Source organism: Pyxidicoccus xibeiensis, from assembly GCF_024198175.1.
Lineage (GTDB): Bacteria > Myxococcota > Myxococcia > Myxococcales > Myxococcaceae > Myxococcus > Myxococcus xibeiensis.
In genome coordinates this window covers 228927-1151672 of record NZ_JAJVKV010000001.1, presented here as the reverse complement: position 1 = coordinate 1151672, position 922746 = coordinate 228927, and the positions used below count along the sequence as shown (strand labels likewise).

Annotated in this window: 740 protein-coding genes, 10 tRNA genes and 1 pseudogene (2 of these 751 running past the window's edge); 404 read left to right on the top strand and 347 right to left on the bottom strand. The window is 71.2% G+C overall.

The window, feature by feature from the left end; all coding sequences use genetic code 11:
* A protein-coding gene (locus LXT23_RS04640; protein ID WP_253978840.1) for an acyl-CoA desaturase crosses the window boundary here: on the bottom strand, nt 1-289 show its 5' portion. Its footprint begins 506 nt before the window's first position; 289 of the gene's 795 nt are visible here — the first part of the coding sequence; it begins with the start codon at nt 287-289; its stop codon lies beyond the left edge, outside the window.
* A 193-nt stretch (nt 290-482) separates the two neighbouring features.
* Between LXT23_RS04640 and bioA the strand changes: the two genes are divergently transcribed.
* Nucleotides 483-1814: an adenosylmethionine--8-amino-7-oxononanoate transaminase gene (bioA, locus tag LXT23_RS04635; protein ID WP_253978839.1), complete on the top strand. Its 1332-nt coding sequence runs from the start codon at nt 483-485 to the stop codon at nt 1812-1814.
* A gap of 323 nt (nt 1815-2137) precedes the next feature.
* On the opposite strand, the gene LXT23_RS04630 is transcribed toward bioA, so the two are convergent.
* Nucleotides 2138-2791: a DedA family protein gene (locus LXT23_RS04630; RefSeq protein WP_253978838.1), complete on the bottom strand. Its 654-nt coding sequence runs from the start codon at nt 2789-2791 to the stop codon at nt 2138-2140.
* Nucleotides 2792-2880: 89 nt separating this feature from the next.
* Nucleotides 2881-3972: an AI-2E family transporter gene (locus LXT23_RS04625; protein WP_253979525.1), complete on the bottom strand. Its 1092-nt coding sequence runs from the start codon at nt 3970-3972 to the stop codon at nt 2881-2883.
* Between the two features lie 241 nt (nt 3973-4213).
* Here LXT23_RS04625 and LXT23_RS04620 point away from each other — a divergent pair, with 241 nt between their 5' ends.
* Nucleotides 4214-6136: a S8 family serine peptidase gene (locus tag LXT23_RS04620; RefSeq protein WP_253978837.1), complete on the top strand. Its 1923-nt coding sequence runs from the start codon at nt 4214-4216 to the stop codon at nt 6134-6136.
* A gap of 86 nt (nt 6137-6222) precedes the next feature.
* Here LXT23_RS04620 and LXT23_RS04615 read toward each other — a convergent pair whose 3' ends face one another.
* Nucleotides 6223-6747: a phage tail protein gene (locus LXT23_RS04615; protein ID WP_253978836.1), complete on the bottom strand. Its 525-nt coding sequence runs from the start codon at nt 6745-6747 to the stop codon at nt 6223-6225.
* 711 nt (nt 6748-7458) lie between these two features.
* Here LXT23_RS04615 and LXT23_RS50040 point away from each other — a divergent pair.
* Nucleotides 7459-9330, top strand: coding sequence for a DUF7151 family protein (locus LXT23_RS50040; protein ID WP_323378762.1), 1872 nt, complete (start codon nt 7459-7461; stop codon nt 9328-9330).
* Between the two features lie 107 nt (nt 9331-9437).
* Here the strand turns inward: LXT23_RS50040 and LXT23_RS04605 are convergent, their stop codons facing one another.
* Nucleotides 9438-9947, bottom strand: a complete 510-nt coding sequence (locus LXT23_RS04605) for a GNAT family N-acetyltransferase (RefSeq protein WP_253978835.1) — start codon at nt 9945-9947, stop codon at nt 9438-9440.
* A gap of 165 nt (nt 9948-10112) precedes the next feature.
* Between LXT23_RS04605 and LXT23_RS04600 the strand changes: the two genes are divergently transcribed.
* The 3 genes from LXT23_RS04600 (at nt 10113) to LXT23_RS04590 (ending at nt 13164) form a co-directional block, all read left to right on the top strand.
* Complete coding sequence (locus LXT23_RS04600; RefSeq protein ID WP_253978834.1) at nt 10113-10637, top strand: hypothetical protein; 525 nt, start codon at nt 10113-10115, stop codon at nt 10635-10637.
* 612 nt (nt 10638-11249) lie between these two features.
* Complete coding sequence (locus LXT23_RS04595; RefSeq protein ID WP_253978833.1) at nt 11250-12011, top strand: DUF1338 domain-containing protein; 762 nt, start codon at nt 11250-11252, stop codon at nt 12009-12011.
* A 31-nt stretch (nt 12012-12042) separates the two neighbouring features.
* On the top strand, nt 12043-13164 hold the full coding sequence (locus LXT23_RS04590) for a hypothetical protein (protein ID WP_253978832.1): 1122 nt from the start codon (nt 12043-12045) through the stop codon (nt 13162-13164).
* Here the strand turns inward: LXT23_RS04590 and LXT23_RS04585 are convergent.
* Nucleotides 13145-13705 carry a sugar O-acetyltransferase gene (locus LXT23_RS04585; protein WP_253978831.1) on the bottom strand — a complete coding sequence of 187 codons (561 nt, stop codon included), beginning with the start codon at nt 13703-13705 and terminating at the stop codon, nt 13145-13147. The genes LXT23_RS04590 and LXT23_RS04585 overlap by 20 nt on opposite strands.
* Before the next feature lie 199 nt (nt 13706-13904).
* Here LXT23_RS04585 and LXT23_RS04580 point away from each other — a divergent pair, with 199 nt between their 5' ends.
* The 7 genes from LXT23_RS04580 (at nt 13905) to LXT23_RS04550 (ending at nt 29778) form a co-directional block, all read left to right on the top strand.
* Nucleotides 13905-16337, top strand: coding sequence for a kelch repeat-containing protein (locus tag LXT23_RS04580; RefSeq protein WP_253978830.1), 2433 nt, complete (start codon nt 13905-13907; stop codon nt 16335-16337).
* A gap of 292 nt (nt 16338-16629) precedes the next feature.
* Complete coding sequence (locus LXT23_RS04575) at nt 16630-18705, top strand: BTAD domain-containing putative transcriptional regulator (RefSeq protein WP_253978829.1); 2076 nt, start codon at nt 16630-16632, stop codon at nt 18703-18705.
* 132 nt (nt 18706-18837) lie between these two features.
* Nucleotides 18838-25029 (top strand): ATP-binding protein, encoded by a 6192-nt coding sequence (locus LXT23_RS04570; RefSeq protein ID WP_253978828.1) that lies wholly within the window; start codon nt 18838-18840, stop codon nt 25027-25029.
* A 137-nt stretch (nt 25030-25166) separates the two neighbouring features.
* Nucleotides 25167-25781 (top strand): cell wall protein, encoded by a 615-nt coding sequence (locus LXT23_RS04565; RefSeq protein ID WP_253978827.1) that lies wholly within the window; start codon nt 25167-25169, stop codon nt 25779-25781.
* 245 nt (nt 25782-26026) lie between these two features.
* Nucleotides 26027-26473, top strand: a complete 447-nt coding sequence (locus LXT23_RS04560; RefSeq protein ID WP_253978826.1) for a hypothetical protein — start codon at nt 26027-26029, stop codon at nt 26471-26473.
* A gap of 176 nt (nt 26474-26649) precedes the next feature.
* A complete protein-coding gene (locus tag LXT23_RS04555) occupies nt 26650-28746 on the top strand; it encodes a S9 family peptidase (RefSeq protein WP_253978825.1) in 2097 nt (698 codons plus the stop codon).
* 45 nt (nt 28747-28791) lie between these two features.
* Nucleotides 28792-29778 (top strand): alpha/beta fold hydrolase, encoded by a 987-nt coding sequence (locus LXT23_RS04550; protein WP_253978824.1) that lies wholly within the window; start codon nt 28792-28794, stop codon nt 29776-29778.
* Nucleotides 29779-29793: 15 nt separating this feature from the next.
* Here LXT23_RS04550 and LXT23_RS04545 read toward each other — a convergent pair whose 3' ends face one another.
* The 3 genes from LXT23_RS04545 to LXT23_RS04535 all read right to left on the bottom strand — a co-directional run bounded on the left by LXT23_RS04545 (nt 29794) and on the right by LXT23_RS04535 (nt 32410).
* Complete coding sequence (locus tag LXT23_RS04545) at nt 29794-30393, bottom strand: GNAT family N-acetyltransferase (protein ID WP_253978823.1); 600 nt, start codon at nt 30391-30393, stop codon at nt 29794-29796.
* A 92-nt stretch (nt 30394-30485) separates the two neighbouring features.
* Nucleotides 30486-32036 carry an OmpA family protein gene (locus LXT23_RS04540; protein WP_253978822.1) on the bottom strand — a complete coding sequence of 517 codons (1551 nt, stop codon included), beginning with the start codon at nt 32034-32036 and terminating at the stop codon, nt 30486-30488.
* 26 nt (nt 32037-32062) lie between these two features.
* On the bottom strand, nt 32063-32410 hold the full coding sequence (locus tag LXT23_RS04535; RefSeq protein ID WP_253978821.1) for a DUF4398 domain-containing protein: 348 nt from the start codon (nt 32408-32410) through the stop codon (nt 32063-32065).
* Nucleotides 32411-32620: 210 nt separating this feature from the next.
* Between LXT23_RS04535 and LXT23_RS04530 the strand changes: the two genes are divergently transcribed.
* Complete coding sequence (locus LXT23_RS04530) at nt 32621-33505, top strand: 5'-3' exonuclease (RefSeq protein ID WP_253978820.1); 885 nt, start codon at nt 32621-32623, stop codon at nt 33503-33505.
* Between the two features lie 13 nt (nt 33506-33518).
* Here LXT23_RS04530 and LXT23_RS04525 read toward each other — a convergent pair whose 3' ends face one another.
* Nucleotides 33519-35972 (bottom strand): PAS domain-containing protein, encoded by a 2454-nt coding sequence (locus LXT23_RS04525; protein WP_253978819.1) that lies wholly within the window; start codon nt 35970-35972, stop codon nt 33519-33521.
* A 170-nt stretch (nt 35973-36142) separates the two neighbouring features.
* Between LXT23_RS04525 and LXT23_RS04520 the strand changes: the two genes are divergently transcribed.
* The 4 genes from LXT23_RS04520 (at nt 36143) to LXT23_RS04505 (ending at nt 38865) form a co-directional block, all read left to right on the top strand.
* A complete protein-coding gene (locus LXT23_RS04520) occupies nt 36143-36583 on the top strand; it encodes a group II truncated hemoglobin (RefSeq protein WP_253978818.1) in 441 nt (146 codons plus the stop codon).
* A 42-nt stretch (nt 36584-36625) separates the two neighbouring features.
* Nucleotides 36626-37225, top strand: a complete 600-nt coding sequence (locus tag LXT23_RS04515; protein ID WP_253978817.1) for a TetR/AcrR family transcriptional regulator — start codon at nt 36626-36628, stop codon at nt 37223-37225.
* Nucleotides 37226-37267: 42 nt separating this feature from the next.
* Nucleotides 37268-38206, top strand: coding sequence for an alpha/beta hydrolase (locus tag LXT23_RS04510; protein ID WP_253978816.1), 939 nt, complete (start codon nt 37268-37270; stop codon nt 38204-38206).
* Nucleotides 38207-38340: 134 nt separating this feature from the next.
* The gene (locus LXT23_RS04505; RefSeq protein ID WP_253978815.1) at nt 38341-38865 is read left to right on the top strand and encodes a hypothetical protein; all 525 of its coding nucleotides are present in this window, start codon (nt 38341-38343) and stop codon (nt 38863-38865) included.
* A gap of 26 nt (nt 38866-38891) precedes the next feature.
* Here LXT23_RS04505 and LXT23_RS04500 read toward each other — a convergent pair whose 3' ends face one another.
* Entirely contained in the window at nt 38892-39683 is a 792-nt protein-coding gene (locus LXT23_RS04500; RefSeq protein WP_253978814.1) for an SDR family NAD(P)-dependent oxidoreductase, read from the bottom strand.
* Between the two features lie 65 nt (nt 39684-39748).
* Here LXT23_RS04500 and LXT23_RS04495 point away from each other — a divergent pair, with 65 nt between their 5' ends.
* From LXT23_RS04495 to LXT23_RS50035, 6 genes are all read left to right on the top strand, one after another.
* Nucleotides 39749-40636 carry a LysR family transcriptional regulator gene (locus tag LXT23_RS04495; protein ID WP_253978813.1) on the top strand — a complete coding sequence of 296 codons (888 nt, stop codon included), beginning with the start codon at nt 39749-39751 and terminating at the stop codon, nt 40634-40636.
* Nucleotides 40637-41094: 458 nt separating this feature from the next.
* The gene (locus tag LXT23_RS04490) at nt 41095-41388 is read left to right on the top strand and encodes a hypothetical protein (protein WP_253978812.1); all 294 of its coding nucleotides are present in this window, start codon (nt 41095-41097) and stop codon (nt 41386-41388) included.
* A 132-nt stretch (nt 41389-41520) separates the two neighbouring features.
* Nucleotides 41521-42270: an SDR family NAD(P)-dependent oxidoreductase gene (locus tag LXT23_RS04485; protein ID WP_253978811.1), complete on the top strand. Its 750-nt coding sequence runs from the start codon at nt 41521-41523 to the stop codon at nt 42268-42270.
* Nucleotides 42267-43145, top strand: coding sequence for an RNA polymerase sigma factor (locus tag LXT23_RS04480; RefSeq protein WP_253978810.1), 879 nt, complete (start codon nt 42267-42269; stop codon nt 43143-43145). The genes LXT23_RS04485 and LXT23_RS04480 overlap by 4 nt, the downstream gene beginning before the upstream one ends.
* 413 nt (nt 43146-43558) lie before the next feature.
* Nucleotides 43559-44473, top strand: a complete 915-nt coding sequence (locus tag LXT23_RS04475) for an ABC transporter ATP-binding protein (RefSeq protein ID WP_253978809.1) — start codon at nt 43559-43561, stop codon at nt 44471-44473.
* Nucleotides 44470-48081: an ABC transporter permease/M1 family aminopeptidase gene (locus LXT23_RS50035; protein WP_267146671.1), complete on the top strand. Its 3612-nt coding sequence runs from the start codon at nt 44470-44472 to the stop codon at nt 48079-48081. The genes LXT23_RS04475 and LXT23_RS50035 overlap by 4 nt, the downstream gene beginning before the upstream one ends.
* Nucleotides 48082-48135: 54 nt before the next feature.
* Here LXT23_RS50035 and LXT23_RS04465 read toward each other — a convergent pair whose 3' ends face one another.
* The gene (locus LXT23_RS04465) at nt 48136-48606 is read right to left on the bottom strand and encodes a hypothetical protein (protein ID WP_253978808.1); all 471 of its coding nucleotides are present in this window, start codon (nt 48604-48606) and stop codon (nt 48136-48138) included.
* A 426-nt stretch (nt 48607-49032) separates the two neighbouring features.
* On the opposite strand from LXT23_RS04465, the gene LXT23_RS04460 reads away from it, so the two are divergent.
* Nucleotides 49033-49692, top strand: a complete 660-nt coding sequence (locus LXT23_RS04460; protein WP_253978807.1) for a hypothetical protein — start codon at nt 49033-49035, stop codon at nt 49690-49692.
* Between the two features lie 22 nt (nt 49693-49714).
* On the opposite strand, the gene LXT23_RS04455 is transcribed toward LXT23_RS04460, so the two are convergent.
* The 6 genes from LXT23_RS04455 to LXT23_RS04430 all read right to left on the bottom strand — a co-directional run bounded on the left by LXT23_RS04455 (nt 49715) and on the right by LXT23_RS04430 (nt 56978).
* Nucleotides 49715-50668, bottom strand: a complete 954-nt coding sequence (locus tag LXT23_RS04455; RefSeq protein ID WP_253978806.1) for an acyl-CoA desaturase — start codon at nt 50666-50668, stop codon at nt 49715-49717.
* Nucleotides 50669-50801: 133 nt separating this feature from the next.
* A complete protein-coding gene (locus tag LXT23_RS04450) occupies nt 50802-52523 on the bottom strand; it encodes a caspase family protein (protein WP_253978805.1) in 1722 nt (573 codons plus the stop codon).
* A complete protein-coding gene (locus tag LXT23_RS04445) occupies nt 52520-53488 on the bottom strand; it encodes a hypothetical protein (protein WP_253978804.1) in 969 nt (322 codons plus the stop codon). Before LXT23_RS04445 ends, LXT23_RS04450 begins: the two co-directional genes overlap by 4 nt.
* Nucleotides 53489-53500: 12 nt before the next feature.
* Nucleotides 53501-54187 (bottom strand): RNA polymerase sigma factor, encoded by a 687-nt coding sequence (locus tag LXT23_RS04440; protein WP_253978803.1) that lies wholly within the window; start codon nt 54185-54187, stop codon nt 53501-53503.
* 12 nt (nt 54188-54199) lie between these two features.
* Nucleotides 54200-55411 (bottom strand): RCC1 domain-containing protein, encoded by a 1212-nt coding sequence (locus tag LXT23_RS04435; RefSeq protein ID WP_253978802.1) that lies wholly within the window; start codon nt 55409-55411, stop codon nt 54200-54202.
* A gap of 91 nt (nt 55412-55502) precedes the next feature.
* A complete protein-coding gene (locus LXT23_RS04430) occupies nt 55503-56978 on the bottom strand; it encodes a DUF4397 domain-containing protein (RefSeq protein ID WP_253978801.1) in 1476 nt (491 codons plus the stop codon).
* 275 nt (nt 56979-57253) lie between these two features.
* Between LXT23_RS04430 and LXT23_RS04425 the strand changes: the two genes are divergently transcribed.
* The 4 genes from LXT23_RS04425 (at nt 57254) to LXT23_RS04410 (ending at nt 62476) form a co-directional block, all read left to right on the top strand.
* Complete coding sequence (locus LXT23_RS04425) at nt 57254-59278, top strand: S9 family peptidase (protein WP_253978800.1); 2025 nt, start codon at nt 57254-57256, stop codon at nt 59276-59278.
* Nucleotides 59279-59444: 166 nt separating this feature from the next.
* Nucleotides 59445-59993: a hypothetical protein gene (locus LXT23_RS04420; protein WP_253978799.1), complete on the top strand. Its 549-nt coding sequence runs from the start codon at nt 59445-59447 to the stop codon at nt 59991-59993.
* Nucleotides 59994-60169: 176 nt separating this feature from the next.
* Nucleotides 60170-61780: a hypothetical protein gene (locus LXT23_RS04415; protein ID WP_253978798.1), complete on the top strand. Its 1611-nt coding sequence runs from the start codon at nt 60170-60172 to the stop codon at nt 61778-61780.
* A gap of 33 nt (nt 61781-61813) precedes the next feature.
* Nucleotides 61814-62476 carry a hypothetical protein gene (locus tag LXT23_RS04410; RefSeq protein ID WP_253978797.1) on the top strand — a complete coding sequence of 221 codons (663 nt, stop codon included), beginning with the start codon at nt 61814-61816 and terminating at the stop codon, nt 62474-62476.
* Here the strand turns inward: LXT23_RS04410 and LXT23_RS04405 are convergent.
* A complete protein-coding gene (locus LXT23_RS04405) occupies nt 62445-65057 on the bottom strand; it encodes an ATP-binding protein (RefSeq protein ID WP_253978796.1) in 2613 nt (870 codons plus the stop codon). The two genes, LXT23_RS04410 and LXT23_RS04405, sit on opposite strands and share 32 nt — an antisense overlap.
* 241 nt (nt 65058-65298) lie before the next feature.
* On the opposite strand from LXT23_RS04405, the gene LXT23_RS04400 reads away from it, so the two are divergent.
* From LXT23_RS04400 to LXT23_RS04380, 6 genes and pseudogenes are all read left to right on the top strand, one after another.
* On the top strand, nt 65299-67221 hold the full coding sequence (locus LXT23_RS04400; RefSeq protein ID WP_253978795.1) for a potassium transporter Kup: 1923 nt from the start codon (nt 65299-65301) through the stop codon (nt 67219-67221).
* Between the two features lie 68 nt (nt 67222-67289).
* A pseudogene (locus LXT23_RS50595) lies at nt 67290-67466 on the top strand (AAA family ATPase); the annotation flags it as partial.
* 300 nt (nt 67467-67766) lie between these two features.
* A complete protein-coding gene (locus LXT23_RS04395; RefSeq protein ID WP_253978794.1) occupies nt 67767-68642 on the top strand; it encodes an AAA family ATPase in 876 nt (291 codons plus the stop codon).
* Nucleotides 68639-69361 carry an HNH endonuclease family protein gene (locus tag LXT23_RS04390; protein ID WP_253978793.1) on the top strand — a complete coding sequence of 241 codons (723 nt, stop codon included), beginning with the start codon at nt 68639-68641 and terminating at the stop codon, nt 69359-69361. The genes LXT23_RS04395 and LXT23_RS04390 overlap by 4 nt, the downstream gene beginning before the upstream one ends.
* A gap of 177 nt (nt 69362-69538) precedes the next feature.
* Complete coding sequence (locus LXT23_RS04385) at nt 69539-69910, top strand: hypothetical protein (protein WP_253978792.1); 372 nt, start codon at nt 69539-69541, stop codon at nt 69908-69910.
* A gap of 349 nt (nt 69911-70259) precedes the next feature.
* Nucleotides 70260-71285: a hypothetical protein gene (locus LXT23_RS04380; protein ID WP_253978791.1), complete on the top strand. Its 1026-nt coding sequence runs from the start codon at nt 70260-70262 to the stop codon at nt 71283-71285.
* Nucleotides 71286-71288: 3 nt separating this feature from the next.
* Here LXT23_RS04380 and LXT23_RS04375 read toward each other — a convergent pair whose 3' ends face one another.
* Both LXT23_RS04375 and LXT23_RS04370 read right to left on the bottom strand, forming a co-directional pair.
* Entirely contained in the window at nt 71289-71870 is a 582-nt protein-coding gene (locus tag LXT23_RS04375) for a TIGR02265 family protein (protein WP_253978790.1), read from the bottom strand.
* A 65-nt stretch (nt 71871-71935) separates the two neighbouring features.
* Nucleotides 71936-72673 carry a metallophosphoesterase gene (locus LXT23_RS04370; RefSeq protein ID WP_253978789.1) on the bottom strand — a complete coding sequence of 246 codons (738 nt, stop codon included), beginning with the start codon at nt 72671-72673 and terminating at the stop codon, nt 71936-71938.
* A 443-nt stretch (nt 72674-73116) separates the two neighbouring features.
* On the opposite strand from LXT23_RS04370, the gene LXT23_RS04365 reads away from it, so the two are divergent.
* The gene (locus tag LXT23_RS04365; protein WP_253978788.1) at nt 73117-74745 is read left to right on the top strand and encodes a golvesin C-terminal-like domain-containing protein; all 1629 of its coding nucleotides are present in this window, start codon (nt 73117-73119) and stop codon (nt 74743-74745) included.
* 25 nt (nt 74746-74770) lie between these two features.
* Nucleotides 74771-75850 (top strand): TolB family protein, encoded by a 1080-nt coding sequence (locus LXT23_RS04360; protein WP_253978787.1) that lies wholly within the window; start codon nt 74771-74773, stop codon nt 75848-75850.
* 4 nt (nt 75851-75854) lie between these two features.
* On the opposite strand, the gene LXT23_RS04355 is transcribed toward LXT23_RS04360, so the two are convergent.
* The 3 genes from LXT23_RS04355 to LXT23_RS04345 form a co-directional block, all read right to left on the bottom strand.
* The gene (locus LXT23_RS04355; RefSeq protein ID WP_253978786.1) at nt 75855-78266 is read right to left on the bottom strand and encodes a sensor histidine kinase; all 2412 of its coding nucleotides are present in this window, start codon (nt 78264-78266) and stop codon (nt 75855-75857) included.
* Nucleotides 78267-78656: 390 nt separating this feature from the next.
* Complete coding sequence (locus tag LXT23_RS04350) at nt 78657-79523, bottom strand: carboxypeptidase regulatory-like domain-containing protein (RefSeq protein ID WP_253978785.1); 867 nt, start codon at nt 79521-79523, stop codon at nt 78657-78659.
* 219 nt (nt 79524-79742) lie between these two features.
* Nucleotides 79743-80834, bottom strand: a complete 1092-nt coding sequence (locus LXT23_RS04345) for a hypothetical protein (protein WP_253978784.1) — start codon at nt 80832-80834, stop codon at nt 79743-79745.
* Between the two features lie 247 nt (nt 80835-81081).
* On the opposite strand from LXT23_RS04345, the gene LXT23_RS04340 reads away from it, so the two are divergent.
* On the top strand, nt 81082-82089 hold the full coding sequence (locus LXT23_RS04340; protein ID WP_253978783.1) for a B-box zinc finger protein: 1008 nt from the start codon (nt 81082-81084) through the stop codon (nt 82087-82089).
* A gap of 69 nt (nt 82090-82158) precedes the next feature.
* On the opposite strand, the gene LXT23_RS04335 is transcribed toward LXT23_RS04340, so the two are convergent.
* Both LXT23_RS04335 and LXT23_RS04330 read right to left on the bottom strand, forming a co-directional pair.
* The gene (locus tag LXT23_RS04335) at nt 82159-82830 is read right to left on the bottom strand and encodes a DsbA family oxidoreductase (protein ID WP_253978782.1); all 672 of its coding nucleotides are present in this window, start codon (nt 82828-82830) and stop codon (nt 82159-82161) included.
* Between the two features lie 163 nt (nt 82831-82993).
* On the bottom strand, nt 82994-84004 hold the full coding sequence (locus tag LXT23_RS04330) for an ATP-grasp domain-containing protein (RefSeq protein ID WP_253978781.1): 1011 nt from the start codon (nt 84002-84004) through the stop codon (nt 82994-82996).
* A gap of 79 nt (nt 84005-84083) precedes the next feature.
* On the opposite strand from LXT23_RS04330, the gene LXT23_RS04325 reads away from it, so the two are divergent.
* From LXT23_RS04325 to ileS, 7 genes are all read left to right on the top strand, one after another.
* Nucleotides 84084-85514, top strand: a complete 1431-nt coding sequence (locus LXT23_RS04325) for a sigma 54-interacting transcriptional regulator (protein ID WP_253978780.1) — start codon at nt 84084-84086, stop codon at nt 85512-85514.
* A 156-nt stretch (nt 85515-85670) separates the two neighbouring features.
* Nucleotides 85671-86471, top strand: a complete 801-nt coding sequence (locus LXT23_RS04320; protein ID WP_253978779.1) for a TadE/TadG family type IV pilus assembly protein — start codon at nt 85671-85673, stop codon at nt 86469-86471.
* Between the two features lie 4 nt (nt 86472-86475).
* Entirely contained in the window at nt 86476-88122 is a 1647-nt protein-coding gene (locus LXT23_RS04315; RefSeq protein ID WP_253978778.1) for a TadE/TadG family type IV pilus assembly protein, read from the top strand.
* The gene (locus tag LXT23_RS04310) at nt 88119-89153 is read left to right on the top strand and encodes a TadE/TadG family type IV pilus assembly protein (RefSeq protein WP_253978777.1); all 1035 of its coding nucleotides are present in this window, start codon (nt 88119-88121) and stop codon (nt 89151-89153) included. The genes LXT23_RS04315 and LXT23_RS04310 overlap by 4 nt, the downstream gene beginning before the upstream one ends.
* Before the next feature lie 26 nt (nt 89154-89179).
* Nucleotides 89180-89503, top strand: a complete 324-nt coding sequence (locus LXT23_RS04305; protein WP_253978776.1) for a hypothetical protein — start codon at nt 89180-89182, stop codon at nt 89501-89503.
* Between the two features lie 38 nt (nt 89504-89541).
* Entirely contained in the window at nt 89542-90507 is a 966-nt protein-coding gene (locus tag LXT23_RS04300; protein ID WP_253978775.1) for a hypothetical protein, read from the top strand.
* A 35-nt stretch (nt 90508-90542) separates the two neighbouring features.
* Nucleotides 90543-93443, top strand: coding sequence for an isoleucine--tRNA ligase (gene ileS / locus LXT23_RS04295; protein WP_253978774.1), 2901 nt, complete (start codon nt 90543-90545; stop codon nt 93441-93443).
* Nucleotides 93444-93523: 80 nt separating this feature from the next.
* Here the strand turns inward: ileS and LXT23_RS04290 are convergent, their stop codons facing one another.
* From LXT23_RS04290 to LXT23_RS04215, 16 genes are all read right to left on the bottom strand, one after another.
* Entirely contained in the window at nt 93524-95842 is a 2319-nt protein-coding gene (locus tag LXT23_RS04290) for a Kelch repeat-containing protein (RefSeq protein WP_253978773.1), read from the bottom strand.
* 267 nt (nt 95843-96109) lie between these two features.
* On the bottom strand, nt 96110-96610 hold the full coding sequence (locus LXT23_RS04285) for a hypothetical protein (RefSeq protein WP_253978772.1): 501 nt from the start codon (nt 96608-96610) through the stop codon (nt 96110-96112).
* A gap of 10 nt (nt 96611-96620) precedes the next feature.
* Nucleotides 96621-97505 carry a DUF2381 family protein gene (locus LXT23_RS04280; RefSeq protein ID WP_253978771.1) on the bottom strand — a complete coding sequence of 295 codons (885 nt, stop codon included), beginning with the start codon at nt 97503-97505 and terminating at the stop codon, nt 96621-96623.
* A 93-nt stretch (nt 97506-97598) separates the two neighbouring features.
* Entirely contained in the window at nt 97599-98261 is a 663-nt protein-coding gene (locus LXT23_RS04275) for a pilus assembly FimT family protein (RefSeq protein ID WP_253978770.1), read from the bottom strand.
* Nucleotides 98258-99472: a PilW family protein gene (locus LXT23_RS04270; protein WP_253978769.1), complete on the bottom strand. Its 1215-nt coding sequence runs from the start codon at nt 99470-99472 to the stop codon at nt 98258-98260. The genes LXT23_RS04275 and LXT23_RS04270 overlap by 4 nt, the downstream gene beginning before the upstream one ends.
* Nucleotides 99469-99999, bottom strand: coding sequence for a type IV pilus modification PilV family protein (locus LXT23_RS04265; RefSeq protein ID WP_253978768.1), 531 nt, complete (start codon nt 99997-99999; stop codon nt 99469-99471). The genes LXT23_RS04270 and LXT23_RS04265 overlap by 4 nt, the downstream gene beginning before the upstream one ends.
* Complete coding sequence (locus LXT23_RS04260) at nt 99996-104261, bottom strand: DUF4114 domain-containing protein (protein WP_253978767.1); 4266 nt, start codon at nt 104259-104261, stop codon at nt 99996-99998. Before LXT23_RS04260 ends, LXT23_RS04265 begins: the two co-directional genes overlap by 4 nt.
* Nucleotides 104258-104734 (bottom strand): c-type cytochrome, encoded by a 477-nt coding sequence (locus LXT23_RS04255; RefSeq protein ID WP_253978766.1) that lies wholly within the window; start codon nt 104732-104734, stop codon nt 104258-104260. The genes LXT23_RS04260 and LXT23_RS04255 overlap by 4 nt, the downstream gene beginning before the upstream one ends.
* A gap of 26 nt (nt 104735-104760) precedes the next feature.
* Complete coding sequence (locus LXT23_RS04250; RefSeq protein ID WP_253978765.1) at nt 104761-105477, bottom strand: pilus assembly PilX N-terminal domain-containing protein; 717 nt, start codon at nt 105475-105477, stop codon at nt 104761-104763.
* Between the two features lie 406 nt (nt 105478-105883).
* The gene (locus tag LXT23_RS04245; RefSeq protein ID WP_253978764.1) at nt 105884-106534 is read right to left on the bottom strand and encodes a pilus assembly FimT family protein; all 651 of its coding nucleotides are present in this window, start codon (nt 106532-106534) and stop codon (nt 105884-105886) included.
* The gene (locus LXT23_RS04240; RefSeq protein WP_253978763.1) at nt 106531-107724 is read right to left on the bottom strand and encodes a PilW family protein; all 1194 of its coding nucleotides are present in this window, start codon (nt 107722-107724) and stop codon (nt 106531-106533) included. Before LXT23_RS04240 ends, LXT23_RS04245 begins: the two co-directional genes overlap by 4 nt.
* Nucleotides 107721-108260 carry a type IV pilus modification PilV family protein gene (locus tag LXT23_RS04235; RefSeq protein WP_253978762.1) on the bottom strand — a complete coding sequence of 180 codons (540 nt, stop codon included), beginning with the start codon at nt 108258-108260 and terminating at the stop codon, nt 107721-107723. The genes LXT23_RS04240 and LXT23_RS04235 overlap by 4 nt, the downstream gene beginning before the upstream one ends.
* Nucleotides 108257-112468, bottom strand: a complete 4212-nt coding sequence (locus LXT23_RS04230) for a DUF4114 domain-containing protein (RefSeq protein ID WP_253978761.1) — start codon at nt 112466-112468, stop codon at nt 108257-108259. The genes LXT23_RS04235 and LXT23_RS04230 overlap by 4 nt, the downstream gene beginning before the upstream one ends.
* Nucleotides 112465-112887, bottom strand: a complete 423-nt coding sequence (locus tag LXT23_RS04225) for a c-type cytochrome (protein ID WP_253978760.1) — start codon at nt 112885-112887, stop codon at nt 112465-112467. The genes LXT23_RS04230 and LXT23_RS04225 overlap by 4 nt, the downstream gene beginning before the upstream one ends.
* Before the next feature lie 34 nt (nt 112888-112921).
* Nucleotides 112922-113629, bottom strand: a complete 708-nt coding sequence (locus tag LXT23_RS04220) for a type II secretion system protein (RefSeq protein WP_253978759.1) — start codon at nt 113627-113629, stop codon at nt 112922-112924.
* 274 nt (nt 113630-113903) lie between these two features.
* The gene (locus tag LXT23_RS04215; protein ID WP_253978758.1) at nt 113904-114668 is read right to left on the bottom strand and encodes a Mut7-C ubiquitin/RNAse domain-containing protein; all 765 of its coding nucleotides are present in this window, start codon (nt 114666-114668) and stop codon (nt 113904-113906) included.
* A 248-nt stretch (nt 114669-114916) separates the two neighbouring features.
* Between LXT23_RS04215 and LXT23_RS04210 the strand changes: the two genes are divergently transcribed.
* On the top strand, nt 114917-116431 hold the full coding sequence (locus LXT23_RS04210) for an endonuclease/exonuclease/phosphatase family protein (protein ID WP_253978757.1): 1515 nt from the start codon (nt 114917-114919) through the stop codon (nt 116429-116431).
* Between the two features lie 54 nt (nt 116432-116485).
* Here the strand turns inward: LXT23_RS04210 and LXT23_RS04205 are convergent, their stop codons facing one another.
* A complete protein-coding gene (locus LXT23_RS04205) occupies nt 116486-116839 on the bottom strand; it encodes a hypothetical protein (protein WP_253978756.1) in 354 nt (117 codons plus the stop codon).
* Between the two features lie 142 nt (nt 116840-116981).
* Between LXT23_RS04205 and lspA (LXT23_RS04200) the strand changes: the two genes are divergently transcribed.
* The 6 genes from lspA (LXT23_RS04200) (at nt 116982) to LXT23_RS04175 (ending at nt 121961) form a co-directional block, all read left to right on the top strand.
* Nucleotides 116982-117608, top strand: a complete 627-nt coding sequence (gene lspA / locus LXT23_RS04200; protein WP_253978755.1) for a signal peptidase II — start codon at nt 116982-116984, stop codon at nt 117606-117608.
* 32 nt (nt 117609-117640) lie between these two features.
* Complete coding sequence (gene lspA / locus LXT23_RS04195) at nt 117641-118267, top strand: signal peptidase II (RefSeq protein WP_253978754.1); 627 nt, start codon at nt 117641-117643, stop codon at nt 118265-118267.
* A 128-nt stretch (nt 118268-118395) separates the two neighbouring features.
* Nucleotides 118396-119703, top strand: coding sequence for a prolipoprotein diacylglyceryl transferase (locus tag LXT23_RS04190; protein ID WP_253978753.1), 1308 nt, complete (start codon nt 118396-118398; stop codon nt 119701-119703).
* Between the two features lie 41 nt (nt 119704-119744).
* Nucleotides 119745-120905, top strand: coding sequence for an MXAN_5187 C-terminal domain-containing protein (locus LXT23_RS04185; protein ID WP_253978752.1), 1161 nt, complete (start codon nt 119745-119747; stop codon nt 120903-120905).
* A 10-nt stretch (nt 120906-120915) separates the two neighbouring features.
* A complete protein-coding gene (locus LXT23_RS04180; protein WP_253978751.1) occupies nt 120916-121425 on the top strand; it encodes a KdsC family phosphatase in 510 nt (169 codons plus the stop codon).
* Nucleotides 121426-121634: 209 nt separating this feature from the next.
* On the top strand, nt 121635-121961 hold the full coding sequence (locus LXT23_RS04175) for a hypothetical protein (RefSeq protein ID WP_253978750.1): 327 nt from the start codon (nt 121635-121637) through the stop codon (nt 121959-121961).
* A 4-nt stretch (nt 121962-121965) separates the two neighbouring features.
* On the opposite strand, the gene LXT23_RS04170 is transcribed toward LXT23_RS04175, so the two are convergent.
* The 3 genes from LXT23_RS04170 to LXT23_RS04160 are packed head-to-tail and all read right to left on the bottom strand — an operon-like array spanning nt 121966 to nt 124689.
* A complete protein-coding gene (locus LXT23_RS04170; RefSeq protein ID WP_253978749.1) occupies nt 121966-122685 on the bottom strand; it encodes a LytR/AlgR family response regulator transcription factor in 720 nt (239 codons plus the stop codon).
* A complete protein-coding gene (locus LXT23_RS04165; RefSeq protein ID WP_253978748.1) occupies nt 122682-123719 on the bottom strand; it encodes a sensor histidine kinase in 1038 nt (345 codons plus the stop codon). Before LXT23_RS04165 ends, LXT23_RS04170 begins: the two co-directional genes overlap by 4 nt.
* Before the next feature lie 40 nt (nt 123720-123759).
* Nucleotides 123760-124689, bottom strand: coding sequence for an alpha/beta fold hydrolase (locus tag LXT23_RS04160; protein ID WP_253978747.1), 930 nt, complete (start codon nt 124687-124689; stop codon nt 123760-123762).
* A 178-nt stretch (nt 124690-124867) separates the two neighbouring features.
* Between LXT23_RS04160 and LXT23_RS04155 the strand changes: the two genes are divergently transcribed.
* Nucleotides 124868-126520: a rhomboid family intramembrane serine protease gene (locus LXT23_RS04155; RefSeq protein ID WP_253978746.1), complete on the top strand. Its 1653-nt coding sequence runs from the start codon at nt 124868-124870 to the stop codon at nt 126518-126520.
* 25 nt (nt 126521-126545) lie between these two features.
* On the opposite strand, the gene LXT23_RS04150 is transcribed toward LXT23_RS04155, so the two are convergent.
* Genes LXT23_RS04150 through LXT23_RS04130 form a run of 5 tightly spaced genes read right to left on the bottom strand, consistent with a single transcriptional unit; the run spans nt 126546 to nt 130475 of the window.
* Nucleotides 126546-127379 carry an SDR family NAD(P)-dependent oxidoreductase gene (locus LXT23_RS04150; RefSeq protein WP_253978745.1) on the bottom strand — a complete coding sequence of 278 codons (834 nt, stop codon included), beginning with the start codon at nt 127377-127379 and terminating at the stop codon, nt 126546-126548.
* Nucleotides 127376-127825, bottom strand: coding sequence for an NADAR family protein (locus LXT23_RS04145; protein WP_253978744.1), 450 nt, complete (start codon nt 127823-127825; stop codon nt 127376-127378). Before LXT23_RS04145 ends, LXT23_RS04150 begins: the two co-directional genes overlap by 4 nt.
* 16 nt (nt 127826-127841) lie before the next feature.
* Entirely contained in the window at nt 127842-128477 is a 636-nt protein-coding gene (locus LXT23_RS04140) for a SpoIIE family protein phosphatase (RefSeq protein WP_253978743.1), read from the bottom strand.
* 19 nt (nt 128478-128496) lie between these two features.
* Nucleotides 128497-129354, bottom strand: a complete 858-nt coding sequence (locus tag LXT23_RS04135; RefSeq protein ID WP_253978742.1) for a hypothetical protein — start codon at nt 129352-129354, stop codon at nt 128497-128499.
* Nucleotides 129354-130475, bottom strand: a complete 1122-nt coding sequence (locus LXT23_RS04130; RefSeq protein WP_253978741.1) for an AAA family ATPase — start codon at nt 130473-130475, stop codon at nt 129354-129356. The genes LXT23_RS04135 and LXT23_RS04130 overlap by 1 nt, the downstream gene beginning before the upstream one ends.
* Before the next feature lie 216 nt (nt 130476-130691).
* Between LXT23_RS04130 and LXT23_RS04125 the strand changes: the two genes are divergently transcribed.
* Both LXT23_RS04125 and LXT23_RS04120 read left to right on the top strand, forming a co-directional pair.
* Nucleotides 130692-130943, top strand: a complete 252-nt coding sequence (locus LXT23_RS04125; RefSeq protein WP_407692865.1) for a hypothetical protein — start codon at nt 130692-130694, stop codon at nt 130941-130943.
* The gene (locus LXT23_RS04120) at nt 130943-131848 is read left to right on the top strand and encodes a tetratricopeptide repeat protein (protein WP_253978739.1); all 906 of its coding nucleotides are present in this window, start codon (nt 130943-130945) and stop codon (nt 131846-131848) included. Before LXT23_RS04125 ends, LXT23_RS04120 begins: the two co-directional genes overlap by 1 nt.
* A 4-nt stretch (nt 131849-131852) precedes the next feature.
* Here LXT23_RS04120 and LXT23_RS04115 read toward each other — a convergent pair whose 3' ends face one another.
* The 3 genes from LXT23_RS04115 to LXT23_RS04105 all read right to left on the bottom strand — a co-directional run bounded on the left by LXT23_RS04115 (nt 131853) and on the right by LXT23_RS04105 (nt 135745).
* Nucleotides 131853-132776, bottom strand: a complete 924-nt coding sequence (locus LXT23_RS04115) for a DUF6929 family protein (protein ID WP_253978738.1) — start codon at nt 132774-132776, stop codon at nt 131853-131855.
* A 34-nt stretch (nt 132777-132810) separates the two neighbouring features.
* Nucleotides 132811-134136 (bottom strand): magnesium transporter, encoded by a 1326-nt coding sequence (mgtE, locus tag LXT23_RS04110; RefSeq protein ID WP_253978737.1) that lies wholly within the window; start codon nt 134134-134136, stop codon nt 132811-132813.
* Between the two features lie 238 nt (nt 134137-134374).
* A complete protein-coding gene (locus LXT23_RS04105) occupies nt 134375-135745 on the bottom strand; it encodes a hypothetical protein (RefSeq protein ID WP_253978736.1) in 1371 nt (456 codons plus the stop codon).
* A gap of 396 nt (nt 135746-136141) precedes the next feature.
* On the opposite strand from LXT23_RS04105, the gene LXT23_RS04100 reads away from it, so the two are divergent.
* Both LXT23_RS04100 and LXT23_RS04095 read left to right on the top strand, forming a co-directional pair.
* Nucleotides 136142-136217: transfer RNA gene (locus LXT23_RS04100), tRNA-Pro, on the top strand.
* A gap of 32 nt (nt 136218-136249) precedes the next feature.
* Nucleotides 136250-136320 (top strand) — tRNA-Ala (locus tag LXT23_RS04095).
* A gap of 6 nt (nt 136321-136326) precedes the next feature.
* Here LXT23_RS04095 and LXT23_RS04090 read toward each other — a convergent pair.
* Both LXT23_RS04090 and LXT23_RS04085 read right to left on the bottom strand, forming a co-directional pair.
* Nucleotides 136327-136716 (bottom strand): VOC family protein, encoded by a 390-nt coding sequence (locus LXT23_RS04090; RefSeq protein WP_253978735.1) that lies wholly within the window; start codon nt 136714-136716, stop codon nt 136327-136329.
* Between the two features lie 87 nt (nt 136717-136803).
* On the bottom strand, nt 136804-137595 hold the full coding sequence (locus tag LXT23_RS04085) for a helix-turn-helix domain-containing protein (protein ID WP_253978734.1): 792 nt from the start codon (nt 137593-137595) through the stop codon (nt 136804-136806).
* A gap of 126 nt (nt 137596-137721) precedes the next feature.
* Here LXT23_RS04085 and LXT23_RS04080 point away from each other — a divergent pair, with 126 nt between their 5' ends.
* The 5 genes from LXT23_RS04080 to LXT23_RS04060 all read left to right on the top strand — a co-directional run bounded on the left by LXT23_RS04080 (nt 137722) and on the right by LXT23_RS04060 (nt 138345).
* Nucleotides 137722-137874, top strand: coding sequence for a hypothetical protein (locus tag LXT23_RS04080; protein WP_253978733.1), 153 nt, complete (start codon nt 137722-137724; stop codon nt 137872-137874).
* A gap of 97 nt (nt 137875-137971) precedes the next feature.
* A tRNA-Gly gene (locus LXT23_RS04075) sits at nt 137972-138043 on the top strand.
* Nucleotides 138044-138068: 25 nt separating this feature from the next.
* Nucleotides 138069-138140, top strand: a tRNA-Gly gene (locus LXT23_RS04070).
* A gap of 21 nt (nt 138141-138161) precedes the next feature.
* Nucleotides 138162-138233: transfer RNA gene (locus LXT23_RS04065), tRNA-Ala, on the top strand.
* 38 nt (nt 138234-138271) lie between these two features.
* Nucleotides 138272-138345, top strand: a tRNA-Leu gene (locus tag LXT23_RS04060).
* A 107-nt stretch (nt 138346-138452) separates the two neighbouring features.
* Here LXT23_RS04060 and LXT23_RS04055 read toward each other — a convergent pair.
* Complete coding sequence (locus LXT23_RS04055; protein ID WP_253978732.1) at nt 138453-139859, bottom strand: hypothetical protein; 1407 nt, start codon at nt 139857-139859, stop codon at nt 138453-138455.
* A gap of 99 nt (nt 139860-139958) precedes the next feature.
* Here LXT23_RS04055 and LXT23_RS04050 point away from each other — a divergent pair, with 99 nt between their 5' ends.
* The 5 genes from LXT23_RS04050 to LXT23_RS04030 all read left to right on the top strand — a co-directional run bounded on the left by LXT23_RS04050 (nt 139959) and on the right by LXT23_RS04030 (nt 143490).
* Nucleotides 139959-140129 (top strand): hypothetical protein, encoded by a 171-nt coding sequence (locus LXT23_RS04050; RefSeq protein ID WP_253978731.1) that lies wholly within the window; start codon nt 139959-139961, stop codon nt 140127-140129.
* A 107-nt stretch (nt 140130-140236) separates the two neighbouring features.
* Nucleotides 140237-140309 (top strand) — tRNA-Glu (locus LXT23_RS04045).
* A 14-nt stretch (nt 140310-140323) separates the two neighbouring features.
* Nucleotides 140324-140397: transfer RNA gene (locus tag LXT23_RS04040), tRNA-Arg, on the top strand.
* Nucleotides 140398-140523: 126 nt separating this feature from the next.
* Nucleotides 140524-141486, top strand: a complete 963-nt coding sequence (locus LXT23_RS04035) for a hypothetical protein (RefSeq protein WP_253978730.1) — start codon at nt 140524-140526, stop codon at nt 141484-141486.
* 63 nt (nt 141487-141549) lie between these two features.
* The gene (locus LXT23_RS04030) at nt 141550-143490 is read left to right on the top strand and encodes a WD40 repeat domain-containing protein (protein ID WP_253978729.1); all 1941 of its coding nucleotides are present in this window, start codon (nt 141550-141552) and stop codon (nt 143488-143490) included.
* A gap of 16 nt (nt 143491-143506) precedes the next feature.
* Here the strand turns inward: LXT23_RS04030 and rraA are convergent, their stop codons facing one another.
* From rraA to LXT23_RS04010, 4 genes are read right to left on the bottom strand one after another with little or no spacing between them, the layout of a single operon-like run.
* Complete coding sequence (gene rraA / locus LXT23_RS04025) at nt 143507-144004, bottom strand: ribonuclease E activity regulator RraA (RefSeq protein ID WP_253978728.1); 498 nt, start codon at nt 144002-144004, stop codon at nt 143507-143509.
* 14 nt (nt 144005-144018) lie between these two features.
* The gene (locus tag LXT23_RS04020; protein ID WP_253978727.1) at nt 144019-144993 is read right to left on the bottom strand and encodes an aldo/keto reductase; all 975 of its coding nucleotides are present in this window, start codon (nt 144991-144993) and stop codon (nt 144019-144021) included.
* A gap of 16 nt (nt 144994-145009) precedes the next feature.
* Entirely contained in the window at nt 145010-146140 is a 1131-nt protein-coding gene (locus tag LXT23_RS04015; protein WP_253978726.1) for a HEAT repeat domain-containing protein, read from the bottom strand.
* A gap of 5 nt (nt 146141-146145) precedes the next feature.
* A complete protein-coding gene (locus LXT23_RS04010) occupies nt 146146-147096 on the bottom strand; it encodes a hypothetical protein (RefSeq protein WP_253978725.1) in 951 nt (316 codons plus the stop codon).
* Between the two features lie 276 nt (nt 147097-147372).
* Between LXT23_RS04010 and hemL the strand changes: the two genes are divergently transcribed.
* Together hemL and LXT23_RS04000 are read left to right on the top strand one after the other, a co-directional pair.
* Nucleotides 147373-148668 (top strand): glutamate-1-semialdehyde 2,1-aminomutase, encoded by a 1296-nt coding sequence (gene hemL, locus LXT23_RS04005; protein ID WP_253978724.1) that lies wholly within the window; start codon nt 147373-147375, stop codon nt 148666-148668.
* Nucleotides 148652-150532: a serine/threonine-protein kinase gene (locus LXT23_RS04000; RefSeq protein ID WP_253978723.1), complete on the top strand. Its 1881-nt coding sequence runs from the start codon at nt 148652-148654 to the stop codon at nt 150530-150532. Before hemL ends, LXT23_RS04000 begins: the two co-directional genes overlap by 17 nt.
* A gap of 4 nt (nt 150533-150536) precedes the next feature.
* On the opposite strand, the gene LXT23_RS03995 is transcribed toward LXT23_RS04000, so the two are convergent.
* Both LXT23_RS03995 and LXT23_RS03990 read right to left on the bottom strand, forming a co-directional pair.
* Nucleotides 150537-153182: an ATP-binding protein gene (locus LXT23_RS03995; protein ID WP_253978722.1), complete on the bottom strand. Its 2646-nt coding sequence runs from the start codon at nt 153180-153182 to the stop codon at nt 150537-150539.
* A 403-nt stretch (nt 153183-153585) separates the two neighbouring features.
* On the bottom strand, nt 153586-154107 hold the full coding sequence (locus tag LXT23_RS03990; protein ID WP_253978721.1) for a YbhB/YbcL family Raf kinase inhibitor-like protein: 522 nt from the start codon (nt 154105-154107) through the stop codon (nt 153586-153588).
* A gap of 435 nt (nt 154108-154542) precedes the next feature.
* On the opposite strand from LXT23_RS03990, the gene LXT23_RS03985 reads away from it, so the two are divergent.
* The 6 genes from LXT23_RS03985 to ychF all read left to right on the top strand — a co-directional run bounded on the left by LXT23_RS03985 (nt 154543) and on the right by ychF (nt 158475).
* Nucleotides 154543-154809, top strand: a complete 267-nt coding sequence (locus LXT23_RS03985) for an AtpZ/AtpI family protein (RefSeq protein ID WP_253978720.1) — start codon at nt 154543-154545, stop codon at nt 154807-154809.
* A complete protein-coding gene (locus LXT23_RS03980; protein ID WP_253978719.1) occupies nt 154806-155210 on the top strand; it encodes a hypothetical protein in 405 nt (134 codons plus the stop codon). Before LXT23_RS03985 ends, LXT23_RS03980 begins: the two co-directional genes overlap by 4 nt.
* Nucleotides 155210-156235: a F0F1 ATP synthase subunit A gene (gene atpB, locus LXT23_RS03975; protein WP_253978718.1), complete on the top strand. Its 1026-nt coding sequence runs from the start codon at nt 155210-155212 to the stop codon at nt 156233-156235. Before LXT23_RS03980 ends, atpB begins: the two co-directional genes overlap by 1 nt.
* Nucleotides 156236-156391: 156 nt before the next feature.
* Nucleotides 156392-156622 (top strand): ATP synthase F0 subunit C, encoded by a 231-nt coding sequence (locus LXT23_RS03970; RefSeq protein ID WP_253978717.1) that lies wholly within the window; start codon nt 156392-156394, stop codon nt 156620-156622.
* 122 nt (nt 156623-156744) lie between these two features.
* Entirely contained in the window at nt 156745-157290 is a 546-nt protein-coding gene (atpF, locus tag LXT23_RS03965) for a F0F1 ATP synthase subunit B (protein ID WP_253978716.1), read from the top strand.
* A gap of 75 nt (nt 157291-157365) precedes the next feature.
* Nucleotides 157366-158475 (top strand): redox-regulated ATPase YchF, encoded by a 1110-nt coding sequence (gene ychF, locus LXT23_RS03960; protein ID WP_253978715.1) that lies wholly within the window; start codon nt 157366-157368, stop codon nt 158473-158475.
* 79 nt (nt 158476-158554) lie between these two features.
* On the opposite strand, the gene LXT23_RS03955 is transcribed toward ychF, so the two are convergent.
* On the bottom strand, nt 158555-158857 hold the full coding sequence (locus tag LXT23_RS03955; protein ID WP_253978714.1) for a hypothetical protein: 303 nt from the start codon (nt 158855-158857) through the stop codon (nt 158555-158557).
* Between the two features lie 299 nt (nt 158858-159156).
* Here LXT23_RS03955 and LXT23_RS03950 point away from each other — a divergent pair, with 299 nt between their 5' ends.
* Both LXT23_RS03950 and LXT23_RS03945 read left to right on the top strand, forming a co-directional pair.
* Nucleotides 159157-162129, top strand: coding sequence for a WD40/YVTN/BNR-like repeat-containing protein (locus LXT23_RS03950; RefSeq protein WP_253978713.1), 2973 nt, complete (start codon nt 159157-159159; stop codon nt 162127-162129).
* Nucleotides 162130-162179: 50 nt separating this feature from the next.
* Nucleotides 162180-165608 (top strand): beta strand repeat-containing protein, encoded by a 3429-nt coding sequence (locus LXT23_RS03945; RefSeq protein ID WP_253978712.1) that lies wholly within the window; start codon nt 162180-162182, stop codon nt 165606-165608.
* A gap of 142 nt (nt 165609-165750) precedes the next feature.
* On the opposite strand, the gene LXT23_RS03940 is transcribed toward LXT23_RS03945, so the two are convergent.
* Nucleotides 165751-166578, bottom strand: coding sequence for a hypothetical protein (locus tag LXT23_RS03940; protein WP_253978711.1), 828 nt, complete (start codon nt 166576-166578; stop codon nt 165751-165753).
* 67 nt (nt 166579-166645) lie between these two features.
* The gene (locus LXT23_RS03935) at nt 166646-167938 is read right to left on the bottom strand and encodes a citrate synthase family protein (protein WP_253978710.1); all 1293 of its coding nucleotides are present in this window, start codon (nt 167936-167938) and stop codon (nt 166646-166648) included.
* Nucleotides 167939-168066: 128 nt separating this feature from the next.
* Here LXT23_RS03935 and LXT23_RS03930 point away from each other — a divergent pair, with 128 nt between their 5' ends.
* The 3 genes from LXT23_RS03930 (at nt 168067) to agmC (ending at nt 171630) form a co-directional block, all read left to right on the top strand.
* Nucleotides 168067-168567: a hypothetical protein gene (locus LXT23_RS03930; protein ID WP_253978709.1), complete on the top strand. Its 501-nt coding sequence runs from the start codon at nt 168067-168069 to the stop codon at nt 168565-168567.
* Nucleotides 168568-168687: 120 nt separating this feature from the next.
* A complete protein-coding gene (locus tag LXT23_RS03925) occupies nt 168688-169224 on the top strand; it encodes a heme NO-binding domain-containing protein (protein ID WP_253978708.1) in 537 nt (178 codons plus the stop codon).
* Nucleotides 169225-169281: 57 nt separating this feature from the next.
* The gene (gene agmC, locus LXT23_RS03920; RefSeq protein ID WP_253978707.1) at nt 169282-171630 is read left to right on the top strand and encodes an adventurous gliding motility protein AgmC; all 2349 of its coding nucleotides are present in this window, start codon (nt 169282-169284) and stop codon (nt 171628-171630) included.
* A 128-nt stretch (nt 171631-171758) separates the two neighbouring features.
* Here the strand turns inward: agmC and LXT23_RS03915 are convergent, their stop codons facing one another.
* Entirely contained in the window at nt 171759-172556 is a 798-nt protein-coding gene (locus LXT23_RS03915; protein WP_253978706.1) for a TIGR00266 family protein, read from the bottom strand.
* A 107-nt stretch (nt 172557-172663) separates the two neighbouring features.
* On the opposite strand from LXT23_RS03915, the gene sitA6 reads away from it, so the two are divergent.
* The 6 genes from sitA6 to LXT23_RS03885 all read left to right on the top strand — a co-directional run bounded on the left by sitA6 (nt 172664) and on the right by LXT23_RS03885 (nt 178382).
* Nucleotides 172664-173395, top strand: a complete 732-nt coding sequence (gene sitA6 / locus LXT23_RS03910) for a SitA6 family polymorphic toxin lipoprotein (RefSeq protein WP_253978705.1) — start codon at nt 172664-172666, stop codon at nt 173393-173395.
* A gap of 2 nt (nt 173396-173397) precedes the next feature.
* Nucleotides 173398-174111 (top strand): SitI6 family double-CXXCG motif immunity protein, encoded by a 714-nt coding sequence (sitI6, locus tag LXT23_RS03905; RefSeq protein WP_253978704.1) that lies wholly within the window; start codon nt 173398-173400, stop codon nt 174109-174111.
* A gap of 192 nt (nt 174112-174303) precedes the next feature.
* Complete coding sequence (locus LXT23_RS03900) at nt 174304-175515, top strand: metallophosphoesterase (protein ID WP_253978703.1); 1212 nt, start codon at nt 174304-174306, stop codon at nt 175513-175515.
* A gap of 172 nt (nt 175516-175687) precedes the next feature.
* Nucleotides 175688-176761 (top strand): type IV pilus twitching motility protein PilT, encoded by a 1074-nt coding sequence (locus tag LXT23_RS03895; protein WP_253978702.1) that lies wholly within the window; start codon nt 175688-175690, stop codon nt 176759-176761.
* Nucleotides 176762-177136: 375 nt separating this feature from the next.
* Nucleotides 177137-177601, top strand: coding sequence for a hypothetical protein (locus tag LXT23_RS03890; RefSeq protein WP_253978701.1), 465 nt, complete (start codon nt 177137-177139; stop codon nt 177599-177601).
* 10 nt (nt 177602-177611) lie between these two features.
* Nucleotides 177612-178382 (top strand): DUF4157 domain-containing protein, encoded by a 771-nt coding sequence (locus tag LXT23_RS03885; RefSeq protein WP_323378753.1) that lies wholly within the window; start codon nt 177612-177614, stop codon nt 178380-178382.
* Nucleotides 178383-178406: 24 nt separating this feature from the next.
* Here LXT23_RS03885 and LXT23_RS03880 read toward each other — a convergent pair whose 3' ends face one another.
* Entirely contained in the window at nt 178407-178706 is a 300-nt protein-coding gene (locus LXT23_RS03880) for a YiaA/YiaB family inner membrane protein (protein ID WP_253978700.1), read from the bottom strand.
* Nucleotides 178707-178815: 109 nt separating this feature from the next.
* Between LXT23_RS03880 and LXT23_RS03875 the strand changes: the two genes are divergently transcribed.
* Entirely contained in the window at nt 178816-179691 is an 876-nt protein-coding gene (locus LXT23_RS03875) for a LysR family transcriptional regulator (protein ID WP_253978699.1), read from the top strand.
* Nucleotides 179692-180031: 340 nt separating this feature from the next.
* The gene (locus LXT23_RS03870) at nt 180032-180589 is read left to right on the top strand and encodes a protein-tyrosine phosphatase family protein (RefSeq protein WP_253978698.1); all 558 of its coding nucleotides are present in this window, start codon (nt 180032-180034) and stop codon (nt 180587-180589) included.
* Nucleotides 180590-180667: 78 nt separating this feature from the next.
* Here the strand turns inward: LXT23_RS03870 and LXT23_RS03865 are convergent, their stop codons facing one another.
* Nucleotides 180668-181849 (bottom strand): hypothetical protein, encoded by a 1182-nt coding sequence (locus tag LXT23_RS03865; RefSeq protein ID WP_253978697.1) that lies wholly within the window; start codon nt 181847-181849, stop codon nt 180668-180670.
* A 228-nt stretch (nt 181850-182077) separates the two neighbouring features.
* On the opposite strand from LXT23_RS03865, the gene LXT23_RS03860 reads away from it, so the two are divergent.
* Entirely contained in the window at nt 182078-183181 is a 1104-nt protein-coding gene (locus LXT23_RS03860) for a putative NPN-dependent ornithine cyclodeaminase (protein WP_253978696.1), read from the top strand.
* 23 nt (nt 183182-183204) lie between these two features.
* On the opposite strand, the gene LXT23_RS03855 is transcribed toward LXT23_RS03860, so the two are convergent.
* The 5 genes from LXT23_RS03855 to LXT23_RS03835 form a co-directional block, all read right to left on the bottom strand.
* A complete protein-coding gene (locus LXT23_RS03855) occupies nt 183205-184353 on the bottom strand; it encodes a hypothetical protein (RefSeq protein WP_253978695.1) in 1149 nt (382 codons plus the stop codon).
* Nucleotides 184354-184520: 167 nt separating this feature from the next.
* Nucleotides 184521-185702 carry a hypothetical protein gene (locus LXT23_RS03850; protein ID WP_253978694.1) on the bottom strand — a complete coding sequence of 394 codons (1182 nt, stop codon included), beginning with the start codon at nt 185700-185702 and terminating at the stop codon, nt 184521-184523.
* Nucleotides 185703-185860: 158 nt separating this feature from the next.
* A complete protein-coding gene (locus LXT23_RS03845; protein ID WP_253978693.1) occupies nt 185861-186613 on the bottom strand; it encodes a LolA-like protein in 753 nt (250 codons plus the stop codon).
* A gap of 126 nt (nt 186614-186739) precedes the next feature.
* Complete coding sequence (locus LXT23_RS03840; RefSeq protein ID WP_253978692.1) at nt 186740-187555, bottom strand: LytR/AlgR family response regulator transcription factor; 816 nt, start codon at nt 187553-187555, stop codon at nt 186740-186742.
* Complete coding sequence (locus tag LXT23_RS03835; protein WP_253978691.1) at nt 187552-188715, bottom strand: sensor histidine kinase; 1164 nt, start codon at nt 188713-188715, stop codon at nt 187552-187554. The genes LXT23_RS03840 and LXT23_RS03835 overlap by 4 nt, the downstream gene beginning before the upstream one ends.
* Nucleotides 188716-188961: 246 nt before the next feature.
* Between LXT23_RS03835 and LXT23_RS03830 the strand changes: the two genes are divergently transcribed.
* Together LXT23_RS03830 and LXT23_RS03825 are read left to right on the top strand one after the other, a co-directional pair.
* Nucleotides 188962-190998, top strand: coding sequence for a RecQ family ATP-dependent DNA helicase (locus LXT23_RS03830; RefSeq protein ID WP_253978690.1), 2037 nt, complete (start codon nt 188962-188964; stop codon nt 190996-190998).
* Entirely contained in the window at nt 190995-192620 is a 1626-nt protein-coding gene (locus tag LXT23_RS03825) for a DNA-processing protein DprA (protein WP_253978689.1), read from the top strand. Before LXT23_RS03830 ends, LXT23_RS03825 begins: the two co-directional genes overlap by 4 nt.
* A gap of 18 nt (nt 192621-192638) precedes the next feature.
* Here LXT23_RS03825 and LXT23_RS03820 read toward each other — a convergent pair whose 3' ends face one another.
* Both LXT23_RS03820 and LXT23_RS03815 read right to left on the bottom strand, forming a co-directional pair.
* A complete protein-coding gene (locus tag LXT23_RS03820; RefSeq protein WP_253978688.1) occupies nt 192639-193214 on the bottom strand; it encodes a hypothetical protein in 576 nt (191 codons plus the stop codon).
* 136 nt (nt 193215-193350) lie between these two features.
* Nucleotides 193351-195165: an acyl-CoA dehydrogenase gene (locus LXT23_RS03815; protein WP_253978687.1), complete on the bottom strand. Its 1815-nt coding sequence runs from the start codon at nt 195163-195165 to the stop codon at nt 193351-193353.
* A 170-nt stretch (nt 195166-195335) separates the two neighbouring features.
* On the opposite strand from LXT23_RS03815, the gene LXT23_RS03810 reads away from it, so the two are divergent.
* Nucleotides 195336-195956: a hypothetical protein gene (locus LXT23_RS03810; RefSeq protein ID WP_253978686.1), complete on the top strand. Its 621-nt coding sequence runs from the start codon at nt 195336-195338 to the stop codon at nt 195954-195956.
* 106 nt (nt 195957-196062) lie between these two features.
* On the opposite strand, the gene LXT23_RS03805 is transcribed toward LXT23_RS03810, so the two are convergent.
* Together LXT23_RS03805 and LXT23_RS03800 are read right to left on the bottom strand one after the other, a co-directional pair.
* Nucleotides 196063-197187 carry a slipin family protein gene (locus LXT23_RS03805; protein ID WP_253978685.1) on the bottom strand — a complete coding sequence of 375 codons (1125 nt, stop codon included), beginning with the start codon at nt 197185-197187 and terminating at the stop codon, nt 196063-196065.
* Between the two features lie 334 nt (nt 197188-197521).
* Nucleotides 197522-197593, bottom strand: a tRNA-Gln gene (locus LXT23_RS03800).
* A gap of 357 nt (nt 197594-197950) precedes the next feature.
* On the opposite strand from LXT23_RS03800, the gene LXT23_RS03795 reads away from it, so the two are divergent.
* The gene (locus tag LXT23_RS03795) at nt 197951-198568 is read left to right on the top strand and encodes a hypothetical protein (protein WP_253978684.1); all 618 of its coding nucleotides are present in this window, start codon (nt 197951-197953) and stop codon (nt 198566-198568) included.
* 2 nt (nt 198569-198570) lie between these two features.
* The gene (locus LXT23_RS03790) at nt 198571-199413 is read left to right on the top strand and encodes a hypothetical protein (RefSeq protein WP_253978683.1); all 843 of its coding nucleotides are present in this window, start codon (nt 198571-198573) and stop codon (nt 199411-199413) included.
* 57 nt (nt 199414-199470) lie between these two features.
* Here LXT23_RS03790 and LXT23_RS03785 read toward each other — a convergent pair whose 3' ends face one another.
* The 5 genes from LXT23_RS03785 to LXT23_RS03765 form a co-directional block, all read right to left on the bottom strand.
* Nucleotides 199471-200451 carry a hypothetical protein gene (locus LXT23_RS03785; protein WP_253978682.1) on the bottom strand — a complete coding sequence of 327 codons (981 nt, stop codon included), beginning with the start codon at nt 200449-200451 and terminating at the stop codon, nt 199471-199473.
* Between the two features lie 280 nt (nt 200452-200731).
* Complete coding sequence (gene blaPYX / locus LXT23_RS03780) at nt 200732-201478, bottom strand: PYX family subclass B1 metallo-beta-lactamase (RefSeq protein ID WP_253978681.1); 747 nt, start codon at nt 201476-201478, stop codon at nt 200732-200734.
* 85 nt (nt 201479-201563) lie between these two features.
* Nucleotides 201564-203129, bottom strand: a complete 1566-nt coding sequence (locus LXT23_RS03775) for a mucoidy inhibitor MuiA family protein (RefSeq protein WP_253978680.1) — start codon at nt 203127-203129, stop codon at nt 201564-201566.
* A gap of 10 nt (nt 203130-203139) precedes the next feature.
* The gene (locus LXT23_RS03770) at nt 203140-205344 is read right to left on the bottom strand and encodes a mucoidy inhibitor MuiA family protein (RefSeq protein WP_253978679.1); all 2205 of its coding nucleotides are present in this window, start codon (nt 205342-205344) and stop codon (nt 203140-203142) included.
* A gap of 88 nt (nt 205345-205432) precedes the next feature.
* Entirely contained in the window at nt 205433-206479 is a 1047-nt protein-coding gene (locus LXT23_RS03765) for an SDR family NAD(P)-dependent oxidoreductase (protein WP_253978678.1), read from the bottom strand.
* Nucleotides 206480-206849: 370 nt separating this feature from the next.
* Here LXT23_RS03765 and LXT23_RS03760 point away from each other — a divergent pair, with 370 nt between their 5' ends.
* Both LXT23_RS03760 and LXT23_RS03755 read left to right on the top strand, forming a co-directional pair.
* Nucleotides 206850-207437: a hypothetical protein gene (locus tag LXT23_RS03760; protein ID WP_253978677.1), complete on the top strand. Its 588-nt coding sequence runs from the start codon at nt 206850-206852 to the stop codon at nt 207435-207437.
* Nucleotides 207434-207970, top strand: coding sequence for a hypothetical protein (locus LXT23_RS03755; protein WP_253978676.1), 537 nt, complete (start codon nt 207434-207436; stop codon nt 207968-207970). The genes LXT23_RS03760 and LXT23_RS03755 overlap by 4 nt, the downstream gene beginning before the upstream one ends.
* A 6-nt stretch (nt 207971-207976) precedes the next feature.
* Here the strand turns inward: LXT23_RS03755 and LXT23_RS03750 are convergent, their stop codons facing one another.
* The 9 genes from LXT23_RS03750 to LXT23_RS03710 form a co-directional block, all read right to left on the bottom strand.
* Complete coding sequence (locus LXT23_RS03750; protein WP_253978675.1) at nt 207977-208852, bottom strand: CheR family methyltransferase; 876 nt, start codon at nt 208850-208852, stop codon at nt 207977-207979.
* A gap of 15 nt (nt 208853-208867) precedes the next feature.
* Complete coding sequence (locus LXT23_RS03745) at nt 208868-209425, bottom strand: chemotaxis protein CheW (RefSeq protein WP_253978674.1); 558 nt, start codon at nt 209423-209425, stop codon at nt 208868-208870.
* Between the two features lie 16 nt (nt 209426-209441).
* Nucleotides 209442-211118: a methyl-accepting chemotaxis protein gene (locus LXT23_RS03740; RefSeq protein WP_253978673.1), complete on the bottom strand. Its 1677-nt coding sequence runs from the start codon at nt 211116-211118 to the stop codon at nt 209442-209444.
* Between the two features lie 2 nt (nt 211119-211120).
* Nucleotides 211121-212875 (bottom strand): chemotaxis protein CheA, encoded by a 1755-nt coding sequence (locus tag LXT23_RS03735; RefSeq protein ID WP_253978672.1) that lies wholly within the window; start codon nt 212873-212875, stop codon nt 211121-211123.
* Nucleotides 212876-213305: 430 nt separating this feature from the next.
* Nucleotides 213306-213971, bottom strand: a complete 666-nt coding sequence (locus LXT23_RS03730; RefSeq protein WP_253978671.1) for a class I SAM-dependent DNA methyltransferase — start codon at nt 213969-213971, stop codon at nt 213306-213308.
* Nucleotides 213972-213981: 10 nt separating this feature from the next.
* Entirely contained in the window at nt 213982-214620 is a 639-nt protein-coding gene (locus tag LXT23_RS03725) for a zinc ribbon domain-containing protein (protein ID WP_253978670.1), read from the bottom strand.
* An 80-nt stretch (nt 214621-214700) separates the two neighbouring features.
* A complete protein-coding gene (gene glgX / locus LXT23_RS03720; RefSeq protein ID WP_253978669.1) occupies nt 214701-216830 on the bottom strand; it encodes a glycogen debranching protein GlgX in 2130 nt (709 codons plus the stop codon).
* A 69-nt stretch (nt 216831-216899) separates the two neighbouring features.
* On the bottom strand, nt 216900-218171 hold the full coding sequence (locus LXT23_RS03715; RefSeq protein WP_253978668.1) for a hypothetical protein: 1272 nt from the start codon (nt 218169-218171) through the stop codon (nt 216900-216902).
* 163 nt (nt 218172-218334) lie between these two features.
* Complete coding sequence (locus tag LXT23_RS03710) at nt 218335-219309, bottom strand: hypothetical protein (protein ID WP_253978667.1); 975 nt, start codon at nt 219307-219309, stop codon at nt 218335-218337.
* 102 nt (nt 219310-219411) lie between these two features.
* On the opposite strand from LXT23_RS03710, the gene LXT23_RS03705 reads away from it, so the two are divergent.
* Nucleotides 219412-219624, top strand: coding sequence for a hypothetical protein (locus LXT23_RS03705; protein ID WP_253978666.1), 213 nt, complete (start codon nt 219412-219414; stop codon nt 219622-219624).
* A 106-nt stretch (nt 219625-219730) separates the two neighbouring features.
* Complete coding sequence (locus LXT23_RS03700) at nt 219731-220831, top strand: AAA family ATPase (protein ID WP_253978665.1); 1101 nt, start codon at nt 219731-219733, stop codon at nt 220829-220831.
* 613 nt (nt 220832-221444) lie between these two features.
* On the opposite strand, the gene LXT23_RS03695 is transcribed toward LXT23_RS03700, so the two are convergent.
* The 4 genes from LXT23_RS03695 to LXT23_RS03680 all read right to left on the bottom strand — a co-directional run bounded on the left by LXT23_RS03695 (nt 221445) and on the right by LXT23_RS03680 (nt 226106).
* Nucleotides 221445-221999 (bottom strand): hypothetical protein, encoded by a 555-nt coding sequence (locus LXT23_RS03695; RefSeq protein WP_253978664.1) that lies wholly within the window; start codon nt 221997-221999, stop codon nt 221445-221447.
* Between the two features lie 161 nt (nt 222000-222160).
* Nucleotides 222161-222874: an MOSC domain-containing protein gene (locus tag LXT23_RS03690; protein WP_253978663.1), complete on the bottom strand. Its 714-nt coding sequence runs from the start codon at nt 222872-222874 to the stop codon at nt 222161-222163.
* A gap of 144 nt (nt 222875-223018) precedes the next feature.
* Complete coding sequence (locus LXT23_RS03685) at nt 223019-223534, bottom strand: Erp protein (RefSeq protein WP_253978662.1); 516 nt, start codon at nt 223532-223534, stop codon at nt 223019-223021.
* 55 nt (nt 223535-223589) lie between these two features.
* Nucleotides 223590-226106 (bottom strand): efflux RND transporter permease subunit, encoded by a 2517-nt coding sequence (locus tag LXT23_RS03680; RefSeq protein ID WP_253978661.1) that lies wholly within the window; start codon nt 226104-226106, stop codon nt 223590-223592.
* 403 nt (nt 226107-226509) lie between these two features.
* Between LXT23_RS03680 and LXT23_RS03675 the strand changes: the two genes are divergently transcribed.
* Together LXT23_RS03675 and LXT23_RS03670 are read left to right on the top strand one after the other, a co-directional pair.
* A complete protein-coding gene (locus LXT23_RS03675) occupies nt 226510-228987 on the top strand; it encodes an efflux RND transporter permease subunit (RefSeq protein ID WP_253978660.1) in 2478 nt (825 codons plus the stop codon).
* Nucleotides 228988-229126: 139 nt separating this feature from the next.
* Nucleotides 229127-229399 (top strand): hypothetical protein, encoded by a 273-nt coding sequence (locus LXT23_RS03670; protein ID WP_253978659.1) that lies wholly within the window; start codon nt 229127-229129, stop codon nt 229397-229399.
* Between the two features lie 7 nt (nt 229400-229406).
* Here the strand turns inward: LXT23_RS03670 and LXT23_RS03665 are convergent, their stop codons facing one another.
* Nucleotides 229407-230444, bottom strand: coding sequence for an LLM class flavin-dependent oxidoreductase (locus LXT23_RS03665; RefSeq protein ID WP_253978658.1), 1038 nt, complete (start codon nt 230442-230444; stop codon nt 229407-229409).
* 89 nt (nt 230445-230533) lie between these two features.
* The gene (locus tag LXT23_RS03660) at nt 230534-231370 is read right to left on the bottom strand and encodes a hypothetical protein (protein WP_253978657.1); all 837 of its coding nucleotides are present in this window, start codon (nt 231368-231370) and stop codon (nt 230534-230536) included.
* A gap of 361 nt (nt 231371-231731) precedes the next feature.
* Between LXT23_RS03660 and LXT23_RS03655 the strand changes: the two genes are divergently transcribed.
* Both LXT23_RS03655 and LXT23_RS03650 read left to right on the top strand, forming a co-directional pair.
* Complete coding sequence (locus LXT23_RS03655; RefSeq protein ID WP_253978656.1) at nt 231732-232658, top strand: NAD(P)/FAD-dependent oxidoreductase; 927 nt, start codon at nt 231732-231734, stop codon at nt 232656-232658.
* Nucleotides 232659-232749: 91 nt separating this feature from the next.
* Nucleotides 232750-233136, top strand: coding sequence for a VOC family protein (locus tag LXT23_RS03650; protein WP_253978655.1), 387 nt, complete (start codon nt 232750-232752; stop codon nt 233134-233136).
* A gap of 43 nt (nt 233137-233179) precedes the next feature.
* Here LXT23_RS03650 and LXT23_RS03645 read toward each other — a convergent pair whose 3' ends face one another.
* Nucleotides 233180-235117, bottom strand: coding sequence for a lysyl oxidase family protein (locus LXT23_RS03645; protein WP_253978654.1), 1938 nt, complete (start codon nt 235115-235117; stop codon nt 233180-233182).
* A gap of 135 nt (nt 235118-235252) precedes the next feature.
* Between LXT23_RS03645 and LXT23_RS03640 the strand changes: the two genes are divergently transcribed.
* The 4 genes from LXT23_RS03640 (at nt 235253) to LXT23_RS03625 (ending at nt 241333) form a co-directional block, all read left to right on the top strand.
* A complete protein-coding gene (locus LXT23_RS03640) occupies nt 235253-236137 on the top strand; it encodes an AraC family transcriptional regulator (RefSeq protein WP_253978653.1) in 885 nt (294 codons plus the stop codon).
* Nucleotides 236138-236368: 231 nt separating this feature from the next.
* Complete coding sequence (locus tag LXT23_RS03635; protein ID WP_253978652.1) at nt 236369-237805, top strand: hypothetical protein; 1437 nt, start codon at nt 236369-236371, stop codon at nt 237803-237805.
* A 97-nt stretch (nt 237806-237902) separates the two neighbouring features.
* The gene (locus tag LXT23_RS03630; RefSeq protein ID WP_253978651.1) at nt 237903-239996 is read left to right on the top strand and encodes a hypothetical protein; all 2094 of its coding nucleotides are present in this window, start codon (nt 237903-237905) and stop codon (nt 239994-239996) included.
* On the top strand, nt 239993-241333 hold the full coding sequence (locus LXT23_RS03625) for a hypothetical protein (RefSeq protein ID WP_253978650.1): 1341 nt from the start codon (nt 239993-239995) through the stop codon (nt 241331-241333). The genes LXT23_RS03630 and LXT23_RS03625 overlap by 4 nt, the downstream gene beginning before the upstream one ends.
* A 16-nt stretch (nt 241334-241349) precedes the next feature.
* Here the strand turns inward: LXT23_RS03625 and LXT23_RS03620 are convergent, their stop codons facing one another.
* The 6 genes from LXT23_RS03620 to LXT23_RS03595 all read right to left on the bottom strand — a co-directional run bounded on the left by LXT23_RS03620 (nt 241350) and on the right by LXT23_RS03595 (nt 247459).
* Nucleotides 241350-241931 (bottom strand): protein-tyrosine phosphatase family protein, encoded by a 582-nt coding sequence (locus LXT23_RS03620; protein WP_253978649.1) that lies wholly within the window; start codon nt 241929-241931, stop codon nt 241350-241352.
* Complete coding sequence (locus tag LXT23_RS03615; protein WP_253978648.1) at nt 241928-242923, bottom strand: hypothetical protein; 996 nt, start codon at nt 242921-242923, stop codon at nt 241928-241930. Before LXT23_RS03615 ends, LXT23_RS03620 begins: the two co-directional genes overlap by 4 nt.
* Nucleotides 242913-244160, bottom strand: coding sequence for a GtrA family protein (locus LXT23_RS03610; RefSeq protein ID WP_253978647.1), 1248 nt, complete (start codon nt 244158-244160; stop codon nt 242913-242915). Before LXT23_RS03610 ends, LXT23_RS03615 begins: the two co-directional genes overlap by 11 nt.
* On the bottom strand, nt 244153-245079 hold the full coding sequence (locus LXT23_RS03605; protein ID WP_253978646.1) for a phosphatase PAP2 family protein: 927 nt from the start codon (nt 245077-245079) through the stop codon (nt 244153-244155). The genes LXT23_RS03610 and LXT23_RS03605 overlap by 8 nt, the downstream gene beginning before the upstream one ends.
* Nucleotides 245057-246391 carry an inositol-3-phosphate synthase gene (locus LXT23_RS03600; protein ID WP_253978645.1) on the bottom strand — a complete coding sequence of 445 codons (1335 nt, stop codon included), beginning with the start codon at nt 246389-246391 and terminating at the stop codon, nt 245057-245059. The genes LXT23_RS03605 and LXT23_RS03600 overlap by 23 nt, the downstream gene beginning before the upstream one ends.
* Nucleotides 246392-246934: 543 nt before the next feature.
* Entirely contained in the window at nt 246935-247459 is a 525-nt protein-coding gene (locus LXT23_RS03595) for a pyridoxamine 5'-phosphate oxidase family protein (RefSeq protein WP_253978644.1), read from the bottom strand.
* 155 nt (nt 247460-247614) lie between these two features.
* On the opposite strand from LXT23_RS03595, the gene LXT23_RS03590 reads away from it, so the two are divergent.
* Complete coding sequence (locus tag LXT23_RS03590) at nt 247615-248109, top strand: hypothetical protein (RefSeq protein WP_253978643.1); 495 nt, start codon at nt 247615-247617, stop codon at nt 248107-248109.
* Between the two features lie 7 nt (nt 248110-248116).
* Here LXT23_RS03590 and LXT23_RS03585 read toward each other — a convergent pair whose 3' ends face one another.
* Nucleotides 248117-249136 carry an aldo/keto reductase gene (locus LXT23_RS03585; protein WP_253978642.1) on the bottom strand — a complete coding sequence of 340 codons (1020 nt, stop codon included), beginning with the start codon at nt 249134-249136 and terminating at the stop codon, nt 248117-248119.
* A gap of 238 nt (nt 249137-249374) precedes the next feature.
* On the opposite strand from LXT23_RS03585, the gene LXT23_RS03580 reads away from it, so the two are divergent.
* The 10 genes from LXT23_RS03580 (at nt 249375) to LXT23_RS03535 (ending at nt 258778) form a co-directional block, all read left to right on the top strand.
* Complete coding sequence (locus tag LXT23_RS03580; protein ID WP_253978641.1) at nt 249375-250853, top strand: LA_2272 family surface repeat-containing protein; 1479 nt, start codon at nt 249375-249377, stop codon at nt 250851-250853.
* 148 nt (nt 250854-251001) lie between these two features.
* Complete coding sequence (locus LXT23_RS03575) at nt 251002-252009, top strand: zinc-dependent alcohol dehydrogenase family protein (RefSeq protein WP_253978640.1); 1008 nt, start codon at nt 251002-251004, stop codon at nt 252007-252009.
* Nucleotides 252010-252138: 129 nt separating this feature from the next.
* Complete coding sequence (locus tag LXT23_RS03570; protein ID WP_253978639.1) at nt 252139-252762, top strand: DUF1360 domain-containing protein; 624 nt, start codon at nt 252139-252141, stop codon at nt 252760-252762.
* 181 nt (nt 252763-252943) lie between these two features.
* Nucleotides 252944-253282 (top strand): ribosome hibernation-promoting factor, HPF/YfiA family, encoded by a 339-nt coding sequence (gene hpf / locus LXT23_RS03565; RefSeq protein ID WP_253978638.1) that lies wholly within the window; start codon nt 252944-252946, stop codon nt 253280-253282.
* A gap of 128 nt (nt 253283-253410) precedes the next feature.
* Nucleotides 253411-253848, top strand: a complete 438-nt coding sequence (locus LXT23_RS03560; protein ID WP_253978637.1) for a response regulator — start codon at nt 253411-253413, stop codon at nt 253846-253848.
* A gap of 217 nt (nt 253849-254065) precedes the next feature.
* Entirely contained in the window at nt 254066-255493 is a 1428-nt protein-coding gene (locus tag LXT23_RS03555) for a sensor histidine kinase (RefSeq protein ID WP_253978636.1), read from the top strand.
* A complete protein-coding gene (locus LXT23_RS03550; RefSeq protein WP_407692863.1) occupies nt 255490-256254 on the top strand; it encodes a response regulator in 765 nt (254 codons plus the stop codon). Before LXT23_RS03555 ends, LXT23_RS03550 begins: the two co-directional genes overlap by 4 nt.
* 3 nt (nt 256255-256257) lie before the next feature.
* Nucleotides 256258-257001 carry an ATP-binding protein gene (locus LXT23_RS03545; RefSeq protein ID WP_253978634.1) on the top strand — a complete coding sequence of 248 codons (744 nt, stop codon included), beginning with the start codon at nt 256258-256260 and terminating at the stop codon, nt 256999-257001.
* On the top strand, nt 257001-257381 hold the full coding sequence (locus LXT23_RS03540; protein WP_253978633.1) for a response regulator: 381 nt from the start codon (nt 257001-257003) through the stop codon (nt 257379-257381). The genes LXT23_RS03545 and LXT23_RS03540 overlap by 1 nt, the downstream gene beginning before the upstream one ends.
* Before the next feature lie 17 nt (nt 257382-257398).
* Nucleotides 257399-258778, top strand: coding sequence for an aminopeptidase P family protein (locus LXT23_RS03535; RefSeq protein ID WP_253978632.1), 1380 nt, complete (start codon nt 257399-257401; stop codon nt 258776-258778).
* Nucleotides 258779-258787: 9 nt separating this feature from the next.
* On the opposite strand, the gene LXT23_RS03530 is transcribed toward LXT23_RS03535, so the two are convergent.
* Complete coding sequence (locus LXT23_RS03530; RefSeq protein WP_253978631.1) at nt 258788-259366, bottom strand: carboxypeptidase-like regulatory domain-containing protein; 579 nt, start codon at nt 259364-259366, stop codon at nt 258788-258790.
* Between the two features lie 382 nt (nt 259367-259748).
* Between LXT23_RS03530 and LXT23_RS03525 the strand changes: the two genes are divergently transcribed.
* Nucleotides 259749-260912 (top strand): NADase-type glycan-binding domain-containing protein, encoded by a 1164-nt coding sequence (locus LXT23_RS03525; protein WP_253978630.1) that lies wholly within the window; start codon nt 259749-259751, stop codon nt 260910-260912.
* Between the two features lie 8 nt (nt 260913-260920).
* Here the strand turns inward: LXT23_RS03525 and LXT23_RS03520 are convergent, their stop codons facing one another.
* Genes LXT23_RS03520 through LXT23_RS03510 form a run of 3 tightly spaced genes read right to left on the bottom strand, consistent with a single transcriptional unit; the run spans nt 260921 to nt 264098 of the window.
* Nucleotides 260921-263329 (bottom strand): hypothetical protein, encoded by a 2409-nt coding sequence (locus LXT23_RS03520; RefSeq protein ID WP_253978629.1) that lies wholly within the window; start codon nt 263327-263329, stop codon nt 260921-260923.
* 23 nt (nt 263330-263352) lie between these two features.
* Nucleotides 263353-263523 carry a peptidoglycan-binding domain-containing protein gene (locus LXT23_RS03515; RefSeq protein WP_253978628.1) on the bottom strand — a complete coding sequence of 57 codons (171 nt, stop codon included), beginning with the start codon at nt 263521-263523 and terminating at the stop codon, nt 263353-263355.
* On the bottom strand, nt 263520-264098 hold the full coding sequence (locus LXT23_RS03510) for a carboxypeptidase regulatory-like domain-containing protein (protein ID WP_253978627.1): 579 nt from the start codon (nt 264096-264098) through the stop codon (nt 263520-263522). Before LXT23_RS03510 ends, LXT23_RS03515 begins: the two co-directional genes overlap by 4 nt.
* A 515-nt stretch (nt 264099-264613) precedes the next feature.
* On the opposite strand from LXT23_RS03510, the gene LXT23_RS03505 reads away from it, so the two are divergent.
* Nucleotides 264614-265795: an NADase-type glycan-binding domain-containing protein gene (locus tag LXT23_RS03505; protein ID WP_253978626.1), complete on the top strand. Its 1182-nt coding sequence runs from the start codon at nt 264614-264616 to the stop codon at nt 265793-265795.
* A gap of 27 nt (nt 265796-265822) precedes the next feature.
* Here the strand turns inward: LXT23_RS03505 and LXT23_RS03500 are convergent, their stop codons facing one another.
* From LXT23_RS03500 to LXT23_RS03485, 4 genes are all read right to left on the bottom strand, one after another.
* Nucleotides 265823-268279: a hypothetical protein gene (locus LXT23_RS03500; RefSeq protein ID WP_253978625.1), complete on the bottom strand. Its 2457-nt coding sequence runs from the start codon at nt 268277-268279 to the stop codon at nt 265823-265825.
* A gap of 23 nt (nt 268280-268302) precedes the next feature.
* Nucleotides 268303-268950 carry a peptidoglycan-binding protein gene (locus LXT23_RS03495; protein WP_253978624.1) on the bottom strand — a complete coding sequence of 216 codons (648 nt, stop codon included), beginning with the start codon at nt 268948-268950 and terminating at the stop codon, nt 268303-268305.
* A gap of 32 nt (nt 268951-268982) precedes the next feature.
* The gene (locus tag LXT23_RS03490; RefSeq protein ID WP_253978623.1) at nt 268983-269561 is read right to left on the bottom strand and encodes a carboxypeptidase regulatory-like domain-containing protein; all 579 of its coding nucleotides are present in this window, start codon (nt 269559-269561) and stop codon (nt 268983-268985) included.
* A gap of 143 nt (nt 269562-269704) precedes the next feature.
* Nucleotides 269705-270106 (bottom strand): nuclear transport factor 2 family protein, encoded by a 402-nt coding sequence (locus LXT23_RS03485; protein WP_253978622.1) that lies wholly within the window; start codon nt 270104-270106, stop codon nt 269705-269707.
* A gap of 260 nt (nt 270107-270366) precedes the next feature.
* Here LXT23_RS03485 and LXT23_RS03480 point away from each other — a divergent pair, with 260 nt between their 5' ends.
* Entirely contained in the window at nt 270367-271452 is a 1086-nt protein-coding gene (locus LXT23_RS03480; protein ID WP_253978621.1) for an aldo/keto reductase, read from the top strand.
* 358 nt (nt 271453-271810) lie between these two features.
* A complete protein-coding gene (locus LXT23_RS50280) occupies nt 271811-273628 on the top strand; it encodes an AgmX/PglI C-terminal domain-containing protein (RefSeq protein WP_253978620.1) in 1818 nt (605 codons plus the stop codon).
* Here the strand turns inward: LXT23_RS50280 and LXT23_RS03470 are convergent.
* Nucleotides 273625-275130, bottom strand: coding sequence for a hypothetical protein (locus LXT23_RS03470; RefSeq protein ID WP_253978619.1), 1506 nt, complete (start codon nt 275128-275130; stop codon nt 273625-273627). The genes LXT23_RS50280 and LXT23_RS03470 overlap by 4 nt on opposite strands.
* Between LXT23_RS03470 and LXT23_RS03465 the strand changes: the two genes are divergently transcribed.
* A complete protein-coding gene (locus LXT23_RS03465; protein ID WP_253978618.1) occupies nt 275117-275539 on the top strand; it encodes a (2Fe-2S) ferredoxin domain-containing protein in 423 nt (140 codons plus the stop codon). The genes LXT23_RS03470 and LXT23_RS03465 overlap by 14 nt on opposite strands.
* On the opposite strand, the gene pdxA is transcribed toward LXT23_RS03465, so the two are convergent.
* The 5 genes from pdxA to LXT23_RS03440 all read right to left on the bottom strand — a co-directional run bounded on the left by pdxA (nt 275463) and on the right by LXT23_RS03440 (nt 280752).
* Complete coding sequence (gene pdxA / locus LXT23_RS03460; protein ID WP_253978617.1) at nt 275463-276485, bottom strand: 4-hydroxythreonine-4-phosphate dehydrogenase PdxA; 1023 nt, start codon at nt 276483-276485, stop codon at nt 275463-275465. The genes LXT23_RS03465 and pdxA overlap by 77 nt on opposite strands.
* Nucleotides 276486-276508: 23 nt before the next feature.
* Nucleotides 276509-277486, bottom strand: coding sequence for a peptidylprolyl isomerase (locus LXT23_RS03455; protein ID WP_253978616.1), 978 nt, complete (start codon nt 277484-277486; stop codon nt 276509-276511).
* A 61-nt stretch (nt 277487-277547) separates the two neighbouring features.
* Nucleotides 277548-278540 (bottom strand): peptidylprolyl isomerase, encoded by a 993-nt coding sequence (locus LXT23_RS03450; protein WP_253978615.1) that lies wholly within the window; start codon nt 278538-278540, stop codon nt 277548-277550.
* 74 nt (nt 278541-278614) lie between these two features.
* Nucleotides 278615-279634, bottom strand: coding sequence for a peptidylprolyl isomerase (locus LXT23_RS03445; protein ID WP_253978614.1), 1020 nt, complete (start codon nt 279632-279634; stop codon nt 278615-278617).
* 98 nt (nt 279635-279732) lie between these two features.
* Nucleotides 279733-280752 carry an alpha/beta fold hydrolase gene (locus tag LXT23_RS03440; RefSeq protein ID WP_253978613.1) on the bottom strand — a complete coding sequence of 340 codons (1020 nt, stop codon included), beginning with the start codon at nt 280750-280752 and terminating at the stop codon, nt 279733-279735.
* 127 nt (nt 280753-280879) lie between these two features.
* On the opposite strand from LXT23_RS03440, the gene LXT23_RS03435 reads away from it, so the two are divergent.
* The 3 genes from LXT23_RS03435 to LXT23_RS03425 all read left to right on the top strand — a co-directional run bounded on the left by LXT23_RS03435 (nt 280880) and on the right by LXT23_RS03425 (nt 282127).
* The gene (locus LXT23_RS03435; protein ID WP_323378832.1) at nt 280880-281224 is read left to right on the top strand and encodes a CBS domain-containing protein; all 345 of its coding nucleotides are present in this window, start codon (nt 280880-280882) and stop codon (nt 281222-281224) included.
* A gap of 79 nt (nt 281225-281303) precedes the next feature.
* Nucleotides 281304-281570 (top strand): GIY-YIG nuclease family protein, encoded by a 267-nt coding sequence (locus LXT23_RS03430; protein WP_253979522.1) that lies wholly within the window; start codon nt 281304-281306, stop codon nt 281568-281570.
* A gap of 203 nt (nt 281571-281773) precedes the next feature.
* The gene (locus LXT23_RS03425) at nt 281774-282127 is read left to right on the top strand and encodes a hypothetical protein (RefSeq protein WP_253978611.1); all 354 of its coding nucleotides are present in this window, start codon (nt 281774-281776) and stop codon (nt 282125-282127) included.
* Nucleotides 282128-282134: 7 nt separating this feature from the next.
* Here the strand turns inward: LXT23_RS03425 and LXT23_RS03420 are convergent, their stop codons facing one another.
* Entirely contained in the window at nt 282135-282461 is a 327-nt protein-coding gene (locus LXT23_RS03420; protein WP_253978610.1) for a hypothetical protein, read from the bottom strand.
* 88 nt (nt 282462-282549) lie between these two features.
* Between LXT23_RS03420 and LXT23_RS03415 the strand changes: the two genes are divergently transcribed.
* Nucleotides 282550-282831 (top strand): hypothetical protein, encoded by a 282-nt coding sequence (locus LXT23_RS03415; protein ID WP_253978609.1) that lies wholly within the window; start codon nt 282550-282552, stop codon nt 282829-282831.
* A gap of 178 nt (nt 282832-283009) precedes the next feature.
* Nucleotides 283010-283438, top strand: a complete 429-nt coding sequence (locus tag LXT23_RS03410; protein ID WP_253978608.1) for a hypothetical protein — start codon at nt 283010-283012, stop codon at nt 283436-283438.
* 25 nt (nt 283439-283463) lie between these two features.
* On the opposite strand, the gene LXT23_RS03405 is transcribed toward LXT23_RS03410, so the two are convergent.
* Complete coding sequence (locus tag LXT23_RS03405; protein WP_253978607.1) at nt 283464-284156, bottom strand: radical SAM protein; 693 nt, start codon at nt 284154-284156, stop codon at nt 283464-283466.
* A 171-nt stretch (nt 284157-284327) separates the two neighbouring features.
* Nucleotides 284328-285164: an NAD(+) diphosphatase gene (nudC, locus tag LXT23_RS03400; RefSeq protein WP_253978606.1), complete on the bottom strand. Its 837-nt coding sequence runs from the start codon at nt 285162-285164 to the stop codon at nt 284328-284330.
* Nucleotides 285165-285408: 244 nt separating this feature from the next.
* On the opposite strand from nudC, the gene LXT23_RS03395 reads away from it, so the two are divergent.
* Nucleotides 285409-285780, top strand: coding sequence for a barstar family protein (locus tag LXT23_RS03395; protein WP_253978605.1), 372 nt, complete (start codon nt 285409-285411; stop codon nt 285778-285780).
* Nucleotides 285781-285786: 6 nt separating this feature from the next.
* Here the strand turns inward: LXT23_RS03395 and gloA are convergent, their stop codons facing one another.
* From gloA to LXT23_RS03365, 6 genes are all read right to left on the bottom strand, one after another.
* The gene (gloA, locus tag LXT23_RS03390) at nt 285787-286173 is read right to left on the bottom strand and encodes a lactoylglutathione lyase (protein WP_253978604.1); all 387 of its coding nucleotides are present in this window, start codon (nt 286171-286173) and stop codon (nt 285787-285789) included.
* A 55-nt stretch (nt 286174-286228) separates the two neighbouring features.
* Nucleotides 286229-288553: a hypothetical protein gene (locus LXT23_RS50030; RefSeq protein WP_267146670.1), complete on the bottom strand. Its 2325-nt coding sequence runs from the start codon at nt 288551-288553 to the stop codon at nt 286229-286231.
* 19 nt (nt 288554-288572) lie between these two features.
* Nucleotides 288573-288968: a hypothetical protein gene (locus tag LXT23_RS03380; RefSeq protein ID WP_253978603.1), complete on the bottom strand. Its 396-nt coding sequence runs from the start codon at nt 288966-288968 to the stop codon at nt 288573-288575.
* A 19-nt stretch (nt 288969-288987) separates the two neighbouring features.
* The gene (locus LXT23_RS03375) at nt 288988-290217 is read right to left on the bottom strand and encodes an NAD(P)H-dependent flavin oxidoreductase (protein WP_253978602.1); all 1230 of its coding nucleotides are present in this window, start codon (nt 290215-290217) and stop codon (nt 288988-288990) included.
* 131 nt (nt 290218-290348) lie between these two features.
* Nucleotides 290349-290789 (bottom strand): GNAT family N-acetyltransferase, encoded by a 441-nt coding sequence (locus LXT23_RS03370; RefSeq protein WP_253978601.1) that lies wholly within the window; start codon nt 290787-290789, stop codon nt 290349-290351.
* 23 nt (nt 290790-290812) lie between these two features.
* Nucleotides 290813-293647, bottom strand: coding sequence for a TonB-dependent receptor domain-containing protein (locus tag LXT23_RS03365; RefSeq protein WP_253978600.1), 2835 nt, complete (start codon nt 293645-293647; stop codon nt 290813-290815).
* A gap of 180 nt (nt 293648-293827) precedes the next feature.
* Here LXT23_RS03365 and LXT23_RS03360 point away from each other — a divergent pair, with 180 nt between their 5' ends.
* Nucleotides 293828-294403 (top strand): Uma2 family endonuclease, encoded by a 576-nt coding sequence (locus LXT23_RS03360; protein WP_253978599.1) that lies wholly within the window; start codon nt 293828-293830, stop codon nt 294401-294403.
* Between the two features lie 42 nt (nt 294404-294445).
* On the opposite strand, the gene LXT23_RS50025 is transcribed toward LXT23_RS03360, so the two are convergent.
* Both LXT23_RS50025 and LXT23_RS03345 read right to left on the bottom strand, forming a co-directional pair.
* A complete protein-coding gene (locus LXT23_RS50025) occupies nt 294446-298924 on the bottom strand; it encodes an AAA domain-containing protein (RefSeq protein ID WP_323378746.1) in 4479 nt (1492 codons plus the stop codon).
* Nucleotides 298925-298983: 59 nt separating this feature from the next.
* Nucleotides 298984-299427, bottom strand: a complete 444-nt coding sequence (locus tag LXT23_RS03345; protein ID WP_253978598.1) for an HIT family protein — start codon at nt 299425-299427, stop codon at nt 298984-298986.
* Between the two features lie 256 nt (nt 299428-299683).
* On the opposite strand from LXT23_RS03345, the gene LXT23_RS03340 reads away from it, so the two are divergent.
* From LXT23_RS03340 to LXT23_RS03305, 8 genes are all read left to right on the top strand, one after another.
* A complete protein-coding gene (locus LXT23_RS03340) occupies nt 299684-301345 on the top strand; it encodes a carboxypeptidase-like regulatory domain-containing protein (protein ID WP_253978597.1) in 1662 nt (553 codons plus the stop codon).
* A gap of 263 nt (nt 301346-301608) precedes the next feature.
* Entirely contained in the window at nt 301609-303471 is a 1863-nt protein-coding gene (locus tag LXT23_RS03335; protein ID WP_253978596.1) for an Ig-like domain-containing protein, read from the top strand.
* A 199-nt stretch (nt 303472-303670) separates the two neighbouring features.
* Nucleotides 303671-304141, top strand: coding sequence for a response regulator (locus tag LXT23_RS03330; protein ID WP_253978595.1), 471 nt, complete (start codon nt 303671-303673; stop codon nt 304139-304141).
* Between the two features lie 116 nt (nt 304142-304257).
* Nucleotides 304258-308070 (top strand): nSTAND1 domain-containing NTPase, encoded by a 3813-nt coding sequence (locus LXT23_RS03325; RefSeq protein ID WP_253978594.1) that lies wholly within the window; start codon nt 304258-304260, stop codon nt 308068-308070.
* 268 nt (nt 308071-308338) lie between these two features.
* Nucleotides 308339-309244 (top strand): ADYC domain-containing protein, encoded by a 906-nt coding sequence (locus tag LXT23_RS03320; RefSeq protein WP_253978593.1) that lies wholly within the window; start codon nt 308339-308341, stop codon nt 309242-309244.
* 212 nt (nt 309245-309456) lie between these two features.
* Entirely contained in the window at nt 309457-310752 is a 1296-nt protein-coding gene (locus LXT23_RS03315) for an efflux RND transporter periplasmic adaptor subunit (protein WP_253978592.1), read from the top strand.
* A 39-nt stretch (nt 310753-310791) separates the two neighbouring features.
* Nucleotides 310792-314001, top strand: coding sequence for an efflux RND transporter permease subunit (locus LXT23_RS03310; RefSeq protein WP_253978591.1), 3210 nt, complete (start codon nt 310792-310794; stop codon nt 313999-314001).
* A gap of 87 nt (nt 314002-314088) precedes the next feature.
* On the top strand, nt 314089-316053 hold the full coding sequence (locus LXT23_RS03305; protein WP_253978590.1) for a 4-alpha-glucanotransferase: 1965 nt from the start codon (nt 314089-314091) through the stop codon (nt 316051-316053).
* 12 nt (nt 316054-316065) lie between these two features.
* Here the strand turns inward: LXT23_RS03305 and LXT23_RS03300 are convergent, their stop codons facing one another.
* Together LXT23_RS03300 and LXT23_RS03295 are read right to left on the bottom strand one after the other, a co-directional pair.
* Nucleotides 316066-316914: an AMIN-like domain-containing (lipo)protein gene (locus LXT23_RS03300; protein WP_253978589.1), complete on the bottom strand. Its 849-nt coding sequence runs from the start codon at nt 316912-316914 to the stop codon at nt 316066-316068.
* Nucleotides 316915-317054: 140 nt separating this feature from the next.
* Nucleotides 317055-318125 (bottom strand): DUF1028 domain-containing protein, encoded by a 1071-nt coding sequence (locus LXT23_RS03295; protein WP_253978588.1) that lies wholly within the window; start codon nt 318123-318125, stop codon nt 317055-317057.
* A 408-nt stretch (nt 318126-318533) separates the two neighbouring features.
* Here LXT23_RS03295 and LXT23_RS03290 point away from each other — a divergent pair, with 408 nt between their 5' ends.
* The 3 genes from LXT23_RS03290 (at nt 318534) to LXT23_RS03280 (ending at nt 322582) form a co-directional block, all read left to right on the top strand.
* Nucleotides 318534-319835 carry a pyridoxal phosphate-dependent aminotransferase gene (locus LXT23_RS03290; protein WP_253978587.1) on the top strand — a complete coding sequence of 434 codons (1302 nt, stop codon included), beginning with the start codon at nt 318534-318536 and terminating at the stop codon, nt 319833-319835.
* A gap of 230 nt (nt 319836-320065) precedes the next feature.
* Nucleotides 320066-321352: an NTP/NDP exchange transporter gene (locus LXT23_RS03285; protein WP_253978586.1), complete on the top strand. Its 1287-nt coding sequence runs from the start codon at nt 320066-320068 to the stop codon at nt 321350-321352.
* A 48-nt stretch (nt 321353-321400) separates the two neighbouring features.
* Complete coding sequence (locus tag LXT23_RS03280; RefSeq protein ID WP_253978585.1) at nt 321401-322582, top strand: NAD-dependent epimerase/dehydratase family protein; 1182 nt, start codon at nt 321401-321403, stop codon at nt 322580-322582.
* Between the two features lie 3 nt (nt 322583-322585).
* Here LXT23_RS03280 and LXT23_RS03275 read toward each other — a convergent pair whose 3' ends face one another.
* Nucleotides 322586-324136 (bottom strand): ATP-binding protein, encoded by a 1551-nt coding sequence (locus LXT23_RS03275; protein WP_253978584.1) that lies wholly within the window; start codon nt 324134-324136, stop codon nt 322586-322588.
* Between the two features lie 192 nt (nt 324137-324328).
* On the opposite strand from LXT23_RS03275, the gene LXT23_RS03270 reads away from it, so the two are divergent.
* The 3 genes from LXT23_RS03270 (at nt 324329) to LXT23_RS03260 (ending at nt 333318) form a co-directional block, all read left to right on the top strand.
* Entirely contained in the window at nt 324329-325837 is a 1509-nt protein-coding gene (locus LXT23_RS03270) for a hypothetical protein (protein WP_253978583.1), read from the top strand.
* 1101 nt (nt 325838-326938) lie between these two features.
* The gene (locus LXT23_RS03265; RefSeq protein ID WP_253978582.1) at nt 326939-331693 is read left to right on the top strand and encodes a DNA topoisomerase 3; all 4755 of its coding nucleotides are present in this window, start codon (nt 326939-326941) and stop codon (nt 331691-331693) included.
* Between the two features lie 230 nt (nt 331694-331923).
* Nucleotides 331924-333318, top strand: coding sequence for an MBL fold metallo-hydrolase (locus LXT23_RS03260; protein WP_253978581.1), 1395 nt, complete (start codon nt 331924-331926; stop codon nt 333316-333318).
* Here the strand turns inward: LXT23_RS03260 and LXT23_RS03255 are convergent.
* Entirely contained in the window at nt 333315-334775 is a 1461-nt protein-coding gene (locus LXT23_RS03255; RefSeq protein ID WP_253979520.1) for a phospholipase D-like domain-containing protein, read from the bottom strand. The genes LXT23_RS03260 and LXT23_RS03255 overlap by 4 nt on opposite strands.
* Before the next feature lie 510 nt (nt 334776-335285).
* Between LXT23_RS03255 and LXT23_RS03250 the strand changes: the two genes are divergently transcribed.
* Entirely contained in the window at nt 335286-336098 is an 813-nt protein-coding gene (locus tag LXT23_RS03250) for a M57 family metalloprotease (protein ID WP_253978580.1), read from the top strand.
* A gap of 113 nt (nt 336099-336211) precedes the next feature.
* On the opposite strand, the gene LXT23_RS03245 is transcribed toward LXT23_RS03250, so the two are convergent.
* Both LXT23_RS03245 and LXT23_RS03240 read right to left on the bottom strand, forming a co-directional pair.
* On the bottom strand, nt 336212-336592 hold the full coding sequence (locus LXT23_RS03245; RefSeq protein WP_253978579.1) for a DUF5335 family protein: 381 nt from the start codon (nt 336590-336592) through the stop codon (nt 336212-336214).
* 138 nt (nt 336593-336730) lie between these two features.
* On the bottom strand, nt 336731-337876 hold the full coding sequence (locus LXT23_RS03240) for an AAA family ATPase (protein ID WP_253978578.1): 1146 nt from the start codon (nt 337874-337876) through the stop codon (nt 336731-336733).
* A gap of 169 nt (nt 337877-338045) precedes the next feature.
* Between LXT23_RS03240 and LXT23_RS03235 the strand changes: the two genes are divergently transcribed.
* Nucleotides 338046-338585, top strand: coding sequence for a hypothetical protein (locus tag LXT23_RS03235; protein ID WP_253978577.1), 540 nt, complete (start codon nt 338046-338048; stop codon nt 338583-338585).
* A 22-nt stretch (nt 338586-338607) separates the two neighbouring features.
* Here the strand turns inward: LXT23_RS03235 and LXT23_RS03230 are convergent, their stop codons facing one another.
* The gene (locus LXT23_RS03230; protein WP_253978576.1) at nt 338608-339555 is read right to left on the bottom strand and encodes a DUF4382 domain-containing protein; all 948 of its coding nucleotides are present in this window, start codon (nt 339553-339555) and stop codon (nt 338608-338610) included.
* Between the two features lie 101 nt (nt 339556-339656).
* Here LXT23_RS03230 and LXT23_RS03225 point away from each other — a divergent pair, with 101 nt between their 5' ends.
* From LXT23_RS03225 to LXT23_RS03200, 6 genes are all read left to right on the top strand, one after another.
* Nucleotides 339657-339842 (top strand): hypothetical protein, encoded by a 186-nt coding sequence (locus LXT23_RS03225; protein ID WP_253978575.1) that lies wholly within the window; start codon nt 339657-339659, stop codon nt 339840-339842.
* A gap of 147 nt (nt 339843-339989) precedes the next feature.
* Nucleotides 339990-341849: a malto-oligosyltrehalose trehalohydrolase gene (treZ, locus tag LXT23_RS03220; RefSeq protein WP_253978574.1), complete on the top strand. Its 1860-nt coding sequence runs from the start codon at nt 339990-339992 to the stop codon at nt 341847-341849.
* A 280-nt stretch (nt 341850-342129) separates the two neighbouring features.
* A complete protein-coding gene (locus tag LXT23_RS03215) occupies nt 342130-343461 on the top strand; it encodes a discoidin domain-containing protein (RefSeq protein WP_253978573.1) in 1332 nt (443 codons plus the stop codon).
* A 257-nt stretch (nt 343462-343718) separates the two neighbouring features.
* Nucleotides 343719-345155 (top strand): M20 family metallopeptidase, encoded by a 1437-nt coding sequence (locus LXT23_RS03210; protein ID WP_253978572.1) that lies wholly within the window; start codon nt 343719-343721, stop codon nt 345153-345155.
* A gap of 142 nt (nt 345156-345297) precedes the next feature.
* A complete protein-coding gene (locus tag LXT23_RS03205; RefSeq protein ID WP_253978571.1) occupies nt 345298-357582 on the top strand; it encodes a PKD domain-containing protein in 12285 nt (4094 codons plus the stop codon).
* A 32-nt stretch (nt 357583-357614) separates the two neighbouring features.
* Nucleotides 357615-359960: a carboxypeptidase-like regulatory domain-containing protein gene (locus tag LXT23_RS03200; RefSeq protein WP_253978570.1), complete on the top strand. Its 2346-nt coding sequence runs from the start codon at nt 357615-357617 to the stop codon at nt 359958-359960.
* 70 nt (nt 359961-360030) lie between these two features.
* On the opposite strand, the gene trhA is transcribed toward LXT23_RS03200, so the two are convergent.
* Both trhA and LXT23_RS03190 read right to left on the bottom strand, forming a co-directional pair.
* Nucleotides 360031-360693, bottom strand: a complete 663-nt coding sequence (trhA, locus tag LXT23_RS03195) for a PAQR family membrane homeostasis protein TrhA (RefSeq protein ID WP_256560586.1) — start codon at nt 360691-360693, stop codon at nt 360031-360033.
* Nucleotides 360690-361475 carry a fatty acid desaturase gene (locus LXT23_RS03190; RefSeq protein WP_253978568.1) on the bottom strand — a complete coding sequence of 262 codons (786 nt, stop codon included), beginning with the start codon at nt 361473-361475 and terminating at the stop codon, nt 360690-360692. The genes trhA and LXT23_RS03190 overlap by 4 nt, the downstream gene beginning before the upstream one ends.
* Before the next feature lie 82 nt (nt 361476-361557).
* Between LXT23_RS03190 and LXT23_RS03185 the strand changes: the two genes are divergently transcribed.
* Both LXT23_RS03185 and LXT23_RS03180 read left to right on the top strand, forming a co-directional pair.
* Entirely contained in the window at nt 361558-362196 is a 639-nt protein-coding gene (locus tag LXT23_RS03185) for a TetR/AcrR family transcriptional regulator (RefSeq protein WP_253978567.1), read from the top strand.
* A 75-nt stretch (nt 362197-362271) separates the two neighbouring features.
* A complete protein-coding gene (locus LXT23_RS03180) occupies nt 362272-362844 on the top strand; it encodes a glutathione S-transferase family protein (protein WP_253978566.1) in 573 nt (190 codons plus the stop codon).
* 76 nt (nt 362845-362920) lie between these two features.
* Here the strand turns inward: LXT23_RS03180 and LXT23_RS03175 are convergent, their stop codons facing one another.
* The 3 genes from LXT23_RS03175 to LXT23_RS03165 are packed head-to-tail and all read right to left on the bottom strand — an operon-like array spanning nt 362921 to nt 365732.
* Complete coding sequence (locus LXT23_RS03175) at nt 362921-363451, bottom strand: hypothetical protein (RefSeq protein WP_253978565.1); 531 nt, start codon at nt 363449-363451, stop codon at nt 362921-362923.
* 53 nt (nt 363452-363504) lie between these two features.
* Complete coding sequence (locus LXT23_RS03170; RefSeq protein WP_253978564.1) at nt 363505-364494, bottom strand: HEAT repeat domain-containing protein; 990 nt, start codon at nt 364492-364494, stop codon at nt 363505-363507.
* Between the two features lie 17 nt (nt 364495-364511).
* Complete coding sequence (locus tag LXT23_RS03165) at nt 364512-365732, bottom strand: hypothetical protein (protein WP_253978563.1); 1221 nt, start codon at nt 365730-365732, stop codon at nt 364512-364514.
* A gap of 227 nt (nt 365733-365959) precedes the next feature.
* Here LXT23_RS03165 and LXT23_RS03160 point away from each other — a divergent pair, with 227 nt between their 5' ends.
* Nucleotides 365960-367504, top strand: a complete 1545-nt coding sequence (locus LXT23_RS03160) for an alkaline phosphatase D family protein (RefSeq protein ID WP_253978562.1) — start codon at nt 365960-365962, stop codon at nt 367502-367504.
* Between the two features lie 58 nt (nt 367505-367562).
* On the opposite strand, the gene LXT23_RS03155 is transcribed toward LXT23_RS03160, so the two are convergent.
* The 3 genes from LXT23_RS03155 to LXT23_RS03145 form a co-directional block, all read right to left on the bottom strand.
* Nucleotides 367563-369212 (bottom strand): serine/threonine protein kinase, encoded by a 1650-nt coding sequence (locus LXT23_RS03155; protein ID WP_253978561.1) that lies wholly within the window; start codon nt 369210-369212, stop codon nt 367563-367565.
* Nucleotides 369213-369321: 109 nt separating this feature from the next.
* Nucleotides 369322-370083 carry an ABC transporter permease gene (locus LXT23_RS03150; protein WP_256560495.1) on the bottom strand — a complete coding sequence of 254 codons (762 nt, stop codon included), beginning with the start codon at nt 370081-370083 and terminating at the stop codon, nt 369322-369324.
* Between the two features lie 26 nt (nt 370084-370109).
* Nucleotides 370110-371048: an ABC transporter ATP-binding protein gene (locus LXT23_RS03145; protein WP_253978559.1), complete on the bottom strand. Its 939-nt coding sequence runs from the start codon at nt 371046-371048 to the stop codon at nt 370110-370112.
* A gap of 135 nt (nt 371049-371183) precedes the next feature.
* Between LXT23_RS03145 and LXT23_RS03140 the strand changes: the two genes are divergently transcribed.
* The 5 genes from LXT23_RS03140 (at nt 371184) to LXT23_RS03120 (ending at nt 377271) form a co-directional block, all read left to right on the top strand.
* Nucleotides 371184-372320, top strand: coding sequence for an AAA family ATPase (locus LXT23_RS03140; protein WP_253978558.1), 1137 nt, complete (start codon nt 371184-371186; stop codon nt 372318-372320).
* A complete protein-coding gene (locus tag LXT23_RS03135; RefSeq protein ID WP_323378743.1) occupies nt 372317-372991 on the top strand; it encodes a DUF4276 family protein in 675 nt (224 codons plus the stop codon). The genes LXT23_RS03140 and LXT23_RS03135 overlap by 4 nt, the downstream gene beginning before the upstream one ends.
* 119 nt (nt 372992-373110) lie before the next feature.
* A complete protein-coding gene (locus tag LXT23_RS03130) occupies nt 373111-374499 on the top strand; it encodes a hypothetical protein (RefSeq protein WP_253978556.1) in 1389 nt (462 codons plus the stop codon).
* Between the two features lie 154 nt (nt 374500-374653).
* Entirely contained in the window at nt 374654-375823 is a 1170-nt protein-coding gene (locus tag LXT23_RS03125) for a LamG domain-containing protein (protein WP_253978555.1), read from the top strand.
* 233 nt (nt 375824-376056) lie between these two features.
* Nucleotides 376057-377271, top strand: coding sequence for a LamG domain-containing protein (locus tag LXT23_RS03120; RefSeq protein ID WP_253978554.1), 1215 nt, complete (start codon nt 376057-376059; stop codon nt 377269-377271).
* Nucleotides 377272-377291: 20 nt separating this feature from the next.
* Here LXT23_RS03120 and LXT23_RS03115 read toward each other — a convergent pair whose 3' ends face one another.
* Nucleotides 377292-378197 (bottom strand): LysR family transcriptional regulator, encoded by a 906-nt coding sequence (locus LXT23_RS03115; protein ID WP_253978553.1) that lies wholly within the window; start codon nt 378195-378197, stop codon nt 377292-377294.
* A gap of 135 nt (nt 378198-378332) precedes the next feature.
* On the opposite strand from LXT23_RS03115, the gene LXT23_RS03110 reads away from it, so the two are divergent.
* The 7 genes from LXT23_RS03110 (at nt 378333) to LXT23_RS03080 (ending at nt 388413) form a co-directional block, all read left to right on the top strand.
* Entirely contained in the window at nt 378333-379229 is an 897-nt protein-coding gene (locus LXT23_RS03110; RefSeq protein WP_253978552.1) for an NAD-dependent epimerase/dehydratase family protein, read from the top strand.
* Nucleotides 379230-379551: 322 nt separating this feature from the next.
* Nucleotides 379552-380640: a metallophosphoesterase gene (locus LXT23_RS03105; protein WP_253978551.1), complete on the top strand. Its 1089-nt coding sequence runs from the start codon at nt 379552-379554 to the stop codon at nt 380638-380640.
* A 250-nt stretch (nt 380641-380890) separates the two neighbouring features.
* Complete coding sequence (locus LXT23_RS03100) at nt 380891-382498, top strand: hypothetical protein (protein ID WP_253978550.1); 1608 nt, start codon at nt 380891-380893, stop codon at nt 382496-382498.
* A 38-nt stretch (nt 382499-382536) separates the two neighbouring features.
* Complete coding sequence (locus LXT23_RS03095; RefSeq protein ID WP_253978549.1) at nt 382537-384552, top strand: HEAT repeat domain-containing protein; 2016 nt, start codon at nt 382537-382539, stop codon at nt 384550-384552.
* A 184-nt stretch (nt 384553-384736) separates the two neighbouring features.
* Entirely contained in the window at nt 384737-386416 is a 1680-nt protein-coding gene (gene ettA, locus LXT23_RS03090) for an energy-dependent translational throttle protein EttA (protein ID WP_253978548.1), read from the top strand.
* Nucleotides 386417-386483: 67 nt separating this feature from the next.
* On the top strand, nt 386484-387659 hold the full coding sequence (locus LXT23_RS50275; protein ID WP_253978547.1) for an AAA family ATPase: 1176 nt from the start codon (nt 386484-386486) through the stop codon (nt 387657-387659).
* Nucleotides 387652-388413, top strand: coding sequence for a hypothetical protein (locus LXT23_RS03080; RefSeq protein ID WP_253978546.1), 762 nt, complete (start codon nt 387652-387654; stop codon nt 388411-388413). The genes LXT23_RS50275 and LXT23_RS03080 overlap by 8 nt, the downstream gene beginning before the upstream one ends.
* Nucleotides 388414-388433: 20 nt before the next feature.
* Here the strand turns inward: LXT23_RS03080 and LXT23_RS03075 are convergent, their stop codons facing one another.
* Both LXT23_RS03075 and LXT23_RS03070 read right to left on the bottom strand, forming a co-directional pair.
* On the bottom strand, nt 388434-389063 hold the full coding sequence (locus LXT23_RS03075) for a hypothetical protein (protein WP_253978545.1): 630 nt from the start codon (nt 389061-389063) through the stop codon (nt 388434-388436).
* Nucleotides 389064-389070: 7 nt separating this feature from the next.
* A complete protein-coding gene (locus LXT23_RS03070; RefSeq protein WP_253978544.1) occupies nt 389071-389289 on the bottom strand; it encodes a hypothetical protein in 219 nt (72 codons plus the stop codon).
* A 44-nt stretch (nt 389290-389333) separates the two neighbouring features.
* On the opposite strand from LXT23_RS03070, the gene LXT23_RS03065 reads away from it, so the two are divergent.
* Both LXT23_RS03065 and LXT23_RS03060 read left to right on the top strand, forming a co-directional pair.
* Entirely contained in the window at nt 389334-390191 is an 858-nt protein-coding gene (locus tag LXT23_RS03065) for a DUF3667 domain-containing protein (protein ID WP_253978543.1), read from the top strand.
* Nucleotides 390192-390296: 105 nt separating this feature from the next.
* Nucleotides 390297-391469 carry a hypothetical protein gene (locus tag LXT23_RS03060; protein WP_253978542.1) on the top strand — a complete coding sequence of 391 codons (1173 nt, stop codon included), beginning with the start codon at nt 390297-390299 and terminating at the stop codon, nt 391467-391469.
* 491 nt (nt 391470-391960) lie between these two features.
* Here the strand turns inward: LXT23_RS03060 and LXT23_RS03055 are convergent, their stop codons facing one another.
* Nucleotides 391961-392500 (bottom strand): GNAT family N-acetyltransferase, encoded by a 540-nt coding sequence (locus LXT23_RS03055; RefSeq protein ID WP_253978541.1) that lies wholly within the window; start codon nt 392498-392500, stop codon nt 391961-391963.
* An 81-nt stretch (nt 392501-392581) separates the two neighbouring features.
* On the opposite strand from LXT23_RS03055, the gene LXT23_RS03050 reads away from it, so the two are divergent.
* From LXT23_RS03050 to LXT23_RS03035, 4 genes are all read left to right on the top strand, one after another.
* Nucleotides 392582-394261, top strand: coding sequence for a serine hydrolase domain-containing protein (locus LXT23_RS03050; protein WP_253978540.1), 1680 nt, complete (start codon nt 392582-392584; stop codon nt 394259-394261).
* A 258-nt stretch (nt 394262-394519) separates the two neighbouring features.
* Nucleotides 394520-397129, top strand: a complete 2610-nt coding sequence (locus LXT23_RS03045; protein WP_253978539.1) for an MXAN_6230/SCO0854 family RING domain-containing protein — start codon at nt 394520-394522, stop codon at nt 397127-397129.
* 238 nt (nt 397130-397367) lie between these two features.
* Complete coding sequence (htpX, locus tag LXT23_RS03040; RefSeq protein WP_253978538.1) at nt 397368-398315, top strand: protease HtpX; 948 nt, start codon at nt 397368-397370, stop codon at nt 398313-398315.
* Between the two features lie 59 nt (nt 398316-398374).
* Complete coding sequence (locus LXT23_RS03035; RefSeq protein WP_253978537.1) at nt 398375-398713, top strand: hypothetical protein; 339 nt, start codon at nt 398375-398377, stop codon at nt 398711-398713.
* 269 nt (nt 398714-398982) lie between these two features.
* Here the strand turns inward: LXT23_RS03035 and LXT23_RS03030 are convergent, their stop codons facing one another.
* Nucleotides 398983-399834 (bottom strand): GNAT family N-acetyltransferase, encoded by an 852-nt coding sequence (locus tag LXT23_RS03030; RefSeq protein WP_253978536.1) that lies wholly within the window; start codon nt 399832-399834, stop codon nt 398983-398985.
* Between the two features lie 173 nt (nt 399835-400007).
* On the opposite strand from LXT23_RS03030, the gene LXT23_RS03025 reads away from it, so the two are divergent.
* A complete protein-coding gene (locus LXT23_RS03025) occupies nt 400008-401876 on the top strand; it encodes a caspase family protein (protein ID WP_253978535.1) in 1869 nt (622 codons plus the stop codon).
* Here LXT23_RS03025 and LXT23_RS03020 read toward each other — a convergent pair whose 3' ends face one another.
* Both LXT23_RS03020 and LXT23_RS03015 read right to left on the bottom strand, forming a co-directional pair.
* Nucleotides 401877-402293: a PEGA domain-containing protein gene (locus tag LXT23_RS03020; protein WP_253978534.1), complete on the bottom strand. Its 417-nt coding sequence runs from the start codon at nt 402291-402293 to the stop codon at nt 401877-401879.
* Nucleotides 402294-402378: 85 nt separating this feature from the next.
* Complete coding sequence (locus LXT23_RS03015; protein ID WP_253978533.1) at nt 402379-403854, bottom strand: serine hydrolase; 1476 nt, start codon at nt 403852-403854, stop codon at nt 402379-402381.
* Between the two features lie 329 nt (nt 403855-404183).
* Here LXT23_RS03015 and LXT23_RS03010 point away from each other — a divergent pair, with 329 nt between their 5' ends.
* Nucleotides 404184-404690 carry a hypothetical protein gene (locus tag LXT23_RS03010; protein ID WP_253978532.1) on the top strand — a complete coding sequence of 169 codons (507 nt, stop codon included), beginning with the start codon at nt 404184-404186 and terminating at the stop codon, nt 404688-404690.
* 46 nt (nt 404691-404736) lie between these two features.
* Here LXT23_RS03010 and LXT23_RS03005 read toward each other — a convergent pair whose 3' ends face one another.
* On the bottom strand, nt 404737-406800 hold the full coding sequence (locus LXT23_RS03005; RefSeq protein WP_253978531.1) for an N-acetylmuramidase domain-containing protein: 2064 nt from the start codon (nt 406798-406800) through the stop codon (nt 404737-404739).
* A gap of 160 nt (nt 406801-406960) precedes the next feature.
* On the opposite strand from LXT23_RS03005, the gene LXT23_RS03000 reads away from it, so the two are divergent.
* Complete coding sequence (locus LXT23_RS03000) at nt 406961-408127, top strand: ATP-grasp domain-containing protein (RefSeq protein WP_253978530.1); 1167 nt, start codon at nt 406961-406963, stop codon at nt 408125-408127.
* Nucleotides 408128-408131: 4 nt separating this feature from the next.
* Here LXT23_RS03000 and LXT23_RS02995 read toward each other — a convergent pair whose 3' ends face one another.
* Nucleotides 408132-408710: a DUF2378 family protein gene (locus LXT23_RS02995; RefSeq protein WP_253978529.1), complete on the bottom strand. Its 579-nt coding sequence runs from the start codon at nt 408708-408710 to the stop codon at nt 408132-408134.
* A gap of 10 nt (nt 408711-408720) precedes the next feature.
* Entirely contained in the window at nt 408721-409494 is a 774-nt protein-coding gene (locus LXT23_RS02990) for an alpha/beta hydrolase (protein ID WP_253979519.1), read from the bottom strand.
* 219 nt (nt 409495-409713) lie between these two features.
* Between LXT23_RS02990 and LXT23_RS02985 the strand changes: the two genes are divergently transcribed.
* The 4 genes from LXT23_RS02985 (at nt 409714) to LXT23_RS02970 (ending at nt 414615) form a co-directional block, all read left to right on the top strand.
* Nucleotides 409714-409905 carry a hypothetical protein gene (locus LXT23_RS02985; RefSeq protein ID WP_253978528.1) on the top strand — a complete coding sequence of 64 codons (192 nt, stop codon included), beginning with the start codon at nt 409714-409716 and terminating at the stop codon, nt 409903-409905.
* 110 nt (nt 409906-410015) lie between these two features.
* Nucleotides 410016-412187: a hypothetical protein gene (locus tag LXT23_RS02980; RefSeq protein WP_253978527.1), complete on the top strand. Its 2172-nt coding sequence runs from the start codon at nt 410016-410018 to the stop codon at nt 412185-412187.
* Between the two features lie 224 nt (nt 412188-412411).
* Nucleotides 412412-414148 (top strand): lamin tail domain-containing protein, encoded by a 1737-nt coding sequence (locus tag LXT23_RS02975; protein WP_323378741.1) that lies wholly within the window; start codon nt 412412-412414, stop codon nt 414146-414148.
* Nucleotides 414136-414615: a thermonuclease family protein gene (locus LXT23_RS02970; RefSeq protein ID WP_253978525.1), complete on the top strand. Its 480-nt coding sequence runs from the start codon at nt 414136-414138 to the stop codon at nt 414613-414615. The genes LXT23_RS02975 and LXT23_RS02970 overlap by 13 nt, the downstream gene beginning before the upstream one ends.
* Before the next feature lie 7 nt (nt 414616-414622).
* Here the strand turns inward: LXT23_RS02970 and LXT23_RS02965 are convergent, their stop codons facing one another.
* The gene (locus tag LXT23_RS02965) at nt 414623-415033 is read right to left on the bottom strand and encodes a hypothetical protein (protein WP_253978524.1); all 411 of its coding nucleotides are present in this window, start codon (nt 415031-415033) and stop codon (nt 414623-414625) included.
* A 303-nt stretch (nt 415034-415336) separates the two neighbouring features.
* Between LXT23_RS02965 and LXT23_RS02960 the strand changes: the two genes are divergently transcribed.
* On the top strand, nt 415337-417613 hold the full coding sequence (locus LXT23_RS02960) for a PAS domain S-box protein (protein WP_253978523.1): 2277 nt from the start codon (nt 415337-415339) through the stop codon (nt 417611-417613).
* 9 nt (nt 417614-417622) lie between these two features.
* On the opposite strand, the gene LXT23_RS02955 is transcribed toward LXT23_RS02960, so the two are convergent.
* Entirely contained in the window at nt 417623-418846 is a 1224-nt protein-coding gene (locus LXT23_RS02955; protein WP_253978522.1) for an MFS transporter, read from the bottom strand.
* 150 nt (nt 418847-418996) lie between these two features.
* On the opposite strand from LXT23_RS02955, the gene LXT23_RS02950 reads away from it, so the two are divergent.
* Nucleotides 418997-419839 (top strand): hypothetical protein, encoded by an 843-nt coding sequence (locus LXT23_RS02950; protein ID WP_253978521.1) that lies wholly within the window; start codon nt 418997-418999, stop codon nt 419837-419839.
* Between the two features lie 25 nt (nt 419840-419864).
* On the opposite strand, the gene LXT23_RS02945 is transcribed toward LXT23_RS02950, so the two are convergent.
* The gene (locus tag LXT23_RS02945) at nt 419865-420854 is read right to left on the bottom strand and encodes a TerC/Alx family metal homeostasis membrane protein (protein WP_253978520.1); all 990 of its coding nucleotides are present in this window, start codon (nt 420852-420854) and stop codon (nt 419865-419867) included.
* A 317-nt stretch (nt 420855-421171) separates the two neighbouring features.
* On the opposite strand from LXT23_RS02945, the gene LXT23_RS02940 reads away from it, so the two are divergent.
* The 7 genes from LXT23_RS02940 (at nt 421172) to LXT23_RS02910 (ending at nt 428772) form a co-directional block, all read left to right on the top strand.
* A complete protein-coding gene (locus LXT23_RS02940; RefSeq protein ID WP_253978519.1) occupies nt 421172-421579 on the top strand; it encodes an arsenate-mycothiol transferase ArsC in 408 nt (135 codons plus the stop codon).
* Between the two features lie 145 nt (nt 421580-421724).
* The gene (locus tag LXT23_RS02935) at nt 421725-422063 is read left to right on the top strand and encodes a hypothetical protein (protein ID WP_253978518.1); all 339 of its coding nucleotides are present in this window, start codon (nt 421725-421727) and stop codon (nt 422061-422063) included.
* Between the two features lie 58 nt (nt 422064-422121).
* Nucleotides 422122-422574 (top strand): nuclear transport factor 2 family protein, encoded by a 453-nt coding sequence (locus LXT23_RS02930; protein ID WP_253978517.1) that lies wholly within the window; start codon nt 422122-422124, stop codon nt 422572-422574.
* 9 nt (nt 422575-422583) lie between these two features.
* The gene (locus LXT23_RS02925; RefSeq protein ID WP_253978516.1) at nt 422584-423636 is read left to right on the top strand and encodes a sensor histidine kinase; all 1053 of its coding nucleotides are present in this window, start codon (nt 422584-422586) and stop codon (nt 423634-423636) included.
* Entirely contained in the window at nt 423633-424373 is a 741-nt protein-coding gene (locus tag LXT23_RS02920) for a LytR/AlgR family response regulator transcription factor (RefSeq protein WP_253978515.1), read from the top strand. The genes LXT23_RS02925 and LXT23_RS02920 overlap by 4 nt, the downstream gene beginning before the upstream one ends.
* A gap of 553 nt (nt 424374-424926) precedes the next feature.
* Nucleotides 424927-426471, top strand: a complete 1545-nt coding sequence (locus tag LXT23_RS02915; RefSeq protein WP_253978514.1) for a DUF4153 domain-containing protein — start codon at nt 424927-424929, stop codon at nt 426469-426471.
* A gap of 177 nt (nt 426472-426648) precedes the next feature.
* Entirely contained in the window at nt 426649-428772 is a 2124-nt protein-coding gene (locus tag LXT23_RS02910) for a hypothetical protein (RefSeq protein WP_253978513.1), read from the top strand.
* A 12-nt stretch (nt 428773-428784) separates the two neighbouring features.
* On the opposite strand, the gene LXT23_RS02905 is transcribed toward LXT23_RS02910, so the two are convergent.
* The 3 genes from LXT23_RS02905 to LXT23_RS02895 all read right to left on the bottom strand — a co-directional run bounded on the left by LXT23_RS02905 (nt 428785) and on the right by LXT23_RS02895 (nt 432044).
* Nucleotides 428785-429660 carry a TonB family protein gene (locus LXT23_RS02905; RefSeq protein WP_253978512.1) on the bottom strand — a complete coding sequence of 292 codons (876 nt, stop codon included), beginning with the start codon at nt 429658-429660 and terminating at the stop codon, nt 428785-428787.
* Nucleotides 429661-429847: 187 nt separating this feature from the next.
* Entirely contained in the window at nt 429848-430462 is a 615-nt protein-coding gene (locus LXT23_RS02900; RefSeq protein WP_253978511.1) for a DUF938 domain-containing protein, read from the bottom strand.
* A 70-nt stretch (nt 430463-430532) separates the two neighbouring features.
* The gene (locus tag LXT23_RS02895; protein ID WP_253978510.1) at nt 430533-432044 is read right to left on the bottom strand and encodes a serine/threonine-protein kinase; all 1512 of its coding nucleotides are present in this window, start codon (nt 432042-432044) and stop codon (nt 430533-430535) included.
* Between the two features lie 109 nt (nt 432045-432153).
* Here LXT23_RS02895 and LXT23_RS02890 point away from each other — a divergent pair, with 109 nt between their 5' ends.
* The 4 genes from LXT23_RS02890 (at nt 432154) to infC (ending at nt 437346) form a co-directional block, all read left to right on the top strand.
* Nucleotides 432154-433077 carry a phytanoyl-CoA dioxygenase family protein gene (locus LXT23_RS02890; RefSeq protein ID WP_253978509.1) on the top strand — a complete coding sequence of 308 codons (924 nt, stop codon included), beginning with the start codon at nt 432154-432156 and terminating at the stop codon, nt 433075-433077.
* Between the two features lie 208 nt (nt 433078-433285).
* Nucleotides 433286-434989 (top strand): carbohydrate-binding protein, encoded by a 1704-nt coding sequence (locus tag LXT23_RS02885; RefSeq protein ID WP_253978508.1) that lies wholly within the window; start codon nt 433286-433288, stop codon nt 434987-434989.
* Between the two features lie 126 nt (nt 434990-435115).
* The gene (locus LXT23_RS02880; protein ID WP_253978507.1) at nt 435116-436036 is read left to right on the top strand and encodes a ribonuclease Z; all 921 of its coding nucleotides are present in this window, start codon (nt 435116-435118) and stop codon (nt 436034-436036) included.
* A gap of 539 nt (nt 436037-436575) precedes the next feature.
* Complete coding sequence (gene infC / locus LXT23_RS02875; protein ID WP_253979518.1) at nt 436576-437346, top strand: translation initiation factor IF-3; 771 nt, start codon at nt 436576-436578, stop codon at nt 437344-437346.
* Between the two features lie 96 nt (nt 437347-437442).
* On the opposite strand, the gene LXT23_RS02870 is transcribed toward infC, so the two are convergent.
* The 3 genes from LXT23_RS02870 to LXT23_RS02860 form a co-directional block, all read right to left on the bottom strand.
* Entirely contained in the window at nt 437443-437982 is a 540-nt protein-coding gene (locus tag LXT23_RS02870) for a cupin domain-containing protein (RefSeq protein ID WP_253978506.1), read from the bottom strand.
* 117 nt (nt 437983-438099) lie between these two features.
* The gene (locus tag LXT23_RS02865; protein WP_253978505.1) at nt 438100-439125 is read right to left on the bottom strand and encodes a hypothetical protein; all 1026 of its coding nucleotides are present in this window, start codon (nt 439123-439125) and stop codon (nt 438100-438102) included.
* Nucleotides 439126-439190: 65 nt separating this feature from the next.
* Nucleotides 439191-439550: a VOC family protein gene (locus LXT23_RS02860; protein ID WP_253978504.1), complete on the bottom strand. Its 360-nt coding sequence runs from the start codon at nt 439548-439550 to the stop codon at nt 439191-439193.
* Between the two features lie 233 nt (nt 439551-439783).
* On the opposite strand from LXT23_RS02860, the gene LXT23_RS02855 reads away from it, so the two are divergent.
* From LXT23_RS02855 to LXT23_RS02835, 5 genes are read left to right on the top strand one after another with little or no spacing between them, the layout of a single operon-like run.
* Nucleotides 439784-440677, top strand: coding sequence for a DUF2135 domain-containing protein (locus LXT23_RS02855; RefSeq protein ID WP_253978503.1), 894 nt, complete (start codon nt 439784-439786; stop codon nt 440675-440677).
* A 35-nt stretch (nt 440678-440712) separates the two neighbouring features.
* Nucleotides 440713-441294: a DUF1175 family protein gene (locus LXT23_RS02850; RefSeq protein WP_253978502.1), complete on the top strand. Its 582-nt coding sequence runs from the start codon at nt 440713-440715 to the stop codon at nt 441292-441294.
* A complete protein-coding gene (locus tag LXT23_RS02845; RefSeq protein WP_253978501.1) occupies nt 441291-442895 on the top strand; it encodes a hypothetical protein in 1605 nt (534 codons plus the stop codon). The genes LXT23_RS02850 and LXT23_RS02845 overlap by 4 nt, the downstream gene beginning before the upstream one ends.
* Complete coding sequence (locus tag LXT23_RS02840) at nt 442892-447610, top strand: alpha-2-macroglobulin family protein (RefSeq protein WP_253978500.1); 4719 nt, start codon at nt 442892-442894, stop codon at nt 447608-447610. Before LXT23_RS02845 ends, LXT23_RS02840 begins: the two co-directional genes overlap by 4 nt.
* Before the next feature lie 3 nt (nt 447611-447613).
* Nucleotides 447614-449851 (top strand): SpoIID/LytB domain-containing protein, encoded by a 2238-nt coding sequence (locus tag LXT23_RS02835; protein WP_253978499.1) that lies wholly within the window; start codon nt 447614-447616, stop codon nt 449849-449851.
* 42 nt (nt 449852-449893) lie between these two features.
* Here the strand turns inward: LXT23_RS02835 and LXT23_RS02830 are convergent, their stop codons facing one another.
* The 11 genes from LXT23_RS02830 to LXT23_RS02780 all read right to left on the bottom strand — a co-directional run bounded on the left by LXT23_RS02830 (nt 449894) and on the right by LXT23_RS02780 (nt 459680).
* Nucleotides 449894-450388 (bottom strand): ubiquitin-conjugating enzyme E2, encoded by a 495-nt coding sequence (locus LXT23_RS02830; protein WP_253978498.1) that lies wholly within the window; start codon nt 450386-450388, stop codon nt 449894-449896.
* Entirely contained in the window at nt 450385-451449 is a 1065-nt protein-coding gene (locus tag LXT23_RS02825) for a trypsin-like peptidase domain-containing protein (RefSeq protein ID WP_253978497.1), read from the bottom strand. The genes LXT23_RS02830 and LXT23_RS02825 overlap by 4 nt, the downstream gene beginning before the upstream one ends.
* A gap of 3 nt (nt 451450-451452) precedes the next feature.
* Nucleotides 451453-452043 (bottom strand): RING finger protein, encoded by a 591-nt coding sequence (locus LXT23_RS02820; protein ID WP_253978496.1) that lies wholly within the window; start codon nt 452041-452043, stop codon nt 451453-451455.
* A 3-nt stretch (nt 452044-452046) separates the two neighbouring features.
* Complete coding sequence (locus tag LXT23_RS02815; RefSeq protein ID WP_253978495.1) at nt 452047-453399, bottom strand: FHA domain-containing protein; 1353 nt, start codon at nt 453397-453399, stop codon at nt 452047-452049.
* Nucleotides 453396-454574 (bottom strand): Mov34/MPN/PAD-1 family protein, encoded by a 1179-nt coding sequence (locus LXT23_RS02810; protein WP_253978494.1) that lies wholly within the window; start codon nt 454572-454574, stop codon nt 453396-453398. The genes LXT23_RS02815 and LXT23_RS02810 overlap by 4 nt, the downstream gene beginning before the upstream one ends.
* On the bottom strand, nt 454571-455743 hold the full coding sequence (locus tag LXT23_RS02805; RefSeq protein ID WP_253978493.1) for a HesA/MoeB/ThiF family protein: 1173 nt from the start codon (nt 455741-455743) through the stop codon (nt 454571-454573). Before LXT23_RS02805 ends, LXT23_RS02810 begins: the two co-directional genes overlap by 4 nt.
* On the bottom strand, nt 455740-456021 hold the full coding sequence (locus LXT23_RS02800) for an EsaB/YukD family protein (protein WP_253978492.1): 282 nt from the start codon (nt 456019-456021) through the stop codon (nt 455740-455742). Before LXT23_RS02800 ends, LXT23_RS02805 begins: the two co-directional genes overlap by 4 nt.
* A 28-nt stretch (nt 456022-456049) precedes the next feature.
* Nucleotides 456050-456529, bottom strand: a complete 480-nt coding sequence (locus LXT23_RS02795) for a hypothetical protein (protein ID WP_253978491.1) — start codon at nt 456527-456529, stop codon at nt 456050-456052.
* A gap of 2 nt (nt 456530-456531) precedes the next feature.
* Nucleotides 456532-456843, bottom strand: a complete 312-nt coding sequence (locus LXT23_RS02790; protein WP_253978490.1) for a hypothetical protein — start codon at nt 456841-456843, stop codon at nt 456532-456534.
* A 364-nt stretch (nt 456844-457207) separates the two neighbouring features.
* Entirely contained in the window at nt 457208-458692 is a 1485-nt protein-coding gene (ahcY, locus tag LXT23_RS02785) for an adenosylhomocysteinase (RefSeq protein WP_253978489.1), read from the bottom strand.
* A 43-nt stretch (nt 458693-458735) separates the two neighbouring features.
* Complete coding sequence (locus LXT23_RS02780) at nt 458736-459680, bottom strand: ArsR/SmtB family transcription factor (protein ID WP_253978488.1); 945 nt, start codon at nt 459678-459680, stop codon at nt 458736-458738.
* A 526-nt stretch (nt 459681-460206) separates the two neighbouring features.
* Here LXT23_RS02780 and LXT23_RS02775 point away from each other — a divergent pair.
* From LXT23_RS02775 to LXT23_RS02760, 4 genes are all read left to right on the top strand, one after another.
* Nucleotides 460207-460866 carry a DUF4142 domain-containing protein gene (locus LXT23_RS02775; protein ID WP_253978487.1) on the top strand — a complete coding sequence of 220 codons (660 nt, stop codon included), beginning with the start codon at nt 460207-460209 and terminating at the stop codon, nt 460864-460866.
* 233 nt (nt 460867-461099) lie between these two features.
* On the top strand, nt 461100-462041 hold the full coding sequence (locus LXT23_RS02770; protein WP_253978486.1) for a hypothetical protein: 942 nt from the start codon (nt 461100-461102) through the stop codon (nt 462039-462041).
* An 11-nt stretch (nt 462042-462052) separates the two neighbouring features.
* Entirely contained in the window at nt 462053-462805 is a 753-nt protein-coding gene (locus LXT23_RS02765; protein WP_253978485.1) for an ATP-binding cassette domain-containing protein, read from the top strand.
* Nucleotides 462802-464340: an ABC transporter permease/substrate-binding protein gene (locus LXT23_RS02760; protein ID WP_407692862.1), complete on the top strand. Its 1539-nt coding sequence runs from the start codon at nt 462802-462804 to the stop codon at nt 464338-464340. The genes LXT23_RS02765 and LXT23_RS02760 overlap by 4 nt, the downstream gene beginning before the upstream one ends.
* Before the next feature lie 36 nt (nt 464341-464376).
* Here LXT23_RS02760 and LXT23_RS02755 read toward each other — a convergent pair whose 3' ends face one another.
* Nucleotides 464377-465354 carry a COX15/CtaA family protein gene (locus LXT23_RS02755; RefSeq protein WP_253978484.1) on the bottom strand — a complete coding sequence of 326 codons (978 nt, stop codon included), beginning with the start codon at nt 465352-465354 and terminating at the stop codon, nt 464377-464379.
* Between the two features lie 527 nt (nt 465355-465881).
* Nucleotides 465882-468809 carry a sigma-54-dependent transcriptional regulator gene (locus LXT23_RS02750; RefSeq protein WP_253978483.1) on the bottom strand — a complete coding sequence of 976 codons (2928 nt, stop codon included), beginning with the start codon at nt 468807-468809 and terminating at the stop codon, nt 465882-465884.
* 202 nt (nt 468810-469011) lie between these two features.
* Here LXT23_RS02750 and LXT23_RS02745 point away from each other — a divergent pair, with 202 nt between their 5' ends.
* On the top strand, nt 469012-470211 hold the full coding sequence (locus LXT23_RS02745) for a hypothetical protein (protein ID WP_253978482.1): 1200 nt from the start codon (nt 469012-469014) through the stop codon (nt 470209-470211).
* Between the two features lie 74 nt (nt 470212-470285).
* On the opposite strand, the gene LXT23_RS02740 is transcribed toward LXT23_RS02745, so the two are convergent.
* Nucleotides 470286-471701, bottom strand: coding sequence for an NAD-dependent succinate-semialdehyde dehydrogenase (locus LXT23_RS02740; RefSeq protein ID WP_253978481.1), 1416 nt, complete (start codon nt 471699-471701; stop codon nt 470286-470288).
* A 142-nt stretch (nt 471702-471843) separates the two neighbouring features.
* On the opposite strand from LXT23_RS02740, the gene LXT23_RS02735 reads away from it, so the two are divergent.
* The 5 genes from LXT23_RS02735 to LXT23_RS02715 all read left to right on the top strand — a co-directional run bounded on the left by LXT23_RS02735 (nt 471844) and on the right by LXT23_RS02715 (nt 475136).
* The gene (locus tag LXT23_RS02735) at nt 471844-472086 is read left to right on the top strand and encodes a DUF5683 domain-containing protein (RefSeq protein ID WP_253978480.1); all 243 of its coding nucleotides are present in this window, start codon (nt 471844-471846) and stop codon (nt 472084-472086) included.
* A 131-nt stretch (nt 472087-472217) separates the two neighbouring features.
* Complete coding sequence (locus LXT23_RS02730) at nt 472218-472637, top strand: ExbD/TolR family protein (protein ID WP_253978479.1); 420 nt, start codon at nt 472218-472220, stop codon at nt 472635-472637.
* 12 nt (nt 472638-472649) lie between these two features.
* On the top strand, nt 472650-473075 hold the full coding sequence (locus LXT23_RS02725; protein WP_253978478.1) for an ExbD/TolR family protein: 426 nt from the start codon (nt 472650-472652) through the stop codon (nt 473073-473075).
* A 99-nt stretch (nt 473076-473174) separates the two neighbouring features.
* Complete coding sequence (locus LXT23_RS02720) at nt 473175-473879, top strand: phosphatase PAP2 family protein (protein ID WP_253978477.1); 705 nt, start codon at nt 473175-473177, stop codon at nt 473877-473879.
* 15 nt (nt 473880-473894) lie between these two features.
* Nucleotides 473895-475136, top strand: coding sequence for a hypothetical protein (locus LXT23_RS02715; protein WP_253978476.1), 1242 nt, complete (start codon nt 473895-473897; stop codon nt 475134-475136).
* Nucleotides 475137-475436: 300 nt separating this feature from the next.
* Here the strand turns inward: LXT23_RS02715 and LXT23_RS02710 are convergent, their stop codons facing one another.
* On the bottom strand, nt 475437-476501 hold the full coding sequence (locus tag LXT23_RS02710) for a lipase secretion chaperone (RefSeq protein WP_253978475.1): 1065 nt from the start codon (nt 476499-476501) through the stop codon (nt 475437-475439).
* A gap of 595 nt (nt 476502-477096) precedes the next feature.
* Nucleotides 477097-478026: an esterase/lipase family protein gene (locus LXT23_RS02705; RefSeq protein WP_253978474.1), complete on the bottom strand. Its 930-nt coding sequence runs from the start codon at nt 478024-478026 to the stop codon at nt 477097-477099.
* A gap of 230 nt (nt 478027-478256) precedes the next feature.
* On the opposite strand from LXT23_RS02705, the gene LXT23_RS02700 reads away from it, so the two are divergent.
* The 5 genes from LXT23_RS02700 to LXT23_RS02680 all read left to right on the top strand — a co-directional run bounded on the left by LXT23_RS02700 (nt 478257) and on the right by LXT23_RS02680 (nt 486020).
* The gene (locus LXT23_RS02700; protein WP_253978473.1) at nt 478257-480011 is read left to right on the top strand and encodes a histone deacetylase family protein; all 1755 of its coding nucleotides are present in this window, start codon (nt 478257-478259) and stop codon (nt 480009-480011) included.
* Between the two features lie 149 nt (nt 480012-480160).
* On the top strand, nt 480161-480769 hold the full coding sequence (locus LXT23_RS02695) for an acyltransferase (protein WP_256560574.1): 609 nt from the start codon (nt 480161-480163) through the stop codon (nt 480767-480769).
* 238 nt (nt 480770-481007) lie between these two features.
* Nucleotides 481008-483104: an ATP-binding protein gene (locus LXT23_RS02690; protein WP_253978471.1), complete on the top strand. Its 2097-nt coding sequence runs from the start codon at nt 481008-481010 to the stop codon at nt 483102-483104.
* A 156-nt stretch (nt 483105-483260) separates the two neighbouring features.
* Nucleotides 483261-485306 carry a neutral/alkaline ceramidase gene (locus LXT23_RS02685; protein ID WP_253978470.1) on the top strand — a complete coding sequence of 682 codons (2046 nt, stop codon included), beginning with the start codon at nt 483261-483263 and terminating at the stop codon, nt 485304-485306.
* A 99-nt stretch (nt 485307-485405) separates the two neighbouring features.
* The gene (locus tag LXT23_RS02680) at nt 485406-486020 is read left to right on the top strand and encodes a nuclear transport factor 2 family protein (RefSeq protein WP_253978469.1); all 615 of its coding nucleotides are present in this window, start codon (nt 485406-485408) and stop codon (nt 486018-486020) included.
* Nucleotides 486021-486054: 34 nt separating this feature from the next.
* Here LXT23_RS02680 and LXT23_RS02675 read toward each other — a convergent pair whose 3' ends face one another.
* The 3 genes from LXT23_RS02675 to LXT23_RS02665 all read right to left on the bottom strand — a co-directional run bounded on the left by LXT23_RS02675 (nt 486055) and on the right by LXT23_RS02665 (nt 489986).
* Nucleotides 486055-486954, bottom strand: coding sequence for a hypothetical protein (locus tag LXT23_RS02675; RefSeq protein ID WP_253978468.1), 900 nt, complete (start codon nt 486952-486954; stop codon nt 486055-486057).
* A gap of 158 nt (nt 486955-487112) precedes the next feature.
* Nucleotides 487113-488519 carry a protein kinase domain-containing protein gene (locus LXT23_RS02670; protein ID WP_253978467.1) on the bottom strand — a complete coding sequence of 469 codons (1407 nt, stop codon included), beginning with the start codon at nt 488517-488519 and terminating at the stop codon, nt 487113-487115.
* 363 nt (nt 488520-488882) lie between these two features.
* On the bottom strand, nt 488883-489986 hold the full coding sequence (locus LXT23_RS02665) for a DNA ligase (protein WP_253978466.1): 1104 nt from the start codon (nt 489984-489986) through the stop codon (nt 488883-488885).
* Nucleotides 489987-490160: 174 nt separating this feature from the next.
* On the opposite strand from LXT23_RS02665, the gene LXT23_RS02660 reads away from it, so the two are divergent.
* On the top strand, nt 490161-490646 hold the full coding sequence (locus LXT23_RS02660) for a gluconokinase (RefSeq protein ID WP_253978465.1): 486 nt from the start codon (nt 490161-490163) through the stop codon (nt 490644-490646).
* Between the two features lies 1 nt (nt 490647).
* On the opposite strand, the gene LXT23_RS02655 is transcribed toward LXT23_RS02660, so the two are convergent.
* Nucleotides 490648-491751 carry an NAD(P)H-dependent flavin oxidoreductase gene (locus tag LXT23_RS02655; RefSeq protein WP_253978464.1) on the bottom strand — a complete coding sequence of 368 codons (1104 nt, stop codon included), beginning with the start codon at nt 491749-491751 and terminating at the stop codon, nt 490648-490650.
* Nucleotides 491752-491846: 95 nt separating this feature from the next.
* Between LXT23_RS02655 and LXT23_RS02650 the strand changes: the two genes are divergently transcribed.
* Nucleotides 491847-492191 carry a winged helix-turn-helix transcriptional regulator gene (locus tag LXT23_RS02650; protein WP_253978463.1) on the top strand — a complete coding sequence of 115 codons (345 nt, stop codon included), beginning with the start codon at nt 491847-491849 and terminating at the stop codon, nt 492189-492191.
* On the opposite strand, the gene LXT23_RS02645 is transcribed toward LXT23_RS02650, so the two are convergent.
* The 4 genes from LXT23_RS02645 to LXT23_RS02630 all read right to left on the bottom strand — a co-directional run bounded on the left by LXT23_RS02645 (nt 492192) and on the right by LXT23_RS02630 (nt 494414).
* The gene (locus tag LXT23_RS02645) at nt 492192-492539 is read right to left on the bottom strand and encodes a CBS domain-containing protein (RefSeq protein WP_253978462.1); all 348 of its coding nucleotides are present in this window, start codon (nt 492537-492539) and stop codon (nt 492192-492194) included.
* A gap of 89 nt (nt 492540-492628) precedes the next feature.
* On the bottom strand, nt 492629-493579 hold the full coding sequence (locus LXT23_RS02640) for a cyclic nucleotide-binding domain-containing protein (RefSeq protein WP_253978461.1): 951 nt from the start codon (nt 493577-493579) through the stop codon (nt 492629-492631).
* Between the two features lie 82 nt (nt 493580-493661).
* A complete protein-coding gene (locus LXT23_RS02635) occupies nt 493662-493922 on the bottom strand; it encodes a hypothetical protein (protein ID WP_253978460.1) in 261 nt (86 codons plus the stop codon).
* 171 nt (nt 493923-494093) lie between these two features.
* Nucleotides 494094-494414, bottom strand: a complete 321-nt coding sequence (locus tag LXT23_RS02630; protein WP_253978459.1) for a hypothetical protein — start codon at nt 494412-494414, stop codon at nt 494094-494096.
* Between the two features lie 142 nt (nt 494415-494556).
* On the opposite strand from LXT23_RS02630, the gene LXT23_RS02625 reads away from it, so the two are divergent.
* Nucleotides 494557-496260 carry a dihydroxyacetone kinase family protein gene (locus tag LXT23_RS02625; protein WP_253978458.1) on the top strand — a complete coding sequence of 568 codons (1704 nt, stop codon included), beginning with the start codon at nt 494557-494559 and terminating at the stop codon, nt 496258-496260.
* Nucleotides 496261-496471: 211 nt separating this feature from the next.
* On the opposite strand, the gene LXT23_RS02620 is transcribed toward LXT23_RS02625, so the two are convergent.
* Both LXT23_RS02620 and LXT23_RS02615 read right to left on the bottom strand, forming a co-directional pair.
* The gene (locus LXT23_RS02620) at nt 496472-497179 is read right to left on the bottom strand and encodes a GNAT family N-acetyltransferase (protein ID WP_253978457.1); all 708 of its coding nucleotides are present in this window, start codon (nt 497177-497179) and stop codon (nt 496472-496474) included.
* Nucleotides 497180-497406: 227 nt separating this feature from the next.
* Entirely contained in the window at nt 497407-497805 is a 399-nt protein-coding gene (locus tag LXT23_RS02615; protein ID WP_253978456.1) for a hypothetical protein, read from the bottom strand.
* 171 nt (nt 497806-497976) lie between these two features.
* Between LXT23_RS02615 and LXT23_RS02610 the strand changes: the two genes are divergently transcribed.
* From LXT23_RS02610 to LXT23_RS02600, 3 genes are read left to right on the top strand one after another with little or no spacing between them, the layout of a single operon-like run.
* A complete protein-coding gene (locus LXT23_RS02610) occupies nt 497977-498801 on the top strand; it encodes a RelA/SpoT domain-containing protein (RefSeq protein ID WP_253978455.1) in 825 nt (274 codons plus the stop codon).
* Nucleotides 498802-498822: 21 nt separating this feature from the next.
* Nucleotides 498823-500244, top strand: a complete 1422-nt coding sequence (locus LXT23_RS02605; RefSeq protein ID WP_253978454.1) for an ATP-binding protein — start codon at nt 498823-498825, stop codon at nt 500242-500244.
* A complete protein-coding gene (locus LXT23_RS02600; protein WP_253978453.1) occupies nt 500241-502808 on the top strand; it encodes an ATP-binding protein in 2568 nt (855 codons plus the stop codon). Before LXT23_RS02605 ends, LXT23_RS02600 begins: the two co-directional genes overlap by 4 nt.
* A gap of 41 nt (nt 502809-502849) precedes the next feature.
* On the opposite strand, the gene LXT23_RS02595 is transcribed toward LXT23_RS02600, so the two are convergent.
* Genes LXT23_RS02595 through LXT23_RS02585 form a run of 3 tightly spaced genes read right to left on the bottom strand, consistent with a single transcriptional unit; the run spans nt 502850 to nt 505346 of the window.
* A complete protein-coding gene (locus LXT23_RS02595; RefSeq protein WP_253978452.1) occupies nt 502850-503947 on the bottom strand; it encodes a phosphotransferase family protein in 1098 nt (365 codons plus the stop codon).
* Between the two features lie 5 nt (nt 503948-503952).
* A complete protein-coding gene (locus LXT23_RS02590) occupies nt 503953-504579 on the bottom strand; it encodes a phenylalanine--tRNA ligase beta subunit-related protein (protein ID WP_253978451.1) in 627 nt (208 codons plus the stop codon).
* Nucleotides 504573-505346 carry a hypothetical protein gene (locus LXT23_RS02585; protein WP_253978450.1) on the bottom strand — a complete coding sequence of 258 codons (774 nt, stop codon included), beginning with the start codon at nt 505344-505346 and terminating at the stop codon, nt 504573-504575. The genes LXT23_RS02590 and LXT23_RS02585 overlap by 7 nt, the downstream gene beginning before the upstream one ends.
* 199 nt (nt 505347-505545) lie before the next feature.
* Here LXT23_RS02585 and LXT23_RS02580 point away from each other — a divergent pair, with 199 nt between their 5' ends.
* A complete protein-coding gene (locus LXT23_RS02580; protein ID WP_253978449.1) occupies nt 505546-507168 on the top strand; it encodes an ABC-F family ATP-binding cassette domain-containing protein in 1623 nt (540 codons plus the stop codon).
* Between the two features lie 19 nt (nt 507169-507187).
* Here LXT23_RS02580 and LXT23_RS02575 read toward each other — a convergent pair whose 3' ends face one another.
* The gene (locus tag LXT23_RS02575) at nt 507188-507955 is read right to left on the bottom strand and encodes a PH domain-containing protein (RefSeq protein ID WP_253978448.1); all 768 of its coding nucleotides are present in this window, start codon (nt 507953-507955) and stop codon (nt 507188-507190) included.
* Nucleotides 507948-508553 (bottom strand): PH domain-containing protein, encoded by a 606-nt coding sequence (locus tag LXT23_RS02570; RefSeq protein WP_253978447.1) that lies wholly within the window; start codon nt 508551-508553, stop codon nt 507948-507950. Before LXT23_RS02570 ends, LXT23_RS02575 begins: the two co-directional genes overlap by 8 nt.
* Nucleotides 508554-508728: 175 nt before the next feature.
* On the opposite strand from LXT23_RS02570, the gene LXT23_RS02565 reads away from it, so the two are divergent.
* A complete protein-coding gene (locus LXT23_RS02565) occupies nt 508729-508998 on the top strand; it encodes a hypothetical protein (protein ID WP_253978446.1) in 270 nt (89 codons plus the stop codon).
* A gap of 61 nt (nt 508999-509059) precedes the next feature.
* On the opposite strand, the gene LXT23_RS02560 is transcribed toward LXT23_RS02565, so the two are convergent.
* The 3 genes from LXT23_RS02560 to LXT23_RS02550 are packed head-to-tail and all read right to left on the bottom strand — an operon-like array spanning nt 509060 to nt 512728.
* Entirely contained in the window at nt 509060-510499 is a 1440-nt protein-coding gene (locus LXT23_RS02560) for an aldehyde dehydrogenase family protein (RefSeq protein WP_253978445.1), read from the bottom strand.
* 59 nt (nt 510500-510558) lie between these two features.
* The gene (locus tag LXT23_RS02555; RefSeq protein ID WP_253978444.1) at nt 510559-512013 is read right to left on the bottom strand and encodes an aldehyde dehydrogenase family protein; all 1455 of its coding nucleotides are present in this window, start codon (nt 512011-512013) and stop codon (nt 510559-510561) included.
* Between the two features lie 34 nt (nt 512014-512047).
* The gene (locus tag LXT23_RS02550; RefSeq protein ID WP_253978443.1) at nt 512048-512728 is read right to left on the bottom strand and encodes a TetR/AcrR family transcriptional regulator; all 681 of its coding nucleotides are present in this window, start codon (nt 512726-512728) and stop codon (nt 512048-512050) included.
* A 117-nt stretch (nt 512729-512845) separates the two neighbouring features.
* Here LXT23_RS02550 and LXT23_RS02545 point away from each other — a divergent pair, with 117 nt between their 5' ends.
* From LXT23_RS02545 to LXT23_RS02540, 3 genes are read left to right on the top strand one after another with little or no spacing between them, the layout of a single operon-like run.
* A complete protein-coding gene (locus LXT23_RS02545; protein ID WP_253978442.1) occupies nt 512846-513475 on the top strand; it encodes a phospholipase D-like domain-containing protein in 630 nt (209 codons plus the stop codon).
* Nucleotides 513472-513603 carry a hypothetical protein gene (locus LXT23_RS49510; protein ID WP_256560490.1) on the top strand — a complete coding sequence of 44 codons (132 nt, stop codon included), beginning with the start codon at nt 513472-513474 and terminating at the stop codon, nt 513601-513603. Before LXT23_RS02545 ends, LXT23_RS49510 begins: the two co-directional genes overlap by 4 nt.
* 34 nt (nt 513604-513637) lie before the next feature.
* Complete coding sequence (locus tag LXT23_RS02540; RefSeq protein WP_253978441.1) at nt 513638-514957, top strand: sensor histidine kinase; 1320 nt, start codon at nt 513638-513640, stop codon at nt 514955-514957.
* Nucleotides 514958-515023: 66 nt separating this feature from the next.
* Here LXT23_RS02540 and LXT23_RS02535 read toward each other — a convergent pair whose 3' ends face one another.
* The 3 genes from LXT23_RS02535 to LXT23_RS02525 form a co-directional block, all read right to left on the bottom strand.
* Nucleotides 515024-515755 carry a helix-turn-helix transcriptional regulator gene (locus LXT23_RS02535; protein WP_253978440.1) on the bottom strand — a complete coding sequence of 244 codons (732 nt, stop codon included), beginning with the start codon at nt 515753-515755 and terminating at the stop codon, nt 515024-515026.
* Nucleotides 515756-515835: 80 nt separating this feature from the next.
* On the bottom strand, nt 515836-516735 hold the full coding sequence (locus LXT23_RS02530; protein ID WP_253978439.1) for a fatty acid desaturase family protein: 900 nt from the start codon (nt 516733-516735) through the stop codon (nt 515836-515838).
* 163 nt (nt 516736-516898) lie between these two features.
* A complete protein-coding gene (locus LXT23_RS02525) occupies nt 516899-517267 on the bottom strand; it encodes a helix-turn-helix transcriptional regulator (RefSeq protein WP_253978438.1) in 369 nt (122 codons plus the stop codon).
* Between the two features lie 416 nt (nt 517268-517683).
* Here LXT23_RS02525 and LXT23_RS02520 point away from each other — a divergent pair, with 416 nt between their 5' ends.
* From LXT23_RS02520 to LXT23_RS02510, 3 genes are read left to right on the top strand one after another with little or no spacing between them, the layout of a single operon-like run.
* Nucleotides 517684-519612, top strand: a complete 1929-nt coding sequence (locus LXT23_RS02520) for a HEAT repeat domain-containing protein (RefSeq protein ID WP_253978437.1) — start codon at nt 517684-517686, stop codon at nt 519610-519612.
* A gap of 40 nt (nt 519613-519652) precedes the next feature.
* Entirely contained in the window at nt 519653-520612 is a 960-nt protein-coding gene (locus LXT23_RS02515; protein WP_253978436.1) for a ParA family protein, read from the top strand.
* An 8-nt stretch (nt 520613-520620) separates the two neighbouring features.
* Nucleotides 520621-521820 (top strand): extensin-like protein, encoded by a 1200-nt coding sequence (locus tag LXT23_RS02510; protein WP_253978435.1) that lies wholly within the window; start codon nt 520621-520623, stop codon nt 521818-521820.
* A 75-nt stretch (nt 521821-521895) separates the two neighbouring features.
* Here LXT23_RS02510 and LXT23_RS02505 read toward each other — a convergent pair whose 3' ends face one another.
* The 3 genes from LXT23_RS02505 to LXT23_RS02495 are packed head-to-tail and all read right to left on the bottom strand — an operon-like array spanning nt 521896 to nt 525936.
* Nucleotides 521896-522909, bottom strand: coding sequence for a M48 family metalloprotease (locus LXT23_RS02505; protein WP_253978434.1), 1014 nt, complete (start codon nt 522907-522909; stop codon nt 521896-521898).
* Entirely contained in the window at nt 522909-523499 is a 591-nt protein-coding gene (locus LXT23_RS02500) for an SH3 domain-containing protein (protein ID WP_407692861.1), read from the bottom strand. Before LXT23_RS02500 ends, LXT23_RS02505 begins: the two co-directional genes overlap by 1 nt.
* A gap of 28 nt (nt 523500-523527) precedes the next feature.
* Nucleotides 523528-525936, bottom strand: coding sequence for a CHASE2 domain-containing protein (locus LXT23_RS02495; RefSeq protein ID WP_253978432.1), 2409 nt, complete (start codon nt 525934-525936; stop codon nt 523528-523530).
* Between the two features lie 380 nt (nt 525937-526316).
* Here LXT23_RS02495 and LXT23_RS02490 point away from each other — a divergent pair, with 380 nt between their 5' ends.
* Nucleotides 526317-527522, top strand: coding sequence for a hypothetical protein (locus LXT23_RS02490; RefSeq protein WP_253978431.1), 1206 nt, complete (start codon nt 526317-526319; stop codon nt 527520-527522).
* 1 nt (nt 527523) lies between these two features.
* On the top strand, nt 527524-528300 hold the full coding sequence (locus tag LXT23_RS02485) for a ferritin-like domain-containing protein (protein ID WP_253978430.1): 777 nt from the start codon (nt 527524-527526) through the stop codon (nt 528298-528300).
* A gap of 9 nt (nt 528301-528309) precedes the next feature.
* Here LXT23_RS02485 and LXT23_RS02480 read toward each other — a convergent pair whose 3' ends face one another.
* Complete coding sequence (locus LXT23_RS02480; RefSeq protein WP_253978429.1) at nt 528310-528900, bottom strand: DUF924 family protein; 591 nt, start codon at nt 528898-528900, stop codon at nt 528310-528312.
* A gap of 125 nt (nt 528901-529025) precedes the next feature.
* Between LXT23_RS02480 and LXT23_RS02475 the strand changes: the two genes are divergently transcribed.
* The 4 genes from LXT23_RS02475 (at nt 529026) to LXT23_RS02460 (ending at nt 533996) form a co-directional block, all read left to right on the top strand.
* Entirely contained in the window at nt 529026-529574 is a 549-nt protein-coding gene (locus LXT23_RS02475; protein ID WP_253978428.1) for a TspO/MBR family protein, read from the top strand.
* Between the two features lie 99 nt (nt 529575-529673).
* On the top strand, nt 529674-530330 hold the full coding sequence (locus LXT23_RS02470) for an RNA polymerase sigma factor (protein WP_253978427.1): 657 nt from the start codon (nt 529674-529676) through the stop codon (nt 530328-530330).
* A complete protein-coding gene (locus LXT23_RS02465; protein ID WP_253978426.1) occupies nt 530327-533299 on the top strand; it encodes a CHAT domain-containing protein in 2973 nt (990 codons plus the stop codon). Before LXT23_RS02470 ends, LXT23_RS02465 begins: the two co-directional genes overlap by 4 nt.
* 106 nt (nt 533300-533405) lie before the next feature.
* Complete coding sequence (locus LXT23_RS02460) at nt 533406-533996, top strand: RodZ family helix-turn-helix domain-containing protein (RefSeq protein WP_253978425.1); 591 nt, start codon at nt 533406-533408, stop codon at nt 533994-533996.
* Between the two features lie 18 nt (nt 533997-534014).
* Here the strand turns inward: LXT23_RS02460 and LXT23_RS02455 are convergent, their stop codons facing one another.
* The 4 genes from LXT23_RS02455 to LXT23_RS02440 all read right to left on the bottom strand — a co-directional run bounded on the left by LXT23_RS02455 (nt 534015) and on the right by LXT23_RS02440 (nt 540229).
* Nucleotides 534015-535133, bottom strand: coding sequence for a DUF3616 domain-containing protein (locus LXT23_RS02455; RefSeq protein ID WP_253978424.1), 1119 nt, complete (start codon nt 535131-535133; stop codon nt 534015-534017).
* Between the two features lie 4 nt (nt 535134-535137).
* On the bottom strand, nt 535138-535305 hold the full coding sequence (locus tag LXT23_RS02450) for a hypothetical protein (protein ID WP_253978423.1): 168 nt from the start codon (nt 535303-535305) through the stop codon (nt 535138-535140).
* Between the two features lie 155 nt (nt 535306-535460).
* Nucleotides 535461-537404, bottom strand: coding sequence for a PAS domain-containing sensor histidine kinase (locus tag LXT23_RS02445; RefSeq protein ID WP_253978422.1), 1944 nt, complete (start codon nt 537402-537404; stop codon nt 535461-535463).
* 191 nt (nt 537405-537595) lie between these two features.
* On the bottom strand, nt 537596-540229 hold the full coding sequence (locus LXT23_RS02440; protein WP_253978421.1) for a M1 family aminopeptidase: 2634 nt from the start codon (nt 540227-540229) through the stop codon (nt 537596-537598).
* A 144-nt stretch (nt 540230-540373) separates the two neighbouring features.
* Between LXT23_RS02440 and LXT23_RS02435 the strand changes: the two genes are divergently transcribed.
* Together LXT23_RS02435 and LXT23_RS02430 are read left to right on the top strand one after the other, a co-directional pair.
* Entirely contained in the window at nt 540374-541207 is an 834-nt protein-coding gene (locus tag LXT23_RS02435; RefSeq protein WP_253978420.1) for a J domain-containing protein, read from the top strand.
* 74 nt (nt 541208-541281) lie between these two features.
* Nucleotides 541282-541794 (top strand): DUF421 domain-containing protein, encoded by a 513-nt coding sequence (locus LXT23_RS02430; RefSeq protein WP_253978419.1) that lies wholly within the window; start codon nt 541282-541284, stop codon nt 541792-541794.
* A gap of 10 nt (nt 541795-541804) precedes the next feature.
* Here the strand turns inward: LXT23_RS02430 and LXT23_RS02425 are convergent, their stop codons facing one another.
* Complete coding sequence (locus LXT23_RS02425) at nt 541805-542791, bottom strand: endonuclease/exonuclease/phosphatase family protein (protein ID WP_253978418.1); 987 nt, start codon at nt 542789-542791, stop codon at nt 541805-541807.
* Between the two features lie 215 nt (nt 542792-543006).
* Here LXT23_RS02425 and LXT23_RS02420 point away from each other — a divergent pair, with 215 nt between their 5' ends.
* Together LXT23_RS02420 and LXT23_RS02415 are read left to right on the top strand one after the other, a co-directional pair.
* Complete coding sequence (locus LXT23_RS02420; protein WP_253978417.1) at nt 543007-543582, top strand: hypothetical protein; 576 nt, start codon at nt 543007-543009, stop codon at nt 543580-543582.
* A gap of 106 nt (nt 543583-543688) precedes the next feature.
* Nucleotides 543689-544240 carry a hypothetical protein gene (locus tag LXT23_RS02415; protein WP_253978416.1) on the top strand — a complete coding sequence of 184 codons (552 nt, stop codon included), beginning with the start codon at nt 543689-543691 and terminating at the stop codon, nt 544238-544240.
* Here LXT23_RS02415 and LXT23_RS02410 read toward each other — a convergent pair.
* Nucleotides 544215-544643 carry a DUF3037 domain-containing protein gene (locus LXT23_RS02410; RefSeq protein ID WP_253978415.1) on the bottom strand — a complete coding sequence of 143 codons (429 nt, stop codon included), beginning with the start codon at nt 544641-544643 and terminating at the stop codon, nt 544215-544217. The genes LXT23_RS02415 and LXT23_RS02410 overlap by 26 nt on opposite strands.
* Complete coding sequence (locus LXT23_RS02405; protein WP_253978414.1) at nt 544621-545406, bottom strand: HipA family kinase; 786 nt, start codon at nt 545404-545406, stop codon at nt 544621-544623. The genes LXT23_RS02410 and LXT23_RS02405 overlap by 23 nt, the downstream gene beginning before the upstream one ends.
* A gap of 139 nt (nt 545407-545545) precedes the next feature.
* On the opposite strand from LXT23_RS02405, the gene LXT23_RS02400 reads away from it, so the two are divergent.
* The 3 genes from LXT23_RS02400 (at nt 545546) to LXT23_RS02390 (ending at nt 547306) form a co-directional block, all read left to right on the top strand.
* Nucleotides 545546-546019, top strand: coding sequence for a MarR family transcriptional regulator (locus LXT23_RS02400; RefSeq protein ID WP_323378732.1), 474 nt, complete (start codon nt 545546-545548; stop codon nt 546017-546019).
* 22 nt (nt 546020-546041) lie between these two features.
* Nucleotides 546042-546479, top strand: coding sequence for an organic hydroperoxide resistance protein (locus LXT23_RS02395; RefSeq protein WP_253978413.1), 438 nt, complete (start codon nt 546042-546044; stop codon nt 546477-546479).
* A gap of 257 nt (nt 546480-546736) precedes the next feature.
* Nucleotides 546737-547306 (top strand): GNAT family N-acetyltransferase, encoded by a 570-nt coding sequence (locus LXT23_RS02390; RefSeq protein ID WP_253978412.1) that lies wholly within the window; start codon nt 546737-546739, stop codon nt 547304-547306.
* A 52-nt stretch (nt 547307-547358) separates the two neighbouring features.
* On the opposite strand, the gene LXT23_RS02385 is transcribed toward LXT23_RS02390, so the two are convergent.
* Complete coding sequence (locus LXT23_RS02385; RefSeq protein WP_253978411.1) at nt 547359-547679, bottom strand: DUF4286 family protein; 321 nt, start codon at nt 547677-547679, stop codon at nt 547359-547361.
* A complete protein-coding gene (locus LXT23_RS02380; protein WP_253978410.1) occupies nt 547676-548980 on the bottom strand; it encodes a DUF6068 family protein in 1305 nt (434 codons plus the stop codon). The genes LXT23_RS02385 and LXT23_RS02380 overlap by 4 nt, the downstream gene beginning before the upstream one ends.
* Before the next feature lie 100 nt (nt 548981-549080).
* On the opposite strand from LXT23_RS02380, the gene LXT23_RS02375 reads away from it, so the two are divergent.
* The 3 genes from LXT23_RS02375 (at nt 549081) to LXT23_RS02365 (ending at nt 552708) form a co-directional block, all read left to right on the top strand.
* Nucleotides 549081-551087 carry a hypothetical protein gene (locus tag LXT23_RS02375; RefSeq protein ID WP_253978409.1) on the top strand — a complete coding sequence of 669 codons (2007 nt, stop codon included), beginning with the start codon at nt 549081-549083 and terminating at the stop codon, nt 551085-551087.
* A 4-nt stretch (nt 551088-551091) separates the two neighbouring features.
* Complete coding sequence (locus LXT23_RS02370; RefSeq protein WP_253978408.1) at nt 551092-552126, top strand: C45 family autoproteolytic acyltransferase/hydolase; 1035 nt, start codon at nt 551092-551094, stop codon at nt 552124-552126.
* An 87-nt stretch (nt 552127-552213) separates the two neighbouring features.
* Complete coding sequence (locus LXT23_RS02365) at nt 552214-552708, top strand: hypothetical protein (protein WP_253978407.1); 495 nt, start codon at nt 552214-552216, stop codon at nt 552706-552708.
* A gap of 77 nt (nt 552709-552785) precedes the next feature.
* Here LXT23_RS02365 and LXT23_RS02360 read toward each other — a convergent pair whose 3' ends face one another.
* From LXT23_RS02360 to LXT23_RS02345, 4 genes are all read right to left on the bottom strand, one after another.
* Nucleotides 552786-554021 (bottom strand): hypothetical protein, encoded by a 1236-nt coding sequence (locus LXT23_RS02360; protein ID WP_253978406.1) that lies wholly within the window; start codon nt 554019-554021, stop codon nt 552786-552788.
* 227 nt (nt 554022-554248) lie between these two features.
* A complete protein-coding gene (locus LXT23_RS02355) occupies nt 554249-554818 on the bottom strand; it encodes a hypothetical protein (protein ID WP_253978405.1) in 570 nt (189 codons plus the stop codon).
* A gap of 174 nt (nt 554819-554992) precedes the next feature.
* Entirely contained in the window at nt 554993-556696 is a 1704-nt protein-coding gene (locus LXT23_RS02350; RefSeq protein WP_253978404.1) for an amidohydrolase, read from the bottom strand.
* 82 nt (nt 556697-556778) lie between these two features.
* On the bottom strand, nt 556779-557549 hold the full coding sequence (locus LXT23_RS02345; RefSeq protein WP_253978403.1) for a rhomboid family intramembrane serine protease: 771 nt from the start codon (nt 557547-557549) through the stop codon (nt 556779-556781).
* Between the two features lie 157 nt (nt 557550-557706).
* Between LXT23_RS02345 and LXT23_RS02340 the strand changes: the two genes are divergently transcribed.
* A complete protein-coding gene (locus LXT23_RS02340; RefSeq protein WP_253978402.1) occupies nt 557707-558231 on the top strand; it encodes a hypothetical protein in 525 nt (174 codons plus the stop codon).
* A 42-nt stretch (nt 558232-558273) separates the two neighbouring features.
* Here the strand turns inward: LXT23_RS02340 and rnz are convergent, their stop codons facing one another.
* Nucleotides 558274-559197: a ribonuclease Z gene (rnz, locus tag LXT23_RS02335; RefSeq protein WP_253978401.1), complete on the bottom strand. Its 924-nt coding sequence runs from the start codon at nt 559195-559197 to the stop codon at nt 558274-558276.
* A 116-nt stretch (nt 559198-559313) separates the two neighbouring features.
* Here rnz and LXT23_RS02330 point away from each other — a divergent pair, with 116 nt between their 5' ends.
* The 4 genes from LXT23_RS02330 to LXT23_RS02310 all read left to right on the top strand — a co-directional run bounded on the left by LXT23_RS02330 (nt 559314) and on the right by LXT23_RS02310 (nt 565452).
* Entirely contained in the window at nt 559314-560006 is a 693-nt protein-coding gene (locus LXT23_RS02330; RefSeq protein ID WP_253978400.1) for a DUF2293 domain-containing protein, read from the top strand.
* Between the two features lie 244 nt (nt 560007-560250).
* Nucleotides 560251-561189, top strand: coding sequence for a TetR/AcrR family transcriptional regulator (locus tag LXT23_RS50020; protein WP_267146669.1), 939 nt, complete (start codon nt 560251-560253; stop codon nt 561187-561189).
* On the top strand, nt 561186-562298 hold the full coding sequence (locus tag LXT23_RS02315; RefSeq protein WP_253979515.1) for an efflux RND transporter periplasmic adaptor subunit: 1113 nt from the start codon (nt 561186-561188) through the stop codon (nt 562296-562298). The genes LXT23_RS50020 and LXT23_RS02315 overlap by 4 nt, the downstream gene beginning before the upstream one ends.
* A gap of 34 nt (nt 562299-562332) precedes the next feature.
* The gene (locus LXT23_RS02310) at nt 562333-565452 is read left to right on the top strand and encodes an efflux RND transporter permease subunit (protein WP_253978399.1); all 3120 of its coding nucleotides are present in this window, start codon (nt 562333-562335) and stop codon (nt 565450-565452) included.
* 609 nt (nt 565453-566061) lie between these two features.
* On the opposite strand, the gene LXT23_RS02305 is transcribed toward LXT23_RS02310, so the two are convergent.
* Nucleotides 566062-566688, bottom strand: a complete 627-nt coding sequence (locus tag LXT23_RS02305) for a hypothetical protein (protein WP_253978398.1) — start codon at nt 566686-566688, stop codon at nt 566062-566064.
* Nucleotides 566689-566951: 263 nt separating this feature from the next.
* Here LXT23_RS02305 and LXT23_RS02300 point away from each other — a divergent pair, with 263 nt between their 5' ends.
* Genes LXT23_RS02300 through LXT23_RS02290 form a run of 3 tightly spaced genes read left to right on the top strand, consistent with a single transcriptional unit; the run spans nt 566952 to nt 568550 of the window.
* Nucleotides 566952-567509, top strand: coding sequence for a DUF2378 family protein (locus tag LXT23_RS02300; RefSeq protein ID WP_253978397.1), 558 nt, complete (start codon nt 566952-566954; stop codon nt 567507-567509).
* Nucleotides 567499-567990, top strand: coding sequence for a hypothetical protein (locus LXT23_RS02295; RefSeq protein WP_253978396.1), 492 nt, complete (start codon nt 567499-567501; stop codon nt 567988-567990). The genes LXT23_RS02300 and LXT23_RS02295 overlap by 11 nt, the downstream gene beginning before the upstream one ends.
* A 35-nt stretch (nt 567991-568025) precedes the next feature.
* A complete protein-coding gene (locus LXT23_RS02290) occupies nt 568026-568550 on the top strand; it encodes an NUDIX hydrolase (protein ID WP_253978395.1) in 525 nt (174 codons plus the stop codon).
* 1 nt (nt 568551) lies between these two features.
* On the opposite strand, the gene LXT23_RS02285 is transcribed toward LXT23_RS02290, so the two are convergent.
* From LXT23_RS02285 to LXT23_RS02275, 3 genes are all read right to left on the bottom strand, one after another.
* Nucleotides 568552-568980 (bottom strand): hypothetical protein, encoded by a 429-nt coding sequence (locus tag LXT23_RS02285; protein ID WP_253978394.1) that lies wholly within the window; start codon nt 568978-568980, stop codon nt 568552-568554.
* A 206-nt stretch (nt 568981-569186) separates the two neighbouring features.
* A complete protein-coding gene (locus LXT23_RS02280) occupies nt 569187-569753 on the bottom strand; it encodes an endonuclease dU (RefSeq protein WP_253978393.1) in 567 nt (188 codons plus the stop codon).
* Nucleotides 569754-569844: 91 nt separating this feature from the next.
* Nucleotides 569845-570048 (bottom strand): cold-shock protein, encoded by a 204-nt coding sequence (locus LXT23_RS02275; RefSeq protein ID WP_002635980.1) that lies wholly within the window; start codon nt 570046-570048, stop codon nt 569845-569847.
* Nucleotides 570049-570309: 261 nt separating this feature from the next.
* Here LXT23_RS02275 and LXT23_RS02270 point away from each other — a divergent pair, with 261 nt between their 5' ends.
* Entirely contained in the window at nt 570310-570864 is a 555-nt protein-coding gene (locus tag LXT23_RS02270) for an SPW repeat domain-containing protein (RefSeq protein WP_253978392.1), read from the top strand.
* Entirely contained in the window at nt 570861-571181 is a 321-nt protein-coding gene (locus LXT23_RS02265; protein ID WP_253978391.1) for a transcriptional regulator, read from the top strand. The genes LXT23_RS02270 and LXT23_RS02265 overlap by 4 nt, the downstream gene beginning before the upstream one ends.
* Before the next feature lie 76 nt (nt 571182-571257).
* On the opposite strand, the gene LXT23_RS02260 is transcribed toward LXT23_RS02265, so the two are convergent.
* Together LXT23_RS02260 and LXT23_RS02255 are read right to left on the bottom strand one after the other, a co-directional pair.
* On the bottom strand, nt 571258-573783 hold the full coding sequence (locus LXT23_RS02260) for a sodium-translocating pyrophosphatase (RefSeq protein WP_253978390.1): 2526 nt from the start codon (nt 573781-573783) through the stop codon (nt 571258-571260).
* A gap of 298 nt (nt 573784-574081) precedes the next feature.
* Nucleotides 574082-575128, bottom strand: a complete 1047-nt coding sequence (locus LXT23_RS02255) for a hypothetical protein (protein ID WP_253978389.1) — start codon at nt 575126-575128, stop codon at nt 574082-574084.
* Between the two features lie 1138 nt (nt 575129-576266).
* On the opposite strand from LXT23_RS02255, the gene LXT23_RS02250 reads away from it, so the two are divergent.
* The 6 genes from LXT23_RS02250 (at nt 576267) to LXT23_RS02225 (ending at nt 587084) form a co-directional block, all read left to right on the top strand.
* Entirely contained in the window at nt 576267-577313 is a 1047-nt protein-coding gene (locus LXT23_RS02250) for a substrate-binding domain-containing protein (protein ID WP_253978388.1), read from the top strand.
* A 127-nt stretch (nt 577314-577440) separates the two neighbouring features.
* Nucleotides 577441-578496 (top strand): Vgb family protein, encoded by a 1056-nt coding sequence (locus tag LXT23_RS02245; protein ID WP_253978387.1) that lies wholly within the window; start codon nt 577441-577443, stop codon nt 578494-578496.
* A 229-nt stretch (nt 578497-578725) separates the two neighbouring features.
* Complete coding sequence (locus tag LXT23_RS02240) at nt 578726-581497, top strand: c-type cytochrome (RefSeq protein WP_253978386.1); 2772 nt, start codon at nt 578726-578728, stop codon at nt 581495-581497.
* Nucleotides 581498-581546: 49 nt separating this feature from the next.
* Complete coding sequence (locus tag LXT23_RS02235) at nt 581547-583670, top strand: DUF4397 domain-containing protein (protein ID WP_253978385.1); 2124 nt, start codon at nt 581547-581549, stop codon at nt 583668-583670.
* 177 nt (nt 583671-583847) lie between these two features.
* Entirely contained in the window at nt 583848-586613 is a 2766-nt protein-coding gene (locus LXT23_RS02230; protein ID WP_253978384.1) for a hypothetical protein, read from the top strand.
* Between the two features lie 12 nt (nt 586614-586625).
* A complete protein-coding gene (locus LXT23_RS02225; protein WP_253978383.1) occupies nt 586626-587084 on the top strand; it encodes a hypothetical protein in 459 nt (152 codons plus the stop codon).
* A 690-nt stretch (nt 587085-587774) separates the two neighbouring features.
* On the opposite strand, the gene LXT23_RS02220 is transcribed toward LXT23_RS02225, so the two are convergent.
* Nucleotides 587775-588785 (bottom strand): Rossmann-fold NAD(P)-binding domain-containing protein, encoded by a 1011-nt coding sequence (locus LXT23_RS02220; protein ID WP_253978382.1) that lies wholly within the window; start codon nt 588783-588785, stop codon nt 587775-587777.
* Nucleotides 588786-588858: 73 nt separating this feature from the next.
* Nucleotides 588859-589869, bottom strand: coding sequence for a Rossmann-fold NAD(P)-binding domain-containing protein (locus LXT23_RS02215; protein WP_253978381.1), 1011 nt, complete (start codon nt 589867-589869; stop codon nt 588859-588861).
* A 137-nt stretch (nt 589870-590006) separates the two neighbouring features.
* Here LXT23_RS02215 and LXT23_RS02210 point away from each other — a divergent pair, with 137 nt between their 5' ends.
* On the top strand, nt 590007-590603 hold the full coding sequence (locus LXT23_RS02210) for a TetR/AcrR family transcriptional regulator (RefSeq protein ID WP_253978380.1): 597 nt from the start codon (nt 590007-590009) through the stop codon (nt 590601-590603).
* Between the two features lie 70 nt (nt 590604-590673).
* Here the strand turns inward: LXT23_RS02210 and LXT23_RS02205 are convergent, their stop codons facing one another.
* From LXT23_RS02205 to LXT23_RS02185, 5 genes are all read right to left on the bottom strand, one after another.
* A complete protein-coding gene (locus LXT23_RS02205; protein ID WP_253978379.1) occupies nt 590674-591177 on the bottom strand; it encodes a hypothetical protein in 504 nt (167 codons plus the stop codon).
* A gap of 96 nt (nt 591178-591273) precedes the next feature.
* Nucleotides 591274-592617, bottom strand: coding sequence for a short-chain fatty acid transporter (locus tag LXT23_RS02200; RefSeq protein ID WP_253978378.1), 1344 nt, complete (start codon nt 592615-592617; stop codon nt 591274-591276).
* 107 nt (nt 592618-592724) lie between these two features.
* Nucleotides 592725-595829, bottom strand: coding sequence for an FG-GAP-like repeat-containing protein (locus LXT23_RS02195; RefSeq protein WP_253978377.1), 3105 nt, complete (start codon nt 595827-595829; stop codon nt 592725-592727).
* 129 nt (nt 595830-595958) lie between these two features.
* A complete protein-coding gene (locus tag LXT23_RS02190; RefSeq protein WP_253978376.1) occupies nt 595959-596660 on the bottom strand; it encodes a hypothetical protein in 702 nt (233 codons plus the stop codon).
* 171 nt (nt 596661-596831) lie between these two features.
* Nucleotides 596832-598403: a sensor histidine kinase gene (locus LXT23_RS02185; protein WP_253978375.1), complete on the bottom strand. Its 1572-nt coding sequence runs from the start codon at nt 598401-598403 to the stop codon at nt 596832-596834.
* A gap of 222 nt (nt 598404-598625) precedes the next feature.
* On the opposite strand from LXT23_RS02185, the gene LXT23_RS02180 reads away from it, so the two are divergent.
* Genes LXT23_RS02180 through LXT23_RS02170 form a run of 3 tightly spaced genes read left to right on the top strand, consistent with a single transcriptional unit; the run spans nt 598626 to nt 601332 of the window.
* Nucleotides 598626-600101: an ATPase domain-containing protein gene (locus tag LXT23_RS02180; RefSeq protein ID WP_253978374.1), complete on the top strand. Its 1476-nt coding sequence runs from the start codon at nt 598626-598628 to the stop codon at nt 600099-600101.
* A gap of 28 nt (nt 600102-600129) precedes the next feature.
* A complete protein-coding gene (locus LXT23_RS02175) occupies nt 600130-600504 on the top strand; it encodes a response regulator (protein ID WP_253978373.1) in 375 nt (124 codons plus the stop codon).
* 9 nt (nt 600505-600513) lie between these two features.
* Nucleotides 600514-601332 carry a hypothetical protein gene (locus tag LXT23_RS02170; RefSeq protein ID WP_253978372.1) on the top strand — a complete coding sequence of 273 codons (819 nt, stop codon included), beginning with the start codon at nt 600514-600516 and terminating at the stop codon, nt 601330-601332.
* A 48-nt stretch (nt 601333-601380) separates the two neighbouring features.
* On the opposite strand, the gene LXT23_RS50015 is transcribed toward LXT23_RS02170, so the two are convergent.
* From LXT23_RS50015 to LXT23_RS02155, 3 genes are read right to left on the bottom strand one after another with little or no spacing between them, the layout of a single operon-like run.
* Complete coding sequence (locus LXT23_RS50015) at nt 601381-602319, bottom strand: hypothetical protein (RefSeq protein WP_267146668.1); 939 nt, start codon at nt 602317-602319, stop codon at nt 601381-601383.
* Entirely contained in the window at nt 602316-602933 is a 618-nt protein-coding gene (locus LXT23_RS02160; protein ID WP_253978371.1) for a tetratricopeptide repeat protein, read from the bottom strand. The genes LXT23_RS50015 and LXT23_RS02160 overlap by 4 nt, the downstream gene beginning before the upstream one ends.
* Nucleotides 602905-604863: a protein kinase domain-containing protein gene (locus LXT23_RS02155; protein ID WP_253978370.1), complete on the bottom strand. Its 1959-nt coding sequence runs from the start codon at nt 604861-604863 to the stop codon at nt 602905-602907. Before LXT23_RS02155 ends, LXT23_RS02160 begins: the two co-directional genes overlap by 29 nt.
* A 410-nt stretch (nt 604864-605273) precedes the next feature.
* On the opposite strand from LXT23_RS02155, the gene LXT23_RS02150 reads away from it, so the two are divergent.
* The 10 genes from LXT23_RS02150 to LXT23_RS02105 all read left to right on the top strand — a co-directional run bounded on the left by LXT23_RS02150 (nt 605274) and on the right by LXT23_RS02105 (nt 620377).
* A complete protein-coding gene (locus tag LXT23_RS02150; protein ID WP_253978369.1) occupies nt 605274-611723 on the top strand; it encodes a HAMP domain-containing protein in 6450 nt (2149 codons plus the stop codon).
* Nucleotides 611720-612553, top strand: coding sequence for a CheR family methyltransferase (locus LXT23_RS02145; protein WP_253978368.1), 834 nt, complete (start codon nt 611720-611722; stop codon nt 612551-612553). Before LXT23_RS02150 ends, LXT23_RS02145 begins: the two co-directional genes overlap by 4 nt.
* Entirely contained in the window at nt 612550-613107 is a 558-nt protein-coding gene (locus LXT23_RS02140; protein ID WP_253978367.1) for a chemotaxis protein CheB, read from the top strand. Before LXT23_RS02145 ends, LXT23_RS02140 begins: the two co-directional genes overlap by 4 nt.
* Nucleotides 613104-614396, top strand: coding sequence for a response regulator (locus LXT23_RS02135; RefSeq protein WP_253978366.1), 1293 nt, complete (start codon nt 613104-613106; stop codon nt 614394-614396). The genes LXT23_RS02140 and LXT23_RS02135 overlap by 4 nt, the downstream gene beginning before the upstream one ends.
* A 30-nt stretch (nt 614397-614426) precedes the next feature.
* Nucleotides 614427-614831 (top strand): hypothetical protein, encoded by a 405-nt coding sequence (locus tag LXT23_RS02130; protein ID WP_253978365.1) that lies wholly within the window; start codon nt 614427-614429, stop codon nt 614829-614831.
* Entirely contained in the window at nt 614824-615084 is a 261-nt protein-coding gene (locus LXT23_RS02125) for a DUF5985 family protein (protein ID WP_253978364.1), read from the top strand. The genes LXT23_RS02130 and LXT23_RS02125 overlap by 8 nt, the downstream gene beginning before the upstream one ends.
* 10 nt (nt 615085-615094) lie before the next feature.
* Nucleotides 615095-615370 carry a DUF5985 family protein gene (locus LXT23_RS02120; protein ID WP_253978363.1) on the top strand — a complete coding sequence of 92 codons (276 nt, stop codon included), beginning with the start codon at nt 615095-615097 and terminating at the stop codon, nt 615368-615370.
* A 102-nt stretch (nt 615371-615472) separates the two neighbouring features.
* Nucleotides 615473-616645, top strand: a complete 1173-nt coding sequence (locus tag LXT23_RS02115) for an alkaline phosphatase PhoX (protein ID WP_253978362.1) — start codon at nt 615473-615475, stop codon at nt 616643-616645.
* Nucleotides 616646-616786: 141 nt separating this feature from the next.
* Nucleotides 616787-617743: an aldo/keto reductase gene (locus LXT23_RS02110; RefSeq protein ID WP_253978361.1), complete on the top strand. Its 957-nt coding sequence runs from the start codon at nt 616787-616789 to the stop codon at nt 617741-617743.
* Between the two features lie 147 nt (nt 617744-617890).
* On the top strand, nt 617891-620377 hold the full coding sequence (locus LXT23_RS02105; RefSeq protein WP_267146667.1) for a GAF domain-containing protein: 2487 nt from the start codon (nt 617891-617893) through the stop codon (nt 620375-620377).
* Here LXT23_RS02105 and LXT23_RS50270 read toward each other — a convergent pair.
* Nucleotides 620331-622619: a S41 family peptidase gene (locus tag LXT23_RS50270; RefSeq protein WP_253978360.1), complete on the bottom strand. Its 2289-nt coding sequence runs from the start codon at nt 622617-622619 to the stop codon at nt 620331-620333. The two genes, LXT23_RS02105 and LXT23_RS50270, sit on opposite strands and share 47 nt — an antisense overlap.
* Before the next feature lie 458 nt (nt 622620-623077).
* Between LXT23_RS50270 and LXT23_RS02090 the strand changes: the two genes are divergently transcribed.
* The 7 genes from LXT23_RS02090 to LXT23_RS02060 all read left to right on the top strand — a co-directional run bounded on the left by LXT23_RS02090 (nt 623078) and on the right by LXT23_RS02060 (nt 631964).
* The gene (locus LXT23_RS02090; RefSeq protein WP_253978359.1) at nt 623078-623836 is read left to right on the top strand and encodes a type IV toxin-antitoxin system AbiEi family antitoxin domain-containing protein; all 759 of its coding nucleotides are present in this window, start codon (nt 623078-623080) and stop codon (nt 623834-623836) included.
* A gap of 277 nt (nt 623837-624113) precedes the next feature.
* Nucleotides 624114-625151, top strand: a complete 1038-nt coding sequence (locus tag LXT23_RS02085) for an alpha-hydroxy acid oxidase (protein ID WP_253978358.1) — start codon at nt 624114-624116, stop codon at nt 625149-625151.
* 331 nt (nt 625152-625482) lie between these two features.
* Nucleotides 625483-626271, top strand: a complete 789-nt coding sequence (locus tag LXT23_RS02080; RefSeq protein ID WP_253978357.1) for an ABC transporter ATP-binding protein — start codon at nt 625483-625485, stop codon at nt 626269-626271.
* Nucleotides 626272-626274: 3 nt separating this feature from the next.
* Nucleotides 626275-627078 (top strand): ABC transporter permease, encoded by an 804-nt coding sequence (locus LXT23_RS02075; RefSeq protein WP_253978356.1) that lies wholly within the window; start codon nt 626275-626277, stop codon nt 627076-627078.
* 266 nt (nt 627079-627344) lie between these two features.
* On the top strand, nt 627345-627914 hold the full coding sequence (locus LXT23_RS02070; protein ID WP_253978355.1) for a hypothetical protein: 570 nt from the start codon (nt 627345-627347) through the stop codon (nt 627912-627914).
* Between the two features lie 794 nt (nt 627915-628708).
* Nucleotides 628709-630550 carry a protein kinase domain-containing protein gene (locus LXT23_RS02065; protein WP_253978354.1) on the top strand — a complete coding sequence of 614 codons (1842 nt, stop codon included), beginning with the start codon at nt 628709-628711 and terminating at the stop codon, nt 630548-630550.
* Nucleotides 630551-630659: 109 nt separating this feature from the next.
* A complete protein-coding gene (locus LXT23_RS02060; RefSeq protein ID WP_253978353.1) occupies nt 630660-631964 on the top strand; it encodes an ABC1 kinase family protein in 1305 nt (434 codons plus the stop codon).
* A 40-nt stretch (nt 631965-632004) separates the two neighbouring features.
* On the opposite strand, the gene LXT23_RS02055 is transcribed toward LXT23_RS02060, so the two are convergent.
* Complete coding sequence (locus LXT23_RS02055) at nt 632005-632412, bottom strand: response regulator (RefSeq protein WP_253978352.1); 408 nt, start codon at nt 632410-632412, stop codon at nt 632005-632007.
* A 339-nt stretch (nt 632413-632751) separates the two neighbouring features.
* Between LXT23_RS02055 and LXT23_RS02050 the strand changes: the two genes are divergently transcribed.
* From LXT23_RS02050 to LXT23_RS02040, 3 genes are all read left to right on the top strand, one after another.
* The gene (locus LXT23_RS02050) at nt 632752-633810 is read left to right on the top strand and encodes a chemotaxis protein CheB (RefSeq protein ID WP_253978351.1); all 1059 of its coding nucleotides are present in this window, start codon (nt 632752-632754) and stop codon (nt 633808-633810) included.
* A gap of 130 nt (nt 633811-633940) precedes the next feature.
* Complete coding sequence (locus LXT23_RS02045) at nt 633941-634219, top strand: hypothetical protein (RefSeq protein WP_253978350.1); 279 nt, start codon at nt 633941-633943, stop codon at nt 634217-634219.
* A 194-nt stretch (nt 634220-634413) separates the two neighbouring features.
* Complete coding sequence (locus tag LXT23_RS02040) at nt 634414-635103, top strand: response regulator transcription factor (protein WP_253978349.1); 690 nt, start codon at nt 634414-634416, stop codon at nt 635101-635103.
* Between the two features lie 239 nt (nt 635104-635342).
* Here LXT23_RS02040 and LXT23_RS02035 read toward each other — a convergent pair whose 3' ends face one another.
* The 8 genes from LXT23_RS02035 to LXT23_RS02000 form a co-directional block, all read right to left on the bottom strand.
* Nucleotides 635343-636137 (bottom strand): dienelactone hydrolase family protein, encoded by a 795-nt coding sequence (locus LXT23_RS02035; RefSeq protein ID WP_253978348.1) that lies wholly within the window; start codon nt 636135-636137, stop codon nt 635343-635345.
* Nucleotides 636138-636506: 369 nt separating this feature from the next.
* Nucleotides 636507-637550: a methyltransferase gene (locus LXT23_RS02030; protein ID WP_253978347.1), complete on the bottom strand. Its 1044-nt coding sequence runs from the start codon at nt 637548-637550 to the stop codon at nt 636507-636509.
* Nucleotides 637551-637555: 5 nt separating this feature from the next.
* Nucleotides 637556-638497 (bottom strand): tryptophan 2,3-dioxygenase family protein, encoded by a 942-nt coding sequence (locus tag LXT23_RS02025; RefSeq protein ID WP_253978346.1) that lies wholly within the window; start codon nt 638495-638497, stop codon nt 637556-637558.
* 78 nt (nt 638498-638575) lie between these two features.
* Nucleotides 638576-638986 (bottom strand): response regulator, encoded by a 411-nt coding sequence (locus tag LXT23_RS02020; protein WP_253978345.1) that lies wholly within the window; start codon nt 638984-638986, stop codon nt 638576-638578.
* On the bottom strand, nt 638979-641915 hold the full coding sequence (locus LXT23_RS02015; protein ID WP_253978344.1) for a response regulator: 2937 nt from the start codon (nt 641913-641915) through the stop codon (nt 638979-638981). Before LXT23_RS02015 ends, LXT23_RS02020 begins: the two co-directional genes overlap by 8 nt.
* 3 nt (nt 641916-641918) lie before the next feature.
* Nucleotides 641919-643082: an FIST signal transduction protein gene (locus LXT23_RS02010; RefSeq protein ID WP_253978343.1), complete on the bottom strand. Its 1164-nt coding sequence runs from the start codon at nt 643080-643082 to the stop codon at nt 641919-641921.
* 34 nt (nt 643083-643116) lie between these two features.
* On the bottom strand, nt 643117-644961 hold the full coding sequence (locus tag LXT23_RS02005) for a cytochrome c3 family protein (RefSeq protein ID WP_253978342.1): 1845 nt from the start codon (nt 644959-644961) through the stop codon (nt 643117-643119).
* Between the two features lie 262 nt (nt 644962-645223).
* Nucleotides 645224-647068: a sensor histidine kinase gene (locus LXT23_RS02000; protein ID WP_253978341.1), complete on the bottom strand. Its 1845-nt coding sequence runs from the start codon at nt 647066-647068 to the stop codon at nt 645224-645226.
* 241 nt (nt 647069-647309) lie between these two features.
* Here LXT23_RS02000 and LXT23_RS01995 point away from each other — a divergent pair, with 241 nt between their 5' ends.
* The 5 genes from LXT23_RS01995 to LXT23_RS01975 all read left to right on the top strand — a co-directional run bounded on the left by LXT23_RS01995 (nt 647310) and on the right by LXT23_RS01975 (nt 654663).
* The gene (locus LXT23_RS01995; RefSeq protein WP_253978340.1) at nt 647310-650375 is read left to right on the top strand and encodes a helicase-related protein; all 3066 of its coding nucleotides are present in this window, start codon (nt 647310-647312) and stop codon (nt 650373-650375) included.
* A gap of 173 nt (nt 650376-650548) precedes the next feature.
* On the top strand, nt 650549-651340 hold the full coding sequence (locus LXT23_RS01990) for a TadE/TadG family type IV pilus assembly protein (protein ID WP_253978339.1): 792 nt from the start codon (nt 650549-650551) through the stop codon (nt 651338-651340).
* Complete coding sequence (locus tag LXT23_RS01985; protein ID WP_253978338.1) at nt 651322-652848, top strand: pilus assembly protein; 1527 nt, start codon at nt 651322-651324, stop codon at nt 652846-652848. The genes LXT23_RS01990 and LXT23_RS01985 overlap by 19 nt, the downstream gene beginning before the upstream one ends.
* Before the next feature lies 1 nt (nt 652849).
* Complete coding sequence (locus LXT23_RS01980; protein ID WP_253978337.1) at nt 652850-653797, top strand: hypothetical protein; 948 nt, start codon at nt 652850-652852, stop codon at nt 653795-653797.
* The gene (locus tag LXT23_RS01975; RefSeq protein WP_253978336.1) at nt 653794-654663 is read left to right on the top strand and encodes a hypothetical protein; all 870 of its coding nucleotides are present in this window, start codon (nt 653794-653796) and stop codon (nt 654661-654663) included. The genes LXT23_RS01980 and LXT23_RS01975 overlap by 4 nt, the downstream gene beginning before the upstream one ends.
* A 19-nt stretch (nt 654664-654682) precedes the next feature.
* Here LXT23_RS01975 and LXT23_RS01970 read toward each other — a convergent pair whose 3' ends face one another.
* The gene (locus LXT23_RS01970) at nt 654683-655240 is read right to left on the bottom strand and encodes a hypothetical protein (RefSeq protein ID WP_253978335.1); all 558 of its coding nucleotides are present in this window, start codon (nt 655238-655240) and stop codon (nt 654683-654685) included.
* Between the two features lie 3 nt (nt 655241-655243).
* Entirely contained in the window at nt 655244-656005 is a 762-nt protein-coding gene (locus LXT23_RS01965; RefSeq protein ID WP_253978334.1) for a hypothetical protein, read from the bottom strand.
* Nucleotides 656006-656284: 279 nt separating this feature from the next.
* On the opposite strand from LXT23_RS01965, the gene LXT23_RS50265 reads away from it, so the two are divergent.
* Nucleotides 656285-656896, top strand: a complete 612-nt coding sequence (locus LXT23_RS50265; RefSeq protein WP_253978333.1) for a hypothetical protein — start codon at nt 656285-656287, stop codon at nt 656894-656896.
* A gap of 916 nt (nt 656897-657812) precedes the next feature.
* On the opposite strand, the gene LXT23_RS01955 is transcribed toward LXT23_RS50265, so the two are convergent.
* Together LXT23_RS01955 and LXT23_RS01950 are read right to left on the bottom strand one after the other, a co-directional pair.
* Nucleotides 657813-658190 carry a hypothetical protein gene (locus LXT23_RS01955; RefSeq protein ID WP_253978332.1) on the bottom strand — a complete coding sequence of 126 codons (378 nt, stop codon included), beginning with the start codon at nt 658188-658190 and terminating at the stop codon, nt 657813-657815.
* Between the two features lie 100 nt (nt 658191-658290).
* Nucleotides 658291-660054, bottom strand: coding sequence for an ABC transporter ATP-binding protein (locus LXT23_RS01950; protein ID WP_253978331.1), 1764 nt, complete (start codon nt 660052-660054; stop codon nt 658291-658293).
* Nucleotides 660055-660213: 159 nt separating this feature from the next.
* Here LXT23_RS01950 and LXT23_RS01945 point away from each other — a divergent pair, with 159 nt between their 5' ends.
* The 4 genes from LXT23_RS01945 (at nt 660214) to LXT23_RS01930 (ending at nt 665843) form a co-directional block, all read left to right on the top strand.
* The gene (locus LXT23_RS01945; protein ID WP_253978330.1) at nt 660214-660654 is read left to right on the top strand and encodes a hypothetical protein; all 441 of its coding nucleotides are present in this window, start codon (nt 660214-660216) and stop codon (nt 660652-660654) included.
* Nucleotides 660655-660755: 101 nt separating this feature from the next.
* A complete protein-coding gene (gene dnaJ / locus LXT23_RS01940) occupies nt 660756-661883 on the top strand; it encodes a molecular chaperone DnaJ (RefSeq protein ID WP_253978329.1) in 1128 nt (375 codons plus the stop codon).
* Nucleotides 661884-662079: 196 nt separating this feature from the next.
* Nucleotides 662080-664248 carry an ABC transporter substrate-binding protein gene (locus LXT23_RS01935; RefSeq protein WP_253978328.1) on the top strand — a complete coding sequence of 723 codons (2169 nt, stop codon included), beginning with the start codon at nt 662080-662082 and terminating at the stop codon, nt 664246-664248.
* Entirely contained in the window at nt 664245-665843 is a 1599-nt protein-coding gene (locus LXT23_RS01930; RefSeq protein ID WP_253978327.1) for an aspartyl protease family protein, read from the top strand. The genes LXT23_RS01935 and LXT23_RS01930 overlap by 4 nt, the downstream gene beginning before the upstream one ends.
* A gap of 12 nt (nt 665844-665855) precedes the next feature.
* Here LXT23_RS01930 and LXT23_RS01925 read toward each other — a convergent pair whose 3' ends face one another.
* Nucleotides 665856-666548, bottom strand: a complete 693-nt coding sequence (locus LXT23_RS01925; protein WP_253978326.1) for a ferredoxin reductase domain-containing protein — start codon at nt 666546-666548, stop codon at nt 665856-665858.
* Between the two features lie 56 nt (nt 666549-666604).
* Here LXT23_RS01925 and LXT23_RS01920 point away from each other — a divergent pair, with 56 nt between their 5' ends.
* Nucleotides 666605-667381 carry a transglycosylase domain-containing protein gene (locus LXT23_RS01920; RefSeq protein ID WP_253978325.1) on the top strand — a complete coding sequence of 259 codons (777 nt, stop codon included), beginning with the start codon at nt 666605-666607 and terminating at the stop codon, nt 667379-667381.
* 24 nt (nt 667382-667405) lie between these two features.
* Here the strand turns inward: LXT23_RS01920 and LXT23_RS01915 are convergent, their stop codons facing one another.
* The 4 genes from LXT23_RS01915 to LXT23_RS01900 all read right to left on the bottom strand — a co-directional run bounded on the left by LXT23_RS01915 (nt 667406) and on the right by LXT23_RS01900 (nt 674120).
* The gene (locus LXT23_RS01915) at nt 667406-669199 is read right to left on the bottom strand and encodes a serine/threonine-protein kinase (RefSeq protein ID WP_253978324.1); all 1794 of its coding nucleotides are present in this window, start codon (nt 669197-669199) and stop codon (nt 667406-667408) included.
* Nucleotides 669200-669337: 138 nt separating this feature from the next.
* On the bottom strand, nt 669338-671038 hold the full coding sequence (locus tag LXT23_RS01910; protein WP_253978323.1) for a hypothetical protein: 1701 nt from the start codon (nt 671036-671038) through the stop codon (nt 669338-669340).
* Between the two features lie 14 nt (nt 671039-671052).
* Entirely contained in the window at nt 671053-671967 is a 915-nt protein-coding gene (locus tag LXT23_RS01905; RefSeq protein ID WP_253978322.1) for a hypothetical protein, read from the bottom strand.
* A 377-nt stretch (nt 671968-672344) separates the two neighbouring features.
* Nucleotides 672345-674120, bottom strand: a complete 1776-nt coding sequence (locus LXT23_RS01900) for a CpaF family protein (RefSeq protein ID WP_253978321.1) — start codon at nt 674118-674120, stop codon at nt 672345-672347.
* Between the two features lie 274 nt (nt 674121-674394).
* Between LXT23_RS01900 and LXT23_RS01895 the strand changes: the two genes are divergently transcribed.
* The 6 genes from LXT23_RS01895 (at nt 674395) to LXT23_RS01870 (ending at nt 679837) form a co-directional block, all read left to right on the top strand.
* Nucleotides 674395-675072, top strand: coding sequence for a uracil-DNA glycosylase (locus LXT23_RS01895; protein WP_253978320.1), 678 nt, complete (start codon nt 674395-674397; stop codon nt 675070-675072).
* 125 nt (nt 675073-675197) lie between these two features.
* Nucleotides 675198-675740 (top strand): RNA polymerase sigma factor, encoded by a 543-nt coding sequence (locus tag LXT23_RS01890; protein WP_253978319.1) that lies wholly within the window; start codon nt 675198-675200, stop codon nt 675738-675740.
* Nucleotides 675727-676260 (top strand): hypothetical protein, encoded by a 534-nt coding sequence (locus tag LXT23_RS01885; protein ID WP_253978318.1) that lies wholly within the window; start codon nt 675727-675729, stop codon nt 676258-676260. Before LXT23_RS01890 ends, LXT23_RS01885 begins: the two co-directional genes overlap by 14 nt.
* Before the next feature lie 69 nt (nt 676261-676329).
* Nucleotides 676330-677283, top strand: a complete 954-nt coding sequence (locus tag LXT23_RS01880) for a TolB family protein (protein WP_253978317.1) — start codon at nt 676330-676332, stop codon at nt 677281-677283.
* Nucleotides 677284-677483: 200 nt separating this feature from the next.
* The gene (locus LXT23_RS01875; RefSeq protein ID WP_253978316.1) at nt 677484-678287 is read left to right on the top strand and encodes an acyl-CoA thioesterase; all 804 of its coding nucleotides are present in this window, start codon (nt 677484-677486) and stop codon (nt 678285-678287) included.
* 284 nt (nt 678288-678571) lie between these two features.
* Nucleotides 678572-679837, top strand: a complete 1266-nt coding sequence (locus tag LXT23_RS01870; protein ID WP_253978315.1) for a hypothetical protein — start codon at nt 678572-678574, stop codon at nt 679835-679837.
* Between the two features lie 18 nt (nt 679838-679855).
* On the opposite strand, the gene LXT23_RS01865 is transcribed toward LXT23_RS01870, so the two are convergent.
* The 3 genes from LXT23_RS01865 to LXT23_RS01855 form a co-directional block, all read right to left on the bottom strand.
* Nucleotides 679856-680620 (bottom strand): endonuclease/exonuclease/phosphatase family protein, encoded by a 765-nt coding sequence (locus LXT23_RS01865; RefSeq protein WP_253978314.1) that lies wholly within the window; start codon nt 680618-680620, stop codon nt 679856-679858.
* Nucleotides 680621-680625: 5 nt separating this feature from the next.
* Nucleotides 680626-680994, bottom strand: a complete 369-nt coding sequence (locus LXT23_RS01860; RefSeq protein ID WP_253978313.1) for a response regulator — start codon at nt 680992-680994, stop codon at nt 680626-680628.
* Nucleotides 680995-681065: 71 nt separating this feature from the next.
* Nucleotides 681066-682439: a M24 family metallopeptidase gene (locus tag LXT23_RS01855; protein ID WP_253978312.1), complete on the bottom strand. Its 1374-nt coding sequence runs from the start codon at nt 682437-682439 to the stop codon at nt 681066-681068.
* Between the two features lie 198 nt (nt 682440-682637).
* Between LXT23_RS01855 and LXT23_RS01850 the strand changes: the two genes are divergently transcribed.
* Together LXT23_RS01850 and gyrA are read left to right on the top strand one after the other, a co-directional pair.
* On the top strand, nt 682638-683432 hold the full coding sequence (locus tag LXT23_RS01850) for a tetratricopeptide repeat protein (protein WP_253978311.1): 795 nt from the start codon (nt 682638-682640) through the stop codon (nt 683430-683432).
* 280 nt (nt 683433-683712) lie between these two features.
* Nucleotides 683713-686502 (top strand): DNA gyrase subunit A, encoded by a 2790-nt coding sequence (gene gyrA / locus LXT23_RS01845; RefSeq protein ID WP_253978310.1) that lies wholly within the window; start codon nt 683713-683715, stop codon nt 686500-686502.
* A gap of 503 nt (nt 686503-687005) precedes the next feature.
* On the opposite strand, the gene LXT23_RS01840 is transcribed toward gyrA, so the two are convergent.
* Genes LXT23_RS01840 through LXT23_RS01830 form a run of 3 tightly spaced genes read right to left on the bottom strand, consistent with a single transcriptional unit; the run spans nt 687006 to nt 689899 of the window.
* Nucleotides 687006-688346, bottom strand: a complete 1341-nt coding sequence (locus LXT23_RS01840) for a glycoside hydrolase family 2 TIM barrel-domain containing protein (protein WP_253978309.1) — start codon at nt 688344-688346, stop codon at nt 687006-687008.
* A 45-nt stretch (nt 688347-688391) separates the two neighbouring features.
* Nucleotides 688392-689228: a PfkB family carbohydrate kinase gene (locus tag LXT23_RS01835; RefSeq protein ID WP_253978308.1), complete on the bottom strand. Its 837-nt coding sequence runs from the start codon at nt 689226-689228 to the stop codon at nt 688392-688394.
* A gap of 2 nt (nt 689229-689230) precedes the next feature.
* Entirely contained in the window at nt 689231-689899 is a 669-nt protein-coding gene (locus tag LXT23_RS01830) for a nuclear transport factor 2 family protein (RefSeq protein ID WP_253978307.1), read from the bottom strand.
* Between the two features lie 189 nt (nt 689900-690088).
* On the opposite strand from LXT23_RS01830, the gene LXT23_RS01825 reads away from it, so the two are divergent.
* The 5 genes from LXT23_RS01825 to LXT23_RS01805 all read left to right on the top strand — a co-directional run bounded on the left by LXT23_RS01825 (nt 690089) and on the right by LXT23_RS01805 (nt 695086).
* The gene (locus LXT23_RS01825; RefSeq protein ID WP_253978306.1) at nt 690089-691072 is read left to right on the top strand and encodes an iron ABC transporter substrate-binding protein; all 984 of its coding nucleotides are present in this window, start codon (nt 690089-690091) and stop codon (nt 691070-691072) included.
* A 7-nt stretch (nt 691073-691079) separates the two neighbouring features.
* Complete coding sequence (locus LXT23_RS01820) at nt 691080-692645, top strand: ABC transporter permease (RefSeq protein ID WP_253978305.1); 1566 nt, start codon at nt 691080-691082, stop codon at nt 692643-692645.
* A gap of 55 nt (nt 692646-692700) precedes the next feature.
* Nucleotides 692701-693756 (top strand): ABC transporter ATP-binding protein, encoded by a 1056-nt coding sequence (locus LXT23_RS01815; RefSeq protein ID WP_253978304.1) that lies wholly within the window; start codon nt 692701-692703, stop codon nt 693754-693756.
* An 89-nt stretch (nt 693757-693845) separates the two neighbouring features.
* Nucleotides 693846-694151 carry a YkvA family protein gene (locus LXT23_RS01810; RefSeq protein ID WP_253978303.1) on the top strand — a complete coding sequence of 102 codons (306 nt, stop codon included), beginning with the start codon at nt 693846-693848 and terminating at the stop codon, nt 694149-694151.
* A 104-nt stretch (nt 694152-694255) separates the two neighbouring features.
* Nucleotides 694256-695086: an SDR family oxidoreductase gene (locus tag LXT23_RS01805; protein ID WP_253978302.1), complete on the top strand. Its 831-nt coding sequence runs from the start codon at nt 694256-694258 to the stop codon at nt 695084-695086.
* Here LXT23_RS01805 and LXT23_RS01800 read toward each other — a convergent pair.
* The 4 genes from LXT23_RS01800 to LXT23_RS01785 all read right to left on the bottom strand — a co-directional run bounded on the left by LXT23_RS01800 (nt 695065) and on the right by LXT23_RS01785 (nt 699860).
* The gene (locus LXT23_RS01800; protein ID WP_253978301.1) at nt 695065-695418 is read right to left on the bottom strand and encodes a hypothetical protein; all 354 of its coding nucleotides are present in this window, start codon (nt 695416-695418) and stop codon (nt 695065-695067) included. The two genes, LXT23_RS01805 and LXT23_RS01800, sit on opposite strands and share 22 nt — an antisense overlap.
* Nucleotides 695419-695429: 11 nt before the next feature.
* The gene (locus tag LXT23_RS01795) at nt 695430-696536 is read right to left on the bottom strand and encodes a hypothetical protein (RefSeq protein ID WP_253978300.1); all 1107 of its coding nucleotides are present in this window, start codon (nt 696534-696536) and stop codon (nt 695430-695432) included.
* Between the two features lie 157 nt (nt 696537-696693).
* Nucleotides 696694-699360: a VIT domain-containing protein gene (locus tag LXT23_RS01790; RefSeq protein WP_253978299.1), complete on the bottom strand. Its 2667-nt coding sequence runs from the start codon at nt 699358-699360 to the stop codon at nt 696694-696696.
* A complete protein-coding gene (locus LXT23_RS01785) occupies nt 699357-699860 on the bottom strand; it encodes a MerR family transcriptional regulator (RefSeq protein WP_253978298.1) in 504 nt (167 codons plus the stop codon). Before LXT23_RS01785 ends, LXT23_RS01790 begins: the two co-directional genes overlap by 4 nt.
* Nucleotides 699861-700043: 183 nt before the next feature.
* Here LXT23_RS01785 and LXT23_RS01780 point away from each other — a divergent pair, with 183 nt between their 5' ends.
* Nucleotides 700044-700529, top strand: a complete 486-nt coding sequence (locus LXT23_RS01780) for a DUF2721 domain-containing protein (RefSeq protein WP_253978297.1) — start codon at nt 700044-700046, stop codon at nt 700527-700529.
* 49 nt (nt 700530-700578) lie between these two features.
* Here the strand turns inward: LXT23_RS01780 and LXT23_RS01775 are convergent, their stop codons facing one another.
* The 5 genes from LXT23_RS01775 to LXT23_RS01755 form a co-directional block, all read right to left on the bottom strand.
* Nucleotides 700579-701124, bottom strand: a complete 546-nt coding sequence (locus tag LXT23_RS01775) for a hypothetical protein (RefSeq protein ID WP_253978296.1) — start codon at nt 701122-701124, stop codon at nt 700579-700581.
* Nucleotides 701124-702149 carry an AAA family ATPase gene (locus LXT23_RS01770; protein WP_253978295.1) on the bottom strand — a complete coding sequence of 342 codons (1026 nt, stop codon included), beginning with the start codon at nt 702147-702149 and terminating at the stop codon, nt 701124-701126. Before LXT23_RS01770 ends, LXT23_RS01775 begins: the two co-directional genes overlap by 1 nt.
* Before the next feature lie 110 nt (nt 702150-702259).
* A complete protein-coding gene (locus tag LXT23_RS01765; protein ID WP_253978294.1) occupies nt 702260-703096 on the bottom strand; it encodes a slipin family protein in 837 nt (278 codons plus the stop codon).
* Nucleotides 703093-704460: an NfeD family protein gene (locus tag LXT23_RS01760; protein WP_253978293.1), complete on the bottom strand. Its 1368-nt coding sequence runs from the start codon at nt 704458-704460 to the stop codon at nt 703093-703095. The genes LXT23_RS01765 and LXT23_RS01760 overlap by 4 nt, the downstream gene beginning before the upstream one ends.
* Before the next feature lies 1 nt (nt 704461).
* Nucleotides 704462-705790, bottom strand: a complete 1329-nt coding sequence (locus LXT23_RS01755) for a glycosyltransferase (protein ID WP_253978292.1) — start codon at nt 705788-705790, stop codon at nt 704462-704464.
* 195 nt (nt 705791-705985) lie between these two features.
* Here LXT23_RS01755 and LXT23_RS01750 point away from each other — a divergent pair, with 195 nt between their 5' ends.
* Together LXT23_RS01750 and LXT23_RS01745 are read left to right on the top strand one after the other, a co-directional pair.
* Complete coding sequence (locus LXT23_RS01750) at nt 705986-706207, top strand: hypothetical protein (protein ID WP_253978291.1); 222 nt, start codon at nt 705986-705988, stop codon at nt 706205-706207.
* 81 nt (nt 706208-706288) lie between these two features.
* Nucleotides 706289-707887 carry an amidohydrolase gene (locus LXT23_RS01745; RefSeq protein WP_253978290.1) on the top strand — a complete coding sequence of 533 codons (1599 nt, stop codon included), beginning with the start codon at nt 706289-706291 and terminating at the stop codon, nt 707885-707887.
* 15 nt (nt 707888-707902) lie between these two features.
* Here LXT23_RS01745 and nhaR read toward each other — a convergent pair whose 3' ends face one another.
* Nucleotides 707903-708802 carry a transcriptional activator NhaR gene (gene nhaR, locus LXT23_RS01740; protein ID WP_253978289.1) on the bottom strand — a complete coding sequence of 300 codons (900 nt, stop codon included), beginning with the start codon at nt 708800-708802 and terminating at the stop codon, nt 707903-707905.
* Between the two features lie 120 nt (nt 708803-708922).
* On the opposite strand from nhaR, the gene LXT23_RS01735 reads away from it, so the two are divergent.
* Together LXT23_RS01735 and LXT23_RS01730 are read left to right on the top strand one after the other, a co-directional pair.
* Nucleotides 708923-709732 carry a sigma-70 family RNA polymerase sigma factor gene (locus LXT23_RS01735; RefSeq protein WP_253978288.1) on the top strand — a complete coding sequence of 270 codons (810 nt, stop codon included), beginning with the start codon at nt 708923-708925 and terminating at the stop codon, nt 709730-709732.
* A gap of 88 nt (nt 709733-709820) precedes the next feature.
* Nucleotides 709821-709893: transfer RNA gene (locus LXT23_RS01730), tRNA-Phe, on the top strand.
* A 106-nt stretch (nt 709894-709999) separates the two neighbouring features.
* Here the strand turns inward: LXT23_RS01730 and LXT23_RS01725 are convergent.
* Together LXT23_RS01725 and LXT23_RS01720 are read right to left on the bottom strand one after the other, a co-directional pair.
* Complete coding sequence (locus LXT23_RS01725) at nt 710000-710536, bottom strand: hypothetical protein (protein WP_253978287.1); 537 nt, start codon at nt 710534-710536, stop codon at nt 710000-710002.
* A complete protein-coding gene (locus LXT23_RS01720) occupies nt 710533-710877 on the bottom strand; it encodes an ArsR/SmtB family transcription factor (protein ID WP_253978286.1) in 345 nt (114 codons plus the stop codon). Before LXT23_RS01720 ends, LXT23_RS01725 begins: the two co-directional genes overlap by 4 nt.
* 143 nt (nt 710878-711020) lie before the next feature.
* Between LXT23_RS01720 and LXT23_RS01715 the strand changes: the two genes are divergently transcribed.
* Both LXT23_RS01715 and LXT23_RS01710 read left to right on the top strand, forming a co-directional pair.
* Nucleotides 711021-711563, top strand: a complete 543-nt coding sequence (locus LXT23_RS01715; protein WP_253978285.1) for a hypothetical protein — start codon at nt 711021-711023, stop codon at nt 711561-711563.
* 95 nt (nt 711564-711658) lie between these two features.
* On the top strand, nt 711659-715561 hold the full coding sequence (locus LXT23_RS01710; protein ID WP_253978284.1) for a DEAD/DEAH box helicase: 3903 nt from the start codon (nt 711659-711661) through the stop codon (nt 715559-715561).
* Nucleotides 715562-715597: 36 nt separating this feature from the next.
* On the opposite strand, the gene LXT23_RS01705 is transcribed toward LXT23_RS01710, so the two are convergent.
* The 3 genes from LXT23_RS01705 to LXT23_RS01695 are packed head-to-tail and all read right to left on the bottom strand — an operon-like array spanning nt 715598 to nt 721175.
* Nucleotides 715598-716506, bottom strand: coding sequence for a type VI immunity family protein (locus LXT23_RS01705; protein ID WP_253978283.1), 909 nt, complete (start codon nt 716504-716506; stop codon nt 715598-715600).
* Entirely contained in the window at nt 716503-717309 is an 807-nt protein-coding gene (locus tag LXT23_RS01700) for a hypothetical protein (RefSeq protein ID WP_253978282.1), read from the bottom strand. The genes LXT23_RS01705 and LXT23_RS01700 overlap by 4 nt, the downstream gene beginning before the upstream one ends.
* A gap of 23 nt (nt 717310-717332) precedes the next feature.
* Nucleotides 717333-721175 (bottom strand): DEAD/DEAH box helicase family protein, encoded by a 3843-nt coding sequence (locus LXT23_RS01695; protein WP_253978281.1) that lies wholly within the window; start codon nt 721173-721175, stop codon nt 717333-717335.
* 114 nt (nt 721176-721289) lie between these two features.
* Here LXT23_RS01695 and LXT23_RS01690 point away from each other — a divergent pair, with 114 nt between their 5' ends.
* A complete protein-coding gene (locus tag LXT23_RS01690) occupies nt 721290-722699 on the top strand; it encodes a M16 family metallopeptidase (protein WP_253978280.1) in 1410 nt (469 codons plus the stop codon).
* Complete coding sequence (locus LXT23_RS01685; protein WP_253978279.1) at nt 722696-724219, top strand: M16 family metallopeptidase; 1524 nt, start codon at nt 722696-722698, stop codon at nt 724217-724219. Before LXT23_RS01690 ends, LXT23_RS01685 begins: the two co-directional genes overlap by 4 nt.
* Nucleotides 724220-724238: 19 nt before the next feature.
* Here LXT23_RS01685 and LXT23_RS01680 read toward each other — a convergent pair whose 3' ends face one another.
* The 5 genes from LXT23_RS01680 to LXT23_RS01660 form a co-directional block, all read right to left on the bottom strand.
* On the bottom strand, nt 724239-725447 hold the full coding sequence (locus LXT23_RS01680) for a DUF1615 family protein (RefSeq protein WP_253978278.1): 1209 nt from the start codon (nt 725445-725447) through the stop codon (nt 724239-724241).
* A gap of 132 nt (nt 725448-725579) precedes the next feature.
* Nucleotides 725580-725933 carry a hypothetical protein gene (locus LXT23_RS01675; protein WP_253978277.1) on the bottom strand — a complete coding sequence of 118 codons (354 nt, stop codon included), beginning with the start codon at nt 725931-725933 and terminating at the stop codon, nt 725580-725582.
* Nucleotides 725934-726435: 502 nt separating this feature from the next.
* Nucleotides 726436-727245, bottom strand: a complete 810-nt coding sequence (locus LXT23_RS01670; protein ID WP_253978276.1) for a hypothetical protein — start codon at nt 727243-727245, stop codon at nt 726436-726438.
* A gap of 120 nt (nt 727246-727365) precedes the next feature.
* Nucleotides 727366-729171 carry an acyl-CoA dehydrogenase gene (locus LXT23_RS01665; protein ID WP_253978275.1) on the bottom strand — a complete coding sequence of 602 codons (1806 nt, stop codon included), beginning with the start codon at nt 729169-729171 and terminating at the stop codon, nt 727366-727368.
* Between the two features lie 21 nt (nt 729172-729192).
* Nucleotides 729193-729687, bottom strand: coding sequence for a hypothetical protein (locus LXT23_RS01660; RefSeq protein ID WP_253978274.1), 495 nt, complete (start codon nt 729685-729687; stop codon nt 729193-729195).
* 201 nt (nt 729688-729888) lie between these two features.
* Between LXT23_RS01660 and LXT23_RS01655 the strand changes: the two genes are divergently transcribed.
* The 7 genes from LXT23_RS01655 (at nt 729889) to LXT23_RS01625 (ending at nt 738875) form a co-directional block, all read left to right on the top strand.
* A complete protein-coding gene (locus LXT23_RS01655) occupies nt 729889-730737 on the top strand; it encodes an FAD binding domain-containing protein (RefSeq protein ID WP_253978273.1) in 849 nt (282 codons plus the stop codon).
* A complete protein-coding gene (locus LXT23_RS01650) occupies nt 730730-731200 on the top strand; it encodes a (2Fe-2S)-binding protein (protein ID WP_253978272.1) in 471 nt (156 codons plus the stop codon). Before LXT23_RS01655 ends, LXT23_RS01650 begins: the two co-directional genes overlap by 8 nt.
* Nucleotides 731197-733539 carry a xanthine dehydrogenase family protein molybdopterin-binding subunit gene (locus LXT23_RS01645; RefSeq protein WP_253978271.1) on the top strand — a complete coding sequence of 781 codons (2343 nt, stop codon included), beginning with the start codon at nt 731197-731199 and terminating at the stop codon, nt 733537-733539. Before LXT23_RS01650 ends, LXT23_RS01645 begins: the two co-directional genes overlap by 4 nt.
* A 183-nt stretch (nt 733540-733722) precedes the next feature.
* Entirely contained in the window at nt 733723-736869 is a 3147-nt protein-coding gene (locus tag LXT23_RS01640) for a GAF domain-containing protein (protein ID WP_253978270.1), read from the top strand.
* The gene (locus LXT23_RS01635; protein WP_253978269.1) at nt 736866-737324 is read left to right on the top strand and encodes a response regulator; all 459 of its coding nucleotides are present in this window, start codon (nt 736866-736868) and stop codon (nt 737322-737324) included. Before LXT23_RS01640 ends, LXT23_RS01635 begins: the two co-directional genes overlap by 4 nt.
* Before the next feature lie 11 nt (nt 737325-737335).
* Nucleotides 737336-738463, top strand: a complete 1128-nt coding sequence (locus LXT23_RS01630) for an ATP-binding response regulator (protein ID WP_407692873.1) — start codon at nt 737336-737338, stop codon at nt 738461-738463.
* Between the two features lie 202 nt (nt 738464-738665).
* A complete protein-coding gene (locus LXT23_RS01625) occupies nt 738666-738875 on the top strand; it encodes a hypothetical protein (RefSeq protein ID WP_253978267.1) in 210 nt (69 codons plus the stop codon).
* Nucleotides 738876-738888: 13 nt separating this feature from the next.
* Here the strand turns inward: LXT23_RS01625 and LXT23_RS01620 are convergent, their stop codons facing one another.
* From LXT23_RS01620 to LXT23_RS01600, 5 genes are all read right to left on the bottom strand, one after another.
* Nucleotides 738889-739677 carry an FRG domain-containing protein gene (locus LXT23_RS01620; RefSeq protein WP_253978266.1) on the bottom strand — a complete coding sequence of 263 codons (789 nt, stop codon included), beginning with the start codon at nt 739675-739677 and terminating at the stop codon, nt 738889-738891.
* A gap of 58 nt (nt 739678-739735) precedes the next feature.
* Complete coding sequence (locus tag LXT23_RS01615; RefSeq protein ID WP_253978265.1) at nt 739736-740671, bottom strand: DUF4202 family protein; 936 nt, start codon at nt 740669-740671, stop codon at nt 739736-739738.
* A gap of 168 nt (nt 740672-740839) precedes the next feature.
* Entirely contained in the window at nt 740840-741253 is a 414-nt protein-coding gene (locus LXT23_RS01610) for a response regulator (RefSeq protein ID WP_253978264.1), read from the bottom strand.
* Nucleotides 741254-741403: 150 nt separating this feature from the next.
* Complete coding sequence (locus tag LXT23_RS01605) at nt 741404-741640, bottom strand: hypothetical protein (protein ID WP_253978263.1); 237 nt, start codon at nt 741638-741640, stop codon at nt 741404-741406.
* Between the two features lie 282 nt (nt 741641-741922).
* The gene (locus tag LXT23_RS01600; RefSeq protein WP_253978262.1) at nt 741923-742786 is read right to left on the bottom strand and encodes a hypothetical protein; all 864 of its coding nucleotides are present in this window, start codon (nt 742784-742786) and stop codon (nt 741923-741925) included.
* Nucleotides 742787-743046: 260 nt separating this feature from the next.
* Here LXT23_RS01600 and traC point away from each other — a divergent pair, with 260 nt between their 5' ends.
* Both traC and LXT23_RS01590 read left to right on the top strand, forming a co-directional pair.
* A complete protein-coding gene (traC, locus tag LXT23_RS01595; RefSeq protein WP_253978261.1) occupies nt 743047-744870 on the top strand; it encodes an outer membrane exchange accessory lipoprotein TraC in 1824 nt (607 codons plus the stop codon).
* A gap of 597 nt (nt 744871-745467) precedes the next feature.
* Complete coding sequence (locus LXT23_RS01590) at nt 745468-746922, top strand: M57 family metalloprotease (RefSeq protein ID WP_253978260.1); 1455 nt, start codon at nt 745468-745470, stop codon at nt 746920-746922.
* A gap of 79 nt (nt 746923-747001) precedes the next feature.
* Here LXT23_RS01590 and LXT23_RS01585 read toward each other — a convergent pair whose 3' ends face one another.
* Nucleotides 747002-748264 carry an MDR family MFS transporter gene (locus tag LXT23_RS01585; RefSeq protein WP_253978259.1) on the bottom strand — a complete coding sequence of 421 codons (1263 nt, stop codon included), beginning with the start codon at nt 748262-748264 and terminating at the stop codon, nt 747002-747004.
* Nucleotides 748265-748431: 167 nt separating this feature from the next.
* Nucleotides 748432-749028 carry a hypothetical protein gene (locus LXT23_RS50005; protein WP_267146665.1) on the bottom strand — a complete coding sequence of 199 codons (597 nt, stop codon included), beginning with the start codon at nt 749026-749028 and terminating at the stop codon, nt 748432-748434.
* Between the two features lie 124 nt (nt 749029-749152).
* Here LXT23_RS50005 and LXT23_RS01570 point away from each other — a divergent pair, with 124 nt between their 5' ends.
* Nucleotides 749153-750364 (top strand): LysR family transcriptional regulator, encoded by a 1212-nt coding sequence (locus LXT23_RS01570; protein WP_253978258.1) that lies wholly within the window; start codon nt 749153-749155, stop codon nt 750362-750364.
* On the top strand, nt 750361-751266 hold the full coding sequence (locus LXT23_RS01565; protein WP_253978257.1) for an AEC family transporter: 906 nt from the start codon (nt 750361-750363) through the stop codon (nt 751264-751266). Before LXT23_RS01570 ends, LXT23_RS01565 begins: the two co-directional genes overlap by 4 nt.
* Nucleotides 751267-751282: 16 nt before the next feature.
* Here LXT23_RS01565 and LXT23_RS01560 read toward each other — a convergent pair whose 3' ends face one another.
* From LXT23_RS01560 to LXT23_RS01550, 3 genes are all read right to left on the bottom strand, one after another.
* A complete protein-coding gene (locus LXT23_RS01560; protein WP_253978256.1) occupies nt 751283-752041 on the bottom strand; it encodes a DUF5953 family protein in 759 nt (252 codons plus the stop codon).
* Nucleotide 752042: 1 nt separating this feature from the next.
* Nucleotides 752043-752774, bottom strand: coding sequence for a DUF6310 domain-containing protein (locus LXT23_RS01555; RefSeq protein WP_323378710.1), 732 nt, complete (start codon nt 752772-752774; stop codon nt 752043-752045).
* 367 nt (nt 752775-753141) lie between these two features.
* Nucleotides 753142-756171: a carbohydrate binding domain-containing protein gene (locus tag LXT23_RS01550; RefSeq protein WP_253978254.1), complete on the bottom strand. Its 3030-nt coding sequence runs from the start codon at nt 756169-756171 to the stop codon at nt 753142-753144.
* A gap of 272 nt (nt 756172-756443) precedes the next feature.
* Here LXT23_RS01550 and LXT23_RS01545 point away from each other — a divergent pair, with 272 nt between their 5' ends.
* Nucleotides 756444-757250 (top strand): nucleotidyltransferase family protein, encoded by an 807-nt coding sequence (locus LXT23_RS01545; RefSeq protein WP_253978253.1) that lies wholly within the window; start codon nt 756444-756446, stop codon nt 757248-757250.
* Between the two features lie 81 nt (nt 757251-757331).
* On the opposite strand, the gene LXT23_RS01540 is transcribed toward LXT23_RS01545, so the two are convergent.
* Nucleotides 757332-757541, bottom strand: a complete 210-nt coding sequence (locus LXT23_RS01540) for a hypothetical protein (RefSeq protein ID WP_253978252.1) — start codon at nt 757539-757541, stop codon at nt 757332-757334.
* Between the two features lie 243 nt (nt 757542-757784).
* Here LXT23_RS01540 and LXT23_RS01535 point away from each other — a divergent pair, with 243 nt between their 5' ends.
* Both LXT23_RS01535 and LXT23_RS01530 read left to right on the top strand, forming a co-directional pair.
* A complete protein-coding gene (locus LXT23_RS01535; RefSeq protein ID WP_253978251.1) occupies nt 757785-757985 on the top strand; it encodes a hypothetical protein in 201 nt (66 codons plus the stop codon).
* A gap of 97 nt (nt 757986-758082) precedes the next feature.
* Nucleotides 758083-758367 carry a hypothetical protein gene (locus LXT23_RS01530; protein WP_253978250.1) on the top strand — a complete coding sequence of 95 codons (285 nt, stop codon included), beginning with the start codon at nt 758083-758085 and terminating at the stop codon, nt 758365-758367.
* Here LXT23_RS01530 and LXT23_RS01525 read toward each other — a convergent pair whose 3' ends face one another.
* On the bottom strand, nt 758368-759558 hold the full coding sequence (locus LXT23_RS01525) for a hypothetical protein (RefSeq protein ID WP_253978249.1): 1191 nt from the start codon (nt 759556-759558) through the stop codon (nt 758368-758370).
* 118 nt (nt 759559-759676) lie between these two features.
* On the opposite strand from LXT23_RS01525, the gene LXT23_RS01520 reads away from it, so the two are divergent.
* From LXT23_RS01520 to LXT23_RS01500, 5 genes are all read left to right on the top strand, one after another.
* Nucleotides 759677-762757 carry an MG2 domain-containing protein gene (locus tag LXT23_RS01520; protein WP_253978248.1) on the top strand — a complete coding sequence of 1027 codons (3081 nt, stop codon included), beginning with the start codon at nt 759677-759679 and terminating at the stop codon, nt 762755-762757.
* Nucleotides 762754-765195: an alpha-2-macroglobulin family protein gene (locus tag LXT23_RS01515; RefSeq protein ID WP_253978247.1), complete on the top strand. Its 2442-nt coding sequence runs from the start codon at nt 762754-762756 to the stop codon at nt 765193-765195. Before LXT23_RS01520 ends, LXT23_RS01515 begins: the two co-directional genes overlap by 4 nt.
* A 176-nt stretch (nt 765196-765371) precedes the next feature.
* Entirely contained in the window at nt 765372-766436 is a 1065-nt protein-coding gene (locus LXT23_RS01510; protein WP_253978246.1) for a trypsin-like peptidase domain-containing protein, read from the top strand.
* Nucleotides 766437-766479: 43 nt separating this feature from the next.
* Nucleotides 766480-769038 (top strand): AAA family ATPase, encoded by a 2559-nt coding sequence (locus LXT23_RS01505; RefSeq protein ID WP_253978245.1) that lies wholly within the window; start codon nt 766480-766482, stop codon nt 769036-769038.
* A 90-nt stretch (nt 769039-769128) separates the two neighbouring features.
* Complete coding sequence (locus LXT23_RS01500; protein WP_253978244.1) at nt 769129-769512, top strand: hypothetical protein; 384 nt, start codon at nt 769129-769131, stop codon at nt 769510-769512.
* A gap of 3 nt (nt 769513-769515) precedes the next feature.
* Here LXT23_RS01500 and LXT23_RS01495 read toward each other — a convergent pair whose 3' ends face one another.
* Nucleotides 769516-771021, bottom strand: coding sequence for a serine/threonine-protein kinase (locus tag LXT23_RS01495; protein WP_253978243.1), 1506 nt, complete (start codon nt 771019-771021; stop codon nt 769516-769518).
* A gap of 44 nt (nt 771022-771065) precedes the next feature.
* Here LXT23_RS01495 and LXT23_RS01490 point away from each other — a divergent pair, with 44 nt between their 5' ends.
* The 7 genes from LXT23_RS01490 to LXT23_RS01460 all read left to right on the top strand — a co-directional run bounded on the left by LXT23_RS01490 (nt 771066) and on the right by LXT23_RS01460 (nt 780091).
* Complete coding sequence (locus LXT23_RS01490) at nt 771066-771935, top strand: YARHG domain-containing protein (protein ID WP_253978242.1); 870 nt, start codon at nt 771066-771068, stop codon at nt 771933-771935.
* Between the two features lie 76 nt (nt 771936-772011).
* A complete protein-coding gene (locus LXT23_RS01485; protein ID WP_253978241.1) occupies nt 772012-772698 on the top strand; it encodes a MotA/TolQ/ExbB proton channel family protein in 687 nt (228 codons plus the stop codon).
* Entirely contained in the window at nt 772688-773116 is a 429-nt protein-coding gene (locus tag LXT23_RS01480; RefSeq protein ID WP_253978240.1) for an ExbD/TolR family protein, read from the top strand. Before LXT23_RS01485 ends, LXT23_RS01480 begins: the two co-directional genes overlap by 11 nt.
* Nucleotides 773117-773125: 9 nt before the next feature.
* On the top strand, nt 773126-773917 hold the full coding sequence (locus tag LXT23_RS01475) for an energy transducer TonB (RefSeq protein WP_253978239.1): 792 nt from the start codon (nt 773126-773128) through the stop codon (nt 773915-773917).
* Nucleotides 773918-773961: 44 nt separating this feature from the next.
* Nucleotides 773962-776730 (top strand): TonB family protein, encoded by a 2769-nt coding sequence (locus tag LXT23_RS01470; RefSeq protein ID WP_253978238.1) that lies wholly within the window; start codon nt 773962-773964, stop codon nt 776728-776730.
* Nucleotide 776731: 1 nt separating this feature from the next.
* Nucleotides 776732-777652 (top strand): hypothetical protein, encoded by a 921-nt coding sequence (locus LXT23_RS01465; RefSeq protein ID WP_253978237.1) that lies wholly within the window; start codon nt 776732-776734, stop codon nt 777650-777652.
* A gap of 87 nt (nt 777653-777739) precedes the next feature.
* A complete protein-coding gene (locus tag LXT23_RS01460) occupies nt 777740-780091 on the top strand; it encodes a caspase family protein (RefSeq protein WP_253978236.1) in 2352 nt (783 codons plus the stop codon).
* Between the two features lie 3 nt (nt 780092-780094).
* Here LXT23_RS01460 and LXT23_RS01455 read toward each other — a convergent pair whose 3' ends face one another.
* Together LXT23_RS01455 and LXT23_RS01450 are read right to left on the bottom strand one after the other, a co-directional pair.
* Nucleotides 780095-780856 carry an SMI1/KNR4 family protein gene (locus LXT23_RS01455; protein ID WP_253978235.1) on the bottom strand — a complete coding sequence of 254 codons (762 nt, stop codon included), beginning with the start codon at nt 780854-780856 and terminating at the stop codon, nt 780095-780097.
* Nucleotides 780857-780925: 69 nt separating this feature from the next.
* Nucleotides 780926-781708: an alpha/beta fold hydrolase gene (locus LXT23_RS01450; RefSeq protein ID WP_253978234.1), complete on the bottom strand. Its 783-nt coding sequence runs from the start codon at nt 781706-781708 to the stop codon at nt 780926-780928.
* 95 nt (nt 781709-781803) lie between these two features.
* Here LXT23_RS01450 and LXT23_RS01445 point away from each other — a divergent pair, with 95 nt between their 5' ends.
* A complete protein-coding gene (locus LXT23_RS01445) occupies nt 781804-782313 on the top strand; it encodes a nuclear transport factor 2 family protein (protein ID WP_253978233.1) in 510 nt (169 codons plus the stop codon).
* A gap of 77 nt (nt 782314-782390) precedes the next feature.
* On the opposite strand, the gene LXT23_RS01440 is transcribed toward LXT23_RS01445, so the two are convergent.
* Nucleotides 782391-783734: an erythromycin esterase family protein gene (locus tag LXT23_RS01440; RefSeq protein WP_253978232.1), complete on the bottom strand. Its 1344-nt coding sequence runs from the start codon at nt 783732-783734 to the stop codon at nt 782391-782393.
* A gap of 132 nt (nt 783735-783866) precedes the next feature.
* A complete protein-coding gene (locus LXT23_RS01435; RefSeq protein WP_253978231.1) occupies nt 783867-784787 on the bottom strand; it encodes a LysR family transcriptional regulator in 921 nt (306 codons plus the stop codon).
* 67 nt (nt 784788-784854) lie between these two features.
* Here LXT23_RS01435 and LXT23_RS01430 point away from each other — a divergent pair, with 67 nt between their 5' ends.
* The 6 genes from LXT23_RS01430 (at nt 784855) to LXT23_RS01405 (ending at nt 795672) form a co-directional block, all read left to right on the top strand.
* The gene (locus LXT23_RS01430; RefSeq protein WP_253978230.1) at nt 784855-785799 is read left to right on the top strand and encodes a haloalkane dehalogenase; all 945 of its coding nucleotides are present in this window, start codon (nt 784855-784857) and stop codon (nt 785797-785799) included.
* A 500-nt stretch (nt 785800-786299) separates the two neighbouring features.
* Nucleotides 786300-787487, top strand: coding sequence for an efflux RND transporter periplasmic adaptor subunit (locus tag LXT23_RS01425; protein ID WP_253978229.1), 1188 nt, complete (start codon nt 786300-786302; stop codon nt 787485-787487).
* Complete coding sequence (locus tag LXT23_RS01420) at nt 787484-790669, top strand: efflux RND transporter permease subunit (protein WP_253978228.1); 3186 nt, start codon at nt 787484-787486, stop codon at nt 790667-790669. Before LXT23_RS01425 ends, LXT23_RS01420 begins: the two co-directional genes overlap by 4 nt.
* A gap of 192 nt (nt 790670-790861) precedes the next feature.
* Nucleotides 790862-792121, top strand: coding sequence for an adventurous gliding motility lipoprotein CglB (gene cglB / locus LXT23_RS01415; RefSeq protein ID WP_253978227.1), 1260 nt, complete (start codon nt 790862-790864; stop codon nt 792119-792121).
* Between the two features lie 99 nt (nt 792122-792220).
* A complete protein-coding gene (locus LXT23_RS01410; protein WP_253978226.1) occupies nt 792221-794272 on the top strand; it encodes a DUF1588 domain-containing protein in 2052 nt (683 codons plus the stop codon).
* Nucleotides 794273-794274: 2 nt separating this feature from the next.
* The gene (locus LXT23_RS01405; protein ID WP_253978225.1) at nt 794275-795672 is read left to right on the top strand and encodes a DUF1552 domain-containing protein; all 1398 of its coding nucleotides are present in this window, start codon (nt 794275-794277) and stop codon (nt 795670-795672) included.
* Between the two features lie 139 nt (nt 795673-795811).
* Here LXT23_RS01405 and LXT23_RS01400 read toward each other — a convergent pair whose 3' ends face one another.
* Nucleotides 795812-797329: a TIGR02996 domain-containing protein gene (locus LXT23_RS01400; protein WP_253978224.1), complete on the bottom strand. Its 1518-nt coding sequence runs from the start codon at nt 797327-797329 to the stop codon at nt 795812-795814.
* 149 nt (nt 797330-797478) lie between these two features.
* Here LXT23_RS01400 and LXT23_RS01395 point away from each other — a divergent pair, with 149 nt between their 5' ends.
* The 3 genes from LXT23_RS01395 to LXT23_RS01385 all read left to right on the top strand — a co-directional run bounded on the left by LXT23_RS01395 (nt 797479) and on the right by LXT23_RS01385 (nt 804654).
* Complete coding sequence (locus tag LXT23_RS01395; RefSeq protein ID WP_253978223.1) at nt 797479-798183, top strand: ATP-grasp domain-containing protein; 705 nt, start codon at nt 797479-797481, stop codon at nt 798181-798183.
* A gap of 138 nt (nt 798184-798321) precedes the next feature.
* Entirely contained in the window at nt 798322-801408 is a 3087-nt protein-coding gene (locus LXT23_RS01390; RefSeq protein ID WP_253978222.1) for a protein kinase domain-containing protein, read from the top strand.
* A 153-nt stretch (nt 801409-801561) separates the two neighbouring features.
* Nucleotides 801562-804654, top strand: coding sequence for a serine/threonine-protein kinase (locus LXT23_RS01385; protein ID WP_253978221.1), 3093 nt, complete (start codon nt 801562-801564; stop codon nt 804652-804654).
* A gap of 9 nt (nt 804655-804663) precedes the next feature.
* Here the strand turns inward: LXT23_RS01385 and LXT23_RS01380 are convergent, their stop codons facing one another.
* Complete coding sequence (locus LXT23_RS01380) at nt 804664-806220, bottom strand: amidohydrolase family protein (protein WP_253978220.1); 1557 nt, start codon at nt 806218-806220, stop codon at nt 804664-804666.
* 269 nt (nt 806221-806489) lie between these two features.
* On the opposite strand from LXT23_RS01380, the gene LXT23_RS01375 reads away from it, so the two are divergent.
* The 4 genes from LXT23_RS01375 (at nt 806490) to LXT23_RS01360 (ending at nt 813642) form a co-directional block, all read left to right on the top strand.
* Nucleotides 806490-806966 carry a hypothetical protein gene (locus LXT23_RS01375; RefSeq protein ID WP_253978219.1) on the top strand — a complete coding sequence of 159 codons (477 nt, stop codon included), beginning with the start codon at nt 806490-806492 and terminating at the stop codon, nt 806964-806966.
* 1111 nt (nt 806967-808077) lie between these two features.
* Nucleotides 808078-809283, top strand: a complete 1206-nt coding sequence (locus tag LXT23_RS01370) for a LamG domain-containing protein (protein WP_253978218.1) — start codon at nt 808078-808080, stop codon at nt 809281-809283.
* Between the two features lie 452 nt (nt 809284-809735).
* Nucleotides 809736-811172: a serine/threonine protein kinase gene (locus tag LXT23_RS01365; RefSeq protein WP_253978217.1), complete on the top strand. Its 1437-nt coding sequence runs from the start codon at nt 809736-809738 to the stop codon at nt 811170-811172.
* A 169-nt stretch (nt 811173-811341) separates the two neighbouring features.
* Nucleotides 811342-813642: an ArnT family glycosyltransferase gene (locus LXT23_RS01360; RefSeq protein ID WP_253978216.1), complete on the top strand. Its 2301-nt coding sequence runs from the start codon at nt 811342-811344 to the stop codon at nt 813640-813642.
* A gap of 39 nt (nt 813643-813681) precedes the next feature.
* Here LXT23_RS01360 and LXT23_RS01355 read toward each other — a convergent pair whose 3' ends face one another.
* From LXT23_RS01355 to LXT23_RS01345, 3 genes are read right to left on the bottom strand one after another with little or no spacing between them, the layout of a single operon-like run.
* Nucleotides 813682-817647: a papain-like cysteine protease family protein gene (locus LXT23_RS01355; protein ID WP_253978215.1), complete on the bottom strand. Its 3966-nt coding sequence runs from the start codon at nt 817645-817647 to the stop codon at nt 813682-813684.
* 23 nt (nt 817648-817670) lie between these two features.
* Nucleotides 817671-818999 carry a hypothetical protein gene (locus tag LXT23_RS01350; protein WP_253978214.1) on the bottom strand — a complete coding sequence of 443 codons (1329 nt, stop codon included), beginning with the start codon at nt 818997-818999 and terminating at the stop codon, nt 817671-817673.
* Between the two features lie 10 nt (nt 819000-819009).
* The gene (locus tag LXT23_RS01345) at nt 819010-819372 is read right to left on the bottom strand and encodes a hypothetical protein (RefSeq protein ID WP_253978213.1); all 363 of its coding nucleotides are present in this window, start codon (nt 819370-819372) and stop codon (nt 819010-819012) included.
* Between the two features lie 289 nt (nt 819373-819661).
* Here LXT23_RS01345 and LXT23_RS01340 point away from each other — a divergent pair, with 289 nt between their 5' ends.
* A complete protein-coding gene (locus LXT23_RS01340; RefSeq protein ID WP_253978212.1) occupies nt 819662-820960 on the top strand; it encodes a serpin family protein in 1299 nt (432 codons plus the stop codon).
* A 637-nt stretch (nt 820961-821597) separates the two neighbouring features.
* Here LXT23_RS01340 and sitI6 (LXT23_RS01335) read toward each other — a convergent pair.
* Nucleotides 821598-822317 (bottom strand): SitI6 family double-CXXCG motif immunity protein, encoded by a 720-nt coding sequence (gene sitI6 / locus LXT23_RS01335; RefSeq protein ID WP_253978211.1) that lies wholly within the window; start codon nt 822315-822317, stop codon nt 821598-821600.
* Between the two features lie 436 nt (nt 822318-822753).
* Here sitI6 (LXT23_RS01335) and LXT23_RS01330 point away from each other — a divergent pair, with 436 nt between their 5' ends.
* The 4 genes from LXT23_RS01330 to LXT23_RS01315 are packed head-to-tail and all read left to right on the top strand — an operon-like array spanning nt 822754 to nt 825937.
* Nucleotides 822754-823764: a fatty acid desaturase gene (locus LXT23_RS01330; RefSeq protein ID WP_253978210.1), complete on the top strand. Its 1011-nt coding sequence runs from the start codon at nt 822754-822756 to the stop codon at nt 823762-823764.
* A gap of 2 nt (nt 823765-823766) precedes the next feature.
* Nucleotides 823767-824495, top strand: coding sequence for a hypothetical protein (locus tag LXT23_RS01325; RefSeq protein ID WP_253978209.1), 729 nt, complete (start codon nt 823767-823769; stop codon nt 824493-824495).
* A complete protein-coding gene (locus LXT23_RS01320) occupies nt 824488-825564 on the top strand; it encodes a YheT family hydrolase (RefSeq protein WP_253978208.1) in 1077 nt (358 codons plus the stop codon). Before LXT23_RS01325 ends, LXT23_RS01320 begins: the two co-directional genes overlap by 8 nt.
* Complete coding sequence (locus LXT23_RS01315; protein ID WP_253978207.1) at nt 825530-825937, top strand: acyl-CoA thioesterase; 408 nt, start codon at nt 825530-825532, stop codon at nt 825935-825937. The genes LXT23_RS01320 and LXT23_RS01315 overlap by 35 nt, the downstream gene beginning before the upstream one ends.
* Here the strand turns inward: LXT23_RS01315 and LXT23_RS01310 are convergent.
* A complete protein-coding gene (locus LXT23_RS01310) occupies nt 825934-826380 on the bottom strand; it encodes a hypothetical protein (RefSeq protein ID WP_253978206.1) in 447 nt (148 codons plus the stop codon). The two genes, LXT23_RS01315 and LXT23_RS01310, sit on opposite strands and share 4 nt — an antisense overlap.
* A gap of 144 nt (nt 826381-826524) precedes the next feature.
* On the opposite strand from LXT23_RS01310, the gene LXT23_RS01305 reads away from it, so the two are divergent.
* Complete coding sequence (locus tag LXT23_RS01305; protein ID WP_253978205.1) at nt 826525-826974, top strand: GFA family protein; 450 nt, start codon at nt 826525-826527, stop codon at nt 826972-826974.
* A gap of 180 nt (nt 826975-827154) precedes the next feature.
* Here the strand turns inward: LXT23_RS01305 and LXT23_RS01300 are convergent, their stop codons facing one another.
* Nucleotides 827155-827580, bottom strand: coding sequence for a GFA family protein (locus LXT23_RS01300; RefSeq protein ID WP_253978204.1), 426 nt, complete (start codon nt 827578-827580; stop codon nt 827155-827157).
* A gap of 216 nt (nt 827581-827796) precedes the next feature.
* Here LXT23_RS01300 and LXT23_RS01295 point away from each other — a divergent pair, with 216 nt between their 5' ends.
* From LXT23_RS01295 to LXT23_RS01280, 4 genes are all read left to right on the top strand, one after another.
* Nucleotides 827797-828099, top strand: coding sequence for an ArsR/SmtB family transcription factor (locus LXT23_RS01295; RefSeq protein WP_253978203.1), 303 nt, complete (start codon nt 827797-827799; stop codon nt 828097-828099).
* The gene (locus LXT23_RS01290; RefSeq protein ID WP_253978202.1) at nt 828096-828566 is read left to right on the top strand and encodes an SRPBCC family protein; all 471 of its coding nucleotides are present in this window, start codon (nt 828096-828098) and stop codon (nt 828564-828566) included. Before LXT23_RS01295 ends, LXT23_RS01290 begins: the two co-directional genes overlap by 4 nt.
* A gap of 17 nt (nt 828567-828583) precedes the next feature.
* Entirely contained in the window at nt 828584-828970 is a 387-nt protein-coding gene (locus tag LXT23_RS01285) for a DoxX family protein (protein WP_253978201.1), read from the top strand.
* A gap of 82 nt (nt 828971-829052) precedes the next feature.
* Nucleotides 829053-830936: a Vps62-related protein gene (locus tag LXT23_RS01280; RefSeq protein ID WP_253978200.1), complete on the top strand. Its 1884-nt coding sequence runs from the start codon at nt 829053-829055 to the stop codon at nt 830934-830936.
* A 76-nt stretch (nt 830937-831012) separates the two neighbouring features.
* Here LXT23_RS01280 and ureG read toward each other — a convergent pair whose 3' ends face one another.
* The 5 genes from ureG to LXT23_RS01255 form a co-directional block, all read right to left on the bottom strand.
* On the bottom strand, nt 831013-831747 hold the full coding sequence (gene ureG, locus LXT23_RS01275) for an urease accessory protein UreG (protein WP_253978199.1): 735 nt from the start codon (nt 831745-831747) through the stop codon (nt 831013-831015).
* Nucleotides 831748-831757: 10 nt separating this feature from the next.
* Nucleotides 831758-832420: an urease accessory protein UreF gene (locus LXT23_RS01270; RefSeq protein ID WP_253979513.1), complete on the bottom strand. Its 663-nt coding sequence runs from the start codon at nt 832418-832420 to the stop codon at nt 831758-831760.
* 10 nt (nt 832421-832430) lie between these two features.
* Nucleotides 832431-834146, bottom strand: a complete 1716-nt coding sequence (gene ureC / locus LXT23_RS01265) for an urease subunit alpha (protein WP_253978198.1) — start codon at nt 834144-834146, stop codon at nt 832431-832433.
* Nucleotides 834143-834913, bottom strand: a complete 771-nt coding sequence (gene ureA, locus LXT23_RS01260) for an urease subunit gamma (RefSeq protein WP_253978197.1) — start codon at nt 834911-834913, stop codon at nt 834143-834145. The genes ureC and ureA overlap by 4 nt, the downstream gene beginning before the upstream one ends.
* A gap of 241 nt (nt 834914-835154) precedes the next feature.
* Nucleotides 835155-835709: a response regulator gene (locus LXT23_RS01255; RefSeq protein WP_253978196.1), complete on the bottom strand. Its 555-nt coding sequence runs from the start codon at nt 835707-835709 to the stop codon at nt 835155-835157.
* A gap of 19 nt (nt 835710-835728) precedes the next feature.
* Here LXT23_RS01255 and LXT23_RS01250 point away from each other — a divergent pair, with 19 nt between their 5' ends.
* On the top strand, nt 835729-837054 hold the full coding sequence (locus tag LXT23_RS01250; RefSeq protein WP_253978195.1) for a sensor histidine kinase: 1326 nt from the start codon (nt 835729-835731) through the stop codon (nt 837052-837054).
* Between the two features lie 391 nt (nt 837055-837445).
* Here LXT23_RS01250 and LXT23_RS01245 read toward each other — a convergent pair whose 3' ends face one another.
* Nucleotides 837446-838726 carry a lipoprotein N-acyltransferase Lnb domain-containing protein gene (locus tag LXT23_RS01245; protein WP_253978194.1) on the bottom strand — a complete coding sequence of 427 codons (1281 nt, stop codon included), beginning with the start codon at nt 838724-838726 and terminating at the stop codon, nt 837446-837448.
* Nucleotides 838727-838887: 161 nt separating this feature from the next.
* On the opposite strand from LXT23_RS01245, the gene LXT23_RS01240 reads away from it, so the two are divergent.
* Nucleotides 838888-839412, top strand: a complete 525-nt coding sequence (locus LXT23_RS01240; protein WP_253978193.1) for a hypothetical protein — start codon at nt 838888-838890, stop codon at nt 839410-839412.
* Between the two features lie 3 nt (nt 839413-839415).
* Here LXT23_RS01240 and LXT23_RS01235 read toward each other — a convergent pair whose 3' ends face one another.
* Nucleotides 839416-840258, bottom strand: a complete 843-nt coding sequence (locus LXT23_RS01235) for an urease accessory protein UreD (protein WP_253978192.1) — start codon at nt 840256-840258, stop codon at nt 839416-839418.
* A 164-nt stretch (nt 840259-840422) separates the two neighbouring features.
* Here LXT23_RS01235 and LXT23_RS01230 point away from each other — a divergent pair, with 164 nt between their 5' ends.
* The 4 genes from LXT23_RS01230 (at nt 840423) to LXT23_RS01215 (ending at nt 845152) form a co-directional block, all read left to right on the top strand.
* Nucleotides 840423-840707 (top strand): hypothetical protein, encoded by a 285-nt coding sequence (locus tag LXT23_RS01230; RefSeq protein WP_253978191.1) that lies wholly within the window; start codon nt 840423-840425, stop codon nt 840705-840707.
* A gap of 44 nt (nt 840708-840751) precedes the next feature.
* The gene (locus LXT23_RS01225) at nt 840752-841036 is read left to right on the top strand and encodes a hypothetical protein (RefSeq protein WP_253978190.1); all 285 of its coding nucleotides are present in this window, start codon (nt 840752-840754) and stop codon (nt 841034-841036) included.
* A 121-nt stretch (nt 841037-841157) separates the two neighbouring features.
* Nucleotides 841158-844262 (top strand): serine/threonine-protein kinase, encoded by a 3105-nt coding sequence (locus tag LXT23_RS01220; protein ID WP_253978189.1) that lies wholly within the window; start codon nt 841158-841160, stop codon nt 844260-844262.
* Nucleotides 844259-845152 (top strand): sigma factor-like helix-turn-helix DNA-binding protein, encoded by an 894-nt coding sequence (locus tag LXT23_RS01215; RefSeq protein WP_253978188.1) that lies wholly within the window; start codon nt 844259-844261, stop codon nt 845150-845152. Before LXT23_RS01220 ends, LXT23_RS01215 begins: the two co-directional genes overlap by 4 nt.
* 12 nt (nt 845153-845164) lie before the next feature.
* Here the strand turns inward: LXT23_RS01215 and LXT23_RS01210 are convergent, their stop codons facing one another.
* The 4 genes from LXT23_RS01210 to LXT23_RS01195 form a co-directional block, all read right to left on the bottom strand.
* Entirely contained in the window at nt 845165-846076 is a 912-nt protein-coding gene (locus tag LXT23_RS01210; RefSeq protein WP_253978187.1) for a LysR substrate-binding domain-containing protein, read from the bottom strand.
* Between the two features lie 102 nt (nt 846077-846178).
* The gene (locus LXT23_RS01205; RefSeq protein ID WP_253978186.1) at nt 846179-846544 is read right to left on the bottom strand and encodes a PilZ domain-containing protein; all 366 of its coding nucleotides are present in this window, start codon (nt 846542-846544) and stop codon (nt 846179-846181) included.
* A 92-nt stretch (nt 846545-846636) separates the two neighbouring features.
* Nucleotides 846637-847335, bottom strand: coding sequence for a TFIIB-type zinc ribbon-containing protein (locus LXT23_RS01200; protein WP_253978185.1), 699 nt, complete (start codon nt 847333-847335; stop codon nt 846637-846639).
* Between the two features lie 45 nt (nt 847336-847380).
* Complete coding sequence (locus tag LXT23_RS01195) at nt 847381-848496, bottom strand: hypothetical protein (protein ID WP_253978184.1); 1116 nt, start codon at nt 848494-848496, stop codon at nt 847381-847383.
* Nucleotides 848497-848636: 140 nt separating this feature from the next.
* Here LXT23_RS01195 and LXT23_RS01190 point away from each other — a divergent pair, with 140 nt between their 5' ends.
* Together LXT23_RS01190 and LXT23_RS01185 are read left to right on the top strand one after the other, a co-directional pair.
* Nucleotides 848637-850346 (top strand): glycoside hydrolase family 71/99-like protein, encoded by a 1710-nt coding sequence (locus tag LXT23_RS01190; protein ID WP_407692860.1) that lies wholly within the window; start codon nt 848637-848639, stop codon nt 850344-850346.
* Nucleotides 850347-850426: 80 nt separating this feature from the next.
* Nucleotides 850427-853231, top strand: a complete 2805-nt coding sequence (locus tag LXT23_RS01185; protein WP_253978183.1) for a M20/M25/M40 family metallo-hydrolase — start codon at nt 850427-850429, stop codon at nt 853229-853231.
* 73 nt (nt 853232-853304) lie between these two features.
* On the opposite strand, the gene LXT23_RS01180 is transcribed toward LXT23_RS01185, so the two are convergent.
* Nucleotides 853305-853847: a lipocalin-like domain-containing protein gene (locus LXT23_RS01180; RefSeq protein ID WP_253978182.1), complete on the bottom strand. Its 543-nt coding sequence runs from the start codon at nt 853845-853847 to the stop codon at nt 853305-853307.
* Nucleotides 853848-853861: 14 nt separating this feature from the next.
* Nucleotides 853862-854581 (bottom strand): SDR family oxidoreductase, encoded by a 720-nt coding sequence (locus LXT23_RS01175; RefSeq protein WP_253978181.1) that lies wholly within the window; start codon nt 854579-854581, stop codon nt 853862-853864.
* Nucleotides 854582-854698: 117 nt separating this feature from the next.
* Between LXT23_RS01175 and LXT23_RS01170 the strand changes: the two genes are divergently transcribed.
* A complete protein-coding gene (locus LXT23_RS01170; protein ID WP_253978180.1) occupies nt 854699-855286 on the top strand; it encodes a CGNR zinc finger domain-containing protein in 588 nt (195 codons plus the stop codon).
* A 1-nt stretch (nt 855287) separates the two neighbouring features.
* Here the strand turns inward: LXT23_RS01170 and LXT23_RS01165 are convergent, their stop codons facing one another.
* Nucleotides 855288-856280, bottom strand: coding sequence for a LysR family transcriptional regulator (locus tag LXT23_RS01165; protein WP_253978179.1), 993 nt, complete (start codon nt 856278-856280; stop codon nt 855288-855290).
* Nucleotides 856281-856400: 120 nt separating this feature from the next.
* Here LXT23_RS01165 and LXT23_RS01160 point away from each other — a divergent pair, with 120 nt between their 5' ends.
* The 6 genes from LXT23_RS01160 to LXT23_RS01135 all read left to right on the top strand — a co-directional run bounded on the left by LXT23_RS01160 (nt 856401) and on the right by LXT23_RS01135 (nt 865386).
* Nucleotides 856401-857423 carry a zinc-dependent alcohol dehydrogenase family protein gene (locus LXT23_RS01160; RefSeq protein ID WP_253978178.1) on the top strand — a complete coding sequence of 341 codons (1023 nt, stop codon included), beginning with the start codon at nt 856401-856403 and terminating at the stop codon, nt 857421-857423.
* A gap of 1021 nt (nt 857424-858444) precedes the next feature.
* Nucleotides 858445-858840 carry a twin-arginine translocation signal domain-containing protein gene (locus LXT23_RS01155; protein WP_253978177.1) on the top strand — a complete coding sequence of 132 codons (396 nt, stop codon included), beginning with the start codon at nt 858445-858447 and terminating at the stop codon, nt 858838-858840.
* Between the two features lie 18 nt (nt 858841-858858).
* A complete protein-coding gene (locus LXT23_RS01150; RefSeq protein WP_267146664.1) occupies nt 858859-859797 on the top strand; it encodes a DUF692 domain-containing protein in 939 nt (312 codons plus the stop codon).
* Nucleotides 859784-860539, top strand: a complete 756-nt coding sequence (locus LXT23_RS01145; protein WP_253978176.1) for a hypothetical protein — start codon at nt 859784-859786, stop codon at nt 860537-860539. The genes LXT23_RS01150 and LXT23_RS01145 overlap by 14 nt, the downstream gene beginning before the upstream one ends.
* Before the next feature lie 133 nt (nt 860540-860672).
* On the top strand, nt 860673-863636 hold the full coding sequence (locus LXT23_RS01140; RefSeq protein ID WP_253978175.1) for a chemotaxis protein CheB: 2964 nt from the start codon (nt 860673-860675) through the stop codon (nt 863634-863636).
* Between the two features lie 82 nt (nt 863637-863718).
* Nucleotides 863719-865386, top strand: coding sequence for a hybrid sensor histidine kinase/response regulator (locus LXT23_RS01135; protein ID WP_253978174.1), 1668 nt, complete (start codon nt 863719-863721; stop codon nt 865384-865386).
* 12 nt (nt 865387-865398) lie between these two features.
* On the opposite strand, the gene LXT23_RS01130 is transcribed toward LXT23_RS01135, so the two are convergent.
* The 3 genes from LXT23_RS01130 to LXT23_RS01120 form a co-directional block, all read right to left on the bottom strand.
* A complete protein-coding gene (locus LXT23_RS01130) occupies nt 865399-865698 on the bottom strand; it encodes a hypothetical protein (protein WP_253978173.1) in 300 nt (99 codons plus the stop codon).
* Between the two features lie 116 nt (nt 865699-865814).
* Nucleotides 865815-866588 (bottom strand): glucose 1-dehydrogenase, encoded by a 774-nt coding sequence (locus LXT23_RS01125; RefSeq protein WP_253978172.1) that lies wholly within the window; start codon nt 866586-866588, stop codon nt 865815-865817.
* A 3-nt stretch (nt 866589-866591) separates the two neighbouring features.
* Nucleotides 866592-867578, bottom strand: a complete 987-nt coding sequence (locus LXT23_RS01120) for a zinc-dependent alcohol dehydrogenase family protein (protein ID WP_253978171.1) — start codon at nt 867576-867578, stop codon at nt 866592-866594.
* A gap of 244 nt (nt 867579-867822) precedes the next feature.
* On the opposite strand from LXT23_RS01120, the gene LXT23_RS01115 reads away from it, so the two are divergent.
* Nucleotides 867823-868953: a lysylphosphatidylglycerol synthase domain-containing protein gene (locus LXT23_RS01115; protein WP_253978170.1), complete on the top strand. Its 1131-nt coding sequence runs from the start codon at nt 867823-867825 to the stop codon at nt 868951-868953.
* 30 nt (nt 868954-868983) lie between these two features.
* Here LXT23_RS01115 and LXT23_RS01110 read toward each other — a convergent pair whose 3' ends face one another.
* Nucleotides 868984-871194, bottom strand: coding sequence for a molybdopterin oxidoreductase family protein (locus LXT23_RS01110; RefSeq protein ID WP_253978169.1), 2211 nt, complete (start codon nt 871192-871194; stop codon nt 868984-868986).
* A gap of 121 nt (nt 871195-871315) precedes the next feature.
* Nucleotides 871316-872443: an arginase family protein gene (locus tag LXT23_RS01105; RefSeq protein WP_256560480.1), complete on the bottom strand. Its 1128-nt coding sequence runs from the start codon at nt 872441-872443 to the stop codon at nt 871316-871318.
* Here LXT23_RS01105 and LXT23_RS01100 point away from each other — a divergent pair.
* From LXT23_RS01100 to LXT23_RS01080, 5 genes are all read left to right on the top strand, one after another.
* Complete coding sequence (locus tag LXT23_RS01100) at nt 872414-873424, top strand: 3-oxoacyl-ACP synthase III family protein (protein ID WP_253978167.1); 1011 nt, start codon at nt 872414-872416, stop codon at nt 873422-873424. The genes LXT23_RS01105 and LXT23_RS01100 overlap by 30 nt on opposite strands.
* A 78-nt stretch (nt 873425-873502) precedes the next feature.
* On the top strand, nt 873503-875230 hold the full coding sequence (locus LXT23_RS01095) for a hypothetical protein (RefSeq protein ID WP_253978166.1): 1728 nt from the start codon (nt 873503-873505) through the stop codon (nt 875228-875230).
* Between the two features lie 380 nt (nt 875231-875610).
* Nucleotides 875611-876012 (top strand): hypothetical protein, encoded by a 402-nt coding sequence (locus LXT23_RS01090; RefSeq protein ID WP_253978165.1) that lies wholly within the window; start codon nt 875611-875613, stop codon nt 876010-876012.
* Between the two features lie 98 nt (nt 876013-876110).
* Nucleotides 876111-876542, top strand: a complete 432-nt coding sequence (locus tag LXT23_RS01085; RefSeq protein ID WP_253978164.1) for a helix-turn-helix domain-containing protein — start codon at nt 876111-876113, stop codon at nt 876540-876542.
* Nucleotides 876539-876940: a DUF4180 domain-containing protein gene (locus LXT23_RS01080; RefSeq protein ID WP_253978163.1), complete on the top strand. Its 402-nt coding sequence runs from the start codon at nt 876539-876541 to the stop codon at nt 876938-876940. The genes LXT23_RS01085 and LXT23_RS01080 overlap by 4 nt, the downstream gene beginning before the upstream one ends.
* A gap of 138 nt (nt 876941-877078) precedes the next feature.
* Here LXT23_RS01080 and LXT23_RS01075 read toward each other — a convergent pair whose 3' ends face one another.
* Nucleotides 877079-880288, bottom strand: coding sequence for an NEW3 domain-containing protein (locus LXT23_RS01075; protein ID WP_253978162.1), 3210 nt, complete (start codon nt 880286-880288; stop codon nt 877079-877081).
* A gap of 335 nt (nt 880289-880623) precedes the next feature.
* Between LXT23_RS01075 and LXT23_RS01070 the strand changes: the two genes are divergently transcribed.
* From LXT23_RS01070 to LXT23_RS01055, 4 genes are all read left to right on the top strand, one after another.
* Complete coding sequence (locus tag LXT23_RS01070; RefSeq protein WP_253978161.1) at nt 880624-881178, top strand: chalcone isomerase family protein; 555 nt, start codon at nt 880624-880626, stop codon at nt 881176-881178.
* Between the two features lie 116 nt (nt 881179-881294).
* Nucleotides 881295-882074, top strand: a complete 780-nt coding sequence (locus LXT23_RS01065; protein WP_253978160.1) for an OmpA/MotB family protein — start codon at nt 881295-881297, stop codon at nt 882072-882074.
* A 42-nt stretch (nt 882075-882116) separates the two neighbouring features.
* A complete protein-coding gene (locus LXT23_RS01060; RefSeq protein WP_253978159.1) occupies nt 882117-884732 on the top strand; it encodes a TonB-dependent receptor domain-containing protein in 2616 nt (871 codons plus the stop codon).
* Nucleotides 884733-884734: 2 nt separating this feature from the next.
* On the top strand, nt 884735-885607 hold the full coding sequence (locus LXT23_RS01055) for a hypothetical protein (protein ID WP_253978158.1): 873 nt from the start codon (nt 884735-884737) through the stop codon (nt 885605-885607).
* Nucleotides 885608-885619: 12 nt separating this feature from the next.
* On the opposite strand, the gene LXT23_RS01050 is transcribed toward LXT23_RS01055, so the two are convergent.
* Both LXT23_RS01050 and LXT23_RS01045 read right to left on the bottom strand, forming a co-directional pair.
* Nucleotides 885620-886123, bottom strand: coding sequence for a hypothetical protein (locus LXT23_RS01050; RefSeq protein WP_253978157.1), 504 nt, complete (start codon nt 886121-886123; stop codon nt 885620-885622).
* Nucleotides 886124-886242: 119 nt separating this feature from the next.
* Nucleotides 886243-887499, bottom strand: a complete 1257-nt coding sequence (locus LXT23_RS01045) for an Hsp70 family protein (protein ID WP_253978156.1) — start codon at nt 887497-887499, stop codon at nt 886243-886245.
* Between the two features lie 177 nt (nt 887500-887676).
* Between LXT23_RS01045 and LXT23_RS01040 the strand changes: the two genes are divergently transcribed.
* On the top strand, nt 887677-888558 hold the full coding sequence (locus LXT23_RS01040; RefSeq protein WP_253978155.1) for a hypothetical protein: 882 nt from the start codon (nt 887677-887679) through the stop codon (nt 888556-888558).
* 61 nt (nt 888559-888619) lie between these two features.
* Here the strand turns inward: LXT23_RS01040 and LXT23_RS01035 are convergent, their stop codons facing one another.
* Nucleotides 888620-889816 (bottom strand): M23 family metallopeptidase, encoded by a 1197-nt coding sequence (locus LXT23_RS01035; protein ID WP_253978154.1) that lies wholly within the window; start codon nt 889814-889816, stop codon nt 888620-888622.
* Between the two features lie 377 nt (nt 889817-890193).
* On the opposite strand from LXT23_RS01035, the gene LXT23_RS01030 reads away from it, so the two are divergent.
* Nucleotides 890194-890529 carry a hypothetical protein gene (locus LXT23_RS01030; protein ID WP_253978153.1) on the top strand — a complete coding sequence of 112 codons (336 nt, stop codon included), beginning with the start codon at nt 890194-890196 and terminating at the stop codon, nt 890527-890529.
* On the opposite strand, the gene LXT23_RS01025 is transcribed toward LXT23_RS01030, so the two are convergent.
* The 11 genes from LXT23_RS01025 to LXT23_RS00970 all read right to left on the bottom strand — a co-directional run bounded on the left by LXT23_RS01025 (nt 890519) and on the right by LXT23_RS00970 (nt 899629).
* A complete protein-coding gene (locus tag LXT23_RS01025) occupies nt 890519-890983 on the bottom strand; it encodes an SMI1/KNR4 family protein (protein ID WP_253978152.1) in 465 nt (154 codons plus the stop codon). The two genes, LXT23_RS01030 and LXT23_RS01025, sit on opposite strands and share 11 nt — an antisense overlap.
* A 4-nt stretch (nt 890984-890987) precedes the next feature.
* Nucleotides 890988-891641 carry a hypothetical protein gene (locus LXT23_RS01020; protein WP_253978151.1) on the bottom strand — a complete coding sequence of 218 codons (654 nt, stop codon included), beginning with the start codon at nt 891639-891641 and terminating at the stop codon, nt 890988-890990.
* 55 nt (nt 891642-891696) lie between these two features.
* On the bottom strand, nt 891697-892500 hold the full coding sequence (locus LXT23_RS01015) for a hypothetical protein (RefSeq protein WP_253978150.1): 804 nt from the start codon (nt 892498-892500) through the stop codon (nt 891697-891699).
* Entirely contained in the window at nt 892497-893831 is a 1335-nt protein-coding gene (locus LXT23_RS01010; RefSeq protein WP_253978149.1) for an AAA family ATPase, read from the bottom strand. The genes LXT23_RS01015 and LXT23_RS01010 overlap by 4 nt, the downstream gene beginning before the upstream one ends.
* A gap of 95 nt (nt 893832-893926) precedes the next feature.
* Nucleotides 893927-894823, bottom strand: coding sequence for a CHAD domain-containing protein (locus LXT23_RS01000; protein ID WP_267146663.1), 897 nt, complete (start codon nt 894821-894823; stop codon nt 893927-893929).
* Nucleotides 894824-895363 carry an inorganic diphosphatase gene (locus tag LXT23_RS00995; protein ID WP_253978148.1) on the bottom strand — a complete coding sequence of 180 codons (540 nt, stop codon included), beginning with the start codon at nt 895361-895363 and terminating at the stop codon, nt 894824-894826.
* A 19-nt stretch (nt 895364-895382) separates the two neighbouring features.
* Nucleotides 895383-895886, bottom strand: coding sequence for a hypothetical protein (locus tag LXT23_RS00990; protein WP_253978147.1), 504 nt, complete (start codon nt 895884-895886; stop codon nt 895383-895385).
* A 111-nt stretch (nt 895887-895997) separates the two neighbouring features.
* Nucleotides 895998-896630 (bottom strand): glutathione S-transferase family protein, encoded by a 633-nt coding sequence (locus tag LXT23_RS00985; RefSeq protein WP_253978146.1) that lies wholly within the window; start codon nt 896628-896630, stop codon nt 895998-896000.
* Entirely contained in the window at nt 896627-897487 is an 861-nt protein-coding gene (locus LXT23_RS00980; protein WP_253978145.1) for an SDR family oxidoreductase, read from the bottom strand. The genes LXT23_RS00985 and LXT23_RS00980 overlap by 4 nt, the downstream gene beginning before the upstream one ends.
* Before the next feature lie 100 nt (nt 897488-897587).
* Nucleotides 897588-898142 (bottom strand): DNA starvation/stationary phase protection protein Dps, encoded by a 555-nt coding sequence (dps, locus tag LXT23_RS00975; RefSeq protein WP_253978144.1) that lies wholly within the window; start codon nt 898140-898142, stop codon nt 897588-897590.
* A 107-nt stretch (nt 898143-898249) separates the two neighbouring features.
* Nucleotides 898250-899629 (bottom strand): flavin monoamine oxidase family protein, encoded by a 1380-nt coding sequence (locus LXT23_RS00970; protein ID WP_253978143.1) that lies wholly within the window; start codon nt 899627-899629, stop codon nt 898250-898252.
* A gap of 158 nt (nt 899630-899787) precedes the next feature.
* Here LXT23_RS00970 and LXT23_RS00965 point away from each other — a divergent pair, with 158 nt between their 5' ends.
* Nucleotides 899788-900279, top strand: coding sequence for a PaaI family thioesterase (locus tag LXT23_RS00965; protein ID WP_253978142.1), 492 nt, complete (start codon nt 899788-899790; stop codon nt 900277-900279).
* Here the strand turns inward: LXT23_RS00965 and LXT23_RS00960 are convergent, their stop codons facing one another.
* Nucleotides 900280-902511: a carboxypeptidase-like regulatory domain-containing protein gene (locus LXT23_RS00960; RefSeq protein ID WP_253978141.1), complete on the bottom strand. Its 2232-nt coding sequence runs from the start codon at nt 902509-902511 to the stop codon at nt 900280-900282.
* A 212-nt stretch (nt 902512-902723) separates the two neighbouring features.
* Between LXT23_RS00960 and LXT23_RS00955 the strand changes: the two genes are divergently transcribed.
* Nucleotides 902724-903806: a ferrichrome ABC transporter substrate-binding protein gene (locus LXT23_RS00955; RefSeq protein ID WP_253978140.1), complete on the top strand. Its 1083-nt coding sequence runs from the start codon at nt 902724-902726 to the stop codon at nt 903804-903806.
* A gap of 191 nt (nt 903807-903997) precedes the next feature.
* Here LXT23_RS00955 and LXT23_RS00950 read toward each other — a convergent pair whose 3' ends face one another.
* Entirely contained in the window at nt 903998-904453 is a 456-nt protein-coding gene (locus tag LXT23_RS00950) for a rhodanese-like domain-containing protein (protein ID WP_253978139.1), read from the bottom strand.
* Nucleotides 904454-904594: 141 nt separating this feature from the next.
* Here LXT23_RS00950 and pdxR point away from each other — a divergent pair, with 141 nt between their 5' ends.
* The gene (pdxR, locus tag LXT23_RS00945; protein ID WP_253978138.1) at nt 904595-906196 is read left to right on the top strand and encodes a MocR-like pyridoxine biosynthesis transcription factor PdxR; all 1602 of its coding nucleotides are present in this window, start codon (nt 904595-904597) and stop codon (nt 906194-906196) included.
* Nucleotides 906197-906199: 3 nt separating this feature from the next.
* Here the strand turns inward: pdxR and LXT23_RS00940 are convergent, their stop codons facing one another.
* Nucleotides 906200-907339, bottom strand: coding sequence for an esterase/lipase family protein (locus LXT23_RS00940; protein WP_253978137.1), 1140 nt, complete (start codon nt 907337-907339; stop codon nt 906200-906202).
* A 134-nt stretch (nt 907340-907473) separates the two neighbouring features.
* Here LXT23_RS00940 and LXT23_RS00935 point away from each other — a divergent pair, with 134 nt between their 5' ends.
* From LXT23_RS00935 to LXT23_RS00910, 6 genes are all read left to right on the top strand, one after another.
* Nucleotides 907474-909552 carry a S46 family peptidase gene (locus LXT23_RS00935; protein WP_253978136.1) on the top strand — a complete coding sequence of 693 codons (2079 nt, stop codon included), beginning with the start codon at nt 907474-907476 and terminating at the stop codon, nt 909550-909552.
* Between the two features lie 240 nt (nt 909553-909792).
* A complete protein-coding gene (locus LXT23_RS00930; protein ID WP_253978135.1) occupies nt 909793-911724 on the top strand; it encodes a serine/threonine-protein kinase in 1932 nt (643 codons plus the stop codon).
* 47 nt (nt 911725-911771) lie between these two features.
* Nucleotides 911772-912605 carry a hypothetical protein gene (locus LXT23_RS00925; protein WP_253978134.1) on the top strand — a complete coding sequence of 278 codons (834 nt, stop codon included), beginning with the start codon at nt 911772-911774 and terminating at the stop codon, nt 912603-912605.
* Nucleotides 912606-912618: 13 nt separating this feature from the next.
* A complete protein-coding gene (locus LXT23_RS00920) occupies nt 912619-913443 on the top strand; it encodes a hypothetical protein (RefSeq protein ID WP_253978133.1) in 825 nt (274 codons plus the stop codon).
* 347 nt (nt 913444-913790) lie between these two features.
* Nucleotides 913791-914399, top strand: a complete 609-nt coding sequence (locus LXT23_RS00915) for an adenylate/guanylate cyclase domain-containing protein (RefSeq protein ID WP_253978132.1) — start codon at nt 913791-913793, stop codon at nt 914397-914399.
* A 36-nt stretch (nt 914400-914435) separates the two neighbouring features.
* Complete coding sequence (locus tag LXT23_RS00910; RefSeq protein ID WP_253978131.1) at nt 914436-915083, top strand: glutathione S-transferase family protein; 648 nt, start codon at nt 914436-914438, stop codon at nt 915081-915083.
* A 12-nt stretch (nt 915084-915095) separates the two neighbouring features.
* On the opposite strand, the gene LXT23_RS00905 is transcribed toward LXT23_RS00910, so the two are convergent.
* The 4 genes from LXT23_RS00905 to LXT23_RS00890 form a co-directional block, all read right to left on the bottom strand.
* Nucleotides 915096-915920 (bottom strand): glycosyltransferase family 2 protein, encoded by an 825-nt coding sequence (locus LXT23_RS00905; protein ID WP_253978130.1) that lies wholly within the window; start codon nt 915918-915920, stop codon nt 915096-915098.
* Entirely contained in the window at nt 915917-916516 is a 600-nt protein-coding gene (locus LXT23_RS00900) for an HAD family hydrolase (RefSeq protein WP_253978129.1), read from the bottom strand. Before LXT23_RS00900 ends, LXT23_RS00905 begins: the two co-directional genes overlap by 4 nt.
* A gap of 9 nt (nt 916517-916525) precedes the next feature.
* Nucleotides 916526-918427, bottom strand: a complete 1902-nt coding sequence (locus LXT23_RS00895) for a methyl-accepting chemotaxis protein (protein ID WP_253978128.1) — start codon at nt 918425-918427, stop codon at nt 916526-916528.
* A gap of 103 nt (nt 918428-918530) precedes the next feature.
* Complete coding sequence (locus LXT23_RS00890) at nt 918531-918971, bottom strand: host attachment protein (protein WP_253978127.1); 441 nt, start codon at nt 918969-918971, stop codon at nt 918531-918533.
* A 193-nt stretch (nt 918972-919164) separates the two neighbouring features.
* Between LXT23_RS00890 and LXT23_RS00885 the strand changes: the two genes are divergently transcribed.
* From LXT23_RS00885 to LXT23_RS00875, 3 genes are all read left to right on the top strand, one after another.
* A complete protein-coding gene (locus LXT23_RS00885) occupies nt 919165-920370 on the top strand; it encodes a PEGA domain-containing protein (protein WP_253978126.1) in 1206 nt (401 codons plus the stop codon).
* 4 nt (nt 920371-920374) lie between these two features.
* Complete coding sequence (locus LXT23_RS00880) at nt 920375-922057, top strand: hypothetical protein (protein WP_253978125.1); 1683 nt, start codon at nt 920375-920377, stop codon at nt 922055-922057.
* Nucleotides 922058-922295: 238 nt separating this feature from the next.
* Nucleotides 922296-922746, top strand: partial view of a serine/threonine-protein kinase gene (locus LXT23_RS00875; protein WP_253978124.1) — the 5' end (the start) only. 1037 nt of this gene lie beyond the right edge of the window; only the first 451 of its 1488 coding nucleotides appear in the window; it begins with the start codon at nt 922296-922298; the stop codon falls past the right edge of the window.

Here is a 922746-nt window from a genome sequence, read left to right as displayed (position 1 = left end):
CGTAGCGCTTCTTGGTGTGCATCATCATCCGCGCCACGTCCGTGAAGAAGTGCGGCGAGTGCGGGTCCTTCTCCGTGTCGGAGAACGCGTGGTGCTCGCGGTGCAGGATGGCATACGCCCGGGGCGACAGGTACGAGGAGCCCTGCACCAGGTAGGTCAGCAGGTGCATCACCCGCTCCGTGCGTGGACCCATGGTGTACATGCGGTGCGCGGCGTAGCGATGCTGGAAGAAGCTCTGGAAGAAGACACAGAGCACCCAGTGCGACACGAAGAAGATGAGGACGGCCATGATTCGAATAAACACCCCGCATGTCATGGCCGCGTCATGAGCCCGGGCATGCCCGCGGCAACCGGACAGGCGGGCAGGCCCCGACTTCAGGACTCCATCAGTTGAACGCGGCGCGGCGGCGCATGACGCGTGATGCCGTGACACCGGCTCGGGTAGTTGGAGCCGCGAGCAACCCATCAGCAGGAGCGTGAGCGTGGAGCGGACGGACATCGTCAGGCTGGACAAGGGGCACGTCTGGCATCCGTACACCGCCATGGAGGCGTACATCGCGCAGACGGACCCGCTCGTCGTCGTGCGCTCGGAGGGGCCGTACTTCTTCGACGCCGATGGCACCCGGTACCTCGACGCCAATGGCTCCTGGTGGGTGTCCACCCTGGGACACCGGCACCCACGCCTGGTGCGCGCGCTCACCGAGCAGGCAGGGCGGCTTCCCCATGTGTCCCTCGCGGGTGTCACCCACGAGCCCGCCGCGGCGCTTGCGTCGGAGCTGGCCGCCATCGCTCCCGGCGCGGACCGGGCCGGGCTCCCCGCCTCCGAGCGGCTGGGCCACGTGTTCTATTCGGACAACGGCAGCACGGCGGTGGAGGTGGCCATCAAGATGGCCGCCCAGTACTGGGCGCAGAACGGGCGCCCCCGCCGCACGCGCTTCATCACGCTCTCCGGGGCCTTCCACGGGGAGACCCTCGGCGCCACCAGCGTGGGCGGCGTGCCCCTGTTCCGGGAGGTGTTCGGCCCGCTGCTGTTCGACGTGGTGCACGTGCCCGCTCCGTCGGACGAGGGTGGCTGGGAGCGCGCCTTCGCCCAGGTCCAGGCCGCGCTGCGCGCGCACCCGGACGAGATTGCCGGCGTCATCCTCGAGCCCGTGCTCCAGGGCGCGGCGGGCATGTTGATGTCCTCGCCGGACTTCGTGCGCGCGGTGCGTGAGGCCACCCGCGAGGTGGACACCTTCCTCATCGCCGACGAGGTCTTCACCGGCCTGGGCCGCACCGGCGCGCGCTTCGCGGTGGACCTGGCCGGCGTGGTGCCGGACCTGCTGTGTCTCGCGAAGGCGCTCTCCGGCGGGCTCCTGCCCTTCGGCGCCACGCTGGCCTCGGAGCGGTTGTTCTCCGGCTTCCTGGGCGCGCCGCAGCGGGCCTTCTATTACGGGCACTCGTACTGCGGGAACCCGCTGGGCGCGGCGGTGGCTCGCGAGGTGCTCGCCATCTACCGCGACGAGGACGTGCTCGGACAGGTGGCTCGCAAGGCGCCCCGCATCCGCGCCGCGTTCGAGCGGATGGCGGCCACGATTCCCGGGCTGGAACGCCCGCGGGCGCTCGGCATGGTGGGCGCGGTGGACCTGGGCGGTGGCGGCTACCTCGCTCGCGGCGGCTGGCGCGTGTACGAGGCGGCGCGGCGCCGGGGGCTCTACCTGCGGCCGCTCGGTGACACCGTGTACATCGCTCCCGCGCTCAACATCCCGGATGAGGCGCTGGAGGAGCTGCTGGCGGGCGTGGAGGCGTCCCTGCGCGAGGTGGCCGGGAGCTGAGCGGGGGCCGACCGCCGGGTCCACTTCGCGGACGGGGCCTGCCAGCAGGACTCGCCAGCATCCTGCATGGGGCGGTCTTGCGAGGCCGGTCCGAGCGCCACCGGAGGCTTGCTGTTCGGAAATGTCGGGACATTTCGCGGCGCAAAACCCCCGACATTTCCGAACAGTGCCGACCCGGTGCGCTTCTGGGCGGCTCCCCGGAGCACGCTGTCACTGGCACGGGTGCAGACGTGTCTCTCCCGAGGACGGAGCTCCTGCTCCATGCCGGACCGGGGCGTTGGTAGGGGCCCTCTCGCATGGCCGGCGTCTCCACCGGACGGGCCTCAATGCACTGGCGGGGCCTGACGGCCATGACTCTCGGCGCCTTCGGGCGGCCTCGCCTCCCGACGGGCCCGTAGCGCTCGCACCGTCACCAGCAGTACCAGCCCGAGCGCCGCGGCGATGGCCAGCCCGTGCTCCACCCGCCCCAGCCCGTGCGCCACCCGGTCCACGCTGTGCGAGAAGACGTAGCCGAGCCCCACCACCACCGGCACGCTCACGCACAGGGCCAGGACATCCCACAGCAGGAAGCGCCGCAGCGGCATGCCCTGCACCGCCGCCATGGCGAACACCGCCCCGCGCAGCACCGACAGGAAGCGCCCACCGAAGACCACCCACCCTCCATGCCGCGAGTAGAGCTTCGCCAGCCGCTCGCGGCGCTCTGGAGGTAGCAGGCCGCGCAGGCGCCGGTGCTCGTACAGCTTCGGCCCCAGCCGCCGCGCGGTGAGGAACAGGGCCAGGTCGCCACAGAGCACCCCGGCCAGGGCCAGCCCCAGCGCCAGCGGCAGGGGAAGCACGCCCTGGTGCGCGAGGATGCCAGTGGCCAGCAGCACCAGGTCCTCGGGAATCGGCACGCCCACGCCCCCGGCAACGAGCGCCGCGAACAGCAGCGCCGCCGAGCCATGGGTGAGCAGCCACGGGAGCGGTCCGCCCGACATGCCTCGTCCCTCCCGTCATCCCGCGCCAGCAGGCGCGCGGCTCATGGAGAAGACCCACGAGGGGGCCGAGCGAGGCCCGCGGCGGAGCGTCACGTCGCACCCGGCGGAACACGGCTCAGGGCGGCGCGGCGCTCGTGGCGGAAGAGCAGCACCTCGCGGGTGATGATCTGCGCCGCCGCCGCGACGGGCACCGCCACCAGTGCGCCCACCACGCCCGCCAGCTCCGCGCAGAAGAGCACCGCCAGCAGCACGATGAGCGGGTTGACGTGCACCGTGCGCCGGAACACCAGCGGCGCCAGCACGTTGCCCTCGAGCTGCCCGTACAGCACGAACCACGTCAGCACCCCCAATGCCAGCCACATGCCCCCCGTCGCCCACGACAGCAGCGTGATGAAGGCCCCGGCAATCAGCGGCCCCGCGTAGGGCACCATGCTGGAGAAGCCGCTCGCGATGCCCAGCGGCAGGAAGTACGGCACCCCCATCACCGCCAGCACCAGGGTGGTGAGCGTGGCGTTGATGGCGCAGATGACCGTGAGCCCGGACAGGTAGCCGCCCGTGGCCCGGTACACGTTGCGCAGCACCCGCACGTAGCGCAGCCGGTGCTCCGGCCGGGACAGGTCCAGCAGCCGCTTCAACAGGCCCCCACCGAAGGCCAGCATGAACCCCACCAGGAAGAACACGGTGAGCGCGCCGCCCGCCAGCCCCACCGCCCCACCGATGGCGAGCATCACCAGGTCCGGCAGCGTCGTCCCCGTGGGCAACTGCGGCGTGGTCTCCTCCATCCGCCGCGTCCACCCCAGGTTGTGCAGCCGCTCGCTCGCCAGCCGGAACACGTGCGACTCGCGCAGCTCCCGCCACAGCTGCGGCCACTGCAGCACCAGCGCATCCACCTGTGCCACCGCGGCCGGCACCACCAGCAGCGCCAGCGCTCCCAGCACCAGCAGCAGCCCCAGCATCACCAGCACGATGGCCAGCATGCGCGGCAGCCGCTTGCGCTCCAGCCATGACACCGCGTGCTCCAGCGCCAGCGCCAGCAGCGCGGCAATGCCCGTCAGCGTGAGCGCCACCTGCGTGCGCATCACCAGCACCACGAGCGCCGCCACGGTCAGCACCGCGAAGCACACCGTGAACGCCGTCTTCAGCGTCACCTGTGAGCGCTGTCCCACTGTGTCGCGTTCCACCGTGCCCTCGCGCCCAGGCTCTCGCACCGTCTTCTCCGAGTGCGCCTCCTCGGGCGGGACGACCACCCTCCCTCACGTGCCGGGTCTCCGACGACCTGTGGGAGCTGTCGTTCCACCGCGACGATGCAAGGCGTTGCGGTGTCTGGAAGGTGACTCCCACCGAGGGAGATCCACCCGGGACGGCGATGCACAACATCTTCTTGCCCGGCTATTCCGGGCCACGTTCGCCGGGGTACGTCATATGAAGCGGTTGAAGTCGCTGGGCTGGGTCGTCACTACTTGCGCCGCGCTGGCGGGCTGCGGCTCCGGACAGCCGTCCGAGCCGGCCGCCTCGGCGGAGACCCTCGGCTCGGGACGCGCCGCGGCGGGCAGTGGCTCCAGCTCCAGGAAGATTGTCGACTCCCCGCCCACCGCCGCACCCAGCGCCTGCACCGCGCTCTACGCGAGCCCCCAGGCCCAGGCGGCGCTCACCCAGGCCGCGGTGGACCCGGGCCTGCGGGCCGACGGCGCGATGCGCACGCTCATCCTGTCGTTCAACACCGACGAGGCCGTGGCGCCCGCGGTGAGGACGCTCACCGGGCTGCTCGGCCTGCGCGTGGGGGACGGGGTGGGGGCCCTGAAGTCGCTGCCCATGGTGGCCATCAAGGCGCCCGTCACGCCCATCCTGCTGACGCTGCTGCGCACGCAGCTGCAGCCGCTCGGCCTCCTCTCCATCTACGAGGACCGCCCGCTGGAGTACTTCCTCGACGAGAGCGTGGCCTATATCGGCGCGGACACCGCGCGCACCGCGTTCCAGGCCACCGGCGCCGGCATCGGCGTGGGCGTCATCGACTCCGGCATCGACGGCACGCACGGCGACTTTCCCAACATCGCGCGCAACGTGAAGATTGTCGGCCCGGTGACGGGGCTGCCGCTGGGCGGCGCGCTCTACCTGGACACGCCGGACAGCGACCTGACGAGCGGCCACGGCACGCACTGCGCCAGCACCATCGCCGGCTCGGGGGCGCGCTCGGGTGGCAAGTACCAGGGCGTGGCGCCGGGGGCGACGCTCATCGGCGTGGGCGCCGGTGACGCCATCAGCGTCCTCTACACGGTGCAGGGCTTCGACTTCCTGCTGCACCCGGACGTGCGCGAGACGCACAACGTGCGCGTCATCTCCAACTCGTGGGGCACCACCGGCCGCTTCGCGCCGCTGCACCCCATCGCCATCGCCAGCAAGCGCGCGTACGACCTGGGCGTCATCGTCGTCTTCGCCGCGGGCAACGAGGGGCCGGGCGCGGACACCCTCAACCCGTACAGCGCTTCGCCCTGCGTCATCTCCGTCGCGGCCGGCACCGCCAAGGACACGATGGCGGCCACCAACCCGCTCGTGAGCCAGGACCTGCCCGGCGCGCTGGCGGACTTCTCCAGCCGCGGCATCCCGGGGGACGCGTTCCACCACCCGGACGTCACCCTGCCGGGCGTCAACATCGTCGCCGCGCGCGCCACCACCGGCGTGCCCGCCATCGTCCCGCCCTACCTGGGCCTGGACGGCCTGCACCCGGAGCCCTTCTATTCGTCCATCTCCGGCACCTCCATGGCCACCCCGCACCTGTCGGGCGTCATCGCGCTGATGCTGGAGGTCAACCCGGCGCTGACGCTGGACGGCGTGCTCGCGGCCCTCACCTCCACCGCGAAGCCCATGCACGTCACGCAGCCGGACGGCACGTCGCGGCAGCTCGAGCCGTGGGAGGCGGGCGCGGGCTACGCGGATGCCTACGCCGCCGTGCGCGTCGCGTCCGAGACGGCCGGCACGCGCTACCGCACGGAGACCACCGCGCTGCCCGCGTGGACGGGCCACGTGGACACCAGCATCATCCTCCCCGTCGCGGACGTGACGCTGGTGTCCGCCGAGCACAACCACAGCCTCGTCGTGCCCGCCGGTGCCAGCGCGCTGCGCGTGAGCACCGGCTGGGGCAACCCCGCGTTCGACCTGGACCTGTATGTCTACGGCCCCAACGGGGCGCTGGTGGCCACCAGCGCCAACGGCACCTCCACCGGTGAGGCGGTGGCCGTGCCCAACCCCGCCGCCGGCACCTGGCGCGTGCAGCTCAAGGGCTTCCTCAACACGCCGACGGAGTACACCGGCACGGCGGCGGTGGACCGGCTCGTCCCGCTGCCGTAGGCCCTGCTTTCGAGGTGAAGCACCCGGCGCGCCTCGCTCCCGTCACGTGGGGGGCGGGGCGCGCCTGTTTCGAGCCGCGTCGCCCGCTAGTTACGGGACGGGTAGATGCCTTCCATCGCGATGATGAAGTTGATGCAGGTGTAGGGCGACATGTTGTTGTGGGGCTGGCTGCCACCGGCGACGCCAATCGAGGCCGGGTTCATGGTGCCGTCGATGGGCGCGGCCCGGTAGTTGGTGATGGTCGCGCTGGAGTCCGCCGCCAGCACGGTGCCGACCGGCGTCTCCGTGTCGCCGTTCTGGCTGCTGACGTTGAGGGTGTGGTTGTGCGCCGGCATCTGCGTCGAGATCAGCGTCACCGTCTCCGAGCCGCCCTGCTCACCCAGAGTCCGCGGGGACAGGCCCGGGCCCTGGCCGGGCTGCATGGGATAGCGGCCGCGCAGGTCCGGCAGCGCGAACGTGGTCTGCCCGTTGCCGCCGTACGTCGTGCCCAGGATGGAGAAGAGGGCCGTGTTCTGCGCGATGGAGAGGATCTGCCCCTGGCAGAACTGCCAGCCGCGAGGGGGGAAGTTGCCTGCGAACATCATGATCTGACCGATGAAGGGCTCGGACACGTACGCCTACCTTTGGTGTGAGTGTTTCAGGAGCGACAAAAACATGCCGCCTGCTCCCTGAGCAAAGGACCGGCCATGTGTGAGCCCTTGAGTCGGATGTGACTCCAGCCCGGCGAAGACATGCAGTCGGACCCCCCCCTTCATGGGCCGCGTCACTCGAAAACGCGTCTTGTCCGGACGCATCCGCGTTATCCGCGACGACGCGTGCGGTCACCCGGTTGCAGCAGCCCAACGCGTCCGGCGGTGACGCGGATGCGTTCTGGTGGAACGCCGGAGGGGGGCTGGAAACCGGGCTGTCAAACAGGCCACAATTGCCTCACTCCCTGCTGAGACCCGCATACGGTTGTGCCTGAGCCATCCTGGCTCGGGCCTTGCTGTGGCGCTCGGCGCTGAGTGCCCCGACGAGGAGAACCGTAGATGGCTCATGAGAACTGGCGACGCCCCGCGAGATGGTTTCAAGCACTCCCCCTGACCGCACTGCTCGTGCTGTCGGCGTGTGAGGAGGGCAAGGAAGGTCCCACGGGTCCGCAGGGTCCCGTGGGTCCAGCAGGCCCCGCGGGCGCGCAGGGCGCGCAGGGCGCGCAGGGCGCACCCGGTGCCCCGGGCGAGAAGGGTGACAAGGGTGACCTCGGTCCGGCGGGTCCAGCGGGTCCTCAGGGCCTTCCGGGTCCCGCGGGTGGCCCGCGCGGTGAGGAGGGGTTCTCCGCGCTGGTGCGCACCACCGCGGAGGCCGCGGGGGCGAACTGCGAGACGGGCGGCGTGAAACTGGAGACGGGCGTCGACGAGGACCGCGACGACACGCTGGACGACGAGGAGGTCGATGAGTCGCTGACGCGCTACGTGTGCAACGGCGAGCAGGGCATGCAGGGCCCCGCCGGCCCCACCGGCGCGCAGGGTGCGCAGGGTGAGCAGGGGCCCCAGGGTCTGCGCGGCGAGCAGGGCGTCGCGGGTCCGACGGGCGAGCGTGGGCCGCAGGGCATCCAGGGTGAGGTGGGCGCCACCGGTCCTCAGGGGCCTGCCGGTCCCCAGGGCCCGCAGGGGGCTCGCGGTGATACGGGTGCCACCGGTCCTCAGGGTGACACCGGTCCGCAGGGGCCTGCCGGTCCCCAGGGGCAGACGGGCTCGCAGGGTCCCCAGGGTCCCCAGGGTCCCCAGGGTCCCCAGGGCCAGTCGGGGCTGAATGCGCTGGTGCTCACGGCGTCGGAGGCGGCGGGCGCCAACTGCGCGACCGGCGGCGTGCGGCTGCAGGCGGGCATCGATGCGAACCGCAATGGCACGCTGGACGCGGGGGAAATCGACGCCGCGCTGACGCGCTACGTGTGCAACGGCGCGCAGGGTCCCACCGGTTCGCAGGGTCCGCAGGGTCCGCAGGGCCTGCGCGGCGATACGGGTCCGCAGGGCGCGGCCGGTCTCAACTCGGTGGCGGCGACCGCCGCCGAGCCCGCGGGCGCCAACTGCGCCACGGGTGGCGCGCGGCTCCAGTTCGGCACGGATTCCAACGGCAACGGCACGTTGGACGCGGGTGAGGTCAACGCCGCGCTGACGCGCTACGTGTGCAACGGCGCGCAGGGACCGCAGGGCATCCAGGGGCCCGCCGGTGCCACGGGCGCCACGGGCGCGACGGGTGCCACCGGTCCCCAGGGGCCGCAGGGTCCTCAGGGCCCGCAGGGTCCCCAGGGCTCGACGGGTGTGTTCGGTGATGGTTCGGGCGGCGCGCTCATCATCAGCACCCCGACCGACCTCACCACCCTGGCGGGCTACAACTCGCTCGCCGGCAGGCAGCACATGCAGTTCACCGACGTCACCATCAACAGCAGCCTCGTTGTCCCGAGCGGCACGGTCATCCGGGCCACGGGGAACGTCACCATCAACTCCACGGGCAGCGTCATCGTGGCGACGAGCGCCGAGGACACTGGCGCCGGTCCCGCGGAGTCGGGCGTGGGGCGCGCTCCGGCGGGTGAGCCCCAGGCCGGGCGTGGGCTCAGCCCGCTCCAGGCGGCTCATCTCAGGCAGCCTGGCGTCAACGGTGGCGGCGCGGGTGCCAAGCAGAGTGGCGTGGGGGGGGGCGCGGGCGGCGGCTCGCTGGTCATCCTCGCGGCGGGCAACTTCCGCGTGGTTGCGGGCGGCAGCATCAACGCCATGGGCGACAACGGTGGCGCGCTGAGCAACACCCCCGGCGCGGGTGGCGGTGGTGGCGGTGTCATCGTCGCCGTGGGCAAGACCTCCATCACCGTGAACGGCGCCCTCCGGGCCGTCGGTGGTCGGGGGGGGAACGGCGACAACGCGGGCGGCGCGGGCAAGGGCGGTGGCGGTGGCGGTGGCGGTGGCATCATCCACCTGCTGTCGTCCTCCTCTCCCGCGGTGACGGGCACCATTGACGTGAGTTCGGGGGCCGCGGGCGTGACGGCGAACCCCACGGGCGCCAGCCAGGCCATCACGGGCGGCGGCGGCGGCGGCGCGTGCGGTGGCAACGGCGGCGACGGCGGTGCAGGCAGTCTCACTGCGCCCCAGGCGCCGCAGGCGGGCGCGGCCGGGTACGACCTCCGGACGGTGGTGCCCTCGCCGGAGAACCTGTTCCTCTAGCAGCCAGACGTCCAAGGCATGACCGGGCGGCCCGCGAGCAATCAGCTCGCGGGCCGTTCGTGTTTCAGGCGCATGTCGCGTCTACCGCCGCCCGGGCCCGGGGAGCCTCAGCTCCCGCGCGGCGTGGGCACCCACTCCATGGCCAGGTACGGCTCCCCCTCCCCCGAGGGCTCCGCCGCATCCGGCCGGAAGCCGAGCCGGGTGTACAGCGCGCGCGCCGGGTTGTCCCGCAGCACGCGCAGCTTGAGCGGCACCCGCGCGCTCGCCGTCGCGTCCTGCAGGTCGCCCACCAGCTTCGTCCCCACCCCCGCGCCCCGGCTCGCCGGCAGCAGGGCGATGTCCACGAGGCGCCACTGCGTCGCATCCCGCGCCACCAGCAGCCGGCCCACGGGCTGCCCATCCACCAGCACCACCTGGTGGTCCGCCCCGGCGTACCGCAGGGCCTGGTCGCGCGTCTGGGCCAGCCACTGCATGCGCAGGAAGGCGTCCCGCTGCGCCGGAGCCCAGCCCCACATGGCCAGCTCGCCCTCCCGGGTGCTGGCGTACAGGGCGAACAGGAAGGCCTCGTCCGAGGCGGTGGCGGGGCGCAGCGAGACGGGCACGGTGGCGCCGAGCATGGACCGCCGGGCAACCCCGCGTCCACCAGCGCACGGCTCCGCGCCGCGACGTCCGCCACCCAACGCCGGAGGCCCGCGGCCGCAAGCCCGGACACCCCTGGATTCAAGGTCCATACGTCAGACCCGGATGGGAACCTTGGAGGAAGTTCAGATCAGGAGCACGCCATGAAGAAGACGCGAGACGAGGAACTGACGCTGGCCCTCCAGGAGGCCCGCGAGACGGAGGAGCGCTGGCGGGGTCTCGCCGCGCGGTTGATGGAGCTCGGCGACGACGCCATGGACGCGCAGCTCCTGGTGGCCTTCCGCGCCGCGCGGGAGGAGGGCGTGGTGCCGGCGGACGCGGGCTTCTTCCTGGTGGCCCACATCCTCACCGCCATGGCGGACGAGGCCATCTGCGACGAGCCCCGCGTGCGCGAGCTGGCGCGCGAGCTGGACATCATGGAGCGCGCGTACGGCGTGGGCGACGGCGTGTGGCGCGAGAATGGCGAGCCGCCCCCGGAGGAGTGGGAGGCGCTGTGCGTGGAGTACGAGGCCGCGTGCGACGACGCCCGCGCCATCTTCTTCCGCGCCTACGGTGAAGAGGAGATGGCCGAGCTGTACCTGATGGACCGCGCCTGCTTCCACCGCCGCTTCGAGAGCGGGCGCCGCTTCTTCCACGGCCTGCCCATGCTCCCCGAGCACCTGCACTGACGCACCGCCGGGGGCGGGAAGGGCCGCGCGGGAAGATTCGCCGCGCGCCTCGTTTCCCGAGGACCGGGGCGAGGCCCGGTGTGGGGTCTCGCGCTGGGAGAGGGAGGAGGCGGGCCTGGGGGCCCGTCTCCCACCTCGCGTAAACGCGGGCGCCAATCTCTCAAACCCCAGGAGTTCCGGGCACCTGGCCGAAGCCCTCTCACACATCCATGGCGTAATCTTACCGTGACGAATGCGTCAATTAGCCAGGCTTCAGGGTGGCGCAATGCGCTGTTGGTGAAGAGCCTTGCAGCAGGCTGGTGTTTTCGCCCGGCACACCCTATTTCCGCGCAGGTTTTCGGGCGGCGAGGGCGGTGGCGGGAAGGATGTCAATGCATACCATGGGTGTAGAGACTCGAAACTCCAAGGCGAGTCTCTAGCAGCTCCGCGCTGCACGGCGGCGCGCGACTCCGGAAGTGTAGTCCCCTCCAAGGACCCGGTGCCGCGCGCCGCCGCTCTTTTTTCCGGCGGCTAGAACTTCTCGGTGGCGGGCCTCAGGTCCAGCTCCTGCGTCCACGCGGAAGCCTTCAGCCCCGGTGCCCGGCTGCGCGTGCGGCGCTACATTGGCGCGCCATGACGACCGCCCACGCCACCCGTCTCCTCGAGTTGCTCTGGGAGCGCTACGCCGCGGAGGTGCCCTACGCGCGCACCTTCGTGCAGCTCTCCGGAGGCAGCTTCCGCAATGACCACGTCGCGCTGCGCTCCCTGGCGCGGCCCGGTGGTGGCATCGCCCTGTTCTCCCGGCCCTTCGAGCGGCTCGGCTGGAAGGCCGCGGGCGCGTACACCTTCCCGGACGCGCACCTGTCCGCCATCTACATGTCCCATCCCGCCGGGCTGCCGCGCGTCTTCATCTCCGAGCTGAAGTCCGAGGAGCTGTCCCCGCGCGCCCGCGAGCTGCTCTCCACGCTGCCCATGGACCCGCCCCCGCCCTCGCACGAAGACGTGGACGCGCTGGCCGCGTGGTTCTCCCCGCCGCCTCCGCCGGACGAGGCCGCGCTGCTGGAACTGGAGAAGGAGTCCCAGTACGGCGCGTGGCTGCTGGCCTTCGGCCGGAAGGTGAACCACTTCACCGGCTCCGTGGACGACGTGGAGGTGTGGCAGCGGCGCATGCGCGAGGCGGGCGTGCCCATGAAGGCGGACATCGAGGGCGCGGCCGGGACGTCGCTGCGGCAGACGGCCACCCACGCCGCGCCGCTGCCGGTGGCGCTCAAGGGCGGCGGCACGCGCGCGTGGCCCTATGCGTACTTCGAGATTGCGCAGCGCACCGCGGACTTCGACGGCTTCCTCGGGCCGCAGGCGCGCGCGCTCTTCGACATGACGAAGCGGGGTGGCTAGGCTCGGCGCGCAACTCATTGCAGGGGGAGCCATGAACGCGGCCACTGTCGACCTGTTGAATCTCGGCTTCGAGCTGGCCTCCCGGGTCTTCGACATCATCGAGGCGGACCGGGAGGCGGATTCAGCCAGACAGGTCGAGCAGACGGCCGAGATGTCGGCGCTCATCCAGTCGTCGGCCACCCGCCTTGGCAACGCGGTCCGCGAGGCGGCCGAGCGGGTCGTCACGAAGCTGGAGACCGACAAGCTGGAGGAGCTCCAGTCCCGTACGCGAAACCTCTCCATGCTCGTGCGGATGAAGCGCCCGGGGGAGGTGCTGCAGTACACCCTGCAGCTGCGCGAGTCCGTGGACTACGCGCACAACCGCCTGCGCGAGGGGAAGGACCTCTGGCTGGGCCCGTGGCTGGCGGGGCACGCCATGGTGATGGCGGCCCTGGTCTACTCGGGGACCTTCTCCCCCGAGGAGCTGGCGACCTTCGAGGAGGAGGTCCAGCAGGCCCGCACCCGGGTGCTGGAGCTGGCAAGGCCGTGGCTCCTGGCGTCGCCCGCCGTTCCCTGGGAAGAGGTCGCCGCCTTCGTCAGGGGCGAGAGCACGGTCCTGCTCCGCCGGCTGCTGGCACAGGACGCGGGCGCGGGCCTGCCTCCGGGGCAGGCGGGGCGCGGTGAAGCTGAAGGGGAGAGGACGCCGCCCGCGCCCGAAGAGGTCGCGGCTCGTGCGGCAGTCCACCTGAAGGACTGTGTGAATACGTTCCTGTCCCCTGCGATTCCAGACAAGAAGCTCAGGGGGGCACGGGGGGCGCTGATGAAGCGAGCCTCCGACAGTGAGCTGGTGATTGGCCTCATCGACACCACCGTCTTTGGGGGGTGTGAGGAGGGAGTCGCCCTGCTTGCCGACAGGTTCTACTTCAAGGAGCTGGCACAGGAGCCTGTGTGGTTGCCGTACTCGGCCATCCAGGGCGTGCGCGTCGAAGGGGGCGCCGTCTTCGTGGAGACGGCCCTGAAGACTGAAGCCGCGGAGCTGAATCCGGACAACCGCTTTGGTGCCGTGATGCAGCTCGTCGTCGCCGACTTGACGCTGGCCCACGGGCTGGCGGCATTCTTCAGTACCTTCGTGCCCCCTGACTCGGGCGCGAGGCTCAGCGCAGCGCGCGGATGACGCGGGCGGGGTTGCCGGCGGCGAGCACGTAGGGCGGCACGTCCTTCGTCACCACGCTGCCGGCGGCGATGGTGGAGCCCTCGCCGATGGTGACGCCCGGCAGGATGATGGCGCCGCCGCCAATCCACACCTTGGCGCCAATCGTCACCGGCCGCGCCAGCTCCGGGCCCTTGATGCGCTCGTCCGGGTCCAGCGGGTGTGTGGCCGCGTAGATGTGCACCCCGGGGCCAATGGAGACATCGTCGCCAATCGTCACCGGGTTGCAGTCCAGGATGACGCACTGGAAGTTGATGAAGACGCGCGCGCCCAGGTGGATATACGTGCCGTAGTCACACTGGAACGGCGGCTCAATCCAGACGTCCGGGCCCACGCTGCCCAGCATGCCGCCGAGCAGCTCCTGCCGCCGCGCCGTGTCCGCGTAGTCGGCGTCGTTGTACGCGCGCGTCAGGCGACGTGCGGCGACGCGCGCCACGGTCAGCTCGGGGTCCGTGGCGACGTACAGCTCGCCCGCCAGCATCTTCTCTCGCTCCGTCCGTGCCATGGCCTGGCAGCATCGCGCGTTTGCGCTCGAGCGGGGCCCGCTTTCGCGGCCGGATGTCCTGTGCGCGAAGCGCGCGCCCCTCGTGGCTATGATTGCCATAGGCGTTGCTGATGCCTCCCCGTAGTCATGTCTCGGGCATGGTGGTGCCACTCCGCGCGCCGCACGTACTCCCGCGCGCCCCTGCCTGGATGGACGCCCCGTGAAGACCTTCTCTCGTTGCCTGGCCTTGCTGGGGGGCCTGCTGGTCCTCCTCTCCGGCTGTGTCGACCCCGATGACGCACCGAAGGAGCGCACGGACGCGGGCATGCCCGCGGATTCCGGCGAGCCCCAGACACCTCACTTCTACGTCCAACCCCAGCAGACGCAGTACGTGGAGGGCGGCGGTGCGCTGAGCTTCAACGTCAGCGCGTGGAGTCCGAGTGGCAGCGCACTCCGCTTCGAGTGGACTGCCAGCGCCGGCACGCTGGGGCCCGCGCAGGAGACCGCCACCACGAGCCAGGTGCTGTGGACGGCCCCCGTGTGTGTGGCGACGGGGGAGCCCGTGGCCTTCACCGTCACGGTGACGGATGCGGAGGGCCTGTCGCAGACGTTCCCGTTCTCCGCCGTGGTCGTCTCGGACTGCCCGGCCTGGTCCACCACGGGCAACCTGGGCGCGGGCCGCGAGCGTCACACCGCCACGCTGCTGCCGTCGGGCGAGGTGCTGGTGGTGGGCGGGCGCAGCGGCGATGCGACGGTCTCCACGGCCGAGCTGTACGACGCGACGATGACGCGTACCTGGGCGTCCACCGGTGCCCTGGCCGGCAGGCGCATGGGCCACACGGCGACGCTGCTGCCATCGGGCGAGGTGCTGGTGACGGGCGGCTCCAACGAGACGGGGACACCCGTGGCCACCGCGGAGCTGTACGACCCGCGGACGCGCACCTGGGCGCCCACCGGTGCGCTGGCCGGGGCTCGCGCGGGCCACACGGCGACGCTGCTGGCTTCGAGCAAGGTGCTGGTGACGGGCGGCGCGGGCCTCGCGTCCTCCGAGCTGTATGACCCGCGGACGGGGACGTGGTCTCCCACGGGCAGCCTGGGGACGGGCCGCGAAGGGCACACGGCGACGCTGCTGCCGTCCGGCAGGGTGCTGGTGACGGGCGGCGCCGACGGCAGTGGGGCCCTGGCCGCGTCCGTGCTGTACGACCCGGAGTCGGGCGCCTGGACCTCCACCGGCGCGCTGGCGACGGGGCGCGTGGGGCACACGGCGACGCTGCTGGCCTCCGGCAAGGTGCTGGTGACGGGCGGCGAGGGCGCGGCCGGACTCGTCGCCACCGCGGAGCTGTATGACGCGACGACCGGCACGTGGAGCGCTACCGAGAGCCTGCCGGTGGGCCGCAGGGGGCATGCGGCCACGCTGCTGCCGTCCGGCAAGGTGCTGGTGACGGGCGGCGAGGGCCCGACGGGCTTCCCCACCGAGGCGCAGGTGTATGACCCGGCGAAGGGCGGGTGGACCGTGTCCGGAGGACTGAGCACGGGTCGCGCGAGCCACACGGCGACGCTGCTGGCTTCCGGCAAGGTGCTGGTGGCGGGCGGACGCAGCGGCGAAACGACTGTCTCCACGGCGGAGGTGTACGACCCGGGCGCGGGCACCTGGCGCCTCACCGGCAGCATGTCCACGCCGCGTCGTGGCCACACGGCCACGCTACTGCTGTCCGGCAAGGTGCTGGTGGTGGGAGGCCTGGGCGGTGGCAACACGGCGGAGCTGTATGACCCGGCGACCGGCGCGTGGACTCCCACGGGAAGCCTCACCGGGGAAGCGCGCATGGGCCATACGGCGACGCGCATGTACTCGGGGAAGGTGCTGGTGGTGGGGGGTACCGGCGAGCGGGGGCAGTCGCTCGCCTCGGCGGAGCTGTACGACCCGGAGACGGGCACGTGGACCTCCGCGGGCAGCATGACGACGGCCCGCTACGGGCACACGGCGACGCTGCTGCCGACGCGCGGGGTGCTCGTGGCGGGCGGCATCGACAGCACGCTGGGAACGCCCGTCGCCACGGTAGAGGTGTACACGAGCGCCTGGAAATCCATCGAACCGATGGCCGCGGCCCGGGCCCACCACACGGCGACGCCGCTGGGGGACCAGGTGCTGATGGTGGGCGGACTCGGCACGGCGGGGAGCGGCTCCCCGGCCATGGCGGAGGTGTACGACTGGTTCACGGAGGCCTGGTCCCCGGTGGGCACCCTGTCCCCAAACCGCTCCTCCCACTCGGCGACGCGGCTGGACTCGGGGAAGGTGCTGCTGGCGGGCGGGGAGCGCACCGAGGGCCCCGGCCATACGGCGGAGCTGTATGACCCGAGCACGAGGACCTTCACGGCCACGGGCAGCATGACGCCAGGCCGCCTTGCGCACATGGCGACGCTGCTGCCGTCCGGCAAGGTCCTGGTGGTGGGCGACCTCCTTCAGGGTGCCATCGCCTCCCCGGCGGAGCTGTATGACCCGGCGACGGGAACCTGGACCTCCACCCTGAGCCAGACTCCGGCGCGCTCCGGCCACACGGCGACGCTGCTGCCGTCCGGCAAGGTGCTGGTGACGGGCGGCTTGCGCCGCGACGGGAACCTCGGCCTCGCGACCTGCGAGCTGTATTCGCCCTGAGCGCCCCAGCCTCCGTGCTGGACGAGGTGTGTCATGGACTGCCCCGTCAATGCCTGACGGGGTGGCCGCCGTGACTCACCCACGGTTGTGACCGGGCTGTGACTGCCTCCGGATGGCTCGACAGGAATTCCATCCACCGGCAGCGGCCAGCTGCCGTGTGACAGGAATTCGCGAGTGTAGCCTACCTGCCAGAATTGATGATTGGCTTCCGCCGCGTTGACTCAAGGAGGCGCGAGGTCAGTCGTTCATCCCCGGCAGTGGGGCGGTGCGGGGCGCTGGAGGCTCGGAGGACATGGCAGGTGACGGCGAGACAGGCACCCGCAGCTCCCGGGTGCAGCTGTTCGGCGAGGCGCGGCTGCGCAAGGCAGACACCCTCGTGCCGCTGGAGCGCCGCACGGCGGGAGTCGTGGCGTGGCTTGCGCTGGAGGGCCCGCACCCCAAATACAGACTCGCCGGGCTGCTGTGGCCCGAGTCCAGCGAGGCCACCGCGCGCAACAACATGCGCCAGCTGTTGCGCCGGCTGCGGCTGGCCACCGGCGAGGAGCTGGTCCAGGGCACCGACGTCCTCAGCCTCGCCGACTCCGTCGTCACCGACGCGGCGGAGCTCCAGGCGCACGTGCAGGCCGGCCGCCACGCCCGGGCGCTGGAGCTGGACGGCGTGCTGCTGGGCACCCTGGAGTTCGACGACTGCCCCGAGCTCCAGACGTGGCTGGACAACGCGCGCGAGCGCATGGACAAGCTCCGCCGCCGCGCCGCCTTCGCCGAGTCCGAGGCCTGCGAGCGGCGCGGTGACCTGCCCGCGGCCCTGGCGCTCGCGGAGCGGCTGCTGAAGCTGGACCCGTTCTCCGAGGACGCGTGGCGCCGGCTGATGCGGCTGCAGTACGTCACCGGGGACCGCATGGCGGCCCTCAACACCTTCGAGCGCTGCCGCCGCCTGCTGCGCGAGGAGCTGGACACCACGCCCCTGCCGGAGACGCTGGCGCTCGCGCGCGAAATCGAGCGCGGCCCCGCCGCGTCGAAGCCCCTCCACGTGTCCCGGCCGAGGCTGCCCCTGTCCGTGCTGCGGCCTCCCGTGCTGGTGGGCCGCGAGAAGGAGTGGGCCCGCATGGAGGCGGCGTGGGAGGCGGGGCAGATCATCTTCCTCTGCGGTGCGCCCGGGGTGGGCAAGACGCGCCTGGCGCACGACTTCGCCGCGTCCAGGGGCACGTACCACACGCAGGAGGGCCGGCCCGGAGAGCAGCACATCCCGTACGCCACCCACGTCCGCTTCTCGCGGCAGATGCTGGCGAAGCAGCCGGACCTGGTGCTGGAGCCCTGGGTGCGGCGGGAGATGGCGCGCCTGATGCCCGAGCTGGCCGGGCCCGAGGGCGCGCCACCGCCCATGGAGCACGAAGGGGACCGGGCCCGCTTCCTGGATGCCAGCTGCGAGTTCCTCCGCCAGCTGTGCGCCGGCGTGGACACGCTCGTCACGGACGACGTGCAGTTCATGGACCCGGACTCGGCCGGCTTCGGCGAGCTGCTGATGTCGCGCGAGCACGCGCCCGGGCCGCAGCCGCGCCGCTTCGCGCGCTTCGTCGACACCGTGCGCCTGGACGAGCTGCAGCCGGAAATCCTGGAGCGCGTGCGCGGGCTGCAGGCCGCGGGGCTGGCGGTGGTCATCGAGCTGGAGCCCCTGGGCGCGGCTTCGGTGGGCGCGCTGCTCGGCAGCCTCGAGCTGCCCGGTGCGGAGCCGCTGGCGGCGGACGTGCTGCGCTACACGGGCGGCAACCCGCTCTTCATCATGGAGACGCTGCGCAACCTGCTGGAGACGGGGGGACTGGCGCGCGGCTGGCCCGAGCAGGTGCTGCCCACCGGGCGCGTGCGGCAGCTCATCCTGCAGCGCCTGCAGCGGCTGTCCCCGCCCGCCCTGCAGATGGCGCGCGTGGCGGCGCTCGCGCGGATGGACTTCGGGCTGGAGCTGGCCGGCGAGGTGCTGGAGCTCAACCCCCTGTCGCTGGCCACACCGGCGGCGGAGCTGGAGGCCGCGCACATCCTCCGCGGCGAGCGCTTCACGCACGACCTGCTCTTCGAAGCCGTCCGTGAGTCCATCCCCGGCTCCCTGGCCCTGCTGCTGCACCGGCGCCTGGCCGCCGCGCTGGAGCAGCGGAGGGCCTCGCCCGCCGCCATCGCCCAGCACTGGCTGGACGGAGGCGAGCCCCTGCGTGCCGCGCCCTTCCTGGTGGCCGCCGCCAACGCCCAGACGGCCGAGCTGCGCCACGACGAGGCGGCCCTGCTCTACCTGCGCGCCGCGGCGCTGCTGGAAGCAGCGGGAGACGCGGAGCAGGCCGCCCGCGTGAGGGCCCTGGTCCGCGTCAAGCACGGCGGGTAGCACGGCGAGCGCCGGGCGGCTCCGAGGCAGGCCGGACGGGCAGGCGGGAAAAGGGGGCGCCAGCGTCGGCCCTTGGACGTTAAGAGGGGGAGGTTCGCGGGCATCGGCGCCCGCTGTGGTACCGGAAACTCCATGAGCGTTGGGACTCGGTCGACCCCGCACCCACCAGGAACTCTTCCGACGCCCGGAAGTGCGCGGGCGGCGGATGGCGAGTCCGGGCTGCACGTGCTCGCGGGGGGCGGAGAGCTGGGGGCGCTGATGCGGGCCATGGACTGGTCGCTCACGCCCATGGGCCCGGTGGCGCAGTGGCCGCAGTGCCTGAAGATGGCCGTCAACCTCATGCTCAACTCCCAGCACCCCATGTGGATTGGCTGGGGGCCGGAGATGACGTTCCTCTACAACGACGCCTGCATCCAGGTGCTGAGCCTGGCGAAGCACCCGTGGGCGCTGGGCCGTCCCGCCGAGGAGGTGTGGAAGGAAATCTGGGACGTCTGGGGGCCGCTGGCCGACAAGGTCTTCCAGAAGGGCGAGGCCACCTTCGTCGACGACGTCCGCCTCTTCATGCGCCGCGGCGACTACGTGGAGGAGACCTGGTACTCCTTCTCGTACAGCCCCATCCGCGACGAGTCCGGCCGCGTGGTGGGCCTGTTCTGTCCGGTGACGGATGCCACCGCGAAGGCGCTGAACACGCGCCGGCTGCGGACGCTGTCGGAGCTGGCCGCCAAGGCGCTCGTCGAGAAGTCGGTGAGCGCCGCGTGCGCGTCCGCCGCCAGCACGCTGACGAAGAACCTGGACGACGTCCCCTTCTCCATCCTCTACCTGCTGGAGCCCGACGGACGCCGCGCGCGGCTGGAGCAGACCACGGGGCTGGCGGCGGGGCTCGCCTCCGTCACGCCGCTCACCGTGGAGCTGGCGGGCGCGGGCGCCGCGCGCTCGCCGTGGCCGCTGGAGGACGTGGTGGCGACGGCGCGCTCGCGCAGCGTGTCCGTGGCCGGGCTGGACGTGCTGCCCCCGGGGCTCGCGCGGCAGCGGGTGGCGGAGGCCGTCGTCCTGCCGGTGACGTCCAGCGGGCAGGAGCGGCCGGTGGGCGTGCTCATCGCGGGCGTCAACCCCGCGCGGAAGCTCGACGCGGAGTACCGCACCTTCTACGAGCTGGTGGCCGGGCAGGTGGCCACCGCCATCCACAACGCACGCGCGGCCGAGGACGAGAAGAAGCGCGCGGACATGCTGGCCGAGCTGGACCGGGCGAAGACGGCCTTCTTCTCCAACGTCAGCCACGAGCTGCGCACGCCGCTCACGCTGATGCTGGGCCCCGTCGAGGACGGGCTGGCGGACCGGGACGTGCCGCTGCCCCGCGTCCACCGCGAGCGCCAGGAATTGGTGCGCCGAAACGGCCTGCGCCTCCAGAAGCTGGTCAACACGCTGCTGGACTTCGCCCGGCTGGAGGCGGGGCGCTCGCAGGCCACCTTCGTGCCCACGGACCTGGGCACGCTCACCGCGGAGCTGGCGAGCAGCTTCGACTCCGCGATGAAGGCGGTGGGCCTGGAGCTGGTGGTGCACTGTCCCCGCCTGCCCGAGCCCGTCTACGTGGACCCGACGATGTGGGAGAAGGTTGTCCTCAACCTCCTCTCCAACGCCTTCAAGTTCACCTTCGAGGGTACGGTCCACGTAGACCTGGAGTGGCTGGGCGACGCCGCGCGCCTGAAGGTCCAGGACACCGGCGCGGGCATCCCCGAGGAGGAGCTGCCGCGCGTGTTCGAGCGCTTCCACCGCGTGGAGGGCGCGCGCGGCCGCAGCCACGAGGGCTCCGGCATCGGCCTGGCGCTCGTGTACGAGCTGGTGAAGCTGCACGGGGGGACGGTGGACGTGGAGAGCGTCGTCGGGAAGGGGACGACCTTCACCGTCACCGTGCCGCGCGGCTCCGCGCACCTGCCGCAGGAGCGGGTATTCGCCGGTGGCGCCAGCGCGGAGTCGCTGGGGACGGGGCCGGGCGCGTTCCTCGCGGAGACGCACCAGTGGAACGCGGCCGAGCCGGTGCTCCCGGCGGAGCTCCATCCGGAGGCGCCCTCCGCGCTGCGCACCGGGGCCCGCATCCTGGTGGCGGACGACAACGCGGACATGCGCGGCTACCTCTCTCGCCTGCTGTCACGCCACTGGCGGGTGGAGGCCGTGAGCGACGGGGCCCGGGCGCTCGCCGCGGCGCGGGCGAACCCGCCCGACCTCATCCTGTCCGACGTGATGATGCCGGGCCTGGACGGGCTGGCGCTGGTGCGCGCGCTGCGGGCGGACGAGCGCACCCGCACCATCCCCGTGATGCTCCTCTCCGCGCGCGCCGGGGAGGAGGCGACGATTGAGGGCCTGAAGAGCGGCGCCGACGAGTACCTGGTGAAGCCCTTCTCCGCGAACGAGCTGCTCGCGCGCGTCAACGCGCAGCTCACGGTGTCGCAGCTGCGCCAGGAGGCCGTCAGCGCCGAGCGCGAGCACGCCCGCGAGGCCCACCAGCTGCTGGAGGAGTCGCGGCGCGCCACCCGCTCCCGCGAGGAGACGCTGGCCGTCGTCAGTCATGACCTGCGCTCGCCGCTGAACACCATCAGCGTCGCGGCCGACCTGCTCTACCGGGGGCTGGGCGAGGACCCGGCCCAGGCCCGGCTGCACCGGCACTCGGAGGCCATCCAGCGCGCGGTCCGGCGCATGAACCGGCTCATCGCCGACCTGCTCGACCTGGCGAGCATCGACGCCGGCTCGCTCTCCATCCAGCCGCAGCCCCACACGCTGGAAGAGGTCTTCCGCGAGCTGCGGGAGCTTTTCGAGCTCCAGGTCGCGGAGCGGGAGCAGCACTGGTCCCTGGAGTGCGAGCCGGGCCTGCCTCCGCTGTCGTTCGACAGGGACCGGGTGCTCCAGGCGCTGTCCAACCTGGTGTCCAACGCGCTCAAGTTCACCCCTCCGGGAGGCCGCATCACCGTGCGCGCCGAGGCGGCGCCGGAGGGCGTGCGTGTGTCGGTCAGCGACACCGGCATGGGCATCCCCCCCGAGGCCCTGGCGTACGTCTTCGAGCGCTACTGGCACTCCGCCCAGAAGGGCCGCGAGGGGCACGGGCTGGGCCTGTCCATCGCCCGGGGCATCGTCGCCGCGCACGGCGGCACGCTGAGCGCCACCAGCGAGCCCGGCCGGGGCAGCACCTTCTTCTTCACCCTTCCCATGGAGGGCCGCCCCCGCCGCGAGCCGGCGAAGGTGGAGGCTCCGGCCGTGGCGCCGCTCCAGGAGGCGGTGGGCGCCGGGCCGCTTGAGCAGGTCTTCGCGCACGGCGGGGAGATGGGCGCGCTGATGCGGACCATCGACTGGTCGAAGACGGCGCTGGGGCCGGTGGAGTCATGGCCCCAGTCGCTGCGCACGGCGCTCGGCACCTGCCTGTCCTCGCGCTTTCCCCAGTTCATCTACTGGGGCCCCCGGTGGGTCCAGCTCTACAACGACAGCGGGCGGCCCATCATGGGCGACAAGCACCCGCACCTCTCCTTCGGCAGGCCGATGGGCGAGGCCACGCCGGAGGCGATGCCCATCATCGGGCCGATGTTCGAGAGCGTGGCGCGCACGGGCCGGGCGACCTGGAGCGAGAACCAGCGGATGTTCCTGGCGCGCAGCGGCTTCATGGAGGAGGTGTACTTCACCTTCTCCTACGCGCCCATCCGCGACGAGTCCGGCGGCGTCGCGGGCATCCACTGCGCCGTGGCGGAGACGACGGCCACCGTCGTCGGCGAGCGCCGGCTGCGGCTGCTGCGGGAACTGGCCGCGCGCGTGAGCGACGCGCCCACCGTGGGCGACGTCTACCGCCTGGCCATCGAGGCGCTCGGCTCGAACCCGCTGGACCTGCCCTTCGTGCTCGTCTACGCCACCAGCGAGGACGGCGGGCACGCGAGCCTGGTGGGCAGCACCGGCATCCCCGAGGGGACGCTCGTCGACTCCGCGCCGCTTCGCCTCCAGGACTCCCCGGAGGAGGACGCGCGCACCTGGCCGCTGGCCCGCGTGGCCCGGGAGGGGCAGGCGGTGGAGGTGCGGGGGCTGGCGCAGCGGCTCACGTCGCTCCCGGAAGTCCTCGGGCAGGGCGTGCCCACCACCGCGCTGGTGCTCCCCGTCGCGCGGGGACGCGGCGAGCCGCTGCGGGCCTTCCTCGTCGCGGGCGTCAGCCCGCTGCGGGCGCTGGACGAGGAGTACCGGGGCTTCCTCTCGCTGGTGGCGGGGCAGCTCGGCACCGCCATCGCCAGCGCGCGGGCAAGGCAGGAGGCGCAGGCGCGCGCCGAGACGCTGGCGGAGCTGGACCGGGCGAAGACGGCCTTCTTCTCCAATGTCAGCCATGAGCTGCGCACGCCGCTGACGCTCATCCTCGGGCCGGTGGAGGACGCGCTCGCCAGCCCCTCTCGGACGCTGGCCGACGCGCCCCTGGAGCTGGTGCGCCGCAACGTGCTGCGGCTCTACAAGCTGGTGAACACGCTGCTGGACTTCTCCCGCCTGGAGGCGGGGCGGGCGCGGGCCACCTTCGTGCCCACGGACCTGTGCGCGCTCACCGTGGACGTGGCGAGCACCTTCCGCTCGGCCGCGGAGCGCGCGGGGCTGGAGCTGGTGGTGGAGTGCCCACGCGTGCCCGAGTCCGGCGCCGAGCCCGTGTATGTGGACCCGGAGCTCTGGGAGAAGGTCGTCCTGAACCTGCTCTCCAACGCGGTGAAGTACACGCACCAGGGCTCCATCCATGTCGGCCTCCGGTGGACGGAGGCGCGGGTGGTGCTGGAGGTGCGGGACACGGGCATCGGCATCCCCGCGGACGAGCTGCCATGCGTCTTCGAGCGCTTCTTCCGCGCCAGCGTCAGCCAGGGCCGCAGCCACGAGGGGACGGGCATCGGCCTGGCGCTGGTGCGGGAGCTGGTGAAGCTGCACGGCGGCGACGTCTCCGTGGAGAGCACGGTGGGGCAGGGCACGTGCTTCACGGTGTGGTTGCCCCGCGGCTCGGCGCACCTGCCCGCCGAGGAGGTCGACCGCACGCCCCGGAGTCACGCGCTCACGGGCAATGTCACCCTCTTCGCCGAGGAGGCCCTGCGCTGGTCTCTCCCCGCCAGTGCCCCGCTCCCGGCGGACGGTGCTCCGGCGGACGGTGCTCTGGAGGACGGGCTCGCCGCCCGGCCCGCGCCGGAGGCCACCCGCATCCTGCTCGCGGACGACAACGCGGACCTGCGCACCTACGTGTCCGGGCTGCTGGGCAACGCCTTCCGGCGCGTGGAGACGGTGACGGATGGACAGGCGGCGCTGGAGGTGGCGCGCCGGACGCTCCCGGACCTCATCCTGTCGGATGTGATGATGCCGGGGCTGGATGGCTTCGGGCTGGTGAAGGCGCTGCGGGCGGACCCGAGGACGCGGGCCATCCCCGTCATCCTGCTCACCGCGCGGGCGGGCGACGAGTCGACGGTGGAGGGGCTGCACAGCGGCGCGGACGACTACCTGGTGAAGCCCTTCTCCGCGCGCGAGCTGCTCGCCCGCGTCCGTACGCAGCTGGAGATGGCGCGTGTGCGCCGGGAGGCGGCGCGCGAGCAGCTCGCGGTGGAGGCGCTGCGCGAATCGGTGCGCGTGCGCGACGAGTTCCTCGACCTGGTGGGACACGAGCTGCGCACACCGGTGAGCTCGCTGTCGCTCAACGTCCAGGGGCTGGTGAAGAACCTGGGCGGGGAGGGGCGCGAGCCGCGCCCCGAGGTGATGCGCTCCAAGGCGCTGGCGGCGGAGCGGCAGGTGCGCAGGCTGATGCGCCTGGTGGAGGAGCTGGTCGGCGTCTCGGAGGTCGTCACCGGACACCTGACGCTGGCCCGCCGGCAGGTGGACCTGGGCGCGCTGGTGGCCACCGTCGTGGACGGGCTGCGGGAAGAGGCCCGGCGCGTGGGCAGCCCGCTCATCGTGAAGGCCGAGCCTGCCGTGCAGGGGTGGTATGACCCGGAGCGCCTGCGCCAGGTGCTGAGGCACCTGCTCGACAACGCGCTGAAGTTCGCGGCGGGTGCGCCGGTGGAGGTGCGTGTGGCGCGCGAAGGCAGCCACGTCTCCATCTCCGTGGTGGACCACGGGGCGGGCGTGCCCCTGGACGCTCGCGCCCGCATCTTCGACCGGTTCGAGCGCGCAGTGTCCACGAGTCACTATGGGGGCTTCGGCCTGGGCCTGTGGATGGCCCGGCACCTGGTGGAGGCGCACGCGGGCACGCTCCAGGTGCGTGACACGGAAGGTGGGGGAGCCACGTTCACCGTGGTGCTGCCCACCCACCACCCCACGGTCCAGGGGCGCGACGCTTCCCTCTGACCCGGCGCATGGATAGGGTGCGGCCACGGCTCGCGCACAGGCGGGCCCCGCCCCTCATGTCCAAAGCCAGAGCTCGAGCCCGTCGTCCCCGTACCTCGCGACCTTCCCGTCCCACCCAGCCCCGTGCTCCCACGAAGGTGGCCTTCTCAGGCCCGGATTTCTTCGAGGACGCGCTGCGAGCCGTCTTCCGAGAGGAGCTCGAGGGGCCGGTCTCCGACCTGGCGTCCACCCTGGAGCGCATCGCGGACAGCCTGGCCGGGCTCGAGGGTCTCACCCTTCCCGAGAGCGCACCCCCGCCGCCGCCCGAGCCGCTCGCGCCGCCCCCGCCGGCCTGCGCCGTCATCGGCTGCAAGCTGCCTCGCGGCACGCTGGGTTACTGCGTGATTCACGCGCAGCGGCGGCGGCAGATGATTGCCGACAACCGCCTGCACGCGGAGTGGGTGGAGGACGCCGCGCCGCACAGCGTGCCGGATGTCATTCCGCCCCGGCGCCCGCGCGGTGAGCGCAAGCCGCGGGAGGAGGCTCCCGCCCAGGTCGAGATGGAGGTCGTCCGCCCGGTGGCCGAGCCGCGGATGTTCGTGCGCAAGAAGGGCGTGGCGCCCTCCGTCCTTCCCACGAAGAGGGGCGAGAAGCCCGACGCGGGCTCGGAGTCCCAGGCGTCCCTGCCGCTGAGCACGAGCGAGCAGGACCAGATTGTCTCCACGATTGGCCGCTGGGCCAACGAGTTCAAGGCGCGCAAGAAGCCTCACTGAGCGCCGGGCCCGCCTCGCGCGCCGCCTCCGTCCTCCGGAACGCACCTGCGTTCCGGGGTGACGCGGTCCGGTACCCGCGAGCGGGCCCTCCCCTCTCAGCTCCACCGCTTCAGGTGCTGGCACGTCTTCTGCTCTGGGAGACGGCGCGCACGGCGGCCCATGTCTTTCTCGCTCCGGAGGGTCCGGAACGGGAGGCGTGTGTCTTCAAGGCCGTCGCGCTCCGCAATCCCAAACGAGGAGTCGACATGAACGCATCACGTCTGTCTTTCCGCCGCGTGCTGTCTCACGGTGTCTCGCTGCGCGCCGCGCTGCTCACGCTGGGGCTGGTGCTTTCAATGGGGGTCACCGGCTGCCGCTCGGACCGTGCCGCCGCGGAGCCGTCCCCCACGGACCCCGTGACGGAGACGGGGGACACCGGCGAGGCGCCTCCCAGCGAGCTGGTGTCGGAGGAGGCGCTGGCCGCCGCTGGCGACAAGTGGCAGGAGGGCACCGCGTGCGTGGCGAACAATGCGCCGGACTGTCCCTCGCAGTACCGGGGTGTGTGCCGCACGGGCCGCGCCGCCGGCTGCTCCCATGACTCCTGCACCGCGGCGAAGAACACGGCACGCACCAACCTGCGCGCCGCCGTTCCCCAGGAATGCCACAAGTACATCCAGTCCACGGCCCCCTGCCTCAACGGCCCTGGCTGCTAGGCCGCTCCCGAGCGCCCTGACCGCGCGGCCCGTGAAGTGCCGCGCGAGCCGGTCCGGCGCCCGGCAGGCCACGTCAAGTCCCTCGTGGAGCGTCCCCTTCAGGTGAGTGGAGTCGGGACGCTTCGTTGCCCACTCAGGTAGTCTGGTCGCCTCTTCCTGACCTCCTGGGGGACCTGATGCGGTCGGTTGCGCGAATCGTCTGGCTGGGCGCGGTGCTGTTGGGAGCGCGTCCCGTCCTCGCACAGCAGGGTGACGCCGGTGGCGAGGTGCGCCGCGCGGACGTGGCCCTGCGGGGTGCGGTGGCGAAGGCCGTCCGGCCTCCGCTGGACGCTGTCCATGACGCGCTGCTGCGCACCGTGCGCTTCCGGCAGGTGGCGGTGTCACCCGACGGCCAGCGCCTGGCATGGGTGGAGTCCGGCTCGGAGCGCAGCGGGCCGCTGGCGAATGGCAGCGTCATCCAGGTGCTGGACCTCTCCAACGCCGAGGCGAAGCCGGAGCGCGTCACCGTCTGCCTGGGGCAGAGCGGGTGCGGCGAAGGCTCCCTGGCCTGGAGTCCGGAGGGGCGGCGGCTGGCGTTCCTCTCCGACGCGGGGCTGGGCGGGCCGGTGCAGCTCTACGTGGCGGACATGTCCGGCGGCGCGGTGCGCAAGCTGACGTCGTTCAAGGGCCCCGTCACCGCGCCGCGGTGGGCGCCGGATGGGGACTCGGTGGCGGTGCTCGTCATCGAGGGCAAGGGCGCCGAGCATGCCAAGGGCCCCACGGGCCCGGCCGCGCGCGAGACGGGCGTGGTGCAGGAGTCGCACCCCGTGCGGCGCGTGGCGCTCGTGCCGGCGGGCGGCGGAGCGCACCGCTTCGTGTCCCCGGAGAACCTCTACGTCTACGAGCACGCGTGGAGCCCGGACAGCGAGCACCTGGCCGTCATCGCCGCGCCGCCGCCGGGAGATGCGAACTGGTGGGTGGCGAAGCTGCACACGGTGGACGTGGAGTCCGGCCGCGCGCGGCTGCTGTACTCGCCGAAGTGGGCGCTGGCCGAGCCCACCTGGAGCCCCGACGGGAAGCACGTCGCCTTCCTCGAGGGACTGATGAGCGACCAGGGCTCCAACGGTGGGGACGTGTTCGTGGTGCAGGCGGCGGGCGGCAAGCCGCGCAACCTGACGCCCGGGCTGAAGGCCACGGCCACGAGCCTGGACTGGGTGGCGCCGGGGAAGCTGATGTTCGGCGCGCAGGTGCAGGGCGAGTCGGCGCTGGCGACGGTGGACCCGGTGAAGGGCGGGGTGACGGTGCTGTGGAAGGGGGCGGAGCGCATCAGCGCGGGCGGCGGGGTGGGGGCGTCGCTGTCGCGGGACGGCGAGACGAGCGCGGTGCTGCGCGAGTCCTTCACGCGGGCGGCGGACGTGTGGGTGGGGCCGGTGGGGGAGTGGAAGCCGGTGACGCGGCACAACGCGGAGGCGCAACTGCCGGCGGGGCCGGTGCGCAGCGTGGTGTGGAAGAGCGAGGGGCTGGACGTGCAGGGCTGGCTGCTGGCGCCGCCCACGCCGCAGGTGGGCAGCGCGAAGGCGCCCATGGTGACGATGATTCACGGCGGGCCGGCGGCGGGGGTGGTGCCCTCGTTCAACCCGCAGGCGCTGCTGCTGACGAGCCAGGGCTACTACGTCTTCTTCCCCAACGCGCGCGGCAGCTTCGGGCAGGGGGCGGACTTCGTGCAGGCCAACCGGCGCGACTTCGGGTACGGCGATTTGCGCGACGTCCTGGCGGGCGTGGACGCGGTGCTGGCGCGAGAGCCGGTGGACCCGGCGCGGCTGGGCGTCACGGGGTGGAGCTACGGCGGCTACATGACGATGTGGACGGTGACGCAGACGCAGCGCTTCCGGGCGGCGGTGGCGGGCGCGGGCATCTCCAACTGGCAGAGCTACTACGGCACCAACAACATCGACACGTGGATGCTGCCGTACTTCGGCGCGTCCGTGTACGACGAGCCGGACGTGTACACGCGCAGCTCGCCCATCAACTTCGTGAAGCTGGCGCGCACGCCCACGCTGCTCTTGCACGGGGAGCGCGACGTGGAGGTGCCGGCGTCGCAGAGCTACGAGTTCTTCAAGGCGCTGAAGGCGCTGGGCGTGAAGACGCAGCTGGTGGTGTACGCGGACGAGGGGCACACGCTGCGCAAGCTGGACCATGCGAAGGACCGGCTGATGCGCACGGTGGAGTGGTTCGACGCGCACCTGCAGCCCGCGAGCCTGCCCGGGCCGAAGGTGGCGACGCCGGGGCGTTAGTCTCCCGGAGGGACAGGGCTCTTCGGGTAGGCTCGAGCGATGTCCATGCGCACGCTCGTGCTCCTCGGGGCCCTGTTGCTGGCCGCCTGTGCGGCAAAGACACCCGGCTCCGGCGCGGCTCCCTCCGGTGCCGTGCATCAGGTGAGGCGGGTCACCGTTGCAGACGGCGTGGAGCTCGAGGTCCTCGACTTTGGCGGGCACGGGCCGGCGCTCGTGTTCCTGGCGGGGATGGGCAACACGGGCCATGTCTTCGACGAGCTCGCGCCCCGGTTCACCTCGCACCGGCGCGTCTGGGCCCTGACCCGGAGAGGGTTTGGCGCTTCGAGCTGGCCCGAGCAGGGCTACGACACCGCCACCCTGGGCAGGGATGTCGTCCGGGCGCTCGACGCGCTGGGAATCGAGAAGGCGGCGCTCGCCGGCCACTCCATCGCGGGGACGGAGCTCACCTGGGTGGGCCTCCACTCCCCCCAGCGCGTCGAGAAGCTCATCTACCTGGACGCGGCCTATGCGCGCGTCGAGCTGAAGGAGCTGCTGAAGGACCTGCCGTCTCCGCCTGCGCCGGAGCCCCAGCCCGAGGAGACTCTGTCGCGCGCGGCCGTGTCGGATGCCGTCGCGCGCGCTGTTGGCGGCCGCTTCCCCGAGGAGGAGATTGAGCAGGGCAACGTATTCGATGCGACGACCGGGCAATACCTGGGCCCACGCGTGTGGCCCGGGGCGATGCGGCAGTTCCGTGAGGGCGAGGCATCGCTCGACTTCTCGGCGCTGCGCGTGCCCGTGCTCTCGCTGTACGTGGCGTACGAGGGCTCGAAGGGAGAGGAGGCCTTCACGGGCGTCGAGCTAATGCCCCCAGCCGACCAGGAGAAGGTCCGCGCGGTCTTCCCCCGGCTGCGTGAGCTCCTGTTCCAGCCGCAGGAGGTGCTTCGGAAGCTGCCCGGCTCGAAGGTGGTGGGGCTGGAGGGCGCGGAGCACTACCTGTGGCTGAGCCACCCCGAGCGGGTGGTGCGCGAGCTGAAGGACTTCCTCGGGCCGTAGTCGCGTGGCGCGCTGCTACTCGCGGGCGTCCTCTTGTCGGGCGGCGTCATCCGGGGCGACGCGGGCGGTGAGGATGTGGTCCCTCCAGCGGCCGTCGATGAGGAGGAAGTCTCGGGCGTAGCCCTCCACGACGAAGCCGAGGCGCCGGAGGACGGCGGCGCTCTTGAGGTTCTCCGGCAGGTGGTTGGCCTGGAGGCGGTGCAGGCCCATGCCGCTGAAGGCGTAGTCGCAGAGGGTGCGCAGGGCTTCGGTCATCAGGCCCCGGCCCTCGTGGCGGTGGTCCAGCGCGTAGCCCAGCTCCGCGGTCTGGAGGGGGCCCCGGCGGATGTGGGTGAGGGACGCGTTGCCGAGGATGGGCGCGGAGCCGAGGGGCTCATCCCGGGGGAGGATGAAGACGCGCAGGGAGAGGTCGTTGCGGAAGTCCTCGCGGTCCTGCGCCAGGCGGGTGCGCCAGTACGTGACGGAGAAGAAGTTGGCGGGCCGCACGGGCGACACCGGGTCCAGGTGGGAGCGGTTGGCCTCGTAATAGGCGAGCACGCGCCACGCCGCGTCCGGTGGGAGCAACGTCAGGTGAAGGCGCTCGGTGGTGAGCAGGGGTGTCGTTTCGGAGGCCATGGCGCAAGACCGCCCCCGAGGCTATCGCGTCCCGGGGGCGGAGAGAGGGTGGGTGCGGCTCCAGGGCCTCGTGAAGCGCACTCACGTATTGCTCAGCGAGGAGGCTGCGTGTCGCTCTGCCCGGGCTGTGCGCCGGGCTGCGGCGGCGTGACGCCTTCCTGGATGTCAGTATCCAGGTTGCCGCTGCCACTCTGCCCGCCCTGCACGTCGATGCCGCTCTGGTCCGGGGCCTGCCCCGGGGCCGGTGAGCGGCCCGTGCCCACGCTGCCCACGTCCTGCCCCGCCGCGCCGCTTCCACCCGTACCTGGTGCCGGCGTCCCCTGCTGGGGCGCGGGCTGCGGCTGGGGTGCCGGCGTCCCCTGCTGGGGCGTGGGCTGTGGCTGCACGGGCTGGGGCTGCGAGCCCGTCCCGCCCGTGCCCTGCTGCTGCCCGCTGCCACCCACGGCCGTGTCATCCCGCTCGATGACGATTTCGACGCGCCGGTTGTTGGCCCGGCCCTCGGGCGTGCCGTTGTTGGCGACGGGCCGGTACTCGCCCAGGCCTCGCACGTTGATGCGCTCGGCGGGCACGCCGCGCGCGGTGAGGAAGTCACGGACGCGCTCGGCACGGCGGTAGGACAGGTCTTCGTTGTAGGCGTCCTTGCCCTGCGAGTCCGTGTGGCCCTCGATGAGGAGCGGGTTCTTCGTCTCCTTCAGCACGTCCGCCACTTCGGTCAGCCGGTCCCTCGCCGCGGGCAGCAGGTCCACCGCCCCCGACGCGAAGAGCACGCTGCCCGACAGCGTCAGCACCAGGCCGCGCTCCTCCTCCCGCACCTTCAGGTCCTTCGCCGTCTCGTCCAGCCGGGTCAGCGCCTCGGTGGCCTTGCGCTCCGCCTCCAGTCGCGCCTGGCGCTCCGCCTCCAGTTGCTGCGCGGCCTGCTGCTCCGCCTGCACCCGCGCCTGCTGCTCCGCTTCCAGCTGCGCCGTTCGCTGCTGCAGTTCCTGGTTCTTCTGCGCCAGCCGCTGCGCCTCGGCCTCCGCCTGGAGCCGCCGCTGCTCCTCCGCCTGACGCCGCGACGTCTCCTCGGCCAGCCGCTCCGCCTCCGTCTGCCGCTGCTGGGCCTGGGCTCTCAGCCGCTCCGCCTCCTGCTGGCGCCGCTGCGCATCCGCCCTCAGGCGGTCCGCTTCCTGCTGCTGCGACTGCGCCATCTGCGACGCCCGCTGCTGCTGCGCGAGCGCTTCCTGCCGCTCCCGCTCCGCCTGGGCGAGCTGCTGCCGCGCCGCCTCCAGCTCCGACTCCACGCGCTGCCGCTGGAGCGCCTGGGCCTGGGCGAGCTCCGCCTGCGCCTGGGCATGCCGGCGCGCGGCGAGCTCCGCGGTGCCGTGGGCGTCCGCGGTCTCCGCCTTGCGCAGCGCCACGTACGCCAGCGAGCGCGCCCGCGGCGAGTCCTTGCTGCGGTCATACTCGCGCTCCGCCTCCAGCAGCGCGTCGCGGGCCTCGGCGACCTCGGTGGGCCGCTCGCGGCCCTCGGGGCTGGTCGACAGCTCCTGGTACGCGGCGCGCGCATCAAGCAGCTCGCGCGGCGGCGGCCCGCTCGCGCAGCCCACCGCCACCAGCGCCGTGGCACCGACGAGGGTCTTCCATCCAGGCTTCCAACGGAACATGACGCTCTCCTCTCGGGGTTGGCGGCTCACTGCACGCTGCGGCGCATGGACTCGGCCTGCCGCGCCGCGCGCTCCATGGGAATGGAGCGGGCCAGCGCGTGCGCCAGGTCCGCGTCCGCCTCGGCCTGCCGGAAGCGCAGCTCCGCGGCCTCCTGCTCACCTTCCACCATCAGCCGCTCCGCGTCGGCAATCTGCTGCCGGGCGAACTCCAGGTGTCGGGCCGCCTCGGGGACGCGGGCGGCGCCAGCGCCCTCCGCGGCCTTCAGTGAGGCCTCCGCCTCCACGCGGTACTCATTGGGAGCGGGAATCACCTGCTTCCCCGCGCAGCCGACGACAGTCAGACACAGCAGCGCGGCAATCAGCTTCGGGCGCACGGTTCACCTCCAGCCGTCATGGCAGGGCGCGGGACGTCGCGCCCACTCCCAGAGGTGGGGCCGCGCGGGCAGGCCGGCAATCCAACGGGGCCGGGTCGCCTCCTGGGCGGGCAGGCAGGCGTGTAGGCTCTGCGCCCGGAGGGCAGCTGCCCTTGCCACGGCGTGGGAGGGAACTGGCCGTGGCGCACCCGGAGCGATAGAGGGAGCGGCATGCGCCTGCACCTGGTGGACGGCACCTATGAGCTGTACCGAGCCCACTTCTCGCCCCGGCCCGGCCAGACGGCACCGGGCGGGCAGGACGTGAAGGCCACGGTGGGCCTGATGTCCTCGCTGCTCATGCTGCTGCACGACGCGGCGGAGTCGGTGACGCACGTGGCGGTGGCCTTCGACAACCCCATCCGCTCGTTCCGCAATGACTTGTTCGCCGGCTACAAGAGCGACGAGGGCGTGCCCCCGGAGCTGAAAGCCCAGTTCGACCTGGCGGAGGAGGCGGTGCGCGCGCTCGGCGTCGTCGCCTGGTCCATGAAGGAGTACGAGGCGGACGACGCGCTGTCCACGGCCGCGGCGCGCTGGGCGGGCGAGGTGGAGCAGGTGCGGCTGCTCACGCCGGACAAGGACCTGGGCCAGTGCGTGCGCGGCAAGCAGGTGGTGCAGGTGGACCGGCGCCAGGAGAAGGAGCTGGACGAGGACGCGGTGCGCGCGAAGCTGGGCGTGGCGCCGGCCAGCGTGCCGGACCTGCTGGCGCTGATGGGCGACGACGCGGACGGCATCCCCGGGCTGCAGGGCTTCGGCGAGAAGGGGGCCTCGGCGCTGCTGGGCGCCTACGGCCACCTGGAGGCGATTCCGGCGGACGCGGCCGCTTGGACGGTGCGGCCCCGGGGCGCGGAGAAGCTGGCCGCCACGCTGCGCGAGCACCGCGAGGACGCGCTGCTGTACCGCAAGCTGGCCACGCTGGTGACGGACGCGCCGCTGCCGGGCACGAAGGCGCTGAAGGACCTGGAGTGGAAGGGCGTGCCGCGCGGGCCCTTCGAGGCGATGTGCGACCGCCTGGGCCTCACCACGCTCAAGAAGCGCCCGAAGCGCTGGGCCGCGTGAGGCCCGCGCGGCGCTACCCCGCCGCTTCGCTCCTCGCCGGGGCGGAGGCGGGGGCGTGGCGCGGCAGGCGCACCGTGAAGGTGGTGCCCTCCTCGAAGGTGGAGCGGACCTGCACCGTGCCGCCGTGCGCCTGGGCGATGCTGCGGACGATGTAGAGCCCCAGGCCGATGCTCCGCCCGCCGCGGTCCTCCGGCTTCTCCACGCCCCGCTCCAGCGGCTCGAAGATGCGCGGGAGCTGCTCCGCCGCAATCGGCGTGCCCTGGTTGTGGACCTCCAGCACCACGCCGTCCTCCCCGCCGCGCGACATCACCCGCACCAGGGTGTCCGGAGGGCTGTACTGCAGCGCATTGCCCAGCAGGTTGCCCAGCATCTGCGCCAGCCGGTCCGGGTCCCACGTCCCCGCGCCGATGCCCTGCTGCTCCACCTGGATGCGCCGGTCCGGCCAGGCGGCGTGCACCTCGTCCGCCACCGCGTGCACCACCTCGTGCAGGTCCACCTCGCGCGGGTACACCGGAATGCCCGCGCCCTGCCGGGCCCGCGTGAAGTCGAGCAGGTCGCGAATCATCCGCGTCGCCCGCTCCGCCGAGCGCTGGATGCGCTGCACGTGCCGCTCCAGCCGCGGCTCCAGCTTGTCGCGGTTGAGCAGCACCGACACCGCCAGCGTTATCGCGCTCAGCGGGTTGCGCAAGTCGTGGCTGACGATGCCGATGAGCTGCCGCTCGAAGTCCGCGCGCGCGCGCATCTCCGCCGTCAGCCGCTTGGGCTCGGTGATGTCCGCCAGCGCGCCGGTGAAGTGCCGGGGCTCGCCCCGCGTGTCCACCAGCACCTGCCCCTGGTCCCGAATCCACCGCACCGTGCCGTCCGGCCGGAGGATGCGGTACTCGGCCTCGAAGGTGCCGCGCTCGCGGATGGCGCGCTCGACGGCCTTCTCCACGGCGGGCCGGTCCTCCGGGTGGATGTGGGACAGCCAGTCCTCCATGGGGAGGCTCACCTCGCGCGGCTCCAGCCCGAGGATGCGGTTGAGGTTGGCGTCGCGCACATCCGTCCGCGTGGCCAGGTCCACCTGCCACGTGCCCACGTTGGCCGCCGCCAGCGCCGAGCGCAGCCGCTGCTCGCTGTCGTGGAGCGCCCGCGCCAGCTCCGACTCCTTGCGCCGCGCGTGGACGCTGGCCGTCACCTCCACCGCGAAGACGATGACGGCGTCCACCCGCCCTTCGGCGTCCAGCATGGGCTGGTACATGAAGTCGAAGTAGCCCTCCGTCAGCTCCCCGTCGTTCTTCCGGTCGATGCGGGCGGGCATCTCCCGGGCGCTGAAGGCCTCGCCGGTGGTGAACACCGTGTCCAGCAGCTCGAAGAAGCCCTGGCCCTCCAGCTCCGGCTTGGCCTCGCGCATGGTGAGCCCCACCAGCCGCCGCTGCCCGTAGAGCTGGCGCATCTGGGCGTTGGCCACGAGGAAGCGCTGGTCCGGCGCGCTCAGCACGGCCAGGACGGCGGGCACCTGCTCGAAGAGGGTGGCCAGCCGCGCGCGCTGCCGGTCCGCCTCCTCGCGCGCCCGGCGCTCGGCCTCCAGCAGGCGGGTGCGCTCGGCCTCCGCCTCCTGGCGCTCGGTGACGTCCTGCATCGCCCCCACCACCTGCACCGCGCGCTCCTGGCCGTCCCGGACGATGTGGCACCGGTCCACCACGTGCGCCCAGGTGCCATTGCCCCGCATGAAGCGGTAGGTGCTCTGCCACTCGTGCTCGGGCCCGTCCACCGTGGCCAGGAGGCTGCGCACCACGCGCGCGCGGTCCTCCGGGTGCAGGTGCCGCTCCCACCACTCGAAGGTGTCCCGCACGGCCGCGGGGGCATGGCCGAACACCTCGCTGACGCCGCTCGTCCAGTCCACGGCGTCGGTGCGCGGGTCCCACTCCCAGACGGCGTCCCGCGTGGCACGGGCCGCCAGGCGGAAGCGCAGCTCGCTGCGCCACGCCCGCTCCTCGGCGGCCTGCACCGCGGACAGCGTGCCCTCCACCTGGACGCGCCGCGCCCGCTCGGCCTCCAGCGCCACGCGGCGCGTGCGCTCCCAGCGGACCAGCGTCTGCACCCGCGCGGAGAGCTCCGCCGCGCGGAAGGGCTTGAAGACGTACTCGTTGGCGCCCGCCGTCAGCCCCTCCACCACGTCCTCCGGGCGCGTGTTGGCGGTGAGCAGCAGCACCGGGAGGTGCTCGGTGGCCGGGTTGGCGCGCAGGAAGCGGCACACCTCCAGGCCCGTCATGCCGGGGAGGAACCAGTCCAGCACCAGCACCTCTGGCGCCGGCCCCTGGCCGATGGCCTCCAGCAGCGCCGGGCCATCCGCGAACGCGACGACCTGGCACGCCGGTGCCAGGGCGCGACGGATGGCCTCGGTCTCAGCCGGGCTGTCGTCGAGCACCCAGACCGAAGGCAGGGGTGGCGTGTCGAGTGGTGTGACGCTGGAGGGGGAGGTCACCGGAGGTCCACGCCTTAGCAACCGCCTCTTCGTGGGGTCAATTCGCGGGTAGGCAAGGTGTACACCGCACGCCACCTCGCCAGCTGTACTTCCGTTCCACGGATACCCGTGCGCCGCCGGCCGGAGCGCGACAGGATGGGGACTCCTTTCCCCTGCGGTTGAAGGAAGCCATGCCCGTTGAACTGAAGCTGCCGCCCTCGGATGACTGGGTGCCCACCCTGGAGGAGACGCCGTACCACAAGCTCGGAGGCGACGAGGCCGTGCGTGCGCTCGCCTACGCCTTCTATGACGCCATGGACGCCCACGAGCCGGCGCTCGCGAAGCTGCACGAGCTGGACGCCCAGGGCCGGGTGAATGCGGGCACGCGCGAGCGCTTCGGCCTCTTCCTCGTCGGGTGGCTGGGGGGCCCGCAACATTATATGGAGCGCCACGGCCACCCCCGGCTGCGCATGCGCCACGGCCACCTGCCGGTGGACACCGCCATGCGCGACGCGTGGGTGCGCAGCATGCAGAAGGCCCTGGACGCCCGGGGCATCACCGGCGGCCTGCGCCGCTTCCTCGACGCACGCTTCGCCCAGGTGGCCGACTTCCTCCGCAACACCGAGGGCTGAGACGGGGTTGCGGAAAAAGCACGACCGTTCTATAGATAGGTCATGCGCAAGGGCGAGCTCACCCATCAGACCATCCTGGAGACGGCCGTCCGGCTGGCCAGCCGGGTGGGGCTGCACGGGCTGAGCATCGGCGGGCTGGCGGAGGAGCTGAGCCTCTCCAAGAGCGGCCTGTTCGCGCACTTCAAGTCCAAGACGGAGCTCCAGGTGCAGGTGCTGGAGGCGGCCTCCGCCGTCTTCACCGAGCGCGTCATCCACCCGGCGCTGAGCAGGCCCCGCGGCGAGCCCCGCGTGCGGGCGCTCTTCGACGGCTGGCTGACGTGGGACCGCGACAAGTACCTGGAGGGGGGCTGCATCTTCGTGGCGGCGGCGGCGGAGCTGGACGACGCGCCCGGGCCCGCGCGGGACAAGCTGGTGCAGACGCAGCGGGACTGGCTGGACTGCCTGGCCCAGGCCGCGCGCATCGCCGTGGCAGAGGGGCACTTCCGCAAGGATTTGGACGTGGAGCAGTTCGCCCATGACGAGTACGCGGCGATGCTGGGCTTCCACCATGCCCTGCGCCTGATGAGAGACCCGCAGGCCGAGGCGCGCGCCCGCCGGGCCTTCGACGCGCTTGTCGCCGCCGCACGCAACCCCGCTTCCTGACTCTGCTTTTTGTCTCAAGTGTCCTTCGAGGAGGACCTCATCATGGCGGAAAATAGCACGAACGTTCGGACGAAACTGGCGCTGTGGGGCGTGAGGGCGACGGCGCGGAGCCTGGGGGCGGTGGCGCCGGGGCTGACGGCGGCGTGGGCGGAGCGGCTGTTCCTGACGCCCCGGCGGCCGCGGCGCTCGCGCACGGCGGAGGCGGTGCTGGCGAAGGGGCAGCAGCGGGTGCTGAAGGTGGAGGGCGAGAGGGTCGCGGTGTGGAGCTGGGGCGAGGGCCCGCGCGTGCTGCTGGTGCACGGGTGGAGTGGCTACGGCGGGCAGCTGACGGCCTTCGTGCAGCCGCTGGTGGACGCGGGCTTCTCGGTGGTGGCGTACGACGCGCAGGGGCACGGGGTGTCGTCGGGGCGGACCAGCTCGCTGCCGGAGATGGCGAGGCTGGTGGCGGCGGTGGGGCGGGCGACGGGCGGGCCGTACGCGGTGGTGGCGCACTCGTTCGGCGCGGCGGCGGCGGCGGTGGCGATGCGGGACGGGCTGAAGGTGGAGCGCGCGGTGTTCCTCTCGCCGGCGGCGGACCCTCGCGCCGGCATCCGGGCCTTCGCGAGCACGGTGGGGCTGTCGGAGGGCGTGTGGCAGCGGATGGCGGCGCGAATCGAGGCGCGCTTCGACATGCGGCTGAGGGATCTGGCGCTGCCGAACTTCGCGCCGCTGCTGGACGTGCCGCTGCGCATCTTCCACGACGTGGGCGACGGCGAGGTGCCGCTGGTGTCGGGCGAGGCGGTGGCGCGCGCCTGGCCGCGCGCGAAGCTCACCCGGACGGAGGGGCTGGGCCACTTCCGCATCCTCTACGCGCCAGAGGTGGTGGCCCCGGCGGCGCAGTTCCTCGCGGAGGGCCGGCCGAGCAACGCCTGGCCCGCGCCGGAGCTGCTGGCGTCCCTGGCACCCGCGCGCGCGCCGCTGCGCATGGTGCAGGGAGGCTGAGGCGACCCACGCCACACCTGTGGCCCGGACGCGGCAGCCGTCCGGTGGCGGATGAAAGGCTTACAGGGAGTGCGGTTTTTTCCCGCCTCCGTGGTAGACGGAGCGGGTCCCACCCTCACCCCCGAGCCTCTCCCATGACTGCTCTCTCCCGAAGCGTGCTCGCTCTCGCCGTCCTGTTCCTGTCCACCTCCGCGCAGGCGTCGGAGACGACGGTCTACGGGCGGAAGGTGCTCCGCGAGTGTGTCTATGCCCACGCCTACGAGGCGGAGGTGCAGCTGAACTACCTGAACTACTCCCTGCCGTGGGGCACCTCGGTGGAGCTCATCTACGGCTGGGGCGGGCAGTCGAACTCCGTCCCGTTCGACTGGGCCAACACGCAGACCGTCTCCGCGCCCGCCTCGGCGCCGTACACCTGGAGCGCGACGGTGCGCGCCATCACCGGCAGACGCACCGAGCCGCACTGGAACTACCAGCACGTCGACTTCGTCTGGCGGGTCATCATGCCCAACGGCTACACGTTCTACGAGAAGGGCAACGGCTCCACCTGGGGCTTCTACTCCGCCTCGCTGGAGACGGGCGTCATCCCGCCGTGCACGTCGGACGGCAACTTCGTCGGTCCCCTGTATCCGCTGACCTTCACGTCGATTGAGCGCTGGTAGCCGCCACGGCACGGCGGGCCGCCGGCTCAGCTGGCCTGTAGCGCCAGCGGCTTCTTCGGGCGCATCAGGCGGCCGGAGAGCTTCGCGACGAACTCGCGCGTGAAGAAGCGCGCGAGCAGCGTGGTGAAGGTGTTGCCCGTGCCCTGCACCACCGACGCGCGGTTGTCGCGGAACGCCCGGAGGCCGAGCCGCACCACGTCCTCCGGCTTCGCCTTGGCGCCCAGGGCCGCGGCCTCGCCCGCGCGCGCGAAGAAGGGCGTGTCGGTGGCCCCGGGGCACAGCGCCAGCACGCGCACGCCCCGGGAGCGGTACTCCTCCCAGAGCGCCTCGCTGAAGGACAGCACGAAGGCCTTGGTCGCCGCGTACACCGCCATGTACGGCACCGGCTGGAAGGCCGCCGTGGAAGCCACCTGAATCACCCCGCCCTGGCGCCGCTCCAGCATCGGCAGGAACAGGTGGGTCAGCTCCACGAGCGCGCCGACGTTGAGGTCCACCTGCTCGCGCTGCGTGCCCAGCGGCACCTCGGTGAAGGGGCCGTAGCTGGCGAAGCCGGCGTTGTTGATGAGCACGTCGACCTCGAGCCCCTTCGCCACCACCGCGTCGAAGACGCGCTTCGCCGCGCCGGGCTTCGTGAGGTCCTCGGCGATGACGTGGGCGCCGCCGAGCGCGTCGGCCAGCCAATGGAGCCTGTCGCGGCCGCGGGCCACCAGCACCAGCTTCGCGCCGCGCTGGCTCAGCTCCCGCGCGAAGGTCTCTCCGATGCCCATGGAGCCGCCTGTCACCACCACCGTCTTGCCCGCGAAGTCGAAGTCTTTCATGGCCCCAGGATGCGAGCCGGGCGGGTTTCCGGGAACAGGTATCCATGGCAAGCTGGTTTCCATCCATGCAAACCTCGACCGTGCCCACCTGGGATGACCTGCGCGTGCTGCTCGCGCTCCACCGGCACCGCAGCTTCCTGGCGGCGGGCCGGGCGCTGGGCATCTCCACGTCCACGGCGGCGCGGCGCATCGAGGCGCTGGAGGCCGCGCTGGGGCGCACGCTGGTGCACCGGGGCAGCCGGGGCACCTCGGTGGAGCCGGACGCGCTGGAGCTCGTCTCCCTGGCGGAGCAGCTCGAGCTCGGCCTCCAGGCCGTGCGCCGTGACGAGGGGGAGAGCCCGAGCTCGGGCACCGTGCGCGTCTCCATGGGCGAGGGCTTCGTGCGGCCGGTGACGCGGGTGCTGTCGGAGCTGCGCCGCAAGCACCCGGCGCTGCTGCTGGAGGTCATCTCGGAGGCTCGGCTCGTCGACCTGTCGCGCCGGGAGGCCGACATCGGGTTGCGCAAGGCGAAGTCGTCATCGCCGGTGCTGGTGGAGCGCGCGGTGGGGCGGCTGGAGTTCGGGCTGTATGCGTCCCAGGGCTACGTCGAGCGGCGGCTGCGCGGCGGGCGCCTGGAGGCGGGGGACTTCGAGCGGCACGACTTCGTGGGCTACGAGGGCGCGCTCGAGCGCTCACCGCAGATGACCTGGCTCATGCGGCACGGGGCGCGCCGCTTCCCGTTCCGCTCCAACTCCGACTTCGCGCTGGAGGAAGCCGTGGAGCAGGGCGAGGGCATCTGGGTGATGGCGGACGCGCAGGGGCGCACGCTGCCCGGGCTGGTGCGGCTCGACGTCGACCTGCCAATGCCTTCCATGCCGGTGTTCCTGGTGTTCCACAAGGACCTGCGCCAGGTGCCTCGCGTCCGCCTCGTCGTCAGTGCGCTCGAGGCGGCGCTGCGTCACGCACTGCGTTGAGCAGGCCTGCTGCCTTTGTCATCTGGCTTCACTCGAGGTCCGAATGTCTTTTGGGCATCAACACCGTGGCGTCCAGAGCGGAGCGGGGCGGCTCGACTTGACGGAGAGTGCGTGGCGGGATTTGATGGTTTCTCCAGGTACGACAGGTTTGCACTGTTCTGTGTAGCTGGAGAGCACGTCTCACTCACAAGGAGCAACCCATGAAGATCAAGACCCGTATCCGCGGTGGTCCGATTGATGCTGGTGGTGGACGTGGCTGCGGCGGCGGCATCATCCTCTCCGCCTAGCCAGCCGTGAGCTGAACCGGTCGCCAGCAGGCCCCGTACCGGCTGCTGGCGACTGTCGCAATGGATGTGGCGCCACGCCCACGGTCTGACACAGTGAGGACCTGCACGCCCGGTCGCAGCATGACCGAGCGTGTCGAAGTCCCACCCGTGGAACCCAGGAGCGTGTCCCCCATGCGAATTCCTCTCCCCCTCGTTGCTGCCTTCGTGGGTCTCGTCGTCTCGGTGTCGGGTTGCGGCGGTACGTACGAGCCCGAGCAGGCGCCGGTGACCGAGTCCGCCCCCGCCGAGGCGCAGCTCCCCGAGGCGCAGCTCCCCGAGGGCAGCGTCACGCAGCAGGCCATCTGTTCGCAGCTTTGGACGTGCAACTACAGCCAGTGGTACGGCACCGAGGCGAACTGCACGGCGGCCTGCGGCAGGTCCTGCACGCGCGACTACCGCTGTACCGGCACCTGCTTCTGTCCGTGAGCCAGCGCTGAAGGCGAGGCCGGGGGGGCGGTAGTCCCTCTCGGCCCCTTCTCCGCGCTCCGGAAAATGTGCGCCTGTAACACCCCGCCGGCCCGTGGGTCCAACTCCCAACCTGAACACGGGAGTTGGCACATGAAGAAGTTCGCTCAGAAGGTCGCGGTCGTCACCGGTGGCACCAGCGGAATCGGACTCGCCACGGCGCAGCAGCTCGCGGAGGAAGGGGCGAAGGTCGTCGTCTTCGCGCGCTCCGAGGAGGGCCTGGCCCAGGCCGTGAAGTCGCTCGGGCCGAACGCACACGGAGTGCGTGGAGATGTGACGCGTGTGGCGGACCTGGAGCGCCTGTTCCAGGAGACTCGCGAGCGCTTCGGTGGAATCGACGTCCTGTTCGCGAACGCGGCGGTGGTGAAGCTGGCGCCGATCTCCGGCACCTCCGACGCGCTGTTCGACGAGCTCGTCTCGGTGAACCTGAAGGGGACGTTCAACACGCTGCGGCTGGCCATCCCGCACCTCAATGCCGGCGCGTCGGTGGTGGTGACGACGTCCTGGCTCAATCGCATCGGCTTCGAGGGCTCGAGCGTGCTGAGCATGACGAAGGCGGCCCTGCGCTCGCTCGTCCGGGTGGCCGCCGCGGAGCTCGCTCCGAAGGGGATTCGCGTCAACGCGGTGTGCCCCGGCGCCTTCGAGACGCCGCTGTGGGGCAAGCTGGGCCTGCCCGCCGAGCAGCTCCAGGCCACGGGGGCGAGCATCACCGCCCAGATTCCGCTGAAGCGCTGGGGCCGTGCCGAGGAGCTTGCCCGCGCGGTGCTGTTCCTCGCGTCCCCCGATTCGTCGTATGTCACGGGCACGGAGCTCGAGGTCGATGGAGGCCTGCGCCAGGTATGACGTCGCGCGAAGACAATCCGTTTCTCCCCGGGTACGACACCGCCGACGACAGCCGCCTGGTGGCGCGCGCTGTCGACGGCAGCAAGGACGCGCTGCGCGAGCTGGTCGCGCGGCACCAGCCCTTCGTCTACAACCTGTCGCTGAAGATGTGCGGGCGGCCGGAGGACGCGGAAGACCTCACCCAGGAGGTCTTCGTGAAGGTCATCACGTCCCTGCAGACCTTCCGGGCGGAGAGTGCGTTCCGTACCTGGCTGTACCGCCTCACCGTCAACCATCTCTTGAAGAGCCGCCGGCGCGGGATGGAGGTGCTGGTGGACGACTTCGAGACCTACTTCGCCACCATCGCGGCGGCCCCGGACGAGTCGTTGAGCCCGCACGAGCTGCGGGACGCCAACCGCACGGTCGAGGAGCTGCGCATCCGCTGCACGACGGGCATGTTGATGTGCCTGGACCGTGAGCAGCGAATCACCTACGTGCTCGGAGAGCTGTTCGGGGTGGACCATCAGCTCGGCGGGGAGATTCTGGAAATCTCTCCGGGCAACTTCCGCGTCCGGCTCTCCCGGGCGCGCAAGGACCTGTACAGCTGGATGAACCAGCGCTGCGGGCTCGTCAACCTGGCCAACCCGTGCCGGTGCCACAAGAAGACCCGGAGCTATGTGCGCAGCGGCGCGGTGGACCCGGAGCACCTCGTGTTCAACACCGCCTACGTCGACAGAATCGAGGCGCTCACCCGCAGCGAGTCGTCACAGGTCATCGACACCGTCGAGCAGCTCCACCAGCGCGTCTTCCTGGAGCACCCGCTCCAGGTCAGCCGCGCGAAGGTGGTCGACGAAATCCTCCAGAACGACACCCTCCGCACCTTCTTCAGCATCTGACCAGGACGTGGCTGGAGCGTGTGGGGAAGCGGAGGCAGCGGGCCGCGACTTGACTCCCAGTACGCAACAGAGTTTCATTATTACTCCATGTCCGTCAGTCTTCACTGCTGGTGGGACTGGAACCCACGTCTCAATCCCTAGGAGCAGTCCATGAAGATCAAGACCCGTATCCGTGGTGGTCCAGTTCTTGGTGGTGGTGGGCGCGGCTGTGGCGGCGGCATCATCCTCTCCGCCTAGTCAGTCGTGAGCTGAGCCGGTCGCCAGCAGCCCGCATTCCGGCTGCTGGCGACTGTCACTCCAGCGCAGCACCCGCTCCCTTCCAGTGCCCTTGCCGCCACAGCGCCGGCATGGAGGCGCGGCAGGTCGAGCACCCTGTGGGAAATGGCCCCCCGGGCCCATGCGTACATGGGGGCATGCTCTCCCTCCGCAATCTGGTGAAGGTGTACCCGGGCCCCGTCTCCGCGCTCCGGGGCGTGGACCTGGACGTACCTCGCGGAATGTTCGGGCTGCTGGGCCCCAATGGCGCCGGCAAGTCCACGCTGATGAAGATTCTCGCGGGCCTGCTGGAGCCCACGTCCGGCAGCGTGACGCTGGACGGCATGGACATCGTCCGTCACCCGGAGGCGCTGCGCCCCCACCTGGGCTACCTGCCGCAGGAGTTTGGCTTCTATCCGTACCTCACGGGTGAGGCCATGCTGCTGTACCTCCTGAAGCTCAAGGGCGTCACCGCGCCGCAGGGGCTGAAGCAGCTGTGCGCGGAGCTGCTGGAGCGCGTCAACCTCACCTTCGCGGCGAAGCGGAAGGTGAAGGAGTACTCGGGCGGCATGCGGCAGCGGCTCGGCATCGCCCAGGCGCTGTCGGGCAACCCGAAGCTCATCATCGTGGACGAGCCCACCGCCGGCCTGGACCCGGAGGAGCGCCTGCGCTTCTACCGGCTGCTGGCCGAGGTGGCCCACGAGCGCACCGTGCTGCTGTCCACGCACATCGTCGAGGACGTGGCCATGCTGTGCCCGCGCTTCGCCGTCATCCGCCAGGGCCGGGTGATGGCGATTACGTCCCCTACCGAGGCCAAGGCCGCTATCGCCGGCACCATCTTCGAGGGCACCGCGTCCACGGAGGAGCTGGGCGAGCTGCAGCGCACCCGCCGCGTCACCCAGGCCGTCCTCTTCGAGGGCCGCAACCGCGTGCGCATCCACGAGCCGGGCGGCGCCGTGCCCCCGGGCTTCGAGCGGGTGACGCCCACGCTGGAGGACGCCTACCTCCTGCTGATGAAGGACACGGCCGCCCCCGCGGAGGGCCAGGCGTCCTTCCGCGAGGTGGCGCGATGAAGGCCCGCCGGCTGGGCACCGTGGTGCGCACGGAGCTGGCGCACCAGGTGCGCCGCCCGCTGTTCGTCATCCTGTTGCTCATCACCTTCCTGGTGGTCTGGGGGCTCTCCTCGGGCAACGTCACCATCGAGTCCGGCGCCAGCCAGGTGGGCGGGCAGAAGGCCTGGGTGACGAGCGAGTTCGCCGTCTCGCAGACGCTCATCTTCCTCACCTTCCTCCTCTTCTCCTTCTTCGTCTCGGTGGGCGCCGGCATGGGCGTCATCGCCGACGACGAGCACCGGGTGGGCCCCATCCTCCACACCACGCCGCTGACGCCGCGCGAGTACGTGTGGGGCAAGTTCCTGGCGGTGCTGGCCGCGTATGGCCTGGCGCTCGTGGCGCTGGTGGCCTTCCTGATGTTCTTCCACCACGTGGTGCCGGCCGGGGAGAACGCGGAGTACCGCGGCCCCTTCTCGCTGCTGAACTACATGCGGCCCGCGCTCTTCTTCGGCGTGCCACTGCTGGTCTTCACCGCGGGCACGGCCTTCACGGTGGGCGAGCTGACGCGGCGGCCGGTGCTCGTCTACTTCCTGCCCGTGGTGATGCTGTTCGTCTGCGCCTTCTTCCTGTGGGACTGGTCGCCTGGGTGGCTGGACCCGAAGGTGAACCGGCTCCTCATGGCGCTGGAGCCCGCGGGGCTGCGCTGGCTGAGCGAGACGTGGGTGAAGGTGGACCGGGGCGTGGACTTCTACAACTCGGGCCGCGTGGGGCTGGACGCGCTCTTCGTCCTCAGCCGGCTGGGCTTCATCGCGGTGGGCCTGGGCGGCGTCGCGCTCAGCGCGCGCCACGTGGCCAACGGCCTGAGGGGCGCGCCGGTGCGGGCCGCGAAGGGGAAGACGCTGGCGGACGCGCCCCCTGCCACGCCCCTGGGGACGGTGCGCGAGGAGGCCCCGCTGGCCTCGCTGCGCATGGGCGTGCGTCCGCCGGGGCCGCTGACCGGGCTGTGGCAGGTGGCGAGGGTGGAGGTCCGGGGGCTGCTGTCACAGCCGGGGCTCTACCTCTTCGTGCCCATCATCCTGCTGCAGACGGTGGTGCAGTCGCTCAACGCGGTGGGCGCCTTCGAGACGCCGCTGCTGGCCTCGCCGGGACACTTCGCGGTGCGGAGCATGGGGCAGGTGTCCACGCTCGTCTGCCTGCTGCTCATGTTCTACACGGTGGAGTCCCTGGAGCGCGAGCGCGCCTTCGGCTTCGCGCCCATCCATGACGCCACGCCGGTGCGCACGCTGTCGGTGCTGCTGGGCAAGGCGCTCGCGAACAGCCTGGTGGGTGTGGCCATCCTCTCGGCGGTGGGGCTGGCGGCGGTGCTGGTGCAGCTGGCGCAGGGGCAGGTGCCGCTGGCGCTGGGGCCCTTCCTCATCGTCTGGGGCCTGCTGCTGCTGCCCACCTTCGTGCTGTGGACGTGCTTCGTGCTGGCGGCGCGCGCGGTGGCGGGCGGGCGGTTCGGCGCGTACGGGCTGGGACTGGCGGCGCTGTGCCTCACGGGCTTCGCGGCGATTCGCGGTGAGCTCACCTGGGCGACGAACTGGCCGCTGTGGGGCTCGGTGAAGTGGTCGGACCTGGGGCCGCTGGAGCTGGACCGGACGGCGCTCGTGCTCAACCGGGTGGGCGCGCTGGGCCTGGCCGCCTTCTTCGCCGCGCTGGCGGTGCGGCTGGATGGACGGCGGGCGCCGGACTCGGTGAGCACGCTGGAGCGGCTAAAGCCCGCGGGGCTGCTGCGCGGGGCGTGGCGGATGGCGCCGTGGGCGGTGGTGCCGGCGGTGGCGCTCATCGGCGCGGCGGTGCAGGTGGGGCAGGGCTGGCAGGGAGACGCGGCGAAGAAGCGCGCGAAGGAGTACTGGCAGAAGAACCTGGCCACGTGGAAGGACGCGCCGCAGCCGGCGATTCAGGGCGTGGACCTGGACGTGGAGCTGGAGCCGGAGCGCGGGACGTTCCGCACGCGGGGCACGTACACGCTGGTGAACCGGCACGCGAAGCCGCTGATGGCCTTCGCCCTCACGGGTGGCGACCACTGGGAGGATGTGCGCTGGACGGTGGACGGACAGGAGGCCACGCCGGAGGACCGCTCGCGGCTGTATGTCTTCCGGCCGCCCGCGCCGCTGCAGCCGGGAGCGGTGCTGCGCGTGGGCTTCGACTTCCACGGCCGCTTCCCCCGGGGCGCGACGAAGGACGGCGGGGACGTGGAGGAGTTCATCCTGCCCTCGGGCGTGGTGCTGACGTCGTTCGGCCCCAGCTTCGCGCCGGTGATGGGCTACCAGGAGGACATCGGCATCGACGAGAAGGAGAACAAGTACGAGCCGAGGGTGTACCCGGACGACTACTACCTGGGCCCCACCGAGCCGGCCTGGGGCACGGGCACGCCCTTCACCACGCGCATCCGGGTGACGGGCCCGGCGGAGTACACGCTCAACTCGGTGGGAGTCCTGGAGCGCGACGAGGTGAAGGACGGCCGTCGCGTGAGTGTGTGGAAGAGCGACCACCCGGTGAGCATGTTCAACATCGTCGCGGGGCGCTGGGCGGTGCTGAAGGGCGAGGGCACCGCCGTCTTCCACCACCCCGCGCACGGCTACAACGTGGAGCAGATGCGGCGCGGCCTGGACGCGGCCCGCCGGTACTACTCGGAGTGGTTCTACCCCTATCCGTGGAAGGAGCTGCGGCTGTCCGAGTTCCCCGGCCTGGACACGTACGCGCAGGGCTTCGCCACCAACATCACCTTCTCGGAGAGCATCGGCTTCCTCACGAAGAGCACGCCGAAGGCGAACGCGGTGCTGCTGATTACCGCGCACGAGGCGGCGCACCAGTGGTGGGGCAACCTGCTCATCCCCGGCAAGGGGCCCGGCGGCGAGGTGCTGTCCGAGGGCACGTCGCACTATGCGTCGTTGAAGCTGATTGAGCAGCTCGAAGGGCCCGCGGTGCGGATGGAGATCGCGAAGCGGCTGGAGGAGCGCTACGGCAAGAACCGGCGCGTGGACGGGGAACAGCCGCTGGTGAAGCTGGACAACACGCGCGAGGGCGACAACACCGTCCTCTACGACAAGGGCGGCTGGGTGTTCTGGATGATGGAGGACCTGCTGGGCCGCGAGGCGATGCACGCGGGCATCCAGGCCTTCCTGCGCCAGTACATGAACGACGCCGACCACCCGGTGCTGCAGGACTTCACCGCCGCGCTGCGCCCCTTCGCGAAGGACCCTGCCGCCTACGACGCCTTCGTGCGGCAGTGGTTCCACGAGGTGCACGTGCCGGAGTACCGGCTGTCCGCCGCGAGCGTGAGTCAGGAGGGCCAGGAGTGGGTGACCACCGTGACGGTGGAGAACGCGGGCAGCGGGCGCATGCCGGTGGAGGTGGCGGCGGTGAAGGGCGAGCGCTTCCCGGAGCGAGGCGAGGAGGAGGCCGCGAAGGGGCCGGCCCAGCCGTCACCGGACTACCGCGAGGCGCGGGCGAAGGTGGTGCTCGGGCCCGGGGAGAAGACACAGGTGACGGTGCGCGCGGGCTTCGCTCCCGAGCGGTGGGTGGTGGACCCGGACGTGCGCGTGCTGCAGCTGCGGCGTGAGGCCGCCGTGCTGAAGCTGTGACGGAGCAGGCCCGCACCACGGTGTGCTCTCCGTGGAGCGGGCTGTCATGGCGCGCTAGCGCAGGGCGGCCTGGCGCGCTCGCTCCAGGAGGCTGTTGGTGCCGGTGGCGGTGAGCGCCGCCTCGTGGGTGCCGGGGAGGGACGCGGCCGTGCGCGTGCCGTTCAGCTCGTAGCGGATGCCGACGCCAGACGTCCTGCCATCACAGGTCACCTCGATGGCTCCCGCGACGCTCAGCTCGAGCGCCCCGGCATCACCCCGGAGGCCGTTGCCCTGGGTGAAGACCAGCTCGGACGTGCACTCCTCCACGGGAGGGAGAGGGCAGGCGGTCTCGATGATGAGGAAGGACGTCTCGCCCGTCATCGTTGCGCGGGGACCGCAGCCCAGCGAGCTGAAGGACAGGCGCAGCGCCTTGTTGTTGGCGTTCGTGTCGCTGGAGATTCGCACCATGTCCTCGATGGGCTCCTCGGAGGTCTCCGTGGCCGCCTCGAGGGTCATGGTGCCCGTGACGTCATACTTCCCGGTCACGTTCGGGCGCAGGTCCTCCCCCGGGCGGCCGTTGTTCGGGGGGCCCTCATTGTCCTCGCTGCCACCGCATGCAGTGAGCGCGGAAACCAACAGGGCAGCCAGCACACGGGAACGCAGCATTGTCGAAGACCTCGCCCATGGGGTTGACGCGCCCGCTTCAAGGCTCGCATCCGCGCAAGGGGATGTGAGGGATTGCGCCGCGCGTCATGTGGCTTTCCACGGAGTCCGACGGCCCGATGGCCCGCTTATTCAAAGCTGCCAAGGTGGCAGGGCAGCCCCGGTACGACTGTGACACGGTGGCAATCGCAGACCGCACGGGCCGTATGTCTCTCTCGGAAGCGGCGATGTGCACGCGGGTTGCAGAGAGGCCGCGCGCATCTGGATGGCCGCGTCCATTCACTCTCGCTCCAGGGGGAGCTCTCACCCATGAATCACCTCCACACGTCATTGCTGACCGCTGCGCTGCTGTTCACTTCCGCCAGTGCAGCCGAGGAGTACGGGCCTCCGCCCGTCGAGCCGCCGAGGGCGCATCGGACCCTCCTGGGGATGTCCATCACCGCGCTCCAGTACGGCGAGCTGTCGCTGGAGGGGGAGCGCGTCGTGAGCCCGCGCGTGTCCGTGGCGCTGGGGCTGCGGGCGGGGCTCAGCAGCCTGAGCGTGCGGGCCAGCAGTGAATTTGCCGGAGGGGACAATGACCAGCTCCGCACCATGCTGGGCGTCGCCCCGGCGGCCCGTTTCTTCCTGACCGGGAGCGCGCCGGAGGGGCTGTGGCTTTCTCCGCGGCTGGAGGCCACCCGCGAGTGGGTGGATTACAAGGCCAGCGAGGAGGGGGCCTGGAATTTCGAGTCGACGGAGAGCGCGTGGAGCTTCGGCGGGGCCGCGCTCGTGGGCTACACCACCATCGTGGGACGCGGGCTGGCCATCCAGGGGGGCGTGGGCCTCGCCGCGGTGCACGAGCGCAACCGGCGTACGCTCCTGACCCTTCCGTCCCGAGGGACGGAAGGGGCGTCGTCCGAGGTCGAGACCCGGAACCGGTCCTGGAGCGTGGGCCCGCGCATGGACGTGTCCGTGGGCTGGGCCTTCTGAGCGCTCTTCCGCCGCGTCACCGTCACACGGGCAGGTAGCGCGGGCCGCCGTGGCGCCGCGTGGGGAGCCGGGGCCTCCGGCCACCCTGCCGCCGAGCGGGGCGCTGGGGCGTGTGCCGCCTGCGAGCCCCCGGACGCAGCGGCAGGTCCGCGAGCGCCTTCACGTCCGTCACCAGCCCCAGCGCGGCCAGCGCGCGCACCGCCCACCAGCCCGGGTCCGGCTGCCGCCAGCCGCGCCCCATCTGCGCCGAGCCCGGGTACGCGTGGTGGTTGTTGTGCCACGCCTCGCCCATGCTCACGAGCGCCAGCCAGCCCGCGTTGCGGCCCTGCTCCGCGCAGCCAGGCAGCTCGTAGGGTTGGTCGCCCTCAACGTGGCTCACGTAGTGGACGCCCCAGAACCCGTCCTGCGTGAGCACCAGCCGCACCAGCACGCCCCAGACCACCCAGTCCACGCCGCCAATGACATACAGCGCCAGCGCGAGCGGCACCTGGAGCCACAGCCCGGCGCGCTCCAGGGCGCGGAAGAACGGGTCCTCCAGCACGCGCGGCGGCACCGGCGGGTACACGGCCTCGTCGCGCGCGTGCCACGTGTAGAAGAGGGCGTACGTCATGACGCGCGCGAAGCCGTCGCGGTAGCCGAAGTACGGCGGGCAGTCGGCCTCGGGCTGGTTCTGGTGGAAGTCGCGCAGGTGGTGCATGCGGCTCATGCCGATGACGCCGCCCAGGCCGGCGAGCGCACCCAGGAGCGCCAGCGTCCGCTCCACCGCGAGCGGGGCGCGGAAGGCACCGTGGATGAGCCCGCGGTGGATGCCCACCGACACGCCCAGGCACATCGTCACTCCCGTCAGCACGGCGAACACCGCCACCCCGCTCCACGAGAAGAAGAGTGCGCCCCCCACCAGCGCGCCCAGGTGCAGCAGGCTCCAGCGCAGCACCTTGCTCCCATCCAGCTTCGCCTCGCCCCACCGTGTGTCCATGCCCCGCTCCTTCCGGAGAGGGGCCATCGCAAGCGCCCTGCCAACGGAGGACGGGCCTGATTTCGCGTGCTTGCGCGGGCACGCGGGTGCAGGTGTCAACGCCGTTCACAGCGCGCAGTCCACGGCGTGGACGTCAGCGCTCCAGTCCCACCTCCACCCCGGGAGCCCACGTCCACCGGCGGCGTCCGTCCACGCGCACGCCGTCCAAATCGAGGCCCACGGCCCCGCGCAGCGCGAAGTCCCCCGCCTTCCAGCGCAGCCCCGTCGCCGCCCGCGCGGTGAGCCCGGCCGCGTCGCCCTCTCGCCGACCTGGCTTGTTCACCACGAGCAGCAGCCAGCCCGCGCCCACCTCCGCGAACGGCGCCAGCGCGCCACGGCCTCCCACACCGCCCAGCGCAAGCACGGATACGCGCTGGAGCGTGGCCGTGTCCACCCACGCATCCGGGGTCAGCGAGTAGCTCGCTCGCACGCCCCAACGTGACGGGCCCACGGGCCCCGGAGCACGCCAGGAGAGCGCCAGCCCCCGTGCAACGCCGCGTCCGTCCAGCGGCGCGGCGCCCAGGGTGAGGCCCACGTCCAGGCCGAGGGCGCGTGCCACGCCGGGAAGCTCGGTGGCCGGCGGCGGCGCGGAGAAGTCCACGGCCGGCACACCCGCGGAGGTGACATAGCCTTCGTAGAAGTCGCGGCCGAAGGGCAGGGCGAAGAGGCCCTGGAGGAGGCTCTCCTCGGCGGCCCCCCGGCGAGCCACCTCGGGAGGCCGGGGCTCTGGCAGCCGCGAGGCCTCCAGGTCCGCGCGGCGCACGCGTGCCTCGCCGCCCGGCATGCGCAGCCAGTACGCGTCGCGCTCGGGCAGGGCCAGCACCAGCGGCTCGCCCGCCGTGCGGTGCGCGTCCACGAGCCGGACGCCCAGCGTGTCCTCCACGGAGATGCGCGCCCCCGCGCCGCTCGCGGGGAGCTTCAGGCGGGGCCCCTCGGGCGCGGGGCCCACCAGCGCGCGCGTGGGGCTGAGCGCGGGTGGGAAGGTGCGCACGGTCAGCCGGGCCCGGGGAGACTTCACGCCGCGGATGGCCGAGGCGACGAAGGCGTCCAGCTCGCTGTACTCCACCCGCCCGTCGGCGTTGACGTCCGCGCCGCCGAGCAGCGCCGAGCGCGCCGCGTGGCTGAAGACTCCGGCGCGCAGGCGGGACCACTCGTGCGTCTCGCCCTCGTCGCTCTCCGCGAAGACGGCGCCCACGCGCGGGTGGCCGGCGAGCCGCTCCTGCTCCAGGGCACGCCGCAGCCGGCGCAGCACCAGCGGGTCTCCTCCGCGGCTGCCCACCACGCCCGCCGCGTGGCAGGCATCGACGAGCAGGTGTACGTAGTCGGCGTCCAGCCGCTCCACCACGCGCGTGTACAGCCCATCCTGGTCCAGCTGGCCGTCGGCGAGGGTGAGGTACGCGCGGCCCGCCTCGCCCGTGCGGCCATGGCCCACGTAGACGAAGAGGAAGTCCACCGCGCGTCCCGCCGCCCGGTCCGCGGCGTTGCGCCGGGAGAGGGTGGACACCGCCTCGTCCAGCGCGGCGACGGTGGGGGCACGCACGCCGTTCAGCCGCTCGCGCTCCAGCTCCTCGGTGTCCGCGTCCGGCACGGTGAGCAGCACCACGTCCACACCCAGGCGCCGCAGCGTCTCCGCCCAGCGCACGCCGTCATCGTCCGCGTAGCGCAGCGGAGGCATGCCGGGCGCATCGCTGCCGTTGTAGGCCACCACCAGCGCCCGCCGCACTCCGGGCACACCCGTCGCTGGCTCCGCGAGGACGGGCCCGCACAGCAGCCCGAGGAGGAGGACGGACGGCAGGCCGTGAGGACGGAAGCTCACGGTGCCGCCTCCACGCGCACGCGGTGCTGGACGCGGACCGCGCCCTCCGTGGGTTCGCCCCGGGCGGCGGAGAGCGCCGCCTGCGCGCTGGTGGCGAAGACGGTGGTGACCTCCACCTCACCGGAGGCGGGCAGGCGGGGTGTGACGTCCAGCGCGGCCTCCGCGCCCGGTGGGCCCTTCACCTCGAAGGGGCCTTCCACGCGCGTGCCTTCCGGCGTGCGCACCACCACCGCCGCATGCGTGAGGGGCGGGCGTGCTCCCGCGGCGAAGGCCAGCGCCGCGCCGGACGGACAGGCGCCCTCTCCCTTCACCTCACGGAGTGCCGACTCCTCGGGCACGCAGAACAGTCGCAGCACCGCGGTGGTGCTGCCCTCGCCACGCGGAGCGATCCACTCCGCTTCATGGGGAGGCGCCAGCGCGGGAGTGTCGCCCTCGCCACGCGGCTCCACCCGCGCCTCCTGTCCGGGCACGGCCAGCAGGAACAGCGCGCAGCCCGCCACGGCCACCAGCGCCCAGGCCCGGCCCATGCCCTCCCAGTCCCGCGCGTCCACTCCGCGGCTCATGCGAAGCCACTCGCGGCAGTGGTCCCCGGCGCGTGTCAGCCAGCCTCCCATGCCCCGCGCGTCCACTCCGCGGCTCAGGCGAAGCCACTCGCGGCAGGGGGCCCCGGCTCGTGCCAGCCAGGCGTGGAGCCCGCCCCGTGCCGGCGCGAAGCCTCCTGCCGCCGCGAGCAGCGCGGGAGTCAGGCCGAGCGCCGCGACGGACTCCAGCTCCGAGGCCGTGGGCTCCAGCAGCGAGTCCTGCGAGAGGACGCGCCGCATGTGCACCACGCGCTCGTAGCGGGGGCCGCACCGGGCGCAGCCGCGAGCGTGGCGCAGCACCCGGCTCCACTGCCCTGACGGCAGGGAGCCCGAAGCGGCGAGGGAGGCCAGCTGACGGTCGACGTGCGAGGTGAACAGGGGCATGGGCATCTCCCTTCAAGGCACGAAGTGGGGAAAGAGGAGGGCGAGCGCCGACGCGATGACGGCCTCGGAGGGAAGGGCGCCGGGCTCATCGGAGGTCAGCCAGCCCTCGGCGGACAGGAAGTCGAGCAGCGCGCGCCGCAGCTTCGCCTCGCGCGTCCGGGCCTCCTGCCGCGACAGGCCCAGCGCCGCGCCCGAGCGCTCCTGGGACAGCCCTTGTACGAATCTCAGGTCCGCGAAGCGGCGGCCCGCGTCGTCGAGGCCGTCGAGGAACCGCCGCACCAGCGCGCGCGTCTCGGACTCCAGGGCGCGGTCCTCGGGGCTGGGGCCGTCGGTGGCCAGCCGCTCCACCAGGGGCGCGTCGTCCAGCGGAACGGCCTCACGCGCGATGCGGCCCGCCGCGCGCAGCACATCCACGGCGGCCTGCCGGGCCATGGCGTTGAGCCAGGCTTCATACGGTCGCACGCCGTCGTAGTCCCGGCGCGCCTGCTCGCGGAACGCGCGCACGAAGGTCTCCTGGTGCGCGGCCTCCAGGTCGAGCGGCCCGACGCGCGCGAAGCCCGCCGGCCCTCGCGCCACATGGGTGCGCGACAGGAAGCGGGCCACATGGGCGGAGTAGCCCTGGTACACGCGCGCCAGTGCCGCGGGCTCTCCCCGGCGGAACGCGTCCAGCAGCACCGTGTCATCCGGCAGCAGCGACATCCCATCCTCCCTCTAGGGTGCTTCGAGCCCCTCCACCGTCACCGGCGACGCGCGGTCCGTCTGCGAGCCGTCCCCCAGCTGTCCCGAGGCATTGCCGCCCCAGCACGCCACGCGGCCGTCCCGCAGCACGGCGCAGGTGCTCGTCATTCCGGCGGCCACGTCCACGGCCTCGTCCGCGAGTCCCGCCACGCGCACGGGCGCGGCCCGGTGCAGGCGCGTCCCGTCGCCGAGCTGCCCGGCCTGGTTCTGCCCCCAGCAGCGCACGCCGCCGTCCGGCCCCACCGCGCAGGTGAAGGCCCAGCCCGCGCGCACCTGCCGCACGCCCGGGGGCAGGCCCACGGGCCGCACCGGCGTGACGCTGTCCAGCGCGGTGTCGTCGCCCAGCGCCCCCGTCACGTTGGAGCCCCAGCACGCCACGTCCCCGTCGCCCACGCGCGCGCACGTATGGCCGCCGCCCGAGGCGAGCGCCCGTGCGGGCCCCGTCAGTCCGTCCACGCGCACCGGGCCGGAGGAGAGTCCCACGCCGCGCTGTCCGTCCCCCAGCTCGCCGGAGGTGTTGCTGCCCCAGCACCAGGCCTCGCCGGCGGCGGTGGACGCGCAGGTATGGGTGGCGCCGGCGGTGAGGGCGGTGAGGTTGGCGGGCAGGCCCTGCACGAGGACGGCGCGCGTGCTGTGTGTCTCGGTGCCGCCTCCGAGCTGCAGCCGGTCGTTCGCGCCCCAGCACGTCACCTGTCCTCCCGCGTGCAGCGCGCACGCGTGGGCCTGCCCCGTGGCCACCGCCACCACGTTGGCGCCGAGGCCGGGCACCTCCACCGGCTCCAGCGCGGGCAGCGTGTCCCCGGTGCCGAGCTGGCCGCGCGAGTTGTCACCCCAGCAGCGCACCGTGCCGCCCTCCAGCACCGCGCAGGTGTGCTGGTCTCCGGCGCTCACCGCGAGCACGCCCGAGCCCAGCCCGCGCGCGTCGACGGCGGTGGGGCGCAGCGCGCGGGTGCCATCGCCCACCAGGCCGGTGCCGCCCCAGCAGCGCACGCCGCCCGTCTCCAGCAGGGCACATGCATGCTGGCTGCCCACCGTCACCTTCCGCGCCAGCCCGCGCTGCTCGGAGGGGGCGCACGCGGAGGCCGCCACGCCGGGTGAGCACTCCAGGTCCGTGGCACCGCGGATGGGCTCGAGACAGGCACAGCACAGCAGCGGGACGAGCAGGTGCCAGGGAAGGCGCTTCATGCGGAAGTGCTCCAGGTTCCACGGAGACGAGGACCGCGGGCGCCACGGCGGAGGGAGACCGTGGCGCCCGCTTCGGGACGGCGGGAAGAGGCTACGGAGCCACCGGCTGCAGGGTGATGGCCGCCCACGGCGAGACGCTGGTGTCCACCGCCACCAGCCGGAAGGACGCCTCGTTCTCTCCCGTCGTGGGCGACAGCGCGCCCGCGGCCACCGCGAAGAGGCCCTTGCCGATGAAGGGCGTGGTGTCGAGGTCGAAGCGGGCCACCGGCGCGCGGTTGCTCGCGGCGGCCGCGGCCACGCCCACCTGGGCCTGCACGGCCGGCAGCTCCAGCCCCTCGGCCGCGGAGGCCTGCCGGTAGGGCACGTCGTTGAAGGCCGCGTTGGCCGGCACCAGCCCGTTGTCCAGCGGCGCCACGTCCACCTCGGGTGCGTCCGGCGAGGCGTGCACCACGCGCAGCCTCAGGCTGTCATTGTCCTGCGCGAAGCCGTCGGCGAAGGCCAGCAGCTCGAAGGTGGACGTCGCCGGGTCGCCCGCGGCGGGGGACAGGAAGCCCGCGGCCACGACGAGGTAGCGCTCTCCGGCCGCGAGCGCGGGCGTCCCGTCGGTACCGGCGGGGCTGCCGGCCGGACGCGTGGCGCCGGACGCATGCGCGAAGACGTCGAGCGTGTACGTGCCCGGCGGCACCTGGATGGGCTTGGACAGCTCACCGAAGCTCAGGTCGTCCACCAGCTGGGAGGTGCCCACGAAGATGTCCACGGGGGGCGCGTCCGGCGAGCCGTGCAGCGCGTAGACGACGGGGTTCTGGCGGATGAGGCCCACGCCGGCCGCGAGCAGGCCGAAGCCGTTGGCCGCGCTGGGCTTCGCGGAGAGCTGGCCGGTGGCGATGACGAACACCTCGCCGCGCGAGGGCAGCGCGGGGATGGTGAAGGCCGTCACCTTGTTGCCGCCCGCGAGCACGCCCACCTGGAAGGACTGGCCCGCGGGCAGGTCCACGCCGGCGGCGCCGGTGTCCTGGAAGCGCTGCAGGCCCGGCACCTCGGAGGAGCCGTCATCGCCCACGTCCAGCGCCACGGTGGGAGCATCCGCGCCCGCGTGGACGATGCGCACGCGCGCCCGGCCGTCCGCCGGAGCGCCGAAGCCCTCGGCCAGCGGCAGCACGCGGAAGGACTGCGCGTTGTCGGTGGCGCCCAGCAGGCCCGCCGCCAGCGCGCTCACGCTGGCATTGGCGCCCAGCGTCAGCGGGCCGGTGGAGTACACGGGCGCCGAGCTCGCCGCCGCGCCGGCCGCGCGCACCTGCACGTTGTAGGTGCCCGCGGGCACGGAGGCGTAGCTCGTCGTGTCGCCGTACTTCACGTTGGTGAACAGTGGCGTCGCCTGGCCCTCGGCGTAGATGTCCACCGCGGGTGCACCGGGCGATGCGTGGATGACGCGCAGCCTCGCGGTGTCGGTGGCCGGCGGGTCGATGGGCGTCTCGTCGTCGTCGTCACCGCAGCCCGCGGACAGCGTGGACATCGAGGCGGCCAGCGCCGCCACCAGGACCCGATTCCTCCAGAAGCTCCTCGGCATGTTCCTCTCCCATGGTCGAAGGCCACCACCTCCGAGCGAGGTGGGGCGCGTCGTCGCCCGCCCTTACGAAAAGAGGCCCCGGACCTGGTTGATGGGCCGCTTCGTTTCTTCCGCGGCTCCCGTACGCGCCGGCCCCGGAAACGTTTCCCGGGCTCGCGCGTAGGTCATGGAGTGTCGCGCAGTCGGCACGCGCGAGCCCGCGGACCCCGCCCCTGCCGTGGCCCGCGACGGGACGCGTGTGTCTGGCGCTGGCCGCGCTGCTAGCTTGCGCGCCCATGAACCTCGCAACCCTTCCCCTCATCGTGTCACTGCTCACGGCGCAGGCACCCGCTCCGGCCAGGGCTCCGCCGCCGGCCGCGACGGCCGCGCCCTCGAAGGTGGCTGGCATCGCGCCGCTGCCCGGCCAGCCGAACCTCTGGGTGAGCAACGTGCCGGCGGTGCCGCCGGAGCTGCGCCAGCGGCTGGACCAGTACCTGGAGGCCCGCTCCGCGTCGCTTTCGGACGTGAGTGGCGATGGCAAGCAGATGCTCATCTCCACGCGCTTCGCGGACACCAACCAGCTCCACGTGGTGGAGATGCCCATGGGGGCGCGCACGCAGCTCACCTTCACGGACGAGCCCATCAACCAGGCGAAGTTCCACCCCGGCAACCCGCAGGTCGTCTACTACCTGCAGGACAAGGGCGGCGGTGAGTTCTTCCAGGTGTTCAAGCTGGACCGGCGCACGGGCCGCTCGGAGCTGCTGACGGACGGAAAGAGCCGGCATGAGAATCTGCGCGTGTCCCAGGATGGCCGCTGGCTCACGTACGGCGGCACGGGGCGCAACGGCAAGGACACGGACGTGTACGTGGCGCCCACCAGCGACCCGCGCCAGGCCCGCCGCGTCACCGAGGCGGAGGGCAGCTGGTATCCGGTGGACTTCTCGCGGGATGGCTCGAAGCTGCTGGTGCGCCAGTTCCGCGCGACGGACGACGCGGACCTGCACGTGGTGGACGTGAAGACGGGCGAGCGCCGCCAGCTCACTCCCAAGGAGGGCAAGGGCAGCGTCGACGCCGCCCTCTTCACGCACGACGGGCAGGGCGTATATCTGGTGACGGACCGCTACAGCGACTTCGCCGAGCTGTACCGGCTGGAGCTGGCGAAGGCGCCGTACACCGCGGCGCCGCCGTCGCTGACGAAGTCGGTGAAGTGGAACGTCACGGACGTCGCGCTGTCGGCGGACGGCCGCCGGCTGGCGGTGGCCACCAACGAGGACGGCTATGTGCGGCTGTCGCTGCTGGACACGCGCACGCAGGCGCTGTCGCCGCTGGACATCCCGAAGGGCGTGGCGTTCGGCATGGAGTTCCCGCACCAGCGCTCGGACATGCTGGCCTTCGCGATGGGCGACGCGCGCTCGCCCATGGACGTGTGGACGGTGGACCTCAAGAGCCGCAAGCCCACGCGGTGGACGCGCTCGGAGGTGGGCGGCATCGACCCGAGCCTCTTCACGGAGCCGGAGCTGGTGCGCTACCCGTCCACGGACGGCGTGAAGGTACCGGCCTTCCTGCTCAAGCCGAAGGGGCGCACGGGGAAGGTGCCCGTGGTCATCGTCTTCCACGGCGGGCCCGAGGCGCAGAGCCTGCCCACCTTCAGCAACTTCGCGCAGTTCCTCGTCACGGAGCTGGGCATGGCGGTGCTGGTGCCCAACGTGCGGGGCTCGGATGGGTACGGCAAGGCGTACCGGGCAATGGATGACGGAGTGAAGCGCGAGCAGAGCCTGGCGGACATCGGCGCGTCGCTGGACTTCATCGCCTCGCAGCCGGACCTGGATGCGTCGCGGGTGGGCGTCTATGGCGGCTCGTACGGCGGCTACATGACGCTGGCGGCGGCGGCCTTGTTCCCGGAGCGCATCAAGGCGGCGGTGGACGTGGTGGGCATCTCCTCGCTGGCCACGTTCCTCCAGAATACGCAGGCGTACCGGCGGGACCTGCGCCGCGCGGAGTACGGTGACGAGCGCGACGCGGAGGTGCGCAAGGTGCAGGAGCGCATCTCTCCGCTCAACTCGGTGGAGAAGATTCGCGCGGCGCTCTACGTGCAGCAGGGGGCCAATGACCCGCGCGTGCCGCAGTCGGAGGCGGAGCAGGTGGTCCAGGCGGTGCGCAAGCGGGCCCCGGACGTCTGGTACATGCTGGCCACGGACGAGGGCCACGGCTTCCAGAAGAAGGACAACCGCGACTACGCGCAGATGACGGCGCTGATGTTCTTCGAGAAGCACCTGGGCACGCCGCGCCCGCAGGGCGGTGGGGCGTCGGGCTCGAAGTAACGGCTGGCCGCCCCCCGGGGCAGGCAGGCGGGCGTGGGTGGGATGGCGCACCCCGGGAGGAGTGATTCCCGGGGGTTGGCGCCCTTCGGGTGTCGTCCCGGTATGTGGTGCGCAGACTGACGTTATGAGTCCCGGAGCTGCAAAAACCGGGAGTGGAGGTCTTCGTATGAAGCGCTTTCTGATGCCGTTGCGCCGGGGTGTGCTGGTGGCGGGGGTGTTGCTGGGGGTCGGGGCCGCGGTGTCGGCACCCCGTCGGGAGGACGCCATCAACCTGCGGATTGCTCGCGAGCAGTTCAACCTGGTGATGACGCCGGAGGCCGTCACGGGAGCGGACTTCCAGGTCTCGCGTGCGCCGGGCGAGCTGCGGGGCCGGACGTACCTGGGCAGCTTCAACCTGGCGCTGAAGCCCGGCGAGGTGACGGGCGCGCTGGGTGGCGCGTCGGTGAACCTGAAGGTGACGAAGGAAGGCGACGCGCTGGTCGCCAAGGGCGGCTTCGGCGGGCGCCCGGTGGACCTGAAGCTGAGCCCGGGTGAGCTGAAGGTCTACGTGCGCGACTGCACGTACCGGCTGAAGGCGCAGGAGGACAGCCGCTTCTACGTGGGCAAGCGCAGCTGCGACGTGGCGTCCACGCCGCCCTCCGAGGTGTGGCTGCCGGACGAGTTCCAGGCCGCCAGCGCCGAGGAGAAGGCCGTCATCCTGCTGCTCGCGCTGTAGTCGCCGTCCCGGGAGGACTCCTCGACTCCTCATCCTGGGAGGAGTCCTCTGCCATATGACGTAGCGTGGGGCGGATGCGCCTCACGTCTCTCACGAAGACCGGTGCGGTCCTGTGCATGCTCCTCGTGTGCGCGTGCGCCGCGGACCCGGCCCTGACCGAAGAGCGCACCGCGCCCTTGGCCCTGGGTGATGAGGGCGCTGCCGAGGCCGCGGACCTGGGCTTCACGCGCGACGGATGGCCGGAGCGACTGGAGCGGGATGAGGCCGCGCTTGGACAGGCACGTCGGGCCGAGGCCGAGCGTGTGGTGCGTGAGCTCTGGGACCTCGCGGCTGCACGGGCCACGCCCGGAGAGGCCTGGCGGTTCGAGTACCAGTCCCAGGGCGGGGCGCTGACGCTCCTGGCCTTCCGCCGCCTGTCCGAGGGACGCAGTCACGCCGCGCCGGATGCGACGTGGAGCGCCTTCGAGCGGAAGCTGGGGAGCGGCTTGCCCACGCTGCTGGGTGAGAAGCCCAAGCGTGTCATCTTCACGCTGGAGCGTGAGGCGCACGACTGGGATGTCGACCTGGAGGCGGATGCTGGGGAAGTGCTCCCCCTGGCGCGAACGCTGCCGGTCGTCCTCTCGCGAGCCCCTGAGCCGGTCTGGTCCCAGGCGCTGCATCAGGCGCGGACGCTGCTGCGCACGGCGCCACGGGGGCCAGGCGGAGCGGGGAGCCTGGAGGCACGAGCCCACTACGAGGGCGTGGCGCTCACCTGGCTCGAGTTCGCTGGATGGACAGGAACCCGGCGTGAAGGCGCGGCGCGTGTGGACGCGGAGGAGGACTCCGTTGCTTACGTCGCGGACGCGCTGCTGCCCTTCTCCCACGGGCTGGGCACACGCACGGTGGCGCTGAAGCTGGAGGGCGCGCATCGGCACGGCGAGCCGCGGGCGCGCTGGCGCGTGACGGAGGCCCGAACGCTGGAGCCGCCCGCTCCACCCAGGGCGGTGGAGGACTTCGCGCGTGAGTACCGGGCAATGCACGAGTCCATCCTGCGGGACTGGCGCACGGAGGTGGTCGGCAGCGCGAAGCTGGCGGGCGCCTGGAGCTTCGAGCAGCTCGCGCACTGGCTCGTGGGTGGGCTGGTGGTGAAGGGAGCGCTGCGGCTGTTCGGAGTCGCGGCGCCGACGGTGGTCTCGGTGCTGTCGAAGGGCGGCAAGCAGTCGGTGCAGTGGTTCAGGACGGTGCTGCTGCGCACGCCCGCGGTGGAGCGGGAGGCGCTTCAGCGGCTATGGACGAAGGTGGAGGTGCAGGGGCTCGCGTCGCTCAGTCACGCGGAGAGGGCGGAGCTGCAGTCCTTGCTGGGGAAGGTCGAGTCACGCCTGCGAGCGCCATTGAGGGAGAAGTACGTGAAGGACAAGCTGCGCGAGTGGGCGCGTAGGGAGTATTTCGAAACGCATCGTCCAGGGCTGGCGATGGAGCTTGGACCGGAGCGGTTGAGCACGTACCAGGTCCATCATCACCACCCGCTCGAATACGCCCATCTCTTCCCGGAGCGGAACATCAATGCCGCGGAGAACCTCGTAGGCATGGCGGACGAAGTGCACGAGAGCGTCAATGCCATCTGGGAGCTTGTGAGAAAGTCACCCGGCGGCGTCTCCGCCCGGCAGGCGGAGGCTGTCGTGGGCATCATCAACACGCACTACGGGCGGTGGTTCCATGCTGTGTACGACGCCAGCAAGTCTTCCCGGGCCTTGCTGGCGGCGGAGCAGCTTGCGCTGCGGGACGTGAGACGGTTGTTGGGAATGTGAGCCGGCACGCATGCCGGGAGGAGCGGAAGCTTGATGCAGGTGGACATCCAGCTCGTGGGGCTCGAGCGCCTGATACGGGTCTGTCGTGAGCACGGATTTCCCGCCCGGCTCGAGCCCGCCATCACCCAGGCACCGGCCGTGGGTGAGGAACTGCTCGGTGGTCAGCTCGACCTGGAGCTCGCGGCATTCCAGACGCGCTTCGAGAAGGCCACGCTGGCGGACCTCATGGTCTACAGCAGGGGGACGGAGCCGGACGGAATTCTCAGGGTGAACGAGATGATGCGGCGAAGGGGAAGAGAACCGTTTCCCTCATGCGTCCTCTTCGCGCAGGTGCCTGGCTTCGCGTACTACTTCGGAGCCGTGCCGGCGCTGGCGGATGCCAGGGGTGTGCAACCCGTGCTCTACATCGACAACCACGATGAGCGCTGCATCGTGCCCGTCGCCTCCAGTGTCGACCACCTCTTCGGCACCTATGCCCGCTTCCTTGAAACGCTGGAGGAGCGACCGGAATACGTCCCAGGCGAATACAGCAGCGCGACGTTCCCCTTCGCGGTCCCCGACCTCGTCGCGGAGGACACTGCCCTCCTGAGGCTGCTGGAGGCCGGACGCTTCGACGGGCTGGTGAGCATGGACGCGGAGAGCCAGGACTGGCTCCAGCGCGTCCTCACCCCCGGGCGCGGGGCAGCTCCACGGTGAAGGTGGAGCCCACGCCGGGCTCGCTGCTCACGACGATGCGGCCCCCCATGGCCTCGACAATCCGCCGGGCAATCCACAGCCCCAGCCCGAAGCCGCCGTAGTTGCGCTCGGACACGGCGCGCTCGAAGCGGTGGAAGAGGCGCGGCAGGTGCTCCGCCGCGATGCCGATGCCCCCATCGCGCACGTCCAGCCGCACGCGCTCGTCCGTGAAGGACAGCTCCACGTGCACGGGGTTGCCGCGGCCGTACTTCACCGCGTTGGACAGGAGGTTGGTGAGCACCTGGTCCAGCCGCGGCCGGTCCCACAGCCCCGTGGCCTCTGGCGGCAGCACCAGCGCCAGCGGCGTCTCCGTGCGCGTCAGCTCCGGCTCGAAGCGCTCGGCCACCTCGCGCACCAGGGCGCTCAAATCCAGCGGCTCGTGCCGCAGCTCCAGCCGCCCCGCGCTGATGCGTGACACGTCCAGCAGCTCGTCGATGAGCTGCGCCTGCCGCTTCACCTGGCGCCCCACCACCTCCAGGCCCCGGCGCAGCCGCTCCGGAGGCACGCCCCCGGGCAGCCGCTCCAGCCCCGCCTGCAGGCTCTGCACCTGGAGCTGCAGCGTGGTGATGGGCGTCTTCAGCTCGTGGCTGGCGATGGAGAGGAACTCCTCGCGCAGGCGGATGGCCTGCCGCGCCTCCCGGTACAGCCGCGCGTTGTCGATGGCGAGCGCCGCCCGGCGGGCCAGCTCCAGCGCCAGGTCCTCCGCGTCATACGGGCGCCGCGAGGAGACGAAGGTGAGCGCCCCCAGCGTCTGTCCCCGGACCTGGAGCGGCACGCACAGCCACGCGCAGACCGCGTCCCGCGCGTCCGGGCGCACGCACTCGGGCGCGTCCGGCCCCACGCCCGTGCGCAGCTCCGGCAGGCCGGAGGCCATGACTCGCGCCACCACCGCCAGGCCCGGGGCCGGAGGACTCCCCGGCGCGCGGCAGCAGCCCGCGTCCGCGAACGCCGTGGCCACGCACCGCGGCCCGTCCGCGTCGTCCGCCAGGAACACGCCACACGCCTCGGCGTAGGCCGGCACGGCCAGGTGCGCCACGCGCTCCAGCGTCTCGTCCTGCTCCAGGCTGGAGGCGAGCACCTCCCCCGCCTCCGCCAGGAAGCGCTGGGCCCGCTCCCCGCGCACGCGCGCGGAGATGTCCACGACGACGCTCAGGCACTGCACCGGACCGCCCGGGGGCTGCACCCGCGCCGTCCACAGCGCCACCGGCACGGCCGAGCCATCGCGCCGCTGCCGCTGCGTCTCCACGCCCGACAGCCCGTCGCCTCGCGCCACCACCTCCAGGTTGCGGCGGAACTCCGCCCGCCGCTCCTCGGGCACCGCCGGCAGGAACCGGCCGAGCACCTCGTCCGCCGTCCACCCGAAGACCCGCTCGGCGGCGGGATTCCACAGCCGCACCGTGCCATCCAGGTCCAGCAGCATGATGGCCGCGGGCGAGGCCTGGATGATGGCCGCCAGCCGCTGGTTGGCTTCCGCCAGCGCCAGCCTCGCGCGCTGCTCCTGCTCCAGCAGCCGCGCCCGCGCCAGCGCCTGGGCCGCGTGGTGGGCGAGCAGCTCGAGGAAGGCGCGCTCGTCCGCGGCGAAGGCATGAGGCTCGGAGAAGGCGAACATCAGCGTCCCCAGCACCTGCCCGTCCACCCGCAGGGGCAGCCACACCGAAGAGGGCGCCGGCCGCTCCGGCATGAGGCCGCGCAGCACGGCGGCCACCGGGAAGCGGGTGGGCAGCGCGTCCGGCGTCTCCAGCCACACGGGCCGCGCCTCGCGGATGGCCTCGGTGATGGGCGTGTGCGCGTCCAGGGGCATGCTCCCGCACGCCTCGGCCATGCTCCGGACGTCGTAGCCCGTGCTGCGCAGCAGCCGCGCATGCGTGTCCCCGGCCTCCACCCGCCACAGCCCGCCGCCCCGCGCCCCCACCCCGCGGTCGACAACGACTTCCGCCGCGTCCTCCTCGGAGAGCACCTGGGACAGCTCCGCCGTCACGCGCTGCAGCCGCGCCAGCCGGTCTGCGGCCACCTCCGCCGCCTGCCGGGCCCGCCGCTCCGCCGCGTACGCCCGCGCCACGTCCAGCGTCAGCGCGGCGCGGTCCGCCAGCTCGCGCAGCAGCACCCGCTCGCCCGCGTCGAGGGGACGGCCCTCCACCCGCTCCCAGACGGTGAGCGTCCCCAGCTCACCTCCCCGCACGTGCAGGGGCAGCACGAGCGCGGGGGCCGCGCGCGCTCCAACCTCCGGCGGCACCCCGGCCTCGCCCGTGCGCGCCTCCCGTGTGCCGAGGGACTCCACCCGGAGCCGGGCCTCCGGCGAGGCCTCGGCCGTGGCCACGGTGTGCAGCCACTGGCCGTCCTCGGACAGCAGCCGCAGCGCACAGGCCGAGCCCAGCAGGGGTACCACCAGCCCGCACAGCCGCTCCATGACGATGGGAGGCTCCAGGCTGACGTCCGCCAGCACGCGCGACGCCTCGGCCAGCAGCGCCAGTCGCTCCTCCACTCCGGGAAGCAGCGCTCCCGGGTCTGGTGCTTCGTTGTTCCGGACGGGTACCGCCGCCATGGTCATCACGCCCTCTTCTTGGCGGCGGAGCATGGCCGCGGGGGCATGGCACCGTCGGACGATTCCCCGACTCCGCCACCTGGAGGACAATCCTTCAGGCCGCGGAGTCCCCGGTGCGCACGGGCCGTGTGGGGAGGGTGGATGCGTACATGGAGGTGTATGTGGGCGCCCGGACGTTGGAAAACGGGAGCGGGCTGTTGCATCAGTTGCTCACGTCCGGCGTTCGGCTAAAGCGGGGGGCGTGAAACCCACCACGACGGGAGTCCCGGGCGGCGAAGCGGCTCGCGCGGCCCCGGACAGCTTCAAGCGTACGGCGCTGCTGGCCCTCGGGGCCCTGGGCATCGTCTACGGCGACATCGGGACGAGCCCTCTCTACGCGCTGCGCGAGTGCTTCAACGGCCCCCACGGGGTCAGCCCCACCCCGGCCAACGTGCTGGGCGTGCTGTCGCTCATCTTCTGGTCGCTCATCATCGTGGTCTCGGTGAAGTACCTCATCTTCGTGATGCGGGCGGACAACCGGGGCGAGGGCGGCATCCTCGCGCTGATGGCGCTGGCCATGCAGCGGCCCCGGGGCCAGACGCACCACGCGCGGCCCGTCCTGATGACGCTCGGCATCTTCGGGGCGGCGCTGCTGTACGGCGACGGGATGATTACCCCGGCCATCACCGTGCTCAGCGCGGTGGAGGGCCTCAACGTGGCCACCCCCGTCTTCGAGCGCTACGTCGTCCCCATCACCCTGGTCATCATCCTCATCATCTTCCTGGTGCAGCGGCACGGGACGGCGGGCATCGCCGCGGTCTTCGGCCCCGTGATGTGCCTGTGGTTCACAACCCTGGGCGTGCTGGGCTTCAAGGAGCTCTTGCACAACCCGGCGGTGCTGTGGGCGCTGTCGCCGCATCACGGCGCGGAGTTCTTCCTGCGCAATGGCACCCATGGCTTCCTGGTGCTGGGCGCGGTGTTCCTGGTGGTGACGGGCGGCGAGGCGCTCTACGCGGACATGGGCCACTTCGGGTGGACGCCCATCAAGCGCGCGTGGTTCGCGCTGGTGCTGCCGGGGCTGACGCTCAACTACCTGGGCCAGGGGGCGCTGCTCTTGAGGGACCCGAGCGCGGCGCGCAATCCCTTCTACCTGCTGGCGCCGGACTGGGCGCTCTACCCGCTGGTGGCGCTGGCCACGGCGGCGGGCATCATCGCCTCGCAGACGCTCATCTCCGGGGCGTTCTCCATTACGCGCCAGGCCATGCAGCTGGGCTACAGCCCGCGCATGGAGGTGGTGCACACGTCGGCGGAGGAGATGGGGCAGATATACCTGCCGGGCATCAACTGGGTGCTGCTGGTGGGCGTGGTGGCGCTGGTGCTGGGCTTCCGCTCGTCCAGCGCGCTGGCGTCGGCGTACGGCATCGCGGCGGTGACGACCATGGCCATCACCACCATCCTGGCCTACGTGGTGGCGCGCGAGCGCTGGGGCGTGAGCCGGGCGGTGGCGCTGCCGGTGGCGGGGCTGTTCCTGGTGGTGGACCTGTCGTTCTTCTCGGCCAACACGGTGAAGATCGTCAACGGCGGGTGGCTGCCGCTGCTGCTGGCGCTCATGATTTTCACCCTGATGACGACGTGGAAGCGCGGGCGCGAAATCCTCGCGGCCAAGCTGCGCGCGGCGAGCATCCCGCTGAAGGAGCTGCTGGGCAGCTTCGGGGACCACCCGCCGGTGCGGGTGCCGGGCACGGCCATCTTCATGACGGGCAACGCGGAGGGCACGCCGCCGGCGCTCTTGCACAACCTGAAGCACAACAAGGTGCTGCACGAGCAGGTGGTGCTGCTGACGATTGTCCCGGAAGAGGTGCCGCACGTGCCGGGCGAGGAGCGGGTGGAGGTGGAGCCGCTGGAGCAGGGCTTCGTGCGCGTGGTGGCCCGCTACGGCTTCATGGAGAACCCGGGCATCCCGGACATCTTGAAGCGCTGCCGTGAGAAGGGGCTCCAGTTCCAGCTGATGGGCACGAGCTTCTTCCTGGGCCGGGAGACGCTGATTCCGACGAAGAAGCCGGGCATGGCGGTGTGGCGCGAGGCGCTCTTCGCCTGGATGAGCCGCAACGCGCGCAGCGCCACGGCCTACTTCCGGATTCCGCCCAACCGCGTGGTGGAGCTGGGCAGCCAGGTCGAGCTGTGACGTGGTGGCCCTCTCCCTCCGGGGGAGGGCTTGGGTGAGAGACGCAATATCAGCCGGAGCCGCACGGCATGTACCTGAGCAGGATCCAGATTGAGAACATCCGGGGCTTCCGCTCGGGGGACTTCAAGGTCGACCTCGACTTGAGCAGACCTGATGGGAGATTCGCCGGGTGGACCGTGCTCGCTGGACGGAATGGCTCTGGCAAGTCATCTTTGCTCAAGTCGATGGCTCTTGCTGTGGCAGGGCCCGGTACAAGCCAGTCACTGCAACAAAGTATGGTCGGGTGGTTGAGAGCTGATACGAAGACAGCTCTTATAGCGGCTGCTCTGGTGGCAGACCCCGTATGTGATTTAGGTCACGGGACCGATACCCCTCCCCAGGCAATCAGCAGTAACCTCTTCCTGCTCCGTTCTGAGCATGGGCCCGAGCCCCGGCTCATCTTCAAGAACCTCGTTGAACATGCCAGGGTGCTGAAACAAGACGAGGGCCCATGGTCCCTGAACCCACGGGGCTGGTTCATGGCAGGTTATGGACCCCACCGGCGCTTGTCGGGACATGCCACCGATGCTCAGCGACTGATGGTGGGCCCCGCGAGACTCGCGAGGCTCGTCAGCCTGTTTCGTGAGGACGCCTCGCTCATCGAAAGCATCCAATGGCTCAAGGACCTCCATCTCCGACGCCTGGAGAAGCGTGAAGGTGCCGAGGAACTCCTGGAAAGCGTCCTGGACCTGCTCGATGACGGGCTCTTGCCAGACTCCACGAAGATCTCCCGGTTCGATGCGGACGGTCTGTGGGTGACCCAGGGAGGAAGCACACTTCCCCTCTCGGACTTGAGCGACGGCTATCGAACGGTGGCCGCGCTCGTCATGGACCTGGCCCGGCATCTCCATGAGGCTTATCGGGAATTCAAGCTGGAGCCCGCCAAGCCAGCTCGGCCAGGACTGAAATGGCAGGTGTCCTATCCGGGCGTCGTGCTCATCGACGAGGTCGAGCTGCACCTGCACGTATCCTGGCAGCGTCGCATCGGCTTCTGGCTCAAGCGGCACTTCCCCAACATCCAGTTCATCGTCACCACGCACAGTCCGTTCGTCTGCCAGGCCGCAGACCCCAGGGGCCTCATCCGCCTGCCAGCTCCCAGCGAGAATCGCACCGCCGGGCACGTGTCCGGCGAGCTGTTCCGCACCGTCGTCAATGGCACCGTGGACGAAGCCGTGCTCACGGAGCTCTTCGGCCTGGAGCACGTCCACTCAGAAGAATCCGAGAAGCTGCGCACGCGGGTTGCAGAACTCGAGGTCCGCGTCATGGACGGCGAAGCCACCCAGGAGGAACGTGCGGAATTCGAGCGCTTGTCGGCTCAGCTTCCGGACACCGGAAGCTCTCTGGTGGACCGTGCCGTCCGGAGCCTCGGACTCGATAAATGAGGAAGCTGGAGCGTAAGCCGCTCAGTACGACGGCTGGGAAGTTCCTCGAAGGACGGACCCAGCAGGTGCTCGCCGCAGAGGACCGCGCCGCGGAAGCGCAGCGCCTGTGGAAGCAGCGCGGCAGCGACTTCGACGAGATTCGCGCGACTCTCGGCGCGATGGCCCCGGGCCGTCAGCGCTGCATGTACTGCGAGGACAACGCGGGAACGGACATCGAGCACTTCTGGCCGAAATCGAGCTACCCACAGAAGGCCTTCACCTGGCTCAACTACCTCCTTGCGTGTAGCGGCTGTAACAGCAACTTCAAGCGCGATCAGTTCCCGCTGGATGATGCCGGCAGGCCTCTCCTCATCGACCCGACAGCGGAAGAGCCTCAAGAGCATCTCGCGCTGTCCGCGACCACGGGGATGTTCACCTCGCGAACACCAAAAGGGCAGAAGAGCATCGAGGTCTTCGAACTGAATCGCGATGTCCTGGAGCAGGGCCGATATGACGCCTGGGGCGCTATCGAATCATTCCTGATTACCTACGAAGATGCCTGTGTGCGCGGTGATGTGAATCGCGCGGAAAGGGTCAGGCAGTGGGTGCGCAGGTATCCCTTCTCGAGCGTCTTCGTCTGGTTCCTTCGCTATGCGACGCGTCCCGACGCGGGAAGCGTCATCGACGCGCGGTGTCTTGCCGTGCTGGACAAGTACCCCGACATCCAGCACTGGCTGTGACTCAAAGTTCCGGCTTGCGCCCCGCGGGACGGGCACGCGACGCTGCCCGCGCTCGGGTGGGAGCCGTAGCGCAGCGGTTGTCGCGCCGCCCTGCCAGGGCGGAGGACGCCGGTTCGCCTCCCGCCGGTCTCCGTCCGGGCACCTCGCTCACACGCTCCGCGGACGGGTGGATGGCGGATGAAGAAGGACGAGCCAGTGCCGGAGCCGACGCCGGACGACGTGGCCCGGTGCCTGGACGTGCTGCGCGCGGTGGCCCTGCTCCCGGATGACCATCTGGTGCGCCTCACGGTGGAGCACGCCGCCACCCAGGTCCAGCGCGGCATGAAGAAGCGCCTGCGCCGGGAGCGCAGCCGCGCCACCAGTGAGGCGGACCGCACCGCCGTGCAGTCCCTTCAGGCCCGGCACCGCCGCATGGAGGAGGAGGGCTTCTCCCCACCGCTGGACGGCGCGGACGCCGCCGCCCGCGTGTGCGAGCCCCTCCTCCAGGGCCTCCAGGGACGTCCGGTGTACGGCCGCTTCCTCGAGGACTTCCGCGAGGTGCCCTGGTAGGTCCCGGGCCCTGGCGGGGGCTTCGTGTGCTTTCCCGCCGACACACGCCCAAACACCTGGATTCACTCGCGGACACTTGGGAGCCCCCGGGGTGGACCTCGCCCCAGGCTCGGCTTGACTTGCCGCGTCGTGGAGTCCATCTCCGCGTCCCCGGAGCTGCCTCCGCCACCCGGATTTCACGCTGAAATTGCGTGGCAGACGGAAAATTACCGCGAAGAGGCAACAATCGGGGCGTCGGGCCGAGAATATTTCTGGGATACAGAAAATTTCTGTACCCAACGAAAGCCTGCTCGGGTAGAAGGCGAGCAGGTGTCCCCCGACACCCTCTGTCCGATTCGAGGTCAGCCCCATGCTCGACACCCCGTCCTACACCGCCGCCTCCTCGCTCATCGGCCCTGGCGCTGCCACCGCCCCCTGGTCGCAGTCGCAGGAGCCCCTCCGGTCGCTTCAGGGGCTGGCGCCGCACACGGTGCTGACGGCCGCGGAGCTGTACCCGCGCATCTGCGTGCGCGATCCGTACTTCGCGCTGAAGGACGTGACGGTGATGGGGGAGGGCGAGGTGGTGGCGCGCATTCCGGTGCAGCAGGACCCGGACGCGGAAGCCGGCCCCATCAGCCTGGCGGAGTCGGGGCGTCACCTGGCCATCCTCGGCTCGTGCGCGTCCGCGCTGATGACGCCGAAGGACGGCCAGCACTTCTACCTGGCGTGCGGCGCGCGCGGGCAGTGGCTGCGCAAGGAGCCGATGGCGCGCTCCACGGAGCTGATGTGGGGCCTGGCCCGCGCGCAGTTCACCGGCAAGCGCACCGCCACCGCGCAGACGCTGCTGTCGCTGGAGGACGGCACGCCGCTGTTCCGCCTGGAGGTGGACTACAACGTGCTGTCGGCCGCCGCCTTCACGCGCCTGTTCGGCGAGGCCCGGGTGGACATGCGCAGCGAGCCGCGCCGCGACGACGGCGTGCAGCGCACCCCCGAGGAGTGGGCGAAGCTGCGGCAGAACCCGTACAGCAAGCCGCTGGCCCTGCGGGACTGGCGCCCGGACGGCGACTCCCTCAGCGCCACGCTGGGGCCGGTGACGCCGGAGATGTGCAAGGGCCACTTCGCCCTGCACCCGGTGATGCCGGTGGCCATTGTCGCCAGCGGGATGACGCGCGTGGCCACCACGCTGCTGCGCCGGCTGGAGGGGGCGCCCTGGGCGCGCTGCCTCGCCAAGAATGTGCGCCTGTCCGCGGACAGCCTCGCGTTCGCCGGCCAGACGGTGACGTTCGGCGCCGTGCGCCGCTCGCACGAGGGCGACGAGCACACCTTCAGCTGCCAGGCCTCGGTGGGCGAGCGCGTGGTGGCGGAGCTCGACGTCACCTTCACCCGCGTCGACTGACGCTCACTCCCACTGGATGTCGTAGTCCACGCGGTCCACGCCGTGGGCGCGGGCCTTCGCGGTGCCCTTGAGCCCCAGCACCTTGAGCGCTCCGGTGAGGATGCCCTCGTGGTACGCGGGCGGCAGCATGTCCCGGCGCACGCGCAGCGTGCCGGACTTGGGGCCGGTGGTGACGTACTCCCGGCTGCCGTACGTGACGGCCGCGCTGTAGCCCATCTGCGCCCCCGCGAAGAGCTTCTGCGGATCTCCCCGGGAGATGATGCCGAAGATGAGCATGCCCGGGCCGGTGGAGTAGCGCGTCACGCCCGTCTCGCCGCATGCGTGGTACACGGCGTCCTCCGGCCCCACCGTGTCCTCCAGCACGTCCGCCGCGCGGTACAGCAGCGTCAGGAACTGCTGCACGGGGTAGGTGCGCAGGTCCGAGAAGTCCGCGGCCAGCTCGCCCACGCGCACCGCCTCCAGCGCGGCCGCGCCGCCGTGCTTCTGGACGAGGTTGAACACCGTCTTGAAGAACAGCCCGCGCACGCAGTCGCCGGGCTGCGCGGCGGCGATGCGGGTTGCCAGCTCGGCCTTGTTGGACGGCATGACTCCACTCCTGCTCCCGCCCGCGGCCCCCGGGGGAGCGCGAGCTTAGCCGGGGACTCCAATCCTCACACCTCGTCGAGCAGCACCGGTGCGAACTTCGCCGCGTCACACGACGCCAGCACATAGCGCACGCCCGCGCGCTCTCCGGTGAAGCCCGCGGCGATTCCCTCCGCGTGCAGGTGCCCGTACACGCACACCTTCGGCGCGAAGGCTTCGATGGGCTCGCTGAACGCGGTGGCCCGCTGGTTGGCGTACACCGGCGGGAAGTGCACCGCCACCACCCGCACCAGCGGTGTGGGGCTGGCCGCCTCCTTCTTCTTCGCGTCCTCCATGGACGTCGTCAGCCGGCGCGTCTCGCGCTCCACGTAGCCCAGGTCCGCGGGCTCGTCGCCCATCTCCCCGCCGGGCATGGGCGGAGCCTCGGGCGCCGTCCACAGCCGGCTGCCGGCAATCACCCACGGCCCCATGACGACGGCGCTGTTGTGGAGGAAGCCCTCCAGCGTGCGGAACGGCTCCAGCAGCTTGCGCAGCTTGGACGCCGAGTCTCCCCACCAGTAGTCGTGGTTGCCGCGCACCAGCACCTTGCGCCCCGGCCGCGCGTCCAGCCACGCCAGGTCCTCCATCACCTCGTGCGCCCGAGTGGCCCAGGAGATGTCGCCCGCGACGATGACCACGTCCTCCGGCCGCACCTTCTCGTCCCAGGCCCGCTGCAGCGGGAGCGGGTGCTCGTTCCACCCGAAGCGGTGCATGTCCTTCTGCCGCGTGGAGGGCAGGTGGGTGTCGCCAATCCCGAAGAGCCGCATGTCCCTCCTCATAGCGGAAGCCCTCGCCCCTGTCGGCACCGCCGCGCCTCCCGGCATGCACCCCGGCGCAGCAGTCAACGCTTCCGTCCGGCCTTACGCCAAAAAGCGGGAGTCACAAGAATTAAGGTAAATTTAGTTTACGTTTTGAGTGTCTCGAAATGCGTCACTGCGACACCGGTTGGCCACGGCCACGCTCCAGGCGGGGCGCTTCCGGGCACGAAGCGCTGTGATTCCAGTGGCTTGACATGGGGGGTGGGGCTGGACGGCGGCGGAATTCTTGACTCGTGAGTGGAGCATGCATGCTCCACATTTTGTCCTGGGTTGCGGGGTCTTCCAGGGAGCGCGGGGTTGGCACGCATGCTGCTCAAGGGCCGCCCCTGCGCCGCTCCCGAAGGTGGGGGCGGACCGTGGAGCTGCTGCTGTCCCCCCTCGAAGGAGTTCCCATGTCGTTCTTCCGTAAGACGTTCGCGGCGACCGCCGCGGCCATGGCCCTGGCTTCCTGCGGCCCCCAGCCGGAGGCTCCGGCTCCCGAGGCGCCCCCGGCCTCGGAGACGCCCGCCACCGGCGCCCAGGACGCGGCCGGCACGCTGGCCGACGCGGCCCGCCGCACCCCCAACCCGCTGGACGCGCTGTTCGCCCAGGCCGCCGGTGAGTTCAACGTCCCGGTCAACCTGCTCAAGGCCATCTCCTACGCGGAGACGCGCTGGGAGCACGTCAAGGGTGAGGAGGAGTTCGCCGGCCGTCCCGCCGCGCACGGCCTGCTGGGCCTGCGGGGCGCGCACATCGACCAGGGCGCCGCGCTGATTGGCGCCTCCGCGGATGACGTCCGTGGCACGCCGCTGCAGAACCTGCGCGCGGGCGCCGCGCTGCTGTCGAAGTACGCCGACGAGGCGGGCATCGACCGCGCGGACCTGGGCGCGTGGGCCCCGGTGGCCGTCCGCCTGACGGACATCTCCGACCCGGACATCCAGGCGCACTACATCCACAACACCGTGTACGCCGCGCTGCGCGAGGGCGCGGGCGCCTTCACCCCCGAGGGCAAGGTCGCCGTCTCCCTGGAGCCCGTCGAGGTGGAGGCGAAGTTCGTCCTCCCGAAGCTGCAGGCCTTCGCGGCTGGCCCGGACTACGCGGCCTCCATCTGGCGGCCGTCGCCCAACTACAACGCGCGCCCCGCCGGCACCAACGTGTCGATGATCATCATCCACACCTGTGAGGGTGGCTACGCGGGCTGCTGGGGCTGGCTGGCCAACTCCGCCTCCGGCGTGAGCGCGCACTACGTGGTGAACGAGAGCGGCAGCGAGATTTCGCAGCTCGTGCGCGAGTCCGACCGCGCCTGGCACGTGGGCGCCAGCTACAGCTGCAGCCTCAACGGCAGCGTGGACTGCGGCCTCAACGGCACGTCGGTGAACCACTTCTCCGTCGGCATCGAGCACGGCGGCTTCGCCAGCCAGGCGTCGTTCCCCGCCGGCCAGATTGAGTCCTCGGCCAAGCTGTCCTGCGACATCAGCAAGGGCCAGGGCATCACCCGCGACAGCTACCACATCGTCGCGCACGGCCGCCTGCAGCCGGCCACCCGCACGGACCCGGGCCCGAACTGGCCGTGGAGCCGGTACATCGCCCGCATCAAGGAGCTGTGCGGTGACGGTGGCACGCCGACGAGCGGCATCGTCGTCGACAGCAACAACGCCAACAACAACGCCGCCAACGCGCGCTTCACGCTGAGCGGCGCCTGGTCCGAGGGCACCAGCGCCGGCTACTACGGCAGCGGCTACTACTTCGCCGCCACCGAGGCCGTCTCCGCGCCGGCCACGTTCGAGTTCTACCTGCCCGCGGCGGCCACGAAGACCATCGACGCCTGGTGGGTTGCCGGCACCAACCGCTCCCCGACGGCGCCCTTCATCGTCACCACCTCCGGTGGCAACGTGACGGTGAACGTGAACCAGCAGGTCAACGGCGGCCGGTGGAACACGCTGGGCACCTGGAGCTTCCCGGCCGGCTGGAACCGCGTGCAGCTGAGCCGCTGGACGGGCGCCGGCTACGTCGTCATGGCGGACGCCATCCAGGTCCGCTGAGATGACGATGCGGGGCCTCGAACGGATGAAGCGTTCCTGGCCGTGGCGGGCGCGGCTGTTCGCCGCGCTCGCCGTGCTCGGTGTCGGATGCTCCGGCCGGTGTGGCGGAGCGTCTGGCACCGGGTCGCTGTCGAGGGAAGAGGTCCGCGCCATTCCGGGCGCGGTGGTCTTCCTGTCGGAGCGGGCGGGGCAGAAGGATGTGTGGCGGGTCGAGCCGGACGGGAAGGAGACGCAGCTCACACGCGGTGAGGAGGACGACTACCCCGGACCGCCGTCGCCGGATGGGAAGTCCCTGCTGGTCATCGCGGCGCGCGAGGAGGGCGGGCTCCACTTCCAGCAGCTGCGCGTGCTGCCCCTGGACGGTGGCGCGGCGGTGCCGCTGCATGCGCCCCGGGCGCGCGCGCGCAACGCGAGCTGGGCGCCGGACGGCTCGTGGCTGGTGGCCGAGTCGGACGCGAAGGGCTTCAGCGACGTGGTGAAGCTGCTGCCTCGCGAGGGCGTGCCGGAGGTGCCGCTGACGCAGGTGCAGCAGGGCTGCTTCGAGCCGTCGGTGTCCCCGGACGGCGCGGAGGTGGCCTACGTGTGCAGCCGCGAGGGTGACCCGGAAATCTACGTGGCGCGCGCGGACGGCACCCAGGAGCGGCGCCTCACCGCCTTCCACCGCGAGGACCGCACGCCCGTGTGGAGTCCGGACGGGAAGTGGCTCGTCTTCGTCAGCGACCGGGAGGGCCGCGAGCGGCTGTTCCTGGTGAAGCCGGACGGCGCGGACCTGCGGCCGGTGTCCGGTGAGGCCTTCGCGGGCGACGAGCGCGAGGCCGCCTTCAGCCCGGACGGGCAGAAGCTGGTGTACGTGAGCCGCCTGCCGGACGGCCTGAGTCGCATCTGGGTGGCACAGGTGGCGGGCGGCGCGCCGGTGGCGCTCACGGACGGGAAGCACCGCGACGACATGCCCGCGTGGAGCCCGGACGGGAAGTACCTGGCCTTCGTCTCCGAGCGTGGCGGCGACACGGACGTCTACCTCATGCGCGCGGACGGCACGGGGCAGACGCGGCTCACCACCGCCAGGGGCGCGGACTGGCTGCCGCGCTGGGTGGCCCGGCGCTGAGGTTTCACCCCCGGCCCGGGGGCCCCGGCTCGTGGGCCGGGGTTCCCGGTGCGGAAGCGGGCTGCTGGCGCGGGGGCCCCACCGGCAGGCTGAAGCAGAAGGAGGCGCCACGGCCCGGCTGGCTCTCGACCCAGATGCGCCCGTCGTGCGCCTCGATGATGAGGCGGCTGATGTACAGCCCCAGCCCCAGCCCCTTCGTGTCGGACGCGCTGCCCTGCCGCGTGCGGTAGTACTTCTCGAAGATGTGGACCGCGTCCTCGGGGGCCAGCCCCGGCCCCTGGTCGCTCACCGACACCACCACGTGCGCCTCGTGCGCCCGCGCGCGGACGACGACGGGCAGCGCCGCCGGGCTGTACTTCGCGGCGTTGCCCAGCAGGTTGGCCAGCACCCGCTCCAGCCGTGCCGGGTCCACCCAGACGTGCGGCATCGGGCCCGCCACCTCCAGCCGGAAGCGCTCGCGCAGGTCCGGCGGCACGTCCCGCTCCAGCACCTCCTCCAGGAAGCGCACCAGGTCCTTCGGCTCGCGGCGCAGCGTGTCCCGCTTCGCCTCCAGCCGCGAGCCCTCCAGCAGCTCCTCAATCATGGAGTTCATCCAGGCCACGCTGCGCAGGATGGCCTCCGTCAGCTCTTCCTCGCGTGACAACCGCCGCTCCCGAAGGCCCCGCCGGAGCAGGCTCGCCCTCAGGTTGATGGTCTGCAGCGGGCTGCGCAGGTCGTGCGAGATGAGGCTCACGTACTCCTCGCGCAGCCGCTCCAGCTCGTGGCGCGTGGTCAGGTCCTGCGCGGTGATGACCACGCCGCGCGCCCTCCCCGAGGCGTCGAGCACGGGCGCCGCCGTGGTCAGTACCGGCAGCGAGCGTCCATCGTGATAGTCGATGCGGAACTCGGCCGGGCCCACCATCTTGCCCGTCCGGGCCGCGAGCGTGGAGGGCAGCTCCTCTTCCCGCACGGGCCGGCCGTCCGGGTGCCGCAGCCGGTCCAGGTAGCCTCGCTTCCCGATGAAGGGCAGGGACATCCCGACCATGTTCTCCGCCACCGGGTTGGCGATGACGGCGCCGTGCTCCAGGTCCAGGAAGATGACCCCCACCGGTGCATGGTCCAGCAGCGCCTGCAGGCGGCTGCGCTGCATCTCCGCCTCCTCGCGGGCCCGCTGGACGCTGGCGAGGTGGAGCTCCCGCTCGGTGACGTCGCGGAGGACGGCGAGCACGCTCGGCCCCTGCTCACCGGACACCGGGCGCAGACGGACCTCCAGGGGCACCCGGCTGCCGTCCTTGCGCAGCCCGTCCAGGGCGCGCTCCGACAGGTCTGAGCCCACGCGGTGCCCGCCGAAGAGTCCCTCCGGCACCAGCACCTCCACCTCCCGCCCCAGCAGCTCCTCGCGCGAGTAGCCGAACACCCGCTCCGCCTCCGCGTTGACGAAGCGCAGGAGCCCGAGCGAGTCCACCGTCAGCAGCGGTGCCGGCGTCGTCTCCAGCAGCCCGCGGAAGCGGGCCTCGGACGCCTCCAGCGCGGCGGTGGCCTGCTCGCGCCGTGCCTCGAGCACGTCCAGCGCCCGCGCCGCCAGCAGCACCAGGGCCGCGCCGCCCGTGCTCACCACGGTGGCGAAGATGGGGAACTTCGCCTCGGGGTTGATGGCGCCCACCAGGTGCAGCAACACCAGTGACAGGCCCAGCAGCGGCGGGCCCAGCAGGGTCACCGGGACGAGCCGGCGCGCGAGGAAGCCCCCGAGCGTGTCCCGGGTGACGCGGGCCATCAGCCCCTGCTCGGGCCTGGCGCACAGCGTCCCCATGCCCAGCAGCAGCAGTGACAGCGCGGTGGGCAGGCCCATGCTGCGCTGGGCGAGGAAGGGCAGGGTGCCGGAGGCTACCAGCGGGCCGAACAGCAGGCCGTTGAAGCCCAGCATGGCGCCCAGCAGCGACAGCACCGCGAGCGTGTCCTTCGCGGCGACGTGGCCCCGGGCGCCCGCCAGCAGCAGCGCGGGGCCCAGCAGCAGCAGGCAGACGGAGGTCAGCGGGGAGAGCGTGAGGGCAGGGGCGCTCTGCGTCCCTTCGCCTGCCTGGGCCATCCCCGCGAACAGCGCGTCCAGCAGCGACACCTGGCCCGTCACTTCGAGCCAGAGGCTGCCTGCGCCAATGGCCATCATCCCCGCCGCGCAGGACACGGCCAGCACCTCACGCAGCCGAGAGTGCCGGCGAGGCAGGCGCAGGCCCAGCGCCAGGCCTCCGAGAATCAGCGCCAGGCAGCTCGGCGGCGGCGTCACGGGGAAGCCCGTCACCAGTGACTTCAGCACCGGGACTCCCCGGGCCCAGCCGACCAGGCTCAGCACTCCCAGGGCGGGAGCGCCCAGCGCCGCGAGCCATGCCAGCGCGCGGACCACCGTCGCGATTCGACTCTGGAGCCTCCAGCTCCCGCTCATCTTGGCGTCCCCCGAACGCGCTCTGGACTTCCAACCCTCACTCCGGGCGGTGGATTCGCTCGAAGCGTTGGCCCGCCCGCTGCCTGCCGCGCAAGGACGCCCCTTGGAGGCATGCGTCATGAGCGGGCCCGCCGCATCGGCCAGTGGGGCAGGGCGTCGGCGGGCATGCACCGGAGGGCCCGTTCGAGCGGGCCCGTGCTGTCGGGTGGCGCACGAAGGCAGGTCGCGCTGTCGGAGCGCGCGGGCTCGTCCTGTGCGTGGAGGTCATGCGCCAGCGGGCGAGCTCACTCGGCTCATGGCGGGCAGGCACGAGCGAGCCGTGCCACCCATGACGGGCCTGGGCAGGCGAGCTCGCCGCTCATGGCGGGCAGGCACCCGCGGTCGGCGGCGTCAGGGCTCCGGAGGCGGATGGTTGCCGGGGTAGACGGTGAGCATCAGGCCCCAGCCGGGCGCGGCACCCGCGTTGCGCGGCACGTAGTCCTGCGCGCCCTCGACGCTCAGGCGGAACGTCTCCGCATCCGCACCGGTGTGGACGTAGAGGAAGAGGCCGTCCGCGCCGGTGCCCTCCTGGCCCACGCCGCTGAAGTCCGCGGTCGGGTAATAGATGCGCTCGGCCAGCTCGCTCCGGTCGGGCGCCACGCGCGCGCCCGCCACCGGGCGGCCATTCGCATCCACCACGCGGCCCAGCACGAAGCCCGCGTCGCGCAGCGTGGCCGCCTTGTCCCCGGTATGCCCGCGCACGCGGGACTCGCCCACCGCGGCCCCCAGCGCGTCGTGGAAGGCCTCCGGCAGCGCCCACACGCGCGCGTCGATGAGGTCCGTGCGCGGGCGCGCTCCGCTGAAGGCGGTGTCGTAGACGACGGTGGCCGTGCGGACGAACCCCGGCGCGGAGAGGCCCGCCGCCAGGCTCAGGTGCACCTCGCGCACGGCGACCTCGTCCACGCTGAAGTCCCCATTGGCGGACAGCGCGCTGGAGCCGAACGTGGCGTTGACGTCATTCACGGCGACGCGCAGCGGCTCCTCGATGGTGACGGGCACGCCGTCCAGCGAGGGCACCGGCTGGCCCCGCGACTCCAGGAGCCGCGCGGCCTCGGGCAGCACCGCCGCACGGCCGCTGACGCGGATGCGGAGGTTGTCCATGTCCACGGCCTCGGCGTCCTCGGTCCGGACGCCAGGGTCCGGCGCGGAGCCGTCGGAGCCACAGCCCGACGTGAGTCCGAGCAGTACACAGGAGGCAATCAGCAGATGGCGCTTCATCGGCCGGGAACATCTTCATGCCCCCTCGCGGCGGCAATCCACCCCGATCGCCGTCCGTCCCCTGCTCGACGCGGCCAGGCGGAGCAGGGTGCCGGAAAGCGCGACACCGGGCGGTCCACCTGTCCGTCATGGACAGGGGACGCGGCCCGGTGTCGGAAATCCATCAACCGCCGTGAGTCTCACGCCGCGCGCCTCGAGGGGAGCGCGGCGTCACCTGCCTCAGCGCCAGCCGCCGCCACCGCCGTCCTTGTTGGACGACCGCCCACGGCCACTCGGAGGAGAGCTGGAGCCGCCGCTGGAGCCCGAGCGCGAGGAGCCGCTCGAGTTGCCGCGCCCGCTGTCGCTGTTGCCCCAGCCGCGCCCGCTGCCGCTGCTGCCACTGCTACCGCTGCTGCCGCTGGAGCTCCGGCCGCTGCTCCCGCTGCTCCCGCTGTCGCTGTTGCCCCAGCCGCGCCCGCTGCCGCTGTTGCCACTGCTGCTCCCGCCGCTGCTGCCGCTGTCGTTGTCCCGGTTGCCGCGCCCCGAGGGCGTCCGGCCCTGGCCCGGGGACGAGTCGTTGTCGTTCGAGGACGCGGAGCCGGAGCTGCCACCCCAGCGACCGCCGGAGGAGTTGTTGTCGTCGTCCTTGTCGTCGTTGCTGGAGCCACGGCCCCGGCCACCGGGCGTGCCGCTGTAGCCACCGCCGCTGGAGCTGCCGCCGCTGGACGAGTTGCCGCGGCTGTACCCGCCGCCATTGCCCCAGCCGCCGCCGTGGTCATCGTTGGAGGAGCTGCCGCGCGGAGGCGTGGAGCCGTACCCGGTGCCGGACGGCGGCGGGCGGCGGCCCTGGCCGGAGTCATCGCTGCTGTAGTTCCGCGTGGGCGGGGACGCCGGGCGCGAGTTGCGCACGTAGCCGTAGACGGGAGAGGCCCGGTGCGTCCGGTCCCACACGTACCCACGGTTGCGCTCGTAGCGGTAGCCATGGCGCGACGTGGGGTAGTAGTCGTGCGAGTGGCGCCCGCGCAGGTGGCAGTCTCCGCCGTGCGCATGCGGGTGGTAGTCCCAGTACCAGACCAGCGAAGGGCCCCGGTAGTAGTACGCGTTGTCCGTGTAGACGTAGTACGTCGTGGACGGCCGGTACTCGTGCACGTGCACGTGGCTGTAGGAGCACCAGCCGCCGCCATGGTCGTCCGGAACGGGGTGGTCGTTCGAGTAGCTGTACTCGACGACCTCGACGTGCCCGCCGTGCCGGTGCGGGTTGTGGACGTGGGCGACACATCCGGTCCCCATCATCAGGGCGAGCGGGATGGCGAGTGCGAGCAGGCGACGCATGTGAGGACTCTCCTGGGCGGAGTGGACTGCCACAGCATCCACTTTCACGACCAACACGGGGACTGACGGGCGGTGTCAGCGGATATTCATGACGGCGCGCCGCTCCCCTGGCTGGCCGGCCGGCCTGCCCGCCAGGATACCCTCCCCTGTCCTCTGGTGGACACTGCCCCCTCTGGTGTAGGTGGGAAGGTGTGCGCGGACCGCTGCCGGGAGAGCCGGCGGGCCGGGGGCGCCGGGAGCGGGAAAGATGTCGGAGATGGGTTTCGGACCGGAGACCGGGGCGAGCTGTCCGCGCCACCAGGGACTGGCGGCAGTGGCCACGTGCGAGCGCTGCGGCAACTTCATGTGCCGCACCTGCAGCCGCGGCGGCAGTGAGGCTACGTGCCCCTCGTGCCGGGAGCGCACGGGCCAGGAGGTGGCCTTCCCGCTCAGCCGCGACAACTGGAGCATCGGCGGGCTGGTGGAGACGTGCTGGGAGGCCTTCAAGCGCGAGTGGGTGATGATTACCGTCGGCGTGCTCATCGTCGCCGGCGCGTCCATCGTCGGCCAGATTGCCTCGCAGATCATCTCCCTCATCGGCGGGGCGGTGGACAGCGTGGCCGTCACCCTCGTCGCCGCCGTCGTCGGCTACCTCGTGGCGACGGTGATTCAGGGCGTGGTGACCATCGGCTTCTTCCGCATGCTCTTCGACGTGCTCAACGGGCAGAAGGCGGACCTGGCGCGGGTGTTCACCCAGTTCCACAAGACGGTGCCGTACCTGCTCACCTCGCTGCTCACCATCGCCATGGTGCTGCCGTTCGCCTTCGTCGTCATCGGGGCCGCGCTGGCGGTGGCCGCCGCCACCGGCGGCCTCGAGGCCCTGCAGGGGGTGGACTGGACGGCGCTGGGCGACGCCGAGGCCGGGGACGCGGCGTTCGAGGGCCTCTCCGCGCTGGGCCCCAGCCTCGGGGCGATGGTGTTCGTGGCCACCGCGCTCTACATCTTCCCGGGCCTGTGGCTGATGATGCCGCTGGTATTGGTGCAGCCGGAGCTGGCGAAGCAGGACAACCCCACCCCCATGGAGACGCTGCGCCGCTGCTTCGCCTACGCGCGCGGCCAGCGCCTGTCCATGCTGGGCACCACGCTGCTGGGCGGCCTCTTCGTCGTCGCCGGCTTCATGGCCTGCTGCGTGGGCTTCCTCCCCGCCGCCGGACTCGTGCAGGTCCTGATGGCGGGGCTCTACCTCACGCTCAGCAACGGCGCGGACCAGGCCTGAGCCGCTTCGGGCCCGCGGGACTGCCGCGGGCCCGGGCTCCAAGGCGCCCCCGCCGGTCGCGGGGGGCGTCTAGTGCACCAGCCGCTCGGGGGAGCCCGAGCGGGGCACGGACAGCTTGCCCAGGCACGCGAGGATGTGCTCGCGGTACTCGCTGAGCTCGCGCAGGCCGCACAGCATCCACCGGCCGCCGATGACCAGCGTGGGCACGCCGCGCACGCCGCGGTTGGCCGCATCCCGGTGCTCGTCGAGGATGAGGCGCCGCGTCTCTTCCGAGCGGAACGCGGCGGAGAACTCGTTCATCGCCAGGCCCACGCGCGACGCGAGCTCGAACACCACGTCCGTGCGCGACACGTTGATGCCCTGCTCCAGCGCGGCGCGCTGCATGGAGCGCGCGAGGAACGCGCGCGCCTGCGGGCCCTGGAGCCGCGCGGCTTCGAGCGCCGCCAGTGCCGGCACGCTGGTGCGCGGTGGATCTCCACCGAGCCACAGGTCCGTGGAGAGGAGGCTCGCGTTGGGGTCCGGTTCTCGCTGAGCCCGCTGCACCTCTTCCACCAGGCCGCGCTTCTCGCGCTCCGTGGGAAGGGCATCCTGGAGGCGCAGCGGATACGGCCTGACGCTCCAGCGGAGGGCCTCGCCAAACTCCTGGCGGAGGACGTCCAGACGGAGGTCGGCGAGGTAGCACCAGGAGCAGAGCACGTCCTGGTAGATGGTTATCTGCAGCGGCTTGTGCAGCGTTTTCATGGAGGGTCGCCAGATTAGAGGGCTCCCTACGCCGCTGCCAACTCCCCAGGACACTCCGGCGACAAATGCATTCCTGTGTTCCTGAGGAGCATGCAAGGCGCCTTGCCCTGGAGGCCCGCTTGCTTCCAAGCATGCGGGCAGCCTCACACCCCGGGGGTTTGACTCACCCGCCCCGGGCCTTCGCGGCTTCCGCCTTCGCCTTCGCGTAGGCCAGCGCGTGGTCGATGATGGCTCCAGCCACGTCCACCTGGCCCTTGGTGGCCCCCTCCAGCCCTTCGAACCCCGGGCTGGAGTTGATTTCCATCAGCCTGGGCCCGGCGTGGCCCTCCAGCATGTCCACCCCGGCCACCTCCAGGCCGATGATGCGCGCCGCCCGCACGGCTGCTTCCGTGTACGACGCCGGAAGCTCGATTGCCTGACCCTCGCCGCCCCGGTGGATGTTGGAGCGGAACTCGCCCTTCTTCGCCTTGCGACGCATCGCGCCCACCACCTTGTCCCCCACCACCAGGGCCCGCACATCCCGTCCCTCGCTTTCCGCGACGAACTCCTGGAGCACGATTTCCTGCCCCAGGTCCCAGAAGGTATCGAGGATGGTCTGCACCTCCGGCAGCGTGTGGGCAATCATCACGCCCACGCCCTGGGTGCCCTTGATGAGCTTGATGATGACGGGCAGCCCGCCCACCTCCTCCACCAGCCGGCGCACGTTGCTGCGGTCATGCGCCATCACCGTGCGGGGGATGTCCAGCCCGGCGCTCGCCAAAAACTGCAGCGCGCGCAGCTTGTCCCGGCTCCGGGCAATGGACGTGGGCGGGTTGAGCACCGGCACGCCCATCATCTCGAAGTGGTTCACCACCGCCAGCCCGTAGGCCGTAATCGACGCGCCGATGCGCGGCACCACCACGTCCACGCCGCGAATCTCCACACCGCGGTACGTCATGCGCGGCGCGCCCTGCGCCAGCAGCAGGCAGCAACGCAGTGTGTCCAGCACCAGCGGGCGGTGGCCTCGCGCCCGGATGGCCTCGACGAGCCGGCGGGTGGAGTAGAGAGAGCGCTTGCGGGACAGGATGGCCACCGTCTTCTTCACTCGGCGGCGGGGCGCCCGCGGCGGACGCTCGGGCGCCTGGGACCCAGGCAGGACCGGGGCCTTCTTCGACTTCACTGTGCGGGGGGACATGGGCGGGGCGCGGGAGCCTAGCACGTACCGTCCGGACGGGACGGGCCCCGTGGGCACCGTTTGGTATCCTCTACTCCAGATGAGTGCTCATGAGCCGCACCCCGACGACATCCACACCAGTCCCGGCGACGTCGGGCAGGATCTGGCCCACTCTCCCCTCCTGGGGGAGACGCTCGTGGTGGACCCCCGCACCACGGTGAAGCTCCACAAGTGTCGGCTGTCCGTCTCCTCCGGGCCGGACACCGGCCGCTCCGTCGTCAGCGACAAGGAGCGCCTGCGCTGCGGCGCGCACCCCGGCAACGACCTGGTCCTCGTGGAGGACCGCACCGCCAGCCGCCACCACTTCGAAATCCAGTTCACCGAGCGCGGCTACCTCCTGGTGGACCTGGGCTCCACCAACGGCACCTTCCTGGATGGCCGCCGGATTGAGCGCGCCTACCTGTCGCCCGGCTCGCAGATTCGCGCGGGCTCCTCGATGTTGACCTTCGCTCCGCTGGACGAGGAGGTCACCATCGAGCCGGACCGCGACAGCGAGCTGTGCGGCATGGTGGGGCAGAGCATGAAGATGCGGCAGATTTTCGGCCTCATCAAGAAGATCGCCCCCCTGGACGTGTCCGTCATCATCCAGGGCGAGACGGGCACCGGGAAGGAGCTGGTGGCCCGCGCCATCCACGAGCTGTCCGGCCGCACCAGGGGGCCCATGGAGGTCCTCGACTGCGGCGCCATTCCGCCCAACCTGATTGAGAGCGAGCTGTTCGGCCACGAGAAGGGCGCCTTCACCGGCGCGGTGAGCGAGCGCCCCGGCGCCTTCGAGCGCGCCAACGGCGGCACCATCTTCCTGGACGAGCTGGGCGAGCTGCGGCTCGACTTGCAGCCCAAGCTGTTGCGCGTGCTGGAGAACCGCGAGGTGCGGCGCGTGGGCGGCAACGACGTCATCGAGGTGGACTGCCGCGTCATCGCCGCCACCAACCGCGACTTGATGAAGGAGATTCAGGCGGGCAACTTCCGCGAGGACCTCTACTTCCGCCTCTCGGTGATTACCGTGCAGCTGCCGCCGCTGCGCCAGCGCCGGGACGACATCCCGCTCATCCTCAAGCGCGCGCTGGCGGACCCGGAGCTGGTGGGAAAGCACGGCAAGAAGCGCTTCTCCGCGGAGGCCCTGGGCATGCTGATGGCCTACGCGTGGCCGGGCAACGTGCGCGAGCTGATGAACGTGCTGTCGCACGTGCTGACCTTCAGCGAGGGCGAGGAAATCCTCCCCACCCACCTGCCGCCCCGCGTGCGCGGCCAGGCCCGCGAGGGACCGCTGCCCTTCAACGAGCACCTCTCCTTCAAGGACGCCAAGGAGCAGCTGCTGGAGAACTTCGAGCGCGAGTACGTCACCAGCGTCCTCACCCGCTGCGAGGGCAACCTCTCCCGCGCCGCCCGCGAGAGCGGCCTGCACCGCAAGTCGATTGAAAGACTGGTGAAGAAATACCAGCTCGACACAAAAGGCATGAAGTCGCGGTAGCGCTGTGTGGGGTTGTAGAGCAGGCAGGCAGACAGGCATTGCCCGCACACTGTCTGCCTTTGGACATGCGGCCCTGTCGTCGCCCCCGCACTGAAGGACGCACGTCAAGTTGACGTATGTCAGTTACTTCTGGACTCCCCGGAATATGCGGGGGCCATGAAATCACTGCGTCCTAGGAAGAAGGGCCGGTCCGGGCAGGTGATGGTGGAGGCGGCGCTGACGCTTCCGCTGGTGGTGTTCCTCATCCTGGGCGCGCTGCAGCTCTTCCTGATGCTGCAGGCGCGGGTGATGGCGCACTACGCCGTCTTCCGCGCCACCCGGGCGGGTTCGGTGAACCACGGTGACTGCGAGCGGATGACGCACTCTGCCATCCTCGCGCTGCTGCCCACGTTCCACTCCTTCCTGGGCAACGCCTCCTCCACGAACCTCGTGGAGCATGGGGGCGGCGGGGGTGCTCCGGCGAAGCTGGCGGCGGCCTTCCGCGCGCGCCGGGACAACCGCTACGCGGGGGGCGCCGGAGCGGGGCCCCGGCTGGACGGCGTCCACGACGGCAGCATCGTCTGGCTCAACCGGAGCGTCGTGGGCGGCGACATCCCCCGCCCCCAGGACCGGGACTTCGACGAGCCCGGCCACCTGCGGCGGCTCGAGGTGCGGATGATTTATTGGTACCCGCTGCGGATTCCCTTCGCCAACTGGGTCATGTCGCGCATGTACCTGGCGCAGCTGGGCCTGGAGGACTACACCGCCGCCAACCCGCTGCTGCTGGCCGAGCGCAACGCCAACTGGAGCGGGCGTGAGTTCACCGACCCGTTCCAGCTCAGCGCGGAGGTCGGCTCGGAGATGCGCGAGCGCATCCGCCGCCAGCAGTACGTCTTCCCCATCGAGACGACCTTCACGATGCGGATGCTGACGCCGCTGAAGTCCCGCTTCTTCTCCAGCATGAACTGCCCCCGGTGACCTGATGCGTGCGCACTCCTCCCGAGGCCAGACGATGGTGCTGTTCGCGCTCGCCACGCTGCTGGTGCTGCTGATGGCGGCGCTCACGCTGTCCATCTCCATGAAGGTGCGCGAGCGCATCGAGCTGCAGACGGTCGCCGACGCGTCCGCCTACACCAATGCCGTGGCCACCGCGCGCACCTTCAACAACATCGCCGTGCTCAACCGCGCCCAGATTGCCCACGCGGTGGCCCAGTCCGGCGCGCAGAGCATCATCTCGTGGACCACGCTGTACCGGGCGTACCTCAACGCCGGGCGCTCCTCCTTCGGCAGCGCCAAGTGGCCCTATCAGCTCATGCGGCTGCTGTGTGCCTGCGCGTCCACCAGCAGCTCCTGTGCGCGCGCGTGCCGGTGCGGCAACAAGGGGGTCGGCGACCTGAGTGCACTGCAGAACGCCCTGCGCACCGAGGACGACCGCATCGACCCCATCTTCCGGGGGGCGGACACGCGGGCCGCGCTCCAGCTGCTCCTCCACCAGACCGCGCAGCTCGGCATCTATGCCTCGCAGCGGGACACGTTCGGCGACCTGGTGGACAAGGTGGAGGACCAGGGCTTCGCCCGGGACATCGTGGACGCGGCGGCGCCGGGGCCCGGCCGCTCCGAGTGGCTCGTCCCGGGGGGCGTGGAGACGAACCGCAAGGAGCTGCAGGGAGGCGCCATGTGCGCGAAGGATGGCGCCGCGTGCGACGTCCCCCTGACGGTGGCCCACGCGGTCAACGCCGCCATGGGCAGCCGGGGCTTCCGCTTCGTCACGCACCGGTCCTTCGACCACTACATCCCGCACCTGGTGCGCATCCTGATGACCCTGGCCAATACGGGGCGGACCAGCTTCGTCGTGCTGACGGGGCAGGGCACCTCGTACTTCAAGGAGCCCGCCGCCCTGGGCAGCATGGGCGCGGTGATGAACATGCTGCCCCCCTACGGCTCCGCCGTCACCGCTCAGGACGAGGGCACCATTTTCACCCTCTACATGCACCAGCAGAGCGGCGGCGGCGCACCCTGCCCGCTGGTCATGCCGGGGACCCGGTTGCAGGCGAAGGCGGAGGTGGTGGCGTCGGGCGTCCAGTTCCGGCACACGTGGACCGGCGGGCGTGACCAGATGCCCTTCGTCCACTTCCTCTTGCCGTGCACGGGCGGCCCGTCGAGCTGCCCCGGCATCTGGCCCACCTTCATCGACTACAACACGATGGGGGTCGCCAACGAGGGCAACAACTACGGCCAGCCCAAGAACTTCGCGGTGGTGCAGCGGGACATGAGCCAGCGCGCGTCGGCGGACCCGTGGAACTTCTTCACGCGCTTCCGCTTCGAGCGCGGCACCGCCGGCACCGAGCACGACACGCGGGGCCTGGCGCTGGCGGACGGCACGCCCAACTCGGTGCAGACGGCCATGGCCACCGGCATCGCCTACTACCACCGGGGCCGCAGCCTGGGCATCAACCACTGGGCCGAGCCGCCCAACCTCCTCAACCCCTACTGGCGCGCCACGCTCGTCGCGCCGGACACCGACAACCCCCGGCTGAAGCACGCCTCCGACACCCTCCGCGGCGCGTCCAGCGTCGCGGGGGACACCTTCGATGCCCTCCGTGCCGCGGGCTACAAGGGGATTCAATGAACCACCGCTCCCCGTTCCGTCGCGGGCAGGCCCGTGGCTCGGCGCTCGTGGAGACCGCGCTCGGCACCACGCTGCTGGTGACCATCATTGCCTTCGGCATCTACTTCGCGGAGGTGGGCTACCTGTCCCTGAAGGTCCAGGAGGCCGCCATCTCCGCCCTGTGGAACGGCACCCACGGGCAGATGCACAGCATCCCCGCCGACTATGAAGCGGCGGACCGCTCCATGGAGCGCGCGGCCGATGACGCCACGGTCCGCTACGCGGACTTCAACGGCCTGTCCGCCGTCGCCGGCCCTCCGGGCATCACCCAGACCTTCACCACCGGGCGCAACCTCTCCGTGCGCTGCGACCAGCGCGGCCCCGGGCCGGACTGGGACGGCGCCCTGCTGACCCGCGTCGTCTACCGCGACCAGGGCCCCGTCAACTGCGGCGCCGAGGCCAGCCTGGACCTGGTCAACTTCCCCACGTCGTTCCTGGACAACGACGCGCAGGGCGGGCTGTACCAGCAGCCCCACGCGGACGCCCGCTTCACCAACCTGCGCGTGTGCTCCACCGGCCGCCCGGTGGGCGGGGTGTGCACGGGCAGCTTCTCCATGCTGGTGGACGACTGGGGCCTGGCCGGCGGCAGCCCCATCAGCGAGGTGCTGACGTGCCAGCTGCCCCTGGGGCAGGTCCCGTACGAAATCAGCCCGCCCATCTACGCCCCCATCCCCTGCGCCAACCTGCCCTTCTACAGCGCGGTGTACGGCACCTACCTGCCCACGGCCATCGTCATTCCGTGGATGGCGGACATGATGCCCATGCCCATCCTCGGCGTCCCCTCGCCCATCAACTCCCGCTACTTCTTCATGAGCGCTCCGGGCGAGGAGGTGGGGTTCATCCAGATTCCCAAGCTGGACCAGCTGAAGGGCTCCGGCCTGTTTCCGACGACGCCCGGCTCCCCGCTCGGCGGGACGACGCCCACGTATGGCTATGCGTGGGTGAGGCGCAAGCCCTTCCAGGGCTGCTTCCTCGGCCGGGATTGCAACTAGCTCCAGCAAAGGACGGACTCCCACTCATGAAGACGACGCGTTTGCTCCTCACCACGCTCGCCAGCGCAGGGCTCATGTGCGCGCTGCTGGCCGCACCGTCAGCGCTCGCGGACCGGGCCGCGTGCGAGGGCACCTGTGCCGCCAAGGGCGGTGACACCCTCCAGGCCTGCATGAATCAATGCCCGCCTCCGGCCCTCCCCAGCAAGGGCGGCGACGGCGCCCGCTTCCAGAGCTGTGCCACGCGCTGCACCCAGAAGTACGAGGCCACCTTCAAGGCGTGCTCCAGCCGCTGTCCCAAGGATGGGCCCAGCGGGAAGGAGAAGGCAGCGAGCCTGCCGGACTCGCCATGACGGCGCGGGCACCGCGGACGGCGGACCGGAGGCCGGCGATGAAGTGGACCGTGATGTGGCTGGTGCTGGGCACGAGCGCTGTCGGCGCGCCCGCCGAGCCGGTGCCCTCGCCGTCCGCGAAGAAGGCGGGCGCGCAGTCCCCCAAGACAGCGCCGCAGGCGAAGGCCCCAGGCACCGGCGCGAAGGCACCCGGCACGGAGCCGAAGGCGAAGGCACCCGGCACGGAGCCGAAGGCGAAGGCCTTGGAGGACAAGCCGCCCGGGTCCCTGCCTCCGCTGCCGCCCCCCGCGCCCACGCGTCTGTCCGACCTGCTCGGGGACGTGGAGGCCGAGCCTGCATCGCCCCGCGACGCCCTGCCCCCCGGCCTGAAGGTCCCTCCCATCTACCGGCAGCCCTTCGTCTGGGACGTGCCCAGGGTGCTGGACGTCGTGGACGTGCCGGGCGTCATGCTCGCGGACGGAGTCCCGGTGCGGCTGAAGGCGGTGCGCAGCGCGGAGAAGCCCGAGCCGCTGCTCCAGCACATGGTGGACCGCTGGGAGGAGTGGGGCCTCTACATCACCCCCGCCGAGCAGCAGCCGCAGCTGCTGCGCGAGCCCATGCTCACCGCCCTGGACCCCGAGCGGTTCATCACCTACACGGTCATCCTCCAGCCCAACCCGGATGGCACCACCACCGTGTACCTGGGCGAGGCGGACATGTCGAAGCCGCCCGCCACCATGTCCTCGGTGGCGCCGGTGTTCCCGGGCGCCGAGGGCGTCATGACGAGCGACCTGGAGGTGGTGCGCTCGGTCAACTACACGGTGAGCGCGAAGGAGGCCGAGGTGGAGGCCTTCTACCGGACCGAGCTGGGCAAGGCCGGCTTCAAGCCCACGGAGCCGCGCCGCTTCCGCGCCGGCCAGGAGGAGGTGGAGCTGATACTCAAGCCCCTCCAGCCCGGCAAGCTGTCCGTGGCGGTGCTGCGCCGCACCACCGGCGCGGAGCCGGCGAGCCCCACCAGCGATTGATGGCGCCCGGAGAGCGTGTTACGGCCGCTCTCAATATGAGCGACACGCCCCCGAAGGAGAAGGACTTCAAGGACTCCGTCAACCTGCCCCGCACCGAGTTCCCCATGAAGGGAAACCTGGCGCAGCTCGAGCCGAGGATTCTCGGCTGGTGGGCGGAGCATGGGGTGTGGGGCAAGATTCTGGAGCAGAACGCGAAGGCCGAGCCCTTCGTGCTGCCCGACGGCCCCCCGTACGCCAACGGCCACCTGCACGCCGGCCACGCGCTCAACCGCATCCTCAAGGACATGGTCGTCAAGTACCGGAACATGTCCGGCCGCCTGTGCGACTTCATCCCCGGCTGGGACACGCACGGCCTGCCGATTGAACAGGCGGTGGAGAAGCGCCTCAAGGACAAGAAGGTCGACAAGCGCACCCTGTCGCGCGACGCCTTCCTGGAGGCGTGCCGCGCCTACGCGCTGGAGTTCATCGAAATCCAGAAGGGCGAGGCCCAGCGCATGGGCACCTTCGCGTCCTGGGACAAGCCCTACAAGACGCTCGATTTCCCCTATGAGGCGCAGGAGATCCGCGAGCTGGCGAACTTCGCCCGCCGCGACATGCTCTACCGCCGCAAGAAGCCGGTGTACTGGTGCCTCACCGACCAGACGGCGCTGGCCGAGGCCGAGGTCGAGTACGAGAACCACAAGTCCCCGTCCGTCTACGTCGCCTTCCAGGCTGGCCCGGAGCTGGCGGACAAGGTGCCCTCGCTGAAGGGCAAGGACGTCGCCTTCGTCATCTGGACCACCACGCCCTGGACGCTGCCGGCCAACCTGGCCATCGCCGTCAACCCGGAGTTCGAGTACGTCTTCTACCAGCTCGGCGCGCGCGTCATCTGCGTGGCCAAGGACCTGCTGCCCAAGGTGCTGGCGGAGGTGAAGGCGGACGAGCTGGCGGTGAAGCACGTGCAACTGCCCGGCGGTGAGGTCTCCGCGGCGGCGCTGGTGGACCCGGCCCGCATCGTCGCGTACGTGCGCGGCGAGGAGCTGGAGCACCTGACGTACCAGCACCCCTTCTACGAGCGGCGGGGCCGCATCGTCCTGGGCGACCACGTGACGCTGGAGGCCGGTACGGGCCTGGTGCACACGGCGCCGGGGCACGGCCAGGAGGACTACGAGGTCGGCCTGAAGTACGGGCTGGACATCTACAACCCGGTGCGCCCGGAAGGCCGCTACGACGACACGGTGGGCCCGGCGCTCACCGGCAAGAAGGTCTTCGAGGCCAACCCGCTCATCATCGCCACGCTGGTGGAGAAGGGCGCGCTGCTCAATGACGCGAAGGACACCGTCGAGCACGCGTACCCGCACTGCTGGCGCTGCCACAACCCCATCATCCTGAGCGCGACGTACCAGTGGTTCATCCCGCTGGACAAGCCGTTCCGCGGCGACAAGACGTACCGCCAGGTGGTGCTGGAGGAGGTGGACAAGGTGCAGTGGGTGCCCTCGTGGGGGCACAGCCGCATCCGGGGCATGCTGGAGACGCGGCCGGACTGGACCATCAGCCGCCAGCGCACCTGGGGCGTGCCCATCTGCATCGCCTACTGCGAGGGCTGTGAAGAAGCCGTCGTGTCGCCCGAGCTGATGGACCGGGTGGCCGACAAGGTGGAGCAGGAGGGCGTGGGCGTCTGGTACCGCACGCCGGTGAAGGAGTTCCTGCCGCCGGACTTCAAGTGCCCGCGCTGCGGCAAGGGCGAGTTCCGCCGCGAGACGGACATCCTCGACGTGTGGTTCGACTCGGCGTGCATGTTCTCCGCGGTGCTGGAGAAGCGGCAGCGGATTCCGGCGGACCTCTTCCTGGAGGGCAGCGACCAGCACCGCGGCTGGTTCCACTCGTCCATGCTGGTGGCGGTGGGCACGCGCGAGAGGTCGCCGTACAAGGCCTGCCTCACCCACGGCTTCGTGGTGGACGGCAACGGCGAGAAGATGTCCAAGAGCGTGGGCAACACCGTCGCCCCGGAGAAGATCATCACCCAGTACGGCGCGGAGGTGCTGCGCCTGTGGGTGGCGGCGAGCGACTACCGCAACGACGTGCGCCTGTCGGACCAGATTCTCAAGGGCCTGTCGGAGGGCTACCGGAAGGTCCGCAACACGGTGCGCTACGCGCTGAGCAACCTGTACGACTTCGACCCGGCGAAGCACACGGTGCCGGCCGAGGAGCTGCTGCCGCTGGACCAGTGGGCGCGCGGCCGGCTGGCGCAGGTGGTGGAGCGGGTGCGCAAGGCGTACGAGGACTACGAGTTCCACATGGTCTACGCGACGGTGCTGGACTTCGTCGCCGGTGACTTGTCGGCCGTCTACTTCGACATCCTGAAGGACCGGCTCTACACGTGGCGCACGGACGGCAAGGCGCGGCGCAGCGCGCAGACGGTGCTGTATGAAGTCTCGTCGGTGCTGCTGCGCCTGCTGGCGCCGGTGATGAGCTTCACGGCGGAGGAGGCCTGGGGCTTCCTGCCGGGCAAGCCGGCCCAGAGCGTGTTCCTGGCGGGCTTCCCGGAGCCGGCCGCGAAGCTGGACCCGGCGCTGGCGGAGCGCTACGCGAAGCTGTTCACGGTGCGCAGCGCGGTGCAGGGCGTGCTGGAGGCGGCGCGGCGCGACAAGCTCATCGGCGCGTCGCTGGAGGCGCGGGTGGTGCTGACGGTGGACGCGAAGGCGCGCGAGTTCCTCAAGGCGCACCTGGACGAGCTGCCCGGCCTGTTCATCACCAGCCAGGTGGAGCTGTCGGACGTGGCGGGTGAGAAGTCGCAGGTGCTGGACGTGGTGCAGGCGTTCGGCGAGGGCGTGCGCGTCATGGCCGAGGTGCAGTCCGCGAAGGGCCAGAAGTGCCCGCGCTGCTGGACGTACTCGGAGGCGGTGGGGCAGGGCGGTGAGGTGTGCCTCAAGTGCCGCGACGCGCTGGCGGCGTAGCCCCGCGATAGCTGCTCGAAGGACCCGAGGCCCCGCGCACGTGCTGGCGCGGGGCCTCTGTCTTTACCGGAGGCCCTGGCTCAGGGCGTGTAGAGCAGGGCGGTGTTGAGGAAGTTGCCTGCCCCGTGGCCACCGGAGGCGAGGACCTTGCCCGACGGGAGCAGGACGGCCGGGAAGCCGTAGCGGGGCGCCGGCATGCTCACGGAGAAGTCCGTCGCGCCGGTGGCCGGGTCGTAGACCTCCGTGATGGCGCTGATGGGCTGGGTGCCTCCGGTGATGAGCAGCCTGCCCGAGGCCAGCTGCACCTGCGTCGAGTCGGTCCGGGGGTGGCGCAGCGCTCCCGGGCTCGTCTGCGTGTTGAGCGCCGGGTCGTACAGCCCGAGCGTGGTTCCGGCGGTCAGCAGGACCTTTCCGGAGGGCTGGAGGTAGGCGTGGGTCCAGCTCAGCCCGGTCAGGCCCGTGGCCGGAGTCCACGAGTCCATGGCCGCGTCGTAGAGCTCGCCGTAGGTCGAGCCTCCGGCGATCAGCAGCTTCCCCGAAGGCAACAGGACGGCCACATGGGAGTAGCGCCACGTGGCCGCCATGCTCGTGACGGGCACCCAGGAGTCGGTCGCCGGGTCATAGAGCTCGGGGATGCGGGCGACGCTGTTGTCGGCATTGTACCCGCCGACGACCAGCACCTTGCCCGAGGGCAGCAGGGTGGCCGTGTGCTTCACGCGCCCGAAGGTCAGGGGCGCGGCGGCCGTCCAGGTGTTCGTCGCGGGGTCGTAGATGTCGACGTTGCGGACCTCGTCGGTGCCCGAGGTGTTGGTGCTGCCGCCAATGGCCAGCACCCTGCCGGAAGGCAGGAGCGTCAGCGTGTGGCCCCACCGCCCGCGGCCCATGCTGCCCGCCGCGCTCCAGGTGCCCGTGTCCGGCGAGTAGAGCTCCGCCGAGGCCAGCATGGCCGGGTTGTAGCCGCCCGAGATGAGCACCTTGCCCGTGGTGAGCAGGACGGCGGAGTGCCCGTAGCGGGGCGTGAGCATGCTGCCGGTGGTGTCCCACTTCGCCGCGGTGCCGCTGCCGCACTCCGTGCCGTTGAGCACGCTGACGCTGAACGTATGCGACGCGGAGAAGCCCCGCGCGTTGGTGACGGTGGCGGTGATGGTCGGCGCGGCGCCCGGGAGCACGCAGACCGGCGCCGTCCAGCGGACCTCGCTGGAGGTGAAGCTGTTCGTCGGCGTACCCACCGTGCCGGTGCTGGCCGACCAGCCGAAGGTGAGCGCGCTGCCGTCGCCGTCCTCGGCGAGCACGCGCAGGGTGGCGCTGCCGCCGCCGGCCACGGACGTCGCCGACTGGTTCGTCAGGATGATGCGGGGCGGGATGCTGGCCCCGGTGCCCGGGCCCACGCAGATGCGCAGCGTGCCCTGGCTCCGGCCGCCCTTCGGGTCCGTCACGGCGACGGTGAGGGCGCAGTTGCCGCACGGGTCTCCGGCGGGCACGGCGCTCGGGGTGAAGGTGGCGCTCGGCGTGTTGGCCCCGGCCCACGTCCCCGCGCAGGCGGCGGTCCACTGGTAGGACAGCGCGTCGGCGTCCCCGTCCACGGCGTTCACGGTGACGGTGGTGCTCTGGCCCACGGGCACCGGCGAGCGGGACACGGTGATGCCCCGCACGGACGGCGACGTGTTGAAGGACACGGTGACGCTGGCGGAGCCCGCGGTGCCCCCGTCGGTGGAGATGACGGTGCTGGAGACGTTGATGCTGGCGGACGCGCCGCGCGAGTCCGTCACCGTCAGCGTGAGGACGAAGGCGCCCGACGTCTGGGGCGCGGTCCACGTCGTCGTCGCGGTGCCGGTGGTGGTGAAGGTGCCGCCGGTGGTCGACCAGGCGTAGGTGAGGGTGTCGCTCGCGTCCGGGTCATGCGCCGTGCCCCGCAGGGCGATGGTGCCGCCCGGAAGCACCGTGCTGGCGGAGGCCACCAGCGAGTCGATGCAGGGGACGGTGTTGTCGAAGGGGGGCGAGGTGTCGAGCGACTGGAGGGTGATGGCCACCACCGCCGTCTCGCCCGAGACGATGGCGACGCCCGTGGCCTGGCCCCGGTAGCGCAGCGCGCCCTCGGCGTTGAAGGCCTCCGCCGTGAAGCTGCGGTTGCTGCCGGCGGGGAGCTGGTAGAGGGCGCCGCTCCAGGTGCCATTGGACAGCGCCAGCGTGGTGGTGGCAGACGGCACGCCGGTGGCGGTGAGGGTGACGGTGACCCGGGTGACGTCATCTCCCGCGAGCGCCTGGGGAATGGAGCCCGCGAACTGGACGGCGCCCGTGGCGGCTGGCTCCTCGGTGGGCGTGCCGCAGCCCATGAACGACGACAGCGCCGCGGCCATGAGGCACAGCAGCGCCCACTGCTTCCTGCTTTGTGTTTGCATCTGGGGGGTGGTCCTTGCCTGAGTCGTGAGCAGGGAACCACCTCCGGCCCCGGGCCGGGGGCGACGCGCGTGGTGATGTGCGAGGTCAATTCCTTGCGCCTGCGCTCCGTCAGGAGCGGAAGGCAGGCGTTGGGACTAAAGCACCTTCTGCCAGGGGACTGAGGGCATTCCCGTAACCCAATTGCATGGCAAAGGGTTTGTCAGGCCGCGTCGGGCTTCAGCCGCGGCCTGAGTGCGCGGCTGCCAGGCAGGGCTTCGCCGACCCACCTACCTGAACCCATCCACGATGAAGACGCCCGCGCGGGACGAGTCGATGATGGCGGTGCCGGGCTTGGACTCGGGCCGCTTGCGAAGCTCTCCGGAGCCGAGCCGGGCCACGGCGCAGATGGGCAGTCTCTTGCCGCCGTCCAGTCGCTGGGCTTCGTAGTAGCGGATGACCAGGATGGGGCCGCTCGTCCAGACCTGGCCGTAGAGCCGGCTCGGTGCCTCGATGATGCCGAGGTCGTCCTCGAGCACGCTCTCGATGGGACCGTCGTAGAGCGTGATGGGAGGAGTGAGAGGCTGGTTCGCGTCGAGCTGCGCGAGCGCGGCATCTCCGACATGCAGGCCCAGATAGCCCATCACCTCCCGGGCCTTTTCCGGGCAGTCCTGGGGGCCTGGAGCTCCGTCAGGGCGAAGGGCCACTCCGCCGGTGGCGGAGCTGGCACAACCCGAGGTCATCACCAGCAGGGCTGCGCAGCACAGGAGGGCGAAGGTGTTGGAGGACATGCCTCCCGCGCTACTTATCACCAAGCTGCGGCTCCAGCTGAACGACCGCCTGCCGGGCCCCGTCGTGCCGGTAGACCTCGAGGAAGAGCGACGTCAGCTCTCCACCGTCCATGAAGGCGCTCTTGTCCGCCACGAATGCAAGCACCCCGGACTCGCCGGGTGCGATGGACGGGATGGTGGTGCGAACGGCGAAAGACCGCTCACTGCCACTCTTCAACGTCGTCAGGCGGGCGGACTTCATGCTCCAGGGCTGCTCCGCATCAAGGTTCTTGAGCTTGAGCACGACCCCCACCTTGCCCTTGCCTCTGTACACGATGCCGAAGCCGTCCATCTCCTCGTCCTTGCCGGAGAAGTAGGAAGCAACCTTGAACGGCGTCTGCTCCAGGGCGCCTGCCGCGAGGAGAGAGGCAAGGGCGTGGTCCTCGGAGGTCTCCTCCTTGCGGAAGCGCTTGTTCTCATCCTTCAGTGCCCTGTTCTCCTTGAGCGCGCTCGCCAGGGCCGAGGACATGGCCGCGTAGCTCTCGCGGTCCTTGAACACGTTGACCTGCTGGTCGACCCACCGCGCCTGTTCACTCCTGGGAGGCCTCAGCAGGAATGGAACCTCCGTTCCATCCGCGAGAGTTACCAGCAGGGGGAGGCCTTCATCCGCGTCCAGGTCCCGGAGCGGCTCCAGGATGACCTTTCGCCCGACGACCCCGAGTGCCTCGAACCGGCCTTCCCAGCCCAGCAGCTTCGTCCTGGCCGGGTCGATGGGCTGCTCGAAGCGGAGCGTGGTGACGACCTGCCCCTTCACCTGCACGCGATGGGTGGCGTGAGCTGGGTGCTCCGAGAGCAACACATCGCGGATGCGGGCCGCCTCCAGCTCACTGGCGGGAGCGGAGGAGGCGAGCAGCATGATCAGCAGGGCATACCGGGCAGGTAGGAAGGGCCGCATGCGCCTGCGAACGTAGCAGGTCTTGCGGACAATCCAAGGTGCCCGGCCCCCTTCTCAGTTCGTGCACTCCGTCACCGGGCGGTCGATTGCCGCCTGGGAGTCGCAGTCCAGGATTCGCGACAGGCCCGTCACCGGCTCCACGATGAGCAGGCTGCGCGCCCGCTCCGAGGTGAAGGTGAAGCGCAGGTTGCCCGGCGCCGCCGCGGTGAGGGCCGCCGTGTTGTCGAGCTGGCCCTGCATGCAGCCCAGCAGCGGCGGGTTGTTCGGCTGCACCGGCCGGCCGGAGCCGGGCAGGTAGCACAGCCCCTGCATCTCCGCCGCGCTCATCGTCTCCGGGATGATGACGTCCTCACCCACCTGGTCGCAGCACGTCGGGTCGGCGCGGCAGGTGGTGTTCACACATGCCAGTCGCGGACAGCTGTCGTTGCTCCACGCGTTGTCACACGCCAGCTGCTCCCAGCGCACCACCGTGCGCGGCGCACCGTTGCCGTGCTGCCCGTCCACCTCCACCACGAAGCGGACCGGCTGGTTGCTGGCCACCGCCCGCTGCCGGGCGCGCAGCGCCGAGGACCACAGCTCGCGCGTGGCCGCGCTCTCCCGCTGCCGGTTGATGGGGGCCTGCATGCCCACCAGCGCCGCGGCGATGAGGATGCCGGCGATGGCCACCGTCACCATCACCTCGATCAGCGTCATGCCCCTGTCACGCTTCATGCTCATGGCCCTGCTCCCGCTGGCGGGATGGGCTGCCGCCCGGCCGCGCCGAAGTTGCGCGGCGTCACCCGGAAGGTGAGGGTCCGCCGCTTGAAGCCGTCCCGAGGAAACCCCTCGTCCTCGACATTGAGCGGCCCCGCCGGCAGCGTGGACTCACGGTCCGGCCGCTGGGTGCGGATGACCAGCGTCACCTCCAGCTCGCGCACCCGCTGCTGGAGCATGCGCACCAGCTCCGCGTCGTTGCCGGGTGCACCCGCCGGCAGTGGGTCCGCGTCCACGGTGCAGGTGGTCATGGTGCACCGGTCGATGGCCGGCGTCCCCGTGGTGACATCCGGGAACCACCGGTACGGGTCGTTGGGCGCCGCCAGGCTGATGACGGCCTGGCGAATCTTCATCCGCTCCACGTCCTGGCTCACTGTCACCCAGGTGCCGCCCGGCGGCTGGTACTCCAGCGTGGGAATGCCGCTTGCCCAGTTCACCCGGTACGCCGCGCTCTGCGTGCGCATCGCCACCCAAAGCGGGTCATTGTCCCCCGGCTTCCAGATGGCGTGGTCCGGGACGCCGCACGGCGCGTCCGTGGTTACGCCCAGCGCGCTGCCCTGCGTGGCGGTGAGCCTCCTGTCGGCGGGCCGCAGCTGCGTGACCTGCACGTGGCAGGCGACTTGTTCCGCCGCGTTCACCAGGATGGCGGGCGTGGGCACGCCAGCGACGGGCGCCAGGTCCAGGGTCGGGTTGAGCGGCGTGCAGTAGTCGTCGGTGCCATCCACGCGGACGGGGTCGGAGCTCCCGCCGCTGCAGCGGTCCAGGATGAGCATGGCGCGGGTGTCACCCCAGTACAGCTGCAGCACGTCCGACGTGAAGGTCGCGTAGTCGCCCGCGGGCGGCGGGGAGAACGCCGCGTCCGGCGCGAAGAAGGGCGCCAGGCCGGCCGCCAGGTCCAGGTCACTCCACACCTGGATGGCGAAGCGGCTGTCGCCGTTGGCGAAGGTGATTGCCGCGTTGCCCATGCCCGTCCCCGCCCGTTGCAGGTCCGTCGCGAGCAGGTCCTTCACCGCCCGCGCGGTGACCTGCGCCGTCATCGTCTGCTCCTCGAAGAGGACCCGCCGCTGCATCTGCAGGCCCACCGCCAGCCCCACGACCAGCACGACGACGCCCAGCGCGCTGGCAATCATCACCTCCAGCAGCGTGAAGCCCCGGTGAAGCGAACGCCGTCTCATGGCGCCATCCGTGTCTGGAGCACCACCACCTGCCGCTCCGTGCTGTTGCGCTCCACCCAGCTCACGGAGACGCGGACGTTGGCTACGTTGCCGCCGCTGCCCGCCGTCCCGGGGATGAGGTCCCGGCTCACCGGGGGCGAGCCCACCGAGCCCGCCTCGATGGAGGTCGCCAGCACGCGGCTGTCCACGTCGATGACGACCTCGTACTCGCGGGCCTCCAGCGCCGCGGGAGGCGGGGCGCGCCGCAGCTCCCCCATGCTGGTCTGCCACACGCGGTAGTTCGTGTTGTCCAGGGCCGCCAGGTTGGCGCACGGCGGGTCCACCGTGCAGCCCCGGGAGGCGATGTTCTCCAGCTCCTGCTCGGCGATGAGCTGCGCCTGGGTGGCGGTGAGCGTGCGGCGGTTGGACTGACTGGTCTGGTTCACCACCAGCATCGCCGCGGAGACGCCCAGCAGCATCACCGCCATGGTGGCCATGACCTCCAGCAGGGTGATGCCGCGCTGCTGTCGTGAATGCCGGTACCTCACCGCGGCATCCTCCCGTCCGGGATGGCGTCGTAGATGAGGATGCGCGAGCGCACCGCGCCATTGCTCTCCGCGCCGGTGTTCCAGTTGTCGTCGCCCACCATCTTCATCTTCCCCGTGGCGGTGAGCACGAACAGGTGCTGGTCGTGCACCACCGGTGCGTTGATGCCGTGGCCGTCCAGCGACGCGCTGCTCATGTCCGGCGCGCTGCCGTCCTCGTCCGGCAGCTGGCCCGTCGCGTAGTACTTGCCGCTCTCGTCCTGGCTCAGGCCGCAGACGTCCGCGGAGCGTCCCACCGCGGTGGTGGCGAACACCCTGTCGCTGCTGAGGGCCACGCCGCCCCACACCGTCTGGCCCGGGTCCAGCTGCTGCACCCACAGGGGCTCCAGCAGCTCGCAGGACTCTTCGCCGGTCGGGTCGGTGTCCTCGAACGCCAGCAGGTGGTAGCGGTAGGTGTTCTTGTTCGCCGGGCCGTCGGAGAACTCGTCCGGGTTGTCACCGGTGCCGAAGTAGATGCGGACGGTCGGGTTGGTGGTGTCCCGCACCACCTTCACCGCGAGGTTGGAGTAGAGCTGCTGGAAGAACGGGTCCTGGTTCGGCCCCGTCGCCGCGTCGGGGTGGTCCGTCAGGGACGCCGGTGCGCTGGCAATCTTGCAGGTCTTCACCTTGCGGCCCAGCGGCGCGCTGGTGCTCACCTGGTCCAGGTTGACGCGGTACACGCCGCCGTTGGTGGTGGGCACGTACATGATGTCGTAGTTGCCGTCCCGGTTCAGGTCCACCAGCGCGCTCTCCGCCGCCACGCCGACGCCCTGCTCCAGGGTGATGATGCCGGCCAGCTGGCCGCCCGGCGACGAGCCGTAGTTCAGCGGGCGGCCCGTCTTCATGTCGATGAGGTAGACGGCACCCGCGCGTGCCGTGTCGACGGGCTTGTAGTCACTGCCCACCACGGCCGTCCAGGCGGTGGTGGAGCCGGAGCCCCAGGCCAGCCGGGCCACGGAGGGCGCGTGGCGCGAGCCCGTGTTGTCCGGGTGGAGCACCGACGGGTTGATGAGCCTGTTCAGCGTGAAGGCCAGGTCGATGTTCGTGTCCCGCAGGTTGAACTCCCACAGCGGCAGCGGGTACCAGGCGTCGGCGGGGTTGGTGATGTCGAGCGCGAAGACGGCGGGGCTGCCCTTGCCCGTCGACGAGACGAGCACCGTCTTGGCGCCCGTCGTCTTCGACAGCACGGGCGACGGCGTCCACTTGGGCTGCCCGGCGATGCCCAGGTCCACGTTGGCGATGGTGGGCGACGCATCCACCTGGGGCTTGGGCGGCGGGGTGCCCGCACTGGGGACCTGCACGTACAGGTTGCGGTAGTGCTCCAGCATCAGGTTCGGCAGGTAGGCGAACTTCTCCTCGCCGGTGCCGTAGTCCCGCGGCGTCGGGGTGGCGCAGGAGCCCGACGGCTCGAAGAAGCCGCGGAGCTGGGCGCCCGTCGTGCACGCATCGTCGGTCGCGTTGCGGAACGCACCCGCGTCATAGGCGTGCAGGAAGCCATTCATCGTGCCCACGTAGGCCACGGTGTCCCGCGTCGCCAGCGGCTCCAGGAAGTTCTTCCGGTACGCATCCCGCTCCTCCGGGCGCGTGTTCTGCGCCCAGGTGTCCAGGTAGGGCGGCACGGCCATGGCCACGGTGGACAGGTTGATGCCGCCCATGGGCCAGGGCCGCTTCACGTTGGAGGGGGCGGGGGTATGCTGGTCCTCCCAGCCGTACAGCCACTCGCGGAAGAAGTTGCGGTCGTTCGTCGGCCCCGTGACGTTCTTGTCCGGGGGGCCGGTCGGGGTGCCGCACTTGCCGTCGTTGTTGAGGTCCCAGGTGTAGCGCCCGTTGGCGTACACGTCACAGAGCGCGTCGGGGAACAGGGGGCTGGCGCTGTCAGTGTCCTGCATCTCCGAGGTGATGGTGGCGCGCGTGCTCGTGGGGCCCGGGGGCGACGTCGTCGTGTAGAGCGTGCGCGCCGTCGGATTCGCACCGGTGCGCAGGGCCATGGCCATCACCTGGCCCGCGTCCCACCGCTGCACCACGTTGGTGGCGGTCGGCGTCTCAGGGTCATAGAGCGAGCGGAAGTAGAGGCGGCCGCGCAGCGAGAAGTCCTTCTTGCCGTCGTAGGCGCGCGTCGAGGCGGCGGGCAGGCCCGTGCCGGGCCAGTCGTCACCCCACGCGCTGCCGGGCGTCTCGTTGACGCCCCAGACGATGGCGTTGCCCAGCGTGGACGGCGAGGCGCGCGCGTAGCTGCCCGCGCGCACCGCCTGGTAGCCCACGTCGATGTTGTCCACGATGGGGCGGCAGCGCTCGTTGGGGCTGCTGATGTCCACCTTCCAGCACAGCTGCGAGCCGGTGAAGCCCAGGGAGAGGATGTCCACCTCCACCTGCTGCGTGGGGGGCGTGGTGTTGGGGAACTCCAGGGGGAACCAGGTGGGAGTCTCGTTCTTCGTGCACGTGCCGTTGCTGCAGACGCGGCAGTCCACCGCCAGCGAGTAGCGGATGGAGGGCCGCGCGCCGTTCGGCGGGGTGCAGGCGCCGGGGGTCTCCTCGGTCCAGCAGGGCGCGCTGCCCGTGCAGGTGCGGGGCGCGGGGGCGGCGTCGTCCTGGCGCTTGAAGCGCACCTTGGTGATGACGAAGTCGTCGGCGATGCTCGGGGAGATGTCGCCCGACACGGTGGCCGAGCGCATGTTGCCGCCGTTCTCCTTGTTGATGACGAACACCACGTCGTTGAAGTCGCGGTCACCGCCGCCGGGGAGGTCCTCGAAGCCGAGAATCCAGCGGAAGGGGTCCGTGCTGGGCGCGCCCACGATGACGTGCGGCATGGGGTTGCGGGTGCCCGCGGGCCGGGGCACCGTCACGCGCTCCATGGGCATGTCCAGGAAGCCGTAGGCCGCGTCGTTCCTCAGGCGGTGCAGCGTGGTGCCCACCGTGGTCTTCGGGCCGTCCAGCCAGCCGCACAGCCGGGGGCCGCCATTGCCGATATGGCAGGAGTTGGACGTGGGGTTGTCCCGGTCGCAGGTCGAGTCGTACGAGCAGCCGATGTTGCGCTCCGCCACCACGGGGTTGGCTTCGGAGTTCTGGTCAATGTTCCACGCCGCCTTGGAGAAGTAGACGTTGATGGGCGTGCGCAGGTGCAGCAGGCACTTCCCGGCGGCGTCCTGCTTCAGGCAGGGGAAGACGGTGCCCTCGTTCGGGCGGTGGTTGGAGTCGTAGAAGACGATGAGGAAGAAGATGATCTCCTTCCCGCCCTCGACCATGCCCAGGTCCACGGTGCGGTCGAACGCGCTGATGCCGGCGTTCGGGTTGGTGGCGCGGGGCAGGCCGCGCGCGTCGTAGGCGGAAACGTCGTAGTCGGGGACGCCGTCGTCGACGAAGTCGGAGTCGGGGACGGGCGCGAGGTTGCCGAAGGTCGCGCCATTGCCCTGGTCGCCGTCATCGTCGGCGAGCAGGAAGACCATCTTCCCGACGCCCTTGTTGCCGTTGGCGATGGCGGGCGGCTCGAGGATGTTGGGGATGTGGGGGAACAGGCCGCCGTCGGAGAACTGGGTGGCGCTCGCGTTGGTGCCTCCCAGCAGGCTGCCCACCACGTCCGCGTCGATGAGGTTGAACGTCTGGCCGGGGCGCGCGTCCGCAATCCGGTTGCCCAGCGTCGGGTGGGTCGTGAGGATGCGCTGGAACGTGTTGCCGCAGTTGCGCCGGGCGATGTCGGGCTCGCTGTACGTCTCGCCCGCCGTGTCGGTGAACGTCTCGGTGCAGCGGCGGCTCACGCCGACGTAGGGCCGGGCCTTGGGGCCACTGGGGGGCGCGAGATTGTAGATGTCCTCGTGCAGGTCGAAGATGCCGTTGTTGTTGCTGTCGACGAGGTTGCCCGCGGCGTTGACGTACTCCACCTTCGTCGCCGGGTCCGTCGGCTTCTTCTGCAGGTCATCCAGGTACATGTAGCCGAGCGCGTGCGAGGCGCCGGCGGACTCGTACACGTAGCTGATGGTGACGCGCTGGTCGAACGGGAAGGTGATGTTCTCGACGTTGAGGACGGTGAGGTTGGTGTTGAGCTGGAGGCGCGGCGGCGTCTCGGGGGTGATGAGGATGGTGTCGTTGGGGCCGCGGTCCAGCGAGCTGTCGCTGAAGTTGGGCTGCCGGTCCTGCGTCAGGTTGTCCCGGCACAGCTGCTCGGGCTGGGCGGAGGCGAGCGGCGCGGCCAGCAGCATCATCACCGCGAGCGTCTTGTTGAGGGTTCTCATCGCTTCCTCCCCTGGGGCAGGGTGGACGGGTGGTTGGCCTTGCGCTGCTTCTGGGCGCGGCGCTCGGCGAGTTCCTTGTTGAACTGCTGCCGCAGCAGCTCGTCCCGCGGCGGCGGCGGCGGCTGCGCGCTGGTCGCCAGGTAGCCCAGGACCAGGTCCAGGTCTCCGGCGCCCAGCAGGCGCGTGTCACAGCGGGTGTCCTTGCGGACCGCGTTGGGCGCCGCAATCCACGCGCGCAGCTGCTCGGGCGTGCGCTTCTGGAGCAGCTGGCTCAGCTGCGGCCCCCGGACGGGCTCGTCGCGCTGCGACTTCGCCGCGCTCCGCGAGGACTTCTGCACGTGCTGCTCGGCGGTGTCGGCGGTGTGGCACCGGGCGCATGCAGTGTCGAAAGCGGTCCTGCCACCGTCCTGGGCAGCTGCAACGCCAGGCAGTGACAGCAATAACAGGAGCTGCAGGAGATGCGTGCGTTGCATGGGGAGCTCGGGGGTGACAGGTCTGACTAGAGGGTCCGCACGTTGGTCGTGTCGGGCGCCTGCGTGTCCTGCGTATTGTTGTAGGTGTTGTCGGGGCCGCAGCCGCGGTTGACGCAGCCGGGGCCGCTCGCGGCGGAGGCATTCTCGTTGATGATGAGCGCTTGGACGATGGAGCGTGTAGGGCGGCCGCCCTCGGTCATCACCTCTCCGACGGAGATGAGCCACACCTGGCCGTTGGTATCGGAGCTGGGGTTGGCGTCGTCCAGGTCGTCCCGGACGAAGACGCGGTAGCGCACGTTGTCCTGCGTGGGGTACTCGGCGTACGGGGTGCCGCCCGCGCTGGCGAGCTCCGTGGGGGCCATGTCCTCCGTCGTCAGCCGCAGCTGGTTCCAGCCACCCGTGGCGGCAGGGCCCGGCAGCACCTCGTACCAGGGCGTGCCGCCGCCTCCGAGCCCTGGCTCGTTGACGGGCGCGCCCAGGTCGGGGATCACCTGGTTGTACGTATCGAGGTTCCCCTCCGCCGCCAGCCGCAGGCGCATGGCCTCGCGGCCCTCGGCCAGCCCCGCCTCGGCCGCGAAGAAGGCCTCCTTCCGCCTCCGCCCGTCGCCCTGCGTCTCCGCCTCGCGGCTCACCACGCCGTAGCTGAGCAGCACCGCCAGGGACACCAGCGTCACGACGCCCAGTCCCACGAGCAGGGTGAAGCCCCTGGCATTCCGCCGTCGGGTCGCGGTGGGTGACTTCATTGGGAGACTCCTCGTCGTGCAGCGGGGGGGCGAACTGCAACACAGTCAGCAATTGACGTGCCGACTTGTTTGCTCCCCAACCTGCTGAAAACACGAGGCTGCCCACACACGGCGTGCGCTGGGTGGGTCCAGATTGACCTCGCAAACATTGCGGGTATGCACTGAGTTGCGGAGTTAACTGTAGGCCCGGCGCCCTGGAGTAGGGCAGGCAGGGAGGCGCCCCGGGCCTGGGCCTCCAGGGCCCCTGTTTCCCAGTGCCTGCATCGGGGGCAGGGCCTCGTCCGGCGTCCGCTGGCGGGCAGGAAACGCGGCTGACGCCTTCGCGGGGTGGATCATCCGGGGTGGGGTGACCCCAGACGGGCGGCGAACTGGGTGTCCGGCCACCGCCCCTCCCCGGGGGCCTGCTTCAGCCGCTCGTGCACTCGGCGACGGGGCTCTGGAGGGCCTCCGCCGAGTCGCAGTCCAGCAGGTTCGCCAGGCCCGTCAGCGGCTCCACCCTCAGCAGGCTGCGCGCGCGGGGCGAGGTGAAGGTGAGGCGGAGGTTGCCCGGCGCCGCGGCGTTGAGGGCGGCGGCGTTGTCGACCTGGCCGCGCATGCAGCCCAGGTTGCCCGGCCGCACCGCGCGGCTGGTGCCGGGCAGGTAGCAGAGGCCATGCACGGAGGCCGCGTTCATGGTGCGCGGCAGGACGAGCTCCGGCCCCACCTCGTCGCAGCACTCCGGGTTGGCGCGGCAGGTGGTGTTCACACACGCCAGCCGCGGACAGCTGTCGTTGTCCCAGGTGTTCTCGCACCGCAGCCGCTCCCAGCGGACCACCGTGCGTGTCCCGCCCGGCCGCGCGACGGCCTCCACCACGAAGCGCACCGGCTGGTTGGTGGCCAGCGCGCGCTGCCGGGCGCGCAGCGCGGAGGACCACAGCTCGCGCGTGGCCTCGGTCTCCCGCTGGCGGTCGATGGCCTGCTGGAAGTTCACCAGCGCCAGGGTGATGAGGGCGCCGGCCACCGCCAGCGTCACCATCAGCTCCAGCAGCGTGATTCCGCGTGCGTGTCTGGTGCTCATGTCCCCGCTCCCGCCTGGGGCTGGAGGCCGCCCGCCGCGAAGTTGCGCGGCGTCACCCGGAAGGTGAGCGTCCGCCGCTTGAAGCCATCTTCCGGGAAGCCCTCTTCGTCCACGCGCATGGGCACCCCCGGGGTGACGGCCGTCACGTCCGCCCGCCGGCTGCGGATGACCAGCGTCACCTCCAGCTCGCGCACCCGCTGCTGGAGCATGCGGCGCAGCTCGTTGTCCGACGAGGCCGCGTTGCCCGGCGGCCCCGAGTCGGCGGTGCAGGTGGCCCGCGTGCACCTGTCGAGGGCGGGGCGGCCGGCGGAGGCCTCCGGGTACCACCGGAGCCCGGCGGCGGGGTTTGCCAGGTCGACGACGGCCTGGCGGACCTTCAGCCGCTCCACGTCCCGGCTCACCGCCACCCACGTGGCGGCGCCCGCCGGCAGGTGCTCCAGCGTCGGCGCGCCGCGGGCCCAGTTCACCCGCCAGGCCGAGCCCTCCGTGCGCATCGTCAGCCAGCCGGTGTCCTCCCAGATGCCGTCATCCGGGTCGCCGCAGGGCGGGTTGCCCGTGTTGCCGATGGCGCTCCCCGGGTTGGCGTTGAGCGTCTCGGAGTTCGCATTGACGTTGGTGATTTGCAGGTGGCAGGCCACGTTCCCCGCCGGGTTCACGATGATGGCGGGCGTGCGCTGCCCGCCGGGCGGGTTCATGGCCGTGGGCGGGTTGGGCCCGGTGCAGAAGGTGAAGGAGTTGCCCTGGCGGATGACCGTCTTCCCGTTGCAGGCATCCATGACAATCATGTTCCGCGTGTCCCCCCAGTAGAGCTGGACCACGTCCGAGCGGAAGTTCTCGTAGGGAGACCCGGAAGGAGGCAGGGCGAACGTCGCGTCCGGCGCGAACGCGGGCGGCAGGCCCGCCGTCAGGTCGGGCTCCGTCCACACCTGGAGCGCGAAGCGGGTGTCGTTGTTGGCGAAGGCGATGGGCGCGTTGCCCATGCCCAGCCCGGCCAGCTGCAGGTCCACCGTGAGCGCGTCCTTCACCGCCCGCCCGGTGGACTGCGCCATCATCGTCTGCTCCTCGAAGAGGGCCCGCCGCTGCAGCTGCAGGCCCACGCCCATGGCCGCCAGCAGCACGATGGAGCCGATGACGCTCGACAGCGTCACCTCCAGCAGCGTGAAGCCCCGGTGAAGCGAAGGTCGGCTCATGGCGACACCCGCGTCTGCATGACGACCACCTGCCGGCCCCGGCGCTCCGGCTCCTGCCAGCTCACGGAGACGCGGACGTTGGCCACGTTGCCGGCGGTGCCCGCGGCGCCCGCCAGGTTCCGGTTCACCGCGGGCGCACCCGCCGCGCCGCCCTCGAGCGAGCCGGGAATCACCCCGCTGTCCACGTCCAGCGCCACCTCGTACGCCCGGGCGCCGCTGCCCTCGGGCGGCTCGGTGTCCTGCACCTCACCGGAGGCCGTCTGCCACAGGGTGTAGCGGCGGTTGTCCAGGGCGGCGATGTTGCCGCAGGGGGGATTGACGGTGCAGCCCATGGCGGTGACGTTCTCCAGGGCCTGCTCGGCGATGAGCTGCGCCTGCAGCGCGGTGAGCGTCTGGCGGTTGGACTGGCGCGTCTGCTGCACCACCGTCATGGCCGCCATCACCCCCATCAGCAGGATGCCCATGGTGCCCATCACCTCCACCAGGGTGATGCCGCGGGCGTGTCGCCTGGGACGACGTGTCTGCTGGTGGCTCACTTGGGCAGCCTCCCGTCCGGAATGGGCTCGTAGATGAGGGTGCGCGAGCGGGCCGCGCCGGAGTTGGCGGTGCCGTTGTTCCAGTCGTCGCTGCCCACCATCTTCATCTCGCCCGTCGCGGTGAGCACGAACAGGTGCTCGTCGTGCACCACCGGCGCGTTGACGCCATGGCCTCCGAGCGACGTGCTGGACGTCACCCGGTCCTCCGGCAGCTGGCCCGTCTCGTAGAAGCGGCCGCTGTCCGTGTCGCTCAGGTTGCAGATGTCCGCGGCGCGGCCCACGGCGGTGGTGGCGAACACCTTGTCCTTGGTGAGCGTCACGCCGCCCCACACCGTCTGGCCCGGGTCCAGCGGCTGCACCCACAGGGGCTCCAGCAGCTCGCAGTCCTCTTCGCCGGCCGGGTCCGTGTCCTCGTAGGCCATCAGGTGGTAGCGGTAGGTGTTCTTGTTCGCTGGGCCGTCGGAGAACTCGTCCGGGTTGTCACCGGTGCCGAAGAAGAACTGCACCTTCGGCGAGCCGGCGTCGCGAATCACCTTCACCGCCAGGTTGGAGTAGAGCTGCTGGTGCGTGGAGTCCTGCCGGGCCGCCGCGTCGGGGTGGTCCGCCAGGGACAGCGGCGCGCTGGCGACCTTGCATGTCTGGACCTTGCGGCCCAGCCGCGCGCTGGTGCTCAGCTGGGTCAGGTTGATGCGGTACACGCCGCCCGCGGTGGTGGGGACGTAGATGACGTCGTAGGTGCCGTCCCGGTCCAGGTCCACCAGGGCGCTCTCCGCGGCCACGCCGGAGCCCGCGTCCAGGGTGATGATGCCGGCCAGCTGGCCGTCGGCGCTCGCGCCTGCGTTGAGCGGACGGCCCGTCTTCATGTCGATGAGGTAGAGCGCGCCGGCGCGCGCCGGCGCGGAGGGCACGTAGTCGGTGCCCACCACGGCCGCCCAGACGCCGGTGGAGCTGGCGCCCCAGGCCAGCCGGGCCACCGAGGGCGCATGGCGCGAGCCAGAGTTGTCGGGGAACGTCACGCGCGAGTCCCGCTGCTGCGCCCCGAGGAAGGCCAGGTCGATGGACGCGTCCTTGAGGCTGAACTCCCACAGCGGCAGCGGGTACCAGGAGTCGGCGGGGTGGGTGATGTCGAGCGCGAAGACGGCGGGGCTGTTCCGGCCCGACGCGGAGACGAGCACCGTCTTGGCGCCCGTCGTCTTCGACGAGGCGGTGGCGCGCGTCCACGCGGGCTTGCCGCTGATGCCGAAGTCCACGTTGGCGATGGTGGGCGACGCATCCACCTGGGGCTTGGGCAGGTTGCCGGAGCCGGGGAACTGCACGTACAGGTTGCGGTAGCGCTCCAGCAGCAGGCGCGGCAGGTAGGCGAACTTCTCCTGGCCGGTGCCGTAGTCGCGCGACGTGAGGGGCGGCGTGCAGGAGGCCACCGGCGCGAAGTAGCCGCGCAGCTGGGACTGGGCCACGCACCCGTCCTTCGTGCCGTGGCGGAAGGCGCCCGCGTCGAAGGCGTGCAGGAAGCCGTTCATCGTGCCCACGTAGGCCACGGTGTCGCGCTCCGCGAGCGGCTCCATGAAGTTCTTCCGGTACTCGTCGCGCTCCTCGGCGCGCGTGTTCTGCGCCCAGGTGTCCAGGTAGGGCGGCACCGCGAGCGCCACCGTGGACATGTTGATGCCGCCCATGGCCCAGGGCCGCTTCACGTTGGCGGCGCCCGGCGCGTAGTGGTCCTCCCAGCCGTACAGCCACTCGCGCAGGAAGTTGCGGTCGTTCGTCACGCCCGTCACCCGCTTGTCGGCGGCGGTGATGGAGGGCGTGCCGCACTTGCCATCGTTGTTCAGGTCGTACGTGTAGCGGTCGTTGGCGAACTGGTCGCAGAGCGAGTCGGGGAACAGCGGGCTGCTGCTGTCGGCGTCCTCCATCTCCGCGGTGATGGTGGTGCGCGCCCCGGTGGAGCTGAGCGTGAAGAGGTTGCGGGTGAGCGGGTCCGTGCCGTTGCCGAAGGCCAGCGCCATCACCCGGCCCGTCTCCCAGCGCTCGACGAGGTTCGTGGTGTTCGTCGCCTCCGGGTCATAGAGCGAGCGGAAGTAGAGGCGGCCGCGCAGCGCGTAGTCCTTCTTGCCGTCATAGGCGCGCGTGGCGGGAGCGGGCAGGCCGGTGCCGGGCCAGCTCTTGCCCCAGGTGCTGCCGGGCGTCTCGTTGACGCCCCAGACGATGGCGTTGCCCAGCGTGGACGGTGAGGCGCGCGCGTAGCTGCCGGCGCGCACCGCCTGGTAGCCCACGTCGATGTTGTCGATGATGGGCCGGCAGCGCTCGTTGGGGCTGCTCATGTCCACCTTCCAGCACAGCTGCGAGCCGGTGAAGCCCATGGAGAGGACGTCCACCTCCACCTGCTGCGTGGGGGGCGTGGTGTTGGGGAACTCCACCGGGAACCAGGTGGGCGTGGGGTTGTGGGTGCACGTGCCGTTGCTGCAGACGCGGCAGTCCACCGCCAGCGAGTAGCGGATGGAGGGCCGCGCGCCGCCCGGGGGCGTGCAGGCGCCGGGGACCTCCTCCGTCCAGCAAGGCGCGCCGCCCGGGCAGGTGCGGGGCGCGGGGGCGGCGTCGTCCTGGCGCTTGAAGCGCACCTTGGTGATGACGAAGTCCTCGGCGATGTCCGGAGAGATGTCGCCGGACACGGTGGCCGAGCGCGTGCCGCCGCCGTTCTGCTTGTTGATGACGAACACCACGTCGTTGAAGTCGCGGTCACCGCCGCCGCTCAGGTCCTCGAAGCCGAGAATCCAGCGGAAGGGGTCCGTGGTGGGTGCGCCCACGATGACGTGCGGCATGGGGTTGCGGGTGCCCGTGGGGCGGGGCACCGTCACCTTCTCCATGGGCATGTCCAGGTTGCCGTAGGCCGCGTCGTTCTTCAGGCGGTGCAGCGTGGTGCCCACATCCTCCTTCGGGCCGTCCAGCCAGCCGCACAGCCGGTCGCCGCCGCCGCCACCGTCCACGCGGCAGGAGAAGTCACTGGGGGACTCGGGGTTGCAGCGCGAGTCGTACGAGCAGCCGATGTTGCGCTCGGCCACGGCGCCGTTCAGGAAGTTCTGGTCCAGGTTCCACGCGGCCTTGGAGAAGAAGACGTTGATGGGCGAGCGCAGGTGCAGCAGGCACTTGCCGGCGGTGTCCTGCTTCAGGCAGCCGTAGGCCGTGCCCTCGTTGGGGCCGTGGCGGAAGTCGTAGAAGACGACGATGAAGAAGACGACCTCGCGGCCGCCCTGGATTTCCCCCAGGTCCACGGTGCGGTCGTACGCGCTGACGCCGGGGTTGGGGTTGGAGGCGCGGGGCAGGCCGCGCGAGTCGTAGGCGGAGACGTCGTAGTCGGGGATGCCATCGTCGATGAAGTCGACGTCGGTGACGGGGGCGAGGTTGCCGTACGTCGCGCCGTTGCCCTGGTCGCCGTCGTCGTCGGCGAGCAGGAAGACCATCTTCCCCAGGCCCTTGTTGTCGTTGGCGTCCGCGGGCGGCTCGAGCAGGTTGGGGATGCGGTTGTGCAGGCCCCGGTCGGAGAAGTCGCCGCTGGCCGCGTTGTTGGTGTCCTCGTCCCTCAGGCGCAGCGGCGTGCCCACCACGTCCGCCCTGATGAGGTCGAACGTCCTGCCTGGCCGGGCGTCCGCGACGCTCTGGTTCGCGGCGAACACCGCGCCGCAGCCGGACTTCATCGCGATGTCGGGCTGGCTGTACGTCTCGCCGCCGGAGACGAACGTGCGCGCGCAGCGGCGGCTCAGGCCGATGTACGGCCGCGTCTTGGCGCCGCTCGGGGGCGCGAGGTTGTAGAGGTCCTCGTGGAAGTCGAAGATGCCGTTGGCGTTGGCATCCGCGAGCTCGCCGGTGGGGGTGAGGTAGCCCCGGGCCTTCACGTCATCCAGGTACATGTACCCGAGCGCGTGCGAGGCGCCGGCGGACTCGTACACGTAGCTGATGGTGACGCGCTGGTCGAACGGGAAGAAGATGCGCTCGGCGTTGAGCGCCGTGAGGTTGGTGTTGAGCTTGAGCCGCGGCGGCCGCTCGTCGGTGACGAGGAGGGTGGAGTTGTCGAGGTCCAGCGAGCTGTCGCTGAAGTCGGGCTGCCGGTCCTGCGTGAGGTTGTCCTTGCACAGCTGCGCGGGGGCCTGGGCCCGCGCGAGCGGAGCGGCCAGCAGCGCAAGCGCCGCGAGCATGCGGGGAAGGGCGCGCGTCATGGCTTCACCCGGACCGGCAGGCGGGCCTCATCCGCGCGGCGCTGCTTGCGCGCGCGGCGCTCGGCCTGCTCCTGCTGGAGCTGCTGGCGCAGCAGCTCCTCACGGGGCGGCGCGGGCGGCTGGGACACGGTGGCCAGGTAGCTGAGGAGCAAGTCGCGCTCACCTTCGTCGAGCAGGCGCGTGTCGCACCGGGTCTCCGGGCGCACCTGGTGGGGGGCCCGGAGCCAGGCGCGGAGCTGCTCGGGGGTGCGGCTGCGCACCAGCGGGTCCAGGTGGGGGCCGGGGGAGGGCTGGGCCGGGGTGGTGGCGCCGGCCGTGTGGCAGCGCGCACAGGCCTGGGCGAAGGCGGCCTCACCGCCGTCCTCCGCCGCTGCCAGGCAGGGCAGCAGCAGGAGCGCCAGTAGGGGACTGCGAATCATGAAGACTCCGGTGGAGCGGAGATGGGGGAGCGGGCTAGCGGAAGGAGCGGACCAGCGTGGTGTCGGGGGAGCGCGGGTCCTGGCTGTTGTTGAAGGTGTTGTCGGGGCCGCAGCCGCGGTTGACGCAGCCGGGGCCGCCAGCGGCCGGGGCGTTCTCGTTGGTGATGAGCGCCTGCACGATGGAGCGCGTGGGGCGCCCCTCGGTGTTCAGCACCTCGCCCACGGCCATGAGCCACACCTGGCCATTGGTGTCGGTGTTGGGGTTGGTGTCGTCCAGGTCGTCCCGGACGAAGACGCGGTAGCGCACGTTGTCCTGCGTGGGGTACTCGACGTACGGGGTGCCGCTCTCGCTGGAGAGCTCGGCGGCCGTCAGGCTCTCCTGCACCAGGCGCAGGTAGTTCCAGCCGTCCGGCTCGGCGCCGGGCAGGACCTCGAACCAGGGGGGATTCGCGCCCGCCAGGCCCGGCTCGTTGACGGCGGCGCCCAGGGTGGTGAGCACGTTGCCGTAGGTCTGCCGGTCCCCGAGCCGCAGGCGCATGGCCTCGCGCCCCTCGGCCATTCCGGCCTCGGCCGCGAAGAAGGCCTCCTTGCGCCGCCGGCTGTCGCCCTGCGTCCCCGCCTCACGGCTCACCACGCCGTAGCTGAGCAGCACCGCCATCGTCATCAGCGTCACGACGCCCATCGCGACCAGGAGCGTGAAGCCTCCGGACTTCCTTCGACGGCTGCTGGGACGAACCACCATCGCGCGACTCCTCAGGCGCCCTCCTGGGGGGAGGAGGGACGTGGCGCGTACTGAGCAAGAGGTGTGCCGGAGGTAGAAAATTTCAACATCGCGGAATTCCGGAGGGTGGGTCCGTTCGGCAGGTGACGAAAAGTGTTTTGTGACTTCGCAAAAATTGCGTAGCACTGGACGTGCGGGGCGGAAGCGCAGAGTGGCGGGAGGCCGTTGGGGTTGCAACGTGCGGGCAACGGAGCCCCTGGGTCCCTGGGTCCGTGGATGCGAAGTGAAGGCTTCGCTACCCGGCGTTTTCCAGCTCTCGCAGCTTGTCCACCAGCGCCTGCATGCGCTGCTGGTGGGTGCCGGCCCAGAAGACGCGCCTGCAGTCCTGGCACTGCTGGAACCGGGAGTGCCGCTCCGCCACGCGCTCGGGGATGCGGTCCTGGACCTCGTGCGGCTCGGACGAGGTCAGCGGGCCGTTGCACGCCAGGCACCGGGAGAAGGGCCGCATGCGGGAGGTGAGCCCGAAGCGGCGCACCACCTCCACCAGCTGGTGCGCCGGGTCCGTGGAGCGGGGGAAGTAGCCCCTCGCCACCTCGCCGCGCTTGAGCACGCCGATGTCCCGGGAGAGCAGGATGCGGTCCTCGTCATGGGACACGCGCGCCAGCTCGTCGTCCGCGTAGTCGTTGCGCCACAGCGAGTCGAAGCCGAGCATCCGCAGGAAGCCCACCAGCCGTCCCAGGCCCACATCCAGCACGAAGCGGGGGACCTCGGGCAGCGGCGGCCCCACCCGCACGAGGGGCTCCACGTCCAGCGAGTGGAAGGGCGGGTACGCCGCCACCCGCGAGCCCGGCGCCACCCGGTGCGCGAAGTCCACCGCCTCGCCGTCCACCAGCACCACGTCCACCTCCGGGTGCGGTGGCCCGAGCGACTCGATGAGGTCCTTCACCGACGGACTGCCCTGGGGCACGTGGGTGAGGTCCTGCCCGCGACGCTCCGGTGGCAGGAAGTCGTTCAGCGCCCCGTAGAAGCGCACCGTCACCGCCGGCTTCGGCTGTTGCATGGGCTCCCTGCCTCCCGTCCGGAGGGCTGTCCTACCCCATCCGCCGTGGCCCCAGACACGCCTGGAGAGTCTTCTCGCTGGGTAATCCGGACTTACCGTGGCTGTTACGCAGAATTCACCAGTGTAAACGTGTAGCCGAGCGGTAAGTCACAAGACTGTCACTTCGTCAGCTCCTATACTTCCGCCGCTCCCCCGCGTTTTGACGCGCCGTTCCATCCCCTCGGAAGTACGACATCGGGTCTGCGCACATGAAGAAGACGTTCACCTCCCTCCTGTGTGCGGCATTGTCGCTCACGACCCTGGCTCTGGCGTGTGGCGACGAAGGAACGCCGCAGGTCCCGCTACCGCTGGAGGACGGCGGGGTGCTGTGGAGGGACTGCGACGCCGCGGGCCAGTGTGCCGAGGGGGAGACCTGTCTCTTCGTCGAGCTGGAGCAGTCCCCCCGGTTCATCTGCGTGCCGGAGTGTGATCCGGGCAGTCGGTGTGGCGCTGCCGGGTCGGCGTGCTGCGCGGGCTCCGGAGATGGCGGCGCCGCGGGGTACTGCCTGCCGGCCGAGGTCTGCGAGAAGCTCGACGCGGGGACGGACGCGGGCACGGAGGATGCCGGGCGCGTGGATGCCGGATTCGTTGAGCCGGTCGACGCGGGCGGCACGGATGCGGGGTCGGACGCTGGCACCGACGCGGGCACTGTCATCGATGCGGGGACCGACGCGGGCACCGTCATCGATGCCGGCACGGACGCCGGGACTGTCGTCGATGCTGGCACTGACGCGGGCACCGTCATCGATGCTGGCACGGACGCTGGGACTGTCGTCGATGCGGGCACGGATGCGGGCACCGTCGTCACGGACGCGGGCACGGACGCCGGCACCATCATCGATGCGGGCACGGACGCGGGCACCGTCATGGACGCGGGCACGGATGCCGGCACCGTCACGGATGCCGGGACGGACGCGGGCACCGGCTACACGGACATCCGCATCATGGCGGCCAACATCACCAGCGGGAACGGCCAGGACTACGACCTGGGCCACGGCATCCGGCTGATGCAGGGCGTGAAGCCCGACGTCATCCTCATCCAGGAGTTCAACTACCTCTCCAACACGGACACGGACTTCCGCTCGATGGTCAATCAGATTGGCACGGGCTTCCATTACTACCGCGAGAGCGGGGCGCAGATCCCCAACGGCATCATCAGCCGCTGGCCCATCATCGCCTCCGGCGAGTGGACCGACCCCGAGGTGGGCAACCGGGACTTCGCCTGGGCGCGCATCGACATCCCCGGCCCGCGTGACCTCTGGGCGGTGAGCGTGCACTTCCTCACGTCCAGCGGAGGCGACCGCAACGCCGAGGCCACGAGCCTCGTGGGCCGAATCAGGGACAACATCCCCGCGGGCGACTACCTGACCATCGGCGGCGACTTCAACACGGACACTCGCAGCGAGAGCTGCATCTCCACCCTCGGCGGTGTGGTGACGACGTACGGCCCGCACCCGGTGGACAAGAACGGCAAGGACGGCACCAACGCCGGCCGCACCAAGCCCTATGACCACGTCCTGGTGGACGCGGACCTGCGCCAGTACCAGCAGGCCACCGTCATCCGGGGCGCCACCAGCTCCAGCACCTTCGCCAACGGGCTGGTGCTCGACAGCCGCGTCTACACGCCCATCTCGGAGATTGCTCCGGCGACCGCGAGTGACAGCGCCGCCCCCAGCATGCAGCACATGGGCGTCATCAAGGACTTCCGCGTCCCCAACTTCTGAGGACCGCACGTGCAGGGCGCGGCGGCCCGCCTCACGGTGCCGCCGCCGCCCGCCTCAGAAGCTCCACTTGTCCTTGTTCTTCTCGATGAAGCGCGCCACGGGAGGAATCCGGGCCACCAGCGGCGTGAGCACGAACACCGCCGCCCAGCGCACGGGCTTCACCACCTGAGACGCCGCGTAGGCCGCTGCCCACGAGCCGGCCTGCGCGCCCGCGCTCTCCGGTTGGAATCCGAACTGGATGGCCGCGTAGAAGCCCACCAGCACCAGGCCGAAGATGGCCAGGTTCATCACCGCCGCCAGCGGTCCGTACTCGAGCATCAGGTTCTTGATGCGAGCGGCCAGCGTGGGCTTCTCGGGCTTGGCTCCCGCTTCCGCGGGTGGGGGAGTGTCGGAGACTGAAGGATTCACGTCCGGCTCAACAGGCGCCATGGGCGAACCATGCCCGAAATGGCCGCATCCCGGGAGACAGAGCGGGCGGGCTGGCTGACGGCGGGCGGGCTCTCCGGGTTGTCAGGGCTCGGCGGGGCGGGTTAGAGGATGGGAACGCATCATGAAAGCCTCCCTCCGCCTCCTCGTCCTCGTGGCCGTCACCGTGCTCGCTGTCGATCAGGTGACCAAATACCTGGCCGTGTCCCGGCTCACCAATGCGCTGGACGGCCGTGAAGGGCTGTCGCGGGTGACGGGCTTCGTGTCCGAGCAGAACCTCGACAACAACCCGCCGGATGAGGAGGGGCGGCGCCGCGTGTCCCGGCCGCACCGCTTCATCGAGGACTACTGGCACTTCCGCTACGTGGAGAATCCGGGCGCGGCCTGGGGCCTGTTCGGCAACCTGCCGGAGGGCGTGCGGCGCATCTTCTTCCACGTGGTGAGCCTGGCGGCGCTGGCCTTCATCTTCCTCATGTACCGGCGCACGGAGCTGGACCAGAAGCTGGTGCGGCTGGCGCTGGCGCTGATTTCGGGCGGCGCGCTGGGCAACTTCGTGGACCGGCTGCTGCGCGGCTACGTCATCGACTTCATCGACTGGCACTGGCGCAACCAGCCCGGCATGCGGTGGCCGACGTTCAACGTGGCGGACGCCGCCATCTGCGTGGGCGTGGCCTTCATGCTGCTGGACTCGCTGCGGGTGCGCCGTCCGGCGGCCGTCGCGGCGCCCCTGACGGAGAGCCCCAATCCGTGACGGGTGGGGGCCTGCTGGTGTAAGCCCCTGTCGTGCCGCGCAAATACGTCATCCTCCTCGCCGTCACCTTCGGCGTCATCGTCCTGGACCAGTGGACGAAGTACCTCGTCGTCCGCGAGCTCACCGCCCAGATGCAGGGCAAGGAGAGCCTCGGGGAGCGCCTGGGGGCGATGTTCTCCGCCCCGCCGCCGCAGGGCTTTGACGGCCTGCACTACCGGCCGCGCCGCCACATCGAGGTGTCGGAGAACTTCTTCCGCCTGCGCTACGCGGAGAACCCGGGCGCGGCGTGGGGCCTGTTCCGCAACCTGTCGCCGGGGACGCGCGCGCCGCTCTTCCACGTGGTGAGCCTGGGCGCGGTGCTCCTCATCACCTACTACTTCCGGAAGCTGTCCGGCTCGGACCCCGAGGAGAAGTGGGCGCTGTGGGGCCTGCCGCTGGTGCTGGGCGGCGCGCTGGGCAACTACATCGACCGGCTGGCCCGGGGCTTCGTCATCGACTTCCTCGAGGCCCACTGGTTCGACAAGGCCGCGTGGCCCTCCTTCAACATCGCCGACGCGGCCATCTGCGTCGGCGTGGGCATGCTCCTGGTGGACGCCTTCGTCCGCAAGGAGAAGCCCGACTCCGCGCCCTCCAAGGCCGGCGCCGCGTCCAAGCCGTAGCGCGGAAAGTCCCCTCCATTCTCCTGCCCGGGGAGCAGCCGGGCGGGCGCTGGAGCGCTCCCACGCATTGTCCCGCCAGCGCAGGAGGGTAGCCTGCGCGCGGCACCGCCCCTTTTATCAGGTCCTCCATGCTCCCCGTCCTCTTCCGCCTCACCTTCACCAGTCTCTGGGCGCAGCTCCTGCTGTACGCGGTCGCCGCGGGCGTCGTGGGCTACATCGCCTTCAACGGGTGGCGTGGCGCGGTGGGCGAGCTGAACGTGAAGACGGGCGTGCGGGCCGAGCCCACCACCACGGACAAGCTGCTGCGCGCACTGGCCTTCGGTGGCGTCGGCGCGGTGCTGGCCTGGTACGGCCTGAAGTACGCGCTGCCGCCCGGCGCCTTCCCGGGCGCGAAGGGCGAGGGCATCCCCCTGCACACCTACGGCGTGCTGCTGGCCGCCGGCTTCATCACCGCGGCGTCGGTGGTGGGACGGCTGGCCCAGGACGAGTGGCGCAAGGTGGAGCTGGTGAATGGCCAGTGGGTGGACGTGGAGGGCCCGAAGAAGCGCGAGCAGGTCATGGACATGACCTTCTGGCTGCTGGTGGGCGGCATCGGCGGCAGCCGGCTGCTCTTCGTGCTGGTGAACTGGAAGGACTACGCGCGCGACTGGACGCAGGTCTTCTCGCTGGGCGGCGGCCTCGTGTTCTACGGAGGCCTCATCGGCGCGGCGGTGGCGGCCTATGTCTTCGCGCGCGCCCACGGCATGGACTTCCTGCGGCTGGCGGACGTGTGCATCCCCACCGTGTCGCTGGGCCAGTGCCTGGGCCGCCTGGGCTGCTTCAGCGCGGGCTGCTGCTGGGGGGACGTGGCGCCCGCCCATGCGTCCACCGCGGTGCACTTCCCCGGGGCGGGCACGGCTCAGGACTTGTTCGGCCGGCTGGGCAACACCTCCAGCCTGGCGTTCTCCTCGCAGGCGGAGGACACCCGCTACGTGGTGGAGGCCACCGGCGAAATCCTCCACCAGGCCGGGCCCGGCGCGGTGCGCATCTCCGACTGGGTGGTCCAGCAGGGCCACACCCTGGGCGTCTATCCCACCCAGCTCTTCGAGTCCGTGGGCCAGCTGGTGCTCTTCGTGGGGCTGCTGTACGCCCGGCGCTTCCGCCGGTTCCACGGGCAGATTTTCGCCCTCTGGCTGATGGCCTACGCGGTGCTTCGCAGCACGGTGGAATTGTTCCGTGGAGATGTGGAGCGCGGCACGCTGCATGGCCTGCTGCAGTCGCTGGGGGCCCGGGGGCTGGCGGAGTCGGTGCCGCTGGAGGCCTGGTACAACATGTCCACCAGCCAGTTCATCTCGCTGTGCATGTTCACCTTCGGCGCGGTGCTGCTGTACCAGAAGGGCCGCCGCCGGGAGACCGAGGAAGCGGGCGGCCTCGGTCCGACACCTTCTGCGGCGTGAGGTTGATCCGCGAACCCCTCTTGGGGACACTCTGAGGAGTCATGCCGCCTCCCGACGCCCGACAGTCCTCCGTCTCGAAGAGCTCCTCCAGCCAGAAGAGCTTCTCTGGAAAGAGTCCGGTGGACACCAGCTCCAGTGAGCACGTCCTCCAGGAGTGCGAGGCGCTGGAGGGGGAGCTGGCCTCCCTGCGCAACGCCTTCGAGCAGTACTTCCTGGGCAACGAGCGCCACGCGCCCACGCTGGCCCACGCGGACTTCAAGAAGCGCATCCTCAAGCTGAAGACGGCCTTCATCCGCAGCACCGCCGCGAAGTTCCGCGTGGCGAGCGTCCACAACAAGTACCTCACGTACGAGCGGCTGTGGACGCGCACGCTGCAGGAGATTGAGGCCGGCACGTACAAGCGGGACCTCTTCAAGGCCCGCCGCCGCGCGGAGAGCCGCAAGGCGCCCGCGTCCGGCAAGGACGCCCAGAAGGGCGTGGTGGAGCTGCCGGAGGACATCTCCGACATGGAGTTCGAGGAGGTGGAGGAGATTCTCCGCCCCCGTCCCGCCAACGAGCCGCAGGTGGCGCCCGCCGCCGTCGCGGGGGCCACGCCCTTCCGGGGCACGCCCACCGTGGCGCCCGTGTCCGGGGTGCCGGCGGTGGCGCCCGGCATCGCGCCGCTGACGCCTCCCATCCCCTCGGCCACGCCCTTCCGGGGCACGCCCACCGTGGCGCCCGTGTCCGGCATCCCCTCGGTGGCGCCCCTGGCGGGCACGCCTCCCAGGGGGATGCCCACGGTGACGCCGGCCCTGGCGGGCACGCCTCCGCGCGGCGCTCCCGCGTCGGTGCCTCCGGGCATGGCGGCGGCCCGGCCCGCCACCACGCCTCCGCCCGGCGCCGCGGCCCGGCCCGTCACCACGCCACCCGGTGCCGCGGCGGCCCGGCCCGTCAGCACGCCGCCCGGTGCGGCCGCGCCCCGGCCTCCGGTGGCGAGCGGCTCCGGCGGCATGTCCGACGACAAGCTGCGCGCCGTCTACGACGCGTACGTCACCGCGAAGCGCCGCTGCGCGGAGGACACCTCCAAGCTGTCCTTCGAGTCGGTGGCGGCCACGCTGCGCAAGCAGGTGCCGGAGCTGCTCAAGCAGCACAACGCCAAGGCCGTCGAGTTCAAGGTGGTCATCAAAGACGGCAAGGCCTCGCTCAAGGCCGTGCCGAAGTAGGCGCCCCGCGATGAACCAGGACATCGATTCGCTCAAGGCCCGGGTCAGCCGCCTGTCGGTGATGATTTTCGACATCGACGGCACGCTCACCGACGGCCGCATCTTCTGGGTGCCCAACTCCGGGTGGACGCAGATGTACAGCGTGCGCGACGGCATGGGCATCAAGCGCCTGCAGGAGGTCGGCATCGAGGTGGCCGCCATCTCCGGCGGCGACAGCCTGTCCGCGCAGATGCGGATGCAGTCGCTGGGCCTCAAGCACGTGCACTTCGGCAGCCAGGACAAGGTGGCGCACTTCGAGAAGCTGCTCGCGCTGCTGAACGTGTCCGCGGACCGGTGTGGCTACATGGGCGACGAGGTGGTGGACCTGCCGCTGCTCAAGGCCGTGGGCTTCTCCGCCGCCCCGCCCGAGTCCCCCGACGAGGTGCGCTCCCAGGTGCACTACGTCGCACAGAAGCCCGCGGGCTTCGGCGCCGCCCGCGAGGTTTGTGAGTTCATCCTCCGCCATCGTCAAACAACCTGAGAATCGGTTGTTGAGAATCGTTTGCTCCTGAAAAAGTGACGGCCCGGGGTGCTTGTTCGGGTTGTCGCTCCAGGGGGGGCTCCCTAGTTTGGGTCTCGCGCAAGCGGCCGGCTGACGGCGCGAGACACATGGGAGGCGACGTGGGGATTCGGCGGATGTGGCTCGGGCTGGCAGTGGCGGCGGTGGGGCTGTCCCTGGGAACGGGTTGCATGTCCTCCCAGTCGCCGGAGGACGAGGCCCGGCTGGCCGCGCTGGAGGCCGAGGCGGAGGAGCTGGACACGGTGCTCGACTCCGTCGAGGAGCGGCTCCTGGGCAACCAGGCCATGCTCCAGACGTGGCAGGAGATGGGGCGCCGGCACCAGGACGTGACGCAGCTGCACTGTCAGACGGCGGACGCCCACCTCGTGGCGCTGATGAAGCACTACGAGAAGCAGGACGAGAAGGCGCGCTCGATGAAGCGCCGCCGCAATGGCGTCGCCGCCGTGGACACGGTGCTCACGTCCGGCCAGGGCGGCCCCGTCCATCGCAACAACTGAGTGGCTAAAGGCTCATCCGCTCGCGGAAGCGCTGGGACTGCCGGCGCGACATCTCCACCTCGCGGCCCCCGCGCAGGCGCACCACCAGCGTGCCGCTCGGGCCGGGCTCCATCGCCTCGATGAAGTCCAGGTTGACGAGGTGCTGGCGGCTGGCGCGGAAGAAGCGCGCGGAGTCCAGCCGCTCCTCCAGGTAGTTGAGCGAGCGCGGCAGCAGGGGTTGATGGCCCTCCAGCTCCAGCCGCGCGTAGTTCCCCTCGGAGGTGATGAGCGGTACCTGCGACAGCTGCACCAGCCAGCAGCGCTCGCCGTCCCGCACGAACACCCGCTCCAGCGGTGTGCCCGGGGGCTGCGCGGGCGTGGAGGCCGGAGCCCCCTGTCCCCGCACGCGCACGCGCTCCAGGGCCTCGGCGAGGCGCGGCGCCTCAATCGGCTTGAGGAGGTAGTCGAGCGCGTTGACGCTGAAGGCGCGCACGGCGTGCTCGTCGTACGCGGTGGTGAACACGACGTCCGGCGGCTCCTCCAGGCGCTCCAGCACGTCGAAGCCCGTCCCGCCCGGCATCTGGATGTCGAGCAGCAACAGGTCCGGGGACAGCGCCTCCACCTGGCGGCACGTCTCGTCCACGTGGGTGGCCTCGCCCACGACTTCCACGTCGGGGAAGGCGGCCAGCAGCCGGCGCAGCTCGGCGCGGGCCAGTCGCTCGTCATCTGCGATGAGGACTCTCATGAGGGCAGGGGGATGCGGACGCGCGCGGTGGTCCGCGCGGCCTGGGTCTGGTCCAGCTGCAGGGACGCGCCCGCGCCGCACAACAGGCGCAGCCGCTCGCTCGCGTTGTGGAGCCCCACGCCGCTGCCTTCGGGGCGCGTGGCGTGGGGCAGGGGCGCGGCGGTGTTGGCGACCTCGAGCAGGAGCGTGCCGCCGTGCACCCGCGCGGAGACGGCGACCTCACCGCCCTCGGGGGTGAGCCCCACGCCGTGCTTGATGGCGTTCTCCACCAGCGTCTGCACCAGCATGGCTGGCACGGGCACGCAGAGGGCGGCGGGCTCCACGTCCTCGCGCACGCGCAGCCGCTCCTCCAGGCGCACGCCTTCGAGGCCCAGGTAGTCGCGCACCACCTGCAGCTCGCGCTCCAGGGGCACCGTCTCCGGTTCCCGGGCGGCGAGCGCGTAGCGCAGCAGCGAGGACAGGCGCGTGACGACCTCCTGCGCGCGGGCGGGGTCCTCGGAGATGAGGGCGCGCACGCTGTTGAGGCAGTTGAAGAGGAAGTGCGGCTGGAGCTGTGCCTTGAGGAAGCGCAGCTCTGCGGCCTGGACCGCCGCCTCCAGCTTCCAGCGCTCCAGCTCCGCGTGGCGCGCGTGCTCCACGGCGTGGACGACGAAGTAGATGAGCAGCCACAGCAGCATCATCAGCGACCAGACGAAGGCGCTCATCACGAAGCCGAGCACCCTCGCCTGCTCGAGCGTGTACACGCGCGCCACGTACACGCCCACCAGGAAGGCCGGCACGCACTGCACCACCCCGAGCATCACGGCCGTGGCCAGCACGCGCACGCTCAGGGTGGGCAGGGGCAGCCGCGCCCAGTCGCGGAGGGACAGCTGCGCGCGCGCCACGTGGGTGAGGGCCAGGGCGGACAGGGACACGAGCACCCACCCGAGCGGAGTCGACCAGGCCTTCCATGCCAGCACGGTGTTGAGGCCGGCGTAGAGACCCCAGCCACCGAGCTGGCAGGCCGCGTACACCCAGGCGCGCGAAGACTTCATGGCAGATGGCTCCAGCAAGAGGGGGAGTCCATCACACCCGTCAGCGGGGCTCCACCCGGGCGACGGACGCGTGGGTGCCGAGGAAGCCGTCGAGCTCCCGGTAGAAGCCCTCCGGGTCGTCCCACATGATGAAGTGCCGGGCGGTGTCATTCATGGTGACGCGGGCCTTGGGGAGCGCCGCGTACTGGCCCTTGTAGACGGCCTCCACGGCCTCCTTGGGGACGCGGCCCTTCATGGCCACCCAGGAGCCGAGCACGAGGGTGGGCGCGGCGATGCGCGCCAGCTCGGGGCGCAGGTCGGTGGTCATCAGCTCGTAGACGGCCAGGCTCACCGTCTCGGGGTCGGAGTCCGCGCCCCACCGGGCCGCGACGTCCACCCGGGACTCATCCGAGATGTAGCTGCGAAGCACCATGCGGGACTGGAGGTTGCGCTGCTCCACCGTCTGCATGCGCATGAGCGTGCGCACCTCCTCCGCGCGGGTGCGGATGCTGTCGGGCGTGGCGCCCGGGTCCATGGCGGCGGGGAGGAAGGGGAGGCTGTCCACCACCACCACGCCGCCCACGAGCTCCGGCGCGTCCGCGGCCACCGCGAGCGCCAGCACGCCGCCCAGGCTATGGCCGACGAGGATGGGCTTCTCCAGGCCATGCGCTCGGAGGTAGTCCGCCACGGCGCGGCGCTGGGTGGCGAGGAAGGGCGCGGGGACCGCGGGCTGGCCCGCGAAGCCGGCCAGCGTCAGGACGTGGCAGTCGTACTGGCCGCGCAGGTGCTCCACCGTCTCGCGCCACACCTCGCCTGAGGAGGCGAGGCCGGGGATGAACACCAGCGGGCGCCCCTTGCCGGAGCGCTCCACGCGGAAGGCGGCCGGGGCGGCGGCGGTGGCGGTGGCGGTGTCAGCCGCGCCGGAGGAGGTGGCGCAGCCAGCGAGGAGGGTAAGGACGACCAGCGAGGCGAGGAGGGGTGTGCGAGTCATGGACGGCTCCCGGTAGAGGGGTACGGGGAGGACGGTACGCACCGGGAGCGCGGGCTCCGTGGATACTCCATGAGCGGTCCATGGTCGGGATGGGTGGCGCGCGGGTGGGGTGGCTGGCGTGGGCCTCCGGGCTTCGGGCAGGCTTCGCGGGAAGTCGCCCATCCCGAGGGAAGTGCCGATGTCCACGCCGCAGCCGTCCGAGCCTCCCTCGCCCGAGGTGCCTGTGGAGGGAGAGTCCTTCGCCGCCCACCTCGCGCGGCGGCTGGAGGCCGAGCAGGGCTTCACGCCGGGGACGTTTCCCGAGGCCGCCGAGCTGCTCGAAGCGTCGGACGCGGTGCTCACGTACTCGGACGGGATGTCGGCCGTCATCGTGTGCCTGGTGGACCGCGAGCGCGACGGGGCACGGCGCTTCGGGCTGGACGTGGCGGCGCTGGAGCGCATCGGCAAGGCGTGCCTGAAGTACACGGGCTCGGTGACCGGGACGAAGCTGCCGCTGGGGCTTCAGGTCCTCGAGGTGGGCCGGGCGCCCGCCACGGAGGAGGACCGCAAGCGGCTGGAGTCGCTGCGCCTGGGTGTGTTCCACAAGGTGCACCTGCACGCGATGCACGTGGACGTGGCCACGGGCGAGGTGTGGGCCAATACGTGGCGACGCGCGAAGGTGTCGGCCCGTTACGTGCGGCGGGTGCTGTCGGAGCCGCGAGTCATCCGGGAGGAGGAGCCGCTGGTGGAGCCCCCGGAGCGCAAGCCGGTGCTCACGTCCCTGCTGCTGGCGGCGGTGGCGCTGGGCTTCGCGGCGGAGCACGTCTTCGCCGTGGGCGAGGGCGGAGCCGGCCCGCTCGCGCCGGGCGTGCGGACGCTGGTGGCGATGGGCGGGGTGAACTCGGGGCTGGTGTTGGAGGCGGGGCAGTGGTGGCGCCTGCTGATGGCGCCGCTGCTGCACGGCGACGTGTTCCACCTGGTGCTCAACGGGTTCTTGCTGTGGTTCGTGATGGCGACGGTGGAGGGGATGGTGGGGCGCGCGTGGACGGGGCTGCTGCTCCTGGTGGGGGCGCTGGGCGGTGGGGCGCTGTCGATGCTCATCAACGCCGACACGGTGGTGTCGGTGGGGGCGTCGGGGGTACTGATGGGGTTGCTGGGCGCGCTGCTGGCGCTGAGCCGGCGGGTGCCTCCGGGGCCGGAGCGGACGCAGCTGCAGATGCTGTCGGTGCAGCTGCTGGTGCCCTCGCTGATTCCGATTGGGATGTCCCGCACGGGCGCGGAGATCGACTTCGCGGCGCACCTGGGTGGAGCACTGGCTGGCGGCGCGGTGGGCCTGCTGCTCGCGCGCGTGTGGCCCCGGAGTGAAGCGATTCCGCCCGCGACGCGGCCGGTGGGGGCGGTGAGCGTGCTGTCGGCGGTGGCGTTGATTGTGAGCGTGGGGTTCGCGCACGACTCCTGGCAGGACTCCAGGCTGCAACTGGAGCTGATTCCCAACGAGGCCCTGCCGAAGACCCATGAGGATGGGATGAAGCAGGTGCAGGAGCTGATGGAGCGCTACCCGCGTGACCCTCGGACGCACTTGTTCCAGGCCATGGTGATGATGGACGCGCAGGACCTGCCGGGAGCGGAGCGCGAGCTGCGCACCGCGCTGTCGGAGCAGCGCATCCTGGAGCACTTCTTCGAGGGCACGGAGCTTCCGCTCGTCCTACACACGGAGCTGGGGCGCGTGCTGGTGGAGCAGGAGCGCACGGAGGAGGCGCGAACCCTGGTGGCGCCCTACTGCGCGGCGGGGGAGGGCGGGAAGGTGCCGCCGGGGCTCGCCGAGCTGGGGCTCTGTGGGACGGTGCCGTGAGCTGAGCGGAAGCTCGGGGCCGCGTTCATGAATCGCCCTGGCGCATGAGCCTCTTGCGCATGTAGCCGTCGAAGGCGACGACCATGCGGTGGAAGAGGCTGGGCGACAGGCGCCGGAAGCGCCAGCCCCAGCGGGCATCGGCCATGGGGAGCACGTAGAGGGCGCCACGGTCCACGGCGTCGAGGAGCCTGTTCGCGACGACGTCCGGACCCACGCGAGCGGTGGAGACCATCCGCGTTCCGAGCGTGCGCAGCGTCTCGTCCGAGTAGCGCCCGCTGGTGGCGATGTTGGTGCGGAAGAAGGTGGGGCAGGCGACGGTGACGCCGATGCCGGAGGCACGCACCTCGGCGGCGAGCGTCTCGGAGAGCGCCACCACTGCGGCCTTGGACGCGTTGTAGGGCGCCAGGTCCGGCGCATACAGCAGCCCCGCGGCCGAGGCGATGTTGAGGACATGGCCGGAGCCCTGCCTGCGCAGGCGCGGCACGAAGGCATGGCAGCCGTGGATGACGCCCCACAGGTTGACGTCCAGCACGTGCTTCCAGTCCGCGAGCGGCAGCTCTCCCACGCGCCCGGCGCTCAGCACCCCGGCGTTGTTGATGAGCAGGTCCACGCCGCCGAAGGCGCGCTCGGCGGCAACGGCCAGGGCCTCCACCTGCTCGGCGTTGGAGACGTCGCACACGTGGACGTGGGCCTCGCCTCCCGCGGCGGTGACGAGGCGTGCCGTCTCCCCGGCGGAAGTGGCGTCGAGGTCGGAGACGAGCACGCGGGCCTGCCTGCGCGCGAGTGCTTCACAGAGCGCACGGCCGAGGCCGCTGCCTGCACCGGTGACGACGGCCCGGGGACGTGGGGGGAGGCTCATGGGCGTGGTTTCCGCAGCTCCTCGCGGACCTCCATCAGGATGCGGCCCAGCATGTTCCTTCCGCTGCCGTCGCCGCCATCGCCCCAGTAGTCATCCTGGTCCGTGTGTTCGATGAGCTTCGCGTCCCCGGTGTAGAGCAGGAGCCGGGCCAGGTCCTCGTGCTGGGTGAACTTGGCACGCACGGCCTCGCGCATGACGGAGACCTTGGAGGACTCCCAGTCCCGGCGCAGCTTGCGCTTGCGGTCTCTCCCCATGCGCGCGGCGAGCATGGGCGTCCGGGCCTGGCGCACCTCCTCCTGGTCGTCGGCGTCCTCGAACTTCAGGGCCTGGAAGTAGTGCTCGCTCGTGGGCCAGGTCTTGCCTCGGAGCTTGATGGGGTAGGGGGCGAAGTTCGAGCACCAGCCGTAGTCGTCGGTGACGCTGTAGAACTGGATGACTTCGGACATGGAGTCTCCTCGCGCGTCATCGCGAGACGGGATGACGGCACAGGACGAGACCGACGTCATCCTGGAGTCCTCCTGACGTCAGCCTCGGGAGGGACGCCAGGGCCCGAGCAGAGGCCGTGACGTCGGGCCCCGAGGCCGCCGCTCGGATGCGGGAGGCGTCCGCGTACTTGAACAGGCCATCCGTGCCCGCGAGCACGGTGCCTCCGGTCCACGGCGCCTCGAAGAAGACCGGAGTGGCCTCGCCTCGCCCCAGGAGCGGCTTGCGGCGCTGGTGCTCGGTGAGGGCGGAGTGCCGGTCGCCATGAATGAGCCACAGCTCGGAGTCCCCGACACTGGCGCCGATGATGCGACTGTCGGTGATGCAGGCGACGACGGCGGTGGTCTCTCCTCCGTTGTCGGTGGAGGCGAGCAGGCGGTCGCACTGCTCCAGCACGTGGCTCCACGTCTCGGGCCGCATCAGCTCCGAGCGCTCAGCAGTGGCAGCCTGGACCTCGCGGACCACGGTCGCTGCGGTCTCGACTCCGCGCCGCGAGTTCCCCGCGCCATCCGCCACCACGAGCACCACCGCGTCACCGACAGGCAGCACGGCCACATGGTCCGCGCTCGTGCCCGCCTGGGCCTCCACCAGTTGCGCTGTCTCGAAGCGGCTCATTCGGTCCTCCCGCCCTGAATCAGAGGTTGCGCAGGACGCGGTCGGCTCGTCGGTTTGACGTCAGCGGGTGGCAGGGGTCCAGAAAAGGGCTGTCCACGCCGAGCGCATCGGCGAGGTCCGAAAAGAGCGAGCGGGCAAGTTGGGTGTGCGCCTCGACGGAGAGGACTCGGGACCAGTCCAGGTCGCGCAAGGCGCGCATGCCACCCTCGGCCTCTCGATACGACTTCTCGTCCGCGCCCTCCGGGTCGATGAGGTACTGGAGGTAGCGCTTCGGGTGTTTCGCCCGGTCAGCCTTTGCCCAATGCTTCGAGTCAGTCGGTGCCGCGAGGAACTCAGCTTCCTCGGTGAGGAAGTCCTCGAGGTCATGAGTCTGGGCATCGACAGTGGAGGGACGCTTCGCCCCTGCGCGCGTCAGGGCCGCTGGCTCACCGAAGAAGTACGCCTCCAGCATGGGGCACAGCAGGTGGAAGGAGCAGTGCTCGCGGACGCGCTCGGCGGCCTGCTCACGCCTTCGTGCGCTGGACCACGCGAACGTGTCCAGATGCCGCTTCACCGCATTTCGGAGCGTCGAGGTCACGACCTCGATCTGGTTCAGGTTCACCAGTTCAACGTCATCGACGGCGATGACCAGGTCCGGTGGCACGCCATCCCGCCCCGGGTCGGTCATGGCCACCATGGCCTTGGCGAGCCTGTCGACGACCGGCTCTGGACCGCCAGGACGGGGCGGTGGCGCCGGGGTCAGCTGCACGCGCGTGCTGGTGAAGGAGTGGCGATGCTCCGGCGTGATGAACGTCGCGTCCGGGAAGTAGCGCTTGAGCGATGCCCCCAGCGCGAGCTGTTCGCACCGGCCCGTGGTGATGAGGACGACCTGTTTCATCAGCTCTGTTGCGGCTCCACGGGAGAGCCGAACTCCAGGTGCGCGTAGAGATCACCTAGCGAGAAGTGCGACAGGTACTCGGGGTCACGGACCTTGGGCAGTTGCACGGGGTTGGACGCCTGGCCCTTCTCCATGACGAAGACCTGTTCGGGGCACTCGCGGAACTGGTCGAGCACCACGGGGGAGTGAGTCGCGAGGAGTACCGTGCTGTTCGTCGTGGCCGCCCAGGTCCGGAACGCTTCGACGAGGTGCTTGATGGCGAAGGGATGGAGCGAGTTCTCCACCTCGTCGATGGCGACGATGCCGTCAGTGGGCACCGAGGCCGCCGCGCAGAGGTGCAGGAGCGCGATGAGCAGGCCGTTGGGTGCGAACGTAATCGGGTAGCTTGTGTCGGGCCTTGGTGTGACCACTCTCGCCGTCACCGTCGTTCCCGCGGTTTCGAAATCGAAGTCGGCGAAGACATCCGGGAAGAGCTTCCGGAGGTTGTCCAGGACGAAGTCGTAACGTGCCCGGTCCGCGCGCGCATCCCGCCAGTTGCGCAGGAGCGAGAACACGTTGCGTCCGTGCAGGTCGAGTGTCTTGTCGGAGGTGATGGTCGAGCCGCTCTCGCGCAGGTGGGCGAGGTGATACTCCGAATAGCAGCGGTAGGACTGAACCAGTGAACGAAGCCTGGCGGTATCATCGGAAAGCTGGTGGGAATCAGCTGCGATACGCAGAAGGCTGCGTTCGTCCGCCGGAAAGTCGGCATCTCCGAATCGGACCCGGTTACGCGCACGTAATCCCGAAGTGCGGCCCGCCTGCTGAAGGGCTTCCCAATGATGATCCAGGTTCTTGAATGAACCGCTATCCAGGTTGACGGCCCATCGCGAACCGCCTACCTCAATCGTGAAGCCGACTTCCTCGTCTTTGCCGGCGTCAAAGTGCCTGAGGTTCGTGGCTCCTCCTCGCTGGTTGATTGCTCGTGCCAGACCCAGCTCGAAGGTGTGCCGCAGCAATTGGAGCGCATCCAACAGCGTGCTTTTACCCGCGCCATTAGGGCCAACGAGCACGCACAGACCCTGCGGACTCCACTTCGCATTGCGGAGGGCTCGGTAGTTTTCGACGTGGAGCGTAAATGGCATCCAGGCGACCTCGGTTCCTGACCGGCCATGCCTACCATGGTTGCTGACCCGAAAGCGGACTGGGAGGCTGTCCCAGGTGCCACCGGGTTCTTCATGACACACCCGTCTTACCCGTTTACGGCCTCCAGGATCACAGGCTACACGCCGGGTTCTGTAGCAGGCAGGCGGGCACTGCGTTCCGTGACGGCGCGGACGAATCCGGCTAGAACCGCCGCCGTGAGACGCGACGCGTATGCAGCGGTCGCCGCCATCGCGGCTGGGCTCCTCGGGTGCAATGACCTGGAGGTCTGTGGCTCCACGTCCAAGACCATCACCCGTGACAGCGGCGAGGTCTATCGCTGCGTCACCTCCGAGGACTGCCCGCGCACCTCGCGCGTGAATGTGTGCGTCACCGACGTGTCCCCCATTGCCGAGTGCGTCAGCTGCGAGAACTCGGAGTGCGTCACCGTGACGCCGGAGAAGTGCTGATGAGGCCCTTGCGGCTCGCGCTTGCCGTGCTGGCCCTCGCGGGCGCCGGCTGCCGCGACAAGCCCGTGGACCACCTCCAGCGCGCCCGCGACGCCACCTTCGAGAAGCGTCCCGACGAGGCCCTCGTCGAGTACCGCAAGGCCTTCGATGCCCTGCGCATGGACAGCTCGACCGAGGCGAGCGTCCTGCGCGCCCGCGCCCTCAAGGGCGCCGCCGACGTCTACTGGCTGGAGCAGCGCAAGGTGAAGGAGGCCGTGGGCGTCTACCGCGAGCTCATCCAGCAGTGCCCCGACTCCCCGGAGGCGCTCGACGCCCGCATCATCCTCGCGGAGCTGCTGCGCGTGCACTACCGCGACCTTCGCGGCGCCATCGACCAGCTCACCGCCGCCCTCAAGCTCAACCCGCCCCAGGGCGCGGAGCTCCACTACCAGGTCGCCAAGCTCTACTTCGAGCTGGGGGACTATCAGCAGTGCGAGCTGGAGACGCGCCGCCTCATCGAGCGCTTCCCCACCAGCGCCTTCGTAGATGACTCGCTCTTCCTCCAGGCCCAGGCCGTCGGGATGATGGAGGGCCGGCGCCAGGAGGCCTCGCGCACCTTCGCGGACCTGCGCACCCGCTTCCCGGACTCCGAGCTGTCCCCGCACGCCCTCTTCGAGATGGGCAAGCTGCGCGCCGACGCCGGGGACAACGAGAAGGCGATTGAGACCTGGGTGGAGACGCTGAAGACGCACCCTGACCCCACGCTGGTGCAGGACTACATCGCCCGCGCCCGCAAGCGCATCGCCAACACCACCGCCGGCGGCGTGGGCCAGCGCGAGGTGGCCTTCGACCGGGCCCGCCCGGCCCGCAGCTCGCTGGAGGCCGTGGGCGGCAGGCCCGAAGAGGCCGCCACCGAGCACGACTGAGCGGCTACGCCGGCACGTCCAGCACCGCCTCCATCAGCGGTGCCGCCACCGCCGGGTCGTCCGCGTCCGCCACCAGCAGCAGGTGCACGCGCCCGCGCTCCACCCGCGCGTCCACGCCCTCCAGCTTCACCTTCGCGTCCACCGCGTCGAGGAACAGCGGCGAGCCGTCCGGCGCCAGCACCCCCACCGCCGAGCCAGTCACCGCCCCGTCGGCGTACGCGTCGCGGGTGTCCTCGGCCGCCGCGGTGAACACCAGCCGCCCGTCCGGCAGCGGCGACGCGTCCGTGAAGGACAGGCGCACCCCACCGGCGCGGCCCAGCTCCCACCGCCGCGTGGTGCGCACCGTGTCCGGGCCCAGCGTCCCCGTCTCCAGCCCGCGCTGCACGCGCTCGCCGTCCAGGTCCACCAGCGCGTCCACGCCCACGTCCCCGTTGCCCCGGTTGAGCAGCCGCAGCCGCCCGCCCACCAGCGCCGCGCCCTCGATGTTGAGCGGCCCCAGCTCGCGCGCCAGCTGCGCGTACAGCGCCGTGCAGTCCACCGGCCGCGCGTCCCCGGCCAGCGCGCCGTCCGCGCCCAGCGGCAGCACCGCGCCCCGCCGCCGCGCCTCCGTGGAGCCCGACGGCAGCGCCAGCAGCACCCCGTGCGGCGCGCCCGCCTGCGGCCCCAGGAGGCAGAGCACCTCCAGGTCCGGCTTCACCGCCTTGCGCGCCTTCGCCTCGTCCGGCAGCGCGCCCTCGAACAGGCGCACGCTGCGCCCCGGCACGTCGCCCGTCGCGGGGAAGATGGCCAGGTGCAGCGCGTCGTCCGCGACGATGTAGAGCCACGCGCCCACCCGCACCAGCCCGCTGGCCGCGGACACGTGCGCGAGGCGGCCGGGCGCTTCCGGAGCCTCCAGGGTGAGGGTGCGCCGCAAGGTGGTGCGAATCATGGCCGTGCCTCCAGCGGGCGGGCCCGCGACGGCGTCAGAGCAGCGTGCCGCGCAGCAGCAGGCTGGCGACGGTGAAGTAGATGACGACGCCGCTGACGTCCACCAGCGTGGCCACGAAGGGCGCGGACGCGCTCGCGGGGTCGAAGCCGAAGCGCCGCAGCACCAGCGGCAGCATGGAGCCCGCCAGCGTGCCGAACGTCACCACGCCCAGCACCGACAGCGCCACCGCGCACCCCAAAAGCAGGAAGTGCTGGCCATAGGCGTCGGAGATGGAGTGCCAGATGACGATGCGCAGCAGGCCCACCAGGCCCAGCACCACGCCCAGCACCAGCCCGGACAGCAGCTCGCGCTTGGCCACGCGCCACCAGTCCTTCAGCCGCATCTCCCCCAGCGCCAGCGCGCGGATGATGAGCGTGGACGTCTGGCTGCCGGAGTTTCCGCCCGAGGAGATGATGAGCGGCACGAAGAGGCTCAGCACGACGGCGGCGGCGATTTCGTCCTCGAAGCTGCTCATCGCCGTGGCCGTGAGCATCTGCCCGAGGAAGAGCACCAGCAGCCAGCCGATGCGCTTCTTCAGCATGCCGAAGAAGCCCACCTCGAAGTAGGGCGCCTCGAGGGCCTCCATACCGCCGACCTTCTGGATGTCCTCGGTGGCCTCTTCCTGCACGACGTCGACGATGTCGTCCACCGTGACGATGCCCTTCATCCGCTGCTGCTCGTCGAGCACCGGCAGCGCCATGAAGCCGTGCTCGCTGAACAGGCGGCTCACCGCCTCCTGGTCGGTGTTCTCCGCCACGGTGATGACGTCGCTCTGCATGACGTCCGCCACCTTCTTGCCCGGCGCGGCCTGGAAGAGTTGGCGCAGGGAGAGCACGCCCAGCAGGTGCTGCCCGGCGTCCAGCGCGTAGGCGTAGTAGACGGTCTCCACCTTCTCGCGCGCCTGCTTGCGCAGGTAGCCGATGGCCTCGTCGATGGACATCTCCGGCCGCACGCGCGCGAAGCGCGGGTTCATCAGACCGCCGGCGTCGTCCTCCGCGTAGGCCAGCAGGACGTTGACCTCGCGGCGGCTGGCGTCGTCGAGCTGCGAGAGGATGGCCTCCGCCTGCTCGGGCTCCACCGCCTGCACCAGGTCCGCCAGGTCGTCCGGCGGCAGCACCCGCACCCAGGGGCGGCGCTCACCCTGCGGCAGATGGAGGATGAGCTCCGCCTGCTCGCGCGCGGACAGGCCCAGGAAGAAGTCGTCCGCCACCGCGGGAGGCAGCAGCCGGAAGCCCTCCAGGCGCTCGTCGATGGAGAGCACCGGCCACACCTCGTGCAGCTCCTCCACGGAGAGTGAGGCGCTCTGGGGGCTTTCCATCATCGGCTCACCTCCGGCGGGTGGAGCGCGCGGGCTGACGCGGCGCGCGGGCCTCTCTACACCCGCCCGGAGGGCACCGCGAGAGGCAGGCAGGCGACTTTCCGCGCTTTTTCGCCGTCCCGTGACACCTGTCCCGGGCCCCACACCCTCCGTGTGAGCTCCAACGGCCCCGGTCCGCGTCCCGGAGGCATGCGGAAGAGGGTAGGGATGCGCGGGGCGAGTCGGGAGTGGCGTCCGGACGTCAGCGGGGGAGTCGTTCGTACACCACCGTGGTGCCGGTGGTCTGCCGGTTGTCGCCCTCCCAGTAGAAGCGGGGCGACGCGCCTCGCAGCTCGCGGGGGATGGCCGCGTTGATGGGCAGCACCTCCAGGCCCAGGGGGCCCTCCTTCGACTCCGGGGACACCACCGGCAGCACGGAGAACGCGCCCGGGTGGAAGCCCAGGTGGATGTCCGGGACGACGAAGCCCGGGCGGAGCGGAGAGCTCACCTCCTCCACCGGTGAGTCCACCGCCAGGGTGCCCTCCTCCTCGAGCGTCCCGTCCGAGGCCACCCACCGGTGCAGCGTCTGCGCGAAGGGCGCCTGGTTGGGCGAGCCCACGCGCGTCCACAGGATGCCGTCCTCCAGGCCCACCGGCGTGCCCGGCAGGGGCAGGCAGGGCTCGTCCGTGGCGACGAACTTCCCATCCGGCCCGAGCTCGAACGGGCACGCGAGGCTGGCCGAGGCCGGCCCCATCTTCACCACCCGCACCTGCCGCTCGGAGGTGCGCACGAGGACGGCGGACACGCTGTCCACGCCGAAGGGCACGTTGGCCCCCTGGAGCCAGGAGGTGGCGCCCGCGGCGGCGAGCACCCCCGCGTCCGTGAAGGTGAAGCGGTGCAGGTTCGCATCGTCCAGCACCAGCAGCTCGTCCTCCGTGGCGAGCCGGCTCTGGATGGTCCTCACCGAGGTGTTGACCAGGAGCGAGCCGGTCAGCTCGAGCTCGGTGCCCGTGTCCACGTAGCGGCGCACCCGGCCCTCGCCCACCATCCAGACGACGTTCCCCGCGATGGCCACGTCCGGGGCCGTGGAGGAGGTGCTGTAGCGCACCAGGCGCCCGCCGGGCTCGCGCAGCGCCACCCCGTCACACACCCAGGTGCCCCGCGTGGTGCGGTCCAACTGCGTGCACCGGGGGAGCGGGAGCGTGGTGGCGGTGCTCGCGCCCGTCCAGTCTCCCACCACGTAGATGCCGAGCTGCTGCACGCTGCCCACGGGGGCGAAGGCGACGAGGACGTGGTGACGGCCCGTCGTCCTCGGCGTGAACTGGACGGTGGCGGACAGCCCGCTGCGGTCCAGCATCACCTCGGAGGGGACGGGCTGGTTGTCCGGGTCGAACACCTCCGCGGTGACACTCTGGGCCACCTGGTTCGCGCTGGAGCCTTCACAGGCCAGCTGCTGGATGGCGGAGATGGGGAGCGACGCGGGGACAGCCACCCGGAAGGAGGGCGGTCTGGGGAGCGGCGAGCCACCCGGAGAGGGCGGCAGGCCGTCGCAGGGGGAGTCGGCAGAGTCGTCCGCCGAGCAGCCGGACACGGCGAGCAGGGCTGTCAGCGCGAGGCAGAGGGCGGTCTTCATCGGGGGGTAGGCCGCCTCCGGAACCCCTTCGGCCTGGGGGGCGGGTGCGGCGCGGGCTCCTCCCTTCTCTTACCTCCAATCCGGCCTCCCGGTCAGCCCCGGGGCGACCCTGTGTCACACGGTGTCACGGGACGTATGTGCGCCCGGGTATGGGATGTCCGCTGGCGGATGGCGTCCCTGCCCTCGTGTCAGGGATGGATTTATCGCCGCGTCTCTTTTCGCTGAAAGGAGCGGTGACCATGAAGACGGCGAACCTGACGAGCCCGATGAACCCCACCGCTCCTGGACCCGCGCTGCCGAGCGCCGCCCCTGGCGGTCCACCGCCCGGACTCTGACCCTCCGCCCGTCACCTGACGCGGGTTCGAGTTCCGCCGACCGCTTTGTCGCCGCAGTGAACGGGACGTAGCTCAGCTTGGACAAGAGCGCGCGCTTGGGGTGCGCGAGGTCGCTGGTTCGAATCCAGTCGTCCCGACTCGAAACACCCTGTCTTTGTTTGTTTCACATGGGGCCATGGCTCAACGGGAGAGCACCCGGCTGGCGTCCGGGAGGTCCGGGTTCAACTCCCGGTGGTTCCACTCGACTCATGCGGACATGGGCGTGCAGAGCTCCACGAGCACTCCGTCCAGGTCTCGCACGTAGGCCACCGTCTGCCCCCAGGGCTTCTGCTTGGGGGGCTGGGCGGCCCCGGCGCCCGCCTTCATCGCGCGCTCGTAGGCGGCCTGCACGTCCGGTGTGACGAGCGCCACCTCCACCGCGGCTGCGTCCTCCTTCGGCCGGTGGAAGCGCACGGTGAGGCCGTTGTCCTTCGCCAGGCTCTCCGCCGCGAAGGCGAGCGCCGTCGCGCCCGTCTCCATCTCGGCGTAGGTGCCGCTCTCATGCAGGAAGCGGCGCTGCAGGCCGAAGGCCTTCTCGTAGAAGGCGACGGTGGTGGACACGTCCGGGACGTAGAGGATGACGTAGCCGAGCTTCATGGTGGCGGACTCCGGTAGTGAGTGGGACAGCGTACGGTGGTGCTCTCACGATGCGCCCGGCCTGTCTTGAAGGAATCGGACAGGGCGCTAGCCCAGGAGCGCGGTGGGGGTGAGGCCCGCCAGGTCCCGGACCTCGCGTGACAGGTGGGCCTGGTCCGCATAGCCGCACGCCAGCGCCACGGCGCTGAGGTCCGCTTCCGCGCCGGAGCGCAGCAGCGACAGCGCCCGCTGGAAGCGCAGCACCCGGGCGAGCAGCTTCGGCGGCACGCCCGCCTCGTCCAGCACAGCCCGGTGCAGCGTGCGCTCGCTCATGCCCAGCGTCCGGGCCAGCGTGGCCACGCGCACCTGGCCTCCCGAGGCCTGGAGCCAGCGCAGCGCCGGAGCGGCGCGAGGGCCGGGCGTGGCGTGGAAGGACGCGAGCCGTCCGGCGACGAAGTCCTGGAGGCGCCTCAAGGCCGCGTCGGGTGAGGCACATGCCTCGAGCTGCCGCTGGAGCAGGGCGAGGTCCGGCGTGCAGCTCGCCACGGGGACGCTGAGGCCGCACAGCTCGCGGGGGCTCACGCCGAGCAGCGGCAGCGCCCACCCGGGCCGGAAGCGGACGCCCAGGCTCACCGAGCCCGGCTCGATGTCCACGAGGACGTAGCGCTCCATGGGGCCGACGACGACCAGCCGCGGGTCGGCCAGCCACGTGCCCGGGCCTCCGTCGCGGTAGTGGAGGATGAGGTCGGTGCAGCCGTCCGGCATGATGCGGTGGCGCTCCGTCACCGCGCCGGAGCCGCGCGGCGGGGCTGAGTAGCGCCAGAAGGCGTCCACCGCCTCCGCCATGGCGGCGGGCGGCGCCAGCTCCTCGTAGCCCTTCACTCCCGCACCGGCCGACATCGCGCTCCCGTCCCTGCTGATGGGGCACAGCGTGCCCGCCCACCACCGCGATTTCCAGCGCTGAAATCATCGCGTGTCAGGGATGAATTATCACCGCGTCTGTCTTCGCTGAAAGGAGCGGTGACCATGAAGACGACGAACCTGACGAGCCCGATGAATCCCGAACACCTGAACGACACTGTCATCGGCATCGACGCGCTCGCGCTCGGCGCTCTGGCCACCGCTCTTGATGCCGCGCTGCTGGGAGGTAGCGCTGGCGACAGTCCGCCCGGACTCTGACCCTCCACGTCCCGTCATCCGACGAGGCATGGTGACCAGAGGCCGGGCTCCCAGAGGGGACCCGGCCTCTCGCTTTTTCCGGGTCATCGCAGCACATGCAGTCGTGGCCGAGAGGTGAGGCCCCTGAGCGCCACTCAGGTGGATGCGGGTTCGAGTCCCGCCGACTGCTCTCGATTCAGCTTCACGCAGCACATGCGGTCGTGGCCGAGTGGTGAGGCCCCTGAGTGCCATCCAGGTGAACGCGGGTTCAAATCCCGTCGACCGCTCTAGCAGTCAATCACAGACATGGGGTCATGGCTCAGCGGGAGAGCACTCGGTTCGCATCCGAGAGGTCCCGGGTTCGAATCCCGGTGGCTCCACTCAGCAGTCGCAGTCGCAGTCGCAGTCGTAGCGAAACGCCGCGGTAGCCCAACTGGTAGAGGCGCTGCATTCAGAGTGCAGAGGTTGCGGGTTCGAATCCCGCTCGCGGCATGGCAGTCCGCAGTCGAAGTGTCTCAAATGCTCCGGGATGCGATTGGATCGCAGCACGGCCGTCTACCGTGTGAACAGGGTTCGATTCCCTGTCGGGGCGCTCTGGCTCAAGTCGAGGCGAACGTGCAGAGGACTCCGCACGGCTCGCACGCCACGCCGTACAGCATGCCGTTGTCGGAGAAGTCCGCGTCCGTATCCGCGACCTGACCGACCGCGTGCATCGGCTCCGCGCAGCGGGGGCACGGCTTCACGTCCGGGCCATCCACCCAGGACGGCGCGCCGCCCAGGCGGTGGCGCTCCTCCCTGTCGCTCATCATGAGGCTCCGCCACGCGCGTCCCCGCCTGAAGCCCACGGGCTGCGCTTCGGGGAGCCCGGGGCGCTGGGTGATGGGCGGGTGCAGGTCCACGCTCAAGCTCCGTACCGTGCCGCCATCCGCGGAGACCTTCACGTACACCTCTTCGCCTGAAGAGATGCAGGTGAAGCAGGTGGGAAGGCGCGCGGGCCACGGCAGGCCATGGGCCGCCCGGTCTCCGTCGAGCCGGAGCGCGTCCACCAGCTCGCTGCCGCAGTGCGCGCACGTCGCCTCGGGGATGGGATTCCACAGCGCACCGTGGGCCACCAGGTCCTCCGGGGCGTCGTCCTCCTCCGGTTCCCACTCCGGGTACACCTCCAGGCACGCGGGCGTGAAGTTGCGCACGAGCAGTCCCGAGGGGCGGCGCACCACGTTCGCGTAGGACAGCAGCCCCACGGCCTCCGCCTGCTGCTTCGCGTCGAGCGTCAGCAGCCAGCCCTCGAGCGCGCGCAGCACGTCGTCATGTCCCGAGCGTGCGAGCGCCAGGGCCGCGGCGGCCACCGGGTCTCCGGGCTCGCGCTCCCGACGCTGCGCCTCGTCGTGGGGCATCACCGTGCCCACCGGGAGGTGCTCCCGTTGGGAGTGCCAGCCGGGGTGCAGCTCGGCCATCAGCGGAGTGACGGCCTCGAGCGGCGCGTCCGTCCAGGCGAGGGACTCCGGCTCGTGCAGATACGACAGCTCCCCGAGGTACGGATGGAGCAGCGAGGCGTCCAGCTCCACGAGCGCGATGAATGCCTCCTCGAAGAGGTGCGAGGTGCGGCGCAGCTCCATCACCTCCGCGGCCAGCCTCACGCGGTCCTCGGGGCTGAGGGCCTCGTACTCGGACGGCTCGGGTTGCTCCGGGAGGTCCAGCCGGTCGAGCAGTGCCGTCTCCAGGTCGACGCGGGCATCCGCCGCGGCGTGCTCGTCCCAGATTTGCGTGAGGCGGTCCTGCTCCACGTGTCCGGAGCGGTTGACCACCTTGGCGCGCTCGCCCCGGCCGAGCGGGTCCGGCTTCGTCTCCACCAGCCACACCGTCATCCCCTGCTCGGGCGTGAAGTCGGTGCAGGCCGAGGCGCCGAAGCGGACCTCGACGCCCTCCGGAGTCCGCAGGGTGCCGAGGCCGTCCTTCGCGTCATACGCGATGACCCGGGCCTCGGTGGGAAGCGAGAGCGTGCTCATGAGCGGGGAGCGTAGGGCAGACAGGCGGCGCACGAAATGCCCCGCGTGTCAGGACGCACCGTTTCGCGACGTCAATTTCCCTCGAAAGGAGGCGGTGACATGACCCCGATGACGCTGAACAGCCTGATGAACTCCAAGCGTAGCAACGACATCGTGCGCGCTGTCGCCGTCCTGACCGCGCATACCGAGCCCGTCCCCGTCCCCGAGGACGAGCTCGAGTGGCTGGAGGGAGTCGCTTCCTTCCGTAGCCGTCGTCGCCCCGGACTCTGACCGACCGCGCCCCGTCACCTGACGAGGCACGGCTCGCGGAGGCCGGGCTCCCAGAGGGGACCCGGCCTCTCTCATTTCCGGGTCCCTTCTCCCGCAGCACCCCTTCCGCCCCGTTCGTCTATTGGCGAAGGACACCGCACTCTCAATGCGGAAAGACGGGTTCGACTCCCGTACGGGGCACTCGCAATACCTTTGGTCCTGTAGCTCAGAGGATGAGAGCACTCGGTTGCGAACCGAGAGGTCGCAGGTTCGATTCCTGCCAGGGCCACATGTCACATGCACGCCGAGCCAGCTGGTGACGGCATCGGTCCGACGCACCGACTCTGCCGGGTTCGATCCCCGGGGCGTGCACTCAGGTTGTGTCCCCCCTCTCGGGTGTGGCAAGGGTTGCGCCGTGAGTCCGGTCACCCTGCAAGTCAACCTCGCGCCCACCGACTTTCCGCACGCGCGCCTCATCCTGCCGCACCAGCTCCGCCAGCTCGGTCCGTCCGTGCAGGAGATACTGCTGGTGGTGGACCTGCACCGCAGCCAGGGCGCGCGCTTCGCGGAGGCGTGGGTGGAGCGCAAGCCGAAGATGGAGCAGCTGCTGTCGGAGCTGTCCGCGGCGGACCCGCGCATCCGGGTGGTGGAGGTGGACTACTCGCCCGCCACGACGCGTGCCCTCTCCGAGCAGTTCTTCGGAGGCACCCGGCTGCCGATGAAGGACTCGCGCGGCGGCCCGTACCACTCGTACTTCTTCGGGCTGGCGGCGGCGGCGCACCGGCACGTGCTGCACCTGGACGCGGACATGCTCATCGGGGGCGGCTCGCGCACGTGGGTGGCGGAGGCGGAGGCCCAGCTCGCGTCGCGCGAGGACCTGGTGAGCTGCAGCCCGCTGTCGGGCCCGCCCCGGGCGGATGGAACGGTGGCGGGAGACCCGCGCGGGTTCGCACCGGACGCGAGCGTGCGCCACGGCTTCCGCTTCCGGCGCTTCAGCAGCCGCGTCTTCTTCATGGACCGGGAGGCCTTCGTCCGCCGGGTGGGCCCGCTGCGCGCGCGGCTGGCGCCTCCCATCCACGTGCTGCGCGCGCTGCGTGCCGGCAATCCGCCCTACCGCGAGCCGGAGAACCTCGTCACCCGGACCTTGGCGCGGAAGGGCCTGGGGCGGCTGGACTTCCTGGGCGAGGCGCCGGGCCTGTGGACGCTGCATCCGCAGTATCGCTCGCCCACCTTCTATGCGCGGCTGCCGGAGCTGATTGCCCGGGTGGAGTCCGGCGACATGCCCGATGACCAGCGCGGGCAGGAGAACGTGCAGGACAGCTTGGTGGACTGGTCCGACGTGCGGGCGGCGCGGCGGCGGTGGTACCACCGCAAGTAGGGCCGGGCGCGAGTCACCGTGTCAGGAGTTGCCGGGCTCCGCCGTCGGAGCCACGGCCCCGGCATGACTGAACGCGACTCCGCTCGTTTCGACGTCTTCGGTGACCCTCTTCCCGGCGGAGCGCTCAGCCGCTGCGGGACGCATCGCCTGTGGCATCCGCCGGAAGGGGACGATGGGGTCCCTCCTGAGGTGAGCGCGGCCTGCTTCTCTCCTGACGCGCGCCGGCTCGTCACGGCCGCGGGTAGAACGGCGCGTGTCTGGGACCTGGAGGACGGCCGCGAGCTCGCGGTGCTCTCCGGGCACCGGAGCCAGGTGAATGCCGTGCTCTACCTCTCCGCCACGCGCATCGTGACGGCCGGTGACGACCGCACGGTTCGACTCTGGGACGCGGACAGTGGCGCGGAGCTGTGGCAGTGGCGGCTGGAGTGCCAGGGCTTCAGCCGTCTTGCGCTCTCGTCGGACGGACGCACGCTCCTGGTCGGGCTCTGTGACCCGTCCGGCTTCGCGGTGCTCGACGTGGCGACCTGGACGCTGCGCCAATGGATACGACCCGAGGGGAGCGAAGGGTACACGAGCTCGCTCTCCTTCTCTCCCGATGGGTCCCAGGTCCTCCTCCTGGAGCGGTTCGGTGAGTCCCTCCGGATATGTGTCTTCGAGGCGGCCACGTGGTCCCTCCAGTGGGCATCGGAAGTAGTCGCGACGGAGTTTCCGTTCGTGTGGGCAGCGTTCTCGGCCGACGGGCAGCGGGTGCGGCGTCCCGGCTACGTGACGGGTTGGCGTCCCGGGCTGTACGAGTATGACGCGCGTACGGGGGCCCTGCTGGACATTGCCCCCCACCGGTTTGAAGGCAGGTGGGTGCCGCTGCCCGATGGCACGGAGGTTCGAATCGTCATGGGACGGTTGGTCATCTCCCGCGCTGGCGAGCCGGAGCGGTGGGTGAACGACCTGCTGCCCGCGAGCTCTACCGACAAGGCAGAGCCCGTGGTGGCGCCTGGCGGACGGTGGGCCACCCTGGCGCGGGGCTCGGCCGCGGTCGTCCTGCTGGACCTGCACTCCCGGAAGGTTCGGCCGGAGCGTGCACACCGGGGCTCGGTGAGGCGGCTCACCTTCTCCCGGGATGGCGCGAAGCTCCTGTCGCACTCCTGGGATGGGACGCTGCGGACCTGGGCGTGTGGCTCCGGCCGGCAGCTGGAGTGTGTGACGCCGGACTGGTGGAGGCGGAGCATCGACCGCATCCACCTGGGGGGCGGACGGGCGCTCGAGGTGGAGAGCCACTACGGTGCGGGCCATCTCACCCGAGACCTGCTCGCGGGCACCGAGGTCAACATCAAGCTCAAGCGCGGTCGCTCGACCCTCTGGTCCGACGACCTGGCGGTGGTGGCGGACCTCGCCGACCACCGTGTCGAGGGCGAGCTGACGGTCCACGTGCATGACACGCGCACGGGAGCGCGGCTGCGGCGCATGCCCATCGCCGTGAATCGCGATGTCGTCCAGGCACTTTCCAGGACCGGTCGCCTCCTCGTGACGCAGGAGGAATGTCGGCAGCAGGAGCCGTGTCGTACGGAGCTGCGGGTCTGGAACCTGGCGCGGAGGGGTCCACCCTTCCGCGTGCTGACCATCTGGGAGGGCGCGCAGACGAGCAGTTTCTCCACGCCCGAAGTGGGCTTCTCGCCGGACGAGGCGTGGCTCGTGTACCGGGACGCGCGGGACGTGGCCATCCTCGTGGACCTCGCGTGTCCGGAGCGCCGCATCCGGCTGGACCCGGGAGCGCGGGTCTCCTCCGTCGCGTTCTCCGAGGACTCGAAGCGCGTTGCCACGGGAGACCGGCGCGGAGCGGTCACCGTATGGAACATGGAGGGGCAGCGTCTCGGAGTGCTCGAAGGTCACCGCGCCTGCGTCGGTGCTGTGGCCTTCTCGGCGGACGGTGACTTCCTGGCGTCCGGAAGTGACGACACCACGGCGCTCATCTGGCCCCGGAGCGCATGGGAGCAGCAGGGGCGCTGACTGGAGCGCCCCTGCTTCAGCCCAGCGGCACCGCCGAGACGACGATGCCATCCGCGTCCGCATAGAGGTGGTGGCCCGGCTGGAAGGTGACGCCGGCGAAGCGCACCTCCACGTCACGCTGGCCCTCGTTGCGCTTGCTGCTCTTGAGCGGATGGGTGCCCAGCGCCTTCACGCCGATGGCGGTGCGGCCCACGTCCTCGGAGTCACGGATGCAGCCGTTCACCACCACGCCCGCCCAGCCGTTCTTCTGCGCGAGCGCCGCGAGCTGGTCACCCACGAGCGCACAGCGGCGGCTGCCGCCACCATCCACCACCAGCACGCGGCCCTGGCCGGGCTCCTCCAGCGCCTTGCGCACGAGCGAGTTGTCCTCGGGTGCGCGCACGGTGCTGATGGGGCCGGCGAAGGAGCGGTGGCCGCCGTAGTCGAGGAAGCCGGGCTCCGCGACCTGGAAGTGCGCGGTGCCCGAGTGCGCGTCGCAGAGGTCGGCGGTCTTGAAGTCCAGGGTGTCACTCATGGCGCAGCCCCTCCTCAGGCCTCCTTCGAGGAAGCAACGTCCAGGGCGCGGAGGTCTTCCTCCCCCAGGCTCAACCTGAACGCACCGAGCAGCTCCCGGACCTGCTCGGCGGAGGTCGCGCTCGCGATGGGGGAGACGACGGTGGGCTGGGCCACGAGCCACGCGAGCGCGACGTGCGCAAGCGGCGCGCCATGGCGCCTGGACACTCCATCCATGGCCTCCAGCACACCCCAGCCGCGCGCGTTGCCATACTTCTTCAGCACCCCGCCCGCACGAGGAGATGGCGGAGTCGGCTGCCCCTGGCGGTACTTGCCGGTGAGGAAGCCCGACGCGAGCCCGTAGTAGGGCGCCGTGGCGATGCCCTCACGCTCGCAGATGGGGCGCAGCGTGGCCTCGAACGTCTGCCGTGCGACGAGGTTGTACTCCGGCTGGAGCACCGTGTACCGGGCCAGGCCGCCGCGCTTGGATACCTCCAGCGACTCCGTGAGGCGCTGCGGCGAGTGGTTGCTGGCGCCCAGGGCGCGCACCTTGCCGGCGCGCACGAGGGCATCGAAGGCCGCCATCGTCTCCTCGGGAGGCGTCTTCAGGTCCTCGTAGTGCGCGTAGTACAGGTCGATGGTGTCGAGCTGGAGCCGGCGCAGCGAGGCCTCGACGGAGCGCTGGATGTGGTCGCGTCCCAGGCCCTTGCCGAGCTCCGTCTCGGCGCCCACCTTCGTCGCGATGACGACGCGCTCTCGCACGCCGCGCGCCTTCATCCACTTGCCCAGAATCGTCTCGGACTCGCCGCCCTTGTTGCCCGGCACCCAGCGCGAGTAACCGTCGGCCGTGTCGATGAAGTTGCCGCCGCCCTCGAGGTACGCGTCGAGCACCTCGAACGAGGTCGCCTCGTCACACGTCCAGCCAAACACGTTGCCGCCCAGGCACAGCGGCGAGACCTTCAGGCCGCTCGTTCCAAGGGGCCGGGTGGCTTCCTGCGTCTTCTGCGTCATGCGTAGCGCTCCGTGCTCAGTGCTGTGCGGTCCGGGCATCGCGCGCCCGGCGGGCCTTGTCCAGCAACTCCCGCGTCTGCGGTCGCTCCGCCAACAGCGCGAGCCAGCCGTCCACCTCGGCGCGTGTCGCCGGGTCCACATCCCGCAGCCGCCGCAGCACCGGCACCGCGCGGGACAGGCCCAGCCGGGAGAGGGACTCCAGCAGCGCGGTGCGCACTCCGGGGTCCGTCTCCAGCGTGTAGCGCGCGGCGAGCGCCTCAAGGCTGGCGGACAGCTCGGACACCGGCGAGGTGGCCAGGGCCCTCGCAGCGGAGGCGCGCACCCGCGCGTGCTCCGAGGACTGGAGCAGCCCGCGCACCTGTGCCACGGCCGGGCTCCTTACGGCTTCGATGGAGGTGGACGTGAGCAGTCCCGCCGCGGTGGTCGGGTCCTCCGCCACCGAGGCGAGCGAGATGGCCCGCTCCGCCACATCGCGGTAGCGGCCGAAGTTGCGCGCGGCCTCCTCGCGGAAGTTCTCCACCACGGCGGCGCGCACCTGGGGCGCCGGGTCCTTCACCCAGTCGCGGTACACGTCCCGGCCCTTCAGGACCTTGATGCCGAGGAGCTGCGTGGAAGGCTCTCCGGTGTGCGCCAGGGAGCGCACCAGCGTGGCGCGCAGCACCGGGTCCTGCTCCTGGCCCAGGTGCTCCACCAGTCGCTCCAGCACGGCGGGCTCGCCGTCGAGCGCGTAGCGCAGCACCCACGCCTCGGCCACCAGCCCGAGCAGGTCCGGGTCCCGCTCGGACTTCAGCCGGGACCAGAGAGGCGCCTCGGGGAGGGACTCCACGAGGCCGCGCAGCTGCTCGCGCACGTAGCGCCGGTAGGCCGGTGAGGCCTTGCCCGCGCGGTACTCGTCCAGCAGGGTCGACAGCTCGCACGGCACCATCTTCAGGGGCTTCGCGTCCGCGGGCACCGTCCGGCGCTTGACCCTCGCTACGTCGAGGACTGCTCCGGTATCGGTCTCTGTCGTTCCGGTGTCCGGCTCTGTCAGCGCCGGCTCCGTCGATGCAGTGCCGGGGTCGCGGCCCCACTGAAGCCAGCTCAGGGCTGCGATGACCAGCACCGCCATCAGGACAACCCATCCGGAGTTCCTTCGCGTGCTCGCCATGGCGCTCAGTCCTCCGTCTCGTCCGGGCACCGGTGGCGCACCCGCTTGTCCGGCCACAGGCGGTCGAAGTCCGTGTGGCCCGCGCGATAGAGCGCCTCGAAGTCGGCGGCGTCCTGCGCGAAGCGCCGGTCCTGTCTCGCGTACTCCCGCACCTGAGTCAGGGCCTCCGCGCCGCCGGCCCTCAGCGTGTAGCGCAGGATGGCCCAGCGCACGCACAGGCTCTTCTCCGCGCGGAACGCCTCGGCGAAGTGCGTCAGCACCGCGTCCGTGTCTCGTCCGTTGGACAGCGCCAGCGCGGCCATCTCCCGCACCCCCGCGCTCGGGTCCTCCTTCAGCAGCCGGGCCAGCTCCGTCACCACCTCCGCATCCAGCCGCGCCCCCGGGTACGTGCCCATCTCCACCGCGAGCGTGCGCACGTTGCTGTCACGCGCCCGGCGCGCGATGTCCAGCAGCCAGGTCATGTACGGCGTCACCGTGCCCGTGGCCTCGAAGTCGCGCTGCATCACCCGGCCCAGCGTGCGCACTGCCTGCATCGCCACGCCTGGCGCCTGGTTGCGCTGCTTCGCCAGCGTGGCCAGCCGCTCCATCGCCATCTCGTCGAAGCGCTCCTGTGTCTCCAGCGCCTCCAGGGCCCGCGCCTTGTGGACCGGGTCCGCGTGCTTCTCCGCCAGGTAGAGGAGGCTCACGTCCACGAGCGGGCTCTTCACCGCCTCCGCGTTGCGCAGCCCCCCCAGCAGCGCCGACAGCTCCGGCTCCGCGGCGGTCTCCGCCCAAGTGTAGACCTGGAGCGCGGCGTTCGCGTCCTGGCCGAGGACCTCCGAGAGTCGCTCCGTGAGGAAGGTGAGCGCCGCCGGGTCGTTCTGCTCCGCCGCCTGGCGGATGGCGGCACGCACGCCCTCCAGCCCATGCAGCGCCTCGAAGTCGAGGTAGCCCGCGCGGCAGGTGAGGGCGGGCATCCGTCGCGGCTGCGCCCGGGCCGTGCTTGCGACAAGGAGGACGGCCAGCACGAGCAATAACACTCCACCCACCGCACGCCTGCCCATCGAGCCGTCACCCCGTGTTCACCGCCCGTTGAAACAATCCAGTCTAGCCTGATTGGCAGTGAAGTCTCATTCTTCCGTGCCGGCGGGGACTGTCCATAATCATGCGCCGACAGCACGGAGAAGCGGCGGGCATGGGAGCGAGCGCGAGTGGGAGCGGGCGAGCCCGGGCCACGTGTTATGGAACGCGTCATGAACCACGCTCACAGTCAGGCTCTCTTCGCCCGCGCACAGGCGCGGATCCCCGGCGGGGTGAACTCTCCCGTGCGCGCCTTCCGAGGCGTGGGAGGCGACCCCGTCTTCTTCCGTGAAGGCGCGGGCGCCTGGCTCACGGATGTGGACGGCAACCGCTACGTGGACCTCGTGGGGAGCTGGGGCCCGCTCATCCTCGGCCATGCGTATCCGCCCATCGTGGACGCCATCGTCGACGCGGCGAAGCGCGGCACGTCGTACGGCGCGCCCACCGCGGGCGAGGTGGAGTTCGCGGAGCTCATCTGCGCCACCATGCCGGCGGTGGAGATGGTGCGGCTGGTCTCCAGCGGCACCGAGGCCACCGTGGCCGCCATCCGCGTGGCGCGCGGCTTCACCGGCCGCGACTTCATCCTCAAGTTCGAGGGCTGCTTCCACGGCGCGGGCGACCCGTTCCTCGTGAAGGCGGGCAGCGGCGTGGAGACGCTGGGCCTGCCGGACTCGCCGGGCGTGCCCCAGGCGCTGGCGAAGCTCACGCTCACCGCGCCCTTCAATGACCTCGGCGCCGTGGAGCGCCTCTTCGCGGAGAAGGGCAAGGACATCGCCTGCGCCATCATCGAGCCCGTGGTGGGCAACATGGGCGTGCTGGTGCCCAAGCCGGGCTACCTCCAGGGCCTGCAGGCGCTCTGCCAGAAGCACGGCGTGCTGCTGGTGCTGGACGAGGTGATGACGGGCTTCCGGCTGGCGCGCGGCGGGGCGCAGGAGCTGTACGGCCTGAAGCCGGACCTGACGACGCTGGCCAAGGTGGTGGGCGGCGGCATGCCGCTGGGCGCGTACGGCGGCCGGCGCGACATCATGGAGAAGGTGGCGCCCGCGGGGCCGGTGTACCAGTCCGGTACGCTGTCGGGGAACCCGGTGGCGGTGGCGGCGGGCATGGCGTGCGTGAAGGCGCTGGCGGCGCCCGGCACCTACAAGCGGCTGGAAGAGGTGAGCCGCATGCTGGAGGAGGGCTTCATCGCCGAGGCGAAGGCCGCGGAGGTGCCCGTCACCGTCAACCGCGTGGGCAGCATGCTGACCGTGTTCTTCACGGCGGAGCCCGTCTACGACTACCCCACTGCGAAGAAGGCGGACACGGCGCGCTTCGGCAAGTTCTTCCACGCGATGCTGAACGAAGGCGTGTACCTGCCGCCCAGCCAGTTCGAGGCGGCCTTCGTGTCGTTGGCCATTGGCGAGCCGGAGGTGGCGCACGTGCTCGCCGCGGCGAGAAAGGCCTTCCGCTCGCTTGGCAAGACCGGTTGAGCCCGAGCCCCTCGAGGGGCCCGTCCGCTTCGGTCCCTATACCCTCGTGCGCCGCATCGGCGCCGGGGGGATGGGAGAGGTGTTCCTCGCGCGCGAGGAGTCGCAGCGCCGCGCGTGCGTGGTGAAGAAGGTGCTGCCGCAGCTCATGGAGGACCCGCGCTTCGTGGGGCGCTTCCGTGACGAGGCCCGGGTGGTGGTGCGGCTGGACCACCCGAACATCGCCCGCGTCTACGCCATGGGCGAGGTGGAGGGGCAGCTCTACCTGGCCATGGAGTACGTGCAGGGCAAGACGCTCAGCCGCCTGGCGTACCGGCTGCGGCAGCTCGGCCGGACGATACCGCTGGGCCCCCTGCTGCACCTGGGACAGCGGCTGTGCGAGGGGCTGGCCTACGCGCACGACGCGAAGGACGCGGACGGCCACCCGCTGCACCTGGTGCACCGGGACTTGTCCCCGGCCAACGTGTGCCTCAGCTACGCGGGCGAGGTGAAGGTCATCGACTTCGGCGCGGCACAGTCCACGCTGAAGGAGCAGCAGACGGCGCCCCGGGTGGTGATTGGCAACCTGACGTACATGGCGCCGGAGCAGGCGCGGAAGCGCTTCGTGGACCGGCGCGCGGACGTGTACGCGGTGGGCGCGCTGCTGTGGGAGCTCGTCGCCTGGCGGCCGCTGGCGCAGCGGGGTGACCCGGTGGAGCGGTGGCGGCGCGCGGCCTATCCGACGTGGGAGCCCGCGGGGCGCTTCCGGCAGGGCGTGCCGACCAGCGTGGATGCGTTCCTGCTGCGCGCGCTCGCCGGTGAGCCGGACCAGCGCTTCCCGGACGCGGGCGCGATGGCGGCGGAGCTGGCGCGGCTCAAGGCGAAGCTGGCCCCGGGCACGGGGGACGCGCACGTGGCGCGGCTGATGGAGAGCGCCTTCCCGCGAGAGAAGGTGTCGGAGGAGAACGCGCTCCGGGAGCTGCTGAGCGAGGACACGTCGCGCAAGCGCACCGAGCAGGAGCTGGCCGCGGTGCTCACCCCGCCCACCGCGCTCGCGTTCGAGCACGGCGGCATCGATGCCCCCGAGGACTTCGTCCCCGCTGCCAGTCCCGCCCCCGAGGCGCCGCGCGAGGGGACGGGGCAGGGCGCTGGCCGGCGGGGCGCGACGGCGCTCTACGGGACGGCGGCGGTGGGCACGACCGACTCCGCCGCCACCGAGGCGCTGCCGTCCTCGAAGGTGCTCGCAGCCGCCCGGGGTGCCGACTCCGCCGTCACCGAGGCGCTGACGTCCTCGAAGGTGCTTGCAGCTGCACGGGGGGCTGACGCCTCCGCCACCGAGGCGCTGGAGTCTTCCATGGTGCTCGCGGCCGCACGGGGTGCTGGCGCCTCCGCCACCGAGGCACTGGAGGCCTCGAAGGTCACCGAAGCGCTGGAGGCCTCGAAGGTCCAGGCGCGAGCGCGAGGCGCGGACACCGCTGCCACGGAGGCGCTGGAGTCCTCGAAGGTCCTGGGCGCCATCGCGCGCGCGGAGGCCTCACGGGCCAGCGGGCCGAAGGATGCGTCGCTGTTCCCCGGTACCGAGGACACGGTGACACCGGTGATGGCCCAGCGCTCCACCACCGCGAAGCCGGCTCCGGCACGCCGGGCGACGCGCGAGACGCGTGTGGGCTTCGGCGTGGACATCTCTCAGTCGGTGGACTCGGCCGAGGTGGAAGCCCGGCGGCTGGAGCTCGTGCGCGCCATCACCGGAGAGGACGAAGCCACCACGGTGGAGCCGAACCCTCCCCGAGCCCGGAAGCCGGGACGCCGCGCCCTGCTCGCCGTGGGCCTCTTCGTCAGCGCCTGCGCGCTCGGACTGGGCGTGGCCTGGGCGCTGGCCGCGCCGTAGCCGCTCAGCCGTCTCCCATCGCCATCGACGTGGACGCGGGCGCGTCCAGCGGCAGGTAGAGGCGGAACGTGGTGCCCCGGCCCGGCTGCGACTCCAGCGCCACCCGGCCCTGGTGCGACTCGATGATGCGCTTGACCACCGCGAGCCCCAGGCCGGTGCCCTTGGCCTTGGTGGTGAAGAAGGGCTCGAAGATGCGCGCGCGCACCTCGGGGGAGATGCCCGGCCCGCTGTCGGAGAACTGCACCTCCACCTCGCGAGTCCCCTGCGCGCGCTGGACGCTGGCGCGCAGCGTGCCGCCCTGGGGCATGGCCTGCACCGCGTTGATGGCCAGGTTGAGGAAGGCCTGGCGCATCATCCGCTCGTCCACCGTCACCGCCGGCACGTCGTCATCCAGGCGCAGCTCCACGCCCACCTTGCCGGCCGCCTCCGCCAGCGCGCCGCGCACCGCGTCCTCCACCAGCGGCGACAGCGGCACCGCGTAGGGGTGGGGCGCGGGGGGCCGGGCGAAGGTGAGCAGGTCCGCGACGATGCGGTTGAGCCGGTCCGCCTCCTCGCCGACGATGTCCACCAGCGGCACCGCCGGGCTCTCCGGCCCGACGATGCGGCGGATGGAGGCCACCGAGTTGAAGATGGCGCCCAGCGGGTTGCGCACCTCGTGGGCCACCACCGCGGACAGCTCGCCCAGCGCCGCCAGCCGCTCGCGGCGCACCAGCTGCGCCTGCGTCCGCGCCAGCTCCACGTAGCTGGCCTTCAGGTCCTCCACCAGCCGCGCGCCCTCCCGGGCCAGCGCGAGCTGGTTGGCGATGGCGCTCGCCCGCTCCACCTCCGCGGGGGTGAAGCGGCGCGGCCACCGCGTCTCCACCGCCATGATGACGCCCACCGGGCGCTCGTGCACCACCAGCGGGAGGACGAGGCAGGCCTTCGAGCCCGAGTCCTCCCTCATCTGCTGGTTGACGCGCAGGTCCGAGCCTGCGTCCTCCACCATCACCACCTCGCGCGAGTGGAACGCGAGCGCCGCCAGCGAGGAGTAGGCCGGCAGCAGGGGCATCGTGCGCCCCAGCAGCTGCGGGTGGTTGCCCGTCACGGAGCGGATCTCCAGCCGCTCGCCCGAGGCATCCGGCAGCAGCGCATAGGCATCCGGCGTGTCCACGATGCGCGCCAGGCTGGTGACGCCCGTGGTCAGCAGCTTGTCCAGCTCCAGCGTCGTCGCCAGGGCCTTGGCGACCTCGTGCAGCAGGGCCATGTCCTCCGCGCGGCCGCGCAGCTCGTCCAGCAGCCGGTGGGACTCGATGGCCGCGGCGAAGTGGCTGCCCATGGCCTGCAGCGTCTCGCGCTCCAGCGGGGTGAGCGGCCGCCGCTCGCGGAACAGCACGGCCAGGGTGCCCACGCCCCGCGAGCGCACGCGCAGCGGGACGGCCACCGCGGTGTGGAAGCCCTGCCGCCACAGCTCGTCGCGCAGGCCCTGGGGGCACTCCTCCACGGCGCGCTCCAGGGGCACGCTCTCCGCCTGCGCCTGGCTGCAGAGGCGGCTCACCCGCCAGACCTGGGCGAAGCGCTCCGCGGTGCCTTCCTCCAGCCCGCGCGCGTACGCCAGCTCGATGTCGTGCGCGGTGTTCGTGGGCAGCAGCAGCGCCATGGCGTCGCAGCCCAGCAGGCCCACGATTTCGTCCGTGCCGGGGCCGAAGAGCGCGCGCGGGTGCGGGGCCGACGCCGTCACCGACGCCAGCCGGTTGAGCGCCGCCAGCGCCGTGTTCTGCGCGGAGAGGCGAGAGATGGTCAGCGCCGCGTCGAGCGCCGCGGACACCTGCGCGCCGAACAGCCGCACCGACGGCAGCTCCTCTTCACGCAGCCAGTCCCCCGCCAGCCCGAGCAGCGCGCGCGGCTGGCCCTCCACGTCGATGCGCACCGCGATGGCATGGGGCTGACCGGCCTGCTGGAGGCCGTGGCGCACCGTGTCCGCCAGGCCGTGCGCCATGCCCTCGAGGAAGCGTGCGGCCTCCTGGGGCAGCTCGTTCGCGTAGGCGCCTCCTTCACGCCAGGCCCGCGCCAGCAGGGGCGGCCACCGGCCCACCACGTCCCGCTGCCACCTGCCGCTCAGCGCCCGGGCGTCGTGCGGCACCATGGCGGGCGGCACGAAGGTCTGCCCCAGCCGCACCCCGTCACCCTCGGGGGACAGCCACGCGAACGCCAGCCCCAGCTCCTCCAGGCCGGTGAAGACCTTGCGCAGCACCTCGCCCTCGGTGCGCAGCGACGGCAGCCCCGCGCCCAGCTCCGCCAGCCGCTGCAGCACCGCGCGGCGCAGGCCCCGCGCCGTCACGTCGCGCACCAGCACCACCCAGTCCTCCCCGTTGGGGATGACGGTCATCTCCGTCCTCTTCCCACCCGTGCTCGTGCGCACCGTCGCTTCATAGGTGGCGGGGACCGGCTCACCCCGGATGCGTCGCGAGTGTCGTCCGGCCAGCTCCACCGCGCTGGGCTCGTCCAGGGCCCAGGTGAACTGCTGGCCCACCAGCTGCTCGCGAGAGTGTCCCAGCAACGTCACCAGGGCCTCGTTCACGTACACGAAGCAGCGGTCGCGGATGACGCAGACACCCACGGACATCGCATCGAAGGGGCCGTAGGAGTCCCCAGGCTCGGCGGCAGGTTTCACGGCAACCCCACTCTTCCACCGGACGCAACCCGCGCGGAAGTGGCGCCCTCCGCGCTTCGCCCACCAGCCCACACGTCACCAGGCTGTCTTGGGGGTTCCCACTACGACGGCAGGGGCGGGGCAGTGTCCGGCAGGCGCCGACTCGCGTCTCGTGACACTCCTGTCACCCGGGTGCACCGCGGCCGCCGTCTCCGGGCGGCGGCGCGCACGCCTCGGGGGCGCGTGCGGCCACACCCCGAAGTCGGACCCCCGGGCTGGACTGCCCACTGGCCGACGGTATGCCAGCGCCCTCCGGCCAGACGCCGGGGAGGCGGACGCCGGGCGTGGGCACCGCCGCCCCCGGCGCCCGGGTGGCGCGCCGCTTGGGCCCCGGCCGTGTGAGCCCGCGGCGCCCGGGCGCGGGTCAGCGGGGCATGCCGCCCGCGCTCCAATCGGCGCTGCGGTGGTGGACCTTGTGGTACAGGCCGATGAGCTCCGCCTCACCGAGGATGTGGCCGTCCATGGCGTCCAGCAGGTCGAGGCGCGTGGGCCGGTCCAGGTCCGGCAGCACGGTGTCCAGCGCGTACAGCCGGAAGAAGTAGCGGTGCGTGCCCACCGGCGGCATGGGGCCGCCGTAGCCCTGGCGCTTGAAGTCGTTCACCCCCTGCTTCGTGCCGGGCGGGAGGGTGTCCGCGTTGGCGCCCTCCGTCAGGCTCTGCGCGCTGACGGGGATGTTGTAGAGCACCCAGTGCGACCAGGTCATCTGCGGGTTCTTCGGGTCCGGGGCGTCCGGGTCCTCCACGATGAGCGCCAGGCTCTTCGTTCCGGCCGGCAGGTTCGACCACTGCAGGGGCGGGGACAGGTCCTCGCCCTCGCCCGTGTAGGCGATGGGGATGAGGTCTCCGTCCTTGAAGCGGGCGGACGTGAGCACCAGGGGCTTCGGCATGGAGTCCTCCGAGATGGGTTTCCGGGTCCTCTGGCCAAGCTGGGAACGCCTGCCCCCGCGCGACGAGGAGCGGAGGAGCAACCGCCGCACCGCCCGGAGCCCCCGGGCCGGGCACTGCTGCCATCGGGCGGCCGCCCGGTCCCCATGCAAGGGCCTCAAACGACCTCGCCGGCCGGCCCGGGGAGCGGGCCCTCCATGTCCTGTCTCCCCCTGGGAGAGCCGGGGCGCAACGCGGGTTTTCTCCCCATCCTGGGCAGATCGCGATAGCTGCGCTTGCAGGTGCCTCAACCCCCGCTGTGAGCCGCTGAGGCGCTCGGATGGTAGCGGTTGCGTGGGCCGCGTATTCGGTGCTAAGCGGCGCCCGCGCGTACAGGGGACGGTGGTCGGGTGGTGCTGGAAACCCGAGGTTTTCCCGGGGTTTGGGGAGGCGTCCGAATGGCAGTGAAGGAGCCCCGGGAGCCAGGAAGTCCGGACAGCGAAGAGCTGGGGCCGGCGGCGCGACAGATGAGGGCCGCGGAGCCCTACATCTCGGCGGTGTGGAAGCTGGTGGGCGGGGCGGTGGTGGGCGTGCTGGGCGGCTACTGGCTGGACCGGTGGCTGGGCACGGGGCCGTGGCTGCTGGTGGGGCTGAGCCTGACGGGTATCAGCGTGGGCTTCTACGGCTTCCTCCGGGACATGAGCCGGCTGGGGAAGCGGAAGTGACGGGGAAGGGCGAGGCGAAGGACCCCTTCCCGTCGCACGCGGCCCTGGCGGCGGGAGTGGTGGCGGTGGGGATGGTCATCGCGGCGCTGCTGCCGCGGGTGCCGGAAACGCGGTTGTCGGCGCTGTGGGGTGTGGGGCTGGCGGCGGTGACGGGCGCGGTGGCGTTGGTGCTGAAGCGGCGGGCGGTGAAGCAGGACCTCAACGCCGCGCTGAAGATGGTGGGCGTGGTGTTCGCGCTCCGGGCGGTGGCCGTGCTGGTGGGGTTGCTGGGCGTGGTGTCGCGGGGACTGGCGGCGGTGCCATTCATCGCCGGTTTCTTCGGCGTCTACTTCGCGCTGCAGTGGATTGAAGTGAGCTACGTGATGGCCGCGTCCAAGGGCGCGGCGGGCGGAGACGAGTGATGCGCAAGGCAATGGTGCTGTTCGCCAGTCTGTTCGCTTCGGTGGCGTGGGCTTCTTCCTCGGCCGAGGGCGAGGAGAGCGTGGCGGGCTACATCCTCCACCACGTCTCCGACGCCGACGAGCTGGAGATTGAAGTCCCGCTCAGCCACGACCACATCAAGCTCCACCTGCCCAAGATCCTCATCCCGTTGAGCGAGGGCGCCTGCGCGCCGCGGATGACGGACCACGGCCCGGTGACGCCGAGCCTGCTCGGTGGCTGCGTGGACCTCTCCATCACCAAGCACACGGTGTTCATGTGGCTGGCGGCGTTCCTGCTCATCACCTTCGTGCTCATCTGGAGCAACCGCGACAAGACGAAGCTGGTGCCGCGCGGCACCGGGGCCAACCTCTTCGAGATGCTCATCCTCTTCGTGCGGGACGAGCTGGCCATCAAGAACATCGGCAAGGAGGAGGGCCCGCGCTACGTGCCCTTCCTGCTCACCGCGTTCTTCTTCATCCTCTTCATGAACCTGCTGGGCCTGTTCCCCTGGATGGCGAGCGCCACGGGCAACCTCGCCGTCACCTGCGGCCTGGCCATCTGCACCTTCGTCGTCACGCAGGCCGCGGGCATCCGCGCGGCGGGCTTCGGCGGCTACCTGGCGCACCTGACGGGCGGCGTGCACCCCGCGCTGTGGTTCATCATGATTCCGGTGGAGTTCCTGGGCCTGTTCACCAAGCCCTTCGCGCTCACGGTCCGTCTCTTCGCCAACATGCTGGCGGGCCACATCGTCATCTTCTTCCTGCTCGGCCTCATCTTCATCCTCCAGCACCCGGCGGTGGCGCTCATCAGCGTGCCGTTCGCCTTCGGCATCTACCTGCTGGAGCTGTTCGTGGCCTTCGTGCAGGCGTACGTGTTCACCATGCTGTCGGCGCTGTTCATCGGCATGGGCGTCGCCATGGGCCACCACGGCCACGGTGACGACCACGGCCACGGCCACGCGGAGACGGGCCCCAGCCACGACCACGGCCGGGCCCACCACGTCTGAGTCCGACGGCTTGCACCTCGAGTTGACGGGGCGCGCGGCAGCCAGGCGCCCCGGTTGAAGACCCGGCGATTCGAAAGGTCGCCGGAGGTAGCCCCAAAGGGATGAAACCGACCCCCCCACAAGCGGGTCATCGCCTACGAAAGAAGAAGTGCTCCCATGACGAACCTCGCTCTTGCCTTCCTCGCCGCCGGTATCGGCGCCGGCCTCTCCATCATCGGTGCCGCGCTCGGCATCGGTAAGCTCGCCGCCGCCGCCATGGACGCCACGGGCCGTCAGCCGGCCGCCGGTGGTGACATCCGCACCACCATGATCATCGCCGCGGCCCTCATCGAAGGCGCCACGCTGTTCGCGCTGGTCGTCTGCGTTCTGCTCGCCGTCAAGGAGTAGGCAGGCCGCAACACGCGGCCGGACGTCGGCGCTCGCGGACTTCCGCGGGCGCCGGCTTCCCGGCGGCACCGTCGTACCCCGCAGTCCTCTTCGCCCTCTCACCTTCACGTACGGGACTCGCCATGTTCCTGCCCTCCGTCCTCGCCGCCAGCTCCTTCGTGAGTGTCCGCCCGGGCCTCATCTTCTGGACCATCGTCACCTTCGTGCTCGTCATGATCGTCCTGCGCTGGAAGGCGTGGGGACCCATCCTGTCGCTGGTGGAGGAGCGCGAGAAGCAGATTGCCAACGCCATCGAGAGCGCCAAGCGTGAGCGCGCCGAGGCGGAGAAGCTGCTGGCCGACCAGAAGACGGCCATCGCCGAGGCCCGCCGCGAGGCCGCGGACATGATGCGCCGCAACCAGCAGGAGATGGAGAAGTTCCGCGACGAGCTGATGGCCAAGAGCCGCAAGGAGGCCGAGGAGCTGAAGCTCAGCGCGCGCCGCGAAATCGACGAGCAGAAGTCCAAGGCCATCGCCGAGGTGCGCGGCATGGCCGTGGACCTGGCCATGGAAGTGGCGGGCAAGCTCATCGGTGAGCGGATGGACGACAGCAAGCAGCGCGCGCTGGCCGAGCAGTTCGTCAAGGGCCTGCCGGCGGCCGGCACCACCTCCGTTCGCCCCAACGCCTAGTTCGGGCTCTCGCGCTTCGCTGCGCGCGCGCTTCGGGAAGCGCGCCCCCCGGCGCGCGTGTTCCAGGGAATCACCATGGGTCTATCCATCGGAATCGTCGGGCTGCCCAACGTCGGCAAGTCCACCCTGTTCAACGCGCTGTCGGCCGCGGGCGCGCAGGCGGCCAACTACCCGTTCTGCACCATCGAGCCCAACGTGGGCGTGGTGCCCGTGCCGGATGCGCGGCTGGACCAGCTGACCGCGCTCATCAAGCCGCTCAAGAAGGTCCCCACCTCGCTGGAGTTCGTGGACATCGCCGGCCTGGTGCGCGGTGCCTCCAAGGGCGAGGGCCTGGGCAACCAGTTCCTGGGCAACATCCGGCAGGTCAACGCGGTGCTGCACGTGCTGCGCTGCTTCGAGGACGACAACGTCACCCACGTGGAGGGCGGGGTGGACCCGGTGAGGGACCGGGACGTCGTCGACACCGAGCTGTGTCTCAAGGACATGGAGACGGTGGAGAAGCGCCGCGAGCGCACCCAGAAGAACACCAAGGTGGGCGGCAAGGTCGGCGACGAGGCCAAGGCGGAGCTGGTGCTGCTGGACCGCATCAAGGCCAGCCTGGACGCGGGCGTCACCGTGCGCGCCCAGAAGCTCACCGAAGAGGAGCGCGCCGTCATCAGCGACCTCTTCCTGCTCACCGACAAGCCCGTGCTGTACGTGGCCAACATCGGCGAGTCGGAGATTGGCAAGGAGGACTCCAACCGCCACGTGAAGGCCGTGCGGGAGATGGCCGCGAAGGAGGGCTTCGAGGTGGTGGTGCTCGCCGCCGCCATGGAGTCCGAAATCCAGCAGCTGCCCGAGGAGGAGCGCGCGGGCTTCCTGGAGAGCGCGGGCCTGAAGGAGCCGGGCCTGCACAAGGTGGCGCGCGAGGGCTACAAGCTCTTGGGCCTGTGGACGTACTTCACCGTGGGCGAGCAGGAGTGCCGCGCGTGGACCATCCACAAGGGCTACAAGGCCCCGCAGGCGGCCGGCGTCATCCACTCGGACTTCGAGCGCGGCTTCATCAAGGCCGAGGTCATGCGCTGGGAGGACCTGGTGAAGCTGGGCAGCGAGGCCGCCGTGAAGGAGAAGGGCCTGCTGCGCGTGGAGGGCAAGGAGTACGTCGTCCAGGACGGCGACTGCATGCACTTCCGCTTCAACGTGTAGCCACGCCGCTGCCGTCGTGATGTGCCCTCGCGGGTGCTTCCCATTTCCGGGGAGGCGCCCGCGAGTCGTTTCGAGGGCCTCAGAGGGACAGCGTGCCCGTGGGCCCGCGCAGCAGCGTGAAGAGCCACAGGCCCACGGCCAGCACCGCGAGCACGGTGGTGAAGATGGCGGTGCGCCGCGTGAGGCTGGGGTCCGCCTTCCCGCGCGCGACGTAGTACCAGGCGCCGCCCACGCGCAGCACCAGGAAGGCCAGCAGCAGCACCGGCCCCACCACCTTCCAGCCCGCGGGGCGCGTCAGCAGCACCGCCCAGGAGGCGACGAGGGAGAGGTTGCCCAGCAGGGACACCAGGGCGAGGCGGGGGTACGTGCGTCGAGAGTCCACGGCGCGGCAGTCTCCCCGGCGCGCGCCAGGCCTCCAACGACGGAGTGCGCGCGGTGCGCGCCAGAGGACAGCACCCCCTGTCAAGCCGTTTCGCGCCGTGACGCGCCAGGTCGTCATCCACCCGGCTTACAGGGCGAGCAGATTTTTCACGATTTGACTATCAGGGTGGGCTTGCCGTTACCGTTCGTGCCGCTCCCCCCACGCATTCCCCCTGTTCCCTGGCTTCTGGAGAATCACGCTTGCACCTGCGAAGACGAGTTGCCGTCTCCCTGGCTGTTGGTGCTGGTGTCCTCACGTTGGTGGCTCCCTTCACCGTGCGTGCGTACCGCACATGGGAAGAGAATCAGCGCCGCCTGCGCTTCGAGGACTACATGCAGCGTCCCGGCGAGGACGCCCCCCCTCAGCTCAAGCCCCACGTCGAGAAAGAGCTGTTCGAAGCGGACAACAGCCCGGAGGACATGGACGACGCGTTCGGCCGGATGATGGCGCACAAGGCGCACTGGGGCATCCCCACGCCGGAAGGCTCGGTGAAGCTGCTGGACGAGGCCCGCGCCGAGGCCCAGCGCTGGGCGCACCTGATGCCCGGCGCGCCGCCGCGCAGCGCGAAGGACAAGCTGGCCCCGCTGGGACAGACGGCCCAGTCCTGGGTGAGCCTGGGGCCTACCGACGCGCGCTTCCAGTTCAACGGCACCCGCTACCTCCAGGTGGACTCCGGCCGCATCAGCGGCATCGCCGTCCATCCCCGGGAGCAGAACATCGCCTACCTCTCCACGACGGGCGGTGGCGTGTGGAAGACGTTCGACCTGTTCTCGCCAGACCCCGTCTGGCACCCCGTCACCGAGCTCATCGGCAACCTGGCCGTGGGCATGATGGAGATGGACCCCACCGCGCCGGACACGCTCTACATCGGCCTGGGAGACTTCGCGAGCGACGCGCTTCCCGGCGGCCAGCTCCTGAAGACGACGGACGGCGGAGGCATCTGGTCCGCGCCCATGGTGCTCACCGGGACCTATCCCCCCGGCAGCGGCGGGGTGACGCACAGCGCGCTGCGCGTGCGCGCCATCAAGGTGGACCCGAACGCGCCGAACATCGTCCTGGTGGGCACGGAGGTGGGCCTGTTCCGCTCCACCAACGCGGGCGCGTCCTTCCAGCTGGTGGACCTGCCCAACCTGGGCACGCAGACGCCCGACGCCATCTGGACCATCGCCTATACCGGGCAGGTGGGAGGCGTGAGCCGCTGGGCCCTGAGTGGTACCGGCTTCGCGAGCCCCACGTCGGTGCCGCCGACGGCCTCCAGCCCCGTGCAGGGTGACGTCTGGGTCAGCACCGATGCGGGCCAGAGCTGGTCTTCGCGGCTGTCCGCCAACGGGCTGCCGGACAACGACCCCACTGCCTCCACCATCGCGGATGTCAGCCGGCTTTCCATCGCGGCGGGCACGCCTCCGGAAGACCCGACCCGGACGGTGCTCTACGGCTTCGCGACCCGGCGCACCGTCACCACGGCGGGCGGCGGCATCTGGCGCTCGCTCGACGCGGGCAACACGTGGACGGACGTGACGGGCAACGGCCGGCCACGGACCTGGACCTATCTGTCCAGCTCCTCCAGCGCGTGCCCCACCGTCAACGTGCACGACGCGCAGGCCTGGTACAACTCCACCATCGCGGTGGACCCGGGCGACGACAACCGCGTCATCCTCGGCGGCACGTACTGCGGCCTGCGCACGCTGAATGGCCTGAACGGCCAGCCGACGTGGGAGCTGGTGTCGCACTGGCTTCCGACCTCCACCAACAACGCGACGACGGACGACGGCGTCCTGCCGTACGTCCACGCGGACTGGCATCGCTCGCTCGTCATCCGCACCGGCACCGGCTACATGGTGCTCGTCGGCGGCGATGGTGGCCTCTTCACGTCCACCAACGTCTTCAGGCCCGGCCCCGTCAACCAGGACACGGTGCAGTGGCGCTACCCCAACCGCGGGCTGGTGACGCACCTGATGTACAACATCGCGTCGGGTGACCCGGCCACGGGCAACCAGTTCATCGCCATGTCCGGCCTGCAGGACAACGGCACGCGCTTCCGCGACACCGACGGAGCCCCCACCACCTTCAACCAGGTCATCGGCGGCGACGGCATCGGCGTGGCGGTGTCCCGCGTGGGCGAGGACTCGATGTACTGGGGCACGGTGCAGAACAGCTCCACCCGCTGGTGCGACCCCGACACCGCCGGCAACGACGGCTGCAACCAGGGCGTGGGCAGCACCTGGACGCCACTCCTGCCGCCCTTCGGCGCGGCCGCTGGCGGCTGTGACGGTGACGGCATGACGTTCCTTTCCAAGGTGATTGCGGTGCGCTCGGGCAACCGGCCCGCGGCCATCACCGGCACCGTGGCCGGTGTCTTCCGCCTGGTGGGGACGCCGACCAGCTCCGACTCTCGTCAGTGGCAGCACCTGGGGGCCTGCGACATCGTCAACGGGGTGCGCGCCCTGGGGGCGGCGGCGAAGGTGGACGGCCTGTATGGCGTCGCCGCCACGGGCGGGCGCTTCCGCATCATGTCCGGCTGCACGCTGGACACGCCGGCGGCGAGCTGCACCTGGACGGTCACCAACCGCATGGGCGTGGACCTCAATGGCAACGGCACCATCGACCTGGCGGAGAGCCCGCAGAACACCAGCAGCGTCGACTTCCCGGGCAACCACACGGGCATCACCCCGGGCAACGTGTTCGTCGGCTCCAGCGTGACGTCCGTCGTCCCGGCGGGCACCGGCCGCGTGTACCGCACGACGGACCGGGGCCAGACGTGGCAGAACATCACCGGCAACCTGCCGGACGTGCCGGTCAACGTGGTGCGGTACGACCTGTCGGACGACACCAACCAGACGCTGTTCGCCGGCACCCACCTGGGCGTGTACCGGACGACCAACGGCGGCGCCACGTGGGAGCGCTACGGCGTGGGCCTGCCGCTGGTGCGCGTCACGGACATGTTCGTGGGCCTCACGGGTGGGCTGCTGCGCATCTCCACCTTCGGCCGCGGCATGTGGGAAATCTACCCGTCCGCCACCGCCGAGCGCGGCGTGGCCGGCAACGGTGACTACGACCGCAACGGCCAGCTCGACTTCGTGGACCTGCTGTCCACGGCGAACCGCCTGGGCACCACCCCGGCGACCGAGTCCCGGCCCTTCTATGACTGGAACCAGGACGTCGTCGGCACCGCGAACACGGTGGACGAGGCGGACCTGACGCAGCTCCTGAACCGTTACGGAGGGCGGCCGTGAACATGCGCGCACCCTCTTCCCCCCCTTCGTTCCTGATGGAGCGCAACATCGTGACTCAGCGCATTGCCGTCGGCCTCACGCTGCTCGCGGCGCTGTTCCTCACCGCCTGCGGCGAGGACCCGCCCCCCAAGCCGACCGAAGCGACCCTGGCCTTCCGCGCGCAGCCGCAGTCGGTCCGCGCCGGTGAGCGGCTGGGAACCGTGGAGGTGGCCTTCGTCGACGCCAGCGGCGCCGTGCTCACCGAGCGAGGCGGCTCGGTGCAGCTGACGCTGGAGGGCGCCCCCGCGGGCACCCAGCTCGGCGGCACCACCCGCGCGCAGCTCACCTCCGGCGTGGCCCGGTTCACCGACCTGACGGTGACGGCGTCCGCCACGGGCATGAAGCTGCGGGCGTCCCTCAACACGTACGCGGCGACCAGCGAGGCGTTCGCCGTGCGCGCGGCCCCCGCCTCCCGCCTGGCGCTCACCAGCGGCCCCACGGACGTGGACGTGGGCGGAACGCTGCCCCCGCTCACCGTGGCGCTGCAGGACGCCTACGGCAACACGCCCGAGGAGGCGGTCGCGGTGAAGGTGTCGCTCGCGGGCGGCAACCCCGCGGCCACCCTGTCCGGCAACACCACCGCGCAGACCGTGAATGGCACCGCCACCTTCACGGAGCTGGCGGTGGACGAGGACGGTGACGACTACGTGCTGGTCTTCTCCGGTGAGGGGCTGACGGAGGCGCGGTCCGCCGCGTTCAAGGTGCGCCCCGGCGTGCCGACGAGCCTCAGCTTCACCGCGCAGCCGGCGGCGTCCACGGTGGCGGGCGCCACCCTGACGCCGGTGACGGTGTCCGTGCTGGACGCACGCGGCAAGGTGGCGAAGCGGGCCACGGGCAACGTGTCCGTGGAGCTGGTGGCCGCCAACGGCGCCGTACTCAAGGGCACGGGCTCGGTGGCGGTGGTCAACGGCGTGGCGACGTTCAACACGCTGAGCGTCGAGAAGGCGGGCACGGGCTACACGCTGCGCGCCGGCTTCGGCACGCTGACGACGGTGGACTCCACCTCCTTCGCGATTACGGCGGCGGCGGCGGCGCGGCTGGCGTACGTCGTGGCGCCCGGCGCGGCCACGGTGCACTCGGCCATCACCCCGGCGGTGCAGGTGGAGCTGCTGGACGCGTACGGCAACCGGCCGGGCTCCACCGCGACGGTGACGGTGGCGCTCGCGGCCAACCCGGGCCAGGCGACGCTGGGCGGCACGCTGTCCGTGGCCGCGGTGGCGGGCCTGGCGACGTTCAGCGACCTGACGGTGGACGCGGTGGGCACGGGCTACACGCTGGCGGCCTCGTCCGACGGGCTGGACACGGTGACGAGCGGCGCGTTCAACGTGGCGCACGGGACGCCGGCCGCGGTGGTCTTCCTCGAGCAGCCGACGAACATCGCCGCGGGTGAGCCCATCACCCCGGTGGTGCGGGTCGCGGTGAACGACGCGTTCGGCAACCGCGTCACGACGGCCACGGGCAACGTGAGCCTGGCGCTGGGGAACAACCCCGGCACGGCCACGCTGACCGGAGCGACGCAGGTGGCGCTCGTCAACGGTGAGGCCACCTTCCCTGGCGTGTCGGTGAGCGCGGGGGGCACGGGCTTCACGCTGTCCGCGTCCTTCGGCACGGTGACGTCGGCGGCGAGCAACGCCTTCAACGTGGCCCCGGCCGCGGTGGCCCTGGCCTTCGTGGCGGCGCCGGGCAACATCACGGCGGGCGTCGCGTTCACCCCGGTGGTGGCGGTGGAGCTCCGCGATGCGAGCGGCAACCGCACGGCCTCGCGGGCCACGGTGACGCTGCGGCTGGCCAGCAACCCGGCGGGCGCCTCGCTGGTGGGCACCGCGTCGGCCACCGCGGTGAACGGCCTGGCGGAGTTCCCCGGCCTGACGGTGCAGCGGGCGGGCACGGGCTACACGGTGGAGGCCGTCTCCGGCACGCTGCCGGTGGTGGCCAGCGCCGCGTTCAACGTCGCGAACGCGGCGATCCACCACTTCACGGTGACGACGCAGCCGGTGGAGACGGTGGTGGCCGGCGAGTCCACGGGCACGATTGTCGTGGAGGCGCGGGATGCGTTCGAGAACCGGGTGCCGACGTTCTCGGCCATCGTCCGGGCGGGCGTCGACTACGATGAGAACCCGAATGGCGCCTCGGTGGTGGCGGGCACGCGCCAGGCGACGCCGGTGAATGGCGTGGCCACCTTCACGGGGCTGGCCCTGGACAAGGCGGGGGCGACGCAGTTCGTGTTCGTCTGCACCAGCCCGTTCATCCTCGGCTACTCGCGGCCCGTCAACGTGACGCCGGCGGCGCCCGCGGCGATTGCCTTCCGGCAGGTGCCGGAGCAGGCGCAGGCGGGCTCGGCGCTGGGGCCGGCGGTGCAGGTGGCGGTGACGGACCGCTTCGGCAACGCGACGGGCAACGGCAGCGGCAACGTGACGCTGGCGCTGGCGGCCAACCCGGGCGGGGACACGCTGCGGGGCACGCTGACGGCGGCGGTGACGGGCGGCGTGGCGACCTTCGCGGACCTGGTGCTGCAGAAGGCCGCGGCGGGCTACACGCTGAAGGCGAGCCTCACGGGCATGACGCCGGTGACGAGCAACCCCTTCACCGTCGTGGGCGCCGAGGCCACGCGCGTGGCGTTCCAGACGCAGCCGCGCTCCACCCCCAGCGGCCTGCCGCTGAACGAGGTGGCGGTGCGGCTGGTGGACGCGTTCGGCAACACGGCCACGTCGACGAGCGAAGTCACACTGGCGCTGGGCAATGCGTCCGGCGCGGTGCTCGGTGGCACGCTGACGGTGGCGGCGCGGGGCGGCGTGGCGAGCTTCGCGGGCCTGACGGTGGACCGGCTCGGTGAGGACTACTCGCTGCAGGCGACGTCCGGCACGCTGACGGGCGCCGAGTCCAACGCGTTCGACGTGTACGGCGCGACGCTGGCGTACACGGACCCGACGACGGGGCGCATCCGGGTGCTGCGCAACGCGGCTTCCACGGACACGCGGGTGGTGCTGGACGTGGTGGCCGCCGAGGAGCTGACCGGCTACGGCGTGGGCTTCAACCTGCCGGTGGACGCGTCGAAGGTCCGGCTGGCGGCACAGAACGCCATCACCGCGGGCGCCATCCTCTCGACGGGCTCCTCGGTGCCGGCGGTGGCGGTGGCGCTGCCCACGGCCGGTCCGATGGCCGGGGTGCTGACGAGCGGCATCAGCCAGAAGGCGGCGGGCTCGGGTGCGGTGCAGACCGATACCGTCATCACCGCGGGCAGCGTCCTGTACCAGCTCGTCCTCGAGCTGGCGCCGGGCGCGGAGCCGGGCGTGGTGTTCGACGGCGCCAACGCGGGCAGCGGCTTCAAGGGCCTGCTGCGCAACAAGCTGGGTGACGACGTCGTCGGCAGCAGCGGCTTCACCGTGGGCCGCCTGGAGATTGCCTCCGACGCGGCGCTCCAGAAGACGGCGGCGCGGTAGCGGACAGGTGTCACAGCCTCACCGGGTGGCCCAGGCCCTCCGGTGAGGCTGCTTCCAGGCCCCGCTCGGGTGGCAGGTGCCATCCGGGTGGGGCTTTTCGCTGGAACGCGTCGCGCGCTGAGGGGCAGGCCCGGTGCGCGTGCTACGGGCAGGGCGCGGGTTGCTTGCCGGGAGCCGGCGGGGCGGGCTTCATGGGCTGGTAGGAGCCCAGCAGGCCCAGGTGAAGCCGGCCGTCGGTGTCGAAGCGGAACTCGACAGTGTGGGCCTCGGACGTCCAGCCTCTGTGCGTCTTGGGGCAGGTCGTGGAGCCGTGCTGCAGGCTGATGACCCCTGCCGAGACGTACAGGTCCACGGTGCCGCGGTGGATGCAGGCAGGATGTGAGTAGCTCGCGCTGAACCGTCCATCCGGTGTGAAGAGCAGTGACTCGGGCATGACGTCCGGCTTGCAGCTGTCTGTCCTGTACCAGGGCTGGGCGCTCAGTCGCTGGAAGGCGTCCGGATAGAGGGACTGGGCGTTGGGGCGCTTGGGGTCGTCTGCTTCGGTCCGCGCGCCGGCAGGGTGCAAGCGGTTGTGCGCGAGCTGAAGCTCCGTGTCCATTCGCGTGAAGGTGAGGTTGTCCTCGTCAAGCCAGAGCCGCCCGGAGAGAGGCGTGTGCAGGACGAGGCGCCATCGCCCCACCGTGTCCCGTCCCATGTCACTGAATGTGGTCCGGCGATACAGGCCCTCGGGAGTGAAGATGAGCCGGACCTCGGTGCGGTAGATGCTGCGATGGAAGGTTCTCCACTGGGTGGCGGTGAGCCAGGCCTGCATCGTGGCCGCGTCCTGCTCGCTGGCCGACCCCATGGCCTTCACCCTCGGTTCCTCGCGAGCCTGGGTGCCTCCGTCCATGGCGGGAGGAGGCGTTGCGTGCGCCAGCATGGGCGCCAACGCAAGCGTCAGCGCCCCCAGGCGCCAAAGGAAGTCAGCCACCGGTGAACGCCTCGACACGAATCCCTCACGGCACGCAGTCGTGCTCCACACCGGGCGCGCAGACGCCTCATCCTACGGGAAGTGAGCGCTCGACGTAGCGGGCCCGGGGGCGCAGCAGGTGGCCCTGCTCGCGCTGCTCCAGCACGTGCGCCACCCAGCCCGCCGCGCGTCCCACGGCGAACAGCGTGGCTCCGGCTCCCGGCGGCAACCCCAGCGCCTGCGCCAGCATGACGAGCCCGAAGTCCACCGTCGGCGGCGGGTGCCCCGCGTCCCGCATCACCTCCAGCACCGCTCGCGCCACCTTCACCCCCGTCGCCTCCGGCCGCACCGCCCGCGCCGCCTCCATCAGTGGCGGAGTCCTCGGGTCCCCCTCCGGGTACAGCGGGTGGCCGAAGCCCATCACCGCCTCACCCCGCCTCAGCCGCTCGTACACCACCTCCGCCGCGCGCTCCGGCCGCCCCACCTCCGCCAGCAGCGCCTCCACCCTGTCGCAGGCCCCGCCGTGCTTCGGCCCGGAGAGCGCCGCGAGCGCCGCGCTCACACACGCATAGAGGTCCGCTCCCGACGACGCCGTCACCCGCGCCGCGAACGTCGACACGTTGAGCTCGTGGTCCGCGCACAGCACGAGCGCCTGGTTCAGCATCTCCGGCGCGCGCTTCACCTCCATGCCCCACCCGTACGCCAGCGACGCCGCCACCGTCTCCTCCTTCAGCGCTCGCGCCACCCGCCCCGGTGCCGATGCCACGCACGCCCATGCCGCCAGGTGCCGCAGCAGCCGGCGGGCCCGGGCCTTCTCTCCCTCGGCGGGAGCCGCGAAGCGCACGGGGTCTCTCACGCCCAGCAGCGGCACCAGCGCCGCCAGCGCCGCCACCGGACGTGTGCCTCGCGGCAGCAGCCTCGCCAGCTCCGATGGAGGGAAGGGCAGCTCCGGCGCCGGCCACCGCGTGTCCCGCGCGGGCAGCGCCCCCGTCCACAGCAGCTCCGCCACGTCCTCGAAGCCGCGCCCCTCCGCCACCAGCCCCACCGCCGAGTGCCCCCGGTACGCCAGCCCCTCCGCACCCACGCGCGACACCGAGGAGTCGATGACCGGCTCGCCCCACCGCAGCGCTCCCGAGGCCACCGCCGCATGTCCCGCCCGGGCATCGTGCCGCGCCTTCAGCCGCTCCAGGTCCGAGCGCACGTAGCGGTGCTCCTTCGTCCCCCGCTCCGGCACGCAGCGCACGAGCCCCCGGCTCACGTACGTGTAGAGCGTCGCCCGCTTCACCCCCAGCAGCGCCGCCGCCTCCGCCGCGGGCACCAGCTCCTCCTCACGTTGAGCGTCGATTCGAGATGGAGAGTGACCGCCCTTGCTCCTGCTCATGTCCCACGCGCCTCCCGGAAGCCGAGTCTCGACTCGACTGGATGGGGTTGTCGATATGTCCACCACGCTGCCCCGCTGCGCGGAGGTGGACTCCAGGAGCGGTGAGGAGCGATAGGCTCGGCGGCCGTATGGCCTCCCTGCTCGACGTGCTCACCCAGGAGCGACTCCTCAAGGACCGCGACGCCGCCGCCGAACGCGTGCGCCCCGGTGAGCCGCCCCACGTCTCCCTGCTGCGCCTGTGTGACGCCGGACTGCTGGAGGGCGGCCTCGCCGTGGCGTACGGCGTGCGCCCCGACGAGCTGGTGGGCCCCCTCACCACCGCCATGGGCGGCGCCGCCCGCCGCTTCAAGGTGGTGGACGTGCGCGAGCGCCCGGTGCTGGAGCTGGACGTCCTCGCGGGCGACGTCTCCGAGCGCTGGGAGGTGGAGGACCTGTCCGCGCTCGTCCACAACCTCAACAGCCTCTACCGCGACGCCTCCGACGTGCGCGCCGTGGCCGAGCTGGGGGAGTGGGAGGACGCCCTCCAGCTCTGGTGCGTGGACAAGCGCACCCTGCCGCGCCTGGTGCGCCAGCCCTTCTTCGCTCCCCGGAATGCCGCCGCATTGACGCGCCCCGACGCGAAGCGGTGATGTTCAGCGGCGGACCCGGCCGCCAGGACAATTGCCCTGGAGGACGAGAGTCATGCTATCTGCTCTGTGTAACATTGCAGGCACGGTGGAAACGCTCTGCGTCCACCGAAGGGGCGGGGCATGCAAGGTGTCATCTTCCACGAGCTGCGGGGCTACGCGGAGTCCCGGCTGGGCGCGCAGGGTTGGGAGTCGCTGCAGCTGGCAGCGGGGCTCCCCCGTCGCATCTACCTGGCGTTCAAGGACTACCCGGACGCAGAGGTGGCGGCGCTGGTGGACGCGGCCTCGAAGCTGACGGGCCAGCCCAGGCTCCAGGTGCTGGAGGAGCTGGGGGAGCGCCTGGGCCCGAGCTTGCTGCGCACCTACGGGGTGCTCGTCGAGCCGGGCTGGACGGTGCTGGACATGGTGGAGCACATGGAGCGCCTGCACGCGCAGGTGCGCCGGGACGGGCAGACCCGCCCTCCCAGCCTGGTGTGCCGGCGCATGCGGCGGGACGTGGTGCAGGTGTCCTATTCGTCGCCCCGGAAGCTGTGCCGCCTGGGCATCGGCACCATCCGCGGGCTGGCCCGGCACCTGGGACAGACGGTGGAGGTGCGCGAGCGCCGGTGCATGCACGCGGGCGCGCTGACGTGTGAGCTCGAGGTGAGCCTGCTCGGCTGAGGCGTGGGACGGGGCCTCCCTCGCCCCGCGTGGGGGTTCTGGGGCACCATGGGCTCCATGCGCTTCGTCCCCCTCTTCGCGCTCGCACTGCTCACGGCGACCCCCGCGCTGGCCGAGCCGGACTCCTTCGTCCTGGGCACGGGCCGTGATGGCCCCCTCTCCCTCACCTCGGGGAGCGAGGTCATCAACCTCTACGCGCCGCTGGCGGAGGCCGCGCCGGCCGGAAGCACCACACTGCGCCTGGTGAGGCCCGGTGGCTACGTGAACGGCCAGCTGGTGCTCGTGCATCAGAGCAGCGGACTTCCGGCCAACACGCCCTCCGGCGGCACGGGCGGGGTGAACCTGGGCGCGGTGGGACGTTGGGAGCTGGCCCGGGTGCAGGCGGTGGGCTCGGAGCCCCCGGTGCTGCAGCTCACCGCGCCGCTGATGAACAGCTACACCGTGCCGGGCGCGCAGGTGGTGGGCGTGCGCGAGTACACCAGCGTGACAGTCTCCTCGGGAACCTCGCTGCTCGCGCCCCCGTGGGATGGGAGCAGCGGCGGCATCGTCGCGTTCCTGGCCACGGGCACCGTGACGAACAATGGCCGCATCAGCGCGGACGGCGCGGGCTTCCGGGGCGGTGTCTTCGCCAGCCACGAGGAGCGCAACGGGTGCACGGGGCTGGACGTGCCGCCCGAGCAGGGCGGGGCCTACAAGGGCGAGGGGGTGGTGGTGGACCGCTACGGCGTGGCCGCCGGGCGCGGCAACCTGGTCAACGGTGGAGGCGGAGGCAACTGCCACAACTCGGGCGGTGGCGGCGGCGGGCACGTCGGCACGGGCGGCATGGGCGGGCGCACGTCGAACCGGGACAACGGGCGGGAGGAGGGCGGGCTGGGAGGCATTGCCGTGAGGTACTCCGTCTACGAGCAGCTCGTGTTCGGCGGAGGTGGTGGCGCGGGAGAGGGGAACAACGACGTGGGCTCGGGGGGCGGCATGGGGGGCGGCGTGGTGTTCGTCCGGGCGAATGCGGTGACGGGAGCGGGCGTCTTCTCCGCGAACGGCGAGTCCGTGGCGCCCACGCTGGCGGACGATGGTGCGGGGGGCGGAGGCGCGGGCGGCGCTGTCATGCTGCGCACCGTGGGGGCGCTGGCGTGCGCGTCGGCGCAGGCGCGAGGTGGCAACGGCGGCTCGGTGACGGACGCCACGTTCACCCTGGGGCCGGGTGGCGGAGGCAGCGGCGGCGTCGTGTTGATGCAGGGGACGTCCACCACCTGTCCGGCCAACACGGTCGGCGGTGCCCCCGGGACGGTGGTGACGGCGGATGCCGGCACGTACGGGGCCGGCCCGGGCGGCCCGGGTTCCAGCATCCTGATTGCGGGTGGCTTCCGCACGCCGGAGGTGCCCGCCATCAGCAGCCCCAAGTCCGGCGAGGTGGGCGTGACGTCCCGGCCTCGCATCGCGGGCGTGGGCGAGCGCGGCGTGCGCATCTTCCTGTATGTCGATGGTGTCGAGCTGACGCAGGTCAGCGTCGGAGACGACGGACAGTTCCTCGCCAACTATCCGGGGGCGCGGGAGTCGCTGGCGGCAGGGGAGCACACGCTGTCCGCGGTGGCGGAGTCGCTGGGGGCCTACAGCGCGCGCTCGACGGAGGTGGTGTTCAACTCGGCCGTGTCCCTGGAGGACGGTGGCGTGGTGGTGGCGCCCATCCTGGTGGTGCCCGCGGAGGGAGAGGTGGTGGGCTCCACGCCGCTGTTCGCCGGGGTGGCGCCCAATGGCGTGAGCGTGGGCGTGGAGGTGGACAACGGGCCGGAGGTCACCATCCCCGTGGATGCGTCCGGCCGCTTCCGCTACCAGTGGCCGTTGGACAACCCGCTGCCGCCGGGGGCGCACTTCGTCACGCTCCACGCGCACAACGAGGCGGGAGAGACGGGCCCGTACTCGCAGCAGACGCGCTTCGAGACGCAGGTGGCGGACGCGGGGACGCAGGACTCGGGCACGCCGGGGCCGGATGCCGGGAGCGACGACGCGGGCACGCAGGGGACGCGGGAGGTGCCCGTGCTGGTGCTGCCGGGGGAGGGCGAGGTGGTGGACCCCACGCCGCTGTTCGCCGGAGTGGCTGGACCTGGTGCGTCCGTGGCCATCGAGGTGGACGGCGCCGAGGTGGCGCGGGTGACGGCGGACACGACGGGGGCCTTCCGTCACGTCGTGACTTCGGAGCAGGCCCTGCCGATGGGCGCGCACAGCGTCACGGCGCATGCGGTCCTCAGTGCCAGCGCGGGGCCGAAGTCTCCAGCCACGGGCTTCGAGGTTCGCGGCCCCGCGGCGCTCGACGTGGGCTGCGGCTGCGGGGCGTCTCCCGCTGGCGTGGTGGGGGCGTGGGCCCTGCTGGCCGGGCTGGCCGCCGCCGGGCGGAGACGGCGGCGGTAGGCCGTCACCGGCGCGTTGGCGAAGCAGCCACGCTCTCTTCGCGCCCTGCCCGCGGGAGTGGCGCTGGCGGGCAGGTGCGAGGGGCCGGCCGGGGTGACGCGGCCGGCCCGTGAGGCGTGGCGAGCGGGCTACTCGTCGCCGCCGAGGAGGGAGCCGAGGCCGACTCCGCCGAGGACGCTGCCCTCGTCGCGCGCGCCGCCGGGGCGGGCCGCGGAGAGGATGCGGCCCGCGAGCCGGCTGAAGGGCAGGGACTGGAGCCACACCTTGCCGGGCCCGCGCAGCGTGGCGAAGAAGAGGCCCTCGCCGCCGAAGAAGGCCGTCTTGATGCCGCTGACCATCTGGATGTCGTAGTCGACGGTGGGCTGGAAGGCGACGATGCAGCCGGTGTCCACGCGCAGCATCTCGCCGGGGCCGAGCGTCCGCTCGTGGAGCGTGCCGCCCGCGTGGATGAAGGCGAGGCCGTCACCCTGCAGGCGCTGCATGATGAAGCCCTCGCCGCCGAACAGGCCGGTGCCCAGCTTCTTCTGGAAGGCGATGCCCAGCGACACGCCCTTGGCCGCGGCGAGGAAGCTGTCCTTCTGGGCGATGAGCTCGCCGCCGAGCTGGGACAGGTTCACCGGGATGATTTTTCCGGGGTAGGGCGCGGCGAAGGCCACCTTGCGCTTGCCGCCGCCGCGGTTGAGGAAGACGGTGGTGAAGAGGGACTCGCCGGTGAGCAGCCGCTTGCCCGCGCCGAGCAGCGAGCCGAGGAAGCCGCTCTTCTTCTCCGAGCCGTCACCGAAGATGGTCTCCATCTCGATGCCGTCCTCCATGTACATGAGGGTGCCGGCCTCGGCCACCGCCGCCTCGTTCGGGTCCAGCTCCACCTCGACGAACTGCAGGTCTTCGCCGTAGATGTGGAAGTCCACCTCGTGCATCTGCGCCATGGACACGCTCCGTCGTAAAGGGACGGCGCACCATAACCGCCCCGTCGCGTGGCTCAACCCGCCAGATGGGCCGGACATGTCTAGAGTCCGGGCAAGCGAGGCCCATCATGAAAGCCTGGACACTGCTGCTGTGCGGTCTGCTGGTGGCGGGTTGCGCCTCCACGAACCCCACCCTGCAACGCTGGCAAGCGGCGGAGGCGGAGACAGGGGAGTGTGACGCCCCCGGCGCGGACCGCTGCACCCTGTTCCTCTGTGGGGTGGAGGCGTGTGCCCTCTATTTCTGCGAGGACGTGGACCCGAGTCGCATCGTTCGCGCGCAAGCCCTGGCGCCCGTACGGCCACCCGCGAGGCCGCCACCGAGGCAGGCCGCGCGCCCGCTCCCAGTCCCCGTCAATCCCCAGCGCTACCGGGGCAGCATGCACGGGCTCCCGGAAGGCGCGGAGCCCATCTTCATCATCCCCTGGAACGAGACGAGCGAGGAGTACGAGGCGCGGCTCAGGAAGGAGCTGGAGGACTCACCCAAGCGAACCTGGGTGAAGCACCACGTGTTCCCCCGGGCGTTCAAGGCGTGGTTCAACTCCAGGGGTATCAACATCCATGAGTGGACGCTGGTTCTCGACAAGCAGGTCCACCAGAACATCCACCGAGGAGAGGCGGGTGGTCCTTGGAATGCGGAGTGGAATCACTACATCCTCAACAACATCGATGCGCCTCGGCAGGCCATCCATCTCTTCGCGGTGCAGCTGATCTTCCGCTTCGAGCTGTCCGGGCCCGTCGTTCCGTACTACAGCAAGAAGCCCATTCCCCTGTTCCCCGTGGTTGAAGAGGACATCTACTGACCATGCGGTTGTTCCATCTCGGCTGGGTATACCCACCGCGCTTCTCGTGGACTCTCCGGGCGAGCTCCAAATGGTGCCTCCCCGGCATCCATTGCCTCACCTGCGATGCAGTCTGGAGCAGTACCGGAGAGGGGTATCCCTCGGTAGACCTGTCCTCATTGCCAGACAGCAAGAAGCTCAGGCCTCGAGTGGAGGAGGACTTCGCGGAGTTCAACCGACTCAGAGAACTGGTACGGCCCCTCGTGCCAGAAGGTGTGCCGCTCAGGACTGGAGCGACATTGGGGCCGCTTGTCGGAACAGGGCGAGGTCACTTTCCGGAACTCCTGTTTCCCGCCCCCGCGCAGCTGGCCATTCGCCGGGAAGCGCTGGAACAACTCCAGGCCGAGGGCGTGCGCGGGTTGATGGGCTGCCCCACGGAGCTGCGTCTCCGAGGCAAGGATGCACCTGAGCTGCTGGAGCTCCAGATAGAGCCACGTGGGTTGCTACACCCGGCCTGCCTTCCGCGGGGCCTGCCTGCCCCATGCGTGACGTGCGGCCGGCAGTCGTTCACTCTTCCGAAGGAACCCATTCTGGAGGCCGCATCCCTCCCAGATGACCGTGACCTCTTCCGGCTCGCCAACTTCACGACCGTCATCGTCGCTACAGAACGGTTCGTGGAGACGGCGTGGAGGCTCCGCTTCGAGGAAGTGGAGTTCCGCGAGCTGCGCCTCCTCTGAGGGGCTCACCTTGAAGTTCGAGAGCTGGCCACCGAGCGGCATCTCGGCAATCCGCACCTGTCGTGGGACTGCCGGGAAGCGGGTCCTCAGTCCGGAGGGCGTGCAGGCGGGTTGCCGGGCGGAGCTCGCAAGCCGCCGTTATGCTCCGCCGCCTCGACTCGCACGAGTCATCCCTGAACGAGGTCATCGTCCGTGGCGGAGCTGTCCGAAGGCGTGGAGCGCAAGGAGCGGCCCCGGGTCGCTCCGGGCCTGGTGCTGCGGTGGCTGGTGTCGCTGGGGGCCATCCTCGGGGTGTTCGGCGGCCTGCACGCGTACATCGCCGTGCGGCTGTTCGTGAGCCCCGGCCTGCCCTCGCCATGGCCCGCCGTTGGAGTGGCCGCGGTGGGGGTGTTCTTCCTGTCGCTGTTCGCGGGCATGGCCGTGTCCCGGCGCGAGCCCACCGCGTGGACGCGCGCGCTCCAGTGGGTGGCCTTCATCTGGTTGGGCACCTTCGGCGTCTTGCTCAGCGCGGTGGTGGCCGCGGACCTCGTCGGTCTGGTGCTGGGGTGGACGGGCGTGGTGGACGACCCATTGGCCCTGGCGCGAGGCAAGGCGCTGGCCGTGGTGGGCGTGGGCCTGCCGGCGGTGGTGTACGCGTTCTTCACCGCGCGCGGCCGGGCGACGGTGGAGCGGGTGACGGTGCCGGTGGCCGGGCTGGGGCCGGGGCTGCATGGCCTGAAGGTGGTGCAGATTTCCGACATCCACGTGGGTCCCACGCTGGATGCGCGTTGGCTGCGGCGCGTGGTGGAGCAGGTGAACGCGCTGAAGCCAGACGTCATAGCGGTGACGGGTGACCTGGTGGACGGCACCGTGGACGTGCTGCGCGACGAGGTGAAGCCGCTCGCGGAGCTGCGCGCCTCGCTGGGCGTCTTCTACGTGACGGGCAACCACGAGTACTACCACGGAGGCCCCGCCTGGGCCGCCGAGGTCGCCCGGCTGGGCCTCACCGTCCTGCAGAACGAGCACCGCGTGGTGGAACGCAATGGCTCGCGCCTCACCGTGGCAGGTGTGACGGACCATGACGCCGGGCACATCCACCCCGCGCATGCCAGCCGTCCGGACGTGGCGCTCGCCGGTGCGCCTGCCGGTGTGCCCCGCCTGCTGCTCGCCCACCAGCCCCGCTCGGCGCTGCACGTGGCGAGGGCCGGGGTGGAAGTGGACCTCCAGCTGTCAGGGCACACCCATGGCGGACAGGTGTTTCCCTTCATGTTCTTCGTGAAGCTGCAGCAGCCCGTGGTGAGCGGGCTGGCCACCATCGCTGGCGTCCGCGTCTACACCCACCGGGGCACCGGCTACTGGGGCCCGCCGCTGCGCCTGGGCCCCGCGCCCGAAATCGCCGAGCTGACGCTGGTGCTCGCGGTGTGAGGCTTTGGCCGGGCCTGTATGCCCATGGGGTACGCCGGGCGCTCGGCCGGATGCCTGCCTTTTCTCAAGTCCCCGAGGCCAGGCCCCGGAGCACCGGCCTCGCTCCACGTCCCTGGTTCCCGCCGCGCTTTCACCTAGTATCCGGGGCCATTGTTGCTGGCGAGGGGAACCGGTGGACCAGACGACGTTGAACAAGCTGCTCTCGGTGGGTGTGCAGAATGGCGCCTCGGACATCCACTTCCGGCCGGGAGACCCGCCCATCTACCGCGTCAACGGCGTGCTGCGACCGCTGAAGATGGAGAAGCTGGTCCCGGACCACACGAAGCAGGTGGCCCTGCATGTCATCAACGACCAGCTGGTGAAGGCGCAAATCGACTCGCTGCAGGAGCACGACACGTCCTACAGCGTGCCGGGCGTGGCGCGCTTCCGGGTGAACATCTACCGGCAGCGGGGCTCGCTGGCGTGCATCCTGCGCATCATCCCGGACGAGATTCCCAACATCGACACGCTGGGGCTGCCGCAGGTCCTCAAGAAGATTGCCAGCAATGACCGCGGGCTGGTGCTGGTGACGGGGGCCACGGGCTCGGGCAAGAGCTCCACGCTCGCGGCGATGATTGACCACATCAATCGCAATGAGAGCCTGCACGTCCTCACCATCGAGGACCCCATCGAGTTCATCTACAAGAACATCAAGTCCTCCATCTCCCAGCGGGAGATTGGCCCGGACACGGAGAGCTTCGCCCGCGCGCTGCGCTCGGCGCTGCGGCAGGACCCGGATGTGATTCTGGTGGGCGAGATGCGCGACACGGAGACCATCGACATCGCGCTCAAGGCGGCGGAGACGGGCCACCTGGTGCTGTCCACCGTGCACACCACGGACGCGTCGCGCACCATCGGCCGGCTCGTGTCGGTGTTCCCCGCCGAGGAGCAGGTCATGGTCCGCATGCGCCTGGCGGACTGCCTCAAGGCCACCATCTCCCAGCGGCTGTTGCCCCGCGCGTCCGGCAAGGGCCGCACGGTGGCGCTCGAAATCATGACGCAGACGAAGTCCGTGGAGCAGTACATCCGCGAGGACCGCGCCAACGAGCTGAAGGACGTCATCGAGAAGGGCCGCGACATGTTCGGCATGCAGTCCTTCGACCAGCACCTGACGCAGCTGTACCGCGAGGGCGTCATCACCCTCGAGATTGCGCAGGGCGCGGCCAGCAACCCGGCCGACTTCCAGCGCGCGCTCGAGTTCGAGTGAGCCCACGCGGGCGCTGGACACCGGGGGCTCCACGGACCTGCCCGAGCTGGGGCCATTCACCGAGCACCTGGAGCCCGAGGAGAATGATCCGCTGTAGTCCATTCCACCCCGGGGCGAGGGGGGTGGGTCGGTCGTACTCCAGGGCGGATGTTTAGGAGTCATGGCCGACACACTGAACGGAGGTTCATCAAACGGGAGTACGAGCCACGTGGCCGACTTCCACCCACTGGGGTCCGCGTGACTGCATTTACGTGAATTGAAGCTAGACTTGATATTTCCAATATAACTGGGTACTCTTCATGTGTGCCTTCCGCTATCGAGCCCCTTTCCAGCCTTCCGGAATCCCTCCCCGCTCGCAGCGTGAAGGAGGCTGGCGTGCTGCGGCTGACGCGGGGCGCCGGAGACGCGCCCATCCTGACGCGTCGTGTCGCGCAGCTCGCACGGGGCCCCCGGGTGATGTTGGTGTCCGAAGCACCCTTACTCCGGCTGGCGATTGGCCGGGAGCTGACGGGGGGCTTCGCGCTGAGCCACGCGCTGGGCACGGCGTCGGCGGACCGGCGGCTGGATGCGGGCGTGCTGCCGGATGCGCTGGTGATGGACCTGGACTCGGCGGAGCGCTCCGCGGTGCCGGCGTTCCTGGTGCGGCTGGTGGAGCGGGGCTTCGCGGGGCCGCGCATCCTCGTGTCGGCGCACCTGCGGCCGGAGCTGGCGGCGGCGTACAGCGAGTCGTGCCTCACGCACTTCGCCCTGGCGCGGCCGTGGCGTCCGGGCTCGCTGCGCACGCTGATGGAGTCGGTGCTGGGTGTGGCCAGCCCGCGCGCGGCGATGGGCGGCTTCTGAGGAGTTCGCGGTGAGCCGCGCCCCTTCGTTTCCGGAGCGGCTGGTGGATGCGGGGCACGGCCTGCTGACGGGCGTGGCGAGCGCGTCCGTCGGCGTGGTGCGCAGCGCGGGCGTGGCGCTGGCGTCGCTGGGTGGAGGCGTGGCGCGGTGCGCGCTGGGGCATCCTGGCGAGGGACTGCCGAAGATGGGGCAGGGGCTGACGCGCGTGGCGCAGGTGCCGGCGGACCTGGTGTTGATGCTGGCCGGGCGCATGGTGAGCGCGATGCAGGTGGTGACGGGGCTGGAGCCGCCGGGCCGCCGACTCACGGACGCCGAGGTGACACGGCTGCGGCCCATCTTCGGCGACAGCCTGGACTACGCGGCGGTGCGGTTGAAGGAGGGCCGGCTGGGGTTGCTGGGCGTGTCCGGCCGGGCCTTCGCCCATGGCAACACGGTCTTCGTGCCCGCGAAGGGCGCGGTGGACTTCGGGCTGCTGGTGCACGAGCTGACGCACGTGTGGCAGCACCAGCATGGAGGCACCGCGTACCTCAGCGCCGCGCTGGCGGCGCAGTGGGTGGGCGACGGCTACGACTGGCGCAAGGCGGTGGGGCAGGCGCTGCGCTGGCACCAGCTCAACCCCGAGCAGCAGGCGCAGCTCATCGAGGACGCGGCGCTCGCGGGGCTCATCCCGCTCTCCGTGCCCCTGCCGGCGCGCGCGAAGCTGAAGGGGTGGACGGAGGCGGCGCTGCCGCTGCTGGAAGAGGCGCTGGACTGCCTGCGGAGCGGTCGCGGCGCGCCGTGAGCCCGAGCCGGCTGCCGAGGCGGCTCACAGCTTCGGCGGCGCCACCGGGTCGTGCTCGGAGAGGAGCCGGGCCACGCGGGCCTCGTCGATGCGCGTGCCGAGCTGCTCCATCTCGTGCTGGTCGCGCACCGTCTTCGACAGGCTGAAGGTGGAGCCCACCGTGAACAGCAACCCCATGCCCAGGAACGCCTTCACCCAGATGTCCACGGGCAGGTTCCAGATGCCCACCGCTGTGACTCCGACGGACAGGACGAAGGACAGCCAGGTCTGGGCAACCCAGGCGGTGCTGTGGGGGACGACGACCTTCGGCGTGGCGCGGGACATGCGGACTTCCTCCTCGGGGCGAGTCGTGCTCGCTGACAGGAGGAAACATGCACCCGTTCCTCGTAAACCGCATGGAACTAGTCCATGCACCATTGATAACCTGGAGTGGATGATTCAGCTCCAGCGGCTCGAGGGCTTCTACCGCGTCGCACGCGCCGAGGGATACGCCCGCGCGGCACGCTCATTCCCATACCCGATAACGCAGCCCGGGGTGCACCAGCAGGTGAAACGGCTGGAGGACGAGGTGGGCGTGCCCCTCTTCGAGCGCGTGGGCAAGGACCGCGTGGTGCTCACGCCCGAGGGCCGCGCGCTGTACGCGCACGTGGCGCCCTTCCTGGAGGCGCTGGACTCCGTGGTGCAGTCCCTGCGCAAGGGCGAGGTGGGCGGCACGCTGCGCGTCCACGCCTCCGGCCACGTGCTGCGGCACCTGCTGCCCGCCTGGCTGCGGAAGCTCCAGACGAAGCGGCCCGACATCGAGGTGGCCCTGTTCGAGTCCAAGACGCCCGCGCTCGACATCCTGCGCTCCGGCGACACGGACCTGGTGGTGGACCACCTGCCGGACGTGCCCGACGACGTGGAGGCACGCGAGGTGGCGCGCACGTACCCGTTCCTGGTGCTGCCCTCGCACCACCCCCAGGCGAAGAGCCGGCAGGTGCGGCTGGCGGAGCTGAAGGACGACGCCTTCATCGCCTACAGCACGGACAGGCACCTGCGCGAGCTGCAACTGGGGGAGCTTGCGCGCGCGGGCGTGAAGCCGAAGCGGCTGCACGCGGCGGACTCGTCGGAGACCATCCTCGGCTTCGTGGCGGCGGGGCTGGGTTACTCGCTGCTGGCGTCGCTGCTGCCCGGCGGGCCTCGCGAGGCGGGCGTGGTGGCCCGGCCGCTGCCCGGTGCTCCCACTGGCGCCATCCATGCGGCATGGCGGAAGACGGCCGGACGCAGCCCGCTGCTCCAGGCCGCGCTGGCGCTCGCGCCCCGGCCGTAGAAACGCCAGCGGGGCCTCGCGCCCGTCCTGGAAGGACGGACCCGAAGCCCCGTAGGCACTGCCTCACCGGCTCGCGGAAGCTCAGCGGTGCTGGTGGATGGACATGATGGGGTAGCTCATCGAGCTGAATTGGAACGTGCACGTATTCTCGGAGGTTGAGACCCGCAGTTGCGGCGTCCCTGTGCCTTTTACCCACGGTGTAGGCCGCTCACCGGGGCGTGCCCATTGGTGGCCCCAGGACACACGGGGCGTGGAGGACCGGACGGCCTGTGTGTCGCAAAGCATCCGTGCGGGGCAGGGCCGCTCCCGGTGTTGAGGGGGCGTCGCTACCGTGAGGGACATGAGCGAGCCATTCCGGAGGTTGAACCTGGACTGGGTGCTGCCCTCGCTGGCGGTGGGAGGCCGCTTCCCGGTGGAGGCGGCCGAGCACCTGGCCCGGAAGCTGGGCATCCGCTACGTGGTGGACGTGCGGGTGGAGGAGCGTGACGACGAGCACGTGCTGCGCGAGCACGGCATCACCCTGCTGCACCTGCCGACGGAGGACATGCGCGCCATCCGCGGCGACATGATTGACGACGGCGTCGCGTGGGTGACGCAGCAACTGGAGCAGGGCCACAAGGTGTACATCCACTGCGAGCACGGCGTGGGGCGCAGCGCGCTGCTGGCGCTGTGCTGCATGGTGGCGCTGGGGCACCCGCCGCTGGAGGCGCTGACCCTCGCCAAGCGGCAGCGCTGGCAGGTGTCGCCCAGCCCCGAGCAGCTCCGGACGTTCATGGCGTGGACGGAGGGGTGGCGCGCGCGGAAGGGGCTGACGTGGAAGGTGCCCGTGTTCGAGGAGCTGACCGCCATCGCCTACAGCCACCTGCGCACGCCGCCGCCTCCAGGCACCGACGACTGAGGGCCGGAGGCGGGGGTACGGAGCCCCGCGCGAGATGAACCGGCCTTCGTCAGGGCACGTCCCGCGCGCTCCTGAGGCTCACCGGCAGACGAACGCCTCGATGGGGACGCACCGGCCTTCGTCCGAGCACATGCCGTTCACGCACAGCCCCTCGGAACCGCAGCGCTCTCCCACGTTGACGAAGGGCACGCACGTCCCGCTGACGTCGGAGCAGCCGTGGCTCGCGGCGCAGTTGGAGAACCCGTTCTCGTACCGCTCGCAGCGCTCCCCCGGGCCGCGCGGCGTTCCGCAGGTGCCCTGCACGCCGGGGGCCTGCTCATTGCCGACGCCCAGGCAGGTCAGCCCCACGGCGCATTCGACGGTCTCCCGGCAGGAGGCTCCCTCCGCGCCCCGCGCCTGGCAGGTCCCGGAGGCGCCAGGGGCCGCGTCGCAGAAGAGCTCACCCTGGCACTGCTCCTCCCAGAGCAGGGTGGTCGGACCGGGAACGCTGCACGCCTCGCCCTGGCGGGCGCGCCGGCTGCAGCGTCCGTCCTTGCAGAAGAAGGCCGCGCCGCAGGTGGAACCGAAGCGCAGGTCCTCGCAGGCGTCCCCCTCGGAGCCGGTGCGCTGGCATTTCCCGCTGCCGTCGGCGTCACACCACAGCCCCTCCTCGCACGGGAGCGGCAGGGTGAAGCCGCCCTGTGTCTCGACGCAGCTGCCACCCTCCTGGATGGGGCGCCGGCACACGCCGTTGAAGCCGCTCCTGATGAGCCCCGGCACGCACTGCGCGGTGAAGGCGGGCTCTCCTTCCTTCGGGCGGGGCTCGCAGGCACCGGCGCAGGCATTGTCCTGACGGTAGCGGCACTGGCCCTGCTCACCGCACTCCAGGTCGTACGCACAGGCCTCGGCGGGCTCCTCGGTGCGGAGCACCTGGCACGCCGGGTCGTACTCCAGCCCGTACATCAGCGCGGTCTGCGACAGGGGCGCGACCCGGCAGTCGCCGTCGCGGAGCGCGGCCACACAGCGCCCGGCGGCTTCCGCGTCGTAGCTCAGCCGGCCGTCCTCCAGCGCTTCGTCGTAGCGCGTCCCCAGTCCCCAACTCCTGTCCCATCCCCAGGCGAGCCGGTCCTGCTCGCACGCGTCCGCGCTCGCGTACACCCCACACCGCGCTTCGCGAGCACAGAACGCCTGAACCACGCGCGCTCCGAACTCCTCCTTCTTCACCTCCACGCCCTCGTCATCACCCCCGCACGCCGCCAGCCCCACCGCCAGCACTGCCATGACTGCACGCCATCCACGCATTCGGTTCCTCATCCAGGTCTCCGGGTGTTTCCTGCCGGTGGAGCGCTCACGTCACCAGCGCGCCACCGTGCGTGCGCCGCGTCACGGCGCGTGAAGCACTGCGTCCACGTGTCCCTGACGGCGGACAGCGTCCCGCCGGACATTCGAAACGTCACGCCGCCGCCAAGAGGCTTGAACCGGACGGGCGGGTCCGCACATGGTGGCGGGGTGAGCACCATTCCCCATCCCGACTTCACGGTTGCCCGGTTCACCCAGTGCCCGGACGCGCGCTTCGAGCCCGCTCCCGCGGACGGTGTCCTGCCGGAGGGCTTCTTCACCACCACCAACCTGCCCACCTACGTGCGCGTGGGCGGCGCCTGGCGGATGCCCCGCGAGCCGCGCATGGACGGCGCGCTGGTGCTGGACGCCCAGGGTGAGCTGTGGGTGCGCGAGGGCCGGCGCGTGCGCGCGGGCGAGCGTGTCGTCATGGGCCACGCGGAGGACGGCACCCAGGGCGTGTACGTGAACTCGGCCTACCTGCACTCGGGCGGGGAGGGTGAGTTCAAGTTCATGACGAGCGAGGTGTCGCGCGAGAAGCCCATCGACTACTCGCAGATGGCGCGCATGCTGGTGGAGGAGCGCGAGCGCGGCGGCTACCCCATCTGGGTGACGGGGCCGGCGCTGGTGCACTCGCGCGCACGCGCGGACATGACGTGGTTCATCACCCAGGGCTTCGTGGGCGCGCTGCTGGCGGGCAACGCCGTCGCCGTCCACGACATCGAGGCGTCCATCTTCGGCACCACGCTGGGGATGAGCGGCTCCGGCGAGGCCACGTCCGGCGGCCACGGCCTGCACATGCGCGCCATCAACAAGGTGCGCGCGGCGGGCTCCATCGCGAAGGCGGTGGAGTCGGGCGTGATTACCAACGGCATCATGCACGCGTGCGTCTTGCACGAGATTCCCTTCGTGCTGACGGGCTCCATCCGCGACGACGGGCCGCTGCCGGACGTGGTGACGGACAACCTGGCCGCGCAGGACGCCATGCGCCGTCACGCGGTGAAGGCCACCATGGCGGTGATGGTCGCCACCGCGCTGCACGCCATCGCCACCGGCAACATGCTGCCGGCCTTCGTCACGGAGAAGGACGGCTCCCTGCGCGAGCTGCCCACCATCTGCGTGGACTCGTCCGAGTTCGTGGTGAGCAAGCTGAAGGACCGCGGCACGCATCAGGCCTTCGGGGTGGTGACGAACGCGCAGGACTTCATGCACATCCTGCGGCTCTACGTGGAGCGCGAGCTGGCGGCGCGGGGCACCGCCCCCAGGGGGGCTTGAGGCGGGCACATGCGGTCAGGGCCTCACCAGCAGGCAATGGCCTCGGCGGGAACGCAGATGCCTTCCTCCAGGCAGCTGCCGAGGATGCACAGCACGTCGGGGCCGCAGCGCTCTCTCGGGTGGACGAAGGGCAGGCACTTCCCAGAGGCGCAGCCGAGCCGTCCGCCGCAGATGTTGAGGTCTCCTTCCGGCGCGCAGGCCTCGCCGAGCGCGGGCCTCTTTCCGCAGGTGCCCCACACGCCGGAGTCCGGGGCGGCGCCCATGCAGCCCAGGTCGCCGGCGCACTCGCGATGGTTGCGGCAGGGGGTCCCTTCTGCGCGGCGCTTGCGGCAGGTGCCGGACTCCTGCGGCTCCCCGTCACAGAAGAGGTCCTGCTGACATGCGGTGCTGACGAGGTTGCCCGCGCCGGGCGCCCTGCAGGACGCACCCTCGCGGCCCCGCCGCGCACAGCGCCCGTCCTTGCAGACGAAGGCCGTTCCACACCTGGCGTCGGACGGGCTCCCGCAGGCGTCTCCCACCGCGCCGGTCCACTCGCACTTCCCGCTCCCCTCCCTGTCACACCACAGTCCGGGAGCGCACGGGCGCTCGCGGGCTCCGCCCTCCCTGGCCTCGTAGCAGGGCTCTGCCTGCTTCGCGGGACGCTCGCAGGCTTGAAGGCCCTCGCCGATGAACAGCCCGGGCGCGCACTGGTGCTGCGCCGACGCGGGGTGGCCCTCCGGGCCCAGGGGCTTGCACGTGCCCTGGCAGGTGGCTTCCTGGGCGTAGGCGCAGTAGGCGTCCTCACCGCACTCGAGGTGGGACTGGCAGTCGCCTCCAGATTTATCGGCGCGGAGCAGCCGGCATGCCGGCTCGTACTCGATGCCCGGGCCATGCGTCGCAGGCGTCAGCGCCGGGAGGCGGCAGTCGCCCTCGCGAAGGGCGTCCAGACAGCGCTCGGCCGCGTCCTCGTCGTAGCTCAGCCGGCCGGACTCCAGGGCCGCGTCGTGCCGCGTCCCCAGCCCCAGCCACGTGTCCCAGCTCCACCGGCGCAGCTCCTGCTCACAGGCGTCCTCGCTGGAGTACACCCCGCACCGCGCCTCGCGCTCGCAGAGCGCTTCCACCGCCCGCGAGCCGAAGTCCTCCTGCTCCACTCCACCCCCACACGCGGCCAGCCCCGCTGCGAGAATCCCCATGACTGTCCGCCAGTTCCGCATGTTTCCTCTTCGTGAAGGTCGAGGGGGTGTTCGTACCCCGCAGTGGATGGCGTGAAGCGTACCGGTCACCGGGAGACGGGCTGGAAGCGTCCGTCCCCATGCCCCCGGGAGCACGGGCTCCCGGAAGGAACGTTCGTTCCAGGGGTTCAGCCGCAGGACTCCGCGCCGATGGGGCGGCAGATGCCGCCCACGCAGGTGCCGGAGAGGTAGCACTGGTCGGGGTCCGTGCACGGCTCGCCCACGCGCACGGTCTCCACGCAGGTGTTCGAGATGGACGAACACACCTGGCCCACGGCGCAGAGCTGCCCGGCGCAGGGCTCACCCTGTCGCGGTGCGGGCTGGCATGCACCCCACACGCCCGCCAGGGGCACCGCGCCGGAGCAGTTCAGGCCCTCTCCGCACTCGAAGGCATTGCGGCAGGCCGCACCCGCCTCGCGCTTCGGCTGGCAGGTGCCAGGGTGGCCGTTGTCGCCATCGCAGAAGAGCTCGTCGCGGCACTCCAGGGTGCCGAAGCGGCCGGTGCCGGGGGCCTTGCAGGGCTCACCCTCGTCCCGTGCCCGCTGGCAGCGGCCGTCGCGGCAGAACAGGGACCAGCCGCACTGGGGCCCGTCGTAGTCGTGGCAGGCCGCCCCCTCGGAGGCGACGCGCTGGCACGTCCCGTGGGTTCCCTGCGCCTGGTCGCAGTACGTGCCCGCGCCGCAGACGCCCAGGGCCTTCCCGTTCTCCGCCCCGCAGCGCGCCCCGGCCGCCCCGGGCGTCAGGCACCTGCCGCCGATGAGGACGGTGCCGGGTGCGCACGCGTCCAGCGCGATGACGGGCTCCGCCACGGTGCCCGCCTTGCACACGCCGCCGCACGTCCAGGGCAGCGCGTCGCAGTACGTGCCATCACCACACTCGGTGCTCCACTGACAGGCTCCACCTTCCTGGACCTGCCCCAGGAGGAAGCGGCACCGGGCGTCGTACTCGATGCCCCGCTGGGTCATCGCGAGCGAGTAGGGCGACTCGTCGCAGGCGCCCTCCCTCAGGAGCTCCACGCACCGGGCAGCCGCCTCCGCGTCGTAGCGAATGTGGCCCGACTCGAACGCCGCGTCGTACCGCGTCCCCAGCCCGACCTGCCTCGCGAAGCCCCAGGACAGCTGCTGCTCCTGGCAGCGCTCCACGTCGTCGATGAGGCCGCAGCGCTCGTACCGCTCGCAGACGGCCTGGGCAGCCTCCGCGTTGAAGTCCTCCCGGTCCACGGTGGTGCTCGCGTTGCTGCCCTTCTCGTTCTCACTACACGCGACCAGCCCCACCCACATCACAGCCAGCGCTGTCCGCCATCCGCTCATCGCTCGTCCGCTCCGGGGTGCCCGGGAGACGGACCGGCCCCGTCGTCCCCAGAGGCACATACGGAGCGAGCCCGGGTTCCTGGCAGGCCCGCCACGAAATCGGGGCGGATGGGGGCTCCGGCGGTACTCCCACCGGAGCGTCCGTACCCGCGAGGCGCTCAGCTGCGCGGCGTCTGGAGCTTGAAGACCGCGGCGTCGACGGGGGCGTCGTAGCGGGCGCTCTGGACGGTCTTCTCGCCCTTCTTGCCGTCCGCGTCCCAGCTCGCCTGGTGGCTCACCATGATGCCGTCCACGCTGCGGTAGTCGGAGAAGGCAATCGTCTTGGTGAACGCCTTGCCCTCGTGGGTGCCGGCGTAGATGCGCTTCACCTCCAGGTGGGACTGCTGGTCGATGTAGCGGACCTCCTTGTCGGCGCCGCGCGTGAGGACCAGCTTGAAGGCGGGCGCGCCATTCACGTCCTCGGTGCCGTCCAGCGCCAGCGTCACGCCCCGGGCCTTCGGGTCCAGCAGGGCCTCATCGAAGAGGGCGTGGTCGGCCAGCATCGCGTTCTTGTCCTTGTCCAGCCGCTGCGGGGCCGCGGAGCCCTCGACCGTCCAGCCCTGCGTGCCGTCGAAGGCCTTGGTGGTCTTCACGCCGTTCTTGTCCAGGTCATAGCGGAACAGGTTGGGGCGCACGCGCCGCAGGGTGGAGGTGCTGACGGTGTCGCCCTCCTTGATGACGGTGGTGAGCTGGAACGTCTTCACCGCCTTGAGCCGCTCGCGGCCGCCCAGGGCCTTGACGTGCTTGTCGACGACGGCCTGGGCGGTCAGCTTGCCCTGGGTGCATTCCTGGCCCTCGCCAGCGGCGGCGAGGGTGGGGGCGAGCGTCAGGCTCAGGGCGAGGAACGACGAGACGACGGACTTGCGCAGCATGGGAGGCCTCCGGTGGCGTGGGGTTGCGGGAGACACAGTGCCCACGTTGCGGGGCGCGCGTGCGGAGTGTTCAGCCGGTGGGGACGGGCGTGCGGCGAACGGGCCCCGGCGCGCGGCGAACGGGCCTCAGCGCAGGTGCTGGAACTTCTCGCGGTGGCTGCGGGCCACGCGCAGCTCGGCGCCGCCGGTGAGCACCACGACGAGGTCCCTGCGGCCCTCGCTGCGCAGCTCACGGATGCGGCGCGAGTTGACGATGGCCGAGCGGTGGATGCGCATGAAGCGCTCCGGGTCCAGCCGCGCCTCCAGGCTCTGCATCGTCTCGCGGTGGAGGTACGCCTTCCCGCCCGCGTGAATCTGCACGTAGTAGTCGGCCGCCTCGATGTACTCGATTTCGTCCACGTCCAGGAACACCACGCGCCCGGTGTCGCGGATGGCGAGCCGGGTGACCCACGGCTCGGCCGGGGAGGCGGCGGGCGCGGGTGAGGTGGGCACGGGCACGCCGTCGCGCTCGCCATAGGTGGTGAGCACGGACAGCAGGCGCTGGCTGAGGTCGGACATGCGGGCCAGCTTCAGCTGGGCCTTGGCGCGGCCGATGGCGTCGTGCAGGCGCTCGTCCCGGAAGGGCTTGAGGAGGTAGTCGAGCGCGTGGATGTCGAAGGCGCGCAGGGCGTAGCGGTCATACGCGGTGACGAAGATGACGGCGGGCACCTCGCCGGGGGCCAGGCGGGCGAGCACCTCGAAGCCGTTGAACTCCGGCATCTGCACGTCGAGGAGCACCAGGTCGGGCCGCTGCTCGCGGATGAGGCGCACGGCCTCCAGGCCGTTGCCGGCCTCGCCCACCACGCGGACCTCCGGGTCCGCGGCGAGCAGCAGGCGCAGGCCCTCGCGCGCCAGCGGCTCGTCATCCACGACGAGCGTGCGGATGCAGGCGGGCGCGTTCATGGCGTGGGCTCCTCCGAGGAGGCGGGCTGGAAGGGCAGCTCCAGGAGGGCGCGCACGCCTCCGGTGGGGCGGTTCTCCAGCGTGAAGACGTGGCGGCCGCCGTAGAGCTGGTCCAGCCGGGCGCGCACGTTGGCCACGCCGATGCAGCCGTTGGCGGTGTTCCAGCCCGGGGACAGCCCGGGGCCGTCGTCGAGGACCTCCATGACCAGCCTGTCTCCCTGCCGCGACGCGCGCAGCTCCACATGGCCGGCGCCGGAGCGGGCGAGGCCGTGCTTGATGGCGTTCTCCACCAGGGGCTGGAGGATGAGGTTGGGCACGAGCGCGCCGAGCGTGACGGGGTCGATGCTCCGCGTCACCTGGAGCCGGTCCTGGAAGCGGGTCTGCTCGATGTCGAGGTAGCGCTCGAGGAAGTCGAGGTCCTCGTGCAGGGGGACGCGCTGGCGGCCGGTGTTGTTGAGGGCCATGCGCAACAGCTCGCTGACGCCGGTGAGCATGCGGATGGAGCCGGCGGTGTCCTGCTTGCGCACGAGGACGGAGATGGCGTTGAGCGTGTTGAAGAGGAAGTGCGGGTGGAGCTGGGCGCGCAGGGCCTCCAGCTGCGCATGGGCCAGGCGCGTCTCGAGCTGGGACTGGGTCAGCTCTCCCTCGCGGTAGCGGCGGTGGTACTCGATGGCGAGGCCAACGGCGAGGATGCCGCCGTAGACGAGCGAGTCGATGACGATGAACTTGCCCATCATCCGGGGAAATATCTGCCCCAGCGCGTTGTCGAGGTACCACTGCTCTCCGGCGGCGCGGGAGGCGAAGTAGATGACGATGACGTGGGGCACCATCACCGCGACCAGGGCGGGCAGGTGCACGGCGAGGGAGCGGGGCCAGGTGCCGCGCTCCAGCCGGAAGCGCCGGCCGAGCGCGAGGACGAGCGGCGTGGTGAGCGCCCAGTACTCCCAGTGGGGCATCTGCATCAGCAGCGCCCGGCTGAGCGGGTACGTGGGGTCCTTGGGCTGGGCGTAGAAGTACGTCTGGATGGAGGAGATGAGGCCCGGCACCGCCCACAGCAGCACGAGCGGGAGGACCTGTCGCGCGAGCCCGCGGAGCAGGGACAGCACGGACCCCGTCGTCTCCGGCCGTGTCACGGCGGGAGACGACAGGGCGGGACGCATGGCGGGCGAGGTGGTTTCCACGGCCCCCGGAGTCTACGCCCGCCCCGGGGCGGCCTCCGAGCCGGTGCAGCCAGCGGGCCCCGGGGTGCAGCGAATGGGCCTGCCGTACGACCCGGCAGGTCCTGCGGACAATCCAGTCCGCAGGACTGTTCGGATGTTCAGTTTTGCGGTAGTGTGTGTCAGAGCCGTAGGACACGCTCCTCGAATAGGGTCCCGATGCTGTACGCAAAGGGGTGGGGGGGCACGATGAGGCAGCGTCCGACGGCAGTGGGGGAAACGGCACGGTGGCTGGAGAAGCGTTTCTCCCTCAAGAGATTGCGTCCACATCAGGCGGAGGTCGTCCAGGCTCTGCTCGAAGGGAATCGCGTGCTGTTCGTGGCTCCGACCGGACATGGGAAGTCGCTCTGCTACCAAGGGCTGGCGGCCCACCCTTTGAAGAAAGGGGTGGTGCTCGTCTTCCAGCCGCTGATTGCGTTGATGCAGGAGCAGGTCGAGCGGGCGAAGGCTCAGGGACTGAGAGCGGCGGTCGTGAACAGCCAGCAGGAACCCGATGAACAGGACGAGGTGCTCCGGTCCGCTGCGGACGGCAAGCTCGACATCCTGTTCTTGTCCCCCGAGCGGCAGGGCAACCACCTGTGGCTCGAGCACGTCGCGGAGATGGAGATCAAGGGCGTCGTCATCGACGAGGCCCATTGCATCAGCCAGTGGGGACACGATTTCCGTCCCTGGTACCGCAGGCTCGTCGGGACCATCATGGGGCTTGGGCATCGAACGCCGGTGCTCGCCGTGACTGCGACCGCTCCCGCGCATGTGGTGGAGGACATCGGGGCGCAGATTGCCTCGGAGGAACACGAAGTCCGGGTCATCCGGATGCCGTCCCACCGTGGCAACCTCGCTTGCTCTGTCTGGCAGGTGACGGGGCTGGCCGAGAGGCTCGCCGCGCTCCTTCACATCGCGCGTCAGCAGCCGACGATGCCGGGCATTGCGTACCTGCTGACCACGACGGAAACCGAGATGGCCGCGGACTTCCTCTGCAGGCAGGACATCCCCGCCGTTGCCTACCATGGCCAGCTCGACCCCCAGGAGCGCTCCGAGCGCCTGCGCTGCTGGCGGGACGGAGAGGTTGCCGTGGTTTGTGCGACGTCCGCTTTGGGGATGGGCGTGGATCGCCACGACGTGCGCTGGGTTTCCCATCTGGGACTTCCAGACAGCTTGATCCGGTATGTCCAGGAGATTGGCCGGGCAGGCCGTGACGGCGAGCACGCCAGAGTCATCTCTGTTCATGACCCGGAATGCGAGAACGTCTACGAGGGCCTGCTCCATTCCAGCCAGCCGGACCCCCAGGAATACGAGCGTGTCGCAGCGGAGTTGCGAAAGGGGCCGCACAAGCGGACGCAGCTCATCGAGGAGTTGGACCTGCCAGAAACAATGGCCCAGCGCATCCTGGACGACCTGGTCTCCGCGAAGCTGTGTGAGCGGGACGGTGAACCCGCTGAGTACACCTGGTGTGGAGGGCGGCGTTCTCCTGTTCCCGAGAATGCCGTCAGGGCTATCGAGGTCCGCCGTGGCTTCCTCGAAGGCGCCCTCGCCTATCCCGAGGCTCCTGGATGCCGAGCCGTCGTTCTGGCTGGAGCCATGGGAGACGCGGTGCTTCCCGCTCCTTGCGGTATCTGCGACAGGTGTGCCCGCGAGCCGCTCCCGAACTTCTCGCACGAGGCGGTTCTCGCACGGGATTACCTGGACTCCTTTACCCCTGTCCTCAAGAAGGGAAGGAGGGGCTCCTCCATTCTGCATGAAGGTGGGCAGGCCCTGGCCTTCTACGGCATGGGGGCTCTCGGCGCGGCCATTCGCAGTGCGAAGTACTCGGGGGCGCCCGCGCCAGTCAGCGTGCTGAATCGGGCCTTGGAGGTTCTCCAGGATGCGCAGGGGCCTTACTCCGGCCTTCGGTTCGATGCCGTGGTGTGCCTGCCTTCGACGAGGTCGGGCAACTTCGTATCCGGCTTCGCGTTCGCGCTGGGCAGGCGGCTCGGTATTCCCTCGATTGTCCTGGAGAAGACCCGCCAGACGGAGGCGCAGAAAAACTACCGTTCGCGCTACTGTAAACAGCAGAATGTCCGTGGCGCTTTTCGCCTGCCCGAGGGGACGAGGCCGCTCGGTCATGTGCTGCTGGTGGATGATGTCTGGGACAGTGGAGCGTCGATGTTGGAGGCCGCTGGGGTCCTGCGCCCCGCGCGAGTTCACGTCCTGACCATGGCCCGTACCCGGCACATCGACGACCCATGAGCGCCGCACCTCTCAGACGCGAGTCAGCCTACTGGTTGACGCTGGCCTTCAAACTGGAGCGGGAGCCTCGCCGCGCCATCAACGGGCTCGTCCTGACAGCGGACCGCCGCCTGAAGGTGGGCCTGTCCGCGCTGGTGAAGCTGGAGCCGGAGGAGCTTCCCACGCCGTTGCAGCGCTATGCGGATGTTCACCAGCACCTGCTGGAGGCCGATGGAAAGGTCTCCGCTCAGGCCTTTGTCGTGGATCGGCTGATGGAGGAGGGCATCGACCTGGTGCCCATCACCCGCGGCAACTACCCCGCCCACCTGGCGCGCACGCTGGGGCCGGACAAGGCGCCAACGCTGCTGTCCGTGGCGGGTGATGTGGCGCTGCTCCGGGAGCAGGGCGTGGCGGTGAGTGGCAGCCGGGATGCGGGGGCGGAGGGGCTCGCCTTCGCTCGTGCGATGGGGCGCTCGATTGCGGAGGCGGGCTTCGTCCTGGTGTCCGGTCTGGCCCGTGGCTGCGACAGGGAGGCGCTCGAGGGCGCACTGGAAGCCGGCGGGCGGGTGATTGGCGTGGCGCCCGAGGGAATCCTGCATAGCAGTGCCCGCAGGAGACCCGAGGTGGAGGCGGGGAGACTGGTCGTCGTCAGCGAGTTCGCCCCGAACGACAAGTGGGCCGTGGGGCGGGCCATGGCTCGCAACAAGACCATCGCGGGTTTCAGTCGTGCGCTCGTCGTCGCGGACTGCGTCGCACCGGGTGGGACCACGGACCAGGTGGAGGTGACGCGCTCCCTGGGGCTTCCCGTGTTCATGCGGCGTGGACGCGGTGAGGGCGCGCTCGTCGCGGAGCTGGTCCAGGGTACGGGTGTCACGGCCCTCCATTGGGACGAGGGCCCCGTGCAGTTACCCGAGTTGCTCGGCGTCAGACCGCGGACCGCGGGAATCCGATGTGACATCCGCCTGCAGCAGGAGCGGCTGGTCGTTCATGTCGAGGGCTCCAGCCGCGCGACACTCGATGACGTCGTGAGCGCCGTCCGGGAAGCCTGGTCCAGGGAGTACGCGTTGTCGACCGAGGCGCCTTCAGGCATGGCCGCGGCCGAGCCTGCTCCAACGTTGGGAGCGAGCAGTGTGTCTGTAGACCCGATGCTCGCTCAGCTCGAGGCCTCGGATGGCAGCCAGAAGGAGGAGACGGAGGCCGCCCACCCCACAAGTACGACTGAGCAGGCCGAGGCGACCGCCGGGCGGCAGGACCGCACCGTCGCCGGCTTGGGGAAACGCGACAAGACACAGGTCTTCGACAGCCTCATGCTTGCCCTGCGAAACGCGGGAGCCTCGGGCTGTAGCGTCAAGGAGCTGGAGCAGGCCTCGGGCTGCTCGGACAAGTTGGTGCGACGGTATCTCTCGGACCTGGAAGGGCAAGGGGCGGTCGTGCCGAGGCGCAAGCCTGTACCCCATCGTTTCTTCCTCAAGGAGCACGCGCCGGCAGCGCCTCCATCGCCCAGCAGCGAGGCGTCGGCGAATGCTGAGACTCTCAAAGAAGAGGGGCAGCTGGGCCTTGCCTTCGACGCGCGTGGAACAACGCCTTCATCCACGGTGAAGGCGGAAGGCTTGTCGAGTGGGCTCGGGGAGCATCCGCTGTAGGTGGCGTCTGCCCAGGGCTCAAAGCGAAGCCAGCCGGCCCTGGGTGTCGATGAGGTAAGCGCCTTCTGACGAGGCGACCTGCACGCCGCGCGGCTGCTCGGTGATGGAGCGCACGGGCCCGGCCACGCTCCACACTCGCCCCGTGCCCAGTTCCAGCACGCGGCCGTCCGCCGTGCCCGCGTAGCGCGAGGTCAGCACCGTGTACGTGGCGTCCGCGGGGAGCGTCTGCGTGAGCAGGTCCAGGCGCTCCACGTACTCGGCGGTGCTGGCGTCCTCTGCGTCCGGCAGCGCGTGCCAGCTCACGTCCAGCACGGGCTCCACCTGGAAGGTGGAGTCCAACGAGACGATGCCCGCGTCGGTGGCGACGAAGAGGCGCTCGCCCGCGACCTCCACCGCGAGGCAGGAGGTGCCCGGCAGCGCGTCCTCCGTGCCCAGCACCCGGACCGGCCGGCCATCGGAGGTGAGCACCTCCAGGCCCTGCTCGGTGCAGGCCGCCACGTAGCCCGCGAAGGGCGCCAGGCCGTACACGGCCCCGTCGTGCGTGGCGGGAGAGGAGAGGGCGACGGCGGCGGCGATGGTGAGGGCGGAGAGCATGATGTCTCCACCCCATTGCGAACCCCGGGCCAGCGCCCCAGGCACTGGAAGAACGCGAAGATACGGGGCCTGCCCTGCCTTCACCGTCCTCCCCCGGCCACGGTTGCGGCCGAGGGGCAGCAGGGCAGCTACCGGCTCAGAACGACTCTTCCGGCACGTCCATCAGGTCCAGGGTGCCCTGCTCCACCATGCGCGCGGCGTGGGCGAGGCCGGGGAGCACCTCGTGGCAGTACCAGCGGGCGCTGGCGAGCTTGCCCACGTAGAAGGCCCTGTCACCGGGGTTGCTCTTCATCCGCTCCAGCGCCACCTGCGCGTGGCGCACGAGCAGCCAGCCGATGACGAGCTCCGCCACCGCCGCCAGCACGCGGTTGCCCTGCAGGCCCACGTGGTAGATGGACTCGCCCAGCTTCCCCATCAGCGTGCCGAGCATCGTCTCCACGTCGCCCAGCGCCCGGCCCAGCGCGGCGCGCTCGGGCTCCAGCTCCTTCCCGCCGCCCGTGCCCTCCGCCGTCTCCCGCACCTGGGCCAGCAGCCCCTGGAGCGTCGCCCCGCCGTCGCGCGCCACCTTGCGCATCAGCAAATCCAGCGCCTGGATGTGCGTGGTGCCCTCGTAGAGCGTGTCGATTTTCTGGTCCCGGATGTACTGCTCCACCGGGTAGTCCGTCAGGTAGCCCGAGCCGCCGTGCACCTGGAGTGACAGCGCGAGCTGCTCGTACACCTTCTCCGAGCAGTAGCCCTTCACCAGCGGCAGCAGCATGTCGTTGAGCGCGTCCAGCTCGCCGGCCTCGGTGGCGCGGTGCCCGCCCTTCAGCTCCACGCCGTCCTGCACGGAGGCGGTGAAGAGGCACAGCGCGCGCATGCCCTCCGCGTGCGCCTTCTGGGACATCAGCATGCGGCGCACGTCCGGGTGGCGGAAGACGGGCACGCGCGGCGCCGTCTTGTCCCGCGCCTGCATCAGGTCCGCGCCCTGCAGGCGGTCCTTCGAGAAGGCCAGCGCGCGCTCATAGCCCGCGGACAGCGTGGCCATGGACTTCACGCCCACCGCCATGCGCGCCTGCTCGATGATGTAGAACATCTGCCGCATGCCGTCGTGCACCTCGCCCAGCAGCAGGCCGCGGGCGGGCTTGCCGTCGCCGAACGTCAGCTCGCAGGTGACGGAGCCCTTCAGCCCCATCTTCTTCTCCAGCTTGGTGCACACCACGCCGTTGTGCGCACCCAGGCTGCCGTCCTCCTCCACCCAGTACTTGGGCACCACGAACAGCGACAGGCCCTTGGTGCCCGGGGGGCCACCCTCCGGCCGCGCCAGCACCATGTGGATGATGTTCTCGGACATGTCCGAGTCGCCGTTGGTGATGAAGCGCTTCACGCCCTCGATTTCCCAGAGGCCGTTGCCCACGGGGCGCGCCTTGGTGCGCGCGGCGCCCACGTCGCTGCCGGCGTCCGGCTCGGTGAGCACCATGGTGCCCTGCCAGCGGCGCTCCAGCATGTGCGGCAGGAAGCGGCGCTTCTGCGCGTCCGTCCCCAGCCGGTCGATGATGCGCGCCAGCAGATTCCCCAGCGTGTAGAAGGCCAGCGCCGCGTTGGCGCCCGCCAGCAGCTCGAAGGCCGCCCAGCCCAGCGACGGCGGCGCGCCCAGGCCGCCCAGGTGCGGCGGCTGCTCCAGCAGATGCATGCCCGCCTCGAAGAAGGAGTCCATGGCCTTCTTCAGGCCCGGCGGCAGCTTCACCTCGCCGTTCTCCAGCTTCGGCGGGTGGTGCTCCGCCTCGTCGAAGGCCGAGGCCAGCTCGCTCGTACACAGCTGGGCGAACGTCTGCAGCATCTGCCGGGCGGCCGTCTCGTCCAGGTCGCCGAAGGGCGCCCGGCCCAGTGACGTCCGTCCGATGTCGAGGAACTCGAAGAGGTTGAACTCGATGTCGCGCAGGTTGGGGACGTAGTGGCTCGAGGAGGTCATGGAGCGCCGAAGCTAGCCGAGGTTGATTCGCGAGTCAGTCGCCTCCGGGCTACGGGTTCACTCGTAGTGAATAGTCATGGAAATAACTGTTAAACAAGCTTAGCCTTCAAAAACCGCCATCCTTGGTGGTTTGATGAGGCTCGAAGTCCGAGCCCGAAAAGGGGCCACTCATGACTCGTCGTCCTGTCGTGTCCGTCTTCCGTTCGCTGGCGTTGCTGGCCGCGGTGTGCGCGGGGTTTCCGATGACCGCCGCCGCGCAGACCTGTGACGAAAACACGCGTGCCGCATTCCAGAACGCGGTGAATGCCGGGGCCTCGGAGTCTGCACTGGAGGCGCAGTTCGGGCACTGTCGCGGCCCGGTGACGCAGGGCGTGGTCGCGACCAGCACCAACTTCAACATCTTCTACGAGCGGATGAACAGCTGCGGGCTGCACCCCCAGCAGCGGCGGGCGGCGTGTGACGTGGAGATCCGCCAGAACTTCGGCTACGGCCCCTTCCCCGGGGGCAGCACCGAGAACGCGCTGTTCTGCTTCGACTGCGACCTCAACGGCGTCTTCGAGTACAACACGGCGGGCTCTGTCCACGTGACGAACAACATCTCGCCGCAGGGGCCGTCCTGGTACCACTCGGTCAACGCGGTGGCGGGCAACACGCCGACCACGTGTGCGTGGGGCAGCGGCCGCACCATCCGGATGCGCGTCATCCTGTCGTGGGCCTCCAAGCCGACGAGCTGCACGTACCGGCCCTTCTGGGGCAACTGGATTGACTTCCAGGCTCGCCTGGACCCTTGAGCCGCGTCAGTGTCCTGGTGCGCTGACGCGAGAAGCACGAAGGGCCTCCGGGGCTTGCCCCCGGAGGCCCTCCGTGTGTGTCTTTGAAGCTCCGGCCTCGAGGGCCTCAGGAGCCCTTGAGCTGCAGCGTGGGCACCGCGCCCTCGCCGAGCACCAGGTGCACCTGGCCGACCTTGGACGCCAGGTCCTTGTAGGCCTCCAGCTCCTTGAGGCGCACCAGCAGCGGGTTCTCCGCCAGCACCTTCGCCGTCTGTGCCATGGAGCGCGTGGCGGCGGTCTCCTCGCGGCGGAGGATGACGTTGGCCTCCGCCTCCTTCTGCGCCTGGATGACGCGGTTGAGCAGCTCCTTCATGTCGCCCGGCAGGACGACGTCCTTGATGCCGAAGCGCAGCAGCTCCAGGCCGACGGTGTCGGCGCGGTCCTTCACGTCGGTGAAGAGGCTGCCCGCCACCTCGTCGCGCGAGGCGAGCAGCTCGTCCAGCGTGCGCACGGAGACGGCCTCGCGCGCCGCCAGCTGCATGGCGAGGTAGAGGACGTCATCCGGCGAGCGGGCCACCACGGCGAGCCTGCGCGCGTCCGCCACGCGGAAGGCCGCGGAGAGGTTGAGGCGCAGGGTGACGCGGTCCTTGGTCATCACCTCCTGGCCGGTGACGTGGAGCAGGCGCTCGCGCAGGTCGATGACGGCGAGCTGGACCTTGCGTGCCACCGTCCAGGCCGCGTGGCGGCCCGCGGGGAGCACGGCGTCCAGCGTGCCGTCGACGTAGCGCAGCACGACGCTGCCCTCGGCGGCGGTGGCCTCCACGTAGTCGCTGGCGGGCACCAGGGCGCGCACGTCGTCGCGCAGCGGGGCGGTGACGACGCCGGACGTGTCCACGCGCTCCACGCGCACGGAGGGCGTCGCGGGCACGAGGGCGCGGCCGGGGATGCGCTCCACCGTCCACACCTGGTGCTGGCCGCGGCCGAGCCACCGCACGGGGCGGCCCTTGTGGAAGAGGACGGCGCGCTCGTCGGCGCCGAGCTCCACCAGCTGGAGGTCCGTCTCCGGCACGAGGGCCAGCAGGGACGTGTCGAGGTTGACGATGGGCTGCTCGGTGCTCACGCGCACCAGCCGCACCTTGCGGAAGGGGTACACGAGCCAGTAACGGCCGGGCACGAGGTAGCGCGTCGGCAGCTCGTCCACGAGGACGAACGCCCGCTCGTTCTGCCCGACATCCACACGCATGATGCTCATCGCGCACCTCCCTTCCCCCGCTGGGGGAGCATTGAGACCGGGACGGGTGAGTGCGCGTTGCCGCGCGAGTCCCGGGTACGGCTGAAAAGTGAGAGCCCCGCCCTTCGCGGACGTGAAGCGCCGACTGCGTGCCCGGTGCCGCTTCCGGCCGCTCCGCGCGGATGGGCCGGGCATGTCCACGGACGGCGGCAGGCGCTCCCGCTGACGGCGCGGGGTGGGCCTGTCGCCCTGGCGGACGGCCGGGCGTCATGGCGGGGAGGGTGGAGGTGGTGGGCCAGCGCTCACGTCAGCTTGCGAGCAGGGCTCCCTTTGGATGGCCGATTTGGCGAATCGGTTCAGAACGGGGGAGTCGAACCCCCAACCCCAAGATTCAGTGTCTTGTGCTCTTCCATTGAGCTAGTTCTGAGATGACCCAGACGTGGAGTCTCTCATTGGGCCTCGCGGCGACCCGGCCGGACGGCCCGATGTGAGGGAGCCACCGCGGGCAATGGACCCGGGGACACCCTGCCCGGTGCGCAAGCGCAGCGCGCCCACGCCCGGACCCGGGAGCCCGGGGACAGCCCCGTGACACCTCTGGATTCCGTCGGTTCGCAGGGACGCGGCGGTGGCGGAGGGCCTGACACGGTGGAGGTTCCGGCTCACGCTCTTGCTCGCGGGGGCTGGAGGCGTGCTGGAATGCGCGGGCCGGCGCACTGCATCGGGACCGGAGTTGGAGCGCGAGCGCCGGGGCAGCTCAGGTCACTCCCTGGGAGGAGCGGTGCCGATGCGTTCTCGAGTCTGGGTGGTTTCGCTCCTGTGCCTGCTCGCGTGCGCGGGCGGACCGGAGGCCGTGCGGGAGGAGCGTTCCGGTGAAGAGGCCAGCACCTTCGTGGAGGGTGATGACAGCCTCCACGGTGCATTTCTGCCGGAGCACTGGGAGCACCTCGTGTGGGGTGCCGGCGCAGACCCGCTCGAAGGCGCCGTTGCCACGCGGCCGCCGAGGCGCGGAGGAGGCGCGAGGCCCGTGCGTCAGGCTCCGCTCCTCGCTCCGGCACGGCCCACGCCGATGCAGTCCCAGCTCCGCGCGCAGCGGGCCGCGAATCAGGCGGTGGTGCTCCAGGCCAGGCAGACCTATTACCAGCGGCTCAAGGAGGCGCAGGCGAAGTACCCCAACAGCGCGGGATACGAGAACCACCACTTCATCCCCATGTATCTGGGCGGAACGAAGAACGGACAGACCTACCGACTGCCCACGGCGTACCACAAGGCCGTGACGCAGGCGTTCCGCCGAGAGATGGAATACGGTCAAGCTGAGCGGCCGTCTCCTGAGAGGCTCCAGAAGATTCTGGTCCGTGTCTATTCGCAGTACCCGATTCCCCAACTCATTGGCATCACTCCTTGACCATGCGACAGACCATCGAGTTCAGGATTGGAGAGGAAGACGCTCGGCGGCACCTTCCTCCAGACCTGGGAATGCCGCTGGGAGACAGCCTCCGCAAGATCGTGCTGCCCATCAACGATGGGCAGGTGCAGCGAATCGCGCAGCTTGATAGCGACTATCGCAAGAAGGACGACTGCTTTTTTACCTACTGGCACATCCACCGCAAATACACGGAGGAGGAACTCGAGTCAGCGGAGCTCTTGGACCTCGTCGTCCGCACGTACTTCGAGCCAACGGGCTCCATGTGCGGCACCGAGTACGATGAGTCCGTCGCGTGCAAGCACTGTGGCGCGGGTGCCCGTCAGACGGGCCCTCTCATCCTGAACACGACGCGCGTCTCCAAGAACAAGGACATCGCACAGACCATCGCGGGAGAGGTGATTGTGTCCTCCCGGTTCGTCGCCGCGTTCCAGGAGCATGGCCTGCGTGGCGCGGAGTTCCGCCCCGTGCTGCATCGGGGGCGCAATGCAACGCGGCCCTCAGAGTGGTACCAGCCCGTCTTCACCTCGAAGCCCCTGAAGCTGGATGCGAAGACAGTGGCAGGCAACAACCCGTTCGACCTCGATGCGCGCGACGAGCACCGCTGCCCGAAGGGGCACGTCGCAGGGCTCAACCAGATCTCCGAGCTGTACGTGAAGCGCGCCAGCCATGACGGCGGCGACCTGTGCATCACCGACAAGCTGTTCGGCGTCAGGCGTGGCGAACTGCGCCCCGAGCCCCGCTTGCTCATCTCCCCCAAGCTCCGCGACGTGCTAGCGGGGATGAACGCCAAGGGCTACGTGCTGGAGGTGGCCCACTTCGTCTGAGCTCCCTCCTCACCATTCCTGGTGAGGAGGGCTGTGCTAAGCCTGAAGCGACCGTGCCTACTCCGCCGCTGCGGGCGCTTCGGTGCCGGGCGGCGTGGGCGCCTTCGCGGTCTGCGGCAGCGGAGTCGCCAGGACGGACTGCACAGCAGGAGTGGACTCGCCAGGCTCCGGGGAGCTGCACGCCGCGGTCTCTGGCGTCCCAGTCGCGTCCTGCTTGCCCGCCGTGCTCGCGTGGACCCGCTTCGCCTGCGAGGGCAGCGGACACATCGGCAGCGGCGCACCGGACGTCGGCTTCGCGACCTTCGGCCCTCGCGATGCCGGTGTCCCCTGCGTCGCCGAGTCACCCCGTGACGTCGAGTCCCCTCGCGACCGCGAGTCCCCCTGCGCCAGCGAGTCACTCTGCGTGTTCGCTTTGCCCTCGCTGGTCGACGTGGACGTCGCCGTCGCTATCGCCGAGGGCGCTGGCTTCTTCGCCGCCTCGCCCAGCACCTCCGCCAGCCGGTTGTTGCTCTCGTGCATCTGGTCCCGCGCCCGCTCCATGCTGGCGTCGTGCTGCGTGCGGACCTTCTCGATGCTCGTCTGGTACTGGTCGCGCTCCTTCGCCAGGCTCGCCAGGTACTCCTCGCGCTCCTTCTCCGCGCTGGCCTTCAGCGCGTCCCGCTCCTTCGAGACCTCGCTCAGCTGCTGCTCCACCGAGCTCTTCTCGGCGTTCAGCACCGTCTCCGCTCGGGCCATGCACGCCCCGAGCACCTTCTCTTCCGGCTCGCGCTCGGGCAGCGGCTCACCCCGGTTCCAGGCCACCAGCGCGCTGCTCTGCCAGCGGTAGTCCGCGTGCATCACGCACTCCTGCACCAGCCGCGTCAGCCGGTCCTCCGACCACACCGGCGTCGGCCGTGCACAGGGCCCAATCTCCTCCTTCACCGTCGAGGGGAACGTGCGCACCTGACGGACCCAGCAGCCATGCCGCTGCTCCATCTTCGACGCCGTGCACCCGCCCAAAGCCATCGCAAGCACCGCCACCGCCGCCACCCGTTTCATGCCCCCTCCATCCCCAACCCGCCGGCCCGCGCTGACTCCGCGCAGGGTAGGGACGGTCAGATCGCCCGCCCATTCACGACGCCCCCACCGCCCACCCGCGATGTCCATGGACAGACGAACACCGGCAGGCAGGCGAGCATGGAGTGACCCACCTCGCGTGCGCTGCCCAACGTTCATGGCTGCCTGGTTGCCCTTCCCGACGCCGCTGCTTCCGCTCCCAGGGGCCTCCGCTTCCATGCGCGGAGACCCGAAGGCCGGTGTTGGGAACTTGTGGAGGAGTTCAGCGCAGCAGTGACTGCGTATGCGTCAGCAGCTCCAGCCCTCCAGGCGCCCCGTGCCCGGGCACCACCACCCTCGCCTCGGGGAAGCGCTGGCGCGTGCGGTCCAGGCTCGCCGGCCACGCCGCCACGTCCGCGTGCGACAGGTTGCCCAGGTCCTTCGCCTCGCCGTCCTTCACGAAGCAGCCGCCGAACAGCACCCCGCTCTCGCGGTGCCACACCACCACGTTGTCCCCCGCATGCCCCGCACCGGGGAAGAAGACCTCCACGGGCCCGACAGTTCCTTCCTGGGACACCGTGTGTGATGGCACGGGCTTTCCCGTCTCCGCCGCGAGCTTCACCGTCTCCGCCAGCGCGTACACCGGAATTCCCCCGGCCAGGAGCGCGGGCACGCCGCCCGTCCGGTCCAGGTGGAAGTGTGTCACCACGGCCGCGCGGACCGGACGCCGCAGGGTGTCCCGGGCCCACGCCACCAGCTGCTCGCCCTGCCGCGCATTCCAGCCCATGTCCACGAGGACCGTCCCCTCACCGTCCTCAATGACCAGCCCGTTCGCCGGGTAGCGCCCGAAGTCCTCCCCCGACAGCGTCGTGTGCAGCCACACGCCGGGCGCGAGCCGGCGGACCTGGATGTCTTCAGCCACCGTGTACTCGCTGGCCCCGGCGACAGCAGCACGGTCCGGTGTGGAGGCACACGCACCGCTGAAGACGAGCACGGCGCAGAGGAGGAGTCGGGGGAGGGGAGTCATCATCGGGGACCTCGGGAAAGAGAGACGCACGCCCGCGTCTCATGGGGAACGCGCCCGAATGCAAGCCACATGCGCGCCCCCACTCCCCCTACAGCCTCCCGGTGTCGTAGCTGGAGGGCGCGTCCACGTGGAAGACGAGGTCCACCTGGCGCTGCTCACCCGGGGCCAGCGCCACCTTCCACGTGACGATGCCGTCCGCCGCCGCGAGCGTGTAGCCGGCCGTGGACTCCGGCCCCAGCTCCACCTTCACGTCGCTCAGCTCGGACACGGGGATGTGCTCGGACAGCTCCACCGTCTCCTTGCGTCCGCGGAGGTTGTCGAGCTGGAAGCGGTAGACGTAGCGGAAGCGCTGCTTGCCGCCGAAGAGGCCCTTGGGGCGCTGCACCTCCTCCACCACCGTGCGCTTCACGCGCAGGCCCTCCTCCAGGCCGAACGTCAGCTCGAAGGGCGCGCCCTTCGCCACCCGTGCCAGCCGCTGGTGGCCCAGGAAGCCCGTGTTCCGGAAGACGCTGAGCGGGCCGGGCAGCAGCGGGAAGGGCGTGGTGTTGCCCAGGCGCGCCACGCGGAAGACCACCGGGTGCAGCTTGGGCACCGTGCGCCAGGAGAAGTCCGCCTTCAGCCGGTGCCGGCCCAGGCGCACCCGCACCGCCGTGCCGTCGCCGGGCACCCGCGTCGCCTCCTGCGCCTCCCACTGCACCGACAGCCCCTGGGACGCGACGCGCAGGCCCTGGCCCTCGGCCTCGGGGCCTTCCACGCCTCCTTCCGCGTGCTGCTGCTGCTCGTCCCGCCGCACCAGCACCTTGCGCTCCTTCGGCCTCTTCCACGCGGAGACGTACAGCGGCGCGACCTCCGGCGGCGTCGCGTCCTGGCGCGGCAGCGCGGTGGACAGGAAGAGCTTCGCGCCCGCCCAGTCCTCGCCCGTCGCCTGGCGCACCGTGGCCAGGGACGTCAGCTCCACGATGCCCGCGCCTTCCTCCGCCCGCGCCTCGTAGAGCGGCGTCCACGACGTGCCGCCCACCAGGTACGTCAGCTCCACGCGGACCTGCGCGCCCTCGGGGCAGGACAGGCGCACCTCCACGCGCTGCTCGCTGCGCTCTCCCAGCGTCTTCAGGCGCGTCAGCTCCGCGTCCACCTCCGCCTGCCGCTGCTGGAGCGCGCGCTGCTTCTCCGCCACGTCCCGCTCCTCCTTCACCGCGCGCAGGCGCACCGCCGTCGCCGAGTCGAAGGCCGAGGCCCAGGGCCGCGTGTCCTGCTTCGGCCCGGTGAGCTCGCCGGTGATGCGGGCCACGGCCACCTCCGTGAAGCCCTGGGACAGCCGCTCCAGCTCCTTCGCCTGCCGGGCGGCGGCATCCAGCACCACCTGCTCGCGGTCCAGCTCCAGGCCGCGGTCCTCCCACTTCTTTCGCTCGGGCTCCAGCGTCTCGGCCAGCGTCCGCGGCTCCGCGGTGAGCCCCTCCAGGGTGGCCCCGGTGGCGCGGGCGCGGAAGCTGTCCCGGGAGGCCGCCTGGGGCAGGTGGTCGAAGACGGCGGTGGTGGCGCCGCCGCACGTCACCGACTGCGCGCGAGTCACCTGCGCGCGGTCCGGATAGATGACGACAGAGGAGACCTGGGACGTGGTGGCGAGCGCGACGAGAGTCAAAGGCAACAGGGTCATGGCGGGGTCCTCACGGGCTCTGGGTCAGCTGCCAGTGCTGCGGGCGGCGCAGGGAGTACTCGAAGGAGACGGTCTTCTTGCTGGACGGCGGCACCACCAGGTCCCACTGCAGCTCGCCGGTCTTCTCGTCCTGGCGGGCGGCGGGCGCCGTGCGCACCAGCTTCACCTCCACCTTGCCGTCCTGGCTCAGCGGCCACTGGTCCACCACGCGCACCTGCATGGGGAAGGAGTACGGATTGGGCACCTCCAGCGTGACTTCGTAGGTGTTGAGGTCGTCCTTGGAGATGAAGCCCTCCTTGGACTGGACGATGCGGACGTTGCGCGCGGTGCGCACGGCGGGGTCCACGCCGAGCGGCAGCGTGAAGGGCTCGCCCGGGACGACGAGCTTGAGCAGGGCGGTGCCGGCCGGGTCCGCGCCGACGAAGAGCGAGGCCTCACCGCCGGGCAGCACGCCGCGCGACGGGCTCTTGAGCTGGGCCACGAGGAACGCATCCGTGGCGAGGGCCGGGAAGACGTGGCGCTCCACCTGCACGGGCCAGGACTCGATGAGCAGGGGCACCACGCGCTCGGACTCGCCGCTGCGCACCGTCTCCAGGCGCGGCGCGGTGAAGGCCAGGTCGTAGCCGCCCGCGAGCGAGGCCGGCAGGTCCGCGTCCAGCACCGGCGGCTGCCAGGCCGGCGGCGGCGAGAGCCCCACGTAGCTGTCCACGACGGGCTCGGGCGGCTCGGAGTAGCCGCCGTACCCGCCCGACGAGCCATGGAGCGAGATGCTCGTCTCCGTGGAGCTGCTCCCCACGTCGATGGAGGGCGGCGCGCCGGAAATCTCCACCACCTCGCCGAGGCTCTCCGGCAGCAGCTCCACGTTCACGCGGACGGTGCGGCGCGCTCGGAGCTGGATGTCGGAGCGGGCGTAGGGCTTGAACTGCTCCTTCTCGAACCGCAGCGTATAGATTCCGGCGGACAAGAACGGGACGCGGTAGTGGCCCTGGGCGTCCGACACCACGGTCTCCTCCCCCGCTATCGACGGAGAGGTCGCGGTGATGACGACGTCAGGCACCGGCTGCCGGCTCTGGGCATCGATGACGGTGCCCAGGAGGGTGCCGTCGCGGCTCCCGATGGTGCCGCCCCGGCTCTGGGCGGAGGAAGAAGGCTGCGCCTGGGCGTTCGCGGACTGCGGCGCGGACGGCCTGGCGGCCACCGGCTGCTGTTCCGGCCCCGGCTCCGGTTGCTGCGCGGGCTTGCCGGCGCGGGCCAGGAGCTGCTTGCGCAGCTCGAACTCCAGGTCCGGCGCGGGCGTGCGCGGGGGCAGCGGCGGGGGCGGGCTGGTGAGCTCCTCCTGGCGCCGCGGCTCCGGGATGAAGCGCTCGGTGGTGCCGAGCTTCCAGGTGGCGAGCCTGGGCAGCTCGGTGGCGTTGGACGGCAGGGCGGTGCTCAGCGTGAGCTTCGCGCGCTCCCAGTCCTCGCCCGTGTCCTGGCTGACGCGGCCGGAGAAGGCCACCTGCACGCGCTGCTGCTCCGGCTGGAGCTGGAGCTCGTAGCGCGGGTACCAGCGGACGCGCTGGGCAATGAGGTACGAGAGCCGCACCGTCGTCGGCCCGGTGCCGGTCAGGGAGACGGCCACCTCGATGCCGGGCTTGCGCGGCAGCTCGCCCAGGCGGGCGGCGTCGTCGAGCCGACGCGTGCGCTCGTCCTTCATCGCGAGGACCCGGTCCTCCAGCTCGAGCATCCGCGCCTCCAGCTTCGCGGCGGTGTCGACGAGGAAGGAGGCCGAGGCACCCCAGGTGGCCGGGGCCACGGAGGACGTCCTCGCATCCGTGCCGTTGCTGACATCTGGCGGCACCGGCTGGACCCGGCGGAGCGCGGCGAGCTGCAGCGCGAGGGCCGCGCGCTCGGCCTCCACGCGGGCGATGGTGTCATCCAGCCCGTCCAGCGTGGCGAGCAGCTTCGTCGCCTCCTGCCGAGGGAAGGGCGGCGCGCTGGCGGGCCGCACGTCCACGGAGGAGACCTCCGCGCCCTGCGCTTCGACGCGGATGGACTCCGGGTCCACGAGGTCCGGCAGCCGGGGCAGCTCCACCCGCTGGGTGCCGGAGAGGGTGAGGGTGGCGGTCCGCACCACGCGGGCCCTGTCGCTGTAGACCGTCACAGCGGTGATGGGCGCATCAGCGGTGGCGTGCAGGACGCTCGACGCCACCAGTCCGAGTCCGAGGAGGAGCATGGCGCCAAGCTATCCAGCGCGATGCTCACGCATCTTCATGGGCTCATCATGAAGCAGGCATCAATGGCGCATCCCTCGCTGGGAGCCTTCAGGCCTGGGAAGGCAGGTAGCGCCGCTCGTCCTCGCGCGCCGCGGCCGCCAGCGTGTGGACCCGCGCGTCCTGGCTGGTTGCCACCACCTCGTGGCCCGGGCGCATCTTCGATGTCTCGCCGAGGGCGCCCTGGGGCGGCTGCCAGCGCTCCAGCAGGGCCATGAAGCCCGTCATGAGGTTCGGCGACACCCCCTGCACCCGCGCCCCGAGCCAGGAGATGGCGGAGATGGTCCGCTCCCGGTCCCCGTGCTCGGCGGCGTCCACGACGGCGCGCGCCGTGCGGTCTGCGGTCGTCGTCGCCAGCCGGGAGGTCAGCACCCGGGTGAACCAGAGGAACTCCTCTTCCGCGGACCCGTTGAAGTGGACGTTCAGCGGCGCGCCGTTGCGCAGCGGAGGAGGCGTGAGGGTGCTGACCCGGATGCCTTCACGCTCCAGCTCGATGGCGAGCGTCTCCGACCAGCCCGTCAGCGCGTGCTTGCCGGCGGTGTACGCCGCCTGGTGCGCCACGGGCAGCTTGCCGGCGATGGAGGTGATGTTGACGATGCGCCCGAAGCGGCGTGAGCGCATGTGCGGCAGGACGGCCATCGTCGGGTGGAACTGCACCCAGAAGATGCCGCGCAGGGCCTTCTCGACAGTCTCGGCCTCCAGCTGGGACGCGGGCCCCGCGAAGCACTGGCCGGCGTTGTTCACCAGCACGTCGATGGTGCCGAAGCGCGCGAGGACCTGCTCGACGAAGGCGCGGACCTGCTGCGCGTCGGTGGCGTCACAGGGCGCGCCGAACACGTCGGCCCCCTCGCTCCGGAGCGCTTCCACCGCCCGTTCCACCGAGCCCCCGTCACGGCCGCAGATGGCCAGCCTGCAGCCCCGCTGGAGGAACGCGCGGGCAATGGCGAACCCCAGCCCCCGGGCGCCCCCCGTCACCACCACCACGCGCCCCTTCAGGTCGATGCGCCGGGCCCGCCGCGCCGCGGCCGACAGGAGCAGTCCCGCTCCCGCCGCCAGTCCCAGCGTGCGTGCCACACGTGATGCCGGATGCCTCGCCATGGGTGCTCCCTTCCTCACGCTCGGGGCGTCGGGGCTGCTCCCATGACGCCTGCCCGGGCCCGGGGCGCCCAACGCTTTGAAAAAGTAGGAAGCCTCTCCGTCGAGGACCACGCCGTGCCTGGATACAGGGCGCTCGGCCCGTGCACGTCTGCTCCCCTGGCGGCCTTACCGCCGCTCCGACGGCCGCACCCTGACTCCCAGGTCCTGCGCCTTGTCTCGCGCTGACACGGAAGTCGCGGTTTACGGCTCGTTTGTGCCCCTCTGGCTCTGGAGCTTTACTGGCACATGGCTTGCCTTGGGGGCGGCCGGACTCCGGGCGTGGCCAGAGGGCGCCTGGAAGGAATGTTCGTTCCAGGTGAGGAATCGACTCATGGCTGCACCCGCAACGCCGTTGCAGAGGTTCCCGAGACTCCGCGCCCGGGCCGCCCAGCTCGTGCTCGTGGTGGCCTGTCTGGGCACCGTGGCCACGTCCCAGCCCCGCACCGATGAGGTCGTGGCCGAGTTCACGGGCGCGCCCGTGCAGGTGACGACGGGGACCCGGAAGGTGACACGCCAGCTCGTGGTCCGGGCCTTGATGTCGGAGGACCCGGAGGAGCCCGTGCTCGGCTGGGTGACGCTGGAAGCCACCGCGCGCTGGACGCCCACGGACCCCACCCGCACGGAGCGGCCCTGGCTGCAGGGGCGGATTGGCGATTCGGAGCGCTCCGGTGCCGCCGAGCAGGTCGTCCTCGAGCCGGGCGGGGCGTCGTCCGTCATGAGGCGGATCAATGCCAGTCTGGACGAATGCCTGCCCGGGGGCGCGAAGTCGTGTGGATGGAACATGACGGTCGACTTCGAGCTGCAGCCGGGAGTCGGTGAGGGCACCGTCGACGTGGAGTGGAAGGTCGTGGCTAATGTGTTCATCGAGGGCACCAGCGACATGCCGAAGGGCTTCCGGGTGGAGGTCGCCGAGCCATGAGGCACGCCTGGTTGCTGGGAAGTCTCGCGCTGCTGACCGCCTGCGGTGGGAACGTCTTCGCCCAGGCCGAGCTCGACATCCAGACCGCCCGCCTCACCGCGGAGGCGCCTCGGTTCGAGCAGCGCTTCCAGCTGAGCGTCCACCCGAAGAAGGGCGAGAAGGTGGAGTTCGGCCCGGTGAGCGGGTGGTGCAGGATGGAGGCGCTCCGGTGGCAGGCGCCGGAGGGAGAGACGGCGGCCGCACCGCCCTGGTTCCGGTTCCGGCTCGTGGACGAGCGTGACGGCAGCATCCAGGAGGAGACCGTGGTGCTGCTCGGCGCGGAGACGGCCCCGGCCACCTATGACCATGGCATCTTCAGTGCCTGTGACAAGGACATCCGGAGCTGTGAGGGCACCTTCCGGCTGGAGCTGGAGCGCCAGGTGCCGCCCGCGGGCGGGGTGGTGGAGGTGGACTGGAAGATGAGCACGGAGGCGCTCGTCTCCGAGTACGAGGACGACGAGCTCGACGTCCGCCTCACGCTGCTCGAGCCGTGAGCGGCGTCAGGCGCCCCGCCGGGAGGTGCTGGAGGCCCGTGGCGTGTACACGTTCGCGCTCACGGGTCTCACGTCGGCGTCGACGCCAATCAGGCTCTCCGCGTGGCCGAGGAAGAAGTAGCCCGTCGCCGGCAGGCGCTGGAACATCCCGGAGATGACGCGGCTGCGGGCCTCCGCGCCGAAGTAGATGAGCACGTTGCGGCAGAAGACGAGGTCGAAGGGGCCCTGGGGCCACTCGCCCGGGGAGTTCAGGTTGACGCGGGCGAAGCGCATCATCCCGCGCAGCTCCGGTCCGGCCTTCATCAGCCCCTCCTGGCTGCGCACGCCCTTGAGCATGAAGGCCTTGAGCAGCGGCGGGGGGATGGTGGCGGCGCGGTCCAGGCTCCACAGGCCCTGCTCGCAGCGCTGCACCGCCCAGGTGGACAGGTCCGTGGCGACGATTTCCAGGCTCCAGCCGGAGCCCTTGGGGAACGCCTCCAGCAGGCACATGGCGAGTGAGTAGGGCTCCTCGCCGGTGGAGCAGGCCGCGCTCCAGACGCGCAGCGTCCGGGGCCTCCGGCCGGCGGCGCCCTCGGCGGCCCACTCCGGGAGGATGCGCTGCCGCAGCAGCTCGAAGTGCTGGGGCTCGCGGAAGAAGGACGTCTCGTGCGTGCAGAGGCTGTCGAGCATCCGCACCTTCTCCGCCTCGTGCCCCCGCTCGGTGACGTAGTGATAGTAGGCGCCGAAAGAGGGCAGCCCCAGCTCCCGCAGGCGGCGAGTGAGCCGGTTGGCCACCAGCGCGTCCTTGGCGGCGGAGAGATGGATTCCGGTCTCCTTCTCCACCAGGGCCTGGAACAGCGCCAGCTCCCGCTGGGAGAGCCGAGGTGCCGGGGGGGACGTCATGGCCAGCACTCCTGCTCAGCCTTTCATCGGCGCCTCCGCCGCGGGCTCGGCGGGAGGCGTGGCGGGCAGCTCCAGGGCGGAGGACTCGGCGGCGACCGTCGCCAGGCTGAGCAGCTCCGCCACCGACAGCAGCCGGTCCAGGTCCAGCAGCATGATGAACTTGTCGTTCTGCCGGCCCATGCCCAGCAGGAAGTCCAGCCGCACGCGGGTGCCGAAGGCGGGGGGCGCCTCGATGTCGTCCACCCCCAGCTCCAGCACCTCGCTCACCGAGTCCGTCAGCAATCCGATGGCGGTCTGCTGGCCGTCGAGCGACGCCTCGACGATGACGAAGCAGGACCAGCGCGTCACCGGCCGGGGGGGCAGGCCGAACTTCACGGCCAGGTCCACCACCGGCACCACGCTGCCGCGCAGGTTGATGACGCCCTGCACGGCGGGAGGCATGCCGGGGACGCGGGTGATGGGGCAGTGCTCGATGATTTCGCGCACGCGCAGGATGCCCACGGCGTACTCCTCGCCCGCGATGACGAAGCTGAGGTAGCTGGAGCGTGCGGCCTTCTCGTTGGGGGCGCTCATGGGGGCGGACCTCGTCCTAGAAGCGCTGGAAGTCCTGGCTGGAGCCGGGGGCCTCCGGCACTCCAGCCTTCGCCGGGCCGGGCAGCGGGACCTGGGCCGCCGCGTGCAGCGCGCGCATGGGGGAGGGGAGCGGACGGTGCGCCGCTGCCCGGGGCCGGGGGCCGGGGGTGCCGTACTCGCCGCCGTCCCCGAGCCGGAAGAAGGTCATCATCTGCAGGAGCGACTCGGCCTGGGACGCCATCTCCTCGGCCGTGGACGACAGCTCCTCCGCCGCGGAGGCGTTGCGCTGGGTGACCTGGTCCACCTGCATCATCGCCCGGTTCATCTGCGACACGCCGATGGCCTGCTCCTTGGACACGGTGGTCACCTGCTGCACCAGCGACGCCGTCCGGTGGATGGAGGGCACCAGGTCCGTGAGCAGCTGCCCGCTGCGCTCCGCCACGCGCACGCTGGAGGTGGCCAGGCCGCCAATCTCCTTCGCGGCCTTCTGGCTGCGCTCGGCCAGCTTGCGCACCTCGGTGGCGACCACGGAGAAGCCCCGGCCGTGCTCCCCGGCGCGCGCGGCCTCCACGGCCGCGTTCAGCGCGAGCAGGTTCGTCTGGTAGGCAATCTCCTCGACGATGGAGATGCGCTCGGCGATGGCGTTCATCGCGGAGACGGTCTCCTTCACCGCGCGCCCGCTCTCCTCGGCGTCGCGGGCGCCCTTGAGGGCCATCTGCTCCATCTCCCGGCTGTGCTCGGCGTTCTGGCTGATGGTGGTGTTGAGCTGCTCCAGGCTGGCGGTGGTCTCCTCCACGGAGGCCGCCTGGGTGCTGGTGCCCTGGGACAGCCCCTGGGCGGCGGAGGCCACCTGGGTGGAGGCGGAGGACAGCGAGCCCGCCGCGCCGCGCACCTCGCTGATGACGCCGGACAGGCGCTGAATCATGTCCCGCATGCCGGTGAGCATCTGCCCCGTCTCGTCCTTGCCCCGGGTGGTGATGACGGCGGTGAGGTCACCGGCGGTGAGCTGGCCCGTCACCTGCACGGCCTCGCCCAGCGGGCGGACGATGCTGCGGGTGAGGAGGAACGACAGCAGCGCCGCCAGCACCGCTCCGAGGATGCCTCCGCCGATGAGCGTCTGGTAGAGCGACTCGGTCATCGCGTCGGTGTCCTTGAGGCGCTGGGTGAGGAGCTTGGACTCCTCGTTCGCCACCTCGTTGAGCACCGCGCGGATGCGGTCCGCCGCCTGCTTGCCGCGAGCGGTCTGCTCCACCGCGATGAGCTGGGCGAGCTCCCCGCGGCCCGAGTTGACGTCGCGCCGCTGGGCGATGAGGGGCTCCAGGTGCTGGCTCAGCCACTGCTGGAGCAAGTCCCTCGCCTCCTGGAGCCGCTCCTGCTGCTGGCGGCTCTCGGTGGTCAGCTCGCGGAGCTGGTTGAGGTTCTGGACGAAGCTGACGCGGGCCGAAGCGTAGGGCTCGAGGAACTTCTCGTCGCCGGTGATGACGAAGCCGCGCTGGCCCGTCTCCAGGTCGGCCATGTCTCCCTCGAGGGTGCGCACGGCAATCATCACCTGGTGGCTCTCGGTGTCCGCGATGCTCGCCACGCCGACCCGGTTCAGGGTCGAGTAGGCCGACACCACGAGGCCGATGATGATGGCCACCATGGTGCCGAAGGCCAGTAGCAGCTTGCGTGTGATGCTCAGGTTCTCGAACATGCTCACTCCGTCCTGCGTTGTTCCTGATACCGGGAGGCCGCTGGCTCCACCGGCGACTCCAGGGGGGTGATGTACCCGGGCGCCTCGGCGGCCCGGCGGACGGCCCGGCGCACCAGCGTGGGGGTGTCCAGGATGAGGCCCACGCGGCCGTCCCCGAGGATGGTGGACCCGGAGATGCCCGGGGTGTCCTGGAAGAGCCGGCCCAGCGGGCGGATGACACGCTGGCCTTCACCCTGGAGCTCGTCCACCGCGAGGCCCACGACGCCGTCGGGGTGGCGGAGGACCACCACGTTCTCCCGGGCGGGCGCGGTGCCGCCCAGCCCCAGCACGTGGCGCAGGCGCAGGTAGGGCAGCGCCTGGCCCCGCAGGGACATCACCCCGGCCTCTTCGCCGGCACTGGCGCCCGGGGGCAGCTCGATGCACTCCTGCACCAGCTCGATGGGGACCACGTAGACCTGGTCACCCACGCCCATGGCGAAACCCTGGATGACGGCGAGGGTGAGCGGCAGGCGCAGCGTCACCGTGGTGCCGCGGCCTTCCTGGCTGCACAGCGCCACGGTGCCTCGAAGGGCCTCGATGTCGCGGCGGACGACGTCCATGCCCACGCCGCGGCCGGACAGCTCCGTCACCGCGTGCGCGGTGGAGAAGCCGGGCTCGAAGAGCAGCTGGTCCACCTCCTCGTCCCGCAGGCGCTCCGGGGCGGCCACCAGGCCGTACTCCCTCGCCCGCTCGCGCACCCGCTCGCGCTGGATGCCGCGGCCGTCGTCGGACAGCTCGACGACGACGTTGCCCCCGTCGTGGAAGGCGCGCAGGCGCAGGTGGCCGCAGCCGTCCTTGCCGGCGGCCCGCCGCTCCTCGGGCGTCTCGATGCCGTGGTCCAGCGCGTTGCGCAGCAGGTGGAGCAGCGGCTCGCGCACCGCCTCCAGGACCGCGGTGTCCATCTCCACGTCCTCGCCCTCCAGCTCCAGCAGGGCGAGCTTGCCCTGGGAGCGGGCGAGGTCCCGGACGGTGCGCAGGTGGTGCCGGAACAGCGGCCCCACGGGGACCATCCGCACCTTCATGACCTGGTCCTGCAGGTCCAGGAAGAGCTGGTCCATCTCGCGCTGCTGGGCGACGGCGTCCTCCCAGCTCGCGCCGGAGGACTCGGCCTCCATGAGGAAGCGCGTCATGCGGCCCCGGGCGATGGACAGCTCGGCGGTGAGGGTGACGATGCGGTCCAGCCGCTCCACGTCCATGCGCACGGAGCGGCCCCGCGTCGAGGCGCGGACCTCCAGCCGGGGCAGCTCCTCCGCGGAGTCCAGGGCGAGCGGGAAGTCGGGGCGGGATGCCGGGGCACCCGGGGCTTGCCCCGTGGCGCCGAACGCGCGCAGCTTCTCGAGCTGGGCCAGGTGGGCCGGGCCGAGCTGGTCCACGCCGGCCAGCGCCGCGCGAGTCAGCTCGCGCAGGTGGTCCACCGAGCCCAGCAGCAGGGAGACGAGCGGCTCGCTCACGGAAAGCCGCCGCTCTCGCAGGGCCTGCAGCAGGTCCTCGGCGCCGTGGACGTAGTCCGTCAGGGCCTGGAAGCCCAGCGAGCTCGCGCTGCCCTTGAGGGTGTGGGCCACCCGGAAGAGGGCCTGGAGCCGCTCGTCGCCGGGGTCCGCCTCCAGCGCGATGAGCGCCTGCTCCATGGCGCAGAGCAGCTCCTCCGCCTCGTCGGCGAAGATGCCGAGCACCTGCTGCCACTCCGTGCCGAGTCCCGGCGGTGGACCCGAGCTCATGGGCGGACCTGGGTGGGAGAGAGGGGCGTCACCCCGTGCCGGGGCCCCGGGGCGCGAGCTTCCACGGGACTGCTCTTCAGGTGCGAGGTCATACGCGGCGGGCAGGGGCGCTACGGAGCTCCGGACACGACGCCGCGGCCGCGCGGGTGCGAGTGCATCCGCGAGGGGGACGGCCAGGCGCGTGAGGGAGTGTCACAAACCGGACGCGACGTATCTCAAAGCGAATGAGGAATTGCAAACCAACCGTCTGTCCTTGCCTGGTCGCGCAAGGCGTCTGGGGCGGGTGTGACATGAGCCGAAACGGACCCGTGGTGAGTGGCTTCCAACTCGGCGCTCGGACGCATGTCTGGTCAGCTCGTCCCTCCGTGGGGGCGACCGGGTTCATGTAATTACAATGAAAGTGATTCAGGGTTGCTGCAGATGATTCATGTCAGGGATTGGAGACAGGCTGGCGCTCCACGTCCCACCAGCCGAACCACATGGTCCGCTGCTCCGTGAGGTGGACCCAGCCGGGCGCGTGGACGTAGGCGCGGGGCAAGAGGCCCGCGCCCGTCACCGCCCGGGCGGTCTCCTCGAAGGAGTAGAGGTGCAGCGTCACCGCCGGGCCCGCCGTCTGGACTTCGCGCATGGGCGCCTCGTGGCCTTCGAGCCCGGGGCGCCGCTCCAGCACGGTGAAGAGCAGCCGGCCGCCGGGCTCCAGCGCCGCGGCGAGGTGGCCCAGTACGCGCGGCAGGTCCTCGCAGAAGTCCAGGCAGCCGATGGCCAGCGCGACGTGGAAGCGGCCCCACTCGGGAGGAAGCGGCTGGTGGTAGCTGTGCGGGTGCCAGTGGCCGTGGGGCCGGGCCTGCCGGGCCAGGGCGAGCATCTCCGCTGACAGGTCCGTCCCGGTGACGTCCACGGAGGCATCCAGGCCTCGCGTGTGCAGGCCGGGGCCGCAGCCCACGTCGAGGACGCGGCAGCCGGGCGTCACGGCCTCCGCGAGGAAGCGCTCCACCCGGTCCTCGTAGCGATGCAGCGCGGGGAAGAGCGCCTCGTAGGCCGGCGCGATTTCACCGTAGACCCGCCGCACTCCGTCTTCCTGCGCGTCCCGGGACATGGGCGCGCGCTCAGCCGCTCCGGGGCGTGCCGCACTCCGGGCAGAACTTCGCGCGCTCCGGAATCTCCGTGCCGCACTTGCCGCAGCCCACCTTCTGCGCCGTCAGCGGCTTGCCGCACTCCCCGCAGAACTTCCCGCCCTCCACCTTCGCGCTGCAGTGTGGACAGGCCGCCATCCGCGTCGCCTTCACGTCGAGCGACGCCACCTGGTCCACCTGGCGCACCTTCTCGCGCGCCTGCTCCACCGCCACGTGCGCCTGGATGGAGGCCGCCTCCTCCGCGAGGTCCGGCGCGCAGGCCTCACACAGCCCGCGCGTCTCGTTCCAGCAGGACCTGGGACACACCCACTTGCCGCACCGGGTGCAGTTCTTGAAGTGCTGCTTCCCCGCGTCCACCGCCTCCGCGTACGCGTCGTCCCAGCCCTGGCCGCGCAGCGCGTCCTTCAGGTGCGTGCCCGCATGGGCCGCCCGGCCAATCGTCCCGCCGAAGAACGAGCCCGCCGCGCGCAGCAGCCCCGTGGCCACGCCCACCTTGCTGGCGATGAACGGCGACATGTGCCCGTTGCCGCACTTGTCGCAGAAGAACTCGAACTGGAAGCCGTAGTCGTTCGAGCGGTCCGTGTAGTTCCGGGTGAACTGAATCATCGACATGCCGCGTGTGCCCCCTTGGCAACACGCGGCATGTTAACACGGCCCACCGTGTGTCTCACCCGGCGGCCGTGCCCCTTCGCTCAGCCCTCCACCTGGCGGAACACCGCCAGCGAGCGGCCGATGAGCTCGAACTTCCCGCTCGCCGGCACCGGCTCTTCCTCCCGGTCGTCATCCGCCGTGTAGAGCGCCAGCTCCCAGTGGTGTCCCGCCGCCGCGGGCGGCACCTTGAAGGACACCGGCTCGTGGTGCGCGTTGAGCAGGATGAGCAGCGCGTCGCCGATGATGCGCTGCCCGCGCTCGTCCGGCGTGGGGATGGCGTCGCCTCCCAGCAGGAACGCCAGCGAGCGCACGAAGGGCTTCTGCCAGTCCTCCGCCCGCATCTCCGCGCCATCCGGCTGGAACCAGGTCAGGTCCTTGTGCTGCGAGTCCCACAGGTGCGCGCCCTTGAAGAAGCGGCGCCGCTGCAGCACCGGCTGCTGGTGCCGGAGCTGGATGAGCTTGCGCGTGAAGGCCAGCAGCTTCTGCCGCCGCTCGTCCAGGTTCCAGTCCACCCAGGACAGCTCGTTGTCCTGGCAGTACGCGTTGTTGTTGCCCCCCTGTGTGCGGCCCATCTCGTCGCCGCCGACAATCATCGGGATGCCGGTGGACAGGAAGAGCGACGCCAGGAGGTTGCGCTTCTGCCGCTCGCGCAGGGCGATGATTTCCGCGTTGTCCGTCTCACCCTCGACGCCGCAGTTCCAGGACTGGTTGTCGTCCGCGCCGTCGCGGTTGTGCTCGCCGTTCGCCTCGTTGTGCTTCTGGCTGTACGTCACCAGGTCGTGCAGCGTGAAGCCGTCGTGCGCGGTGACGAAGTTGATGCTCGCCTGCGGCTTGCGCCGCGCCTCCGCGTACAGGTCCGCGTTGCCCGTCAGGCGGTAGCCCATCTCGCTCGCGAGGTTCTCATCCCCCTTCCAGTACCGGCGCAGCGCGTCCCGGTACTTGCCGTTCCACTCGCGCCACGGCGCGGGGAAGCCACCCACCTGGTAGCCGCCGAGCCCCACGTCCCACGGCTCCGCAATCAGCTTCGTGCGCGCCAGCACCGGGTCCTGGTGGATGATCTGGAAGAGCGCCGCCTGCTGCTCGAAGCCGCCCTCACCGGTGCGCCCGAGCACCGTGGCCAGGTCGAAGCGGAACCCGTCCACGTGCATCTCGTTCACCCAGTAGCGCAGGCTGTCGACGATGAGCCGCGCCGCCTGCGGGTTGGACGCGTTGACGCTGTTGCCGCACCCGGTGAAGTCCAGGTAGTGACGCTTCTCCGGCATGAGCCAGTAGTAGCTCGCGTTGTCGATGCCCTTGAGCGACAGCGTGGGCCCCAGGTGGTTGCCCTCGCAGGTGTGGTTGTAGACGACGTCGAGGATGACCTCGATGCCGGCCGCGTGCAGGTCCCTCACCATGGCCTTGAACTCGGCCACGGCGGCGCCGGGCGTCTTGCGGCTGGCGTAGTACTGCTCCGGCGCGAAGTAGCCCAGGGTGTTGTAGCCCCAGAAGTTCGACAGCTTCTTGTCGTTGAGGAACGAGTCGTCCGCGAAGGCGTGCACCGGGAGCAGCTCCACGGTGGTGACGCCCAGCGCCTTCAGGTGGTCGATGACGGCGGGGGTGCCCAGGCCGGCGTAGGTGCCGCGCAGGTGCTCGGGCACGCCGGGGTGGCGCATGGTGAGGCCGCGCACGTGGGCCTCGTAGATGACCGTCTTGCGCCAGGGCACGTCCGGGCGCCGGTCATTGCCCCAGTCGAAGAAGTCGCTCACCACCACGCACTTGGGCATGCCGGCCGCGCTGTCCCGCTCGTCGCGCGCCAGGTCTTGCTGCGGGTTGCCCAGCGGGTAGCCGAAGACGGGCTGGCGCCAGTCCACGTCGCCGTAGAGCGCCTTGGCGTACGGGTCCACCAGCAGCTTGTGGGGGTTGCAGCGGTGGCCCTGTGTGGGCTCGTAGGGGCCGTGTACGCGCAGGCCGTAGAGGGTTCCCGGCTCCAGGCCCGGCACGTAGCCGTGGCGGACCAGGTCCGTCGACTCCGGCAGGTCGAACCGTTCGATTTCCTTCGTTGGATTGGCGGGGTCGAAGATGCAGACCTCGATGCGCGTGGCCACCGAGGAGTAGACGGCGAAGTTCACTCCCGTGCCATCGAACGTGGCGCCACGCGGCCAGGGCTTGCCCGGCCAGACCTCCCTGCTCATACAGGCTCTCGATTCCTCTAAGGGAAAATGCCCGCTGAATGTGGGAGTGCCCTCACGGGCCGGCAAGCGTCATGCGGCGGCAGCGTGGTCCAGTGAGCGCCAGGTCCCCAGCGCCCAGTCCTGCTCGTCCGGGTCGTCGAAGCTCACCACGCAGAGGGCCCGCCGCCTGCCGGAGCTGCACAGGGCCGTCAGCCGGCACTCGCCCGGCTCCACATGGAGTGAAGCCCGGCCGGTGACGCGCTCGCCCCGGTGCTCCAGCTCCATGGCGCGGCGCTCGGCGGTGGTGGGGGCCAGGCTCTCCTCCGCGCCGTCCTCCAGGGGGACGAAGCGCACGCTGCGGCGGTGGTCTCTGGCCACCCAGGTGCCGTCCTGCAGGTGCGCCTCCGCGAGCGAGCCGGGGATGCGAATCTCCCAGCCCTCCGGCAGCGCCACCTGCACCGCGCCGCGCCGGTAGCCGATGGACGGCCCTCGCGAGGCCCCGGCCGCGTGGCGGTGGACCTCCTCCGCCAGCGTGCCGCCGATGCCCAGGTAGCCGAGCACCTCCTGCCACTCGCGCCAGGGGTAGGGCAGCGTGGGGTCCTCGCGCCAGGCCAGCTCCAGCAGGCGGGCCACGTCGCGGAACAGGCGCCGCTCCTCCTCCAGCAGGGGCGGGCGCCACACCACGTCCGTCCACATGCGGCACAGCGCGCGGCTCAGCCGCGTGCGCGCCTGCAGGCCCGGCTTCCACCAGGGGAACACGTCCATGCCCCGGCGCGGGTCCTCGTACGCGTCGCGCAGCCACCGCTCGTCGCGAGGCCCCAGCGGCGTCAGCAGCGCGCCCGGGTGCTCGAAGGTGTGGCCGAAGCGCATGGACAGGCCGAAGCCGGACTCGCCCAGCCGGCGCATGCGCAGCACCTGCGCCACGGACTCCTGGAGCGAGGCCAGCATGTAGACCTCCACCGGCCCCGCGTCACCCGTGTGGAAGTAGCCCGTCGGGTCGCCGACGCCGGCGGCCTCGTCCTCGGGCGCCCAGGTGATGCCGAGTGTGTCACCCAGGGCCTTCAGCATGTCGCAGAGGAAGACGTGGTAGCCGGGGCCCACCGCGGACGTCTCGGCGGAGATGACCAGGCGCGAGCCCGTGGCGGCCAGGATGGAGACCTCTCCGGCGGCGGGGTGCAGGCGCAGCCGGAGCAGGGGCGCACCTTGAGGTCCGATGCCGGGGCGGGCGCTCTCCAGCAGCTCGCCGGCGTGCTCCTGGACCCAGGCCTCGACCTGCTCCAGCCAGTCCTGGGACTCCTCGAAGGGAGAGAAGAGGTGTCCGCCCACTCCACGCCGGCCGGCCAGCAGTAGCTTCACACTCATTCCGCCCCACCCGTGTTCACGCTGCGGTTCCCCTCTCTCGATAGCGTGTCTCACCTGCAAGGTGCCACCCACGCACAGTGGCGGCGATGTCGCCGGGCGATGCGGGCGAGGTGGCGTGCGCCTGCCCGCCCGGGTGCTCACAGGCACGCGCGGAGGCTGGGGCTCACGGCCTGGGGGTGCGCTGGAAGGCCCTGGCGGCCGTCTTGAAGTGCCCCAGGTACGTGGCGCGGTCAGCGCCTCCCACGCGGCCCTGGAGCAGGTAGTAGCCCTGCGCGTCCACCAGCATCACCTGGTAGAGGGTGAAGTCCCGGCCGGTGGCGGGGTCCTTCGCGGAGGCCACCAGCTCGTGCCCCGTCAGGCCGTCCACCGTGAGCGGCGCGCCGGACTCGACGGTGAGGGCCTCCGCGGCCGCGGTCTGCTTCAGCCTCGCGAGGGAGAAGGCCTCCACGTCCTCGCTCGCGGCCGTGGCGCCCAGGGACGGGGCGACGATGAGGAACGGCTCGTCGCCCGGCTTCCCCGGCAGGGTGCCATCGCGGGTGTAGATGATGGCGCCCTGCAGGCGCTGGGCTTCCTTCAGCCCGGGGGTCTCCTTCAGCGTGAAGAGGGCGGGCGCGGCGGTGGGGGCGGCGTCGCGGTCCCAGCGCGTGGAGAGCACGGCGGCCTGCATGGGCCGGCCCAGCGCCTTCGTGTCCTCCTCGCGGTACGTGGCGGTGACCACCAGCGTGGCGGACGCGTCACCGAGCACCACCAGCCACTTGAGGAAGTCGACGCCGGAGGCGGACTGCGCCACGTGGAGCAGCAGCCCCTTGTGGCCGTTCACCTTCACCTGCTTCTTCGAGAGCAGCTTCATGCCACGCGAGGTGAGGCCCTCGGCGGTGAAGCCGGTGGTGACCTCCGTGTACGGGCCGGGCAGCTCCGTCACCATGAGGGAGGCGCCCGTCTCCTCCTGCTGGAAGCCGCTGAAGCGCGTGGCCTCCGTGAAGCCCTCGGGCGGGGTGAGCGAGACGCGGGTGCCCTTCACCTGCGTGGGCGAGGCCTTCCGCTGCGAGGGCTGCCGTGCGAGCGCGGGCGGGATGTGGAGCAAGCCGCAGGCCAGCAGGAACTTCAGCGCGAGGAGGAGTCGGGAGGGGAGCTTCATCCCGCGGACCCTGCCAAGCCCCGAGCGGCCGTTCAAGCAGGCGTTGGCGCGGCGGGTGCCCGGGGACTGGAGGGCACCCAGCTTTGAGGGAAGGAGGTAGCCATGAGCAAGAAGGACGTGCTGCACATTCCACCGGAGGCCTTCCCCACCGCGCCCGACCGGAGCGCGGACACCGAAGAGCACCCGCACCACCACGGCCCTCCGCCACTGCAACCGGATGGCGGGCCTGGCAACAACCCGGGTTCTGGCGGTGACTCGCACATCATCGAGCCCGTGGGGACGCCGCGTTCCTACCCGGGCGTCAGCGTGAGCTGAGCGAAGCCTCGTCCCGCCCGCGCGATGCGTGTCCTCGTGGGCGGGAACGGGGGTATAAGCAGCCGCGCAGGCGCCGATGGTGATTCCACGGGGCCTGGAGGGCTGAATGCTCGAGCGAATCTTTGTCGACAATTTCCGATGCTTCGTCAACTTCGAGTGGAGGCCTGGCCGGCTCGCGCTGCTGCTCGGCGAGAATGGCTCGGGGAAGTCGACACTCGGCCGACTGCTATGGTTCGTACGGTCGCTCGTGGTCAATGAGGTCGAAGTGCGCCAGTGGTTTTCCGGTGGCTCGCTGACCCGATGGGACCAACGCCTGGAGCAGCGGATCGAGCTGGATGTCCGCCTTCCGGAGGGCATCTACCAGTACGAGCTCGTCGTGGAGCACGATTCCGACGAGCCGCAGCGTGCCCAGGTCAAGCGCGAGGCACTTCGTTGTGCGGGTACGTCGCTGATGACCTTCGATGAGGGGGTGCTGCAACTCCACGACGATGATGGACGCGCGGGGCCGGCCTTCCCGGCTCATAGGAGTCGTTCCGGGCTCGGTGCCGTCGCGGCGAGCAGGAGCAACAAGAAGCTGATGGCCTTCAAGCGCTGGTTGGATGAAGACGTCTGGTTCTTCAAGCCAGACCCACGGGCCATGAAGGAAAGAACCGATGAGGGCGCTGATGTGCTGGTGCCCGACCTCGGGAACTTCTCGTCGTGGTACCCGCGGAGCATCGCTCAGGACCTTGAGGTCGCGTTCCGGGTCAGGGATTCGCTCGCCCATGTCTTTCCCGGCTTTGAAACCCTGGGAGTCGACAAGGTCCGCCCGAAGCTGCAAGCCCGGTTCAAGACGGGAAAGGGTGCGTCCTACGCCGTCGACTTCAGAGAGCTCTCAGACGGTCAGCGTGCGTTGATTGCGCTCTACGTCCTCCGCCATGCGATTCTCAAGCCAGGGCGTCTGGTCATCTTCGATGAGCCGGACAACTATGTCGCGCTGAGGGAAATCCAGCCGTGGCTGATGGAAGTCATCGACGTCACGCTGTCGTCCGACGGTCCTCAGGTCTGGTTCGTCAGCCACCATCCCGAGTTGCTGAACCGCCTGGCGCCGTCGTACGGCATGCGGCTCTTCCGGCATGAGGACGGCCCCGTTCGCCTCGAGCCATTCAAGGGGGTTCCTGGATTGACTCCCGCGGAAACCATCGAGCGCGAGTGGGCTGATGGGTAACGGCGTCCAGTACGTCGTCCTTTGCGAGGATTTGCAGTCCCAGGTCTTCATCCGAAGGGCGCTCATCCGGCATGGAGTTGATTCCCGGCGCATCCAGCTCGTTGCCTTGCCTTCGTTGGAAGGGGGCGCGGGGGATGCATATGTTGCCAGACACTACCCGAAGCAGGTGGAGGCGCATCGGAGCCGCGCATCGCGTACGCAGGCCGCACTCATCGTCCACATGGACGCGGACCCAGCGAACACAGTGGCCGCGAGGATGAGCTACCTGGAGCAGGCGCTGCGCGATGAAGGCATGCCCCTCCGCGGCGGCAATGAGCGGATTTCCCACCTCGTGCCGAAGCGGAACATCGAAACGTGGATTCGCTTCTATTTGGAGGGGGGACCTGTCGACGAAGGCACGGAGTACCCCAAATATAGTGGCCGCGAGAGCGACTGCTGGCCTGCCGCCGAGCGCTTCTCGAATGATGCGGCGAGAGGCTCCGTGCCCCCGAATCGGCCTCCGTCCCTCGAAGTGGGTCTTTCGGAGTTCAGTCGCAGCCTGTAATGGCGATGCCCACGCGGCAGGCCGCGCGGGCACCGTCCACTGCTTCATGGGGTCAGGTCAGGGGGACGGCTAGTTCTTCTGGCCGCCGGTCTCCGGGACGGAGGCGCCGCTGCCCGTGTCGGACTTCTCCGGCTCCGTCATGCCCGTGCCGCTGCCGCCCGTGCCCGGGTCCAGCGTGGTGTCGTCGCTGGTGTCCGTGCCCATGTCGCTGCCGGTGCCCGTGCCCGTGCCCGCGCCGCCCGTGCCCGGGTCCATGGTGCCCGTGTCAGGGGCCGGGTCCATGGACGGGTCGTCCTCCATGCCCGTGCCGGTGCCCGTGCCGCCCGTGCCCGGGTCCATGCTGCCGCCCGTCTCGGGGCTCATCGTCGGGTCATCCATGCCCGTGCCGCCCGTGCCCGGGTCCGTGGTGGTGCCGGTGCCCGTGCCCGCCGGGTCGGTTCCCGTTCCCGTGCCGGAGGTGTCACCCCCCATGGTGCCGGTGCCCGTCGTGTCTCCGCCTGTCGTCGTCCCCGTCGTGGGCTCTTCCTTCGTGGCGCCCGAGTCCGACTTACAGGCGGTACCGAAGACGAGGAAGCCGGCGGACAGGGACGCGAGAACGACCTTGGTCTTGAGGAACTTCTTCATGTGGATTCTCCCAGTGAGGGTCTGGCTGCTGCTGGCTGCTGCTGGTCGGGAACCTGAGCAGCCAGATTCCGGCGTGCAGGGGCCGCTCCTCTGGCTGCCTGCTCTTCGGCCGTCACTGGGAACAAGACCTGGGGGCCCACTTGCCAGGTAGTGGGTGTCGCTCAGTCAGCGGAGTTGGGGCCCACGAGCCTGGGGCGGTCATCCCCGCGGGTGCCCTGGGCACGGCGGCGCAGCGAATCGCGCCAGCCCGGCGTCAGCAGGGGGCACTCCGCCAGCGCGGCCGCCGCGTCGGGTGCGTGCCCGTGCATGGCGTGGTTGGCGAAGGCGACGGTGAAGGCGGGGAAGGGGCGCTCGAGCAGCTCCAGGACGTCGCCCTGGCGCACGGGGCCCTCTTCCAGCACGCGGAGGTACCAGCCGGTGCGGCCCGTCTGCTGGAGCAGCAGGGACAGCTCCTTGCGGCCCCAGCGGCGGGCGGGCTTCCAGCACGGCTGGCGCGGCTGCGACACCTGCACGCGCGCGCCGCCCACGCGCAGCACGTCACCGATGCAGGCGCTGTCCTCCGCGCCGCCGGAGAGCACGAAGTTCTCTCCGAAGGCCCCGGGGCCCACGTCGGGGCGCTCCAGCCGCTCGCGCCAGAAGGCGTAGTGCGCCTCCGCGTAGGCGAGCACGGCCTTCTCCGGGCCGCCGTGCACCTTCACGTCGGCCTGGCCGTCTCCGGCCAGCCCCGTGCGCGACAGCCACACCGGGCCGTCCACCGGCTGCTTGAAGATGCCGCTCGTCCAGGGCCGCTCCAGGGGCTCGGTGGCACCGGGCGTGCCGAGCTCACGGGGCAGGCCCACGTGCAGCGAGAGAAGGTGGGGCGTGGTGGCATCCATCGCCCGCCGGACAAAGCAGGCACGGGGCCCGGTGTCCAGCGGCGCACGGAGGGCACAGCTTCACGGGCCCTGCCTGATGGAGACCCGCGCAGACAGACAGGGAGCCACCGGCGAGGCGGCTCCCCATCCCTGTCACGCCATCGGCTAGAAGCCGGTGCCGCCGTCGAGCACGGCGCCGCCGCTGGGCGGCTGGAACGTGCTGGACGAGCCGCTGGGGTTCGGATTCAGGCCCGAGCCGCCCATGCCCACGCCCGCGTCCGCGCCGGACAGCCCCGTGGAGCCGGTGCCCGTGCCGGAGCCGCCCAGGCCCGTCCCCGGCGCCGTGGTGGTGCCCGGCGGCGTGGTGTACCCGGGCGACGTGGTGACCGTACCCGGTGACGCGGTGGTGCCCGTCGAGGTGCCCGGAGCCGTCGTGGTGCCCGGAGCCGTCGTGGTGCCCGGCGCCGTCGTCGTGGTGCCCGGCGCCGTCGTCGTGGTGCCGGGCGCCGTCGTCGTGGTGCCCGTCGAGGTGCCGGCGCCTCCCGTCCCGGGCTGACCCGTGCTGGGAGTCGCCTGTGCCAGCTGCACCGGTGCCTCCGTCGCGCTGCAGGCCGAGCCCAGCGCCAGGGTGCCCACCAGCGCACCCGCCCACAGCCAACCCGCCTTCGTGTGCTTCGCCATCGTTGCCTCCCTTTTGTTGGGTGTTCGTCCTTCAGTCGTTCACTGCTTCAGTGCGTCAGCTCGCATGCGTGGCGTGCTCGGGCCCCTCCGGTGTCGGCCGCCGGGCCAGCCGCGCGCGGTGGCGGCGCAGGCGGCGCTCGGACAGCACGAGCAGCAGGGCGGGGAAGGCCACCAGCATGATGAGCAGGTTGGTGCCGAAGCCCAGGTTGGCCAGCGCGCCAATGGAGTTGAGGCCCGGGTGGTCCGCGAGGAAGAGCGCGCCGAAGCCCACCGCGCTCGTCAGCAGGCCGCCGGTAATCGCCCGGCCCGTCTCCGAGTACACCGCCACGAAGTCACTGCCCGGCGACGCCAGGCGCGTCAGGAGATGGACGCCCGCGTCCACCGTGGTGCCGATGAGCACCGGGATGACGAGGATGTTGAGGTAGTTGAACTCCAGCCCCATCAGCGGCATCAGCCCCAGCAGGGCCAGCAGCGACACCACCGTGGGCGTCAGGCACAGGAGCGCCAGCCGCAGCCCGCCCAGCGTGGCCCACATGGCCAGCAGCACCGCCAGCGTCGCACCGCCCAGGATGAGCGGCGCCTCGTGCGTCACCATCTCCAGGATGTCCGCCAGCACCATGGGCTCGCCCGCTGCGGACAGGCGCTCGCCGCCGGGCAGCTGCACGCCGCGCACCTCGCGCGCCAGCGAGCGGATGGCCGCGCCGTCCGCGAGGCTCACCGCTGGGTACACCAGCACGAAGCCGCTCTGCCCGTTGCCCACGCCCTGGAACTGCTGGCGCACGCTGGGCGGAAGGTCCGTGGCCGCGTAAGGCGCGGCCTCCGCCTGCCGGCGCAGCTCCACCAGGTCCGCGCGCTGCTCGGGTGACAGCCGCTCCTCCGGCACGTCCGCCACCAACCGCGACAGCTCCTGGAGCAGGGCCTGCTTCTCGCGCTGCCGCTCCGGGACGAGCGACGACAGCGAGGCCACGAAGTCGATGGTGGATGCGTCTCCCCGGGCGCGCTGGCGGGCCTGGAGCTCGCGCACCACCGCCTGCTCCTCCTCGGGCGTGTCCGTCAGCATCACCACCGGCGACTGCGAGTAGCCGATGATGCGGTTGACCTCCCGGTCCAGGACGAAGGAGCGCAGGCCCTGGTCCTCGAGCGCGCCGAAGTCGTAGTCGAAGCGCAGCCCGGGCAGCTGCGTCAGCAGCGCGAAGAGCAGGGCCGCCGACGCGGCGGTGAGCACGCCGCGGCGCCGCACCAGCAGGCGGCCCATGGGCGCCTCCGGGGTGACGACGGCCCCGCGTCCCGGCTTCCAGCCCCAGCGCGACGCCAGCCCCAGCAGCGCCGGCAGCACCAGCACGTACGAGACGATGAGCACCAGCATGCCGAGGCCGGCGATGACGCCGAACTCGCGGAACGCCCTGAAGCGCGACGTGCCCAGCACGAAGAACGTCAGCGCCGCCACCAGCGCGGACACCAGCGCCGCGCCGCCCGTGTGTGTGAAGGACTCGCGCGTGGCCGCCTCCGACGACTCACCCTGGCCGCGCAGGTGCAGGTAGCGTCCCAAGAGGTGGATGCCGTGCTCGATGCCGAGGCCGCCGAGGATGGCGCCCAAAAAGCCTGTCAGCAGATTCACCTGCCCGTACAGCACGGCCACCAGCCCGTACGTCCACGCGAGGCCCGCGCCCACCGGCGTCAGCACCAGCCCCACCGCCAGCACGCCGCGGAAGTGCAGCACCAGGTAGAGGAGCATCAGCGCCAGCGCCACCGCCGAGGACACCGCGATGTCGCGCGCAATCTGCCCCTGCTGGTCCAGCTTCTTCTGGAAGGTGCCGGTGATTTCCGTCCGGAAGCCGGGCCCGTACTGCGACAGGTCCTGCGCGGCGAGCAGCCCCTGCACCTCGTCGATGATGCGGCGCGAGAAGGCGAGGTCCGCCGAGGACGTCTCCGGCTTGGCCAGCAGCACCACGCGGCGCGCGGCCGGGTCCAGGTAGTAGTCGCTCTCATTGGAGGACAGCCGCTGCCCCGCGCTGGTGCCGTACTTCGCCTCCAGGTCGGAGAAGTCCAGCGACGGCGGCTCCTCCTCCAGCAGGTCCACGTAGAGCGGGTTGGCCTGCCGCCGCTCCCATGCGAGGCGCGCCTCCAGCCGGCGGTGCACCTCCTTCAGGTCCTCCTCCGACAGGAAGTAGAGCGCCCTGTCGCGGAAGAAGGCGCTGGGCCGCTTCGACTCCACGTAGCGGATGCCGGGCAGCGCCTCCAACCGCGGCGTCAGGTCGTCCGCGAAGCGCTGCAGCGACTCGGCGTCCCCACCCTCGCCCACCACCACCACCCAGCCGAGCGCCCCGAAGCGGCGCTCCATCTCCCGCACGTCCTGGACGCTCTGGAAGGACTCCGGCAGCAGGTCCACCAGGTTGGCGTTGAGCGACAGGCCGCGGGCGAGCAGGCCTCCCACCGCCGCCAGCACCACCGCCAGCAGCAGGGCCCGCGCGGGCCGGCGGTGGTTGTGGGCAGCCACGGCGCCCAGGGTGCGCTCCACACGCACCATCCACTTCCGCTCCGCGTGCGCCGGTGTCTTCGCCGTGGGTTCCATCGCTCGCCGCGCGGACCGCCTTCCGGAGCCACCGGCCCGTCCGGTGGTGCGGAGGGTGGAGCGGCCTGCCCTCCCTCGGGTGCCCGCTGGCGCAGGCTCCTTGTCGCGGGGCAACGTGCCCACTCCAGGGGGGCGTTGCAGTCCGCGCCGCCTGCCCGTCTGCCCACCGGGAGGGCGGTACGGGCCCGGCTGATGGACGCGATACGCGGGTCTCACGGGGGCTCGCTCCGCCCGTGAAGTGGGCCATGCAGACAGGCGGGCAATGGCGTGGCGGCCCCGTTAATCAGGACAGGTCATTCGCAGCCTTACTTTCCGCCTTCCGGCATAAACGCGTTGACTCGACGGTTTGCGCGTGCCCAAGGTGGCGGGCGATTCCGCCAGTCAACACAGCAGGTGTCGCAACATGGGTGAGAAGCGTTGGTCGGAGCGGTTCGAGGGGGCGATGGGGCGCCTGGCCGCGAGGAACCATCGGCGGCCCTTCCAGGCGCTGCTCGTGGCGCTGCTGCTGACCTTGCTGGGCGGCTACTTCGCCAGGACGCTCACGCTGAACGCGGACTTCGTCGGCCTGCTGCCGAAGAACTTCCCGAGCGTCCAGGACATCGACAAGCTGCGAAAGCGCTTCGGTGGCCAGGGCAACGTGGTGGTGGTGGGCATGGGCGCGGAGCCCGAGGCCCTCAAGCGCTTCGCGGATGACCTGGCGCCGAAGCTCGGGACGCTCTCCGAGATTCGCTACGTCTCCCACCAGCGTCCCCGTGCCTTCTTCGAAGAGCACTCGCTGTACTACGTGGACGTGCCGGACCTGAAGCTCATCCAGCAGCGCATCGACGCGCGCATCGCCTGGGAGAAGGAGCAGGCCAACCCGCTCTTCGTCCGCCTGGACGACGCGCCCGCGCCGTCCGTGGACTTCTCCGACATCGAGTCGAAGTACACCGGCGGCGCCAACCAGCGCCTCTCCGGCACGGGAGACCTGTACTACCTGGACCCGACGGAGCGGATGGTGGTGCTGATGGCGAAGCCGCGGGGCAGCGCGGCGGACCTGAACTACTCCAAGAAGGTGGTGGGCCAGGTGGAGGACTTCCTGGCCACGCAGGACCTGTCGAAGTACGGGCCGGGCTTCAAGACGGCGGTGACGGGGACCTTCAAGAAGAAGATAGACCAGCAGCGCGTCATCATCGGGGACCTGGCGAGCGCGTCCACGCTGGCCATGGTGCTGCTGATTGCGTACCTGGCGTTCCACTTCCGCAGCGCGCTGTCGGTGGGCTTCACCATGGTGCCGGTGCTGGCGGGCCTGGGCTGGACGTACGGCTTCGTGGGGCTGGCCTACGGGCAGGTGAATCTGCTGACGGGCTTCCTGGCGGCGGTGCTGGGCGGCCTGGGCGTGGAGCACGGCATCCACCTCTTGGGGCGCTACGGCACGCTGCGCTCGGAGGGGATGAAGAGCGAGGACGCGGTGGCGGAGTCCTTCCGTCACACGGGCTTCTCCGCGCTCATCGCGGCCATGGTGGCGGCGCTCACCTTCCTCAGCCTGGCCATGTCGGAGTTCAGGGCGTTCCGAGAGTTCGGCATCATCGCGGCGGTGGGCATGCTGGTGAGCATCGGCGCGTACCTGCTGCTGCTGCCGGCGATGCTGGGGCTGGCGTCGCGCTTCAACTGGACGCCGCGGGTGCACCAGGGCTCGTCCGGGCCGCTGGGCCTGCTGGCGCGGTGGCTGCCGCGCTCGTACCGGGGCGTGGGGCTGGTGGTGGGCGTGGGCGTGCTGGCGCTGGTGTCCCAGGCGTATCGCGTGTCCTTCAACTACGACTCGCGCACGCTGGAGGACTACAAGCAGGCGTCGGCGGTGCTGGACCAGAAGGTGAACAACATCCTGGGCTACTCGCAGACGCCGGTGGTGGTGCTGACGGACTCGCAGGAGGCGGAGCGCGAGGTGGTGCGCCAGCTGGAGGCGCGCAAGGCGGCGCGTGGCAAGGAGTCCACCATCGACTTCGTGAGCGCGCTGGAGGACCTGGTGCCCCGGCAGCAGGAGGAGAAGCAGGCCATCCTCCAGGCGATTGGGACGAAGCTCTCGAAGCTGGACCCGGAGCGGCTGCCGGAGGACACGCGCGCCTCGCTGACGCGCGCGCTGAGCCTGACGAAGGCGAAGCCCTTCACGCAGGAGGACCTGCCCACCAACGTGCGGCACCAGTTCGAGAGCCTGGATGGGAGCACGGGCGGCGTGGTGCTGGTGTACGCGGGCGGCGGGGTGAGCCTGTCGGACGGCGAGGGCACGCGGCGCTTCGCGAAGGAGGTGCGCGGCCTGCAGATGTCGGACGGCAGTCAGGTGTCCGCGGCGGGTGAGGCGCTCATCCTGGCGGACATCCTGGACATGGTGTCCCGCGAGGGCCCGCGCATCCTCGTGGCGGCGGTGCTCAGCGTGCTGGCGGCGATGTGGCTGACGCTGGGCAGGCTGCGCACGGCGCTCATCTGCATGGTGCCCACGCTGCTGTCCGTCGTCGGCCTGGTGGGCCTGATGTCGATTCTGGGCCTGCAGTTCAACTACCTGAACATCATGGTGCTGCCGGTGCTCATCGGCACCACGGTGGACGCGGGCGTGCACCTGGTGCAGCGGCTGGGCGAGCCGGGCGCGGACTTCATCTCCGTGTATGGGGAGACGGGCCGGGCGATTACGGGCGGCCTGCTGACGAGCGCCATCGGCTTCGTGGCGCTCATCCTGGCGAAGCACCCCGGCCTCAACTCGATTGGCGACCTGGCCAACCTGGGCTTCGGCATCAACCTGGTCATCGTGCTGCTGGGCTTCCCGGCGCTGCTGCTGATGGTGGAGCGCTGGCGGCGCCGGCACGGCGTGGAGCCGGAGCAGGCCGAGGAGCCCGCGCCGGAGGCGTAGAGGCTCCGGGCCCTGGAGACGCCGGCGCCGGAGGCGTAGAGGCTCCGGGCCCTGGCCCGCTCGCGTGTCCCTGGGTATGAAGTGCCTGGGAGGTCACCGCGGCCGTGGCGGTGACCCTGACGATTGGCGAGGTAGGGCCATGATGCGCGAGACGATGCGGAGCGGTGGGCGGCGGTGGCTGGTGGCGGCGGTGCTGATGACCGTGGCGGGCTGTAGCCACGGCAGCAAGAAGGACGAGGAGAAGGCGGGCGACACGCGCTGCCCCGAGTCCCGCAACCTCACCTGTGTCGCCGGCACGGACTGCACCGTGGACCGCGAGCGCGGCTGCGAGACGTGCCAGTGCTCCAGAGGGGATGCGCTGTCCCCCACGGACCAGCGCGTGCCCGAGAGCATGCGGCCCCGCTCCTTCTGACGGCTGGTCAGCGCGCCTCTTCGGTGGGCGCGGTGCCACCGAGCGTCGGGTCCGCGGCGAGCGCGTCCCGGACGTGGGCCACGATTTCGAACGAGTGCAGGCGCGCGGTGTGGTCGTAGGCCTGCGCCGTCACCATCAGCTCGTCCACACCGGTCTGCTGGAGGAAGGCCTTCACGCCGTGGCGCACGGTGTCGGGCGTGCCGACGACCGTGTAGGCCAGGGCATGCTCGGTGCCCGCGCGCTCCAGCTCCGACCAGCGCCCCTCCATGCTGTCCACGGGGGGCAGGAGGGGCCCCGGGGTGCCGCGCCGCAGGGCGACGAACTGCTGCTGAATGGAGGTGGCCATGCGGCGGGCCTCCTCCTCCGTGTCCGCCGCGAAGACGTTGAGGCCGGCCATGGCGTAGGGCCGCTCGAGGTAGCGCGACGGCCGGAACTGGCTCCGGTAGACGCGCAGCGCCGTCATCAATTGGTCGGGCGCGAAGTGTGAGGCAAAGGCGAACGGCAGGCCGAGCGCCGCCGCGAGCTGCGCGCTGAAGGTGCTGGAGCCCAGCAGCCAGACGGGCACCTCCAGGCCCGCACCCGGCACCGCGCGGACGGCCTGGCCCGGCGTGACGGGCTCGAAGTAGCCCAGCAGCTCCATGACATCCTGCGGGAAGGAGTCCGAGCTGCCCGCGAGGTCCCGGCGCAGCGCCATGGCGGTGCGCGGGTCCGTGCCCGGCGCGCGCCCCAGGCCCAGGTCGATGCGGCCGGGGAAGAGCGCCTCCAGCGTGCCGAACTGCTCGGCGATGACCAGCGGCGAGTGGTTGGGGAGCATGATGCCGCCGGCGCCCACGCGGATGGTGGAGGTGCCCTCGGCGACGTAGCCGATGACGACCGAGGTCGCCGCGCTGGCGATGCCCGTCATGTTGTGGTGCTCGGCCAGCCAGAAGCGCTGGTAGCCCCACCGCTCCGCGTGCCGCGCGAGGTCCCGGCTGTTGCGCAGGGCCTGGGTGGCCGTGCTGCCCTGGGTAATCGGAGAGAGGTCGAGGATGGAGAAGGGAATCATGGCCACGCCTTTGGGCTGAACCCCTCATGTCTAAGCACCTGGGAGCGGGCGCGCTGTCCGTTCGGCTGGCTGCCCCGCTCCTGGAGGACTCAGCAGAGCACCGCGTAGTCCGCCGGGCGGAGGAGCAGCCGCCACCGGTCGCCGTCGCGGAAGAGCAGCCCGATGAGGGTCTGCGCCTTGATGCCCACGCGGACCAGGTACAGGTCTTCGGTGCCGGAGCGCAGCGTGGCCACCCACTCCGTGGCGGGGCTGGCGTAGTCCTCGAAGCTGGCCACGAGCAGGCGCGTGTCCGCGTACAGCAGCGAGCCCCCGATGGGGCACGTCAGTCGGGTGAAGGGCGGCTGCCGCTCCTGGCTGCACGTGCTCAGCCGGAGGCGGGGCGAGAAGAAGTCCGGGCCCAGGTCGCTGCTCGCGAGCACCGCGTCGCCGTCCCCCGCGGGCGCCCAGCGGTAGCCCCTGGGAGGCACGTCCGCGGGAATGAGGTGGGGCCCGGTCCGCTCCTCCACGGGCACCTCGAAGCTCGCCGAGGACCAGCGCCCGGCCGAGGGCGGCTCCATGGGCACGACGGGGGAGGGGGCGCTCAGCTGGCCCTGGACGCGGCCGGCCAGGGCGGTGAGCCCTTCGCCGATGTCCCCGGTGCCGGGCTCCTGTGTGTACACGCCCACGGTGTGGCAGGTGGGCCTCTCCTCGGTGAGCTGCACGCAGACGGGCTCCGTGCGCTTCAGCAGGGCTGGGGCCAGGCCCTTCTTCCCGAGGACGGTCATCACCGCGAGCCGGGTCTTCACGTCCTTGGGCGCCTTCTCTCCCAGGATGACCCGGAACGTGCGGCCCCGCTGGTCCTCCAGCTGATACGGCGCGGTCCACCGCTCCGCGGCGGAGGCCCCGAGCGAGGCCAGCGTGAGTCCGAGCACCAGGGCGTTGCGCATGACGTCCTCCATATCCCGAACGGACTGCAAGGGATGTTCCTGTCCGGAGGCGGGGAAAGCCGTGGCCGCCGGGCCGCGCTTCCATCGCCCGGCTGCTCCGCGCGTCTCCGGGCTTCCGGGACAGGGGACCCGACGATGCGCCGATTCCGCGTGAAGCCGCGCCTGCTGGCCGAGGCGACCCGAGGATGCGCCGATTCCGCGTGAAGCCGCGCCCTCCCGGCGCGGTGGGCTGGCGAATAGCAATTCCCAATGAAGACGCGGACGGCGGACACCTCGGAGCTTCGGACGCCCGGACCGGAGGGTGGGGAGCGGTGGACGCGGCGCGAGGCATTGGCCCTGGCGGGCCTGGAGGGCTGACGACATGGAACGGATGGCGAAGGTGGACGCGGTGGTGGTGGGTGGTGGCCCGGCGGGAATGAATGCGGCGCTGATGCTGGGACGCGGGCGCAAGAAGGTGCTGCTGTGCGACTCGGGCCCGCCCCGGAACGCGGCGGCGGTGCAGATTCATGGCTTCGTCACCCGCGACGGCACCCCGCCGCAGGAGTTCCGGCGCATCGGCCGCGAGCAGCTCCGGCCGTATGACGTGGAGGTCCGCGAGGTGCGCGTGGAGGGCATCGAGCAGGTGGGCTCGGGCTTCCGCGTGGCGCTGGAGGGCGGCGGCGAGGTGGAGACCCGGCGCGTGCTGCTCGCCACCGGCATGGTGGACGTGCTGCCGGAGGTGCCCGGCTATAGGGACTTGTGGGGCAAGGCCATCTTCCAGTGCCCGTACTGCCACGGCTGGGAAATCCAGGACCGGCAGTGGGGCGTGATTGCGCCCAACGAGCACATGGTCGACTTCGGCCTGTTCCTCACCGGGTGGACCCGCGACGTGGTGGTCTTCACCGAGGGCGCCTTCGCGGTGCCCGCCGACAAGCGCGCACAGCTGGAGCGCGCGGGAGTCCGGCTGGAGGCGCGGCGCATCCGTGCGCTCATTCCCGCGGCGGACGGGGACGTGCTCGCGGCGCTGGAGCTGGAGGACGGGACTCGCGTGCCCCGGGAGTTCCTCTTCGCCCGGCCGCCCCAGCGTCAGGTCGGGCTGGTGCAGTCGCTGGGGCTCGCCCTGGATGAGCAGGGCTACGTCAAGGTGAACGAGCAGAAGGAGACCTCCATCCCCGGCATCTACGCGGCGGGAGACCTGACCACCTGGCTGCAGGGCGCCATCATGTCCGCGTCGGCCGGCGCCATCGTTGGGGCCATGCTGAACCACGGGCTGAACCTGGAGAACGCGGGCGCCGCGCACGCGGGCTGAGTGGGCGTCATGGCCCTGGGGTTGTCGAGTGCCATCCCACTGCTGTTCTGGCTGCGGCGGCGCCTGTTCGCGGCATGAATAGGATGCCGTCATGTCCAACAGAGACGTGTTCCCCATCATCAACTGCCGGGACATCCTCGCCGCCCGGGAGTTCTACCGGGCCGTCTTCGGCGGCACGCAGAACTACCAGTTCCCCGAGGAGGGCACGCCCGCGTTCCTCACGCTCAAAGTGGGCACCGGGACGATTGGCCTCGGCGTCGGCACCGAGCCCGCCATGTACGGCGAGACACCGCTGCCGGCGACGGGGCATGCCATCGACCTGTGCCTGTATGTCGACGACCTCGACGCGGTCGTGGCGGCCGCCGGGCAGCATGGCGGCGCGGTCCCCGTCCCCCCACGGGACATGCCGTGGGGCGAGCGCGTGGCCTACGTGCGGGACCCCGAGGGCACCCTGCTGCTCGTCATCCAGGGCAGTTGAGCTGCCAGGCCGGCGGCGCATGTCATGGCGCGGTGGCACGGCCCTACGGCAGCACGGTCACCGTGTCACCGCTCAGGCGGAACCGGACAGACACCTGGTTGGGCAGGTCTCCTTCCTCCTCGATGACGTCCTTCTCGTCCACGCCCACGTCGATGGCGTACTCGCCATCCGCCACGTCGGTGATGTCCAGCCACTGGCACGGCGTCTCGGAGCTGTAGACGTCCGACCAGCCCGGGGAGATGCCCGTCCGGGGGAAGTAGTCGGTGAACGACGGCGCGTCCGTGCAGTAGCGCGTGAAGTCCACCATGTAGAAGCCCTGCTTGCGGCCCACCGAGGTGAGCGTTCCGCCCGCGTCGCGCAGCGCGTAGCTGGCGAAGTCGATGAGGTGGTCATGCCCGTGGCACTCGTCGAAGACGAACAGGTCCGGGCGCTCGGTGGGGGAGGGGACGATGGCCGAGCCCCGGCCCATGTTGACGATGGACGAGGTGAAGCGCAGCAGGCGCCGGTTGCCCGCGGCGACGCACCCCTCCAGCACCTCGCAGGCCTCCGCCGCGAAGGTGCGCCGCTCCACGTAGAGCGTCCGCGCGAGCACGTCCGCGTCCACCGTGAGGTCCGCCTTCCCATTCTCCAGGTCCACCTCCAGGTCGCAGGACTTCGCCTCGGGCAGATGGGGCGGTGACTCCGGCGTGGCCGGCACCTCGCCGCCGCCGAGAATCCACACCCGGCCCGTGCCCTTGCCGTACTCCCTGGGCGTGAGCCCCACCACCAGGTCGTCGTGGCCATCTCCGTTCATGTCCCCGGGGGCCGCTACCGCCATGGCGGTGAAGATTTCGAGGCTGGCCGGCAGGTAGCGGTCTGCCCGAGGCCAGGCCCACACCGGCCGCAGCGGGCCGGAGACGTGCTCGGTGGGAGCGAAGAGGTACAGCCGCGAGGTGGCCCCCATCACGAAGTCGTGGGCCTGGCCGTCGCCTGTCACGTCTCCCACCGTGACGATGGGGGCGCCGAGGCCGAAGAAGGCGGCGTCGTCCAGCAGCCGCCACGCTGGCGTGGAGGAGAAGCCACCTTCCGCCTGGGACAGGTGCAGCCGGGTCTCGCCCAGGCCGGTCAGGAAGAGGTCCGGCCGCCCATCTCCGCTCACGTCCGGGAGCGCCGCCGAGCCCTCGGCGGGGATGGACCAGGTCGGCGCCACGGTGAGCGGGCCCTCACAGGCGAGCGCGCTGCCCGGCTTGCAGCCGAGGTAGAGCTGGAGGTTGCCCTCCCCGTCCGGCACCAGCAGGTCCTGGGCGCCATCCAGGTTGGTGTCGCCCACGATGCGCCCCGAGGTGCCCGGGAGCGTCCTCACGATGGAGAACGTCCCTTCCGGGCCGCGCTGGTAGACGCGCACGAGCCCGGTCGCGAGGTCCGGATTCACCAGCTCATGCAGCCCGTCCCCATCCAGGTCCACGAGCCGCGAGGGCTGGAAGAAGCCATCGCCCGGGACCCGGAACAGCGGCTCGGAGAAGACCCGCGTCAGGTCCGCCTGGCCGGCGTAGAGCTGGATTCCGTACCTGCCGCTGACGAGCACGTCCGCGTAGGCGTCTCCATTGAGGTTGCCCACGCTCACGGTGAGGTTGGAGCCGTTGGTGCGCGGGTGGGAGTTCCGCCACGACAGCTCCGCGGTGACGGGCTGCTTGGAGTAGTAGGTATCCGCTCCCTCGAATATCGAGATGCGCCCCGGGTCCCGGCTGATGAGCAGGCAGGGAGGGGAGGCGACGAGGAGGTCCTTGCGGCCGTCTCCGTCCACGTCCCCCAGCGCCACGGACCTGCCGAAGCAGGCCCCTTCGTGCGCGGGGTCTCCGTTCACCGCCCACAGTGGCGTCTCGGAGAGCAGGGGCCTGGGAGGCTCCTCCACCGGAGGAGGGGGTGGCTCCTCGTCGCTCGAGCAGGCTCCCAGCGCCGCCACTGCGAGGACTGCTGCCGTCAACACTCGTGCGACCTTCATGCCCACCTCTCCCGGAGTCCTTGGAAGAGATGACGGTATTCCCCGCCTGTTTTCCTCACGGAGAATGGTTGTCACCGGGAAGCATCTGTCCCAGGAGGCATGGCGCGCTTGACCTGTGTCCGCTAGGACAGGGTCATGTCGCACGCGCCGCATCCACACGTCTTCCCACCCCTGCATGACTTCGAGCGCGAGGGGCTGCCCATCTGGGTGGAGCGGCTGCGCGGGAAGCCCCAGGGGCATGAGCGGGGCCCCTCGGCCGTCCACACCTACGCCGTCGTGATTCTGGTGACGCGGGGTGAGTCCAAGATGCGGCACGCGGGCGAGCTGGTGCTGCGCGCCGGAGACGTCCACCTCATCCCTCCGGGGGACGCGCATCGCGGCGGGGCCTCGGACGCGGAGGGCTGGGGCGTCGCCTTCCGGCCCGAGGTGCTGGCCGGAGGCGTGCCGGGAGAGGAGCGCGAGGGCGCCTCCCGGCTCGGGCCGCTGCTGCGGGTGCGCGAGGGGTGTCACCCCGTGCTGCGCCCCACGCTGACACAGCGCCGGCGGCTCGCGCGGTGGATACGGCTGCTGGCGGACGAGGTGGGCCGCAAGGAGCGCGGCAGCCACGAGGCCTCCATCTCCCTGCTGCGGCTGGTGCTCATCGAGCTGGAGCGCATCTCGGCGCCCACCGCCACGAATGAGTCTCCGTCGGTGGGGCTGAGCCGCAAGGCGCTCACCTTCATCGAGACGCACTGCCTGGAGCCGCTGTCGCTGGCGAAGGTGGCGCGCGCGGTGGAGCGCTCGTCCGCGCACGTGGCGGGCGTGGTGCGGCAGGAGACGGGCCGCACCGTGGGCGAGTGGATTCTGGAGTGCCGGATGGCCGAGGCCCGGCGCCGGCTGCGCGGCACCGACGAGCGCGTGGACATCATCGCCGAGCGGGTGGGGTACGCGGACGTGACGCACTTCATCCGCCTCTTCCGGCGCGTCCACGGCGTCACCCCGGCCGCGTGGCGGCGCCGGATGCAGGCTCCGGGGGCCTGAGGGGCCCGGCGGGCCAACTGTGTGGCTGCGGGCCTTCGCCGAGAAGGCCCGCGTGCGCAGTGCTGTTGCTCGACTTCGTCGGCTCAGGGGCGCTCTATCACGTCGCCGCCCGGCACCGCTCCCGAGGTCCTGGCGAGGTGGCGTTGCTCCCGTCATCCTGTTGCGCCCCAGGCGTTCCTGGACGGCCTGGCCCGTTCCTTCCTCCCCTGGGACATGGGCATGGGGTGGTGAATGGCCGTGAGTCGAGGCTGGGTCGTTGTCTCGCTGTTGCTGCTGCCGGGGGCTGGCCAGGCGGCGGAGTCCGAGGAGCCGCGAGCGGCGGGCGAGGAGGAGACCCTCGTGCTCGAACCCACGTTGGAGGAGTTGCCCCAGCCGCTGCCCGAGGCGGCGGTGCTCGGGGGCGAGCCAGGAGCTCCACAGCCCTTCGTCCCCTCGGGGACGCGATGGCTCTACCTGACGCGCCTGGAGGCCACGGCGCTGACGCTGCTGCCACGGCAGGGCCAGGGGAGCGGCGAAGGCTTTGCTCAACTCGAGCCCACGCTCGTGGTGGATGGCGGAGAGACGTTCGGCCTCAACCTGGGCGCCCCCGTGCGGATGCGCGTCTGGGGTGGTGCGGAGGGAGCGGGCCTCGTGCGGAAGGAGGACTGGGACACGCTGTCCGACTGGGGACAGTGGGTGCGCCTCATCTCGCTGGGAAGCGACATGACTCCGGTGGCGTTCTGGGCGGGCTCGCTGGACTGCTACACCCTGCTGTCCGGACACCTGGTGCGGCGCTACTCCAACCGGAGCAATCCCGACTACCACCCGGCGGGAGCCGTGCTCACCGGCACCGTGGGGCCGCTCTACGCGGAGGCCTTCGTCTCGGATGTGCTGGGCGCGCGGCTGATGGGGGCGGAAGTCGAGCTGGACGTCCAGCATGTCTTCGCCGGACGGCCGAAGCAGCCAGGACGCTACACGTTGGCGCTGTCCGCGGTGCATGACTGGGGCAAGGCGGGCGGCACCGCGCGGCCGGTGACGCTGGCACACGTGAATGGCACGGCGGTGGTGCTGGTGCGCCGGGGCTTCGAGCTGCACCTGCTGGCCGGCGGTGGCGGGCGCATGGAGCAGGGCGGTGGGTGGGGTGCGGTGGCGGGTGTGGGGGCGGACGTGGTCTCGCCGAAGCTCGACCTGCTGGCGAGGCTGGAGGTGCGGCGGCAGGGTGGAGGCTTCCGCCAGGGCTACTTCGGGCCGGACTACGAGCTGGCGCGCTTCCAGGTGGCGGGCACTTCTCGAGCACCGCTGGCCGGAGCGCCCTTTCCAGAGGGGTATTCCGCCTTCGGAGAGGTGGTGATGAGCTGGGACGCCGTGCGCCTGCACGACCTGTCGCAGCGCCACCTGCGCCTCTCGCTGGGAGTGGAAGCTTTCAGCTGGGGCCGCGTGGACCTGGACGGACGCCTGGCGGTGCAGCTCTTCGGCCGCGACGTGGAAGCAGCCGTGCGAGGGTTGGCGGCGGGGTTGGGCCCACCGGGAGCGCGCTACCTGGTCGCTGGGGAGGTGCGCTGGCGCTTCCTCGGGGGATGGCTCTACGCCGTGGGCCAGGGGGGCACGCTGCTGTTCCCCGCGAGGGATGGGGCCCTGCGCCCGGGGGCCTTCGCTTCACTGGGGCTGGGGGCGGACAATGCGCGCTGAGCCGAGGCCGCGATGGTGGGCGGGCCTGGTGCTGGCCGTCGCGCTGCTCACTTCGGGTTGCTCCTCGGTGAAGTCAGGGGCCGGGCGTGAGGGGGGCATGGCGTATCCGCTGCGCCCGGCCGCCGCGCCTGCCTTGATGCGCTCCGCGAGCGGCCTGCCTGACGAGGGTGGGCTCGGAGCGGCTTCCATGGAGGCGGAGGAAGCTGCGCGGCTGCGCCGCCGTCGTGTGGCGAAGCGCGAGCAGGCTTCGGACATGGCGGAGGGGCACGTGTCCGAGATGGCGCACTCGGGCATGGACGTGGAAGTTCCTCCCGGGTGGCCTCAGGTGGAGTCCGGCGCGGAGGTCCTGGCGCCGTTCCTGGAGTGCGTCTCGCCGTCCGACTTCGTGGCGTTGCAGCGCACGGTGGACATGCCGCGGTTGGTGGAGTCCCTGGGGGACTGGGAGGCGGTCCGCCTGGGAGCGCTGGGGCCGCTGGGCGCGGACGCCGCCGAGGTCCTCCAGCGCAAGCGCGCTGCCTTCCTCATCGACGTCACGGAGAAGTACGGCGCCGCCCGGGCCGAGGTGTTCGCGCTCTTCGTCCTCCACTCCGCCTTCGATGACGAGCTGCGACGCCTGCTCCAACTGCTGGCTCGCGAAAAGCAGCTGGGCGAGACGCTGGGGCGGATGGACTCCGTCCGTGAGCAGTTGGAGCGGCGGGGACTGAAGCTCTCGGAGTACCCGGACCGGGAAGAGCGAGCCGGTGACGTGCTGCGAGGACTGGGCCGTGTCGGGAGGGACGCGCTCGCCAGCACGCCGGTGAGCGATGGGGCGCGGTACGTGGACTTCACGGCGAAGCGGGAGCGGTTGCCGCCGGCATACCAGGACGCGCTCGACGAGGTGGAGAAGGCGCTGATGGAGCAGCACTTCTCGCCGGGAAGCGTGGCGCTGGGGAGCTTCGACCAGCTGACGTTCGGCGTGCCGCTGGGCTTCTACCACCTGGCGGCGGGGACGGGGCAGGGGGCGTCTTCGCTGGCACGGGGCCGCTACGAGCAGGCCACGCGGGAGCTGACGCCAGCGGCGCTGCTGGTGGCCCTGTATGCCGGTGGCAAGGGCGCGCGTTACCTCACCGAGACGGGAAGTACCGGGGCGGGTGGCGTGCGGAGGCTCCCGGCGCTGTCACTGTCGCTGGAGAGACTGACGTCGGTGGTGGACCGGCTGTCGGAGCGGCTGGGGGGCGGCGCCATTCACGAAGTGGTGCGGTACATCCAGGCGAGCCGGGAGGCCGGCCTGCTCGTTGCGGAGTGGGGAGAGGCGGGTGCTGCGGCCCTGCACGAGGCGCGCGGAAACGTGCCGAAGGCGCAGGCGTATCTGGCCGAAGCGAAGTCTCAGCGTCCAGTGGGGCCCACCGCGACAGCGGGTGGGCGGGGTGGGCGCGCCGGGGGCGCAGAGGTCCTGGGGGCAGGCTCAGAAGTCCTGGAGGCGCTGCGCGCGAAGCTGCGACAGGCGGAGCAGGAGGCCACGGGAGCACGGCTGCCGAAGGACGTGGAGCGGTTGAAGCAACTCACTCCCAGGCTGGAGGCGCCTCCGCTTGGAGTGCCCGAGGGTACGGTGCTCTGGCGCGAGTACGTGGCGTACCGCGAGAGACGGCTGGCCGAGCTCATCGAGAACCGGCCCGTGGAAGGCCCGCTCAAGTGGGAGGGCTACCAGGAGATGCGCGGGCTGGTGGCCCGGGGTCTGAAGTTCGAGCGGGACATGGTGTCCCTGTTGGAGGCGGACGCGGCGCTTCCGAGGGCGCAGCGGAGGTGGCTCGGGGATTTCGAGAAGCCACGCATCGAGACGCACGTGGGCGTGTGGAAACCGAAGGCCGGCCTCCGCTACGCGGATGTGCTCGTCATCGAGGAGAGGCCGCCTGCGGGCCAACTGCCGCGCGTGGAGACGTTCAGCCTCAAGAGTCGCAACCTTCGGATGCTGGGGGTAGCCCCCTTGACGACGCAGATGGTCGCGGATGCGAAAGCGGCTCTGGCCTGCTACGGAGAAACACTGGAGATCCGCCGGCCAGAACTCGAACTTCGCGGAACGCCGGTGCAGGTCCAAAGAGTCCGCCTCGTCTATGAAGGTCGCTCGTTCAAGCCCAAGGATCTCGACGGGCTCGAAGGCGCCACGGACGCTGTCAAGAAGGATGCCAAAGGAGTGGAGGTGCTGTTCCAATGAAGCTGCTGACGCTGCAGGACTTGGACGCAGAGGACAGCCTGGTCCTCTTGTTTGATGGCGCCTTCGAGGGGCAGCGCACACTCAGTCAGGCGTTGAGTCCCTTTCTCCATGCACTGGAGGAGTCCGCAGGCGAATGGGTACCGAACGTCGTCAAGGGCACGCGGCGACGCAACTACTCCCGCGATGCAGTCTGGAAGGCGCTGGAGGAGCAACGCAGCGAGGAGAGCACGTCCGCGGGGCTCTATCGGACGACCTCGCCCGCGGTGGAGGTGGCGCTCAGGCTCTGGTTTCCGCCTGTTCCCTCCGAGCTACGCGTGAACCTGCATGTACAGCCCCTCTCCTTCTTCATGGAGGCAGGACGCTGCCGCCAGTTCGTGGACATGGTCCGTGCCTGGGCCGCCTGTTACCCGGTCCGTTACGCCATGGCCCACGGGACGGCGGACAGGCAGTTGTCTGGCGCTCCCTACTTCGGACGCGATGAGGAGACCTCGCGGAGAGACGGCTTCGACAAGGTCTACGAGGTGTTCTGGCTCAACGTCTTCGGTCCGAAGCTGGTGGAGACCGTTGGCCGTGAGCGCATGCTGTCCACGCCGGCCCACCGGGTGGAGGAGCTGCCCAACGGCTCCATCCTCCTGGTGACGTGGCCCACCGCCGCGGACTTCGCCAGCGACGGGGCACGCCAGGCTCAGGCCCGTGCGCTCGTCCACCTGCGGCCGGAGCTCGACTTCGACACCGTGTTGAGCACCCTGCGCGCGCGCAGCGCCACCCTGGCCCCCGTAGCGCCCCGGTACCACCCGGATGTGGCGGCGCTGCTCGCACGCGTGCCGGACGAAGTCGCCATCAGCGAGCGCCAGCGGAAGATTGCCGAGCTGAACGCGTACCGGCCGCCCGAGCCGGAGGAGTGGCTCCCCGCCAATGCCGCGCTGCCCTCGGACGTGGAGCACCCGGACCGTACTCGCGAGCTCTACTCCTATCTCGCCGAGCGCCTCGTGGCGCTCCTGCACACCGACGTCCCCTCGGTCTTCGATACAAGCCCCGAGTCGCTGACCGACGTCGACTTCCACTTCTGGCGTGGTGACTACCCGGGAAGGTACGAGCGGAGCACCCTCGACGAGCACGTGGTTCCAGCGGTGGGAGCCTACCTGGGACAGGTGCTGGTGAAGAACCTGGGCGGGCAGTGGATACCGCGCTTGAGGCAGGAAGAGGCGCAGGTGCGCGTGGGCAAGCGCGTGTGGCTGCCCTTCCTACGGGCCCAGCGCTACCTGCGCTCGCGGCAGGCGCTGCTGGACTCCTCCCTCACCCAGCTCTACCGCGTCGCCGAGCGGCACCGAGACTGACGGAAGCCGCGCGCCCCTACGCCGCGCGCTCGGAGCCCCGGGCCTTCCACGCCTCGACGAAGTCGGCGAGCCCGTTGAGCTGTCTATCATTCAGCGTGGACTGCCACCGCGCATGGCGCAGCTCACGGTACGCGGTGGGCGCGTCCCAGCCACGCGCCACCATCACCGCCAGGCCCACCAGCGGGCCCCGGCCCACGCCGTGCTCGCAGTGGGTGAAGAGCTTCCCGCCCTGCTCCAGCCGGGGCAGCGCCCACTCCACGCCGCGCATCAGCTGCTCCACCGACGGCGGGTAGCGGTCCGTCACCGGCAGGTTCAGCAGCTCGATTCCGAGCGCCGCCAGCGCCGCCGCGTCGTCACAGCGCTCACCGCGCACGTCAATCACCGAGGTGATGCCCAGCGCCTTCAGGTCCGCGTAGCGCGAGCGCGAAATCGCCCCGCCCACGTAGAGCCAGTCATGCACCCGCGACAGGTTGAGCCCCTGGCCCGGCAGCTTCGTGGTCCACTCCACGCAGCGCGCCACCGAGCGCAGCACCTGCTTGCGCACCCAGCCGCGCACCCCCGGCACATGGTGCACGTCCCGCAGCAGCGCGAAGCTCACAGGTCGCCCTCGAGCGTGACCTCCATCAGCCCCGCCACCGGCGCCTTGCCGGTCCGCTCCAGCACCGCGCGGTGCAGGTACGTCACCGGCGAGCCCACCACCGGGCGCACCAGCCCGCCCAGCACGCCCAGGCTCTCCACCGGCGCGCTGCGCTGCAAGAGCGACGTGGAGCGCAGCACCAGGGGCGAGCCGTCGCCGTTGAAGACCTCCACCTTCCAGACGCTGCGCTCCTTCTCGCCCTCGCGCGACAGCGTGAAGTGCTCCAGCGCCTGGGGCGCGGTGCCCTCCTCCCACGCGTAGACGGGGCCGAACTCGCCGTCCTGGCCCTCGCGCGCCAGCAGCACCACCTGCTCGTCGCCGCGCAGCGCCCGGAAGCGCACCCAGCGCTTCGCGAGCTTCGCCGGGGCGATGGTGGAGCGCGAGTGGTCCGCGTAGCCGCCGCCCACGTGCGACTCCTCCGACGTCTTGGGCCGCTGCACCGTCGCGCGCAGCGGGCTGAAGGCCAGCGTCACCTCGTGGCGGTAGCGCGCGCTGCCCAGCTCCACCTCCGAGCCCTCCGGCGAGCGGGGCGCCACGGGCGCGGCGTACTCCAGCACCACGCGCCCGCCGTCCAGCGGCGCCTCCACCCGCGTGGAGCCCCCCACCGAGCGCGCCGAGCACGGGCCCATCCGCAGGGTGCCCGTGGCCGCGTCATAGCCCCAGTCCTTCGAGCCCACCTTGGTCTGCGGCGTCCACGCGCGCTGACCCGGCTTGAGCACCGTGGCCCGGCAGATGCCGTTGCGCGAGCCCGGGCCGATGTTCGTCACCGACAGCTGCACCAGCACGAACGTGCCGTCGTCCAGGTCCCCGATGAAGGTGAAGCTCTCCCCGTAGTTGTCACTCTGGGACAGCGTGGGCTCCAGCGCCGCGCCGGCCACCGCCACCGAGGGCAGCGCCACGAGCGCGAGGAGCCCCAGCACCTTCAGGACCTGGAAACGGAGTTCACGCAGCATGTGGGCGCTGCTCCATGAGCGCATCCGGCGAGGCGTTGTTGTCGTTGAAGACGTAATCGCGCTGCAGGGGCAGATTCCACGCGAAATACACGACGCCGCGCACCAGCCACCAACCCAGCGCATAGGCCAGCTGCGGGTGCAGCGTGAGCAGCGCCACGCCGCCCGCGTTGAGCAGGGCGCTCGTCCCGCTCACCACCGCGTAGCGCGCGAACTGCCGTCCCACCGCGCCCGTGCTCTTGAAGGTGATGACCCGGTTGATGGAGTAGTTCACCACCGCGCCCAGCATGGAGCCCACCACCGTGGCCCAGGCGGGCAGCAGGCCCGCCCACTCCACCAGCACCAGCACCAGCGCGAAGTCCACCGCTGTGGCCACCGCGCCCGCCACCGCGTTGAAGGACAGAATCGCCTTGCCCGAGCGCGCCTCCTGCCGCTTGGGGGCCAGCGCCTTCACCAGGTTCCGGAAGCGGGAGATGGCCGTGAAGTTGCTCATGATGGCCACGAAGACGAGGCCCACCACCGCCAGCCAGTGCATGGGGTGCTTCTCCTCCGGCCAGAAGACGGCCTCGAGGATGGGCGACAGCGCCGTGCCCACGCCCAGGAAGAGCACCCGCTCCAGCCGCTGCATGGCGCCGTCGCGGACGCTGACGCCCAGGCCCTCGCCCTTGGCGCGCACGTACGGCACCAGCGACGAGCCCAGCAGGGCCATCAGCGCCGGCAGCAGCACCCAGGTGTCCCGGTAGTACCAGGCCAGGCCCATCAGCATCGCCGAGTCGACGTAGCGGTCCAGCACCGAGTCCAGCGCCGCGCCGGCCGGGTTGGCCTCCTTGCGCGTGCGGGCGATGCGCCCGTCCATGACGTCCAGGATTCCCGCGGCCAGGAAGAGCCAGCCGCCCAGCGCGAAGCGGCCCGCGGCCAGCGCCACACCGGCGGAGATGCCCAGCAGGCCCGACAGCATGGACAGCGCGTTGGCCGGCAGCCCCGAGCGCAGAATCACCGCCCACAGCGGCTGGATGACCCAGAAGAAGTAGTGGCGCAGGAAGTAGCCCACCAGCCCGTTGTTGCCGCGCTTGAGCGTCTCCTCGTCCCGGGGAATGCCCTTGAAGGCACACCGGATGCAGAAGAGCAGCAGCCCTCCCAGGAAGTAGACACACGCGAGGATGGCCGGCGCCAGCGCCGTCCAGATGCGGGCGGACGGAGACAGGTTTCCGGTCAGCCAGGCCATCAGGTTCTCAAGCACGGGTGTCTCCTCTGGAATGCACGGGCATTGGGACGGCCGCCGCCGCCGTGCGACGCGCGAACAGGGTCTCGACCACCAGCACGGCCGCCAGGGTGGCGAACATGCCGGCGAGCACGTCCAGGATGTAGTGGTGCGTCAGGTAGACGGCGGAGAAGGCGACGAGCAGGGCGAACAGCCCCGTGGACACGCGCCAGGCCCAGCCGCGATTCCAGACGTAGAACGCCACCATGAACGGGTAGGCGGCGTGCAGCGACGGCATGGCGCCGAACACGTTGGTGTTGCGCGAGTAGAAGCCGGCGAAGTAGCTGATTCCCAACAGGGCGTCGAAGCGCGCGGTGCCCGCCGGGCTGGGGGGCGCGGTGAGGTCCGCCGGGCCGTGGCCGTACTGGAGGATGTACCAGGGGGGCGCGGCCGGATAGAGCACGTAGACGACGACGCCAATGGCGTTCACCGCCAGGAAGGCCCAGCACAGCCGCTGGAAGCGCGAGTCCTTCTCCACGAAGAAGAAGATGGCCACGGCGAAGACCTCGTACAGGTACGCCGCGTACGAGAAGCCCGTCACCAGGTCCAGGGCCGGGTGGAAGCGCGTGGCCCACCACTCGGGCCAGTGGGTGCCGCCGGGCGCAGGGAACCACTGGCGCTCCAGCTCCCACAAGTCCCCCGTGTGGATGGGCCCGCGCAGGAACAGCCAGAGTCCCTGGCTGTCCAGCAGCATGCCAGTCAGCCACAGCGGGAAGCCGCCGAGCAGGAAGCGCCGCGTGCGGGGGCCCGCCCAGGCCACCCCCAGCAGCAGCGCATCCGCCGCGACATGGTCCCACCGGAGCCTTCCGGTGTACGCCACCAGCGCCACGTGGCCCAACCCCAGCAGGGTGACGAGCCACGTGAACGGCGTGGCTCTACTTGGCGATTGGGAGGTCATCCCCGTAGTAGTCGAGTCCGAGGTGGGTGATGGGCTCTTCACCAGCGACGACGCGCAGGGTGTTCTTCAGCTTGGTGAGCTGGATGAACAGGTCGTGCTCCACCGGCAGGCCGGGCATGGCCATGGGGCTCTTGAAGTAGAAGGACATCCACTCCTGGATGCCCCGCCACTCCAGCCGCTTCGCCAGGTCCAGGAACAGGGCGATGTCCAGCACGAGCGGCGCGGCGAGGATGGAGTCGCGGCAGAGGAAGTTGATCTTGATCTGCATCGGGTAGCCGAGCCACCCGGTGATGTCGATGTTGTCCCAACCCTCCTTCGCGTCGCCGCGGGGCGGGTAGTAGTGGATGGACACCTTGTGCGCGTACTTGCTGTACAGCTCCGGGTACATCTCCGGCTGCAGGATGGTGTCCAGCACGCTCGACTTGGTGACCTCCTTCGCCTTGAAGGCCGCGGGGTCGTCCAGCACCTCGCCGTCGCGGTTGCCGAGGATGTTGGTGGAGAACCAGCCCTCGAGGCCCAGCATGCGCGCCTTGAGCGCGGGGGCGATGACCGTCTTCATCATCGTCTGGCCGCTCTTGAGGTCTCGGCCGGCGACGGGGATGCCCTCCAGCTTCGCCAGCTCCTGCAGCGCGGGCGTGTCCACGCTGGCGTTGGGCGTGGCGTTGGCGAAGGGCACGCCCTCCTTCAGGGCCGCGTAGGTGTAGAGCGCGGTGGGGTTGATGTCCGGGCTGTTCTCGTCGAGCGCCTTCTCGAAGGCGGCCAGCGTCTTGAAGGACTCGGGCAGCGGGCGGAAGGTCTCCACGCTGCTGCACACCACCATGACGGCGCGCTTCGCGTTGAGCTCCTTCTTGAAGTCGCGGATGTCCTGGCGCAGCGCCTCGATGCTCTCGCGGTGCGTCTTGGTGGTCTTGGTGTGGTTGGCCTCGATGCGGCGGACGAACTCCGCGTCGTGCACGCCCTTCTTCGGCTTGATGCCCTGGAGGAAGGGCTTCACCTGCTCCAGGTGCTTGTCGTTGAGCACGCCGGAGCGCACCGCCACCTGGTACGCGTCCTCGCTGATGATGTCCCACGCGCCGAAGACGACGTCCTTCAGCTCCGCCAGCGGCACCAGCTCGTTCAGCTTCACGGTCCGGCCGTCGGTGCGCTTGCCCAGGCGCGCCGTGCCCATCTGCGTCAGGGAGCCGATGGGCTGACCCTTGCCCTGGCGCGCCAGCTCCACGCCCGCCATCAGCGTCGTGGACACCGCGCCGAGCCCAGGTACCAGCACCGCCAGCTTCCCCTCAGGCTTCGAGACCGACCTCTTGTTTTCCATCGTGGGGTTCCTTCGGAGAGGCGGAAACCAGGCCGCCTCGTGAGACGTAATCGAGTCCGCCGTATGCATTGCCACCGGCCCGATACCAATGGGGCATGCGGAAAATCTCGAAAGCGGATGATTGATACTCTAAAGCGTTCGTCACTTCAACGTCATGTGGATCGGCGCTCGTTACCACGCGGGGCGATGCACAGATGGATCAGCACCTTGCTGGGTACAAGGCGGGGCGAACGGGGCTGTCAGAGAAACACCACGACGTCGGCAGGGTGACACCTACAGAACCACGCATGGCCACCTGGGATATGGGTTTGAACTGACCCACGCGGGTGAGGCGCTGGCTGCAAGGGGGCTTCAGAGGGGTGTGAGGCAGACCTACAGGGGCGTGGAAGGGCAGGCGTCCAGCCGGGCCCGGTTGCGCCCAGAGATGGCGCCGCCGAGGCGCTGGCGCAACCGGAAGTCGAGGGAAGGGCGGAACCCCGGATGATGGTGGCGCGCCCTTCCTTATATGCGGGTGGAGTCCCGGCTGGGGCCCGGGAGCCGGCGTCAGTGGGAGAGGGGGGCGTCACCCAGGTCGAGCTTCTGGTTGTCGCCGGGCTCGTACGTCTTGCCGGTGAGGACGGCCTTCACCATGCCGGCGAACTGCACCATGCGGCTGTTGGGGGTGTCCCAGTACTCGGCCCGCTCCACGCGGACGCACAGCAGGGCGAGCTCCGGATCATCCACGCCGTCGGGGAACCAGGCCTTGAGGGTGGGGTTCCACAGCTCGCGGGCCTTCTGCTTGTCATGCACCAGCCGGCAGCGGCCGCTCACGGAGACGTACCGGTCCTTGGTGGGGTCCGAGTACGCGAGGTTGACGTGGTGGTCATGCTCCACCTCGCTCACCTTGGCTGAGTGCTCGCGGGTGAAGAACCAGAGCTCGCCGTCGAAGTCGCGCTCGTACGTCCACATGGGACGGCTGCGCAGGCTGCCGTCCTCCTCCACGGTGGTCATCATCGCGACCTTGATGCCCTTGATGAGGTCTCCGAAGTGCTCGACGACGTCCTGGGTGTCCTTGGTCTTCCTGGCCATTCCTGCCTCCCTGGGCCCTGAAGGTAGGTCGTGCGGTGGGCAGGGGGCATGGACGGCGAGGCTGCCCGGCGCCAGGGCAGGCAGGCGGTGTGGTAGGTGGCTCCAGGTGCGGCGAATTCCGGCCCGGGGCCGGGCGGAACAGCGAGGGTGACCGGATGCTGAAGACGGCGTTGAACGAGTGGAGCCTCAAGGCACTGCAGCTGGAGACGGCGCTGCTGGCGCTGGAGGAAATCGAGCTGCCGGAGGAGATGCACGGGCTCCAGGACGCGGCGGAGGAGAAGGTGATGGAGCTGGCGCGCGCATGGACGGCGCGGCAGCCGCAGAAGGAGCCGCGCAAGTGGGAGCGGCAGACGCTGCCGGACGGCGCGCCGCTCGACGACGAGCTGAAGGAACTGGTGGCGGGCTTCAAGGAGGACGGCAAGTCGTGGACGCTGCTGCGCGCCACCAGTGACAGGCAGGAGGTGGTGGAGACGGTGGTGTCGGAGGGGCGCGCGTGCATGGCCGCGGGCGGCGAGTACTACCTGGGCCAGTGGGACGCGGCGGACTCCGTGCTGGAGGTGGGCCGGGACGACGACGCGGGCGAGCCGGGCACGGGGCTGGTGCTGGAGCCCACCGGTGAGCTCCAGTACACGCCGGACCCGGACCTGTAGGGCACGGTCAGCCCTCGAGCGCGCGCGCCATGCGTGCGCGCTGCTTCTCGTCGGGCAGCCTTCCGAAGCCGGCGCGCAGGTTGTCGGCGACGTGGTCGGGCTTGCTGGTGGCCGGCAGCGGGCAGTGCACGGCGGGGTGGCCGAGGATGAACTTGAGGAAGAACTGCGCCCAGCTGGTGCAGTCGAACTCCGAGGCCCACTCCGGCAGCTTGCGGCCGCGCACGCTCTGGAAGAGCGAGCCGCTGGCGAAGGGCTGCATGACGAGCACGGCGACCCCGTGCTCGGCGGCGGCGGGCAGCAGGCGCTTCTCCGCGTCGCGCTGCGCGAGCGAGTAGGGCAGCTGCACGAAGTCGAGCTTCTCCTCGCGGATGAAGCGCTCCAGGTCATCGAAGGCGCCGCGCGAGTAGTGGGTGACGCCGACGTAGCGGATGCGGCCAGCGGCCTTCCACTCGCGCAGCACGGGCAGCTGGGTGCGCCAGTCCACCAGGTTGTGCACCTGCATCAGGTCCATGCGTCCGCGGCCCATGCGCTGCACGGAGGCCTTCAGCTGCGACAGGCCCTCGGCGCTGCCGGTGGTCCACACCTTGGAGGCGAGGAACGGCTTCTTCAGCTCGCCCAGCGTGGTGAGCAGGTCCCCGGTGACTTCCTCCGCACGGCCGTACATGGGCGACGAGTCGATGAGGCGCGCGCCCGAGTCGAGGAAGCGGCGGAGGACCTCGGCCAGCGGGCCTCGCTCGGCCGGGGTGTTGCCCACGTCGAACGTCTGCCAGGTGCCGAGGCCGATGACGGGCAGCGCCTCGCCCGTGCTGGGGATGGAGCGGGTGAGCATCGCGTCTCCTGCGGGGGTGGGCTTCGTGGGGGGCGTGGGCTTCGCGGGCGGGGCGGCCTTCGCGGGCGGTGACGGCTGTGCGGCCTGGGCCGAGGCGAGGCTGGGGAGCAGCAGGCCTCCGAGGCCCGCGGCGAGCACTTCACGGCGGGACGTGGCGGGCCGGGGCTGGGCCGGAGCGGGGGGAGGGACCGGGCGCATGGCGCGGCATCGTAGCGCCGGGACTTCCGGGCGGGCGGGCGGGGAGGCGCGGGCGGTGGCCAGGTGACAGTTCTCCGGGGGGGATTCGCCCGCACCAGGGCCGGTGACAGTTCCGCGAGGTGCCGGTGTTTCCTTCCACGAGCGGGGCGGAGACGTCCCCCGATGAAGCTCCATGGCTCCAGTGTCCGCACCGTGCGGACCGGGCCGCTTTCGGAACACTCTCAGGAAGGTCCAGGCGATGAAGCGCAAGGTCTCGGTATGTGCAGGGGTCGTGGCGGCGGTGGTGGCGTTCTCTGCCGGCGCCGAGGAGCCGAAGGCGGCCGTGCAGGCCCCCGATGCGGAGCAGGCCCCCAGGGCTCCGGCGCGCCAGGAGGAGAAGGCGGGCGCGGTGGCGGCCCCGGCCGTCGACGGCCCCGGCACCGAGCGCGTGATGGCGGCGCCCCCGCTGGTGGACGCAGCGGTGGGCGGCACGGTGAGCGCGGGCTCCACGGCACAGGCCGCTGGCGCTCCGGTGGAGGCGAAGGCGGAGGCGGAGGCGCCGGAGGTCCACATCCCCTTCAGCCTCACGCTGGTGCCGGGGTTGAGCACGTCGGGCATGCACACCAGCAACGTGGTCAACACCGTGGCCATCGGCCTCGTCGCCACGCATGCGAAGCGGGTGGACGGCGTGGCCCTGGCTATCGGCGCCAACTGGGTGAGCGCCGGGCTGAACGGCGCGCAGTTCGCGGTGGGCGCCAACGTGTCGCGCGGGCCGGTGACGGGCGGGCAGTTCTCCGTGGGCGGCAACGTGGCCGGCGGTGACTTCCTCGGCATCCAGTCCTCGGTGGGCATCAACGTGGTGAAGGGGAGGATGGAGGGCGCGCAGCTGGGCGTCGGCGTCAACACGGTGGCGGGCCCGGTGAGTGGCGCGCAGCTGGGCGTGGGCGCCAACATCGCGACGGGCGGCGTGGTGGGCACGCAGCTCGCGGTGGGCGCCAACGTGGCAACGGGGCCGGTGCGCGGGCTCCAGGCGGCGGCGGGCATCAACGTGGCCGGCGAGATGTCCGGCGTGCAGCTGTCCTCGGGCATCAGCTACGCGCGTCACCTCTCTGGCGGGCAGCTCTCCCTCATCAACGTCGGCGGCCAGGTGGACGGCGCGCAGGTGGGGCTCGTCAACGTGGCGGGCCGCGTGGACGGCGCGCAGGTGGGGCTCGTCAACGTGGCGGGCCACACGGAGGGCGAGTCGGTGGGCCTGCTGAGCTTCGTCGGCAATGGCCAGGCGCATGTGCAGGTGTGGAGCAGCGACGTGTCGCTGACGAACGTCGGCGTCAAGCTGGGCGGCCGTCACCTGTACACGCTGCTCACGGCGGGCTTCACGCCGTCGCTGGATGGAGACCGCCGCCGCTACACGGTCGGCGTGGGCTTCGGTGGGCACATCCCGCTGGACCGCTTCTATGTCGACATCGACGTGGTGGGCAGCAGCCTCCACTCGAAGCACTGGTTCCATGATTCGGAGAACCAGCACGTGCTCGGGCAGCTCCGGGTGATGGCCGGCTGGCAGGTGGCCCGGCGCTTCGCCATCTTCGCTGGCGTCACCGGCAACACGCTCGTCACCTGGGACGGCAGCGACCGCTGGTCCGAGGTGGGAGGCCTCGGCCCCGAGTGGACGGAGGTCTCGGACGGCGGCCGCACCGTCGTGCGCACGTGGCCGGGCCTGCTCGCGGGCATCCAGCTCTGAGGTGACTTCCCAGGCGGGAGGGCCCGCTTCCAGGCGGTGCCCTCCTTCGCCCGTTCGCCCGGTACGAGAGGGCGGTTGCCCCGGAGGCCCCGGCCGTCCCCATGTTCTCCCGTGAGCGCCCGCGAGCGCGAGGCGCCAGGGAGCCACCGTGGACGCGACCATGCGGGCGATGGTGCTGCGAGCACCCGGGCAGCCACTGCGAGAGGAGCGGCTGTCCCTCCCGAGCCCGGGCCCCGAGGAGCTGCTGCTGCGGGTGCGGGCCTGTGCCGTGTGCCGCACGGACCTGCACGTGGTGGACGGGGAGCTGCGCCACCCGAAGCTCCCGCTGGTGCTGGGCCACGAAGTCGTCGCCACGGTGGTGGCCGCGGGGGAGGGCGTGACGGCCTTCTCCGTGGGCACGCGGGTGGGAGTGCCATGGCTCGGCTGGAGCTGTGGCCAGTGCCGCTTCTGCGTCGCCGGGCGGGAGAACCTGTGCGACCAGGCGCGCTTCACCGGCTACCACGTGGACGGCGGCTATGCCGAGTTCATGGTGGCGCACCAGCGCTTCTGCTTCCCCCTTCCCTCCGGCTACTCCGACGTCCAGGCCGCGCCGCTGCTGTGCGCGGGGCTCATCGGCTTCCGGAGCCTGCGCCTCGCGGGCGAGGCCGAGCGGCTGGGCCTGTACGGCTTCGGTGCCGCGGCGCACCTGGTGACGCAGGTGGCGCGCTACCGGAAGCGGCGCGTCTTCGCCTTCACGCATCCTGGCGATGACCGGGTCCAGCGGTTCGCGAGGGAGCTGGGCGCGGAGTGGGCGGGAGGCTCGGACATGCTGCCGCCGGAGCCGCTGGACGCGGCCATCCTCTTCGCTCCCGTGGGCGCGCTGGTGCCCGCCGCGCTGCGCGCCGTGGACCGGGGCGGCGTGGTGGTGTGCGGCGGCATCCACATGAGTGACATCCCCGCGTTTCCGTATTCGCTCCTCTGGGAGGAGCGGGTGGTGCGCTCGGTGGCCAACCTCACGCGCGCGGACGCGCTGGACTTCCTCGCGCTCGCGCCCAGCGTGCCGGTGCGCACCGAGGTGCAGGTGTTTCCGCTGTCCGCCGCCAACGAGGCCCTGGCGGCCCTGCGAGAGGGCCACGTGCGCGGCGCCGCGGTGCTCGACGTGGACGCGGAGGGCTGAGCAGGGCGCGGACCGAGTGCTTCTCAAGAGGGGCGCGCGGGACGAGTGCCTGGCTGTCCGCTCGCCCGCGCTTGGGCTCGCCTGGTGGGATGCGCAGTCTTGGGAGACCACTCGGAGGCGACCCGTCCCATGAAGGCTCCGCAGGAGACCGGCCTGTTCGCCGGATATGACGAAGCGCATCACCCCCTGGGCTCCTACGCGGTGCTCATGAGCGCCTACGGCGTGTCCGTGGCGGGCTTCCTCGGGTGGACCGCGCGAGGCCGGCGCCCGCGCCTGCCGGAGCGGTGGGACCTGGGCGACGTCGCGCTGTACGGCGTGGCCACGCACTCGCTGACTCGGCTGCTGGGAAAGGACCGGGTGACGAGCGTCCTGCGCGCGCCGTTCGTCCGCTTCCAGGAGGACTCGACGGCGGGTGAGGTGGAGGAGACCTCACGCGGCACGGGGATGCAGAAGGCGCTGGGGCAGCTGTTGGGCTGTCCCTTCTGCCTGGGCCCGTGGGTGGCCGCGGGCTTCATGGCCGCGCATGCCGTGGCGCCGCGCCAGGCGCGGTGGCTGGGCACGGTGTTCGCCCTGTCCGCCGCGTCGTCCTTCCTGCACCGGGCCTATGAGTGGCTCGGCTCGGGACTGCACCGCGCCCGCGCGGAGGAACGGGCGATGAAGGCGCATGCCGACCGTGAGGAGGGGGTGCAGTTCCCCAGCGCCGCGGGTGAAGCCGTGGAGCCGGGCCGCGCCCCCATCCCCGCACCGAGCTGAAGGAAGGCCGCCGGGGCATTGGGCCCCGCATCCGCTGCGCCCCTGCCCCCTTTTCGCCGCAAAACTCGCGGGGTGGGGAGCGCCGTGCGTCGGAGTTCCGCGGAGTTGGCGCTGGCCGGGTCCATGCAATGGGAAGGGGTGCAACCCGAAGCCCCAAGCGGGGCACGACCCGAGGCCGACGATGAAGCGAGCGCTGCAGATCACCTATCGGGGCATGGAGACCAGTGAAGCCCTGAACGAGCACATCCGCGACCACGCCGAGAAGCTGGAGCAGTTCTTCGACGGAATCGTCGGGTGCCACGTGGTGGTGGAGGAGCCGCACCGGCACAAGCAGCACGGCAAGCACTTCCACGTGCGCGTGGACCTGAGCGTGCCAGGAAGGAACATCGTGGCGGCCAGGGACCCCGAGGCCCGCCCCGGACACGAGGACGCCTACCAGGCGGTGACGGACGCGTTCGACGCCGCACGGCGTCAGCTCCAGCACTACGCGGAGGCGCTGCACGCGCACCACGGAAACTGAAGCTCCGTGTAGGGAGAGGTGCCCATATCCGGCACCCGTGAGCAGGGGGGCAGCCATGGGCCCAACAATCGGTGCCCACCCCCTGACGGAGTGTGGCCCGCGGGCGCTATCGTGCGTCTTCCCACGCCATGAATGCCCAGCGCCTCCAGGTGCTGCTGGTGGACGACGAGGAGCCTGTCCTCGTCACCACCGCGGCCGTGCTTTCCGAAGACTTCTCGGTCCACACCGCTCGTGATGCGGGCGCCGCGCTGCGGATGCTGGCCCACCAGCACTTCGACGTCGTCTGCACCGACTTCCACATGCCGGGCAAGAACGGCATCGAGCTGCTGCGCGAGGCGACGGTGCTGCACCCGCACCTCGCCGGCGTGCTCGTCACCGGCTACCGCGAGTACCTGGACCGTAAGGACCAGCAGCAGGCCCAGACGCTCTTCTACCTGGTCCTCAAGCCCTATCAGCCGCAGGACCTCATCTCGATGATCCGCCGCGCGGCGGAGGCCTCACGCCTCAAGCGCGAGATGAACCTCATCACCTCCGGCCTGGCGGAGCGCAAGCGAGGCGCTCGGTGAGACCGCCTCCCCGCCTCGGGAAGTCCGCCGGGCAGGGCCTCGCCACCCTCCCAGGTGTTGGACTCCTGGCACGGGAGCAGGCAGGCATCCCCCCGGCACGGCACGCCGTGGAGGCATGGGGGCATGATGGCGCCGCGCGGGCCGGTGCACCTGGACGCGCTGACACGCGTTGTGCGTTGTGGAGGGACCCGCTCGGACTCCGGGCGGGAGGCATCCCATGACTCAATCGCAGGTGGAGGAAGAAGGCCGCACGTCGCCGCTGCTCGAGCGCTCGGAGCTGCTGCTGCGGGAGCACCTGGCACGGGTGCACTGCCGCATGGACCGGCTGCTCGCGTGCGGCATGCTGGGGCAGTGGGTCTTCGCCATCGTCCTGGCGTGGTTCTGGTCGCCCCACGGCTGGCACGGAAGGCCGAGCGCCGCCCACGCCCCCTTCGTCCCCACCGCCCTCCTCGTGGGTGGGGCCCTCTGTGTCCTCCCCGTGGCGCTGGCGCGCTGGCGCCCCGGCGCGGTGGTCACTCGTCACGTCATCGCGGTGTCGCAGGTGCTCTGGTCCGCGCTGCTGGTCCACCTGACGGGTGGCCGCATCGAGACGCACTTCCACGTGCTCGTCTCCATGGCGATTCTCGCCATGTACCGGGACCCGTGGGTGCTGGCGTCCGCGAGCTTCACCCTCGCCGCGGACCACCTCCTGCGCGGCCGCATCTGGCCGGAGTCCATCTACGGCGTGGCCCAGCCGGAGTGGTGGCGCCTGCTGGAGCACGGCTTCTGGATTGGCACCTTCGTGCTGCTGCTGCTCTTCGCCTTCCGGGGGATGATGCACGAGCTGCGCGAGGTGGCGTCGCGCCGCGCGGAGCTGGAGCTGGCCCGTGAGCGCGAGGGCGCCAAGGCCCGCGAGCTGGACCGGGCGCTGAAGGAGCTGAGCGGCTTCCAGGAGCACCTCATCCGGGTGGAGAAGCTGGCGGCCGTGGGCCAGCTCGCCGCCAGCGTGGGCCACGAGCTGCGCAACCCCCTGGGTGCCGTCCGCAACGCGCACGCCTACCTGTCACGGAAGCTGACCCGGGACCCGGCTGGCGCGGCGGATGATCCCCGCGTCCCCCAGTTCCTGGGCGTCATGGAGCGCGAGCTCAACGCCTGCGCGAAGATCATCTCCGACCTGCTCGACTTCGCCCGCGAGCGCCCCCCCGCCCTCCAGCCCTGCCCGCTGCGGCCGCTGGTGGACGAGGCGCTCAGCGTCGTTCCCCAGCGGGAGGGGGTGCGCATCATCAACGGCGTCCCCGAGTCGCTGCCCGTCCCCAACCTGGACAAGGAGCAGTTCCGGCAGGTCCTGGTGAACCTCGTCCAGAACGCCGTGGAGGCCATGCCTCCGGGCCGGAACGGGGAGGTTTCAGTGCTGGCGGAAGGAGGCGAGTCGAAGCCCTGGCTCGTCCGGGTGGTGGACGACGGTTCGGGCATCCCCCCGGACGTGCTTCCGAAGATTTTCGAGCCCCTGTTCACCACCAAGACGCGGGGAACCGGCTTGGGACTGGCGATTGTCGCCAACATGGTGCAACGTCACGGGGGCACAATCTCTGTGCGCAGCGAAGCGGGTCGGGGCAGCGAGTTCATCATCGAGCTCCCCTTGTCCGCGGCGGCACAGGCCGCGTGATGGAGGAAGTGGCAGTGGGCCCCGCTCGCATCCTGTTGGTCGACGACGAGGAGTCGCTTCGCATCACCCTCGCGGCGAACCTGGAGCTGGAAGGCCACACCGTGCTCGAGGCCTCCTCGGGCGAGGACGCGCTGCGGGTGCTGAACGAGCAGCCCGTGGATGTGGTCCTGACGGACATCCGCATGCCGGGCCTGCATGGCGTGGAGCTGCTGCGCCGCATCAAGCAGGAGCGCCCCGACATGCCGGTGGTGCTGATGACGGCCTTCACCGCGGAAGAGCTGGTGGACGACGCGCTGGCAGAAGGCGCCTTCACCGTGCTGCCCAAGCCCTTCGACGTGGCGCACGCGCTGGACACGGTGCTGCGCGCGGTGCGCGCACCCCAGGTGCTGGTGGTGGACGACACGGAGCAGGTGGCCCGGGGCATGGTGCGCGCGCTGAGCACGGTGGGGCTGCGGGCCCGGGCCGTGTACAGCGGCGAGGAGGCCCTGGCGTCCCTTCGCTCCGGCGCCTTCGACGTGTGCGTGCTGGACCTGGTGATGCCGGAGATGAGCGGGCCGGAGCTGGTGACGAAGGTGCGTGAGGCGGACCTGTCCGTGGCCGTCATCGCCGTGTCCGGGCACGTGGTGCCGGAGATGCTGCGGCGGGTGGCGGCGCAGGGCGCCGTGGTGTGCATGACGAAGCCGGTACCGCTGCGGGAGCTGGTGCAGGCCATTGCCCGGGTGCGCGGTCGACCGCAGGGGCCCTACGGCGCGAGGAACTGACGGATGGGGCGCGGAGACCTGCAGGCGCGAGAGCGGGCGGCGGTGGCGGATGTGGTGTCGTCGACGCTGCGGCATGACCTGCGCAACAAGCTCGCGAGCATCCGGAATGCGTCCTTCTACCTGATGCGGCAGATGAAGAAGACGGAGACGTGGACGACGGACCCCCGCGTCGCGACCTTCTTCGAGCTCATCGAGAAGGAGCTGGCCGCCGCGGAGGAGCTGCTGTCCAAGCGCGCGCCGCAGACGGCGGCGGGCCCCCGGCCCCGGTGCCACCCCCATGCGGGCGTGGAGCGGGCGCTGTCCCAGGCGGGCCTGCCCGACGACGTGCAGGTGGTGCGCGAGCTCAAGGACACGGGCGAGGTGGAGCTGGACGTGGAGGACCTGGCGGTGCTGGTGAGCTGCCTGGTGGAGAACGCGGTGGAGGCCATGCCGCGCGGCGGGACGCTCACCGTGCGCACGTGGGATGAAGAAGAAGAAGGTGGCGTGGGGTTGCGGGTGGAGGACACGGGCGAGGGGCTGGCGGCGGAGGCGTACTCGCGGGCCTTCGAGCCCTTCTTCACGACGCGGCCTGGCCACGCCGGAATGGGGTTGAGCATCGTCCACCGGATGGCGATGCGGCACGGCTGGAAGGTGGAGCTGGGTGCGGGCCCCTCGGCGGGCACGTTCGTGGAAGTCCTCTTCACAGGGCCTGATGTGGGGGCCGGCTCGCGGCCGGTGGGCCGCGACCTGAATCAGGGGAGCAAGTGATGGAGACGAGCTGGACCTTCGGGCGCTGCCTCCTGCTGGTGGAGGACGACCCGTCCAACCGGATGACGCTCGCGGCGCTGCTGGAGGACGCGGGCTTCGCGGTCGTCACGGCCGGCTCCTATTCGGAGGCCGCGAATCTCCTGACGCGCCCCCGCGCCTATGACGCGGTGCTGCTGGACCAGAGCCTGGGGGACGGCTTCGGCACCGGGCTGATTCCGCTGGTGCGCCACCACATGCCGCGCACGAAGGTGGTCTTCGTCACCGGCCACGACGGGAAGATAGACATGCCGGTGGACGCGGTGTTCCACAAGGGCGGCCACTTCGACGACCTGCTGGCCTTCCTCTTCAAGCTGCTGCCCCAGCGCCCGCTGGGCGCCTGAGCTGGAGTTCCCCATCCATGCTTCCCGACCCTTCCGAGCGCGCCGCCCTCGCGCGGCGGCGTGAGCACCTGGCGCGCGCCCTGGGCTCGACTCCGGCCGTGCTCGCGTCCAGCCGCCCGCGCCCGCGCAACTACGCCGCGGACCAGTTCCCCTTCCGCGCGTCCAGCCACTTCCTCTACCTCTTCGGACTGGCGGCGCCGGACGGCATGGGCTTCTACGACGGCCAGGGCTGGACGCTGTACCTGCCCGAGCCCGGCCCCGACGACGCGCTGTGGGACGGCGCGGTGCCCGGCTTCGCGGAAATCGCGGAGCGCACGGGCTGCACGGTGCGCGCGCGCGCGCAGCTGCCCGCGGCGCTGAAGGGGCGCGCCGTGGCGACGCTGCCCACGCCGGACCTGGAGACGTGCATGGAGGTGGCGGGGCTGCTCGGCCGCGAGGTGCGGCCCGGGAAGCTGCTGCCGCTGGACGAGCCGCTGGCGGAGGCGATGGTGGCGCTGCGCCTGCGCCATGACGACGCGGCGGTGGCGCAGCTGCGCAAGGCCGCGGAAGTGACGGCGCCGGCTCACCTGGCGGGCATGCGCGCGACGCGGCCGGGGCTGCTGGAGGCGGTGGTGCGCTCGGCGATGGAGGCGGAGTTCCTGTCGCGGGACGTGCGCCCGGCGTACTGCCCCATCGTCACGGTGCACGGCGAGGTGCTGCACAACCTCAAGTACCACCACGCGCTGCGCGAGGGAGACCTGCTGCTGGCGGACGTGGGCGGCGAGAGCCCGGGCGGCTTTGCGTGTGACGTGACGCGCACGTGGCCGGTGAGCGGGCGCTTCAGCACGACGCAGCGCGAGCTGTACGAGGTGGTGCTGCGCATGCAGAAGGCGAGCATCTCCGCGGTGCGGCCGGGCGTGCGCTACCGCGACGTGCACCTCACCGCGCACCGGGAGATGGCGCGCGGGCTGGTGGCGCTGGGCATCCTCCGGGGCGACGTGGAGGAGCTGGTGGTGGACGGCGTCACCGCGCTGCTGTTCCCCCACGGCATCGGCCACCTGATGGGGCTGGACGTGCACGACATGGAGGACCTGGGAGACAGGGCCGGCTACGCGCCGGGCCGCACGCGCTCCCAGGAGTTCGGCCACCGGTACCTGCGGCTGGACCGGGACTTGGAGCCCGGCATGGCGGTGACGATTGAGCCGGGCTTCTACCAGGTGCCCGGCATCCTGGGGGACGCGCGGCTCACCGCGCGGGCCGGGGACCGGCTGAACCGCGAGGTGCTGGCGCGCTACTCGGACGTGCGGGGCATCCGCATCGAGGACGACGTGCTCGTCACGGCGACGGGCCACGAGGTGCTCACGGCCGCCATCCCGAAGGAAGCCTCGGACGTCGAGGCCGTGATGGCGCGCGCGTAGTCCCGGCGCTCAGCTCCAGCACTGGCTGTCCACGTCGGGGAAGGAGACCTGGCACTTGCCGGGATTCACTCCGTCCACGCGCGCGTAGCCGTTCTTGCTGAGGACGCCCTCACGCGTGCTGCCGTCGGGCAGGGTCACCACGTAGCGCGCATGGGGCACGGGCTGGCCCTGTTCATCCTTGAGAGTGATTGCCAGCCAGGTGGGCTCCTCGATGGGCCGCTCATCTGGCAGCGGGATGAGGGTGTCCGGCCACGGCGGGGCGACGAGCGTGGGGCGCTCGACTTCGAAGGCCACCAGCTCGCCGCGGGTGAAGGCCTCGGCGAGCCGCTGCTTGAGGCGCTGCTCGTAGCGGCCGCGCTCCAGGCGGGACAGTCCCAGCGACGGGCCTCCGCCGAGTGCCTGGTACATGGCGTGGAGCGTGCGCGCGGCGGGTGTCGCCAGCCAGGCGTCCAGCGACGTGGTGACGAAGACGTCGGGCACGCGGTTGCGCTGGGATTGGCGCGCCTCGTCATGGATGGCCGGGACAATGAGCCAATCCGAGGACCGCGCCGGCAGCATCCACCGGCGCTCCCCCTGAAAGAACGTCATGTGGATACCCCCCGACGCCCAAGGTAGGCAGGAGGGCGGGCACCGGCTTCATGGGCCACGGTGTGCCCTGCATGTCCGGCAGGTATCGACTCAGCAGGGCGGGTGTGCGCTCGGGGACGGCGTGCCTGGACCACGAGGCATTTCTGCCGCCGTGCGGCGTGTCCGCTGGGGGACGCCGCAGCCGGCCCGGTGGGCAGGGGGGGACGGGAGCTTCAGCGCGTTGTTCCGAACGGGAGGTGCCGAGGGTTCGCGCCCTGGCGGGTAGTGAGGCCCGACACAGGAGACGCGTTCGCGCGGCGCCGAGGCGAATCGTACGATGGGCCGGGCAGGGCGCCGCTGAATGAAGGGTGGTGCCGGACGTTCAGAGTCACAGGGAGCGCCCATGTTCGATGACAGCTGGAGGGGTGGAACGCGCGGGAGCGCCCCTCTGCGGGTCATCCTGGGCTGCGTGCTGCTGAGCACGGGGGCCTGGGGACAGTCCGCCGACGCGGGGCGCACGGACGCGGGAGGGCTGGGCCCCACTGGTGTCCCCGATGCCGGGCAGACAGTGCTGGGCGCCGATGGTGGGCAGGCCGCTTCGGCCGCACCGGGCCTCGCCGGGGCTCCCGACGCAGGGCCGTCGGATGCGGCCCGGGTGGAGGTGAAGCTCCACGGTGTGCCCGTCACGGTGACGGCGTCCTCGGTGCTGGCGGATGCGAAGGCGCCTGGTCGCTACGGGCTCGCCAACCTGCTGGACGAGGACCCCGGCTCCATCTGGGCCGAAGGGGCGAAGGGCAGCGGCGTTGGAGAGTGGGTGGAGCTGAGCTTCCCACCGGACACGCCGGTGCATTCCTTCCTGGTGATGCCGGGCAACCCGAAGTCGGCGAAGCTCTACAAGGCCAACGCGCGTCCGAGGAAGGCGAAGCTGGAGCTGAAGCTCGCCGAGGGGCGCAAGCTGGACTACGTGCTGGACTTCCCTCGCGACTTCCCTGTGGGCGGGGCCATCTACGTTCACTACCGGCGCCAGTTCGCCGTGAAGTCGGCGCGGCTGACGGTGCTGACGGTGTGGCCCGGCAGCCGGTACCGGGACTTGTGCCTGGGCGACTTCGTCCCGGTGTTCCGCGGTCCCGAGGAGCGCTCCCTGCCGACGTTCCCGGGGACAGGCCGCCAGTTGGCGCCCACCCTGGCGGAGTTCATGGACGCCCCGAGTCTTGTTTTCAGGCTGCTGCCACCTGCGTCAGGCGGTGTGCCGGCCTTGCTGCGCTCCTACTCGCGGGTTCCTCACAACGGGTCGTTGCCCCCGCCCGAGGAGGAGTTCGACATGCATCACCTGAGGGGATGGGACCGCTATACCGCAGTCCTCCGCAATTCGGCTGCCGGTGCTGCAGTACAAAGTGAGTTGTTCCGCCTCACCCCTGCAACCGGCGGAAAGGGCTACGTGTTCGACCCCCTCGGTCCACCCAAAGGGCCCGACTCCTTCTCGAACTTCCGCGTCCACTGGGCACAGGTCGAGGGCGTGTGGCGCGTGGTGGGGGTGGACGCGACGTACGAGGAAGAAAGGCCTTGAAAGAGTCGCTACTTGGGCGCGCCGGCTGAGGGGACGTTTGTCTTGCCCTTCGCTGGTGGCTTGGAAGGAGCCTTCTTGGCGGGCTTGGGTGGCGGGGGCGGCGCATCCTCGGGGAAGAGCGCATTCCATTCCCGGCCGCCGAGCTTCGACACGAACGCCTCCATGTCGGCTAGGGTCGTCTCGGCCAGCATGTAGTCGAACTTGAAGCCGCACGCGCCGAAGTCGCAGGGTTCGAGTCCTTCCGTCAGGAACAACTGGTGCCGTCCAGCGATTGCCCGGGTGTATTGGGCCTTCACCCAGGCGTCTTTGACTTCGGTGAGCTTCGTCTGAAGGTCGGCGGTGCCCGTATCGATTGCCTTGTCGATGGTCTTCCTGAGGGCCTTCGCCTCCTTTGGGGCCAGGGGACTCCCGTCGACTGCCTTCTGGACGTTCTCCTCGGGGACGAGTGCTGCGAGGACCTTCTCTCGCGTGTAGGCCTTGAGCAGTTCAAAGTTGGTCGTGCTGTCGTAACTATTCTTGGTGAAGACCTTGAGCAGCGTCTTCCTCACCTCTCTGACGAAATCCTTGTCGGAGATGTGCTCGTCAAAGAGCAGCTCGACCGCCGCGACGACCTTCGGGTCGGGCACGGGAGGCGCGGCGGCGACTTTCGGGTCGGGCACGGTGGGTGAAGCGGCCTCGGGCTCCTGGGTGGCTTCGGTGGAAGGGAGCGGCGGTGGCGGGGTGAATGCCTCCGTGATTGCCTCCCTCGCGGGTGGGGCGAAGTCGTCGGGACAGCTCTGGAGAACCTCCAGCATCTTCACTCCGATGGCCTTCTCGACGTCCTCCACCGTGAGCTTCTCGCGGCAGCTCGCCTGTCGTGACGGGCACAGCGCGCGCTTGGACAGCATCGCCATCCGCATGAAGTCTCGGAAGTCTTGGGGCGAGCGGAAGACCTGACACCCCTCGGACCAGTCATTCACCTCTCGGCCCCGCCTCCAGGCTCCCCTCTCTCCAGCTTCGGATTGGTGGATGTTGGTGCCGCCGGCGGTGCCCAGGGTGACGAGCACATCGCGCTCCGTGAGCCGCAGGGTCCTGGGCGGGGGAGGCGGAGCCGGCTCGGTGGGAAGGGCCGGCGCGGTGGTGGGAACCGGAGGCGTAGGGGGCGTGGCTGACGCAGGGGGCTGCGCGGGAGGCGGTGGTGGGGCCTTGAAGACGAGCTGGAGGCCCACCTTCATGGGCGATGCGTCGTCTTCCAGTATCTCCAGGTGGGTCACCTGGTTGCCTTCCGCCTCGAAGTCCTGCGTTTCCGCGCCGCTTGCGTCCTCGAGCCGGATGAATCTCTCGGCGGCATCAATCTTCTTCTGCTTGGCCGAGCCATTGACCAGCAGGTTGAGCACCGCCAGGGCCTGCTGCTTCCGGTGCTCGGCAATCCTGGGCTCGTAGACCTCGAGGTTCCGCGCCAAGAGCTCTGTGTCCACCGCCTTCGTAAAGGCCAACTTCTGCCGGGCCGACTTCCGAGGCATCGTCTCGCCGAGCTCCTGCTCGAGCTTCGTGCGTGCCTCCTTCTGGGCTTCGGCATCCTCCGTCGCGTACTCCGCGCAGAGAGTCTCATCCTTGGCGCTGTCGTACGCTGCCTGGGCGGACTTCAGGAAATCGGCGATGGGATAGCGCCGCCGGACGGGAATGGAGGGTGCAGCGAACTGAAGCGCGGCGTAGGAGGTGGGCGGGTTGCGCGAACCCTTGTGGAGTCCCACCCGGTAGTGCGCGTTGTAGATGCCCGGCGCAATCGCGCCCACGCCGTCCTCGATCAGGATGTGGTTGTCGAAGTCGGGCAGCTTGTTGCCCTGGTCATCGCGTGCCGAGGGCTTGTCCTTGTCATAGCCGGGCTCGGTGGTGATGGGCAGGACGGCCACCCGCCAGTGCTTGCACTGCGGACACGAGACGTCCACGCCGGGAAACGGCCAGTTCTTCGGGGCCGGCCACTCCTTCTCCGCGAGCACCGCGTCCACATACGCCTGCGCGTCCTTCACGTTCTCCGCGCGGAGCCCCTCGGCCTCGAGGACGGTCTTCTCCCCTTCCTTCAGCAGGGCCGGGTCGTAGAGCACGACGAGCAGGTCGTCGAACCGGTTGGTCAGGGAGCGCTCACGGCGCAGGCCCACGAGCTGGAGCGTGAGCGGGTTCGTCCGCAAGAGCTCCAGCTCCTCGTCATCCTGCAGGTGGAACCGCTGGTTGCCCGGGTCGAGCTGCTTCTGGTTCCGCAGGCTCTCGCTCGCGAACTGCTTCAGCAGGCCCACCGCGCAGTCCGAGCAGGCCGTCTCGCTCAGCGTCGCATGGTGCGCCCGGTTCTCCGGCGCCGTTGCCGCATCCGCCTTCTTCTTCGGCGTGTCCTGCTTCGGAGCGTCCTTCGTGGTCTTCTTCTTCGCGGCCTCGGCTGCCATCGGGACCTCTCACGGAAACGGGCTCAGCTCCCGTGCAGCGCCTCGAGCTTCTGCAGGGTTGCCACGTCCAGGCGGCCGGTGACTTCCAGGCCGCTCCGGTGCTGGAAGGCGCGAATGGCGCTGCGCAGCTCCAACGTCATCTTCCCCGTGGGCTCCAGCGCATGGCCCAGGTTGATGATGCAGGGTGGCGTCATCTCCAGCTGCGTCCGTCCAGGTGGGGGAAGGACACCTGGCACTGCCCCGGATTCACGCCGTCCACGCGTGCGTAGCCGTGCTTGTTGAGGGTGCCCTCGCGCGTGCTGCCATCCGGCAGCGTCACCACGTAGCGCGCATGGGGAGCGGGCTTGCCCTCGTCGTCCGCCAGCTCGATGACCAGCCACGTCGGTGCTTCAGCGGGCGTCTCCTCCGGCTTTGGGCTGGGTGTCTCCGGCCAGGGCGCGGGCACCAGCGTGGGCCGCTCCACCTCGAAGGCCACCAGCTCTCCGTGCGAGAAGGCCTCGGCGAGCCGCTGCTTGAGGCGCTGCTCGTACCGGTCGCGCTCCGGGCGCGAGTGGCCCAGCGACGGGCCACCTCCGAGCGCCTCGTACATGGCATGCAGCGTGCGCGCGGTGGGCGTCCTCAGCCAGCGCTCGAGCGCGGAGGTGATGAAGACCTCCGGCACCCGGTTTCGTTGTGATTCGCGCGCCTCGTGGCCGGCCGATGGGACGACCCGCCAGTCCACGCCCCCGGCCGGCAACGTCCACCGGCGCTCCCCCCATGATTGCGACATGACAGCACTCCCCCCTCGTACGGAAGTGAGTGTACTGGCAGGGGCTGTCGCGTGCGCCGGGCCGGGGGCTCTTTGAGCCAATCCGAGGACCGCGCTGGTAGCATCCACCGGCGCCCCCCCTGAAAGAACGTCATGTGGATACCCCCCGACGCCCAAGCTAGGCAGGGGAGCACCGGCTTCATGGGCCGCGGTGTGCCCTGCATGTCCGGCAGGTATCGACTCGGCAGGGCGGGTGTGCGCTCGGGGACGGCGTACCTGCTCCGCGAGGCATTTCTGCCGCCGTGCGGCGTGTCCGCCGGGGGACGCCGCAGCCGGCCTGGTGGGCAGGGCAGGATTGGAGCTTCAGCGCGCAGTTCCGAACGGGAGGTGCCGCGGGTCCGCATCCTGGCGGGTAGTGGAGGCCCGGTATGGGGGACGCGTTCGCGCTGCGCCGAGGCGAATCGTACGATGGGCCGGGCAGGTCGCCGCTGAATGAGGGGTGGCGCCCCACGTCCAGAGTCACAGAGGGAGCGCCCATGTTCGATGACGGCTGGAGGGGTGGAACGCGCGGGAGCGCCCCTCTGCGGGTCATCCTGGGCTGCGTGCTGCTGAGCACGGGGGCCTGGGGACAGTCCGCCGACGCGGGGCGCACGGACGCGGGAGGGCTGGGCCCTACTGGCGTCCCCGATGCCGGGCAGACAGTGCTGGGCGGCCTGGGCGCCGATGGTGGGCAGGCCGCTTCGGCCGCACCAGGCCCCGTCGGGGCTCCCGACGCAGGGCCGTCGGATGCGGCCCGGGTGGAGGTGACGCTCCACGGTGTGCCCGTCACGGTGACGGCGTCCTCGGTGCTGGCGGATGCGAAGGCGCCTGGCCGCTACGGGCTCGCCAACCTGCTGGACGAGGACCCCGGCTCCATCTGGGCCGAAGGGGCGAAGGGCAGCGGCGTTGGAGAGTGGGTGGAGCTGAGCTTCCCACCGGACACGCCGGTGCATTCCTTCCTGGTGACGCCGGGCAACCCGAAGTCGGCGAAGCTCTACAAGGCCAACGCGCGTCCGAGGAAGGCGAAGCTGGAGCTGAAGCTCGCCGAGGGGCGCAAGCTGGACTACGTGCTGGACTTCCCTCGCGACTTCCCGGCGGGCGGGGCCATCTACGTTGACTACCAGCGCCAGTTCGCCGTGAAGTCGGCGCGGCTGACGGTGCTGACGGTGTGGCCTGGGAGCAGGTATCGCGACTTGTGCCTGGGCGGCTTCGTCCCGGTGTTCCGCGGTCCTCCAGACCGCTCCATGGAAACGTTTTTGGGCACCGGCAACGAGCTGGCGCCCACCCTTGCGCTATTCATGCGCAGCCCGAGCCTGGTGTTCGAGCTCCTACCCCCTGAAACAAGCGGTGTGCCGGCCTGGCTGCGGTCCTACTCGCGGGTGCCCCACAGCGGACCGCTGCCCCTGCCGGAGGAGGAGTTCAACATGCATCACGTCACGAGCGGGTGGAGCCGCTATCGCCGCCAGCTTGCCGAGAATGTTGCTGGCGCGAGCCTGCAGAGCGAGCTGTTCCGCTTCATCCTGGCACCGGGCGGAAAGAACTACGTGTTGGACCCCATCGCTCCCCCCAAGGGTCCTGACTCGTTCTCGAACTTCCGGGTCTACTGGGCACAGGTCGAGGGCGGGTGGCACGTAGTCGGGGTGGATGTGCCGTACCGGGAGCAGACTGCCGATGACTGAGTCTCTGGCGAGCCTCCAGGTGCAGGGCTACTTGGGGGCGCCGGCCGAAGGGGGAAGAGGCTTACCTTTTTTCCCTGCTGACTTGGAGGGAGGCTGCTTCTTGGGCTTGGGGGAGGGCGGCGGTGGGGGGGGCGCATCCTCGGGGAAGAGCGCATTCCATTCCCGGCCGCCGAGCCTCGACACGAACGCCTCCATGTTGGCCCGGGTCGTCTCGGCCAGCATGTAGTCGAACCTGAAGCCGCACGCGCCGAAGTCGCAGGGCTCCAGTCCGTCCTTCAGGTAATCTGTGAGCCTCTGAAGAATTTCGAAGTCGTGCTGCTCCTTGACCCACCCGTCCTTGGTCTCAGTGAGCTTCGTCCTCAGGTTCTCCAGACCCGTCTGGATGGCGTTCTTGAAGGTCTTCTCAAGGGATTTATCGAACGCCCTGGCTTCCTTCGGGTCTTGGGGAGCGCCTTCGACTGCTTTCTTGACGTCGTCCTCAGGGAGCAGTCCGGCGAGCACTGCTTCTCGCGTGTAGGTCTTCAACAGCGCGAAGTTCTCGGCGCTGTCGTACGTCTTGTTCGGGAAGACCTTGAAGAAGATGGCTCGCATCTTCTTGTCGAAACCCTCGTTGGAGATTCTCTCATCCAAGAGCTTCTCGACCGCCGCTACGAACTTCAGGTCGGGCTCGGGTGGTGGAGTGACGGCCGTCGGGTCGGGCTCGGTGGGAGCGCCGGCGGCCTCGGGCTCCGGCGCGGTCTCGGTGAGGGGAGGTGGCGGCGGGGGTGTGAAGGCGTCCGTGATGGCGCGTCTGGCTCCCACAGCGAAGACACCGGGGCACTTACAGAGGAACTCCGTCATCTTCCGGCTGATGGCCTTCTCGACGTCCTCCACCGTGAGCTTCTCGCAGCAGCTCGCCTTGCGAGACGGGCAGTGCGCGCGCTTGGACAGCATCGCCAGCCGCGTGAAGTCACGGAAGTCATCGGGCGAGCGGAAGACCTGACACCCCTCGGAGAAGTCGTTCACCTCGCGCCCCCGCCTCCAGGAACCGCTTTCTCCGTCGACCGAGCGGTGGATGTTGGTGGCGCCAGCGGTTCCGAAGGTAACGAGCACATGGTCCTTCGTCAGCCGCAGTGTCCTGGACGGGGGAGGTGGAGTCGGCGCGGCGGGAAGGCCCGGAGCCGCGGTGGGAGCCGGAGGCGTGGGGGCCGTGCCTGACGCGGGCGGCTGCGCGGGAGGCGGCGATGGGGCCTTGAAGACGAACTGGAGGCCCACCTTCATGGGCGCCTCCTCATCGTCCAGCACCTCCAGATGGGACACCTGGTTGTCTTCCGCCTCGAAGTTCTGCGTCTCCGCGCCGGCGTCCTCGAGCCGGATGAACCGCTCGCCAGCGTCGATCTTCCGCTCCAACTCCATCGCCGCGGAGCCATTGACCCAGGCGTCGAGCATCTCCCGGGCCCTCTGCTTTCGCTGCTCGGCAATCCGGGGCTTGTAGAACTCGAGGTTCCGCGCTTCGAGCGCGGCCTCCACTGCCAGCGCGAAGGCCTCTCTCTGCTTGCGAGTCGTCCGCGGCTGCTTCTCGCCGAGCTCCGCCTCCAGCTTCGTGCGGGCCTCCTTTTGCGCCTCTGCGTCCTCACTGGCGAACTTCGCGCAGAAGACCTTGTCCTGGCCGAAGTCGTGCGCGGCCTGTGCGGCATTCAGGAAGTCGGAGACGGGATAGCGCCGCCGGGCGGGAATGGAGGGCGCCGCGAACTGGAGCGCGGCGTAGGAGGTGGGCGGGTTGCTCGCTCCCTTGTGGATACCTACCCGGTAATACCCATTGTAGATGCCGGGAGCGATGGCTCCCACGTCGTGCGGGAGCAGGGTGAGGTTGTCGAAGTCGGGCAGCTTGTTGCCCTTGTCGTCCTTCAGGAAGGGCTTGTCCTTGTCATAGCCGGGCTCGGTGGTGATGGGCAGGACGGCCACCCGCCAGTGCTTGCACTGCGGACACGAGACGTCCACGCCGGGAAACGGCCAGTTCTTCGGGACCGGCCATTCCTTTTCCGCGAGCACCGCGTCCACATACGCCTGCGCGTCCTTCAGGTTCTCCGCGCGGAGCCCCTCGGCCTCGAGGACGGTCTTCTCCCCTTCCTTCAGCAGGGCCGGGTCGTAGAGCACGACGAGCAGGTCGTCGAACCGGTTGGTCAGGGAGCGCTCACGGCGCAGGCCCACGAGCTGGAGCGTGAGCGGGTTCGTCCGCAAGAGCTCCAGCTCCTCGTCATCCTGCAGGTGGAACCGGTGGTTGCCCGGGTCGAGCTTCTTCTGGTTCCGCAGGCTCTCGCTCGCGAACTGCTTCAGCAGGCCCACCGCGCAGTCCGAACATGCCGTCTCCCTCAGCGTCGCATGGTGCGCCTGGTTCTCCGGCGACGTTGCCGCATCCGCCTTCTTCTTCGGCGTGTCCTGCTTCGAAGCGTCCTTCGCGGGTGCGTCCTTCGTGGGCTTCTTCTTCGCGGCCTTGGCTGCCATCGGGACCTCTCACGGAAACGGGCTCAGCTCCCGTGCAGCGCCTCGAGCTTCTGCAGGGTTGCCACGTCCAGGCGGCCGGTGACTTCCAGGCCGCTCCGGTGCTGGAAGGCGCGAATGGCGCTGCGCAGCTCCAACGTCATCTTCCCCGTGGGCTCCAGCGAATAGCCCAGGTTGATGAGCCGGGACTCCGCGCCGGAGACACCGTCATCAGGGGTGTCCTTCATGGGGCGCAGCGTGCCCAGCGCGAGCTCCCAGGACAGGCCCTCGCACTCCAGCTCCACGTGGCTGACGGTGAACGGGACCCTGGTCTCCAAAAAGCCCTCGTCGTCCGTGCTTCCCTCGATGACCTCCTGCTCGAAGGTGAGCAGATAGGGCCTGCCGCAGAGAGGAGCCCCTTCCGCGTCCTTCAGCGCGAGCCGGAGGTAGCGCGCCCCCGCCTTGACGGTGAAGCGGTGGGCCCTTCCCGTGGAGACGTTCGGCTGGGTCTTCGCGGAGCTCATGTCCGGGATGACGACGATGTCCCCCGGGTAGAGCACGTTGGGGTTGGGCCGCTTCTCGCGCAGCGCCGCGTTGTCCGGGTGCTCGTAGAGGCGCTTGAAGTCCGCGAAGCCGTAGCGACGCGCGATGAGCAGCAGGCACTCGCCCTGCTTGACGACGTGGGTGGTGGACATCGTGCCTCCATGCGCCTGGGGGAAGGGGGGCGTCATCTCCAGCTGCGTCCGTCCAGGCGGGGGAAGGACACCTGGCACTGCCCCGGATTCACGCCGTCCACGCGTGCGTAGCCGTGCTTGTTGAGGGTGCCCTCGCGGGTGCTGCCATCCGGCAGCGTCACCACGTAGCGCGCGTGGGGAACGGGCTTGCCCTCGTCGTCCGCCAGCTCGATGACCAGCCACGTCGGCGCTTCAACGGGCGTCTCCTCCGGCGTCGGGCTGGGTGTCTCCGGCCAGGGCGCGGGCACCAGCGTGGGCCGCTCCACCTCGAAGGCCACCAGCTCTCCGTGCGAGAAGGCCTCGGCGAGCCGCTGCTTGAGGCGCTGCTCGTACCGGTCGCGCTCCGGGCGCGAGTGGCCCAGCGACGGGCCACCTCCGAGCGCCTCGTACATGGCATGCAGCGTGCGCGCGGTGGGCGTCCTCAGCCAGCGCTCGAGCGCGGAGGTGATGAAGACCTCCGGCACCCGGTTTCGTTGTGACTCGCGCGCCTCGGGGCCGGCCGATGGGACGACCCGCCAGTCCACGCCCCCGGCCGGCAACGTCCACCGGCGCTCCCCCCATGATTGCGACATGACAGCACTCCCCCTCGTACGGAAGCGAGTGTACTGGCAGGGGCTGTCGCGTGCGCCGGGCCGGGGCCTCTTTCCGGTGAGAGTTCTCCAGGCCACTCAAGGGTGGGTGCCTCGAGACTGCCTGCGAGCGTGGACTGCCCGACTTACGGAGCCTCGGGCGCGGCGGGGAGGCTGTGCGCGAGGACCATCCACCACCGTCCGTCACGGCGCTGGCAGACGTCCGCGAAGGTCTGCACGTCCGTCACCTCGGTGCCGTCGGGAAGGCGCACGCGGGCCCGCTGGGCGCCCGTCAGCACACCCGTGTCACCGAAGACATGGGCGCGCAGGGAGAGCATCTCGATGCCGAGGATGGTGCCGGGGATGTTGGCGACGCTGGTGATGAACGCCGCGCGGTCCGTCTCCACGTCCCCCGGGCCGCGATAGACGAAGTCCTCGGGCAGCAGCTCGCGCAGCCGGGCGCCGTTGCGCTCCTGGATGGCCTGGGTGACGGCGCGCTCGAGCTCCAGCAGCTCGCGGTGGTGGGCCTGGACGGTTTCAGGGCTCATGGCGGGAGAACTCCTGACGGGCGGGTGGCCGCATGCGCAGGCCACCAGCAGGGAAGTGAGCAATAGCAGGCGAGTCACGGTGCCGGGTTTCAGCACGACTCCCCGGCCAGGCGCCAGAAGTCGTCATTCCTTTCGCGGCGCGGTGGCGGGGAAGCACGGTGGGGCGTTAGTCCTCCAGCCCTCTTCCCGCCGGACCTTCCAGGCCTGCTCGTGCTCCGCGCCTGGGAAGCCTGGTGTCACCTTCCCTCCCGGGAGTCCCCATGCCGTTGAATCACTACGTCACCCTCGGCCGCTCCGGCCTGCGCGTCAGTCCCTTCTGCCTCGGTGCCATGACCTTCGGCGAGGAGCTGGGCTGGGGCAGCAGCGTCGAGACGTCCAACGCCATCATGGACCGCTTCCTCGAGCGCGGCGGCAACTTCATCGACACCGCCAACGCGTACACCTACGGGCACTCGGAGAAGATCATCGGAGACCACCTGGGGCGCCACCCCAGCAAGAGAGAGCGGGTGGTCATCGCCACCAAGTTCTTCGGCAACCACTTCCCCAGCGACCCGAACGGCGGTGGCGCGGGCCGCAAGTCGCTGATGGCCCAGTGCGAGGAGTCGCTGCGCCGGCTGCAGACGGACTACATCGACCTGTACTGGATGCACTGCTGGGACATGCACACGCCCATCGAGGAGACGATGCGCGGGCTGGATGACCTCGTGCGCTCCGAGAAGGTCCGCTACGTCGGTGTCTCGGACACGCCGGCATGGAAGGTGGCGCAGGCGCAGGTGACGGCGCACTTCCGGGGTTGGGCTCCGCTGGCGGCACTGCAAATCGAGTACTCGCTGCTGGAGCGCACGGTGGAAGGCGAGCTGATGCCCATGGCGCGCGAGCTGGGGCTCGGCGTGACGCCGTGGTCCCCGCTGAAGAGCGGCGTGCTCAGCGGCAAGTACACGCGGGAGAACGCGGGCAAGCAGAAGGCGGACCGCGGCGCCTGGGCGGAGGGCTCGCTCAACGAGAAGACGTACGGCATCATCGACGTGCTCCAGCGCGTGGCGAAGGAGCAGGACACCACGGTGGCGCGCGTGGCGCTGGCGTGGGTACAGGGCCGGCCGGGCGTGACGTCCACGATTCTGGGAGCGCGCACGCTGGAGCAGCTCGACAACAACCTGGGCGCGCTGGACGTGCACCTCACGCCCGCGCAGGTGAAGGCGCTGGACGACGCCTCCACGCCGACGCTGAACTTCCCGGCGGGCTTCCTCCAGGGCGCGCCGGTGTTCATGCACGGCGGCCTCACGGTGAACGGCGTCACCGCGCCCCCCTGGCCCATGGCTCCGAAGAGCGACAAGGAGCGCTGGTAGCAGCGCCTGTGGCATGGGCTGCGACACGCTCGCTGCGTTCGCCGCGGGCGTGAAAAACCGCTGAGACCCGAAGCGGGATGTCGTCATGCGTGTGAGGCCCGGCCCCCACGTGTGCGGGCCGGGTGGAGCATTGGACATGTGGGCTCCATCCGCGGGGCAGAGCGTTCTGGAGAGGACACTCATGGGTGGCGCATTGCAGACCCGTTCCTAGCTTGCAGGCCCTGGCGCGATCAGGGCCGGCGCGGGCGCGGGAGGGTGTGTGGGCGAGTTTCTGTCAGGGGCCGAGGGGCAGGGGATGGGGACTCAGGGCGCGGCGGGGGCGTCGGGGCGAGGCCCGGTGCCGGGTGCACCGCTGAACGTGAGCGATGTGCTCGACGTGGACCTGGATGCGTACCTGGACCGCGAGCTCTTCGTGCGTCCGAGGCTCGACTCGGAGTCGGAGGCGCGGGACACGGACGCCGTCACCACCGCGTCCGGGAGCATGCGCACGCTGCTCGACCTGGCCGAGCGGGAGTCGGAGTGGCTGAAGACGCTGCCGCCGCCCGCGCTCTCCGAGGCGGAGGCGCTGCCCGAGCCGGTGGTGGAGATTCCCGAGTGGATGCGCATGAGCCCGGGCGCGAAGGAGACCACGCGCTTCGCGGCGATGCTGTCTCCGGTGGACCCGGACGCAGTGCACGCGGCGGCCAGTGAGGGCGCCATGGGTGCGGGCACGGATGCCGCGGGCCTGCCGGCGACGCCGTGGAGCACGCCGGTCCAGCCTGTCCCTCCGACGGGCTTCGCGAGCGCTCCTCTGTATCCTCCGGGCAACCTGCTGCCGGGCATCGCGCCAGCGCCGGGCCTGCCCATGCAGGGTGCGCCGCTTCATCCATGGGGGCCTGCGCAGGCGTATCCGCAGCAGCCGTGGGGCATGCCCCTGGCCGCGCACCCCGAGCCGAAGCGCCTCCTCGGCCTGAGGCCTGGTGCCTTCCTGGGCGCGGCCGCGGCGGGCGTGCTCGCTGCGGGCCTGCTCGTGGTTGCGGGCCTGCACTTCCGGGACAGCGGCACCGGGGCGGGCACGCAGGGTGTGCATCCCGCCGGCGGCACCTGGACGTCGTCGAGCACGGCGCAGCTCGGCGGCCAGGTGTCCCCGGGCACGGGTAGCGGGGGGCAGTCGGGTGGCACCTCGCTGCTCCCGGGCACCGGCGGTGTGGCGCAGCAGGGCGGCACTCCGGGCCTGACGGGAGCGGCTCAGGTGGCTTCGGGCAGCACGGCGCAGGTCGGTAGCGTGGCCGGCGCGGCGCAGCCCGGCACCGAGGCCACGTTGCAAGGCGGAGCCCCTGGCGCGCAGCTCCCGGGTGTGAACGGAGCCGGAGCCACGGGCGTCTCCGAGCCGTCGGGAGCCCAGCAGGCCGCGGCCTCGGTCGCCGGCACCGTGCTGTCCACGGCCCAGGGAGACGTGCTCGGCGCGGCGAATGGCCTGCGCGCCCCGCAGCCCACGTCCGGCGCGACGAACACCGCCGTGGGAGGCACCACCCTCACCAGTGGCACGGTCGCCGCCGTGGCGCCTTCCACGCGCAAGGCGCCCGCGAAGACGGTGGGTGTCACCCTGCCGCGCGCCGCCGCCAACGAGGACGAGGAGACCGCCCCCGCCGCGAGCGAGCTGTCCTTCGACGAGGGCGAGTCCGAGGCCGGTGGAATGAACGTTCCTTCCGAGTCCGGCGACGCGGAGACCTCGCCCGGGGAGGACGTGGCGGAAGCCGCCGCCGATGCCCGTCCTCGGAGCCAGTACTCGGAGCTGGACGAGGACTTCGCGCGGGAGCTGGGCTTCACGGAGGACGCGGAGAACAAGGAGGCGGCGGACCCGCGCGCCTCGCGCACCGTCTACATCCCGCCCGTGCCGGATGCGAAGCAGCACCTCACTCCGGACGACGTGAATGCCGTGGTGGTGGCGAACCAGCCGGCCATCACCGCGTGCATCCGGCAGCATGCCCAGGGCACGCCGGTGGAGGGCGGTGGCCGCTTCCTCGTGCAGTGGTCGGTGCTCCCCAGCGGCGAGACCACCAGCGTCTCCATGAGCACGGACACGCTGCGCGCCACGCCGCTCGCGCGCTGCATCGAGGACGTGGTGCGCCGCTGGAAGTTCCCGGTCCACCAGGTCCGCATGGAGGAGCCCATCCGCTTCCCGTTCGTCTTCTAGCGACGCGCTTCTTCCTGCAGGTGGCGCCGCAGCAGCTCAGGATGCAACCAGAGCGTCTGCAGCTCCCCCTCTTGGGGCGACACGGACAGTCCTGAGTCCACCCACTTCCCTTCCAGGCTCACACGGATGTTGACGGCGCTCACCGGCTGCTTCAGGCGAAGCTTCAGGGGAAGGGCTCCCCGCCAGAGCACGAAAGGCTTCTTGCCGAAGAGTGGGACGGCAAGGAGCTCCGCCTTGACTGGGGAGGCGGCCTCGATGCGAAGCCAGCTCTCTTTGCTGGGGTGGGTGTCGAAGCGGTACTGGTAGCCCTGCGCGCTGCTGGCCAGCGCGGACCAGCGCAGCCGCTCGTAGGGGCCCGGATGGGTCCTCATCGCCGTCCACCACAAGCGCCACAGCGGCCTTGCGTGGTTCCAATACAGCTGCGCGTCCGTCGCTTCCCAGGCGCCGGTGGTCCGAAAGGAGCTGATGAGGTCCCTCCCACCCTGATTGAAAGCAGGAGCCCCACCTTCCGCCCAGGCCCACCGCGCGACGCTGAACCACTCGTGAGCGTCATCCTCGGCGCGAAGCGCGAAGGGTTCATGGTCCCGACGCTCTCGCCAGTGCATGGAGAGCCCTCGCTCCAGGATGCTGGCGCGCTTGGAGACGGAGACCTTCTTCGAGCCCTGCTTCGAACGCGCCATGTGCCTTGCTGGCATGAAGCTCAGCGACAGGGCGCTCACGTCCAGCTCGACTTCGCGGGCGTCCTGTCGCAGCCCCTCGAGGGCCGCGGCACCCGGGCGGAGTCCCAGCTCCATCGCGAGCACAATCCCCTGGAGACGGGACGTGGTGGAGCCAGAGGCCATCAGCTTCTCGATGCCCGGAAGCGCCAGCCCACCGAGGGCCCCCAGCGCGTCCCGCAGCTCCCGGAGTTCCCGCCCCTCGATGAGCAGCCTCGGCTCCGGCGGGGGCCCGGTGGCGCACAGGCCTGGCTGGAACTCCGCGACGAGCTGTCGGGCAGGCTGTGCCATCTCCCAGGCGGCCACGAGCTCCTGACCGCGCGCCACGGACTTCTCCGCCAGCGCGCTCAGCCGAGGATAGGGCCCGAGCAGGGAGGGGTGGACTCTTCGCGCCGTCAGGACCTCGAGGAACTCCAGCACCGCCGCTTTCGCCTCGTCATCCGGAGCGCCCACGGCCAGCACCTCGAGCCTCGGCAGCAGGGACTCGCCCTGGGTCAGCAGCCGGAGCTGCGCCTCCGCACGCTGGGCGCTGTCACCCGAGACCAGCCAACCGAGCAGCTCCTCCTCGCCCTGCGTGCCCGTATCGGGCTTCAGTGGCTCCGGGTCCAGCCAGGGCCAGGGCGGGCTGGACTCCGAGCCCCCCGCGTCCCCGAAGGACTTTTCGAGGGACGGCGCCGGCCGTGCCGCGTAGACGCCCACCGAGCTCCGGGGCGAAGGAGCACCGGCCCGCGCGGCTGTGGACAGGAGCGTGAAGCACAGCAGGGCGCGCAGCATGCCAGGCATCATCGCCCGCCTGGACTCCGGGAAGGAAGGCGTCCACCCGGGCATCGGCGTGCACCGGCCTCTATGCTTCCCCGGCATGCCGCCTGGAACAACGGAGCCAACGGAGCCAACGGAGCCCGAGCCCACCGAGCTGCACGTCTGCCACCGCTGCCTGGTGCGCCTGGACGCGAGCGCCGGAGGTGTGGACCTGCCACGCCGGCTCAAGGAAGCGCTCTGCGCGCGTGGCCTCACGGAGCGCACCCGCGTGCTGCCCTCGGGCTGCCTGGGCCACTGTCCGAAGGGCCGCGTCAGCGTCCTGGTGCTCCCGGACGGGGGCACCGCCGCTCACGTCCAGCTCATCGACCCCGAGAAGGACGGCGAGGACCTGGCTGAGCACCTCGCGCGCTGGCCCGTGCCAGCTGCGCCGCCTTGAGCAGGGCCTCCACCATGGGCACGCAGCTCGCCTCACCCTTGCCGGCAATCGCATAGGCGGTGCCGTGGTCCGGAGACGTGCGAGGCACCGGCAGCCCCAGCGTCACATTCACGGTGCGCTCGAAGTCGAGCGCCTTCGCCGGGATGAGTCCCTGGTCGTGGTACATGGCCAGCACCACATCGTACTGCTCGCCGATGCGCTCTGGCCGCGCGAAGAGGCCATCCGCCGGGATGGGCCCGCTCGCATCCACCCGCGCCGCGCGCGCCCTGCGGATGGCGGGGCCGATGACGTCCACCTCCTCGCGTCCCAGGAGCCCGCCCTCGCCCGCGTGCGGGTTGAGCCCCAGCACCGCGATGCGCGGGCGCCTTCCCACCACCGGCTCCAGGCTCCGAGAAAGCAGCTTGAGCTGCGCGGTGAGCCCCTTCACGGTGAGCAGCTTCGGCAGCTCCAGGATGGACACATGGTTGGTGGCCAGCGCCACGCGCACCCGGGGCCCGTCCATCAGCATCATCACGTCCACGCCGAACGCGTCGGCCAGCACCTCCGTGTGGCCCATGAAGGGAATGCCCGCGCGCGAAATCTGCTCCTTTGACACCGGCGCCGTGCACAGCGCGTCCACGTTCCCCTCGCGCATCGCTTCAATCGCCGCGGTGATGAACGCGTACTGCGCCCGGCCGCCCGCGCGGGAGGGGCGTCCCGGCACGCGGTCCTTCTCCGCCAGCTTCGTCACCTCCACCACGGTGGGCCCGTCCACGCGGCGCAGGTGCTGTGGCACCACGCGCGCGTAGCGGCGGAAGACGGGGAAGCGCTCCAGGGTGGGCCCGTCCCCGAACACCACGGGGACGAGCGCCTTGCGCAACGTGGGGAGCGCCAGGGCCGCGGCCGTCACCTCCGGACCGATGCCCGACACGTCACCCAGGGAGATGCCGACGAGAGGAGGACTCACGGACCGGGAGGACTCGCCGCTGACTACAGCTTCACGTCGACGTTGGCCTTCTGTCGCAGCTCGGCCACGTACTGCTCGAGGAACTTCTCCGACTTCTCGTTGGCCAGCTTCGCCTCCAGCTTGGGGCGCATCTCGTCGTAGGAGGTGGCCGCCACCGAGCGGCGCTCCTCCACTTTCAGGATGTGCCAGCCGAAGTTGGTGCGCACCGGCTCGCTGACCTCGCCGTCCTTCAGCGTGAAGGCGACCTTCTCGAAGGCGGGCACCATGACGCCGCGCTTGAACCAGCCCAGGTCGCCGCCGTCGGCCGCGCTGGGGCCCTCGCTGCGCGCGCGCGCCAGGGCGGAGAAGTCCATGCCGGGCCGCCGGGCCTCCGCGGCGATGGCCTGTGCCTTCTTGTAGGCGGCATCCACCTGCTCCTGCGGGGCCTTCGGGTCCACCGACACCAGGATGTGGCGCGCGTGGACCTCCGAGTCCTGGCTCTCCAGGCGCGCGTACTGCGCGTAGGCGGCCTTCAGGTCCTCCTCGGTAATCTTCACCTTGGGACCGATCTTCAGGCGCAGCAGCCGCTCCCGCAGGATGCGCTTGCGCAGCATGTCCCGGTAGGCGGCCATGGTGAGGCCCTCGCCCACCAGGAGCTGCTCGAACTGCTTCGGGTCGGTGATGTTGTTCTGCTGGCGCACGTCGTCGACCAGCTGGTCGACCTCGGCCTCGGTCGCGGTGATGCCGAGCTGGGCAATCTCCGCCTCCATCAGCTTCTCGCCGATGAGCGTGTCCAGCGCCGTCTTCATCAGCTGCACCCGCAGCTCGGCGCGCTTCTTGGGGTCGGGGTTGTTGATGCGCGACAGCTCCGGAGCCGCGCGCTGCTGCACCTCCGACAGCGCGATGATGTCGCGGTTCACCACCGCGGCCACCCGGTCCACCAGCTCCGCGCGCGCCGCCGTGCCGCTCCCCAGGCTCCCCAGGAGCGCCGCCGTCGCGATGCCTGCCACCCACTTCTTCATCTCGAGCATCCTTCCGCACCCCACCAGGACGGTCCAACGCCCGTCCCGGCCTTCGATTCCGTCACTTCGCCGCCTGCTGCGGCGCCGGCTTCCCACGGATGGCCTGCAGCGTGGCCTCGTTCACCTGCACCTGCGACTTCTCCCGCAGCTCCTTCTCGAACGACGCCTGCGCCTCCGTGCGCTTCTGCTCCAGCAGCTTCGCCTCCACCAGCTGCCGCACCTCGGCGAACTCCCGCTTGCGTGCCGGCTTGCGCTCCAGCACCCGGAACAGGTGGTAGCCGTACTCGGTGGAGACCACATCCGAAACCTGCCCCACCGCCAGCTTGAATACCACCTCGTCGAAAGCCGGGGGCATCTGTCCGCGGGGGAAGGAGCCGAGGTCTCCCCCCACCTTGCCGTCCGCGCTGAGGGAATACCGGCGCGCCAGGTCCGAGAACTTCTTGCCCGCCTTGAGCTGCGCCTGCACCCGCCGCGCCTCGTCCAGGCCCTTGACGACAATCTGGGCCGCGTGGACCTGCTCGGGCTCGTTGAAGTCCGCCTCGTTCGCCGTGTAGTAGGCGCGCAGCTCCTCCTCCGTCACCGCCACGCGCGAGTAGACGTGGTTGGCGAAGAGCTTCTCAATCGTCAGCCGGCTCGCCTCGCGGGCGCGCAGCTCCGCCATGGACAGCTGCCCCTGGGCCAGCACCTCGTTGAAGTTGCCGGCGGGGTAGTCGCCGGACAGGCGCAGCACCCCCCGGTCCACCTCCTCCGGGGTGACGCTGATGTTGTTCTTGCGCGCCGCCTGGAGCAGCAGCAGCCGGTGGATGTACGTGTCGAGGAGCGCCCGCTTGAAGGGCTCCACCTCTTCCGGCGTGCGCTGTGGGGCCTCGGTGGAGGCCAGCTCGCGCCACAGCTCCTGCTCGAAGTCCGCGCGGCTGAGCACCTCGCCGTTGATGGTGGCGACCACCGACGCGTCGGGGTCCTCCTTCACCGGCTTGTTGCACGCGGCGCCCAGCCCCAGGCAGAGCACCAGGGCGAGTGGGGACAGGAAGGCGCGGGTGGGATTGAAACGCATGCTGGGGTGCCTCGGGGTAGGGAGGGGGCGACTCCCATAGGTGGGGCCTGCTCCCCTGACTGGCAAGCGGGCACTCATGGCGCGGGCACCGTTCCGGGCAGGGGGCCCGAGGGTTTCCGCATGGGGGCGCTCGGGTCTACGGGCACGCCTGCGAGCGCGTCCGGGTCCACCGCCAGCGAGAACTGCTGCTCCACGCGGGCCAGGTACGCGGCCCAGGCGCGCGAGCGCTTCTCGCCCTCCAGGCGCACGCGCAGCTCCTCGCGCACGTCGTCCAGGGCGAGGTTCAGCGCGGGGCGCCGCGCGCGCAGCTTCAGCAGGTGCAGGCCGGCGTCCGTCTGCACCACGCCGCTGAGGGCGCCCTCGGCGGCCAGCGCGCGGGCGGCCCGGGCCACCTCGGCGCCGTACGTGCCGGCCAGGGCCTCGTCGGAGAGGAAGCGCAGGTCGCCATCCAGCGGCGCCGTGCGGGGCTCCTCGCTGTGCTCGCGCGCGAGCTGGCCGAAGGCGGCGAAGTCACCCGCCGGCAGGGCCCGGGCCCGCGCCAGCAGCGCGTCGGCCCGCTTGCGCGCGGCGGCCACGCGGGCGGCGTCGGCGCGGGGCGCGGCGAGGAAGACATGGGACAGGCGCACGGCCTCGGGCCGCACGAAGTCGTCGCGGCGCGCGGCGTAGGCGTCCGCCAGCTCCGCGTCGCTGATGTCGGCGGGGGCGTCCTCCAGCTTCGCGCGCATCAGCCGGTTCACCAGCGCGCGCCGGGTGGCCTCCACCACCTCGGGGTCCTCATGCAGCCCCTGCGCGAGCGCGTCGCGCACCAGCAGCTCGAAGCGCGCCATGGACTCCACGTACTCACGCCGCGCCTCGGGGGCCACGTACCGCTCGCGCAAGGCGGGGCTCATCTCGGCGAAGCGCCGGGCGAGCTCCTCCGCCGTCACCCTGTCCCCACTCCAGCGGGCCACCGCCTGGCCGCCTGCCTGCCGGGTGTGGCGCAAGTCGAGCTCCGCGCGCCCCTCGGCCGGAGCGCGAGGCGGCTCGGAGGGGGCCCGGCCACACGCGGCGGGCGCCAGCAGGGCGAGGGTGAGAAGACGGGCGGCGAGGGACATGCGGGGGGCTTCCGGGTAGCACGCCGGCTGGACTCGGACAACCTGGAGCCCCGGGCCCTGGGAAGCGGCTGTCAGCCCGTGGGCCCAGGGCCCGCGGCTCAGGCGCGGGTGGCGTGCGCCGCCAGGAACGCTTCCACCAGGGGGAAGATTTCGTCCGGCGCCCGGCGGCCGAGGATGAGGTCGGCGTGCCCGTAGTCCGCCCCGAAGCCATGGGCCCGCCCGGCGACGAGGAACTTCACCGGCCCGCCCAGGTGCTCCTTCGCGCGCGCCACCGACATGGGCGGGGCCAGCAGGTCCTTGCTCCCGGCCAGCAGCAGGAAGGGGGTGCGCACCTTGGACAGGCCCTCGCGGTAGTCGAAGCCCCCGTCATACGAGGTGAAGCGGTTGGTGGAAATCCACCGGGCGAACTGGCGCCCCACACCGCCCGCGACGTTGGCGGGCACGTTGGCCAGCGCGCGCCGCACCACCTCCGGGTCCATGTTCTCCGCCAGCATCATGTACCGGCTCAGCGGCCCCGGCGGCGCGCCGAACAGGGCGATGCTCGTCACCCGGCCGGTGGGGATGTACTTGAGCTTCAGCAGCGGCTCCACCCGCTGGATGAAGGTGCGCAGCCCTGGTTGCACCGCGAAGGTGAACGGGCTGCCCAGCACGGCGGCCGCGCGGATGGGGGCTTCCGGGTTCTTCGCCAGGTGCGCGTAGAGGGTCAGTCCGCCCTTGGAATGACCTACCCAGAGCACTTCCTTCGCACCTGTGGACAGGACGGTTCGCACCGCGGTGCGGACATCATGTTCGGCCTGGTCGTCGAAGTTGAAGTCCGCGCAGTCGCCCGCCAGCCCCCGGCCGCGCAGCTCCAGCACCCACGCCTCGAAGCCCGCCCGGGCCAGGTAGCGCGCGAAGCTGTAGTGCTCGTCGAAGTCCATGTGGAAGCGGTTGGCTCCCAGCCCGTGGCAGAGGATGACGGGCTCGGCGAAGCGGCGCTCCCCTCGGGGGTGGTAGCGGCCCATCGCAATGGAGGCCCCGTCATCCGTGGGCACGCGATACAGCTCGTCCGGGCGGAAGCTCAACGTCAGCAGCCCCTCCTTCCCGCGCGTCACCGTCCGGGAGAAGAGGTCTGCCATTCGGCCCAAACGGGCCACCTGTCTGCGAGTCACTCAAGCAGTCTAAGCCCGACCGCGGGGCCGTGCCGTGTTCAATAGAAGTCCCCATCTACTCCCGGCAGGGCTGTTGCAGGGAGATGTGCGTGTAATGGCGGGAGGACGTTGGATGCGGCAAAACAGGGCTTTCAAGGAAGCGTTGTCATCCTTCATCGCCACCGTTTTTCCCACAGACACCCTCCTACGTGCGCTTCGGGAGATGGAGCGGCACCAGGTGAGGATGCTGGGGGTGGTGGGTGAAGGGGGTGGGGTGGTGGGGCTGGTGAGCGAGGCCCACATTCTCGCGGCCTGGGGGGTGGACCCCCTGGCGCCAGTCTCGGAGGTCATGGCGCGGGTGAAGCCGCCGCCGAAGGAGCGCAAGCCCTTCCGGTTGCTGCGGCGGCTGCGCCTGCCCGCTCTGCGGAGAAAGGGGCGAGCACCGACGCCGAAGGAGTGAGGCGGGCCCGGGTGGGGAACGGTAGAGTCCGCGCGCCGTGCCGGACGAATCGCTCCCCCCGCCCTCCTGGTCTGTCTACATGCTGCGCTGCCAGGACGGCACGCTGTACACCGGTGCCACCAACAACCTGGAGCGCCGGCTCGCCACCCACGGCCGGGGACGCGGAGCGGCCTACACCCGCGCCCGCCTGCCCGTCGTCCTGGTGTGGAGTGAGGCCGTGGGTGAGCGGGGCGAGGCCCTGCGCCGCGAGGCCGCCATCAAGCGCCTGTCCCGGGCGGAGAAGCTGCGCCTGGTGCTGGCCGCGCGCCGCAAGCCCACCCGTCGCGCCAAGGCGCGGTCGAAGTAGGCCCGCGCGCCGCCGTCCGGCCTCGGACTCGCGAGCAGGGATGACACCCAATGGTGGACCCTTGCCCGCGCCGTCTGACTTCCATCATGGATTCCAGGACTTTTCAGGAAGGTGTGGCGATACACCCACCCCTGCTGACGCGTTAGGCTAGAGGTACCTTTCGCAGGGGGAAGTCCATGTTTCGGTCGTGCTCGGGAATCTTCATGGCGTTGGCGCTGGGGGCGTTCGGCTCCGGGTGCAGGGTCAACAGTCCACCGGAGGTCACGGTGGGGCCGCGTCCGAACTCCCTCACGGCGGACCCCGGCGAGGTGCTGATGATGCAGCTCGAGGTGAACGACCCTGACGGGGACGACATGACGTACGAGTGGGCGCAGGTCCCCGCGCAGCCCGCCGGGCGGTTCAGCGACATCCACGCGCGCAACCCCACGTGGACGGCGCCGGACGTGGCGGAGACGAGCCTGTTCAACATCACCGTCACCGTGCAGGACTCCGAAGGGGCAGGCGTGCTGGGGACGACGCCGTCGGTGGTGGTGCGGGTTCCGCCTCCCGCGCCGTAGCGCGGTGTCAGGCGGTGGCGTGGGGCGCCGTGGGCGGCGGGGCGGCCGGAGGCGTCTGGCCCGCCTGGGCCCGGGCGCGGCGGCTGGCGCGGCGGACGAAGAGCACGCCCAGCACCAGTGAGGCGAGGGCGCCGATGCCGGCGCCCGTGGCCTGGTAGGTGAGCAGCGACGCGGACGTCCTGCGAATCACGTCCGGCAGGTTGCACATCGTCTGCGTGGCGTAGGGCGTCTCGTTGTACCAGCCGAGGAAGGCGGGGCCCATCCACGAGGCGACGACGATGCCGAGCAGGGCGCCCGCGAGCACGAAGTTGAGCAGCGTCTTGGCGGTGTTCATGGGCAGTCACCTCGGCTGGTTGACGTCGGGGCGTGCTTAATATGCGCACGGCGGCGCCGCAAAGGGGGGAACGTGTTAAGGGAAGGGCGTGCCGCTGCTTCCGCTCGCCATCCTGTTCGGTCTCGCCGCGCTGGGGTGCACCGTCTTCCTGCTGCTCCACGCCTTCCGCCGGAGCGTGGGCACGGGGGTGATGGTGCTGCTCATCCCCTGCTACCTGCTCTTCTACGCGTTCAGCCAGTTCGAGCACCCGCGCAAGGGCCTCATCGTCGCCGGCTTCATGGCCAGCACGGTGCTGGCCGCGGTGTTCCTGGGCCTGGGCGCCCACGGGCTGGCGGCGCTGTCCTCCCACGTCCCACCGCCGGGCTTCTGAGGCGTCGCGTTCCCGGCACGTGCTCAGCGCTGGGGATGAAATCCCCAGGAGTTGACGCCGGGGTGGTGATGGAATCCCCACTCCTGCCGCGCCCAGTGTCGGATTCTGGTGGGCTGATGGGCTCCCGTTCCCGCGGGCTCCGCGCGTCGCCAGGCCCGGGTTCCACGGTGACGCGGTGATGCCCCCGGCCACGGGCGCGCGCTGTGGCATCCACCCGGAAATGGCCGCGGTGGCCACGTGCGCGCGGTGTGGCACCTTCCTGTGCGGCGACTGCACGGAGGTGGTGGGCGAGTCGCCCTACTGCGCGCCGTGCCTCGACGTGCTGCGCAAGAGCGCGAAGCCGTCGTGGGTGGTGCAGGTGGCGCTGGGCCTCAACGTGCTCGGGGTGGCCTGCCTGCCGTGCTCGATGGCCCTGCCGCTGCCCTCGCTGGTGGCGGGGCTGGCCGGGGTGCTGCTGGGCTCGCGCGAGCTGCGGCGCATCCGCGACGGCCATGGCCCCGAGCGGGGAATCACGCAGGCCCGGGTCGCGCGCGGGCTGGGGTACTTCAACCTGACGCTGTCCCTCGCGTGGCTGCTGATGCTGACGCTGTCCCAGTACCTGCCGTGAGCCGTGGGGCCCCGCGGGCCCACCGTCACACGCCGCGCGCGTTCGGGTCCCAGAGGTACTTGTGCATCTGGAGCTGGAAGCGGACGGCGAGCCTGTCCTCGATGACCCACTCGGCGAGCTGGCGCGGGTGGAGCTTGTCCCAGACGGTGGAGAAGAGGATGCCGAAGGGCCTGTCCAGCAGGCGGTGCTCGGTGATGAGCGCCTTCGACCAGTCGTAGTCCTCGCGCGAGCCGATGACGAACTTGAGCTCGTCGTTGGCATTCATGGACGTGAAGTTGCGGTAGTCGTTGCGCGAGTGCTCGCCCGACGAGGGCGTCTTCATGTCGACGATTTTGTGCACGGCCGGAGGCACGAGCCGCACGTCGATGGCGCCGCTGGTCTCCAGCAGCACCTTGAGCCCCGCGTCGAGCAGGTCCTGCATCAGCGGGTAGACGCCGGGCTGGAGGAGGGGCTCGCCGCCGGTGACCTCCACGCTGGGCGAGCGGAGCGCCTTCACCTCGGAGACGATGTCCGCGTTCTTCATGCGCCTGCCGCCGTGGAAGGCGAACTCGCTGTCGCAGTAGGTGCAGCGCAGGTGGCAGCCGGTGAGGCGGACGAAGGCGCAGAGCAGGCCTGCGTGGGAGGACTCGCCCTGGACGGAGAGGTATATCTCCTTCACCACCACGGAGTCGGCGGTGGGGACGAGGCGGGGCTCGATGTGCGGGCGTGCGGCGGGCATGGCGTGGTGGACGTCTTCGGGTGGAGCCGGAGGTGAGCGGCGCTTCAACCCCAGCGCCTCCGCGAATGCAAGCGAGGACCCCCGAACCGGACGGTAACGCCCGGGCCGCCTGACGCCATTCCAGGAGCCAGGAGGCGGGCGGGCGCCCGGCCCGGCTGGACGGGCTCGCCGCTAGGAGGACTGGGCAGGGCCCTTCACGCGCTCGCAGAAGGCGTCGATGAGCTGGCGGGCGATGCTCAGGCGCGGGGGGATACGCGGGAGGTTGTCGGGGCTGAAGAAGTGGGCCTCGGCGATTTCTTTGGGGTCCACGACGATGTCGCCTCCGGCGTACTCGGCGGTGAAGCCCACCATGAGCGAGCGCCCATAGGGCCAGGGCTGCGAGCCGAAGTAGCGGATGTTCTTCACGTCGATGCCGACCTCCTCCTTCACCTCGCGGGCGACGCACTCCTCCAGCGTCTCACCCGGGTCCACGAAGCCGGCGAGGGTGCTGAACATGGGCTCGGGGAAGGTGGCGTTGCGGCCGAGCAGCATCGTGTCGCCGCGGGTGACGAGGACGATGATGGCGGGGGCGATGCGCGGGTAGAAGGGCGTGTGGTCCACGGGGCAGCGGCGGGCGCGCTCGCCGGGGACGAGCTGGGTGGGGGTGCCACAGCGGCCGCAGAAGCGGTGGGTGAGGTCCCACTCGACGATGGAGATGGCGCGGCCCACGACGGCGAAGCGGGCCTCGTCTACGCGCTTGTAGAGCGAGCGCGCGAGGACCTTCGTGAAGCCCTCGGGCGGGGTGAAGTCCTCGGGCAGCAGGGCGGCGTAGCAGTCCTGCCCGTCCAGGGCGCCCAGGTAGTGCGCACCGGCGGCGAGCTCGGGGAAGGCGGCGCCGGTGGGAAGGGAGGGAGCGCCCTCGTGCTCCTGGATGAGCACGTCCATGCCTCGGGCGAGGAACAGGAGGGCGCCGTCGCGGGGACGGTCGGGAGGCTCGTGGCCGGGGACGAAGTGGAGGGCGGTGCTCACGGAGGGCACCTTAACGGGGGCGAGGCCGGTGTGCAGGTGTCGTGTGCGGCTCACGTCACCGGGTCAGGACCGCTGACGGACGTTCGTGGGTGTCATGCACTACGGAATGGAAACGCCTGCTGCCCCGGGAGCTTGGAGTTCACTGTCACGCGAGGAGCGCCTCGAGTGGCTCGAAGCCGCCTGCGCGCGCCACTTCGCGCGTCCGCAGCCGTGGCCTCCTGACCGCCCGCCGGGAAGCATCATCGTGCTTCAGGGGCGCTTCATCGAGGACCTGAGCTCCTTCTTCTGCTCCATGGGCGAGGCGGTGAATGGCGCGGGTGGCTATTTCGGATGGAGTCTCGATTCCCTGCAGGACTGCTGCGTCGGGGGCTTCGGCGTGGCGCCGCCGTTCATCGTCCGCTGGGAGGGTGCCGCGGCCTCGCGGCGGGCCCTGGGACACGTGGCGCTTCACGAGTGGGCGGAAGCGCGGCTTCTGCGCGGCGACCCTCTCGACGAGGACGGCAAGGCCTGGCTGCTCGGTTGCGCGGAGCAGGCGGCACGGGGTGAAGGAGAGACGCTCTTCGACTTCATCGTCGAGGCCATCGGCGTGCGTGGCAGCACGGTCGAAGAGCGCTGAGGTCGCTCACGTCCCCTGTTCAATCAGCTCCACGCGGTACCCGTCCGGGTCCTCGACGAAGGCGATGACCGTCGTGCCGTGCTTCATGGGCCCCGGCTCGCGCACCACCTTCCCGCCGGCCTGGCGGATGGCATCGCACGTGGCGCGGATGTCCTTCACGCCGAGCGCCACGTGCCCGTACGCCGTGCCCAGCTCGTACTTCTCGACGCCCCAGTTGTGCGTGAGCTCCAGCGCCGGGTGCGTGTCCTCCGGGCCGAAGCCGACGAAGGCGAGCGTGAACTTCCCGTCCGGGTACTCGTGGCGGCGCAGCAGCTTCATCCCGATGACCCGGGTGTAGAAGTCGAGCGACTTCTCCAGGTCGCCAACGCGGAGCATGGTGTGCAGGATTCTCATGCGCGCTTCATAACGCCACGGACGCGCGGCGTCCCGGCACTCCGTACGTGAAGGCTCAGGGCTGTCCACTGGACTGCGTCTTCGGAGGCACGGTGAAGCTGCCCACCTCGACGCGCGCCTCGTGAAGCGGCTTCCCGTCCGTCCCGAACGCGCCGATGCGCGAGCCATCTCCGCCGGCGTGCCACAGGCCCACCAGCAGCTTCCACTCGCCGGCCTCCCAGTCCTTCGTGGACACGGCGAAGGCGTCGCGCAGGAGGACGTCTCGCGGCGCATCGCGGAAGAAGAAGGTGCCACCCACCACCGCGTGGTCCGCGCCCTTGCGCTTGCCGTCGGGGCCCGGGATGTGGACGAAGATTCCGGCCGAGCGGGGCACCGGCCCCGTCACCCGCCAGTAGAGCACCACGGGGACGATGCCCTCTGCGTCCGGCGCCGCGGGCACCTCCGCCGCCACCAGCTCCACCGGCACGTCGAAGCGCGCGCCGAAGGGCCGAGCCTCCGGAGGCAGCGACGCCACCAGCATCCGCACGCCATCCGGCCCCCGAGGCTCCGCGCGCGCCACCGGCTCCTGCCAGGCCAGCAGCAGCGCGGCCCACACGAGCACCGGCACGGAGGCCACCATCAGCGCCGTCGCTCCCAGCCGCTGCTCCCGGGCACGCGGGCGCCGCGCGACGAAGGCCAGCCCGGCCCAGGCCAGCACCGACACCAGCGCTCCGCCCAGGCCCGAGCGAGGCAGGAAGCTCAGCACCACCTGGTGTGCACCCTCCGGCACGCGCACGGCCAGCAGCCCGTCGCGCGAGACGACCTCGCCCACCGAGGACTTCCAGCCCGGGTGCCAGTTCTGGTTCACCAGCAGCACCGTGGGACGTGACGCCGCCACGTCCACGGCCACGCGGTTGGGCGTCCACTCCACGCGGCGCGCGGTGCCGGCCGACGCGTCCTCCAGGTACTCCTCCTGGGGCAGGTCCCCGCGCAGCCGCTCGGACATGGGCACCGGCCACGCCTCGCCGCAGGCGATGGAGCCGCGGTTGAGGGCGAGGAAGTACCCCTGCGCCCAGCGGTTGCCACGCGCCTGGGCGAACGGCTGCTCGGACTCGGGAGGCGTGGGCGGGGGCTCCGCCACCATGGGGGCCCAGCGCGTGAGGTTGCGGAACGCGTGGGCCTGGACGCCCCAGCCCGCCATCATCACCCCGCACACCACCACCGCGGACAGCCACCACCGGGAGGCATGACGGGGCGCGCGCAGCGAGCGCACCAGGAGCGCGGCGAGTCCCAGCGCGGCCAGCTCGGCGATGAAGAGGCCCGCGGGGACGAGGAAGCGCTCCGGGTAGCGCAGCGTCCCGAAGATGGGCAGCAGCCGCAGCCCGGCGAACAGCGACGGCTTCACGGAGTACCCGGCCGCCATCCACACGCACAGCGTCGCCAGCACGGTGGGGTACAGCGCGCGGCGGCGGCACAGCGCCACGGCCACGGGCACCAGCGCGAGCGCCACGGGCACGAGGTAGAAGTTGCCCGGGTCGCTGTGCCCGGAGCGCGCGGGGAGCTGGAGCAGCATCTTCGCCAGCGTCTCCAGCGAGTGCCCCGGCGTGCCCGCCATGACGCGCGGCGAGGAGCGCATCGTCTCCACCAGGGGCCACAGCCGGAAGGCGCAGGCGCCCAGGGTGAAGAGGGCCGTGGCACCCAGCGCCCACAGCGCCCGGAGCCGAGCGGGGCCGCGCAGCCGGTACAGCGTGCGTCCGGACTCCAGCGCGACGAAGAGGGCGCCCATGGGCACCGGGTACGTGCCGCCGAAGCCGAGCAGGAACGCGAAGATGCCGGCCACCAGCACGGCGCCGGACACGCGTCCCTCCGCGGCGCGCCGCGCGCCCAGCATCAGCCAGGGCAGCAGCAGGAAGCCGGCGAAGTTGAGCCAGCCGATGGACCACGACAGCGCGGTGAAGCCCGCGAGGCCGAAGAGCGGCGCCGCCGCGAGCGCCCCCACCGCCGAGCCCACGCGCCGCCGCGCGTAGCGGAAGAAGCCCTCCATGCCGAGCACGAGGAAGGCCCACAGCGCCACCGGCTCCGCGCGCCGGGGGCCCAGCGCGGCGGACAGCAGCAGCGTGGGAGCCGCCACGCGCGTCTGCGGGCTGCCCAGGGCGTACTGGCCACCGCAGGACCAGGGGTTCCACAGCGGCAGCTGCCCGTAGCGCGTCAGCGTGCGCGAGCCCGCGTCCTCGTACGCGTTGAGCAGGTGGGCGTCGCGGAAGTCATTCAGTCCTCCGGCCACGGTGAGGGGGCGCCAGCAGGCCACCAGCGCGAGCACGGCGAAGAGGGCCAGGCGCACGCTGGTGAGGGAAGCGGCGCGGTGGGCGGCGCGGAGCAGCCGTCGGGGCAGGGGCGTCATGGAGGGCGGGCGCCGGAGCTCAGTCGTAGAAGGGCCGTGGCTTGCACGGGCTGGCGGTGGCTTTGCGGGGCGGGACGACGGGCGCGGAGGAGTGCAGCTCCGCGTCGATGGCGCCCAGCACGTCCGTCACGGGCACGCCGCGGCGGTGGGCCTCGTCCACGGCCCACCGGCGCTCGGAGGCGCCGAAGTCGTCGTCCTGGGACCAGTGGTCGCCGGGGAAGGAGTGGCGCGAGGCGCGCCGGCGCGCGGGCTCCTCGGCGGCGGCGGCAAGGCCCACCTGGGCGCGCTCGGCGTCGGACAGGCGCCGCTGCGGTGGACGGACGTCGGAGGTCGCGGCGCGCACCACCGCGGTGGCGCCGCACAGGCCGAAGACGAGCCATCCCAGGAGTGTCGCGCGCCGCCGGTGCGTGCCCATGGGGCGCTCCTACTCCAACTCAGCCCCGGTCGTCCTCCTCGGTGTCGCCTTCCAGGCCGTGCGGATCCGCCAGCACCCGGCGCGCGCGCTCCATCATCTCCACCACAATCTGCCCGGCGGGCAGAATCCCTTCGATGCGGGCGATGCTGGCGCCACTGGCCGGCATGGCCATCTCCTCCAGGTCGCCCTCGGTGTCGGGCGTGGGCACGAAGGAGCAGAACTTCGGCATGGTGAAGGGCGCGTCGCCGCCCGGGACACCGGGGAACAGCCGGGTGACGCCGATGGTCGCCGGAGGCGGCGGGGGCGTGGGGAGGCGGTCCTCGCGGCCGGCCCACTCGCGCACCACGCGGTTGCGCAGCACGCGCATGCGCACGCCGGGCCACTCGGGTCCGAAGAGGGTGGTGACGTCGGTGTCGCCCGCGTCGCTCTCCACCAGCCGCTCCTTGTAGCCGGGGTGCGCGTGGGCCTCCACGGACGCCACCATGCGGGTGCCCACCCAGACGCCGTCGGCGCCGTGGAAGAGGGCGCGCGCCACGCTGAGCCCGTCGGCGATGCCACCGGCGGCCAGCACCGGCCGCTCACCCGCCAGCGCGCGCAGCTCGCGCACCAGCTGCAGCGTGGGCTGGCGGCTCCGGTTGTGCCCGGCGGCCTGGTGGCCCTGGGCGATGAGGCCGTCCGCGCCCAGCTCCAGCGCCTTGCGCGCGTGCTCCACCGAGGGCACCTGCAGCCACACCTTCGTGCCCGCGGCCTTCAGCGCTCGCACCCAGTCCGCGGGCGGCAAGTCCCAGTGGAAGGAGACGACGGGCACCCGCGCCGCGATGCACACGTCGATGTGCTCGCGCGTGGTGAAGTCCTGCCCGCCCGCGTGGGCGACGACGAAGTTGACGCCATACGGGCGCTTCGTGCCTGCCTGGATGGCCTGGAGGCGGGCGCGCAGCATGGGCGGCGGCTCGGGGGCGGCACCGAGCATGCCCAGGCCTCCCGCCTCGGACACGGCGATGACCAGCGGCGGCAGCGCCACGAAGGCCATGCCGGCGTTGACGAAGGGATAGTGCACCCCCAGCTCGCGCGTCAGCCGCGTGTGCAGGGTGTTGCCTTCCATCACCTGGATGGGGCGGGGCCGGGGCCCGTCGTCGGCGACATCGGACTCTGAACCGATGTCCTCCTCGTGCTCGTCTCCGGGCGGGCCCGCCGTGGGGCCGGTGCCGCGGGAAGAGGGCGGGGAACGTCCATCGTTCGGTCCGTTCATCGGATCTCCTGGGAGGTGGCGCGCTGCTGCCGCCCGGGAAAGGTTATCAGCATCCCTCGCCGGTGAAGTCCCAGGGCCTGATGGAGCCTCCCGGGCTGGTTGCCGGGTGACACAGACGCAGCGGGTTCCCCCTATGCGAGCGTCTTGCGCATGTGCCGATGTGGAATTCCCACCTCGCTGAACGGCTCGCCATGCACGGCGTAGCCGAGGCGCTCGTAGAAGGGCACGACGGGCGCGCGGGCATGGAGGTGGACGTGGGTGAAGCCCCGGCGGCGCAGCTCCTCTTCCAGGGAGCGCACCAGCCGGGCGCCCAGTCCCTGGCCCTGAAGGTGGGGGGCCACGGCCATCTGGAAGAGCCGGCCGCCGTGCGCGTCCTCCGGGTTGAACAGGACACAGCCCAGCACCGTGCCGCCCTGGTGGGCCACCAGGTGGAAGCTGTCCGCCTCGAACGGAAAAACCACCTGCGCGCGGGTGTAGCCGAGCGGCTCGCGCAGCACCCGGAAGCGCAGCTCCAGCTCTCCCTCGTACAGGGCGTGGCCGGGTTGGATGAAGGACAGCGCGGTGTCGGACATGGCGGGGACTTCGGGACGGGGCGTCAGAAGGTGCCGGTGAGCTGCAGGGTGAAGGTGCGGCCGTACTGGGGCACGGGGGCGATGGAGTTCTCGTCCGACACCGGCAGCGTGTACCGGGTGTCCAGCAGGTTGTGCACGCCGGCGAAGTAGCGCAGGGGGCCGTAGTCCCCGGAGAGGCCGAAGCCGACGAGCAGCGCCTCGCCGTTGTCCGCCCCCCCGACCCCGGTGGCGCGGGCGCTCTGGTAGGTGGCCTGCGTGGCCACCCGCATGTCCCCGGCGCCCACCGGCAGCAGCAGCCGCCCGGACACGAGGTGCGCGGGGGCCGCCTGGGCCACCTCCTCGGAGGCGTTGCTCAGCTTCACGTACGAGTAGCTCAGGTCCACCAGCAGCCAGCGGCCCGGCTGCCAGTGCACGCCGGCTTCCGCGCCCCAGGCCAGCGTGGTGCCGTCCGCGTTGACGAAGCGCAGGCAGGGCGCGCCGTTGCACTCGGGGGACGGGCTGGCATCCGTCTGGAGCTGCACCAGGCTGGAGATGCGGTTGTGGTAGCCGGCCACGGTGAGGCGCAGCTCGTCCGTCAGGTCGTGCGAGTGCTCCAGCTCGAAGGTGGTGATTCTCTCCGGCTCGAGGTCTCCGGCGGCTCCCTGGGAGATGCCATCCGCGTAGTAGAGCTCGTAGACGTTGGGTGCGCGGAAGGCGCCGCCGGCCACCAGCTTGGTGAGGCCCGCGTCATACGGCCGCGCGATGAGGGCCAGGCGCGGCGTGAGGGGCGTGGTGTCCAGGTCCAGGTACTTGTCCAGGCGCAGGCCGGCGGAGACGCTCAGCCGCGGGTGCAGCTTCCACTCGTCGAGCAGGTAGACGGAGACCAGCGTGCGGTCCTTCGTCTCCAGCGGCTCGCCTCCCGCGGTCTGCCTCACGCGCAGCTGGCCCTGGCCTTCGATGCCCAGGGTGAGGCGGTTTCCCTCGAAGAGGCCCATCTGCGCGCGGGCCTCGGCGGTGACCCAGTCGGCCGAGCCCTCCTCGGTGTTGGGCCCGCCGTCCTCCTCCGGGTACACGTAGGTGCCCTCGTAGCGGCTGAGGTCGAACGCGCCGCGCAGGGACAGGCTGAAGCGCTCGGAGAAGGTCTTCTCGTAGCGGGCCTCGGCGAAGGCGCGCAGGTCCTCCACGACGTTGCCCTCGGTGCCGGGCACGGTGCCGTACGGGGCGGTGGGCAGCTCCTTGGTGCGCACGTTGAACTGGGCCAGCATGGAGAAGCCGCCCAGGCGGGCCTTCACCGAGCCGGTGGCGGCGCGCTCCGCGTCCAGGCCGGTGATGATGGGGCCCTGCTCGCCCAGCCGCGTGGTGTCCGCGCCGGACGCGCTGATGGCCGCGGCGCTCACCAGCACCGAGCGGTCTCCGTCCTCCCACGCGGCGGTGGCATGGCCGTGCGTGGTGCCCAGCCCGCCCACCGCGCCGGTGACTTCCAGGCGGTGGTCGGGGCCCAGCGACTCACGGGGCACCACGTTGATGACGGCGAAGAAGGCGCCGGTGCCGTAAAGCGCGGAGCCCGGGCCTCGCACCACCTCGATGCGCTCCACCTCCTGGAGGTCCACGGCGAGGTCCCGGGCGGCGTAGCCCTGGCCGGCCCAGACGTCGTTCATGGAGTGGCCGTCCCAGAGGATGAGCACGCGCGTGTTGAGGTCACCCGGGGGCGAGAAGCCGCGCACGCCCAGGTAGGTGTACGTCCGGTCGTCGGTGAGGAAGATGCCGCGCACGCCGGAGAGGGCCTCGGCCAGGGTGCGCCATCCGAAGGCGCGCAGCTCCTCCTGCGTGAGGACGGTGGTGGAGGCGGGGGCGTCGTCCACGGACACGAGGCTCTTGGAGGCGGCGCGCACGGGGGGCGGCGCGTAGCGCAGCTCGGCGTGGACCTTGACCTCCTGGTCGGCGACGACCGTCACTTTCTGCCGCAGCGGGCGCACCTCGCGGCTCTCGACCTCCAGCGAGTGCTCACCTTCCGGGAGGGTGATGACGGTGGGGGTGAAGCCGGTGGGCTTGCCGTCCACGCGCACGGCGGCGCCATCGCGGTTGGCGGTGACGACGAGCCGGCCGGTGGGGCGGTCCTGCACGCGCAGGGACACGGCGAGGGGCACGTTGCCGTCGGCGGGCACGTCCACCACGTACTGGCTGGGGGCGTAGCCGGGGGCGCGCACGTACAGCACTCGCTGGCCGGGGGACAGGCGCACGCGTCCGGGCACGGTGCCGATGACGGGGCCGTTGAGCGAGTCGCGCACCTCGGCGCCGTCGGGGGTGCCGGACAGCTCCACGCCACCGGTGATGAGGGCCAGGTCGAAGGTCTGCTCCGCCTCGCGGCCGCGCACGAGCGAGACGATGGCTTCGGCGGGGCGGTAGCCGTCCTTCTTCACCATGATTTTGTGGCGGCCGGGGGACAGCGCGAGCGTCTGCGGCGAGCGGCCGCGGCTGCCCAGGTCCATGCGGTCCACGTAGACGTCGGCGCCCTTGGGGTTGGTGGTGACCTTGACGAGGGCCACCTTGGGGCGCAGGCGCTCCACCGAGCGGGACACCTCGGCGGCGTCCTCGGAGGGCAGGTCCTCGGTGAGCAGGTCGTTGTAGTAGCGGTACGCCTCGTTGAACTTGTTCAGCGCCTCGAAGCAGCGGGCGATGTTGAAGAGGACGTTGCGGTTGGGCACCAGGCGGTAGCTGGTGAAGTAGGAGCGCAGCGCCTCGGCGTACTGCCCCTTGGCGTAGGCGTCGTTGCCCAGCTCGAAGGCGATGTCCGCCTCGTCCGCGTTGTTATCCGCGAGCACGGGGCTGGACAGCAACAGCAGCGACAGGACGAGCAGGCCAGGGCGGGAGGGAAGCATGGGGCGGTGACATTCTTCCCTCTCTGGAAGGGCAGGTCCATGGGTGCCTCCAGTTGTCCGTCCGTTGTCAGACCCAGCGGGTAGGAAAGGATGGACACGCAGTGAGGGGTGGGGTTCCACTCCCGGGAGGCAGGGGGAATGATGGAGGGGCAGGGGGTCGTAGGTGAGAGGAGCGAGGGAATGGGCCAGGAGACGAAGCGTCCGGCGACCTATGAGGACCTGATGGCGCTGCCCGACCACGTGGTCGGGCAGATCATCGACGGTGAGCTCATCGTCATGCCGAGGCCGGCGAGCCCGCATGCGCGGGTCAGCTCCTCACTGGGTGGTGAGCTGTACGGTCCGTTCGAGCGAGGGCGTGGAGGGCCCGGGGGGTGGCACATCCTGGACGAGCCAGAGTTGCACTTCGGCGACGACGTCCTGGTTCCTGACCTGGCAGGCTGGCGTAGGGAGCGCATGCCTGACATGCCGAGGGCGCCGTTCTTCACGCTGGCACCGGACTGGGTCTGCGAGGTGCTCTCGCCGTCCACGGCGGCGCTGGACCGGGTGCGGAAGAAGCGCAGCTACGCTCGCGAAGGAGTGAATCACGTGTGGCTGATAGACCCCGAGGCACGCACGTTGGAGGTGTTCCAACTGCAGGACGGGCAATGGATGCAGCGGGGGATGTTCTCCGATGACGAGCGCGTCCGGGCCGAGCCCTTCGAGGCCTTGGAACTGGAACTCGGAGTGCTGTGGCTCCCGGAACCCCGGAAGCCATGAGGCGAGGCCCGGCCCCCTGCTGAGCGGCGGGCCGGGCACCCGTCAGTGCACGACGGCGCGGGAGGTGCCGGTGGCCTGGGCCGTGGCGGGCTCGCGCATCAGCTTGTCGCCTGCGGACTGGAGGACGCGGTTCGTCGCGCCCTCGGGGTCCCGGAAGAAGTGGGGCGTCCACATGCGCACCAGCTTCCACCCCTGGCCCTCCAGCACGGCGGTGCGGAACAAATCCCACTCCACACGGTCGGCCGTCTTGGGGTAGCGCGTGCCGTCGCACAGCACGCCCACGGTGACGTCGCCGGGCTGCGCGGGGTGGTGCAGCGCGAGGTCCACGCAGAAGCCGTCATTGCCCCAGTGCACGTCGGACGAGACGCGGTGCTCCCGTGCGAGGTGTCCGGCCAGTGCGCGGGCGAACGCCGAGCCTGCCGCCGTCTCCCGCTCGAACACGGCGGGCTCGCGGGGACGCGGCGCGTCCGTGTGGGCCACGGGGGCCCGCGCCTCCTGGGCGTAGCTGTCCGCCACCGCCTCCGCGAACTGGAGGTAGGCGAAGAGCAGCCAGCCTCCGTTGGGCTGCCGGCCCGACTCCACGGGAGGCAGGGACAGGTAGGCCTCGCGGGGAATGGAGGTAACGAGGTGCACCTGCTGCCGAGCGCGGGTGACGAGCACGTTGAGGCGCCGGCCTCCGCCCGCGCTGCCGAGCGGACCGAAGCGCCGGTAGAAGCGGCCCTGCCGGTCCGGACCGTAGGTGGTGCTGATGATGAGGTGGTCCCGCTCGTCGCCCTGGACGTTCTCCAGGTTCTTGACGAAGAGCCCCTCGAACGAGCCGGCGCCCCGCCGAGCGCGCGCCGCCGTCAGCCGTGCCGCGAAGGTGGCGTCCTCCGCGGCCAGCGTGTCGAGGACGTCGGTGATGGCATCGCGCTGCGCGAGGTTGAAGCAGGCGATGCCGATGGACGGAGGCTCGGGGCGGGCGAGGAGCTCCTTCACGAGCTCGCCCACGGCGCGGGCTTCCACCAGGTTCACGCGCTTCTCGTAGGTGCCGCCCACGGGCAGCAGCCGCAGCGGGGCGTGAGGCGCGCGGTGGGATGGGTGCGCGGGGATGGCCTGGAGGCGCTTGTCGTAGAAGTGGTCGTTGCTGAAGGCGATGAGGTCCGCGTTCTGCGAGCGGTAGTGCACGTCGAGGTAGCACTGGTCGATGTCCAGGTTGAGGGCAGCGGACAGCAGGTCCTCGACCTCGGCCTGCTGTTCCTCGAAGAGGCCCTGCTCCGTCTCGGCCTCCAGCTCCTGGCTCTGCACCACGGCGGACTCGAAGAAGCGCGTGGGTGGGAGCTGCTTCGGGTCTCCGGCGATGACCACCCGCTTCGCGCGGGTGAGCACCGGCAGGGCCTCTTCCAGTCGGCACTGCGAGGACTCGTCGAAGATGACGACGTCGAAGATGGGGAGGCGCGGGAAGATTTGCGCCACCGTCTGCGGGCTGGCCATCCACACGGGGCGCACGTCGAAGAGGGGGTCTCCGCCTTCGATGCCCTGGCCGGTGGCGATGACCTGCCGCACGCGCATCGCACGCTCGCCCCGGAGCATCAGGCGACGGCGCAGCTCCGCGCCCTGGCCGTTGAGCCTGCCGCCCGTGCCCGCGAGCAGCCGCTCTCGCTGGCGCTGCGTCCACCGGTGGACGAGGGCATCACGCACGAGGGCGCGCTTCTTCTCCTCCAGCGCCCGGTAGCGCGAGTGCGCGGCCTGGATTCTCTCCGCATCGATGTGCTGGAGCGCCGGGTCTTCCCGCAGGCGTGCGGACACCTCCGCCGCGAGCGTCGCCTTGAGCACCGCGCGCCAGCCGCCATCCACGTCCGCGCCCTGGCGGGCCAGTCCTTCCACCGCGGTTTCCAGCGCGGGAGGCATTCCGGCCAGCAGCGAGCGCAGGCGCAGCATCCCCTCCACCGTGGACAGCCGGGCCTGGAGGGCCGATGCGACCGAAGACAGCTTCGCGCCCGCGCGCAGCTCACGGGAGCGGGCCGAGAGCCACGACGAGGAGAAGAGGCCCGCCTCGGAGAGCCGCGCCTCCACCCGGGCCACGGCCTCTCCGCGCGCCGCGGACTGGCGCAGACCGGAGAGCACGGGCGCCCCCGCGAGTGTGCCGAGCACGGCCTCGCGGCAGGAGGCAAGGAGCGGAGCCTGGTGCAGCTCGCCGAGCAGCTCGAAGAGGGCGGCGTGCGTCCGGAGGCTGCGGGACAGGGCGTCGTCCGTGAGCGACTCGGTGGCGCCGGGAGCGAGCGTGGTGCGGTGATACTCGGTGAGCAGCGCTCGGGCGCGAGCACCGGTGAGGAAGCGGTTGACGCGCTCGGCGGTGGCGACGCCCAGGGTGAGGCCGAACTGCTGGAGCACCCTGCGCGCGCCGGCCTTCCGGGCGAAGTAGAAGAAGGCGTACCACTTGCGAGCAATGTCCAGGTACGTGCCCAGCGCCGCCAGCGCCACGGACAGCGCGCCGAGCGCCTGGGGCTGCTCGCGGTGGACCAGCGTCAGCTCCGTGTCGAGCGGCCCCTCCGCGAGCAGTCGCGCCTGGGGCTCCAGGCCCTCGAGCTGGGCCTTCGCCGCGCGCACCGCGTCGGGAGTCGCTGACGCCCAGCGGGCGAGCATCTCGGGAGGGGTCGTCTCCAACAATGGAGCCAGCTTCTCGGCGAAGGCCGCCCGCGCCGAGCCCTCCGCCCGAGGGTCCGCACCGAAGGCGGGCACGTCGGGAGACGCCACCGCATCCGCGTCGCGAGCGGCATCCACGACGGTCCCCAGGCGTTCGCGGTACGTGGCCACGGGCGAGGCGAGGTACGTGGCCAGGTCCACACCCAGCGCCTCGCGCCAGGGGTTGTCGGGGTAGCCCTCCCTGCCACCGCGCTCCAGCACCTCGCGCACCTCGCGCTCGCGGGGCGTCACGTCGGCCAGTCGCGAGGAGGCGAGTCCCGCCACGGTGGGCGCGAAGGCGGCGGGGGACTCCAGGGAGAACCACTGGCCCACCAGCTCGTGGAAGGAGGGTGTGGTGCCGCCGGCGGGACGCTCGGAGAGGGCGCGCTCGGAGGCGGTCAGCTCGTCATGGAGCGACTGCAGCTCTGCGTCCACGCGGGACAGCTCGGAAGTTACGGCCGCGTCGGTGCGGGTCTCGGGCAGCGAGTCGAGCTGCTCGCGGATGCCCATGTAGAGGTCGCGCTGGTCGCGCTGGGCGTCATGCACGACGGCGCACAGGTTGCCGAGGCCCAGGTGGTCCAGGCGGTGCTTCACGACGTCCAGCGCGGTGCGCTTGTCACAGACGAGCAGCACGCGCTCACCGCGGGCCAGGTGGTCGCCGATGGCGTTGGCGATGGTCTGCGACTTGCCGGTGCCCGGAGGCCCATGGACGACGAGTCCCCGGCTGCTGCGGGCAAGCCGCACCGCGCGGGCCTGGCAGGGGTCGGCGACGGTGACGAGCCGCTCCTCGGCGGCGCGCTTGAGGCCCTCCAGCCTGGGCTCGCCGCCCCCGTGGCCCGTGGGCGCGCCGAGTGACACATCCACGCGGAGGAAGCTCTCCAGCGGGCCGGAGATGGGCTCACCGTCGACCAGGGCCCGCATGTCATCCACGAGGCTCTGGTTGGACAGCGGATACAGCCCGAGCACGGCGCTGGGAAGGATGCCCGGCTGGGCACCTTCGTCGCCGTCCGAGCGGGGCACGGGGGCCAGGGGCGTGGTGGCGGTGAAGGGGGCAGGGGCGGGAAGGTCCAGGGCCCTGGCCACGGCGGCGACCAGCTCGTTCAGCTCGCGCCATGGGTCGGCGCCCGTCTCGTCCGCGAAGAGCTCGCCGAAGCGCTGGCCGGTCTGCTGCTCCACCCAGGCGAGCAGCGCGGTGTTGGGCGCGACGCGGTCCACGCCCTCCTCGGCGCCCTCGAGCTCCACCGAGGGCGCACGCCCCTTCTTGAGGGTGAGGCGCACCGGTACGAAGGCGATGGGCGCGAGCACGCGCCGGGTGCCGAAGCCGCGCTTGTCCCTGGCGCCCGGGGGCAGGTGCAGGAGCGGGAAGCCCACGTGCAGCACGTGCGCCCCGGTGTCCTGCTCGAAGGTGCGAGCATCCTCGACGATGGTGGCCAGCTTGCGCAGCAGTGCCTGCTGTTCCAGCTCGGCGCGGTTGGGCGCAGCGGCGTCGACCTCATCCTCATCCAGGTCCGTGGGGCTGGTGAGCGAAGCGGTCGCATCCGGAGTGGCTGCGGCGTCATCGAGTGATGAGGAGGAGCGCGCCGGGGCTCCACTGGAGCGGGGGCCACGGGCAGGTGCCTTGTCGGCTCCGGCCTCGGGCATGGGAGGCTTCACCGCGAGCCGGACCGAGGCCTTTTCACCGAGGAGGGTGGCCAGCACGGTGTGGGGTGGGGTGCCGTCCAGGCGGCTCAGCGTGGCGAGGTCCACGCGCTGGCGGCTGTGGTGGGGGCGGCAGTTGAGGCTCGGCCCGGACGCGAGCGCGGCGTAGAGCCGCTCGAGCATCTTCTCCAGGACGCGGTTGCGGGGCTCGGACGGCACGAAGGCACCTCTCGACGGGAGGGAGGCCGCTGTCTACCACGCGGCCGGGGGACGGCGACTCAACGCGCCAGCGCGGCGGCAAGCAGGCGGGCAGCGGCCTCCAGCTCCTCGGCGGGGAGGTGGTCGGCGGAGGTGGCGTCGAAGGCGGCGCGGCCCCAGAGACGCTGGGGCGTCTGGGCGAAGCGGGGCACCAGGTGCAGGTGGAAGTGGCGCAGCACGTCGCCGATGGCGAAGGCATAGGCGTGCTCGGCGCCGAGCACCTCCCGCTGTGCGCGCATCACCCGGGCGGCGAACGGGCCCATCTCATGCGCGGGCTCCTCGTCCAGGTCATACCAGGCGCGGACATGGCGCTCGCTGGAGATGACCACCCAGCCGGGCACGGGGCTCGGCCCGGCGATGCCATGCAGCACGAGTCCCGGAGCCCGGGCGAGGACCCCTCCCACGGGACGGGTGTCCCCGCGCACGATGGCGCAGCCAAGGCATGGGTCATTCACGTCCGACATGACCTCACCCTAGCAGGCACTCTCACGCTCAGGCTCTCAACCCACGAGAAGCGGGTCTCGGCTGACCTCGCTGATGTGGAGCGAGCGAGCGGCGGAAGCTGATCCGAATCGGAGCGAGCGTGACGGGGGAGGTAGGTCGGCCAGAAGTCGGAGGGTGGCCGTCTTGACGTGATGGGCCCAGGTCGGAGAGTGTCCGCCCGACGCCCTTCCAAGTGTTGGGGCGTCAATATTTGGGGAATTCCATTTAAAGGTGGGGATGATGAAGAAGCATCTGGTGTTTGCCGTGGTGCCGTTCCTGGCGCTGGGCTGTGGCGAGGATCTGAAGGACGAGAACGGCGACGGCATTGCGGACGGCGTGCGTGAGCCGGACAGCGTGACGGTGGTGACGCCCGCGAACCCGAAGGGCACCGTCTCGGGCCAGGTGCTGGGCACGAACCTGTCGGCGCTGGGCGACGTCTCGGTGGAGATGACCATCGGCAGCTCCGACGAGCCGGTCGCGGCGACCACGGATGCGAAGGGCAACTTCGAGTTCAAGGACGTTCCAGCGGGCGCCCAGGTGCTGCTGACGTTCTCCAAGGGTGGCTACGCCACACTGCGCGCCAGCTCGACGGTTCCCTCGTCTGCCGGCAACGTGCCCATCAACAACGGCAACGCGAGCTTCGGTCCCATCACGCTGGCGAAGCTGGACGGCACGATGAACTTCCTGGTGGTGCGGCCGGACGGCCGTCCCGCGGCTGCCGTGAAGGCGACGCTCGAGGCCACGCCCGCGGGCTCCATCGTCCTGTTCAACAACGACAACACCACGCAGGTGGTGAGCACTGTCGTCGTGGAGGCCGAGTCCGACGCCCAGGGTCTGCTGACGTTCAGAGGCATCCCCTCCGCCACGGAGCTGGCGCGCCTGGACAATGGCAATGGCCGGTACAAGCTCTACGTGTCCCCGATGGATGTGGACACCAACGGGATTCCGGAGACCGGAGGCTTTTTCAGGGAGTATTACGGCTCGGAAGTCGTCGCGAACAGCACCACGCGCCTGATTCCCCTGCCCTTCACGCGGCCTTCGGGTGCGGCGCTGAACGTCGAGAGCAGCAACGTGGGCAGCCTGCGGGGGGCCACCGACACTGACCCGCTGGGCAACATGGTTCGTCCGGGCGACCCCATCCATCTGTTCTTCAACCAGCCGGTGCAGCCCAACTCGATGCTGGCCCGCCTGACTGACGAGTCTGGCCGGGAGTCGCTGAGCCTCAACGTCGCCGTCAGCAACCATGGCTACAGCGCCACCCTGACTCCGAGCGCTCCGCTGGTGGATGGCCGGGAGTACAACGTGGACCTGCGCGCTGTGTCCGCGGAAGGTGGCAGCCTCTTCACCCGGACGGGCTTCTTCTTCGCGGGTGATCCGGCGAGCGCTCGGGCTGTCACCATCCAGGAGATTCGCTACCAGGAGACCTCGACGTCATCGACGCAGATCAACCCCGGTGAGCGCATCTACATCACCTTCAGCTCCCCGATTGCCCGAACCTACGGCGCCAGCGCCTACGTCCAGGTGTTTTTCGATGCGAACATTGCCGATGCCAGCGCGACCTCCATCAACGACATCAGCGATGTCCCGGGCGAACTGGGTAACCCGGTAGGCTTCGATCTGTTCATTGACGAGCCGTTCGCGCCTCTCCCGACCCGTACCCCGGCGGAGACTGCCCCCTTCGCGATTACCGCGTCTAACTATAGCAGCCGCTACTCCTTCATCTACAACGGCTCCTTCCCCTTGAGTCCGAACAACCTGCGGATTCATGTCTCCTTCGACAAGCTGGCAAGCCGCAGCTCGGGAAGCACCAACGGCGTCTACGAGAGCGTTTGGGGTCAGCCCATCACCAGCAATCTGACGGCCAGCTCAGTGGCTACTCAGCCTGTTCCGGCTCAGTGACCTCAAACCGGGGTTGAGCTTCCAGTCATGAGTGGTGTGGCGCCCTCGTGGAGTTTCTCCACGGGGGCGCTGCTGTTCATGCCCTTCCAAGAGAAAGTCAGTGGAGAGATGGTGTCCGGGAATTGGGACACAGGTCTCATTGCTGAATCGGCTTCCTGGACCCGCTTTCACCTCTTGCGCTGGAACCCACGGTAATCCCAGGGGGCCCCACGCTTTCAGTTCAAATCAGTCCTGGAACAACGACTGCATCGTCCCGCCGCGCCATGCGCTTTCTCCAACCCATTGTCGTGTTCGCGGTTTTCCTTTCCTGGGCTTGCATCAACGTCCCGGAAGTCGTGCAGGTTCCGGAGACTCCCGATGCGGGCGAGCCGGACGCACATCTCCCGGACTCAGGTGCGCCCGGCTCGGGCCCGCAAGACCTGACCGTGCAGTTTCACAGCTCCCGGACCATCACCAATCGTGAGGTCCTGCTCAAGGTGACACTGTCCGGAGCTAAGCCCGATGAAGTCGAGTTGCTCGTCGACGGAGTGGCCGTTGCGACGCTGACGCCTCCCTACGAGCTGCGTTGGGACACCCGGTCCATCTCAGAGGGTGAGCATGTGCTCGCTGTCCGAGCGACGCTCGGGGAGCGCAAATTCACGAGCGACTCGCGGAACCTCGTGGTGGATCGGACACCGCCCCGGGTCATCTCACAGATGCCGATAGCGGGCTCTCGCACGGTCTCGATTCATCAGACGATTCAAGCAACCTTTTCCGAAGCCCTCGACGCCAACACCGTCAGCGCGGACTCCGTAAAGCTGCTGTCTCAGGCGGAGAAAATGGGAGTGGAGGTTTCCTTGTCGCCCGAGGGAACCTTCCTGACCCTGCGGCCTGGTTCTCCGCTTCCTGTCGACACGGCCCTGTCCGTGAGCTTCGACAACTCGGTGACGGACCTGGCGGGAAACCCCCTTCAATGGTCCGAGCAGGCCTGGGAATGGACGGTGCCGGGATACATCCCCCTTGGGACACCGCTGGCCTACAGCCCCGACGGGGATGGCTCACTGTTCTACTACTCTCTGCAAGTTCCTACGGCGGAGCGCCCCGTTGTCGCCTGGGTGAGTGGAGGGCCTCTGGGTGAGAATTACGGTGTCCACGTCTCGCGCTGGAACGGCAGCAACTGGGAGCAACTGGGGCGCGTCCTGGACGCGAATCCAGGATCCACCCATCCATCGGGTTGCTCGCTTCAAGTGGATGCCGGCGGACAGCTGTTCATTGCCTGGACGGAGGGTACTGAGTCCGGGATGACGCATGTACATGTCCGTCGCTGGAATGGCAGTGACTGGCAAGCGGTAGGCGCGCCTGTCTTGCCCCTGTCATCCAATGCGGGTCTCAATCATTTCCAATTCGATGTGAACAAGACAGGGAACATGATTCTTGGGCTCTTCGAATCTGGAGGAAGTGGCTCCCAGGTTTCCGTCTGGCACTGGAGTGGGAGTGGTTGGTCCGTGTTGGGAGGCGCACTCAAGGTCAATCCAGCCTGGAATCTCTCCAGCATGCAGGTGCAGATAGATGATGCTGGCAGGGCTGTGGTGACCTGGAGCGAAACGGAGTCCAGCGGTGTTGGAACCCCATACATGCGGCGATGGAATGGGTCTTCCTGGGAAGAAATCATCATGCCATTCCAGGGTCACTTAGGTTACCCAGGGGTGTTGGCGCTGGATGGCTCAGGCAACCCGATTCTGGCACGGACGACTTGGGACGGAGCCGCCGGAACCGCCCTACATGCTCACGTCTGGCGGTGGGATGGCAGCTCGTGGAGCGCGGTGGGCCAACCCTTCGGAGGGCTCTACCCTGGAGTGACGGATGCCCGAGTCGGCACATGGGGCCTCGACGATGAGGGGCGCCTTCTCACCCTGCTCGTTGAGCCCGAAGTCCCGGGCGGCGCTGCGCACCTGTATGTGCGGCGCTGGACCGGAGCCACGTGGGAGCCGGTAGGTGGCCTGCTCAAGCCGAATCCAGGAGCAAATCAAATCGTGCACGCGACGCTCGCCGTGGACCCAACCGGTCAGCCCGTACTCGCCCGAATCGAGCAGACCGACAGCCAGCCCTATAAACGACGCATCTACATCTACACGCCCAACGACTGAGCCTCCAGGCCGTGCTCCACCGGGAGCGGCGGCTCGGCCCGGAGGGTGTCACCCGGGACTGGCCCCGCTCCCGCGTTGTCCACTGGACGATTCATGGCGCCGCGGGCCGACACGTCAATCGGGGGGTGGGGTGGGCGCATTCGAAGGGTCGTGTATAGATTACATGCCGCCCTTTCCCCACACGTGAGGCGTCGGTTCCATGAAGCGAACGGCGATGACAGCCCTGCAAGAAGAGGCGCCCTCCAGTGCCGTCCCTGCGCCCGCTGGCAACAAGACGCGTGTCCTCGTCGTCGACGACTTCGATGACGCGCGGGAGATGTACGCCGAGTACCTGGAGTTCGTCGGCTTCGAGGTGGACACCGCCCGCAACGGCGTGGAGGCGGTGGAGAAGGCCCAGGACGGGGAGCCGGACATCATCCTGATGGACCTGTCCCTGCCCGTCATGGACGGCTGGGAGGCCACGCGCCTCATCAAGCAGGACTCCCGGACGCGAGACATCCCCGTCATGGCGCTCACCGGCCACGTGCTCGCCGGCAACGCCGAGCATGCCCGGGAGGCCGGCGCGGACGAGTTCGTCGCCAAGCCGTGCCTGCCTCAGGACCTCGAGAACAAGATCCGCAACATGCTCAAACCCAGCAAAATCCCGGGGAAGGGCAAGCAGGGGGGCTGAGCCAGGCAACACCCCCACTGCCCGGCACCGGACACTCCATGCGCCTCTGTGCCCCGGGCCACCGTTCCCGACCCCGCCCGGTTGACCCCTGGCGGGGGGTTTCGTAGTCACCCATTGTGGGCACTCCCGCCGCCTCCCCGCCGCAGGACGCGTGGACTCCTCCGCGGGAGTTCGACGAGTACCGCCTCGTCCGGCCCATCGGCCGGGGGCGGACGGGCAGGGTGTACCTCGCCCACGACACGCTCCTCGAGCGCCCGGTGGCGGTGAAGTTCATCCCCGCGCTCGGCTCCAACGCCCTGGCCCGCTTCCTCGTGGAGGCCCGCGCCGCCGCCCGAATCCAGCACCCCAACGTCGTCACCCTCTACCGGGTGGGACAGCTGGAGGAGCAGCCCTACCTCGTCTCCGAGTTCATCCGCGGGGTGAGCCTGGACCGGCTCTCCAAGCCCCAGCCCTGGGAGCGGGTGCTGTCCATGGGCAGGGACCTGGCCCGGGGCCTGAGCGCCGCCCACCGGCGCGGGGTGCTGCACCGGGACATCAAGCCCGGCAATGCCGTGCTCACCGAGGGCGGCGAGGTGAAGCTGCTCGACTTCGGGCTCGCCAAGCTGCTGGACTCGGCCGCCGAGCCGGGTGAGGCCGCCCCCCGTGCCAACGCCGTCCCGCCGGAGCTGCCCGAGCACCTGGACCCGGAGGCCAGTCCCAACTTCGCCGCCCGCTCGCTGGACGGCGTCTTCCTCCCCTCGCTGCCCAGCGGGGCACTGGTCGGCACGCCCTACTACATGTCCCCCGAGGCCTGGGCGGGCGAGGACCTGACGGCGCGCAGCGACGTGTACTCGCTCGGCGTCGTCCTCTACGAGCTGTGCGCTGGAAAGGGCCCCTTCCGCGACGTGCCCTGGCGCGAGCTGCCCCAGGTGGTCCGCACCCAGGACGCCTGTCCGCTAATCCAGGCCGCGCCGGGCGTGGACGCCACCCTCGCGGGCATCATCGACCGCTGCCTGCGCCGCGAGCCCTCGGAGCGCTACGCCTCCGCCGCGCAACTGCTCGAGGCCCTCGAGGGCCTGTCCCGCGAAGACGCCCCCACGGACGTGCCCGAGGGCAACCCGTACCGCGGCCTCCAGGCCTTCGAGGCCGAGCACCGCGCCGTCTTCTTCGGCCGGCGCCGCGAGCAGCGCTCCGTGGTGGAGCGGCTGCGCGCCGAGTCCTTCCTGCTCATCACCGGCGACTCCGGCGTGGGCAAGTCCTCGCTGTGCCTCGCTGGCATCCTCCCCGCCGTCGCGGAGGGCGCGCTGGAGGACGGCCGTCGCTGGCACACCGCGCGGCTGGTGCCGGGCCGCCGGCCCATGGCGGCCCTGGCCGCCGCGCTCGCGCCGCTGCTGGAGACGGAGGAGGAGCCCCTGGCCGAGGCGCTCCGCGCCGAGCCCGCCTCCCTCGCCCGCCGCCTCCGCGCGAAGCTGGGCGCCCGCGACGGCCTGCTGCTCTACGTGGACCAGCTCGAGGAGCTCGTGACGCTCGCCCCGCCGACGGAGGCGGGCCAGGCGGGCCAGGCGCTGGGGAGCCTCGCGGAGGGGGCCACCGGGGTGCGCCTGCTGGCCACCGGCCGGAGCGACTTCCTCACCCGCCTCACCTCGGTGCCAGGGCTGGGCGCGGAGGTGCCGCGCGCGCTGTACCTGCTGCGCGCCCTGACGCCCGAGGAGACGCGGGAGGCGATTACCGGCCCCGCGCGGGTGAAGGGCGTGCGCTTCGAGTCCGAGGCGCTGGTGGACACGCTCGCCGCCTCGGCCACCGCGGAGGGCGGGCTGCCGCTGCTCCAGTTCGCGCTGGCGGAGCTGTGGGAGGCGCGCGACGCGGCGGCCAGCGTGATTACCCAGGCGGCGCTGGACTCGCTGGGCGGCGTGGCCGGCGCCCTGGCGCGGCACGCGGACGCAGCGGTGGCGCGGCTGCTGCCGGACCAGCGCGCGGCGGCGCGAGGCGTGCTGCTGCGGCTCGTCACCGCGGATGGCACCCGCGCGCGCAAGACGGACCGCGAGCTGGTGGGCGACGACGCGCGCTACCGCGCCGCCCTGGAGGCGCTGGTGCACGCCCGCCTGCTGGTGGCGCGCGAGGCGCAGGAGGGCACCTCCTACGAGCTGGCCCACGAGGCGCTGCTCTCCGGCTGGGGCACGCTGGCGCGCTGGCTGGCGGAGGCCGCCGAGCGCCGCGAGGTGCAGGCCCTGCTGGAGGCCGCCGCGGCGCACTGGGAGAAGCTGGACCACGCGCGCGAGGCGCTGTGGGGCCCGCGCCAGCTCGCCGAGGCGAAGGCGCTCGACGCGGCCGAGCTCACGCGCCGCGAGCAGGACTTCCTCCGGGCCTCGCGCCGCACGGTGGTGCGCAGCCGGCGGATGCGGCAGGCGCTGGCGGCGGGCTTCGTCCTCTCGCTGGCGCTCGTCTACGGCGGCCTCAAGCTGCGCGAGCGCTGGGGCCTGGACTCGCAGGTGCGCGCCGAGCTGAAGGAGGCCTCTGTCGCCCTGCGCTCGGTGGGCCAGGAGCGGGAGGCGCTGGGCTCCGAGCGCGCCGAGGCCTTCCGCCTCTATGCCAGTGGCCGCAGGACGGACGCGGACCGGCTCTGGGGCAAGGCGGGCGCGCAGGCGGCGGTGGTGCGCCACCGCTATGACTCCGTCGCCGGCCGGCTGGAGCGTGCACTGGCCCTGGCCCCGGGCCGTCCCGACGTGCGCGAGGCGCTGGCGGACTACCTCTATGAGCGTGCGATGTGGGCCGAGGAGGACGGTGACGTCCAGGCACTGCCCACGCTGCTGCAGCGGCTGAAGCTGTACGACACCTCGGGCGCGCGCTGGCAGCGGTGGAACGCGCCCGCGCGCCTCACGGTGGAGGCGGGAGTCTCTGACGTCGAGGTGGAGCTGCGGCCCCTGCGCCGCGACGCGAAGGGCCAGGAGCAGCCGGGCGAGCCGCTGCCGCTCGTCGCGGGCCCGTGGGTGGACGTGCAGGTGCCGCCGGGGCGCTACCAGCTCTCCCTGCGCGCGCTCGGCCACGAGCCGGTGGTGCAGCCGGTGCTGCTGCGTCGCGGCGAGTCGCGGCGGCTCACCGTCCCGCTGCCACGCGCCGGGACGCTGCCGGAGGGCTTCGTCTTCGTCCCGCCGGGCGAGGTGCGCTTCGGCAGCGCGGCCGAGGCCAGCGTGCGCGAGTTCTTCAACGCCGTGCCGCTGCACGCGGTGGACGTGCCGGGCTTCCTCATCTCCCGCTTCGAGGTGACGTACGCGGACTGGCTGCGCTTCATCGAGGCGCTGCCACCGGAGGCGCGCGCGCGGCACCTGCCTCGCGTGGGCACCGGCGGGTACGCGGGGCTGCTCGTGCTGGAGCCGGTGGACGGCACCTGGCGGCTGCGCCTGCAACCCGGCAGCGAGGCCTACGTCGCGCGGGCCGGCGAGAAGCTGCGCTACGCCAACCGCTCCCGCCGCGCGGAGCAGGACTGGCTGCGCTTCCCCGTCAGTGGCGTCAGCTTCGCGGACGCGGAGGCCTACGTGGCCTGGCTGTCGCAAAGCGGCGGCGTGCCCGGGGCGCGGCTGTGCTCGGAGCTGGAGTGGGAGCGCGCGGCCCGGGGCGTGGACGGACGCGAGTACCCGCACGGCGAAACGCTGGGCCCGGACGACGCCAACATCGACACCACCTACGGCAAGCAGCCCGGCGGCTACGGCCCGGACGAGGTGGGCAGCCACCCGGCCTCGCGCAGCCCCTTCGGGGTGGATGACCTGGCGGGCAACGTCTGGGAGTGGACGCGCTCGTGGCTGGAGCCCGGCAAGGCAGTGGCGCGCGGCGGCAGCTACGCGTTCGCGGCCACCTCCGCGCGCGCCACCAACCGGGAGCTGCCGGAGCCCACGCTGCGCGACGTGACGGTGGGCCTGCGCGTGTGCGCGGACGCGCCCGCCACGCAGCTCTGAGCCGCCTGTCCGCCCGCCCTGTAGTTTCGACAGGGCTCCTGCGTGGACGGACGGAAGAATCCCGGCCCCACCCTACCGTGCCAATGCACTGCCCAATCGGGAACGATGCAAGGGCCCGAGAGGACTCGCGTGGCTTGCATCCAGGGGTGTGGCTCCGAATCTTGCAAGGCATGGGGCGGGGTAGGGCCGGGGAGGTCGGGTCATGGGTGTCGCGCGGATGGTTCAGGCAGTCGTCGTTGCGTGTGGGCTGGCAGGGTGTGCGGGCGGAGTGACGGAGCCCGAGACGCCCACGCTGGAGACCCGCGTGGCGGAGCTGGCCTCGCCCAACGGCCGTGGCCTCAATGGACGGGGCCTCAACGGCCGCGGCCTCAATGGCGCCGAGCTGGGCGGCCTGCTCGTCTCGGTGGACTTCGCGGGCGTGCGCAGCGCGAGCTCGGTGGATGACCCGATGAGCGCCGTCTGGCTGCAGGGCAGCGTCTTCCATGGCCTCGAGGCGGGCACGCAGCGCTCCGGCCAGGACTTCCTCGGCGCGCGCTTCACCGGGAACCTCGACAACGGCGCCAAGGTGGAGCTGCGCGTGGACGACATCCAGCCGGGCACGGGCACCGACGCGGACGTGTGGAGCTACCGCGTCTCCTACCGCGACACGGCGTCCGGCCTCTGGAAGCCCGCCTGCACGGCCGCGGATGGCTCGGCGGTGGGCGCCATCGCCGTCGACGCGAGCTGGAACTACCAGGAGGGCGTGGCCGGCGGCGGCGCGCGGTTCGACAGCCCGGGCGTCTTCACCTTCGCGTGCGAGGGCGCGGCCATCGCCAAGTGCGTGCGCTTCGGCTACCGGCCGTGGGGCACGACGGCGGACGGGCGCAGCCTCGCGGACCACCACCAGGCCTGCACGCGCATGGTGCGCGCGGACTTCTGCGGTGACGGCACCTCGTACACGCAGGACGGCAACTGGGTGAACCTCTACGACGCGGTGGGCGTGCAGACGGACAGCGAGGCCTGGCGCTTCGAGGCCGAGTGGACGGCGGATGGCGCCTCCTGCTTCTCGGCGAGCACGCGCGCCGGCAGCCAGCCGGTGAGCTGCCCTGCGAAGGCCAACGTGACGGCCTGCGGCGAGCGCACGCACTTCCGCAGCGGCACGCTCCTCATGAGCGAGGTGCCGCCCACGCTGTAGACAGTCGCCTCCCGGACACCGCCACCCCGACAGGAGCAGGTGCCCGGGTTGCGCTCGTCCGCATGGCTGCTCCGCTTCCGGGCAGCGGCCACCGCGTGTCGTCGGGGTGCGGAACGACACCCTGTGCGGCTACCCGAGGCAGGGGGCCGACACCATGGTTAGCCGGCTCGCCGGGGCCGTGGTCCGGCGGGGTGGACGACGGGAGACGCGCCGTGAGACGAGCGCACGACATTGGCAGGACGCGACGCTGGGGCCTCGGGGCACTGCTGCTCGGTGTGACGTGTGCCCTGGCCGGGTGCAAGAAGGGCTCGGATGCGGCAGCACCGCCTCCGGAGCCGGTGGTGACGCTGGGGCAGGAGAACGTGGCGCGCGCCGAGCTGCGCGAGCTGCAATCCGGCCCAGGCATCTCCGGCACCCTTCAGGCGCGCACGGCCGCCGCGGTGCGGGCCGAGGTGGGGGGCACCATCCTCGACCTGAAGGCGGAGCAGGGCCAGGTGGTGCGCAAGGGCGAGGAGCTGGCGCGCATCGAGGATGCGACGCGGAAGGACCAGGTCATCGCCACGCGCACGGCGGTGCGCTCCGCCGGCAGCGCGCTGCAGGTGGCGCGCGCCGAGGAGGAGCGCAGTGCGAAGCTGGCGAAGGAGGGGGTCATCACCCCGCGTGACCTCGAGCGGGCCCAGCTCGGGGTGGCGCAGGCCGAGGGGCAGCTCGCGGAGGCCCGCTCGCGGCTGACGCTGGCCCAGGAGCAGCTGGCCCGCTCGCGCGTCGTCGCGCCCTTCGATGGTGTGGTGAGCGAGCGGCAGGCGAGCGCGGGCGATGTCGTCCAGCCCGGCGCGCCCCTCTTCACGGTGGTGGACCCGCGCACGCTGCGGCTGGAGGCCTCGGTGCCCGCCGCGCAGTTGGAGCAGGTGAAGCCGAACACCGAGGTGCGCTTCCAGGTCACCGGCTACGGAGACCGCGCCTTCACCGGCAAGGTGGAGCGCATCAACCCCGTGGTGGACCCGGCCACCGGCCAGGTGCGCATCTACGTGGCCATCCCCAACACGGACCTCCAACTGCTGGCGGGCCTCTTCGCGCAGGGCCGCGTGGCCTCTCGGTCCGAGCGGGGCATCGCCGTGCCGGTGGATGCCATCGACGACTCCAACGGCGGGCCCTCGGTGCTGCGCGTCCAGGGCGACCGCGTGCAGCGGGTGCCCGTGAAGCTGGGCCTGCGGGACGACGTGGCGCAGCAGGTCCAGGTCAGCTCCGGGCTTCAGGCCGGAGACGTGGTGCTGCTCGGCTCTGCGAGAGACCAGGTGGGAGAGGACTCGCGCGTGAAGGTGGACCCGCCGCGGCCGGACGCGAAGCCCGTGGAGGCGGATGAAGGGCCGGGCGTCGGGGGCTCGGAGGCGCCGCCTGCACGGCAGCCGCCGGGAGCCCAGGGCGCGGCTGCTCCGCCCGCGCAGCCAGGTCCGCCCGCGAGGGCACCCCAGGGCGCCGACGAGGGCGCGAAGTCTCCGGCGCCCTGAGGCCGCCTCCGTCCACTGCATCCCGCCGGGAGTCACCGCGTGTTCATCTCCGACTTCGCCATCAAGCGCCCCATCGTCACCATCACCGCGATGGTGGCACTGGTCGTCTTCGGCCTCGTGGCCCTCTGGCAGCTCGAGACGGACGAGTTCCCCGACGTCCAGCAGCCCATCATCAACGTCACCATCGTCTACCCGGGCGCATCACCGGACACGGTGGAGCGCGAAATCGTCGAGCCGATTGAAGACGCCATCTTCGCCATCAGCGGCGTGGACCCGCAGGAGACGACGTCCAGCGCCACCGACGGCCTGGCCACCTTCACGGTGTTCTTCGAGTTCGAGAAGGACATCCAGGAGGCGTCACAGGACATCCGGGATGCCATCTCCAGCAAGCGGGCGGACCTGCCGCAGGAGATGGAGGAGCCCATCCTCACGCGCTTCGACCCGGCGGACCAGCCCATCGTCTCGCTGACGCTCACGTCGGAGCAGATGGACGTGGCCGCGCTGTCGCGGGTGGCGGACCCGCTGGTGGTGGGCGAGCTGCGCTCGGTGCCGGGCGTCGCGCAGGCGGACGTGGTGGGCGAGGTCGAGCGCGAGATGACGGTGCGGATAAAGCCGCAGGCGCTCCAGGCGGCGGGCCTGTCCATGGCGGAGGTGGTGGGCGCGCTGCAGGCGCAGAACCTGGCGGCGCCGGTGGGGCGCCTCAACTCGCAGCTGTCGGAGGAGTCCATCCGCCTCAAGGGCCGGCTGGAGAAGCCCGAGGACTTCCAGAACATGGTGGTGGCCACGCGCAACGGGCAGGCCATCCGGCTGGGGCAGGTGGCGGACGTCTTCGTGGGCTCGGAGGAGCCCCGCACGCTGGCGCTCTTCGACGGCGCGGAAGCGGTGGGCATCGACGTGCTGAAGACGAAGGGCTACAGCACCACCGAGGTCGCGGACGCGGTCCGCGAGCGGGTGGCGGCCCTGCAGCAGCGGCTTCCTCCGGGCGCGAAGCTCGAAATCGTCCGCGACGCTGGCGTCCGCGTGGAGGACTCGGTGCACAACGTGCAGTCGGCGCTGCTGGAGGGCGCGCTGCTCACGGTGCTGGTGGTGTTCATCTTCCTCAACTCGTGGCGCTCCACCGTCATCACCGGCCTGGCGCTGCCGGTGAGCGTGCTGGCCGCCTTCATCAGCGTCTGGGCGTTCGGCTTCACGCTCAACACCATGTCGCTTCTGGGGCTGACGCTGGCCATCGGCATCCTCATCGACGACGCCATCGTGGTGCGCGAGAACATCGTCCGCCATATCGAGATGGGGAAGGACCACTACACGGCGTCGCGCGAGGGCACGGCGGAAATCGGGCTCGCGGTGTCGGCGACCACCTTCTCCATCGTCGCGGTGTTCGTGCCGGTGGCCTTCATGTACGGCGTCGCCGGCCAGTGGTTCAAGCCCTTCGCCCTGACGATTGCCTGCGCGGTGCTGGTGTCGCTGTTCGTCTCCTTCTCGCTGGACCCGATGCTCAGCGCGTACTGGGCGGACCCGCAGGTGGAGAAGGGCGCGCGCAAGGGCTTCATCTCGCGCGTGCTGTCGCGCTTCAACGACTGGTTCGACCGGCAGGCGGAGCGCTACAAGCGTGTCATCGCCTGGGCGCTGGACCACCGCCTGGCCATGGTGCTGGTGGCGGTCTTCTCCCTGGTGGGGGCGCTGGGGCTGCAGGCCACGGTGGGCGGCGCGGGCTTCGTGCCGGTGAGCGACCGCGGCGAGGTGGAGGTGCTGGTGGAGACGCCGCCGGGCTCCAGCCTGGAGTACACGCGGCGCAAGGTGGAAGAGGTGGTGAAGCTGGCCAAGGCTCACCCGGAGGTGGCGTACACGTACTCCACCATCGGTGTCCCGCTGCCGCTCAGCGCGCCGGGCGTGGACCAGGCGCTGGTGTACGTGCGGCTCAAGCCGAAGGCGGAGCGTGAGCTGAGTCAGGACGCGCTCGGCAAGGTCTTCCGCGACGAGCTGCTCACGCTGGGCGGCGCGAAGGTGTCCGTGTTCACCTCCGGCTTCGGCGGGGCCTTCAAGCAAATACAGCTGGAGCTGCGCGGGCCGGACCAGAAGACGCTCACCCAGCTGGCGGAGCAGGTGCGCAAGGAGATGGAGGCGGTGCCGGGCGCGGTGGACGTGGGGCTGTCCACGCGCGGGCAGAAGCCGGAGCTGGAGGTCGAGCTGAACCGCGGGCTGGCGGGGCAGCTCGGGGTGACGGTGGGGCAGGTGGCCCAGGTGCTGCGGCCGGCCTTCGCGGGCCTGGACGTGGGTGACTGGGTGGACCCCATCGGTGAGACGCGGGACGTGATGATTCGGCTGGCGCCGGAGTCTCGCGACAACCCGAGCGACCTGGCGCGACTGCCCATCTCCGTGGCCGGCGTGCAGGGCGGTCCGCCGCAGCTGGTGCCGCTGGGACAGGTGGCGGAAATCCGGCGGACGCTGGGTCCGGCGCAGATTACGCACCTGGACCGCGAGCGCGTCATCAACATCCAGGCGAACACGCAGGGGCGCTCGCTGACGGAGGTGATGACGGACATCCAGGAGCGGGTGTCCAAGGTGCCGCTGCCGGCGGGCTACACGCTGACGACGGGCGGCGAGTCCGCGGACCAGGCGGAGGTCTTCACCCGCGTGTTCATCGCCCTGGGGGTGGCGGTGCTGCTGATGTACCTCATCCTGGTCATCCAGTTCGGCTCGTTCCTGGACCCGCTGGCCATCCTCCTCTCGCTGCCGCTGTCGCTCATCGGCGTGGTGCTGGCGCTGCTCATCACCGGCGACACGCTCAACATCATGAGCCTCATCGGCGTCATCCTGCTGATGGGCATCGTCGCGAAGAACGCCATCCTCCTCATCGACTTCGCGAAGTGGTCTCACGAGAAGGGCATGCCGCTGCGCGAGGCACTCATCGAGGCGGGACGCATCCGCCTGCGGCCCATCATCATGACGACGCTCGCGCTGGTGGCCGGCATGATTCCGGTGGCGATTGGCGCGGGTGAGGGCGGTGACTTCCGGGCGCCGCTGGGCCGCGCGGTGATTGGCGGCACGATTACGTCCACGCTGCTGACGCTGCTCGTGATTCCGACGGTGTACGAAATCCTCATGGACGGGCGGACATGGATGAGCCGCAAGCTGCGCAAGCTCTTCCACATGCGTCCGCCCGAGCAGGGCCACCACGGCGGTGGCGGTGGCGGTGGCGGTGGCGGTGGCGGTGAGCCCCGCCCCGTGCCCCAGGCGCCTCGGGACTGAGACGCCGTTTGGGACCGATGGTGAACGTCGGCCCACCAGGACGGTTGGCGTCTGGCGCAAGGGCCCGTAGGGTCGGCGCCGTCCGATATGGCCCGTGCTCCGCTGCCCGAAGACCACCACCGACTCGTCACCGAGGCCCTGGCCGCGCTCGACATCCGCAACCTGGTGTTGAGCATCCACGACCCGAGCTTCCCCAGCCTGCCGGAGGAGGACCTCGGGTGGGGCACGCCGTACTCGCAGGGCGCCGCGCGCTTCCTCGACTTCGCGCGGGAGCTGGGCTTCAACGGCATCCAGCTGGGGCCACAGGGCCAGACGACGGAGTTCAACGCGTCGCCGTATGACGGCACGCTCTTCTCGCGCAACGTCCTCGATGTGGCCCTGGCACAACTGGAAGAGCCCGAGCCCTGGGGCGCGCTGCTGCCTCGCGGCCGCACGGCCGGGCTCGCCGCCAGTCGTCCCACGGGACTGGACCCCGGTGCGCGCTACCGTCACGCCTTCCGCACGCAGCTCGCCGTGCTGCACGAGGCGTGGGCGTCCTTCCGCCGCCAGCGCGAGGCACCGGAGGCTTCGCCCGTGCTGCGCGAGCTGGCCGCGCGCTTCACCACCTTCCGGCAGCAGCACCAGGCCTGGCTGCTGCGCGATGCCCTCTTCGACGTGCTGTGCGAGGAGAAGCACGAGGGTGACTGGCGGCGGTGGGCGGACTCGCTGGATGGGCGGCTGTTCAGCCCCCGGCGGGAAGAGGAGGCCGCGGCCGCCGCGCGCCTCGTGGAGCTGGAAACGCGGTACGCGGACGCGCTGGAGCGCTACGCCTTCTTCCAGTTCCTGGTGCACCAGCAGCACCACGGGCTGCGCGAGCGCACGGTGAAGTGGCGGCTGAAGCTGTACGGCGACCTGCAGATTGGTTTCTCGCCGCGCGACACGTGGGCGTGGCAGGGACTCTTCCTGCGCACGTACCTCATGGGCGCGCCGCCCAGCCGCACCAACCCGGATGGCCAGCCGTGGAACTACCCGGTGCTGGACCCGGAGCAGTTCTTCGTCGAGGACGCCTCGGGCGTGGCGGCGGGGCATCGGGCGGGGCCGGTGCTGCGCTTCATGAATGCGCGGATGGACAAGAACCTCGGCGAGTACGACGGGCTGCGGCTGGACCACCCGCACGGCCTGGTGTGCCCGTGGGTGTACCGCGCGGATGTGCCGGACGCGCTGTGGGCGGTGCAGCACGGCGCGCGGCTGTTCGACTCGCCGGACCTGCCGGACCACCCGGCGCTGGCGCGCTACGCCCTGGTGCATCCGGAGCAGTTGGACCGCGAGGTGCCCCGGTACGCGGACCGGTGGGTGAAGTCGCTGACGCCCGAGCAGGTGCGGCGCTACAGCGTCCTCTTCGACTCCATCGTGGGCGCGGCGCGGCGCAACGGGCGCGACTTGGGAGACCTGCTGGGCGAGGTGCTCAGCACGCTGCCGCATCCGCTGGAGCGGGTGCTGGCGCAGTACGGGCTGGGGCGCTTCCGCGTGACGCAGAAGGCGGACCTGGGCAACCCGGCGGACGTGTACCGCAGTGAGAACGTGGCGCCCGAGGACTGGGTGATGGTGGGCAACCACGACACGAAGTCCCTGTGGCGGCTGGTCGGGGACTGGCAGTGGCGCGGCACGCTGCGCGCGCAGGCGGACTACCTCGCGTGGCGCCTGTGTCCGGAGGAGACGGAGCGGGAGGACTTCGCGAGGAGGCTCGCGGCGCACCCGGGGCTGGTGGCACAGGCGAAGGTGGCGGACCTCTTCGCCAGCCGGGCGCGGAACGTCATGCTGTTCTTCACGGACCTGCTGGGGATGACGGAGACGTACAACACGCCCGGCACGGTGGACGCACGCAACTGGTCCCTGCGCGTGCCGGAGGACTGGGCGTGCCAGTACCACGAGCGGTTGCGCGGTGAGGCGGCGCTGAACCTGCCCGCCGTGCTGGCCATGGCGCTGCGGGCGGGAGGCGCGGCGGCTCGAGCGCGGCACCACGAGCTGCTCGCCGGTCTGGACAGACTGGCGAGCGAGCTCCGGAGCAGGTGATGGGCAGCCGCCTCAGTGCTGCACGTCCACCACGAGGCGCGTGGGCCCCTTCAGCTCCATGACGCGGTACTTGTTGGGGCTCTTGTTGCCGAGCACCCACGTCACCTCGGCCTCGAAGTCGCAGATGCGCTCCAGTTCCTGGATGACGGGCAGCTTCGGCTTCATCTCCCGCTGGGCCACCGTGGCCTGCCCCTTGTCGTCATGCCCGCGCGCGGGCGTGAGCCGCACCTGCAGCCAGCCCTGGCCGGCGACGGGCGTCTCGTCACCCGAGCCACACTGGACAATGGGCTTGTCCACGTACTCGAGCTGATAGCCGGGCAGCTGTTCGCCGTCGAACTCGAACACCACGCGGTCGTAGTCCGCGTGCTGGCCCGCGCGCACCGAGCGCAGCGTCACCGGCAGGGAAGGGCGGCGCTTCAGCTCGATGTTGCCCGCCGTCCACTCGCGGTGCTTCGGGTTCTCGGGAGGAAGGTCGGCCGCCGTCGCGGGAGGCGGAGCCGGAGGCGTCTCCTCGGAGGTCCCGTTCCCGGTCGTCCCGGCCTGCGCCGTGCCGCTCCCGGCCCCCCCAGCCTGGGCCGTCCCGCTCCCATTCGACCCGATTGTTCCGGCCTGCGCCGTGCCGCTCCCATTCGCATCGCCAGGCGCGGGCTGCGCCTGTCCCGTCGCCGTGCCGCCGTCGGCGGGAACCACGACATGCACGGGCGGGTTGGCGGCGGCCTCGCCCTCGCGGGGGATGGTGCCCTGGGGTGGACGCGAGGGCTGGGCGGGCGAGTCCTCGGGCACCGCCGGCTCCTCCTTCTTCGAGCACCCGGCGACCGCGACACACCCGGCGAGCCACAGCGACGTCAGCTTGCGCTTCATCGTCTCTCTCCTGGCGGCCCGCTCGGTCAGGGCCGGCGGCCCTCCTCTCTCACGAGTGGGCTTCCGGTGCCAGCACCACCGTGTGGAAGGACGGCGGGCCCTCCGTCCACGTCACGGAACGGAGGGCCCCGCAGGCCTGCTCACTCGTCGAAATGCCCCGCCCGGAGGAGCGCGTCGAGGTCCGCGTCGCGCATGAACTTCACGAGCACGCCGTCAATCTTCCGCACCCCGTCCACCACGACGGTGGGCTTGTCGAAGAAGATGTTGTTCCAGTTGAAGTCCGCAAGGGCCTGCTCGGCGCTCGCGGGCCAGGTGCCATCCATGGGGCCGTCGTAGTAGTCCAGCTTGCGCAGCACGCGCTTCACGAGTCGCACGGTGTCCCGGTCCAGCACGACCAGGTCGGACGGGTACGGCACGCCGAGGGTGCCCTGGTAGCGGTTCAGCTCGACCTCCAGATCCCGGAGCGCCGTCGAGCTGCCGTGGACGACGGCGTCGGCGAGCACGTGGGTGAAGAAGGCCGTCTCGTTGGTGCTGTTCCAGACACGGATGACGCCGGAGCGCTCACCGTTGCGGTCTCCGCCCACGCGAGCGCCGGCCTTGAGCGACGCATACAGCCGCTGCGGCAGGCTGCCCCGGGCCTTGTCGAAGCCCTCCGCCATCACCCGGCAGATGTCCGAGGTGGTCATGTTGTTGGCCTGCACCACATAGGTGGCGCCCTTGACGGAGCAGGTGGCGGGGCTGTTCTCCGCGCCGGTGCGCTGGCCCACCGTCACGCTGCCATCCGGGTGCAGCTTCACCGCGGCGAGCTGGCGGATGGGCGCCAGCGGGTCCGAGGCGAGCACGGTGTCGATGGCGGCCTGCGGCGCCTCGCCCGCGTCGATGCGGGAGATGACGGCGGTGGCATCATCCACCGACGGCAGCGCCATGGTGGCCACCGCGAGGTCCGAGCGCCCGTAGGGCACCAGCCCGCTGACTCCGCTGGGGAAGGAGATGACGGCCATGCCACAGGACTGCTCCACCGGGTCGCACGCGACGATGGCGCGCGTGCCGAAGAGCTTCAGGTTGACGGGACGCTCCATGGCGGATGCGCCTGGCGCGCGCAGGCTCCGGGAGGGCCTGCCGGAGGGCTTGTCCGTGAGCTGGGCGGAAGCGGTGGAGGACATCAGCAACACGGACGAGAGGACCAGCAATCCGCGCGTGAGAGGCATCATCGTCAGACCTCGGGACGAGGGGCTCCCTCCTGGCGCGCGGAGTCCACGTGGCCGGCGAGTCCCCTCAAGGAGTGTGGAGTTGACGCGCCAGGACCGGTGGGAACCCCCTTCCCGGCGCCGTCGCGATGGAAAACGGAGCGACCCAGCGCGCATATCGGGGACCCGGGAATACGATGTGAAGCCCTTGATGTCCGAACGAACCGGGAGCGCGCCGGTCCAGCAGAGGGCCCGGCGGCCCGGATGCAAGGCCAGCGCGCGTCACCTTCCGGAAAATTGAAACAGCGGCGCTCCCCAGAGGGGATGCAAATGCATGAGACACGAGGGGCCGTGCCGCGGTTATGGTGCGCGCCCGGCCGCAGTCCGCGTGGGCCCCCCCTTCACCGCGAACGAACCGGAGAGCAACACCCCATGGCAATCGACCTCACCTCCCTTCCCCGCCCCTCACGGGACGACGCCACCGTGGGCACGATGGCGCGGGGTCTCGTCGGCAGCGAAATCCTGAAGATCGCCGCGCAAATCCGGGAGCTCGTCGCCAAAGGCCAGAAGGTGTGCAACCTGACGGTGGGCGACTTCAGTCCGAAGGAGTTCCCCATCCCCGACGGGCTGCGGCAGAACATCGCCACCGCGCTCCAGGCCGGGGAGACGAACTACCCGCCGTCCGACGGCGTGCTCGACCTGCGCCAGTCGGTCCAGCGCTTCTACGAGCGCGCGCTCGGGCTGAGGTACCCGCTGGAGGGCATCGTCATCGCCGGCGGCGCGCGGCCCATCATCTACGGCACCTACCGCAGCGTGCTGGACGCGGGGGAGACGGTCGTCTACCCGGTGCCCTCGTGGAACAACAACCACTACGCGTACATCATGGGCGCCAAGAGCGTGGTGGTGACGACGGACCCCGAGCGCGGCTTCATGCCCACCGTGGAGCAGCTCGCCCCGCACCTGGGCTCCGCGCGCCTGCTGTGCCTGTGCAGCCCGCTCAACCCCACCGGCACCATGATTGCCCCGGACGTGCTGGGCGCCATCTGCGAGCGCGTCGTGGCGGAGAACCGCGAGCGTGAGAAGCGCGGCCAGAAGCCGCTCATCCTCATGTACGACCAGATCTACTGGGTGCTGAGCTTCGGCGGCGTGAAGCACGTGACGCCCATCGAGCTGGTGCCGGAAGTCGCGCCGTACACCGTCTTCGTGGATGGCATCTCCAAGGCGTTCGCCGCCACGGGCGTGCGCGTGGGCTGGGGCGTGGGGCCGCCGACCATCATCGCCCGCATGCGCGACGTGCTGGGCCACGTGGGCGCGTGGGCGCCCAAGGCCGAGCAGGTGGCGGTGGCCCGCTACCTCGACGACACCGAGGCGACGGAGTCCTTCCTCAAGGTGATGCGCCAGCGCGTGGACGAGCGGCTGGAGGCGCTGCACAAGGGCTTCTCGCGCATGCGCGAGGCGGGGCTGCCGGTGCGGCACATCGCTCCGCAGGGCGCCATCTACCTCTCCGTGCGCTTCGACCTGGTGGGCAAGGCCGGGCTGAAGAACAACGAGGACATCCGCAAGCTGCTGCTGGAGAAGGCCAGCTTCGCGGTGGTGCCCTTCCAGGCCTTCGGCCTCGACGAGGACACCGGCTGGTTCCGCCTGTCCGTTGGCGCCACCTCGGTGAAGGAAATCGAGGAGGCCCTGCCCCGCGTGGAGGCCGCGCTGCGCGAGGCGCTCGCCGCCGCGAAGTAGCGAGGTCCGGACGGAGGACCGTCGTTGCCGAGGTCCCCGGTCCACCGCACGCCGACCCACACGCCGGGTCGGCGCCCCGCGACCTCGGCCGGCGGGGACGTTCTTCTGGAGGAAGGACGTTCTCCCGGACGAGGAACCCGGGAATACACAGCTCGGAGCTCCGTTGGTCGGGCACGTGCCCGGCCAGGCTCCAGGCAACCGAGCAGCCCTGCACGCGCGCGACTCTCACCATGCTCAAGCGATTCGTGGATGTCCGGGACGAGGAGGTGGGGGCCGTCCTCTGGTCGTTCCTCTACTTCTTCACGCTCATGTGCGGCTACGCCATCCTCCGGCCCATCCGCAACGAGATGGGGACGGCGGGCAGCATCAAGGGGCTGAACTGGCTGATGACGGCCACGTTCCTGGTGATGCTGGTCGCGGTGCCGGCCTACTCCGCGGTGGTGGCGCGCTGGCCGCGGCGCGTCGTCATCCCCTTCATCTACCGCTTCTTCCTCGTCAGCCTGCTGGCCTTCTTCGTGCTGCTGAAGCTCGAGGTGGCCCGCGAGCTGGTGGCGCGCGTCTTCTACGTCTGGCTGAGCGTCTACAACCTCTTCGTCGTCTCCATCTTCTGGAGCTTCATGGCGGACGTCTTCGCCAGCAACCAGAGCAAGCGCCTCTTCGGCTTCATCGCCGCGGGAGGCACCGTGGGGATGCTGGCGGGGCCGTTCCTGGTGGGCCGCCTCGCGGTGCCCGTGGGGCCGGTGAATCTCATCCTCTTCTCCGCGGTGATGCTGGAGGTGAGCGCGCAGTGCGTGCGCCGGCTCAGCGGCTGGGCGCATGACGTGCAGCACCAGCCGCCCACGGCGGAGGGGCCCGTGGGAGGCGGGGTGCTGGACGGGCTGAAGCTGCTGGTGACGTCGCCCTTCCTGCTGGCGCTCGGGCTGAATGTCTTCCTCTACGCGGCGACGTCCACGTTCCTCTACTACCAGGAGGTCCAGCTCGTCGCGCAGGTGGGCAAGGACGAGGCCGCCCGCACCGCGGTGTTCGGCGACATCGACTTCATCGTGCAGCTGGTGACGCTGGGGCTGCAGGCGCTCGTCACCGGGCGCGTCATCTCGAGGCTGGGGCTGGGCGCGGCGCTGGCGGTGGCGCCCGTCGTCACGGTGCTGGGCTTCCTGGGGCTGGCCGCGGCGCCGCTGCTGGCGGTGCTCATCGCGTTCAAGGCGGTGCGAGGGGCCAGCCACTATGCGCTGGAGCGGCCCTCGCGCGAGGTGCTCTTCACCACGGTGGACCGCGAGGCGCGCTACAAGTCGAAGAGCTTCATCGACACGGTGGTGTACCGCGGCAGCGACTCGCTGAGCGGGTGGCTGCAGGCCGGGCTGTCGAAGCTGGGCCTGAGCATGACGGGCCTGTCGCTGGCGGCGGTGCCGCTGGCGGGGCTGTGGCTCGCGGTGTCGCTGTACCTGGCGCGGCACCAGCGGCGGCAGACTCCGGCCGCGCTCGCGTCCCCGGTTCCCGATAATGTCCCGGCCCGCTGAAGCGGCCGTCCCCACGACGTCCTTCCCGGCAACAGGAGGAAACACGGCATGAAGCTGTCCCGCAGAGGTGTGATTCAGGGAGCGGCCGCGGTTGGCTCGCTCTGGGCCATGGGCTGTGCCTCGACGAGCAAGACGGGGGATGGCGGCAACGGCGCCACGGCCCCGGGGCAGGGGGCGCAGGCGGCGAAGGCGAGCGCGCCGAAGAGCATCCTCATCCTGGGCGGCACGAAGTTCCTGGGCCCGGCGCTGGTGGAGTTCGCGCGGTCGCGCGGCCACACCGTGACGCTGTTCAACCGCGGCAAGACGAACCCGGGCCTCTTCCCCGACGTGGAGAAGCTGTCGGGCGACAGAGACCCGAACAAGGGCGAGGGCCTGAAGGCGCTGCAGGGCCGCAAGTGGGACGCGGTGGTGGACACCTCCGGCTATGTGCCTCGCGTGGTGGAGGCCTCCGCGGCGCTGCTGGCGCCCAACGTGGGGCACTACAGCTTCGTGTCGTCCATCTCCGTCTACAGCAACTTCGCCGACTACGGCATCACCGAGGCCTCGCCGGTGGCCACGCTGGAGGACCCGGCGTCGGAGGACGTGCCGAAGTACTACGGCGCGCTGAAGGCGGCGTGCGAGCGGGCGGCGGAGGCGGCCATGCCGGGCCGCGTGCTCAACGTGCGCCCCGGCCTCATCGTGGGCCCGGACGACCCGACGGACCGCTTCACCTACTGGCCGGCGCGCGTGGCGCGCGGGGGCGAGGTACTGGCGCCCGGGGACGGGCAGGACCCCACGCAGTTCATCGACGCGCGGGACCTGGCCGCGTTCATCATCCTCAACGTCGAGCGCAACACGGCGGGCGTGTTCAACGCCACGGGCCCCTCGCAGCCGGTGCTGATGAAGCACCTGCTGGACACGTGCAAGACGGCCACGGGCAGCGACGCGCGCTTCACGTGGGTGGACACGGCCTTCCTGGACAAGCAGAAGGTGGCGCCGTGGCAGGACATGCCCGTGTGGATTCCGCGCACGGGTGAGGAGAAGGGGCTGGGGCGGGTGAGCATCGAGAAGGCGGTGGCCGCGGGCCTCACCTTCCGGCCGACGGCGGACACCATCCGCGACACGATGGACTGGTTCAAGACGCTGCCGCCCGAGCGCCAGGCGAAGCTGGGCGCCGGCGTCACGCCCGAGCGCGAGAAGGAAGTGCTCGCGGCCTGGCACCAGGAGAAGGGCAGCGCGAAGGCGGGCTGACGCTCACGCGCGGATGACCGTGACGGGGCGGCCCGAGGGTGTCCGGGCCTCCTCGGTGCGGGTGCGCTGGGCGATGGGCGGCTGGCCGCTCCTGCGGTCGAAGAGCACGAGCCAGCCGCTCGGCTGTCCAAGGCCCTCCAGGTAGCCGTCGAGCTGGGTGAGTCCCTCGGCCAGCGGGTCCGGCTCCCTGTCCCGCCAGACCTTGATTTCGATGGCCAGGGTGTCCGGCCCGTGGCGCACGCACAGGTCCATGCGCCCGCGGCCGATGGCGTACTCACGCTCGATGGTGCCTCCGCCGTTGACCACGCGGTGGAGGAAGGCCATCAGCACGAGGTGGGGTGCCACCTCATGGTAGGGCGCGGTGGCCAGCAGCGGCTCACCGTGCTGACGCCAGAAGGCGAGGAAGGCGTCCCGCAGCCGCTCGGTGTCGATGCGCCCGTCCGGCTTCAGCCAGGAGGGCTGGATGGTGGGCAGGGTATCGCGCGTGCCGGAGGCGAGCGTGCGGATGAGAATCTCCCGGTAGATGGGATTGGCGACCTCGAGTGTGCCCTCTGGATTGCGGCGCAGCAGCCCCAGGTCCACGGCGAAGCGCCTGTCGTCTTCAGCCACGTCACCGAGCAACCCACCCGCGAGCATGGGCTCGAGGACGGCGCGGATGCGCGGCTCGCGCAGCCGCACGGCGAGGCTGTCCAGGTGTGTCTCCTGCCGCTGGATGAGGAGCCCCTTGGCACGCTCGACGTCCGCGCGTCGGACAGGCTGTGACGTATCGGGAACGAGCTCCTCGACGACGACCTTCGCCAGGGCATTGACGAGCCAGGGCTGACCCTGGGTGAGCTCGAAGGCGAGGGCGAGCGCCTCTGGCTCGAAGCGCTGTCCCGTCTCGGCGGTGTGCTGGGCGTAGAGCTCAGCGACCTCGTCCTCGGTGAAGTCGCGGAGGGTGAGGGAGCGGACCTTGATGTTGAAGGGGCTGGCGGTGCCAGGTCGGTCGCTGTCGCCGGTGGCCACCTTGTAATCGCGCACGTCGCGCAGGCCGATGAGCGCGAGCGAAGCAGGGAAATGTCCAGGTCGGTTGCGATAGCCGTCGCGGAGCTGACGCAGCACGGAGATGAGCAGGCCGTTCTGGAGCGCGTCGACCTCATCCAGGAAGACCACCAGGGGCTTTGCCACGGCCTCCGACCAGGCCGCCAGGGCGGTGGCGATGCGGCTTCCAGTCGGCGCCTCGGAAACGGGTGGCGGTTGATGCTCGGGCGGGAGCTGCGCCCTCGCGGCACTGAGCCAGCTCTGGAGGATGGCGGACTCGGCGGTGCCCACGTCATGTGAGAACGCGGCCCCCACCTCCATGGAGACCAGGGCCGCCACATGCTTGCCGCCAGCGTTCAGCTCCTGGGCGAGCGAGAGCAGCGCGGTCGTCTTGCCTGTCTGCCGGGGTGCATGGACGACGAAGTAGCCCTGCTGGTCAATCAGCCGCTGCACCTCGGGCAGGCGCTTCATCGCCGGCAGCATGTAGTGATTGGCCGGAGTGCATGGACCGGCGGTGTTGAACCAGCGAGGCATGAGGGCAAGGTACTACCATCCGCCGGTCCATGAGGGCTCAACGTCCGCGCGTTGCCTCATGGACATCTCCCAGCCACTACCGTTGCCCACTCCGCCAGTCCTTGCACTCCGGAGGGCACGTTGGCAGGAGGGAGCGAGCGGCACGGCTCCTCGCGGTCAGCGGAGCCCTTTGCCCACCGCGAGGGAGCACCGATGACGCTCGACATGAAGAGCCCTGCCTTCCTGTTCCACCTGCGCGGCGCGGCCGTGCTGCTGTCCACGCTGCTGGCCGCATGCGGCAGCAAGGAGGTGAAGCCTGGCCCCGGTGACGAGACGCCGGACGCCGGCACCGGTGGCACCAGCGCGTGTGCCCCGCTGAAGCTGGAGCCCGGCGTGGAGCTCGACGGCTTCCGCGTCGACCGCTACGAGTGGCGCGACAGCGACTGCCAGCCCCGCTCCGCGGCCCTGGTGCGCAATGACGCCGCGGACCCCGTGGACTGGAATGGCGGCTACCTGCGTCGCTATACCTACCAGGCGGCGGGCGCCACTCGCACCTGCGACGGCGCAGAGGCCGGAGTCCCCGGCTGGGGCATGGTGGTGTGCCACCTCCACGAGGGCGCCTCGTGGGGCAACTGGACGAAGGACGTGCGCGGAACCTGGCGCACCGTCTTCGCGGGCCGCCACCACGCGCTGCACGAGTTCCGCTGGGTGCTTCCGCTCGACGGCCACCCCATCGACGTCACCGTGCACTACCTCTTCGCCACCGGCAGGAGCCACCCGCTCTACGCCATCACGCACGACGCCTCGCGCGCCCCGGCGGACGCCCTGCAGGCCGACGTGCGCTCCCCCTACGGCGACATCTACTTCGACGGCAACGCCAACGCCGAAATCGCCGGCCTGGGCTGGGGAGACCGCTACCGCTTCCAGACGCTGTCCTCCCCCGTGCGAATGTCGACCGGCTGGGACTACGCCACGCCCAACGTCGTCCCCTATACCCGCATGTGGACGGCGGCCCCGGACGCGGAGATGGGCGTGGTGCAGACGCAGACGTGGTCGCAGAAGCCCGCCGGCGGCTACTGGCTCTACACCGAGCAGGGCAAGCGCGACGCCGACGGCCCCATGCCCCAGGACTGGAACTGGACGTACCAGCTCAACCAGTACGAGCTGCCGAGCACCACCCGCTCGCACCGCCTCGCGTGGGGCAGCAACTTCGGCGCGGTGGGGCGGCGCCAGTACCCCCGCTACGGTGACGACGGCAACCTCTCCGGCTACCCGTACCAGAGCTACTCCGTGTTCATGGTGCTGGACCCGCACGCCGAGGACCCGGTGCTGAAGCAGGCCGCCGAGGTGGAGGCATGGCAGGCCGTCCGGCTGACGGCCACCGAGGGCACCGTGGCCACCCGCGGCCCCGGCGGGGTGGGCCGCGCCGACGCCGTGACGTACGACGTGCCCGGCTACAACCCCGTCTACGCGACGTGGGAGGCCCAGGCCGCCGCCAACCGCGCGACGCTCCGCTTCGAGGCTGGCGGCCGCACCCTCTCGCACCCGGTGGTGGTGCTGCGCGGCTACACGGCCTCGGCGCCGCCCGCCCGCGTCACCCTGGACGGCCAGGTGCTCGCGGCGGACGAGGACGTCTTCGCCTCCGTGGACGAGGCCAGCGACACCCTCTGGCTCACGGTGAACCGCGACCTCACCGGCACGGTGACGCTGCGCGTGGAGTGAAGCTCCGGCGCGCGCGCCAGGCGTGGGCGCTCCGAGCCCGCAAAAAGCTACGGGGGATGCTCCGATGGCTTCGGAGCACCCCCCGGATATCGACCCGAGCTTGGCGTGCGCTCTCCCCCTCTGACGAGCGTCACCCCAGGGTCCCCCATCCACGGATGGCTCCGCCCCCGCGGCGCCATCCTCCTACCCGCCCTTGAGTTGTCCGGAGGGCCTTGGACCCCTCCAGCGAAGCTGTGCACCTTCCGGTGCGTCCTACGGCCCCAGCCGGTGTGTGCCCGCGCCCCCTGGTGCGGACAGCCGGCCGTGCCGAGGTTCTTCCTTCCCCCTCACGGACTCCGCCCAGGGCAGCGCGGGGCGCGAGAGTGCTCGCAGCCTCGCCAGTGCCTGGGCCCGTCCGAACAGCCGCGGGCGCATGGAGGCCACCCGCGTCACGTCTTCCAGAACCTCGCGGAGCGGTGCGGTCGACTTCGCCAGTGCCGCGAGCTGTGTGCGCTTCGCCCCCGCGAAGACAGCCAGCTCCGGTACCGCGATTCCCCCTGTCTCCCCCTCGACCGCCCTCCGCCACTTCATCCCGGACTGGCGCCCCGCTCTGCGAGCCGCGGCCCCCGTCCTCGTGTCCCCGTGCGACACCGTGTCGAGCCTCGTGCTTCCCCCCGGAACACCCTGGCCCGACTCCTGCGCGCCGTGTGACATCTGCGCCCCCCCTCTTCCAGTCGTGACTGCCCTGGCCCCTGTCACCGAGCGCTGTGTGCGAGCGGCGACAAGGGCATACTGGCCCAGGCGCTGGGGGGAGTTTTCCTCTGCCGCGCCAACTGCTTGCGCGAAGGCGCCACGGGTCGGTCAGGACGCCACGGCGGGGCGGGAGGGGCCTGGCCGCCGGCCTCCGACGGAGACCTGGAGGGTTGGCGGGGCGCGTGGGGCGGGGGGGCCGGGGTGGGGCGCGGCTTCCCTCGGCCGGCCGTGGACCGGGCAGGCGTCACGGGTAGGGACAGGCGGGCATCGGCCATGTCAGCCTGACACGATAGGGAAGACGGCTTCCGGCGCGCGCCAGGGCTTCGAGCCCCGGGCGTGGGTGGAGCGGGCGGGAGGGGTCAGGGCTTCATGAGGTGGGAAGAGATGGGCGAGTCGCCCGGCGAGGACAAGCTCGGCAGGACGGACGGTGCGGGGGCGCGAGCCTCGGGGCGGGGCTCCGTCCTGGCGGTGCTGGCGGAGAAGCCCTCGGTGGCCAGGGACCTTGCCCGGGTGCTCGGAGCGAACGAGCGCGGCGAGGGCTTCCTTCGCGGCAATGGCTACGTGGTGACGTGGGCCATCGGCCACCTGGTGGGGCTGGCGCAGCCGCACGAGATGCGCCCGGAGTGGAAGAAGTGGAACCGCGCGCTGCTGCCCATGCTGCCGGGGGACTGGCCGCTCGTCGTCTCCACGGAGACGCGCTCCCAGTTCGAGGTGGTGAAGCGGGTGCTCAACGCGCCGGAGGTGTCCGGGGTGGTGTGCGCCACGGACGCGGGCCGCGAGGGCGAGCTCATCTTCCGCTACATCTATGAGGCGGCGGGGTGCCGCAAGCCGGTGCGACGGCTGTGGGTGTCCTCGCTGACGGAGCGGGCCATCCAGGAGGGTTTCCGCAAGCTCGCGGACGGGCGCGACTACGAGCCGCTGGCCGCCGCGGCCCGGGGGCGCAGCCGGGCGGACTGGCTGGTGGGGATGAACCTGTCGCGCCTGTACACGCTGGCGCACGGGGGCCACGGGGAGATGCTGAGCGTGGGCCGGGTGCAGACGCCCACGCTGGCCATGGTGGTGGAGCGCGAGCTGGCCATCCGCGACTTCGTGCCCCGGGACTACCTGGAGGTGGTGGCCACCTTCGTTCCCCGGGCGAAGGGCGTTGCTCCGGGGGCGCGGTACAGGGGCACGTGGTTCCGCTCCGGGCCGGACGGCAAGCCGGTGGTGCCGCCGGGCGAGGCCCCGCGCGAGGCGCGCCGGCTGGACGCGGATGGGGTGGAGGCCCAGGCCATCATCGACCGCGTGCGACGGGGGAGCGCGGCGATTGAGTCCCTGGAGGCGGAGGAGAAGAAGATGCCGCCTCCGCTCCTCTACGACTTGACGGAGCTGCAGCGGCACGCGAACCGGCTGTATGGCTTCAGCGCGCAGCGCACGCTGGAGGTGGCGCAGGCGCTCTACGAGAAGCACAAGCTCCTGAGCTACCCGCGCACGGCGAGCCGGCACCTGTCGCACTCGGTGGCGGACACGCTGCCGGAGGTGGTGAACGCCATCCGCGCGCCGTTCGAGGAGGACCTGGCGCCGGGCACGGGCTCGAGGCCGCTCGGCAAGCGGTACGTGGACGACGCGAAGGTGACGGACCACCACGCCATCATCCCCACGCCCACGTCTCCGGACGGGGTGCGCCTGTCGCCGGACGAGCAGCGCATCTACGACCTGGTGTGCCGGCGGGTGCTCCAGGCGTGGCACGAGGACCACGTGTGGCGCGTCACCACGGTGGTGACGGCGGTGAAGTCCGGAGACGCGGCGGCGCCGGTGGTGGACCGCTTCCAGAGCACGGGCACCGTGGTGGAGCGGGTTGGCTGGAAGGTGCTGGACATCGGCGGCGGGCAGAAGGCGCCGCGCCCGAAGGCGGAGGGCAAGAAGGGCGAGGACGAGGAGCGCGAGCCGGACGACGAGCCGCAGTCCCTGCCCAGCGGGCTGGAGCGCGGGCAGCCGCAGACGGTGGAGGACGCGGAGGCGGTGAAGAAGCGCACGCGCCCGCCGCCGCGCTTCACGGATGCGACGCTGCTGACCGCGATGGAGACGGCGGGCAGGGCGCTCGACGAGAAGGAGCTGGCGGATGCGATGCGCGAGACGGGGCTGGGCACGCCGGCCACTCGCGCGGCCATCATCGAGGTGCTGCTGGACCGGGAGTACCTGCGCCGTCGCGGCAAGGTGATGGAGGCGACGGAGAAGGGCATCTTCCTCATCCAGGTGGTGCACCCGGACGTGAAGACGCCGGCCATGACGGGCCAGTGGGAAGCGTGGCTCCAGCGCATCGAGCGCGGTGAAGGGCAGCTGGACGAGTTCCTCCGGGGCATCGAGGACTATGTCCGCGAGGTGGTGGGCCACGGGCCCGCGAGCCCGGGCGTCACGGCATCGCGGCTGCCGCAGGGCGTGCCAGGCGAGGCGACGCGCATGTCGCCCGGCCGGGCAGGGCAGGAAGGAGGCGCGGGGGCACCTCCGGGGCAGGGACGTCCGATGATGCCCGTGCAGGCGGCACCTGCGTCGTTCCAGGATGCCGGGGCGCCTCGTGCTCTCGCAGCCGCGGCAGGGACTCCAGGCGCGGGTGGGCCGCGCCGGGTTGCCTCGAGCGCGTTCTCGGATGCGGCGGTGGTGATGACGCCGGGCCGGGCGGGGGCTCCAGGGGCTTCGTGGAGCACGGGGACCGCAGGTAGCGCCGCCTCACGGAGCACCAGCGCAGATTCCTCCTCGTGGAACGCGGGGACTCCGGCTGCCGCCCCACCAAGCCCTGCGCCGTGGAACGCGGGCACGCAGGGCCGGGCCTCCGGGGCCCGCAGCAGTCGCGCCTCCACGGCGATGTCTCCGGGGCAGCGGCCGGAGCGGACGCCCCGTGCGCCCACGCCGCCGGACAACCTCCGTCCCCTGTTGAAGGCGGCCTTCGGCTTCTCCGAGTTCCGGCCATACCAGGAGGCCGTGTGCCGCGCGGCCACGGCGGGCGAGGACCTGCTGCTCGTCATGCCCACCGGCGCGGGCAAGTCACTCTGCTACCAGCTCCCCGGCCTCGCGCGCGCGGGCACCACGCTCGTGGTCAGCCCGCTCATCGCGCTGATGGAGGACCAGGTGGCGCGGCTCCAGTCGCTCGGCTTCGCGGCGGACCGCATCCACTCCGGGCGCGACAGGGCCACCTCCCGCCAGGTGTGCGCCGACTACCTCGAGGAGCGCCTCGACTTCCTCTTCATCGCGCCCGAGCGGCTCGGTGTCCCCGGCTTCGTGGAGTTCCTCGCGCGCCGCACCCCCGCGCTCATCGCCATCGACGAGGCGCACTGCATCTCCCAGTGGGGCCATGACTTCCGTCCGGACTACCGGCTGCTCGGCGCCCGGCTGCCCCTCTTGCGCCCCGCGCCCGTGGTGGCCCTCACCGCCACCGCCACGCCGGACGTGCAGCGCGACATCGTCCAGCAGCTCGGCCTGCACGGGCACGGCGGCAAGGCGCGCACCTTCATCCACGGCTTCCGCCGCACCAACATCGCCATCGAGGTGCGCGAGCTGAACCCCAGCGCGCGGGGTGACGCCATCCGCTCCCTCCTCCAGGACGAGGAGAACCGGCCCGCCATCGTCTACGCCGCCACGCGCAAGCACGCCGAGCAGTTCGCGGACCTGCTCGCGGACGAGTTCCCCTCGGCCGCCTACCACGCCGGCCTCCAGCCCGCGGAGCGGGACCGGGTGCAGGCCGAGTTCCTCCGGGGCGCGCTCGACGTCATCGTCGCCACCACCGCGTTCGGCATGGGCATCGACAAGCCGGACGTGCGCACCGTCATCCACGCCGCGCTGCCGGCGAGCCTGGAGGGCTACTACCAGGAGCTGGGCCGCGCGGGCCGGGACGGCAAGCCCTCGCGCGCGGTGCTGCTGCACTCGTACATCGACCGGCGCACGCACGAGTTCTTCCACCGCCGCGACTACCCCGAGACACAGGTGCTGGAGCGGCTGTTCCACGCCACCGGCGTGCAGCTGGAGCCCAAGGTGGTCCTCCAGGGGCGCGTGCGCGGGGACCCGGAGGTGTTCGACAAGGCGCTGGAGCAGCTCTGGATTCACGGCGGCGTGGTGATGACGCCGGAAGAGACGGTGGCGCGCGGCAAGCCCGGGTGGATGGCCTCGTACAGCGCGCAGCGGGACCGCAAGCTGCTGCACCTGGAGCAGATGGGGCGCTACGCGGAGGCCCATGGCTGCCGCATGAAGCAGCTGGTGGCGCACTTCGGCGACGTGCAGGACTCCGGCGAGCCGTGCGGCCTGTGCGACGTCTGTGCCCCCGAGTCCTGCGCCACGCTGCGCTTCGCCGAGCCCACCTCCGCCGAGCGGCACTTCCTGGAGCGCATCCTGGAGTCGCTGCGCGAGCGCGACGGGCAGGCCATGGGCCGGCTCCACCGCGAGCTGTTCGGCGAGTCCCTGCCGCGCCGCGACTTCGAGCGGCTCGCGGGCGGCCTGGTGCGCGCGGGGCTGGCGCGGCTGGACGAGGACTCGTTCGACAAGGACGGCCAGGTCATCACCTTCCAGCGCCTGTCCCTCACGGAGGAGGGCCGGCGCACCCAGGTCGTGGACCCGCGGCACGTCGTCCTGCCCCTGGCCCTGGAGAAGGCGCCGAAGCGCAAGCGCGGCAAGGGCTCCGAGGCCGGGAAGGGGGCGAAGCGCCCCTCCCGCAAGCGCTCGGCCCGGGGCGCGGAGCCGGAGGGCGGGGACAGGCCCCGGCACTGGCGCGCGAATGCGCCGGCGGAGGCCGAGGCGTCCCGCTCCTCCTGGAATGCCTCCCGCGCCGGCGGCGCGGCCCGGAGCGGGCGCACGGACGTGGTGTACGACGACGCACCGGCCCCCACCGGCTCGGGACGGGCCCGGCGCGCGGTGCTGAGCGACTCGGACGGGGCGGAGGCGTCGCCGAAGCTGGTGGAGGCGCTCAAGGCGTGGCGGCTCGCGGAGGCGCGCAAGCGCAAGGTGCCCGCGTTCCGCATCCTCACGGACCGGGTGCTGGGGGCCATCGCCATGGCGCGGCCGGAGAGCGGCGCGGAGCTGATGGCCATTCACGGCGTGGGCCCCGCGCTCACCGAGCGCTACGGCACGCAGATTCTCTCCATCATCTCGGGCCGCTGAAGCACGGCCAGGAAGGACTTCTCCCTTCCTGGCCCTTTCGTGCGCCCCCGCGGGGCGTGCGGGTGCCACGAGGGGCAGACTTCTTCATGGCCGCAGGGGCGGAGGGCAGCCTGCCAGGCGGGAAGAGGTTTTCTCTGCACGGTGGGGCAGTGTGCCCGGCAGTGGCACCGCGTCACCTTTCGGCCCATCCAGCGCATGGGAGCTGGCGACGGGCGAGGGGGAAGCGCGAGATGGAACTGGGTTTCGAGACCATTGGGAATGCCACACTCATCTGCCATGACGACGGTCCGGTCCTCGTAACGGACCCGTGGACGGACGGCGGGGCGTACTTCGGAAGCTGGACCCTGTCGCACGAGGTGCCCGAGGCCCAGCGCGACGCCATCCAGCGGTGCCAGTACGTGTGGCTGTCTCACGGCCACCCGGACCACCTGAGCGTGGAGTCGCTGGAGAAGCTGCGCTCGAGCACGCTGCTGGTGCCCAACCACTTCGGCAACCGCATCCGGGACGACCTGCGCGGGCAGGGCTTCAACGTCCATGTGCTGATGGACCGCGTGTGGACGCAGCTGTCCTCGCGCATCCGCGTCATGTGCCTGCCGGACATGAACCAGGACGCGGTGCTGCTGGTGGACGTGGGCGGGCGGCTGCTCATCAACCTCAATGACGCCGGGGACCGCGGCTGGGGCCGCTACGTGCGCAACATCGTCCGGGGCTACAAGGAGTCGTACCTGCTGGCCCTGTCCGGCTACGGCGACGCGGACATGATCAACTACTTCACCGAGGACGGGCAGCGCATACCGCCCTACGCCGCGGCGAAGAACCCGGTGGGCCGCACCATCGCCCGCCAGGCGGAGTTCTACGGCGCCCGCTACTTCGTGCCCTTCAGCTCCATGCACAAGTACCAGCGCGCCGACAGCGTCTGGGCCTCCGAGTACACCACCACGCTGGAGGACTACGCCAAGGGCTTCGAGTCCCAGTCCTGCGCGCTCCTGCCCGCCTTCATCCAGCAGGACTTCCTCAAGGACAGCACCGAGCTCATCCGCCCGAAGGAGCGCGCCCTGCGCCCGGTGGACCCGAAGGAATTCGGCGACGACTGGAGCGAGCTCTTGGAGGCGGACGAGGCGAAGGCGCTGCGCGACTACTTCACCTCCATCGAGCACCTGGGCAGCGCGCTCGACTTCCTCCGCTTCCGCGTGGGCGGACAGGACCACGTCATCGAGTTCCACCGCCGCCGCTTCCGCCGGGGCATCACCTTCGAGGCGCCGCGCAACTCGCTGATGACGGCCGTGCGCTACCAGGTCTTCGATGACCTGCTCATCGGCAACTTCATGAAGACGACGCTGCACGGCGACTTCGGCGAGGGGAAGCTGTACCCGGACTTCAGCCCGTACGTCGCCAAGTACGCGGACAACGGCAAGGCCCGCACGCGCAACGAGCTGAAGACGTACTTCGCCGACTACCGGGGCCGGGACCCGGTGGGCTTCCTGCGCACCCAGGTGGAGGCCCACTGCGTGCGGCCGCTCCAGACGCAGTCCGCGGAGCTCTTGCGCACGCTGCTGCCGGCGGACTCGGCGGCCTTCCGCACCGCGAAGGAGACCTTCTGGCGGGTGCGCCGCGCGCTCCTCTAGAGGTACGGCGACAACAGCCGCGCCAGCCCGTCGCGCAGGCGCACGGGCAGGGAGCGGGCATCCACCTGCTCCAGGGTGAGGGGACGCGCCTGCTTCAGGCGCTCCTCCACCACGGCGTCCAGGCCGCGGGCCAGCGCCGCGTCGTAGCACTCCACGTCGAACTCGAAGTTGAGCCGCAGCGAGCGCGGGTCCCAGTTGGACGAGCCGATGAGCGACCATGCGCCGTCCACCACCATCAGCTTGGCGTGGTCGAACGGGGGCGCGCTGAGGAAGACGCGGCAGCCGGGCCGCAGCACCTGCCACAGCTGCGCGGTGCTGGCCCACTGCACCACCGGCAGGTTGCCGCGCTCGGGCAGCAGGATGTCCACCCGCACCCCGCGCAGCGCCGCCACGCCCAGCGCGGTGATGAGCGTCGCGTCCGGCAAGAAGTAGGGGGTGACGATGCGCACCGACGTGCGCGCCGTCGCCAGCGCGCCCAGCAGCACCGTGCGCAGCGTCTCGAAGTCCTCGTCCGGCCCGTCGGCGATGCCCCGCGCCAGCGCCGGGCCGGCCGGGGCCAGCGCCGGGAACCACGCGTCGCCGGACAGCCGCTCGCGCGTGGTGAAGGCCCAGTCCTCGGCGAACGTCTCCTGCAACTGCCCCACCACCGGGCCCTCCAGCCGGAAGTGCAAGTCGCGGGCGGCGTGTTCTCCGGGCCAGAAGTGCTTGCGGATGTTCATGCCGCCGGTGAAGCCCACCCGCCCATCCACCACCAGCAGCTTGCGGTGGTTGCGCAGGTTGGCGACAGGGAGCCGGTAGGGCATCAGCGAGGGCAGGAAGCGCGCGGCCCGGATGCCCGCGCGCTTGAGCCGGCCCATGATGGGCGGCCACGTGTAGCGCGCGCCCACCGCGTCCACCAGCACCCGCACCTCCACGCCCCGCTTCACCGCCGAGTCCAGCGCCTCCACGAAGCGCCGGCCCGCTGAGTCGTTGTCGAAGATGTAGCTGCACAGCGCCAGCGACGTGCGCGCCCCGTCAATCGCCTCCAGCATGGCCGGGTACGCATTCGTCCGGGACTCCAGCACCGTGACGCGGTTGCCCGGCAGGAGCGGCCGGCGCACCACTGCATCCGCCAGCCGGACGAGCGGGGCCAGGTGCGCGGCCTCGGGCCTCGAGGCGCCCAGCGCCTCCGCCCCCAGGGGCGCCACGCCCGGCGACGGCGGGAAGCGGCCATGCTCCAGCCGCAGCGACAGCGAGCGCGCCCGGCGGCGGATGCGGTTGATGCCCAGCAGCAGGTAGAGCACCGCGCCCAGCACCGGCACCAGCCACGCCACCCCCACCCAGCCCGCCGCCGCCCGCACGTCCCGCTTGTGCAGCACCGCATGCGCGCTGGCCAGCACGCTGACCAGCACCGTCAGCACCGCCACCAGGTGCGGCCACGCGGTCTCCAGCCAGGCGGGAAGTTCGAGCAGTTCCATGAGCAGGGGCACGTCCCCGCCTCCGCCTATAGCGCGCCAGGACGCGGACGACAGCGCGCCCCTTCCCGCCACATGCCGCGCTGCGCTGACTTCAGGAACATTCCAGGCGCGGTGCGTCGGTGGGATTGACGCAGCGTGGCTGTGAAGGCATCCTGGCCGACCCACACTGTCCGAGCGCGTGCGTCCAGCGGGCCCTGCTCGAGGCCTCCTGAGACCCCAGGACAGGTGACCGATAAAAAGACACCGCTGTCCGTTTGCGGGACACTTTCCTGTCAGGGGCGATTCCCGAGTGCTTCCGAGCGTTTGTAAACGCGACTGTCAGGAGCGTTTACAATGGCCGGATTCGGGCTGGAGCGCAGGCAGTCCAGGTAAGCAGCGAATTCCGTTTTTACTCCCTCTGGGGCCCGGGTTGGCCCGGACGTTGCTCATGGCCGGGGCGTACCGTGCCGCGGCTGGTGCGAGCCAGGCGGACGGTGCGTCCCCCGCGTTTGACGTCAGAGGAAACTCCCGATGCTCAAGTTCCGTTCGATTGCGCTGATGGCTGGTGTTGCTCTTCTCGGTACTGCTTGCGGTGGCCCCGAGGCCTCCGAGACCTCCGCCCCGACGATGTCGTGGGAGGAGTTCCAGGCGAACGCCTACCAGGATGAAGAGGGCAAGTTCATCATCGACGGCGACCTCGCCTTCGATTCGAAGGAGGAGCTGAAGGCGTTCTTTGACGAGAACATCGCCACCGAGACGGGCAGCAGCGAGGGCGGCCTGGCCGTGTACTACCTCAGCGGCCGCGACGTGAAGTGGACCGCCACGCAGGCCCGCAACCTGACCTACTGCGTGAGCAGCAGCAGCTTCGGCAGCCGCTACAGCACCGTGGTCAGCGCGATGAACAGCGCGACGGCGGCCTGGGAGGGCACGGCGAACGTGAACTTCGTCCACAGCACCACCTACGACGGCAGCTGCACGGCGTCGCAGGCGGGCGTGCTGTTCGACGTGCGCCAGACCTCCACCACGTCCTACGTGGCGCGCGCGTTCTTCCCGAACTCCGCTCGCTCGGGCCGCAACATCCTCATCTCCACCAGCGCCTTCGGCGGTGGCGGCTCCTGGTCGCTGACGGGCGTGCTGCGCCACGAGCTGGGCCACGTGCTCGGCCTGCGTCACGAGCACACCCGCTCCACGGCGAGCGGCTGCTACGAGGACGCCAACTGGCGCGCGCTGACCTCGTATGACCGCGCCTCGGTCATGCACTACCCCCAGTGCAACGGCACGCAGACGGGCGACCTGGTCCTCACCAGCCTGGACCGCACGGGCGCTCGCGCGCTGTACCCGTAATCCCGCTGCACACGGCTGACGCCCCCGCCGCCGCGTGAGCCGCGGCGGGACGCGACAACCCGGACCGGAGGGCTCCTCTTCTTTCGAGGGGGCGCCTTCCGGTCTCGTCGTTTCTACATCGGCGCGCCCGCGCCCTGCTCCTCGCTCTGCTGCGAGGGCTCGAAGAAGATGAGCGTCTTGCCGTGCTCCGCATCCTCGATGTCGAGGCACTCCAGCTCGCCGCTCTCGCTCTCGTCGGCGTAGATGTGGTCCGGCTTCAGGATGCGGTGGGTGAGCTCGTCGCCCGGCCGGCCGACGATGATTTCGAGGGCGCCCGTGTCGGAGCCCTTCTCCTCCAGCGCAATCTCCACGAGCGGCAGGCGGCTCGCGACGGGCTGGTCCCCCGTCTCGAGGCTCTCCGACTCGATGCGGACCCAGTGGTCGCGCTCCAGGCTGCTCAGCAGGGCGAGGTAGTCGGCCCAGCCCTCCCGGGGAATCTCACGAGTGTGGTGCATGTGTGCTGTCCTCCGGCTTCCATCCCTTCTGGAAACCGTAAGGCGTGCACGCGCCCGGTGACTTGCGGGCCTGCCCACCCGGTGTGACAGGGAGGCCGCTGGCTCCCCCTCGCCGCGCCGGCCCCTCTGCGTGGGGGACTATTCCGTGAGCACCTTCACCGCGTCGCCCTCCAGCGTCAGGCGCACGGTGCCGGTGGCGCCCGGACGGCCGAAGTGCTCGTAGGCGGCGCCCTCCAGCAGGGGGGCCAGGGTGGTGCGCAGGCCGCGCGCGCCCGTCTCGCGCTTGAGGGCCCGGGCCACCACGTGCTCGCGCACGGCGGCGTCCACCACCAGGCGCAGGCCCTCCTGCTCGAACTCGCGCTCGTACACGCGCAGCACGTTGTGCTGGAGGATGTCACCCAGCGTGGCGGCGTCCAGCGGCGCGAAGGAGACCAGGCGGTTGAAGCGGCCGATGAGCTCCGGGATGAAGCCGTAGCGGGCGAAGGCGGTGGTCTGCTCGAGCTGCTCCTGCGTCACCCGCGAGGCGATGGCCTCCTCCTGGAAGGGGCGCGGCTCGCGGCCGAAGCCCAGCCGCTCGCCGCGGGCCATGCCCTCCGCCGTGGCGCGCAGGCCGCTGAAGGCCCCGCAGGCGATGAACGTCACACAGGCCAGGTCCATGCTCTCCGGCTGCATGCGGCTGGTGAAGCCGAAGTCCGCGGGGAAGTCCGCGTGGCCGGCGGAGAGCAGGTGCAGCAGGCTGCGCTGCACGCCGAAGCCGCTGACGTCCTTGGTGGTCTGCTGCCCGGCGAAGCGGCTGTCGGAGCGGCTGGTGGCGAGCTTGTCGAACTCGTCCATGCAGATGACGCCGCAGGCGGCCCAGTCGGCATCCTTGTCCGCGACTTCATAGAGGCGCGACAGCAGCGTGTTGACGTCGTCGCCCACGTAGCCCGTCTCGGAGAATTGGGTGGCGTCCGCCAGCACGGTGGGCACGGCGAGGATTTCGCGGAACAGCAGCTCCACGAGGAACGTCTTCCCGGAGCCGGTGGGGCCCAGGAACATGCAGTTCTCCCGCACGCCCGGCTCGGGGGCGAGCCCCTCGAGGTAGAGGCGGCGGATGCGGCGCACGTGGCGGTACGCGAGCACCGAGGCCGCGCGGCGCGCCTCGTCCTGCCCGCGGTAGCCCAGGTCCGTCAGGCGCGCGTCGATTTCGCGAGGCGACAACACCTCGATGGCGGCGACGCGCTCGCGCACGTCCTCCCCTCGGGGGACGGGCAGCGACTCCAGGCCGGTGCGGGAGATGCTCATTCCAGGAAGACTCCAGGGGAGGGGGCTGGCCGGAGGTGGCCGGTCCAGCAGGCCGCATCATCCTGGCGACGCCGGAGGTCCACAAGCCGCGCGCCTCCCTCCCTGCTTCCGAAGGGCGGGCCGGCCACCGGTGCGCCTCCCCGCCTGACCGCCGGACGTGGGGCCGGGCATGGCTCGGCGCGGGACGCCGGGCGCGGTGCTGCCTAGCGTGTGGGCCATGGACACCGCGATGAACGTCGTGCCGTTTCCACGCGCGCCGGAGCGGGCCCGGCTGCGTGACTGGAGGGAGCTGTTCTCCCGCCTGCCCGTGCCCGAGCGCGACACGCTCCCCGGCCGCTACCGGGGCGAGTTCGTGGGGCCCGCCTGGCTGCGGCTCGGCTCGCCCGTGCTGCTGGCGCTGCTGGGCATGCGTGGCTGGTGGGGCAAGGACTTCGCGGCAGGGGCGCACGGTGGCGTCAACCTCGTGCGCCGCCAGGGCGGCCTGCGCCCGTCCGTGTCGCTGCTGCTGCGCGAGGGGGCGTCGCGGGTGGACGGGCGGTCCGGGCCGCGGGTGGAGTACCCGCGCGAGGCCGGCTTGCAGTGGCGCCCCTTCGTGGACGAGCTGCGCTGGCTGGACGGCCGCACGCTGCTGGCCATGACGCACCTGGAGCTGCCGGTGCTGCGCCGCCTCACGCTGCCCTTCCTCCTGCACCGCGAGGTGGCTGGGTGAGGCGGCGGACTGCCTTTCGCGCCTAGCGGACGATGGCGGCGGAGGTGAGGGTGAAGGCCACGCTGGCCTCCGCGCCGCCGCTCGCGGTGACGGCGGCGGGAAGCGCCGGGTCGGTGGTGAAGGTGAGGCCCGCGGGAGCGGCGACCTCCACCTGGAACGCGCCGGGGATGAGGAACTTGAACTGGGCCTCGTAGACGCCGTCGCCGTTGGCGTCGCTGAAGGCCAGCGGCTCACGGCTGCCCTCGGCGTTGACGAGCACCGCGCTGAAGGCGGACAGGTTCACCTGCGCGCCGCCCACCGCGGGCAGCTGCACGCCGGTGCCCAGCCGCAGCGTGGCCAGCACGCTCGAGGAGAACTCCAGGTCCGCGCCCTTGACCACCGGGCTCATCACCCAGCGGCCCGAGCCACCGGCCGCGCGGCCGAAGCTCTGCGCCACGTCGAAGTCCACGAGGATGACCTTCTGGCTCTGCTCGCTGGAGACCGTCACGTCCGCGTCGTTGGCGAACTTCACCTTGAGGCCCGACGTGGAGAGGCTGGGCATCTGCAGCTCGCCGTCCACCTCGACGCCCGCGGGGACGCCGGCATAGTCAGGCGTGGAGTAGACGCGGCTGACGCCGTCCTCCTTCACCTGCACGTACGCGCCGGTGATGACGAAGCGCAGCTCGCGGTACGTGCCCTGCGGTACTTCCACGTCCTTCACCAGGTCCGCGGTGTCGTTGGCCAGCGTGAGCAGGTCCGTGGTGACGGGCTCGTCGCGCAGCACGACTTCACCCGAGCCCTCCGCGCTGCCCTCGGCGCCACCGCCCTTGAGGTACACCTTGGAGATGGTGACCACCGCCTTCTCGAAGGTGTCACCCGGGGCGTCCGTCAGCTTCACGGTGACGCGAGAGGTGTCGTCGCCACAGGCGGCGAGGCCCAGCATGCCCACGGCGAGCAGCAGGGCGGAGAACGACTTTCGAGACATGTTCATGGAAGCAAGACTCCAGAGGGGGACACGGGAAGGGCACCGGCCTGGCCCACTCTCGTGAGGTGTCGGCCGGAAGACCTGTCGAGGTCGGAAACGGCCACCACGTGCACGCTCGCTGCCTTCGCGCGGTGTGTGGCCCGCTGCGCAGCCAGAGCGTGCTCATCGACAAGGTGCTCGCCACCAATGCCAGCCCCGCCTGCTCGGGCGCGCCCATGCCCAAGGGGCAGCCGCTCACCGCGGCCGAGAAGCAGACCCTCATCGACTGGGTGGCCCAGGGCGCGCCGCCCTGAGTGCCGACGGGAGGTGCCGCCACCGTCGGCCGGTGCCCACTCACTCCGGGCGACGTGCCCAGCCGTGAACATCTCGGGTGGGAGTCGGGCACACGGGTGGCGGGGGGGCTCCGCAAGGGCAGGGGAGGCGCATTACAGAACACCCCTATGGCTTCGCCGGACGATTCTCGGGCAGTACGGGCAGGGGTGCCTCCGCTGGGGGCGTGGGTGGAGGAGGGTTCGCGGGTGCGGTGGCGCGTCTGGGCGCCCGGCCACCAGCGCCTGGAAGTGGTGCTGCACGACGCGAAGGGGCAGCCCGGACGCGCGGTGCCGCTGGCAAGGGAGCCCGGCGACTGCTTCGGCGGCGTGCTGGAGGACCATGGCGCCGGTACGCTCTACAAGCTGCGCGTGGACGGCGAGGGCCCCTTCCCGGACCCGTGGTCCCGCTCGCAGCCGCTGGGCGTGCACGGCCCCTCGGAAGTCGTGGTGCCGGACTTCGAGTGGACGGACGCGGGCTGGAAGGGCGTGGAGCCGCAGGCGCTCGTCATCTACGAGGTGCACGTGGGCACCGCCACGCCGGAGGGCACCTTCGAGGCGCTCATCCCCCGGCTGCCGGGCCTGAAGGACCTGGGCGTCACCGCGCTGGAAATCATGCCGGTGGCCGCCTTCCCCGGCGTGCGCAACTGGGGCTACGACGGGGTGGACCTCTTCGCGCCGCTGCACGCGTATGGCGGGCCGGAGGGCCTGCGCCGGCTCATCGACGCCGCGCACGCGCGGGGCCTCGCGGTGCTCATCGACGCCGTCTACAACCACTTCGGCCCGGACGGGAACTACCTGCGCGCGTACTCGCCGCACTACTTCACCGGCCGCCACCACACGCCGTGGGGCGACGCGGTGAACTACGACGGCGAGGGCAGCGCGTACGTGCGCTCGCTGGTGCTCTCCAACGTGGAGATGTGGATTCGCGACTACCACGCGGACGGCCTGCGCCTGGACGCCGCGCACGCCATCATCGACGACGGCAAGCCCCACCTGCTCACCGAAATCGCCGAGCGCGCCCGCGCCGCCGCGCCGGGCCGGCGGGTGCTCGTCATCGCCGAGGACGAGCGCAACGAGCGGCGCCTGCTCCTGCCCACGGCGAAGGACGGCCTGGGGCTGGACGGCGTCTGGGCGGATGACTTCCACCACCAGATGCGGCGCGCCTTCGCGGGGGACAGCGAGGGCTACTACCAGGACTACACGGGCAGCACGGAGGACCTGGCGCGCACGCTGCGCCAGGGCTGGTTCTACGAGGGACAGGTGTCGAAGAACCTGGGCCACGCGCGCGGCACGAAGGCCGAGGGGCTGGAGCCGTGGCGCTTCGTGCACTGCATCCAGAACCATGACCAGGTGGGCAACCGCGCCCTGGGCGAGCGGCTGGGACACGACGTGTCTCCCGCGGCCTTCCGCGCCATGAGCACGCTGCTCTTGCTGTCGCCGTACACTCCGCTGCTCTTCATGGGGCAGGAGTGGAACGCGAGCACGCCCTTCCTCTACTTCACGGACCACAACGCGGAGCTGGGCCGGCTCGTCACGGAAGGCCGGCGCAAGGAGTTCGCCGGCTTCAAGCGCTTCGCCGGTGCAGAGGTGCCGGACCCGCAGGCGCAGGACACCTTCAAGCGCTCGCGCCTGGACTGGAGCGAGGCGGAGAAGCCCGAGCACGCGGGCGTGCGGGCCCTCTACCGCGAGCTGCTCCGCCTGCGCGCCACCGACGCCGCGCTGAAGGAAATCGGCCCCGGCTCCTACGACGCCCGGGCGCTCGGCCCGGACGCGGTGCTGCTGGAGCGGCGGGGCGGCGGGCAGACGCTCCAGGTGCTCGTCTCCCTCCGGGGCTCGGTGGAGCACCGCGTGCCCCCGGGCGCGGAGCTGGTGCTGTGGAGCGAGGCGCCGCGCTTCGGCGGCTCCGTCGAGTCACCGCCGCTGCGCGACGGTGCCGTGCGCCTGCGGGGGCCCGCGGCCGCCGTGGTGCGCTTCACCGCTTTGCGCTGAGCGGGCAGGAGAGCGGGCCAGGGCAGGCGACTGCTCACAGAAAAGCGCGTCGGGAATTCCATATCGGCTCAAAGGGTATTTTCGCCCGCAGTCTGAACGTTGAGTAGACAACGACGTGGACGCGTGAGCGGAGAGAGCCTCACCCACCGAAGGTGGGCGTCTTCGAGTCACGAGTTCGCGAATGGAAGCCAACGCGCCGCGGGGGGAACGCGGCGCTCCGGTCCGGCACCGTCCGTTCCGGTGAGTCGCGGCTCTCCGTGGCCTCACTTGAGGTAGTGACTTGAATCGACACATGACTTCGTCCCTGGGGGGATGGAAGCGCCTCCGCACGCCGGTGTGCGCGCTCACGCTGGTTGCGTCCATGTTTGCGACGCCCGCGCTTGCCGCCGGAGGTTTCACTTCCGCCACTGCCAGCGGGAACGATGGCAACGTGCCGTCCCGAGCCATTGACGGCAACCTGACCACGCGCTGGTCCAGCGATGGTGTGGGCCAGTGGATTCGCGGCGACATGGGCGCCGTGAAGGCCATCAACGCGCTGGACATCGCCTGGTACCGCGGCAACGAGCGCGCCAGCAAGTTCGTCATTGCCACGTCCAGCGACGGCACCACCTTCACGCAGGTGTTCTCCGGCACGTCGTCCGGTCGCACCACCGCGTTCGAGCGCTATACGTTCGCCACGGTGAATGCGCGCTATGTCCGCGTCACCGTCAACGGCAACACCCAGAACGCGTGGGCGAGCATCTCCGAGCTGGCTGCCATTGCCGGTGCCACGCCGACGCCGACTCCCACGCCGACGCCGACGCCGACGCCGACCCCCACGCCGACGCCGACGCCCGCTGGCACGGACAAGTTCGGCGTGAAGATGCTCTACCCGACGAAGACCGGCGGTGAGACCTGGGCCCTGGCGGACGCGGCGACGACCGACAAGCGCTTCGACCCGCAGAACACCATCACCAAGAACGCGGATGGCTCCTGGAAGATGAAGGACAGCCAGGTGCGCATGTCCGTCTTCACGTCCACGGGCTACAGCGCCTCGGCGATTCCCACGTATGACCGCGACGTGCTGGCCAGCCGCGGCTACATGCAGGCCGCCAACGACTGGAAGAACATCGAGATGACGGGCTACGTGAAGCTGAACGCGGCCTCGGACGGCTCGGACAACTTCGACTGGTACGCGCGGGGCGGCAAGCACAACGACGACCACTCGGGCTGCGAGGGCTCCAGCTACAAGGGAGGTCTGCACTATGACGGCCGCGCCCGCTGGCAGAAGGAGACGTGGCACGTCTCCTACGAGCAGGCGGACTACAAGCCCGCCACCACGGCGCTGAAGGGCCGCTGGGTGGGCTTCAAGGCCGTGATGCGCAACATCCTGGTCAGCGGCAAGGAGGCCGTGAAGCTGGAGATGTACGTCAACGAGAACGCGGACAAGGTCACCTGGAAGCAGGTCCATGACTTCACGGACGCGGGCAACTGGGGCGGCGATGCCGACCACTGCGGCGGCGCCACCGGTGCCATGCCGATTACCTGGGGTGGCCCCATCGCCACCTTCCGCTGGGACAACGCCGAGGACGTCGACTTCAAGTGGCTGTCCGTTCGCGAAATCCAGCCGTAGTCACGGCGCGCTGAGCTGAAACAGCACGGGGGCGCGGGGAGCACTGTCTCCCCGTGCCCCCTTTGCGTTTCATGATTGGCCGTCCCCGGGACGTGCACCCGGTGCTGTACGTCCTGGCGGGACTGCTGGCCGTGTACCACGCGCTCGCCTGAGTGTCGGCTCTGTCGAGGCTCGGGCGGGCCGGGCCGCATTTCGCCCCTGGTGCGGAAAGCCGAGGGTCGACAGCGGGCCCGCACCGTGCGCAGCATTCCCCCGCCATGGCCATGAACAACCAGACTGCCAGTGAGTCGTCGGACCGTATCTGGGAGAAGGAAATCCTCCCGGCGCTGGACCGCTACATCCGCATCCCCAACAAGTCGCCCGCCTTCGACCCGGACTGGGTGAAGGCCGGCCACATGGAAGCCGCGGTGCAGCTCATCGCGGACTGGTGCCGCGCGCAGGCCCCGCACCTGCCCGGCCTGGAGCTGGAGGTCATCCGGCTCAAGGACGACAAGGGCCGGGAGCGCACCCCGGTCATCTATATGGAAGTGCCCGGCACCAAGGGCGACGACACGGTGCTGCTGTATGGCCACCTGGACAAGCAGCCGGAGATGACGGGCTGGCGCGAGGGCCTGACGCCGTGGACGCCGGTGCGCGAGGGCGACAAGCTCTACGGGCGCGGCGGCGCGGATGACGGCTACTCCGCCTTCGCCTCGCTGGCGGCCATCCGCCTCTTGAAGGAGCAGGGCATTCCCCACGCGCGCTGCGTGGTGCTCATCGAGGCGTGCGAGGAGAGCGGCAGCTACGACCTCCCCGCGTACATCGAGGCGCTGGCGCCGCGCATCGGCAAGCCGTCGCTGGTGGTGTGCCTGGACTCGGGCTGCGCCAACTACGAGCAGCTTTGGATGACCACCTCGCTGCGCGGCATGGTGGCCGGCAACCTGCGCGTGGACATCCTCACCGAGGGCGTGCACTCGGGTGACGCGACGGGCATCGTCCCGTCGTCCTTCCGCATCCTCCGGCAGGTGCTGTCGCGTGTGGAGGAGGAGGCCTCCGGCCGCATCCTGGTGGACGGACTGCACGTCGAAATCCCCCAGGCGCGGCGCGAGCAGGCCCGCGAGGCGGCGAAGGTCCTGACGACGGAGGTCTTCACCAAGTTCCCCTGGGTGGCCGGCGCGCGCCCGGTGTCCGAGGACGGCGCGGAGCTGGTGCTCAACCGCACCTGGCGTCCGGCGCTGGCGGTGACGGGCGTGGACGGCATGCCGCCCCTGCAGAGCGCGGGCAACGTGCTGCGTCCCTTCACCACGGTGAAGCTGTCCATGCGCATCCCCCCGCGCCTGGAGCCGAAGGCGGCCCAGAAGGCGCTGAAGGAGGCGCTGGAGAAGGACCCGCCGTACGGCGCGAAGGTGACGTTCGAGGGCGACAAGGCCAGCGTCGGCTGGGACGCGCCGCCCCTGGCGCCCTGGCTGTCCCGCGCCGTGGAGTCGGCGTCCTCCACCTACTTCGGCCGGCCGGCCATGGCCATGGGCGAGGGTGGCACCATCCCCTTCATGGGCATGCTGGGTGAGCGCTTCCCGGAGGCGCAATTCCTCATCACCGGCCTGCTCGGCCCGGGCAGCAATGCGCACGGACCCAATGAGTTCCTGCACATCCCCACCGGCAAGAAGCTCACCTGCTGCGTGGCCAGCGTCATTGCCAATCACTTCACCCGGTAGGTCGGAGGGTTGAAATCACCCCAGGGAGCGGGGTGTATATTTACAGTCCCGCTCTAGACATACACAGTGTCGTGAATCTATACCTCCCACCCTGACCGCCCCAGCGCACCGGGACTGTCAGGGTTTTTCAAAAGGGGGGAAAATGATTCGCTCGTCGCTCGCGTGGCGTGTCGCGGTGCTCATCCTGGTCGGCGCCGTCGCATGCGACAGGCCATCACCGGTCGAGGAAGCCGCTCCCGCCGCAGCCCCTCCCGCCATCGCCCAGCAGCGTGCGGCCGTCGTGGCCACCGCGGAGCACTGTCCCGCCGAGCCCGACACCGGTCCCCGTCCCAGTGAGCTGCTCTATGTCGGCCACGGGCGCGCCACGCACGGCGCGAGCATCCCGCTGGAGGCGCTGCTCACGGATGCGCAGGGGCGCCCCCTGGGCGGCAAGCTGGTGCAGTTCCAGCTCGGCGACGCGGCGGCCTCCGCCACCACCAACGAGTGGGGCGCCGCGTACGCGACGCTGCCTGCCAGCGCCGCGCCGGGCGAGTACCCGCTCACGCTCCACTTCGCGGGCGACCCGGAGCAGGCGCCCGCGAGCGCGCAGACACACGTCACGATTGAGCGCGCGCCCACGCGGCTGGTGCTCGACGCCTCGCGGCTGCTCGCGGCGGGACATGCGCACGTGCTGAGCGCGCGGCTCACGCTGCCGGACGGCCTGCCGCTGGCGAACAAGCCGGTGCGCTTCACCTTCGAGGAGCTCTCCGCCTCCGCGCGCACGGATGGTGACGGTGTCGCGCGCGTCACCTTCACGCTGCCCGCGAGCCCCACGGGCCCGGCCACGGTGCGGGCCACCTTCGCCGGTGACGTGTTCCACGGCCCCTCCGAGGACGCGGTGGCGACGACGCGCTACCTGCCCACCGGCTTCGTGCTGTGGGGCGGCAACACGCCGGGCCTCGTGCTCGGGCAGCGGGTGAACTTCTGGGGCCACTCCTGGGAGAAGCAGGTGACGGGCGGCGCCTTCGCGGCGCACGCCGAGTTCAAGGGGTGGACGGCCACGCGCGCGGGCTTCGAGCTGTGCCAGCCCACCGCGCGCCCCGCCGGCACGCCGCCCCTCACGCAGGGCTGCTGGTCGTCCAAGGGCGGGCAGAGCAACCCGCCGCAGACGCTGCCCGACTACATCGGCGTGCTCATCACCGACGCCACGGACAAGCAGGGCAGCGCCGTCTACGGCAACGTGGTGGCGCTGGGCGTGGTGAAGGTGGAGCCCGGGTACGGCCCGGTGCCCGGCAAGCCGGGCTTCGGCACGCTGCTGGACGCGGTGGATGGGAACACGCTCTTCCCGCCCGTGCCCGCGCTGAGCGCCGACCAGCGCCAGCCGTCCCGCGCGGTGCCGGGGCAGGAGTACGACGTCACGCTGACGGTGGCCAACCTCACCACCACGCGCGCCAATGACACGCGCGCGTCAGAGGCGTCGGTGAACAGCGGGCCCGCCACCGCCGAGCAGGCGCTGGGGGCCCTGGGCGCGCGGGAGAGCCGCGTCGTCACCTTCAAGCAGCGGCCCCCGGTGCAGGCGCCGCGCGGCGGTGACGAGTCGGAGCGCGCGTACCAGCAGCGGCTGGCCGCGCACGACGGCCTGGCGGTGTCGTCCTCGGCCACGGTGCGCTTCACGGACCCGGAGGCCCGTCCCACGCGGCCCGCGCACGCCTTCTCCTCGGGCCGCCTCAACCTGCCGCGCCTGACGGTGAGCCTGTCCGCTCCGCCGTGTGTCACGCCGGGCATGACGCTGCCGTACACCTTCACCGTCTTCAACCTGGGGCAGGGCAAGGCGTCCAGCGGCCTCGTCACCGTGACCTTCCCGGACGGGACGCAGACCCCCGTGGCGCTGCCGCGCATGGACTCCGCCACCTTCCAGACGCACACCGTGTCCTGGACGGTGCCCGCGCTGGCGCCGCGCGGCGCGCAGGAGTCGCCGGACGCGTACCTCGAGCGGCTCCAGGCGGAGGACGGCCGGGTGCTCACCGGGCGCGTGGCGGTGGAGTGGAAGGACCTGGCCGACAACCCCTACGGCGTCATCACCCGTGAGGTGAAGACGGTGCAGCGGCTGCCCACGCTGTCGCTCACCGCCGAGCCCCTGCCCACGCTGCTGCCCGGCCAGCCGGTGGCGCTGGTGTACGGCGTGAAGAACGGCGGCAGCGGCCCGGCCCCCGAGGTGAGGCTCTCCGTGCAGCCGGACTCCGGCCCGGCGATGGAGCCCGCGCCCTTCGCGCTCGCCCCGGGCGCGTCGAGGGACTTCCAGCTCGCCTCCCAGGCGCCGGCCGTCCCGCCGCGTGGCGGGGACGAGGCCGAGGACGCCTACCGTGCGCGGCTCTCCGCGGCCAACGGGCGCGCCGTGGCCTTCACCCACGCGCTCAGCTGGACGGACCTGGCGGCCAATGGCTACGGCCCGGTGGACGGCGCGCTGAAGACGTTCCTCCAACTGCCCATCGTGGACATCACCCTGACGGGCCCGGCCACCGCCGCCTCCGGCGACACGCTCGGCTACACCGTCACGCTGCGCAACCGCGGGCTCGTCGAGGCGTCCGCCGTCGCGGTGCGCCTGGTGCTGCCGGACGGCTCGGAGCAGACGCTGGCGCTGCCGGCCACCACGCTGGCGCGCGGCGCGAGCCTGTCGGTGCCCGCCAGCTTCACGCTGCCCGGCTCGCAGCCCTCCGGCCGCGTGCTGGCCCGCGCCGAGGTGCGGTGGCAGGACGCGCGCGCCAACGCGTACGGCCCGCTGTCCTCCTCGGTGGAGACGGACGTCGCCCGCGGCAACCTGCCGCCCGTGGTGGACGCCGGCCCGGACCAGTCCATCCGCCTGCCCGCGGACGCGGCGCTCGCCGGCACCGCCACCGATGACGGGCAGCCGCAGGGCTCGGTGCTCGTCACCCGCTGGGTGAAGGTGAGCGGCCCCGGCACGGTGCTCTTCGCGGACGCGACGGCCACCGCCACCCGCGCCACCTTCGAGCTGCCCGGCACGTACGTGCTGCGGCTGACGGCCAGCGACTCGCAGCTGCTGGCCCATGACGAAATGACGGTGATGGTGCTGCCGCGCGACGGCCAGGGCACCGAGGTGGACCCGACGGACCCGGACCCGAAGGACGAGGTCATCAACGTGGTGCGCGACGGGCAGCAGATCCGCCTGGACGACACCACGCGGCCCTTCAACTTCATCTGGGTCGCCGTCTCCAGCAAGGGCACGGCGGTGAAGATAGACACCGTGACGGGCAACGTGCTGGCGGAGTTCTGGACCGCGCCCAACAACGAGGCGAAGGACCCGTCGCGCACCACCGTGGACAAGAACGGCAGCGTGTGGGTCACCAACCGCGCCAACAACAGCCTGACGCACATCGGCCTGGTGGAGAACGGCCAGTGCAAGGACCGCAACAACAACGGGGTCATCGACACGTCGCAGGGCTACGGTGACGTGCGCGCGTGGGGCAACGTCAGCAGCACCGCCAACAACGCGGCCATCCAGACGGCGGCGGACGAGTGCATCCTCCACTACGTCAAGGTGCGCTCCAGCGGCACCCGCCACGTGTCCGTCACCGAGGACAACGACGTCTGGGTGAGCGGCACCGGCGGCCAGCACTTCGACCTCATCGACGGCATCACCGGCGCCATCCGCCGCCAGGAGAACAGCGTCGGCTACGGCGGGTACGGCGGCCTCATCGACAAGAATGGCGTCATCTGGAGCGCGCGCAACCTGATGCGCTGGGACACCGCGAAGCCGCTCACCGGCGTCAACGGGGTGAACTGGCGGGGCTACGGCCACGACAGCTACGGCCTGTGCCTCGACCCGTACGGCAACGTGTGGAACACCGCGCTGGGCGGCAACCTCATCTACAAGTTCGCCCCGGACGGCACGCAGCTGGGCGTCTACAACCACGGCAGCTACTACGCGCAGGGCTGCGTGGCCGCGCCCAATGGCGACATCTGGGTCGCCCACTCGCTGTATGGCAACACGGTGGGCCACCTGAAGAACGACGGCCGCCACGTGGGCACCATCACCGTGGGCAGCGGCCCCACGGGCGTGGCGGTGGACGGCTCCGGCAAGGTGTGGGCGACGAACTACTACGGCGGCACCGTCACCCGCATCAACCCGAACGCCGGCGCGGTGTGGGCCGGGGACGGCACGACGCGCGTGGGCGCGGTGGACTTCACCACGCGCCACCTCGGCGGCAACCTCTACAACTACTCGGACATGACGGGCAGCACCCTGTCGGGCGCCCCGGACAACGGCACCTACTCCACGGTGTTCGACAGCACCGTGGCCGGCTCCGAGTGGGGCCGGGTGAGCTGGACCGGCCAGGTGTGCGGTGACGGCACGGTGCGCGTGAGCGCGGCCAGCAGCGTGGACGGGGTGACGTTCGGCCCGGCCCTGCCGGCCCCCAACGGCCAGGACATCAACCCGGCCAACGGGCGCTACCTCAAGGTGACGGTGGCCCTCAGCCGCTCCACCAAGGGCGACAGCCCGCGCGTGTACGGGCTGACGATTGGCACCGCCCCCTACGTGCACACGGCGCCCGCCAACCAGGCGCCCACCGTCGTCCTCGGCGCCGACCGCGCGAGCACCGCGCCCAACGTGGTGCGCCTCACCGGCTCGGCGTGCGACGACGCGCTGCCCTCCGGCGGCCCGCTGGTGATGGCCTGGACGAAGGTCAGCGGCCCCGGGGACGTGACGTTCACCACGCCCGCCGCCGAAGTCACCGACGCGCGCTTCTCCGCCCCCGGCCGCTACGTGCTGCGGCTGACGGCGTCCGACGGCGCGCTGCAGGGCGCGGATGACATCGAGGTGGACGTGCTGCGCGCCAACGCCCCGCCCGTGGTGGACGCGGGCCCCGCGCTGGCCGTCAACCTGCCGGCCACCGCCACGCTGCACGGCAGCGCCAGCGACGACGGCCTGCCCCAGGGCAGCACGCTGACGCTGGAGTGGACGAAGGCGAGCGGCCCCGGGGACGTGACGTTCACCACGCCCACGCAGGCCAGCACCCAGGCGTCCTTCTCGCAGAGCGGCACGTACGTGCTGCGGCTGTCGGCCTTCGACGGCCACATCAAGACGTCCGCCGACGTGACGGTGGTGGCCCACCCGCCGCCGCCGGTGAACAAGCCGCCGCTGGTCAGCGCCGGCCCCAACCGCTCCGCCACCCTCAACACCCACGTGTCGCTCGCCGGCACGGTGACGGACGACGGGCTGCCCGTGGGCCGCACCGTCACCCAGCAGTGGACGAAGGTGAGCGGGCCGGGCACGGCGACGTTCACCTCCACCACGGCCGCTTCCACCAGCGTGCGCTTCGACGCCACGGGCCTGTACGTGCTGCGGCTGACGGCGACGGACACCGAGCTGTCCAGCAGCGCCGAGGTGAGCGTGGCCGTGGGCGCGCCCGCCCCGACGAACCGGCCGCCGAGCGTGTCCGCGGGCCTCAACCAGTCCCTCATCCTGCCGCAGGACACGCTGGCCCTGGGCGGCAGCGCCAGCGATGACGGGCTGCCCGAGGGCGCGGCCCTCACCGTGGCGTGGACGCAGGTCAGCGGCCCGGCCACCATCACCTTCACGGATGCCTCGCAGCCGGACACCACGGCGCGCTTCCCCGTGGCCGGCACCTACGTGGTGCGGCTGAGCGTCTCCGACACGAACTTCACCGCGTGGGCGGAGAAGGGCGTGGTGGTGCGCAACCCGCCCGAGCAGAACCTGGCCCCGGTGGTGAGCGCGGGCCCCGCGCAGGAAGTGACGCTGCCCACGCGCATGGTCAACCTCACCGGCACCGTGCTGGATGACGGCCGTCCCACGGGCGGCATCGTCACCGCGCGCTGGAACGTGGTCAGCGGCCCGGCAGGCGGCGTCTTCGGCAACGCGCAGGCCGCGGCCACCACCTTCACCTTCACCTCCGCGGGCACCTACGTGCTGCGGCTGACGGGCAGCGACTCGGTGCTCAGCGGCGCCGCCGACACCGTCATCACCGCGCGCCCCACGCCTGCTGGCAACCAGCCTCCGGTGGTCTCCGTCGGCGGCAACCAGACGGTGAGCCTGCCGGACGCGCTCGCCACGCTGCAGGGCAGCGTCACCGACGACGGGCTGCCCCAGGGCGCCACCGTCACGACGACCTGGGAGCGGGCCAGCGGCCCGGGCCCCGTGGGCTTCGCGCGCGACGCGCAGGAGCGCATCACCGCGCGCTTCACCGTCCCCGGTGACTACGTGCTGCGCTACACCGCCAACGACACCGAGCGCGTCAGCAGCGCCATCATGCAGGTCAAGGTGCTGCCGGACCTGAGCAACCAGGCGCCGCAGCTGGGCGTGAGCGCTCCCACGCGCGTCGCGTACCCCGGCCCGGCGCTGCTGTCCGGCTCGGTCAGCGATGACGGCCTGCCGGCCACCGGCACGCTCACCGTCGCGTGGACGAAGGAGTCCGGCCCGGGCACGGTGACGTTCACCCGTCCCAACCAGGCCACCACCCAGGCGACATTCTCAGCGGGTGGCACCTACGGCCTGCGGCTCACCGCGGATGACGGCGCGCTCAGCTCCTCCGTGCTCGTCACCCTCGAGGTGTCGCGCTCCAACCAGGCGCCCACGGTGAGCGCCGGCCCCGACCGCCGCGTCACTTATCCGCAGCGCACCCTCACCCTGGAGGGCACCGCGCAGGACGACGGCCTGCCCACGGGCGGCACGCTCACCTCGCGCTGGATGCTGGTGGACGGCCCGTCGAATGTCTCCTTCGGCACGCCCGCGCAGCCCACCACCTCCGTGACGCTCGGCGCGGCCGGCACCTACGTGCTGCGGCTGACGTCCACGGATGGCGTGCTCCAGGCGAGCGACGACGTGACGGTGGTGCTGGACGGCCCCAACAACCTGCCCCCGGTGGTGGAGGTGGGTCCGGCGGTGAGCGCCACCCTGCCCGGGACGCTCACGCTCGGCGGCCGCGCCACCGACGACGGGCTGCCCAACCCCATGCTGGCCGTGTCGTGGACGCAGGTGCGCGGCCCCGGCACCGTCAGCTTCACGGACCGCACCGTCGCCAACACCCAGGCCACCTTCCCGACGGCGGGCACGTACACGCTGCGCCTGAGCGCCAGCGACGGTGAGACCACCGTCAGCGCCGACCTCGTCGTCGCCGGCCGGCCGGATGGCGCGAACCAGGGGCCCGTCCTCGACAGCACGCCCCCCACCACCGCGCGTGCGGGCGTGCTCTTCCTGCACCCGATGCTCGCCAGCGACGCCAACGGTGACGTGCTCACCTTCCGGCTCGTCACCGGGCCGGAGGGCATGACGGTGGACCCGCTCTCGGGCCTCATCACCTGGCGCCCGGGCGCGGAGGACGTGGGCACCCGCGCCCCCGTCACCGTGCGCGTCAGCGACCCGGCCGGCCTCTTCGCGGACCAGTCCTTCGAGCTGGAGGTACTGCCGGGCGACGCCGCGCCGCGCATCACCTCGCGCCCGCCGCTGTCCTCCGCCGCTGGCGTCACCTACGCGTACGCCGCCACGGCCACCGACGCCGACGACACGCAGCTGACCTGGAGCGTGGAGGGCCCCGCCGGCATGGCGGTGAGCACCGGTGGCCAGGTGAGCTGGCAGGTGCCCGCCGACGCCCAGGGCGGCTTCCCCGTGGTGCTGCGCGTGCGCGACGCCGCCGGCCATGTGGCCGAGCAGCGCTTCGCCATCGGCGTGGCGGTGCCCGGTGGCACCAACAGCCCCGTCGTGCAGGTGACGGCGCCCACCCACGGCCAGCGCATCACCACGAAGCGCGACGTCACCGGGACGGTGCAGGACGACGACCTGGCCGGCTTCGACGTGCGCGCCTGCCGCCTGGGCGAAGGTAGCGGCTGCGTGACGCTCGCCGAGGGACTTGCCCCCGTGAGCGGCGGCCGGCTGGCCGAGCTGGACCCGATGCTGCTGTCCGACGGCCGCTACGAGGTCGTCGTCAGCGCCCGGGACGCCGCCAACCACGTCACCGAGCGTCGGCTGGAGGTGGTGGTCGCCTCCGGCGGCCGCAAGGCCCCGGCGCTGCGGCTGGCCTTCCCGGAGATGAAGGTGCAGACCCGCACCGCGGCGCTGCAGCTCAAGCGCGTCTATGACGGGCTGGACTTGTCGGCCGGCCCGCTCGGCAAGGGCTGGCGCTACGAGTGGGACAGCACCCGCATCACCCAGCCGCGTCCGCTGGCGGAGGGCTGGGTGGTGGCGCTCGAGGGGCGCTTCATCCCCCGCTTCGTCATCCGCCCCACCGTGGACCACCCCCTCTCCGTGCGGCTCGATGACGGGCGCAACTACGAGTTCGACGTCACCCTCGAGCATGACGGCTCGCTGTCCAGCATCCACCCGGCGAAGCCGGTCATCCGCGAGCTGACCACCACGGGCGCTACGCTGGTGCTCCTCTCGGAGGAGCTCACGCCCTACTCGGACTTCGACGTCGTCGTCCTGGGTGACGAGGTGTACGACTGGGACTTCGAGACCCTCTGGGAGCCGAAGTACGGCCAGCTCAAGACGGAGTTCGGAGAGACCATCGTCTTCGACCTGGACACCAAGAAGCTGGTGGCGCTCGAGGACGGCGCGGGCCAGAAGCTGGAGCTGGCGGAGAACGGCGTGAAGCTCAACGGCGCGGAGCTGGTGCGCTTCGAGCGGGGCGCGGACGGCCTCATCGCCCGCGTGCTCAACGTGCCCACCGGCGCGCGCGCTGTCTACCAGCGCGACGAGCAGGGCCTGCTGGTGCGCGCCACCACCGCCGAGGGCGGGGTGCAGACCTTCACCTACGACGACGAGGGACGGATGGTGTCCTTCACGTCCGATGGCGAGCGCCCCGAGCGCTTCGAGTACGACGACAAGGGCCGCGTGGTGCTGCACGTGACGGCCACCGGCGTGGCCATGCGCTCCGAGTATGACGACGTGGCGCGCACCACCACCCTCATCGACCCGGCCGGCAATGCCGTGGTGAGCGAGTACAACGCGGACGGCAACATCACCCGCGTCACCAACCCGCTCGGCGAGACGACGCGCTTCACCTACAGGCCCGGCACCTCGCTGGAGACCAGCCGCACCGACCCGCTCGGCAACGTGTGGAGCACCGAGTACGACGCGCGCGGCCGCCGCACCGCCCTGGTCAACCCCATGGGCGAGCGCACGCAGGTGGCCTACTCGCCGCGCGGGGACCGCATCCTCGAGGTGACCAACGGCGCGGGCCGCCGCTTCAAGGAGAACGTCGACTCGGCCGGCCGCACCGTGGCGCACGTGCTGCCCGACGGCACCGTCACCCGCACGTTCTCCTATCCCGCCCCGGACACCATCGTGAGCACCGACTACCAGGGCCGCTCGAACACCACCCGGCTCGACTCGCGCGGCCGCGAGGTGTTCGTGAAGGACGAGTCGGGCAACGAGGTCACCACCACGTACGACGACGCGACGCTCACCGCCACCATCAACCGGGGCGGGGCCCTCTCACGCGTGGGACTGGACCGCGCCGGCCGCATCACCCGGCTGGAGATGGGCGGCGGGCAGAACATCGACTACACCTTCAAGGGCGCGGACCCGATGCCCGTGTCCATCACCCGCCCGGACGGCGTTCGCGTGGACTACGAGCGCAACCCGGAAGGGGCGCTCACCGCCCTGCGCGTGGACGGCCAGCCCGTGCAGCAGGCGCGCTTCGACGCCCTGGGCCGGCTCGCCTCGGTGCAGCGCAACGGCGGCGTGGAGCAGTTCAAGTACGACGCCGCCGGCCGCATCATCGAGGCCTCCAGCGCCCAGGGGACGGTGTTCACGAAGTACGACGCCGCTGGCCGCGTGGTGGAGCGCTCGTCCGCCTCCGGCGTGCTGGAGCGGATGGAGTACGACAAGGCGGGCCGCGTCACCGGGCTGGAGGACGGCACCGGCCAGCGGCACCAGGTCACCTATGACGGGAGCGGCCAGCCCACCAGCGTCACCACGCCGCAGGGCCGCACCTTCCAGGTCCAGTACGACGCCAACGGCCGGCGCAACGGGGTGACCTACCCCGGAGGCATCTCCGCGAGCTGGACGTACGAGGTATCCGACGACATGGAGGACGTGCCGCCGATGCGCTCCTTCGACGACCTGGAGGGCGTGCACTGGGAATACGCGCATGACGGCCAGGGCCGGCTCGCGGCCATCACCGACGGACTGGGCGGGACGACGCGCTACACCCGCACGCCGGTGGGCGACGTGACGCGGGTGATGGACGCGCTGGGCCGCACCACGGTCATCGACCTCGGCCCCGCGGGGGTGGAGCAGCTCACCACGCCCGCGGGCCGCACCCAGCTCTACACGCACGACTCGGGCGGCCGCATCGTGACGTGGACGCGCCCGGACGGCACCACGGTGCGCTACCGCCACGAGAGCCAGCGCACCTTCACGGACCTGCCGGGCGGCGGCACGCTGGAGTCGACCTACGACCCGGTGCTCGGCGCCCACACGACGCTCGGCGGCCCCGGGGGCAACGTGGCCCGCTGGGTCAACGGGGTGGGGGATACGACGCGCCTGGAGACGAGCGACGGCGCGCGGCTCGACGTCGACTACACCGAGAGCGGCCGGCTCGCGCGGGTGAAGGCGACCACGCCGGACGGCAGCGCCTTCACCACCCACTACACCCATGACGCCGGCGGCCGCCTCACCGGCGTGATGGACCCGTCCGGCGGGCTGACCACCTACGTCTGGGACGCGCTCGGCCGGCTGTCCCGCATCGAGCGCCCCAACGGCGTGGTCACCACCCACGACTACGGGGACCTGGACCGGCCGACCCGCGTGGAGCACCGCGCGGGCGGCAACGTGCTCTCCGTGCACGAGTACACCTACGACACGCGGGGACGCGTGGTGGGCCAGCGCTCGCCCGAGGGCCGCTTCGAGTACACCTACGACGCGCTCAGCCGCCTCGTGGTGGAGCGCCAGCTGGACGCCAGCGGCACCGTGCTGGAAGAGGTGGGCCGGACCTGGGACGCGGTGGGCAACCTGGCGTCGCGCACCGACTCGCGCGGCACCACGACCTACAGCTACGACGCGGATGACCGGCTCCTGTCGGAGACGGGCCCGGCCGGCACCACCACCTATACGTGGTCGGGCCGCGGGGCGCTGGAGCGCATCGACGCGCCCACCGGCACCACCCGCTTCAGCTACGACGACCTCGACCGGCTCACGGAGGTGCAGCTGCCCGACGGCCAGCGGGTGGGCTATGCCTACGACGCGGCGGGCCGGCTGCTGTCGCGTACCGACGCGAGCGGCACCCGCCGCTGCCTGCCGCTGCCCCAGGCGCCGCGCGGGTACAGCGAGTGCGCGCTGGAGTACGGCGGTGCCGGCGGTCCGCTGGCGCCCGCCTTCGGACCCGAAGGGGTCGCCTCGCTCCACGCGGGGACGGGCGCGCGCCACCTGCTGGCCGGCCTGCAGGGGGACGTGGTTGGCGCCACCGATGCCTCGGCGGCCCTGGTCTCCCGTGCCGGCTTCACGCCCTTTGGCGAGCGGAGCGGGCAGGGCGAGGCGCTGGGCCATGGCTACACCGGCGAGCGGCAGGACGTGGCGACCGGCCTCGTCTATCTGCGCTCCCGCTGGTACCACCCGGCCACCGGCCGCTTCCTCACCCCGGACGCCTTCGGTGCGGCCAGCAAGGACCCGCGTACCCTGCACCGGTACGCGTACGCGCTCGGCAATCCGCTCAACCGCACGGACCCGTCGGGTGAGTTCGGGCTCGGCTCGATGATGATCTCCATCTCCATCTCCGACGTGCTGCGCTCGATGGACGTCATCATCAAGAAGTGCCTCAAGGAGAAGATTGTCAGCACGCTCTACCGGAGCCTCGCGGAGTGGGCGGCCAACCAGTTCCTGATGCCCGTGGCCGAGGCGGCGTTCCAGAAGGTGGCCGCCACGCTCATGGGCAACCCGACGTTCGCCTTGGAGGCCGACTTCCACGAAGCGCTCGCCGAGGCGATGTGCGGCGATGGAAAGACCGCGGACGGGTTCAATGAGTTCATCGAGTTCGAGTACCGCGTCACGACTCCGTGCGGAGAGAAGAACCCCCGCCCGAGTGGGAGGCCGAGCCTCATCGACTGCTTCGAGGCCTTCCGCACCCAAAACGGCATCGACATCGTGTTCGGCGAAATCTTCCCGCTCGAGCTGAAGCTGAGGTCGGGCACGTTCAAGGACGAGCAGCTCCTGCGCTACTGCCGCTTCGGGGCCACGGGTGGCAAGCCGGCGCCGCAGCACGGTCTGCACGTCCTGGTGTACGGCTTCTTCGAGATGCCGACCGACTCCTTCATGGATGAGAAGGCGAAGAAGTGCTGGAAGGCCTTCGACTCCACACCGCACTGCGGCAGCGGCGCGTCGGGCTTCCCCGGCTCGGTGCTCTTCGCCTTCGGTCTGCGCGAGAGCACCGACAAGAAGCACTACTACGCGCCGGACCCGGATAGCGTCTGCAAATGACCACGCCCCGACGTACGTCTGGCCTTCGGTTCATGCTGCCCGTGCTCGCCGCGCTGCTCGCGGCGGGCGCGGCGTGGTGGGCGCTGCGCGCTCCCGTCTCTCCGGGGGACATGCCTCCGGATGCCGGCGCCGCTCCCGAGGCGGCGGCCGGGGGCGGGGACTCACTGGATGCTCGCTGGGCGCTGCTCCCGTCGGACGCGGCGCCCGGTCAGGTGTCCGGCGCGGTGCGGGCCCCTGACGGCGGGAGTGTCGAGGGCACACGGGTGACGGTGGCCCGGGTGCTGGCCGGTGCGCTGCGCGGGCCTCGCCGGCTGCCGGAGGTGCGGGCGGTGGGCGTGGGCGCGGGTGGCGCGTTCGACGTCGGCCCGCTGCCGCCGGGACAGTATGCGGTGACGGCGTCGGGGCCCTCGGGCACGGCGGGCCCTCAGGTGGTGGAGGTGGCCTCCGGTGCCACCGCGCGCGCCGAGCTCACGCTCATGCCGGGCACGGTGGTGCTGTCGGGCCGGGTGCGGGGCGCGGGTGGCGCGGCGCTGCCGGGGGCCGTCGTCACGGTGGAGGCAGTGACGCTGGGGGCCGCCGACGCGGCCGTCGAGCTCCATCAAGTGGAGACGGGCGCCGACGGGGCCTATGCCCTCCAGGTGCGGCCCGGGGTGTACGAGGTCCTCGTGCGTGCTTCGGACCACGCTCCGGACCGCGCCGCGCGCGTGGTGGCGGGCGACCTCACGCATGACGTGGAGCCACGGCCGGCGGCACGGCTGGGAGGGCGTGTGCACACGGCGACCGCGGGCCGGCGTCCGGAGGGCGCGCGGGTCCGGGTCGTCGGTGGGGCCGCGGCCTCCGAGACGCGCGCCGATGCCACGGGGAGCTTCGCGCTGGATGAACTGGAGCCGGGGCAGGTGCAGTTGCTGGTGCGCTGGGAAGACCAGGTGGGGCTGAGCGCGCCCGTGGCCGTGGTGGCTGGCGAGCGGGCGGAGGCCGACGTGGCCCTCTCGCCGGGGCGTGTGGTGACGGGCCTGGTGAAGGACACCTTGGGCCGCCCGGTGACGGGCGCGGTGGTGCGGCTGAGCGCGACGGATCCGCTGCTGCCCCTCGACGATGTGGCGCGCTCGGACATCCGGGGTGCGTTCCGCTTCGAGGGACTGCTGGAGGGCACCTACCGGCTGGAGGCGCTCGGCGCCCGGGGTGAGCACGCCGCGAGTCCGATGGTGGTGGGCCGGGGCGCTCCGTCCACGGCGGAGCTCAGGCTGGAGCCCGGTGGCACGCTGGTGGGCTCCGTCACCGCCGCTGGCGGCACGCCGGCCGCTGGGGCTCGCGTGCGCCTGGACGTCGTCGCGGGGCCGGACACCGGCATGCCGGCGCGGCTCGCGCTCGCGGATGCGCAGGGGCGCTTCCGCTTCGAGGGCGTGCCGGCCGGGCAGGTGGTGCTGGCGGCGGCGCACGAGAAGCTGGGCGCGGTCCGCTCCGCCTCGCAGCCGGTGGGGCCGGGGCAGCAGGTGTCCACGGGCCTGACGCTGCCGGCGCCCGCCACCGTGGAGGGCCGGGTGGTGGGGAGCGACGGAAAGCCCGTGGCGGGGATGCCCGTCGCGGCCATGGCGGAGGCGCATGGCGTGGCGCCCGTGGTGGCGCTCAGCGACGCGGAGGGCCGCTACCGCCTGTCGCCGCTGGGCGAGGGTGCGCAGCGCGTGGTGCTCGCACCGGGGGGCCGCTGGCGTCCCGGGCTCTCCGCGCTGGAGCGCGAGGTGACGACGACGGCGGGGCAGACGGCGGGCGGCGTGGACCTCGCGCTGCCACGCGCTCCCGGGCGGATGAGCGGCACGGTGGAGGACCCGGAGGGCCGTCCGCTGGTGGGCGCGGCGGTGGTGGTGCTGCCGAGCACGGAGGCGGCGCGCGGCCCGAGTCCCTTCGAGACGTACCAGGCGCTGTCGGGCGCGGGGGGACGGTTCTCGCTGGAGGCGCCTCCCGTGGCCCGCTGCACCGCCTGGGCGACGCATCCCCGCTACGTGGGGACGGCCGGGACGGAGCTGGACTGCGCCGCGGAGAAGGTGGTGCTGAAGCTCGGCAAGGGTGTGGCTGTCACGGGTGAGGTGCGCAGCCCGGAGGGCGTGCTGGTGCCGGAGTACACGCTGACGGTGATGTCGCTCGGGAACACGCGTCCCGGCGCGGAGGGGGCGGGGCGCGTGGCGCCCGTGGCGGCCCGCTCGCTGCGGGTCCGCGCGGCGGAAGGGACCTTCGAGCTGGGGCCGTTCACCCCGGGCCGCTACGTCCTGCGGGCGAGCACGGCGGACGGACGGGCCGGGCAGTCACTGGTGGAGCTGTCCACGAGCGGCGCTCCCCAGCGCGTGCGTGTGCAGTTGCACGCGGCGGGACAGGAGCGCTGAGGCCGGGGCCACCCTACCGGGCCGTCGGCCTCTTCGCGGCGCCTGTCGCAGCAGCGGCTTCCCGCCGCCGTCACCCCGCCAGGGGGGCCGCCGCGCGGACGAGCCGCAGCACCACCACGAAATGGAGCCCCGCACCGACGATGGTGAGCGCGTGGAACACCTCGTGGTAGCCGAAGACGCCGGGCTTCAGGTCGGGCCGCTTCAAGGCGTACGCGAGCGCTCCCGCCGTGTACGCGACGCCGCCCGCGAGGATGAGCGTCAGCTCCAGCGCGCCGAGCGTGGCGCGTGCCTCGTCCAGGTAGGGCACCAGCGTCCAGCCTACCGCGACGGCCAGCGCCGCCGTCACCACCTTGGGTGCATGGGCCCAGAACAGGGACTTCACCACCCCGACGAGCGCCCCGCCCCAGATGGCCAGCAGCAGGCTGTCACCCGCCGCGCCGGAGATGCCAATCAGCGCGATGGGCGTGTACGTGCCCGCGATGAGGATGAAGATGGACGCATGGTCCATGCGCCGCATCCACGCCCGCCCGCGCGTGGACCAGTCCACGCGGTGGTAGGTGGCGCTGACGGTGAACAGCACCACCAGGCTGAGGGCATACAGCGCCGCCGCGGCGGCGGCCCGGGGCGTGGGCGCCATGGAGACGAGCACCAGGCCCGCTCCGAGCGCGCCCACGGCGGCGAACTGGTGCAGCACGCCCCGCAGCTTCGGCTTCTCTACGGCCTGGGTGGTCAGGATTGGACCTGTGCTTCCACGGAGTGCTCCCTGGGCGGGCGCGGGATGAGGTAGTCGCGCTGGATGGTGGCAAGGCCCAGCTTCTCCAGTAGCACGCAGGCGCCGTAGCCCATGTCGATTTCGTGGCGGCGGTAGGAGAAGGACGCGGACCCCGGGTAGCGGTGGTGGTTGTTCTGGAAGCCCTCACCGAAGATGAGCCACGCGGCCAGGTGGTTGTTGCGCGAGTTGTCGTCCGTGTCGAAGTTGCGCCCGCCCACCGCGTGCCCCAGCGAGTTGACGAGGCCGCCCTGCACCGGGTGGCTCATCATCCCGAAGAAGTAGGCCGCGCCCAGCAGCCACCCGATGCCGAACCCGAGCCCCAGGCCCACGGCGGCGTGCAGCAGGTACGGCAGGTACCAGCGCTTCGTGCGGTTCAGCGCGTTGAGCGGGAAGTCGAGGTCCTTCGCATAGCGCGTGTACTCCGGCTCCTCGCGCGCCAGCCCGATGATGACGCGCTTGTAGTTGCGCAGCTGCTCCATGCCGATGCCGAGGATGCCCACGTTCACGGGCGAGTGCGGGTCCAGCGGCGTGTCCGAGTGCTCGTGGTGCAGCCGGTGCATCACCACCCAGGCCTTCGGGTCCAGGCCCGTGAGCCAGTTGCCGCCCACAATCACCACCCGCTTCAGCGCCGGGTGCAGGCGCACCGCCTTGTGCGCGAGGCCCCGGTGGTAACCCACCGTAATCGTGAGGATGTTGAGCAGATACGCCGCCAGGAAGACGGCTCCACAGAGGGCGAGGTACATGGGAGGCTCCAGCTCGGCCGACTGGTTACTGGCCAGTAGGTTTCGTTGGAGTAAGTTACTCGCGGGTAGGTTGGAGGTCAACTTGGCGGCGAAGAAACGACTGACGGCGGCTGAGCGGCGGGTCCAGCTGATGGAGGTCGGGCGGGGGGTCTTCGCCTCGCACGGCTACGAAGCGACCTCGATTGAGGAGGTTGCCCAGCAGGCGGGCGTGTCGAAGCCCATCGTCTACGAGCACTTCGGCGCGAAGGAGGGGCTGTACGCGGCCATCGTGGACCGGGAGATGGACGACCTGGTGGCGCGCATGTCGGAGAGCATCTCCCAGGGCTCGCCACGCGAGCGCTTCGAGGCGGCGGTGCTGGCCTTCATGACGTACGCGAAGGAGGAGCCCGCGGGCTTCGCGGTGCTCACGCGCGACTCGCCGCTGAGCACCGCGCGCCGGGGCCTGACGCGCGTCATCGATGACCTGGCGCAGCGGGTGGGTGACATCTTCCGCAGCGAGTTCGAGCGCGCGGGGTTCAACCCGAAGGTGGCGCCCATCTACGCGAATGCGCTGGTGGGCATGGTGACGCAGGTGGGGCAGTGGTGGGCCGCGGACGGGCGCTCGTTCTCCATCGACCATGTGGCGCGCCATGTCGCCGCGCTGGGCTGGATGGGGCTGCGGCACCTGCCCAAGGAGCCGGACTCTCCCGGGGCGAGGCTGGGCGCGAAGCGGCGCGGGTAGGCGACGAATGCGCCGCCGCATCGAGGCGTTCTGCTACACGGAGAGTGAAGGTCCCCAACCGCAGGAGGCGTCGAGATGAAGCTCTATTTCAATCCCAGGAGCCGTGCGACCATCGCCAAGTGGCTGCTCGATGAGGCCGGCGCCAAGTACGAGCTGGTGCCCATCGACCTCGGGAAGCGCGAGCACAAGACGCCCGAGTACCTGAAAATCAATCCCGCCGGGAAATTGCCCGCGCTGGTGGACGGCGCGGCCCGCGTCTTCGAGGGGCCGGCCATCTGCATCTACGTGGCGGACAAGTACCCCGAGGCGAACCTCGCGCCGAAAATCGGAGCCCCGGAGCGCGGGCGCTACCTGTCGCTGCTGGTGTACGCCACCGCGCAGGTGGAGCCCTCCGTGGGCGACCACCTGATGAAGCAGCAGACGGCGCCCCAGCGCGGCTGGACGGACTACGAGAGCATGTTGAACGCGGTGGAGAGCGAGCTCGGCGACGGGCCCTGGCTGTTCGGCGACTGGTTCACCGCCGCCGACGTCATGCTCGGCTCGATGTTCATCTGGATGCGCATCCAGGGCGCGAAGACGGGCCGGGCGACCATCGACGCCTACGTCGACCGGCTGATGGCCCGCCCCAAGGGCCTGAAGGTGGGCTGAGCCCTTACGAGGCTCCCGGCCGGGAAGCGGAGGGGGAGGGTGGAGCGCCGCCCCCCGGCCGGAAGCGCGCGAGGCGCTAGTCCAGGTAGCCGAGGGTCTCCGAGCGGCTGACGGCCTCGCCCTGGCTGGTGTAGCCCTGGTACCAGGACGTGTCGTTGGTCCCGAGCTTGTCCTGCTGCAGATGCGCGTGCGGGCCGCTGGCGTTGCCGGTACCTCCGATGTTGCCGACCTGGCAGCGGTCACACGTGCGGTCGTACGAGTCGCTCGTCTTGATGAAGTGCCACTGGCGGAACGTCCAGCCGCTCTGCCAGACGTGCTTCGCCTCGTTCTGGTTGCCGCTGCCGCTGCCGTTGCACACGACGCCCGTGGTGCGGATGGTGACGTTCCAGGACACCGAGCCCACCACGCCCGTCTCCGCGCCCCAGTAGTTGCACCGGCCGCCGGCGCCGATATCGATGGCGCCGTGGTACCTGCCGCTGCTGGGATAGGTGGTGAGGGCCGTCACCGTGCCGGTGTGCGTGCCGCGAACCTCGTGCGCCGTCACCGCCGCGGGAACCAGCGCCAGCGAGGCCAGTGCCGCCAGACCCGTCTTCATGAAGCTCCGCATCTTCGTTCCTTTCGGGCCGTCACAGCGGCCCCCGATGGGACTGCTCGTGCTTGTCATGGAGCCTGCTGCAACCGCTGCTTCTCCCTCAGGATCAGGCTCCACTCCTGAAGGCCCATGCCGAGAACCCGAATCCAGGCGTCTACCTCCGGCGCCAGCGCGGGGTCCACGCCGCGCAGCCGCTGGAGGTCGGGAATCGCTCCGGCGAAGCCGAGCTGCGCAAGGCTCTGCAGCAGCAGCTTGCGGACGCCGGAGTCCTGCTCGCCGCGGTACATGGCGAGCAGCGTCTCGCGGGCGCCGCCCATCTGCTCCGTGGGCACCCCGCCCAGCGCGTTGACCGCCGCCCGGCGCACCTGGGCATCGTCGCTGCGCAGCAGCGACTTGAGCTGGTCCGTCGACTCCGCGCTGATGTGCTCGGTGGAGACGTTGTCCAGGATTCGCGCCGTCACCTTCGGGTCCGTGGAGGCCGCCGCCGCGCCCACCGCCGCGTCCGCGGCCGGGCCGTGGTGGCCCGAGTAGACGAACTGGTTGTCCTCGATGAGGTTCGTCGCGGCCTCCTGGCGCACCTCGGGCGAGGCATCCCGCACCAGCTGCTCGTACAGCTCGCCCGTGTTCTCGGTGGCGCTGGTGCGCCGCAGGGCGCGCAGGCTGGCGACGCGCAGGGCCGGGTCGCGCTCCTGCTGGATGCGCCTGGCCACCACGCCCATGGCGCCGGGGTCCGCGCCGCGCTCGGTGCGCGCCACCAGGGCGGCGGCGAGGTGCTCCACCATGACGGGGTCCGTCTCACGCTCGAAGGCCGCGCGCAGCTCCGCGTCCGGCAGGGTGACGGCGGACTCGCGCAGCAGCGTGCGCAGGTACTTCTTGTACGCCTCGGACTTCGAGCCGAGCCCGCGGCGGATGCTGTCCATCAGCCCGCCGACGGAGCAGGCCTGGGGCCGGAGGGCGGGCGCCTCCTGCTGCGCGGCGGCCGGAAGGGGCAGGAGGGGGCAGAGCGTGAGGGCGAGCAGGCCGAGCGTGCTCGCGCGGAAGATGGAGGGACGCAGCATGGCGGAGGGCTCCGTGCTCATTCGTGGCGGTCGAGGCAGCCGAAGGGGTCCTGGTCGGGCAGGCTGTTCCACACCCGCACGAAGTCGAGGGTGCCGCTGGCGTAGATGCGCTCGAAGACCTGGTGCTGGGGCTGGAAGCGCGGGTCGACGAGGGCCATCTCCGCCATCACCGGGAGCGCCTGCTGGCCGGCCACGCGCGCGGCGAAGCGGAACAGGGCCCAGCGCACGCACACCTCCTGCTCGGTCTGGAAGGACCGGGCGAACAGCGCCAGCGTCCGGGCCTTGTCACCGCCCGACACGGAGAGGTTGTGCGCCGCGGCCTCGCGGCCGTCCGGGCTGCCCTCGCTGGTGAGGACCTTCGAGTAGCGCGCGGTGGTCTGCTCATCCAGCACGGGCGTCGCGTGCATGGGCATGGACAGCGCCAGGTAGCGAATCTCCTCGTCGGGCGACTCGGTGCCGATGGTGAGCAGCTTGTCCATGTACGGCGCGAGGTTCCCCTTCGCGTTGAAGTCGCGCTTCATGACGCGGGCGATGGTGCGCGTGGCGGCCCAGCCCGCCTCGCCGGAGACCGGCTCCTTCGCGAACGCCGCCAGCCTGTCCAGCGCCGCCGGCTCCAGCCGCTTCTGCGAGTCCAGCGCGGAGAGGATGCCGGCGCGGCGCGGGCCGTCGAGCTCGAGGTTCAGCCCCTCGTCCAGCAGCCGCGCGGCGACGGCCGGCTGGTGCACGGCCTCCGAGGCACGCAGCGCCATCAGGATGACGTTGAACTCGCGCGGCTGCGCGTCACGGGCCCAGCCCAGCACCTCCGTCGCCCTGGCCGCGTCGTTGCCGATGAGCTCCGTGAGGCGCTCGCGCAGGTAGTCCCGCACGTTGGGGTCCTTCGACGCGAGCAGGGGCGCGGCCCACTGGCGGAAGTTCCCAATCGTCACCGCCTCGTTGAAGCGCTCGAGGTCCTGCCAGCAGAGGGTGGCGTCGAAGCGCGGCGGCGCCTCCTCCTCCTGCGCGTGGCCCTGGCCGGAGTGGCCGCCCGTGCCTTCCGGCCCGGACGGGGCCTGCTTGCGCGCGGCGGTGGCGACGGCCTCGGCGGCGGCGCGGGACTCCGCGTCACCGGCGCCCCGCATGAGCAGTGCCACGCCCGAGAGCAGGACGAGGGCGCCCAGGCCGGCCACGACGAGCGGCGGGCGTCGGCTCGGCGCACCCGTCACGGGGGCGGCGGAGCGATGGACGGATTCTGGAGTCATGCGGTCGGGGCCTCTGTGGGTTTCCGTCCCCCAGGAGGGCCCGCGCCCGCCGCCGTCTTGAAAAATAATTAAGGGGGATTTTCAGGAGGGGAGAGGAAGGGTCCGGAACGCCCCGCCCGATGCCGCTTCCCTGGCTGCCCTCCATGCGGTGGGGCAGGGCAGGGCACCGCGGGGCTTCGAGCGTGCGGATGGTGGTCCGCAGCCCCCGGAGACACCAATGTGAGGGCATGACGACGGGGGTTCCGCAGCTTGAGCGCGCCGTGGCGGTGGGGCGGGTGAGCCCGCGCGGCGCGCGCCTCTGGATGCGCTCACCGGGCGGGGGAACACACCGGCTGGAGCTGTGGCTCGCGGCGGTGCCGTCCGAGCGCGTCACCTACGCGGTGGACATGGGAGACCGCGCCCACGCCGACCATACCTTCGCCTTCGCCTTTCCGGACGACGTCCCCGGCGCCCGGCCGCTGGAGCCGGTGACGCGCTACGGCTTCCGGCTGAGCCGCGCGGATGGCGTGCTCGTCGGAGAGGGGCGGTTCGAGACGCTTCCAGCGAGGCCCGGCCAGATGCCCCGGCGCTTCTGCATCGGCGTGGCGAGCTGCCACCAGCCCTTCGACATGAACGGGGAGCTGCACGAGCTGGGCGTGCGGATGCTGCGCCTCGCGCGCACCGCGTGGGAGCGCTGCGACGTGAAGCTGGTGCTGTGGGCGGGGGACCAGCTCTACGCGGACTTCCCGGAGAATCAGTCGCTGTTCGACCCCGAGTACTTCAAGACGGTGGGACCGCCGGGCCGCGAGAGCATGCTCGAGTGCACCCACGACGAGGCGCGGGCGGTGTACCACGGGCGCTACCGGCGCAACTGGGGCCACCCGGACTGGCTCGCGCTCCAGGCGCTGTTCCCCGGCTACCCCATCCTCGATGACCACGAGGTGGTGGACAACTACGGCTCGCTCCCCGAGCACCACACGAAGCAGTGGCGCCACGTGCGCGACGCGGCGGAGGCGGCGTACCGCGACTACCAGCACTCGCGCGTGCAGGCCTTCAGGCCCGGCGACGAGGGCCCGTACGACTACTCCTTCGAGTACGGCGCGGCGGCGGGCTACGTGCTCGACGTGCGCTCCGAGCGCCGGTCCACGGATGGAGACCATGCGCGCGTCTTCGCGCCCCACCAGCTGGAGCACTTCTCCACGTGGCTGAACGCGAACGCCGACGCGCCGGTGCTCTTCATCATGCTGAGCGTCCCGCCGTTCTTCATGCCGTCCTGGCTGTCGCGCGTCGCCCGGTACGTGCCGGGCAGCTTCCGCGAGGACGCGCACGACCGGTGGATGCACCCGCAGTACCGCACGGACCGCTGCCGGATGCTGGAGCTCATCAAGCGCCACCAGCAGCACCATCCCCGGCAGCAGGTGGTGCTGGTCTGCGGTGACGTGCACGTGGGCTACGCGGCCCGGTGTGACTGGCGCACGCAGCCGCCGACGTCGCTCCACCAGTTCGTGTCCAGCTCCATCACCCACAAGATGTCGTCGATGGACTGGCACCTGGCGCGCCACATCCCCCGCACGCACTTCGCCATGAGCGACCTGGACGGGGACCGCGCGCGCATCCACCTGCTGGGCGGCAGCATGGCGCGCGTGCTCCAGCAGCCCGTGGGTGGCCTCAACGTGGGCACCATCGAGGTGGACCTCGACGGAGACAGGGCCCGGCTCAACTTCAAGCTGTACGGGGAAGACGAGGACCAGCCCGACGAGCCGAAGCTCCTGTTCGAGTCGGGCTTCCAGTAGGCCGCGGGCCTCGAGCGCGGGCCCGGGGCAGGCCGCCACACGGGCGGCCCTCGAGGGCTCAGCGGCCCGTCTTGATGCCCAGGTTCCCGCCCTGCCCGGAGCCCGTGTGCTTCTTCCCGCCGTTGGCCTTGCCGGCCTGGCGCCGCAGCTCCAGCCGCAGCTCGTCGTCCGTGGGGGACACCTGCCGCGTCACCGGCTCGTACCCGTTGAGCGCGAGCGTCACCGACACCGGCCCGTCGCCCGGCGCGAGCTTCAGGCGCAGCGGCGTCTCACCGCGCTCCTCGCCGTTGACGCTCACCGTGGCCCCGGGGGGCTCGGTGATGACCGGCAGCTCCACGCCCGCGACGGCCTGGGGCCTGTCCTGCGTGGGGACCTTCGTCGGGAGCGGCTCCGGCGTGTGCGGCACCGCCACCACCGGCTGGGGCTGCGCCGGCTGCACCACCGGCGTCGCCTCCGCGGGCGTGCGCAGGAAGACGACGGCGGCGCCCGCCAGCAGCAGGCCCACGCCCGCGGCGGCCACCGGCACCCAGGGCACGCGCCGGGGCTCCTCGGGAGGACGGGCCAGCGGCGCGGTGCCTCGCGTCTTCTCCAGCTGCTGCGGGGGCGGCGGCGGGGACCCCGCCTGGCGCGAGCGCGTGGCCGGGCCGGGGCCCTGCACCGAGCGGCCCAGCGCGCGCGACGCGGACGAGCGCGGCCCACCGCCCACGCCGCTCATCGAGGAGTTGGAGCGCGAGTCCAGGTCCGAGTCCTCGGCGAGCTGGTCCAGCTTCGCCGGGTCCGCCTCCGTGGCGATGCGCTCGGCGTACACCTCGCGCAGGTACGCGGACAGGTGCGCGCTGCTGGAGGGCAGCCGCAGGTTGAGCGTGTAGTCCTCCAGCGCCAGCCGGAAGGCGCCGCAGTCCGGGTAGCGCGCGTCTGGCGTGGGCGCCAGCGCCTTGAGCACCACCTCATCCAGCCCCGGCGGCAGCTTGGGGTTGAGCTGAGAGGGCCGCGGCACCACGCAGTCCTTCACCAGCCGCAGCGTCATCATGTCCGAGTCGCCCTTGAAGAGGCGCTTGCCCGTCAGCAGCTCCCACATCACGACGCCCAGCGCGAACAAGTCGCTGCGCGCGTCGATGGCCTGCCCGCTCGCCTGCTCGGGGGACATGTAGGGGTACTTCCCCTTGAGGACGCCGGTGGCCGTGTTCTGGCTGCTGGTGGCCGCCTTGGCCACGCCGAAGTCGATGACCTTCACCCCGCCGTCGAAGCCGACGAGGATGTTCTGCGGGGACACGTCGCGGTGCACCAGCCGCAGCGGCTTGCCCTGCGCGTCACGCGCCTCGTGCGCGTAGTGGAGCCCCGCCGCCGCGTCCGCGATGACGCGGAGAATCAAGCCCACCGGCATCGGCCTGCTCTGCGCCCGGGAGAACTTGTCCAGACGACGCAGGTCGTCACCCTGGACGTACTCCATGGCCAGGCAGTGCCGTCCCTCGATTTCCGTGAGGTCGAGGATGGTGATGAGGTTGGGGTGCGTCAGGCGCGCAACCAGGCCCGCCTCATCGAGGAACATGGAGAGGAACTCATCGTCCTCCGCGAGGTGGGGGAGGATGAGCTTGAGGACGACAAGTCGCTCGAAGCCCGTCCCGTGCTCGCGGGCCAGGAAGATCTGCCCCATTCCCCCGGAGGCAATCTTCCGCAACAGCTCGTACTTACCGAATGGCACAGCCATGATGTGCGGCGGAGAATAGCCCTGTTTCTCACCGGTTGGGAAATGGCCGGTCAGCCATTACCCCACAGGGCCCCCTCTCCAGGGGGCCAATGTAGGTGCGGGGCCGCCCTCAGGCCTTCATCTTGTATCCGGAACGCAACACGAACCAGGTCACGAGGGTGGCCACCAGGGCGACGCCGGCCAGGATGAGGCCGCCGCCCAGGGGCGAGTAGATGCTGCGGCCGAGCATGCCGTAGCGCAGCCCCTCCACCATGTAGACCATGGGGTTGAAGAGGCTGACGGTGTTCCACGGCGAGGGCAGCTCCCGCACCGAGTAGAAGACGCCGCCCAGGAAGGTGAGGGGCAGCATCACGAAGGTGGGGAAGAAGTTGATCTGCTCGAACTTCTCCGCCCAGACGGCCGCGAGCATGCCCAGCACGCTGAAGACGTAGGAGGAGAGCAGGAGGAAGTACGCGGCCACCCACGCGTGCTCCAGGCTGAAGCCGGTGAAGAGCGCGGCCACCGCCCAGGTGAGGCCGCCCACCACGAGGCCGCGCACCATGGCGCCGCCGATGAAGCCGGCCATCAGCTCGCCGGGCCCCAGCGGGGACACCAGCAGGTCCACCACCGTGCCCTGAATCTTGGTGATGAACAGGGACGAGGAGCTGTTGAGGAAGGCGTTGTTGACGATGCCGAGGAAGACGAGCCCCGGGACGATGAAGTGCAGGTACGGCGAGCCTTCCACCGTCTGGATGCGGCCGGAGATGGAGTAGCCGAAGACGATGAAATACAGCGTGGTGCTGATGAGGGGCGACAGGACGGTCTGGCCCGGCACGCGCATGAAGCGCCGGACCTCCTTCGCGAACAGCGTCTTCATCCCGAGGACGTTCATGGTGTGGGGGCGCGGGGGGCGTGGGTTCAGGCGGCCTGCTGCGGGCGGCCGCGGAGGATTTCAATCAGCACGTCCTCCATGCGGGAGCGGCGCGTCTCCACGTCGGCGATGGGCTGACCTTCCGCGTACAGCGCGCGGAGCAGCTCGCCCGAGGGCGCACAGCCCTCGCGCTCGACGTAGGTGAGGGCGCGGCCGTCCTCGGAAAGGCGTGCGGAGAAGCGGCGGCCGGCCTCGGAGAGGGCGGCCTGGGGCTGCTCGAAGGTGACGACGACGCGGCGCTCGCCGAAGCGGCGCAGCAGGGTGGCCTTGTCCTCCACCATGAGCAGCTTGCCCTCGTTGATGATGCCCACGCGGTCCGCCAGCTCCTCGGCCTCTTCCAGGTAGTGCGTGGTGAGGACGATGGTGGTCCCCTCGGTGGCCAGCCTGCGGACGTAGGTCCACAAGTCGCGGCGCAGCTCCACGTCCACGCCCGCGGTGGGCTCGTCCAGGAAGACGAGGCGGGGCTTGTGCACCAGCGCCTTGGCGATGAGCAGCCGGCGCTTCATGCCGCCGGACAGCGCGCGGGTGAGCGAGTCCTTCTTCGCGGCGAGGTTGAGGGCGGTGAGGACCTCGTCGATGCGGGCGTCGTCGCGGGGGCGGCCGTAGAAGCCGAGCTGGATGCGCAGGGACTCGGCCACGGTGAAGAACGGGTCGAAGTTGATCTCCTGCGGGACGAGGCCGATGTCATAGCGCGGGGCGACGGGGTCCTTGTCGAGGTCGCTGCCGAAGACGCGGATGGTGCCGGCCGTCTTCTTCACCAGGCCGCACACGCTGCCAATCATCGTCGTCTTGCCGGCGCCGTTGGGGCCGAGCAGCGCGAAGATTTCTCCCGGACGGATGGTGAGGTCCATGGAGTGCAGCGCGGTGAAGTTGCCGTAGCGCTTGGAGAGTCCCTGCAGCTCGAGGGCGGGAGTGGGGGCGGACATGGCGCCGCTTCGTCTAACACCTTCGCGCACGGCGCGCTTGCTCGTCTGTTGGCAGTGAACGGTGCGGAGCGTTCCTTGTCGGGCCAGGGGGAGCCGGGTACCTTGCCGCGCGCCAAGGCGGGAGGAGAGCGACCCATGTCCCCTGAGAACAAAGCCATCACGCGCATCCAGGTCGAAGGGTACAGGTCGCTCCGGAGCGTCGAGCTGAGGCCAGGCCGCGTGACGGTGCTCATCGGCGCCAACGGGGCGGGCAAATCGAACCTGCTCTCCCTGTTGAGGATGATTGCGCTGATGCGGACGCAGTCGCTCCGCCGGTACGTCGGTGAGGCCGGCGGAGCGTCCGCGCTTCTGCACTACGGGCCCAAGCTAACGCGGGAGATCGGCATCCGGCTGGAGTTCGAGCAGCAGACGGGCGCGAACGCCTACAGCACCCGGCTGGGCTATGCGGCAGGAGATACGCTGCTCTACCTGGACGAGACCGTGGAGTACCGGCCCTCTGGGAGCGCCGAGTTCAAGGTCACGTCGTTGGGGGCGGGACACAAGGAGTCGATGCTGGAAGAGGCGGCGGGCGAGCAGGGCAACCCGACGGCGAAGGTCGTGCGGTGGTGGCTGTCGAGGACGAACTTCTTTCACTTCCACGACACCTCCTTCGCGGCTCCGCTGCGCCAGAACTCACGCCAGGAGGACGTGCGGTTCCTGCGGTCCGATGGAAGCAACCTGGCCGCCTACCTCCGAGCGCTCTCGACGAGTGAAGAGCCCGCAAAGCAGGCGTCGTGGCGTCGCATCAGCCAGCTCGTCAGGCGTGTGGCGCCCTTCATCAAGGCGCTCCAGCCGACGCTGGTCGACCCGGCGCATCCGGAGACCTCGAGCGTGCGGCTGGACTGGATAGACGAACGGGACCAGCTCTTCGGCCCGCACCACCTCTCTGACGGAACGCTGCGCTGCATCGCGCTGTTCACCGCGCTCGGTCAGCCCGTGGAGTCGCTGCCCGCGTTCCTCAGCATCGATGAGCCGGAGCTCGGGCTCCATCCCGCGGCGCTCGGCATCCTCGCCAGTCTAGTCCGCTCCGTCAGCACCCACGCGCAGGTCCTGCTGGCGACCCAGTCGCCCGCGCTGCTGGACCTCTTCGAGCCCCAGGAGGTGGTCGTCACGGAGCGAGCGGAGGGGGCCACCACCTTCCGGCGGCTGGACCCGGGTCAGCTCGCGGGCTGGCTCGAGGACTACAGCCTGTCCGAGCTCTACGACAAGAACGTCCTGGGGGGGCGCCCGTGAAGCGTCTCTTTGTCGTGGTGGAAGGGCCGACCGAGGAAGGGTTCGTGAAAGGCGTCCTCGCTCCGCACCTGCAGGAGCGCTCCATCTTCACGTTCCCCATCATCGTGACGAACCGCCGCGACGCGCTCACCGGCGCCAAGCTGAACAAGGGCGGGGGCCCGTGGCGGAACTGGGTCAAGGACTTGAGGCGCATCATGGGTGACAACCCAGGGCCCGACGTGGCCTTCACCACGCTGATTGACCTCTATGGGCTGCCCAGGGACTTTCCCCAGCTCGACGCGCTCTCCAAGATCGCGGATACCCGTCAACGGGCGTCCGAGGTGGAGACGGTGATGTCCAAGCAGTTCAATGACCATCGCTTCATCCCCTATACCCAGCGGCACGAGTTTGAGGCGCTGGTGCTGGCCGGGCTGCATGCGCTGGCCCTGCTCCTTGACGCGGGGGCGGACGTGGCGGGGCTCGCGCAGCTCCGCTCCGAGGTCGCGGCGCTGGCGCCCGAGGACGTGAACGATGGCCCCGAGACAGCGCCTTCCAAGCGGCTCCTGGCCAGGGTTCCCAGCTACAGGAAGACCTTGCATGGGCCGCTCGTGGTCGAGTCGACCGGGCTCGCGAGTCTTCGGGCAGTCTGTCCTCGCTTCAATGCCTGGGTGACGAAGCTCGAGGGACTGTAAGTCGGAAGTGCCCTCTGCGCGCACTGCCAGTGCACCGGCTTCGTGGGCAGGTCGTGCGGTAGCATCCACCCCGAACCGGTGCGGTCTGCCCGGGTTCGCGCACGGGATGGAGCCCGGACATGTCACGTCACACGCTGTCAAAGGCGGCCCTCTTCGGGGTCCTGGCTGGAGTGTTCGTCGTCGGGCTGGTCCTCACCAGCGGACGTGATGACGCGACCGCGCAGGAGGGCGCCCCCGCCACCTCCACCACGAGCGCGGCGGAGCCGCCTTCCGAGGACGAAGAAGCGCAAGCCGAGGAGCGGGAGCGCGCCGCCTTCGCCCAGCAGGCCCTGGAGGCGCTCCGCGCCGCGGGCTTTCCCGGCGAGGGTCGCTACGAGCCGGAGCACTTCCGCATCCAGACGCAGGGCCCGGACGGCGGCGCGGGCATGGTCATCTTCCTCACCAACTTCTACCGCGAGTACCAGGCCACCCCGCCCGAGCGTCGCGGCGAGGTGCTCGCGCGCCTGACGAAGGCGAACCTGCCCGTCGACGCGCCGGAGACCTACGAACAGGCGCGTCCGGACCTGATGCTCGTGGTGCGCCCCCGCGCCAGCTTCGAGCTGCTCACCGCGCACACCGGCGGCCCCCTGGGCGGCAAGGGCCCCGTGTCGTGGCGCCCGCTGGGCGAGGTGCTGGCCGTGGCGCTCGTCCAGGACACTCCGGACGCCATGCGCTACGTCCCTCCGGAGGACCTGGTGCGCTGGGGCGTCACGTTCGACAGGGCCTACGCCGACGCCCTGGCGAACCTGCGGCGGCTCGGCGTGGAGCCGATGACCCCGGTGGCCCCGGGCGCCTGCGCGCTCTCCACGAATGACAGCTATGGCGCCTCGCGGCTGCTGCTGGCGGAGGTGGTGCGCCGCTGCGAGGTGCGCGGCGAGCCCGTGGCCCTGGTCCCCAACCGGGACACGCTGCTGCTCACCGGCTCGAAGGACGCGGAGGGCCTGCGCAAGGTGGCGGAGGTGGCGCAGCTCGCGATGCAGGCACCGCGCCCGGTGGACGGACGCGCCCTGCGCCTCACCGCCGAGGGCTGGAAGCCCTTCCTCCCCGATGCCGGTCATCCCGCGCGGAGCCTCCTCCAGCGGCTCGCGGTGTCGAGCCTGGCGCGCGACTACGCGGAGCAGGCCGAGCGGCTCGACCAGCAGCATGAGCGGGAGGGCACGGACCTCTTCGTCGCGGGCTACATCCCGGAGCAGGATGAGCATGGCCGCTCGTTCGGCCAGGCGGTCTGGGTCAGCGGCATCGACACGCTGCTGCCGCGCGCGGACATCCTGCTCTTCATGGACGAGAAGCTCGGCCCCAAGGCGCCTCCGGTGGCCGTCGTCCGCTGGGACCTGGTCGTGCGCGATGCCGGCCTGCTGCTCATGCCCGAGCTGGGCCTGTATCCGGAGCGCTACCGCGTGACGGGCTTCCCCTCGAAGGAGCAGCTGGAGCGCTGGAAGGCGGAGCCGACGGCCATGGACACGCCCTGAAGAGGGCGCGGCTCGCCAGGACGGGTCCGACGCGGGGGAGGGAGGGCGGAGGCGCCGGGGGCTCGGTGGGCCTGTCCCTGTCGGGTGGACAGTGCGACTGCTGGCGGGGGTGGCCAGCTTCCGGTGAGGCGCCATTCGTGAATGGAGGTGCTTCATGGCCCGGGCGTTCGACATCACCACCCCGTCGCCCATGCTGAAGCTGGACGGAAGCCGGCGCGGGGAGGTGGGCTTCACCGTCACCAACTCGCTCGGCCAGCCCGTCCAGGGCAGGGCCACCGTCGTTCCCGAGGGGGCGACGCCTCCAGAGTGGTTCTCGCTCGCGGGCGAGGCCGAGCGGGACTTCCCCCGGGACGGCACCCACGTCTTCCACGTCAGGGTGGCCGTCCCGCCCTCACAGGCCGTGGGCGAGCATGCCTTCCGCCTGCTCGTCGTCGACCAGGCCAATCCCGACGAGCACTTCGCGGACGGTCCGCTGGTGGCATTCAAGGTGACTGCCCCGAGCGTCATCGCCCGGAGGCGCTTCCCCTGGTGGATTCCCGCTTCGGCCGCGGCGGCTGTCCTCATCATGGTGCTGGTGGGCGTGCTGCTGGCGCGCCGGGGCCAGGACGAGGGCACGGGAGGCTCCGGCCAGCAGGCGCAACCCCAGGCCATGGTGCTCGCCTTCGACGGGAGCTCGACCTACGTGGACCTGGGCGAGCCTCCGGCACTGGAAGTCACCGGTCCCATCACCCTCGAGGCGTGGATTCGTCCGACGAGCTCCGAGGGACTCCAGAACATCGTGTCCCTGGGCTACGTCCCGAGTCCCAACGGAGGGGGCGTCGTCCTGGGCATCGTGTCGGGCTACTATCAGGCCAGATCGAACATGGATGGAAAGGGCTCCGGTTTCGCGCTTGCGTCCATACCCGCGCAGGACCTGGACCAGTGGGTGCACCTCGCCGCCGTCCATGACGGTGACAAGTGGAGGCTCTACCGCAATGGCGAGCTGCTAGCCGAGGCTTCCCATCCCGGGGGCGGTGTCTTCCCCCTCGACGCCCGCTGGGCCATCGGCGCCAAGGGCAGTGGTGGCGAGCGCTTCTTCAAGGGCAACATCCGGGACGTGCGCATCTGGCGTGTCGCCCGCACCCCGGAGCAGCTCCGCGAGGGAATGAGCCATCCTCCGGACGAGAACGCGAAGGGCCTGGCCGGTTACTGGCCCCTCGACGAGGGACAGGGCAACAACGTCCAGGACCACAGCGGCAACGAGGCCCACGGCTTCATCCAGGGCCTCGAGCAGTGGACGCCCGACGCGCCGCCGCAGGCAGGCGCGCCCACGTCACCACCGTGACAGCCAGGCCCGCGCCCGGCACGCCCGCCACCCCATGTCCGCGACGTGCTCGCGCGCGAGCGTCCACCCATGGCGCTTGGAGTGAGACCCGGGGGAGGGAAGGTGGAAGTGCCGGGGGCTCGGTATGCCTGCCCACGCCCATCCCTGGACGATGCCAGGTGACGCGGGCGGTGCCCAGGTTCCGGGAAAGGGGCATGCGGACCTGTCCCACCGTTCGTGAATGGAGGAGCTTCATGGCCCGGGCGTTCGACATCACCACCACGTCGCCCACGCTGAGGCTGGATTCGAGCCGGCGTGGGGAGGTGGCCTTCACCGTCACCAACTCGCTCGGCCGCCCCGTCCGGGGGAGGGCCGTCATCGTTCCCGAGGGGACGACTCCTCCGGGGTGGTTCTCCATCGTGGATGAGACGGAGCGGGACTTCCCCCGGGACGGCACGCATGTCTTCACCGTCAAGACGGCCGTCCCCGCGTCCCAGGCCGGGGGCGAGCATGGCTTCCACCTGCTGGTGGTCGACCAGGCCAACCCCGACGAGCACTTCGCCGAGGGCCCACCGGTGTCGTTCCGCGTCCCGGCCCCGGTCATCGTCGCCAAGAAGAAGATTCCCTGGTGGATTCCCGCGGCGGCCGCGGCGGCCGTCCTCATCATGGTGCTGGTGGGCGTGCTGGTGTCGCGCCGGGGACCCGCCGAGGAGGAGGGGCCGGGCACGGGTGGCTCCGGCCCTCCGGTGACGGAGGCCCCGGCCCAGCCGCCGCCTCCGGCCCCGGTGCTGGAGTTCAACGGGACCAGCACCTATGTGGACCTGGGCGAGCCCCTGGCGCTGGAAATCACGGGGCCCATCACCCTCGAGGCGTGGATTCGGCCGACGTCCGCCGACACCGTCCAGAACATCGTGGCCCGGGGCTACACCGCGACCAACGCATCCGAGGAAATCGCTCTGCGCGTCAGCGGCAGGTACTACCAGGTCGGCTCGTACATGACGGGAAAGCCCTATGCCTTCGCGTACATGACCCTGCCCGTGCAGGACCTGAACCGGTGGGTGCACGTGGCCGGTGTCTATGACGGTCAGAAGTGGAAGCTCTACCGCAATGGCGAGCTGATGTCCGAAGTGGACCAGGCCGGTGGTGGTGCCTACCCCCTCAGCGCGCGCTGGGCCATCGGGGCCAAGGGGGGCGGTGGCGAGCGCTTCTTCAAGGGCAGGATTCGGGACGTGCGCATCTGGAGTGTTGCCCGCACCCAGGAGCAGCTCGAGGAGGGAATGAAGAAGCCCCCAGACCCTTCCGAGGAGGGCCTGGCCGGCTACTGGCCGATGAACGAGGGCAGCGGCAGGCGCGTCGTGGACCAGAGCGGTAACGAAGCCCACGGCTTCATCCAGGGCGGGAAGTGGATGATTCCCGAGACGGCCCAGGACGGTGGCACGCCTCCGCCCTCGCCCCCGCCCCAGCAGTAGTGGACGGGCCCGCCCGCGTCTCAGCGGGCCCGCCACGCCGCGCCCGAGAAGTGCGCGCGGAGCGTGTCCACGAAGAGTCGCACGCGCCGGGGCACGAAGCGGCCGTGCGGATGCAGGGCGTAGATGTGCAGGGGCTCCGGCTCGTACGTGGTGAGCAGGGCCTCCAGGCGCCCGTCGCGCAGCTCCTCCGCCACGACGAACTCCGGCATCAGCACCAGCCCCAGCTCCGCGAGCGCGGCGTCGCGCAGGGAGAGGCTGCTGTTGACGGAGAGGGTGGCGCGGACCTCCACGGCCAGGGGGCCCTCGGGCCCGCGCAGCAGCCAGGTGGTGGGTGAGAAGGTGCCCGGGTTGATGAGGCAGCGGTGCTTCGCGAGGTCCGCCGGCCGGCGGGGCCGCCCCTCGCGCTTCAGGTAGCCCGGCGCCGCGCACAGCACGCGGCGGGCCCGCGCGAGCTTCACCGCCACCAGCGACGTGTCCGCGGGGTGCGCCGTCATCCGCAGCGCCACGTCGAAGCCCTCCTCCACGAGGTCCACCATCCGGTCATTCAGCAGCAGCTCCACGCGCACGTCCGGCCAGGCGCGCGCGTAGGCGGTGAGCGGCGCGCTCATGTGCAAAAGCCCGAACGAGAAGGGCGCGGTGACGCGCAGGTTGCCGCGCACGGCGGCCTCGCGCTCGGCGACGCGGGCCTCGGCCTCGGCCACCTCGTCGAGGATGCGGCCGCAGCGGGCGTAGTACTCGCGGCCCGCCTCGGTGAGCGCCAGCCGGCGCGTGGTGCGGTGGAGCAGCCGCGCGCCCAGCCGCTCCTCCAGCGCCGCCACCTGCTTGCTCGCGCTGGCCACGGAGATGTTCAGCGCCCGCGCGGCGCCCGAGTAGCTGCCTGCCTCCACCACCCGCCGGAACACCGACATGGCGCTGAGCTGGTCCACGTGCCCTCCTCGGGACTCTTTCCAGATTGGAAAAAGTCCTTCCATGAAGGACCAGATTATCAGCGCGAGGGGTGGGCGCTACATCTGGGCCTGTGAGCGCCGGTAAGGGTCCTGGCGCCGGCAAGGAGCACGGTCATGAAGGTCTTCATCACGGGTGCCACGGGCACCATCGGTTTCCATGTGGCGCGGGCGTTCCGTCGGGCGGGGCACGAGGTGGCGGGGCTGGTGCGCACGCCGGCCAAGGCGAAGCTGCTGGAGGCGGAGGAGATTCGCCCGGTGCTGGGGACGCTGCAGTCGCCCGCGGCCTGGGCGGACGAGGCGGCGCAGGCGAGCGTGCTGGTGCACGCGGCGGTGGACTACACCGCGGACGCGGCGCAGCTGGACGGGCAGGTGCTGGACGTGTTCCTGCGGCCCGGGGCGCCGGGGGCGCCGAAGCGCACGGTGCTCTACACGAGCGGCATCTGGATTCAGGGCGACACGGGCGGCGTGCCGGTGGACGAGTCCACGCCCATCCAGCCCCACGCGAAGGTCGCCTGGCGGCCGGCGCTCGAGCGGCGGGTGCTGGCCTCGGACGCAGTGCGCGGCGCCGTGCTGCGCCCGGCCACGGTGTACGGGCGCGGGGGCAGCCTCACTGCCATGTGGTTCCAGGGCGCGGTGGAGGGGGACGTGCGCGTCTTCGGCGACGGGGCGAACCACCAGGCCATGGTGCACGTGGAGGACCTGGCGGACGCGTACGTGCGGGCGGCGGAGCGGAGCGTGGCGGGAGAGGTCTTCCTGCTCGCGGATGGCTCGCGGGCGCGGGTGAGGGACATGGTGGACGCGGTGGTGCGCGCCGCCGGAGGCAAGGCCCGCGTCACCTACGTGCCCCCGTCGCAGGCGCCGGAGGCCATGCGGAAGCTGGCCGAGTGCCTCGCGATGGACCAGGCCGCGGATGCGTCCAAGGCGCGCAGGCTCCTGGGCTGGGAGCCTCGCCACACGGACTTCGCCGCCGGGGCGGCGACGTACCTGGCGGCATGGAAGGCCTCGCTGTAGTGCTGTGCGGTGGGGATGGCTGGTGCCACGCGGGCTCCGGCGACGAGGCTCGAACGTCGCTGGCCACGTGGCAGGCCTCGCTGTCGCGCTGCGAGGGGGCGGCTGATGCCAAGCGGACTCTGCCGACAAGGCTCGAACGTCGCTTCCGCATGGCAGGCCTCGCTGGGACGTCAGGCTGGCGGGCCTGACGCGCCATGGTGCAGGCGCGCGATGATTCCCCGTCAGGACCCCTGGGGAATCGCGCGTCTCTCCGCCTGCGCGTCCCGAGGCGGACGTCGAGACCCGGCACGCGGGTCCCAAGTCGATTAAAGACGGCAGACCGATGTCCCTCAGAACGCTGCTGCAGGGCCGCTTCCCCTTGATGGCGGGCCTCCTCGTCACCGTCGTCCAGCTCCCGCCGGTGCTCTGGCTCTGCGCGGCGACGCACACGCCCCTGCCGGCCGTGGTGGCGCTGCTCGTCTCCTGGCCTTACCTGCGGAAGCTGGAGAGCCCCTGGACAGCCACGCCTCGCAGCCCGTCCACCTACCTGGCGCTGGGGTGGTGGTCGGCCTGCCTGGTGTTCGACCTGCTCATGCTCCCCGCCCTGCTGGCCATCCGGGCCGGCGCGCCGGGTGGGGCCACGTGGGCCCTGGCCGGCGGCCTCGCGCTGGTGGTGGGCGGTGACGCGGTCCTCGGCCGGCCCCGCCTGCGCAGGCGCACCGTGCGCGTCGAGGGACTGCCACCGGAGCTGGACGGCTACCGCATCGGTCAGCTCTCCGACGTGCACTGCGGCCCCCACGTGCCCGAGGCGCGCGTGGCCTCCTGGGTGTCGCGCCTCAACGGGCTGGACCTGGACCTCGTCACCGTCACCGGCGACCTGATTACCCACGGCTCCTCCCATGTCGACGCCGTCGCGCGCGCACTCGGCGGCCTGCGCGCGAAGGACGGCGCCTTCGCCTGCATGGGCAACCACGACTACTTCACCGACGGCGAGCACTTCGTCCGCGAGCTGCAGCGCCACGGCCTCCAGGTGCTGCGCAACCGTGGCGTCGTCGTCGAGCGGGGTGGGGCTCGCCTCTATGTCGCGGGCGTCGACGACACCTGGACCTCGCGGCACGACCTGGGGCGGGCGCTCGCGGCGCGTCCCGAGGGCGCGCCCACGGTGCTGCTCGCGCATGACCCGGACCTGTTTCCCCAGGCGCAGGCCCGAGGCGTGGAGCTGACGCTCTCGGGACACACCCACGGCGGGCAGCTCGCGGTGCCGGGCGTCCGCCGCCTGTCCCTGGCGCGGTTCATCACCCGGTGGACGGCCGGGCTGTACCGGCAGGGCCGCTCGTGGCTGTACGTGAATCGCGGCGCCGGCACCACCGGGCCCCCGGTCCGGCTGGGCGCCCCGCCGGAGCTTGCTGTCATCACGTTGCGGCGGGCCTGAGCGCCCCCGCCGCGTCCCATTCCCGCACAGCCGGAAATCCCGTGCCCGCGACACTGCGGGTATGGCGTCCCCTCCCGACCTGGCAGGCCTGGGACGGAATGGGGACGAACCGCGCGTGCGACACGTGCGACATAATTCCCGTTTCTCCGTTCCCAGGAAGAGGGCCGAGCACCTGCCTCACGTCGGGCAATTCCGCTCCTGCATCGCAGGCAGGGGCTCGCTCCCCGTCTGCCCTCACAACGGAGACCCCATGCAACTCCTCTCACCCGTCCTGCGCGTCGCGGCGCTGACGTTCGGGCTGGCACTCGCCGCCATCCCCGACACCGCGGCCGCGCAGTCCTGTGTCGACAACTGCGGCAGCTCCGCCGGGACGTGCTACTGCGACGCGTCCTGCTCCGAGTACGGCGACTGCTGCTCGGACTTCCAGTCCGCCTGCGGCGACAGCAGCAGCGCCAGCCTGACTTCATCCTGCTCGGCCGTCTGTAACTCCAGCAGCGACTGCGGCTACGAATGTGCCGACAACTACGGCAACACCAGCTGGTGCGGCCACTTCACCTGCTACATCCCCGAGGAGACGCGCGACGCCCCGTGCGCCTCGTTCTGCGACTCCACCTCGGACTGCAACGCCCAGTGCATCTCCGATTCGGGCGCCGCCGCCACCTGCTCGGCGTATGTCTGCAACGCGATTCCCCCGCCCAACTTCGACATCCACGCGACGACCACGGAGCCGTGTACGGAGAGCGGCTCGGGGAGCACGTACACCATCACCTGCGCGAAGAACACCGGCACCCAGAACCTGGGCAATTCCGCGCTCGGCATGAAGGGCTGGAGCTACTACTCGTCGCGCGTCGCCATCGACACGGCCAACGCGCAGCTGGGCGCGCGGGCCCGCTTCCTCATCGTGGGCAAGGAGATTGGCTCCTACTCCAACCCGGCGCTGGACGTGTATTCCAACGTGCAGCCCGTCGCCCGGGCCTGCAAGACCAACCAGGCCGGCATCTACATCCGGGCCGGCGGCTCGATTGTCTGGAAGAAGGCCATCAACAAGTCCTGCGTCCCCGCCCAGAACCTCACGGACCTGCCGGGCCTGACGTGCCCGGAGACGCTCCTCGACTTCCAGGGGGCCACCACGCCCGTGGTCATCTACAACCAGACGATTCCTGGCGCGAGCAAGTCCTTCTCCTACACCATCAAGGTCGTCACCGCGACGCTGTCGGCCTCCGCCAAGGCGAAGGTCCAGTACACCGCCAGCCACAACCTCACCACGCGCAACGCCTCCAGCACGGTGGACTCGGAGGTGATTGGCTCCGTGGTGGGCGGCGCCAAGGTGGACGTGTCGGCGTTCAACGTGGGCGCCGAGGTGGGCATCAACGGCACCGCCAACCTGCTCGACTACCACATGCCGAACATCATGGAGGTCAGCTCGACCAACGGCTCGAACCTCACCGTCCACTCCAACGCGTACGTCCAGCGCAAGGCGGCGTCGTGGACACTGGAGGCGTACCTCACCGCGAAGTTCTTCATCGGCCACAAGACGTGGAAGCACAAGATTGGCAGCGGGACCTGGGGCGGTGACGGCGCGCCCGCCACCCTGTTCGAGCGGTACTGGTACCCCAGCTTCGCCGGCCTGACGCCCATCAGCTGCACGGCGCTGAAGACCAACTACGACACCCTGTGGCCCAGCTGCGGCGACGGCGTGTGCAACGGCGGCGAGACGTCCTGCCTTTGCAACGAGGACTGCGGCGGCACCTGCACCATCGTCCGCTGCGGCGATGGCCGCTGCTCGCTGGGCGAGAACTGCCCGGTCGACTGCAACGGCGGCGGCACCTGCCGCATGCCTCCCTGCCCCGTGCTCTAGGCCGCTGACCCCATCCTCTACCCCGTAGGAGTCAACCCATGAAGTCCACCCCCCCGAGCAAGCACCGGAGGGTCGCCGCGGTCGTCCTGGCCGTGGCGGCCCTGCTCGCCGCGGCCGGGCTGCTGCTGAGCCGCACGCAGCCGACGCCCACGGCCACCCCGCCTGTTGCCTCCTCACGGGACGAGGAGCTCCCCGAACCGCCGCTGCCCGCGCTCCCCGAGCCGGGCCAGCGGGCCTCGCGCGCCGTCTACCGCGTGGAGCACGACCTGCGCTTCACCCTGGACATCTCGAAGATGGCGAGCGGGCTGGACCCGAACGCGAAGCAGCAGGTGACCACCGACAACGCGAAGACCGAGGTGGTGACGAAGGTCTCCGGCCTGCTGGAGTGGAGGCCGGTGCCGGGCGCGGAGGGCCGCTGGGTCCGGCTGCGCTGGAAGGACACCGGCTCGCGCTCCACGTACCCCGGCAGCGGGATGTCCGCCCAGGACGAGGCGTTCCTCAGCGAGCAGCAGGCGAAGCTGCTCGACGGCGCCGAGGCCTTCGTGCAGCTGGACCCGCGCAACAAGGTCCTCGGCGTGAAGGTGGCCCCGGAGCTCAAGCCCCAGGCCCTGCCGCAGCTCTTCAACGTCCTGGAGCTGATGGCCGCCAGCGTCCCCGGCCGTCCGCCCGAGGAGTGGAACGCCGAGGAGCACGACAGCTTCGGCCGCTACAACGGCGCCTACAAGGTGGAGGCCCGCGACGGCCAGACGCTGCTCGTCGGCAAGACGAAGCACTACCAGGAACTCCACCACGCCTCGCCCGCCGAGGCGGACGGCGTGGGCCTGCGCGAGAAGGACGTGAAGACGATGGGCAAGGCGCGCATCCGCTTCAGCCTGGAGGAGCGGCGGGTGCTCGCCGTGGAGGCGCGCTTCCGCACGCAGGTGCGCCACCCGCTCATGGACTCGGACGTGGAGGAGACGTACTCCGTGCAGCCCGCGGGGCTGGAGGCCTTCGCGGACACGGCGCCGCCGTCCTCGCTGGAGGAGCACCTGGTGGCCCTGCGGGACGTGGACCCCCGCCGCGTGGCGGAAGCGGCCCGCTCCTCCGTCACCGCCCGGCCCGGGACGGTGGGGCTCGAGCCCGCCGAGGTGGAGCGCAAGCTGGTGGAGCTGATGGCCGCCCTGCGGCGCCTGCCCCGGTTCGACCCACAGGCGGAGGACGCCCGCCCGCTGCTGAAGGACCTGGTGTCGCTCTTCTCCAGCCACCCGGCGGTGGCACGCCAGTCGCTGCTCCCCGTGCTGACGGACCTGAAGGACCCGGTGCCCGCCGACGTGCTGTCCGCCGTGGTGGCCCAGGTCGTGGGCCTGGGCGTCGAGGGACAGACGCTCGCGCTCAACGTGCTCGCCTCCAAGGGGATGCCGGAGGAGGGCTACGCGGCGGCGCTCCAGGGCATCGGCACGCAGGACACGCTGGAGTGGACGGGCCGTGACGCGCTCCTGCAGACGCTGCGCGGCGAGATGCTGGACGTACCCGCCGAAATCGCCGTCAACGCGGCGCTGCTGGTGGGGCACCAGGGCCGGCTGGCGAAGGAGCGCGGCGAGGACGTGTCGCAGTGGCAGGGGGCGCTGGTGGACGCGCTGGCCCGGGCGAAGGACCCGGAGCGTCAGGAGCTGGCGCTCCTGGGCCTGGGCAACATCGGCGAGCCGGCCACGCTGGCCCTGGCCGAGCGCTACCTGGACAGCCCGGACGCCAACGTGCGGCTGGCGGCGGCGAGCGCCCTGCGGCAGGTGGCCGACCCGCAGGCGGCCCACCGCATCTTCTCGCTCTTCATGTCAGACCCGAGCGTGGAGGTGCGCCTGGGCGTGGTGGACCTGTTCAACGAGCTGGCCCCGCTGGACGCCGTCATGGCGCAGGCGCTCCAGGCCATGCCCGGCCAGCCGGACCCGGCGGTGCGCCGCAAGACGCTCGCGGTGCTCGCCGAGCGCAGCCGCTCGCCCCAGTTCGTCTCGGCCTTCCTCGGCGACCCGGACCCGACCATCCGGGCGCTCGCCCAGGAGTACCTCGGGCGGCTGTGAGCGGTGCCTCGGGCATGGGCCTCGGGGAAGACTCCCGTGGCCCGTGCTCGGTGGCCGGGCTGGCGTGCTCGGGCCGCCGGGGGGGCTTGGGGTTGCGGACGGTAGGGACGCTCGCGCCTTGAGTGCGGTGTTCCACCCTGGTATCCGCTGTGCCCTTCACCCCGCCGGAGGCAGGAAAGCCGCGATGGCCCAGAATTTCATCTTCACGATGCAGGACCTGCGCAAGGTCAAGAACAGCAAGGAGATCCTCAAGGGCATCTACCTGTCGTTCTTCCCGGGCGCGAAGATTGGTGTCATCGGCCCCAACGGCTCGGGTAAGTCCACGCTGCTGCGCATCATGGCGGGCGTGGACACCGAGTTCTTCGGCGTGGCCAAGCCGGACCCCACGGCGAAGGTGGGCTACCTGGCGCAGGAGCCGCAGCTCGACCCCACGCTGGACGTGAAGGGGAACGTGGAGCTGGGCCTGAAGGAGATTCGGGCCGCGCTGGACCGCTTCAACGAGGTCAGCGCGAAGTTCGCCGAGCCCATGGACGACGCGGCCATGGAGAAGCTGCTGGCCGAGCAGGGCCGGCTCCAGGACTACATCGACTCGGTGAACGGCTGGGAGCTGGACCGGACGCTCGAGATGGCGATGGACGCGCTGCGGCTGCCCCCGGGCGACGCGGACGTGACGAAGCTGTCCGGCGGTGAGAAGCGCCGCGTGGCGCTGTGCCGCATCCTCCTGGAGAAGCCGGACCTGCTGCTGCTGGACGAGCCCACCAACCACCTGGACGCGGAGAGCGTCGCGTGGCTGGAGGTGGCGCTGAAGGAGTACAAGGGCACCATCGTCTGCATCACCCACGACCGGTACTTCCTGGACAACGCGGCCGAGTGGATTCTGGAGCTGGACCGCGGCGAGGGGGTGCCCTGGAAGGGCAACTACTCCAGCTGGCTGGAGCAGAAGCAGAACCGGCTGGCGCTGGAGGAGAAGTCGGAGAGCCACCGGCAGAAGACGCTCAAGCGCGAGCTGGAGTGGGTGCGCCAGTCGCCCAAGGCGCGCCAGGCGAAGAGCAAGGCGCGTATCGCCGCGTACGAGGACCTGCTCAACCAGTCGCAGGAGAAGCGCGAGGCGACGGGTGAAATCATCATCCCCCCCGCGCCGAAGCTGGGCGGGCTGGTGGTGGAGGCCAAGGGGCTGCGCAAGGCGTACGGCGACCGGCTGCTGGTGGACGACCTGAACTTCAAGCTGCCGCCGGGCGGAATCGTCGGCGTGATTGGGCCCAACGGCGCGGGTAAGACGACGCTGTTCCGGATGATGACGGGCGTGGAGACGCCGGACGCGGGCGAGCTGCGGGTGGGCGAGACGGTGAAGCTGGCCTACGTGGACCAGAGCCGCGACGCGCTGAACGGCGACAACTCGGTGTTCCAGGAGGTGAACGGCGGGCTGGACTTCATCGACCTGGGCAAGGGCGGGCAGGTGCCCAGCCGCGCGTACCTGGCGGGCTTCGCGTTCAAGGGCCAGGACCAGCAGAAGCGGGTGAAGGACCTGTCCGGCGGCGAGCGCAACCGCGTGCACCTGGCGAAGATGCTCAAGAGCGGTGGGAATCTCCTGCTGCTCGACGAGCCCACGAACGACCTGGACGTGGAGACGCTGCGGAGCCTGGAGGACGCGCTCTTGAGCTTCGCGGGCTGCGCGGTGGTCATCAGCCACGACCGGTGGTTCCTGGACCGCATCGCCACGCACATCCTGGCGTTCGAGGGGGACAGCAAGGCGTTCTTCTTCGAGGGCAACTTCCAGGACTACGAGGCGGACAAGAAGAAGCGCCTGGGCCCCGAGGCGCTGGAGCCGCACCGCATCCGGTACCGGCCCCTCACCAAGAGCTGATCGGGCGGGACTTTCCCCTCTCCCTCACGGGAGAGGGGTAGGCTGCGCGACGTCAGGAGGGGTGGCCGTGATCGAGAAGGTCCAGTTCCGCAACTTCAAGGCGTACCGCTCGCTCGACCTGGAGCTGGAGCCCTTCACGGTGCTGGTGGGGCCCAATGCGTCTGGGAAGACGACGCTGCTGGAGGGGCTGCATCTTCTCTCCACCGTCGTCAATGCGATGTTGGCGGGCGGCAAGGACTCCTGGCCTGGACCGCCGGTGCAGTCGCATGGTGTCCAGTCCCCCGTCGAACTCGGCGCCCTTGGCGGGTGGAATGGCATGAAGGGCATGGCGAGAGCCATCAGTGCCGCCGATTGGGTGCAGCGAAAAACGTTCCGAGAGTTGCCATTCGGTCTGGCATGCACTTGGGGTGGACAGACGTTTTGGATTGGCGACAGCCGTTTGAAACCTAGCGCCAACATGGGACCGTTGACGGTGGGAGATCTCGAAGCCATCCAGCCGCTTCGGGCTGGACTGAGCGCGACCGCGATCTTGCGGTTTGTCCCAGGCCGGCTCGCGGAGGCTTCCTACAGCGAGGAACTCGTTCCCAGCATGTCGACGGATGGAAGTGGCCTTGCGTCCGTCCTGGCCTACCTCAAGCTGAGCGAGGATGAGGTCTTTGCCCGTATTGAAGGAGCTCTCAAGCTGGTCGTCCCTGCGGTACGTCGCATCCGCATCGAGCGCGCTACGGTAGAGCTGACAGCGGCGCGGATTTACGCGTCGCACGAACAGGACCAGGAGATCGTAGAAAGGCGCACGCTCTGGGGAAACCAGATCGTCTTCGACATGCGCGGTGCGAAGGGTGTTTCTCCCGGCGCGGCGGGAGAGGGCACGCTGATGGTGCTCGGGCTTCTCACTGCACTCATGGGTCCCAGCAAGCCCCGGCTCGTGTTGCTTGATGATATTGAGCTGTCGCTTCATCCGGCAGCTCAAGCTCGCCTTGTTGATGCGTTACGCACAATTCAGAAGAACGATCCTGGGCTCCAGATCATTGCTACCAGCCACTCGCCCTTCATCCTGAACTATCTGCGCCCGGAGGAAGTCCGGATGACCTTCCTCGCGGAGAACGGCTTCGCCCGCTGCGAAAAGCTCACCGCACATCCTGAGTTCGAGAAGTGGAAGGGCCTGATGGCCCCAGGCGAGTTCTGGAGCACCGTGGGCGAGGAGTGGATTGGAAAGCTGGGTGGGGCCGCGGCGAATGAGTGAGCCCTCCTATGAGTTCGGGGTCGTCTGCGAGGCGCGGGCGGACCAGCTCACTGCGTGTGGCATCGCAGACCGGGTTCTGGCCGCGGAGGTCGACTGGCTCGTCCCTGAGGTGCGCGACACCATCTATAGATGGACTGGAGTCAACGCGCTCCCAGAGGACAGGTTCATACGCTGGCAGAAGGTGCGTGAGGAACTGGCGCAGCGAGGAATCAAGAGCCTCTTCGGGTTCTTCGGTGGAGAGTCCGGCCGACCGGATGCATTCATTGCCCGGCAGGCCCTCCTGCTCTTTGCCTCGCTGGAGCGCAGGCCCGACGCCGTGCTGCTGGTGCGTGACAGTGACGGCGACCCGACGCGTCGCGAGGGGCTGGAACAGGCACGAAGCACCCATCCCTGGCCCTTCCAGGTGGTCATTGCCCTGGCGGAGCCCAAGCGGGAAGCCTGGGTGCTCGCGGGCTTCGAGCCTGCCAACGCCGATGAGATGGCACGGCTCCGTAGCCTTCGGGAGCGCCTGTCCATGGACCCCGTTCTCAAGTCCCACGAGCTCGACGCGAGCGAGCACGGAGCGAAGAAGGACATCAAGCGGGCTCTCTACGAGCTGATTCAGGATGACTGGGACCGCGAGCGGCAGTGTCTGGATGGGACACCGCTAGAGGTGCTGGAGCAGCGAGGGCGGCACAATGGACTGGCAGCATTCATGGCTGAGGTCCGCGAGCGGCTCGTCCCGATTCTTAAGGGGACTGGCCGGACCGGTTGACCTCAGGACGGGCCGCAGCCTCACTCCTCCAGGGCGCGGAGCGTCTTCTGGCGGAGCACGTCATGGACGACCTCCATCCACCGCGTGTACTGCTCCAGCGTCTCCTCGCCCAGGTTGTAGAAGCCCATGTACTTCCAGGAGTAGCGCTGCCCACCCTTGCTGTAGTGGGGGCCCCAGCCTGTCTCATTCGCCCAGCTCGCGAGGAACGCTCCCCACGCGCGCATGGTCCAAGCGCTCAGGGTGCCATCGGGTGTACGCGCGAAGACGTTGTCGCAGTCCATCCCCGCCAGGATGAGGTGCGTCTCCCCGAGCAGTTGCATGAGCCTGTCGCCCAGGGCCGCGGACCTGGGGTCGTCTTCGTCCACGGGGCCGAAGACCTGGATGAACTCTTCGTAGGGACGATGGAGCAGCGCCTGCGTCGCGCTCAGCGTCGGAGGTGCCTCCCTGTTCAAGGGGACGAAGCACCCCGGCGACAGCAGTGAATCGTCCCCGGCCAGTTCCCACCAGAGGGCGACGCCGCAGCGCTGCTCCGCCGCCGTGAGCACTTCGATGGCTCGGGTGAGGTCCCCCCGGCACTCGATGACGTCCACCACCGCCGAGACGAAGGGAATGCTCCGGTCGAGCGGCACCGGTAGGCCACGGGTGCTCATGCCTGCCTCACGGGCTCTGCCGGCCGACGAGGCGCCCGAGGATGCGCTGGAACTCGTCGGGACTGAGATTCACGTGCTCGACCACGTAGCCGTAGAGCATCGCCGTGGGCACGTTGCGGCCGCCCCGCTCCTGCTGGAGCTGGTGGAGCGTGTGGAGGACGATGCGCTCGACCCGGGTGAGGCCGTCGCGCACGTCGGGGATGAGGTCGCTGGGGTCCAGGGCCATGTCCGGGGGCCAGCGTACCTCGCGGCTGGGAGGGGGAGGAGACCGTGCACCGCCTCGCGCACTACACTCTCCGGCTCATGTCCGCTGTCCCCGAGCCCGTCGCCGCCCCGTCGCCTCCTCCCGTGGAGCCTTGCGCCGACTGTGGAGCGGAGCTGACGGGGCCCTACTGCGCGCAGTGTGGCGCGAAGCGCTTCAGCCGGGACGAGCAGCAGTTCCAGCCGTACATGAAGAAGCTGCTGCTGGAGCGGCTGCACCTGGACGGCCGCCTGTGGCGCACCCTGTGGCTCCTCGTCTCGCGGCCCGGGTTCCTCACCGTGGAGGCCCACTCGGGGCGCTTCGGGCCCTACCTGTCGGCGCGCAAGCTGTTCCTCCTTGTCGGCGCGCTGTACTTCCTCTTCGGCAGCGGCACGTTCTACCGGCTGGACGTGATGATGGCCGACGGCGCGGAGCGCTATCAGGCGTTCGTCGAGTACTCGGCGCGCGAGCAGGGCGTGGAGCCCGCCGTGCACCGCGAGCACCTGGAGGCCCGGTTCCAGCGCGTGAACAAGCTCGTGCAGCTCGGCGGCGTGCTGCTGCTGGCCTGTGCGCTGCCGCTGCTCTACCGCCAGCCCCGGCGCTACTTCGGCGAGCACCTCACCTTCGCGCTCCATGTCGCCGTCTTCCGCTTCCTCGTGGGCGCCGTCGGTCAGCCCTTCCGCCCGCTCCTGGGGACGTGGGTTCCCAGCTTCTCCCTCGTCAACCTCGCGTTCCTCATCTACGTGGGCATCGCCCTGCGGCGCGTGTACGGCGGCTCGTGGGTGGCGACGTGGGCCAAGGCCCTGGTGCTGTGCCTCATCGCCATCGCCACGGTGTTCCTCAGCATCGGCGCGGGCATGAGCAGCGTCTTCTTCCTCTGGCGTTAGCCGGGTGTCCCGCACGGACGGTGGGCGGGCGGACGGGCGTTGCCTCAGAGGGACTCCGAGTGCGAGCGGCTAGATTCCGCGCCGTACCCGACAGGAGCCCACGCCATGCCCATCCGTCACGTCTTCCCCGCCGCGCTCGCGGTCCTCGCCGTGCTCACGCCGCTGCTGGGCCAGGCGCAGCTCCAGCTGGAGCGCGTGGGGCCCACCTCTTCCTCCACCGCCGTCATCCACCGGGGCGAGCGCGTCGGCTTCTCCGCGCGCGCTACCAGCCCGGCCGGCGGGCTGCACGGCTCGGAGTGGTACTTCGACGGGAGCTACCTGGGCGCGCAGTACCGCACCGCGCTCCCGGGCTCCACCGAGTATGACGCTACCTTCTGGCGCGGCCTCGACTTTCCCTCGACGGGACGGTTCCGCGTGACGACCCTGGCGTTCGACCGCAGCAGCAACTACAGCGGCCCCGCCACGTGGACGGTCGACGTCGTCGAGCGCCCCCGGTTCCTCTACGTGGACCAGACGGACACGCTCCTCGACGCTCCACAGGCCACGCAAGATGCGTTCTGGAGCTTCGTCGCCGCCCGCCGCATCAACCAGCTCGGCATCTACCGCCTCAACCAGATTCTGGGGAACGCCACCCGCACCGCGGCGCTGCGTGCGTTCATCACCCGGGCCCACGCGGCGGGCGTCTTACGCGTCTTCGCCATCGTCGCGACGCCCACCAACGTCGCCACTGTCCGGACGTACCTCAACGACTCCGCGACTCCGGCCACCGCACGGTTCGATGGGCTGCTGACCGAGCATGAGTTCTGGAACGGGACGACGTCCGCCGACTTGCGCTGGGGTGATTACCTCCGCCTGCTCGCGCATGTGCGCACCCTCGCTGACGAGAAGGGGATGCTGGCGGCCACGTACGTGGGCTGGTTCTCCGCCGAGGAGGCCCGCACCCTGCGCGAGCTGGTGGACGTCGTCCTCCTGCACGCCTACGTGGCGACTCCCGCCAATGCCTACCCGTACCTCCGGACGCGGCTGGAGCACCTGTCCCGCGAGTGGGGCCGCCCCGTCCAGGTGTGGCCCATCTTCTCGGCGGAGTGCGACTTCTCCGGCCGCTGGTTCTCTGACAACCGCTTCGCGGATGCGCTCGAGCTCGCGGAGACGACGGTGCTCGATGCGTACCGCGCCGATGACCGCACGTTCCGCAACGGGCTGCGCGTCGCGGGCTTCGCCTACTTCGCCCGGACCCATCTCACCACCGCGCTCGGCGGCGCGGCGTGTGCGCCCTGACGTGCTCGGCGCTCGCAGTCGAGGGGGCGCTCAGCCAGGCCGCGGGTGAGGTCTGCCGGGGCCCGCCGGAGGTCGCGCCCCCGGCGGAATGAGCGTTCCTTCCAGGCTCGGGAGGGTGGGCAGGGCTGGCTGCGACGCGGAATGAGCGTTCCTTCCAGGCTCCGGCGAGGGGCAGTGCGTCCAGGGTACGGGCGCGTCCTGCTCGAACGCGCGGGGGCGTGCCTCCGGCGGAAGGAACGCTCCTTCCATGCTCGGGGACGAGCAGGGCGGCCCGTGTCGCGGGCGTGTCCTGCCCGAACGCGCGGGGGGGCGTGCCTCCGGCGGAAGGAACGTTCCTTCCACGCTCGGCGACGGGCAGGGCGGCCAGCGTCGCGGGCGTGTCCTGCCTGAGCTCGCCGGTGGACGTGCCCCGCGCGGAAGGAACGTTCCTTCCTGCTGCCGGGGCGCCCCGGGGAGCGCCATGGCTGTGTACGAGTGTCGCGCGTCCTGAATCAGCGCTCACTGTCGAGGACGCGCTTCATGGAGACGCGGCTCTCGGGCGGGAGGCCGAACCGCGTCTCCGCTTCACGGATGGCGCGCAGCCCCGGCCCCTGCTCGTCGTCCCGGAGGATGCGGAACCCCAGACGCTCGTAGTAGGGCGCGTTCCATGCCACGTCCCCGAAGGTGGTGAGCAGCAACGCCGGGTATCCCTCCGCCCGGGCCCACCGTGCGATGAGCTCGAACAGCGCCGCGCCCAGTCCCCGCCGCGCATGGCCGGGGTGCACGTCCGCCTCGACGATGAAGACGGCCCCGTCCAGCGGCTTGCAGATGGTGAAGGCCGCGACGGTGCCGTCCTTCGCGACGGCCACCCACACGTCTCCCCGCTGGTGGTGCTCCCGCAGTTGCTCCAGGGACTGCACCGGGAGCCCGGCCGCGAACGGATGCGGCGAGTGGTGGAACTGCTCCGCCGCGAGGCGCTCCACCTCCGGGAGCGCTGGCAGCTCCTCGGCGACGGCGCGTCTCAAGGTGTAGTCGCGATAGCTGTGTTCCATCGTTCCCTCCGTTCCGGCGCTCGTCCGGCGCTCGGCGGGCCGGACGGACTATAAGACAGCCACTTCCTCCCCAGGTGTCCGATGCCCACGCAGCCTTCGCGCGTCCTGCTCCTCCTCTCGCTCCTGTCCGCCACCGCATGGGCCGATGGCGCCACGCCCGGAGCCATGGCCCTGGTGGACCTCGCATTCTCTCGTTTCACCGAGCCGGGCTTGCCCGGCTGCGCCGTCGGTGTGAGCCAGGGCGGGAAGACGCTGCTGGAGCGCGCCTACGGACAGGCCAACCTGGAGCATGACCTCCCCAACACCCCCGCCACGGTGTTCGAGGCCGGCTCCGTCTCCAAGCAATTCACCGCCGCCGCGGTGCTCCTGCTCGCCCAGGACGGCAAGCTCTCGCTCGACGACCCGGCGCGCCGCTACGTCCCGGAGCTCCCCGACTACGGCACCCCGATAACGCTGCGGCACCTGATGCAGCACACCAGCGGCCTGCGGGACTGGGGCACCGTCGTGGACGCGGCGGGCTGGCCTCGCGGCACCCGCATCCACACCCACGCGCACGTGCTGGACGTGGTCAGCCGGCAGAAGGCCCTCAACTTCCCGCCCGGCACCGAGTACCTCTACTGCAACACCGGCTACAACCTACTCGCCATCATCGTGGCGCGCGTGAGCGGCCAGTCCTTCGCCGACTTCACGCGGCAGCGCCTCTTCGTCCCGCTCGGCATGAAGCACACCCAGTGGCGCGACGACTTCACCCGCGTGGTGAAGGGACGCGCCACGGCCTATGAGCTGAAGGAGGAGCGCTTCCACTCCGACATGCCCTTCGAGGACGTGCACGGCAACGGCGGCCTGCTCACCACCGTGGGCGACCTGCTGCGCTGGAACGAGGCCCTCGCGGCAGGGAAGGTCGGCGGGCCGGGCTTCGTCCGCGAGCTGCAGCGTCAGGGGAAGCTCACCAGCGGCCGGCAGCTCGAGTACGCGTCGGGAATCGTCATGACCTCGTACCGGGGACTCCCGGAGGTGAGCCACGCGGGCGCCACCGCGGGCTACCGCGCCTTCCTCGCGCGCTACCCGCGCCAGCAGCTGTCCGTGGCCCTGCTCTGCAACCACGGTGAGGTCAACTCGGTGAAGCTGGCGCACGCGGTGGCCGACATCTTCCTCGCCGGCCAGGTGCCGCCCGTACCCACGCCCGGCACGGCGACGCTCGCGGCGCAGGTGCTCTCCGCCAGGGCGGGGCTCTACCGCAACACCCGCACCGGCGAGCCCCTGGAGCTGCGCGTGCGCGAGGGACGGCTGGAGCTGGAGGACGGCACTCCGCTCACGCCGAGCTCCGAGGTGCTGTTCCGGGTGGGCGAGGGCGCCGCGCAGCTTGCCTTCGACCTGGGCAAGGGCGGGCGGCCCACCGCGATGCAGCTGCGCACGCCAGATGGTGACAGCGTGCCCTTCGTGCCGGTCGTGCCCGCGCGGGTGGACGCGGCGGGGCTCGCCGGATACGCGGGCACCTACGTCAGCCAGGAGGCGGAGGTCTCCTATGCGGTCGCGGCCGAAGGGGACACGCTCGTGCTGCGGAGGCGCCCGGCGGACGTCTTCACCCTGGTGCCGAAGTACGCGGACGTCTTCCTCGCTCCGGAGCTGGGGCTGGTGCGCTTCACGCGCGACGCCTCGGGCCGGGTGGACGGGCTGAGCCTGTTCATGGGGCGCGTGCGCGACCTGCGCTTCGCACGTGAGGCCTCCGCTCCGGTGCCCACGGCGGTGGACCGGAAGTAGACCCGGCATGAAGCGGGGGACGGCCCTGCATGGGCTGAGCCCGCTGTCAGCGCTCCAGCCAGTCGTACGCGCCGGGCCTCGAGGGCGGGCGCTCACGGGCTGCCCCGGGCAGGGCCTCCGTTCGCATGAACTCGAGCGTTGGCGGCGGCAGGCTCTGCTACAGTGCCGGGCCGGGGCGGCTCTGGATGTGCTTCCTTCTCACTCCTGCGGTAGTGCATCCGCTCTCCGCCCCACTTCTTCCTCTCCCCTGGAGGCTTCGTGGTCTTGCCCGCGCTCGACCCGCTCGGTGCCACCTCGGCCCTGCTGCTGCGCAGGTCGGCCCGGGTCTTCCTCCCCACGGTGCCCGGCGCCCGGAAGCCCTCGCCCCAGAGCCTCGAGGGGGTGCGCGCGCTGGAGGCGGACCTGCTCGGGCTGGGCTACACGCTCTCCGGTCCGCTGCGGGACGCGCTCGCGGCGCTGCCTCCGGACACGCTCGCGTCCGTGGGCCGCTTCGTCTTCGACACGCTCGCGAAGCTGCTCGGGCAGGACCGGGCCTTCGTGCCCCTCTTCCAGGGGTTCCCCGGCAGCGTGCCCCACGACACCCGCTCGCTGTACATGCAGCGCGTGCTGGTGTGGCTCTACCAGACGCCCGAGCAGCCGTGCCTCTTCTGTGGCGACGTCGCCAAGGTGCAGGCGCTGGACCCCTGCGCCCACGTCGTCTGCACGAACTGCTTCGACCCGCGCGCGTACGGCGCCTGTCCCATCTGCCACCAGCGCGTCGCGAAGGGACAGCCGTACTTCCAGCCGGTGACGCACCCCTCCACTCCGGGGCTCCACGTGCTGCGCCAGGGCCGCATGACGCGGCTGTCGCTGGGCACGGACCTGGAGGCCGCCTCCAAGGACGTGGTGCTGGCGCTGCTCCTGCGCGCCGCCGTCCCGCGCCCGGACGAGCTCGAGCTGCTCCGCTTCCTCGTCTCCGATGCCGGGCTCCTCGTGCTGGGCTGGCTCCCGCCGCGCATCCCGGTGAAGGAGACGCTGGCCCACACGCTCGGCACCCTGCTGCGCAAGGCGCCGGAGGCCACGGGCGACGTGCTGGCGGGCGCCGCGGCGCACGTGAAGACGGCGACGGACGTCCTGCGCATCCTCGTGGCGCGGGCCGGAAGCAACCCGGACCTGACGGAGAAGGTGCGGCTGGAGAGCCACCCCCGCGCGCTGCGCCGTGCCGTGCTCCAGGCCCTGGAGGCGATGCCGCTGGTGAGCCTCATCGAGGACGTGCGCCGCCACCCCGGCCTCTGGAAGGCGGTGGCGCGACAGCTCCACGTCTTCGAGCGCTGGCAGGCGCACCCCCACGTCGCGCTCGCCTTCTCCACGCTGCGCGGCACCGTACTCTCGCCCCAGACGGACTTCGGCCAGGCCCTGCTGGCCCGGGCGCGTGAGCTTCCCGACTCCTTTGCCGTGCAGCCCGTGGACGGAGGCTTCACGCTGCGCTTCCGCTCGTGGTCCTCGCGAGTGGAGGAGTCGCTCGGCGAGAGAGACCTGACGGAGGCCCTGCGGCTCTTGCGACAGCGTCCGGGCGAGCTCTTGCGCAGGCTGGACCACGTGGCCCGCACGGCGCTCTCCGACGTGGACGGCGCCTCGCGCGAGCAGGAGGTCGTCGCCGCGCTCGACGCCGTGGCCGCGCGTGGTGCGCCCGGGCTGCTGCTCACCGCCGCCGCGCACCTGCGCCGCCGCCATGCGCCCTTCGCCCGGCGGGTGTTCTTCCCCAAGGGCGAGGCCGCCCATGCGTGGGGCACCGAGGACCGGCGGCCGCTGCTGCCCGGGGACACCATCGGCCAGCTCGTCGGCCCCCTGGAGCGCGAGCTGCTGCGGCGCGCGGAGCGGCTGCCCGCCGTGCCCCAGGCGCTGCTCGACGAGGCGCTGTCGGACCTGCTCGTGCCGCTCGCGGAGAAGACGGCGTCCCGCTCGCTGGTGGCGGTGCCTCGCGGGAGCGCGCTGGACCTGCCCGAGGGCGAGCACCTGCGCTTCTTCGTGCACTGGACGCAGCCCCGGGACACGCGCGTGGACCTGGACCTGTCCGTGGCCCTCTACAACGAGAGCTGGTGGCTGATGGAGGTGTGCGACTACACGAACCTGCGCCTCGCCGGTGACGCCGCCGTGCACTCGGGGGACATCACCTCCGCCCCCGCGCCCCAGGGCGGCGCCGAGTTCCTCGACGTGCACACGACCGCGCTCGTGGCCCGGGGTGTGCGCTACGCGATGCCGGTGGTCTTCTCCTTCAACAACGTGTCCTTCGACCGCATGGAGGACGCCTTCGCGGGCTTCATGGTGCGCGACGGCAACGCCGGGCGCCACTTCGACGCGGCCACGGTGGAGCAGCGCTTCGACCTGCAGGGCAAGGCCCGTATCTCCGTGCCGCTCGTCATCGACCTCGTCGCGCGCCAGCTGCGCTGGGTGGACGTGAAGGTGCCCTCCGAGCAGCGCTTCCACGACGTGGAGCGCGAGAGCGCCACCCTGGCCCACTTCGGCCAGGATACGCTGGCCTACTTCGGAACCGGCGCCAGGCCCACGCTCTGGGAGCTGGCCTGCCTGCATGCGGCGGCACGCACCCGCACGGTGCACGTGCGCCGCCGGGACGGGCGCGTGGCCGTCCTCACCCGCGCCCCGGACGAGGACACCGGCCAGTTCCTGCGCCGGCTGCGCCGCCTGGAGGACGCCCGCGACGTGGCCCGGCTGGAGCTGGGCAGGGCCCCCACCTTCTTCGCCGGCCTCTCCGACGACGCCGCGCTGCCGGACGGGAGCGAGGGCTATGCGCTGCGCTTCCGCCACACCGACGCCGGGAAGGTCCGGCGGCTCACCGCGGGCGACCTGCTCTCTCCGCTGAAGCCGTAGCCGTCACTCCGGCGTGCACTTTCCGACGGCCGCCGTGGCACGGAGCAACCTTCCACATATGAACGTGGCGGGCGCGCTGCCATAGGAAAAACCTCACCTTCCCCCAGGAACAATCTCTGGATGAGCCGGGCCCGGGCGCTGTTCTTCATGCGCCACGAGAGCACGCGGGCAGGCGGGCTTGCATCCGCTCCGCGCTGCTCAATGTTGGGGTCATCGGTCTTCTTCCGGAGTGAGGGACATGAAGGGAAGCTTCGTCAGTCGCATCGCGCTGTTCATCCTGACCAACGTCGCCGTGCTGGCGATGCTGGCCATCGTCGGGCGGCTGCTGGGCGTGGACAGCATGCTGGCCCGCTCCGGCTCGGGGCTGAACCTGCCCGTGCTGCTCATCATGTCGGCGGTGATGGGCTTCGGTGGCTCCATCATCTCGCTGCTGCTGTCGAAGAAGATGGCGAAGTGGAGCACCGGCGCCCACGTCATCGAGACGCCCCGCACCGAGGCCGAGCTGTGGCTGGTGCAGACGGTGACGCGGCTGGCGCGCGACGCCGGCATCAACACGCCCGAGGTGGCCATCTACGAAAGCCCGGACATGAACGCCTTCGCCACGGGCGCGCGCCGCAACAACGCGCTGGTCGCCGTGTCCACCGGCCTGCTGCACGGCATGCGGCGGGACGAGGTGGAGGCGGTGCTCGGCCACGAGGTGGCCCACGTGGCCAACGGTGACATGGTGACGCTCACCCTCCTGCAGGGCGTGCTCAACACCTTCGTCATCTTCCTCAGCCGCGTGGTGGGCTTCTTCGTGGACCGCTTCCTCAGCAACTCGGAGGAGGGGGAGGAGCGCGGTGGCACCGGTCCGGCCTACTTCATCACCAGCCTGGTGCTGCAGATTGTCTTCGGCATCGGCGCCAGCATCATCGTCGCCTGGTACAGCCGCCGCCGGGAGTTCCGCGCGGACGACGGCGGCGCGAGGCTGGTGGACCCGGGCGCCATGGCGCGCGCCCTGGACCGGCTGCGCCGCCAGCAGGACGACGCCAGCGAGCTGCCCGCCAACATGAAGGCCTTCGGCATCCGCGGCGGCGGCGTCATGGCCCTCTTCTCCACCCACCCGCCGCTGGAGCAGCGCATCCATCGGCTCGTGGATGGCAGCTGGGCGGGGCAGGCCCGCTACGCCACCAGCCGGGCGAGTTGATGGGGGCTCTCAGGCAGTCCTAGGCTGGCGGGATGAACCGACCGACCTGGCGTCTGGGAGTGCTGTTCGCAGCTCTGAGTCTCGCCGCGTGCAACGCGGGTGAGCCGATGCCGGGCGAGGACGACTCGTCCGGCATCTCTGTTTCTCCCGAGTCCGAAGTCGCGCAGATGTGCGTGTGCGGCACCACGCGGTACACCTCCACCCGCTATGGCGAGGGGGCGACCTGTGGCGGTGCGGCGACGCAGGCGCGCAACCTGCTCAACCTGAGCATGCAGTCGCGGTGTCCGACGGGCACCTGCAACGTCACCATCACCCCTGGTGAGTGCGTGGAGCTGGGGCCGAGCCGGACGGATGGCTTCCGGATGGACTACTCGGCGACGTACTCCTGCTGCGGGTAGCTCCGCGGCACTTCCTTCCGAAGACCGCGCGAGGAGGTCCCCGAGCCGGCCGCACGCCGCGCCAGGGTGGCCGCCTCGCGCGGTGGGCTGCTTCCGACCAGTCATGGCGAAGCGGCGACCGTTCGGCGTGGGCTGGAGGAGTCAGGGCCGGCGGATGGCGTAGGAGCCGCTCGCGTATCCGGATGGGAGTCGTTGTTTGGTAGGCTGATGTACTTCGGGTTGCATCAGTGTGCCCGCCCGGGGAGCCCCGTCCTCGTCGCGCCGCGCGCTCAGGTGTGCGCCATCGCAGGAAAGCGGTGCGGCTCGCGCGGGAGCGTCAGCCCGCGCACGAACAGGTACGCCTCCGTGTCCTCGCCAGCCGGCTCCGCGCCGGGCCACCAGCGCTCCGGGGTGAAGCCGAACTGGATGGAGGTGATGGGCCGGTCGATGAGGCGCGGGATTTCCGCGCGCAGGTCGAAGGGGCGGCGCGCGAAGACGTCGTCGATGTAGAGCGTGTCGCCCTCCACGCTCGCGAACACCCACGCGTCGTCGCCCAGGCGGCGCAGGGGCCGTGCGAACTTGTTCGCCTCGTACCAGCTCGCGATGGTGGAGTAGGCCCGCGCACCGAAGCGCTCCGTCACCGGGAGCCCCTCGCTGGAGAGCGCGGCGAGCCCGGCGCGCACCGCGGGCTCGGCCAGGTCCAGGCTCGGTGCGGGGGGGCCTCCGGGCATGGCTTCATGCCGGGCGGCGAACAGCGTCTCCCGCTCGGGCACGAAGCCGAAGCGCGGGTAGAAGTCGAGCACCGTCTTGTTGGCGAACAGAATCACCGGCGCGTCGCCGCAAGACTCCAGCGCGGCCTCCATCGCCGCGCGCGCCAGACCGCGCCCCCGGTGCGACGGCACGCAGCCGACGGCGCCGAACTGGAAGGCCGTCACCTCACGTCCTTCGACGAGCAGCCGCATCCGCATCAGCGAGGCATTGGCCACCGCCCGGCCGTCCTCGAGGATGGAGAACGCGCGGTAGTCGTCGTTCCACTCGCCCCAGTCCGTCCAGCGGCGGAAGTCGGCTTTGCGGAAGACCTGGGGGACGTAGTCGCAGAACGCGGTCTTCAGCGCGGCGTCGCCAGGCCCGATTTCAGTCACGGTGGGAGTGCCCATCCAAGCAATGTCGCACGGAGCGTGCGGGGCGTCACCGAGCGTCGCACGGAGTACCGGGGGGGCGCGTCGCTGTCAGTACGCCTTACGTGGTATGGCGGGGCGCGACGCCGAGCGGTTGAGTCCGGGGCGTCGTCAGCACAAGGGGGAATGGAGCCGCCATGATGCGCATCGCCTGGACCTTGCTCGTCGCGGCAGTGGTGGCCGCTGCTCCGGCCGCCTCCGCCGAGGAGCGCTTCGCCGTCGTCATCGGCGCCAACGCCGGCTGGGCCAACGACAAGCCCCTGCGCCACGCCGAGTCCGACGCGGAGCACATGCGCGACGTGCTGGTGGAGTTGGGCGGCTTCGCGGCGGACCGCGTCCACCTCCTGCGAGACCCGGACACGGCCGAGGTGCGCACGCTGCTGCGCCGCATGGCCGGGTGGCTGCGCGCCAGCCGCGGCGACACGCTGCTGTTCGTCTACTACTCGGGCCACGCCGACGAGAAGCACCTGCACCTGCGCGGCGAGCCGCTGTCCCACGAGGAGCTATACGGCGTGCTGCGCGACTCGCCGGGCCGGGTGCGCGTGGGCGTGGTGGACGCGTGCCGCAGCGGCTCCATCGTAGAGGCCAAGGGCGGCCGGCCCGCCGTCTCCTTCGCGTCGCAGGTGGTGGACGAGCTGGAGGTGAACGGGCTCGCGCTGCTCACCTCCAGCGGCGCGGACGAGCTGTCGCAGGAGCGGCGCGCCCTGGCGGGCTCCGTCTTCACGCACCACCTGGTGTCCGGCCTGCGCGGCGCGGCGGATGCGAACGAGGACGGGCGCGTGTCGCTGTCCGAGGCCTACCAGCATGCCTACCAGCGCACGGAGGCGGACACCGCGGCCACGCCGGTGCCGCAGCGGCCCGCCTTCCGCTACGAGCTGAAGGGGCAGGGCGAGGTGGTGCTGACGTGGCCGGAGCGCGCCACCGCGACGCTGGTGCTGCCGCGCGCGGAGGGCGAGCGCTACGTGGTGGTGGACGGCAGCGAGCGGCGGCTGGCCGCCGAGGGCCGCACCCGGCCGGAGCGGGAGACGGTGCTGGCGCTCGCGCCCGGCGAGTACCAGGTGAAGCGCGTGGGCGTGTCCACGCTGGAGGCCGCGCCGGTGACGCTGGCGGAGGGCGCGCGGGTGGAGGTGGTGAAGCTGCCCTTCGAGTCGCGGGCGCTGTCCGCGGGCCTGCTCAAGGGGAAGCCGGACACCACGGACCCGGAGGAGCTGCGCGACTGGCGGCGCGACGAGGCGCTACGGCTCCTGGCGGCGGGCGAGTCGCGCGCGGCGCTGAGGCTCTTCGACCAGGTGCTGGAGGAGCGGCCGGATGACCTCGTCTCCCTGCGTGGGCGGGCGCGCGGGCTGGTGCGCCTCGCCGAGGCGTACGAGCGCGCGGGAGACGCGGACCGGGAGCGGCGGGCCCTGCGCGCGGCCATCTCCGCGGACCCCACGCTGCCGGAGGACCCGGACTTCCGGCGCCGCTACCAGCAGCTCCAGGAGCAGGAGGCCACGCAGGCGCGCGACGAGGTGCAGCGCGAAGAAGCCCTGCGGCAGTTCCAGGACAACCCCCGGCTGGGCCGCACGTGGGGACTGGGGCTGGACTTCTTCAGCGGGCGCGGCGTGCTGGTCATCAACGCCATCTACGTGGCGCGCAAGGACCTGTACCCCTACCTCGCCCTGGACATCGGCTTCGGCGGCGTCGCCGCGGGCGTGCGGTGGACCTTCGTCTCCTCGCGCTTCAGCCCCTTCCTGGGCTCGGGCATCCACGTGGGCATCCCCGGCTTCTCCTCCACCCCGACGCGCGTCGGGATTGGCGACCAGGACGTCACCAACAACCCGGATGGCCCCAACGACATCGACAGCGGCGACGTCTTCGCGCTCAACCTGCACCTGGAAGGCGGCATCCAGTGGGTGTCCGAGGGCGGCTTCTTCCTGGACGGGGGAGTGGGGCTCATCCTCTATCCCAAGGATGGCCAGCCGCGCACGCAGGTGATGCCCATCATCGGAGGAGGCTGGCTCTTCTAGTCAGTAGAGGTCGTCGGTGCCGTCGTTGCGCTGCGGCGCCTCCCACTTGAAGAGGTCCTCATCCTCGTCCCTTGCCCGCTTCAGCACGTAGTCGTACCGGGGCGCATAGCCATACACGTAGAAGAGGGGAGCGATGAAGCCGCCCAGGAACAGGGCGGACCAGACGAAGCTGCCATCCCGACTGATGGCCGTGGAGACGGGCTCGTAGCCCTCCTTCTCCAGCCGGACCTGCACCCAGGAGAACGAGACGCGCCTGTCGGTGTGCCGGTAGGGCGTCGTGCCCACGCGCTCGTCCTGGATGTAGACGGTGGCGCCGGACGGGGTGCTGCGGATGAGGGTGCTGCTGGCGCATCCCGTCAGGGCCAGGACCAGGACGGGCACGAGCGCGCGGTGGGTGAGGCTCCAGGACCGGTGCATGCGGGCACCCCTCGGAATGAAGAAGGCCCCAGCGTACCGGGACGGGTACGTGGGGCCATACGCCTTCAGCGGTATTTCCGAGCGGCTACGGCGTGGCCTTCGTCGTGGCGGGCTTCTCCAGCTCGCGGACCTTCTGCGCGGCCCCCGTGTTCTTCGGGTCCAGCTCCACGGCCTTGCGGTAGTTCACGAGGGACTGCTCCTTGTTGCCGCTGGCGAGGTACGCCTCGGCGAGGCTGTCGTAGGGGTTGCCCTCCTTCGGGAACATCTCCACGTTCAGCTTGAAGACCTCGATGGCGTCCGCCACGCGTCCGGAGCGCAGGAGCTGGTAGCCGACATTGTTGAGCTGGCCCTCGGAGAAGTCGTACTCGCTCGCCTTCGTGGCCTTCAGGGTGCGGTAGGTGGCGATGGCCTCCGCGACGGGAGCCTTGCTGGCGGCGGCCATGACGACCTCCGCAATCGACTTCCGGGGCTGCTGGGGCGGGATGCCATGGAGGACGCTGAAGAGGCCCTGGGCGAGCTCCATGAGCTTGTCGCCGCGCGAGGTGTTGTCGAGGAGGACGACGAGCTCCTTGCGCTCCGGCGCGCGGACGATGAGCGTGCTGAACCCGTTGATGCCGCCGCTGTGGGTGATGATGGGCAGCTCCGTCTTGCCGTCATTGAGCTTGATGGAGCGCATCGTCCAACCGAAGCCGTACTGGTCGAGGCCCGGGGTGAACATCTGCTGCTTGAGCGCGGCGGGGAGGACCTTGTCCGTGTAGAGCGCGCGGTCCCAGAGAAAGAGGTCCTCCACCGTCGAGTAGAGGGAGCCGGCGGCGTACGGGAGCGACATGTCGAGGTAGGGGGCGTTGACGTAGCCGTCGGGTCCGAGCTCGTAGCCGCTGGCGCGCTTGGGGAGCACGGTGGCGGCGACGTCGTAGCCGGAGCTCCGCATGCCCAGCGGGGCGAAGATGCGCTCCTGGAGGGCCTGGGCGTACGTCTTGCCGGTGACTTTCTCGATGATGGCGCCGAGCAGGAAGTAGCCGGAGTTGTTGTAGGCGAACTTCGAGCCGGGCTCGAACTGGAGGTCCCCGCTGGCGAACTTCTTCACGAAGTCCGCGACGGTGTAGGGGTCTCTCGAGTCGTTCGGGAAGAAGGTGGGGGCGGAGGTGTAGCTGGGGATGCCGGAGGTGTGGTTGAGCAGGTGGGTGATGGTGACGCGGTCGCCGGTGTCCTTGCGGTAGTCCGGGAGGTGCTTGGAGACCTTGTCGTCGAGCCCGAGCTTCCCCTCGGCGACGAGCTGCAGGATGACCGTCGCGGTGAACTGCTTGGTGATGGAGGCGAGGCGGAACTTCGTGTCGGGGGTGTGGGGGACCTTCCACTCGAAGTTGGCGAAGCCGTAGCCCTTCTTGTGGATGAGGCCCTTGTCGTCGGCGACGAGCACCGTGCCGTTGAACTGGCGCAGCTGGTGGTACTTCGTGACGAGCTGGTCCAGCTCCTGCTGCCGCGTGGCCGCGTTGGCGGCGGGGACGAACAGCAGCAGGACAGCGAGTGCGCCCAGGATTCGCGCGGTGAGCCAGTTCATTCGGTCTCCCAATTCATGGCCGGGGTACGTTTCTGCGGCGTGGTGATTGCGTCGGAGCAGCGTGTCGAGAGGGATAGCACGGCGGGGCGGGGCTCCCGAGACCTGCCCTCCGGATGACCCATGGAGAGAAATGGAGCGCCCCCGGCGTCCCCAGTCCTCCTCGCGGATGGACGGGAATCACGCGCTGACCCCGCCCCGGCGTCGGTGGGACATGCCCCCCCGGTCCGGTGGGCCTTCCCGGGCCTGACATCCGCACGGGCGGCACATGCGTTGCTCGATGCGCCGTCCGGGAGCGATGGCCGCTCCGCTCGTGGAAAGCGAGGACTCGGATGCGTCATTGGAAGGCAGGCCTGGTGGCGACGGTGATGGCGGGCATGTTGGGCTTTGGCTGTGGCGTCGAGGAGCCCGTGGACGAGGTGTCCTCGAATGCCACCGAGCGCTATCTCGCTCCATTCGAAGAGGAGCGCGACAACCAGTGCGGCAAGAAGATCTGCTTCGACCCCATCGAGCGCGACAAGAACATCACCCACATCTTCCTCGACTTCGGTGACTGCCCCGTCGAGGACGTCCGCGTGTTCCTCACCACGGAGTCGCGCGGCACGGAAGAGGTGACGGACAGGCTCAAGTCCAGGGGCGGACCGTGCCAGGAGCTGGGCGCGGACTACCGCTTCGAGGTGCAGGGCCCCGACAAGGAGGCCAAGGTGTGCATCATCTTCAAGGACTACGTCACGGACGACGTGCGCATCGGCGCCAAGTCCGCCAATGAGTGCCGGTACGAGGATGACGACGACTTCCGCGCCTTCGAGCGGAACGACTGCCGGAAGTGCAAGAAGTAGGTAGGCAGGTCTCCGGGCCCCTCCGCCACGTCGCGCGCGAGGGGCCTCAGGAGGACTTCCCGGGGCCTCCCGGAACTCCGATGGAGACGAGCCCCTCTCCGGCGCGGATGAACAGGTCCTGGGCGAGCCGCTCGCTGAAGCCGAGCAGGAAGCACACGGACATATAAAGGTAGAGCGCCGACTCCGGCGTCGACGGCTGGATGGGCAGCACCCCCGACTTCATCAGCGCGAAGCCGAAGAGGGCGCAGTACAAGCCGATGACCGGCTTGAAGAAGCCCTGCATCAGCATGGAGAGGCGGCTGGCGCCCCGCATCTTCTCGAAGTCCCCGAGCCGCATGAGCAGGCTCACCGCGCCGCCCACGGCGCCGCACAGGCCCACGAGCAGCAGCGTGCGGGCGGGGAGGCCGAAGAACGTGGTCGCCTCGGTGGTCAGCACCTGGTGCGCGAAGGCGAAGAGGCCCTGGCAGCACAGCAGCAGCAGCCCCAGCCCGAGCACCACCTGCGTGGCGGGGGAGCTGGAGCGCAGGAGGGGCAGCGGGCGCAGCGGGTAGAGCCGGTCCGCGAGCGCGGAGGCGATGCGCAGGCGCGTGTTCTTCGCGAAGGAGAGGTTGGGCTGCTCGGCCAGGAGAGCGGTGAGACACAGGTCCAGCGCCTCCACGGCGGGAGCGCCAAGCTCCGGAGCGGCCTTGCTCCGCAGCACGACGACGCGGGACAGCTCGGCCTGGAGGTCCGCATCGAGCGGCTGGGCCAGGCGCTGGCGGAGCTGCCCGGCCAGGGGCTCCGGGAGCGTCGACGGCTCCAGCACCGCTGGGAGCTCGGGCCCTTCTTCCGAAGCGGAGGGCCAGAGCGTCAGCGGCGGGTCGGAGTCCCGCCTCGGAGCAATCGTCCACGCAGGCGTCGGGACCACGGTGTTACGCGCGGGCGCGAGGTCCGGGGGAGGGGACGGGATGGCGAGAGGGGGCGCGGAAGCCGAGCTCGCGGCAGCGGAGGGCGAGAGCGCGGGCGTCGTCGGAGCGGTGGCGAGCTGACTCGTGGAGGGCGGGCTCACCGTGAGCGCCGGAGTGGCCCCGAGCGGCGCCGCGGAGGATGGGCCCGTGGCATGGGCTGGAGCCGGCGTCATTGAAGCGGCCCCGGGCTGCGTCGCGAATGACGGGACCGTGGCCGGAGATGACGCCTGCGTCGTCGAAGCGGCGGCCATCGGCGCCACGGACTGCGGGCTGACGGCGAGCGGCGCCACGCCAGGCTTCGCCAGCGGGTCGGCTCCGGTGTCGCTCCGGGGCAGCAGGCCGTGTTGCCTCCCCAGCGCATCCAGCGTGGCCGTGTCGAACACGGCGGTGACGGGCAGCTGCTGCTGCGCCTGGAACTTCTTCAGCGCTCCTTTCGTGTGCGAGCCCAGCGCTCCATCCGGCGTGCCCGGCTCGAAGCCGAGGTACATGAGCCGGAGCTGGCCCTCGCGCACGCTCACGTCCGGCGGCGCCTGCGTCGTCAGCCGCTGGTACGCCGCCGCCAGCTTCTTGTCGTACTGGTTCTTCGCATACGCCGGGCCGTTGTAGCCCCGGGCGAAGGCCGCCCAGTCATGCGCGCGCAGCGCCTTCGCCAGCCCGTTCTTCTGGATGAAGGCCGCCAGCGCGCCGAGCTGCTCGTCCTCCGACTCCATCATCCGCGCGACGAAGTTCTCCACGGAGCCGTAGCCCAGGTCGCTGGCGTGGAAGCCCATCACCTGGCCCAGCCCCCACGACGCGCTCATCAGCGCGGCCGACGCGTCCAGCGCCAGCGCCCGCTCCAGCCGGTCGAACTCCGCCACGCCGCCGGCATAGCCTCCCGCCTTCGGGTTGCTGAGGTCCGGGGCCTGCGCATCGAAGCGGCCCTGCGTCTTGCGGCTGAAGATGTGCCGCTCGAACAGGATGACCGGCCGGCGGTCCGCGAAGAAGCCACAGCCGCGCGTCTCCACCTGGAGCACCGTCCACAGCTCCGTGGGGTGCACCGAGAGCGTGGCCGCGCAGGCCTCGATGCCCCGGACGGTGAGCGGGGTGGCGGCTCCAGTGAAGCGGTTCGTGACGTACCTCGCGGCTGGCGTGTGCGGCGAAGCGTAGCCGTGAGCCTGTTTCACGAGCCATCCCCCACTCCGCCGGGCGCGCCTGCTCCCCAGGCGACCGGAAATCCCCCGTGGGCGGAAATGTCGTACACCCGCCTGGAGGGCTGGCAAGGAAGTGGGCCTCGCCCCGGGTCGTCGCTATGGTCAACGTCGTCGGGACCCGCCCCGAGGAGCCATGAACTTCGTCTTCATCTCCCCCCACTTCCCGCCCCAGTACTTCCACTTCATCACCGCCCTGCGTGAGCGCGGGGTGACGGTGCTGGGCATCGGCGACGCGCCCTTCGACTCGCTGCGCTCCGAGCTGCGCGAGTCGCTGCGCGAGTACTTCCTCGTCCCCAACCTCCATGACGAGGACGCCCTCACCCGCGCCGCCGGCTACCTCACCTGGAAGCATGGCCGCATCCACCGCATCGACTCGCTCAACGAGTCCTGGCTGGAGGTGGAGGCCCGCCTGCGCGAGGACTTCCACGTCCCCGGCCTCCAGCCCTCCGACATCCACCGGCTGCGCTCCAAGTCCGGCATGGCCGAGGTGTTCCACGCGGCCGGCGTGCCCCACCCGGACCTCATCCGCGTGCGCGACGCCACCCAGGTGAAGGCGTTCGCCGCGAAGGTGGGCTACCCGCTGGTGCTCAAGCCCGACGTGGGCGTGGGCGCCGCCCATACCTTCAAGGTGGCCAGCGACGCCGAGGTCGACGCCGCCCTGGCCCACCCGCTGCCCACGTCCTACGTGGCCCAGCCCTTCGTGCGCGGCACCATCGTCACCTACGACGGCATCGTCGACCGGCACGGCGTCATCGTCTTCAACCTCAGCCACCAGTACAGCGACGGCGGCATGGAGACGGTGCTGGAGAAGCGCGACATCTCCTTCTGGAGCCTCCAGGAAATCCCCCCCGCGCTGGACGTGCTGGGCCGCGAAGTCGTGGCGGCCTGCGGCCTGCGCGAGCGCTGGTTCCACCTGGAGTTCTTCCGCCTGCCGGACGGGCGCTTCATCGTGCTGGAGGTCAACCTCCGGCCGCCCGGCGGCTTCATCACCGACATGATGAACTACACGTGCGACATCGACGTGTACCGGCTGTGGGCGCGCGTGGTGACGGGGGACCCGGTGGCGGACTTCCGCTACACGCCGCGCTACCACGTGTGTCACAGCGCGCGCCGCAAGAGCCGCCGCTACAAGCACAGCCACAAGCAGGTGGTGGACCGGCTGGGCTCGTCGCTGCTCATCCACCAGGAGCTGCCGCCCATCTACCACAGCCTCATGGGCGAGGAGATGTACCTCACCCGGCACCCGGACCTGGACGCCATGCACGAGGCGGTGCGCTTCATCCAGGCCACCGCGCCGTGAGGCTTCAGCGCTCCGTCCAGGTGAGCAGGAACGTGGTGCTCGGCGCGGCCGCGTCCGTGTGCAGCTTCGTCACCTTCGGAGCCTCCGCGCCGCCCACGCGCAGCATGGACTCGAAGAGCGCTTCCACGTAGCCGGGCGAGTCCAGCGCCGAGTTCATCCGCATCTCGTAGGTGGTGGGGCCGCGCTCGGTGAGCTCCACCTCCGTGTAGTTGTCGGTGGAGCGCAGCGTCTGGGGCAGCCGGTGCACCAGGCGGCGCGGGCCGAGCAGCCGCATGACGCCGTACACCGCGCGGCCGATGACGGTGCGCCCGTAGCCCTGCACGTGCGCATCCGCCAGCAAGCGGAAGGCCTCCTCGCGAGGCATGCCGGGAAAGGTCTCCTCGGCGATGACGCTCAGGCAGTGCGTCCACAGCGGCACCGGGTAGGCCGGCAGCAGCGGCCGGTCCAGGTCGATGCCGGCCTTCTTGAGTCGCTGCTTGAGCCGCGGTGACACCTTGCCGTGAAGCCCGTGCTGGAGCAGCCCTTCCACGACCTGCACGTAGACGAGCCGCTGCTCGGTGGGGACGGGCTTGCGAGGCTTCACGCGGCGGGCCTCACCCCAGCAGCCAGTGCAGCGCGGTGGGCAGCCGGCGCTGCCAGTCGCGCTCGTGGTGCTCGCCGCCGGGCTCCAGCACGAGGGCGACCTCGTGGTCCGCGTAGCCCACCTGCTTGAGGTGCTCGTAGAAGGCGCGCGTGGCCTCGCCGTAGTTGAGCGGCACGCCGTCGGCGTCGATGAACTCCTGCTCGCCGGCATCCAGGTAGATGCGGGACCAGCGCCGGCTGTGGGCGGTCCACTCCTGGAACAGGCGCCCCTCGCTCCACATGACGGTGGGTGACAGCGCGCCGATGCGGCCGAACACCTCCGGGTAGCGGCAGCCGAGGTACAGCGAAATCAGCCCGCCCAGCGACGAGCCCATGGCGGCCGTCCACTCCGGCTCCGGGCGCGTGCGGTAGGTGCGGTCCACGAGCGGCTTGAGGTGCTCCACCAGGAAGCGGCCGTAGGCCTCGCCGCGCGCCTTCGTCTGGTTGCGCGGCTCGTCCCAGGGCGAGTACTCCTGCATCCGCCCCGCGCCCGAGTCCACCGCGACGATGAGCCACGGCTCCAGGCGGCCCGCGCCCACGCCGTGCTCCAGCGCGAGGTTGGCGCACCACGTCTCGAAGCGGGCCGACTCCGGGTGGGCGAAGACGTTCTGCCCGTCGTGCATATAAAGGACGGGGAAGCGGTGGTCCGGCAGCGCGTCGTAGGCGTCGGGGGTGTAGACGCGGACGGTGCGGGCGAAGCCCTCCTGGGGGGAGGGGAGGTCTCGGACGATGTGGACGTGGCCCATGGTGCTCAAGTGGCAAGCATACATAGATGGAGCGTCGGACCGGGCCAACCGCCTCACGGTAGTCCCCAGGTACACACACAGACGACCTCGCCTCGTGTCCGCCCGGCTGGTGGCCTGGAAGGCGGGGCCCGGGTCTGCACAGGGCGGCGGGACAGCCCCGTGTGGGCCCCTCCTGTCATGCTGGCCGCGGCGGCAGGTCGGAGCGCTGGAGTCGAGTCGATGGAGCTGGACCGGATGAACCTGGCGGAGCTGCTGCGGACCACCGAGTCCGACCTGCGTCAGGCGCAGGCGGGGCTGGATGGCAGCGAGGAGTCGCGCCTCCGCCATGCCGCCGCCCAGGCCCGCGCCGTGGCCGCGGAGTCCATCGCCGCCGAGCTGCTGCGGGTCGACCCTCGCGCCGTGTGGGCCTGAGCCCGGAGCGCGCGTCCCGTCCATGGACCTCGCGTCCGTGGCGCGGACGCGGTGGAGGCGTGGGGTTGCTGTAGGGAAGGGTGGTCCCGGATGTGCAGTGGGTGCGCGGCGTGCGTCGCGTCCTTTCACTGTCATGGCCGTGGGTGGTGCTGGGGTGCTGGCTCTGGGCCGCGGGGCCCGTGCAGGCCGCGCCCTATGAGGTGGAGCCGGAGTCCGGGGGCGAGCTGGAGCTGCTCGCGCTGCTGGAGGAGGGCGCCATCTCGGGCGAGACGCTGGCGGCGCTGCTGGCCCTGCGGCGCGCGGGCGTGGACCCCGGGCTCGCGACGCGCGCCTCGCTCTATGGGCTGCCCGGGCTGACGTACGCGCAGGTGGATGCGCTGCTGCGGCAGAGGGCGGGCAGGGGCGGAGGGCGCGGGCGCACAGCTGACTCAGAGGTGCCGCCGCTCGGATTCGGCGAGGACCCGGCCCGGGACCGGCGTGATGCGGCGCGCGCCGGGGACGGTGGGCTGACGGACGAGGAGGCGCGGAGGCTCGCGGCCTTTCTCGTGAGGCGTGAGGAGGGGCGGCTGTCGGGGGATGCGCGGCTGATGATGGCCTTCGCCGCGTCGGACGGGCTGCTGCCGCCCATGGCCTTGCAGGTCCGCGCGGGAGGGCTCGGCGGGCTCCAGGCGGGGGTGCTCGTCTCGCTCGCACGCCGGAGGCCCGGCGCGCCTCGGAGGGATGCGCGACGGCGGGCCCTCGTCGTGGAGGCGCCCGGTCCGTCGGTGCTGCTGCCCAAGTTCCATGTCCGGTGGTCGGGAGCGCGCGCCTCCGCGCTGCTGGGGACGTACCGGCTGGGCTTCGGGCAGCGGCTCACGCTGGACACCACGGCACTGCCCGCGCCCGACGGCTTCCTTCCCGATGACGGTGTGCGGCCACCGGGAGCGCTGGAGCGCGAGTGCCTGGTGGGCGGCACCGGCTGCGAGCCGGAGGAGCGGCTGTCCGAAGTCACGCCGGACTTCGGCTGGGATGAAGGCTTTCGCGGGCTGGTGGGCACCGTGCGTGGTCCCCTGGGGCCTGGCGCGGAGCTGTCGCTCACGGGCTTCGGCTCGTACCAGCTGCGCTCGGTGCAACGGCATGCGGTGCTGGACCGCTCGCTGTGCACCGGGGCTCGTGGAGGATGCCGGGCGCCCGACGTGTGGGTGCCGCTGGAGGACTCGCGGGTGGAGAAGCTCACCGCGCGCACGCTGCCGGGGGCCTTCCAGGAGTGGGCCGGCGGCGGCAATGCGACGCTGTCCCTGTCCTCGCGTGCGCAGGTGGGAGTGACGGGCTGGGTGGCGCGGCCGGTGTGGGCGGTGGACGGGGCCCGGCTCGACTTCCAGCCGAGTGCCCGCTACCCGGCGGGCGGTGGCTTCGGCGCGGTGGGGCTCGACGCGGCGTGGGGCCACGGCGCGGTGGACCTGTTCTTCGAGGGCGCTCGCAGCTTCGACTCGGCTCCGGAGGGAGGCGGCGGCTTCGGCGCCCTCCAGCGCACGGTGCTCTCGGGGGAGCGGCGGGAGCTGGAGCTGGCGCTGCGCTACTACGGGCGGGACTTCGCCAATCCCTACGGCGGGGCACCGTCCGGGCCGGATGCGCTGGAGGGGCTGCGCGCTCGCAACGAGCTGGGGGCTCGCTTGCGTTACCTCCAGCGGGAGGAAGGGGCGTGGCGGGTGCGTGGGCAGGTGGATGCGTGGACGCCGCCGACGGACGGTGCGGTGCCCGGGTCGGCTGGCACATTGAACGTGCGCGCGTCCGCGCGGGCGGACTGGCTCGTGTGGCCGCTGTTCCAGCCCTCGCTCCAGGTGGAGCTGCGTGACTCGGAGGCGGGTTCAGACGCGGCGTGCCTCCAGGAGGAAGAGGCGGACGGGTGCTCGCGTGGACGGTACGGGCTCATCGTCCGGGTGCGCTCCGAGGTTGCCGACGGTGTGACGCTGGCCGCGCAGTACGGACATGCGCGGGTGGAGGAGCCCCGGCAGGCAGGGCCCCGGTACGACGGGCAGGCGGTGCTCGACGTGCGGCTCCGGCCGAGCGAGTCCGTGCGGCTGGGCGGGCGCGTGGCCTGGCGGGACGAGGACCTCTCCGAGCGCACCAGGTTGCGGCAGGAGCTGCGCACGGTGGTGGACGCGAGCTGGGCCGTCTTCGACACCGTGACGGCGCGGGCGCGGTACGCGTGGGTGCTCGACTTGAAGGATGCGCTCGGGGCCCGCGTCCCGCCCGACCCGCCGCGCCACCTCTTCCAGTTGGAGCTGGAGACACGCCTGTGAGGCGTGACGAGGCGGAGTGAGCTTGAGCGGGGAGCGCCGACAAAGGGGCGTGGGGAAGGCGCCTTGGGGGCGCTGCCCACCCGGAGCTGGAGCCACGGCTGTGAGGCATTGCGAGACGGAGTGAGCTGAACATGAGGGATGACGACATGAGGGGATGGGGAATGTGTGTGGGCGGGGGCGTAGTGCTGGCATTGCTGGGCGCGTGGGCTTGTGGCGGCTCACCCGTGGACGAAGACTGTGCCGGGTTGTTGCCGGGAGACCTGGTCGTCACCGAGTACCTCAATGACCCCGTGGGGACGGACACCGGGCAGGAGTACGTCGAGCTCCACAACCCCACGCGCAGCGCCGTGGACCTGGAGGGGCTGACGCTCTATTCGGCTCGTGCGGATGGCTCCCAGGAGCGGGCGTACGTCTTCACCGGAGCCGTCCCGGTGCCGGCGGGTGGCTACCTCGTGGCGGGAGACGTTCGTGACGGGCCGTCGCTTGCTCACGTGGACCACGCGTACGGCGAGGCGCTCGGCGCGCTGGGAAACACCGGTGGGCTCCTGGGCATCCGATGCGGAGCCCGGGTGGTCGATGAGGTGCACCTCACCGCGCCAGCGAAGAGCGGTGTGGCACGGACCTATGACGGCCGGCTCGTGCCGGACTCCGCGGGCAACGATGACCCGGCACGCTGGTGTGACGGCGCCGGGACAGCGGACGCCGGTGCGCCGCTCGGGAGTCCGGGGGCGGCGAATGCTCCGTGTGAGGCGCTGGAGCCGCCCGGGGGAATGGACGCGGGAGTCGTGGAGTCCTGTGTGCCGGCGGGGACATCGGTCTCGCGGCCGGTGATGAGCCCACGTCCGGGGGACCTCATCATCACGGAGGTGATGGCCAATCCGCGTGGAGACGACACGCTGGGCGAGTGGGTGGAGGTGATGGCCCTGGCGCCGGTGGACCTCAATGGGCTGACGGTGGGCTCGGACTCGGCGGGGACGAAGCTGCCCGGTGGGCCCTGCGTGTCGCTCGCGGCAGGGGCGTTCGTGGTGCTGGCTCGCAGCCCGGACGCGGTGCTCAACGGTGGGCTGCCTTCGCCGGTGGCGACGCTCGACGTGGACCTGCGCAACTCGGGCGGGGTGGTGATGGTGCGGTCGGGGAGCGGCGTCATCGACGCGGCCGGATATGGCCCGGCGGAAGAAGGCGTGGCCACGCAGGTATCCGCGTTGCACGTGGATGCGAAGCGCAATGACCCGGCGGACGCGTGGTGTCGGGCCACGGCCTCGTACGGGACGCGAGGCAACCTGGGGACGCCCGGCCGGCCGAATCACGTTTGTACGGGGGAGGGGGCCTCGGATGGTGGCACCCCGGATGGAGGCCGGACGGATGCCGGTGCTCCGGATGGGGGCCCGGTGGATGCAGGGACGCCCGCGCCCGGATGCATCGACCGGTGGACCGGGAAGGTGCGCGTACCGAAGGTGCCGGACCCGGGCTCGCTGGTGCTCACGGAGCTCATGGCCGACCCGAGCGCAGTCTCGGATGCCACGGGCGAGTGGGTCGAGGTGCTCGCCCTGCGGGACGTGGACCTCAATGGCGTCACGCTGTCCAGCGGGAGCGGGGGCAGCGCGGTGCTCACGTCGACGCTGTGCCTGTCACTCAAGGCCGGCGGCCGGGCTGTCATCGCGCGCAGTGACGACGTGGCGCTCAATGGGGGCCTGCCCTCGGTGCTCGGCACGTTCTCCTTCAACCTGGCGAACGGCGCGGGCAGCCACCTGCTCCGGCTCACGGTGGACGGGCGGCTCCTGGATGCGGTGACGTGGACGGCGGCGGCGGTTCCGGGGGTGGCGTCGCAGCTCGACCCGACCCGCAGTGACCCCGCCCGGAACGATGCGCCCGGGAGCTTCTGTCCCGCGCCGACGTCCGCGCGGTATGGACTGGGCGACCGGGGAACCCCGGGCGTGGAGAACCGTCCATGCGCGCCCTGAGTGCCGTGCTGTCCTGCCTGCTCCTGGCCTGCGGTGACGACGCGAGCGCCCCCTGTGGCCCGGACACCGGCCGGGTGGCGGAGGTCATCGACGGTGACACCGTCGTCCTCGAGGGCGGCGAGCGCGTCCGCTACCTGCTCGCGGACACCCCGGAGAGCGCGGGGGGCGCGAAGGACTGCTTCGGCGCGGAGGCCCACGCCTTCAACCGCGGCCTCGTCGAGGGACGGCGGGTGGCGCTGGCGTACGGCGAGGCGTGCTCGGACCGCTTCGGCCGGCTGCTCGCGTACGTGTCCGTGGACGGGCGCGAGGTGAACACGCTCCTGGTGGAGCGGGGCCATGCCTGTGTCCTGCACGTGCCACCGGCGGGGAGTGCCCGGCGCGCGGAGTTCCAGGCGCTGGAAGCCCAGGCCCGGCACGCGAGGCGGGGGGTGTGGGGTGCCTGCGCGCCGGTGCCTTGTGGGCGGTGAGGCCCTGCTACAGCGCGGCCTCCAGCTTCGTCTGGATGGCCTTCTTGCGGTCCTTCACGTCATCGATGTTCGTGGTCGGCAGGTGGTCCAGCGTGAGCACGCCGTCCTCGAACGTCACCATGTAGTCCGCGTTCGACGTGTCCGCCGTGTTGCGGATGACGATGCGCTTGAGCTTCTCCTTCAGCGCCTCGCGCCCCATGTCGTCGATGCAGATGGCCTGCAGCGCCTCGACGAGCGGGAGGAAGTACACCTTCGGGAAGCACTCCTCGTAGAGGTGTGCGCTCCCGTCGATGGCCAGGGTCTGCCAGTTCACGTCCACCGGCACGTCGAAGTGTGCAGCCTGGTCAATCTGCTGCTTGAGCTTCGGGTACTGCGTCTCCTCGAACTGCTTGGCGGCCCTGCGCTCCGCGAGTCCCATGCTTCCTCCTCGGTTGGTGGAGACAGTCTTGTCCAGGTTGGCAAGGAATCCCACTGTCAGGATTTCAGGGGGGCAGGGCCGGCCGGTGCGAGAGCGCATACGAGCCCGAGGGGCGCCTCCGTGGTCGTCCCCCCTGCGGGGCATCACGCGGGCGTGACGTGGGGACGGGCGGCCTTCGCGGCATGGACGCTGTATCCCAATGGTAACGGCCATGCTCTCTGCTCCTCCATCACGGCAGCCCGCCTCCTCTGGAGGGGTAGCGGGTGGACCCGCGCAGTGGGTCCTCGCGGGGGAGGCGCTTGCATGAACCCTCGCGTAACCTCTCCGAGCTTCCTCTCCGAGCTGCTGGCGGCCCGGTCCGGGGACATCGTCCTGCGCTGGCGGGCGCGAGTGGGCGAGGCGCTGGGGGCGGGCCCGCTGCCTCCAGCGGAGCAGCGCGAGCGCCTGCCGGAGCTGGTGGACCTGCTGGTGGGCCTGCTGCGGGAGTCGGACCTGGCATCCGGCCTGGAGAGGGCCCGGACCATTGGCGGCAGGCACGGACGCGAGCGCTACCAGGCGGGCAGTGACGTCACCACGGTGGTGCGCGAGTACTCGCTGCTGCGCGACGCCATCCTGGAGGTGCTGGAGGAGGAGGGGCAGGCCCTGGAGCCCGGAGGGCCGCGCGTGGTCCACCAGGTGCTCGACGCGTGCCTCGCGGAGGCGGTGGCGCAGTACGCCGGAGCGCACGAGTGCGTGCTGCGCGGCACCGAGGCGAAGCTGCACGACATCCTCGACCACGCGCCGGCCGCCATCTACGCCAAGGGCCCTGGAGGGCACTACCTCTTCGTCAACCGCTCCTTCGAGCAGGCCACCGGCCTGCGGCGCCACGACGTGGTGGGCCACACGGACGCGGAGCTGTTCCCTCCGGAGATAGCGTCGGTCTTCAGCGCCAATGACCAGCAGGTGCTCGCCACCGGCCAGCCGCTGACCTCGAACGAGTGGGTGCCGCAGCAGGACGGCGTGCACGTCTATCACTCGCTCAAGTTCCCCCTGCGGGCTGGACGGGGCCCCGCAGCCGGGGTGGCCGGCATCTCCACCGACACCACCGAGGCGCTGCGCCTGGAGCGCGAGCGGGACGAGGCGCGCGAGCACCTGCGGCGCGTCATCACCCGGCTCCCCGTCGTCCTCTGGTCCACGGACTCGCGCGGCACCATCACCCTCTTCGAGGGCGCGGGGCTGAAGGCCATTGGCATGGAGCGGGGACAGCTGGTGGGTCGCTCCACCTTCGACGTCTACGCGGACCGGCCGGACCTGCTGGACGCCACCCGGCGCGCGCAGCAGGGAGAGTCCTTCGTCCTGGAAATCCAGATGGGGGGCGCCTGGTTCATGACGCACGTCCTCCCCGTCGAGGGACCCGATGGCCGGGTGGAGAGCGTGGCGGGCGTGTCGCTGGACATCACCGACCGCCACCGGGCCGAGGAGGTGCTGCGCCAGTCGGAGACGCGCTACCGGCTGGCCACCCTGGCCACCAGCGACGTCATCTATGACTTCCAGCTGGAGACCGGTGACATCGCCTGGAGCGAGCTGGCGGAGCGCCAGTTCCGCCTGCCGAAGGAGCATCCGCGGCTGGACATCGACTGGTGGACCGCGAGCATCCACCCCGAGGACCGGGAGCGGGTGAGCCGCAACATCCAGGCCGCCATCGACCGGGGCAGCGCGCACTGGACGGACGAGTACCGCTTCCTCCGGGGGGATGGCACCTGGGCCGTCATCGCGGACCGGGGGCACGTGGTGAGCGACGCCCGGGGCCGCGCCACGCGCATGGTGGGCGCCATGCAGGACATCACCGAGCGGCGGGCCGCCGAGGAGGAGGCGAAGCGGCGGGCCGAGTTCGAGAAGCTCCTCATCGGCATCGTCAGCCACGACTTGCGCAACCCCATCTCCGCCATCACCATGGCCGCCACGGCGCTCCTGCGGCACGAGCGGCTGGAGGAGCGGCACCGGAAGACGGTGGGCCGCATCCTCTCCAGCGCCGAGCGGGCCGCGCGCATGCTGCATGACGTGCTGGACTTCACCCAGGCGCGCATGGGCGGCGGCATCCCCATCCAGCCCCGGCCGCTGGATTTGCACGAGCTGACGCGGCAGGTGGTGGACGAGGTGCAGCTGGCCCACCCCGAGCGCCGGGTGGAGGTCGCGTGCAGCGGCGACGGCCGCGGCCTGTGGGACGCGGACCGGCTGGCGCAGGTCATCACCAACCTGGTGAACAACGCCCTCAGCTACAGCCCGGAGGAGCACCCGGTGCGGGTGCGCACGCACGGCACCCGTGAGGCGGTGGCGCTGGCCGTCCACAACCTGGGGCCGCCCATTCCCCCGGAGCTGCGCCCCCGCCTGTTCGAGCCGATGAAGCGCGCGGAGCACAACAAGGAGGCGCGCGACAGCCGGGGGCTGGGCCTGGGCCTGTTCATCGTGAAGCACATCGTGGACGCGCACGGCGGGGTGCTGCGCGTGCACTCCACGCCGCACGAGGGCACCACCTTCCTGGTGCGCCTGCCCCGCCGGCAGGCCGAGCAGTGGGCCTCCGACGAGCCCGAGCCCCACTGAGCCCGGGCGTCAGGGACTGTCCGCCCGCGTGTGGCGCGACAGCCGGCCCACCAGCGCCACCACCACGGGCGCGGCCCCGGACAGCAGCATGGCCAGCTGGGGGCTGGCGACGTCCAGCAGCACCGCCGCTACCGCGCTGCCCGCGCCGATGCCCAGCGCCCAGCCCGCGTTGAAGAGGGCGAAGCCCTCCGCGTGCCGGTCCGCCGGCAGCCGCCGCTGGAGCAGGGAGATGAAGAGCGCCGTCTGCGGGGCGAGGAAGAAGCCCGCCGCGCCCAGCCACAGGCCGATGCCCCACGCCTGGCCCATGAGGCCGGTGGGCACCAGCAACACGCCCCACAGCGACAGGTACAGCAGCCCCCGCCGCAGCGCCCCCGCGTCCGAGCCGGGCCGCCGCGTGTTCGCCGCCAGCAGGCCGCCCGCCGCGCTGGTGGCGGACAGCAGCGCGGCCAGCAGGCCCCAGGACTCCGCTCGCGCGCCCACCTCTTCCAGGCGCGGAGGAATGGCCGCATCCACCAGCCCCCAGCTCACCCCGTTGGCGACGACGCCGAGGTACACGAGGCCCGGCAGCCCGGTGCGGAAGGGCGCCAGCGACACGCGCTCGCCGGGGGCGGTGGAGGCCGGAGGAGGCTCGCGCGTGGGCATGCGCCGGTTGAGCAGCGCGCCGCCCGCGTTGCACGCCGCCATCGTCACCAGCGCCAGGGCGGGGTGCACCAGCGCCAGCGCGCCCACCAGCGGCGGGCCCACCACCCACTGCACCTCGATGAGCACCGCGTCGATGGAGAAGGCCGGCTCCAGCAGCCGGGGCGGCAGCAGCGTGGGCATCAGCGCGCGGTAGGCGCCGAAGACGCCCGCGGGCACCACGCCCAACAGCAGCGACAGCCCCAGCAGGAGCGGCAGCGGCGCGCGAACCGTGCAGGCCACCGCCAGCGCGAGGCTCAGCCCCGCCATCCCCAGCATCGGCCCGAGCAGCCCCTCCGGCAGCCGGCGCCGGTCCATGCCGCGCCCCCGCACGGGCGCCGCCACCGCGGCCCCGAAGGCATAGGCGCTGGCCATCCACGCGCCGGAGGCATAGGAGCCCGTCGCCGCCTCGCCCGCCAGCAGCAGCGCGAAGGCGGCCATCGTCCCGCTCAGCCGCGCGGCGGACGAGGCCGCCACCCAGCGGCGCCAGCCCGCGTCCGCCCAGAGGGCGCGCTGCGTCCCCTGTGACTCCCCGAGCGTTCCCGTCTCCGACATGGCCCTCCTACTACCCGGAAAGCCCCGTGCGCGCTTCCCTTCTGGAGGGGGGGCAGGAAGGCTCACCAGAGGGGGCGGCAGGGGGGCCTTGCCCCGCGGGGGGCTGCCCGGCTAGCACGGGGCCATGGTGAAGCATCCTCGGAGGGTTTCATGAAGAAGGTCCTCATCGGCGTGGGCATCGGCTGCGGTGTCCTCATCCTGGTCGGCATGGGCGCGCTGTTCGCCGGCGGCCTGTGGGTGAAGAACAAGTTCGGCGGCAGCATCGAGGCCGCGCAGAAGCTGCAGACCCAGGAGCAGGAGCTGACGGAGCTCAACCGGAGCCACCCCTTCCAGCCTCCCGCGGACGGCGAGGTGCTGGCGCTGGACCCGAAGCGGCTGGAGACCTACTTCGCGGTGCGCGAGTCGGCCCTGCCGGTGTTCAAGACCTTCGAGCAGAAGTCGGACGAGTTCGAGAAGCAGCACGGCGGCGAGGACGGCCAGCAGAACCCCAGCCTGGGTGCCGCCATGGAGGCCGCCAACCTCATGATGGGCCTGGTGACGGAGGTGCGCACCGCGTACATCTCCGCCCTGAAGCAGCACGGGATGTCCCCCGCCGAGTTCCAGAGCATCACCGGCACCGTCTACGCCTCGGTGATGGCGGAGGGCATGGACCAGATGCGCGAGGCCGCCGCGCAGGGCCGCGTGGCGCTGGAGAAGCAGCTGGAGGAGATGGACAAGCGGCTGGAGGACGAGTCGCTCTCCGACGCGGAGCGCACGCAGCTCGAGGAGGCCCAGGGGCAGCTGCAGGCCGCCATCGACTCCATGGCGCAGGGCACGGAGGACGCGCCGGGCGGGCTGTCCGAGGCGTCGAAGAAGACGGCCGCCGCCAACATGGCGCTGCTCAAGAAGTACGAGGACCGCGTGCAGGTGATGGCCAACGCGGCCTTCGACGGCTTCGTGCTGGGCGGCGCCGGCAGCGACTCGCCGGGCAGCAACGTGCAGGACCTGGAGTAGTCACGCCGTGAGGCAGCCGCCCGCCCTACGCCTCCACCTCGGTGGAGCGCGTGGGGCCGGGGCGCTCCCGCGCTTCAGGTCCGGACGCCACCGTACGCCGGGCCACGTCGCGCTTCTGGGCGCGGCGGCTGGCCCACACCGAGCCGCCAATCAGCGCGGCGATGATGGCCACGGAGGTGAGCGGGCCGACGTGCACCCACCGCTCCAGCACCATCTTCCCTCCGGCGAAGGCCAGCACTCCGGCCAGCCCGTAGTGGAGGTAGCGCAGCGTGCCCACCGTGCCGGCCAGCAGCAGGTACAGCGCCCGCAGGCCGAGGATGGCGAAGGCGTTGGAGCTGTAGATGATGAAGGTGTCCTGCGTCACCGCGAAGGCGGCCGGCACCGAGTCCACCGCGAAGAGGATGTCCGTCAGCTCCAGGCCCAGCAGCGCCAGCAGCAGCGGCGTGGCCACCCGGCGCCCGTCCGCGAGCCGCACGAGGAACTTCTTGCCGTGCAGGTCCTGCGTCACCGGCAGCCGGTGCGCCAGCCACTTCACGGCCTTGTTCTCCACCTGCTGCGACGGGTCCTCCCGGAAGACGCGCCACGCGGTGACGAGCAGGATGCCGCCGAAGACGTAGGCCACCCAGTGCCAGCGCTCCAGCGCCGCCGCGCCCAGGAAGATGAAGAGGGCCCGGAAGACGAGCGCCCCGAAGATGCCCAGGAAGAGCACCTGGTGCTGCGAGCGCGGAGGCACGGCCAGGCTGCGGAAGATGACGAGGAAGACGAAGACGTTGTCGAGGCTGAGGCTCTTCTCGATGAAGTACGCCGCCAGGTACTCCTGCGCGGCGCGGCCTCCGAGCACGTACCAGACGAGCAGGTTGAAGCTCAGCCCCGCCGCAATCCACACCACGGTCCAGCTGACGGCGGCGCGGTGGGACTCGCCATGCCGGCCCCGGTGGGCGACCAGGTCCACGGCGAGCAGTGCGAGCACCACGCCCCAGAAGACCACCCATATCCATGTGGGAATGTCCTGCATGGCAGAGGGGAAGCTATGCACTTCCGCCAGAGGGCAGCCCCCCGGCCTCCGGGGAAGGAGGCGCGACGGCATGGACCGCTGCCCCGCCGGCCAGGCAGGCGTGCACACCTCTCGGCCGGGTGTGCGCCATGACGAGGCGCGTAAACCTACCTCCTGCCAGCCAGGCGAGCGCTCGGGGGTTCTCTTCGCGAGCATCCAGGCCGGGGATGTGCCAGCCTCGCGAGACAGCCCGCCCATGGGGGGCGGATTGAACAGACACCGTGGTAGCGCGCGGGGGAGGGGCGCGTTGGACGCGTAGGACTCGAGAGGGGTCGTTGATGAAGAAGGTCATCTTCGCCTGTGTGCACAATGCCGGCCGTTCGCAGATGGCGGCGGCGTTCTTCAATGTGCTGTCGGACCCGGACAAGGCCCGTGCGGTGTCCGCGGGGACGCAGCCGGGGGAGCGCGTGCATCCGGAAGTGCTGGAGACGATGCAGGACATCGGCATCGACCTGTCGTCCTCGAAGCCCCGGCTGCTGACGGACGAGCTGGCGCGGGACGCGCAGTGGCTCATCACCATGGGGTGCGGCGAGGCCTGCCCCTACGTGCCCGGGCTGCAGCGCGAGGACTGGCCGCTGGAGGACCCGAAGGGCAAGACGGTGCAGCAGGTGGAGCGCATCCGCGACGAGGTGGCCGCGCGCGTGGCGGGCCTGCTGGAGCGCGAGGGCTGGATGCGCGCCGGGTAGCGCGCGCCGCTCGCCGACGGGAAGCACCGCTCACCGCGTTTTCGCGCCGCTCGAAGAAGGCCCCCTGCCCGCGGGCCGAGGCCTTCGCTACTGCTGGCGCATGCTCTTCGACCGACGACAGCTCCTGGTAGGGGGTGGCCTCGCCATGGCCGCCCTGGCAACGGACGCCTCGGCCCAGGCTTCCGGCCCCCGTCCCCGGGCGCGCGGCACCGCGCCCATCCGCCTCCTCGCCAACGAGAACCCCTCCGGCCCCTCCGCCAGCGCGCGCCGCGCGATGCAGGCTGCGTTGGGCGAGGGGAACCGGTACGCGCGCAACGCGGCGGACCTGGAGGCGCTCGTCGCCCGGCGTGATGGGCTCACCCCGGCGCACGTCATCCTCACCTCGGGCTCGCAGGCGCTGCGCGGCCTGCGCATCACCGTGGGCACGGCGGAGGAGAGGGCGCGGTTCGCGGAGGCGCTGAAGGCCGTCCGCGCGGAGGCCTGAAGGACAGGCAGCACGAGCGCGTGAGTCGAGACGAGACGAGACACGAGGAGATACAGCCATGAAGAAGCACATCGGAAGCGCCGTTGCCGTGGGAGTCGTCACCGTGGGAAGCCTGCTGGGGGCCGGCGCCGCAACGGGCGCATCCGCCAGCGCGGCGGAGGAGGCCGGCGCGCGCAAGGCGGTGGAGCTGTACCTGAAGGGCCATGCCACCGGGACGCAGGAGCCGTTTCGCGAGGCCTTCCATCCGGACATGAAGATGCTCTTCAACCGTGACGGCGTCTTCACGCAGTGGACCGCGGCGGAGTACCTCGCGAAGGTGAAGGGCCAGCCCGCGCCGGACGAGGCGCGCCGCAAGCGCCGCATCGTCAGCCTGGACGTCACCGGGGACGTGGGCGTGGCGAAGGTGGTCCTCGACTACCCGGAGGCCCTGCTGACGGACTACCTGACGGTGATGAAGGTCGACGGCACCTGGAGAATCGTCAACAAGGTGTTCCACCGGGAGGCGCGGTAGAAGCAGGGCATGCGGCTCGGCGCGCGGTTCTGGAGGGTCCAGCTCTGGGGATGGGCGGTGTACGGGCTCACGGGCTACCTGCTGTCGCTCCCCAACATCGCGGACGGCGACCTGCATGGGCACCTGCGCGCCGCCTCGTGGAAGCTGCTGCGCTCCGTGCTGGGGCTGGGCATCAGCGTGCTGATGACGGGGGCCCTCTCGCGGCTGTGGGCCCGCCGCCCGCCGGTGTGGGCGCTGGGGCTGGTGAACCTGGGGCTGCTGTCCGCGCTGTCCGTGGCGTGGCTGGCGCTGCTGCGGCTCGCGTTCGGCCATGCGCCTGTCTTCCACCCGGACTTCGGGCACGAGCTGTTCAACTACGCCATCGTCCTGGTGGCGTGGAGCGCGCTGTTCCTCGGCTACATGTACCGGCTGGACCTGGAGGAGGAGCGCGAGCGGGCGCTGCGGGCCCTGGCGCTGGCCACCGAGGCGCGGTGGAAGATGCTGCGCTACCAGGTCAACCCGCACTTCCTCTTCAACGCGCTCAACTCCATCCGCGCGCTGGTGGACGAGGAGCCGGGCCGGGCGCGGCAGATGATTACCGAGCTGGCCGACTTCTTCCGCTACTCGCTGCTGGAGACGCAGGCGCGGGACGTGCCGCTGGGCGACGAGCTGCGCGCGGTGCGCAGCTACCTGGAAATCCAGCGCATCCGCTTCGAGGAGCGACTGTGTGTCAGCTTCGACGTGGAGCCGCGCGCGGAGGAGGTGCGGCTGCCGGGCTTCCTCATCCACCCGCTGGTGGAGAACGCGGTGAAGCACGGGCTGGACACGCGCAAGGGGCCGGTGGAGCTGCGCATCCGCGCCGCCGTGGTGGGCAACGTGTTGGAGGTGGAGGTGGCCAACACGGGGCGCTGGGTGGAGCCCGGGGCGCCGTCCCCGGTGGTGGGCACGGGCACGGGGCTGGCCAACGTGCGCGAGCGGCTGGAGCACGCCTTCCCGGGCCGGCACCGCTTCGGGCTGCGCGAGGACGACGGCTGGGTGCGCGCGTCCCTGTCCGTGGAGCTGGGGAAGCGGGAGGCCGCATGAAGCCGAAGCTGGGCGTGCTGCTGGTGGACGACGAGCGGCTGGCGCGCGGCGAGCTGCGCACCCTGCTCAAGCCGCACCCGGAGCTGGAGGTGGTGGGCGAGGCGGCGGACGTGGAGGAGGCGGTGCAGCGCATCGCCGAGCTGGACCCGGATGTGCTGTTCCTGGACGTGCAGATGCCGGGGGCGTCCGGCTTCGAGCTGCTGTCGCGCGTGGAGGTGCGGGCGCAGGTGGTGTTCGTCACCGCGTACGACGCGCACGCGCTGCGGGCGTTCGAGGTGAATGCGCTGGACTACCTGCTCAAGCCCGTCCACCCGCAGCGACTGCGCGCCACGGTGGAGCGGCTGCTCCAGCACGTGGGGCCGGAGCTGCCGGGGGCGGGGACGGGGGCGGCCCGGCCGCTGGCGGTGGACGACCACCTGTTCCTTTCTGGCGAGCGCCGTGCCCGGTTCGTCCAGGTGGGCGAGCTGGCCTGTGTGTGCAGCGCGGGGGACTACTCGGAGCTGGTGACGCGGGACGGGCAGCGGTACCTGCTGCCGCGGCCGCTGGCGGAGTGGGAGGCTCGGCTGCCGGAGCGGCAGTTCGTCCGCATCCACCGGGGCACCATCGTCAACCTGGCCTGTGTCGACCGCGTAGAGACGGAGCCCGACGAGGGCCTGCGCGTCCACGTGCGCGGCATTGCCACCCCATTCCCCATGAGCCGCCGGTACGCGGCCCAGCTCAAGCTCCGGCTGGCCTGAGGCGCCGACGGGCGGGCGCGTGGCGCCGAAGCGGCCCGGCCCTCCGCTGGCCGGCGGCCGGAAGGAACGTTCATTCCACGCGACGACGCCTGGGGATGGGGTGTTCGCCGCGCATGCGCCCGTCCGCGACCCGGCGGCCGGAAGGAACGTTCATTCCACGCGGCGGCGCCCGGGGGATGGGGGCGTCCGCCGGACATGCTCCCCCCCAGCCTGGTGGCCGGAAGGAACGTTCATTCCACGCGATGGCGCCCGGGGGGATGGGGGCGTCCGCCGGACATGCTCCCCCCAGCCTGGTGGCCGGAAGGAACCTTCATTCCACGCGATGGCACCCCAGGTGGGGCGGCTGCATCCGCCGGCCATGGCCGCTTCGGCCAGTCAGACCCGACCCATGCCGAGCCCGCCCACGCCCTGATTTGCACGTCGGCAGGGCTGGCCGGCCAGGGGAGGTGACGGACCGTCCGGCCTCCGGGCGCGACCATTCGCCCTCGCGTGGGGCCTTTCCCGAGGGGAGCGTGGGCATCCTGAGGCCATTCCGAGCTTCCGAGGTGCCGTCATGACCACGTCTGTCCCTCCCACTCCCACGTCCTTCGAGGCGCTGCCCGTGCAGCCGCCCCTGCCCGCGCCCTCGGTGCTGCCCCAGGTGCGCGCGCCCCGTCCCATGGTGGCCGCCGCGCTGGGCCTGGGCGTCCTCGCGGAGGTGCTGCTGGACAGGTCCTCGTGGGGCATCTCCTTCCCGCTGATGACGGTGGCCCTGCTGGCGACGCTCCTCTTCCTGGGCGGCCGCGAGAGCTGGCAGCGCGCCCGGCCCAACGCGTGGCTCCTGGTGCCGCTCGTCGTCATCTCCAGCTTCGTGGCCGTGCGCGCCAACCCGTGGCTCATGCTGCTCAACGTGCTGACGTCGGGCGTGCTGCTGCTCCTCCTCGCGCACTTCTGGGCCGCGGGCCGGGTGCAGCGGCTGGGCCTGCCGGGCTACGCGCTGGTGGCGGTGGGCTCCTTCTTCAAGGGCATGCTGTACCCGCCCGCGCTCGTCCGGGACACGGTCGACCTCAAGTCCGCGCGCAAGCACGCGCCGCGCCTGCTGCCCTTCGCGCGCGGCCTGCTCCTTGCGCTGCCGGTGCTCGCCGTCTTCGGTGTGCTGCTGGAGTCCGCCGACGTGGCCTTCGCCTCGGCGATGGAGCGGCTGTGGTCCACGGACCTGTGGGCGCTGTTCGGCAGCACGCTGGGCCGCGCCTTCGGGGCGCTGTTCGCCGCGTGCGTGGCCGCGGGAGTGCTCGGTCATGCGCTGCGCCGCCGCAAGGGCCGGGAGCGGGGCGAGGACGAGGTGGAGACCGTCCGGCCGAAGCTGGGCCTCACCGAGGCGCTGACGCTCATCCTCGCGGTGGATGCCCTCTTCCTCGCGTTCGCCGGCTTCCAGGTGGCGTACCTCTTCATCGGCGGCGCGTCGTCCCCCGCCGAGGGCTACACATATGCGGAGTACGCGCGCCGCGGCTTCTTCGAGCTGCTCGTCGTGTCCATGCTCACCCTGGCGCTCGTCATGGCGCTGGCCCGGTGGACGCGCCGCGAGTCCCCGCTGGCCGAGGCCGCCTTCCGCGTGGGCGCTTCCCTCATGGTCGCGCTCACCCTGGTCATCGTCGCCTCGGCGGTGAAGCGCATGGCGCTCTACGAGGACGCCTTCGGCTACACCCGCCTGCGCCTCTTCACCCATGTCTTCATGCTCGCGCTGGGCACGGTGCTGGCGTGGCGCGCGGTGACGCTCTGGTGGCGCCCCGAGCGCTTCGCCATCGGCGCCTTCGTCACCGCGCTGGGCGCCGTGGTGGCGGTGAATGCCATCAACCCCGATGCGCTCATCGTCCGCCTCAACCTCTCGCGCTCCACCGAGTACGGCCACCCCGACGTCGACTACCTCGCCACCCTGTCCCTGGACGCGGTGCCGGCGCTGACGGCGGCCCAGGACTCGGCGCCCGGGTGGCGCGCGCAGCTGCTGGAGGGCTACGCCGACACGCTGCTCGTCGAGTCCGGCGCCACCTGGCCCGAGTGGAACCTGTCCCACTGGCGGGCGCGCCGGGCGCTCCAGGCCGCGGGCGTGGCGGCGCGGTAGCGCGGGTGCAATGTCCACCATCGGGCAGGTGTGACCACTGTGGCATTTGCAACGCGGGACGGGCCCGGCATGGGGGCCCGCCGGGGAGTCCACGGTAGGAGGGCGCGGCCTGGTCCCAGCGCGCCCGCCCACCCCTGAGTCGAGGCCAGGTGTCGTCCCACCTCCTGGAGACTCCCCTTGAGAGCACCCGCCCGTCTCATCCCCTGGTTGCTACCCCTGCTCGCATCCGTGGCGCACGCGCAGGTCATCAACGATGTGAACCGTCCCGACAACGCCCGGAAGGTCCGCGTGGAAGCCGCCGACTTCCAGCGGGCCCAGCCCGTGGCGAAGCACGCCAACAACAACGACCTGACCGACTTCGGCCGGTGGGCCACCTACACCAAGGGCCTGCCGCATGACGAAGTGGGCGACACGGCCCCGACGGACTACGACCCGTTCCTGGCCGCGCTGCTCTCCGGAGACCCGTCGCAGCTGGAGGCGGTGACGCTGGGCGGCGTGCGCCGGTTCGTCAACCCGCAGGCGGGCTTCTCGTACGTGCTGGAGGGCGCGGACCCGCAGGCCATCACCATGCGCCCCGCGCCGGACTTCGACAGCCCTGAGGTGTCGGGAGAGATGGACGAGCTGTACTGGATGTCCCTGGTGCGCGACGTGCGCTTCGACCAGTACTTCTCCGACACCACCATCGCCCAGGCCATCAACCGGCTGAACCAGCTGCGGCTCTACCGAGGCGCGAAGGGCAGCAATGGCCTGGTGACGACCGGCACCCTCTTCCGGGCGGACGTGGGCAACGCGGCGCAGGGCCCCTTCATCTCCCAGTTCCTCCTGAAGACGGTGCCCTTCGGCGGCGGCCCGCTGGCCAGCGAGTCGGACATCAACCCGAACCCCGCCGTGGAGCCCACCGCGCACCAGCCGGTGGAGCAGCGCCTCTGGACGCGCTTCCCGGGAGATGACCGCGTCACCCAGTACGCGGAGTGGCGCAACATCCAGAATGGCGCGGCGCCGGACGACCCGGTGGACACGCTGGAGGACTTCGACAACACGCGGCGCTACATCCGCAACGGGAGAGACCTGGCCGAGTGGGTGCACTTCGACTACCCCCTCCAGGCCCCGCTGAACGCGGCGCTCATCATGGCGCGCCAGGGCGACTTCCTGCCGGATGGCAAGTACGACTCGGACCCCAAGTCGTCGCCGCGCGCCGAGGACCCGAACAACCCCTACCGGTTCTACGCGAAGCAGGAGCCGTTCGTGACGTTCGGCAACAGCGAGGCGCAGTCGGTGATGGCGCTGGTGACGAACACGGTGCTGCGCGCCCAGTGGTTCCAGAAGTGGCAGACTCACCGGCGGCTGCGCCCCGAGGAGTACGGCGGCCGCGTCCACAACACCCGCGTCGGCCCGCGCGGCTTCCCCGTGCCCTTCGAGCTGGTGAACTCGCCGGTGCTGCCGCTCGTCTTCGCGCGCAACGCCCAGCGCAACCTGGAGCGCGGCCTGCCCGGCGGCGGCACGTACCTTCTCAGCCAGGCCTTCCCCGAGGGCAGCCCGCTGCACCCGGCCTATGCGTCGGGGCACTCCACGTACATCGGCGCGGGCGTGACGATGTTGAAGGCGTTCTACGCGGACTTCCCCGTCGTCCGGCCGCAGGTGTCGAACGCGGACGGCACCGCGCTGCAGGACTACGCCGGGACGCTGATGATGTTCGACGAGCTGGACAAGCTCGCCTCCAACGTCGGCGTGGCGCGGCTCTTCGGCGGCGTGCACTACCGCAGCGACCATGACCACGCCTCTCGGCTGGGCGAGCTGTACGCGCTGCGCGCGCTCCAGGACTGGACGCGGCTGAACCCCGAGCCGGGGCCCTTCGGCAATCCCTTCCCCGGCTACGAGGTGCGGACGCTCGGCGGCAACACGCTGCAGGTGAGCGCCAATGGCCCCGCGCTGCCCAACCACGTGAGCGCGGTGAACCACTTCGTGCTCGTGGACCGGGTGACGGGCAACGCCATCCCCGGCTTCAAGCCGCTGTACAACGGCGCGGTCATCGACCTGAGTGACTTGAAGGATGCGGGCTTCGAGAAGTTCGACATCCTCGCCAGCACCTACCCACCGACGGTGGGCAGCGTGCGCTTCGTCTACGACGGCACGGCGTACACCGACGACACGCCCAACTACTCGCTCGACGGAGACCCCAACCTGCCTCCGGTGGACCTCACGGTGGGCACGCACTCGGTGAGGGCTACGCCGTACAGCGCCAGCGCCGCGGGCGGCCTGGGCGGTGTGCCGCTGGTCATCCGCTTCACGGTGCAGCAGTAGCGGCGCGGGCCTTCAGCGCAGGAAGAAGTTGAAGGGGAGCTCGACGGTGACACGGCCGCCGAGCTCCGGCGGCGGCGGCGGGAAGGGGGCGGCGTCGCGCACGGCCTGCAGCGCGGCGTCGCACAGCACGTAGTGGGGGCAGTAGCCGTGCACCTTCAGGCCCAGCAGCTGCCCCCGGCTGCCCACGGAGATTTGAATCACCAGCTTGCCTTCGATGCCGGCCATGGCCGCCTGGTGCGGGTAGCGCACGTTCTCGAAGCGGTCCCTGAACATCGTCTCGAAGTAGTGCTCGCGCCACGTGGTGAGCTGCTCCTCCGTGGGCCTGGGCGGCGGAGGCGCGAGCAGCAGGCCCACGTTGCTGGCGCCGAGCACCTGCTGGACGACGCCTCCCACCACGCCGCCGGTGATGCCTCCCGCGAGGCCTCCGGCCACGCCCTCCGAGTCGCTCGCGAGGGCGCCTCCCGCGGTGCCCGGGGGCGCCTGCTCGGCTTCGAGCTCGGCCTCGCTGGGGAGGGTGGCCGGCTCGAGGGCGGCCGGCAGGGGCCTGGGGGCCAGGGTGGGCTTCGGGAAGGGACGGGCCCGGCGCGCCACCGTCTTGCGCGGGACGGTGCCCGGACTGGACGTGGCGGCGGGCGGCGGCGGAGGCGGCGGGGCCGCGAGGAGGCGGAGGACGAGGTCGCCCCTGTCGCTCGCCGTGGCGGGCGTGTCCCGGTCGCCCGCGTGCCAGACGGTGGTGACGCCCAGGAGGACGAGGGCATGGAAGCCGAGGGCGAGCGGCATCACCCACAGGGTGCGCGCGCGGTCCGGTGCCCGCCGCGAGTGGGCGTGGGCGACGGAGGCGAACAGGGGCTCCTGGAAGGGGACGGCCTTCGCGCCTGCGTCCGGCATGGGTGCTTCCCCCTCCCTCCCGCCTCCAGAGTCGCGGGGCGGCCGGGCCGCGTCACAATGGTGTTAGTGGCGCTGGCGGCGCCCGTAAAGGGGCGGAGCCTCCCGGGGCTGTGCTGCGGTACCCATTGTTGCCGCGTAGATGTCACCGGGACTGCATTGCCCGGAGGTGGTGTACCCTGCGCGCCCTTCAGGGCCCCGCTCCCTCGCCCGCACGCTTGCGGAAGACGACGGTGAGGTTGTTGCTGGGCATGTCCACCACGCGCTCGCGCTCCAGGCCGTGGCGGGCGGCCTCGGCGGTGACGGCGCCGAGCTCGCGCACGCCCCAGGCCGGGTTCCGGGCGCGCAGGGACGCGTCGAAGGCGAGGTTGCTGGGCGCCGTCTCGCGGCCCTCAACGAAGTAGGGCCCGTACATGACGAGCAGCCCGCCGGGGGCCAGCACCTGCCCCGCGCCGCGCATCAGCCCCTGGCAGGACGCCCAGGGGGAGATGTGGATCATGTTCACGTTGAGGATGACGTCCGCGGCGGAGCGCGGCCACGGCTGCGTGCTTGCGTCGAGGACGAGCGGCGGCAGCAGATTGGGCAGGGCCTCCTCGGCGCGCCAGGCGGCGATGCTCTCCAGCGACTCGGGCTCCACGTCGCTGGGCTGCCAGGTGAGGCCTGGGAAGGCGCGGGCGAAGAAGGCGGCGTGCTGGCCGGTGCCGCTCGCCACCTCCAGCACGGTGCCCGACGGGGGGAGCACCTCGCGGAGGACGGCGAGCAGGGGTTCCCGGTTGCGCTCCGTGGCCTGGGCATGACGCTTCATGCCCGGGATTTCGCACATCCCGTGGGGGCCGCGCGAGGGAAGGCGCGGCCCGGGCGTGGGCTGGACGACGTCAGCGGTCCGCGGGCGCCGAGGTGGTGGGGCGCTGCACGGGGAAGGAGGGCAGGTAGCAGGCCCCCTTGTAGTCGTACGCGTCGTCGTCACAGGGGGCCTTCACGCGGGCCAGCTCGTACCAGCAGCCTCCGCGCAGCTCGACCTCGCCCTTGCGGTTGCAGGGCGGCTTGCGCTGGCCGGGGAAGGGGCCCTTCGGCATGGGCAGGCCCAGCCCGGGAGGAACGCCGAAGGTCGGCACCGGCGCGAGGATGGTGACGGGTGAGGCCACGGCGGCGTCTCCCAGGGAGATGGTGCCTCCGTCGCGGGACTCCGGCTCCAGGAGGGCGTGCGCTGGCGGGGCCTCGTCCTCGACGGGGTGGACCCACCAGCTCGTCATCGCGGAGAGGAGGCAGAGGAGGGCCACGGCGGCCGCGCCGAGCCAGGTCCATCCGGTGCCGCAGTGCGCGGGCTGGGAAGAGGACGGGGACGCGAGGCAGGCGCGGTGGGTGTGCGCGGCGGCCTTCGCGCGAGCGTGTGCGGGGGCGGCGTGCCCGAGGTCTGTGCCGTGGGCCCGAGCCGCCGAGGGCGCGACGGGCTCGGAGAGGGGCACGTCCGCCTCGGGGCCGGCATGCTCGGCGGCGTGCTCCAGGGCGCTGGCGACGGCGTCCGCGCTGCCTCCACCGGGGCGGTCCTCGGGGTGCTCCGCGAGCATGCGCAGGATGAGCGCATCGAGCTCCGCGCACACGGCGGGGTTGCGCAGGCGCGGCGAGACGAGCCCGGGCGCTGACTCGGTGTCGTGGCTCGCGGCGGTGTCGGAGACGCGCGGCGGGGGTGGATACGTCCCGGTGACGAGCTGGTACGCGGTGACGCCGAGCGCGTACACGTCATCCGCGGGCTGGGCTTCGTAGTGCGCCGTCGGATGGCTGCGGTAGCCCCACTGGAAGCGGATGGCCTCGGGGCTGCGGTAGGACGGCGTCCCCGGTGGCAGGGGTGGCGCGGTGAGCGTGCGCGCGCCGCGGATGTTCCCCGCGCCGAAGTCCGTGAGGATGGCGTGGCCGTCGCTCGTGCGGACCAGCACGTTGTCGCCCTTCACGTCGCGGTGGACGGCGCCCACGGCGTGGGTGGCCTCCAGGGCCCGGGCCACGTGTGCGAGCAGCCGGAGCACCTGGCGCGACGTGGGGTGCTGCTCGCGGCCCCAGTCATAGAGGGGCTGGCCCTCGACCCACTCCATGACGAGGTAGGGGAAGGGGCCCGCGGGGTGGGCCCACAGGCCGTGGGCATGGAGGCGCGGCACGCCGGGGTGGTGGATGCAGGAGAGCAGCTCCTCCTCGCGGTCGAAGCGCGGGTCCAGCGGGTGGGTGGCCAGCTTGAGGGCGAAGGGGCCGGCGTCCGGGTCTCCCAGTTGCTCGACGAGGTAGACGGCGCCGTAGTTGCCTCGACCCCGTCGCTCCAGCACCCGCCAGGAGCCGATTTCGGTGCCCGGTGGGAGGGTGGCTGGCGCCAGGTCCTTCATTGCCCGTGGTGATTCCATGAGTGCTTTTCCCGAGGGGGGCGGTCCGCTCCGCCGTGCGCGGACACTACCTCGTGGGTGGACAGGGTGATAACCTCTCTGGTGAGTAAGATTTGAGCCCGGCAGGGCAGTGCCCGACGTGTGTCTGGAGACCCGTGAGATAGTCTCCGCCCACGTGCCGGAGCAGGCGGAGGTCCGCTGGTTCCGGGTGCTTGGGGAGGCTGTGATGACGGACCGCGCCGCACTGTTCGAGCAGCAGGGCTACCTGGTGCTGCCTGGGTTCGTCCCTCCAGCGGACTGTGACGCGCTGAAGGCCCGCGCGGAGGAGCTGGTGGCCGGCTTCCGGCCGGAGACCGTCTCCATCTTCACCACCCACGAGCAGACCCGCACGTCGGACGACTACTTCCTCTCCTCGGGCGACCGCATCCACTTCTTCTTCGAGGAGGGCGCCTTCCGCCCGGACGGCTCGCTGAAGCAGGACACCTCGCTGTCCATCAACAAGATGGGCCACGCCCTCCACGACCTGGACCCGCGCTTCGACCGGTTCTCCCGCACACCGGCGCTGGCGGCGCTCGCCTCGGAGCTGGGCCTGCGGCAGCCCCGGCTCCTGCAGTCCATGTACATCTTCAAGCAGCCCCACATCGGCGGCGAGGTGAACTCGCATCAAGACGCGACGTTCCTCTACACCGAGCCCTCCACGTGCCTGGGCTTCTGGTTCGCCCTGGAGGACGCCACCCTGGAGAACGGGTGCCTCTGGGCCCTGCCCGGCGGCCACCGGCTGGGCCTCAAGAAGCGCTTCGTCCGCGCCGAGGGCGGAGGCACCACCTTCCGAGTGCTCGACACCACCCCCGTCCCCGAGCAGGACATGGTCCCGCTGGAGGTGGAGAAGGGCTCGCTCGTGGTGCTCCACGGCCTGCTGCCCCACCGCAGCGGCCCCAACACGTCACCGAAGAGCCGCCACGCCTACTCCGTGCACCTCATCGACGCCACCGCGGCCTACCCCGAGGAGAACTGGCTGCACCGCTCCCCCGACATGCCCCTGCGCGGCTTCTAGCGGCGCAGTACCGGGTCCTCTGTGAGTCCAACTCGACGAGGATGTAGGTGCCCGCGAAGACCCGGAACGTAAACCTCCGGCCTCCTGGTAGCGCTCACACCGTCTCGAAGGCGCGGCGCCAGGCGCTATCCACCTGCAGGTGCAGGCCGGTGGCACGAGGTCTCGAACGACGGCTAGCGTGAAGCTCCCCCACCAGGAGCCCACGCCTATGCACCGGAGCGTCGCCGCCCTCGTCCTCCTCGCCTTCGTCGCCACGAGCTGCTCGGACCCGGGCTCACCCGGGGATGAGACACTGGACTCCGGCACCGACGTCCTCGACTCGGGCACGGACGCCGGTACGAGCGCCGCGGACGGCGGCGTGGATGCGGGCACCTCCACCAGCGCCTGCGAGCCCTCCGGCCGCTACGGCCCGCCGGGGAACACCTTCACGCTCCCCGGCCCCAATGCCAACGGCGAGCTCTACATCCCCGACGTGCAGGCGCGCTTCCCCGCGGTGGACTGGAGCACGCTGGACCGGCTCTACGTCGCGGCGGGCACGTACACGCTCATCAACCTGGGCAACCTCCCGCAGCGCAGCGCGTCCCGGCCGCTGGTCATCACCAACTCGGGCGGGCAGGTGGTCATCCGGCCGAAGCCGGGCAGCACGCAGGGCTACATCTGGGGCGTGGGGGGTGGCTCCAACTGGGTCATCACCGGCCGGTATGACGCGGACTCCGGCACCGGCCATGCGGACTTCCCGGGCCACCGCTGCGGCGCGTACGCGACGTCTCGCGGGCGCTACGGCTTCCTGAGCGACGGCATCTTCCTCAACGGCGGCCACATGGGCATCGGCATCGGCGGGGCGCGCTCGTTCGAGCTGGAGTACCTCGAAATCACCCGCTCCGGCTTCGCGGGCGTGCGCATCAACCAGGCCGCCAGCGGGGGCACGGTGCCGCCGCTCGACAACATCCGGCTGCACGACCTCTACATCCACGACACCGCCAGCGAGGGCATCTACTTCGGCTCCACGCAGGGCGCGCCCACGCCGCTCGGCTCGGGGCTCAAGGTCTACAACAACCGCATCGTCCGCACCGGCACCGAGGCGCTCCAGGTGCAGAACCTGGGCGAGGGCGCGGAGGTGCACCACAACGTCTTCGCCTTCGGCGCCCTCGACTGGCGCGCCGCCTTCCAGCAGTACCAGGACAACAACTCGCAGGCGCAGGTGCGGGCCGGCCGCATCCACTTCCATCACAACGTCTTCCTCGGAGGCGCCGCCGCGCTCCTCAACTTCTTCGTGGGCCCCGAGACGGGGGACGCCGCGCTGGACGTGTCGTTCACCGACAACTACTTCGCGGACACGCTCAGCCTCGGCGTCTACATGGGCGGCACGTCCGGCTCCGGCGCGAAGTACCTCTGGGAGCGCAACGCCTTCCGGGGGCTCGACTTCGGCTACAACGCCGTCTACCCGTCCGCGACGGACCCCGGCGTCGTCTTCCAGAAGGGCGCCGGCATCACCTCGCCCATCACGCTCAAGGACAACCGCTGGGAGGGCGGACGCCGGCTCTTCCCGGGCCTCACCGGAGGCACCGGCACCTCGGGCACCGTGACGGCCACTGGCAACGTGAATGGCGCCATCCCCGTGCTGGGCTTCGTCGCCCCGGGGCTGCCCGCGGGCGCCACCACCCGGCAACTGGAGCTGTGGACGGACCGCGCCACCCTGTCCCCCAACGCACCCGAGGTGACGTACCCGGCGGGCGCCCTGGTGATGCATGACGGCCAGCTCTACCGGGCCCGCTCCGCCAACACCAACAAGCCTCCGCCGCAGAACACCGCCCTCTGGGAGCTGCTGCCCTTCCCGGCGGACGACCTGCGCACCGCCCCCGGAAGCGAGTGGGCCCAGCGCGGCATCGGCCTGCTGGACGCCGCGCCGTGACACTGGCGGAGCCAGAGCGCTGACCGGACCTCGCGAGCCGGGAGCCTCGACTTCGGAGGTTCCGGCTGTCAGGCCCGTGCGCGGGCTGCCGTCGGGGTGCCATTCTCCGCCCCGGGAGCGCCACCCATGTCCAGCCGCGAGCTCATCGTCCTCGGTTCCGCCAGCCAGGTGCCCACGCGCCACCGGAACCACAACGCCTACTTCCTCCGCTGGGACGAAGAGGGAATCCTCTTCGACCCGGGCGAGGGCACCCAGCGGCAGATGACGCTCGCGGGCCTGTCCGCCACCCAGGTCACCCGCATCTGCATCACCCACTTCCACGGCGACCATGCGCTCGGGCTGCCGGGCATCATCCAGCGGCTGTCGCTGGACCGCGCGAAGCACCCGGTGGAGGTCTACTACCCCGCCTCGGGCCAGGCCTTCTTCGAGCGGCTCCGGCACGCCACCATCTTCATGGACGCGGCGACCATCATCCCCCGGCCCATCTCCGAGGACGGCGTGCTGGCGGAGACCAAGGGCTTCAAGCTGTCCGCCGCGAAGCTGGAGCACGCCGTGGACACCTACGGCTTCCGGCTGGAGGAGCACTCGCGCGTGCAGCTCATCCCCAGCCGGCTCGCCGAGCTGGGCATCTCCGGCCCGCTCACGGGCGAGCTGCTCCGGCGCGGCGCGGTGGAGGTCTCCGGCCGCACCGTGCGCGTCGAGGAGGTGGGCGAGTCGCGCGCGGGCCAGGCCTTCGCCTTCGTCATGGACACGCGGCCCTGCGCGGGCGCTTCGCGGCTGGCGCAGGGCGTGGACCTCCTGGTGTGCGAGTCCACCTACCTGGACAGCGAGCGGAAGGAGGCGCACGACCACTTCCACATGACGGCCCTCCAGGCCGCGGAGCTGGCCCGGGAAGGGCGCGCCCGCCGGCTGGTCCTCACGCACTTCTCCCAGCGCTACGAGGACACGGCGCCCTTCGTGGAGGAGGCGAGGCCCCTGCTGGACGACGTCGTCGCCGCCAGAGACCTGGACCGGGTGGAGGTCCCCAAGCGCTCCCGGCCCGCCTGAGCCCCCGGAAAACCCCTGTCCGGACCCGGGATGTCCACTCCAGGATTATTGGAAATAGTGGTTTCCCGAGGTGTGCCCCGGCCTCCCAGGCCGGAAACCCCGGCCCATCCGACATTGTGTCCCGGTTCATCCCTGGGGGTCCTGGAACCGGAAGCCCCGGGGCGCCATGATGTCGGGCCTTGAGATGGTTCGTTTCCAACCCACCCTCCCCGGGGGGCCCAGCGGTGGTGGCGCCGAGCGCGTCCTCCCCGTATGCCCTGGCGCGGCCTGGCCGTGGGGTTCCCCAGCGGGTGTGGGAGACGGGCGTTATCTCTGGCGTTGCCGTTCACGGTCGGGGAAAGTCCCGCGCGGGCCCCCCCTCCTTCCGGGCGAGCGAGCACCTTCGGGCGCTCCTGCGCACGGAAGGCTGCCTGCCAGTCCTGGGAGACAGTAGGGGAGGGCGGCCTCACATCCCCGTCCGGCACCTTGTTGTACCGGAGTGGCCTGTCCCACCTTTGAGGCGGCGACCGGCCTGAAACCCTTTTCGGAGGAGAGTCACCATCATTCGCGAACAAAGAGGTAGCCGCGGCGGTAGCCGCGACCAGAGGACCAACCGTCGCATCCGTGCCCGCGAGGTCCGCGTCGTGGGGTCCGACGGCGGGCAGCTCGGGGTCATGCCGCTCGAGGCGGCCCTGGAGCAAGCTCGTACCGAGGGGCTCGACCTGGTCGAGATCAGCCCCATGGCCAGTCCACCGGTCTGCAAGATCATGGACTACGGCAAGTTCAAGTACGAGGAGAAGAAGAAGGCCTCGGAAGCCAAGCGTGCCCAGGTCACGGTCCTGCTCAAGGAAGTGAAGCTCCGTCCGAAGACGGAGGAACACGACTACGAGTTCAAGGTCCGCAACATGCGGCGGTTCATCGAGGACGGGAACAAGGCGAAGGTCGTCATCCAGTTCCGCGGGCGTGAAATCACGCACAAGGAGCAGGGCACGGCCATCCTCGACGACGTGGCGAAGGACCTGAAGGAAGTGGCCATCGTCGAGCAGCCGCCCCGCATGGAAGGGCGTCTGATGTTCATGATCCTCGCGCCCACGCCGAAGGTCGCCCAGAAGGCCCGCGAGCTCGTGCGTCAGGCCGCCGTGGCCGCCAAGCGCACCGCTCCTCCGGGTGAGAAGAGCGAGAAGGCCGAGAAGCCCGAGCGGCCCGAGAAGAGTGGCGGCAAGCCGCCGGCCGCGGGTGCCGAGGCGGCTCCCGCCAGCGCCAACGCCAGTGCCCCCGAGGCGAAGACCGAGGCGGGCGCTCCCCAGGACGAGCAGCGCACCGCTCCCTGAACGAAGACGCCCGCACGCGGTGGATGACCTCCACCGCGTGTGGCGCAGCAACTCCGGGCCCTGGCAACCGCCGGGCCCCGTTGCCCTGAAGCCTGCTCAGTAGGACGCAATGGACGTGGAGCCCGCCTCGACCCGGTAGCCCCGCAGGCGGCCGAGCGTCGCGAGCACCGCGAGCCCCGCGCCCACGAGGAAGCGGGGGCGCTGCGAAAGCCGGATGGTGTCGCGGTGGGTCCTCAGCAGCACGGCGAGGGCCAGCGGGCTCGGCAGGCCATCCTTCCCCCTGGGCCCGTCGCGGCGCGCGGCGTCCAGCGCGGCGAACCACTCCAGCGTGCGTCCGGCGGGCAGGGTCCTCCAGATGACCCGGGCCGGAGTGTCGTCGCTGGCATTCCACAGGCGGTGCACCGCGCCGCGCGGGATGTCGAGCGTGTCACCCGTCTGGAGCGTGCGCGCCTTGCCGTCCACCACGGTGTGCAGGGTGCCGGAGAGGACCTCGAAGCGCTCGTCCTGGGACGGGTGGAAGTGGGGTGGAGGAGGCGAGGCCCTGGAGCCGTACTCGACCTCCACCACGAGGGCCTCGGGCGAGTGCTGGTGGACGGTGACGGACTCGGTGGGAGTCAGGTGGTAGGTGGGCTGCATGGCTCGAGTCCCTCCCGCGCTGGAGCCTTCCGCTTCCACTCCAAGGTGCGACCCCTGTCCCCACCGGGCAGGAGCCTGGCCCACGGAGCCCCGCGCTGGCCGGCGGGCATGGAGGGACTACGGCGTGCGCACGCAGTCTCCGTCCCACGTGAGGCGCGTGCCTGCTTCCACCAGCTCGAAGTCCGAGGGCTGGATGGTCTGCAAGTCGCGCGGGCCGAGCAGGCCACTCCACTTCGCGGTGGTGAGCCGGTCGCTCTGCCCGGTGAGCGTGATGTTGCCGCCGTCGGCGAGGAACATGCCGTAGCGCTGGAGGGCGCGGGCCACGACGCGCGCGCCCTGCGTGGGCAGCGAGTCCACGGGGTAGTTGGCCCTGAGGCGCAGGCGTGCGCCGTAGGGCGGCGCGTTGGTGCCTCCGCTGGCGGCGCGCGTGGCGTGCGTGGCGGGGCGGACGTAGGTGGCGTGGCGGATGCGGTCGTTGGGGAGGATGAAGCGGATGGCGTGCTTGATTTCTCCGGCGGCGACTTCGTCGGCGTCGAAGAGCAGCGGGGCGATGGGCAGGCCCGCCGCGTCCGCGCTGGTGCACTGGTCACCGCGCCCTTCCGGTGGATAGACGCGGGCGAGGTCCCAGACGGCGAGGCAGCCGCCCCGGTACGCGTTGCCCTCGATGTCCACGCGCCACTGCTCGTACAGCTTGCGCGTGGGGCGGTGGATGACGATGAGGTGGCAGTCACCGTCCGAGGTGCAGGCGTAGCCGTCCTCGCCCTCGAGCGCGCCGCCCGGCGGGACGGGGACGGGGACCTGGTCGCACTCGCCCTCGTAGAAGTCGTCGGTGGGCTGGAAGGTGCGGAAGGGCGTGCTCTCGTCCGCGACGAGGACCTCGATGGAGAAGTCCATCTGCATGCGGCCGTTGCCCCAGCCGCGGCCCTGGAGGTAGGCGATGACGGCGCTCGACTGCGAGTCCACGGGCGCGGCCGAGATGTCCTGGTTCCACGGCGCGCCGGGAGGGAACAGCGGCCTGCGCGTCGAGTCATCGAAGCCCGGCAGCGGCGGGTCCTTGGGGGTGTCGTCCGAGTCGGAGCAGCCGGACAGGAGCCACAGGGAGGCACACAGCAGGACCGCGGGCGTGGGGACTCGGGTTCGCATGAGGCAGAGGATGCCTCATGGCGCTGACGGGTGGCACGGCGGCGCGCGGCATGGGCGCAGCCCGCTCACGCCTCCTGGAACTCCAGCCGGTTGCCGAACGGGTCCGCGCCGTGGAAGCGGCGCACGTCGGGCACGGAGTCGTCCCACTTCACCGGGTGCCCTGCGGCGAGCAGGCGTTCAGCGAGGGCATCCAGCGTCGTCACCCGGAAGGCCGGGTGCGCCTTCTTCGCGGGCAGGAAGGGCTCCTCCACGCCCAGGTGCAGGCCGCGCCCATCCGCCAGCTCGAACCAGAGTCCTCCGCGCTTCGCCAATTCCGGCGGCTTGGGCACTTCCTTCAGGCCCAGCAGCGCGCCGTAGAAGGCCCGTCCCTGCGCCTCCTCGCCTCGCGGCATGGCGAGCTGCACGTGGTCCAACCCCTGAATCATGGCCATGGCTCTCCTCGTGGGTGGCGGACGCGAGTCTGCCCGGACTCCCCGCGTGGCTGAAGGGCCACGGCCCGGCGGGCCCGTGCGGTTGGCTGCCCGCGTGTCGTAGGAGGCCCAACCACGTTCTCCTCTCTACGGACCCCTTGGCAGGCGACTTGAAATGGAGGCCCGTGCTGCCGCAGTCTGTCCGCCCGCCGACGCTCCGGCGGGACTCCTCCCTACAAGGACGCGCGATGCTCTCCGTCATCCTGGCCGTGCTCCTGTCGCAGACGGCGCCCGCCGCCAATCCGCGCCAGCAGGGCGTGCCCATCGGCAAGGGCAAGACGCTCCCCACCGTGCGCCTCACCGCCCCTTCCGGGGGCTGGACGGTGGACCGGATGATGCTCGTCGAGGGCACCGTCAGCGACACCACCATCGACCCCATCGTGGTCTCCATCAACGGCGACCGCTACCTCATGCGCACCTACGGCGGTCGCTTCAGCCGCAAGTTCCCCGCCGCCAGCGGGAAGAACATCGTCACGGTGATGGCCACCAACCAGGCCGGCACCGCGCGCACCCAGGCCACCAGCTACGCGCAGATTCCGCCCGTCCCCTTCAAGGTCGTCCTCACCAGCGACACCGACGGCGTCTATACCGACCTCCACGTCTACGAGCCCACCGACGCCAGCGAGGCCGGTGACCAGCTCCAGGTCGGCGAGATGGCCCACGTCTACTGGGCCGACACCGCCAGCCCCTCCGGCGGCACCTTCTTCCTCAACGAGCAGGGCGGCGACTTCGACCAGCCCGCGTACGGCCCGTACCTCTACATCCACCGCGCGCCGCCCAAGGGCGTGTACCTCGTGGCCACCAACTACTGGCCCAGCGGCGACAAGGCCCACACCGTGGCCACCCTCAACCTCGCGCTCTTCGAGGGCACGCCGAACGAAGTCCGCCGCATGGTGCGCATCCCCCTGGCCACCCCGGGCACCACCCGCGTGCTGGCCTGGGTGAACGTCCTCGGCGACGGCCAGGCCGAGGTGTACGTGCCCGCGCAGGACCCCAAGCCCAAGCACCCGGACTGGCCCAAGAATCTCGCGGAGGCCCTCAAGGAGCTCCAGACCAGCGGCGACAGCGGCGAGGGCGGCTAGTGAGCCCCTCGCTCTCGTAAGGCGACCCCACTCCCATGCTCGCCCTGTCCCTGCTCCTCTTGCTGGAGGCCACCGCGCCCGCCGCGCCCGAGTCGCGCGACGTGCTGCTGCGACGGCAGGTGGCGCAGGTCGCGCTCGCGCAGGTGAAGAAGCAGGACGCCGCGTGGCATCCGGAGCAGCGTGACTGCGCGGGCCTCATCCGCTTCGCCTTCCGCGCCGCCTACAAGCAGCACGCGCCCGAGCGGCTCGCCTCGCCGCTGTGGAAGGACGCGCGCGGCCGGCCCGCGGACTTCGCGGACGCGGAGACGCTGCTCCAGCACAGCTTCGTGCCGCTGGGCCGCGACGACACCACGCGCGACACGCTGCGCACCGGGGACGTGCTGGCCTTCCGGCAGGAGCATGACTCCGGCCCCGTCTTCCACCTGATGCTGGTGGTGCGCCCGGAGGACCGGGCCCACGCGCCCGCGCGCGTCGTCTACCACCCGGGGGAGAAGGGCGCCGCCGTGCGCACCGGGCTCCTCCATACCCTCGCCACCGAGGCGCCGCTGGAGTGGCGCCCGGTGCAGAACAATGCCGGCTTCCTCGGCTTCTTCCGCTTCAAGGAGTGGTTGCCATGACGTCTCCCTCCAGCCCGCCGCCCCCGGCGGCCCCGCCTCCCCGGCGCGGTCCGCCCAAGGCGATGGTGATTGGCCTCGCCACCGCCGTCGTCGGAGCCGCCGTTGCCGGCGCCTTCGTGCTCGGCCGCCGCACCGGCAAGTCGGACCCGGGCGCCGGAGCGCCGCTGGTCAGCGGTGACAGGCAGGGCCCGCCCAGCGCGGGCGCCGCGGTGGAGGGCCTGCCCGAGCCCGGCTCGACGGCCCTGGAGGTGCCCGGCACCTCCGCGCCCGCCGCCATCTGGGTGGACGTGCACCAGCCCGGCAAGCTGCGCGACGCGCTGGCGAAGAACACGTGGCTGCGCGAGCAGCTCCAGAAGCCGCTCGGCCAGGGCTTCGTGGGCGGGTGGGCCGCCTTCTTCGGCTCCACCGGCGAGGACCTGAAGGGCAACTTCCAGGGCGCGGTGCTGGACCTGGTCGCCGGCCGCCTCCTGAACTCGCCGTTCCGCACGGTGTGGTTCGCCGGTGACGCGCGGGCCAGCACGCCCGCCTTCATCGTCCCCACGCCGATGACCAGCGCCACGTCGGCGTACGAGGCGCTCGACACGGTGGCCAGCCGCGGCGTGATGACCGCGGCGAGCTGCCCGGGCGGCACCGGCACCGTGCCCGCGAATGGCTTCGAGCTGAAGCGCTGGCTGGTGGCCGAGCAGACGCTGTGGGCGGCGCGCACCGAGGACCGGCTGGTGCTGGCCCGCCACCCGGTGGCGGTGCTCCAGGGCCTGTGCACGGACCTGCCGGAGCTGAGCGCGAAGGACGGCGTGGACGTGGAGCTGGGCTTCGACCCGAACGCCTACGGCCGCGAGACGCAGCTCTTGTCGCACGTGCTGGGGCTGGCCCCGGGCGCGAGGCTCCAGTTCGGCGTGGAGGGCGAGCGGCTGGTGGGTCGTGGCATCGCTGGCGCGCTGATGGACGGCCCCGTCCGCCTGGACGCGGCGCCGCTGTCCGACGATTTGCTCAAGCTCGTGCCCGAGGACACCCCGGTGCTGCTGGCCGTGCAGCTCAAGCTGCCGGAGTCGCTGGGTGAGGGCTCGCTGAAGACGTACTGGGAGGAGGGCGGCGGCAAGGTCCCCACGCGCACGCGGCAGGTGGCGCTGGTGTGGACGCCGCGCGGGGACCCGGCGCTGCCCATGGAGATGGCGCTGCTGTGGGGCCGCGTGGAGGACAAGGCCTCGCTGGGGGCGCTGTTCTCCGGGGGCTACAACCGGCTCGTCACCGGCAGCTTCTGCAACCACGTGGTGATGGCGTCCACCGAGGCGGAGCTGGAGCGGCTGCGCAAGGCGTGCGAGGGCAAGACGCCCAACCTGCTCAACGCGGCGGGCCCCGTCGTCGCGGGGCTGCGCGCGCCCACGTCGCTGGCCTTCGGCGTCAACACGGGCCGGCTGCTCAGCGGCCTCACCATGGACGGCTTCCTGTCCGAGTCCCGTTCGGGACGCAACGCGCCGATACCGAGCGCGGCGCCCCCTGAAATCGAAGCGGCGCGGCGCGACCTGGAGTCGCTGCCGTACCTGGGCCTGCGCGGCACCGTGCAGGGCGATTCGCTGGTTCCTGGAGGTTTCGGGTCATGAAGACTTCTGCTCGTCTCGCGGTCCTCGCCGCGCTGGTCGTCTCCGGCTTGGCCGCGGCCAAGCCGCTCTACATCACCGTGCCCCGCTCCTACGGCAGCCAGGAGCCGGTGGCGGTGGACGTGGCCTTCGAGGACAAGGGGCCCGTGGAGCTGCGCGTCCTCAAGCCCGACAACGTGGATGCCTTCATCCGCGCGCAGGGGGACTTGCGGCGCGCGTACCAGCTGCCGCCCACGCTCAACAACCCGGGCCGCGCGCTCAGCCGGGGCCTCAACACCGTGCGCGCGCCGGGCATGTGGCTGCTCGACACGCTCAACCCGTCCTTCCGCGAGGCCGTGGGCGGCGCGCTGCCCAAGCCCTCGGACGTGCCGGGCTCCGGCGAGCCGCTGGCCAAGGTGGCCGAGGGGCCGAAGAAGCTGGTGGGCGTGCCGCCGGGCTTCACCGTGGCGCGCAGCCAGTGGCTCAACCTGGACCTGGGCGGCGCCGAGCGCGACTTCAACGTCCCCGGCTTCTACGCCCATGGCCCCGGCGGCTTCCAGGAGCGCCGCGTGACGCTGGCGCCGCTGCCCGCGGGCACCTACGTCCTCCAGCTCGTCCAGGGCCTGGTGGAGGGGCAGGTGGTGCTCGTCGTCAGTGACCTGACGGTGCAGCTCAAGCAGACGGATGGACAGGTGCTGGTGCGCGTGGCGGGGAGAGATCAGAAGCCCGCCGTCGGCGCGCAGGTGCAGGTGTACCTGCCCAAGGGCAAGGGCCCCGCGGGGAAGACGGACGCGAAGGGTGAGGTGGCGCTGGAAGTCGCCGAGCCGCGCATCATCGCCACCGCCTCCGTCGGGGGCGACACGGCCATTGTCGACACGGACTTCTACTCCGCGCTGGCGGTGGCGCCGGACGTGTTCATCTACAGCGACCGGCCCATCTACAAGCCGGGCAACGAGATGAAGTACCGGGGCGTGGTGCGCCAGCCGGACACCTTCCTCGCGCGCCTCTTCACGCCGAAGAAGCGCGAGGTGACGGTGAAGCTCGTCTCGCAGGAGGGCCGCGCCATCACCACGCGCGCCGCGGTGGACGAGTTCGGTGCCTTCAACGGGACGCTGAAGGTTCCGGACGACCTGGGCACCGGCGTGCTGCGCGTGGAGGCGGAGGTCGACGGCCAGCCGCACCAGGGCGAGGCCCGCGTGCAGGACTACGTGAAGCCGACGTTCTACCTGGAGACGGAGCCTGAGTCGGAGACGGTGGTGCCCGGGCAGACGCTGCGCGTGAAGGTGCGCGCCCGCCGCTATGCCGGTGGCGTCCCCGACGGCGCGAAGTACGAGGTGTTCCTCTACCGCAGCCTGCTGGACGCGCCCGCGTGGGTGGATGACGCCGGCAAGGGCGGCGGAGGCAGCGCGGTGACGTACGGCTCGTCCTCCAGCACCGAGGGCAAGCTGAGCGTCCCCGAGCGCCTGTACTCCTCCGTGGCTGCGCGGAATGCCACCGAGGACCCGTGGGCCAGCGCCAGCGCCTTCGACGCGAATGGCGAGGCGGAAATCGAAGTGGCCGTGCCGGCGCTGGCGGCGGGGGAGGAGCGGATTCCGTATCGCTACTCGCTCACCATCCGCGCGCGGGACGACCAGGAGACGTTCGCCAACTCCACCACCGCCTTCTTCCTGTCGAAGGTCGAGGTGCTGGGCGTGGCGCGGTACTCGGACGCGGTGGTGGCCAAGGGCAGCGAGGCGATGCTGGCGGTGCGCGCCACCACGCTGTCGGGCAAGCCCTACGGCGTCACCCAGGGCGAGGTGGAGTTCGTGTCGCGCAAGGCGGACGGCGAGGAGAAGAGCCTGGGCAAGCGCTCGTTCACCACGGCGGCGGACGGCACGCACCGCGAGAAGGTGCCGACGTCCGAGGTGGGCGCGGTGCTGGCGCGCGTGGTGGTGAAGGACAAGAAGGGCGAGACGTGGGAGGGCGAGGAGCAGCTGCTCGTCATCGGCGCGGCGGACGAGCCGGTGGCGCAGGTGCCCAACCTCACGCTGGCGTCGCTGTCCGGCACGCTGGAGCCGGGCGACACCGCGCGGCTGGTGGCGCTCCTGCCGGACGGCTGGGGCCCGGGTGGCCGTGACGCGGGCCCGGTGTGGGTGACGCTCGCGGGCGCCAGCCTCTATGACACGCAGGTGGTGGAGCTGAAGGGCCGCACGCTGGTGCACAGCTTCAACGTGGAGAAGCGCTTTGGCGGCGCGGTGTACGCGTCCGTCGCGTACCCCACGGCCACGGGCCGGTGGGAGGAGCGCACGGTGGCCTTCCGGGTGATTCCGCGCGAGCGCACCCTCACCGTGGAGCTGCAGCCCATCCGCGCCGAGGCCGCGCCGCTCACCGAGCAGTCCGTCGACCTGCGCGTGGTGGACCACGAGGGCCGCGGCGTCGTCGCGCAGCTGTCCGTGGGCGTGGTGGACAAGGCCGTCTACGCCATCCAGAGCGAGTTCCGTCCCAAGGTGGTCGACTTCTTCTACCCGCCGGCGCGCAACAACGTGTCCAACTTCTTCTCCGCCGAGTTCCAGGGCTACGGCTACGGCGAGGCGCTGGCGCGCAAGCTGGCGGGGCTGCCGGACCATGCCTTCGCGTCCATCAAGCCGCCCAGCCGCCAGGCGAAGGACCTGGAGAAGGACACCGCGTACTGGAACCCGACGGTGGTGACGGACCGGGACGGCCGCGCCACGGTGCGCTTCACGCTGCCCTCCAACCAGACGCTGTGGGTGGTGACGGCGGTGGCGGCGGACACGTCCGGCCGCTTCGGCGAGGGCACCTCCGAGTTCGCCACGCGCGGCGGCCTCAACCTCTACGCCGCGCTGCCGCAGTTCCTCCGTCAGGGTGACGAGGCCTTCGCCTCGGTGCGCCTGTCGGCGGGGGAGAAGGCTCCGCCCAGCCAGCTCCTGGACGTGAAGCTGGCGTCGCTGGGCTCGCTGAAGGCGGACCAGTCGCAGCACAAGGTGGAGCTGGCGAAGGGCGGCGAGCAGGTGGTGCCGGTGACGCTGAAGGCGACCTCCACCGGCCCCGCGCAGCTCTCCGTGGACGTGACGGGTGGCAAGGACCCGCTGCGCGACAGGAAGCTGTTCCAGGTGGAGCCGGCGGCGGTGGAGGACGTGGTGAAGGTGAGCGCCTGGGGCGGCGGCGCGCTGGAGGTGCCCGCGGCGAAGGAGGCGACGCTGGCCAGCGTGGAGCTGGTGCTCCAGCCGTCGCTGGTGGACGCGGCGCTCTCCAACGTGCGCGAGCTGCTGACGTACCCGTACGGCTGCCTGGAGCAGCTGGTGTCCACCACCGTCCCCAACGTGGCGGTGTACCAGGTGCTCCATCAGGCGGGCGCGCTGGCGAAGCTGGACACGGACACGCAGGCGCTGCTGGCGGAGGCGCGCAGCCGCTCCGTGCAGGGCACCGCGCGCATCCTCAACCTCGCCGTGAAGGGCGGTGGCTTCACCTGGTTCGGCGGCTACGAGACACCGAGCCTGCCGCTGACGCTCATCGCCCTGGACGGCCTGGCCTACGCCGCCGAGGCGGGGCTGGTGGACCGCGCCGACCCGCGCCTCACCGAGAGCGCCCGCTGGCTGGAGGCGCAGGAGGGGCTGCCCCCCGAGTACGAGGCCACCCGGGCCTACGTGCTGGCGCGGCTGGAGGGTCCGAAGCAGGCCGCCCGCGTGCGCGCGCTGGTGGAGGCGTCGGAGGCGGGGGACCTGTACCCGCTGGCGCTGGCGGTGCTGGCGGCGGAGAAGGCGGGCATCATGAAGGAGCCCGCGCTCCAGGCGCGCATCAACTCGCTGGTGGCGAAGAGCGCGCAGGGCTACGCCACGCTGGCCGCGTACAAGCCGGGCCAGGAGTTCGAGACGTCCGACGCGTTCTTCCGCTTCCCGCTGCGGCGCGTGGGCATGACGGCCATCGCCGGGCACGCGGCGTCATTCGGCACGCTCGACATCACCCGCGCGCGCAAGCGCATGTTGGAGATGCTGTCCGAGCCGGACCTGTCCACCTTCGACCGGAGCACCGCGCTCCTGCACTCGCTGTGGCTGCTGGAGCGCGATGCCAAGGCCTTCAAGGGCATGACGCCGCCGGAGGTGAAGGGCGTGAAGGGCGAGGTGAAGTTCTCCCCGCGCGGCATGGGCCTGGTCGCCACCCTGGCACCGGGCACGCGCACGGTGGACGTGGGCGGCTTCGACGGCGTGGCCACGCTGCGCGCCACCACGCTCACCCCGCTGTCGGCGGTGCAGCCGAAGGCGGAGGGCATGTCCATCTCCCGCGCCTACTACGTGCTGCGCGAGGGCGGGAAGGTGAAGCTCAACCCCGGTGACACGGTGTCGCAGGGTGAAGAGGTCTACGTGGAGCTGACGCTGGACTCGCGTGGCGAGAGCCAGCTGCGCTCGGCGTACTACGTGGTGGAGGACGCGGTGCCCGCGGGCTTCGTCGCGCTGCAGGAGGACAAGGTCTTCCGCGGCCCGCCGCACTCGCTGCCCCTGTCCCACGAGGCGCTCCGCCGCCGCGTGCTGGACCCGGAGCGCGCCACCTTCTTCTTCGAGGAGCCGGCGCCGTGGAGCCACAGCCCCCGCGTCATGGGCTACGTGCTGCGCGCGCAGTTCCCGGGCACCTACTCCGCGCCTCCCGCGCGCATCGAGGACATGTACGCCGCCACGCTGCACGGGCGGACGGCCGCGGACTCGCTGAAGGTGGTGCCGTCGAAGAAGGGCACGGGCGACCTGTAGCCCATGCTGTGGGCCGCCACGGTGGCCGCGCTGCTGGCGGCCACCCCCACCTTCGTCACCCGTGGGGACGTGACTCCCGAGGCGGAGCTTCGCCGCGAGGCGGAGACCGCCTGGGCGGCGCTGGAGGCGCGGTACGTGGCGGAGGCGGGCGCCGCTCCGGCGAAGGCGCCCGTCACGATTGTCCTCCAGCGCGGCGTGGCCCTGCCTCCCGAGCGCAACGCGCAGGGAAGGCCGGGCCGCGTGGAGCTGCGGCAGAACACGCCGGGCGTGCTGGAGGAGCGGCTGCGCGTGGCGCTGCGGCACGAGCTGGCGCACCAGCTCCTGTGGTGGGCGTGTCCGCAGTCCAGCGAGGACCGGCTGTTCCACGAGGCCTTCTCGGTGGCGGTGAGCGGCGAGCTGGCGGCGTGGAAGGAGGCGCCGTACCAGTCGCTGTCGCGCGCGGCGTCGGAGCTGGCCTCGGCACCGGCGGTGGACACGCCCCGGGCGCGGCGGGCGCTGGCGCGGCTGCTGAGTGAGTCGGTGGGCTTTCCCAAGGCGCTGTCGCGCCGGCTGCGCCAGTGCCAGGACGGGGCGCGGTGGGTGGTGCCGCTGAGCATCGACGAGCTGGCCGAGGTCTCCGTGCGCGCGCCCGGGCCGGCCATGGTGGTGGTGAGCCGGCACTCGGGTGAGGTGCTGCTGGCGGAAGGGGACGTGCGGCGCGCGGTGCCGTATGGCTCCACGCTCAAGCCGTTCCTGTACGCGGCGGGCGCGGGGCACCCGGTGCTGGCGCCGCGCGCGGGCGTGCAGGAGTGGGCGTGCGGGCCGGGCCTGCCCGCGAAGGTGGACGGGAGCACGGCGCTGCTGCGCTCGTGCAACGGGTACTTCCTGGACTGGGAGGCGAAGGGCTCGGCGCCGAAGGCCTTCGGGGCGTGGGGGCCGGTGCTGGAGACGGTGGGGCTGACGGGGACTCCGGCGGACATGGCGGATGCGATTGGGCTGCGCTCCACGCTGGCGCTGTCGCCGTGGGGGATGGCGCAGGCGTACCGGCTGCTGGCGGAGGCCCGGCCGGATGTGGTGGCGCTGCTGGCGGACAACGCCGCGCGCGGCACGCTGTCGGAGCTGCCGGCGTCGAAGGCGCTGGCCGGTGTGGCCACGAAGACGGGCACCGTGCGCGATGCCGCGAGCCGGCCGCAGTTCGGGTGGATTGCGGCGGTGGACGCGGACCTGGTGGTGGTGGCGGTGCGGCCGGGGAAGATGCCGCGTCACTTCGCGGAGGAGATTCCGGCGACGCTGGCGCGGGTGCGCCGGCAGGCCGGGCTGGACGCCGCGCGCGTGCAGGTGCTGGGACTGGTGCCCGCGAAGGAGGTGGAGGCGCGGTGCTCCGGAGCGGGCTTCGCGGTGGAGGACGGCGTGCCTCGTGCGGCTCCGGCGGAGTGGGCGCGGCTGGAGGGGCTCACCTCACGCGGGGCGGCGGTGTGCCTGGGGGCACCGTGGCGCGTGCGCTTCCCCAAGGGCGTGGAGGAGGGGCGCGACTACGCCGGTGTCTTTACGTGGTCGACGCCGCCGCCATACCGGCCGCCGCCGGGCGTGCCCACGTCACCGAGCGCGCTGAAGGCGCGGCGGGGCTCGGACTTCATCTTCCGCACCACGCGCCTGCAGTACACGGCGGGCGTGGTGGGCGCGGAGGACGTGACGCTGAGGGGCGAGCCGCGCGTGGCGCTGGCGCGGGTGATTGCGCACAACGAGCAGCACAGCCGCCACCCGGGCCGGCCCGTCTGTGACACCACGCACTGTCAGGCCTTCCGAGGCACCGTGCGCGTGCAGGCGGAAGAGGCGAAGGCGGTGGGGCTGGCGCCGCTGAAGTGGAAGGAGTGGCTGCTGTTCTCGCAGGGCGGAGAGGAGCCCTGGAAGGAGCGCCGCCCGCGCGCGGAGGTGGAGCGGCTGGTGGGACGCGGGCTGGTGTCGCTGCGCTTCGAGGGCGGACGCGCGCTGTCCATCGTCACGAAGACGGAGGGCGACTCGACGTTCGAGTCCGCCGGCTCGCTGCCATGCGACCTGCTGCGCTCCGGGTTGAAGCTGGCGTCCTGTCCGCGCACGGCCTCGTTCGACGGGCCCGACATGGTCTTCGAGGGACGCGGGCGCGGCCACGGCGAGGGTCTGGACGTGGAGGCCGCGAAGGCGAGCGGCCTCAAGAGCGACGCGATTCTCGAAGGCGCCTACGGGCGGCAGCGCCCGGCGCCCCGGGACGACAGCGGGAGCTGAGGCCCGCGCTGCCCTTCCATTGCCCCCGACATCGCAATGGCTTCAGGGTGACGCAACCCGCGGCACCTGGAGGGCGTCCGTCCGGGCGGAGAGGTCAACGCGCTGGATGGGCAAGCGGGCCATGTGCTCCTCGGCCCAGCGCGCGGCCGCGCCGTTGAGCGGGCTCTTGATGTTGTAGCTCTGGAAGGTGATGAGCTCGCCGATGCGCACGATGAGCGCCGCGAGCGACTCGCCCGCGCTCCAGTGGTCTCCGATGCAGATGGCGTGCGGGGCGATGTTGGGGTGGAAGACGGGGGTGAGCATCCGGCACTGGGGCGCCTGACGCGGGTACCCCAGCGTGAGGAAGACCTCCACCAGGTGCTCACCCTTGGGCACCACCTGCTCGTTCTGCATCACCAGGCCCTGCACCCGGTACTCCAGGCGGTAGCGCTCGGGAGGGTCACCCGCCGCTTCGAGCACGCGGATGTAGGGGTGGTCCGCGAAGCAGCTCTGAACCATTCGCTGGTCCGCGACCAGCCGCCGGTGTCTCACGTTCATCGAGGGCTCCTCTCTTCGTCGACTGATGTTTGCACGAGCCCGCGCAGCGAGGCATCCGCGCCGCGGAGGACCTCGGCGAGCGTCTCCACGCTGATGGCGAACCCCAGCCCTTCGGAGCGGGTGCGCTCCACCGCCCAGGTGTTGATGCCGATGAGGCCCCCGTCCTCGGAGTAGAGGCCGCCGCCGCTGTTGCCGGGGTTGATGGCCGCCTGCACCTGGTAGACGCGGCCCTCGAGGGAGCCCATGGGCAGGCGGCGCACCGCCGAGAGCACCCCGACGGTGTAGGTGGTGTCGTAGCCGAGCGGGTTGCCCACGGCGAACACCCCGTCCCCCACGCGTGCGGCGCGCCGGGCGTCCAGCCGCATGACCTCACCCGGGCGCTCGCGCTCCGAGCGCGTCTCCACCACGGCCAGGTCCACGCCCTCCGGCCCGAGCCAGACGACCCGCCCCGCCACCACCTCACCGTCGTGGAAGGCGACTCGCAGGGCCGCGCCCTGGGCGCAGTCGGCCACGTGGCGGTTGGTCAGCAGCAGCGTGCGGCCGTCACCGCTCGCCACGTTGACCCCGGAGCCCAGATGGGTGTCTCCGCCGGTGCACGTCAGGCGCACGTTGGCGAGCAGCGCCTGACGGATGTGGGCGGGCGCGTCCGTGAGCCCCTGCGCGTTCGAGGTGGGCATCGAGGGCGGGGCCGTGAGCGGGCGGATGGCCGCGGGGGTGGCGACCGCCCACAGGAGGACCCCCATCCAGCCCACGAACTCGAACGCTCCGACGAGGAGCCCCGCCAGCGCGATGCCGGTACCGCGCACGTCCTCGCGGCCGTACAGCCGCGAGAGCGCCAGCGCTCCGCAGACGATGGCGATGGGCCCCAGGAGGCAGCCGACCAGCGGGACACCGATGAGCGCCAGCACCAACGCTCCGACGGCGAGCCGGTCGACGCGGGGCGGCCCTGCTTCACGGAGCGCCGCCTGGCGCGCCGCGAGGGGGCGCGGCGGAAGTGGCACCACCGCGCGCGCCACCTCCTCTGGCTCGATGCGGATGCGCTCGGGCTCGGGAGCCGTCATGGGTCAGCTCCCGAGGAAGAGCGCTGCCAGCAGCAGCAAACTCGTGGTCACCGCCGAGGCTCCGAGTCCGAGCAACGCCAGCACCCGGCGCTGCGACGGCAGCTGGCGCACCACGGCGCGGTTGCTCGAGTACCAGATTCCGCCCACCACCAGCGTGAGCGGCGCGGTGCAGGGCACGAGCCCCGCGATGAAGAGCCAGAGCGCGGCGGTGCCCGCGGCCGCGCGCCGCTCCGCGGACTGGGACTGGCTGTCCGCCTCGACGGCCGTCATCGGCTGCTCCGTGGCGAAGACCTCGCCGCAGAAGCGACAGCGCAGGGCGGCGACCTTGATCTGCTCCCCGCAGCCGGTGCACGCCTTCTCCTCCCGCCCCCAGTAGGTCCGCGCGCTCACCCCTGTCTCGGCCGGTGTGGCGGAGGGCATGTGGACGCAGCCGTACTGCGCGCAGCCCCCATTCTCCGCCCAGCACTCGGCATGGAAGGGCGACTGGCAGGCGGGGCAGGTGCCCACCGACTCCTCGACCTCGATGCCCGTCTGGCAGATGCCGCACGGCGCGCCCGCGAAGCCGGAGGCGGACTGGGGCTGGAGCTCGGACACCGCTCAGCCCTCCTTCAGGTGGAGGACGAAGACAGTCTTGCCCACGCGGACCTGGTCGCCCGACGCGAGCCGCGCGCGAGACACCCGCCGGCCATTGACGTAGGTGCCCGCGGCCCCCTTCTTGTCCTCCAACTCGTAGCCCTCGCCCATCGCGTGGATGAGGGCGTGGGTGGGCTCCACCTCCGAGTCCTTGAAGAGGTACACGTCGCTCTTGGGCGAGCTGCCCACCGTGGTCGGGCTCTTGAAGAGCACGAACTCCTTCCCCGCCAGCGGCCCGGTGAGCATCTTCACCCAGGCCTCGCGCGCGGCCAGCTCCACCAGGCCAATCACCAGGCCCGTCACCAGGCCGATGACGCCGAAGCCCACGCCCCGGCTCAGCCAGGCCTCACCCGAGTCGAAGCCTTCGAACAGCAGGCTGATGGGGTCGAAGAGCAGCCCCCCGAGCAGGGCCCCGACCATGCCACCGACGAGCCCGTTGACGAGCAGCTTGGAGGAGCGCAGGGCCACGCCCTGGCCCAGCCCCATCGCGGCCCCGGCCAGGGCCCAGGCCACCCCGCGCACCGACATCTGCACCAGCAGCTGCGCCGTCGTCATGCCCGCCGCGCCCTGCTCGCCCATCGACAGCACCAGCATGCGCCCCAGGCCGTAGGCCAGCTCGGCGAAGAGCGTGGCCATCAGCCCCACCACCAGCCCCATGCCCATCCCCACCGCGCCGCAGGTGGCCGCGCGGTGGAACGCGCGCGACAGCAGCCCGTCCGCGGCGCCGATGAACAGGCCGACGAACGCGGCGATGATGGCGAACACGGTGAGCGACAGCAGGCCCGCGCCGCGCTCCGCGGCCACCAGGTCCACGGACGCCGGGGCCTCGCTGCCCTCCGGGCGCAGCGTCACCTCGTAGGCGGACACCGAGCGCGCCGCCTTCTCTTCGCCAATCGGGTGCCCCTTGATGCTCACGACCTGGCCCACCGACAGCGCCGTCGCCGGCACGGCCTCGCCGTCCCGCTCGAGGTGCGTCGCCGCGGGGTCCACCCACACCGTCACCCCGCCGACGTGCACCGACGTCAGCGGGTTGCCCTCCGAGGTGTGGTAGCCCGGATTCACCTGCTCCACCCGCCCCTCGAACTCCACCCCATCCGTGAAGAAGGGCTCGAGCACGGCCCACCCCGTCAGCGCGCCCACCAGGCCCGCCAGCGACAGCGCGACGTACGAGCGATAGAAGAAGCCGGTGCGCCGCTCCTCCACGCGCTCGGAGGCTGGGGCCATTCCAAACGACAGCTGCCGGGAGAGCGCCGCGTCCACCTCGGGGGACGCGAGCTCCTCGGGCGCGATGACAATCTTCTCGGCCGCACCTGTCATGGCGTTCCTCGGACCTTGGCATGCCCGGCGCGCCGGCGCCGGACGAAGAGCGTGGCCAGCACGGCGAGCACGAGCGCCAGCACCACGCCCCCTGCCACGAGCAGCACCCGGGTGCGGGACAGGGACGCATTCGCGCCGGGGCGCGTCGCGGGCGGCGGGCCTGGAGCGGCCGGGCGCGGGGCCGGCGTGGGGGACGTCGCCTGCGGTGGGCTCGCCCCATTCGGACCCTGCAGCACCGTGAGCAGCGAGGCCGGCCGGCCGTCGGCCTCCCGGAGCGGGACGCCCACGTACAGCTCTCCGTTGCGGTCTCGAAGGACGTCGCCGCGCTCGGGCTCCAGCCGGACGACCTCGAGCCCCAGCGCGGCGCCGGTCGCCGGGTCCTGGTCCAGCACGAGCATGTGCTGCGAGCGCCGTGCACCCTCCGGAGCGCGGCCCATCAGGCCGCCATTCAGGTACGTGTAGCCGAGCACGAGCAGGGCCGCCGCCGCGACTGCCCACAGGGGAAGGGGAAAGACGTCACGGGAGGGCTTGTGGGCGGAGGCCTGCAGCGCGGCGGCGGCCCGGGTCAGCGCGCTCACCGCGCCGGCCAGGTCGCCGCCCTCGGCCGCGGCGGCCGCCGGTGCGGGGGCGGCCCCCAGCGGCTTGCGCTCGCGCCCGCCCAGCCAGTAGCGGTGCACCTGCCGCAGCTCGCCGGACATCCCGTGGAAGAAGCCCTCGGAGCCGGCGAGCGGGTCGTACACGTACGCGACCTGGTGCGGCTGGGAGAAGAAGTTGCGGTGGATGAACGTGTCCATCTCCGACAGGAAGATGCCGAAGCCACCATGCGTGTGGTACCAGCCGACAATCTGCTCGTCGGGGTGCTTCGCATCCATCTCCCGGTGGATGTGGTTCCACGTGTCGTGCGTGAAGGTGACCTGGGCGCCCTGCTGCTTGGCGGCCTCTCCCCGGATGACGTCGGTGATGCTCAGGTAGGGGCCGTGCGCGTCTTCGAGCAGGCGCCCCACCAGCACGCCGCAGACCTCCACGTCCGGCTCCAGGATGGCGTGGCCGATGATTTGCGCGTACGGCTGCTTCTCCACCGAGATGCGCAGCTCCCCCGCCACGGGCGCGACGTCACCCCCGGGGAAGCCGCGCACGGGGCGCTGCGTCTTTTCAGCCTTGGCTGCTCCGCTCATACGCCCCCCGTGTCCAGCTCCCCGAGCACCTTCGCCCGGTCCCCGCACAGCTCGAAGCCCACCTCGCGCTCCCCCTGGCGGCCGACGACCACGTCCCAGGGTGGCAGCCCGAGCTCCGCCAGGGTGAGGTCCAGGAAGTCCTCGTCGCCGCGCAGGCCGTGGAAGAGCCGCGGCGCGCGGCGCGTCCCGCACGCCGTGCACACGCCGTCCGCCTCCGTCACCTGGGAGAGCGGCCGGAAGACGCGCTCCTCGCGACCACACCCGGGGCAGTCGAGCCCGCAGAGCAGCTCGCGGCCGAACTCCAGCACCGCGCCGGGGCCGAGCGCCGCGCGGGCCCAGGCGAGCGCTTCGCCGGCCCTCACGTCCGACACGGAGCGCTCCACCTGCTCCAGCTGCTCGAGCGGAGCATGGCTCAGGCACTCCGGGTTGCGCTGGTAGCGGGTGACATAGGACTGGTGCGTCAGCCCGTCGAAGACGAAGCCCGCCCCGGCGAGCGTGGGCTGGCCATGGAGCAGCTTCACCGCCTCCTGGCACTGGATGGCGGCGACGACCGAGGCCGTGGTGGGCGTGGTCGGCACCTTGCCAATCTCCTCGAGCTGCCGGTTGAGCAGGCTGCACGAGCGCCGCCGCTCGAGCAGGCGCCAGTCCTGCTCGCTCATCGTGCACTCGTAGCAGGGCCCCTCGGGCGGAGCGAACAGGCGGGCCACGCCGGAGAGCACTTCAATGGCACCGTCAATCCACGCGCGGCCCACGCGGTAGCAGGCGCGGTTGAGCGCCAGGCGCGCCTCGCGGTTGTCCAGCGCGCCGACCACCACGTCCGCCCAGTGGAAGAGCCCGAGCCCGAGGTCATGCACGACATTGGCGCGCAGCGGGCGCACCCGCAGGTCGGGGTAGATGGCGCGCGCGCCGTCCGCCACCGCGTCCACCTTGGCCCGGCCGGCATCCGCGGAGCGGAACAGCGGCGAGCGCGAGAGGTTGGAGGTCTCCACGACGTCCATGTCCACGACGACGACCCGGCCCACCCCCAGCAGCGCGAGGTTCTTGAGCACCTCGTTGCCCAGCGCCCCCGCGCCGGCCACCAGCACGCGCGCGCGGGAGAGCCGCTGCTGGTCCCACCACTCAATCAGCTCGAAGCGGCTGAAGCGCCCCTCGCTCGCCTCCACCTTCACGAGACACGCGCCCCGGCCGTGATTTCCGGCTGGAGCCGGAGCACGTCACCCGGTTGCACCTTCGCGTCCGCCAGCGTCTGGGTGTCGAGCAGCTGCATGCCGCTGCTCTTGTGGTGGAACTTGTAGCTCATGGGCTGCCCGTCCGGGCTCTGGCGCGGCAGGCGCATCTTCTCCACCAGCACCACCAGCACGCGATTCACCGGGGCGTCGTCCGGGAGCTCCACCTGCTGGCGCTTGGCTCCCGTCGCGTCCCAGACCTCGACCGTCATCATTCCCATCGGTTCGACTCCGCAGAGGACCCGCGCGCTACATGAAGGCGCCGGCGACGGCGAGCAGCACGAGGATTCCCGTCAGCAGCGTGTTGGAGACGATGCCCACCATCGGCAGCATCGCGTTGGTGCCCCGGCTCAGGTCGCGGGCGATGAAGGCCAGCGCCACGCCGCCGAAGGCCGCGAGCATCGCCGCCATGCCCAGGACGGTGGCGGCCGGCTCCTTCAGCTCCTCTCCGGTCATCACCGGAGCCAGCATGGAGGCACCCAGCACGAGCACCCCCACCAGCGCGCACCCCAGCGCGCCCAGCGCGTACAGCAGGGCCCCATTGGAGCCTCCGGTGGCGGGCCGCATGATGCAGGACGGGCAGACGGCTCCCAAGGCCAGCGTGAAGAGGCAGACGCCGCAGTGAGGCTCGCCGCAGCGGGTGCAGGCCTCCCGGCTTCCCACCGAGGGGTGGTTGCGGCAGGTGGCGGCGTGGGGGGCGGGACTGAGCTGCTCGGCGGGAGAGCTCATGGTCATCGCCCCATTCCCTTGACGCGCAAGATGGCACCGACCACCGAGACGATGAGGACCGCCGGGGCGATGATGAGCGCGGCGTTGGCCTTGCCCAGCCCCCCCACCGTGGGGTTCGCGGCAATCTCCTTGCGCGCGGTGAGCGCGGCGCTGATGGCCATGGGGGCCACGATGAAGCCGAAGCAGAAGATGCCGAGGAAGGCCAGCTTCAAGGCCTTGGCCGCATCCTCCGACTCGCGCGTAATCGTCAGCGCGGAGGCGGGGACCGCCATCGTCTTGCAACCGCCGCAGTAGCGGCTGGCGCCCATGGGCACGAGGCAGTTTTCACAAAACGCCTCGGCGCAGCCGGCGCAAGTCGCGGCCGCCGCGGTGGCTTGATGGTTCTGGCAGTTCAATCCCACTCCTCGGATAGCGGAACTTTATCCTTTACATATTCGAGCTGTGTCAAGACAGCCCCCGGGGATGGATGGAATTGCGCTCTCCGTGCGCCCTCGGGGTGGGTAGAGCTTGCACGGGGCGGGTCGAAAGACTCCCGCTGGCAAACCCTGACGGATGTCGGGCCGGGGTACGAGCTTGTGCGGTGAATGCGAGGTTGTCTGGGTATTGCGCAAACGCAGGAAGGCCCAGGACACCGGACGTCGGTGCCTGGGCCTTCGTGACGGCGCTGCTACGGCGTGACTAGTAGCGGTAGTGGTCCGGCTTGTACGGGCCCTCGACGGGCACGCCGATGTACGAGGCCTGGTCCGGGGAGAGCTTGGTCAGCTTCACACCCAGCTTCTCCAGGTGCAGGCGGGCCACTTCCTCGTCCAGCTTCTTGGGCAGCGTGTAGACCTTCTTCTCGTAGGCCTGCTGGTTCTGCGCCAGCTCCAGCTGCGCGAGGCACTGGTTGGTGAAGCTGGTGGACATCACGAAGCTGGGGTGGCCGGTGGCGCAGCCCAGGTTGAACAGGCGGCCCTCGGCGAGGATGAGCACGCTGTTGCCGCTGGGGAACGTCCACATGTCGTACTGCGCCTTGATGTTGGTGTGCTTGACGCCCGGCACCTTCTTCAGGCCGGCCATGTCGATTTCGTTGTCGAAGTGGCCGATGTTCGCGACGATGGCCTTGTCCTTCATCTTCGACATGTGCTCCGCGGTGACGATGTCGCGGTTGCCCGTCGCGGTGATGAAGATGTCCGCCTTGCCCACCCAGTTCTCAATCGTGTCGACCTGGTAGCCCTCCATCGCGGCCTGCAGGGCGCAGATGGGGTCGATCTCCGCGATGATGACGCGGCAGCCCTGGCCCTTGAACGCCTGCGCGCAGCCCTTGCCCACGTCGCCGTAGCCGAAGACGAAGGCCACCTTGCCGGACAGCATCACGTCCGTGGCGCGGTTGAGGCCGTCCACCAGCGAGTGACGGCAGCCGTAGAGGTTGTCGAACTTGCTCTTGGTGACGCTGTCGTTGACGTTGATGGCGGGGAACAGCAGCGTGCCGGCCTTCTGCATCTCGTAGAGCCGGTGCACGCCCGTGGTGGTCTCCTCGCTCACGCCGCGGACCTTGGGCGCCACGCGCTGCCACAGCTTCGCGTCGCGCTTCTGCAGGTCCTTGAGCAGCGCGAGGATGAAGCCCCACTCCTCGGGCTCGGAGGCGGCGTTGAAGTCGGGGACCTTGCCGGCCTTCTCGAACTCCAGGCCCTTGTGGAGCAGCAGCGTGGCGTCACCGCCGTCGTCCACAATCTGGTCCGGGCCGGAGCCGTCGGGCCAGATGAGCGCCTGCTCCGTGCACCACCAGTACTCCTCGAGGTTCTCGCCCTTCCACGCGAAGACGGGCGTGCCCTTCGGGTTCTCCACCGTGCCGCCCGTCTCGGGACGGCCCACCACCACCGCGGCGGCGGCGTGGTCCTGCGTGGAGAAGATGTTGCACGAGCACCAGCGCACGTCCGCGCCCATGGCGGACAGCGTCTCGATGAGGACCGCCGTCTGCACCGTCATGTGCAGCGAGCCCATGACCTTCAGGCCCTTGAGGGGCTGGCTCTTGCCATAGCGGGCGCGCAGCGCCATCAGGCCGGGCATCTCGTCCTCGGCCAGCATGATTTCCTTGCGGCCCCACTCGGCGAGGCTCAGGTCCTTCACCTTGAAGGCCGGGCGGGCCTGGGTGTCCGTCTTCGTCTTCAGCGCAGTGCTCATCTTCGGCTCCAATCGAAAGCGTTGTTGCTCGAGGGGTGCTGCTTCACTTCCTGCGGACCGCCACGGCGGACAGCAGCGCGGGACCCTTGGCAGCCGGGTCCGCGGGGAGGGTGTGGATGCGGACGTCGTCGAAGCCGGCCTCGTGCAGCCAGCCGGTGAGCTGCTCCGGCTCGAAGCCCAGCCAGACGTGTCCCATCTGTTGCTGGTACTCGCGGCGCTCGTGCCGCCGCATGTCGATGATGAGCAGGCGCCCGCCCGGTGCGAGCGCTCGCGCGGCTTCCTTCAGCACCGCGGCCGGCTCCGGCACGTGGTGCAGCACCAGGTGCAGCAGCGCCACGTCCAGCGTCCCGTCATCCAGCGGGAGCGCCGCCAGGTCTCCGCGGTGCAGCTCGACGTTGGGGATGCCCGCCAGCCGGGCCTTCGCGGCCTTGAACATGGCGGGGGAGGACTCGACGGCGGTGACGCGCCGGACGTAGGGCGCCAGCATCTCCGACGTCTGGCCGGTGCCGCAGCCCAGGTCGCCCACGCGCCACGTCGGCTCGAACAGGGCCAGCAGGCCAAGCACGTCGAAGCGCTCGCCGAACAGCTCCCGGCGGAGCTTGTCCCACTTGCCCGCCGCGCTGGAGAAGAAGGCCTGGCTGCGGCTCTGTCGCTCGGCGAGCACGGAGGCCAGCCGCTGGTCGTCCTGCTCGGTGGCGAGGGCCTGGGCCATCTGCTCGCGCGTCAGCGTCCACAGGCGCCGGGCCGCCGGGGGCAGCTCGTTGACCGCGAGGTGGTACAGGCGGCTGGTGCCCTCCGGGCGCCACACCACCCACCCGTCGTCCGCGAGCACCTTCAGGTGCCGGCTCACCGTGGACTGCGGAAGCTGGAGCACCGCGCACAGCTCCACCACCGTCAGCTCGTGCCGCTCCACCAGCCGCAGCACGCGCACCCGCGTCGCATCGGCGAGCGACGTCATCCAGCTCAGTATGGCGGGGGCGGCGTTCATGGGAGGGCGAGAACTCAATCCGTTCATCCGGATGGAGCATTGATAGCGGGAGCCCGGGGCCGATTCAAGGGGAACGTGCGGGCGGCGCGGAGTCGGAGTGAGAACCGCGCCCGGCCCCGGGGCGCTCCGGTCCCTGGAAGGAACGTTCCTTCCGCCTGCCTGCCCGCCCTCAGCCCTCCTGGAAGGAACGTTCCTTCCGCCTGCCTGCCCGACCTCGGCCTGGCCCTGGCCCTGGAAGGAACGCTCATTCCGCCTGCCCGCCCGACCTCGGCCTGGCCCTGGAAGGAACGCTCATTCTGCCTGCCTGCCCGACCTCGGCCTGGCCCTGGAAGGAACGTTCCTTCCGCCTGCCTGCCTGGGCCCTCGGGCCTGGAAGGAACGCTAATTCCGGCGGCTCACCTGACGCGGCGCGGCTGACGCTCGCCGCCATGGCCCTCCCCGTGGGGAGGCTCGGGCAGGTGGGGCGTGTTTGCGGCGCGCCCGGAGTCACGCCCACCTTCCGGCATTGCTTCGTCTGGAGGTGGACATGACTGGAATGCCGGGTCGGGCCGCGGGCATCGCCGCCGCGCTGGTGGTGGGCCTGCTGGTGGGGAGCAGCGCTCACGCGGATGACTCGAAGAAACAGGAGCGCCGCATTGGCGAGGCGGCCGCGGACCGCCAGCTGTACGTGAGCAAGCTCGTCCTCCTCGATGCCAAGCAGATTGCCCTGGGGGAGCTGGCGCTCCAGCGCTCCCAGGACCCGCAGGTGCGGCGGCTCGCGAAGCAGCTGGTGGCGGACCACCGGAAGCACCTGGGCGACCTGCGGACCTGGGCGGAGGGCCAGTCGCTGCAGGTCGCCGCGATTGACCTGTCCGCCGCGGAGGATGAGGGCGTGGGCGGCTCCGGCAGCGCCGGCATCCAGGAGGGCTACGAGGAGCGCATGGAGGACGTGGACGAGCGCCTGGACGACGCCATCGGTGACGCCCAGGAGGACGTGAGCGAGGTGCGGGAGAAGACGGGCGAGGACTTCGACAAGGCCTTCATCTCGCGCGTCGTGGACGACCAGGAGGAGGGCCAGAAGCTGGTGCGGGACGGGCTGGATACCTACCGGGCCGATGCCGCGTTCAGCCTCCTGCTCAACCGCACGGGCAACGTCATCGACCGCCAGGTGGAGCAAGGCAAGCGCGTGGAGGAGGCGCTCGACTGACGCGCGGCGTGCTCGATGAGGGTGTCGCTGCCGGCACGCGAGCACGCGGAATAGGCGGAGCTCGCGAAGCGAATCGCGCAGGCCGGGCTCCGCCTTGCTCGCGTCGTCACACGCCGGCCGCGCTCAGCCTCACCGAGGCCGTGGCTGTGTAAGGCGCTGGGCTCCGTGCCCTCGTAGCGGTTGACGTGACTCGGGGTGGCGCCTATCCCGGCTCCATGAGGACCGGTGTGTGGGTGTCGGCTGTGTACCTGCTGGGGATGCTGGGCGCGTGTGCGGCGCCCACGCCCCGGGTGCTTCCCGTCGCGCCGGAGGGCGCCACGCCCGTGGGCCCCTTCGTCCCGGAGGCTCGCGCCCTGTTCGAGGGCTGCACGCCCGTGCCCGACAGCGCCACCTCGCGCACCTATCGCTGTGACGGCCTGTCGCTGTGGGTGGCCGAGCCGACGGACCTGACGGCGGACGGGGCGCTCGAGGAGGCGAAGGCGCGCATCCAGCGCCGGCTGTGGGAGGGGCTGGTGGTGGTGCAGGGTGAGCTGCCGCTCGCGGGACGGGCCTGGCCTTCCGCGCGCTTCTCGGCGTGCGGGGAGGGTGGAGGTGCCTGCCGCGCCGGGGGCTACGTCACCGTCGTCACCGTGGAGCTGGGCCGGGTGCGGCAGCTCGGGTGCGTGGCGCGAGGAGACTCGCGGCCCGCGCTGGCGCGGTGTCTGGAGCTGTTCGAGTACCTCGCATCCCAGGGCAATCCCGAGGGCGAGGTGCTGAAGGAGGAGGCCCTGCTCGTTCCTCCGCGGCTGCCATGGCGTGCGCTGGCCGTGCCCCAGGACTGCCAGCTGTCCGCGTCCACCTCGCGCGCGGGGCGCATCCGCTGCGGTGAGGCGTCCTTCGTGTGGAGCGTGTACCAGCCGGCTCGGGGGGACGTGACCCGGCGCTGGCAGCTTCAGAGCGTGGAGGAGCTGGCGGAGGCGCTGCCGGGCTCGGGCCCCGTGGAGGAGGTGCCGTGCCTGCTGGAGAGCCAGCGCGTTCGCTGCACGCGCTTCACGGCGCCGACGGCGCGGGGGCCGCTGGAGGTGTGGTCCGCCGCGGTGGAATGGGAGGACCGGGCCCTCTTCGCCTCGTGCAGCTTCCTGTCGTCCGAGACGCCGTTCCCCGCCGTGTGCAACGGCGCGTTCTCCCTGCCCTGAAGGACGCCTCCGTGTACGAGCTGCAGGATGTCTCCAAGCGCTTCGGCTCCACGCAGGCGCTGCACCCGCTGAGCCTGACGGTGCCCACGGGGCGCACGACGGTGTTGCTCGGTCCGAGCGGCTGCGGCAAGTCCACCCTGGTGCGGCTGCTCAACGGCCTGCTGCACCCGGACACCGGCCGCGTCCTCTTCGATGGACAGCCGCTGCCCGCGGGGGGCGACGCGCTGCTCTCCGTGCGCCACCGCGTGGGCTATGCGCTCCAGGGGGGCGGGCTCTTCCCGCACCTCACGGGGGAGGAGAACGTCACGCTGATGGCGCGTCACCTGCGCTGGCCCGCCGCACGCACGCGGGAGCGGCTGGACGCGCTGGTGGAGCTGACGCGCTTTCCGGTGGATGGGCTGGCTCGCTATCCGGCGCAGCTGTCGGGTGGGCAGCGGCAGCGCGTGGCGTTGATGCGCGCGCTCATGCTGGACCCGGACGTGCTGCTGCTGGACGAGCCGCTGGGCGCGTTGGACCCGCTGGTGCGCCACGAGCTGCAGACGGACCTGCGAGCCATCTTCGCCCGGCTGCGCAAGACGGTGGTGCTGGTGACGCATGACCTGGCGGAGGCGGGGTTCCTGGGGGACGGCATCCTCCTGCTGCGCGACGGGCGCGTGGTGCAGCACGGTGGCCTCGCGGACCTGGAGGCGCGTCCCGCCGACCCGTTCGTCACCCGGTTCATCCAGGCCCAGCGGCCCATGCCCGGCGGAGGCGCGGCGGCGTGAGGAGGCCATCGGGACAGCTCGTAGGTATCAGCCTGCTGCTCGCGCTGGTGGTGGCCGCGTGTGGCGGAGGAGCTTCCTCCTCCGGCGACGGCACGCCCACCGTGCGCGTGGGCTCCAAGAAGTTCACCGAGTCCGTCATCCTCGGAGACGCGGTGACGCAGCTCGCACGGAGCACGGGGGCACGCGCGGAGCACCGGCGCGAGCTGGGCGGCACCACCGTGCTCTGGGAGGCGCTGCGCCGGGGCGAGCTGGACGTGTACCCCGAGTACACCGGCACGCTGCGACAGGAGCTGCTGTCCGGCCGCAACCTGCCGGATGACGCCGCCCTGCGCGGCGCGCTGGAAGCCGAGGGACTGCGCATGAGCGCTCCACTGGGCTTCAACAACACCTACGCGCTGGGCATGAAGGAGGCCGAGGCCGAGCGCCTGGGCATCCGCCGCATCTCCGACCTCCAGCAGCACCCGGAGCTGCGCTTCGGCTTCAGCAACGAGTTCATGGACCGCGCCGACGGCTGGCCCGCCCTGAGAGGCCGCTATCGCCTGCCCCAGCGCGAGGTGCGCGGCCTGGACCACGACCTGGCCTACCGGGGACTGGAGAGCGGCGCGCTCCAGGTGACGGACCTGTACTCCACCGACGCGGAGATTGCCGCGTACGGGCTGCGCGTGCTGGAGGACGACCTGCGCCACTTCCCCGCGTACGACGCCGTGCTCCTGTACCGCGCGGACCTGGAAGCTCGCGCACCGGAGGCGCTGGCGGCCATTCGCCGGCTGGAGGGGCGCATCACCGAGGCGGAGATGGTGAAGCTCAACGCCCGCGCGCGGCTGGAGCGGGTCCCCGAGGCCCGCGTGGCCGCCGACTTCCTCGCGAGCGCGCTGGGCGTCACGGCCGAGGTGCGCGGAGAGACGCTGGCCGCGCGCATCGGCCGACGCACGCGTGAGCACCTGTTCCTCGTCGTCGTGTCGCTGGCGGCGGCCATGTCGCTCGCGGTGCCGCTGGGCGTGCTCGCCGCGCGCAGGCCCCGGCTGGGGCAGGGCGTGCTGGGGCTGGCCGGCGTCATCCAGACGGTGCCCTCGCTGGCGCTGCTGGTGGTGATGATTCCGCTGCTGGGCATCGGCTCGCGACCGGCCATCGCCGCGCTGTTCCTCTACAGCCTGCTGCCCATCCTCCGGAACACGGCGGCCGGGCTCGCCGGAATCCCGCTCGAAGTCCGCGAGTCCGCCGAGGCGCTCGGCCTGCCGTCCCTCGCGCGGCTGTGGCGCATCGAGCTGCCCATGGCCGCGCCGTCCATCCTCGCCGGCATCCAGACGGCCGCCGTCATCAACGTGGGCACCGCCACGCTCGGCGCGCTCGTGGGAGCAGGCGGCTACGGCCAGCCCATCCTCACCGGCATCCGGCTGGATGACGTGGGGCTCATCCTGGAGGGCGCCGTGCCCGCCGCCGCCCTGGCGCTGCTCGCCAGCGGCCTGTTCGAGCTGGTGGAGCGCGCCGTGGTGCCAAGGGGCCTGCGCCTGCGCGCGGAGTCGGAGTCGCGCTGAGCGCCGGCCCGGCGCAATGCCGAAGTCCGGCGCTTGCTACACCGGCTCCACGCTGGAAGCCGGCGCACGCTCCGGCACCGCCTCGGCCCGGGGCGCATCCGCCGCCAGCCCCGCCGCGCACAGCGACACCACCGCCATCCACACGAAGTCCGCCAGCAGCAGGTGCACCAGCTGCATCCACACCGGCGCCAGCAGCACCAGGTTGACCAGCCCGGCGCACAGCTGCGCCGCATATATAATGATGATGGCCGTGGCCGAGCGGCGCACCCCCGCCGAGGGCCGCAGCCGCGCCACCCACCGCGACACCACCACCAGCAGCGCCCCCGTGAAGACCGCCAGCACCGGGTGCCACACCCGCAGCCGGATGAGCACGTGCGCCGTCTCCGACAGGTCCTGCTGGAGTCCGTGCGCCAGGCTCTCCGCTGGGAAGAGCGTGTCACCCAGCGCCGCCACCGCGCCGCTCACGCCCAGCAGCATCAGCCCCGCCACGCTCGTGCCCAGCAGCGCGCCCACCCCGCCCTGCCCGCGCAGCCGCAGCGGCGCGTGCCCGCGTGAGAACCACACCACCAGCCACTGCGCCCCCACCAGCAGGAACGTGTTCACCAGGTGCACGCCCATCCACAGCGCCCGGCCCACCGACGCGTTGTCCGCCACGTACTTCAAGAGGACGATGCCCGCGCCCACCAGCGCCTCGGTCACCATGAAGAACAGCGCCCACCCCGCCGCGCGCCGCGCCGGGTGGCCCTTCACGTGTGTCAGCACGGCCCACACACACAGCACCACCGCCAGCACCATCGCCAGGCCGCTCGTCAGCCGGTGCGTGTATTCGATGAGCGTCGCCACGGTGGGCTCGCGCGGCACCACCTGCCCGTTGCACACCGGCCAGTGGTCCCCACACCCCGCCCCGGAGCCCGTGGCCCGCACGAAGGCACCCCACAGAATCACCCCCAACGTGTAGGCGAGCGTCGCGAGGCTGAAGACCTGGAACCGGCGGGACGAGGCGGCGTGGTTCATCGCGTCCCCATTAACCCACTTCCGCCCCTCCCGCTGCCCGGGGGCCCCTCATCCAGTCTCACCCCGGCCATCAGCGCGCCTGCTCGGCCCCACACCTGTTGGAGCCCTCCGGCATATCCGGAATCGGCCGCTCGGATATCCCACCCTTCCGGTTGGATATGCCTGCTCCCTGCACCTACCCCTGGGGATGATTTCCGTTTGCCCTCCGAAGCCCCTCCAGCGCTGGCACGCGGGGTGCTTTACGAATGGTCAGTGCACAACGGTGCTCCCTCGGGACACCCGGTGCACGCGACTTCAGCATGGTGGCCGCTTCGGTGGCCCCGGCACCCTGGGCCGGAGTTCCCCCCTCTCCGACCCGGGGTGTGTTCTTTCAGAGGCTTTGGACCGAGCAGTACGCGCACCGGGTCGAGGTTTCCCCCCTCCTCGGCCCGGAGCGCGACCTCTGTCCTCTCTGGATTCAGGTTCCCACAGGGGTGTGGGGAAACAGGGCGGGGCGCATCGCGGGTTGGGGTTTTACTCCTCTGACTTCAGCCCGCGATGCGCATCTGCTCCGCCCCGAGCACCGTCGGCAGCGGCCCATACGCCATCGAGCGCTCGAGCACGTTTCGCAGCTCGCGCACGTTGCCGGGCCACGGGTGGGCCACCAGCGCCGCCAGCGCGTCCGGGCCCAGCTGCGGCGGCTGCTGTCCCTCGGGGGTGAGCTGCCGCACGAAGTGCCGGGCCAGCGCCAGCACGTCCTCCCGCCGCTCTCGCAGCGGAGGCACCCGCACCGGCACCACCTGGAGTCGGTAGTAGAGGTCCTCGCGGAAGCGGCCCTCGCGCACCAGCTGGGCCAGATCCCGGTGCGTGGCCGCCACCACCCGCACGTCCACCTCCACCGGCCGAATCTCTCCCAGGGGAAACACTTCGCCGTTCTCCAGGAAGCGCAGCAGCTTGGGCTGCACCTCCAGGGGGAGCTCGCCAATCTCGTCCAGGAAGAGGGTGCCGCCGTGCGCGGCGCGGATGACGCCCGGGTGGTCCGTGGTGGCGCCGGTGTAGGCGCCGCGCCGGTAGCCGAAGAGCTGCCCCTCGAAGAGCTCCCGGGGCACCGCGGCGCAGTTGAAGGCCACGTACGGCCGCTGCGCGCGGGTGGACAGCGTGTGGAGCGCTCGCGCCACCACCTCCTTGCCGGCGCCCGACTCGCCCGTGACGATGACTGTGGCCCGGCTGGAGGACAGGCTCGCCAGCTCCGAGCGCAGCCGCTTCATGGAGGGCGACGCGGCGATGAAGCCCGGCAGCTCCGTGTCCCGCTCGGCCTCCGCGTCGTCCAGCAGGGCGGTGGCCTCCACCTGCGCGAAGCCCCGCAGCGCCGCCACCTCCAGCGCGAAGCCGCCCAGGCGGGACAGCGCGGTGAGCAGCGCGCGGCCGTCCGCCGGCAGCGGGCCCGCCACGCCCAGGCGCAGCCTGCGGCCACACCCGTCTCCGAACTCCACCGCGTCCGTGGCCACGGGCGTGGCGGGGCCGGCCAGCAGCGTGGCCCGGCCCTGGGAGTCCAGCTCCTCCAGGCGCGGCGCGCCGCTGGGGAACAGGCCCTCCAGCACGCCGAGCAGCTCGCGCTGGATGAGGGGCGCGCCCATGCCGCGCACCGACAGCCGCTCGAAGGGCACCACCAATGCTTCCGCGCCCAGCCGCCCCGGGCCCGGACTCGCGCCCGGTACCGCGCTGGCGGCCGGGGGCAGGCGCGGGACGGACTGGGTGAAGTCCCCGGGAATGGCCATGCCCAGCCGGCGCAGCTCCGCCTCGCTGGCGGCCAGCAGCTCCTCGGACGCGGGGTCTCCCTCCAGCCTCGCCAGCTGCGACAGCAGGTGGCGGGTGAAGGCGACCATGGACACGTCCCCCGCGAGGCGGGAGGTGGCCAGCGAGGCCTCCGTCTGCTCCCGGGCCTCGCGCGTGCGGCCCTCCAGCGCCAGCAGGATGCCCTCGAACCGGTGCAGCACCGCCGAGTGCCCGGCGGAGGGCATCCGCTCCAGGAAGACGCGCGCGCGCCGCAGCACCACGCGCCCCTCCTGCAGCTGGCCCGCGAAGGCGCGCGCGCCCGCCTCGTACACCAGGCACTCGCGGCGCAGGTAGGGCCAGCCGCCCAGCTCCACCACGCGCGCCCCGGTGGCGGCGAAGCGCTCGGCGGCGCGCTGGCGGTGGCCCTCGGCGAAGTCCGCCATGGCCTCCGCGAAGAGGGCATAGGCGCCGGTGAGGGCCCGCTGGATGGGGCCGGAGTATGCGGCCAGCCGCGAGGCGAACTTGCGCAGCTCCGCGTGGCGGCCGGTGACGAGCGCCAGCACCGCGCGCGGCACGACGAGGTGCAGCGGCGTCCAGCTCAGCTCCTCGATGACGGCGTCCGCCTCGTCCAGCACGGCCTCGGCTTCCGCGTAGCGCGCCAGGCGCAGCAGGGCCTCGGCCTCCGCGCGCGCGGTGAAGATGAAGGAGAACCCGCGCGCCATGCGCCCGCCGTACGCGGCCTCGCGCGCGCGGCGCACCAGCTGGAGCGCCTCCGCCGGCTCGCACGACTCCTCCAGGCGGCGCTGCGCGAGGAAGGACAGGTTGCGCGCCTCCAGGAAGGGGTAGCCCAGCCGTGCCGCGCCCTGGGCCACCTCGCGGAAGCGGCGCGTGGCCTGGGCGGACTCGCCGCGGATGGCGGACTCGTGCGCGCAGGCGTCCTCGGCCAGCAGGCGCAGCACCGGGTCCTTCACGCCGACCATCGACGCCGCCATGCGCCCGGCGCACCGGGTGATGCGCTCCGCCTCGCCCAGGTAGAAGGCGCTGGCCAGCTCCGCGATGCGCAGGTGGCAGCGCACCTCCGGGCTGTCATGGGTGACGAGCAGCGCCTCCGCGCGGGCGATGTGCGCGTCGGCCTTCTCCACGTCGAACAGCTTGCCGTCCGGCGCGGCGTACAGGTTGGCCGCCAGCGCGTGGACCTGGAGCTCCACGGCCTCCGGCAGCACGCCCGCGGCGGCTTCCTCCATGTGGGGCAGCAGGGTGGCGAAGGCGCCCCGGCAGTCCTCGCGTCCCCAGCGCTGGAGGTAGGCCAGGCCCACCGCCGCCAGCGCGCGTGCGCCCGGCGTCCGCAGCACGCCCGAGGCGCCCAGGGCGAGCAGCTCCTCCTCGGCCGCCCGCCACTCCGCGCGCTCCAGCCGGGCGAGGCACGGCGTCAGCCGCGCGGACTCCTCGGGGCGCAGCTCCTGGCGCTGGGAGGTGGCGGAGGCGCGGGCGGCGGGGCCACCCTGGGCGAGCTGACGGAGGGCCTGGGCCACCCGGCCGCGAGGGCGGCGTGCCTGGGGGGCGTCGTCCGGCAGCTCCCAGCGGTAGACGGTGAGGGGTGTGACGCCCAGCAGGCGGGCGAAGGAGGCCCGGCTCTGCTCACCCCGCAGCGCACGGATGGCCTCCGGGCCCAGCCCGCGCGACTCCGCGTTGTCCTCCATGCTTACCACAGCTCCACCCATCCCCTTTTACGCCCCCCCGTCCGCAGCCTTTTCTTGGGGCTTTTCCGCAGCGAAAGCAAACGATTGAGCATTTCCACTTCTTGAGGCCCGTCCAACGGCTGGATGTGCCCGGCCGTCGGGCAGTTGGAGGACCGAGCGCTCCGCCTCCCTCAACACCGGAGGAAGTCGTTATCGTCTCCGGGTGCCGCGCGGACACTCCCAGCCACCTCTCCCTACGTCTCCGGGCCAGGACGAGGCCCGCCTGCGCCGGCTGGAGGAGGCGCTGTCCGAGGGCCGGGCGCGGGAGGCCGCCGCCGTGGAGGCGTGGGTGCGCCACACCGGCCACCTGCCGCCCCGGAAGGTGCGTCGCCAGTGGGAGAAGAAGTGGCGCAAGGAGGCGAAGCGCGCGGCCCGCCGTGCCGAGAAGGAGGCGCGGGCCGCCCGGGAGCACAACCCGGCCCGGGGCGGGGTGTACGCGGCGGCGGCCGTGTCATGTGTGCTGATGGCGCTCGCGCAGCCCCGGCGACTGTGGTGGCTCGTGTTCGTGGCGCTGGTCTTCTTCCTGCTGGCCGCCAGGCACCTGGAGCGGCCCCGGAGGGGCGTGCTGCCCGAGCCGGTGCGTGGGCCGGGAGAGGCAGAGGGGGCCAGCACGGGATGGGCCTCGGGTAAGGTGGGACTCGGGACGGGGGACGCGGAGGCTTCGCTCGGGGGGCCGGGGGCGCGGCAGTCAGAGGGGGCGGGAGCGGCGGAGCTGCGGCGGTTGGCGGCTGCCGGACGCGGTGCTGCAGCGGCTGCCGGACGCGGCGATGCAGCGGCTGCCGGGCGCGAGGCCACGTCACAATCAGGTGACGCCGTGGACCCGCGCGTGGCCCGGGTGGACGCGCTGTGCGGCAAGCTGATGGCGGAGCTGCGCGAGGGGCCGAAGGTGCTGCGCGAGGTGGTGCACGCGCCGGAGCGCACGGTGGAGGCGCTGCGCAAGGGCTGCCATGCGCTGGTGAAGCGGGAGCGCGAGCTGCGGGCGCTGTCTGCGCCGGAGGAGGCGCGGCGGCTGGACTTCGAGCGCGAGTCGCTGGCCACGCGGGTGGCCTCGGAGCGGGACGCGGTGGTGCGCGAGCGCCTGACCGGGGCACTGGCCGCGCTGGATGCGCAGCGGCGGCAGCGCGCGGAGCTGGCCACGGCGGCGGACCGGCTGGATGCCGAGCACACGCGCCTCTACTACACGCTGGAGGGCCTCTACGCGCAGGTGCTGCGGGCGCGCACGGCGGACACGGCCGACGAGGACGTGGCGGGCGCGGGCCTGCGGCTCAGCGTGGAGCAGCTGGGCGCGGAGGTGGAGGCGGTGACGCAGGCGCTGGAGGAGGTCCACGGCGCGCCGCCGGACGGGCGCGTGCGGACGCGGTAGCGCGGGCCGGACCCGAGGCGCGTCTGTGACGACGAGCCCGGGCCCTCGCACCTGTGCGCGGAAGGGCCGCCGCGCTACTCGCTGGCCGCCCCGCGCGGAGGCTGCGGCTGCTGCGACGCCGCCGTGGTCGCAATCCGCACCGTCTTCATGTTCACGAACTCGTGGATGCCCACGCCCGCCAGCTCGCGGCCGTGGCCCGAGTGCTTCACGCCACCGAACGGCAGCCGCGGGTCCGACGCCACCATTTCGTTGACGAACACCATGCCCGAGTCGATGCCATCGATGAACCGGCGCTGCTCCGCCTCGTCGCGCGTCCACACGCTGGCGCCCAGCCCGAAGGGCGTCGCATTCGCCAGCTCGAGCGCATGCTCCACGTCGCGCGCGCGCAGCAGCGTGGCCACCGGGCCGAACAGCTCGTCATGGAACGCGGGGGCCTGCGGCGGCGGGTCCGCCAGCACGGTGGCGGGGTAGAAGTTCCCCGGCCGCTCCAGGGGCTTGCCCCCCAGCAGCAGCCGCGTCCCGGCCTTCACGCTCTCCTCCACCTGCGCCTGGAGCCCCTTGAGGATGCCCTCGGTGGCCAGCGGGCCCAGGTCCGTCTTCGGGTCCATCGGGTCGCCCACGGTGATGCGCTTCATGCGCTCCACGAAGCGGCGCTCGAACTCGGGGTAGATGGACTCCGCGACGATGAAGCGCTTGGCGGCGATGCACGACTGGCCGTTGTTGATGAGCCGCGCCGTCACCGCCGTCTCCACCGCCTTGTCCAGGTCCGCGCTGGGCATGACGATGAACGGGTCGCTGCCGCCCAGCTCCAGCACCACCTTCTTGATGGCCTTGCCCGCCGCCGCGCCCACCGCCCGGCCCGCGCCCTCGCTGCCGGTGAGCGTCACCGCGCGCACCCGCCGGTCCTCGATGACGCGGTTCACCTCGGACGTCTCAATCATCAGCGCCTGGAACGCCCCGCGCGGGAAGCCGGCCTGGAGGAAGACCTCCTCCAGCGCCAGCGCGCACTGCGGCACGTTGTGCGCGTGCTTGAGCAGCCCCACGTTGCCCGCCATCAGCGCCGGGGCGGCGAAGCGCACCACCTGCCAGAAGGGGAAGTTCCACGGCATGATGGCCAGCACCGGCCCCAGCGGCTGGTAGCGCACGAAGGCCCTGTCGCCGCCCACCTCAATCTGCTGGTCCCTCAGGAACCCTTCGGCCTTGGTGACGTAGTAGCGGCACGCCGTGGCGCACTTGCGCGCCTCCGCCTTGGCGGCCTCCAGCGGCTTGCCCATCTCCTCCGTCATGATGCGGCCGTAGCGGCCGGCTTCCGCCTCCAGCAGCTCCGCCGCGCGCCGCATCCAGGTGGCGCGCTCGGCGAACGAGGTGAGGCGGTACGTGCGGAACGTGTCCTCCGCGAGCTGGAGCTTCGCCTCCAGCTCCTCGGCGGTGTGCGTGGCGAAGGTGCGCAGCGTCTTGCCGCTGGTCGGGTCGATGGTGGCAATGGGCATGGAAGTGCCTCCTGGGTCCTCGTGATAGCAGCCGGGCGCCGGGAGACAACGCCGCTCGTACACCGAGCGTCCAGCCGCGCACGGCCCCCGTTTTCGTCCTCCGGCCCCTCTTCTTATATGCAGATGAACGACTGGAGACCGCATGATGACCGAGGCCATCCGAGAGCGCCGCTTCAATCCCCTCATCGCCGGGGTGCTGTCCGTGCTGTTCCCGGGCCTGGGCCAGCTCTACAAGGGCCAGCTCATCCGGGCCATCCTCTGGTTCTGCTTTGTGGGCGCGGGCTACTTCCTGCTCGTCGTCCCCGGCGTCATCCTCCACGTGCTCTGCGTGCTCGGGGCGGCGTTCGGCAGCGCGGGCAGCGACCGTATCCGGCTGAGACGCTAGCTGCGAGGCTCCGGCGCTCCGGCACGGACCTCATGACGCAACGATGACGGAATGCGGGACGGGCGCCCGCCAACGCTCGGCCGCACCCGTGGTCCCCTGACGCTGTCCCTTCCAGCAAGGAGCAGCCGCGCATGGGAATGTCCGCCGGTGGTGGCCGGGGTCGAATCAAGAGCGACATCAACGTCACCCCGCTCGTCGATGTGGTGTTGGTCCTCCTCATCATCTTCATGGTCGTCACCCCCATGATGGAGCGGGGGAAGGACGTGGAGCTGCCCAAGGCGACCCAGGTGGAGCCGGAGAAGCAGGACGACCCGCTGGTCCTCTCGGTGATGCCGGACCGCAAGGTGTTCGTGGAGGCGGAAGCCTACCCCGACGACGCGGCCTTCCAGGCCCGGCTCCAGGAGGAGCTGCGGGCGAAGCCGGGGCGCCGCTTCCTCCTCAAGGCCGACCAGTCCCTGTCCTGTGGCGACATCCGTCGGGTCGCGAAGCTCGCGCGCGTCGCCGGGGTGGAGAAGCTGTCCTTCGGCGTGGAAACCCCCGAGTCCCTCTAGGGAGGACGCACGATGGCAACCTCGAGAAGGACGTACGTGCGCCCCCAGGGGGACATGCAGTCGGACATCAACGTCACGCCGCTGGTGGACGTGGTGCTCGTGCTGCTCATCATCTTCATGGTCGTCACCCCGTTGCTGAACCGGGAGCTCGCCGTGCAGCTCCCGCAGGTGTCGGAGACGCCGGAGCCGCCTCCCACCGCCGCGGACAAGCCCTGGGTGGTGGGCCTCACGCCCGAGGGCCGCCTCACGCTGAACGACGAGCCCGTGGACGACGCGGACTACGTGGCCCGCCTGAAGGAAGTCTTGGACAAGCGGCCCCGGGGCCAGCGGCACGTGTTCTTCAAGGTGGAGGACCGCGCGGGCTACGGCCGGCTGGTGACGGCCCTGGACGGGGCGAAGGCCGCGGGAGCGGAGGAGCTGGGCGTCCTCACGGACTGAGCCTCCGTGGGCAACAGCCGACAGTCCGTGCACCCCGGGTCCCCGGATGGCCCCGGGGTGCATAGTGTCACGAACATGTGGCGCAGGCTCTGGGAGCGGATGTCGACTGTGGACGCGGCGGTGACGCGGCTCTTCGGGCTGCTGCTGTTGCTGGGGGCGTGCTTCCTGGGCTTCATCGCCCTCTCCGACGAGGTGTCCGAGGGCGAGACGCAGGACGTCGACGAGCGCGTGCTGCGCATGCTGAGAGACCCGGCCGACCCGTCCGTCCCCCGGGGGCCCTGGTGGCTGGCGGTGTCGGCGGAGGAGGTGACGGCGCTCGGCGGCGTGACGGTGCTGTTCCTCGTCACCCTGGCGGTGTGTGGCTATCTCCTGCTGGCCCGGCGCTACCGGACGCTGCTGCTGGTGCTGGTGGCGACGCTGGGCGGCGGGCTGCTCAATACCCTGCTCAAGCAGCTCTTCTCCCGGCCCCGGCCCTCGGTGGTGCCGCACCTCACGGAGGTGATGACCCAGAGCTTCCCGAGCGGCCACGCCATGCTGTCGGCCACCGTCTACCTCACGCTGGGGGCGCTGCTGGCGCAGCTCGCCGAGCGCCGCCGGCTCAAGGCCTACATCCTGGGCGTGGCCCTGCTGCTGCCGGGCATGGTGGGGATGACGCGGGTGTACCTGGGCGTGCACTACCCGACGGACGTGCTCGCGGGCTGGGTGGCGGGGCTGGCGTGGGCGCTGCTCACCGCCCTGGTGGCCCGGGCCCTCCACCGCCGCAGCCCCGCCCTGCGCGCGGAGGCCCGGCGTCCGGTGGAGTAGTAATGTCCCGCGGCCATGTTCCTCGAAAGCCTGCGGGACGGACGGTTCGGTGTGAGGCTCCACCTGGGGGAGGGCTTCCAGCTCAAGTCGGAGGATGAGACGCGGGCCGAGCTCAAGCGCACCACGGACGACACGTCCTGGGTGCTCTCGCTCAACCCCATGCGCCTGGGCCTGCGACCCGAGCACGACCCGGTGCTGCGCAGCGACGTCGAGCACCAACTGCGCGTCAGCTTCCAGGACCAGTACGACGCCCTGGCGACGCGCGCGGGCCCGGACCGCTCACCGCCTCGCACGGACGACCCGAGGTGGTCTCCGCTCATCGAGCTGGACCGGACGCTGGTGGACGGCGCCCCCGTGCTCCGGGTGCTCGGCCGGCTCGCGTACGAACCGGGCCTGGAAGTCCTCGAGGCGCGCCTGCTGGTGCCGCTCGCGGTGGGGACGTTCCAGGTCCAGATACGGCACTTCGCGCGAGAAACCGGCGGGCGTGAGGCGGCGCTGCACCTCCTCGCCAGGCGGAAGGAGCCGGGACGCTCGCCGGACGAAATCATGGAGCACCAGCGCCAGCAGGACTTCGACGACCCGGCCTGGGACGCGAGCTTTCCCGAGCACGGCCTGAGCGTCCTGCGCGCCGCGCTGGCCTGGCTGACGACTCCCGAGCGCGGCGTCCTCCGCGTGCTGGAGCCGCTGCCCCTGCCTCCGGAGGGAGAGGTCATCCTTCCGGACCTGGGGTGTGCGGTGACGCCGCCGCCCCGCTACACCCTGACGCCCTCCCAGGACATGGGGCTCGGCCGCAACATCGCCATGTTCACCCGCCTGACGTGTGGAGACCTCCGCACGATGGATGTCTGGCGGGACGCCGCCGTCCTTCCTCCCGGCCCCGGTCGCGCGGAGGCGCTGGTCGACGGCGCCCGGCGGAACGCGGAGTCCTGGGCGAAAGAGGGCGTGACGGACATCGAGGTGGACACGCAGGTGCTGCCGGAGGTGGACGGAAGACCGCACGTGTCGAGCCACGTGCGCTTCGTCGTGCAGGGGCAGCCCATGGTGGCCGCGACCCGCTGGCTCGCGGATGTTGACGGGGCCGTCTTCCGTATCACCGTGGGTGGGCCGCGCGACCTGACCTACGAGGAGTTCTCCGCCGAGGCGGACGCCATCCTGCGCTCCTGGCGCAGGCTCCCGGGCGAAGCGGCGCGCCCGGTCCAGGCCCGAGCCGACGCCCCGGCGGCGCCTGGCAAGAAGCCCTGGTGGAAGCTCTGGTGAGGGGCGGGGCTACAGCACTGTGCTCCGTCGCGCGCGCATCGGCGGCGCCTGGCAGGAAGCGCTGGTGGAAGCTCTGGTGAAAGGACGGGCTACGGCACTGCGCGCTCCGCCTCGCGTGCATCGGCGGCGTCTGGCAGGAAGCTCTGGTGAAAGGACGGGCTACGGCACTGCGCGCTCCGCCTCGCGTGCATCGGCCGCGCGTGGCAAGAAGCTCTGGTGAAGGGGAGGGGTTACGGCACCGCCAGCTCCGTCTCGAGCGTATCGGTGGCGCCTGGCAAGAAGCGCTGGTGAAGGGGAGGGCTACGGCACCGCCCGCTCCGCCTCGAGCGCATCGGCGGCCTCCACGCGGGGGCGCTCCTCGGGCGTGAAGGAGTCGATGAGCAGCCGCTGCACCGCGGCCTCGCGCAGGGCCAGGTCCGGCTCCGCGAGACGCAGGGCCTCCCGCTTTGCCCGGAATGCCGCCAGTCGCCGCTTCCACTCGGAGCGCCGCTGGTCCAGCGCCTCCAGCCTCGCGGTGGCCTCCTCGCCCACGGTGGCCCTGCGGTAGTGACGCAGGTCCTCGGCCGTGGCGCCGGTGGCGAGCAGCTCCCGCTCCTCGGCCTGCTGGCGCAGGGGCCGCAGGGCCTCCTCACGGTGGACCTGCATGGACGCGGGGAGGCGTTCCTCCAGCGCGGTGATGCGCCGCTCCCGTTCTTCCGGCGTCAGCGACGTGTCGCGCTCCAGCCGCAGGCGCTCCAGCGCTACACCGTCCAGCAGCTCGTCCGCGCCGAAGAAGGCGTCCGCCACCGTGTCGCCCAGGTGCTCGCGGCGCAGGCGGCGCACGGCCTCCAGCCGGCTGCCCAGGTCGTCCGGTGCGCTGCCCGGAGGCGCCTGCAGCGTGCGCGTCGCCTCGCGATAGGCCAGGTAGTCGTCGAGGAGCCGCACCGCCTCCTCCACCGCGGCAGGAGGCAGCTTCGCGCGCAGCGCCGAGACGATGCGTGCACGGAGGACTTCGGGAGGCTCCTCTCCGCTGGCGGACAGGTAGTAGTCGAACAGCAGGCGCACGTCGGCGGACGGCACGAGGTGGCCTGACGCGTCCACGCGCAGCGCACCGTCCTCCTCCGTGTCCTGGAGGGACGTGGGCCTGCTGGGCAGGTCGCCCCGGGGCTGGGCCGCGTCCCCGCTGGAGCCCGTCTCCGTGTCCGCTCCGGCCCGGGGCCGCGCATCGCCACTCGCCGGGCGGGCCAGGTCCTCCCGGCTCAGCGCTGCCGTGTCAGGGAACGCTCGGCTCCCGGAGGGGTCCTCACTCCAGGCCGCGAGCCACCCGCGCGCGCCTCCTCCCATGCAGACAGCAACGAGCAGCACGATGGCAATGCGGGTTTTCATGGCGTGTGCCCCCTACTGCCACGCGGCAGCCCGCCGCAGCGGTAGGCAATGCGGGTCTTCATGGCGTGTGCCCCTGCTGCCACGCGGCAGCCCGTCGCAACGGTAGGCAATGCGGGTCTTCATGGCGTGCGCCCCTGCTGCCACGCGACAGCCCGTAGCAGCGGTAGGAGATGCCGGTTTTCATGGCGTGTGCCCCCTGCTGCCACGCGGCAGCCCGCCGCAGCGGTGGGAGATGCGGGTCTTCATGGCATGTGCCCCCTGCTTCACGCGGCAGCCCGTCGCAGCGGTATCCACCTGTTCGTGGAGGACCCGGGACAGGCTCCAGCGGGCCCCCAGAAGCTGTAGATGGACACGCCATCATTGGCGGCCTGCTCCCGGCTCGCGGCAGGGGAGGCCCCGGAGCGGGGGCCGAAGGTCACTGTTCGGAAATGTCGGGGGTTTTGCGCCGCGAAATGTCCCGACATTTCCGAACAGCAAGCCTCCAGTGCGCCTCCGGGCCCCCGTCAGGTCCCTGCCGGCAGGCGCGCCCGCAAGCTTGCCCCGGTGCTCATGGGCCGAGCCGTCGGCGCTCCTCGCGACCACGCCGGCCCGCACCTCACAGGCCCGCGTTCTTCAGCCGGTTCGCGTGCGCGCGGTACACGGACTTCGGGTCCGTCTGGAACAGGGCGGTGAGGCCGAGCACCTGGTTCACCTCGTCCGCATGGTTCATCGCGTAGTCGTCGCGCAGCACGGTGCCGAAGTGCGAGCTGCACCGGCCCACGAGGCCGTCATTGGCCTCGCGGTAGAAGAAGGACGACAGGCCCAGCGCGCCGTCGGACACGTCCAGCAGGTTGGTGACGACGCCCGTTCCCGACCACGAGTAGTACCGCTGGCCCGCCATCCCGGTGGCCGCGCCCTGGCCGCACGCGGTGGCGGGCACGCCCGCGGGGAAGCGCGCGTTGTACCGGGCCAGCCCCGCTCCGGTGAGCGCGTCCAGGCCCTTCACGGCGTCCTGCGGCCGCGTCCTGCCGGACAGCAAGCCCAGCACCGTGCCCAGGTGGTTGGCGAAGAAGGACAGCACGCCCTCGCCGAGCCCCCCGGCCGTCAGGTTGGCGCGCAGGTGGTCGGCCAGGGCCGCGCCCTTGTGTGGCGAGCCCACCGTCGTCACCGACGCCACCAGGTCCGGCCGCACCGCCGCCACGTAGCGCACGTCCAGGCCGCCGTGGCTGTGGCCGATGAGGTTCACCTTCCCGCAGCCGGTGCGCGCGACGATGTCCTCCACCTGCGCCAGCAGCGCCTCGCCGCGGGCCTCCGTGGCGTTGAAGGCGGGCACGCGCGTCACGTAGACGCGCGCGCCGCCCGAGGCCAGCGTGGACTGCACGCCATGGAAGTAGTCCAGCACGCCGAACAGCGAGTCGAAGCCCGCCATCCCGTGTGCGAGCACGATGGGGTAGCGCGTCTTCGCGTACGTGTCCGCGGCGGAAGAGGGCAGGGCCACCAGGCACAGCGCCACGGCGGCAAGGCACAGCGAACGGAACGACGACATGGAAGACCCCCCGGGTGTACAGGCCGCCCGTCAGGCGGTCCCGTCGGGCCGGCTGCCTACCCCTCACCCCCGGTGAAACGCAATCCAGCCGCCGGACAGTCACGAAAAACATCCCGGGAGGGCGTTCACTGCGCGAAGCTCGCGGCCTCCGTGCCACGTCTCCGCCCCGCTCCAGTGTCCACCACCGACGTCGTCGCTCCCGGCGCCCCGTCCCGTTCGAGGTGCCGCGCATGAGCGTGTGGGACTGGCTGGGCAAGTGGGTGCCCGGAAGCGGTGGCGCGAGCGTGCCCATCTTCTACGACGAGTCCTACCGGCTGCCGCTCACCGGCATCGAGTCCTCGGTGGGCATCGAGCCGCGCGGGGTGGACTTCACCACCTGGTACCTGCTGGAGAAGGGCGTGGTGCGCCCGGCGGACGTGCACCGCCCGCTGCCGGTGAGCTACGCGGAGCTCGCGCGCGTGCACGAGCCGGCGTACCTCGAGTCCCTCGGCCGCCCGGAGACGCTGGCGCGCATCTTCGCCACGGACCCGTCGGAAGTCCCGGTGGACACGCTGCTGACCAACGTGCGGCTCGTCTGCGGCGGCACGCTGGGCGCGGCGCGGCTGGCGCTGGCGCGCAAGGGCCCGGTGGTGAACATGGCGGGCGGCTTCCACCACGCGGCGCCGGCCCGGGGCGGCGGCTTCTGCGCGGTGAACGACATCGCGGTGGCGCTGGCGGCGCTCCACGCGGACGGCTTCGACGGGCGCACCGTGGTGGTGGACCTGGACGCGCACCCGCCCGACGGCACGGCGGAGTGCCTGGCCGGCCAGGAGAAGGCGTGGATTGGCTCGCTGTCCGGCAGCGACTGGGGCTCGCTCCCGCTGGAGGTGGACGAGACGCGGGTGCCCGAGGGCGTCAGCGACAACGACTACCTCTCGCTGCTGGAGGGGCTGCTGGCGCGCATGCCCCGGGCGGACATGGCCTTCGTCATCGCCGGCGGGGACGTGCTGAAGGGGGACCGCTTCGGCCGCGTGGGGCTGACGCTGGAGGGCGCACGGCGCAGAGATAGGGCGCTGGAGCGCGCGCTGCGCGGAGTCCCGAGCGTGTGGCTGCCGGGCGGCGGCTACCACTCCGAGTCCTGGAAGGTGTTCGCGGGCACGGTGCTGGTGCTGGCGGGGAAGGGCTCGCGCGCCATCAAGGCGCGGTATGACCCGCTGAGCGCGCGCTACCAGCGCATCTCCCGGCTGCTGTCGCAGGAGGGCGTGCCGGAGGAAATCACGCTGTCGCTGGAGGACCTGGAGGGCTCTCTGGGCCTGGGCGCCACGCTGCAGCCGAAGGTGCTGGGCTACTACACGGCGCAGTCGCTGGAGTACACGCTGTTCCGGTTCGGGCTGCTGTCGCACGTGGAGCGGCTGGGCTACAGCCGGCTCCGGGTGGAGGTGGGCTCCACGGGCGCGGGCGACCGCATCAAGGTGCTGGGGAAGGCCGCGGGCCAGGAGCACCTGCTGGTGGACTGCGTGGTGGAGCGGCGGCCCGTGGCGGGTGAGCCCTTCCTCTTCCTCAACTGGCTGAGCCTGCGCCACCCGCGCGCGCGCTTCAGCGAGCGCCGGCCGCAGCTGCCCGGCCAGGACGTGCCGGGGCTGGGCCTGGGCCGCGAGGCCACGGAGATGCTGCTGCTGATGGCGAAGCGGGTGGGGCTGGCCGGCGTGGCCTTCCGCCCCATGTGGTTCCACCCGGCCGCGCTGTCGCGCTCGCGCTTCCGCTTCGCGGACCCCGTGCGGCAGGGCCGCTTCGAGGCGCTGGTGCGCGACACCGCGCACCTGCCCGTGCAGGAGGCCACGCGCGCGGTGGCCGACGGCCGGGTGCTGCTCAACGGCGAGCCCTACCGGTGGGAGCCGGACGACATGGTGTCGCGCCTGGAGCCCCAGGCCGGGGACGCCGACGTGGACGCCCTCGTCGCCGCCGAGCGCGAGCGCTGCCGCTTCACAGTCGAAGCCGCGGGCTGACGCACCGCCGCTTCACCGTCGAAGCCGCGGGCTGACGCACCGCTGCTTCACCGTCGAAGCCGCGGGCTGACGCACCCCGTGGTAGGGAAGGGCCCGTGGATGCCCTCGCCGCGCGCCGCCGCGAACAACACAAGCTCCGGCTCTCCTGGATGCCGTGGCTCTACTTCGTCCTCAAGCCCCGCCACCGCGCGTGGGCGGACGCCTGGCAGCGCGAGGTGCAGGACCGGCTGCGCGAGCTGGAGACGGTGGAGATTGCGGAAGGGTGCTTCATCGCGCCCGAGGCCCGCATCTTCGCCGAGCTCGGCCGCACCGTCTCCATCGGCCCCGGCTGCAGCATCGCCGCCGACGTCTTCCTCCATGGGCCCGCCGTCCTCGGCCCCCGGGTGAGCATCAACGCGCGGGCCAGCCTGGACGGCGGGGCCGCCGGCCTGCGCATCGGCGAGGGCACCCGCATCGCCACCGGCGCCACCCTGTACGCCTTCGACCACGGCCTCGCCCCGGACCGGCCCGTGCGCGAGCAGCCCGTCACCTCGCGCGGCATCGTCCTCGGCGCGGACGTGTGGGTGGGCGCCAACGCCGGCATCACCGACGGCGTCACCGTGGGAGACCACGCCGTGGTGGGCATGGGGGCCGTCGTCACCCGGGACGTGCCTGCCTGGTCGATTGTCGCCGGCGTGCCCGCTCGCGTCATTGGAGACCGGCGGGAGCGCCCTCGCTCGGGTGCTCCGGGTGGATGGGAGCCCGAGGACGCAGGGTGAACCCCGCTCGCCTTCATTGACTTCCAGACATTCAGTCACCGTATGCTTCGGGTCGAGGTCGTCACCGGGAGGGGAATCAGGGTCTGGAATGCTCCCGGCAGCCGTGCGCTGTCAGGGCGCCGGCCCCCCCCGCGGAGGGCGCAGGAGGCCGGACTTGGCAGACGAGCAACGGGACGCGAGGCACGGCGACGCCCCTGGGATGGCTTCCGAGCCATACCCTGACGGCTCCCGAGCGCCCATGTCCCCCGACTCCAGCGTCGCCAGCACGCCGGAAGCGGGCGCGTCCCTGGAGGCCTCGCGCTCGCGGCTCCTCGGAGAGCTGCTGCGCGAGGTCGTCTTCCAGCTCGACACGGAAGGGCGCCTCACCTGGCTCGAGCTGCCCTGGGAGCGGCTCACCGGCATGTCGGTGGGCGCGTGGCTGGGGCGCTCGCTGGCGGACGTCTTCGTTCCGGAGGACCAGGAGCGGGCGCGCGGGCTGCTGCGCTCCGCCGCCGCCCGCCCGGACGCCGTCACCCGCGAGGAGCTGCGCCTGGTGTCGGGGGAGGGCGGAGGCCCGCGCTGGGTGGAGCTGTCCGCCTGCGCCCTGCCCACCGCCCCCGGCGCGGTGGTGGGCACGCTGATGGACGTGACGGCCCGCCGGCAGGCGCAGGACGCCGTCACCACGCGCGAGCGCTACCTGGAGGCCATGGTGGAGGTGCAGCGGCGGATGATGCCGCGCGAGCGCCCCATGGACCTGTACGGCGCCGTCGTGGAGCCCCTGGGCCGCGTGTCCGACGCCAGCCGCGTCTACGTCTTCGAGACGCACCACAACCAGGACGGCGCCCTGCTGGGCTCCCAGCGCACGGAGTGGTGCGCCGCCGGCATCGAACCCAACCTGGATGACCCCACCATGCACGGCCTGCCGATGGAGCAGGCGCTGCACCCCGCGCAGGCCGCGCGGCTGCTCGCGGGCGAGCCCGTGCAGGGCCTGCCCACCGACTTCCCGGAGATGCTCCGGCCGGTGCTGGAGGCGCAGGGCGTGCGCTCCGTGCTCCTGCTGCCGCTGCACGTGCACGGCCAGCTCTTCGGCGTCATCGGCTTCGACAACTGCCGCGAGGCGCGCCCCTGGGGCCCCATCGAGGTCAACCTCCTGTCCGGCGCGGCCGGCGCCCTCTCCCTCGCGCTGGAGCAGCGCACCGCCAACGCGCTGCGCGTGCGCACGGAGACGACGCTCAAGCGCACCGAGGCCGGCGTCCACCTGCTGATTGAGGCCTTCCCGGACCCCGTCATGGTGCACGTGGGGGACGGGGTGCTGCTGTCGGTGAACCCCGCCCTGGTGCAGTACCTGGGCTTCCGCGACGCCTCGGAGCTGGTGGGCCGGCACGTGCTGGAGCTGGTGCGGCACGAGGACCGCGCCGCGGCGCAGCTCCACCTGGGCCAGGCGCTGGAGAGCCAGCGCGCGTCGCGCGCGGTGGAAGTGCCGCTGATGCGCCGCGACGGCGAGGTGATGATTGCCGACCTGGTGACGATGTCCGTCGTCTTCGACGGCGCGCCCGCCCGGGTGACGGTGGCGCGCGACTTCACCGAGCGCAAGCGCACCCAGGCCCAGCTGATGCTCACCGACCGCATGGCCTCCATGGGCCTGCTGGCCGCCGGCATCGCCCACGAGCTGAACAACCCGCTCGCCTACGTGCTGTCCAACCTGGACTACCTCCACGGCACGGTGGGCCCGCGCTCGCGGCCCCTCACGCACGACGAGCTGGTGGAGTGCCGCCAGGTGCTGGACGACGCCCGCGAGGGCGCCGAGCGCATGCGGCAGATTGTCCGCCAGCTGCGCGTCTTCTCCCGCGTGGAGGACACCAAGGAAGAAGCGGTGGACGTGCACCGGGTGCTGGACTCGGTGACGCAGATGGCGGCCAGCGTGGTGCGCGCCCGCGCGAAGCTGGTGAAGGACTACGGCGAGGTGCCCCCGGTGCGCGGCAACGAGGGCAAGCTGTTCCAGGTGTTCCTCAACCTGCTCATCAACGCCGCGCACGCGATTGAAGAGGGCCAGTCCGAGACGAACGAGATTCGCCTCACCACCTACCTGGAGGAGGGCGGCCGGGTGGTGGTCATGGTGCGAGACACCGGCCAGGGCATCCCTCCCGAGCACCTGCGCCGCATCTTCGACCCGTTCTTCACCACCAAGTCCGCGGGTGTGGGCACCGGCCTGGGCCTGTCCATCTGCGACACCATCGTCAACGCGCTGGGCGGCCACATCTCCGTGGAGTCGTCGGTGGGCGCGGGCACCACCTTCCGCGTGGCGCTGAACGTGGCCCCGCCCAAGGCCAGCGCGGCGAGCCGACCGGACGCGTGAGCGGCACCTCCTCCGCCGCTCGGTCTGGACGCTGACAGGACGGGCCTGCGACTGTAGTCCGCACGACGGCGGCCGCACGCCGGCCCTGCCCGGGCCTTCGCACCGTCACCACCTTTCCAGGAGGAGGCGCCCTCCCCAGGCGCTCCGGAGGCAGGCATGCGCACACTCCTCGTCCGGCTCTCGCTGGCACTCGTCCTCGTGCTCGGCACGGCGGCCGGGGCCTCCAGCCCTGCCTCCCCGCCCGCCCCGGCCAGCTGCGCGGGCCAGCAGCGCTTCTTCGTCGGCGCGGGCACGGGGGACATCACCGGCCCCGCCGCCGAGGTGGGGATGATGGGCTACGGACAGCTGGCGCAGCAGACGGCCGGCATCCACCAGCGGCTGCGCTCGCGGGCCTTCGTCATCGCCTCGCCCTGCAACGGCCGGCGGGTGGCCTTCGTCAGCGCGGACCTGGGCATGGTGTTCCAGGCCGTGAAGCAGCAGGTGGTGGAGCGGCTGCGCTCGCGCTACGGCGACGTCTACTCGGACGACAACGTCCTCCTGAGCGCCACGCACACGCACTCGGGGCCGGGCGGGTACTCGCACTACACCCTCTACAACCTGACGACCTTCGGCTTCGTGCCGCAGAACTTCGAGGCCATCGTCTCCGGCATCGTCGCGTCCATTGCCCGCGCCCACGAGCGGCTGGCCGACGGCACCCTCCGGCTGGCCACGGGCGAGCTCGTCGGGGCCAGCCGCAACCGCTCGCCGGAGGCCTACCGCCTCAACCCGCCCGGGGAGCGCGCCCTCTACGCGCAGGACGTGGACACGCGGATGACGCTGGTGCGGCTGACGCGCACCGACGGTGACGAGGTGGGCCTCATCAACTGGTTCCCCGTGCACGCCACGTCCATGGGCAACGACAACCGGCTCATCAGCGGCGACAACAAGGGTCTGGCCTCGGCCCTCTTCGAGCGCGCGCAAGGCGAGCGCCACCTCGCCGGCGGGGACACCTTCGTGGCCGCCTTCGCCAACGCCAACGAGGGGGACGTCACGCCCAACGTGCTGGGCGGCACGGACGGCGGCGGCGCGGACGACTTCGAGGACACGGCGCTGTCGGCCACGCGGCAGTACGACTTCGCGGCGCGGCTTTGGGCCACCGCCAATGCGCCCCTCACCGGCGGGGTGGAGTACCGGCACACCTGGGCGAAGCTGGACGCGGTGGACGTGGCGCCCGCGTGGACGGACGGCGTGCCGCGCCGCACCTGCACCGCCGCCATCGGCCTGTCCATGCTGGCGGGCGCCGAGGACGGCCCGGGCTTCGGCGAGGAGGGGGCCTCGTGCGCCGAGCTGCACGACATGTGGAGCCAGTTCACCTGCGCGCTCACCACCACGCCCTGCCAGGGGGAGAAGCCCATCGTCCTGGAGACGGGCGGCATGAAGCCCTACCCGTGGACGCCGGAGGTGCTGCCCCTGCAGCTCGTCACCGTGGGCAACCTGGCGCTGGTGGCCGTGCCCTTCGAGCTCACCACCATGGCCGGGCGCCGGCTGCGGCGCACCGTGCAGGCGCGGCTCGCCCCGGCGGGCATCACCGAGGTCGTCATCGCCGGCCTGTCCAACGACTACGCGGGCTATGTCGCCACGCGCGAGGAGTACGCGCGCCAGGACTACGAGGGCGCCTCCACCCACTTCGGCCCGTGGACGCTGGCCGCCCTCCAGCAGTCCTTCGACGCGCTCGCGGTGTCGCTGCACGACGGGCAGCCCGTGCCTCCGGGCCCCACGCCGCGGGACTTGCGCCACGAGCAGGCGAGCCTCCAGCCGGGCGTGGTCTTCGACGACAAGCTGCTCTGGGTGGACTTCGGCGACGTCGTCACCGACGCGCGGCCCGCGTACGCGCGCGGCGAGACGGTGCGCGTCACCTTCTGGGGCGGCCACCCGAAGAACGATTTGCGCCTGGAGGGCTCGTACCTGCGCGTGCAGCAGCGGGGCCCGGAGGGCGCGTGGCTCGACGTGGCGCGCGACGGGGACTGGGAGACGCGCTACCGGTGGCGCCGGGAGAGCTGCGTGCCCACGCTGGCGTGCTCGCACGTCTCCACGGAGTGGGACATCCCTGTCGACGCGGCGCCAGGCACCTACCGCCTCGTCCACGCGGGGCACTGGAAGTCGGGCTGGGATGGGCGCGTGCGCCCGTACACCGGCGCCTCGCGCGCCTTCACCGTGCGGTAGCGCGCGCTCCGGGGCGTCCCCGGGGTGGGGCGGGCACGGGAGGGCCGGCTGGCCCGGGGCCGGGACGGCGGCCACCTTCAGGCGAGGAGGAGGTCGCTCATGATGCGTCGAATCGCGGTGTGTCTCGCCTCGCTGGTGCTCAGCGCGCCTGTCTGGGCGCAGGAGCAGGACAAGCAGCAGGACCGGGAGTCCCCACCCGCCTCGGGTGGCTCGGGCATGGTCATGGACCTGGAGAAGATGGGGCCATGGACGCGCAAGCCGACCAACGAGGCGAAGACCAAGAAGGAGATTGAAGCGTTCTTCAAGGAGGAGGACGTCATCATGCAGAAGCGGGACGTCCAGGCGGCGCTCGCCCGGGTGGACTTCCCCTCCTACTGGGTGACGGACGACAGCAAGGGCGTCCCCAAGGAGGAGACGTACGACCGCCAGAAGATGGAAGAGATGATGAAGTCGATGTTCGCGCAGATGCCTCCGGACGCGAAGATGAAGCAGAAGCCCACCATCACCGTGCTGTCGGACTCGCTCGCCACGTACACCAATGACTTCACCATGACGGCGGGCGGCAAGCAGTACAAGGGCCGCAACGCCGGAGTCGTGGTGAAGCGCGACGGGCAGTGGAAGTGGAAGACGATGTACGAGGCGGGCTGGGGCGACATGCCGCCCCAGGGCGTCGGTGGCTCGGGCAAGCCCGAGGACTACGAGGAGCCGAAGTAGCAGGCACCCGGACCGATGCCGGGACCGCGCGTGCCTACTTGCACGTGCGGTCCTCCTCGCAACTCCTGCGGCACTGGTTGCACGCCTGGCCACGCGTGCCGCACTTGGACTGCTCGTTGCCCGGCTCGCAGGTGTTGCCCGCGCAGCAGCCGCTGGGGCAGGAGGTGGGGGTGCACCGGCACGTGCCTCCCACGCACTCCTGGCCGGGGCCGCAGGGCCCGCTGCTGCCGCACTTGCACTCGCCGTTCGTGCACCGGTCCACGCCGGGGCCGCTGCACGCGGGGCCGCTGCCGCAGGCGCAGAAGCCCTGGGGCGAGCAGGCACTGGCCCGCCCCGGGTCACACGCCGTGCACGCCACCCCACCCACGCCGCACGTCATGAAGGTGCGGGGCACGCAGGCGTTGTTGCGGCAGCAGCCATCCGCGCAGTCCAGGCAGCTGTTGCCGGGCCCCGAGTCGGGCGTCCCGGAGTCGGGCGTACCCGAGTCCGGCGTGCCGGCGTCGGGGTCCACCGACTGGGGCACCAGCTCCACCGACACGTCCACCTCGTACCCCTCGCGGACCGTCGCCGTGGCCGTGCCCACCGCCGCCACGTCCGTCCCGCTCAGCCCCTCCAGCCGCAGCGTCGCCTGGGCGCCGTCCGTCGCGTCGGGCAGCAGCACGCGGAACGTCTCCCCGCTCTCCAGGATGCGTCCGGCGCTCTCCGGCAGCAGCGAGGAGGGGATGCCGCTGCCGTCGTCCACGTCGCCCGTCACCCGGAACTGGGTGAGCTGCAGCAGCGGGTCGAACTCCGTCGTGACATACAGCGCCGTCCCGGCCGCCGTCGCCGCGTCCTGACAGGCGCTCACCGCCAGCAGCACCAGTAATGACAACGGGACGGCGACTCCCGGGAGCCGGACGTGCTTCCTGCTCGTGCGCTTTGCCTCGCGACTCATGATGCTCCAAGGCTATCGGGTTACGACTTCCATGAAAGCCTCGCGTGAGGTTGGAAGTCCGACCCAGTCAGGAAGGGAACGCTGGCCGCTCTCAGGAGCGCAACCGAATCACCTCGGTGATGGGATGGCGCTTGTACCTTCGGACAAGGGCGTTGTTCTCAGGGGTGGGCGGCGGGCGTCGTGCCTGGCGGTGCGGGCGTGGCCACGCGGCTGGGCTGGACGCGGTGTATGAGCTCGCGCAGACGGGCGGTGGGGTTGATGAACTGCACGCCCACGCCGGGGGACATGCTCCACGCGCGGGCCTGGGCGGAGTCCACGTGCCGCACCACCTCGCCCGCGCACGCGATTTCCTCTCCGGCCAGCAGCAGGCTGAACTCCAGCCGGGTGAAGAGGCGGGGGAAGGGCTCCGCGCAGCACATGAAGAGGCCGCCCTTGCTCAGCTCCGTGCAGCGCACCTCCACGGTGTCGGCGCCGGAGCGGCGGCGCACGACGGCCACCCAGGTGAGCGGCGGGGTGACGCTGCTGGGCTCCACCGCGGGGCCCTCCTCGTCCAGCACCACCTGCGACGAGGGCACCGGCGTGTGGCTTCGCGGCGGCTCCTCCGCCGGGAGGCGCGGCTCCACGGGCGGCGCGGTGGCGGCGAGCAGGGCCGCCTTGAAGTCCAGCGCGCCGGGGTAGCGGTCCTCGCACCGGCGCGCCAGCGCGCGCAGCAGCACGTCCGAGAGGGCCGGGGGCACCGAGGGCGCCAGCATGTGCGCCGGCATCGGGCCCGGCACCGGCCCCGAGGACAGCGCCAGCTCCGCCATCTGCCCCCGCTCGAAGGGCAGCTGCCCGGTGGCCAGGTAGTAGGCCGTCACCGCCAGCGCATAGATGTCCGCGCGCCCGTCCACCGGCTGGCCCGCCCACTGCTCCGGCGCCATGTACGCCGGCGTGCCCAGGACGATGCCCGCCGCGGTGTCGTCCTCGGAGCGGGGCCGGCGCGCCTTCGCCACGCCGAAGTCCAGCACCCGCAGCGACGGCGCCTCGCCCGCGCGCCGCACCACGAAGAGGTTGTCCGGCTTCAAGTCGCGGTGCACCACCCCGCAGCGGTGCGCCGCGTCCAGCGCGTCACACGCCTGCGCCAGCAGCAGCACCAGCTGCGCCGGGTCCATGGGCCGGGGCAGGCGCGACAGCGGCACGCCCTCCAGGTACTCCATGACGAAGTAGTGGATGCCGCCGGGCGCCTCGCTGATGTCGAAGATGTGGACGATGTGCGGGTGGCCCACGACGTTGACGGTGCGCGCCTCCGCGTAGAAGCGCGCGCGCAGGCTCTCGTCATGGCCCAGGTGCGGGTGCAGCACCTTCACCGCCACCCGCGCGCCGATGAGCGTCTGCTCTCCCAGGTACACCGTGCCCATGCCGCCCGCGCCCAGCCGGCGCACCAGGCGGTAGTGGCCCAGCGTCTGGCCGGTGAGGTCCACCGGCTGGCTCTCCGGCGCACCGGTGGACAGGCTCACCTGCGTCCAGTGCGGGTCTCCACACAGTACGTCCTCGGGATGTTCGGACAGACAGAGCTCGCAGTGCATGGTCCCCTCAAGGAGACACCAGGACGGGGATTCCCTGGCATCTGCAAGGACGTTGCATCGTCTGTCTGTAGACCGCGCAAGCCTTTCGGGAACGAGGGCCCCCGGTATGAGACGCCGGTTCGCACCGTTGCGATGACGGCTAGCTCACACAGGCGCGCGGCCGCTTCACCAGCGCGCGAGAATTCGCGAAAGCGACCCGGTGGCGTTTCGTCCATCGCTTTCACGGGCACGAGTGCTCGCTGAACCTGTCTGCCTTCCGCCAGCGGGCACTGCGCGCAGGCTCCGTCGACCAGCGGACCGCGACTGGCGCTCGGGGGAGGCGGGTCCCCCGCGACGCCTCTTCACGCTCCCACGGTGTGTGTGTCAGGCCTTGGCGCGGGCCTTCGGCTTCTCCGTCGCGGCGAAGGGGGGCGCGTCGATGCGAACGCCCACGTACGACGGGAAGCGGGGCACGCCGTCGTCGGACAGCTCCTGGTAGCGGAAGGTGATGACGGTGCCCACGGCGGGCGGGGACTCGCGCTCGGCGTCGGACAGGCCGGTGCCCACGCTGAAGCGCGTGCCATTGCGCAGCTCCACCTCCAGCGCGCCCAGGCGGCCCTTGTGCCGGCCCGCGCCGGGCACGTGGCCCACCACGCGCGCCTCGTCGTCCTTGAAGCTCTTCACCTTCAGCAGCGTGTGCGAGCGCCCCGCCTCGTAGCGCGAGCCCGGCTTGCGCAGCATGAGCCCCTCGCCGCCCAGCCCCTCCACGCGCTCCAGCTCCTGGCGCAGGTGCGGCGTGCCCTGGCAGCGCGCGTGCTCGTGCCAGCGCGCGTACGCGGGCTTCGCCTTCTCCATCCAGTTGCGGCAGTGCTCCAGGCGCTGCTCGAAGGTGCCGTCCACGGAAGGGGCGTCGAAGGCGACGAACACCAGCTCCTTCCAGTCGTCGCTCCGGTCCTGCCGGCGCACGACGCTCACCGTGCGCTGGAAGCGCTTGCGCCCGCCGAACAGCTCGCCGTCGAGCGGGAAGTCCGGCAGCCCCGCGGTGAACCACGCGGGCGCGAAGAACTCGTTGCCCAGTCGAGACCAGAAGCGCTTGCCGTCCCAGTACGCGCGCACGCCGTCGAGCTTCTCGCTCATCCACCAGTCCGTCAGGTCGACGTCCGTCTCCCACGAGTGCGCCAGCAGCAGCGGCGGGGCCTTCTCGGCGGGCTCCGAGGCGTCTGCGCCGTCGGCCGCGGCGGCGCTCTTCTTCGCGCGGGCGGGCGCGGCGGCGGGGGTGCCGGAGGCAGCGGCTCCGACGCGGGCATCCTCGGCGGCGTCACCGCGCACCTTGCGCAGGTGCTTGCAGGTGCGGCGCTCGATGGCGATGGACTGGTTGCGCCAGGCGGGGCACGAGCACGAGTACACGCCGCCGGTGTTCTTCAAGATGTAGGGCTTGGAGCCGGAGCCCTGGAGAGCGAGCTGCTCACCGTCCGCGATGTCCGCCATGTACTTCCCCCTCCGTCGTGCCGCGTCTGTCGCGGCGACGAAAGGAAGAGTACCCGTGGGGTCTGACATTCACAGGACGTGGTGAGGTGGGCATTTGGCGTCCAAGGCAGTGGCGCGAGGGGGGCCTCGGGCCGCACGATGGGCCGCTCACACGGGCCTGGGAGGACACGCGGGATGGTCGTCATCGTGATGGGGGTCTCCGGAGCGGGGAAGACGACGGTGGGCCGCGCGCTGGCGGAGGCGCTGGGCTGGCGCTTCGTGGACGCGGACGACCTGCACCCGAAGGCCAACGTGGAGAAGATGGCCGCGGGCGTGCCGCTGACGGACGAGGACCGGTGGCCATGGCTGGCGGCCATCCGGCAGGTGATGGCGGACGCGCTGGCGCGGGGCGAGGACCTGGTGCTGGCGAACTCCGCGCTGAAGAAGGCCTACCGGGACAGGCTGGCGGTGGACCCGGAGCGCGTGCGCTTCGTGTACCTGGACGCGCCGCGCGAGGTGCTGGCCCACCGGCTGTCGCAGCGCCAGGGCCACTTCATGCCGCCGTCGCTGCTGGACAGCCAGCTCGCCACGTTGGAGCCGCCCCTGCACGCGCTCATCGTGGACGTGACACCCCCGCCGCCCGAGGTGGTGAAGGCCATCCGGCGGGGACTGGGCCTCTAGCTCATCGCTGGCTGGAGCCCGGCGCGTCCGCCAGCTCGCGCACCAGCGACTCCATCAGCTCCGGCGCGGTGCGGTGACGCAGGTTGGGGGCAATCTGCCCGCTCCACAGGGACACCAGGTCCGTGCGTCCCGCCCTGACGGCGGCGGGCCTCAGCTTCGACAGGAACCAGCCCTGGATGGGGAAGGGCGGCAGCTGTGCGGCACGCGGGGCCATGGCCTCGCTCCAGCGGTTGCGCACGCCGCGCGCCAGCCGCCCGGAGAAGGCGCGCGTCAGCGTGGTGTGCTGCGCCTCCTCGCTGAAGAGCACGGCGCGGTGCTCGGGCGTGGTGCCGGACTCCTCGCACGCCAGGAACGCCGTGCCCAGCTGCGCCGCCTGCGCGCCCAGCGTGAGCGCCGCGCGGATGCCCCGCGCATCCGCGATGCCGCCGGCGGCGATGACCGGCGCCTTCACCCGCCGGGAGACGAGCTGCGTGAGGGCGAACGTCCCCATCAGCGAGTCCTCCGCCCGCGCGAGGAACGACGGCCGGTGCCCCCCCGCCTCGAACCCCGTGGCGACGATGAGGTCCACGCCCGCCGCGTCCAGCGCCTGCGCCTCGGCGATGGTGGTGGCCGCGCCGACGGTGACGATGCCGCGCCTGCGGCACTCCGCGAGGATGGCCGCCGGGGGCACGCCGAAGACGAAGCTGAACACCGGCGGCCGCGCTTCCAGCAGCGCCTCCACCTGCGTGGCGAAGTCATGGTGGAAATCTTGCGGCCGTTCAGGCTTCTCCACCCCGAGCTCGCGGAAGTACGGCTCGAACAGCGCCCACACGCGCTCGAACTCCTCCGCTCCCAGGCTCAGCCCGCCGGGGTCATGGTCCGACACCCACAGGTTCAGGGCGAACGGCCGGGACGTCAGCGCGCGGACGTCCTTCGCCACGCGGCCGATGTCCTCGGGCGCCAGGTTGTGCGCGCCGAACGAGCCGAGCCCGCCCAGGTTGGACACGGTCGCCGCCAGCCGCGCGGTGGACAGTCCACCGCCGAACGGTCCCTGGACGATGGGGTACTGGATGCCCAGCCGGCGCACGGCCTCCGTGTCGCTCTGTCCTCTGCCTGTGTCGTGCATGGAGGCAAGGATAAGAGCCGCTGGTTTGCGCCGCCGCTGCCTTCAGCCGGGCTCATCCACTTTCGTGGTAACCGCCCGGTTACCGGAGGTCGCCCATGTCGCTGCGGATGCGCAAGAGTCCTGCTTCCCCGCTGCCCCCGCCCTGTGCGCTGACCGAGTGCATGTCGCTCATCGCCGGAGCGTGGACGCCCAACGTCATCTGGCACCTGGGCGGCGGCCCCCGGCGCTTCGGCGAGCTGCGGGCGGACCTGCCGCGCATCTCCGCCCGGGTGCTCAGCGCCCGCCTGAAGGCGCTGGAGGCGCGGGGGGTCGTCCACCGCCGCGCCGCGCCGACCTCGCCCCCCTCCGTGGAGTACTCCCTGACGGAAGTGGGCCGGGAGCTCGTCCCGGCCCTCCACGCCATCGTCGAGGTCGGCGCCAGGCTCAAGCGCCTCCGGTGACTACTGCACCCAGCGCTTGCTGGTCTGGTACACGCTGATGAGCGGGGAGATGAGCGTCACCCGGGGCCGCCAGCTGGAGCCCTCGTCGTCGTCCCCGCCGTTACCGCCCTGCAACGATTTCAGGGAAAGAATTTCCGACATACAGGCCAGCGGGGAGTGCTCCCACACCTTGCGCAGGTCGTCGGACGTCACGCTGCCGAGCAGCTCCCCGTGCGTGTCGTCCACCACCGGCAGCCGGCTCAGCCCGTAGCGCTTCATCAGCGTGAGCGCCCGCACCACCGTGTCATTCGGGAACACCGTTACCGCCTTCGCCACCAGCTCGCTGCGTGCTTCCTGCTGCTCCGCCATCGCCCACCTCGCCACCCATGTTGCCCGGCCGGGCACATAGCAAAGCGCCGGCCAACGTCCGGCCCCGGCTCGGGGGCCCCTGTTCGTCCTCAGGAGTCCTTGCCGTCCTTGCCGGGCGGGGAGGGCTCGGCCATCACCTGGATGGTCTTCTTCAGCCGCTCCAGGCCCAGGCGCACCAGCGCGCCGCGGAGGTTGGGCTGGCTGAGGAAGGACTTCTCGAAGACCTCGCGCTCCAGCTTCAGCAGGGTGCAGGGGGTGGTGGTGCGCACGGTGGCGGTGGCCAGCCGGCTGCGCAGCAGGGAGATTTCGCCGAACAGGGCGCCCTCGCCCAGGGTGGTCAGGGTGGACTGGCGGCCGTCCTCGTGCGTGTGGAACACCTCGCACTCTCCGCGCAGCAGCACGTACAGGGCGTCACCCGGCTTGCCCCGCGTGAGCAGCGTCTCGCCCGCCTTCACGGTGCAGGGGACGAAGGCGGCGCCCAGCTCCTCGCGCAGCTCCGGGGACAGCGAGGACAGCAGCGGGTTGCTGCGCAGGGCGTCCGCGAGCAGCCGCTCCCGGGCCGCGCGCTCCAGCTTCTCGCCCTCCACGCCGTAGCCCGTCCACGCCTCGCGCCCGCCGGCCTGGGACAGCTCGAGGACGACGGCGTCCTCCACCGCCACCACGCTCGCGGTGCGCGGCGCGCCGGTGAGCAGCGCCAGCTCGCCGAAGAACTCGCCCGAGCCCAGCTGCCCCACCTCCACCTGGCCACCGTCCTTGGACTCGCGGGCCACGGCCACGCGCCCCTCCAGGACGACGAACATGGAGGTGCCCGGGTCGCCCTCGCGCACGACGACCTCGCCCGCCTGGAGGAAGCGGGTGACGACGGGCGGTGGGGGCTCCGAGCCCTCGGCTCCGGTGGCCTCGGCTCCGGCGGCCGTGGCTCCGGTGGTCGTGGCTCCGGTGGCCGGGCCGGGCTGGGGCCCTGTCGCGTCACCGGCGGCGGGGCGCGACGGGGCCGAGGTGTCGGAGAACAGGGACCGCAGGCGCTCCAGCAGGGACATGGTGACTTCCGGGAGAAGGAGGACGGACCGGCCCCATCCTACAAGTGCCGCCAGGGCAGCGCGGCTCGAAGCACTGCGGGTGTTACGTCGCCGAAGGCTCGGGCGGCGGGGTCCCCCGGTCGGCTTCCTTCGAGCCGACGACGGTGAGGTTCATCCCAATCTGCACGGACAGGGGCTTGCCGTCGACGGTGACGGTGGTCTTCCCGTTGATGTACCAGCCAAACGAGCCGGTGGAGAACGCCTTCACCTCGGCGAGGTGCTCCTGGCCGTTGATGACGACCTTCAGGGGCTCGGCCTTCTCGACGAACTGCGACTTCGACACGGGGCAGGGGGACTTGGCCATGGGCGCGCACCCTACCACCCGGGCCCGGGGATGGGAGGCAGGGGTGTTCACCGGACGCTGTTCGACGCGGGCATCCGGATCATCGAAAGGCTCTGCCTGGGAGCCGCCGCCAGCGGTGGGGCTGGCGGCGTCGGTGTGAGCCCCGCTCGCAATCGAGCCGCCTGGCGCGGGTCAGGTCTGCGGCAGGTGTTCCCAGCAGAAGTTGCAGCCCTGCCGGCAGCACTCGTAGGTGCCATAGCAGCTGCAGAAGCTGGCGTTGCACGAGCCCGAACAGGAGTCCGCCTGCTGCTCGAGGCTGGCGTCGGTGCCCTGCTCCGAAGCGGAGGACGCCGCCGCATCCCACGTGAAGTCCTGCTCGGCACCCGAGGCCTTCATCTCCACGACGTCGGTCGAGCCCTCGTCCCGCGCGAATTGATGCTCGTCGACGGTGCCACAACCGGCCACGGCCATCGCCACGGCCGCGAACACCGCCACCACGGACAGTCTGCGCATCGTGAAGCCCCCTCTTGTCGTTGCGTGAGTGCGGGAGCGACTTCCCCGCCCGGCCAGCCTGGGCCATGTAGACTGGAAGGGCCATGGACCCTGTCTGGGAATGATTGGGTTTCCATCAATCAATGTCAGAGGAGAAGACCCGGTGAAGAAGCTCGTCAATGCGCCCAGGGCCGTGGTGAGGGAGATGCTGGAAGGGCTGGTCGCGCTCGCTCCGGGGCAGGCGCTGCTGGAGGAGGAGACGGTGGTGGTTCGCGCGGACACGCCGGCGGACCTCCACCAGCGGAAGGTGGCGGTCATCTCCGGAGGCGGCAGCGGGCACGAGCCGGCGCACGCGGGCTACGTGGGCGAGGGCATGCTGAGCGCGGCGGTGGCGGGGGACGTGTTCACCTCGCCCAGCGCGGACGCGGTGCTGACCGCCATCCGCGCGGTGTCGGGCCCGGCGGGGGCGCTCCTGGTGGTGAAGAACTACACGGGAGACCGGCTGAACTTCGGGCTCGCCGCGGAGCTGGCGCGCGCGGAGGGCATTCCGGTGGAGGTCGTGGTGGTGGCCGACGACGTGGCCCTGCACGACACGGTGGAGCCCGCGCGGCGCCGGGGCATCGCTGGGACGGTGCTGGTGCACAAGGTTGCGGGAGCCGTGGCGGCGTCGGGGGCCTCGCTGGCGGAGGTGGCGCGCGAGGCGGCGGCGGCCGCGTCGGAGCTGGGCACCATGGGCGTGGCGCTCGGCCCCTGCACGGTGCCGGCGGCGGGCCGTCCGGGCTTCACGCTGGGCGAGGATGAAATCGAGCTGGGGCTGGGCATCCACGGAGAGCAGGGCGTGCGGCGCGTGCCGCTGCGGAGCGCGGATGCGCTGGTGGACACGCTGCTGACCACCATCCTGGAGGACCGGAGCATCGGCGCGGGGGACCGGGTGGCGCTGCTGGTCAACGGCCTGGGTGGCACTCCGCCGATGGAGCTGGCGATTGTCGCGCGCCGGGCGCTCGCGGTGCTGCGCCAGGGCGGCGTGCGGGTGGAGCGGGCCTGGAGTGGGACGCTGCTGTCGGCGCTGGAGATGCCGGGCTGCTCGCTCTCGCTGCTGAAGGTGGATGACGCGCGGCTGGCGAGGCTCGACCTGGCGACCACTGCGCCGGCCTGGCCTGGGGCGGGGCGGGTGGCGCCGGAGCGGACGCCGCGGCACCTGCCGGACACGCCGCGGGCGCCGCTGGCCGAAGGGGAGCAGCTGCCCGGAATGGAGCGTGTCCGCCGGGCGGCCCTCGCGGTGGCGGACGCCTTCGACGCGGAGGAGGCGCGGCTGACGACGCTGGACAGCGCGGCGGGGGATGGGGACCTGGGACTCAGCCTCGCGCGAGGCGCCGCCGCGGTTCGCGCGCTGCCCGAGTCGTCGTGGGCGACGCCCTCGCGGGCGCTGACCGCGATTGGCAATGCGTTGCGCAAGGCGATTGGCGGCAGCTCGGGTCCGTTCTACGCGACGGCGCTGCTGCGCGCGGCCCGGCGGCTGGCGGAGGTGGAGGGGATGCCGGCCGCGTCCGTGTGGGCGGGGGCCTTCAGCGCGGGTGTCGATGCGGTATCGGAGCTCGGGGGCGCGCGTCCTGGAGACCGGACCATGCTCGATGCGCTGAGGCCGGCGGCGGACACGTTTGCTCGCGAGTTGGAGGCCGGGAAGCCCCCCGCGGACGCCTGGGCCGCCGCCGTCCGTGAGGGTGAGCGGGGCGCCGAGGCCACCACGCACATGCAGCCGCGCCTGGGGCGGGCCAGCTACCTGGGCGCGCGCGCCGTCGGTGTGCCCGACGCCGGTGCCGTGGCGGTGGTGGTGTGGCTGAAGGCGCTGGCCGCCAGCCTCCGGTGAGCGGGGCGGCTTGCGAGTCGCCAGATGCCAGGCCACCGAGCCCGGTTCGTTCAGGGGAGTCGCGCAGCGGCCCGGGTTTCCGGCCTGGGCAGTGAGGCTTCCTGACAGGATTGCCCCGGGTGGACTGGTACTGCTCGGTCACTTCATGCGCTTTCGAGGAGAACTTCACCTCGAAGCTCTACGGTGACCCTCAGGCCGCGACCAGGTCGTATCAGCGCGAGTCCTCCGCCCGCGAGATGGACGCCACGCGGGCCACGGGTGTGAAGCCGAGCCGGGCCGCGAGCTCGAGTGAGGCGATGTTGGATTCGAGTGCGGCCCACACGGCGCGCTTGCTCCTCGTGCGCATGTGCTCGATGAGGGCATGCGCCGTGGCGGCCGCGTACCCCTGCCGCCTGAAGGGCTCGTGCGTGTCGATGGACACGTCCCACCACGTCTCCGTCTCGCTGCCGGAGTAGCTGAAGGCGACTGCAAGGCCCTCGGTGAAGGCCACCGCGAGCGGTGAGGACACGCGGGCCCGGGTGAGCTCACTGACGAAGTCCACCGGCAGGTGTCGCAGGTCCAGCGGTGCGTCCGCTTCGAGGATTCTCACCTCGCCGCGAATCACCGGAGGCGCTGGTGGAGGCCCCTGCTGGACATGAACCACCGCGACCTCCTCGCGCCAGCCGGGAAGCGGTCCGAGCGCCCGCGCATCCTCGAGGCCCATCACGACCTCGGTTCCCTGGGGGAGTCGCTCCAGGTACGCGAGGAGCCGCGCTCGTGGCGGCCGGCCCACCACGCAGGCCTCCAGGTTTTCGTACAGCAGGGCAGAGCGGCCGTCGGTCCATTCGACGCTTCCGGACCCGCTCAGCAGCGCGCCGCGTGCCCAGACGAGCTCCGGCACATCCGGAAGTGCGGCCAGCAGTGTCGAGGCATCACTCATGCGTCGCAGTGTACTTCGCGGCATGAGCCGGGCCCTCAACCCGTGCGGCGGGCCGCACTGTCCAGCCCGCAATGTTCCTCCGGCATGACAGAAAGGAGTCTGTCCCCGAGCCAGGAAGGAACGTTCCTTCCGCCTGGAGCATGACCTCCCCTGCGGGCTTCGTATGGCGAAGGGCATGGAGTCGTCGGATGCTGCAGTCGCGGCCGGAGCGCGCCCCCACTCGCAGCTCAGTGGGTGGAAAACCAATACAACAGCGCCACGCACGTCACGCCCAGCCCGGCGGCGCAGAGCCAGCCCGCCTTGCGAGCCGCGTCAACGAACGTGCGCCCACCCGGAGGTGACTCGCCCCGGTCGATGCGCCGCGCCTCCCACTCCGCGACCCACCAGCCGAGCAGGCCGGGTACCAGTCCAAACACCACCCCCGCGATGCCCAGCGAGAAGGCCAGCCAGGCCCGCCAGGACACCTCGGGCGCCCGGAACTGGCGACCGAGACAGGCTTCACACAACACGTCCTGCTCGAAAGGCCGCGCGCACGATGCGCACAGGAAGCTGCCGCATCGGCGGCAGATGGCGGTGGCCAGGACCTCCGGGTGTGAGGCGCAGCGCGCGTCCGAGTCCTGGGACATGGGTTACCGGGCCGCGGACGTCATGCGCATGAGGGCTCTGAGGACACCATAGGTGCTTGGTGCGAGCGCGGCCTTTGCACGAGGCCCGCCTCGCCCACTTCTGAAGGGCGTTGACAACTATCTTGTTGGGCAACTACCTTGTTGGGCAACAGGATGGTTGTGGAGGCAGGCATGTTCCTGGCGCCGGTGTTGGAGAAGGTCCAGGGGTTGGTAACCCATCATTTTCCCTGGGATGGACCCAAGCCGGCGGCCTGGGAGGCACAGCTCGCACATGTGCGGCGATGGCTGACACAGGAGACGGTCATCTACCGAGCCGTCGCCACGGCGCTGATCGCCCGGATGGATCCCATCCTGGCGAACCTCCAGCAGCAGCTCCCGCCTCATGAGCAAGGGCGGCTCTTCTACAGGCTCGATGACCGGCACGTCCTCAAGACCCCGGACAGCATCCTGGAGAAGATGGCTCGGCGGTGGGTGGATACCCGCCACCCGCCGCCCATCAGCTTCAGCAACCTGGACGAGCTGAGTGACCTGGGCCGCTTCCGCATCGTCACCAACTTCTTGTCGGATGTAGAGCTGATCTGTGGGCACCTGGAAGCGCCATATGACGCCACGAAGCGGGAGGCGCTCTCGCCGCCGCAGCAGCTGTTGTGGCGCGAGTTCAGTCTTCAGGGCAATCGATTCGAGGATCTGATCTCCATCGAACCCAGGAGCCGCAAGAGCGGAGAGCGGTGTCGCAAGGCGCAGTTCACCCCGAAGGCGTTCGCCCATCGTGGCTGCCGGGTGGAGGTGCAGATCCTCACCGTGCTCCAGGAGGCATGGGACAAGAAGGACCACGTTCTCATCTACGAACGGAGGCGGGCAGGTCTTCGCGTAGACGAAAGACATGAGCAGCTCAGCTACAGCCTCAGCGAGCAGCTCTACCTGGCTGACTACCTCTTCGACCAGCTCAAGCAGGCGAGCGCCCCTCCTGAGGCTCGCGATGGCGTGATTCCGTGAACGCCGGGAGATGAATCCACCATGCGACCTCGCAATGAATCGCTCAGGACCGGCACGCTGCTGGCGTTCTTCGAGCGGGAGAACCCACGGCGCAACGCCAGCGTCCTCTTCCTCGTGGAGGGAGCCGCGGATATCGCGCCCATGCGCGACATCGAGAGCGCTTGTTCCGGACTGATTGAAGGCGATGACTGCTTCCAGTGGCACATCGTGGCGAATCAGCTCGAGCTGGAGTCGGTGGACTCCCGCCTCGATGCGGCCGGACTGACGCGCTTCGAGGTCGCCGAGCTGCACGGCTTGTCGCAGGCGGAGCTACGGACCCTGCTCGCGCCAGCCATCGCCCAACTGCGGAAGGCGGAGCGGGTGCGCTTCCCCAGCGCGACCCGAGCGGAAGGCAGCGTGGCCAGGGGAATCGACTTCCTGGATCGGGAAGACGAGCTGATGACGCTGCAGCGGCTCATCGAAGAGGGACGGAACGTCCTGCTCGTCGCGCCGCGAAGATCCGGCAAGACGTCGCTCCTGTGCCGGCTCGAGGAGTTGCTCATCCCGCGATTCCGCCCGCTGCGGCTCGATGTCGAGAAGTATCGCAACGTGGACGCGTTCGCCGCCGAGCTGGAGGCTCGGGCCTCGGGTCGACGCTTCATCGAAGCACTCAAGCAGGTCCGAAACCAGGGCTGGCGAGAGGTGCTGACAGCGGCCCTCCAGGAGTTGTCGCGCGGGTCCGTGCCGCTCGTTCTCATCCTGGATGAGCTGGCGTGGTACCTCGAACACCTCGGGGCCGAGGACGGTCGCGCGTTGCTGGAGGCGCTCGACTGGGCACTGCGGAAGGCCGGTGCACGGCTCGTGGTGGCAGGCTCGCTGGACCTGGAGAGGTTCGCGCGCGAGCAACTCCACCTCCAACTGCCCGGCATGTTCGGGGCGCTGCACCGCTTCCCTCTGCCTCCCCTCGCCAGGCCCCGGCTTGCCCTCAACCTGCGGCGGGTGCTGCTCGGAACCGGGTTGGTCCTCGAGCAAGGGGACTTGGAGTGGATGGCCGACAACGTGGACCTGGCGATGCCCTATCCCGCGCTGCGCTTCCTGTCCCACCTCGCTTCGGCCGCGCGAGCCGGGGCGCTCTCGCCAGCGGCGCTGGAGCGGGAACTGGTCGACTATCTCGCCAGCACGGATGCTTTCGCGGAACTGGACGAGCAGCTCAAGCAAGCCGCTCAGCGGGACCCGCGCACCGCGGAAGGCTTCGAGCTGGCGCTGGATCGGCTTGCGTCGTCCAGTCGGCCACTCGACGTCTCCGACATGAAGGCCCTTCTGCACGCTGACCCGACGAAGCAGGCCGAGCACTTCAACTGGCTGGTCGAGTACTTTCCCCTGAGCGTGCAAGGAGAGCGCGTGGAGCTGGCCTCGCGCCTCTTCCAGCGTTACTGGCGTGCTCGTGGAGACATGCACCCATGAGCGAGAAGGTCTCCCTCTACAACCCGAGAGACACCCCGCCCGAGCAGCTCGAGGCCATGCTGACGGGGCGTGAGTTGCTGGTGAAGGAAATCCTCGACAGTCTCCGCGAGCAGGCGGACGCCTCGACGCGGCAGCATTGGCTGCTCCGCGGTCCGCGAGGAATCGGCAAGACGCACCTGACGGGCATCATCCACCATCGCGTCAGCACGGACCCCGAGCTGTCGAAGGTCTACCTCCCCTTGTGGCTGGGGGAGGCGGACGTCTACGAGGTCTACTCGCCCGCGACGCTCCTGATGCGCATCGCGGAGCGCCTGGTGGAAGCGGTACCTGGCGCGAAGCTCGGGGAGGAGCTCCTCACGCTGGAGGGCTCCGGTGACGAGGATGCACTCTTCGAGGACATGGCGGCGCGCCTGACGGAGGAGGCAGCGCGGCAGAAGCGCATCCTGCTCGTGTTGATGGAGAACCTCGACGCGCTCTTCGAGAGCTTCGCGCCCAAGCAGCGCACGGCCCAGACGCGGCAGCTGCGCTCGCTGCTGCTCGACAATCCGAGCGTCCTCTTCATCAGCACCACGCCCACCCGCTACCTCCAGGAGCTGAGCAATCCCAAGGCGCCGCTCTTCGCACAGCTCAAGGAGCGCAGGCTGAGCCAGCTCAAGGTGGAGGAGGTCGGTGCACTCTTCTCCAAGCTCGCGCAGCTGACGGGACGGAAGGAGATGCTCGGGTCGGGGCCGGATGCCGTGCTGAAGCAGCGCATCATCCACCAGCTGACGGGGGGACTGCCGCGCTCCGTGGTCATGGCCTTCGAAATCCTCCGGGACAAGGAGGGCATCCAGACGCTGGTCGAGGACCTGCGTGCCTTCCTGGATGCGCAGACGGCGTACTTCGAGGCCCGTCTGTCACGGCTTGCCGCGCGCGAGCGCGCCATCGTCACGACGCTGGCGCTGGCGGACTCGAACCTCACCCTGAAGGAGGTTGCGGACAAGAGCCGGCTGCCGGAGAAGTCCCTGTCCACGCTGATGGCCAGGCTGGTGCAGGAGGGGCATGTCGAGGCAGTGGAAGGCTCGGGCGGGAAGGGAACGCTCTATGGCCTCAGCGAGGGGCTGTTTCGTATCTGGTACCAGTACCGCAAGGGGCGGTTCCTGCTGGAGCCTCTCGTGCGGTTCCTGGCCTACTGGTACGAGCCCGGGGAACTGGGGAACGTGTTCGAGACCATGCGGCAGCGTCTCGACCACGAGGGTCCCAGGGCTGGGCGCGCCGCACGCCTCGCATTCCTGCAGGTGCAGGCGGCCTTCAACCTGGCGACCTCGGAGCAGGGGCGGCTCGAACGGCAACGCATCTGGGATGAATGCCGGCAGGCAATGGAGCGAGACACTTCGCAGGTGTCGCCTCGGCTTCTGGATCAGGGGCTGGAGCAGGCCCTCTCCGAGGCCATCAATCTGATGTTCTCCGGCCAGGGGGACGAGGGACGTGAGGCAATGGAGCGCGCACTCGCAGCTCATGAGCCTCTCTCTATGCACACCGCGCTCGAGTCTGCCCGTTTTCTCGTGCTTCGCGCTGTTGCCCTCTCGAAGGAGAGTGGGTTTGACAAGCCGGAAGTCTTCCAGTGGATTACGACTCGTTTTGAGAGCAGCCAGTATGACATTGTTCGTGCCATGGCGGCCTACGCCTGCTTCTGGGGGGTCGAGTGCTTGCGGACTCTTGGCAGGCATGAAGAGGCGTTGGCTCGGGCAGATGCCATCCTGGCTCTTCCAGAAGTAAAGAATCCCAAGTTGAGGTCACTCTTTCCTGGAACTGCCATCACACGAATGGTGATCCTCGGAGAGCTTGGCCGCAATGAGGAGGTGGTTGATGCCAGCAGGGCGCTTCTACGAGTGAGCCGCGACCAGACATTGCTTCAGTATGATGCGGCGACTCATCAGTCATTGTTTTTTCTATCGAAGGCACTCGCGGCACTGAGTCGACATGAAGAATTGGAGCAGGTTCTCGAGGAGCTGGCCTCCAGGGATGCGAGCAGGTTGCCAGTTGAGTTCAAGAAGATGTCGTCCAGTGCTGCTGTCGAGCTCTTTCTTATTAAGATCATCAACGGCAAGATCGGTTCAAGTGAATTTATAGACGAGCTGGCCAGGCATCTTGATGAACAGGGTGATGTTTTTGCGTCGATGCCGGCCGATGTACTTGGCGAGCTGATTGCGATGGTCGGAGTGGCGGTAGGTGCCGACAAGGCGAGTGCCGCTTCCAGTTCGGTACGGAGTCTGGTTGTTGGCTTGTTGGGACAGGATGTCGGCAGAGCCGTGTCGGTGTTTCTCAAAAAGCCGAAGCCGTTCTTCTTGCTCTTGCCCGTGGACGACGTCAGGGCATGGCTAGAGCAGATGCTGGACTCCGAAGTCGCTGCGGAACAGAAGGCGCAACTGCAGCTGTATCTGCGACTGGCAAAGCTCCTTGAGGTTGCAAAGACGAGGGGGCCCAAGGCGAGCGACCGCCTTGACCAGGAACTCGGTCGAATCCCCTCTGAGATCCGGGAACTCTACAAGTCGCTCGTTTCAATGCTGCGCGAGTCAGCCTGACGTCGCGCGGTACACACGAGAGGTCAGCCCCGTGTCGGTCTTCACCGGAACGCGGGCCAGGTGAACGTGGGCGTGTCGTGCCACCGCTCGGTGAGCCGCGCCTCCAGCGACGCGAGGGTGCGGGACAGGGCGGGCACGGGGTTCATCGGCTCCAGCACCGCGCGGCAGCGGGAGAGGTGGCGCAGGAGGGCGGCGCGCTCGGAGAAGCCGGGGGCCCACTCGCGGTCCTGCTCCAGGGCCCGGAGGGGAATCCACTGGAAGAGGTTCACGGTGCGCGCGGCGACCACGGTGGCGCGGGCGCGCGTCCAGGTGGAGTCCACCTGCGCCGCGTCGCAGCCCTGGGAGCAGGTGATGCGGTAGGTGAGCTCGGCGCGGGAGATGAGCTCGTCGGGCAGCGGCACCACCAGCAGCCACATCAGCGTGTCGTACAGGGCATGGCGCATGCCGCAGTACTCGAAGTCGAGCAGGCGCGGGCCACCGGGGGTGAACAGCGTGTTGCCCGGCGCCATGTCGCCATGCGTGAAAGAGAGGAAGGGGCCGGGGTCGGCCAGCGTGCGCGCGAGCGACTCCAGGTCCTCGTGGGTGCCCGGGGCCTCGGTGGCGCCGGTGGCGGCCACCCAGCGTCGCAGCCGGTCCTCGTGGTCCAGCAGGTAGCGCGCGTTGTCGATGCGCACGCGCGTGGGGCGGGGGCTCAGCGTGTGGCGGATGAGGTCGAAGTCGGCCTGCACGCCCAGGGTGCGCGCGTGCATCTGCCCGGTGAGGCGCGCCACGGCGAGCAGCCCGCCCGCGGCGGCGCGCGGGTCATCGCCGTTGAAGAGGTCCTCCAGGCTGGGGCCGGTGCCCAGGTCTTCCAGGGCGAAGAGGCGGCTGGAGACGTCTCCCGCGATGAGGCCCGGGGCGGTGGTGAGGTTGAGGCGGCCGAGCAGCTCCAGGCCGGTCCACTCGTCCAGGCCGAGCACCGGGTCGTCCCGGAAGTGCTTGAGGACGACGGTGGCCATGTCGCCGCCGCGCACGCGGGCGCGCACGACGTCGCAGCGGGACTGGGTGCGCAGCACCTGGGGCTCGGACAGCAGCACGGGGCGGCCCCACGCGGCGGAGAGGGCTCGTGCGCCGTCCGCGAGCAGCAGCTCCAGATCCACGGCGCTCAGGGCAGCCGCTCCACGGTGGCGCCCGCGCGCTCCAGCAGCTCCCGGTACCAGGCGAACGCGCGCGGGGTGCGGTCCCCCAGCGCCTTCGCGCCCCACAGCACGGTGAGGGTGCGGCGGGTGTCGGCGTTCGTCTTGGTGCGCTGGGCGTCCTTCACCGCGTTGGCGCAGGGCCCCTCCGCGTCGAAGAGGCACAGCAGCCCCTCCAGGTCGATGCTCTGCCCGGAGGCGTTGAAGACGTATTGCGAGCCGGCGGGGGCGATGCCGACGCGGAACGGCGCGCGGGCGCGGTCCAGGTCCACCACGCTGATGGGCAGGCCGCTGTGCAGGGACACGGCGTTGCACGCGTCGACGGCGAGGTTGATGGAGCCGAGCGAGCCGTCGCCGGAGGCGCGCACCAGGTACTCGGAGGCGGGCTTGCCGCGGCCGGTGGGCTTGTAGCCGCCGTGGCGGAGCATGTCGCGCACGGTGCCTCGCACCGTGTCGTCGCTGGACAGGGGCGCCGAGGCGCCGGGCTTGAGCAGGGCCACCAGCCAGTCCGGCGAGGGCTGCGCACCCAGCGGGGCCGGAAACGTCGTGGTGAAGGCCAGGGTGTCCAGGGACGGATGCGGGTCGACGGTCAGCACGGCGGGGACTCTACGACACGCCGAGCGGCCAGGGCGCGCGCCACGTCACCGAGTGTGGAGAGCCCCTCGAAGCGGATGTCCTCGGGCGGGGCGTTCCGGGTGAGCCACAGGCCGAGCAGTCCGCCAGCGAGCAGCAGGCCCCCGAGGACTCCCGGAGCGCCGCCGAGGGACGAGCCTCCCAGCAGGGTGAGCGCGAGTCCTCCCATGAAGGCCCACCCGCACCGGCTCCGGGTACGGTCGACGCGGACCTTCGCGGCGGGCAGCACGCCGGGAGCCAGGCGGGTGACGGCCCGGGTGAAGGTGTCCAGCTGGGCCCAGGTGTCGAGCGGCAGGCGGGCCGAGGGACGGGCTCCGGCAACGGGCAGCCCGGCGCGGACCAGCGCCGTGCGCAGCGTGAGGAACGCTCCCGCCGTCGCGCAGGCGGTGCCCGCCACGCGCAAGGCTGGCAGCACGGGGATGCGCAGGTGCGAGGCGACGTGCGCGCACAGGTGCCCGAGGGGGCGGCTCCGGGGCGAGAGCAGCCCGCGCCAGGCCTCCGGGGCGAAGTCGACGCCGAGCCAGTCATTGAGCGCGGGCGCCAGCGCCTTCCAGCTCGTGAGGAGGTCTCCGGCGTCCATCCACTCGGCGACGGGGGTGTCGAAGGTGAGGGTGGCGCCCCCGTCCACCTCGGGGTCCCACCCGGCGCGGTGTCGCAGGTCGTCCCTGAGCAGCTCCAGCACGTCCTCGGGAGTCGCCGGCCGGGTCTCCCACAGCTCCCTGCTCCTCATCGGCGTGCCTCCGGGCTCCCGCGGGGCGGAGCGCCCTCGGGAGGCGGAATCCTACCCGAGTGTACCTCTGGCGTCCGGTTCGGGGCCCGTCCGCCCGCCCGCTGCAAGAGAATGGGGAGTCCGGGGGTTCGGAACATTCTTCCCAGGGCGCGCCACGTGGCATAAGGGCGCCGCAACCGCTTCCGGGCCCCGTGCGCACATGATTCGTCTCGACAACATCGGCAAGCAGAATGGCCAGCAGATCCTCTTCATCGAGGCCTCCGCGGCGCTCCACAAGGGTGAGAAGGTCGGCCTCGTCGGTCCCAACGGGGCTGGCAAGACGACGCTCTTCCGGATGATTACGGGCCAGGAGCACCCGGACGAGGGCCAGGTCGCCGTCGACCGGGGCGTCACCATCGGCTACTTCAGCCAGGACGTGGGTGAGATGTCGGGCCGCAGCGCGGCGTCCGAGGTCATGGACGGCGCCGGCCCGGTGAGCACCGTGGCCGCCGAGCTGAAGGACCTGGAGGCCGCCATGGGCGACCCGGACCGGGCGGACGAGATGGAGAAGCTCGTCGAGCGCTACGGCGTGGTGCAGGGGCGCTTCGAGGAGCTGGGCGGCTACGCCCTGGAGGGCCGCGCGCGGGAAATCCTCGCGGGCCTGGGCTTCACGCAGGAGATGATGGACGGCGACGTGGGCGCGCTGTCGGGCGGCTGGAAGATGCGCGTGGCGCTGGCCCGCATCCTCCTGATGCGTCCGGACGCCATGCTCCTCGACGAGCCGAGCAACCACCTGGACCTGGAGAGCCTCATCTGGCTCGAGGAGTTCCTCAAGGGCTACGAGGGCGCGCTGCTGATGACCTCGCACGACCGCGAGTTCATGAACCGCATCGTGACCAAGGTGGTGGAAATCGACGGCGGCGCGCTGACGACGTACTCGGGCAACTACGAGTTCTACGAGCAGCAGCGCGCGCAGAACGAGAAGCAGCAGCAGGCCCAGTTCGAGCGCCAGCAGGCGATGCTCGCGAAGGAGATCAAGTTCATCGAGCGCTTCAAGGCGCGCGCCTCGCACGCCGCGCAGGTGCAGAGCCGGGTGAAGAAGCTGGAGAAGATCGAGCGCGTGGAGCCGCCCAAGCGCCGCACGACGGTGCTCTTCGAGTTCCAGCCCGCGCCGCGCTCCGGTGAGGACGTGGTCAGCCTGAAGAACGTGCACAAGGGCTACGGCAACCGGAGCATCTACGAGGGCCTGGACTTCCTGGTGCGCCGCACGGAGCGCTGGTGTGTCATGGGCGTCAACGGCGCGGGCAAGTCCACGCTGCTGAAGCTGGTGACGGGCTCCACGCAGCCGGACGAGGGCTCGGTGGCCCTGGGTGGCAGCGTGAAGATGGGCTACTTCGCCCAGCACGCCATGGACCTGCTGGACGGCGAGCGCACGGTGTTCCAGTCGCTGGAGGACGCGTTCCCCCGGGCGGGGCAGGGCTCGCTGCGGGCGCTGGCCGGCTGCTTCGGCTTCTCGGGCGACGAGGTGGACAAGAAGTGCCGCGTGCTGTCGGGCGGTGAGAAGGCGCGGCTCGTCATGGCGAAGATGCTCTTCGACCCGCCGAACTTCCTGGTGCTGGACGAGCCCACCAACCACCTGGACATGGCGACGAAGGAGATGCTCATCACCGCGCTGTCGCGGTACGAGGGCACCATGCTGTTCGTCTCGCACGACCGGCACTTCCTGGCCGCGCTGTCCAACCGCGTGCTGGAGCTGACGCCGGAGGGCATCCACCAGTACGGCGGCGGCTACACGGAGTACGTGGCGCGCACGGGCCACGAGGCCCCCGGCCTGCGCAGCTGAAGTCGTCCCGTGTGACGGGCTACTCCGCCGGAGTCCGGCTCCGGCGTGAGGGCAGCGCCTGCCGCAGCGCCCGCATCTCGCCCAGCAGCTCCCGCGCGGCCGCGAGTGCGTCGGGAGCCGTGCTGACGTCGGGAGCGGGCGCTTGCACCACGGAGGGCTCGCCCAGGCCGGCATCGCGGTGCTGGCGGACGCGCGCCAGGATGACGTCGCGAATCTCCCGGGCGTTGTCCACGCCGCGGAAGTGCGCCTCGTGCAGGTGCTCGCCGCCCCGGGAGTCCGCGTCACTCGAGCCGCTGGAGCCACCGCCACCGGCCGTCTCCACCTTCACGTCCGCGATGCCGAACAGGCGCTGGAGCGGGTTCTGCTGGATGGAGACCTGCTGGATGTTGGCGAAGGTCATCGTCTTCTCCTGCAGGGAGACGACACCCTCGCGGATGCGCAGGCTCCGGTCGGAGAGGATGTACCAGCGCAGGTTGAGGTCCACCCACGTCACCAGGAAGCCCAGGGGCAGCTGCGCGAGGAATCCCAGCCAGGCGAAGGCCTCGAGGCCCCAGGCAATCTCGTCCGCGTAGCGGAAGTCGAACGGGGAGCCGAAGGCGCTGAGGAACATGAAGCCCGCGAGCAGGCCGACGACGAGGCCGAGCTGCTTCATGCCCCAGCCCAGCAGCCGGTAGCGGCGGTAGCCGGGCGCGGAGCGGAACACGCGCACCGCGTCCCCCACGGGGACCTGGGGCTCCGGCGGCACCTTGAGCAGGCGCAGGAACCATGCGTGGCGGGGCTCAGCCATCCGTCTCCTCCGCCTTCTCCCGCGTCGCGGAGCCGTCACCCAGGCTGAGCCGGAGCGCACGCACCTCGGCCGCCACCTCGCGCAGCGTGGCCGTCAGCGCGGCTGCGTCACCCGCGGGCAGCGCGTGCGAGGTGTCATGAGACGCGGGCAGGGGGTGCTCCCGGGAGCCGCGCATCTTCGAGTAGAGAAAGTCCCGCATCGCCTCGAAGGCCTGCACGCCCTCGATGGTGACTTCCGCGCGGGCATTGCCGCTCGCCGTCTGTATCTGGATTCGCGCGAGCCCGAGCCAGCGCTCCACCACGTTGCTGGACAGGTGGATGTCCTGGATGCGCGCGTAGGTGAGGGAGATTTCGCGGCGGAAGAGGATGCCCCAGCGCGCGGTGAGCCCCTCCGCGTCCAGTTCGTAGCGCAGCGTGCGGAACTTGAAGTACCGCACCGCCATGAGGATGGGGAAGCCCGGGCCGGCCAGCATGGCGGAGAGCAGGTAGTAGGTGAGCAGGTTCGCGTGCGGGCGCAGCGCCACGGGCAGCCGCGAGAAGGGCGCTGCCTCCGCGGGCGCGGCTACCGCCAGGGACGAAGGTGAACCCGTGTCTGTCATGTGCGGCTCACCGGAGGGACTCCCGCGGTAGGTTTGCACTGCTGCTCTACGTGCATGAAGGGACACGATTGCACACCGCCGGCCGTGACGCGTGCCGCGATGCAACCAGGGGCCCGAGCCGGGAAGATGTGGCTTCCAGCAAGAAGGCTGGACTCGCACCTTCAAGGAGCTCGACATGAGGCAGTCACGGTTCGTCTCGATGCGGAGCGCGGTCCTCCTGTTGTCGGCGCTGTTCACCGTGGCTTGTGGAGGAGGCCCGGTGGCGGAGGAGGGTGCGCCACTGGAGCCCGAAGCCTCCGAGAGCACGGACGTCTCCGCGCAGGCGTACACCTGTGGCGAGACGGCGGGCACGTGCGCGCCCGGGTACAAGTGCTGCTACCCGTGCGGCGTGGAGGGCTGCCCGTGGCAGTGCATGGCGGTGAACCGCTGTCCCTTCATCCCGTAGGGCCGCGCTGAAGCCCGCGCCCGCCGGCCTGCCCGGCGGGTGCTTCTCGAGGCCCGAAACCCTACTCGAACAGCCGGCTCGCCAGCCGCGCCAGCTTCTGCGCCTTGCCGGTGTACGGCGGGAAGAACAGGTGCGCCAGCGACGTGCGCCCCTGGCGCAGCACCGCGCGCTCGTGGCTGAACGTGCGGAAGCCCGTCTCGCCGTGGTACGCGCCCACGCCGCTCTGCCCCACGCCGCCGAAGGGCAGGTTGGGGTTCGCGTTGTGCAGCACCACCGTGTTGATGCAGGTGCCGCCCGCGCTCGTCTCGCGCAGCACCCGCTCCACCGTCGCCTCGTCCTGGCTGAACACGTAGAGCGCCAGCGGCTTGCCCCCCGCGCGCACCTGCGCCACCACCTCGTCCAGGGACTCGTACCGGAGCACCGGCAGCACCGGCCCGAAAATCTCCTCGTCCATGATGGGCGCGTCCGGCGTCACGTCCGCCAGCACCGTGGGCGCGATGTAGCGCGTCTCCGCGTCCACGCCGCCCCCCGCCACCACGCGCGCGCCCGCCGTCACCGAGCGGTCCATCAGCCCCCGCACCCGCTTGAAGGCCCCGTCATCCACCATGCGACAGAAGTCCTGGCACGCGCGCCGCGCCTCCTCGGAGCGGCCATAGAAGCGCTCCAGCGCGTCCTTCATCGCCGCCAGCAGCGCCTCCTCGCGCGACGCGTGTACCCAGACATGGTCCGGGGCGATGCACGTCTGCCCCGCGTTGAGGAACTTCCCCCACACCACCCGCTCGGCCGTGCTCTCGAGGTCCGCCGTCGCGTCGACGATGACGGGCGACTTGCCGCCCAGCTCCAGCGTCACCCCGGCCAGGTGCCTCGCCGCGGCCTCCATCACCCGCCGGCCCACGCGCGGGCCACCCGTGAAGAAGAAGTGGTCGAACGGCAGGCGCAGGAGCGCCTCACCCACCTCCGGGCCGCCTTCCACCAGGGCGACTTCGTCCTCGGGGAACGCGTCGCGCAGCAGCTCGGCCAGGAAGCGCGCCGTGTGCGGCGTCTTCTCGCTGGGCTTGCACATGACGACGTTGCCCGCCGCCACCGCCGCCACCAGCGGAGACACCAGCAGGTTGAAGGGGTAGTTCCACGGGGCCACCACCAGCACCACGCCCTTCGCCTCGGACTGCACGAAGCTGGAGGTGCCCGTCAGCAGGAGCGGCGTCGTCACCTTCCGGGGCTTCATCCACCCCTTGAGGTGCTTCTGCGCGTGCGCCAGCTCCTGGAGCACCGGCATCACCTCGGTGGCCTCCACCTCCGCGCGCGGCTTGCGGAAGTCCGCGTGGATGGCGTCCGCCAGCGCCTCGCGCCGCGCGACGATGAGCTCCTTGAGCTTCTCCAGCCGGGCCAGTCGCTCCTTCGCGCCGCGCCGCGCCACGTCCCAGCGACGCGCCTGCAGGCGTTCGAACGCCTCTCGCACGCCTTGCGGCACCTGCTCCTCTGCCAGCTTCACCACGTGCATGGACCGGCTCCTCCCGGGGGTGCCCCTTTCGGGAACACCGCCCGCACCGGCCATCTTGCCTACTCCATCAGCCGGGTCGCGCGGGAGGCCATTTCCTGCGCCTTTCCGCGATACGGCGGGAAGAACACCGAGGCCAGCGACTTCATCCACTGCACCGTCACCGCGCGCTCATGGCTGAAGGTCCGGAAGCCGTAGACGCCGTGGTAGTTGCCCAGGCCACTCATTCCCACCCCGCCGAAGGGCAGGTTCGGGTTGGCCACGTGGATGAGGACGTTGTTCACCACCGCCCCGCCGGACGTGGTGTTCTGGAAGATGTCCTCGATGGCCCGCTTGTCCTGGCTGAACACGTAGAGCGCCAGGGGCTTGCCGCCGCTGCGGACGTGGGCGTAGACCTCCTCGCGCTTCTGGTAGGTCATCACCGGCAGCACCGGGCCGAAGATTTCGCCCTCCATCACCGGCATGTCCGCCTTCACGCCCGACAGCACGGTGGGGGCCACGTAGCGCGAGGGCCCGTCCGCCGCCCCGCCCACCTCCACCTTCGCCCCCACGGCCACCGAGCGGTCGACCAGGTCCTTCACCCGCCGCCACGCCGCCGGGTCCACAATGCGCGAGAAGTCCGGGCTCGCCTGCCGCTCCGTCTCCGTGCCGCCGTAGAAGCGGGTGATGACCGTCTTCATCGCCTCCACCAGCTCGCGCTCGCGCGAGGCGTGGACGAAGACGTAGTCCGGCGCCACGCACGTCTGGCCGCTGTTGATGAACTTGCCCCAGCAGAGACTCTCGGCGGTGGCCGTGATGTTCGCCGTCTCGTCGACGATGACGGGCGACTTGCCGCCCAGCTCCAGCGTCACGCTGGCCAGGTGCTTCGCCGCCGCGTGCATGACCTTCTGGCCGATGCGCGGGTTGCCCGTGAAGAAGATGTGGTCGAAGGGCAGCTCCAGCAGCGCCTCTGCCGTCTCCGCGCCGCCCTCGAACAGGGCCACCTCGTGCTCGGGGAAGACGTCCTTCACCAGCCGCGCCAGGAAGCGCGAGGTGTGCGGCGTCTTCTCGCTGGGCTTGCACATCACGGTGTTGCCCGCGGAGATGGCCGCAATCAGCGGCGCCATCAGCAGCTGGAACGGGTAGTTCCACGGCGACAGCACCAGCACCACGCCCTTGGCCTCGTAGCGCACGTGGCTGGACGAGCCCGCCAGCAGCAGCGGCGTGCCCACCCGCGTGGGCTTCATCCACGACTTGAGGTGCTTCACCGTGTGGTTCAGCTCCTCCAGCGTGGGGTGCACCTCCGTCAGCTCCACCTCCATGGCGGGCTTGTGGAAGTCGCGGTGGATGGCGTCCGCCAGCTCCGCGCGCCGGGCGACAATCGCCTCGCGCAGCCGCTTGAGCCGGGCAATGCGCTCGGCGGCGGTGGTGCGCGACATCGTCCAGCGGTGCGCGCGCTGCGCCTCGAACACCGCGCGCATGCGCTCGGCTTCGGCGGAGGGCTTCGTCTCGACAGGGGCGGGGAGGGCTTCCAGCATGGGCGTGCTCCAGTGCGGGGAAAGGGGTGGGACTTCAGCGGGCCTCGAGCCCGCGCAGCAGGGTGGTGAGGGCGGCGGTCAGCTCGGCGGTGAAGTCCACGCGCAGCGGGGCCATGTGCGGCAGGGCGAGCACCTCGCGCGTCACCGGCGCCAGGTCCGCCATCTGCCGCAGGCCCGTGACGAGCGCGTTCATCTGCATGATGAAGCGCGGCCCGTCCCCCGCCTTCAGGAAGGGGAGCCGCGCCTCCACCTTCGCCCCGGTGCCCAGCAGCGCCGCCAGCAGCCGCTCCTTGAAGGGCCGCAGCTGCGCCGCCGTCACGTTCTGCTCCAGCACCGTCTGGAGCAGCGCGAGCAGCCGCGTCAGCGCCTCCTCGCCGTCCAGCGACTCGGCCACCGTGCGCGCGAGCCTCGGGCCCGTCCACGCACCGTCACCCGGCTCCAGCAGCCCGTCGAGCTTGTCGAACCACGTGAAGAGCAGGTCCTCCAGCAGCGCGAGGAACAGCGCCTCCTTCGTGGGGAAGTAGAGGAACACCGTCCCCTTGGCCAGCTGCGCCCGCTCGGCGACGTCCGCCATCTTCACGTCCCCGTAGGACGTGGCCTGGTACAGCTCCAGCGCCTCATCCAGGATGAGCCGCCGCCGCGCCTCCTTGTCCTCGTCCTTGCGCGCCCGCTGGGGCAGCGGCCGCCGCGCCTTCGCCGCTGACTGGCTCACCATGCCTTCTCAAGTAGGTGACCGGCAGTCAGTCGTCAAGTGACTTGCGGTCATTTGTACGGAAGCCCGAGGACGGGCGCCCGCTGGCTGTATGTAGGCGGGTGTGCGAGACTGGGCGTCATGCGTCCCATCGAAGCGGAGCTCCTGTCGGGCAGCGGGCTGTACCGGGAGGTGGTGCTGGAGAAGCTGCTCCACGCGCGCGAGTCGGTGTGGATGGCCACGGCCAACGTGAAGGCGATGTTCGTGGAGCACGGCGGGCGCTTCGTCCCGCTGGTGGAGGTGCTGGACACGCTGGCGGCGCGCGGCGTGGCGCTGCGGCTGTTGCACGCGGAGCTGCCCAGCCGGCCCTTCCGCGCGGCCTTCGACAAGCGGGCCCGGCTGGTGGCGGGCGGGCTGGCGCTCAAGGTGTGTCCGCGCGTGCACTTCAAGGCCGTCGTCGTCGACGGGGCGTGGGCCTACCTGGGCAGCGCCAACCTCACCGGCGCGGGGCTGGGCGCCAAGGGTGACACCGTGCGCAACTTCGAGCTGGGCTTCGTCACCGAGGACTTCGACGTCATCGACCGGGTGACGGCGCTCTACGAGTCGGTGTGGGGCGGCGCGGAGTGCCGGACGTGTCGACTGCGCACGCTCTGTCCGGACCCCATCTTGCCCGCGAGCCGGCGGATGGTGGAAAAGCCAGACTCCCGGGGCGCCGCGCGGCTGGGCAAGGCCCGTCGCCTGCGGCGCCACACCTCGGAGCCCCGCCGATGATGACGCTCTCCTTCACTCCCAAGACGCGCTCCACCCGTCCCGGCGGGCCGCTGGCGGACGTCCCCGGCCTCGCGGCCTGCGTCCAGCGGCACACGTCCCGTCCCGCCGCCTGGCGGGCGCTGAAGTAGGCCCCTGCGCCCGCCCGCCCCAGGAACCCGCTCCTTGTCCCAGGACGTCCCCACCGCCCCGCTGCCCGCCGAGCTGGAAGCCCACCTGCGGCTGCGGCGCCGCAACTACCTGCTGTGCGCGCTGGGGCTGACGCTCTCCGGCGCCACGCACCCGCTGACGCTGGGCCGGCTGATTCCAGAGGTCCTGGCCGTCCACGTGGCGTGGAGTGCCGTCTTCATCGTGCTGGGCGTGGCGGTGAGGGCGCGCTGGGTGGACTCGAAGACGGGCAGCGCGCTGGCCGCCCTCGTGAGCCTCGTGGCGCTGTTGCTCGTCATCCGCTTCACCGGCGGCCTGGCCAGTCCCTTCTTCCCCGGGTTGTACGCGGTGCCGCTCATCATCGCGGTCTTCACGCCGGGGCACCGGCAGCCCACGCTGGTGGCGTGCGCGCTGACGCTGGTGTCGCTGCTGCTGACGTGCTGGTGGTCCCGCGCGTCGCCGCGCGATGCGCTGGCGCAGGTGTTCTCCTTCGTCTTCATCGCGTGGGTGTCCGTCTATGGCGGGCGCACGTTCCGCCGGCTGCGCGACGCGGAGCGCGAGGCGGACCGGGAGCGCGTGGAGGCGTTGCAGCGGCTGGCGGAGAGCGAGCGGCTGCGCGCCCAGGCCGAGCGCAACCGCGCGGAGATGGAGCGGCTGGCGGTGGTGGGCAAGCTGGCCGCGGGCGTGGCGCACGAGGTGAACAACCCGCTGGCCTACGTGAAGTCCAACCTGGGCTTCCTGGAGGAGGAGCTGCGCGAGCCGGCGCCGGACGTGGAGGAGCTGCGCCGCGTGCTGGAGGAGACGCAGCAGGGCGTGCAGCGCATCCAGCAGATTGTCGCGGACCTGCGCCGCTTCTCGCGCGACGCGACGGACGCGGAGGAGCACTGCGCGGTGGAGGACGCGGTGGCGGAGGCGGACCGGCTGGCGTCGGTGCGGCTGCGCAGCCTGGGCGAGGTGGTGCGGGAGCTCGCCCCGGGCCTGCCTCGCGTGCGCATCAGCCAGCGCCACCTGGTGCAGGTGCTGGTGAACCTGCTGCTCAACGCGGCGGACGCGCTGGAGACCATGGAGCCCCGCCGCCCGGCGCGCATCGTCGTGCGCTCCACGCGGGAGGAGACGGGCGTGCGGGTGGACGTGGAGGACAACGGCCCCGGCATCCCCGACGCCGTGCTGCCGCGCCTGTTCGAGCCCTTCTTCACCACCAAGCCCCCGGGCAAGGGCACCGGCCTGGGCCTGGCCCTGTGCCGCGAGTACGTGGCGCGCGCCGGAGGCACCCTGGTGGCGGAGAACCGCCCGGAGGGTGGGGCGCGCTTCACCCTGCGACTGCCCGGAGTCTCGTGACAAGCACGGACCCGGGGCTGGTGCCCACCCTCACGGTGACGTACCCGCACCCCTGACGCCGGACTGCTACTCGCCACCCTGGGTGGAGGGCTCCGCGGCCGTCTCCTCCCCGGCCTCCGTGGACGCCTTGCCCTGCTGCGCGTCCCGCCACGCGCTGGGGGACGTGCCCACCAGCTTGCGGAACAGGCTGCTGAAGTGCTGGAGCGACGCGCAGCCCACCTCCACCGCCACGGCGGTGAGCTTCATGTCCGTCTCCAGCAGCAGCGCCTGCGCCATGCGCACCTGCACGGCATTCAGCTCCGCCTGGAAGGACGTGCCCGCCTCCTTCAGCCGCCGCTGCAGCGTCCGCTCGGACATGCCCATCTCCCGGGCCACGTCCGACAGATTCACGTCCGGCAGCTTGCCCTTCATCACCTGGTGCAGCTCGCGCAAGAGCGGCGACTGGCCGGTGGCCTCGGCGACCAGGTCATTCAGCTTCGCCAGCAGCGGCGCCGCCAGCGCCTCCGGGTGGCCCAGCCACGCCAGCGCCTCGGCCGGGTCGCTGAAGGCGCGGCTGGGGTACGCGCCGGACAAGAGCGTGTAGAAGCCGCCCACCACCGCGCCCACGACGCCCTCCGGACGCACCAGCGCCTGCTTCAGCACGGAGGTGCTGAAGGCCTTCTCCCGGGGCTGCATGTACTTCACCAGGACGGCGAAGGCGGACGGGTCCGCGGCCTCCAGCCGGCGCGCGTCCACCAGCGAGGCGTGGGGCTTCGCGGGCGCCAGCTCCACGTCCAGAATCTGCACGAGCCGCCGCACCTGCGACTCACCCGGGCGTCCCCACAGGATGAAGCCGCACAGGTCCGCCGAGGCGTACCAATGGAGGAAGCCCTCCCCGACTACGTAACGGCCGAGGGGGTCCCGGAGGTAATCGTCGACTCCGTCTGCCGATCGCACGGCCTGGCAGAATAGCGCCGAATGATGCGGGCCACCCACAAGGGATTGATGGGCGAAAGTCCGGTAATCAGCGCCGGACGGACCAGGCCCGAGGCGGCGAGCTCCCGGGTGGCCGCCGGCAGCTCGTACCAGGGCGTCTGCGGCTTCAGGTGGTGGGCCTGGTGGAAGCCCGCATTGAAGAAGAAGAGGTTGTAGAAGCGCGACGTGGACGTATTGCCCAGTGCGTCACGCTGGCTGGCGTCCGTCTCGAAGTGTGCCGCCAGGTTGAGCCAGAGGATGCACACCTGGCCCACCAGCAGGACGGCCCACCACGCCAGCCCCAGCGCCGGCTTCCAGACGACGAGCGCCAGCAGGGTGCCGTCCACCACCAGGAAGTCGATGACCAGCTCCAGCCGCTGCTTGCGCTTGGTCGCCGCCTTCCAGACGTGGCCCACCGCCTCGAAGGGCCAGAACCAGGGCGACAGCGCCGAGCGCAGGCAGTAGCGCACGGCCCCCTCGCCGGGGCGCCGCTGGCCCCAGTCCCCCGGCCCGTCGTTGTACTTGTGGTGGTTGAAGTGGTGGATGTAGTAGCCGCGGTAGGGGAAGCCGCAGGCCATGCCCAGCGTCCGGGACACCACCCAGTGCGCCAGCTTCGGCCGGGCGGTGGAGACGTGCATGTGGTTGTGCAGGACGGCGTAGTTCCAGAACAGCACCGCCCAGCCCAGCGCGCACATCCCCAGCCGGCCCGCCACCCCCAGCCCGTCCCAGCTCAGCACGAAGGCGGGAAACCACACCCACCACAACGCGTGGACCGCGAGCTGGGGCAGGTCGAAGCTGGGCGTCGGCGGGGGGGCGCGAGTCATGAAGACTCTAAGTACGCCCGCCCCGCCGCCGCCGCTTCACTCCACGCGCCAAGCGCTTGCGCCAGAACGAAACTTCCCTCACATCCAGGGTCCCCCCCGCCCCGGTCTGAGTCCGTCCTGGCTCCCTCTCTTCCACGTGGGGTGGAAGAGAGGGACGGCGCGCTCAGTTCTCGAGCGCGTTGGCCACCTGCCCCAGCAGCCGCAGCCGGGGCGCGTCCAGCTTGCGCACGGTGCGCAGCAGGCGGCGGACTTCGGGACGCTCGCGGTACTCCGGCGGGTCCTCGGCGAGCGCGGGCGCGCCTTCGACTCCGGCGACTCCCGCCATGCCGAGCAGCACGTCCGAGGAGCAGTTGAGGACCAGACACAGCTTCCTCAGCGTGCGCACGCTGGGGAGCATGTGGCCGCGCTCCAGGCGGCCGTAGACTTCCGTGGCGATGCCGACGCGCTCGGCGACGTCGGCCTGGGTGAGCTCCAGCCGCTGCCGGGCCGCGCGAACCGCGTTTCCAATGATGGTGGCCAGTCGTTGTTCCATGGCGTGCGGAAACCTGTCGAAAAGAGGGCTTGTCCCCCCGCATTCGAGCGGAGAGGCGCCGGGGAGAAGTGACTTCGGTTGGCCGCCTCGTGGAACACAGACTACGAGTCGGGTCTGACATTCCGGGGCTCCCGGAAGGGCGTGTGGAAGCGTCCGGAATCGGGCGGGTTTCCGACCTCGCGAGGGCCCTGCGGGCGCGGGGGGCACGGCGGCGCGAGGCCCGAAAAATCGGCCTGCGCGGCGTTGTCAACGGCGCGGTGGATGCACAGGGGAAAAGCCCTGGTGTTTCCGGGGTTTACGAAGGCGGGAGGTCTGACATAGGTTGGGCGCCCCGGTGGGTCCCGGGGAACCGGTGCATGCCTCCGGTCTACGGAGCCGGGGGTGCATCGCGCCTCGCGGGGAGGGCTGTACAGGTCGTGAGCGACGAGCGTCCGGACGCGCTGCTCAAGAGCGCACTCGAAAAAATCGTCTACTTCGAGGCTCGCGCGGAGCAGCTGCACAGCGAGCTGGACTCGACGCGCGAGGAGATGGCGCACCTGAAGCGCGAGCTGGCGGAGACGCACCAGCGCGAGCTGGAGCTGCGGCGCGAGGTGGCGGAGCTGGAGGTCCGCATCGCCCGCATGCAGGCCGAGCGCGAGGAGCTGACGCGGCTCAACCAGGCGCTGCGCGGCGAGCGCCACCAGCTCATGGACAAGCTGCTGGACGCCAGCCGCATCCGCTCGTCGGCGCAGGAGCGCGACGAGGAGGACGACGACCTGGGGCTGGACCTGGCGTCGTTCATCTCCCAGCTTCGCAGCGAGGTGCTGCTGCGCGGCGAGGCGGGGCCGGTGGCGCAGGGCGTGGTGGTGCCTCCGGTGCGCGGCCCGTCCGTGCCGCTGCGCGAGACGGCCGGCACCGCGTCCGACAGCGAGCCGCCCGTCGCGTCCGCGGAGCGGTCTCCCGAGAGGTTCGAGCGGGGGATGGAGGGCCTGTCGCCGGTGGCGCGCGAGGCGCAGCGCTTCTTCCAGGCGGGCCGGCTGGGCGTGAGCGCGGCGCAGCAGGCGGAGCTGTCCGCGCACGCGGGGCTGTCCGCGCACGCGAGCTTCGGTGGCTCGACGGACGAGACGCTGTTCGGCTTCTCGGTGCGCGAGCTGTCCGCGCAGGACTCCGCCGCCCGGGTTCGCGCCGCGGAGCGACTGAAGGCGCTGGCACAGCCGGCCGCCGCGCCCGCGCTGGCCACGGCGCTGCATGCGGAGACGGACCCCACGGCGCAGGTGGCGCTGCTGCAGGCGTTCGCCTCGCTGTGCCGGGAGCAGGGGGCGTCGGTGGTGTCGCCGCTGCTGTCGTCGCCGGTACCGGAGGTGCGCATCGCCGCGCTGAAGGCGCTGCTGACGCTGGCGCCCAAGGACGCGGCGCCGCACCTGGCGCAGGCGATGAAGGACCCGGACCGCTCGGTGCGCCGCCGGGCGTCGCTGCTGGCGCTGGGGCTCGAGGGTGAGACGGCGCGCCGGCTGGGCGAAGAGGCCATCCACGACGCGGACCCGGAGGCTCGCGCACTGGCTGCTCTGGCGCTCGGCGCGGGGAGTGGCGAGAACGCCCGTGCGCTGCTGCTGGGCGCGCTGGCGGACCGCGAGCCGCGCGTGCGCAAGGCGGCCGCGCAGAGCCTGTCGCGCATCCTCGGGCATGACGTGTCCGCGGTGGTGGACCTGGATGACACGCATCGGCGCCGGGAGATCCGCCGGCTGGCGACGCTGCCCGTGAAGCCCGTGCGCGCCCGGCTGGAGCAGCCCCGGCCCGTGACTGTCGCTCCCGTGGCCCACGCAGTCGCGATGATGGCCGTGCCCGAGCAGGTCCTGGTGGCCACGGCTTCCGCTCCGGCGCAGGTGCTGGTCGGCGCGACGGTGCAGGCCCGGATGGGTGCTGCTCCGCCGCAGGCCCTGGCCGCTGCCTCGAATGGCGCCACCGCGCAGGTCCGAGCCCCGAGTCCTGCCCCGGTCATGGCCGCCGCTCCCGCGCGGAACCCGGCCGGAACGCCTCCCGCCCAGCCGCCTCGCGCCGCTCCGCCCGCCCAGCGTCTGTCCCCCGTGCAGGCGGCCCTGGTGGCCATGGGCGCCGTGCATGCGCAGGCCGCCGCGCCGGCCCCCGCGCCCGTCGAGCCCCGCCCGGCCCCGGCCCGCGCTGTCTCGCCCATCGAGGAGCTCTGCACCCGGATGCTGTCGGAGGTCCGCCTGGCGGTCCGAGGCCGCTCGCTCGTCGAGCTGGCAGTCGCCCTGTCGGCTCCCTCGGAGCTCGCCCAGGAGGCGCTCACCCTCCTGTCCGCCAGGGGAGCGGTGGTCCGAAGGGGGCACAAATACTTCGCCGCTTGAGGCAAGTTAGCCGTTCCGCACGTCTTGCGAAGGGTCGTCCATGGAAGCGCCGACGTACAGCTCCAAGCAGGTGGCCGAGATGCTCGGCGTGTCCCCGAAGCAGATTCCGCCGGAGTCGCGGAAGGACACCTACACCCCGGATGACATCTGGGAGCTGCGCACCACGCTGAACGCCTTCCCCGCGCGCATCGGCCACCGCCGCCAGCTCTTCCTCAACTTCAAGGGCGGCACCGGCAAGACGTCCCTGTCCACCTCCTACGCCTGGCGCCTGGCGGAGCTGGGCTACGCCGTCCTCCTCATCGACCTCGACAGCCAGGGCCACGCCACCAAGTGCCTCGGCTACGAGGGCGAGGACTTCGAGAAGACGCTCCTGGACGTCCTCGTCCGCAAGACGCCGCTCGCCAAGGTCATCCAGAAGTCCACCCTGCCCAACCTGGACTTCGTCCCGTCCAACCTGACGATGTCCACCATGGACCTGGCGCTGATGCCCATGTCCGGTCGCGAGTTCAAGCTGCGCAACGCCCTCAAGGACGTGGAGGCGCAGTACGACGTCATCGTCTTCGACGCGCCCCCGTCCTTCGGCCTGCTCAACCTCAACGCGCTGATGGCGGCGAACGACCTGCTCGTCCCCGTGCTCGCGGACTTCCTGTCCTTCCACGGCCTCAAGCTGCTGTTCGAAACGGTGCAGAGCCTGGAGGAGGACCTGAACCACGTGCTCGACCACGTCTTCATCGTGGTCAACTCGTTCAACGCCACCTTCAAGCTGGCGAAGGAGGCGCTGGAGGCGCTGCAGACGCACTACCCGGAGTTCCTGCTGCCCACCATCATCCGGCAGTGCACCAAGTTCGCGCAGGCCTCCAGTGAGGGCCGCCCGGTGTTCGTCGCGGACCCCACGTCCAAGGGGGCCAGCGACATCCAGGCCATGATTGACAACATCCTGCCGCGCCTCGTCGCCGCGGCCGCCGCCGCCCCGAAGAAGGGCACCCAGCAGGCCGGCTGAGAACCGCCATGAAGAAAGCCTTCGAACAGAACGTGTCCCGCGCCAAGCCGCGCCTCCGCCTGGGGGCGCTGACCGGCCTCATCGACCCGGCCGAGGGCTCCGCGCCCGCCGAGTCGGACGCTGTCGCCGAGTCCGCTCCGCCGCCCGCCGCCGAGGCCCCGGACCTGTCCGCCGAGGTGCGCGCCCGCATCGAGCGCGCCCGCGCTCCGCGCCCCACCGCCGCCGAGGCCATGGACGCCGCCCTGCGCGCCCAGGAGTCCGCCGCGGACGAGCCCGTCACCTACGCGTCTCCAGAGCCCGAGCCGGTGGAGCCGCAGGCCCGCTACGAGGCCGCGCCCGCCGCCGAGCCCGTCACCTACGCCGCGCCGCCCGCGGCGCTCCACCTGGACGGCCTCATGTCCGGGCCTCCGCCGGAGCACCCCATGACGCAGGCCTCGGCCCATGCCTCGCTGCCCCACGTCACCGCCACCGTCGCCGAGCCGGTGGCCCGCGTGGAGGCGCCGCCCACGGAGGTGGAGGTCCAGACGCCAGCCTCTCCGCGCGAGGACGCGCACGACTCCGCGGGACGCCGCGAGCGGCTGAAGGCGCGCCTCAAGGCCGTGCGGGAGAACCCGCGCCCGGAGCCGCTGCCGGCCACCGTGGCCGAGGCGGGCCAGCGCGCCGTGGAGCGCATCACCCACCTGCAGTCCGAGCTGGTGAAGGTGAAGGCGCTCAACCTCTCCCTCACGCAGGACCTCGAGGTGTCGCGCCGCCAGGCGGAGAAGGCCACCGAGGAGGCCCGCCTGCGCATGGACGAGGCGCGCCGGCTGACCTCGGAGATGGAAGGCCGGGTGAAGCTGCTGGCCGACCTGGAGCGCGAGCTGTCCGCGCTGGAGGGCGAGCGCGACGAGGCGCTCCTGTCCCTCCAGGAGACCCGTCAGGCCCTGCAGGCCGCGGCGCGCGAGCGCGAGGCGCTGGAGGACGAGGTCGCCCGGGGCAAGCAGTCGCTCGTGGACAGCCTCGCCGAGGAGGAGCGGCTCGCCGGAGAGCTGGAGGCCGCCAAGGACGAGACGGTGTCCCTGCGCCGCACCGTGGAGGCGCTCCAGGGGGAGCGCGACGTGCTGGCCCAGCAGGTGGCCTCGCTCACCGCCGAGCGCGCCGAGCTGCTGGAGGCGCGCAAGGCCCTGGAGTCCGTGCACCGCGCGCTCAGCCAGGCGATGGTGCGCTGAAGCGCCACGTGCTTGCTGCAACGAAGGGGCGGCGGCCACCCGGAAGCGGGAGCCGCGCGCCCCTTCTGCTTTTCGCTACTTCGAGTCCTTCGCCACGCCCGTGCCGGAGCGGATGACGGCCAGGGCCGCCGTGTTCAGCGGAGGAGACCTGAGCCCCTCGGTGGCCAGCTCCGCGAACTCGCCTTCCTTCGCCTTCAGCGAGCTGGTGTACGCGATGAGCTTCTTCACCCGGTCCGACTTCGACGGGTGCCGGGACGAGAAGGTCGTGTTCTCGGTCGTCTTCGCGATGAGCCGGCGGTAGTCGTCCGGGTCGTACCCCGCGGACACCATGAGCTGGGCCGCCATCTTGTCCGCCTCGAACTCCATCTCCTTGGAGTTGCCCTTGTCGAAGAGGCCGAGGGTGTCCTCGGCCAGGCTCCCCAGCAGGCCGGGCTCCTTGTCCAGGTCCAGCGTGCCATCGCCGCTCTTGCTCGAGGACAGCAGCGCCACCGCGCCCGGAGAGAGGACGGCCTCTCCCATCGCGGCCATCTTGCAGGTCTTCACCTTGGTGTCGTTGTACTGACGGATGGCGTGCTTGAGCACGACATGGGCGATTTCATGCGCCAGCACACCCGCGAGCTGGCCCTCGTTCTCCACCGACTCCAGGACCTTGCGCGAGATGAAGACGTAGCCGCCGGGCGCGGACACCGCGTTGAACTGCTGCTTGTCGTCGATGACGCCGAACGTCCACTCCAGCGTGGGACGGGGCGACTGCGCCGCCAGGTTCTTCCCCACGGTGTTGACGTAGTCGTGCAGCGCCTCGCCCGGCCGCCTCGGCTGGTGCTGCGTGCCGTCCTTCGGCGGAGCCTCCAGCACCAGCCCGCCGCCGCGCTGCACGAAGTGGATGGCCAGCGCGCCGCCCAGGGCGTACTCCTCCGCCACGGCCGGCTCGACATCCAGCTTCTTGCACTCCTCCGCCTTCTCCGCCGCCTCACCCATCTTGCCCAGGAGGTTGTCGCCCTTGGTGAGGTTGGAGGCATTGAAGCCGCCGCAGGGCGCCGCCAGCACGCCCACGCCCAGCGCCGCGAGCACCGTCATTCGCAGCCCCATCACTTCACCGCCTTCTTCTTCGAGCCCTTGGCGGGCGCCTGGGGGGCCGCCTGCGCCACCTTCTCCGTGGGCCCCACCACCGGGAAGAGCCCCGCTTCCTCCACATGCGCGGCGATGGCCTCCGTGGACACCGCCTTGGCCAGCGCCTCCACCGCCTTGATGTCGCTGACGGCCTTCGCGTAGTCGCCCTTCTTGCCGTTGCCGTACTTCTCGGCGCCGGGGCTGAGCGCCTTCACCGCGGCGCCACTGGCGACGAACTTCTTCGGGTCCATCGTCTGCTTGCCGTTCGGGTCGACGACGATTTCCATGTTGGGCCGCGTGGTGGACAGGTTCGTCTGGAAGACGAAGCCCTTCTTCCCGCCCGGCGCCTCCACGCGGTGCCACTGCTTGTTCGTCGCGTCGGCGCCCTCCCACTTCACAGTGTCCCCAGGCTGGAGGATGACCACCGCGTTGTCCGTGGGGGACGGGCTCACCATCACCCGCGTGTTCTTCGCCTTCACGTACAGCGTCCCGCCGACCTTCACGGCGCCCGCCAGGCCCGGAAGGCCCAGCGCCAGCGCCACGGCGACCATGCCTGCTCTCGTTCTCATCCGCATGCCTCCCAGGCTCCTCTCCAGCTCACTTGTCCAGGCTCGCCACGCCGTCGAACTCCGGCGGCGGCGCCTTGGCGTACTTGTGGCAGCGCTCCAGCAGCGCCTGCGTGGGCCCGTCCTCCGGGTCCTCGGCCTTCCGTGCCTCCAGCACCGCCGCGGCCTCCGCGAAGCGCGCCTCGCGGTAGAGCGCCAGGGCCGCGTGGTAGCGCTCCACCGTCACCTGCTTGTGCGCGTCCAGCCCGCCCTTGAGCGCCAGCAGCTCGTACACCGTGACGGCCTCCGTCTTGCCGGCCACGCGCACCCGGTCCAGCTCGCGCACCTCGATGTGCTCCTTCGCCAGCTCGTACGTGCGCGGGCCAATCATGATGACGGAGCCATACGCCTTGTTCGCGCCCTCCAGCCGCGCGGCCAGGTTCATCCCGTCGCCGATGGCCGTGTAGCTGAAGAGCTGCTCGCTGCCGAAGTTGCCCACGAAGTTCACCGCGCTGTTGAGGCCGATGCGCGTGTACATGTCCGGCAGGCCCTGGACGCGGAACTCCTCGCGCAGCCGGTCCACCTCCGCCTTCGCCGCCAGCGCCCCCCGGCAGGCCCGCACCGCATGGTCCGGCTGGCGCATGGGCGCGCCGTAGAGGCACACCACCGCGTCGCCGATGTACTTGTCCAGGCACCCGCCCTCCTTCAGCAGCGCGCCACTCACCCGCGTCAGATACGTATTGAGGATGCGAACCAGGCTGCGCGGGTCCTGCTTGAAGCGCTCGCTGAAGGTGGAGAAGCCGCGGATGTCGCTGAAGAAGGCGGTGATTTCGACATTCTCCCCGTCCAGCCGGGGCAGCTCGCGCTGGGAAATCATCTGCTCCACCAGCTTGGGCTCCATGAAGCGGCTGAAGGCCTGCCGGATGAACTCCGCTTCCTTGTTGGCCACCAGGTGGTTGAAGGCCACGGCGGCGACGCTGGCCAGCATGCCCGCCAGCGAGGGCAGGGCGGTGAGCAGCACCATGCCCGTCTTCGCCAGCACCGGGCCCGTCACCCAATGCATGCCCAGGTAGAGCGCCAGCGGCCACGCGATTTCCAGCGGCGTCCACCGCGTCGTCATCAGCAGCACGACGGAGACGAGCGCCACCCCGAAGACGAGCAGCAGGCTCAGCCACAGCGGCGCGCGGGTGAAGAAGCGGCCGTTCCCCAGCAGCGTGTCCAGCACCGTCGCCTGCTTCACCAGGCCGGGCACGACGGGGGAGAAGGGCGTGGCCTTGACGTCGTTGAGCCCCACCGCGTTGCCGCCGATGACCACCACCTTGTCGCGGAAGAGGCCGGGCGGCAGCCGCGTGGGCTGGCCCGCGTTGCGCCGCGCCCAGTCGTCCAGCACCTTCAGCAGCGGCACCGCCTCGAAGCGCTCGTAGAACTCACCGCCGAAGTCGATGGCCGTGTCGCCCTCCGCGTCCACCGTGTACTCGCGCGTGCCCAGCCGCAGCGTGTGCTCCGACAGCTCCACCTCGCTGGCGCCCAGGATGCCCGCCGCCGCGCGCACCGGCAGCGTCGGGTACGTGTTGACGCCGTCCGTGTACGCGAAGCGCGTGCGCCGCATGAACCCGTCCGGGTCCGACTCCGCGTCCACCAGCCCGAAGCCATCCGCCGCGCCCACCAGCAGGGGAATGGGCGGCACCGGGTGCTGCGGCTGCATCACGCCCTCGGACTCCTGCTCCAGGGTCGGCAGCACGCGGCCCTCCACGCGCACCGGGAAGGCCACCGCGCGGGCCATCGCCTCGGGAGTGACTTCCGGCACGGCCTCCGCGTCCGGAACGTCCTCGAACTGCGCTGTGCCGTCCTCGGGGAACTCCTCGCCCGAAGGGGAGGGCTCCTCCTGGGACGGCGGCAGGGCCTCCGTGGGCAGCGCGTCCTGCGCGGAGGCCACGGGAGCCGCAGCCGGGGCCGGTGCGCTCGGCGCCGGGGCGCTGAAGTCCGCGCGGGGCGCATTGGAGGACATGCCCACGAAGAAGGGCACCCGTGTGTCGCGCAGCGTCTGCGCGAAGGCCAGGTCCATGCCCGTGTCCGTGGAGGGCTCGTCCATCACCGCGTCGAAGACGATGGCGCGCGCGCCCTCGGCCTCGAGTTGCTCCACCACCCGCGCCCACAGGTTGCGGCTGTAGGGCCAGTTCCCGAAGTTGAGCGCGTACTGCTTGTTGGCGCGGATGTTGTCCAGGCTCCACTGGTCGATGGCCAGCACCACCACGTGCGGTGACTTCCCGCGCCCGTCGGTGAAGCCGGTCACCATCTTGTCGTAGGCGCCCCGCTCGGCCTCTTCCAGCCAGCCGCCCAGTGACTCGCCCAGCAGATGGCACACGGCCGCCAGCGTGGTGGCCAGCACCGCCACGCCCAGCATCAGCCGCCAGTGGTTGCGCCACCGCGACTTCAGAATCTTCCAGCGCTCGCCTGCCACGGCCCCCTCTTGCGAAGCGTGCTGCGGTTCACACTACCTCAGTCGCCGTCCCGCCCGGCATCCGCCATCCGGTGGCGCCTGGCCTGCTCGACTCCCCGGAAAACCTTCCATCACCGTCGCCTCTGCTCCAGGCGGGCAGTCAGGCCCGCGTCCGGTGTCTCGACGGCCGCCCGGACTCCAGATTCATCAGCCAGTTCGAGGGGATGCGATACCCAGTGGACCTGGGTCCATACCAGCCGGCCAGCCGAGCCTCCGACGACCCTGGCGGTTGACGGGCGACGGCTCGCCCCGTGTTTGCCGGACTCCCCTCGCGACCGGACCTTATGCGCCGATGCGGAGGGCACGAGGCCTTCCGACAGCCCCGCGCGAAGGAGTCAGACGTGGCCCTGGATATCTTCAAGGAAAAAGGCGTTCCACTCGATAGACAGGTCTTCACCTGGAAGGACCTCGTCCGGCGCCCCTACAGCAAGCTGGATGACGACGCCTTCACCCGCGTCTGTGTCATCTACATGAACGGCATCATGGCGGACGCGCTGCGCACCAAGCACGCCATGGCCCGCATGAACCGGGACCTCCGCGAGCAGCTCGCGCTCATCCGCCGCGTCGAGCAGTTCGAGCAGACGCTCATCAACTGGCTGAACCCGCCGGACCAGACCCCGCTGGAGACCACGCTCGGCTTCGAGCAGGTCGCCATCGAGGTGACGGCCAGCGTCGCCCTGCGTGAGCCGGACCCGTACCTGGCGCAGACGTACCGCTTCGGCCTGCTCGAGGACTTCGACCACCTGTACCGGTACGGCGCGCTCTACGACCGGCTCGAGGGCAAGGACCCCAACAACATCACCCAGTCCTATACGGACATCACCCCCGGCCGGCCCACGTCCGTGGAGCACCGCTACCCGCTGGATGACCTGCGCCGTCCCTACGACAAGCGCACCGCGCACCCGCTCACCAAGATTCACGCGATGAGCATCACCGCCGCGGAGAACCAGACGCACGACTACTACATGACGGTGGGCCCGTTCTTCACCGACCCGGTGGCGCGCCAGCTCTACGCGGAGATTGCCGCCATCGAGGAGCAGCACACCTCCATGTACGAGTCGCTGCTGGACCCGAGTGAGTCGCTCCTGGAGAAGTGCGTCCTCCACGAGGCCATGCAGGTCTACAACTTCTACTCGTGCCTGGCGTACGAGAAGAACCCGCGCATCAAGGAGATCTGGCAGCGCTTCACGGACTACGAGCTGGGACAGCTCCACCACGTGATTCAGCTCTTCCAGCAGGTGGAAGGCCGTGACGCGGCGGAAATCCTCCCCGCGACGATGCCGGACCCCATCGGCTTCAAGGAACACCGCGAGTTCGTCCGCAAGACGCTGAACCAGGAAGAGGACCTCGCCTCCAACGGCCCCGACTACGTGCGCATGGCGGAGCTGCCGAGGGACCACCGCTCGTTCGTCTACCGCGACCAGCTCAACTCCGAGGGCTCGCCCTCCGAGACGGTGGCGGCGGGCTACCAATGGACTCCCGGGACGGAGCTCGCTGCTCGCGCGGCGCGCATGGGCTCGGTGCTGGAAGGAAAGAAGGTTCACTGACATGAAGAAGACGACCAGCGACATGGGCATGAACAAGACGGGCATCGCCACCTCGCCCGTGGACAGCGCGGACATCATCCAGGAGGCGCAGAAGCGGCAGCCCAGCCACCTGGGTGACGAGACGCTCCTCATCAAGGTGCGCCAGCAGTACGCGCGGGAGAGCCCGGGCGTGGGCAGCGTGCCGCCCCCGGCCAGCCTCAAGGGCGTGGCCAAGACGGCGGTGGACATGCTCAAGGGCTCCAAGCCCACCGTGTTCATCGACAAGCTGGGGGAACGGCTCGCCTTCGAGCGCACCGGCACCCGGCTCTACCAGGGGGCGCTCGCCAAGTTCGACGTCCTCGGCAGCTGGGAGGGCGGCCCCACCCGCGAGGGCCTGCAGCGCATCCTCAACGACGAGATGTCCCACTTCGCCCTGATGACCGAGTCCCTGACGAAGCTGGGCGCGGACCCCACGGCGGTGACGCCCTGCGCGGACGTGGGAGCCGTGACGTCCATGGGCCTGCCCGCCGTCGTCAGCGACCCGCGGATGAACCTGCGCGACACGCTGCACGCGCTGCTGGTGGCGGAGCTGACGGACAACGCCGGCTGGGAGATGCTCATCGAGCTGGCGCGCGGCCTGGGCCATGACACCCTGGCGGACCGCTTCCAGCTCGCCCTGGACGCGGAGGCCGAGCACCTCACCCTGGTGCGCGGCTGGCTGTCCGCGGGCGTCACCCTGGAGGCCCGCGCGGAGCCGGTGCCCCAGGCCTCGCCCACCCTCAACGCCACGCCGCTGTAGCGGCGGGCGTCAGAACGCCGAGCCCGGCTCCTGGAGGAAGCTCTCTTCCTCCGGAGTGGACGGGCGCCCCAGCGCGCCGTTGCGGTGGGGGAAGCGGCCGAAGCGCTCGATGACGTCCCGGTGCCGCCGGGCGTAGTCGAGCGAGTCGCGGCTGTCGCGGTGGTACAGCGCCAGCATCTCGAAGAGGGCCACGGCCAGCCGCTGGTCATGGACCTCTTCGCTGTGCTCGAAGGGCAGGTACATGAACCACCGCCACACCGGCGGCAGCGTCATGTCCAGCCCCCGCGCCAGCGCATGCCGGGCCACGTCGCGCGCCAGCGCATCCGTGGCGAATGCCCGCGGCGTGCCCCGGAAGACGTTCCTCGGAATCTGGTCCAGGAGCAGCACCAGCGCCAGGCAGCTCCGGGCCTCGTCCTTCCATGCCCCCAGCTTCCCCGCGGCGGCCGCCTCGTGCGCCTCCAGGAAACGCTGCTGGCACTCCGCGTCGAACGCGGCGTCCCGCTCCCACCACCGTTCTTGAGGACGCGCGCTGTCGGGGTTGCGGACGGGGTCCGGCGGTCGACCGAACCAGAAGCCAAGCACTTCCTCCGCGCTCACCATGCGACGCCTCCAGAACCGTGGGGGGACTTCATTTGTACATCGCCCGACGCCATGGTGGCGGCGAAGCAGGCCCGGCACCACCTTCCAGCCAACAGTGGCGGACCGCAGGCCACGGGAGGTCTGGGATGCAGACGACGAAGGTGGAACCGACGACGCGGACGGTGCCGGGCCCGGTGAAGCGCACGGCCCTCAACCCCACGCTGCGCACGGAGTCGGTGGTGGCGCTGGGCACCTTTGGCGCGCTCGCGTTCGGCGCGGCGGCGCTGGGCAGCCGGCAGAGCTCCGCCGACCAGCGCTGGTTCCGGCGCCTGCGCAAGCCTCCCTTCCAGCCGCCACCCAAGGTGTTCGCCCCGGTGTGGACGGTGCTGTATGGCCTCATCGCCGTCTCCGGCTGGCGGGTGTGGACGGCGCCGGCGGGGCCCGCGCGCTCCAAGGCGCTGGCCTGGTGGGGCGTCCAGCTGGGCCTCAACGCCGCCTGGTCCTGGCTCTTCTTCGGCCGCCACCAGCCGCGCCGCGCCCTGGCGGACAACGTGGCGCTGCTGGGCAGCATCGGCGCCTACGTGGCCACGACGCGGAACGTGGACCGCCCGGCCGCCTGGCTGGTCGCGCCCTACCTGACGTGGGTGGGCTTCGCCAACGTCCTCAACGCCGAAATCGTCCGCCGCAACCCGTAGCCTTCCCCCTCTGAGGGGGCCGGGGCCCGGGGCGGAAAATCCACGAAAAAATCCTCCCCGGGAAGATGGGCGGGGGCCGCCGTTGTGAAGGCGACCGCCATGAACGCCTTCGCCCTCTCGCCGCACGCCCTGCTGTCCAGCCCGTTGCTGACGCGGAGCTTGACGGCCCGGGACGTGACGGGTCAGCCTGCACCCCGAGTGGAAAGCAGGCCCCTGTCATCGCCGACCCTGGACAGCCGGTGGTTCGCGGCATTCGCCCGGGAGCACGAGGCGGCCTTGCAGGCCACCGCGCTGCGCCTGTGCGGGAATGCCGCGGATGCGCGCGACCTCGTCCAGGACACCCTGGAGCGTGGGCTCCGCAACCTCGCGAAGTACAAGCCCGGCACGGACGGGCGCGCGTGGCTGCTCACCATCCTCCACCACCTCTTCATCGACCGGTGCCGCTCCCGCACGCGTGAGCGCCGGGCGGACGTGTCCGCCGAGGACATGGAGGAGCGCATCGCCGCTCCCGAGGTGGAGACCGCCCCCGCCTGGGCCGCCATCAGCCCGGAGCAGCTGCGCGAGGCGCTGGAGAAGCTGCCCGAGGAGTTCCGCACCGTGTACCGGCTGCACGCCCTGGAGGGCAGGTCCTACGTGGAGATCGCCGAGCGACTGGGCATTCCCAAGGCCACCGTGGGCACGCGCCTCATCCGCGCGCGCCGCCGGCTGAAGGAGCTGCTGATGCCCACGCCTCCGGGCGAGGCGGAGGGCACATGAGCGCGCTGGAGCCCACCGACATCCACGACCAGGTCCAGGCCTTCGCGGACGGCGAGCTGTCCCCTGAGGAGGCGGACACCTTCCGCGTGCACCTGGGCACGTGCGCGCAGTGCCAGGCGGACCTCGACGACATCCTCCAGCTCCAGGCGCTCTCGTCGCGGCTGGTGGACGTGGAGCAGCAGGAGGTGGCCCCCGCGCCGCCGCCGCGTCAGGAGGCGGAGCCGCGGCGCGCCTTCCGTCCGGCGTGGAGCCGCCGCAACCGCGTGGCCGCGGCCGCGCTGGCGGGCTCGCTGGCCGCCGTGCTCGCGCTGGTGGTGCTGCGCTCACCGGGCCTGTCCACGGGGCAGGGGGCCGAGGCGCTGGCCCTGGCGCCCACGCGCTCGCTGGAGGCGCGGCTGAGCTGGGAGGGCGCCAGCGCGCACCGGCCCTACGGCGTGCTGCGCTCGGGCGAGGAGCGTCCCCGGGAGCTGGTGCCGCTGCAGAAGCTGGCGAAGCTGGAGGAGGCGGGAGACCTGCACGGGCTGGCCACCGGCCACCTGCTGCGCGGCGAGCGGGAGCAGGCGGCGGAGTACCTGCAGCGCGCGCCGGCCTCGCCGGACGTGGACAGCGACCGGGCGGTGGTGGCGCTGTCGAAGGGCGAGCTGGAAGAGGCCCTCATCCTGCTGGACGGCGTGCTGGAGAAGCACCCCCGGCACCCGCAGGCGCTGTGGAACCGGGCGCTGGTGCTGCGCGAGCTGGGGCTGGACGCGGTGGCGGCCGACGCCTTCGACGCGGTGGCGGCGCTGGGTGAGCCGGGCTGGGCGGAGGAGGCGAAGGAGCGCGCCTCGGCCCTGCGGCGCAACCTGGAGGGGCAGCGTGGGACGTGGGAAGAGGCGGGCAAGGCCGGCAAGCTGCTGGCCACGCAGGGCACGCCCTTTCCGGACGCCCTGGCCCGCGCGGTGCCGGGCACGGCGCGCAACTGGTTCAACATCTCCGTGTGGGCGGCTCCGACCCCGGAGCGCGTGAAGGCGCTGCTGCCGCTGGCCCGCGTGCTGGACGCGCACTACGGCGGGGACACCCTGGAGCGCTACGCCACCCGCGTGGCCGGCCTGGACTTCCAGCGCCGCGGCCCGCTGGCCGAGCGCTTCCTCCAGGTGCTGCTGGGCACCTTCGACATGAAGGGGCTGGACGCGTACGTGCGCGAGCTGTCCGCCACCGGCAACTCGGACCTCCTGCTGGGCGTGCTGCCCCTGGCGGGCCAGCTGCCCGCGCGCATCGCCGAGTACGAGCAGGCCGCGAAGACGCTGGGCGACCCGTGGCTGCTGCTCAACGGCGAGCGCGAGCGCGCCATGGGGGAGTACACCCGGGGCGACCTGGCCGGCGCCGAGGCGCGGCTGCTGCGCGCGCTGGCCGAGTGCCAGGCGGCGAAGGCGGACTTCCGCTGCGCCCAGGTGGAGCACCTGCTCTCGCACATCTACAAGGACGAGCACCGGCTGGTGGAGGCGCGCGAGCACGCCATGGCCGGCCTCGAGTGGGCGCGGCGGACGCAGGAGTGGACGCTGCAGGCGGACCTGCTGCTGGTGATGGGCGACATGGCGCGCTTCCGCAACGCCTTCGCGCTGACCCGGGCGTACCTCCAGGAGCAGGCCCTGCGCGACAGGGGCTGCGCGGCGCAGCGCCACGTGCACGAGAGCCTGGCCTCGCTGCACGTCTTCGCCCTGCGGCCCCAGGCGGCCCGCGCGGAGCTGGAGCGGGCGCCCGCGTGTGAGCTGCCCCTCTTCCTCAATGGCGCCTTCGTGCTGGCGGACCTCGCCCGGTTGGACTCGCGCCCGGACGACGTGGAGCGCGTGCGTGACGGCCTGAAGAAGCTGGACGCGGCGGGCTGGCTGCGCCCGGGCGAGCGGGTGATGGCCACGCACATCGAGGGCCGCGCCGTCAGCACCCGCGACGCCGAGGCGGGCCGCGCGCTGCTGCGCCAGGCCATCTCCGACGGCGCCCGGCTGGGCCCGGCGGACCCGGTGGCCGCGAAGGCGCGCGCCTACAGCTACTCGTCCCTCATCCTCGACGCCGGCAACCGCCAGGACTGGGCCGGGGCGCTGGCCCTCTTCGCCGAGGAGCTCGGGGCCCCGGTGCCCTCGCGCTGCGAGGTGGGCGTGGAGGTGCACGACGAGCGCACCGTGGTGGCCGCGCGCGGCGCTTCTGGCGAGCTGCTGGGCCACTCCGACGCGAGCCGCCGCTCGCCGGACTTCGACGTGACGAAGCTGGTGCCCGCGCCGCTGGTGTCCGCGCTGAAGCCGTGCGAGCACGTGCGCGTCTTCGCCCGCTACCCCGTGCACGGCCAGGCGGGGCTGCTGCCGGCGGAGCTGGCGTGGAGCTACGTGGCGGGCGCGAAGCGGGTGGCGCCGTCGGTGTCCGCCCCCCGGCCCCTGCTGGTGCACGACGTGGCGGCGCCGGCCTCGCTGGGCCTGCCCCGGCTGCGCAGCTGGTCGCAGCCCGCGGAGCCCTCGCCGCGCCGGGTGGAGCTGACGGGCGCCGCCGCCACGCCGTCGCGGCTGCTCGCGGAGCTGGCGGACGCCACCGAGGTGGAAATCCACGCGCACGGCCTGGTGAACCTGGGCGTGTCGGACGCCTCGCTGCTGGTGATGGCGCCGGAGGCGGGGGGCCGCTACGCGCTCACCGCGGGCGAGGTGCGGCGGCAGCAGCTCAAGGGCGCGCCGGTGGTGCTGCTCGGGGCCTGCCAGGCCGCGAGGACGGCGCCCTACCTCCACGCGCCGTGGAGCCTCCCCGTCGCCTTCGCCGAGGCGGGCGCGCGCGCCGTCATCGCCTCGCCCATCGACATCCCGGACGCCGAGGCCGGGCCCTTCTTCTCACGCGTCATGCAACGCATCCGCTCCGGCACCCCGGCCGCCGTCGCGCTCCGGGATGAGCGCATCCGCGTGCTGTCGTCACAGCCGGACAGCTGGGTGAAGACCGTCGTGGTCTTCGAGTAGCCCGGCACCAGCAGTCCCCTCAGTCCCCTCAGTCCACCGTACCGCGCGCTCGGCCCCCCAGGGCCGGGAACGCTCGAAGTGTCACCTTCACACCGAGGTCCACACCATGAAGCTCCTCCGTCACGCGCTGCTGGTTGCCTTCACCCTGTCCACCACCGCCTGCAACGTCGAGCCCGAGCTCGCCGGGTCCGAGTCCGGCGCCCTCGACGTCCAGTCCCAGGCGGCGACGACGAGCCCGCCCCTCTACAACTACTGCCCGTCGTCCATCCCGGCCGCGCCCCCCGCGCAGCCCAACGGGCCCACGCCGCTGTCCAGCATTCCCGCGGGCACGCCGCTCTACGCGTTCGCCACCAACCTGCGCAGCGCGTACACGGTCGTCGTCACCGACCCGGCCGACCGGAACCAGTTCCAGGCGTTCGGCTTCGACGTCGTCTCCCGCACCCTGAAGTTCCACGTGTCCGGCCTCAAGAGCCGGGGGGAGCTGCGCCGGCTCAACCAGCAGATTGCCGTCGACATCGAGGCCCTCGAGCAGAGCAGCGGCATCGACATGGGCTTCACCTGGGGCTCCAGCGGTCAGGTGGGCGGCCCGCTCATCCCCCGGCCCGGCGGCGTCCACGAGGGCGCCTGGAAGGTGGCGTTCAACAACCACTTCCAGCTGGACGAGTACCTCGTCTCGCAGCCCATCATCCTCCAGTAGTGGGTGCCGCCCGCTGCGTCAGAACAGCCGGAACACGTCCGCCAGCACGCCGCACGGCCCATAGCGGCGCTGCTGGGAGGGCGAGTCGTAGACGATGAGGACCGAGTCGTCCTTGTCGAAGTAGGAGAACAGGGCCACGCCCTCCGCGTGGTCCGCCTTCTCCGAGCGGGGGATGTCGAACAGCGGCTCCAGGTCTCCCGGGGCCTGCTGATGGATGGAGTCCTCCGTGAGGTGCAGCCCTCCGCGCAGCCGGTACAGGCGGATGGTGCCGTCCAGCGGCAGCGTGGGGCCGGCGAGGATGAGCAGGTCGTCCCCGTGCCGGCTCAGCTCGCGGATGCCCAGCCCGTCCAGCTGGAGGAAGTGCTTGCGGTACGCGCCGCCCTTCTTCCCGCGCTTGGGCGCGAGGAAGCCGTTGCCGGCGTCCTGTACCTCCATCTCCAGCATCACCGCCCAGCCGCGCAGCACGGGGCCTCGCAGCCCCAGGAAGACGCGGTCGCCGTGGACCGCCAGCCCTTCGATGTCCAGGCCGTTGTCCTTGCTGGGGATGGCCAGCGCACCCGGCGGCGCGCCCCGGCCCGCCGGTACCAGGAAGGGGCCCAGGTGCTCGTCGCGGCGGAGCAGCTCCACCAGCGGGCTGCCCGCCTTCGACGGCTCCAGCTTCGCCACGCCCTTCTTCTTCGCGGCCTTCTTCGCGCGCGCCCCGGCCTCCTTCGGGGGCGCCGGCCGGTCCGCCTCCGCGTCGGGCAGCGGCAGCCGCGCCAGCATGAAGCGCGCGGGCTGGTGCTCCACGGTGGCCAGCCGGGCCAGGTCCTTCTCCACGCCCTTGCCCTTGGGCTTCTTGCGCACGGCGCTGTGCGAGCCGACCAGCCACAGGTGGCCGTCCTGCATGTCCAGCGCTTCGATGTCCATCTCCTCGCCGCCCTTCACGCCCAGCAGGCTCGCCACGTCGTGGCGCTCCTGGTGCGAGAAGATGCGGGGCTCCTCCGGGTTGAGCCGGTGCAGCACCCCGTGCTCGTCCGACGCCACCCAGACGCTGCCATCCGGCGCGCGCGCCGCGGCGGACAGGTCATCCGGTACCGCGGCGGCGTCCTGGTCGAACTTCAGCAGCAGGCGGCCGAGGAGCTGGGGCTGTTCCATGGGCTCAGTGTCGCAGCTTCGACGGCTTCGGGGGGTTCATCGCAAGCACGGTGGCGAAGTAGCGCGCCTGGCTCTCGGTGGTGCAGCGAACCTCCTGGATGCGTCCGCCCATCCTCACGCGGACAATCCAGCCTTCGTTGTCTCGGGTAAATGCAGGCGTGTCCGTCGTCATGGTCTCCATCCTTGTGGTCGTATTCTCCCACCGTGGGCTGGAGCACCCGCCATGCCAGCGTCACAAGCGTGCGAATCCAGGCGTAACGGGGGCCCTGATGGCCACTGGACGACAGCCCCACCTGTACTTTTTGCCAAGGCGCGGGTGCCGGAGGTTCAGTGCACGTGCCGGTCTGGCTGCTCCGCGGGCGGCTGCTCCTTCGCACCCTTCAGCAGGGGCAGCGCGACGTAGAACGTGGAGCCCCGTCCCACCTCGCTCTCCACCCAGATGCGCCCGCCATGGCGCTCGACGATGTCGCGGCTGATGTAGAGCCCGAGCCCCAGCCCGCCATACGAGCGGGAGGAGACGTTGCGCGCGCGGAAGTAGCGGTCGAAGAGGAGCTTCTGCTGGTCCGGGGGGATGCCGATGCCCGGGTCCGACACCGACAGCAGCGCCAGCTCGCCGCGCTTGTGCAGCTCCACGCGGATGGTGCCGCCGTCCGGGCTGTACTTGAAGGCGTTCTCCACCAGGTTGCCGACGACCTGCTCCAGCCGGTACGGGTCCACGTTCACCTGGAGGGGTTTCTCGGGCCGCTCGAAGTGGACCTCGTGCGTGCCCCGGTGGACCTCCATCGCCTGGAGCACGTGCTCCACCAGGCTGTCCAGCTGCGTGGCCTCCAGGTGCAGCGCGAGCCGGCCCGCTTCGATTCGCGATGCATCCAGCAAGTCATTGATGAGGCCGGTGATGCGCAGCAGGTGCTGCCGGGCGTGGCGCAGGGTGGACGGGTCCACGTGCTCGCCGCGCTCCAGCCGGCGCTCCAGCGTGGCCAGCCGGAGGCTCAGCGGGGTGAGGGGCGTCTTCAGCTCGTGCGAGGCGATGGAGAGGAAGTCGTCGCGCACGCGGATGGCCTCCTGGGCCTCGCGGTACAGGCGGCCGCGCTCCTCGTCGGCCAGCTTGCGCTCGGTGATGTCCTCGATGAGCACGCCCAGGCCCACCGCGCGCTCGTCGGAGGTGCGCACCGGGTAGAAGCTGCCGGCCAGATGGCGCAGGGGGCCGGGCATGCCCAGCTCCTTGGACGTGGCCTCGCGCTTCACCATGGGCTCGCCCGTCTCCATCACGCGCCGCAGCGTCTTCTCCACCATCATGCCGGTGCGGCCCAGCACCTCGCTGGGACGGCGGCCCAGGTGCGCCTCCGGGGTGGCGCCGTTGATTTCGGCCAGCATGTCGTTGACGCGCTGGTAGCGCAGGTCCTTGTCCAGGTAGCCCAGGCCCACGGGGGTGGTGCGGAAGAGGGTGGCGAGCTGCGCCAGGCTCTGGTCGCGCTCCTCCTCCACCTGGCGGCGCTCGCTGATGTCCTCGACGATGCCCACGCCTCCCTCCACGCGGCCGGAGGCGTCGTAGCAGGGCGCGAAGCGCACGTGCACGGGCGTCGTCTTCCCGGAGGTGACGGAGCGGTACTCGCCCTCGTAGTCGGAGGCCTGCCCGGCGAGCGTCTCGCGCACGCACCGCATGAGATTCTCATCGCGGATGGAGAGCAGGTTGAGGCCCACCAGGATGCGCTTGGGCGTGCCGATGATGCTGACGAACTGCTCGTTGCAGGCGGTGATGACGGGGGTGATGTCGAAGTGGAAGATGCCCAGCGGTGCGTTCTCCACCACGACGCGGTAGAGGGCATCGTTGCTGAGGGCGCCCCCCGAGGAGGCCCCGCCCCCCCCGTTCAGCGAGCGCTCCACGGGCTCATGGATGGTGTCGATGACCTCGTGCAGGCGCCGGAAGTTGATGACGATGCGCTCGTGCGAGCCCTGGCCGGAGGCGCCCACGGTGAGCTCCACCAGGACCTCCACCCCGTCCTTGCGGCGCGCGAGCACGCGGACGGGCCGGCCTCCCAGCGACGTCCTGCGCGACAGCAGGTAGCGCAGCAGGCTCTTCCCTTCGTACTGGTGCAGCCGCTGGGGGAACAGGCGCGATGCGGGCTGTCCCAGGACTTCATCGCGCTTCCAGCCGAGCAGGCGCTCGGCGGCGCTGTTCATCACGCACACCGACTCCCTCGCGTCGCAGCCCACGAAAGGGTCCACGGCGGCGTCCAGCCACGCACTGAGCTCGTCTGTGGCACCGTCCATGTTCTCCCCTGGTCGCGCGCGGCCGGTGGGGGCCGTGCGCGGCGGGAACGGGGACCCTGGCCTCCGCGAAGTGCGGGACGTGTCCCCTTTCCATACAGGTAGCCATTGAACACGCTGGCCGCGCCTCCCGACGGGCAGGAGGAGCGGAATACAGGTCCGTTTGAGCAGCGGGCGTGGGAGCGGGCGCCCGGCTAGCGACGCTTCCCGGGGCGTCCGCGCGGGGCCTGCTTCTTGGCGGCGGACTTCACGGCGGATTTGGCGCGGCCCGTGCCTCGCGGGGCGGCGGGCGCAGGGGCTGTTGGGGGCTTCAGCGTGAGCCGCTCCAGCCACTCGCGCAGCCCGCGCGTCTGCTCCTTGAGCGTGTCCACCTCCTCGCGGAGCGCGGCCACCTCGCGGGCCTGGGGCTCGCCCTCGCGCAGGGCGCGCACCGTCTCTCGGGCGGCGCGGCGGGCGCGGGGGTCCTCCAGCGGAGTGCCCTCCAGCGCGGCGATGAGGCGCCGGTCGCCGAGCGTGCGCCCCGCCTCGAAGACGCCCATCTGCACGCGGAAGAGCGGGTCCCTCAGCAGCTCCGCGAGCAGGTCCACCGCCTCGCGCCCGCGGCCGGCGACCTCGGCCAGCTTCGCCACGGCCTGGGTGGCGGCGCGGCGCAGGACGCGGGGCTGGCCGTAGGCGGTGCGCGCCACGGCGACCGGGAAGGCGGCGGGGTCCTGCGACTCGGCGAGTCCGTCCATCGCACCCACGGCGATGACGTCCTGGAAGGAGGGCCGGGTGGTGGCCGCCTCCAGCACGGCCAGGGCGTCGGGGGCGCGCAGGCGGCCGTAGCTGCGCGCGGCCTCGGCCTCCACGAAGTAGCTGGCGTCACCGCCTTCCACGAGGGCGCGCAGGCGGGCCGTCACCTCCGCGTCCCGGCGGAACTCGCCCAGCGCGGCCACCACGGCGCGGCGCACGCGGGGGTGCCCGGTGCCCAGCGCCGCCAGCAGCCGCGTGCGGGCCTCGGGCGTGCGCAGGCGGCCCAGGGACTTCGCGCACGCGGCGCGGGTGCCCCAGAACAGGCGCGCGTCCGCGAGCGCGTCACCCAGCGCCTCCACGGCGCGGAAGCCTCCCTGCTTCCCCAGGGCGGTGGCGGCCTCGGTGCGGGCGCGAGGCTCCGGCGCGGCGCGCAGCTCCTCCAGCCACAGGCCCACGGCCTTGTCCACGTCCACCGTGCCCAGCACGTCGCGGCGCGGGTCCACGCGCACCTGCGTGGGCGCGGTGGGGCAGGGCAGCAGGAAGGAGTGCTCGGCCTCCGTCACCTCCAGGCGGTGGAAGACGTCCGCGCCGTCCACGGTGACGACGACGTCGAGCGGCAGGCGGAAGGTGGGGATGCCGGCGTCGGTGCGCTGCGTCTGCCGGACCTTCAGGCGCAGGCGCGCGTCCTCGGCCTCGTAGCGCACCTCCACCTTGAGCTCGGGGTGGCCGGGGGCGAAGACGTACTGGTCGAAGAAGCCGTCCAGGTTGTGGCCGGTGGCCTCCTCGAAGGCGCGCGCCAGGTCCACCGTCTCCACGGCGCCGTGGCGGTGGCGGGCGACGTAGTGGCGCAGGGCGCGGAAGAAGAGCGCGTCCCCCAGGCGGCGGCGCAGCTCGTGGAGGACGAGGCCTCCTTTTTCATAGAGGTGCCGGTCGAACACGTCCATGGGGGCATGGAAGCGGCGCGCGACGATGGGGCGGGCGTAGCGCTCGCGCACCTCGGACAGGTAGCCCTCGAGCTGGGTGATGCGGTGCTGGTCGGCCTCGTCGAGGTTGTCGGCGCGCTCCTTCCAGAGCACCTCGCACCAGGTGGCGAAGCCCTCGTTGAGCCAGCCGTGGGGCCAGTCGCGGCAGGTGAGCAGGTCACCGAACCACTGGTGGGCCAGCTCGTGGGAGATGAGGGGCTCGGCGTTGTAGTCGGGCTGGGCGCGGGCGTCGTGGAGGACGGCGTCGGTGAGGCTGGTGGCGGTGGTGTTCTCCATGCCGCCGAGGATGAACTCGGTGAGGAAGACCTGGGCGTAGCCGCTCCAGGGGAAGGGCTCGCCGGTGACTTCCTGGAAGACGCGCACCATCTCCGGGGTGCGGCCCACGCAGCGCAGGGCGTCCTCGCGGCGGCCCCTGGGGAAGAGGTAGCGCAGGGGGACGGTGCCGGCGGAGTCGGTGGCCTCCTCGAACTCGCCCACCGCGAGCGTGACGAGGTAGGGCGCGTGGGGCTGCTCCATCCGGTAGTGCTGGGTGCGGCGGCCGCCGTCGGTGCGGTCGCTGACGAAGACGCCGTTGGAGAGGGCGGTCATCTCCGCGGGGAAGGTGGCGATGACCTCGGACGTGGCCTTCTGGGCGGGCGTGTCCAGGCTGGGGAACCACGCGCGCGCGTCGATGTCCTGGCCCTGCGTCCAGGCCTGGCGGGGGCGGTCGGGATAGCCGGCGTCGGGGCCCCAGAAGTAGAGGCCGCGGCGGGGGCGGCAGGCGTAGTGGAGCGTCACCTCGCAGGCGCGGCCGGTGTCGAGCGGCGCGGGCAGCTCGACGCGGACGTGGGCGCCGGAGTTGGAGAAGCGGACGGGGCGGCCGTCGACGAGGGCCTGGGACACGTCGAGGTCCACCGCGTCGAAGGTGACGTGGGAGACGGGGCGGACGGCGGAGATGCGGGTGGTGCAGAGGCCGGAGAGGCGCCGCTGGTCGAAGTCGAGGTCCAGCTCCAGGCGCACGTGCTCGGCGCGCACGGGGCGCTCGGCGGCGTAGTGCTCGGTGGCGCCGGGGAGCGAGAAGGGGTGGGGGTCTGCGGGAGCGGACTCGGAGGCGTGACGGTGGCAGCAGCGCATAAGCTGGGGGAATTCTTCCGCGCGCCCGTGCCACCCGTCGAGCAGGAGTGCACGAAAGGGATGGGGCAGCGTCGGGTATCGGTCGGGGCACGGGGCCACTGCCCGCGCGCGGGCCGGCCCGCTGCGGTTAGGCTGGACGGCACCGTGCAGTTCGTCCTCTTCTTCTCCGACAAGCAGGTGCGTGAGGCGCTCTTCGCCCGGGTGGACGGGACGCGGGGGCTGCTGCTGGTGGCGGGCGTGCGCCATGGCCCGGCCATGCGCGCGCCCCAGTCACGCGAGCCCTTCGCCACGCTGGAGTTCCTCCACGGCGACGTGCTGACGCAGGTGCTGGTGGCCGACGAGGGCACCACCGAGGGCATGTGGAGAGACCCGCTCGGAGACCTCGCCGACCGGCTCTACCCGGCGAGCCGCGACGACGCCTACGCCGCGGCCACCAGCTACCTCCTGCTGGAGAGCGGCCGGCCCCGCGCGGTGGTGCGCAAGCAGGGCGCCCCGTTCGAGGACCTCTGGTTCCTCCAGGAAGCGCTCAGCCGCCTCACGCCGCGCGTGCCCGCGCCGGACCCGGACAAGCGCCCCGGCCGCAGGCGTCCGGAGCCTGCCCCCCGCTCACCCCGGCGTCCCGCCAGCACGGGCGCGTGGGACTCCGGAGCGGGAAGCACGGGTGCACGCGGCCCCGAAGCGCGGAGCACGGGGCGACAGGCCCGGGACGACGAGGCCACTCCACCTCGAGGCACGCGGGTGCCGCCTCCCGCTCCTCCGCCCGTGCCCGTGGCGCGGGACGCCTGGACGGTGCTGGGCCTGTCCCGGGACGCGCCGCTGGACGAGGCGCGCAAGGCCTTCCGGGCCCTCATCACGCAGTACCACCCGGACAAGGTGGCGCACCTGGCGCCCGAGTTCCACGAGCTGGCCGAGCGCCGCACCCGCGAGCTCCTGGCGGCGTGGGAAGAGGTGGAGCGCGCTCTTTCGGGAGGCGGCTGAGCTCGGCTCCGCCAACCTGTCCGACAAGCAGACAGGCGCCCCAAGGTCCGCTTCGCCGTGCCCATCTTCGGGGCATGGCGCCTTTCGACTGGCAGGGACTCTGGACGCCGGACATCCACCCCCTGGAGGTGATGTTCCGCGCCACCGCGGTCTACCTCTTCGCCCAGCTCGTGCTGCGGCTGTCCGGACGCAAGGAGTTCGGCCGCTCCTCCACCTTCGACATCGTCCTGCTGCTCATCATCTCCGTCTGCCTGCGCAAGAGCATCGTCGCGGATGACGACAGCCTCTCCACGGCCTTCCTGGCCCTGGGCACGCTGGCGGCGTGGGACCGCTTCTTCTCGTGGCTCGCCATGCGCAGCCACAAGGCGGCGCTGGTGCTGGAGGGCCCGCCGGTGGAGTTGGTGCGCGAGGGCCGCATCAACGAGACCAACCTGCGCAAGAGCCTCATGTCCCGCGAGGAGCTCCTCAGCCGCCTGCGAGAGCACGGCACCGAGTCCATCCGCAAGGTGCGGCTGGCCTACCTGGAGCCCGACGGCAAGGTGACCTTCCTCATGAAGAAGGACGGCGAGGGCGCCTCCGTGCAGTGAGCCTCCCGCCTCACCCCACCGAGGGCACGGACGCTGTCGCCCCGGGCGCGGCGTCCAGCGTGAAGCGCGCGACGATGGGCATGTGGTCGGACAGTCCGTGGAAGCGGCTGGCGGTGTCGCCGAAGGGCAGGGTCTCCTCGGTGTCCAGCCAGCGCACGCCGCCGCCGGAGAACATGTGGTCCAGGTGCATGCGCATGTGCATGAAGCCCGCGGTGGGGAAGCCGCGCGTCGCGCTCGGGTCAATCTGGCCCACGGCGACCTGCGCGCACGTGAGGCACGCATCCCCGGTGAGGTAGCGGAACACCGGCGAGGCCGGCGGCGAGTTGAAGTCCCCGCAGACGATGTACGGCTCGTCACCGGACAGCGAGCGCATGAAGTCCGCCAGCTTCTTCGCCTCGTGGAGTTGGTTGACGCCGCAGCCCATCTTGTCCTTCGTCGCCCAGAACTCCTTCGAGAAGGGCGTGGGCAGGCTCAGGTGGGTGTTGAAGATGTGGAAGGCGCGCCCGTCCCCGCGCCGCCGCAGGCGCATGTGCGCGCAGATGCGGCTCTGCTTCCGGTCCTTCAGCCGCTGCACGTGGTGGTGGGTGATGTGCTCGGGCCGGTCCACGTTGTGGGCGTCCACCTCCAGCGTGCGCGTGTTGACGAGCACCGCCAGGCCGGTGGTGTAGAGGGACACCTCGCCCAGCTTGTAGTGGTGGGCGCGGAAATAGAACGCCTCGTAGGGCATGTCCCGCGCCTGGGCGCCGAACGTCTCCACCATGCGGTCCATGAAGGCCGCCAGCTGCGTCTCCCCCGGCTGCTTGGGACGGTGGGCGATGGTGCTGCGCAGTGAGGAGGTCTCCACCTCCTGCAGGCAGACGATGTCCGGCAGCGGGTCCAGCGAGGCCAGGGCCCCGGCCACGCGGCGCTTGGGGCCCACGGTGCTCGCGAGGCCGCGCAGCATGTGGCCGAAGTAGCGGACGTTGTACGTGACGATTCGCAATCCGGAGTCGTTCATACGAGGTGCGAGGCCCGGGCCGGGCCGGTACGGTGAAACTACTAACCCCCGGGCCGGGGCGTCCTGGCTTTGTGGGGCCGGGTGCGCATTCCGGACACCGGCCGGCTGCCCGCCGGGTAAAGACTTCATTTGAACCCCATCCTTTGGCTTTTCCTGTTGCCAGGCATAGGGTCGGAGCTCGCATGGCTTCCCGGTGGGCAGCCGTGCGGGAGACCTTGCGCGCGCCGCGAGGAAGGGGGAAGAACGTGAACAGGCTGAAGCGAGCCGTCGTATTCGCCGCGACTTTGGGACTCGTGGGGTGTGGAGACGACTACCCGCGCGTCTACGATGTGGAGCTGGACGCAGCGGAGCTGCTCGACGTCCCTACCCGGTGCAAGGGGGACCAGGAGACGACTCCGCAGGGGCCCGCCAGGAACGTGGCCGCCCAGCAGCGGTGGACCTTCCGGAACCCGGAGGTGGGGGTGTACTTCCTGGAGGTGCCCGACGTCGACATCGAGTTCCCGGCAGCTCCGTACCGCATCGATGCGAACGACGCCCCGGACGTCCTCAGCCCGCCCGCTGAAGCAGGCCCCTTCGAATTCCTTCACAGCCGGCTGAAGGAGGTTCCTGGAGAGGGGGCTGATGAATGGAGGCTTCGCTTCGCCATCGACGGTGAGGCGCTGGGAGACTCCATCCAGGGTTCTATCGGAGTCTGGCATCTCTGGCTTGTCACCAGCCATACGGGCGTTGAAGCCAGGTCCGGGGATTGCCTCTCGACCCTCTCCTTCACCGGCCGCCGGGTAGAGGAGTAGCGGACCCTCCCTCTCAATGTCCGCTTCACGTGGACTCTGTGTCCGGCAGGGGCGCCAGCGCCTGTCGTGGCTCCGGACATCCTCCGCACATACGATGAGGAGCCTGATGCGCCGGAACTGGATGAAGTGGGGCCTGACCACGGCCCTGGCCCTGGGCCTGGTGGGCTGTGGCGGCGAGGACTCGTGGGTGTACGACGTGGAGCTGGACGCGGCGGCGCTGGCCGACGTCCCCACCACCTGCACGGGCGAGGCGGTGGCCCCGGCGCCGGGCCCGGCCAACATCCCCGCGCAGCAGCGCTGGCACATCTGGAAGGCGGAGTTCGAGTCCACCCGCATGGAGGTGCCCGACGTGGACTACGTGCTGCCCGGAGTCTCCATCAGCATCGACGACGACGCCGCGCCGGACGTCATCGAGGGAACGGCCCTGGAGTCGGGCCCCTACCAGTTCGTGGGTGCCATCCGCACGGACGTGGTGGCGGACGGCGCGGGCACGCGCAAGGTGCTGCAGTTCGTCATCCAGAACGAGTCCCTGGAGGACGCCATCCAGGGCTACGTCTGGGTGCGTCGCGAGGTGCTCGTCTCGGACGCGGGCGTGGTGTCCTCCGTGGGGGAGTGCATCTCCAAAGTTCCTCTCACGGGCCGGCGGGTGCGGGAGTAGCCCGCTTCACGCGGACCACCGTGTCCAGCAGGTGCTCCAGCGCCAGCCTCGGCTCGGGGTTGGGGCCCTGGCACAGGCCCGAGTGCACCGGCCCCGTCTGGATGATGGTGCTGCGCGGGGCCACCAGCCAGTGCCACCGCTCCTTCTGCGGCAGGCGGCCGATGGGGCCGGCGTCCTTCCCGCCCTCGCAGACGCGGCGGAAGCTCTCCAGGTGGCCGCGCACGGCCTCCAGGTCCACGTCCGGCGCCAGCGCCCTCAGCCGCGCCTCGTCCAGCTCCACCCGTGCGCCGAGGAAGCGCTGGGTGGTGCAGAACACGACGACGCCCGCGTTGATGAACTCCTCGCGCTCCACGCGGGGCACCACGCGGATGATGGCGTAATCAAACGAGCTGGGCGCGGGCACGGGCCGCCTCCTCGAGGAAGGCCGGCAGCGCTTCCACGCGCCGGGTCAGCCAGGTGACGTACGCGGCGCGGTGCGCGTCGGGGGTGGGGAAGGGGGACTCGGCGCCCACCAGCCAGGACTCGGGGATGGCGGCCACGGTGCGCTCCACCACCTGGGGCGTGAGGCGGGCGCGCAGCAGGCCTTCCGCCTCCGGCAGCGCGCTGGCCCACGGCAGCAGCACGTGGTCCTTGATGGGGGCGAAGCGGCCCTGGCTGCGCGCCTCCCAGTCCTCCCACGAGTGGTGGAAGTAGAGCGACGCCCCGTGGTCGATGAGCCACAAGTCCCGGTGCCAGCTGAGCATGTTGGGGTTCTTCGGCGTGCGGTCCACGTTGGTGATGAACGCGTCGAAGCCGACGATGGCGGAGGCCATCGCCGCATCCGGGAAGGGGCCCGCCACCGGGTCGAACGTCACCGAGCCGGGCAGGTAGTCCAGCGCCAGGTTGAGCCCCGCGCTCGCCTTGAGCAGCTCGCGAATCTCCGAGTCCGGCTCGTTGCGGCCCAGCGCCGGGTCCAGGTCCACCAGCACCACCTCGGGCACCCGCAGGCCCGCCGCCCGCGCCAGCTCGCCGGAGATGAGCTCGGCGATGAGCGCCTTGGCGCCCTGGCCCGCCCCCCGGAACTTCAAGACGTACAGCCCCGCGTCGTCGGCCTCGATGATGGCCGGCAGCGAGCCACCCTCGCGCAGCGGTGTCACGTAGCGCGTGGCGGTGATGGTCCTCAACATCCCGTGCTCCTGTCCTCGCGCGGCCCGCCTCCCCGGGGGGCCGACGCGCCGAGTGCCCGCCTCTACCACGGCCCGGCACGGACCGGAACGCACGGCCCGGCACCGGCGCCTCGTCGAATTGGTTGCACGCAATTGAATCGTGTCCTATTCATTGGCCATGTCGGTGGACGACCCGCTCAGCCTGGACGCGCAGCTCTGCTTTCCGCTCTACGCGGCGGCCCGGGCGGTGACCCAGGCCTACGCCCCCCTGCTGTCGAAGCTTGGACTGACGTACCCGCAGTACCTGGTGATGTTGGTCCTGTGGGAGACGGATGGGGTGACGGTGAAGGGGATGGGGGAGAAGCTGTTCCTGGACTCGGGGACGCTCACGCCGCTGCTCAAGCGGCTGGAGGCCCAGGGGCTGGTGCGGCGGGAGCGCTCCAAGGAGGACGCGCGCTCGGTGCACGTCCACCTCACGGCCGCCGGGCGCGCGCTGCGTCGCAAGGCGGTGTCCGTGCCGGAGGCGCTGGTCTGCAAGATGGGCCTGTCGCTGCAGGAGCTCTCACGTCTTCGCGACGACGTCCGTCGCCTGTTCGAAGCGCTGTCGAAGTCCCAACCTGAAACCCTGAAGTAATTCCTTCCAGAAGGAGCATTCCATGGCCCCCGTTACTGTCAGCCCGCTGTACACCACCACCGCCACCACCCACGGTGGCCGCAGCGGCCAGGTGAAGTCCGCCGACGGCGTCATCGACCTGGCCCTCGCCCTGCCCAAGGAGATGGGCGGCCCCGGCGGCGCGAAGGCCAACCCGGAGACGCTGTTCGCCGCGGGCTACTCCGCCTGCTTCGAGGGCGCGCTGCGCCTGGTGGCGCGCATGCAGGGCAAGACGCTCGGCGAGGGCGTGGGCATCACCTCGTCCGTCACCATCGGCAAGACGCCGGACGGCGGCTTCGGCCTGGCGGTGGAGCTCAAGGGCATCCTCCCCGGCATGCCCCGCGACGAGGCCGAGAAGCTGATGCACGCGGCCCACGAGGTGTGCCCGTACTCCAAGGCCACGCGCGGCAACATCGACGTGAAGCTCTCCGTCGCGGAGTAAGGGATATCCCTCACAGCCCAGGCGGCCCTCGGGGCCGCCGTCATGTGGAGTCTCGGCCCCGTGTGTCCACGGGGCCGCGTGTGGCGTCGGGTACACGCCGCACCCTCGTGAGGTGCCGCGGTGCGCGTCGCCATGACACGCACCCGCGTCTGAGGCTGACGCACGGCCGCGCCCTTGCGAAAAGCACTGCCCGGGTGCAGGGCGCTTGAATACTGGCACGTCCCTTGAAGTCCATGCGGCGCAGGGGGACGAAACCAATGCGTGAACGCCAGCTCATACCCATCGAAGTCGCGGGGAGCGCTGTCTCGGGGGCGGTGGACCTGCTGCTGGAGGACCCGGACATCGCCGAGGTCTTCTGGTGGTGGCGGCCGGAGCTGGGGAAACGTCCTCCCGGCCTCTGGAGCGCCGCGGAGGGCACGCGGCTGTTCGCGGTGGCGGAGAAGGGCAACGGCATCATCGGCCTGGCCGCGTTGTCCAATATCCACCGCGAAGAGCGCTACGCACGGCTGAGCTGCGCGGTGGCGGCGCCGTACCGGCTGGCGGGTGCGGGCCACTGGGCCACCGCGGAGACGGTGCGCCGCGGCGTGCGGCTGGACGGCCTGCGTCACCTGGAGACCTCCGTGCGCTCGAGCAACGACACCGCGCGCCGCGTGCTGGAGTCCCTCGGGTTCCGCGCGCTGGGGACGCCGGCCTTCCCGGGCACGGAGGCGGCCCCGGGCAGCCACGTCTACCTGCGGCTGGACCTGCCCTCGGACCCGAAGGGCCACTTCCTCATGGCGCCGGGTGGGGCCGTGAAGGCGCCCGCCCGGGCCGCCCTCTGCGCCTGAAGTGGCCGCCTGAGTCCGGGCGGCCCCTCGGGAAGTCCCCTTCGCGGGGGCTTCAGAAGCGCTTCACCTCGGTGAGCACCTGGCGCGAGTGGCGGGTGGCGGGGCCGAAGCGCGCCTCCGACTCCGCCCGCAGGCGCTTCGCGGCATCGCTGGCCGCGTAGCGCTTCATCGCCTCCACGTCCGTCAGCTCGTAGTGGCACACGTACCGCGCCCAGCCGCCCTGCGCGGTCTCGGTGTCGCGCCACTTGCGGCACGAGCGGAAGCCCGGCTCTCGCAGCACCTCGGGGACGTGCGTCTCCTCGTGCCAGCGGTTCCACGCCTCCTCGGCGGTGGGGTCCACCTCGATGACCACCGTGTAGAGGGCGAGCGTCATGGCTTCGCGGCCCACGTGCCCCAGTCCACCACGCGCGACTCGCCCGAGGGCGTGCGCTTGCCGCGAGGCGCGAGGCGGTAGACGGTGTCGGCGAGCGTCTGGAAGCGGGCCTCGTGGGCCAGCCCCGCCAGCGACGCGTCCCACGGGTCCGCCGCGTACGCCTGCGCGCGCACGGCCTTCGCGCCGGACACGGTGTCGGGCGTGTCGAGCACCAGCACCGCCACCTTGTGCTCGTCCGCCTCCAGCGTCTCGCGCTTCGCCGGGGCGGCGCCCTCGGGCTGGGGCGGCCACTGCTGCTGGCCCACGGCCTCCCAGGCCAGGGACAGCACCGCCTCCTCCAGGGGCATGACGTCCGCCTGCGCGAAGTCCGGGCACGCCGGGCCGTCCCGCGTGGGCGTCGCCTGCTGGCGCAGCACGTAGCCGCGCTCGGCGCCGATGCAGGTGCGCTGCACGGAGGTGCTGCCCTCCGAGTCCACCTTCACGTCGTACCAGGTGCCCGGGCCCATGGGCTGCGTCAGCGCGGGCACCGCCGCGGTGGCGTTGTCGCCGGTGCCCCGGCGGACCTCCATCAGCGTGAGTTGGTAGCCGCCGCTCGCGCCGAAGCCGGACAGCGTGGTGCTCGCGTCGAGCAGCCCGTTGGTGAGGTACAGCGGTCCGGGCTCCACCGCGTAGAGGCGGTTCTGCAGCGGCCCGTCCACCGGGCGCTGGTCGTGCATGTAGCGCTTGGCCTCCCAGGTGCGGCCGGCGGCGGTGGGCTGCTCGGTGCTCTCCACGCCCTCGCGCGGGACTTCCAGCGGCCGCGACTCGTACGAGCGCACCGGCAGCACCAGCGAGCGGGACAGGCGCGGGTGCGTCAGCGGCGCGCCGCCGTCTCCGGCGAAGGACAGGCTCAGCCACACCCAGGGCGACTCCACCGCCACCACCTCCAGCGTCACCACCCCGGCCACCGCGACGGTGTCACCCGCCTCCGGAGCCGCGGCCCGGGCGCCGCTGCCGCGCTGGATGCGCGTGCTGCGGTTGGCGGAGAACGAGTACGTCACGCGGTCACCCACCCGGGCGCGCTGCCACGGCGAGTCCCCGCGCACGGCCGTGCCCGGGTCCGTCATGGAACCGGAGCCGGAACCGGAGCCAGCGCCGGAGCCCTCCGGAGGCGTGGCGCCGGTGCCGGTGTCCTGGCCCACGGGCGTGCCGTCCGAGGGGCTGGCGGTGTCTGGAGCCATTGTCCTGCAGCCGGTGCCGACGAGGGCCAGCGCCGTGCACAGCAGCGCGGAGCGGGACAGGAAGGAGCGGGGCTTTTGCATGTGGTCGACCTCTGGAGGGGGGATGCCATTGCGCGCCCCCCGCCGGGGCTTGATACACCGTTGCCCTGGCCGTTCCCATCTTCCTGGAGTTCCGCGCCTCATGCCCACGAACCTCCCCATCCGCCGTGTCGTCCTCTACAAGCATGGAGTCGGCTACTTCGAGCGCCGGGGGAAGGTGAGCGGCAGCGACACGCTCAACCTGGACTTCAAGGCGCGCGACATGAACGACGTGCTGAAGTCCCTGACGGTGCTGGACTTGTCGGGCGGCTCGGTGTCGGCGGTGAGCTACGACTCGACGAAGCCGCTGGAGCAGCTGCTGGCGGAGGCCACCATCCGCATCCCGGAGGACAACAGCCTCACGGCGCTGCTGGGGCAGATAAAGGGTGCGCGGGTGCGGGCGCGCGTGGGCGGCGGTCAGGTGGAGGGCGCCATCATCGGCCTGGACTCGCTGGCGGTGGCGGCGGGGGAGACGAGCCTCATGCGCCCCTTCCTGTCGCTGCTGGTGGGCGGCTCGCTGCGCACCTTCGACGTGCTGGACATCTCCGAGCTGGAGTTCCTGGACGAGGCGGTGCGCAAGGATTTGGAGTTCTACCTGGCCACGGTGCTGTCCTCGTACAAGAAGGACAGCAAGCGCATGTCCATCCTCACCAGCGGCCAGGGCGAGCGCGAGCTGTTCGTCAGCTACGTCGTCGAGTCGCCGGTGTGGAAGACGAGCTACCGCATCCTCCTGGACGAGGGCGAGCCGCCGCTGCTCCAGGGCTGGGCGCTGGTGGACAACACCGGGGACGAGGACTGGGTGGACGTGCAGCTGTCGCTCATCGCCGGGCTGCCGGTGTCCTTCGTGCACGACCTCTACAACCCCCGCTACATGAAGCGGCCGGTGGTGGAGGTGAGGACGGAGGCGGCCGCTGCGCCGGTGATTCCGGAGGAGAGCTTCGGGGGCGCCATGGACATGATGGCCCCACCCCCTCCGGCCCCGGCGATGGCCCCAGGCGCCATCGAAATCGGCAGGCCCCGCATCCAGCAGCCACGCAGCCTTGGACGGTCCGAGAAGGGCGGTCCCGGGGGAGGCGGCCCCCTGATGCGGGAGGTCATGGCGCAGAGCAATGCGGTGACGACGCTGACGAGGGACGTGGGCGACCTCTTCGAGTACGGCGTGGACCGGCCGGTGACGGTGCACCGCAACCAGAGCGCGCTGGTGCCCATCCTCCACAAGCCCTTCGAGGGCAAGCGGGTGCTGCTCTACAACCGGGCCACGCGCGAGAAGAACCCCATGGCCTGCATCGAGCTGAAGAACACCACCGGCCTGACGCTGGAGGGCGGCCCGGTGACGGTGTCCGAGGACGAGCGCTACGTGGGCGAGGCGATGCTGGACACGATGAAGCCCCATGACAGGCGCTTCGTGCCGTACGCCGTGGAGCTGGGCTGCGTGGTGTCGGTGGAGGACCGGACGGAGGACGGGCCGGTGTTCAAGGCCATGGTGCACCGGGGCATCCTGGTGGTGGAGTACTTCCACGTGCGGAAGACGAAGTACGTCGTGCGCAACAAGGCGCCGCGCGCTCAGGTCCTGTACGTGGAGCATCCGCGCACGGGCTGGGAGCTGATGAAGGACGCGCCCGAGCCGGCGGAGACGACGGACGGCTTCTGGCGCTTCAAGCGGGAGCTGGCCGCCAGCGCGAATGACGAGCTGGTGGTGGTCGAGCGCACGCTCGGCCAGCGCCAGTACCTCATCTCCAACATCGGGCTGGACGAGGTGACGTACTTCGTGTCCTCGCGCTACGTCGACCGGCAGGTGGCGGACGCGCTGCGCGAGGTGGTGGCCCTGGGCCAGCGGGTGGCGTCGCTGTCCGAGGAGGAGGAGCGTCTGACGGAGGAGCGGGAGCAGCTCTTCAAGGACCAGGAGCGCATCCGCTCCAACATCGAGTCGCTGAAGAGCGGCGCGTCGCAGCGCGAGCTGGCGGAGCGCTTCGTGGCCAAGCTCAACGAGCAGGAGGACCGGCTGGAGGCCATCGGCCGCGAGCTGGCGCGGGTGGAGAAGGAGCAGCAGGCGGCGCAGGCCGAGCTGAACAAGCGCATCCAGGCCATCAGCTACTCGGCGGAGCTGTAGGCCCATGGCTCGCGTCGCGGAAGGCGCCACGCTGCCGGTCCTGCGCGTCACCGGCGGCCACGAGGCGCTGGGGACGGCGGTGGGCACCGCCATGCGGCCGCACATCCAGCGGGCCGTACACACGGCGCTGGAGGGGCTGGCCCGGGAAGGCCTGGACGCAGCGGCGCTGCGCGAGCGCATCGCCCCCGCGCTGGATGCGGCCGAGCGATGGACGCCGGGCTCCCTGACGGAATTGCGCGCGTGGGCGCGCGCGGCGGACGTGCCGCTGGAGGTCCTCTCGTACCTGAGCAGCGCGGGGCTGCCGCCCGTCTCCGCCGCGCACGGCTGCACCAGCGTGGCGGTGCGCGGTGCGCACGGAGGCATCCTCGTGGGCCACAACGAGGACTCGCTGGTGCCGGTGGTGGACGAGGTGTTCCTGCTCGACGCCATGGTGGCGGGCAGCCGGTTCCTGTCGCTGTGCTACGTGTACGCGCTGCCGGGCTGCTCCGCGTCGCTGAACGGGCACGGGCTGGCGGTGCTGATGGACTACCTGCCGGACCCGGACGCGCGGCCGGGGCTGCCCATGGACTTCGTGACGCGGGCCCTGCTGGACGTGCCCTCCATCGACGCCGCGCTGGACTTCCTCGCCGCCACGCCGCGCGGGGGCAGCGGCAACTGCGTGCTCGTGCAGGGCGGCCGGGTGGTCAACGTGGAGCTGACCTCCACGCGGATGGTCGTCACCGACGCCTCGCGCGAGGGGGCGTGGGTGCACACCAACCACTTCCTGGACCCGGTGCTGGCGACGGCGGCGGGCACCCCGCAGGCAGACTCGCTTCCGCGCCTCGCGAGCGGGAAGCGCCTGGTGCAACCGGGGCTGGCGCTGGACGGGGTCCAGCGCATCCTCGCGGACCGGCAGGGCTTCCCGGACAGCATCTGCCGGGAGCGCACCCTCGCCGGCTTCGTGGCGGACCCGACGTCCGGCGAGGTGCGGGTGTGCTGGGGCGAGCCCGCCCACGGCACGTGGACCTCACACTGGCTGACGGGCCGTACGGCTCCGTGAACCCGCGCACGGATTGCAACGGCTTTTCCGAGGCTCCGTGACGCGGTGCTAGCCTCCCCCCGGGGGCCACCCATGGGGAGGTGCAGCATGCGGTACTGGGCAATCGCGGCAGCGGTGCTGGCGGCGGGATGTGGTTCGGACCGGCCGGAGAGGGAGCCGGTGAAGGACACGCTGGCGCTGCAGGAGCCTCGGGTCTGCGAGCAGTTCGTGCTCACCTACGAGGAGTCGTACGGTGAATGCGAGGATGACTGCTACACCCGCGTCGAGGTCTCCTCCGCGGGGCTTGGCTACGTGGCGTGGGCGGACCGGAAGACGCTGGACGGGCCCGAGTCGAAGTTCCCCTTCGCGCTCTCGGCGGAGGAGCAGGGCGCCCTGGAGGCCCTGCTCGCGGACGCCTTCACCCAGCGGTGGGAGCACGTGTACGGGTGCCCTGACTGCGTCGACCAGGGCCGCTACTCCCTGTTCTACGAGTGCAACGGGTGGGCGAGCCTGGTGACCGCCGTGGATCCGCGGCAGCAGCCGGAGTTCCTCAGGCCGCTGATTGCCCGGATGCGCGAGCTGCGCGCCGAGCACAGGCCGTAGAAAAAAATGACGCCGGTGCCCCCACCAGGAGAAAGGCACCGGCGTCACAGGTCAACGCGGGTTCGTAGCGCGTTGACTCAAATTTCCCAGAACGTCTTGTGGAACACCGCTACTCGGTGCGACTGCGGGAAGAGTACGACGTAAAGGTCGTTCCACTCCATCGCACTCGGGGCCTGCATGTAATCCCATTCATAATGGGCAATGCGAACTGTCTCCGTGCCGCTTGCCAGCTCGGCCAGCAAGTCATGAGGCAGTGCGCTCCAGAACATCGACACGTCGTCCGCGAACTGGCTGAACGTCAGCTCGCCCGAGTAGCTGTAGCGGTGGTCGCGGTACTCAGGTGCGGAGAGGTAGGCCTCGGCCACCTTGTCCAGGCGGGGCGCCGCGGTGGACGTCCACGCGAAGGTGAAGGTCTCCAGCCGGCTGGTGCACCAGTTGCCGCACTGCGCGTTGGCGGCGGCCACGTCCGCCTGCAGCGTGGCCGGCACCGTCATGGGGGCCAGCGCCAGCGTGTAGAGGCCGTAGTAGTGCAGGTAGTGCTCCTGGCACACCGGCCACATCCGCTGGGTGAATTGCGACTCGCCGCCCGTGCACCAGGCAGGCGCCGCGGCGCTCCCGTCGCACACGTCCATGTAGGCGGCGTGCGCGTCATCCGGGCCCGTGCAGAGGTCATACGCGCTGGCCAGGGACACGCCGTACTCCTCCACCGTGCCCTCGACGCACTCCTCGAGGCGGGTGGCCACCGGGAGGTCGCACGTGGCGTACAGCGCCGGGTCCACCGCGGGAGCACACGCGCCGTTGAGGCAGTCCAGTTGCAGGCGGAACTGCTTGCCCGCGCCGGTGCCGGTGCTCACCACGGCCAGGTAGTCCCCGCCCTGCGCCAGCGCCAGCGCGGCCACCTTGCTGAGCTGCCCGTAGCCCGCGTCGTCGTCCTGGGCCACCGCCAGCGTGCCGTAGCTGCCGTCCGCCCGGCGCGGCCCGTACACGAACAGGCCCGTGTCCAGGTACATGCTGCTGCCCAGGTGCGTGACTTCCAGCTTCACCTGCGCGCCCGGACGCACGCTGAAGCCGAACGACAGGTACTGGGGGTGGGTGGTGAAGCGCGTCTGCACCGCGCTGCCCAGCTCCACGCGGCCCATGTAGGCCGTGCTGTCCAGGATGTTGCCGCTCGCGGGCACCGGGGGCGCGTACAGCACGGGCTGCGCGCTCTCACCGACGTGCGGCGGCTCCCCGGACTCCTCCAGGGCGGGGCCGCACGCGCCGATGGCCAGCACGGGGGCCAGCAGCGACGACAACACGAGCTTGCGAAGCATTTCGCACTTCCTGGGGGGAGTGGGACGGGCTGAGGGTCGTCCGGAAGGGTGGCGGGCGTGTGCCACACCCCCTGCCATGGATTCAAGACACAACGCTTCATCCGCCACTTCACCGCAACTGTTGGCTCGGCCGTCACCCCGCTGGAACGTGGGGGGTACAGAGGCCTCGGCCCGGAAGGTCGCGAGGCGGACGCGGCGACCCGGGCCGGAGCGGCGACGGGCCCCGGCTACCCGGAGATGATGCGCCAGCGCAGGGAGCCGTCGGCGGTGGGGGGGATGACCTCCACGCGCGGGTTCTTCGCGCTCGAGCACTCCAGGTACGCGCGGAAGCCTCCCGCCAGCTCGTTGAGCGACACCGGCGTCTGGTAGGAGAACTGGCGCAGCGTCAGCACGCCCGTGCCGTTCTCCTCCGCGTGCAGCAGCTCACCCTGGTCGCAGTACGAGCGCCACATGCGCCGCGCCATCCCCAGCACCATGGTCGGCGTGGTGAAGCGCAGCACCATCTTGAAGATGGAGTGGATGTCCCGCAGGGTGACTTCGTAGCCAATCGTCTGCGCACCCGCGGGGTTGCCCTCGAAGTGCTGGTCCACCACGGCCTGGACGATGCCGAAGTACGCCTCCACCGGGACCCACCCCACCGCGAGCGTCGTGCGCGGGTCGGTGTGGGTCCGCAGCTCTGGCGGGAGGGCTTCGACGGCCATTCGGGCCGTCTCGTCACCAAACCGCTCATGCACGTAGGCCAGCAGGTTCTGGACGGTAAAGCCTTTGTAATGCACGCCCGACAGGGATGATGTCACGGTTCGAGGCCCCCCACGCCAGCCGTGGACTGGAGAGTCCGTCCAGGGAATGGCGGTGGATCTGTATGCTAGAGCACCCTACAAGCCGGCGGAAATAGCTGCCCGTGAATCGCTTCCGCCGGCAGGGGGGGCAGTAGTCCATCCAGTGGGGCTGCTGTTTGATGGCCTGACTGGCTAGGGAAGGGCCTGGCGCCCGGGGGCGCGGTAGACCTCCGAGCCGGCGACCACCGTCAGGAGCACCTGGCCCCGGGGCAGCTCGGCCGGGGGCGCGTCCACCGGGTCCACGGAGAGTGCGACGAAGTCCGCGTCCATGCCGGGCACCAGCCGGCCGCGCCGGTCCTCGGAGAAGGACGCGTAGGCGGCGCCCACGGTGAAGCCCTCCAGGGCCTCCTGGCCGCTGAGCCGCTGGTCGGCGTACCACCCGGCCTGGGGCTGGCCGCTGGCGTCCTGCCGCGTGCGCGCCGCGTACAGCCCGTTGAGCACGTCCGGGCGCTCCACCGGGAAGTCGCTGCCCAGGGCCAGCACCGCGCCGGACGCCTTCAGCCGCTGCCACGCGTAGGCGCCGCGGATGCGCTCCGGCCCCACGCGCACCTCCGCCCACGGCATGTCACTGGTGGCATGCGTGGGCTGCACGCTGGCGACGAAGCCGTGCTTGCCCAGCCGGTCGATGTCCTCCAGCCGCATCACCTGCGCGTGCTCCACGCGGTGCCGGCCGTCCTTCTTCCCCGTGGCCTCCACGGCCTTGATGAGCGTGTCCAGCACCAGCGTGTTGGCCCGGTCGCCAATGGCATGCGTGCACACCTGGAAGCCCCTGGCGAGGAAGGCGCGCACGCGCCTGTCGTACTCCTCGGGGGACAGCAGCAGCAGGCCGCGGTGCCCCGGCTCGTCGCTGTAGTCCTCGTGCAGCGCGGCGCCGCGGCTGCCCAGCGCGCCGTCCGCGCTGAACTTCACCGCGCGCAGCGTCAGCAGCTTCCCCTGGAAGGGCCCCTCCCGCAGGTACTCCTGGGAGTCGCTCATCTGCCCGTCCGCCATGGCGTAGACGCGCAGCGGCAGCTTCCCCTCCTGGTCCCAGCGCTGGAACAGGCGGAAGGTGCGCAGGTCCATGCCCGCGTCGTGCACGCCGGTGAGCCCCGCCTGGGCGCCGCGGGCGAGCGCCGCGGCGAGCTGCGCCTCGTGCTGCGCGTCGGTGGGGGGCGGCATCACCGCGGCAATCAACCCCATGGCGTTGTCCACCAGGATGCCGGTGGGCTCGCCGTCGGGACCGCGCAGGATGCGGCCGCCGGCCGGGTCCCTGGAGTCGCGGGTGATGCGCGCGCGCCGCAGCGCCTCGCTGTTGACCCACAGCGCGTGCCCGTCCACGCGGCTGAGCGCCACGGGCGTCTTCGGGTGTTTCGCGTCCAGGTCCGCGCGCGTGGGGAAGGCCTTCTCCGGCCAGTCGTTCTGGTCCCAGCCCTGGCCCAGCAGCCACTCGCCCTGGTACGCCGTCTGGGGCGCCTTCGCCACGCGCTCCAGCGCCTCCTCGCGGGTGGCCGCGCCCTCCAGGTCCACCGTCACGAGGCCACTGCCCAGCCCCGCCAGGTGGCCGTGCGCGTCGGTGAGGCCCGGCACCAGGGTGGCGGTGCCCAGGTCCACCACGCGCGCGCCCTCGCCGGCCGCGGCCAGCACCTCGTCCCGGGTGCCCGTGGCGAGCACCTTCCCGTCCCTCACCGCGAGCGCCTCGGCCACCGGCCGGGCCGGGTCCAGCGTCCGCACGCGGCTGGCCACGTACACCGTGGTGCCCGGAGCGCCGGGGCCGGGTTCCGGGGCGCGCCGCGCACAGCCGGCCACGCCCGTGAGCAGCAGCACCGCACCGAAGAGTCCACCGAGTCGTCGCAGCATCGTGTCTCGCACCTGTCTGGGAACGCCCCACCCCCGGGGCGGCGGCGCGACACTCTGGCTCAGTCGGCGGTGGCGGCCAAGCTCAGGGATGGTCCGGGTGCAGCCGGTGCCTCCACGACGTGCGCTGGGCGGTGTAGCGCGGGTTCTGGAACAGCTTGATGAGCACCACGCCCGCCACGAAGCCGCCGATGTGCGCCCAGAAGGCCACGCCGCTGGCCACCTCGGGCATGGACATCAGCTGCGGCAGCCCGCTGACCACCTGCACCACGAACCACCACAGCAGCACCGCCCAGGCGGGCACCGGGATGATTTGGATGAAGATGAAGAGGATGAACAGCATGTTCACCCGCACGCGCGGATAGAGCACCAGGTAGGCGCCCATGACGCCGGAGATGGCGCCGGAGGCCCCCACCGTCGGAATGGGCGACACGGGGTCCACCGCCATGTGCGCCACCGCCGCGGCCACGCCGCACAGCAGGTAGAAGAGGATGAAGCGCAAGCGCCCCATGCTGTCCTCGACGTTGTTGCCGAAGACCCAGAGGAACAGGCAGTTGCCGATGAGGTGCATCCACCCGCCATGCAGGAACATGGAGGTGATGGGCGTGAGGCGGTTGAAGACGTCGGCGTCCACCCCGCAGGAGATGCCGTCCGCCAGCTTCAGGATGAACCCGAGCTCCGCGCGGCCCGTCAGCTCCATCGGGATGAGGCCGTACTCGCACACGCTCTCCGCCAGCCGGTACTCGTCCAGCCCCGCCCCCTGGATGACCACCCAGACGAAGAAGACGGCGCCGAGCAGCAGGTACGTCACCACGGGGGTGCGCAGGGTCGGGTTGTCGTCACTGATGGGAATCATCGCAGGGCCCCATCATGTGCACGGCTTCCGCCGCGCGGCCACACCCGGAGCGTGGGCGGAACACTTGCGCCTGGCAACCAATCCCAGGGGGCACTTGGCGACGGGAGCCAGGGTGAGGGATGGTTGCGCACCTCACACTCCCGTGGAGTCCTGAGCAATGAACCTGTCGATGTCCCGTCGCGGCGCCGCCGCCCTCCTGATGCTGGTCGCCGTCTCCTTCACCACCGCGGGCTGTGCCGGCCGCCGCCGCGAGGCCTTCCTGCACGACAAGGCCCGCGAGCACGTCTACCGCAAGCCCATCGCCGAGGTGTGGCCCCAGGCCCTCGCCCTGCTGAAGGAGCGGGGCTACTCCTTCCGGGCCGGCAAGGAGGGCTTCGAGGCCTCCACCGAGTTCAAGATGGAGGGCGCCCCATCCTCTCTGGGCACCACCTACGTGGCCTACCTCGTGCGCGGCATCCAGAAGGGCCCCGGCCAGTGCTCGCTCGAGTACTGGAAGCGCATCTCCACCGAGTCGCGCGGCGCCGACAACACCACCGGCCGCCGCACCGAGGTCAACGACGCGGCCCCCCGCACCGACACCGGCAACTTCAACCGCGACGAGGAGCTGGAGTGGGAGCTCATCCAGAAGGTGGACAGCGAGTCCGCCAACGCGCTGAAGGCCCAGGCCGAGAAGCTCGAGTAGTCTGCGGCAGCCGGTGAGCCGCCGCCGCGCGCGCTGGCGTCTTCAGTCGCGCAGCGGCAGCTCCACCGTCAGCCCGTCGAAGGCGACCTCCACGGGCCCTTTGTATTCCTCGCGGGCCTGCGCGAGCAGCCTCGCGGGCTCGGTGTCGTGGCGGCTGGACAGGTGGGTGAGCACCAGCCGCCGCGCGCCCGCCTCCCTCGCCACCCGCGCCGCCTCGCGCGCCGTGGAGTGGCGCGTCTCCAGCGCCCGCTCCTGCTCGTCGTCGGAGAAGGTGGACTCGTGGACGAGGAGGTCCGCGTCCTTCGCCGCCTTCACCACCGAGGCGCAGGGCCGCGTGTCCCCGGAGATGACCAGCCGGCGGCCCAGGCGCGGCGCGCCCAGCACGTCCTCCGGCTTCACCGTCCGCCCGTCCTCCAGCGTCACCGGCTCGCCCCGCTGCAGCTTCCCGAAGCTGGGGCCCTCCGGCACGCCCAGCTCCCGCGCCGTCGCGAGATTGAAGCGGCCCGGCCGGTCGTCCTCCACCAGGGCGTACGCCAGCGCGTTGATGCGGTGGTCCACGCCCACCGCCTGCACGACGTAGCCGCCGCGGCGCACCTCGTCGCCGTCCTTCACCTCGTGGATTTCGATGGGGAAGGACAGCGACTCCACGCCCAGGTGGACGGCCTGGTGCAGCAGGCGCTTCGCCGGGGGCGGTCCGTACAGGCGCACGGGCTCGGTGCGGCCCATCATCCCCAGCGTGCGCAAGAAGCCGATGATTCCCAGGTAGTGGTCCGCGTGGAAGTGCGTGAAGAACACCGCGTCCACGGTGAAGCCGGTGCCGTAGCGCACCATCTGCCGCTGGCTGCCCTCGCCGCAGTCGAAGAGCAGCAGGTCCGCGTCCGCCTTCACCGCGAGTCCGGACAGGTTGCGGTGCAGCGTGGGCTGCGCGGCGGAGGTGCCGAGGAAGGTGAGCCTGAGGAGGGACATGCCAGCACTTCCCACGCGAAGAGGACCTCCCGCGCCCTGCAACCCACGGCGCGAGGCGGCCATTTAGCAGGGTTGGATGCACCCGTGCTATGAGGCCGCCCCCCTCTGACACTCCCATGCCCGAATCCCTGACTTTCGGCCCCACCTCGGACCCCCGCCGCGTGCGCGCGCCGGACGGCCGCGTCCTCACCGTGCCCGACGGCTGGGCCCTGCTCCCCCCGGGAGACGCCGGCCTCACCCGCCGCGTGAAGGCCGCGGGCCCTTCCTGGACGGTGGTGGAGAAGGTCGGCCGCAAGCTCTTCTCCCGGGGCGTCTGGGCCCCGGAGGCCCACATCCTCCAGGCCCGCGCCGCCCTCGACGCCGAGCGCGCCACCCCCGCCTACGAGAAGAAGCTGGCCGCCGGCCGCGAGCGCCGCGCCCGCGAGCAGGAGGCGTACGAGGTGGACTTCGCCAACGCCGTGCTGCGCTTCCTCGCCTTCTCCCCGGCCTGGCTGCCGCACGCGAAGCGGCTGGCCGTCCTGGTGGCGGCCCACGCCACCCCCGTGGGCAGCGGCACCGTGGCACGCACCGAGCGCATCCCGATTGAGCGCCGCGCCGAGGCCGCCGTCATCGCCTGGATGCGCCATCAGACGACCACCTACGACGACATGCGCATCGCCCGCGTGAAGGGCGCCCGCCGCGAGGTGCGCCGCGAGCTGGCCGACATCTCCCGGGCCGTGCTGGACCTGCACCGCCGTGACGCGCCCCACGGGGCCTCCGCCTGTCCGCTGTGCACCGCCCTGGCCCGTCCCGTCCAGGCCCTCCCCTGAGGTCCTGACGCCCTGGACCGGAGGGCAGGGCAAGGGCTGATGGAAGACACCTCCGGGGTGACGCCGGCTCCAGGAGGTGGGACTCCTGTGCGTCCGGGGCCGCTGGCGGCGCACACTGGCGCCTCCCGTCGGGCCCGGGGCGCGCGGACTTCACCCGCCGATAAGCCGGGCCGTGTGGGTTCCTGACCCGCGATTCAGCCATGTTTGCGTTGTTTCTGACCGGCGGGTTAGTAACCGGACCGTCATGGCCCGTCCCGCGGACCCTCATGCTCGCACTGCCCTGGTGACCGCCGCCCGCGCGGAGTTCGCCCGCAGGGGCCTGCGGGGCGCGCGCATCGAGGACATCACCGCCGCCTGTGGCCTCTCCAAGGGCGCCTTCTATCTGCACTTCCCGTCGAAGGAGGCGCTCTTCGGGGAGGTGGTGGGCGCGTTCCAGGCGGGGCTGGAGCGGGTGAATGCCCGGCGGATGGAGGCGATGGAGCGCTTCCTCTCGGAGCATGGCGTGCCCGGGCCTCGAGACAGGCGGGAGCGCAGCGAGCGCTACCAGCGCCTCATCGGGCTCGAGGCCGCGCACGACCTGGAGGCGATGGAGCTGGTGTGGGCGTACCGGGACGTGTCCCTGGTGCTCCTCAGCGGCAGCCAGGGCACCGAGTTCGAGTCCTTCCTGTGGCAGGTGACGGACACGCAGGTGGCGCGCGTCGCCCGGGACTTCCAGCGCCTGCAGGAGGCCGGCGCGGTGGACCGCGAGCTGGACCCGGAGCTGTTCGGCTCCGTCATCGTCGGCGCCTACCTCCTCCTGTCCAAGCAGATGGCGCGCCTGAAGGAGAAGCCGGACCTGGCCGCCTGGGCGCGCACGCTCCAGCGGCTGTGCCAGGAGGGCACCATGCCCCAACTGGACGACGAGGCGCCCCGGCCCCCCCGGGCCGCGTCGGCCCGGACCGCCGAGCCCGTCCCGTCCCGGCCTCCCGGGGCCGCGCAAGCCGCCTCGGCCCGGCCTCCCCGGGCCGCGCGTGCCGCCCCGTCCCGGCCTCCCGAGGCCGCGCGTGCCGCCCCGCTCACATCGGCCCGGGAGGGCAACCTCCCACGGGCCACCCCTGCCCGCTCCGTGCGGCCCTCCGCCCCTTCCACGCGCCGGCCCCGCGCCCGCGCGAAGACCCGTCACACCCCGAGGAAACGCCCGTGAATCCCTCCTGGAAGCCGTCCGCTGTCCGTGCGCTCGCCGCCGTGGGGCTGGCCACCGCCACGCTGTCGCTGTCCGCCTGCCAGAAGGCGGACGCCTCCGCCTCGGCGCCGGCCGCCAAGGCCACCGGCGACGCGGCGACGATGCCCGCCGTGAAGGTGGTGGCCGCGCGCACCGTGCAGGCCGCTCCCAGCGAGCAGGTGACGGGCACGCTCTATCCCGCCCAGGGGCTGCAGGTGGGCTTCGAGGTGGGCGGCAGGCTCGCGGCGGTGAAGGTGACGAAGGGGCAGGTGGTGAAGAAGGGCGACGTGCTCGCGCAGCTCGACCCGGAAATCTCCGACGCGCAGGTGGCCGGCGCCGAGGCCGCGGTCGCCGCCGCCGAGGCCGCCGCCGCCATGGCCGCCGACGTGGCCGCCCGCAACGTGAAGCTCCAGCAGGAGGGCGGGGTGAGTGACTTGCAGAACCGCTCCTCCACCGCGACGGCCGAGCAGGCCCGCGCGCAGGTGCTGGCCGCCAAGGCGCAGCTCGCCCAGGCCCGCGCCGCGCGCCGCCGGCACGAGCTGCGCGCGCCCTTCGCCGGCACCATCATCGACGCGCCGGAGCAGACGGGCGCCACGGTGGCCCCCGGCATGCCGCTCTTCACGCTGGAGAACCTGGACACGCTGCTCTTGAAGACGACGGTGGCCGAGTCCATGCGCGCGCGGCTCAAGCCGGGCGTGAAGGTCCGCGTGGAGTCCATCGGCGCGCGCGCCTCCTCGGAGGACGCGGTGGTGCGCAACGTGCTGCCCTCGGCGGACCCCGGCACCCGCCGCGTGCCGGTGGAGCTGTCGGTGCCCAACCCGGACGGCCGCTTCGTGGCGCACACGCTGGCTCGCGCCGTGCTGCCCATGGGCGAGGCGCAGGCGGCCCAGGTGGTGCCGGGCACCGCGCTGTCCTCCAACAACGGGGACCATGTCTTCGTCGTCGCGTCCGGCGAGGTGCGCCGCGTGGACGTGCAGGTGCTGGAGCGCCGCGAGCGCGAGGTGGTGGTGCTGGCCCCGGCCCCGCTGGAAGCCGTCATCGACTACCCGACGCCGGGCCTCTCGCAGGGCACCCGCGTCTCCGTGAAGTAGCCGCCCCTTTCGCAAGGCCCCCTGGAGCCTCCCCATGCTTCTCAGCGACGTCTCCATCCGCCGGCCCGTCTTCACGGCCATGCTGTCGCTCTGTCTCATCGTCCTGGGCCTGATGGGCCTGGGACGCGTGGGCACGGACCTCTACCCGGACGTGTCCTTCCCGGTGGTCATCATCAACACCGTCTACAAGGGCGCCGGCCCGGGCGAGATTGAAACCCAGGTCGTCAAGCCGCTCGAGGACGCGGTCGCCGGCATCAGCGGCGTGGACAAGATCCACTCCTTCAGCCGGGAGAACCTGGGCACGGTGGTGGTGCAGTTCAAGCTGACCGCGCCGCTGGACCGCGCGGTGCAGGACGTGCGCGACAAGGTGGCCGGCGTGGCCAACAAGCTGCCCCGGGACTCGGACGCGCCCGTCGTCGGCCGCGTGGACCTGTCCGCCACCCCCATCCTCACCTATGCCGTCTCGGCGGAGCTGCCCTCGGCGGAGCTGCGCCGGCTCATCGACGACCGCATCAAGCCCGCGCTCGCGCAGCTGGAGGGCGCCGCGGAGGTGCGCGTCACCGGCGGCGACACGCGCGAGGTGCAAATCGACATCGACCTGGACAAGGCGCGCGCGGCGGGTGTGTCCCCGCTGGACATCGCCCAGCGCGTGGGCGCGGAGAATTTGGACCTGCCGGCGGGCCGGCTGTTGCTCGGGCCCAGCGAGCTGACGGTGCGCTCGCTGGGGCAGTTCCGCGACGTGGACGAGATTCGCGCGCTGCCGGTGGCGAAGAGCCGCACCGGCGCGCAGGTGCGCCTGGATGAAATCGCCACCGTGACGGACGGCGTGGCGGAGCGGCGCACCCTGGCGCGCCTCAACGGCCAGGACGCGGTCATCCTCGAAATCGTCAAGCAGCCGGGCTCCAACACCGTCGCGGTGAGCGACGCGGTGAAGAAGACGATGGAGCAGATGGGGCCCGCGGTGGGGCAGGGCTTCAAGGCCTCGCTGCTCATCGACCAGTCGGTGCTCATCAAGGAGAACGCCCACGAGGTGTGGATTGCGCTCGTCTTCGGCGGCGCGATGGCGGTGCTCATCATCCTGATGTTCCTGCTGGACGGGCGCGGCACGTTCATCTCCTCGCTGGCGCTGCCCACCTCCGTCATCGGCACGTTCTTCGTGATGTACATGCTGGACTACACGCTCAACCAGATGACGCTGCTGGCGCTGTCCCTGGCCATCGGTCTGCTCATCGACGACGCGGTGGTGGTGCGCGAGGCGATTACGCACCGGCTGGAGAAGGGCGAGGACCCGATGAGCGCCGCGTCCAACGGCACGAAGGACGTCGGCCTGGCGGTGCTCGCGACGACGCTGTCGCTGGTGGCGGTGTTCGTGCCGGTGGCCTTCATGCCCGGCATCGTCGGCCAGTTCTTCAAGCAGTTCGGCATCACCATCTGCGCGGCGGTGCTCGTCTCGCTGTTCATCTCCTTCACGTTGGACCCGATGATGTCCGCGCGGCTGGCGAAGGCGCGCAAGCCGGGCGAGGTGCACCGGGAGAACGCGGTGGCCGCCGCGCTGCGCCGCTTCCTGGACGGCACCGAGCGCTTCTACGAGGGAATCTTGCGCTGGGTGCTCGCGCACAAGTGGGCCACCGCGGGCATCACCGTGCTGGTGCTGGCGCTGTCCTTCGGGGCGGCGAGCCGCCTGGGCCTGGAGTTCATGTCGCCGGAGGACCGCTCGCAGTTCCTCGTGGACCTGACGCTGCCGGACTCGGTGAACCTCTCGGAGACGGAGGCGCGCACCGCGGAAGCCGAGGCGCTCCTGCTCAAGATTCCCGAGGTGACGGACGTCTACGCCATCGTCGGCACCAACGGCGACGTGAACAAGTCGCGCCTGCGGGTGCTGACGGTGGGCAAGGACGCGCGCGAGAAGGGCATCCCCGTCATCAAGGAGGAGGCCCGCGCGCTGCTCACGCCGGCGCTGGTGGCCACGCGGGTCAACCTGATGGACCCGCCGATGCTGGAGGGCCTGGGCGACTACTACCCCATCATGGTGCGCATCACCGGCCCGGACCTGACGCGCGTCAACCAGGAGGCCGAGCGCATCGCGGGCATCCTGCGCGAGCTGCCCGGCACGGCGGACGTGCGGGTGGAGTCCAACCCGCCGAAGCCGGAGATGCAGGTGCGCATCGACCGGGCGCGGGCGAGCGACGCGGGGCTGAACGCGTCGGCGCTGGCCATGCAGCTGCGGCTGGCCATCAGCGGTGACGTGGTGGCGAAGCTGCGCGAGGGAATCACGGAGACGGACATCCGCGTGCGGCTGGCGGAGAAGGACCGGGCCACTCCGGAGCGCGTGCGGCAGCTGGAGGTGTACACGGCGCGCGGGCTCTTGCCGGTGTCGGACCTGGCGCAGGTGGAGCTGAAGGACGGGCCCAGCGTCATCGAGCACGACAACCGCGAGCGGCAGATTGCCGTCTACTCGCAGCTGGGCAAGGGCGCGGCGCTGGGCGACATCGCCACGCAGCTGAAGGCAAGGGTGGCGGCGCAGCCGCTGCCGCCGGGGTATGCCGTCACGTACGACGGGCAGATGAAGAGCCTGGACGAGCAGAACAGCGCGTTCGGCATGGCCTTCGGGCTGGCGTTCGTCTTCATCTACATGGTGCTGGCGAGCCAGTTCGAGTCCTTCAAGCACCCGTTCACCATCATGGTGTCGCTGCCGCTGGCGCTGGTGGGCGCGCTGCTGGGGCTGGTGGTGACGGGCTACCACCTGTCCATGGGCGCGATGATTGGCGTCATCCTGCTGATGGGCCTGGTGACGAAGAACGCCATCCTCCTCATCGACGGTGCGCTGCAGCACCTGCGCGAGGGGGACACGGTGGACCAGGCGCTGCTGAAGGCGGGACCGCGGCGGCTGCGGCCCATCCTGATGACGAGCGCGGCGATGGCGATTGGCATGGTGCCCACGGCGGTGGGCACGGGCACGGGCTCCGAGTTCCGCGCGCCGATGGCGATTGCGGTGATTGGCGGCGTCATCACCTCGACGTTCCTGACGCTGCTGGTGGTGCCGGTCGTGTTCGCGGCGATGGAGCGGCTGCGCTTCGGCCGTCGGCGCGCCGCGGACATGACGCCCGCCGCCCCGGTGCCCGCGGTGGAGCAGGGGCCCGGCCGGGCCGCGTGACACGTGGCACACCGGGCCCGTGACTCATGGCGGGCCCGGTGTTGCCTTCTGTCAGTGCGTCGGGGGCTCCGAGGGCGCCTCGGGCTGGGGCGCTGGAGCGGGTGTCGGCTCTGGAGGCGCTGTCGTGGTGCCTTCCGGGGCCGGAGGTTGGATGCCAGGTGCCGGGCTCTGCGTGGGAGGCGAGGCGGGAGGCGGTCCCCACGGCGGCGCCTCGGCTACGACTTCTCCCTGGGCCGTGACGGCGTACTCGACCCACCAGTCGAGGACCCGTCCAGCCGGGCCGCCGCACCGGTCGAAGCGCTGATGCAGCACGACGAAGTACAAGCCCGTCTTGGGCTCGGTGAAAATGGCAACATCCAGTCCCTGTTCCGGGCTGGAGCAGCCTTCGAATGCGCGAGGAAACCGGTTCTGCTTCACGAACTCCCGGACGGCGGCTGCTGCCGCGAGCGCCGCTCCAGCCTCCATGGGTTGGCCGACGAGCCGGGTCGATTGCTCATCCGGCCATTCGATGACTCGCTTTCGCGAGGAGAAGGGCAGTGTGCAGCCGGCGAGCATCCCCAGCACCACCGCCAACGCACCTGAGCATGTCCGTCGCCACATACCTGTCGCCTACTCGCTCAACAATCGCAGGGGTTCTTGGGTGCATCTCGGTGTCCGGCCGTGGCTCTCGGCCCCGCGTGGTGCACAGCGACCGATGGTAGCCCAGTCCTTCTTCACGCGGCTCCACTGCTGAATCTCACCCGTCGGGAAGTAGCGCAGGAAGATGCGGGTGCCGTCCTGGCGCTCCGCTACCAGCGCGGAGGCCATTTCGATGGCTGTGTTCTCGTGGATGGCCGGAGCTGGATTGCCGGGAATGAGTCGGACCTCCGCCATGGCCACATATGGGTTGAACGCGTTCGTGGGCCAGGTGCCGAGGTCATTCGAGGAAGGGGGGGCACCACAGGGATGGTTGTGGACGTACCCCACGACCCATATCTGCGAGGCGGGATAGTCATCGTCCCGGACCCTGAAGAACGGGGTGCATGCTCCATACTCGCCCCTGACGGGGTCGCTGACCCGCCACGAGAGTGACTTGCTGTCTCCCGCCACATAGATGGTCGAGCAGTACTCCGTGGACAGCCCTGCGATGGGCCGCCGGGTCATCGGGTCACACGTCCTGGCACCAGGCCGCTTGAGGAGCGCATCCGCCACATCCTGGAGCAGGGCGATGGGGATGGAGGTGTCGCCCGTGGGCATCTCGACCGCAGGCACTTCCGACCACGGCCCCCTGGCAATGGTGGGCTCCTGGACCGGGGCGCGCGAGGCGCACCCCCATAAGAGCAGCAGGCTCGGGAACGCAGGTTTCATGAGGCGCCAGGCACTCCGGATGAAAGCCCCGAAGGCTATCGGACGCCATCTTTCCAAGTAAGGCTAGGAGTTCAGGGCTGGAAGGGATTGCAATTGCGCTGCAGCCTCACGGGATTACTTCCCTGTCTCCGCACTGGAGTAGGCTTCCGTGCATGCCGGAGAAGCTCGTCTTCGAGCACACCGTGGAGGGGCTCTTCGTGCGAGGGCTGGTCGGGCGTGTCACGCCCGCACTCCGGGAGCGCTTGAAGGGCGTGGGGGTGGACCTGGACCGCAAGCTCCAGCCCGCCTACGGCTTCGACACCTTCTGCTCGGCGGTGCGCGTGGCCGCGCGTGAGCTGCACCCGGAGGTGCCGGAAGAGGTGGGCTACGGCCTCCTCGGCGAGCGCATGGTGGACGGCTACCGCGAGACGGTGCTCGGCCGCGCCGCCTTCGGCGTGATTCAGCTGCTGGGCCCCCGCCGGGCCCTCGGTCGCGCCCAGCAGATGTTCCGCTCGGGCAACAACTACTCGGAGATTCGCCTGGCGGATGTGCTGCCCACCGAGGTCCACCTGTGGATGAACGAGGCGGGCACCTTGCGCTACTTCACCCAGGGCGCGCTCCTGGCCGGCCTGCGCGCCACCGGCGCCCACCAGCCCCAGGTGGCCGTGCAGGACTTCTCCGAGGCCCATGTCACCTACCGGCTCACCTGGCGCGACGGGCGTGGCGCCTGAGCCCGGGGACAGCGCTCCGGCGCTGCTCGCCGTGGACCTGGGCCTGCGCTCGGGGCTGGCGCTCTACGGGCGCGACGGCCGGCTGCGCGAGTACCGCTCGCAGAACTTCGGCAGCCAGTCCCGCCTGAAGCGGGCCGTGCCGGCGGTGCTCAACGGGGTGGGGCCCCTGGCGTGGCTGGTGCTGGAGGGCGGAGGCCCCGTGGCGGACGTGTGGGAGCGCGAGGCCTCCCGCCGCGCCCTGCCGGTGCTGCGCGTGGCCGCCGAGGACTGGCGGGAGAAGCTCCTCTACGCGCGGGAGCAGCGCAGCGGCACCCGCGCCAAGGAGGCGGCGGACGTGCTCGCCCGGCGCATCATCGTCTGGTCCGGCGCGGCGAAGCCCACCTCGCTGCGGCACGACGCCGCGGAGGCGATTCTGCTGGGCCTGTGGGGCGCGCTGGAGGTGGGCTGGCTCGACAAGGTGCCCGCGGAGCTGCGGCGGTAGGCAGCCCCCCGCCAGACGCTCCATGATGCGGAGCCATGGCCCCCCCAGACGCGCATGAGCCCGTGGTTCCCCAGAGCGAGGGGCTGAACCGCCTGCTGGACCCGCTGGCACGCACGGCCTTCCGAGGCGCCTATGCGCTGGCGTACGTGTACTGGTTCGTGCGCCGCCCGCGCTCCCGGGGCGTCTTCGTGGGCGTGTGGCACGCGGGGCGCGTGCTGCTGCTCCAGAACTCGTACAAGTACCGCCTGGCCATGCCGGGCGGCGGCTTCCACCGGGGAGAGTCTCCCGCCGAGTGCGGCTCGCGCGAGCTGCGCGAGGAGGTGGGCGTGCACCTGGAGCCCCACGCCCTGCGCGCCGTCTTCGAGACGGTGGGCCTGGACGAGCACAAGGAGGACCACGTCCACTTCCTGGAGGTGGACCTGGACGCCGAGCCGGCGCTCACCATCGACCGCCGCGAGGTGACGTGGGCGGCCTTCATCGACCTGGAGACCGCCCTGCGGCTGCCCGTCTCGTCGCTCGTGCGCGCCTATCTGGAGGATGCCCGGCGGCGGCGGGGCTGAGTCAGCGCGCCGCGGCCTGCGCCACGGAGATCTGATCCGTGCCCAGGAAGAGCCGCGCCCGCGTCTTCGCCAGCTGCGAGTGCGCCTCCTCCAGCGACACGCAGTCCACGGTGATGTCGTCGTTGGGCGCGGCCTCCGACGCCACCCGCGCCGTCTGCAGCCGGGAGATGGTGGAGTCCGATACGTGCGCGCACATCAGGCAGCCCTTCTGCCGGCCGTACGCCACCACCTCGCCGAAGATGCTGGCCGACTCCGGCTCCAACGTCCGCAATCCCCGCATGTCCGCCAACACCAGATGCCTTCCGCCTCCGTAGGTGTCCGTCGCGGCGCGGTACGCCGCGGCGAAGTCCTTCATCTCGTTGGGCCTCACGAAGCCGCTCAGCCGGACGGTGACGGTACGACGATTCAAGTCATTGCTGACTTCGAACATGGGGTGCGCCCTCCTCGCGAGGCAAAGACTAACAAAATTTGACAAACAATTGCACCCCCCCTCCCGGCGCTCTGGCCCGGCTGGAATTGTGTCAGCGCATTGCGTTGTTTCACTCTGGCAGTGTGGGAACATTCTGACCCACTGGCACCCGCATCTGACGCCAGCGAAATCCTACGTGCCGCGTGGATGCGGGGTGTGAGCCGGGCCTACGCGCGCTGGCCGCTCTCGCCGGTGACGACGGCCGAGCCGATGAGGTGCGCCAGCCGCAGCGGCTCTGGCACGTTTCCCCGGTCCGTCACGCGTGCCAGGGCTTCCGCAGCCAGCGCGGGTTCCGCGCCCTGGACCTGGAAGGTGAAGCCGCCCAGCTGGTGGATGGGGCCGGCGCGCTTCAGCTTCGCCCAGCGCGCGTCCGCCCGGGGCAGGCGCCGCAGCGCGCGCTCCACCGCGTCCAAATCCGGCGGGCGCCGCATCACGGCCACGCACGGCTTCTTCAGGCGCGCGGCCAGCTCCGGCAGGTCCACCACGTTGAAGCCCCCGAAGGCGATGCCATCCAGCAGCACCAGGTGCAGCTGCGGGAGGAACTTGCCGCCCTCCAGCAGCCGGCACACCTCGGCGGTGGCGTTCCACCCGTCGCGGCGCACGCGGCCCCAGACCAGGCCCTCGAAGCGCGTGCCGCCGCACACCACGCCCGCCAGCGGCACGGCGGCGCCGGGGCGGCGCGCGAAGGGCCCGTCGTCGAAGCCGATGACATGGGGGAAGCGGGGCAGGCGCATGGAGGGGAGCCTCGCAAGAGTGGCCCGCAAAGAGAAAGCCCGACCTCACCAACCGGCGAGTCGGGCTTCCGTGATGCCAGTGGTCGGCCGTTCAGGCCGCGCGCACGTTCTGCGCCTGCAGGCCCTTGGGGCCGCGGCCTACCTCGAACTCCACCTTCTGGCCTTCCTGCAGGGTGCGGAAGCCATCCATGTTGATGGCGCTGTGATGGACGAACACGTCCTCACCGCCGCCGTCCTGCACGATGAAACCGAAGCCCTTCGCATCGTTGAACCACTTGACGGTACCGGTTGCCATGAATCGCGTTCTCTCGTTCAGAAGAGCGGCTCGCGCCGCGGTGTTTCGCCCTCTCAGAAAGCGGAGGGCCGTGTTGCACCTGTAGTCTGCCCGGGGCGGGCGGCCGAGTGGAAGCCCCCCTGCCTGCCTGCTACCGGGGGCGCCGGCGTGGGGGCGGGGTTCCTACCCCTGGGGCCCGGGCAGGCGAGGCCCCTGGCGCCCTGGCGCACGGGCCGCGTGGCTACCTTGGGAGCATTCGTCACGACCGGAAGGAGCGCCGCCATGGCCGAGCCGCAGACCTCCAGCTTCACCCCCTCCCTCGTCCCACCCCCCGTCCAGCCGGAGGCCCCCCTGCGCAGGGTGATACGCCGCGCACTGGATAAAAGCGCTGCGGCTGGAATCCTGTCGCGTCCGCTGCTGGGGCGGCTGCCGCTGCGGCGGTGGATACCGCAGGACGTGCACTCGCTGCTCGACTACCAGGGCGGCGCAGCGTCCGCGGTGGCCGGCGTGCTGTCGGGAGACCCGGTGGCGAAGGTGGCGGGGCTGGCGCTGGGGTCGTCCGTCATCGGCGTGTCGCTGCTCACCGACTACCGCCTGAGCCTCACCAAGCTCATCCCCATCGAAGCGCACGAAATCGCCGACTACGCCTATGGCGCGGCGGCCATCCTCGCGCCCTTCCTGCTGGGCTACGCGAAGCGCAGCCCCATTGCAGCCGCCATCCATGTGCTGGTGGGGGTGTCCACCATCGCCGCCTCGCTGGTGACGGACTACCGGTGCCAGACGGGCATGCACCTGGGCGGCGAGCTGGGCACGGACCCGGAGGCGATTGGCGCGTGAGCGCCCCCGTCCCTCCAGCGCGTGGCAGCACCGTGCGCGGCGCGCTGGAGGCGGCCCTCGTCGCCGCGCCCGAGGGCGGCCTGACGTCCAAGGACCTCTCCGGCCTGGTGGGCATCTCCGAGAAGGACGTGGCCGAGCACCTGGTACATCTGGAAATGTCCCTCAAGGCGCAGGGGCTGCGGCTGGAGGTGCTGCCCGCCAGCTGCATCGGCTGCGGCTTCGCCTTCAAGGAACGCAAGCGCCTCACGCGCCCCGGGGCCTGCCCGAAGTGCCGCTCCACCCGCATCGACCCGCCCGCCTTCCGCGTCACCAGCTGAAGGCAGACAAAAGCAAAGCGGCAGGGCACCCGGAGGCACCCTGCCGCTCGTTACTTCATGGCAACTGGAAGGCGGCTCAGGCCGTCTTCACCGCCGCCTCGGACTTGATGCCGCCAGCGCCAGCGACGCTCTGGATGCGCATGCCGTAGAAGCTCTGGTACACGAACACCGTCGACAGGACGAAGAAGACCGCCGACAGGATGGTGGTCAGCGTGCCCTGGCCGGACGCCGTCAGCTCCACCGCCAGCTCCACGGCCAGCAGGCCGAAGAGGGTGGTGAACTTGATGACCGGGTTGAGCGCCACGGACGAGGTGTCCTTGAACGGGTCGCCGACGGTGTCGCCCACGACGCAGGCCGCGTGCAGCTCCGTGCCCTTGGCCTTCAGCTCCGTCTCCACCAGCTTCTTCGCGTTGTCCCAGGCGCCGCCCGCGTTCGCCATGAACACGGCCTGGTACAGGCCGAAGATGGCGATGGAGATGAGGTAGCCGACGAAGAAGTACGGCTCCAGGCAGGCGAAGGCGAGCGTGCTGAAGAACACCGCGAGGAAGATGTTGATCATGCCCTTCTGCGCGTACTGCGTGCAGATCTCCACCACCTTCTTGGAGTCCGCCACGCTGGCCTTCTCCACACCCTCCAGCTTGATGTTGGCCTTGATGAACTCCACCGCGCGGTAGGCGCCGGTGGACACCGCCTGCATGGACGCGCCGGAGAACCAGTAGATGACCGCGCCGCCGGTGATGAGGCCCAGGAGGAACGGGGCGTGGAGCAGGGACAGGAACTGCGCCTTCTCCGGGTTCAGAATCTGCTCACCGTTGGGGCCGGTGGTGATGCCCACCAGCAGCACGATGATGGAGAAGATCATCGTCGTCGCGCCCACCACGGCGGTGCCGATGAGCACCGGCTTGGCCGTCGCCTTGAACGTGTTGCCCGCGCCGTCGTTCTCCTCGAGGAACTGCTTGCCCTTCTCGAAGTCCAGGTCGAAGCCGAAGTCGCGCTTCACCTCTTCCTTCACGTTGGGGACGTTCTCGATGAGCGACAGCTCGTACACGCTCTGCGCGTTGTCCGTCACCGGACCGTAGGAGTCCACGGCGATGGTGACCGGGCCCATGCCCAGGAAGCCGAAGGCCACCAGGCCGAACGCGAACACCGGGGCGGCGAGCATCAGCTGGCCCACGCCCGCGCCCTCGACACCGGCGCCGCTGAACCAGAACGCCAGGCCCATCAGGCCGGCGATGATGAGGCCCATCCAGTAGGCGGAGAAGTTACCCGCCACCAGGCCGGAGATGACGTTGAGGGACGCACCACCCTCGCGGCTGGCCGTGACGACCTCGCGCACGTGGCGGCTCTCGGTGGAGGTGAAGGCCTTGATGGCCTCCGGGATGATGGCGCCGGCCAGGGTGCCGCAGGTGATGATGGCCGACAGCTTCCACCACAGCGTCTCGTCACCGCCCAGGTTGGGGATGAGCAGGTAGCTGACCACGAACGTCAGCGCCACGGAGATGATGGACGTCACCCACACCAGCGCGGTGAGCGGGTGCTCGAAGTTCATGTGGTCCGCGTTCTTGTACTTGGCGGACTGGTACATGTTGTTCAGGGCGTAGGCGGCCAGCGACGCGAGCACCATCACGATGCGCATCACGAAAATCCAGACGAGCAGCGGGACGCGGAAGGGCACCTCCACCGCCAGCAGGATGAAGGTGATGAGCGCCACGCCCGTCACGCCGTAGGTCTCGAAGCCGTCCGCGGAGGGGCCCACGCTGTCGCCCGCGTTGTCGCCGGTGCAGTCGGCGATGACGCCCGGGTTGCGCGCGTCGTCTTCCTTGATCTTGAAGACGATCTTCATCAGGTCGGAGCCGATGTCGGCAATCTTCGTGAAGATGCCGCCGGCGATGCGCAGCGCCGAGGCGCCCAGCGACTCACCGATGGCGAAGCCGATGAAGCACGCGCCCGCGAAGTCCGCCGGGATGAACAGGAGGATGGCCAGCATCAGCAAGAGCTCGGTGCTGATGAGCACCATGCCGATGGACATACCGGCCTGGAGCGGAATGGCGTAGGTGGGGTAGGGCTTGCCACGCAGTGACGCGAAGGCCGTGCGGCTGTTGGCGAAGGTGTTGACGCGGATGCCGAACCAGGCCACGCCGCAGGAGCCGGCGATGCCCACGAGGCTGGCGATGAGGATGATGACCACCCGGCCCGCGCTCTGGTGCGCGAGGAAGCCGAAGTAGCCCACCATCACCACCGCGATGAGCACCCACAGGATGCCGATGAACTTGAGCTGCGTGACGAGGTACGTCTTGCAGGTCTCGTAGATGAGCTCGGAAATCTCGAGCATGGCCCGGTGCACGGCCATCTTCTTCAGGCTGGCGTACTGCAGGAAGCCGAAGACGAGGCCCAGCACACAGACGGCGATGCCGGACAGCAGCAGGTCGTAGCCGGTGAGGCCACCGATGAAGGTCTGGGAGCGGAAGTCGGGGAGGACGAGGTCCGCCTCACTCGCGTGGGCGGCGCCGGCGACGAGGACCGTCAGGAGCCCCAGGGCTCTGGCGGCCGCGCCGGTGACGCTCTTGCGGAGGGCGTCCATCCGAGAAACGGTGCGTGTCATGGGGGTGCAACTCCTCACAGAGACTCAGTCCAGGCGCGCGGCCGGGTACTCCGCGTGCCATGGGAAACAGGGAGTGGTGTCGAGGGGTTGGCCGCCTGCGAACGGGGGCTCCGCGCGCCTGCGCTTCAGCACAGCCTCGCCCCTCAGGGCGCAGAGTCGCACGTCCTGAAGGCGGCCCGCGAATAACATGGACGCGGCTGGAAAGTCGAATTCTCAGGGGTTTTGGCCCTCCCCCCACGTCCAACTTCCCGGGGAAATCAGGGCCTTGGCCACCCCCCAGGTCAGACGGCGGGGGGCCTCAGGGGCGCAGGCGGAGGAGGAAGCCGTCCTGGGGACGCGGGTACGGCGTCTCCGCGGGGAGCCTCCGGGCCAGGGCGCCGGCCACCAGGGTATGACCCGCCGCGTCGACAGCCAGCGCGCGGGCCAGCACGGCTCCGGAGCTGGGGAAGCGACGCACCCAGAGTGAGGCCCCGTCTTCCGGGAGGAGCCGGGCCACGTAGAGGCCCGCCGGCGCGGTGGAGCCCGCCTCGGCCGAGTCCAGCGCCAGGGCGCCGTCATGGCTGCCGGCCACGGTGAGCTGGCCGGCGTCGTCGGTGGCCAGCGCGGCGGCGGTGGCGTCGAAGGAGCGCGCCCAGCGCTCCTCGCCTCCGGCGTTGTAGGCGGCCAGGAAGCCCTGGTACCCGCCCGAGGCGTGGGCCCTGGACTGGAAGTAGAAGCGGCCGGTGAAGTTGCCGCCCACGAAGACGCGGTCGGAGCCGACGGCCACGGCGTTCGCCGTGCCCTCCGCGCCGCGCAAGTCCCGGCTCCACGCGTGCGCGCCGTCGGGTGTCAGCTTGAGGACGAAGGGCGTGCGCTGCCGCACGCTGACGAAGGAGGGCCCGCCGAAGCACACCGTGCCCGCGTAGGCGCCCGCCAGGTGGATGCCGCCGAAGAGGTCCACCGCCACGGCCCGCGCCGTCACCAGCCCCTTGGGGCCCGCGGCCCAGGTGCGGCTCCAGCGCGTGCCGCCGTCCGCGTCCAGGCGGACGGTGAAGGCGGCCCGCTCCCCCGGAGGCGGCTCCCGCACCGCGTCCCCGAAGTCGCGCCGTCCGGTGAAGTCTCCCACCAGCACCACGCCGCCCGCGCCGTCCGCCGCCAGGGCCTGCACGTGGAGCGTGCCGTCCCCCGCGAAGCCGCGCACGCGCTCCAGGGCACCCTGCGGTGACAGCCTCGCCACGAAGGGGCCTTCCGGCAGGGCCTGCGTGCCCAGCGAGTAGCCGGCCGAGCTGCCTCCCAGCCACGCACGGCCCTCGCGGTCCACGGCCAGCCCGCCCACCCGGCCGCGCGCCGCCGACTCCCGGGGCACGAGCCCATGCGCCCAGCGCAGGGCCCCTTCCGGGGAGAAGCGCGCTACGAGTAAGTGAGGTGCTTCAGCAACATGATTGAAGGGCAGGGGACTTCCCCCGATGTCCAAAGGCTCGCGGTACGTCGCCGCGACGAGGACGTCCCCGTCGGGAGCCACCACGGTGTGCGGTGCCTCGCTGTCCCCGAGCACCAGCGACCGCGACCATGCAATGGCTCCCTCGCCCTCACCCGCGACCGACCCCGCTACCTCCAAGCCCGGAGCGCGTGGTGCCGCGTGAGCCCTCTCCCCGCACCCCACGTGGAGAAATCCCAATGCGCACACCACAGCTGCCAACCCTCGCGCCACCATTCCCCGCCCCGGCCTCTCCCCGCCCCCAGCCCCGACAGCCCCCTGCCCTTCAACCGGGACAGCCCTTCTGCAAAGGCATTGCCATCGTGCCTCGCGAGGGGCGTTCCCCTCTGGGGACGCTTTGGACCCTGGCCCCGGGGACGAGAGGGATGTCCTGCGTGCTGAAAAAACTCCCTGTCCTGGGGAGAACGAAGGAGCAAGAAGCGACGGTGCGACACTCCCCCAGGGCAGGACGTGGAGGGAATGCAGGCGGGCGTGGCCCCCGGCCCCCACATGTCCAGCCGCGGACACGCGGGCTCCATGCCGCGCGATGTGGAGCCCGCGCGCTACAGGCGCGAAGCGCGCCCCCGGGCGGAGGCGCGTCGGTGGGGCCGCCGGCGCCGGGCGCGCGGCGCAGACCCAATCCCTGACACGCCCGCTCATGCGCGAGGCGCCACGGATGTGAAACATCACGCGCATGCAAATCACGGACATGAAACGCATCGCCCGCAAAGCCTTGCATCCGCGCGCCCTGCAAAGACTTGCGGGCATGTGACGGTTGGGCGCGGGAAGATTCCCGCGTGACGGTGTGACCCGGTGCTGGCGGAGATTTGACGCAACTGAGTCATCAATTTCTCGCGCCTTGAGGCACCTTGCGCTCCGTCGAATCCGGGGTGCCCCCGGTTCGATGGTCCTCCCCTGAAGCAAAACCTTTCAACCGGGTCCCGCAGCGCGGGGAGGCACCGTCTTGCCAGGAAGTCTCGGGCGGCGAGTGGCGTGTCAACCCAGTGCAACACCTGAGGAGTCGTCCATGAAGATGATGAAGATGGTGATGTCCGCCGCGGTCGTCGCGGTTTCTGTCGTGGGTTGCGGTGGTCAGTCCAGCGGCGTGGAGGCTCCCCTGGCCCCCTCGACCTCCTCTGCCGAGCTGACCAACGGGAACTGGCTGTTCGGCTCTGACACCCTCAAGGGTGCGATGATCTCCGCCGGCATCTCTTCGGCCTCGGGTCTCATCATCCAGGGCAAGGGCTCGGGCGTGGGTGAGGGCTGCATGCGCACCGGCGCGACCTACAAGGACGCCGCTGGCAACACCGTCACCGCCTGTGCCGGCCGCCAGCAGACCATCGCCCCCATGTCTCGCGACCTCAAGTCCCCCTGTCAGGCCGGTGAGAGCAGCAACATCGTCGCCCTGGACGCGGTGAGCGCGTTCGTCTCGGCCAGCAACGGCGTCACGAACATCACCACGGCCAACCTCACGAAGGTCTTCTTCAGCAACACCGGCGCCTGCATCAGCGACTGGAGCGCCCTGGGCCGCGCCACCGGCGGCGCCATCGTCAAGTATCGCCGTGACGACGTGTCAGGCACCACGGACACCTTCAAGACGCTGCTGGGCGGCACCACCTTCTGCTCCGACGTCGTCGTCGTCTCCGACAACGACACGGCCAAGGGCTGCACGGGCCTGAGCGCCACGGACTGCATCGAGAAGCTGACCGCGAACAACAACAACGCCATCGGCTACTCCGGTGACTCGGCCAAGACGCCGGCCGGCACCACCCCGGCCAACCTCGCCCTCAGCGTGGACGGCATCGCCCCGACGGCGGCCAACGTCCGCAAGCTCGTCTCTGGCGCCTCCGGCGTGTACCCGCTCTCCCGCTTCATCTTCGTGAACGAGAACATCAACTTCGCCAAGGACACGAAGGAGCAGAAGCTCTACGACTGGATGTACAACAACAAGCAGTCCTTCGAGAACATCCTCGTCGGCCAGGGCTTCATCTCCTGCAGCACCAACGGCCCGCTGGAGTGCGGCGGCGACCTGAACGACGGCCGCGGCGCCGGTGCCTGCTACCAGGCGTTCTAGTCCGCGACGTCCAGTCCTCGTGACCTGAAGTCGGGGCGGAGGCGTGAGGCATCCCCTCACGCCTCCGCCCCTCGTGTCGTTGTGCCGCTGTCCCAACCCCCACACTGGAGTGAGTCTCACCATCCCCATGCGCACTTCCGCTCGGTCGTTCCTCAGCACCTCCCTGCTCGTCGCCTCCACCACGCTGCTCGGCGCTCCGGCCCTGGCCCAGGAGACGGACTCCGCGTCCCTGAGCAACCCCTTCGTCTGCCGCCGCCCCAAGGGCGCCGCCGGCACCATCACCGAGTTCGCCCTGCCCACGGCGGGGGCCTCTCCCTCCGGCATCACCGTCGGGCCGGACCTCAACCTCTGGTTCGTCGAGGCCAGCGCGGGCAAGGTGGCCCGCTCCACCCGTGACGGTGCGGTGACCGAGTTCGCTCTCCCCACGGCCTTCTCGTTCCCGAAGTCCATCACCCCGGCCCTCGACGGCAACCTCTGGTTCACCCAGCTGGCCGTGGACCAGATTGGCCGCATCACCCCCCAGGGCGTCGTGACGGAGTTCCCGCTGCCCCTGCGCGGTGTCTCTCCTCATGGCATCAGCGCCGGCCTGGACGGCAACGTCTGGTTCACGGAGCTGACGGGCAACCGCATCGGCCGCATCACGCCCGCGGGTGTCGTCACCGGGTTCGCCATCCCCACCCCGGACGCCCTCCCGCTGGACATCTCGGTCGGCGGTGACGGCAACCTGTGGTTCACGGAGTTCATGGGCAACAAGATTGGCGTCATCACCTCCGACGGCACCATCACCGAGTACCCGCTCCCCACTCCCTTCAGCGGCCCCAGCAGCATCGCCGTGGGCTGGGATGGCGCCATGTGGTTCACCCAGCAGTTCACCGGCAAGATTGGCCGCATCACCCAGGACGGCGTCATCACCGAGTACGCCCTCACCAACCCCGCGGCCGAGCCGGTGGAAATCACCCCGGGGCCGGACGGCGCGCTGTGGTTCGTCGAGCTGTCGGGCAACGCGGTGGGCCGCATCACGCTGGACGGCGCCATCACCGAGTACCCCATCCCCACGCAGAACAGCCAGCCGGCCGGCATCACCTTCGCGCCCCCGGGCTTCCTCTGCCTGGATGCGCACCTGTGGTTCACGCAGAGCGGCAGCGACAAGCTGGGCCGCATCCGCGCCGTCACGGTTCCGTGATGGCGGGGCCTTGAATCCGTGACACGTCAGGGCAAACCCATACATCCTCGTATGGCCTGGCTGTCACGGGCTCGCAAATAATGAGAGCAGGCCCCGAAGCAGGGGCCTGCATTGTCGATTCCGAGAGGCACCTGCGGTAGTAGACGACCCGCGCGCCACGCCATGCGCCCGCGCTGACTTCTGTCACAAGTCTTTGTCGTCTGACGCGAGCCTCGAGGAGGAACTGTCCATGTCGTTGGAGAGGAATTGGTCCGCCCTGACACAGGTGTTCTGGTGGGGCTTGCTGGCGCTTCCCCTCGTGGTGGGTTGTACGTCCAATGACGAAGCGCCACCCACGCAGGCGGTGGAAGTTCCCGTGCGCTGCGATTGGCCCGCGCAGTCCGGCGAGCGGGTTCCGATGAAGCGCGGCGGGCCGCGGAGCGTCACGCGCAAGGAGGTGTTCAGCACCCTGCGGGCGCGCGTGGATGCCCAGTGCGGCACCTGCCACCTGACTCCCGAGGCCCGGGGCGGCTTCCAGTACACGTCCGACGCGGCGGGGCTGAAGGACGCCGCGCCGCGCATGGCCGCCCTCGCCTCCCAGGGAGCCATGCCTCCCCAGGCCTCCGCGGATCAGGCGGAGGCCTCGGCGGGCCTGGCTTGCGCTCTCAATGCCTGGCTGGCCCAGGGCGCCCCCGCGGAGGGGGCCTTCGACGTGAGCTGTGAGACGGAGGCTCCGGCGGATGCCGTCGTGGTGGCGAGGGATGTCGCCAGCGGCATGACGGACCTCGGCCACTGCATTCCCGACCCGGGGGAGACTCAGCAGCTGGGCTCGGACCCGGAGAAGGATGCCTGGTTCGCTGGCCTCACCGAGCTGCCGCGCTTCCTGTCGGAGACGGACACCGACATCATGACGTTCGACACGCTGAAGCTGGCCCGCAGGGGCACCTTCGCGTTCGTCCCCACCTACCAGCTCTTCTCGGACCACGCGAAGAAGCTGCGCCTGGTGCACGTCCCGGCGGGGCAGGCCATCGAGTACGACGCCGCGGGCAAGCGCTTCAAGATTCCGCCCAACACCCGCTTCTACAAGACCTTCTTCAAGGCGGTGAAGGACGCCAGCGACAACGTCACCTACCGCCGCATCGAGACGCGGCTCATCGTCACTCGCGAGCGCTGGCAGGACACGATTTTCGGCACGTACATCTGGAACGAGCAGGGGACGATGGCGGAGCTGCACGACCTGCGCTACCGCGACGGCTCGCGCTTCTCGGACCGCGTCCTCGTCTACACCACGGACGAGGGCCGTGGCGACACGCGCAACTACGCAATCCCCGGCCGGCACCGCTGCATCAACTGCCACCAGGGCGCGGAGGCACAGAACTTCATCCTGGGCTTCACCCCACTGGAGCTCAACCGCCGGGCCCGGGGCGAGGGCGGGCTGGACCCGGCCGTGGACATTCTGGCGGACGAGCTCTCGCAGGTGGACCGGCTCATCAAGTACGGCGTCATCAAGGGGCTCTCCTCGGCAGCGGAGCTCCCCAGGCTGGAGGACTTCAAGTCCAGGCGCACGGACAAGGGCTACCGCAACGAGCACGAGCTGGCGGTGCAGGCGTACTTCATCGGCAACTGCTCACAGTGCCACAACCCCAATGGCTTCGCGGTGGAGAGCAACCCGGCCATCGCCGACCTGGACTTCTCCGCCGGCGGCATCCTCCCCGACTTCCCCACGGACCGGCTGGAGGTCAACAAGCTGAAGCGCTACGTGGACCTCCGGGGGGACTTCGAGCAGGAGCTGCGCAGCACCACTCCCGCCAGCAGCCTGTTCCACCGCATCATGCGCGACTCCGACGAGCAGTACATCCACATGCCCGCCAACGTGCCCGGCAAGGACTGCCGGGCCGCCCTGGTGGTGGCGCGCTGGATTGGCTCGATGAAGCGCGACAGCGACAACGGGTTGACGGAATCCGCGCAGGAGGCCGCCAGGCGCGCCCGCCTCAAGGTTGCCGACGACGTGATGTGGGAGACCTGCAAGAACCCCCGGAACATCCGGTGGGTCTCCGAGGATTTCACCGACAAGGTTCCCTACCAGCCGCGAAATCTGAAGTGGAAGGAGAAGATCCTCCCGCCGGGCCCCTTCGCGCACCTGATGGGATACCCCATCACCGACAGGCACGAGCAGCTCGCGAGCAAGCTGTTCCCCACCAACTGGTGGTTGCGCAAGACGGTGTGCGGCTTCGGTCCCCGCCGTGGGCCGCCGCCCGAGCTGGACCGGAACGACCCGCTGGACCGCTGGGCGTGGGATGAGCTGGGTGAGCCTGTGCAAGACTGGAACACCCTCTACTCCTCCACCCCGGGGGCGGTGGTCTTCCAGGGCGTCTGTGCCAACTGCCATGGGCGGCTGGGCGATGGGCAGAGCGGCGCCGCCAAGGCCCTCGCCGCGTTCAGCGGCGACCGGGTGGCCAACCTCGTCGATGGGCTGTTCGGCTACCGGCGCGATGGCTCGCGGAACTTCGACATGTTCACGGGCGATGGGGCGCTGGGAGCCCATGGAGGGGCGCGCTACCTGGCGTTCATGGCCTCGGGTGGAACGGACGTGAAGTTCACCGTTCCCTTCATGCTGGCCTGGGTCAAGTACGGCGAGGTCGACATCGACTTCTCCGGTGACGGTGATGACTGGGGGGCGTGGGGCGCCAACATGCTCGGCGCCGCCAAGGGCGCGTGCGACCTGATTCGCGTGGGCAGGTTCGGCACGGGAACGTCCTCGGAGCCCAGGAGCAACAATCCGAACGCCATTGGCGGTGTCCGGATGTGGACGGAGATCTGCACCCTCGACAACCCGCTCACCGACGCCGTGCGGAGGGGGGACCTCACCGTCAAGGAGGAGTGGCTGCGGCGCGCGGAGTTCAACGCGGGCGTGATGGCCTACTTCTACCTGCGGGACCACCTCTCGCAGGACAAGCCGCCCGCGCTGCTGAGGACCGAGTGCGAGAGGCGGCCTGGCGGCTCCAGCACGGGCCAGCCGTGAATCCTGTCAGCAGCCAACACGAAACCTTCCCGGAGGGGGAGCTAGCGCGATGAGACATGTCTTCAAGGGAGTGGTGTTGACGCTGGGGCTGGTGCTGGCCGTGGGCACGGCCGGCTGTGGCAGCTCCGAATGTGAGGCTCCGGCCGACTGCGAGGGCAGCGCTGGCGAAGGCCAGCAGTGGGTCTGTCGGGAGGAGAAGTGCGAGCGCGAGCCCCTCACCGTCACCTGTACCGCCGACCAGGCCCTGAGCAACGGGGCGTGCGTGGCGTGCGGTCCGGGACAGGTAGCCGCCGGGGACAAGCGGTCATGCGTGGCGTGCCCGTCAGGGCAGGCGGAGCTGGCGGCTGGCGAGTGCAGGGCGTGCCCCTCTGGCCAGGCCCCCACGCAGGACCGGACCTCCTGCGCGCCCATCCAGTGTGTGGCCGACCAAGTCTTGGAGAATGACCGCTGTGTGACGTGCAGCGCGGGCCAGGTCCCTTCCGGGGACACGCGCTCGTGCGTGCCGTGCGCCGCGGACCAGCGCGAGAACAACGGGACGTGTGTGGCGTGTGGTCCTGGCCAGGTGGTTTCCCAGGACAAGCTGTCGTGTGTGGCGTGCGCCGCGAACGAGATTGAGCAGAACGCGGCGTGCGTGGCATGCCCGGCGGGCCAGGTTCCGAGCGACGCCAGGGATGCGTGCGTCACGCCTCCACCGACCGTCGCCTATGTCCGCTTCGTCAATGCGTTCCTCGGCCTGAAGAACAACGCCAGTGACTCGGAGACGGCGGCATGGGACCCGTACAAGATTGACGTCTACCAGGGCGACACCCGGCTGTTCGCGTCCGTGGGGCCCGGTGACGCGGCGGTGACGGAGTACAAGGAAGTCCCCGTGGGGACGCTGACCTTCGTCGCGAAGAACGCGGAGGACGCCACCGCGCCCGACGTGGCGAGCTCGGGGGCGGTGACCCTCGCCGCCGGAGAGCGCCTCACGCTGGTGACCATGGCCTTCGCCAACAACAGCGACGTGACCGATGTCCGGCGGGCCCGGCTGCTGGCGCTGAAGGAGTCGTTCTCCACTCCCGCCACGGGCGCGGCGCAGGTGGTCGTCGTCTCCGCGGACCGCGTGATTGACAATGACGCGGAGGGGAATCCGCACTCCCGGACCTTGACGGACGTCACGAGCACTTCGGGCGAGCCGGTGGCCATCTCGGCCAACGCCTACTCGCAGAGCAGTGCCGGGGGCGTCTCCGTGCCGGTCACCGCCTCCCGGTTCGAGCTGTCCTCCTCGGACTCGACGGGCTTCCCTCCCGCGACGAACAAGCGGATGTACTTCACGGTCCCCTCCGGCCGCATGGTGGCGGGGAGCTCCTGGTTCGTCATCGTCACCGGCGACGCCCGGCGTCCGCTCGCCGACGAGGGGCAGCCTGCCTTGCTGCTGGTCCGCGCCGGAAGCAACGAGTTCGTCCGCGTGCGCAGGGACCCCATCGTCTACTTCTTCAATGCGCTCCTGCCCGCGGAGGGGCAGTCGCAGTCCCCGGCGCTGCAGGTGCTCAGGAGCGACGGGCGCAGGGTGGTGGTGAACATGCAGTACAACGGCGCCACGTCCGTGGGGGAGCTGCCGCCCACCGAGACCGGTCAGGCGCTCACGGTCACCGAGAACGAGAACGACAGCGCGACGGTGCTGCAGTCGCAGAGCGGAGCCCTGCTGGCGGGCCGGCGCTATCTCGTCGTGGTGACGGGCCAGGCGGGACAGACTGGCGCGCTCGCGCCCCGCTCCATCTTCGTCCCGGACACGTTCGCCGCGGACGCCCTGGACGCGCGCGTCCGCGTGGTCAACGCCATCCCGAACGCTCCCGCTGGCGGCGTTGGCTTCGGCCACTTCGCGGTCTCCGGAAACACCCGCGCGGACCCCTTCACCCCTGTCGTCGGTGGGGTGGCCTACGGCGCGGTTGGCGCCGGGGACGAGGGCGTTCCCTTCGCCCCCCCGACGACCTCCAACCGCCGCGTCTTCTACGGGCTCCAGGACACCGGGGACGGCGCCGCGCCGGTGCGTTGGGCCCAGGGGAACTCGATGTCGCGGCCCCACCTCGTGGTGCTGCTGGGCAGCTGGGCCTCGCCGACGTTCCGGGCCTTCAACGTGCGCAGCAACTCGTGGGCGGCGATTTCACCCAGCGCGGCGTTCGCGAACCCGTAGCCGGCCTTCCGGCGCCTGCTGACGGCCGCTGTGGACCCCCAGGCAACACGCGCCTGGAGGCCGTGGACCCGGGCGCAACATGTTCCCCGGGCGCTGCTGCTGCTCGCGGAGTGAGGAGCGCCAGGGCCTGCTGATTGCAGACACGCCTCCGTGCTTCATGCACGGAGGTTCCCGCAAATGCATACGCAGCTCAGACGCTGGGTTGCCCTGGGGGTGGTGTTGCTCGCCGCCCAGGCGCTGGCCTGGCCCCATGTGAATCGCATCATTGCTTCGCCCGTGTATCACCGCTGGGTCTATCTCTCCGCGGGCTGGCACTCGTTCAACACCACGGCGCTCTCCGCGGGCGCGGACCCCATCGTGCGCGTCTGGGGACCGCTCTACTCGGGCTCCACGTACATCGGCGACGGTGAGCTGGGCCACGACGACGACAGCGGCGGCGGCACGGATGCGTACCTCTGGGTGTACCTGCCCTTCGCCAACTGGGTGCAGGTCATCGTGCACGCGGAGCACGGCGGAGTAGGGGGCACGGGCAACCTGGTGCAGGACGGCACCACCGTGCTTGCCACGGGCGCCACATTCTCCGGCAACCGGCTGGGCGCCGGCGGCGCCTACGGGGCGACGACCACGTACGAGACGGCGCTCGCGCCGGGCGGCCCCGCCGACACCGTGCTCTACGGCATGGCCTGTGACGGCACCATGCTCCGCTGGGACGACAACAGCGGCGTGGGCCTGGCGGCGCGCATCGCCAGCACCGCGAGCATCTGCTACGTCATCCTCTCCAGTGGCACGCAGCCCGCGGGCTTCGCGTTCGTGTACCTCAACGACTGGGGCACCGACACCGACGGAGACGGGCTGGGCCGCGCGCTGGAGAACGAGCTGGGCACGTGCGACGGCAACTCGCTCGCGTACTGCTCCATGGTGTTCAACACGAAGGACTCGGACCGCGACGGCCTGTCGGACACGGCCGAAATCTGCGGCGTGGATGACCCGTCCTTCCCGCAGCACCTTCCGCGCTGGGGCGCCAACCCGCGCCACAAGGACGTCTTCGTCGAAATCGACTACACCACCGACTTCACCAGCCAGCCCTTCACCGGCGCGGACGCCGCCACCGCGCAGGCGCTGTTCAACACCGGCTCGGCGGCCGACCTGGACAACCCGGACGGGCTGCCCGGCGTGAAGCTGCACCTGGACATCGGCGTGGCCACGGCCGCGGGCGGCGACGTGACGCTGTATGGCAACTGGGGCGGCTCCGGGCAGTCGTCGGACCCGAGCTACCCCAGCGCGGCGGACAGCCAGCGCGCGGTGGTGCGCCGGGGCCTCTTCCGCTACGCACTCGCCGGGCTGGGCGACGGTGGCGGGCAGGGGTGGATGCCGGGAGACCGGCTCGGCTGGGGCGTGAGGACGTGGGAGCGCTACGTCGCGTCCTTCGCCCACGAGCTGGGCCACAACCTGAACCTGGGGCACGAGGGGCACCACACCTGGGGCTCCATGAACTGCAAGCCCACGTACAGGAGCCTGATGAACTACGCGTTCCTGGGCGGGCAGTTCTCGCTCGGGGCGAACACCACGGCGGTGAACCCCGCCAGCTCCTACGAGGCGTCCGGCACGGGCGGTGACGCCAGCTACCTGGCGGGCAACCCGTTCTTCCTGACGGCCACCCCCACGCAGGTGGACTGGAACCGCGACCAGCTCATCAACACCTGGGTCCGCTCGCCGCTGACCTGGGCCACCTGGGTGGGCTGCGACGCGATGACGGCGAACTACCAGAACCTGCTGGACGGCCCGTTCTACGGGGCGACGCCGGACCTCGTGAAGCTCAACGACCGGCTGTATGCCTTCTACACCGGCGCCGACGAGCGCATCCGCTACCGGCAGGGCGTGGTGTCGGGACGCGACTGGCGCGGCTCGTGCCCGGGGGGCAGCACCGTGGGCGCCACCTGCATGACGTGGGGCCCGGAGGTGACGGTGCCCACCGCCGCCAACGCGCGGGGCGTCTCCGCGCTGCAGTTCGGCAGCGGGGTGATGCTCTCCTTCCGTACGGCCATCAACAGCATCCGCGTGCTCCACAGCACCACCGTGGACGCGAGCGGCAACCTGACGGGCTGGAGCCCGGACACGTGGATGGGCTCCAACACCACCCAGGAGCCCGAGCTGTCGCTCATGTACGTGGACCCGGCCCGCTTCGGCGTGAGCCAGGTGGCCGCCCTCTTCGCCTCCGAGGCGGGCCAGCACCGCTGGTACACGGCGACGGCGCTCGGTGGGGCGTGGACCGCGCAGGGGCAGGTGCTGCGCACGGACGGCACCGCCGTGTCGGGCAACATCGCGCCCGGCGTGGTGCACTGGCCCAACCGTGGCGCGGGCGTGAGCCATGCCTCCATCGGCACCGCGTGCGGCGCGTTCCCCGAGGGCGTCAACAACGACATCGGCTTCTACTGCTACGACAAGCCGTCGCACCGCTTCACCCGGGTGAACGCGCTGCGCGCCGGGACGCAGGTGAACCGCAAGCCCACGCTCGCGTACCACACGTTCCGCAATGACAGCGGCCTCCCGCTGAATGGCGACACCGTGCGCGGGCAGTTCTGGATGGTGACGGTGGGCGGCAACGCGCCCACGGTGTGGATTTCCGACCCGCTGGACGCGTCGCGGCCTCCCGCCACATCCACCGACTTCCGCAGCTGGGGCGCGGTGGGCAACGCGTGGACGAATCTGATGCCGGGGGCGGGCATGAGCATCTACGAAGACCTGGACCTGGCGGCGATGAAGGGGCTCTGGGCCTTCGACAAGGGAGGCGGCCAGGCGTACTTCCAGTTCTTCCCCCTGTTCGACGGGACCCCGTGGGCCACGCTCCGGGACGGCAACGACTTCCGGGTGATGGAGCGCGGCATCTGCCGGGGCATCAAGGACGACGCGTACTGCGGCAGCAGCGGCCGCTGGGGCTACTGAGGAGACATGCACATGAAGACCATCCTGATGCAGCTCGCCTGTGCCGTGGTGCTCGTCTCGGCGTCGGCGCATGCGGAGAAGGGCGGCACGCCGGCACCGGGGGAGGGCAGCGTCGCGCCCGAGCCCCTGCGCATCGAGAAGAACCGCACCGCGGAGGAGGTCGCCGCGCTGAAGAGCCAGCAGTGCTCCAACGACGCCTTCACCGCCGACGTGAAGGGGAAGAAGGTCCCCGAGGCGCGGGACGCCCTGGTGCGCTTCGCCCCCGAGCAGAAGCAGGCGCTGAAGCGGGCCCTGGCTGAGGGGAAGTGGGTGCCCCCTCCCGTGAAGCCGGAGGTGCTCGCCGAGCAGCAGCGCTACCTCGCGGAGGCGGCGAAGCTGGAGCGCGCGCTGGCCCGGGAGCCCGCGCGGCTCGCCGCGGAGAAGGCGAAGCTCAAGGCGCGGGTTCCGGCGGAGCAGGACCGGGGGGAGTGAGCCGCGGTGGTGAGGGGGAAGCTCAAGGCGCGGGTTCCGGCGGAGCAGGGCCGGGGGGAGTGAGCCGCGGTGGTGAGGGGGAAGCTCAAGGCGCGGGTTCCGGCGGAGCAGGGCCGGGGGGAGTGAGCCGCGGTGGGAGCGTCATTCACTGACGCTCCCGACGCCCGCTTCGCGGTGACATGCGCGAAGCGGGCGACATGGCACCCGCAGGCGTGGAGCGGGGAGGCCGCGCGGGCCTGTCTCTCATTCTGAGTACCCGAGGTGGCTGCCGGACGCGGCCGTTCCGAACCTGTCCGACTGTCCGACAGGTTTGCGCCTCTGAGTACCCGAGGCGGCTGCCGGACGCGGCCGTTCCGAACCTGTCCGACTGTCCGACAGGTTTGCGCCTCTGAGTACCCGAGGCGGCTGCCGGACGCGGCCGTTCCAAACCTGTCCGACTGTCCGACAGGTTTGCGCCAGGTGTCGCCGGCAGGGGGCCACGGCCTGGTTCTCAATCGCTCAGAATGCGCACCACGCCCGGCAGCGCGAGCATGCGAGGCGCACGCCCGGCGTGAGAGCGAGGTGTCGCCGCCCGGCAAGCGCGCCGGGGCTCGCCGGTGCCGCTCATACGCGCCGAGGCTCGCCGGTGCCGCTCACGCGCGCCGAGGCTCGCCGGTGCCGCTCACGCGCGCCGAGGCTCGTCGGTGCCGCTCACTGGCGGCGGATGCGCGTACCGAACTCCTGCAGCCGGGCGACGACGTAGGCCGGGTCCAGCAACCGCTCCGGATGGTAGAGCCCCGGCTTCACCGGCGGCCCCCCCGCGAGGCCCAGCAGCCGCTCCACCGCGAAGGCCACACCCCGTGCGCTCATGCCCGAGTGCACGTCCGGGTCCACCAGCTCGTGACGCACCGGCCCCGTCGTCCCGTCCGCGCGCTCGCCCGTGATTTCGATGATGACCTCGTGCGACGGGCCCTGGCCGGCGGGACGGCTCGCCGCGTCCCGCACCGCGAAGTCGAGCCGCACGGACCTCGCGCCCGTCTCGGCGGGGAGGCTCACCACGTCGAGCAGCGGATACGCGCGGCCTCGCCACTTCGTCCCGTCCACGCCAACGAACTCGCGCTCCACGTCCGCCCCCTGCGCCCAGAGGAACTTCCCGTCCTTGAGCAGCAGCGGGCTCGGCACACCCTTCGTGACGCGCTCCATGTCGCCCTGCGCGGCCGGGCCTCCCACGTCGTCCGAGTCGAAGACCGCGCTGACCTCAATCGAGTCCACGCGCCGGAACTCCCGGGCGAAGTGCAGCGTCGCCAGCGCCGTCGTCCCGCCCAGGAAGTGCCCCAGCATCAGCACCGCCGAGCGGTCCGGGTGCTGGATGTGCAGCGCCACCGCCGGGCCGATGTCGAACACGAAGTCCGAGAAGGGGATGTAGGGCACCCCCTTCGCCTGCGCGTACTTCATCGAGTTGAGCGTCTCGTCCTTCAGCAGCGCCACCACCGCGCTGAAGGAAGCCGTCTCCGGGAGCCCGAGGTCCCTGCGCTCCAGGTCGACGCGGACCGCGTCCGCGTTGCCCAGCTCGCGGGCCAGGGCCTGGGCCTTCTCCAGATTCCTCACCCCCAGGGTGATGGGCAGCGCGGGCTGGAGCCGGCGCAGCGTCTTCGCGGCCCGGCTGCCGACGACGCCGGTGCCTCCGATGATGAGAACGGGCTTCTGCGTGTTCGAGGACATGACGGTAGGACTCCTCCGGTCCATGGGACCGGGGCTGTGTCTGCGTGGAAGGGTTCGAGGGAACAGGGATGAGCTACGCGCGGCGGATGCGGGCGCCGGACTCCTCCAGCTTGCGGACGTAGTAGGCCGGGTCGACGAGCATGTGGGTCAGGTACAGCCCCGGCGCCACGGGCGGGCCTCCCGCGAGCCCCAGCAGCCGCTCGACGTGGAGGGCGACGCCCAGCGCGGTCACCGGCGCCTGGCCTCCGGGATGGACAATCTCGTGGCGCGTGTGCCCCGTCGTGCCGTCCTTCTTCCGGCCGGTCAGCTCGATGACCATCTCCGTCGAGAACGGCTCGCCCCGCCGCCGCGCCGAGGACTCACCCACCGCCAGGTCGAACCGGATGGAGCGCGCGTCGGTCGCGGCCGACAGGCTCATCAGGTCGTGCATCGAGTAGGCCTGCGCCGCCACCTGCGCGCCGTCCACGTTGGTGAAGGTGCGCTTCGCCTCCTCGCCGCCAATCCAGCGCCACCGGCCGTCCACGAGGACGAGGTTGTTGGGCGCCGCCTTCGTCAGCCGCTCGAGGTCCGCATACGCAGCCGGGCCCCCGATGTCCTGCTCGTCCAGGACGGCCGCCAACTGGAGGGTCTCCAGCGACTCGAACTCCCGGGCGAAGAGGAGCGTCGGCAGCGTCGTCGCTCCCACCAGCCAGCTGCTCGCCATGAGGATGGGCGCGCTGGCGGGGCTGTGGACGTAGCGCCCCACCTCCGGCCCAATCTCGAACAGCCCCGTGGAGATGCTGACGTACGGCACCCCCTTCGCCTGCGCGTACTTCATCGAGTTGAGGGTGTCGTCCTTCAGGAACGTCACCACCGCGCTGTAGGCCCGTGCGTCCGGCTGGCCCAGGTCCGCCCGCTCGAGGTCCACCCGCACCGCGTCCGCGCCGCCCACCTCCTTCGCGACGGCGCCGGCCTTGCCGACATCCCGCCCTCCAATCGTGATGGGCAACGTCGGGTGCAGCCGGCGCAGCGCCTTCGCGGCCTGGGAGCCGACGAGGCCGGAGCCTCCGATGATGAGGACGGGCTTCTGCGTATTCGCGGACATGACGGGGCGCTCCTCTGCCGGCGGGGGCAGGTTGGAAATGGAGTGGAAAGTCCCTACTATTGGTAAGTTACTGGTGGTAGGTTCGCCACGTTTTCTTGGAGGAGGCCGCGCGGGAGGGTTACGAACAGCCACGTGCCATGAGTGAGACCCCAGCCAGGAAGCTGCCGAAGGCGCAGCGACGGGAGCAGCTGCTCGACGTCGCGATGCAGCTCGTGCGCGAGGAGGGGACGGACGCGCTGACGCTCGGCTCCCTGGCCGAGCGGGCGGGCGTCAGCAAGCCCATCGCCTACGAGCACTTCAAGACACGCTCGGGGCTGCTGATTGCGCTCTACGAGCAGCTCGACAGCCGGCAGGTCGTGGTGCTGCGCGAGGCGCTCGAGCGCACGCGGAAGCGGCTGGAGGACATTGCCCGCCTGATGAGCACCGCCTACATGCATTGCTACACGTCGATGGGCCCGGAGTGGCATGCCATCTCGGCCGCGCTGAAGGGCGACGAGGAGATGGAGGCCTTCCAGCGGGAGCTGCTCGACAGGTACGTGGACCTCTACTGCGAGGCGCTCGCGCCGTACTCCTCGCTGAAGAAGGACGAGCTGCACGTGCGCTGTGTCGGCATCATCGGCGCGGCGGAGGCGATTTCGCGCGACATGCTCCGCGGCCGCATCGACGAGCCCACCGCCGCCGCCACCCTGGCCTCGCTCATCGTCAGCTGGCTGTCCCGGAAGCAGGAGCGCTGAGACACCGACGCCCGCTCGTGGCCTTTGGGGCTCCGGCGGGCGTCGTGGACTCCAGGGGCTTCAGGTGACGTCAGTTCACCTTGACCTGGACCTCCTTGAGGACCTGGTCACCGCGCATCACCGCCACCGTCCAGCTGCCCGGCTTGTTCAGGCGGACGCCGGTCCACTGACGCGCGCGCCAGCCGTCGCCCTTCACCTTCACGTCCTTGGTCTCACGCACGACGTTGCCCTGCTTCGTCTGGACCATGATGTCTTCGATGGAGTCGCCCTGCGGCACCAGGTACGCCTGCCACAGCATCACGGTGGTGCCGGCCTTGAGGCCCTCGGCGCCAACCTCGGCGATGCACTCGAACTTGTTCGGACCGTCCTTGGCGACTTCGGTGCAGAGCTTGGCTTCCACGAGGATGGGGCCCTGGCCCTGGCCCTTGTAGAAGTAGTTCCACGTGTCGCGCACCGAGTCCGCGCTCGGTGCCTTCGCGGGCTCCTTGGCGGGCGCCTCGGCGTCCTGCGCCATCGCCAGCGACGACATCCCCAGCACCGCGCACACCAGGCTCCGCGTCAGCATCTTCTTCATGTCTCGAGGTCCCCTCTGTTTGTCTTTGGGTGGGCGGCCCCAGGGCCGCACGCCTGCACCCCTGTCTAGCACAGAACAGCCAAAGCTCGCCTGCCCTCACCCGAAGAGGAAGAAGGCCAGCGTCACCGTGGGCAGGTAAACCCCGAAGGCCACCAGCAGGAAGCCAAGGATGTCCTTGAAGTCCAGCCGCGCCACGGCCAGCAGCGGCAGGGCCCAGAAGGGCTGGATGAGGTCGGTGGCCATGTCGCCCCAGGCATAGGCCAGCACCACCTTCTCCGGTGCGACTCCGAGTGTGGCCGCCGCATTCAGGAGGTATGGGGCTTCAATGGCCCACTTGGAGCCACCGGAGGGGACGAAGTAGTTCACGACCCCGCTGTAAAGATAGACAATGGCGGGGAACGTCTCGCGGGTGGAGAGCGACACGAACAGCTCGCCGATGCGGTCCGTCAGCCCGGTGGCCTTGAAGATGCCGTAGATGCCGGCGTACAGCGGGAACTGGAGGACGATGCCGTGCAGCACGCTGGCGGCCTCCTCGCTGGCCTTGAGCAGCCGCGCGGGCGTGCCGTGCAGCAGCACCGCGAGCACCAGGAAGCTGAAGTTCACCACGTTGAGGTTGAGCCCGCGCCAGCCGCCGTTCAGCCACAGGTGCCGGCCCAGCCACACCAATCCCAGCACCCCGAAGACGACGTTGAGCGCCCGCGAGTGGTCCAGCCAGAGGGCAGGGCTGCGCTCGCGGGGGCGCTCCGGCGGCACGAAGTCCGCCAGCTTCTCCAGCACCGCCGGGTCCACGCGGACGGTGTTCTCCGGCCGCGGGTGCAGCGCCCAGGCCAGCAGCGTCAGCAGGCCCACCACGCCCAGCGTGAGGCCCACGTTGAAGGGCGAGAAGAGCGTCCTGTCGATGGGCAGCACGCCCATGCTCTTCTCCAGGAAGTGGCCCGGCGTGGCGACGAGCAGCGGCGCGGAGGCGGACAGGCCCGAGTGCCACGTGGCGCCCAGGCCGAAGTACGCGCAGGCCACCAGCAGCCGGTAGTCCACGTCCGGGCGGCGCCGCACCACGAAGCGCACCAGCATGGCGCTGGCGACGAGGGACAGGCCCCAGTTGATGTACGCCAGCGCCATGGAGACGAAGGCCATCAGCGCCACCGCGCCCCGGGGCGAGCGCGCCAGTCCGGCCACCCGCACCAGCAGCGCGCGCACCGGGCCGGTGAGGGCCAGCAGGTAGCCGGTGAACATCACCAGCGCCATCTGCATGGAGAAGCTGAGCAGCTCCCAGAAGCCGCCGCCCCACGCGTCCACGACCTTCGCCGGCGCCGCGTCCGCCCAGCCCATGGCCAGGCCCATGGTGAGCAGGCTGAGCAGCACCGCAATGGCGAAGGAGCTGGGGACGAAGCGCGCGGAGAAGCGGCCGAGGCCTTCTGCGATGCGGACGAGGGTCTCCACGCGGCAAACGCTCCTGGCGGTGCCCGTCCGGGACGGGCAGGGGAAGGCAGTTCTACACTCCGAGCCGCCCTCCCCGTGCCTGGATTCGCGCCGTGGCGCGGCCCGAGCTACTGCCCGGGCTGCACGCGCAGCTCCGCCGCGAGCAGCTCGCGCACCCCGTCACCGTCGAGGTCCGCCATCACCCCGGCCACCGTCGTGTCCGCCACGCCGTCCTGCGAGCGGCCCAGGGCCATGCTCCAGCGCAGCCACGCGGGCTCCTGGCCTCGCCAGGACACCACGCCGATGCGGTCCTCGCGGCGCACCACCAGCTCCCCGCGCCCGTCGCCGTCCAGGTCTCCCGCCGCGGCAAACGCATCCCTGCGCTCCAGGGGCCAGCCGCCGGAGTCGTCTCCCCTGTGCCACAGCGCCAGCACCTCCGGCTGGCCGTGCGCCAGCGTGGCCAGCATGACGCCCTCGTGCCCGTGCAGGAGCAGCTCGTCGCGTCCGTCCGCGTCGAGGTCCCCCGCGCTCAGCACCTGCCCTTCGGGCTCCAGCGGCCACTCCCCCACCGGCGCCCCGTAGGGGAGGAACATCACCGGCTCCAGCCAGCCGTTCACCAGCGTGAGGCCATGGTGGGTGCGCACCAGCAGCTCCCGGCCCCGGGAGCCCAGGAAGCGTCCCACGGCCACCACCGTCGTCTCCGGCTCCAACGCGTCCTCGCCCAGCTGCTCGCCGTAGGAGAGGAAGCCCACCGGCTCGAAGCCATGGTGCGTGCCGCGCAGCAGCGTCCAGCCCTTGTCTCCGCGCAGCACCGCGTCCGTATGGCCGTCACCGTCGTGGTCGGCCACGGCCTCCAGGCGCACCCCGTGACGCAGTGGGTTGCCACCCAGCTCCGTGTCGACGGGGTAGACCGCCAGCGGCTCCAGGCCCTGCTCACCCCGGCGCAGCACGCCGAGCGCGCCCTCGTGGCTGGTGAAGAGCAGCTCCGCGCGGCCGTCGCCGTCCACGTCGCCCGCGCCCTCGAAGCGGTCATCGGGACGCGGCAGCCACTCGCCGATGGCGGACTCCCACGCATGGGCGTGGAGCAGCCGCATCGCCTGCCCGTCGTCACCGAGCATGGCGAGGCCACGGCCATCCTTGAGCACCAGCGCGTCCCGCCCGTGGCCGTCCAGGTCCACGGCGGCGAGCAGCTCCTGGTCGCGCGTCCAGTCCCAGCCACTGTCGGTCGCGTCCTCGACGAGCAGGCCCCGCACCCAGGCGCCTGCCTGCGCGCCCACCCGCAGCGAGGCGAGCAGCCCCGGGGACATGCTGCCCGTCCCGTCCTTGCCGGCGGCGGGGGTGGCCCAGTCGCAGCCCCCCGCGATGCACAGGCGCCTCAGCGCCGCCACGGCATCATTCACGAAGGCCCATTTGAAGACGGTGGCCACGACGGACAAGGGGTTGAAGATGGGCGTTGGCGTCTCCTCGGCCAGGGGGAGGTGCGAGGTGCTGGTGAAGGTGGAGAGATACGTCTCCACCACGCCCTTGGTGACGTAGACGACGTCCGCCTTCTTGTCGCCGTTCACGTCCGCGAAGAGCGCGGAGCTGGTGTCCGAGCCGAACGCGAGCATCCTCCGCATCGGACCGAAGGTCCCGTCGTCGCGGCCCAGCTTCACGTGGATGGCGCCGGTGTCCTGCGCGACGAAGTCCATGCGCCCGTCTCCGCTGATGTCCACCAGTGTGGCGCGCTTGTCCCAGTCCGTCCCCCACTCGATGAGGGTGGGCTTGATGGCGTCGAAGTACCCCAGCGCCGTCGCGAGCTGCACGTAGATGACGTGGCCGCGGATGGCCACCCAGTCCGCCCTCTTGTCGCCATTCACGTCCGCCAGCCGCACATAGGGCTCCCACGGGCCGGGCAGCAGCTGGTAGCTCTTCGCCTCGGTGCCGGGGAATCCTCCCACGAGGGGATACCCCCAGATGGTGCCCTCACCGGGGAAGACGAAGTCCGCGCCCTGCGCGCCATCCACCTGGGCGAACCGGGGGTTGCGGTTCCAGCCGGTGTCCGGCCACTTCTTGCGCAGCGTGGGCGGGTCGATGGTGCCGTCTCCCCGGGAGAGGCCCACCCAGAGCGCGTCGGTGCCCACCCACAGGTAGTCCGCTCCCTTCAGCCCATCCACGTCCGCCAGCTGCACGGCCGACGCGAGCCAGCCGCTGCTGCCCAGCGGAGTGGACCTGGGCACGTCGAAGAGGCCCGTGCCCTTGGACTTCGCGACCCAGAGCTGGGTGTCGCCCGGGAAGGCGAAGTCGGCCTTGCCGTCACCCGTCATGTCCACCACCTGCGCGGCCGTGTCCCAGCCGGTGCCCGGAGTGAGGGGGGTGGTCTGTAGCGGCTCGAACCTGCCATCGCCCTTCGCGAGGGCCACCTGCACGGAGGTGCTGTCCGGGAAGACCAGGTCCGCGCCCCTGGTGCCGTCCACGTCCGCCAGCTGCACGCGCTCGCGCGCGTCTCCGCCCGTGGGCGAGAGGGAGGAGTGGTTTATCGGCCCGAGGAAACTGGCGTCGTAGACGATGCCCGCCAGCCAATCGTCGAAGCGGTCGACGCGGACGATGGAGCTGTCGAAGTTCGTGGGGAGGTAGCTCTCGATGACGCCCGCCAGCCGGGCGGTGGGGCCGTCCATGAGGTAGCACGGGCCGCCAGAGTCGCCGCCGTAGACGGACTGGCCGGCCGTGTTCTGGTGCAGGACGTAGTTGTCCGGCTCCACCTCGTCCACCTTGAGGTCCGCGTAGCGCAGGATGCCGAAGGTGCCCGTCGGAGTCTCCCTCGAGTAGCCCATGCAGCGCAGCGTCTTTCCCGTCAGCACGGGGCCCGCGTAGAGCTGATGCGGTAGCGGAGGCAGCGTGACGGCCTTGTCGAGCCCGAGGAGCATCACGTCCAGCGTCGCATGCTTCTCGACGATGACGGCGTTGGCCGACTCGCCGGTGGGCAGCAGGACCTTGATGCCGCCCACGGACGGGAGGCAGTGCTTCGCCGTGAGCACCCAGCGCGCGCTGATGAGGGTGCCGCTGCAATCCTTGCCTGTAACCTGCACCACGCGCGTGGACGCGGGAAGGGGGACGAGGGTGCCGTTCAGGATGGGCGCGGCCTGACTCGCGGGCCGGGGCTCCGAGGACTCGGGAGTGGAGGGGGTTGGAGCGCCGCAGGCGGCCACGGCGCCGGCCAGCAGCAGGGAGGAGGAGAGGCTTCGAAGGTGCATGCAGCGGGCTCCCGGAAGGGAAGGGGTGCCCGCTGCTTCATCAACCTTCGTGCCAGCGCTGCGTCCGGGGCCGCACGGCCGCTGTCACGCCCGGAAGGCGCCGGTGTCACACGCCCCCTCCGTGCGGTGTCACGGCCCCTGCTGCCCGCCGCCGCCGTAGGCCTCCAGCTGGTCGTCCAGCTGCTGCCACCGCGCCTGGGCCTGCCGCTGCCGCTGCAGGTTGGCCTCCACGCGCTGCTGCGTCTGCCAGGCGTTGTCCCGGGCCTCCGCCAGCCGCGTGGCCAGCGCCTCGCCGTCCAGCTGCCGCGCGCGGACGTCACCGGCGCGCTGGAGCGCCACGTACTCCGTCATCTCCAGCTCCGCGTTGGCCACGTCCAGCTCGCGCGCCCGCATCTCCTGGAGGGACTCGCGCGTCGTCACCACCCGGTCCCAGTAGTCCACCTGGGCCTGGGCCGCCGCGAACTCCAGGTCTCCCTCGCGGAAGCGCTCCTGGACCTGGAGGATGACCTGCTCCTGCCCCATCTCCCGCGCGGCGCGCAGCTCGGCCTCGTCCACCTCGCGCCGGGCCTTCGCCGCGTCTTCATTGGCCTTCGCGACCTCCAGCGCCCGCTTCGCGTCCTCCAGGGACACCTGGGCGCGGGTGATTTCGTCCTGGGCCTTGCCCTGGGTGAGCCGGGCCTTGCGCACCTGCTCCATCTCCTGGGGCGGGAGGCGTGCCAGCCACTCGTCCTCCACCTTCGTGTTGGCGCGGTCCGAGCTACAGCCGCCCAGTCCCAACAGGACTGCCCCCAGGACTGCCACGAGGGCCCGACGCCCGTTCGTCTGGACCATGTCTTCCTCCCATGCAGTGGTTCCCTGCTTCACGGTAGGCATGTGCCAGGGGGATGGCAGACGGTGCCTCGCGCTCGCCGGTGCGAGGGCGGGCGGGCTCCAGCCGCCCGCAGGCCCGTTCCCCGCCTCCGGGCAGCCAGCCACGGCGGGCGGCACGCTGGCGCCGCGCCCTCAGACGTGGGCGTCGTGCAGCGCGCGCGTCGCCAGCACGGGGAGCGACACGTGGAACGCCGAGCCGTGCCCCAGCGCGCTCTCCACCCAGATGTGGCCGCCGTGCCGCTCGACGATGTCGCGGCAGATGTAGAGCCCCAGGCCCAGGCCACCGAAGCCCGACACGGGCGCGTTGCGCGCCCGGAAGAAGCGCTCGAACAGGTGCGCCTGCTCCTCCTTCGGAATGCCGATGCCCGCGTCCTGCACCGTGACGACGGCATCTCCCCCCGAGTGCGTGAGCGTGACGCGCACCTCGCCGCCCAGCGGGCTGTACTTGAGGGCGTTCTCCAGGAGGTTCGTCAGCACCTGCGCCAGCCGGCCCCGGTCCCCCTGGACGAGCACGTCCTCGTCGGGCGCGGTGTACGCCAGCACGTGGCGGTCGCTCGTGTCGCGGAAGTCGGAGAACACCTCGCCGACCACCTCCGGCAGGGACACGGGCGTGCGCTGCAGCTCCATCCGCCCGGCGCCCACAAACGAGGCGTCCAGCAGGTCATTGATGAGCACGGACAGCTTGCGCACCTGGGCCAACGCCTTGTCTACGCGCCCGGGCGTGACGGGCTGGTGCGACTCCAGCGCGTGCCTCAGCAGCTGGAGGTGGAGGCGCAGCGGCGTCAGCGGCGTCTTCAGCTCGTGCGAGGCGATGGAGAGGAAGTCGTCGCGCACCTGGATGGCCTCGTGCGCTTCGCGCAGCAGCCGCTCCTGCTCCCGCTCCGCGCGCACGCGCGCCGAGACGTCCCGGAAGCTCCACACCCGGCCGGTGATGGTGCCCCGCTGCCGCTGGGGCAGCGAGTAGCGCTCCAGCACGCGCCCGTCGCGCAGCTCCACCACGTCGAAGCTCTCCGCCTCCGGCATCGCGTACAGCTCGCGCACCCGCGCGAAGAACGCCTCCGGGTCCTTCAGCCTGTCGCGCACCGTGTCCAGCATCGCCGCGTCGCCCAGGCCCGCCTGCGCATCGCTGAGCCCCCAGATTTCCTTGAACCGTCGGTTGTACGCGGTGGCCTCCCCGGCGCGGTCCACGACGAGCAGCCCGTCCGCCGTCGACTCGAGCGTGGCCTCCAGCACCGACACCGTGTGCTGCAGGCCCTCCTGGGCGCGGCGCTGCTCGGTGATGTCCACCATGATGCCGCGCAGCCGGTGGGGCCGCCCGGCCTCCTCCACCACCGTGACGATGTCTCGCAGCCACACCACGCGCCCGTCGGAGGCCAGCATCCGGTACTCGAACTCGTGGGGCAGGCAGGCCTCGGCGGCCTCCCGGCAGTGCGAGGGGGCCCACTCCCGGTCCTCGGGGTGCAGGTGCTTCAGCCAGAAGTCCGGCTCCTGGTACCACCGCTGCACCGGGTACCCGAGCAGCCGCTGCGCCTGCTGGCTCACGAAGGTGAAGCGGAAGGACGGGTCGGCCTCCCAGACGATGCCGTCGATGCTGTCGACGAGCCCGTCGTGCGCGGACCGCTCGCGGCCGGGGTGCTCCGGGCCGTCCTGACGGGAGCTGCCAGGCGCGAAGGGGCCTGGCAGGTCTGGCTGGATGAAGGCCATGGCGCTCTCACTCGTGGGACCCGGCAGCTCCAGAGGAGCAGGGCCCGTCGACCCAACACTTCATCGGGTGTGGATTCGGCGCATGCCTCGCGGCGATGGGTGCCGCCCCGGAGTCCGGGCGGCCGGGGCCCTCGCCAGGTCCGCCGCCCCGGAACTGCCTTGTTGACGCCTGGGGCTCAATCCAGGGGCGCATGGGAGCCGTTTACGGTATGAGCGACCATCATGTCTTCTTCCGAGCAACCCTCGCGCCCGGACCCACGCGTGTCCACCGGCGTGCCTGGACTCGATGCCGTGCTGGGCGGCGGGCTGGTGCCGTCGGGCGTCTACATCATCGTGGGCGAGCCGGGTGCGGGGAAGACCCTCTTCGCCAACCAGCTCTGCTACCACCAGGCGCGCACGGGTGCCCGCTGCCTCTACGTCACGCTGCTGGCGGAGTCGCACTCGCGCATGCTCTCCAACATGCGCGACATGGCGTTCTTCGACTCCGCGCTGCTGCCCGAGGGCGTCTACTACGTCAGCGGCTTCCGCACGCTGGAGGAGCAGGGGCTGCCGGGGCTGCTGGAGCTGCTGCGGCGCGAGGTGCGCAACCACGGCGCCACCATCCTGGTGCTGGACGGGCTGGTGCAGGCGCAGGAGGCGGCCGGCAGCAACCGCGACTTCAAGAAGTTCATCCACGAGCTGCAGGTGGCCGCGGGCCTGACGCGCTTCACCTCGCTGATGCTCACCAGCGCCAACGGGCCCTCCGTCCACCCGGAGTACACCATGGTGGATGGCATCCTGGAGCTGCGCGAGCGCACCTCCGGCGTGCGCGCCTGGCGCGAGCTTCAGGTCCGCAAGTTCCGCGGCAGCGCCACGCTGCACGGCGTCCACAACTTCCGCATCACCCACGAGGGCCTGGAGGTCTTCCCCCGGCTGGAGGCGCGCGTGCGCCGAGCCCCGCCGCCGGACCCGGGCGCCCACCGCATCCACTTCGGCATCCACTCGCTGGACGCGCTCTTCCCGGAGGGGCTGGCGGCGGGCTCCACCACGCTCGTGCTCGGCCCGCCCGGCGTGGGCAAGACGCTGATGGGCAGCAGCCTGCTCGCCGAGGGACTGAGGCAGGGCGAGCCGTGCCTGTACATGGGCTTCTACGAGCCGCCCAACCGCCTGCTGGGCAAGGTGTCGGCCGCGGGCATCGACCTCAAGAGCGCGGCGGCCGATGGGCGGCTGAACCTCATCTGGCAGCCCCCCGCGGAGTGCATCCTGGACGTGCTGGCGGACCAACTCCTGTCGGACGTGCACAAGCGCAAGGTGAAGCGGGTGTTCGTGGACGGGCTCAGCGCGATGCAGCAGGCGGCGCCGGACCCGGTGCGGATGAACTCGTTCTTCGCCGCGCTCACCCAGGAGCTGCGCAGCGAGGGGACCACCACCCTCTTCGGCCTGGAGACGCCCCGGCTCTTCGGCCCCGCGCTGGACGTGCCCATGGAGGTGGGGCCGTCCGCGGTGGCGGAGAACCTCTTCTTCCTGCGCCACGTCGAGCTCGAAGGGCGCCTGCGCAGGCTGCTGTCCATCTTCAAGCTGCGCGATACCGACTACGACCCCACCCTCAGGGAGTTCGTCATCTCCCGGCAGGGAATCGAGGTGCTACCCCCCTTCAGCGTCGCCGTTGACACCTTGTTGACGGGCCTTGCCCGCCACCCGGGTGGTGGTCATTCCTGAACAAACCGCGAGGAGTAGTGCCGCCCGTATGGAGACGGTCCTGGTGGTGGATGACGAGCAGGGCATCCTGGAGGCCCTGGCGGACCTCCTCCGTGAGGAGGGCTACCGCGTAGTGACGGCCTCTCACGGCCGCGAGGCGCTGGAGCGGATGGCGGAGCTTCGTCCAGACCTGGTCCTCACCGACTGGATGATGCCGGTGCTCGACGGGCCGGCGCTCATCGAGCGCATCCGGGCCGAGCCGGCCTTCCAGGACGTGGCGCTGCTGGGCATGAGCGCGGTGGACGTGCTGGCCCTGCGCCGCGTGTACCCGGACCTTCCCTTCCTGCAGAAGCCCTTCGACATCGCCACCTTGCTGCGCCAGGTCCGCAAGTCCCTGGATGGGCGGCGGGCCCGCACCCGCTGAAAGGCCCTCATGTTCTACCTGCTCAAGCTCGGCCCCGTGCCCCTCTCCCAGGGCACCACCCAGGTGTACCTGCGCATCTCCGAGTCGGGCGAGCCGTCCCAGCCTGTCTTCGAGGCGCAGGACGAGGTGGGAATCCAGACGCTGCTGGAGGGAGTGGACCCCTCGGAGGTGCGCTGCGAGCCGGACCTGGCCGAGGCCGCCGCGGGGCTGGGGCTGGAGGTGGAGGCGCCTCCGGCGGCGGCGCTCTCGTCGCGCGCGGCCATCGCCACGTTCCTCGCGTGGGGGCAGCGGGGGTTGTCCGGGCTGGGCTCGGACAAGGCCCTGCTCTTCGTGCAGGCAGCCACGGAGTACTGGGAGGCGCGGCCCTGGACGCACTGGGACGACAGCCAGCCCTTCGAGGTGGCGGTCTCCGGGCCGCTGACGCACACCTATGAGGGCTGTGTCTTCAACACCGGGGATGGGCGGGCGGGGCTGGCGCTGTATGCGAAGCCCGGCGCGCTGCAGATGCTGATGGAGATGCAGGCGCGCGGTCAGCCCGACGCGGCCCACGCGCTGCCCGCCGTGGCCGTCACGCTGGACACCTCACCGCTGTATGCCGTGGAGGCGCTGTCCGCGGCGGGCCGGGTGCCCCGGCTGCCCATGCCGCTGAAGACGGGGCCGGAGGGCATCAGCGTGCCGAACGCGGTGGAGGCGCTGGTGCTGGTGGCCGCGCTGCGCGCCGTGGCGCGGCTGTCCCCCGAGCAGCAGGAGGTGCTGAGCACCGTGGTGGCGGGGGACGCGCAGATGGAGGTGCGAGTGCGCGCCCCGGCACCGCGCGTCCGGCACTGAGGGGCTCGGCGCGCGGGTACCTCCCGCACGTCCGTCACCGCGCGCCGCTCAGGTGCACCGGCCGTTCTGGCAGATGGACAGGAGGGGGCACGGCTCACTCAGCCCGCAGCGGCACCCTCCGTTGACGCAATTGTCGGACTTGGACGTTTCGCAGTTGGCGCAGTTGGTCCCGTCGATACCGCAGACCGTCGGGGTGTCGCCGTTGCGGCAGACATTCCCCTGGCAGCAGCCGTCGCAGGTGTCGCGGTCACAGACACAGGCGTTGTTCACGCACCGCTCGCCCACGCCGCAGCGCCCCTGGGTGCCGCACGAGCATGCCCCGGCTGTCGTGCACAGGTTCGCGCGCCCATCGGCGGTGCAGTCGATGCACGCCAGGCCGCTGCCTCCGCAGGCCACCGCCGAGGTGCTGGCCACGCACGCACCGCCGGGCACGGTGCAGGTGGTGCACGTGACTGTGCCCGCATCCGGAGTTCCTGCGTCCGGGGCGCCAGCATCCGGTTCCCCCGCATCCGGGTCTCCAGCATCGGGCACTCCAGCGTCCGGCACGCCAGCGTCGGGGTCACCTGCGTCGGGCTCGCCACCGTCGGCTCCGCCATCCGGGGTACCTCCGTCCGGCAGCGGCTCCACGGTGACGGGCGTCAGGCTCAGGCGGAGCTCCACCTCCGCGCCCTTGCGCGGCTGCGCCTCGGCGCTGCCCCGTGCAATGGGGACTCCCGCAGAGAGGGCGTCCACCTCCAGCACGAAGGGCACGTCGGGCGGCGCGTTGAAGCGCAGGCGCAGCGACTGCTCGCCAGAGAAGGGCTCGCCCTCCTGCTCGGGGCGCCGCTGGGCGGGGAACCAGGGCTCTCCGTCGCGCAGGCCGCGCACCTCCAGCTGGGTGGCGCCATCCGCGCCGTCGACGCGCAGGAAGAGCGACGTGCTGTCGTCGCCGCACGTCGCCAGGGAGGCGAGGAGCAGCGCGACGAAGCCTCGGGCGAGGCGGCTCATGGAAGGGTCACCGTTCCGAGCGTCGGGCGGGGGTCGCTGGAGCGCGTGAGCAGCACCGCCGTCGTGGCGCCCGCGGCCACCACGCCCACCCCCGCCCAGAACCAGCCGCTGCGCAGGAACGCGGGGCCGGAGGAGGCCTTCACCGCGGGCGTCGCTTCCGGCGTCAGGGGAACCGTCAGCTCACCCGGCGCGGGCGTCACCGGCGTCCCGGAGGGGGCTGGCTCGAGCGCCGCCTGCTTCGCCTCCATCGTCTGGATGAGGTCCTTGACGAGCGCCGCGTCGGGCGAGTCCGGCTCGAGCGCGAGATAGCGGCGGTAGAAGAACGCGGCGCGCTCGTACTGGCCCAGCTGCCGGTGGCACTGGCCGATGTTGAAGAGCAGCGCGGGCGCCGGCATCAGCCGGTACGCCTCCGAGTAGCCACCCAGCGCGTCCTCGAAGTTGCCCAGGTCGTACTCGCGCTGCGCGTACTCGAACAGCACGCGCGCGGCGGCCTTCGGGTCCTCCTGCTTTCCGGCGGCCGTGCCCGGCTTCGGCCTGGGCGCCGCGGCGGAGGCCGTCAGCAGGGGCACGACGACGAGCAGCCAGCTACTTGCGGAAAGGATCGAGCGTGGCATCGGGATTGGTGAGTCTATCGCCACGCCGTGGCGCGGGGGGCCTGGTGCCCGCAGGAGCGCTTCGAGTGGGGCGCAGGGTGACGTCGACGGTGGCGCCCGCCTCGGGGCGCGCGGTGGCCTCCGCCGGCTGGTAGCCGCGAAGCTCGAAGCGCAGGGGCCGGGGCTCCGACACGGCCAGCTCCAGCGGGGTGACGCCGAGCGGCTCGCCGGTGTCCCCGTGCAGCACGCGCGCTCCCGCCGGAGTCGACACGACGCGCAGCACGACGGCCGCCGGAGGCGCGGGCGCCGGGGGCGGCTCCACGGGAGGCGCCTGGGGCGCGGGCGCGGCCACGACGGCAGGCGGCGCGGACGTGGCGGTGACGGCCGGTGGCTCCTCCGCGCGCCAGCGCACCGCCGCGACGGGGACCGCGAGGGCCACGGCGGCGACGACGGCCAGGGGCCACCGCGCGCGCACGGAGGCGGGCCGCTGTGGCAGCGCGGGCACCAGCGTCGGCGCGGCGGGCACCGGCGTCGGCTCCGCGGGCGCCAGCTCCAGCCTGGCGGGAATCTCGAGGCGGATAGGCCGGGTGAAGGGGCGCAGCGCCTGCGAGAGCGCGTCCATGGACTCGAAGCGTGCCTCCGGGTCCTTCTCCAGGCAGCGCATCACCGTGGCCGCGAGCCCGGCGGGAATCTGCTCTCCGGCCGGCGTCGTCTGCGGCAGCGGCGGCGGCGGTTTGACGATGAGCTCCACCGCCCACTGGCCCAGCTCCGACGCCTCGAAGGGGCGGCGCCCGGCGAGCAGCTCGTACAGCACCGTGCCCACCGCGTAGAGGTCCGCGCGGCCGTCCACCTCGAGCCCCGAGGCCTGCTCCGGGGACATGTAGCCCGGCGTGCCAATCACCGCGCCGGCGAAGGTGCCCGGGTGCTCCGCGAGGCGGGTGCTGGTGAGCTTGGCCACGCCGAAGTCGAGCACCTTGACGAAGTCCGGGTCACCGCCCCGCGACGTCACGAAGATGTTGTCGGGCTTGATGTCGCGGTGGACGATGCCCGCCCGGTGCGCGGCCCCGAGCGCGGCGCAGAGCTGCTCGGTGATGTGTATCGCGCGCAGCACCCCGAGCGTCTCCTGCTGCATCAGCTGCCTCAGGCTGGCGCCGTTGAGCAGCTCCAGCACGCAGTAGACGCGGGGGATGGCGTTCGCCGGCGCGGGCTCCTCGACGAAGTCGAAGATCTCCACGATGTTCTCGTGGTTGATGGCGTTGACCGCCCGCGCCTCCTGGAAGAAGCGCTGCACCAGCGAGCTGTCCGTGCCGTGCTGCGGCTTGAGGATCTTGACGGCCACCTGCTTGTCGAGCCGCACGTGCCGGCCCAGGAACACCACGCCCATGGCCCCCTCGCCCAGCACCTGCTCCAGCCGGTAGTTGCCGAGCACCTCGCCCAGGTGGGCGACCGGGGGCGGGCGGGAGACGGGGACGGGGGTGAACAGCGACGGCCGGGGCGGCGGCGTGCGGTGCAGCGTCTTCGCGGAGCCGACAGGGTCCAGCGCCAGGGCCAGCGCCCGCCGGGCCTCGGCGAGGGTGTCGAAGCGCGCCTCCGGCACCGCCGCGAGGCAGCGGAGGAGGGGAGCGTTCAGGCAGGCCGCGGGGCCTTCCAGCGGCTGGGGCGGCTCCGCGGGGGGCACGCCGGAGGCCGCTTCATGGAGGAGCGCTCCGAGCTGCCACACGCGCTCGCGGGGATCCACGGGCCCGGCCTCGGTGCCGAGCGTCGAGGCCAGCCGCGCCACCCCGCCCTCGAACACCACCTGGTCCGCGGGCAGCGGGCCGGCGGGCGCCCCCCCCTGCTCCAGCAGGAGGCTCAGCGGCTCGGCCAGGTCCAGCACCTCTCGCGGCGCCAGCACCCCGAACTCACGCAGATATGCACCCAGCGTGCGAGCCGTCGGGACGGGCGAGGGCACGGGAGGCCCGGCTCGCGGCGGAAGCGTCGGCGCATCGCGTAGGGAAACCGATGAGTCTTCAGGGAGTGGCATGCACTGACATTGCGATTGTGTAGTCGTACTGGCTCGCCGGACAAGCCGAGCCGGTCGATTGTCCTTGGACGGACGATGTAGCGGACTCCCCCCTTGCCCCGCCATGCGGGATTTCCCGGGGCACTGGGCGCATGTGCGACAGGCTCCACACGCAGGGTGTGGGTCCTTGTCCGCTGCCTGACAGTGGATGGCGTCACTGTCGGCTGCTGACCAGCCATGCCTGCCCGGGGGGCTGGCCCAAGGTCGCGAGATTGCGGGACAACTGGCCCTCGCTGAGAAATTCCCGTGCTGCGGCAGTCTCAAGCCGCGCCGTTCCCGGACCGACCAGGGGCTCATAGATGACCACCAAGAAGGTATCCGCCCGCCGCCCGAACGCGGTGGTGCCGCCTCTGCCTCCGCCTCGGGCGGGTGACGAGGACGACTCCAGCACCCTGGACTCCCGGCAGCTGCTGCGGGTGCTCACCGCCGTGCGCAAGGGCGACTTCTCCATGCGCATGCCGGTGGACAAGGTGGGCAGCGCCGGCAAGGTGGCCGACACGCTCAACGAAATCATCGAGCTGAGCGAGCGCATGGCGCGCGAGTTCGAGCGCATCGGCACGGTGGTCGGCAAGGAGGGCCGCATCACCCAGCGCGGCAACGTGGCGGGCGCGCTGGGCTCCTGGGCGGACTGCGTGGAGTCGGTGAACACGCTGGTGGCTGACCTGGTGCAGCCCACCACGGAGATGGGCCGCGTCATCGGCGCCGTGGCCAAGGGCGACCTGTCGCAGACGATGGCGCTCGAGGTGGACGGCCGCCCCCTCAAGGGTGAGTTCCTCCGCACCGCCCGCCTGGTGAACGGGATGGTGGAGCAGCTCGGCGCGTTCGCCTCCGAGGTGACGCGCGTGGCCCGCGAGGTGGGCACCGACGGAAAGCTGGGCGGTCAGGCCAAGGTGAAGGGCGTGGCCGGCACATGGAAGGACCTCACGGACAACGTGAACTCCATGGCCTCCAACCTCACGGCGCAGGTGCGCAGCATCGCCGAGGTCACCACGGCCGTGGCCAGGGGCGACCTGTCGAAGAAGATCACCGTCGACGTGCGCGGCGAAATCCTCGAGCTGAAGAACACCATCAACACGATGGTGGATCAGCTGTCGTCCTTCGCCTCGGAAGTGACGCGCGTGGCCCGCGAGGTGGGTACCGAAGGCAAGCTGGGCGGCCAGGCCATGGTGAAGGGCGTGGGCGGCACGTGGAAGGACCTCACGGACAACGTGAACTCCATGGCCTCCAACCTCACCGCCCAGGTGCGCAACATCGCCGAGGTGACGACCGCCGTCGCGAACGGTGACCTGTCCAAGAAGATCACCGTCGATGCCAAGGGCGAGGTGCTGGAGTTGAAGAACACCATCAACACGATGGTGGACCAGCTGAACTCGTTCGCCTCGGAGGTGACGCGCGTCGCTCGCGAGGTCGGTACGGAGGGGAAGCTCGGCGGTCAGGCGATGGTGAAGGGCGTGGGTGGCACGTGGAAGGACCTCACGGACAACGTGAACTCCATGGCCTCCAACCTCACCGCCCAGGTGCGCAACATTGCCGAGGTGACCACGGCCGTCGCCAATGGCGACCTGTCGAAGAAGATCACCGTGGACGTGCGCGGTGAAATCCTCGAGCTGAAGAACACCATCAACACGATGGTGGACCAGCTGAACTCGTTCGCCTCGGAGGTGACGCGCGTGGCCCGCGAGGTGGGCACGGAAGGGAAGCTGGGTGGTCAGGCCGTCGTGAAGGGCGTGGGTGGCACGTGGAAGGACCTCACGGACAACGTGAACTCCATGGCCTCCAACCTCACCTCGCAGGTGCGCAACATCGCGGAGGTGACCACCGCCGTCGCCAACGGTGACCTGTCGAAGAAGATCACCGTGGACGTGAAGGGAGAGGTGCTGGAGCTGAAGAACACCATCAACACGATGGTGGACCAGCTGCGCGCCTTTGCCTCCGAGGTGACCCGCGTCGCCAAGGAGGTCGGTACCGACGGAAAGCTGGGCGGCCAGGCCGACGTGAAGGGTGTGGCCGGCGTGTGGAAGGACCTCACGGACAACGTGAACAGCATGGCGTCCAACCTCACGGCGCAGGTGCGCAACATCGCCGAGGTGACCACCGCCGTCGCGAATGGTGACCTGTCCAAGAAGATCACCGTGGACGTGCAGGGCGAAATCCTGGAGCTGAAGAACACCATCAACACGATGGTGGACCAGCTGTCGTCCTTCGCCTCCGAGGTGACGCGCGTCGCCCGCGAGGTGGGCACGGAAGGCAAGCTGGGTGGTCAGGCCGTCGTGAAGGGTGTGGCCGGCACGTGGAAGGACCTCACGGACAACGTGAACTCCATGGCCTCCAACCTGACGGCGCAGGTGCGCAACATCGCGGAGGTCACGACGGCCGTCGCGAAGGGCGACCTATCCAAGAAGATTACCGTCGACGCCAAGGGCGAGGTGCTGGAGCTGAAGAACACCATCAACACCATGGTGGACCAGCTGTCGTCGTTCGCCTCCGAGGTGACGCGCGTCGCGAAGGAAGTGGGTACGGAGGGGAAGCTCGGTGGTCAGGCCATCGTTCGCGGCGTCGGTGGGACGTGGAAGGACCTCACGGACAACGTGAACAGCATGGCGTCCAACCTCACGTCCCAGGTGCGCAACATCGCCGAGGTGACGATGGCGGTGGCCCGCGGCGACCTGTCCAAGAAGATCACCGTGGACGTGCGCGGTGAAATCCTCGAGCTGAAGAACACCATCAACACGATGGTGGACCAGCTCAACTCGTTCGCCTCCGAGGTGACGCGCGTCGCCCGCGAGGTGGGTACGGAAGGAAAGCTGGGCGGTCAGGCGATTGTGCGCGGTGTCGGCGGGACGTGGAAGGACCTCACCGACAACGTGAACAGCATGGCCTCCAACCTCACCGCGCAGGTGCGCAACATCGCGGAGGTGACGACGGCCGTCGCCAACGGTGACCTGTCGAAGAAGATCACCGTGGACGTGCGCGGTGAGATTCTCGAGCTGAAGAACACCATCAACACGATGGTGGACCAGCTGAACTCGTTCGCCTCGGAAGTGACGCGCGTGGCCCGCGAGGTGGGCACGGAAGGAAAGCTGGGTGGTCAGGCTGTCGTGAAGGGCGTTGCCGGGACGTGGAAGGACCTCACGGACAACGTGAACTCCATGGCGTCCAACCTGACGTCGCAGGTGCGCAACATCGCCGAGGTGACGACGGCCGTGGCGCGCGGTGACCTGTCGAAGAAGATCACCGTGGACGTGCAGGGCGAAATCCTGGAGCTGAAGAACACCATCAACACGATGGTGGACCAGCTGTCGTCCTTCGCCTCCGAGGTGACGCGCGTCGCCCGCGAGGTCGGCACGGAAGGAAAGCTGGGTGGCCAGGCGGAAGTGAAGGGCGTGGCCGGCACGTGGAAGGACCTCACGGACAACGTGAACTCCATGGCCTCCAACCTCACCACCCAGGTGCGCGGCATCGCCAAGGTGGTGACGGCGGTGGCCAACGGCGACCTGAAGCGCAAGCTGGTGGTGGATGCGAAGGGCGAAATCGCGCAGCTCGCGGACACCATCAACGGCATGATTGACACCCTGGCGGTGTTCGCCGACCAGGTGACCACGGTGGCCCGCGAGGTGGGAATCGAGGGGAAGCTGGGCGGTCAGGCCCGCGTGCCCGGCACGGCCGGCATCTGGCGCGACCTCACGGACAACGTGAACCAGCTCGCCGCCAACCTCACCACGCAGGTGCGCGCCATCGCCGAGGTGGCCACCGCCGTGACGAAGGGTGACCTCACGCGGTTCATCACCGTGTCCGCGCAGGGCGAAGTGGCCGCCCTGAAGGACAACATCAACGAGATGATCCGCAACCTGAAGGACACCACGCGGAAGAACACGGAGCAGGACTGGCTCAAGACGAACCTGGCCAAGTTCACCCGCGTCCTCCAGGGGCAGCGGGATTTGCTCACGGTGTCCAAGGTCATCCTGTCGGAGCTGGCGCCGCTGGTGGATGCGCAGCACGGCGTCTTCTACATCTCCGAGCGCGCGGACGGCGGGGAGCAGGCCCTGAAGCTGCTGGCGTCGTACGCGTACCGGCAGCGCAAGGGGCTGGCCAACACCTTCAAGTACGGCGAGGGGCTGGTGGGGCAGTGCGCCCTGGAGAAGGAGCCCATCCTCCTGTCGGACGTGCCGGACACGTACATCCGCATCTCCTCCGGGCTGGGCGAGGAGGTGCCGCGCAACATCGTGGTGCTGCCGGTGCTCTTCGAGGGCGAGGTGAAGGCCGTCATCGAGCTGGCCTCCTTCCACCGCTTCAGCGAGGTGCACCTGGGCTTCCTGGAGCAGCTCACGGAGTCCATCGGCATCGTGCTCAACACGATTGCCGCCAACATGCGCACGGAGGCCCTGCTGAAGCAGTCGCAGGCGCTCACCGACGAGCTCCGCAAGCAGCAGGAGGAGCTCACGGAGACGAACAAGCGGCTGGAGCAGCAGGCCACGTCGCTCCAGCAGTCCGAGGAGCTGCTCAAGCGCCAGCAGGAGGAGCTGCGCACCACCAACGAGGAGCTGCAGGACAAGGCGAAGCTGCTGTCCGAGCAGAAGTCGGAGGTCGAGCGGAAGAACGGCGAGGTCGAGCAGGCCAAGCGCGCCCTGGAGGAGAAGGCCGAGCAGCTCAGCCTCACCTCCAAGTACAAGTCCGAGTTCCTGGCCAACATGAGCCACGAGCTGCGCACGCCGCTCAACTCGCTGCTCATCCTCAGCCAGACGCTCAGCGACAACGTGGAGGGCAACCTCACGTCGCGGCAGGTGGAGTTCGCGAAGACCATCCACGCCTCCGGCGCGGACCTGCTCGAGCTCATCAACGACATCCTCGACCTGTCCAAGATTGAGTCCGGCACCATGGCCGTGGACGTGGGGCCGCTGCGCTTCACCGACCTGCGCGAGTTCGTGGACCGCACCTTCCGCCAGGTGGCGGACAAGAAGGGGCTGGAGTTCAACATCGGCCTGGCGGACGCGCTGCCCGGCGAGATGGAGACGGACGCCAAGCGCCTGCAGCAGGTGCTCAAGAACCTCCTCTCCAACGCCTTCAAGTTCACCGAGTCCGGCTCGGTGGCGCTGCGCATCGGCATGGCGAAGAGCGGCTGGTCGGCGGACCACCCGGTGCTCTCCGGCGCGCCGGCAGTGGTCGCCTTCACCGTGGTGGATACCGGCATCGGCATCCCCAAGGACAAGCATCAAATCATCTTCGAGGCGTTCCAGCAGGCGGACGGCTCCACCGCGCGCAAGTACGGTGGCACCGGCCTGGGGCTGTCCATCAGCCGCGAAATCGCGCGCCTGCTGGGCGGCGAAATCCGGCTGGAGAGCGAGGTGAACAAGGGCAGCATCTTCACCCTCTACCTGCCGCTGGACTTCGTGACGGAGCGCCCGGCGGTGGAGCCGAAGCCGCGAGAGCTCAGCCCGCTGACCACCGTCGTTCCGGTGGCGGTGGAGGAGCCCGGGGTGGCGCCGCTGGCGCGGATGGACATCGACGACGACCGGGGCTCCATCCAGCCCGGAGACCGGGTGCTGCTGGCGGTGACGCACGTGGCGGACCACGCCGCGCGGCTGCGCGCCGCCGCGCAGGGCACCGGCTTCAAGGTGCTCGTCTCCACGGAGGTCGAAGGCGCGCTGGACGCCGTGCGCAACGCGCGCCCGGCCGCCGTGGCGGTGGACCTGGACCTGCCGGAGATGGCGGGCTGGGTGGTGCTGGACAGGCTGAAGCACGACGCGGCCACCCGCGCGCTGCCGGTGTACACGGTGTCCGCGGACGACCACCGTGAGCGCTCGCTCAACCTGGGCGCCATCGGCCACCTGCAGGCCGCAGCGGACCCGGAAGCCGCGCTGGCCGCGCTGGAGTCGCTGCGCTCCTTCGTGGACCGCAAGGGCCGCAGCCTGCTCATCGTCGAGGATGACCCCATCCACCGGCAGACGCTGGTGGAGCTGCTGGGCAGCGAGGACGTGCAGATGGCGGCGGTGGGCACCGCGGCGGACGCGCTGGCCGCCCTGGCGGAGCGCACCTTCGACTGCATGGTGTTGGACCTGGGCTTGCCGGACATGGCCGGCACGGAGCTCATCCGCCGCATCCGCGACCAGCACGGCGCGGGCGGCCCGCCCGTCATCGTCTACACGGGCCGGGACTTGACGCGCGCCCAGGAGACGGAGCTGCGGCGGGTGGCGGAGGCCATCGTCGTCAAGGACGCGCAGAGCCCGGAGCGGCTGCTGGAGGAGACGAGCCTGTTCCTCCACCGCTCGCCCGCGCAGCTCACCGAGCCCAAGCGCCGCATGCTGGAGAAGGCGCGCGAGCGAGACCCCCTGCTGGTGGGCCGCAAGGTGCTGGTGGTGGACGACGACGTGCGCAACATCTTCGCCCTCAACACCGTGCTGGAGCGCTACGGCATGAAGGTGGCCTTCGCGGAGAGCGCGCGCGAGGGGCTGACGCTGCTGGACAAGGACACCGACATCGAGCTGGTGCTGATGGACGTGATGATGCCGGAGATGGACGGCTACCAGGCCATGCGCGCCATCCGCCGCATGGAGCGCGTCAGCCACCTGCCGATTCTCGCCCTCACCGCCAAGGCGATGAAGGGCGACCGGGAGAAGTGCCTGGAGGCGGGCGCGTCCGACTACATCACCAAGCCGGTGGACATCGAGAAGCTGCTCAGCCTGCTGCGCGTCTGGCTGCATGCGCCGCGCGGCGTGGCGGGCAAGGGGCCGCGCACGGAGGTCTCCGGGTGAGCGCGGGCACGTCCAGCGCGGAGCTGGAGTCCATCGAGGTGGACCTGCTCCTGGAGGGCGTGGCCCGGCAGTGGGGCTTCGATTTGCGCAGCCATGCCCGGCCGCTGCTCTTGCGGCGGCTGCGGCGGCACCTGCGCGAGGAGCGGCTGGAGACGTTCTCCGCCCTCCAGGCCCGCGTGCTGCACGACGGCGAGGCGCTGGAGGGGCTCTTGCGCACGCTGTCCTGCACGCCGCCGTCGCTCTTCTCGGACCCGGCCTTCTTCCGGGACTTCCGCGCGCGGGTGGTGCCGGTGCTGCGCACCTGGCCGTCCGTGCGCGTGTGGCACGCGGGCTGCGGCACCGGCGAGGACACCTATGCCCTGGCCATCCTCCTTCAAGAGGAGGGGCTGTGGGGGCGGTGCCGGCTGTACGCGTCCGACTCCAGCGAGGGGCTGCTGGCGGACGCACGCACCGGCGTGCTGCCGCTGCCCACCGAGGCGGACGCGCGCCGCTACACGGAAGCCGGGGGCAAGGGCGTGCTCACCGACTACTACACCCGCGACGGCAACTGGGCGCTGCTCCAGCCGAAGCTGCGCGACGGCATCTTCTTCACCCAGCACAACCTGGCCACCGACGGCTCGTTCAACGAGTTCCACGTCATCGTGTGCCGGGACACGCTGCTGACCTTCAACCGCACGCTGCACAACCGCGTGCACGGCCGCCTCTACGAGAGCCTCGCCCGCTTCGGCTTCCTGTGCCTGGGGCGCAAGGAGTCGCTGGCGCGCACGCCGCACGCCGCGGCGTACGAGGAGCTGGACGGCAGCGGCCGCATCTTCCGGAGGGTGTCATGAGCCACGTGGGCGTGCTGGTGGTGGGTGCGCCGCGCGCCGCGGCGGCGGACCTGGAGTCCATGCTGACGCTGCTGCCGCGCGAGCTGCCGCTGCCGGTAGTGGTGGCGCTGCACCGCGGGCCGCATGACGCGCTCGTCGCGCCGCTGGGGCGCCGCTGCGCGCTGCCGGTGGTGGAGCCGGACGACAAGGACGACCTGGTGCCCGGCCACGTGTACCTGGCACCCGCGGGCTACCACCTGCTGGTGGACAAGGGCTGCGTGGCCCTGTCCGTGGAGCCGCCCGAGCACGGGCAGCGGCCCGGCCTGGACGCCCTCTTCGAGTCCGCCGCGGACAGCTACGGCGCCCGCGCCGCGGGGCTGCTCTTCACCGGCCACGAGGACGGCCCGGCGGGGCTGGGCGCGCTCCAGGCGCGTGGCGGCCGCGTGGCCATCGTCGGCGAGGACTGGGAAGGGGGCGAGGGCCCGGAGGGCGACGTCGAGCGCCTGTCCCAGGGCACCGTGGGGGCCTGGCTTTCGCGGCTGGTGTCCATGCCGCGCGCCAAGGTGCTGCCGTGAGCGCCACGCCCACGCGTGAGCGCCTGCCGGCGGTGTCGGCGGAGCCCGTCTCAATCCTGCTGGTGGATGACCAGGCCGAGGGGCTGCTGGCGCTGGAGGCCACCCTGGCGCCCCTGGGGCAGCGGCTGGTCAGCGCGCGCAGCGGCCGCGAGGCGCTGCGGCACCTGCTCACCCAGGACTTCGCCGTCGTCCTCCTGGACGTGGTGATGCCGGAGATGGACGGCTTCGAGACGGCCCAGCTCATCCGCGAGCGGGAGCGAAGCCGCAACACGCCCATCCTCTTCCTCACCGCCCTGTCGCGCGGGACGATGCCGGAGCTGCGCGGCTACGCGGTGGGCGCGGTGGACTACCTCCTCAAGCCCTACGAGCCGGAAATCCTCCGCTCCAAGGTGGGCATCTTCGTGGACCTGTTCCGCAAGACGGAGCTGGTGCGGCGGCAGGCGGAGGCGCTGCGCGAGGCCCAGCAGCGCGAGCACGAGCGCGAGCTGGCGGAGGTGCAGCGGCGCGCGGAGGCCGAGCGGGGCCGCGTGCGCGAGGAGCTCTTGCGCAAGGAGATGGAGGCCAACCGCAACCAGCATCGCTGGCTGGAGGCGGTGCTGGCCGCGCTGCCCACGCCGCTGGCGCTGGTGGAGCCGGGCAGCGGGCGCACGCTGCTGGCCAACCGGGCCGCGCAGGGACTGGCGGGCGGGTGCCTGGCATACCGGGAGGCGCGGGCCCTCCATGCCGACGCCGTCTTCCTCGGCCCGGACGGGCAGGCGCTCCCCGACGAGGCCCTGCCGCTGAGCCGCGCGGCACGGGGCGAGCTGCTCCAGGGGGTGTCGGTGGAGTGGGAGCTGGGCGGGCAGCGCGGGGCGGCGCTGGCCTTCAGCGAGCGGCTGCCGCAGATGCACGGCCGCCCGGAGACGGTGCTGCTGGCGCTGCTGGACGTCACGGCGCTGCGCCATACCCAGGGCGCGCTGCGCGAGACGGGCGCCGCGCTGGAGCACGCGGGCCTGGAGCTGGGGCCGCCGCTGTCCTCGCTGCGCGAGCGGCTCCAGGAGGCGCTGCGTGCCGCGGCCGGCCGTGAGGCACCCATCCCCGTGGCCGAGCACACCTCGGAACTGGAGGCCCTGGGACGCGATGCCCACCACCTCAACCGGCTCGTCGAGGGCTTGAGGAGCCTGCCGCGCATTTCCACCGAGCGTCCCGGTCAGGGACGGGAGGACGGCTCACCTCCCACCGAGGACACCAGCCAGGCGGAGGTGCCAGGGGCCCGCCACGGCGAACACCGCCGTGAGGGAAATGGTTGACGCCCCAAATAACATGGGCAAGGTGGGGGGGTGAGCGATGCCGGACTTTCCCCGCGGGTCCAGCGCTTCATCACGACGCATATCGACTCCCTGGAGAAGCTGGAGGTCCTCCTCCTGCTTCGGTCGCGCGCGGAACGGGAGTGGACGGCGCCGGCGGTGAGCCTGGAGCTGCGAATCACAGAAACCTCCGCGGCCTTGCGGCTGGCGGACCTCGCCTCCCACGGGCTGCTGTCGAGCGATGGGGCCACGGCTCCGGCCTACCGCTTCAATCCCTCTGACTCGGACGACGTGCAGGCGGTGGCGGAGCTGGCCGTCGCGTACGGCGCCAAGCGGGTGAGTGTCATCACCTTCATCTTCTCGCGGCCGCTGGACAAGGTGCGGGGCTTCGCTGAGGCCTTCGTGTTCAAGAAGGACAAGGACGGCGGCAATGGCTGAGGCGGTCTACATCCTCTGTGCGTTGACGGCGGTGGCCTGCGCGGTGCTGCTCCTGCGCGCGTGGAAGCGCACCCAGTCCCGGCTGCTCCTGTGGAGCGGGCTGTGCTTCGCGGGGCTGGCCGTCAGCAACGTGCTGCTCTTCGTGGACCTGGTGCTGCTGCCCACCTCGATTGACCTGTACCTGGTGCGCATCCTCGCCACCATGTCCAGCGCCATCATCCTGCTCTACGGCCTCGTCTGGGACGCCTCCTGAGGTTCTCGCCATGCTGCTGAAGTCCATGCTCAACGGTGCGACGGCGATGGCGTGGCTGGCCTGCGCGCTGTTCTTCCTGCGCTTCTGGAAGCAGTCGCGGGACAGGCTCTTCGGCTTCTTCTCGCTGACCTTCGTGCTGCTGGCGGGCAACGCGGTGGCCGCCGCGCTCCTGGACCTGGACGACGAGCGCCGCCACTACATCTACGTGGTCCGCCTCTTCGCCTTCCTCCTCATCCTCTACGCAATCTGGGACAAGAACCGCGCGGGACGCCACGGCACCGGGTAGCCCGTCGCGACGTGCCCGTCAGCCGCTCCTTGCGGGCTTGTCACCCCGGGTCCGTGAATTCTGTGTAATAGTGCTTTTCCAGACTTCCCTGGAGGAGCATGCATGCGCTTGGACCGTCGTGACTTCCTTCGTCTCTCCGCGCTGGGTGGAGGGACGCTGGCATTGGGGCCCGGGTTCTGGAAGGCGGCGTATGCCGCGCCCGCGCAGCCGGGGCCGAGCCCGTATGGGGCCATGTCCGGCTCGGCGGACGCCAACGGGGTGCGGCTGCCCGCGGGCTTCACGTCGCGCATCATCGCGCGCTCGGGGCGGCAGGTGGGCAGCACGGGCTACACGTGGCACTCGGCGCCGGACGGCGGGGCGTGCTTCGCGCTGGCCACGGGCGGCTGGGTGTACACGTCCAACAGCGAGCTGTCCTCCGGCGGCGGCGCGAGCGCGGTGCGCTTCGACGGCGGCGGCGCGGTGGTGGGCGCGTACCGCATCCTCTCCAACACGCGCACCAACTGCGCGGGTGGCCCCACGCCGTGGGGCACGTGGCTGTCGTGCGAGGAGTACAGCGGCGGCCGGGTGTGGGAGTGCAACCCGGCGCAGGCGTCGCAGGGCGTGGTGCGCGGGGCGCTGGGCACCTTCGCGCACGAGGCCGTCGCGGTGGACCCGGCGGGCCAGCGGCTGTACCTCACGGAGGACAGCGGCAGCGGGCGCTTCTACCGCTTCACCCCGTCCGCGTGGCCGTCGCTGACGGCGGGCACGCTGCAGGCGGCGAAGGTGACGGGAGACCCGATTGCCGGCACGGCCACGCTGTCGTGGGTCAACTGCGCGGCCACCAGCCCGGCGTCGAGCCAGCCGGCCGTGGCGTCCGCGACGACGGTGTTCAACGGCGGAGAGGGCTGCTGGCACGACAGCGGCGTCATCTACTTCACCACCAAGGGTGACAACCGCGTGTGGGCCCACACGCCGGCCACCGGGAAGCTGGAGGTCATCTACGACGACAACCTCTATGCCGGCTCGCCGCTGACGGGCGTGGACAACGTCACGGTGTCGCGCTCGGGGGATTTGTTCGTCGCCGAGGACGGCGGCAACCTGGAGATCTGCATCATCACCCCGGGCCCCAGCCGGGTGGTGGCGCCGTTCATCAAGCTGGACGGCCACTCGGCTTCGGAAATCTGCGGGCCGGCCTTCAGCCCGGACGGGCGGCGGCTGTACTTCAGCTCGCAGCGCGGCACCTCGGGCCTGAGCAGCGGCGGCATCACCTTCGAGGTGAGCGGCCCGTTCCGGTGAGCCTGGGGGCTGGGCCCTTCGCGGCTGCGTGACAGTCGCGGGGGGCTCCGGAGCCTGCCGTGGCATCCAGCGCACGGTGCCCTCCGGCGGGGGCGCCGTGTCGCTTGACGGTGGCGGGGCGGTTCAGGAGAACCCGGGGCCATGGCCGCGCAACCGCTTCCCCGCTTCACGCCGCGCCGCGCCCTCGGGCGCACCGGCTTCACCGCCACCGCGGTGGGCATCGGCGACATCGCCGACCGCTCCACGCCCCGCGAGACGCTCGTCGCCACGCTGCGCCGGGCGCTGGACGCGGGGCTCAACGTCATCGACACCGCGCCCAACTACGAGGAGGGGCTGAGCGAGGAGGCGGTGGGCGAGGCCCTGCGCGGCCGGCGCGACGGTGTCTTCCTCATCGACAAGGTGGACGTGCTGGACGCGCCGGTGGCGCCGCAGGTGGAGGCCAGCCTGCGGCGGCTGGGCCACGACACGGTGGACCTGTTCGCCTTCCACGCCGTGTCGGAGCTGGCGGCGTGGGAGAAGCTGGCCGCGCCCGGCGGGGGCATGGAGCAGCTGGGCCGGTGCGTGCGCGAGGGCAGGGCGCGCTTCCGGGGCATCTCCAGCCACCACCCGGACGTGCTGCGCGCGGCGCTGCGCTCGGGGCTGTGCGACGTGGTGATGTTCCCCCTGGGGCCCTTCGTGGACGCGCGCTACGTGGTGGACGTGCTGCCGCTGGCGCGCTCGCTGGGCGTGGGCGTGGTGTCCTTCAAGACGTTCGGCGCGGGCAAGCTGCTGGGGGACACGGAGGGCTATGGCCGGCCGCTGGAGGCCCGGCCGCGGGGCAAGGTGGGCTCGGGCGGGAAGGACGCGCGGGGCGCGCCGTCGCTGCCGCACCTCACCGTGGAGACGTGCGTGCGGTACACGCTCAGCCTGGACCCGGACGTCATGCTGATGGGGATGAGCCACCCCAACGAGCAGGACGCGGCGCTGCGCGCGGCCGCCGCCTTCCAGCCCCTCGCCACGGCGGAGATGGCGCGCGTGCGGGAGCGGGCGCGCGAGGCCATCCAGGGCAAGGGCGCCGTGTGGTGGGACCCGCCCGCCGCCTCCGAGGGCACGGGCTGAGCCGTTGCGGCAGGCGCCGGCTTCACCGGGAGTGGAGGGCCGGCCGCGCGAGCAGAGAGGCCTCCGGTCGACCATCGGACAGTCGCCTCGTACTCAAGGGCAGGCGCCATTGTCGGTCCGTGGGGTGCGTCATTATCTGGGCCCCCCATGTCGCGCCGCCCCACGTCCCCGTCGCGGCCCTCATCCGTGGCCGAGCCGCTGTCGCCCGAGCCCGCGTGTGCCAACACCGTGCGTCCGCCGGAGGCCGTCTCCGGACCCGGAGTGGCCGCCCGTGTCCTGGCGCGCGACGACGCGGAGGAGCGCATCGCATTCCTCGCCAGCGCCGGAGAGCTGCTGGCCAGCTCGCTGGAGTGGCGCACGGTGCTCCAGCGGCTGGCGGAGCTGACGGTGCCGGTGCTGGCGGACTGGTGCGCGGTGGACGTGCTCGGCGACGACGGCCGGGTGGAGCGCGTGGCCGCGGCGCACCGGGCGCCGGAGCGGGTGGGGCTCATCCACGAGCTGTCGCGCCTGCGTGCTCCGGACCTGGACACCCCCGGCGGCATCTCCGAGGTGCTGCGCACCGGAGAGCCGGTGTTCCTGCCCGAGGTGTCGGACGGGATGCTGCCGGGGATGGTGTACACCGGCGAGCAGCTCGAGGTGGCGCGGCGGCTGGGCATCCGCGCCGCCATCGTCGTCCCGCTGCTGGCGCGCGGCCGGGTGCTGGGGGCCGTCTCGCTGGTGCGCGGCGGGGCGGACGGAATCTTCCAGGACGAGACCCTGAAGCTGGCGCTGGAGCTGTCGCGCCGCGCCAGCCTGTCCATGGACAACGCGCTGCTGTACGCCGAGGCGCGCGAGGCCCAGGTGCGCACCGAGCGGCTGCAGGCCGTCACCGCCGCGCTGTCCCGCGCCGCCACCGCCGAGCAGGTGGCCGAGGTGCTGATGGACCAGGGCCTGCGCGCCACCGGCGCCGCGCGCGGCGTGGTGCTGGAGCGGGGCGCGGACGGAGGGCTGCGGCTGCTGGGGGCCTTTGGCTACACGCAGGCCATGCTCACGTACCTCGAGGGACTCACGGAGGCGGGCCTGTCCGCGCTGGGCGTGGACGTGGAGGACCGGGCGCCGCAGTGGTTCCCTCGAAGGGAGCCGGGGACGGCCGTGACGGAGTCGGCGCGCGCCGCCCTGGCGTCCCTGGGGGACGGGGCCCGGGCCGTGCTGCCGCTGCTGGCGGAGCGCGGCGTCCGCGGCTACCTGTCGCTGGCGTGGGACGCGCCGCGCGCCTTCTCCCCTCCGGAGCAGGCCTTCCTGGCGTCGCTGGCGCAGCAGTGCGCACAGGCGCTGGAGCGCGCGGCGCTGTACGAGACGCTGCGCGAGCGCGGCGAGCGGCTGCACCATGCGCTGGAGGTGGGCAAGGAGGCCGAGGAGCGGCTCTTCTTCCTGCTGGACGCGAGCCGCGCGCTGGCCGAGCACCTGGACGACGTGGAGTGGACGCTGGAGCACGTGGCGCGCGTGGCGGCGCGCAGCGTGGCCACCTGCTGCCTGGTGGAGCTGGTGGGGCCGGACGGGGCGCTGCGGTGCGTGGCGGCCTCTCACCGGGACGCGCCGCGTGACGCGTCCCTGCTGTCCACGCTGTCGCCCGACATGAGCGAGGGCACCCTCCACCCGGCGCGCGAGTGCTTCCAGACGGGCGAGACACGCTACCTGCCGGAGGTGGGCCCCGACCTGCGCGAGCGCATGTTCCAGGGGCCGGAGCACCGGGCGCTGCTGGAGGCGTTGGACCCGCACTCGCTGGTGGCGGTGCCGGTGCGCACGCGCGGGCGGACGCTGGGCGTCATCACCCTGGGGACGGCGGCCCCGCAGCGGCGGCTGGGCACGTCCGACGTGGCGATGGCGGAGGAACTGGCGCGGCGGGTGGCGGTGGCGCTGGAGAACGCGTCGCTCTACCGGGACGCGCAGGCGGCGGTGCGGCTGCGCGACGAGTTCCTCTCCGTGGCCAGCCACGAGCTGAAGACGCCGCTCACCAGCCTCAAGCTGCAGCACGGGCTCATCGACCGGGCGCTCGGCGGCGAGGTGCGCGACAAGGTGGCGCCGCGGCTCGCCACCGCCATGCGGCAGGTGCAGCGGCTCACCGCGCTGGTGGACAGCCTGCTGGACGTCAGCCGCATCTCCCTGGGGCGCCTGGCGCTGGAGCCCGCGGACGTGGACCTGGGCCAGGCGGTGCGCGACGCGGTGGACCGGATGGAGGAGGTCTTCACGCAGGCGGGCTGCACGGTGCGCGTGGACGTGCCCGGCCCGCTGCCGGGGCGCTGGGACTCGTCGCGGCTGGACCAGGTGCTGGTGAATCTGCTGACCAACGCGGCCAAGTACGGCGCGGGCCACCCCGTGGTGGTGGAGGCCGCGCACGAGGGCGAGGAGTCGGTGCGGCTGTCGGTGCGCGACGAGGGGATTGGAATCTCCGAGAAGGACCTGCCGCGCCTGTTCGGCCGCTTCGAGCGCGCCGTGTCCGAGCGGCACTACGGCGGGCTGGGGCTGGGGCTCTACATCAGCCGGCAGATTGTGGACGCCATGGGCGGGCGCATCGACGTGGAGAGCCGCCCGGGCGTGGGCTCCATCTTCACCGTGCGCCTGCCGCGAGGGGTGGCTCCTCCCGGAAGAGGGTGAGTGCCCGCTCCAGCACCTCGTCGCGGCCGGCGCGCAGGCCGCGCACGGTGGGGCGGGCCTCCACGTCGGGGCGCAGGCCGACGCCCTGCACGGCGCCGCCATCCGAGGACTCCAGGCGCTGGCCGGTGAAGAGGACACAGACGGCGCCGGGCAGGCACACGTTGGTGGTGTCCCCCACGGCGCCCGCCGTGGGGCTGCCCACCAGCCGTGCGCCGGACGCGGTGCGGAGCATCATCGCCGTGTACTCGCCCTGGCTCATCGTGCGCTCGTCCACCAGCACGACGATGCGGCCCCGGTAGAGCGGCTTGTCGGTGGTGGGGAGTGGCTCCACGCGGCGCACCTCGCGGACCTCGCCCGCGGACAGGAGCGGGCGGGCGGTGACGGCGGCGGTGGTGGCACCGCGCACGTTGAGGCGCGGCGCCAGTGCCCAGGCGCTGCCCTGGGGGTAGCCACGCAGGTCCAGCACGAGGCCGCGCGTGTCTTTCAGCGCTTCGAGCATGGCGTCCACGCGCTCCGCGCGCAGCAGGCGCAGGTCCACGTAGCCCAGGCCTCCGTCGAGCTTCCGCCAGGGTGTCGCGGCCTCCGGGGGAGGACGGAGGAAGGGAAGGAAGTCACGCGAGCGGGGCAGCCGCGCCTCCTTCATCCGTCCGTCCACGCCCTGGAGCATCACCTCCACGGGCTGACCGTCCGCGCCCGCGAGCAGCAGGCTGGCCACGCGCTCCGCATGGGCCGCCGGGTGGGACGCGCCCAGCAGCGCCCCCAGTCGCCCGGCACGGGTGGCCACGGGCTCTCCGTCCACGGAGACGACTTCGTCGCCCACGGAGATGCCGGCGGCGCGGGCGGCCTCGGGCATGGGCAGCTCCGCCACCAGGAAGCGGCCCTCCACGGAGCGGAGGACGAGGGGCGCGTTGCCCCCGGCGAGCGAGCGCAGCGGCACTCCGCCCTCGGCGACGAAGCTGTGCCCGTCGGCCACGCGGGCGGCCAGCGCGTACAGCACCCGGGTGTACCCGGCCGCGTCCCGGGCGTCGCGTGCCCGGGCGAGGAACGTGGGCAGCACCGCGTCCCAGTCCTTCAGGGCCTTCGGGTCCGGGTGGAAGAAGCGCATCACGTTCCAGAAGCGGAGGACGGCCAGCAGGCGGTACGGCTCGGCCGGGTAGGGCATGGCCTCGTAGGCGTCGTCCGGCCCGCCCGTGGGCAGCGTGGTGTCCCGGGTGGAAGCGTGGGCCGCTGGCTTTTTCGGAGTCGAGCCCTTGCGCAGCAGGTGGAGGGCGGCCTGGAAGGCGGGGCCGGCATCGCGCTCGTCGGCGTCGGCGGGGACGGTGGCCTCCGCGCGCAGGCCGCGCGAGCCGGGAGGGAAGGCGAGCTCCGAGGCGCGCACCACCGCGCGGTGTCCTCCGGGCAGTGGCACGTGCCGCACCTGGACGGCGGAGGACTCGTCCAGCGCGCCCTGGGACACGAGGAAGGTGCGCGGTGAGTCGCGCAGGGCCAGCAGCAGGGGAGACAGGGGCGTGCGGCCATTGACGAGGAAGGCGACGGAGCGCTTCGGCGTGCCAGGGGCGGGCGCGAAGCTCCGGGCCAGCCGCGTCTCCACCGAGGCCGTATAGCCGCCGGAGCTGGGGCCGAGCTGCACCGGGAAGCCCGAGTACACGCGGAAGCGCTCCGCGGGGGCGGTCACCTGCTCGGAGGGGAGCGAGCGCTCCAGGAAGCCGAGCGCCATCTCCATCCAGAGGGCCTCGTCGGGGCCGCTGGCGCGCAGGTCCACGAGGACGCGGCGGGCCTTCGCCAGCTCTGGCGCCAGGGCTGACATGGCCGGGAAGAGCTCGTTGAGGTTGGCGTAGCGCCGGTCCAGGTCCACCACCAGCACGTCACCGGACCAGCGGGAGAACGGACCGGGGGCCGGTGCGGTGGGCGGCGGAGGACGCGGGGTGTCGCGCTCCACGCGGGTCAGCGGGTCGTCCAGGCGGCGCAGCATGCCGCCCACGGCGTTGGCGAGCGCCTCGGGCGTCGGCGCGGCGAGGGCTTGAGGTAGCGCCTCCACGAGCGCGGCATCCCAGTCCACCTCACGGAAGGCGAGCGCGGGGTGTACGTACTTCACCGTGCCCCAGACGCGGCCGAGGGCGGCGGCGTTCTCCATGGCCGCCTCGGGCCTGCCGTCCGTCGGCGGAGTGGCCTCCGAGGCGGCGGCACTCGCGGTGGCGAGCACCCCGGCGAGCATGACGGCATGGCACAGTCGTTCCGGCACGCGCCGGCCCCTCATCCGTTCCAAGGACACCTCCTGGTGGCGGGCCCAGACACCGTGGGCAGGGAGAAGGTTCCGCGAGGCGTTGCTGGAGGTGGGTCATCCGAGCCGCGGCCGGGCCATCGGGACGAGGTTCGTTCGGGGTGAGGCGCTGCTGGACGTGGGGCATCCGCGCCGCGGCCGGGCCATCGGGACGAGGTTCGTTCGGGAGTCGCGCGGAAGCCCGGGTTCTCGACCTGGGCGGTGAGGCCCCCGACAGGACCTGCCCGGAGGGCTCGGAGGCCAGGAGGCCCGACGGGTCGGGCACCCGTCACGCCATGGCGGCTTCATCGAGGTTGCCATGAACGAGCTTCGGCGTCGGCCCGCCCGGGCCAGGTCATCTCCCCGAGCGCGTCAGCCCACCCCGTTAGGTTGCTGGCGGTTGCTGTTCGGAAATGTCGGGGGTTTTTGGAGGGCGGGGAATGCCGAGCAGGTTGCGTCGTCGGCCGGGATACAAGACCCGGCCTGGGGTGATGGAGCTGTCGCGGGAGCTGGGGTTGTTGCGCTCACGCGACCTGGAAGCGCATGGCGTGCCGCGCACTCAGCTGCGGTTGATGCTGAGCCTGGGCTCCCTGCGCGAAGTGGCACCGGGTGTCTGGGCCCACCGGTACATGCCGCCTGACGCGGTGCTGGTTGCCGCCAAGCGTGTTCCACGAGGCGTGCTCTGCTTGAAGTCGGCGCTCTGGCTCCATGGACTCCTTCCCGAGGAGCCTGCCGAGGTCTGGATGGCCATCGGAGAGCGGGCGCGCAAGCCGCGCTGGAGCCAGCCGCCCCTGCACGTGGCCCGCTTCTCCGGCCCGGCGCTCTCCGAGGGCATCGAGCACCGCACCTTCCACGGCGTCTCCGTGCGCGTCTATGGCGTGGCGAAGACCATCGCCGACCTCTTCAAGTACCGCAACAAGCTGGGCTACCCGGTGGCCGTGCGCGCCCTCCGTGCCGGGCTGCTGTCCGGACGGTGCTCGGAGGAGGACGTGCTGCGGTTCGCCGCCATCTGCCGCGTCGGAAAGAGCGTGGCTCCCTACCTGGAGGTCATCAGGGCACGCAAAGGGCGCGAGCTCGACCTGCTCGCGGCACAACGCGCCTCCGGAACCTCGGCGCAGCGGCCCGAGCCCTGGCTGACCGTTCCGGGCAGCGGACCGGTGGTGCTTCCTCCTGGAGCAGCCATGCCTGACCTCGAGTGAGGCGCTCGCTGGCCCCCATGCGCGGTCCTTCCGTGGATACCGCAGGGGCCAGGGGCGGGACGGGTGCGGAGGCTCACTGTTCGGAAATGTCGGGACATTTGTGCCGCGCAAAACCCCCGACATTTCCGAACAGTGAGGTCCCGGAGCGCTCCCGGGGCCCGCCCTGAGTCAGCCCGGAGCAATGGGCAGGGCGAGCTGGTAGTGGCAGCTCACCCAGACCCGGCGGAATGATGCATCAGGGTCGCGCGACTCGTGGGCTCGCCGTAGCCTGCCGCCCATGCTCTCGTACGAAGCGCTGGAGACCGAGGCGCGTGCCCGGCTGCCCGAGGCGGTGTTCGACTACTTCGCCGGTGGCTCGGGCGAGGAGACGACGCTCGCGGACAACACCGCCGCCTGGGCCCGCCTGCGCCTGCGGCCCCGCGTGCTGCGCGACGTGTCCTCCGTGCGCACCGCGACGGAGTTGCTCGGTACCCCGCTGACCTCGCCCGTGCTCGTCGCGCCCACCGCGTTCCATTCGCTCGCGCATCCGGAGGCGGAGCTGGCCACAGCCCGGGGCACGCGTGAGGCCGGCTCGCTGCTGGTGCTCTCCTCGCGGGCCTCACGCCGCGTGGAGGACGTGGCTGCCGTCGCCGGCCCCTGGTGGCTCCAGGTCTACGTCCTCAAGGACCGGGGCCTCACCCGCGCCCTCGTGCAACGAGCCGTGGCCTCGGGGGCGCGCGCGCTGGTGCTCACCGGCGACACGCCCGTGGTGGGCCGCAAGCGCCGCGACCGGAGCGACAGCGCGCTGGCGCTCCCCGAGGAGGACTTCCTCGCCAACCTGGAAGGGCTCACCCGGCGCGAGCTGGCCGAGCAGGCCGCGGACCTCACCTTCGCGGACATCGGCTGGCTGCGCGAGCTGTCCGGCCTGTCGGTGCTGGTGAAGGGCGTGCTGCGCGCTGACGACGCGCGCGAGTGTCTGCACCACGGTGCCGCGGGGCTCATCGTCTCCAACCACGGCGGGCGCCAGCTCGACGGCGCGGTGTCCACCGCGGAAGCCCTGCCCGAGGTCGTGGAGGCCGCCGGTGGCCGCGCGCCGGTGCTCGTCGATGGCGGCGTGCGCTCCGGGCGGGACGTGCTGCGGGCGCTGGCGCTGGGGGCTCGCGCGGTGCTCGTGGGGCGGCCCGTGCTGTGGGGCCTGGCCACGGGCGGCGCCGACGGCGTGCGCCGTGTGCTCGACGGGCTGCGCGAAGACACCGCGCACGCGCTGGCCCTCGCCGGGGTGTCAGACGTCTCCGCCGTGAGCGCGGACCTCATTGCTCCGAGCCACCGGCGCTGACCTGCCGTTGCTCGGACGGCGTGCCGGAGGCCGGACGTCTCCTCCGTGAGCGCGGACCTCATTGCTCCGAGCCACCGGTGCTGACCTGCCGTTGCTCGGACGGCGTGCCGGAGGCCGGACGTCTCCTCCGTGAGCGCTGGCTTCATCGCCCGGGTCCACTGGCGCTGACCCTTCGTTGCACGGGCGGTGTGCCGGGCTCCCGGGCGATGACGTGAAGTCCTCACTCCAGCGGGCTCCCTGTTCCCACACCGCACAGTTCCGGAGCGTGCCCGCCCGACACCTCGAGGAAGGAGGCCACGGACACCCGGGCTGGGGAACAATGCGCCCCCACATGACTCCCTCAGCAACGACGTCCGGGCCCTCGCGGGCACCCTCCACGTCGAAGGTCCTCTCCGTGGTGGAGCTTCGCAAGGCCTATGGCTCCACCGTCGCGGTGGACGGCGTCTCGTTCCACGTGGGCCGCGGCGAGATTGTCGGCCTCCTCGGTCCCAACGGGGCAGGGAAGACCACCACCATCAACATGGTGCTCGGTGTGCTGGAGCCCACCTCGGGCGCCATCCGCATCGAGGACGTGGACCTGGCCCGCCAGCGCTCCCTCGCCCTGGAGCAGACCAACTTCGCCGCCGTCTACTCCCCGCTGCCCGGCAACCTCACCGTCACCCAGAACCTGCGCGTCTTCGGCCTCATCTACGGCGTGAACTCTCTCTCCACGCGCATCACCGAGCTGCTCGAGGAGTTCGACCTCGTGAGGTTCCGCGACACCCGCTGCGGCGTGCTCTCCTCCGGAGAGCAGACCCGCGTCGCCCTGGCCAAGGCCATGCTCAACCACCCGCACCTGCTGCTGCTCGACGAGCCCACCGCCTCGCTGGACCCGTCCACCGCGAAGGACATCCGCGCCCGCATCCGCGACTTCGCCGCGCGCGGCACCGGCGGCGTGCTCTGGACGTCCCACAACATGTACGAGGTGGAGGAGGTCTGCCACCGCGTCCTCTTCCTGTCGCACGGGAAGGTCCTCCTCGAAGGAGACCCGCGGACGCTCCCACGCGAGCACGGCAAGGCCTCCCTGGAGGAGCTCTTCATCGCCGTGGCGCGCGAGCCGCTCGCGCTGGAGAGGGCCTGAGCCATGCGTCCACGTCGCGCCTACGCCATCGCGCTGCGCCACTTCTACCTGCTCAAGGGAAGTGTCGCGCGCTTCCTGCCCCTCTTCGCCTGGGTGGCCATCGACATGGTGCTGTGGGGCTTCATCACCCGCTACCTCAACACCGTCGCCTCGCCCGGCTTCAACTTCGTCCCCGCGCTGCTGGGCGCCGTGCTCCTCTGGGACTTCTTCACGCGCGTCATGCAGGGCGTGACGATGGTCTTCTTCGAGGACGTCTGGTCCCGCAACTTCCTCAACGTCTTCGCCACGCCGCTGTCCATCTCCGAGTACGTGGGCGGGCTCGTGCTGTCGAGCTTCGTCACCAGCCTGGTGGGCCTCGTCGTCATGCTCGTGCTCGCCAGCGGCCTGTTCGGCCTGTCCTTCGCCACGTACGGCCTGATGTTCGTCCCCTTCCTGCTGGTGCTGTTCCTCTTCGGAATCGCCATCGGCATCTTCGGCTGCGCGCTGGTGCTGCGGCTGGGGCCGGCGTCCGAGTGGTTCGTCTGGCCCATCCCCGCGCTCATCTCGCCCTTCGCCGGCGTCTTCTACCCGCTGTCCACGCTGCCGCCGTGGATGCAGGCCGTCTCCCAGGTCCTGCCGCCGTCGTACGTGTTCGAGGGCATGCGCACGCTCGTGTCCGGCGGGACGTTCTCCGGCACCGCGCTGCTGTGGGGCGCGGCCCTGGCCCTGCTCGAAATCCTGCTCGCCAGTGTGTTCTTCTCGCGCGTCCACCGACATGCCGTCCGCACCGGCCTCATCGCCCGCTACAGCGCGGAGAGTGTGAGCTGAGGGTGCAGCTTTCCAGCGAGCCTGTTCTCCCCGGAATCGTGGCTTGCCGCGTGGCCGGCCGGTGAGGTGGTGGGTCTTCTTCCCAGTGGAGGCTGGACCGGCGGGGGCTGGCACCTGGACTGACCGCTAGGCGGCTCCAGACGCGACGCTCGCACCGCCCCGCGGTGCACGACGAGTGTCAAGTCGCGACTGGAGAGGCACCTGGCGTCGCCGGTGGCCCGGGCGCGGGTTCAGCACCCCGAAACCTCGAATCGTGGAGAATGCCCATGCGACGCTTCAACCTCATTTCCTCGTCTACCGTGATGGTGGCCCTGTGCACGCTGCTGGTGGGCGGGTGCGGTGGCCAGCCGCAGCAGGGCGACGAGAACGCCCCTCAGGACCCGCAGAGCGGCGGGCTGGAGAGCGCACCCGCGGAGGAGCCGGGGACCGCTACGGGCGACGGTGAGGGCCAGAACCCCGCGGAGGGTGGTGAAGGCCACCCGCTGAACACGAAGAAGATCACCATCTGCCACATCCCTCCCGGCAACCCGGCCAACGCGCACACCATCACCGTGGGCCTGCCCGCGCTGAAGGCGCACCTCAAGCACGGCGACACACAGGGCGCCTGCGGCGGTGACGCGGACGGCGGCAGCGGCGAGCCGGACGCGGGCAGCGGCGAGCCGGACGCGGGTGGCGGTGAGCCCGACGCGGGCAGCGGCGAGCCGGACGCGGGCAGCGGCGAGCCGGACGCGGGCTCGGCGTGCGCGCCGGTCGGCTCCACCTGTGGCGGCGGCGTGACGTGCTGCGACGGGCTGATGTGCTCCACGGAAGGCTACTGCGAGCCCATCATCGGCTGAGGTTGCACCGTCAGCGCCCGCTCCCACCCGGACGGACGCTGCCGTGCAGCGCGTCCCTCCCGGACGCGAGCCCTTTCCCTCCGCGTGCGTCCTGAACGCGGAGGCCCCTTCCAGACGCCCGCCGCTGGCGCCCGAAGGGCTGCTCCTCGTGGCGCGATTCCCCCTCCCCGCGCCGGGAGCAGCTCCCCGACGCCCGCGGCGGGCACCTGGACGCAGCGCCCCTGCTCGCGCGAGCCCCGCGCTGGAAGCAGCCCGCTGACGTCCGCGAGGGCCGCGTGAGGCGAAGGTGCCCGCGCCCTCCTGTCCTCCGCCGGACACCTGTCCTGTCCTCACGTGGTGTGTGCCGCGCGGGCCCGCTTCCCAGGGCCCCGGCGCGTGCAATCCCCGGTGGATCAGCGCAACTCCCGCTTTCCCCGTCCCAAGCCGTGCGCCGGCCAACACTGTGGGGCGTCAGGGCCGGGTGTGCGTCACAAGGACATCGCACTCAAGGGAAGCAGGCGGTAACGTTTTCCTCCTGCGGGCTGTAGTTTCTGCAGGGATGCGGAGGGGGACCTATGCGACTCACCGGGACGAGTACCTCCCGACACTGTCCGGAATCCGAACCAGATCAATGCCTTGGAGTAGACCCCCGGCGCCGACGCATTTGAATCCCGGGTGGCACGTCAATCGCAAAGGTCCCCGCCGCTACGCTGTCCCGGCACCCCCGCACCCCCGTCCCCGTGTACTCCCAATCCGCCATCGCCAACTGTTCCTGCGTGCCGTCCCACGCCGACCTCAGCGAGTGCCCCACCTGGGTGCGCACGCACAGGGACACGCCCGTGGACGGAGGTACGCTGCTGTACGCCGGCGCGCCGCCCTCGGGAAACGTGGCGGTGCCTCCGACGCCGGTGCCCGTGCCCTTCCAGCTCGTGGGCCGGCAGCTGGGCCACTTCCGCCTGCTCAAAGAGCTGGGCCGGGGCGGCATGGGCACGGTGCTGCTCGCCGAGCACGCCCTCATCCAGAAGCGCGTGGCCATCAAGGTGCTCCACGCGCACCTGGCCGAGGACCCGGACCTCGTCGCGCGCTTCCTGTCCGAGGCCCGCACGCTGACGCTCGTCCAGCACGAGAACGTCGTCACGCTCTACGACCTGGACACGCGCGACGGGCGCCCCTACCTCGTCATGGAGTACCTGGAGGGGCAGAGCCTGGCGGCCTTCGCCAAGGGGCCGCTGGCGCCCTCCATGGCGGTGGAGCTGCTCAAGCAGGTGTGTGACGCGCTGGGCGCCGCGCACGCGCACGGCATCGTCCACCGCGACCTCAAGCCCGCCAACGTCTTCCTCGTGCCGGGCCCGCAGGGCAAGCAGCGGGTGAAGCTGCTGGACTTCGGCATCGCCAAGCTGCTGTCGCGGCCGGCGGGCCAGCTCACCACCGAGGCGGGCATGCTGCTGGGCACGCCCGAGTTCATGGCGCCCGAGCAGTGCGGCGACGCGCCGGTGGACGCGCGCACGGACATCTACGCGGCGGGCGTGCTGGCCTACTTCCTCCTCACCGGACAGGTGCCCTTCGCCGGGCGCACGGCGGCCGAGGTGCTCATCGGCCACCTGCAGAAGACGCCGGTGCCGCCGCACCAGGTGAACCCCAACGTGCCCGCGGCGCTGTCGCGCGTGCTGCTGCGCGCGCTGGCCAAGCGCCCCTCGGAGCGCTACGCCAGCGCCGCCGAGCTGCGCGAGGCCCTGGTCGCCTCGCTCACCGTCACGCCCGAGGCGGCCGCGCCCGTCACCTTCGCCGCGCGCGTGCGGCTGGCGGGCACGCCGCACTCGCAGGAGCTGCGCTGTGAGTGGGTGGGCCGCGCCGGCCTCTTCCTCCACACGGACGCGCCGCCTCCGCAGCTGCTGTCCGACGTGGGACTCCTCCTGCGGCTGCCCGGCGGCGAGCTGGCCTGCACGGGCCAGGTGGTGCGCCACGTCACCGCGGAGCAGGCCCGCGCCTGGCGCATGGCCCCCGGCTTCGGCGTGCAGCTGCGCGACAGCTCGCCGGTGTTCCAGGAGGCCCTGGCCCGCATGAAGTCCGGCGCCCGGCTGGAGCCGCCCACGCCCCCGCCCTTCTCCTCCGTGGAGGACCCCGAGGCCGAGCGCGTGCTCAAGGGCTTCCGCTCGCGGGTGTCGGTGGACCACTACGAGGCGCTGGGCGTGCCCCGGGACGCCCTGCCGGAGGTGGTGCGCGCCGCGGCGCAGAAGGCCCGCGCGACGCTGGAGCCGCTGAAGACTCGCAAGCTCTCCCTGGGCCAGCGCGCCCAGCTGGAGCGGGCGGAGGAGCGCATCTCCGCGGCCTTCCAGATGCTGGGCCACGTGGAGCGCCGGGCGGAGTACGACGCGGGGCTGGGCAACGTGGAGGGCGTGGAGCGCTGCCTGGCCGCGGGCCTCACCGTCACCGCCATGGAGGGCTGCCGCCGCCGCTTCCTCGCCGAGCACCCCGGCCGGGACGGCCGCGCCGCCGTGCACCGGCTGTCCGGTGACGCGCTGGCCTCCGTGGGCCGGCTGCAGGAGGCGTACACCGCCTACGAGGCCGCCGTGCGCCTGGACCCGCTGGACCTGGAGGGGCTCAAGCGCTGGCGCTCCCTCCGTGCCCGGCTGCGCGCCACGCCGGCTCCCCGCTAGGGGCCTCGCCAGGGGTGGGATGCGCCCGCCGGCCCCCCGGCCTGGCTCGCGCAACGCGGGGGCGTACCTTGCGTCCAAGAGGCGGCTCCCCGTTAATCGAGCCCTCTCCATGGCCACGGACTCCGACGACAAGCTGCCCCCGCAGGGGCGGTTCACCCGAATGCGCAAGCTGGCCGGCCTCTCCATGCAGGTGGGGACGGACGTGCTCATGAGCGGCGCGAAGCGCCTCGCCGGCGGCACGCCGGAGCTGCTCAGCAAGGGGGCCGCGGAGAAGCTGGTCTCCACCCTGGGCGAGCTCAAGGGCGCGGCCATGAAGCTGGGCCAGGCCCTCTCCATGGACCCGGATTTGCTCACCCCCGAGGTGCGGCAGGTGCTCGCCCGCCTCCAGAACCAGGCCCCCGCCATGTCCCCGGACGTGGTGGCCCGCGTGGTGCGCGAGGAGCTGGGCGTGCCCGTGGAAGAGGCCTTCCGCGAGTTCAGCCGCGAGCCCCTGGCCGCCGCGTCGCTGGGGCAGGTGCACCGTGCCGTGCTGCCTGACGGCCGGGCGGTGGCGGTGAAGGTGCAGTACCCCGGCATCGCCGAGTCCATGGCCCATGACCTGGAGAACCTGGGCATGGTGGTGAAGACGGTGTCCATGGCGTCGAAGCTGATGGACGGCTCGGCGTACTTCAACGAGTTCCGCGGCGAGCTGCTGCTGGAGCTGGACTACCGCCGCGAGGCCGCGCTGGCGGAGGGCTTCGCGAAGAGCGTGGCGCCGCTGAAGGACCTCTACGTGCCCGGCGTCGTCTCCAGCCACAGCACCGGGCGCGTGCTGACGCTGGAGCTGCTGGAGGGGCTGACGCTGAAGGACTGGGTCCTCACCGGCGCGTCCAACGAGGAGCGCTTCCGCGTGGCGCGCCAGCTCATCCGCGCGACCTACGGGCCCTTCTTCGGCGCGGGCGAAATCCACGCGGACCCGCACCCGGGCAACTTCATGGTGATGTCGGACGGGCGGCTGGGCCTGCTCGACTTCGGCAGCATCAAGCGCTTCACCCCGCGCTTCGTGGACGCCAACCAGCGCATGTTCCTGCACGCCATGAAGCTGGAGCCCATGGACGTGCTGGGACTCAGCAAGGAAGTGGGCTTCACCACGGAGCTGCCGGACGCGGAGGCCGCCGAGCTCATCCGCGAGATTCTCCACATCGCCGGGCGCCCCATGCGCCTGACGCCGTATGACTACGCGACGTGTGAAATCACCCGCGACATGCGCAACCACTTCGCGCGCAACGCGGCGCGCTTCCTGAAAATCAAGCCGCCCGCGGAGGCGGTGATGTTCTTCCGCTCCACCGGCGGGCTGGCGCAGAACCTGCGCCTCATCGGCGCGCGCGGAGACTTCCGCGGCGTCTTCCTGGAGATGGCGGAGCTGGTGAGCTGAAGCCTCTGGCGAGAGGCTTCAGCTCGCACGCGCCTCGCCGCTACGGAGCGGCGGGAGTGGCCTCGGAGGTGCGGGCCTTCTGGTGGAACGCCACCAGCCGCTGGGCCAGCTCCTCGCCCTGCACGCTCTTGACGATGTAGCCGTCCGCGCCCGACGCCCGCGCCAGCGCGCGCAGCTTGGACTCGTCCGAGGCGGAGTAGAGGATGAACTTCGTCGCCGCCGGCGCCTGCGAGCGCGCCAGCGCCAGCACCTTGTCACCGGTGAGCGCGGGGATGTTCACGTCCAGCAGCACCAGGTCCGGCGCCGACGTGCGCACCAGGTTGGATACGCCCAGCGAGGAGCGGTGCGTGCGGACGTCGAAGTTGTAGGCGGACAGCGAGCGCTCCGCCAACGCGAGCTGGTCCTGGTCATCGTCCACGATCAGGACGCGAATCTTCGTCTCCGACATGAGTCGTCCCCCAGAGAGAGCGGATGGGTGGCAGGCCGCGTTCCTGACGTCTCCTTCAGGACCGGGCCGTATGCGAAGTATCCACTACGCGCCGCCTCCGTGTCGCCACCCCCCCGCCACATCTTCCCGCGCGTCACGGTGCTTCCCCGGAAGAGCGGGGCAGTCCGTAAACATGCGGGTGCGTCTTCACCCTGGAGGGCATGTCGGCCTTTGCGAAGCTGGCGCTCGGACATGCCAGGAGAGAGGGCAGGCAGGCGGAGTTCCGGGGGAGGCCGGCGCAGGCACCGCCCGGCGTCGGCTCGGGATTCCTAGCTTGAAGCGGAGGAAGGCGAAAGGCACATGCCCCACCACGACATCATCGTCATCGGCGCTTCCATGGGAGGCGTCGAGGCGCTCTCCGCGCTGGCGGCGCAGCTGCCCAGGGATTTGCCGGCGGCGGTGCTGGTGGTGCTGCACCTGTCGCCGCGGCACGAGAGCCTGCTGCCGGACATCCTCTCCCGGGCGGGAGCGCTGCCCGCGCGACATCCGCGGGACGGCGAGGCGCTGGAGCCCGGCACCATCTACGTGGCGCCGAATGACAGACACCTGGTGGTGGAGCCCGGGACGGTGCGGGCGGTGAAGGGGCCTCGGGAGAACGGGCACCGGCCGGCGGTGGACACGCTGTTCCGCTCGGCGGCACGCACCTATGGCTCCCGGGTGGTGGGCGTGGTGCTCACCGGGGCGCTGGACTGCGGGACGGGGGGGCTGCTCGCGGTGAAGGCGCAGGGCGGCATCGCGGTGGTGCAGGAGCCAGCCGATGCGTACTGCCCGGACATGCCCCGCAGCGCCCTGGAGTACGTGAAGGTGGACCACCGCGTGCGGCTGCGGGAGCTGGGGCCACTCCTGGAGCGGCTGGTGGCCACGCCGGTGACGCCGCGGGAGGCGGGACGCCGCCCGTCGCCCTCACGGCAGCTGCAGGCGGAGGTGAAGACGCTGACGCTGGAGGAAGACACGGTGGAAGGAGCGCCTCCGAAGTATGGGACGCCCTCGCACTTCTCGTGTCCGGACTGCGGCGGGGTGCTCCTCGAGATGAACGACGAGGGCCTGCTGCGCTTCCGGTGCCGCACGGGACATGGCTACACCGCCAGGGCCCTGGTCTCCGGGCAGCAGCAGGGCGTGGACGAGGCGCTGTGGGCCGCGCTGCGCGCGCTGGAGGAGAGCGCGGCCCTGGCCCGGCGCATGGCCACCCGGGCGCGGGAACACCAGAACCTGCACTCGGCCGAGCGCTTCAGCGAACGCGCCGAGGCGGCGGAGGCGCAGGTGCTCGTCCTGCGCGGGCTGGTGCTGGGCGGCACCCCGCAGGACGACATGGGAGTCCCGGAAGAAGAGGCGGGCCCGCTGCGGCAGCGGCACGCATGAGGCGCGGGCTCCCTTGCGCGGCACCCGGTCCAAGACAGACGACCTGGGAGGAGGGATGTGCTCGGGGTGCAGGCTGGCGTCGGGTCACCATCGGCCCCAGGTCCAATGTCGCCTGTCACCGGGCCACCCCATGTCCTACGCCATCCACATGCACTCCGCGTTGTCGTCCCTGATGGACTCGCTTCCGTCGCGGGCCCGCCAGTCCGTGCAGCTCCGGCTGGCGCGGCTGGCGGAGGCGGCCGAGCATCTGCCCGCGGGAGACCCCCGCTGGGGCCAGCTCGCCCGGCAGGAGGGCGAGGAGCTCCTCTTCTACGCGCACAGCTGCTGCGTGCGGCTGGAAGTGGAGCCGGAGCGGCGCCGCCTCGTGGTGCGGGAGCTTGGCAGGGTGCTCGTCCGGCTGCCTTCCTGACGTGACACGTTGGAACAGGAAGTCACTGTCCAAGCAACCTTGAACGTCACCTGAACATCCTTTCGTGAACAGCAAGGGGTCGCTTCTTACAGAGAAGGACTCGTGCAATCCCACCGTTGACGCTTACATCTGCGGTGGAGCGTCGCCCCCGGGTGCAGGCCGTGGGTGAGGCCGGGTTCGAAAGGACGACTGCGATGGTTGGAGAGCGAATCCGGGTTGCCATCCTGGAAGACCAGCAGGTCTTCCGGGAGTGTCTGGTCGCGGTGCTGGAAGGCGCGGGGATGGACGTGGTGGTGAGCAGCGGGCAGACGACGCAGTTCCTGGCCCGGGTGCGCGAGTCGCCGCCCGACGTCGCGGTGCTGGACCTGCGGCTGGAGGTCCCCGGGCGCGACGAGGCGGCCAGCGGGCTCACCGCGCTCCAGTGCCTGCATGACTTCTATCCCAACGTGAGGTCGCTCGTGATGTCAGGCAACGAGGAGCCCGGCCTCGTGGAGCAGTGCCTGAGCGTGGGCGCGGCCGGCTACCTCTGCAAGCAGAACGTGGGGCTGAACGAGGTGGTGGAGGCGGTGCGGCGCGTGGCGCGCGGCGAGCGGCTGCTGCCGGTGGGGCTCGGCTGGAGCTCGCCCCTCCAGGGCTTCCAGCCCCAGCCTGAGACGGGCTACACGGGCGGCGAGCTGGGCAAGCTGACGCTGCGCGAGCGCGAGGTGCTGGGCTACATCGCGGCGGGCGCGGACAACCTGAAGATTGCCGCATGCCTGGGCATCACCGAGCGCACGGTGAAGGCGCACATCACCAGCATCTACAAGAAGCTGGGCCCGGAGAACCGCACGCAGCTGGCCGTGCTCGCGTGCCAGCTGGGCGTGCAGCGGCCAGCCTCCGTCTAGGCGGGCCACTTCAGTCAGGCGACCTGACACCTGCTGCGTCACACCCGACCTGTCCACCAGGGCGACCGACTCGCGGCCAGTATCGCCGCGCCTTCCAGAAGCGCATCGTGAAGCCTGCCTCGATGCCCGTGGAGAGCCCTGCTCCCTCCCTCCCCCCCTTGGGCATCGGGGCCATGCAGCGTCCCCCCAAGACGGGCCGGGGCAGGCCATGCACGGGCTGCCCCGGTCCGTGTTCCTTGTCAGAGGCCCAAGGCCTGCGACGAGGGCTGCGTCTCCCAGCGCGAGGTGCCCAGGTGCTGGAGGAACCAGAGCCCGGCCAGCTCCACCATCTGCCGCTGCGGGTCGGGCTGCTCGAAGCGGTGGGTGGTGCCGGGGATGACCTCCAGCCGCTTCTCCGTGTTCAGCGCGGCGAAGGCCCGGCGGTGCGGCTCCAGCGCGGACGTGTCGTCCCCGCCGAGGATGAGCAGCGTGGGCGCGCGCACGCGCGACAGTACCGTGTTCGACAGGGCCAGCCGCCCGCCGCGGCACACCACCGCGTCCACGGACTCGGGCCGCAGCGCGGCGGCGGCCAGGGCCGCGCCCGCGCCGGTGTACGAGCCGAGGTAGCCCACGCGCAGGCCGCTCGTGCGGGGCGCGCGCCGCAGCCACCGCGCCACGCCCGCGAGGCGCCCGGCGAACAGGCCCAGGTTGAAGCGCAAGTCGCGCTCGCGCCAGGCCTCCTCCTCCGCCGCCGTCAGCAGGTCCACCGCCAGCGTCGCCAGCCCCTCGGCCTGGAGCATGCGGGCCACCGTCAGGTCACGTGCGCCGCGCCGGCTGCTGCCATGACCCCGGGCCAGCACCACCACGCCCGTGGCGGTGGAGGGCACCTGGAGGATGCCGCGCAGCTCCACGCCCTCGTCCACCGGCACCCGCACCTCGCCGTTGTTCGCGGGCGGCGTCCAGGCCCCTCCGAGGCCCCCCGCCGAAGTCACCAAGCCACGGACCGCCTTGCCAGCACCCTCATCCGACCTGCGTGAACCCTGCTGCTTCTTCATGCGGAGTCCTCCCCTTCGTCGGACTGCGTCAGCCTTGAAGTCGCACACCCCACGAGCAACGTAGGTTGCAGGTCACGTGCCAGCCAGGTGTGAAGCTGGGGAGCGAGCCGGAGGTGTCAGGTAGGAGTGGAAGGGGCGGCTTCCCAGAGGCGTCTGCCCAGGGCGTCGCGCAGCCAGGGTGAGTGCTGGCGTTCCTCCGCATGAGGGAAGCGTAACAGGGGGCGGGGCTCCGGGGCCACGCCCCCGCCGGTATGTGGCCCACCGGGTGCTCCCGGCCCCGTGATGGCGACAGGGCGCTCGCTTCGGGAGGGAGGCTTTCCTTTTTACGGGAGGTGGGGCCCCAGCGGGCCTGACAGCGGCGCCCGGGTGTCAGGGCTTCGTCGCCGTCACCAGCTCGAAGGGGCCGGGCAGCACCTCGGCGCGGGTGAAGCCCGTCTCGTCCAGCACGCGCAGGTAGTGCTCCACCTCGCGCAGCCGGCTCACGCACGTGTCCACGCCGATGAGGAAGTAGGACCAGAAGAACTGCGCGGCCAGCCGCTCCGGGGTGCGGAACTCCTCGCAGACGAGCACGCGGCCTCCGGAGGGCAGCGCGTCCCACGCCGCCTTCAGCAGCGCGCGCGCCGTGTCCGCCGGCCAGTCGTGCAGCACGCGGATGAAGGACAGCGCGTCGTACCCGCGCGGCAGCGGCTCCTTCAGGAAGTCCCCGCCCACGAAGCCCAGGCGCTCGGGGGGCAGGCCGTGGTGCTCGCGCGTGCGCGCCACCAGCGGCGCGGTGGCCGGCAGGTTGTAGACGTCCACCGTGAGGCCGGGGTGCTCGCGCACGAGGTGCGCCGCCAGCGTCCCGTCTCCACCGCCCACGTCCAGCAGCCGCCCGCCGTCCTTCCACAGGCGCGGGCCGTGCGCGCGGAGCGTCTCCAGAATCGGCGGCAGGCCCGCGGCCATGCTGGCCTCGAAGCCCTCCACCTGCTCCGCGGTGCGCGGGGGCCAGTCGAAGTCGGAGGGGGGCATGGCGTGCTCGCCGCGCAGCACTTCCGGCAGGCGCCCGTGCAGCTGCCGCCAGGCGTAGCGCTCGCGGTCTCTCTCCAGCGAGTGCGGGCCCAGCACGGCCTGGGCCGCCGCGCGCAGGCCGGGCACCGCCGTGTAGCGCGCGGAGTCCAGTGCATCGGAGGGCTGCTCGCGCCGCACCAGGCCGAGGCTCTCCAGGCAGTCCAGCAGCTTGTAGAGGCGGCCCGGTATCAGCCCGTGGCGCGCCGCCAGCGCGCCCAGGGTGACGGGGCCCGGCTCCAGCGCGTCCAGCAGCCCGAGCTGGAGCGCTGTCTGCACCACGTCCACCGCGCGGGCGCCGTTGAACAGCAGGTGCAGCAGCGCGCGCGGCGAGCCGCCGGGCGGCGGCGGTGCGTCCTCCGGTGCCACCGCCGTCAGGGCTCCACCGGAGGCAGGACCGCATGCACCACCGGACAGCCGCCGCCGGCGGCCTGGGCCGGGTGGACGCTCCGCTCGCCCGCCATGCAGCCGGCACGCTCGTGGGCGGCCTGGGCCTCGTGGACGCTCCGCTCTCCCACCATGCAGCCGGAACGCTCGGTGCCGGGGGCCATGCCGCCCTCGCGCCGCCACGCCGCCGTCAGCTCCACGCGCACGTCCCAGAGCTGGCGGAACAGCGGCAGCGTCATCCGCCCCACGAGCACCTGCGTGGGCAGCCCGTCCAGCGCCTTCACCGTCCGGTCCACGCCGATGGTGCGGCGCACCAGCTGGAAGTGCGCGTACAGCCAGTCCTGGAAGGACTCGTCCACGTCCACCAGCTGCTCGCAGATGCGCTTGAGGTCCTCCGGCCCGCCCGGCGTGTAGACGGACTTCAGCGTCTGCTCGCGCCGCTCCAGCAGCCGCTCCAGCGCCGCCTCCAGCCCCGCCGCCGCGTGCCGGAAGGTGTTGTAGCCGGGGGACTCCTGGCCGCTGCCGTTGCCCAGGCTGCGCCGGATGACCTGGTAGACTTCCGGCGTCATCGTCTCCAGCACCGCCAGCTCCGAGCCCAGCGTGCGCAGCACCCGGGTCAGCCGCTCCAGCCGGGCCGACGCCCCCCACAGCACGTCCCCGTCCAGCTCCGCCACCAGCTCCACCGTCTCGCGCGAGGCCAGCTTCAGCCACAGCTCCTGCGCCTGGTGCACCAGCTGGAACATCAGCTCGTCGTGCGCGATGCGCTCTGCCTCCGGCGACTGCAGCGACAGCAGCGTGGGCGTCTTGAGGTACAGCTCGTAGTCCAGCTCGCCGCGCCCCACCCACTTCTTCAGCAGGGGGTTGAAGAGCGGAGAAGAGAGTTCGGCAAGTAGCTTTTCGGCGTGACTGTAATCAGGGGCCGTGTTCATGGGGCCCTCCGGAGGGGGGGACTTCGGAAGGTGGTGCGTGAGGCACCGGGCCGCCAAGGGGGAGGAGGCCCGGGTGTGTCAGGTGGCGGGAGCGGGAGTGGGCGTCGGAGGGCTGGGCTTCAGCCGGAAGGCGCGGAGCCGCTTGGCGAGCTCCTCACCCTGGACGCTCTTGGAGATGTAGCCGTCGGCGCCCGAGGCGAGCGCGAGCGAGCGCAGCTTCGACTCGTCCGAGGCGGAGTAGAGGATGAACTTGGTCTTCTGGGACGCGTACTGGCGCGCCAGGTTGACGACCTTGTCACCCTTGAGGGCGGGGAAGTTCACGTCGATGAGGACGAAGTCCGGCTCCACGGAGCGGACGAGGTTGGAGACGCCCAGCGCGGAGGTGTGCGTGAGCACCTCGAACCCGTACGAGCTCAGTGAGCGCTGTACGAGGTCGAGCAGGTCCGGGTCGTCGTCCACCACCAGGACGCGCGCTTTCTCTTCAGCCATGGGTTCTCCCTAGATGCTTGCGAATCATCTCGAGCAACTGATCACGATCAAGGGGCTTGGTGAGGTACGCGGTGCATCCGGCCGCGTGCGCCTTGTCCTGGTACTCGCGTCCGGCGTGGGCCGTGACGGCGATGACGGGCACGTTCGCCGCCGAGGGCAGGGCTCGGAAGCGACGTGTCACCTCCCAGCCGTCCAGGCGCGGCAGGGAGAGGTCCATGAGGATGAGGTCCGGCGCGTCGCGGGTGGCGCGCTCCAGGCCGTGCTCGCCGTCCTCGGCCTCGATGACCTCGAAGAGGCCGCCGAGGTAGCGGCGGACGATGTCGCGGTTCTGCGCGCTGTCCTCCACGTAGAGGATGCGCGGCAGCTTGCTGGCGCTGGCGGCGCGCTGGGACAAGAGCAGGCCCTTGGCCTGGGCGATGACGTCCTCCAGCGCGTGGCCGCCCTTGCGCACGAAGCCGGCGAAGCCGTCGCGCAGCAGGGCCTCCTCCTCGTCGGAGAGCGTCTTGCCGGTGAGCACCACCACGGGCACCTGGAGCTTCTCCGCGCGCAGCCGGCGCAGCACCTCGAAGCCGTCCAGGTTGGGCATCATCAAGTCCAGCACGACGAGCGCGGGCGGTGAGACGCGGGCCTTGAGCAGGGCGTCCTCGCCGCTGCGGGCCTCGGCGGTGGAGAAGCCGGCGCGGCGCAGGTTGCGGCTGACCAGCTCGCGGGTGGAGGCGTCGTCGTCCACCACCAGCACCTCGCCCACCTGGGCGGACGTGCCCGTCTGGCCGAGGCAGCGCTGCACCACCTCCACCAGCCGCTCGGGCTCCACCGGCTTGACGAGGTACTCGCACGCGCCCAGCGAGAAGCCGCGCGCACGCTGCTCCTCCACGGAGATGAGGATGACGGGGATGCCGGACAGCGAGGGCTCGCCCTTGAGCTGGCTGAGCACGGACCAGCCGTCCAGCTTGGGCAGGTGGATGTCCAGGAGGATGGCCTGGGGCTTGAGCTCGCGGGCGCGCTTGAGGGCGGCGATGCCGTCCTCGGCCGCCACCACCTTGAAGCCCGCGGGCTCCAGCTGCCCGGCGACGAGCTGCTGCATGAGCGGGTCGTCGTCCACCACCAGCACCGTGCTGCCCGGAGGGGCCATGGTGCCCACGTGCTGCGCCACCTCGTGGACCGGGATGCCGCGCTCCAGGTGCGCGCCGGTGCTGGGGGCGGCGAGCGGGTTCTCCACGGCCTGCGGCAGCCGCACCGTGAAGGTGGAGCCTCGGCCCAGCGTGGAGGTGACGGACACGGTGCCGCCCAGCACGCGCGACAGCTCGCGGACGATGGCCAGGCCCAGGCCGGTGCCGCCCACCTTGCGCGTGGTGGAGCCGTCCACCTGGCGGAACTTCTCGAAGATGAAGGGCAGCTGGTCGGAGGGGATGCCGACGCCGGTGTCCTCCACCGTCAGCACCACGTCGTTGCCCGAGGGCACGACGCTCAGCGCCACCTCGCCCGTGTCGGTGAACTTGGCGGCGTTGCTGAGCAGGTTCAGCATGATCTGCCGCAGCTTCAGCGCGTCCGACTGGAGCAGCCGCGTCGACGGGTCGATGTGCGTGGTGAGGGCCACGTCCTTGCCCTTGAGGTACTCCTTCACCGTGGCCATGCACTCGTCGGCCAGCTCCTGCAGGTCCACCGGCTCGGTCACGACCTCCACGCGGCCGGCCTCGATCTTGGACAGGTCCAGGATGTCGTTGATGAGCGCCAGCAGTGTCTTGGCGTTCGTCTTGACGACGTTGAGGTCCCGGCGGCCATGGGCCGTCAGGCGGTTGCCCTCCTCGCGCATCAGGAGGTCGCAGTAGCCGATGATGCCGTTGAGCGGCGTGCGGATTTCATGGCTGAAGTTGGCCAGGAACTCGCTCTTGAGGCGGGCGGCGGCCTCGGCCTCGCGGGCGCGCTCCTCCTCGTTGCGCTTGGCGATGGCCAGCTCCTGGGCCAGCCGGTCCAGGTCCTCGTTCTGCTGGCGGATGATTTCCATCTGCAGCGCGCGCTGCTGGTAGGACGCCAGCGAGCGGGCGGAGACGGCCCGGGTGCGCTTGACTTCCTCGAGGCTGGCGGCGAGCTGCTTGTTGGCGGCGACGAGCTCCGTCTGGGACGCGCGCAGCATCTCCTCGCGCTGCTTGCGCTCGGTGATGTCCTCGGTGACGCCCAGCACGTAGCGCGCGACGCCGTTCTCGTCGAGCAGCGGCAGCTTGCGGGTGGCGAAGATGCGGTCCTCGCCGTCCGCGCGGGCCACCTCCTCGAAGGACTTCATCTTCCGCGACTCGAGGATTTCGGTGTCGATGGCGACGAAGGAGTCCGCCTGCTCCTTGGGGAAGTAGTCGTGGTCCAGCTTCCCCAGCAGCCACTGCTTGGTGACGCGGAAGGCGTCCGCGAAGGTCTTGTTGGCCACCACCAGCCGGCGCGTCTGTGCGTCCTTCACGAAGAGGACGAAGGGGAGCGCGTCGATGATGTTTTCCATCAGGTAGTTGATGCGCACCAGCTCGCCGGCGGTGGCGCTGTGGCGGGCGCGGTCCGCCGTCATCCGCAGCTCGCGGCGCACCACGGGGGCCAGCCGGCTGAAGCGGTCCTCGGTGACGTAGTCGAGCGCCCCGACGCGCACGCTGGCCTCCAGCGTGTCCTCGCTCCACTCGCGCGACACCACCACGAAGGGCAGGTCCCTGCCGTACTTGCGCCAGATGGCCTGGACCTCGGAGAAGCCCAGGCCCGGCAGCTCGGAGCCGATGAGGGCGAGCGACCAGGTGCCCGACAGCGCGGCCTCCACGGCGGCCGCCGTCTGGGCCCGCTCGGTCTTCACCGAGAGACCTGCCTTGGCGAGCGTTTCCTCCACCCGCTGGCACTCACGCTCGCTGCCCACCAGCAGCAGGGAGGCGTTGTCCGCCGAGGTCTCCGAGATAGGCATGGCTCAGTTCGCCCCAAACACCAGCGTGGTCAGCGTCGTATTGATGTGGAACCCCGAGTAGATCTCGAAGTGCACGTTCATCCCAGCGGCGGTGGGTGCGGCCTTGAGGGTTTCCGCCAGTTGGGGCACGGTGTTGGTGGCGCTCGCGTACCACATGCGCCCACCGCAGTGGAACAGGAGAGCGGCCTGGGGGTTCTGCACCCGCCGGGGGAGCTCGTCGGTGAAGAAGCTGCGCGTCATGCCGGCCATGTCGCCCAGCTTCATCAGCTCCAGCTCGGTGCCTTCTTCCAGGAGGTTGGCGAAGAGGATGGAGCCGTCGTCCTGGGGCTTCCAGGCGGCGCGGATGAAGTACTCGCGGCCCACGCGCAGGGCGGTGGGGCGCACGGCGAAGCCATGGGGGGTGCCGAACTCCAGCTGGCTGACGTCCTCCACGCCGAGGATTTCCGCGTAGCGCTTCGCGGCCGGCCGGCCGTCGATTTCCAGGGCGCGGGTGTGGCTCTCGTCCACCTTGGTGATGGTGAGCTTCTCGCCGGTGGGGACGTACCAGTGGGAGCGCAGGGCGGCCCAGGGGGCATTCGTGCGGAACAGGGCCACCAGCACCGCGTCCCCGGCGACCTCGCCGTCCACGTGGACGAGGGCGGACTGGCGGGCCGGGTCGCGGTTGTCGTCGCTGGCGCCGCCGCCGACGAGCACCAGCGTCTGGCTCTTCTCCAGGATGCCCAGCAGCAGCTCTTCCTTCTTGTAGCGGAAGCCATCGTCGATGACGAGGCCCACGTACTTGCGCGGGTCCAGGTCCTGCTGGCGCACGCCCAGGTCGTCGCAGGCGCGTTTGATGGCGGCGGCGCCCGCGCCGATGGCGTCCACGGACAGGCCGCTGCCCAGGCCCAGGCCGATGTCGAAGTCACCCGACAGCGCGCCCAGCACCACGCTGCCCTCGTGGATGCCGGTGTTGTCCAGCTCGCCCGCGGTGGTGGCGCCGATGAGGCGCGTGCCCGGGGGCAGCCTGGCGCGCACCGCGCGGTTGAGGGCCACCTGGTCTCGCTGACGCGAGGCGAACATCGTCACCAGCTTGGGGGTGGTGCCCCCCAGCTGGCTGAGGAGGTCCTCCGCGGCGGCATCCGGCTCCTTCAGCGTGGTTCGGGCCGTCTGCATCTTCACTTGAGCCATGGAGGACCTCCGGGGGTGTGACGGGCGGAAGCGACTAGAGGCCGCTGCCCGGGTGCTGATTATGGCAGGCCCCGGTGCATTGATTAAACGACTCCGGCCCACCTCCCACGTACATGCTCTCGATGGGGCCGAACTTCTCCACGTGGCTGTCCGGGTAGCTCTTGTGGCAGGACAGGCAGGCTGCCTTGCTGGTGCGCTGGATGCTCTCCTTCGTCAGGTGGCAGGACGAGCACTGGTGCAGGGGCGCGTCGAACCGGTTGGAGCGCGAGTGGATGAAGTGGGTCCGCACGAAGATGGGGCCCTCCAGCTCGAACTCCAGCGGCGAGTGGCAGCCGGCGCAGGTGGCGCGGTTGTCGTTGGCGTGGAGGACTTCGCTCAGCTCGCCTCCCTGGCTGTGGCAGCTGGTGCAGGGGCCGGTGGTGAGCGTGGCCTGGGTGCGCTGCTTCGTGCCCACCTGGATTTCGATGGTGGTGGAGCCCGGCAGGTCCTCGCCCAGGTACACGCGGCGGCCCTTGGCCGTCACCAGGTAGGTGCCCGCGGGGGCGTTGGCGGGGAGGGTGAACTGGAAGGTGTCCGTGTTGACGACGTTCCAGAGGTTCGGGTCGATGAAGGCGCCGCCGAAGAGGATGTTGGAGAAGGGCAGGGTGGCGAACTGGGAGAAGACGCCGTCGCGCTCCAGCGTGCCCACCACCTGCTCGTCCACGTCGGGGTCCAGGAAGGCGCCCAGGCCGACGATGGAGCGGATGGGCTGGACGTTCTGCGCCGGCCCGACGATTTGCGTCATCAGCATGCGCTCGCGGTGCTTGCGGCGGTAGTACGTCGTCGTCGCGTCGAAGAAGGCGCGGTAGTAGTTGAGGCCCGACTCGGTGCCGTCCGGCGCCACGTCATTGTAGGGCGGCAGCACGCCCTTGGGGTGCAGGGGCTTGCCCGCGCCGTCCATCAGGGTGAGCTGGAAGGAGATCTCGGTGCCCGGGGCGTAGGTGCCGTCCGCGCGGGGCGGGGTGAGGGGCTCGAGCGCCAGCTTGAAGCCGTAGGCGTACTCGGGGTTCTTCACCTGCTCCACGGGGATGGAGTACGGCGCGAACGGGCGCAGGCTCCAGCGCAGGCGCAGGGAGGTCGTGTTCGGGTGGAAGGTGAGGGTGCGCGATTTGGCGTGGTCATACGCGTTGCGCAGCTCCACCAGGGCCTCCTCCTCGAAGGAGGTGGACGCGGAGCAGTCCGTCCGGGTGGTGCAGCCGGTGGCCGTCTGGATGGCGCGGAAGCGGCGCACGAAGAAGTCGTCCGTCTTCGGGCGGCGGTCGTACTCGCTGCCCACGTTCAAGAGCACCGGCAGGCCCGTGAGGCGGCCGAACCGGTCCACCGGCTCCACGGTGAAGACGCTGGGCACGTCCATCCAGGCCGCGTCCCGGTAGAAGCGGCGGCGGGTGAAGGGCGCGCCCAGGCCGGTGGACTCCTGGTCCACCTGCCGCACGCCGCTCCAGCCCAGGCCCGCGAAGTCGCTGTTGGTGCGCAGCGTCCTCAGGCCCTCGTCACGCGTCGACTGGACGAAGGCGCGGAGGTCGATCTGGTTGATGTAGAAGGTGCCGCCCGCGCGCACGCGCAGGGGGCGCCCCACGCCGTTCTCCACCTCCAGGGCCAGCGCCACCGCCTTCGCGGACCCCGGGCGCCGCTCCTCCTCACCCGCCGTCACCGCCTGGGCTTGCCCTGCCAGCTGCTCCCCGTCCTCCAGCTCCGCCGCATCCCCCACGTCCTGCCCGCCACAGGCGAGCAGCAACACCGTCAGGGAGGACAGCAGGGCCGAGCGCCCTGCTGCCCGGGCCAGGGGCTTGCGCGAAACAGACCCGTCGCGACACGCCGGGGGGGCTCCAAGTCCACCCATGGTGAATCTCCTCGTACGTTCAAAAGCGGACGCCTGTATGGCGCCCCAGGCCAGCGGACCCTGTAGCCCTTCGCCTGCTGGCGAGTGGGGCCGGGCCTCTCCCGTTTCCGGGTTTCCCCGGTTCGAGCCTTTTTAGCCGTACGAAGATTATCTGCAACGAACAGATGGGTTCAACTTCTGGGAAAATAATCCGCTGTAAGTCGAACCATAAGTGTCAGCCGCTGGATACCTCCTGGACTGGGGGTGCAGTTTTCATTCAGCGTTATGCCCGGGCTTCAGCGGGCGGGCAGGCGGTGACGCGCGGCGTCCTCGGCAATTCAACCGTGAATTCCGCGCCTTCTCCGCTCCGGCTCTGCACGCGGATGACGCCGCCGTGGGCCTCGATGAGCTGGCGGACGATGTAGAGGCCCAGGCCGGTGCCGGTGTGCTGCGTGCCCGCGTGGACGCGCTGGAAGCGGCGGAACAGGCGCTGCTGGTCCTCCTGGGCGATGCCGATGCCGCCGTCCCTCACGGTGAAGCGGGCGTGGTCCGCGTCCGCGTGGATGCAGACCTCCACGGGCTGGCCCCGGCCGAACTTGAGGGCGTTGCTGAGCAGGTTGGTGACGACGCGGTCCAGGCGCTGGCGGTCCCACTGGCCGGTGGCGCTCTCCTCCACGCGCAAGGAGAGGGCGCAGCCGGCGGCGGCGGCCTGGTCCGAGTGGCGGTCCATCACCTCGCGCACCAGCTTCGCGAGGTCCAGCTCCTCGGTGTCCAGCACCATGCGGCCCGCGGACAGGCGGGACAGGTCCAGCAGGTTGTGCACCAGCCGGCCCAGGCGCCGCGTCTCGGTTTCAGCGCCGCTCAGCCCGTCGCGCATCCGCGGGTCCTGCGAGCCTTCCAGCAGGCGCAGCCGCCGCAGCCGCAGCTGGAGCGAGCTGAGCGGGTTGCCCAAATCGTGCGCGGCCACGCCGATGAGCTCGAGCGCGTCCTGCGCCTCGGCCAGCAGCCGCGCGTTGTCCAGCGCCAGCGCGGCGCGCGCGGCCAGCTCCTCCATGAAGGCGCGGTCCACCTCGCCGAAGCGGTGGTGCGAGCGGGTGGACAGCAGGCACAGCGCGCCCAGCACGCGCGTGCCCACCGCCAGCGGCACGGTGAGGGCGGACGTCACGCCCAGCGTGTGGAGCAGCTCGCCATGCGCGGTGCCCACGAGCGCCTGCGGGGGCCGGGCCCCGTCCAGCTCCGGCAGCAGCTCGCTGCGGCCGGTGCGCACCACGCGGTAGGGGCCCACCTCGCCCTCGTCCGGGCAGCGCAGCAGCGGCTCCCACAGCCGGCTCGCGGCGTCCGTGTCCGCGCACGCCACCGCCTGGGGCCGCACGGTGCCGTCCTCGGACGGCAGGAAGAGGATGCACGCGTCCGCCACCTCGGGCACGCACAGGCGGGTGAGGGCCTCGCCCACCTCGCGCGCGCCGGACAGCGGCTGGAGGACGCGGCCGGCCTCGGCGAAGAGGGCCTGGGCGCGCTCCATGCGGCGGCGCTCGGTGATGTCGCGCGTCACCTCCACGAAGCCGCGGGGCCGGCCCCGCCCGTCACACTGCGAGGTGAGCAGCGTCTCCGCCCAGAAGCGCGTGCCGTCGCGGCGGATGCGCCAGCCCTCGGACAGCAGGCGCCCCTCGCGGGTGGCGCGCTCGCGGTGGGCGCGCGGCACGCCCGCGGCCACCTCGTCCTCCGGGTAGAGCCGGTCGGCGTCCTGCCCGAGCACGTCCGCCTCCGACCAGCCGCTCAGCCGCGCGGCGCCGGCGCTCCACGCGGTGACGCGGCCATGCCGGTCCAGGAAGCACAGCGCGTAGTCGGTGACGCCATCCATCAGCAGCTGCAGGCGCTGCTCGTTGTGCTCGTGCCGCGCGTGGAGCGGGGCCAGCGCGCGGTGGAGGACGAAGCCCAGCGAACCCACGCCCGCCAGGCCCAGCAGGCCCAGCAACATCGCCTCGGGCAGCGTGCCCCGGGCCGCGCTTCCCGAAATCAGCTCTGCATGTACCGCGGACAGCAGCGTGCCCAGTAGCAACAACCCAACCATCAAGCAGGCGGACAGACCCGCGCCCACTCGCTGAGCGAACGTCCAACGGCGCATCATGTGGCACTCCCCCCCAGCCGCACCGCGAAGGGCGTGCGACAGGCCGAGCCAGCATCACAGATGTGATCCACTGAAAACATCACCCCAATGGACGGGGCGGAGTGACCCCAGGGGGGATGGGACCGGACTCTGCGCCAGTGTCGTTTCCGGGCCCCCATGCGGAGGCCTTCATGGAGATGGCCATTGGAATGCCGGGGGGTTATGAGGCTGGCCCCCCATTTTCCAGGGGCCTGTCCTCCCTATGTCCCTCGTCGAAGGTTCGAAGGTCCGCTACCTCCCGCAGCCCGAATGGGGTGTGGGACACCTGATGTCCTTTCAGGAGGACGGCGCCAAGGCGCTCGTCTCCTTCCCCGCGCGCGAGGATGCGCCGGTGCTGGTGTCCACCAAGGGGGGCGCGCTGGTGCAGTACCCGCTGCCCCCGGGCGAGCCGGTGGTGACGTACAAGGGCCGGCTGGCGCTGGTCATCCGCGAGGAGCCGGGCGCGCGCGGCCTGCGCCGCTACGTGCTGCGCTACGCGGACGACGGGGAGGAGGACGAGCTGCCCGAGTCCGAGGTGCGCGCGCTGCCGCCGCGCTCCGATTTGCTGTCCACGCTGCGCGAGGGGCGGGTGGGCGACGCGAAGGCCTTCACCCTGCGCAAGCAGGCGCTGGTGCTGGACGACGAGCGCCGCTGCGACGCGCTGGGCGCGCTGCTGGCCAGCCGCATCATGGTGAAGCCGCACCAGGTGGGCGTGGTGCAGCGCGTGCTGTCCGCGCGCCGGCCCCGCTTCGTGCTGGCGGACGAGGTGGGCCTGGGCAAGACGATTGAGGCGGGCATGGTGTTCAGCGCGCTGCGCCTGTCGGGCCTGGCGCGCCGCTGCCTCGTGGTGGCGCCCAGCCACCTCACCGTGCAGTGGCTGGTGGAGCTGTTCCACAAGTTCAACCAGCTCTTCACGCTGATGGACTCGGACCGGTACGAGCAGTCCCTCAAGGAGGCGCCGGGCGTCTCCCCGTGGGCGCGTTTCCCGCTGGTGGTGACCAGCCTGGAACTGCTGTCGCGCGGCGCGGACCACCGCCGCGAGCTGGCCGCGGACGACGCCTTCTGGGACCTGGTCATCGTGGACGAGGCGCACCACCTCAAGGGCGAGAAGGCCTTCGAGGCCGCCAGCGTGCTGGCGAAGAACAGCTGGGGCCTGCTGCTGCTCACCGCCACGCCCATGCAGCTGGACCCGGCGGAGTACCACGGGCTGCTCACCCTCATCGACGCGGCCACCGCGCCCACGGTGGCGGGCTTCGAGGCGCGCCTCGAGCGCCAGGAGGAGCTGTCCGCCGCGGTGCGCGCGCTGATGGACGGGGGAAAGTCTGGCGGGAAGGCCTCCGCCGCGGTGCAGGCGCTGGCGAAGCGCTTCCCCGAGGACACGAAGCTGGCGGGGCTCAAGGACAGGGACGCGCTGCTCCAGCACCTGGCGGAGACGTACAGCCTCAGCGACAGGCTGGTGCGCAACCGCCGCGCGGTGGTGGGCGGCTTCTCCACGCGCCGGCTGCACCGCCACCCGGTGGAGCTGCCGGCCGAGGAGCTGAAGGTCCGCGACGCCGCGCGGGCCACGCTGGCCGAAGGCACCCTGCGCGGCGCGCCGCTGGGCAACGTGCTGCGCCGGCTGGAGTCCAGCCCCGCCGCCTTCGCGGGCGCGGTGAAGACCAACCCCGCCTTCAAGGGCCGGGCGGACGCGCTGAAGCTGCCCTCGCGCGACGCGAAGTTCGTCACCTTCCTGGGCGTGCTGCGCGGCGTCTGGAAGGCGGAGCCGGCGGCCAAGGTGCTCGTCTTCACCGAGAGCCGCGACACGCTGGAGATGCTCCAGTCGGAGCTGGGCCGCGAGGGCGTGGAGGCGCTGGGCTACCACGGCGACTTGCCGCTGGTGGAGCGGGACAGGCAGGTGGCGCGCTTCAGGGACCCGGAGGGCCCCAAGCTGTTGCTGTGCACGGAGGTGGGCGGCGAGGGCCGCAACTTCCAGTTCGCGCACCACCTGGTGCACTACGATTTGCCCTGGAGCCCGTCCACGGTGGAGCAGCGCATCGGCCGCCTGGACCGCATCGGCCAGACGCACCCGGTGGAAATCCACGTCTTCGACCCGGCGGGCACGCTGGCGTCGGACGTGCTGATGCTGCTGGCGGATGCCGTCGGCGTCTTCGGCGAGACGGTGGGCGGCCTGGACGCGGTGCTGGAGGAGGTGGAGGACCGGCTGGCGGAGCTGGCCCTGCTGCCGCGAGAGGCCCGCATGGCCTACGCCCAGGAGCTGAAGGCGAAGGTGGAGGCCGCCCGTGCGCAGGTGAAGCGCGCGTATGACCCGCTGCTGGACGTGCGCAGCTTCGACAAGCCGGCGGTGGAGCGGCTGGTGAAGCGCGCCCAGGAGCGCATGGGCATCGAGGCCGACGAGGACGAGGACGGGGAGGACGGCGAGGCCGGAAGCGTCGAGGACGGCCTGTGGGGCGTGGCCAGGGATTTGGACGAGCGCCTGGAGGAGTCCGTCACCGAGCTGGCGCGCCGGGTGGGCATCGGCGTGGACACGGACGAGCAGGTGGAGGCGTTCCAGGTGGCCTTCCAGTTCGGCCACGCGCTCAAGGTGGACGGGCTGCCGGGCATCGACGTGATGGAGGACCGGACGCTCCTGGGCACCTTCTGGCGCGACACGGCGGTGGAGGCGGAGGAGCTGGAGTACTTCGCCACCGGCCACCCGCTGGTGGAGGCCCTCTTCGGCTTCCTGCGCGACGGGCCCTATGGCCGCAGCGCGTTCCGCTACATCGAGAAGCGCGGGCCCATGAAGGCGCGCGGGGTGGAGCTGCTCTACCACGTGCAGCTGCCGGAGCCGGAGGACACCTCGCCGGGCGCGCGCGTGCCCAGCCGGCAGCTGGCGCGCTTCCTGGAGCGCACGCTCCTGCACGTGGCGGTGGTGGAGGGTGCCACGGGCCCGAAGGCGGACACCACGGTGCTGGCCGCGCTGGAGACGGAAGGGCGGACGCTCAAGGGCGACGAGGTGACGCGGGCGTTTCCGGGCTTCGGCCCCTTCGTGGACGCGTCCGTGCCGGTGGGCCAGAAGGCCGCCGAGGCGGAGCTGGCGAAGCTGGCCACCCGGGCGCGCAAGGGCATCGAAGGCGAGCGGGACGCCGCCGTGGAGCGCCTGCGCCTGTCCCTGGCCCACCAGGGCCTGCCCGCCGACGCCGTCGAGGCCCAGCTGGACGCCGAGCGCACCCACTACGAGCGGCTGCTGAAGGCCCTCTCCGGGGCCAGGGTCATCCTCGACTCCGCCTGCGGTTTCGTCATCAACCGCTGAAAAGCACGAAAACTGAGACGGGAGTAACGTCCGGCCCTCTACGTTGGGAGGGCTCCGTCTTGTCTTCTCACAGCCAGGCTGTAGACATGGCAGTGACACTGTGCGCGAATGTGAGGGCTCGTCCACATGACCGATTCCTCAATCACCCAGAAACGGGGAATTCGTAGGGTCTGATGCTCCCCCCATCCCCCGCGCGCACAGGACGTCAGTCAGGACAGGCCGCGGTGGAGGCGGCGCTGACGTTGCCATTGGTGGTGTTCCTGGTGCTGGGGACGCTGCAGCTCTTCATGATGCTGCAGGCGCGCATCCTGGCGCAGGTGGCGGTGTACCGGGCGGTGCGGGCGGGCAGCCTGAACCACGGCAACTGCCTGCCGATGACGCACGCGGCGCTGGTGACGATGCTGCCCACGGTGGCGCGCACGGACAGCGGCCAGCGGCTGGCGGAGGCCTTCTCGCCCCGGCGCCACAACCACTACCGGGTGACGAGCTCCACCGGGCAGTCCTTCAACGGCCCCCTGGTGGAAATCGTGCGCGAGTCGCCGGACGCCTCCTGGGCGCAGGGGCTGGTGGGCAACGAGGACCTGCTGTTCGACGCGCCCACCAACGACGCGCGCGCGCTGCGGGCCCGCACGTTGGAGATCCGCATGGTGGCCTGGTACTACATGCGCATTCCGTTCGCGAACTGGGTGATGAGCCGCATGCTGCTCGCCCACTTCCAGCTGAAGCGCTACACCGCCGCCAACCCGCTGATGCCCGTGCAGCGAAGGGCGGCCTGGTGGGGCGAGACGGACGCGACGCTCGGCCGTGACGGGTGGCCGGGCGGAGACCTGGGCGACCGCATGGTGCAATGGAGCAACCAGGGGCACTACCTCTTCCCCATCCAGGTCAACGCGGCCATGCGGATGATGACGCCCGTCATGTCCGAGTACTTCCAGGGAGGTCCCGCGTGCAATCCCCACGGCTGACGACGCGTGCGCGCGGGCAGGCGCTGGTGCTCTTCGCGCTGACGCTGCTGCTCCTGTCGGTGATGGTGCTGATGACGCTGGGCTTCGGCATGCGCGCCAAGGAGCGCGTCGAAATCCAGATGGCGGCGGACGCGGCGGCCTACAGCCAGGCGGTGGCCACCGCGCGGACGTTCAATGCGATTGCGGTGATGAACCGGGCCCAGGTGGCGCACATGGTGGCCATGGCCGGCACCCAGGCGCTCATCAGCCACAGCAGCCAGGAGTTCGCGGCGCACAACGCGGTGTGCCCGGGGGACATCCTCCCGTCGGAGTGGCACGACGCGGACATGGCCGCGGGCGCGCAGGTCAAGAGCCTGCAGGGCCAGGCGGGCACCCTGTACCGGGCCGGGCTCACCATCTACGCGGAGCTGCTCGGGGAGCACGTGCTGGAGCAGAAGCTCGCCAGGCGCGTGGCCCGGGCGGCGAACCCGGAGCTGCAGGCCGTGCAGGAGGGTGCGTCCAAGTCCTTCTCCGAGCTGAACGGTGGCAACCAGGTCCCCAGCCACGGCGACCTGATGAACGCGATGCGCGGCGGCGGGGTGGTCTGCGGTCCGAATGGCGGCGCGGTGTGCCCCGCGGGCGGCGCGGGCCGGGCGTCCCTCAACGCCACCATGGGCAGCCTGGGCTGGACGTGGGTGCACAACCGGCCCGGGGGCAGCGCGGGCTTCGGCGCCGGGGCGACGCGCAACGCGGGCTTCACCCACTACTCCAGCGCGGCGGCCATGGACCCGGCCACCTACGACACTGTCTCCGGCCGCAACTCGTGGGGGCATGACCACGGGCGCGCGGTGATTCCCACGCGCTGCCGCTCGCGGCCTCCGACGCCGGCTGCGGCGACGGATGCGTGGGTGATGTCCGACGAGGAGCAGACGCACGAGGACCAGCACGTCTACGGCGCGCGCGTGCCGCCGGGCCAGTCGCCCGAGAATGGCGAGCCCACGTGGCAGGCGCACACGCTGGGCGCGTGCGTGTCGTGCCCCGGCATCTGGCCCTTCTCCATCGCCTACAACGTGGCCGCGCTGAACCTGGGCGCGGCCGACCAGTACGGGCAGCCCAAGCTGTACGCGCTGCTGCACCGGGACTACGCCACCCGGCCGCCGGACCCGTGGAACCTCTTCTTCCGCTTCCGCTTCAACGCGGAGACGGACAAGGCCTTCGACAACGCCAGCCCGCTGGGCCGCATCCAGGCCACCGGGCGCGAGGACGTGCAGCGCAACCAGGTGGCCCTGTCGGCGGGCATCGCCTACTACCACCGGCCGCGCCCCGCGATGGAGGGCGGCGGCTGGCGCGAGCCTCCCAACTTCCTCAACCCCTTCTGGCGCGCCACGCTGGTGAGCGCCGAGGGTGCCAGCGACGACCGGCCCGCGGACAGCCTGTCACGCGCGGGCTTCACCGAGCACGCGCAGGCGCTGCGGCGTCTGGTGAGCGAGGGCTACCGGGGCGGCGGTCCGACGGGCAGGGGGTACTGACATGCGCTCGCGCGTCGCCCGTGGACAGGCGCTGGTGGAGACGGCGCTGGCCCTCATGGTGTTCGTCACCATCCTCGTGTTCGGCATCTACTTCGCCGAGGTGGGGGCCCTGACGCTCAAGGTGCAGGAGGCCGCCAACTTCGCGCTCTGGGATGCCACGGCCCGGGTGATGCACGACCCGCAGGCGCGCGAGTGGGGCCGGCCGGGACCCGTGCGGGCCGCGGCGACCGAGGCGGACGGGCGCTACGTGGACTTCGACGGCCGCGAGCGCATGGGCGGCACGGGCATGCCCATCCAGCAGGCGATTGCGCGGGCCCAGCCCATCCAGGTGACGTGTGAGGAGGGGCTGCCCGCGGGCGTGCGGGGCCTCGGCCCGGGGGCTGCGGGCCCGGCGCTGGCCGCCGCGATGAACGTGGAGCTGCAGGGCATGGCGTGCACGGCGTCCTCGAGCATCCGGGCGGTGCGGGTGGGCCCGTTCATGGAGGGCCGGCGCGGCTTCTTCCAGGAGTCGCACCGGCGCGCGGCGGCGGCGTTCACCGTCTGCGCGGCGGGGCGCGCCCGGGGTGGCACCTGCGATGGCCGCTTCGGGCTGATGCTGGATGACTGGGGGCTGTCGGGGGTGGAGGAGGGCCGCTCGTGCGCGCTCAACATCAACGGCGCGCCGCGGTGCAACAACCCCGACTACTACCAGTGGACGGAGCGCATCTTCCGGGCGAATGGCGGCGGCGGCGGCGCCGGGTCCGCGCTCGCCGGGCTGGTGGGGGCGGCCTCCGTCAACGAGGACCAGTTCTTCATGAGCTTCCGTGGCGAGGAGGACAGCTACGAGGAGGACCTCGGCTCCACGCACGCGGGCGGTCAGCCTCGCTGGGAGGTGACGCCCTACAGCGCGCGGAACTCTCCCAGCTATGCCATCCACCGGGAGAACCGCTGGCTCGGAGTGCCCCGGTGAGAGTGGCGCTCGCGGTGCTGTCCGGGGTCTTCCTCCTCGGCGCGGCTCCCGCGTCCCGTGACGGCGACGCGGCTGCGGAAGGCCCGGCGGCGGGCGCCGTGGTTGCGCAAGCCCCGGTGCGTGCCCCCCAGGCTTCGGGCCGTCCGGCTGCGGGCACTCCCATTGTGGCCGCGGGCCGAGCGGCGTCAGTCGCCCCCGCGCCAACGACGCCGGCCCCCGCCGCACGGAGCGGTGATTCCGCGCCGCGCTTCGCCTGGCCGCGGCTGCGCGTGCTGGAGCACGTGGAGTCGAGTGAAATCGTCGAGGCCGGAGGCGTGCCCGTCGCCCTGCGCGCGCTGCGCGTGAAGGAGGGCCCCGCGGAGCTGGTGCAGCGCCTTGCCGACGCCTTCCGCGACGGAGGCCTCTACGTCCCGCCCGGCCGCGAGCAGCCCCAGTTCGCCAGCGGCGCGGCGATGCTCACCGCCGTCGATGCGCAGCGGCGCATCACCTACACCGCCATCATCCAGCCCCACGAGGACGGCACCACCACGCTCTACCTCGGCGAGGCCAACCACGCGCTGCGCCGCGAGCCCATCGCCGCGGGAGACTTCGCGCCGCTGCCCCCCGGCGCCAGCCAGGTGCTGCGCGTGGGCGGAGAGAGCACCCGGACGCTGGCCTTCCACGTGCCCCTGTCCGCGCGGGACGTGGACGCCTTCTACGCCCGCGCGCTGGCGCAGCACGGCTGGAAGCGCGCCGAGGGCGAGGCGGACGTCTACACGCGCCCCGGAGAGGAGCTGCGCGTGGTGCGCGAGCCGGGCGCGGGGGGGCAGCTCGCGGTGGTGCTCATCCACCGGGGCCAGGTGCCCGCGCCTCCCGGCGTGCCCTGAGCCGCGGGCCGCGGCCGCCTCAGGCGCGCAGCTTCTCGCGCAGCGCCTTGGCGCGGCCCTGCATGTCGGGGTCCATGCTGGTCAGCTCCACGGACTTCAGGCGCTGATCCAGGCTCTGCGGCACCTTCGTCTTCAGCTTGCCCTCGTCCGAGAGCACCTCCAGCTTCGCCAGCGCCTTGTCGACGATGCGCTCGCGCGGGTGGTCCAGCAGGCTGTCGAGGAAGTACACGTCCTCGGGCAGTTCCGGGTACTTCTCCAGGTAGTCCACCACGGCCTTCACCCAGTCGGCGCGCGTCTCGGACTCGGTCACCTTCAGCATGGCCTGCTTCTGGGCCTTGCGCTTGCCCTCGGGGTCGAACGTCTTCGCCAGCCCCTCCGGCAGCTCGCCGCCGGTGAAGAGCGAGTCGGCGGCGGCCTTGTACTTCTCGTAGCTCGCGCTGCGCTCAATCTTCTGCTGCGCGGGGTCATCCTGCCGGGAGTGGTACTTGCTGCCCTTGCCGCGCCCCGCGTCGATTTCACGCCAGCTCTTGGTGCGCTTGCCGGAGAAGCCGCCGTTGTCGTCCCTGTCCTTGGCCATCCTTCATCTCCCCTTGCGCGCGCTCCAGAGCGCCGCGAGTCCGCGATGGACGAGACGCCGCACCCCCTCCAGCTCCTGGGAGGAAAGGGGCTGCTCCTCGTCCTGCTCCGCCTCGAAAAGCGCCTCGTCCGCGTACGCCCGAAGCGGCTGCGGCACGGGTGGCGCTTCCGTGTCCGCCTCCAGTACCGCCGGGTCCACGGAGCTGAGTCCCGGTGGCCAGCCCAGCTCCAGCATGGCGTGCATCTCGAAGAGGAGGTGACGGGCGACGCCATATCCTTCGTCCGTGAGCCCCATGCCGTCAAGCGCGCCCAGCAACGCGTCCTGCCGGTTCTCGAACGAGTGGCCCAGCCGCGTGCGCGCCTTCTCGTCGTCTTCCAGGTAACGCCAGGCGGCCTCCACGAATTCACCCGTCGGCTCCCCCGGGTGGAAGGCGCCGGGCGGCGGGGGCTTCACCTTCTTCGGCCGGGGCGGGCGGGGGCCGTCATCCACCCGCACAGCCTTGCCTTCCTCCACCAGGTCCCAGAGCCCCAGCAGGTTCTGGAACAGGCGCCGGGCGATGTCCGGCGAGGGAAAGCGCGGCTCGTCCTCGAAGAGGGTGGGGATGACGTCGTTGTAGGGCGTGCCCTCGGCCTGGGCGGCCTGCATGCGGGCAAGCACCTGGGCGCTGTTCATGGAACTGCCAGACAGGTCCAGCAGTCCGTCGAGCGTCTGCGCGCCCTCGAACTGGCGTTGGAAGTCGGGGCTCTTGTCACGGGAGCGGCTCATTCGGGCGGGACGCTAAGCACAGCGGGCGGGCGGGCGCACGTGGCTTCAGTCCTCCAGGACGTCTCCGGTGAAGGGCGTGTCCCGGCGGGCGTCTGGGGAATGATGGCCATGGGCTGACTCCTCGGGGATAGTCCCGCGCGTGCGAGGTGTCCGCTGCCGCACGTCCCCCGTCCTCCGAACGTAGGAAGGCCGCTGGCGGGAGAGGAGCGTGTGGAGCCGGGCAGCCGAGGGGCAGTCCGGCTTCCGTTTCCGGCCCGTCGCTCCTAGTCTCGGGCACTCATGGCAGACAGCTCGGTGGAGACGTTGAAGACCGCGGTGCAGGCACTCTACCGGGTGCACGCGGTGGAGGGCCCGCCGGGAGAGAACGGGCTGCGCACGGTGTGGCACCTGTGCCCGGACGGCGCGGAGCTGCTGTCGCTGGTGGACGACGAGGGGCGCGTGCAGCGGCAGGAGCTGACGCTGCTGGACGACCACTACATCTGGGCGAGCGGGCAGGGGGTGCTCACGGCGAGCGTGGACCGGGGCAGCGCCAACGTCGTCGGCCGCGCATCGGTGGTGGTGAAGGCGGACCCGCAGCTGGTGCCCAACCGGCTGCTGCGCGCCGCGGTGGCCATGGGGACGTACACGGGACAGGACCGCTACATCCTCCACATGCAGCGCGTGCTGGCGCTGGCGCGCGAGGGGCTGGAGATGAGCGTGCAGCGGCCGTCGGAGCCCACGCTGCCGGCGCTGCCGCCCGCGGCCCCCGCTCAGCCCGCGTTCGGCGCGCCGCTGCCGGACGAGGTGGTCCCGCCGGTGGTGCGCGAGTCGGAGGGCCTGATGATGGTGGCCGTGCTCGCGCTGGGCCTGCTGGTGGGCGTGGGCATCCTGGCGCTCATCTTGCTGGGCTGATGCGCGAGCGTCGCGTCGCCCGGCATGCGCTCGGTGGCGGAGCGGACCGGGTGCGCGTCCAGCACCAGCAGGACGGCCACCGCCGCGGCGGGCACCAGCCGCGCGGACCAGCCCAGCCGGGAGTGCGCGTCACGCGGCGCGCGCCGCGCCAGCAGCGCCAGGCCGAGCACCGCGAGCAGCGCCGTGCAGGCCTGGCGCAGCACGCGCAGCTCGTCCGCCGCCGCCAGCCCCGCGGTGACGCGCGCCACGCGCTCCGCCTCCGGGCTGTGCGCCAGGCCCGTGAGCCACTCGAACAGGTGACGGGCCTCCAGCGCGCCCACCAGGGCCACCGAGGCGAGTGAAGCGCAGACAGCGCTGGCCAGCAGCAGGCCCCGCTTGTGGCGGGAGCCCGTGTCCTCGGCGTGCGCCGGGCCGAAGCGCGCCAGGGCGAGCCCCAGCGCCAGCCCCAGCAGCAGCGCGGCGCTCGTCCACGCCCCCAGCAGGCGCGGCGCCATGGCCCGGCCGGTGCTGGCGGCCAGCGCGAGGCCGGCCTCCAGCGTGTCCGGGTGGGGCAGGGCGGCAGCGGCCCTGTCCACCAGCACCTCCGTCCCCATCAGCCCCAGCATCCACGGCAGCGTGGCCATGCCCAGCATGACGGCCAGCGGCACCCGCCGCTCCGCGCCGGAGGTGGCCAGCGCCAGCGCCAGCACCGGCAGCTCCACCAGCAGCGCCAGCGCCACCAGCGCCGCGTAGGGCCCCGCCGCATCCACCGCGTGCGAGAGCCCCGCCGCACCGTGCATCAGAGGTGCAAGCGTGAAGCACCACAGGAACACCGTGGCGGGCAGGATTGCCGCCACGGAGAGCCCGGGCGCGAGACGGAGCCGGAAGGGAACGAGCATTTCAGGAGAGAATAGTCTCTCCCGTTAAAACTGTGAATTCAGGCTGGAGGACGACCCACGAGCCAATAGACGACGCTCGAGAGGACTCCCACCACGGGCGACACCAGCACACCCAGCAGGTAGACGCGGGGGCACCCGCCGTCGGCGCAGCCGATGCGGCCATAGGCCAGCGCGCCGCCCAGGAGCAGGGGCACGTGCATGCCGAGGAGGAAGACGCCCATGCCGCGCAGCACGAGGCCTCGGTACCAGGTGCGCGTCCACAGGCGGAAGACGAGGGGGACGAGCGCCAGGGTGACGGTGGCGGCGGTGGCCAGGGCCAGCTGCCGGGCCGACACCGCCACACACGCCAGCGCCGCGAGCGCCAGCGCGGGCACGAGCAGCAGGGCGTTGAGGGACAGGGGCTCCCGATGACGCATGAGGCGGAGGCGACGGTGGCAGAGGGGGGACGGCGAGGCAAGGACGGAGGTGGCGCGGGCAGCCCACGGCCTGGCGGGCCCGGGCCTTTGACCCCGCGCCTCAGGCCGCGACGGCGCCGTTGCCCAGCAGCTGCGTGTAGCGCCCGCGCAGCGCGAGCAGCTCCGCGTGGGTGCCGGCCTCCACCACCCGGCCGCCCTCCACCACGGCGATGAGGTCCGCGTCGCGCACCGTCGACAGCCGGTGTGCAATCACCAGCACCGTGCGCCCCTTCATCAGCGCCGTCAGGCCCGCGCCCACCGCCGCCTCGCTCGCCGCGTCCAGCGCGCTGGTGGGCTCGTCCAGCAGCAGCACCGACGGCCTGCACAGGAACGCCCGCGCCAGCACCAGCCGCTGCCGCTGCCCTCCCGACAGCCGGCCTCCACGCTCACCCACCGGCTCGTCCAGCCCGCCCGGCAGCGAGCGCACGAAGTCGTCCGCGTACGCCAGCCGCAGCGCCTCCCAGAGCTCCTCGTCCGTCGCCTCCGGCCTGCCCAGCCGCAGGTTGTGCCGCACCGTCCCGGAGAAGAGCACCGGCTCCTGCGGCACCCACGCCACCTGCCCCCGCACGCTCGACGGCTTCAGCCCCGTCAGCGGCGCGCCGTCCCACAGCACCCGCCCGCCCGACGCCGGCAGGAAGCCCAGCAGCACGGAGAACAGCGTCGTCTTCCCCGCGCCCGAAGGCCCCACCAGCGCCACGCGCGAGCCCGCGGGCACCACCAGGTCCACGCCGCGCAGCGCCTCGCGCCCATCGGAGTACGTGGCCCGCACGCCCTCCAGCACCAGCGCCTGGGACAGCGGCCCCGCCGCGTCGCCCACGTCCGGCGGCGCCGGCTCGTCCGCGAGCGCGAACAGCCGCTCCGCCGCCGACAGCCCCAGCATCACCTGCGACAGCGTGCCGCTCAGCGACTTCACCGGCTGGTACAAAAGCAGCGCCGCCGCCAGGAACGACAGCAGCCTTCCTGCCAGCGCCGCGTCCGCCGCCACCGCGCGCGCCCCCCAGGCAATCGCCATGGCCACGCCGGCGATGCCCAGCAGCTCCACCGTGGGGCTCACCGCGCCGCGCAGGAAGAGCGAGCGGCGCATCTCCGCCAGGTACCGCTCCGCCTCCGCTTCGTATGTCTCCACCGCGCGCGCCTGCCCGCCGAAGGCCTGCACCACCGGCAGGTTCTGCAGCTGCTCGCCGGTGAGCGACGTCAGCGCCCCCAGCCGCTGCTGCGAGCGCGCCGCGACCTTCTTGAGCGAGCGGGCAAAGCGGTTGATTGGCAGCACCGTCACCGGCACCACGATGAACGTGAAGAGGAAAAGCCTTCCATCGATGAGGAAGCAGGTGACCAGCAGCGCGACAATCTGCAGCCCATCCCGGATGTAGGACGTGAGCGCCTGAGTCACGGAGAACTCCACCATCGGAACTTCCGAGGTGAAGCGCGTGAGCAGCTCTCCCGAGTGACGCCGCTCGAAGAACGCGGGCGGTTGTCCGAGCAGCCGCCCGTAGAGGAACCCTCGCAGGTCCGCCATCACTCGCTGGCCCAGCCGCTGCATCAGCCCGCCCTGGAGGAACTGGGCGGTGGCCTTCACCAACGCGACCAGCACCACCAGGAGCGGCAGTCGCTCGAGCAGCGCTTCTCCTGGCAGTGCGACGCCCGCCACGGTGATGGGCTCACCGGTGAGCACCGCGCGCAAGAGCGGGCCCACCACCCACGCGTAGGCGGCCGTGGCCGCCGCGGCGACGAGCGACGCGCCGACTCCCGCCGCGAGCAGCCAGCGGTAGGGACGCAGGTAGCCGAGGAGCCGGCGGTAGACGTGTGCGGGAGGTCTTGGAGCCACTGTTCGGCGGCGGACTCTGTCACTGAGTCGCCGCGACGTCCAAGGCCAGCGTGGGCACCTTCTTTCATGCCCTGCCGCCTGCCCTGCCACCTGCCACAGAGGGCAGGCAGGCCAGTTCCATTGCCCCCCTACATCCCTGCGGACAGCTTCATGGGAGCCATGGAAACCAATAACGAAAAAGAGGCCCTGTTCAATCCGGGCTGTGAGCCGGTGGTGGAGGACGAGGAGCGCCGGCGGCTCCTGTGGCTCATGGCCGAGTACTTCCGCACCATCGGGTACTCGGACATCAAGGCGCGCCTTCCCGGCTTCATGCCTCCTCCCATCCTGTCAGGAACCATCGAAGACCATCGCCCCGACTTCACCTGCCGCCAGTCGGACTCGGCGCGCACACCCATCATCCTGGAGATTGTCACCCCGCACATGGTGGATGATCCCACCGCGGAGAACCGCTGGAGCCTGCTGGCCAGCGCCGCGAAGCTCTACAACGCCGAGCTGCACTTCGTGGTCCCGAAGTGGGCCGCCAACGGCCCGGTGGACCCGGGACTCAAGCGCCGGCTGGCCCGCATGGAGCTCACGGCCAATCGCGTGTGGACCGTGTAGGCGACACCGCCCCTTGGATTGCTGGCTCGTTTCGCTGCGTTATAGTGGCTCAGAGATTTACGCGGCGACAAAAATCCAGCAATTTCCAGGGGTTGTAATCGATGGCAGGTGCGGCGGGTCAGAAGCGCGACTACTACGAGGTCCTGGGCGTCCAGAAGACCGTCTCCGCTCAGGAGCTGAAGAGCGCATTCCGGAAGGTGGCGCTCCAGTACCACCCGGACCGCAACCAGGGGAACCCGGCCGCCGAGGAGAAGTTCAAGGAAGCCTCGGAGGCCTATGAAGTGCTGAGCGACCCGGAGCGGCGTGCGAAGTACGACCGCTTCGGGCACGCGGGCAACCCGTTCGAGGGCTTCGGCGGCGCGGGCGGCGGGTTCCAGGGCGTCAACATCAACGACATCTTCGGCGAGATCTTCGGCGACATCTTCGGCGGCGCCCGGGGTGGACGGCGGACGAGCTCGCGTGGCGCGGACCTGCGCTACAACCTGGAGATCACCTTCGAGGAGGCGGCCTTCGGCTGCCGGCCCAAGGTGACGATTCCGCGGCCGAAGAAGTGCGAGACGTGCACCGGCACCGGCAGCAAGACGAACCAGGGCCCCCGGCCGTGCGGCACGTGCGGCGGCGCCGGCGAGGTGCGCTACACGCAGGGCTTCTTCGCGGTGTCGCGGCCGTGCTCGGACTGTGGCGGCACCGGCGCGGTGGTGCCGGACCCGTGCACGCGCTGCAAGGGCAGCGGCAAGGTGCCCTCGGAAGAGGTCATCGAGGTGGCCATCCCCGGCGGCGTGGACAACGGCACGCGCGTGCGGCTGGGCGGCATGGGCGAGCCGGGAGACCGCGGCGGCCCCGCGGGCGACCTCTACGTCACCGTCATCGTCAAGGAGCACCCGCTCTTCCAGCGCGAGGAGTACGAGGTCTTCTGCGAGGTGCCCATCTCCTTCACCCAGGCGGCGCTGGGCGCGAAGATCGACGTCCCCACGCTGGACGGGAAGGTGAAGATGACCATCCCCAACGGCACCCAGTCCGGCAAGGTGTTCCGCCTGAAGGGCAAGGGCATCCCGCACCTGCACAGCCAGCAGCGTGGAGATCAGCACGTGCGCGTGGTGGTGGAGACGCCCACGGAGCTGACCTCGAAGCAGCGCGAGCTGCTGGAGAAGTTCGCCGAGGCCGCCGGCGAGGAGTCGCACCCGCAGTCCAAGAGCTTCTTCGCCAAGGTGAAGGAGCTGTTCGGCTGACGACGTCCGCGCGGGCGGAGGGCCACACCCCGTGGCCCCCGTGCCGCATGGCGGCGCGAAAGCGTGCTGCACCTGACGCCCGCACGGCTGGCGGGCACGGGTACGGGCGGTGCAGTGGGGAGGGGTTTCCCGGTGGAAGCTTCACCCCGCTCCGTTGTCGACGGAGGCGCACCCCGCTGCTATGCACGCCCCTGCCATGGACGTCCCTTCCCTGCTGCGCCGCTCGCTCGTCGTCGCGCTGGCCCTGTCACTGACGGCCTGCCCCCGGACCACCCGCACGCCTCCTGAAGGTGGCGACACCGGTGAAGACGTCCCCACCGGTGACCCCTTCCCGAAGCGCCCTTCCGTGGAGGCGAAGAAGGACCCGGCCGCGGACGCGGCGCTCGCCCAGGCGAAAGAGACGGCCGCGGCCGCTCCGGACAAGAAGAAGGCCGCCGAGGCCTTCATGTCCGTGCGCAAGGCCTACCCCGCCACCACCGCGGGCCAGGAGGCGCTGTACCAGGCCGGCGTCCTCTTCTTCGAGTCGAAGGACTACGCCAACGCGCGCAGGTCCTTCAACGAGCTGCTCTTCGAGAACCCGCTCCACCCGCAGGCGGATGACGCCAAGCACAAGCTGGCCGTCTCCGCCATGGAGGTGGGCGCGTACCGCGACGCGTACCAGACGCTGTCCAGCCTGGCCGACCGCGCCGAGGGCGCCGAGAAGGAGAAGCTCCAGGCCGAGGCCGCGCGTGCCGCCGAGGGCGCGGGCCTGTACGGCCAGGCGCTGACGCTGGCGGTGGAGCAGGCCGGCCAGGCGCAGGGCGCCGAGGAGCAGGCCGCCGCGGTGGCCCGCGTGGAGTCGCTGGTGGAGGGTCGCGCGGACTTCGTGGACATCGCCCGCGTGACGGAGGGGCTGTCCCCGTCCAACCCGGCGTGGCCCCTGCTCACCTTCAAGCTGGCGCGCGTCTACTACCACCTGCGGGACTGGACGCGGCTGGAGGAGACGCTGAACCGCTTCCTGGCCCAGGCGCCCGGCCATGCCTTCGCGCCCCAGGCGCGCGAGCTGCTGGCGCGGGCCACCCGCCGCGTCGAGGCGAAGCCGCGCACGGTGGGCGTGCTGCTGCCCATGACGGGCCGCTACCAGCCCATCGGCGAGGCCGTGCTGCGCGGCATCCAGCTGGGCCTGGAAGGCAGCGACGTGGAGCTGGTGGTGAAGGACACGCAGGCCGACGTCAACAAGACGGGCCAGGCCATGGAGCAGCTCGCCTTCGACGACGGCGCCATCGCCGTGCTGGGGCCGCTGCTGGCGGATGACACCAAGCGCGCGGCGCTGGTGGCGGAGGAGCTGCAGGTTCCCCTGCTGACGATGAGCCGCCAGGAGGGCGTCACCGAGCTGGGCCCGTACGTCTTCCGCAACATGCTCACCAACGCCGCGCAGGCGAGCGCCATCGCCGACTACGCGATGAACGTGAAGGGCTACAAGCGCTTCGCGCTGCTCTACCCGAACATCCCCTACGGCGTGGAGCTGGCGGACACCTTCTGGGACGAGGTGGTGGGGCGTGGCGGCCTGGTGCGCGGCGCGGAGCGCTACTCGCACGACCAGACGACCTTCACCACCGAGGCCAAGAAGCTGGTGGGCCGCTACTACCTGGAGGACCGCGGCGACTACGTGGGCGGCGTGCGCGAGCTCCAGGGAGAGAACCTGGACGCGTACCGCCGCCGCAAGGCGCTGGAGAAGGTGAAGAGCGGCGTGGAGCCCATCATCGACTTCGACGCCATCTTCATGCCGGACGACTGGCGGCGCGTCAGCCTGGTGGCCCCGGCGCTCGCCGTGGAGGACATCGTCACCAACGCGTGCGACCCGCGAGATTTGGAGCGCATCCGCAAGACGACGGGCAAGAAGGAGCTGAAGACGGTGACGCTCTTCGGCGCCAACCAGTGGAGCAGCCCGAAGGGGCGCTCGGGGCTGCCGGAGCTCGTCGAGCGCGGCGGCAAGTTCGTCACCTGCTCGGTGTACGTGGACGGCTTCTTCGTGGACTCGCAGCGGCCGGCCACGCGCCGCTTCGTGCAGCTGTACCGCGAGGAGTACAAGGCGGAGACGGGCAGGGACCCGGGCCTGCTGGAGGCCATCGGCTACGACTCCGGCCGCATGCTGCGGCAGCTCATCGAGAAGAAGGAAGGCGCGCCCCGCACCCGCGCGCAGATGCGTGACGCGCTGGCGGGCCTGAAGGACTTCGACGGCGCCACCGGCCGCACCTCGTTCAACGAGAAGCGCGAGGCGGTGAAGCCGCTGTTCCTGCTGTCCATCGACAACAAGGGCATCACCGAAATCAACGTGGACAAGGAGCGCGAGAAGGCGGCCGCCGCGGGAGGCTCGGGTTCATGACGTCGCGGTGGAGGGCGGTGCTGCTGGCCGGCGGGCTGCTGGCCGGCGGCTGTGCTCACCGCAGTCCCCTGGTGACGCCGGACGTGGAGGCGCGGCTGGCCCAGGCGCCGGGCGCGTTCCTCGCGGGCAGGACGGCGGGGCTCGAGCAGCAGGCCGTCCTCAACCGGCTCGACTTCATCTGGGGCCTGGCCTTCGCGCCCCAGGGCAGTCGCCTGGCGTACACGCGGCTGGGCAACAAGTCGTACTTCCTGTCCATCTGGGACCTGGGGCCGCCGCCGAAGCTGCTGGCGGACCCGACCATCAACCCCTACGAGTACGACGTGGAGGGCGTGGACTTCTCGCCGGACGGCGCGCTGGTGGCCACCGCGGGCAGGGACGGCTCGGTGCGCCTGTTCGACGCGGCCACGGGGGCGCTCAAGGGTGAGCGCCGCACGGAGGAGCCGCTGGGCGTGGTGGCCTTCCACCCGGGCGGGAAGTGGCTGGTGGTGGGCAGCCTCAAGGGGCTGATGACGGTGCTGTCGGTGCCAGGGCTGGAGTACGCCTCGGAGGAGCGGGGCCACGGCGGGCCGGTGAGCGCGCTGGCCTTCGCGCCGGATGGGACGCTGTACTCGGGCGGCTGGGACAAGCACGTGCGCGCGTGGCGCACGGGCATGGAGGCGGTGCGGCCGGGGCAGGCACGGGTGCGCTTCGAGCGGCGCGGCGGCTCCGCGGTGCTGGGCGGCACGGTGAATGGCAAGGCGCCCGTGTCCCTTTCGCTGGACGCGCGGGCGCCCGCGGTCGTCCTCAGCAGCGAGGCGGCCACGGCGGCGGGCATCGACGTGCCCTTCCTCAAGGAGACGCTCAACGTCCCGGGGCCGCTGGGCACCACCTCGGCGCGGCTGGCCCGGGGGCAGACCCTGCGCTTCAAGTCGCTGGAGCTGTCCGGCGTGGACGTGGCGGTGTGTGACTCCTGCGTGCCCCAGGGCAGCCAGGGGGTGCTGGGCGCGCCCTTCACCGAGCGCGTGGACGTGGCCTTCGACGAAGTCACCCAGGAGGCGGTGCTCACGCTGAAGAGTGGAGCGCCCGAGGGCCCGGGCGCGGCGGAGACGCTGGTGCTGGCGCCGAGGTCGGACTTCACCTTCCCGGCCTTCGTCAGCGACGTCACCGTGGATGCGCGGGGACTGCGGCTGGGCGTGGGCCTGTCCGAGCAGAAGCCGGAGCGCAACCGCGAGGTCTACGAGCGCGAGCGCAAGGGCGTGGACGAGCCCCAGGGCGCCTTCAACGCGGGCGCGGTGGTGGACGCGCAGTCCGGCCAGGTGCTGGCGAAGTGGCCGCTCCACCGGGGCGTGGTGGCCACCGCGGCGATTTCTCCGGACGGACGCTCGCTGGCCAGCGGCGGCTGGGACAAGCGCGTGTACCTCTTCACGGAGGGCGAGGACGGCGCTCGGGGTGAGCACGAGTTCGACTGGTCCGTGCGCCGCGTGCGCTTCAGCCCGGACGGGCGCTGGCTGGGCGTGGCCGCGTGGACGCCGCAGGTGGTCAGCGGGGACAGCGACCCGGCCGCGGTGCTGTTCGGCGTGCGCTACGCGGAGCCGACCGTCGAACGGCGGCGGTGAGCCGTTCGGGGCTCAGAAGTTCAGGGACAGGTCGCTCCGGGGCATGCCGCGGGCCTGGAGCGCGGCAATCACGCCCTGGACCATCTCCGACTGGCCGCAGAGGAAGGCCACCGCGTTCTGCACGGGCACCTCGCCCAGGTGGGCCTGCACGTAGCCGGTGAGCCCCTGCCAGCCGCTGGCGCCGGGCTGGCTGACGGTGCGCACCACGCGGATGCCGCCGGCCTCCCACTCGTGCAGCTCATCCCAGTACGCGAACGCACCCGGCGTGCGCGCCCCGAAGTAGAGCGTCACGCGGCCATAGGCCTCGCGCTCGCGGCGGATGCTGGCGATGACGGAGCGGATGGCGGAGATGCCCGAGCCGGTGGCGAACAGGAGCACGTCGTGGGCCCGGCCGCGCTCCAGCGGGAAGCCCTTGCCCTCCGGCCGCGTCACCTGCACCCGGGCGCCGGGCGTCAGGCGGATGAGGGCGTCCGGCAGGACGCTGCCGTCCTTGATGAGGAACTCCCACTCCGTCCCCTGGTGCTCGGGCGGCGAGGCGATGGCGAACAGGCCCGGCTCCAGGCCGGGCAGGCGCAGGCGGACGTACTGTCCGGGGCGCTGGTGGGCTCCCACCAGGGGCGTCCCCTGGAGGTCCAGCACGAGGTCCGTGAGGCCGTCGGCGGCGGGGGCGGTGGTCTTGACGATGGCCGTGTGCCAGTCGGGCATGGTCGTCCTTTTAACCCGTGCGCAGGACATGTGCCTCCCCTGGTAACCTGGGGGGCGTGAAGAGCCTGCTCTGGATAGTCCTGTTCCTGCTCGGCCTGGCCGGGGTCATCATCCCGTTGAGCTACCTCTATACGGCCAGCAAGCTGCCGCCGTTGGAGAGCGAGTTCGACGTCGAGAAGCAGCTCAAGCACAGCATCGAAGGCGAGCGGATGAGCCTCCGGGCGGGGCAGTACCAGCGCAACCCCCGTCCCATCACCTTCAACCGCCCGGACTTCTCGCGGCTGCCCAAGGACATGGTGGCGCTCTACATCCGCCACCTGGGGTGCCCCCGGTACTTCCAGACCCCGCGCGAGGACGGGCCCGCCTGGGCCTGGCGCCTGTTCGCCGGGGTGATGACGGGCGCGCAGCCCCCGGGGGACGGCGGGTGTGAGCGCATCCTCTCCATGCGCATCGCCGGCACGCTGGGCATCACGGGGAACGTGGCCCAGTCGGTGGCCGCGCACCGGCTGCACTCGTTCATGCAGAAGGACCAGCTCATCGCGTACGACCTGGCCAGCCTCTACTTCGAGCGCGGCATCGTCGGCGTGGAGGACGCGGCGTTCGTCCTCTTCAAGCGCGAGCTGTCGGAGCTGCAGCTGTCCGAGCTGGCGGAGCTGCAACTGGCACTGCCGCCGTTCGGCTACTACGGCGACCTGAAGACGTGCCGCAACGCGACCATCATCCGCCAGAACCGCGACATCCTCCTGGAGGACCTGGCGGGCTGGAAGCTGGTGAGCGAGGACCGGGCGCGCAACGCCATGGGCCAGCCGGTGTTCTGCACCCGCTCCATGTGAGCGCTCCGGCGCGAGGGCGGCGCTTCAGCGCTTCAGGAAGACGCGCTCGAAGCCGTTGAGCTTCACCACGAGCTCGCGGCGCGTCTGCGGGTCGTCCTCCGCCGCCAGCGCCTCGCCCCGGTACTTCTCCAGCATCTTCAGCGCGGCGTTGGGGCTGCTGAGGGTCCCCCTGGCGGCCTGCGTGTTCACCTCGCGCTCCAGGCGCTTGATGCGCGACAGCAGCGTGCTCTGCGAGGACGCCTCCGAGCCACGGGAGACCTTCGGCCGCTGCGCCTCGGCGCCCGTGCTGGCCGCCTGCACCCTGGACGGTGTTGCGTCCGGAGCGTCCTCGGCGGCGACCTTCCGGGCCTGCGCCTCCATGGGAGCCGCGGCAGCCACGCCACCAGCCGCCGGCGCCGTGTCCGCTATGGCGGGAGCGGCGGCCGTGGCCGGAGCAGGCGCCGGCGTGCCGCTCGGAGCCGTCTCGGGCGCGGGGGCGGGGGGCGTCGCGGTGCCCGTCCCCGCCAGGGGGATGGAGGTCGGCGCCTGGGGCGCCATCATGGAGCGGACGACGATGGCCGTGCCGCCTCCCAGCAGGAGCACGGCGGCGCCGATGGCCGCGGCCATGGGCACGCGCTTGCGTCCGGGCGGAGTCACTCCGGCGGCGCGCAGCTCCTGCGACGTCAGCTCCGAGCTGAGCTCCGGCGGCACCGGAACGGGCGTGGTGGGGCGGCGCGAGTCGACGTCGTCCGACCTGCGCGGCCGCTCCACGGGCGCGGGCGCGCTCGGGTTGGAGCGTGTGGAGGCCCGGAGCGTGCGCCGCAGCTTGTGCAACTGCTGCCGCAGCGCGTCCGCCGAGTTGGGGCGCGTCTCCGGGTCCTTGGTGAGCATCTGCAGGATGAAGGCGTCCAGCGCGGGGGGCAGCTCGGACACGAACTCCGAGGGGCGCGGCGGGCGCGCCTCCACGTGCTTCATCAGCAGGTCCACCGGCGAGCTGCCGACGAAGGGCAGCCGGCCCGTCACCATCTCGAAGGTGACGACGCCCAGCGCGTAGAGGTCGGTCATCGGCCCGACCTCCTGGCCGCGGGCCTGCTCGGGCGCCATGTACTCCGGCGTGCCCACCACCATGTCCGTGCGCGTCTGCGCGGTGCGGCCGGTGGGGCCCTGGCCGCGCTTGGCCAGGCCGAAGTCCAGCACCTTCACGTAGCGCGAGCCGTCCGGCTGCTTCACCAGGAAGATGTTGCTCGGCTTGAGGTCGCGGTGCACCACGCCGGCCCCGTGCGCGGCGGCCAGCGCGGCGAGCACCTCGTCGAGCAGCGACAGCGCGTCCTGCACCGGCAGCCGGTTCTTCTCCGTCAGCACCGCGTCGAGCGCCTGGCCCTCCAGGTACTCCATGACGATGTACTGCCGGCCGTCCGGCACCTGGCCGAAGCCGAAGATGTCGATGATGCCGCGGTGACGGATGGCATTGACGGCGCGGGCCTCCGCGAGCAGCCGCTCCACCTGCTCGGTGGAGTGGGCCAGCTCCGGGCGCAGCACCTTCACCGCCACGCGCTTGCCGATGAGCGGCTGGATGCCCTCGTACACCAGCCCCATGCCACCCACGCCGATGCGCGAGCGCAGCTCGTACTCACCCAGCCGCAGGCCGACGAGCGGGTCCTTCAGGCTGGCGTCCGCGGGTGGCGCTTCCGAGGCTTGCACCACGACCTTGGGCTCCTCTGTCGCCGCGCCCGGCGGCACATGGAACGACGTGAGCACCACCGTCCCGTCGCGTGGGCACACGGCGGTGTCGGGCGGAACGGAAAGGCCGCAGGTATCGCAGGTCAACTCGGAAGCCATCTCAACCAGGGGGCCCAGCGTAGCAGGAGGATACGGGTGAGGCGATGTGCCCCGATCTGAAGTACCAGGCGAGCGGTCAGGCGCCGCACTCCTGCTCCTCCGACGGGGCCCCCCCACGTCGGACAGCGAACGGCTACCTCATGGGGAGGCCGGGCAGCCGAGCAGCAGGCTCCTGTCTCCCGTCGCGCCGCGCGGACCGGGACCCCCGCCACCCTCGCCCCCGCCAAGGACCGAGTAGCCCACGCCGCCATCGCCAGGCAGCGCGACGGTGGCACCCGCGGCGCACCACACGCCCACCGAAGGACCGCCTCCGCCGCCACCTCCCACGCCGCCGGTGCCGCCGGTGCCGCCGGTGCCGCCGTTCCCTCCGGGGCCACCGCGCAGGGTGTTGCTACGGCCTCCAGCCTGGTCCTGGTAGAAGCCGCCCAGGCCGCCGGCCCCACCTCGTCCACCCGGCGCGCCTGCGCCCCCCTCGCCACCCGGGCCGCCATTGCCGCCGCCGCGCGTGCGCAGCTGGGAGGCGCCCTCCACCGTGACCTGCGAGTTGACGAGCAGCAGCGAGATGGAGGCCCCGCCCGCGCCGCCACCCTGGCCGCCTTCACCGCCACAGCCTCCCGAGCCACCACCGCCGCTGCCTCCTCCCCCGGCCGTGTTGGTGCTGGAAACCCATTGGCAGGTGCCGCCAGAGCCACCGCCGCCGCCGCCAGCACCCGGCTGGCCCTGACCGCCGTTCCCACCGCGCTGGTTGGCCACCCACACGTCACCCTGGATGAGCCCCTGTCCCGAGCCCGACGGGCCCGGCGCGCCACCGCCGCCCGAGCGGCCATCACCGCCGTGGGTTCCGGCATCCGGCTCGCAGAGGCAGCTCTCGAACTCGCACCGGGGCTGTTTCGGGGGCGCGCCGAGGCCTCCGTCGCCGCCTCCCGCGTCTGGAGGCTCGCCCAGGCCTCCATTGAAGCCGGACGCATTCGGCGCCTGCCCTCCCTCCCGGCCCTGGCCCCCGCTGACGGAGATGCCTCCCGCGCAGACGCGCTGGCCCGCGGCGCCACCAGCGCCTGGCAGGGTATTGCCGACACCCCCGTCACTGCCGATGCCGCCATCCACGCCCTCTGCGCCCGGGCTGCCCTGGGTGCCTGGAGCGCCATCGCCGCCGCGTCCCGCCGCGAGGATGACCTGGCGCAGCACGACGTCCGACGAGCCCAGCACTCGCACGGCGATGGAGGGCTCGCTGGGCTGCACCGCGTTCGCGGAGTGGATGTTCATGTACTCCACCCGCAGGTCCGCGTTCGGCAGGTTGCGCACCGTCAGGGCCACGGTGCCGCCGTCCAACCGGGCGGGGTTGTTTCCCTCGCGCCGCCAGCCACCGGTGCGTCCGGTATAGCCGCCGTGCAGCGACACGGGCACGTCCAGCACCAGCCCGGCTTCGTCGTAGAAGCCGCCCGCCAGGTACAGCTGCCTGGGACCGCCGCCGTCGGCTTCACGCAGGACCTGCAGCGCGCGGCCCAGCGAGCGCAGCGGCAGCTCGCGCGTGCCCGCCAGGGCATCCTCGTCGTCGCCACTCACCGGGTCGACGAAGAAGCCCGCGTCGGCTTGGCCGTCGATGCCGTCGCAGTCGGTGTCGGCGAAGGCGTCGTCCGGAAAGTCCACGGTGTTGGTGGGCGTGCAGCCCGCGTCACCGGCGTCACCCGCGTCACCGGCGTCGGAGGCGGTGCCGTCGGGAGTGCACCGCCCATCCTCGATGCAGCGCTGCCGTGCGTCGTCGAAGTCGTAGCAACCACCCGCGGCGAGCACCGCCGCGAGCGCCGCGCCGGTGGCGCCGAGCGTCCAGGTCTTCCGCATAGGTCTCCTCGAAGTCACGGCCACGTCCCGGACAGTCCGACCATGCCCCCGCCGGGGACCACGGCGGCGGAGGGCTGCACCTGCTCTGGCGCATCACCGGGCAGCAGGAACATCACCGCGCCCGTGGCGAGCGCCGCCGCCCCCAGCCCGAAGGCCACCCGGCTCAGCGTCTGCGCGCGGCGGCCGGAGTCCGCCAGCTCGCCCGCGTCGCGGATGGGCTCGGAGGAGGTGCCGCCCTTGTCCAGCGTGTCGAACTTGTCGCCCGCCTGCAGGTAGAAGGCGGTGCCCACGCCGGCGAGCGCCACACCTCCGACGGCGGGCAGCCAGGCCCAGCGGCGCAGCGGGTACGCGGTCGCGGGCTTGGGGCTGACGACCTCCGTGGCGGGCGTCTCGGGCGCGGTGATGGCGGGCGGCGGGGGCTCGACCACGGGAGGCGCGGGGGGCGGGCCGCGCAGGGCCGTCCGGGTGCGGGGCACCACCACCTCGAGCGCCTGGGTGAGCGAGTCGAGGAGCTGGTCCTCGCGCACGCCGGGGGTGAGGTGCTCGGTGATGAGGGAGCCATCCACCCCCAGGTAGACGCGGGCTCCAGCGCGGTAGCCGCTGAGGAACTGGCCCAGCTCGGCCACGAGGACGACCTCTGCCTTGCCCGCCTTGCCGAGCGACCGGATGCAGGCGGCCTCCGTGCGGTTGCAGCGCAGCAGGGCGCGGCGCCTGGAGGAGGGCATTTTCCGGGTGACGTCCTCGATGCGGATGACATCCAGGCCCCGGGAGCGGAGCTGGTCGGCCACGTGCTCCTGGGCGAACTCGACGACGTGGGACGGGGCGCCCGAGGCGTCAGGCGGGGCGACCAGCACGGTGATGGGCGCCTGGGAAGTTGCGACGGGTGCCTGGGCGACCAGGGTGAGCGCGGCGAGGAGGGAGATCCACACGCGGTCACTTTCCCCCTGACACGCGCTCCTCGCAAGGTTGGGAATCACCGTGGAGCCCGGGGCCATGCCTCAAGTGCAGGGATATGGTGCACGGAGCGCGCGGTGGGACACCGCCCCACCGCCTGGAGCGCGAGTCACGTGTCAGGGCTCCGACGCGGGCGGGAGGAGCTGCACTCCCCAACGAGCAGGATGCCGGCATGCGCACCCACCCGCCGCGGCCGGTGCCCGGAAGGAACGTTCGTTCCACGGTGATGCGCGCCACGGGAGCCCGGGCCACGGTAGCGAGGCCGTGGTCGGCGCACCCGAAGCCCGGAAGGAACCTTCATTCCACGGAGCCGCCCGCCAGCAGCCGGCCAGGTCCAGGTCCAGGTCCAGGCTCAGCGCCGGGGTCGCTCGGGGGCGGGGCGGATCTGCGTCTTCTCGGAGCCTCCGCCTTGCGGCTCCGCCGAGCCACCGTCCTCGTCCTCTTCCGCTCCCTCCGTCGGCGCACGGGGCGGAGGCCGGCGCGGGGCCATGGCCGGCCGGGCGCCGGTGGCGAGATTGGGAGGAGGAGGCCGCGCGGGAATCGACGGCGGAGGCCTGCGCGCGGGCGGCGGGCGCGAGCCACCAGCCTCCGTCAGCAGCTCCGCGTCCACCTCCACATTGGACTCGGACGGAGGCTCCGCCGGAGCGCTGGAGAGCGGGTTGCGCGTGGGCGGAGGCGTCAGGTCGTCATCGCTCGCGGCCGCCGGGGGCCTCGGTGGCGCGACGGGCCGGGTGCCCGCGGGAGGCGTGGGCGCGGCGGACTTCGCGGCGGCGGCCGGCTCGGGCGGACGCGGGCGCGCGGCGGGAGGCGGGGCAGGGTGGTTGGCGGGCACCTGCACCTGCACCGGGGCGGGCGCGGCGGCCTTGCCGGCCTTGGCGTCGCGGGCGTCCTGCTTGAGCTTCTGCTCGAACGCGGACCACTCCTGCTTGAAGTGCGCGGGGTCCGGGCGTCCCTCCTCGCGGTGCTTCAGGGACGGGGCCCAGCGCACGGTGTAGGCCTCACCGGCGTGGAAGACGGGAGGCGGCGGCACGCCATAGGTGGCGGGGTCGAAGAAGCTCTCGTCCAGGTCACCGAAGCCGTACGCACGCGCCTTGGCCACGAAGTTGGGGATGATGCCCGTGGGCGCGTGGTAGCCGATGATGTGGTCGTCCTCGTCCTTGGTGACGGGCGTGAAGACGAAGATGTCCTGGGTGCGGTAGTCGCCCTTCTCGGTGAGGGGCAGCACCTCCGAGAGGGCAATCGTCTTGCGGCTGCCGTCGTGGAGGCGCTCGCAGACAATGATGAAGTTGATGGCGCTGGCCACCTGGGCGCGGATGGCCACCATCGGTAGCTCGATGCCGGACATGAGGCACAGCGACTCGATGCGGCGCAGCGTGTCCGTGGGCGTGTTGGCGTGCGTGGTGGCCAGAGAGCCGCCGTGGCCGGTGTTCATCGCCTGCATGAGGTGGAAGGCCTCGCCGCCGCGCACCTCGCCCACGACGATGCGGTCCGGGCGCAGACGCAGCGCGGAGTGCAGCAGGTCTCCCATGTCCACGCCGCCCTTGCCGAACTTGTCCGGCGGCCGGCTTTCAAAAGGCACGATGTGCGACTGGTTGAGCTGGAGCTCGGCCGAGTCCTCGATGGTGAGGATGCGCTCCTCGTCGGGGATGAGCGAGGAGACGATGTTGAGCAGCGTCGTCTTGCCCGAGCCGGTGCCGCCGGCCACCAGCATGTTGAGCTTGGTGGCGATGCCCGCCTCGATGAGCCGCGCCATCTGCGGCGTGAGCGAGCCGAACTTCATCAGCGACTGGACGGTCAGCTTCTCCTTGAAGAACTTGCGGATGGAGATGGTGGTGCCCTTGCGCGCGATGGGCGGAATCACCACGTGGATGCGGCTGCCATCCGGGAGGCGCGCGTCCAGGCGGGGGCGTTCCTCGCTGAGGACGCGACCGACGAACTGGGCCATGTTCCGCGCGGCGCCGATGAGGCCTTCCTCGGTGAAGGAGGCATCCACCTTCGTGAGCCGGCCCTTCTTCTCTATCCAGATGTCCGTGGGGCCGTTGATCATGATCTCCGACACCGCCTCGTCGTCCAGGTAGGGCAGGACGGGCTTGAGGAAGGCGCGGAGTGACTCGGTGTACATCGTCATGGCGGGGCCAAGGCTAGCGCGCCCGGCGCCCCACCCCAAGAACCCACCCCGCCTGCCCGCTCGCTCCCCCTGAAGCCGTGTGCGATGCAACCCGCCAGGGAGGCCGGAAAAGGTCCCTCGAAACCGCCCCGCCATGTCAGAGGGGGAGGCGATACTTCCCCTATCGAACCGGCCCGTTGCCCCGGTGGGGAGTCCCGGCGGAAAGCAGTGGGCCTACGCGGCGGGTAGGTGCTTCAATGCCCCCGCCGGTGGATAGGACGCGAGGGAGGGAACCATGTTGGCGGACAGGCTGCCCGAGGACTGGAAGAAGGAGCTGCGCGCTGCGATTGCGTCGCCGTCGTTCCTGGAGCTGGAGGGCTTCATCGAGAAGGAGCGGAAGTCGGCGACCGTCTTCCCCTCGGAGGAGGACCTCTTCTCGGCGTTCCGGCTGACGCCGTATGCGGACGTGAAGGTGCTGCTGCTGGGGCAGGACCCGTACCACGGGCCCGGCCAGGCGCATGGGCTGGCCTTCTCGGTGAAGCCCGGGGTGACGCCGCCGCCCTCGCTGGTGAACATCTTCAAGGAGCTGGAGAGCGACGTGAAGGTGCCGCGCCCGAAGGACGGCTCGCTGATTCCGTGGGCGAAGCAGGGCGTGCTGCTGCTCAACGCCGTGCTGACGGTGCGGCAGGCGGAGCCCAACAGCCATGCGGGGCACGGCTGGGAGGACTTCACGGACGCGGTCATCCGCGCGGTGAGCGCGAAGCAGGAGCCGGTGGTGTTCCTGCTGTGGGGGCGCTACGCACAGAAGAAGAAGAAGCTCATCGATGCGAAGCGGCATGTGGTCATCGAGGGCACACACCCCTCGCCGCTGTCGGCCAGCAACGGCTTCTTCGGCAGCCGGCCGTTCAGCGGCATCAACGCGGCGCTGACGGCCCGGGGCCGCGAGGCCGTGGACTGGAGCCTGTGCGCCTGAGGTGACTGTCACGCTTTCCCCGCGAGCGCCTAATGAGGGGGAGGCCGGCGCGCGGTGGGGGTGGGTTGCGGTGGCGGGGCAGGGCGGCGACGCTGGCGGGGCAGGCTGAAGAGGCAGGCACGGACGTGGACTCCGCGGCACGGCAGGAACTCCAGCAGTGGATGGCGCGGCTCGCCGACGGCGACCGGAGCGCGTTTGCTCCGGCGTTCGGCGTGCTGCACCCGCTGGTGCTGCGCTTCTGCTCGCGGCTCCTGCCGGACGGGGAGGACGCGGAGGATGCCGCGCAGTCGGCGCTGCTCAAGGTGTTCACCCGGGCGTCGGACTTCGATGCCTCGCGGGACGCGCTGCCCTGGGTGCTGTCCCTGGCGGCGTACGAGTGCCGCACGTCGCGCAAGGCGCGGCAGCGGCGGCGCGAGGAGGCGCCTCCCGACGAGAGCGTGCCGGACGTGAGGGAAGAAGGCCCGGAGGCGCGGCTGGCGTGCGCGCAGCTCGCGGCGGCGCTGCGGGACGTGCTGGAGGAGTTGAGGCCGGAGGACGCGGCCACGCTGGCCGCGGCCATGGGGGAAGTGGAGCGTCCGGCGGTGCCGCCGGCCACCTTCCGCAAGCGGTTGGAGCGGGCCATGACGCGGCTGCGAGCCGCCTGGAGGACGAGACATGGAGTCGAGTGAGCTCGCCCGCCGTGCCAGGTGGGCCTACGAGAAGGGCCGGCTGGTGCGCGCGCTGCCGCTGGGTGGCTACGGCGTGGTGCTGATGCTGTGCGCGGTGATGCTGAGCTCGCGCGTGAGCGTGGGGACGCTGGTGGTGGGCACGCTCTTCACCGCACTGCTGGTGGGCTATGGCTGGTGGGGCGGCGTGCTGGGGCGAGCGGTGGTGCCGGGTGTGCTGGGCGGGGTGATGCCACTGCTGGTGCCGCCGGTGGTGATTGCCACCGGGCACGTGTGCGCCTCGGGCTGTCGGGCCTTCTGCCTCTGGGCCTGCGTGGGAGGCGGCATGCTGGCCGGCGTCCTCATCACCCGCGCGGCGGTGAAGCTGAAGGAGGAGCGCATGCGCTTCGTGTTCGCGGCCGGGGCGCTGGCCTCGCTGTGCGGCGCGCTGACGTGCCTCCTCTATGGCATGTCCGGCGTCATCGGAGTGATGACGGGCCTGGCCCTCGCGTCCACGCCGGGGCTGGTGCTGCGCCGGGCCTGAAGTCCTGAACCCCTGAAGCCTCTACACACTCCCCGCTGCCTCCACTGGAGGGCGCGGGACGGGAGAGTCATGTCCACCGTCGCATCGCTCGCGTTGCTCGTCTCGCTGTCCGCCGCGCCGGCCGCGCCCCAGACGCCGCGTGTCTTCGCTCCCGACGTCGTGTCCAGCGGCCACGAGGAGTTCGGCGCGGCCTTCACGCCGGATGGCAACACCGTGTACTTCAACCGCGCGGACCCCACGCGCTTCACCTTCCAGCTCATCATGGTGAGCCACTTCCGGGGCGGGCGGTGGACGAAGCCGGAGGTGGCGCCCTTCGCGGGGCGCTGGCGGGACATCGACCCGTCGCTGTCTCCGGACGGGCGGCGCCTCTTCTTCGCCTCCAACCGGCCGCGCAAGGAAGGCGAGCCGGTGCGCAAGGACTTCGACATCTGGATGGTGGAGCGCGAGGGCGCCGGGTGGAGCGCGGCGCGCCTCGTGCCGGAGGTGAACACGGAGGAAACGGAGCTGAACACGTCCGTCACCGCCGACGGCACGCTCTACGTCACGCGCATCCAGGTGGAGCCCCGGGGCAAGCGTAACCTCCACCGCTACCCCTGGAAGGATGGGCGGTATGGGCCGGGGGAGAAGCTGCCGGCGCTCATCAACGACCCGGAGCACGGTGCGGGCAATCAGTACGTCTCCGCGGACGAGCGCTACCTGCTGTTCACCTCGGATGCGCGGCCCGGCAGCCTGGGCCAGTTCGACCTGTGGGTGTCGTTCCGCCAGGACGGTGGCTGGAGCCCGCCCCGCAACCTGGGGCCCGCCGTCAACGGGGGAGACGTGCTGACCCCGGTGGTGGTGCCGGCCCGGGGCGTGCTGGTGTACGCGTCACGGCCTCCCTTCCAGATGGAGCCCCCCGCGAAGCCGTACACGACGGCCGAGTTCGAGGCGCGGCTGCGCTCGCCGGGCAACGGGCACGGAGACTTGTATGAGGTGGCGCTCTCCGCGGTCGGGTTGCCCACGGAGCCCGCGGCGGCTCGCTGAAGGTGGCGCTCACCGTCACGGCATGGACCGCAACCGGGTGCTCTCCACCAGGGCAGCCCTCTTGCTGGCGGAGCTGATGGCAGCGCACAGCTCCTGAAGCAATGCTTCCGCCACCGTGCAGCCAACGCGCACGACGCACGCCCGGTGCGCGTGAAGCGAGGGAGCCCACGGGGCACCGGCTTGATACGGTGCGGCGCGACATGACCGCCGCCTTCCTTGCCGCCACCACGCCCGAGCTCCTCTCCCCCGGTCGCTATCGCGTCCGCTTCACGACGCCCTGGTATCAGGGGAGGGGCGCGTTCGGAGGCGTGGTGGCGGGGGCGGCCCTGCGAGCGCTGGAGCACTACCTGGGAGACGCGCGGCGGCCGGTGCGCTCCCTCACCGCGCACTTCTGCTCGCCGGCGGTGGAAGGTGAGGCGGAGGTGCTGACGCGCATCGAGCGCGCCGGGAAGCATGTCACCCACGCCACGGTGCGGGTGGAGAACGCCGCGGGCGTGGTGTGCGTGGCCAGTGCCACCTTCGGCGCCTCGCGCGGAGGAACGCTGGAGTACTTCGACATGCCGCGTCCGAAGGTGCCGCCTCCGCACGAGGTGCCCGTGGTTCCGGACGACGTGCCCATGCCGACCTTCTGCAGCTTCTTCGAGTACCGCTTCTGCATCGGCTCGGCGCCATACTCCGGGTCGTCGGTGGCGGAGACGGGAGGCTGGATTCGCCCGAAGGACCCGCTGGTGCTGGACGCGCCGCTGTGCGTGGGGCTGATGGATGCGTACCCGCCAGCGGTGCTGTCGCGCGTGGACGGCTTCCAGGCGGCGGCGAGCGTGGACTTCACGGTGGACTTCTTCCAGCCGCTGTCACGTCCGGGCCTGAGCGCGGATGCGTACTACCTGCGCACGGGGCGCTCGCGCCTGGCCGCCAACGGCTACTCGGAGGACTCCCAGCAGCTGTGGACGGAGGGAGGCGAGCTGCTGGCACAGTGCCGCCAGCTCATCGCGCTGCTGGGCTGAGCCCGGGCACGGGTGCGTCTCGCAGGGCAGGGCCCGGAGGCGGAACGTTCATTCCGGCCAGGAGCCGGCCCGGCGAGGCGCGTGCGATGCGCGTGGAATGAAGGTTCATTCCAGCCAGGAGCCGGCCCGGCGGTGACGCGCGCGATGCACGTGGAATGACGGTTCCTTCCGGCTGAGCGCCGACCGCGACGCGCGAAGCGGATGCTCCCCGGTGAGCCGCCCCGGGCGAACGGGTATCCTCCCTCGACCGCACGAAGCACGTTGACGCGAGGGCGAGGCCGGAGATGACGGACGGTACGAGAGCGCACGAAGAGCTGCTCGCGGTCATCGGCCGGGCGCTCGGCGGCGAAACACCCTACGAGGAGGTCGAGGGCGCCCGCGCGGACGCCATCCACCTCGGGACGATGAGGCGGCTGCCCGCGGGCACGAGCCGCGAGGTGCTCGGCGGCGCGGTGGATGCGGCGGCCGGGCGCGTGGCCTGGGTCGAGCAGCTCACCGGCGAGCCCCAGGGCGGCTACGTGCCGGTGAGCATCGACCTCCACTTCGCCTGGGGCGGGCAGCATCGCGGCAGGGTGGAGGTCCCGACCTACAACCCGTACTTCGGCTGCGACGTGCGCTTCATGCGCTGGTACGGCGGCACGCTGGTGGTCATCTACCGCGAGAAGCACCGGACCCTCGCGATGCGGCTGGAGCCTCCTTCCCAGGCCCTCACGCTCGCGGTGCTCGAGGACCGGTGGGCCATCGACGACGACACGGTGTACTTCGTCTCCCAGGACCCCGGCCTGCTCGAAGCGCGACTGCTGCCGTCCCTGGAGTTGGCCCTGCCGCTCCCGGCCTTGATGCCGCCGAGCGGCAAGCAGTTCTGGAGGCACGCCCCGGGGACGCTGGCGCTGGCGCCCCTTCCGCCGATAGCGACGGGAGAGACGCGAGACGCCTACTTCGCGAGGCTGGAAGCGGAGCGGAGCCAGGCCCACCTCGTTCCGCTGCCACCCCGCGAGGCCCGCACGTTCGTGCCTGCCCCGGCACACTTCCGGGCTCGCATGCAGGAGCTGCTCGCCAGGACGGTACCGCCGCCGCTCGGCGTGGACCTGCTGGTGGGCGCGGTGGCGACGCCCTTCTGGAAGGAAGAGCAGCCCGTCCGCACGAGCTACACCACGGGCCTCGGCCGAGGCTGCAGCCCGAGGTACCTGCCAGTCTATTGGTACCAGCGCCTGCGGGAAGACGGGCACGCGGATGCGGCGCAACAGTGGCTCCACTGGCTGGAGCGCCTGGCGGTGCTGGACGACGTGGACCCCGAGCCCTGGACGCGCGCAGACGCCTCGGACGAGGGCGTGGTGCGCACGGCGCTCGTCTACCTGCGAGCCCGTGCCCGGGTGTTGGCGGAGGCCTGCCGCACGGGCCGGCTCCCCAAGGGGGAGTACTGCTACCTCTTCACGACTCCCGAGAGGACGCGGCACCTGGAAGAGGACCGGCTCCGTCCACCAGGCTTCCACGAGGTGCTGCGCCAACTGGTGGCACGCCGCCCCAAGTCCATCTCCGAGTCCGACTGAGTCGCAAAGGCCGAACACTCACCCCTGGGAAGCGCCCACCAGGTCCAGCTCCGCCATGACGGGGAAGTGGTCCGAGAGCACGGTGGGCACCCGTGCATGGCGCACGTAGCGAAGCTCCGGGGACACCAGAATCCAGTCCAGCCGCTGACGGGGCCATGTGGTGGTGTACGTCGGCTCACCGCCCCCGGGCTCATGAAGGTGGAGCCGGACCGACGCGCACAGCCGCTCCACCGTCTTGCCGGGATTGCCCTCACTGGAGTTGAAGTCGCCCATCACCACCAGGAGCCGGCCCTGCCGGTGCCGCCGCTCCAGGGCCTCGGCCAGCCGCTGCACCTGCCGCAGCCGGCGCGGCTGGGAGAACGGGTCCAGGTGGACGGACACCACGTCGACGACATGCCCCTTCCAATGGATGGCGGCGGCGACGAAGCCCTTGTCCACCGCGCGGTCTGCCTGGAAGAAGACGACCTCGGGCTCGTGCAGCGGAACGCGCGACAGCAGCGCCGTGCCCTGTGCGAAGAGTCCAGGCACTCGCAGGTGCTCACCGTGCAGCACGTGTGCATAGCCCGCCGCGGCCGCGATGTGGGCCACCTGGTCCACGCCGCCGCTGAAGAAACACTTCCGGTCCACCTCCTGCAGCGCCACCACGTCCGCCGCCTCCTGGGCGAGCAGCGCGGCGATGCCATCCAGGGTCCGCCGCAGGGCCGCCCGTGGGCGCAGGAAGGGCATGGGCACGAGGTACGGCGCGCCATGCGCGATGTTGAACGTGAGGACCTTGAGCGGCACGCCGCTCAGGCCGCCGTCGAGGAGAGCTGCTTCGCGAGCACGTGCACCAGCTCCTCGGCTTGGATGGGCTTGGGCAGCAGCTCCGCGCCGTAGCGGATGGCGACGGGGAGGATGTCGTCCAGCTGCTCGTGCCCGGTGAGGAAGACGAAGGGCACCTGACAGTGCTGCAGCTCGCGCATCGCCGTCAGCACGTCGGCGCCCGTCATGCCCGGCATGTTGTAGTCGCAGAGGATGGCGGAGACGTCGGACACGTTCATGTTGAACGCATCGGCCGGCGTCTGCACCGTCACCACCGCGTAGCCCGCCTTCTGGAGGATGTCCCTCACCACCGCGAGCACGAAGAGGTCATCGTCAATCACCAGCACGGTCTTCATCGCGGGGCTCTCCAGGGAAGCCCGGCCATCCTAGCCGAGCCCCCCTCTTGCCGCCGATGGGTGGGCTGCGCTTACCTCGGCGCAGCGGGTCGCGACTGCCCCGTGCCCGTGGGAGCGGGCGAGGGGATGAGCACCAGGTCCTCCTGCGGTGGGATGAGGTATTCCGCACCCGTCTCCGTCACCACCGCCATCTCCTCCACCGAGACGAGGCGGAGCAAGTCAGGCCCGCCGTCCTGCCAGGCGAAGAAGCCGTCGAAGGCGAACACCTGCCCGGGGCGGACCAGTCGTGCGGACTGGCCCTTGGCGGGCTCGCCCTTCTGGGCGCCGGACAGCGCCGGGCCCACGTCGTGCGCCCAGTAGCCCACGGGGTGGCCGGTGCCCCACATGACGGGCTCGGAGCCCGCCTCGCGCATCCAGTCGCGCTGCGCCTTGTCCACGTCCCAGCCGCGCGCGCCCGGCTTCAGGGCCGCCAGCGCAATCCGGCTGCCCTTCTTGCCCTTCTCCCACTTCTCCAGCGCCTCCTTCGGCGGCTGCGTCTGGCCCGGGGCCAGCACGTAGGCGAAGCGCTGGATGTCCGTCACCCACATGCCGCCCACGCGGATGCCGAAGTCCGTCTGGATGAAGTCTCCGGGTTGAATCACGCGCTCGGTGGCGTGCGAGTGGCCCCGAGTGGGGCCGCTCTGCACGTTGGGGTTCTGGTCCGGCGCCCAGGCGTCGCCCACGCCCAGCTCCGCCATGCGCCGCTTGAGGAAGCGCGCCACGTCCACGTCGCGCGTCTTGCCCGGCACCACCGCGCGGTACGCCTCCACCTCCAGCTGCGACGTCAGCGCGGCGGCCTTGCGGAGGATGTCCACCTCCTCGGGCAGCTTCACGGAGAGCCACTCGGAGACGACGTCCTCGGAGGACACCAGCTTCCTGCGCAGCGCGGGCGTCAGCGCCTTCTCCAGCGCGGCGCGCTGCGTGGCGGAAAGGCCGTCGGCCACCGTCACCCGCTCGGACGAGTTCACCGCGATGCGCGCGGGCTTCGCCGCCGCCAGCCGCGAGGCCACCTGCGCATAGAGGTCCGCGCCGCGCTCCAGCGGCACCACCTCGTCCAGCGGGCCCACGTCCTTGAGCGCCGTGGCCTCGCCCGCGGGAGACAGGGCGAGGGCGCGCACCGACTCGCCCTGCTTGAGGAAGAGGAAGGCGGCGGTCCCTCCCGCGTTCTCACAGCCGACGTGGACGGCCAGCGGGTCGTTGTCGTTCTCACGGCAGATGAGCACCCAGGCGTCCACGTTGGCGCGGGCCATGGCCTGGGGCAGCAGCTTCTGGATGCGCTCCTTCCGGATGCGCGGCCAGGCGTCCGGGGAGACGATGTCGGCGCCACCCGCGGCGCTGGCGAGGGGCGCCCAGAGAGGCACGGCGGTGAGCAGGGCGGAGAGGAGTACGGGCCGGGCGCGCGTCATGCGGCGGAGGGTCCTTTCGGGGGGAGGAGGGCCGCATCTTGTCCGAGGTCGCCCCCGGGAGGGACGCTCCCGGTGTGAAGTCCCCCGGATGAAGTCCCCGGGTGAAGTTCCATGACGCCGGTGTGAAGAAGCGCTCCGGGCGGCCGGGCCGGCGGTGGCATGCAAGCGTCTGCGTCGTGGCTCGTTTAAGGTGGGGATATGGCCAAGAGCTCCTCCCGCAAGTCCCCAGCGAAGGCGAAGAAGCCCGCCGCCCGCGCCGCGCCCGCGAAGGCGGCGAAGCCCGCCGCTCCGGCGAAGGCCCGCCCGCCGCGCCAGGTGGTCGCCACGCCCGTCGCCGCCCCGTCCTCCTCTGACACCGGGCCGCGTCCTCCTGTCCTGGAAGCCGAGCCTGTCCTGGAATCCGAGTCCGGCGCCGCCGCTGAGCCCCAGAAGGCGCTCCCGGCCGGCGAGCCCGCGGGCCGCGTGCTGCCCTTCGAAATCGACCCGAAGCAGCTGGAAGAGGGGCTGCGCAAGCTCCAGGGCGAGGTGGTGCACTGGGCCAACAAGGGCCGCTACACGCGGGTGCGCTTCAAGTTCCGCGGCAAGCAGCTGCTGCCGGACCTGCCGCTGGCCGCCGTGGTGGCCGCGGAGGGACTCACGTTCTACTGGGGCGGAATCCTCCGGGTGCTCATCGCCAACGTGGTGGGCGGCAGCGTCTTCCAGGTGGAGCTGGTCAACGACGCGGAGAAGCGCGTCCAGGCCGGCAAGGAGGCGCTGCTGTCGGGTGACGTGGACCAGGCGCTGACACTCTTCCGCGAGGCCCTGGCCATGGACCGGGATTTCGCCTCCGCGCACCTCAACGTGGGCGTGGCCCTGAAGCTCAAGGGCGACCGCGACGGCGCGCTGGCGGCCTTCGAGAAGGCCAGGGAGAAGGACCCGGAAGGCCCCATCGGCACCGAGGCCGAGCGGCTGGCCGCCCCCCTGCGTCCCCAGGGTTCCACGCGCACCGCCTAGGCCCCTTCTGGTGCCTTCCAGACAGGCCCTCCAGGGTGCCTTCCGAGGCCCCCCGGAGGGCCTCTTTTTTCGTACCGGATGCGGGCTGAAAAGGGTACCTCCGAGCGTTCAGAATGGGGCGCTGGAACGCCCTGAATGGACCCCTTTCCGAAGCCTCCGGACATCCAGGCCCTCACCCCCTTGTTTCCCCTGTTGACGTAGGGAAATCCGGGGGTTACGAACGCTCATCCACTGGATGGCGGCCCCTTGCTGGGCCCCTCCTCGACACTTCCCAGAGCTCATGGCTGACGACACCACCGACAAGCCGGCAACGCCCCCCGCGCCTCCGCCTCCTGGCAGCGCCGGGGAACTCATTCCCGTCAACATCGAAGACGAGATGCGCCGTTCGTATCTCGACTACTCGATGTCCGTCATCATCGGGCGCGCGCTGCCCGACGTGCGTGACGGCCTCAAGCCCGTGCATCGCCGCGTGCTGTTCGCGATGAACGACCTCGGCAACCTCCACAACCGCGCCTACAAGAAGAGCGCGCGCGTGGTGGGCGACGTCATCGGCAAGTACCACCCGCACGGCGATGCCTCGGTGTACGACGCCATGGTGCGCCTGGCGCAGGAGTGGAGCCTGCGCTACCTCCTGGTGGACGGCCAGGGCAACTTCGGCTCGGTGGACGGCGACTCGCCGGCGGCCATGCGCTACACGGAAGTGCGCATGGAGCGGCTGGCGGAGGACCTGCTGGCCGACATCGACAAGGACACGGTGGACTTCGGTCCCAACTACGACGACTCGCTGGAAGAGCCGCTCGTCCTCCCGTCGAAGTTCCCCAACCTCCTGGTCAACGGCAGCAGCGGCATCGCGGTGGGCATGACCACCAACATCCCGCCGCACAACATGACCGAGGTCATCAACGGCACCCTGCACCTCATCGACAATCCCGAGTGCACCGTCCGCGACCTGATGGAGTTCATCACGGGTCCGGACTTCCCCACGGCCGCCATCATCACCGGCCGCGAGGGCATCGTCCGGGCCTATGAGACGGGCCGCGGCCAGCTCACCGTCCGCGCGCGCGCGGAAATCGAGACCTCCAAGCGGGCGGACCGTGAAGCCATCATCTTCACGGAGATTCCGTTCCAGGTGAACAAGGCGCGGCTCATCGAGAAGATCGCCGACCTGGTGCGCGAGAAGAAGCTGGAAGGCATCAGCGACATCCGCGACGAGAGCGACCGCCAGGGCATGCGCATCGTCATCGAGCTCAAGCGCGATGCGATTTCGCAGGTGGTGCTCAACAACCTGTTCCAGATGACGCCGCTGGAGACGACGTTCGGCTGCGTCATGCTGGCCATCGACGGCGGGCAGCCGCGCACGCTGAACCTGAAGCAGATGCTCGACAGGTTCGTCGCCCACCGCCGCGACGTGGTGACGCGCCGCAGCCGCTACGAGCTGCGCAAGGCGCTGGCGCGCATGCACATCGTCGAGGGCCTGCTCGTCGCACAGGACCTCATCGACCTGGTGGTCAGCCTCATCCGCGCGTCCAGGGACCCGGACGAGGCGCGCTGGGGCCTGATGAACATCCTGTCGCCCGCGCTCTACGAGCACGAGCGCTTCGCCAGCCTGCCGCGCATCGACTACGCGAAGGCGAAGGCGCAGATGGAGATGCTCGTCTCGCGCGCGCGCAACGAGGAGCCGAGCTATGGCGGCCTCGCCCACAAGTACGAGGGCGCGGGTTTCAGCCAGGAGCAGGCGCAGAACATCCTCGAGATGCGGCTGCAGCGCCTCACGGGCCTGCAGCGCGAGGAGCTGTTCCGCGAGCTCATCGCCCTGATTCGCGACATCACCCGGCTGCAGGACATCCTGGCCAACGAGCGCAGCCTGCTCACCGTCATCAAGACGGAGCTGATGGAGATTCGCGACCGCTACGGCGACAAGCGCCGCACGGAAATCACGGGCGCGGTGGACGAAATCACCAGCGAGGACCTCATCGCCGAGGAGACGATGGTGGTCACGCTGTCGCACACCGGCTACGTGAAGCGCTCGCCGCTGAGTGAGTACCGGGCGCAGAAGCGCGGTGGGCGCGGCAAGACGGGGGCGGCGACGAAGGAAGACGACTTCGTCAGCAAGCTCTTCGTGGCGAGCACCCACGCGTTCCTGATGCCGATTACCACCAAGGGCAAGCTGTACTCGCTCAAGGTGCACCAGATTCCGCAGGCCAGCCGCACGTCGCGCGGCAAGGCCATGGTGAACCTGGTGCAGTTCGGCGAGGGCGAGCGGCTGGCGCAGGTGCTGGTGACGCGGGACTTCCCGGAGAACCGCTACGTCTTCTTCGTCACGAAGAAGGGCGTGGTGAAGCGCACGGACCTGAGCGCGTTCGAGAACGTCCGCTCCAGCGGCATCATCGCGCTGGGCATCGACGACGGGGACGAGCTGGTGTCGGTGATGATTACCGACGGCAGCAAGGACATCCTGCTGTCGACGGCGTCGGGCATGAGCATCCGCTTCCCGGAGGAGGAGGTCCGCTCCATGGGCCGGCAGGCCTACGGCGTGAAGGGCATCACGCTGGAGGACGGCGACGAGGTGGTGGGCGCGGACATGGTGGAGAAGGACACCGCCATCCTCACGGTGACGGAGAACGGCTACGGCAAGCGCACGCTGGAGGCCGAGTACCGGCAGCAGGGCCGCGGCGGCAAGGGCATCATCGACATCAAGACCACCGAGCGGAACGGCAAGGTGGTGGGCCTGCTCCAGGTGAAGGACTCGGACGAGGTGATGCTCGTCACCAACGGTGGGATGCTCATCCGCATGCGGGTGAAGGAGATCTCCACCATCGGCCGCAACACGCAGGGCGTGCGGCTGATTGCCCTGGAGAACGAGCAGGAGAAGGTGATGGCCATCTCCAAGCTCCCCGAGGGCGAGACGTCCGAGGACGAGGAGACCGTGTCCCCGGTCGAGGTCAGCGCCTCGGCCGAGGGCGGCGCTTCCGAGGAGGCGGCTTCCACGGAAGAGACTGCTCCGGCGGAGGGCGCCGACGGCGGCGAGGACTCCGGCACGGAGGGCTCTGGAGAGCCCGAGCAGGGCTGATGCTTCGGGCACAGCCCGGCTGAGGTGCTGACAGCGCCCCTCTCCCGCTTCCGGGAGGGGGGCGTTTCAGTTGGGGGAGGGGAAGGGAGGGGCGGGCTCACCGCCGGAAGGAATGTTCATTCCTTGAGACCGGGCGGCCGGAGAGGCCCGCAGGTGGACGCTTCCGACCATGCCCTCGGGTCGGCTTACCGGTGGAAGGAATGTTCATTCCGCGGAGGGCCAGCGGACGGATGCAGCCAGTTCCACCCTTGGGCTGGCTTCTCGCCGGAAGGAACCTTCATTCCACGAGGCGAGACCCATCCCACCGAGGGGCGTCGGCTCCCCTCGCGGGTTGGCTTCGCGCCGGAAGGAACGTTCATTCCACGGGCCTGTCCCGCCCGGGGGCAGACAGAACGGACACCGCCGACCGGGCATGTCACTGGTCTGTTGCCCATGGCGACCAGGAAGGACGCTCCTGGCTTGGGCCAGCCTCCCTGTCCGTGCGAATCCGCTTCGCAATTGAGTCAGGGCGATGGAGTCGCGGCCTGGGACGCAGGTGGCAGCGCGACGGATGTGGTCGCTGCCGCGAGGTGGCCGCTGCTGTCCTTGGCGAGCGCATAGAGCTTGATGGCCCCCTTCACGTTCGGCATGCGCACCCGCCAGGAGTCGGGCGTGGGGCCTGCCTTGGCTTCGAGCCGCACCACCGAGTCGCGCTCATGCCGCGTGGCGCCGCCCCGGAAGTTGTAGGCGAAGGAGACCTGGGGCGGCGCTCCTGCCGTGTCCTTCATTACCACGCGCACCAGGGCCCAGGTCCCCGACTCCTCGCGCTTCACGTCGCTGATGGTGACGCTGGCGACCTGGGGCAGCGGGGCTGCGGGCTTCTGGCCCGTGTACGCCTCGCGCACCGCGTGCCACGCCGGCCGGGTGGACGTGCCCGACAGCATGCCGAGCCAGAGGCTGGTGTGGTCGAACGACGCGCTGTAGTTGAAGACGAAGAGGCCCAGGCAGCGCCCGGCCTGCACGTGGGGCGCGAGCGCGTTCTTCCAGCCGTCGACGATGGCGTCGTACTTCTCCGCATCCGTGGGCTCGCGAGGGACGCCGTTCGCGTCCTTGGGGGCATCCCACTCGCCCTGGGCGCCGAACTCGGTGATGAACCACGGCTTCACCACGCCTGCCTTCTGGAGCGTGTCGGGGAGCACGTGGACGCCGCCGCCGTAGACGTTGATGCCGTACGCGTCGAGGGACGGTGTGAATTTCTCCCACCAGGGCACGCCGAACATCCACGCGTCGACGGAGATGACGGGGTGGCTCGCGTCCACCTTCTTCACCTCGCGGACGACCTTCTCCAGGAAGCGGGCATAGGCCTCCTTCGCGGCATCGTTCGGAGAGTTCAACAGCACCTCGTTGCCGATGCCCCAGGCGAGCACGGCGGGGTGGTCCTTGAAGAACTTCACGTGCGTGAGCGTGTCCGCGAGCTGCTTCTTCATGCCGGCGGTGTCGCGCGTGTAGTCGAACGAGTCGTCGCTCTCCGCACCGGGCTGCCCCTGGCGCAGCCAGAGTCCGACCATCACCTTCATCCCGTGCTTGTGCGCGGCATCGAGCAGGTACTTCGTCTCCGTGCTGACTCCCCACGTGCGAAGCGTGTTCACCCCGAGCGCCGCGAGCTTCGCGCAGTCCTGCTCGTACGCGGCGGAGCTGCTGCTGCCGCTGAAGGTGACGCCCCTGGCGATGTATGGCTTCCCATCGACCTGGAGCTGCCACTGGTTGTCGACCCTGACGATGGCCGTCTTCGCATCCGCGGCACCTGCCGGAATGAGGACGAGGGCCAGCAGGAGGGCCAGGAGGAGAGGGCGGACCGGTTTCATGGAAACCGTCTTACCAAGAAAGAGCAGTGCCTTACCTGGCGGACCTCACCGCAGCGCTGCCGGAAGCGCCGCCACGTCCACCTTCGGCACGCCCACCTGCATCACCGCCTGCGCCCCGAACCAGTTGGCCAGCTCCGCGCACCGCGCCAGCGGCAGCTCCCGCAGCAGGCCCAGCGCGAAGCCCGCGAGGAAGCAGTCCCCGGCGCCCGTGGGGTCCACCTCGTCCGCCGGAAAGGCCGGCACGTCGAGGCGCGCAGCCGACGTCAGCACCGTGCAGCCCGCGTGTCCCCGCGTGATGACGAGGCACGTCTGCTGCCGCACCCGCTCCACGTCCATCGCACGGGCCTCGTCCTCGCTGGCCTTCAGCACGTGGATGCGCCCGAGGAGCGCGGCATACGGAGTCTCGGACAGACGCACGTGGAGGACCCGGCCCTCGCCGTCCAGCGTCCGCAGCAGCCCCTGCGCATCCGCCACCACGTGCCGGGCCCGCTCGGAGACGCGGACCAGCGTCTCCGGAAGCAGCTCCCCCATCACGCCACAGGCCAGCGCCACGCGCGCGTCCACGGTGATGTCCTCGGGGCGGATGGGCTCCGCCCGCGCGCTGACGCGCAGCACCCGCTCCCCCGTGTCCCAGTCCGCGGTGAACTGCGTGGTGCGCGTCCCCGGGACGACTCGCGGCGGATGCCGGACCTGACCCGCGTAGCGGAAGTCCTCACCCGCCACGGCGGCCACCGTGTAGTCCACCGCCACGGCGTCGAGCACCGCGGAGATGTACGCCGACGAGCCCCCGAGCGCGTGCGTCTGCCGCCCGGGTCCGAGCCGCAGCAGGTCGTGGCAGTAGTTGCCCACGACGAGCACGTCACGCGAGGGCCGGAGGCTCACGCCTACTCCTTGCGCGCGAAGTCCTTCGGAATCGGAGTGCCCGCGGTCTTCTCGTCAATCCAGGCGATGTTCAGCACCCACCAGCGCTGGCCGTCGAACACGAGCTGCAGGCTGTTGACGCCCTTGGACGTCACCGGCCCGTCCGGCGTGTCGCGCGTCTCGTAGGCGCTCAGCACGTTGACCAGGTCGCCGTAGCCGGCCACCTGCCGGTGCGTCTCCTTCTCGTAGAAGGCGTGCTTGGCGAAGAAGTCCACGCCCCAGGTGGCGTAGTCGTCCGGGGTGATGGGCGAGATGCCCGGGCCCGCGCCGGCCTTCGCGCGCCGGACGGGAATCATGTGGGCGCCCGGGTAGAACAGGGAGCGGAAGCGCTGCCAGTCGCGCGCCTTGCCCGCGGGGCCGCTGATGACGTCGTAGAGCGCGGCGGTGAGCGCGGGGATGGAGCGCACGTCCTCGGGCCGGGCGGCGGGGGCCTGCTGGAGCGCGGCCTGGGTGCGGTCGCCCGCGGCCTTCATCGAGTTCTGCACGGCCGGCGAGGGCGCCGTCTTCGCGGCGGCGGGAGGCGTCGTCTTGGCGGCGGCCGGAGGCGGCTGCTGCGCGGGGGGAGGCTGGGCCTGTTGCGCCAGCGAGGTCGAGGCGACGAGCAGGACGGCGGTGATGAGCGGGCGAAGCATGAGGAGTCTCCGCGACGGCGAGGGGGTTTCGGCGGCGGAGGCTAACCCGCCGCGCCCCGGCTCGCGCGGGCCCATTCCCGTTCCGATGACTTCCGTCCAATCGTCGGGTCCTCATCACCCCGGGGCTGGCACACAGCCTGTCGCGCAAGCGGTGGAAGCCGGAGGGCCGGTCCGTTAGGTTCCGCCGCCATGAAGCGACTCCTCCTGCTGACCCTGTCCCTGTCCCTGTCTTCCTCCGCGCTCGCGGCGGAGACGCTCACAGTCTACTCCGGCCGCAACGAGAAGCTGGTCGGCCCCCTCTTCAAGAAGTTCACCGAGAAGACCGGCATCGAGGTGAAGGTGCGCTACGGCGAGACGCCGCAGCTGGCCGCCACGCTACTGGAGGAGGGCGCGAAGACGCCCGCCGACGTGTTCTTCGCGCAGGACGCGGGCGGCCTGGGGGCCATGGCCAACGCCGGCCGGCTCCAGGCGCTGCCCAAGGAGACGCTGGACAAGGTGGACGCGCGCTTCCGCTCGCCGCAGGGGATGTGGGTGGGCACCAGCGGCCGTGCGCGCACGGTGGCGTACAACACCAAGAAGGTGAAGGCGGCGGACCTGCCCAAGAGCATCCTCGGCTTCACGGACGCGAAGTGGAAGGGCCGGCTGGGCTGGGCGCCCACCAACGCGTCCTTCCAGGCCTTCGTCACCGCGCTGCGGCTGCTCAAGGGCGAGGAGGCCGCCACGCAGTGGCTCAAGGGCATGCAGGCCAACAGCCCGCGCGTCTACAAGAACAACGCGGCCATCATCGAGGCGCTGTCGCGCGGTGAAATCGACGCGGGCTTCGTGAACCACTACTACCTGTACGCCGCGAAGAAGGACAAGAGCGAGCTGCCCGTGGCCAACCACTTCGTCGAGGCGGGAGACCCGGGCGCGCTGGTGAACGTGGCGGGCGTGGGCATCCTCAAGGAGACGAAGAAGGCGGACGCGGCGCGCAAGCTCGCGGCGTACCTGCTGGAGCCCGAGGCCCAGGCGTACTTCTCCCAGGAGACGTTCGAGTACCCGCTGGTGTCCGGCGTGAAGTCCGCCGCCGCGCTGCCGGAGCTGTCCAAGGTGGGCTCGCCCGCGCTGGACCTCTCCAAGCTGGACGACCTGCGCGGCACGGTGAAGCTGCTGCAGGACACCGGCGTCCTCTGAGCGCCGGATGAAGCGCCGTCCTCCCGTGTGGCTGCTGGCGTCGGGCGTGGCCATGGCCGCGCTCGCGCTGCTGCCCGCGCTGTACCTCGTCGTGCGCGCGTCGGAGGCGGACGCGGACACCTGGCGCCTGCTCCTGCGCGACAGGACGTGGGGCCTGCTGTGGCGCACGCTGGGGCTGGCCGTGGCGGTGACGGTGTGCGCGGCGGCGGTGTCCCTGCCGCTGGCGTGGCTCACCGCTCGCACGGACCTGCCGTGGCGGCGCGTGTGGACGGTGCTGCTGTGCGTGCCGCTGGCCCTGCCCACCTTCGTCAGCGGCTATGTGCTGCTGGCGGCGTTCGGCACCGGCGGCGCGCTGGAGGAGCCCCTGTCGCGGTGGGGCCTGCCGGTGCCCCCGGTGTACGGCTTCCCGGGAGCGCTGCTGGCGCTCACCGTGTCCACCTACCCGTACTTCCTGCTCGCGCTGCGGGCCGGGCTGCTGTCGCAGGACCCGGCGTGGCTGGAGGGGGCACGCAGCCTGGGCCTCACGCCAGCGCGGGCCTTCTGGCGGGTGACGGTGCCGCTGTTGCGTCCGGCCTTCGCCTCCGGGGCGCTGCTGGTGGGGCTGTACGTGCTGTCGGACTTCGGCGCGGTGGCGCTGGTGCAGTACGACGCCTTCTCTCGCGCCATCTACGTCCAGTACGAGGGCGCGTATGACCGCACCTACGCGGCGCTGCTGGGCCTGGCGCTGGTGGTGGTGACGGTGGCGGTGCTGGTGCTGGAGGTGCGGCTGCGCGGGAAGGCGGGCTACCACCGCAGTGCGAAGGGCGCGGCGAGGGCCATGTCCCCGGTGCGGCTGGGGCGCTGGCGCGTGCCGGCGCTGCTGCTGTGCGGCGTGGTGGTGGCGCTGGGCGTGGGGCTGCCGGTGGGCGTGCTCCTCTTCTGGGGCGTGCGGGGCCTGGCGGGCCCGGAGGTGACGGTGTTGGGGCCGGCGCTCAACTCGGTGCTGGCCTCGGTGCTGGGTGCGGTGGCGTCCGTGCTGGGCGCGCTGCCGCTGGCCTTCCTGGCGGTGCGCTACCCCGGGCGGCTCAGCGTGGCGATGGAGCGCGCGGCATACGGTGGGTATGCGCTGCCGCCCATCGTCCTGGCGCTGTCGCTCGTCTTCCTCGGAGTGCAGGTGCTGCCCTTCCTCTACGGCACGCTGGCCATGCTGGTGCTGGCCTACCTCGTGCGCTTCCTGCCGCAGGGCGTGGGCGTGGTGCGCTCCACGCTGCTGCAGCTCAACCCGCACCTGCCCGAAGCCGCGGCGTCGCTGGGCCAGCCTCCGTCCGGCGTCTTCCGCCGCGTCACGATGCCGCTCTTGCGGCCGGGGCTGCTGGCGGGTGGGGCGCTCGTCTTCCTCACGGCGATGAAGGAGCTGCCGGCCACGCTGCTGTTGGCGCCCATCGGCTTCGACACGCTGGCCACGCGCGTGTGGAGCGCCACCGCCGAGGGCCGCTTCGCGGAGGCCGCGCTGCCGGCGCTGGTGCTGATGGCCGTGTCCACGCTGGGTGTGGGGCTGCTCGTCTCGCAGGAGGGCGGCTCGGCGCCGGGCTGAGCGCGGGAGTGGAGGCTTCCCGGCGCGCCGGAACGCGGTAGGGTGCGCCGCGTCCATGCCCCTGCTCTCGCTCGACGCCGTCACCCTGCGCTACGCCTCCAGCGGCACCGCCGCGGTGGACGGGCTGTCGCTGGCGGTGGAGCCGGGCGAGGTGCTGGCGCTGCTGGGCCCCTCCGGCTGCGGCAAGACGACGACGCTGCGCATGGTGGCCGGCTTCGAGCGCCCCGACGCGGGCTCCGTCACCCTGGACGGCCGCGCGCTGGCGGGCCCTGGCACCTTCGTGCCGCCCGAGCAGCGCAGCGTGGGCATGGTGTTCCAGGACTACGCCCTCTTCCCGCACCTGTCCGTGCTGGACAACGTGGCCTTCGGCCTCACCACGGTGCCACGCGCCGAGGCGCTCTCCCGCGCCCGCGCCATGCTGAAGCTCTTCGGCCTGGAGGGCTTCGAGTCGCGCATGCCGCACGCGCTCTCCGGCGGGCAGCAGCAGCGGGTGGCGCTCTCTCGCGCGCTGGCCCCGGGCCCCCGGGTGCTGCTGCTGGACGAGCCCTTCTCCAGCCTGGACAGCGCGCTGCGCGCGTCCACGCGGATGGAGGTGCGGCGGGTGCTCAAGTCGCTCGGCGCCACGGTGATGCTCGTCACGCACGACCAGGGCGAGGCCATGGCCTTCGCGGACCGGCTGGTGGTGATGCGCGCGGGCAGGGTGGAGCAGGTGGGCACGCCGGAGGACGTCTACTCCACGCCGCGCACCGCCTTCGTCGCGTACTTCCTGGGCGGCACCAACCTCCTGCCGGGCATGGGCTTCGGCAACGGCGTGCGCACGGTGCTCGGCATCCTCCCGGTGACGGGGCACGCGAAGGGGAGCGTGCTGGTGTCGCTGCGGCCGGAGGCGCTGCGGCTGGTGCCCGACACGGACGCAGTGGCGGTGGGCGGCGCCCTGCGCGCGGAGGTGCTGGCGCGCGAGTTCCAGGGCCCCAGCGCCGAGTACACCGTGGCCTGCGGCGGCCTGGAGCTCACCGTGCGCGGCGCGCCGGAGCTGCCGCTGCGCGCGGGCTCGCGGGCCCGGCTGGAGGTGGTGGGCCGCGCGGTGGTGCTGTCGGACAGCCCGGACTGAGCCCGGCTGCTCTCCGGGCGTGCAGCCGTCGTACGCGGAGTATGGGGCAGGGGTGCAATCACCCGGACCCTTCCCACGTAGAGCGGGGCATGAACATCGCAGGCCTTCGTGGCATGGGGACCCGCTTCATCAGCTATGCGCGCGACCCGCGGGTGTCGCTCTGGCGGAAGCTCGCCGGCGTGCTGGCGGTGGTCTACTTCGTGTCGCCCGTGGACTTCCTGCCGGACTTCATCCCGGTGCTGGGGTGGCTGGACGACCTCGGAGTGCTGTCGGCCGCCGCCTTCTTCATGGTGCGCGAGGTGCAAGCCCACCGTCCGCCGGGCCCCATGGACGGGCTGCCGGTGGATGAGCACGGGCGCTCGCGCCTGACGCCGGGCGTACGCAAGTCCGTCTAGCGAGCCTGTCTGGGAGAGTGCGGGACGGGACTCGACGTGGCTGGTCCCGGCCCGACGCCCATGGTTTGTGCACCGTCCCATGGGGGGATTGCGGAGCACACGGATTGGACGCATCCCAGGGAAGCAGAGTCGTACTCATCACCGGTGCCTCCTCCGGCATCGGCAAGGCCTGCGCGGAGCTGCTGGTCGCGCGCGGGCACGTCGTCTATGGCACCAGCCGCCAGCCCCCCGCCGTCGAGGCGCGCGGCTTCCACGTGCTGGAGATGGACGTCACGCGTGACGACTCCGTCCAGGGCGCGGTGGACGCGGTGCTCTCGCGAGAGGGGCACCTCGACGTCGTGGTGAACAACGCCGGCTACGCGCTGGCGGGCGCGCTGGAGGACGTGTCGCTGGACGAGGCGCGGCGGCTGCTCGACACCAACCTGCTCGGCGTGCTGCGCGTGTGCAAGGCGGTGCTGCCATCCATGCGCGCGCGCAGGTCGGGGCTCATCATCAACATCAGCTCGCTGGGCGGCGTGGTGGGGCTGCCCTTCCAGAGCATGTACAGCGCCAGCAAGTTCGCGCTGGAGGGGCTGACGGAGAGCCTGCGCCAGGAGGTGGCGCCCTTCGGCATCCAGGCCACCCTGGTGCAGCCGGGCGACGTGCGCACGCGCCTCACGGAGAACCGGGTGCAGGCGCTCCAGTCGGGCCCGGGCTCCGTGTACCGCGAGCGCTTCGAGACGGCGCTGCGGGTCATCGAGGCCGAGGAGCGGGCGGGCGTGCCCCCCGAGGACGTGGCGCGCCGGGTGCTGGAGGTGATGGAGGACGGCGCCGTGCGCGTGCGCTACTCGGTGGGCAAGGTGGCGCAGCGGGGCGCGGTGCTGGCGAAGATGCTGCTGCCCTCGCGCACCTTCGAGCAACTGGTGATGTCCCTCTACGGCTTGTCGCGGAGCTGACCCAGGGCCGCGAACCACGCGGCGTAGGGCGTGCCCCCGACGAGGTGCCGGTTGAAGTCGGGGGCCCCGTCCGTCCACCAGGGCGGGCCGCGCTCGCCCAGCGCCACCTTCGCCCGGTGGACGCGCTCGCGCGCCCTGCGCTCCGCCGCCGCATTTCCGGCCCGCAGCGCGACGCCCACCTCGCGCCGGGCCTGCATCAGCGCGTCCACCAGCAGCTGGCGCTGCCGGGGCCCGAGCGCCGGGTTGGAGCGCCGCCACAGCCGGCCGTCCACGACGAGGTAGCGCCCGTCCGGCGTGGTGGGTGGTGCCTCCCGGGGCTTTCGCGAGGGCATGTCCTTCGGGGCTAGAAGGTGCCGACCAGCGCCATGCCCGCGCCGTCGCGTCCCACGACGGCGGGCGTCAGCAGCGCCTGGGGGGCGTCCCTCGGCGCGTCGAAGTTGCGCGTGAGGTACGTGGTGAGCACCAGGCCACTCACCACGCCAGCGGCGGTACCCACCAGGATGGGGTCGCCCGCGTTGTCTCCCGCGGCCAGGTAGGTGGCCGTGGCCCCCAGCAGTCCGCCGATGATGCCGCCCGCGTCGATGAGGAGCATCCGTCCCCGGGACACGGAGACGGTGCGCGACAGCACGGCGAGCGAGACGATGCCCACGCCCGTGGCCCCCATCTCGAGGGCGAAGAAGTTCCGCTCGTCATCGCTTTCCGACGTCAGCAGCAGCAGCGCCGTCACCACGCCCGCCCACAGGCCGCCCGAGTTGGCCATGGACACCTGGCCCGGGGTGGGCCGGGCGTAGTGGGCCAGCAGGATGCCCACGCCGGTGAAGCCCGCCCCGCCCGCCATGACTGCCGCCAGCGCGTCGTCATCGCTGAGGTCGAACGCCAGCAGCGAGGCGATGCCGAACCAGAAGCCCCACACGGTGCCGGAGTTGACGACCGCGCCCTGGCCGGACGTCACCCCGTCCCGGGCGAGCAGCAGCGTGGTGGCGGCGCCGGCCCCGGCGCCCAGCAGCGACACGGCGGCGAAGCCCTGCCCGCCACAGTCGGCGATGGCGCACAGGAGGATGCCCTGCGTCGCGCCGTGCAGCGTCTGCACCACGGTGAGCCCGGCGAGCGCGGCGTCGGAGCGCGCTTCGGGCCCGGTGTCCCGGGCCGCGGCCTCGGCCAGGCGGCCTCCCGGGGCGAGCCGCGCCCGGGCCAGCCGCACGAGCTCGCTGGCGTAGGGATGGTGGGGACAGGCGGCCAGCGCGCGCTGCAGCGCATCCAGGGCCTCGCGGTCCCTGCGCCTCACGAGCGCGTCGAAGCCGTCGTCGTAGTCGGCCTCGGCGCTGGCGGGGCAGGCGTCGGGAGTGCCCACCAGCGGAGGTGCGGTGACGGTGGCGGCGTCCTGGGGCGCATCCGTGGGCGCGGCCTGGGTGGCGGAGAGGGCGACCAGCAGCAGGGTGGCGAGCGTCATCGCGCCCACTGTATGCGAGGACCCCGGCCTCCTCGCGAGCGTCGCGAGAAGACCGGGGCCCTTGCGTGCACGAGGCGTCAGTTGCCCCGCGCGGGTGTCATGCCCGGCTGCGTCGGCGCGCAGCCAGGGCATCCACGTGCTGCCGCGGCGTCACCTGTCAGCGCGCGGCCAGGGCGTCCACGTGCTGCCGCAGCGCCACCTCGTTGCCCAGCCGGCCGTTGAGGCCGGCCAGCGGCTTCGCGGCCTGCTCGATGCGGCCGCGGGTGCGCGGGCCCGCCGCCGTCAGCCACGCCACGCCCAGCGCCAGCTCCGCCACCTGCGGCTCGCCGGTGAGGCTGGCGGCGAGCGACAGCAGCGCCTCCACCGCCTTCTTCACCTGCGCGCCATGCAGCGGGTGGCTGCTGGTGACGCCCTGGCGCAGCAGCTCCAGCAGCGCCAGCGCCGTGGCGCGCGCCTGGCGCACCGGCTCCGGACCCGCGCCGGGGCCGTCCCACAGACCGTTGGCGAGCTGCCGCCCCAGCAGGGCTTCCACGCCCGCGCCCTCGTGCCGGGACTTCTCCTGCTCCATCTCCATGGGCTCGAAGTCCTTCGGCGCCATCGCGGGGGCGGAGGCCGCGAACGCCTCACCCTCCTCCTCGGCCTCCATGCTGTCCATCATGGGGAAGGCAGGCTCCTCGGCCTGGGACTTGCTGGACTTTCCCACGAGGGAGCGGGCGCTTTCGAGGAGCCGCTCCGTGAGTCCACGGCCCTTCGCCATCTCCTGGCTGCTCATCGGAGCCGGGGCGGGAGGCGCGCTGCCACCCGAGGCGAAGGCGCCCGACGCACCCCTCGGAGGCGCGGCCGCCGGACTGGGCATGGCTCCGACCATGATGGGCGCGGGGGCGGGGATGCGCGGCGGCGGCGGGGGCGCCCCCGGAGCGATGGACCTCTTGCGCTGGGGCCCGGTACTCACCACGGGCCCGGTCCCGCCGATATGCACGGAGCCATCCAGCTCCGACTCCCTCTTCGATGCGCCGAACATGGCCCAGCCGGCGGGCGCATTCACGGGGACGACGCGCGTCTCCGGCTGGCCCGAGGCGCGCCGGTCGCCCGTGCGCTCCTCCACCACCACGAAGGAGGTGTAGCGGGTGACGATTTGATGCGCGACGGCCAGCTCGACGATGCGCTTCTTCATGGCGTCGGCGCGGCGGCCGGTGAGCTGGGCGGTCTCCCATCCACGGATGCGCTCCGCCGCCCACAACTTCTCCACCGCCGGCCGGTCCGACGCGGCGGGGAAGTCCACGCTCACGGTGAGCACGAAGCGCTCACGGCCCGAGCGCCCACGCAGCGTCACCTTGCCGAGGCCCGGGTTCGGGTAGCGGCCGAGCAGCGTCCAGGGCACGCCGTCCACCATGGGCGGCAGCTCGGTGGGGGCCAGCTCCGCGCCCTCCACCCCGTCGAAGAACACCTCCAGGTCGGTGACGCGAGGAGCGAGCGCGCGGGAGAACTGCGCCACGACCTTGTCGTCGATGCGCTCGCCCGGGTGGATGAACTCCACCGCGCCGCCCGTCTGCTTCGCCAGGTCCTTGAGCAGCGCGTCGCTCACGTTGGTGCCGATGCCGAACGAGTACACGCGCGCCGTCTTCCGCTCGGCCAGCACGGCCTTGAGGATTTCGTCCTCGTTGCCCACCTGACCGTCCGTCAGCAGCACCACCACGCCGTCCGGCGCGGCCTTCATCGCGGCCTTCATCGGCTGGAGCAGCTCGGTGCCGCCGGAGGCCCGGAGCCCCGCCACCCACCGGTCCGCCTCCTCGAGCGTGCGCTGCGTGAAGGGCACCGGCTGAGGCTGGAAGGAGTGGAAGCTGTTCTCGAAGGCGATGACGTTGAAGCGGTCGCCTTCGCGCAGGTGGCGCAGGCACAGCCGCAGCGCGGCCTGGGCCTGGGGCAGGCTCTCACCGTCCATGGAGCCGGAGGTGTCCACCACGAAGACCACCTCCTGCTTCGGCGGCGCGGACGCCATGGCCAGCAGGTCCGGAATCACGGTGAGGGCGAAGGTGCCCGGCCCGGAGTCCGCCTTGCGGTGGGTGACGAGCGGGGTGAACACGGCGCTGCTGTCCGGGCTGCGCAGGCTGAGGACCAGGTCCCTGTCCAACGACACCTCGCCCCGGGAGAAGACCACGCGCATGCGGGTGCCGGACTCCTTGTTGACGGAGATGGCGTGCGACGGGCTCTCCACCACCACCTCGCGGCCCAGGTCCACCAGCAGGTCCATCTTCAGGCCGTACGCCACCTGGCCGATGGGAGGCGTAATCCGGTCCGCATCCGGGACGCGGCTCGTCGGCTCCTCGGTGCCGTGGCTGGTGCGGTTGCCCGCCGCGGTGCCGGGGATGTAGCGGGGCGCCACCAGCGTGGGCAGCATCCACCGCACGCTGCCCTCCTCGGCGGTGACGGCCTGGAGGAACTCGACCTCGATGAGGGTCTCCTCACCGGGGAGCAGGTTGCCCACCTGCGCGGTGAAGATGTTGGCGCGCTCCTGGTCCAGCAGCGCGGCGCCGTGGCCGGAGGTGATGGCGTCGTCGTAGGTGCGGAACGCCTCCTCGCGCTCCTTCACCACGCCCTCCACGCGGCGGCCGGCGCACGTCATGGAGAAGGCGGAGAGGGTGCCATCCGACGGCAGCGGGAAGGTGTAGACGGCCTCCACCGGGCGCTTCTCGTCGTTGACGTAGCGCTGGCGCACGCGCACCCGCGCATGGCCGCCCAGCAGCTCACCCGTCACCTCGACACCCTGGAGGGGAATGCGAGCGCCCTCACGCGTGAACAGCCCTGCCTGCTCCTCCGTCTTCATGGCCTCTCCTTTTCCTGGAACTCTTCGATGAGGGCGCGGACCCGCTCCGCGAGCGCCCGAACCTTCGCGTCCGCTGCTTCCGAAACGTGCAGCTCCAGCCCTGGGGCCAGCTCCCAGCGCTGGTAGCGTGCCATTGCTTCCTGCCGAGGACCCACCACCGGAGCCGCCGGGAGCGTCACACCGCCGACAGCGGGCGGAGGAGGCGCATAGGTGGGCGGAGTCGGAGTGGCGTCCGACTCTCCGAGCTTGCGCAGCTCGTCGAACGACAGGCGCTGCAGCTCCACCTGGATGGCATCCAGTGGCAGGAACCTCGCCTGCAACACGCGGATGGCCTTGAGCCGGACGAGGTGCTCCTCGCCGTACACGGTGTCCGGTCCCCGGAAGGGCGGCGCGGGCAGCAACCCGCGCTGGACGTAGTAGCGCACCGTGCGCGGCGAGACGCCCACCTCCGCGGCCAGCTCCGCCAGCTTCCATTCGGTCTGTGTCATCGGCGGCCTCATGAACCGAACAGTATGACTCGACAGTTTTGGTGTCAAGTAGTCAGTGTCGATTTGTCTGTGGCACTGGCAGGTGTCGTGTTCCCCAGGGCTGGGGGGGAGGACTCGACAGTCAGGCTGTCAGGATGAGGTCGGTGTCGAGAAGACGTGTTGCGTCACCGGGGGAGGGGTGGAACAGAGGAGGGCATGACTGGCGGCTCGGAAGGCCTGGACCTGTCGTCCATCCGGCTCATCGGCACGGCGGTGACGCCGGCGGTGATGGTGTCGGCGTGCGGCATCGTGGCGACGGGGTTGGACAACCAGATTGCGCGGATGACGGCGCGCATCCGGGACATGGTGCGCGAGTGGCGCCTGCTGCCGGAGGGGCATGCGAGGCGCGCGGTGCTGAAGCTGGAGGTGGCCATCCTGGACCGGAGGCACGCCATCCTCGCGAGGGCGATTGGCTTCACGTACTGGGCGCTGCTGTCGTTCGTGATGACGTCGCTGCTGTACCTGACGAAGCGTCACACGAACGTGCCGGAGGCGCTGCCGGTGGTGACCTTCTCCCTGGGCGTGGTGTTGCTGGGAGCCATGGCGCTGCTCGCGCTCGCGTCGCTGCGGCTCAGCCGGAGGGCGATTGCGCTGGAGCGGCAGGAGCTGTTCGACGAGCCGCGCCCACCGCCGTCCGGGTGAGCGTCGCGGTCACCTGCTACGTGTGTAAGACATGGTGCGGACTGGCCCGTTAAAGGCGGGTAACGGGGAGCCCCATCTTTTGCGCTGCTTCGAAGTCAACGACGGAGACGCGCCGCATGCCGAAGATGCCGAGCCTTCCTTGAAGCCTTCCATTGATTTCGTCGCGTACAGGTAGCAACAGTTCGCGTTGGCCAACTGGAATGTCAATTAGGAAAACAAGCTTTAGGGCTTTGTCTCCGGGATAAGGGAGCGCTTGGGTTGGGAGCGACCGTGAGAGTTCCGTTCCCCAAGATGTCGGCGTCCATGCCCCCGCCAGCATGAGCAGTGTGTCGGTTGCTTTCTCCACGCAGGTGCGGACCAGGTGCTCGCGCGGCGTGGCGGGGTTGTCGGGCGTCGTCTGCCAGACCTCTAAGCCCTTCAACTCCAACAGCGTCAGTCGCTGTTGCCCCTCCTGTGAAGGTCCCCACCAGCCGACATCCATTTCCTTCAAACGCTTGCCAGATAGGAGGCGATATGGGGGGAGGTCGGCAAGACGGAAGGCAGGAACTGGAGCTTCGACGCGGAAGCCCGACTCCTCAAAGATGATGGGAGTCATCAGTCGTTGAAGTCACGCTCGGCCTCGCGGTCGAGCAAGCCCAGGTATGTGTCACGAATCACGTTCGGATCGAGCGTGGCGAGCGTGTCCGCTGTACTGACCCTGACTCCACTGTCCCTGCCCTCCTTCGGGCGGAACAGCGCGTGAAAAGCGACTTGGTCCTCCTTCTTTCGGCGGAGGTCCAACTCCTTTAGGAACACATAGTCGTGTGTTGCTACGAAGACCTGAACTCCATGTCTGGTGAGTTCCAGAAGGATCTCCACAACATCGCCGATGACCCGAGGGTTCAGATTGGCTTCGGGCTCATCCCAGAAGAGAACGGAACCATCAATCAAGGTTCCATTCTGGATGAGCAGCCAGATCAGCCCGAGCTTTCGCAAGCCCTCGCCGAGCAGTGTGAACTCGATTTGCCCATGCTCGTCCTCAAGAAAGAACTCCTCGTTCTCTACTGATACAGTGCCGGCGATATAAGCCTCGATTTTCTCAAGCAAGTTGCGCCGGACTACGTCGGGAGGGCCACGTCGTTTGGGTTTGAGCGCCCAGTCGATGAGATCGACATGGGTTTCATCGAACCGCAATTCATATTCTTTGTAGAGAGAACGAAACCCAGCGGCTTGTGCGAGCACTTCTTTGACTGGAATGTAGACGCACTTGAGTGGCTCTTGCTTCCAGTCCCGAACCCTAGCTATCACTTCGTCGGCTTGGGCCACATGGTTCGAGAAAGTCAGCGTGATGCGGGCACTCTCACGGTGAAGTTGGAGCTTTGCCGTCGAACTCTTGCGCACGCGGCGTACAAGTCGACCAAGCCGATTCTCATAGGGCTTGAAGACGCCCACCAGTTTGTTGGCGAACCGAACGTCCTTCTGCGTCGCGGCCCCTGCTGCATAGAGGAGCTTCAGCAGGTGCGTCTTGCCCGTGCCATTGGTACCGACGAACACGTTAAGTTGCGGCGACAGGGGGTGATCGAGCTTTGCGAAAGCGGTGAAGTTCGTCAGCTCGATTCGTGTCAGCGGCGAATGCTGCATTCCGTCTCCTGTCCCTCGAAGAGGTGGACAGCACCAGAGCGTGAAGGGGAACGCAAGTTTACCGCCGGAGCGCCGGCATCGCCGAGGGAACTGGGAAGTGACTACGGCGCCTACGACAGTCCCCCCACGGGAGGCCCTTCCCCCTCTTCCGCGCCGTAGCCATTGCTCGCGCGCTCCTCCGCGCTCGAGCCGGGCCTTTGCATGCCCACCATGCGCAGCAGGTCCAGGGGGATTGGGAGGATGGTGTGGTTGCCGCCGCCGGTAATCTCCACCAGCGTCTGCAGGTAGCGGAGCTGGAGCGTGGCCGGGTTGCGGCTGAGGACATCGGCGGCCATGGCGAGCTTCTCCGCGGCCTGGTGCTCGCCCTCGGCGGCGATGATTTTCGCGCGGCGCTCGCGCTCGGCCTCGGCCTGCCGGGCGATGGCCCGCTGCATCTCCACCGGCAGGTCGATGTGCTTCACCTCCACGTTGGAGACCTTGATGCCCCACGGGTCCGTGTGCGCGTCGAGCACCTGCTGGATGTCGCGGTTGATGCGCTCGCGCTCGCTGAGCAGCTGGTCCAGCTCCACCTGTCCCAGAATCGCCCGCAGCGTGGTCTGCGCGAGCTGGCTGGTGGCATAGAGGAAGTCCTCCACCTGGAGCACGGCCTTGTCGGCGTGGATGACGCGGAAGTAGACGACGGCGTTGACCTTCACGCTGACGTTGTCGCGGGTGATGACGTCCTGCGGGGGCACGTCGCGCGCGACGGTGCGCAGGTCGATGATGACCATGCGCTCCACGAAGGGGATGAGCCAGCGGAAGCCGGCGCGCTTGAGCCCCACGTAGCGCCCCAGCCGGAACACCACGCCGTTCTGGTACTCGTTGACGATGCGCACCCCGGACAGGAACAGCAGGAAGACGATTCCCGCGGGGATGAGCACTCCAAGCAGTCCGGCCAGGTCGGTCATGTCTTCACCTCGTCGACGAACAGCGTGAGCCCCTCCACGCGGCGCACCACCACGTGCGCGCCGGGGCGGATGGGGGCGGGGGACGTGGCGCGCCAGCGCTCCCCGTGGACGAACACCTCGCCTGTGCTGGGGCTCACGGGGGCCAGCGCGGTGCCCTGCTCACCCACCAGGCCCGCGTCGCCGCCCTGCTGGGGCAGCCGGCGTGTCTGGGCACCCCGGTACGCCACATACGCGGCGGCGCCCGCGAGCACCGCGGTGGTGGGCGCCACCCAGGCCCAGGACAGGTGGAAGGAGCGGTCCACGAACCAGCCCGGGTCGAACCGGTCGATGAGGAACACGCCGCCCAGCGTCAGCAGCAGCACGCCCGCCGCGCCCAGCAGTCCGCTGGTGACGAACAGCTCGGCGATGATGAGCGCCGCGCCCACCAGCAGCAGCGCCAGCGCTCCGGCCCGCACGGGCAGCGCGGAGGAGGCCACCAGCGCGAGCACCAGCGCCACCAGGCCGATGAGTCCGGGGGCGATGGCCCCCGGATGGGACATCTCCACCACCAGTCCCAGCGCCGCGACGAGGAACAGGAGATAGACGATGGAGGGGTGCGCGAGCGCATGGACGGCGCGCTGGGACAGCGTCGGCTCCAGGTCCACGAGGCGGGCATCTTTGGTGGCCAGCCGCACGCTGTCACCGCCGGCCACGTCCACGCGCCGGCCGTCGGCCCAGGCGAGGAAGTCCGCCTCGGTGGGGGCGACGTGCTCCACGACGCGCAGCTCCCGGGCCCTGTCCGCGGAGACGCTGGCGCTGTCCCGCACGGCGGACGCGGCCCACGCGACATTGCGGCCCCGCTGGCGGGCGATGCTCTCCACGAAGGCAACGGCGTCGTTCTCCACCTTGCGCGCCAGCTGCTTGCCACCGGCGGCCTCCGGGTCCTGTCCGGTGATGCCGACGACAGGGTGCGCCGCGCCGATGTTGGTGCCGGGCGCCATGGCGGCGAGGTTCGAGGCCAGCGTGACGAACACGCCCGCGCTGCCCGCGTGCGCGCCGGACGGCCCCACCCAGACGAGCACCGGCACGCGCGAGGCGAGGAAGGCGCTGACGATGTGGCGAGTGGCCTCCAGCGAGCCGCCCGGCGTGTCCAGCCGTACCAGCAGCGCGGCATGGCCCTGCGCCTCCGCGCGCGCCACGCAGTCCACCAGATAGTCGCCGGAGCCGGCGTCCACCACGCCGTCCAGCTCGCAGCGCGCCACGGTGGGCTGGGGGCCTGCCCGGGGCTCCTGCTTCTCGGCAGCCGGAGCCGCCGCGAGCAGCGCCACGGCCAGGAAGCCCAGGAGCGCCGCGGTGCCCGTCCTGCAGTCCGTGCGCGTCCGCATGTCACACCCCCGGCAGGCCCGCCTGGACGAAGGCGGGGACGATGTCACGTGCTGGCAGGGGGCGCCTGGAGGCCAGGTGGTTCAGCAGTCGCAGATGGTCTCTCAGCAGCCGGGGCATCAGGAAGTTCTGGCGGACGTGCTCGCGTCCGCGAGCCCCGAGCAGGCGGGCCTCCTCGGGCTGGCGCAGGAGGTGGAGCAGGGCCTCGGCGCACTCCTCGACGGAGCTCACGAGGATGCCGCCCGTGTCCTCCGGGAGCTGGAGGGGAATGCCGCCCACGCGCCCGCCGATGACGGGCGTGCCCTTCCACACGGCCTCGGACACGACGAGGCCGAAGCCCTCGCGCAGCGACTTCTGAATGACGACGTTGGAGAACGTCTGGAGCGCGTTGACCTCGATGTTGCCCACGCCGACGAGGTTGGTGAGGACGTGGATGAGGCTGTCGCCCGCGGTGGCGGCGCGGACCTCCTCGTACACCTCCCAGCCCTCCGGGTCGTCCAGGGCGAGCGAGCCGACCAGGGCGAGCTGCAAGTCTGGCACATGGGGGCGCACGCGCTGGTACGCGCGCACGACGCCGAGCGGGTCCTTCCACCGGTCGAAGCGGCCCACCTGGGTGACGAGGGGGCGGTGCGTGCGGATGCCAATCCACTCCAGCACGTGTCGAGCGAGGTCGTCGGGCAGGGGGAAGTTCTTCGGACTGAGCGGGTCGATGGCGGGCGCGTAGACGTGGACGTCGCGGATGGGCAGCTCGGGAGGGATGAAGTCCTGGTGGGTGAAGACGGCCGAGTCGTACGCGCGCAGGTAGGGCGAGAGGAACTCCCAGAAGCTGGGGGTGGGGTGGGAGGTGTCGATGTGACAGCGCCATATCCACCGCGCGTCGTGGAGGGAGGAGATGGCGGCGAGCACGGCGGGCTGCGGGTCGTGGACGAAGATGAAGTCGTAGTCCTCGGAGTCGCTGACGAGCCGGCTGGCGTTGAGCTGCGCGTTGGCGAGGTAGATGGCCTTCTCGGACTCGGACAGCTCGCCGGGAGCGCCCTGGAGGCCGTTGTGGATGCGCTTGGTGACCTGGAAGAAGGCCTCGTCGCCGTGGATGAGCTTCCAGTCGGTGGTGATGCCCAGGTCGTTGTAGAGCGGCACCAGCGAGCGGAGGAGCTCCGAGACGCCGCCGCCATAGGACGTGGCATTGAGGTGCATGCACCGCGCGCCGCGCAGGCGCTCGGCCAGGTGGAGCAGCTCGTCGAGCTGCACGTCGGGAGCCACGCCGCGATACGTCGCGAGCGACCGCTTGCCGACATCCACCACGTCCAGCATGGCCTCAGCCCCCGGCTGCAAGTGCGTTCCGAGGGAACGGTGCGCATGGTCCGGGAAAGCTTCCGGGGGCCGCTGGCGCCGGGTGGGCTCCCGGAGTGGAGGGCGAGGGCCCGCCCGGCGGGACGTGCATCCGCTGGTGGATGTTGGGGGCATCACCACATTGTCGGTGGCGGGCGTGCTCCCTAGGGTCCGGCCGCAACCTGATTCGGAGGCTCCATGCGTCGTGCCGTGCTCATCGTGCTGTGTCTGGCTGCCGTGCCCCTTGCCTGCAAGACGACGCAGCCGCCCGGCGCGGAGAACCAGGAGCCCATCCAGGGGCCCGACCAGGTTCGCGAGCCCATCCAGAACGTGCCGGACAACCCGCCGGGGCCGGGCACGCCGATGCCCGAGACGGACGGCGGCACCAACGGCACGGGCACCGGGACGGACACGCGGTAGCACGGGGCGCACCGCGTCCGTGACACCGCCCGCCGGCTCGCGCACAGTGCGCCGCGCGAGAGACACACGGGAGGTATCACGGTGGAGACCACGGTCTACCTGGCGGAGCGGGTGTGGACGCTGGATGCGGAGCGGCCCATGGCGCGGGCCCTGGCGGTCCGGGACGGCCGGCTGCTGGCGGTGGGCACGCACGAGGAGGTGAAGGCCGCGGCGGGGCCCGGCGCGCGCGAGGTGGACCTGGGGCCGGCCACGGTGGTGCCGGGGCTGGTGGACGCGCACGCGCACCTCCACGGCCTGGGGCGCAGCCTGACGACGGTGCGGCTGGAGAAGGCGCCCTCGGTGGACGAGGTGGTGCGCCGGCTGTCGCTGGCCCCCGCCTCCAGCTTCCAGGGTGACTGGCTGCTGGGGAAGGGGTGGGACCAGAACGAGTGGCCCGGCGCCGCGTTCCCCGGGCGCGCGGAGCTGGACGCGCGCTTCCCCACGACGCCGGTGTTCCTCACGCGGGTGGACCACCACGCGGCGTGGGTGAATGGCGAGGCGCTGCGGCGCGCGGGAATCACGCGGGACACGCCGGACATGCCCGGAGGCCGCATCCTGAAGGATGCGCGCGGCGAGCCCACGGGCGTGCTGGTGGACAACGCGATGGACGTGGTGGCCGCGGTGATTCCGCCGCCCACGCGGGAGCAGCTCGAGACGCGGCTGCGGGCGGCGCTGGAGCGCTGCGCGCAGGTGGGGCTGACGGGCGTGCACGACGCGGGCATGGACCTGGACGCCTTCCGCCTGCTCCAGGCGTGGGACGCGGCCGGTGCGCTGCCGCTGCGCGTGTACGCCATGGCGGCGGGGCAGGGCGAGGAGCGGCATGCCTATCTGGAGCAGGGCCCGTGGCAGGGGCGGATGCTGGCGATGCGCTCGGTGAAGTTCCTGGCGGACGGCGCGCTGGGCAGCAGGGGCGCGGCGCTGCACGAGGACTACTGCGACGAGCCGGGCCAGCGGGGCCTGTTGCTGATGTCGCCCGAGGAGCTGGAGGCGCGGGCCCGGACCTTCATGTCGCGGGGCTTCCAGGTATGCATCCACGCGATTGGAGACCGTGCCAATACGTTGGTGCTGGACGTGCTGCTGGGTGTGTCGGCCCAGACGGGCACGCAGGCGCTGCGGCACCGGGTGGAGCACGCGCAGATTCTCCGGCTGGAGGACATCCGCCGGCTGGGCGCGGCGGGCCTGGTGGCGAGCGTGCAGCCCACGCATGCCACCAGCGACATGCCCTGGGCGGAGGCGCGGCTGGGACGGGAGCGGCTGAAGGGCTCCTACGCGTGGCGCAGCCTGCGGGACGCGGGGGCGCACCTGGCGCTGGGCAGCGACTTCCCGATTGAGAACCCGGACGTGCTGGCCGGGCTGTACGCGGCGCGCACGCGGCAGGACGCGGCGGGCCGGCCGGAGGCGGGGTGGCTGCCCGAGGAGCGGCTGACGGCGCGCGAGGCGCTGGAGGGCTTCACCACGGGGCCTGCGTGGGCGTCCTTCGAGGAGTCGCGGCGCGGGAGTCTGGCCCCCGGCCTGGACGCGGACTTCGTGGCGCTGTCGGCGGACCCGCTGGAGGGGCCCGCCTCGGCGCTGGTGGGTGCCCAGGTGGTGGCCACGGTGGTGGCGGGCGTGGAGGTGTACCGCGCGCCCGCGCGGGGCTGAGCCGCGCCGGGGCTCTCAGCCGCCGAACATCTGCGAGCGGGCCGCCTCGGCGATGGCGACGACGGCGGGGTGGCGCAGCCGGCGCTCCACGGTGATGGCGTAGAAGCACGTCTCGATTTCGTCGGTGCGGCCGATGACGGAGCAGTTGAACTGCCGCTCCACCTCGGCCTCGATGGCGGTGGGCATGGCGAAGACGCCGTGCCCTCGCTGGCCGAAGGCCTGGAGGAGCGCGCTGTCGTCGAAGTCCCCGGCGATGAGGGGGCGCAGTTGCTGGCGCTCGAACCACAGCTCCAGCGAGCGGCGCACGGAGGACTCGTCCGAGGGCAGCAGGAAGGGCGCGCCGTCCAGCGAGCGGGGGAAGTCCTTCTTCAGCGGGACGAGCTTGCCCGCGGCGAAGAAGGACACCCCGCTCTTGCCGAGCAGGTGGTTGAACGAGCGCACACTGACCGGCTCGGAGCTGGGGGCGTCGGCGAGCACCACGTCCAGCTCGTGCAGGGCGAGCGAGGCGAGCAGCTGGGGCAGCGGCCCCTCGCGGCAGATGATGCGCAGGGAGGGGCCGGCCTCGAGCGCGGGCTTGAGGAGCTGCTCGGCGACCAGCTTGGGGATGACGTCGAGCACGCCCACGTTGAGGCGCAGCTGCTGGCCGGTGGGCAGGCCGGAGACGACATTCTTGAGCTCGTTGCCGAGGCGGAAGATTTCGTCCGCGTAGCGCATGACGGTGCGGCCCACGTCGGTGAGCACGAGCTTGCGGCCCTGGCGCTCGAAGAGCTTGTGGCCCAGCGACTCCTCCAGCAGCTTCAGCTGGCTGCTGATGGTGGGCTGCGCCAGGTGCAGCTCCTCGCCCGCCTTGGCGATGCTGCCCGCCCTCGCGACAGTCCAGAAGTAGAGGAGGTGGTGGTAGTTGAGCCAGCTCATGGACATAGAGATAACCGAAGTATCTCGCTCAAACTATCTCATTTTCTTATGGACGCCCGGCCCTTAGTTTTCTCGGCGTTCCGCGGGGGTGCTGCGCCGCGGGGAGACCGGAGGAGGTCCATGGAAGCCGTCAACCAGAGCGTGTCCAACGAGTCCCTTGAGCTCGAGGCGTCGGAAGTCACGGCGTCGGGCGAGGTGGTGGAGGCGTTGGTGCGGGGGCACCTGGAGCTGGTGCAGCGGCTGGCGTGGAAGTACCGGTGGACGGGGCTGCCGCTGGAGGAGCTCGTTGCCGAGGGCAACGTGGGGCTGATGGAGGCGGCGGGGCGGTTCGAGGACCGGGGCATCCCGTTCGGGGTGTACGCGAGCCAGTGGATTCGGGCGCGCATCCGGGCCTACGTGGGGCGCAACTGGAGCATGGCGGGCGGGCGGGCGCCGTGGGTGGTGTTCCAGCTGAGGCGGGAGCGGGCGCGGCTGGAGGCCCGGTGGGGGGAGGGGCACCCGGAAGTGGCGCGGCGGCTGGCGGAGGCGCTGGGGAAGAAGGAGGAGGAGGTGGCGCGGGCGACGGAGGGGCTGATGAAGGACGTGTCGCTGGACGCGCCGGTGACGCCGGACGGGGAGGTGACGCGGCTGGAGGGGCTGGTGGCGGAGGGGATGTCGCAGGAGGACGCGGTGGACCGGGCGCAGTGGGCGGCGCGGCTGCGGGCGAGCGTGGCGGAGGCCTGGCCGGAGCTGGACGCGAGGGAGCGGGCGCTGGTGGAGGAGCGGATGCTGGTGGACGAGGGGGCGAGCGCGGAGCTGCTGGCCCGCCGGTTCGGAGTGACGGCGGTGCGCATCCGGCAGATCGAGCAGGCGCTGAGGGCGAAGCTGCGCCGCAGGCTCACCGCGAGTCTCACGCCCTGGGACGGGGAGGCGATGTCCCTGGCGGCTTGAGGGCAGTGCGAGGAGGCCCGTCAAAATGGATGTTGACGGGTGAGGGATGGGCTCGGTAAGAGGGCGCTGTTTCTCGCGGTGACCTCTCGCCCAGATAGCTCAGTTGGTAGAGCAGGGGACTGAAAATCCCCGTGTCGCTGGTTCGATTCCGGCTCTGGGCACAGAAAGTTGAAGAGATTTCGGGGCTTTGAACTTCGGTTCGGAGCCCTTCTTTTTTGCCCACAGAACGCCGTGGGCAAAATGCGGGAACCTCCACTTGGAGAGTCGTCAGGTCGAGGCGCCAATGCGTGACGCGAACAGGCCGAACTTCTGGCTGTGGCCCTCACGCCGGCACCAGTCCTTGATGACGTTCAGGTCCACCTCATTGGCCCGTGCGTGGAAGACGGCAAGCGCCTGTTCCAGGCCGCTGAAGTCGTTCCAGAAGAGATAGGACGCGAGTCGGTCACGGCATGAGTCGGTAGGCGACAGGACGTATAGCACCTCGTCGTCACGACGGACGGTGCTCCAGTTCGTGATCAAGTCGTCACCCACTGCCAGCGGCCCGTTCGGAAACTCCAAAGGGAAGGGCGAGCGCGGGTGACGGTAGAAGTCTCCCTTTTTGGCGAAGCCGATCGTAGCGAGCGCTGCTGCGCCACCCGTTCCCCTGAGGGTGAGCACAAAGTCGAGGTCCTTTGATTGGTACGCCTCCGGCGCGTAGTAGGTCGCTGCGCTTCCGCCAGTGAGCACTGCGTGGAAGCCCTGGCGATCCAGTGCTGTGCACACGGCGAAGGCAACGTCCGTGAGCGATGTCGTGGGTTCGATCATAAGAGCCCCGGCTTGCCAGCGCGGCGGGGACGGCGCCGTCGTGCAGCCAGCTTGGTTTGAAGGTCCACGTCGTGCTCTCCGAGCTTCCAAAGCAGCGCGCTGAGTTCGGCGTGCGCGAAGTATCGAGGGTTCAGGGAGACCGTACGGGTTCGCCCCATCAACCGGCTGACGACGATCGCTTCCCGCTCGAGCGACGTCAGAATCGATTGGACGGTGAAAGGGCGTACGCCGATCAGCTCCGCCAACTCGCTCGGATAGGTTTCCTCGAGCAGACGGATGGCCACGAGCACTGCCGTCCTGGTCGAAGTACCAAAGAGCTGAGAACCCTCTTCGTCGAGCACGAAGCGAATCTACCAATGCTCTTGGTGGTAATGCCAGTATCATTGGCGATATTGCCAAGAGTATTGGTGATACGGTGCCTCGCGAAGCCGGGTGCACGCATGGGCCGGGGCGGGGTAGAGAGGGGGCGGAGGAGCGAAACGAGATGGATGCGAATGCCGTGGCGGAGCTGGAGAAGGCGGGCGTGAAGGTGGATGAGCCGGACCGCCTGTATGTCGCCGTGGAGTGGGAGGACTCGAAGCGCGTGCTGCCCGCGGGCCCGCGCGTCCAGGTGCGCGCCAGCGAGCAGCTCACCCACGTGACGCTCCAGCCCATCTCCAAGCTGTGGACCGGCGACAAGCAGCCGCCCAGCTTCGCCAAGGCCCCGCCCCCCGAGTACCACCCGTTCTTCTTCGTCATCGAGGCCACCGCCGCGGGCTACTGCCGCGCCGTGCGCAACACGGAGACGGACCAGGAGTTCGAGCGGCTCTACCGCCACCTCCTGCGCCGCCCCGACGGCACCGACCGCAACCCCCTCTTCTCGTACCTCCAGGGCGCCGCTCGCCTCTACATGTCCCTGCGTGACGTCAGCCAGGCCGAGTTCGAGGCCGTCGTCGAGCGCCTCCACCAGTCCGCCAAGCACCACCAGACCCACGTCGGCAGCATCAACTACTTCCAGGACGTGCTGCGCGGCGTGCTCGGCGCCTGACGGACCGGGGGACCGGGTTACGGCCTGGAGCCGGAGGAAGGTGACCTGCCAGCAGGGATGGAATCCTGCCCATCCCATGGGTAGTTTCCCAGGGCATGCTCGGTCTGCCCTCTGCTCCAGCTTCCTCCCCCCTCCGCCACTGGCTGACCGAGGACCTGCTCCGGGAGGAGGCAGGCAAGCGCCTCTTCGAACAAGGGCAGGAGCTGCTGGCCCGTCAACGCGTCCTGTCCGTCCGCGAGCACGGTGCGTCCGTCGCGGGGACTGTGGAAGCGGGCAGGCAGGGGCCCTACTTCGTTCAGCTCTCCGCCAGTGGTGAGGGCAACGTCTTCGACTGCCAGTGCCCCGACTTCTGGGACCAGTTCTTCTGCAAGCACGTCGTCGCCGTGGGCCTCGCGTGGCTTCGTCAGCAGGGGCACGCAGGGGACGCTCGGGGTCCTGCCGACGTCGCTCCTTCCTCAGATGAACTGCGTCCCTCCAGTCCCATGGCGCTGCGCGACTGGGTGGAGCGCCACCAGGTCATGCACGCGGCCCTGGCCTCCATCGCGGTGCTGAGCCCGTACCTCCCCGCGTTCCTCCAGTCGCACCATGTCTTCCGCTACCTGGCGCAGACCTCCGTATTCGCGACGCTCGCCAACGATGCCGCGAAGGCCTACCTGCGCAGCCGCGACAACGACGTCCTCAAGGAAGCCGCCTGGGCCTGGCTGCGCGCGGAGGCGGACCGGGTGCGGCGCGGGCTGGAGCAGGAAGCGACCGCGCCGCCTCGGCCACCTCCCACGGATGAGCGCCTGACGCCCCTGGTGGAAGCGCTCCTCCAGGAGCGGGCGCGCGTGCGGGGCCGAGCCGTCCCCCGTGTGCTTGAGGCGCCCGCCGAGGTCTCCCTCCTGGAGCGTCCGCTGCGCCTGCTCGTCTCGGAGTCATCCCAGGCGGGCGAGGACCCCGGTATGGCTCGCGCCGCTGCCGAGCGCGTCACCCTGGCACCGCTCGCGCTGCTCGAAGGCCGCCCGGGCCTGTCCTGCTCGTGTTCCCCGCAGGGCGACGCCCCTTGCGTTCATGCGCTCACCGCGCTGGACGCGGTGCTGGACATGCTCTCCCGGCGCAAGTCCCACGGCTTCAACGCGCGGCTGGCCGAGCTGCTCTTCGTCATCCCGGGACAGGAACTCCTGGGGGCCCTGGAGAAGGCGTCGCTCGCCGCCCGCGTCCAAGAGGTTCCGGCTCCTGTCCTTCCCGTCACGTTCCGTCTGGAGGGGGCCCTGACCGGCGGGTTCTCGCTACGGGCCTACGTCCACCGGCCGATGAAGAGGGGAGGCTTCTCCAAGGGCACGCAGCTGAGCTGGCGGGATAGGGAGCAGGTCCGCGCCGTGCTCACCCAGCCTGGAGAGCTGGAGGCGCTCGCCCTGATTGACGCGAGTGCCGCGCTGGCGCCCCACGGCGTCGGCTTCACCTCCGCCCGCCGGGAGGGGTGGCCGCTGCTCATCCACTCCCTGCGCGCGCTCGCGCACAGTCCCCGGCTGCGCCTCGCTGAGCGCCCCGACGTGCCGCTGTGCGTGCGTGAGGCTTCGCTCGGCTTCACCTTCGAGGAGGGGGAGGGTGGCACCCTGCGCGTCCGGCCCTCGGTGGAGGGCGCCGCGCTGCGTCCCGAGGACCTGTGTCCGCCAGCCCTGGAGTCACAGGCCACGGAGCCCTGGCTGTTCGTGGAGCCGGAGGTGCCGCGCGTCACCCTGGTGGCCGTGCCGCCCGAGGCCCGCGCGTTGCTCACGTCGCTGCGCGAGCATGGCTCCCGGTTGCCGGTGTCCGCACGCGGGCCCTTGCTGGCCAGCCTGGGAGGGCTGGAGGCCCGCTTCCCGGTGACGCTCCCCGAGTCGCTGGAGGCCACCGAGGTAGAGCCCGCGCGCGGGCTGCTCGTGCGCCTGCGGCCGGTGGGCGAGGAGGGCCTGGCGGGAGCGGTGCTCGTCCGTCCACTGCTGGAGGGCCCGCCGCAGGCGCCCGGTGAGGGGGCTCCGGTGGTGCGGGGCCAGCGGGGCCGCCAGCGCGTCATGGCACGCCGGGCGTTCGAGGCCGAGCGTGCCGAGGCCGCCGCGCTGCTCGCGCGCCTGGGGCTACCCGAGGGCGCCCACCGCTTCACCCGCGAGGACGTGGCGTCTTCGCTCGCGCTGCTGGAGGCGCTGGAGCCGCTGACCGGCCCCGAGGTGCGGGTGGAGTGGGAGGAGCAGCCCTGGAAGGTGTCTCGCTGGGTGGACCTGTCCGGCCTGAAGGTGCGGGTGGAGAAGGGGCGCGACTGGTTCGGCGTGAAGGGCGGAGTGGAGGTGGATGGGGCGCGTGTGGAGCTGGCGGTGCTGCTGGAGGCCGTGCGCCGGGGCAACCGCTACGCGCGGCTGGGGCCTGGCCGGTGGCTGCGCCTCACGGAGGAGCTGAGGGAGCGGCTCGCCTCGCTGGCGGACCTGGCCCACCCCACGCGTCACGGGCTGGAGGTGGGCGCGGCGGCGGCGCCCGCGCTGGAGGCGCTGGAGGCGGCCGGTGCGCGTGTGCAGGCCCCTCCTGACTGGCGCCGGCTCGCCACCCGCGTCCGGCAGGCGCAGGCGATGAAGGTGCCGGTGCCCCGGAAGCTGAAGGCGGAGCTGCGCGACTACCAGCGCGAGGGCTTCACGTGGATGGCGCGGCTGGCGGCGTGGGGCGCGGGCGCATGCCTCGCGGACGACATGGGGCTGGGCAAGACGCTGCAGGCCCTGGCGCTGCTGCTGCACCGCGCGGGCGAGGGGCCTGCCCTGGTGGTGGCGCCAACCTCCGTGGGCTTCAACTGGGTGAGGGAGGCGGCGCGCTTCGCGCCCTCGCTGCGCGTGCACTCCTACCGCGAGGCGGAGCGCGAGGCGCTGCTGGAGTCGCTGGGGCCGAGAGATGTGCTGGTCGCCAGCTACGGGCTGCTCGTGCGGGATGCCGAGCGCTTCGCCAGCGTGGCTTTCGCGACGTTCATCGTCGATGAGGCGCAGGCGGTGAAGAACCCGGACACAGCCCGCGCCCGTGCTGTGCGCGCGGTGAATGCCGGAGCCCGCGTGGCCCTCACTGGCACGCCAGTGGAAAACAGCCTGTCGGAGCTGTGGAGCCTGTACGCGCTGCTCTTCCCGGGGCTGCTTGGCAGCCGAGAGTCCTTCCGTGAGCGCTTCTCCGTGCCCATAGAACGCGCGAAGGACGCGCATGCCCGCGCGTCGCTGGCGCGGGTGGTGAGGCCCTTCCTGCTGCGCCGCACCAAGGCCCAGGTGGCGAGAGAGCTGCCTGCGCGAATCGAGACGGTGGTGCCCGTCGCCTTGTCCGAGGGTGAGCGCCGTCTCTATGACGACGTGCGGCTGGCCGCGCTGGCGCAGCTGGGCGAGGCGCCAGGGCCGGAGCAGCGCTTCGCGATGCTGGCGGCGCTCACCCGGCTGCGGCTGGCGGCGTGCCACCCGCGGCTGGTGGATGGAGACTCGGCGCTGCCCTCGTCGAAGCTGGAGCGGCTGCTGGAGTTGGTGGACACGGTACGCGCCGAGGGTGGCAAGGCGCTCGTGTTCAGCCAGTTCGTGAAGCACCTGGCGCTGGTGCGCGAGGCGCTGGAGGCGCGGGGCGTGGCCATGCAGTACCTGGACGGGCAGACGCCGCCGGCGGAGCGGCAGGCGCGGGTGGAGGCGTTCCAGCGAGGGGAGGGGGAGATGTTCCTCATCTCGCTGAAGGCGGGTGGCACGGGGCTCAACCTCACGGCGGCGGACCACGTCATCCACCTGGACCCGTGGTGGAACCCGGCGGTGGAGGACCAGGCCACGGACCGGGCGCACCGGATTGGGCAGACGAAGCCTGTCACCGTGTCGCGACTGGTGTCCGAGGGGACGCTGGAGGAGGCCATCCTCGCGCTGCACGCGGAGAAGCGCGAGCTGGCCGACAGCCTGTTGTCCGAGGCCGACGGCGCGGCGGCCCTGTCCCCGGACCAGCTGCTGGCCCTGCTGCGCTTCGGTGGCGAGGGCGGGGTGGGGTGACGCGGCACACGCGGGAACCCTTGATGCTTCCGGAGCTCAGTCGAGAAGGCGGCGCTCCCAGCGGCGCAGTTCTTCCGGGGTGAGGGTCGGATCGCGCAGGCACTGCTCGTGGAAGAGCCAGGGCTCCAGGACACGTGCCAGCTCCCGGTAGGCCGGGGGCATGCGTCCGTCTTCGCCCGCTTCCGGCCAGGGGCCCAGGGTGACGACGACGCGCTCGCCTTCCAGTTCCTGCACGGTGACGTCCGGGGAGTGCAACCGGGAGCGGAGGCCGGCAGGGCCCCCGAGTTCTCCCAGCACGGGCTGGCCCAGGAAGGTCAGCCACGAGGCCGAGCGGACCTTCGTGCCAAGCTCCATCGCGAGCGTGCTGAGTCTGGGGGCATCCATGCCGGGATGGAGGAAGCACAGCTTGCGAAGCTCAGGCTTCGCATAGAGCAGGTCGTGCTCGGTGTTGAAGGCGAAGCCCGCGTGGCCAGAGCCGAAGGGGAGCGGGGCGGCGAGCTCCAGCGCCAGCTCGCGCACCTGCCCCGGCCCGTGCTCCTCCAGGTACTCGGTGGGCAGCCAGAAGCTGACCGCGCATACCGTCTTGGGGTCTTCTGAAGGCGGCCCCACGAGAGCGCCATATGAACCGAAATAGTCGAGGCGATATCGCTGCTCTCCACTTGTTATCTCTTTCAGCTCGAGGATGGGGCAGGGAACCTCAAGCAGTTCCTGGCGGATGCGCTCCCAGCCTGAGTCGTTGAGTTCCTCCCATCCGCAACCCTCGTACGAGTAATCGCCAAGGACCTCACTGCCCATCGCGCGTCGGTAGCGCTCGATGGATTGGATGAGCCTGGGTGCCAACTCATGATGCGGATGGCGCATGTAGAAGTTGATGCTCAGCGCGTCACGCGCGATGGGGACGCCATTGGGCTTTCGGAGACGAATCCGGGGATGGTGACTGCTCATCGCTGGACTCCAATTCTGGGGGCCACGCGTGCGATCGGCGCTCTCAACGCTGTTCTATATAGCCGCCCTTGATCGAAGGCATGGTGCGGATGCCCTTGCGGGTACGCGTCCCATCGCGGCATGTCATCGAGGTGGAAGCATGGGAACTTGAAGTCATAGACGGCCTGGATGTGGAGCGGATTCCCATCGTGAATCACGACGTCGGGAACGAGCGTTCCCAGCAACTCGCCCCCATTGCCGGACTGCCTCAGCGCCGCGACGTCCTCTTCGGGAATGTGCTGCGTCTGCCCGGACCTGAAGTCGTAGCGATAATGCGGCTCCAGACTGAAACCTCCTGGGCGCAGCTGGCCCAACCGCTCCTCCACGCACTGGCGTGCAACCTGGTGCATCTCCGTGCCCAACTGCATGGCCCGGCTCACGCGCCTGCCCGCCGCGTCCTTCACCTGCTGGTCGCACTCCTCTTTTGAAGGGCTCTGGCCCGTGAAGTCCTTACGGTGCCGGAGCAGGACTTCCGAGCGTGCCAGGTCGGCGCAACCGGCCAGCGTCGCGTCAATGAGGTCCCTGACCGGTTCTTCCAGCGCGCGGACGACCACCTGGCCTGTGAGGGCCGCCGCAGCCACGGTGTGCCCCGCTGTCTCCTTCCCGGCAAGGGCGGCGCAGTGGGCCGGGCTCTGCCGGCAGGCGTTCGTCACGGTGTCGAGGCGGTAGGGGGCTTCGTGACGTGGGCGGGGCGTGCCCGCGCAGGCTCCGAGGAGCACGCAGCCCACGAGCATCCACGGATGTTGGGAACGAGGTTGCGTCATGGCTTTTCGTCGGCGGGACTGAATCAGGGCCCACCGGGGCCGGGGGCGATGAAAGCCCAGCGATTCTCGTCTTCCAACCAGCGCACCACGCCCTGGTAGTGCCAGGGAGACTCACGAGTTTCACGTGTAAGCACGAAGGCAGTCTCGGCGGGGCGCAGATCCATGATGCGTATTGGCTGTGCACTCGGCTTCGTAAGGACGTCCCTGCCTGTCACGCAGAGAAACAGATGACCGTCGATGCGTCCTGTCTTCGGTGACGTGCTCAGGCCGAAGTGCTCCATGACCTGCTCATCCGTGAGCAGGGAGCCGAGCTTCGGCCCCAGTCTTTCGGGCGGGATGACCTCCACGAGAAGCGCGATGGGAGTTGTCTCATTGCCGGCCTCCAGCGAGGGGTGCTCAGGGTTGTCCGAGCGCAGCAGCCAGCGGCCGTTCGTTCGCACCAGCCGCTTCACCTGGTAGGCGAAGCCCGCAGCGCCGGGGACCTGCACGAGCACGACCCTGCCCTCCACTGCACCGGCGCCAGCCGCTCGCGCATAGCGCATCACCAGCCAGTCTCCGTCCCGGATGGGGCGCTCGCCTCCGTCCATCGACGCACCGGAGGCGCGCACCGCGAACAGACCTTCTCCGCGCGCCTGCACGGGGAGGCGGACTCGCTCCGCTTCTGGTGCGCTTTCGAGTGAGAGCGCATGGTCCACCGCGCCCGCCGCTGCCCGCAGACTGGGAAATGCCACGAGCGTTCCGGGGCGGACGAAGGGAACCACCTCCGCCAGGACGGGCTCCACCCTCCAGCCGTCGGACGCAGGAATGAATCGCACACGAAAGGCCGTCCCCGGATTGCCCGCAGTCGGACCGAACCACTGCCGTAAGAGATCCGGGAGCTGGTTGTCCTGAACTCCCACCGGACGCGCGACGTTGCAGTACTCCTTCGCGAAGCGGAAGCGCCAGAGGCTCTCGTCTGGCAGCCTCACGTTGAACTCCTCATGGGGCAGGTCCGGCATCGTCTTCCGGGCCGGAAGCTTGATGATGGGATCTCGCTGGTTCGAGATGACCTTGGCCTCGAACGCCACTCCCGTCGCCTGTGCCTGCTCTTGAAGGCGCCTGCGGTACCTCGCGAGCCGGTAGTCCACCAGCTCGCGAGTCATTTCCACGAAAGACCGTTTCGCCTCCAGAGCAATCGGAAGCCTTGGGACGAGCCGCGCCCCATCCAGGCGGAACCAGTTGCTGCCCTGTGTCCAGGCATTGATGGGATTGGCCTTCCAGTAGGCGAGGAACTTCGCGGCGCTGGGATTTCGAGGGTCATCCAGCGCTTCGACGCCCTCCAGGTCCCGGAGCAGCTCCGGCGAGCGTTGGAGGAGCGCGAGGCTGCGCTGGGCAAGCTCCGACAGGAGCATTCCTTCCTCCAGGGCATCCGCTCCGAGCAGGGCCTCCAGCAACACCATCTTGAAACACTTGACCATGTTCGTGGCCTCAAGCTCGACGAACCACTCCCGGCCTTTCTCCAGGGCCTGGGCTTCGCCTGCTTCGAGGTCACCTTCTCGCTCGACGAAGTTGAACCATCCGCCGTGAGTTTTTCGCAGCGTCTCCGGCGAGTGGCTCAGGCGGTACAGCTCGCCCACGGTGGGGCGGTGGCCACGCGCGGCGCGCAGCTCGCGGTAGAGCCGCTCGACCGCTGAGCTTCCAGTGGGGAGGAATTGCTCGAGCAGCTCCTTGGCCTCCAGCTCCACCTGGACGGAGCACCCGGGAGGCAGCTCCGGTGTCCTGCCCTCCACCAGGAACTCGCGCAGAGATACCGGGCTTCTTCCCAGGGCCAGCAGCGTGCGCACCCGGTCGAGGAACATCCGATGGTTGCCCACGAAGTCGATGACGGTGACCTGCTCTTTGCCGTCCGCCTTTCGCAATCCCCGGCCGAGCTGCTGGAGGAACACCACCGGTGATTCCGTGGGGCGGAGCATCACCACACGGTCGATGCTGGGAATGTCGATGCCTTCATTGAACAGGTCCACCGCGCACACCGCATCCAGTGTGCCTTCCGCGAGCCGCCGCAGCGACTCTGCTCGGTCGGCTGAGCCTGCCCCCGCGTAGACCGCGACCACCCGGACGCCCTGCGCGGCCAGCCACTGCCGGACGTACTCGGAATGGCTCACGGAGCAGCAGAACACCAGGGTCCGGCTTGCGCCGTGTTCCTTCCAGGCACGCCACAGCGTCTGCATTCGCGCTTCCGTCTGAACGGCCTGGGCGAGCTGCTCGGGGAGGAAGTGCTTGTTCCTCCAGGGGATGTTCTCGTAGTTCACCGCATCCTTGAGACCGAAGTAGGCGAACGGCGCCAGCAGGCCTTCCTGGATGCCCTCGCCCAGGTCCGAGCGCCAGGCGAGGTGGTCATCGAACAGGCCGAGGACGTCGCCCTCATCGGCGCGCTCGGGCGTCGCGGTGAGCCCGAGCAGGAACGATGGGGTCAGACACGCGAGGATGGCCCGGTAGCTCGCCGCCGCCGCGTGGTGCACCTCGTCCACGATGACGTAGTCGAAGGGCGCCGTGTCGCGGAGCCGCCTGAGTTCCTCGGGTTGGGACAGCTTCTGCACCGACGCGAACACCACGTCGCCGGTGAGCTGCGACTGCTCGCCGACGCACCAGCCAAAGCGCAGCTGCGGAAGCTGGCGCCGGAACGTCTCCGCCGCCTGGACCAGCAGCTCCTTCCGATGGGCCAGGAAAAGCACGCGGGGAGTCCGTTCCAATTCTCTTCCGAAGGCTTCCACGTCAAGTGCCGCCAGGAGCGTCTTCCCCAACCCTGTCGCCAGCACCACGAGCGCCCGACGGCGGCCGGCTTGTCTGCTACGTGCCAGTGCCTCGAGTGCCTTGAGCTGCAAGGCATGTGGCTTGCGCTGGGGAAGAGGTGGCTCCGTTTCCACGTCACCCGCTGGGAGTGCCCGGGCCGCGGTCCTTGCACGAAGGGCATAGCGCTCTACCCACCCCGCCTCCAACGGGGAGGCCCGATTCCACCAGCCTTCGAATGCTTCCACCACCTCATGCCAGGCCCGTGGGTCGCGGTCTTTCTCGACACGCAGGTTCCACTCGATGCCAGTCTTCAGGGCTGCCCGGGAGATGTTGCTCGAGCCGACATAGGCCACCGCGAGCCCTGGTCCCATGAAGCGCCAGGACTTCGGGTGGAAGGAAGGCACGCGCTGCTTCTCCACCTCCACCACGCGGGCCTCGAAGTGGCCTCGCCCCTCCTGCTGGAGCGCGGTGTCCTCCTCCATCCAGTCGAGCAGGCGTCGCAGCGCGTCGGCCTGGGTGATGGCCAGATAGTCGCCCGTCAGGATGCGGACCCGCGCGCCCCGTAGCAATGCCGCCTCCACGGAATCGCGCAGCACCTCCAGCCCGCTGTCCTGGACGAAGGCCGCCAGTACCGCGACGTCCATTGCCTTGGCGAACAGGGGCTCCAGATGGTGCAGGAACGGGTCCTCCACTCCGCCCGTTGCCAGCGGTCTGGCCTGGCCCGTGAGGTAGTTGCCCTTGCCGGGGATGACGTGCCGCACCCCGCCTCGCGGGTCTGCCATGTCTCCCTCGAAGCGCGGGATGACATGCACATGCAGGTGGAACACGGTCTGCCCCGCCGCCGCGCCCACGTTGATGCCGATGTTGTATCCCTGGGGGTGGAGCTCCGCTTCCAGGCCTCGCCGCACCTCGTCCACCAGCTCGAAGATGGCTCGCTGCTCCTCGGCCGTGGCGTCGAACCAGGTGGCCACCAGCCGCCGGGGAACCACCAGCGTGTGCCCTGGGCTCACCGGGAAGCCGTCGCGGATGGCGAATGCGTACGCGTTGGACGCGACCCAGCGGGACTCGGGAATCGACAGGAACGGAGAGGACACTCCGAAACCCTAACATCCCCTGGAATCCTCCCTCTTGGGATGCCCGGACGGGAAAGACCTGGAATATCGTGCCCTGCCGCCCGTTCCCGGGCGTCTTTCCACCCAGGAGCACGGATGTTCCGTCAGTCACTCCTCTGGGCCTCGTGCCTGGCCCTGCTCGCCGCGCCCGTCTCGGGCGCTCGGGCGCAGGGCTCGGCGGCGGCGCCTGGCACGTCCTCCGATGCGGCCGCGTCGAAGCTCGGCGCCGGCATCGAGGTTCGCACCCTCAAGAACGGGCTCAAGGTCATCGTCTGGCCCGACCACGACATCCCCAATGTCGTCCTCTACAACTGGTTCCGCGTCGGCAGCCGCAACGAGTACCCCGGCATCACCGGCCTGTCCCACTTCTTCGAGCACATGATGTTCAACGGCGCCAAGAAGTACGGCGCCGGTGAGTTCGACCGCGTCATGGAGGCCAACGGCGGCGCCAACAACGCCTTCACCTCCGAGGACGTCACCGTCTACATGGAGTGGTTCCCCCGCTCCGCCCTCGAGCTCATCTTCGACCTCGAGGCCGACCGCCTCCAGCACCTCGCCTTCGACCCCAAGGTCATCGAGTCCGAGCGCGGCGTCGTCTACTCCGAGCGCCGCTCCAGCATCGACAACAGCACCGCCCGCTCCCTCATGGAGCAGGTCCAGGCCAGCGCCTTCGTCGCCCACCCGTACCAGTTCCCCGTCATCGGCTGGCCCTCCGATATCGAGTCCTGGCGCATGGCCGACCTCCAGCGCTACTTCAAGACCTACTACGCCCCCAACAACGGCACCCTCATCATCACCGGCGCCGTCACCCCCGCCGAGGTCTTCGCCCTCGCCGAGAAGCACCTCCAGCCCATCCCCGCCCAGCCCGCTCCCGAGCCCGTCCGCACCCAGGAGCCCGAGCAGAAGGGCGAGCGCCGCGTCGTCGTGCACAAGGTCGCCCAGTCCCCGCTCCTCCAGCTCGCCTACCACGGCATCGCCGGCAAGGACGCGGACCTCGAGGCGCTGGACCTGCTCCTGCGCATCCTCGCCGACGGTGACTCCTCGCGCCTCCACCGCCGCCTCGTCGAGGAGGCCCGCGTCGCCATCAGCGTGGACACCTACTTCAGCCCCGGCTTCGACCCGTCCCTCGTCTGGGTGATGGCCGACCTGCCGCCCGGCGGAAACCTCTCCAAGGTGGAGGCGCTCATCACCGAGGAGCTCGCCCGCGTCGTGAAGGACGGTGTCACCGAGGCCGAGCTGCGCAAGGCCCGCAACATCGCCGTCGCCGGCTTCTGGCGCGGCCTGGAGACCAATGACGGCCGCGGCTACGCGCTTGGTGCCGCCGAGGTCTTCCGGGGCGACTACCGCCAGCTCTTCGACGCCCCCTCGCGCTTCGAGAAGGTGACCCCCGACGCCGTGCGCAAGGTCGCCGCGCGCGTCTTCAACTCCCAGCGCCGCACCGTCGGGTGGCTCGTGCCCACCGACGAGAAGGCCGCCACCCCCGCCGCCAAGGAGGCCGCGCGATGATTGCTCCCTTCACCTGGAAGGCCGTGCTCGGCGCCGTGCTGCTCTCCGCCCTGCCGTCCGCGGCCCAGGGCCCCGCCACCGCGAAGCCGTCTCCGGCGTCGCGTCCCGGCTCGCCGGAGAAGCCCGCCGCGAAGCCGTCCGCGCCCTCCGCCACGAAGCCCGCCGCTCAGGGCGTCACACTGCCCAAGCCCACCACCGTCACGCTGAAGAACGGCGCGAAGCTCCTCCTGGTGGAGCGCAGGGACCTGCCGCTCGTCTCGTTCAGCGCGTGGCTGCGTGGCGGGGCGCTCGGCGCTCCCGCCGGCAAGGAGGGCCTGGCTGCCCTCACCGCCGAGCTCCTCCAGAAGGGCGCCGGCGCCCTTGATGCCCGCCAGTTCGCCGAGGCCGTGGATGGCGTGGGCGGCTCGCTCGACGTCGTGCCCGCGCTCGAGGCCATCGTCATCAACGGCCAGTTCATGTCGCGCGACACCGGGCTGATGGTCGAGCTGCTCAGCGACATGCTCACCCGCCCTCGCTTCGACGCGAAGGAGCTGGAGAAGACGCGCGAGCGCCTCGTCTCTGAAATCGCCGCCGCGAAGGATGGCGACCCTCGCACCCTCATCGCCGCCTACTTCCAGGCGTTCCACTTCTCCGGCCACCCGTACGGCGCTCCCGTCAGCGGCACCGAGGCGAGCCTCCCGGGGCTGACTCGCAAGGACGTGCTCGCGTACGCGAAGAACCACCTGGGCGCGGACCGGCTCATCCTCTCCGTGGTCGGTGACTTCGACGCGAAGGCGCTCGCCGAGAAGCTGGAGGCCTCGCTCGGCGGCTGGACTCGCGCCGCCACGCCCGCCCCCGAGGCCCCCACCACCGCCGCCTCCAAGGGCCGCCGCGTGCTGCTGGTGGACAAGCCCGACGCCTCCCAGACGTACTTCTGGATTGGCAACACCGGTGTCTCCCGGAGCGACCCGGACCGCGTCGCCGTCGAGCTGGCGGAGACCGTGCTCGGCGGGCGCTTCACCTCGCTGCTCAACACCGAGCTGCGCGTGAAGTCCGGCCTCAGCTACGGCGCCAGGGCCACCTACACCCTGAACTCCCGCCCCGGCCCCGTCGTCATCAGCTCGTACACCAAGACGGAGTCCACGGAGAAGGCCATCGACATGGCCCTGGACGTGCTCTCACGCTACCGCCAGACGGGCATGGATGACGCCACGCTCTCCTCCGCGCGCTCCTACGTGCTGGGCCAGTTCCCGCCCACGCTGGAGACGGGCGCACAGGTGGCCGCCAAGCTGTCGGAGCTCGCCTTCTTCGGGCTCGACGCCAGCGACGTGGACGCCTTCGCCACCCAGGTCAACGCCGCCACCCGCGACAGCGTGCGCGCCGTCATCCAGCGCACCCTGCCCGCACCGGAGGACCTCACCTTCGTCCTCATCGGCAAGGCCGCGGACGTGCGCGACATGGCTCGCAAGTACGGCGCCGTCACGGAGATGAAGATCTCCGACAAGCGCTTCGCCCCGCCCACCACGGCCGCGAAGCCCTGAGGCGCTTCCCCCGGGCCCGCTACTTCGGCGCCATCGCGCGGTAGCGGGCCTGGCACTTCTGGAAGCGCGCATCCACCGAGCGCGCGAACCACGCGGTGGTGCGCTCGCCCTTCAGCTTGGGGCTCTTGAGCGTCACCTTCGGCAGCTGGGCGTAGGCGGGCGACTCGCCCGTCTCCCGCGCGTAGACGCGCTTCACCGCGCGGTACGTGTCGGTGGACTCGAAGTCCGCCTCCTTCTCCTTCTCCACGTCGCGGCGCACCCGCCGCTCGCTGAGCTCCGGCGCGTAGCGCTCGCGGAAGACGAGCAGCGCCTTCAGAGACTGGCTGTCCTCGTCCAGCGGCTCGCCCTGCTTGTCGTAGAGCTGGAGGTCCCCGTCCGGCACCAGCCCGATTCCGGTGAGGCGGCTCACCTGCGCCTGCAGCGCCGCGTTGCGCGAGGCGTAGACGCCCGCGTTGTAGTCCGCGAAGCGGAAGAGGGGCTCCGGGTACGCGGCCTCGTAGTCCAAGAGCCGCGCGGTGCCGTAGCGCACGCCGCCCGTGCGCGTGTACAGCGCCTCGCGCACCCGCACCGGGTCCGCGTCCTCGCCCTCCTTCTCCAGCGCGTACCGCACGCTCACCTGCATGGAGCCGGCGGTGGTGATGGGGTTGAGGTCCTCCAGCCGGCCCGAGCCGAAGAGCGAGCTGGCCAGGTCCGCCGCCGCGTACGTCTTCGGGTACTCCTCCTCGTAGTACGTGAGCATGTCGCGGAAGAGCCGGTCCAAGTCCTTTTCCGTCTTCGCCGCGCTCAGCCGCTGGTCGAAGGTCTTCTTCTGGCCCGCCGTCCGGCCCTCCAGCACGGAGGCCAGGGCCTTGCGCCCCACCGGCCCCAGCTTGTTCGCGTGCTCCTCCAGCCGGGCCCGCACCATCTTCGGCAGGCCGGGGACGGCCGGGTCCGGCTGGTAGCCGGACTCCTGCTCGATGACGGCCAGCACCGAGCACACCGCTGGCGGCGTGGGGGCGAGCTCCTCCACCTCCAGCGCCGCGAGCACGTCGCGCGCCCAGTCCTGCCGGTCCTTCACGTGCGTGGGCAGCAGCCGTGCCACCTGCTCCACGCCGAGGCGCGGCGGAGGCGGCACGGCGGGCTCCCCCGTGCCCTTGCCGCGCGGGGTGCAGGAAGCCAGGACCAGGGCCACGAGCCAGCCACGGCGGCGACGCCGCGTCTGGGACTGCCGGGGTTCTGGTTCCTCCATGTGCGCGCCTCCGGGGACTTCCGCCCCACTGTCGTTGGACAGTGGAACAGCCGGCGCGGTGCCAGCGTCCCGGCCCTGCCCGCCTGTTGGGCGGGCGGGCAGGCGTCATACCGCAGGACGCCGAGGCGTGGCCTACTGGCGAATCTGCACGTCGCGCGCGACGGTGCGCCCGCCCATGAGGACGAACCGCGCGCGGACCGGCGTGCCCTCCTCCAGGCCCCGCAGCGACACCTTGCGGCCCTGGCGCAGGCCCCGGCTGCGGCGGTCCAGCTCCAGCTCGTAGACGCCGCCTTCCCTGTCCCGCACGGTGATGGCGTTCCTCCCCACCCGGGTGACACGGCCGCTCACCGAGCTGGAGGCGATGACCACCTCCTCGAGTGAGCCCGTCGCGGCCCCGTTGCCAGGCACGGCTTCCTGCGCCGCACGCGCCGCGCCCAGGTGCCAGGCCTCGTCGTCACGCGCCTGCACCGCCTCGTAGCCAATCATCACCCGGCTCCCTCGCGTGGGAGCCTGCGCCGCGGTGGCCGTACCCGCCGGCGCGGCGGTCGCCGTGCCTCCCTGTTCCGGAGCCCTCACCGGCGTCCCCGTGGACGGTGCCGCCGGGGTTGCCGTCGCGGGCCGTGCTGCCGGAGCACCCTGTTCCGCCGCGGCCACCGTGCCCGTTGCTGCCCGCGGACCCGGAGCGGCCGGGGCGACGCCCGGCTCGGCGGTGCCCGGATTCGCGGCGGCCTCCACACGCTGCGCGGCCGGAGCCTCGGCCGTTCCACGCTCACGGCATCCCGACGTCAACGCGCAGAGACCCACCATTCCCACCCACGCCCATCGACTTCCCATCCGTCCACCTCGCGTTCCCACCCGTGTCGTTCCGCGACCTGTCGCTGCAAGCTGCGTGCTTGCCCGGCAGGGTGGGAGCGGCGTCAGCCGTCACACGATGGCAGGTGGACACTGCGCACCCGGAATGTGGGGTGGCGGACGAGGCCGCCCCGCCTCACCCCGCGAGCAGGCGGGCCACGGCCTTCACGTGCGAGCGCACCAGCTCCCGGGCGGCCATCAGCTCCGTGGCCTCGCGGGGCGTGTAGCCCAGGCACAGCACCACGTCGTCCTCCGGCGCCGCGCGCATGCCGAGCTGGACGTAGTCCACCGTGCGCGGCACCGGCTCACCTTCGGTGTCCCGGCTGAAGCGCCCGAAGACGGCCGCCTTCGCGTCCCGCCCGGGCGCCGTCTCCTTCAGCGCGAACAGCCGGCGCACCGCCGCGAGCACCTCCGGCCGCTCCACCAGCACCTCCGGCTTCGCGGGCCCGCCCAGCTCCCACTCGATGAGCCGCAGGCAGCCGCGCACGAACTCCACGTCCGTGATGACCAGCCCGTACAGGTACCAGTCCGCGCAGGCCGCCTGCACCAGCCTCGCCTGCGCGTCCGAGAGCCAGCCGAAGGACGGACAGGTGAACGTCTCGCAGATGGCCGCGCGGTACACGCCGCAGTCCCGCAGGTCCGTCCCGCCCGTCACCAGCGGGTGCCCCAGGCAGCCCACCTGCTTGCGCTCCTTGTCCAGGAAGCCCAGCAGCGGGCACACCCGCACCGCGGCGAACATCGGCTCCGCGCGCCGCGCCGCGACGAGCTCCCGCGCCGCCTCGTGCCACGCCGCCGGCTCCCATGGCGTCCGCCGCAGCCGCTCCGTCTGCATCGCCAGCGTCTCCGCCAGCGCCACACGCGAGTGGTCCCGGAAGTTGTACAGCCCACAGCAGGCGCCACACGAGGCGCCTCCACCGGGCTGACACAGGTGAAAGGATACAGTCACGGTTCACATCTTACGGGCACCAACAATCCTTGCAGCAGAATCGGGAGCAGGGCTCGCCCCCCCGTGCACCCGGCCACGGAAGGGGCCGCGAGGGCCCGTCCGCCCAGGTGCTCGCCCCCGTCAGAACCACTCGGGGCGCATGCGTGCGTACGAGTCCTCGGCCGTCCGGCAGAGCTTCGCCAGCAGGGGCACGCGCGGCAGCTCCACCGCCGTCCAGTACTGCGCCGCCGCCAGCTTGCCCTCGTAGAAGTCCGCGCTGCCGCCGCCCCGCGCCAGGCCTTCCTTCGCCGCCGCCGCCTGGGCCAGCCAGCGCCACGCCACCGCCAGCACGCTGAACAGGTCCAGGAAGTCCGCGCTGTGGCGCAGCATCAGCTCCACCTCGCCGGCCATGCCGCGCGCACCCAGCTCGCCCACCACCTCCGCCACCTCGCCCAGCGCCCCCTCCAGCGCGTCGCACCACGCGGCCTCCACGCCCGCCGCGCGCGCCCGCTTCACCGTCGCGCCCACCTCCTCCGCGAAGGCCTGCAGCGCCGCGCCGCCTCCGGCCACCACCTTGCGGCCCAGCAAATCCAGCCCCTGGATGCCCGTGGTGCCCTCGTGGATGCTGTTCAGCTTCTGGTCCCTCAGCCACGCCTCCGGCGCGTACTCGCTGGAGTAGCCGTAGCCGCCGTGCACCTGCACCGCGAGCGCGTTGGCCTCGAAGCCGCGCTCGGCGGGGAACGTCTTCGCCACCGGCGTCAGCAGGTCCACCAGCAGGCCCGCGCGCCTGCGCGTGTCCTCGTCCGCCCCGTGCGACGCCAGGTCCGCCTGGTACGAGGCCGCCAGCAGCAGCGACAGGCCGCCCTCCACAATCGCCTTCTGCCGCAGCAGCATGCGCCGCACGTCCGCGTGCTCGATGATGGGGGACTGCGGGCGTGACGCGTCGCGAACTCCGGCGGGCCGGCCCTGCGGGCGCTCGCGCGCGTAGGCCACCGCCTCGTGGTACGCCACCGACGCGGTGGCCACCCCGTTCATGCCCACCATGATGCGCGCCTCGTTCATCATCTGGAACATGCACGCCAGCCCCTTGCCGGGCTGTCCCACCAGCCACCCGCGGCAGTCACCCTCCTCGCCGTAGTTGAGCGCGAGGCTGGGGATGCCCTTCCACCCAATCTTGTGGATGACGCCGGCCACGCGGACGTCGTTGTCCACCAGCTTCCCGCCCTCGGGCCGCCGCGACGGCACCGCGAAGAGGGAGATGCCCTTCGTCCCGCCCTCCGCGCCCTCCATCCGCGCCAGGGTCAGGTGGATGACGTTGTCCGTGAAGTCCTGGTCCCCGCCGCTGATGAAGATTTTCGAGCCCTGGATGCGCCAGGTGCCGTCCGGCGCGGGCGTGGCGCGCGTCCTCACGTCCGCGAGGCTGCTGCCCGCCTGCGGCTCGGTGAGGGCCATGGTGCCCGTCCACTCGCCCCGGTACATGGGCGCCATGAAGGCGTCCTTCAGCTCCGATGTGCCGAACACCTCCAGCAGGTGCGCCGCGCCCAGCGTCAGGCCCACATAGGCATAGGCGCTCAGGTTGGCCGCCATGAGGTATGTGCTGGCCATGGCGTGAAGGGTGAGCGGCAGCTGCTGGCCTCCCACCTCGGGCGGGCGCGTGGCGGTGAGCAGCCCCAGGTCCACCATGCGCGGGTACAGCTCGCGCATCAGGGGGTGGACGTGGACGCGGCCGTCCTTGAACACCGGCGGCTCCGCGTCCATGGGCCGGTAGGTGGGGTACAGCACCTCGCGCGCGAAGCGACGGGTGCTGTCCAGCATGAGAGTGAAGGTGTCGCGCGAGTGCTCGGCGAAGGCGGGCAGCTTGCACAGCTCCGCGGCATCCAGCACCTCATAGAGCTGGAAGTCCACGTCGCGGTCCGACAGCAGCGGGTTGGGGCGAGGCGCGGTCATGCCCCGGTGTTAACAGGCGCGCTACCAGGATGCGATTGCCCCGTTGAGGTCGAGGTCGTCCCCGTCGTCCCCATCGTTCGCTTCCGTGCGTGGGGGCCCCTCCGCCTCGTGCCGGCGCGAGGGCGACGCTTCCGGCCGGGCGGCCAGGCCCCTGGCGGGCGGGTGCACCAGGACGAGCGGGAGGGCCATGACTCCGAGCGCCGCCATGGCCAGCGCGGCCTCCATCGGCTCTCGCAGCAGCCCGGAGCGCCCGCTCCAGGGGCGCTTCGCCGACAGCTTCCACCACGGCTGCTGCCTGAAGCGCGACTTCAGCAGCCGCATCGCGGCCCCTCCGAGCGCGACCAACGCCAGGCCCCGGGAACGTTCCGGGCCCAGCAGCTTTCGCAGGGACAGGACCTCCAGCACCCCGAAGGTCACCGCCGCCGTCCGGGGCCCCAGCATCCCCGGGCCCGGGCGCGTCCAGCTCCGAGGGCTCCAGCGGGAGGGGACTGCTCTGCGAAAGGATGGAATCCGCATGTGAATGCCACTCCCCGGACGCAAGGCCACAAGTCCGTCCAGCAAGGTTGATGACCGCCTGCCAGGGTCGCCATGTGGGAAACGTGCCTCGCCTGTCCGTCCGTGGGCAGAGTGTAGGAGCCTCGGGGCGCTCGCCCGGCCGGCTGCCTGTCCATGGCTTCTGTTACACTTGCAGCGGGCCGGAAACAGCAGGGGGACGCGATGAGATACGCGGAGCCTGGGAGCGTGGAAGAGGGGCTGGCGCTCCTGTCCACCACCGAGGATGCGCGCTGCCTGGCGGGCGGGGCCTCGCTGGTGGCGATGATGAACGCGGGCCGCGTGGCGCCCGGGATGCTGGTGAGCCTGCACCACATCCCGGAGCTGTCCACCATCACCGAAGCCGCGGACGGGCTCTGGCTGGGCGCCATGTGCACGCACCGCACCGTGGCCGCCGAGGCGCGCCTGCGCGGCGCGATGGAGGTGGTGCGCAGCGCCGCGAGCCAGCTCGCGCACCCGGCCATCCGCAACATGGCGACGGTGGGCGGCTCGCTCTGCCTCGCGGACCCACAGACGGAGCTGCCCGTGGCCCTGGTCGCGTCCTCGGCCCGGGCGGAGGTCGCTGGCTCCGCGGGCCGGAGGACGCTCCCCGTGGAGGCGCTCCTCGTCGACAGCTTCCGCACGTCCCTGGCGCGCGGCGAGCTGCTCACGCGTGTCTTCATCCCCCGGGGCGTGGACGGCGCGGCGGGCCACCACCTCCGCTTCAGCCGCGTGTCCTCCGACTACCCCACGGTGTCCATCTCCCTCGTCCTCGCCATGGACGGGGACAGGTGCCGCCACGCGCGCGTCGTCGTCGGCTCGTGCGGGCCGGTGCCGCTCCACGTGGACGCGGCGGACCAGCGGCTCGTGGGCACCCGGCTCGAAGCGGCGGACGTGGCCGAGGCGGGCCGGCTGCTCGCCCAGGCCGCCGCGCCGCTGGACGATGTGCGGGGCTCGGCGGAGTACCGGCGCATGTTGATTCCGCGGCTGCTCGGCCGCGCCCTGTCCCAGGCCCGGGAGCGCACCCATGTCTGACAAGGTCTCCGTCTCACTGCACATCAACGGGAAGGACCACGCGCTCACCGTGGCCCCGGAGCGCACGCTGCTGGACGTGCTGCGCGAGGACCTGCGCGCCACGGGCACGCGGCGCGGCTGCGACGAGGGGAGCTGCGGCGCGTGCACCGTCCTGGTGGACGGCGTGCCCGTGCTGTCGTGCCTGTCCCTGCCGGCGAGGCTGGCGGGCCGCGCCATCACCACCATCGAGGGCGTGGAGGCGGGCGGTGAGCTGCACCCCGTCCAGCGCGCCCTCGTCCAGCACGGCGCCGTGCAGTGTGGCTTCTGCATGTCCGGCATCGTCCTGGCCGCGAAGGCGCTGCTGGAGCACACGCCGTCGCCCACGGAGGACGAGGTGCGCCAGGCGCTCGGGAGCAACGTGTGCCGGTGCTCGGGCTACGTGCGCGTCGTGCAGGCCATTGTCTCGCTGGGAGGTCGGCCATGAGCCAGGAGGCGAAGCCGGGGCCGGGCCCGGAGCCCGTGGGCGAGGTGCTGGGCCAGTCCGTGCCCAAGCCGGACGCGCGCGAGAAGGTGACGGGGCGCGCCGTCTACACCGATGACCTGGACCTGCCGGGCATGCTGCATGGCGCCCTGCTGGGCAGCCCGCACCCGCATGCGCGCATCCTGTCGTACGACACCTCGCGGGCACGGGCGCTGCCCGGCGTGCGCGCCGTGCTCACGGCCGAGGACCTGCCGCCCATCGACATCGGCCCCGTCATCAAGGACCAGCCGCTGCTCGCGCGGGGCAAGGTCCGCTACGCGGGCGAGCCCGTGGCCGCGGTCGCCGCGGTGGACGTGGCGACGGCGCGCAAGGCGCTCGGGCTCATCGACATCCGCTACGAGGTCCTCCCCTCCGTCCTCGACGTCGAAGCCGCGCTGCGTCCGGACGCCCCGGTGATTCACGCGCCGCGCGAGCCCGGGCAGCACCCCAACCTCGCCACGCGCATCCGGCTCGTCGAGGGTGAGCCGGACCGGGTGTGGGAGCGGTGCGACGCCATCGTGGAGGACGTGTACGAGACGCCCGCGCAGCAGCACATCTACCTGGAGCCGTGCTCCACGGTGGCGGTGGTGGACCCCGACACCGGCAGAATCACCATCCACACGTCGACGCAGACGGCGTTCCGGGTGCAGGCCATCACCGCCGAGGCGCTGGCGGTGCCCATGTCGCGCATCCGCGTCCTGGTGCCGCGCGTGGGCGGCGCGTTCGGCGGCAAGGTGGAGTCCACCAACCAGCCCATCACCGTGGCCCTGGCGAAGGCGGCCGGGGCGCCGGTGAAGCTGACGTACTCCCGCACGGACGACATGCAGATGATGCGCTCGCGCCACGCGGCCCGCATCCACATGCGCACGGGGGCGACGCGGGACGGGCGCATCCTCGCCCGGCAGGTGCGCATCCAGTACGACACCGGGGCCTACGCGGACGACGGGCCCTTCGTCGCGGCCATCGGCAGCTACTTCGCGCGCGGGCCGTACCGCATCCCCCACGTCGAGGTGGAGACGCTGTCCATCTACACCAACAAGCTCCGCGCCGGAGCGTTCCGGGGCTTCGGCAACCCGCAGGTCCACTTCGCCAGCGAGGTGCAGGTGGACCGGCTCGCGGACGCGCTGGGCATGGACCCGCTGGAGCTGCGGCTGCGCAACGCGCTGGAGACGGGAGAGAAGTGGCTGGGCGGCGCGCCGGTGGAGAGCGGCACGCTGCGCGCCTGCCTGGAGCGGGCCCGCGAGGTGTCGGACTGGCACCGGCGGCGGGAGCGCGCGCCGGCCCCTTCACCCGGCAAGCGCCGTGGCATCGGCGTGGCGGCGGTGGGCCACGTGTCCGCGCTGCTGGGCTCCAGCGCCACCGTGCGGCTCAACGAGGACGGCACCGTCAACGTGAGCACGGGCGCGGTGGACACGGGGCAGGGCTCGGACACGGCGCTCGCGCAGGTGGCGGCGGGGGCGCTGGGGCTGTCGCTGGAGCAGATCAACTTCAGCCGGCCGGACACGGACACGTCTCCGTACGACTGGTGTACCGGAGGCACGCGCACCACCTTCACCGTGGGCCACGTCATCACCGAGGCGTGCAGGCAGGTGCGCGAGCAGCTCTTCGAGCACGCCAGCGCGATGCTGGACCGGCCGGTGAAGAAGCTCGAGCTGCGGCCCGGCGGCATCGTGGGCGTCCGGGGCGAGCCGGGGCTGTCGGTCTCCTTCGGCGCCATCGCCGGGCGGTCGCTCTATGTCGAGGGCGGGCCCATCATCGCCTCCTCGCGCTACCTCTTCCCGTCGTGGCAGCTCGACACGCGCCGCACGTCCGTCGAGGGGCTGCCGTCGATGGGCAACGGCTTCTTCGTCTTCGCCGCGCAGGTGGCCGAGGTCGAGGTGGACGAGCTGACGGGCAAGGTGGAGCTGCTGGAGGCGTGGAGCGTCCACGACGTGGGCCGGGTCATCAACCCCGCCGCCGCGGAGGGGCAGGTGCAGGGCGGCTTCGTGCAGGGGCTCGGCTACGCGCTGACGGAGGAGCTGGTGTGGAAGGACGGCCACCTCGTGAACCCCACCATGGGGGGCTACAAGGTGCCCGGCGCGCTGGACGTGCCCACCGCCATCCACGCCGTCCTGCTGGAGCACGCGGCGGGGCCCGGGCCCTTCGGTGCGAAGGGCGTCGCCGAGGCCGGCGTGGTGGGCGTGGCGCCCGCCATCTGCAATGCCATCCGGAATGCCACCGGCGCGAGCGTCCGGCAGATACCGGCCACCGGCGAGCGCGTGCTGCGCGCGCTGCTGGCTCGCGAGGAGGCCGGGAGCACCTGAGCGTCATCACCGGGGGAGCCGGTGCCCGGTGACAGGAGAAACGAGGCAGACAGGACGGGAGGGTCCGCCAGCCCGTCCGCCCGGTAGGGCGGCTGCCCCGCGGGGCGATTGTCGGCTGCTGGAAAGGCTGCTTCTGGCCGAAAGGGAGAGGCGCGAGCGGGCTGTTAGCTTCGGGTGCCTCACATGACGCACCCCCTCCCGAGTCCTCCGGATGCTCCGCCGGAGTCCCCGCCACCTGGCAGGCTGGCAGGCTTCCTCCACGAAGACGTCGTCCATCAAATCGCGGAGAGCATCCCCCAGCTCATCTGGATTACGCGGCCGGACGGGTACCACGAGTACTACAACCAGCGCTGGTACGAGTACACGGGGCTGACGCCCGAGCAGACCGAGGGGACGGGGTGGCGACGGGCCTTCCACCCGGATGACCTGGTGGAGGCGGGCCGGCGCTGGGAGCACTCGCTGCGCACCGGCGAGCCCTACGAGGTGGAGTACCGCTGCCGCCGCCACGACGGCGTGTGGCGCTGGTTCCTCGGTCGCGCGCACCCCGTCCGGGACGAGCAGGGCCGCGTCCGCCGGTGGTTCGGCACCTGCACGGACATCGACGACCAGAAGCGCTCCGCGGACTCCATGCGCCTGCTGGCCGAGGCCGGCTCGCTGCTGTCCTCCTCATCCCTGGACTACGAGGCCACGCTCACCGCGCTGACGCGGATGGTGGTGCCGGGCCTGGCGGACTGGTGCTCCATCGAGGTCGCCCTCGAGAATGGCTCCACCCGGCAGGTGGCGGTGGCGCACGTGGACCCGGAGAAGGTGCGCTGGGCGAGGGAGCTGCGGATGCGCTACCCGCCGCGCCCGGACGACCCGGCAGGCGTGCTGTCCGTCATCCGCACCGGCAAGCCCGTGCTGCTGTCGGACATCCCGGACTCGCTGCTGCTGGCCGCGAGCCAGGACGACGAGCACCTGCGCATCGCCCGCGAGCTGGGGCTGCGCTCCGCGCTGATACTGCCGCTGGAGGCGCGCGGCCGCATCCTGGGCGCGCTCACGCTGGTCAACGCCGAGTCCGGCCGGAGCTTCTCCGCCGAGGACCTGCCCCTGGCCGGGCAGCTCGCCGCGCGCGCCGCGCTGGCGGTGGACAACGCGCGCCTGTACCGCGAGGCCCAGGAGTCGCTCAAGCGCAGCGAGGAGGAGCGCCGCCTGGCGGAGGTGCTGCTGCGCATCGGCGCGTCGCTGTCGTCGGAGCTGGACTCCACCCGGCTCGTGCAGCGCATCACCGACGAGACGGTGGCCCTCACCGGCGCCGCCTTCGGCGCCTTCTTCGAGAACCGGGTGGACGCGAACGGCGGCTCGTACATGCTGTACACGCTGTCCGGCGCGCCGCGCGAGGCCTTCGCCCACATGCCCATGCCGCGGGCCACGGCCATCTTCGGCCCCACCTTCCGGGGCGAGGGCACCCTGATGCTGGACGACGTGCGCAAGCACCCGGACTACGGGAAGAGCGCGCCCTACCACGGCATGCCCCCCGGACACCTGCCGGTGTGCAGCTACCTGGCCGTGTCGGTGAAGAGCCGCTCGGGAGAAATCCTCGGCGGGCTGTTCTTCGGACACCCGGAGCCGGGGCGCTTCCGGCCGGAGCACGCGCGCCTGGTGGAGGGCGTGGCCTCGCAGGCGGCCGTGGCGCTGGACAATGCCCGCCTGTTCCAGGAGGCGCGGCGGATGGAGGAGCGCTTCCGCTCGCTCGTCAACGCCACCTCGCAGACGGTGTGGGTGACGCGGCCGGATGGCGCCGTGGTGGAGGACAGCCCCACCTGGCGCGCCTTCACCGGGCAGACGTACGAGGAGTGGTCGGGGCAGGGCTGGCTGGACGCCGTCCACCCGGAGGACCGGGAGGTGGCCGCCCGCGCCTGGATTGCGGCGGTGGCGGAGCGGCGGCCCTACGAGGTGGACTACCGCCTGCGCCGGCCGGATGGCAGCTACACGCCCACCCGGGTGCGCGGCGTGCCGGTGCTCAACGAGGACGGCGGCGTGCGCGAGTGGGTGGGCACCAACACGGACATCTCCCTGCAGCGCCGCGCGGAGGAGAGCGCCCGCCGGCTGGACCGGGAGCGGGCCGCCCGCCGGCTGGAGGCGCTGCGCGCGGAGGTCAGCGCCGCGCTGGCGCGCGAGGGCAGCGTCCCCGAAATCCTCCAGGGCTGCGCGGAGGCCCTGGCGAAGCACCTGGGCGCGCTGATGGTGCGGCTGTGGCTGCACCATCGCGACACGAAGACGCTGGAGGTGGTGGGGAACGCCGGCCCGGCGGCCCCGCCGCTGGAGAAGTGGCGGCGGCTGGACGTGGAGGGCCCCAGCATGGTCAGCCTGGTGGCCCGCACGCGCGAGCAGCTCTGGGTGGATGACCTGACGCGGGACTCGCGGGTGCTGGACACCGGGTGGGTGCGGGAGGCGGGTGTCCACTCCCTGGCGGGCATCCCCCTGCTGGTGCGCGGCGAGCTGGTGGGCGTGCTGGGCGTCTATGGCCGCCAGCCGCTGAGCGAGGACGCGATGGCCGCGCTGGCGGCGGTGGCGGACGCCATCGCCCAGGGCGTGGAGCGCCGCCGCGCCGAGGAGGCCCTCAAGCAGCACGCGCGGGAGCTGGCCCGCTCCAACGAGGAGCTGCAGCAGTTCGCCTACGTGGCCTCGCACGACCTGCAGGAGCCGCTGCGCATGGTGGCCAGCTACACGCAGCTGTTGGGCCGCCGCTACAAGGGGAAGCTGGACGCGGACGCGGACGAGTTCATCCACTACGCGGTGGACGGCGTCACCCGCATGCAGCGGCTCATCCAGGACCTGCTGACCTGGTCGCGGGTGGGCACGCGCGGGCGCGAGCCGAAGCCGTGCGACGCGGGCCGGGCGCTGGAGCGGGCCACCGCCAACCTCCAGGCCGCCATCCAGGAGAGCCACGCCAGGGTGCGCGGCGGGCCGCTGCCCGCGGTGCTGGCGGACGAGACGCAGCTGGCCCAGGTGTTCCAGAACCTCATCGGCAACGCGCTCAAGTTCCACGGCGCCGCGCCGCCCCACGTGGAGGTGGCCGCCGAGCGCCAGGGCGCGGAGGTGCGCTTCACGGTGAAGGACCGGGGCATCGGCATCGACCGGCAGTACTTCGACCGCATCTTCATCATCTTCCAGCGGCTGCACGGCAAGGAGGACTACCCGGGGACGGGCATCGGCCTGGCCATCTGCAAGAAAATCATCGAGCGGCATGGCGGACGCATCGGCGTGGAGTCAGAACAGGGCCGGGGCACCACCTTCTGGTTCACCCTTCCCGCCGCCCCGGCCCCGGAGAGGTCCGAGACACCATGAGTCACGAAGAGAACGGCACACCGATTGAAATCCTCCTGGTGGAGGACAACCCCGGGGACGTGCGGCTGACCATCGAGGCCCTCAAGGAGGGCAAGGTGCGCAACAGCCTGTCGGTGGCGCGCGACGGGGTGGAGGCGCTGGCGTTCCTGCGGCGGGAGGGCGCGTATGCCAACGCGGCCCAGCCGGACCTCATCCTCCTGGACCTGAACCTGCCCCGGAAGGACGGGCGCGAGGTGCTGGCCGAAATCAAGGACGACCCCCTGCTGCGCCGGATTCCGGTGGTGGTGCTCACCACCTCCAAGGCGGAGGAGGACATCCTGCGCACGTACGACCTTCACGCGAACTGCTACATCTCCAAGCCGGTGGACCTGGACCAGTTCATCTCCGTGGTGCGCTCCATCGACGACTTCTGGCTGTCCGTCGTCCGGCTGCCACCCAGGCCCGAGGTCTCATGAACGCGAGGGGGATGGAGGAGCGCTCGCTGCGGGTGCTGCTGGTGGAGGACAACCCGGGGGATGCCCGGCTCCTCCAGGAGGAGCTGCGCGAGTTCTCCTCGGCGCACTTCGAAATCGTCCACGTGTACCTCCTGGCGGAGGCGGTGCGCGTGGCGGAGACGTCGGCCGTGGACGCCGTGCTGCTGGACCTGTCCCTGCCGGACGGGCACGGGCTGGGCAACATCTCGCGCATGCTGCAGGCGGCGCCGTCGGTGCCGCTGGTGGTGCTCACCGGCACGGACGACGAGCGGCTCGCGGTGCAGGCCGTCCACCAGGGCGCCCAGGACTACCTGGTGAAGGGCCAGGTGACGGGCCCGCTGCTGGTGCGCGCGCTGCGCTACGCCATCGAGCGCAAGCGGGTGGAGGAGGGGCTCAAGCGCGAGGAGGCGGCGCGGCAGACGGCGGTGTTCCGCGAGCAGTTCCTCGGCATCCTCGGGCACGACTTGCGCAACCCCCTGCAGGCCATCTCCGGCAACGCGGCGCTGCTGCTGCGCTACGGCGGGCTGGCGGAGCCGCAGCGCAAGGCCGTCAACCGCATCTCCATCTCCGCGGACCGCATGGCGCGGATGATCAATGACCTGCTGGACTTCACCCGCACCCGCCTGGGCGGGGGCTACGCGCTCAACCGCGCGCGGCTCAACCTGCACGACGTGGTGCGGCAGGTGGTGGAGGAGCTGGAGGTGGCGCACCCCAGGCGCCAGTTCGAGCTGAGCCTCTCCGGCAATGGCTGGGGCGACTGGGACGCGGACCGCATCGCCCAGGCCGCCTCCAACCTGGTGGGCAACGCGGTGCAGTACTCGCCGGAGGACACCCCGGTGAGCGTGGCGATGCGCGACGAGGACGGCGGCGTGCGGATGGAGGTCCACAACTGGGGCCTGCCCATCCCCAGCGAGCGGCTGCCCCACATCTTCGACCCCTTCGTGCGCGCGCAGGACATGCGCAGCGCGCAGCGCAACGGGCTGGGGCTGGGGCTCTACATCACCCACGAAATCGTGCGCGCCCATGGCGGCCTGCTGCGGGTGACGTCCACCGCGCAGGAGGGCACGCGCTTCTGGTTGTGCCTGCCGCGCCACGAGTCCCCCATGGCCGCCACCGCGTAGCACGGGCGGGCGGCCCGGCGCGGCCCTGCTCGCCCGGGCGCTTTCCGGGCCACGTCCGCACGGCGGGGGAGCAGGGGGGCGGCCTTCGTGCGGGCATGCGGGGGAGCAGCGCCGCGAGCGGTGGGAAGACACACCTTGTCGGGGTGGAGTCAACGCGGGCTGCCCGTCACCGGCGTGCGGCCCCCTTCAACGAGGTCCGTGCATGTTGATTCTGGGCACCACCCTACTCGGCGTCCTCATCTTCTTCGCGCTGGTGCTGGTCATCCTCCTGGGCGGCGCCTTCGGCAACAAGCGGCTGAAGGACCTGCGTGAGCTCACCGAGCGGCAGCAGGCCGCGGGGCTGACGGGGGACACCACCATGAACGACCCGCACGCGCTCGACTACGACGACAAGCGCCACGTGCCGGCATAGCCGGCGCCAAGGCTCAGCGGGGCCGCGGGCTGTAGTAGCGACGCAGCCAGCGGCTCAGCCCGTCCAGGCCCGGGAAGAGCACGCGCTCGGTGACGTTGGCCTGGTCCAGCTTGTCGCGCACCTCCCACTTGAGGGCGGCGGGGACGATGAGCTTGCGCACGCCCTTCTTCTGGTCCTCGAGGAAGTCGTCCAGGCACAGCGCCGGCCCGTTCATCAGGGAGAAGAGGGCGAACTGGTTGACGATGCGCGCGTCCAGGGAGGGTGGCTCGAAGAAGAGCACGAAGGGGTGCTTCACCAGCCTGTCGAAGGAGGCCAGGTCCCCGGCCACCGCGTCCAGCATCTCCCCGGTGAAGACGTCCGCGCCCTCCTGCTGGAGCTGGGCCTTGAGCGGCCTGGGCAGCACGCGGTTCGTCTCGTGGTAGTCCACGCACCACACCACGCCGTCCTCGCCGGCCAGGTCGGTGTCCTCGGTGAGGAAGTGCAGCGCGACGTGGGGGCTGAACGTCCAGTCCAAGAGCCGCGTGGGCAGCCCATGGTGCTGGGCCAGCGCGAGCCAGTCCCAGATGGAGCGCATCTGCTGCTGCGCCGCGCCGTGCGCGTACTTCCGGAAGGCGCGCAGCAGGTCCCGCTCCTGCTTCACGAACATGCCCTTGCGGTTGAGCGCGGTGGACAGGTCATGCTCCACGTGCGGCATGCCCCGGTAGACGAAGCTGGAGCGGTGACGCCCCAGCGCCTCGTTCCAGGAGTCCGCGAAGAGCGCGTCCTGGAGCTCCAGCCACGAGTTGACCCGCTGCTCCCGCATGGGCGGCTGCTCCCTCCGTCCGTGTCCCACCCGGGAGAACACGGCGTGACGGGCAGCTCTATCCCATCCGCGGCTGGCAGGCGCGGGGCTCATGGATGGCGGACAGCTGCGCGTCCAGGAGGTTGCGCACCCCGGGCGCCAGCCGCATCTGCGCCAGCCGGCGGAGCTGCTCCGGGCGCAGGCGCGCCAGCGTGTTCGCCACCTTGCGGCGGCTGTGCTCGGGGTCGAAGTAGCGGATGAAGCCAGAGGCGTTGAGGGAGAAGAAGGACAGCGCATCCGCGTCGTCGATGAGCGCCAGGTCCGCGTCCCCGCTGGGGTGCTCGTGCCGGGCCACCAGCTCCTTCACGCGCCGGCAGGTGGGCTCGTCCGCGCCCACCTCCTCCAGCACCTGGCACGTCAGCTCCGCGCCCCGCGCCGCGTGCGCGTCCTTGCCGGCCTGGGAGTCCGGGGCCGGGTGCTCGACGCCCCGGTCCGCTTCCGTCAGCAGCCGCTCCACGTCGTGGAAGAGCGCGGCGGCCTGGACGGCGAGGTCCGCGTCCGGGCGCAGCCGCAGCGCCCACTGCCAGGCATCCAGCGCGTGCTGGTAGTCCGCGCGCACCCGCGGCAGTCCCAGGTCATGCAGGGCGCGGTGGCGCGCCAGCACCCGGTCGAAGAGGCGGGCCGAGGAGGCCTCGTTGCGGCGGCCCACGAGGCCCTGGTAGCGCGTGAGGATTTCCAGCGCGGCGATGACGAGCGCCTCGCCGCGCGCGCCCTCCAGGTGCAGCGCCAGCCGCTCGCAGCGCTCCGCCGCGCCGAAGACGCGCCCGTCCCAGTCGAAGGGGTCGAAGGCCAGCGAGCCCCACTCGGACACGTCCAGGCGCAGCACGTGCGCGCCCCGGCCGGCCAGCAGCGGCCCCACCACCACGGTGGGGAACTCCGCATGCACGAGGGCCCACCCGTTCCCGGCGGCAGGCCCCTCGGTCCCGAAGTCGGACAGCAACAGCTGGCGGAGCATGGCGCCTCCCTTCGGGCGGCGTACCGCGCCCGAGCAGGTTGGCTGGCAAGCTGGAGTCGTGTTGCCGTGGCGCCCACTACCTCACGAGGCCATGGACGCGTGGGTTACCGCACATGGCGGGCGCGCGGCGTGGGCGGCTGAACGGGGACCCTGGCTGTCCGGGAGGCGTCAGGCCACGCGAGCGGTCGGGGGCGGGGGCGCCACGTCCACGCAGCGGCCCGGACGGGTGAGGCGGCTGAGCAGGCGCGACAGCTCCCCGGCGGCGAAGGGCTTGCGCAGCAGGCACACCGCCCCCTCGAAGCTCGGCAGCTCCAGGTCCATGCCGGTGGTGAGCACCACGGGCAGCTCCGCCAGCGTGCGCTGCGCATGCAGCAGGCGGATGAGGTCCCGGCCGTCGATGTCGGGCAGCACCCAGTCCAGCACCAGCAGGTCCACGCACGGCTCGGTGAAGAAGGCCCTCAGCGCGGCGAAGCCGTTCTCACACGCGATGACGCGGTAGCCCTCCATCCCGATTGCCTCCGCGAGTGTCTCGCGCAGGAGGGCATCATCCTCGACCAGGACGACGATGGGACGATAGGGCATGAGGCGCTCGCTTCCCGGCAGGAGGGGGCAGGGGCGGGACCGGCTCCGGGGACTCTCGTTCCGCCGCTGCGCAAGAACCCCGGCCCTCGCGCGTCCTCGTCCCGGGGGACGGCGCGTGGCCGGGGCCTGTCTCCGCGGCGGCCAGGCGGCCTAGGGCCGACCGGCGTCCGCGGGTTGGTTGAACGCGTAGGCGTCCGCGCCAGGCGCGCGGTCCTGGCGGAACATGGGGCACTTCGCGCAGGTGAAGCTGTCCCAGTCCTTCTTCACCGCGACGTCGATGCAGCCGCCGTAGAAGCGGCAGTGCACGTTGCGGTGCTCTTCGATGGAGAAGGACTCGGCCCGCAGCGGAAGGCGGAACTCGGTAGGACGCGGCTGTGGACAGGACATGGTGACTCTCTCGCCCCCCTCGTGGGTGCGGTGGCTTCCCGTGGATGCTGAATTCCTCTACCGGCTGGTGCGTCGCGTCATTCCCGACGCGGCGGAGCGGCCCGCGCGACGCGCAAGGCACGCCTCATGGGGGCCAGCAGAGGGCATCGTCATGTAACGGGCGAGATAGGCACGCGCATGCGGCGGGGCCGGCCCTGGAGAACGGGCGCGGCCCTCAGCACGAGGAGCGGGGCGGCGAGCGAGCGACGTCGGACGGCCGGCGTCCGGAGCCCGGCCCGCGGCTCAGAGGGTCAGCGACTTTTCGATGTCCGCGAGCTTGAAGCGCGCCATGGCCAGGTTCGCATTGGCGCGGTGCAGGGCCAGGTAGAGGAACAGGCCCTCCTTGGTCGAGAGCGGGCGGATGACGTGGTACTGCTCGCCGAGGGTGATGAGGATGTCCTCGATGCGGTCCTTGATGCCGAGGGCATTCATGGTCTTCAGCTTGGCGCGCACCACCTCGGTGTTGCCGGCGGCCGCGGCGTCGACGTTGAAGGTGGCGTTGCCGCCGATGCTGCCCAGGCTCATGCCGCTCTTGGCGTCCACCAGGCAGGCGGCGAAGGCTCCGTCAATCTTCAGCGACTCTTCCAGGCACTGCTTCACGTTCGCCATGTCGATGTTCTCTTCCAGGAGTGGTGCGGTAGGGGAAAACGGAAGCGCCAGCTCTTCGATGCTGAACGTCAGCTGGCTGGAGTAGGCGCGGGGCTGGGTGACGAAGAGGGCCTGGGCGTCCTTCAGGGCCAGCAGGGCCTCCAGCTGGTCCGCCAGGTGCCGGCGCAGCAGCTCGCGGACGCTGTCGCGGGGGAGCAGGTCCCAGGCCACCAGCGTCTCGCAGAAGTTGCCGCCGCTCTTGCGGCACTCGTCCATCACCTGTTGGAGGTCCTCCCGGCTCACCCGCCGCTCGTGGATCAGCATGGAGGCGAAGTTGGTGGCGCCGGGGCCGGTGATGGCCGCCCAGGCCACCTTCCTCGCCACCACGAAGATGCGCCCGGAGAGGGTGGAGGACTTCACCACCACCTCGCCCCCGAGCTGGCTCTCCAGCGCCTCGCGGAGGACCGTCCGCACCACCTGCCGGGGCTGCGAAGACACCATCTGAGGAGCGAGTTCCATGCCTGGGCCCACGGGGACACGAGCGTCTGCGGCCACGTTAGAGCGCCATTCCAAGTCGCTGTCTACAGGGCGGTTGAATGTTGGCAATGCGACTGTAATTTCCCCGGTAGGTAGAGGTAACAGCTACCCGGCAGGGGTTCAAGTGGACCTGAGGACCCGGGGAGGGGGCCGAGGGCGCGCTGGAGCCCGCTCCGCTCCTGGTCTGGAGGGCGGGCGGGCGTGCAGTGGAAACCTTCACGCTGCGAGGGCTTTCCCCGAAGATGCGGACCGTGCACCCCCTCGCTCGAAGCCCCCGCTCCGCTCCCGCCCCGTCCCATCGCTGGCTGGGGGCGCTGGCCCTGGCCATGCTGCTCGCCCTCACGGGCTGCTCCGCCTTCTCGCGCGCGGTGAAGGAGGGCGACACCGCCAGCCAGCAGCAGAAGTGGGCGGAGGCTGAAGCCGCCTACCTGCGCGCGCTCGCCGCGGACCCGGAGGCGTCCGAGGTGAAGGTGAAGCTGACGAAGGTGCGCCAGGCGTGGAGCGAGGTGGTGCTGGAGGAGGCGCGCGGCGTCCACGCCAGCGGAGACCTGGACGGCGCGATGAAGCGGCTGGTGCGCGCGCTGGAGCTGAACGCGGAGAACGCACCGGCGCGCGAGCTGTTGGGGCAGACGCTGGATGCGCGCGTGGTGGTGGGGCAGACGGCGCTGAAGGAGGAGCGGCTGAAGGAGGCGCGCGCCGAGTTCGACGCGGTGCTGTCGGTGGCGCCGGACCACGCGGCGGCCAAGCGCGGCGTGGACGGGGTGCAGGTGGCGTGGGCGAAGCGCTGGTTCGGCACCGGGGACACGCTGGAGAAGGCGGGCAAGCTGGGCAACGCGCTGGTGGCGTACGTGCGCGCGGACCAGGAGCGCGTGGGCGCCACGGCGGCGCGCGAGCGGGCGGAGGCCGTGCGGCAGAAGCTGCGCGACGAGGTGGCCTTCCTCGTGGTGGCCACCCCGGTGGAGGACAGGGCCGGGGCGCCGGACGTGGTGCAGCGGCTGGGCGCCGGCCGGCTGGCGGCGATGCTGCCCACGAAGCTGCCGCTGCGCGTGGTGACGGAGGCCCCCGACGGCCGCGAGGGCGTGAAGCTGGACTTGTCGCTGGAGCGCGTGCTGCCGCTGAAGGCCACGGAGGACTCGCAGCGCACGAAGCGCTACCTCGCCGGCAACCGCTCGGTGCCCAACCCGCGCCGCGCCGACTTCGAGAAAAAGCTGCTGCAGGCCGAGCGCTCGCTGGAGGAGATTGACCGCAAGCAGGCCTCGGCGCTGCGCGAGTACCTGCGCATGCAGGCGGAGCTGCTCACCGTGCGCGAGGGCGCCGAGCGCTGCCGGGAGCGCGAGCGCCGCGAGTGCCGCGAGGCCCTCCAGGAGTGCGGCGAGGCGGCGCGCGAGGCGGACAAGCCCGGGACGGTGCCCGGCGAGTGCAACCCGTCGCGCTGCGCCAGCGGGGCGTGCGCGCAGGAGGAGCAGCTGCTCGTCCAGAAGGCCCAGGCGGTGAAGGAGAAGGAGAAGGCCCTGGAAGTCGCGCTGGACAAGTCCGAGGCGCAGCGCATCGAGGTGCAGCGCAACCGCGACACCGTCTTCCGCGAGCCCGTCACGGTGGAGGAGCCCATGTACTCGGACTTCACCTATGACGTGCAGCTGCACCGGCTCACCGTGACGGCCTCCGTCACCGCGGTGATGCGCGACTTGCTGAAGGACGCGGGCGTGGTGGCCCCCCAGACGCAGGACTACGCGGTGGCGCACGAGGACGTGGCGCACAAGGGCTATGACCGCTACGGCGTGCTCGCGGACCCGGTGCAGCTGCGCAACGAGCTGGAGCTGCGCGTGGAGGTGGGCGACAAGGCGGTGACGGACCTGGCGCGCCGGGTGAAGGAGCGCTTCGACGTGTACCGTGGCAAGCGCGTGGAGGACGCGCGCCGCGGCATGGTGCGCCCCGGCGCCGAGGACGTGGTGGAGACGGCCGTGCGCGCGCTGCTGCTCACCGCGGACGCCCCCCCGGCGGACATCCTCCAGCCGCTCGGCCGCGCGCGCGGCCTCAACCGGCCCGAGGCCCTCATCGGCCTGTAGTACTTGGAGTACTTGGAGCCCCCGTCCCCTGGAGTCGTCGCCCGTGCGTCCCAGGGGGCGCAGCGCCCGTGGCCCCGTCCCGCGCGCGCAATCGCTCCGGCGCGTCTCCCGTAGCCCCCATGAAGGGGACTTCCACACCGGGGACACACGCCATGAGACTCGACCTGAACCGCCTGCTGCACGAGAGCGACCTGGACTTCGCCGCCGCGGTGTTCGTGTTCGTCGCCTTCGTCATCCTCCTGTTGGTCGCCCTCCTCCCCATTTAGAGGTAGAGGAGGCGCCGGAGGCGGGTGGGGGCCGCCTCCAAATGCCGCTTTCCCAGACAGAGCGGTTGCCGGGGTGGCGTTGATTCCTTCAACTTCGCATTTTGCCTGTCCGATTGTAGGTCAGCCGGGTGGCTACGTATAAGTACGTAGAATCGTGGACCTCAAGGGCGACAATGTAAGCCCTGTTTACGTTTCCGGGGGCGGAGTTGGAGCAGGCGTGCTCCATGTGGTTGGAACACCAAGTCAAAAACTTGAATGAGGCCAATGGTTTGGCTTCTGGCATGGCGAGTGCTTGGTCGGGGAGCACCCCCTCATCCAACCAAGGATGTCCATGTCCAAGTCCAAGTTCGTAGGAGCCCTCACGGGTCTGGCGCTGCTCGCCGGTTGCGGCGGTAACGACGGCAGCACCCCCACCCCCGAGACCACCGGTCAGGGGATGTCGTGGGAGCAGTTCCTGTCGCTGGTGTACCAGGAGCCGGACACGGGCATCTTCATCGCTGACGGCGACACCACGTTCGCCTCCGAGAAGCTGCTGCGTGAGTTCTACGAGAACAACGTCAAGAACGGGCAGCTCATCGTCCACACGAGCGGTGGCGTGGACGCGAAGTGGAGCGACACGCAGAAGAAGAACCTCACCTACTGCGTGAGCACCACGTTCGGCACGAACCACACGACGGCCAAGAACGCCATGGCGGCGGCGGCGGCGGCGTGGGAGGCCGTGGGCGACGTGAAGTTCGTCTACGTGAGCGCGCAGGACGCCAGCTGCACCGCGAGCAACACCAACGTGGTGTTCGACGTGCGGCCGGTGAACTCGGGTGGCCAGTACCTGGCCCGCGCGTTCTTCCCGAACGACGCGCGCGCCAACCGCAACGTGCTCATCGACAACACGGCCTTCGGCAACACGTCGCCGTGGACGCTGACGGGCATCATCCGCCACGAGCTGGGCCACACGCTCGGCTTCCGCCACGAGCACACGCGCCCCGAGTCCGGCACGTGCTTCGAGGACAACAACTGGCGCGCGCTGACCACGTACGACTCCGCGTCCGTCATGCACTACCCCCAGTGCAACGGCTCGCAGACGGGTGACCTGGTCATCACCACCAAGGACACGCAGGGCATCCAGGCGCTCTACGGCGCCCCAGGTGGCACGCCGCCCCCGACGGGCACGCAGGTGACGGAGACGCGTTCGGGCAGCGTGACCTCGGGCTCGAACACGAACTACGGCCCCTTCACCGTGGTGGCCGGCACGAGCTTCTCCGTGGCGATGACGGGCACGGGTGACCCGGACCTGTACGTGCAGTTCGGCGCGGCGCCCACGACGACCAGCTACGCCTGCCGCCCGTACCTCTCCGGCGCCGCCGAGTCCTGCAACGTGACGGTGCCCGCGGGCGTGACGAGCGCGTACATCATGGTGCGCGGCTACGCGGCCGGTACCTTCAACCTGACCATCAACTACACCAAGCCCGGCACCGGTGGCACGGGCACCCCGAAGACGGACACGAAGACGGGCAGCGTGGCCGCGGGCAGCGTCACGAACTTCCCCGCGTACACCGTCCTGGCCGGTTCCACCTTCAAGGTGGTGATGTCCGGCACGGGTGACCCGGACCTGTACGTGCAGTTCGGCGCGGCGCCCACGACCACGAGCTACGCTTGCCGCCCGTACCTCTCTGGCGCGGCCGAGACGTGCGAGGTCACCGTGCCGGCGGGCCAGACGAGCGCGTACATCGGGGTGCGCGGCTACACGGCCGGCACGTACACGCTGAACATCAACTACACCGCGCCGTAAGGCGGCTGTTGGAGTCGGTGTAGCTCAGGCGGGCGGCCTTCCTTCGGGAGGCCGCCCGTTGCTTTTGGGGCTTGTGAGGTCAGTCCGCGCTGGCGCTGATGCCGGGGCGCAGGGCGCGCAGGCTCTCCAGGCGGCGCCGGCGGGCTCCGGCGATGGCCAGGTGCCAGACGGCGGCGACGACTCCCACGGCGAGGCAGACGAGCCACAGCGCGGTGGCGCCGAAGCGGCCGAGCATCTGCCCACCGAGCGCGGGCGCGGCGCAGGCGGCCAGGCCCCACAGCATGTTGTACGCGCCCTGGTAGGTGCCGCGCAGCTCGGTGGGCGCCAGGTCCGCCACCACGGTGGGGGCCACCGGGGCCTGGGCAATCTCGCCCAGGGTCCACACCACCACGGCCAGCATCGCCAGGCCCATGCTGGCGGACAGCGCGTGCAGCCCGAAGCCCACGCCGGTGAGGACCGCGGCCAGGGCCAGCGCGGTGGAGCGCTTCAGCCGGGCCACCGTGCCGCCAATGAAGGGCTGCAGCAGGACGATGAGGACGCCGTTGACGGCGAGCACCATGCCGAACTGTGCCTCCGTCAGGCCGCGCTGGCTCAAGTCGAGCGGCAGCGCCATGTGGCCCTGGAAGAAGATGAGCGCCACCGCGAAGACGGGCACGCCGAAGGCGATGAACACCGGGTCCTTGAAGGGAGCGAGCACACTGCCCACCGCGCTGCTCGAGCGGGCCGGGGCGGCCTCGCCCTCGGGGCGCGTGGGGCGTGTCTCCGGCAGCAGCACCCAGATGGCGCAGCCATAGAGGAAGGTGGTGATGGCGTCGGCGATGAAGAGCAGCAGGTAGCCGTAGCGGGTCATCAGCCCGGCGATGGGCAGGGCGGCGGCGAAGCCCACGTTGATGACCCAGTACAGCAGGCTGAAGGCGCGGGTGCGGTCCGCCGGGGGCACCACGTCCGCGATGGCGGCGGACACCGCGGGCCGGTACAGCTCGCCCACGGTGCCGAGCGTGAAGGCGGCCACGGCAATCCAGAAGGGCTCGCGGGAGAAGCCGAGGAAGAGCATGCCTCCGGCGCCCAGCCAGAGGCCGCCGGCCAGGGTGATGCGCCGGCCCAGCCGGTCCGCGAGCGTGCCACCCAGCGGGCCCGCCAGCACCGTGCCCGCGCCGTGCAGCGAGGCGACGAGGCCCGCCTGCTCCACGGTGAAGCCCCGCTGGCGCGTGAGGTACAGCGCGAGGAAGGGGACGACGAAGCCGCCCAGCCGGTTGATGAGCGTGCCCGTCCACAGCACCCAGTACGTGCGAGGCAGGCCGCCGACGAGGGAGCGCACGGCCTGGAGGAGCGCGCCGCTCATGGCTGACTCCGGGGAACGGCGGGCGAGGATGCGGGACGCGGTGGACCGGAGCAGGGGGCCATGACTGCGCGGCAGCATGCGCGAGCGGGCCCCTCGGCTCCAAGTCCCTCCGGGCTCCGCGCTTCACGACGGGGTGGAAGCGGCAGGGCCGGGCCGTGTCGTGGGGCTCAGCCCTTCACGACGGGCAGGGGCGCCAGGGCGGCCGGGCGCTTGGCGGGGGCGCACATGTCATTGTCCACCGGGCGCTGGCCGAAGAAGAGCTTGTCCCCTTCCACCTTCACCAGGTCGTGGTCCATGCCGCACTGGGCAAGGGGCTTGAAGAAGAGGCAGGCGCCGGGGACGGGCTGCTCCACGCCCACCGTCCAGGTGCCGGTGCCGCAGCCGGACTGCGCGAAGGCGTCCGCCAGGGGCTGCACGTGCGCGGTGAGGTGGCGCTCGCCGAAGGCGAAGTCGCCCTCGGTGGCGCCGGACACCTGCTCGGAGTCCTTCACCAACGTGTAGGGGCCGGCGACGCGGGCGGTGAACAGCTTCGTCTGGCACTGCGCGTCGCCGAAGGCATCGAGGTTGAGGGTCCACGCCGTCTCGGTGAGCTGGAAGTGGCGCTGGACGTAGCTGTTGCTGCCGTCTCCGTTGGGGATGGCCTCACAGGTGGGGCTGTCCCAGCGGCCGGTGAGGTCCTGGGGCTTCACGGACGTCTTCGCTCCACCGCACGCGGCGGCGGAGAGGGTGGCGAGGGCAACGGCGAGGCGGGTGGTGGCGTTCATGGCGAGGCTCCGGTGGCGAGGGCCGCGCGGTGCGGCCCGGTGTGTTGGAGGCATCAATGCCCTGGTGACGGACATGCGGAAACGCTGGAGATTGCCGTGGGGGCCTGCAAATCTGCAGGGCACCATGCCGGACTGGAATGACCTGCGGTACTTCCTGGCGGTGTCGCGCGAGGGGACGCTCGCGGCGGCGTCGCGGGCGCTGAAGGTGGATGCGACGACGGTGGGGCGGCGGCTGACGGTGCTGGAGGAGGAACTGGGGACGCGGCTCTTCGACAGGACGCCGGGGCGGCTGGTGCTGACGCCAGCGGGGCAGGGCATCCGGGGGACGGTGGAGGAGATGGAGGCGTCGGTGCTGGCGGTGGAGCGCCGGGCGGGCGGTGAGGACGCGCGGCTGGAGGGCGTGGTGCGGGTGACGACGACGGAGGCCTTCGCGGTGAACCACCTGCTGCCGCGCTTCGGGCTGTTCCGCGAGCGGCACCCGGGCATCGAGGTGCAGTTCCTCACCGACTATGGCGCGCTGGATTTGACGCGGCGGGAGGCGGACGTGGCGGTGCGGCTGACGCGGCCGAAGGAGGCGTCACTGGTGGCGCGCAAGGTGGGGGAGATTGCGATTTCCCTCTACGCGTCGGAGGGGTACCTCGCGCGGCGGGGACTGCCGGACCCGGCCACGGGCTTCGCGGGGCATGACGTCATCGGCTACGCGGACGCGGCGGCGAAGTGGCCGGAGGCGCGGTGGATGGGTGAGGTGGCCACGTCCGCGCGCGTGGGGGTGCGGTGCAACTCGCTGCTGTCGGTGGTGGCGGCCACGGGGGCCGGGGTGGGGCTCGGGTTGATGCCGTGCTTCCAGGGGGATTTGTCGCCGGGGCTGCGCCGGCTGCTGCCTCCGGTGGCGGCGCTGCGGCGGGACATCTGGCTGGTGGTGCATCCGGACCTGCAGCAGAACGCGCGGGTGCGGGCGGTGCTCGACTTCCTGTCGGAGGTGCTGCAGCGGGAGCGGCCGCTGCTGGCGGGGGGCGGGTTGGTGGCTCAGGCGTCCGAGTTCCCGGTGCGGTGGCCGGTGGTTGGGGCTCAGGAGGCGCAGGGCGTGGTGGGTGAGCGGCCACGGCCTGACCCGCGGGCGGTGGGGCCTCGGCAACGGCGGCCTGCTTCGAAGCGCCCCGCGCGGCAGGCGGTCGTCGGTGCGGTGCAGGGGGGACGGGGAGCCTCCCCAGCCCGGCGAGCCGCGAGCGGGGCGAAGCGAGGCACGGAGAGACCCGCCGAGGCGGCCGGGAAACCTGGGGCGGAGAAACCTCCGCGCGCGGGGCAGGCACGGCGTGGGAAGGTCCGGGCGCGATGAGTGGCGTGATTGGATTGCTGGCGACGTGCCTGGTGCTGGGCGTGCTGGCGCGGCGGAGCGGGAAGTTCCCGGCAGGCTCGGCGGGCCCGTTCAACACGTTCGTGCTGTACGTGGCGCTGCCGGCGCTGGTGCTGCGGGTGATGCACCGGCTGGAGTTCGTGCCGGAGCTGGCGGTGGCCGCAGTGGTGCCGTGGCTGTACTACCTGGCGGCCGGTCCGTTCTTCCGGTTGCTGGGGCCGAGGCTGGGGCTGTCGAAGCAGTCGGTGATGGCGCTGGTGCTGACCGGGGGCTTGGGGAACACGGCGTTCGTCGGGCTGCCGATGGCGGAGGCGCTGCTGGGGCAGGGTGGGCTGGCGGTGGCGGTGGTGGCGGACCAGCTCGGCTCGTTCCTGGTGCTGTCCACGCTGGCGACGCTCGCGGCGACGCGGGCAAGCTCGGAAGAGGCGCTGCCGTGGCGCGTGCTGGCGCGGAAGGTGGTGACGTTTCCTCCGTTCGTGGCGCTGGTGCTGTCGCTGGCGCTGCGGCCCTGGGGCTATCCCGAGTGGGTGGAGACGGTGCTGGAGCGGCTGGGGGCGCTGCTGACGCCGCTGGCGCTGTTCTCGGTGGGGTTGCAGCTGCGGCTCAAGGGCGTGCGGAGCCGGCTGCCCGCGCTGGCGCTGGGGCTGTCGTACAAGCTGCTGCTGGTGCCGGGGCTGGTGGCGCTGGGGCTCTTGGCAATGCCGGGGCTGGCGCCGGTGGTGGTGCACGCCACGGTGCTCCAGGCGGCGATGGCACCCATGGTGAGCGCGGCGATTCTCGCTGCGGAGCATGACCTGGACCCGGACCTGGCCGTGCTGATGGTGGGCGTGGGGATTCCTCTGTCCTTCGCGACCGCGCCGGTGATTCTGTGGCTGGTGCGGTGAGGTTCGGCACAGAAGGTCATGGCGCTGAGCGACCTCCAATTTCCGGGAAGCGCTCATAGGCCTTCAGGAGCGCATCCAGGTGGGCGCGGTTGTCCAGGTCGAGCGGCGTGTCCGTGAGCCGCACGACCCACCCGCCCGATGGCGTTCCGCGAGCGCTTGTGAGCAGGCCCGCGTCGCGTGAGGGGTCTGGGAACCCGATGGCTCGGGCGGCAGCAGCCGACCAGTAGTTCAGCCATCCGAGCCGATGCGGAATCTCGGGCGAACGGATGTCCCTTGGGAGCTTGAGTACTGGCAGCCCTCGTGATGGTGAAGGCGGCCCCGCCAATGTTGGCGCCGTCTGCTCAGCGATCTCCACGCCCGCGTTGAACGGCGTTGCATGCCCCCAGAAGGCTTGTGCGCCCTCTGCTACGGCCTCCAGGACAGTTGCTGTCGCGGCAATGCCGGCTGCGTCGAGTGGCAGGTCTGCATGGACTTCGAAGTGCGGCGGACTCCCTGCCGCAAGCCCGTTCGGATTTTCCCAGCCAGCGATGGTTACAGGCCTGTCGCCGTCATCGTTGCAGAGGAACGGAAAGCCGCCGTGGGCCCTGTGGGTTGCTACCCATTCATCGCGGTTGGGCAATTCGACCAGGTCTCCCTTTTCAGAGATTGTCCACCCCAAGCGCAACCCGGGAAGCGCACGCTCCAGTCCATGAATGATGGTTAGCGCACGGCCCTCGTCGCTTGACGAAACAGGTGCATAGACGATGATGGCAAGCTCGCTCGGGCTGGGTTCCATTTCAACACCAGTCCATGACGACGATATTGAGAGAAGGATCTGCCAACCTCAGCGCGGCCTTGTGCGCCTCACTGCGCACGCCAATGATGAAGTCATATCCACACTCTCTAGCAAGCCTGGCCTCGCGCTGTATCTCGGCCAGCTTCACCTTGATGAAGAACTTCCGGGAGTGAGGCGAGTGCTTGTCGAAATCATCCGTCTTGACCTCCCAGAGCGTGCGGGTGGCGAGCACCAGCGCGTCGAAGTGCTTGCCGTTCACGAATACATTCAGGCCGGGGAAGTTGTTGCCTGGAATCTTGTCGGCGCAATCGTTATGGGGATCGTTTCCTCCACGGGGCGGTCCTGGAATCGGGCTGCACTCCGGGCCGCGCTGTCGCTCCAGGGGATCGTTCGGCACCGGGGGAAACCAGTCTTGCCCCGATGGCTCAGGCTTGGGCTCTTGGCTCGCTGAAGATTCCTGAGGGGTAGGCTTCGTCTTGGGGGCGGGCTCTACCTCTTCTGGTCGGCTCCCTCTCAGCTCATACCCATCCAGTGCTTCCTTGATGGCGACTCCTACCACTACTACTCCAACGACAATCACCGCGCCCACGACGATCTCCGGTGCCGCCGCCAGGACACAGAGGCCAATTCCCAGGGCAGCCGCGTCCGCCGAGGCGACTGCGCACCTTCCCATCGGGTCGTTGAACCGGATCCGGTCATGGTCGAGGGCTTGAAAGCACTGCTCCGCAAGCACGGGCCAGGGCTGAGAAGCCTCACGGACAGCGCACCGTCCCCCGTCTCTCCACGGCAGCGTTGCCGCTCTCTGGAGATTGGCAACCCTTGGGTCCAAGGGCGCGCGCACTCCTGGGCCTGGTGCCGACGTAGCGCATGCCGAGAGGAAGAGCAGAAGTGCAGCGCTGGCGCGGAGTCGCATGGCTACGTCCTTCCAGCCGAGCCAGCGGGTTGCTGGTCGGAGTCGGCCGGTGCGCGAGTATATGCGGTTCTCTCTCTTGGAGCCGTTCCTCGAGAGCTCCCTGGCGGCGAAGTCACAGCCGGAAGGCGAGCCCAAAGACTGACTCCGGCTGTGACCTCCACACCGCTCCGTCAGCTCCCCGCTCCGCTCACTGACAGTCCGTCACGGGTGCCTGGAACCTCAGCGTGTAGCTCCCCTCGGGCAGTGAGAGCGCCGGGGCCCGGAACATCGGCGTCGGCGGATTGAAGAAGGTCGCGGCCACGAACTCGGCGTGTGGCGCCGGTGTCACTGGTGGGTACGTCACCCCCAGGTCCGAGTTCATCATCAGGTAGACGCTGTTCTCCCGCCCCGTCGCCGTGACGGTCATCAGCTTGGAGCCCGTGCTCGGCGCTGAGTTCGTCCACACCAGGGATTGCCCCGGCGGCCACAAGGTGAAGCTGCCCGTCGACGCGCGGCTGGGAAGTCCGCTCGCGCAGACCGGTTGCAGCGTGAAGCGGAAGGTCTTCTCGAAGTCCAGCCGCACACGCACCACCGACAGGGGCGGCACCGCCACCGTGAAGGGGTTGTTGCTCGTGAGCAGCTCGCTCGGCACCGGCTGCCCTGGCGCCGGGTCCAGCGTGAAGGCCGTCTGCGTGTAGTCCGTGGCCTTCATCACCTCCACCGCCTTGCGCTTGTACCCGGTGACGTCCAACCCCGAGAAGTTCACCGAGGCGCTCGCCGCCGCCGTGGGATGCCGGTTCATCAGGAAGACGTAGAGCGCGTCTTGCCCCACCGACCACCCCGCATGCGCGGTGAGGAAGTTCACCGGCTTGCCGCCCGGCAGGCACGCGAAGCCCGTGCAGGTCGGACTCGATGGGGTCGTCCAGTTCGCCGCGGGTGCGCTCACCGAGGCCGGCAGCATCGTTCCTCCCGCCAGGACGCTGGTGAACTTGAAGGCGTTGCCCTGCGGGTTGAGCACCGGCACGCTGTTCACCACCGTCGCGATGCCGCAGTGCCCCCGGGTGAACGCGTGGTAGTTCGACGACGCCACGCCCGCCCGCGCCATCCGCAGGTACGAGTCGGCAATCATCATCCCGTGCTCCACCGTGGACACCGAGTCCACGGCCCCCCGCCAGTTCGTGAAGTCGTAGGCCCGCACGTTGTCCACGTACACGTCCACCGGCGCCGGGTCCGTGCTCCAGCTTCCCAGGTACTTGCGAATCCGCAGCACCACCTGGAACTGCGTCGTGTCGTCGAACGTCTTGCCGGTGATGGACACCCCCTGCCACACGCCGGGCTGGATGGCGGTGAGCTGGCTCTCCGCGATGTGATGCAGGGAGTGGGCGCCCGCGTTCGTCTGTTGGAGGACGAGGGACACGTACTGGGGCGTGTTCGTCTTGAAGTACGCCGTCACCGCCACGTCGCGCCCGGGCCGCGCCGGGAGGACCTGCACCGCCTGGACGATGTCGGACGCCGCGCCCGAGGAGCGCGTGAGCGAGAGCTTCAGCGCACCGGTGCCGTGCTGGGGCTGGGTGTTGACGGCGCTCATCGCCCCCGTGTTCGCCTGCTGCTGCCAGAGCGACCAGGACGCGGTGCCGCTCTCGAACGAGGGGTTCGCCAGCTCCAGCAGGTAATGGATGTCCGTGAAGGAGACCTGGTCGAAGAGCGCGACGACCGGAGCCGTATCGGCCGCCCACTGGGCGCTCGTCTTGTTGAGCCGCAGCAGCACCTGGATGGACGTGGTGTCCGCGAACGTCGTCCCATCGACGAACACCACCGGCGACCAGGCGTTCGCCGCGAGGCCGGCCAGGCTCCGCTCCGCGACGTGGTGCAGCTGGTGCTCGCCCGCGTTCGTCTGCTGGATGATGAGCTGGCCATAGGCGGGGTTGGGCATCTTCACGCGCACCCCCAGCCGGTACTTCCGGTTGGGCAGGACGTTGATGACCTGGCCCACCTGCACCGTGTCCACCGCCGTCCCCGCGGAGCGGGTCATCGTCAGCTGGAGCGACTGCGCGCCATGAATCTTGTCCGTGCTGGAGGCGACCGCCACGGTGCCGGCATTGCGCGCCCAGGGGCTCCAGCTCTGCGTGCCGCTCTCGAAGGAGTCATTCACCACGCGAACGGGCTTGCTGCCCTGGTCTCCGCTGGTCCAGCACTTCAGGTTCCACTCGGTGAGCGCGAGCGGCGCGCCGGAGTAGTCCGTGTTGCGCCTGGCGAAGATGCCTTGCATGCCCAGCTCCGGCCAGAACGCCGACATGCCCTTGAAGATGTGGGGGTGGTTGTTCGCCGTCGGCGAGTAGCCGGCGTACGAGTAGACGTGGTCCGTGACGCCGTCGAAGCAGGCACGGCCGCCGGCGCAGCTCCGGTCGGCGAGCAGCCGTTTGACCATGGTGGTCCACGCCACGTCCTTTGCCTCCGACGTCTCGCCGGTGATGTTGTTGCCCGTCGTCGGATGGCCGACGAGCAGGACTCTCACGCTCGGGTCCAGCGCCTTCAGCTCGCGCGCGAAGGTGAGCGCCACGTTGCCGTAGTCGTCCGGGTTCCAGGTGCCCCACGGCTCGTTGCCCAGCTCGAAGGTGCGGAGGCTGCCGCCGTGCAGGCGCAAGAGCTCGCGCGCATCCTCGAGCAGCCGCGCTGTCTTCTGTGCCTCGGTGAGCGTGGGCGCTGGGTACTGCGGCAGCCAGCCGCAAGGGTTGCCCAGCCCCTTCGTCTCGACGTTGAGCTGGAAGATGGGCTCCGCGCCGAGCTCGGAGGCGATGGCCAGGAAGTCGGGCACCGGCATCACGTCCCACTCCGTGTAGGCGCCGCCGATGTTGAAGCGCATCTTGTTCTCGCGCCAGCTGTAGCCGTCACCGTGGCAGCCGCCGGGGAAGCGGATCTGCCGGATGCCCATGGCCGCCAGCGTCGTCCTGCCCTGGTCCGCGGTGGCGCCGAACAACCCGTAGAAGAGGCTCTTGTTCAGCGCCGTGTTTCCGATGAGGTTCATCCCCCAGACCTGCCGGGAGATGGCGCGAGCACCCGTGCCGGAGACGGTCACCGTGGCGGGATAGTTGTCGGGCACCGGCGGCAGCTGCACGGGCTCCGACACGGTGGCGAGCGGCGCGTCCTCGCCGGGCTCCCTGACTCCAGGCTCGCCGCCGCAGGCCACCAGCCCCGCCGCGAGCACTCCGGTCCATCTCCACGCTGCGGTTCTTCTCATCGCGACTCCCCTCGAACGCGCACGGCCCGTATGGCCGAGCGCCCCAGCATCGGCGCGAGCGGCAGAAAACATCCAGCGGTGGACAGCTCTTGTCGCGGGAGCGTGGCGCGTCGCGAGATGTGTGACCGCGGACACGCCCCAGGCCCGCCTGCCTGCCCTGCGTGCCGGTGCGCGGCCGTACCGCTGTCGTGCAGGCACCTGCCTCCTATCTTTGGCCCATGGCTGAGCAACCACCGAAGGCCTCGGGAGCACCCGGGGGGGACCCGCGGCGGATGGAGGTCCGGCGACCTGTCGCCGAGCTGGGCGCACGCGCCTACGCCATCCAGTTACTCTCTGATGCAGGCATCCCCTTCCTGGTCGGCGGCGCATACGCGTTCGCCCACTACGCGGGCATCTACCGCGACACGAAGGACCTGGACCTGTTCATCCGCAAAGCGGATGCGGACAGGGCGCTCGAGGTGTTCGCCCAGAACGGGTGGACCACCGAGAGCAACGTCCACGGCTGGCTCCACAAAGCCTTCTGGGACGACTACCTCGTCGACATCATCTTCGCGTCCGGCAACGGCATCACCATCGTCGACGACGGCTGGTTCGAGCACGCCGTCCCCGCGCAGTTGCTGGGCTGCGCGTGCAAGGTGCCCCCGGCGGAAGAAATCTTCTGGAGCAAGGCCTTCGTCCTGGAGCGCGAGCGCTTCGACGGCCACGAGCTCACCCACCTCCTGCTCAAGACGGGCAAGAGCTTCGACTGGCCGAGGCTGCTCGCGCGCTTCGACCGGTACTGGGAGGTGCTGCTCGCCCACCTGATGCTCTTCCGCTTCGCCTACCCGGCGGACCGCGACATCGTCCCCGAGTGGCTGATGCAGGAGCTGCTGTCTCGCGCGAGCGGCTCCGTGGCGGAGGGCAACTGGCAGCAGAAGCTCTGCCGCGGCCGGCTGCTGTCGCAGGTCGCCTACCAGGTCGACATCGATGAGTGGGGCTACCAGGACGGCCGTGCCTGGGACGAGGAGGACCGTCAGGATGAGGCCGACTCCGCCGCGCTCGCGACGGGGACCGACAGCGGCGCTCACGGCCCGCACTGAGTCGCGGGCCGGAGCGGAGGCTGTCAGAAGGCTCGGAGGGCGGGTGGCGGAAGGCTCCGCGCCACCCGCGACGTGGGTGAACTACGCGAGCGCCGAGGTGGCGAACGACAGCTCCACGCTGTTGTCATGCACGCGCATGTTCGGCTTGGACAGCCAGTGGCACTGCGGACAGTAGCTGTGCGCGCCTGCCTGCGACGCGCGCACAGTCACCTCTCCGCCGCAGAGCACGCAGCCGTCGGGAAGGACGAATTCGGCGAACCGCTCGCCGGTGCTGCTCTCGAAGTGAGTCATGCCTTTGAGTTAACGCAGGATTCGCGGGGCACAAGCAGACCCGGGGGTGTACCCGGGTACATGCACCGCGCGCCCGCTTCCACGGCGACTCTCCACACCAGGCAGGCAGGCAGGCCTCCCTGCAATCCTTACCGGCCTGACACCGACTGCTGACTGCCTGACATCCCAACCCGGTGGGCCCACGACGTTGCGTTGGCACGGGGATTTCAAGGGACGGGGGGAATGAGGGTGGAAGGGGTCGGTATGGGTGACGTGGGACAGGTGGAGCTCCACCACGACAAGCGCGGGTGGAGTGTGGAGGTGACGCGGGAGGGGGAATCCCGGCGCTATCGGTATGGCAGCGAGGCCCAGGCCCGCTACTTCGCGGCGGTCTTCGCCCTGGGGCCCCGGGTGCTGCCACCCGTGACGGCTGCGCGGCGCAAGCGGACCCGGCGGGCGGCCTGAGTCCTCTGATGCAGGCGTGAAGGGGGACCGGGCCTGCGGGCGCGGTGGCCGTGGCTTCCCTCTACCCATGAAGGCGCTTTTCGGAGAAGTTCGGACCATGAGCGACGCACCCAAGCCCTTCCTCCACCGCACCAACAGGCAGGCCATTACCAAGGAGCCGGACCCGGCCGGCCGCTGGTCCAAGCAGTTCCCGGACATGATTGGCTACTCCAGCCAGGGCGGCGGCAAGGTCCCCGCCGACTTCGCCTGGGTCTCCAGCCCCAAGCAGGAGCAGGAGGAGCTGACGCCGGAGACGCTCGCGGCCCGCTTCGCCTCGCTGCGCGTCACCCCGCCCAGGCCCCAGGCCCCGGCGCTGCCCGCCGAGGGCACCAAGAAGGAGTAGTCAGCTGAACGGCAGGGCCGCGAGCCGCTCCCGGAAGCGCGTGAGCAGCTCCCGCGCCCCTGCCTCGTCCAGGCCCTCGGCGGCCTCCTGACGCGCCTTGCGCAGGAAGCCGTCGAAGGGGACCGAGCGCCCGTACAGCGCGCCCGCGGCCTCCACGGCCTCCGCCAGCACCCGCGCCGCTCCCTGGGAGCCGAGCGCCAGGTGCATGTCCGCCTGCTCCAGCTTCACGCCGCACGCCGCCCACACCGCGCGGTCATGCACGGTGAGCCAGGTGCGCGTGACGTCCTCCATGTCCGCGTCCAGCGCCGCGAGGAAGGGTTCCACCAGGCCCGTCAGCGCGTCCAGCGGCAGCTCCGGCCGGGCCGCCGTCTCCAGCAGCCGTGCGCGCAGCTCCAGCACCTGGCGCTTCTGCGGCGTGCGCAACGCCACCGAGGCGGACAGGGAGCTGAAGGCTGACAGGCTCTCCGCGACCTGCTTCACCAGCGCCGGCCGCGCGGAGGGCTCCGCCTTCGCCGCGCGCTCCAGGCGGCCCTGCAGGGAGCGGCGCAGGTCCGCCGCCGCCGCGCGCAGCGCCGCCCGCGCGCCCACCTGGTGGACGTAGCCGGGCACCACTTCCTCGCGGCGCACGTCCGCGAAGGCTGCCGAGGTGAGGTAGACGAGCTCGCCGATGCGCACGCGGAAGTCGGCGCGGAACGACTGCAGCTCCGCCATCAGCGTCCACCTGTCGCTCACCACCTCCGGGCGGCGCATCTGCTGGCCCAGCTCCCCCACGCGCTTCGCCAGCCGCTCGGCGCTGGCGTGCAGCACCGCCTCCACCTCCTGCGCCAGCCGCTCGTCCGAGCTGGCCGGGGGCGGGGCCCATCCCGCGTCCCCACTGGCGGCGCGCGCGGGGGGCGGAAATTCGTGGTGGATGGCGGTGACGAGCTGGTTGACGCCCACCACCGTGTCGCCGATGGCGGGCGCCATCGTCTCCCACAGCGACAGGTCCGCGCCGCCGTCCGGCTCCACCGAGGTGGGCTCGTACTTCGCGATGCTCAGGTGCCCCAGCCGGTCGATGGCCACGGCCGCCGCGCGGTGCACGCGCTCCAGCCGGTCCGCCAGGTGGCGGTCCGTGAGGGACTCCAGCAGCGCCTCCAGCCGGGAGGGCAGGGCGTCCTGGGGCAGGCGGGGCTTGGGCGTCGGCGAGGGCATGGTGGGGTGGGCAGGCAGGCGGGGCGGCCACCCTAGCGCACCGCCCCTCGGGCCCGGAAACCGGGGGCTCGGCAGAGGACCGGCTTCCCGACATAGAGTGCGGGCCAGGGGAGGATGCATGACCAACCGTTTTCGCCGCCGGCTGCTGGCCGGGGGGCTCGCCGTGTTCCTCGTGGGAGGCGCACTGGCCGTGGCCTCCTGGGACGTGTGCCTGTCCGCCCGCGTGCTGCGCGGGGTGAAGGTGCCGCGCTGCCCGGACGGGGCGTTCCGTCAGACGGTGGGGCTGAACGCCCACGGCCTGTCGCGAGGCATCTCCGGCCCCGTCTCCGTGTGGGCCCAGGCGCATGCGCCGGACCCGCGCTTCGACGGGATGATGCAGGGGCGCGTGACGCGCGGCTTCGCGGAGCTGTTCCTCGTGGACGCGGACGGGAAGGAGACGCCCCTCACGCCGGACAAGGAGCTCCCCTGGACGCGCGATGACGCCGACACGCTGCAGGCCCGCGTCTCGCTGCCCCAGGTGCCGGACGGCGACTACACGCTGCGCGCCCGCGTCTCCACGCCGCTGGGCACGGACTCGGTGGACGCGCCGCTACCTTTATATGCGCCCGCGCGCGTGCACGTGCTGACGGACCGGCCGCTGTACGAGCCGGGCAACGAGGTGCGCTTCCGCGCGGTGGTGCTGCGTGCGAAGGACTTGTCGCCGCTGGATGGCCGGCCCGGCACGTGGCTCTTGAAGGACCCGTCCGGAGAGGTGGTGCTGGAGGAGCGCGCGCCGGCGGGCCCCTGGGGCGTGGTGGCCGGGAGCTTCCCGCTGGACAAGGGTGCGCCCACGGGGACGTGGACGGTGGCCTGGTCCAGCGGCGCCGCCTCGATGCAGGCCACCTTCAAGGTGGAGCCCTTCACGCTGCCGCGCTTCCGCGTGGAGGCCAGCAGCCCGCGGCCCTTCTGGCGCGCAGGTGAGACGCCGGAGGTGGAGGGACAGGTGGTGTACGCCTCGGGCGCGCCGGTGGCGGGCGCGGAGGTGGAGCTGGACTGGGGCCACTCGGGGGCCTGGCCTCCGCCGCTGGAGTGGATGGAGGACGGCGGGCTGCCGGAGCGCACGCGCACGGACGCCGCCGGGCGCTTCCGGGTGGTGCTGCCGCGCATCCCCGCGGACCTGCGCGGCACCGCGCAGCTCACCGCCAGCGTGGCGGCGAAGGACGGCGCGGGAGACCGCGTGGGAGGCGGGGTGTCGTTGCTTCTCACCGAGGACGCCATCGCCGTCTCCCCCGTGACGGAGCTGGAGGACGGGCTGGTGGCGGGCTTCAGCAACCGCATGTACCTGCGCGCCACCACCGCGGACGGCCGGGTGCTGCCCGGCACGGAGCTGACGGTGAAGCGCGCGTGGGATGCGCGCGACGAGGGCGTGCGCGCGGTGACGGACGAGGACGGCGTGGCGGCCTTCCAGCTGGACCCGGGGCCGCCCGTCAACGTGGTGGTTCCCCCCATGCCGGTGCGCCGGCCGCCGCCTCCGCCTCCCGTGGCGCTGGGCGGGCTGAAGGACGTGCTGGACGAGGACTCGGAGGCGTCGCTGCAGGACCAGCTCGCGGTGGAGCGCTGGCTGCCATCGCTCTTCCCGTGCGCGCGCTTCGTCGAGCCGGACGACGGCTCCGCGGAGGTGACGCTGGGGCTGCGCGTGGGCGCGGGCGGCGCGGTGGCGGACGTGGTGGGCGCGGACGGGGCGCTGGGCGCGTGCCTGGCCTCGGTGCTGCGCACCCGTGCGCTGGCGCCCGGACGTGAGCGCGTGCTGCAGCTGGCGCTGGAGGTCATCGACCCCGGCCTGCCCCGGCTGGAGCTGGAGGTGGAGACGGTCATCGGCAACGGCGGGCCGCTGACGGGCGTGCTGGCCACGGCCGCGCGTGACGCGCGGGTGTGCCTGCCCCGGAACGTGGAGCAGGAGGCCCCGCTGCCCGCGGCGCTGAGCTGGAAGCTGGGGGCAAAGGGCCTGGAGGTGTCCACGTCGTGGGTGTCCCTGCCGAAGCAGGAGGACGCGCTGCCCGCCTCGGTGCTGCCGTGCATCCAGGCGCGCTTCGTGGGGCTGCGGCTGCCCGCGTCCATGGAGAAGGTGGAGCGCAGCGAGGCCCTGGGCGTGGTGCGCTTCACCGCCTACCCGGCGGGTGCCAGCGACGAAGAGGACGGCCCGGCCATGGCCACCACCTTCCTGGGTTACGAGCTGGAGGTGAGCGCCGGCAAGGATGTGGGGAAGACGAAGCTGGTGCTGCGCCCGGCCCAGCTGCCGGACATGCGCCTGCGGGCCACGCCGGTGCTGGCGCGCGCGGGGGACGAGGTGCGCATCGACCTGATGCGCGGCCCGGGCTTCACGGGCCAGCTGCCCAAGGAGCTGGTGCTCCAGGCGGGCGGGACGCGGCTGGAGTCGAAGGTGGAGAAGGGCGCGGCGCGCTTCACGCTGCCGGCGGACTTCGAGGGCTGGGCCGAGGCCCAGTGGGGGAGCGCGATGGCGCGGGTGTACGTGGCGCCGCGCGCGCAGCTGTCCGTGGAGGTGTCACCGGAGAAGCCGGCGTACGCGCCCGGCGAGCTGGCCCGCCTCCAGCTGCGCACGCGGGTGGACGGCCAGGACGGCCCGGCGGCGGTGGGCCTGTTCGGCGTGGACGAGACGCTGGCGCAGCTCGCGCCGCTGCCGGGCGGTGACTCGCTGGGCAGCGTGAGGCCCTCGCCCACGGTGGCCACGCCCGCCTTCGGCGTGCTGGACGGACAGGCGCTGGCCATGGGGCGCATCCGCGGCTCCAACGCGGCCGCCGCGGCCCTGCTGCGCGTCAGCGCCGTGCCCCAGCGCGAGGACGCGGAGCCGCGGGTGTCGGTGAACGCGACGAGCCCCTTCGCGCCGGACGCGGAGCTGACCGAGCCCTTCTACGCGGTGCTCGCGGAGCTGCACACCCAGGTGCGCCAGTGGGAAGAGAAGGCGCCCGAGGGTGAGACGCTGGACCCCGCGGGCATGGCGAAGCTGTGGGAGGGCGCGCTGGCCGCCTGTGAGAAGCGCGGCGAGAAGGTGACGGACGCCTTCGGCCGCCGGCTGAGGCTGTCCCGGCTGCCCCAGGACCTGCTGGGCCTCACCGACCCCCGGTCGGTGGTGGCGAGCGGGACGCGGCTGCCGGAAGACGTGGAGAACTGGAACGCGTGGGTCGCCCGGGAGGCGCCATGAAGCGCACAATCATCGCGGGTGTCGTGGGCCTCCTGTCAGGGTTCTTCCTCCTGGCCTTCTTGATGTTGTTCGCGGGCGACACTGCCCGGTCCGCCTTCGGCGCGTCGGCGAGTGCGCTGGCGGGGGAGTCGGAGCCCCAGCTGATGCGCAAGTCGTTGAAGAACTTCGGCGACGACAGCGTCGGGTCGGCGGACGCCCAGGCGGAGATGGACGCGGTGCCGGCCCCGACGGCCGCAATGGCCCCGGGGATGGAGGGTGGGAGCGGGGGCATGGAGGCGCCACGCCTGCGCTCCACGCTCAAGAAGGGCCGGGGCGGTGGAGGCGCGGAGGTCGATAGCAACGCTGACGCGGCAAGGGAGGCGGCGCCGAGCCGGTCCTGGTTCCCGGAGACGTTCCTCTTCGAGCCGCTGGTGGTGACGGACGCGTCGGGCGCGGCGACGGTGCCGGTGCGCGTGCCGGACCGGCTCACCCGGTGGCGGGTGCTGGCGCTGGCGCACTCGCGCTCGGGAGCGCAGGCGGGCGCGGTGACGGGCTTCGCGGGCACGCTGCCCACCTACGTGGACCCGGTGCTGCCGCCCTTCCTGCGCGCGGGGGACTCGGCGCGGCTGCCGGTGCAGGTGGTGAACACGACGGAGTCCGCCGTGGAGACGGCGCTGAAGGTGGAGGCCCAGGGCGCCACCGTGGAGGGCGGCAGCCGCACGGTGCGGGTGCCCGCGCGGGGCAGCGTGGTGGAGTACGTGACGGTGAAGGTGGAGGGGCCGGGTCCGGTGGCCGTGCGCGCGACGCTGGGCAGCGCGGACGCGGTGGTGCGGGACTTCGACGTGTGGCCCACCGGGCGGCCGGTGGCCCAGTCGCGCGGGGGCACGCTGGCGGCGCCCCGCTCGCTGTCCCTGACCGGTCCTGTGGATGCGCAGCCGGGCAGTGAGCGCGTGCGGCTGCTCGTGTACCCCGGGGCGCTGGGCGTGCTGCGCTCGGAGCTGACCTCCGCGGGCGCGCGAGAGGGCACGGGGGACGTGGCCTACGCGCTGCTGCTCGCCGGCCGCGCGTCGGAGCTGCTGGCCGCGCTGGGAGAGACGCAGTCGGCGGAGGCGCTGAAGACGCTCACCTCGGCGAAGCGGCGCGAGGCGGCGCCCCAGCCGGTGGAGGGCGGCGTGGACGTGGAGGCGGTGCGCACCGCGCTCTCCCAGGCCACGCAGCGCGCGCTGCGCGCGGGCCGGGCGCCGGACGTGGCCACGGCGGCGCTGCTGGCGGAGGGCGCGCTGGCGCACCCGAACAACCCCGTGCTGGCCCGCCTGGGCGAGCGCCTGGCCGCGACGGTGGCGGCGGCGCAGCTGCCGGACGGCACCTGCCAGGGCGGAGACGGCTGGACGCTGCAGCGGCTGCTGGTGGCCACCGCGGACTGCACGCAGGCGGTGAACGCGGCGGTGGGCACGCCGGAGGGCAAGCGCCGGGCGGCCCTCTTCTCCGCGCGGGCCACGGGGGCGCTGGAGCGCAACCGCTCGCACGTGACGGACGGCTACACCGCGGCGGCGCTGGTGGCGAGCGGCGCGGTGACGGGCACGCTGCGCGACGACCTGCGCGCCCAGGTGCGCGGCGCGGTGAAGTCGCGCGAGGCGGGCGCGGCGTACCTGCCGGTAGAGGCCGGCGTGGTGGACGCCAGCGGCAGCACGCCCTCGGAGGCGGAGGCCACCGCGCTGGCGGTGCTGGCGCTGGAGGGTGACGCGCAGGCGCCGCTGGCGGACCTGGGCGCCTCGCTGCTCGCGGGCTACCAGCCGGCCTCGGGCTGGGGCAGCGGGCGCGCCAACCGCCTGGCGCTGCGGGCGGTGGTGGCCCTCTTCCGGGAGCCGCTGCCCGCCAGCGTCCGCGTGGTGCTGGAGCGCGACGGCCAGGTCGTCACCGAGGGCACCTTCGACGCGAAGGCGCTGCGCGAGCTGCTGGCGCTGGAGGCTCCGGCCGCGGGCTCGGGCGGGGCGCACACGTGGACGGTGCGCGCGGAGCCCGCCGTGCCAGGGCTGGGCTTCTCGCTGGCGCTGGCCGCGGCGGTGCCGTGGAAGGCCGAGTCGCAGGGCGGGCTGGAGCTGGCGGTGACGGGCCCCACGGAGGCGAAGGTGGGACAGCCGGCGGAGGTGGTGCTGCAGGCGTCCACCCCCTCCGGCCTCGCGCTGGAGCTGCGGCACGGGCTGCCCGCGGGCGTGCAGGTGGACCCGGCCAGCCTGGATGCGCTGGTGGCGGAGGGCAAGGTGACGTCCTGGGACTCCGAGGACGGCGCCGTCACGCTGCAGCTCCCACCCCGGGGCGCGGGCGAGCCCTTCCAGGCGCGCTTGCGCGTCATCCCCACGCTGGCAGGCACGCTGCGGGGTGGGGCCTCGTCGCTGAAGGTCCTCTCTCGCCCGGACCTCGTTTCCTACGTACCTCCCACGATATGGGCGGTGCGCTGAACCGGTGTCCCGCCGTACTCCTGCCCTCGGGGCCACTGCCGCGAACAGATGCCGAGGATTAAATGTCCATTCGGCGTCGTCCGGGTTCGTGAATCGAGGGCAGGCCCCGGGGTCCGATGGGAATCCCCCGCCGGACGCGGGAGGTTTTGGCGTGCGTCGCGAGGCCGGCCCGTCTCGTGGGTGGCTTCATTGCGGGTGACACCATGGAGCTCGACGGCGCGGAGAGAGACGAGCTGCTGAAGGTGCTGACCAGCGCCTTCCCCTCGGCCGAGGACCTGCGCCGGGTGGTGGTGTCCACCCGTCAACGCGAGCTGGAGCCGCTGGTTCCCTCCGGCACGGCCCGCGAGCGCGTCTTCGCCCTCGTCCGCCGGGCCGAGGCGGAGGGGTGGATTCGCGAGCTGGTGAAGGGCGCCCATGAGGCCCTGCCCCGCCACCCCCGGCTGCACCGCTTCGTGCTGGCGTACCTCGCGTCCGTCCAGCGCAGCATCCCGCGCGGCAGCCTGGAGCGCATCTTCGGCCCGAAGCGGGACGACGGCGGCGGGCCGGACGCGTGGCGCAGGCGCCTGGCGTCCATCGAACGACAGGTGTGCCGCGTGGAGCCCCAGGTGGGCGCGTCCCTGGGCACCGGCTTCCTCGTCGCCCCGAATGTCGTCCTCACCAACTTCCACGTCATCGAGAACAAGCTGCTGGAGTCGCTGCGCGTGCGCTTCGACCACAAGGTGCTGCCGGACCGGACGCTGCTCCAGCCGGGCACGGTGTACCGGGTGACGAAATGTCTGGCGCACAGCCCCTACAGCCCCGCGGACCTGATGCACCCCCGGCCGCGCGACGCCAACGTGAACGAGCTGGACTACGCCTTCCTCCAGGTGGAAGCGGCGCCTGGCGAGGCCCTGGTGGACGGCGAGCCCCGAGGCTGGCTGGAGCTGCCCGAGACGCACGCGCCCTTCTCGCCCGGCAGCCTCGTGCTCATCGTCCAGCACCCGGAGGGCCGGCCCATGAGCGTCGCGCTCGACGAGTTCCTGGGCGTCAACCCGGCGCGCACGCGCGTGACGTACCGGGCCTGCACGGGGCCGGGCTCCTCCGGCGCGCCCTGCTTCACCCAGGACCTGCGGCTGGCCGCGCTGCACCACAGCGGCGGCCCGCGCATGCCGTCCTCGCGGGGCCACAACGAGGGCATCCCCACCGACACCATCCGCGCCAGCCTGTCCCGGCAGATGCTGGCCCTGCTGGGCTGGACGTGAGGCGCTAACTGGAGCCGTGGGGCGTGCCTGTTATCGTCGGTGGATGAACCCCGCTTCCTCCCGTTCCGCCGTCCTTCGTCGTGGCGCGGGCCTCGCGAGCCTGGCCCTGGCCGTGCTGCTCACCGCGCCGTGGGAGGCCGCCCGGGCCCAGCCTCGGCTGCGCGTGGCCGGCGCCACCGCCAGCAACGAGGTGAAGCTGCGCACGCCGTCGGAGGACTTCCAGCGCGAGCTGCGCGTGGACCTGCTGCCCGGGGCCGGGCCGGACGGTGGCGTGGAGGACGCGCTGCCCGGCGGGGTGACGGTGCTGGTGGACCCGCTCCAGTCCCAGGACGGCGTGCAGGTGCCGCTGGTGACGACGCTGCGAGGGACGACCGAAGGCGGTGCCACCGCGCCCATCTCCACGCGCCAGCCGCTGCACCTCGAGGTGTCCGGGAAGCTGCCGGCGGCCGGGGACTACACGGGGCTGGTGGTGCTGGTGCACGCGGGCGGGCGGGAGACGGTGTCCCTCACCGTCACGCGCGTGCAGGCGGTGCCCGCGGTGCAGTTCGTCGCCACGTCCCCGGCGGTGGCCTCGTCGGGCTGGGGCTGGAGTCCCGTGGACGCCACCGTGAGGCTGCCCTTCAAGGAGACGGCGGGCGTGGGCGGCCGGCTGTCCGCGCCCCAGCTGCTCCAGCTCCAGCGCAAGGCGCCGGACCTGGGGGCGGCCCTCATCCAGCCCCAGTACGAGGGCGCGCACTTCGAGCTGGAGCGCGCGCTACCGGGCGGCGGCAGCCTGGAGGCGATTACGCTCGACGGGGGCATCCCGGTGGAGGCCCATGGCAGCGGCGCGGTGGTGCTGCGGCTGCGGGGGCTGGACGGGCCGGGCGAGTACACCGGCACGGTGCGGCTGGCGGTGCCCTCGGGGGCCCCGGTGGAGCAGGCCTTCACCGTCTGGGTGCGCACGCCGTGGCTGTGGGGCGCGATGCTCATCGCCATGGGGGCGCTGTCGTCGTACGCGGTGCGGCTGTACACGCAGCGCATCCGTCCCCGGGCGCAGCGGCTGCATCGGGCGCTGGCCCTGCGTGAGCGGGCCCAGGCGCTCATGGCGGGCAAGGGCGCGGAGGCGAAGGAGCTGGGCCTCGTGGTGCGCCGGCAGATTGACACGCTGGTGTCGGAGATTCGCAGGCCGGTGCGCGGCATTCGCGTGGGAGACGCGGAGCTGGCGGCGGTGGAGCCGCGGCTGCGGCTCTACGAGGCGTGGTGCGACGTCCACCGGAAGTTCCAGGCGCTGCCGAAGGATGTGCAGTCGGAGGAGGCCACCCGGCTGCTCGCCGAGGTGGACAAGGCCCTGCGCAGCGAGGCCACTCCAACGGAGCAGCTCGACGAGCGGCTCAAGGCGGTGCGCGAGCTGGACGTCGTCGGGCTGGCGCGGGCCGGGCTGAAGGCGCGGCTCCAGGACATCCAGGCGCAGGCGCGCGCGCTGGCGAAGCAGCGCGGTGAGGATGACGCCCTGGGCTTCCGCCTCAAGCACGAGCTGCTGCCCCTGCTCCAGGGCTTCCTCGACGGGCTCGCGCAGCAGGACGTGGCGACGGCGCGCGGCCAGGTGGACGTGGCCCGGAGCTCCTACTTCGACATCCTGTGCGAGGAGCTGGCCACGGCCATCGCGGGCCCACGGCCTCGCGGCTTCTCCACGGACGAGTGGAAGGAGCTCACCACGGACCTCAAGGAGCGGCTGCGCCAGGCCCGGGCGCGCGCGGGCACCAGCGTGGACGAGGCCTTCCGCCTGTACCAGGGCGCTCACGCCATCTACGTGCGCCGGCTCATCAAGGAGCTGCGCACCGAGGTGCAGGCGGAGCGCAAGGCGGCCACCACGGACGAGCAGCGCACCGCGCTGGACGGCGTCGACGCGAAGCTGGGCGAGGCGCTGGAGGCGCTCGGGGCGGAGGCTCCGCACGAGGCGGCGAGGAAGTACGGCGAGGCACGGGATGCGCTCGAGCGGAGCCAGACGGCCTGGCTGCGCCAGCGCCTCCTCCAACTGCGGACCGAGGTGCAGACCGCGCGGACCGGGACGCCGCAGCCGCACCAGCTCAAGGAGCTGGACGCCATCCGCTCCCTGCTGGACGACGCGCTGGCGGCGCTGGAAGTCGAGTCCCTTGCCGAGGTGACGCGACGGTACGAGCGGGCGCGAGCGGCCCTCCAGAGCTACCCGAGCCAGCCGCAGACCGCCGCCGCCACGATGGAGTTCCTCGCCCAGCACACGGAAGGCATCAGGGTACCGGCGGAGCCCGCGCCCAGCACCCCCACGGGCGGCAGCATCCCCTCGCTCCCGGACTCACCCCTGGCGGCGCCCGTGCTGGGCGAGCTGGAGGGGATGCCGCTGCCGGCCGCGCGCCACATGTGGCTGGTGGAGCTGGTCATGCTGCTGCTGCTCACCAGCGTCGCGGTGGCGCTGGGCCTCCAGCTCCTCAACGTCTTCTCACCGACGTGGGGCGGCTTCGGCGCGGGGATGACGGCCTTCCTCTGGGGCTTCGGCCTGCACCAGGTGGGCAACGCCACCTTCGAGGGGCTCACCGGCCTGCTCACCCGGGTGGAGAAGCAGGGCACGCCCTCCAGCGGCACCTGAGCCCTGGCCTGCTCGCTCCCCCGTCCTGACAGCGCCCGCGTCACATCCGCGGGCGGCCCGCTCCAGCCACCTGGAGACCGGGAGACCTTCATGAGCGCCGTGGAAATCATCCTCATCGGAGCGCTGGGCAGCGCGCTCCAGGAACTGCTGCACTGGTACAGCCTGCGAGAGCACCTGGCGACCGAGCGCTACAAGCGGCTCATCAAGTCCGTGCCCTACTGGATTGTCACCGGCCTGATGATTATCGGCGCGGGCGTGGCCGTGTACCTGTGGTTCGCGGGGGAGGGAGACATCCCCGCGCGCCAGTACCTCATCACCGGCGCGGCCCTGCCGCTCATCTTCAAGAAGGCGGTGGAGGCCGTCACGGGAGCCAAGGCGCCCGCCGTGGCGAGGAGGGACGAGGGGACGTCGGGCTCCCTGGTGGGCACCTACTTCGGCGCGGGAACCTTCGGCCGGGGAGAGCGCCTGGCGTGAGCCTCACGGCCCGCCGGTCGCCACCTCCACCGTGACGGGCAGCAGCCCGCGCTTGCGAGGGTAGGGCAGCGTCGCCAGTGCCTCCTCGATGCAGCGGGCCGTCACCGTGCCGGCCAGCGGGCCTGCCACCTTCGCCTCCGCCCGCCCCTGTCCGTCGAGGACGAGCTGCACGGGCACCCGCTCGCGCGCGCCCCCCGACAGGCACGAGGCGGCGCGCGCCTGCCCGCTCCGGGCCACCTGCGCGACCTCCTCCACGAAGGACTCGCGCGACTTCGCCACGCGCGCCACCACGGCGGATACGAGGAACAGCACGGCGCCCGCGCAGAGCAGCAGCAGCCGCGAGTGCGGGATGAATCGCGTCCCCGGCGTCGGCTTCGCAGAGGTCGCCCCGGCCTCGGGCTCCTGCTCGGACGCGGGCGGAAGCGCGTCCAGCGCGGCGGCTGCGGCGGCCCGGGCCCGCAGCTCCGGCAGCGAGGGCACGTGCGTCCGCGCGCGGATGCGCTCGTCACCAGAGAGCTCTCGCAGCAGCGCGGCCAGCTCCTCGCGCTCGTCTCCCGGACCGAAGGCGGAGCGCAGTGCCTCCATGGCGTGCGCGAAGTCGGCGGCGGTGGGGTAGCGGTCCTCGGGCCGGGGCGCCATGGCGCGCATCACCACCGAGTCCACGGTGGCGGGCAGGTCCGGCCGGTGGCGGCTCGGCGGCGGCGCGTCCCCGGTCTGCGCGGCCTTCAGCGAGTCGAAGTCCAGCGGGCGGCGGAACGGGTCCACGCCGGTGAGTGCCTCGTAGAGCGTCACCCCCAGCGCGTAGACGTCCACGCGCCGGTCTCCCAGCACGCGGCCCTTGCGCTGGGTCTCCGGCGGCTGCGAGCCCACGTGCTTGAAGATGGGGCCGTGCATCAGCCGCACGGCGGTGGAGGCGATGCCGAAGCCGGACAGCTTCACGTCGCCGTCGTACGTCAGCAGCACGTGGGCGGGGGCGACGTCCCGGTGCAGCACCTCCAGCTGCCGTCCCTCCGCGTCGCGGGCCTCGTGCGCGGCGTGCAGCCCCTGCGCCACGCGCGCGGCCACGGACAGCGCCACGGGCACGGGCATGCGCGCGCCCTTCGCCTCCAGCATGGCGAGCACGGTGGAGAGCGTCTCGCCCGGGACGTACTCGGTGACCAGCTGGAAGAAGAGGGGCCGGGGCGCTCCCCGCGCGGGCTCCGGCGGTACGTCCAGCCACGTGTCCAGCGTGCGGAGGATGTGGGGATGTGACAGGAGCGTGGCCAGCCGCCACTCCTCCTGGAAGACGGTGGCCGCGCTCTCACTGGCCGTCGAGCCGGTGGGGAGCTGGTGGATGAGGACGTTGTCGTGCTCGGTGCCGTCCGGGTCCACGCGCCGCGCGAGCAGGGCCCCCGTCGTCCCGAGCTCCGGCCGCTGGAAGAGCCCCACATAGGGGCCGAGCTGCCACAGCAGCGGCGCACCGTCGTGGAAGAGGGTGCGCTCCCGTGAGGGGTAGAGCAGGAAGGACAAGGGGGAAGTCTCCTGCGGGGAGCGTAGGCTATCGTTCGCGCGACATGAAATCGCCCACCGGTCCCCTCGGCTGTCTCGCCGTGCTCGCACTCCTGCTCGCGGCCCCGCGTGTCGAAGCGGGAGGTTGTCTCTGCGACAACGACCTCTACCCACGAGTCCTCCTGGGTACGGCCACACCCGAGGAGGTGGCACGGTGCGAGGAGGGCCGCCCCAGCCGCGAGGACGCGCTGAGCTGCCTGCGCGGGCTCTCCTTCAAGAACGTGAAGCAGGGAGACCAGACGGCCGAGTCCTTCCGGCTCGGCGTGGACGGGCTGGTGGCCGCGGCGAACGACAAGGCACTGGCCAGGGGAGCGGTGAATCTATTGCTCGCCTCGCAGTCCTACCGGGACGCCGGGGTGCGGGCGAAGGTCCGCCCCGTCATGGCGTCGGCGGGTCGCGCGCCCCTCTGGGACACGCTGGTGTCGGCGGCGGATGGGGACGCGGCCGCCTTCACCCGCGCGCTCTATCAGTACTGCGAGCAGTACCCCGTCATCTCCGAGCTGGCCCTGGAGGACGTGACGTTGGAGCAGCTCTGGCCACTGCCGCCGGGAGTGAAGCTCGCGGACGCGCGCAAGCGCCTGGCGTGTCCCTACGGCCAGCGCCTGGTGATGGGCGCCGCCATCCGCTCACTCCAGGGGACGCTGCCGAAGGAGGCGCTGGCGCTGCTGACCCCCGCGCAGCTGCGCCTCTTGCGCAACGCCGTGTACGCCCGCCACGGCCGCGTCTTCCAGGCGAAGGACCTCCAGGACTTCTTCACCCAGGAGTCCTGGTACCAGCCCGACCCCGCCTACACCGACGCACGTCTCACGCCCGAGGACCAGCGGCACCTGGAGCTCATCCAGGCCGCGGAGCCGAAGGGCGGAAAGAAGGGCTGAGTGCTTTTCGGGTGACACATCAAATGGGCGGCGGTGTTCCCTTCGCGCCAACGAGTTTCCAGAGGGGAAGAAAACCATGTCGTCCATCGCTGTCTTCGCCCAGGCGCACACCGAGGGTCTGGGTTGGCTCAGCAGCAAGCTGCTCGGGGTGACGCTCACCTCCGCCGAGTGGGTGCTGTGGGTGCTGGTGTGCCTGTCGGTGCTCTCCATCGCCATCATGCTGGAGCGGACGGTGTACTTCGCCCGCAACCGGCTGCCGGACTCGGAGGGGCTCGCGGTACGGCTGGCACGCGGTGAGCTGGAGGCGGTGCGGGTGGCCATCCAGGGCCGCAAGGGCATGGAGGCCGCCGTAATCCGCGAGGCCCTCGCCTCGTCCTCCCAGGGCGCCGACTCGGTGGAGCAGGTGATTGCCTCCACCATGGCGCGCGAGCGTCCGCAGTACGAGCGCTTCCTGTCGTTCCTGGGCACGCTGGGCAACAACGCCCCGTTCATCGGCCTGTTCGGCACGGTGCTCGGCATCATCAAGGCCTTCAACGACCTGGGGAAGATGGGCGCCAAGGGCGCGGCGATGCAGCAGACCGTCATGGCCGGCATCTCCGAGGCGCTGGTGGCCACGGCCGTGGGCCTCGCCGTCGCGATTCCGGCGGTGGTGGCCTTCAACATCTTCAACCGCCAGCTCAAGACGCTCACCAGCCGCGCCAACGCGCTGGGCCACGCGCTCGTGGGCAGCCTGCGTGCCGAGGTGCCGAACCATGGCCGGTAGCGCGCAGGACAACGAAGAGGAAATCACCGGCATCAACGTCACCCCGCTGGTGGACATCGTGCTGGTGCTGCTCATCATCTTCATGGTGACCGCCAACTTCATCGTCCGCGAGACGGTGGAGGTGGACCTGCCTCGCGCCGCCAACGGGGGCGAAACCGTGCAGGGCCTGGTCAACGTGGTGCTCGACAAGGACGGCAAGCTCTTCTTCGACGGCACCGAGCTGAGCGAGGCGGAGCTGTCCGCGAAGGTCGCCGAGCAGGTGGCCAAGGACAAGGACACCCGCGCCATCATCAGCGCCGACCAGTCCATTCCCTACGGCCGCGTCATGAAGCTCATCGACGTGGTGAAGGGCCAGGGCATCGCGAAGTTCGCCCTCAATATCGAAAAGGACGTCGCGCCCACCGCGCCGCGGGGCTGACGCGAACCCATGAGTGAGATGGTGCTCGACGACAGGGCGTGGGAGCCGCCCAGGCGCGGTGGCAATGGGCTGCTGGTGGGCTTCGTGGTCGGCTCGCTCACGCTGCACGGGCTGGGACTGGCGATGCTGCACCTGCGGCCCGCCCAGCGGCCCACGGTGCAGCGGCCAGTGGAGCTCGTCATGGTGGAGGTGCAGAAGCCGCCTCCGCCGCCGCCCGTGGTGGAGGAGCCGAAGCCCGAGCCACCTCCGCCGCCCAAGGTGCGCGTGAAGCCTCCGCCCATCAAGGTGGCCGAGGCGCCCAGGCCGCTACCACCTCCGCCGGTGGACGCGCCGCCTCCGCCCAACGAGACGCCCCCTCCGGCCGCGAAGCCGACGCCACTGGTGGTGGGCATGACGATGTCCTCCACCACCAGCGCGGGCAGCTTCGCGGCGCCGGTGGGCAACACGCTCTACGGCCGCACGGCGGACAAGGCGAAGGCGCCCCAGGAGGTGAGGGCGTACAGCGCGCCGAAGTACACGCCCATCTACCAGGTGGACCGGGAGCCGGAGCTGGCCAACGAGGTGAAGATTCCCTACCCGGACGAGGCGCGCCGGGCGGGCATCGAGGGCACGGTGACGCTGTCCATCACCGTGGACCTGGAGGGAAAGGTGGTGGCCGCCAGGGTGCTCAATGGGCCCGGCCATGGCCTCAACGAGGCGGCGCGCAACGCCATCCTCCGCTTCCGCTTCCGTCCCGCCCTCAAGGCCGGCGAGCCCGTCTCTACGGAGATGAAGTACTCCTACACGTTCCTGCTCGATTGACGCTCCCCCTCCCCGCTGGGAGGTGGAACACCCCAACACCCCGTATGCTCGCGTCCGCCATGTCCTCGAAATTGAAAACCCGAAGCGCCCTCGCCGCGGCCTCGCTCCTGCTGGCGACCCCCGCGCTCGCCCAGGAGGCGCCCCCGGCCAGCACGCCTCCCGCGGAGGCCGCACCCGCGCAGGCGCAACCCACGATTACGAAGCCCCCGGAGCTGGTGCAGCAGGTGGAGGCGCAGTATCCCCCTGACGCGCTCACGCAGGGCCTCACCGCCTCCGTGCGCCTCATCATCACCATCGCCGAGGACGGCACGGTGTCGGACGTGCAGCCCACGGAGCTCGTGGGCCACGGCTTCGACGAGGCCGCGCAGGCCGCCGTGCGCCAGTTCAAGTTCTCCCCGGCGGAGGTGGACGGCGTGCCCGCGCCGGTGCAGGTGGAGTACGTCTACCACTTCACCCTCACCGCTCCGCCCGTCGAGCCCGAAGCGCAGGCCCAGGCCGAGGTCGAGGCGAAGCAGGCCACCCTCACCGGCCAGCTCATCTCGCGTGGCAGCCGCTCGCGCGTGGCCGGCGCCACCGTGCGCTGCGGTGACGACCCGGAGGCGCCCGAGGCGGTGTCCGACGCGGAGGGCCGCTTCACCCTCGTGGTTCCTCCGGGGGAGTGCGCGGTGCGTGTGGTGGCGTCCGGCCACCAGCTCTACCAGACGAAGGAGCAGCTCAAGGAGAACGAGACGACGGAGGTGAACTTCTACCTCGCTCCCGCGGGCGGCGCGCTGGAGACGGTGGTGCGCTCCGAGCGGCCGAAGAAGGAAGTGGTCCGCCGCACGATAACGCGCGAGGAGGCGCAGAAGACGCCGGGGACTTTCGGCGACCCCATCCGCGTCATCCAGGCGCTGCCCGGCGTGGCGCGCGCGCCCTTCATCTCCGGCGAGCTGCTGGTGCGCGGCTCCAACCCGGGCCAGACGGCGACGATGATGGACGGGGTCCGCATCCCCATCCTCTTCCACCTGCTCGGCGGCCCCTCGGTGGTGAACTCCGAGTTCATCGACCAGCTCGACTTCTACCCGGGTGGCTACGGCAGCCAGTACGGCCGCGCGGTGGGCGGCATCGTCGAGGTGGGCACGCGCAAGGGCGCCGCGGACACGCTGCACGGCTCGGTGAAGGTGGACGTGCTGGACGCGGGCTTCTTCCTGGAGTCGCCCATCACCGACGGCATCAGCGTGGCCGCCGCCGCGCGCCGCTCGTACGTCGACACGCTGCTGCCCCTGTTCCTGCCCAAGACGGAGGGCAGCACGCTCTCCGTGGTGCCGCGCTACTGGGACTACCAGCTGCGCGTGGACTTCGGCGCCAAGCGCGGGGCCGCCTCCGAGGAGGAGGCCCAGGCCCAGGCGGGTGGCGCGCGCAGCAGCGGCTACATCATGGCCTTCGGCAGCGACGACCAGCTCCGCGTGGTGACGTCTGGCGACGAGGCGGACACGGACATCTCGCTGGACACGCAGACGACCTTCCACCGGCTGAAGGGTGACTGGACGTACCGCAAGGGCAACCTCACCTCCGTCTTCACGCCGTACGTGGGCCTGGACTTCTCCAACTTCGAGTTCGGCACCGCGAAGCAGGACGGCCGGCAGTACTCCGTGGGCGCGCGCGAGGTGCTGGGCCTGGAGCTGTCCCCCACGCTCACGGTGCGCACGGGCCTGGACCTCGTCTACGAGCGGGAGACCTACGACGTGGAGTTCCCCGCGCCCGAGGGCATCGAGTACGTGCCCTTCCCGGGCGCCGAGTCGGTGGGCGAGTTGGTGAAGGAGAAGGTGGGGCTCGGCTCCTTCGACGGCGCGCTCTTCGTGGAGGCGGACCTGAAGCTGGGCAAGTTCACCTTCACTCCGGGCCTGCGCGGCAACCTCCAGCTGGTGGGTGACACGCAGAACCTCGCGCTGGACCCGCGCCTGTGGGTCCGCTTCACGGCCACCGAGCGCACCAGCCTCAAGGGCTCGCTCGGCCTCTACAGCCAGGCGCCGGAGACGTTCCGCTTCATCGTGGAGCCCTACGGCACGCCGGACCTGGTGTACCAGCGCGCCTTCCAGACGAGCCTCGGCGTGGAGCACCGCCTCACCGACGTGTTCAACGTGGACGTGACGGGCTTCTTCAACCGCCGCTTCAAGAACGTCGTCGCCCCCGGGCAGGTCGTCACGAGGACGGAGGGGGGCTTCTACCAGGAGCGCTACTCCAACGATGGCATCGGCCGCGCGTATGGCGTGGAGCTGATGGTGAAGAAGAACCGGGCCTCGGCGACGGACAAGATTTCCGGCTGGCTGTCGTACACCTTCAGCCACGCCGAGGACGGCCGAGCGGGGCGCAAGCCCGCGGTGGACGGCGGCTTCGGCGGTGGCGGCGGCTTCAACGACACCGATGAGACGTACGGCCTCAGCCCGTGGGACCAGACGCACATCCTCACGCTGGTGACCGGCTACGTGCTGGGCAACGGCTGGGAGCTGGGCGGGCGCTTCCGCTACACCACCGGCCGGCCGACGACGCCGCTGCTGCACCGGTACGATTTGTACCAGTCGGACCGCAACGGCTACGACCCCACCTGGGGCCCCTACGCGTCCGCGCGGACGGCGGGCTTCCACCAGCTGGACGTGCGCGTGGACAAGAGCTGGCAGTTCCAGAGCTGGACGCTGACGGCGTATCTCGACGTGCAGAACCTCTACAACGCCGAGAACGTCGAGTTCACCTTCAACGATTACCGGGAGCGCAACGAGTACGAGATCCCGGGCATCCCCATCCTCCCCGTGGTGGGCGTGAAAGGAAGCTTCTGACATGAAGGCCCTGCTCAAGTATGGCGGCCTCCTGCTGGCGCTGAGCGTGGTCGCCTGTGTCGACCCCGAGGACCAGCCTTCGAAGGTGTATGACTTCCGGGTGCTGGGCATCTCCACGGAGAGCCCCGAGCTGATGGCGCCCAGCTGCGAGCGCACGCCGGAGGCGCTGGAGGCCCTGGCGGCGCCGGTGACGTACCGCGCGCTGCTGGTGGACCCCAAGGGCGGCGGGCGCCCCATCCAGTACGAGCTGTGGGCGTGTGCGGACACGGACGACAGCACGTGCTCGGACGAGGCCAACCGCGTGCTGCTGTCGGAGGGCACGGCGACCGAGGGAGAGCTGACGCTCTCCATCCGCCCCGGCGCGGCGACGCTGGCCGAGGACACGCTGCTGCTGGAGCGCGTGCAGGAGAAGGACCCCTACAAGGGGCTGGGTGGCATCCGCATGCCGCTGGTGCTCCACGTGGTGGCGGGCGACGAGGAGGTCTACGCGCAGAAGCTGATGGTCTTCTGGTGCCCGGTGGTGGAGGGCATGACGGCCAACGTGCAGCCGCAGATTCCGGGCCTCCGGGTGGACGACGCGCCGTGGCCGGAGGGCGAGGTTCTGGAGCTGCGCGGCAAGGGCCCCTTCGTGGTGACGGTGGACGACGTGACGGCGCTCCAGGAGACGTACGTGGTGCCGGGCCTGCGGCTGGACGCGGTGACGCTGAAGGAGGCCTGGGAGATTTCCTGGCACACCACGCTGGGCGAGTTCGCCGGGCAGGTGACAGGTGGCGCGGACTTCGGCGGCCAGCTGGGCAAGCACCGCACGGAGTGGGAGCCGCCCGAGGACGCGACGGCGCAGGAGGTGACGTTCTGGGCCGTGGTGCGGGACGGGCGGGGCGGCAGCTCCTGGCAGGTGCGGCGGGCGCGCTGGAGTCCCTGAGCGCGGCTCGCAAGGGGGCGGCCAAACGCGGTATGCATCCGGCGCTCACGTGAGGTCGGGCCGGGGCCGGTACGGAGCAGGATGCGGATGATGATGCGCACCACAGCGGGGGAGTGGGGACGTGTGGCCGGCCTGCTGCTGGCCGCCGTCTGGCTGGGGCCATGGTGCGTGCCGGGCGCGGAGGCCGCGAGCCCGGGAGTACCGAAGGTGGCGGCCGTCGCGCGCGCCTCCGGGCCGAACCCAGGGCAGGTGGGGCCGTACGCCCCGGAGGCAGTGGCTCCCGGCTCCGCCGCGCCGAAGCCGGAGGCCACGGCCCCTCGAACGCCGGAGGCGGTCTCCGCTCCCACCGCCGCGCCTGCGGCGCAGGTGCAAGCTCCTACCGATGAACCGGCGCCGACGCTGCGCCGCTTCGCCCTCATCGTCGGCTCCAGCGAGGGCGGCCCGGGGCGCGAGCGGCTGCGCTACGCGGGCTCGGACGCGCTGGCGATGTCGCGCGTGCTGGAAGAACTCGGCGGCGTGGCGGTGGCGGACCGGGTGCTGCTGCTGGAGGCGGACCGGAGCGCGCTGCTCAAGGCCCTGGAGCGGATGAAGTTCCTCGTCGAGGACGCGTCCACGTCGGGCGTGCGGCGCGAGCTGGTGCTCTACTACTCGGGCCACTCGGACGGAGAGGGGCTGCTGCCGCGAGGCGAGCGTCTCTCCTACGACGACCTCCGGAAGAGCTTGAGCGCGGTGCCGGTGGACGTGCGCATCGCCATCCTCGACTCGTGCGGCTCCGGCGCGCTCACCCGCTACAAGGGCGGCGTGCGCCGGCCCGCCTTCCTCACGGACACCGCGTCACAGGTGCGCGGCCACGCCTACCTCGCGTCCAGCTCCGCGGACGAGGTGGCGCAGGAGTCGGACAGCATCGGCGCGTCCTTCTTCACGCACTTCCTCGTCACGGGCCTGAGGGGCGCGGCGGACGTCAGCGCCGACGGGCGCGTCACGCTGAACGAGGCCTACCAGTTCGCCTTCCACGAGACGCTCGCGCGCACCGAGCGCTCCCAGGGTGGGCCGCAGCACGCGGCCTATGACATCCAGCTCGCGGGCAGCGGAGACCTGGTGCTGACGGACCTGCGCGCGGGCACCGCGCGCCTCACCGTGGCGGCGGACGTGCAGGGCCGCCTCTTCGTGCGCGACTGGGGCAACCAGCTCGTCGCGGAGCTCCAGAAGCCCGGAGGCCGGCGGCTCGCGCTGGGCCTGGAGGCGGGCCGCTACCACTTCGTCCTGGAGCGCCCCACGCAGCGCTTCGAGGCCGAGCTGGCCGTCTCCGCCAAAGGCGGCGCGGAGCTGCGCGCGGAGCACTTCGTCCCGGTGACGCTCACCCGCACGGCGGCGCGAGGCGGCGAGGGCGCCGAGCCGATGGCCGAGGTGACGGACGCCCAGGCCGCCAGCGTGGATGCGCCCACCGTGCCCTTCAACCTCTCGCTGGTGCCGCCACTCTCCAGCACCGCGCTCTGGGGAGGCAGCGGCCTCAACCACGTGGCGGTGGGCGCGCTGGCGGTGCGCTCGCTCCAGCTCCGGGGCCTGGGCGCGGCGGGCGGCGTGGGCTGGGTGGACGGGACGATGGAGGGCGTGCAGCTGTCGGGCATCGCCAACGTCGCCGGAGGTGAGGTGCTGGGACTGCAGGGCGCCATCGGCGGCAACCTGGCCTACGGCGGTGGAACGGGGGCCCAGGTGTCCGCCGTCTTCAACATGGCGGAGGGTGACTTCACGGGCGTCCAGCTCAGCAGCACGGCGAATCGCGCCGCCGCCGGAATGACGGGCCTCCAGCTGGCCGCGGGAATCAACCTGTCGGAGCGGCTCGCCGGGACACAGCTGGGGCTCATCAACATCTCCGGGGACGTGTCGGGCCTGCAGCTGGGGCTCATCAACGTGGCCACGCGCGTGCGCGGCGTGCAGCTGGGGCTCATCAACATCGCGGATGACGTCTCGGTGCCCATCGGCATCCTGAGCATCGTGCGCAAGGGACGCTTCGCCTTCGAGGTGTCCGCGGACGACACCGCTCCGCTCTCCGTGAGCCTCAAGTACGGCAGTCGCTCCGTCTATGTGCTGGCCATCGAGGGACTGCGTCTGTCGGACGGCTCCCTGGAGACCTTCACGATGGCGGGGCTGGGCGTGCACTTCCCTCTGACTGAAGATGACCGGTTCTACCTGGACGTGGATGTCGCCACCCAGCTGTTCGCTGCAGAGGAAGAAGGCTCCCTGAGCCGGCTGCGGGCCATGGTGGGGTGGGAGCTGAGGCGGCGCTTCGCCCTCATCGCGGGAGTCACCCTCAACTTCTACCACCTCGCCCCCGAGGACGAGCAGAAGGACCTGTCCTTGTTCCCCCAGTGGAAGCTGGGGAGCAAGCCGGACGCGACGCGGATGTGGCCGGGGCTGCTGCTCGGCGTGCGCATCTGAGCGTCAGAGGGGCACGCCCTTCTTGAGCCGCAGTTGGAGCTCGTCCTGGAGCCGGGCCAGGCGCTCGCGGAACCACTCCCGGAAGTCGGAGGAGGCGTCGTAGAGCTCGTCGGGCTCGTCGTGGCGGCGCAGGAACACGGGGGCCTCTCCCGCGGCAGTCCGCCGGGCGCAGAGGGCGAAGACCGCCTCGCCGTTCTCGTGGTCGGCCACGTGCAGCAGCCGTCGCGGTGCGCCCGGGTCGAGCGAGGTGCCGTCCTGGGCGACGGCCCGGATGAAGCGCTCGGCCGTCAGCGCCACCTCCGCTTCGAGCGAGGCGCTCGCGGCGGCCAGCCGTCCCACGGCCGTCGTGGCGTCGTCCCACGGATTGAGGAAGGAGACCGAGCCGAGCTCCAGGAGGAACTCCGCGAAGGACGGAGGCAGCTTGACGCCCAGCGCCTTCTCGGCGGCCTCGAGCTCCGGGAGCGTCGCCTGCTTGCCCACGAGGGATACCGCTTCGGTGCGCCCTCCGAAGACACGGGCACCGGCGTCCGGCTCTCGGCGCAGCAGCTCGGCGAACCAGGCGTTCATCGCGGCCACCTGCTCCCGGTAGCTGCCACCGCTCTTGGCGCCAGGCGCGGCAAGGCCCTGCGAGGCGAGGTGGGACTGCCTGTCTCGCGCCTGCTTCTCGGCCTCGATGCGCTCGGCCTGTTCCTTCGAGGCGAGGCCCGCCTTCTGGAAGGCCGCGGCGAGCCCTCCGAGGGCGGGCGGCTTGTTCTTTCCACCCATGACTTGCTCCCGTGTCCCGTCGCGCTGTGTGCATCGCGAGGCCCTTCGCGGCCCGCGCCCTCCGGCCTCTTACGCCCGCTGCAGCAGCCACTCCAGCAGCGCCTGCGCCGCGTCCACGTGGACGAAGTGGCCGGCGTCCGGCAGCGTGGCCACGGGGCACCCGGCGGCGACCATGCGGTCCGCGTCCGAGTCCGGCACGTACTTGCTGCGCCCGCCCCGGATGCAGCGCATGGGCGGAGCGTCCTTGCGCTCCAGCGCGGCCCACAGGTCCGTGCCGTTGACGCGCGAGTGCAGCTCCGCCAGCGCCTGCCGGTCGAACCGCCAGCGCACGCCGTCCGGCTCGGTGACGAGGTTCATCAACAGCCAGTCCGACAGGTGCTCGGACAGCTTCCGCCCGGTGAGCTCCGCGCGCATGGCCCGGCGGCTCTCCGCGCGCGGCGGCGCCTGGAGCAGGATGCCCAGCACCTTGCCGCTGTCGGACAAGTCCCCCGGCACCGGCCCCGGGGTGATGTCCAGCAGCGTCACGCTCTTCACGGCCTCGGGGACATGGAGGCTGCCGGCGAGCGACACCCGCCCGCCCAGCGAGTGCCCCACCCAGTCGAACGGCCCGGTGAAGCCCTTCGCGCGCGCGGTGTCCACCACGTCGCGAGCCAGGGTGTAGAGGTCGGCGCCCGGCGGCAGCGCGGGCGAGGCGCCATGGCCGGTGAGGTCCGGCAGCAGGAAGCGGCGGCTCGGGTCCGCCGCGCTCCACGCCGTCGCCAGGGTGCGCAGGTTGCGCCCCGTGCCGAGGAAGCCGTGCAGCAGCACGGTGGGCACGTTGCCCTCACCCACCAGGAAGCTCTCGAGGACCATGCAAGTCCCACCTTTCGATTCGCACCGCCGCCTTGACGGGGGGCGGGCCGTGCCGCTTCATACCGCGAACCCTCTTGCTGACGAGGTCTCTCCGCGTGACGACCGTCTCCCTGTTGCTCCTGGTGCTTGCCGCTGCCCCCGCGGGTGGAACCGCCGCCGACCCGAAGGCCGCTGTCGCCGCCGTGCTGGATGACTGGCACAAGGCCGCCGCCGCGGCGGACGAGCCGCGCTACTTCGGCCACTTCACCGCCGACGCCGTCTTCATGGGCACCGACGCCACCGAGCGCTGGACGCGCGACGAGTTCCGCGCCTGGTCCAAGCCGTACTTCGCCAAGGGCAAGGCGTGGAGCTTCAAGGCCGTCACCCGCCACATCACCTTGTCGAAGGACGGCGCGCTGGCCTGGTTCGACGAGACGCTGGACACGCCCAACCTGGGGCCTTCCCGGGGCAGCGGCGTGCTGGTGAAGGAGGGCAACGCCTGGAAGATTGCCCAGTACAACCTGTCCGTGCCGGTGCCCAACGACTTGATGGACGACGTGGTGAAGCGCATCGCGGCGTTCGAGAAGACGAAGGCGGCGGGGAAGGACGGCAAGGCAAAGCAGTAGCCCGCTCGGGAGAGGAATGGAGTGGGGATGCCACGGCCCATGGGGTCGGACCCGGGTCGTGGCTCCCACCCCGCTCCTCACAAGCCGAACGGGTAGGTATCGGGCGCGTCCTCCTCCTCGTGGCCGGAGTCGGCGTCGAGGGGACGCAGGGCGCGCGTCTCGTCGTAGTGCAGCACTGCGTCGAACTGCTCCGCCAGGTCCGCGTGGAAGTAGTGGCTCCAGCGCTCGGTGCGTGGGGCGTACACCACGCCGATGGCGCGCTCCAGCCGGCGCTCGCGCAGGCCGCCGGCCGCCTCGCCCAGGTCCTTCATCCGCAGGAGGAAGGCGGGCAGGCCCACTTCGTGGAAGAGGTGCTCGTAGCTGCCGGGCATGGCGGGCTGGATGCGGCGGCGCAGGCCGGGCTCGTCCCACTCGTGCGCGGCGATGACGACGCCGGTGTACGTGGTGAAGCCCAGGTTGTAGGCCGTGTCGCCGTGGCGCTCGCGCATGAGCTGGCCCAGGTTCAGCTCGCCCTGGTCGCCCAGGTGCGTGGCGCGGGCATCACCCAGGTGCGAGTTGTGGGCCCAGATGATGATGCGTGACTGCCGGCCCTGGCGGGACAGGTGCGCGGCGAGCGCGTCCACGGTGTCCGCCATGTGCGTGTCGCGCAGGTTCCAGCTCTCGTGCCTGCCGGCGTACATGGAGCGGTAGTAGGCCTCCGCGTTGACGGCGAGCCGGGCGTTCTGCTCGGCGAAGAAGCGCGCGTCCTCGTCCGCGCCCTTCAGCGGCGGGCGCCGCTGCAGCTCCTCGAGCTGCGCGCGCACCGCCTTCTCACAGGTGTCCGAGTCACCGTAGGCGGCGGCCCGGCCATAGACCTGGGGCTCCTCACCGAAGTGCTCGATGCAGGCGTAGCGCTCGCGGGCGCGCTGGGCGGCGTCGGGGTCCACCGATTCCAAGTAGGCCACGACGGCGCGCATGGAGGCATGGAGGCTGTAGAGGTCCAGCCCGTAGAAGCCCGCGCGCTTCTCCCGGGGGAGGGAGGCGTTGTGGGCGCGCATCCAGGTGACCAGCTCTTCTATCTCCCGGTTGCGCCACATCCACCGGGGAAAGCGCTGGAAGTCCCCCAGGGCGCCATTGGCGCTCGTGTCGCGGCCGTCGCCCTGGACGAAGGCGTTGACGCGCAGGGCATCCGGCCAGTCCGCCTCCACGGCGACGGCGGTGAAGCCATGGTGGGCGATGAGGCGGCGGGTGATGGCGGCGCGAGCCTTGTAGAACTCGTGGGTGCCGTGGGTGGCCTCGCCGAGGAGGACGAAGCGGGCATCCGCCATGGCCTCGATGAGCGGCTCCAGGTCCGCGGGGTGTCCGGTGACTGGGAGCGCGGCGGCTCGGATGCCCTCCAGCAGGGCAGGCGGCACGTCCTGCTCGTCCTCGAACGGGCTCATGCACTCCAAGGTGGGGCGGCCAGCCCAGCCTGACCAGGGGCCACCCACCGCAGACAGGAGGGCGGGCAGGGGAGCACGGGGACGAATCGTGGAATCCCACCAGGGGCCGATGTCGCCAGCCACCGCCGCGCTTCAGGCCTGGCGCGCTGTCAGGACGGCACGGCGGACGAGCCCGCGAAAGGCCTGCGCCGCGGGGTCGGCATGGGTCCGCTCGTGCCAGCACAGCGCCAGCTTGACGGTGTGCGCGGGGAACGGAGCGTTGACGGCGCGCACGCCCAGGGACGCGCCCTGCGCGGCGAGGAGCGACTCCGGCAGGGTCGCGACGAAGTCGGTCGCGGCCACGACGGCGGCGGCTGCTGTGAACGAGGGCACCGTCATCGCGACCTCGCGGGGGATGCCCGCGCGCGCGTACGCGGCGCCGACGAGGTCGCGGAAGCCCTTGCCCGGCACCATCTCCACGCCGACGTGCCGGAGCGTGCCGAGCGCGCGCGCCGAGACGCGCTTGCCGAGCACGGGGTGGGCGGTGCGAGCCACGAGGACGGTGCGCTCCTCCAGCAATGGCTCGACGTGCAGGCCCGCGCCCCGTCCGGCGAGGCCGATGTGCAGGTCGATGTGGGACGAGGCGAGGTCGCCGAGCGAGACGAGCGAGGCGATGCCCACCACGGAGAGGCGCGCGTTCGGCAGCTCCACGGTCATCGAGGCGGCGATGCGCGGCACCCAGGTCAGCTGCCCCGCATCGGCCACGGCGAGGGTGAAGGTGCGCGTGCAGTGCGTCGGGTCGAACGGGACTTCGTGGATGGCCGATTCCAGCTCGCGCAGGCCACGCGCGATGGCGGGCGCGAGCGCGGTGGCGCGCGGCGTGGGGACGATGCCACGACCCTTGCGCGTCACGAGCGGGTCTCCGAGCGCGGAGCGCAGGCGTGCGAGGCCATTGCTGACCGCCGACGGCGTGACATGGAGCCGCTCGGCCGCGCGCACCACGCTGCGCTCGGAGAGGACGGTGTGGAGCATCAGGAGGAGGTTGAGGTCGAGGGATGCGATTTGAATGCTCACGGCTGGTGAGCATAGCCCTCACGAATCATCACGGCGAGGGAGGTATCCCGGGACGCATGCTGTGGGCATGAAACGCTTGCTCGGCTGGCTCATCGCTGGCGCGCTCGTCGCGTGCCATTCCTCCACCCCGCTGCTTCCCCGGAGCGCTCCTGTGTCCACGGCCCGTACCGTCAAGGTCCTCGACTCGTTCATCTCGTACCGCGAGGCCGGGACGGGCTCGCCCATCGTGTTCCTGCACGGCAACCCCACGTCCTCGCATGTGTGGCGCAACGTGATTCCGCGGCTCGCGGACCGGAGCCGGTGCCTCGCGCCCGACCTCATCGGGATGGGCAGCTCGGGCAAGCCCGACCTTCCCTATCGCTTCGCGGACCACGCGCGGTACCTCGATGCATGGTTCGAGGCGATGGACCTGCGCGACGTGGTGCTGGTCGGCTACGACTGGGGCGGGGTCCTCGCGCTGGACTGGGCGCGGCGGCACCCGGACCGCGTGCGCGGCGTGGTCGTGTTCGAGACGTTCCTCCGGCCGATGCACTGGAGCGACTGGCCGCCGCGGGGCGAGCAGCTCTTCCGGGCCCTGCGCACGCCGGGCGTGGGCGAGCAGCAGGTGCTAGAGCAGAACGAGTTCCTCGCGCTGTCACTCGCGAACGGCGTCAAGAGTGGCCTCGCGGAGCGCGACCGCGCGGTGTACTACGCCCCGTATCCGGACCCGGCGTCGCGACGCCCGCTGTTGCAGTGGCCCCGTGAAATCCCCATCGACGGCGAGCCCGCCGACGTCGTCGCGGTCATCGAGCGCTACGACGAGTGGTTCTCGCGCACACCCGCGAAGCCGACGCTCCTGCTGACCTTCGGCGACACCGGGCTGAGCGCGCCGAAGCTCGTCGAGTGGGCGCGAAGCACGTTCCAGGCGCTCGAAATCGTCCCGCTCGGCCCGGCGGGACACCATGCGCCCGAGGACGCGCCGGAGCAAATCGCCAGCGCCATCCGCGGCTGGCTCGAGCGCCACGCGCTGTAGCGGCACGGGCGCGGGCGGACGGAAGAATCGTACGCCCCCTAAGGACCTGCGCTCGGCCACACCGTCACACCCAGGTACCGCCCCACCGGAGCACCGGCCGCTGTTGATGCAATCTCCGGCTGCTGGTGCACGCGGTGAGGGTAGGGGATTCGAAACTGCAAATTGCGTTGCGGTATTTGCGGCAGGGGTATTAGTAACCCGCCATGTTTCATTTCATGGCCGGTTCACACCCCCTTCTGTCCGTCGCGTCCGCCGTCGCGCTCCAGGGGCGCCCATGTTGTAGCTCGCAACGCAGCATGACCTGAGTCCCGCGAGGCCTCGAGCGCTCCGGGCCACGGCCCTTCCCCTACATCTTGCAGCTCCCCCGGACACCCCCGTGCTCCGACGGCGGAGCTTTGGCGGAGCCCTGCTCCGTCCCGAACCTTTCGGGATGGCATGGACGCGCACTCGCGGCGACGCGAGCGGCTTCGTGCTGCCCGGCCCCTGAAGAGGAGTCATTCATGAAGCTGAGACGTGCGTTGGTGGGGACGGCCCTAGTCGCGCCCCTGGTGGTCGGAGGTTTCGTCCTCGCCCGTGATTCGAGCGAGGGCAGTGGCGCCGCGGGCCCGGGAGGCGCCGCCATGGCGCTCCCCGAGGTCACGGTGGCCGAGGTCGTCACGCGCTCCGTCTCGGAGAGCGCGGAGTTCACCGGGACGCTCGCGGCCGTGCAGAGCGTGGAGCTGCGGCCCCGCGTCGGCGGCTACATCGACTCCGTCCGCTTCTCCGAGGGCGGCTTCGTCAAGGCGGGGCAGGTGCTCTTCCAGCTCGACGCCCGCACCTATGAGGCCGCGCTCGCCCGCGCCCAGGCGGACCTGCGGCAGGCCGAGGAGCAGAGCGCCCTGGCCGACAGCCGCTTCGAGCGGGGTGAGCGCCTCCTCGCGCAGCAGGCCATCTCCCCCAGCGACTTCGACGGCCTGAAGGCCGAGCGCGCGGGGAGCCGCGCCCGCGTCGAGTCCGCCCGGGCCGCCGTGCGCACGGCGCAGATAGACCTCGACGACACGAAGGTCCGCGCCCCCATCAGCGGCAGGGTGGGGCAGGCGCTCGTCACCGCGGGCAACCTCGTCAGCGGCGGCACCGCCGGGGCGACGCTGCTCACCACCATCGTCTCGGTGGACCCCTTCTACGTCTACTTCGACGTGGACGAGCCCACCTACCTGCGCTTCGCGCACGCGGGCCCCAACGGCCGCCAGGCCGACGGCCGCGTCCACCCCGTGCCCGTCCGCGTGGCCCTGCTGGGCGAGGACGGCTTCGCGCGCGAGGCCCGGCTGGACTTCCTCGCCAACCAGGTGGACACCGGCACCGGCACGGCCCGCGCCCGCGCGGTGCTCTCCAACCCGGACGGCAAGCTCACCGCGGGCCTCTTCGCGCGCGTGAGGCTGGAGACGGGCGCGGCGAAGCCCACGGTCCTCATCGACGACCAGGCGGTGGGTACGGACCAGCAGGGCCGCTACGTGCTCGTGGTCCGCCCGGACCAGTCGCTGGAGCAGCGGCGCGTGGAGCTGGGCGCCAGCGAGGGCAGCCTGCGCACGGTGCGCAAGGGGCTCGCCCCCGGTGAGCGCATCGTCCTCAAGGGCCTGGCCCGGCCCGGCGCGAAGGTGGCGCCGAAGCTGGTGGCCATGGCGCAGTCCCAGGAAGGCGCACGTCCATGAAGTTCACCCACTTCTTCGTCGACCGGCCCATCTTCGCCGTCGTGCTGTCCGTGCTCCTGCTCCTCACGGGCGGGCTCGCGCTGGTGCAGCTCCCCTTGAGTGAGTACCCCGCCGTCTCGCCGCCCACCGTGGTGGTGAGCGCGGCCTACCCCGGCGCCAACCCCCGGGTGACGGCCGAGACGGTGGCCGCGCCGCTGGAGCAGGAGATCAACGGTGTGGAGGGCATGCTCTACATGTCCTCGCAGGCGTCCAGTGACGGCCGGGTGTCGGTGACAGTGACCTTCACCCAGGGCACGGACGCCGACGTCGCGCAGGTGCAGGTGCAGAACCGGGTGGCGCGCGCGCTGCCGCGCCTGCCCGCGGAGACGCAGCGGCTGGGCGTGCTCACCGAGAAGAACGCCCCGGACATCCTGATGGTGGTGCACCTCGTCTCACCGGAGGGGAAGCACGACCCGCTCTTCCTCTCCAACTACGCGATGCTCCAGGTGAAGGACTCGCTCCAGCGCATCCCCGGCGTGGGCGCCGTGCAGGTGTGGGGCGCGGGCGAGTACAGCATGCGCGTGTGGCTGGACCCGCAGCAGCTCGCCTCGCGCCGGCTCACCGCCAGCGACGTGGTGAACGCCATCCGCGAGCAGAACGTGCAGGTGGCCGCGGGCACCATCGGCCAGCAGCCGGACACCCGCTCCGCGTTCCAGATCACCGTCACCGCGCAGGGGCGCCTCGCGGACGAGGAGCAGTTCCGCGACATCGTCGTCAAGGTGGGCGACGGCGGGCAGGTGACGCGCCTGCGCGACGTGGGCCGGGTGGAGCTGGGCTCCAACAACTACGCGGTCCGGGCCATGCTGGACGGCAAGCCGGCGGTGGCCATCGGCATCATCCAGGCCTCCGGCTCCAACGCGCTGGACGTGTCCGCCGCGGTGCGCGCGCGGATGCAGGAGCTCAGCCACGCCTTCCCCCAGGGCATGGAGCACCAGATTGCCTATGACCCGACGTTCTTCGTGAGGGCCTCCATCAAGAGCGTCATCACCACGCTGCTGGAGGCGGTGCTCCTGGTGGTGCTGGTGGTGGTGCTGTTCCTCCAGACGTGGCGCGCGTCCATCATCCCGCTGGCGGCGGTGCCGGTGTCGCTGGTGGGCACGGCGGCGGCGATGCACCTGCTGGGCTTCTCGCTCAACACGCTCTCCCTCTTCGGCCTGGTGCTCTCCATCGGCATCGTGGTGGATGACGCCATCGTCGTGGTGGAGAACGTGGAGCGGCACATCGCGCTGGGGGCCACGCCGAAGGAAGCGGCCCGGCGGGCCATGACGGAGGTGACGGGCCCCATCATCGCCATCACCTCGGTGCTCGCGGCCGTCTTCGTGCCCACGGCCTTCCTGGGCGGGCTCACCGGTGAGTTCTACCGCCAGTTCGCGCTCACCATCGCCATCTCCACGGTGCTCTCGGCCTTCAACTCACTCACCCTGAGCCCGGCGCTGGCGGGCGTGCTGCTGCGCGGCCACCATGGCAAGCAGGACGGCCTCACGCGCTTCATGGACTGGGCGCTGGGGCGCTGGCTCTTCCGGCCCTTCAACCGCTTCTTCGACCGGGCCTCGGAGCGGTACGTCACCACGGTGAAGCGGCTGGTGCGCGTCAGCGCCATGGTGCTCGTCGTCTACGGCGGCCTGCTCCTGCTGACGTGGGGCGGCTTCGCGCGCGTGCCCTCGGGCTTCGTGCCCATGCAGGACAAGTACTACCTGGTGGGCATCGCCCAGCTCCCGCCGGCCGCCTCGCTGGACAGGACGGCGGACGTGGTGCGGAGGATGTCGGAGCTGGCGCTGTCCGAGCCGGGCGTGGCCAGCGTGGTGGCCTTCCCGGGCATGTCCATCAACGGCTTCGCCGCCTCGCCCAACTCGGCCGTGCTCTTCCCCATCCTCGACACCTTCGAGAAGCGCGGCTCACCGGAGCTGTCGGCGGACGCCATCGCCGCGCGGCTCCAGGCGAAGTTCAGCACCATCCAGGAGGGCTTCGCGGCCGTCTTCCCACCACCCCCGGTGCCGGGCATGGGCGCGCTGGCGGGCTTCAAGCTCCAGGTGGAGGACCGCGCCGGCCACGGGCCGGAGGCGCTCTACGCGGCGACGCAGGCCCTGGTGCAGCGCGCCTCCAAAGAGCCGGAGCTCGGAGGGCTGATGTCGGGCTTCGAGGTCAACGTGCCCCAGCTCGCGCTGGACGTGGACCGGGTGAAGGCGAAGACGCAGGGCGTGCCGCTCGGCGAGGTCTTCGACACGCTGCAAATCCACCTGGGCTCGCTCTACGTCAACGACTTCAACCGCTTCGGGCGCACGTACCAGGTGAACGTCCAGGCGGACGCGGCGCACCGCATGCAGCCGGAGGACATCGGCCGGCTCCAGGTCCGCAACCAGCAGGGCGGCATGGTGCCGCTGGCCTCGCTGGTGGACGTGAAGCCCGCCTTCGGCCCGGACATGGTGACGCGCTACAACGGCTACCCGTCCGCGGACCTCAGTGGCGTGGCCAACCTGGGGGTCAGCACGGGCCAGGCGGTGGCCGTCATGGAGCGCGTGGCGGCGGAGACGCTGCCCGCGGGGATGACCTTCGAGTGGACCGACCTCACCTACCAGGAGAAGCTCGCCGGCAAGGCGGGGCTGCTGGTGTTCCCGCTGGCCATCCTGCTGGCCTTCCTCTTCCTCGCGGCGCAGTACAACAGCTGGACGCTGCCGCTGGCGGTGCTGCTCACGGTGCCCATGGCGCTGTTGAGCGCGATTGCCGGCGTGTGGCTCACGGGCGGGGACAACAACATCTTCACGCAGATTGGCCTCGTGGTGCTCATCGGCCTGGCGGCGAAGAACGCCATCCTCATCGTCGAGTTCGCCCGCGCGAAGGAGGACGAGGGCATGGGCGTGGTGCAGGCGGCGCTCGAGGCGTGCCGGCTGCGGCTGCGGCCCATCCTGATGACGTCGGTGGCCTTCATCATGGGCGTGGTGCCGCTGGCCACGGCCACCGGCGCGGGCGCGGAGATGCGCCAGGCTATGGGCATCGCGGTGCTCGCCGGCATGCTGGGCGTGACGCTCTTCGGCCTGGTGCTGACGCCCATCTTCTACATCGTCATCCGCCGGCTGGAGCTGAGGAAGGCGGCGCCGGCGCCCGTGGAGCTTCCCACCACCGGGCCCGAAGTCCCGGGGCACTGAAGTCCCACATCGGGTCCGAGCAGCGGCCGGGGGTGCCATCCAGGCCTCCGGCCGTGGCTCATATGCGGATTGCTACTGTAATGTGCCGGTGACGCTGAATGGACAGGCGCCACCGTGCAAGTGGTGCTGGTTGCAGGCGAGCCGGGCGCATACGCTGGGGACGGGGCCTCATCCATCGGAAGGAATTCTCCCATGCGAGCCAGATTGACTCGCGCGAGCACCCTCGCGCTCAGCGTCCTCATCACGAGCTGCCAGACGTACGACTTCGAGCCGGTGGAGCCGCTCGCCATCACCCAGACGACGCGGGAAGAGACCATCTCCGCGCGCAAGCTCAAGCCGAACATCATGATGCTCGTGGACGTCTCTGGCTCGATGACGGATCCGGTGGACACCAATGATCCGGACTGCCTCGTGGAGGACCGGGGCGACATGGTCGTCTGCGGCACCTCGGTGCCGTGCAACCCGGCCGTCTGCCCCACCCGCTGGACGGAGCTGCAGGGCGCCGTGCCGAGCTTTCTCTCCGCCAGCGGTTCCCATGTCCGCTTCGGCCTGACCACCTATCCCGAGCCTCGCGGGGAGCGCGGTATCGTCCCCTTCTGCCGGCCCTCCACCGAGCTCTCGGTGCGCAAGCCGCTGCCGAGCGCCGAGGATGACGCCTCGCTGCTCTCGCATGCGAATGACATCAACGGCATCCTCCAGAGCATTCCCAACGCCGGTAGCGGCCAGCCCGAGGGCGGCACGCCCACCAGCCTGAGCCTGCAGTTCGTGGGCTCGCTGGAGGCCCTCCAGTCGGAGGACCGCGACGACTACGTCATCCTCCTCACGGACGGCATCCCCAACTGCAACCCGCAGAACGTCAACTCGGGCGTCAACGACCCGACGCTGTGCAAGTGCACCCTGGGCAATACCGCGTGCGCGGGCGCGGCGGAGAAGCTCGGCTGCATGGACATGGATGCCTCGGTGACGGCCGTGCGGGAGCTGAAGGACAAGGACATCACCACCATCGTCATCGGCTTCGGCAAGGAGACGGGGGCGGGCAACGGGCCCGCGGTGCTGGAGGGCATGGCGCGGGCCGGCCAGTTCGCCCGGACCTGCGCGCCCGGGCAGACCTCGTGCGGCCCCAATGACCCCTGCGACCCCGCCACCAACCTGTGCAGCCGCGGCTACTTCCAGGCCGGCAACCAGGCGGAGCTGGCCCAGGCCCTGGAGACCATCAGCAGTGCACTCCTCCCGGGAGTGCCCTGCCTCGTTGAGCTGAACCCCGCCCAGCTTCCTTCGGACCCGAAGCTCGTCGTCGTCTACGTCGAGGAAGAGTCCATGGCCTCAGGTGATGACACCTGGCAGCTGACGGACAAGGGCGTGCTCTTCACGGGGGCGACCTGCGAGCGCATCCTCCGCTCCACCCCGGACGCGCCCATCGCCGTCGAGGTCCGCGCCATCCGCCAGCGGTAGCGCGCGGTGAGGGTTTCCTCCACGCGCTCGCCGTGGAGGAAACCTCCGTCGCTTCAGTCCGCTTCTGGCGGTAGGCTCTTCCCTCAGGAGGAACGCGGAATGAGCGCTCGTCGTCGCGGAGTGCGGGCTGGCGTCACCGGAGTCCTGTTGGTGCTCGGCGCGTGCTCGGGTTCCGTGAAGGGGCCGGGCACCCCGGATGGAGGCGCCTCGGATGGCGGAGTCCCTCCTGCTGACGGCGGAGTCGTCGACACCGCCCTCCCGCCGAACCTGATTCCCCAGGAGGAGCTCTTTGCCTGCCGCGGGGCCGTCTCGGACGCTCCCACGCGCCTTCGCCGCATCAACCGGTGGCAGTGGACCCGCAACGTGGGCGGCGCCGTGACGCGCGGCTGGACGGGCTTCAGCTTCTACGACAACCCGCTCGACGCGAATCCACGCTCCGCCTTCGGCAGCTACGCCGCCGACGACACGGTGGATGAGTCCATGGTGGAGATCATCCTCCCCATCGTGGACGAGTACGGCGCGACGTGGGCCGGGCCCTACACCGGCTCGAACCGGCTCGACCTGCTCCGGGAGGACGCGTCCTTGCGCTGCATGTGGGAGCAGGCGCAGCCGAGCGCCTCCTGCATCCGCAACTACCTGGCCACCCTGCTGGAGCGGGGCGTGATGTACCGGCCGGCCCGCGCGGACGAGCTGGACCGGCTGGCCGCCTTCACCCAGTCAGTGCTCGCGCAGGAGCCCTCCGGTGGAGGCGAGGGCGTGCGGACCCACAGCCTCTCGCGCGTCGTCACCGCGGCGACCTTGATGACCGGCGCGCTCTTCCGCGAGGAGCTGGGCACACCGCTCGGCAACGGCCGGGTCGAGCTGGGTGAGTGGGAGCTCGCGCAGCAGCTCACCTATGCGCTGGGAGAGCGTGCCCCGGGCGCGGTCCCCACCTGGCGGTGGCCCGACACCTCCGCCTCCTCCAAGGGCCACTACGGAGACATCGCGGACGCGGCGCGCGACGGAGGGATTCGCTCGCCGCAGGTCGTGGGCGCGTTGATTGACCAGCATGTCGGCGGTGTGGATGGCACCCGCTTCGACCTGGTCCAGGACTTCGGTGAGGCGGAGCGTCCTCGCAGGGGCGAGTACTGGCTCGCCGATGGCGTGGCGAACTTCTTCCGCCAGTGGCTGGGCTACACGGAGGTGGAGGCCATCTTCAAGGAGCGTCCGGAGGCGACCAGCGCCTTCGACGATGGGGAGCTGAGTGGCTACCGGGCGCAGGCCGCGGCCTGGGACAACCTGCTCTCCGGCTACTACGGCGACGAGTCGACGCTGATTCAGCAGATGGACGACTTCGTCGCGCGCGCGGTGGTGGCTGACGTCGCGGTGCTGGAGACGCTGCTGACCTCCCGGCGGTACTACCTCGCGGCGACGCAGGACACGGGCTTCGACGGCAACGCCACGCGGTACACGGGCCAGCCCTACGGCACCGCCGCGGAGCTTGCCGCGACCCGCGAGGCGCGCTGGCGGATGCTGCCGGAGAACGAGCGCGCCGGAGTGCTCACCCACCCGGCCTGGCTGGCCTCGCATGGCGGAAACTTCGAGGACGACCCGTCCGCGGTCCACCGGGGCAAGTGGGTGCGGGAGAACCTGCTCTGCGGCTATGTCCCCCCGCTCAGCTCGGTGCGCGTGCGGGCGCAGGTGGGGCCTCATGCGCCGGACAAGAACGCGCGAGCGCGCCTGGAAGAGGCGACTGGCGGGAGTGAGTGCCAGGGCTGCCACTCGCTGATGAACCCGCTGGGCTACCCGTTCGAAATCTACAACCACGCCGGCTACCTGCGGACGAAGGACCATGCCCCCGACGGTGGCTGGATGGCTCCGGACGGGAAGGCGACGTTGAGCGACCTGCCGGACCCGGCATTGAATGGCCCCGTGCGGGATGCCGTGGAGCTCAGCGAGAAGCTCGCCGCCTCGGGCTACGTGAAGCGCTGCTTCGTCCGGCAGGTCTTCCGCTACTTCATGGGCCGCGACGAGAACCCGAGCGACGCCTGCACGCTGGTGCGGATGGAGCAGGCCTACGATGCGAATCAGGGCTCGTTCAAGGCCCTGCTCAGGGCCCTGATGACCAGCGACACCTGGACGACGCGCCGCGAGCCGGCGCAGGGAGAATGAGCATGCTGACCCGACGCGCGCTGCTCAAGTCCGCCGTGGCCGCCGGGCTCTTCGCGCCGCTCTACCGCGAGGCGCTCGCCCAGACGGCGGCGAAGCCCATGCGGCTGGTGCTGGTGCTGGAGTGCAATGGCATCTATCCCGAGGCCTTCCTGTCCAGTGGGACTCGCGCGGCGCTCGGCTCGCGGGTAGGCACCCGGCACAACTTCCTCGACGTGTATCCCGAGACGGCGCTGGTCCGCCCGGGCGATGGCCTCTCCAGCGCGCTGTGCCTGGGGCCGCTCGCGGGTGGCAGCGGAGCGCCGTCCCTCGAGAACCGGGCGGCGGTGTTGCTCGGGCTGTCGTCGACGATTGCGGGTGGTGGGCACTCCTCGGGAACGGGGGCGCTGAGCTGCGCGGTGAATGGCTCGGCGGCCACCCTCGACGCGGTGCTGGCGCCGAGGCTCAAGCGCACCGCGCCCTTCGACGCCATCCGCCTGGGCACCAGCTCCGCGCGCACCTCCATCGTCTACGAGACGTGCGCGTACGGTCCGCGCAAGCCCGCGGGCGTGCTGGTGAACCCGATGCTCGCGTACAACACCATCTTCGGCACGCTCTCGGCTGGCTCGGCGGTGGGGCAGGAGCGCCGGATGCTCTTCGACTTCGCCCGCGACGACGCGAAGGCCGCGCTCGGGACCTTCAAGGGCAACTCCCCCGAGCGCGCGAAGCTGGAGCGGTACCTGGCTTCGCTCGAAGCGCTGCGTGCGCGGGAGTCGCAGCTGCAGGGCATGGCGGCGCAGGTGACGCCGCTGCTGCCTCCCCATCCGTCCGTGAACCCGCTGCTCCAGGGAAGCAGCACTCCGCCCGACTCCCTCAAGTGGCTGGAGGCGCAGTTCGAGATTGCCACCACCGCGCTGCTGGGCGGCCTGACGAACCTGGTGGTGCTGGCGGCGGGGACCTCGGGCTTCGACGTGGCCTATGACGCGAGCATCGCGAGCGTCGGGCGGCATGACCTTCAGCACGGCATCGACAACGCGGGCAACTGGACCGGCATCGCGGCGGTCACCCGGAAGCACGTGGCCCTGGTGGCGAAGCTGGCCCGCGCGCTGGCGGCGACGCCGGAGGTCGGCGCGTCCGGCTCGATGCTGGACCACACGGTGATTGTCCTGATGTCCGACAATGGCGAGCAGCACCACTCGGAGGGGCGGGAGTGGCCCAAGCTCGTCCTCGGCGGCAATGCGCTGGGGCTGAAGACGGATGGGCGGACGGTGGTGTACCCGGCCGACGGCAAGGCGCGGAATCGCCAGGTGTCCAACCTGTTCAACACCCTGGGCCACGCCTCGGGCGATGCCGGCTTCAACACCTTCGGGGCGGAAGGTCCGACGCGAATCGCCGAGGGGCCCCTGTCAGAGCTGCTCGGGTAGGCGCCGGGGTACGAGTCGAAACCGGCGCAGGCCGTGGCGCGGCAGCGGCGCGAGCGCCCGAGCTGAGTGACACCCTGGAGGAATGCATGTCCGCTGCCCGGAGTCCCAGGCAGGCCGTCACCCGCTCCGAGCTACTGGCTCACACCCACTCGACGCGCTTGTAGCCGGCCCCGGCGCGCTCCAGCTGATGGGCGTCCTGCTCCTCCAGCGGATGCGGGGCATGCAGGCGCAACACGCGGCCACCGAAGCCCGCCGCCGCGCGAATCGCTCCCAGGAGCTCTCCGACCCGCTGCGCGTTCAGCTCCGGCATCACGCGCTGGGTCGGGTACGGATGCTGCTGCACTCTCATTCGCAGCACTTCGACCTGGACCTCTCCCGGAGGTGTCGCCACCAGGGTCCAGGCCTTCCTCACGCGCGCCTCGAAGCGCTCCAGGCGCCGGGCCAGGGGCGAGGTCGCGCACAGGCTCACGTCCGCGGCCTCCGCCTCGTCAATCTCGACCTGGCTCAGGTCGGGCAGGGCCGAAAGCGAGCGGAACACGTCGGGAACCCACGGGGCGAGCTGCCCCTGCAGCTCCAATTGCCGCACCGGCAGCGGGTACGCGCCCAACCGCTCTCCGAGCGAGGCCCAGACGCCCCGCAGCTGGGTCACGTGCCGCAGGTGCGGGTGCGCGAGCCAGGTTGCTGCCTCCGGGGAGCCCTCCCAGCTCCAGTCGATGGACTCCACGGTGCTCCAGGCCGGTCCAGGCGGAGGCGGCGGGGGCCCCGTCCGGGTGCCCCTCACCCGCACGGCCACGGGGAAGCCCCGCTCGAAGCGGGTGTACCGGGTCTCGACGGAGGGCCCCAGCGGGGCCTGCCACTCGGCCCGGTGCTCCGTCAGCAGCGCTTCGACACGGTTCGGGTCGGGCTGGGGTGAGCACTGCAACATGATGAACTCGCCCAGCGGATCTCCCATGTCCATCAAGAGGTCGGCCAGCACGAGCCGCGCGTCCACGTCCTCCGGGTGGGCATGGATGCGCGCCAGGAGTGACTCCCGGACGGGCGCGCTGTTCGTCGTGGCCGTCTCCAGGGCGTCGATGGCCAGGTCCAGCGCTTCACACCGCGCCAGCGCCTCCGGGCTCAGCGCGGCCGCCTCCTTTGCGCGGGTCCGCTGGATGACGGTGAGCAGCTGCTGGGCCAGGCGGTTCTCGGAGCCCAGCTCGGCGCACAGCGCATGGAGCTCTTCGACGGCCCGGGAGTCCCTCAGGGACATGAAGAGGCTGCCCAGCGCGTTGCAGGCCGGCTCCTCCTGGGCGACGGGCAGCCGCGCGATGTCCAGCAGCGCGGGTGTCAGTCGCGGGTCCGCGGGCCAGCGGCGGAAGGCGTCGAGCTGGCTCGCCAGCTCCGCGGCACGGCCACTCCGCGCGGTCTGCAAGAGCCCTCCGAGCTTCTTGGGAAGGTCCCAGGGCCGCAGCAGCTCCATGCCGGTCGACACGTGGCTGTAGTCCCGGGGAGCCGGACGCGCGGTGAGCAGGGCGGACAGCCGGTCCACGAGCACGGCGATGCGCTCCGCGCGCGTCTCCCGCCAGACGGGCAGCAGGAACCGCAGCGCGTCTTCCTCCTCGCGCTGCTCGAAGGCCGTGCACGCGCGGGCGAGGAGGTCATTCAGGGCATCGCTCACCGCGTCAGTCTAACTGAGGCCTCGGGCCCGCTCCGAGCGACTCCTTCTGGTGGCCCCGTGACGAGCTCCCAGCCCTGCTGCCCCGCGGCCTCGAGCGGCGCGTTGGCGGCTTCAAACGTGAGCATGTCAGGTCGTATAGGGTGCCCGGCATGTTCCATGGGCTCACCCTGCTCATCCCCGAGAAGGCGGATCCGGAGCGCGACACCGTCGCCCGCGCGTGGGAGGCGCAGGGCGGCGAGGTGCTGAGGCTGGGGCGCTTCTGGAGCCCGCCCGCCGTGGACCGCGAGAGGGTGCGCCTGTACGGCAACGACACCTTCTGCCTGGTGCTGGCGCAGAAGCTGGGCCTGTCGCTCGTGTCTCCACCGGACGACTTGCTGCTGAAGGTGGACCCTGCGTGGGTGAAGCGCGAGGTGCGAGGCGCCACGTTGGAGCAGGTGGCAGCGGAGACGTTCCCCCGCTTCATCAAGCCGCTGGTGCCCAAGGTGTTCCGCGCCGCCGTGTGGCCGGGGCCGGAGGCACTCGCGGAGGAGTGCCGGGGGCTGGCGCCGGAGACCCCTGTGCTGTCGTCGGAAGTCGTCTCGCTGCGAGCGGAGGTCCGGGCCTGGGTGCTCGACGGGCGCGTGCGTACCTGTGCGTTGTATGAGGGGGAGGCCTCTGTGACGGAGGCCGAGGCCTTCCTCGCCGACATCGCGCGCATGGCGCCGCTGCCGCGCACGTGCGTGCTGGATGTCGCGCTCGTGGAGGGGCGGGGCTGGGCGTTGCTGGAGGCCAACGCCGCGTGGGGCGCGGGGCTCAATGGCTGCGACGCCTCGGGAGCGGCTCGCTGTATCGCCGAGGCGACAGTGACGGCCTGACGCGGCAGGACGCCGCTCGGCGGCCATCGAGGAAGGAACGCCGGGCCCAGGCTCCAGGCTGGACGGTGCTGCGCCCCTCGTGGCTCATGCGGCCTGTCTGAAGCCTGGGATTGGAACCCTGGTACGCTTGCCGCGGTAATGACGATGTGCCCGGGCGAGACGACGCTGAGTGAGTTGCTGGCGGGAGTGCTTCCCCAGGAGCAGCGCAGCGCCGTCCTGGCGCACGTCGAGCGCTGTGCGGACTGCCAGCGCGTGTTGGCGGCGGCCCGCGAGGACTCCACGTCCTTCCAGGCGGAGCTGTCCGCCCCCGCGCCGCTGGAGCGCGGTGCCACGCTGGGGCGCTACGTGGTGCTGGAGCGCATCGGCGCCGGGGCCATGGGAGTGGTGTACGCGGCGTATGACCCGGAGCTGGACCGGCAGGTGGCGCTGAAGGTGCTGCGCCCGGAGAGCCGGCAGGTGGAGGAGCTGAGGCTGAGGCTGGTGCAGGAGGCGCAGTCCCTGGCGCGCCTGTCGCACGCCAACGTCGTCTCGGCGTTCGACGTGGGCCAGCATGGAGACTGCGTCTTCCTGGCGATGGAGCTGGTGGAGGGTGTCACGCTGGCGGAGTGGCTGAAGACGCCGCGCACCTGGCAGGAGGTGCTGCGAGTCTTCACCGAGGTGGGAAGGGGGCTGGCGGCGGCGCACGCGGCGGGGTTGGTGCACCGCGACATCAAGCCGGCCAACGTCCTCGTCGGGAAGGACGGGCGCGCGCGCGTGACGGACTTCGGCATGGCGCGGCCCCTCAACCGGGCGCCCGGCGCCACGCCTCGAATGGGGCTGGAGCTGCCCGCGTCCGCGGTCAGCCCGCCCGTCACGCCCCTGACGCGAACCGGCGCGCTGCTGGGCACGCCCGCGTACATGGCGCCGGAGCTGCTCACCGGGCGCAGGGCGGATGCGCTGTCGGACCAGTTCAGCTTCTGTGTGGCGCTGCATGAAGCGCTCTACGGCGTGCGCCCCTTCGAGGGAGGCAGCCTGGAGGAGGTGGCCCGTGCCGCACTGGAGGGGCGCGTGCGTCCGGCGCCTCCAGGCACGAAGGTGCCCGCCTGGGTGAGGCGCGCGGTGCTGCGCGGACTGAAGCCACGTCCCGAGGAGCGCTATGCCTCCATGGAGCCGCTGCTGGCGGCGCTGGCGCTTCCGCCCCGACGGTTGTGGGTGAGGGTGACGGCGCTGGCCGGGGTCGCGAGCGTAGTGGGCGCCGCGGTGGTGTGGCCGCTGGCGTACCGGACCGAGGCGCGCTGCGAGCAGGAAGCGCAGAAGCTGGAGGGCGCATGGGGGCAGGCGCGGCGGGAGCAGGTGCGCGTGGCCTTCCTCGCCACGGGAGCGCCGGCCGCGGCGGAGGTCTTTGAGAAGGTGGCGGGGAACCTGGACGCGCACGCGTCGCAGTGGCGCACGCTGCGCACCGAGGCGTGCGTGATGTCCCACGAGCAGCCGGAGAGCACCGCGTGGCAGACGGCGGCGTGTCTCGATGCGCGGCTGTGGCAGCTGGCCGCCGTGACAGACGTGCTGAAGAAGGCGGATGCGCAGACGGTGCGCAACGCGGGGCAGCTCACCTCGTCGCTCGAGGGACTGGGGGTATGCCGGGATGCACCGGAGCTGACCAGCCGGCCGCAGCCGCCGGACGCGCTCCGGCCCCGCGTGGACGCGGCCCGGCGCAAGCTGGCGGACGCCGACGCCCGGAACGCGGGGGGCCAGTACGCCGAGGGACTCCGGCTCACGACCGCCCTCATCGAGGACCTCCAGGGCCTGGACTACAAGCCCCTCGAAGCGGAGGTGCTGTTCGCCCACGGCAGGCTCCAGTCGATGGATGGCAAGCTCAAGGAGGCCGAGGCCACCCTCTACAAGGCCGTCTTCGCCGCCGAAGCCGGGCGCGACGACGAGACGGTGGCGCGCGCGTGGAACTACCTCATCTGGCTGGTGGGCGTGCGGCTCGCGCGCGGCGAGGACGTGGAGCGCATCGTCCAGCACGCCCAGGCCGCCGTGGACCGCCTGGGGCGCGAGCGCTTCCCGGCCATTGCCGCGGAGCAGCACCTGCGGCTGACGCAGGTGCTGCTGGCGCAGGGGAAGTACGTCGAGGCGGAGGCGGAAATCACGCGGGGGTTGGAAGTGGCGCGCAGGGCCTACGCCCCGGACAGCCTGCGCATGGCCGACTTCCTCGGCACGCTCGGCATGGCCCGCTTCCGCCTGCGGAAGTACCCGGCGGCGCTGGAGCTGCAGCTCCAGGCGCTCGCGCTGCGCGAGCACCACCTGGGGAAGGACCACCCAGACCTCATCGGCGGCCTCAACAGCCTCGGTTCCATCCATGAAGTCATGGGCAAGGCGGACGAGGCCATCGCCGCCCTTCGCCGGGCCATCGCCCTCCACGAGGCTTCCGAGTTGCCGGAGTACACACGCTCGCCCCTGTTCGCCAACCTGGCCACGCGGCTGCGGAACCTGGGCCAGCTCGAAGAGGCGACGGCGCTCCGGAAGCGGGCGCTCGCCCTCGTCGAGCAGAAGCATGGACGGGACCACCCCGAGTCGGCCCTGGCGCTGGCGGCCCTGGGGGAGTTGCTCGCCGACGCGGACCACCTCGAGGAAGCTCTCGGACTCTACCGCGAGGCCCTGGTCCACCTCGAGCGCAGCCTGGGACCGGACTCGCCGCGCATCGAGCCGGTGCTGTGGTACCGCTCCACGGCCTACATCCGGATGGGGCGCTTCGAAGACGCGCGACGCGACCTGCTCCGGTTACAGGCCTTCGCTGAGGCGCGCCAGGGCTCCGGCAGCGGTCTGGAGGCATCGGTGCTCTGGCGGCTGGCGTCGGTGGACCTGCGCACGGGCGCGCCACGGCAGGCGCTCGCGCGCTGCCAGCGCTCCCTGGCGCTGCACGAGCGCGTCCAGGGCGCGGGCACCATGGACACCGCCAGGGACGAGGGCTGCCTGGCAGAGGCCTGGCTTCTCCTGGGCGAGCCGGACAAGGCCCTGCCGCTCGTCGAGCGCGCCCGCGCGCGCCTGGGCACCTCCTCCCTGGAGGCCATGGAAACGGCCTGGTACACCTTCGTCCTGGCCCGGACGCTGCGGGCGCTGAACCCTCCAGACCGCGCTCGCGCGGCCGCCATGGCCGAGGAGGCCCGGAGTCGCTTCAAGGCCCTGGGCGTCATGGCCCGTCCGGAGCTGGAGCAGGTCGTGGCGTGGCAGCGGCGAGCTCCCTGAGCTGTCCAGGGTGAGGCACTGAACGAAGCCCTGACCCGTCATGGCCTCGTGACGGGGCACCGCCTGGATTTCTGCGTCAGCGGTGAACAGGTCCCGCTTGTTTGAAGCGCAGGAGCCCGGTGAAGAAGAGAGCCCTGATACGTTTGCCACGGTATGACGATGTGCCCGGGCGAGACGACGCTGAGTGAGTTGCTGGCGGGAGTGCTTCCCCAGGAGCAGCGCAGCGCCGTCCTGGCGCACGTCGAGCGCTGTGCGGACTGCCAGCGCGTGTTGGCGGCGGCCCGCGAGGACTCCACGTCCTTCCAGGCGGAGCTGTCCGCCCCCGCGCCGCTGGAGCGCGGTGCCACGCTGGGCCGCTACGTAGTGCTGGAGCGCATCGGCGCCGGGGCCATGGGAGTGGTGTACGCGGCGTATGACCCGGAGCTGGACCGGCAGGTGGCGCTGAAGGTGCTGCGCCCGGAGAGCCGGCAGGTGGAGGAGCTGAGGCTGAGGCTGGTGCAGGAGGCGCAGTCCCTGGCGCGCCTGTCGCACGCCAACGTCGTCTCGGCGTTCGACGTGGGCCAGCATGGAGACTGCGTCTTCCTGGCGATGGAGCTGGTGGAGGGCGTCACGCTGGCGGAGTGGCTGAAGACGCCGCGCACCTGGCAGGAGGTGCTGCGAGTCTTCACCGAGGTGGGAAGGGGGCTGGCGGCGGCGCACGCGGCGGGGCTGGTGCACCGCGACATCAAGCCGGCCAACGTCCTCGTCGGGAAGGACGGGCGCGCGCGCGTGACGGACTTCGGCATGGCGCGCCCCCTCAACCGGGCGCCCGGCGCCACGCCTCGAATGGGATTGGACCTGCCCGCGTCCACGGCCAGTCCGCCGATCTCTCCGCTCACGCGGACCGGCGCACTGCTGGGCACGCCCGCGTACATGGCGCCGGAGCTGCTCACCGGGCGGAGGGCGGACGCGCTGTCGGACCAGTTCAGCTTCTGTGTGGCGCTGCATGAAGCGCTCTACGGCGTGCGCCCCTTCGAGGGAGGCAGCCTGGAGGAGGTGGCCCGTGCCGCACTGGAGGGGCGCGTGCGTCCGGCGCCTCCAGGCACGAAGGTGCCCGCCTGGGTGAGGCGCGCGGTGCTGCGCGGACTGAAGCCACGTCCCGAGGAGCGCTATGCCTCCATGGAGCCGCTGCTGGCGGCGCTGGCGCTTCCGCCCCGACGGTTGTGGGTGAGGGTGACGGCGCTGGCCGGGGTCGCGAGCGTAGTGGGCGCCGCGGTGGTGTGGCCGCTGGCGCACCGGACCGAGGCGCGCTGCGAGCAGGAAGCGGAGAAGCTCGAGGGTGCGTGGGGGAGGGCGCGGCGGGAGCAGGTGCGCGCGGCCTTCCTCGCCACGGGAGCGCCGGCCGCGGCGGAGGTCTTTGAGAAGGTGGCGGGGAACCTGGACGCGCACGCGTCGCAGTGGCGCGCGCTGCGCACCGAGGCGTGTGTGATGTCCCACGAGCAGCCGGAGAGCACCGCGTGGCAGACGGCGGCGTGTCTCGATGCGCGGCTGTGGCAGCTGGCCGCCGTGACGGACGTGCTGAAGAAGGCGGATGCGCAGACGGTGCGCAACGCGGGGAAGCTCACCTCGTCGCTCGAGGGGCTGGGGACCTGCCGGGATGCGCCGGAGCTGTCCACCCGCCCGCAGCCGCCGGACGCGCTCCGGCCCCGCGTGGACGCGGCCCGGCGCAAGCTGGCGGACGTCAAGGCCTTGCGCGTGGGAGGGCGGATTGGCGAGGCGCTCCGGATTACGACCGCCCTCCCCGAGGAACTCCGGGACCTGGACTACAAGCCCCTCGAAGCGGAGGTGCTGCTCGCCCACGGCGAGCTCCAGTCGACGGACGGCAAGCCGAAGGAGGCGGAGGCCACCCTGTACAAGGCCATCTTCGCCGCCGAGGCCGGGCGCGACGACGAGACGGTGGCGCGTGCGTGGAGCTACCTCCTCTATGTGGTGGGCGTGCAGCTCGCGCGCGGCGAGGACGTGGAGCGCATCGTCCAGCACGCCCAGGCCACCCTGGACCGCCTGGGGCGCGAGCGCTTCCCGGCCATCGCCGCCATCCTCCACCTGCAGCTGACGACGGTGCTGCTGGAGCAGGGGAAGTACGTCGAGGCGGAGGCGGAGGTCACGCGGGGATTGGAGCTGGCGCGCAGGGCCTACGCCCCGGACAGCCTGGAGATGTCCAACTTCCTCACCATGCTCAGCAAGGCCCGCTACCGGCTGCGGAAGTACCCGGAGGCGATGGAGCTGCAGATCCAGGCCATTGCCCTGCGCGAGCACCACCTGGGAGAGGACCACCCGGACCTCATCTCCAGCCTCAACAACCTCGCGCCCATCTACGAGTTCATGGGCAAGGCGGACGAGTCCATCTCCACCCTGCGCCGGGCCATCGCCATCCACGAGGCCTCCGAGTTTCCGGTGTACACGCGCTCGCCGCTGCTCTCCAACCTGGCCATGCAGCTGCGCTCCCTGGGCCGGACGGAGGAGGCGACGGCGCTCCAGAAGCAGGCGCTGCAGCTCGCCGAGCAGGGGCACGGCTTGAATCACCCCATGTCGGCTCATGCGCTGGCGTGCCTGGCGCTGCTCCTGGGAGACGCGGACCGCACCGACGAAGCCCTCGAGCACTACCGCGAGGCCCTGGCCCGCTTCGAGCGCACCCTGGGGCCGGACTCGCCGCGCATCGCGCTGGTGCTGTGGTACCGCTCCATGACCTACGTCCGGATGGGGCGCCTCGAGGACGCGCGGCGCGACCTGCTCCGGTTGCTGGCCCTCGCGGAGAAGACCGAGGGCGCCGACAGCGGCCTGGCGGGGGATGTGCTCTGGCGGCTGGGGATGGTGGACCTGCGCGCGGAGGCGCCACGGCAGGCGCTCGCGCGCTGCAAGCGCGCCCTGGAGGTGCACCAGCGCGTCCAGGGCACGGGCACGGTGGCCACCGCCAAGGACGAGGGCTGCCTGGGCGAGGCCTGGCTCCTCCTGCGCGAGCCGGACAGGGCCCTGCCGCTCGTCGAGCGCGCTCGCGCGCGTCTGGGCACCTCCTCCTTCGAGGGCATGGACACGGCGTGGCAGACCTTCGTCCTGGCCCGGCTGCAGCGGGCGCTGAAGCCTCCGGACCCTGCCCGCGCGGCCGCCCTGGCGGAGGAGGCCCGGAGCCGCTTCAAGGCCCTGGGCCTCCTGGCCCGCCCGGAGCTGGAGGAAGTCCTGGCGTGGCAGCGGCGCGAGGCGCCGCGCTGAGCGACACCCTCAGAAGAGCTCGCGCTGGATTCCCGCGGCCCGGAAGATGAAGTCCCTGGACGCCTCGAGGTTGGCGCGCAGGTGGGGCCAGTTCACGCCGACCAGGGCGCCTCGCCACTTGCGCACCCTTCCCGCGACGATGACGGTGTCCACGTTGCTGCGCTCCATCATCGTCACGACGGCGCCCGGCACGTTGTTGAGCGGGGCCACGTTGATGGCGTCCGCCCGCAGCAGGACGATGTCGGCCTCCTTGCCCGGCGTCAGCGAGCCAATCTTGTGCGAGAGCCGGGCGACCCGGGCCCCCTCGACGGTGGCGAAGCGGATGACATCGCGGCTCTTGAGGAGCTCGGGCAGGTTCGTCTCGCCGTTGAGCGCACGCTCGTTGATGAGCGCCCGCTGCAGCGTGAAGACGCTCCGCATCTGGGTGAAGAAGTCCGCGGTCATCGTGCACTCGACGTCCACGCTGAGCGAGGGCTGGATGCCATGGTCCAGCGCCGTCTGGAGCGGTGGCAGGCCATGCCGCATGGTCATCTCGATGGGGGCCGCGACCGAGAGGGTGACCCCCGAGTCGGCCATCGCCTTCCAGGAGTCCTCCGAGAGGCCGGTGGCGTGGATGAACTCGATGTCGGGCCCGAGCAGGCCCTCACTCGCGAGCTGCTCCACGAGCGTGCGCTGGCCGAGGCTGCCCACCAGGTGGGACACGATGGCCAGGCCATGCTGGCGCGCGAGGGCCCAGTAGGTCCGGAAGGCGGGGTCGAACACCTCTCCGCCCATGGCCAGGGTCAGCAGCTGCTCGGTGGAGGAGAAGTAGCGGCGCTGGAGCCGCGAGAGGTCATTCGGGAAGATGCTGCGGGGGCCCACGCCCGGGGAGTACACGAAGACCGCGCGGCGGCCCGCTTCCTGGAGCCCCTGGATGACGGCTTCGGTGTGCTCCGGAGAGTGGCCCACCTGCGACGTGTCGACGACCGTGGTCACCCCGGCGTCCAGCTGGCTGAGCGACGAGACGAGCTCCGCGATGAAGACGTCCTGCGGCCGGTAGACGGGGGTAATCGTGGAGTGGATGTAGTCGAGGTAGTTCTTCTGACCGTGCGGCAGGCCGTCGTTGAACAGCAGGCCGTCGGCCAGGAAGTTCCGCAGCGCCGTCTGGTACTGATGGTGGTGGGTATCTACGAACCCAGGCATGACAATCATGCCCGCGGCGTCGATGACCGCGGCCCCCGGAGCGTGCAGGTGGGGGCCGACCGCCACAATCTTCCTGCCCTCGATGAGGACGTCGCCCCGGGCGAAGTCCCCCACGGCCGGGTCCATGCTGAGAACCGCGCCGCCCTTGATGAGGTAGCGCCGGTGCGAAGCCCCCGTCTCCGCGGGCATGCCGCGGTCGCCGGCGCCGCCCTCCCGGGACAGCTCCTCCTGCCCGGGCGCGGCCTGCGCCGGCGTGGCAATGGACGAGACTGCCGCTGCACCGAGGGCTGAAGCCCCCGCCACCAGGAACCCGCGACGGGAGGAGCCCGCCTTCGCTGGTTCGCCGTCATGGACCGAGTGATTTCCACAGAGCCGCTGACACATGTGCCGTTCCCCCTCTGGGAGCCCCAGAGTTCTTTGTCGTGTTGCCTCTTCCGAGACATCCGCCACCATTGAACTTTTGTAATGGTAGCGCACGAAAAGGCGCGGTGTCGAGTTTCGCGGCTGGCACGGTTTACGCGTCCAGGTGCGACGGCGCGCCAGCCCGCCTAGGGGTCGGGGGGCATGGACGTCGTGCCACCCGCCCCGGATTCCAACCTGCCGACAGCCTCTCGGGGCCGGGCCCGGGTGCTCGCGGGGGGGCTGGCCCTGGTGTGACCCTGGCCCCCTGCTTCCTCAGCTTCGTCCTGGGCGTCTGGGGGCCCTTGCGCTACCGGGAGCTCCACGCGGTGGAGGAGCGGTTGCGCGCGATGCCCGGCGTCACGCGGGTGCGCACCTGGGGCAACGAAGACGTCACCTTCGAGGACCTCGGCGCTGTCGTCCAGGCCCACGGAAGCGGCACCGTCACCTTCTTCGACCTGACGGAGGAGGACTTCGAGGACGCCGAGCAGCTGCACGTCGGCGAGCTGGGCTCTCGAGTACGGTGTGCTCGTCCTGGGAGGGCCGCATCGAAGAACGCCACGGGGCCCGGCATTCATCGAGCGCCCGAACGCCGGAGCCTCGTGAGCTGCTGGCAGGGCCTCTCCCGCCGTCATGGCTTCGGACCGCGCCGCTGCCCACCCCCTGCCGGACCGACCCGCCGCCGGAAGGAACGTTCCTTCCGCCAGGACCTTCCTACCGGGTGGGGCTGACATGCCGACGGCGGACGACCGGGCAGGTCACCGGGACCACGGCGCGCAAGAGGCCGGAAGGCCCCCCGAGGGTTCGGGCGATGCGGGCTCCCTCCAGGTCTCGAGTCAGCCCTCCCGGGAGCCTGCCCGTGGCATGTCCCGGACGGCCTTGGGCGTGGGGCGCTGTCACCGCATGGCCGCACGGGACTGTCCTTCCCCCCTGGGGCTTCACCTTGTCAGGCAGGAGTCATCCGCGTCTTGAGTCAGGATTTCATGACCTGCTTCGCCGGCAGAGCCCAACGAACTCGCGTGCGGTGTCGGGCGGGCGCTCTTCGGAGCTCATGAGTGTGTCATAGGCCCCGACGAAACGTGCCAGCTCTCGCAGCCGCTCAGCCGCGTCTTCGGCGAGCTCCGCGAGCCCGAAAATCACCTTCCCATCTCGCGTGTAGAACAGCATCGCCTGGCGAGAAGAGCCCGGTTCCCTCTCGCTCCAATACAAGCCATGGGGCTCACCGGGGGAGCCTCCAGATACGCCAGAATCTCGTCTTCGGTCTGGAATGTCACCCTGGGCGCATCAGCGTTCTCCGGGACGGAAAAGCCCGCGTGGAGACTCTTCCGTTCGGGCAGAAAGCGTTCGAGGAATCCACGTGCGAACTGCGCACTCCTGTCATCCCTCCAATGCATACAGTTCTTGCGTGATTGTCATTTTCTCTACCCTCGCGGATGAACTGGCCGGACGCGCTCTCCTCGTAGGACGGGTCCTCGTCTCCGCCGCAGGTCTGGCGGAGCTACGCAGCGTCAGCCTGCCCCTGCGGGCGTGCCCGAGATGCACAAATTGACAGTGCACGTTTTCCCTCGGGAATGCGAAGCCATACTAGAGGCCGGCAGGTACCCTGACTCTGGCCTTGTGATCCAGGCGCTCACTCTGGTTGCAACACCAGCCACACTCCAGCATGGGCGGGCCTCACCGCTCTGATGGAGCGCCGCGAATGACAAGTGCTCTGCAGTGCTACGCCAGCACTGCATTCCCCATTACTCACTTGTCAGGATATCCATGCGCAGCTTCATTTCATTCCTATCAAGCCGTCTTTCCATGTTTTTCCTGAGCTCTCTGGCAGCGGGCGCCGTGGCCATGAGCTGCGTCGCGACGTCCACCGACTCACACGACGAGCCCCTCGAAACGACCGACTCCGCTCTGACGGAAGAGCAATGTGAGTACTTCGAGGTCAATGGCAGGGTACAGCTCTGTCACGCCACCGGCTCGGCCACCAATCCCTACAAGATCCTCAGGATCAGCGAGCAGGGGTGCATCGACGGGCATGCGGGTCACCCCGGAGACTACGTCACCAGCACCGACCCGAGCTCCCCCCTCTACGACCCCACGTGCCAGGGTCAGGGCTGTCTGCCCACGAACGCGCCGTGCGGCGCGACGGTGCCCTGCTGCGCCGGCTCCATCTGCCTGAACGGCACCTGCCAGCCAGACCTCTGCGCGGGCGTGGTCTGTGTGCCCCTCGACGCGTGCCACACCGCGGGCACCTGTAATCCGTCGACCGGGCAGTGCTCCAATCCGGTGGCGCCCGACGGCACGGCGTGCACCGACGGCAACGCCTGCACCCAGCCGGACACCTGCCAGGGCGGGGTCTGCACCGGCGGCCCGCTCGTCGGCGACACGACCAGCAACCTGGCCCACCGGTGGACCTTCGACGAGGCCGGCGGCAGCACGGCCCTGGACTCGGCGGGCACGTCGGACGGAACGCTGGGCAGCTCGGCGTCGCGGACGGTCAGCTTCGACGGCTCCGGGGCAGTCACGCTCACGCCCACCGGGCAGTGCGACCTCAACGCCCACGTCGACTTCGGCCTCGCGCCCGGGCAATTCGGGACGGGCCCGTTCACCGTGAGCTACTGGCTGAAGACGACCTTCAACAGCAGTGGCAACGGCGATCTCATCGGGAACCGGGTGGTGGGGAGCGCAGGCAACTATCTCTCGGGAAGGCTCAACGGCGACTCCACCACGTCGCTCGAAATCTACGAGGACGCGGCAGGCACGAACGGCGCGGGCTTCAACGTCTTTCCGACGCCGCTCAACAACGGCAGCTGGCACCAGGTCGTCTATACCCGCGGCGGGACCTCGCTCAAGATGTACATCGACGGCGTGCAGGTCGGCGCCTCGACCAGCGCTGCGCCGACGGACCTCACCGGCGAGAACCCGTTCCGCATCGGCCGCAGCCTGCCGTCCTGCCTGGGCGGCTTCTTCAGCATCCCGGCTTCGTTCGACGATGTCCGGACCTACAGCCGAGAGCTCACCGCCTGCGACGTCGCCCTCCTGGCGGCACCCTAGCGGCCGGGGCCGCGCCCCGGTGGCGGTCGAACCGGGGCGCGGTCGTGGCTTGCCGCCGGCCGCGTCACGACGGAGTCTCCGAAACAGGTTCGAGCCAGCCTCCCCCCTCCTTGGAGGTGTCTCTCGCCTGGATGAAACCAGGCAGGTCCGAGGGACCGGGGAGGGCCGCTGGCGGATGGCGCCTGGGCTGAACGCCAGGGCGGTGGACAGGCCGTGCAGCCCTCTGGGGCACCCTCCTGCTCAGGCTGTCCTCACAGTGCGCGCTCGTCTCCATGAGTGGGGGCAGCTACCTGCGGCGGTGGTGAAGCATGCGCTTTCACCTGTGGCGCTCAGGATTCCCCACGTCATTCTGGAGTGGAGGGCAGTCGTCCACCTGCTGGATGGCGTTGGAGTCCGACTACCTCGCGAGTAGTCTCCGCGTGCGCGGAGCGGACCGCCTCACGAGGGACCTCATGGAGTCTGACCACCTCAATCCGGCCAACCTGCCCCCGGGGACGCGCATCGGCCCGTGGTGTCTGCTGGAGCAGCGCGGCCGGGGCACCAATGGCGTCGTCTACCAGGCCCAGCGCGTGGACGGGACTCCAGGCGTCGTGGCCCTCAAGCTGGCCCTGCACCCGGGGGATGCGCGCTTCCTCCGTGAGGCCGAGCTGCTCTTCCGCCTGCGCCACCCCGCTGTCCCCCGCCTGCTGGACCATGGCGACTGGCAGCCGCGCGAGGGCGTCTCCTACGCCTGGCTCGTCATGGAGTGGGTGGAAGGCCCGTCGCTCTATGCGTGGGCCCAGGCCTGGCGCCCGTCTTCACGGCAGGTGCTTCGGCTTCTGGCTCAGCTGGCCCGAGCGCTGGAAGCCACCCATGCGGCCGGAGGCCTCCACCGCGACGTGAAGGGCGACAACATCCGCGTCCGGAGCACGGACGCTCAGCCCTTCCTGCTGGACTTCGGCTCTGGACACCATCTGGGGGCCGCCACGCTCACCTCGCACCCCTTTCCACCCGGCACCCCGCCCTACCGCTCGCCCGAGGCGTGGCGCTTCTTCCTCCGCGCCCGCAAACCCCCGGCCGTCGCATATGCGCCGGGGCCCGCGGATGACCTCTTCGCCCTGGGTGTCACCGCCTATCGCCTGGTCACCGAGAAGTACCCCCCGTCGGCGCACCCGATGGATGACGATGCCTGGCTCTGGCGCCCCGAGGAGCTGGCGCATTGGACGGCGCGAGTCTGCAACCCCCGCTGCAGTGCGGAGCTGAGCGCGCTGGTGGCCCGGCTGCTCTCGCCCCACCCCGAAGCGCGAGGGAGCGCGCGGGAGGTGGCCGAAGCGCTGGAGCAGGCAGCACGCAACGCGGGACACGAGGCGGACGTGCCTCTCTTCACGGGAGAAGAGCCGCGACCCGCGGGCCTCTTTCCCCCTCCCCAGCGCGTCACGGTGCGGCCCCCTCCTCGCGTGGCGAGGTGGCCCCGGCTCGCGGCCGCCGGCCTCGCAGGCGCCCTGGCGCTGAGCGCCGGAGGGCTGCTGAGGGGGAGTCCCTCCGAGGAGCCCGCGGTGGCTCACCTCGCGGAGGAGGAAGAGTCCAGGGATGGCGGCGCCGTGGCCCTCGGGGACTCCGCGCTGATGGCGCCGGTGGAGCCCGAGCGAGCCCCCTCCGTGTGGGCCTCCATCGCGCAGGAGCTGCCCCCGAAACCCTTTCCAGGGCAGCGGCGCCCGAACGCCAAAGGCCGCTGTCCCGGCAAGGTGCAGGTCGCCATCAACGGCGCTTGTTGGAGGAAGCTGCCCGTGGACGTGAAGGATTGTGATGACTGGGACGGCGTTGAATACAAGGGCGCGTGTTACCTCCCCGCGATGACTCGGGAACGCCCTGCCACCTCGGGCCCCGCGGCTCGAGACGACAGTCCATGACCCGTTGCTCCACTCCTTGTCACCATCCGCGGGGTTGCCCACCGCATGTATGAGGTTGGCCCCCGGCGCGGGGGCCAACCCAGGAAGGTCGACCGAGGGGGACGGCGGGGATATATGTCCGCGGCTGGCACGGGACTGGCGCCCGAAACGACTCAAGGAGCTTCCACTCGTGGCGAGCGAAGGCGAACAGCAGGCGCAGACCTTCTCCGAGGCCGTTCTCGGGAAGGAGACCTTCTCGACGAAGTGGGCCCAGCGCTGGCTGGCGCTGCCGTCCAGCACCCGCGTCGTGCTCTCCACGGCCGGCTTCGCGGCCCTGCTCTTCCTGCCCTACCTGGGGGCGGTGGGGCTGTGGGACTGCTGGGAGACGCACTACGGCGAGGTGGCTCGGATGATGATCGAGCGCCGCGACTACGTGTACCCCTTCTGGGAAGGCGCGTATTTCTTCTCCAAGCCGCCGCTGACCATGTGGATGCAGGCGCTGGGCATGCAGGTGGTGGGCACCGTGCGCACCGACGGCGCGCTGGGCCTGTTCACCGAGTGGGGCATGCGCGTGCCCTTCGCCCTGCTGAGCATCGCCGCGGTGGCGCTGCTGTCGCTGGCCGTGTCGCGGGTGGTGAACCGGCGCGCGGGCCTGGCCACCGGCTTCATCCTGGCCACCATGCCGCTGTACTTCCTGCTCACCCGGCAGACGGTGACGGACACGCCCTTCGTCACCACGCTCATCTGCGCCATGGCGTGCGCGCTCATCGGCCAGCTGGATGAGACGACGAAGCACCGCTCCGCGTGGTGGTACGGCTTCTACTTCTTCGCCGGCCTGGGCACGCTGGCCAAGGGCCTGCTGGGCGTGGGCCTGCCCGCCGTCATCCTGGTGCTCTACGCGGCGCTGGCCGTCATCCCCTGGGACGGCGCCAGCCTGGAGTCCCACCTCAAGTGGCTGACGCGCCGCGCCTTCCGCAAGGACGTGCGCGAGGGCCGCCAGCCGATGCCGGTGCTCTGGGGGCAGATGTTCCGGATGCACCTGGGCACGGGCATCCTCGTCTTCTTCGCGGTGGCCGCGCCCTGGTACGTCACCCTGTCGCTCTTCGAGAGCGTGGACGACGAGGGCAAGCTCTTCTGGTACCGCTTCTTCGTCCACGACCACCTCAACCGCCTCACCGCGGGCGTGTACACCACCACGCCGGGCGGCACGTTCATCTACTTCATCGAGCAGGGCGGCTACGCCATCTTCCCCTGGGTGGCCCTGCTGCCCGGCGCCTTCGCCGTCGTCGCGCGGCTCAAGCTGCGCTCGGAGAAGAAGGCGGACCACCTGGCCGTCATCGCCGTGCTGTGGGTGGCCTTCTCCTTCTGGTTGCTGGCCTCCAGCGCCACGAAGTTCCACCACTACGTCTTCCCGGTGCTGCCGGGCCTGGCCATCCTGCTGGCCCTCTTCGCGGACCGGCTGTGGGAGGAGGGCATCTCCGCCCACGCGGTGAGCCTCATCTTCGGCCTCGTCCTCTTCATCCTCGTGGGCAAGGACCTGTCGGACAACCCGAAGCACTTCACCGACCTGTTCGTCTTCAACTACGACCGGGCCTACCCGCACGACCTGGTGACCAAGCCCATCGCCTTCTTCTCCTCGCGCCCGCTGTGGACGGGCGACCTGGTGACGCTGGTGCTGCTGGCCTTCGGCATCTACCTCTCCTTCGACGCCTTCTCGCCGCGCGCGAAGGACAAGGCCTCACCGGGCTCGCGCGCGGTGGCGCTGGGCGTCCTGCTCGCGGGTGTGGCCACGCTGGGCGCGGTGGCGTCGCAGGCGCAGGTGTCGGCGTCGGCGCTGCTGGGGCTCGCGCTTTCGGGCGTGGCCGGCTTCCTCGGCTGGCAGTCCACGCGGCCGGGCACGCAGGGGCGCTCCTCGCCGCGGACGGTGGCGGGGCTCGTCGCGGTGGCGGGCGTGGCGCTGGCGGTGCTCGGCTTCCGCGCGCCGGTGGCGGAGGACTCGGTGCTGCGGGCACTGTCGGAGCCCGTCAACATCAAGAGCACCCTGGGCTTCACCTTCGCGGTGGCCGGCGCCATGGCGGTGGTGGCCTCGCTGCTGCGCGCGCGGGTGATGCTGTTCGGCACCTTCTGGGCGCTGGCGGCGGGCGTGGCCCTCTGGTTCAACTGGAGCCACTGGGTGGACCTGTCCCACCACTGGACGCAGCGCGACCTGTTCTGGCGGTACTACGCGCAGCGCAAGGCGGACGAGCCCATCGTCGCGTACATGATGAACTGGCGCGGCGAGACGTTCTACTCGAGCAACACGGTGGAGCAGTACCGCAGCAGCGACGCCAGCACGCGCATGCGCAACCTGGCCATGCGGCCCGGCCGCGAGTGGGTGCTGGTGGAGCACAATCGCCTCAACCTGCTGCGCACCTCGGTGGGCTCGGGCAAGGTCGTCACCCCCGTGGACCGGGACATCAACAACAAGTTCGTCCTGGTGACCATCGACTGAGCATTCAGGAGAACGGCGCGTGGTCCGTGGGGCCTCCCGCTACGAGGGCTTCTCGATGCCCACGGAGAGCTGGGTCGTTCCGGCCAGCACGGGGCGCTGCTCCTGCGACAGCGTCGCCTCGACCTCCAGCACGACGGACATGCGCTGTGTGTCCACGGCCCAGTGTTCCTCGGCGACCTTCATGTCCCACTCGAACTCCGCGGGCAGGCCCCTGAACCGGAGCGTCTGGATGACGGCGCCCACGCCGCCGACCGAGTTGCGTGCATGCCGGACGCGCAGCTCCGAGCTGGCGACGCGGAGCCGGTTCTGCACCGGGCGCAGGTACATCTTCTGGCTGCCCTGCTGGTAGCTCTTCTCGTCTATCTGGAGGGGGATGAGCACCTTCCACGGTTGGATTTCGAAGGCCTGGGCCGTCGCGCCACCGGCCAGCATGTGCGCTTGATACTGCGCGTAGGTCATCTGGCTCTTGGCCCCGGTCTCCGGGGGGAGCGGGTCCCAGTAGAGCAGCCGCTTCTCCGCACGCCGCTCCTGGTAGCCGTAGCAGGCCCAGTAGTGACCACCCCTGGCGATGATGAAGGGCTTCTTCGCATCGAGCTGCGCCTTGATTTCCTCCCACGAGAGGATGCGCCCCTCCACCTGTCCCTGGGGCTTGAGCCGGGCGAGCCGGAGCGAGCTCTGCTCGTCCTCCAGCCCGGGATGGACCTCGCGCACCACGTCCTCGAGCGTGCTCGTGTCCTTCAGGTAGAACTTCCGCATCATCAGGCTGGTGGCCGCCCAGCACCAGTTGGCCTTCTGCTGCGGGATGAAGTCCAGCCTCGGCACCTCCACGGTCGTCCACGGAAGCTCTTCGGCGTCGGCGTCGTCCTTGTCGTCGTCGTCGGGTGAGACCTCCGACTCGACGACGGCTGGCTGGGTGGGGCTCCACGCCTCTTCCGAGCTGGGGCTCTCGAAGCGCGTCAGGATGTCCATCAGCGCGTCGATGGCCGTCTTCAGCGAGCGCTGGGTGAACGTCTCCTCCACGTGCCCCGCGCGACGCTTGTACTCCCAGATGAGGTCTCGCAGCCCGAGGACGGGCAGCCCCTGGATGAAGGCCAGCTGGGGCCAGCTCTCCTCGCACGCCTCCACGGAGAGCTTCATCACGATGGGCTGGTACTCCATGCCCTCCGCGAACTTCACCGCCTCCGGCCACTGGAAGTAGAGCGTCCCCGGGGCCCCGCGGACGACGTGGTAGTGCGGTGCCTTGGTCGCGGTGTTCTGGAGGTACGTGGAGATGATGGGCTCGATGAGCTCCAGCACGGCGGCCGCGTCCACCGTGGCGCCCGGCTTCGTCCCGGGCGTGCAGAAGAGCTTGATGTCCACCCGCTTCACGGGCTCCAGCTCCTCCAGCCGCTCGAACCGCGCGTACTTCGCGTGCAGCTGCGCCGCGAAGGCGCCGCTCACGGCGAACTGCACCTGGAGGTCCTCTCCCAGCGCGAAGATGGAGCCGGTGTAGATGGCCTTGATGAAGTGGACGAACCACTTGCGCTGCTCCTGGATGAAGCGGGCCCGCTCCTCCTTGAGGTGGGTGCCGTAGGTCTCCGCCATCCATTGGACGAAGCCAATCGCATCCGCCACCTCCTTGTTCTTCGCGTTGCTGCCGTAGGGCGCGTACGCGGCAATCGAGTCAGTCAGGGACTTGGGGTACTTCGCCTTGGCCGCACGCTGGGGCAGCGCCGCCTTGAACGTCGTGTCGAAGCACTTCGCCAGGCCGGGGTCCTCCGCCAGCTCGTATGCGTCCGCGAGCTGCTTGACGAGGAGGGTGAGCAGCCGCTTCAGGTGCAGCGGGAGCTTTCCCACCTCGGCCAGCGAGGGAGCCAGCATCTGCGGCACGTGCTCCTTCTCCTCGCCAATCAACCGGTCGAGGTCGGCGGACGCCATGAGGAGGACCTCCAGCAGGCGCTCCACGCGGATGGGAATCTTCCGGATGGAGATGCTCTTGTCCATGAAGGCCTCGCGAATCATCGTCACGAACTCCGCGAGGTAATAGAGGTGCCCGGGGATGGGGACGTCGCCGCGGACGATGACTCGGGGGCAGACGTTGAACCATTGCTCGAAGGCCTCCACGGTGTCCCGGCGGGGGATTCCGATGTCGATGAGCTCCGCCTTGAGGTTCTCCTTCTCCAGCTCCTCCAGCAGGGAGCCCGTCTCCTCGTTGCGCAGGCGGTCCGAGAGGGCCAGGGCCTTGAGCTGCTTCACGGCCTGCTCATAGAGGCGCTCGTCCTCATCGGAGACGTGGACGTCGTCTTCCTGGAGATCCGGCATCAGCTGGGCTTCGTGCTCGTCCTTCTTTGCCCTGGCCTTCTCCTGGTCCTTGGCGCGCTGGTCCTGCTCGGCCTTGTCCAGCGCCGTGAGGGCCTTCGTCATCCCCTCGTAGGCATCGCGCTGATGGACGCGGACGGCGAACAGCCGCTTGGACTCCTCCAGGAAGGCGAGCACCGTGTTGTGCACCGCGAGGAAGGTCCGGTACCAGTCGCCCGCCTTGAGGTTGGGATTGATGACGATGTTCGTGTCCCAGTCGTTCTCTCCCTCCGTGGCGCGGTCCTGGAGGTACTTCGCCGCGCGGCCGCCCTTGAGATAGAAGACCACCGCCGGCTCGCCGTCGGGCCACTGCTTGGAGACGGGCCCCTTCTTCGGGCAGGCCTTGCGGAGCGCCGCGTCCAGCACCACCAGCCTGTCCCGCAGCCAGGTGAAGAGCCAGGCCATGTGGGGGCTGTTGTGCAGGCCGCCCGTCAGCGAGCTGCTGAGCTTCGTGCGGTCGGCGGGCGGGATGGGCGTCTTCGACTGCACCTGGAACTTCACCAGGAGCCGGAAGAGATAGAACGGCTCGATGGTGTGGAAGTTCTGGATGCTGCACATGCCGGCATGCGCCAGGGAGAGGTTGCGCTGCGCGCGGGCGAGCCGGGCCCGGACCTCCTCCAGCTTCTCCGCGGGCTCAGCGTCCAGGGCGGCGGCCTCCATCTGCTTCTTGAAGCCCTTGAGCTGTCGCTCCGCGTCCGCGAGCAGGGGGTACCACTTCGCCCGCTTCTTGAGCTCGACGGCCGTGGCCGCGTCCGCCTCCGAGGCCTTCTTGTCGAAGGCCTTCCGCAGGCTCCAGAGCTGCTCGTTGACCTTCTCCAGATGCGGGGGGGCGGCCTCCTTGGGAAGCGTGGGCAGCTCGCGCTCCAGCTTGTCGAGGGTGCTCTCCAGCTCCTCGAGCAGCGTCGGCGTGTCCGCGGGTGCGTCCTTGGCCAGCCCCATGGCCTTCGGGGGGGTCGCGGTGAAGTAGAAGTACTTCCCCATCTCCACGGACTCTTTCGCCGAGGCCTCGTCCGTGCCCAGTCCCCGCACGGAGTCGCGAATCAGGCGCTGGTGGCAGTTCTGCAGCGCCTGCATGGGATGCAGCGAGGGCGTCGCCCAGAGGAGGGCGAGGTCCGACTGCGCCGGGTACACCACCTTCATGCCGTGCCGCGCGGACATGATGCGGGCGAGCAGCTCGAAGCCGTCGTGGCGGGTGTCACAGGCCAGGAAGGCGAAGGCATCATCCGGGTCGTCGCAGCCCTCCCAGACGAACTCGTCGAACTCGTTCAGGGCGGTCTGGATGATGCCCTTCAGCCGAGTCACCTGCTCTTCGAGCAGCGCCTCCAGCGCCACGCGCTCTTCGTCAGTGCGTCCCTGGTTCGGCCCGCCGATGTAGCAGTGGATGCCCTGCGTGCTCGGCTGGCCGCCTTCCCCCGGCAGCTCCAGCGTGACGTGGACGCCACCGGTGCCGCTTCCGAAGATGCGGTCGAAGATGGTCTCCAGGCCGTGATGGTGCTGGAAGCGGTAGGTCCAGGTGGACTTGAAAACGGTGAGGTGGACGTCCAGGCCGGCCACCTGGCCAATCTCCTCCACCACGAGGCTGGCCTTCGCGTCGCCGTTCTCCGCGGGCCACGGGAGCAGGAACTTCTCCTCGTACCACTTCCGCTTGCTTGCCTTGTACTGGGCCATGGTTCTCGGAGTCGGGTGAGGGGTCAGGGCCAGCGCAGCTGCGCGACGACGGGCCAGTGGGTGGAGAGCGCGGCGCTGAAGTAGCGGCACTCCGCCAGCGCGTTGACGGGCTTTTCTTCCCGCGTCGGGCGCTCGGTGCCCGCGTGGAAGCGCTCTCGCAGCGCTACGAGCAGCGAGTCCTCGGTGGGAAGGGAGGCGTCGCCAGGCGCCTTGCCCTCGGGGTCCAGCTCGCCCAGGCTCTGCGCGGGGAGCGCGGCGCGCACGAGGTCCACCACCCGCAGCTCCTCGACGAGGGGCGGTGCGTCGGCCGCGGCGAAGCAGGGCAGCAGCGTGTCCGCGAGGGCGCCCGCCACCTCTTTCAGGTTCTCCGGATGCCTGGGAAGCTCCATTGCCTCCCAGTGCATGTGCTCGTTCTGGAGGAGCACGTTGTCGAGCGCCACGGCGGCGAAGTTGGCGAGCAGGCCTGCCTGCGTCTCTGGAATCGACTTCCAGGGGTCGTCGCGCAGCACCGAGCCCTCCTGGGGCGGAAGCTGGTAGAGGGCCTCCATCTCCGAGCGGAACCGGTTGAAGGCCGCCCGGTCCGACAGGAGGTCCTTCGGCGCGGAGAGGGCCACCAGCGACGTCTCCGGCGCGGTGCGGGTCGCCTTCGGGGCCTCGTCGGGAAGCGCGCGTCCGCGCTCCTCGGTGAGGTCGCGCTCGCGGATGGCGCCGAGCGGGGCCATCACGTGGAAGGGCTCCGCGACATGGGCCTTCGACTGGAACGTCGCGCACACGAGCTTCCCCGTCAGGCCGAGCGAGGGGGCGCGGCCGGAGTCGACGACGTCCAGCTTGGAGAGGGTGACGCCGTCCGCGCCGCGGTGGAGGACGCACGTGGTGCTGTCGGAGAGGTAGACGTACTTCCCGTCCGCGTCGGACGTCAGGAACCGCGCCTGCCAGCCTCCCGCGGGGTCCAGGGCCTTCAGTTGCTGGAGGATGCGCAGCACCTCCTGGGGCCCGGTGTCCTCCACCGCGTCCTCCATGACGAGCTGCGCGCGGCCCGCGAGGTCGGTCTTCGCGACGGCGGCCCGCGTGCCCACGGTTCGGGTGAGCCCGGGGAGGATGCAGACGTCGACCTTCAGCCGGTGCACGAGCGTCGCATAGGCCTCGATGGCCACGTCGGGACGCGCGGTGGGGCGATGGAAGCCTCCGCCGAGCTGGTGGAGGTGCCAGAGCATGAAGCGCAGTGGCTTCTTCTTCTCCTTGGCGTAGGGGCAGGGCTCGACGGCCGGCTCGTCCTTCGCGGTGCCGCCCTCCGCGGACTTCGCGAGCGCCTTCAGCGCGGGGGAGACGGGCGTGGCGTTGTCGAGGTTCATGGCGCGTCCCTCAGGGCCTGGCCTCTTCGAGGCGGTACATCGCCTGCTGGAGGAGTCGCTCCAGCCTGCGCGAGGAGGTCGCCGGCGTGGCCCCCACGAGTGACTGGTGCAGCCAGGCGTGCTCGTCGCCGCTCCAGTCCGGGCCGAAGATGACGACCAGGTCGAGGAGCCGGCAGACGTCGCGCGTGGATGAGAGCGCGTAGCCATGGGCCCTGCGCACGGCACCGCGGACCACCGCCAGCGCCTCCTCCTCGCCTTGCGCCGCCACCCACTCCGGGTGGTGCTGGTGCAGGTGGTCGAGGAAGGGGCGCGGGTTGCGGAGCTGGACGTCCAGCGCCAGGGCCTGGAGCTGGGGGTCGCGGATGGTCAGCACGGGGGGCTCTCCGTCTGGTGGGGGGACAGACGTCCGAGACCACTGCACCGCACGTACCACCTGCCTGTGTCCGGGGGAGGGTGCCCTCCAGGGCAGGGGACGCGCGTCCCACCGCGACGCCCGCGCGTTCCGACGAGACGCTCCAGGCGCCGTCTGAGGGTTCTCCGACGAGGACCCACGGAAATCCGAGGCCCCCGGCGTCCGCGGGCGTCCCAACCCCGCGAAGTCATTCGCCTCCCCGGTGTGCACGCGCCTTGCTCTGACGGCGCGCACTCGAATGGAGCACGCCATGACCGCACGTCCTTCCTGGAGCTGGAGTCCTCGCATCCTCACCGCCCTGCTGCTGCTGGCGGGGTGTTCCTCCGAGGACAAAGATGAGCAGTCGTTCCCCGAGCCGCCGGGAGAGCTCGTCGCCTCGGACCTGCAGCGGGCGCGCTCGCCGAACGTCGCGGCCGAGGACCTGGCCGCCGTCGTCGCGGGCAACACCGACTTCGGCGCGGCCCTGTACCGGCTGAGCACGCGTCCGGGGGAGAACCTCTTCTTCTCGCCGTACAGCATCACCCAGGCCTTCGGCATGACGTACGCGGGCGCCCGGGGCAACACCGAGGCGCAGATGGCGCAGGCGCTGCGCTTCGTGTCGCAGGACCGCTTCCACCCGGCGCTGAACGCGCTCGACCTGAAGCTCCATGACCGCGCCGAGCACCCGAACCAGCCGGGCTCGCCGCCCACGCTGCGGGTGGTGAATGCCCTCTGGGGCCAGAAGGGACGCACGTTCGAGCCTGCCTTCCTGGACACGCTCGCCGTCAACTACGGGGCGGGGATGCGCGTGGTGGACTTCTCGACCGAGTCCGAGTCCATCCGCTCCCGCATCAACGGCTGGGTGAAGGACCTGACGGAGGGCCGCATCCAGGGTTTGCTCCCGGAGGGCTCGGTGACGCCGGACACGAGCCTGGTGATGGCCAACGCGCTCTACTTCAAGGGCGCGTGGGCGGTGCCATTCACCGAGGGTGGGACGCGCAGCGCCCCGTTCTACCGCCTGGACGGGAGCCAGCAGCAGGTCCAGATGATGGGGGGCGCGGACGGGCTCCTCTCGTACGGAAAGGGCGACGGCTATGAGGCCCTCGCGCTGGCGTACTCGGGCCAGTCGTTCCGCATGCTGCTCGTCATTCCGGACAGCGGCCGGTTCACGGAGGTGGAGTCGCGGCTCTCGGCGAGCTTCCTCTCCGAGGTCCGCTCGAAGCTGGAGAGGGACCGCTTCTACCTCCGGATGCCGAAGTTCCGGGTGGAGACGCGGCTCTCGCTGGTGGAGCCGCTGAAGGCGCTCGGGCTGGTGGATGCCTTCACCGGCGCCTCGGACATGTCGGGGATGACGAAGGAGGAGGCACTGGCCATCCAGTCGGCCGAGCACAAGGCGTTCGTGGCCGTGGACGAGAAGGGCACGGAGGCCGCCGCCGCCACGGCCATCGGCATGGTACCGGTGTCGATGCCGCCGGAGCTCGTCGTGGACCGCCCCTTCCTCTTCCTCATCGAGGACGTGGACACCCAGGCGGTCCTCTTCATGGGACGCATCGTCAACCCCAGCCCCTGAGCCGCGCAGGCTGGCACTCGAGGAGCCCGGGCCAGGAACCCACCGGGGTCGGGCCTCTTCGCGTTACCGGCCCCATGGTCTTCGGCCCGGCACCATCCAGTCGGTCCATATCAATCGGCGGACACATGGAGCGGCGGAACGAAGCTCACATCGGGCGGAGTGGCTTGACGAACGAGAGCGGCAAGAAACCCTTGTGCCCGTCGTGGCACCGAGTAGTCGAAGCAGGCCCCATCCGACAGCCGCGCCGAGAGCACGTTAACGACGACTCGCGTTAGCGTGTCTGGTCGGACCTTGTATGTATTCGGAGCATCCCCGGTGACAACAAAGACAAGTCGTGGTGCGGGGAGGATGCTTCCCAGGCTTTCGGTGACGATGTATGCCGTTCCAGTGCAGCCTGCCTCCTCCCAGGTCAGTTGAAAAGGACCCGCAGGGGGCCACCGCGGAGGACTGAGTCACGGGCTCCTCTCGCGAGGCTCGGGCCGTGGAGCCGGGCCTTGCGCTGACCGCCTTGTTTGGCTCAGGCCACCATTCCTGCGGTGTCACCAACGTCTTGCTTCCTCGCGGAGACGCCCTGATTGAACAGCTCTGCCCGCACGTCGGTTTCCGAGGGGGGGACGAGCTTTGTGACACAGTAGGGCTAGCGCGTAGGCAGCTCTCTGAAGGTGATGCCGTCCAACTTGAGGCGGCGTAAGGCCTCCATGAGCCGCTCGGTGCCAATCATCACCGTGGCGAAGTTGCCCACCCGGAACAGGTCCAGGTCCGTGGGCAGGGTCGCTGCGTCCAGGATGGGGTCATCTGGCAGCCGGAAGGCTTGCCGGTCACAGGTGGCGCAAGGCGGTGGCAGGTCTGGGGGAAGGCAGTCCGGGTGCAGCCGGCCGTGCGGCTCCACCTGAAGCTCCAGCAACTCTGGTGCGTCCTTGCTGCGAAATCGCAGCTCCGTGCGGCAGCCGAGCAGTCCGCGCACACCTTCCGCCTGCAGGTGCTCCAGTGCATCCCTGTGCACAAGCCACAGGATGTCATCCTGGGAGGTGAAAGGGCCGAACTTCCCGGAGGCCGTACCTGCCAGCGCCCCCAGGCTCGTGCCGGGTGGAAGCTTCGCGTTCGGAGGCGCCAGGGGACGCACAAGCTCCCGAAGTCGCTCGAACTCCGCGACAGAGACCGGTCTGGAACGGAAACTCTCTCGCTCCGTCAGGTACGACAGGTCGACTCCCGGATACTGGTGACCTGAACTTCCCCACGTGACTCCGCAGGTGTCGCACCTCACGCCGGGCAGGTGCCACTTGTGGGCAGCGTCGAAGTCTCCCTTGAAGCGCGCCCACATGGCCTTGTCTCTCGTGAGTTCAAAGAAGCGGGGCATCGTGTGGGGTCCTCGCGTTCCTGGACGGGAGTAGCAGGGCTGAATGGCGCCACCTGACCGGGGTCATCACCGGCAAGCTTGAGGAAGCACGGCTCGCCACGGCCGGACGCCTCCTCGCGGGTTGGTGCTGACGCGTGCCGTTCTCCAGGCCCGGCTCGTGCTCATGACGCCCGAGGCGGGGGGAGGGCGGTGAGCGTGGAGCACGGTGCGTCGCGCGCGTACTCCCGCCGCGGGGCCTTCCAGCACTCCATGCTCTCTCTCCAACCCAGGAAGTCCTTGCCGCATCGCGTCACGCCCGGTTATGTCGGGAAAAAGAGAATTCAATGGTCCAGGGGGGCCGACACGCCGCGTCGAGACAGCCATGACACCTCATCTTTCATCCGACATCACCCTTCCTGCCGACACACGCAGCTGGCAACCCAGGACTTCTCGCAGCGTGGTCCAGGTCCTGGGGACGGTGGGCGCCTACCTGCTGCTGCTGGGGGCGAGCTACCTCTGCCTCGCGTCATCCCTGACAGGGGGGCTCGCGTTGGCGGTGCTCGCGGGCGTCGCGCTGGTCCGGGTCTTCATCCTCCAGCACGACTGCTCGCACCGCTCGCTGTTCCGCCGCCCCGCGACGAATGACCGGGTGGGGACGGTGCTGGGGCTGCTGACGCTGGCGCCCCACGCGTACTGGCGGGCCATGCACCTGGTCCACCACAGCACCAGCGGGGACCTGGAGCGGCGGGGCACGGGGGACATCGTGACGATGACCGCCGACGAGTACCGCGCGCTGAAGCCCGCCGCGCGCCTGCGCTACCGCCTGTACCGTCACCCCGCCGTCCTGCTGGGCGTGGGGCCTGTCTTCCAGTTCCTGCTGCGCTTCCGCCTGCCCGGCATCGTCGCGAAGGAGCGCAGGCCGGAGCGCCGCTCCATCGCCGTGACGAACCTGGGGCTCGTGGCCCTGCACCTCGCGTTCCTCGCCTTCGGTGACTGGCCCCGGTGGCTCGTCGTGCACCTGGTCGTCACCCAGGTGGCCGCGGGGCTCGGCATCTGGCTCTTCTTCGTCCAGCACCAGCTCGAGCAGCCCTACTGGGTGCCCCGTGCGCGGTGGTCCCTGCGGGACTCGGCGCTGAAGGGGAGCAGCTACCTGATGCTGCCACGCGTGCTCGAGTGGACCTTCGGGGCCATCAACCTGCACCACGTCCACCACCTGAGGCCCCAGGTGCCCGGCTACCTGCTGCGCGGCTACATGGAGCAGCACGGCCTGGGCGGCGAGGGCGTGCGCCTGGGCGCCCTGGAGTCGCTGCGAGCCTTCCGCCTCAAGGTCTACGACGAGGCCGCGGGCCGGATGACCGGCTTTCCCCCCACCCCACCCCGGAGCGCGAGCGCGCTCCTGACGGCCCCGTCCACCGCGCCCGCGGGCCGGATGGACGGCCTGCTCACCCTCTCCGGCGAGGAGCACTGAAAATGTCCGACTTCATCCAGGTACTCCTGGGACTCGCGCTGGGATACGTCATCTCCTCCTACATCGAGTCCTTCATGCACGAGTACGTGTCTGACGCGCGCCCCAAGGCGGTGCGCTTCTGGTCCCGCGTGCCGTGGCTGTTCCGGCCCCTCATCAACACCCACTACTCCCACCACACCATCCACCACGTGAGGACGTTCCGGAACGACCACGTCACGCAGTTCCGGAGCGAGGAGGAGAAGCAGAAGCTCACCGAGGAGCTGCTCCAGCGCGGCAAGCACGGGCGCACCATCATCCAGGGCGCCTACGCCACGAAGCTGCACGGCGAGGGCGCGTTCGTCTTCGTCTCGCCGCTCGTCATCTTCTTCCCGGTGTTCTACTTCACGCTCGAGCCCATCGGCTTCCTGGCCGGCTGCGTGACGCTCCTGCTGCCGCCCTTCATGAGCCACTTCGTCCACCCGTACCTGCACCGGCCCTTCGAAGAGGGCCAGCGCACGGCCCCCCGGTGGCTGGCATGGCTGCTGCGCACGCGCTACGGCCGCGCCATCTACCGCAACCACTTCCTGCACCACCGCTACGGCGGTGTGTCGAACTTCAACCTGGTGCTGGGCGCGGACTACGTGCGCCGCCGCACGCGCGCGCTGACGGCGAAGGACCTGGAGGTCATGGCCCGCATCGGCATGCCCCTGCCCGACGACGCGCCCGCTCCGGCCGAGGCCGTCCGTGGCTGAGCGCCCGGGCGACTTCCAGGCCCCCTGGTGGCTGCGGCACTCGCACGTGCAGACCGTCGTGCCGCACCTGGACCCGCGCCGCTACGACGTCGCCTCCGAGCACGTCCGGCACGAGCTGCCGGACGGCGACTTCGCGGACGTGCACTGGCTGAACCGCGAGGGGACGGGGCCGCTGTTCATCCTGCTGCCGGGCATGCAGGGCACCCCGAGCGCCACCTATATCCGCAGCCTGCTGTGGGAGCTGTCCCAGCGGGGCCTGCGCGCGGCCGTGCTGTGCCACCGGGGCGGCGCCGTGCCCAACCGGCGCGCGCAGTTCTACCACGCGGGCTTCACCGAGCACCTCGCGTGGCTTGTCGCCTTCCTGCACGCGCGGGAGCCGCACACGCCGCTGTACGCGGTGGGCTTCTCCCTGGGCGGCAGCATGGTGATTCGCTACCTCGCGGAGACGGGGCACGCCAGCCACCTGTCGGCCGCGGCGGCGGTGTCGCTGACGTTCTCCCTGTCCAGCACGGCCCGGCGCGCGTGCGAGGGCATCAACCAGCTCTACCAGCTCCGGGTGCTGCGCTCCTACCAGCGCGTGGCGCGGCTCAAGGCCCACCTGCCGGAGTACACCTCGCGCCTGGGCGCGCTGAAGGGGCTGCGCAGCATCCGCGACTTCGACGACGTCTTCACCGCGCCCCTGCACGGCTTCGAGGACGCCGAGGACTACTACCAGCGCTGCAGCAGCCGGCAGTTCCTCTCCCGAATCGAGACGCCCTTCCTCATCCTCAACGCCGAGGATGACCCGCTGGTGGCGCGCGACACGCTCCCCGCCGCGCGCGAGCTGCGCGAGCACGTCCGGCTGGAGCTCACGCCGCACGGTGGGCACCTGGGGTTCATGTACCGGTGGTCTTCAGGGCTTTGTTACTATCCGCCGTCCCGCCTCATCTCGTTCTTCCTTCAGGAGCAGCGCGAAGCACATGAATCTCTATCTCAGGCTGTTGTGGGTCATGGTCTCCTCGCTTTGGAAGCCGCAGATGCGCGTGGAGGCACTGGTGAGCACGCTCGAGCAGCGCGTGCTGCTCAATGACCTGGACCTGAACCTGCACATGAACAACGGCAGGTTCCTGACCATCTGTGATTTGACCCGCGTCGACCTGTTCATCCGCACGGGGCTGCTGGCGCTGATGCTGAAGAACAAGTGGGCACCCATCATCGTGCGCCACACCATGGACTACAAGAAGTCGCTCTCGCCGTTCCAGAAGTACTCGGTGTCCATGACGATTTCGCGCTGGGACGACAAGTACTTCTACGCGACGCACCAGTTCATCTCGAAGGGCAAGGTGGTGGCGGAGGGCGAGTCCACCGCCGTCATCCTCGGGCGCAAGGGCGTCATTCCTCCCGCGCAGGTGATTGAGGCCGTCAACGCCCGGCAGGGCCGCACGGAGGCCCTGCAGAGCTAGCCGGAAGACGAGGAGGAAGGCGGTATCCGCAGGCCCACCTGCTGGACCACCCAGTCGAGCACGGCCGTCTGGGACAGCTTGCTGCGCTGCGCCTGGCGCCGGAGGGTGTTGTAGACGTACGCGAGCTGGCGGACCGCTTCCTCCAGTGTGCGGTCCAACGCCTTCACCTCCTTGGGCGCGAGGATGTCTGCGAGCGTGGGGCCCCGGCCCTCATAGTAGGCGCGGGCCGCGGGCTCGAGGTCGGGCCGAAAGGTGAGGAGCACCAGGTCCATCATTCCGCCGTACGGCTCCACCCAGGGCAGGTGGTTGATGACCTTGAGGGCGCTCCCATAGCGTGGCCTGGCAAGGCGCCGCGCGGTACGCCGCAACACCGAGTCGAGCCATGGGGTGTCGAGCTCGGGCTCCATGTCGGGGTTCTGGCCCCCGCCCATACGCATTTCCATGGCGGTGTCCCCTCCGGCGACATCCTCGACCCAGGCAGTCTACATGGAGGCGCCTGCCCCGCGGCGGACAAACCTGACATAAGGCTGTCACGGACAGGGCGGATAAGGGGTGCGTTGCCTCAACGCGGCACCGGAGAGCCCACCATGACCCAGACCGACGCTTCGAAGACGACCGCTGGCCAGAGCGGCCTGCGCACCTACCACGGCAACTGCCTGTGCGGCGCCGTGGCCTACGAGGCCACCGTGGACCTGGCCGGCGCCAGCCGCTGCAACTGCTCCATCTGCACGAAGTACGGCGGGGCGGGCGTCACCCTGAAGCCCTCCGCCTTCCGGCTGGTGAAGGGCCAGGAGCACCTGAGCGAGTACCGGCGCGGAGACAGCCCGAACTACCGCGCCTTCTGCAAGCACTGCGGCGTGCTGTGCTTCGGAGCGGGCGACGTGCCCTCGCTGGGCGGCGAGTTCGTCTCCATCAACGTCAACGCGCTGGAGGACGTGGACCCGGGCCTGCTCACCTACGGGTACTGGGACGGGCGGCACGACAACTGGATGGCGGGCACCCGCCCCACGCCGTGGCCCATCCGCGCGGAGGCCTGAGCCGGAGCGCTACACGCCGCCCGCGGCGGCCCGGACCGCCGCGCGGCCGGAGAAGCTGCGGCCGCCCGGGAAGGTGCCCTCCAGCGCGTGGTAGCCGTGCACGCCGCCGCCGAAGCGCCTGCTGCCTGACCGCCCTGGCGCTGCTGCCTTCCGAAGGCCGGGCCCCTGGACCTCTCGCAGTCACATGAGGCGCGTGTCGGCCGGCGCCTTGCTGTACTCGTCGTGGCGCCCATCGACATAGGTGATGGAGCTGGCGAGCTGGTCGATGTCGCCCTCGATATCGTCGAGCGCGGAGATGGCTACGGCATAGAAGGTGCCGCCGAGGTCTTCCTGCTCTCCCCGGGCAAATGCGCGAATGCCGCAGGTCTTGCAGAACCGGTAGTGGAGATGGACCTTGGGGCCACCGGGCGGGGTCCAGCTGTAATCAGCCAGGTGGTCCTCGCCTTTCTGGATGGTCAGTTCATCGGCTTTCACAATCGCGAACCAGGCCCGCGCCTTCGTGCAGATGGAGCAGTTGCAGCGACGCGTTCCCTGCGCGAGGTCGAGCTCCGCCGTGAAGGCAACTGCGCCGCAGTGACAGGAGCCGTGAAAGGTCTTCTTCGCCATCGCGTGTCCTCTGAGTTTTGCCTGCACGCGGTCCGTTGAATCAGGACTCTCCATCCATGGGAATCCTGAAAACATCCCCACGACTTGAACCTGACGTCCCCGATGGGACGCGAGCGGCGGTCACGGTGCGGGCGTGCACCTCTTTCTTCTCTCCGCTTGACAGGTAAGCACCTCCTTACGCATTATTGGCGCACGATGATGCACACGGAGCCCGGGGTGTTCGGAGCAATCAGCCATCCGGCGCGGCGCCGCATGCTCGACCTGTTGGTCGACGGCGACCGCCCGGTGAACTCCATCGCCGAGAACTTCGAGATGAGCCGCCCGGCGGTGTCCCAGCACCTGCGCGTGCTGCTCGATGCGGGCCTCGTCACCGAGCAACGGCATGGCAGGGAGCGGCGGTACCGCCTCGTGCCGGAGCGACTGGAGCCGGTGCGCGACTGGATTGCTCACTACGAGCGGTTCTGGGACGACAACTTCACCCGCCTGCGGCGGCACCTCGACAAGGGCAACGAGCAATGACGACGAAGACAATCCGACGGGAGCTGAAGTTCACCCAGTCGCCCGCCACGGTGTGGCGCGCGCTCGCGAACAGCGAGGCGCTCGCCGACTGGATGTACCCGAACGACTTCGAGCCACGCGTCGGGCATCGCTTCACGTTCCGCGTGCCTCCGGACCCGCGGGCCAGATTCGATGGACTCGTCGTGCACTGCGAGGTGCTCCGGTGCGCTCCTCCGTCCGAGCTCGAGTTCACGTGGGTCGTTGGCGACGGCTGGCTGGATACGCGCGTCCGCTACCGCCTCGAAGCCGATGGCGATGGCACGCGCGTGCACTTCGAGCACTCCGGCTTCAAGGAGGACCAGGCGTTCCACGGCGCCGAGTACGGCTGGAAGATGATGCACGGAAAGCTCGCCAAGGCGCTCGAGAAGGCGTCGGGCGGCGCTGCTCCGCCTTCTCCCGACAATGACAACCCGGCCCTCAAGGCCTGACCACGGAGTCACCCCATATGAACATCGTCTTCTGGATTCTTCAGGCCGTCCTCGCGCTGCTGTTCGTCGCAGGTGGGTTCTACAAGGCGTTCTCGTTCCAGCAGCTCGCGAGCCAGTTCAACGAGGTCCCCCACGCGGCCTGGCGGGCGCTCGGCTTCCTCGAGATTGCCGGTGGCGTGCTGCTGATTGTTCCGGCGGCGTTGAAGTGGATGCCCAATCTCACCGCGCACGCGGCCGCGGTGCTCACGCTCGAGACGTTCGCGCTCGCCGCGCTGTACGCGAGTCATTCGACGAAGATTGCGCCCGAGAACCCGATGACCTGGGCGCTCGTGATGGGGGTGCTGCTCGCCTTCGTGGCGTACGGCCGCTACGTCCTCAAGCCGGTGGTGGCAGTCACCACGTGACGGAAGGAGGCGCGCCCCACCTGTCCCGTCGCGCACATCCCGGGCATCCTGCGCGCTCACGCTGGAACACGAAGGGGCCCGTATGCGAACTGGACGTCTCATTTCCTCACGCACGCTCGCGCTGCTGTCGCTCGCGGCGAGCGCGGTGGGTTGTGGCGGCACGATGGACCTGACGGACCCTGGTGACCTCCGCGACGAGGACCGCGCCCTGGAGGCGGGGCTCCAGGGCAACAGCGTGTATGGCCGCTGGCTCGGCTCCGGGGGACGGAACCCCGCGCATGCGGGCAACCGGACGTTCTTCGTGGACCACACGGGCCCGACGGCCACGGTGACCTTCACCCTCACCGCCTCCGTGGACGCGTACCTCTACCTGCTCGACGCGAGTGGCAACGTGCTCGCGCAGGACGATGACAGCGCCGGAAACCTCAACTCGCGCCTGTCCGTGTCCCTGGTGCCGGGGACGTACAAGCTCGTCGCGGCGACGTACGCCGCCGGGCAGGTCGCGGACTTCACGCTGGCGTCCGACAAGGTGCCCCTGCGCTTCGCCCAGCGCCTGCACGTGAAGCCCGTGAACACGTTCCAATGGGTCTACGACGACAGTGGCACCGGGGCCTCGTCCGATGTCTCCATCTGGCGTCCCAACCTCAGCCAGTCCCCGGGCTATTACTCCCTGGGCGACGTCGCCATGCCCAACGGCGGGGGTGGGCCCGCCCCCATGACGGCGCTCGTGGTGCAGGGGGACGGCGACCTGCTGGCGCGGCCCGCGGACTACACCTGGGTGTGGAGTGATTGGGGCTCGGGCGGGACGCACGACGGCTCCTTCTGGGAGCCGGTGGCACCCGCGGGCTACACCTGCCTGGGCTCGGTGGCGGTGCTGGGCTACGGCAAGCCCTCGACCGAGCTCATCCGCTGCCTCAAGAGCGAGTACGTGCTCGCGGCCACTCCCGCCGGCGTGTGGAACGATAGCGGCTCCGGCGCGGACCACGACGTGGGCCTCTGGCAGGCGAAGCCCCTGGACCATCGCGGGCTGACCGCGTCCACCTTCGTCGCGCGGCCGAGCCACTCGGACACCGGCGGCAGTCGGTACTGGGCCCTCAACAAGAGCGCGACGGCCAACCCGGAGCTGAAGGGGCTGCCGGTGAGCGCCGAGACGGCCGCGGCCTTTGCCCCTCGGGTGTGGCTGCACCCGAACGAGTCCTACTTCCCGTCATCCACCGAGCTCCACCTCGCCAACGTGCACGCGGACGGAGACTTCCTGGTGACGAATCAGGCGCTGGGCTGTGATTCGTGCACGGACCCGCAGTTCCTGGACGGACAGCGGCCAAACCAGGCGCCCGTGCCTGTCTATGCGGAAATCATCACCCGGACCGTGAATGGCGCGCCGACGAGCACCACCGACGTGGTGTATTGGATGTTCTACCCCTACAATAATGGCAAGCGCGTGTGCATTGGCTGGTACTCGCCCTGGGGCTGCGTGGGGGGCTACTCCACCTTTGGCAACCACGTGGGAGACTGGGAGCACGCGACGGTGCGCTTCGTGGAGGGACGTCCGGCACAGGTCTATCTGAGCCAGCATGCCAGCGGGCAGACCTTCACCTTCGGAGACAAGGCCCTGGGACTGACAGGCTGGCGCCCGGAGCTCTACTCGGCGCTGGGCTCGCATGGCGTCTATGCGGACGCGGCCCGGCACATCTACCGGAACCTGCCCAACGGGGACTTCCTGGCTGACGACACCGGCCGCGGCATGGCCTGGGACACGTGGGCCGCGCTGGTGCCCTTCGACTGGCAGGCGGCGGGCACCTTCGGCGGAAGCCTTTCCTGGCTGAACATCACCCGCCGCTGGGGCAACCCCAAGTCGGGCTGTGACATCTCCGAGCCCATCGCCGGTGAGTGCGTGCTCAATGATGGGCCAACCGGGCCCATGTCGAAGAGCGCGTCCCGGCCGGACTTCCTGCCGCTCGACTGAGGGGGCCGTCCCACCACGGCGGGAGAGGCCCGGGCCGGTGCGGCCGGCTCTCTCATGGACCCCTGCCCGGGGCCACTCAGGACGCGCGGGCGCCGGTGCGCTGCCTCCACGCGCCGAGCAGGTGCTCCACCACCGCGTCCAGGCCCACGCCCTTCGTCACCTGGGTGAAGACGAAGGGCCCGTCTCCGCGCATCTTCTTCGCGTCGCGCTCCATGACGCCCAGGTCCGCGCCCACGTGTGGGGCCAGGTCCGTCTTGTTGATGATGAGCAGGTCCGACTGGGTGATTCCGGGCCCGCCCTTGCGCGGCACCTTGTCCCCGCCGGCCACGTCGATGACGTAGACGGTGTAGTCCGCCAGCTCGCGGCTGTACTGCGCGGCCAGGTTGTCGCCGCCGCTCTCCACGATGAGCAGCTCCGGCCCCAGCTCCTCCATGAGCTGCTCGAGCGCCATCAGGTTGTGGCTGATATCCTCTCGGATGGCCGCGTGGGGGCAGCCGCCCGTCTCCACTGCCTTGATGCGCTCGGGGGACAGCGCCTGGTTGCGCACCAGGAACTCGGCGTCCTCCTTGGTGAAGATGTCGTTGGTCACCACGCCCAGCCGGACGCGGTCTCGCAGCTTGCGGCACAGCGCCAGCACCAGCGCCGTCTTCCCGCTGCCCACCGGCCCGCCGATGCCGATGGTGAAGGCGCGCGCCTTGTAGTCGCGCTGCTGGGGCTCCTCGCGCTCGTGGAAGTGCCCGGGGTGGTCCCACTCCTCGTGCTCATGGTCGTGGTCGTCGTCATGGCCGTGGCCACGGTGGTCGTCGTGCATGCGCGTCACCTCAGGACAGGAAGAGTCTCGAATAGAGCCGGTCGTGCGTGGAGCTGAGCAGGTCCAACAGGGGAGAGGGCTGCGCCAGCGCGTCCACGCCCAGGCCGGCGCACTGCTCCAGGACGGCGTCCAGCAGGGGCGTGGCCTGGTGCTGGAGCTGGTGCGACTCGTGCGTGCCGACGATGCCCAGCCGCACCGCGGCCGACAGCGTGCCCCTCAGCGTGAGGGACAGGAAGAGCTGCTGCGCGTCCGGCAGCGCCACGTCCAGGGCGCGCAGCACGGCGCCGAACAGGGGGGCATGGTGGAAGCGCAGCCCGTCCGCCCGGGCGGCCTCGCGCAAAGGCGTCACCGGCCCGGGGAAGATGCGCGCGCAGGTGTCCAGGAAGGCACGGCCCTGGGTGCGGCTGGCGCGGTTGGCCACGTGGTTGGAGAGGAACGCCTCCGTGCGCGCGTCCAGCACGGGCAGGGAGGAGGGCTCGCGGTGCGCCGCGCCCACCAGCGGCAGCCCGCCGTGGCCCGCCTGCCACAGCAGCTCGCGCACGAAGCGCCGCAGCTCCGCGGCGCCGCGCACCTCGCCCTGCTGCACCGCCGCCTCCAGCCCACCCGAGTGCGCGAAGCCCCCGGTGGGAAAGGCCGAGTCCGCCAGCTGGAGCACCTTCCACGTGGAGCCCATCGTCATCGCCTCAGAACAGCGAGTAGAGCTGGGCCAGGGGGAGCCGGCTCGCGGGCTCGCAGCGCAGCAGCTCACCGTCGGCGCGGACCTCGTATGTCTCCGGGTCCACGGTGATGACGGGCATCGCGTCGTTGAGCCGCATGTCCGCCTTGCCCAGCCCCCGGCACCGGCTCACCGCCGACAGCCGCTTGGTGAGCCCCAGGTCTCGCAACGTCCCCTCCGCCAGCGCGCGCCCGGAGACGAACGCGAGGCTGGTGGCCCCGAGCGCCCGGCCCCTGGCGCCGAACATGGGGCGCATGAGGTACGGCTGCGGCGTGGGGATGGACGCGTTGGCGTCGCCCATCTGCCCCCAGGCGATGAAGCCGCCCTTGATGACCAGCTCGGGGCGCAGGCCGAAGAAGGCCGGGCGCCACAGCACCAGGTCCGCCAGCTTGCCCACCTCCACCGAGCCCACTTCGTGCGACAGCCCGTGGGCGATGGCGGGGTTGATGGTGTACTTCGCCACGTAGCGGCGGATGCGGAGGTTGTCGTTGTCCCCGCGCTCCTCGCGCAGCCGCCCGCGCTGCTCGCGCAGCTTGTGTGCCGTCTGCCACGTGCGGCAGATGACCTCGCCCACCCGGCCCATGGCCTGGCTGTCCGAGGACATGATGCTGATGGCGCCCAGGTCGTGAAGGATGTCCTCCGCGGCGATGGTCTCCCCGCGGATGCGGCTCTCCGCGAAGGCCACGTCCTCGGGAATCTCCCGGTCCAGGTGGTGACACACCATGAGCATGTCCAGGTGCTCATCCAGCGTGTTCACCGTGTACGGGCGCGTGGGGTTGGTGGAGCTGGGCAGGACATTCGCCTCACCGCACACGCGGATGATGTCCGGCGCATGCCCGCCGCCCGCGCCCTCCGAGTGGTACGTGTGGATGGTGCGGCCCTTGAACGCCGCCAGCGAGTCGTCCACGTAGCCGGACTCGTTCAGCGTGTCCGTGTGGATGGTGACCTGGACGTCCTCGCCCTCGGCCACGGTGAGGCAGGTGTCGATGGCGGCCGGCGTGGTGCCCCAGTCCTCGTGCAGCTTCAGGCCGATGGCGCCCGCGCGAATCTGGTCGAGCAGCCCGTGCGGCAGGGACGTGTTGCCCTTGCCCGTGAGGCCGATGTTGAGCGGAAGCGTGTCCGTGGCCTGGAGCATCCGCTGGAGGTTCCACGCGCCCGGCGTACACGTGGTGGCCTTGGTGCCCGTGGCCGGGCCGGTGCCGCCGCCCACCCACGTGGTGATTCCGCTGGCCAGCGCCTCGTCCGCCTGCTGCGGGCAGATGAAGTGGATGTGCGTGTCCAGCCCGCCCGCGGTGACGATGAGCCCCTCGCCGGCAATGGCTTCCGTGGTGACGCCCACCACCATGCCGGGGGTGACGCCGGCCATGACGTCCGGGTTGCCCGCCTTGCCGATGCCGGCGATGCGCCCGTGCTTGATGCCGATGTCCGCCTTGTAGATGCCCGTCCAGTCGAGGATGAGCGCGTTGGTGATGACGCAGTCGAGCGCCTGGGCGTCGCCCACGCCGGCCTGCTGGCCCATGCCCTCGCGCAGCACCTTGCCGCCGCCGAACTTGCACTCGTCACCGTAGACGGTGGCGTCGCGCTCCACCTCGGCCCACAGCCCCGTGTCGCCCAGCCGCACCCGGTCGCCCGTGGTGGGGCCGAACATGTCCGCGTAGTGGCGGCGGTCCATCTTCCGGCTCATGAGCCCTCCTCCTCGTGACCGAAGCCCTGCGCCCGCACCGCCTCCATGGCGCGCGCGAGCCCCTCGGGTGACACCTTCCCGCTGCCCAGCGCGTTGCCGCCGCGCACCACCTGCTCCCCGGCGATGGCGACCAGCTGCACCGTCTTGCGCTCCCCCGGCTCGAAGCGCACCGCCGTGCCGGCGGGGATGTCCAGGCGCTTGCCGTAGGCCTTCGCCCGGTCGAACACCAGCGCGCGGTTCGTCTCGAAGAAGGGGTAGTGGCTGCCCACCTGGATGGGCCGGTCTCCCCGGTGCGTCACCCGGAGGGACACGGTGTCGCGGCCCTCGTTGAGCAGCACCTCGCCCGGCTGCACGCGCACCTCGCCCGGCGGGCCCTCTTGCGTGGGCGCGGGCTTGCTGAAGCGCTCCAGCGGGGGCACCGGGAGGAAGCTGCCGTACAGCGCCAGCTCCAGGTCTCCGTGCTCGGCCACCACCGGGTGGTGCACCGTCACCAGCTTGGAGCCGTCCGGGAAGGTGCCCTCCACCTGCACCTCCGCCAGCAGCTCCGGCACGCCCTCCATCACCTGCGCGCGGCCCAGGAGGCGGCGGCCCAGGTCCATCAGCTCGGCCACGCCCCGGCCGTCGCGGATGAACTCCAAGAGCTGCGTGGCGATGAGCGCCACCGCCTCCGGGTAGTTGAGCCGCACCCCTCGCGCGAGGCGCTTCTGCGCGAGGAAGCCGGCCTGGTGTAGCAGCAGCTTGTCGACGTCTCGGGGAGCGAGGTGCACACCCATACGCTAGCGCGCCGCGTCAAGCGCTGCCAGGGTGAGCCGGGATTCATGTTCAGCACCTGGAGGCGACGGCAGGGAGCGTGCCTTCGTCGTGGCTGTTGCCCCCAGGGCTACCCCGCTGTGCCCGTGTTGCCTCCCAGCCCACAGGCGCGGGGCGTGGGCGCTCGGCCATGAGGCCAGCACGTTCCTGGTATGGCGCTTGAAGTGGGGACGCAGGGCCATGACGGGCCGCGCGACTTCACTTCCGGGCGTTGAGGATGTGCTGGAGGAGCTGGCGGGAGATGCGCAGCAGCTTCGCCGCGCCGCGCACGCTGCCCTGGGACTTCGCCAGGGCCTCGTCCACCAGGGTGGCGCGGACGACGCTCTCCAGGTCACGCAGCGGCACCTGCCCGGTGCTGGCCCGCAGCGCGTGTATCAGGTCCGGCGGGCGCGACAGCGTCTCCTGCCACACCGCCTCCAGCCTCGCGAGGTCCAGCGGCTTGGGGACGAAGGCCCGGACGCCTCCGGCCGCCAGCCGGAAGGCCTGCTCCGCGGTGGCGCTGCCGCTGATGGCGATGACATGCGGCAGCGGCTCCACCGCCTGCAGGTCCACCAGGAGGCTGTCGCTGGTTCCGTCCGGCAGGCTGACGTCCAGGATGACGGCGTCCGGCGGCTCGTCGCGCAGCAGCTGGCGCGCGCTGGCCAGGGTGGGGGCATGCGAGATGCGCTCGGCGCGAGAGCGCAGCGCGTCCTCCAGCACGCGCGCCAGGCTCTCCGAGTCCTCCACCAGCAGAAGATGTCGAACTCTTTCCACGCCTCACAGGCTACCACCCATGTCCAGACCCGAACCGCCGGCCTCGCCCGAGGCGATTGCCCGGCGGGTGCTGACCGACGCCTCCAACGAGGGCGAGGCGCTGGTGAGCGCGGCCCGCATCGTGTTCTGCGCGCTCATCCTGGCGCGGTTCCTCGCGCTGGGCGGCATCCACGCGGAGGGCGGTGTCCCGGCGGCGCTGCTGCAGCTGCCCGTGCTGCTGGTGGGCATCCTCGCGTCGGGGCTCGCGCTGGGGGCCGCGCGGCGGCGCCAGTTCGGTCCCCGGCTGCTGGTCGCCTCCGCCGTGCTGGACGCGGTGTTCGCCCATGCCTCGCTGCTGTCCACGCTGCTCTGGCATGGCCCGCACTACACGGGCCTGTTGCGAATGCCGGACCCGGCCGCCGCCATCGCGGTCATCTTCATCACCGCGCTGCGGCTGTCCCCGCGCGCGGCCTGGGTGGGCACGGCCACCAACCTGCTGCTGATGGTGGGGCTCGCCGTGCTGGACCTGCGCCTCAATGCCCGCCACGTCACCTATGGCGCGTCCGAGGTGGCGCTGCTCCTCATCTTCATGGGCAGCGCGGGCGCGGTGGCCACCCTGGCCTGCGGGGTCGCCCGGCGGCTGGTGCTCCAGGCCGGTTGTGAGAGCGCACGCGGGGAGCGGACCCGCAGGCACCTGGGTCAGCTGCTGCGGGAGCACCACGACGTGCGGACGCTCCTGTCCGCGGCGCGGCTGCGCACGGACCTCATCCTCCGTGAGCCAGGGAGCCCCGCGTGTGCACGGCATGCCCAGGCGCTCACGACGGACCTGCGCGAGCTGGAGGAGTTCGTGGCCAGCGTGAAGTCGCGCGCACTGGGTGAGCTGGCGATGGCGGGTGCGGCCGAGTCGGTGGACGTCGTCTCCACGCTGCGCCATGTGGCGGACGTGGTCCAGACGCGCTTCTCCCACGTGCGCATCGTCGTCGGGGCGGAGTCGCCGGGCGGACGGGAGGGCCTGCTCGCCCGTGTCGTCGGCGGAGAGCGGGGCCTGGCCCACGTGGTGACCAACCTGCTGGTGAATGCCTGCGAGGGGGACGGACGGCGCGGGGCGAGCACCGTCCGGGCGAGCGTGGAGCCCGGCGTGGACCTTGGGCAGGTGCTGCTGCGCGTGAGCGACGACGGCCCCGGCTTCAGGGCGGAGCTGCTGGACGGAGCGAGGCCCCGCGCCGTCACGACGAAGCCGGGCGGGTCCGGACTGGGGATGATGCTCGTGGGCGGGCTCGTCGAGGCGAGCGGAGGGACGCTGCATGCGTCCAGCCTGCCCGGAGGCGGAGCCCGGGTGGAGGTGCTGCTGCCCGCTGGCGGCTGAGGCAGCACGCGCGGCACTCGCGCCGCTCCATGACACTGCCCTGAGGGCCCGAGCCCGGAATGAGCGTTCCTTCCGCGCAGCGGCCTGCCAGGCCCGCCATCCCGAGCCCGGAATGAGCGTTCCTTCCGCGCAGCGGCCTGCCAGGCCCGCCACCCCAAGCCCGGAATGAGCGTTCCTTCCACGCAGCGGCCTGCCCTGGCCATCCCCCGAGCCTGAAAGGAACGTTCCTTCCGCGCAGCGGCCTGCCAGGCCCGCCACCCCAAGCCCGGAATGAGCGTTCCTTCCACGCAGCGGCCTGCCCTGGCCATCCCCCGAGCCTGAAAGGAACGTTCCTTCCGCCCTTACGATGACTCCCAGCGGGCCATGCATGACCCAGTGGTAGTTGCATGCCTCAGGTGCGCTGGAGCCGCGCGTGGAGGGACACGGTGGCGCTGGCGGCCCGGCGGAGCAGCAACCCGTGCGCCACGCCGAGGCCGAGGTTGGCGGCGAGCGGCAGCGACAGTGGCACCTGACTGACTGCGCCGGTGACGGGCAGGAGCTGGAGCACCAGCGCGAGCAGCGTGCCGGCGCAGAGCACGGCCACACAGCGGCGGGCCTGCTGCTCCGCACCGCCAATTCCGAGCGCCATCGCGAGGCCGAGCGGCAGCAACGCGAAGGTGAGGGGATTCGCCAGCAGCAGGCCGACCTCAGGACGCAGGGCGGGGTGCTCGGAGAGGAGCCGGAGCACGAACCCGGCCAGCCCCACGGTGCCGAGCGTCACGCCGACCAGCGCATGACACAGCCCGAAGAGGACACGCACCCACCGGGAGCCCCGGCACCTGCGCAGGGCCGCGAGCAGCACCGCCATCACAGCGAGCGTCGTGCCGATGAGCAGCTCGCGCCTCACGGTGGAGACCGGCACCTCGGGAACAGGGCCCGCGCGTGACAGGTGCTCGTCGTACCGCCGGCCCACCAGTCGCACGCGGCCGTCCGCCCCCTCCGCGAGGGTGACGTCCGCGACCAGCCGCGCCAGCTCCACCGGCGTGAAGACCTCCTGCCAGCGCGTCACCGGCACATCCACGGTGGCGTTGAGCCAGAGGCCCAGCATCAGGTCCACTCCCGGAGCCCGCCAGGCATGCCGCCGCAGGTGCTCACGAGGGGTGAGGCGGGCCGGGCCGGTGGCGGCACTTCGCAGTGCCCCGTCGAGCGCCTCGTCGAGGGCATCCCGCAGCCTCGTCGCGCAGTTGGCCTCGGTGGGGTGGTACCGGTACTCGCGGTGCTCGGGCCGCACGTCGTGCTGCAGCCGGGCCAGGAGTCGCCGCCGCTGCTCCACGGTGAGGTCCAGCTCCTGCACGGAGATGGAGCGGTCCTGCTCCCGGTAGAGGAAGAACGCGGACTGCACCGGCACCCGTCCCGCCCAGAAGGTCGGCTGCTTCACGAGGAACTCGAAGGCCGCGCCCCGCCCGAAGGACGACATGCCGTAGCCATAGAGGAAGCTCGCGCCCAGCCGCGTGTCCTCGACCCACAGCGCGCTGTGGCCGAAGAGGTGGTGCACGTCCGGCCCGGGACCGAAGGTGACCAGCTTCATGCGCAGGTCCTCGGGCCGCGTGCCGAAACCCTCCGGAGGCGCGGCGTCGACGGCCGTGCTCCACGACAACACGATGACCAGGAGGAGTGTCGCGTGTCTTGCCATGCGCGCGGGTATCGCGCGGCCCTCACGGCGGGGGCAGTGCAAGAAGATTGGCAGTGTTCACGCCGGGGCCTTCAAGACACCTTGCCGCCAGCTCGCGCCGGCTGGGTGGCGCGGCTGTCGTGTTCCTTCCGAGCCCGACCCACAACGAAAGAGCTGACAACATGACTGGAACCCGTTTCTTGAATGGAGTCTCCCGGCGCGCCCTCGCGACCCTGGGGGCCGCCCTGGCCGTGACCTTCCTCGCGCTGACGCCCGGTACCGCGAGCGCGGGTGACGGCGACCGTCAAATCACCAAGCTGCGCATCACCATCCTCACCGCGGATGACAACCTGCGCCAGGCGAGCCGCGCCGTGGCCGCCCTCAAGTATGAGAATGCCTACGGCGAGGTGCTCAGCGCGGGAGGCCACCTGAACAACGCCGCGGAGTGGCCCAACTGGTCCTCGCGCACCGTGGACATCCTGATGCCCACGGGCGTCGTGCTCAGCCGGCTGCACGAGTTCAGCATCCAGTTCACCTCGGGCCAGCCGGACATCTTCTCCACCGGGGACAACTGGAACATGGCCAGCGTCCTGGTGGTGGGCATCCTCGACGATGAGAGCGAGCTCGTCCTGGTGAATCAGGCGAACAGCCCCTACCTGCACCGCTTCAAGAGCGACGCGTTCACCCGCTGGGCCACGCCGCTCTGAGGCTCACACCCGCCGCGCCCACGGGTCGTCGCCGAGCAGCGGCGGCAGGAATGACAGCCAGGCGCGGGTGGTGCGCAGCAGCTCCTCCACGGAGACGGCGGCGGCACGCAGCAGCAGGCCGCCGCCGCCCAGCGGGCTGACGGAGGGGATGAGCGCCGCGCGTGAGGAGACGGGCAGCGCGGCCACCTGTGCGGCCAGGGCCTCGCGAGCGGTCGCCAGCGCCGGGCCCACCAGCAGCACGGAGGCCAGCGCGTTGAAGCGGCCCAGGCGCTCGGCGAGCGGCCCATGCGTGGGGTCCAGCAGCCAGCGCTCGTCCACCAGGGCGCGGCCGCCCACGCTGACGCGCAGGGTGGAGGTGTAGTGCGAGAAGGCCCAGCGCTCGCCGCTGGCGTCACGGCCGGACGTCACCGGGTCCACGAGCACGAGCGAGGCGCCCGGCGCCAGCCGCACGTCCAGCGTCTGGGCATACCGCGCCTCGGTGAAACACACGGTGGGGTCCGGCACCACGGCGAGCAGCGCGCCTTCCTCCACGCGCGCCGTCAGCTCGCTGCGGCAGCCCCGGGGGGAGCGGTAGACGCGGTTGGCCCCCTGCGTGGACACCAGCGCCGACGCGCCCGGGGCCACGTCCACCTCCAGCGACACGTGGTCCCCATCCACCAGCCCGCCGCCCAGCGAGCTGGTGTACGCCCAGGCGGCGTGGCCGTGGTTGCGCGGGGTGAGCAGCCGCAGCGGGCTGTGCGCCAGCGCGGTGCGCACCACGGTGCGAGCTCCCACGCGCTCGAACGCGAGCCGCGCCAGCCCTGCGCGTCCTGCTCGCTGTGTCTCCAGGTGCCCGGCTGTCGTCATCGCTGACACATTGAGGCACCCGGCCCCCGAGCTCAATGTCTCGCGCCATGTATACAAACCAGACAGATAAGTAAAAGCCGCGATATCAGCAATACGTGCAGGTTTGCTTCAATGGCGTGGTGCCGTGCATGTCGCCGGCACCAGCCAAGGACACCCCCGTGAACATGAAGGTCGTGATTTTCAGCATGGCGCTGGGAGGGCTTCTCTCCGCCTGTGGCGGCGCTCCCGACGAGCTCGTGGACGGCACCGCGGACCAGGCGCTCGGCACGGCGGAGCAGGCCGTCTGTGAGAGCTGGGAGGAGGGTGGGCGGTACTGCACCTATAAGTGTGACCCGGGAGACCCCTACCGCTTCGCCGCCTACGGCTCCGTCCCCTACGGCGAGTGTCGCGAGTACGCGAGGTCGAGGTGCGGCCACGAGGCCTACAGCGTCTGCTGGAGCAGGCTCTGATTCACGGCAGTCCTCCCACACACACCATTTCAAGGACAGCTCCCATGAACATGAAGACCCTGCTCATCAGCCTCGCCTTCGGTGGTCTCCTCTCCGCGTGTGGTGGCCTGCCCGAGGAGGAGCTCCCCGTCGTGGACGAATCGCTCGGCTCGTCGGAACAGGCCCTCTGTGAGACCTGGGAAGAGGGCGGGCGCCGCTGCACCTTCAAGTGCACCGCCAACGGCCCGTGGCTGGTCTACGCGGCGGGCCAGATTGCCTACGGGCAGTGCCGGAGCACGGCGGACGCCTTCTGCAAGGGCGACGCGTACGCCGCCTGCTGGAGCATCTAGCCCGCGGCCGCGCGCTGGCTGACCGCGCTGGGCTGTGGCTGGATTTGTGCGGCAGCGGTGGACGGCCCCCTCCCAACGGCGGGGTCGGGGAATCCCGGAACCCTGGTACGCTTGTTACGGTATGGCGATGTGCCCGGGTGAGACCACGCTGACGGACCTCCTGGCGGGAGTGCTGCCGGAGGAGCAGCGGGCCCGGGTGCTGACGCATGTGGAGGCGTGCACCGACTGTCAGCGGGTGCTGGCGGCGGGCGGCGGCGACTCCATCCTGTCCGGGGTGGAGGCGTGCGCCACCGCGGCCTCCGCGCCGCTGGAGCGAGGCGCCACGCTGTCGCGCTACGTGGTGCTGGAGCGCATCGGTGCCGGGGCCATGGGCGTGGTGTACGCGGCCTATGACCCGGAGCTGGACCGGCAGGTGGCGCTCAAGGTGCTCCACCCGGAAGGCCGGCAGGTGGAGGAGCTGCGGCTGCGGCTGGTGCTGGAGGCGCAGGCGCTGGCGCGCCTCTCGGACACCCACGTCGTCGGCGTCCATGACGTGGGCCGGCACGGGGACGCGGTCTTCCTGGCCATGGAGCTGGTGGACGGCACCACGCTGGCGGAGTGGCTGAAGCAGCCCCGCTCCTGGCAGGAGGTGCTGCGCGTCTTTCGCGAGGCGGGGCAGGGGCTGGCGGCGGCGCACGCGGCGGGGCTGGTGCACCGCGACTTCAAGCCCACCAACGTCCTCGTCGGCCGGGACGGGCGGGCGCGGGTGACGGACTTCGGCATGGCCCGGCCCCTCAACCGCGCGGGCCCCACGGCCTCACGGAGCGCGCGGGAGCCAGGGCCGACGCCGACCAGTCCGCTGTCCAGCCCGCTGACGCGCACGGGCATGCTGCTGGGCACGCCGGCGTACATGGCCCCGGAGCTGGTGGAGGGCCGGAGGGCGGACGCGCTGTCGGACCAGTTCAGCTTCTGCGTGGCGCTCCACGAGGCGCTCTACCGCGTGCGGCCCTTCGCGGGCGACAGCCTGGAGGCGGTGACGCGCGCCGCGCTCGAGGGCCGGGTGCGCCCGGCGGGCCGGGACACGAAGGTGCCCGCCTGGGTACGGCGCGCGGTGGTGCGGGGGCTCCAGCCCCGCCCGGAGGACCGCTTCCCCTCCATGGAGGGTCTGCTCGCGGCGCTCACGCCGCCCCCCCGCCGCACGTGGGCCCGCGTGGCGGTGCTGGCCACCGCCGCGAGCGCGCTGGGGGCGGTGGTGGCGTACGGCATGGCGCATCGGAGCGAGGCGCGCTGTGAGCAGGAGGCGGAGCGGCTCGGCGTGGCCTGGGGCTCCACGCAGCGGGAGCGGGTGCGCGCGGCCTTCCTCGCCACGGGGGCGCCGTACGCGTCCGTCGCCTGGGAGAAGGTCTCCGCGACGCTGGACGCGCATGCCTCCCGGTGGCGCGAGCTGCGCGTCGAGGCCTGCCTCAAGGGCCACAGCACTCCCACCAGCGCCGCCTGGCAGACGACGGCGTGCCTGGACTCGCGGCTGTGGCAGCTGGCCGCGGTCACCGACGTGCTGGCGCACGCGGACGGGCAGACGGTGCGCAACGCCCAGCAGCTCACCGCGTCGCTGGAGGGGCTCGCCAGCTGCATCGACGCCCCGGCGCTCTCCACGCGCCCGCAGCCACCGGATGCGCTCAAGCCCCGGGTGGACGCCGCGCGGCGCGCGCTGTCGGAGGCCCAGGCCCAGCTCGCCGCGGCCCGCTTCACCGAGGGCATCCAGCGCACGTCGGCGCTCCTGGAGGAAATCAAGGGCCTGGACTACCGGCCGCTGGAGGCGGAGGTGCTCCTCGTCCACGGGCAGCTCCATGCCCAGGGCGACAAGGCGAAGGAGGCGGAGGACATCCTCTACCGGGCGCTGTGGGCCGCCGAGGCCGGACGCGACGACGAGACGGTGGCGCGCACCTGGAACTTCCTGCTCTGGGTGGTGGGGGACCTGCTCTCCCGCCCCGCGGATGCGGAGCGCATCGTCCGCCACGCAGAGGCCGCGGTGCAGCGGCTGGGGCGCGAGCGCTTCCCCGCCATCGCCGCGGACCTGCACCACCGGCTGACCATGGTGCGCCTGCAGCAGGGCCGGTACACCGAGGCGGACGAGGAGGCCCGCCGGGGCCTGGAGCTGGCGCGCCGTACGCATGGCGCGGACAGCCTGCGCACCGCCGACTTCATCTACAACCTCGCCCGGGTCCGCTACCGCCTCAGGCGGTATTCCGAGTCGGCGGAGCTGCACCGGCAGGCGCTCGAGCTGCGCGAGCGCCACCTGGGCGTCGACCACCCCGAGCTCGTCAGCAGCATCAACGGCCTCGCCATCGTGCTGGAGGAGCTGGGCCGGACCGAAGAGGCGCTGGCGGGCTTTCGCCGCTCCATCGCCCTCCACGACAGCAGCGGGACACCGGAGCACAGGTCCCTGGCGGTCCCGCTCAGCAACCTGGGCGCGTGGTACAGGACCCAGGGCCGCCTGCGGGAGGCCCGGGAGCACTTCGAGCGGGCCTACGCCATCTTCGAGCGGGCCTATGGACCCGACCACCCCAGTACGGCCGTCACGCTCGCGAACCTGGCCCGGCTGTCCGGTGACGAGGACAGAATCGAGGAAGCCCTCGCGCAGCTCCAGGACGCCCTGGAGCGCTTCCAGCGCTCGCTGGGCCCGGACTCGCCGCGCAGCGCCACGGCGCTCCTCTACCGCGCGTACGTCCACGAGCGTGTGGGGCACTACTCCGAAGCGCGGCGTGACCTGCTGCGGGTGCAGGCCATCCTGGAGAAGGCGCATGGCCCCGGGAAGGGCAACTCGGTCATCCCGCTGTCGCCCCTGGCCGCCCTGGCCCTGCGCGCGGGGGCGCCCCGGGAGGCGCTCGGGTACTGCCAGCGCGCCCTGGAGTTCAACGAGCGCGCCGATGGGCCGGACTCGATGGAGTCCGCCCGGAGCCAGACCTGCGTCGCGGAGGCCTACGTGGCGCTGCGCCTTCCGGAGAAGGCCGTGCCGCTCGCCGAACGCGCGCGCGAGCGGCTGGCCAGCTCCATCAGCGAGCGGATGGACACGGCCTGGGCCACCTTCGTGCTGGCCCGGGCATTGATGGCGCTCCAGCCGCCGGAGCGCGAGCGCGCTCTCGTCCTGGGCCAGGAGGCCCGCTCGCGCTATGAGGCCCTGGGCATCCGCGCCCGCCCGGAGCTGGAGCAGGTGCGGGCCTGGCTGCGGCGGGAGGGCGTGAGATGAGCACGACACCGGAACGGAACTCGCTGACCGCGCTGCTGCGCGCCTATGTCCCGCTGGAGCTGCGGCCCCGGGTGGACGCGGTGCCGGAGCTGGAGGCGCTGCTGGAAGGGCACCTGACGGCGGCCCGGGCCGCGTGGCCCACGGTGCCACTGCCGGTGGAGGACTTCCTGCGCCACGTGGCCCGGCACCTCCCCGCCGAGGCGACGGAGGACGTGCTGCGCCAGCTGCACGGCGCGGACCTGTACCTCGCGTGCGCCTGCGCGGCGGGCACCCCGCAGGCGCTGCTCGCCTTCGACCAGCATGTCCTCCGGAAGGTGCCCTCGCGGCTGGGCCCGCTGCCCCGCGCCACCGTGGACGAGGTGCTGCAGGTGCTCCGCGCGCGGCTGCTGATGGCCCGGGGCGAGGCGCCGCCGCGCATCGCGGACTACTCCGGCCGGGGCCCGCTGGTGGCCTGGGTGCGCATCACCGCCGCGCGCATCGCCGGCGAGCTGGCCAGCCGGGACGGCCGCCAGGAGCTGTTCGACGAGCCGCCCGAGGCGCTCGCGCGGATGCTCTCCACCGGGGACCCGGAGAACGAGCTGCTGCGCAAGGACTCGCGCGAGCTGCTGGTGGACGTGCTCCGCTCCGTGCTGGCGGCGATGCCGGAGCGCGAGCGCGCGCTGCTGCGGCTGCACCACCTCCATGGCTTCACCCTGGACCGGCTCGCCGCGCTGTACGGGGAGTCGCGCTCCGGCATGCAGCGGCAGGTGGCCCATGCCCGCGAGCGGCTGATGAAGCTCACCCGCACGGAGCTCGCCAGCCGGATGCGGCTGGAGGCCCCGGAGCTGGAGAGCCTGCTGGGCCTCGTGAGCAGCCGGCTGGACCTCAGCCTCCACCGCCTGCTCGGCTGAGGCGCCCGCCCGCTACCTCCGGGGCCAGGCCTCGCGCATGGCCCCGGCCACCTCCTGGAGCGCGTCCCGGAAGGGCGAGCGCTTCCTCCAGATGAGGGCGAGCGTCCGCTTGGGCGCCGGGGCGGCGAAGGGGCGCACCCGCAGGTCCGAGCGCTTCGCCTCGGTGGAGACGGCCAGCGCGGGCAGCAGGGTGACGCCGGCGCCCGAGGCAATCATCTGCGTGAGGGTGGGGAAGCTCGTCGCGCGGAACTCCAGCTCGTGCGCGCGGGCCTTCGCACACAGCGCCAGCGCCTGCTCCCGGAAGCAGTGCCCCTCGTCCAGCAGCAGCACGTCCTCCCCCCGCAGCTCGGAGGGAAGGACGTCCCCCTTCTTCTGGCCGAGCGGGTGGTCCTTCGGCGTGACGAGAAAGAACGGGTCATCCGCGAGCACCGCCGACTCCACGTCGCCCAGCTCCGCCTCCAGGGCCACCAGCGCGCCGTCCAGGACTCCGCGCTCCAGCTCGCGGGCGAGCGCCTCCGTCTTGTCCTCCAGCCAGCGCAGGGTGAGCTGCGGGAAGCGCTTTCGCAGCGTGGGCGTCACCGCGGGCAGCAGGTAGGGCGACACGGTGGGGATGACCCCCAGCCGCAGCGTGCCGCTGAGCGGGTCGCCCGCCCGCCGGGCCGCCTCCATCAGCGCGTCCACCTCCACCAGCAGCCGTCTCGCACGTTCGACCAGCTCCATTCCCACCGTGGTCAACAACACGCGCCGCCGGTCGCGCTCGAACAGCTGCACCCCCAGCACGCCCTCGAGCTGGGCAACCTGCGCGCTCAGCGACGGCTGGGACACATGGCACCGCTCCGCGGCCTTCCGGAAGCTGAGCAGGTCCGCCACCGCCACGACATATTGGAGCTGGCGCAGGGTGAAGGGATGGGGCGCGAGGTTCATGGCCCCAGCCTATCAACTCCATCCAGACGATATCTTGGCGCGCTCAGTCCCGGGAGCGGGATGAGCTGGTGAAGAACCTGGTGGGCTCCGGGACGGGGGCGGCTACGGCGAGTCCGGGCTGCCCTCGTCCTCGGGGACGAGCACCGTCTTGAGCTGGTCCAGGACGTCGGGCTCCACGTCGGTGAAGGCGAGCCCCACCTCGAAGCGGGCCACCTCGCCGGCGGGCAGCTTCTTCGTCCACGCCACGCGTGCGTGGCACCGCAGCGAGGTGCCGTCCTTGAGGAACAGGTCCAGCTCCAGGGGGCTGTTATCCGCGTAGAGGTCGTCGGAGTAGATGCGGATGCCGCCGAGGCTGGCGTCCAGCACCTGCTGCTTCTCCACGCGCCTCAGTCTCGCGGGCCGGGCGTACAGCGGCGCGGCCAGCCGGGGAAACCGGCGACGTTCCGAGGGAGTGTCATTCGCGCTCACGCTGTGCCTCATCAGCCTTCTCCGAGAATGGTCCGGCCGGTCCTCGCGGACTGCGTGCAAGAGCATAGGGGATACTGTGGCTCCCTAGGAAATCAGCTGAAGATTTCGAAGAGGCCCGCGAGCACCACCCCCATGGCCTCGCCGACCGCCGAGCCCACGGTGGAGGCCCCGTCCACCACCACGTCGACGACGGTGCCGGCGTTGTCGACGATGACCTCCAGCGTGACCTCGGCCACCACCTCCACGGCGGTCTCCGTCACGGCTCCCACCACCTCCAGCCCCGAGTCCCGGAGCTGGGAGCGCACCGGGTCCGGACCGCCAGCGGCCGCCTGGGAAGCGGCCAGGGCGGCCGCGGTGGCGGCGGCCACCGCCACGCCGCCCACCAGGGGACGGAGCGAGCTCTTCGGTGCACGGCTGAGGAGGGTGAGCTCGTTCGCATCCAGCCAGAGGCCGTGACACTGCCCGCAGACGTCCACCGCGCAGACCTCCATCCGCACCTGGGAGAGGCGCTCGCCGCAGGTGGGACAGCCCACGGTCTGCGCGCCACACAGCCCGCAGTGGGTGCGGTCCGCGGCGACATGGTGTCGGGAGTGGGGGCAGCGCCGGGGCGCCTGGGCCAGCGCGTCCCACAGTGCTTCCGACTTCCAGGCCGAGGTCAGCCGCTCCAGCTCGCCGTGCTCCAGCCAGTGGCCCTTGCAGGTGTCACAGGTGTCCACCTGGACACCGTGGACCCGGGTGGTGCGCAGCGTCGTGTTCGTCTTCGTCTGGCAGATGGGGCAGGGCCGGCTCATGGGGACGGCATGTTTCCATGAAACCGGCGGCCCGGCACACCGGGGCTACAGGGCGTTCTGCACCGCCGTCTCCAGCTCCTGGCGGGGATACCAGTCCAGGGGGCGGCGGCCGTTCACCAGCTCCAGCGTCCCCTCCGTGAGCGACACGGCGGGGTGCCTGTCGGTGCGCAGGTGGATGCGCTTCACCTTCTCGCGCAGGGCCGCCCGGCCGACGTCGTCCTTCACCAGGGCATCCAGCACCTCACGCGTGCGCTCCGCGAGGAAGGCGAGGGCGCGCAGCTCGTCGGCGCTCCCCGCGTTGATTCCGGGGGCGAGCCCCACGACGAGGGCCGTCTCCGTGGCGGCGCGCACGCGGGCCTCCAGCGCCGCCAACTGGCGCTTCAGCTGGAGCAGCGAGGGGACCGGCACCGCGTCGCGCTTGAGGGCGCCGAAGGCGGGCACGTCATGGACGGTCACCGTCTCGATGGTGCCCACGGGGATGATGACCGCGTCATCGTAGGGGGTGTCGCTCTCTCGGGGCTGGTAGAGCAGCACGGCGCGGCCCTCGCGGCGGTCCTCCAGGATGTCCTTCACGAAGCCGGACACGGCGCGCCCGCTGCGCAGCGAGAGCGTCAGCCGGGGGAGCACCAGGGGGATGCCCGCCTCCTGGCGGCCGGCCATGCTGAGCGCCGCGTGCAGCACCGCGTCCAGGCCCTTGGCCCCGGAGTCGGTGAAGGCGCGCAGCAGGTCCTCGGCGTAGACATTGGCGGGCGTGGGCGCGGACTCCAGCGCCTGCTGGATGGCCTGCTGGCGGTCCTCCACCTCGTCCACGTTGGTGACCGGCTCGTGGTCCAGGGTGAGCACGCCGTCCTGGAAGCGGGCGACGCTGGACGCGGAGGAGTTGCCGGCGCTGTTGCGGATGACGACGCGCCGGAGCGAGCCCTGGAGCGACTCGCGGCCCAGGTCATCCTGGCAGATGGCGCGCAGCGCTCCGATGAGCGGCGCGAAGTACACCTTGGGCCACGCCTCCTCGTAGAGGTGCTCGTAGCCCTCCGCGGCGAGGCTGGCCCAGTCGACCTCCACCGTCACCTCGAAGCGCGCGGCGGCGTCCAGGTCCTTCTTGAGCTTCGGGTAGTGCGTCTCCTCGAACTGCTTCGCGGCCTTGCGCTCGGCGATGCCCATCCAGCCCTCCCGGGAGTTGGCGGGCGGGAGTCTCGTCCAGCGGGCGACGCCCCGACAACCCGGGTTGTCATTGGACGGGGAAAGTACGATATCCGAACAAAGTAGGTTTGTCGTGTCCTCGCAGTCCACTGGAGCCATTCATGAGGCGTCGTCGTCTGTTGTGGCTGGGCATGGCTGGAGCCCTCGCGTTCCTTGTCGGGTGTAATCCTCCAACACCCGAAGAAAGCAGGTCTCCGGACGAGGCGGGGACGTCCCGTGCTCCGGCGGCGGCGCCCGTGCGCGTTCCGAAGACGGTGGGCAAGAAGGTCTACGCCCACGTCATGCCCTGGTTCGAGACGCCCGCGTCCTCGGGCAATGGCGCCTGGGGCATCCACTGGACGATGGCGAACCAGAACCCCAACGTCGTGGACGGCTCGGGCCGGCGGCAGATTGCCTCCCACTACTACCCGCTCATCGGGCCCTATGCGTCCGGCGACAAGGACGTCATCGAGTACCAGTTGTTGCTGATGAAGTACGCGGGCGTGGATGGCGTCCTCGTCGACTGGCCGGGGACGGTGAATGCCTGGGACTACGCGAAGAACCGGCAGAACGCCGACGCCCTCATCGCCCGCACGGCGGCGGTGGGCCTGGACTTCGCGCTCGTCTACGAGGACCACAACATCAAGCTCGCCTTCGACGCGGGCTTCATCTCCAACAAGCTCGCGGCGGCGCAGAACGACATCAACGCGCTGAAGAACCAGTACTTCCCCCAGGGCAACCACATCAAGGTCAACAACGCGCCGCTGCTGCTCGTGTTCGGCCCGCAGACCTTCCAGTCGCCCGCCGAGTGGAGCAACCTCTTCGCGCCGCTGTCGCCGAAGCCCACCTTCCTGACGCTCTGGTACGAGTCCCCGGAGGCGGGCGGCAACGCGAGCGGTGAGTATGCGTGGATCTACTCGGACTTCACCGCGGGCCTGAATCACTTCTACAACAACCACCCGGTGCCCCTGAAGCTCGGCGTGGCGTACCCGGGCTTCCATACCTTCTACAGCGCGGGCGGCTGGGGCGGCCCCACCTGGAGCCTGCCGCACAACGGCCTGAGCAGCTTCGGGCAGACGCTGGACCTGGCGAAGAACAGCGGCAGCGTCAATCACATCCAGCTCGCCACGTGGAATGACTATGGCGAGGGCACCATGCTCGAGCCGACGCGCGAGTTCGGCTACGGCTTCCTCACCACGCTGCAGCAGAAGCTGGGCGTGCCCTACTCGCAGCGCGAGCTGGAGCTCATCAACACGCTGTACCAGCAGCGCAAGCAGTACGCGGGCAACGCGGCGAAGCAGGCCGAGCTGGACCAGGCCTTCTCGTACCTCGTCTCGCTCCAGGTCACCCAGGCGGCGAACATCCTCAACGGCGGGGGCTCCACGCCCACCAGCATCCCCCTCACCAACCCCGGCTTCGAGTCCGGGATGACGGGCTGGGCGACGTGGTCCCCCAACGGCACGGCGGCGGCCTTCAGCGAGACGTACAATGGCGCGCAGGCGGGCGCGTACCACCTGACGCACTGGCGCACGGCGCCGTTCGAGGCGTGGACGTACCAGGCCGTCTCCGGCCTGGCTCCCGGCAACTACAAGGTCCGCGCCTGGGTGCGGAAGGGCGGAGACTTCGAGTTCGCCCGCCTCCAGGTGCAGACGTGCGGTGGCTGCCCGCCGGTCTTCACCCTGCTGGGCACGTATGGCGGGTGGACGCAGGTCGAGACGCCGAGCATCTCCGTCACGGGTGGCTTCCTGGAAGTGGGCTTCCACTCCCGGGCTCCCGCGGCGAACGGCGCCAGCTTCATCCACATGGACAGCGTGGAGCTGCTCCGGCAGTAGCGGCACGGGGCGGGGGCGGAGTTGCACCATCCACCCGACTTCAATTGAGCTGGAGGGGAGGCTTTGCGATGGTCTCTTCCATGAAGCGTTGCCTCCTCCCATTTCTCGCCCTCGTCTCCTGTGCAACCCCGTCGGGCACGGCGCCCGCTCCGGAGGTCGCTGCTCCCGCCTCGGCGCCCACCGCGCCCGCGCTCCCCCAGGAGGTGCGGCTGGCCGACCTCCGGCAGCTCACCTTCGGAGGAGAGAACGCGGAGGCCTACTGGTCCTTCGACGGCCGGCAGCTGTCCCTCCAGGCCCGGCTGGAGGGCATGGGGTGTGACCGCATCTTCCGCATGGCCGTCGACGCGCAGGAGGCGAAGCCCGCGCTGACTCCGGTGTCGACCGGGCAGGGCGCCACCACGTGCGCGCACTTCCTCCCGGGAGACCAGGAGGTCATCTACGCGTCCACGCACCTGGGTGGCGACGCGTGCCCGCCGCGCCCCGACCACTCCATGGGCTACGTCTGGGCCCTCTACGACACCTACGACATCTTCAAGTCGGGCGCGGACGGTGTGCTGACGCATCTGACGGCGTCGCCCGGCTACGACGCGGAGGGCACCGTCTGCGCGAAGGACGGCTCCATCATCTTCACCTCCGTGCGGGATGGAGACCTGGAGCTGTACCGCATGGACCGGGACGGGAAGAACGTGCGGCGGCTGACGCACACGCCCGGCTATGACGGCGGCGCGTTCTTCAACGCAGACTGCACGAAGATTGTCTGGCGCGCCTCGCGGCCCCGGCCCGGCAAGGAGCAGGACGACTACAAGGCGCTGCTGGACAAGGGCCTGGTGCGGCCCACGAAGCTGGAGCTGTACGTGGCCAACGCGGACGGCTCGGAGGCGCGGCAGGTGACGTGGCTCAACGCCGCCGCCTTCGCGCCCTTCTTCCACCCCAACGGCCGGCGCATCCTCTTCTCGTCGAACCATGGCGACCCCAAGGGGCGCGAGTTCGACATCTGGGCGGTGGACGTGGACGGCTCCAACCTGGAGCGCATCACCCACGCCCCAGGCTTCGACGGCTTCCCCATGTTCTCCCCGGACGGGAAGTGGCTGGTGTTCTCCAGCAACCGCGCCACGGCGCCGGGCCGCAACGACACCAACGTCTTCCTCGCGCGCTGGGTGGAGGACGCGAAGCCCGCCGCCGCCCCTGAGACGGCCACGGAGCGCATCAAGCGGGACGCCACCTTCCTTGCCGCGCCGGAGCGCGACGGGCGCGGCATCGACACCCCGGGCCTGGAGGCGGCGGGGAGGTTCATCGAGACGCGCTTCCAGGAGCTGGGCCTGAAGCCCGCGGGAGACGGTGGCACCTACCGGCAGGTGTTCCCGGTGACGACGGCTGTGAAGGCCGGCGCCGGGACGCAGGTGACGCTCGGGGGCACGGTGGTGCCGGCGGACGCGTTCACGGTGCTCGGGTTCTCCTCGCAGGGCGTGGCCGAGGGGCCGCTGGTGTTCGCCGGCTACGGCATCGTGGAGCCGTCCCTGAAGGTGGACGACTACGCGAAGCTGTCGGTGAAGGGGAAGCTGGTCGTGGTGCGGCGCTTCGTGCCGGACTCGGCCACCTTCGCGGACACGGACAAGCAGCGGCGCTTCGGTGACCTCCGCTACAAGGCGTGGGTGGCGGCGCAGCGGGGCGCGAAGGCGCTCATCGTCGTGGACTGGCCGGAAGCACCTACGCCCGCGGTGAAGGACTGGAGCCCGCCGCCCGAGGCGTCGCTGCCCGGCCTCGCTCCCGAGGGCCACGGCGACGCGGGCCTCCCCGTGGTGGTGGTGAAGCGCTCGGTGATGGAGCCGCTGATGGGGCCGCTGACGCAGCGCAAGCGCGTGGAGGGGCGCATCGCGGTGAAGCTCGAGCCCGAGCAGCGCGACGCCTTCAACGTGGCGGGGCTGCTGGAGGCCGGGGAGGGCAAGGCGCCGGGCGCCATCGTCATCGGCGCGCACTATGACCACCTGGGCTTCGGCGGGCGCAACTCGCTGGCGCCGGACCGGCACGAGCCGCACGTCGGCGCGGACGACAACGCGTCGGGCGTGGCCGGCCTGCTGGAGATTGCGCGCACCCTCGCGGAGCAGCGGGGCCAGCTCAAGCGCGACGTGCTGTTCGTGGCCTTCTCTGGCGAGGAGACGGGGGTGCTCGGGTCCACGCACTTCACGCGGCAGCGGGGCGACGCCGGGATGAAGGGCATTGCCGCCATGCTGAACCTGGACATGGTGGGCCGGCTTCGCTCGGGCGGGCTGACGGTGCTGGGGGCCGAGTCCGCCTCGGAGTGGGGCCCGCTCGTCACCGCCGCCTGTGACAAGGCCCGGGTGTCGTGCAGCGCCAGCGGCGACGGCTACGGCCCGAGCGACCACTCGCCGTTCTATGCGGCGGGCGTCCCGGTGCTGCACTTCTTCACCGGGGCCCACTCGGACTACCACAAGCCCACGGACACGGTGGACGGCCTCAACGTGGCGGGCACGGCGCGGGTGGCGGGCATCGTCTCGGACGTCGCGCTGGCGCTGGATGGGAAGGCGGCGCTCACCTACCGCAAGGTGCCCTCACCGGCGCCGCGCGGGGACATGCGCAGCTTCAACGCCTCGCTCGGCACCGTGCCGGACTACGCGGGTCCGCCCCAGGGACAGAAGGGGATGTTGCTCGCGGGCGTGCGCGCCGGGGGCGCGGCGGACCAGGCGGGCATGAAGCGCGGTGACATCCTGGTGCGGCTGGGCAAGCACGGGATTGGCGGCGTGGAGGACCTGATGTTCGTGCTCAACAGCGCGAAGCCCGGCGAGACGGTGCGCGCCGTGGTCCTCCGCGAGGGGAAGGAAGTGCCGCTGGAGGTGACGTTCCAGGAGAGCAAGCGTCCCCGCTGAGCGCGGGGGGCGCGTCCGGCGCTCGACGTCGAACGTGGCCGGGCCCACCTGCCGTGCCCGCCTTTGAACGCGGCTACCGGCTCGCGGGTGTCACCGCGCGCCGCCACTTCACCTCGCCGACGGCGCCTGTTCCCCCGGTCGTCGGCGCGGGGACGGTGTACTTCAGCTCGTCGTCCGTCAGCGTGAAGGTGCGCCGCTGCTCCGTTCCCTCCCAGTTCGGGAACGAGGCGTGGTCGATGTGGAAGGTGATGGTGCGCTCCGCCTCGTCCACCGAGTACCGGCCGAAGTGGGAGTTGGCTCCCCGCACGGTGGCCTGGTTCTCCTCCGGCGTGCCCTGGTTCTTGTCGCTGGACGCGAACCGGGTGCGGCCCGCGCGCAGAATCTGGATGGAGTAGCGACCCTGGCCATCGAACATGAGGAGGCCCTGGGGCTCGGCGCCGTACAACTGCACGCGCTTGCCATCCGGGAGCACGTTGTCGACCAGGACGAGCGTCCAGGTCCCCACGAGCTGCTCCTTGAAGGACTTCTGCCGGGCGACCGCCTCGCTCGAGGAGGGGAGTACAGCCAGGAGCAGCAGGGACACGGCAGCGAGCGCACGCATATGGACTCGATTCATGGGGGTTCGTCCTCTCACATCAGCAGCCCACCGCCGTCCACGGAGAGGACGGTGCCGGTGAGGAAGGGGTTGGTCATGGCGAAGAGGGTGGCAGCGGCCAGGTCCTCCGTCTTGCCCACGCGGCGGGCGGGGGCCCTGCTGGCGTAGTCCGCGAAGAGCCGCTCGCGGGCCTCGGCGCTGAGCCGGTCCCAGAAGGAGCCCGAGTCCACCACGCCCGGCGAGATGGCATTGAGCCGCACCGGCGCCAGCTCCACCGCCATGGCCTTGGTGAAGGCCTCCAGGCCGCCATTGACCAGACTGGTGATGGCCGTGCCCACGGCGGGCTTCCACGCGCGGAAGCCGGAGAAGAAGGTGAACGAGCCCTCGGGAGAGACGCGCGGAGCGGCGTGCTTCACCAGGAAGATGGGCGCCCAGAGCTTGGCGGCGAAGGCCCGCTCGATGGCCGCTGCACCCAGCCCGGTGAGGGGGCCGACGGCGCCCTGACTGACGGTGCTCACCAGGTGGTCGAAGGCGCCCACCGCCGCGAAGAAGGCCGCCACCTCCGCTTCCACCGAGGCGTCGAGGACGCGCACCTCGCGGGGGCCATTCATCAAGTCGGCGGTGGCCTCCAGCGTCTCCCGCCTGCGGCCCGCCAGCACCACGCTGGCGCCCGCTCGCGAAGCCGCGACGGCCACGCCCCGCCCGATGCCCGAGCCAGCCCCAACGACAATCACCTTCCTGCCTTCCAGTTGCATGGGTGCGCCTTCCGTGACGGATGGAATCCCGTAACCGCATGAACAGGTTACAGAAGGGGGGTATGGTTGAAGTTCCGTAACCTGTCAACCCGGTTTCATGCTTTCTTGCGGAGCGTCATGGCACCTCGAAGACCTCAGGAGGGTGAGCTGCGGGACGGGTTCAAGTTCCGCTCGGGCCGGCTGTCGCTGGACCTGCCGGCGTCGCTGGCCGCCCGGCTCAAGGCCGAGCCGAAGGACCTGCTGGAGACGCCGCAGGACCTGGGCCGCTGGCTCGTGGCCGCCGGGCTGGCGCCGAAGGACCCGAAGCCCACGGCGGAGGAGCTGCGGCAGGCGCGCGAGCTTCGCGAGGCCCTCTACCGGCTGGCGGTGGCCCGCCTGCGCGACGAGGACCTCGACTTCAGAGACAGGGCGCTGGTGAACCGGTGGGCGGCGGAGCCGCCTCCGGCGCCGCAGCTGGGCCCCGAGGGGCTGACGTGGACGAGCGGAGGCGTGCGCTCACTGCTGGCGGCGGTGGCGCGGGACGGCGTGGAGCTATTGGGCGGCCCGCTGGCGGAGCGCATCCGCAACTGCGAGGGCGAGGGCTGCGCGCTCCTCTTCGTGGACACCTCTCGCTCCGGGCAGCGGCGCTGGTGCTCCATGTCGGGCTGCGGCAACAAGGCGAAGGTGGAGGAGTTCCGCCGTCGCCAGCGGGGAGAGGGCGGGTAGGTCAGCTCCGGGGCCTCCGCCGGACCGCTCCGCGTGCGGGGCGCTTCGGTGCTACCGGCGCGGACGCGGGCGCCTTGCTCCTGCTGGCCGCGCCCGACAGCCGCTCGGGGATGCGCGCCACGAGGAGGTCGATGGCCGCGCGCACCTTCGAGGGCAGGTGCTTGCTCTGCGGCCACACGGCGTAGATTTCATTGCCGTAGCGGGGCGCGTCCTTCAGGACCTCGACGAGCCGGCCCTCGCGCAGGTGCTCCGCGATGAGCCAGCACGGCAGCCACGCGAGCCCGGCGCCTCCCACCGCGGCGTCGGCGATGGCCTCCACGTCGTCGAAGCGCAGGCGGGCCGGGACGGACACGAGTCGCTCGCCGCCCTGGCCATCCGGAAACCGCCAGGGCTTGCCCACACCGTTGCGCCCGTAGGCGATGGCCTCGTGGGTCACCAGCTCGTCGAGGGACTTCGGGGCGCCGTGCCGCGCCAGATAGCCCGGTGAGGCGCAGACCACCATGGACTGCACTCCCAGCCGGCGGGCCGTCAGGCCCGCCTGGTCGGCGAGGGGCGCGACGCGGATGGCCAGGTCGAAGCCGTCCTCGACGAGGTCCACCACGCGGTCGCTGAAGGCCATCTCCAGCTGCAGGCCGGGATGCTGGCGCGTCAGCTCCCACAGCAGCGGCGCGACGCAGTGCCGGCCAACCATCACCGACGCACTCACCCGCAGGCGGCCGGTGGGCGCGCGCCGGCCGGAGTCCAGCGCGGCCTCGGCGGCCTCCAGCTCCGCCAGCGCGCGCACGCAGCGCTCGTAGAACGACTGCCCATCCTCGGTGAGGCTCTGCCGGCGCGTGGTGCGCTGGAACAGGCGCGTCTCCAGCCGCTCCTCCAGCCGGGAGATGCTCTTCCCGATGGCCGAGCGCGACAGCCCCATGCGCTCGGCCGCGAGCGCGAAGCTGCCAGCCTCCGCGGCCTGCACGAAGGCGAGGACTCCACTGAGGCGGTCCGTCATGGCGGTTGCTCCGATTGGTGCCTGGAAGTCGCCAGTGATTCGACAAACTGTCGTCACTGGCGACTACACGTCGTCCGTATATCCCCCCTGCTTCTTTCACGCACGACGATGGAGACGACGATGAGCGGCACGATGAAGCGGTGGCAGCTGCGGCAGGGGGGCCGGAAGGGGCTGGAGCTGGCGGACGTGGAGGTTCCCCGGCCGGGGCCGGACGAGGTGCTGGTCCGCGTCTCGGCCGTGTCCCTCAACTACCGCGAGAAGCTCTTCCTGGACGGTGGCGGCTATACGAGCGCGCACCAGCCCTTCACCCCGGCCTCCGACATGGCGGGCGAGGTCGTCGCCACGGGCGCCGAGGTCCGCCACTTCAAGGAAGGGGCGCGCGTCATCGCCAACTTCCAGACCGACTGGGTGGAGGGCCCCGTGCCTCCGAGGGGAACCGTGCGCAGCCTCGGCGGCAACGCCCCCGGCGTGCTGGCCGAGTACGTGGCCATGCCCGAGCGCTGGCTGGTCGACTCACCGCGGACGCTGGATGACGCGCAGGCGAGCACGCTGCCCTGCGCCGGCCTCACGGCCTGGACGTCGCTGGTGGAGCTGGGCGCGCTGCGGCCGGGCCAGACGGTGGTGACCCAGGGCACGGGCGGCGTGTCCCTGTTCGCCGTCCAGCTCGCCAGCGCCATGGGCGCGAAGGTCATCGTGCTCTCCGGTGACGAGGGCAAGCTCGCGCGCGCCCGGGCGCTGGGCGCGGCGCACGGCATCCACCGGCGTCACACGCCCGACTGGGACAAGGCGGTGCTCGAGCTCACGCAGGGGCAGGGCGCCGACCACATCCTGGAGCTGGTGGGCGGTGACAACCTGGCCCGCTCGGCGAACGCCCTGGCATCCCACGGACGCATCTCGCTGATTGGCGTGCTGGAAGGCTTCGAGAGTCGCTTCCCGGTGCTGCCAATGCTCCAGACGTTTGGCGTCATCCAGGGCATCCTCGTGGGCCACCGGCGCGGCCTGGAGAGCCTGGTGCGTGCCGTCGACCAGCTGGCGCTGAAGCCTGTCATCGACGCCAGCTACCCTCTCAGCGAGCTCCCCGCCGCGCTCGAACATCTGGACCGCGGGCCCTTCGGCAAGCTTGTGATTCGCGTCCGCCCCTGAGGCCGGCGGAACCCCTCTCAATACTCCCTGGCAGCCCCGGTGTAGGTGACCCATCGGGTATTGAGAGCAGTTGTAGCCCGGTTACCAAATTGAAGCGCTACTTGACAGGGCTAGCAGTCCCATTAATGTGCGCGGACTCTCGGTGCGTGAGGCTTGCACCGTGAGAGATGCAGTACTGCTGTTCCCCACCAGGAGGAGTAAACACATGAAGCTCAAGACCAAGGTTCGTGGCGGTCCCCGTGGCTGTGGTCCGGTCCTCACCTGCGTGATCTACTGCGAAGAGTCCCAGATCATCCTGTAGTCGCAGGACCGCCGGCAGGCAGGACATTGCCTGCTGGCGCCCCGCAGTGGGGTGCCCTTTCCCGAGGGACGCGCTGGAGGCTCCCCGAGTCTCGCGCCGACCTCGCCCGCTTCAACCTGCGTGCAATCGTGGCGTGCTGGCTGATGCAAACCCCGTACAACTTTGATTCTACTGCTTTAGTTAAGCTGAACTTGACTGAGTGTAAAACTCCGTTACTATGGCAGCACTCTTGGGCGCACGAAGCCTGTGCTCGAGAGCAGCGCTGTCGTTGTTCCAATCAAAAGGGGAAACACATGAAGCTCAAGACCAAGGTTCGCGGCGGTCCCCGTGGTTGCGGTCCCATCTATCCCGAGTGCGTGTACATGTGTACGGAGACGATGCAGACCCTGTAGTCCTGGGGAAGGCCAGCAGGCGGTGCATCGCCTGCTGGTGTCTGGACTGGCGCGGTGGTGTGAAGTCTTTCTGAATCATCCGGTGGCTTGACTCGCGAAAGCGGTGTCGCTGCCTGGGCAACACCCTCTCGATGAGGCGCCGCGGCGTCTCTCGTGAGTGTCCCTCGAGAGCCTGAGCTGAAGCCTCCGCTCGCATGCGCGGAAGCGTCATTTCATCGGCCATGGGGAAGGAAACGCGGGGCCGCCGTTCAACGACTGGGACGGATTTCCAACCGGTGGACCCGGGCCGCTCCCGACGTACCCCACCGTCACACCCACGAGGAACAACATGGACACGCATGACGAGAAGCCCGAGGGCGCGCCCTCGGCGGACCGCCGTAACTTCATGAAGACCGTGGTCACCGGCACCGTCGCCGCGGGCCTGGCCGCCACCGTGGGCAAGGCGGAGGCCGCCACCGCCGGCCTGTGTGGCAAGCCCGTCGAGCTTCCGGTCGCGGCCGTGAAGGCGAAGGTGGTCTTCCCCTCCAAGGCGCCGCCGACGCTGGCCCAGCTCCACGCGGCGCTCGACGAAATCATCAAGCCGAGCGGCTGCCCCAACTGCGGCCTGGGGGGCATCCTCAAGGACCGCGGCATCATCCGCGAGCTGATCCTCAACACCGGGTACCTGGGCGATGTGCAGGAGCCCATCACCCTCATCGAGGACTTCGGCGCCCAGAACTTCTGAGCGACCAGGGCCGGCGGGATGGAATCGACCTGGAGAGCTGGTGACTTCGTCCCGCCGCGCCGGCTGGGCGTGGGGCTGACGTACATCCCTGGCGCGCCCGCCGTCGAGGCGAGCCGGGGCGCGGTGGACTACCTGGAGCTCAGTCCGGACATCCTCTGCCACGAGCAGGTGGAGGGCGGCACGCGCCGGCTCGTCCCACAGCCCGCGCGGCTGGAGCAGATGCTGCGCGACACCGAGGGCGTGCCCGTCGTCGTCCACGGGCTCGGGCTGTCCATCGGCTCGGCGCGCGGGTGGAACGCGGCGTACCTGGAGCTGCTGGACACGGTGCGGGAGCTGCGCCCCTTCTTCTGGCACAGCGAGCACCTGGGCTTCCTCACGGTGGATGGGCCCGGAGGCGAGCTGAACGTGGGCACGCCACTGCCGCTGCCCTTCACGGAGGAGGCGCTGGAGCTGCTCGTGCCTCGCGGCGAGGCGCTGGCGAGGCGCTACGGGGTGCCCTTCCTGCTGGAGAACCTGACGTGGTACCTGCCCGGGCTGCCCTCGGATGGGGGCCGCGACGAGGTGGCCTTCCTCAATGACTTCGTCGAGCGCTCCGGCTGCGGGCTGCTGCTGGACCTCTACAACCTGCACTGCAACGCGGTGAACCACGGCTTCGACGCGCTCGAGGCCCTGGGCCGGCTGCGGCTGGACCGCGTGGTGCAGGTGCACGTCGCCGGGGGAGACACCCACGACGGCTTCCTGATGGACGTGCACAGCCAGGTGGTGCCGGAGCCGGTGTGGGAGCTGCTGGAGTGGCTGGTGCCGCGCGCGCCGCACCTCGCGGGCATCAGCTATGAGCTGCTGGAGGAGGCGCGGCTGAGCCCGGACACGGTGCTCCAGCAGCTGGAGCGAGCCCGGTCCCTGTGGCGCCTGCATCCGGCGCTGGCGGGAAAGGCGGGGCGGCATGGGGCTGCGTGACTGGCAGGCCGCGCTCGGGCAGCTGGTGGAGGCGCGCTCGTCGGGGCGGGGCGTGGAGGGAGTGCTGGCGTCGCTGGAGGAGCGACCGCTGAAGGACGAGGAGCGCCGCTGGCTGCGCGAGGTGGTGCACACGCCCGGCTTCGCGCTGACTTCGGACGTGCCCCGTTGGTGGCGAGACCTGAGAGTGCAGCGGTCGGCGCGGCTGACGCTGATGGCGCTGCGGGGAAGCCAGGAGGAGGTGCTCCGCGACTACCTGCGCGCCGTGCCCTGCTTCACCCTCTTCTTCATCGCGGAGGGGCTGGCCTTCCTGGCGTACGTCGCGCGCACCGTGACGCTGCCCCACGTGAAGTCGCTGGCGGAGCTGGAGCACGCGCTCTGGACGCTCAAGCTGGCGGCGCCCGCGGGGGAAGGGGGCGCACCGGAGGGCGTGCCGGGCCTCGTGCTGGAGCGTCACCCCGCCGCCGCATGCGTCCCGTTCCAGGCGTCACCGCAGGACGTGCTCGCGGCGGTGCTGACGGGCAGGGCGCTCCCCGTGCCCGGGGAGCCGGAGCACCCGGTGCTCGTGGCCCCGGGAGTGGCGGGGCTGTGGCGCCCGGCGACCTGCGACGAGGCGCGAGCCTTCGAGGCCTGCGACGGGGTGACGCCCCTGGACGCCGCGGGGGCGCTGCCGGGGGCTCCGGCGGAGGCGGTGGCGACCTTGCTGGCCGCCGGGGCGCTGCGCGTGGCACGTCCACCGGAGTGAGCCGGGCGCTCCACCGGGGCCCGCGACGGCGCCCGACGGACTCCCGGGGTTGCGTGTCCGGTTCGAGGTAGAAGACGCTGCGCCGTGGACGGGCTGGACCCTGCTGCCGGGCGCACCGTTCGAGGAGTGCCGTTTGAGCAGCCGGAAACCAGTGAAGAAGCGGGCCCGCAAGTCGCCTGTCAGGGCTCCGTCGCCGCGGCCCGGCTTCGTCGGCAGCCTGCCCGTGGTGGGCATCGGCGCGTCCGCGGGAGGCCTGGAGGCCTTCCGGGAGCTGCTGCAGCACCTGTCACCCGTCACGGGAATGGCATTCGTGCTGCTGCAGCACCTGTCCCCCGACCATGAGAGCAACCTGACGTCCCTGCTCGCGCGGTCCTCGTCCATGCCCGTCGTCCAGGCGCTCGAGGGCCAGCGGCTCGAGCCCGACCATGTCTACGTCATCCCTCCCGCGGTGCTCCCCACGTGGAAGGGCGGGACGCTGCGGCTCTCGACGCTGTCCTCCGAGGCCGGCGGGCGCAGGGTCATCGACCGGTTCCTCAGCTCGCTCGCGCAGGAGCTGGGCCCCCGCGCCGTGGGCGTCATCCTCTCGGGCACGGGCACGGATGGAACGCGGGGGCTGCTGGCCATCCAGGCCGCCGGGGGCACCACCCTGGTGCAGGCCCCGGACTCCGCCCGCTTCGCGGGGATGCCCCAGAGCGCCCTCGCCGCAGGCGCCGCCCGCCGCGCGCTGCCGCCGAAGGAGCTCGCGCGGACGCTCTCCCTGATGGGCGTCCGCCTGGGGGCCACGCAGCCCGCCGCCTCCCCCGAGTCGGACTTCTCCGGTGACCCCGAGGCGATGGGGCACATCTTCCACCTGCTGAAGAACGTCAGCGGCGTGGACTTCTCGCAGTACAAGCCCACCACCATCCACCGCCGCATTGCGCGGAGGATGGCGCAGTGCCGGATGGACCGGCTCCCCGACTACGTCGCCTGGCTGCAGGAGCACCCCGAGGAGCTGGACGCGCTCCGGCAGGACCTGCTCATCCACGTGACGAGCTTCTTCCGGGACCCGGAGACGTTCCAGGCGCTCCAGCGCGACGTCATCCCCGAGCTGCTCAGCCAGCGCGTCCCCGGAGCCCCCTTGCGCATCTGGGTTCCGGGCTGCGCCACGGGCGAAGAGGCCTACTCGGTGGCCATCTGCTTCCTGGAGGCCCTGTCCAGCGAGGCGTCACTCCCCGGCATCCAGCTGTTCGGCACGGACCTGAGCGAGCCGGCCATCGAGCGGGCCCGCGCGGGGCTCTACCCCGAGACGCTCGCCGACCACGTGTCGCCCGAGCGCCTCCGCCGCTACTTCGTCAAGACGGACGGTGGCTACCAGGTCTCCAAGCGGGTGCGCGGCCTGTGCATCTTCGCCCGGCAGGACCTGGTGGGCGACCCGCCCTTCTCACGCATGGACCTGGTCAGCTGCCGCAACGTCCTCATCTACCTGGGGCCGGCGCTGCAGCGGAAGGTCCTCAGCACGCTCCACTACGCGCTCAACCCCCGGGGCTTCCTGGTGCTCGGCGCCTCGGAGTCGGTGGGCTCCGCGGCCGACCTCTTCTCCCTGCGCGACAACCGGCACAAGTTCTACCGGAAGAAGAGCGTGGCGCACCGGCCGGGCCTCTTCCTCCCCCCCCTGGAGTCACCGGCCCTCAGGCCAGGGGAGGGCGCACCGCCGCGCGAGCCCGCGCTGCTGGCGTCCGACCCGCAGCGGGAGTCGGACCGCATCGTCCTCGCCCAGTACGGGCCGCCCGGCGTCATCATCAACGACGAGCTGGAAATCATTCACTTCCGCGGCCACACGGGGCCCTACCTGGAACCCCTCCCCGGCGCGGCGAGCCTCCAGCTGCTGAAGATGGCGCGCGAGGAGCTGGCGCTGGAGCTGCGAGCCGCGGTGAGCCAGGCGAAGCGGCAGGGCGGCCGGGTGCGCCGGGAGCGCATCCGGTTGGTGGACGGCGGGCAGGAGCGGTACGTCCACCTGGACGTGCGCCCGCTGCGGGCCACGGCTCACGGCCGCCAGCGCACCTTCCTCATCCTCTTCGAGGAGGCGCACGAGCCGCGGCCCGCCGCCTCGCGGTCGCCGCGGGGCCGGGGCCCGAAGAAGAGCACGCTGGAGGTGCGGCAGCTGGGCGAGGAGCTGGCGGCCACGCGCGAGCACCTGCGGGCCCTGCTGGATGAGCAGGAGTCCGCGCACGAGGAGCTGCGCGCCGCCAACGAGGAGGCCCACTCCTCCAACGAGGAGCTGCAGAGCACCAACGAGGAGCTGGAGACGGCCAAGGAGGAGCTGCAGGCCACCAACGAGGAGCTGACCACCGTCAACGAGGAGCTGGAGAGCCGCAACGTGGAGCTGAGCCAGGTCAACAGCGACCTCATCAACCTGCTGGGCAGCAGCCACATCGCCACCGTGATGCTGGGGAGCGACCTGCGCATCCGCCGCTTCACGCCCATGGCGGAGGCGGTGCTGAAGCTGTCCGTGGCGGACCTGGGGCGCTCCCTGCGGGACTTCGCGTCCCCGCTGTTCCCCGCCGACCTGGGCGAGGCCGTCACGCAGGTGACGGAGACGCTCACCGGCATCGAGCGGGAGGTGCAGGACGCGGACGGCCGCTGGTTCCAGCTCCGGCTGCGCCCCTACAAGACGACGGACCACCGCATCGACGGCGCGGTGATGACGCTGGTGGACATCGACCGGCTCAAGCGCGGCCTGGACGAGGCGCAGCAGGAGCGGGAGCTGAGCGCCGCCATCCTGGACACGCTGCGTGAGCCCTTCCTGCTCCTGGACGCCTCGCTGCGCGTGCTCTCCGCCAGCCCCTCCTTCTACGAGGCATTCCAGGTGACGCCGGAGCAGACGGTGGGACGGCAGGTATACGAGCTGGGCAACGGGCAGTGGGACATCCCACGGCTGCGCGAGCTGCTGGAGGACATCCTCCCCAGGGATTTGCAGCTGCGAGACTTCTTCGTCGAGCACGCCTTCGAGCACATCGGGACGCGGCGCATGCTCCTCAATGCCCGCGGGCTGCTGGGCGAGCCGCTCCGCAAGGGCCGCATCCTCCTGTCCCTCGAGGATGTCACGGGAAGGACGTAGCCCGAGGGAGCGCCGGGGGCTGGCTGGCCCGGGGGGGAGGGGGGTGGTACATCCTTGAACATGGACATACCCCGGGGGGTGGATGAGTGAGTTCGCGGAGATGTCCAAGGCGGAGTTGATCCGCGCACTGGAGCAGCTGGAGCCGGTGCTGGCGGCCCGTGATGAGCTGCAGCGGGTGGTTCAGGACCTGCGGCGCCATCAGATAGAAGTGGAGATGCAGAACCGCGCGCTGCGGGATGCGCAGCAGGCGCTGGAGCAGTCCCACCACCGCTACGTGGACCTCTATGACTTCGCCCCCGTGGCGTATGTCAGCCTGGACAGCCGGGCCTGCATCCAGGAGATGAACCTGACGGCCGCGGCGCTGCTGCGGCGCGAGCGGTCGGCGCTGCTGGGCCAGCCCTTCCTGCCCTTCGTGGAGCCGCAGGACGCGAGCCCCTTCCTGCAGCACGTGCGCCGCTGTCTGGTGGAGGGAGGCGAGGGCACCCTGGAGCTGCGGCTGCGCATCGCCGGTGCCCGGGTGGACGCCCGGCTGCACAGCAGGCCGTTCCAGGGCAGCGGGCCGGGCGACGCGCGCGTGTGCCGGATGGCGCTGCTCGACGTCACCCAGCTCCGGGAGACCCAGGCCCGCCTGGAGCTGTCCGAGCGGCTGGCCTCCCTGGGGACGCTGGCGGCCGGGGTGGGGCACGAGCTGAACAACCCGCTGGCCTTCGTCATCCAGGCCCTGGAGCTGATGCGGCTGCGGCTGGAGGACCCGCTGGACACGGAGGCGGAGGGCGAGCTCCGGGAGTTGCTGATGGATGCGGTGACGGGGGCCGAGCGCATCCGCTCCATCGTGAAGGACCTGAATGCCTTCTCCCGCGTGGAGGAGGAGCGCCAGGCGCGGCTGGACGTGCGCGAGGTGCTGGACCTCTCCTCCCGGATGGCCCAGGCGGAGTTCCGTCACCGCGCGCGGCTCGTGCGGGACTACGCGGAGGTGCCTCCGGTGCTGGCGAGCGAGGGGCGCCTGGGGCAGGTGTTCCTCAACCTGCTGGTGAACGCGGCGCGCGCGATTCCCGAGGGCGCGGCGGACCGGAACGAGATTCGACTCGTCACCCGGAGCGAGGAGGGCATGGTGGTGGTGGAGGTCCACGACACCGGCGGTGGCATTCCTCCGGAGCGGCTGGGCCGCATCTTCGACCCCTTCTTCACCACCGGGCCGAAGGGGCTGGGGCTGGGGCTCAGCATCAGCCACAGCCTGGTGACGCGGATGGGGGGAGAGCTGTCCGTGGAGAGCGAGACGGGGCGGGGCTCGCGCTTCCGCGTCCGGCTGCCGGCGGCACATCCCGCTTCCGCCCCGAGGCCCGCCGCGGCTGCCTCGAAGTCCGTTCCCGCTCCGGCGCGTGTCCGGCGGGCGCGCATCCTCATCGTGGACGATGAGCCGATGTTCCTGTCGACGCTGGCGATGATGCTCGAGGATGACCACGACGTGGAGGAGTGCGGGTATCCCCGGGTGGCGGTGGACCGCATCCGGAACGGACCGCCCCTGGATGTCATCATCTGTGACCTGATGATGCCGGAGCTGACCGGCCAGCAGCTCTATGAAGCCGTGGAAGCGGAGGCGCCCGACATGGCCCGCCGCATCATCTTCATGACGGGCGGGGTCTTCACGATGGAGACACGCAGCTTCCTCGAGCGGGTGAAGAACCCGCGGCTGCTCAAGCCCTTCAAGCCCGAGGAGCTGGAGGTGCTGCTCCAGGGGCTGCTGGCCTGAGCCGGCGGGCCTTCAGTGCCCGGACGCCGCGGACGCGGTGAAGTCCTCCGACATCTGCCAGGTGAAGTGGAAGGGGCCGGTGGGCCGGCGCGGGGCCTGCTTCTTCAGCGGGGCCCCCTGCGCCCGTGCCGCCCTCCAGCCGAGCAGGCCGAGGGAGCACAGGCCCAGCAGCACGGGGCTGAACGCGAGTACACGTGCGCGACGGCGGGGCCTGCCCAGGCCCCAGTACGTCACGGGCATCAGGAGGGGGACGGCCATCCGGCTCGAGCAGAGCCAGGAGTCCAGCTTCGTGGGGAGAGTGAGGAGGCTCATGGCCATCAACGGTAGGGCGCCTGGGCGGCCCTGACGCGGACACCCTCGCATGTCCGGCCGCCGGTCAGAGGGGAGGGCGGGGCGTCGCCCGACCTCCCGGTGCACGCCGCCCCCGCTCACTGCGCGGTGGCACCCCCGTCGAGGACGAACTCCGAGCCCGTCATCAGCTTCGACTCGTCCGAGGCGAGGTAGAGCACGGCATAGGCGAAGTCGTCCGGCTCACCCAGGTGGCCCAGGGGAATGGTGCGCGCCATGTGCGCCCGCGCCTTCTCCGGGTTGCCGCTGGAGTTGGCCAGCTCCGCCACCATGTTCGTCTCGATGAACGTGGGGTGGATGGAGTTGCAGCGGATGCCATAGCCCTTGTGCGCGCAGTGCAGGGCCACCGACTTGGACAGCAGCCGCACCGCGCCCTTGGCCGAGCCGTACGCGACAATCGTCGGCACGCCCTGCAGGCCCGCCACCGACGACACGTTGATGATGGAGCCCTTCGCCCCGCACTGACGCATGGCCTTGATGCCGTACTGGCAGCCCAGGAACACGCCGTCCAGGTTGACGGCGTGGACGAGGCGCCACTCCTGCAGGGAGATGGACTCGATGTCCTTGGGGATGCCCATGCCGGCGTTGTTCACCAGCACGTCCAGGCGTCCGAAGTGCGCGAGCGTGCGCTCCATCGCGCTCGCCCAGTCGGCCTCCCGGGTGACGTCCAGCGGGAGGAAGAGGCCCGCGCCCTCGCCCAGGGACGCGGCCAGCGCGAGCCCCTCCGCCTCGCGCTCCTTGCGGTCCGTCACCACCACCTTCGCGCCCTCGCGGGCCAGCAGCTTCGCCGCCGCGCTGCCCAGCCCGCCCACGCCTCCCGTCACCAGCGCCACCTTGCCTTCGACGCGCTTCATGGCTCAGACCTTTCCGTTGGGCGTGAGGAGGACCTTGCCGGCGCGGCCGCCCTCCATGGCGCGCGCCAGGGCGTCCTGGATGTTCTCCAGGGGGAAGGTGCCTTCCACGGGTGTCTTCAGCTGGCCCTCCGCCATCAGCTTCGCGAGCCGGCCGAAGACGGCGCGCTGGGCGTCGCGCGGCGTGCGCTTCATCCAGAGGACGAGCCAGAAGCCGCGCAGGGTGATGTCCTTGAAGATGGTGGCCGCCGCGGACAGCTTGGGGCCCTTGCCGCTCATGACGCCGTAGTTCACCACCATGCCACCGGGGGCGAGCGAGTCACCCAGCCGCATCGTGCCGTCGCCACCCACCGCGTCCAGGGCCAGCCGCACCTTCGCGCCGCCCGTCGCCGCGCGCACCTGCTCGGGGAGCTTGTCGGAGTCCACCAGCACCACGTCCGCGCCCAGCGCGGTCAGCTCGGGTGCCAGCTCCTCGCGGCGGACCACGCTCACCGTCTTGTACCCGGCCAGCTTCGCCAGGGAGATGACGTAGCGCCCCACCGCCGAGTTGCCGGCGTTCTGGAGCACCCACTCCCCGGGCTGCAGCGTGACGAAGTCGCGCAGGAGGATGTCGGCGGTGGGCGGGTTGATGAACATCATGGACGCCTGCTGCACGTCGGTGCCCGGGGGCACCGGCATCAGCCCGTCCGCGGGTGTGACGACGTGGGTGCGCCAGGTGCCCGCGCCCAGCGGGAGGAACACGAGGTCGCCCACGCGCACGGCGGTGGAGTCCTTCACCTCCACCACCCGGCCCACGCCCTCGTTGCCGGGCACCGCCGGCAGCTTCGGGAGCTGGCCGTACTGTCCGGTGAGGGTGAGCACGTCGGAGGGATTGATGGGCGTGGCCAGTACCTCGAGCCGCGCCTCGCCCGCCTTCAGCTCCGCGTCGGGCTCCTCCACCACTTCCACCACCTTCAACGGCTGTCCGAAGGTCGAGAACCGCACTGCTTTCATGCGTCGCTCCGTGTCCGCATTGGAATGCGGGCGCCACCCTAGCGGCCTTCGGCCCGGGAGCCGAGCGTGCAGGCAGGCACTTCTGCACCGCGAAACTCCTCCCTGGGGGAGGTGTGGGACACGGGTGGGTGTCCACCGGCGGACGCGACGGGCGAGCAGGTGCCGCCCACGGACAGTCCGCCCTCGCCAGCGGCGATCACACTGCCCAGCTTTGTCTTCGGTCCGGGCGGCGAGGAGGGGCGGGGTGAGCAACGTGCATGGGGAGGTGTCCCTGGGCCAGCCGGTGCCCGCCGCTCTGGGGCGCGCCGCACCGTCCGCGGCGGCTTCGGCGGTGAATGCTCCCGTGGTGGGTGCCTCGGAGGTGGGGGCTCCGGTGGCAGCGGCGCCGTCGGTGGCGGCCGCGCCGGGCGCGTGGCGCAAGCGGTGCGCGGGCTTGCTCCGGCCCGTCTTCGCGGTGGCGGGGCTGGGCATGCTGGTGCTGCTGGTGCGCAAGGCGGGCCCGCGGGAGCTGGGCGGCGTGCTGGTGGAAGCCGCGGCGTGGCTGCCCTGGGTGGTGCTGCTGGAGCTGGGCCGGCAGTGCATGGATGCGCTGGCCACGCGCTTCTCCTACGGAGCGGCGGCCGCGCGGGTTCCCTTCTCCGTCCTCGCGCGCGGGCAGCTGATTGGCACGGCGGTGTCCAGCATGGCGCCCGCGGGCCGGGCCGCGGCGGAGGCAACGAAGGCCGCGCTCCTCGCGCCTCACATGGGCGGCGGCACGGCCACGGCGGCGGCGGCCACGTCACAGTCGGCCTCGCTGGCCGCGGGGGGGCTCATCTCCTTTCCGTGTGCCCTCGCGTCCTACCTGCTGACGGGACCGTCCCTCTTCACGCTGGCCATGCTGGCGCACGGGGTGTTGCTGGTGGCGCTGTCGGCGGGCGTGCGCGCGTGCATGCGCGCGAAGCGGCCCGGGGCGTGGCTGCTGCGCCGCTGCCGCCGCTGGGCGCCGCACGCGGAGCAGTTCCAGGCCTCGGCGCGGTGCGGCTCGCTGCTGCCCTGGCGTCCCTCGCTGGCCTTCCTGGGCAGCCGGGTGCTGCAGGTGGCGCAGTACGCGGTGCTGACGCATGCGGTGGGCATCGACACCTCGGTGGTGCAGGCCCTCTTCTCGCAGGGCCTCTACCTGTGCGCGCTGGCGGTGGGCTCGCTGGTGCCGGGGCAGGTGGGGGTGAGCGACGGCGCCTTCGCCCTGGCGGCGGGCGTGCTGGACACCACGGCCGCTCGCGCCATGTCGGTGGCGCTGCTGGGGCACGTGGTGCAGCTGCTTTTCGTGGTGACGGGCGCGCTCACGCCCCTGGTGTGGCGGGTGCCCGCGCGGCCGGTCGCGACCGCCACCCATTGAGGGCGGCGTCGCACGTGCAGCCGGAGAGGCTCAGGCCGCCGGGGTGGCGGAGGCGCTAGCGGCGGGCCGCACCTGCACCGGAGTCCCACTGAAGGCGGCGTTGCCGCTGAGCACGTCCAGCGCCTTGTCATCCGTGAGGTCGTTGATGCTGGCGCCAGCATGCTCGCCGGCGACGGCGAGGCGCGTGCCCTGCCGGCCGTGCCCGTAGCCATGCGGCAGGCTCACCACGCCGGGCATGACGTCGTTCGTCACCGAGACGGGCACCGTTACCGCGCCCACGCGCGAGGTGATGGTGACCTCCGCGCCGTCCGCGAGGCCGCGCCGCGCCGCGTCCTCCGGGTGCATCATCAGCGTGCAGCGCGGCTTGCCCTTCACGAGGCCGGACACGTTGTGCATCCAGGAGTTGTTGTCGCGCAGGTGGCGCCGGCCGATGAGCAGCAGCTCGCCGTCCCGCACCTCGTGCGCTCCCGCCGCCGGGAAGGCCTCCGCCAGCCTCTTCACGTCGGCCACCAGGGGCTCCGGCGCCAGGTTCACACGGCGGTCCTTCGTCTGGAGGCGCTGGAGCAGGCAGGGCTTCAGCGGGCCCAGGTCCACGCCGTGCGGGGCCTCGCGCAGCTTCTTCAGGGTGAGGCCCTGCTTCAGCGGGTGGAAGCGGGCGCCGTGCGGCCCGAGCCGCAGGCCCAGGTCCAGCACCCGCTCGGGGCCCAGTCGTGACACGGCCTGGTACTTCAGCAGGGAGCGCACGGACGGCCGGCCCTTGCGCAGCGTCTCCAGCCGGTGCTGGAGCGCCAGGAATATCTGCCAGTCGTGGCGCCCGTCGGGCCCGGGCTCGAAGAGGGCCGGCGAGTACTTCGCCGTGTTGCGCACCGCCAGCGCGTGGAAGGCGATGTCGTAGTGGCTTCGCTCCAGCGGCGACACGGGCGGGAGGATGAGGTGGGCGTGGCGCGTCGTCTCGTTGAGGTACGGGTCGATGCTCACCATGAAGTCCAGCCCGCCCAGCGCCTTGTCCAGCTGCGCGCCATTGGGGGTGGACAGCACGGGGTTGCCCGCCGAGGTGATGAGCGCGCGGATGCGGCCGTCGCCCGGGGTGAGCATCTCCTCCGCGAGCACGGCCGAGGGCAGCTCGCCGCCGAACTCGGGCAGCCCGCGCACCCGGCTCTTCCACCGGCCGATGCTGCCGCGGCCAATCCCCAGCGCCTTCGGGCCGCCGACGATGTCGAAGGCGGGCTGGGTGAACATGGCGCCGCCCTCGTGGTCCAGGTTGCCCGTCACCGTGTTGAGGACGTTGATGAGCCACTGGCACAGCGAGCCGAACGGCTGCGTGGACAGGCCCATGCGGCCGTAGCAGACGGCGCCTTCCGCGGCGAGGAAGTCGCGGGCGATGCCGCGCACCACGTCCGCCGGCACGCCGGTGTGCGGGGCCACGCGCTCGGGCGTGAAGTCCCGGGCCAGCGCGCGCACGGTGTCCAGGCCGTCCACGTGCGCGGCGAGGTGCCCGGGGCGGGGTGTGCCCTCCACCAGGGCCACGTGCAGCAGGGCGAGCAGCAGGAGCGCGTCCGTGCCGGGGCGGATGAAGACATGCGAGTCGGCGATGCGGGCCGTCTCCGTGCGGCGCGGGTCGACGACGACGACGCGGCCGCCCCGCTGCTGGATGGCGCGCAGGCGGGTGCGCACGTCCGGCGCCGTCATCAGGCTGCCGTTGGAGGCCAGCGGGTTGGCGCCCATCACCAGCATGTACCGCGTGCGGTCGATGTCGGGGATGGGCACCAGCAGCTGGTGGCCGAACATGAGGTAGGCGACGAGCTGGTGGGGGAGCTGGTCCACCGATGTCGCGGAGTAGCGGTTGCGCGTGCGCAGCGCCCGCAGGAACTGGGGCCCGAACATGATGCTGCCCAGGTTGTGGACGTTGGGGTTGCCCAGGTACGCGGCCACCGCGTCGCGGCCGTGCTCCGTTTGAATCGCGTGGATGCGGCGGGCCGTCTCGTCGAGCGCGTCGTCCCAGGAGACGCGCTCCCAGCCGCTCGCGGTGCGGCGCATGGGGTGGCGCAGCCGGTCCGGGTCCTCGTGGAGGTCCTGGAGGGCCAGGGCCTTGGGACAGATGTGGCCCCGGCTGAACGGGTCCTCCTCGTCACCCCGGATGGAGGTGATGCGGTTGCCTTCCAGCTCGATGCGCAGGCCACACATGGCCTCGCAGAGATTGCAGGTACGGAAGTGGACCCGGGACGCGGCGGAGGCGGTCATGGCCGCACTCTACAACGCGCCGTGGCCGCGCTACCCGCCGCGTGGGAATCGGCTGGAGTCCAGACGGAAGGTGCTTTCTATCTACTGGTCGACTTCATGCGGGTTTCCCGTACACCCACGCTCAGCCCAGCAGGGTGCGCACCTCGTCGACGAGTCCGTCGAGCACGGCTTCGCGCGAGGCTCCCGCCTCCGCTGGCGCGTACTCGACGATGCTCGCGCCGACCAGGGTGAGCGTCTCGCGCAGGGCGCGGACCTGGGAGACGAGCGTGGCCAGCGCGAGCCCGTGGGGCGTCGGGCAGGCCACGTCCGGCAGCTCACCCGGGTCGGTGACGTCCAGGTCCATGTGGACGTAGACATGGTGGAAGCCCTCTTCGCGCAGGGCCTGCGCCAGGGCCTCCGGGCGAGACACCAGCTCCGCGGGCGTGAAGCGGCGCAGCGCGTGCGCGCGGATGAAGTCGGCCTCGGGCGGGTCCAGCTCGCGCACGCCCGCGAGGAAGACCTGCCGGGGTTGCAGGTGGGGCCTTGCGCCCTCGACGAAGGCGGCGTCTCCCTCGCCCAGCAGCACGCGCAGCGGCATGCCGTGGAACATGCCGCTGGGCGAGCTGTCAGGCGTGTTCAGGTCCGCGTGCGCGTCGAACCACACCACGGCCAGGTCCCCGCCGAGCCGGGCGTTGAGGTAGGTGACGGGCGCCACCTCCACGCCGCAGTCACCTCCAATCGTGAGCACGCGCGCGGGACGTGCCGTCTCCAGCAGCCGCCGGGCCGCGCCGAGCTGGCCGAGCAGCTCGCCCCGTCCCCACAGTCCGTCCTCCCGGCGCAGGGGGTGCAGGGAGGGAACCTCCACCTCCAGCCAGGGGCCCGTGCCGTCGAGCCGGGCGCGCAGCCGCCGCGCTCCCGTCTCCAGCGCGGGGACCTCTCCGGCTCCCTGCCACTGGGGGAAGAAGAGACCGAGCGACCCATCCCGTGTCGTGGAGGTCATGTTCACATTCCTTGCGCGGGTGACTCCAACTTTCATCCCTGGATGGCGGGCAGCGTATGCCCACCAGGCCCTGGCGGGGTTAACACGTTGCGTTGCCGTGACGAGTGCCATTGCCGCGACGCGGCAGCCCGGTCTCGCGGCGTGGAGGCCTCGTGCGGACGGCTGGCTGCCCTCCTTGGCGGCAGGACCGTGACACGAGGCTGACAAAGAATTGCCAGGGTACGGAGTTAGAGGGTTCACATGTTCCTGCACGCGCTCGGTCACTTCCATCCGCCCAACCTCCTGACCAATGCCTTCTTCGAGGAGCTGGGGCTCGAGACGAACGACGCATGGATATTGGAGCGCGTGGGCATCCGGACGCGGCACACGGTGCTGCCGCTGGACTACCTGCGCGAGACGCGCAACCGCGACGTGCGCGCGGCGCAGGAGGCGGCCCTCTACAGCAACGCGGAGACGGGGCGGCGGGCGGCGCTGATGGCGCTGGAGCGCGCGGGGCTGAAGCCGTCGGACATCGGCCTGGTGGTCGCGGGCGGGTGCAGCCCGGACGAGTGCATTCCAGCCGAGTCCAACCGGGTGGCGCAGCTGCTGGGCGTCGACGCGCCCGCGGTGGACCTGCAGAGTGCGTGCTCCTCGTTCTGCATGCAGCTGCACTTCCTCACGGGGATGCGGCCGGAGCGGCTGCCGGACTACGTGCTGGTGGTGAACATGGACAACTCCACGCGCGTGGTGGACTACACGGACCGCTCCAGCGCGGTGCTCTGGGGAGACGGCTCCTCGGCGGCGGTGCTGTCGCCGCGCATCCCGGGGCGCTGGCAGGTGACGGAGACGCTGCTCGCGGGAGACCCGGCGGGCGCGGACAAGGTCCGGGTCCCCAGGGTGGGGCACTTCACCCAGCAGGGGGGCGAGGTGCAGAAGTTCGCCATCCGCCGCACGGGGGAGACGTTCCAGGACCTGCGCTCGCGCTACCTGGCCCGGCACCCCTCGAAGGGGCAGGGGGACGTCACCTTCATCGGACACCAGGCGAACCTGCGCATGCTGGAGTCCGTGCAGCGCCGCTGCGAGGTGCCGGACGCGCGCCACCGGTACAACGTGCACGTCCGTGGGAACACGGGCTCCGCGGGGGCGCCGGGCGTGCTGAGCGAGCACTGGGATGACCCGTCGCTGGGCGACGCGGTGGTCCTGAGCGTCGTCGGCAGCGGGCTCACCTGGGCGGGTGCGCTGCTGGAGCGCACGGCGGGCGTGAAGAAGTAGCGGGAACACGCGTCGGGGCGTGGCTGGCCCGTGGCGTCAGTGTCTTCTGGTATTTCTAGAAATACCAGGAGGTGCGCCATGCGGGACTGGCGTGGCCGGAGTTCGCGCGGGCTGGGCGTGCTGTGGATGGTGTGGGTGCTGTCCGGGTGCCAGGGCTGGGGTGGGCAGAGGCTGGAGCAATGGCTGGAGAGTGCTCCGCTGCGCTACCGCTCCGCGTCGCCTCCCGCGTTTCCCCGGCCGGAGCTGGAAGAGGACGGCAGCGGCGGCGGAACCCTGGGCGGCGCCGAGCTGAGCCGCTTCATGGCCTTCGTGCGTGAGAAGCAGGTGGCGCTGCGCCGGCCCCAGGTGCCCGAAGCGGAGAGACGTGCCGGGGAAGCGGCCCTGCTGGAGTTGTTGGCGTGGCTGCATGGCCGGGGCGAGGAGCAGCTTGCGCGCGAGGAGCCGCTGGAGGTGTACCTGCGCTTCAAGGTGGAGCGGGTGCAGCGGAGCCGTGAGGCCCAGGCGCGCGACGGGGCCGTGGACGCGAAGCTGGAGGAGTACTGGCGGTGGGCCGAGGCGCGCAGCCGGCTGCTGGCCTCGCGTCACTTCCGCAAGGCCGGGCGTGAGTGGCTGGTGACGGAGAGTCCGCTGTACGAGGGGGCACAGGACGCACTCACCTCTGCTGTGCTGGCCTGGGCGTACTCGCACACGCAGGACCCGGACTTCCCGCGCAAGAGCCCCCAGGAAGTGGCGGTGTACCTGCTGGCCAGGCGCAGCACGCTGGCCACCGCGCTGGAGCTGGGGAACGCGTCGGCTCCCCAGTTGGAGTGGGTGCCCGCCTACGAAGAAGCGGTGCCCGTCGAGGAGCTGCTGCTGGAAGTGGCGGTGGGGCTCCTCCCGGTGGCGGGCGAGTCTGCGGACGCGGTGGGGGCGGTGGCGGGCCTCAGCGTCCTGGGACGCGAGTTGAGCGCGGAGGACCGGCTGCTGTGCTCGGTGGCGGTACTGCTGCCGGTGGTGTCGGGCAGCGCGCTGTCGGCCACGCTGGACACGTCGCGCGCGGCGCTGCTCACCGGGCGCGGGCTGCGAGAGGTGCAGGTGCTGCAGCGGGTGGTGCAGCACCTTGCGCCAGGGGAGGCAGAGCGGGTGCACCGGCTGCTGCGCAGGGCCGGGAAGGGCGAGAAGGTTCCGCCCGAGGAGCTGCGGTGGCTGCACGCGCTGACGCAGCGGCTGCAGGGGCCGCTGGCGGAGGTGGCTGAAGCGGTGAGGGCCGGAGCACGCGTGCCGCTCCTGGGCTCCCGCGCGACGGCGGAGGGCGTGAGGCTGGTGCCAGGCAGTCCCGAGCATCTGTCGCAGGCGTGGGTGGACTACCAGTTCCGCCATCCGGGCAAGTATCCACGCTTCGTCTTTGAGCCGGACTCGACGTGGCAGCGGATGTACCGCACGGTGCTGGAGAACAAGGGCCGGGGTGGCGAGTTCGAGGCGCAGGTACTCCAGTCACGTGGATACGTGAAGAATACCGCCATGATGTTGCCACCTCCAGGAAGCAGGGATCCTGGCTTCGTCCCGGACTCGGTGGTGGGTAATCCCGAGGAACTGGTGTGGGGCAGGCCCTACCGCTTCATCGAGGTGAAGGCCCGCGCGGAGATGGCGTTCACGGGTAACCTCAAGGCGATGATTGAGTACGTGCAGGAGTACGGTGGTCATCTTGAGGTCTTCTTCCGCTCAGCTCGCCACCAGCAAGGGCAGACGGTGCTTTCCAAGGAATTGCGTAACCAACTCAAAGAACTCGTCGACACGGGAAACGCGACCGTACGGTTGTATCCTTGAGTCTTGAAATGACGTCACTTCACGTTTCAACGAACATTCATCTGCCTCCAGGCGCTCCGTCCAGAGCGCATGTGCGCGAAATCGTTCATCTCGCGTTCAGGAGCTATCGCTGGTTCCAGCCTGCACGGGATGAATACTTCGGTCCGTTCGTAGGGGACGGGGCAGGCCATATCGACGACAACGCCCTTCTTGCCGACTTTGACAGGCGTTGCACCATCGGCATTGCTGACCGCAGGGGGGAAGACTTTCTGATGATCTCCTCCTCCAGGAGAACGGCATACCCATTCGTTGGAAAAATCAGCTGGGCCGTCACCGTCGACGATTCGGACATGTCGGGATGGCTGGATGACCACTTGAATCAAGTGGTGGAGGTCATGCGAATGGTGGGCTCTTCCCTGGCGCAGGCGGGACTGAGCGACGACCTCAATCGGAAGAAGGAGCGGTTCATTCCCTCGGCCGATGGCTTCGGCACCGAGCAGACCTTCACCGTGCGAGACCCCAGCGAAGGACTGACCGGCCTCATGTGGCGCAACTTCTTTGGCCCTCCGTTCGTGCGCATGTTCGGAGACCGGCTCCTGTCGCTGCCTCCAGGCTCCCGGCAGGAGCTGGGCAATGGGATCGTCCTGGTGCAGCCCTACGCGCTACCCACCCAGGCAATGACGCCCGAGGGTGATGCCGCCGAGGAGCGGCTCATCACGGTGCTCGGGCCCGAGTGCTTCTACGACCATCGGCAGCACCGCAAGCCCACGCGACTCCCCGTGCTGGACCTTCCCTCTACGTGAGAGGACGCGCTCAGGTCGATTGCCCAAAAGCGACCTATTCTTCCCTGTTTGTGAGAACATTGTGGATTGATAGGGTAGTTTAGGGTATTTTTTGGAGCGTGTCCCAGGACTTCTATACCGCCGAGCAGGTCGCGGACCTTCTGGACCTGCATGTCCGCACGGTCCGCGCCTACGTCCGTGATGGCCGGCTGAAGGCCACGCGCATCGGCAAGCAGTACCGGATTGCCCGCGAGGCCATCGAGGCCCTCACCGGCCACCCCCTCTCCGCGCCCGAGCCCGTGCGTCGCCACCGCCACGTGGAGGTCTCCAGCATCGTGGAGATCGACGCCATCGCTCCCGAGGCTGCCATGCGCATCGCCAACGGCGTGGTTGCCGCCGCCAACGGGCGCGACCCCGGTGAGGGCCCCCTGCGTGTCGACACCCTCTACAGCCCGGAGCGCGCGCGCTTGAAGCTCATCCTGACCGGCCCGCTCGCCGACACCACGCGGCTGCTCCAGCTCGTCAACACCTACCTTGAAGGAGCCTCATGACCTTCCACACCCAGGAACTCGGCGGTATCCGCGTCCTCGAGCTGCCGGCGGAGGGACCGCGCGTCGAGCACCCCACCGACCTCATCAGCCTGGCCTTCGAGCATCGGGCAGAGTTGCTCGCCATCCCCGTCGAGCGCCTCGGGGAGACGTTCTTCAAGCTCGCCTCGGGCCTGGCTGGCGAGCTCGTCCAGAAGTTCGTCAACTACCGCATCCGCCTCGCCATCCTGGGGGACATCTCCGCCCATGTGGAGAGCAGCAAGGCGCTCCGGAGCTTCGTCTACGAGTCCAACCGGGGCAGCCACCTCTGGTTCCTCGAAGACCGCGAGGCGCTCGCGGCGCGCCTGACCGGGGGGCGCTCCGAGAGTGAGCGAACCCGCGCGCCGGTACCGCAGCGCTGACGCCGCGCCTACGGTGAAGGTGCCGGGCACGTGTCCCGACGCCGCGGCTACGGCGAAGGCGCCGGGACACGTATCCTCGACGCCGCGCCTACAGCGAAGGCGCCGGGACACGTATCCCCGGCGTCTCGCGTGCGGGCATCAGAGCACCGAGAAGCCCACCGTGTTGCTGGTGGCCGTCTCCGTGCCCGCCGTCGCCGTGGCGGTGACCTGGTGGGTGCCCCGCACGCGCGCGGTGTAGCTCCACGCCGCCTTGCCCATGGAGTCCGTGGCCACGGTGCGCGTCTCGGCGAGCCCATCCGGCCGGGTGACCGTGAAGCGCACGCTGGCCTGGGCAGACAGCGTGCCCCGCATCACCGTGGTCGTCAGTGGCACCAGCGCATTGCGCTTGTACGTGCTGGCCGGCACCGACACCGTGGCCTTCAGCGGCGGCGGGGTGACGTCCACCGCGAAGGTGCCGGTGGTGCTCAGCCCGGCGTGGGCGGCGACCGCGCTCGGCGTGTAGCGGCCGGCCGTGGCTGTCACCGGCGGTGTCACGGTGAGGCTCACCGTGCCGCTCGCGCCCGGGGCCAGCGAGAGCACCGACTGCGAGAAGGCGTACGTCCAGCCCGACGGCACCGTGGCCCCCACGGCGAAGCTGCCCGTGTCGCACGCGCGGTTGTCGGCGTTGCCCACCGTCATCGTGACGGTGAAGGGCTTGCCCGCCTCCACCGTGCTCACGGCCGGGCTGAAGGCCACCGTGGGCACACGGGGCAGGCAGGCGATTCGCGCCTCCAACTCCGCCCCGTGCACGTACACGCCTCCCCGCAGCACGCTCAGCTCGAAGAAGCGGCTGCCGGCACCGGCGTTGACGGGCGCGGTGACGGTCAGCGTGGCGGTGGCCGTGGCCCCGGGCTCGACGGTGAGCGCCGGAGTGGAGAGGACACCACCCCAGGGCTCCGTCTCCACCACCAGGTCGTAGGTGGACGCGCCGCACGTCGCCGCGTCGTGGTTGGTGAGCGTCAGCGTGTACGTCACCGAGCCGCCGGGCTGCACGTCCACCGTCGCGGGCAGCGCGGTGAACGTGGGCACCGCGCGCACGCACGGGTTCACCTCCACCGACGCGGTGGCGGTGGCCTCCACCTCGTAGCCCTCACGCAGCAACTGCACGTCCACCGCATACGTGCCCTGCGCGTCCGCCGGCACCGCCTTGTACATCGTGAACTCGAAGGAGCCGCCGGCCTCGACGTCGAAGCCGAACTGGTCGTACTCGGTGGTCCACCCCGCGGGCAGCGTGGAGGCGGGCTCGAAGTAGCCCCAGCCGCAGGCGCGTGAGTCGCGGTTGATGACCGTCACGCCGAACGCGGCGGTGTCTCCCGCGGTGACGACCTGCGAGCCCCGGTCGAAGTACACCTGGATGGGCTGCCTCGCACACGGCGCAATCACGTCCAGCGTGTCGTCCACGGTGATGGACTCGCTGCCCCGAGTGACGGTGAGGTCCACCGTGTACGTGGCGTACGGCGTCCCCTCCGGCACGTGCTTGGTGAAGTAGAAGAAGCGCTGCTTGCCCGGCGCCAGGGTGATACTCGCGGGCAGGTTGCTCGTGGGCCAGCCCGAGGGCAGCGACGTCGCCAGGTCGAACGTGGACGCGGCGCAGCCCACCGTGTCGTTGTTGGTGACGGTGACGCCGCTCTCCACCTGCCCGCCCGGCGTGGAGTAGTCGTACCAGGTGTCGAACGCCACCGTGGGCGACGCGCTCACGCACGGCACCGGCGCGTACTGGACGCTCACCGTGACACCCGCGGCCGTCGAGGCGTCCACCGTCAGCCGCACGTTGGTGTACGGGTCCGTCCAGGTGCTGCCCGGCAGGAAGGCCGGATCCCTCCAGGAGGCCGTCTCCGGCGTGAAGTCCAGCAGGTGCGTCGCCGTTCCGGTGGACGCGTCCTCGTAGTGGATGACGGCGCCGCCGAACACCTGCTCGGGCAGGGTGACGTCGTAGTCGCCCACCGGGCGGCGGGCCTCCACCCACAGCCAGCCGTCACCGTGGAAGCCGCGGCGCACCTTGAGGGCCTGCAGGCCGCTGCCCAGCGGGCCGGAGATGGGGGACAGCGTGAAGGTGCCGTCCGTGCCGTCCACCGTGGCCAGCGCCGCCGGCTCCAGCCAGCCGAGCCGCACCTTGTGCGGCGCGGAGTAGTGGCCCAGGTTCCAGTCTCCCATGGTGGAGAACACGTCGCCGTACTCGATGCGGGTGCCCGCCGCGCCCACGGGGCCCAGCGGCTCGGCGCCGAAGTCGCGCGTGTTGGCGTGGTGCAGGGTGAGGTTGTGGCCGCCCTCGTGCGTCACCAGCTCCACGCCCATGTCATTGGGCGCCATGTACTCGGCGCGCAGCCAGGACGTGGACGCGGTGATGGTGCCGTCCGGCGTGGGCTGCGTGTTGCAGGCCAGCGTGCCCAGGCCGCCGTAGTAGCAGTTGGTGCCGGTGGCCTCCGGGTGGACGATGAAGATGCGGTCGTACTGGCGGAAGTCCACGTCCGCATTCGCGGCGGCGAGGGCGGCGGTGCGCATGGCGTCCGTCTCGTTGCACGAGTAGGCCCGGTCCAGCGTGTACCAGCCCACCACGTCGCCGCTGGCGGTGGTGCGGCCCTGCGACGCCTCGCTCCAGAAGCGCGTCAGCGAGCGCTGCGTGGTGGAGAAGAACACCTCGCGCACCTGCTCCTGGGTGAGCGTCTGCGGCTGGAACGGGAAGGTGGCCAGGATGACGATGGTGCGCTGGTCGCCCGTGCTGCTGCACGCGGACGTCGCGGAGAGCGCCGACGTCACCGGCACCACCTCCGCGTCCTCGGCCGCCACCCGCGCGCCCAGCTTCAGGCCGCGCACGCGCACGTGCAGGCCGCTGCGCAGCTCCCGCGAGGCCTCGTCGGCGAAGCGCACCTGGAGCCGCTCGCCCTTCACTCGCACGAAGTAGTCCGTGCGCACCTCCGTCCGCCCCGGGCTGTCCACGACGATGGCCTCCAGCTCGCCCTCGAAGGTGCCGCGCTCCTCCAGGTGCGTCGCGGCGCCGGGGTGCTTGCGGGCCAGGCTCCCACGCACCGCGTCCGGCAGCGCCAGGGCGAGGGCGGCCCCCGCGTCCACGTCCATCAGCGCGGCCAGGGCGCTGGCGCGCTCGGCCAGCAGTGGCGTGACGTGACGTGCCTCTCCCCGGCGCAGCCGGGTGTTGAGCTGGGACACCTTCTCCTTCAGTGGCGCCGCGTCGGGCCGCGTGTGGACGCGGCTGTCGGTGGGCGTGGGGGCCGGCGCGGTGGGCGCGGGCTCCTCCTGGGTGACACAGCCCGCGGCCACGGCCACGGCGAGGACCAGCAACGTGCGAAGCATACCTTCTCCCGGGTGAGCGGCGGCTCGGGCGCGAGGAGTGCGCCTCATGGACCGCCGCGCGCGCCTTCTCCCTCGGGGCACTGGATGTTTTCAACACCACGCCAGCACTTCGGGGTGCGAAGCCGGTGCCGTTGCGATGAGTTGGCGCGAATGTCGCCCTGTCGTGTTACCAGTTTCCGGTGTTCACCCTTCTGGCACCCAAGGTGTGCCGCGCTTCACCGCCTGTCGCCGCCGTCCACTGCCGCACGCCTCGTGCTTTCAGGCGGTGGCGGCATGGGCCGTCCATGCGCACCGTACGCGGTACCGGATGGAGTGGGGGTTCGGGGGTCGGTCGCATGAGGAAGCAGACGTGGCAGGGAAGTGCGCGGTGGCTCGTGCTCTGCACGATGCTCGTCGCGGGCGCGGCCCAGGCGGGACAGAAGCAGGTGGGCGGCGTCAACATGCCGGACTCGATGACGCTGCGGGGGCGCACCATCGCGCTCACGCACATGGCGCTACACAAGCGGCTGTTCTTCAAGGTCTACGTGTGGAGCCTCTACCTGGAGGAGCAGCCGCGCAACGCGTCCGAGGCCATCGCCTCCAACTCCGTCAAGCGCCTCCACTTCCGCTTCCTGCGCAACATCAGCCGGGACCAGCTCGTGGGCAGCCTCCGCGACAACCTCCAGAAGAACCCGGACATGCGCCAGGGGCCCATGGCCGACAACCTCGGCGTGCTGCTGTCGTCGCTGAAGGACGTGCGCAAGGGCGAGGACCTGGTCATCACCTACGTGCCCGACACCGGCCTGGAGATTTCCGGCGGCGCCAGCGGCGGGGCCTTCATCCCCGGCAAGCACTTCGCCGACGCGCTCTTCTCCGTGTGGCTCAACGCCCACCCCATCTTCCCCCGCTGAGGGCAGCCTGCCCGCCTGCCGGCCCGGGTTGCTTGGGGGTCAAAATTCACCGCCCCCGCCTGTGACAGAGCGGTAGTCTGGTCCTCCATTCACTGCTGTCGGGAGGACACGCACACATGCGGACACCGCTGGTTCTGGCTGCTCTCGTCGCGCTCTCCACCGGGTGCGTCTCGAAGGGGAAGTTCGAAGCCAAGACGCTGGAGGCGGAGCAGCTCGCCAAGGGGCTCAACGACGAGAAGGGCGCGCGTGAGGCCGCCGAGGCGAAAATCAAGGAGCTGGAGGCCGAGAAGCAGGCCCTGACGGCGCGGCTCAACACCTCCGAATCCCGTCTCACGGCCAACGCGGCCGAGCGCCGCGCGCTGGAGGAGAAGAACGCGCAGCTGGCCGCGCTCAACGAGGAGCTGGCGCGAAACACCAAGCAGCTGGCTCAGGCGAAGGAGGAGCTGGAGAAGAAGAGCTCCGAGTACGAGAACCTCGCCCAGAGCCTCAAGCAGGAGATTTCCGACGGGAAGATCCAGCTCTCCGAGCTCAAGGGCAAGATGACGGTGCAGCTCAAGGACAAGATCCTCTTCGCCTCCGGCTCCGCGCGCGTGGGCAAGGAGGGCGAGGACGCGCTGGCGAAGATCGCCGACGCCCTCAAGACGGTGCAGGGGAAGATCATCCGCGTGGAGGGCCACACGGACGACGTCCCGATTGGCAGCGGCCAGTTCCCCACCAACTGGGAGCTGAGCCTGGCGCGCGCCATGGCGGTGGTGCGCTCGCTCCAGGACGCCGGCGTGGACCCCACCGCGCTGTCCGCGGCGGGCTACGGCCAGTACCAGCCCATCGCGGCGAACGACTCGCCGGAGAACCGCAGCCTGAACCGTCGTATCGAAATCGTGCTGGCGCCCAAGTAGCAGCAACATTCGGGGGGGCGCGGTATACCGACCGCGCCCCTCATGAAGACTCTCGCCTCTGTCCTCTGTCTCCTCGTCGCCACCGGGGCCCTGGCCCAGGTTCCTGACGACGCCGGCACCCTGGATGCCGGTGTGCCCACGGGCGTCCTGACGAAGCCGCCCGTCCTCGCGCGCCAGGTGGAGGCGGCCTATCCGCCGGAAGCCGCCGCCCAGCAGCTCGAGGGCACGGTGGTGATGTTCATCGACATCTCGGAGACGGGCGCCGTCACGAATGTCGAGGTGACGCAGCCGGCGGGCCACGGCTTCGACGAGGCGGCGGTGGAGGCGGTGAAGCAGTTCGAGTTCACCCCCGCCGAGGTGGACAACGTCCCCGCCCCGGTGCGCATCCAGTACGCCTACCAGTTCGTCTTCCGCCCGGCCCCGCCTCCCGAGGCCGCCGACGGCGGCGCCGCCACGCCCGAGGGGCCGGTGAACTTCAGCGGCCAGGCGCTGGAGCGCGGCACGCGCAAGCCGCTCAACGGCGCCGAGGTCGTCCTGCCGGAGCTGGACCTGTCCACCGTCGCGGACGCGGAGGGGCGCTTCTCCTTCCGGGGCGTGCCGACAGGGACGCACGAGGTGCTGGTGGTGGTGGGCGGGTACGACCGCTTCCGTACGAAGGAGACGATTTCGGAGGGGCAGCAGACGCGCGCCACGTACTACGTGCAGCGGCGCATCTTCAGCCCGTACGAGACGGTGGTGCGCAGCGACCGCGAGCGCAAGGAAGTCTCCCAGACGACCCTCCAGGTGGCCGAGGTGCAGCGCATCCCCGGCACCCAGGGCGACACGCTGAAGGTGGTGCAGAACCTGCCCGGCGTGGCGCGGCCCGCCTTCAACGGCGGCCAGCTCATCATCCGCGGCTCCAGCCCGCAGGAGTCCGGCGTCTTCCTCGACGGCCAGCGGATTCCCCTGCTGTACCACTTCGGCGGGCTGACCTCCGTCTACAACTCGGAGCTGCTGGAGGCGGTGGACTACCTGCCCGGCAACTTCTCCGCCTACTTCGGCGACCTCACCGGCGGCGTCATCAACGTGCGCAGCCGCGAGCCGCGCATGGACCGCCTCCACGCGACCGTGGGCGTCAACCTCATCGAGTCCAACGCCGTCATCGAGGGGCCGATTACCGAGACGCTGGGCTTCGCGGTGGCGGGCCGGCGCTCGTACATCGACCTGGTGCTGGGCCTGGTGCCGGAGGGCGACAGCGGGCCCAACCTCCAGGTGGCGCCGCGCTACTACGACGCGCAGCTCAAGCTGGTGTGGAAGCCGCTGTCCCGCCACACCTTCACGCTGCAGGGCATCACCTCGCGGGACAGGCTGGGCCTGGTGTTCGAGCGGCCCACGGCCAATGACCCCACCATCAACGGCAGCCTGGACGTCACCACGGGCTTCAACCAGCTGCGGCTGCGCCACCAGTACCGCGCGGACGCCCTCACGCTGGACACCCATGCCCTGGTGGGCAACACGCTCATCGAGTTCACCCTGGGCGAGCGCGGCCTGCGCATCGCCTCCACGGACGTGAATCTGCGCTCCACGGCGGAGTATGCCTTCGGCGACGCGCTCACCTGGGCGGGCGGTGTGGACGTGACGAGCAGCTTCGCGCGCGTCACCGCGCGCATCCAGTCCCCGCCCCGCGAGGGCGAGCCGCCCAACCCCACCGTCACCGAGGAGATTCTCGACACGGACGGGGACTTCCTCCAGTACTTCCCGTCGCTGTGGACGGAGCTGCGCTGGCGTCCCGTGAAGGGCCTGCTGGTGGTGCCGGGCGTGCGCGCCGAGAGCTACATCTTCACGGAGCAGACCCGCCCCCGGCGGACGCTCAACCCGCGCCTGGCGGTGCGCTATGCGCTCACGGAGGCGCTGACGCTCAAGGGCGGCGCGGGCGTCTACCACGGCCCTCCCGTCCAGGACGAGCCGAGCGTGGGCTTCGGCAACCCGGACCTGCGGGCGAAGCGCTCGCTCCAGTACGGCCTGGGCGCGGAGTGGCAGGTGCGGCCGGAGTGGTTCGTCAGCGGCGAGGTCTTCTACAACGACCTGGATGGCCTCATCACCCGCTCGAACGCCACGGTGGAGCGCGACGGGGAGCAGGTGCCGGAGCGGCTGAAGAACGGCGGCGTGGGCCGCATCTACGGCCTGGAGGTGCTGGTGCGCCGCGCGCTGACGGACCGGCTCTTCGGCTGGATTTCCTACACGCTCAGCCGCAGCGAGCGCCGGGACACGCCGGAGTCGGGCTGGCGCCTGTTCGACAACGACCAGACGCACGTGCTGACGGCGATTGCGTCCTACAAGCTGCCGGCGGGCTGGGAGGTGGGCGCGCGCATGCGCTTCGCCTCGGGCAACCCCAACACGCCCGTCATCGGCTCGGTGCGCGACGACGGCTCGGACGTCTTCATCCCCCTGTACGCGGCGGTGAACTCGCGGCGGCTGCCGTCCTTCAACCAGCTGGACATCCGCGTGGACAAGAACTTCATCTTCGACAAGTGGGCCCTCAACGTCTACCTGGACCTGACGAACGCGTACAACAACCCGGCGGTGGAGGGCATCGCCTACAACTACAACTACACCGAGAGCGCCTTCTTCGAGGGCCTGCCCATCCTCCCGGTCCTCGGCGCGAAGGGGAGCTTCTGAGCATGCGCACGTCCGTCCTGGCCTCCCTGGCCCTGCTGCTGGCCGCGTGCGGCACCGACTTCGAGCTGCAGAGTGAAATCCGCCGCGTGCGCGTGCTGGCCATCCAGGCCCAGCCCGCCGAGGTGGTGCTGGACCCCGCTGGCGCCACGCTGCCCGAGCCGGTGGCATTCAACGCGCTCGCGGTGTCGGCGGACGACCGGCCCGTCACCGTCCGCTACGCGCTGTGCCGCGTCCGGGGCAACCCGTATGACGGCCGCTGCCCCGGGGACACCGACGTGCCGCTGGTGGACGGCGTGCTGTCGCTGCTGGACCCGGAGGTGCAGGCGGTGCTGACGGAGGCCCTGCAGGCGGGCAACCCCGGTGGTGGCGGCGGGACACCGGACCTGAACGACCCGGCGGTGCGCGCGGCGCTGGAGGCGGGCATCCCCCTCTTCGTCGGCTACGAGGCCACGGACGGCACGGGCACGCCCGAGGGCACCGAGCGGGGCGTGCGCCGCGTGACGCTGCGGTCCACGACGGCGCCCAACCAGAACCCGGCGGTGGCGGACGTCCTCTGGGAGGGCGCATCGCTGGCCGGTCCGCTGCCGGCGGGGCGGGAGGTGACGCTCCAGCCGGTGCTCGCGGAGGGCAGCGCGGAGACGTACACGACGCAGGAGGGCCCGCGCACGGAGCAGGTCTTCTACAGCTGGTTCGCCACCGGCGACGGCGAGGTGAAGGAGTTCCGCTCGCTGGAGTCGGTGGACGGCCGGCCGGGAAACCCGACGTCGAAGTACGAGACGCCGGGCACTCCCCAGCGCGTCACCCTCTGGGTGGTGGCGCGCGACGGACGCGACGGAGTGGGCTGGCTCAGTCGCTCCGTGGACGTGGGCCCGTAGGCCCCCGCGGCGCTACAGGTACTTCAGCGTGAAGCGCACGTGGCTGCCCTTGCGCTCGACGCTCTCGTTGGTGACGACCTTCCCGAAGCCGAACATCAGCCCGCGGAAGTAGCCAATCAGCAGCGAGGGCGGCAGGCGCGTCTCGCTCTCCAGCACCACCGTGTCCTTCGTGAAGGACACGGTGTGGACGACGTCTCCGGGAGGTCCGTTCCGCACGACGTCCTTCGACGTCACGCTGAAGTCCTTGAAGACCTTGTCCAGGGTGTCCAGACCGGCGGCCTTCGTGAGCTGGAACGTCTTGGTGATGGACGCCTGGCCCAGGGCCGTCATGGTGGCGTCGCCCAGCTTCGCGTGCAGGTCGTTGACCATCTGCACGTACTCGTCCAGCGGGTACCACACGTCGTTCTGCATCTCGTCGATGCGCTTGCGGTGCTGAGGGAACAGCAGCGTCGCGGTGGAGCTGAGCATGGAGCTCATCACCGCCTTGACGTAGGCGCCCAGAATCTCTCCTGCCATGTGGTTGTGTCCGCCGCCGCGCGAGCATGCGCGACGGCCCTCCCTTTTGAGGACAGGATGACGCAAGGGGCGAAAGGGGCCTAATGGGTCCACCCCTACTCGCCCAAGCTGCTTCCTCTTCAGGAGCCCAGGTGGGCAGCCGCACGCCCGAGGCCCTCGGCCACGGAGGTGAAGGCATCCGCCGTGCGCACGCGCGCCTCGCCGAAGCGCGTCACGTAGAGCTGGCGTACCGCGGGAATCTGCGACGAGCCGCCGGTGAGGAACACCGCGTCGATGTCCTTCGCCTCGGGGTGGCGGGAGAGCAGGCCCTCGGTGCACTGTTCCAGCTCGTCCAGCAGCGGCTTGCTGAAGGCCTCGAACTCGGCGCGGGTGATGGGCTCGTGGAGCTGGATGCGCGCCTCGTCGAAGTCCACCGTGGCCACGTCCTCGCGGGACAGGCGCACCTTGGCCGCTTCGATGGCGCGGAAGAGGCGGTAGCCCAGGTTGTCCATGACGAGGTCGTAGAGGGCCTCGATTTCGGCCTTGCGGTCGCTCGTCTCAAGCATCGTCTCCATCAGCTCCTGCGTGGACTTCTCGCGGATGAAGGACATCTCGTGCCAGGACAGCAGCTTGGCCATGACGTGCTGGGGGATGGGCAGCCGCTTGTCGCTGAAGCCGCGCACCCGGTACGTGGAGCCGGCGCCGAAGCGGGGCAGCAGCTTGTGGCGCATGATTTCCGCGTCGAAGCGGTCACCGCCGATGCGCACGCCGGTGGAGCCCACCACGTCCGGTCGCCGGTCGCTGTTGCCGCGGCGCGAGGGGCCCAGGCGCATGAGGGTGAGGTCGGTGGTGCCGGCGCCGAAGTCCGCGACGAGCACGAGCTCGTCCTTCGTGAGCTGGGCCTCGTACGCGAGCGCGGCGGCGATGGGCTCGATGAGGAACTGCACCTGCTTGAAGCCGGCGAGCTCGGCGGCGCGCAGCAGGCGCTGCTGGGCCAGGGCGTCCGCCTCCGGGTCCGGGGTGAAGACGGCGGGGCGGCCCAGGACGACGGCGTCCGGGGGCCCGCCCATCCGGGCGCCGGCCGCGTCGCGCACGCGGCGCAGCAGCACGGCCACCAGCTCCTCGATGGTGTACGTGCGCCCCTTCACCTGGGTGGCGCGGAAGGAGCTGGAGTGGAGGAAGGACTTCACGGACTGGATGAAGCGTCCGGTGTTGTCCTCGAGGTAGCGCTGGATGGCGTCGGCGCCCGCGAAGATTTCCTGCTCGTCTTCCGGGAAGAAGAGGACGGAGCGGAAGAGCCGGGGCTCCTGGGTGTGGGGCTGCAAGGGCAGCACCGTGCCGTCGGGCAGCGCCGCGGCGGTGTTGCTGGTTCCGAAGTCGAGTCCGCAGGCACGCATGGGGGGGCGCCCCTTACCTCCAAAATCCCTTCAAGGGTAGGGCGTCGTGAGGGCCGGCGTGAGCGAGGCCGCCGGGCGCTGGGTAGGCGGGTGGGCGTGCCCCTGGATGCGGTGTGGGTTGGCGTCAGGAAGCGCCTCTCCATCTTTCCGCTGTCACGTTCACGACAGGAGACTTCCATGAAATTTCGCGCGGGGTGGTTGATGGCTGGCGCCGCGGCGCTGGTGCTGGGGACGGGGTGCCAGGAACGCGAGCGCAGCAGCTCGCAGCAGGCGGGCGGGCAGGCGTCCGCGAGTGACCAGGTCGAGCAGGCGCAGGAGCGCTCGGAGGGTGCCTTCGACAAGGCGCGCGAGGCGCAGGAGGACGCCACCGAGCAGCAGAAGGAAGCGGCCAGCGCCCAGGCCGAGCTGCAGAAGAAGCAGCAGGAGCTTCAGGAGGCCCAAGCCAAGGCGAGCCAGGAGTCCCAGCAGGCGCAGCAGACGCAGCAGAGCGCCCAGCAGCAGACGGTCCAGGCCCAGCAGGAGGCGCAGCAGGCGCAGACCAGCGCCCTGGAGGCCCAGCGCAAGCAGGCCGACGAGCTGGCCCAGCAGAACCAGCAGACGCAGCAGCAGGCGCAGGCGCAGTCCGAGCAGCTCAAGCAGCAGGCGCAGCAGCCGGTGGCGGCGGCTCCGGCGCCCCAGCCCGCGCAGCCGGCCCAGCAGCCCGCGCAAGCGCAGGGCGCGCAGCAGCAGGCTTCCGAGCAGCAGGTCGTCGGTGAGGTGCTGACCGCGAGCGAGCAGGAGCTGCTGCTCAGCTCACGTGGCGAGCCCCAGCTGCGACTGCAGATTGGTCCCCAGACGCAGGTGATGGTGGATGGTCGTCAGGCGAGCGCCGGGGACATCGAGGAGGGCAGCCAGGTGCGCGCCTCCTACCGCACGGACCAGGCCAGCGGCGAGCCGCAGGCGGTGCGCATCGAGGCGACGTCGCAGGTGCAGCCCACCGCGCCGGCCGCCCCGGAGAGCGGTGAGTCCTCGCCGGGCGCGCAGCCGCAGCCCCAGCCGCAGCCCCAGCCGCAGCAGTAGCGGCGGTGGTCTTCCTGGACCACGCCCCATGGCGAGGCGTGGTCCAGGACGCTGCCGGTGACTACGGCGACAGCGTGAAGGTCTTCACATGCGTCTGGCCGTTGAACGTCACCTCGAAGCGCCAGGTGCCGGACGGGCCCGTGGGGGCGAAGCTGCTCCAGTACCAGTACCAGTAGGAGGACGAGTAGTGCGCGGCCGGGCTGGCGTGCGTCCACGAGGAGAAGACGGTGCCGTTGGGCCGGACGATGCGGTAGCTGCTCGTCTGGGTGTTGAGCTGGTCGCGGTAGTAGGTGGTGAAGTAGACGGGCTCGCCGTAGCGGAACGCGGTCTTCTCGTTCGGCGTCTCGCGGGTGGGGCACGTGGGGAAGACGGCCGGGGCGCCGCCCGTGGTCAGCTTGTTGACCGCCGAGTCGTAGTAGGGCCGCTGGGCCAGCCACCACGAGTTCCCATTCAGGGTGTTGCACGGCCCCTGGAACGGGTCATTCAGCTTGCCCGTGGAGTCGTAGACCTCCAGGTGCAGGTGCGGCCCGGTGGAGTTGCCGGAGCTGCCCACGACGCCCAGGACCTCGCCCTGCACCACGGTGGAACCCACGGCCTTGGCCGTGACGGAGCCATTTTTCAGATGTCCGTACCAGGCGATGGAGCCATCCGCGTGGCGGACGTAGACGGCATTCCAGTTGCCGCTGTTGAAGCTGCAGTTGCGGTCGTAGTTGCCGTCGGAGCGGTACACGATGGTGCCGGGCGCGCCGGCCACCACCTGCACCTGGTTGAAGTCCATTTTCTGCCAGGAGAACGGCCACGTGTAGATGTCGATGCCGGTGTGGTTGTACCCGCTCAAGGTGTCGTACGAGCGCGTGCCGCAGTTGAAGTCGCGGATGAAGCCCGTGTAGCTGGGGTTGTGGTCCACGAAGTTGGAGATGCCGTGGTAGCCCGGGTCTGGGATGCCATTGGCACGTAGCGGCCAGGCGAGTGAGGCATTGGCCAGCGTCGTCGGCGGAGCCAGCCGGCCCTCGGCCTCCAGCGCGCGGATGTTGCGGTGGATGTTGGCCCAGACCTCCTCGCGCTGGCTCTCCGTCAGGTGCTCGTACAGCTCACGGTGGACGTACTCCCCTCCGCCCTTGCCCTCCGGCGGGTTCACGGTGGCGGTGAGCTCTGGCTCGCTGGCGGCGGCCAGTGGGGCCACGCCGAGCGAGGACAGGAGGCACAGCAGACGCAGCGGGCTCGACGCCGCGGAGCGGCGGGCAGGGATGAGAGACATTCGGGCAGGTCCAGGTGAAACGATGCGTGTGGCTTCACGGGCCACGCGCCGGCCATCCGGCCCGCTCCCGCATGCGGCAGTCTATCAATCAGGCCGGTAAAACAGGAGCAGTCGGAGATTCGTGCAGGTGCACGGGAAAAGTGCGGGCGTGTCTGTCCTGCCAGCCTTTCGCAGGGGCTCTGTCGGACGTTGGCGTGACGGTGTAAAAGGTCACCGCGTAGCCGAGGGGTGACATGCAGACAGACAGAGTGATGGGACGCGTATGGCTTCTGGCGGGTGTGCTGCTCGCCTGTGTGGGCTGTGCTTCCTCGAGCAGTGTGGGGCGTAAGCCAGGGTCGGACCCGCTGGCGCCGCGCGAGTATGCGGTCTCCCACCGGATGGTCTTCGACAAGGCGTTGGAGACGGTGGTGGAGCTGGGCTGGCGGGTGAACCTGGCCAAGCCGGACCCGGGCATCATCCAGGCGTATACGCCGACGAGCATGGCCTCCTGGCAGGAGGACCTGAACATCAGCGTGCTCGACACGGGCACCGGGGTGGTGCGCGTGCAGATGAACTCCCGGGCGCGCCAGCTGGTCGCCTGGGGAAAGAACGAGGAGAACATCGAGCGGTTCTTCCAGGGGCTCGACGCGCGGCTGAAGGACGTGAAGCCGCCCGAGGTGGCTTCCCCGCCCGAGGAAGGCGAGGTGGCCCCTCCCGTGTCGCTCACTCCTTGAGCCAGAACCACTGCCCTTTTGAGCGGAGCGCGCCCGCGAGAAACTCCGAGAACGAGCCCGCAATCTGGCGGCAGTAGTCCGGGTGCGGGAACGCCTCGTTGTAGCCGTCACGGATTGGGTATCGGCCCTCGTGCTGTTGACCTACGTCGAGGAGGATGAAGTTGCTGTCCCGCACCTCGCACAGCGCATACCAGGACGCAGGGCCCGCCGCGTCGGTGTCGCTCTTGCGCAGGACCACGCGGGCGCGGTGAAGCTGCGCCAGCGGATAGAAGCGGAAGGCGAAGTCCAATCGGTCGAAGAGGTCGGCCCCGTCACAGTGAAGGTAGAAGGCGCGCAGGTCAGAGTCCAAGCGCCACCCCACTCGCTGCTCGAAGTCGGCAATCTGCTCATGAGTCGCAGGCGGCCTGGGGAAGTGGAGTCGCGACACCTCCTCTAGCAACGCTTCCATGGGCACGGGTCTACTTGACATAGGGGAGCCTTGGTCCCGCGCTGTTCCACGGGGGATTGCCCGCGTAGCACTGGTTATAGAGCCCGAACAGGTCCTGATGCAGGTCCCGAGGGAAGGGGATGATGTTGTTCCAGTCGGTAGGGTTGCCACCGTGCCACAGGTCGTGGACGTGGTGTCCCTGGTAGGGCGTGCCATCGGGGTCGGCAGGCGACTGCCCGAACCGCTTCGCGAAGTCTTCGCGGAATGAGTCCCGCATGTCGTTCCATCGCATGCTCGCCGCGTTGGTGGCCGAGGGGCTGATCGTCCCGTAGCTGCAACAGCAGTTCGTCATGGGAAACCGACTTCCTGCCTGCATCAGTCGGCCGTCGAAATCGAAGTTGATGTCCGCAAGCCACATGCACCCTTGGAGGGTGTGGCCGATGCCGCCGCACTTGCGTTGGCAGTAGGTCATCAGCTCGGAGTTGCACTGCCACGGCCCATAGTAGATGACGGTCCGGAATTGGTCGCCTCCCGGCACGCTGACCAGTGGGCCAATCCACCGGCGCGCGCTGCTGTTGGGGGAAGGCCTCGCTGCTGGGGCATCGGATTCGCACCCAGCGCTCAGGAGAGCAGCGAGCAGGGCAGGGAACCACACTAGAGATGACAGACTGTTCTTGGTTTGCATGGCTCCCACTCTAGAAAGTGGGGCCAACGCGTCAGCCATCCCGGGGGTGCTGGGGTCACTCGTAGGCGTAGGTTCGGCTGAGCGCGTCGCGCAGTTCCTCATCCTGCGCGAGCGACTGGACGACGGCTTCGAAGGACTTGCCGGCCGAGCGGGCCTCGCGGGAAGGGAACCCCTGGGAGGCGAGGTCCAGGTTGTGCTTCGCGCCGAGGCAGACCTCTTCCTTAGGCTTCAGCACTTCGTCCAGCGCTGCCCGGTCCTGCTCCCATTGTTGGAAGCGCTCCGCGTCTCTTCCCTGGTAGTGCGAATGGCAGAGGCGGAGCGCCTCCTGGGTGTTCTGAAAGAGCCAGGCCTCGATGCTGTAGAAGGGGACAATCTGCTTGAGGCGCGTCATGCGCCGGGTGGCGCGTTCATCGAGCTCATCGGGTACCACCGGCCTGCCGGCCTCGGTGTCCCGCCCCTCCAGCTTCATTCGGATGAGCAGCCGGACCTTCTCCCAGACGCGCTCCCGGAACTTCGCCACGTTCTCGCTGGAAGCTCGGTTCGCCCATGACCGGTCCCCATCGAAGTGGAACAGGGCCCAGCCGTTCTCGAGCATGAGCTGGGTCGCGAGGGTGCCGAGCAGCGCCACCTGCTTCTGCCTGTCGCGTGGCTTGTCGCTCTTCCAGACGTTGGCGTGGAGCGCCTGGAGGGCCTCCTTGCTCCGAACGGGCTCGAAGGCGAGCCGCTCCTGCTGCGTCTGGACATAGGCGTCCACCTGCTTCAGCAGCTCCTTGGCCAGCTTCTGGAAGGTGGCGAAGGCCTCGGTGCCGGAGTCTTCCGTCAGCAGCAGGACCGACAGACTCGGAGCACGCTGGCTCACCACAGCCCCCGGGTCCGGAGAATCTCGCTGACGTGCTGGATGCCCACCTGGTAGGCGGCGAAGAAGCCCTGTGCGTCCTCGGGCGTCATGTTCTCCCAGCGCAGTTGGTCGCGCTCTCCCTGGGGCTCCGCGCGACACAGCACGAAGGACGAGAGGACTTCGTCAGCGGACTCGAACCCGAGGTAGTCGAGCAGGAGGGGGTTCTGGCTCGTCAGGAAGGATTGGCGGCCTCCAAGTTCCTCCATGCAGGCTTCAATCCACTCGTGGTGCATGCCGTTGACCAGTTCGTCGGCCACGACCGTTGCTGGGTTGCAGGCGAGGTAATAATAGAAGGCCAGCAATCGCTTCTGCCCGTAGCTCAGCAGCAGATGATTGATGACGGAACGGTCGCGCCGGGTGAAGTCGAATCGGATGTTCCCGAAGTAGATTCTCTCGGAAGGCTCCGTCTGCCGGGCTGTGCGCTGGATGCGGAGCTTGGCGGACTCGAAACCAAGAAGCTGGACAGCCTTTCCAAGGAACTCCGCACCCGCATCGCTGCTCTGCACGCGGACCTCGTCAACATCCGAGGTCTTTTGGAGCTGCCGCTGGATCTCCTGGTGTACTGCTCTGGGCCCCCCATTTCTGGGAGCGACGTCGAAAGAATCTTGCGCGTCTTGAGAAAAAGCGCGCGCTGCAAGGAAGGCTCTCTCATCTCCTGTTGTGGAATACAGATAGTCGAGAGACTCATCGAAGCGCTGAAGCGAGGGAGGGCTCATGCTGGTAGCTGAGTCCAGGAAGATGGAAATCAGCGGAGCATCAAGCTTGTTCTGTTGCTTAATCTGAAACAGTGCAGCAGCGATGTTGATCCAGGCTTCTCCAGCGGCGATGGGCCTAGCGAGATCGATGGATCCGAGGTGCAGCTTCTTGCCTCGCAGAGACAGCTTCGAGCCGGAAAACTTGATGGTGTACTCGGCTTCGAGATTGCTGCTGGCCAGTACGATTTCCCCTGCGCTCTCATAGTCGTCTCCTGCGGGAAGAAGCGCTCCGGCTAGAAGCTCCTGAGTGGAAAGCTGACTATCGTGAGAGAGCCCCGAGAACGCAGGGCGAGGCTCATTGCGCAGCCGAACCGTCGTGCTGTTCCTCGGCGTCAACAGTTCATACTCGAGTGCGAACGGCTCATTGAGCAGCGAGGAGAAGTCCCAGCGCAGCAGCGAGACGATCAGGTTCAGCAGCGTGGTCTTTCCAGTGCCGTTCTTGCCCAGCAACACGTTCATCGAGTCGCGGAAGCGCAGCTCCGTCCCCGGGGCCACGTTCCGGAACTTCTCGATCTTGAGTCGCTTCAGCTTCACCATGGCAGGGCGTCCAGAGTCCGTTCGAGCGTTGCGTGGACACGCCCACCTTACCGCGTGGGACACGCGGGTCTACTGTCTCGCCGCCTTGCCTCCCGTCACGCGAACATCCGGCGCAGGCGCTTCGGAATCTCCTCCGCGTGCCAGCGCTGGAGTTCCCGAGCAATCTCCGCCGCCCGCTTCGCACGCTCCTCACGGATGAGGGGCAGCAGCGCCCGCGCCGCCTTGCGCTCGCGGGGCTTCGCCTCCGCCGCCAGCCGCTCGAACAGCTCCAGCCTCACGTCCGCGTCGTGCAGCTCGCCCAGTCCGTCCTGGAGCGGCACGAGCACCTCCAGCAGCGCGCCCACCGTGCGGCGGAACGTGGGCTGGAAGATTTCGAGCTCGTACCGCAGCTTCTTCAGGTCCTTCCGCAGCTCGTGCGCCGAGGCCGCGTCCGGCGCATCCACATAGGTCTCCATCCGTTGCTGCACCCGGCGCAGCCGCTGACGCAGGTGCTCTCGCACGCGGCGGCCCCCGAAGCGGCGCCCACCCTCCAGCGAGTCCACCTTCCGCAGCAGCCGGGGCACCGTCCGGTCCACCCAGCGCTCCAGCTCGGCACGAAGCCGCGTCTCCTGGCCCTCCAGCTCCGCCAGCCGCGCCTTGCGCAGCGCCGCGATGCCCTCTCGCGCCTCGGGCTTCTTCACCGCCTTGCGCCCCGTGCCCTCCAGCCACGCCGCCTGCACGTGCAAGTCCCGCACGCCGCCGAGCGCGTCCTGGATGCGCTTCACCTCGCGCTCCAGCTTCTTCAAGCCTCCCAACGGGCGGAACACCTGGAGCGCCGCGCGCAGGCGCCGCGTGGCCACGCGCATGTCGTGGACGGACTCGTCGTCCACGCCCTCCTCGAAGCCAGCCTCCGGCTTGCGCACGTCCGCGAGCCGCCCCGCGAGGATGCGTCGCGCCGCCTCTCCCAGCCTGCTGTCCGGACCCAGTCCTCGGATGGGCGTCGGCTGGGCCATCTATGCCTCCGAGAGCGCGTACTGCCGTAGCATCCGCTCCGCGCCCTCCGGGCCCTCCCAGCCGAGGATGCGCGCGTCCTTGTCCGCGAAGTGCACCGCCGCGAGGAAGAAGTGCTCCAGCTCGTCCCGCTCACGCTTGGACAGTTGTTGATAGGTCTGCAGATGCTCGGCACGGGTGGAGGACACCGGCACGGCCAGGATGCGGTCATTGCGCTCGCGCTCGCCCGGCTTGCCGTTGCGCTTCTTCTGGTCCACCTGGAGCACGCCGAGCGCCCGGCTCGGCAGCACCACGCCGGGCCAGGTCGTGTCGTCCCAGTACACCATGGCGTCCAGCGGGTCCCCGTCCGGCCCCAGCGTGGAGGGAATGAAGCCCCAGTCGAACGGGTAGCGCAGCCCGCGAGTCAACGGCCGGGAGATGGAGAAGGCCTTCAGCGCCGTGTCGTACTTGAGCTTCACCGTCGAGCCCCGAGGAGACTCGACGACCACGTGGAAGGCGCCTTGTTGCCCGCGCAGGGGCAGGCGGGTGAGGTCGGTCGCCATGGAGGGTCAACAATGATGCCTACCAGCCAGGTCCGGGAGTCTCCACCGTCGGGTGGGGGGCGATGAGCCCCTGAGTCGCGCGTGCCGCCGCCAGCCCGCCCAGCGTGTACCAGGCCACCGTGAGCAGCGACGTGGACGCCTTCGCGCGCGCCGGCCGTCTGCCCAGGCCCAGATACGGGGGCAGCACCACCGCGCCCAGCCCCGCGAGCAGCCCGAGCACCGCCCCGCGCAGGTACGGCCGCTTCGGCCGGCCCATCGCCACCAGCGAGAAGAAGAGACTGTTGGACACCAGGTCGCCCGCGAGGCTCTGCCGGTGCAGGCGCGCCCCGTGCGCGGGCCGGCCGCCGAACCAGCGGATGCCCTTCTTCAGGGCCCGCTTGCCGAGCACGTCCATGCGCGGAGGATGCGCCAGCACGCGGCGCGCACTCTCGTGAATGAGGGTCAGCGACGTGGCGCCAACGAGCCCGGGGCCCAGTGCGCGCAGGAGCAGCCGAGGACGCGAGGAGACAGGCGGTTCCATCATGCCCCTCAAGCTACGCACCGCCCGTCCTGGTTCCGGACCGGCCCAGCCCGCTCGCCTGGTGGGCGGACGACCCGGAGCGGGCGTACCCAGCCGCCCGCTCCGACGAGGCCCCTAGCGCTTCGACAGGTCCGGCACCTTCATGCCGCGCTGCACGCCAGGACGGCTGCCTACGCGCTCCAGGTACTGGGGCACGTAGCGCAGGCCCCGGAAGAGGTCCGGGTTGTACTCCCGCGTGCCGACCAGCCACGGGTAGATGGCACAGTCCGCGATGGAGAACTTGCCCGCGACGAAGTCACCCTTGCCCAGCTGCCCGTCCAGCACCCCGAGGATGCGCTTGGACTCGTTGGTGTAGCGCTCGATGGCGTGGGGGACGTAGGCCTTGCTGAAGCGGGTGAAGTAGCCGAGCTGCCCGAACATGGGCCCCAGGCCGCCCATCTGGAACATCAGCCACTGCGTCACCTCCGTCTTGCCGCGCGGACTGGAGGGCATGAGCTTGCCCGTCTTCTCCGCGAGGTAGAGCAGGATGGCGCCCGACTCGAAGACGGTCAGCGGCCGGTGGTCCACCGGCTCATGGTCGACGATGGCCGGAATCTTGTTGTTCGGGTTGATGGTCAGGTAGTCGGGCTTGAACTGGTCGCCCTTGGTGATGTCCACCACCTTGACGGTGTAGGGCAGCTCCATTTCCTCCAGCGCGATGGACACCTTGCGCCCGTTGGGCGTCGCGAACGTGTACAGGTCAATCATGTCTGCACTCCCGTGAGCTGCGCGCTCACCTGCCAGAGCCGCTCCGCGAGGGCGTCATTCCGAGCCGCGGATGACGGCTTCTTCGGACGGCGTTTGTAGAAGTACTGCCCTGACACCGACTGCACTTCGGGGGAGGACGCGAGGTAGACGGACGTCCGCGCGCCCTGCTCCGCCGTAATCATGAACGGGGAGCCCAGCTTCACGACGTGGCGGAAGAAGCCCTTCGTGTTGTGGCCGAAGCCCGTGCGCACCATGCCCGGGTGCAGGGCATTCACCGTCACCCCGGTGCCCTCCAGCCGCTTCGCCAGGGCGCGGGTGAACAGGATGTTGGCCAGCTTGGAGGTGCCGTAGACGCGGAAGCCGAAGTAGCCGCGCTCGCTCTGCAGGTCCTCGAAGTCGAGCTTCCCGGCGAGGTGGGCGTCGGACGACACGTTGATGATGCGCGAGGGCGCGCTCGCCTTCAGCAGATCCAGCAGGAGGTTGGTCAGCAGGAAGGGCGCGAAGTGGTTGGTGGCCATGGTGGCCTCCAGGCCGTCCTCCGTCACCTCGCGCCGGTCGATGATGAGGCCGGCGTTGTTCAGCAGCACGTCCAGCCGCGAGTAGCGCGCGCGGAAGGCGGCGGCCAGCTCGCGCACGGACTGGAGCGACGTGAGGTCGGCGCGCAGCCACTCCACCTTCGCCTCGGGGGCCGCGGCGCGCACCGCGCTGACCGCTGCCTCCGTGCGGCCCGCATCCCGTCCCACCAGCACCACGGTGGCGCCCAGGCGCGCGAGCGCCTTGGCCGCCTCCAGGCCGATGCCGCCAGAAGCGCCGGTGATGAGGCACACCTTCCCGTCCAGCCGTGTCTGTGAAGTCAAAGAGGGCCCTCCATCCCCAGAGGACGCCTTCTATACGACGGAGCGGGCCCGTGCGCTCGCCCGACGGCGACCGCACCGGGCCCTATCGTTCAGTGGTGACTCAGGCGTTGGGAGGGCGCACCGAGGTGTCGTCCCCGATGCCAGCGTCCCCGCCGCGGCGCACGCCGGCGCGCACGTCGCCGTGCAGGTGGCTCTCCAGGAACCACAGGTCCAGCTCCACCTCGCCCAGCGACTGCGTGAGCAGGTCGGCCGTGACGGGGTCGTTCAGCTCCTCGGAGCGGTGGATGCCGTTGCGGATGCTGGCCCCGTAGCGGGCGAAGCGCTCCACCAGGACCTTCAGGTGCGCGTCGCCGTCCACCGCGTTCAGGTCGTACTCGGGCAGCTCGCTGTTCTTGGCCGCCAGGCGGATGGTGCCCTCGGCGTAGCCGCCCAGGGTGCCCGCGCGCTCGGCGAACTCGTCGGCCTGCTTGCGCGCATGCTTGGCCAGCTCGTCGAACAGCTCATGGCGGCTGTAGAAGTGCCTGCCGCGGATGTTCCAGTGCGCTTGCTTTATCTGCCAGTGCAGGTCGATGGCATCCGCCAGCAGCGTGTTGAGGGAATCGATGAGCTCCTCGCGGGCGTCGGCGGGGAGATTCACGTGGCTCGGAAAGTTCATGGTCCTGCCTCCTCCAGAGGGCTTCCCACAGGGTGGGGACGGCTTCTGGGGACGCCAATCCACGCCATGACGGCTGGAAGGCGGCCGGGCGGGCCCAGCAGCGGGACTCACCCGGTGGAGCGGACAGGTGGCGCGGCCAGCCGCGCGGACAGCTCCGTGGCCGCTCGCTCGCCGGACTCCACGGCGCCGTCGATATAGCCGCAGCCCTCCAGGGCGGTCTCCGTGCCGGCCCAGTGGACACGGCCGAACGGGGCCCGCAGCGCGTCGCCGATGGCGGTGAGGGCGCCGGGGCGGGGCAGGCCCACGTAGCAGCCCCGGCTCCAGGGCTCGGCAATCCAGTCCAGGTCCACGATGGCGAGGGGCTTCAGGGCCCGGGGGCCGAAGAAGCGCGCGAAGCACTCCAGCGCGGCCGTGCGGCGCTCCGAGGCGGGCTTCCCCGTCCAGGCGCGGGCCGTGTCGCCGAGGAAGAAGCCCACGAGGGCGGGATGGTGGCCGTCGGCCGTGCAGTCGTCGAAGCACAGGCGCACGGGGCCGGTGTCGCTCACGGCCTCGCCGGAGAAGCCCGATTCGCGCCAGAAGGGCCGGTCATACGTGGCCACCACCTTGATGACGCTGCCCATGGGCAGGTCGGCATGGGCGCGGCGGCGGGCGGCGGGGAGGGTGGCGCCGAAGTCGAGGCGCTCGGCAAGCGGGGGCGGCACGGCCACCACGGCGTAGCGCGCGCGCCAGACCCGGCCGTCCTCCGCGGTGACGGTGACGCCGGCGGCATCCTGCAGCACCGCGCGCACGGGCGTGGCGAGGTGCACGCGGGCGCCCAGCTCCGCGGCCATGCGGAGGCTGAGCGTCTGGGCGCCGCCGACGAAGCGCTCGGCCTGGGCGCCACCTTCGATGGTGGTGAGGGGCATCAGGCCGGCGTTGGAGTGGAGGTAGAAGAGGAAGTGGAGGAAGGACAGCTCGGAGGGCTCGGCGGCGAAGACGGCGCGGGTGGCGATGTCCAGCGCGGCGCGGGCGCCCCAGGTGGGCACGTTGCGCTGCTTCCACTCCTCCAGCGTGAGGGCGTCCCACTCGGCGGCGCGCGGCGCGGCGTCCGGCCGCTCCCGGGGGACGCGCTTCGCCAGGCCATCCAGCTTCCAGATGGTGCGCTGGAGGTCCAGCAGCGACAGCAGCGGCAGCGACGGCACCTGCCCGCGATAGGTGCGGCGCTCCCCGCGCACCTCGAGCACCTTGGTGCCCTGGTGATGCTGGGGGAAGCGCTTGAGGCCCAGCTCGTCCGCGAGGCGCAGCACGTGCCGCTGGTGCGGGCCCACCCACTGCCCGCCGAGGTCCACCGGCTCGCCGCCCAGGGGCTGCGTGAGGGTGCGTCCGCCCACGCGCTCGCGGGCCTCCAGCACGGCCACGGAGGCCCCGGTCCGCGCCAGGGCGCGCGCGGCGGTGAGCCCGGCCACCCCCGCACCCACGATGACGACATCCACTGTGCTCGCGCCCATGGCTCCTCCGCGCGGGACTCTATGCCGCACGCGCCGGGCCAGGGACAGCACCGTTTACAGTCGCAACCCGGTTTCGCGGGCTGGCGCACGGTGGAGGACGGTGCACGGGCCCGCGCTGGCGCTACAGTGCGGCAACTTCGTTGGAGGTGAGAGGACCCATGCTCGCGCTCGAGCTCGTGGAACGGCTGCGCCAGGTGTCCCCGGCGGCGGCGAATGCGCTGATGACGGTGGCGGTGAAGAACATCATCCCGCTGTCGGCGGTGATGGGCTTCAAGGTGGAGGAGGCGTCGGACGCGAGGACGCGGGCGTCCGTGCCGCTCAAGCGGCGCACGCGCAACCACGTGGGCGGCGTGTACCTGGGCGTGCAGGCGACGGTGGCGGAGCTGACGATGGGGCTGTGGCTCTTCCGCCGCTTCCCGCCGGGCCGCTACAACGTGCTGGTGGACAAGGTGGAGCTGACCTTCCACGCGAAGGCGAAGGGCGGCGCGCGCGCCATCTGCGAGCCCCCCGCCGAGGTCTTCACGTCGCTGGACGCCGCCCTCCGTCAGAAGGGCGACAAGGCCCGGGAGTGGTTGCCGGTGCGGCTGGAGGACTTCGAGGGGAAGCACATCGCCGACGCGCGCTTCCTCGCGGTGCTGAAGAAGTTCTAGTCAGCGGACGAGGCGCGAGTCCTCGCCATGGAAGCGCACCAGGACGACGCGGCGCTGGCTGCCGTCGACCTCGACGACCTTCCGGAAGACTTCCGTGCGCCCCTGGTCGCCGCCGTACGAGTTGGTGGCGAACACGGTGTACGTGCCGGGAGCGAGCCCGGTGAAGTCACTCTGGGCCCTGTAGAAGATGATGGAAATCCAGGGCGCGTCGTCGACGCTCCGGCTCTCGTCCACGGGGGTGTCCGCCTCCAGCTGTCCCTTCCGGGGGCCGAACGCGTCGAGGTTGTCGGGCCAGGGGTGGACGCCGGGAAAGACGTAGACGTCGTCATAGTGGCTCGGCCGTGCGAGCACCACGCGCAGCGCACCGGCTCCTTGCGTCGGATGGGCCGCGAGCGTGGCCGTGCCTCCCGCTGCGACGTGGACCTGCTGAGGGGCGAAACGATGAGGGACTCCCGCCCGCGCGCCCTTCGGGTCCGGCGTTCCAGAGACCCATACGTCGTAGCGGCCTGGAGCCACCCGCAGGAGCACCCGGTCCGAGCGCTTCCCCGAGGCGCTGAAGGTCCCCTGTGCGCCCTCGGCCGTGACGTGGAACTCCTCCAGCGTGGAATGCACTCGGACGTCCAGGCGTGCGCTGAGCCGGGGAAGGCGCAGGGCCAGCGCGTCCTGCCTGCCCGGTGGGATGCGAAAGCGCGCGACGTGGTCCTTCCCTGGCGCCTCCAGCACCACCTCCGCGTCCACCGGCAGGGGCCCCACGGAAAAGCGCCCGGCGGCGTCGGTGGGCTTCGTGTCCACGTGCCACGTCTCTCCCCTCCACGTCGCGGTGAGGGTGCGCGCCGTCGCTGGAGTCCCATCCGGATGGAGCAGGCGGCCCACGAGGTCTCGGGCGGGCTGGAGCGCGATGTCGGGCACCTCCACCTGCCCCAGTGGAGACGCGGGCACGGAGACCCACCGTGGCTGGAAGCCGTTCGCTTCGACGTAGAAGTGGCAACCCAGATGCTCGTGCCTGAAGCGTCCCTCCGAATCCTCCACCTGCTGACTCATGAGCCGGAAGCGCGGGACAGGGAGGCCGCTCGCGTCGACGACCCGGCCGGAGACGCTCTTCGGGCAGAGCGCGGGCAGCAGCACGTCCGCTGGGGCGTCCGTCAGCGCCTCGACCTCACCGAATCCCTCGGGGTGCGTCACGCTGAGCCTGTACTCACCGGGGCGCAGGTCCCGCAGCGTGAAGCGCCCCTCCGAGTCCGTGCGGGTCGTCGCACTCTCTCGTGGATAGGCAGTGCCGCGCGGGAAGTCGTCGTCCAGGGGGAAGGAGGGAAACAACTGGAGTGCGGTCACCTCCGCATTCACGGCAGGACGGTGGTCCGACTTCCGCACGCGTCCGGAGAGGATGGCGGAGGACGGCCGCTCCGCGAAGCTCAGCTCCAGCGGTGTGGCCATGGCCTCGGGCTTCAGCTCGACGTCCTTCCAGACGTAGCGCAGGAACTGGTCCTCCTGCTCCCAGGACGCCAGCAGCCGGTAGCGCCCCTGGGCGTGCGCGGGGAGCCCCACGAGGCCGCGGGCGTCCGTCTTCGCCTCCAGGGTGACGCCATCCCGTGGCTCGGGAACGAGCGAGAAGTCCACCTCCGGTAGCGGTGCTCCGCCAGGGCCACGCACGAGGAAGCGGAGGACGCGGTGGGCCCGGACCTCCAGCGCGCGCAGTGCGCTCAGCCGTGTCTGGGACAGCAGCTCCTCGCCCGCCTCGTCTCGCAAGAAGACCTGGACCTGCCCCTGCGGAGCTCGTTCGAAGACGAACCGTCCCGCTTCATCCGTGGAGGCCGTCCGGGGTGGCTCCAGGCTGGCCCTCCACCGCAGCGTCACCTTGCCGCGCGCGAGCGGCGCCCCATCCAGGCCGAAGGCTCGACCGGTGACGCGGACACAGCGCCGCAGGAGGACGGAGAGCGCGGCGAGGTCCTCGTCGTCCCTCAGCTCCAGCTCCGCGTCGGCCGCGCTTGGGGCGCAGCGCTCGGGATGACGGATTCGCAGGAGGTAGCGCCCCGGCGGAAGCTCGACCCTGAATCGCCCCTCGGGGCCGGACCTGGGGCGTGCGGTCACCTCGCCGTCCTGTGCGCGGACCACTTCCAGCGTCGTGCCGGCGAGAGCCTGCCCCTTCACGTCGAGCAGCGTGCCCTCCACCTGCGAGCCGAGTGCCACGGCGGGAAGGAGCAGCAGGACCCATGGGGCCACGGGAAGGCGCATGACGTGGAGGGTATCCGGGCCTGAGCGGCTCCTGTCCTCATGGAACCCTCATGCTTCCATCATCGCGGGTGTCAGGACGCGCTCACCGGCGCGAGCGCGGAGGAAGTGCATGTCCGCCGGGGGACAGGCCCGGCAGGCAGGATGGCGAGGCCAGTGGACACGCGCCGCTCGGGGCGCTTCCCGTCGGACGCCTCGCGAGGCAAGCTGATGACGTGACGCGTCGCTCCCGGCTGGGCCTCACACTCCTGCTCTCGGTGCTCCTGCACGCAGCCCTCTTCTGGGCGCTGTCGCGGGTCCCGTCCGTCCAGCCTCCCCGGCCGGCGGAGCGGCAGGTCGTGGAGCTGGAGGTCTTCACTCCACCCGCGCAGCCCGCGGCCACGCCTGCCCCCAGACCGACGGTGCGGCCGTCCGACCAGGCGGGTGCTCCACCGGTGCGGCGTGCGGAGCGGCCTTCGCCGCCACGAGCGGAGGAGCCGAAGGCCCAGGCGTCCGCCGAGCGACCCGGGACGGAGGCTTCGAAGCCCCAGGCTTCCGCCGAGGAGCCCATGAAGGACGATGCCCCGCGCGCAGCTCCGGAGCGGCTGGTGCTCGTACCGGAGGGCATGCTCGGAGAGGGGATGGCGCTGACAGGGGAGCCTCCTTCCACCGGTCGGACCCTGCGCAACGTGCCCGGCTCCGAGCCCGACCCGAAGGCCCTTGCGGCACGGGAGGCGGAGGAGGCGCGCGTGCGCGTGGACGGGTGGGCCCAGGACTCGCTGGCGTCGGCGCGAGCGACGAGCGGGTCGCCCCATCCGTACTTCGCGCAGCTGCAGAAGGACTTCACGAAGAAGCTGGTGAACCCGCCGCCGCCGGACCTGAAGGTGCTGGCGTCGCGGATGAAGCGCGAGCAGGTGGAGGCCATCCAGCGCTTCGGCAAGACGGGCAGCCCCTACACGCCCAAGGAGCGCGACCACCGCCTGGAGCAGCGCAACCGCTTCCAGGCCGCCGTGGAGGCAGGGCGCGCCGCGAACATGTTCATGGTGGATGTCACCGAGCCCATCCTCGCGCTCGCCGCCATCGTCGAGGTTCGCCAGGCCCGCGACGGCAAGCTCCTGGACCTGGAGGTCATCGAGGGCTCGGGCGACCCGACCTTCGACGCGTGGGCCATGTCCCAGCTGCGAGATGCCCTCGCCCGGGCCGAGTCGCCCAAGAGCGGAGGCGTGGGCATCCGTGACGACGGGATGCGCACCCGGTGGCGCCTCCAGGAGTACCTGGGCAACCCCCGCGTGCAGATCCACCTGATTGGCGTGTACTGACGCTCGGGCTGTCGCGGCCGGAGCTGGCCTCGGAAGACCGCCGGGAGGCCCGGGGCTCGGGTCCGGAGCTCACTGTTCGGAAATGTCGGGGGTTTTGGGCCGCGAAATGTCCCGACATTTCCGAACAGTGAGCCGCGGGTCGTGCCCGGACCCGCCCCGGCGTCGGTGTGCCCCCGGCTTTCGGGAGCGCGTCAGGTGTCGCCGCGCTGCCGGTACACGGGCGTGCCCTTCGGGGCGGTGCCCTCGGTGGCGTGGCCTTCCTTCACCCAGTATTCGATTCCGCCAATCATCTCCTTCACGCGGAACCCCAGGGCGGCGAAGCGCGCGGCGGCCTTGGTGGAGCCGTTGCAGCCGGGGCCCCAGCAATAGGTGATGATGACGTCGTCCTTGCTCAGGTGCGCCGTCGTCTCGGCGGTGATGGTCCGAGCGGGCAGGTTGAGCGCACCGGGCACGTGGCGCTCGGCCCAGGCCTCCTTGGTGCGCACGTCCACCACGACGAAGCCCTTCTTGCCGCGCTCCAGGTCCAGGTGGACGTCCGCCGGGTCCGTCTCCACGGACAGCTTCGCGAGGTAGTGGCGCCGGGCCTCCTCGGGCGTCGCGGCGGGGGTTTCGAGGACGAAGGAGAACGGGGTGGCGGATGCAGTCATGACGAGACCTCCAGTGACTTCGACGCACGAAAATGTGCTCCAGGAGTGGTCCGGCGGATAGCTCCATTCCGTGCTGGAGGACTGGACCATTATGGCGGGCGAGGGGTTGCCGGGATTCGAGGGTCCTGGCTTCATGGAGGCATGCCGAAGCGGGCCGCCGGGGTGTCATTGCCCTTCCTCCAGCCGGAGACGGGAGCAGGAGCGTCCCTTCACCGGCAGCTCTACGAACGGCTGCGGGAGTCCATCCTCTCCGGTGCGCTTGCGCCGCGCAGCCGGCTGCCCTCCACCCGCACGCTCTCACGTGAGCTGGGTGTGTCTCGCGGCACGGTGGAGAGCGCGTTCGCACAGCTCGACGCGGAGGGGTTCCTGGAGCGTCGCGTGGGCTCCGGCAGCATCGTCGCGCTGCCCGAGCACGCCCGGTTGCCGAGGACGGCCTCCATGGCTCCGGTGCGCCGTGGGGGTTCCGTGGCGCGGCCGGACCTGTTGCGGCGCGGCGGTTCCGAGGCAAGGCCAGGCCCGTTGCATCGGGGCGGTTCCGAGACCAATCCGGACCTGTTGCGCCGCGGCAGCTCACCGGCGCGGCTGGGGCTGTCGCGGCGGGGGCGGGTCCTGGCGCGGGAGGTGCTGCCCCCCGAGCCCCGGGACGTCCAGCCCTTCACGCCGTGCCTGCCCGCGCTGGACCTGTTCCCCACGCGTCTGTGGGCGCGCGCCGTGGCGAAGCAGACCCGGCTGCTGGGGCCCGGCTTGATGACCGCGGGCGAGCCCGCGGGCTTCCGGCCCCTGCGCGAGGCGCTCGCCGCGCACCTGGGCACGTCGCGCGGGGTGCGCTGCGAGTGGCGGCAGGTGCTGGTGCTCTCCAGCACGCAGCAGGCGCTGGACCTGGTGGCGCGGCTGCTCCTGGATGAAGGGGACGCGGTGTGGCTGGAGGAGCCCGGCTACCTGGGTGCGCGTGCTGCCTTCGAGTCCGCCGGAGCGCGGGTGCACGCGGTGCCGGTGGACGCGGAAGGGCTCCGGGTGGACGTGGGCACCCGACGTGCGCCCCGGGCGCGGCTGGCCTACGTCACGCCATCGCACCAGTATCCGCTGGGCGTGACGCTGAGCCTGTCCCGGCGGCTGGCGCTGCTGGAGTGGGCGCGGGCGGCGAGCGCCTGGGTGCTGGAGGACGACTACGACAGCGAGTTCCGCTACGCCACGCGCCCGCTGGCGGCCATCCAGGGCCTGGATGTGGCGGGGCGGGTGCTCTACGCGGGGACGTTCAACAAGGTGATGTTTCCCTCGCTGCGGCTCGCCTTCCTCGTGGTGCCGGAGCGGCTGGTGGACGCCTTCACCGCCGCACGCGCCGCCACGGATGGGCATGCGCCGGTGCTCTCCCAGGCGGCGATGGCGCACTTCATGGAAGCGGGGCACTACGCCGCGCACCTGCGGCAGATGCGGCTGGCCTATGCCGAGCGCCGGGACGCGCTGCTCGATGCCCTGCGGCGCGAGACGGAGGGCTGGCTGCGGCCCGGCGCGGCGGATGCGGGCATGCACGTCACGGCCTTCCTCGGACGGGGCGCGCGGGACGCGGACGTGGTGCGGCGCGCGGATGCGAAGGGGCTCGGCGCGCGCGGGCTGTCACCGCTGTACCTGGGACGAAACGCGGAGCAGGGGCTCGTGCTGGGCTTCTCGGGAGCGAGCCCCGCGGGACTGCGTGCGGCGGTCCGAGCGCTCACGCGACTGCTGGCGCCAGGTGCTCCCGCCTGAGTGTCAGCGCCCCTCGTCCTCCATCAGGAAGTTGGTGATGCTCTTCCACGTGGACTCGAACTGGGGCCGGCGGAAGCCGGAGCCGGAGATGAGCCAGTCCACGTGCGGCGGCTGGTGTGCCGGCTGGTCGAAGTGCCCAATCGCATCCAGGTGGTCCGCCCGCACCGCTGACAGCACCCGCCCGTAGACCTGTGAGCGCGTCGGCACGATGCCATCACACGCCGTGGGCCCCGGAAGCGCTCCATACGCCTGCACCAGCGCCGCCGTCTGCGCCGGTGTGTGCGGCGGCAGCGCCGTCAGTGGCATCCGCTGCGTCTGCCCGTACATGAACGCGTAGATGGTGTGCGTCAGCTGCGCGTACGGGTCCAACCCCGCCGACATCCGCGTGCGCAACGACGGCGGCCGCGCCTGCGTCACCACCGAGCCATACCGCACCCCCGGCCGGTCCACCGCGCTCGCGTTGAAGAGGTCGATGCCCTCCGGCGTCAGCTGCGGAATCAGCGAGGTGTCGTTGCCCACGTCACTCAGGAACTTCGCCACCGCGTCCCGCCGCTCGGAGGAGAAGTCCCCCAGCAGTTGGTCATACAGCTGGTCCAGCAGCGTCGGCTTCCACCCCAGGTTGTCGTCCGCCCGCGCCAGCACGTGGCCGAAGCGGAACACCACCCGCAACGGCAGCCGCCCGAAGCGCAGCACGTACACCGTGAACAGCGACAGCAGCTTCAATATCCGCTGCCCGAACAGCCCCATGAAGAACGTGGCCAGCGGCGTGCCCGCGTGCGGCGTGGACACCGTCACCACCGAGCGCACCCGCTTCGCGTACGGCTCCAGCTCCAGCCCGTCCGCCAGCTGCGCCCCGGGACTCACGAACAGCCGCGAGTCCAGTCCGCCCGTCGAGTGGCCGATGAGGTGGATGGGCCCGTCCCCCGTGCCCGCCGTCTCCTGCACCGCCTTGAGCAGGTCCGCCGTCCGCGTCCGGATGGAGGCTGTGGGGTGCGACAGCACGATGACCACGTCCGCGTCCACGCCGCGGCGCGACAGCTCCGCCTTCAGGTAGTCGTAGGCGTGGCCGAAGTAGATGAGCTCGCCCAGGTTGATGAAACCGAAGAAGCCGGGGACGAGGTAGATGTGGTGCTTCACAGGCATTGCCCACACCATAGCTGACGCGGCGCGTGATTCCTCGCCCGGGAATGCGTCCCGCCCCCACAAGTTGACGCGCGCCCGTTCCGGGTACAGGACGGGCACTCCTACTCCCAGTCACTCCAGAAGGACGACCCCACGTGGACCGAGGATTCCTCGCACTCGCCCTGCTCATCTCCCTGCCCGCCGCCGCGGACGAGGGCATGTGGACCTACGATGCCTTCCCCGTGGAGGCCGTGAAGAAGGCCTACGGCTTCACGCCCTCGCAGGAGTGGCTGGACAAGGTCCGCCTGGGCTCCGTGCGCCTGGCCGGAGGCTGCTCCGCCAGCTTCGTGTCGCCCGACGGCCTGGTGATGACCAACCACCACTGCATCCGCGGCTGCATCGAGGACCTGTCCTCCCCGAAGCAGGACCTGCTGGCCGCGGGCTTCCAGGCGAAGGCCCCCTCCGAGGAGCGCCGCTGCCCCAAGGTGGAGGCCAACCAGCTGGAGAAGATGACCGACGTCACCGAGCGGATGAACGCGGCGACCCGGGGCCTCACCGGCGCGGCGTTCAATACCGCCCTCAAGAAGGAGATGGCCGCCGTGGAGTCCGCGTGCGCCACCTCGCCGGACGTGCGCTGTGACGTGGTGACGCTCTTCAACGGCGGCAAGTACCACCTCTACCAGTACCGCCGCTTCCAGGACGTGCGCCTCGTCTTCGCCCCCGAGTTCTCCATGGCCGCCTTCGGTGGAGACCCGGACAACTTCAACTTCCCGCGCTTCGGCTACGACGTGGCCTTCCTGCGCGTGTGGCAGGGCGACGCGCCCGCGAAGAGCCCGCACTTCCTGCCGTGGGCGAAGCAGGGCGCGAAGGAGGGCGACCTCGTCTTCGTCTCCGGCCACCCCGGCGGCACCGAGCGTAAGGCCACCGTCGCCGAGCTGGAGTTCCAGCGCGACGTCGCCCTGCCGTACACCCTGCTCCAGCTCGCCGAGCTTCGCGGCATGCTCCGCGAGTTCGCCGGCGCCTCGCCCGAGCGCTACCGCACCACGCGCTCGCGGCTGCGCGGCGTGGAGAACGCGCTGAAGTCCCTGCGCGGCCGCCACCAGGCCCTGGCCGACCCGGCGCTGCTCGCCAGGAAGCGCCAGGACGAGGCGGAGCTGCGCAAGAAGGTGGCCGCCAACGCGCAGGTGAAGGCCGCCACCGAGGGCGCGTGGGAGGAGACGGCCCAGGCCCTGGACGCCTACCGCCGCATGCTCCCCGAGTACCGCATGAAGGAGCAGGGCGACGCGTACCCCAGCGAGCTGTTCGCCATCGCCCGCAACCTGGTGCGCGCCGCGGAGGAGCAGCCCAGGCCCAACGCCGAGCGCCTGCGCGAGTACACCGAGGCCCAGCTGCCCACGCTGCGCCAGCAGCTGCTGCGCGACGCCCCCATCGCCACCGATCTGGAGCAGGCGCTGCTGGCCTTCGGGCTCAACCGCCTGCGCGAGACGCTGGGCGCGGATGACCCGTTCGTCCAGAGCGTCCTCGGCCGCGAGGCCCCCGCCGACCTGGCGCGCACCCTGGTGCGCGGCACGAAGCTCGGCGACGTGAAGGTGCGCCAGGCGCTGCTGGAGGGCGGCAAGGCGGCGGTGGACGCGTCGAAGGACCCGATGCTCCTCCTCGCCCGCAAGGTGGACGCCGAGGCCCGCGCCGTGCGCAAGCGCTACGAGGACACGGTGGAGTCGGTGCTCAAGCGCAACGGCGAGCGCATCGCGAAGGCGCACCTGGCGGTGTACGGCACCTCCGGCTACCCCGACGCCACCTTCACCCTGCGCCTCAACCCCGGCCAGGTGAAGGGCTGGGTGGAGAACAGCCGCCCCGTCCCAGCCTTCACCACGTTCGGCGGCGCCTACGCGCGCCACACCGGCAAGGACCCCTTCAAGCTGCCGGACACGTGGCTCAAGGCCCAGGGCCGGGTGCCGGCCGAGACGCCGTTCGACATGGCCACCACCAACGACATCATCGGCGGCAACTCCGGTTCACCCATGGTGGACCGCGATGGCCGCGTGGTGGGGCTCATCTTCGACGGCAACCTGCCCTCGCTCGGCGGCCGCTACGCGTACGTGCCGGAGACGAACCGCGCGGTGGCCGTGCACGGGGACGGCATCCTCGCCGCCCTGGAGCACGTCTACGGCGCGACTCGCGTGGTGCAGGAGCTGCGCGCCGCCCGCGACGCCACCGCCGCCCCCGCGAAGTAGGTCCGCGCCGGTGGACCTGGGAGGTCCGGTAGTCCCACCGGACCCCCCGGTTTCTCAAAGTCCAGCACCCCGGGGCCTGCATGGCCTGGGGGCCGGGAGGGGGACAACTGGCCAAGGCGTGTCAGGGGGGAGAGGATAGAATCGGCTTCAGAGGTTGAAAGCCGACTCTCCATGGGTTCCTCCGCATCCAGTGACATCCCCCTCGGTACCGTCCTGCGAGGGACCTACGAGATAGCCGGCGTGCTGGGTCGTGGAGGCATGGGGACGGTGTTCCTGGCCAACCACCTGCGTCTGCCCGGCCGGCAGGTCGCCATCAAGGTGCTGCGCAACGACGGGGGGCTGGGCAAGGAGGTCTATGTCCGCTTCCGCCGCGAGGCGGAGATTGCCTCCCGGCTGGGTCACCCGAACATCGTCGAGGTGCTGGACTTCGACAACCTGCCGGACGGCTCGCCGTACATGGTGATGGAGTGCCTGCGCGGGCTGCCGCTGTCGCGGCGGATGCGCAAGGGGCCGCTGACGCTGGAAGAGGTCTTCTCCGTGGCGCGGCAGATGGGCTCGGCGCTCCAGGCGGCCCACCGCGCGGGCGTGGTGCACCGGGACTTGAAGCCCGGCAACGTGTTCCTGTCCCCCACCGAGGTGGGCGGCGTGGTGATGGAGCACGTGAAGCTGCTCGACTTCGGCATCTCGAAGATTCTCGACTCGCACAGCGTGAATACGCAGGGCGGCATCCTGCTGGGCACGCCGCAGTACATGGCCCCCGAGCAGGCCCTGGGGAAGAACCAGGACGTGGACCCCCGGACGGACATCTTCTCGTTCGGGTGCATGGTCTACGAGATGCTGGCGCGGAAGCTGCCGTTCAAGGACGGCAACCTGCCGGAGCTCATCTACCGCATCGTCTATGACCCGCCGCAGCCGCTGGAGGCCCTGGCGCCCGGCGTGCCCGAGCAGGTCGTGGACGCCGTCGAGCGGGCGCTCCAGAAGCGCCCCGACGACCGCTTCCCCGACGTGGGCTCCTTCATCGAGGCGCTGACGGGCAGCCCGCTCCAGACGCTGTCGTCCTACAGCGTCACGGCGCCGGTGGCGGCGCTCCCGGTGCGCCCGTCGCAGGCGGAGACGGTGGGCCCGAAGCGCCCGGGGGCGGAGTCGCCCATGTCGAAGCCGCCGACGGTGGACGGGCGGCGACCGGCTCCGGTCTCTTCGCCCTCGGCGGGCTCCGCCAGGCGCCCCGTGCTCAACGTGGCCCTCGATGAGGTTCCGACGGCGACCATGGGCCCGCCGGGAGCGGAAGAGCCCGCCCCGGAGGCCGTGCCCGCCGACGCGAGGCCCGCGGCTGCCGAAGCGCCGAGCGCCCTTCCGCCGACGCAGGTGCTGCGCGGGAAGGGGAGCGTTGCTCTGGGGCCCGCGCCCGCGCCCGTCCTCGTGAAGCCGCGCTCGACGGCGCGGTGGGTGGCCGTGGTCGCGGCCGTGCTCGTCGTGGCCGGCGCCGTGGCGCTCGTCGTGGGGCCGAGGCTCGGAGCGATGCAGGGCACGCAGCCGCCGGTGGTGAAGCAGGAGCCTTCCACCGCCCCCTCCTCGCAGGGGGGAGTGGCGGGTGATGGAGCCGGGCCCGCTTCCCCCTCGCAGGTGGTGGGTGATGGTACCAAGCCCGCGTCTCCCGCTGAGGGCTCGGTGGCGGACGAGGGCGCCCACGCGGCGCCCACCGCGCTGGTGGCGAAGGACAAGCCCTCTCGGCCGGGCACCGTGCCCGTGCCTGACGTGTTACAGCCCGCGGAGCCGCCCCCACCGACTTTCGGGCTCGCGCCCACGCCTTCCCCCGAGCAGGCCAATGCCCGGACTCCCGAGTCGCCCCCGGGCGCCGAGGCCGCGCACAAGGGCCCGCGGTCCGCACGCCCCGCGGGGCCGAAGGGGCCGCCCACCACCATCCCCGAGGCGGCCCTGGCGGACCTCTCGGCGGCGGAGAAGGCGCTGGAGCGCGGCGACCTCGACGAGGCCCTCCACCTGGTCCGCCGCAGCCAGCGGGTCCAGGTCACCGGCACCTCCTTCTCGATTCTCACCCGCGCCTATTGCCGCCAGCGGGACCTCTCCAACGCCCGCACCTCCTGGGAGCGCGTTCCCGCCTGGGAGCGCGTCAGGGTGCGCGGCTATTGCAAGCAGTACGACATCGCGCTCTGAGCGCCGCCACACGGTACGCGCCAGAGCCCCACACCGAGGTGAAACGCTTGAGAACCCTGCTGACAGTGACAGTCATGTTCGTCGCGCTGGGCTGCGCCCGGGGCACCCGCCCCACCAGCGCCGGTACCGGCCCCGTGGGACCGGGGACCGTGTACTCCGCGAAGAGTGGTGAGTCGGTGAGCGTCGTCCCGCTGCTGCCTCCGGAGTCGAACCAGTTCCTCATCCAGTTCCAGGTCCCCGGGGACGACCATGACGGGAAGGTCCTCCTCCACAAGGCCACCGAGAACGGCACGGAGTTCTGGGCCAGGTGGCGCGGCAGGAACCTGCGCCTCTTCCAGGAGCGCAAGGGCTTCAGGAACAAGACGGGCGACTTCATGATTACGCGGCTGCTCGAGGACGGCGTCATCCACGTCACCGTCGACGCGGCGCGCACCGCCGCCCTGAAGTCCGAGGACGTCCAGGAGCTGTACCTGAGCCAGCTCGAGGACGGCACGATTGCCAGGGGCGAGGCCTTCGACAAGAAGTTCTGGACGCGAGACCACGACCGGCAGGTCGCCGAGGCGGCGAAGGCCATGAACGCGGCGTGCGGCTCGGCGGTGGCGGCGGCCATCACCTGGACCGCCATGCCCGACAAGCTGCTCGATGACGGGGAGGCCATCGGCTCCTACTGTGCGGCGCCGCTGGAGGCGCTGACGTCGCTGTGCTCCGACTCGGAGGAGGCGCGGCGCACCGTCCAGGCGAAGGTGAAGCGCGTGGACTGCCGCGCCGCCGAGGCCTTCTCCGGCCGCATCGAGGCGGACACGGTGGTCTGGAGCATCGCCCCCAGCGCCTCCAGCACGAGCGCCGAGCAGAACCAGCAGTTCTTCATGGACAACCTCTAGGAGCGCCACGCGCATGTCACTCACACGATTCCTCGCCGTGGCCGTCGTCCTCTCCTCCGGTGCCGCAGCGGCAGTCGAGCCGCCCTGGGGCAAGGGGCAGAACCTGGGCCAGCGCATGGTGCTGGAGAAAACCTCCGTCTGTACCGACGGGAAGGGGCACTACGTCGTCGCCGCGCCCCAAAAGGACTCCAGCCAGCTGCAGCTCTATTACGGGGACGGCAGCCGCTTCTCCGCCATTCCCCCGGTGCCTGACATCCTCTGGATGCCCAAGGGGGCCTTCCTGGACCCTCGCTTCGAGGACCCCGAGGCGAACGACAACGTCAACAACAGCGGCTTCAGCCTGCGCCCGTACTCGTACGTCCGCGCCGACCCGAAGGCGAACACCTGCGAGGTCACCTGCGGCAAGCGCGCCACTCCGATGACGCGGGTGGCGCCGGACCAGGCCAGGGAGCTGCTGCTGAAGGCCACCTACGCGCCCAGCCCCCAGAAGTACGAGCCGTACGCCCTGCTGCGCGACACGAAGGGCACCTACTTCCTGGTGGAGCGGAGCACCCCGTGGTCCGAGCAGAAGGGCTACCGCGTGTTCATCGGTCCCCGCGGCCGGCTCCAGCCGCAGCAGATGGTCAACGTCATCGCCGACTCGAAGGGCGAAATCTTCTCCACCAAGAAGGGCGACCTGCAGCTCGTGCTGGACCGTGAGCAGCCCTCGCTGTGGGTCGAGAAGAAGAACCGCAAGAAGCTGCGCTCCGTCCCCGTCGAGGAGAACCGCCTGCTCATCTACAACGAGCTCGGCGTCTACACCGGCGAGCGGCTGGGCACGCCCTGCGATGACCTGTAGTCGCCGTACCCTCTGTCCGGGCGTGGACCCCACCCCACCTCCTGAGTCCGCCCGTGGACACCCCACGTACGGATGCCCCGGGAGGTTGGTGCGTCGCGTCAGGGATGACCTATCCTGATGGAGACGAGCAGGAGAGTTCACACAATGTCCACCACCCGTCGCACCTGGAATCCGCTGGAACCGGGGTGCGCCGGGAGGGGACAGGTCCGCTGAACGGCCGCGCCTCCCGGGGCGAGGGGCCGTCCGGGGCCCGGTCCCAGCCGGGACGGGGGGGCCCGGCTGGGACCGGGGACCCGTCGTGAAGTAAGCTGGAAGACGGTCTGTGCCGGGGGGAGGGGAGATGCGCGATGCTGGTGGAGGCACCGGAACCCAGGACGTTGTCGGCCATTCTTTTCACGGGCATCGAAGGCCCGGGCCGTCATTCGTGGCGCGACGAGGCGCTACAACAGCTATTGCGTGAGGAGCACGCGTCGCTGGTGCGCGAGTTGCTCCCGCGCCATGGCGGCCGCGAGGTGAAGCGGCTGGAGGACGGCTTCCTGCTGGAGTTCGAGAGCGGAACCACGGCCGTGGGCTTCGGGCTGGAACTGCAGCGCACGCTGGAGTCGCGCAACGGAGGCGTGTCCGCCGAGCGCCGCGCGGTGCTGCGCGTGGGCGTGCACCTGGGCATGGTGGTGCACCGCGACGGGGACGTGTTCGGCGAGGGCGTCAACCTGGCGGCCCGCATCGAGGCGCTGGCCCGGCCCGGCACGCTCTATGTCAGCGAGACGGTGGCGCGGCAGGTGGAGGGCAGCCTGGCCTCTCCGCCGGTGCGGCTGGGGCGTGGGGACATGAAGAACATCCGCCTGCCGGTGGCCGTCTACCGCATCGACCCGCTGGAGCGGCGCAACCGGATGCCGCTGCTGTCACGGATGCGTTCGTTCCTGGGCCGCCGGAGCGCCGCGAGGCCCGCGAACTGAGACGCGCGGCGGCGGGGGCGTTATAGCGTGCGCCCCATGCCCCAGCTCACGCTCGTCGTCGGTACGAAGAACTACTCGTCCTGGTCGCTCCGTCCCTACCTGGCGCTGGCCCACACCGGGCAGCCGTTCCAGGAGGTGGTGATTCAGCTGGGCGAGCCGGACACCACGGAGAAGATTCTGCGGCACTCGCCCAGCGGGAAGGTGCCGCTGCTGAAGCACGGGGAGCTGGCCATCTGGGACTCGCTGGCCATCTGCGAGTACCTGGCGGAGACCTTCCCGGAGGCGAAGCTGTGGCCCGAGGACCGGACGGCCCGCGCGGTGGCGCGCTCCGTCACCGCGGAGATGCACTCGAGCTTCACGGCGCTGCGCCAGAACATGAACATGAACATCCGCGCCCGGAAGCCGGGCCAGGGCCGCGCGCCCGGCGTGGCGGAGGACATCGCCCGCATCCAGGTCCTGTGGAACGACTGCCGCGCGCGCTTCGGCCAGGGCGGCCCGTTCCTCTTCGGCCGCTTCTCCATCGCGGACGCCTTCTACGCCCCCGTCGTCACCCGCTTCGTCACCTACGGCGTGGAGCTGGACGCGGTGGGCGCCGCGTACCGCGACGCGGTGCTCGCGCTGCCGTCCTTCCTGAAGTGGGCCGAGGCTGGCAGGCACGAGAAGGCCATCGCGAAGTACGAGTGACTCCGCGAGCCTTCAGCCCAGCGCGCCCTCGCGCACGCGGGTGAAGAGCTCGTCGTAGCGGCCCTCCGCGTAGGCGCGCGCCAGCTCCGGGTAGCGGCCCTGGCGCAGCTCGCGGAGGTATGCGTACTTCGCGGCGTGGTAGCCCGCGACGGCCCAGGCCAGGCGGGACGCATCCGCGCCGCCGCGAAACAGCGCGCCCTTCAGCAGGCAGTCTCGCGCCCAGGCCGCCACGCGCTGCACGCCCACGGGCTTGAGGCGCCGCGCTTCCGCATGGGCGCGCAGGGCCCAGAGCAGCGCGTAGCGCTCCTCCTTGGCGGAGCGGCGCGCCACGGACGTGGCGAAGCGGTGCTCGATGGGCGCCTGCACCCGGCCGCCGGGCAGCTTCGGCAGCGCCTCGTGGACAATCTGCTCCGGCCGCCACACGGCCCTGTCCCGGCGCACCAGGCGCGCGCGCCACTGGGTGCGGAAGAGGAAGCGGTGGCCGTCCAGCTCCGCCCAGTCGCGCCGGGGCAGGCGGTAGACGGCCTCCGTGGGAGAGGACGCCTTCCACGCGAGCAGCGCCTGCACCGCCGCGGGCTCCAGCGACTCGTCCGAGTCCAGGAAGAAGACGTAGTCACACGGCGCCAGCGCCGCCACGGCGGCCTCGCGCGCGGCGCCGTAGCCCCGCCACGCATGCGGCACCGAGCGCGCCCCCAGCGAGCGCGCCAGATCCGCCGAGCCGTCCGTGGCGCCGGAGTCCAGCGCCACCACGTCGTCGCAGAGGGCCACGAGGGCGCGCAGACACGGCTCCAGCGTGTCCCGGTTGTCGCGGTGCAGGACGTAGCCGCCCAGCCTCACAGGCCGAGCCCCTTCAGCTGCGCGTCGAAGGCCTCCGCGGTGGTGAAGAGGTGGCCGCGCAGGCCCAGCGCGTTGGCGGCGTCCACGAACTCGGGAAGGTCATCGAAGAAGGCGGCCTCGTCCGGGGCGCAGCCCACGCCCTCCAGCGCCAGGCGGAAGATGTCCGGCTCCGGCTTCACGTGCCCCACCTCGCAGCTCATCACCACCGCGTCGAAGCGCTTCAGCACGGGCAGCAGGGGCTTGAGGTACGCGGCGTGGAGCGCGTTGGTGTTGGACACGAGGCCCAGGCGCACCCGGCCCACCAGCCCCTCCACCCGGGGGAGCACCGCGCCGTGCAGCGTGAAGTGGCTGCTCCACAGCGGCGCGAACTCCGCCATGGGCAGCTCCACGCCCAGCGCGCGGCACACGTCCTGGCGGAGGGCCTCGGCGTCCAGCACGCCCCGGTTGGCCGCCGTCCAGCCCGCGCCCGACAGTCGCTGGGAGACTTCGGAGGCTCCCAGCTCCGCGCGCGCGCCCAGCCGGGCGAACAGCAGCGCGTTGTCGTGGAAGACGAGGACGTTGCCCAAATCCAACAGCACCGCCTTCACCGCCGCCATGCTGACTCCCTAGATGCGGTAGGCGCGCGCCACGTCCTGCATCTGCCCGGACACTTCCTGCAGGAGCTTCGCCGCCCGCGTGGTGGCGGCCAGGCCCTGCTGGGTGTCGTTCATCATGGAGGACATGTCGGTCACCGCGTTGAAGATTTGCGAGATGCCCGCGTTCTGCTGGGCCACCGCGCCGGCAATCTGCCTCACCGCGGCCGCGTTGTCCTGGATGATGGTGGCCAATTCCTTCAGGCGCTCGCCGCTGCTGCGCACCTGCTCCAGGCCCGCCTCCACGCGCGTGTGGCCGGCCTCCGTCATGCGCGCGGTGGAGAGGATGTTGGCGCCCAGGTCGTTGAGGATGTCGCGCACCCGCTCGGTGGCCTGGATGGACTGGTCCGCCAGGCTGCGAATCTCCCGCGCCACCACGCCAAAGCCCTTGCCGTGCTCGCCCGAGCGCGCCGCTTCGATGGCCGCGTTGAGCGCCAGCATGTTGGACTGGTCGGCCAGGTCCTTCACCGACTGGGTGATGCCGCCAATCTGCTGCGTGCGCTCGTTGAGCTGGCCCATGCGCCCGGTCAGCTGCCTGGACTGGTCCAGCAGCGCCTGGAAGCCGCCGAGGCTGTCGCGGATGGCCTGCTCGCCCGACTGGCCCACCTCCTCCGCGCGGGTGGCGCGGCCGAGCACGTCGTCCGCCTTCTCCGCCGCCAGCAGCGACGTCTGCTTGATTTCCTGCGCCGTCACCTGCGTCTCCTGGAGGGCGGAGGCCTGGCGCGTGACGTTGCGCTCCTGCTGCTCGGAGGCGCGGTGCAGCTCGGCCACCGTCTCGCTGAGCACGCGCGTGCCCCGGTGCAGGCTCTGCGCCGTCTCGCGCAGCTGCTTCACCAGCTGGCCGAAGGCGCCCGCCAGCTCGCCCACCTCGTCGTGGCCCGCCCGCACGTCGAGGTCCTGGGTGAGGTCGCCCTCGCGGACGATGCGCGTCACCGCCGCGCGCAGGGCCAGCACGGGCCGGGTGATGCTGCGCGACAGCAGCCACGCGCCCAGCACCGCCACGAGCATGAAGCCAGCCGCCATCAGCAGCGCCACCCGGCGCTCGCGGTCCACGGGTGCGTAGGCCTCCGCCGGGTCCACCAGCGCCACGAAGCTCCAGCCGTCGCCCACGTCCTTCACCGTGGTGCCGTTGAGGGCCGCCACCGCGAGCAGCCCCTCGTCACTGCCGGGCGCCGCGGCGCCGCGCGAGTCGTACAGCACCGTGCCGTCCGCGGCCCGCAGCGCCATGGCGAAGCTCGTCAGCGAGCGCTGGAGGGCGCGGGCCAGCGCCGGCTGCACCAGCTGATCCACCTGGGCCCAGTCGAAGGCGGCCATCAGCACGCCCAGGCGCTGGTCCGTGGTCGGGTCCATCACCGGCACGGCCAGCGACAGCACGCGCACGCCGAAGATGGGGTCCTCCTGGGTGACGCCCTCGCCGGTGGTGCGGCCGAGCCGCGCCTCGCGGAACCAGTGGCTGCTCAGCACCTCGTCCTGCCGGCCCGCGTACGCGTCGCGCAGCGCCGGGGTGCTGGCGGACACGGCATGGCCCTCGTCGTTGAAGAGGACGATGCCGTTGAGGGTGAGGTAGCGGCGCTGGAGCAGCGCGAGCAGGGCATCCGCCGGCTCGGTGTTGCCGGTGCGCAGCGCGGAGCGCACCACCACGTCCTCCGCCCAGCTGCGCGCGCTCGACTCGCGCTCGGCGAGCGTCGCCTCCATCAGGTCCTTCACGCCCTCCGCTTCCCGCAGCAGCGACGCGCGGATCTGCTCCTCCAGCATCCGACGCGAGCTGCCCGTCTGGAGCCAGTTGAGCGTCAGCAGCGGGATGACGGACAGCAGCGTGACGTAGAGCGTGAGGCGCCCTCGCAACGTGAGGGAGCCAATGACGGGAAGAGGCATGTCACTCAGGGCTCGGACGGCGGGAGCCATCCGAGGAGGTTGGCTCCCGACCTATACCAGAGCACTGCGCGGCGCGCGCCCCGAGTCAGCCCTGCCTCCCTGCCTAGAGCACGGGCACTCGCTGAGGCAGCTCCCTCGCCGGCACGTTGGAGTAGTCGGCATCCACGTCCATGAGTACGCGCTGTTTCACTCGCGAGCTGAGCAAGCGTCGGATTCTCCCGAGGAATTCCGGAGGTGCGGCGATGACGAGCTTGTCGAAGGAATGGCTGTCGTGTCCCTTGTCGAGGAAGCCGGAGAGCTCTCGAGCGAAGCGGTCATGCTCCAGCTCCTTGCGGCCGTTGGGCTCGTTCTCCGGGGGAGGGCCGTGGAGGGTGCCCGCGTTGGGGTTGTCCGGCTGGTTGAGCAGCTCGAAGGCCTTGGCCCGGCTCTCCTCGTGCGAGAACTCCTCGACGAGGCGCCAATCCCCCTCCGCCTTCGCGTCGGTCGCGAAGAGCCGTGCCCGGCTTGCGTTGCCCACCAGGATCCAGAGCGTTCCATCCGCCATGTCGTTCGTCTCCTTTAGACAGGGAGATGAGGACCGGGGCCCGGCCCGGCAAGCTTCCGGCAGCGAGCCGCGCCTCCGCCGTGCGCAGGGCAGGCGACCATGTCGCACCCGGTTGACAGCCTTCGAGGGCGGGAAGGGTGGCGTGCGGGCGACTCTCATTCCGTTGTGGGGAGCGTCGGGGTAGAACCAGGGCATGCGTATTCCCGTCGCTCCCTCCGTCGCCCTGCTGGCGCTCGCGCTGCTGGCCCACCCCGCGTGGGCCCAGGAAGGCGGGCTGGGGCTGGACCTCAGCACCGAATCGACACCGCAGGAGCAGGAGGGCCTCGACATGGGGCTGGACCTGCGCAACGACGACCCGAAGGCGGCGCTGATGCCGCGCTTCGTGCTGCTGGGGCTGGAGACGCCCGAGCGTGCGGGCGCGCAGCAGGCCCAGGTCTGGCTGAAGACGCTGGCGCGCGGCGCGCTGTCCTCCGGCATGGTGTCGCTGGGGGCCAACCTGCAGGAGACGCGGGAGCGGCTGGCCGAAGGGTACGACGCCGCCGTGCGCTGCACGGAGGTGGCGTGCCTGTCCGAGCCGGCGGAGTCGCTGGACGCGGACCTGCTCACCACCGCGCGCCTGTCGCTGGAGGACGCGGGCTGGACGCTGCGGGCGTGGACGTATGACCGGGACAAGCGCGTCATCCACGAGGACGTGGTGACGGGGCGCAACCCGCGCGATGCCGCCTTCCAGAAGGAGGCCGCGACGAAGCTGTCCAACCGGATGATGGCGCTGGCCCGGCCGCGCGCCGTGCTGAAGGTGAGCGTCAACGTGCCGCAGGCGGTGGTGAAGGTGGGCGAGCGCATCCTCGGCGTGGGCAGCGTGGAGGCGCGCCTGCCCCCGGGGACGCAGCAGCTGGAGGTGTCGGCGGACGAGTACAGCACCTTCACGCGCACGCTGAACCTCAAGCCCGGCGCCACCGAGTCGGTGGACGTGCGGCTGGAGATTTCCGGCCCGGCGCCCGAGGGCCCGGGTGACGAGGGCGTGGCGGGCGTGGCGGGCAGCCGCAAGGGCGGGCCGTCCATCTTCAAGAGGCCGGCGCTCTACACCGCGCTGGTGGGCCTGGCGGCGGTGGGCGCGGGCGTGGTGCTGGGGATGGGCGCCAAGGACGTGGAGAAGCGCGCGGGCGACGCGGACGGCGACGGCATCTACGACCTGAGCCGCAAGGAGCGGCTGGACGCGCAGTCACAGGCCAACCTCGCCACGGCGCTCATCGCCGGTGGCGGCGTGGTGGCCGCCGGCAGCGTGGCCTGGCTGGTCATCGTCCCCACGCGCTCGGCGCCCTCTTCTACTTCGCTGGAGCCGGGCGGGAGCGGTGGCGCGTCCACGGCGCTCCACCTCGTCGTCGGTGGGAGCTTCTAGACCTATGAACACCTTTGATTCGTGGTTGCGTGCCCTGTGCGGCGTGCTGCTCCTCACCGGGGCGGCGGGCTGCAAGGTGGAGTTCCCCAACGACGTGCCCTACACCTGCGCCACGGACGCGGACTGCGGCGGCGACGGCTACCTGTGTACGGCGCTGCCGAACGACGGGCCGAAGTACTGCTGTCTGCCGGACCCGGCCGAGCTGTGCAACGGCGTGGACGACGACTGTGACGGCGCCATCGACGAGCTGGAAGCCGCCTGCTACGGCGGCCCCCCGGGGACGCAGGACGTGGGCACCTGCCGCGCGGGCCGGTCCGTGTGCGACCGGACGGGCAACATCAGCTGCGCCGGCGCGGTGATTCCCATCGAAGAAGAGTGCAACACCCTGGACGACGACTGCGACGGCCGGGTGGACGAGGACTTCGACCTGCAGACCGACCCCGGCCACTGCGGCCAGTGCGGCAGGGCCTGCACCTTCCTGCAGAACTGCACCAATGGAGAGTGCGTCCGGCGCGGCGAGCTGGACTGCGGCAACGGCGCGGACGACGAGGGCGACGGCGCCACCGACTGCGCGGACCGCCAGGACTGCGACAACCAGGCCTGCGGCTCGGGCTGCGTGTGCCGCAACGGCGCGCGCGTGGAGACCAACTGCGGCGGCGGCGGGGACGAGGACGGCGACGGGCTCATCGACTGCGCGGACCGCGACAACTGCGACAACCAGGCCTGCGGCGAGGGCTGCGTGTGCAACGCCGGCACGCGGGTGGAGACGGCGTGTCGGACCGGCAGCGGGGACGAGGATGGAGACGGCGACCTCAACTGCGCGGACTCCAACTGCCTCGACAAGGAATGCGGCGACGGCCTGCTCTGCCGGAGCAGCACTTCGTGCGAGGAGGGGGATTGTGGCAACGGCGTGGACGACGACGGCGACACCCAGGTCGACTGTGCGGACACCCTGTCGTGTGGTGGCAAGATTTGCGGCGAGGGCTGCACCTGCACGGGCGGCCGGCGGGTGGAGACGAACTGCTCGGATGGCGTCAACAACGATGACGACGCGCTCATCGACTGCGCGGACCCGGACTGCAACCTGAAGGCGTGTTCTCCCGGCCAGCCGGACTCGGCCGCGCGGTGCGAGGCGTCCGTGTGCGCGGAGGAGAACTGCCGCGACACGCTCGACAACGACAACGCCGAAGGCGCCGACTGCGCGGACCGCACGGACTGCGACTACGCGCCTGTCAGCACGCCCTCGGGCCAGGGCACGGTGTCGGCGTGCATCGGCGGCGCCGTCCAGGAGGTGAACTGCTCCAACAACCTGGACGACGACGGCGACGGCGCCATCGACTGCAGGGCTGGCAGCGCGGAGCCCAACTGCGTCAGCGGCGAGTGTGGCCGGGGCTGCCGGCTCGCCAACTGCGTCCGCTCGGAGACCAACTGCGGCGACAACACCGACAACGACGGCAACAACGGCGTCGACTGCGCGGACCGCACGGACTGTGACAACCAGGCGTGTGGCAACGGCTGCATCTGCGACGCGGGCACGAAGAAGGAGACCATCTGCAACGACCGCGTCGACAACGACGGCAACAACCAGGCCGACTGCTCGGACCAGGCGGACTGCCCCCAGGGCACCGCGTGCACGCGCACCAACGGCCAGGCGGGGACGTGCCAGAGCAACCGGACGTGTGGGTGATTGGAGCATGCCGGTGTTCGCTGGTGGTCAGTGCCCCCGGTGGGGTGGGGGCACTGGCATGGGCACTGGCGAACGGCCCTGGGAGGAAGTGGGAGTGTCCTTCCGAGGGCAGCGACAGGGGTGGTGTCACCCCTGGGCGTAGCGAATTCTCACAGGCCGACAGCTACGCCGTCCCTGGGAAGACAGAGTGTCCCGCAAGGGTTGCCGCGGGACGCGATCGTGGAAAGTTCTTCCCATCATGGGCTCCGATGACCTCTTCGCACAGACCGTGCTGTCCAGTACCGGGGGTGCCGTGGGTGGCGTAGTGCACCGCGCCAGCGAGGAGCTGAAGGAAGGCTCCATGCTGGGGAACTACCAGCTCGAGCGGCTCCTCGGAGAGGGGTCCATGGGCCGGGTGTTCCAGGCGCGTCACGCGCGGCTGGGGCGCCAGGTGGCGCTCAAGGTGCTCAAGCCCGAGCACGCGCGCGACAGCGGCTTCGTGCAGCGCTTCTTCCAGGAGGCGCGCACCGTCAACCAAATCAACCACGAGCACATCGTGGAGATTTTCGACTTCGTGGACGAGGGCGAGGGCGGCCACGTCTACTGCGTCATGGAGCTGTTGCGCGGGCAGAGCCTGGGCTCGCTGCTGCAGGAGGAGAAGCTGACGCTCGCGCGCATCCAGCGCATCGCCGTGCAGGTGTGCGCGGCGC

Bases quoted from the DNA above. Each gene is read 5' to 3' on its own strand.
- blaPYX (WP_253978681.1), bottom strand. From the start codon at position 201,478: ATGATGACTCCCCTCCCCCGACTCCTCCTCTGCGCCGTGCTCGTCTTC.
- LXT23_RS01455 (WP_253978235.1), bottom strand. From the start codon at position 780,856: ATGGGTGGAAAGAACAAGCCGCCCGCCCTCGGAGGGCTCGCCGCGGCC.
- LXT23_RS01245 (WP_253978194.1), bottom strand. From the start codon at position 838,726: ATGGCAAGACACGCGACACTCCTCCTGGTCATCGTGTTGTCGTGGAGC.
- LXT23_RS03150 (WP_256560495.1), bottom strand. From the start codon at position 370,083: ATGAACGTCCTCGGGATGAAGACGCTGTTCGCGAAGGAGGTCCGGCGC.
- LXT23_RS02935 (WP_253978518.1), top strand. From the start codon at position 421,725: ATGGCCGCCCTGGCAACGGACGCCTCGGCCCAGGCTTCCGGCCCCCGT.
- LXT23_RS03655 (WP_253978656.1), top strand. From the start codon at position 231,732: ATGGAACGGATGGCGAAGGTGGACGCGGTGGTGGTGGGTGGTGGCCCG.
- LXT23_RS04260 (WP_253978767.1), bottom strand. From the start codon at position 104,261: ATGAGAACCCTCAACAAGACGCTCGCGGTGATGATGCTGCTGGCCGCG.
- LXT23_RS01980 (WP_253978337.1), top strand. From the start codon at position 652,850: ATGCGCTCGCGCGTCGCCCGTGGACAGGCGCTGGTGGAGACGGCGCTG.
- LXT23_RS01735 (WP_253978288.1), top strand. From the start codon at position 708,923: ATGGAAGCCGTCAACCAGAGCGTGTCCAACGAGTCCCTTGAGCTCGAG.
- LXT23_RS02430 (WP_253978419.1), top strand. From the start codon at position 541,282: ATGGCGCCTTTCGACTGGCAGGGACTCTGGACGCCGGACATCCACCCC.
- LXT23_RS02270 (WP_253978392.1), top strand. From the start codon at position 570,310: ATGGCCGAGCCGCAGACCTCCAGCTTCACCCCCTCCCTCGTCCCACCC.
- LXT23_RS03210 (WP_253978572.1), top strand. From the start codon at position 343,719: ATGGCCATGAACAACCAGACTGCCAGTGAGTCGTCGGACCGTATCTGG.
- LXT23_RS01525 (WP_253978249.1), bottom strand. From the start codon at position 759,558: ATGCCCTCGCCGACGCCCAAGCCCCGCCTGCCCCAGGACGCCCTGCCC.
- LXT23_RS01120 (WP_253978171.1), bottom strand. From the start codon at position 867,578: ATGAAAGCAGTGCGGTTCTCGACCTTCGGACAGCCGTTGAAGGTGGTG.
- LXT23_RS04340 (WP_253978783.1), top strand. From the start codon at position 81,082: ATGTCGGAGATGGGTTTCGGACCGGAGACCGGGGCGAGCTGTCCGCGC.
- LXT23_RS01520 (WP_253978248.1), top strand. From the start codon at position 759,677: ATGACCAACCGTTTTCGCCGCCGGCTGCTGGCCGGGGGGCTCGCCGTG.
- LXT23_RS01605 (WP_253978263.1), bottom strand. From the start codon at position 741,640: ATGTCCTGTCCACAGCCGCGTCCTACCGAGTTCCGCCTTCCGCTGCGG.
- LXT23_RS03345 (WP_253978598.1), bottom strand. From the start codon at position 299,427: ATGTCGGACGTGAATGACCCATGCCTTGGCTGCGCCATCGTGCGCGGG.
- LXT23_RS01035 (WP_253978154.1), bottom strand. From the start codon at position 889,816: ATGTCTCTCATCCCTGCCCGCCGCTCCGCGGCGTCGAGCCCGCTGCGT.
- LXT23_RS02015 (WP_253978344.1), bottom strand. From the start codon at position 641,915: ATGCCTATCTCGGAGACCTCGGCGGACAACGCCTCCCTGCTGCTGGTG.
- LXT23_RS02775 (WP_253978487.1), top strand. From the start codon at position 460,207: ATGACTGGAATGCCGGGTCGGGCCGCGGGCATCGCCGCCGCGCTGGTG.
- LXT23_RS03495 (WP_253978624.1), bottom strand. From the start codon at position 268,950: ATGTCCACCACCCACGTCGTCAAGCAGGGCGAGTGCCTGCTGCTCATC.
- LXT23_RS01535 (WP_253978251.1), top strand. From the start codon at position 757,785: ATGGGTGACGTGGGACAGGTGGAGCTCCACCACGACAAGCGCGGGTGG.
- LXT23_RS00965 (WP_253978142.1), top strand. From the start codon at position 899,788: ATGCTCGCGCTCGAGCTCGTGGAACGGCTGCGCCAGGTGTCCCCGGCG.
- LXT23_RS02425 (WP_253978418.1), bottom strand. From the start codon at position 542,791: ATGAACGACTCCGGATTGCGAATCGTCACGTACAACGTCCGCTACTTC.
- LXT23_RS02840 (WP_253978500.1), top strand. From the start codon at position 442,892: ATGAAGACTTCTGCTCGTCTCGCGGTCCTCGCCGCGCTGGTCGTCTCC.
- LXT23_RS02245 (WP_253978387.1), top strand. From the start codon at position 577,441: ATGCGCACTTCCGCTCGGTCGTTCCTCAGCACCTCCCTGCTCGTCGCC.
- LXT23_RS03510 (WP_253978627.1), bottom strand. From the start codon at position 264,098: ATGTCGCAATCATGGGGGGAGCGCCGGTGGACGTTGCCGGCCGGGGGC.
- LXT23_RS00995 (WP_253978148.1), bottom strand. From the start codon at position 895,363: ATGGCGACCGACCTCACCCGCCTGCCCCTGCGCGGGCAACAAGGCGCC.
- LXT23_RS01480 (WP_253978240.1), top strand. From the start codon at position 772,688: ATGGCCGGTAGCGCGCAGGACAACGAAGAGGAAATCACCGGCATCAAC.
- LXT23_RS04445 (WP_253978804.1), bottom strand. From the start codon at position 53,488: ATGCCCCTGTTCACCTCGCACGTCGACCGTCAGCTGGCCTCCCTCGCC.
- LXT23_RS01490 (WP_253978242.1), top strand. From the start codon at position 771,066: ATGAAATCGCCCACCGGTCCCCTCGGCTGTCTCGCCGTGCTCGCACTC.
- LXT23_RS04590 (WP_253978832.1), top strand. From the start codon at position 12,043: ATGAACGCGGCCACTGTCGACCTGTTGAATCTCGGCTTCGAGCTGGCC.
- LXT23_RS02395 (WP_253978413.1), top strand. From the start codon at position 546,042: ATGGCCCCCGTTACTGTCAGCCCGCTGTACACCACCACCGCCACCACC.
- LXT23_RS02020 (WP_253978345.1), bottom strand. From the start codon at position 638,986: ATGGCTGAAGAGAAAGCGCGCGTCCTGGTGGTGGACGACGACCCGGAC.
- LXT23_RS01505 (WP_253978245.1), top strand. From the start codon at position 766,480: ATGAACCCCGCTTCCTCCCGTTCCGCCGTCCTTCGTCGTGGCGCGGGC.
- LXT23_RS04630 (WP_253978838.1), bottom strand. From the start codon at position 2,791: ATGTCGGGCGGACCGCTCCCGTGGCTGCTCACCCATGGCTCGGCGGCG.
- LXT23_RS01725 (WP_253978287.1), bottom strand. From the start codon at position 710,536: ATGATCGAACCCACGACATCGCTCACGGACGTTGCCTTCGCCGTGTGC.
- LXT23_RS02330 (WP_253978400.1), top strand. From the start codon at position 559,314: ATGCCCGAATCCCTGACTTTCGGCCCCACCTCGGACCCCCGCCGCGTG.
- LXT23_RS03365 (WP_253978600.1), bottom strand. From the start codon at position 293,647: ATGCTTCCCTCCCGCCCTGGCCTGCTCGTCCTGTCGCTGCTGTTGCTG.
- LXT23_RS03255 (WP_253979520.1), bottom strand. From the start codon at position 334,775: ATGGAACTGCTCGAACTTCCCGCCTGGCTGGAGACCGCGTGGCCGCAC.
- LXT23_RS02735 (WP_253978480.1), top strand. From the start codon at position 471,844: ATGATGACCGAGGCCATCCGAGAGCGCCGCTTCAATCCCCTCATCGCC.
- LXT23_RS01150 (WP_267146664.1), top strand. From the start codon at position 858,859: ATGGAATCGACCTGGAGAGCTGGTGACTTCGTCCCGCCGCGCCGGCTG.
- LXT23_RS02405 (WP_253978414.1), bottom strand. From the start codon at position 545,406: ATGTTGAGGACCATCACCGCCACGCGCTACGTGACACCGCTGCGCGAG.
- LXT23_RS01995 (WP_253978340.1), top strand. From the start codon at position 647,310: ATGTCCCTCGTCGAAGGTTCGAAGGTCCGCTACCTCCCGCAGCCCGAA.
- LXT23_RS03170 (WP_253978564.1), bottom strand. From the start codon at position 364,494: ATGCTGCGTCCCTCCATCTTCCGCGCGAGCACGCTCGGCCTGCTCGCC.
- LXT23_RS03280 (WP_253978585.1), top strand. From the start codon at position 321,401: ATGAAGCTGTCCCGCAGAGGTGTGATTCAGGGAGCGGCCGCGGTTGGC.
- LXT23_RS01655 (WP_253978273.1), top strand. From the start codon at position 729,889: ATGAGATACGCGGAGCCTGGGAGCGTGGAAGAGGGGCTGGCGCTCCTG.
- LXT23_RS04475 (WP_253978809.1), top strand. From the start codon at position 43,559: ATGCTCTCCCTCCGCAATCTGGTGAAGGTGTACCCGGGCCCCGTCTCC.
- LXT23_RS02385 (WP_253978411.1), bottom strand. From the start codon at position 547,679: ATGACGCTCGCCCTCTACACGGTGGTCATCGAGGTGGACCCCACCGCC.
- LXT23_RS01830 (WP_253978307.1), bottom strand. From the start codon at position 689,899: ATGCTTCGCCCGCTCATCACCGCCGTCCTGCTCGTCGCCTCGACCTCG.
- LXT23_RS04190 (WP_253978753.1), top strand. From the start codon at position 118,396: ATGCTCCCCGTCCTCTTCCGCCTCACCTTCACCAGTCTCTGGGCGCAG.
- LXT23_RS03535 (WP_253978632.1), top strand. From the start codon at position 257,399: ATGCTTCCCGACCCTTCCGAGCGCGCCGCCCTCGCGCGGCGGCGTGAG.
- LXT23_RS04215 (WP_253978758.1), bottom strand. From the start codon at position 114,668: ATGCAACAGCCGAAGCCGGCGGTGACGGTGCGCTTCTACGGGGCGCTG.
- LXT23_RS02970 (WP_253978525.1), top strand. From the start codon at position 414,136: ATGCGCGCCCTGAGTGCCGTGCTGTCCTGCCTGCTCCTGGCCTGCGGT.
- LXT23_RS01405 (WP_253978225.1), top strand. From the start codon at position 794,275: ATGCTGACCCGACGCGCGCTGCTCAAGTCCGCCGTGGCCGCCGGGCTC.
- LXT23_RS02380 (WP_253978410.1), bottom strand. From the start codon at position 548,980: ATGCAAAAGCCCCGCTCCTTCCTGTCCCGCTCCGCGCTGCTGTGCACG.
- LXT23_RS03835 (WP_253978691.1), bottom strand. From the start codon at position 188,715: ATGCGTCCCGCCCTGTCGTCTCCCGCCGTGACACGGCCGGAGACGACG.
- LXT23_RS02680 (WP_253978469.1), top strand. From the start codon at position 485,406: ATGATGCGTCGAATCGCGGTGTGTCTCGCCTCGCTGGTGCTCAGCGCG.
- LXT23_RS04360 (WP_253978787.1), top strand. From the start codon at position 74,771: ATGAAGCGTTCCTGGCCGTGGCGGGCGCGGCTGTTCGCCGCGCTCGCC.
- LXT23_RS03180 (WP_253978566.1), top strand. From the start codon at position 362,272: ATGAAGCTCTATTTCAATCCCAGGAGCCGTGCGACCATCGCCAAGTGG.
- LXT23_RS01010 (WP_253978149.1), bottom strand. From the start codon at position 893,831: ATGGTGAAGCTGAAGCGACTCAAGATCGAGAAGTTCCGGAACGTGGCC.
- LXT23_RS01775 (WP_253978296.1), bottom strand. From the start codon at position 701,124: ATGACTCCCATCATCTTTGAGGAGTCGGGCTTCCGCGTCGAAGCTCCA.
- LXT23_RS01340 (WP_253978212.1), top strand. From the start codon at position 819,662: ATGACCGCACGTCCTTCCTGGAGCTGGAGTCCTCGCATCCTCACCGCC.
- LXT23_RS02180 (WP_253978374.1), top strand. From the start codon at position 598,626: ATGTCTTCTTCCGAGCAACCCTCGCGCCCGGACCCACGCGTGTCCACC.
- LXT23_RS00915 (WP_253978132.1), top strand. From the start codon at position 913,791: ATGCTGGTGGAGGCACCGGAACCCAGGACGTTGTCGGCCATTCTTTTC.
- LXT23_RS03405 (WP_253978607.1), bottom strand. From the start codon at position 284,156: ATGCCCGCCGCACGCCCGCACATCGAGCCCCGCCTCGTCCCCACCGCC.
- LXT23_RS04245 (WP_253978764.1), bottom strand. From the start codon at position 106,534: ATGAGCACCAGACACGCACGCGGAATCACGCTGCTGGAGCTGATGGTG.
- LXT23_RS04300 (WP_253978775.1), top strand. From the start codon at position 89,542: ATGAAGTGGACCGTGATGTGGCTGGTGCTGGGCACGAGCGCTGTCGGC.
- LXT23_RS04155 (WP_253978746.1), top strand. From the start codon at position 124,868: ATGTCCACGCCGCAGCCGTCCGAGCCTCCCTCGCCCGAGGTGCCTGTG.
- LXT23_RS02485 (WP_253978430.1), top strand. From the start codon at position 527,524: ATGAAGAAGACGACCAGCGACATGGGCATGAACAAGACGGGCATCGCC.
- LXT23_RS01590 (WP_253978260.1), top strand. From the start codon at position 745,468: ATGTCCAAGTCCAAGTTCGTAGGAGCCCTCACGGGTCTGGCGCTGCTC.
- LXT23_RS01305 (WP_253978205.1), top strand. From the start codon at position 826,525: ATGACCCAGACCGACGCTTCGAAGACGACCGCTGGCCAGAGCGGCCTG.
- LXT23_RS01220 (WP_253978189.1), top strand. From the start codon at position 841,158: ATGGCGATGTGCCCGGGTGAGACCACGCTGACGGACCTCCTGGCGGGA.
- LXT23_RS03335 (WP_253978596.1), top strand. From the start codon at position 301,609: ATGCGCTTTCTCCAACCCATTGTCGTGTTCGCGGTTTTCCTTTCCTGG.
- LXT23_RS04135 (WP_253978742.1), bottom strand. From the start codon at position 129,354: ATGAAACAGGTCGTCCTCATCACCACGGGCCGGTGCGAACAGCTCGCG.
- LXT23_RS01635 (WP_253978269.1), top strand. From the start codon at position 736,866: ATGAGTCACGAAGAGAACGGCACACCGATTGAAATCCTCCTGGTGGAG.
- LXT23_RS01270 (WP_253979513.1), bottom strand. From the start codon at position 832,420: ATGGGCTCCACGTGGAAGGTGCTCCAGCTGGCGGACTCGGCCTTTCCC.
- LXT23_RS04425 (WP_253978800.1), top strand. From the start codon at position 57,254: ATGAACCTCGCAACCCTTCCCCTCATCGTGTCACTGCTCACGGCGCAG.
- cglB (WP_253978227.1), top strand. From the start codon at position 790,862: ATGCGAGCCAGATTGACTCGCGCGAGCACCCTCGCGCTCAGCGTCCTC.
- LXT23_RS04165 (WP_253978748.1), bottom strand. From the start codon at position 123,719: ATGAAGTCTTCGCGCGCCTGGGTGTACGCGGCCTGCCAGCTCGGTGGC.
- LXT23_RS04595 (WP_253978833.1), top strand. From the start codon at position 11,250: ATGACGACCGCCCACGCCACCCGTCTCCTCGAGTTGCTCTGGGAGCGC.
- LXT23_RS02235 (WP_253978385.1), top strand. From the start codon at position 581,547: ATGAGACATGTCTTCAAGGGAGTGGTGTTGACGCTGGGGCTGGTGCTG.
- LXT23_RS02110 (WP_253978361.1), top strand. From the start codon at position 616,787: ATGGCCGCGCAACCGCTTCCCCGCTTCACGCCGCGCCGCGCCCTCGGG.
- LXT23_RS04440 (WP_253978803.1), bottom strand. From the start codon at position 54,187: ATGTCGCTGCTGCCGGATGACACGGTGCTGCTGGACGCGTTCCGCCGG.
- LXT23_RS04605 (WP_253978835.1), bottom strand. From the start codon at position 9,947: ATGCTCGGCGCCACCGTGCCCGTCTCGCTGCGCCCCGCCACCGCCTCG.
- ureC (WP_253978198.1), bottom strand. From the start codon at position 834,146: ATGAGCCGGAAGATGGACCGCCGCCACTACGCGGACATGTTCGGCCCC.
- LXT23_RS04505 (WP_253978815.1), top strand. From the start codon at position 38,341: ATGACTGCTCTCTCCCGAAGCGTGCTCGCTCTCGCCGTCCTGTTCCTG.
- LXT23_RS01135 (WP_253978174.1), top strand. From the start codon at position 863,719: ATGAGTGAGTTCGCGGAGATGTCCAAGGCGGAGTTGATCCGCGCACTG.
- LXT23_RS03880 (WP_253978700.1), bottom strand. From the start codon at position 178,706: ATGTCCCGCGCCACGCCGAAGGTCGTCGTCCCCCACAGCACCGCCTGG.
- LXT23_RS02810 (WP_253978494.1), bottom strand. From the start codon at position 454,574: ATGAGCGGAGCAGCCAAGGCTGAAAAGACGCAGCGCCCCGTGCGCGGC.
- LXT23_RS03970 (WP_253978717.1), top strand. From the start codon at position 156,392: ATGACGAACCTCGCTCTTGCCTTCCTCGCCGCCGGTATCGGCGCCGGC.
- LXT23_RS02635 (WP_253978460.1), bottom strand. From the start codon at position 493,922: ATGGCCAAGTCCCCCTGCCCCGTGTCGAAGTCGCAGTTCGTCGAGAAG.
- LXT23_RS03125 (WP_253978555.1), top strand. From the start codon at position 374,654: ATGGCCCGGGCGTTCGACATCACCACCCCGTCGCCCATGCTGAAGCTG.
- LXT23_RS02825 (WP_253978497.1), bottom strand. From the start codon at position 451,449: ATGACGGCTCCCGAGCCCGAGCGCATCCGCATCGAGCCAGAGGAGGTG.
- LXT23_RS04485 (WP_253978811.1), top strand. From the start codon at position 41,521: ATGAAGAAGTTCGCTCAGAAGGTCGCGGTCGTCACCGGTGGCACCAGC.
- LXT23_RS02905 (WP_253978512.1), bottom strand. From the start codon at position 429,660: ATGCCGGACGCAGGCGCGAAGGCCGTCCCCTTCCAGGAGCCCCTGTTC.
- LXT23_RS02780 (WP_253978488.1), bottom strand. From the start codon at position 459,680: ATGAACGCCGCCCCCGCCATACTGAGCTGGATGACGTCGCTCGCCGAT.
- LXT23_RS04270 (WP_253978769.1), bottom strand. From the start codon at position 99,472: ATGAGACGGCGTTCGCTTCACCGGGGCTTCACGCTGCTGGAGGTGATG.
- LXT23_RS01325 (WP_253978209.1), top strand. From the start codon at position 823,767: ATGTCCGACTTCATCCAGGTACTCCTGGGACTCGCGCTGGGATACGTC.
- LXT23_RS01240 (WP_253978193.1), top strand. From the start codon at position 838,888: ATGACTGGAACCCGTTTCTTGAATGGAGTCTCCCGGCGCGCCCTCGCG.
- LXT23_RS04150 (WP_253978745.1), bottom strand. From the start codon at position 127,379: ATGAGCCTCCCCCCACGTCCCCGGGCCGTCGTCACCGGTGCAGGCAGC.
- LXT23_RS01290 (WP_253978202.1), top strand. From the start codon at position 828,096: ATGACGACGAAGACAATCCGACGGGAGCTGAAGTTCACCCAGTCGCCC.
- LXT23_RS02675 (WP_253978468.1), bottom strand. From the start codon at position 486,954: ATGAGTCGCGAGGCAAAGCGCACGAGCAGGAAGCACGTCCGGCTCCCG.
- LXT23_RS02085 (WP_253978358.1), top strand. From the start codon at position 624,114: ATGCTCTCGTACGAAGCGCTGGAGACCGAGGCGCGTGCCCGGCTGCCC.
- LXT23_RS03260 (WP_253978581.1), top strand. From the start codon at position 331,924: ATGGAACTGGGTTTCGAGACCATTGGGAATGCCACACTCATCTGCCAT.
- LXT23_RS01710 (WP_253978284.1), top strand. From the start codon at position 711,659: ATGCTCGGTCTGCCCTCTGCTCCAGCTTCCTCCCCCCTCCGCCACTGG.
- ureG (WP_253978199.1), bottom strand. From the start codon at position 831,747: ATGCACGACGACCACCGTGGCCACGGCCATGACGACGACCACGACCAT.
- LXT23_RS02990 (WP_253979519.1), bottom strand. From the start codon at position 409,494: ATGGGCCACGTCCACATCGTCCGAGACCTCCCCTCCCCCCAGGAGGGC.
- LXT23_RS00880 (WP_253978125.1), top strand. From the start codon at position 920,375: ATGAACACCTTTGATTCGTGGTTGCGTGCCCTGTGCGGCGTGCTGCTC.
- LXT23_RS01850 (WP_253978311.1), top strand. From the start codon at position 682,638: ATGGCCAAGAGCTCCTCCCGCAAGTCCCCAGCGAAGGCGAAGAAGCCC.
- LXT23_RS03570 (WP_253978639.1), top strand. From the start codon at position 252,139: ATGAAGGCTCCGCAGGAGACCGGCCTGTTCGCCGGATATGACGAAGCG.
- LXT23_RS04460 (WP_253978807.1), top strand. From the start codon at position 49,033: ATGAATCACCTCCACACGTCATTGCTGACCGCTGCGCTGCTGTTCACT.
- LXT23_RS02740 (WP_253978481.1), bottom strand. From the start codon at position 471,701: ATGCCCATTGCCACCATCGACCCGACCAGCGGCAAGACGCTGCGCACC.
- LXT23_RS02640 (WP_253978461.1), bottom strand. From the start codon at position 493,579: ATGTCCCTGCTGGAGCGCCTGCGGTCCCTGTTCTCCGACACCTCGGCC.
- LXT23_RS01815 (WP_253978304.1), top strand. From the start codon at position 692,701: ATGCCCCTGCTCTCGCTCGACGCCGTCACCCTGCGCTACGCCTCCAGC.
- dps (WP_253978144.1), bottom strand. From the start codon at position 898,142: ATGAACTTTCCGAGCCACGTGAATCTCCCCGCCGACGCCCGCGAGGAG.
- LXT23_RS00885 (WP_253978126.1), top strand. From the start codon at position 919,165: ATGCGTATTCCCGTCGCTCCCTCCGTCGCCCTGCTGGCGCTCGCGCTG.
- LXT23_RS01825 (WP_253978306.1), top strand. From the start codon at position 690,089: ATGAAGCGACTCCTCCTGCTGACCCTGTCCCTGTCCCTGTCTTCCTCC.
- LXT23_RS02900 (WP_253978511.1), bottom strand. From the start codon at position 430,462: ATGAAGCGTCATGCCCAGGCCACGGAGCGCAACCGGGAACCCCTGCTC.
- LXT23_RS04375 (WP_253978790.1), bottom strand. From the start codon at position 71,870: ATGCCGTCCAACAAGGCCGAGCTGGCAACCCGCATCGCCGCCGCGCAG.
- LXT23_RS04055 (WP_253978732.1), bottom strand. From the start codon at position 139,859: ATGAGCACGCTCTCGCTTCCCACCGAGGCCCGGGTCATCGCGTATGAC.
- LXT23_RS01100 (WP_253978167.1), top strand. From the start codon at position 872,414: ATGTTCCTGCACGCGCTCGGTCACTTCCATCCGCCCAACCTCCTGACC.
- LXT23_RS02280 (WP_253978393.1), bottom strand. From the start codon at position 569,753: ATGCGCCTGCCCCGCTTCCCCCATGTCATCGGCTTCGACGACGGGCCC.
- LXT23_RS01390 (WP_253978222.1), top strand. From the start codon at position 798,322: ATGACGATGTGCCCGGGCGAGACGACGCTGAGTGAGTTGCTGGCGGGA.
- LXT23_RS03670 (WP_253978659.1), top strand. From the start codon at position 229,127: ATGATGCGCGAGACGATGCGGAGCGGTGGGCGGCGGTGGCTGGTGGCG.
- LXT23_RS03665 (WP_253978658.1), bottom strand. From the start codon at position 230,444: ATGATTCCCTTCTCCATCCTCGACCTCTCTCCGATTACCCAGGGCAGC.
- LXT23_RS02250 (WP_253978388.1), top strand. From the start codon at position 576,267: ATGAAGATGATGAAGATGGTGATGTCCGCCGCGGTCGTCGCGGTTTCT.
- LXT23_RS02920 (WP_253978515.1), top strand. From the start codon at position 423,633: ATGAAGCCGAAGCTGGGCGTGCTGCTGGTGGACGACGAGCGGCTGGCG.
- LXT23_RS02010 (WP_253978343.1), bottom strand. From the start codon at position 643,082: ATGGCTCAAGTGAAGATGCAGACGGCCCGAACCACGCTGAAGGAGCCG.
- LXT23_RS01855 (WP_253978312.1), bottom strand. From the start codon at position 682,439: ATGACGCGCGCCCGGCCCGTACTCCTCTCCGCCCTGCTCACCGCCGTG.
- LXT23_RS01615 (WP_253978265.1), bottom strand. From the start codon at position 740,671: ATGCTCCGCCAGCTGTTGCTGTCCGACTTCGGGACCGAGGGGCCTGCC.
- LXT23_RS02620 (WP_253978457.1), bottom strand. From the start codon at position 497,179: ATGAGTGATGCCTCGACACTGCTGGCCGCACTTCCGGATGTGCCGGAG.
- LXT23_RS02510 (WP_253978435.1), top strand. From the start codon at position 520,621: ATGAAGAAAGCCTTCGAACAGAACGTGTCCCGCGCCAAGCCGCGCCTC.
- LXT23_RS01250 (WP_253978195.1), top strand. From the start codon at position 835,729: ATGTCCAGACCCGAACCGCCGGCCTCGCCCGAGGCGATTGCCCGGCGG.
- LXT23_RS49510 (WP_256560490.1), top strand. From the start codon at position 513,472: ATGATGACGCTCTCCTTCACTCCCAAGACGCGCTCCACCCGTCCCGGC.
- LXT23_RS01560 (WP_253978256.1), bottom strand. From the start codon at position 752,041: ATGGAACCCAGCCCGAGCGAGCTTGCCATCATCGTCTATGCACCTGTT.
- LXT23_RS02365 (WP_253978407.1), top strand. From the start codon at position 552,214: ATGCGGTACTGGGCAATCGCGGCAGCGGTGCTGGCGGCGGGATGTGGT.
- LXT23_RS02845 (WP_253978501.1), top strand. From the start codon at position 441,291: ATGACGTCTCCCTCCAGCCCGCCGCCCCCGGCGGCCCCGCCTCCCCGG.
- LXT23_RS04345 (WP_253978784.1), bottom strand. From the start codon at position 80,834: ATGCGTCGCCTGCTCGCACTCGCCATCCCGCTCGCCCTGATGATGGGG.
- LXT23_RS02345 (WP_253978403.1), bottom strand. From the start codon at position 557,549: ATGATTCCCATCAGTGACGACAACCCGACCCTGCGCACCCCCGTGGTG.
- sitI6 (WP_253978704.1), top strand. From the start codon at position 173,398: ATGCGGTTGTTCCATCTCGGCTGGGTATACCCACCGCGCTTCTCGTGG.
- LXT23_RS02960 (WP_253978523.1), top strand. From the start codon at position 415,337: ATGAACCCTCGCGTAACCTCTCCGAGCTTCCTCTCCGAGCTGCTGGCG.
- LXT23_RS01215 (WP_253978188.1), top strand. From the start codon at position 844,259: ATGAGCACGACACCGGAACGGAACTCGCTGACCGCGCTGCTGCGCGCC.
- LXT23_RS01700 (WP_253978282.1), bottom strand. From the start codon at position 717,309: ATGACGCAACCTCGTTCCCAACATCCGTGGATGCTCGTGGGCTGCGTG.
- LXT23_RS02220 (WP_253978382.1), bottom strand. From the start codon at position 588,785: ATGTCCTCGAACACGCAGAAGCCCGTTCTCATCATCGGAGGCACCGGC.
- LXT23_RS01675 (WP_253978277.1), bottom strand. From the start codon at position 725,933: ATGATTGGCTACGAGGCGGTGCAGGCGCGTGACGACGAGGCCTGGCAC.
- sitI6 (WP_253978211.1), bottom strand. From the start codon at position 822,317: ATGCCCCGCTTCTTTGAACTCACGAGAGACAAGGCCATGTGGGCGCGC.
- LXT23_RS02600 (WP_253978453.1), top strand. From the start codon at position 500,241: ATGAGCGAGAAGGTCTCCCTCTACAACCCGAGAGACACCCCGCCCGAG.
- LXT23_RS03330 (WP_253978595.1), top strand. From the start codon at position 303,671: ATGAAGCGAACGGCGATGACAGCCCTGCAAGAAGAGGCGCCCTCCAGT.
- LXT23_RS02560 (WP_253978445.1), bottom strand. From the start codon at position 510,499: ATGCACGTGGTGAAGCTGGCAGAGGAGCAGGTGCCGCAAGGCGTGCGA.
- LXT23_RS01195 (WP_253978184.1), bottom strand. From the start codon at position 848,496: ATGGGCATCGCCGAGCGCAAGGCCGCGAAGCAGTTCGAGGAGACGCAC.
- LXT23_RS03540 (WP_253978633.1), top strand. From the start codon at position 257,001: ATGGAGACGAGCTGGACCTTCGGGCGCTGCCTCCTGCTGGTGGAGGAC.
- LXT23_RS02090 (WP_253978359.1), top strand. From the start codon at position 623,078: ATGCCGAGCAGGTTGCGTCGTCGGCCGGGATACAAGACCCGGCCTGGG.
- LXT23_RS02275 (WP_002635980.1), bottom strand. From the start codon at position 570,048: ATGGCAACCGGTACCGTCAAGTGGTTCAACGATGCGAAGGGCTTCGGT.
- dnaJ (WP_253978329.1), top strand. From the start codon at position 660,756: ATGGCAGGTGCGGCGGGTCAGAAGCGCGACTACTACGAGGTCCTGGGC.
- LXT23_RS01840 (WP_253978309.1), bottom strand. From the start codon at position 688,346: ATGAAACCGGTCCGCCCTCTCCTCCTGGCCCTCCTGCTGGCCCTCGTC.
- LXT23_RS50020 (WP_267146669.1), top strand. From the start codon at position 560,251: ATGGCCCGTCCCGCGGACCCTCATGCTCGCACTGCCCTGGTGACCGCC.
- LXT23_RS01440 (WP_253978232.1), bottom strand. From the start codon at position 783,734: ATGAGCCCGTTCGAGGACGAGCAGGACGTGCCGCCTGCCCTGCTGGAG.
- LXT23_RS03105 (WP_253978551.1), top strand. From the start codon at position 379,552: ATGTCCCTCAGAACGCTGCTGCAGGGCCGCTTCCCCTTGATGGCGGGC.
- LXT23_RS01885 (WP_253978318.1), top strand. From the start codon at position 675,727: ATGGAGTCGAGTGAGCTCGCCCGCCGTGCCAGGTGGGCCTACGAGAAG.
- LXT23_RS01970 (WP_253978335.1), bottom strand. From the start codon at position 655,240: ATGGCCAAGGACAGGGACGACAACGGCGGCTTCTCCGGCAAGCGCACC.
- atpB (WP_253978718.1), top strand. From the start codon at position 155,210: ATGCGCAAGGCAATGGTGCTGTTCGCCAGTCTGTTCGCTTCGGTGGCG.
- LXT23_RS02450 (WP_253978423.1), bottom strand. From the start codon at position 535,305: ATGACGACGGACACGCCTGCATTTACCCGAGACAACGAAGGCTGGATT.
- LXT23_RS01600 (WP_253978262.1), bottom strand. From the start codon at position 742,786: ATGGAACTCGCTCCTCAGATGGTGTCTTCGCAGCCCCGGCAGGTGGTG.
- LXT23_RS01200 (WP_253978185.1), bottom strand. From the start codon at position 847,335: ATGAGCCGGCCCTGCCCCATCTGCCAGACGAAGACGAACACGACGCTG.
- LXT23_RS03740 (WP_253978673.1), bottom strand. From the start codon at position 211,118: ATGTTCGAGAACCTGAGCATCACACGCAAGCTGCTACTGGCCTTCGGC.
- LXT23_RS01050 (WP_253978157.1), bottom strand. From the start codon at position 886,123: ATGGCAGGAGAGATTCTGGGCGCCTACGTCAAGGCGGTGATGAGCTCC.
- LXT23_RS02660 (WP_253978465.1), top strand. From the start codon at position 490,161: ATGGTCGTCATCGTGATGGGGGTCTCCGGAGCGGGGAAGACGACGGTG.
- LXT23_RS03715 (WP_253978668.1), bottom strand. From the start codon at position 218,171: ATGAGTGTGAAGCTACTGCTGGCCGGCCGGCGTGGAGTGGGCGGACAC.
- LXT23_RS01020 (WP_253978151.1), bottom strand. From the start codon at position 891,641: ATGCAAACCAAGAACAGTCTGTCATCTCTAGTGTGGTTCCCTGCCCTG.
- LXT23_RS03710 (WP_253978667.1), bottom strand. From the start codon at position 219,309: ATGAAGCTCCCCTCCCGACTCCTCCTCGCGCTGAAGTTCCTGCTGGCC.
- LXT23_RS50035 (WP_267146671.1), top strand. From the start codon at position 44,470: ATGAAGGCCCGCCGGCTGGGCACCGTGGTGCGCACGGAGCTGGCGCAC.
- LXT23_RS03645 (WP_253978654.1), bottom strand. From the start codon at position 235,117: ATGAAGGTCGCACGAGTGTTGACGGCAGCAGTCCTCGCAGTGGCGGCG.
- LXT23_RS03770 (WP_253978679.1), bottom strand. From the start codon at position 205,344: ATGCTCCTCCTCGGACTCGGACTGGTGGCGTCGAGCGTCCTGCACGCC.
- LXT23_RS01645 (WP_253978271.1), top strand. From the start codon at position 731,197: ATGAGCCAGGAGGCGAAGCCGGGGCCGGGCCCGGAGCCCGTGGGCGAG.
- LXT23_RS02205 (WP_253978379.1), bottom strand. From the start codon at position 591,177: ATGAAGAAGATGCTGACGCGGAGCCTGGTGTGCGCGGTGCTGGGGATG.
- LXT23_RS01235 (WP_253978192.1), bottom strand. From the start codon at position 840,258: ATGACGACAGCCGGGCACCTGGAGACACAGCGAGCAGGACGCGCAGGG.
- LXT23_RS01690 (WP_253978280.1), top strand. From the start codon at position 721,290: ATGTTCCGTCAGTCACTCCTCTGGGCCTCGTGCCTGGCCCTGCTCGCC.
- rraA (WP_253978728.1), bottom strand. From the start codon at position 144,004: ATGAGTGACACCCTGGACTTCAAGACCGCCGACCTCTGCGACGCGCAC.
- LXT23_RS03235 (WP_253978577.1), top strand. From the start codon at position 338,046: ATGGCTCGGCGCGGGACGCCGGGCGCGGTGCTGCCTAGCGTGTGGGCC.
- LXT23_RS02715 (WP_253978476.1), top strand. From the start codon at position 473,895: ATGTTCCTCGAAAGCCTGCGGGACGGACGGTTCGGTGTGAGGCTCCAC.
- LXT23_RS02655 (WP_253978464.1), bottom strand. From the start codon at position 491,751: ATGCACGACACAGGCAGAGGACAGAGCGACACGGAGGCCGTGCGCCGG.
- LXT23_RS02815 (WP_253978495.1), bottom strand. From the start codon at position 453,399: ATGACAGGTGCGGCCGAGAAGATTGTCATCGCGCCCGAGGAGCTCGCG.
- lspA (WP_253978755.1), top strand. From the start codon at position 116,982: ATGAAAGCCTCCCTCCGCCTCCTCGTCCTCGTGGCCGTCACCGTGCTC.
- LXT23_RS01155 (WP_253978177.1), top strand. From the start codon at position 858,445: ATGGACACGCATGACGAGAAGCCCGAGGGCGCGCCCTCGGCGGACCGC.
- LXT23_RS03820 (WP_253978688.1), bottom strand. From the start codon at position 193,214: ATGCTCTCCGCCCTCACCATCGCCGCCGCCGTCGCCCTCTCCTCTCCC.
- LXT23_RS02550 (WP_253978443.1), bottom strand. From the start codon at position 512,728: ATGGTGAGCCAGTCAGCGGCGAAGGCGCGGCGGCCGCTGCCCCAGCGG.
- LXT23_RS01060 (WP_253978159.1), top strand. From the start codon at position 882,117: ATGAAGACTCTCGCCTCTGTCCTCTGTCTCCTCGTCGCCACCGGGGCC.
- LXT23_RS01045 (WP_253978156.1), bottom strand. From the start codon at position 887,499: ATGCGTGCCTGCGGACTCGACTTCGGAACCAGCAACACCGCCGCGGCG.
- LXT23_RS03240 (WP_253978578.1), bottom strand. From the start codon at position 337,876: ATGAGCATCTCCCGCACCGGCCTGGAGTCGCTGCCCGTCCCCCGAGGG.
- LXT23_RS01410 (WP_253978226.1), top strand. From the start codon at position 792,221: ATGAGCGCTCGTCGTCGCGGAGTGCGGGCTGGCGTCACCGGAGTCCTG.
- LXT23_RS04380 (WP_253978791.1), top strand. From the start codon at position 70,260: ATGCTCGACACCCCGTCCTACACCGCCGCCTCCTCGCTCATCGGCCCT.
- LXT23_RS03525 (WP_253978630.1), top strand. From the start codon at position 259,749: ATGTTCGATGACAGCTGGAGGGGTGGAACGCGCGGGAGCGCCCCTCTG.
- LXT23_RS03455 (WP_253978616.1), bottom strand. From the start codon at position 277,486: ATGAAGAAGTGGGTGGCAGGCATCGCGACGGCGGCGCTCCTGGGGAGC.
- LXT23_RS04140 (WP_253978743.1), bottom strand. From the start codon at position 128,477: ATGAGCCGCTTCGAGACAGCGCAACTGGTGGAGGCCCAGGCGGGCACG.
- LXT23_RS01665 (WP_253978275.1), bottom strand. From the start codon at position 729,171: ATGACCGCGCCTCGCCCCAACCCGCTGCTGTCGGACCGCGACGTGGAC.
- LXT23_RS00895 (WP_253978128.1), bottom strand. From the start codon at position 918,427: ATGCCTCTTCCCGTCATTGGCTCCCTCACGTTGCGAGGGCGCCTCACG.
- LXT23_RS02045 (WP_253978350.1), top strand. From the start codon at position 633,941: ATGTCCTACGCCATCCACATGCACTCCGCGTTGTCGTCCCTGATGGAC.
- ileS (WP_253978774.1), top strand. From the start codon at position 90,543: ATGAGCGACACGCCCCCGAAGGAGAAGGACTTCAAGGACTCCGTCAAC.
- LXT23_RS01365 (WP_253978217.1), top strand. From the start codon at position 809,736: ATGGAGTCTGACCACCTCAATCCGGCCAACCTGCCCCCGGGGACGCGC.
- LXT23_RS02955 (WP_253978522.1), bottom strand. From the start codon at position 418,846: ATGTCGGAGACGGGAACGCTCGGGGAGTCACAGGGGACGCAGCGCGCC.
- LXT23_RS03155 (WP_253978561.1), bottom strand. From the start codon at position 369,212: ATGGCTGTGCCATTCGGTAAGTACGAGCTGTTGCGGAAGATTGCCTCC.
- LXT23_RS03735 (WP_253978672.1), bottom strand. From the start codon at position 212,875: ATGAGCTCGGGTCCACCGCCGGGACTCGGCACGGAGTGGCAGCAGGTG.
- sitA6 (WP_253978705.1), top strand. From the start codon at position 172,664: ATGAAAGCCTGGACACTGCTGCTGTGCGGTCTGCTGGTGGCGGGTTGC.
- LXT23_RS03375 (WP_253978602.1), bottom strand. From the start codon at position 290,217: ATGAACGGACCGAACGATGGACGTTCCCCGCCCTCTTCCCGCGGCACC.
- LXT23_RS03795 (WP_253978684.1), top strand. From the start codon at position 197,951: ATGCGTTCTCGAGTCTGGGTGGTTTCGCTCCTGTGCCTGCTCGCGTGC.
- LXT23_RS03625 (WP_253978650.1), top strand. From the start codon at position 239,993: ATGAAGCTGCTGACGCTGCAGGACTTGGACGCAGAGGACAGCCTGGTC.
- LXT23_RS01820 (WP_253978305.1), top strand. From the start codon at position 691,080: ATGAAGCGCCGTCCTCCCGTGTGGCTGCTGGCGTCGGGCGTGGCCATG.
- LXT23_RS03555 (WP_253978636.1), top strand. From the start codon at position 254,066: ATGACTCAATCGCAGGTGGAGGAAGAAGGCCGCACGTCGCCGCTGCTC.
- LXT23_RS02690 (WP_253978471.1), top strand. From the start codon at position 481,008: ATGTCCCCCGACTCCAGCGTCGCCAGCACGCCGGAAGCGGGCGCGTCC.
- LXT23_RS03870 (WP_253978698.1), top strand. From the start codon at position 180,032: ATGAGCGAGCCATTCCGGAGGTTGAACCTGGACTGGGTGCTGCCCTCG.
- LXT23_RS04555 (WP_253978825.1), top strand. From the start codon at position 26,650: ATGCGGTCGGTTGCGCGAATCGTCTGGCTGGGCGCGGTGCTGTTGGGA.
- LXT23_RS01070 (WP_253978161.1), top strand. From the start codon at position 880,624: ATGAGGAAGCAGACGTGGCAGGGAAGTGCGCGGTGGCTCGTGCTCTGC.
- LXT23_RS04405 (WP_253978796.1), bottom strand. From the start codon at position 65,057: ATGGCGGCGGTACCCGTCCGGAACAACGAAGCACCAGACCCGGGAGCG.
- LXT23_RS03340 (WP_253978597.1), top strand. From the start codon at position 299,684: ATGATGAAGAAGCATCTGGTGTTTGCCGTGGTGCCGTTCCTGGCGCTG.
- LXT23_RS01230 (WP_253978191.1), top strand. From the start codon at position 840,423: ATGAAGGTCGTGATTTTCAGCATGGCGCTGGGAGGGCTTCTCTCCGCC.
- LXT23_RS04335 (WP_253978782.1), bottom strand. From the start codon at position 82,830: ATGAAAACGCTGCACAAGCCGCTGCAGATAACCATCTACCAGGACGTG.
- LXT23_RS03915 (WP_253978706.1), bottom strand. From the start codon at position 172,556: ATGGCGCAGATGCACGAGGTGGACTTCCACATCTACGGCGAAGACCTG.
- LXT23_RS01565 (WP_253978257.1), top strand. From the start codon at position 750,361: ATGAGTGGCGTGATTGGATTGCTGGCGACGTGCCTGGTGCTGGGCGTG.
- LXT23_RS03765 (WP_253978678.1), bottom strand. From the start codon at position 206,479: ATGGCGAGGCATCCGGCATCACGTGTGGCACGCACGCTGGGACTGGCG.
- LXT23_RS02240 (WP_253978386.1), top strand. From the start codon at position 578,726: ATGTCGTTGGAGAGGAATTGGTCCGCCCTGACACAGGTGTTCTGGTGG.
- LXT23_RS03175 (WP_253978565.1), bottom strand. From the start codon at position 363,451: ATGCGGAGCTTCATGAAGACGGGTCTGGCGGCACTGGCCTCGCTGGCG.
- LXT23_RS03755 (WP_253978676.1), top strand. From the start codon at position 207,434: ATGAGGCACGCCTGGTTGCTGGGAAGTCTCGCGCTGCTGACCGCCTGC.
- LXT23_RS02795 (WP_253978491.1), bottom strand. From the start codon at position 456,529: ATGAGCTCTCCCGCCGAGCAGCTCAGTCCCGCCCCCCACGCCGCCACC.
- LXT23_RS01780 (WP_253978297.1), top strand. From the start codon at position 700,044: ATGACTGGCGGCTCGGAAGGCCTGGACCTGTCGTCCATCCGGCTCATC.
- LXT23_RS01395 (WP_253978223.1), top strand. From the start codon at position 797,479: ATGTTCCATGGGCTCACCCTGCTCATCCCCGAGAAGGCGGATCCGGAG.
- LXT23_RS03140 (WP_253978558.1), top strand. From the start codon at position 371,184: ATGTCCCCTGAGAACAAAGCCATCACGCGCATCCAGGTCGAAGGGTAC.
- LXT23_RS03440 (WP_253978613.1), bottom strand. From the start codon at position 280,752: ATGGCAGACCTCTTCTCCCGGACGGTGACGCGCGGGAAGGAGGGGCTG.
- LXT23_RS01130 (WP_253978173.1), bottom strand. From the start codon at position 865,698: ATGAGCCTCCTCACTCTCCCCACGAAGCTGGACTCCTGGCTCTGCTCG.
- LXT23_RS02555 (WP_253978444.1), bottom strand. From the start codon at position 512,013: ATGCTGGAAGCCCTCCCCGCCCCTGTCGAGACGAAGCCCTCCGCCGAA.
- LXT23_RS02700 (WP_253978473.1), top strand. From the start codon at position 478,257: ATGAGCGTGTGGGACTGGCTGGGCAAGTGGGTGCCCGGAAGCGGTGGC.
- LXT23_RS02580 (WP_253978449.1), top strand. From the start codon at position 505,546: ATGATTCGTCTCGACAACATCGGCAAGCAGAATGGCCAGCAGATCCTC.
- LXT23_RS01105 (WP_256560480.1), bottom strand. From the start codon at position 872,443: ATGGAAGTGACCGAGCGCGTGCAGGAACATGTGAACCCTCTAACTCCG.
- LXT23_RS04115 (WP_253978738.1), bottom strand. From the start codon at position 132,776: ATGATTCGCACCACCTTGCGGCGCACCCTCACCCTGGAGGCTCCGGAA.
- LXT23_RS01915 (WP_253978324.1), bottom strand. From the start codon at position 669,199: ATGGCTTCCGAGTTGACCTGCGATACCTGCGGCCTTTCCGTTCCGCCC.
- LXT23_RS03165 (WP_253978563.1), bottom strand. From the start codon at position 365,732: ATGACTCCAGAATCCGTCCATCGCTCCGCCGCCCCCGTGACGGGTGCG.
- LXT23_RS03095 (WP_253978549.1), top strand. From the start codon at position 382,537: ATGAAGTCCACCCCCCCGAGCAAGCACCGGAGGGTCGCCGCGGTCGTC.
- LXT23_RS02525 (WP_253978438.1), bottom strand. From the start codon at position 517,267: ATGGAACAACGACTGGCCACCATCATTGGAAACGCGGTTCGCGCGGCC.
- LXT23_RS01550 (WP_253978254.1), bottom strand. From the start codon at position 756,171: ATGAGAAGAACCGCAGCGTGGAGATGGACCGGAGTGCTCGCGGCGGGG.
- LXT23_RS03660 (WP_253978657.1), bottom strand. From the start codon at position 231,370: ATGCGCAACGCCCTGGTGCTCGGACTCACGCTGGCCTCGCTCGGGGCC.
- LXT23_RS01420 (WP_253978228.1), top strand. From the start codon at position 787,484: ATGAAGTTCACCCACTTCTTCGTCGACCGGCCCATCTTCGCCGTCGTG.
- LXT23_RS04455 (WP_253978806.1), bottom strand. From the start codon at position 50,668: ATGGACACACGGTGGGGCGAGGCGAAGCTGGATGGGAGCAAGGTGCTG.
- LXT23_RS03595 (WP_253978644.1), bottom strand. From the start codon at position 247,459: ATGGCCAGGAAGACCAAGGACACCCAGGACGTCGTCGAGCACTTCGGA.
- LXT23_RS01160 (WP_253978178.1), top strand. From the start codon at position 856,401: ATGAGCGGCACGATGAAGCGGTGGCAGCTGCGGCAGGGGGGCCGGAAG.
- LXT23_RS03285 (WP_253978586.1), top strand. From the start codon at position 320,066: ATGCTCAAGCGATTCGTGGATGTCCGGGACGAGGAGGTGGGGGCCGTC.
- LXT23_RS03070 (WP_253978544.1), bottom strand. From the start codon at position 389,289: ATGGCCCTGGACCCCAGCGACCTCATCCCCGACGTGCGCGACGGCCTC.
- LXT23_RS02035 (WP_253978348.1), bottom strand. From the start codon at position 636,137: ATGAAGAAGCAGCAGGGTTCACGCAGGTCGGATGAGGGTGCTGGCAAG.
- LXT23_RS04350 (WP_253978785.1), bottom strand. From the start codon at position 79,523: ATGAAGCGCCATCTGCTGATTGCCTCCTGTGTACTGCTCGGACTCACG.
- LXT23_RS02470 (WP_253978427.1), top strand. From the start codon at position 529,674: ATGAACGCCTTCGCCCTCTCGCCGCACGCCCTGCTGTCCAGCCCGTTG.
- LXT23_RS02925 (WP_253978516.1), top strand. From the start codon at position 422,584: ATGCGGCTCGGCGCGCGGTTCTGGAGGGTCCAGCTCTGGGGATGGGCG.
- LXT23_RS02950 (WP_253978521.1), top strand. From the start codon at position 418,997: ATGAAGAAGGTCCTCATCGGCGTGGGCATCGGCTGCGGTGTCCTCATC.
- LXT23_RS01585 (WP_253978259.1), bottom strand. From the start codon at position 748,264: ATGAGCGGCGCGCTCCTCCAGGCCGTGCGCTCCCTCGTCGGCGGCCTG.
- LXT23_RS03270 (WP_253978583.1), top strand. From the start codon at position 324,329: ATGACGCTCGACATGAAGAGCCCTGCCTTCCTGTTCCACCTGCGCGGC.
- LXT23_RS03265 (WP_253978582.1), top strand. From the start codon at position 326,939: ATGAGGTGGGAAGAGATGGGCGAGTCGCCCGGCGAGGACAAGCTCGGC.
- LXT23_RS01955 (WP_253978332.1), bottom strand. From the start codon at position 658,190: ATGCGTCATCGGGAGCCCCTGTCCCTCAACGCCCTGCTGCTCGTGCCC.
- LXT23_RS02755 (WP_253978484.1), bottom strand. From the start codon at position 465,354: ATGAACCACGCCGCCTCGTCCCGCCGGTTCCAGGTCTTCAGCCTCGCG.
- LXT23_RS01945 (WP_253978330.1), top strand. From the start codon at position 660,214: ATGGAAACCAATAACGAAAAAGAGGCCCTGTTCAATCCGGGCTGTGAG.
- LXT23_RS01620 (WP_253978266.1), bottom strand. From the start codon at position 739,677: ATGCGGGAGCAGCGGGTCAACTCGTGGCTGGAGCTCCAGGACGCGCTC.
- LXT23_RS02515 (WP_253978436.1), top strand. From the start codon at position 519,653: ATGGAAGCGCCGACGTACAGCTCCAAGCAGGTGGCCGAGATGCTCGGC.
- LXT23_RS04230 (WP_253978761.1), bottom strand. From the start codon at position 112,468: ATGACGCGCGCCCTTCCCCGCATGCTCGCGGCGCTTGCGCTGCTGGCC.
- LXT23_RS02070 (WP_253978355.1), top strand. From the start codon at position 627,345: ATGCGACGCTTCAACCTCATTTCCTCGTCTACCGTGATGGTGGCCCTG.
- LXT23_RS03295 (WP_253978588.1), bottom strand. From the start codon at position 318,125: ATGATGCCTCTCACGCGCGGATTGCTGGTCCTCTCGTCCGTGTTGCTG.
- LXT23_RS04495 (WP_253978813.1), top strand. From the start codon at position 39,749: ATGCAAACCTCGACCGTGCCCACCTGGGATGACCTGCGCGTGCTGCTC.
- LXT23_RS01795 (WP_253978300.1), bottom strand. From the start codon at position 696,536: ATGACGCTCGCCACCCTGCTGCTGGTCGCCCTCTCCGCCACCCAGGCC.
- LXT23_RS02530 (WP_253978439.1), bottom strand. From the start codon at position 516,735: ATGACTCGCGCCCCCCCGCCGACGCCCAGCTTCGACCTGCCCCAGCTC.
- LXT23_RS50265 (WP_253978333.1), top strand. From the start codon at position 656,285: ATGGCAGACAGCTCGGTGGAGACGTTGAAGACCGCGGTGCAGGCACTC.
- LXT23_RS01895 (WP_253978320.1), top strand. From the start codon at position 674,395: ATGTTGGCGGACAGGCTGCCCGAGGACTGGAAGAAGGAGCTGCGCGCT.
- LXT23_RS03840 (WP_253978692.1), bottom strand. From the start codon at position 187,555: ATGAACGCGCCCGCCTGCATCCGCACGCTCGTCGTGGATGACGAGCCG.
- LXT23_RS02040 (WP_253978349.1), top strand. From the start codon at position 634,414: ATGGTTGGAGAGCGAATCCGGGTTGCCATCCTGGAAGACCAGCAGGTC.
- LXT23_RS03865 (WP_253978697.1), bottom strand. From the start codon at position 181,849: ATGGCAGTGCTGGCGGTGGGGCTGGCGGCGTGCGGGGGTGATGACGAG.
- LXT23_RS50005 (WP_267146665.1), bottom strand. From the start codon at position 749,028: ATGAACGCCACCACCCGCCTCGCCGTTGCCCTCGCCACCCTCTCCGCC.
- LXT23_RS03490 (WP_253978623.1), bottom strand. From the start codon at position 269,561: ATGTCGCAATCATGGGGGGAGCGCCGGTGGACGTTGCCGGCCGGGGGC.
- LXT23_RS04225 (WP_253978760.1), bottom strand. From the start codon at position 112,887: ATGATTCGCAGTCCCCTACTGGCGCTCCTGCTGCTGCCCTGCCTGGCA.
- LXT23_RS03190 (WP_253978568.1), bottom strand. From the start codon at position 361,475: ATGTACCTCGCCCTCTGTGGAGCCGTCTTCCTGGCGGCGTATCTGCTC.
- LXT23_RS02670 (WP_253978467.1), bottom strand. From the start codon at position 488,519: ATGCACTGCGAGCTCTGTCTGTCCGAACATCCCGAGGACGTACTGTGT.
- LXT23_RS02415 (WP_253978416.1), top strand. From the start codon at position 543,689: ATGCGCCGGAACTGGATGAAGTGGGGCCTGACCACGGCCCTGGCCCTG.
- LXT23_RS04310 (WP_253978777.1), top strand. From the start codon at position 88,119: ATGAACCACCGCTCCCCGTTCCGTCGCGGGCAGGCCCGTGGCTCGGCG.
- LXT23_RS01485 (WP_253978241.1), top strand. From the start codon at position 772,012: ATGTCGTCCATCGCTGTCTTCGCCCAGGCGCACACCGAGGGTCTGGGT.
- LXT23_RS00985 (WP_253978146.1), bottom strand. From the start codon at position 896,630: ATGATTGACCTGTACACGTTCGCGACGCCCAACGGGCGCAAGGTGTCC.
- agmC (WP_253978707.1), top strand. From the start codon at position 169,282: ATGCGCTTCGTCCCCCTCTTCGCGCTCGCACTGCTCACGGCGACCCCC.
- LXT23_RS03245 (WP_253978579.1), bottom strand. From the start codon at position 336,592: ATGCACCACACTCGTGAGATTCCCCGGGAGGGCTGGGCCGACTACCTC.
- LXT23_RS03650 (WP_253978655.1), top strand. From the start codon at position 232,750: ATGTCCAACAGAGACGTGTTCCCCATCATCAACTGCCGGGACATCCTC.
- LXT23_RS03130 (WP_253978556.1), top strand. From the start codon at position 373,111: ATGTCACGTCACACGCTGTCAAAGGCGGCCCTCTTCGGGGTCCTGGCT.
- LXT23_RS04315 (WP_253978778.1), top strand. From the start codon at position 86,476: ATGCGTGCGCACTCCTCCCGAGGCCAGACGATGGTGCTGTTCGCGCTC.
- LXT23_RS02630 (WP_253978459.1), bottom strand. From the start codon at position 494,414: ATGCGCAGACTGTCCGTGGTGGCGGTGTTCGCGGCCGTGGCGATGGCC.
- LXT23_RS04545 (WP_253978823.1), bottom strand. From the start codon at position 30,393: ATGGCCTCCGAAACGACACCCCTGCTCACCACCGAGCGCCTTCACCTG.
- LXT23_RS01170 (WP_253978180.1), top strand. From the start codon at position 854,699: ATGGCACCTCGAAGACCTCAGGAGGGTGAGCTGCGGGACGGGTTCAAG.
- LXT23_RS03855 (WP_253978695.1), bottom strand. From the start codon at position 184,353: ATGGGGATTCTCGCAGCGGGGCTGGCCGCGTGTGGGGGTGGAGTGGAG.
- LXT23_RS03745 (WP_253978674.1), bottom strand. From the start codon at position 209,425: ATGAGCGCCCCCAACGAGAAGGCCGCACGCTCCAGCTACCTCAGCTTC.
- LXT23_RS04435 (WP_253978802.1), bottom strand. From the start codon at position 55,411: ATGAAGCGCCTTCCCTGGCACCTGCTCGTCCCGCTGCTGTGCTGTGCC.
- LXT23_RS03425 (WP_253978611.1), top strand. From the start codon at position 281,774: ATGGCGTTGGCGCTGGGGGCGTTCGGCTCCGGGTGCAGGGTCAACAGT.
- LXT23_RS04585 (WP_253978831.1), bottom strand. From the start codon at position 13,705: ATGGCACGGACGGAGCGAGAGAAGATGCTGGCGGGCGAGCTGTACGTC.
- LXT23_RS01680 (WP_253978278.1), bottom strand. From the start codon at position 725,447: ATGGAGGAACCAGAACCCCGGCAGTCCCAGACGCGGCGTCGCCGCCGT.
- LXT23_RS04085 (WP_253978734.1), bottom strand. From the start codon at position 137,595: ATGTCGGCCGGTGCGGGAGTGAAGGGCTACGAGGAGCTGGCGCCGCCC.
- LXT23_RS02000 (WP_253978341.1), bottom strand. From the start codon at position 647,068: ATGATGCGCCGTTGGACGTTCGCTCAGCGAGTGGGCGCGGGTCTGTCC.
- pdxR (WP_253978138.1), top strand. From the start codon at position 904,595: ATGCCGAAGCGGGCCGCCGGGGTGTCATTGCCCTTCCTCCAGCCGGAG.
- LXT23_RS02160 (WP_253978371.1), bottom strand. From the start codon at position 602,933: ATGCCACGCTCGATCCTTTCCGCAAGTAGCTGGCTGCTCGTCGTCGTG.
- LXT23_RS01165 (WP_253978179.1), bottom strand. From the start codon at position 856,280: ATGACGGACCGCCTCAGTGGAGTCCTCGCCTTCGTGCAGGCCGCGGAG.
- LXT23_RS04080 (WP_253978733.1), top strand. From the start codon at position 137,722: ATGAAGACGACGAACCTGACGAGCCCGATGAATCCCGAACACCTGAAC.
- LXT23_RS04570 (WP_253978828.1), top strand. From the start codon at position 18,838: ATGAGCGTTGGGACTCGGTCGACCCCGCACCCACCAGGAACTCTTCCG.
- LXT23_RS01450 (WP_253978234.1), bottom strand. From the start codon at position 781,708: ATGGTCCTCGAGAGCTTCCTGGTGGGTGAGGGCAACGTGCCCACCGTG.
- LXT23_RS02720 (WP_253978477.1), top strand. From the start codon at position 473,175: ATGTCGACTGTGGACGCGGCGGTGACGCGGCTCTTCGGGCTGCTGCTG.
- LXT23_RS01180 (WP_253978182.1), bottom strand. From the start codon at position 853,847: ATGAATCGAGTCCATATGCGTGCGCTCGCTGCCGTGTCCCTGCTGCTC.
- LXT23_RS02440 (WP_253978421.1), bottom strand. From the start codon at position 540,229: ATGCGCTGCTGCCACCGTCACGCCTCCGAGTCCGCTCCCGCAGACCCC.
- LXT23_RS02730 (WP_253978479.1), top strand. From the start codon at position 472,218: ATGGGAATGTCCGCCGGTGGTGGCCGGGGTCGAATCAAGAGCGACATC.
- LXT23_RS01190 (WP_407692860.1), top strand. From the start codon at position 848,637: ATGAGGCGTCGTCGTCTGTTGTGGCTGGGCATGGCTGGAGCCCTCGCG.
- LXT23_RS01810 (WP_253978303.1), top strand. From the start codon at position 693,846: ATGAACATCGCAGGCCTTCGTGGCATGGGGACCCGCTTCATCAGCTAT.
- LXT23_RS01515 (WP_253978247.1), top strand. From the start codon at position 762,754: ATGAAGCGCACAATCATCGCGGGTGTCGTGGGCCTCCTGTCAGGGTTC.
- LXT23_RS01715 (WP_253978285.1), top strand. From the start codon at position 711,021: ATGGATGCGAATGCCGTGGCGGAGCTGGAGAAGGCGGGCGTGAAGGTG.
- ahcY (WP_253978489.1), bottom strand. From the start codon at position 458,692: ATGAGCACTGCGCTGAAGACGAAGACGGACACCCAGGCCCGCCCGGCC.
- LXT23_RS03640 (WP_253978653.1), top strand. From the start codon at position 235,253: ATGTCGCACGCGCCGCATCCACACGTCTTCCCACCCCTGCATGACTTC.
- LXT23_RS01880 (WP_253978317.1), top strand. From the start codon at position 676,330: ATGTCCACCGTCGCATCGCTCGCGTTGCTCGTCTCGCTGTCCGCCGCG.
- LXT23_RS02210 (WP_253978380.1), top strand. From the start codon at position 590,007: ATGAGTGAGACCCCAGCCAGGAAGCTGCCGAAGGCGCAGCGACGGGAG.
- LXT23_RS02865 (WP_253978505.1), bottom strand. From the start codon at position 439,125: ATGCGAACCCGAGTCCCCACGCCCGCGGTCCTGCTGTGTGCCTCCCTG.
- LXT23_RS04250 (WP_253978765.1), bottom strand. From the start codon at position 105,477: ATGAAGTCACCCACCGCGACCCGACGGCGGAATGCCAGGGGCTTCACC.
- LXT23_RS02830 (WP_253978498.1), bottom strand. From the start codon at position 450,388: ATGAACGTGAGACACCGGCGGCTGGTCGCGGACCAGCGAATGGTTCAG.
- LXT23_RS04175 (WP_253978750.1), top strand. From the start codon at position 121,635: ATGTCCTCCCAGTCGCCGGAGGACGAGGCCCGGCTGGCCGCGCTGGAG.
- LXT23_RS03290 (WP_253978587.1), top strand. From the start codon at position 318,534: ATGGCAATCGACCTCACCTCCCTTCCCCGCCCCTCACGGGACGACGCC.
- LXT23_RS02460 (WP_253978425.1), top strand. From the start codon at position 533,406: ATGAAGCTCCTCCGTCACGCGCTGCTGGTTGCCTTCACCCTGTCCACC.
- LXT23_RS02545 (WP_253978442.1), top strand. From the start codon at position 512,846: ATGCGTCCCATCGAAGCGGAGCTCCTGTCGGGCAGCGGGCTGTACCGG.
- LXT23_RS03815 (WP_253978687.1), bottom strand. From the start codon at position 195,165: ATGACCTCCTCGAGCCACTACGTCCCCAACCTGCGCGACATCGAGTTC.
- LXT23_RS03300 (WP_253978589.1), bottom strand. From the start codon at position 316,914: ATGAAGCGCAAGCTGACGTCGCTGTGGCTCGCCGGGTGTGTCGCGGTC.
- LXT23_RS04210 (WP_253978757.1), top strand. From the start codon at position 114,917: ATGAAGAAGACGTTCACCTCCCTCCTGTGTGCGGCATTGTCGCTCACG.
- LXT23_RS01545 (WP_253978253.1), top strand. From the start codon at position 756,444: ATGGAGGTCCGGCGACCTGTCGCCGAGCTGGGCGCACGCGCCTACGCC.
- LXT23_RS03730 (WP_253978671.1), bottom strand. From the start codon at position 213,971: ATGTCCCGGGACGCGCAGGAAGACGGAGTGCGGCGGGTCTACGGTGAA.
- LXT23_RS01870 (WP_253978315.1), top strand. From the start codon at position 678,572: ATGACGGACGGTACGAGAGCGCACGAAGAGCTGCTCGCGGTCATCGGC.
- LXT23_RS03845 (WP_253978693.1), bottom strand. From the start codon at position 186,613: ATGCTGCGCAAGTCCGTCGTCTCGTCGTTCCTCGCCCTGAGCCTGACG.
- gyrA (WP_253978310.1), top strand. From the start codon at position 683,713: ATGGCTGACGACACCACCGACAAGCCGGCAACGCCCCCCGCGCCTCCG.
- LXT23_RS01370 (WP_253978218.1), top strand. From the start codon at position 808,078: ATGAGCTGCGTCGCGACGTCCACCGACTCACACGACGAGCCCCTCGAA.
- LXT23_RS03505 (WP_253978626.1), top strand. From the start codon at position 264,614: ATGTTCGATGACGGCTGGAGGGGTGGAACGCGCGGGAGCGCCCCTCTG.
- LXT23_RS04430 (WP_253978801.1), bottom strand. From the start codon at position 56,978: ATGCCGAGGAGCTTCTGGAGGAATCGGGTCCTGGTGGCGGCGCTGGCC.
- LXT23_RS03630 (WP_253978651.1), top strand. From the start codon at position 237,903: ATGGCGTATCCGCTGCGCCCGGCCGCCGCGCCTGCCTTGATGCGCTCC.
- LXT23_RS01355 (WP_253978215.1), bottom strand. From the start codon at position 817,647: ATGGCCCAGTACAAGGCAAGCAAGCGGAAGTGGTACGAGGAGAAGTTC.
- LXT23_RS04130 (WP_253978741.1), bottom strand. From the start codon at position 130,475: ATGCCATTTACGCTCCACGTCGAAAACTACCGAGCCCTCCGCAATGCG.
- LXT23_RS03010 (WP_253978532.1), top strand. From the start codon at position 404,184: ATGCGTCATTGGAAGGCAGGCCTGGTGGCGACGGTGATGGCGGGCATG.
- LXT23_RS01310 (WP_253978206.1), bottom strand. From the start codon at position 826,380: ATGGAAATGCGTATGGGCGGGGGCCAGAACCCCGACATGGAGCCCGAG.
- LXT23_RS02930 (WP_253978517.1), top strand. From the start codon at position 422,122: ATGAAGAAGCACATCGGAAGCGCCGTTGCCGTGGGAGTCGTCACCGTG.
- LXT23_RS50030 (WP_267146670.1), bottom strand. From the start codon at position 288,553: ATGACGCCCCTGCCCCGACGGCTGCTCCGCGCCGCCCACCGCGCCGCT.
- LXT23_RS01040 (WP_253978155.1), top strand. From the start codon at position 887,677: ATGAAATTTCGCGCGGGGTGGTTGATGGCTGGCGCCGCGGCGCTGGTG.
- LXT23_RS02465 (WP_253978426.1), top strand. From the start codon at position 530,327: ATGAGCGCGCTGGAGCCCACCGACATCCACGACCAGGTCCAGGCCTTC.
- LXT23_RS02585 (WP_253978450.1), bottom strand. From the start codon at position 505,346: ATGAGGAGCAGGGAGCTGTGGGAGACCCGGCCGGCGACTCCCGAGGAC.
- LXT23_RS01055 (WP_253978158.1), top strand. From the start codon at position 884,735: ATGCGCACGTCCGTCCTGGCCTCCCTGGCCCTGCTGCTGGCCGCGTGC.
- LXT23_RS03360 (WP_253978599.1), top strand. From the start codon at position 293,828: ATGGGCCAGGAGACGAAGCGTCCGGCGACCTATGAGGACCTGATGGCG.
- LXT23_RS03985 (WP_253978720.1), top strand. From the start codon at position 154,543: ATGGCAGTGAAGGAGCCCCGGGAGCCAGGAAGTCCGGACAGCGAAGAG.
- LXT23_RS01965 (WP_253978334.1), bottom strand. From the start codon at position 656,005: ATGAGCCGCTCCCGTGACAAGAGCCCCGACTTCCAACGCCAGTTCGAG.
- LXT23_RS02120 (WP_253978363.1), top strand. From the start codon at position 615,095: ATGCTGCTGAAGTCCATGCTCAACGGTGCGACGGCGATGGCGTGGCTG.
- LXT23_RS00920 (WP_253978133.1), top strand. From the start codon at position 912,619: ATGTCACTCACACGATTCCTCGCCGTGGCCGTCGTCCTCTCCTCCGGT.
- LXT23_RS04490 (WP_253978812.1), top strand. From the start codon at position 41,095: ATGCGAATTCCTCTCCCCCTCGTTGCTGCCTTCGTGGGTCTCGTCGTC.
- LXT23_RS04170 (WP_253978749.1), bottom strand. From the start codon at position 122,685: ATGAGAGTCCTCATCGCAGATGACGAGCGACTGGCCCGCGCCGAGCTG.
- LXT23_RS01385 (WP_253978221.1), top strand. From the start codon at position 801,562: ATGACGATGTGCCCGGGCGAGACGACGCTGAGTGAGTTGCTGGCGGGA.
- LXT23_RS04420 (WP_253978799.1), top strand. From the start codon at position 59,445: ATGAAGCGCTTTCTGATGCCGTTGCGCCGGGGTGTGCTGGTGGCGGGG.
- LXT23_RS03075 (WP_253978545.1), bottom strand. From the start codon at position 389,063: ATGAGCACCCGTGGCCTACCGGTGCCGCTCGACCGGAGCATTCCCTTC.
- LXT23_RS04510 (WP_253978816.1), top strand. From the start codon at position 37,268: ATGGCGGAAAATAGCACGAACGTTCGGACGAAACTGGCGCTGTGGGGC.
- LXT23_RS03530 (WP_253978631.1), bottom strand. From the start codon at position 259,366: ATGACGTTCTTTCAGGGGGAGCGCCGGTGGATGCTGCCGGCGCGGTCC.
- LXT23_RS02945 (WP_253978520.1), bottom strand. From the start codon at position 420,854: ATGCAGGACATTCCCACATGGATATGGGTGGTCTTCTGGGGCGTGGTG.
- LXT23_RS01685 (WP_253978279.1), top strand. From the start codon at position 722,696: ATGATTGCTCCCTTCACCTGGAAGGCCGTGCTCGGCGCCGTGCTGCTC.
- LXT23_RS01800 (WP_253978301.1), bottom strand. From the start codon at position 695,418: ATGCCCTCGCGAAAGCCCCGGGAGGCACCACCCACCACGCCGGACGGG.
- LXT23_RS03470 (WP_253978619.1), bottom strand. From the start codon at position 275,130: ATGATGCCTGGCATGCTGCGCGCCCTGCTGTGCTTCACGCTCCTGTCC.
- LXT23_RS03275 (WP_253978584.1), bottom strand. From the start codon at position 324,136: ATGCCTCGCTGGTTCAACACCGCCGGTCCATGCACTCCGGCCAATCAC.
- LXT23_RS01125 (WP_253978172.1), bottom strand. From the start codon at position 866,588: ATGAAGCGCGTCGAAGGCAAGGTGGCGCTGGTGACGGGAGGCGTGGGC.
- LXT23_RS01705 (WP_253978283.1), bottom strand. From the start codon at position 716,506: ATGAGCAGTCACCATCCCCGGATTCGTCTCCGAAAGCCCAATGGCGTC.
- LXT23_RS02455 (WP_253978424.1), bottom strand. From the start codon at position 535,133: ATGGAACAGCCCCAGCTCCTCGGCCGCCTGCTGCTGAAGTTCGACCAG.
- LXT23_RS04385 (WP_253978792.1), top strand. From the start codon at position 69,539: ATGAAGAAGGACGAGCCAGTGCCGGAGCCGACGCCGGACGACGTGGCC.
- LXT23_RS02895 (WP_253978510.1), bottom strand. From the start codon at position 432,044: ATGGAATCACCACGGGCAATGAAGGACCTGGCGCCAGCCACCCTCCCA.
- LXT23_RS03055 (WP_253978541.1), bottom strand. From the start codon at position 392,500: ATGGAACACAGCTATCGCGACTACACCTTGAGACGCGCCGTCGCCGAG.
- LXT23_RS03480 (WP_253978621.1), top strand. From the start codon at position 270,367: ATGCCGTTGAATCACTACGTCACCCTCGGCCGCTCCGGCCTGCGCGTC.
- LXT23_RS01750 (WP_253978291.1), top strand. From the start codon at position 705,986: ATGCGTCGTGCCGTGCTCATCGTGCTGTGTCTGGCTGCCGTGCCCCTT.
- LXT23_RS01540 (WP_253978252.1), bottom strand. From the start codon at position 757,541: ATGACTCACTTCGAGAGCAGCACCGGCGAGCGGTTCGCCGAATTCGTC.
- LXT23_RS02075 (WP_253978356.1), top strand. From the start codon at position 626,275: ATGCGTCCACGTCGCGCCTACGCCATCGCGCTGCGCCACTTCTACCTG.
- LXT23_RS01465 (WP_253978237.1), top strand. From the start codon at position 776,732: ATGAAGGCCCTGCTCAAGTATGGCGGCCTCCTGCTGGCGCTGAGCGTG.
- LXT23_RS02855 (WP_253978503.1), top strand. From the start codon at position 439,784: ATGCTCTCCGTCATCCTGGCCGTGCTCCTGTCGCAGACGGCGCCCGCC.
- LXT23_RS03520 (WP_253978629.1), bottom strand. From the start codon at position 263,329: ATGGCAGCCGAGGCCGCGAAGAAGAAGACCACGAAGGACGCTCCGAAG.
- LXT23_RS03585 (WP_253978642.1), bottom strand. From the start codon at position 249,136: ATGCGCCCGGTCCCTCCCCCCGCTCCGGCCCAGCCCCGGCCCGCCACG.
- gloA (WP_253978604.1), bottom strand. From the start codon at position 286,173: ATGAGAATCCTGCACACCATGCTCCGCGTTGGCGACCTGGAGAAGTCG.
- LXT23_RS00950 (WP_253978139.1), bottom strand. From the start codon at position 904,453: ATGACTGCATCCGCCACCCCGTTCTCCTTCGTCCTCGAAACCCCCGCC.
- LXT23_RS03000 (WP_253978530.1), top strand. From the start codon at position 406,961: ATGAACTTCGTCTTCATCTCCCCCCACTTCCCGCCCCAGTACTTCCAC.
- LXT23_RS01185 (WP_253978183.1), top strand. From the start codon at position 850,427: ATGAAGCGTTGCCTCCTCCCATTTCTCGCCCTCGTCTCCTGTGCAACC.
- LXT23_RS03590 (WP_253978643.1), top strand. From the start codon at position 247,615: ATGCTGAAGACGGCGTTGAACGAGTGGAGCCTCAAGGCACTGCAGCTG.
- LXT23_RS03410 (WP_253978608.1), top strand. From the start codon at position 283,010: ATGCCCCCGGCCACGGGCGCGCGCTGTGGCATCCACCCGGAAATGGCC.
- LXT23_RS02225 (WP_253978383.1), top strand. From the start codon at position 586,626: ATGAAGACCATCCTGATGCAGCTCGCCTGTGCCGTGGTGCTCGTCTCG.
- LXT23_RS03435 (WP_323378832.1), top strand. From the start codon at position 280,880: ATGGCGGGAGGACGTTGGATGCGGCAAAACAGGGCTTTCAAGGAAGCG.
- LXT23_RS02445 (WP_253978422.1), bottom strand. From the start codon at position 537,404: ATGGACGGTGCCACAGACGAGCTCAGTGCGTGGCTGGACGCCGCCGTG.
- LXT23_RS03790 (WP_253978683.1), top strand. From the start codon at position 198,571: ATGCGACAGACCATCGAGTTCAGGATTGGAGAGGAAGACGCTCGGCGG.
- LXT23_RS01095 (WP_253978166.1), top strand. From the start codon at position 873,503: ATGCGGGACTGGCGTGGCCGGAGTTCGCGCGGGCTGGGCGTGCTGTGG.
- glgX (WP_253978669.1), bottom strand. From the start codon at position 216,830: ATGAGCAGGGAGGTCTGGCCGGGCAAGCCCTGGCCGCGTGGCGCCACG.
- LXT23_RS03725 (WP_253978670.1), bottom strand. From the start codon at position 214,620: ATGTCGATGATTCAGTTCACCCGGAACTACACGGACCGCTCGAACGAC.
- LXT23_RS01650 (WP_253978272.1), top strand. From the start codon at position 730,730: ATGTCTGACAAGGTCTCCGTCTCACTGCACATCAACGGGAAGGACCAC.
- LXT23_RS04480 (WP_253978810.1), top strand. From the start codon at position 42,267: ATGACGTCGCGCGAAGACAATCCGTTTCTCCCCGGGTACGACACCGCC.
- LXT23_RS01875 (WP_253978316.1), top strand. From the start codon at position 677,484: ATGACCGCCGCCTTCCTTGCCGCCACCACGCCCGAGCTCCTCTCCCCC.
- LXT23_RS02915 (WP_253978514.1), top strand. From the start codon at position 424,927: ATGACCACGTCTGTCCCTCCCACTCCCACGTCCTTCGAGGCGCTGCCC.
- LXT23_RS04410 (WP_253978797.1), top strand. From the start codon at position 61,814: ATGCAGGTGGACATCCAGCTCGTGGGGCTCGAGCGCCTGATACGGGTC.
- LXT23_RS00900 (WP_253978129.1), bottom strand. From the start codon at position 916,516: ATGGCGGCGGTGAAGGCGGTGCTGTTGGATTTGGGCAACGTCCTCGTC.
- LXT23_RS03690 (WP_253978663.1), bottom strand. From the start codon at position 222,874: ATGGATGCCACCACGCCCCACCTTCTCTCGCTGCACGTGGGCCTGCCC.
- htpX (WP_253978538.1), top strand. From the start codon at position 397,368: ATGAAGGGAAGCTTCGTCAGTCGCATCGCGCTGTTCATCCTGACCAAC.
- LXT23_RS04220 (WP_253978759.1), bottom strand. From the start codon at position 113,629: ATGGTGGTTCGTCCCAGCAGCCGTCGAAGGAAGTCCGGAGGCTTCACG.
- LXT23_RS04600 (WP_253978834.1), top strand. From the start codon at position 10,113: ATGAAGAAGACGCGAGACGAGGAACTGACGCTGGCCCTCCAGGAGGCC.
- LXT23_RS02310 (WP_253978399.1), top strand. From the start codon at position 562,333: ATGCTTCTCAGCGACGTCTCCATCCGCCGGCCCGTCTTCACGGCCATG.
- ychF (WP_253978715.1), top strand. From the start codon at position 157,366: ATGGGTCTATCCATCGGAATCGTCGGGCTGCCCAACGTCGGCAAGTCC.
- LXT23_RS03445 (WP_253978614.1), bottom strand. From the start codon at position 279,634: ATGTCCCTCGCCGCCCGTCTTCTCACCCTCGCCCTGCTGGCGCCCGCC.
- LXT23_RS03515 (WP_253978628.1), bottom strand. From the start codon at position 263,523: ATGACGCCACCCTGCATCATCAACCTGGGCCATGCGCTGGAGCCCACG.
- LXT23_RS02215 (WP_253978381.1), bottom strand. From the start codon at position 589,869: ATGTCCGCGAATACGCAGAAGCCCGTCCTCATCATCGGAGGCTCCGGC.
- LXT23_RS03850 (WP_253978694.1), bottom strand. From the start codon at position 185,702: ATGAGCGGATGGCGGACAGCGCTGGCTGTGATGTGGGTGGGGCTGGTC.
- LXT23_RS03120 (WP_253978554.1), top strand. From the start codon at position 376,057: ATGGCCCGGGCGTTCGACATCACCACCACGTCGCCCACGCTGAGGCTG.
- LXT23_RS02290 (WP_253978395.1), top strand. From the start codon at position 568,026: ATGGCCCCCCCAGACGCGCATGAGCCCGTGGTTCCCCAGAGCGAGGGG.
- LXT23_RS01280 (WP_253978200.1), top strand. From the start codon at position 829,053: ATGCGAACTGGACGTCTCATTTCCTCACGCACGCTCGCGCTGCTGTCG.
- LXT23_RS00960 (WP_253978141.1), bottom strand. From the start codon at position 902,511: ATGCGCCTTCCCGTGGCCCCATGGGTCCTGCTGCTCCTTCCCGCCGTG.
- LXT23_RS03805 (WP_253978685.1), bottom strand. From the start codon at position 197,187: ATGAGCATCATGCGTGTGGATGTCGGGCAGAACGAGCGGGCGTTCGTC.
- LXT23_RS03230 (WP_253978576.1), bottom strand. From the start codon at position 339,555: ATGAACATGTCTCGAAAGTCGTTCTCCGCCCTGCTGCTCGCCGTGGGC.
- LXT23_RS00890 (WP_253978127.1), bottom strand. From the start codon at position 918,971: ATGGCGGATGGAACGCTCTGGATCCTGGTGGGCAACGCAAGCCGGGCA.
- LXT23_RS01930 (WP_253978327.1), top strand. From the start codon at position 664,245: ATGACGTCGCGGTGGAGGGCGGTGCTGCTGGCCGGCGGGCTGCTGGCC.
- LXT23_RS03680 (WP_253978661.1), bottom strand. From the start codon at position 226,106: ATGGAACCCACGGCGAAGACACCGGCGCACGCGGAGCGGAAGTGGATG.
- LXT23_RS02350 (WP_253978404.1), bottom strand. From the start codon at position 556,696: ATGCTGCGACGACTCGGTGGACTCTTCGGTGCGGTGCTGCTGCTCACG.
- LXT23_RS03050 (WP_253978540.1), top strand. From the start codon at position 392,582: ATGCCCACGCAGCCTTCGCGCGTCCTGCTCCTCCTCTCGCTCCTGTCC.
- LXT23_RS02605 (WP_253978454.1), top strand. From the start codon at position 498,823: ATGCGACCTCGCAATGAATCGCTCAGGACCGGCACGCTGCTGGCGTTC.
- LXT23_RS03145 (WP_253978559.1), bottom strand. From the start codon at position 371,048: ATGTCCGCCCCCACTCCCGCCCTCGAGCTGCAGGGACTCTCCAAGCGC.
- LXT23_RS01765 (WP_253978294.1), bottom strand. From the start codon at position 703,096: ATGACCGACCTGGCCGGACTGCTTGGAGTGCTCATCCCCGCGGGAATC.
- LXT23_RS01225 (WP_253978190.1), top strand. From the start codon at position 840,752: ATGAACATGAAGACCCTGCTCATCAGCCTCGCCTTCGGTGGTCTCCTC.
- LXT23_RS02055 (WP_253978352.1), bottom strand. From the start codon at position 632,412: ATGTCGGAGACGAAGATTCGCGTCCTGATCGTGGACGATGACCAGGAC.
- LXT23_RS04520 (WP_253978818.1), top strand. From the start codon at position 36,143: ATGCCCGTTGAACTGAAGCTGCCGCCCTCGGATGACTGGGTGCCCACC.
- LXT23_RS04575 (WP_253978829.1), top strand. From the start codon at position 16,630: ATGGCAGGTGACGGCGAGACAGGCACCCGCAGCTCCCGGGTGCAGCTG.
- ettA (WP_253978548.1), top strand. From the start codon at position 384,737: ATGGCCCAGAATTTCATCTTCACGATGCAGGACCTGCGCAAGGTCAAG.
- LXT23_RS01000 (WP_267146663.1), bottom strand. From the start codon at position 894,823: ATGGCCCAGCCGACGCCCATCCGAGGACTGGGTCCGGACAGCAGGCTG.
- LXT23_RS03615 (WP_253978648.1), bottom strand. From the start codon at position 242,923: ATGCTGCGTGAACTCCGTTTCCAGGTCCTGAAGGTGCTGGGGCTCCTC.
- LXT23_RS02115 (WP_253978362.1), top strand. From the start codon at position 615,473: ATGCGCTTGGACCGTCGTGACTTCCTTCGTCTCTCCGCGCTGGGTGGA.
- LXT23_RS03580 (WP_253978641.1), top strand. From the start codon at position 249,375: ATGAAGCGCAAGGTCTCGGTATGTGCAGGGGTCGTGGCGGCGGTGGTG.
- LXT23_RS04370 (WP_253978789.1), bottom strand. From the start codon at position 72,673: ATGCGGCTCTTCGGGATTGGCGACACCCACCTGCCCTCCACGCGGCAG.
- LXT23_RS04530 (WP_253978820.1), top strand. From the start codon at position 32,621: ATGCGCCTGCACCTGGTGGACGGCACCTATGAGCTGTACCGAGCCCAC.
- LXT23_RS04180 (WP_253978751.1), top strand. From the start codon at position 120,916: ATGAACCAGGACATCGATTCGCTCAAGGCCCGGGTCAGCCGCCTGTCG.
- LXT23_RS03080 (WP_253978546.1), top strand. From the start codon at position 387,652: ATGAGTGAGCCCTCCTATGAGTTCGGGGTCGTCTGCGAGGCGCGGGCG.
- LXT23_RS02370 (WP_253978408.1), top strand. From the start codon at position 551,092: ATGGCTCGCGTCGCGGAAGGCGCCACGCTGCCGGTCCTGCGCGTCACC.
- LXT23_RS02360 (WP_253978406.1), bottom strand. From the start codon at position 554,021: ATGCTTCGCAAGCTCGTGTTGTCGTCGCTGCTGGCCCCCGTGCTGGCC.
- LXT23_RS04330 (WP_253978781.1), bottom strand. From the start codon at position 84,004: ATGTCCCCCCGCACAGTGAAGTCGAAGAAGGCCCCGGTCCTGCCTGGG.
- LXT23_RS03060 (WP_253978542.1), top strand. From the start codon at position 390,297: ATGCCCATCCGTCACGTCTTCCCCGCCGCGCTCGCGGTCCTCGCCGTG.
- LXT23_RS01500 (WP_253978244.1), top strand. From the start codon at position 769,129: ATGAGCGCCGTGGAAATCATCCTCATCGGAGCGCTGGGCAGCGCGCTC.
- LXT23_RS04560 (WP_253978826.1), top strand. From the start codon at position 26,027: ATGAACGCATCACGTCTGTCTTTCCGCCGCGTGCTGTCTCACGGTGTC.
- LXT23_RS01090 (WP_253978165.1), top strand. From the start codon at position 875,611: ATGGTGGGCTCTTCCCTGGCGCAGGCGGGACTGAGCGACGACCTCAAT.
- treZ (WP_253978574.1), top strand. From the start codon at position 339,990: ATGGCTTCGCCGGACGATTCTCGGGCAGTACGGGCAGGGGTGCCTCCG.
- LXT23_RS03990 (WP_253978721.1), bottom strand. From the start codon at position 154,107: ATGCCGAAGCCCCTGGTGCTCACGTCCGCCCGCTTCAAGGACGGAGAC.
- LXT23_RS04305 (WP_253978776.1), top strand. From the start codon at position 89,180: ATGAAGACGACGCGTTTGCTCCTCACCACGCTCGCCAGCGCAGGGCTC.
- LXT23_RS03420 (WP_253978610.1), bottom strand. From the start codon at position 282,461: ATGAACACCGCCAAGACGCTGCTCAACTTCGTGCTCGCGGGCGCCCTG.
- LXT23_RS02705 (WP_253978474.1), bottom strand. From the start codon at position 478,026: ATGTCGTCGTTCCGTTCGCTGTGCCTTGCCGCCGTGGCGCTGTGCCTG.
- LXT23_RS04280 (WP_253978771.1), bottom strand. From the start codon at position 97,505: ATGCTGCTCGCCTCCTCCGCTCCCGCCAGTGAGCTGGAGGCGGCCCGC.
- LXT23_RS02125 (WP_253978364.1), top strand. From the start codon at position 614,824: ATGGCTGAGGCGGTCTACATCCTCTGTGCGTTGACGGCGGTGGCCTGC.
- LXT23_RS02005 (WP_253978342.1), bottom strand. From the start codon at position 644,961: ATGGGTGGACTTGGAGCCCCCCCGGCGTGTCGCGACGGGTCTGTTTCG.
- LXT23_RS01760 (WP_253978293.1), bottom strand. From the start codon at position 704,460: ATGCGGACGCGCACGGACTGCAGGACGGGCACCGCGGCGCTCCTGGGC.
- LXT23_RS02260 (WP_253978390.1), bottom strand. From the start codon at position 573,783: ATGACACGCACCGTTTCTCGGATGGACGCCCTCCGCAAGAGCGTCACC.
- LXT23_RS01145 (WP_253978176.1), top strand. From the start codon at position 859,784: ATGGGGCTGCGTGACTGGCAGGCCGCGCTCGGGCAGCTGGTGGAGGCG.
- LXT23_RS02375 (WP_253978409.1), top strand. From the start codon at position 549,081: ATGCCCACGAACCTCCCCATCCGCCGTGTCGTCCTCTACAAGCATGGA.
- LXT23_RS03485 (WP_253978622.1), bottom strand. From the start codon at position 270,106: ATGAGCCCTGAAACCGTCCAGGCCCACCACCGCGAGCTGCTGGAGCTC.
- LXT23_RS03015 (WP_253978533.1), bottom strand. From the start codon at position 403,854: ATGAACTGGCTCACCGCGCGAATCCTGGGCGCACTCGCTGTCCTGCTG.
- LXT23_RS01110 (WP_253978169.1), bottom strand. From the start codon at position 871,194: ATGACCGCCTCCGCCGCGTCCCGGGTCCACTTCCGTACCTGCAATCTC.
- LXT23_RS01380 (WP_253978220.1), bottom strand. From the start codon at position 806,220: ATGTGTCAGCGGCTCTGTGGAAATCACTCGGTCCATGACGGCGAACCA.
- LXT23_RS03760 (WP_253978677.1), top strand. From the start codon at position 206,850: ATGGCTGCACCCGCAACGCCGTTGCAGAGGTTCCCGAGACTCCGCGCC.
- LXT23_RS04275 (WP_253978770.1), bottom strand. From the start codon at position 98,261: ATGAGCATGAAGCGTGACAGGGGCATGACGCTGATCGAGGTGATGGTG.
- LXT23_RS04355 (WP_253978786.1), bottom strand. From the start codon at position 78,266: ATGAGCGGGAGCTGGAGGCTCCAGAGTCGAATCGCGACGGTGGTCCGC.
- LXT23_RS01860 (WP_253978313.1), bottom strand. From the start codon at position 680,994: ATGAAGACCGTGCTGGTGATTGACGATGACCTCTTCGTGCTCGCGGTG.
- LXT23_RS01925 (WP_253978326.1), bottom strand. From the start codon at position 666,548: ATGCCCGACTGGCACACGGCCATCGTCAAGACCACCGCCCCCGCCGCC.
- LXT23_RS02575 (WP_253978448.1), bottom strand. From the start codon at position 507,955: ATGGCTGAGCCCCGCCACGCATGGTTCCTGCGCCTGCTCAAGGTGCCG.
- LXT23_RS01900 (WP_253978321.1), bottom strand. From the start codon at position 674,120: ATGACGATGTACACCGAGTCACTCCGCGCCTTCCTCAAGCCCGTCCTG.
- LXT23_RS03605 (WP_253978646.1), bottom strand. From the start codon at position 245,079: ATGACCTCCCAATCGCCAAGTAGAGCCACGCCGTTCACGTGGCTCGTC.
- traC (WP_253978261.1), top strand. From the start codon at position 743,047: ATGCGGACCGTGCACCCCCTCGCTCGAAGCCCCCGCTCCGCTCCCGCC.
- LXT23_RS02480 (WP_253978429.1), bottom strand. From the start codon at position 528,900: ATGGTGAGCGCGGAGGAAGTGCTTGGCTTCTGGTTCGGTCGACCGCCG.
- LXT23_RS04320 (WP_253978779.1), top strand. From the start codon at position 85,671: ATGAAATCACTGCGTCCTAGGAAGAAGGGCCGGTCCGGGCAGGTGATG.
- LXT23_RS03930 (WP_253978709.1), top strand. From the start codon at position 168,067: ATGGCCTCCCTGCTCGACGTGCTCACCCAGGAGCGACTCCTCAAGGAC.
- LXT23_RS04390 (WP_253978793.1), top strand. From the start codon at position 68,639: ATGAGGAAGCTGGAGCGTAAGCCGCTCAGTACGACGGCTGGGAAGTTC.
- LXT23_RS04050 (WP_253978731.1), top strand. From the start codon at position 139,959: ATGACCCCGATGACGCTGAACAGCCTGATGAACTCCAAGCGTAGCAAC.
- LXT23_RS02695 (WP_256560574.1), top strand. From the start codon at position 480,161: ATGCCGTGGCTCTACTTCGTCCTCAAGCCCCGCCACCGCGCGTGGGCG.
- LXT23_RS03380 (WP_253978603.1), bottom strand. From the start codon at position 288,968: ATGGGCACGCACCGGCGGCGCGCGACACTCCTGGGATGGCTCGTCTTC.
- LXT23_RS03545 (WP_253978634.1), top strand. From the start codon at position 256,258: ATGGGGCGCGGAGACCTGCAGGCGCGAGAGCGGGCGGCGGTGGCGGAT.
- LXT23_RS02665 (WP_253978466.1), bottom strand. From the start codon at position 489,986: ATGGCGGACATCGCGGACGGTGAGCAGCTCGCTCTCCAGGGCTCCGGC.
- LXT23_RS03110 (WP_253978552.1), top strand. From the start codon at position 378,333: ATGAAGGTCTTCATCACGGGTGCCACGGGCACCATCGGTTTCCATGTG.
- mgtE (WP_253978737.1), bottom strand. From the start codon at position 134,136: ATGATGGAAAGCCCCCAGAGCGCCTCACTCTCCGTGGAGGAGCTGCAC.
- LXT23_RS02390 (WP_253978412.1), top strand. From the start codon at position 546,737: ATGCGTGAACGCCAGCTCATACCCATCGAAGTCGCGGGGAGCGCTGTC.
- LXT23_RS02835 (WP_253978499.1), top strand. From the start codon at position 447,614: ATGCTGTGGGCCGCCACGGTGGCCGCGCTGCTGGCGGCCACCCCCACC.
- LXT23_RS01430 (WP_253978230.1), top strand. From the start codon at position 784,855: ATGAAACGCTTGCTCGGCTGGCTCATCGCTGGCGCGCTCGTCGCGTGC.
- LXT23_RS02230 (WP_253978384.1), top strand. From the start codon at position 583,848: ATGCATACGCAGCTCAGACGCTGGGTTGCCCTGGGGGTGGTGTTGCTC.
- LXT23_RS04500 (WP_253978814.1), bottom strand. From the start codon at position 39,683: ATGAAAGACTTCGACTTCGCGGGCAAGACGGTGGTGGTGACAGGCGGC.
- LXT23_RS01790 (WP_253978299.1), bottom strand. From the start codon at position 699,360: ATGAAGACGGAGGAGCAGGCAGGGCTGTTCACGCGTGAGGGCGCTCGC.
- LXT23_RS02965 (WP_253978524.1), bottom strand. From the start codon at position 415,033: ATGGGACTCGCGGAGCGCAGGGCCGCCAAGCAGTTCGAGGAGACGCAG.
- LXT23_RS02170 (WP_253978372.1), top strand. From the start codon at position 600,514: ATGTTCTACCTGCTCAAGCTCGGCCCCGTGCCCCTCTCCCAGGGCACC.
- LXT23_RS01785 (WP_253978298.1), bottom strand. From the start codon at position 699,860: ATGAGGCCGCCGATGACACAGACCGAATGGAAGCTGGCGGAGCTGGCC.
- LXT23_RS02025 (WP_253978346.1), bottom strand. From the start codon at position 638,497: ATGAACACGGCCCCTGATTACAGTCACGCCGAAAAGCTACTTGCCGAA.
- LXT23_RS02985 (WP_253978528.1), top strand. From the start codon at position 409,714: ATGGAGCTGGACCGGATGAACCTGGCGGAGCTGCTGCGGACCACCGAG.
- LXT23_RS02650 (WP_253978463.1), top strand. From the start codon at position 491,847: ATGTCGCTGCGGATGCGCAAGAGTCCTGCTTCCCCGCTGCCCCCGCCC.
- LXT23_RS01460 (WP_253978236.1), top strand. From the start codon at position 777,740: ATGATGATGCGCACCACAGCGGGGGAGTGGGGACGTGTGGCCGGCCTG.
- LXT23_RS02610 (WP_253978455.1), top strand. From the start codon at position 497,977: ATGTTCCTGGCGCCGGTGTTGGAGAAGGTCCAGGGGTTGGTAACCCAT.
- LXT23_RS01300 (WP_253978204.1), bottom strand. From the start codon at position 827,580: ATGGCGAAGAAGACCTTTCACGGCTCCTGTCACTGCGGCGCAGTTGCC.
- LXT23_RS02870 (WP_253978506.1), bottom strand. From the start codon at position 437,982: ATGCAGCCCACCTACCACCTGACTCCCACCGAGTCCGTCACCGTCCAC.
- LXT23_RS01625 (WP_253978267.1), top strand. From the start codon at position 738,666: ATGTTGATTCTGGGCACCACCCTACTCGGCGTCCTCATCTTCTTCGCG.
- LXT23_RS04515 (WP_253978817.1), top strand. From the start codon at position 36,626: ATGCGCAAGGGCGAGCTCACCCATCAGACCATCCTGGAGACGGCCGTC.
- LXT23_RS00970 (WP_253978143.1), bottom strand. From the start codon at position 899,629: ATGGGCGCGAGCACAGTGGATGTCGTCATCGTGGGTGCGGGGGTGGCC.
- LXT23_RS02150 (WP_253978369.1), top strand. From the start codon at position 605,274: ATGACCACCAAGAAGGTATCCGCCCGCCGCCCGAACGCGGTGGTGCCG.
- LXT23_RS01935 (WP_253978328.1), top strand. From the start codon at position 662,080: ATGGACGTCCCTTCCCTGCTGCGCCGCTCGCTCGTCGTCGCGCTGGCC.
- LXT23_RS02285 (WP_253978394.1), bottom strand. From the start codon at position 568,980: ATGTTCGAAGTCAGCAATGACTTGAATCGTCGTACCGTCACCGTCCGG.
- LXT23_RS04160 (WP_253978747.1), bottom strand. From the start codon at position 124,689: ATGACTCGCACACCCCTCCTCGCCTCGCTGGTCGTCCTTACCCTCCTC.
- LXT23_RS02940 (WP_253978519.1), top strand. From the start codon at position 421,172: ATGAAGAAGGTCATCTTCGCCTGTGTGCACAATGCCGGCCGTTCGCAG.
- LXT23_RS01570 (WP_253978258.1), top strand. From the start codon at position 749,153: ATGCCGGACTGGAATGACCTGCGGTACTTCCTGGCGGTGTCGCGCGAG.
- nhaR (WP_253978289.1), bottom strand. From the start codon at position 708,802: ATGAGCTGGCTCAACTACCACCACCTCCTCTACTTCTGGACTGTCGCG.
- LXT23_RS01470 (WP_253978238.1), top strand. From the start codon at position 773,962: ATGCTCGCGTCCGCCATGTCCTCGAAATTGAAAACCCGAAGCGCCCTC.
- LXT23_RS02500 (WP_407692861.1), bottom strand. From the start codon at position 523,499: ATGAGAACGAGAGCAGGCATGGTCGCCGTGGCGCTGGCGCTGGGCCTT.
- LXT23_RS01285 (WP_253978201.1), top strand. From the start codon at position 828,584: ATGAACATCGTCTTCTGGATTCTTCAGGCCGTCCTCGCGCTGCTGTTC.
- LXT23_RS02300 (WP_253978397.1), top strand. From the start codon at position 566,952: ATGCCGGAGAAGCTCGTCTTCGAGCACACCGTGGAGGGGCTCTTCGTG.
- LXT23_RS01425 (WP_253978229.1), top strand. From the start codon at position 786,300: ATGAAGCTGAGACGTGCGTTGGTGGGGACGGCCCTAGTCGCGCCCCTG.
- LXT23_RS03500 (WP_253978625.1), bottom strand. From the start codon at position 268,279: ATGGCAGCCAAGGCCGCGAAGAAGAAGCCCACGAAGGACGCACCCGCG.
- LXT23_RS04285 (WP_253978772.1), bottom strand. From the start codon at position 96,610: ATGTCCTCCAACACCTTCGCCCTCCTGTGCTGCGCAGCCCTGCTGGTG.
- LXT23_RS01030 (WP_253978153.1), top strand. From the start codon at position 890,194: ATGGTCTTCGACAAGGCGTTGGAGACGGTGGTGGAGCTGGGCTGGCGG.
- LXT23_RS01910 (WP_253978323.1), bottom strand. From the start codon at position 671,038: ATGCGGAAGACCTGGACGCTCGGCGCCACCGGCGCGGCGCTCGCGGCG.
- LXT23_RS02885 (WP_253978508.1), top strand. From the start codon at position 433,286: ATGCACCGGAGCGTCGCCGCCCTCGTCCTCCTCGCCTTCGTCGCCACG.
- LXT23_RS04540 (WP_253978822.1), bottom strand. From the start codon at position 32,036: ATGTTCCGTTGGAAGCCTGGATGGAAGACCCTCGTCGGTGCCACGGCG.
- LXT23_RS03200 (WP_253978570.1), top strand. From the start codon at position 357,615: ATGCTGCCCGTGCTCGCCGCGCTGCTCGCGGCGGGCGCGGCGTGGTGG.
- LXT23_RS03705 (WP_253978666.1), top strand. From the start codon at position 219,412: ATGAGCAAGAAGGACGTGCTGCACATTCCACCGGAGGCCTTCCCCACC.
- LXT23_RS03465 (WP_253978618.1), top strand. From the start codon at position 275,117: ATGCCAGGCATCATCGCCCGCCTGGACTCCGGGAAGGAAGGCGTCCAC.
- LXT23_RS03825 (WP_253978689.1), top strand. From the start codon at position 190,995: ATGAGCGCCGCACCTCTCAGACGCGAGTCAGCCTACTGGTTGACGCTG.
- rnz (WP_253978401.1), bottom strand. From the start codon at position 559,197: ATGTCCCTCCTCAGGCTCACCTTCCTCGGCACCTCCGCCGCGCAGCCC.
- LXT23_RS02185 (WP_253978375.1), bottom strand. From the start codon at position 598,403: ATGGCCTTCATCCAGCCAGACCTGCCAGGCCCCTTCGCGCCTGGCAGC.
- LXT23_RS00990 (WP_253978147.1), bottom strand. From the start codon at position 895,886: ATGATGGAACCGCCTGTCTCCTCGCGTCCTCGGCTGCTCCTGCGCGCA.
- LXT23_RS02475 (WP_253978428.1), top strand. From the start codon at position 529,026: ATGCAGACGACGAAGGTGGAACCGACGACGCGGACGGTGCCGGGCCCG.
- LXT23_RS01990 (WP_253978339.1), top strand. From the start codon at position 650,549: ATGCTCCCCCCATCCCCCGCGCGCACAGGACGTCAGTCAGGACAGGCC.
- LXT23_RS04185 (WP_253978752.1), top strand. From the start codon at position 119,745: ATGCCGCCTCCCGACGCCCGACAGTCCTCCGTCTCGAAGAGCTCCTCC.
- LXT23_RS02195 (WP_253978377.1), bottom strand. From the start codon at position 595,829: ATGCACCTTCGAAGCCTCTCCTCCTCCCTGCTGCTGGCCGGCGCCGTG.
- LXT23_RS02140 (WP_253978367.1), top strand. From the start codon at position 612,550: ATGAGCCACGTGGGCGTGCTGGTGGTGGGTGCGCCGCGCGCCGCGGCG.
- LXT23_RS03370 (WP_253978601.1), bottom strand. From the start codon at position 290,789: ATGTCCGACACCGCGCTGTCCTTCATCCAACCCGGCCACGCCCTGTAC.
- LXT23_RS03685 (WP_253978662.1), bottom strand. From the start codon at position 223,534: ATGGCGAAGCACACGAAGGCGGGTTGGCTGTGGGCGGGTGCGCTGGTG.
- LXT23_RS03775 (WP_253978680.1), bottom strand. From the start codon at position 203,129: ATGACCCTGTTGCCTTTGACTCTCGTCGCGCTCGCCACCACGTCCCAG.
- LXT23_RS02615 (WP_253978456.1), bottom strand. From the start codon at position 497,805: ATGTCCCAGGACTCGGACGCGCGCTGCGCCTCACACCCGGAGGTCCTG.
- LXT23_RS03305 (WP_253978590.1), top strand. From the start codon at position 314,089: ATGGCCCGTGCTCCGCTGCCCGAAGACCACCACCGACTCGTCACCGAG.
- LXT23_RS02750 (WP_253978483.1), bottom strand. From the start codon at position 468,809: ATGGAGGACAACGCGGAGTCGCGCGGGCTGGGCCCGGAGGCCATCCGT.
- LXT23_RS03675 (WP_253978660.1), top strand. From the start codon at position 226,510: ATGGGTGAGAAGCGTTGGTCGGAGCGGTTCGAGGGGGCGATGGGGCGC.
- LXT23_RS01350 (WP_253978214.1), bottom strand. From the start codon at position 818,999: ATGAACCTCGACAACGCCACGCCCGTCTCCCCCGCGCTGAAGGCGCTC.
- LXT23_RS04015 (WP_253978726.1), bottom strand. From the start codon at position 146,140: ATGGCGAGCACGCGAAGGAACTCCGGATGGGTTGTCCTGATGGCGGTG.
- LXT23_RS04020 (WP_253978727.1), bottom strand. From the start codon at position 144,993: ATGACGCAGAAGACGCAGGAAGCCACCCGGCCCCTTGGAACGAGCGGC.
- LXT23_RS00940 (WP_253978137.1), bottom strand. From the start codon at position 907,339: ATGCCTGTGAAGCACCACATCTACCTCGTCCCCGGCTTCTTCGGTTTC.
- LXT23_RS01640 (WP_253978270.1), top strand. From the start codon at position 733,723: ATGACGCACCCCCTCCCGAGTCCTCCGGATGCTCCGCCGGAGTCCCCG.
- LXT23_RS02725 (WP_253978478.1), top strand. From the start codon at position 472,650: ATGGCAACCTCGAGAAGGACGTACGTGCGCCCCCAGGGGGACATGCAG.
- LXT23_RS01065 (WP_253978160.1), top strand. From the start codon at position 881,295: ATGCGGACACCGCTGGTTCTGGCTGCTCTCGTCGCGCTCTCCACCGGG.
- LXT23_RS02505 (WP_253978434.1), bottom strand. From the start codon at position 522,909: ATGGGGCTGCGAATGACGGTGCTCGCGGCGCTGGGCGTGGGCGTGCTG.
- LXT23_RS03250 (WP_253978580.1), top strand. From the start codon at position 335,286: ATGCTCAAGTTCCGTTCGATTGCGCTGATGGCTGGTGTTGCTCTTCTC.
- LXT23_RS02565 (WP_253978446.1), top strand. From the start codon at position 508,729: ATGAGGCAGTCACGGTTCGTCTCGATGCGGAGCGCGGTCCTCCTGTTG.
- LXT23_RS03600 (WP_253978645.1), bottom strand. From the start codon at position 246,391: ATGGAAAACAAGAGGTCGGTCTCGAAGCCTGAGGGGAAGCTGGCGGTG.
- LXT23_RS03875 (WP_253978699.1), top strand. From the start codon at position 178,816: ATGATTCAGCTCCAGCGGCTCGAGGGCTTCTACCGCGTCGCACGCGCC.
- LXT23_RS04365 (WP_253978788.1), top strand. From the start codon at position 73,117: ATGTCGTTCTTCCGTAAGACGTTCGCGGCGACCGCCGCGGCCATGGCC.
- LXT23_RS03100 (WP_253978550.1), top strand. From the start codon at position 380,891: ATGCAACTCCTCTCACCCGTCCTGCGCGTCGCGGCGCTGACGTTCGGG.
- LXT23_RS01475 (WP_253978239.1), top strand. From the start codon at position 773,126: ATGAGTGAGATGGTGCTCGACGACAGGGCGTGGGAGCCGCCCAGGCGC.
- LXT23_RS03925 (WP_253978708.1), top strand. From the start codon at position 168,688: ATGCAAGGTGTCATCTTCCACGAGCTGCGGGGCTACGCGGAGTCCCGG.
- LXT23_RS04550 (WP_253978824.1), top strand. From the start codon at position 28,792: ATGCGCACGCTCGTGCTCCTCGGGGCCCTGTTGCTGGCCGCCTGTGCG.
- LXT23_RS03635 (WP_253978652.1), top strand. From the start codon at position 236,369: ATGGCCGTGAGTCGAGGCTGGGTCGTTGTCTCGCTGTTGCTGCTGCCG.
- LXT23_RS04030 (WP_253978729.1), top strand. From the start codon at position 141,550: ATGACTGAACGCGACTCCGCTCGTTTCGACGTCTTCGGTGACCCTCTT.
- LXT23_RS01660 (WP_253978274.1), bottom strand. From the start codon at position 729,687: ATGCGGATTCCATCCTTTCGCAGAGCAGTCCCCTCCCGCTGGAGCCCT.
- LXT23_RS01175 (WP_253978181.1), bottom strand. From the start codon at position 854,581: ATGCAACTGGAAGGCAGGAAGGTGATTGTCGTTGGGGCTGGCTCGGGC.
- atpF (WP_253978716.1), top strand. From the start codon at position 156,745: ATGTTCCTGCCCTCCGTCCTCGCCGCCAGCTCCTTCGTGAGTGTCCGC.
- LXT23_RS02305 (WP_253978398.1), bottom strand. From the start codon at position 566,688: ATGCCCACGGGCGACACCTCCATCCCCATCGCCCTGCTCCAGGATGTG.
- hpf (WP_253978638.1), top strand. From the start codon at position 252,944: ATGAAGCGAGCGCTGCAGATCACCTATCGGGGCATGGAGACCAGTGAA.
- LXT23_RS01530 (WP_253978250.1), top strand. From the start codon at position 758,083: ATGAGCGACGCACCCAAGCCCTTCCTCCACCGCACCAACAGGCAGGCC.
- LXT23_RS01080 (WP_253978163.1), top strand. From the start codon at position 876,539: ATGACCTTCCACACCCAGGAACTCGGCGGTATCCGCGTCCTCGAGCTG.
- LXT23_RS03025 (WP_253978535.1), top strand. From the start codon at position 400,008: ATGATGCGCATCGCCTGGACCTTGCTCGTCGCGGCAGTGGTGGCCGCT.
- LXT23_RS04325 (WP_253978780.1), top strand. From the start codon at position 84,084: ATGAGTGCTCATGAGCCGCACCCCGACGACATCCACACCAGTCCCGGC.
- LXT23_RS04145 (WP_253978744.1), bottom strand. From the start codon at position 127,825: ATGTCCGAAGTCATCCAGTTCTACAGCGTCACCGACGACTACGGCTGG.
- LXT23_RS03810 (WP_253978686.1), top strand. From the start codon at position 195,336: ATGACTCGTCGTCCTGTCGTGTCCGTCTTCCGTTCGCTGGCGTTGCTG.
- LXT23_RS04105 (WP_253978736.1), bottom strand. From the start codon at position 135,745: ATGAAGACCGCCCTCTGCCTCGCGCTGACAGCCCTGCTCGCCGTGTCC.
- LXT23_RS01770 (WP_253978295.1), bottom strand. From the start codon at position 702,149: ATGCAGCATTCGCCGCTGACACGAATCGAGCTGACGAACTTCACCGCT.
- hemL (WP_253978724.1), top strand. From the start codon at position 147,373: ATGAACCACGCTCACAGTCAGGCTCTCTTCGCCCGCGCACAGGCGCGG.
- LXT23_RS03695 (WP_253978664.1), bottom strand. From the start codon at position 221,999: ATGAAGAAGTTCCTCAAGACCAAGGTCGTTCTCGCGTCCCTGTCCGCC.
- LXT23_RS03785 (WP_253978682.1), bottom strand. From the start codon at position 200,451: ATGAAACGGGTGGCGGCGGTGGCGGTGCTTGCGATGGCTTTGGGCGGG.
- LXT23_RS03700 (WP_253978665.1), top strand. From the start codon at position 219,731: ATGCTCGAGCGAATCTTTGTCGACAATTTCCGATGCTTCGTCAACTTC.
- LXT23_RS02340 (WP_253978402.1), top strand. From the start codon at position 557,707: ATGAACCTGTCGATGTCCCGTCGCGGCGCCGCCGCCCTCCTGATGCTG.
- LXT23_RS02685 (WP_253978470.1), top strand. From the start codon at position 483,261: ATGCGCACACTCCTCGTCCGGCTCTCGCTGGCACTCGTCCTCGTGCTC.
- LXT23_RS04090 (WP_253978735.1), bottom strand. From the start codon at position 136,716: ATGAAGCTCGGCTACGTCATCCTCTACGTCCCGGACGTGTCCACCACC.
- LXT23_RS50015 (WP_267146668.1), bottom strand. From the start codon at position 602,319: ATGAGCCGCCTCGCCCGAGGCTTCGTCGCGCTGCTCCTCGCCTCCCTG.
- LXT23_RS03450 (WP_253978615.1), bottom strand. From the start codon at position 278,540: ATGCGTTTCAATCCCACCCGCGCCTTCCTGTCCCCACTCGCCCTGGTG.
- LXT23_RS01630 (WP_407692873.1), top strand. From the start codon at position 737,336: ATGGAGGAGCGCTCGCTGCGGGTGCTGCTGGTGGAGGACAACCCGGGG.
- LXT23_RS04290 (WP_253978773.1), bottom strand. From the start codon at position 95,842: ATGCAAACACAAAGCAGGAAGCAGTGGGCGCTGCTGTGCCTCATGGCC.
- LXT23_RS02645 (WP_253978462.1), bottom strand. From the start codon at position 492,539: ATGGCGGAGCAGCAGGAAGCACGCAGCGAGCTGGTGGCGAAGGCGGTA.
- LXT23_RS01210 (WP_253978187.1), bottom strand. From the start codon at position 846,076: ATGAACCTCGCGCCCCATCCCTTCACCCTGCGCCAGCTCCAATATGTC.
- LXT23_RS04120 (WP_253978739.1), top strand. From the start codon at position 130,943: ATGAGGCCCTTGCGGCTCGCGCTTGCCGTGCTGGCCCTCGCGGGCGCC.
- LXT23_RS02850 (WP_253978502.1), top strand. From the start codon at position 440,713: ATGCTCGCCCTGTCCCTGCTCCTCTTGCTGGAGGCCACCGCGCCCGCC.
- LXT23_RS03430 (WP_253979522.1), top strand. From the start codon at position 281,304: ATGCTGCGCTGCCAGGACGGCACGCTGTACACCGGTGCCACCAACAAC.
- LXT23_RS01610 (WP_253978264.1), bottom strand. From the start codon at position 741,253: ATGCCCTATCGTCCCATCGTCGTCCTGGTCGAGGATGATGCCCTCCTG.
- LXT23_RS00910 (WP_253978131.1), top strand. From the start codon at position 914,436: ATGCCCCAGCTCACGCTCGTCGTCGGTACGAAGAACTACTCGTCCTGG.
- LXT23_RS03205 (WP_253978571.1), top strand. From the start codon at position 345,298: ATGATTCGCTCGTCGCTCGCGTGGCGTGTCGCGGTGCTCATCCTGGTC.
- LXT23_RS04240 (WP_253978763.1), bottom strand. From the start codon at position 107,724: ATGAGCCGACCTTCGCTTCACCGGGGCTTCACGCTGCTGGAGGTGACG.
- LXT23_RS03750 (WP_253978675.1), bottom strand. From the start codon at position 208,852: ATGACGTCCCCCCCGGCACCTCGGCTCTCCCAGCGGGAGCTGGCGCTG.
- LXT23_RS03560 (WP_253978637.1), top strand. From the start codon at position 253,411: ATGAATGCCCAGCGCCTCCAGGTGCTGCTGGTGGACGACGAGGAGCCT.
- LXT23_RS02060 (WP_253978353.1), top strand. From the start codon at position 630,660: ATGGCCACGGACTCCGACGACAAGCTGCCCCCGCAGGGGCGGTTCACC.
- LXT23_RS04620 (WP_253978837.1), top strand. From the start codon at position 4,214: ATGAAGCGGTTGAAGTCGCTGGGCTGGGTCGTCACTACTTGCGCCGCG.
- LXT23_RS02190 (WP_253978376.1), bottom strand. From the start codon at position 596,660: ATGGTCCAGACGAACGGGCGTCGGGCCCTCGTGGCAGTCCTGGGGGCA.
- LXT23_RS04010 (WP_253978725.1), bottom strand. From the start codon at position 147,096: ATGCCCGCCCTCACCTGCCGCGCGGGCTACCTCGACTTCGAGGCGCTG.
- LXT23_RS03160 (WP_253978562.1), top strand. From the start codon at position 365,960: ATGACGACGGGGGTTCCGCAGCTTGAGCGCGCCGTGGCGGTGGGGCGG.
- LXT23_RS02105 (WP_267146667.1), top strand. From the start codon at position 617,891: ATGTCGCGCCGCCCCACGTCCCCGTCGCGGCCCTCATCCGTGGCCGAG.
- LXT23_RS02860 (WP_253978504.1), bottom strand. From the start codon at position 439,550: ATGATTCAGGGGTTGGACCACGTGCAGCTCGCCATGCCGCGAGGCGAG.
- LXT23_RS02880 (WP_253978507.1), top strand. From the start codon at position 435,116: ATGTCCAGCCGCGAGCTCATCGTCCTCGGTTCCGCCAGCCAGGTGCCC.
- LXT23_RS03020 (WP_253978534.1), bottom strand. From the start codon at position 402,293: ATGCACCGGTCCTGGAGCCTCACCCACCGCGCGCTCGTGCCCGTCCTG.
- LXT23_RS03935 (WP_253978710.1), bottom strand. From the start codon at position 167,938: ATGAGCAGGAGCAAGGGCGGTCACTCTCCATCTCGAATCGACGCTCAA.
- LXT23_RS02050 (WP_253978351.1), top strand. From the start codon at position 632,752: ATGCCCCACCACGACATCATCGTCATCGGCGCTTCCATGGGAGGCGTC.
- LXT23_RS03830 (WP_253978690.1), top strand. From the start codon at position 188,962: ATGAGGCAGCGTCCGACGGCAGTGGGGGAAACGGCACGGTGGCTGGAG.
- LXT23_RS02175 (WP_253978373.1), top strand. From the start codon at position 600,130: ATGGAGACGGTCCTGGTGGTGGATGACGAGCAGGGCATCCTGGAGGCC.
- LXT23_RS01075 (WP_253978162.1), bottom strand. From the start codon at position 880,288: ATGCTTCGCACGTTGCTGGTCCTCGCCGTGGCCGTGGCCGCGGGCTGT.
- LXT23_RS04255 (WP_253978766.1), bottom strand. From the start codon at position 104,734: ATGCAACGCACGCATCTCCTGCAGCTCCTGTTATTGCTGTCACTGCCT.
- LXT23_RS02570 (WP_253978447.1), bottom strand. From the start codon at position 508,553: ATGACAGACACGGGTTCACCTTCGTCCCTGGCGGTAGCCGCGCCCGCG.
- LXT23_RS02080 (WP_253978357.1), top strand. From the start codon at position 625,483: ATGACTCCCTCAGCAACGACGTCCGGGCCCTCGCGGGCACCCTCCACG.
- LXT23_RS02800 (WP_253978492.1), bottom strand. From the start codon at position 456,021: ATGGGAATGATGACGGTCGAGGTCTGGGACGCGACGGGAGCCAAGCGC.
- LXT23_RS02710 (WP_253978475.1), bottom strand. From the start codon at position 476,501: ATGAAAACCCGCATTGCCATCGTGCTGCTCGTTGCTGTCTGCATGGGA.